The organism is Paraburkholderia bonniea, from assembly GCF_009455625.1.
Taxonomy (GTDB): domain Bacteria; phylum Pseudomonadota; class Gammaproteobacteria; order Burkholderiales; family Burkholderiaceae; genus Paraburkholderia; species Paraburkholderia bonniea.
In genome coordinates this window covers 575,629-1,498,374 of record NZ_QPEQ01000001.1, presented here as the reverse complement: position 1 = coordinate 1,498,374, position 922,746 = coordinate 575,629, and the positions used below count along the sequence as shown (strand labels likewise).

780 protein-coding genes, 19 tRNA genes, 6 rRNA genes, 1 other RNA gene, 7 pseudogenes and 5 riboswitches (2 of these 818 cut by a window edge) are annotated in these 922,746 nt (G+C 58.3%); of the genes and pseudogenes, 306 read left to right on the top strand and 507 right to left on the bottom strand.

All coding sequences use genetic code 11. The annotated features are described in order from the left end of the window. The 9 genes and pseudogenes from GH656_RS06525 to GH656_RS06485 form a co-directional block, all read right to left on the bottom strand. Positions 1–344: the 5' end (the start) of a type II secretion system F family protein gene (locus tag GH656_RS06525; RefSeq protein ID WP_153075129.1), read on the bottom strand. 703 nt of this gene lie to the left of the window's left edge; only the first 344 of its 1,047 coding nucleotides appear in the window; the start codon lies at positions 342–344; its stop codon lies off the left edge, out of view. After that, entirely contained in the window at positions 344–1,366 is a 1,023-nt protein-coding gene (locus GH656_RS06520) for a type II secretion system F family protein (protein WP_153075128.1), read from the bottom strand. Before GH656_RS06520 ends, GH656_RS06525 begins: the two co-directional genes overlap by 1 nt. Next, positions 1,359–2,723 (bottom strand): TadA family conjugal transfer-associated ATPase, encoded by a 1,365-nt coding sequence (locus GH656_RS06515; protein ID WP_153075127.1) that lies wholly within the window; start codon positions 2,721–2,723, stop codon positions 1,359–1,361. Before GH656_RS06515 ends, GH656_RS06520 begins: the two co-directional genes overlap by 8 nt. Before the next feature lie 3 nt (positions 2,724–2,726). Continuing rightward, positions 2,727–3,964: pseudogene (locus tag GH656_RS06510) on the bottom strand (fimbrial protein). 156 nt (positions 3,965–4,120) lie between these two features. After that, positions 4,121–5,479 carry a type II and III secretion system protein family protein gene (locus GH656_RS06505; RefSeq protein WP_153075125.1) on the bottom strand — a complete coding sequence of 453 codons (1,359 nt, stop codon included), beginning with the start codon at positions 5,477–5,479 and terminating at the stop codon, positions 4,121–4,123. A gap of 131 nt (positions 5,480–5,610) precedes the next feature. Then, positions 5,611–6,525: a Flp pilus assembly protein CpaB gene (gene cpaB, locus GH656_RS06500; protein ID WP_153075124.1), complete on the bottom strand. Its 915-nt coding sequence runs from the start codon at positions 6,523–6,525 to the stop codon at positions 5,611–5,613. 94 nt (positions 6,526–6,619) lie between these two features. Then, complete coding sequence (locus GH656_RS06495; RefSeq protein WP_174769775.1) at positions 6,620–7,060, bottom strand: TadE/TadG family type IV pilus assembly protein; 441 nt, start codon at positions 7,058–7,060, stop codon at positions 6,620–6,622. Positions 7,061–7,098: 38 nt separating this feature from the next. Continuing rightward, the gene (locus GH656_RS06490; protein WP_153075122.1) at positions 7,099–7,599 is read right to left on the bottom strand and encodes an A24 family peptidase; all 501 of its coding nucleotides are present in this window, start codon (positions 7,597–7,599) and stop codon (positions 7,099–7,101) included. Between the two features lie 162 nt (positions 7,600–7,761). Beyond that, positions 7,762–7,974, bottom strand: a complete 213-nt coding sequence (locus GH656_RS06485; RefSeq protein ID WP_153075121.1) for a Flp family type IVb pilin — start codon at positions 7,972–7,974, stop codon at positions 7,762–7,764. A 528-nt stretch (positions 7,975–8,502) separates the two neighbouring features. On the opposite strand from GH656_RS06485, the gene GH656_RS06480 reads away from it, so the two are divergent. From GH656_RS06480 to GH656_RS06465, 4 genes are all read left to right on the top strand, one after another. After that, a complete protein-coding gene (locus GH656_RS06480; RefSeq protein WP_153075120.1) occupies positions 8,503–8,793 on the top strand; it encodes a hypothetical protein in 291 nt (96 codons plus the stop codon). Positions 8,794–9,134: 341 nt separating this feature from the next. After that, entirely contained in the window at positions 9,135–10,679 is a 1,545-nt protein-coding gene (locus GH656_RS06475; RefSeq protein WP_153075119.1) for a collagen-like triple helix repeat-containing protein, read from the top strand. A 277-nt stretch (positions 10,680–10,956) separates the two neighbouring features. Beyond that, a complete protein-coding gene (locus tag GH656_RS06470; RefSeq protein WP_153075118.1) occupies positions 10,957–12,642 on the top strand; it encodes a ShlB/FhaC/HecB family hemolysin secretion/activation protein in 1,686 nt (561 codons plus the stop codon). A 158-nt stretch (positions 12,643–12,800) separates the two neighbouring features. Then, positions 12,801–13,289, top strand: coding sequence for a DUF2147 domain-containing protein (locus GH656_RS06465; RefSeq protein WP_153075117.1), 489 nt, complete (start codon positions 12,801–12,803; stop codon positions 13,287–13,289). A gap of 96 nt (positions 13,290–13,385) precedes the next feature. Here the strand turns inward: GH656_RS06465 and GH656_RS06460 are convergent, their stop codons facing one another. The 6 genes from GH656_RS06460 to typA all read right to left on the bottom strand — a co-directional run bounded on the left by GH656_RS06460 (position 13,386) and on the right by typA (position 22,992). Beyond that, the gene (locus GH656_RS06460) at positions 13,386–13,826 is read right to left on the bottom strand and encodes a transposase (protein WP_153075116.1); all 441 of its coding nucleotides are present in this window, start codon (positions 13,824–13,826) and stop codon (positions 13,386–13,388) included. A 125-nt stretch (positions 13,827–13,951) separates the two neighbouring features. Beyond that, positions 13,952–15,049, bottom strand: a complete 1,098-nt coding sequence (gene zapE, locus GH656_RS06455; RefSeq protein WP_153075115.1) for a cell division protein ZapE — start codon at positions 15,047–15,049, stop codon at positions 13,952–13,954. A gap of 88 nt (positions 15,050–15,137) precedes the next feature. Beyond that, positions 15,138–16,568, bottom strand: a complete 1,431-nt coding sequence (gene lpdA, locus GH656_RS06450; RefSeq protein ID WP_153075114.1) for a dihydrolipoyl dehydrogenase — start codon at positions 16,566–16,568, stop codon at positions 15,138–15,140. Positions 16,569–16,654: 86 nt separating this feature from the next. After that, complete coding sequence (gene odhB / locus GH656_RS06445) at positions 16,655–17,926, bottom strand: 2-oxoglutarate dehydrogenase complex dihydrolipoyllysine-residue succinyltransferase (protein WP_153075113.1); 1,272 nt, start codon at positions 17,924–17,926, stop codon at positions 16,655–16,657. Positions 17,927–18,033: 107 nt separating this feature from the next. Further along, positions 18,034–20,895, bottom strand: a complete 2,862-nt coding sequence (locus GH656_RS06440; RefSeq protein ID WP_153075112.1) for a 2-oxoglutarate dehydrogenase E1 component — start codon at positions 20,893–20,895, stop codon at positions 18,034–18,036. A 270-nt stretch (positions 20,896–21,165) separates the two neighbouring features. Further along, positions 21,166–22,992 carry a translational GTPase TypA gene (typA, locus tag GH656_RS06435; protein WP_153075111.1) on the bottom strand — a complete coding sequence of 609 codons (1,827 nt, stop codon included), beginning with the start codon at positions 22,990–22,992 and terminating at the stop codon, positions 21,166–21,168. A 374-nt stretch (positions 22,993–23,366) separates the two neighbouring features. Between typA and GH656_RS06430 the strand changes: the two genes are divergently transcribed. Genes GH656_RS06430 through GH656_RS06415 form a run of 4 tightly spaced genes read left to right on the top strand, consistent with a single transcriptional unit; the run spans position 23,367 to position 28,397 of the window. Next, positions 23,367–23,879, top strand: a complete 513-nt coding sequence (locus GH656_RS06430; protein ID WP_153075110.1) for a MarR family winged helix-turn-helix transcriptional regulator — start codon at positions 23,367–23,369, stop codon at positions 23,877–23,879. Between the two features lie 52 nt (positions 23,880–23,931). Next, on the top strand, positions 23,932–25,455 hold the full coding sequence (locus GH656_RS06425; protein ID WP_153075109.1) for an efflux transporter outer membrane subunit: 1,524 nt from the start codon (positions 23,932–23,934) through the stop codon (positions 25,453–25,455). 57 nt (positions 25,456–25,512) lie between these two features. Next, positions 25,513–26,790 (top strand): EmrA/EmrK family multidrug efflux transporter periplasmic adaptor subunit, encoded by a 1,278-nt coding sequence (locus GH656_RS06420; RefSeq protein WP_153075108.1) that lies wholly within the window; start codon positions 25,513–25,515, stop codon positions 26,788–26,790. 35 nt (positions 26,791–26,825) lie between these two features. Further along, complete coding sequence (locus GH656_RS06415; protein WP_153075107.1) at positions 26,826–28,397, top strand: DHA2 family efflux MFS transporter permease subunit; 1,572 nt, start codon at positions 26,826–26,828, stop codon at positions 28,395–28,397. Positions 28,398–28,548: 151 nt separating this feature from the next. Here GH656_RS06415 and truB read toward each other — a convergent pair whose 3' ends face one another. From truB to GH656_RS06375, 8 genes are all read right to left on the bottom strand, one after another. Continuing rightward, positions 28,549–29,484: a tRNA pseudouridine(55) synthase TruB gene (gene truB, locus GH656_RS06410; RefSeq protein WP_153075106.1), complete on the bottom strand. Its 936-nt coding sequence runs from the start codon at positions 29,482–29,484 to the stop codon at positions 28,549–28,551. Positions 29,485–29,544: 60 nt separating this feature from the next. Further along, positions 29,545–29,910 (bottom strand): 30S ribosome-binding factor RbfA, encoded by a 366-nt coding sequence (gene rbfA / locus GH656_RS06405; RefSeq protein ID WP_153075105.1) that lies wholly within the window; start codon positions 29,908–29,910, stop codon positions 29,545–29,547. Between the two features lie 138 nt (positions 29,911–30,048). After that, positions 30,049–32,958: a translation initiation factor IF-2 gene (infB, locus tag GH656_RS06400; RefSeq protein ID WP_153075104.1), complete on the bottom strand. Its 2,910-nt coding sequence runs from the start codon at positions 32,956–32,958 to the stop codon at positions 30,049–30,051. Between the two features lie 96 nt (positions 32,959–33,054). Beyond that, positions 33,055–34,530, bottom strand: a complete 1,476-nt coding sequence (gene nusA, locus GH656_RS06395; protein WP_153075103.1) for a transcription termination factor NusA — start codon at positions 34,528–34,530, stop codon at positions 33,055–33,057. Continuing rightward, positions 34,527–34,985, bottom strand: a complete 459-nt coding sequence (gene rimP / locus GH656_RS06390) for a ribosome maturation factor RimP (protein ID WP_153075102.1) — start codon at positions 34,983–34,985, stop codon at positions 34,527–34,529. The genes nusA and rimP overlap by 4 nt, the downstream gene beginning before the upstream one ends. A gap of 418 nt (positions 34,986–35,403) precedes the next feature. Further along, a complete protein-coding gene (gene rluB, locus GH656_RS06385; RefSeq protein ID WP_153076584.1) occupies positions 35,404–37,227 on the bottom strand; it encodes a 23S rRNA pseudouridine(2605) synthase RluB in 1,824 nt (607 codons plus the stop codon). Between the two features lie 60 nt (positions 37,228–37,287). After that, positions 37,288–38,226 (bottom strand): SMC-Scp complex subunit ScpB, encoded by a 939-nt coding sequence (gene scpB, locus GH656_RS18035; protein ID WP_246184217.1) that lies wholly within the window; start codon positions 38,224–38,226, stop codon positions 37,288–37,290. Between the two features lie 271 nt (positions 38,227–38,497). Further along, entirely contained in the window at positions 38,498–39,388 is an 891-nt protein-coding gene (locus GH656_RS06375) for a LysR family transcriptional regulator (RefSeq protein ID WP_153075101.1), read from the bottom strand. Positions 39,389–39,799: 411 nt separating this feature from the next. Between GH656_RS06375 and GH656_RS06370 the strand changes: the two genes are divergently transcribed. After that, the gene (locus tag GH656_RS06370; RefSeq protein ID WP_153075100.1) at positions 39,800–40,201 is read left to right on the top strand and encodes a transposase; all 402 of its coding nucleotides are present in this window, start codon (positions 39,800–39,802) and stop codon (positions 40,199–40,201) included. A 622-nt stretch (positions 40,202–40,823) separates the two neighbouring features. Here GH656_RS06370 and GH656_RS06365 read toward each other — a convergent pair. Further along, positions 40,824–41,147 carry a hypothetical protein gene (locus GH656_RS06365; protein WP_153075099.1) on the bottom strand — a complete coding sequence of 108 codons (324 nt, stop codon included), beginning with the start codon at positions 41,145–41,147 and terminating at the stop codon, positions 40,824–40,826. Positions 41,148–41,669: 522 nt separating this feature from the next. Here GH656_RS06365 and GH656_RS06360 point away from each other — a divergent pair. Then, entirely contained in the window at positions 41,670–41,918 is a 249-nt protein-coding gene (locus GH656_RS06360) for a hypothetical protein (protein WP_153075098.1), read from the top strand. Positions 41,919–41,935: 17 nt separating this feature from the next. Here GH656_RS06360 and GH656_RS06355 read toward each other — a convergent pair whose 3' ends face one another. Beyond that, the gene (locus tag GH656_RS06355; protein WP_153075097.1) at positions 41,936–42,076 is read right to left on the bottom strand and encodes a hypothetical protein; all 141 of its coding nucleotides are present in this window, start codon (positions 42,074–42,076) and stop codon (positions 41,936–41,938) included. Positions 42,077–42,079: 3 nt separating this feature from the next. On the opposite strand from GH656_RS06355, the gene GH656_RS06350 reads away from it, so the two are divergent. Further along, positions 42,080–42,337, top strand: coding sequence for a DNA-binding protein (locus GH656_RS06350; RefSeq protein WP_153075096.1), 258 nt, complete (start codon positions 42,080–42,082; stop codon positions 42,335–42,337). An 87-nt stretch (positions 42,338–42,424) separates the two neighbouring features. On the opposite strand, the gene GH656_RS06345 is transcribed toward GH656_RS06350, so the two are convergent. The 5 genes from GH656_RS06345 to recC all read right to left on the bottom strand — a co-directional run bounded on the left by GH656_RS06345 (position 42,425) and on the right by recC (position 52,657). Next, positions 42,425–42,715, bottom strand: a complete 291-nt coding sequence (locus GH656_RS06345) for a putative quinol monooxygenase (protein ID WP_153075095.1) — start codon at positions 42,713–42,715, stop codon at positions 42,425–42,427. 150 nt (positions 42,716–42,865) lie between these two features. Further along, complete coding sequence (arfB, locus tag GH656_RS06340; protein ID WP_153075094.1) at positions 42,866–43,270, bottom strand: alternative ribosome rescue aminoacyl-tRNA hydrolase ArfB; 405 nt, start codon at positions 43,268–43,270, stop codon at positions 42,866–42,868. Beyond that, the gene (locus tag GH656_RS06335) at positions 43,267–45,441 is read right to left on the bottom strand and encodes an AAA family ATPase (protein WP_153075093.1); all 2,175 of its coding nucleotides are present in this window, start codon (positions 45,439–45,441) and stop codon (positions 43,267–43,269) included. The genes arfB and GH656_RS06335 overlap by 4 nt, the downstream gene beginning before the upstream one ends. After that, positions 45,438–49,238 (bottom strand): exodeoxyribonuclease V subunit beta, encoded by a 3,801-nt coding sequence (recB, locus tag GH656_RS06330; protein ID WP_153075092.1) that lies wholly within the window; start codon positions 49,236–49,238, stop codon positions 45,438–45,440. Before recB ends, GH656_RS06335 begins: the two co-directional genes overlap by 4 nt. Then, complete coding sequence (gene recC / locus GH656_RS06325) at positions 49,238–52,657, bottom strand: exodeoxyribonuclease V subunit gamma (protein ID WP_153075091.1); 3,420 nt, start codon at positions 52,655–52,657, stop codon at positions 49,238–49,240. Before recC ends, recB begins: the two co-directional genes overlap by 1 nt. A gap of 210 nt (positions 52,658–52,867) precedes the next feature. On the opposite strand from recC, the gene GH656_RS06320 reads away from it, so the two are divergent. Continuing rightward, positions 52,868–55,411 carry an FUSC family protein gene (locus GH656_RS06320; protein ID WP_153075090.1) on the top strand — a complete coding sequence of 848 codons (2,544 nt, stop codon included), beginning with the start codon at positions 52,868–52,870 and terminating at the stop codon, positions 55,409–55,411. A 56-nt stretch (positions 55,412–55,467) separates the two neighbouring features. Here the strand turns inward: GH656_RS06320 and GH656_RS06315 are convergent, their stop codons facing one another. Together GH656_RS06315 and GH656_RS06310 are read right to left on the bottom strand one after the other, a co-directional pair. After that, complete coding sequence (locus GH656_RS06315) at positions 55,468–55,686, bottom strand: hypothetical protein (protein WP_153075089.1); 219 nt, start codon at positions 55,684–55,686, stop codon at positions 55,468–55,470. Between the two features lie 182 nt (positions 55,687–55,868). Next, positions 55,869–56,336, bottom strand: coding sequence for an Lrp/AsnC family transcriptional regulator (locus tag GH656_RS06310; RefSeq protein ID WP_153075088.1), 468 nt, complete (start codon positions 56,334–56,336; stop codon positions 55,869–55,871). A 130-nt stretch (positions 56,337–56,466) separates the two neighbouring features. Between GH656_RS06310 and GH656_RS06305 the strand changes: the two genes are divergently transcribed. Next, positions 56,467–57,111, top strand: a complete 645-nt coding sequence (locus GH656_RS06305; protein WP_153075087.1) for a cysteine dioxygenase family protein — start codon at positions 56,467–56,469, stop codon at positions 57,109–57,111. A gap of 363 nt (positions 57,112–57,474) precedes the next feature. Here the strand turns inward: GH656_RS06305 and GH656_RS06300 are convergent, their stop codons facing one another. The 3 genes from GH656_RS06300 to GH656_RS06290 form a co-directional block, all read right to left on the bottom strand. After that, a complete protein-coding gene (locus GH656_RS06300; RefSeq protein ID WP_153075086.1) occupies positions 57,475–57,945 on the bottom strand; it encodes a BCAL1086 family glycoprotein in 471 nt (156 codons plus the stop codon). Between the two features lie 8 nt (positions 57,946–57,953). Beyond that, positions 57,954–58,343 carry a GNAT family N-acetyltransferase gene (locus GH656_RS18155; RefSeq protein ID WP_281349639.1) on the bottom strand — a complete coding sequence of 130 codons (390 nt, stop codon included), beginning with the start codon at positions 58,341–58,343 and terminating at the stop codon, positions 57,954–57,956. Between the two features lie 296 nt (positions 58,344–58,639). Continuing rightward, the gene (locus GH656_RS06290; RefSeq protein ID WP_153075084.1) at positions 58,640–60,364 is read right to left on the bottom strand and encodes a hypothetical protein; all 1,725 of its coding nucleotides are present in this window, start codon (positions 60,362–60,364) and stop codon (positions 58,640–58,642) included. Positions 60,365–61,026: 662 nt separating this feature from the next. Here GH656_RS06290 and GH656_RS06285 point away from each other — a divergent pair. From GH656_RS06285 to GH656_RS06255, 7 genes are all read left to right on the top strand, one after another. Then, the gene (locus tag GH656_RS06285) at positions 61,027–61,350 is read left to right on the top strand and encodes a hypothetical protein (RefSeq protein ID WP_153075083.1); all 324 of its coding nucleotides are present in this window, start codon (positions 61,027–61,029) and stop codon (positions 61,348–61,350) included. A gap of 288 nt (positions 61,351–61,638) precedes the next feature. Continuing rightward, complete coding sequence (crcB, locus tag GH656_RS06280) at positions 61,639–62,019, top strand: fluoride efflux transporter CrcB (protein ID WP_153075082.1); 381 nt, start codon at positions 61,639–61,641, stop codon at positions 62,017–62,019. 205 nt (positions 62,020–62,224) lie between these two features. Continuing rightward, positions 62,225–63,379 carry an HPP family protein gene (locus GH656_RS06275; protein WP_153075081.1) on the top strand — a complete coding sequence of 385 codons (1,155 nt, stop codon included), beginning with the start codon at positions 62,225–62,227 and terminating at the stop codon, positions 63,377–63,379. 478 nt (positions 63,380–63,857) lie between these two features. Then, entirely contained in the window at positions 63,858–64,715 is an 858-nt protein-coding gene (locus tag GH656_RS06270) for an IclR family transcriptional regulator (protein ID WP_153075080.1), read from the top strand. 431 nt (positions 64,716–65,146) lie between these two features. Next, positions 65,147–66,535, top strand: a complete 1,389-nt coding sequence (locus tag GH656_RS06265) for an MdtA/MuxA family multidrug efflux RND transporter periplasmic adaptor subunit (RefSeq protein WP_153076583.1) — start codon at positions 65,147–65,149, stop codon at positions 66,533–66,535. A 42-nt stretch (positions 66,536–66,577) separates the two neighbouring features. Further along, on the top strand, positions 66,578–69,730 hold the full coding sequence (locus GH656_RS06260) for an MdtB/MuxB family multidrug efflux RND transporter permease subunit (RefSeq protein ID WP_153075079.1): 3,153 nt from the start codon (positions 66,578–66,580) through the stop codon (positions 69,728–69,730). A gap of 51 nt (positions 69,731–69,781) precedes the next feature. After that, entirely contained in the window at positions 69,782–73,066 is a 3,285-nt protein-coding gene (locus GH656_RS06255; protein WP_153075078.1) for an efflux RND transporter permease subunit, read from the top strand. A 465-nt stretch (positions 73,067–73,531) separates the two neighbouring features. Here the strand turns inward: GH656_RS06255 and GH656_RS06250 are convergent. From GH656_RS06250 to cysS, 6 genes are all read right to left on the bottom strand, one after another. After that, positions 73,532–73,625, bottom strand: a tRNA-Ser gene (locus GH656_RS06250). Between the two features lie 179 nt (positions 73,626–73,804). Further along, the gene (locus tag GH656_RS06245; protein ID WP_153075077.1) at positions 73,805–75,055 is read right to left on the bottom strand and encodes an aspartate kinase; all 1,251 of its coding nucleotides are present in this window, start codon (positions 75,053–75,055) and stop codon (positions 73,805–73,807) included. A 419-nt stretch (positions 75,056–75,474) separates the two neighbouring features. Then, a complete protein-coding gene (tilS, locus tag GH656_RS06240; protein ID WP_153076582.1) occupies positions 75,475–76,911 on the bottom strand; it encodes a tRNA lysidine(34) synthetase TilS in 1,437 nt (478 codons plus the stop codon). Positions 76,912–77,036: 125 nt separating this feature from the next. Further along, positions 77,037–78,008, bottom strand: coding sequence for an acetyl-CoA carboxylase carboxyltransferase subunit alpha (locus GH656_RS06235; RefSeq protein WP_153075076.1), 972 nt, complete (start codon positions 78,006–78,008; stop codon positions 77,037–77,039). Positions 78,009–78,119: 111 nt separating this feature from the next. After that, positions 78,120–79,097 (bottom strand): DNA-3-methyladenine glycosylase family protein, encoded by a 978-nt coding sequence (locus GH656_RS06230; RefSeq protein ID WP_153075075.1) that lies wholly within the window; start codon positions 79,095–79,097, stop codon positions 78,120–78,122. A gap of 47 nt (positions 79,098–79,144) precedes the next feature. Then, positions 79,145–80,542: a cysteine--tRNA ligase gene (gene cysS / locus GH656_RS06225; RefSeq protein ID WP_153075074.1), complete on the bottom strand. Its 1,398-nt coding sequence runs from the start codon at positions 80,540–80,542 to the stop codon at positions 79,145–79,147. Between the two features lie 241 nt (positions 80,543–80,783). Between cysS and GH656_RS06220 the strand changes: the two genes are divergently transcribed. The 4 genes from GH656_RS06220 (at position 80,784) to GH656_RS06205 (ending at position 83,593) form a co-directional block, all read left to right on the top strand. Further along, a complete protein-coding gene (locus GH656_RS06220) occupies positions 80,784–81,509 on the top strand; it encodes a tetratricopeptide repeat protein (protein ID WP_153075073.1) in 726 nt (241 codons plus the stop codon). A gap of 49 nt (positions 81,510–81,558) precedes the next feature. Beyond that, complete coding sequence (locus GH656_RS06215; protein ID WP_153075072.1) at positions 81,559–82,140, top strand: peptidylprolyl isomerase; 582 nt, start codon at positions 81,559–81,561, stop codon at positions 82,138–82,140. A 109-nt stretch (positions 82,141–82,249) separates the two neighbouring features. Then, positions 82,250–82,744: a peptidylprolyl isomerase gene (locus tag GH656_RS06210; RefSeq protein ID WP_153075071.1), complete on the top strand. Its 495-nt coding sequence runs from the start codon at positions 82,250–82,252 to the stop codon at positions 82,742–82,744. Positions 82,745–82,789: 45 nt separating this feature from the next. Next, on the top strand, positions 82,790–83,593 hold the full coding sequence (locus GH656_RS06205) for a UDP-2,3-diacylglucosamine diphosphatase (RefSeq protein ID WP_153075070.1): 804 nt from the start codon (positions 82,790–82,792) through the stop codon (positions 83,591–83,593). A 114-nt stretch (positions 83,594–83,707) separates the two neighbouring features. Here the strand turns inward: GH656_RS06205 and GH656_RS06200 are convergent, their stop codons facing one another. Next, complete coding sequence (locus tag GH656_RS06200; RefSeq protein WP_153076581.1) at positions 83,708–84,514, bottom strand: RNA methyltransferase; 807 nt, start codon at positions 84,512–84,514, stop codon at positions 83,708–83,710. A gap of 309 nt (positions 84,515–84,823) precedes the next feature. Here GH656_RS06200 and GH656_RS06195 point away from each other — a divergent pair, with 309 nt between their 5' ends. Beyond that, positions 84,824–85,627: an inositol monophosphatase family protein gene (locus GH656_RS06195; protein ID WP_153075069.1), complete on the top strand. Its 804-nt coding sequence runs from the start codon at positions 84,824–84,826 to the stop codon at positions 85,625–85,627. A gap of 235 nt (positions 85,628–85,862) precedes the next feature. Here the strand turns inward: GH656_RS06195 and GH656_RS06190 are convergent, their stop codons facing one another. Further along, positions 85,863–86,384, bottom strand: a complete 522-nt coding sequence (locus GH656_RS06190) for a hypothetical protein (RefSeq protein ID WP_153075068.1) — start codon at positions 86,382–86,384, stop codon at positions 85,863–85,865. A 197-nt stretch (positions 86,385–86,581) separates the two neighbouring features. Further along, complete coding sequence (locus GH656_RS06185) at positions 86,582–86,800, bottom strand: hypothetical protein (protein ID WP_153075067.1); 219 nt, start codon at positions 86,798–86,800, stop codon at positions 86,582–86,584. On the opposite strand from GH656_RS06185, the gene GH656_RS06180 reads away from it, so the two are divergent. Next, on the top strand, positions 86,791–88,344 hold the full coding sequence (locus GH656_RS06180; protein WP_153075066.1) for an alpha/beta hydrolase family protein: 1,554 nt from the start codon (positions 86,791–86,793) through the stop codon (positions 88,342–88,344). The two genes, GH656_RS06185 and GH656_RS06180, sit on opposite strands and share 10 nt — an antisense overlap. Positions 88,345–88,468: 124 nt before the next feature. Here the strand turns inward: GH656_RS06180 and GH656_RS06175 are convergent, their stop codons facing one another. From GH656_RS06175 to GH656_RS06150, 6 genes are all read right to left on the bottom strand, one after another. Then, a complete protein-coding gene (locus GH656_RS06175) occupies positions 88,469–88,999 on the bottom strand; it encodes a P-loop nucleotide/nucleoside kinase family protein (protein ID WP_153075065.1) in 531 nt (176 codons plus the stop codon). Between the two features lie 31 nt (positions 89,000–89,030). Next, the gene (locus tag GH656_RS06170) at positions 89,031–89,213 is read right to left on the bottom strand and encodes a hypothetical protein (RefSeq protein ID WP_153075064.1); all 183 of its coding nucleotides are present in this window, start codon (positions 89,211–89,213) and stop codon (positions 89,031–89,033) included. 11 nt (positions 89,214–89,224) lie between these two features. Beyond that, positions 89,225–89,371, bottom strand: a complete 147-nt coding sequence (locus GH656_RS06165) for a hypothetical protein (RefSeq protein ID WP_153075063.1) — start codon at positions 89,369–89,371, stop codon at positions 89,225–89,227. Positions 89,372–89,570: 199 nt separating this feature from the next. Beyond that, positions 89,571–90,656, bottom strand: a complete 1,086-nt coding sequence (locus GH656_RS06160) for a hypothetical protein (RefSeq protein WP_153075062.1) — start codon at positions 90,654–90,656, stop codon at positions 89,571–89,573. Between the two features lie 607 nt (positions 90,657–91,263). After that, entirely contained in the window at positions 91,264–92,772 is a 1,509-nt protein-coding gene (locus tag GH656_RS06155; RefSeq protein ID WP_153075061.1) for a hypothetical protein, read from the bottom strand. A gap of 230 nt (positions 92,773–93,002) precedes the next feature. Further along, positions 93,003–93,305, bottom strand: coding sequence for a hypothetical protein (locus GH656_RS06150; RefSeq protein ID WP_153075060.1), 303 nt, complete (start codon positions 93,303–93,305; stop codon positions 93,003–93,005). A gap of 276 nt (positions 93,306–93,581) precedes the next feature. Here GH656_RS06150 and mutS point away from each other — a divergent pair, with 276 nt between their 5' ends. After that, complete coding sequence (gene mutS / locus GH656_RS06145) at positions 93,582–96,281, top strand: DNA mismatch repair protein MutS (protein ID WP_153075059.1); 2,700 nt, start codon at positions 93,582–93,584, stop codon at positions 96,279–96,281. Further along, a complete protein-coding gene (locus tag GH656_RS06140; protein WP_246184216.1) occupies positions 96,259–97,527 on the top strand; it encodes a hypothetical protein in 1,269 nt (422 codons plus the stop codon). Before mutS ends, GH656_RS06140 begins: the two co-directional genes overlap by 23 nt. A 37-nt stretch (positions 97,528–97,564) precedes the next feature. Here the strand turns inward: GH656_RS06140 and GH656_RS06135 are convergent, their stop codons facing one another. Beyond that, the gene (locus tag GH656_RS06135; RefSeq protein WP_153075057.1) at positions 97,565–98,110 is read right to left on the bottom strand and encodes an FKBP-type peptidyl-prolyl cis-trans isomerase; all 546 of its coding nucleotides are present in this window, start codon (positions 98,108–98,110) and stop codon (positions 97,565–97,567) included. Between the two features lie 32 nt (positions 98,111–98,142). On the opposite strand from GH656_RS06135, the gene GH656_RS06130 reads away from it, so the two are divergent. Both GH656_RS06130 and GH656_RS18270 read left to right on the top strand, forming a co-directional pair. Next, entirely contained in the window at positions 98,143–99,369 is a 1,227-nt protein-coding gene (locus GH656_RS06130) for a cupin domain-containing protein (protein ID WP_153075056.1), read from the top strand. 229 nt (positions 99,370–99,598) lie between these two features. Then, the gene (locus GH656_RS18270) at positions 99,599–99,871 is read left to right on the top strand and encodes a hypothetical protein (protein ID WP_425495852.1); all 273 of its coding nucleotides are present in this window, start codon (positions 99,599–99,601) and stop codon (positions 99,869–99,871) included. Between the two features lie 184 nt (positions 99,872–100,055). Here the strand turns inward: GH656_RS18270 and yoaA are convergent, their stop codons facing one another. From yoaA to GH656_RS06110, 3 genes are all read right to left on the bottom strand, one after another. After that, positions 100,056–102,317: a DNA repair helicase YoaA gene (gene yoaA / locus GH656_RS06120; RefSeq protein WP_246184215.1), complete on the bottom strand. Its 2,262-nt coding sequence runs from the start codon at positions 102,315–102,317 to the stop codon at positions 100,056–100,058. Between the two features lie 65 nt (positions 102,318–102,382). Continuing rightward, positions 102,383–102,601 carry a DUF465 domain-containing protein gene (locus tag GH656_RS06115; protein WP_153075053.1) on the bottom strand — a complete coding sequence of 73 codons (219 nt, stop codon included), beginning with the start codon at positions 102,599–102,601 and terminating at the stop codon, positions 102,383–102,385. Between the two features lie 112 nt (positions 102,602–102,713). Then, positions 102,714–103,628 carry a hypothetical protein gene (locus GH656_RS06110; RefSeq protein ID WP_153075052.1) on the bottom strand — a complete coding sequence of 305 codons (915 nt, stop codon included), beginning with the start codon at positions 103,626–103,628 and terminating at the stop codon, positions 102,714–102,716. A gap of 132 nt (positions 103,629–103,760) precedes the next feature. On the opposite strand from GH656_RS06110, the gene GH656_RS06105 reads away from it, so the two are divergent. Continuing rightward, positions 103,761–106,106 (top strand): Tex family protein, encoded by a 2,346-nt coding sequence (locus tag GH656_RS06105; RefSeq protein ID WP_153075051.1) that lies wholly within the window; start codon positions 103,761–103,763, stop codon positions 106,104–106,106. Between the two features lie 206 nt (positions 106,107–106,312). Here GH656_RS06105 and GH656_RS06100 read toward each other — a convergent pair whose 3' ends face one another. From GH656_RS06100 to ndk, 17 genes are all read right to left on the bottom strand, one after another. Next, positions 106,313–108,199 carry a potassium transporter Kup gene (locus tag GH656_RS06100; protein WP_153075050.1) on the bottom strand — a complete coding sequence of 629 codons (1,887 nt, stop codon included), beginning with the start codon at positions 108,197–108,199 and terminating at the stop codon, positions 106,313–106,315. Between the two features lie 279 nt (positions 108,200–108,478). After that, on the bottom strand, positions 108,479–109,051 hold the full coding sequence (locus tag GH656_RS06095) for a phosphoribosyltransferase (protein WP_153075049.1): 573 nt from the start codon (positions 109,049–109,051) through the stop codon (positions 108,479–108,481). Positions 109,052–109,054: 3 nt separating this feature from the next. Next, positions 109,055–110,401 (bottom strand): adenylosuccinate synthase, encoded by a 1,347-nt coding sequence (locus GH656_RS06090; RefSeq protein ID WP_153075048.1) that lies wholly within the window; start codon positions 110,399–110,401, stop codon positions 109,055–109,057. 87 nt (positions 110,402–110,488) lie between these two features. Beyond that, on the bottom strand, positions 110,489–111,640 hold the full coding sequence (locus GH656_RS06085; RefSeq protein ID WP_153075047.1) for an ATP phosphoribosyltransferase regulatory subunit: 1,152 nt from the start codon (positions 111,638–111,640) through the stop codon (positions 110,489–110,491). 102 nt (positions 111,641–111,742) lie between these two features. After that, on the bottom strand, positions 111,743–111,934 hold the full coding sequence (locus tag GH656_RS06080; protein WP_153075046.1) for a DUF2065 domain-containing protein: 192 nt from the start codon (positions 111,932–111,934) through the stop codon (positions 111,743–111,745). A gap of 39 nt (positions 111,935–111,973) precedes the next feature. Continuing rightward, positions 111,974–112,873: a protease modulator HflC gene (gene hflC, locus GH656_RS06075; RefSeq protein WP_153075045.1), complete on the bottom strand. Its 900-nt coding sequence runs from the start codon at positions 112,871–112,873 to the stop codon at positions 111,974–111,976. 11 nt (positions 112,874–112,884) lie between these two features. Continuing rightward, on the bottom strand, positions 112,885–114,225 hold the full coding sequence (hflK, locus tag GH656_RS06070) for an FtsH protease activity modulator HflK (protein WP_153075044.1): 1,341 nt from the start codon (positions 114,223–114,225) through the stop codon (positions 112,885–112,887). Positions 114,226–114,284: 59 nt separating this feature from the next. Next, complete coding sequence (gene hflX, locus GH656_RS06065; protein WP_246184288.1) at positions 114,285–115,469, bottom strand: GTPase HflX; 1,185 nt, start codon at positions 115,467–115,469, stop codon at positions 114,285–114,287. A 74-nt stretch (positions 115,470–115,543) separates the two neighbouring features. Beyond that, entirely contained in the window at positions 115,544–115,780 is a 237-nt protein-coding gene (gene hfq / locus GH656_RS06060; protein WP_153075043.1) for an RNA chaperone Hfq, read from the bottom strand. Between the two features lie 141 nt (positions 115,781–115,921). Continuing rightward, positions 115,922–117,259 carry a ribosome biogenesis GTPase Der gene (gene der, locus GH656_RS06055; RefSeq protein ID WP_153075042.1) on the bottom strand — a complete coding sequence of 446 codons (1,338 nt, stop codon included), beginning with the start codon at positions 117,257–117,259 and terminating at the stop codon, positions 115,922–115,924. Between the two features lie 312 nt (positions 117,260–117,571). After that, complete coding sequence (bamB, locus tag GH656_RS06050) at positions 117,572–118,717, bottom strand: outer membrane protein assembly factor BamB (protein WP_153075041.1); 1,146 nt, start codon at positions 118,715–118,717, stop codon at positions 117,572–117,574. A gap of 59 nt (positions 118,718–118,776) precedes the next feature. Beyond that, positions 118,777–119,409 (bottom strand): YfgM family protein, encoded by a 633-nt coding sequence (locus GH656_RS06045; protein WP_153076580.1) that lies wholly within the window; start codon positions 119,407–119,409, stop codon positions 118,777–118,779. Positions 119,410–119,475: 66 nt separating this feature from the next. After that, positions 119,476–120,810, bottom strand: a complete 1,335-nt coding sequence (gene hisS / locus GH656_RS06040) for a histidine--tRNA ligase (RefSeq protein ID WP_153075040.1) — start codon at positions 120,808–120,810, stop codon at positions 119,476–119,478. A gap of 20 nt (positions 120,811–120,830) precedes the next feature. Further along, positions 120,831–122,132, bottom strand: a complete 1,302-nt coding sequence (gene ispG / locus GH656_RS06035) for a flavodoxin-dependent (E)-4-hydroxy-3-methylbut-2-enyl-diphosphate synthase (RefSeq protein ID WP_153075039.1) — start codon at positions 122,130–122,132, stop codon at positions 120,831–120,833. A 91-nt stretch (positions 122,133–122,223) separates the two neighbouring features. Next, a complete protein-coding gene (locus GH656_RS06030) occupies positions 122,224–123,303 on the bottom strand; it encodes a RodZ domain-containing protein (RefSeq protein WP_153075038.1) in 1,080 nt (359 codons plus the stop codon). A gap of 195 nt (positions 123,304–123,498) precedes the next feature. Beyond that, positions 123,499–124,650, bottom strand: coding sequence for a dual-specificity RNA methyltransferase RlmN (gene rlmN / locus GH656_RS06025; RefSeq protein WP_153075037.1), 1,152 nt, complete (start codon positions 124,648–124,650; stop codon positions 123,499–123,501). Positions 124,651–124,762: 112 nt separating this feature from the next. Then, positions 124,763–125,188, bottom strand: coding sequence for a nucleoside-diphosphate kinase (gene ndk / locus GH656_RS06020; RefSeq protein WP_153075036.1), 426 nt, complete (start codon positions 125,186–125,188; stop codon positions 124,763–124,765). A 285-nt stretch (positions 125,189–125,473) separates the two neighbouring features. Between ndk and GH656_RS06015 the strand changes: the two genes are divergently transcribed. Continuing rightward, positions 125,474–126,172 carry a Bax inhibitor-1/YccA family protein gene (locus tag GH656_RS06015; protein WP_153075035.1) on the top strand — a complete coding sequence of 233 codons (699 nt, stop codon included), beginning with the start codon at positions 125,474–125,476 and terminating at the stop codon, positions 126,170–126,172. A 112-nt stretch (positions 126,173–126,284) separates the two neighbouring features. Here the strand turns inward: GH656_RS06015 and GH656_RS06010 are convergent, their stop codons facing one another. The 10 genes from GH656_RS06010 to GH656_RS05965 all read right to left on the bottom strand — a co-directional run bounded on the left by GH656_RS06010 (position 126,285) and on the right by GH656_RS05965 (position 135,415). Then, positions 126,285–127,058, bottom strand: coding sequence for an MBL fold metallo-hydrolase (locus GH656_RS06010; protein ID WP_153075034.1), 774 nt, complete (start codon positions 127,056–127,058; stop codon positions 126,285–126,287). A gap of 7 nt (positions 127,059–127,065) precedes the next feature. Then, positions 127,066–128,208 (bottom strand): outer membrane protein assembly factor BamC, encoded by a 1,143-nt coding sequence (gene bamC, locus GH656_RS06005; protein WP_153075033.1) that lies wholly within the window; start codon positions 128,206–128,208, stop codon positions 127,066–127,068. A 146-nt stretch (positions 128,209–128,354) separates the two neighbouring features. Further along, the gene (gene dapA / locus GH656_RS06000) at positions 128,355–129,266 is read right to left on the bottom strand and encodes a 4-hydroxy-tetrahydrodipicolinate synthase (protein ID WP_153075032.1); all 912 of its coding nucleotides are present in this window, start codon (positions 129,264–129,266) and stop codon (positions 128,355–128,357) included. 42 nt (positions 129,267–129,308) lie between these two features. Further along, on the bottom strand, positions 129,309–129,923 hold the full coding sequence (locus GH656_RS05995) for a class I SAM-dependent methyltransferase (RefSeq protein ID WP_425495851.1): 615 nt from the start codon (positions 129,921–129,923) through the stop codon (positions 129,309–129,311). 29 nt (positions 129,924–129,952) lie between these two features. Continuing rightward, positions 129,953–131,155 carry a tryptophan--tRNA ligase gene (locus GH656_RS05990; protein WP_153075031.1) on the bottom strand — a complete coding sequence of 401 codons (1,203 nt, stop codon included), beginning with the start codon at positions 131,153–131,155 and terminating at the stop codon, positions 129,953–129,955. Positions 131,156–131,162: 7 nt separating this feature from the next. After that, positions 131,163–131,825, bottom strand: coding sequence for a site-2 protease family protein (locus GH656_RS05985; RefSeq protein WP_153075030.1), 663 nt, complete (start codon positions 131,823–131,825; stop codon positions 131,163–131,165). Positions 131,826–131,881: 56 nt separating this feature from the next. Beyond that, a complete protein-coding gene (locus GH656_RS05980) occupies positions 131,882–132,517 on the bottom strand; it encodes an L-threonylcarbamoyladenylate synthase (protein ID WP_153075029.1) in 636 nt (211 codons plus the stop codon). Between the two features lie 83 nt (positions 132,518–132,600). Continuing rightward, positions 132,601–133,431: a 3',5'-nucleoside bisphosphate phosphatase gene (locus GH656_RS05975; RefSeq protein WP_153075028.1), complete on the bottom strand. Its 831-nt coding sequence runs from the start codon at positions 133,429–133,431 to the stop codon at positions 132,601–132,603. 103 nt (positions 133,432–133,534) lie between these two features. After that, positions 133,535–134,419: an alpha/beta fold hydrolase gene (locus GH656_RS05970; protein ID WP_153075027.1), complete on the bottom strand. Its 885-nt coding sequence runs from the start codon at positions 134,417–134,419 to the stop codon at positions 133,535–133,537. 147 nt (positions 134,420–134,566) lie between these two features. Continuing rightward, complete coding sequence (locus tag GH656_RS05965) at positions 134,567–135,415, bottom strand: ferritin-like domain-containing protein (RefSeq protein WP_153075026.1); 849 nt, start codon at positions 135,413–135,415, stop codon at positions 134,567–134,569. 202 nt (positions 135,416–135,617) lie between these two features. On the opposite strand from GH656_RS05965, the gene GH656_RS05960 reads away from it, so the two are divergent. The 3 genes from GH656_RS05960 to GH656_RS05950 all read left to right on the top strand — a co-directional run bounded on the left by GH656_RS05960 (position 135,618) and on the right by GH656_RS05950 (position 137,724). After that, complete coding sequence (locus tag GH656_RS05960) at positions 135,618–136,142, top strand: gamma carbonic anhydrase family protein (protein WP_153075025.1); 525 nt, start codon at positions 135,618–135,620, stop codon at positions 136,140–136,142. A gap of 100 nt (positions 136,143–136,242) precedes the next feature. Next, entirely contained in the window at positions 136,243–137,193 is a 951-nt protein-coding gene (gene hslO / locus GH656_RS05955) for an Hsp33 family molecular chaperone HslO (RefSeq protein WP_153075024.1), read from the top strand. Positions 137,194–137,307: 114 nt separating this feature from the next. Further along, on the top strand, positions 137,308–137,724 hold the full coding sequence (locus tag GH656_RS05950) for a hypothetical protein (protein WP_246184214.1): 417 nt from the start codon (positions 137,308–137,310) through the stop codon (positions 137,722–137,724). 89 nt (positions 137,725–137,813) lie between these two features. On the opposite strand, the gene ftsB is transcribed toward GH656_RS05950, so the two are convergent. The 10 genes from ftsB to GH656_RS05900 form a co-directional block, all read right to left on the bottom strand. Continuing rightward, entirely contained in the window at positions 137,814–138,248 is a 435-nt protein-coding gene (ftsB, locus tag GH656_RS05945) for a cell division protein FtsB (protein WP_153075023.1), read from the bottom strand. 88 nt (positions 138,249–138,336) lie between these two features. Further along, positions 138,337–139,620 (bottom strand): phosphopyruvate hydratase, encoded by a 1,284-nt coding sequence (gene eno, locus GH656_RS05940; RefSeq protein WP_153075022.1) that lies wholly within the window; start codon positions 139,618–139,620, stop codon positions 138,337–138,339. Between the two features lie 115 nt (positions 139,621–139,735). Beyond that, positions 139,736–140,590 (bottom strand): 3-deoxy-8-phosphooctulonate synthase, encoded by an 855-nt coding sequence (gene kdsA / locus GH656_RS05935; protein ID WP_153075021.1) that lies wholly within the window; start codon positions 140,588–140,590, stop codon positions 139,736–139,738. Then, on the bottom strand, positions 140,587–142,248 hold the full coding sequence (gene pyrG, locus GH656_RS05930) for a CTP synthase (RefSeq protein WP_153075020.1): 1,662 nt from the start codon (positions 142,246–142,248) through the stop codon (positions 140,587–140,589). Before pyrG ends, kdsA begins: the two co-directional genes overlap by 4 nt. A gap of 240 nt (positions 142,249–142,488) precedes the next feature. Further along, positions 142,489–143,289, bottom strand: a complete 801-nt coding sequence (locus tag GH656_RS05925) for an alpha/beta fold hydrolase (RefSeq protein ID WP_153075019.1) — start codon at positions 143,287–143,289, stop codon at positions 142,489–142,491. Positions 143,290–143,376: 87 nt separating this feature from the next. Further along, the gene (locus GH656_RS05920; protein WP_153075018.1) at positions 143,377–145,890 is read right to left on the bottom strand and encodes a DNA internalization-related competence protein ComEC/Rec2; all 2,514 of its coding nucleotides are present in this window, start codon (positions 145,888–145,890) and stop codon (positions 143,377–143,379) included. 112 nt (positions 145,891–146,002) lie between these two features. After that, on the bottom strand, positions 146,003–146,791 hold the full coding sequence (locus GH656_RS05915; protein ID WP_153075017.1) for a TatD family hydrolase: 789 nt from the start codon (positions 146,789–146,791) through the stop codon (positions 146,003–146,005). A 70-nt stretch (positions 146,792–146,861) separates the two neighbouring features. Beyond that, positions 146,862–147,611, bottom strand: a complete 750-nt coding sequence (gene lolD / locus GH656_RS05910) for a lipoprotein-releasing ABC transporter ATP-binding protein LolD (RefSeq protein WP_153075016.1) — start codon at positions 147,609–147,611, stop codon at positions 146,862–146,864. Continuing rightward, complete coding sequence (locus GH656_RS05905; protein WP_153075015.1) at positions 147,604–148,860, bottom strand: lipoprotein-releasing ABC transporter permease subunit; 1,257 nt, start codon at positions 148,858–148,860, stop codon at positions 147,604–147,606. Before GH656_RS05905 ends, lolD begins: the two co-directional genes overlap by 8 nt. 368 nt (positions 148,861–149,228) lie before the next feature. Continuing rightward, entirely contained in the window at positions 149,229–150,470 is a 1,242-nt protein-coding gene (locus GH656_RS05900; protein ID WP_153075014.1) for a hypothetical protein, read from the bottom strand. A gap of 131 nt (positions 150,471–150,601) precedes the next feature. Between GH656_RS05900 and GH656_RS05895 the strand changes: the two genes are divergently transcribed. The 5 genes from GH656_RS05895 (at position 150,602) to GH656_RS05875 (ending at position 157,412) form a co-directional block, all read left to right on the top strand. Next, complete coding sequence (locus tag GH656_RS05895) at positions 150,602–151,741, top strand: regulator (RefSeq protein ID WP_153075013.1); 1,140 nt, start codon at positions 150,602–150,604, stop codon at positions 151,739–151,741. A gap of 80 nt (positions 151,742–151,821) precedes the next feature. Further along, a complete protein-coding gene (recJ, locus tag GH656_RS05890; protein ID WP_153075012.1) occupies positions 151,822–153,528 on the top strand; it encodes a single-stranded-DNA-specific exonuclease RecJ in 1,707 nt (568 codons plus the stop codon). A gap of 153 nt (positions 153,529–153,681) precedes the next feature. Continuing rightward, positions 153,682–154,786, top strand: a protein-coding gene (gene prfB, locus GH656_RS05885; RefSeq protein ID WP_153075011.1) for a peptide chain release factor 2 whose coding sequence is annotated in 2 segments (ribosomal slippage) — positions 153,682–153,762 and positions 153,764–154,786 — 1,104 coding nt in all. Because the reading frame shifts where the segments join, the coding sequence is not laid out codon by codon here. A 104-nt stretch (positions 154,787–154,890) separates the two neighbouring features. Further along, positions 154,891–156,417 (top strand): lysine--tRNA ligase, encoded by a 1,527-nt coding sequence (gene lysS / locus GH656_RS05880; protein ID WP_153075010.1) that lies wholly within the window; start codon positions 154,891–154,893, stop codon positions 156,415–156,417. A gap of 263 nt (positions 156,418–156,680) precedes the next feature. After that, positions 156,681–157,412, top strand: a complete 732-nt coding sequence (locus GH656_RS05875; RefSeq protein ID WP_153075009.1) for a glycine zipper 2TM domain-containing protein — start codon at positions 156,681–156,683, stop codon at positions 157,410–157,412. 176 nt (positions 157,413–157,588) lie between these two features. On the opposite strand, the gene iscX is transcribed toward GH656_RS05875, so the two are convergent. From iscX to GH656_RS17750, 10 genes are all read right to left on the bottom strand, one after another. Beyond that, a complete protein-coding gene (gene iscX, locus GH656_RS05870; protein WP_153075008.1) occupies positions 157,589–157,786 on the bottom strand; it encodes a Fe-S cluster assembly protein IscX in 198 nt (65 codons plus the stop codon). 15 nt (positions 157,787–157,801) lie between these two features. Next, positions 157,802–158,143 carry an ISC system 2Fe-2S type ferredoxin gene (fdx, locus tag GH656_RS05865; RefSeq protein ID WP_153075007.1) on the bottom strand — a complete coding sequence of 114 codons (342 nt, stop codon included), beginning with the start codon at positions 158,141–158,143 and terminating at the stop codon, positions 157,802–157,804. An 86-nt stretch (positions 158,144–158,229) separates the two neighbouring features. Next, positions 158,230–160,101 carry a Fe-S protein assembly chaperone HscA gene (hscA, locus tag GH656_RS05860; protein WP_153075006.1) on the bottom strand — a complete coding sequence of 624 codons (1,872 nt, stop codon included), beginning with the start codon at positions 160,099–160,101 and terminating at the stop codon, positions 158,230–158,232. Between the two features lie 120 nt (positions 160,102–160,221). Next, positions 160,222–160,740, bottom strand: a complete 519-nt coding sequence (gene hscB, locus GH656_RS05855) for a Fe-S protein assembly co-chaperone HscB (protein WP_174769772.1) — start codon at positions 160,738–160,740, stop codon at positions 160,222–160,224. 125 nt (positions 160,741–160,865) lie between these two features. Further along, positions 160,866–161,189, bottom strand: coding sequence for an iron-sulfur cluster assembly protein IscA (iscA, locus tag GH656_RS05850; protein WP_153075005.1), 324 nt, complete (start codon positions 161,187–161,189; stop codon positions 160,866–160,868). A gap of 112 nt (positions 161,190–161,301) precedes the next feature. Next, on the bottom strand, positions 161,302–161,697 hold the full coding sequence (gene iscU, locus GH656_RS05845) for a Fe-S cluster assembly scaffold IscU (RefSeq protein WP_153075004.1): 396 nt from the start codon (positions 161,695–161,697) through the stop codon (positions 161,302–161,304). A 52-nt stretch (positions 161,698–161,749) separates the two neighbouring features. Continuing rightward, on the bottom strand, positions 161,750–162,973 hold the full coding sequence (locus GH656_RS05840) for an IscS subfamily cysteine desulfurase (protein ID WP_153075003.1): 1,224 nt from the start codon (positions 162,971–162,973) through the stop codon (positions 161,750–161,752). A gap of 61 nt (positions 162,974–163,034) precedes the next feature. Continuing rightward, entirely contained in the window at positions 163,035–163,553 is a 519-nt protein-coding gene (gene iscR / locus GH656_RS05835) for a Fe-S cluster assembly transcriptional regulator IscR (protein WP_153075002.1), read from the bottom strand. A gap of 475 nt (positions 163,554–164,028) precedes the next feature. Then, entirely contained in the window at positions 164,029–164,292 is a 264-nt protein-coding gene (locus tag GH656_RS05830) for a hypothetical protein (RefSeq protein ID WP_425495850.1), read from the bottom strand. Positions 164,293–164,527: 235 nt separating this feature from the next. Beyond that, a complete protein-coding gene (locus tag GH656_RS17750) occupies positions 164,528–164,683 on the bottom strand; it encodes a hypothetical protein (protein WP_174769660.1) in 156 nt (51 codons plus the stop codon). Here GH656_RS17750 and dusA point away from each other — a divergent pair. Beyond that, positions 164,661–165,650, top strand: a complete 990-nt coding sequence (gene dusA, locus GH656_RS05825) for a tRNA dihydrouridine(20/20a) synthase DusA (protein WP_153075001.1) — start codon at positions 164,661–164,663, stop codon at positions 165,648–165,650. The genes GH656_RS17750 and dusA overlap by 23 nt on opposite strands. A gap of 91 nt (positions 165,651–165,741) precedes the next feature. Next, positions 165,742–165,817, top strand: a tRNA-His gene (locus GH656_RS05820). Positions 165,818–165,928: 111 nt separating this feature from the next. Here the strand turns inward: GH656_RS05820 and GH656_RS05815 are convergent. From GH656_RS05815 to GH656_RS05765, 11 genes are all read right to left on the bottom strand, one after another. Then, entirely contained in the window at positions 165,929–167,182 is a 1,254-nt protein-coding gene (locus tag GH656_RS05815) for a hypothetical protein (protein WP_153075000.1), read from the bottom strand. Positions 167,183–167,583: 401 nt separating this feature from the next. Further along, positions 167,584–168,228: a hypothetical protein gene (locus GH656_RS05810; protein WP_174769702.1), complete on the bottom strand. Its 645-nt coding sequence runs from the start codon at positions 168,226–168,228 to the stop codon at positions 167,584–167,586. Between the two features lies 1 nt (position 168,229). Further along, positions 168,230–168,610 carry a single-stranded DNA-binding protein gene (locus GH656_RS05805; RefSeq protein WP_153074999.1) on the bottom strand — a complete coding sequence of 127 codons (381 nt, stop codon included), beginning with the start codon at positions 168,608–168,610 and terminating at the stop codon, positions 168,230–168,232. Positions 168,611–168,760: 150 nt separating this feature from the next. After that, entirely contained in the window at positions 168,761–170,749 is a 1,989-nt protein-coding gene (locus tag GH656_RS05800) for an AAA family ATPase (protein WP_153074998.1), read from the bottom strand. A 325-nt stretch (positions 170,750–171,074) separates the two neighbouring features. Beyond that, a complete protein-coding gene (locus tag GH656_RS05795) occupies positions 171,075–171,296 on the bottom strand; it encodes a helix-turn-helix domain-containing protein (RefSeq protein ID WP_153074997.1) in 222 nt (73 codons plus the stop codon). A 185-nt stretch (positions 171,297–171,481) separates the two neighbouring features. Next, the gene (locus GH656_RS05790) at positions 171,482–172,828 is read right to left on the bottom strand and encodes a hypothetical protein (protein ID WP_153074996.1); all 1,347 of its coding nucleotides are present in this window, start codon (positions 172,826–172,828) and stop codon (positions 171,482–171,484) included. 260 nt (positions 172,829–173,088) lie between these two features. Beyond that, the gene (locus tag GH656_RS05785) at positions 173,089–173,403 is read right to left on the bottom strand and encodes a hypothetical protein (RefSeq protein WP_153074995.1); all 315 of its coding nucleotides are present in this window, start codon (positions 173,401–173,403) and stop codon (positions 173,089–173,091) included. A gap of 100 nt (positions 173,404–173,503) precedes the next feature. Beyond that, the gene (locus GH656_RS05780) at positions 173,504–173,785 is read right to left on the bottom strand and encodes a helix-turn-helix domain-containing protein (RefSeq protein ID WP_153074994.1); all 282 of its coding nucleotides are present in this window, start codon (positions 173,783–173,785) and stop codon (positions 173,504–173,506) included. 3 nt (positions 173,786–173,788) lie between these two features. After that, on the bottom strand, positions 173,789–174,106 hold the full coding sequence (locus GH656_RS05775) for a type II toxin-antitoxin system RelE/ParE family toxin (RefSeq protein ID WP_153074993.1): 318 nt from the start codon (positions 174,104–174,106) through the stop codon (positions 173,789–173,791). Next, entirely contained in the window at positions 174,106–175,503 is a 1,398-nt protein-coding gene (locus GH656_RS05770; protein WP_153074992.1) for a tyrosine-type recombinase/integrase, read from the bottom strand. The genes GH656_RS05775 and GH656_RS05770 overlap by 1 nt, the downstream gene beginning before the upstream one ends. A gap of 718 nt (positions 175,504–176,221) precedes the next feature. Continuing rightward, positions 176,222–177,330 (bottom strand): IS3 family transposase gene (locus GH656_RS05765; RefSeq protein WP_153074991.1). Its coding sequence is split into 2 segments (ribosomal slippage): positions 176,222–177,081 and positions 177,081–177,330, totalling 1,110 coding nucleotides; the frame shifts between segments, so codons are not numbered across the junction. 41 nt (positions 177,331–177,371) lie between these two features. Between GH656_RS05765 and GH656_RS05760 the strand changes: the two genes are divergently transcribed. Continuing rightward, a complete protein-coding gene (locus tag GH656_RS05760) occupies positions 177,372–177,647 on the top strand; it encodes a hypothetical protein (RefSeq protein WP_153074990.1) in 276 nt (91 codons plus the stop codon). 162 nt (positions 177,648–177,809) lie between these two features. Here the strand turns inward: GH656_RS05760 and GH656_RS05755 are convergent, their stop codons facing one another. The 4 genes from GH656_RS05755 to GH656_RS05740 form a co-directional block, all read right to left on the bottom strand. Beyond that, positions 177,810–178,190: a glyoxalase superfamily protein gene (locus GH656_RS05755; RefSeq protein WP_153076574.1), complete on the bottom strand. Its 381-nt coding sequence runs from the start codon at positions 178,188–178,190 to the stop codon at positions 177,810–177,812. 60 nt (positions 178,191–178,250) lie between these two features. Beyond that, entirely contained in the window at positions 178,251–178,496 is a 246-nt protein-coding gene (locus GH656_RS05750) for a DUF6566 family protein (protein ID WP_153074989.1), read from the bottom strand. Positions 178,497–178,578: 82 nt separating this feature from the next. After that, positions 178,579–179,991: a lactate utilization protein B gene (locus tag GH656_RS05745; RefSeq protein ID WP_153074988.1), complete on the bottom strand. Its 1,413-nt coding sequence runs from the start codon at positions 179,989–179,991 to the stop codon at positions 178,579–178,581. 142 nt (positions 179,992–180,133) lie between these two features. Next, a complete protein-coding gene (locus GH656_RS05740; RefSeq protein ID WP_153074987.1) occupies positions 180,134–180,856 on the bottom strand; it encodes a (Fe-S)-binding protein in 723 nt (240 codons plus the stop codon). A 200-nt stretch (positions 180,857–181,056) separates the two neighbouring features. Here GH656_RS05740 and GH656_RS05735 point away from each other — a divergent pair, with 200 nt between their 5' ends. Then, a complete protein-coding gene (locus tag GH656_RS05735) occupies positions 181,057–181,854 on the top strand; it encodes an IclR family transcriptional regulator (protein ID WP_153074986.1) in 798 nt (265 codons plus the stop codon). Positions 181,855–181,994: 140 nt separating this feature from the next. Here GH656_RS05735 and pbpG read toward each other — a convergent pair whose 3' ends face one another. Further along, positions 181,995–183,179 carry a D-alanyl-D-alanine endopeptidase gene (gene pbpG / locus GH656_RS05730; RefSeq protein WP_153074985.1) on the bottom strand — a complete coding sequence of 395 codons (1,185 nt, stop codon included), beginning with the start codon at positions 183,177–183,179 and terminating at the stop codon, positions 181,995–181,997. A 771-nt stretch (positions 183,180–183,950) separates the two neighbouring features. On the opposite strand from pbpG, the gene GH656_RS05725 reads away from it, so the two are divergent. After that, a complete protein-coding gene (locus GH656_RS05725; RefSeq protein WP_153074984.1) occupies positions 183,951–184,520 on the top strand; it encodes a phasin family protein in 570 nt (189 codons plus the stop codon). Positions 184,521–184,723: 203 nt separating this feature from the next. On the opposite strand, the gene lpdA (GH656_RS05720) is transcribed toward GH656_RS05725, so the two are convergent. From lpdA (GH656_RS05720) to aceE, 3 genes are all read right to left on the bottom strand, one after another. Next, positions 184,724–186,538 (bottom strand): dihydrolipoyl dehydrogenase, encoded by a 1,815-nt coding sequence (lpdA, locus tag GH656_RS05720; RefSeq protein WP_153074983.1) that lies wholly within the window; start codon positions 186,536–186,538, stop codon positions 184,724–184,726. Between the two features lie 100 nt (positions 186,539–186,638). Continuing rightward, positions 186,639–188,330 (bottom strand): dihydrolipoyllysine-residue acetyltransferase, encoded by a 1,692-nt coding sequence (aceF, locus tag GH656_RS05715; protein ID WP_153074982.1) that lies wholly within the window; start codon positions 188,328–188,330, stop codon positions 186,639–186,641. Positions 188,331–188,410: 80 nt separating this feature from the next. Further along, positions 188,411–191,107 carry a pyruvate dehydrogenase (acetyl-transferring), homodimeric type gene (gene aceE, locus GH656_RS05710; protein ID WP_153074981.1) on the bottom strand — a complete coding sequence of 899 codons (2,697 nt, stop codon included), beginning with the start codon at positions 191,105–191,107 and terminating at the stop codon, positions 188,411–188,413. Positions 191,108–191,406: 299 nt separating this feature from the next. Here aceE and fixL point away from each other — a divergent pair, with 299 nt between their 5' ends. The 4 genes from fixL (at position 191,407) to GH656_RS05690 (ending at position 198,224) form a co-directional block, all read left to right on the top strand. Further along, complete coding sequence (fixL, locus tag GH656_RS05705) at positions 191,407–193,920, top strand: oxygen sensor histidine kinase FixL (protein WP_153076573.1); 2,514 nt, start codon at positions 191,407–191,409, stop codon at positions 193,918–193,920. After that, complete coding sequence (fixJ, locus tag GH656_RS05700; protein ID WP_153074980.1) at positions 193,917–194,564, top strand: oxygen response regulator transcription factor FixJ; 648 nt, start codon at positions 193,917–193,919, stop codon at positions 194,562–194,564. The genes fixL and fixJ overlap by 4 nt, the downstream gene beginning before the upstream one ends. A 282-nt stretch (positions 194,565–194,846) precedes the next feature. Then, a complete protein-coding gene (gene folD / locus GH656_RS05695; RefSeq protein WP_153074979.1) occupies positions 194,847–195,704 on the top strand; it encodes a bifunctional methylenetetrahydrofolate dehydrogenase/methenyltetrahydrofolate cyclohydrolase FolD in 858 nt (285 codons plus the stop codon). A gap of 423 nt (positions 195,705–196,127) precedes the next feature. Then, positions 196,128–198,224, top strand: a complete 2,097-nt coding sequence (locus tag GH656_RS05690; protein ID WP_153074978.1) for a M3 family metallopeptidase — start codon at positions 196,128–196,130, stop codon at positions 198,222–198,224. Positions 198,225–198,393: 169 nt separating this feature from the next. On the opposite strand, the gene dinB is transcribed toward GH656_RS05690, so the two are convergent. Beyond that, positions 198,394–199,524 (bottom strand): DNA polymerase IV, encoded by a 1,131-nt coding sequence (dinB, locus tag GH656_RS05685; RefSeq protein ID WP_153076572.1) that lies wholly within the window; start codon positions 199,522–199,524, stop codon positions 198,394–198,396. Between the two features lie 1,029 nt (positions 199,525–200,553). Between dinB and GH656_RS05680 the strand changes: the two genes are divergently transcribed. The 3 genes from GH656_RS05680 (at position 200,554) to GH656_RS05670 (ending at position 202,316) form a co-directional block, all read left to right on the top strand. Continuing rightward, complete coding sequence (locus tag GH656_RS05680; RefSeq protein WP_153074977.1) at positions 200,554–201,186, top strand: hypothetical protein; 633 nt, start codon at positions 200,554–200,556, stop codon at positions 201,184–201,186. 243 nt (positions 201,187–201,429) lie between these two features. Continuing rightward, the gene (locus GH656_RS05675) at positions 201,430–202,017 is read left to right on the top strand and encodes a hypothetical protein (protein WP_153074976.1); all 588 of its coding nucleotides are present in this window, start codon (positions 201,430–201,432) and stop codon (positions 202,015–202,017) included. A gap of 101 nt (positions 202,018–202,118) precedes the next feature. Beyond that, positions 202,119–202,316 (top strand): hypothetical protein, encoded by a 198-nt coding sequence (locus GH656_RS05670; RefSeq protein ID WP_153074975.1) that lies wholly within the window; start codon positions 202,119–202,121, stop codon positions 202,314–202,316. Between the two features lie 437 nt (positions 202,317–202,753). Here the strand turns inward: GH656_RS05670 and GH656_RS05665 are convergent. From GH656_RS05665 to GH656_RS05655, 3 genes are all read right to left on the bottom strand, one after another. Next, positions 202,754–202,830 (bottom strand) — tRNA-Met (locus tag GH656_RS05665). A gap of 67 nt (positions 202,831–202,897) precedes the next feature. Next, a complete protein-coding gene (locus tag GH656_RS05660) occupies positions 202,898–203,185 on the bottom strand; it encodes a hypothetical protein (protein WP_153074974.1) in 288 nt (95 codons plus the stop codon). 75 nt (positions 203,186–203,260) lie between these two features. Further along, positions 203,261–203,779, bottom strand: coding sequence for a hypothetical protein (locus tag GH656_RS05655; RefSeq protein WP_153074973.1), 519 nt, complete (start codon positions 203,777–203,779; stop codon positions 203,261–203,263). A gap of 271 nt (positions 203,780–204,050) precedes the next feature. Here GH656_RS05655 and xth point away from each other — a divergent pair, with 271 nt between their 5' ends. Next, positions 204,051–204,827 (top strand): exodeoxyribonuclease III, encoded by a 777-nt coding sequence (gene xth, locus GH656_RS05650; RefSeq protein WP_153074972.1) that lies wholly within the window; start codon positions 204,051–204,053, stop codon positions 204,825–204,827. Positions 204,828–204,868: 41 nt separating this feature from the next. Here xth and ntrC read toward each other — a convergent pair whose 3' ends face one another. From ntrC to glnA, 3 genes are all read right to left on the bottom strand, one after another. Next, positions 204,869–206,380, bottom strand: a complete 1,512-nt coding sequence (ntrC, locus tag GH656_RS05645; protein ID WP_153074971.1) for a nitrogen regulation protein NR(I) — start codon at positions 206,378–206,380, stop codon at positions 204,869–204,871. Between the two features lie 35 nt (positions 206,381–206,415). Then, on the bottom strand, positions 206,416–207,558 hold the full coding sequence (gene glnL, locus GH656_RS05640; protein ID WP_153076571.1) for a nitrogen regulation protein NR(II): 1,143 nt from the start codon (positions 207,556–207,558) through the stop codon (positions 206,416–206,418). 222 nt (positions 207,559–207,780) lie between these two features. Further along, on the bottom strand, positions 207,781–209,196 hold the full coding sequence (gene glnA / locus GH656_RS05635; RefSeq protein WP_153074970.1) for a type I glutamate--ammonia ligase: 1,416 nt from the start codon (positions 209,194–209,196) through the stop codon (positions 207,781–207,783). A gap of 545 nt (positions 209,197–209,741) precedes the next feature. Here glnA and GH656_RS05630 point away from each other — a divergent pair. Then, positions 209,742–210,206 (top strand): rhodanese-like domain-containing protein, encoded by a 465-nt coding sequence (locus GH656_RS05630; RefSeq protein ID WP_153074969.1) that lies wholly within the window; start codon positions 209,742–209,744, stop codon positions 210,204–210,206. Positions 210,207–210,366: 160 nt separating this feature from the next. On the opposite strand, the gene GH656_RS05625 is transcribed toward GH656_RS05630, so the two are convergent. The 5 genes and pseudogenes from GH656_RS05625 to hrpA form a co-directional block, all read right to left on the bottom strand. Then, the gene (locus tag GH656_RS05625) at positions 210,367–211,188 is read right to left on the bottom strand and encodes a competence/damage-inducible protein A (protein WP_153074968.1); all 822 of its coding nucleotides are present in this window, start codon (positions 211,186–211,188) and stop codon (positions 210,367–210,369) included. 67 nt (positions 211,189–211,255) lie between these two features. Continuing rightward, entirely contained in the window at positions 211,256–212,110 is an 855-nt protein-coding gene (locus GH656_RS05620) for an EI24 domain-containing protein (protein WP_153074967.1), read from the bottom strand. A gap of 147 nt (positions 212,111–212,257) precedes the next feature. Beyond that, complete coding sequence (locus GH656_RS05615; protein ID WP_153074966.1) at positions 212,258–213,259, bottom strand: sterol desaturase family protein; 1,002 nt, start codon at positions 213,257–213,259, stop codon at positions 212,258–212,260. Between the two features lie 71 nt (positions 213,260–213,330). After that, positions 213,331–214,296 (bottom strand): annotated as a pseudogene (locus GH656_RS05610) (YVTN family beta-propeller repeat protein); the annotation flags it as partial. A 108-nt stretch (positions 214,297–214,404) separates the two neighbouring features. Continuing rightward, entirely contained in the window at positions 214,405–218,571 is a 4,167-nt protein-coding gene (hrpA, locus tag GH656_RS05605) for an ATP-dependent RNA helicase HrpA (RefSeq protein WP_153074964.1), read from the bottom strand. A 23-nt stretch (positions 218,572–218,594) separates the two neighbouring features. Between hrpA and argA the strand changes: the two genes are divergently transcribed. Next, a complete protein-coding gene (argA, locus tag GH656_RS05600) occupies positions 218,595–219,974 on the top strand; it encodes an amino-acid N-acetyltransferase (protein WP_153074963.1) in 1,380 nt (459 codons plus the stop codon). Between the two features lie 55 nt (positions 219,975–220,029). After that, positions 220,030–220,305: an oxidative damage protection protein gene (locus tag GH656_RS05595; protein WP_153074962.1), complete on the top strand. Its 276-nt coding sequence runs from the start codon at positions 220,030–220,032 to the stop codon at positions 220,303–220,305. A gap of 132 nt (positions 220,306–220,437) precedes the next feature. Here GH656_RS05595 and GH656_RS05590 read toward each other — a convergent pair whose 3' ends face one another. From GH656_RS05590 to GH656_RS05580, 3 genes are all read right to left on the bottom strand, one after another. Beyond that, the gene (locus tag GH656_RS05590; protein WP_153074961.1) at positions 220,438–221,016 is read right to left on the bottom strand and encodes a TMEM175 family protein; all 579 of its coding nucleotides are present in this window, start codon (positions 221,014–221,016) and stop codon (positions 220,438–220,440) included. Positions 221,017–221,235: 219 nt separating this feature from the next. After that, positions 221,236–221,598, bottom strand: coding sequence for a hypothetical protein (locus tag GH656_RS05585; RefSeq protein ID WP_153074960.1), 363 nt, complete (start codon positions 221,596–221,598; stop codon positions 221,236–221,238). A gap of 206 nt (positions 221,599–221,804) precedes the next feature. Continuing rightward, positions 221,805–221,951: a DUF3563 family protein gene (locus GH656_RS05580; RefSeq protein ID WP_153074959.1), complete on the bottom strand. Its 147-nt coding sequence runs from the start codon at positions 221,949–221,951 to the stop codon at positions 221,805–221,807. Between the two features lie 144 nt (positions 221,952–222,095). Between GH656_RS05580 and GH656_RS18265 the strand changes: the two genes are divergently transcribed. Together GH656_RS18265 and GH656_RS05570 are read left to right on the top strand one after the other, a co-directional pair. Beyond that, complete coding sequence (locus GH656_RS18265) at positions 222,096–222,566, top strand: heavy-metal-associated domain-containing protein (protein WP_425495849.1); 471 nt, start codon at positions 222,096–222,098, stop codon at positions 222,564–222,566. 17 nt (positions 222,567–222,583) lie between these two features. Then, the gene (locus GH656_RS05570) at positions 222,584–223,498 is read left to right on the top strand and encodes a dTDP-4-dehydrorhamnose reductase family protein (protein ID WP_153074958.1); all 915 of its coding nucleotides are present in this window, start codon (positions 222,584–222,586) and stop codon (positions 223,496–223,498) included. 229 nt (positions 223,499–223,727) lie between these two features. On the opposite strand, the gene GH656_RS05565 is transcribed toward GH656_RS05570, so the two are convergent. After that, the gene (locus tag GH656_RS05565; RefSeq protein WP_153074957.1) at positions 223,728–224,456 is read right to left on the bottom strand and encodes an acid phosphatase; all 729 of its coding nucleotides are present in this window, start codon (positions 224,454–224,456) and stop codon (positions 223,728–223,730) included. A 322-nt stretch (positions 224,457–224,778) separates the two neighbouring features. On the opposite strand from GH656_RS05565, the gene GH656_RS05560 reads away from it, so the two are divergent. The 3 genes from GH656_RS05560 (at position 224,779) to GH656_RS05550 (ending at position 227,342) form a co-directional block, all read left to right on the top strand. Next, positions 224,779–225,153 (top strand): sodium/substrate symporter small subunit, encoded by a 375-nt coding sequence (locus GH656_RS05560; RefSeq protein ID WP_153074956.1) that lies wholly within the window; start codon positions 224,779–224,781, stop codon positions 225,151–225,153. Continuing rightward, entirely contained in the window at positions 225,154–227,172 is a 2,019-nt protein-coding gene (locus GH656_RS05555) for a sodium:solute symporter family protein (protein ID WP_153074955.1), read from the top strand. 79 nt (positions 227,173–227,251) lie between these two features. Then, positions 227,252–227,342 (top strand) — tRNA-Ser (locus GH656_RS05550). Positions 227,343–227,470: 128 nt separating this feature from the next. On the opposite strand, the gene acs is transcribed toward GH656_RS05550, so the two are convergent. Then, positions 227,471–229,453, bottom strand: coding sequence for an acetate--CoA ligase (acs, locus tag GH656_RS05545; protein ID WP_153074954.1), 1,983 nt, complete (start codon positions 229,451–229,453; stop codon positions 227,471–227,473). A gap of 368 nt (positions 229,454–229,821) precedes the next feature. Here acs and GH656_RS05540 point away from each other — a divergent pair, with 368 nt between their 5' ends. From GH656_RS05540 to GH656_RS05500, 9 genes are all read left to right on the top strand, one after another. Beyond that, positions 229,822–230,718: a DMT family transporter gene (locus GH656_RS05540; protein WP_153074953.1), complete on the top strand. Its 897-nt coding sequence runs from the start codon at positions 229,822–229,824 to the stop codon at positions 230,716–230,718. Positions 230,719–230,858: 140 nt separating this feature from the next. Next, a complete protein-coding gene (locus tag GH656_RS05535) occupies positions 230,859–231,455 on the top strand; it encodes a TIGR00645 family protein (RefSeq protein WP_153074952.1) in 597 nt (198 codons plus the stop codon). A 59-nt stretch (positions 231,456–231,514) separates the two neighbouring features. Then, positions 231,515–233,038: a fumarate hydratase gene (locus GH656_RS05530; protein WP_153074951.1), complete on the top strand. Its 1,524-nt coding sequence runs from the start codon at positions 231,515–231,517 to the stop codon at positions 233,036–233,038. Positions 233,039–233,237: 199 nt separating this feature from the next. Beyond that, positions 233,238–233,714 (top strand): bacterioferritin, encoded by a 477-nt coding sequence (gene bfr, locus GH656_RS05525; RefSeq protein WP_153074950.1) that lies wholly within the window; start codon positions 233,238–233,240, stop codon positions 233,712–233,714. A gap of 139 nt (positions 233,715–233,853) precedes the next feature. After that, a complete protein-coding gene (gene murI, locus GH656_RS05520; protein WP_153074949.1) occupies positions 233,854–234,813 on the top strand; it encodes a glutamate racemase in 960 nt (319 codons plus the stop codon). Positions 234,814–234,959: 146 nt separating this feature from the next. Further along, complete coding sequence (locus GH656_RS05515; protein ID WP_153074948.1) at positions 234,960–235,196, top strand: (2Fe-2S)-binding protein; 237 nt, start codon at positions 234,960–234,962, stop codon at positions 235,194–235,196. Between the two features lie 242 nt (positions 235,197–235,438). Continuing rightward, on the top strand, positions 235,439–236,170 hold the full coding sequence (locus GH656_RS05510) for an energy transducer TonB (protein ID WP_153074947.1): 732 nt from the start codon (positions 235,439–235,441) through the stop codon (positions 236,168–236,170). A gap of 33 nt (positions 236,171–236,203) precedes the next feature. Then, positions 236,204–236,938 carry a MotA/TolQ/ExbB proton channel family protein gene (locus tag GH656_RS05505; RefSeq protein ID WP_153074946.1) on the top strand — a complete coding sequence of 245 codons (735 nt, stop codon included), beginning with the start codon at positions 236,204–236,206 and terminating at the stop codon, positions 236,936–236,938. 17 nt (positions 236,939–236,955) lie between these two features. Beyond that, on the top strand, positions 236,956–237,375 hold the full coding sequence (locus tag GH656_RS05500; protein WP_153074945.1) for an ExbD/TolR family protein: 420 nt from the start codon (positions 236,956–236,958) through the stop codon (positions 237,373–237,375). 345 nt (positions 237,376–237,720) lie between these two features. Here the strand turns inward: GH656_RS05500 and GH656_RS05495 are convergent, their stop codons facing one another. After that, on the bottom strand, positions 237,721–238,692 hold the full coding sequence (locus GH656_RS05495) for a LysR family transcriptional regulator (RefSeq protein WP_153074944.1): 972 nt from the start codon (positions 238,690–238,692) through the stop codon (positions 237,721–237,723). A 453-nt stretch (positions 238,693–239,145) separates the two neighbouring features. On the opposite strand from GH656_RS05495, the gene GH656_RS05490 reads away from it, so the two are divergent. The 3 genes from GH656_RS05490 (at position 239,146) to hemP (ending at position 240,579) form a co-directional block, all read left to right on the top strand. Beyond that, positions 239,146–239,547: an OsmC family protein gene (locus tag GH656_RS05490; protein ID WP_153074943.1), complete on the top strand. Its 402-nt coding sequence runs from the start codon at positions 239,146–239,148 to the stop codon at positions 239,545–239,547. Positions 239,548–239,620: 73 nt separating this feature from the next. Further along, positions 239,621–240,103, top strand: a complete 483-nt coding sequence (locus GH656_RS05485; RefSeq protein WP_153074942.1) for an SRPBCC family protein — start codon at positions 239,621–239,623, stop codon at positions 240,101–240,103. Positions 240,104–240,345: 242 nt separating this feature from the next. Next, entirely contained in the window at positions 240,346–240,579 is a 234-nt protein-coding gene (hemP, locus tag GH656_RS05480) for a hemin uptake protein HemP (RefSeq protein WP_153074941.1), read from the top strand. A gap of 285 nt (positions 240,580–240,864) precedes the next feature. Here hemP and GH656_RS05475 read toward each other — a convergent pair whose 3' ends face one another. From GH656_RS05475 to uvrB, 6 genes are all read right to left on the bottom strand, one after another. Next, the gene (locus GH656_RS05475; protein ID WP_153074940.1) at positions 240,865–241,272 is read right to left on the bottom strand and encodes a GlcG/HbpS family heme-binding protein; all 408 of its coding nucleotides are present in this window, start codon (positions 241,270–241,272) and stop codon (positions 240,865–240,867) included. Between the two features lie 33 nt (positions 241,273–241,305). Next, positions 241,306–242,718: a 4Fe-4S binding protein gene (locus GH656_RS05470; RefSeq protein ID WP_153074939.1), complete on the bottom strand. Its 1,413-nt coding sequence runs from the start codon at positions 242,716–242,718 to the stop codon at positions 241,306–241,308. Next, positions 242,715–243,560, bottom strand: a complete 846-nt coding sequence (locus GH656_RS05465; RefSeq protein WP_153074938.1) for an FTR1 family iron permease — start codon at positions 243,558–243,560, stop codon at positions 242,715–242,717. Before GH656_RS05465 ends, GH656_RS05470 begins: the two co-directional genes overlap by 4 nt. 47 nt (positions 243,561–243,607) lie before the next feature. Beyond that, positions 243,608–243,940 carry a cupredoxin domain-containing protein gene (locus GH656_RS05460; protein WP_153076569.1) on the bottom strand — a complete coding sequence of 111 codons (333 nt, stop codon included), beginning with the start codon at positions 243,938–243,940 and terminating at the stop codon, positions 243,608–243,610. A 78-nt stretch (positions 243,941–244,018) separates the two neighbouring features. Further along, positions 244,019–244,567 (bottom strand): iron transporter, encoded by a 549-nt coding sequence (locus GH656_RS05455; protein ID WP_153074937.1) that lies wholly within the window; start codon positions 244,565–244,567, stop codon positions 244,019–244,021. Positions 244,568–244,857: 290 nt separating this feature from the next. Beyond that, complete coding sequence (uvrB, locus tag GH656_RS05450) at positions 244,858–246,951, bottom strand: excinuclease ABC subunit UvrB (RefSeq protein ID WP_153074936.1); 2,094 nt, start codon at positions 246,949–246,951, stop codon at positions 244,858–244,860. A 395-nt stretch (positions 246,952–247,346) separates the two neighbouring features. Here uvrB and GH656_RS05445 point away from each other — a divergent pair, with 395 nt between their 5' ends. Further along, a complete protein-coding gene (locus GH656_RS05445; RefSeq protein WP_153074935.1) occupies positions 247,347–248,546 on the top strand; it encodes an amino acid aminotransferase in 1,200 nt (399 codons plus the stop codon). A gap of 164 nt (positions 248,547–248,710) precedes the next feature. Here the strand turns inward: GH656_RS05445 and GH656_RS05440 are convergent, their stop codons facing one another. Both GH656_RS05440 and GH656_RS05435 read right to left on the bottom strand, forming a co-directional pair. Beyond that, positions 248,711–249,958, bottom strand: coding sequence for a DUF3734 domain-containing protein (locus tag GH656_RS05440; protein WP_153074934.1), 1,248 nt, complete (start codon positions 249,956–249,958; stop codon positions 248,711–248,713). Positions 249,959–249,973: 15 nt separating this feature from the next. After that, positions 249,974–250,771, bottom strand: a complete 798-nt coding sequence (locus GH656_RS05435) for a 3-hydroxybutyrate dehydrogenase (RefSeq protein WP_153074933.1) — start codon at positions 250,769–250,771, stop codon at positions 249,974–249,976. A gap of 310 nt (positions 250,772–251,081) precedes the next feature. Here GH656_RS05435 and GH656_RS05430 point away from each other — a divergent pair, with 310 nt between their 5' ends. Continuing rightward, positions 251,082–251,927, top strand: coding sequence for a 23S rRNA (adenine(2030)-N(6))-methyltransferase RlmJ (locus tag GH656_RS05430; RefSeq protein WP_153074932.1), 846 nt, complete (start codon positions 251,082–251,084; stop codon positions 251,925–251,927). Positions 251,928–252,113: 186 nt separating this feature from the next. Here GH656_RS05430 and GH656_RS05425 read toward each other — a convergent pair whose 3' ends face one another. Continuing rightward, complete coding sequence (locus GH656_RS05425; protein WP_153074931.1) at positions 252,114–253,790, bottom strand: glycosyl hydrolase family 28-related protein; 1,677 nt, start codon at positions 253,788–253,790, stop codon at positions 252,114–252,116. Between the two features lie 320 nt (positions 253,791–254,110). Here GH656_RS05425 and GH656_RS05420 point away from each other — a divergent pair. Both GH656_RS05420 and GH656_RS18260 read left to right on the top strand, forming a co-directional pair. Beyond that, positions 254,111–254,916, top strand: a pseudogene (locus GH656_RS05420) (IS3 family transposase); the annotation flags it as partial. Between the two features lie 7 nt (positions 254,917–254,923). Further along, positions 254,924–255,178, top strand: coding sequence for an integrase core domain-containing protein (locus GH656_RS18260; RefSeq protein WP_425495848.1), 255 nt, complete (start codon positions 254,924–254,926; stop codon positions 255,176–255,178). 319 nt (positions 255,179–255,497) lie between these two features. Here the strand turns inward: GH656_RS18260 and GH656_RS05415 are convergent, their stop codons facing one another. After that, on the bottom strand, positions 255,498–256,175 hold the full coding sequence (locus tag GH656_RS05415; protein WP_246184213.1) for a site-specific integrase: 678 nt from the start codon (positions 256,173–256,175) through the stop codon (positions 255,498–255,500). Between the two features lie 577 nt (positions 256,176–256,752). Here GH656_RS05415 and GH656_RS05410 point away from each other — a divergent pair. Together GH656_RS05410 and GH656_RS18210 are read left to right on the top strand one after the other, a co-directional pair. Further along, positions 256,753–256,923, top strand: coding sequence for a type II toxin-antitoxin system HicA family toxin (locus tag GH656_RS05410; protein WP_246184212.1), 171 nt, complete (start codon positions 256,753–256,755; stop codon positions 256,921–256,923). A 19-nt stretch (positions 256,924–256,942) separates the two neighbouring features. Continuing rightward, positions 256,943–257,182, top strand: coding sequence for a type II toxin-antitoxin system HicB family antitoxin (locus GH656_RS18210; RefSeq protein ID WP_343039007.1), 240 nt, complete (start codon positions 256,943–256,945; stop codon positions 257,180–257,182). A gap of 644 nt (positions 257,183–257,826) precedes the next feature. Here GH656_RS18210 and GH656_RS05400 read toward each other — a convergent pair. The 3 genes from GH656_RS05400 to GH656_RS05390 form a co-directional block, all read right to left on the bottom strand. Beyond that, positions 257,827–258,990 (bottom strand): hypothetical protein, encoded by a 1,164-nt coding sequence (locus tag GH656_RS05400; RefSeq protein WP_153074930.1) that lies wholly within the window; start codon positions 258,988–258,990, stop codon positions 257,827–257,829. Positions 258,991–259,065: 75 nt separating this feature from the next. After that, a complete protein-coding gene (locus GH656_RS05395) occupies positions 259,066–259,653 on the bottom strand; it encodes a leucine-rich repeat domain-containing protein (RefSeq protein ID WP_153074929.1) in 588 nt (195 codons plus the stop codon). A 1,299-nt stretch (positions 259,654–260,952) separates the two neighbouring features. Continuing rightward, positions 260,953–261,672, bottom strand: a complete 720-nt coding sequence (locus GH656_RS05390; protein WP_153074928.1) for a DUF2569 family protein — start codon at positions 261,670–261,672, stop codon at positions 260,953–260,955. Between the two features lie 40 nt (positions 261,673–261,712). Here GH656_RS05390 and GH656_RS05385 point away from each other — a divergent pair, with 40 nt between their 5' ends. After that, the gene (locus GH656_RS05385; RefSeq protein WP_153074927.1) at positions 261,713–263,743 is read left to right on the top strand and encodes an NADPH-dependent 2,4-dienoyl-CoA reductase; all 2,031 of its coding nucleotides are present in this window, start codon (positions 261,713–261,715) and stop codon (positions 263,741–263,743) included. 122 nt (positions 263,744–263,865) lie between these two features. Here GH656_RS05385 and GH656_RS05380 read toward each other — a convergent pair whose 3' ends face one another. Further along, positions 263,866–264,783, bottom strand: a complete 918-nt coding sequence (locus GH656_RS05380; RefSeq protein ID WP_153074926.1) for an EamA family transporter — start codon at positions 264,781–264,783, stop codon at positions 263,866–263,868. A 473-nt stretch (positions 264,784–265,256) separates the two neighbouring features. Beyond that, positions 265,257–265,375: riboswitch (TPP riboswitch) on the top strand. Between the two features lie 80 nt (positions 265,376–265,455). Between GH656_RS05380 and thiC the strand changes: the two genes are divergently transcribed. From thiC to GH656_RS05360, 4 genes are all read left to right on the top strand, one after another. Further along, positions 265,456–267,387 (top strand): phosphomethylpyrimidine synthase ThiC, encoded by a 1,932-nt coding sequence (thiC, locus tag GH656_RS05375; protein ID WP_153074925.1) that lies wholly within the window; start codon positions 265,456–265,458, stop codon positions 267,385–267,387. A gap of 221 nt (positions 267,388–267,608) precedes the next feature. Then, entirely contained in the window at positions 267,609–267,821 is a 213-nt protein-coding gene (locus tag GH656_RS05370; RefSeq protein WP_153074924.1) for a glycine zipper 2TM domain-containing protein, read from the top strand. A gap of 302 nt (positions 267,822–268,123) precedes the next feature. Beyond that, complete coding sequence (locus tag GH656_RS05365; RefSeq protein ID WP_246184211.1) at positions 268,124–268,564, top strand: hypothetical protein; 441 nt, start codon at positions 268,124–268,126, stop codon at positions 268,562–268,564. A gap of 338 nt (positions 268,565–268,902) precedes the next feature. Further along, on the top strand, positions 268,903–269,832 hold the full coding sequence (locus tag GH656_RS05360) for a DMT family transporter (protein WP_153074923.1): 930 nt from the start codon (positions 268,903–268,905) through the stop codon (positions 269,830–269,832). A 532-nt stretch (positions 269,833–270,364) separates the two neighbouring features. Here the strand turns inward: GH656_RS05360 and bamC (GH656_RS05355) are convergent. Continuing rightward, the gene (bamC, locus tag GH656_RS05355) at positions 270,365–271,600 is read right to left on the bottom strand and encodes an outer membrane protein assembly factor BamC (protein ID WP_153074922.1); all 1,236 of its coding nucleotides are present in this window, start codon (positions 271,598–271,600) and stop codon (positions 270,365–270,367) included. 450 nt (positions 271,601–272,050) lie between these two features. Here bamC (GH656_RS05355) and GH656_RS05350 point away from each other — a divergent pair, with 450 nt between their 5' ends. Both GH656_RS05350 and GH656_RS05345 read left to right on the top strand, forming a co-directional pair. Then, positions 272,051–272,515, top strand: coding sequence for a DUF2844 domain-containing protein (locus GH656_RS05350; RefSeq protein WP_153074921.1), 465 nt, complete (start codon positions 272,051–272,053; stop codon positions 272,513–272,515). A gap of 11 nt (positions 272,516–272,526) precedes the next feature. Then, positions 272,527–273,783, top strand: coding sequence for a DUF3443 domain-containing protein (locus tag GH656_RS05345; protein WP_153074920.1), 1,257 nt, complete (start codon positions 272,527–272,529; stop codon positions 273,781–273,783). A gap of 103 nt (positions 273,784–273,886) precedes the next feature. On the opposite strand, the gene GH656_RS05340 is transcribed toward GH656_RS05345, so the two are convergent. The 9 genes from GH656_RS05340 to GH656_RS05300 all read right to left on the bottom strand — a co-directional run bounded on the left by GH656_RS05340 (position 273,887) and on the right by GH656_RS05300 (position 286,851). Further along, positions 273,887–274,330, bottom strand: coding sequence for an META domain-containing protein (locus GH656_RS05340; protein WP_153074919.1), 444 nt, complete (start codon positions 274,328–274,330; stop codon positions 273,887–273,889). Positions 274,331–274,381: 51 nt separating this feature from the next. Continuing rightward, on the bottom strand, positions 274,382–280,228 hold the full coding sequence (gene uvrA, locus GH656_RS05335; RefSeq protein ID WP_153074918.1) for an excinuclease ABC subunit UvrA: 5,847 nt from the start codon (positions 280,226–280,228) through the stop codon (positions 274,382–274,384). Positions 280,229–280,482: 254 nt separating this feature from the next. Further along, a 5S ribosomal RNA gene (gene rrf, locus GH656_RS05330) occupies positions 280,483–280,595 on the bottom strand. Between the two features lie 140 nt (positions 280,596–280,735). Further along, a 23S ribosomal RNA gene (locus GH656_RS05325) occupies positions 280,736–283,614 on the bottom strand. 330 nt (positions 283,615–283,944) lie between these two features. Beyond that, positions 283,945–284,020, bottom strand: a tRNA-Ala gene (locus GH656_RS05320). A 48-nt stretch (positions 284,021–284,068) separates the two neighbouring features. Then, positions 284,069–284,145 (bottom strand) — tRNA-Ile (locus GH656_RS05315). Positions 284,146–284,207: 62 nt separating this feature from the next. Next, positions 284,208–285,740, bottom strand: a 16S ribosomal RNA gene (locus GH656_RS05310). Together the 16S, 23S and 5S rRNA genes with 2 tRNA genes alongside form the textbook arrangement of a ribosomal RNA operon. Before the next feature lie 701 nt (positions 285,741–286,441). Beyond that, entirely contained in the window at positions 286,442–286,708 is a 267-nt protein-coding gene (locus GH656_RS05305) for an RNA-binding protein (protein WP_153074917.1), read from the bottom strand. Between the two features lie 5 nt (positions 286,709–286,713). Further along, positions 286,714–286,851, bottom strand: a complete 138-nt coding sequence (locus tag GH656_RS05300; protein WP_153074916.1) for a hypothetical protein — start codon at positions 286,849–286,851, stop codon at positions 286,714–286,716. Positions 286,852–287,177: 326 nt separating this feature from the next. Here GH656_RS05300 and GH656_RS05295 point away from each other — a divergent pair, with 326 nt between their 5' ends. After that, a complete protein-coding gene (locus GH656_RS05295; protein WP_153074915.1) occupies positions 287,178–287,774 on the top strand; it encodes an IMPACT family protein in 597 nt (198 codons plus the stop codon). Between the two features lie 127 nt (positions 287,775–287,901). Beyond that, positions 287,902–288,186, top strand: a complete 285-nt coding sequence (locus GH656_RS05290; RefSeq protein ID WP_153074914.1) for a hypothetical protein — start codon at positions 287,902–287,904, stop codon at positions 288,184–288,186. Positions 288,187–288,306: 120 nt separating this feature from the next. On the opposite strand, the gene ggt is transcribed toward GH656_RS05290, so the two are convergent. The 6 genes from ggt to GH656_RS05260 all read right to left on the bottom strand — a co-directional run bounded on the left by ggt (position 288,307) and on the right by GH656_RS05260 (position 294,925). Further along, positions 288,307–290,043, bottom strand: a complete 1,737-nt coding sequence (gene ggt, locus GH656_RS05285; protein WP_153074913.1) for a gamma-glutamyltransferase — start codon at positions 290,041–290,043, stop codon at positions 288,307–288,309. Positions 290,044–290,158: 115 nt separating this feature from the next. Continuing rightward, entirely contained in the window at positions 290,159–291,562 is a 1,404-nt protein-coding gene (locus GH656_RS05280; protein WP_153076567.1) for an MFS transporter, read from the bottom strand. A gap of 40 nt (positions 291,563–291,602) precedes the next feature. Continuing rightward, positions 291,603–292,367: a phosphocholine cytidylyltransferase family protein gene (locus GH656_RS05275; protein WP_153074912.1), complete on the bottom strand. Its 765-nt coding sequence runs from the start codon at positions 292,365–292,367 to the stop codon at positions 291,603–291,605. Positions 292,368–292,386: 19 nt separating this feature from the next. Continuing rightward, positions 292,387–293,388, bottom strand: a complete 1,002-nt coding sequence (locus tag GH656_RS05270; protein WP_153074911.1) for a flippase-like domain-containing protein — start codon at positions 293,386–293,388, stop codon at positions 292,387–292,389. Continuing rightward, entirely contained in the window at positions 293,385–294,110 is a 726-nt protein-coding gene (locus GH656_RS05265) for a HalD/BesD family halogenase (RefSeq protein WP_425495874.1), read from the bottom strand. Before GH656_RS05265 ends, GH656_RS05270 begins: the two co-directional genes overlap by 4 nt. 128 nt (positions 294,111–294,238) lie before the next feature. Beyond that, on the bottom strand, positions 294,239–294,925 hold the full coding sequence (locus tag GH656_RS05260; RefSeq protein ID WP_153074909.1) for a CDP-alcohol phosphatidyltransferase family protein: 687 nt from the start codon (positions 294,923–294,925) through the stop codon (positions 294,239–294,241). A 208-nt stretch (positions 294,926–295,133) separates the two neighbouring features. On the opposite strand from GH656_RS05260, the gene GH656_RS05255 reads away from it, so the two are divergent. Then, positions 295,134–295,565 (top strand): hypothetical protein, encoded by a 432-nt coding sequence (locus GH656_RS05255; protein WP_153074908.1) that lies wholly within the window; start codon positions 295,134–295,136, stop codon positions 295,563–295,565. Positions 295,566–295,718: 153 nt separating this feature from the next. Here the strand turns inward: GH656_RS05255 and GH656_RS05250 are convergent, their stop codons facing one another. From GH656_RS05250 to alaS, 6 genes are all read right to left on the bottom strand, one after another. Further along, the gene (locus GH656_RS05250; RefSeq protein ID WP_153076566.1) at positions 295,719–295,946 is read right to left on the bottom strand and encodes a sulfurtransferase TusA family protein; all 228 of its coding nucleotides are present in this window, start codon (positions 295,944–295,946) and stop codon (positions 295,719–295,721) included. A 210-nt stretch (positions 295,947–296,156) separates the two neighbouring features. Next, the gene (locus GH656_RS05245; protein WP_153074907.1) at positions 296,157–296,891 is read right to left on the bottom strand and encodes an ABC transporter ATP-binding protein; all 735 of its coding nucleotides are present in this window, start codon (positions 296,889–296,891) and stop codon (positions 296,157–296,159) included. After that, on the bottom strand, positions 296,888–297,640 hold the full coding sequence (locus tag GH656_RS05240) for an ABC transporter ATP-binding protein (RefSeq protein ID WP_153074906.1): 753 nt from the start codon (positions 297,638–297,640) through the stop codon (positions 296,888–296,890). The genes GH656_RS05245 and GH656_RS05240 overlap by 4 nt, the downstream gene beginning before the upstream one ends. Continuing rightward, positions 297,637–298,887 carry a branched-chain amino acid ABC transporter permease gene (locus GH656_RS05235; protein ID WP_246184210.1) on the bottom strand — a complete coding sequence of 417 codons (1,251 nt, stop codon included), beginning with the start codon at positions 298,885–298,887 and terminating at the stop codon, positions 297,637–297,639. Before GH656_RS05235 ends, GH656_RS05240 begins: the two co-directional genes overlap by 4 nt. 28 nt (positions 298,888–298,915) lie before the next feature. Continuing rightward, positions 298,916–299,854 (bottom strand): branched-chain amino acid ABC transporter permease, encoded by a 939-nt coding sequence (locus GH656_RS05230; RefSeq protein WP_153074904.1) that lies wholly within the window; start codon positions 299,852–299,854, stop codon positions 298,916–298,918. Positions 299,855–300,058: 204 nt separating this feature from the next. Then, positions 300,059–302,683, bottom strand: coding sequence for an alanine--tRNA ligase (alaS, locus tag GH656_RS05225; protein WP_153074903.1), 2,625 nt, complete (start codon positions 302,681–302,683; stop codon positions 300,059–300,061). Positions 302,684–302,960: 277 nt separating this feature from the next. Here alaS and GH656_RS05220 point away from each other — a divergent pair, with 277 nt between their 5' ends. Together GH656_RS05220 and GH656_RS05215 are read left to right on the top strand one after the other, a co-directional pair. After that, positions 302,961–304,181, top strand: a complete 1,221-nt coding sequence (locus GH656_RS05220; protein WP_153074902.1) for a CaiB/BaiF CoA transferase family protein — start codon at positions 302,961–302,963, stop codon at positions 304,179–304,181. Positions 304,182–304,324: 143 nt separating this feature from the next. After that, positions 304,325–306,034, top strand: a complete 1,710-nt coding sequence (locus GH656_RS05215) for a glutamine--tRNA ligase/YqeY domain fusion protein (protein WP_153074901.1) — start codon at positions 304,325–304,327, stop codon at positions 306,032–306,034. A gap of 154 nt (positions 306,035–306,188) precedes the next feature. Here the strand turns inward: GH656_RS05215 and GH656_RS05210 are convergent, their stop codons facing one another. From GH656_RS05210 to GH656_RS05195, 4 genes are all read right to left on the bottom strand, one after another. After that, complete coding sequence (locus GH656_RS05210; protein ID WP_153074900.1) at positions 306,189–306,641, bottom strand: NUDIX hydrolase; 453 nt, start codon at positions 306,639–306,641, stop codon at positions 306,189–306,191. A gap of 85 nt (positions 306,642–306,726) precedes the next feature. After that, entirely contained in the window at positions 306,727–307,116 is a 390-nt protein-coding gene (locus GH656_RS05205) for an RT0821/Lpp0805 family surface protein (protein WP_153074899.1), read from the bottom strand. 458 nt (positions 307,117–307,574) lie between these two features. After that, a tRNA-Arg gene (locus tag GH656_RS05200) sits at positions 307,575–307,649 on the bottom strand. A gap of 108 nt (positions 307,650–307,757) precedes the next feature. Next, entirely contained in the window at positions 307,758–308,588 is an 831-nt protein-coding gene (locus GH656_RS05195) for an undecaprenyl-diphosphate phosphatase (protein ID WP_153074898.1), read from the bottom strand. A gap of 721 nt (positions 308,589–309,309) precedes the next feature. Between GH656_RS05195 and GH656_RS05190 the strand changes: the two genes are divergently transcribed. Continuing rightward, positions 309,310–310,218: an aldose epimerase family protein gene (locus GH656_RS05190; RefSeq protein ID WP_153074897.1), complete on the top strand. Its 909-nt coding sequence runs from the start codon at positions 309,310–309,312 to the stop codon at positions 310,216–310,218. 164 nt (positions 310,219–310,382) lie between these two features. Continuing rightward, the gene (locus GH656_RS05185) at positions 310,383–311,117 is read left to right on the top strand and encodes a peptidoglycan DD-metalloendopeptidase family protein (protein WP_153074896.1); all 735 of its coding nucleotides are present in this window, start codon (positions 310,383–310,385) and stop codon (positions 311,115–311,117) included. Positions 311,118–311,122: 5 nt separating this feature from the next. Here GH656_RS05185 and GH656_RS05180 read toward each other — a convergent pair whose 3' ends face one another. Next, on the bottom strand, positions 311,123–311,833 hold the full coding sequence (locus GH656_RS05180) for a pentapeptide repeat-containing protein (RefSeq protein WP_153074895.1): 711 nt from the start codon (positions 311,831–311,833) through the stop codon (positions 311,123–311,125). Positions 311,834–311,967: 134 nt separating this feature from the next. On the opposite strand from GH656_RS05180, the gene GH656_RS05175 reads away from it, so the two are divergent. Both GH656_RS05175 and GH656_RS05170 read left to right on the top strand, forming a co-directional pair. Continuing rightward, complete coding sequence (locus GH656_RS05175; RefSeq protein WP_153074894.1) at positions 311,968–312,276, top strand: DUF2288 domain-containing protein; 309 nt, start codon at positions 311,968–311,970, stop codon at positions 312,274–312,276. A 27-nt stretch (positions 312,277–312,303) separates the two neighbouring features. Further along, positions 312,304–313,683: an MATE family efflux transporter gene (locus GH656_RS05170; protein ID WP_153074893.1), complete on the top strand. Its 1,380-nt coding sequence runs from the start codon at positions 312,304–312,306 to the stop codon at positions 313,681–313,683. Between the two features lie 51 nt (positions 313,684–313,734). Here GH656_RS05170 and GH656_RS17745 read toward each other — a convergent pair whose 3' ends face one another. Continuing rightward, positions 313,735–313,878, bottom strand: a complete 144-nt coding sequence (locus GH656_RS17745; RefSeq protein WP_174769699.1) for a hypothetical protein — start codon at positions 313,876–313,878, stop codon at positions 313,735–313,737. A gap of 145 nt (positions 313,879–314,023) precedes the next feature. Here GH656_RS17745 and GH656_RS17740 point away from each other — a divergent pair, with 145 nt between their 5' ends. The 4 genes from GH656_RS17740 to GH656_RS05155 all read left to right on the top strand — a co-directional run bounded on the left by GH656_RS17740 (position 314,024) and on the right by GH656_RS05155 (position 319,110). Continuing rightward, the gene (locus GH656_RS17740; RefSeq protein ID WP_174769698.1) at positions 314,024–314,197 is read left to right on the top strand and encodes a hypothetical protein; all 174 of its coding nucleotides are present in this window, start codon (positions 314,024–314,026) and stop codon (positions 314,195–314,197) included. A 256-nt stretch (positions 314,198–314,453) separates the two neighbouring features. Next, positions 314,454–316,265 carry a tetratricopeptide repeat protein gene (locus GH656_RS05165; protein ID WP_153074892.1) on the top strand — a complete coding sequence of 604 codons (1,812 nt, stop codon included), beginning with the start codon at positions 314,454–314,456 and terminating at the stop codon, positions 316,263–316,265. A 133-nt stretch (positions 316,266–316,398) separates the two neighbouring features. After that, positions 316,399–316,475: transfer RNA gene (locus tag GH656_RS05160), tRNA-Pro, on the top strand. A gap of 1,177 nt (positions 316,476–317,652) precedes the next feature. Further along, positions 317,653–319,110, top strand: coding sequence for a hypothetical protein (locus GH656_RS05155; protein ID WP_153074891.1), 1,458 nt, complete (start codon positions 317,653–317,655; stop codon positions 319,108–319,110). Between the two features lie 260 nt (positions 319,111–319,370). Here GH656_RS05155 and GH656_RS05150 read toward each other — a convergent pair whose 3' ends face one another. The 4 genes from GH656_RS05150 to hemC are packed head-to-tail and all read right to left on the bottom strand — an operon-like array spanning position 319,371 to position 323,949. Beyond that, the gene (locus tag GH656_RS05150; protein ID WP_153074890.1) at positions 319,371–319,646 is read right to left on the bottom strand and encodes a hypothetical protein; all 276 of its coding nucleotides are present in this window, start codon (positions 319,644–319,646) and stop codon (positions 319,371–319,373) included. Between the two features lie 15 nt (positions 319,647–319,661). Next, a complete protein-coding gene (locus GH656_RS05145; RefSeq protein ID WP_153074889.1) occupies positions 319,662–320,855 on the bottom strand; it encodes a heme biosynthesis protein HemY in 1,194 nt (397 codons plus the stop codon). 2 nt (positions 320,856–320,857) lie between these two features. Further along, positions 320,858–322,918 (bottom strand): fused uroporphyrinogen-III synthase HemD/membrane protein HemX, encoded by a 2,061-nt coding sequence (gene hemDX, locus GH656_RS05140; RefSeq protein WP_153074888.1) that lies wholly within the window; start codon positions 322,916–322,918, stop codon positions 320,858–320,860. Continuing rightward, positions 322,915–323,949 (bottom strand): hydroxymethylbilane synthase, encoded by a 1,035-nt coding sequence (gene hemC / locus GH656_RS05135; protein ID WP_153076565.1) that lies wholly within the window; start codon positions 323,947–323,949, stop codon positions 322,915–322,917. Before hemC ends, hemDX begins: the two co-directional genes overlap by 4 nt. A 407-nt stretch (positions 323,950–324,356) precedes the next feature. Between hemC and ppc the strand changes: the two genes are divergently transcribed. After that, positions 324,357–327,365, top strand: a complete 3,009-nt coding sequence (ppc, locus tag GH656_RS05130) for a phosphoenolpyruvate carboxylase (protein WP_246184209.1) — start codon at positions 324,357–324,359, stop codon at positions 327,363–327,365. Positions 327,366–327,440: 75 nt separating this feature from the next. On the opposite strand, the gene GH656_RS05125 is transcribed toward ppc, so the two are convergent. Beyond that, positions 327,441–328,202, bottom strand: a complete 762-nt coding sequence (locus GH656_RS05125) for a class I SAM-dependent methyltransferase (RefSeq protein WP_153074886.1) — start codon at positions 328,200–328,202, stop codon at positions 327,441–327,443. A 258-nt stretch (positions 328,203–328,460) separates the two neighbouring features. On the opposite strand from GH656_RS05125, the gene GH656_RS05120 reads away from it, so the two are divergent. Together GH656_RS05120 and argH are read left to right on the top strand one after the other, a co-directional pair. Next, on the top strand, positions 328,461–329,261 hold the full coding sequence (locus GH656_RS05120) for a helix-turn-helix transcriptional regulator (protein ID WP_153074885.1): 801 nt from the start codon (positions 328,461–328,463) through the stop codon (positions 329,259–329,261). A gap of 174 nt (positions 329,262–329,435) precedes the next feature. Next, positions 329,436–330,851, top strand: coding sequence for an argininosuccinate lyase (gene argH, locus GH656_RS05115; protein WP_153074884.1), 1,416 nt, complete (start codon positions 329,436–329,438; stop codon positions 330,849–330,851). Between the two features lie 95 nt (positions 330,852–330,946). On the opposite strand, the gene GH656_RS05110 is transcribed toward argH, so the two are convergent. Together GH656_RS05110 and GH656_RS17735 are read right to left on the bottom strand one after the other, a co-directional pair. Continuing rightward, positions 330,947–331,447, bottom strand: coding sequence for an acyl-CoA thioesterase (locus GH656_RS05110; protein WP_153074883.1), 501 nt, complete (start codon positions 331,445–331,447; stop codon positions 330,947–330,949). 121 nt (positions 331,448–331,568) lie between these two features. Continuing rightward, positions 331,569–331,718, bottom strand: a complete 150-nt coding sequence (locus tag GH656_RS17735; protein ID WP_174769697.1) for a hypothetical protein — start codon at positions 331,716–331,718, stop codon at positions 331,569–331,571. Between GH656_RS17735 and GH656_RS05105 the strand changes: the two genes are divergently transcribed. Continuing rightward, the gene (locus tag GH656_RS05105) at positions 331,717–331,875 is read left to right on the top strand and encodes a hypothetical protein (protein WP_153074882.1); all 159 of its coding nucleotides are present in this window, start codon (positions 331,717–331,719) and stop codon (positions 331,873–331,875) included. The genes GH656_RS17735 and GH656_RS05105 overlap by 2 nt on opposite strands. A 53-nt stretch (positions 331,876–331,928) precedes the next feature. On the opposite strand, the gene GH656_RS05100 is transcribed toward GH656_RS05105, so the two are convergent. Both GH656_RS05100 and GH656_RS05095 read right to left on the bottom strand, forming a co-directional pair. Continuing rightward, a complete protein-coding gene (locus GH656_RS05100) occupies positions 331,929–332,900 on the bottom strand; it encodes a thymidylate synthase (RefSeq protein WP_153074881.1) in 972 nt (323 codons plus the stop codon). 335 nt (positions 332,901–333,235) lie between these two features. Then, a complete protein-coding gene (locus GH656_RS05095; RefSeq protein ID WP_153074880.1) occupies positions 333,236–334,630 on the bottom strand; it encodes a sigma-54 dependent transcriptional regulator in 1,395 nt (464 codons plus the stop codon). Positions 334,631–335,162: 532 nt separating this feature from the next. Here GH656_RS05095 and GH656_RS18030 point away from each other — a divergent pair. From GH656_RS18030 to GH656_RS05050, 9 genes are all read left to right on the top strand, one after another. Next, entirely contained in the window at positions 335,163–335,726 is a 564-nt protein-coding gene (locus GH656_RS18030; RefSeq protein WP_246184208.1) for a hypothetical protein, read from the top strand. A 72-nt stretch (positions 335,727–335,798) separates the two neighbouring features. Further along, on the top strand, positions 335,799–336,296 hold the full coding sequence (locus GH656_RS05085) for a hypothetical protein (RefSeq protein ID WP_246184207.1): 498 nt from the start codon (positions 335,799–335,801) through the stop codon (positions 336,294–336,296). Next, positions 336,293–336,925: a hypothetical protein gene (locus tag GH656_RS05080; RefSeq protein WP_153074879.1), complete on the top strand. Its 633-nt coding sequence runs from the start codon at positions 336,293–336,295 to the stop codon at positions 336,923–336,925. Before GH656_RS05085 ends, GH656_RS05080 begins: the two co-directional genes overlap by 4 nt. 26 nt (positions 336,926–336,951) lie before the next feature. Next, on the top strand, positions 336,952–338,343 hold the full coding sequence (locus GH656_RS05075) for a hypothetical protein (protein WP_153074878.1): 1,392 nt from the start codon (positions 336,952–336,954) through the stop codon (positions 338,341–338,343). A gap of 81 nt (positions 338,344–338,424) precedes the next feature. Continuing rightward, a complete protein-coding gene (locus tag GH656_RS05070; RefSeq protein WP_153074877.1) occupies positions 338,425–339,138 on the top strand; it encodes a C39 family peptidase in 714 nt (237 codons plus the stop codon). 6 nt (positions 339,139–339,144) lie between these two features. After that, positions 339,145–339,960 (top strand): peptidase C39, encoded by an 816-nt coding sequence (locus GH656_RS05065; RefSeq protein WP_153074876.1) that lies wholly within the window; start codon positions 339,145–339,147, stop codon positions 339,958–339,960. A 114-nt stretch (positions 339,961–340,074) separates the two neighbouring features. Next, the gene (locus tag GH656_RS05060; protein WP_153076563.1) at positions 340,075–341,481 is read left to right on the top strand and encodes a hypothetical protein; all 1,407 of its coding nucleotides are present in this window, start codon (positions 340,075–340,077) and stop codon (positions 341,479–341,481) included. Between the two features lie 22 nt (positions 341,482–341,503). Next, positions 341,504–342,988, top strand: a complete 1,485-nt coding sequence (locus GH656_RS05055; protein WP_246184206.1) for a sigma-54 dependent transcriptional regulator — start codon at positions 341,504–341,506, stop codon at positions 342,986–342,988. Positions 342,989–343,563: 575 nt separating this feature from the next. Further along, a complete protein-coding gene (locus tag GH656_RS05050; protein WP_153076562.1) occupies positions 343,564–344,088 on the top strand; it encodes a dihydrofolate reductase in 525 nt (174 codons plus the stop codon). A gap of 140 nt (positions 344,089–344,228) precedes the next feature. On the opposite strand, the gene pmbA is transcribed toward GH656_RS05050, so the two are convergent. Next, a complete protein-coding gene (pmbA, locus tag GH656_RS05045) occupies positions 344,229–345,599 on the bottom strand; it encodes a metalloprotease PmbA (RefSeq protein ID WP_153074874.1) in 1,371 nt (456 codons plus the stop codon). A 501-nt stretch (positions 345,600–346,100) separates the two neighbouring features. On the opposite strand from pmbA, the gene GH656_RS05040 reads away from it, so the two are divergent. The 4 genes from GH656_RS05040 to mog all read left to right on the top strand — a co-directional run bounded on the left by GH656_RS05040 (position 346,101) and on the right by mog (position 348,229). Next, a complete protein-coding gene (locus GH656_RS05040) occupies positions 346,101–346,403 on the top strand; it encodes a hypothetical protein (RefSeq protein WP_153074873.1) in 303 nt (100 codons plus the stop codon). 141 nt (positions 346,404–346,544) lie between these two features. Beyond that, positions 346,545–346,853, top strand: coding sequence for a DUF1272 domain-containing protein (locus tag GH656_RS05035; RefSeq protein WP_153074872.1), 309 nt, complete (start codon positions 346,545–346,547; stop codon positions 346,851–346,853). 157 nt (positions 346,854–347,010) lie between these two features. After that, the gene (gene yjgA, locus GH656_RS05030; protein ID WP_281349636.1) at positions 347,011–347,625 is read left to right on the top strand and encodes a ribosome biogenesis factor YjgA; all 615 of its coding nucleotides are present in this window, start codon (positions 347,011–347,013) and stop codon (positions 347,623–347,625) included. Next, positions 347,606–348,229 carry a molybdopterin adenylyltransferase gene (gene mog, locus GH656_RS05025; protein ID WP_153076561.1) on the top strand — a complete coding sequence of 208 codons (624 nt, stop codon included), beginning with the start codon at positions 347,606–347,608 and terminating at the stop codon, positions 348,227–348,229. Before yjgA ends, mog begins: the two co-directional genes overlap by 20 nt. Positions 348,230–348,267: 38 nt before the next feature. Here the strand turns inward: mog and orn are convergent, their stop codons facing one another. Further along, positions 348,268–348,909, bottom strand: coding sequence for an oligoribonuclease (gene orn, locus GH656_RS05020; RefSeq protein ID WP_153074870.1), 642 nt, complete (start codon positions 348,907–348,909; stop codon positions 348,268–348,270). Between the two features lie 196 nt (positions 348,910–349,105). On the opposite strand from orn, the gene GH656_RS05015 reads away from it, so the two are divergent. The 3 genes from GH656_RS05015 to GH656_RS05005 are packed head-to-tail and all read left to right on the top strand — an operon-like array spanning position 349,106 to position 351,656. Further along, entirely contained in the window at positions 349,106–350,368 is a 1,263-nt protein-coding gene (locus GH656_RS05015; protein WP_153074869.1) for a M48 family metallopeptidase, read from the top strand. Further along, positions 350,365–351,303, top strand: coding sequence for a ribosome small subunit-dependent GTPase A (gene rsgA / locus GH656_RS05010; RefSeq protein ID WP_153074868.1), 939 nt, complete (start codon positions 350,365–350,367; stop codon positions 351,301–351,303). The genes GH656_RS05015 and rsgA overlap by 4 nt, the downstream gene beginning before the upstream one ends. Before the next feature lie 20 nt (positions 351,304–351,323). After that, positions 351,324–351,656, top strand: a complete 333-nt coding sequence (locus GH656_RS05005) for a putative signal transducing protein (RefSeq protein ID WP_153076560.1) — start codon at positions 351,324–351,326, stop codon at positions 351,654–351,656. Positions 351,657–351,669: 13 nt separating this feature from the next. Here GH656_RS05005 and GH656_RS05000 read toward each other — a convergent pair whose 3' ends face one another. From GH656_RS05000 to rpsP, 6 genes are all read right to left on the bottom strand, one after another. Further along, entirely contained in the window at positions 351,670–352,608 is a 939-nt protein-coding gene (locus tag GH656_RS05000; protein WP_153074867.1) for a CobD/CbiB family protein, read from the bottom strand. A 118-nt stretch (positions 352,609–352,726) separates the two neighbouring features. After that, positions 352,727–353,419, bottom strand: coding sequence for a CoA pyrophosphatase (locus tag GH656_RS04995; protein WP_153074866.1), 693 nt, complete (start codon positions 353,417–353,419; stop codon positions 352,727–352,729). A gap of 50 nt (positions 353,420–353,469) precedes the next feature. Further along, positions 353,470–353,856, bottom strand: a complete 387-nt coding sequence (rplS, locus tag GH656_RS04990) for a 50S ribosomal protein L19 (protein ID WP_153074865.1) — start codon at positions 353,854–353,856, stop codon at positions 353,470–353,472. A 147-nt stretch (positions 353,857–354,003) separates the two neighbouring features. Further along, positions 354,004–354,771 (bottom strand): tRNA (guanosine(37)-N1)-methyltransferase TrmD, encoded by a 768-nt coding sequence (trmD, locus tag GH656_RS04985; protein WP_153074864.1) that lies wholly within the window; start codon positions 354,769–354,771, stop codon positions 354,004–354,006. Between the two features lie 25 nt (positions 354,772–354,796). Further along, positions 354,797–355,468, bottom strand: a complete 672-nt coding sequence (rimM, locus tag GH656_RS04980; protein WP_153074863.1) for a ribosome maturation factor RimM — start codon at positions 355,466–355,468, stop codon at positions 354,797–354,799. A 149-nt stretch (positions 355,469–355,617) separates the two neighbouring features. Further along, entirely contained in the window at positions 355,618–355,875 is a 258-nt protein-coding gene (gene rpsP, locus GH656_RS04975) for a 30S ribosomal protein S16 (protein WP_153074862.1), read from the bottom strand. Positions 355,876–356,275: 400 nt separating this feature from the next. Here rpsP and GH656_RS04970 point away from each other — a divergent pair, with 400 nt between their 5' ends. Continuing rightward, positions 356,276–356,743 carry an NINE protein gene (locus GH656_RS04970; RefSeq protein ID WP_153074861.1) on the top strand — a complete coding sequence of 156 codons (468 nt, stop codon included), beginning with the start codon at positions 356,276–356,278 and terminating at the stop codon, positions 356,741–356,743. A gap of 48 nt (positions 356,744–356,791) precedes the next feature. Here GH656_RS04970 and GH656_RS04965 read toward each other — a convergent pair whose 3' ends face one another. Together GH656_RS04965 and GH656_RS04960 are read right to left on the bottom strand one after the other, a co-directional pair. Beyond that, positions 356,792–357,925 carry a PA0069 family radical SAM protein gene (locus GH656_RS04965; protein WP_246184205.1) on the bottom strand — a complete coding sequence of 378 codons (1,134 nt, stop codon included), beginning with the start codon at positions 357,923–357,925 and terminating at the stop codon, positions 356,792–356,794. A 108-nt stretch (positions 357,926–358,033) separates the two neighbouring features. After that, the gene (locus GH656_RS04960) at positions 358,034–358,522 is read right to left on the bottom strand and encodes an Lrp/AsnC ligand binding domain-containing protein (RefSeq protein WP_153074859.1); all 489 of its coding nucleotides are present in this window, start codon (positions 358,520–358,522) and stop codon (positions 358,034–358,036) included. 186 nt (positions 358,523–358,708) lie between these two features. Here GH656_RS04960 and GH656_RS04955 point away from each other — a divergent pair, with 186 nt between their 5' ends. Further along, positions 358,709–359,995, top strand: a complete 1,287-nt coding sequence (locus tag GH656_RS04955; RefSeq protein WP_153074858.1) for a D-amino acid dehydrogenase — start codon at positions 358,709–358,711, stop codon at positions 359,993–359,995. 192 nt (positions 359,996–360,187) lie between these two features. On the opposite strand, the gene GH656_RS04950 is transcribed toward GH656_RS04955, so the two are convergent. From GH656_RS04950 to GH656_RS04925, 6 genes are all read right to left on the bottom strand, one after another. Beyond that, positions 360,188–361,975, bottom strand: coding sequence for an acyl-CoA dehydrogenase (locus GH656_RS04950; protein WP_153074857.1), 1,788 nt, complete (start codon positions 361,973–361,975; stop codon positions 360,188–360,190). Between the two features lie 129 nt (positions 361,976–362,104). After that, positions 362,105–363,040, bottom strand: a complete 936-nt coding sequence (locus GH656_RS04945) for an electron transfer flavoprotein subunit alpha/FixB family protein (protein ID WP_153074856.1) — start codon at positions 363,038–363,040, stop codon at positions 362,105–362,107. A gap of 14 nt (positions 363,041–363,054) precedes the next feature. Continuing rightward, entirely contained in the window at positions 363,055–363,804 is a 750-nt protein-coding gene (locus tag GH656_RS04940) for an electron transfer flavoprotein subunit beta/FixA family protein (RefSeq protein WP_153074855.1), read from the bottom strand. Between the two features lie 290 nt (positions 363,805–364,094). Then, positions 364,095–364,889 carry a MetQ/NlpA family ABC transporter substrate-binding protein gene (locus GH656_RS04935; RefSeq protein ID WP_153074854.1) on the bottom strand — a complete coding sequence of 265 codons (795 nt, stop codon included), beginning with the start codon at positions 364,887–364,889 and terminating at the stop codon, positions 364,095–364,097. Between the two features lie 30 nt (positions 364,890–364,919). After that, on the bottom strand, positions 364,920–365,573 hold the full coding sequence (locus GH656_RS04930; RefSeq protein ID WP_153074853.1) for a methionine ABC transporter permease: 654 nt from the start codon (positions 365,571–365,573) through the stop codon (positions 364,920–364,922). Continuing rightward, entirely contained in the window at positions 365,563–366,597 is a 1,035-nt protein-coding gene (locus GH656_RS04925; protein WP_153074852.1) for a methionine ABC transporter ATP-binding protein, read from the bottom strand. Before GH656_RS04925 ends, GH656_RS04930 begins: the two co-directional genes overlap by 11 nt. Before the next feature lie 252 nt (positions 366,598–366,849). Between GH656_RS04925 and GH656_RS04920 the strand changes: the two genes are divergently transcribed. Beyond that, positions 366,850–367,779, top strand: a complete 930-nt coding sequence (locus GH656_RS04920; protein ID WP_153074851.1) for an alpha/beta hydrolase — start codon at positions 366,850–366,852, stop codon at positions 367,777–367,779. Positions 367,780–367,829: 50 nt separating this feature from the next. Here GH656_RS04920 and GH656_RS04915 read toward each other — a convergent pair whose 3' ends face one another. After that, on the bottom strand, positions 367,830–368,753 hold the full coding sequence (locus tag GH656_RS04915; protein WP_153074850.1) for a histone deacetylase family protein: 924 nt from the start codon (positions 368,751–368,753) through the stop codon (positions 367,830–367,832). A gap of 231 nt (positions 368,754–368,984) precedes the next feature. Here GH656_RS04915 and mltB point away from each other — a divergent pair, with 231 nt between their 5' ends. Continuing rightward, complete coding sequence (gene mltB, locus GH656_RS04910; RefSeq protein WP_153074849.1) at positions 368,985–370,172, top strand: lytic murein transglycosylase B; 1,188 nt, start codon at positions 368,985–368,987, stop codon at positions 370,170–370,172. A gap of 154 nt (positions 370,173–370,326) precedes the next feature. On the opposite strand, the gene cysM is transcribed toward mltB, so the two are convergent. The 17 genes from cysM to gyrA all read right to left on the bottom strand — a co-directional run bounded on the left by cysM (position 370,327) and on the right by gyrA (position 389,464). Further along, positions 370,327–371,229, bottom strand: coding sequence for a cysteine synthase CysM (gene cysM, locus GH656_RS04905; protein WP_153074848.1), 903 nt, complete (start codon positions 371,227–371,229; stop codon positions 370,327–370,329). Positions 371,230–371,496: 267 nt separating this feature from the next. After that, positions 371,497–371,838, bottom strand: a complete 342-nt coding sequence (locus GH656_RS04900; protein ID WP_153074847.1) for a ComEA family DNA-binding protein — start codon at positions 371,836–371,838, stop codon at positions 371,497–371,499. A gap of 77 nt (positions 371,839–371,915) precedes the next feature. Further along, positions 371,916–372,908 (bottom strand): ADP-glyceromanno-heptose 6-epimerase, encoded by a 993-nt coding sequence (rfaD, locus tag GH656_RS04895; RefSeq protein ID WP_153074846.1) that lies wholly within the window; start codon positions 372,906–372,908, stop codon positions 371,916–371,918. A 61-nt stretch (positions 372,909–372,969) separates the two neighbouring features. After that, complete coding sequence (rfaE1, locus tag GH656_RS04890; RefSeq protein ID WP_153074845.1) at positions 372,970–373,959, bottom strand: D-glycero-beta-D-manno-heptose-7-phosphate kinase; 990 nt, start codon at positions 373,957–373,959, stop codon at positions 372,970–372,972. Beyond that, positions 373,937–375,328 (bottom strand): UDP-glucose dehydrogenase family protein, encoded by a 1,392-nt coding sequence (locus GH656_RS04885; protein ID WP_153074844.1) that lies wholly within the window; start codon positions 375,326–375,328, stop codon positions 373,937–373,939. The genes rfaE1 and GH656_RS04885 overlap by 23 nt, the downstream gene beginning before the upstream one ends. A 97-nt stretch (positions 375,329–375,425) precedes the next feature. Next, positions 375,426–376,601 carry a lipopolysaccharide assembly protein LapB gene (gene lapB, locus GH656_RS04880; protein ID WP_153074843.1) on the bottom strand — a complete coding sequence of 392 codons (1,176 nt, stop codon included), beginning with the start codon at positions 376,599–376,601 and terminating at the stop codon, positions 375,426–375,428. 62 nt (positions 376,602–376,663) lie between these two features. After that, complete coding sequence (locus tag GH656_RS04875; RefSeq protein ID WP_153076559.1) at positions 376,664–376,957, bottom strand: lipopolysaccharide assembly protein LapA domain-containing protein; 294 nt, start codon at positions 376,955–376,957, stop codon at positions 376,664–376,666. A gap of 346 nt (positions 376,958–377,303) precedes the next feature. Next, positions 377,304–377,624, bottom strand: a complete 321-nt coding sequence (locus GH656_RS04870; RefSeq protein ID WP_153074842.1) for an integration host factor subunit beta — start codon at positions 377,622–377,624, stop codon at positions 377,304–377,306. Positions 377,625–377,647: 23 nt separating this feature from the next. Next, on the bottom strand, positions 377,648–379,378 hold the full coding sequence (gene rpsA, locus GH656_RS04865; RefSeq protein ID WP_153076558.1) for a 30S ribosomal protein S1: 1,731 nt from the start codon (positions 379,376–379,378) through the stop codon (positions 377,648–377,650). A gap of 125 nt (positions 379,379–379,503) precedes the next feature. After that, a complete protein-coding gene (cmk, locus tag GH656_RS04860; RefSeq protein WP_153074841.1) occupies positions 379,504–380,190 on the bottom strand; it encodes a (d)CMP kinase in 687 nt (228 codons plus the stop codon). Between the two features lie 24 nt (positions 380,191–380,214). Further along, the gene (aroA, locus tag GH656_RS04855) at positions 380,215–381,525 is read right to left on the bottom strand and encodes a 3-phosphoshikimate 1-carboxyvinyltransferase (RefSeq protein ID WP_153074840.1); all 1,311 of its coding nucleotides are present in this window, start codon (positions 381,523–381,525) and stop codon (positions 380,215–380,217) included. An 18-nt stretch (positions 381,526–381,543) separates the two neighbouring features. Next, positions 381,544–382,482 carry a prephenate dehydrogenase gene (locus GH656_RS04850; RefSeq protein WP_153076557.1) on the bottom strand — a complete coding sequence of 313 codons (939 nt, stop codon included), beginning with the start codon at positions 382,480–382,482 and terminating at the stop codon, positions 381,544–381,546. A gap of 54 nt (positions 382,483–382,536) precedes the next feature. Beyond that, on the bottom strand, positions 382,537–383,649 hold the full coding sequence (hisC, locus tag GH656_RS04845) for a histidinol-phosphate transaminase (RefSeq protein WP_153074839.1): 1,113 nt from the start codon (positions 383,647–383,649) through the stop codon (positions 382,537–382,539). 69 nt (positions 383,650–383,718) lie between these two features. Then, entirely contained in the window at positions 383,719–384,801 is a 1,083-nt protein-coding gene (gene pheA / locus GH656_RS04840) for a prephenate dehydratase (protein WP_153074838.1), read from the bottom strand. A gap of 61 nt (positions 384,802–384,862) precedes the next feature. Continuing rightward, positions 384,863–385,945 (bottom strand): 3-phosphoserine/phosphohydroxythreonine transaminase, encoded by a 1,083-nt coding sequence (serC, locus tag GH656_RS04835; RefSeq protein ID WP_153074837.1) that lies wholly within the window; start codon positions 385,943–385,945, stop codon positions 384,863–384,865. Between the two features lie 178 nt (positions 385,946–386,123). Then, on the bottom strand, positions 386,124–386,720 hold the full coding sequence (locus GH656_RS04830; protein WP_153076556.1) for a DUF2059 domain-containing protein: 597 nt from the start codon (positions 386,718–386,720) through the stop codon (positions 386,124–386,126). 107 nt (positions 386,721–386,827) lie between these two features. Further along, positions 386,828–389,464: a DNA gyrase subunit A gene (gene gyrA / locus GH656_RS04825; protein ID WP_153074836.1), complete on the bottom strand. Its 2,637-nt coding sequence runs from the start codon at positions 389,462–389,464 to the stop codon at positions 386,828–386,830. 490 nt (positions 389,465–389,954) lie between these two features. On the opposite strand from gyrA, the gene ompA reads away from it, so the two are divergent. From ompA to ssrA, 4 genes are all read left to right on the top strand, one after another. Next, positions 389,955–390,599, top strand: a complete 645-nt coding sequence (gene ompA, locus GH656_RS04820) for an outer membrane protein OmpA (RefSeq protein ID WP_153074835.1) — start codon at positions 389,955–389,957, stop codon at positions 390,597–390,599. Between the two features lie 204 nt (positions 390,600–390,803). Continuing rightward, positions 390,804–391,502, top strand: coding sequence for a bifunctional 2-polyprenyl-6-hydroxyphenol methylase/3-demethylubiquinol 3-O-methyltransferase UbiG (ubiG, locus tag GH656_RS04815; protein ID WP_153074834.1), 699 nt, complete (start codon positions 390,804–390,806; stop codon positions 391,500–391,502). Between the two features lie 22 nt (positions 391,503–391,524). After that, positions 391,525–392,256, top strand: a complete 732-nt coding sequence (locus GH656_RS04810) for an HAD family hydrolase (protein WP_425495873.1) — start codon at positions 391,525–391,527, stop codon at positions 392,254–392,256. A gap of 113 nt (positions 392,257–392,369) precedes the next feature. Then, positions 392,370–392,776: a transfer-messenger RNA gene (gene ssrA / locus GH656_RS04805) on the top strand. A 343-nt stretch (positions 392,777–393,119) separates the two neighbouring features. Here ssrA and GH656_RS04800 read toward each other — a convergent pair. Both GH656_RS04800 and GH656_RS04795 read right to left on the bottom strand, forming a co-directional pair. After that, on the bottom strand, positions 393,120–394,250 hold the full coding sequence (locus GH656_RS04800) for a hypothetical protein (protein ID WP_153074832.1): 1,131 nt from the start codon (positions 394,248–394,250) through the stop codon (positions 393,120–393,122). Positions 394,251–394,689: 439 nt separating this feature from the next. Continuing rightward, on the bottom strand, positions 394,690–396,129 hold the full coding sequence (locus tag GH656_RS04795; protein WP_174769696.1) for an ankyrin repeat domain-containing protein: 1,440 nt from the start codon (positions 396,127–396,129) through the stop codon (positions 394,690–394,692). A 519-nt stretch (positions 396,130–396,648) separates the two neighbouring features. On the opposite strand from GH656_RS04795, the gene queF (GH656_RS04790) reads away from it, so the two are divergent. Then, positions 396,649–397,452 carry an NADPH-dependent 7-cyano-7-deazaguanine reductase QueF gene (gene queF / locus GH656_RS04790; RefSeq protein WP_153074830.1) on the top strand — a complete coding sequence of 268 codons (804 nt, stop codon included), beginning with the start codon at positions 396,649–396,651 and terminating at the stop codon, positions 397,450–397,452. 25 nt (positions 397,453–397,477) lie between these two features. Then, the gene (locus GH656_RS04785; protein WP_153074829.1) at positions 397,478–398,446 is read left to right on the top strand and encodes a queuosine precursor transporter; all 969 of its coding nucleotides are present in this window, start codon (positions 397,478–397,480) and stop codon (positions 398,444–398,446) included. 162 nt (positions 398,447–398,608) lie between these two features. Here GH656_RS04785 and GH656_RS04780 read toward each other — a convergent pair whose 3' ends face one another. Then, a complete protein-coding gene (locus tag GH656_RS04780; protein ID WP_153074828.1) occupies positions 398,609–398,875 on the bottom strand; it encodes a hypothetical protein in 267 nt (88 codons plus the stop codon). Between the two features lie 144 nt (positions 398,876–399,019). Further along, positions 399,020–400,108 (bottom strand): substrate-binding domain-containing protein, encoded by a 1,089-nt coding sequence (locus GH656_RS04775; protein ID WP_153074827.1) that lies wholly within the window; start codon positions 400,106–400,108, stop codon positions 399,020–399,022. A gap of 267 nt (positions 400,109–400,375) precedes the next feature. On the opposite strand from GH656_RS04775, the gene GH656_RS04770 reads away from it, so the two are divergent. The 4 genes from GH656_RS04770 to GH656_RS04755 are packed head-to-tail and all read left to right on the top strand — an operon-like array spanning position 400,376 to position 405,644. Beyond that, positions 400,376–400,864: an NAD(P)H-dependent oxidoreductase subunit E gene (locus GH656_RS04770; protein ID WP_153076555.1), complete on the top strand. Its 489-nt coding sequence runs from the start codon at positions 400,376–400,378 to the stop codon at positions 400,862–400,864. After that, positions 400,861–402,420 (top strand): formate dehydrogenase beta subunit, encoded by a 1,560-nt coding sequence (locus GH656_RS04765; protein ID WP_153074826.1) that lies wholly within the window; start codon positions 400,861–400,863, stop codon positions 402,418–402,420. Before GH656_RS04770 ends, GH656_RS04765 begins: the two co-directional genes overlap by 4 nt. A gap of 13 nt (positions 402,421–402,433) precedes the next feature. Next, the gene (gene fdhF / locus GH656_RS04760; protein WP_153074825.1) at positions 402,434–405,415 is read left to right on the top strand and encodes a formate dehydrogenase subunit alpha; all 2,982 of its coding nucleotides are present in this window, start codon (positions 402,434–402,436) and stop codon (positions 405,413–405,415) included. Beyond that, positions 405,408–405,644 (top strand): formate dehydrogenase subunit delta, encoded by a 237-nt coding sequence (locus GH656_RS04755; protein WP_153074824.1) that lies wholly within the window; start codon positions 405,408–405,410, stop codon positions 405,642–405,644. Before fdhF ends, GH656_RS04755 begins: the two co-directional genes overlap by 8 nt. Before the next feature lie 107 nt (positions 405,645–405,751). Here the strand turns inward: GH656_RS04755 and GH656_RS04750 are convergent, their stop codons facing one another. Next, complete coding sequence (locus tag GH656_RS04750; RefSeq protein ID WP_153074823.1) at positions 405,752–407,527, bottom strand: FAD-dependent oxidoreductase; 1,776 nt, start codon at positions 407,525–407,527, stop codon at positions 405,752–405,754. Positions 407,528–407,905: 378 nt separating this feature from the next. Between GH656_RS04750 and GH656_RS04745 the strand changes: the two genes are divergently transcribed. After that, complete coding sequence (locus tag GH656_RS04745; RefSeq protein ID WP_153074822.1) at positions 407,906–409,753, top strand: tetratricopeptide repeat protein; 1,848 nt, start codon at positions 407,906–407,908, stop codon at positions 409,751–409,753. 385 nt (positions 409,754–410,138) lie between these two features. On the opposite strand, the gene tcuC is transcribed toward GH656_RS04745, so the two are convergent. Next, a complete protein-coding gene (tcuC, locus tag GH656_RS04740; protein ID WP_153074821.1) occupies positions 410,139–411,434 on the bottom strand; it encodes an MFS transporter in 1,296 nt (431 codons plus the stop codon). 543 nt (positions 411,435–411,977) lie between these two features. Between tcuC and GH656_RS04735 the strand changes: the two genes are divergently transcribed. Further along, on the top strand, positions 411,978–413,306 hold the full coding sequence (locus GH656_RS04735) for a hypothetical protein (RefSeq protein ID WP_153074820.1): 1,329 nt from the start codon (positions 411,978–411,980) through the stop codon (positions 413,304–413,306). A gap of 333 nt (positions 413,307–413,639) precedes the next feature. Here the strand turns inward: GH656_RS04735 and GH656_RS04730 are convergent, their stop codons facing one another. From GH656_RS04730 to GH656_RS04720, 3 genes are all read right to left on the bottom strand, one after another. Next, a complete protein-coding gene (locus GH656_RS04730) occupies positions 413,640–414,347 on the bottom strand; it encodes a DUF2968 domain-containing protein (protein WP_153074819.1) in 708 nt (235 codons plus the stop codon). Between the two features lie 227 nt (positions 414,348–414,574). After that, positions 414,575–416,026, bottom strand: coding sequence for a gamma-glutamyl-gamma-aminobutyrate hydrolase family protein (locus GH656_RS04725; RefSeq protein WP_153074818.1), 1,452 nt, complete (start codon positions 416,024–416,026; stop codon positions 414,575–414,577). Between the two features lie 101 nt (positions 416,027–416,127). Next, a complete protein-coding gene (locus GH656_RS04720; protein WP_153074817.1) occupies positions 416,128–417,885 on the bottom strand; it encodes a cation:proton antiporter in 1,758 nt (585 codons plus the stop codon). Positions 417,886–418,198: 313 nt separating this feature from the next. Between GH656_RS04720 and GH656_RS04715 the strand changes: the two genes are divergently transcribed. The 5 genes from GH656_RS04715 to GH656_RS04695 all read left to right on the top strand — a co-directional run bounded on the left by GH656_RS04715 (position 418,199) and on the right by GH656_RS04695 (position 423,476). Next, positions 418,199–419,653: an amidase gene (locus GH656_RS04715; protein WP_153074816.1), complete on the top strand. Its 1,455-nt coding sequence runs from the start codon at positions 418,199–418,201 to the stop codon at positions 419,651–419,653. A 183-nt stretch (positions 419,654–419,836) separates the two neighbouring features. Then, positions 419,837–420,352: a disulfide bond formation protein B gene (locus GH656_RS04710; RefSeq protein ID WP_153074815.1), complete on the top strand. Its 516-nt coding sequence runs from the start codon at positions 419,837–419,839 to the stop codon at positions 420,350–420,352. Positions 420,353–420,434: 82 nt separating this feature from the next. Continuing rightward, positions 420,435–421,439 carry a xanthine dehydrogenase accessory protein XdhC gene (gene xdhC / locus GH656_RS04705; RefSeq protein WP_153074814.1) on the top strand — a complete coding sequence of 335 codons (1,005 nt, stop codon included), beginning with the start codon at positions 420,435–420,437 and terminating at the stop codon, positions 421,437–421,439. 57 nt (positions 421,440–421,496) lie between these two features. Then, positions 421,497–422,552 (top strand): adenosine deaminase, encoded by a 1,056-nt coding sequence (locus GH656_RS04700; protein WP_153074813.1) that lies wholly within the window; start codon positions 421,497–421,499, stop codon positions 422,550–422,552. A gap of 106 nt (positions 422,553–422,658) precedes the next feature. After that, positions 422,659–422,895: riboswitch (yybP-ykoY riboswitch) on the top strand. Between the two features lie 8 nt (positions 422,896–422,903). Further along, positions 422,904–423,476 (top strand): TMEM165/GDT1 family protein, encoded by a 573-nt coding sequence (locus GH656_RS04695; protein WP_153076554.1) that lies wholly within the window; start codon positions 422,904–422,906, stop codon positions 423,474–423,476. A 164-nt stretch (positions 423,477–423,640) separates the two neighbouring features. Here GH656_RS04695 and GH656_RS04690 read toward each other — a convergent pair whose 3' ends face one another. Together GH656_RS04690 and GH656_RS17730 are read right to left on the bottom strand one after the other, a co-directional pair. Then, positions 423,641–424,363: a DUF4136 domain-containing protein gene (locus GH656_RS04690; RefSeq protein WP_153074812.1), complete on the bottom strand. Its 723-nt coding sequence runs from the start codon at positions 424,361–424,363 to the stop codon at positions 423,641–423,643. 82 nt (positions 424,364–424,445) lie between these two features. Continuing rightward, positions 424,446–424,694 (bottom strand): hypothetical protein, encoded by a 249-nt coding sequence (locus GH656_RS17730; protein ID WP_174769695.1) that lies wholly within the window; start codon positions 424,692–424,694, stop codon positions 424,446–424,448. A gap of 35 nt (positions 424,695–424,729) precedes the next feature. Between GH656_RS17730 and pepN the strand changes: the two genes are divergently transcribed. Then, positions 424,730–427,429 (top strand): aminopeptidase N, encoded by a 2,700-nt coding sequence (gene pepN / locus GH656_RS04680; protein WP_153074811.1) that lies wholly within the window; start codon positions 424,730–424,732, stop codon positions 427,427–427,429. A gap of 111 nt (positions 427,430–427,540) precedes the next feature. On the opposite strand, the gene metE is transcribed toward pepN, so the two are convergent. Further along, positions 427,541–429,850: a 5-methyltetrahydropteroyltriglutamate--homocysteine S-methyltransferase gene (gene metE / locus GH656_RS04675; protein ID WP_153074810.1), complete on the bottom strand. Its 2,310-nt coding sequence runs from the start codon at positions 429,848–429,850 to the stop codon at positions 427,541–427,543. Between the two features lie 209 nt (positions 429,851–430,059). On the opposite strand from metE, the gene GH656_RS04670 reads away from it, so the two are divergent. From GH656_RS04670 to GH656_RS04645, 6 genes are all read left to right on the top strand, one after another. Then, positions 430,060–430,992, top strand: a complete 933-nt coding sequence (locus GH656_RS04670; protein WP_153074809.1) for a LysR family transcriptional regulator — start codon at positions 430,060–430,062, stop codon at positions 430,990–430,992. Between the two features lie 193 nt (positions 430,993–431,185). Continuing rightward, a complete protein-coding gene (locus GH656_RS04665) occupies positions 431,186–432,202 on the top strand; it encodes a class 1 fructose-bisphosphatase (protein WP_153074808.1) in 1,017 nt (338 codons plus the stop codon). 54 nt (positions 432,203–432,256) lie between these two features. After that, positions 432,257–432,332: transfer RNA gene (locus GH656_RS04660), tRNA-Thr, on the top strand. 1,119 nt (positions 432,333–433,451) lie between these two features. Beyond that, complete coding sequence (locus GH656_RS04655; RefSeq protein WP_153074807.1) at positions 433,452–433,988, top strand: fimbrial protein; 537 nt, start codon at positions 433,452–433,454, stop codon at positions 433,986–433,988. A 110-nt stretch (positions 433,989–434,098) separates the two neighbouring features. After that, on the top strand, positions 434,099–434,839 hold the full coding sequence (locus GH656_RS04650; RefSeq protein ID WP_153074806.1) for a fimbrial biogenesis chaperone: 741 nt from the start codon (positions 434,099–434,101) through the stop codon (positions 434,837–434,839). 191 nt (positions 434,840–435,030) lie between these two features. After that, positions 435,031–437,946 carry a fimbria/pilus outer membrane usher protein gene (locus tag GH656_RS04645; protein ID WP_174769694.1) on the top strand — a complete coding sequence of 972 codons (2,916 nt, stop codon included), beginning with the start codon at positions 435,031–435,033 and terminating at the stop codon, positions 437,944–437,946. A gap of 249 nt (positions 437,947–438,195) precedes the next feature. Here the strand turns inward: GH656_RS04645 and GH656_RS17725 are convergent, their stop codons facing one another. Next, positions 438,196–438,417 (bottom strand): hypothetical protein, encoded by a 222-nt coding sequence (locus GH656_RS17725; RefSeq protein WP_174769693.1) that lies wholly within the window; start codon positions 438,415–438,417, stop codon positions 438,196–438,198. Between GH656_RS17725 and GH656_RS04640 the strand changes: the two genes are divergently transcribed. From GH656_RS04640 to GH656_RS04635, 3 genes are all read left to right on the top strand, one after another. Then, complete coding sequence (locus GH656_RS04640) at positions 438,416–439,219, top strand: fimbrial protein (protein WP_174769692.1); 804 nt, start codon at positions 438,416–438,418, stop codon at positions 439,217–439,219. The two genes, GH656_RS17725 and GH656_RS04640, sit on opposite strands and share 2 nt — an antisense overlap. Positions 439,220–439,919: 700 nt before the next feature. After that, complete coding sequence (locus GH656_RS17720; RefSeq protein WP_174769691.1) at positions 439,920–440,069, top strand: hypothetical protein; 150 nt, start codon at positions 439,920–439,922, stop codon at positions 440,067–440,069. 222 nt (positions 440,070–440,291) lie between these two features. Beyond that, positions 440,292–440,885 (top strand): chorismate mutase, encoded by a 594-nt coding sequence (locus GH656_RS04635; RefSeq protein WP_153074803.1) that lies wholly within the window; start codon positions 440,292–440,294, stop codon positions 440,883–440,885. Here the strand turns inward: GH656_RS04635 and GH656_RS04630 are convergent, their stop codons facing one another. Next, complete coding sequence (locus tag GH656_RS04630) at positions 440,886–442,028, bottom strand: exonuclease domain-containing protein (protein WP_153074802.1); 1,143 nt, start codon at positions 442,026–442,028, stop codon at positions 440,886–440,888. A 250-nt stretch (positions 442,029–442,278) separates the two neighbouring features. Continuing rightward, on the bottom strand, positions 442,279–442,482 hold the full coding sequence (locus GH656_RS04625) for a cold-shock protein (RefSeq protein ID WP_153074801.1): 204 nt from the start codon (positions 442,480–442,482) through the stop codon (positions 442,279–442,281). Between the two features lie 1,160 nt (positions 442,483–443,642). Between GH656_RS04625 and GH656_RS04620 the strand changes: the two genes are divergently transcribed. Together GH656_RS04620 and GH656_RS17715 are read left to right on the top strand one after the other, a co-directional pair. Beyond that, a complete protein-coding gene (locus tag GH656_RS04620) occupies positions 443,643–444,791 on the top strand; it encodes a porin (RefSeq protein ID WP_153074800.1) in 1,149 nt (382 codons plus the stop codon). A 206-nt stretch (positions 444,792–444,997) separates the two neighbouring features. Beyond that, a complete protein-coding gene (locus tag GH656_RS17715) occupies positions 444,998–445,276 on the top strand; it encodes a transposase (protein ID WP_174769690.1) in 279 nt (92 codons plus the stop codon). Positions 445,277–445,365: 89 nt separating this feature from the next. Here the strand turns inward: GH656_RS17715 and greB are convergent, their stop codons facing one another. After that, positions 445,366–445,935: a transcription elongation factor GreB gene (greB, locus tag GH656_RS04610; RefSeq protein ID WP_153074798.1), complete on the bottom strand. Its 570-nt coding sequence runs from the start codon at positions 445,933–445,935 to the stop codon at positions 445,366–445,368. A 110-nt stretch (positions 445,936–446,045) separates the two neighbouring features. Here greB and GH656_RS04605 point away from each other — a divergent pair. After that, positions 446,046–446,122, top strand: a tRNA-Arg gene (locus GH656_RS04605). Positions 446,123–446,225: 103 nt separating this feature from the next. Then, a tRNA-Arg gene (locus GH656_RS04600) sits at positions 446,226–446,302 on the top strand. A gap of 135 nt (positions 446,303–446,437) precedes the next feature. On the opposite strand, the gene GH656_RS04595 is transcribed toward GH656_RS04600, so the two are convergent. From GH656_RS04595 to GH656_RS04580, 4 genes are all read right to left on the bottom strand, one after another. Next, on the bottom strand, positions 446,438–448,810 hold the full coding sequence (locus tag GH656_RS04595; RefSeq protein ID WP_153074797.1) for a RelA/SpoT family protein: 2,373 nt from the start codon (positions 448,808–448,810) through the stop codon (positions 446,438–446,440). Between the two features lie 105 nt (positions 448,811–448,915). Further along, positions 448,916–449,119 (bottom strand): DNA-directed RNA polymerase subunit omega, encoded by a 204-nt coding sequence (rpoZ, locus tag GH656_RS04590; protein ID WP_153074796.1) that lies wholly within the window; start codon positions 449,117–449,119, stop codon positions 448,916–448,918. Positions 449,120–449,156: 37 nt separating this feature from the next. Beyond that, on the bottom strand, positions 449,157–449,852 hold the full coding sequence (gene gmk, locus GH656_RS04585) for a guanylate kinase (RefSeq protein WP_153074795.1): 696 nt from the start codon (positions 449,850–449,852) through the stop codon (positions 449,157–449,159). Between the two features lie 25 nt (positions 449,853–449,877). Then, a complete protein-coding gene (locus tag GH656_RS04580; protein ID WP_153074794.1) occupies positions 449,878–450,801 on the bottom strand; it encodes a YicC/YloC family endoribonuclease in 924 nt (307 codons plus the stop codon). A 208-nt stretch (positions 450,802–451,009) separates the two neighbouring features. Here GH656_RS04580 and rph point away from each other — a divergent pair, with 208 nt between their 5' ends. From rph to GH656_RS04550, 6 genes are all read left to right on the top strand, one after another. Continuing rightward, positions 451,010–451,750 carry a ribonuclease PH gene (gene rph / locus GH656_RS04575; RefSeq protein ID WP_153074793.1) on the top strand — a complete coding sequence of 247 codons (741 nt, stop codon included), beginning with the start codon at positions 451,010–451,012 and terminating at the stop codon, positions 451,748–451,750. Between the two features lie 31 nt (positions 451,751–451,781). Continuing rightward, positions 451,782–452,372 (top strand): RdgB/HAM1 family non-canonical purine NTP pyrophosphatase, encoded by a 591-nt coding sequence (gene rdgB, locus GH656_RS04570; RefSeq protein ID WP_153076553.1) that lies wholly within the window; start codon positions 451,782–451,784, stop codon positions 452,370–452,372. Then, positions 452,369–453,652: a radical SAM family heme chaperone HemW gene (gene hemW, locus GH656_RS04565; protein WP_425495847.1), complete on the top strand. Its 1,284-nt coding sequence runs from the start codon at positions 452,369–452,371 to the stop codon at positions 453,650–453,652. The genes rdgB and hemW overlap by 4 nt, the downstream gene beginning before the upstream one ends. A 54-nt stretch (positions 453,653–453,706) precedes the next feature. After that, positions 453,707–453,794 (top strand) — tRNA-Ser (locus tag GH656_RS04560). 244 nt (positions 453,795–454,038) lie between these two features. Next, the gene (locus tag GH656_RS04555) at positions 454,039–454,506 is read left to right on the top strand and encodes a TonB family protein (protein ID WP_153074792.1); all 468 of its coding nucleotides are present in this window, start codon (positions 454,039–454,041) and stop codon (positions 454,504–454,506) included. A gap of 251 nt (positions 454,507–454,757) precedes the next feature. Next, complete coding sequence (locus tag GH656_RS04550) at positions 454,758–456,065, top strand: MFS transporter (protein ID WP_153074791.1); 1,308 nt, start codon at positions 454,758–454,760, stop codon at positions 456,063–456,065. A gap of 132 nt (positions 456,066–456,197) precedes the next feature. On the opposite strand, the gene waaC is transcribed toward GH656_RS04550, so the two are convergent. After that, on the bottom strand, positions 456,198–457,214 hold the full coding sequence (gene waaC / locus GH656_RS04545; protein ID WP_153074790.1) for a lipopolysaccharide heptosyltransferase I: 1,017 nt from the start codon (positions 457,212–457,214) through the stop codon (positions 456,198–456,200). Between the two features lie 145 nt (positions 457,215–457,359). On the opposite strand from waaC, the gene GH656_RS04540 reads away from it, so the two are divergent. Further along, positions 457,360–458,832 carry a chloride channel protein gene (locus GH656_RS04540; protein ID WP_153074789.1) on the top strand — a complete coding sequence of 491 codons (1,473 nt, stop codon included), beginning with the start codon at positions 457,360–457,362 and terminating at the stop codon, positions 458,830–458,832. Between the two features lie 52 nt (positions 458,833–458,884). Here the strand turns inward: GH656_RS04540 and minE are convergent, their stop codons facing one another. From minE to serS, 8 genes are all read right to left on the bottom strand, one after another. After that, positions 458,885–459,139 carry a cell division topological specificity factor MinE gene (gene minE / locus GH656_RS04535; protein WP_153074788.1) on the bottom strand — a complete coding sequence of 85 codons (255 nt, stop codon included), beginning with the start codon at positions 459,137–459,139 and terminating at the stop codon, positions 458,885–458,887. A 14-nt stretch (positions 459,140–459,153) separates the two neighbouring features. Further along, positions 459,154–459,969: a septum site-determining protein MinD gene (gene minD / locus GH656_RS04530; RefSeq protein ID WP_153074787.1), complete on the bottom strand. Its 816-nt coding sequence runs from the start codon at positions 459,967–459,969 to the stop codon at positions 459,154–459,156. A 55-nt stretch (positions 459,970–460,024) separates the two neighbouring features. Continuing rightward, on the bottom strand, positions 460,025–460,831 hold the full coding sequence (gene minC / locus GH656_RS04525; RefSeq protein WP_153074786.1) for a septum site-determining protein MinC: 807 nt from the start codon (positions 460,829–460,831) through the stop codon (positions 460,025–460,027). 127 nt (positions 460,832–460,958) lie between these two features. After that, entirely contained in the window at positions 460,959–461,519 is a 561-nt protein-coding gene (locus tag GH656_RS04520) for a GNAT family N-acetyltransferase (protein WP_153074785.1), read from the bottom strand. 146 nt (positions 461,520–461,665) lie between these two features. After that, the gene (gene map / locus GH656_RS04515; protein WP_153074784.1) at positions 461,666–462,451 is read right to left on the bottom strand and encodes a type I methionyl aminopeptidase; all 786 of its coding nucleotides are present in this window, start codon (positions 462,449–462,451) and stop codon (positions 461,666–461,668) included. 366 nt (positions 462,452–462,817) lie between these two features. Beyond that, complete coding sequence (locus GH656_RS04510; protein ID WP_153074783.1) at positions 462,818–464,647, bottom strand: hypothetical protein; 1,830 nt, start codon at positions 464,645–464,647, stop codon at positions 462,818–462,820. Positions 464,648–465,183: 536 nt separating this feature from the next. Continuing rightward, positions 465,184–465,274, bottom strand: a tRNA-Ser gene (locus GH656_RS04505). A gap of 193 nt (positions 465,275–465,467) precedes the next feature. Then, positions 465,468–466,766, bottom strand: a complete 1,299-nt coding sequence (gene serS, locus GH656_RS04500) for a serine--tRNA ligase (protein WP_153076551.1) — start codon at positions 466,764–466,766, stop codon at positions 465,468–465,470. 250 nt (positions 466,767–467,016) lie between these two features. On the opposite strand from serS, the gene GH656_RS04495 reads away from it, so the two are divergent. Next, a protein-coding gene (locus tag GH656_RS04495) for an IS3 family transposase (protein WP_425495843.1) occupies positions 467,017–468,116 on the top strand; the annotation gives its coding sequence in 2 pieces (ribosomal slippage) (positions 467,017–467,278 and positions 467,278–468,116; 1,101 coding nt in all). 262 nt (positions 468,117–468,378) lie between these two features. Here GH656_RS04495 and GH656_RS04490 read toward each other — a convergent pair. Then, positions 468,379–469,686 carry a replication-associated recombination protein A gene (locus GH656_RS04490; protein ID WP_153074782.1) on the bottom strand — a complete coding sequence of 436 codons (1,308 nt, stop codon included), beginning with the start codon at positions 469,684–469,686 and terminating at the stop codon, positions 468,379–468,381. A gap of 447 nt (positions 469,687–470,133) precedes the next feature. Between GH656_RS04490 and cytX the strand changes: the two genes are divergently transcribed. Together cytX and GH656_RS04480 are read left to right on the top strand one after the other, a co-directional pair. Further along, a complete protein-coding gene (gene cytX, locus GH656_RS04485; protein WP_153074781.1) occupies positions 470,134–471,465 on the top strand; it encodes a putative hydroxymethylpyrimidine transporter CytX in 1,332 nt (443 codons plus the stop codon). 275 nt (positions 471,466–471,740) lie between these two features. Continuing rightward, the gene (locus GH656_RS04480) at positions 471,741–472,748 is read left to right on the top strand and encodes a LysR family transcriptional regulator (RefSeq protein WP_153074780.1); all 1,008 of its coding nucleotides are present in this window, start codon (positions 471,741–471,743) and stop codon (positions 472,746–472,748) included. Here GH656_RS04480 and lolA read toward each other — a convergent pair. Continuing rightward, the gene (lolA, locus tag GH656_RS04475; protein WP_153074779.1) at positions 472,745–473,449 is read right to left on the bottom strand and encodes an outer membrane lipoprotein chaperone LolA; all 705 of its coding nucleotides are present in this window, start codon (positions 473,447–473,449) and stop codon (positions 472,745–472,747) included. The two genes, GH656_RS04480 and lolA, sit on opposite strands and share 4 nt — an antisense overlap. Positions 473,450–473,572: 123 nt before the next feature. Then, on the bottom strand, positions 473,573–475,891 hold the full coding sequence (locus GH656_RS04470) for a DNA translocase FtsK (RefSeq protein WP_153074778.1): 2,319 nt from the start codon (positions 475,889–475,891) through the stop codon (positions 473,573–473,575). A 431-nt stretch (positions 475,892–476,322) separates the two neighbouring features. Between GH656_RS04470 and trxB the strand changes: the two genes are divergently transcribed. The 3 genes from trxB to GH656_RS04455 all read left to right on the top strand — a co-directional run bounded on the left by trxB (position 476,323) and on the right by GH656_RS04455 (position 478,533). Continuing rightward, positions 476,323–477,324 carry a thioredoxin-disulfide reductase gene (gene trxB, locus GH656_RS04465; RefSeq protein WP_153074777.1) on the top strand — a complete coding sequence of 334 codons (1,002 nt, stop codon included), beginning with the start codon at positions 476,323–476,325 and terminating at the stop codon, positions 477,322–477,324. A gap of 9 nt (positions 477,325–477,333) precedes the next feature. After that, positions 477,334–477,597: a hypothetical protein gene (locus GH656_RS04460; RefSeq protein WP_153074776.1), complete on the top strand. Its 264-nt coding sequence runs from the start codon at positions 477,334–477,336 to the stop codon at positions 477,595–477,597. A 168-nt stretch (positions 477,598–477,765) separates the two neighbouring features. Further along, positions 477,766–478,533: a Smr/MutS family protein gene (locus GH656_RS04455; RefSeq protein WP_153074775.1), complete on the top strand. Its 768-nt coding sequence runs from the start codon at positions 477,766–477,768 to the stop codon at positions 478,531–478,533. A 247-nt stretch (positions 478,534–478,780) separates the two neighbouring features. Here GH656_RS04455 and GH656_RS04450 read toward each other — a convergent pair whose 3' ends face one another. The 4 genes from GH656_RS04450 to GH656_RS04435 form a co-directional block, all read right to left on the bottom strand. After that, on the bottom strand, positions 478,781–479,899 hold the full coding sequence (locus tag GH656_RS04450) for an ABC transporter ATP-binding protein (RefSeq protein ID WP_153074774.1): 1,119 nt from the start codon (positions 479,897–479,899) through the stop codon (positions 478,781–478,783). A gap of 134 nt (positions 479,900–480,033) precedes the next feature. After that, positions 480,034–480,891 carry a carbohydrate ABC transporter permease gene (locus GH656_RS04445; protein WP_153074773.1) on the bottom strand — a complete coding sequence of 286 codons (858 nt, stop codon included), beginning with the start codon at positions 480,889–480,891 and terminating at the stop codon, positions 480,034–480,036. After that, positions 480,881–481,834 (bottom strand): carbohydrate ABC transporter permease, encoded by a 954-nt coding sequence (locus GH656_RS04440; RefSeq protein ID WP_246184203.1) that lies wholly within the window; start codon positions 481,832–481,834, stop codon positions 480,881–480,883. Before GH656_RS04440 ends, GH656_RS04445 begins: the two co-directional genes overlap by 11 nt. Before the next feature lie 184 nt (positions 481,835–482,018). Beyond that, entirely contained in the window at positions 482,019–483,266 is a 1,248-nt protein-coding gene (locus tag GH656_RS04435) for an ABC transporter substrate-binding protein (RefSeq protein ID WP_153074772.1), read from the bottom strand. A 553-nt stretch (positions 483,267–483,819) separates the two neighbouring features. Here GH656_RS04435 and zwf point away from each other — a divergent pair. The 3 genes from zwf (at position 483,820) to GH656_RS04420 (ending at position 488,021) form a co-directional block, all read left to right on the top strand. After that, positions 483,820–485,280 (top strand): glucose-6-phosphate dehydrogenase, encoded by a 1,461-nt coding sequence (gene zwf / locus GH656_RS04430; protein ID WP_153074771.1) that lies wholly within the window; start codon positions 483,820–483,822, stop codon positions 485,278–485,280. A 130-nt stretch (positions 485,281–485,410) separates the two neighbouring features. Then, the gene (gene pgl, locus GH656_RS04425) at positions 485,411–486,124 is read left to right on the top strand and encodes a 6-phosphogluconolactonase (protein ID WP_153074770.1); all 714 of its coding nucleotides are present in this window, start codon (positions 485,411–485,413) and stop codon (positions 486,122–486,124) included. Continuing rightward, positions 486,102–488,021 (top strand): bifunctional transcriptional regulator/glucokinase, encoded by a 1,920-nt coding sequence (locus GH656_RS04420; RefSeq protein WP_153074769.1) that lies wholly within the window; start codon positions 486,102–486,104, stop codon positions 488,019–488,021. The genes pgl and GH656_RS04420 overlap by 23 nt, the downstream gene beginning before the upstream one ends. Before the next feature lie 274 nt (positions 488,022–488,295). On the opposite strand, the gene GH656_RS04415 is transcribed toward GH656_RS04420, so the two are convergent. Then, positions 488,296–489,519, bottom strand: coding sequence for a Bcr/CflA family multidrug efflux MFS transporter (locus tag GH656_RS04415; RefSeq protein WP_153074768.1), 1,224 nt, complete (start codon positions 489,517–489,519; stop codon positions 488,296–488,298). A 421-nt stretch (positions 489,520–489,940) separates the two neighbouring features. Between GH656_RS04415 and hemL the strand changes: the two genes are divergently transcribed. The 6 genes from hemL to nusB all read left to right on the top strand — a co-directional run bounded on the left by hemL (position 489,941) and on the right by nusB (position 495,477). Then, positions 489,941–491,239 carry a glutamate-1-semialdehyde 2,1-aminomutase gene (gene hemL, locus GH656_RS04410; protein WP_153074767.1) on the top strand — a complete coding sequence of 433 codons (1,299 nt, stop codon included), beginning with the start codon at positions 489,941–489,943 and terminating at the stop codon, positions 491,237–491,239. A gap of 58 nt (positions 491,240–491,297) precedes the next feature. Further along, a complete protein-coding gene (ribD, locus tag GH656_RS04405) occupies positions 491,298–492,422 on the top strand; it encodes a bifunctional diaminohydroxyphosphoribosylaminopyrimidine deaminase/5-amino-6-(5-phosphoribosylamino)uracil reductase RibD (RefSeq protein WP_153074766.1) in 1,125 nt (374 codons plus the stop codon). Positions 492,423–492,442: 20 nt separating this feature from the next. After that, a complete protein-coding gene (locus tag GH656_RS04400; RefSeq protein ID WP_153074765.1) occupies positions 492,443–493,084 on the top strand; it encodes a riboflavin synthase in 642 nt (213 codons plus the stop codon). A 237-nt stretch (positions 493,085–493,321) separates the two neighbouring features. Continuing rightward, a complete protein-coding gene (gene ribBA, locus GH656_RS04395; RefSeq protein WP_153074764.1) occupies positions 493,322–494,467 on the top strand; it encodes a bifunctional 3,4-dihydroxy-2-butanone-4-phosphate synthase/GTP cyclohydrolase II in 1,146 nt (381 codons plus the stop codon). Between the two features lie 54 nt (positions 494,468–494,521). Beyond that, a complete protein-coding gene (gene ribH, locus GH656_RS04390) occupies positions 494,522–495,049 on the top strand; it encodes a 6,7-dimethyl-8-ribityllumazine synthase (RefSeq protein WP_153074763.1) in 528 nt (175 codons plus the stop codon). After that, on the top strand, positions 495,046–495,477 hold the full coding sequence (nusB, locus tag GH656_RS04385) for a transcription antitermination factor NusB (protein ID WP_153074762.1): 432 nt from the start codon (positions 495,046–495,048) through the stop codon (positions 495,475–495,477). Before ribH ends, nusB begins: the two co-directional genes overlap by 4 nt. 98 nt (positions 495,478–495,575) lie before the next feature. Here nusB and GH656_RS04380 read toward each other — a convergent pair whose 3' ends face one another. Continuing rightward, positions 495,576–496,691, bottom strand: coding sequence for a lytic transglycosylase domain-containing protein (locus GH656_RS04380; protein WP_153074761.1), 1,116 nt, complete (start codon positions 496,689–496,691; stop codon positions 495,576–495,578). A gap of 623 nt (positions 496,692–497,314) precedes the next feature. On the opposite strand from GH656_RS04380, the gene GH656_RS04375 reads away from it, so the two are divergent. Then, positions 497,315–498,883 carry a UbiD family decarboxylase gene (locus GH656_RS04375; protein ID WP_153074760.1) on the top strand — a complete coding sequence of 523 codons (1,569 nt, stop codon included), beginning with the start codon at positions 497,315–497,317 and terminating at the stop codon, positions 498,881–498,883. Between the two features lie 96 nt (positions 498,884–498,979). Next, entirely contained in the window at positions 498,980–499,654 is a 675-nt protein-coding gene (locus tag GH656_RS04370; protein WP_153074759.1) for a LysE family translocator, read from the top strand. A 343-nt stretch (positions 499,655–499,997) separates the two neighbouring features. Here the strand turns inward: GH656_RS04370 and GH656_RS04365 are convergent, their stop codons facing one another. Both GH656_RS04365 and GH656_RS04360 read right to left on the bottom strand, forming a co-directional pair. Beyond that, positions 499,998–500,963: a threo-3-hydroxy-L-aspartate ammonia-lyase gene (locus tag GH656_RS04365; RefSeq protein WP_153074758.1), complete on the bottom strand. Its 966-nt coding sequence runs from the start codon at positions 500,961–500,963 to the stop codon at positions 499,998–500,000. Positions 500,964–501,173: 210 nt separating this feature from the next. Then, entirely contained in the window at positions 501,174–501,476 is a 303-nt protein-coding gene (locus GH656_RS04360; protein WP_153074757.1) for a hypothetical protein, read from the bottom strand. Between the two features lie 368 nt (positions 501,477–501,844). On the opposite strand from GH656_RS04360, the gene GH656_RS04355 reads away from it, so the two are divergent. From GH656_RS04355 to trmB, 6 genes are all read left to right on the top strand, one after another. Then, positions 501,845–502,801 carry a Rossmann-like and DUF2520 domain-containing protein gene (locus tag GH656_RS04355; protein ID WP_153074756.1) on the top strand — a complete coding sequence of 319 codons (957 nt, stop codon included), beginning with the start codon at positions 501,845–501,847 and terminating at the stop codon, positions 502,799–502,801. 134 nt (positions 502,802–502,935) lie between these two features. Next, a complete protein-coding gene (locus GH656_RS04350; protein WP_153074755.1) occupies positions 502,936–503,499 on the top strand; it encodes a YggT family protein in 564 nt (187 codons plus the stop codon). A gap of 320 nt (positions 503,500–503,819) precedes the next feature. Further along, positions 503,820–504,848, top strand: a complete 1,029-nt coding sequence (locus GH656_RS04345) for an acyltransferase family protein (protein WP_153074754.1) — start codon at positions 503,820–503,822, stop codon at positions 504,846–504,848. Between the two features lie 200 nt (positions 504,849–505,048). Further along, positions 505,049–505,123: transfer RNA gene (locus GH656_RS04340), tRNA-Gly, on the top strand. Between the two features lie 194 nt (positions 505,124–505,317). Beyond that, entirely contained in the window at positions 505,318–505,644 is a 327-nt protein-coding gene (locus tag GH656_RS04335; protein WP_153074753.1) for a hypothetical protein, read from the top strand. A gap of 105 nt (positions 505,645–505,749) precedes the next feature. Continuing rightward, on the top strand, positions 505,750–506,526 hold the full coding sequence (gene trmB / locus GH656_RS04330; protein ID WP_153074752.1) for a tRNA (guanosine(46)-N7)-methyltransferase TrmB: 777 nt from the start codon (positions 505,750–505,752) through the stop codon (positions 506,524–506,526). A 79-nt stretch (positions 506,527–506,605) separates the two neighbouring features. On the opposite strand, the gene GH656_RS04325 is transcribed toward trmB, so the two are convergent. The 3 genes from GH656_RS04325 to GH656_RS04315 all read right to left on the bottom strand — a co-directional run bounded on the left by GH656_RS04325 (position 506,606) and on the right by GH656_RS04315 (position 508,553). After that, the gene (locus tag GH656_RS04325; protein WP_153074751.1) at positions 506,606–507,439 is read right to left on the bottom strand and encodes an undecaprenyl-diphosphate phosphatase; all 834 of its coding nucleotides are present in this window, start codon (positions 507,437–507,439) and stop codon (positions 506,606–506,608) included. 98 nt (positions 507,440–507,537) lie between these two features. Beyond that, positions 507,538–508,137, bottom strand: coding sequence for a DUF1439 domain-containing protein (locus tag GH656_RS04320; RefSeq protein WP_153074750.1), 600 nt, complete (start codon positions 508,135–508,137; stop codon positions 507,538–507,540). Positions 508,138–508,235: 98 nt separating this feature from the next. After that, a complete protein-coding gene (locus GH656_RS04315; RefSeq protein WP_246184202.1) occupies positions 508,236–508,553 on the bottom strand; it encodes a YkgJ family cysteine cluster protein in 318 nt (105 codons plus the stop codon). A 271-nt stretch (positions 508,554–508,824) separates the two neighbouring features. On the opposite strand from GH656_RS04315, the gene GH656_RS04310 reads away from it, so the two are divergent. Together GH656_RS04310 and GH656_RS04305 are read left to right on the top strand one after the other, a co-directional pair. Further along, positions 508,825–508,909, top strand: a tRNA-Leu gene (locus GH656_RS04310). 1,264 nt (positions 508,910–510,173) lie between these two features. Beyond that, on the top strand, positions 510,174–510,575 hold the full coding sequence (locus GH656_RS04305) for a single-stranded DNA-binding protein (RefSeq protein WP_153074749.1): 402 nt from the start codon (positions 510,174–510,176) through the stop codon (positions 510,573–510,575). A gap of 87 nt (positions 510,576–510,662) precedes the next feature. Here GH656_RS04305 and GH656_RS04300 read toward each other — a convergent pair whose 3' ends face one another. After that, positions 510,663–511,250: a chorismate mutase gene (locus GH656_RS04300; protein WP_153074748.1), complete on the bottom strand. Its 588-nt coding sequence runs from the start codon at positions 511,248–511,250 to the stop codon at positions 510,663–510,665. 315 nt (positions 511,251–511,565) lie between these two features. Then, a complete protein-coding gene (locus GH656_RS04295) occupies positions 511,566–512,948 on the bottom strand; it encodes an amino acid permease (RefSeq protein ID WP_153074747.1) in 1,383 nt (460 codons plus the stop codon). Positions 512,949–513,147: 199 nt separating this feature from the next. Between GH656_RS04295 and GH656_RS04290 the strand changes: the two genes are divergently transcribed. Continuing rightward, a complete protein-coding gene (locus tag GH656_RS04290; protein ID WP_153074746.1) occupies positions 513,148–513,351 on the top strand; it encodes a hypothetical protein in 204 nt (67 codons plus the stop codon). Positions 513,352–513,433: 82 nt separating this feature from the next. Further along, positions 513,434–514,174, top strand: coding sequence for a pseudouridine synthase (locus GH656_RS04285; protein WP_153074745.1), 741 nt, complete (start codon positions 513,434–513,436; stop codon positions 514,172–514,174). A gap of 161 nt (positions 514,175–514,335) precedes the next feature. Here GH656_RS04285 and GH656_RS04280 read toward each other — a convergent pair whose 3' ends face one another. Continuing rightward, positions 514,336–515,343 carry an NAD-dependent epimerase/dehydratase family protein gene (locus GH656_RS04280; protein ID WP_153074744.1) on the bottom strand — a complete coding sequence of 336 codons (1,008 nt, stop codon included), beginning with the start codon at positions 515,341–515,343 and terminating at the stop codon, positions 514,336–514,338. A gap of 66 nt (positions 515,344–515,409) precedes the next feature. Between GH656_RS04280 and GH656_RS04275 the strand changes: the two genes are divergently transcribed. Together GH656_RS04275 and GH656_RS04270 are read left to right on the top strand one after the other, a co-directional pair. Continuing rightward, the gene (locus GH656_RS04275) at positions 515,410–516,441 is read left to right on the top strand and encodes a CDP-6-deoxy-delta-3,4-glucoseen reductase (RefSeq protein ID WP_153074743.1); all 1,032 of its coding nucleotides are present in this window, start codon (positions 515,410–515,412) and stop codon (positions 516,439–516,441) included. Between the two features lie 122 nt (positions 516,442–516,563). Continuing rightward, positions 516,564–517,748 (top strand): acetylornithine transaminase, encoded by a 1,185-nt coding sequence (locus GH656_RS04270; protein ID WP_153074742.1) that lies wholly within the window; start codon positions 516,564–516,566, stop codon positions 517,746–517,748. Positions 517,749–517,901: 153 nt separating this feature from the next. On the opposite strand, the gene GH656_RS04265 is transcribed toward GH656_RS04270, so the two are convergent. The 6 genes from GH656_RS04265 to GH656_RS04240 form a co-directional block, all read right to left on the bottom strand. After that, positions 517,902–518,606, bottom strand: coding sequence for an ABC transporter ATP-binding protein (locus tag GH656_RS04265; protein ID WP_153074741.1), 705 nt, complete (start codon positions 518,604–518,606; stop codon positions 517,902–517,904). 14 nt (positions 518,607–518,620) lie between these two features. Continuing rightward, positions 518,621–519,433 (bottom strand): ABC transporter ATP-binding protein, encoded by an 813-nt coding sequence (locus tag GH656_RS04260; RefSeq protein ID WP_153074740.1) that lies wholly within the window; start codon positions 519,431–519,433, stop codon positions 518,621–518,623. Between the two features lie 17 nt (positions 519,434–519,450). Next, a complete protein-coding gene (locus GH656_RS04255) occupies positions 519,451–520,620 on the bottom strand; it encodes an ABC transporter permease subunit (RefSeq protein ID WP_153074739.1) in 1,170 nt (389 codons plus the stop codon). Between the two features lie 14 nt (positions 520,621–520,634). Next, entirely contained in the window at positions 520,635–521,585 is a 951-nt protein-coding gene (locus GH656_RS04250) for a branched-chain amino acid ABC transporter permease (RefSeq protein ID WP_153074738.1), read from the bottom strand. A gap of 845 nt (positions 521,586–522,430) precedes the next feature. After that, complete coding sequence (gene groL / locus GH656_RS04245; RefSeq protein WP_153074737.1) at positions 522,431–524,071, bottom strand: chaperonin GroEL; 1,641 nt, start codon at positions 524,069–524,071, stop codon at positions 522,431–522,433. A gap of 45 nt (positions 524,072–524,116) precedes the next feature. Then, complete coding sequence (locus GH656_RS04240; protein ID WP_153074736.1) at positions 524,117–524,407, bottom strand: co-chaperone GroES; 291 nt, start codon at positions 524,405–524,407, stop codon at positions 524,117–524,119. Between the two features lie 940 nt (positions 524,408–525,347). On the opposite strand from GH656_RS04240, the gene GH656_RS04235 reads away from it, so the two are divergent. Both GH656_RS04235 and GH656_RS04230 read left to right on the top strand, forming a co-directional pair. Then, positions 525,348–526,730, top strand: a complete 1,383-nt coding sequence (locus tag GH656_RS04235) for a DUF3300 domain-containing protein (protein WP_153074735.1) — start codon at positions 525,348–525,350, stop codon at positions 526,728–526,730. Between the two features lie 31 nt (positions 526,731–526,761). Continuing rightward, complete coding sequence (locus tag GH656_RS04230) at positions 526,762–527,712, top strand: DUF2950 domain-containing protein (RefSeq protein WP_425495846.1); 951 nt, start codon at positions 526,762–526,764, stop codon at positions 527,710–527,712. A gap of 268 nt (positions 527,713–527,980) precedes the next feature. On the opposite strand, the gene rarD is transcribed toward GH656_RS04230, so the two are convergent. Beyond that, on the bottom strand, positions 527,981–528,865 hold the full coding sequence (rarD, locus tag GH656_RS04225) for an EamA family transporter RarD (RefSeq protein WP_153074734.1): 885 nt from the start codon (positions 528,863–528,865) through the stop codon (positions 527,981–527,983). A gap of 449 nt (positions 528,866–529,314) precedes the next feature. Here rarD and GH656_RS04220 point away from each other — a divergent pair, with 449 nt between their 5' ends. After that, positions 529,315–530,103: a sulfite exporter TauE/SafE family protein gene (locus tag GH656_RS04220; protein ID WP_153074733.1), complete on the top strand. Its 789-nt coding sequence runs from the start codon at positions 529,315–529,317 to the stop codon at positions 530,101–530,103. A gap of 586 nt (positions 530,104–530,689) precedes the next feature. Here the strand turns inward: GH656_RS04220 and GH656_RS04215 are convergent. Further along, positions 530,690–531,058 carry a BON domain-containing protein gene (locus GH656_RS04215; RefSeq protein WP_153074732.1) on the bottom strand — a complete coding sequence of 123 codons (369 nt, stop codon included), beginning with the start codon at positions 531,056–531,058 and terminating at the stop codon, positions 530,690–530,692. Positions 531,059–531,757: 699 nt separating this feature from the next. Here GH656_RS04215 and GH656_RS04210 point away from each other — a divergent pair. Next, on the top strand, positions 531,758–533,182 hold the full coding sequence (locus GH656_RS04210; protein WP_153074731.1) for a TAXI family TRAP transporter solute-binding subunit: 1,425 nt from the start codon (positions 531,758–531,760) through the stop codon (positions 533,180–533,182). Here GH656_RS04210 and GH656_RS04205 read toward each other — a convergent pair. After that, positions 533,167–533,619: a hypothetical protein gene (locus GH656_RS04205; RefSeq protein WP_174769689.1), complete on the bottom strand. Its 453-nt coding sequence runs from the start codon at positions 533,617–533,619 to the stop codon at positions 533,167–533,169. The two genes, GH656_RS04210 and GH656_RS04205, sit on opposite strands and share 16 nt — an antisense overlap. On the opposite strand from GH656_RS04205, the gene GH656_RS04200 reads away from it, so the two are divergent. Then, on the top strand, positions 533,618–534,262 hold the full coding sequence (locus GH656_RS04200; protein ID WP_153074729.1) for a 2-hydroxychromene-2-carboxylate isomerase: 645 nt from the start codon (positions 533,618–533,620) through the stop codon (positions 534,260–534,262). The genes GH656_RS04205 and GH656_RS04200 overlap by 2 nt on opposite strands. 150 nt (positions 534,263–534,412) lie before the next feature. Here GH656_RS04200 and GH656_RS04190 read toward each other — a convergent pair whose 3' ends face one another. From GH656_RS04190 to xdhA, 4 genes are all read right to left on the bottom strand, one after another. Further along, entirely contained in the window at positions 534,413–535,954 is a 1,542-nt protein-coding gene (locus tag GH656_RS04190) for a hypothetical protein (protein WP_153074727.1), read from the bottom strand. A gap of 196 nt (positions 535,955–536,150) precedes the next feature. Next, positions 536,151–536,792 carry a xanthine dehydrogenase accessory protein XdhC gene (xdhC, locus tag GH656_RS04185; RefSeq protein ID WP_153074726.1) on the bottom strand — a complete coding sequence of 214 codons (642 nt, stop codon included), beginning with the start codon at positions 536,790–536,792 and terminating at the stop codon, positions 536,151–536,153. A 144-nt stretch (positions 536,793–536,936) separates the two neighbouring features. After that, positions 536,937–539,633 (bottom strand): xanthine dehydrogenase molybdopterin binding subunit, encoded by a 2,697-nt coding sequence (gene xdhB / locus GH656_RS04180; protein WP_246184201.1) that lies wholly within the window; start codon positions 539,631–539,633, stop codon positions 536,937–536,939. 90 nt (positions 539,634–539,723) lie between these two features. Further along, positions 539,724–541,310 carry a xanthine dehydrogenase small subunit gene (xdhA, locus tag GH656_RS04175; protein ID WP_153074725.1) on the bottom strand — a complete coding sequence of 529 codons (1,587 nt, stop codon included), beginning with the start codon at positions 541,308–541,310 and terminating at the stop codon, positions 539,724–539,726. A 313-nt stretch (positions 541,311–541,623) separates the two neighbouring features. Here xdhA and GH656_RS04170 point away from each other — a divergent pair, with 313 nt between their 5' ends. Next, positions 541,624–542,853, top strand: coding sequence for an MFS transporter (locus GH656_RS04170; RefSeq protein WP_153074724.1), 1,230 nt, complete (start codon positions 541,624–541,626; stop codon positions 542,851–542,853). A gap of 314 nt (positions 542,854–543,167) precedes the next feature. Here GH656_RS04170 and GH656_RS04165 read toward each other — a convergent pair whose 3' ends face one another. Both GH656_RS04165 and aspT read right to left on the bottom strand, forming a co-directional pair. After that, positions 543,168–544,817: a bifunctional aspartate transaminase/aspartate 4-decarboxylase gene (locus tag GH656_RS04165; protein WP_153074723.1), complete on the bottom strand. Its 1,650-nt coding sequence runs from the start codon at positions 544,815–544,817 to the stop codon at positions 543,168–543,170. Positions 544,818–544,965: 148 nt separating this feature from the next. Then, positions 544,966–546,651 carry an aspartate-alanine antiporter gene (aspT, locus tag GH656_RS04160; RefSeq protein WP_153074722.1) on the bottom strand — a complete coding sequence of 562 codons (1,686 nt, stop codon included), beginning with the start codon at positions 546,649–546,651 and terminating at the stop codon, positions 544,966–544,968. Between the two features lie 570 nt (positions 546,652–547,221). Between aspT and GH656_RS04155 the strand changes: the two genes are divergently transcribed. The 4 genes from GH656_RS04155 to GH656_RS04145 all read left to right on the top strand — a co-directional run bounded on the left by GH656_RS04155 (position 547,222) and on the right by GH656_RS04145 (position 551,492). Further along, the gene (locus GH656_RS04155; protein WP_153074721.1) at positions 547,222–548,220 is read left to right on the top strand and encodes a 2-hydroxyacid dehydrogenase; all 999 of its coding nucleotides are present in this window, start codon (positions 547,222–547,224) and stop codon (positions 548,218–548,220) included. Between the two features lie 90 nt (positions 548,221–548,310). Then, positions 548,311–548,436 (top strand): hypothetical protein, encoded by a 126-nt coding sequence (locus tag GH656_RS18150; protein WP_281349635.1) that lies wholly within the window; start codon positions 548,311–548,313, stop codon positions 548,434–548,436. Positions 548,437–548,831: 395 nt separating this feature from the next. Next, positions 548,832–550,016 carry an MFS transporter gene (locus GH656_RS04150; RefSeq protein WP_153074720.1) on the top strand — a complete coding sequence of 395 codons (1,185 nt, stop codon included), beginning with the start codon at positions 548,832–548,834 and terminating at the stop codon, positions 550,014–550,016. 315 nt (positions 550,017–550,331) lie between these two features. Next, positions 550,332–551,492 (top strand): MFS transporter, encoded by a 1,161-nt coding sequence (locus tag GH656_RS04145; RefSeq protein ID WP_153074719.1) that lies wholly within the window; start codon positions 550,332–550,334, stop codon positions 551,490–551,492. Between the two features lie 271 nt (positions 551,493–551,763). Here the strand turns inward: GH656_RS04145 and GH656_RS04140 are convergent, their stop codons facing one another. From GH656_RS04140 to GH656_RS04085, 12 genes are all read right to left on the bottom strand, one after another. Next, complete coding sequence (locus tag GH656_RS04140) at positions 551,764–555,087, bottom strand: leucine-rich repeat domain-containing protein (RefSeq protein ID WP_153074718.1); 3,324 nt, start codon at positions 555,085–555,087, stop codon at positions 551,764–551,766. Between the two features lie 723 nt (positions 555,088–555,810). Beyond that, a complete protein-coding gene (locus tag GH656_RS04135) occupies positions 555,811–559,140 on the bottom strand; it encodes a leucine-rich repeat domain-containing protein (protein WP_153074717.1) in 3,330 nt (1,109 codons plus the stop codon). A 701-nt stretch (positions 559,141–559,841) separates the two neighbouring features. Further along, positions 559,842–563,171, bottom strand: coding sequence for a leucine-rich repeat domain-containing protein (locus GH656_RS04130; RefSeq protein ID WP_153074716.1), 3,330 nt, complete (start codon positions 563,169–563,171; stop codon positions 559,842–559,844). 722 nt (positions 563,172–563,893) lie between these two features. Next, the gene (locus GH656_RS04125; protein WP_153074715.1) at positions 563,894–567,232 is read right to left on the bottom strand and encodes a leucine-rich repeat domain-containing protein; all 3,339 of its coding nucleotides are present in this window, start codon (positions 567,230–567,232) and stop codon (positions 563,894–563,896) included. A 391-nt stretch (positions 567,233–567,623) separates the two neighbouring features. Beyond that, on the bottom strand, positions 567,624–569,084 hold the full coding sequence (locus tag GH656_RS04120; protein WP_153074714.1) for an NAD-dependent succinate-semialdehyde dehydrogenase: 1,461 nt from the start codon (positions 569,082–569,084) through the stop codon (positions 567,624–567,626). Positions 569,085–569,202: 118 nt separating this feature from the next. Next, positions 569,203–569,700: a flavin reductase family protein gene (locus tag GH656_RS04115; RefSeq protein ID WP_153074713.1), complete on the bottom strand. Its 498-nt coding sequence runs from the start codon at positions 569,698–569,700 to the stop codon at positions 569,203–569,205. Next, positions 569,697–570,515, bottom strand: a complete 819-nt coding sequence (locus GH656_RS04110; protein ID WP_153074712.1) for an alpha/beta fold hydrolase — start codon at positions 570,513–570,515, stop codon at positions 569,697–569,699. The genes GH656_RS04115 and GH656_RS04110 overlap by 4 nt, the downstream gene beginning before the upstream one ends. 64 nt (positions 570,516–570,579) lie before the next feature. Next, positions 570,580–570,798: a 2-hydroxymuconate tautomerase gene (locus tag GH656_RS04105; RefSeq protein WP_281349659.1), complete on the bottom strand. Its 219-nt coding sequence runs from the start codon at positions 570,796–570,798 to the stop codon at positions 570,580–570,582. 51 nt (positions 570,799–570,849) lie between these two features. Next, positions 570,850–571,893: an LLM class flavin-dependent oxidoreductase gene (locus tag GH656_RS04100; protein WP_153074710.1), complete on the bottom strand. Its 1,044-nt coding sequence runs from the start codon at positions 571,891–571,893 to the stop codon at positions 570,850–570,852. Positions 571,894–572,194: 301 nt separating this feature from the next. Beyond that, positions 572,195–573,202: an ABC transporter substrate-binding protein gene (locus tag GH656_RS04095; protein ID WP_174769688.1), complete on the bottom strand. Its 1,008-nt coding sequence runs from the start codon at positions 573,200–573,202 to the stop codon at positions 572,195–572,197. A gap of 67 nt (positions 573,203–573,269) precedes the next feature. Further along, complete coding sequence (locus GH656_RS04090) at positions 573,270–574,607, bottom strand: ABC transporter permease (protein ID WP_153074708.1); 1,338 nt, start codon at positions 574,605–574,607, stop codon at positions 573,270–573,272. Further along, positions 574,604–575,722, bottom strand: a complete 1,119-nt coding sequence (locus GH656_RS04085) for a quaternary amine ABC transporter ATP-binding protein (protein ID WP_246184200.1) — start codon at positions 575,720–575,722, stop codon at positions 574,604–574,606. Before GH656_RS04085 ends, GH656_RS04090 begins: the two co-directional genes overlap by 4 nt. A gap of 352 nt (positions 575,723–576,074) precedes the next feature. Here GH656_RS04085 and GH656_RS04080 point away from each other — a divergent pair, with 352 nt between their 5' ends. After that, positions 576,075–576,908 (top strand): LysR family transcriptional regulator, encoded by an 834-nt coding sequence (locus GH656_RS04080; RefSeq protein ID WP_153074707.1) that lies wholly within the window; start codon positions 576,075–576,077, stop codon positions 576,906–576,908. Between the two features lie 165 nt (positions 576,909–577,073). Continuing rightward, positions 577,074–578,738 (top strand): hypothetical protein, encoded by a 1,665-nt coding sequence (locus GH656_RS04075; RefSeq protein WP_153074706.1) that lies wholly within the window; start codon positions 577,074–577,076, stop codon positions 578,736–578,738. Here the strand turns inward: GH656_RS04075 and fahA are convergent. From fahA to GH656_RS04060, 3 genes are read right to left on the bottom strand one after another with little or no spacing between them, the layout of a single operon-like run. Then, the gene (fahA, locus tag GH656_RS04070; protein WP_153074705.1) at positions 578,659–579,999 is read right to left on the bottom strand and encodes a fumarylacetoacetase; all 1,341 of its coding nucleotides are present in this window, start codon (positions 579,997–579,999) and stop codon (positions 578,659–578,661) included. The two genes, GH656_RS04075 and fahA, sit on opposite strands and share 80 nt — an antisense overlap. Continuing rightward, positions 579,996–581,345 (bottom strand): homogentisate 1,2-dioxygenase, encoded by a 1,350-nt coding sequence (hmgA, locus tag GH656_RS04065; protein ID WP_153074704.1) that lies wholly within the window; start codon positions 581,343–581,345, stop codon positions 579,996–579,998. Before hmgA ends, fahA begins: the two co-directional genes overlap by 4 nt. A gap of 37 nt (positions 581,346–581,382) precedes the next feature. Beyond that, complete coding sequence (locus tag GH656_RS04060; protein ID WP_153074703.1) at positions 581,383–582,735, bottom strand: MFS transporter; 1,353 nt, start codon at positions 582,733–582,735, stop codon at positions 581,383–581,385. Positions 582,736–583,074: 339 nt separating this feature from the next. Here GH656_RS04060 and GH656_RS04055 point away from each other — a divergent pair, with 339 nt between their 5' ends. Then, positions 583,075–583,905, top strand: coding sequence for an EAL domain-containing protein (locus GH656_RS04055; protein WP_153074702.1), 831 nt, complete (start codon positions 583,075–583,077; stop codon positions 583,903–583,905). A 555-nt stretch (positions 583,906–584,460) separates the two neighbouring features. Here the strand turns inward: GH656_RS04055 and GH656_RS04050 are convergent. Beyond that, the gene (locus GH656_RS04050) at positions 584,461–585,252 is read right to left on the bottom strand and encodes an IclR family transcriptional regulator (RefSeq protein ID WP_153074701.1); all 792 of its coding nucleotides are present in this window, start codon (positions 585,250–585,252) and stop codon (positions 584,461–584,463) included. 122 nt (positions 585,253–585,374) lie between these two features. On the opposite strand from GH656_RS04050, the gene GH656_RS04045 reads away from it, so the two are divergent. Together GH656_RS04045 and GH656_RS04040 are read left to right on the top strand one after the other, a co-directional pair. Continuing rightward, positions 585,375–586,565, top strand: a complete 1,191-nt coding sequence (locus GH656_RS04045; protein WP_153074700.1) for an acyl-CoA dehydrogenase — start codon at positions 585,375–585,377, stop codon at positions 586,563–586,565. After that, the gene (locus GH656_RS04040; RefSeq protein ID WP_174769687.1) at positions 586,562–586,885 is read left to right on the top strand and encodes a hypothetical protein; all 324 of its coding nucleotides are present in this window, start codon (positions 586,562–586,564) and stop codon (positions 586,883–586,885) included. The genes GH656_RS04045 and GH656_RS04040 overlap by 4 nt, the downstream gene beginning before the upstream one ends. 58 nt (positions 586,886–586,943) lie before the next feature. Here the strand turns inward: GH656_RS04040 and GH656_RS04035 are convergent, their stop codons facing one another. Beyond that, positions 586,944–587,585 carry a peroxiredoxin gene (locus tag GH656_RS04035; protein ID WP_153074698.1) on the bottom strand — a complete coding sequence of 214 codons (642 nt, stop codon included), beginning with the start codon at positions 587,583–587,585 and terminating at the stop codon, positions 586,944–586,946. 423 nt (positions 587,586–588,008) lie between these two features. On the opposite strand from GH656_RS04035, the gene GH656_RS04030 reads away from it, so the two are divergent. The 3 genes from GH656_RS04030 (at position 588,009) to GH656_RS04020 (ending at position 589,346) form a co-directional block, all read left to right on the top strand. Further along, on the top strand, positions 588,009–588,311 hold the full coding sequence (locus GH656_RS04030) for an ElaB/YgaM/YqjD family protein (protein ID WP_153076545.1): 303 nt from the start codon (positions 588,009–588,011) through the stop codon (positions 588,309–588,311). A 131-nt stretch (positions 588,312–588,442) separates the two neighbouring features. Beyond that, the gene (locus GH656_RS04025) at positions 588,443–588,832 is read left to right on the top strand and encodes a phage holin family protein (RefSeq protein WP_153074697.1); all 390 of its coding nucleotides are present in this window, start codon (positions 588,443–588,445) and stop codon (positions 588,830–588,832) included. A gap of 79 nt (positions 588,833–588,911) precedes the next feature. Then, positions 588,912–589,346 (top strand): DUF3318 domain-containing protein, encoded by a 435-nt coding sequence (locus tag GH656_RS04020; protein ID WP_153074696.1) that lies wholly within the window; start codon positions 588,912–588,914, stop codon positions 589,344–589,346. Between the two features lie 46 nt (positions 589,347–589,392). Here the strand turns inward: GH656_RS04020 and GH656_RS04015 are convergent, their stop codons facing one another. The 7 genes from GH656_RS04015 to glyA all read right to left on the bottom strand — a co-directional run bounded on the left by GH656_RS04015 (position 589,393) and on the right by glyA (position 594,368). Beyond that, a complete protein-coding gene (locus GH656_RS04015) occupies positions 589,393–589,818 on the bottom strand; it encodes a type IV pilin protein (RefSeq protein ID WP_153074695.1) in 426 nt (141 codons plus the stop codon). A 9-nt stretch (positions 589,819–589,827) separates the two neighbouring features. Next, the gene (locus GH656_RS17710; protein WP_174769686.1) at positions 589,828–590,466 is read right to left on the bottom strand and encodes a hypothetical protein; all 639 of its coding nucleotides are present in this window, start codon (positions 590,464–590,466) and stop codon (positions 589,828–589,830) included. A gap of 50 nt (positions 590,467–590,516) precedes the next feature. Further along, a complete protein-coding gene (locus tag GH656_RS04005) occupies positions 590,517–591,365 on the bottom strand; it encodes a PilW family protein (RefSeq protein ID WP_153074694.1) in 849 nt (282 codons plus the stop codon). Beyond that, positions 591,362–591,832: a type IV pilus modification PilV family protein gene (locus GH656_RS04000; RefSeq protein WP_153074693.1), complete on the bottom strand. Its 471-nt coding sequence runs from the start codon at positions 591,830–591,832 to the stop codon at positions 591,362–591,364. Before GH656_RS04000 ends, GH656_RS04005 begins: the two co-directional genes overlap by 4 nt. After that, positions 591,829–592,386 carry a GspH/FimT family pseudopilin gene (locus GH656_RS03995; RefSeq protein WP_174769685.1) on the bottom strand — a complete coding sequence of 186 codons (558 nt, stop codon included), beginning with the start codon at positions 592,384–592,386 and terminating at the stop codon, positions 591,829–591,831. Before GH656_RS03995 ends, GH656_RS04000 begins: the two co-directional genes overlap by 4 nt. Before the next feature lie 236 nt (positions 592,387–592,622). After that, positions 592,623–593,114 carry a transcriptional regulator NrdR gene (nrdR, locus tag GH656_RS03990; protein WP_153074691.1) on the bottom strand — a complete coding sequence of 164 codons (492 nt, stop codon included), beginning with the start codon at positions 593,112–593,114 and terminating at the stop codon, positions 592,623–592,625. A 6-nt stretch (positions 593,115–593,120) separates the two neighbouring features. Continuing rightward, positions 593,121–594,368, bottom strand: a complete 1,248-nt coding sequence (gene glyA, locus GH656_RS03985; RefSeq protein WP_153074690.1) for a serine hydroxymethyltransferase — start codon at positions 594,366–594,368, stop codon at positions 593,121–593,123. A gap of 200 nt (positions 594,369–594,568) precedes the next feature. After that, a riboswitch (ZMP/ZTP riboswitch) is annotated at positions 594,569–594,670 on the bottom strand. A 326-nt stretch (positions 594,671–594,996) separates the two neighbouring features. Between glyA and ydfG the strand changes: the two genes are divergently transcribed. The 10 genes from ydfG to GH656_RS18145 all read left to right on the top strand — a co-directional run bounded on the left by ydfG (position 594,997) and on the right by GH656_RS18145 (position 602,057). Continuing rightward, positions 594,997–595,743 carry a bifunctional NADP-dependent 3-hydroxy acid dehydrogenase/3-hydroxypropionate dehydrogenase YdfG gene (gene ydfG / locus GH656_RS03980; protein ID WP_153074689.1) on the top strand — a complete coding sequence of 249 codons (747 nt, stop codon included), beginning with the start codon at positions 594,997–594,999 and terminating at the stop codon, positions 595,741–595,743. A 63-nt stretch (positions 595,744–595,806) separates the two neighbouring features. Next, positions 595,807–596,298: a tol-pal system-associated acyl-CoA thioesterase gene (gene ybgC / locus GH656_RS03975; RefSeq protein ID WP_153074688.1), complete on the top strand. Its 492-nt coding sequence runs from the start codon at positions 595,807–595,809 to the stop codon at positions 596,296–596,298. 193 nt (positions 596,299–596,491) lie between these two features. Next, positions 596,492–597,169, top strand: a complete 678-nt coding sequence (gene tolQ / locus GH656_RS03970; protein ID WP_153074687.1) for a protein TolQ — start codon at positions 596,492–596,494, stop codon at positions 597,167–597,169. 10 nt (positions 597,170–597,179) lie between these two features. Continuing rightward, positions 597,180–597,620 (top strand): protein TolR, encoded by a 441-nt coding sequence (tolR, locus tag GH656_RS03965; RefSeq protein ID WP_153074686.1) that lies wholly within the window; start codon positions 597,180–597,182, stop codon positions 597,618–597,620. After that, positions 597,617–598,624 (top strand): cell envelope integrity protein TolA, encoded by a 1,008-nt coding sequence (tolA, locus tag GH656_RS03960; protein ID WP_153074685.1) that lies wholly within the window; start codon positions 597,617–597,619, stop codon positions 598,622–598,624. Before tolR ends, tolA begins: the two co-directional genes overlap by 4 nt. Before the next feature lie 117 nt (positions 598,625–598,741). Next, a complete protein-coding gene (gene tolB, locus GH656_RS03955) occupies positions 598,742–600,034 on the top strand; it encodes a Tol-Pal system beta propeller repeat protein TolB (RefSeq protein ID WP_153074684.1) in 1,293 nt (430 codons plus the stop codon). 16 nt (positions 600,035–600,050) lie between these two features. After that, positions 600,051–600,560, top strand: coding sequence for a peptidoglycan-associated lipoprotein Pal (gene pal, locus GH656_RS03950; RefSeq protein ID WP_153074683.1), 510 nt, complete (start codon positions 600,051–600,053; stop codon positions 600,558–600,560). A gap of 21 nt (positions 600,561–600,581) precedes the next feature. Then, positions 600,582–601,334, top strand: a complete 753-nt coding sequence (gene ybgF, locus GH656_RS03945) for a tol-pal system protein YbgF (RefSeq protein WP_153074682.1) — start codon at positions 600,582–600,584, stop codon at positions 601,332–601,334. A 168-nt stretch (positions 601,335–601,502) separates the two neighbouring features. Continuing rightward, positions 601,503–601,578 (top strand) — tRNA-Lys (locus GH656_RS03940). A gap of 347 nt (positions 601,579–601,925) precedes the next feature. After that, a complete protein-coding gene (locus GH656_RS18145) occupies positions 601,926–602,057 on the top strand; it encodes a hypothetical protein (protein WP_281349634.1) in 132 nt (43 codons plus the stop codon). A 180-nt stretch (positions 602,058–602,237) separates the two neighbouring features. Here the strand turns inward: GH656_RS18145 and GH656_RS03935 are convergent, their stop codons facing one another. The 3 genes from GH656_RS03935 to GH656_RS03925 all read right to left on the bottom strand — a co-directional run bounded on the left by GH656_RS03935 (position 602,238) and on the right by GH656_RS03925 (position 606,773). Next, entirely contained in the window at positions 602,238–603,476 is a 1,239-nt protein-coding gene (locus GH656_RS03935; protein ID WP_153074681.1) for a hypothetical protein, read from the bottom strand. Between the two features lie 349 nt (positions 603,477–603,825). After that, complete coding sequence (locus tag GH656_RS03930; protein WP_153074680.1) at positions 603,826–605,553, bottom strand: hypothetical protein; 1,728 nt, start codon at positions 605,551–605,553, stop codon at positions 603,826–603,828. Positions 605,554–605,966: 413 nt separating this feature from the next. Beyond that, on the bottom strand, positions 605,967–606,773 hold the full coding sequence (locus GH656_RS03925; RefSeq protein ID WP_153074679.1) for an ankyrin repeat domain-containing protein: 807 nt from the start codon (positions 606,771–606,773) through the stop codon (positions 605,967–605,969). 312 nt (positions 606,774–607,085) lie between these two features. Between GH656_RS03925 and GH656_RS03920 the strand changes: the two genes are divergently transcribed. Beyond that, the gene (locus GH656_RS03920) at positions 607,086–608,030 is read left to right on the top strand and encodes a LysR family transcriptional regulator (RefSeq protein ID WP_153074678.1); all 945 of its coding nucleotides are present in this window, start codon (positions 607,086–607,088) and stop codon (positions 608,028–608,030) included. Between the two features lie 175 nt (positions 608,031–608,205). Here the strand turns inward: GH656_RS03920 and GH656_RS03915 are convergent, their stop codons facing one another. The 3 genes from GH656_RS03915 to GH656_RS03905 all read right to left on the bottom strand — a co-directional run bounded on the left by GH656_RS03915 (position 608,206) and on the right by GH656_RS03905 (position 610,236). Continuing rightward, complete coding sequence (locus GH656_RS03915) at positions 608,206–608,568, bottom strand: hypothetical protein (protein WP_153074677.1); 363 nt, start codon at positions 608,566–608,568, stop codon at positions 608,206–608,208. Between the two features lie 241 nt (positions 608,569–608,809). Then, positions 608,810–609,046: a hypothetical protein gene (locus GH656_RS03910; protein ID WP_153074676.1), complete on the bottom strand. Its 237-nt coding sequence runs from the start codon at positions 609,044–609,046 to the stop codon at positions 608,810–608,812. Positions 609,047–609,177: 131 nt separating this feature from the next. Next, positions 609,178–610,236 carry a hypothetical protein gene (locus tag GH656_RS03905; protein WP_153074675.1) on the bottom strand — a complete coding sequence of 353 codons (1,059 nt, stop codon included), beginning with the start codon at positions 610,234–610,236 and terminating at the stop codon, positions 609,178–609,180. Positions 610,237–610,714: 478 nt separating this feature from the next. On the opposite strand from GH656_RS03905, the gene GH656_RS03900 reads away from it, so the two are divergent. Further along, positions 610,715–612,022: a hypothetical protein gene (locus GH656_RS03900; protein WP_153074674.1), complete on the top strand. Its 1,308-nt coding sequence runs from the start codon at positions 610,715–610,717 to the stop codon at positions 612,020–612,022. A gap of 72 nt (positions 612,023–612,094) precedes the next feature. Here the strand turns inward: GH656_RS03900 and GH656_RS03895 are convergent, their stop codons facing one another. From GH656_RS03895 to GH656_RS03800, 20 genes and pseudogenes are all read right to left on the bottom strand, one after another. After that, complete coding sequence (locus GH656_RS03895) at positions 612,095–612,817, bottom strand: GNAT family N-acetyltransferase (RefSeq protein WP_153074673.1); 723 nt, start codon at positions 612,815–612,817, stop codon at positions 612,095–612,097. Beyond that, positions 612,814–614,142, bottom strand: coding sequence for an aminotransferase class I/II-fold pyridoxal phosphate-dependent enzyme (locus GH656_RS03890; RefSeq protein WP_153074672.1), 1,329 nt, complete (start codon positions 614,140–614,142; stop codon positions 612,814–612,816). Before GH656_RS03890 ends, GH656_RS03895 begins: the two co-directional genes overlap by 4 nt. A gap of 286 nt (positions 614,143–614,428) precedes the next feature. Next, the gene (locus GH656_RS03885; RefSeq protein ID WP_153074671.1) at positions 614,429–614,581 is read right to left on the bottom strand and encodes a hypothetical protein; all 153 of its coding nucleotides are present in this window, start codon (positions 614,579–614,581) and stop codon (positions 614,429–614,431) included. Between the two features lie 53 nt (positions 614,582–614,634). Further along, complete coding sequence (locus GH656_RS17870) at positions 614,635–623,412, bottom strand: SDR family NAD(P)-dependent oxidoreductase (protein WP_425495845.1); 8,778 nt, start codon at positions 623,410–623,412, stop codon at positions 614,635–614,637. Between the two features lie 518 nt (positions 623,413–623,930). Beyond that, positions 623,931–625,388: pseudogene (locus GH656_RS03875) on the bottom strand (LTA synthase family protein); the annotation flags it as partial. 185 nt (positions 625,389–625,573) lie between these two features. After that, complete coding sequence (locus GH656_RS03870) at positions 625,574–626,377, bottom strand: SDR family NAD(P)-dependent oxidoreductase (protein WP_153074669.1); 804 nt, start codon at positions 626,375–626,377, stop codon at positions 625,574–625,576. 203 nt (positions 626,378–626,580) lie between these two features. Then, positions 626,581–627,786: pseudogene (locus GH656_RS03865) on the bottom strand (capsule biosynthesis protein); the annotation flags it as partial. Positions 627,787–627,983: 197 nt separating this feature from the next. Beyond that, positions 627,984–628,619 carry a hypothetical protein gene (locus tag GH656_RS03860; protein ID WP_153074668.1) on the bottom strand — a complete coding sequence of 212 codons (636 nt, stop codon included), beginning with the start codon at positions 628,617–628,619 and terminating at the stop codon, positions 627,984–627,986. A 1-nt stretch (position 628,620) separates the two neighbouring features. After that, the gene (locus GH656_RS03855) at positions 628,621–630,402 is read right to left on the bottom strand and encodes a hypothetical protein (RefSeq protein ID WP_153074667.1); all 1,782 of its coding nucleotides are present in this window, start codon (positions 630,400–630,402) and stop codon (positions 628,621–628,623) included. A 1-nt stretch (position 630,403) separates the two neighbouring features. Next, the gene (locus GH656_RS03850; RefSeq protein ID WP_153074666.1) at positions 630,404–630,730 is read right to left on the bottom strand and encodes a cupin domain-containing protein; all 327 of its coding nucleotides are present in this window, start codon (positions 630,728–630,730) and stop codon (positions 630,404–630,406) included. Positions 630,731–630,748: 18 nt separating this feature from the next. Further along, positions 630,749–631,465 (bottom strand): glycosyltransferase family 2 protein, encoded by a 717-nt coding sequence (locus tag GH656_RS03845; RefSeq protein ID WP_153074665.1) that lies wholly within the window; start codon positions 631,463–631,465, stop codon positions 630,749–630,751. Continuing rightward, positions 631,462–632,094, bottom strand: coding sequence for an HAD family hydrolase (locus GH656_RS03840; protein ID WP_153074664.1), 633 nt, complete (start codon positions 632,092–632,094; stop codon positions 631,462–631,464). Before GH656_RS03840 ends, GH656_RS03845 begins: the two co-directional genes overlap by 4 nt. Before the next feature lie 10 nt (positions 632,095–632,104). Beyond that, entirely contained in the window at positions 632,105–632,728 is a 624-nt protein-coding gene (locus GH656_RS03835) for a PI-PLC domain-containing protein (protein WP_153074663.1), read from the bottom strand. Continuing rightward, the gene (locus GH656_RS03830) at positions 632,728–633,462 is read right to left on the bottom strand and encodes a glycosyltransferase family 2 protein (RefSeq protein WP_246184285.1); all 735 of its coding nucleotides are present in this window, start codon (positions 633,460–633,462) and stop codon (positions 632,728–632,730) included. Before GH656_RS03830 ends, GH656_RS03835 begins: the two co-directional genes overlap by 1 nt. A 28-nt stretch (positions 633,463–633,490) precedes the next feature. Next, a complete protein-coding gene (locus tag GH656_RS03825) occupies positions 633,491–634,531 on the bottom strand; it encodes a WavE lipopolysaccharide synthesis family protein (protein WP_153074661.1) in 1,041 nt (346 codons plus the stop codon). Then, entirely contained in the window at positions 634,528–635,754 is a 1,227-nt protein-coding gene (locus GH656_RS03820) for a hypothetical protein (RefSeq protein ID WP_217352215.1), read from the bottom strand. The genes GH656_RS03825 and GH656_RS03820 overlap by 4 nt, the downstream gene beginning before the upstream one ends. Before the next feature lie 10 nt (positions 635,755–635,764). Then, positions 635,765–636,409: an ABC transporter ATP-binding protein gene (locus tag GH656_RS03815; protein ID WP_153074659.1), complete on the bottom strand. Its 645-nt coding sequence runs from the start codon at positions 636,407–636,409 to the stop codon at positions 635,765–635,767. Continuing rightward, positions 636,406–637,206, bottom strand: coding sequence for an ABC transporter permease (locus tag GH656_RS03810; protein WP_246184199.1), 801 nt, complete (start codon positions 637,204–637,206; stop codon positions 636,406–636,408). Before GH656_RS03810 ends, GH656_RS03815 begins: the two co-directional genes overlap by 4 nt. Further along, positions 637,199–638,329, bottom strand: a complete 1,131-nt coding sequence (locus GH656_RS03805) for a KpsE/RkpR family capsule polysaccharide export protein (protein WP_246184198.1) — start codon at positions 638,327–638,329, stop codon at positions 637,199–637,201. The genes GH656_RS03810 and GH656_RS03805 overlap by 8 nt, the downstream gene beginning before the upstream one ends. Positions 638,330–638,368: 39 nt before the next feature. Further along, positions 638,369–639,559: a polysaccharide biosynthesis/export family protein gene (locus GH656_RS03800; protein WP_153074657.1), complete on the bottom strand. Its 1,191-nt coding sequence runs from the start codon at positions 639,557–639,559 to the stop codon at positions 638,369–638,371. Between the two features lie 177 nt (positions 639,560–639,736). Here GH656_RS03800 and GH656_RS03795 point away from each other — a divergent pair, with 177 nt between their 5' ends. From GH656_RS03795 to GH656_RS03760, 8 genes are all read left to right on the top strand, one after another. Beyond that, positions 639,737–640,903 (top strand): glycosyltransferase family 4 protein, encoded by a 1,167-nt coding sequence (locus GH656_RS03795; protein WP_153074656.1) that lies wholly within the window; start codon positions 639,737–639,739, stop codon positions 640,901–640,903. Continuing rightward, positions 640,900–643,194: a capsular polysaccharide export protein, LipB/KpsS family gene (locus GH656_RS03790; protein WP_153074655.1), complete on the top strand. Its 2,295-nt coding sequence runs from the start codon at positions 640,900–640,902 to the stop codon at positions 643,192–643,194. Before GH656_RS03795 ends, GH656_RS03790 begins: the two co-directional genes overlap by 4 nt. A gap of 340 nt (positions 643,195–643,534) precedes the next feature. Continuing rightward, positions 643,535–644,992, top strand: a complete 1,458-nt coding sequence (locus GH656_RS03785; protein ID WP_153074654.1) for a mannose-1-phosphate guanylyltransferase/mannose-6-phosphate isomerase — start codon at positions 643,535–643,537, stop codon at positions 644,990–644,992. Between the two features lie 380 nt (positions 644,993–645,372). Continuing rightward, positions 645,373–646,566, top strand: coding sequence for a hypothetical protein (locus GH656_RS03780; RefSeq protein WP_153074653.1), 1,194 nt, complete (start codon positions 645,373–645,375; stop codon positions 646,564–646,566). Positions 646,567–646,973: 407 nt separating this feature from the next. After that, positions 646,974–648,176, top strand: a complete 1,203-nt coding sequence (locus GH656_RS03775) for a hypothetical protein (RefSeq protein WP_153074652.1) — start codon at positions 646,974–646,976, stop codon at positions 648,174–648,176. Between the two features lie 252 nt (positions 648,177–648,428). Continuing rightward, entirely contained in the window at positions 648,429–649,643 is a 1,215-nt protein-coding gene (locus GH656_RS03770) for a hypothetical protein (protein WP_153074651.1), read from the top strand. A 330-nt stretch (positions 649,644–649,973) separates the two neighbouring features. Further along, positions 649,974–650,906 (top strand): hypothetical protein, encoded by a 933-nt coding sequence (locus GH656_RS03765; RefSeq protein WP_153074650.1) that lies wholly within the window; start codon positions 649,974–649,976, stop codon positions 650,904–650,906. A gap of 191 nt (positions 650,907–651,097) precedes the next feature. Beyond that, positions 651,098–652,090, top strand: coding sequence for a hypothetical protein (locus GH656_RS03760; protein ID WP_153074649.1), 993 nt, complete (start codon positions 651,098–651,100; stop codon positions 652,088–652,090). Positions 652,091–652,166: 76 nt separating this feature from the next. Here the strand turns inward: GH656_RS03760 and GH656_RS03755 are convergent, their stop codons facing one another. The 12 genes from GH656_RS03755 to flgB form a co-directional block, all read right to left on the bottom strand. Continuing rightward, entirely contained in the window at positions 652,167–653,309 is a 1,143-nt protein-coding gene (locus tag GH656_RS03755; RefSeq protein WP_153074648.1) for a hypothetical protein, read from the bottom strand. A gap of 27 nt (positions 653,310–653,336) precedes the next feature. Further along, positions 653,337–654,248, bottom strand: a complete 912-nt coding sequence (gene flgL / locus GH656_RS03750; RefSeq protein ID WP_153074647.1) for a flagellar hook-associated protein FlgL — start codon at positions 654,246–654,248, stop codon at positions 653,337–653,339. An 18-nt stretch (positions 654,249–654,266) separates the two neighbouring features. Further along, a complete protein-coding gene (flgK, locus tag GH656_RS03745) occupies positions 654,267–655,610 on the bottom strand; it encodes a flagellar hook-associated protein FlgK (protein WP_153074646.1) in 1,344 nt (447 codons plus the stop codon). After that, the gene (locus GH656_RS03740; RefSeq protein WP_153074645.1) at positions 655,607–656,062 is read right to left on the bottom strand and encodes a hypothetical protein; all 456 of its coding nucleotides are present in this window, start codon (positions 656,060–656,062) and stop codon (positions 655,607–655,609) included. The genes flgK and GH656_RS03740 overlap by 4 nt, the downstream gene beginning before the upstream one ends. A gap of 82 nt (positions 656,063–656,144) precedes the next feature. After that, positions 656,145–657,227: a flagellar basal body P-ring protein FlgI gene (locus GH656_RS03735; RefSeq protein WP_153076542.1), complete on the bottom strand. Its 1,083-nt coding sequence runs from the start codon at positions 657,225–657,227 to the stop codon at positions 656,145–656,147. A 50-nt stretch (positions 657,228–657,277) separates the two neighbouring features. Beyond that, positions 657,278–657,967, bottom strand: coding sequence for a flagellar basal body L-ring protein FlgH (gene flgH, locus GH656_RS03730; protein ID WP_153074644.1), 690 nt, complete (start codon positions 657,965–657,967; stop codon positions 657,278–657,280). Then, a complete protein-coding gene (flgG, locus tag GH656_RS03725) occupies positions 657,964–658,746 on the bottom strand; it encodes a flagellar basal-body rod protein FlgG (RefSeq protein ID WP_153074643.1) in 783 nt (260 codons plus the stop codon). Before flgG ends, flgH begins: the two co-directional genes overlap by 4 nt. Positions 658,747–658,846: 100 nt before the next feature. Further along, on the bottom strand, positions 658,847–659,572 hold the full coding sequence (locus GH656_RS03720; protein ID WP_153074642.1) for a flagellar basal body rod protein FlgF: 726 nt from the start codon (positions 659,570–659,572) through the stop codon (positions 658,847–658,849). A gap of 4 nt (positions 659,573–659,576) precedes the next feature. Then, the gene (locus tag GH656_RS03715; protein WP_153074641.1) at positions 659,577–660,749 is read right to left on the bottom strand and encodes a flagellar hook-basal body complex protein; all 1,173 of its coding nucleotides are present in this window, start codon (positions 660,747–660,749) and stop codon (positions 659,577–659,579) included. Beyond that, positions 660,746–661,504, bottom strand: a complete 759-nt coding sequence (locus GH656_RS03710) for a flagellar hook capping FlgD N-terminal domain-containing protein (protein WP_153074640.1) — start codon at positions 661,502–661,504, stop codon at positions 660,746–660,748. The genes GH656_RS03715 and GH656_RS03710 overlap by 4 nt, the downstream gene beginning before the upstream one ends. Before the next feature lie 2 nt (positions 661,505–661,506). Next, a complete protein-coding gene (gene flgC / locus GH656_RS03705; RefSeq protein ID WP_153074639.1) occupies positions 661,507–661,905 on the bottom strand; it encodes a flagellar basal body rod protein FlgC in 399 nt (132 codons plus the stop codon). Positions 661,906–661,909: 4 nt separating this feature from the next. Then, the gene (flgB, locus tag GH656_RS03700) at positions 661,910–662,293 is read right to left on the bottom strand and encodes a flagellar basal body rod protein FlgB (RefSeq protein WP_153074638.1); all 384 of its coding nucleotides are present in this window, start codon (positions 662,291–662,293) and stop codon (positions 661,910–661,912) included. A gap of 307 nt (positions 662,294–662,600) precedes the next feature. Between flgB and flgA the strand changes: the two genes are divergently transcribed. Then, positions 662,601–663,350: a flagellar basal body P-ring formation chaperone FlgA gene (gene flgA / locus GH656_RS03695; RefSeq protein ID WP_153074637.1), complete on the top strand. Its 750-nt coding sequence runs from the start codon at positions 662,601–662,603 to the stop codon at positions 663,348–663,350. Between the two features lie 721 nt (positions 663,351–664,071). Here the strand turns inward: flgA and GH656_RS03690 are convergent. The 19 genes from GH656_RS03690 to GH656_RS03600 form a co-directional block, all read right to left on the bottom strand. Then, on the bottom strand, positions 664,072–664,836 hold the full coding sequence (locus GH656_RS03690) for a glucosaminidase domain-containing protein (protein WP_153074636.1): 765 nt from the start codon (positions 664,834–664,836) through the stop codon (positions 664,072–664,074). Next, complete coding sequence (flgN, locus tag GH656_RS03685) at positions 664,823–665,245, bottom strand: flagellar export chaperone FlgN (RefSeq protein WP_153074635.1); 423 nt, start codon at positions 665,243–665,245, stop codon at positions 664,823–664,825. Before flgN ends, GH656_RS03690 begins: the two co-directional genes overlap by 14 nt. Next, on the bottom strand, positions 665,242–665,529 hold the full coding sequence (gene flgM / locus GH656_RS03680; RefSeq protein ID WP_246184197.1) for a flagellar biosynthesis anti-sigma factor FlgM: 288 nt from the start codon (positions 665,527–665,529) through the stop codon (positions 665,242–665,244). Before flgM ends, flgN begins: the two co-directional genes overlap by 4 nt. Before the next feature lie 52 nt (positions 665,530–665,581). After that, positions 665,582–666,964 (bottom strand): flagellar motor protein MotB, encoded by a 1,383-nt coding sequence (locus tag GH656_RS03675; RefSeq protein ID WP_153074634.1) that lies wholly within the window; start codon positions 666,962–666,964, stop codon positions 665,582–665,584. Beyond that, the gene (motA, locus tag GH656_RS03670) at positions 666,961–667,824 is read right to left on the bottom strand and encodes a flagellar motor stator protein MotA (protein ID WP_153074633.1); all 864 of its coding nucleotides are present in this window, start codon (positions 667,822–667,824) and stop codon (positions 666,961–666,963) included. Before motA ends, GH656_RS03675 begins: the two co-directional genes overlap by 4 nt. Before the next feature lie 28 nt (positions 667,825–667,852). Continuing rightward, complete coding sequence (locus GH656_RS03665) at positions 667,853–668,575, bottom strand: FliA/WhiG family RNA polymerase sigma factor (RefSeq protein WP_153074632.1); 723 nt, start codon at positions 668,573–668,575, stop codon at positions 667,853–667,855. A 5-nt stretch (positions 668,576–668,580) separates the two neighbouring features. Next, positions 668,581–669,042 (bottom strand): flagellar basal body-associated FliL family protein, encoded by a 462-nt coding sequence (locus GH656_RS03660; RefSeq protein WP_153074631.1) that lies wholly within the window; start codon positions 669,040–669,042, stop codon positions 668,581–668,583. A 34-nt stretch (positions 669,043–669,076) separates the two neighbouring features. Then, positions 669,077–670,378, bottom strand: a complete 1,302-nt coding sequence (locus GH656_RS03655; RefSeq protein ID WP_153074630.1) for a flagellar hook-length control protein FliK — start codon at positions 670,376–670,378, stop codon at positions 669,077–669,079. Further along, complete coding sequence (locus tag GH656_RS03650) at positions 670,375–670,686, bottom strand: hypothetical protein (RefSeq protein ID WP_153074629.1); 312 nt, start codon at positions 670,684–670,686, stop codon at positions 670,375–670,377. Before GH656_RS03650 ends, GH656_RS03655 begins: the two co-directional genes overlap by 4 nt. Positions 670,687–670,691: 5 nt before the next feature. Next, the gene (fliS, locus tag GH656_RS03645) at positions 670,692–671,078 is read right to left on the bottom strand and encodes a flagellar export chaperone FliS (RefSeq protein ID WP_153074628.1); all 387 of its coding nucleotides are present in this window, start codon (positions 671,076–671,078) and stop codon (positions 670,692–670,694) included. A gap of 2 nt (positions 671,079–671,080) precedes the next feature. Next, a complete protein-coding gene (fliD, locus tag GH656_RS03640; RefSeq protein WP_153074627.1) occupies positions 671,081–672,436 on the bottom strand; it encodes a flagellar filament capping protein FliD in 1,356 nt (451 codons plus the stop codon). An 89-nt stretch (positions 672,437–672,525) separates the two neighbouring features. Continuing rightward, the gene (gene fliJ / locus GH656_RS03635) at positions 672,526–672,978 is read right to left on the bottom strand and encodes a flagellar export protein FliJ (protein ID WP_153074626.1); all 453 of its coding nucleotides are present in this window, start codon (positions 672,976–672,978) and stop codon (positions 672,526–672,528) included. After that, positions 672,975–674,324, bottom strand: a complete 1,350-nt coding sequence (fliI, locus tag GH656_RS03630; protein ID WP_153074625.1) for a flagellar protein export ATPase FliI — start codon at positions 674,322–674,324, stop codon at positions 672,975–672,977. The genes fliJ and fliI overlap by 4 nt, the downstream gene beginning before the upstream one ends. Further along, a complete protein-coding gene (locus GH656_RS03625; protein WP_153074624.1) occupies positions 674,321–675,262 on the bottom strand; it encodes a FliH/SctL family protein in 942 nt (313 codons plus the stop codon). The genes fliI and GH656_RS03625 overlap by 4 nt, the downstream gene beginning before the upstream one ends. Beyond that, a complete protein-coding gene (locus GH656_RS03620; protein WP_153074623.1) occupies positions 675,262–676,329 on the bottom strand; it encodes a FliG C-terminal domain-containing protein in 1,068 nt (355 codons plus the stop codon). The genes GH656_RS03625 and GH656_RS03620 overlap by 1 nt, the downstream gene beginning before the upstream one ends. After that, a complete protein-coding gene (fliF, locus tag GH656_RS03615; protein WP_246184196.1) occupies positions 676,322–677,929 on the bottom strand; it encodes a flagellar basal-body MS-ring/collar protein FliF in 1,608 nt (535 codons plus the stop codon). The genes GH656_RS03620 and fliF overlap by 8 nt, the downstream gene beginning before the upstream one ends. 12 nt (positions 677,930–677,941) lie before the next feature. Further along, positions 677,942–678,265: a flagellar hook-basal body complex protein FliE gene (gene fliE / locus GH656_RS03610; protein WP_153074622.1), complete on the bottom strand. Its 324-nt coding sequence runs from the start codon at positions 678,263–678,265 to the stop codon at positions 677,942–677,944. Positions 678,266–678,662: 397 nt separating this feature from the next. Beyond that, entirely contained in the window at positions 678,663–681,026 is a 2,364-nt protein-coding gene (locus GH656_RS03605) for an ATP-binding protein (protein WP_153074621.1), read from the bottom strand. 70 nt (positions 681,027–681,096) lie between these two features. Continuing rightward, complete coding sequence (locus tag GH656_RS03600) at positions 681,097–681,915, bottom strand: response regulator (protein ID WP_153074620.1); 819 nt, start codon at positions 681,913–681,915, stop codon at positions 681,097–681,099. Positions 681,916–682,642: 727 nt separating this feature from the next. Here GH656_RS03600 and GH656_RS03595 point away from each other — a divergent pair. The 10 genes from GH656_RS03595 (at position 682,643) to GH656_RS03550 (ending at position 692,265) form a co-directional block, all read left to right on the top strand. Next, on the top strand, positions 682,643–683,500 hold the full coding sequence (locus GH656_RS03595) for a flagellin N-terminal helical domain-containing protein (RefSeq protein WP_153074619.1): 858 nt from the start codon (positions 682,643–682,645) through the stop codon (positions 683,498–683,500). A 248-nt stretch (positions 683,501–683,748) separates the two neighbouring features. Continuing rightward, positions 683,749–684,669 (top strand): flagellin N-terminal helical domain-containing protein, encoded by a 921-nt coding sequence (locus tag GH656_RS03590; protein ID WP_153074618.1) that lies wholly within the window; start codon positions 683,749–683,751, stop codon positions 684,667–684,669. Positions 684,670–684,924: 255 nt separating this feature from the next. Next, positions 684,925–685,782: a flagellin N-terminal helical domain-containing protein gene (locus GH656_RS03585; RefSeq protein WP_153074617.1), complete on the top strand. Its 858-nt coding sequence runs from the start codon at positions 684,925–684,927 to the stop codon at positions 685,780–685,782. 197 nt (positions 685,783–685,979) lie between these two features. After that, a complete protein-coding gene (locus GH656_RS03580) occupies positions 685,980–686,843 on the top strand; it encodes a FliM/FliN family flagellar motor switch protein (protein WP_153074616.1) in 864 nt (287 codons plus the stop codon). A 4-nt stretch (positions 686,844–686,847) separates the two neighbouring features. Next, the gene (gene fliN, locus GH656_RS03575; protein WP_153074615.1) at positions 686,848–687,198 is read left to right on the top strand and encodes a flagellar motor switch protein FliN; all 351 of its coding nucleotides are present in this window, start codon (positions 686,848–686,850) and stop codon (positions 687,196–687,198) included. After that, positions 687,195–687,950, top strand: a complete 756-nt coding sequence (fliP, locus tag GH656_RS03570; RefSeq protein WP_153074614.1) for a flagellar type III secretion system pore protein FliP — start codon at positions 687,195–687,197, stop codon at positions 687,948–687,950. The genes fliN and fliP overlap by 4 nt, the downstream gene beginning before the upstream one ends. After that, positions 687,950–688,222, top strand: a complete 273-nt coding sequence (locus GH656_RS03565; RefSeq protein WP_153074613.1) for a flagellar biosynthetic protein FliQ — start codon at positions 687,950–687,952, stop codon at positions 688,220–688,222. Before fliP ends, GH656_RS03565 begins: the two co-directional genes overlap by 1 nt. A gap of 1 nt (position 688,223) precedes the next feature. Then, positions 688,224–689,024, top strand: coding sequence for a flagellar biosynthetic protein FliR (fliR, locus tag GH656_RS03560; RefSeq protein WP_153074612.1), 801 nt, complete (start codon positions 688,224–688,226; stop codon positions 689,022–689,024). After that, positions 689,021–690,160 (top strand): flagellar type III secretion system protein FlhB, encoded by a 1,140-nt coding sequence (gene flhB / locus GH656_RS03555; RefSeq protein ID WP_153074611.1) that lies wholly within the window; start codon positions 689,021–689,023, stop codon positions 690,158–690,160. The genes fliR and flhB overlap by 4 nt, the downstream gene beginning before the upstream one ends. Continuing rightward, positions 690,157–692,265 (top strand): flagellar biosynthesis protein FlhA, encoded by a 2,109-nt coding sequence (locus GH656_RS03550; protein ID WP_153074610.1) that lies wholly within the window; start codon positions 690,157–690,159, stop codon positions 692,263–692,265. The genes flhB and GH656_RS03550 overlap by 4 nt, the downstream gene beginning before the upstream one ends. Before the next feature lie 191 nt (positions 692,266–692,456). Here the strand turns inward: GH656_RS03550 and GH656_RS03545 are convergent, their stop codons facing one another. The 6 genes from GH656_RS03545 to GH656_RS03520 form a co-directional block, all read right to left on the bottom strand. Beyond that, positions 692,457–693,812: a calcium-binding protein gene (locus GH656_RS03545; RefSeq protein WP_174769683.1), complete on the bottom strand. Its 1,356-nt coding sequence runs from the start codon at positions 693,810–693,812 to the stop codon at positions 692,457–692,459. A gap of 294 nt (positions 693,813–694,106) precedes the next feature. After that, the gene (locus GH656_RS03540) at positions 694,107–695,003 is read right to left on the bottom strand and encodes a hypothetical protein (RefSeq protein WP_153074608.1); all 897 of its coding nucleotides are present in this window, start codon (positions 695,001–695,003) and stop codon (positions 694,107–694,109) included. Positions 695,004–695,018: 15 nt separating this feature from the next. After that, the gene (locus GH656_RS03535; RefSeq protein WP_153074607.1) at positions 695,019–695,525 is read right to left on the bottom strand and encodes a hypothetical protein; all 507 of its coding nucleotides are present in this window, start codon (positions 695,523–695,525) and stop codon (positions 695,019–695,021) included. A 551-nt stretch (positions 695,526–696,076) separates the two neighbouring features. Then, positions 696,077–697,300 carry a flagellin lysine-N-methylase gene (fliB, locus tag GH656_RS03530; RefSeq protein WP_153074606.1) on the bottom strand — a complete coding sequence of 408 codons (1,224 nt, stop codon included), beginning with the start codon at positions 697,298–697,300 and terminating at the stop codon, positions 696,077–696,079. A 171-nt stretch (positions 697,301–697,471) separates the two neighbouring features. Beyond that, positions 697,472–698,851: a guanine deaminase gene (gene guaD, locus GH656_RS03525; RefSeq protein ID WP_153074605.1), complete on the bottom strand. Its 1,380-nt coding sequence runs from the start codon at positions 698,849–698,851 to the stop codon at positions 697,472–697,474. A gap of 223 nt (positions 698,852–699,074) precedes the next feature. Continuing rightward, positions 699,075–699,830, bottom strand: coding sequence for a tyrosine-protein phosphatase (locus tag GH656_RS03520; protein WP_246184195.1), 756 nt, complete (start codon positions 699,828–699,830; stop codon positions 699,075–699,077). Between the two features lie 457 nt (positions 699,831–700,287). Here GH656_RS03520 and GH656_RS03515 point away from each other — a divergent pair, with 457 nt between their 5' ends. Both GH656_RS03515 and GH656_RS03510 read left to right on the top strand, forming a co-directional pair. Then, a complete protein-coding gene (locus GH656_RS03515) occupies positions 700,288–703,068 on the top strand; it encodes an ESPR-type extended signal peptide-containing protein (protein ID WP_153074604.1) in 2,781 nt (926 codons plus the stop codon). Positions 703,069–703,927: 859 nt separating this feature from the next. Beyond that, positions 703,928–706,042, top strand: a complete 2,115-nt coding sequence (locus GH656_RS03510) for an ESPR-type extended signal peptide-containing protein (RefSeq protein WP_153074603.1) — start codon at positions 703,928–703,930, stop codon at positions 706,040–706,042. Between the two features lie 149 nt (positions 706,043–706,191). Here GH656_RS03510 and GH656_RS03505 read toward each other — a convergent pair whose 3' ends face one another. Beyond that, a complete protein-coding gene (locus tag GH656_RS03505) occupies positions 706,192–707,670 on the bottom strand; it encodes a glycosyl hydrolase family 28-related protein (protein WP_153074602.1) in 1,479 nt (492 codons plus the stop codon). Between the two features lie 462 nt (positions 707,671–708,132). On the opposite strand from GH656_RS03505, the gene speB reads away from it, so the two are divergent. Beyond that, a complete protein-coding gene (gene speB / locus GH656_RS03500) occupies positions 708,133–709,089 on the top strand; it encodes an agmatinase (RefSeq protein WP_153074601.1) in 957 nt (318 codons plus the stop codon). 33 nt (positions 709,090–709,122) lie between these two features. On the opposite strand, the gene GH656_RS03495 is transcribed toward speB, so the two are convergent. Next, complete coding sequence (locus GH656_RS03495; RefSeq protein ID WP_153074600.1) at positions 709,123–709,317, bottom strand: hypothetical protein; 195 nt, start codon at positions 709,315–709,317, stop codon at positions 709,123–709,125. Positions 709,318–709,345: 28 nt separating this feature from the next. Between GH656_RS03495 and GH656_RS03490 the strand changes: the two genes are divergently transcribed. Further along, on the top strand, positions 709,346–710,836 hold the full coding sequence (locus GH656_RS03490) for a purine-cytosine permease family protein (RefSeq protein WP_153074599.1): 1,491 nt from the start codon (positions 709,346–709,348) through the stop codon (positions 710,834–710,836). A 179-nt stretch (positions 710,837–711,015) separates the two neighbouring features. On the opposite strand, the gene GH656_RS03485 is transcribed toward GH656_RS03490, so the two are convergent. Next, positions 711,016–711,180 (bottom strand): DUF6726 family protein, encoded by a 165-nt coding sequence (locus GH656_RS03485; RefSeq protein ID WP_343039016.1) that lies wholly within the window; start codon positions 711,178–711,180, stop codon positions 711,016–711,018. Positions 711,181–711,287: 107 nt separating this feature from the next. Next, complete coding sequence (locus GH656_RS03480) at positions 711,288–711,758, bottom strand: outer membrane lipoprotein (RefSeq protein WP_153074597.1); 471 nt, start codon at positions 711,756–711,758, stop codon at positions 711,288–711,290. A gap of 490 nt (positions 711,759–712,248) precedes the next feature. On the opposite strand from GH656_RS03480, the gene GH656_RS03475 reads away from it, so the two are divergent. Beyond that, positions 712,249–712,551, top strand: coding sequence for a hypothetical protein (locus GH656_RS03475; RefSeq protein ID WP_153074596.1), 303 nt, complete (start codon positions 712,249–712,251; stop codon positions 712,549–712,551). A gap of 117 nt (positions 712,552–712,668) precedes the next feature. Here GH656_RS03475 and GH656_RS03470 read toward each other — a convergent pair whose 3' ends face one another. Both GH656_RS03470 and copC read right to left on the bottom strand, forming a co-directional pair. Next, a complete protein-coding gene (locus GH656_RS03470; RefSeq protein ID WP_153074595.1) occupies positions 712,669–713,598 on the bottom strand; it encodes a CopD family protein in 930 nt (309 codons plus the stop codon). Then, positions 713,595–713,972, bottom strand: a complete 378-nt coding sequence (gene copC, locus GH656_RS03465) for a copper homeostasis periplasmic binding protein CopC (RefSeq protein ID WP_153074594.1) — start codon at positions 713,970–713,972, stop codon at positions 713,595–713,597. The genes GH656_RS03470 and copC overlap by 4 nt, the downstream gene beginning before the upstream one ends. A gap of 433 nt (positions 713,973–714,405) precedes the next feature. Between copC and GH656_RS03460 the strand changes: the two genes are divergently transcribed. The 4 genes from GH656_RS03460 (at position 714,406) to GH656_RS03445 (ending at position 718,989) form a co-directional block, all read left to right on the top strand. Continuing rightward, a complete protein-coding gene (locus GH656_RS03460) occupies positions 714,406–715,137 on the top strand; it encodes a c-type cytochrome (RefSeq protein WP_153076538.1) in 732 nt (243 codons plus the stop codon). Between the two features lie 21 nt (positions 715,138–715,158). Next, positions 715,159–716,457 (top strand): cytochrome c, encoded by a 1,299-nt coding sequence (locus tag GH656_RS03455; protein ID WP_153074593.1) that lies wholly within the window; start codon positions 715,159–715,161, stop codon positions 716,455–716,457. A gap of 199 nt (positions 716,458–716,656) precedes the next feature. Then, positions 716,657–717,277, top strand: a complete 621-nt coding sequence (trhA, locus tag GH656_RS03450; RefSeq protein WP_174769682.1) for a PAQR family membrane homeostasis protein TrhA — start codon at positions 716,657–716,659, stop codon at positions 717,275–717,277. A gap of 227 nt (positions 717,278–717,504) precedes the next feature. After that, a complete protein-coding gene (locus GH656_RS03445; RefSeq protein WP_246184194.1) occupies positions 717,505–718,989 on the top strand; it encodes a DEAD/DEAH box helicase in 1,485 nt (494 codons plus the stop codon). A gap of 185 nt (positions 718,990–719,174) precedes the next feature. Here the strand turns inward: GH656_RS03445 and GH656_RS03440 are convergent, their stop codons facing one another. From GH656_RS03440 to GH656_RS03430, 3 genes are all read right to left on the bottom strand, one after another. Continuing rightward, entirely contained in the window at positions 719,175–719,747 is a 573-nt protein-coding gene (locus GH656_RS03440) for a hypothetical protein (protein WP_153074591.1), read from the bottom strand. Between the two features lie 103 nt (positions 719,748–719,850). After that, entirely contained in the window at positions 719,851–720,678 is an 828-nt protein-coding gene (locus GH656_RS03435) for a ferritin-like domain-containing protein (RefSeq protein WP_153074590.1), read from the bottom strand. 251 nt (positions 720,679–720,929) lie between these two features. Continuing rightward, positions 720,930–722,570 carry a gamma-glutamyltransferase family protein gene (locus GH656_RS03430; protein WP_153074589.1) on the bottom strand — a complete coding sequence of 547 codons (1,641 nt, stop codon included), beginning with the start codon at positions 722,568–722,570 and terminating at the stop codon, positions 720,930–720,932. A 71-nt stretch (positions 722,571–722,641) separates the two neighbouring features. On the opposite strand from GH656_RS03430, the gene GH656_RS03425 reads away from it, so the two are divergent. Next, positions 722,642–722,989: a hypothetical protein gene (locus GH656_RS03425; protein ID WP_153074588.1), complete on the top strand. Its 348-nt coding sequence runs from the start codon at positions 722,642–722,644 to the stop codon at positions 722,987–722,989. Positions 722,990–723,277: 288 nt separating this feature from the next. Next, complete coding sequence (locus tag GH656_RS03420; protein WP_153074587.1) at positions 723,278–723,475, top strand: hypothetical protein; 198 nt, start codon at positions 723,278–723,280, stop codon at positions 723,473–723,475. Between the two features lie 266 nt (positions 723,476–723,741). Here the strand turns inward: GH656_RS03420 and GH656_RS03415 are convergent, their stop codons facing one another. Further along, complete coding sequence (locus tag GH656_RS03415) at positions 723,742–724,119, bottom strand: hypothetical protein (RefSeq protein WP_153074586.1); 378 nt, start codon at positions 724,117–724,119, stop codon at positions 723,742–723,744. Positions 724,120–724,297: 178 nt separating this feature from the next. Here GH656_RS03415 and glpD point away from each other — a divergent pair, with 178 nt between their 5' ends. The 4 genes from glpD to GH656_RS03395 all read left to right on the top strand — a co-directional run bounded on the left by glpD (position 724,298) and on the right by GH656_RS03395 (position 728,696). Beyond that, entirely contained in the window at positions 724,298–725,854 is a 1,557-nt protein-coding gene (gene glpD / locus GH656_RS03410; protein ID WP_153074585.1) for a glycerol-3-phosphate dehydrogenase, read from the top strand. A 264-nt stretch (positions 725,855–726,118) separates the two neighbouring features. Next, entirely contained in the window at positions 726,119–727,618 is a 1,500-nt protein-coding gene (gene glpK / locus GH656_RS03405) for a glycerol kinase GlpK (protein WP_153074584.1), read from the top strand. Positions 727,619–727,636: 18 nt separating this feature from the next. Continuing rightward, positions 727,637–727,915, top strand: coding sequence for a hypothetical protein (locus GH656_RS17865; protein WP_217352213.1), 279 nt, complete (start codon positions 727,637–727,639; stop codon positions 727,913–727,915). A gap of 94 nt (positions 727,916–728,009) precedes the next feature. Next, positions 728,010–728,696, top strand: coding sequence for an HAD family hydrolase (locus tag GH656_RS03395; protein WP_153074583.1), 687 nt, complete (start codon positions 728,010–728,012; stop codon positions 728,694–728,696). Between the two features lie 62 nt (positions 728,697–728,758). On the opposite strand, the gene ribB is transcribed toward GH656_RS03395, so the two are convergent. Then, positions 728,759–729,499: a 3,4-dihydroxy-2-butanone-4-phosphate synthase gene (gene ribB / locus GH656_RS03390; protein WP_153076537.1), complete on the bottom strand. Its 741-nt coding sequence runs from the start codon at positions 729,497–729,499 to the stop codon at positions 728,759–728,761. 185 nt (positions 729,500–729,684) lie between these two features. After that, a riboswitch (FMN riboswitch) is annotated at positions 729,685–729,873 on the bottom strand. A 667-nt stretch (positions 729,874–730,540) separates the two neighbouring features. Here ribB and miaB point away from each other — a divergent pair. From miaB to GH656_RS03365, 5 genes are all read left to right on the top strand, one after another. After that, positions 730,541–731,926 (top strand): tRNA (N6-isopentenyl adenosine(37)-C2)-methylthiotransferase MiaB, encoded by a 1,386-nt coding sequence (miaB, locus tag GH656_RS03385; protein ID WP_153074582.1) that lies wholly within the window; start codon positions 730,541–730,543, stop codon positions 731,924–731,926. A 17-nt stretch (positions 731,927–731,943) separates the two neighbouring features. Then, complete coding sequence (locus GH656_RS03380) at positions 731,944–733,023, top strand: PhoH family protein (protein ID WP_153074581.1); 1,080 nt, start codon at positions 731,944–731,946, stop codon at positions 733,021–733,023. A gap of 87 nt (positions 733,024–733,110) precedes the next feature. Next, positions 733,111–733,581: an rRNA maturation RNase YbeY gene (gene ybeY / locus GH656_RS03375; protein ID WP_153074580.1), complete on the top strand. Its 471-nt coding sequence runs from the start codon at positions 733,111–733,113 to the stop codon at positions 733,579–733,581. Positions 733,582–733,926: 345 nt separating this feature from the next. Beyond that, a complete protein-coding gene (locus GH656_RS03370) occupies positions 733,927–734,544 on the top strand; it encodes a gamma-glutamylcyclotransferase (protein WP_153076536.1) in 618 nt (205 codons plus the stop codon). Positions 734,545–734,779: 235 nt separating this feature from the next. Beyond that, a complete protein-coding gene (locus GH656_RS03365) occupies positions 734,780–735,658 on the top strand; it encodes a CorC family transporter (protein WP_153074579.1) in 879 nt (292 codons plus the stop codon). A gap of 93 nt (positions 735,659–735,751) precedes the next feature. On the opposite strand, the pseudogene GH656_RS03360 reads toward GH656_RS03365, so the two are convergent. Further along, positions 735,752–735,937 (bottom strand): annotated as a pseudogene (locus tag GH656_RS03360) (transposase); the annotation flags it as partial. 305 nt (positions 735,938–736,242) lie between these two features. On the opposite strand from GH656_RS03360, the gene lnt reads away from it, so the two are divergent. Next, a complete protein-coding gene (lnt, locus tag GH656_RS03355; RefSeq protein WP_153074578.1) occupies positions 736,243–737,976 on the top strand; it encodes an apolipoprotein N-acyltransferase in 1,734 nt (577 codons plus the stop codon). 82 nt (positions 737,977–738,058) lie between these two features. Here the strand turns inward: lnt and GH656_RS03350 are convergent, their stop codons facing one another. Beyond that, positions 738,059–738,586: a DUF6531 domain-containing protein gene (locus GH656_RS03350; protein WP_153074577.1), complete on the bottom strand. Its 528-nt coding sequence runs from the start codon at positions 738,584–738,586 to the stop codon at positions 738,059–738,061. A gap of 401 nt (positions 738,587–738,987) precedes the next feature. Here GH656_RS03350 and glyQ point away from each other — a divergent pair, with 401 nt between their 5' ends. The 9 genes from glyQ (at position 738,988) to GH656_RS03310 (ending at position 747,158) form a co-directional block, all read left to right on the top strand. Further along, complete coding sequence (gene glyQ / locus GH656_RS03345; RefSeq protein ID WP_153074576.1) at positions 738,988–739,995, top strand: glycine--tRNA ligase subunit alpha; 1,008 nt, start codon at positions 738,988–738,990, stop codon at positions 739,993–739,995. Positions 739,996–740,010: 15 nt separating this feature from the next. Continuing rightward, positions 740,011–742,110 (top strand): glycine--tRNA ligase subunit beta, encoded by a 2,100-nt coding sequence (gene glyS, locus GH656_RS03340; RefSeq protein ID WP_153074575.1) that lies wholly within the window; start codon positions 740,011–740,013, stop codon positions 742,108–742,110. Between the two features lie 9 nt (positions 742,111–742,119). Further along, positions 742,120–742,680 carry a D-glycero-beta-D-manno-heptose 1,7-bisphosphate 7-phosphatase gene (gene gmhB, locus GH656_RS03335; protein WP_153074574.1) on the top strand — a complete coding sequence of 187 codons (561 nt, stop codon included), beginning with the start codon at positions 742,120–742,122 and terminating at the stop codon, positions 742,678–742,680. A gap of 137 nt (positions 742,681–742,817) precedes the next feature. Continuing rightward, positions 742,818–743,594, top strand: a complete 777-nt coding sequence (locus GH656_RS03330; RefSeq protein ID WP_153074573.1) for a lysophospholipid acyltransferase family protein — start codon at positions 742,818–742,820, stop codon at positions 743,592–743,594. A gap of 20 nt (positions 743,595–743,614) precedes the next feature. Further along, positions 743,615–744,517 (top strand): M48 family metallopeptidase, encoded by a 903-nt coding sequence (locus GH656_RS03325; protein WP_153074572.1) that lies wholly within the window; start codon positions 743,615–743,617, stop codon positions 744,515–744,517. 195 nt (positions 744,518–744,712) lie between these two features. After that, positions 744,713–744,943: a hypothetical protein gene (locus tag GH656_RS18015; protein WP_246184193.1), complete on the top strand. Its 231-nt coding sequence runs from the start codon at positions 744,713–744,715 to the stop codon at positions 744,941–744,943. A 54-nt stretch (positions 744,944–744,997) separates the two neighbouring features. Then, positions 744,998–745,912: a DUF6531 domain-containing protein gene (locus tag GH656_RS03320; RefSeq protein ID WP_281349632.1), complete on the top strand. Its 915-nt coding sequence runs from the start codon at positions 744,998–745,000 to the stop codon at positions 745,910–745,912. A gap of 71 nt (positions 745,913–745,983) precedes the next feature. Then, positions 745,984–746,283 carry a hypothetical protein gene (locus GH656_RS18010; RefSeq protein ID WP_246184191.1) on the top strand — a complete coding sequence of 100 codons (300 nt, stop codon included), beginning with the start codon at positions 745,984–745,986 and terminating at the stop codon, positions 746,281–746,283. Between the two features lie 359 nt (positions 746,284–746,642). Beyond that, entirely contained in the window at positions 746,643–747,158 is a 516-nt protein-coding gene (locus GH656_RS03310) for a hypothetical protein (protein WP_153074571.1), read from the top strand. A gap of 98 nt (positions 747,159–747,256) precedes the next feature. Here the strand turns inward: GH656_RS03310 and gloA are convergent, their stop codons facing one another. The 5 genes from gloA to GH656_RS03285 all read right to left on the bottom strand — a co-directional run bounded on the left by gloA (position 747,257) and on the right by GH656_RS03285 (position 753,439). Beyond that, positions 747,257–747,643 carry a lactoylglutathione lyase gene (gene gloA, locus GH656_RS03305; protein WP_153074570.1) on the bottom strand — a complete coding sequence of 129 codons (387 nt, stop codon included), beginning with the start codon at positions 747,641–747,643 and terminating at the stop codon, positions 747,257–747,259. A 94-nt stretch (positions 747,644–747,737) separates the two neighbouring features. After that, positions 747,738–748,598, bottom strand: a complete 861-nt coding sequence (rsmA, locus tag GH656_RS03300; RefSeq protein ID WP_153074569.1) for a 16S rRNA (adenine(1518)-N(6)/adenine(1519)-N(6))-dimethyltransferase RsmA — start codon at positions 748,596–748,598, stop codon at positions 747,738–747,740. A gap of 10 nt (positions 748,599–748,608) precedes the next feature. After that, a complete protein-coding gene (pdxA, locus tag GH656_RS03295) occupies positions 748,609–749,631 on the bottom strand; it encodes a 4-hydroxythreonine-4-phosphate dehydrogenase PdxA (RefSeq protein WP_153074568.1) in 1,023 nt (340 codons plus the stop codon). Positions 749,632–749,633: 2 nt separating this feature from the next. Further along, on the bottom strand, positions 749,634–750,998 hold the full coding sequence (locus GH656_RS03290; RefSeq protein WP_484555865.1) for a peptidylprolyl isomerase: 1,365 nt from the start codon (positions 750,996–750,998) through the stop codon (positions 749,634–749,636). Between the two features lie 74 nt (positions 750,999–751,072). Further along, positions 751,073–753,439 (bottom strand): LPS-assembly protein LptD, encoded by a 2,367-nt coding sequence (locus GH656_RS03285; RefSeq protein ID WP_153074566.1) that lies wholly within the window; start codon positions 753,437–753,439, stop codon positions 751,073–751,075. Positions 753,440–753,646: 207 nt separating this feature from the next. On the opposite strand from GH656_RS03285, the gene GH656_RS03280 reads away from it, so the two are divergent. Both GH656_RS03280 and murU read left to right on the top strand, forming a co-directional pair. Next, positions 753,647–754,684, top strand: a complete 1,038-nt coding sequence (locus tag GH656_RS03280; protein ID WP_153074565.1) for an aminoglycoside phosphotransferase family protein — start codon at positions 753,647–753,649, stop codon at positions 754,682–754,684. Between the two features lie 3 nt (positions 754,685–754,687). Further along, positions 754,688–755,434 carry an N-acetylmuramate alpha-1-phosphate uridylyltransferase MurU gene (murU, locus tag GH656_RS03275; protein WP_153074564.1) on the top strand — a complete coding sequence of 249 codons (747 nt, stop codon included), beginning with the start codon at positions 754,688–754,690 and terminating at the stop codon, positions 755,432–755,434. Between the two features lie 121 nt (positions 755,435–755,555). Here the strand turns inward: murU and GH656_RS03270 are convergent, their stop codons facing one another. Then, complete coding sequence (locus GH656_RS03270; RefSeq protein WP_153074563.1) at positions 755,556–757,448, bottom strand: ABCB family ABC transporter ATP-binding protein/permease; 1,893 nt, start codon at positions 757,446–757,448, stop codon at positions 755,556–755,558. Positions 757,449–757,707: 259 nt separating this feature from the next. Here GH656_RS03270 and GH656_RS03265 point away from each other — a divergent pair, with 259 nt between their 5' ends. Further along, entirely contained in the window at positions 757,708–758,103 is a 396-nt protein-coding gene (locus GH656_RS03265) for an acyl-CoA thioesterase (RefSeq protein ID WP_153074562.1), read from the top strand. Positions 758,104–758,130: 27 nt separating this feature from the next. Here GH656_RS03265 and GH656_RS03260 read toward each other — a convergent pair whose 3' ends face one another. Beyond that, the gene (locus GH656_RS03260) at positions 758,131–758,625 is read right to left on the bottom strand and encodes a nitrate reductase associated protein (protein ID WP_153074561.1); all 495 of its coding nucleotides are present in this window, start codon (positions 758,623–758,625) and stop codon (positions 758,131–758,133) included. A gap of 131 nt (positions 758,626–758,756) precedes the next feature. On the opposite strand from GH656_RS03260, the gene fdhD reads away from it, so the two are divergent. Beyond that, positions 758,757–759,578 (top strand): formate dehydrogenase accessory sulfurtransferase FdhD, encoded by an 822-nt coding sequence (fdhD, locus tag GH656_RS03255; RefSeq protein ID WP_153074560.1) that lies wholly within the window; start codon positions 758,757–758,759, stop codon positions 759,576–759,578. 137 nt (positions 759,579–759,715) lie between these two features. Here fdhD and GH656_RS03250 read toward each other — a convergent pair whose 3' ends face one another. The 18 genes from GH656_RS03250 to GH656_RS03165 all read right to left on the bottom strand — a co-directional run bounded on the left by GH656_RS03250 (position 759,716) and on the right by GH656_RS03165 (position 782,169). Next, complete coding sequence (locus tag GH656_RS03250) at positions 759,716–760,486, bottom strand: enoyl-CoA hydratase (RefSeq protein WP_153074559.1); 771 nt, start codon at positions 760,484–760,486, stop codon at positions 759,716–759,718. 91 nt (positions 760,487–760,577) lie between these two features. Then, positions 760,578–761,777, bottom strand: coding sequence for an acetyl-CoA C-acyltransferase (locus GH656_RS03245; RefSeq protein WP_153074558.1), 1,200 nt, complete (start codon positions 761,775–761,777; stop codon positions 760,578–760,580). A 107-nt stretch (positions 761,778–761,884) separates the two neighbouring features. Beyond that, complete coding sequence (locus GH656_RS03240) at positions 761,885–764,320, bottom strand: 3-hydroxyacyl-CoA dehydrogenase/enoyl-CoA hydratase family protein (RefSeq protein WP_153074557.1); 2,436 nt, start codon at positions 764,318–764,320, stop codon at positions 761,885–761,887. Positions 764,321–764,481: 161 nt separating this feature from the next. Then, on the bottom strand, positions 764,482–766,269 hold the full coding sequence (locus GH656_RS03235) for an acyl-CoA dehydrogenase C-terminal domain-containing protein (protein ID WP_153074556.1): 1,788 nt from the start codon (positions 766,267–766,269) through the stop codon (positions 764,482–764,484). A 123-nt stretch (positions 766,270–766,392) separates the two neighbouring features. Beyond that, positions 766,393–766,992, bottom strand: a complete 600-nt coding sequence (locus GH656_RS03230) for a TetR/AcrR family transcriptional regulator (protein ID WP_153074555.1) — start codon at positions 766,990–766,992, stop codon at positions 766,393–766,395. Between the two features lie 215 nt (positions 766,993–767,207). After that, on the bottom strand, positions 767,208–768,527 hold the full coding sequence (locus tag GH656_RS03225) for a phospholipase D-like domain-containing protein (RefSeq protein ID WP_153074554.1): 1,320 nt from the start codon (positions 768,525–768,527) through the stop codon (positions 767,208–767,210). Beyond that, positions 768,527–769,009 carry a dihydroneopterin triphosphate diphosphatase gene (nudB, locus tag GH656_RS03220; RefSeq protein ID WP_153074553.1) on the bottom strand — a complete coding sequence of 161 codons (483 nt, stop codon included), beginning with the start codon at positions 769,007–769,009 and terminating at the stop codon, positions 768,527–768,529. Before nudB ends, GH656_RS03225 begins: the two co-directional genes overlap by 1 nt. Positions 769,010–769,168: 159 nt before the next feature. Further along, positions 769,169–770,968: an aspartate--tRNA ligase gene (gene aspS, locus GH656_RS03215; RefSeq protein WP_153074552.1), complete on the bottom strand. Its 1,800-nt coding sequence runs from the start codon at positions 770,966–770,968 to the stop codon at positions 769,169–769,171. 67 nt (positions 770,969–771,035) lie between these two features. After that, positions 771,036–771,698 (bottom strand): DUF502 domain-containing protein, encoded by a 663-nt coding sequence (locus GH656_RS03210; protein ID WP_174769681.1) that lies wholly within the window; start codon positions 771,696–771,698, stop codon positions 771,036–771,038. A gap of 75 nt (positions 771,699–771,773) precedes the next feature. Further along, positions 771,774–772,169 carry an FmdB family zinc ribbon protein gene (locus GH656_RS03205; RefSeq protein WP_153074551.1) on the bottom strand — a complete coding sequence of 132 codons (396 nt, stop codon included), beginning with the start codon at positions 772,167–772,169 and terminating at the stop codon, positions 771,774–771,776. A 165-nt stretch (positions 772,170–772,334) separates the two neighbouring features. Further along, the gene (locus tag GH656_RS03200) at positions 772,335–772,970 is read right to left on the bottom strand and encodes a methyltransferase domain-containing protein (protein WP_153074550.1); all 636 of its coding nucleotides are present in this window, start codon (positions 772,968–772,970) and stop codon (positions 772,335–772,337) included. Between the two features lie 42 nt (positions 772,971–773,012). After that, the gene (gene ubiB, locus GH656_RS03195; RefSeq protein WP_153074549.1) at positions 773,013–774,590 is read right to left on the bottom strand and encodes a ubiquinone biosynthesis regulatory protein kinase UbiB; all 1,578 of its coding nucleotides are present in this window, start codon (positions 774,588–774,590) and stop codon (positions 773,013–773,015) included. Between the two features lie 14 nt (positions 774,591–774,604). Further along, complete coding sequence (locus tag GH656_RS03190) at positions 774,605–775,249, bottom strand: ubiquinone biosynthesis accessory factor UbiJ (protein ID WP_153074548.1); 645 nt, start codon at positions 775,247–775,249, stop codon at positions 774,605–774,607. Between the two features lie 112 nt (positions 775,250–775,361). Beyond that, positions 775,362–776,375: a Tim44 domain-containing protein gene (locus GH656_RS03185; RefSeq protein ID WP_153074547.1), complete on the bottom strand. Its 1,014-nt coding sequence runs from the start codon at positions 776,373–776,375 to the stop codon at positions 775,362–775,364. 38 nt (positions 776,376–776,413) lie between these two features. Continuing rightward, complete coding sequence (gene ubiE, locus GH656_RS03180) at positions 776,414–777,145, bottom strand: bifunctional demethylmenaquinone methyltransferase/2-methoxy-6-polyprenyl-1,4-benzoquinol methylase UbiE (RefSeq protein ID WP_153074546.1); 732 nt, start codon at positions 777,143–777,145, stop codon at positions 776,414–776,416. A gap of 94 nt (positions 777,146–777,239) precedes the next feature. Further along, positions 777,240–777,653, bottom strand: coding sequence for a gamma-butyrobetaine hydroxylase family protein (locus GH656_RS03175; protein WP_153074545.1), 414 nt, complete (start codon positions 777,651–777,653; stop codon positions 777,240–777,242). Between the two features lie 7 nt (positions 777,654–777,660). After that, a complete protein-coding gene (locus GH656_RS03170) occupies positions 777,661–778,089 on the bottom strand; it encodes an HIT family protein (RefSeq protein WP_153076534.1) in 429 nt (142 codons plus the stop codon). A gap of 33 nt (positions 778,090–778,122) precedes the next feature. Beyond that, a complete protein-coding gene (locus GH656_RS03165; protein ID WP_153074544.1) occupies positions 778,123–782,169 on the bottom strand; it encodes a DUF3683 domain-containing protein in 4,047 nt (1,348 codons plus the stop codon). Positions 782,170–782,678: 509 nt separating this feature from the next. Between GH656_RS03165 and ilvA the strand changes: the two genes are divergently transcribed. From ilvA to queF (GH656_RS03150), 3 genes are all read left to right on the top strand, one after another. Continuing rightward, positions 782,679–784,202 carry a threonine ammonia-lyase, biosynthetic gene (gene ilvA / locus GH656_RS03160; protein ID WP_153074543.1) on the top strand — a complete coding sequence of 508 codons (1,524 nt, stop codon included), beginning with the start codon at positions 782,679–782,681 and terminating at the stop codon, positions 784,200–784,202. Positions 784,203–784,274: 72 nt separating this feature from the next. Continuing rightward, complete coding sequence (locus GH656_RS03155; RefSeq protein ID WP_153074542.1) at positions 784,275–785,177, top strand: 5'-nucleotidase; 903 nt, start codon at positions 784,275–784,277, stop codon at positions 785,175–785,177. Continuing rightward, positions 785,174–785,998 carry an NADPH-dependent 7-cyano-7-deazaguanine reductase QueF gene (queF, locus tag GH656_RS03150; RefSeq protein ID WP_153074541.1) on the top strand — a complete coding sequence of 275 codons (825 nt, stop codon included), beginning with the start codon at positions 785,174–785,176 and terminating at the stop codon, positions 785,996–785,998. Before GH656_RS03155 ends, queF (GH656_RS03150) begins: the two co-directional genes overlap by 4 nt. A gap of 114 nt (positions 785,999–786,112) precedes the next feature. Here the strand turns inward: queF (GH656_RS03150) and GH656_RS03145 are convergent, their stop codons facing one another. Together GH656_RS03145 and GH656_RS03140 are read right to left on the bottom strand one after the other, a co-directional pair. Continuing rightward, positions 786,113–786,505: a RidA family protein gene (locus GH656_RS03145; RefSeq protein WP_153074540.1), complete on the bottom strand. Its 393-nt coding sequence runs from the start codon at positions 786,503–786,505 to the stop codon at positions 786,113–786,115. Between the two features lie 50 nt (positions 786,506–786,555). Continuing rightward, positions 786,556–788,034 carry an N-acyl-D-amino-acid deacylase family protein gene (locus GH656_RS03140; protein WP_153074539.1) on the bottom strand — a complete coding sequence of 493 codons (1,479 nt, stop codon included), beginning with the start codon at positions 788,032–788,034 and terminating at the stop codon, positions 786,556–786,558. 162 nt (positions 788,035–788,196) lie between these two features. Here GH656_RS03140 and GH656_RS03135 point away from each other — a divergent pair, with 162 nt between their 5' ends. After that, positions 788,197–789,474, top strand: a complete 1,278-nt coding sequence (locus tag GH656_RS03135; RefSeq protein ID WP_153074538.1) for an amino acid deaminase — start codon at positions 788,197–788,199, stop codon at positions 789,472–789,474. Positions 789,475–789,491: 17 nt separating this feature from the next. Next, entirely contained in the window at positions 789,492–789,674 is a 183-nt protein-coding gene (locus tag GH656_RS17860) for a hypothetical protein (protein ID WP_217352212.1), read from the top strand. On the opposite strand, the gene GH656_RS03125 is transcribed toward GH656_RS17860, so the two are convergent. Together GH656_RS03125 and GH656_RS03120 are read right to left on the bottom strand one after the other, a co-directional pair. Further along, a complete protein-coding gene (locus tag GH656_RS03125; protein WP_153074537.1) occupies positions 789,642–790,121 on the bottom strand; it encodes a MarR family winged helix-turn-helix transcriptional regulator in 480 nt (159 codons plus the stop codon). The two genes, GH656_RS17860 and GH656_RS03125, sit on opposite strands and share 33 nt — an antisense overlap. A gap of 29 nt (positions 790,122–790,150) precedes the next feature. Beyond that, complete coding sequence (locus tag GH656_RS03120; protein ID WP_153074536.1) at positions 790,151–791,746, bottom strand: MDR family MFS transporter; 1,596 nt, start codon at positions 791,744–791,746, stop codon at positions 790,151–790,153. A gap of 102 nt (positions 791,747–791,848) precedes the next feature. Between GH656_RS03120 and GH656_RS03115 the strand changes: the two genes are divergently transcribed. Next, positions 791,849–792,700, top strand: a complete 852-nt coding sequence (locus GH656_RS03115) for an EcsC family protein (protein WP_153074535.1) — start codon at positions 791,849–791,851, stop codon at positions 792,698–792,700. Positions 792,701–792,793: 93 nt separating this feature from the next. On the opposite strand, the gene GH656_RS03110 is transcribed toward GH656_RS03115, so the two are convergent. Both GH656_RS03110 and GH656_RS03105 read right to left on the bottom strand, forming a co-directional pair. Then, the gene (locus GH656_RS03110; RefSeq protein ID WP_153074534.1) at positions 792,794–793,228 is read right to left on the bottom strand and encodes a CHRD domain-containing protein; all 435 of its coding nucleotides are present in this window, start codon (positions 793,226–793,228) and stop codon (positions 792,794–792,796) included. 174 nt (positions 793,229–793,402) lie between these two features. Next, complete coding sequence (locus GH656_RS03105; protein WP_153074533.1) at positions 793,403–794,563, bottom strand: porin; 1,161 nt, start codon at positions 794,561–794,563, stop codon at positions 793,403–793,405. Between the two features lie 486 nt (positions 794,564–795,049). Here GH656_RS03105 and GH656_RS03100 point away from each other — a divergent pair, with 486 nt between their 5' ends. Then, positions 795,050–795,976, top strand: a complete 927-nt coding sequence (locus GH656_RS03100; protein ID WP_246184189.1) for a LysR family transcriptional regulator — start codon at positions 795,050–795,052, stop codon at positions 795,974–795,976. Between the two features lie 126 nt (positions 795,977–796,102). On the opposite strand, the gene GH656_RS03095 is transcribed toward GH656_RS03100, so the two are convergent. The 5 genes from GH656_RS03095 to GH656_RS03075 all read right to left on the bottom strand — a co-directional run bounded on the left by GH656_RS03095 (position 796,103) and on the right by GH656_RS03075 (position 803,845). Next, positions 796,103–800,497, bottom strand: a complete 4,395-nt coding sequence (locus tag GH656_RS03095) for an ATP-binding protein (protein WP_425495844.1) — start codon at positions 800,495–800,497, stop codon at positions 796,103–796,105. A gap of 93 nt (positions 800,498–800,590) precedes the next feature. Next, complete coding sequence (gene aqpZ / locus GH656_RS03090) at positions 800,591–801,337, bottom strand: aquaporin Z (RefSeq protein WP_153076532.1); 747 nt, start codon at positions 801,335–801,337, stop codon at positions 800,591–800,593. Between the two features lie 270 nt (positions 801,338–801,607). Beyond that, positions 801,608–802,252: a response regulator gene (locus GH656_RS03085; protein ID WP_153074531.1), complete on the bottom strand. Its 645-nt coding sequence runs from the start codon at positions 802,250–802,252 to the stop codon at positions 801,608–801,610. 85 nt (positions 802,253–802,337) lie between these two features. Further along, positions 802,338–803,030: a response regulator gene (locus GH656_RS03080; RefSeq protein ID WP_153074530.1), complete on the bottom strand. Its 693-nt coding sequence runs from the start codon at positions 803,028–803,030 to the stop codon at positions 802,338–802,340. Positions 803,031–803,194: 164 nt separating this feature from the next. After that, positions 803,195–803,845 (bottom strand): response regulator, encoded by a 651-nt coding sequence (locus GH656_RS03075; RefSeq protein ID WP_174769680.1) that lies wholly within the window; start codon positions 803,843–803,845, stop codon positions 803,195–803,197. 526 nt (positions 803,846–804,371) lie between these two features. Between GH656_RS03075 and GH656_RS03070 the strand changes: the two genes are divergently transcribed. The 7 genes from GH656_RS03070 (at position 804,372) to GH656_RS03040 (ending at position 811,002) form a co-directional block, all read left to right on the top strand. After that, on the top strand, positions 804,372–805,661 hold the full coding sequence (locus GH656_RS03070) for an HlyC/CorC family transporter (protein ID WP_153076531.1): 1,290 nt from the start codon (positions 804,372–804,374) through the stop codon (positions 805,659–805,661). 164 nt (positions 805,662–805,825) lie between these two features. Then, positions 805,826–807,064: a GspE/PulE family protein gene (locus GH656_RS03065; RefSeq protein WP_153076530.1), complete on the top strand. Its 1,239-nt coding sequence runs from the start codon at positions 805,826–805,828 to the stop codon at positions 807,062–807,064. Further along, entirely contained in the window at positions 807,061–808,278 is a 1,218-nt protein-coding gene (locus tag GH656_RS03060; protein WP_153074528.1) for a type II secretion system F family protein, read from the top strand. Before GH656_RS03065 ends, GH656_RS03060 begins: the two co-directional genes overlap by 4 nt. A gap of 140 nt (positions 808,279–808,418) precedes the next feature. Then, positions 808,419–809,258: a prepilin peptidase gene (locus GH656_RS03055; protein WP_425495872.1), complete on the top strand. Its 840-nt coding sequence runs from the start codon at positions 808,419–808,421 to the stop codon at positions 809,256–809,258. Between the two features lie 3 nt (positions 809,259–809,261). After that, the gene (coaE, locus tag GH656_RS03050) at positions 809,262–809,873 is read left to right on the top strand and encodes a dephospho-CoA kinase (protein ID WP_153074526.1); all 612 of its coding nucleotides are present in this window, start codon (positions 809,262–809,264) and stop codon (positions 809,871–809,873) included. A 113-nt stretch (positions 809,874–809,986) separates the two neighbouring features. Further along, positions 809,987–810,742, top strand: coding sequence for a cell division protein ZapD (gene zapD, locus GH656_RS03045; protein WP_153074525.1), 756 nt, complete (start codon positions 809,987–809,989; stop codon positions 810,740–810,742). A gap of 56 nt (positions 810,743–810,798) precedes the next feature. Further along, a complete protein-coding gene (locus tag GH656_RS03040; RefSeq protein WP_153074524.1) occupies positions 810,799–811,002 on the top strand; it encodes a DNA gyrase inhibitor YacG in 204 nt (67 codons plus the stop codon). A 1-nt stretch (position 811,003) separates the two neighbouring features. Here the strand turns inward: GH656_RS03040 and GH656_RS03035 are convergent, their stop codons facing one another. The 4 genes from GH656_RS03035 to secA all read right to left on the bottom strand — a co-directional run bounded on the left by GH656_RS03035 (position 811,004) and on the right by secA (position 816,512). Then, positions 811,004–811,456, bottom strand: coding sequence for an NUDIX domain-containing protein (locus tag GH656_RS03035; RefSeq protein ID WP_153074523.1), 453 nt, complete (start codon positions 811,454–811,456; stop codon positions 811,004–811,006). Continuing rightward, a complete protein-coding gene (locus GH656_RS03030; RefSeq protein ID WP_153076529.1) occupies positions 811,453–812,322 on the bottom strand; it encodes an ATP-binding protein in 870 nt (289 codons plus the stop codon). Before GH656_RS03030 ends, GH656_RS03035 begins: the two co-directional genes overlap by 4 nt. Before the next feature lie 4 nt (positions 812,323–812,326). After that, positions 812,327–813,568 carry a bifunctional glutamate N-acetyltransferase/amino-acid acetyltransferase ArgJ gene (gene argJ / locus GH656_RS03025; protein WP_153074522.1) on the bottom strand — a complete coding sequence of 414 codons (1,242 nt, stop codon included), beginning with the start codon at positions 813,566–813,568 and terminating at the stop codon, positions 812,327–812,329. Between the two features lie 145 nt (positions 813,569–813,713). After that, the gene (gene secA / locus GH656_RS03020) at positions 813,714–816,512 is read right to left on the bottom strand and encodes a preprotein translocase subunit SecA (RefSeq protein WP_153074521.1); all 2,799 of its coding nucleotides are present in this window, start codon (positions 816,510–816,512) and stop codon (positions 813,714–813,716) included. Between the two features lie 278 nt (positions 816,513–816,790). On the opposite strand from secA, the gene GH656_RS03015 reads away from it, so the two are divergent. Continuing rightward, the gene (locus GH656_RS03015; RefSeq protein WP_153074520.1) at positions 816,791–817,285 is read left to right on the top strand and encodes a DciA family protein; all 495 of its coding nucleotides are present in this window, start codon (positions 816,791–816,793) and stop codon (positions 817,283–817,285) included. Positions 817,286–817,418: 133 nt separating this feature from the next. On the opposite strand, the gene lpxC is transcribed toward GH656_RS03015, so the two are convergent. From lpxC to coq7, 17 genes are all read right to left on the bottom strand, one after another. Beyond that, entirely contained in the window at positions 817,419–818,336 is a 918-nt protein-coding gene (gene lpxC, locus GH656_RS03010) for a UDP-3-O-acyl-N-acetylglucosamine deacetylase (RefSeq protein ID WP_153074519.1), read from the bottom strand. Between the two features lie 469 nt (positions 818,337–818,805). After that, positions 818,806–820,002 carry a cell division protein FtsZ gene (ftsZ, locus tag GH656_RS03005; RefSeq protein ID WP_153074518.1) on the bottom strand — a complete coding sequence of 399 codons (1,197 nt, stop codon included), beginning with the start codon at positions 820,000–820,002 and terminating at the stop codon, positions 818,806–818,808. Positions 820,003–820,116: 114 nt separating this feature from the next. Beyond that, positions 820,117–821,349 carry a cell division protein FtsA gene (gene ftsA / locus GH656_RS03000; protein WP_153074517.1) on the bottom strand — a complete coding sequence of 411 codons (1,233 nt, stop codon included), beginning with the start codon at positions 821,347–821,349 and terminating at the stop codon, positions 820,117–820,119. A gap of 27 nt (positions 821,350–821,376) precedes the next feature. Beyond that, positions 821,377–822,129 (bottom strand): cell division protein FtsQ/DivIB, encoded by a 753-nt coding sequence (locus GH656_RS02995; RefSeq protein WP_153074516.1) that lies wholly within the window; start codon positions 822,127–822,129, stop codon positions 821,377–821,379. A gap of 9 nt (positions 822,130–822,138) precedes the next feature. Beyond that, on the bottom strand, positions 822,139–823,080 hold the full coding sequence (locus GH656_RS02990; protein WP_153074515.1) for a D-alanine--D-alanine ligase: 942 nt from the start codon (positions 823,078–823,080) through the stop codon (positions 822,139–822,141). Between the two features lies 1 nt (position 823,081). After that, positions 823,082–824,473, bottom strand: coding sequence for a UDP-N-acetylmuramate--L-alanine ligase (murC, locus tag GH656_RS02985; RefSeq protein WP_153074514.1), 1,392 nt, complete (start codon positions 824,471–824,473; stop codon positions 823,082–823,084). Continuing rightward, positions 824,470–825,582: an undecaprenyldiphospho-muramoylpentapeptide beta-N-acetylglucosaminyltransferase gene (murG, locus tag GH656_RS02980; RefSeq protein ID WP_153074513.1), complete on the bottom strand. Its 1,113-nt coding sequence runs from the start codon at positions 825,580–825,582 to the stop codon at positions 824,470–824,472. The genes murC and murG overlap by 4 nt, the downstream gene beginning before the upstream one ends. Further along, positions 825,579–826,853 carry a putative lipid II flippase FtsW gene (gene ftsW / locus GH656_RS02975; protein ID WP_153074512.1) on the bottom strand — a complete coding sequence of 425 codons (1,275 nt, stop codon included), beginning with the start codon at positions 826,851–826,853 and terminating at the stop codon, positions 825,579–825,581. The genes murG and ftsW overlap by 4 nt, the downstream gene beginning before the upstream one ends. Then, positions 826,850–828,367, bottom strand: coding sequence for a UDP-N-acetylmuramoyl-L-alanine--D-glutamate ligase (gene murD / locus GH656_RS02970; RefSeq protein ID WP_153074511.1), 1,518 nt, complete (start codon positions 828,365–828,367; stop codon positions 826,850–826,852). Before murD ends, ftsW begins: the two co-directional genes overlap by 4 nt. Before the next feature lie 13 nt (positions 828,368–828,380). Further along, on the bottom strand, positions 828,381–829,550 hold the full coding sequence (gene mraY / locus GH656_RS02965) for a phospho-N-acetylmuramoyl-pentapeptide-transferase (protein ID WP_153074510.1): 1,170 nt from the start codon (positions 829,548–829,550) through the stop codon (positions 828,381–828,383). Between the two features lie 14 nt (positions 829,551–829,564). Next, positions 829,565–830,983, bottom strand: coding sequence for a UDP-N-acetylmuramoyl-tripeptide--D-alanyl-D-alanine ligase (locus GH656_RS02960; RefSeq protein ID WP_153074509.1), 1,419 nt, complete (start codon positions 830,981–830,983; stop codon positions 829,565–829,567). Beyond that, positions 830,980–832,503 (bottom strand): UDP-N-acetylmuramoyl-L-alanyl-D-glutamate--2,6-diaminopimelate ligase, encoded by a 1,524-nt coding sequence (locus GH656_RS02955; protein WP_153074508.1) that lies wholly within the window; start codon positions 832,501–832,503, stop codon positions 830,980–830,982. Before GH656_RS02955 ends, GH656_RS02960 begins: the two co-directional genes overlap by 4 nt. Then, a complete protein-coding gene (locus GH656_RS02950; protein ID WP_153074507.1) occupies positions 832,500–834,368 on the bottom strand; it encodes a peptidoglycan D,D-transpeptidase FtsI family protein in 1,869 nt (622 codons plus the stop codon). Before GH656_RS02950 ends, GH656_RS02955 begins: the two co-directional genes overlap by 4 nt. Then, on the bottom strand, positions 834,365–834,712 hold the full coding sequence (gene ftsL, locus GH656_RS02945) for a cell division protein FtsL (RefSeq protein ID WP_153074506.1): 348 nt from the start codon (positions 834,710–834,712) through the stop codon (positions 834,365–834,367). The genes GH656_RS02950 and ftsL overlap by 4 nt, the downstream gene beginning before the upstream one ends. Further along, positions 834,709–835,647, bottom strand: a complete 939-nt coding sequence (rsmH, locus tag GH656_RS02940) for a 16S rRNA (cytosine(1402)-N(4))-methyltransferase RsmH (protein WP_153074505.1) — start codon at positions 835,645–835,647, stop codon at positions 834,709–834,711. The genes ftsL and rsmH overlap by 4 nt, the downstream gene beginning before the upstream one ends. A 27-nt stretch (positions 835,648–835,674) precedes the next feature. Beyond that, on the bottom strand, positions 835,675–836,103 hold the full coding sequence (gene mraZ / locus GH656_RS02935) for a division/cell wall cluster transcriptional repressor MraZ (protein ID WP_153074504.1): 429 nt from the start codon (positions 836,101–836,103) through the stop codon (positions 835,675–835,677). A 400-nt stretch (positions 836,104–836,503) separates the two neighbouring features. After that, a complete protein-coding gene (gene coq7 / locus GH656_RS02930; RefSeq protein ID WP_153074503.1) occupies positions 836,504–837,136 on the bottom strand; it encodes a 2-polyprenyl-3-methyl-6-methoxy-1,4-benzoquinone monooxygenase in 633 nt (210 codons plus the stop codon). Between the two features lie 299 nt (positions 837,137–837,435). On the opposite strand from coq7, the gene GH656_RS02925 reads away from it, so the two are divergent. After that, positions 837,436–838,653: a porin gene (locus tag GH656_RS02925; RefSeq protein ID WP_153074502.1), complete on the top strand. Its 1,218-nt coding sequence runs from the start codon at positions 837,436–837,438 to the stop codon at positions 838,651–838,653. A gap of 203 nt (positions 838,654–838,856) precedes the next feature. Here GH656_RS02925 and GH656_RS02920 read toward each other — a convergent pair whose 3' ends face one another. From GH656_RS02920 to apaG, 10 genes are all read right to left on the bottom strand, one after another. Continuing rightward, positions 838,857–840,524 (bottom strand): long-chain fatty acid--CoA ligase, encoded by a 1,668-nt coding sequence (locus tag GH656_RS02920; RefSeq protein WP_153074501.1) that lies wholly within the window; start codon positions 840,522–840,524, stop codon positions 838,857–838,859. Between the two features lie 139 nt (positions 840,525–840,663). Further along, the gene (locus GH656_RS02915; protein ID WP_153074500.1) at positions 840,664–842,742 is read right to left on the bottom strand and encodes a molybdopterin-containing oxidoreductase family protein; all 2,079 of its coding nucleotides are present in this window, start codon (positions 842,740–842,742) and stop codon (positions 840,664–840,666) included. Positions 842,743–843,058: 316 nt separating this feature from the next. Continuing rightward, a 5S ribosomal RNA gene (gene rrf, locus GH656_RS02910) occupies positions 843,059–843,171 on the bottom strand. Between the two features lie 140 nt (positions 843,172–843,311). After that, positions 843,312–846,190: ribosomal RNA gene (locus tag GH656_RS02905) — 23S ribosomal RNA — on the bottom strand. A 330-nt stretch (positions 846,191–846,520) separates the two neighbouring features. Further along, a tRNA-Ala gene (locus tag GH656_RS02900) sits at positions 846,521–846,596 on the bottom strand. A gap of 48 nt (positions 846,597–846,644) precedes the next feature. Further along, positions 846,645–846,721: transfer RNA gene (locus GH656_RS02895), tRNA-Ile, on the bottom strand. 62 nt (positions 846,722–846,783) lie between these two features. After that, positions 846,784–848,316: ribosomal RNA gene (locus GH656_RS02890) — 16S ribosomal RNA — on the bottom strand. A gap of 466 nt (positions 848,317–848,782) precedes the next feature. Further along, on the bottom strand, positions 848,783–849,559 hold the full coding sequence (locus tag GH656_RS02885; RefSeq protein WP_153074499.1) for an enoyl-CoA hydratase: 777 nt from the start codon (positions 849,557–849,559) through the stop codon (positions 848,783–848,785). 270 nt (positions 849,560–849,829) lie between these two features. Then, positions 849,830–851,065, bottom strand: a complete 1,236-nt coding sequence (gene mltA, locus GH656_RS02880; RefSeq protein WP_153074498.1) for a murein transglycosylase A — start codon at positions 851,063–851,065, stop codon at positions 849,830–849,832. A gap of 96 nt (positions 851,066–851,161) precedes the next feature. Further along, a complete protein-coding gene (gene apaG / locus GH656_RS02875; protein ID WP_153074497.1) occupies positions 851,162–851,536 on the bottom strand; it encodes a Co2+/Mg2+ efflux protein ApaG in 375 nt (124 codons plus the stop codon). 223 nt (positions 851,537–851,759) lie between these two features. Here apaG and rpe point away from each other — a divergent pair, with 223 nt between their 5' ends. From rpe to GH656_RS02835, 8 genes are all read left to right on the top strand, one after another. Further along, entirely contained in the window at positions 851,760–852,455 is a 696-nt protein-coding gene (gene rpe, locus GH656_RS02870) for a ribulose-phosphate 3-epimerase (RefSeq protein ID WP_153074496.1), read from the top strand. Between the two features lie 7 nt (positions 852,456–852,462). Further along, positions 852,463–853,200, top strand: a complete 738-nt coding sequence (locus GH656_RS02865; RefSeq protein WP_153074495.1) for a phosphoglycolate phosphatase — start codon at positions 852,463–852,465, stop codon at positions 853,198–853,200. A gap of 367 nt (positions 853,201–853,567) precedes the next feature. Then, positions 853,568–855,061, top strand: a complete 1,494-nt coding sequence (gene trpE / locus GH656_RS02860) for an anthranilate synthase component I (protein WP_153074494.1) — start codon at positions 853,568–853,570, stop codon at positions 855,059–855,061. Positions 855,062–855,165: 104 nt separating this feature from the next. Continuing rightward, positions 855,166–855,759: an aminodeoxychorismate/anthranilate synthase component II gene (locus GH656_RS02855; protein ID WP_153074493.1), complete on the top strand. Its 594-nt coding sequence runs from the start codon at positions 855,166–855,168 to the stop codon at positions 855,757–855,759. Between the two features lie 17 nt (positions 855,760–855,776). After that, on the top strand, positions 855,777–856,808 hold the full coding sequence (gene trpD / locus GH656_RS02850; RefSeq protein ID WP_153074492.1) for an anthranilate phosphoribosyltransferase: 1,032 nt from the start codon (positions 855,777–855,779) through the stop codon (positions 856,806–856,808). Positions 856,809–856,827: 19 nt separating this feature from the next. Further along, complete coding sequence (gene trpC, locus GH656_RS02845; RefSeq protein ID WP_153074491.1) at positions 856,828–857,613, top strand: indole-3-glycerol phosphate synthase TrpC; 786 nt, start codon at positions 856,828–856,830, stop codon at positions 857,611–857,613. A gap of 23 nt (positions 857,614–857,636) precedes the next feature. Beyond that, on the top strand, positions 857,637–858,263 hold the full coding sequence (locus GH656_RS02840) for a CYTH domain-containing protein (RefSeq protein WP_153074490.1): 627 nt from the start codon (positions 857,637–857,639) through the stop codon (positions 858,261–858,263). 106 nt (positions 858,264–858,369) lie between these two features. After that, positions 858,370–859,143, top strand: coding sequence for a uracil-DNA glycosylase (locus GH656_RS02835; protein WP_153074489.1), 774 nt, complete (start codon positions 858,370–858,372; stop codon positions 859,141–859,143). A 159-nt stretch (positions 859,144–859,302) separates the two neighbouring features. On the opposite strand, the gene GH656_RS02830 is transcribed toward GH656_RS02835, so the two are convergent. From GH656_RS02830 to GH656_RS02780, 11 genes are all read right to left on the bottom strand, one after another. After that, entirely contained in the window at positions 859,303–859,902 is a 600-nt protein-coding gene (locus GH656_RS02830; RefSeq protein ID WP_153074488.1) for an FMN-dependent NADH-azoreductase, read from the bottom strand. 112 nt (positions 859,903–860,014) lie between these two features. Continuing rightward, entirely contained in the window at positions 860,015–861,808 is a 1,794-nt protein-coding gene (locus GH656_RS02825; protein ID WP_153074487.1) for a M61 family metallopeptidase, read from the bottom strand. A gap of 220 nt (positions 861,809–862,028) precedes the next feature. Next, entirely contained in the window at positions 862,029–862,754 is a 726-nt protein-coding gene (locus GH656_RS02820; RefSeq protein WP_153074486.1) for a DsbC family protein, read from the bottom strand. A gap of 118 nt (positions 862,755–862,872) precedes the next feature. Continuing rightward, on the bottom strand, positions 862,873–864,045 hold the full coding sequence (locus GH656_RS02815) for a UbiH/UbiF family hydroxylase (RefSeq protein ID WP_153074485.1): 1,173 nt from the start codon (positions 864,043–864,045) through the stop codon (positions 862,873–862,875). A gap of 121 nt (positions 864,046–864,166) precedes the next feature. Further along, positions 864,167–864,242: transfer RNA gene (locus GH656_RS02810), tRNA-Thr, on the bottom strand. A gap of 19 nt (positions 864,243–864,261) precedes the next feature. Continuing rightward, positions 864,262–864,714, bottom strand: coding sequence for a ClpXP protease specificity-enhancing factor (locus GH656_RS02805; protein ID WP_153074484.1), 453 nt, complete (start codon positions 864,712–864,714; stop codon positions 864,262–864,264). Between the two features lie 81 nt (positions 864,715–864,795). Next, complete coding sequence (locus tag GH656_RS02800) at positions 864,796–865,407, bottom strand: glutathione S-transferase N-terminal domain-containing protein (RefSeq protein WP_153074483.1); 612 nt, start codon at positions 865,405–865,407, stop codon at positions 864,796–864,798. Positions 865,408–865,506: 99 nt separating this feature from the next. Further along, on the bottom strand, positions 865,507–866,262 hold the full coding sequence (locus tag GH656_RS02795; RefSeq protein WP_153074482.1) for a cytochrome c1: 756 nt from the start codon (positions 866,260–866,262) through the stop codon (positions 865,507–865,509). Positions 866,263–866,284: 22 nt separating this feature from the next. Next, entirely contained in the window at positions 866,285–867,664 is a 1,380-nt protein-coding gene (locus tag GH656_RS02790; RefSeq protein WP_153074481.1) for a cytochrome b, read from the bottom strand. Continuing rightward, entirely contained in the window at positions 867,665–868,285 is a 621-nt protein-coding gene (petA, locus tag GH656_RS02785) for a ubiquinol-cytochrome c reductase iron-sulfur subunit (protein ID WP_153074480.1), read from the bottom strand. A gap of 200 nt (positions 868,286–868,485) precedes the next feature. Then, complete coding sequence (locus GH656_RS02780) at positions 868,486–869,232, bottom strand: Nif3-like dinuclear metal center hexameric protein (protein WP_153074479.1); 747 nt, start codon at positions 869,230–869,232, stop codon at positions 868,486–868,488. Between the two features lie 19 nt (positions 869,233–869,251). Here GH656_RS02780 and GH656_RS02775 point away from each other — a divergent pair, with 19 nt between their 5' ends. Then, positions 869,252–870,466, top strand: a complete 1,215-nt coding sequence (locus tag GH656_RS02775) for a Do family serine endopeptidase (RefSeq protein WP_153074478.1) — start codon at positions 869,252–869,254, stop codon at positions 870,464–870,466. Positions 870,467–870,620: 154 nt separating this feature from the next. Here the strand turns inward: GH656_RS02775 and tatC are convergent, their stop codons facing one another. The 28 genes and pseudogenes from tatC to GH656_RS02630 form a co-directional block, all read right to left on the bottom strand. Next, positions 870,621–871,418: a twin-arginine translocase subunit TatC gene (gene tatC, locus GH656_RS02770; protein ID WP_153074477.1), complete on the bottom strand. Its 798-nt coding sequence runs from the start codon at positions 871,416–871,418 to the stop codon at positions 870,621–870,623. A 34-nt stretch (positions 871,419–871,452) separates the two neighbouring features. Next, positions 871,453–871,983 (bottom strand): Sec-independent protein translocase protein TatB, encoded by a 531-nt coding sequence (gene tatB / locus GH656_RS02765; RefSeq protein ID WP_153074476.1) that lies wholly within the window; start codon positions 871,981–871,983, stop codon positions 871,453–871,455. Between the two features lie 36 nt (positions 871,984–872,019). Beyond that, positions 872,020–872,256: a Sec-independent protein translocase subunit TatA gene (gene tatA / locus GH656_RS02760; protein ID WP_153074475.1), complete on the bottom strand. Its 237-nt coding sequence runs from the start codon at positions 872,254–872,256 to the stop codon at positions 872,020–872,022. 139 nt (positions 872,257–872,395) lie between these two features. Beyond that, on the bottom strand, positions 872,396–872,761 hold the full coding sequence (locus GH656_RS02755) for a histidine triad nucleotide-binding protein (RefSeq protein WP_153074474.1): 366 nt from the start codon (positions 872,759–872,761) through the stop codon (positions 872,396–872,398). A gap of 43 nt (positions 872,762–872,804) precedes the next feature. Continuing rightward, complete coding sequence (locus GH656_RS02750; protein ID WP_153074473.1) at positions 872,805–873,206, bottom strand: DUF4870 family protein; 402 nt, start codon at positions 873,204–873,206, stop codon at positions 872,805–872,807. Between the two features lie 46 nt (positions 873,207–873,252). Further along, positions 873,253–873,618 carry a phosphoribosyl-ATP diphosphatase gene (locus GH656_RS02745; RefSeq protein ID WP_153074472.1) on the bottom strand — a complete coding sequence of 122 codons (366 nt, stop codon included), beginning with the start codon at positions 873,616–873,618 and terminating at the stop codon, positions 873,253–873,255. After that, positions 873,615–873,992, bottom strand: a complete 378-nt coding sequence (gene hisI / locus GH656_RS02740; protein WP_153076528.1) for a phosphoribosyl-AMP cyclohydrolase — start codon at positions 873,990–873,992, stop codon at positions 873,615–873,617. Before hisI ends, GH656_RS02745 begins: the two co-directional genes overlap by 4 nt. Positions 873,993–874,025: 33 nt before the next feature. Then, positions 874,026–874,799 carry an imidazole glycerol phosphate synthase subunit HisF gene (gene hisF, locus GH656_RS02735; RefSeq protein ID WP_153074471.1) on the bottom strand — a complete coding sequence of 258 codons (774 nt, stop codon included), beginning with the start codon at positions 874,797–874,799 and terminating at the stop codon, positions 874,026–874,028. Between the two features lie 111 nt (positions 874,800–874,910). Continuing rightward, the gene (gene hisA, locus GH656_RS02730; protein ID WP_153074470.1) at positions 874,911–875,663 is read right to left on the bottom strand and encodes a 1-(5-phosphoribosyl)-5-[(5-phosphoribosylamino)methylideneamino]imidazole-4-carboxamide isomerase; all 753 of its coding nucleotides are present in this window, start codon (positions 875,661–875,663) and stop codon (positions 874,911–874,913) included. A gap of 188 nt (positions 875,664–875,851) precedes the next feature. Further along, complete coding sequence (gene hisH, locus GH656_RS02725) at positions 875,852–876,493, bottom strand: imidazole glycerol phosphate synthase subunit HisH (RefSeq protein WP_153074469.1); 642 nt, start codon at positions 876,491–876,493, stop codon at positions 875,852–875,854. A gap of 92 nt (positions 876,494–876,585) precedes the next feature. Continuing rightward, the gene (hisB, locus tag GH656_RS02720; RefSeq protein WP_153074468.1) at positions 876,586–877,173 is read right to left on the bottom strand and encodes an imidazoleglycerol-phosphate dehydratase HisB; all 588 of its coding nucleotides are present in this window, start codon (positions 877,171–877,173) and stop codon (positions 876,586–876,588) included. Positions 877,174–877,277: 104 nt separating this feature from the next. Further along, positions 877,278–878,348 (bottom strand): histidinol-phosphate transaminase, encoded by a 1,071-nt coding sequence (gene hisC, locus GH656_RS02715; protein WP_153074467.1) that lies wholly within the window; start codon positions 878,346–878,348, stop codon positions 877,278–877,280. Positions 878,349–878,474: 126 nt separating this feature from the next. Next, positions 878,475–879,797: a histidinol dehydrogenase gene (gene hisD / locus GH656_RS02710; RefSeq protein ID WP_153076527.1), complete on the bottom strand. Its 1,323-nt coding sequence runs from the start codon at positions 879,795–879,797 to the stop codon at positions 878,475–878,477. Positions 879,798–879,851: 54 nt separating this feature from the next. After that, positions 879,852–880,535 carry an ATP phosphoribosyltransferase gene (gene hisG, locus GH656_RS02705; RefSeq protein WP_153074466.1) on the bottom strand — a complete coding sequence of 228 codons (684 nt, stop codon included), beginning with the start codon at positions 880,533–880,535 and terminating at the stop codon, positions 879,852–879,854. Further along, entirely contained in the window at positions 880,532–881,797 is a 1,266-nt protein-coding gene (gene murA, locus GH656_RS02700; protein WP_153074465.1) for a UDP-N-acetylglucosamine 1-carboxyvinyltransferase, read from the bottom strand. Before murA ends, hisG begins: the two co-directional genes overlap by 4 nt. Before the next feature lie 121 nt (positions 881,798–881,918). After that, positions 881,919–882,158 (bottom strand): BolA family protein, encoded by a 240-nt coding sequence (locus GH656_RS02695; protein WP_153074464.1) that lies wholly within the window; start codon positions 882,156–882,158, stop codon positions 881,919–881,921. A 13-nt stretch (positions 882,159–882,171) separates the two neighbouring features. Then, positions 882,172–882,927 (bottom strand): ABC transporter permease, encoded by a 756-nt coding sequence (locus GH656_RS02690; protein WP_153074463.1) that lies wholly within the window; start codon positions 882,925–882,927, stop codon positions 882,172–882,174. After that, positions 882,924–883,850: an ABC transporter ATP-binding protein gene (locus GH656_RS02685; RefSeq protein ID WP_153074462.1), complete on the bottom strand. Its 927-nt coding sequence runs from the start codon at positions 883,848–883,850 to the stop codon at positions 882,924–882,926. The genes GH656_RS02690 and GH656_RS02685 overlap by 4 nt, the downstream gene beginning before the upstream one ends. A 204-nt stretch (positions 883,851–884,054) precedes the next feature. After that, entirely contained in the window at positions 884,055–884,333 is a 279-nt protein-coding gene (locus GH656_RS02680; RefSeq protein ID WP_153074461.1) for an STAS domain-containing protein, read from the bottom strand. Beyond that, positions 884,330–884,959: an MlaC/ttg2D family ABC transporter substrate-binding protein gene (locus GH656_RS02675; protein ID WP_153074460.1), complete on the bottom strand. Its 630-nt coding sequence runs from the start codon at positions 884,957–884,959 to the stop codon at positions 884,330–884,332. The genes GH656_RS02680 and GH656_RS02675 overlap by 4 nt, the downstream gene beginning before the upstream one ends. 112 nt (positions 884,960–885,071) lie before the next feature. Beyond that, a pseudogene (locus tag GH656_RS02670) lies at positions 885,072–885,988 on the bottom strand (MlaA family lipoprotein). Positions 885,989–886,000: 12 nt separating this feature from the next. Further along, positions 886,001–886,534 carry an outer membrane lipid asymmetry maintenance protein MlaD gene (mlaD, locus tag GH656_RS02665; protein WP_153076526.1) on the bottom strand — a complete coding sequence of 178 codons (534 nt, stop codon included), beginning with the start codon at positions 886,532–886,534 and terminating at the stop codon, positions 886,001–886,003. A gap of 67 nt (positions 886,535–886,601) precedes the next feature. Then, a complete protein-coding gene (mlaE, locus tag GH656_RS02660; RefSeq protein WP_153074459.1) occupies positions 886,602–887,369 on the bottom strand; it encodes a lipid asymmetry maintenance ABC transporter permease subunit MlaE in 768 nt (255 codons plus the stop codon). Then, positions 887,366–888,187 carry an ABC transporter ATP-binding protein gene (locus GH656_RS02655; RefSeq protein WP_153074458.1) on the bottom strand — a complete coding sequence of 274 codons (822 nt, stop codon included), beginning with the start codon at positions 888,185–888,187 and terminating at the stop codon, positions 887,366–887,368. The genes mlaE and GH656_RS02655 overlap by 4 nt, the downstream gene beginning before the upstream one ends. A gap of 99 nt (positions 888,188–888,286) precedes the next feature. Continuing rightward, on the bottom strand, positions 888,287–889,639 hold the full coding sequence (thiE, locus tag GH656_RS02650) for a thiamine phosphate synthase (protein WP_425495871.1): 1,353 nt from the start codon (positions 889,637–889,639) through the stop codon (positions 888,287–888,289). 8 nt (positions 889,640–889,647) lie between these two features. Then, positions 889,648–890,505, bottom strand: coding sequence for a thiazole synthase (locus tag GH656_RS02640; protein ID WP_153074457.1), 858 nt, complete (start codon positions 890,503–890,505; stop codon positions 889,648–889,650). A 91-nt stretch (positions 890,506–890,596) separates the two neighbouring features. Beyond that, complete coding sequence (gene thiS, locus GH656_RS02635) at positions 890,597–890,794, bottom strand: sulfur carrier protein ThiS (protein WP_153076524.1); 198 nt, start codon at positions 890,792–890,794, stop codon at positions 890,597–890,599. A 20-nt stretch (positions 890,795–890,814) separates the two neighbouring features. Then, a complete protein-coding gene (locus GH656_RS02630) occupies positions 890,815–891,966 on the bottom strand; it encodes an FAD-dependent oxidoreductase (protein ID WP_153074456.1) in 1,152 nt (383 codons plus the stop codon). Positions 891,967–892,171: 205 nt separating this feature from the next. Next, a riboswitch (TPP riboswitch) is annotated at positions 892,172–892,283 on the bottom strand. 410 nt (positions 892,284–892,693) lie between these two features. On the opposite strand from GH656_RS02630, the gene GH656_RS02625 reads away from it, so the two are divergent. After that, positions 892,694–894,472, top strand: a complete 1,779-nt coding sequence (locus tag GH656_RS02625) for an ABC transporter ATP-binding protein/permease (protein WP_153074455.1) — start codon at positions 892,694–892,696, stop codon at positions 894,470–894,472. Between the two features lie 108 nt (positions 894,473–894,580). Here the strand turns inward: GH656_RS02625 and GH656_RS02620 are convergent, their stop codons facing one another. The 4 genes from GH656_RS02620 to GH656_RS02605 all read right to left on the bottom strand — a co-directional run bounded on the left by GH656_RS02620 (position 894,581) and on the right by GH656_RS02605 (position 898,057). Next, on the bottom strand, positions 894,581–895,954 hold the full coding sequence (locus GH656_RS02620; protein ID WP_153074454.1) for a hypothetical protein: 1,374 nt from the start codon (positions 895,952–895,954) through the stop codon (positions 894,581–894,583). Then, positions 895,942–896,529, bottom strand: a complete 588-nt coding sequence (locus GH656_RS02615) for a hypothetical protein (RefSeq protein ID WP_153074452.1) — start codon at positions 896,527–896,529, stop codon at positions 895,942–895,944. The genes GH656_RS02620 and GH656_RS02615 overlap by 13 nt, the downstream gene beginning before the upstream one ends. Positions 896,530–896,818: 289 nt before the next feature. Next, positions 896,819–897,310, bottom strand: a complete 492-nt coding sequence (locus GH656_RS02610; RefSeq protein ID WP_153074453.1) for a hypothetical protein — start codon at positions 897,308–897,310, stop codon at positions 896,819–896,821. A 159-nt stretch (positions 897,311–897,469) separates the two neighbouring features. Further along, complete coding sequence (locus GH656_RS02605) at positions 897,470–898,057, bottom strand: hypothetical protein (protein ID WP_153074452.1); 588 nt, start codon at positions 898,055–898,057, stop codon at positions 897,470–897,472. 278 nt (positions 898,058–898,335) lie between these two features. On the opposite strand from GH656_RS02605, the gene GH656_RS02600 reads away from it, so the two are divergent. Then, positions 898,336–899,586 (top strand): MFS transporter, encoded by a 1,251-nt coding sequence (locus GH656_RS02600; protein WP_153074451.1) that lies wholly within the window; start codon positions 898,336–898,338, stop codon positions 899,584–899,586. A gap of 229 nt (positions 899,587–899,815) precedes the next feature. On the opposite strand, the gene GH656_RS02595 is transcribed toward GH656_RS02600, so the two are convergent. The 3 genes from GH656_RS02595 to GH656_RS02585 form a co-directional block, all read right to left on the bottom strand. After that, a complete protein-coding gene (locus GH656_RS02595; protein WP_153074450.1) occupies positions 899,816–901,282 on the bottom strand; it encodes a glutamate synthase subunit beta in 1,467 nt (488 codons plus the stop codon). Positions 901,283–901,376: 94 nt separating this feature from the next. Next, entirely contained in the window at positions 901,377–906,080 is a 4,704-nt protein-coding gene (locus GH656_RS02590) for a glutamate synthase-related protein (protein ID WP_153074449.1), read from the bottom strand. A 283-nt stretch (positions 906,081–906,363) separates the two neighbouring features. After that, positions 906,364–907,071 carry a transposase gene (locus GH656_RS02585; protein WP_153074448.1) on the bottom strand — a complete coding sequence of 236 codons (708 nt, stop codon included), beginning with the start codon at positions 907,069–907,071 and terminating at the stop codon, positions 906,364–906,366. Between the two features lie 186 nt (positions 907,072–907,257). Between GH656_RS02585 and GH656_RS02580 the strand changes: the two genes are divergently transcribed. Together GH656_RS02580 and GH656_RS02575 are read left to right on the top strand one after the other, a co-directional pair. After that, positions 907,258–907,980 carry an OmpW/AlkL family protein gene (locus GH656_RS02580; protein ID WP_153074447.1) on the top strand — a complete coding sequence of 241 codons (723 nt, stop codon included), beginning with the start codon at positions 907,258–907,260 and terminating at the stop codon, positions 907,978–907,980. Positions 907,981–908,278: 298 nt separating this feature from the next. Next, complete coding sequence (locus GH656_RS02575; RefSeq protein ID WP_153074446.1) at positions 908,279–908,659, top strand: ElaB/YgaM/YqjD family protein; 381 nt, start codon at positions 908,279–908,281, stop codon at positions 908,657–908,659. Positions 908,660–908,799: 140 nt separating this feature from the next. Here the strand turns inward: GH656_RS02575 and GH656_RS02570 are convergent, their stop codons facing one another. The 7 genes from GH656_RS02570 to pilM form a co-directional block, all read right to left on the bottom strand. Next, the gene (locus tag GH656_RS02570) at positions 908,800–909,948 is read right to left on the bottom strand and encodes a deoxyguanosinetriphosphate triphosphohydrolase (RefSeq protein WP_153076523.1); all 1,149 of its coding nucleotides are present in this window, start codon (positions 909,946–909,948) and stop codon (positions 908,800–908,802) included. Positions 909,949–910,152: 204 nt separating this feature from the next. Beyond that, a complete protein-coding gene (gene aroB / locus GH656_RS02565) occupies positions 910,153–911,229 on the bottom strand; it encodes a 3-dehydroquinate synthase (protein ID WP_153074445.1) in 1,077 nt (358 codons plus the stop codon). Between the two features lie 9 nt (positions 911,230–911,238). Beyond that, on the bottom strand, positions 911,239–911,745 hold the full coding sequence (locus GH656_RS02560; protein ID WP_174769678.1) for a shikimate kinase: 507 nt from the start codon (positions 911,743–911,745) through the stop codon (positions 911,239–911,241). Between the two features lie 140 nt (positions 911,746–911,885). Then, positions 911,886–913,571 carry a type IV pilus secretin PilQ gene (locus GH656_RS02555; protein WP_153074443.1) on the bottom strand — a complete coding sequence of 562 codons (1,686 nt, stop codon included), beginning with the start codon at positions 913,569–913,571 and terminating at the stop codon, positions 911,886–911,888. Continuing rightward, positions 913,568–914,563, bottom strand: coding sequence for a hypothetical protein (locus GH656_RS02550; protein ID WP_153074442.1), 996 nt, complete (start codon positions 914,561–914,563; stop codon positions 913,568–913,570). Before GH656_RS02550 ends, GH656_RS02555 begins: the two co-directional genes overlap by 4 nt. Further along, positions 914,560–915,288 (bottom strand): PilN domain-containing protein, encoded by a 729-nt coding sequence (locus GH656_RS02545; protein ID WP_217352210.1) that lies wholly within the window; start codon positions 915,286–915,288, stop codon positions 914,560–914,562. The genes GH656_RS02550 and GH656_RS02545 overlap by 4 nt, the downstream gene beginning before the upstream one ends. Further along, positions 915,285–916,262 carry a type IV pilus biogenesis protein PilM gene (gene pilM / locus GH656_RS02540; RefSeq protein WP_153074440.1) on the bottom strand — a complete coding sequence of 326 codons (978 nt, stop codon included), beginning with the start codon at positions 916,260–916,262 and terminating at the stop codon, positions 915,285–915,287. The genes GH656_RS02545 and pilM overlap by 4 nt, the downstream gene beginning before the upstream one ends. Positions 916,263–916,327: 65 nt before the next feature. On the opposite strand from pilM, the gene GH656_RS02535 reads away from it, so the two are divergent. After that, positions 916,328–916,561: a hypothetical protein gene (locus GH656_RS02535; protein WP_153074439.1), complete on the top strand. Its 234-nt coding sequence runs from the start codon at positions 916,328–916,330 to the stop codon at positions 916,559–916,561. Further along, positions 916,521–918,908, top strand: a complete 2,388-nt coding sequence (locus tag GH656_RS02530; RefSeq protein WP_153074438.1) for a penicillin-binding protein 1A — start codon at positions 916,521–916,523, stop codon at positions 918,906–918,908. Before GH656_RS02535 ends, GH656_RS02530 begins: the two co-directional genes overlap by 41 nt. 220 nt (positions 918,909–919,128) lie before the next feature. On the opposite strand, the gene cyaY is transcribed toward GH656_RS02530, so the two are convergent. Then, positions 919,129–919,446 carry an iron donor protein CyaY gene (gene cyaY, locus GH656_RS02525; RefSeq protein ID WP_153074437.1) on the bottom strand — a complete coding sequence of 106 codons (318 nt, stop codon included), beginning with the start codon at positions 919,444–919,446 and terminating at the stop codon, positions 919,129–919,131. 34 nt (positions 919,447–919,480) lie between these two features. Between cyaY and lptM the strand changes: the two genes are divergently transcribed. Both lptM and lysA read left to right on the top strand, forming a co-directional pair. Next, entirely contained in the window at positions 919,481–919,813 is a 333-nt protein-coding gene (lptM, locus tag GH656_RS02520) for an LPS translocon maturation chaperone LptM (protein WP_153074436.1), read from the top strand. 10 nt (positions 919,814–919,823) lie between these two features. Beyond that, a complete protein-coding gene (lysA, locus tag GH656_RS02515) occupies positions 919,824–921,095 on the top strand; it encodes a diaminopimelate decarboxylase (RefSeq protein WP_153074435.1) in 1,272 nt (423 codons plus the stop codon). A 181-nt stretch (positions 921,096–921,276) separates the two neighbouring features. Here lysA and msrQ read toward each other — a convergent pair whose 3' ends face one another. Continuing rightward, positions 921,277–921,969: a protein-methionine-sulfoxide reductase heme-binding subunit MsrQ gene (gene msrQ / locus GH656_RS02510; protein ID WP_153074434.1), complete on the bottom strand. Its 693-nt coding sequence runs from the start codon at positions 921,967–921,969 to the stop codon at positions 921,277–921,279. Positions 921,970–921,981: 12 nt separating this feature from the next. Beyond that, positions 921,982–922,746: the 3' portion of a protein-methionine-sulfoxide reductase catalytic subunit MsrP gene (gene msrP / locus GH656_RS02505; protein WP_153074433.1), read on the bottom strand. 231 nt of this gene lie beyond the right edge of the window; only the last 765 of its 996 coding nucleotides appear in the window; its start codon lies off the right edge, out of view; its stop codon occupies positions 921,982–921,984.

Here is a 922,746-nt window from a genome sequence, read left to right as displayed (position 1 = left end):
ATCAAGCGCCCCAGTGGCGTCTCAAGCCAACGCACGCCCGCCTGAGAAAGCTGCCGCAGCCAGCGGTTGAACATGCTCCAGCGGGTGGCATGCGCTGCCGCAGCGGCTACAGCAGCAGCCGGAGCTGCGCTGCTGGCACCTGCGGCAGCGCTCACCGCGCCATTGCGCGCTGCGGCGGCCACAGCAGCAGCGGCCGCCGCAGCGGCACGCTGATCCAGCGCCTGAGCCAGCGTGTGCGCGCTGCGCCCCTCGCGGGCCAGCCGTAGCAACAGCACGCCCGCCAGCAACAGCAGCGCCACCGCACCCAGCACCAGCGCCAGGACAAGCACCGAGATCGGTTTCATCAGTTCCCCTTAAGCCGCGCTAGCCGGTACAGCAGAAAAGCGCCCGCGATTTGCAGCGCAAACGCCAGATACACCAGCAAGCGCCCGGTGTCGTCATGCCACATCACCCCGAAGTACGCTGGATTCGACACGATCAAAAAACCGCCAATGCCAATCGGCAACAGGGCCAGCACCCATGCCGACAGCCGCGTTTCGGTGGACATCGCAGTCAGTTCCCGCTCAGCCTGCTCCAGATCGCGCATGAATGACGCCATACGATCGAGCATCACATCCGCGCGGCCGCCGTATTTGACGGAGAGCCGCAGCACCGCGCCAATCAGGTCGAACTCGCTGATGCGGTACACCAGCGCGACATGCGCCAGCGCCCGGTCGATCTCGGTGCCGAGGCGCAGCATCCGCGAAACGTGATCAAGGCATTCACGCAATGGCGCTTCGGTGCTTTGCAGCGACGCCTGAAAGGCCGCTGGCACGCTATTGCCCAGCACGATCAGGCGCACGATGCCATCGAGAAACGAAGGCAATTGCCGCACGATCATCTGACGGCGTTTCTGGATACGCCACGTCACCAGCATGTAGCTCAAGCCGCTGCACGCCAGCAGCATCACGCCACCCGCAAGCCAGCCCCCCTGCTGCACGGCCCAAAAGCACAGCAGCAGCGTGCTGATGCTCACTCCCAGCAGCAGCATGCGGGCATGCGCTAGGCCCGCGCGGCTCGCTAGTTGCGTGAATCTGGCCGCGACCAACGCTTGCACATAATTCCAGCGCGCCTGCCCTCCCGCACCGCGCGCCGGGGCCCGCAACGGCTGGGCCGAAGCGCTCAGCGCGCTGGCCTGAACGCCATGGGCTCCCTGAGCACCATGAACACCCTGAGCGGCAAGACCAGGCGCTGCGGCCATCCGGCTGTCGACGAAGCGTTCGGCGCTGACACGCTCCTGGCGTTGCGCGCCACGCTGCAATAGCAGCAGCGCACCCGCCACACACAGCAGCGCGAGCGTGCCCAGCAGCGCAATCGCGCTAGACATTGAAGCCCCCGCCGCCAAAGCCACCAAAGCCGCTCATACCGCCGCCTACACCACCCGCCCCCCCTCCACCACCCAGCGCTTGCCTGAAGCGCGCCAGCTTCGGCGAATGCGGGTGGATTCCCAGCGACACCCATTGATCGCGCTCCTCACCATCCACGCCCGTCACCGGCTCATAGCGATACAGCTCCTGGGTCGCAATGATGTTGTCCGACAGTCCGGTTACTTCGGTGATCGACAAAATCCGCCGCCGGCCATTCGATAGCCGCCCGATCTGAACGATGAAATCAATCGCATTGGCAATCTGCCGCCGCAAGCTGGATTCAGTGCCTTGAAACCCAGCGAAGCCCGCCAGCATTTCGAGCCGGTACAGGCATTCACGTGGCGAGCTGGCGTGGACCGTCCCCATCGAGCCATCGTGGCCGGTATTCATTGCCTGCAGCATTTCCAGCACTTCCCCACCCCGCACTTCGCCGACGATGATCCGGTCTGGCCGCATCCGCAGCGTGTTGCGCAACAGGTCGCGGATGGTCACCAGGCCCGAGCCGTCAAACCCGCCGGGACGGCTTTCGAGGCGCACCACATGAGGATGATTCAGCGATAGCTCGGCGGTGTCTTCAATCGTCACGACCCGCTCGGTCTCTGGAATATGAAACGCCAGCGCATTCAGCAACGAGGTCTTGCCCGAGCTTGTGCCACCCGCGACCAGCACGTTGCAGCGCGCGTTCACCGCCGCTTCCAGCAACGCGCCGATCTCATGGTTATAGGTGCCGTTGCCCAGCAGATCGTCAGGCCGCAACGGGTCTTTGCGAAACTTGCGGATCGAAACAATCGGCCCGTCGATGGACAGCGGCTCGATCACGACATTCACCCGTCCGCCATCCGCCAACCGCGCATCGACCATCGGATTCGATTCGTCGAGGCGGCGTCCGATCGGCGCCAGAATGCGCCGCACGATACGCAGCAAATGGGCGTTATCCGCAAAACGCACCGGGATTTTCGCCAGAATGCCGTGACGCGAAACATAAACGTCGTTGTAGCCGTTGATCAGGATGTCTTCTACCGCCGGATCCTGCAGCAGGTCCTCAATCGGGCCAAAACCCGCGAGCTCCTTGGTCAGCGCTTCAGCAATCAGCCTGACTTCGCTTTCGTTGATCGGAATCCGGCGCAGGCGCACGAAGCTGTCGATCTCCAGATCGACGAACTGGTTGATCGCCTGACGCGACCAGCGGCCAAACTCCGCGCCCAGTTCTTCGATGCGGGTCAGCAGATGCTCGTGCGCAGCATTCTTGATGTCCTGAAACTGCTGGCTGTGCGCGAACGAAGGAGCATCGTCGGCAAACTCAATGTCTTTTGCCATCGTCTATGACCGCTTGTGGGAAGGTGGAAGAAAACGCCTGAGCGCATCCAGCGCCCCGCTTGCGCGCGCGGAGGACGTGAGTGCTGTGCCGCCCAGGCGTTCCAGCAACGGTTCAAGGGCGCGGACATAGGCATCCCGCGTTGAGGTCTCAGCCAGCAGATGGCCGTGATTGGCCGCCTGGCCCAGCGCCACCCGGCGCTCGGGCAGGCTCGCCAGCAAAGGCAGGCCCAGGCGCTGGGCAATCTGTGGCGCAGCCAGACTCAGCTCCGGATCGTATTTGTTCACGATCAGTTGCACCTTGGCGACCTCGGGCAGGTCAGCGCGCAGCGCCTCCAGCGTGTCAGCGGCGGAGATCACCGAAGCCACGCCCTGGTCGCACACCAGCCATGCTTCGTCGGCGGCTTGCACCACGTGAGCGATAAATTCACGATTCGAAAAACCACCCAGATCGACAATCTGCTGGTCAAAAAACGCCCGCAGGCGGTTCAGCAGATTGATCGACGCGGCATACGACACAGTGCGCATCTCTGCCAGATCGGCGGGCAGTGTCGTCAGCGCCAGGCCGCTGGCGTGATGCGACAGCGCGGTGTGGACAAAAGTCTGGTCGAAACGGCGCAGATTGCGCACCGCCGTGACGAAATCGAATTCGCTGCGGGTATCGAGCAGCAGCGCGCCATCACCGGCTGGCAAGCCCAAATCCAGCAGCGCCGCCTGCCGCCCTTGCGCCACTCCGCGCCGGTGCAATAGCACCGCCAGATTGGCCGCCAGCGTGCTCACCCCCATGCCGACCCGCGCGCCCAGCACAACCGTCAGGCGGCCATGGCGGCTCACGGGCTCGATCTGGTGCGCCAGCACTTGCTGGGTAATGCGTAACGCGTCTGCCTCCGGGCCGCTCAGATCAATGAAATCACGCACTCCCGCACGCAACGCCGCGAGCGCGCTTTCCGGCTCGTTGAGCAAGCCCAGCGCAATCACCTGCAACCCAGGATAAGCCGTGCGCACCGCGTTTACAGCAGCGCTGGCCGCCGCCCCCTGGCCGGCCGAAAAATCAATGAACACCAGCGCTGGGTTCAGCGTGGCAATGCGTTGCTTGAGCAACGCCGGTTCAAGCGTCACCGCGTCCATCGTGCCAGCGGACGCCAGAACCCGGGCCAGCCACTGGACAGGCCCCCGTTTGGCGAGGCGAGCACGAAACAATCGCTCAGCACGGTTTCAGTCAACGGACTGGTTCTCGCATTCATCTCGAACATCCTTCAGCGGCCTCCGCACCGTCATCACGTAGCACACCGGATGATTTGCCTCAGTCTGACTGTCACGGGCTAAGCCCCCTGCCGCACGTGCTAGACGGAACACCACACTCGCGTCCTGGCCGCGCCGCACCATCGCCCCACGCGCACTCATCGGGAAAACCCCGGCACCAGCGTGCGCGGCGCGGCCGCCCCGCCTATCAACGCCCGCCACACTGGCGCATTGCGCTGCTCAGACTGCTCGCCCGGCGTCATGGGCAGCACCGCGCCCTTCGCCAGCGGCGACACCAGATGCGGGGTCACGATAATCACCAGCTCTTTGTCGTTTTGCTGGTAATTCAGCTGTTTAAAAAACGTGCCGATGACCGGTAGATCACCCAGCAACGGCACCTTGCTCACGTTCGACGCCGTCTCCCGGTCGATCAGCCCGCCAATCACGAAGCTCTCGCCATCGCCTAGCTCTACCGTCGTATCCGCGCGCCGTGTCGTGATCGCCGGCACCGAGATGCTGTTCACCGTCACCGCATGCACGAAGTCCAGCTCGCTGGCTTCGGGCGCGACCTTGAGCGCGATGCGCTGCGGGCTTAACACCGTTGGCGTCACGGTCAGGCCAATGCCATACGGTTTGTACTGAATCGAAGTGGAACCCAGCGCTTCCGGCACGGGCACTGGAATCTCGCCGCCCGCCAGAAAGCTCGCGCTCTGCCCGGAGAGCGCGACTAACGTGGGTTCCGCCAGAATGCGGGCGAGATTGTTGCTCTCCATCAGGCTCAGGTTGGTGAAAATGCCCGAGGAGGCGTAGTTGAAAACCAGGTTGAAAGCCGACGAGATCGGCGTGCCAAGCGCCGGCAGCGTGCCCGTCGCCACCCCTGTAGGCGAGGCAGGAGCAAACGAACCGAACGAAAAACCGTTGCTGCTCTGGCGAAAAAAATTAAAACCGATCTGCTTGAGCACCGAGCGGCTAAATTCCACCACCCGCACATCCACCTGCACCACCGCCCGCGAAGCAACCGTCGAGACATCCGCCACGGTGCCATCCTTGCCTTGCATGCCGCTGGCGGCGGCCACCGCACGCTGATGGGTTTCCATCGTCGGCGTCGAACCGGAAATCAGCGTGGTGTTGCCCAGCACCTTGACCGCGGGAGCATTGCCGCCCAGCAGCGCGTGCGCGGCGCGCGTCGTCACATTGACGGTATAGGTGCGCGGCGGCGCGTCATTGCGCGGCCACAGCATCACATTCGTCGTGCCCGCCGACTTACCCACCAGCAGCAAACCGCCCCGCTTGTCGCCACGCAACACCAGCACATCCGCGACGCTCGGGTCACCCACGGCGATGCGTTGCGGCATGAATCCCGTGGCCAGCGTCTGTTGCGCCCCAACCGCGAGTTCAAGTGTCGTGCCTGCGGCTTCGTCGGCCCAGCCCGGCGCAGCCGCCCCACCCAGCAGGACAACCAGCGCCAGCGCACCGCGCCGCAACACCACCTCGAAGGCCAGAATTTGTTTTTTCATTGTGTTGTTTTGTTATAGCGGCGCTCAGGATCACCGCCCTCTCCCTGAAACCAGAACCGAAAGCAGAACTCAGCTCACACCCCATCCTCTATCAGGCGTTACCAAGCGCGTTACCAGGCGCGTTACAGGCATTACCAGGCGACGGTTTCCGCCCGCCCCGCGCGAATCACCTCGATACCCCCCGCAGCACGCGGCGCTCTCGGCGCGCGCGTCACAGACGAGCCCGGGTGCGCGCCCCCTGCCAGCGCATCCAGCGCCACGCCCGCCGCCGCTTGCGTCGACACATCCTGCAACGCACCTTGCCCGGTGGTTTTCAGCACACCGGGAAGCGCAGCAAACGCTCGTGGATCAACCACGTCTTCATCTTTTGGATTACGCAGCGCCAGTAGCAGACGACCGTTGGCCTCCGCCAGCGCGAGCCGGGTGATCTCGCTCATCGGCACCGCCAGCACTGCCGTGCGGGCCATGGCGTTCGGCTCATTCTGCTCAGGCGTCGTGCTGCCAGTAACCGTGGTGTTGCCAAACGTCAGCACCTGAATCTTCGATAGCAGCAAGCGCGCCTGGGTCTGATCGACTTCCGCCCCGCCGGTGACCCCCGCCCCCGGCTCACGCTTGAGCGTGAAAAACACATCGACGACATCGCCCGGCCGCACGCGATTACCTACCGCATTCGTTTCATCGACGCGCACCGCAATCGCGCGCTGCCCCGGCTGAATGTCCTCAGCCAGCCCCGACGACAGTTGCACTTCGAACACCGGTGCCGCAGCCCCGATATCCGCCACCGGCACGCGGCCAACGAGCGCGGCCGCATCGGCAAATGCGCCATCGGGATGAACTGGCAGCGGCTGGACCCGCAGCGCATCGAGCGTAATCGGCTTGCCCGCAGGCAAAGGACGTGTAGTGAGCACCACCGGAAACGTCACCTGAGCCAGCGCCGGAGCAGCAACAGGTGGCGCTGGCCGACGCGCCAGCATCCACGCCACGAGCCCCAGCAGCAGTGCCAGGACGATCAGCACACCAGCGACGATTCGAGTCAGATGCGGCATGACGGATGCTCTATTTCTATCGAGTGGAATAAACCCAGGATGCGTGCACCACGGCGGGCACAAGCGATGGGCGGATGAAATCGGGCAAGAGCGCTCACAGCAGATATCCCGGATTAAGCTGCACCACGGCGCTGCTCGACAGCACGGCGGGCAAAGCCAGACTCAGCAGTGGCAGCGTTGGCACCAGCGGTTTGCCCGCGTAGTTGTAGGTCAGCGTGACTTGCACGCATTGCATCGCGGCATTAGAAGCGCATGCCGCGGGTGTCGCCACGCAACTAGCGTAGCGCCCGGCCAGCCAGCCGACCGTTCCGGTGGCGGCGCTACAGGCGGCACTGGCGCGAGCTGCGAGTGCCGTGGGAACGTCTTTCGCCTTCTGATAATTGAGCGCGGCGCGCGCACCTTCTTCGGCGGCCAGCGTCAAGCTCTGCTGCGCGACGAAGATCAGGCTGAACGTGACAACCCCGTACAGGATCAGGAAAAACAGCGGAAAAATCATGGCGAACTCCACCGCCGTGCTGCCACGCATGCGCGGCATGGAGGGCCTGGAGCCGTACCACGTGAACGAAGGCCGGGTCATGACACCACGCCCGTGACAAATTGCACCGCCAGCCAGGCCAGCGCGGGCACGGTCAGGCAAGCGGCATAAGGCGTGGAACGCCGGCCCGCCAGCGCAAAGGTCGGTGCCGCCCGCCGCCCGCCCCATGCGACATGGGGACGTGCGGCCAGCAACAACGCCATCGCATGCACCCCAGCGGCCAGGCTGGCGGCCACCCATAAACCGAGCAATGGATGCATCCCGCACCAGGCACCCAGCACCGCGAACACCTTGACGTCGGCAGCGCCCATCACGCGCAGCACAAAAAACGGCAGCAGCGCGACCAGACCAACCGCCGCGCCTAACAAGGCCTCGCCGGGAGCAAGACCAAATGGATTGAGATGAAGCAGCGTGCTTGTCATTGCCACAGCAAAGCCCGCGATAACCAGGGCATTGGGAATCCGCCGGCTGCGGCAATCGCACACCGCCACGGCTATCGCCCAGGCTACAAAGAGAACGCTGCTGAAGTGCACATCCATGTTTCACTCAACTGGCAGAACAATCCGCCTGAAACGCTCATTCGCATGCGCGTCAGGCGGATTAATGGCAGATTATTGACAGTAAATAACCTGGCTAGCCGGATCATTTAAACCAGGTTAACCCAGCTTAATAACCAGCGCTGAATCATTGCACCTATTGGCCTAGCCGCCACCGGTTCCGCCCCCTGTGCCACCGCCGCCTGCGGTGCCGCTCGGCAAGGCGCTTGCAACCGCATTAAAGGTAGAAACAATCGCGGTTTTTACGCCGGTCGTCGCAGTGACGATACCGACAGCGATAATCCCCGCAATCAGACCATATTCAATGGCCGTGACACCCTTGTTTTCTGTCAGAAAACGTTTGACGATATTTTTCATAAATCCCCCGAAACTGATGAAAATATATAACAGACGCACGCTGTCAGGCGCAGCACATTAGTCAGCGAGCAAATCCTCATTACTGCCTTCATGCTTTAACACGATACGTCTGACGCACTACAGCAGATTACGTTTTATGCAGCCTGATAGCTTCCCCGATATTGCCCCCTTCTTTTAATAATTACCCCGATTCCTGAAGCCACCTTTATTTATTAGTTATTATTTTTAATTCAATTTAAAATTTTTCGTATTCACAGAGGTATCTGCGACGAGAAATGTGTGTACCCGATGTGCGTACCCGTTTTGTACCCGATGAATTCGATGCAGTGCGGCATGAGAATGCCTGAAACCCAATGCCCGCGGAACTTGGGCAGCCCACGCCAGGTTGTAGCGCTCTCCGGCCAATCGTGATACTGAGCCGGAACAACTCATCAAATGTGTCAGACATTTTCCGCCCCCGGAAATTTATGCCGATTCCTGCTACGGCACCCTGTTGCTCTCTAGTGTTGATTACCTTGATAAATCTTCATGGCTTGCGTTGCAGCAGCAAACATACGCCATGCAGCACAGGCAATTTCGATTCTTAATTCTTGCGCGGATGCTCAGAATTTTATTCAAAACCAGCCGCTGCGCAACAAAAAAATTCATTTTTCTTGCCGTAGATTACTTGCTGCAAATATCCCGATACCCAGCCCAGATCCCAGCTTTATAGTTCAGCAATCTTTTTTAAGCAATCTTTCCGAACCTCGCTCACTCAATTTAATTGTCGCCACGCAACATGGAGAAAGATTAGTCCTAAAAAATGCACTGCACACATAGGACTAACCATAAGTCAGCACCGTTGCGCATCTGCGACACAGATAAAAATCAGCTCATTTTCATTCGCCTAAAAAAATACACAATTAATTACCCGTTACGCATCGCCACGTAACATTCCATCGGGTTCGTTACGTTACGTCAGCGCTTAAAAATTGATTTATCTGACTAACTCAACCATATTTCATTAAATAAAAATATGCGTAGCAATTTATCCAATCCTTACTGCGTCTGAGATTTACCGGTTTTCATGCTTTTTCTCGATCGGCGGCAATGGAACTGGCACAGCTATTGCAGATAGTCATGCGCGGCACCATTCCACAACAAAGCGATACGAGGGCAACATGAACACTCAAACTACTTTCAGCGTGTTACGGGCAACGATGATTACTGCAGCCGTAACAGCCATGCTTTCACTCGCCGCCTGCGGCGGCTCGGGAAGCCTAAGCTCAGGAACCGGCGCGAAAGGCGCTGGCACGATTACAACTGGCGGTGGCGATACCAACACAGGCACAGGCGGAGGTTCGGGTGGTGGTTCAGGCGGCGGCTCCGGTGGTGGTTCGGGTGGCGGCTCTGGCGGCGGTTCAGGTGGTGGCGGAGGCGGTTCAGGCGGTAACGGCGGCGGCACTGCATCAGCCAATCCGGTAGGCCTGGTCGTAGCCAAATCAGGTGGCGTGGTCTCTGACGTGGGCACAGCAGTCTCGGGCGTTGGCACGGTCATCGCCTCGCAAACCCTGCCCGGCGTTAATCCCGCCACCACTCAAGCAGCGGGCGGCATCGTGCAGCACGTCGGCGGTGCCGTCTCAACCCTGGGCAATGGCGTAGCGCAAGGCCTCGGGCAACTAGGTGCCAGCACCAACCCCGTCGGCGTCACACTAGCCAGTGTGGGCGGTGCGGTGGGTGAAGTAGGTGGCGCCGTCTCCAGCACGGGCAACCTGGTGAGAAGTCTCGGCAGCGGGCCACTCGCCCCGTTAGCTCCGCTAACTACACCGCTGGGCGGCCTCGTCGATACGCTCGGCGGCGTCGTGACAAACGGTGGCGGCACGCTCACCACCGCGCTCTCAACCGGCCCAGTCCAGCAAGTCACCCAAACACTCAGCACAGCCATTACGCCCATCACATCGCTCGTGGCGAACACCACGCAGACCGTCGGCAACGTCACCGGCCTTGGCGCACCGCTCAATGGACTCCTCGCAGGCGTCGGCGGCACGCTGATGAAAACCGGCAGCCTCGTTTCGTCAACCGGCAACAATCCCATCACCAGCGGCGTGGGCAATCTCACATCAGATAGCGGCAAAGCCATCGCCTCCGTGGGTGGCCTGCTAACTGGCGGCACCGGAACGAACCCACTAGCACCGGTCACCGGGTTGCTTAGTGGCTTGACTGGCGGAGCTAGCGGCACGACCGGCAGTGGCCCGCTGGCTCCCATAACTGGGCTGCTCAGTGGTTTGACGGGTGGCTTGACCGGTGGTGCGGGCGGCGCAACGGGCAGCGGCCCGCTCGCTCCGGTCACAGGATTGCTGAGTGGCGTGACCGGCGGCTTGACAAGCGCGGTTGGCGGCAGCAGCGCTGGCGGTACTGGTCCACTGGCACCGGTCACCGGATTGCTCTCCACCGTGACAGGCACGCTAACGAGTGCCACAGGCGGCGCTAATAGCCCGCTAGCACCGGTTACCGGGCTGCTCACGGGCGTGACCAACGCAGTCGGCAGCCTAGGTGCCGCACCCGCACCGGCCCCGACGAGCACCACAACGACCTCTACCGGCTCTGTCAACGCAGGCATCTCGCTGACAGCAAGCAGCGGTGGCAGCAGCAATGCAGCCGGTCCGCTATCAGGCGTCACCTCTCTGGTTGGTGGTCTGCTTGGCGGTCTCACAGGGAAGAAATAAAGCTTGGTGATACAGCACACGGATCGCACGCAACATCGCGCGATCCGTGTGTCTTCAAGCTCTATTCAAGTGATTCGCATAACGTAAGGCCGCACCTGTCGCCGGGTGCGTCAGCGCGCTGATAAAACGCATATAGCAACAACAGCAGACACACAAATAGAGCACGTGACGCCACCGCTGCCCGCATGGCAGTATGCGTCCAGCCACATAAGCGAGCACGCTGCCAGGCCAGGCGGCATCGCTCGCACAACAAGAACGGCCAACGAGGACACAGCCGATGAAACTCGGGTACAAAACATGGACCGTGTTACTGGCAATCACGGCAGCCAGCACAGCGCAAGCGCAAACCCGCCCAGCCATCAGCGGCAATCCCCTGGATGCCCTGCCGCAAATCAAGGCACCAGAGAAAGGGCCGAACGTGACCGTTCAGGTGCAACCCCAGGCGCCCCAGTTGCAAGAGCTACTCGCACGGCATCTGACACCCAGCAAGATTGAGCTCGAAGGGGTGAACAGCATCCCCTTCAACGACGTCGCGCAACGCTTTACACCGCTCATCGGCAAAGACATCACCGTAGGCGAGCTGATCGATATGGCCAATGGCATAACACGCCTTTATCAGGATCGGGGCTATGCGTTGTCGTTTGCCTTTGTTCCGGCACAAAACTTCGACCATGGCGTAGTGCGCATTACCGTGGTGGAAGGCTACGTCGCCGAAGTAAAGATCAGCGGCAATCCGGGGGCCACCGAAGCACGGATACAGGCAATTGCCGCGCACATCCGCGCGGACCGCCCATTACGGCGCGCGACCTTCGAGCGCTACATCAATACGCTAGGCCTGCTGCCCGGAATCAAGGTCGCGGCCAACGTCCCGCCACCGCAAAACACCGATGGCGCCACCACCCTGGAGCTGAAAGTTGAGCGCAAGGCCGTCAATCTCAGCACGGGTATCGACTTCAACCACCCAGGCGTCCAGGGCCTGATTACCGCCACCGAGAACGGCCTGACCTCGCTTGGTGAGCAGCTCAGCGTCTCCGCCCTGCTGCCGAAGGGACGTGACAATCAAACCTATCTGGCGGCACAGGCAACGGTGCCCATTGGCAGCAACGGGCTCATCGGCAAAATCAACGCGACGCACTATCGTGGCAATCCGGTGGATAACCCGGGCCTGCCAAACTATGTGCAACGCACTGTGATTAACGACAAAATCATCGGTTCGCTGGCTTATCCCATCTTGCTGAGCAATACCCAAAGCTTGCTAGGCACAGTGAGCGGCTATGCCTCGCACGATGAAGACCGCTTCCAGAACCAGATCAATGGCGCGCAAATCGGCCTGAGCTCGCAAATCCGCGTGCTCCAGCTACAAGGCGACTACACCCGCGTACAACCCGGCCAGGTGCAGCGCGCGAGCCTGAATCTCGCCAAGGCATTCAATATTCTTGGAGCATCGAAAACGGGGGAGTCGAATATTCCCGGTGTGGTGACCACCAACCCGGTATCACTGACATTCGTGCGTGCGGGCGCAACGGTTTCTCAAACCAATGAATGGCCCCTCAAGCTCGGCACGGCCATCGCGCTGACGGGCCAGTACAGCCCCGAGACGCTGCCCACCTCCGAGCAGATTTCATTTGGCGCGCAACGCTTTGCCCAGGGTTACCAGCCGGGAGAAACCTCTGGTGACTCCGGCTGGGCGGCCTCATTCGAGCTCAATCGCGCCTTTACGCCAGGCTTCACCTATCTGCGTACCTTCACCCCCTATGTTTCATTCGACATGGCGCGGGTCTACCTGCATGCGGGGACCACATCACCGTCCCGGCTTGCATCGTTTGCGCTGGGGTTTCGTATTTCGGATGCGAAGTACTACAGCCTGGATCTGTCGATCGCCAAGCCTGTAGCGGATGCGCCAGTAGAAAGCCCATCACGTAGCCCTCGGGTTAACGCGACGTTTTCCTACCAGTTGAACTAAATAGCGGACGCGCAACTAGCCAGTCTAGAGGCACCACTAACAGACGCGGGAGCGGGTTTCACGTATTCTGCCCGTGGCTTGAAAACCTCGGCTTGCACAGCCACGCCAGCAGCTCGACTCAGATCGCAGCGACTTCTACCATCCTCCAGGAGGAAGACATGATGCATTTCACCCAGCAGGCGTGCGCCCGGCTGACCCAGACCATGAAACGCGCAGCGCTGGCAAGCGTGCTGCTTGCCAGCGCTGCCAGCGTTCTGGCGCAAACCTTGAGCCCCATTGGCACCTGGCAAACCATTGACGACCATACCGGCCAGCCAAAAGCGCTGGTCCAGATTTCACAGGATGGCGATGGCACGCTCAGCGGCAAGGTGCTTAAAGGATTAGGTGCCAACAATCAGCCTGAACGACGGTGCACCGCCTGTACCGACGCGCGCAAGGATCAGCTGATTCTCGGAATGACGATCATCAACGGCATGAAAAAAACCGGGGATGGTGTATGGAACGAGGGCCTGATTCTCGACCCTGAAAACGGCAAGCTCTACAAATGCAAAATGCATCTGGAAGACGGGGGGCAAAAGCTCGTGGTACGGGGATATATCGGCATGCCACTGCTAGGCCGGTCGCAGACATGGATTCGTCAACCATAAACCCGGCAAATTGCACAGACGAAAAAAAACCGGCCAGGCAACGTGAGTTGCTGGCCGGTTTTTGTCATGGCTGGTATCAATTCGTTCTGCCACCCATCATGCTGCATATTTAAACGATGTTGCGTAATCAAACACCGCTGGAGTGCCCGACTGCGGCGCATATCCAGTAGCAGGCGTTGCTGGTACAGCACCATCAGCGGCAGGCTGTTTTTCTTCCAGTTGGTGATTGCGCATGCGCGCTTGCATGGTGTTGCAGAGTTCTTCGCTAGCCTCACCAAACAGCTGGTCTGTTACGCGCTTCAGAACACCTGACTCATGCCATGCCTTGAAGCGGCGGTGGCACGTTTGATACGACGGGTACTTGCGCGGCATCGCAGACCAGGTGGCACCGCTGTACATCACCCAAAGCACGCCATTCAGTACGGAACGGGTATTGGCCAGTGGACGGCCACGCAATTCAGAACGGGGACGCAGTTCCGGAAGCAACGGTGCTACACGTTGCCATTCTTCATCAGTAATATCGCGGTGAGGTGTCATTTGGATTCTCCTTCGTCAAAAAGCATGACGAGAAGATATCAAGCGCCCTATAGTCCAGATATAAGATGATTCTGAATATTGAAATAAGGCTTTCAGCCCGCGCGTTCAAATAACCGGTTCCAGTCTTACGTCAGCGAGGTGTCCACTAGCCGTCGCGGTGCGTCCAGATACGCTTTCGACTGCATTTCTACAATACGTGACACCGTGCGGCTAAATTCATTCGCCATCGGTCCATCCACGTACAGTTGATCTGCCGCCACCGCAGACGACATCAGCAACTTGACCTTATGGTCGTAAAAAACGTCGATCAGCCACGTGAAGCGGCGCGCTTCGGATGACATACGGGGTGTCATCTGTGGCACACCCGACAAAATCACCGCATGAAAACGGCTCGCCAGTTCGAGGTAATCATTCTGCGAACGTGGACCGCCGCACAACGTCGCAAAATCAAACCAGACAACGCCACCCGCACGCCGCAGCGCTTTCAGTTCGCGCTGTTCGATATGCAGCAGCGGGCTTTCGTCGGGCACCTCCGCGAGACGCAGGAACGCGCTGCGCAAGGCCTTGTCGGCAGCCGCCCCAAGCGGCGTGTGATACATCGTGACTTGCGCCAGCGTCTGCTGCCGGTAATCCACGCCCGCATCCACATTAATCACATCCAGCTTTGACTTGAGCAGCTCAATGGCGGGCAGCATCCGGTCACGATGCAGGCCATCAGGATAAAGCGTGTCGGGTTCGTAGTTGGAGGTCATCACAAACTGCACGCCATTCTTGAAGAGCCGGTCTAGCAGGCGATACAGGATCATCGCGTCGGCAATATCCGATACGTGAAACTCATCAAAACAGATCAGCCGGTAACGGCGCGCGATCCGGCGAGCAAGTTCGTCAAGCGGATCGGCCTGCCCTTTCAGTTCTTCGAGCTGGCGATGCACCTCGCGCATGAACTCATGAAAATGCAAACGCGTCTTGCGCTGCACCGGCACCACGGTAAAGAAACTGTCCATCAAGAAACTTTTGCCCCGCCCCACTCCGCCCCACAGATAAATACCGCGCGGCAGTTCAGGGTGAACAATCAGTTTTTTGAGCACATTGGAGCGGCGTGCCTTGTACCTCACCCATTCGTCATAGCACTGCTGTAGCCGCTCGACTGTCGCCCGTTGTGCCGGATCGGACTGGTAGCCGCGTTTTCGCAGTTCGTTTTCGTAGTATTCGGTGACGTTCATCGCGCACAGGAAAAAAGAAGGCGGGCGGGATTCAACCCGCCCGCCTTGATGAATTGATGCCAGCGCACAGCGCGCCAAGCCTCAATGCTTACATGTTCAGCGCGCGCTTGTCGACTGCCAGCGCCGCTTCACGCATCACTTCAGATAACGACGGATGCGGATGGCAAATGCGTCCGATGTCTTCTGATGCAGCCTTGAACTCCATCGCCACCACCGCTTCAGCGATCAGATCTGAAGCATTCGCCGAAATGATATGCACACCGAGCAATTCATCCGTTTTGGCATCAGCAATCATCTTGACGAAGCCTTCCGCCTTGTTCATGCCCAGCGCACGGCCGTTAGCCATAAACGGAAACTGGCCAGTCTTGACTTCACGGCCTTCGGCCTTGAGCTGCTGCTCCGTCTTGCCCACCCACGCAATTTCCGGCTCGGTGTAAATCACCCACGGAATGCAGTTGTAGTCGATATGCGGCTTCTGGCCATCAATAATTTCCGCCACCAGCACGCCTTCGTCTTCCGCTTTGTGCGCCAGCATCGGGCCGCGCACCACATCGCCAATCGCATAGACACCTGGCACGCTGGTCGCGCAATGCTCGTCGACCTCGATGAAACCGCGCTCGCCCGCCTTCAGGCCAATCGCTTCAAGACCCAGGTTGTCGGTGTTCGGCACCCGGCCAACCGAAACGATCAGGCGTTCGGCTTCCAGCGTCTGGGCGTTGCCGTCCTTATCCGTGTAGGCAATCGAAACGCCGTTGTCACCAGTCTTCACTTCACCGATCTTGACGCCCAGATGAATCTCGAGGCCCTGCTTCTTGAACTGCTTCGCCGCTTCCTTCGCCAGCGCCTGATCGGCCGCGCCAAGAAACTCCGGCAACGCTTCGAGCACGGTGACCTCAGCGCCCAGACGACGCCAGACCGAACCCAGCTCCAGGCCAATCACGCCTGCGCCAATCACCGCGAGCTTCTTCGGCACGGTAGCGAAGTTCAGCGCGCCTTCGTTGTCGGCCACAATTTTGTTGTCGACCGGAATCGACGGCAGATGGCGCGCCTTCGAGCCGGTGGCGATAATCACGCTTTTCGCCGTGACGATCTCGCTCTCGCCTTCTCCGCTGACTTCGATCTGCACGCCAGCCTCCGTTTTACCGGTGAACTTGCCATGGCCTTTGAGCCAGGTGATCTTGTTCTTGCGAAACAGGAACTCGATGCCCTTCGTCATTTTTTCGACAATGCCGTCTTTGCGCGCCAGCATTTTCGTCACGTCGAGCTTCACGTCAGCCACTGAAATACCGTGATCGGCCAGGTGATGCGACGCATTTTCAAATTCTTCCGACGAAGCCAGCAACGCCTTCGACGGGATACAGCCAACATTCAGGCACGTGCCCCCGAGCTTCAGTGCGCCAGCCGGATTACGCCATTTTTCGATACAGGCCACTGTCTTGCCTAACTGAGCTGCGCGAATCGCCGCGATATAGCCGCCAGGACCAGCGCCAATCACTACGACATCAAATTCCTTGGACATAACCATCCCTTTTGATGACAAAGCCAGGAGCGCCACCTAATGGCACGCCTGGCCCTGATACAAGTCAATGCGATAAACCGTTCGAATTACAGGTCAAGCAGAAGACGAGCCGGATCTTCCAGTGCATCTTTCATCGCTACCAGCGACAGCACGGCTTCACGGCCGTCGATGATCCGGTGGTCGTAGGACAGCGCCAGATAGTTCATCGGGCGAATCACGATCTGGCCGTTTTCGACCACGGCGCGCTCTTTCGTTGCGTGAACCCCGAGGATGGCCGACTGCGGCGGGTTGATGATCGGCGTCGACAACATCGAGCCGAACACGCCACCGTTAGAGATCGAGAACGTGCCACCAGTCATTTCTTCGATCGACAGTTTGCCGTCCTTCGCTTTTTGACCGAATTCAGCAATTTTCTTTTCGATATCAGCAAGGCTCAGTTGATCCGCATTACGCAGGATCGGTACCACCAGGCCACGCGGCGAACCCACCGCGATACCAATATCAAAGTAACCGTGATAAACGATGTCGTTGCCGTCGATCGACGCATTCACCAGTGGGAATTTTTTCAGTGCATGCACCGCTGCCTTGACGAAGAACGACATAAAACCCAGCTTCACGCCGTGTTCTTTCTCGAACTTGTCCTTGTACTTGCCCCGCAGCGCCATCACGGGTGCCATGTTCACTTCATTGAATGTCGTGAGAATGGCGTTGGTTTGTTGCGATTCAAGCAAACGCTCCGCAATCCGGGCCCGCAGACGCGACATCGGCACGCGCTGCTCCGGGCGATCCTTCAGCAACGCATCAGCCGAAACCGGTGCCTTGACGTCCGGCAGTGCAGCCCGGGCAGGCTTCGCTGCTGGAGCGGGCGCTGGTGCCACAGGCTTGCTGGCCGGTGCGGCCTGGCCTGCGCCCAGCACGTCGCCCTTGGTAATGCGTCCGTCACGTCCGGTGCCACCGACATCGCCAGATGTCAGGTTTTTCTCTGCCATCAGCTTGGCCGCAGCGGGCGATGCCGCGGTGCTGGCACCCGCTACCGGCGTGGTCTGAGCTGCGGCTGGCGCATCGGCTTGCGGTACAGGCTTGACTTCCGCCTCGACCGCTGCCGCGCCTGCTGTGCCTTCGGTATCAATCCGGGCAATCACTTCATCAGCCACCACGGTATCGCCGTCGTTTCTGATGACTTGCGCCAGCACGCCAGCTGATGGCGCGGGAACTTCGAGCACCACCTTGTCGGTCTCGATTTCGATGAGAATTTCGTCTTGTGCAACCACCTCGCCGGGCTTCTTCTTCCACTGCAGCATGGTGGCTTCCGAAACTGATTCGGAGAGCTGTGGGACCTTGACTTCAACGATAGCCATAATAATTTTCCTGAATACGTATCGGGTGACAGCACACCGTATGTGAAGCACATACGCGCATCCAGGTGAGCCGGAAAACACCATGTTTTCCGGCTCACCCGTCGCAGTTATTTAACGATTGACGCACTCTTGAGGCGTCCAAACGCGCCTTCGATCAGTGCTTTTTGTTGCTCGTAATGCTTCGCGTAGTAGCCCACCGCAGGCGAAGCCGAAGCCGGGCGACCGCTATAGGCCAGCTTCTGTCCGTCTTTCATGCCTTCTTTCAGGTGGTGTTCGATGTAGAACCACGGGCCTTGATTTTGCGGCTCGTCCTGAACCCAGACGATCTCGGTGGCGTGGTCGTACTTCTTCAGCTCTGCCTCGAACTGCTTGTGCGCGAACGGATAAAGCTGCTCGATGCGGAAAATCGCCACATCGGTCGCCTGCACTTCACGACGATGCGCAACCAGGTCGTAATAAACCCGGCCCGAACACACCAGAACACGCTTGACCTTTTTCGCTTCAATCGTCGCATCCACTTCACCCAGCACTGGCTGGAATGAACCTTTGGCGAATTCAGACAGGTCGGACACCGCTTCCTTGTGACGCAACAACGATTTCGGCGTGGCTACGATCAACGGCTTGCGGAACAGGCGGATCATCTGGCGTCGCAACAGATGGAAAATCTGTGCGGGCGTCGTCGGTTGAACCACTTGCATATTGTGCTCAGCACACAGTTGCAGGAAACGCTCGATACGCGCCGATGAGTGTTCCGGGCCCTGCCCTTCATAGCCATGCGGCAACAACATCGTCAAACCGGACACACGGCCCCATTTGACCTCACCCGATGAGATGAACTGGTCAATCACCACCTGCGCGCCATTAACGAAGTCACCAAACTGCGCTTCCCATGCAACGAAGGTATTCGGCTCAGCCGTTGAGTAACCGTATTCAAAACCCAGCACCGCCTCTTCCGACAGCACCGAATCAATCACGGTGAACTTCGCCTGGCCTTCTGCGATATTTTGCAGCGGCACATACGTGCCATCGTTCCAGCGTTCACGGTTCTGATCGTGCAAAACAGCATGACGGTGAGTAAAGGTGCCGCGGCCCGAATCCTGCCCCGTCAAGCGCACGGCGTAGCCTGAGGCAACCAGCGAAGCAAACGCCAGATGTTCACCCATGCCCCAGTCGAGCTTCGCTTCACCCCGGCCCATCGCGCGGCGATCATTGATAACACGCTCAACCAGCGGATGCACCTTGAAGTTTTCTGGAATTGTCGTGATGCGTTCAGCAAGGCGTTTGAGTTCCGCGAGCGGAACTGCGGTATCAGCAGCGTCCGTCCATTTGCGATTCAGGAACGGCACCCAGTCAACCGCGTACTTGCTCTTGTAGTTCGACAGCACCGGATCAACCGTCTGATGCCCTTCGTCCATGATCTTGCGGTATGCCTTGACGAAGGCCTCGGCATCGTCCGGAGCAATCACGCCTTGCTGCACGAGTTTTTCCGCATACAGCGCGCGGGTGCCCGGATGCTTCGCAATGGTCTTGTACATCAACGGCTGGGTCACGGCTGGCGTGTCCTGCTCGTTGTGGCCAAGCTTGCGGAAGCAGACGATATCCACCACGACGTCTTTGTGGAACTGCATCCGGTAGTCAATCGCAATCTGGGTCGCCAGCACCACGGCTTCAGGATCATCGCCGTTGACGTGCAGCACCGGTGCCTCAATCATCTTCACCACGTCTGAGCAATACAGCGTCGAGCGCGCGTCGCGCGGGTCGGACGTAGTAAAGCCGATCTGGTTGTTAATGACGATATGCAGCGTGCCGAACGTGCCGTAACCACGTGTCTGCGCGAGATTAAGCGTTTCCATCACCACGCCCTGACCGGCAAACGCCGCGTCACCGTGGATCTGCACCGGCAGCACTTGCAAGCCGTTGTCGTCGCCACGGCGGTCCATCCGGGCCTTGGCTGAGCCTTCGACCACCGGGTTGACGATTTCGAGGTGTGACGGATTGAAGGCAAGCGACAGGTGAACCGGGCCGCCTTCAGTTGAAACATCCGATGAAAAACCTTTGTGATACTTGACGTCGCCTGCGGGCAAATCGTCAACGTGCTTGCCTTCAAATTCAGCAAAAAGGTCCGCAGGCATTTTGCCAAGCGTATTGACCAGCACATTCAGACGGCCACGGTGGGCCATCCCGATGACAATTTCCTGCACGCCATTCGCGCCGGCATGACGCACGACCTCATCCATCGATGCGATGAAGCTCTCGCTACCTTCGAGGGAGAAACGCTTTTGGCCGACATATTTGGTGTGCAGAAAACGCTCAAGACCTTCAGCTGCGGTCAGGCGCTTCAAGATGTGTTTTTTCTTGTCTGCGGTGAAATTCGGTGTGGAGCGGATGGATTCGAGCCGCTCTTTCCACCAGCGCTTTTGCTCTGGATCGCTCAGGTACATGTACTCGGCACCAATCGTGCCGCAATACGTATCACGCAGCGCCTTGACGATATCGCGCAGTGATGCCTGTTCGAAACCAAAGTAAAGATTATTGGCGTTGAACGTCTGGTCCATATCGGCTTCAGAGAAGTCGTAGAACGCAGGTTCAAGTTCGGGAATAGCGGGACGTTCGCGGCGCTTCAGGGGATCAAGATTGGCCCATTGCGAGCCAAGAAAACGATATGCGCCAATAAGTGACTGGACGTAAACCTGCTTGCGCGCCGTCTCCAGATCTTCGCCACCGCCTGTAGCACGCGGAATGAACGCGTTGGCTTTGGCCCGTTGGGCAAACGATTCGACAATTGGACCATGGGCGACATCGTTGACGCCGCTGCCATCAGTGGCAGGGACGTTCTGCAACGCATCGAAATAATCACGCCATGTATCCGGCACTGAAGCCGGATTGTCGAGATACGCTTCGTACAGTTCTTCAACGTACGGAGCATTGCCGCCGAACAGATAGGAGTTCAGCTGGAGTTGCTTCATCATATATTTACGCTCACCTTTCTTCGAGTTTCTCGAAAAATAGCGGGTTACTCAACCTTCCGCGACACGGCCTGACCGTTTAGCGGATTGCGCGAATCAAGTCTTGCTTGGAAGGACCTAAGGCATGCATCTGGCGGAGCATAGCACAGAACATATACTCCAGATAGCAGGGGCTGCAACATGCTCAATGCATCACGCGAAAATTCGCCCAAAAAACAAAAGCCACTCTAAAAGCGGCTTTTGTTCACTACGCATTAATTGAAAAAACGGCGGTTAATCCGCACCGCTTTCACGGCTGGCACGGCGGCGCTCGTGTTCCTTCAGATGACGCTTGCGCAAACGAATCGACTGAGGTGTGACTTCAACCAGTTCATCTTCATCGATGAATTCGACGGCGTATTCGAGTGACATCTGAATCGGCGGCACAAGGCGCACCGCTTCATCGGTACCAGACGCACGAACGTTGGTCAGTTGCTTACCCTTGATCGGGTTCACCACCAAGTCGTTGTCACGGCTATGGATACCAATAATCATCCCTTCATACAGCGCATCGCCCGGCTTGACGAACATCCGGCCGCGATCTTGCAGCTTCCAGAGCGCATAAGCCACGGCCGCGCCATCATCCTGCGAAATCAGCACGCCGTTACGGCGCTCACCCAGCGAGCCTTCCTTGACCGGCGCATATTCGTCGAACACATGGCTCATCAGCCCAGTACCGCGCGTCAACGTCAGGAATTCGCCCTGAAAACCGATCAGGCCACGTGCCGGGATACGGTATTCCAGGCGGGTACGGCCACGGCCGTCTGACGCCATGTCGAGCATTTCGCCCTTGCGCCGACCCAGCTCTTCCATCACCCCGCCTTGATTCACATCTTCAAGGTCGACAGTCAGCAATTCATACGGCTCGTGCTTCACGCCGTTCACTTCATGCAGCACCACGCGCGGACGCGACACAGCCATTTCATAGCCTTCGCGGCGCATGTTTTCGATCAAGATGGTCAGATGCAATTCGCCACGGCCTGATACTTCAAACACGGTTTCGTCGCCGGTGTCTTTCACCCGCAACGCCACGTTGTGATTCAGCTCTTTCATCAGACGGTCGCGGATCTGGCGGCTCGTCACGAACTTGCCTTCCTTGCCAGCGAGCGGCGACGAATTGACGAGGAAGTTCATCGTCAGCGTCGGTTCGTCGACGGTAATCATTGGCAGTGCTTCTGGCGCTTCCGGCGCGCAGATCGTCGCGCCAATACCGACTTCTTCGATGCCGTTAATCAACACAATGTCGCCGGCTTCAGCCGATTCCACCTGCACCCGCTCCAGCCCGCGGAACGACAGCACCTGGTTGATCTTGCGGTTCAGAACCTCGCCTTCCGGGCCAAAGCGGATCACAACCTGCTGGCCTGGCTTGATACGGCCGCGCGTAATCCGGCCCACGCCAATACGGCCCACGTAAGTCGAGAAATCAAGGGAAGTGATTTGCAGTTGCAGCGGACCATCCGGATCAGCCGGACGGACTGGAACGTGCTCAAGGATCGCCTCGAACAGCGGACGCATATTGCCCTCGCGCACATCGGGCGTAAGCCCTGCGTAACCATTCAGCCCCGATGCGTAAATGATCGGGAAATCGAGTTGCTCTTCAGTTGCGCCAAGCTTGTCGAACAGATCGAAGGTCTGGTTGATAACCCAGTCGATTCGTGCGCCCGGGCGGTCAATTTTGTTGATGACAACAATCGGCTTCAAGCCAAGCGCCAACGCCTTTTTGGTTACGAAGCGGGTTTGCGGCATCGGGCCTTCTACCGCATCCACCAGCAGCAGCACCGAATCGACCATCGACAACACCCGCTCCACTTCGCCACCAAAATCAGCGTGGCCGGGGGTATCGACAATATTAATGTGGGTGCCTTCGTATTCAACCGCACAGTTTTTGGCAAGAATCGTGATGCCACGTTCTTTTTCGATGTCGTTTGAATCCATCACGCGCTCAACCATTTGCTGGTTCTCGCGGAAGGTGCCGGACTGGCGAAGCAGTTGGTCGACCAGTGTGGTCTTGCCGTGGTCAACGTGGGCAATGATGGCGATATTACGTAAGGCGCGGGTCATAGGAAACCTGGAAGACAGTTGATGAGTGCGCCGGATACGACTGCGGCTATTGCGTTCGCGGAAAAAAACTATCTGCCGCTGCTACATGACTGCCGTTTCATTTCAGACAGGAAACCATGAAGCCCAAAGCGCACTTTTGGGAACCCGGCATTGTAGCACGCCTATCCCTGTAAACCCCAAGCCATGTTCCAGCGCGCTTGCCACGCCAGCATCCGCCGGTTTTCCCGCGCCATCGAGCCAGAACCAGCTAACCCGCCATGTAACACCTATCCCCTAAAACCACTTCCCGCCACCGGCAAGATAAAACTTGTCGCGTCAACTATTCGGCCCCTATAATCCTGCCCAGTCAATTATTGCGTTCGCACGTAAATTCCATGGATTCTGCCCCTACACCGCCCGAGGTCAGCGCATATCAGCTAGGCGAAAGCGTCGGCTATCTTCTGTCGCGCGTGAAATCGTCGATGTCGAATATGGTGACCCAACGCACTATGGCTGAGCTGGGCATCACCAGTACGCAAGGCAGCATCCTGTTCATGGTCGCCAGCGGCAAATGCCTGCTGGCCGCTGAATTAGCCCGCGAGTACGGTATCGACGCCAGCGCCGTCACGCGCCTGATCGACCGGCTGGAAAAACGTGGCCTGCTGACCCGCTTGCGGTGCCATGACGACCGTCGTGCCGTGCGCCTGGCACTAACGCCCGAAGGACATGCAATAGCAGCCCGGATGCCCGCGATTTTTACCGGCGTGATGGATAAACTGCTCAACGGTTTTACGCCCGAAGAAGTCGGTTTTCTGAAAAGCATGCTGCGCCGCGCGCTACTAAATAGCGGAGATCCAACCGGGCTGCTACGCGATTCAACCGCATCCAGCGAAAACAAAACGTCATAAATTAGTTGCAACGTCCATCATTACCCTTCACTCAAAAGCCAAGAGTCAAGCGATGAAATCCCTTTCCCTGACTGTACCTTCGCTCTCGCGCCAGGCCGCCATAGCTGTTGCGGTAACAGCGCTCGCCTTAGCGGGATGCGCGAACTACAGCGGTATCAAAAGCGACAAACAAATCGCCTCCGCCACGCAATATGAAGCCTCCCAAAGCCTGCCAGCGTCCGGTGGGCAGTGGCCCGTGCAAGACTGGGCCAGCCAGTTTGGCGATCCTCAGTTGTCGGCGCTGATTGCCGAGGCGCTGGACGGCAGCCCGTCCATTGCCCAAGCGCAGGCACGGCTGGCCAAAGCTTCTTCGTATATCGAAAGCTCGCGCTCCGCGCTCTTTCCCAAAATCACAGCGAACTACTCGTTTAACCGCGAACTCTACTCTGCCAATGCACTTTTCCCGCCGCCCTACGGCGGCACCTGGTTCAGCGAAAACAACGTGCTCGCCAGCGCTTCGTGGGATCTGGACCTGTGGGGTAAAAACCGCGAGCGCCTGGCTCAGGCTGTATCGCAGAAAAAAGCGGCTGAAGCCGACGTCCAGCAAGCTCGTGTCACGCTCGCCGCGTCAGTCGCCCGGACCTATAACCAGTTGGCACAGCTCTATGCGCTGCGTGATATCGCCCAACGCGAAATCGATAATCGCCTGACGATCGGCAAAATCACTAATGGCCGCGTCGCCGCTGGGCTCGACACCAATGTCGAACGACAAACCGCAACAGGCAATATCGCCACCAGCCAGGCCAATCTGACGGATCTCGATGGCCAGATCACGGTGGTGCGTTATCAACTAGGTGCGTTGCTGGGCAAAGGCCCTGATCGCGGCCTGCAAATTACCCAACCGGTCATGGGCGCAGGGAACACGGTTGCCCTGCCCGCCAATTTGCCAGCCGATCTCGTCTCACGGCGCCCGGATATCGTTGCCGCACGCTGGCAAGTCGAAGCGGCACTGCACGACGTCAAAGAAGCGAAAGCGGAATTTTTCCCGGACATCAACCTCGCCGCCGGATTTGGTTTTGATGCCTTTGGCTGGGGCAAATTTCTGAATTTCACCAGCCGCCAGGCACAGTTCAATCCAGCCATTCATCTGCCGATCTTCGATGCTGGGGCATTGCGCGCGCAACTCAAAGGCCGTTATGCCGACTTCGAACTCGACGTCGCCAACTACAACCAGTTGCTGATTAACGCATTGAGCGATGTTGCCACGCAGGTGTCCTCAATTCGCTCGCTTGACCAGCAATCGGGTGATGCACAGCGCGCGCTCGACGCTGCGAGCCGTGCCTACGAACTAGCCGTAGTGCGCTACAAGGCGGGGCTGTCACCGCAATTACAAGTGCTGTCCGCAGACCAGAGCCGTCTCGCCGCAGAAGAAACCGTTACCAACCTGAAGATGAAACGCCGCGACTTGCAGATCGGCCTCATCAAGGCATTGGGCGGCGGTTTCGACGCAACAGCGCTCAACCTCGCACAGCCGCCAGCCGAAACGACGGCTACCGTGAGCACCACGGCCACCTCGCCCACGCAACCAGCAAACTGAATCGCCTTCGGCCCTTCTGAATAAACGACGTCATCTGAAAGAACTCGGAGCACATCCATGAGCACCCCTTCACAGCCCACTGCCAGCACGCCAACGGCAAATAACGGCAAACGCCGGCGCATGATGACGCTGCTTGCCATCGTGATCCTGATCGTTGCCGTGATCTATGGCCTGTATTACTTCCTCGTCGCACGCTTTCACGAAGAAACCGATGACGCCTACGTCAACGGCAATGTAGTGCAGATCACACCGCAAGTCACAGGCACCGTCATCGCGGTGAATGCCGACGATACGCAAACGGTCAAGGCCGGAGATCCGCTGGTGAAGCTCGATCCAGCCGATGCCCGCGTGGCGCTGGAGCAAGCCGAAGCCAACCTCGCACAAACCGTCCGCCAGGTGCGTGGCCTGTTCGCCGACGACAACCAGTATCAAGCTCAGATGGCGGTGCGCCAGGCTGATCTGTCGCGGGCCCAGGACGATTTGCGCCGGCGCATGACCGTGGCCCAGACCGGCGCGGTGTCGCAAGAAGAAATCTCCCATGCGCGCGATGCCGTGCGCAGCGCCCAGGCCGCACTCGACGCCGCACGCCAGCAACTCGCGTCAAATCGCGCGCTGACAGCGAACACCACCATCACCAGCCATCCCAACGTGCAGGCGGCTGCCGCCAAGGTGCGCGACGCCTATCTGGCCCATGCGCGCAATACCTTGCCAGCGCCGGTCACGGGCTATGTGGCGAAACGCTCGGTGCAAGTTGGCCAGCGTGTCGCTCCGGGCAACCCGCTGATGGCGATCGTGCCGTTGAACGCCGTCTGGGTTGATGCCAATTTCAAAGAAGTCCAGCTCAAGCACATGCGGATTGGTCAGCCGGTCGAACTCACGGCGGACGTCTATGGCTCATCGGTGAAATATCAGGGCAAGGTGGTGGGTTTCTCAGCAGGCACTGGCTCGGCGTTCTCACTGCTGCCCGCACAGAACGCGACCGGTAACTGGATCAAGGTGGTCCAGCGCTTGCCCGTGCGCATTGCGCTTGACCCTAAACAGCTGGAACAGCATCCGCTCCGGATAGGCCTGTCCATGCAAGCCGATGTCAACATCAAGGACAGCGAAGGCGGCCAGCTTGGTGACGCGCCAAACACGGTGTATCAAACCAGCGTATTCGACCAGTACGGCCATGAAGCCGATGCCGAAATCGCCCGTGTGATCGCGGCCAATGCAGGAACGAATGTCAGTGCAGGTGCTACGGCAACTGCGCCACAGGCAGCCCAGGGCGCCTCAGGCAGCAACCGGCAAAAACCATCCGCGGCCCATGACACCCATGCCGCCGCCATGATGTAAGCCCCTGCACCACCCGAATTAACGCAAGGTTTTTTATGGCTCAGGCTCAGGCGCAAACAGCGCTCCCTCACCCGCCACTGGAAGGTGCACAACTGGTGATCGGCACTATCGCGGTGTCGCTCGCGGTTTTCATGAATGTGCTGGACACATCCATTGCCAACGTCTCAATCCCGTCTATTTCAGGTGATCTGGGCGTCTCGGCAGATCAGGGGACGTGGGTCATTACCTCGTTCGCAGTCGCCAATGCAATCTCAGTACCGCTTACCGGCTGGCTCACGGATCGCATCGGCCAGGTCCGTCTGTTCATGGCGTCGATCATTTTGTTTGTGATTTCGTCGTGGTTATGCGGGCTCGCTCCGACACTGCCTTTTTTGCTCGCGGCGCGAGTGCTGCAAGGTGCGGTAGCCGGCCCGATGATTCCCCTGTCACAGACACTTTTGCTTGCCAGCTACCCCCGCGCGAAAGCGCCGATGGCCTTGTCGATGTGGTCCATGACCACGCTGATCGCACCGGTTGCGGGCCCCATTCTGGGTGGCTGGATCTCGGACAACATCTCATGGCCATGGATCTTCTACGTCAACATCCCGGTCGGCATCGCCGCGGCACTGGCCACCTGGGTCATCTTCCGCCACCGCGATTCAGTGAAAAAGAGAGCACCGATTGATGGCGTCGGCCTTGGCTTGCTGGTGGTCTGGGTGGGTGCACTGCAAATCATGCTGGACAAGGGCAAAGACCTCGACTGGTTCGCCTCGACCACGATCATTGTGCTTGGCGTGGTGGCCGCTATCGCGCTGGCGTTCTTCATCATTTGGGAGCTCACTGCAGAGCATCCGGTGGTTGACCTGTCGCTATTCAAGCAACGCAACTTCACCGGTGGCACGATCGCGCTCGCCGTCGGCTATGGCTTGTATTTCGGCAATCTGGTGCTGCTGCCGCTATGGCTGCAAACCAATATTGGTTACACCGCGACCGATGCCGGACTGATGCTTGCTCCCGTAGGCCTGTTCGCCATCATGTTGTCGCCGCTCACTGGAAAAATTCTGCCGCGCACCGATCCGCGCTTTATCGCCACGGCCTCGTTTCTGATTTTCGCGCTGTGCTTCTGGATGCGTTCGCGCTACACCACTGGGGTCGACGAATACGCGCTGATATTGCCCACCCTGATTCAGGGCATTGGCATGGCTGGGTTCTTTATTCCACTTGTGTCGATCACGCTTTCCGGGTTGCCTGGCAACCGGATTCCCGCAGCATCAGGGCTGTCGAACTTCGTGCGGATCATGTGTGGCGGGATTGGCACGTCGGTCTTTCAGACTGCCTGGGATCACCGGACCATCATGCATCACGCGCAATTGTCCGAGCAGGCCAGCGTCTATAACCCGGTGTTCAATCATTCGATACAGCAAATGAATAGCGTGGGCCTGAACCAGGCCGAGGCATATGGCCTGTTCAACAACATGGTGACGCAGCAGGCCGCGCAGTTAGGCGTAAATGACCTGTTCTATGTTTCGGCGGGCATTTTCGTCGCGCTGATTGCCTTGATCTGGATTACCAAGCCTGAGCGTTCATCAGGAGGCGATGCCGGAGCCGCTGCGGCAGCCGCGCACTGAGCGCGGGTTCTGATCCGGCGTGGCGGGTTCGGGGTAATGCTGTTGTTGTGCTATTTGCCAACGGCGTTGCCAATGCCGGATGCCAGAAAAAAGCCTGCGGTGCAAAAATTGCACCGCAGGCTTTTTGACAATCACGCGCAGAAACCTGGATTCACATCCCCGCAGTCACCACCAGCCGTTCTGGTGCAACAACGCCATCGCCCACCCTGGCCACGCCCAGCAAACGTCCTTCAGCGTTATAAATGCGAACCCGTGATGCGTTCACCGCGTCATCGGCCAGCGCAACCTCAGATACCTTCAAGCGCTGCCCATGCAAAAACCGGCGTGCAGCCTCGTCATCCAGCCGCACAGCGGGAAATGTCGAAAGCAACGCATCCACCGGCTGCAACCAGGCATCGCGCTCGGCCTCGGTCACGGCCGACAGCGCATCCAGCGTCACTGCGTGTTCGAGCGTCAAAACCCCAACAGCCGTGCGGCGTAATCCCACCAGGTGAGCACCGCACCCGAGCACCTCGCCAAGATCCTCAGCCAGAGTCCGCACATAAGTCCCTTTGCTGCACACCACGCGAAAGCTCACATCCGGCAATGAACAGCTCAACAAATCGAGTGCATGGATTGTCACCTGACGCCCTTCGCGCTCAACGACCTGCCCCGCCCGGGCGTACTCGTATAAAGGCTTGCCATCGCGTTTGAGCGCCGAATACATCGGTGGCACCTGCACGATGTCACCCAGAAAACCGGCTAGTGCTTGTTCAATGGCTGGCAGGTCGCAGGTAACGGGACGGATTTCGCTTGGCTCGCCTTCGGCATCCCCTGTTGTGGTGCGAATGCCGAGGCGCATCGTCGCCTCATAGGTTTTGTCCGCTTCGAGCAAATCCTGCGAAAACTTGGTCGCTTCACCAAAACACAATGGCAGCAAACCCGTGGCCAGCGGATCAAGCGTGCCGGTATGGCCAGCTTTTTTGGCCTGATAAATACGTTTGGCCCGAATCAGCGCGTCGTTACTCGACAGACCAAGCGGCTTGTCGAGCAGCAGTACACCATCAAGCACGCGACGCGGCACGCGAGGACGCTGGGAAGAATTCATGTCAGAAACCATCGGGCAAAAAACAGGCGAACCAGCGAGTAAAGATGGACATGAGCAAGCTCAGTCGTCTTTCGCACGATTAGCGACCGCCTCGTCAATCAGGCGCGACATTTCTACTGCGCGCTCGATAGTCTGGTCGAAATGGAAATGCAGCGTCGGCACGGTATGGATATGCAAGCGCTTGAACAACAGGTTGTGCAGATGGCCCGCCGCATGATTCAGCGCGTCCTGGGTTTGCTGCGGGTCGCCCGTCAAGGTCGTGAAATAAACCTTGGCGTGCGCATAGTCGGGGGTCAGCTCGACACTTTGAAACGTCACGAGACCGATGCGCGGGTCTTTAACCTCGCGTAGCAGCTCCGACAGGTCACGTTGAATCTGGTCGGCAATTTGCACATTGCGGTTGGGGGAAGTACGTTTCTTGGCCATGGTGAATCCGTGATCCGGTGTCGTCCGGACAATCTGATAACAAAAGGGGCTGAGGCCGCAAGATGCCAGCTCAGCACAAAAACAAAGAGCGGAGCGGGCTTAAAACGCCCGCCCCGCTCCTGAAGCATCGCGCCTGAATTACAGCGAGCGCGCGACTTCGGTGACCTCGAACACTTCGAACTGGTCGCCTTCCTGAATCTCGTTAAAGTTCTTGACCGACATCCCGCACTCAAAGCCCTGACGCACTTCTTTCACGTCGTCCTTGAAGCGCTTGAGCGAATCAAGCTCACCGGTATGAATCACCACGTTATTACGCAGCACACGTACCGAAGAAGAACGTTTGACGAAGCCGTCCGTCACCATACAACCCGCGACAGCACCAATCTTCGGCACCTTGAAGACCTGACGAACCTCAACCATGCCGGTTATGATTTCGCGCTTCTCTGGTGCCAGCATGCCGGACATCGCCGCCTTCACTTCATCTACTGCGTCGTAAATGATGTTGTAGTAACGAATGTCGATGCCATTGGTTTCGGCCAGCTTACGCGCCTGTGCATCAGCACGGGTGTTAAAGCCAATGATGACCGCCTTGGACGCTGTAGCCAGATTCACATCGCTTTCGCTAATGCCACCCACCGCGCCATGCACGACCTGCACGCGAACTTCATCGGTGGAGAGTTTGAGCAAGGCCTGAACCAGCGCTTCCTGCGAACCCTGCACGTCTGCCTTGACGATGAGCGGCAGGTATTGCACCTCGCCTTCACCCATTTGCTCCAGCATGGTTTCGAGCTTGGCTGCCTGCTGCTTGGCCAGCTTGACATCGCGGAACTTGCCCTGGCGGAAAAGCGCGATTTCGCGTGCTTTGCGCTCGTCCGGCATGACGATGACTTCTTCGCCTGCGGCCGGAACTTCGGACAGCCCCTGAATTTCAACCGGAATCGACGGCCCAGCCGATTTGGCCGGCTTGCCTGTTTCATCGAGCATGGCACGCACGCGGCCATAAGCACTGCCTGCCAGCACAACATCGCCGCGATTGAGCGTACCCGACTGAACCAGGATCGTTGCTACCGGACCCTTACCCTTATCAAGCTTGGCTTCGATCACGAGGCCCTTGGCTGACGCCTCGACCGGTGCCTTCAGTTCAAGCACTTCGGCTTGCAGCAGAACTTGTTCGAGCAGGTCATCAATACCAGCACCCGTTTTTGCAGAGACCGGGACAAACGGCGAATCGCCACCGTACTCTTCCGGCACCACGCCTTCTGCGACCAGTTCCTGCTTCACCCGATCCAGGTTCGCATCGGGCTTGTCGATCTTGTTGATCGCCACGACCAGCGGCACACCACCCGCTTTCGCGTGGGCAATGGCTTCCTTGGTCTGCGGCATCACACCATCGTCAGCCGCCACCACCAGAATCACGATATCCGTCGCCTTGGCACCACGGGCACGCATTGCCGTAAAGGCTTCGTGACCTGGGGTGTCGAGGAACGTAATCACGCCACGCGGGGTTTCAACGTGATAAGCGCCAATATGCTGTGTAATCCCGCCGGCTTCACCTGCCGCAACCTTGGCCCGGCGCATGTAATCCAGCAGCGAGGTTTTACCGTGGTCAACGTGACCCATGACCGTGACAACCGGCGGCCGCGGCAACATTTCAGCATCGGTTGCTTCGCCTTCAACCAGCATTGTTTCCGGATCATCCAGCTTCGCTGCCACAGCATGGTGGCCCAGTTCTTCGACGATAATCATCGCCGTTTCCTGGTCGAGCATCTGGTTGATCGTCACCATCTGGCCCAGCTTCATCATCACCTTGATGACTTCTGAAGCCTTCACTGCCATCTTGTGTGCCAGATCGGCCACCGTAATGGTTTCAGGCACGTGTACTTCACGCACGATCGGTTCGGTCGGTGCCTGGAAGGTGGTGCTTGTATCCTGGTGCTTGCCGCGACCCTTCGGGCCACCGCGCCAGCCGCGATCAACGCCACCGCTGGTGTCGCCTCGCGTCTTGATACCACGGCGCTTTGCCGCATCATCTTGCCAACCGCCTTTACCCGCACCCGCCTTCTTTTTATCGCCAGCAGAAGGTGCTGACGATGGCGCAGGTGCTGCAGCCGCTTTTTTAGCCGCTGGACGGGCGGTGGTTTCACCAGCCGGCCGAGCCGGTTTATGCAACGTGCCTTTCGCTTCTGCTGCCTTGGCCGCCGCCTGTTCAACAGGCTTCGGCGCAGGTTCAGGGGCTTTTACCTGCGCTTTGCGCGGGGTATTCATCATGTCCCGGATAGCCCGGGCTTCGGCTTCAGCCGCTGCGCGCCGCTTGCTGACTTCTTCCTGTTCAGCACGCGTTTTCTGCGCAGCTTCACGTGCGGCATCTTCTGCTTTCTTCGCCGCTTCGCGTTGTGCCGCGCGCTCTTGCGCTGCACGCTCTTCGTCTCTCTCAGACGCTGCAGCAATATCAGCAGCAGGACTGGCCGCCTGCTCGACCGCGACTTTCTCACGTGCGCGCTCTTCAGCCGCCGCACGCTTTTGCGCTTCTTCTTCCTGACGCTGACGCTCTGCCTCAGCTGCCTGTTCGCGTGCCTGACGCTCAGCTTCTTCGCGCTCGAGGCGCTCTTGACGCTCTTTCAGTTCCTGAGCCTGCTTCTCAAGCACTTCAGCTTCGTGACGGGCCTGCTCTTCACGCCGCTGCAGCTCGAGATCGTCCGACACTTCCGCCGGTTGTTCTACTGCTTCTGCCCCTTGCTCGGCCGTTTCATCACGGCGGACGAAGGTGCGCTTCTTGCGCACCTCGACCTGAATGGTGCGAGCCTTGCCTGTTGCATCGGACTGCTTGATCTCCGATGTATGCCTACGTGTTAGCGTGATCTTGCGCTTGTCTGCATCATTTGAACCGTGCGACTTGCGCAAGTGATCAAGCAAACGCGCCTTGTCCGTCTCGGACAAGGCGTCGTCTTCACTTGCTTTCTGAACACCTGCTGCCTGCAGCTGCTCAAGCAGCACGCCAGCAGGCATTTTCAGTTCTGCGGCAAATTGGGCTACGTTGTTACTCGCCATTCATTCCTCTTAGAGCAAGGACCGATTCCTTGCGGTTAGCATCGGGGGTCATGCGGCCTGACGGCCGCGTTCAAGTCAGTGGATCATTATCATTTCTCACTGAAACCAGTGTTCACGGGCCTTCATAATCAACACCTTGGCGGCCTCCTCTTCCATTCCGGTCATTTCGACCAGTTCATCAACTGCCAGCTCAGCCAGATCATCACGGGTCTGAACCTGATGTTCAGCCAACCGGGCCAGCAAATCATCGTTCACACCGTCAAGACTCTTCAGGTCTAGCACAGCGTTCTCTACTTTTTCCTCGTTTGCAATTGCCATGGTCAGCAATGCGTCGCGCGAACGGTTACGCAGCTCATGCACCGTGTCTTCATCGAATGCCTCGATTTCAAGCATTTCGTTGAGCGGGACGTAGGCAATCTCTTCGAGGCTGGCAAAACCTTCGTCGATCAGAATGTCAGCCACTTCTTCATCGACATCCAGGCGAGCCATGAACAGATCGCGCAAGACACTGCGTTCCTGATTCTGCTTTTGCGCAGATTCGTCCGGCGTCATGATGTTGATCTGCCATCCGGTCAGGTCGCTTGCCAGACGCACGTTCTGGCCACTGCGGCCGATAGCGATGGCCAGTTCGGTTTCGTCCACAACGACGTCCATCGAATGTTTTTCTTCATCGACGACAATCGACTGAACGGCGGCCGGCGCGAGCGCGCCGATTACGAACTGGGCAGGATCTTCTGACCATAGCACGATGTCGACATTTTCGCCACCCAGCTCATTGCGCACAGCCTGCACCCGCGAGCCGCGAATGCCAACACAGGTGCCGATCGGGTCGATCCGCTTGTCATAGGCAACCACGCCAATTTTGGCCCGCACACCAGGATCGCGTGCTGCCGCCTTGATTTCGAGCAGGCCCTGCTCAATTTCTGGCACCTCCATCTCAAAGAGACGCATCAGAAATTCAGGCGCGGTACGCGACAATTCGATTTGTGGACCGCGGGCAGTCCGGTCAACCTTCGCAATATAAGCACGCACCCGGTCGCCAACGCGCAGGTTTTCTTTCGGAATCAACTGATCGCGTCGCAGCAGCGCCTCGACCCGGCCAGATTCAACGATGAAGTTACCTTTATCGAGCCGCTTGACCGACCCGGTCATGATGTTTTCACCACGCTCGAGAAAATCAGTCAGGATTTGCTCGCGCTCAGCATCACGCACTTTTTGCAAAATGACCTGCTTGGCTGCTTGCGCACCAATACGGCCAAATTCAATGGATGGCACCGGCTCTTCGAGGAAATCATCGATTTGCGCATCAGGCTTTTGCTCGACCGCTTCGAACAGCAGAATTTCCTGATCCGGCATCTGCAACCCTGCCTCATCCGGCACCACGCGCCAGCGGCGCCAAGTTTCGTGCTCACCGCTTTCGCGGTCGATATGCACACGGATATCAGCATCTTCTTCGAAGAGTTTTTTGGAAGCCGAAGCGAGAGCCGCTTCAAGGGCGGCAAAAACCACGTCCTTATCGACGTTCTTCTCGCGTGCCAGCGCATCCACCAGCATCAACACTTCGCGACTCATTGTTTGCGGCTCCTAAAGTCAACTTTTGGAATCAGGCGTGCTTTATCAATATCCGCGAGCGTGAAATCGAGCATCGCGGCGCCTTCCTTCCCTTCGAATTCCAGACCGATCGTGTCACCGTTGGGAGCATGCACAATACCCCGGTACGATTTACGCCCGTCCAATGGCTTTTTCAATGTAATAACAGCTTCGTTACCCGCAAAACGCTCGAAGTCAGCCAGCTTTTTCAGTGGGCGATCCAAGCCGGGGGACGACACTTCCATCCGTTCGTAATCGATATTTTCGACTGTCAGAACGTGCTGAAGCTGACGCGTTACTTTCTCGCAATCTTCGATTGCAATACCGGCCGGCTGGTCGATATAAATACACAGCATGCCGCGCCCGGTGCGCTCGATATCAACGAGCTCGTAACCGAGGCCTACGACTGTGGTTTCAATTAGTTCTGTCAGTTGCACTTTGCTGCCCCTACAAGATATTCGCGCGGCGAGCCTGCGGACACTTGCGGGCCGCACGCCGAGCTGGCACACGTTCCGTGCACACCAGGATGCCAAACCAAAACAGCAAAAAAAAATGGGCGAAACGCCCATCATCGTGTTGCTGGTGATTGCACCTGAATCGTACTTAAAAACCGTACCTGAATAAATAAAGTACCTGAATTAAACGGACGCCCAGCGACTTCGAGAGTGTAGCAATTTTTCAGGACAAACGCAAACAGGAAGCGGCCCGGCACGACAGGACATCGCGCCAGACAGCACCCTACCGCCAACGACTCCCAACCCGTCAGATTCCGGCAATGGCACTGGACTCAAACAAGCCAACCGCCGCCAGGAATCCGGGGCATTTGCTCTCTATGCTAGCGAGCCAGTCAAGCGCTTAACGGCCGCGCACACGATTGCGTGGTCCGCCACGATTTCCGCCTGCATTCGGGTTATTGCCGCCAGGCACCCGGCCCGGATTGCCGCCAGTCCGGTTAGCCGCACCACCCATCCCATTTCCAGGAGCACGGCTATTTCCGCCATTTCCTGGAGCACCGCCAGCACGCCGGGCACCACCAGATGGCACAGCACGATTGCCATCAACGTCGCGCCCGCCGTTACGGCCATCACCGCCCGCGAAACCGCTGCCCCGATTTGCCCCGCGGTTGCCATAACCACCGCCCATTCCCGAGCCGGAAGCATTACCACCGAAGCCAGCGCCCGCACCACCGCCACCATTACGGCGCCCCGCCCCCGGCCCTTGACCCTGGCCACGTGACTGCGAATCAAAACGGGCATGCGACATCAACACCGGTTCACGATGAATGAACCCCATCGAGGTTTGCATCGGATCTGGCTGCCGGCGCTCCTGCACTGAAGAGCGGCTGCCCTTTTCTTCAATCGTTGCCTTGAGCCCGACCGAGGCCATCAGACTGCGGACCTGATTGTCCTCCAGCTCTTCCCAGCGCCCACGCTTGAGTCCGCGCGGCAAGGTGATCGGGCCATGACGCGTGCGAATCAGCCGGCTCACCATCAGCCCAACTGCCTCGAACATCCGCCGCACCTCACGATTGCGCCCTTCGGCTAGCGCTACGTGATACCAGTGGTTAGTCCCTTCGCCACCGCCATCACGGATGCGCAGAAAGTTGGCCGGGCCGTCTTCCAGCTCGACACCATGCAATAACTTCTGCCGCGAGCCTTCTGTCAGTTCGCCAACGACGCGCACCGCATACTCGCGCTCCACGCTGTAGCGCGGGTGCATAAAACGATTGGCCAGATCACCCGAGGTCGTCAGCAACAACAATCCTTCCGTATTGAAATCGAGACGCCCAACCGCGAGCCATTTAGCCGTTTTCATCGGCGGTAACTTGTCAAATACCGACGGACGCCCCTCTGGATCCGCGTGACTTACGATTTCGCCAGTCGGCTTGTGGTACAGCAAAATGCGGGGAGGCTTGTTCTGCAGCTTCCGCTTCACGGGCTTGCCGTTGATCCGAACCTGATCGGTCGGCATGATGCGCTGCCCGATATGAGCAGGCTCACCATTGACCGACACGCGCCCAGCCACAATCAGCTCTTCCATTTCACGGCGCGAACCCATGCCCGCTTCTGCCAGAACCTTGTGCAACTTCGGCGCATCATCATCCGGCGATAAAACCCGTTTAGGCGGCTGAATACGGCCCTGGCGCAACATCGGTGCGCGCACACCGCCTGTCGTGCTGTTATCCGCATCAAACGCTGGCGAGCTCACATAGGAAAACAGATCATCCGGAATCGTATCTGGTTCAACCGCGTGACTCGCCTCATCACTACGCGCGCTCGCCGGGGGCCGTCCAGCATCACGCCCGGCACCACCTGGACCTCGCCGCGGCCCCTTTACACCACCACCGCCACTCCCATCGCCCCGTGAAAAACGTCCCTGACCCTGACTTTGGCCCTGCCCCTGACTCGCGCCCCGAGTTGGCATACCGCCACCTGGCGACGGGGATGACACCTGGGCACCGTCTACATTCTTCGTCTTGCCTGCGCGACGGCGCGCAATCAGGCTGCGCGGGCCGCGGCGCAGACCGCGGCGCGGACGCTCGGCATCATCCGCATCGGCATTAGGCGCTGACCGCTCGCTTTCGCCAGCCGCTGCTTGCGGCTTACGCGTTTCAGCAGCCGGCGCAGACGACGTGGCGCGCTCGGATTCGGACGAATCAGTATCGGGGGTATGTGTCAAAACAACCTCAAGTGTCGGGTCGCGCACGCCCGTTGCAGGCGCGGCAAAAGTTCAGTTATGTCAGGTATTTCGGGGTGGGATATCGCCAGAGGCTAGAGCATCTATCTCTGGCACAGCAGCGTTACTATTTTCTTCATGCCCGGCATGCGTAACCTCCACCGGCTCAAACACGGTCGTGGCAGCCGCCTCAGGATCTGATAAGGGCCTGGCGATCGCCACCTCGCCAGTTACAGACACCAGCGGTTCCTGCTCTGTCTCAGCGGGTATTGCAGCCGCAACAGCATCAACCGGTTGCTCTGCGTCGTGGTCCGGACGGTCTGGCGTTTGCGCAGACTCATCATCCGGCTCACCCGCCAGCAAAGAATCGGCGGCCTCCAGGGCACTTGCCCCCACCGTGCCAGCAGATACCAGCATGGCTTCGGCCACTGCTTCTGCTTCCGCGAATTCAATCGAGTGCTGTCCCAGCAGATCAGCATTCAGTTGCGCAGAGGGATCATCCAGCGGCGGCAGGCCATCAAGCGCTTTCAGACCCAGATCATCGAGAAATTGCCGTGTTGTCGCATACAGCGCCGGACGCCCGGGCACATCCCGATGGCCAATGACTTCAATCCAGTTCCGGTCTTCAAGTTGCTTAACCACCTGCGTATTGACGGTCACGCCACGAATTTCTTCAATATCACCGCGTGTCACCGGCTGGCGGTAAGCAATGATTGCCAGTGTTTCAAGCACGGCGCGTGAGTATTTTGGTGGTTTTTCGGGATGCAACCGATCCAGATAAAAACGCATTTCAGGCTTGCTTTGAAAGCGCCAGCCTGAGGCCAGCGCAACCAGCTCGACACCGCGCCCAGCCCAGTCCTGCTTTAAGTCTTCGAGCAGCGTCCGGATGACGTCAGCCGAGACATCATCAGCGAAAAGCTTACGCAACTCAGCGAGCTTTAAAGGCTCCTGCGCACAGATCAAGGCAGTCTCGAGGACGATCTTCGCCTCTTGAGTATTCATGCAGCTTGGTCGACCCTGTGGTCAAAGAACCGGATCATACAGACGATAGGGAACTGAAGACGCGCTCGCCCGATTTTGATCGGTCATATTGATGGGAGCACGCACCGGGGGGTGGCGAAACAGAAAATCGAGCCAAACCCAGCCGGACGAAGCAGCAATGTTCCGCAAAGGAACCGCGTGACTGCGCGCCATCTTACGCAAAAAAAACGGAAGCGTAAAGCAAGATAAAGCACGGCATAAAACGGGCCGGACCGCTCATCGGCACCAGACTTCAGCTTGGCGGCGGCAATTGGCTGACCAGACTCCATACGGCCTGTGCAGCGGGTGATAACGAGCGGTCCTGACGCCGTACAAGCTCGACCGTTCGCTCCGCGCGTGGCACCAGCGGGCGGGCAACCAGCGCAGCGCCTGCAGGCAGCGGAAGCGCCAGCCATGGCAGCACGCTCAAGCCCACGCCCGCCTCCACCAGCGCAAACACCGTCGCGGAATGGCCCAGTTCCTGCACCACCTCCGCGTTGACCCCATGGGCGGCCAGAACAGCATCAATGATCGGCCGGCTACCTGACGCATGGCCCAGCATCACCAGCCGCTGCCCCGCGAGATCGCCCCAGGCGATTTCTGCCCGGGCAGCCAGCGGATGATCGACGCGCAGCACCAGACAAAATGAATCGCTCATGATTGACATGCTCAATAAGCCATCCGCGGCAAACGGCCCAACAACCACGCCGAAATCAACCTCTCCTGACTTGACCTGACGCACCACGTCACTTTGTACGTCATCGCGCAGCGTCAGTGTCACAAAAGGAAATTGCTGGCCGCACGCGGCAACGACCTGCGGCATCAAGCGGCAGGCAATGGTTGGGCTCGCGGCAACCATCACCCGGCCTCGCCGCTGCTCACCAATTTCACGAATTTCAAACAATGCGTCATCCAGCTCTGCCAACAAGCGCGTCACGCTTGCCACCAAATTGGCACCGGCGTCCGTGAGCACTACCTCGCGCCGCCCCCGGTCCACCAGCCGAAGCCCAAGCTCCGTCTCCAGCTCAAGAATGGAGCGGCTGACGGCGGACTGCGACAGGCCAATTTCAGCGCCAGCCCGACTAAAGCTTTTCACGCGCGCTACTTCAATAAAGATGCGCAACTGGCGCAGCGTCACATTCATGAAAATTCCTTATCAATGAGAAAACCTCATGCCCATTGTAAAGTTTTGACTCCCGTCGAAGATGCTTGTCGTGTTATCGCGGTCATTCATTCGGTAATCGAGCACAGCGCGCACCTTGCACACTTGAATTGCACCGGATTGGTGATTGTCCTGATTTGCGAGATAGCTTTTTTGGATTCTTATACGCCTTGGGCTAGCGTCCACGCTAGCTTGATGCCACGGGGAACCGGAAAGCACCTGCCAGAATTTGGCACGATTCATGCTTTACGGTGCAGCAAGCGCAAATGACACAAGCAAATCGTTACCCGCCATTTGCTGTTGCAGATTTGCCCTGTCGGCATCTGGAGTCAGGTGCATAAGGAGTACGCGGCGTAAGGCGGCGTACTGAAGTTAGCTTCGCTGAGGTGAAACATGATGCTGTTCGACGATTTGAAAGACAACGAATGGATGCTGGTCGAAGCCCTTTTTTGCGCAGAACCCGCGCGAAACGAGCGCCGGGGGCGGCCTCGCGTAGAAGCCCGGGCAGTTGTCAACGCGGTGCTGTGGGTGCTTTCGACGGGCGAAGGCTGGTCCAAGCTGCCAGGCCGTTATCCATCACCGCCCACTTGCCGTCGTCGTTTCGACGAATGGCAAACCGACGGCACGCTTGCTGAAATCGTCCAGCGTCTTGGCACAGGGGGACGTGAGATTTCGTTACGTGGCCGCATCGGCGCTACCGCCTCCAAACCTCCGGCACCGCCCAGCCGCGACCGCATTCGCGGCGCGTTTTGGACCAATCCTGAATCATGGCGGGCACCCGCCAAAATGGCTTGATGCGTCCACGTGCATCAGACTGCCCTGCCGGCACCCAGGCAGGATAATGCGGCGAGCGGCCTGGACAACCTGCTCGCGCTCAGTTCATACCCTCTCCCGGCTTACCTGGCCGGCTTACCTGGCATTGCGGCTAGATATGCGCTAATGCCGATACATCTATTTACGATTATTTACAGCTGGCATTACCCATCGGCTTAGCTTATTAGCTTATCGTCACAGGCAATTCAGGTCTGCAACGTCCGGTCTGGTGGGAGTTTTATTACTATGAAACTAGTATTTTCAGGTGGCATTGCAACGTCGTCAGTTATGACGCTGAGCCTGGCTCAGCCTCAAGCATTGCCATCAGACCAGCACCCCCGATACATTCCTGCCGATGCACAACGGCCCAGTCAAATACGTGGCCGGGAATTTACCCCGCCTACACCACGCGGCGATTTACGCAGCGACATTCTGGATAATGCGCAAAGACGTGCCGGGATATTGCGCGAAGAAAATCCATCGCGCCGCTAGATATCAAGCAGGCCACGATATATCAGCACCTGGGATAAAAACTGGATAAATCCGCCAATAACAACCAACACGCCCGTCGCTATCTAACTAAATCCTTTCATTATCTGCACTACTACGTCCGGGTTTCAAAATCGGCTGGCGCATCCTGTCCAGCTTCAGCAACCACATACGCATTTTTTTTGCAGTCTTCCCAGTCTGGCGAATTCTCGTTATGAGCAAGACGGGCGAATTCTGCACGGCCCCGCTCAGTCAGCACCGCGATATCCACCGGGGCATGAAAACCTGGCGCGGGAGCTACCGTCCGTTGCCGGACCGTCTCCATCAACCCTAGCGCGCGCAAATATTCAAATGTGTTAGGCCGCCTAGCCCATGGAACCTGGCGATATTGCGCCCGTCTGAGCGCCTCTAGTACAGCTTCGTTTGAATACCTGGTCATCTCACTTCTTTCTAAAAGTGCAACCGCGACCCATTTTTTCGGCATGGCCGTACAGTGCCGATGGCATCACATAGCAAGGATATAACAATCCCTCACGCCATCTCTAAAATGATACGTTACCCCATTTATCTTGCCCCCATTCACTTTAATGTCATTTTTTGCTGATTCAGTGCCTTCATCTCGTGCTTAAGAACCGTACGTCAGCCAGTGTGTCTGACTGCATATCTCAATGTGGCTTGACAAAGCCAGTGGCAACTGACGTGTTCTATCCACACGTTTTCTGCTTATCCGTTGAATAAGTCCATTCGGCATTACACGAACTCATGACTTTTTCAATCATAACGCATAAAAATATCGACTTTAGTGTTGCTAAATCTCCAAAACGCCGCAACAAAATGTAACCAAACGTCAAATATGTCGCAAAGTGCCCGATGGGATAGATATTGCTAGCTAAAATGGCGGTCGGTCTTTCCAATTGGACAGGCAATGCCTGATCCATATAACTACTCAACGGAGGTAACGATGAAAAAAGTGTCCCTGGCAGTCCTGGTTTCCTTCTCTGCATTGGCCGGCGCAGCCTATGCGCAAACCGACAGCGGTGTCACGATGAGTACGGATCCGGCCCGTGCTGCGGCAGTCGAGCAACGCGCACAAGAACTGCAATCCCGGCAGCAGGCAGCGGAAAGCACATCAGAAATGCCTTCCCAGCACCACCACAAAGCAACGCATCACAAAAAAGCAGCAAAAAAAGCTGCTCCGGCCACCAAATAACCTGTAGCGCATAGCACTCAACGCAACGCGATACGGGTATGCAAGCCGAAGCCGACCTTGTCGGCTTCGGCTTTTTTATTGGCAAAAAGCGGCAGGCAATATGCTAAAGTCGCGCACCAAATCACCTGCAAACCTATGCGCACTTTGGCGCGGAGCATCCCATGAGCAATATCCAGCTGGACATCGAATGGACCGAGTCGGCCTCACGCAAAATTGAAAAGCTGATGCCACGTGGTGGCCAGGAAGCATTCCTTGCACTACCTCCCGTCGAATGTCTGCCCATGGAAGGCGATGTCCTGTTTCTCGGGCCCGCTGGCAAGCAGCAGCCTTTTATTGTCGCTGAGCGGCAATATCATCACGAAGGTGACGCTGACTGGACCATCATCCTCATTCTGGATGTGCCGCCAGTCGAGCACTAAACCCTTCCCATCGATTCCTTCTCATCCCCGCTGCCCTGCTACTCCGCCGTTCTGGCCAAGCCCTCATCGCAGCAGGGGGGCAGCGCTTTATATGATCTTCGCCAAAACACGCATTTCGGTCTGCTCAATCCACTCGGCAGAGGCCTGCCGGTACGCGGCAATATGAGCAGACTGCCCATGCGCAGCCAACGCTGCTTCGCTTTCCCAACGCTCAAAAAAGACAAACCGGCGCGGCTCGTGCAAGTCGTAGTGCAAGTCATACTGCACCACGCCAGGCTCCTTGCGAGTGGGGGCCACAATGCCCTCCAGCGCCTGACGTAGCTGCGCTTCTGTACCTGGCTTCGCAACCAGAATGGCAACCACTGCGATTTCCGTCATGCTGCACTCCGTCATACGAAAAACAGCAGCATACCCGCGCTAAAACCGGCATGCGTTGACCGATCCAGCGGTAGTGGTGTGTGAATGACAGCTCTGCGTCATGTTTGCGGGGCGGGGATTCACCGCTTATTCACCGCACGCTCACCCAGGTCAATCCGCCACCCGCCCCCGTGCCAGTTTGATTTCTCCACGCTTGGCCTTGCCCTCTAACCGGCGCCGGTTCGACGCGCGTGTTGGCCGAGTTGCCACGCGCGCCTTGCGTACCACGCTGACGCTCTCGACCAACGCCTCAAGACGCGCCAGGGCCGCTTCACGGTTCATCTCCTGCGTGCGGTACTCCTGTGCCTTGATGACGACCACGCCATCTCGGGTCAAACGGTGATCGGCCAAAGCGAGCAAACGCATTTTCAGCACGTCGGGCAACGATGAGGCCCGGATGTCAAAGCGCAGATGAATTGCGCTCGATACCTTGTTCACGTTCTGCCCACCCGCTCCCTGGGCACGGACAGCCGTCAGTTCGACTTCGTTTAATGGAATGCGGGAATGCTGGCTCATGGCAGCGCTTCCATAATCCGTTCCGCCAGCCCTGAATCCCGCCGGGTGGGCGTCGCCACGGCCTGGGCCAGCACGGTGCGTGTGCCGGTAAGGTCGATGCGCTGACGCGCGCGCGTCACGGCTGTATAGATCAGTTCGCGCGATAACACCCGGTTAAACACCGCGGGCAGCATCAGCGCGACATGCTCGAATTCCGAGCCTTGTGATTTGTGGACCGTCAACGCGAATGCGGTGTCGTGTGACGGCAGGGCTGCCGGTGACAGGCCGCGCAAACCACTATCGCCGGTGCAGAAATACACCTTGAGCGCACCATCCGCTCCCGGCAAAGCTATGCCGGTATCGCCATTAAACAGGCCTAATGCCGCGTCATTACGGGTGACGATCACCGGCCGGCCAGCAAACCAGGACGCGCCAGGCGCGAGCGGCGCGCGGGCGAGCCGCTGCAACTGCGCGGTCATCAGCAGGTTGATCTGATCGACGCCACGCGGGCCCGCGCGCGTGGCGCACAGGATACGAAAGTGATTCAACGCGTCAAAGAGCGGCTGCGGGTCGGGTGTGCTGCTCGCCAGTTCACGCATCAGCGCTTCGGCGTAGAGGGTGAAGCCGCTGGTGAGGCGAGCCACGGTCGACGGTGCCAGGGTAGCGCCAGCGTCTTCATAAAACGCTGCGGCGTCTGGCTTGGCTGGGTCATCAGAATCAAGCTGCAACAGCGCCAGAACTTGATCTACTGCGCCGCACCGGATCGCTAACGACAGTCGTCCAATCGGCGACTCCAGACCAAAGCGGTAATTGCGCTCCAGCCAGACTACGCAATCGGCGAGTGGCGCTTCTACGGGTTGAAGTTGTGCCTGTGGGGTGTTGCCGTTGCCATCATCAGCCTCACCAACTGCAACTCGCCCGCCAGATGCAGTAGCAACCCTCGGTGGCTCAACTAGCTCGCCCATCGCTGCAAATGCCTGCTCCGCGTGATCGGGCCAAAACAGGTCGGCGTCTGCGCCCGCTTGCGGCCACGACCACGCACGCCTGTCTGCCAAACCTTCGTCACCATCCTCCGGTGAGCGCTCCTGAGGCAACGACGCCACAATGCGTTGTGGCTCGATATCGAGCGCGACGGCAAGACGTGCAATGCCTTGTGCGCTAAAAACCGGCCGGGCGCTGAGTTCGGCAAATACCGCGCCCGCCTCGACCGCCGCCAGTTGATCTTTGTCTCCGAGCAGCACCAGCCGGGTGCCCGGAGCCAATGCATCAAGCAGGTGCGCTGCCATCGCAACGTCGATCATCGAAGCTTCGTCAACCACGATCACGTCGTAAGGCAGTGGATTGTCCTTGCGGTAACGAAACCGTCCGTCAGGGCGATATCCCAGCAGCCGGTGCAGCGTCCAGGAGGTACGTGGCAAGCGTGCGGCAAGTTCCTCAGGTAAAGCACCCGCACGCGCCGCAAGTGCCTCTTGCATGCGCTGCGCAGCCTTGCCCGTAGGCGCTGACAGTGCGATCCGCAAATCAGCGTGGGTATCCAGCAAGCAAGCCAGCACGCCCACCACGGTGGTGGTCTTGCCCGTTCCTGGCCCGCCACTTACGACCGTCAACGGTCCAGACAACGCAATCACGGCAGCAAGACGTTGCCAGTCCGGGGTGTCGTCTGCGGCAACGCCAAAAAAACGTATTAATTTCGCGCGTAACGCGTCCGTTGAGGCAGGAGAAGCAAGCGCGTCATCCGTCTGCGCTGCCGCTCTCACGCCAGCCATAGCCGGGTGCTGTGTATGCTCGACCAGCGCGCGCGCGAAGCGGCGTTCGTAGTCGTAATAACGGGCGAGGTAAAGCCGCTTTTGCCGGTCAATCACCAAGGGGTTTAACCCAGCGGAATCTGCCGTGCCGTCACAGGCGATGCCGCTTGCACAGAGCGCGGCCAGCACTGTCTCAAGCGGCTCGGAGTAGTGCTCGGCCAGCGCCTGCACGGGCAGGCAGACATGCCCCTCGGCAGTCGCCCGGCTGATGGCATAGGCGGCACGAGCAGCCCACTGGATGCTTGCGGCAGCGGCTCCAGCGTGCTGTGCCAAGGTGCCGATCCGGCGCGCGAAACCGTGTGCCAGCGCGACGCCAGGATCGAGTGGCTCGCGTGACATACCGGCTTGCCCTGTGTCATGAACGGCGGAGAGTTCAATCGGGCTCATGGTGCCACTCCATCCATCAAGCCGTCTAACCAGGTAATCAGCGCGGCATCCGGACGCCGTGCATGCACTCCCGCCGCTCCATCGGCATCACGCCACGTCGGCCTCACCCCTCGCACAAACAGATACAGATAGCCTCCAAGATGGGTTTCGTAGGTATAGCCGCTTACCCGGATTTTCAGGTAGCGATGCAACGCCAGCGTATAGAGCAACGCTTGCAGGTGATATGCGTGCTGCGCCATTGCGTTATCTAGCGGCGCGGCGGCGTAGTCGGCGGCTGTTTCGCCAAGATGGTTGGATTTCCAGTCAATGATCCAGAAACGTCCATCGTGCTCAACCACCATGTCGATAAAGCCTTTGACGAAGCCACGCAGCATCCCCGCTTCAAGTGCTACGCCGGGGTAGCCCGCGACGCTCAGCCCTGCACGCAATGCGTTGAAATCAAGAGCTCGGGCAGGAAACAGAAAGGCCAGTTCATTGAGCCTGCGGGCGCTGTCAAGTTGCCTGAGCTGCATGCCCGGCACTAGCTCGGCCGCACTAACATCGGCCAGCAGGCTCTGCATCATCAGCGGCAAACGGAGTGCCAGCGCGGGTGACGCCGTGACAGGCCGCTCCCGCAACGCACGTTGAATCGCTTCCGGCCAGGTTGCCGGGTCAGAAAAATCGGCTAGCTCGAACATCCTGTGCAGGCATTCACCTGCGGCTGGGCCGCGTGGGAACCCGAGGATGTCGTCGGCTGCCAGCGTTAGCGCGGCTGGTGCCAAGGCTCGCGCCGACGTCAGGCTCGCCGCAATCTGGTCGTGGTCAGGATGGCTGTCGTCCGCCAGCCCAGGCACCGCAGCAGGCCCTGCATTCTGCCCCGCACCTTGTCCCATACGCGCGCCCGCCGCGATCATTCCGCTAAAACTCGCCATCCGCCAGGCTTCACGCACCAGCCGGTGGCTCGTGCGCGCCTGGATCGCGCCGTTGCCCACCTGCTGCGGCTCAAGCGGAATGCAGCGCTCAGGTATGGGCAACGCCTCTAGCGTCAGCGGACCATGCGCCAGATCACGCCAGCGTTGTGCCAGCGTGCTTTCGTCGGGTGGCTCGGCCAACCAGTCGTCAATCGCATAGCCGTTTCCTGCCATCAGCCAGTTCAGCACGCTGCGGCGCGATTCTTTGGTCGAACGGGCAATCAGATAGGGCCCGCCCACCACGTAGCAGCGGTACACCGCCCGGGTCAGCGCGACATACGCCAGCCGTACCCGTTCAGCGGCCTGCTCTCGCCTGGCGGCGTTTGCGGCACGTTCCGCCTGATCGTCATCGCAGCCGTAATGCAGCACAGCTGCACCGGTTTCATCGTGGTATTCGCGGGCGTCGGGCAATCCTGACGCAGGTGGCTCGCGTAACGCGCCGTCATTCAAAAATGGGCAAAACACCACCGCATATTCCAGTCCTTTGGCTTTGTGCACGGTCACGATCTGCACCAGGTTGCGGTCAGATTCGAGCCGTAACTGAGCTTCTTCCCCCCCGCCCTGCGCGCGTTGCGCGGCGAACCAGCGTAGCGTCGGCGCAATCCCGGGCTGCGCCGCGACGCGGGCTTGCAGCAGTTCGGCCAGGTGGCTGGCGTTGGTCAGCCGGCGCTCGCCATCGGCTCCCGCCGCAAGTTGCTGCGCGATGCCCAGTTCGCGCAGCAGGGTGCGCCACATCACCGCGAAACCGCGCTCGCGCCAAAGCGCGCGATAACGCGAAAAGCGTTCGACCCAGGCCATCGCATCCAGCGCCTGAGCTGCCTCGAACGTAGATTCAAGCGCGGCAACGGGGGCAGCTGCCTCACTCGCCTGTTGCTGCCACAGCGTCAGCGCGTCGAGCCCAATCCAGTCGGTAGAGAGTGCTGAGCGCAGGCGGCGCAAGTCGCCCGGGGTTTCAATCGCATGGAGCACGCGTTCGATCTGCTCAGCCTCTGGCGTGGCAAAGACAGATGCTTGAGCCAGCTCAACGCTGCCCACGCCCCATTGCGCCAGGATCGCTTTCACCAGGCTGCCCTGGCGATGGGTCTGTACCAGCACCGCGATATTGCCGGGTGCCAGCGACATCTCTCCAAGACGCACGGTACCTTCGCGTGCGCCGCGCAACAGACGCACGATCTCAGCTGCGCAGGCGGTACTCGCTGCGTGCTGTGCGTCGCGTTTGCTTAAGACCTCTGCGCCTTCAGGCAGCATCCAGAGACGAAAACCGTCGGCGGGTGCGACGGAGGATTCAGCAGCAAAAGGCCATGCCGTAGCCGTGTCAGACAGAGGCACACGTAGCCGCTGCCCGGCACGCACCGGCTGGTACTTCAACCCCTCAAGCACAAAGCCATCCGGGTTAGCGCTGAATATCTGGTTGCAGGCCGCGACGACCGGTGCGCTGGAGCGCTGGTTGAGCGCTAGCGTGTAACGCATGGTCGCTGCCGCACGCGCCGCAAGATAGGTATGCAGATCGGCGGCCCGAAAACTGTAGATGGCCTGCTTCGGATCACCCACCAGAAAGAGAGGGCCATCTGGCGCAAAGATGCGGTTGAAAATCGAAAACTGGAGCGGATCGGTGTCTTGAAACTCGTCAATCAGCGCTGCCGGGTAGCGCGCGCGCAACGCGCTAGCGAGCCACGGATGCGCCGCGAGCGCATGAAACAGATTCGACAGCAAGTCATCGAACGACACCACCCGCCGAGCCCGCTTGCGCGCCGCCAGCTCCGTCGGAGCATGTTCGAGCCAGCGCTGCAGCAAAGTCAGCCAGCGCCGTTGCTGCAACTCATCGGCGGCAAGCACGGCGGCGCTGAACTCGTCGGCTAGCGTGAAAAAAGCATGCTCTGGAGGTTCATGGCGCACTTTGGTGGCTTTCGCCAGTGCACTGGCTGTCAGCTTCAACGCTGCCCGTGGCGGGGCTTCGTCGTGCTGGCCCTGGGCAAAGTAGTCGTCCCATGCCGCAAATGCGGCGCTCACTGCTTCTGGTTTATGCGAGGTGCGGCTCAGGCTCGCCGCGGCTGCGGCCAGCAGATCGGCCAGCACAGCCCGTTGCGCGAGCCACAGCGCGTGCAATGCGGCAAATCTGGCCTGCGGCTCAGCGTCAGCGTGTCCAACGGTTTCTGGCATGCCACTGAAGCCCCAGCGCAATTGCGCCAGTGGCTTTTTCAAACGCCGCCCCAATTGCACATCAAGCGCCGCCGGGCCAGCCCGCCGCGCCACCAGCCATGCAGCGAAGGCCGGGTGTGCCGCGGCGACTGGCTCCACCTGTTCACGCCAGAAATCCGCTGCTAGTTCAAAGCGCAGCGCGGCATCGTCAGCGTCCATTTCGAACGCAAATGGCATGGCCGCAGCAAACGGCGCTTCTTGCAGCGCGCGCTGGCAAAACGCGTGGATGGTGTGAATCGCCGCCTGGTCAAAGGTGCCAAGCGCACGCCGGACGAGCTTTTGCGCCATCTCGCGCTCAACCCCGCCTTGCAGCGCGAGCGTGGTGTCGAAGAGGCGGACGAGAAACGGATCGTCATCGTCAGCGCCGGTTTCAAGCGCGCGTAGCAGTTGTGTCAAACGGGCGCGAATCCGTTCGTGCAATTCAGCTGTGGCGGCTTTGGTGAAGGTGACGACCAGAATCTGGTCAGCATTCAGGCGCTGTTCGAGCAGCAAACGCACATAGAGCGCGCAAATGTTCCAAGTCTTGCCTGTCCCGGCTGAGGCCTCAATCTGGTTCACGCCTTCGAGTGCACAGGCAAAGACATCCAGCTCCTGTTCCTGTGCGCCCGCTGCCTGGCTCGCTATGAAGCCCGCTGTCAAGCCGCTCATCACGCCTCCTGCAGATGACGCACAAGCGGTTCGAATACGATTCCCGCCAGGGTGCTAAAGGGTTCATCGAGCGCGTCATCAAGCGTGAGGGGCAAGCCGCGCCACGCCAGCCGGAGCACGGGATCATCCGCTTCACCTCGTACCCGGTCGCTCAGCCACACGCTGCGTGCAGCTGAAGCGCCGTCGTTGATTTTGGCCCAAGCGCTTTTCGGGAAAAAAGCCAGCGGCCATTGCTGCCCCGCGCGAAACAACGCGACAAGTGACGCAAGCTGTTGCTGTGGGGCCTCAACCGGCGTGAACTCGAAACGCTCATCAAGGCCATACCAAACCGTGCGGCACGGGCCGTCCGGGCGCACCGCGCAATACGCGAGATGGGCCAGCCAGGCAAAGAGGTAATCGCGTGCCGTGGGCCTGGCGTAGCGGAAGATGATTTGCCCGGTCTGACTCAGCACATTCAGGGTGCCGTGTAATTGCACCGGCCCTTGGGCGGCGGCCCGCAAAGCTTCGTCATGCTCACCAAACAACGCCACGCCATCTGTCTCAGGCCAGCATGAGCGCACCTCCAGCACAAACGGCACGCGCTCCACGCCACCGGCCATCTCATGCTGCACACCGAGCGCCAGCCGGTGTAGCGCGTCGATTTCGCGGCTTTGCCAGACCTTGCCGGTCGCTCCGCCTGGCAGCTCGGGACTCGCGGCAGCAAGCCGCTGCACCCGTTCCAGGGCAACGGGCCCCGTGCCTGCTTCCAGCAGGACGGGTAACAGCCGGCTGGCAAGCGCGTCACGGCCTGCATAGTCCAGATCAAATGGTTCGGTCTCAGGCAACTCGCCCGCCTCCGACCACAGCACGATACCGAGCCGGTCACGCAGCAAGGCGCGGGCGGGATGACGCCAGAAGCGCTGCAAATCATCGAACGCCAGTTCCGTTGCATTGATGGCAGGCAAAGGCTGAGTGAAGAATGGCCGCGCTAACCGGATTCGCGCCGGATCAGCCAGTAGACCCGCGAGCCTGGCTCGCTCACGGTCGTAAGAAAATAACGCGCCGCCGGCGCTGAAGTAATCGGCGGCAAACGGCTGTAACGGATGCTCAACGATAAAGCGCTGTCGGGCAGCGTGACGCTCGCTGGGGCTAGCCCCCTCGCCTGCGACGATGGCCCCGAGATGGTCGAGCAATTCGTCGACCAGCGCAGCAGGGGGTAACGGGGCGTTGTCACGAATACTGCGGCCGGTGTAGGCCAGCAACAGGTGGTCACGAGCGGCCAGCAGCAAATCGAGAAACAGGTTGCGCTCGTCGTCGCGGCGTTGCCGGTCGCCCGGACGGGAAAACGCCGCCATCAGATCGAATTCGTCGGCACGTGCGAGGCTGGGCAGCATGCCATCGTCCATGCCGAGCAGACACACGATGCGGTAAGGCAATCCACGCAAGCTGGTCAGCGATGAAAACGTCACGCTGCCCCAAGGCACGCCACCGCGCGCCGGGTCATCCAGTGCTTCGGCGAGCGCTGCCCGTACCACCGCAGCGGGCAGCGGCATCCCGGCGGCACCTGCGTGCATCGCTTCGCCCATCGCATCAATCGCGGCACGCACTTCGGCCAGCGCAGCGGCAAAGTTGATGCCGTCGTCGAAACAGGTGGTCAGCGTTTCCAGCAGCAGTTGGCTCCATGCCGCTGGTGTATGAGCGTTGGCGCAATGCGCAGCAAACGCTTCAAGGTCGTCGATAAAGCGCGTCAGGCAGCCCAGCAGTTGTGCGTCCGAGCCTTCATCCGCGCCATCAACCGGCAGCCAGCCCGCCACGGGTTCCGCCCCCTCGGGCATCGCGTAGCCAAGAAACAACCGCATCAGCGCATCCGCGAAAGTATGGCGAGCGGGTGGCACCGCTGGGTCCAGCGAGACAGCAGGAGCAAATCCGCGACGCGCGCCCGCTGCCAGCAACCAGCCTTGCACGGTTTCAAGGGCGGCCGCGTCGATGCCATAACGCGCGGCAATCGCATCGACACGCAGCCATTCGATCAACGCCGACGCATTCACCCCGAACTCAGCCAGCGCCAGCCAGTCGAGCAGCACACGGGCCAAAGGGTTCGCCTGTGAGGGCGGCAGGCCCGTGATGCGATAGGGAATACGCCGGGTGTCAGCGCCGGGCTCAGCGCCAAAAATCGCGTCGATCAGCGGGCTCGCTGCCCCCAGATCAGGAAACGCGACCAGCACGTCGGACGGCTGCAGATCATCGTAGGCTTCGAACCAGTCGAGCAGCCGGTCGTGCAGCACTTCAAGCTGACGCGACAGGCTATGGCACACATGGACTTCGATTCCAGCATCGAGCACGGGGGCATCGCTGGAATCTTCGGGGCTCAGGTCAAGCATTGCGTTCTGGATCGCCGCCAGCCAGGTGGGCGCGGGATTGGGGGTGTAATGCGCCGCTTCGACCGAAGCCGTGCGCTCGGTCAGTTCATGCAGCATGTGCAACTGCGCCTGGGTTTGCCGCCCCCATTGCGCGAGCAACGGATGACCGACTTCCTGGAAATCACGTTGCCCCGCGACATCCAGCGCTTCAAGGCGGCCCTGGCTGACGATATCGAACCAGAATTCGCGGCAAGGATTGATGACATACAACCGCACGTCGATCCAGCGCGAGAGCTCGCGCAGCAACGCCACATGCAGTGGCGGCATGGTGGGCAAGGCAAGGATGCTGACCGACCCAGGCCAGCGCGCACGCGCGAGCGTATCAAGATCGTACTGGGCGATTTCAGCGAGAAACCGGTACGCGGGCGGCAGCGCCGTGCTCGTGCCCTTGCTCGTGCCGTGGGCATCGCCTGCCAGTTCGGCAAGCAATGCGCGCCACAGTGCGGCTTGCCAGCGCTCATCCTCGCGCGCAGCGGCACCCGCTCCGGCCAGTTGCGGGCCGCCTTCGAGCGCACCGCCTCCAGCAAAGATAGAGCCGCCTTTTTGCCAGTGCAGCAGCCATTCGGGACGGTACGTTAGATAGTGGTCGAACACCGTGGCGACACGTCGTGCGAGTTCATAGCGCATGGGCGCATCCGCCGCATCGAGATAGCTGCGCAGCCGTTGCGAGCTGCGCCAGGGGGCGGTTTCATCAGCACCATCAACGTCATCAGCACCAGCGGCCGCGCCAAGCAGCCGGTAGCAGCGCCACACCAGCCGGTCAGGGGCGAACGGCGACTGTGCTGGCACTGGAATCACACCGCCAATACGCGCCCAGAGCCATTGCGCCAGATAGCCGAATTCGAAATTCGCGCAAATACCTTCGCGCTCAGCCAGCGCCAGTTCGAGGTTGCGCCGCATTGCCGCGCTCGCCACAATGACTGGCTGAGCCGACCACGGCCCGGGTGAAGCCTGGCTCAGGTCTGCAAGCAGTGCGTCAAGCAGCGTTTCATACCGGTTCGAATAGAAGATCTCAAGCATGGAGCCCACGAAAAAAACCAGCAGCCAAAGATCAGTTCATGGGCCGCACATAAAAGGAAGCGCCGAGCATAGCAAAGGCCCTTGCAGCGGCCTAGTCAGCCAGATGGATGAGCTCAGAAGCGCAGCAAAATCAGTTAGACTCGACGCCAGCCTGAAGCAGGGCCTCCTCATCACGTCGCTCTTTTCTCCGCACGAAAATCCAGGCAGTCGATGCGCTATTCGGTTGAAATCAAAAAATTCTTATATAGCCAGTATTTTTATGGCGGTTTGCGCATCGCAGTCGGTGTTTCATTGCCCGCCGTACTATGCCTGATTGTGTTTCACAACCGTGAATTAGGTTTCACGATTGCCACCGGCGCGCTTGGCGCATGCGTCGTCGACATGCCCGGGCCGCTGAAATACAAACACAATGAAATGCTCGCGTGTTCGGTGATTGGCTTTCTGGCCGCGCTGGCCACCGGGCTGGCCACGGTGAACCCGGTGGCGCTCTGGGCCACCGTGGTGCCACTGACCTTCGTGCTCTCGCTAATCGTGGTGTACGGCAACCGCTGGCCGCAGATCAGCTTCGCCACGCTCTTCATGATGATCATGACGCTTGAAGAGCACTTCACGCCCATGCAGGCGCTGGTCAATGCCGCATGGATTCTGGCTGGCGGCCTCTGGTACACCTACTGGTCGACGCTGGTCAGCCGCTGGCAAATGCAGCGCATCGAACAACAAGCGCTAGCCGAAAGCGTATTTGCCTGCGCGGATTATCTGCTCGCCCGAGCCGATTTTTACGACATCGACAACGATCTGGACGAGTGCTACCGCAACCTCGTAGCGCGCCAGATCGCCGCCGTCGAACGCCAGGATGCCGCGCGCGATATCGTGCTGCGCAATCTGCCCCAGCTCAAAAGCGGCAAGCTCAACCCGCGCCGCACGATGCTGTTCAACCTGTTTATCAATACCGTCGACCTGCACGAGTTGTTCGTCGGTGCCCACACCGATTACCCGCTGGCGCGCAATACGTTCGGCGGCTCGGATCTGATGATTTTTTATCGTGACCTGATCCGCAAGGCCGCGGCTGATCTCGAAGACATCGGCCTCGCGGTGCTGCAAAGCCGTGCGCCACGCATGCGCACCAATGTGAAAGCCGAATTGCGCGCGATTGAATTCGAACTTGAGCAAATGCGCCGGCAAGACCTGCCAGCGAAAAATCCGGAGGCCTACGCGGCGGTTTCGGCGACGTTCCGGCGTATCTGGAGCTCCACTCGCCTGATCGACAAAATGCGCGCAAGCCTCTCGAACGAGGCCAACACCACTGAAACCGAACTACGCATAGACCAGGCGCTCTCGCGCTTCGTTTCCAGCCGGCGGGTTCCGTTTCTGCAGATTTTTTCGAACCTGACGATGGCCTCGCCCAGCTTCCGCCATGCGCTGCGCGTCACGATCGCGGTCGCCACCGGTTTCTGGCTAGGGCGGCTGCTGCCGCTCACCAACGCTTATTGGATCGTGATGACAACCGTCATCATTTTGAAACCGGGCTACTCGCTCACTAAACAACGCAATAGTCAGCGGATCATCGGTACGCTGATCGGCTGCGCCGCCAGCATCACGCTGATGATGTTCGTCAAGGAGCCCCACCTGCTAATCGTGGCGATGTTCGCTTCAATGGTGATGAGCTACAGCCTGCTGCTGTTCAACTACACGGCTAGCGTCGTGTTCACTTCATCGTACGTGCTGCTAATGTTCCATCTGCTCGCGCCTGGCAGCATGCGGATCATCGGTGAGCGAGCCATTGATACGGTGGTCGGCTGCGCCATCGCCATTGCCGCAAGCCATCTGTTTCCGTACTGGGAATACCGCTTGATGGGCAAGCTGGTCAACGACATGATCGCCGCCACGCGCCAGTATCTCGAAGCCAGTTGGTGGTGGGGTGGCAAGCCCAGCGCTGCTTTGGTCCCGGCCGCAGCACCGGGCAGCCAAAGCAGCGGCAAAACGCCCGTAGCGGCGGCAAGTGCGAACGTAGCGGTTACGGCCACAGTAGCAACAGCGGCAGCGGCAACAACAGCGGTTACGGCCACATCAACCACTCCAGCCACATCAACCACTGCCAGCCCCGGCACCAGCACAAACACCCCGGTGGCCAGCCTTCCGGCCCCCGCGATGCACGTCCTGGAGAGCGCGCCTCCAGCCAACGCCACGCCCTCTCTTGCCACGCCCACCACCCCCGCCAGCAAGCCCCCCGGCGCGATTTCCGCTGCGGCGGCTGTGGTCAGCGCACTCGACCGCGATTTTCGCTATCGGCTGGCACGCAAAAATGTTCACATCGCGTTCGCTAATCTGGGCCAGGCATTCCAGCGCATGATGCTAGAGCCCAAGGCAGCGCAGAAATTTGTCCCCGAACTCAACGACCTACTCGTGCGCAGCCACGAACTAGCGTCGCAAATCACCGCCGCCGCCCCGCTGCTACGCAACTCAGCCCAAAACCCTGGCGCGGTCTATCAACCGTTGCAACATGCGCTCACGCTGATCCGTGACACGCTGACTCAAGCGGAAGCCGGCGTCGCGCCCCCGGCCGATCAGCCCAGCATCGCCAAACAGCTGACGCGCGAGCTCGATGCGATGGTGATCGAAGCGGAAAAATCAGCGGAAGTTTCGGCCGATGCGATTTCGGAGCTAAAACAGCTTGCCCATCAATGCAAACAAATGGTGCAAGCTGCGACGCTGATTCGCAAAGATGCAAGCATGATTCGCTTGCCTCAAACCTGACAGGAACGAGCCCGCTCACCCTTTTTCAGGGGCTGAGGCGGGCAGGCTGGAGGGATTTAATTTTGAACGTTGGCCGTGCTAGCCGTGCTGGCACTAACAGACGGCACCCCGGCGAGTGCTGCGGCGGAAGCAGCAGGCGGCGCGTCATTCTGGCGCTCGAAATCACGTTTTTCGGTAATCGCGTTGTACAGCAGCGCGGCCAGCACCAGCAAAACCACCACCACGATAAATATAGCGATGCCGGAAGTCGGATTTTTCTTGCGTGGAAGGGTCATCAGATCACTTTGCCTGTGGGTGGGTGAGGATAAAAAAGCAGACAGGAATAAACCAGCGAGGCGCATTTTACGCTGCGCCCGCCCGGTGGTTCAGTGATGCAGCGGTTCCGGCGGTTGTGCAATCCCGGCGAGCGGGCGCAGTCTTCGCCCCGCCCGCCTTTTTGCGGAAAATCGCGGCAAATTCAGCCGCCGTCCGGCAAGCGCACGGGCAACGCCGTCGAGTACTTGATCTGCTCCATGGCAAAACTCGAGCTGACGTCATACAGCGGCACCGCCCGGATCAACTGCTTGTAAATCCGGTCGTAATCGTCGATATCCGACACCACCACCCGCAATAAGTAATCGGTCTCGCCGCTCATCCGGTACACCTCCACGACTTCTGGAATATCGCGCACGGCCCGGGTAAACATCTGCGCCCATGCCTCGGTGTGCTCATTAGTCCGCACCGACACAAAGACCGTCGTGCCCACCCCCAGCTTGCGTGGATCGCACAAGGCGACCTGAGCGCGAATCACGCCGCTTTCTTTCAGACGCTGGACGCGCTTCCAGCAAGGCGTTTGGGTGAGGTTGACGCGTTGCGCCAGTTCGGCAACCGGAATCGTCGCGTCGGCCTGGAGTAGCTCCAGCAAGGTTATGTCAATAGCATCCATCTTTATTCTTCATAGAAAGTAGAAAAATATTCCAAATTTCATGGAACAAAGGGAATGGTATAAAACCTTTTTCTTCGTGCCTACCGGTATAAACACGGTTACCCAAGCTATTTCCTGCTCGTCTGCTCCCATGCGCCACAATACCGACCTGCTCACGCTCCCCTCCTCCGTCGCACGCCACCCGCATTTGGCCGCCGTGCCAACACCGCAGCAAAACGTTACGCGCGCGGCACCGGCCAAGGCCAATCTGCCGCTGATGACGCTGTGCAATACCCTCGACACGCTCTGCACCTCGTACCGCGAGCCCGGGCAAGCCGTCGCTTTTGCGCAAGGCGTGCGCGCCGCGCTCGCTTCTGCGATCGCGGCACCCGCCTTGCTCACCCCCGCTCAGCGCGAAGGAGCCCCCGATTGCTACCGGCGTCATCTGCTTGCGGCCGATCCTCAAGGCCGTTATGCCATCGTCGCGCTGGTCTGGATGCCTGGGCAGATGAGCCCCGTGCATGGCCATCAAACATGGTGCGGCTATACGGTGCTTGAGGGGACGTTGACGGAAACGCTCTTTAGCTGGAATCAAACAACGGAGCACGCCAGCGCGGTGCGGAGCCATCCGCGTAACACGGGAGCAATATCGTTCACGCATGCAGGCCGGGGCGGCATTCACCAGCTAGGCAACGCCAGTCACGCCCCTGCGGTATCGCTGCATGTGTATGGCGTCGCAGGACCGGAAATCGCTACCCGGGTGAATGATCTCGTTGCCGTCGCTGAATCTGTTTGAACTTGCCTGAGCCTGCTAGCCATCACCAGGCGAGCCGGTTACGGTGAAACCAGATAAACCCGGCTCCGCCAGCCCAGACCTCGATGCGCTATCGTCCCCAGCCGTCACGATCTGACGCATCAAAGCATCAAAGCATCAAGCTGCTCCGCCACCAGAATGCCGGGCGGCACGACGAAGTGACTTCCTGCGTAACACGGGGCTGTCTCCCGCCAGCGATAGGCGATGCGCCGCAATAACATGCCTGCCGACTCACACCACTGGCTTGGCCAGCGCATTAAGCGATAGATAAAGCCGCAGCCCCAAACCGCCCCAAAAACCGCCACCCACACGGGTTTCGTGCGAATCAAACTTCCCTGGCATGTCTTACTGTGATTTTTTTTCCGATGCGGGATCGCTGCCAGCCGCGGAGGTCTGACTAGACCACTCCTGCAATTTACGTCCAGCCGTTTCGAGACCCGCGCCAGTCAGTCCCGCCGCCTTGCCTAACACCGCGCTGGCTGCGCCGCGCAGATGAGCCTGAGCACTCGATGCCAGCGCATCAGGGTTCAGCGTAACGCCCGGCGCGGAAGCCCCGGAAGCCGCCGAAGCACTCAACGCAGCCGAAGCCGCGGCACCAATGTGCTGCTGCGCCGTAGCGCGAGCGGAATCCACTTGCTGGCCGACAAAGCTGGCTGCCTGGTCCAACTTCTCACTGGCTTGTCTGGCCACATCCGTCAAACTGTTCGCCGCTTGCCCGGCAGATGAGTCGTCTTTATGGCAGGCCCCGAGCACGCCCAGCAAGATCAGCGCAAGTGCCGTACGGCGGAACACAGAAGAGTGAATAAAAATCGTCATAACCAAGGTCACGCCGCAGCGAGCGGCTTCTCCATGCGAAAGCGGCGTAATGACACGCCGTTGCGTTGAACATCTTCCTCTGCGAGCACCTGAAAACCAGCAGTCGCAAAACATTTCCGGGCGCTCAGGCTAACCTTGGCCGTCAACCACATGGACCCAGCCTGGCGTGCCGCTGCTTCAAGCCATTCAAGCAACGCTTGCCCCAAACCCTGGCGCGCAGCAAATGGCACAACATACAGCATCTCAATATTGCCAGCGGGATAAAGCTGGCCGAATGCTCGTGGCTGAGCGCCACGCCATGCTCGACGGGGGGCTTCAGATACGCCGGCCAGTACGGCAGCGGCTACCGCGATAACGCGATTCAGGACAGTGTGTTGAGGAAATTTTAGGGGGCTCAATGAGCTGGCCGTGCTGGATGGGTGCTGAAGCAGCAATCCTGTGTCCCAGTTCCAGCGACGGAAGCCTCTTCCGCGAAAGGGCCTGTTTAGGTGAGGTGGTCAAAGTTCCCACTCTGCTTACCGGGTCGCTAACCGTTCTATAGGACGGCCCTCTGGACCTTTTCGCAGTCAAGCAATGGCAACCATGGCACAGCCGGTGCGCGGGCCATTTCATTTCCAGGATCGCACATGTCACGGCGTCCAACCGTCCAGTCATCAAGCGCATTCAGACTTAACAGGGCTGGGAATCGTCACGGCTATTCCTTAGTGCCTGCTCCATTCAGATGAATAATCAGTGGGGAACGGTTATCGAAAGACACAACCAGATTAAATTCTGGCGCAAGCAGGTCTGCGTAGGGTTTCATGTCAGGCCATTTTTTTAGTATGTCATTTTTACGTTGAAAAGACGCTGCAAGGACATTTGGCATATTTGCGATTGACTGGTTAATCAAACCAAGATCTTCTTCCCTGGATTTAGGGTTTGCAATAGATAACGCAGGACCTTTTTCTAATTTTAGAATTTTAAGGGTTTTTATTTTTAATAGAATATCCAAATCATTGAATCTGGCAACATTCGGCAACTCTATCGTTAACGCATCAAATTTAGAGAATCTGGAGAAATCGAACTGCCGCAGATCTAATTTTTCAGGTATTGGGCTACGGATTTTTAATGTAAGAAATTTGATTGATTGATTGATTTTACGGGCAGGAAGATTTTTGGTAAAAGAATCAAAAATACTATTGTCGTTGTTAAAAAATGAAATCTCAAGATTTATAATATTTTTATTTCCAAATAAAAAATCAAAATGATTTTGATTTTTTTGGGCATCCCCAGTTATTAGCGAATAACGGGGGAATATAATTACTTTTTCGAGGGCCTTCATCCCCATGATCGCTTTATGCAGACCTGGTGCGGCGAGGCCATTAACAGTATGCGCAAGCGTTACCTCTTTTATGGTATTATTATTTTTAAGCTTTTCGAGAATTCCGAGATCATAAATATCGCAATCACCTAAAATTTTGATCTGGGTAATTTTTTTGCAATCAAGCAGGTCATAATTTCTCTTGCGCCCGTCCCGCCCTGGACGATCAATAATCGTAATTGATGAGTAAGCTGAATTATCAAAATTTAAATCCTTGCCGTAAATTCCAATATCTCCTTCAATAACCAGATCTCCCTTGATGGGCTCTCCGGCTTCTGGAGGGAGGGAAAAAAGAGAATTTATCTTGCGGATATCGAATAACACATCATCCTTTCTAATTAAACCCAGTGGAAGAACGGCATTGCGGTAATAGTTGAGAGTGTTTTTAAGCCTTGAGATAATGCTGTCACGCTTATCATATAATTCATCCCCCGAGCTTAAGCCAGGCGAGGTCAGTTGACTTTCTGGGTAGTGTAATTCAGAAATTTCGGCTACTGCTGCTGACACGATCCCACCTTGCAAATTTCTTAATTCTCTCAAGGCGCACATCCAGTAATTTTCATTATCAGGATTGATTTTATAAGCGGGATTTAAAAACAGGTTGACTCTCCACGAATCGCCTGCCGGATAATTTTTTTCTTTTTTTAAGCGGTCCAATATTTTTCGATCAGGGTAAAAAGGATCGGGCAACTCGCCAATTTCACCACTGCAAATATCGAATAATGCATTAAGTATTGATTCATTTCCAATCGAAATAAGGTGATCAATTATTAATTTTTTAAGCACCATGTTTTCCATGGTTTTGTTAATTAATTTATGAGTATAAATTACCCGTTCTCTGAAGGGGATTTTTTCTCCACTAGAAATGCTTACTCCTCCACTGGTGAGTGCTTTTGACAGATGAAATGAGCAGAGCGTGACTGGATTTTTTGGTGATACGGTAGATATAGTTTTGACCACTCCATTCACCACCATTGAACCACCATGGTTAGATATTTGAGCGTTACCGTTCGCGGATGAGTTTAAGGAAATTTTTTTGTTAGATGAGATGTCAGTCATTGATATGAATCCAAAATGTGGGATTTGCCAAACTAGGTAACGAAGTGATGCCTGTTCGTTCCTAAGTTCAAAAAAATAGGCATACATTGTTTAAAACGAAGTCCATGGGTCGCGCAGCTTAGGATGTGCGCTTCAATCTTTGCCGTCCCCCACTGTGAGCCTATCCAATGCCCCCTCCACGCAAGAAAAATCCGACCTCAAGCGTTGCTGTTTTGATTGTGGGTAGCGCTCTTTGTGCTGGCCACGCGGCGCTATAACGCGATTACCACAAAGCGCGCTTACAACCGGTACGGTGTAGCGGCAGCCTTATCGCCGGCCACCGCGAGCCTGCTTGCGGCCAATGCGGCTCGATAAGCGTAATCAGCTTCACAGGACACAACACGTCGCATCTCATCGAGAAATTCCCGCATGCACATGCGCTTCGCTGACAGATCCAGACCAGGACCCAAGCTGCGTCATCAGGTTGCTCCTCTCCTAATTCGCTCTGTTTCCAGGATAGCTGGGCAGCAGCGTAATGCCAGGACTTTTGCAGACCGTCCTCAATGCCATGTCAGAAAAGCTAACCGCCCATAAACTTAATTTCACAACAGCTTCTAAGCCTAATCCGATAGGCAACCGGAATAAGCATTCCTATAGTGGCGCTCTGCAAGGAGGCCCCCTATATGAATCTGACCGACTGGATCGTCATCCTATTGACCGCACTGTGCGCACTTGCCTATTGCTGCACTCGCCGCCGCGCGAGCTGGTCGCTGGAAAACCGTGCCCGCAGGCGAGCGGGCATCCGCCTGCTAGTGCAGGCAGTCATTGCGTTATGGGCTGCGTCGCTGATCGTTGCGCGCGGCCTGCTGACCGTCAATGGCTTCCATGGCCTGAAGCCTGATCCGCAAGCCATGCTGCTCGGCGCGCTAGTGCTAGTGGTTTGCAGTTGCTACTGGTCCATTCGCGGCGGCAAATTACTCAAGCCAGTCCGGCTTTTTGCCGCCTGAAGATGGCAGGCCCCGTGTCCCAGCCCTCCCCCTGCGCTTCAGGGCATGGCTGGCACACGCGAATGTTAGACTCCCCTCCGCTTGACCATACGCCGCGCGGCACCTCCCGTTCCTGCTGAACCAGCTTCCGCTTTTCACCAACCGCACCGCTCCCGGCTGAAGTGCGCTGCGCGTTACCGTTCCATTACCGTTCACCAGAAACCTGCGGCGGCATCCGCACTGCTGCACTGGCCGTCCCGGGCCTCTTCCGGCAGCTTCTGGCCATTTATCCTGACCTGGTTTAATGCCATGTATATGTCTATTTTCGCCGTCGGCCTTGGCGGCGCAGTCGGTTCACTTGCGCGCTGGCTCCTCGGTATCCGCCTGAACCGGATCTTCCCCGAACTACCGCTCGGCACCCTCGCGGCGAACGTCATCGCGGGCTACGTGATTGGTGTCGCAGTCGCCTACTTTGCGCGTCATCCCACCATCGCTCCCGAATGGCGGCTGTTCATCATCACCGGCCTGATGGGCGGGCTGTCGACGTTTTCAACGTTCTCCGCTGAAGTCGTGCTGCATCTTCAGCACGGGCGGCTTGGCTGGGCCTTTGGCGAAATCGCGGTGCATGTCGGCGCGTCACTGGCCATGACGCTGCTCGGCTTTGGCACCGTCGCGCTCATGACCCGCTGATCACCTCAGCCATCGCTCGCGCTCGCAACGCTGTTACACGGCTCAACATAGGCTCACAGACAGCCCCGCCAAGACACCGTTAGCAGCAGGCGCTATCTCGCAATGAGCTATATTGGCGGCCGTCGTCCATTTCTGTTCACCACGTTTTACGCGTAGGAGCAGCGCTGCCGCAGCAGGCTGCTTCCTGCCTTTTTCTGGTCAGGCCGTGTCCCGTTCCGCCCTCTTGCGCTGGTTGTCGAGCTTTATCCCCGCCCCTATCACCGTCAACTGGCACGAACGCTTGCGCTCGTGCGCCGGCGCATTGCTGGGGATTGCCTTCACCGGTGGCGCAACCTGGCTCTTGTTCGGCCCCTCGTCCTATCTTCCGTTGCTGATCGCACCGATGGGCGCATCCGCCGTGCTGCTCTTTGCTGTGCCGGCTAGCCCGCTGGCACAGCCCTGGTCATTGATCGGCGGCAACCTGGTCGCCGCGACCGTCGGCGTGACCTGCGCCAGCATGATCGCCAATCCACTCATTGCCGCCAGCCTGGCGGTCGGGCTTGCCATCGGCGGCATGTTCGCGCTGCGCTGCGTGCATCCGCCCTCAGGGGCGGTCGCCCTAACCGCCGTGCTAGGTGGGCCGGCAGTGCACGCAGCGGGCTACGGCTTCGTGCTGCAACCGGTTGCGTTTCAGTCTGCCGCCCTGCTTGGCGCGGCCCTCGTTTATCACGCGCTAACGGGCCATCGCTATCCGCACATCGGCGCGCAAAGCCGCAGCCCTGCTGGCAGCGCTGCCCCCGATGCCATGACTCCCGGGTTCACCCGCGCCGATCTCGAAGCCGTGCTCAAGCGGCGGGGCGAAATGCTGGATATCGACCCAGGCGACCTTGAGTCATTGCTGCGGGACACCCAGCTTCAGGCATTCGGCCGCAGTTTTGCTGAACTTTGCTGCGAGGACATCATGTCGCGCCGGGTCGTCACTGCAGCACCTCATACGCCAGTTGAAACCGCACGAAACCTGCTAAAACGCGAGCGGGTCAAGGCGCTACCTGTCGTCGACGCGCACCAGCGTATCGTCGGCATTGTGACCCGCGCCGATCTGCTTGAGCCACAGCGGGCTCGCACGGCTGGCGGCATCCTTGGACGGGTTGGCCGCTGGCTCCGGCATGCGCCGCAGCACACGCTGGAAGTCGGTGCGGTGATGAGCACTCATGTGTGCTCGGTGCCTGCCAGCGCGCCGATCACCGAACTCGTGCCCATGTTCGCCAACTACGGCCATCACCACATTCCGGTTGTCGACGCAGCCAACCATCTGGTCGGCATGATTACCCAGGTCGATTTGATCTCGGGACTGCATCGCCAGACACACAGACCTCAATGACACAGCACACCGGCTGACCAGACCACACGCTTTTCAGCCGTGTGCGCCGCGCGCACAAAACCGACAAATAAAAAAAAGGCGTCACGTGACCGTGACGCCTTAAAAGTTCTAGCCATTCCGAGGGCCGTGCTAGAACCTGAGAGACTGGATTCGAAAACCTGGGGCAGGAAAAACCTGATGTATGACCCAAGGTTAATCAGGTATTTATTACCGGCTTAATGCCCATTCGATGCTTAATCTGGGACTTAATCGGGGTTAAAACCTGCTTTCGAAATAAGGTTCCATTTTTTACGTTTCGACTGCCTAAGTCAAGAAAAATCTAGGGGGCGGGCAATATTCATATAATTGCACGCCATACAATTATTTGTCATACGAAACCATGAAACTTTCATTCAAAGAGAATATTTACTCCGAAGCCTAGCATAAGCCATCTGCCAGTCAGGCACCGCCAAACTGAAATGTCATTCCAAAAATCAATATGAATCAGCCTTCTACGCCGTTTTCTCCGCCCAGCGACGAAAAACACAAGGAAAAAGACCGCGACAGCCACAGCGAAGACATCCTCGCGCTCGTGCGCGGCCTGAGCGTGCTGCGACGTATTGCCGCAGCCAATGCGCCACTCAGCAACCGGGAGCTCGCCGAACAAACCAGCATCCCCAAGCCGACCGTCTCGCGTATCACCGCAACCCTGGTTCATGCGGGATTTTTGTTTCGTCTGCCAGATACCGAACACTTCGCCCTCGCCGCATCCGTGCTCGAACTCAGCAACGGCTTTTTGCGCAATCTGGATATTCGGACCCGCGCTCGCCCGTTTTTGATGGAACTCGCCGAAACCACCGCGCTTTCGGTTCATCTAGCCGTGCGCGACCGGCTCGAAATGGTCGTGATCGACACACTCCGGCCACGCTCGGCAGCGCTCGTCTCGCGTCTTGATGTGGGCTCACGCATGCCGCTATGCCGGACTGCCGTGGGACGTGTCTATCTGGGTGCTTTATCGGCAAGCGAACGGCAGATCCTGCTAGCCAGCCTGCAGGCCGCAGCCGGAGGGGAATGGGCGGGCGTCTGCGAGCAACTTGAGCATGCGTTGCACACCATCCAGACCGAAGGCTTTGCCATCTCGGCCGGTGAATGGCACGAAGGGCTCAACGCCATCGCAGCCGGTTTTTCCGGGCCATCGGGCGAACACTATGCCGTCAGTTGCGACGGCCCAGCCCAACCCTGCACGCGTGAATGGCTGGCCAGCCGCGCCGCACCCGCATTGCTGGCATGCATGAGCCGGATCGCCGAAGAGATCGGCGGCAAACCTGGGCAATACAGCCCTAGCCTGCCGCTCTAAGCCAGCCCTGCGTGCCATCCGGTACTTTGGCGATGCGTTCTAGTGCCTCGCTTGAACGCATCGCTCTTTAACACCTTTCGCGTGAACGCCTCGCTTACCCCCCCCCGCCACGGCGCAATGCGCGCCGCACCCAGTGCTGTCCGGCCCAGTCAGCAAGCGTTAGAAACAAATTTCTGTCACGCACGTAATCCAGCGAAAAATACACTGCTGGACTGTAATGAAGGCGGCGACGTAGCATCATGCCTTTGTTGCGCGCAGGCCATCGCGGCAAGCTAGTCACACCGCATGCTGGCGGGCCAGGCGGTCATACCCGGATGCGCCATTACCGGGCCAGCAGCGTCAGGCAATCAGTCACCTGCAGTGCATCTGCAACGCACCACCTACCAGGCCGCCCGTCGGCACCCTCTCACGCTAGCCACCAGACCGCACCGATGGACGACTCACCCAAATCGCCCCCCACCCAAACCTCACCGCTCACCCATCCCGCTCGCGCGCCGTCAGCCCAGGCCAGACCCAGCACCGCAGCCTCTGTCGACCAGCAGCGGCACCGCCGCCGCATCACCTGGCTGATCGTCATCGCACTCATCGTGGCCGCCGTCGCACTGGCGCTCTGGCAGCCATGGCGCAGCAAGGCCAGCAACAGCACGCCACATGCCGCAACTGGCCGCAGCGGAGCGCGCGGCATGGCGGCACTCAAGCAACCCGTGCGTGTCGCCACCGCCGCGCACGGCGACATGCCAATCGTGCTCAACGCCCTTGGCACCGTCACGCCACTAGCCACCGTTACCGTGCAAACCCAGTTGAGCGGCGTGCTGCAAAGCGTCGCGTTCCGTGAAGGCCAGATGGTCAAACAAGGCGACTTGCTCGCCCAGATCGACCCGCGCCCCTATCAAATTTCGCTCGCCAATGCCCAGGGCGCGCTGGCCCGCGACGAAGCCCTGCTGCAAACCGCACGCCTCGACCTGAAGCGCTATCAGACCTTGCTCGCCCAGGATTCGATTGCACGCCAGCAAGTCGATACCCAGGCATCACTCGTCAAACAATATGAAGGCACTGTTCAGTCCGACCGCGCCAATATCAACACCTACAAGCTCGATTTGACCTATGCCCGCATTACCGCGCCGGTGTCGGGCCGGGTGGGGCTGCGCCAGGTCGATCCGGGCAATTACGTCACGCCGGGGCTGGCCACCGGCATTGTGGTGATTACCCAGTTGCAACCCATCAGCGTGATCTTCACCACCTCTGAAGACAATCTGCCGCCCGTCATGACACAAATGCTCGCGGGTAAAAAGCTGTCGGTGACCGCCTATGACCGTAGCAACACCACGCCACTCGAAACCGGTGTGCTCGAAACCTTCGATAACCAGATCGACACCACCACCGGCACTCTGAAACTGCGAGCCACGTTTACCAACGCGGAAAACAAGCTGTTTCCTAATCAGTTCGTCAATACCCGCTTGCTGGTCAATACCTTGCACGATGCAGTGATCGTGCCGACGCCCGCCGTGCTAAACGGCTCGACGGGACAGTTCGTCTATGTCGTCAAACCGGATAACACGGTCACGGTGCGCCAGGTCAAGGTTGGCCCCATCGACGGTGAGCGCACCAGCATCCAGTCTGGTCTGAGCGCTGGCGAGCGGGTGGTGATCGACGGCTCCGACCGCCTGAAAGAAGGCGCGGCCATCACCATTCCGGCCGATCAGCCGCGCACTGGCCAGGCTGCCAGCGGCACCCAGACCAGCCACTCCGCCCGGAGCGCCCACGCTAGCCGGGGCACGTCCAGCGCTGCGGCAGCGCGGCATGCGCCCACGGCACCCTAAGTACCCTAAACACCCTAAGCACCCACGGCAGCCGAAGCACGCATGAATCCCTCCCGTATTTTTATCCTGCGCCCGGTTGGCACGGCCCTGCTGATGGCGGCGATCATGCTGGTCGGCCTCGTCGCGCTACGCTTTTTGCCCCTCTCCGCCCTGCCTGAAGTGGACTACCCCACGATCCAGGTGCAAACCTTTTACCCGGGTGCCAGCCCCGATGTGATGACGTCATCGGTCACCGCACCGCTTGAACGTCAGTTCGGACAGATGGCGTCACTCAACCAGATGTCGTCGCAAAGCTCAGCAGGCTCGTCAGTGATTACGCTGCAGTTCAGTCTCGACCTGCCGCTGGATATCGCTGAACAGGAAGTGCAAGCGGCCATCAACGCGGCAGGCAACCTGCTGCCATCCGATCTGCCCGCGCCACCGATTTACGCCAAGGTCAATCCAGCCGATGCACCGATCCTCACGCTCGCACTGACCTCGGCCACACTGCCGCTCACCGAGGTGCAAAACCTCGCCGATACCCGGCTGGCGCAGAAAATTTCGCAAGTCGCCGGTGTTGGGCTCGTCAGCCTGTCGGGTGGCCAGCGGCCTGCCGTGCGGATTCAGGCGAACCCCCGGGCACTGGCGTCTTATGGCCTCAATCTGGACGATCTGCGCACCACCATCTCCAACCTGAACGTCAATATCCCCAAAGGCAATTTTGATGGGCCATCGCGCGCCTATACCATCAATGCCAACGACCAGCTCACCGATGCTGCCGCTTACCAACGCGCGGTCATCGCCTACAAAGACGGCCGCCCGGTGATGCTGACCGACGTCGCCCGTGTGGTTCAGGGCGCGGAAAACACCAAGCTCGGCGCATGGTCTGACCTGACGCCCGCGATCATCCTCAACGTGCAGCGCCAGCCGGGTGCCAACGTGATCCAGGTGGTGGACAACATCAAGGCGTTACTGCCGAAACTGCAGGCTTCACTGCCCGCCGCGCTCGACGTGAAAATCGTCACCGACCGTACCACCACCATTCGCGCCTCAGTGCGTGACGTGCAGTTCGAATTGCTGCTGGCAGTGGTGCTGGTGGTGCTGGTGATGTATCTGTTTCTCGCCAGCCTGTATGCGACGCTGATTCCAAGCCTTTCCGTGCCGCTCTCGCTGATCGGCACGCTAGCGGTGATGTATCTGTGCAATTTCTCGCTCGACAACCTGTCTTTAATGGCGCTCACCATCGCCACCGGCTTCGTGGTGGACGACGCCATCGTGATGATCGAAAACATCGCGCGCTATATCGAGGCCGGCGATCCCCCTCTCGAAGCGGCACTCAAAGGCTCAAAGCAGATTGGCTTCACCATCATCTCGCTGACGGTCTCGCTGATCGCCGTGCTGATCCCACTGCTCTTCATGGGCGACGTAGTGGGCCGGTTATTTCATGAGTTCGCCATTACGCTGGCGGTCACCATCGTGATCTCGGCAGTGGTCTCGCTGACCCTCGTGCCGATGCTGTGCGCGAAGCTGCTGCGCCACACGCCAGCCGATGCGCCGCAGTCGCAGAAACATCGTTTCGAAGCTCGCTTCGAAGCCTGGACGCGTGCCGTTATCGACGGCATGATTGCGCGCTACGCCGTCGCGCTCACCTGGGTGCTGGAGCGCCAGCGTGCGACGCTACTGGTCGCGGTGCTGACGCTGGTCCTCACCGGCGTGCTGTATCTGTTCATTCCCAAAGGGTTTTTCCCGGTGCAAGACACTGGCGTGATCCAGGCCATCACCCAGGCACCGCAATCGGTCTCGTACGCGGCCATGGCCGAGCGTCAGCAACAGCTCGCCGCCCAGATCCTGAAGCATCCCGACGTGGCAAGCCTGACTTCGTTTATCGGCGTGGACGGCACCAATATCACGCTGAATAGCGGGCGCATGCTCATCAACCTGAAACCCCGCGACGAACGCAGCGCGTCTGCCAGCGACATCATTCGCCAGTTGCAGCACGACGTGGCCCACCTGCCCGGCGCGACGCTCTATATGCAACCTGTGCAGGACCTGACGATTGATTCGACCGTCAGCGCCACGCAATACCAGTTCATGCTGACCGACCCGAACGCGGACCAGTTCACGCTGTGGGTGCCACGCCTGCTGGAGCGTCTGAAAGCCGCGCCGGAACTCGCCGACGTCGCCAGCGATCTGCAAAACAACGGCCAGTCGGTGTACATCGAAATTGACCGCGCCACCGCCGCACGCTATGGCATCACGCCCGCCACCGTCGACAACGCGCTGTACGACGCGTTTGGCCAGCGCATCATCTCGACGATCTTCACCCAGTCCAACCAGTACCGGGTGATCCTCGAAGCCGAACCGGCGATGCAGCATTACGTTGAATCGTTGAATTCGATCTACCTGCCCTCGTCCACCTCAACGGGCGGCCAGGTGCCGCTGTCCGCCATCGCCACCTTCCACGAGCGCCCCGCGCCACTGCTGGTCACACATCTCAGCCAGTTCCCCGCAACCACCATATCGTTCAACCTGGCGCCTGGCGCATCGCTCGGAGCCGCAGTAAAAGCCATCGAGCAAGCCGAACGCGAGATCCAGTTGCCCCCGTCATTTCAAACCCGCTTCCAGGGGGCGGCGCTTGCCTTTCAGGCTTCGCTCTCGAACGAGCTATTCCTGATTCTGGCGGCGATCGTCACGATGTATATCGTGCTGGGCGTGCTGTACGAGAGCTTTATCCATCCTGTGACCATTCTCTCGACGCTGCCATCCGCGGGCGTCGGCGCACTGCTGGCGCTGCTGCTCACCGGCCACGATCTCGACATCATCGGCATCATTGGCATCGTTTTGCTGATTGGCATCGTGAAGAAAAACGCGATCATGATGATCGACTTCGCGCTCGAAGCCGAACGCGAACAAGGCAAGCCAGCGCGCGAAGCGATCTATCAAGCGTGCCTGCTGCGCTTCAGGCCGATTCTGATGACGACACTGGCGGCGCTGCTCGGCGCACTGCCGCTGATTCTCGGCAGCGGTGCCGGGTCCGAATTGCGGCGGCCACTGGGCATTGCGATTGCGGGCGGGCTGATCGTCAGTCAGTTACTGACGCTGTTCACCACGCCCGTGATCTATCTCGCGTTTGATTCGCTCGCACAGCGCGCACGCAGGCGGTTTCAGCGGCCCCCAGCAGCGTCGCCCACCCCCGCCAGCGACATCGCGCCCTAGCGCTACCGCTACGCCAGACGAGCGCCCCCGCGACCGCACAACCTGACCGCAATGAACCTCTCACGCCCCTTTATCAAGCGCCCAGTCGCCACGACGCTGCTGGCACTCGGCATCGCGCTGGCGGGCATTTTCGCGTTCGTCCGGCTACCGGTCGCGCCGCTGCCACAAGTCGATTTCCCGACCATCTCGGTGCAAGCCAGCCTGCCAGGCGCCAGCCCGGAGACGGTAGCGACCAGCGTCGCCGGCCCGCTTGAGCGGCATCTCGGCACGATTGCCGATGTCACCGAGATGACCTCATCCAGCTCGATCGGCACAGCACGCATCACATTGCAGTTCGGCCTGAACCGCGACATCGACGGCGCAGCGCGCGACGTCCAGGCCGCCATCAACGCCGCCCGCGCCGACTTGCCCGCCAGCCTGCGCAGCAACCCCACGTACCACAAGGTCAACCCCGCCGACGCTCCGATCCTGATTCTCGCGCTCACCTCCGACACCCTGCCCGCTGGGCAACTGTACGACTCGGCCGCGACCGTGCTGCAACAGTCGCTGTCCCAGGTGGACGGCGTAGGCGAAGTGGATGTGAGCGGCTCGGCCAATCCGGCGGTGCGAGTGGAGCTTGAACCACAAGCGCTGTTTCATTACGGCATCGGTCTCGAAGATGTGCGCGCGGCGCTAGCGGCGGCCAATGCCAATAGCCCCAAAGGCGCAATCGAGTTCGGCCCGAACCGGGTGCAGATTTACACCAACGACCAGGCCAGCCACGCAGCGCAATACCGTGATCTGGTGATCGCCTACCGCAACGGCGCGGCCGTGCGGCTCTCGGATGTCGCCGAAGTCGTCGATTCAGTAGAAGACCTGCGCAATCTAGGCCTGATGAACGGCAAGCGTTCGGTGCTGGTGATCCTGTACCGCCAGCCAGGCGCGAACATCATCGAAACCATCGACCGCGTCAAAAGCATGCTGCCGCAATTGCGCGCATCGCTGCCCGCCGACGTCGAAGTCACTCCCACCGCTGACCGCTCGACCACCATCCGCGCCTCGCTGAAAGACACCGAGCACACACTCATCATCGCCGTGGCCCTGGTGGTGATGGTGGTGTTCCTATTCCTGCGCAACTGGCGCGCCACGCTGATTCCCAGCGTGGCCGTGCCGATCTCGATCATCGGCACCTTCGGTGCGATGTACCTGCTGGGTTTTTCGATTGACAACCTCTCGCTAATGGCGCTCACGATTGCCACCGGCTTCGTGGTGGACGACGCCATCGTGGTGCTGGAGAACATCTCGCGCCATATCGAGAACGGCGTGCCGCGCATGCGCGCGTCGATTCTGGGCGCACGTGAAGTCGGCTTCACCGTGCTCTCGATCAGTCTCTCGCTGGTGGCGGTATTTCTGCCGATCCTGTTGATGGGCGGCATCGTCGGACGGCTCTTCCGCGAATTCGCGCTGACACTCTCGCTGGCGATCGGCGTATCGCTACTGGTGTCGCTCACGCTGACCCCGATGATGTGCTCGCGCTTGCTGCCGGAAGCCCACCAGCAACGTGACGAAGGACGTTTCGGACGCTGGCTCGAACGCGGCTTCAACCGTCTGCAGCGTGGCTATGAACACACGCTGGGCTGGGCCCTGCGCCATCCGCGCCTGGTGCTCATCACGTTGCTGGCGACCATCGGGCTCAATCTCTGGCTGTACGTCATCGTGCCAAAAGGGTTTTTCCCGCAGCAGGACACCGGGCGTCTGGTGGGCGGCATCCAGGCTGACCAGAGCACCTCGTTTCAGGCGATGAAAGTGAAGTTCGCCGACATGATGCGCATCGTCCAGGCTAATCCAGCGGTGGAAAGCGTCGTGGGCTTCACCGGCGGACGGCAGACCAACTCCGGCTTCATGTTTGTCGTGCTCAAGTCCAAGCGCGAACGCACGCTCTCGGCTGATCAGGTCATCCAGGCATTACGCGCGCCGCTGGCCGATGTCGCGGGCGCGAGAACCTTCTTGCAAGCGGTGCAGGATATCCGCGTCGGCGGGCGGCAATCGAACGCGCAATATCAGTTCACGCTATTGGCTGACTCAAGCGCTGACCTCTACAAATGGGGGCCGAAACTCACGGAAGCGCTACAGGCACGGTCCGAACTAGCCGATGTCAATTCCGACCAGCAGCAAGGCGGCCTTGAAGCCATGGTGACCATTGACCGGGCCACCGCCGCCCGCTTTGGCATCACGCCCTCACAGATCGACAACACCTTGTATGACGCATTTGGCCAGCGCCAGGTATCGACCATTTACAACCCGCTAAACCAGTACCACGTCGTGATGGAAGTCGCGCCCAAGTATTGGCAAAGCCCCGAGATGCTCAAGCAGATTTACATCAGCACCTCGGGCGGCAACGCTAGCGGCGCGCAACTCACCAACGCCACCGCAGGCACCGTGAGCGCCGGGCCAGCCCAGGCCGCAACCGGCGGCACAGGCGGCACCACCGCCACCAGTGCGGCCAGCATCGCCGGCGATGCCGCACGCAATCAGGCGACCAATGCGATCGCGGCCAGCGGCAAATCGAGCGCCTCATCCGGCTCAGCGGTCTCGACTGCGAAAGAAGGCATGATTCCGCTCTCGGCCATCGCCAGCTTTGGGCCAGGCAACACCCCGCTAGCGGTGAACCACCAAAGCCAGTTTGTCGCCTCGACGATTTCATTCAACCTGCCACCGGGCCGCTCGCTGTCCGAAGCCACGGCGGCGATCAACGAAACCATGGCGCAAATTGGCGTACCCGGAACCATTCATGGCAGCTTCCAGGGCACCGCTCAAGCGTTTCAGAGTGCGCTGGCGAACCAGCCACTGCTGATTCTTGCTGCACTGGCAGCGGTGTATATCGTGCTGGGGATGCTTTACGAGAGCTACATCCATCCGCTGACGATTCTGTCGACGCTGCCATCAGCGGGCGTTGGCGCACTGCTGGCGCTGCTGCTGTTTCGCACCGAGTTCAGCATCATTGCGCTGATCGGCGTGATTTTACTGATCGGCATCGTGAAGAAGAACGCGATCATGATGGTCGACTTTGCCATTGCCGCATCGCGCAAGGGGATGTCCTCGCGTGATGCCATCCATCAGGCCTGCTTACTGCGGTTCCGGCCGATCATGATGACCACCGCGGCGGCGTTACTGGGTGCATTACCGCTCGCGTTTGGCCGTGGTGAAGGCGCTGAACTACGCGCCCCGCTGGGCATTGCGATTGTCGGTGGACTGATTGTTAGCCAAATGCTGACGCTGTATACGACGCCGGTTGTTTATTTGTATATGGACCGGTTGCGGGTTTGGGGAGAGCGGCGCAAAGGGCGTGGGGCTTAAGTGGAGAGTGATGAGAATGTTTTTAAGGCTTGCGCTGCTTGATGTCCTGGCGGAAAGCCGAAGCAACGAAGGGAGCCTGTCAGTATCATCGGCCCACTTGTATCGACTGGGGGCCCGGTCCCAGAATCACTAAGCATTGGTTTCTACGCACATCAAACTGACTGAAGAGCAACCAGCGGACCGCCCAGCGCCGCTTTGCAGCACCACCAATGCGTGCTCCTGCCTTCCTACTGCTTCGCTGAGATAGCCGGGAGAACTCTCCGGGCAGACACTGGTTTCCCTAAGCGGCCCATTCCATTTTTGAGGCATCGCGGTTTTAACCTTCGCCGTCTTTGCAGCCGCATTTGAAATGCGTTGCGACCAGCAAAGGATGGAGCAGCTAGCCCAATGACACGCTTGTTTTTGCCCCGCAAAAAAACAAAACCCCCGCAAGTCCTAAAACTTGCGGGGGTTTGCCACCACTTCTGGCGGAGACGGAGGGATTCGAACCCTCGATCCAGGTTTTGGCCCAGATGCTCCCTTAGCAGGGGAGTGCCTTCGACCTCTCGGCCACGTCTCCCAAACTTTCGCTCGCACAGGGAGTCAGTGCGACGAAGCCAAGATCATAGCGGGTTAGCGAGCCAAGGTCAATTTTTGCGATGCACTTTTTATCTCGCAAAGCATTCGGTGACTGCGCGGGGGATGTGCTCATGAATCCGCCACCTACACTTTCACCGAAACCGCCCGCCCGCAGCCGCGTTACGAGTGGTCCAGATCAAATGCCTTGTGTAGCGCGCGCACGGCAAGCTCGGTGTATTTCTCGTCGATCAGCACCGATATCTTGATTTCAGAGGTCGAGATCATCTGGATATTGATGCCCTCTTCCGACAGCGTGCGAAACATCGTGCTAGCAATGCCGACATGCGAGCGCATGCCCACACCCACCACCGAAACTTTCGATACCTTTGGGTCGCCGAGCACCTGCTCAGCCTGGACGTGGGACTTCACCTGGCCCGTCAGAATATCCATCGCCCGCTGATAATCGCCACGGCCCACCGTGAACGTGAAAGCGGTTTTACCCTCCACGCTCTGGTTCTGGATAATCATGTCGACGTCGATATTCGCATCGGCCACCGGGCCCAGGATCTGATACGCAATGCCTGGCTTGTCCGGCACACCCATCACGGCGATACGAGCCTCATCGCGTTGAAATGCAATGCCCGAGATAACTGCCTTTTCCATGGTCTCGTCTTCTTCAAAAGTAATCAGGGTGCCCGAGGTCATTTCCGTCTCAAGCGGGATCAATGGGTCGGTCAGACTGGAAAGCACGCGTGTCTTGACCTGATACTTGCCAGCGAATTCAACCGAGCGAATCTGTAAAACCTTCGACCCGAGGCTGGCCATTTCCAGCATTTCTTCGAAGGTCACACGGTCCAGTCTGCGCGCTTCTTCCACCACTCGCGGGTCGGTTGTATAAACCCCGTCGACATCGGTATAGATCAGACACTCTTGCGCCTTCAACGCCGCCGCCACCGCAACTGCCGAGGTATCGGAGCCGCCCCGGCCAAGCGTGGTGATGTGGCCATCGGGATCAATCCCCTGAAAGCCGGTAATCACCACCACCTTGCCTGCATCGAGGTCGCGCAACACGCGCTCGCCATCAATGTCGCTAATACGTGCCTTGGTAAAGGCGCTATCGGTCTTCACCGGCACTTGCCAGCCCGCGTAGCTGACTGCATCCACACCAGCTTCCTGCAACGCGATCGCCAGCAATCCGACGCTCACCTGCTCGCCCGTTGCAGCAATCATGTCAAGCTCGCGTGGGCTGGGCTGCGGCGAAATTTCTCTGGCAAGGCCCAGCAAACGATTGGTTTCACCGGACATCGCCGATGGAACCACGACCATCTTGTGACCCGCCTTGTGCCATTTGGCGACGCGCTTTGCGACATTTTTGATGCGCTCGACCGAGCCCATCGAAGTACCGCCGTATTTATGTACGATGAGTGCCATTGTCGTTCTGAACTGGAAACTGGAGGAAAAACCGCGCTACCGCGCCGGAAAGGAATGTGTGCCTGCCACCCAAAATGGCACCTGAAAACGCTGAAAAAAATGCCGGAACACCCATGCAACGCAAGCAGACTGACTCGTGAATTGCCGCACTAACCTACAGCACTATCAGCGCGCCTTCAGAGGCTATGTGCCTGTACCCCCTGCACTGCCTGCACGCTGGCAATCGAGAAATGCGGCTTAAAACTGCGCTAGATGCGAGCCAGCCGTATCAGTATCAATCACCCACAACGCACCAAAGCGAGCCGGACAAACGGGTAAACGTACCCGATCGAAACATAAAAGACAAGCCGCAAACCGTGTAGGGATAAAGGCCGGGCGCAATACTGACGTGATTTCGGGAGAGGACTTGGGTCAACTCGTCAGGCAAGCAGCAAATCTTCACGCCACTCGATCCGCAAATAGCGTCCATCAATTGCAATTGCGCCATGCTCAACGTCAAAGGCCGTCCATGCGGCCTGGTTCACACCAAGCAACGGCACGAACAACAGCTCATCGCCCACGAACAGCAGCGGAACGTCCCGCTTCCATGCGGGCACGCCTTGTTCCTGGAAAAGATTTTTGAGCGTGCGGCCTGGCCCCGAGCGCTCACGTCGCAACCGCTCTCCGCCACGCCGTGAGCGAACCGTCAGAACCGCGTGCTCCAGCAGCGCCAGTGGCACCGCATGCGGGTCACCAGCCGATGTGTCCGAAAAGATAAAAGTGCCGCGCCATTGCGGCAAATGCCAGATCGACTCGCCCTGCCACACAAGCTCACTCACGGCACGCTCGAGCAACGCGGTTTCGTCGGCGGCTTCGGCGCTGTCACCCGCTTCCCAATAGAGCTTGCCGCGATAGCTACGCAACGCCTGGCCCGCGTGATCGATACGGAGATGGTGCCCCTCCCGAGCCGTGCGTAACTGACGCCACGCGTCCTTCAAACGAACCGTGGAAGGTGCCGGCAGCCCGCACGTGCGAATCCAGTAACGTAAGAGATTGAGTGCACGGTCATCGTCGAGCATCAACAAGGCTTCATGCGACAACGTGCGCTCATCCTGTGCAACCGCCTGCAGGTCAATCTGCGCCAGCGCCTCAAGCAAGCCTTGCGCGGTCGCGGCATGCGCTGCCGTGCGCGCCAGCGCATCCCGGAACCCGGGGAAATGCACCGTCAACACAGGCACAACCTCGTGACGCAATGCATTCCGTGCATAACGCGTATCAGCATTAGATTCATCTTCGATCCAGCGCAAATTCCAGCCCGCAGCGTACTGCTCCAGCTGCGCCCGCAGCACGTGCAGTACAGGCCGCATCCGCACAACTGATGCCGCGGCATCATCTGGCAAGCGCTCAGCCGCCATGCCCGCGAGCCCAGCCAGACCACTGCCGCGCAGCAACTGCAGCAACACCGTTTCAGCCTGGTCATCTGCGTGCTGGCCGAGCCATAACGCGTCGGCCTGATGCGTCTGGCACAGCGCATCAAGCGCCCGATAACGGACCTCACGCGCCATCGCCTCAAGACTTTCGCCAGCTATGCGCGGCACCTCGACGCGGCTTGCAGCAAACGTCACGCCACGCGCCTGTGCGAACGCCGCGCAATGGGCCAGCCATTCATCCGCGTTTGGACTTAAGCCATGATGGATATGCAGCGCAACGCAGCGCGCAGCACCTGCCACTCGAACCGCCGCGTCCAGCAACACCGACGAATCAACCCCGCCACTGAAGGCAAGCGCAATTCTGGCTGAAGCAGGCAGCGCGGCAAGCGCTACGCCAAGCGCCTCAGTGATGAGGCGGTCAGCGGGGGAGTCAGCAAATGGAGTCACAACGTCAGGAAGGAAGCAGCGAGGTAACGAGGAAGCGAGGCAACGAAGCACAGCCAGGGTGGCATATGCCTGTGCGACAAACCCAGCCCGGCGTGATTCGTCGCTTAACACGTCAAACAATCCAGTCAAACGCCAGGTGCCGTTTCCTTGAATTTGCCGTAAGCCATCAAACGCTCAAAACGACGCTGACGCAGTTCAGCAATGCTCATCCCCTGGAACTGGCGCAAGGTATCGGACAGCGCACGGCGCAGCAATGCTGCCATGCCTTTCACATCACGATGCGCGCCGCCCAATGGCTCAGCCACGATCTTGTCGATCAAGCCCAACGCTTTCAGACGATGCGCAGTCAAACCCAGCGCTTCGGCCGCTTCCGGTGCTTTAGCCGCGCTCTTCCACAAAATGGATGCGCAGCCTTCTGGCGAAATCACGGAATACGTCGAAAATTGCAGCATTAAAACGCTGTCGCCAACCGCAATCGCCAGCGCGCCGCCCGAGCCACCCTCACCGATGATGGTGGAAATAATCGGCGTTTTCAGCTCGGCCATCACGTACAAATTGCGCCCAATCGCTTCCGACTGGCCGCGCTCTTCCGCGCCGATGCCGGGGTACGCGCCAGGGGTGTCGATGAACGTGAAAATCGGCAAGCTGAATTTCTCAGCGAGGCGCATCAGCCGTTCTGCCTTGCGATAGCCTTCCGGGCGCGGCATGCCGAAATTGCGCAAACCCCGCTCTTTGGTATCACGGCCTTTTTGCTGGCCAATCACCATGCACGGCTGGCCACTAAAACGCGCCAGACCACCCACAATCGCAAGGTCGTCCGCATACGAGCGATCGCCGTGCAATTCATGAAAATCGGTGAATAGCTCACTGACGTAATCAAGCGTGTATGGACGTTGCGGGTGGCGGGCAATTTGCGACACCTGCCACGGCGTCAGGTTCGCGTACAGGTCTTTCGTGAGCTGCTGGCTTTTCTTCGAGAGCCGCTCGATTTCTTCCGAAATATCGACGGCCGAATCGTCCTGCACGAAGCGCAATTCTTCGATCTTCGCTTCGAGTTCAGCAATCGGCTGCTCGAAATCCAGAAACGTGGTCTTCATTGAATATCATCCTTGGACTTACCGGCAACGCGCATTCTACCTGCGCACACTTCAGTCAAAATCACCTCTCAGCTATTGAATTTAAAAATCAATAGCTGAGAAACCATTTCATTAATAATCGACCGGCAACGGATCGAGGCTGCGCCACATATACCAGGTGGCGACAGTGCGCCATGGTTCCCAGTTCGCCGCCACTTCGCGTGCTTCGCTGCGCGTGACGGGCTCACCACTAAAGTAATTCACGCTAATCGCCCGAATCAGGCCGAGATCATCAAGCGGCAGGACGTTGGGCCGCGACAGGTTAAAGATCAGAAACATTTCGGCAGTCCAGCGGCCAATGCCCCGGATCTGCGTCAATTCGGCAATGACTGCCTCGTCATCCATCGAGGTCCATTTGCCCACATGCAATGCCCCCGAGACGAAATGCCGGGCCAGATCGAGAATGTATTCGGTCTTGCGTTTTGACAGGCCACACGCCATCAGCTTGTCGTGCCCCAGCTTGATAACCTGCTGCGGTGCCAGCCTGGGACAGGCCGTTTCGATCCGCTGCCACACCGCTTGCGCCGATGCGACAGAAATTTGCTGCCCAACCACCGACCGCGCCAGCGTGACAAACGGGTCACCCCGGCTCAGCAAATGCACTGGGCCAAACTTCGGAATCAGCTTTTTGAGAATTCGGTCGCGTTTGACCAGATCACCACACGCTTTGTCCCAATACGCAGGACGTACGATCTCCGGCACCGAACCACCGAGTTGTACCGGAACTGCAACTTCAGTCCCACTGCCAGCCTCGGGCAATGCGCCATTGCCTTTGGCCCGAGACACGCGCGCGGCCGGACGCGATGCGGCAGCCTTTACCTCAGCTTTCGCCGCTGCATTTGCCACCGCCCGGGTCACTTGCGCTGTCTCGTTTGCTGCAACAACCGCATCAGCCGCGCTGTTCGGCACAGCCCTGGCGGTGTCAAGCCTAGCCTCGCCCGCTGCGGCTTTGCTGGCCGCAGCACCTCGCGCACGCGGCGTTTTTTTTGCTGCTGCGGCGCCTGTTTTGGACGCCGTCCGTTTAACCGGCGTCTTCGTGGCCGTTACCATCCTGCCTCCTGCCTGGCGAATCGATTAAAGGAAAATACCGGACGTGCTCACACGCACCGCCATTCAGTCGATCCACCGGGTTTATCTTCGAGTGCAATCCCGGCTTCGAGCAATTGCGCCCGAATCCGGTCAGCTTCAGCATAGTTCTTCGCTTGTTTTGCGGCGACCCGTGCCGCGATCATCGCTTCAATCTGAAGCGCATCCAGTGCCATGGCGGATGCCGGCCGGGAGGTCTGCTGTAAAAAAGCTCGCGGCTCGCGCTGCAGCAATCCCAGCACACCAGCCAGGCCCCGCAACTGCCGCGCTAGCGCGGCATCCTGATGGCGGTTGATCTCGCTCGCCAAATCGAACAGCACCGCAATCGCCACGGGCGTATTGAAATCATCGTTTAACGCAGCGCTAAACCGCTGTGCATGTGCTTCATGCCAGTCAAGCGGCGCGTCATCAGGTGTAACGTCCTTCAACGCGGTATACAGGCGCATCAGCGCCTGGCGCGCATCGTCGATATGCGTATCGCTGTAATTCAGCGGGGAGCGGTAATGAGCCCGGACAATGAAAAAGCGCACGACTTCGGCATCGTACTGGGCCAGCACTTCGCGGATCGTGAAAAAATTGCCCAGTGACTTCGACATCTTTTCATTGTCGATCTGGACGTAGCCGTTATGCATCCAGTAATTCACGAAGGTCTGCCCAGTCGCACCTTCACTCTGGGCAATCTCATTCTCGTGATGTGGGAATTGCAAATCCTGACCGCCGCCATGAATGTCGAACTGATTTCCCAGCAGCGTGCAGCCCATTGCCGAGCATTCGATATGCCAGCCAGGCCGGCCGCGGCCATACTTCGAATCCCAGCCGGTGTCGTCGGGCTCACCAGGTTTTGCCTGCTTCCATAAAACGAAATCGAGCGGGTCGAGTTTGGCTTCGTTAGCCGCAACACGTTCGCCAGCACGCAGGTCTTCCAGCGACTTGCCGGACAACTTGCCGTACGCGGCAAACTTGCGCACGGCGTAATTCACATCGCCATCAGCGGCTTGATACGCATAGCCTCGCGCTTCGAGCTTTTCAATCAGGCTCAGCATCTGTGGAATGAAATCGGTCGCCCGTGGTTCAAGATCAGGGCGCTCAATACCCAGCGCATCCGCATCTTCATGCAACGCCTGAATAAAACGGTCGGTCAATGCTTTGATGGTTTCGCCATTTTCAATGGCACGGCGGATGATCTTGTCGTCGATATCGGTAATGTTGCGCACGTAAGTCACGCGGTAGCCCAACTGGCGCAGCCAGCGCTGCACGATATCGAACACCACCAGCACCCGCGCGTGCCCCACATGGCAGTAATCGTAGACCGTCATCCCACAGACGTACATCCGCACGACGCCTTCTTCCAGCGGCACAAAAGTTTGCTTTTCACGCGCGAGCGTGTTGTAAATGCGCAGAGATTCCATAAGAGACAGAAACGAAGCGTGAAGCGAGAGATGTGCATGGTGTTTCGTATGCCGCACCTGCGAAGGATATGCACGCAGGAACCGGCATTTACAGCGGCGAAGCAGCGCGCTACAAGTGCGGCGTTCGGGCTGCAATCAAAACGGAGACGACCACGAATGGCGAAAAGACAGTCTGCGGCTCAACGGAACGCCCAGACCTTTTGTTAGAATGGGCCGAAGTATAACATCCAGACTTAAGCCTATGAAACCTTCCAGCGGCCGTGTATGCAGCGCCAAAACCCTCGCCATCGCGGCGCTTTGCGGTTTGACTTTCACGGCTTTTTCGAGTCACGCGCTAGCTGCACAAAACGGCGCAACCCTGCCGCAAGGTCCCGCGGTACGCGACGGCACTCCTGAAATCAACCATTCAATCAGCCAGCAAAACTGGAGCGAAGCGCTCACCCAGCTCGATGCCCGCATTGCAGCCAATCCACGCGATGCTCAGGCAAAATTCAAGCGTGCCACGGTGCTGGCGCAACTCAACCGCACCGATGAAGCCATCGCCGCATTCACCGAACTCACCCAGCTTTATCCCGAACTGCCTGAGCCCTACAACAACCTCGCGGCACTAGATGCCAAACTTGGCCGTTATACCGAAGCCCGTTCAGCACTCGAAACCGCCATCAAGGTCAACCCGGGCTACGGGCTCGCCTACGAAAATCTGGGCGACCTGTATCTGCGCCTGGCCAACGAATCGTACAAACGCGCGCAAAGCCTGGGCCAGGCAAGCAGCACGACCCGCCAGCGCCTGAGCAGTATCCAGAAAATGATTAACCCGCCCCAAACCTCCACCCGGGCAACGGCAAAACCCGCTGCTCACGAAACGGCCCCGCCCGCAATGATCGTCCCGGTACAAAGCCCCAGCTCCCAGTTTGGTGGCCCAACCGGTTCCCTGGCACTGCCCCCTTACGTTGCCCCTTCCAGGTAAGTCTTTTCCGTTCCGTCACCTGTCTGTTTTACTCACGTAGAGGATATTCATGAAATGGTTGATGCTGGCGCTCGGTAGCGCCGCCCTGATTGCACAGGCTCCGGCCTTCGCCCAGTCCGCCCCGCAGGCGGCCCATCCGTCCGTTCTGTTCAAGACTTCAGCAGGCGATTTCCGTGTGGAACTCTATCCGGAAAAAGCGCCTAAAACTGTCGAAAACTTCCTCACCTACGTCAAGTCGGGCCAATACAGCGGCACGATTTTCCATCGTGTCATTCCGGGCTTCATGATTCAGGGCGGCGGTTACACCACCGGCTTTGTCGAAAAACCAACCCGCGCGCCGATCCCGCTTGAAAGCCGCAACGGCCTGAAAAACATGAGCGGCACGCTCGCCATGGCCCGCACCAGCGATCCCAATTCGGCTTCGGCCCAGTTCTTCATCAATACGGTCGATAACGCTGGGCTCGACTATCCCAAGCCTGATGGCAACGGCTATGCGGTATTCGGCAAAGTCACGTCGGGCATGGACGTCGTGAAAAAAATCGAAGGCATGCCGACCACCACGCGCGGGCCAATGAGCGATGTGCCACAAAAAGCCATCGTGATCGAGTCAGCGAGCGTCGTCAGCAAATAAGCCACGCGCACCAGCGCAATACCTGTACCCCGGCAGGAACAGGCCTGAATCAGGCCTTGCACCTGCCGCTTTTTTTCATCCGCCTAACCGCTTAGCGAAGGATTCCATCATGGTCGAACTGCATACAAATCACGGCGTCATCAAGCTTGAACTCGACGCAGAAAAAGCCCCGAAGTCAGTTGAAAACTTCCTCAAGTATGTGAAATCCGGCCATTACAACAACACGGTATTCCACCGTGTGATTGACGGCTTCATGATCCAGGGCGGCGGGTTCGAGCCTGGTATGACGCAAAAACCAACCGAAGCCCAGATCACCAATGAAGCCAACAATGGCCTGAAAAACGTCAAGGGCTCCATTGCGATGGCACGCACGAATGATCCGCATTCGGCAAGCGCACAGTTCTTCATCAACGTCAGCGACAACGACTTTCTCAACCACACCGCGCCTACGCCACAAGGCTGGGGCTATGCGGTATTCGGCAAGGTTGTCGACGGTCTCGATGTGGTCGAAAAAATCCGCAAGGTTAAAACCGGTTCGAAAGGTTTTCACCAGGATGTCCCGCTAGAAGACGTCATCGTCGAAAAAGCCGTCATCGTTGAATAACATCGCGTCTTGCTTAACGCTCGTGGCTAGGAGGCTTTCTTTTTAATGCCGCAAGAAACGCCGCTCCGTAGCACGGCTGCGGGCGTGCCTGGTGAGGGTCAACATTCCCAGCCGGCACGTCCGCTGTTTTTCATTTCCGATTTGCATCTGAGCGAGGCCTTGCCCCAGACCGTCGCCGCCTTCGAGCATTTCGTGCGCGTGACTGCCGAACAGGCCGACTCGGTTTTTATTCTGGGTGACCTGTTCGAATACTGGATCGGTGACGACATGCTCGCCGAGCCCTTCGCTGCCCGCATGGCGGCATTAATGCATACGCTGTCGGAGCGCGGCATCGCGCTGTACATCATGCATGGCAACCGTGATTTCCTGCTCGGCAAACGCTTCATGAAAGCCGCCGGAGCAATCTGGCTGCCTGACCCATTCACCATCACCGCGTTTGGCACCCGCATTGCGCTGGCGCATGGCGACGCGCAATGCACCGCAGACCGGGGTTATCAATGGTTTCGCCGCTTCGCGCGCATGCCGCTCGTGCGCATGCTGTTTCTGGCCTGGCCCTTCAAATGGCGCCAGGCGCTCGCCCAGCGCTTGCGCCGCAATAGCGACGCAGGCCGCATGCGTCCTGCGCAGCCACGCTACGACGTCACGCTCAACGCAACCGCTGCACTGTTCAGACAATCACAGGCCGCAACCATCATTCACGGCCACACACACCGCCCTGCCTGCCATCACGAAGCCAATGGCACGCGCTGGGTACTACCCGACTGGGAGCTGGATCACGGCGAACAACGTGGTGGCTATCTACAGATCGATGCCAGCGGCATCAAGGCGCTACCGCTTGGATCCGCTTGATCCGCTCAATCAAATGGCTTAATAACCGGATGCACGCTTAAGCAGTGCCCTGCATCCAGGTTTCGCCGCGCAACAACTCAACTGCCAGCATCCACTAGCACTCACTAACACCCGTTACTGCGCGCTATCGCCGGGCTGTTTTGTCTTCAGCAAAATATGCTTGGCAATGCCCCGGACAATATTCACCTCTTCTCGCTCCAGACCCGAGCGCGCAAACAGCTGGCGCAGACGCGACATCAATTTCTTCGGGTTCGCCGGATCAAGAAACTCGAGCGCCACCAGCGCCTGCTCCAGATGCGCGTACATCCGCTCGATCTCATCGCTCGCAGCACGTGCGACATCCATTCCAGTTGCCGGCTCACCGCCCAAGGCGAGCCCCTCAAGGAAGGTGCTGCGCAACTCGTAGGACAGCACCTGAATTGCCTGAGCCAGATTGAGCGAGCTGTAAAGCGGGTTGGCCGGAATATGCGCCCGCACACTGCAACGCTCGACATCTTCGTTGGATAGCCCCGTGCGCTCGTTGCCAAACACCAGCGCAATCTCGCCCTGCAGCGCGTGCGTTCGCGCCTCACCGGCGGCCACTCTCGGCGTAAGCTGCGGCGGCCCGTACTCACGAGCGCGCGCAGTCAGTGCGATTGACCAGTGCGCCCCCGCCAGCGCAGCGGCAAGCGTCGGAACCAGCGTTGCCGCCGCCAGCACATCGTCCGCCCCAGACGCCATCGCAATAGCCTCCGGATCGCTCAGCACCTCCGGCAAACGTGGCGCTACCAGCACCAGGCGCGTAAAACCCATGGTTTTCAGGGCGCGTGCAGCCGCCCCAACGTTACCGGGATGACTCGGCTCAACGAGAATAAAACGGGTGGCAGAAAAGAGAGCCGCCGCATCAGCCACGGACCCAGCAGACAACAGCGTGGGTGACAGCGCGGGGGAAATCTCAGAAGACAACGATGAACGGGAAAGAGTCACGGCACGGGGCAGGCAAGTTGGCAAGGCGCAATGGTAGCGCCAACCAGGCCGCGCGCCGTCAGCTTTATGCGCATGCTGCCCGATTGGCCAGGAGTCGGGTAAAATCGCGCCCACTCGCGCTGTTTTGAGACAGACGCCTCGCTCTTACCCAATTTGTCTTGTCGATGGAAAGCGCCTTTGACCGCGCTCCACGTTGTTTCCGGCACACTTCAACCGGCCAGTCGCCCTGTGACATCCTCCAGGCGCTGGCATAAGGATCCAGTCATGCATCCCATGCTCAACATCGCGGTCAAGGCCGCCCGCCGTGCCGCACAGATCATCAATCGCGCCTCGCTTGATCTCGACCTGATCCAGGTCAGCAAAAAGCAGCACAACGATTTCGTCACTGAAGTCGACAAGGCATCTGAAGCAGCGATCATCGACACGCTCAAAACCGCCTATCCCGATCACGCGTTTCTCGCCGAAGAATCCGGCCCCTCAGACAACGAGTCTGAATTTCAGTGGATCATCGACCCGCTCGACGGCACCACCAACTTCATCCACGGCTTTCCGTATTACTGCGTTTCAATCGCGCTGGCTCACAAGGGCATCGTGACGCAAGCCGTGGTGTATGACCCCACCCGTAATGATCTGTTCACCGCTTCACGCGGCCGTGGTGCGTTCCTGAACGACCGCCGCATCCGCGTTGGCCGCCGCGATCGTCTGGCCGATGGCCTGATCGCCACTGGCTTTCCGTTCCGCGACAAAGACGGCCTTGAGCCCTACACCCGGCTTTTTGCCGACATGACCCAGGCCTGCGCTGGCCTGCGCCGTCCGGGCGCGGCAGCCCTCGATCTGGCGAACGTCGCCGCCGGACGTCTGGACGGCTTCTTCGAACAAGGCATCCACGCCTGGGACATGGCCGCTGGCAGTTTGCTGATTACTGAAGCGGGTGGCCTGGTAGGTAATTACACCGGCGACTCTGACTTCCTGCATCTCGGCGAGATACTCGCGGGTAACCCAAAGCTGTACGCGCAGATGGTGCCCGTCGTCTCACGCTACAGCCGCCTGAAACAACAAAGCGCGTAAGTAAAAACAAACAAGCAGGCAGGCAAATAACGGGGGAAGAAAAAGCGGCTTCGGCCGCTTTTTTTGTCTGGACTCTGCCGGGCGGCGCTGCCTGATGTCGTATTTCGGCCGTATTTAGCGGATATAGCCATCGTGCAAGATGCACATGGTTCGCTAGTGACGTTAGGCTCATGCGCCCGATGCATCTGGCTCTACCAGCACGCCATATTCGCCAGCGTAAAAGTCTTAACCCAGGTTACCGCAATTTTCCCGACCCTAAACGCTTTGTCTCGTATGCTCGACGAGACAAAGTATTATTTTTCTTAAATGCAGCTGGAACGGGATTCGCTGCATTTTTAGCAAGCGCCTCTTTTTTAGAGTATTTCGCGTACAAAGAATAAAAATCCTGATGAATTAATAATTCATCTTTATTTTCTTTCTCACACTCCTTATTTTTACCCACTAAATTCACAGTAGCAATTACAAAAACCAGAAGAATTAGCACATATTGCTGAATTATATCGTTACCATGGTCTCGACAATCATCAGTTACACAATCACTTCTTTCACGTTCGCATATATTCTTGGCAAACATAAATACCGAGCACTCGAACGTAACGAGTACCGCAGACCGAACATACCCGCTAGCTGCGATCTGTTTAACAAGCCCCAACGGGCCTCGCCTCTCAAATTTTTCTGGTTGCCTGGTAGCCAGTTGACTGCCAGCATCAACAATCTTCGCCGGCATATCAATTTTAATAAAACGATCAACTTTCATAATTTAATTCAATTTTTAAATATTTAACGGGTGCGGCATTCAGCGTTGCATTCAGTATGAAATTTAAAAAATCCTTAACTCCGTTTAAGTAACACACCAACCCCAGCAGTTCCAGCGTGACAAAAAATATCCTGAAGAACCGGCGAGGCGAAACACTTCAAACAGCCTGGATACAGAAATACGCTCCGGCTCCACCCTCAGCCTGAAACTCCAGCGCCGCCAAAGCAGAATCCGGCGTCATCAAATTTTTCAAAATAATCCGGCTGACTGGGAATCTTTTCTGCTGAGCGGTTACTTAGGCCATAGGCAGCAAAGCGTTCTTCACCAGTGCCGACAGCGAGCCCGTTCTGGCCAGTTTCAGAAGCGATGGACAGCAACAATCGGCAAGAATAAATCGGAGACTTCGATGTATTCATCAACGCGCCTCAAGCTCATCATCCTGGCTGCCAGCCTGGCTGCCGCCTCCTGCGGCGGCAACGAGCCTGACAACGACGCTCCGGCATTGCCGCCAGCTCTCACCCCGGCACCGCCAATCTCCCCCCCCACCTCGCCACCTGTTGCGCCACCGGTATTACCGCCAGTCTCGCCACCGATACTGCCACCCAAGCCCGAAGAAACCCGGTTGCAAGACAGCCGTAACGACTTCGTGCCCGCTGACCCGAATGCCACCACCTTCGCCGCGCTGGCCGCGGGCAGCGGCGATACGGTTGACAACGCCACCACGGATCGCTGGGCCGGCATGCTCGGCCGCGCTGCCTACCAGATCGAAGTCCCCCAGAACTGGAACGGCATGCTTGTGATGTATGCGCACGGCTACGCGGGCGAAAACAACCGGCTCGTGGTCACCACACCGTCGATCCGGCGCTACCTGATCCAGAGTGGCTACGCCTGGGCCGCATCGAGCTACAGCAAGAACTTCTACGACGTGCGCGCGGGCATAGAAGACACTAACGCGCTGGCGCTGGCCTTCACCGATATCGCCAAGGCACGCGGACGCACACTGACGGCACCCGGCAAGATCTACATCACCGGTCATTCGATGGGCGGCCACATCGCGGCGGCAGCGGTCGAGGACGAGACCTTCGCCACCGCCAACCACAAAGTCAGGTACAACGGCGCAGTGCCAATGTGCGGCATGCTCGGCGACACCGAGTGGCTCGACTACATCGCGGGCGCGCAGGTTACGGCACAGGCGCTCGCCGGGCTGCCGGACAACCCGGTGCAGCAGTGGACGAACATCGCGGGGCAAGTCAAGACCGCGCTGTACAGCACCTTCCCCACCACCATCACACCGCTGGGGCAGCAGTTCGCTGAGGTCATCAAAAACTTGACGGGCGGCGACCGGCCAATGTTCAACCTCGGCTTCACGGCTGGCGCATCCTTCACGGGACCATGGGGCATGTTTGGCGGCGACGGCACCGTTGCCGGCATCCTCAACCAGAGCACGTTTGACACCCGCCGCTTCATTTATGTCATCGACAGCGCTGCAGCGGCCTCATCAGCACTCAACGCGGCCGTGCTCAAACTCAGCGCCATGCCCGATGCCAACCGCCTACGCACCGACGGCCTGCGCTGGATTCCGCGGAACAACGGCGAGTTCAGGGTCCCGGTGCTCACGCTGCATACGTTGGGGGACCTGTACGCGCCATTCAGCATGGAACAGATCTATCAGAAGCGCGTGACGGCCAAGGGCAACGGTGCATGGCTAGTACAGCGCGCGATCCGCGGCATCACGCATTGCGACTTCTCGGTGGCCGAGCAGGTTGAAGCTTTCGACGCAATGGTCAAGTGGGAGCGCACTGGCATCAAGCCCGCAGGCGACGACGTGGTAACCGCTACGACGGTAGCGGCCCCCCTGTACGGCTGCACTTTCACGCGGTGGCCGGACACGGAGGATGACAGTTCGACCAACAAGGCGACGCGGCAAATTACTGCGGCAGCAGCACCTTGCCCTCCATGAATCGTCTGGGTCGTCTGAGGTGAGGTCAGACCACCACAGGTGATAGTGATGCGACAGTGCTGGACGGCGAACTGGCGGGATTGGCGCGATGTCTTGTTTCATCCGAAACACGTTAAGTCAGCAGTTAACAACCGCTGCGTCCCGGACCAGACAGCGACATGTGATGAATGATTTTTTCTACGGCCTGCTCAACCGGAATGACAGCGGTGTCGAGCACCAGGCGCTCCGATTCCCATGCGTCAAATTCACGCTCACGCTCAAGCACGTTCTGCCATGTTGGCAACGCGTGGTCAGCGATATCTGCCCGTCGCCCTTCGACCCTCAGACGATGCATCGCTGCATCCAGGCAAACCAGCTCAATCTCGACGATCGGCACACCGGCTTCGCGCGCCACACGCCGCCAGGCCTCACGCGTCACGCGCAACGAATTAACCGCATCCGCAACGACACTCAACCCAAGGCGCAAATTATCTTGCGCAACCGCATAGGCCGCCCGATAACCCGCCGGCCCCATCTCCGCTCCGCGGCTCCCCAAAGAGATCAACGCCTGTTCCAGCGTATCAATGCGCAGATAAACAGCGGCTAGCTTGCGCGCAAGTGCCTGCGCTACCGTTGTCTTGCCGGTGCCCGGTAACCCAGCGAAAACAATCAACATGGTCAACGTTCGCTATATCTCAAGTGGGGGTTCAATTACCGCTAATTCCGGCCAGCGCACCGCGTGCCGGGCATTGGCCGATGGTGGCCTGGTGTGTGGTAATCGACCCCGTTGCTACTACACGGTCGCCTAAATGGCGCATTGCCCATGCCTCCATGAGCAGACGAAAATCCTCAGACAATATTTCAACCCCGAACATTGCTTGCGCCATCATTTCTTTTTCCGTTAGATCCGCTGCGACTCAAGCGCGCACTCGATCTTCCTGTCGGTTTGGTAGTGGCTCAACGCATACACACCAGCCAGATCGCGGCCGGAATTCAGGCGTGCACCGTAAGTTGCAGCAGCAAACAGATGGTCCCGGCAATCGGTCATCCGAACGCAAAGCATTGCAGTCAGGGAAGCATCAAAGCCGCTCTGCTCGAGTGAGGCGTGACTATTTACGCCACCGGTCCGAAGCGACCCACTGGTGAATCTGGCAGCAACACTTGCCAAATGGAGCTGCCGTGAGTCCAACAGCCTTAGCCCGCCCTTCAAAAATGCGCCATGACGTCTCGGCTGAACACCTTGTCGTTCAGCAAGGGATTGGTTTTTCGGCAAGTTCAACCTGGTTTTGCAAAATGACTAGCTCCGGTAGCGCTTCTTGCAAAACAAAAATTGCCTCGGAGACACGCAATAAATAATCACTCTCTTTTTTGTCAAGCGGAGTACTTCCAGTCACGCTAAAAATTAATTCCCACAATTTAAAATTAAATATAGAAATATTTTGTATATTTAATAGTTTTAAATTTTTGTAGTGACCCAATATCTCAAGCAACAGAATAAAGTGCTCCTCATAAATGGTGGATCCCTCGAGATCGAGACTAACGAGAGCCGCAGGATCGTCTTCCCCATTTTTTAAATAAAACACCAGGTTTTTTACGTGATACCCGGAGGAATTTTTTTGGGAAAGATCGATCTGATAGCTACAAATTGAATTTGCGGCAAACAAATATTGAGCAACCGCACACTTAAAACAGTCTTCAAAAGCCCTTGTGCCACCAGGATTTTTTTCAACATCGTTGAATTGCGATTGCGTTATGCATAATTTGATGCAGGTAGATAAATTGCGCTCGCTTATAGATTCCGAAATTAATCCCACCATCTCATTACGAATCACATCCCTCACTCCCGGGATATTAGCATCAGAAAAATCCAGTGCGTTTGCTTTTTTTATCAGCTCTTCGGCAAGCCCCCAGTTTGGATCTATCTTTATCTGGTTCGTTATTTTTGCTATCGCACATGCCCTGAAATTTTTAGACACATGCAATAATTTTGCGGCACAAGCTGAGTCTAAACCTATGATTTTCTCAATAATTTCAATTGGCATATCCGTCAATCCTGGCGAATCGCTTGCTTTTATAGTTGCCCTTGCTATTTTTGAAAAAGGCCATACACTTCTGCTAAAGCTGCGAGGCACGCTTAAGACAAGAGGTGATTCAGCTATTACTTTTTCTCTACAAAATAATGATTTAATCATGAAAAAACAGCTGCAATCTTTATTTCTTTTACTTCCAGGATTGGCGATAAAGGCCTTCTCTGAAGCTAAATTTCCCTCATTATCATGGATATCCGCACCTAACAGCGGTTGAATCTCTGTGATCTGTGAATTGATTTTCATATTTTATTCAGAGCCTCAAAATATCGTCCGTTGCAAATTCGAACTTTGTTTTCTACAAAGCATGGCTTTTTAACTTTGGAGCCTCCTGTGAGGGCAATTACTGAAACTAAGTAACACCCTGGCAAAATTTGTTCCAACGTTTAAAGCGTTACCAAAACCAACCTCTCATCCTGAATAGAGCTCATTAAACACGACTTATTTCACCTCGAACACTCGCTGCGCGCCCCACACATAGGTTTGCAGTGCCGCTATTTTCCTCGCAGCCTCGGGCAGTGCCAGCGTTTCTGACCTTACCCCACCGGGTACGTCCGGCAGTCAATGTTGCGGCCAAGAAAAAGCCCGCATTGCTGGCGCTTTACGGGCGACGAAGGCTGTGATCCAGCCTTTCAGAATGGGAACGGAAAATAGCCCGAAGTGTATGGCGTTATTTTGTAGACAGATTTATCTTCAGGGTTAACCCTTGTAATTTTCAACGCCGTCAAGGGCTCTGCGTAGAAACACAAGAAATGGGAATTTCTTCAAATCGGGCTGAATGAAGCGTTTGAAAGCATCGCTTTGGGCCAGTAACGGCCTTCGTCTGCATAGAATATGTTTTGCATGCGTGGTTTTACCTTATCGTGCCTTCCGCTATAACCAGCCGGGAACCATCCGGACGCGTCATCACTGCATTTTTTGTTGACGAAAGCATATATTTATATGATTTCAGATCAGGAAATTCCTCAAGTACCTCAGCGCTAGAAAGAAATATCAGCGTTCCCCGGAGCTCGGAGTCGTCCAATGCTTTTTGGAAATAAAGTTTTACGAGATTTTCAACTTTCTCCTGAATATCCCCACTCTCTTTAGCAATGTAGGCGATCCCAGAACAATTCAATTTAATTATTTGAATATTCATATTCTTCAGCGCCAAATCCAGAAAAACGCTAAAATTTTTAACATTTACCTCAAGGTCTAGTGCCTTTATGTTAGAAAGCAAAGTAAAATTTAAATCCCTCGAAAAATCCTTATTCGTTTGTATCCTGAGCGTTTCAATTTTCGAATTTTCGATCTGACCAAGTAAATCTTCGAACAATCTTTCGTTCCCAGGAAATACGTTTTTTCCTACAAACTCATCGACCTCCAGCATCCGGATATTTTTAAACATCCCGCCAAAATTTTTAATCTCAATTTTTTCTTTAATTTCATGCGTTAACTCGATTTTCACTTCCTCAAGAGAATTTATTTTTGATACTGACTCACTCATTTCTTTAATGTAGCCCTCAGACTTAAAGGCAGCATCAATTCTTAAACTTATTTTTTTTATCGACGAATTCCCCTCAAGCCGCGCAAAAATTTCTTTATCTATTTTTTGTGAAAACTGGAGCTCTTGCAATTTCTCCAAGTTCAAAAAATTGTAACGTTCTTTTACGCAACTACCTGAATCGCTGCTATTGATAACTGAGATCGTAGAATAAGCAACTTTATCATTAAAATTAAATTTCTCGCTATTCCATGCCCAGCTAAAGTCGACAGTCAGTTTGCTTTTATCATTTTCGCCGGGCCGTCGCGGAGAGAAAAATATCGCGTTCAAATCTTTCACTTCTACACTGCTATTCATGCAGTCCACCACATTTAGCTTAATATCGTCACAATATTCATATATGCACCCCAAAACATATAAGATATTTTTCTTCATCAAATCATGTGATTTTTGGCCGAGCTTCTCCCTAATAGAATTAATCAAACCCCTATCAACATGAGCGGAAAAAGTTCGCATTGACTCTTCATTTAAATATTCTTTGCAAATTTTTGCAAAAAAATCTTCACGACACCTCGCCAGCCTTGATCCTTTATCAATCTCATTACTTAGATATTTATTGTCCAGCACTTTTTTTATTAATTTTACCGCCCGATTTTGGTCGACGTCGTTAGTTACAGCGTATCCCTTGAGAGCAAGAAATCCCGACACTTTTAATGCTTCATCATCGGTAATATGCCGATGTTCATTTCCATCGGTTTTCTCGATTGATATGGTTTTTGCCTGGCCGTTTACCACTAGTGAACTGTCACGATCCGGTTGAATATTTCCAGACTGATCTGGCGAATTTGATACGAGGCTGAAACTGTCTATTTTGTTCATGATAATACCCGCGATAAGTCGTTGATTAAACTAACCAGAGCCACTAGAAACGACAATGCGATTTCTATATGTCCTGCAAACGGGTATCCCATGGGAAGGCCTGTCCTCAACACCTGGTTTCGGCAGCAGCATCACCACCACCACCTCTAAAAGTTTCTGCTGCTAAGCGCTCTGTAACAACTCTGGCCTTTCAGTTCCATCTCGCCTCTTGCTACCCGAACCTGGAGCCATCAGCAGCCACTAACCGGGTAGATCATGCAGCGGGTCGAGCCCCCGAACATGCGCAAAATTTCGTTCGCGCCTTTCATCTTCCGGCGACGCTCAACGTGCCCTTCCAGACAGCCACGGCAAAGGTTTCCTACTGTGTAAATCGTCGGCTGCGGTACCATATCGCCGTTTAGGAAATTGGCTGCCGAGCGCTTTCTGCTCATCGGCTCCTGCCCTTCTTTACGCGCCTCACGAAGCTTTACCCAAACGACCATTGTGGCGGCGGGCAACATGGCCAGCCACTCCCCAATTTTGATTTGCTTCATACACGCTCGCCGATGGGCAACTTATAGCGATCGGTCTAACTCTTCGTTGTCTTGATGGCCATAAGCCGTAATGACAGCGAGGTGTTAACCAAGCTGTAATTACCTGGCCGCGCGCGCGTCAACGTGCATGATAGTTAGCGCAGGTTTTACCTAAAACGTGCGAAGCAACACCAGCGCAGGCCAAATAATTTTCCGGCAAAAAATGCGCGGCAGCCTGCAAGCAGGCCTAAACAAAAACCTGCTAAAAGACTGAACACCTTTCCGGGTATAGGACAAATGGAAGAAACGCACGCAAAACCTGATGTACCAAGCGCCGCCTTTAGCAATCACACGCCGATGATGCAGCAATACCTGCGCATCAAAGCGGACCATCCCGGCACGCTGGTGTTCTACCGGATGGGCGATTTTTACGAGCTGTTTTTCGAAGACGCTGAAAAAGCCTCGCGCCTGCTTGATCTCACGTTGACCCAGCGCGGCGCGTCTGGTGGCAACCCAATCAAGATGGCGGGTGTGCCACACCATGCCGTCGAACAATACCTGGCCAAGCTCGTCAAGCTAGGCGAATCAGCCGCGATCTGCGAACAAACAGGCGACCCGGCAACCTCAAAAGGCCCGGTTGAACGCAAAGTGATGCGCGTCGTCACCCCTGGCACCCTCACCGATGCCGCGCTGTTGTCCGACAAGCGCGACGTGTACCTGCTTGCCGCGTGCGCTGGTCATAACCGGCGGGGCGTGATAACCCATATCGGTCTCGCCTGGCTCAATCTGGCAAGTGGCGCGCTGCGTCTCGCTGAAGTCGCGCTCGATCAGGCCGACGCCGTTTTCGAGCGTATCCGGCCAGCGGAAATTCTGCTCGCCGATACCGGCACGGATTCAAGCAGCTGGTCCCCGCCCTCCGGTTTTGGCGCACTCACCCGGGTGCCGGTCTGGCATTTCGATCACGCTACCGGAGATCAACGTCTGCGTGACCAGCTCGGTGTGGCCAGCCTTGAAGGCTTCGGCGCTCATGCGCTATCCAGCGCCTATGGGGCAGCAGGCGCCCTGCTGTTATATGCGGCGGCCACCCAGGGGCAGCAGTTACGTCACGTGCGCAGCCTGAAAGTCGAAAACGAAAGCGAATACATCGGCCTTGACCCCGCCACGCGCCGCAATCTCGAGCTGACTGAAACCCTGCGCGGCACTGAATCTCCGACCCTCTGCTCACTGCTCGACACCTGTGGCACCACAATGGGAAGCCGTCTGCTGCGGCACTGGCTGCATCATCCGCCACGCAATAGCGCCATCGCCCAGGCACGCCATCAGGCCATCGGCGCACTACTGGACGCCTCAGCCGAAACCCGCCTTAACGCGTTGCGCAGCGCGCTGCGGCAGATTGCCGATATCGAACGCATCACGGGCCGTCTAGCGCTGCTGTCCGCACGCCCACGCGACCTCTCCAGCCTGCGCGACACATTTAACGCGTTGCCCGCATTACGCACGCAACTTGAAGCCATCGCGCCTTATGCGGCTTCTCTCGCGCGTCTCGACGCGGCGCTTGTGCCCCCAGCCGCGTGCGTTGACCTGCTCGTCCGGGCGGTAGCCACCGAGCCCGCCGCGATGGTGCGTGACGGCGGCGTGATCGCGCGAGGCTACGATGCCGAGCTCGATAGCCTGCGCGACCTGTCCGAGAATTGCGGGCAGTTCCTGATTGAACTGGAAACCCGTGAACGGGCGCGCACCGGCATTAACAACCTGCGCGTCGAATACAACAAGGTTCATGGTTTTTATATAGAAGTCACACGCGGCCAGACCGACAAGGTGCCGGATGATTACCGGCGACGTCAGACCCTGAAGAACGCCGAGCGCTACATCACGCCAGAGCTAAAAACCTTCGAAGACAAAGCGCTCTCCGCCCAGGAGCGTGCGCTCACCCGCGAACGCGCGTTGTATGACGCACTGCTAAACGCACTCTTGCCGTTTATCGCAGATTGCCAGCACGTCGCCGCTGCACTCGCTGAGCTGGATCTGCTTGCCACCTTTGCCGAACGCGCCCGCGCACTCGACTGGGTGGCACCCACGTTTTCAGAAAGCGCCGGGATTGATATCGAGCAAGGACGGCATCCCGTCGTCGAAGCCCAGGTTGAACAGTTCATCGCCAACGACTGCGCACTCAACACCGAACGCAAGCTACTGCTGATAACTGGCCCGAACATGGGCGGTAAATCGACCTTCATGCGGCAAACCGCGCTGATCGCTTTACTAGCTTATGTGGGCAGTTACGTGCCGGCCCAGCGTGCCGCCTTCGGCCCGATTGACCGGATTTTCACCCGCATTGGCGCGGCCGATGACCTCGCGGGCGGGCGCTCGACCTTCATGGTGGAGATGACCGAAGCCGCAGCAATCCTGAACAACGCCACGGCACAGAGCCTGGTTTTGATGGACGAAATCGGACGCGGCACGTCAACCTTCGATGGCCTTGCACTGGCATGGGCTATCGCCCGGCATCTGCTGAATCACAACCAGTGCCATTCGCTCTTCGCCACACACTATTTCGAATTGACGCAGTTGCCCGCTGAATTCGCACAAGCCGCGAACGTTCATCTTTCGGCGGTGGAACACGACCATGGCATTGTGTTTTTGCACGCAGTCAATGAAGGCCCAGCGAACCAGAGTTACGGCTTGCAGGTAGCGCAGCTAGCGGGTGTACCGGCAGCGGTCATCCGCGCGGCCCGCAAGCATCTGACGCACCTGGAACAGCAATCTGCGGCACGGCCTGCGCCACAGCTAGATTTGTTTGCCGCCATAGAAGCCATAGAGGCCACAGAGGCCACTGAAAACTCACACGACACGCGGCCAGATCCGGTTGCTAATAGCGTGGTCAATCCACTCATTGAACGCTTACGCACCCTTGATCCAAACGAGCTGCGTCCCAAAGATGCGCTTGAACTGCTCTATGAGTTGCATGACCAGGCCAATGCGCAGAATGTCGGCCAGTAGCCAGCAAGCGCGGCCGCCAAGGCGGCTTCGCCTGTGCGCGGCGCTTGCCGCTACGCTGTCTTTGTCATTCGTGAGCAGCCCTCAAGCACAGACACCAACCACACGCTATAGCTTCGCGGTGGTCGCCAACACACTGCAAAACCCTGCCGACGAAGCACCGACCCAGCGGTTAATCAGCGCGATAGGGCGAGATCCTGGGGTGTCGTTCATCGTCTATGGCGGCAACTTGAAAAGCGCCCGCGAGGCATGCCAGGACGCGCTTTATGAACGCCGCCACGCATTACTGGAAGCCGCGCGAGCGCCGTTGATTCTGGTGCCGGGCCAGCACGACTGGATTGAGTGCGGCAAAGCAGGTGCCAACAGTTTCGACCCCGTCGAGCGGCTGGATTTTCTGCGTCAGACGCTCTTTGCCAGTTCCACCTCGATGGGTCAAAACCCCATTGCGCTCGTCCGTGAAAGTGAAATCGCACGCTTTCGCCCCTACCGGGAAAACGTGCGCTGGCAGACCGGCAATACGGTATTTATCAGCTTGAATATCCCCGGTGCGAATAATCATTATCTGAATGCAGGGGGACGCAATGGCGAATTTGAAGACCGGACCGTCGCCAATGCATTCTGGCTTGCGCATGCAGCGGAATATGCCAAGCGACGAGGTGCCAGAGCAATCGTCGTGTTTATTCAGGGCAATCCGAACCTAGAACGCTATGAACAGCCTGACCGCTTCAAGTGGTTGCGCTTTGCCGCACACACGCAGCGGGATGGCTATCTGGAATTCAAACGAAATCTGCTCAAGCTGGCGCAGGTGTTTCATGGCCCGGTGGTGTTAATTCATCCGAATAGCAAACCAATACCAGGCGGATTTACGATTGACCAGCCATTGCGGAACAACAAGGGAGTATTGGTGGCGAACTTGACGCGCATTACTTTTGCGCCAGAAGACCGCCTCAATCAGTGGCTTCAGATAGATGCTGATGCAACGTGGCACCCTCCGTTCAGAGTGAGCGTGCGCAACGTGCCAAAACATATGCCGCTGCTTTCTCTGCCAGCATCACCAGCAGCAGACGGCAAAAACGACGGACCTAGACCGCTACCGCCCCGTCCAGTTCCGCCGTTCATACCAGAGTGGAATACCCCTGAAGAGCCTGACACACACGAGCCACCCGCCATGCTGCCAGTAGAACCCGAACCCGCTCAAGACACGGATAGCACGGGTAAACAAGAACGGACGTTACCCAGCCTGTACTGACTGGGTAACGTCCGCTGGTTTCATGCGGGTTTCATTTTTAATGCAATGTAGGGCCTGGTTTTTCAGCTGCTTCGTCAGGCTCGTCGTCTTCGTCGAGAATTTCCAGACCTTCGACACCGTGAGCATGTTCGTGCTCGATTTCGTCTTCGGTAGCGGCCCGGACTTCCTGAACCAGCAGCGAAAAACGGAGCGCCATACCTGCTAACGGATGATTGCCATCTAACACGACTTTGTCTTCAGCGATTTCCGTGACGGTGTAAATCAGTGAATCCAGATCTTCATCGCCCTCTTCCGGCGTTCCTTCAAACTGCATGCCAACTTCGAGTGGCTCAGGAAAGCGGCTGCGTGGCTCAATCTTGACGAGCTCCGGATCGTATTCTCCGAAAGCATCTTGTGGTTCAAGCTGGATCTGGGTTTCGAAACCTGATTCATGGCCATCGAGTTCTTCCTCGATCTTGGGGAACGTGCCATCATAGCCGCCGTGCAGATAGACCATCGGCTGGACGCTTTCTTCAATCAGATTGCCCTGCGCATCCGAAAGCTTGTAAGCAACCGACACGACGGTGTTCTTTGCGATTTTCATTCGATTCTCCAGAATACAGAGCGCATTATACGATGCCCAAGCGGCCCCTAGAACACCCCCTCCGCCCCGGTTTGAGCCAAATTCCGACACCGGTTCAGCCACCATCGCCCGATCTCCCAACCGCTCTTCTCGGCAACCTGACGCCCGCGCAATTCATGCATCAGTACTGGCAGAAAAAGCCTTTGCTGGTACGCCAAGCCATTTCGGACATCCGCGCGCCACTATCGCGGGACGAGCTATTCGAGCTGGCGGGCAATGATGTTGAAGCGCGCCTGGTCACACACTTTCGCAACCAGTGGCAAATGCAGCACGGCCCGTTCGCTGCCAGCGATTTACCCTCTATCCGGCAACGTGCATGGACCCTGCTGGTGCAGGGGGTGGATCTGCACGACGATCGCGCTCGCGCGCTGCTTGAACGGTTCCGGTTTGTTCCTGACGTGCGGCTGGACGACTTGATGATCTCCTACGCAACCGATGGCGGTGGGGTAGGCGCGCACTTTGATTCTTACGATGTGTTTTTGCTTCAGGTTCACGGCAAGCGGCGCTGGCGTATCGGAGCCCAGCGCGACCTGTCATTGCGCCCGGATCTGCCACTGAAAGTCCTGCAGCATTTCGAGCCAGACGAAGAATGGCTGCTCGAACCCGGCGACATGCTGTATTTACCGCCCCATATTGCTCACGATGGCATCGCGGAAGGCGAATGCATGACCTGCTCCATCGGCTTTCGCGCTCCATCCACCAGCGAGTTGACAACACAGTTTCTGTATTACATGGCTGAGCGCGGTGAAATGTCCGGACAGTTGGCCACGCCGTATCGTGACCCCAGGCAACCCGCCGTGACCCACCCGGCCCAGTTGCCTGGTGCCCTGATCGAACAGGTCAGTGCCATGCTTGCAAAGGTCACCTGGAAGCCACAGCATGTTGCCGCATTTTTAGGCACATACTTTAGCGAACCAAAGCCAAGCGTGGTATTTGAACCGCCCAGGCGGCCACTAAATGAAGCCCGTTTCATCCAGCAGGCATTGAAAACAGGCCTTCGCCTCGACCGAAAAACCATTTTGCTTTACGACAACCGCGCTTACTTCCTGAACGGCGAGGAAAATCGCCTGACCGGTTTGAAAAAGTGGCTGCCGTTGCTCGCTGACACACGACACCTTGAAGCAAGGCGCTTTGTAACACTCTCGCACGATTCGTCGGTGACAGCACTACTGTACGAGTGGTATTGTGCGGGCTGGATCCAGATTGGTGCCTGTCACTGATCTCATTCGTATATCTACCCCTTACTGTGAATTTTTGTATGGGAAAGACAACGTATTGGCCCCGGATTTGTCGACGGTCGGAACGAAAGTGCCTATAATTCCCGCCCAAGCCGTAGGGAAGATTCACGCTTTGAAGTGCATCTCCACCAGCGGCCCAGGTCGGTGTTGGAGCACATTACCGGTAATATTTTGCGCTGTTGCTTACCTTTAACCATAAAAGGACGTGATCATGAAGAAATCCCTCCTCGTAGCTTCTCTGTTGGCAGCTGTAGCACTGGCTGCATGCAACAACAAAAGCAGCGATCAGGCAGCAACTGCAGCTAGCGACGCAGCCGCCGCAGCTGCTTCGGCAGCAACTGCAGCTGCTTCAGACGTATCAGCCGCTGCATCGAGCGCTGTTGCTGCTGCAAGCGATGTTGTCGCTTCAGCTACTGCAGCTGCTTCGGACGCTGCTGCTGCTGCATCGAACGCTGCTGCTGCCGCTACGGGCGCAAGCCAGTAAGCTGTTGCTACAGCAATCGCCTGACGGCGATAACCGCGCCAAAAGACCAGTCTGGTCTTTTGGACGGGCAAACAAAACGCCACGAACTCACATTCGTGGCGTTTTGTTTTTTTCAGGAATCTGATGCACTGGAACGGCGTCAGCCAGTCATTTAACGCTCGCGTTGCATCCCAGCCCCAGGTTTTCAGTCTGGCAGCACCGGCTCACGTGAGGCAAAAAATGCCTCCACCATGTCAATTTCCCGGGTACGCCGAAATGGCGGCAGACTTTGCCATATACGCCGCCCATATGGCTTGTCCACCAACCGCGTATCGCAGATCATCAGTACGCCGCGATCCGTTTCGGCACGAATCAGGCGTCCAGCACCCTGCTTCAGCGTAATCACCGCTTGCGGTAATTGATGCACCGCGAAAGGGCTAAGCCCTTTTTTAGTCAATGCATCTAGTCGTGCAGACAGCACTGGATCATCGGGTGGAGCAAATGGCAGCTTGTCGATCACGACCAGCGACAACGCGTCGCCACGCACATCCACGCCCTCCCAGAAACTTTGACTCCCCACCAGAATCGCGTCCCGATAGCCACGAAAGCGCTCAAGCAGCTCTGTACGGCTCGCATCACCTTGAACCAGCAACGGATAGGACCAACCGCGTGCTTCGATCACTTCGCGCAATTTCGCCGCAATACGGTCGACCGCACGCAACGTCGTGCACAGCATAAAGACACCGCCACCCGAGGCTTCAATAGCGGGCAACGCGGCCTCAAACACAGCATCGGTAAACATCGGTGAAGATGGCTGCGGCAAGTTACGCGGCACATACAGCAAACCCTGCGTCGCGTAATCGAACGGACTCGGCAAGGTCATTGAGCGTCGTACGTTCAGTCCCATTTGCGCGGCATAGTGCGTGAAGTCCCCCCGCACGGATAACGTCGCTGACGTAAAAATCCAGGCCCGTGGAACACCCGCACGTTGTCGGGAAAAAATCGGTGCTACCGACAGCGGTGTTTCGTGCAATTGCACCGTCTGGGAAAACACTTCAATCCAGCGAACTTTCTCCGCCGAAACAGCGCATGCTGCCGCATCCGTTTTATCGTCCCCTGCCGCACTGCGTTCCGCCCCCTCTTCTAACTGCGGCTGTGGTGACGTCCAGCGCGCCAGCGCATCTTGCAACTCGCGTGCCCGGCGCGAACATGCACCGATAGACTCCGCACGCTCTGCCTGGCTCGCCAGTACCGTAGCCAATGCGCCGAGCTCGCGCTCCAGCACCTCAAGCGCCGGAAACAGCGCATGCGTACCAGGCAACTGCGCCAGAGCAAGACGTACCGAGTCCTCACGAAATGCCAGCCGCACATCACGCGCCGCCCGCTCCAGCGTCCCACCCAGTTTTGCCCAGTCGGTGGCATCGCGTGCATGACTCAAGCCCTCCGCAACGCAATCACGCGCGAGTTCGAGAAACTGCGCAGTAGACAACGTTTCACCAAAAAACAGCGTGGCGGTTTCTGGCAACTGATGCGCTTCGTCGAAGATAACGGTGTTCGCGGTGGGTAGCAATTCAGCCATTCCGGTATCACGCAGCATGATGTCCGCGAAAAACAAATGGTGATTGGTCACCACGATATCCGCTTGTTGCGCCTCCTTGCGCGCCTGCATCACAAAGCAATCCTTGTAATACGTGCACTCCTGGCCAAGACAGTTCTCACGGGTCGAGGTCACCATTGACCAAACCGCAGCCGTTTCCGGCACGCTCGCCAGTTCAGCCTTGTCACCGGTTCGGGTGATCTTCGCAAAGCGGATGATTTCCTGCAGATGGGCGCTTTCCTGGCGCGATGGCAAGCGGCCGTTATCCGCCGTGCGTTGCAAATAGTAATGACACAGGTAATTCGCCCGCCCCTTGAGGGTCGCCACAGAGACCGGCACTGCCAGTGCATCACGCACAGTGGGAATGTCGCGCTGGAATAACTGGTCCTGCAAATGCTTGGTGCCGGTCGACACGATGACCTTACCGCCCCACAGCATCGCTGGAACCAGATACGCATAGGTTTTGCCTGTGCCGGTTCCTGCTTCAACGATCAACGTGTTTTCACTGCCATCGAGATTGCCGGGTTCAGCGCCCGCCTCTCCGGCCTGCGCTGCAGCCGCCAGACTCGACGGCGGTGCCAGACGGCGGGCCGGACGCGCTGCATCGAACATGGCGGGCTCAGGCAGGGCCCGGCTGGAAGCTTCCATCGCCGCCGCGACCGCTCGCGCCATGTCAATCTGCGCCGCACGTGGCCGATAGCCGTCGATCTGGCGTGCCAGCAGGCCATCGGCCGCGAAAATATCGTCGAGCTCCTGCACACGCCTTGCGTTAAGCACAAGCACCGACAGGCCATCGGCGACACGTTTATCACGTGCCGGGACAGCCTCGTCTGACAGGGATGGGACAGATGAAACAGGCGATGAATTCAAAACCAGGCAATTCCTGCAAAATCCGGTGCGCAGGGCTGCAACCAGCGCCTGCCAGATGACGGGCGTTAAACGTGCCGGTCCGGTTCGAGCTGCAACTGCAGCAAAATAATGGTGTCTTTAACTTTCAGCTTGCGCTTTTTCAGGCGCTGCAACGCCAGACCTTCGACGCCAGGCACATCTGACATTTTGTCGATCAACCGGTCGAGCCCGCTATGCTCTGACTCCAGTTGCACAATACGGTCACGCAACGTGTCCGCACTAATAGCGTGGTGATGATCGCGCATGCTCGCCTCCTCTATCCGAAGTGGCCAAGACGTTAGGTAGACAGCCACTCCGCCTACAAGCCGCTGACCGGCTAAGAACGCGTGACTGACCTGACAGCGGCTACGGCTACGGCTACTGCTTCTGTTGCTGCTCCTGCTTTTGCCTGGCTTTTTCGGCAGCCTGCTTCTGGCGCGCTTCGATGTCGGCCTTGTGCTGTGCCGCATCGGCTTGCTTTTGCTGAAACCGCTGCTCGTTCTGAATTCGCTCCTGAGCCTTTTGCGCCCCTTCCTTGCGGGCAGCGTCAAGTTTGCGCTGGAACTCAGCCTGCTTTTGATCGTAGGCAGCCTGGCTCGCCGCATGCTGTGGCGTGTTGTTCCCACGTTGCGCCTGCTCTAGCAAATGCTGACGCTGCTTGTCCTGATAAGCCTGTTCATTGGCTGCGCGCTGCGGCATTTCTGCATTGCGCTGTGCCAGATCCAGCGCATGCTGGCGCTGCTTGTCTTCGTAGGCCTGAGCGTTGCGGGCATCTTCTGCCGCGCGTTGTGGCGCTTCCGCCTCGTTGCGCGCCTGCGTCAAGGCCGCCTGCTGATCCCGCTGATACGCCCGCGCTACACGCTGCTCGTCATCCAGCGCCAGTTGTTCTTTGCGGATGTCAGCCTGAACACTACGCATCGCATTGCGCGCCTTGTTCAGGCAGTGATTGACGAAAAACTTGCTATAGCAGTTATGTTGCGCAACCGCATAGCGATAGTTGTTCTCTTCACTACGGTGATCCAGTACGACTTGCCGCGCGCCAAAACTCGTGGTGGTGGCTGCTGGCGCAGTCGCACTTTGCTCCTCCCCCTCGCCTGCCTTTTGATGGTCCTGAGCCGGAACAGGTGCCAGAGAAGCATCGGCTAAGCTTGAGGGCTCCAGCAAAGGCGGCGCAGGACGCTCTTGCGCTAACGCCAGCGACGACACGGCAAACAAGACGGCAAGCGCAAAGCCAGCTAGAGAAATCAGTGGGGAACGGGAGATGGGCAACGGGAGAGATCGGCGACGGAACATGGCCGAAATTCTATCACCGCGAGCTTGAGCCCTCGGGCATTTATGGCAAAATGCCCCGCTTTCCATCCCCCGCTGCCGCGCACACCGTGCCGTCCAGCTCCAGACTGAATCCGACAGGAACGCCTCGACCCTATGACGGAAACCGTAGCACTCAAGATCGTCCAGCGCATCGCTTCCGAACTGACCGTTCAACCCCGCCAGGTAACTGCCACCATACAACTTCTCGACGAAGGCGCGACGGTTCCATTTATCGCTCGCTACCGCAAGGAAGTGACCGGCAATCTAGATGACACCCAATTACGTAATCTGGAAGAACGGTTGCTGTATCTGCGTGAGCTGGAAGATCGGCGCGCCACTATCCTCTCCAGCGTCGAAGAACAGGGCAAGTTGACCGATCCGCTACGGGTGGCCATCGAAGGAGCAGACAGCAAGCAAGTCCTTGAAGATCTGTACCTGCCCTACAAGCCAAAGCGCCGCACCCGCGCCCAGATTGCACGTGAAGCCGGTCTGGAACCGCTCGCACTGGCACTGCTGGCCGACCCGAAACTAGATCCCGCAACGGAAGCCGTGGCGTACGTCAATGCCGAAAAAGGCGTGGCTGATACCAAGGCAGCACTCGATGGCGCGCGCGATATCCTCTCCGAGCAATTTGGCGAAACCGCTGACCTGCTCGGCAAGCTGCGCGACTACCTGTTTAACCAGGGCGTGGTGTCATCCCGGGTCGTCGAAGGCAAGGAAACCGAAGAAGGCGAGAAATTCCGCGATTATTACGATTACGCCGAAACCATCAAAACGATTCCATCGCATCGGGCACTGGCGCTTTTCCGTGGCCGCAATGCGGGCATTCTGATGACCAAGCTCGGACTTGGCGAAGAGCTGGATGCGCAAGTGCCGCATCCAGGCGAAACGTTGATAGCCCAGCGTTTCTCGATCGAAAATCTGGGCCGTCCGGCTGACAAATGGCTCTCCGACGTGTGCCGCTGGTGCTGGCGTGTCAAGGTGCAACCCCACATCGAAAATGAGTTGTTGACCCAGTTACGTGACGAAGCCGAACACGAAGCCATCCGGGTCTTCGCCCGCAATCTGAAAGACCTGCTGCTGGCCGCCCCAGCCGGCCCCAAGGCCGTCATCGGGCTTGATCCGGGTCTGCGCACGGGTGTCAAAGTCGCCGTTGTCGATCGCACCGGCAAACTGCTGACCACCGACACCATTTATCCCCATGAACCCCGCCGTGACTGGGAGGGCTCACTCGCTCGCCTGGCACGCATCGCCGCAAGCACCCAGGCAGAACTCATTAGTATCGGCAACGGCACCGCGTCGCGCGAAACGGACCGCCTCGCCAGCGAACTCATCGCGCGCCACCCTGAATTAAAGCTGCAGAAGATCGTCGTTTCAGAAGCGGGTGCGTCGATTTATTCGGCATCCGAATTCGCCGCCAAAGAGTTTCCCGATCTCGATGTGACGCTGCGTGGCGCGGTCTCGATTGCCCGGCGTTTGCAGGATCCGCTGGCCGAACTAGTCAAGATCGAACCCAAAGCGATCGGCGTCGGCCAGTATCAGCATGATGTGAATCAGCGCGAACTGGCCCGCTCGCTGGATGCGGTGGTTGAAGATTGCGTGAATGCCGTGGGCGTCGACGCCAATACGGCCTCGGTGGCACTGCTGGCTCGGGTTTCCGGCCTGAATGCAACACTCGCACGCAATATTGTCGATTTCCGCGACGCTCATGGCCCATTTCCATCACGCGATCATCTACGCAAGGTGCCCCGCCTCGGCGACAAAACCTTCGAACTGGCGGCGGGCTTTTTGCGTATCAATGGCGGTGACAATCCACTCGACTGCTCATCAGTGCACCCCGAAGCCTATCCGGTTGTCGAACGGATTCTGAGCAAAATCAACCGCCAGGCAAGTGAAGTACTGGGCAACCGTGACGCGCTGGCGGGCCTTTCACCGGCGGAATTTGCCGATGAACGATTCGGCTTGCCCACGGTGCGCGATATTCTTGCCGAACTCGAAAAACCCGGCCGAGATCCGCGCCCGGAATTTAAAACCGCGACATTCCGTGATGGCGTCGAAAAAATCTCCGATCTGTCTGCGGGTATGGTGCTGGAAGGGGTCGTGACAAACGTCGCGGCATTTGGTGCCTTCATTGATATTGGCGTTCATCAAGATGGACTGGTCCATGTGTCCGCGCTGTCGACGAAATTCATCAAAGATCCGCACGAAGTGGTCAAAGCCGGCCAGATCGTCAAGGTCAAAGTGTTGGAGGTCGATGTCAAGCGCCAGCGGATTGCGTTGACTATGCGCCTTGACGATGATTTCACGCCAGGCGGCCCGGCAGCGGCACGCAACACCAGTGCCGGCTCAACGGAGCGCAACCCAGGGCGCTCGGGCGCTCCCCGCTCAAACCAGCGCGGCCGTGAACCTGAACCCGCAGGTGGAGCAATGGCCGCGGCATTCGCCAAACTTAAGCGCTAGACGTTTGCATCCGCCTGACTGGCTGCCGGTTAAATCTGGCACGCCATGTCAGCGGGTGGCAGACAAAAAAAGCCCGCATCCGTGTGAACTGCACCGGTGCGGGCCTTTTTGCTTGTTTGTTTATAACGCTTCGCCGAGTCATTCACCCGCCCCCGCCAGACATCACTAGCGGCAGACGCGGGCAAACGTTGGCAAACGAACCATCGTCAAATTTCGATTTTCGTTCCCAGTTCAACCACACGATTGGCCGGAATGCTGAAAAAATCGGTTGGCTTGGCAGCGTTCTGATGCATCCAGGCAAACACGCGTTCACGCCAGACCGACATCCCTGGCAACTGGGTCGGCACCACGGTTTCTCGAGCCAGGAAAAACGACGTATCCATCAACTCAAACGTAATGTTCTGCCTACGCCCCACCTCTAGCAAAACCGCCTTCACATCGGGCGTTTCATTGAAACCGTAGACCGCTTTCACCAGATATAACCCGCCACTGACGTCCTTCACTGTGACTCGATCTGCATCGTTCACGTAGGGAATATCGCGTGTGATAAACGTCAGGAAAATAGTGCGTTCATGCAAAACCTTGTTGTGCTTCAAATTGTGCAACAGGCTCACTGGCACCAGCGTATCGCTTCCAGTCAGATAGATCGCTGTGCCAGACACGCGGTGCGGCGGATGCGCCAGCAAGCCCTGCAAGAATGGCATCAGCGGAATCCCGTCAGCGGCGGTGCGCTCCTTGACGATCATGCGCCCCTTGAACCAGGTCATCAGCAGGAAAAACAGCAGTGCACCAATGCCCAGCGGCAGCCAGCCGCCCTCCGCGACCTTCAGCAAATTGGCACCAAAGAAACCCAGATCGACCGTAATCAGCGCACTGATAATCAAACCGACCAATAGCTTGTTCCACTTCCAGAACTTCACCATCACCACCCCCACCAGCACCGTGGTGATCACCATCGTTGCAGTCACGGCAATGCCATAGGCAGCGGCGAGGTTATCCGAGCTTTTAAACGCAACCACGATGCACAGGATGATAAAGAGCAGCATCCAGTTCACCACCGGCACGTAGATTTGGCCAATCGCCAGCTCGGACGTATGCAGAATTTTCATCCGCGGCACGTAGCCAAGCTGAATCGCCTGGCTCGTCAGCGAATACGCCCCGGAAATCACGGCCTGCGATGCAATGACGGTCGCTACCGTGGCTAGCACGACCAGTGGCAGCAATGCCCATTCCGGTGCCAGCAAAAAGAATGGATTGGCAATAGCTTGCGGATCGTGCATCAGCAATGCGCCCTGGCCAAAATAATTCAGCACCAGCGAAGGCATCACCAGCGCATACCACGCAAAGCGGATCGGCTTCGCGCCAAAGTGGCCCATATCGGCGTATAACGCTTCGGCACCGGTTAGCACTAGCACCACCGAGCCCAGCACGACATAAGCCTGCAACACGTGTTGCGACATAAACGACACGGCGTAATACGGATTCAGCGCAGCAATGATGCCCGGCGACTGCACGATGTGCGAAATACCCAGCACCGCGAGCGTCAGAAACCACAGCACCATGATCGGGCCAAACAATCGACCAACAGTCGCGGTGCCATGCCGCTGAATCCAGAACAGCAGCACAAGAATCACCATCGTGATCGGCAACACCAGGTTAGACATACCTGGGAGTGCCAGCTTCAGGCCTTCGACGGCTGAGAGCACAGAGATCGCGGGCGTGATGACTGCATCGCCATAGAACATGCATGCACCAAAAATACCGAGCATCATCAGCAAACCCGCTGCCCGGCTCTTCGGGTTAAACGACCGCAGCGACAGTGCCATCAGCGCCAGCACACCGCCCTCACCGTTATTGTCGGCACGCATCACCAGCAGAACGTACTTGATGCCAACGACGATCATGATCGCCCAGAACAATAGCGAGATCACGCCAAGGATCGAAGCGTTGGTTAAGGGAATGCCATGCGAAGGACTGAAGGCTTCCTTGAGGGAATAAAGTGGACTGGTGCCGATATCGCCGAAAACGACACCGATCGCAGCGATAGCCAGGGAAGGCAAAGGCTGTTTGCGCACGTGGTGGGTATCTGTCATAAACGCGGGAAATCCCGTCCTGAGCGAAAAAACGAACGCTATTCTAAACGGGCCGCATCAACGGGCTCGTTGCCCTGTTGCGGATGTGCCACGTGAAAAGCCCGCGCAGTGTAGCACCGGGTTCATGGTTTCGAGCCATCTTGATGTAAAGGCTATACAGATCGCGGCTTAGGTTAGGCATGGGGCCTGGAGCCGGGACAAAAAAAGGAGCCCGAAGGCTCCTTTTTTGCAGCAGTCACACCACACGGCTGTATTGATGCATCAGCGCCAGGTAGTTAGTTACGCCTGAGCGGTACCACGCTTGATCCATGCACCGAGATTGTGAGGACGCACCGTATCCCATTCTTCGAACGGCTGGTGGATCCAGGGGTTGGTCGGCAAATGCTGCACGTAATAATCTGGCTTCACGCTTGAGCAGCCCTTGTACCAGAGCACCGCAGAACGCACAGCCGAAATAGCTGGGTAACGCTCCTTCAGATGCTGCTGCACACGGGCCAGTGTCACACCTGAATCAACCAGGTCATCCACCAGCAGCACATTGCCCGACAACTCACCGCGCGTCATCGTGATGTATTGGGCGATATCCAGCGAACCCTGCTCCGTGCCAGCCGCTTCTCGATACGAACTTGTAGCGAGAATCGCCAGCGGCAGATCATAAATTCTTGAAAGCTGATCGCCCACGCGCAAACCACCGCGGGCAAGACACAGGATTTTGTCGAACTTCCAGCCCGAGTCATGCACCGCGAGCGCCAGCAATTCAATCAAGCGATGGTATTCGTCCCAGCCAACCCAAAGATTGCGCTCATCGTTGCGCGGGTCTTTCATCGGGATCATGGGTATGCCTTGCGTCATGACTCAAACCTTGAACGGATGGCGCAGCAAAATGGTTTCGTCACGGTCCGGTCCGGTTGACACCATATCGACTGGCACGCCAGCCACCTCCTGGATACGCGTCAGATACGCCCGGGCATTCGCTGGCAATTGCTCCCATTGCCGGATACCGACAGTGCTTTCTTTCCAGCCAGCGAACGTTTCATATACAGGCTCACAGCGTGCGACTTCGGAAGCACCGCGTGGCAGGATGTCGACGCTCTTGCCATCAAGCTGGTAACCCACGCATAGCTTGACCTGGTCCAGACCATCGAGCACATCGAGTTTGGTCATGCACAAGCCCGATACACCATTGATCTGAATCGAACGGCGAAGCGCCGCTGCATCAAGCCAGCCTGTACGGCGCGGACGTCCGGTGACCGAACCGAACTCCTTGCCGACAGTGGCCAGATTCAGGCCGATCGGGTCTTGCCGCTGTGCGTTGTCAGCGTCGTACAGTTCACTTGGAAAGGGCCCTGCACCAACGCGCGTGCAATAAGCCTTCGTAATGCCAAGAATGTAATTTAGCTTTTGTGGGCCAACGCCTGCGCCTGCAGCAGCGGCACCAGCGACGCAGTTACTCGACGTAACGAACGGATAAGTTCCGTGATCAATGTCTAGCAATGTGCCTTGCGCACCTTCAAACAGCAAATGATGACCCGCATGATTCTCGTCGTACAAGCGGCGCGATACGTCCGTAACCATCGGCTTCAGACGATCTGCATAGCCCAGCATCATGTCGAGTGTGTGCTGGAAATCGACTGGTGCGGCACCAAGATACTGGGTCAGCACAAAATTATGGAAATCGAGCACTTCGCGCAGGCGTTCGGCAAACACAGCCGGCTCGAACAGGTCTTGCACCCGCAAACCGCGGCGGGCGACCTTGTCTTCGTATGCCGGGCCGATGCCGCGCCCTGTCGTACCGATCTTGCTCGCGCCACGACGAGCTTCGCGCGCCTGGTCGATAGCAATGTGATACGGGAGGATAAGCGTTGTAGCTTCGGAGATGAACAGACGTTTTTGAACGTCGACGCCTGCGGCTTCGAGTTCGCCAATTTCTTTGAAAAGGGCTTCTGGTGACAGCACCACGCCGTTGCCGATGTAGCACGCCACACCCGGGTGCATGATGCCCGACGGGATCAAACGCAAAATGGTTTTTTTGCCACCGATGATAAGCGTGTGGCCCGCATTGTGACCGCCCTGAAAACGGACTACGCCCTGGGCGTGATCCGTTAGCCAGTCGACAATCTTGCCTTTACCCTCATCCCCCCACTGGGTACCCACGACGACGACGTTACGCCCGGAGTTCACATTCACTGCGCTGGCAGACATGTTGTTTTGTAAGCTGGTTAAAAACGTATTCTACCCATGTTCACGACGGGCTCCGAACTTTTCCGTTTCTGCCCTGGTGCATAGATCTCAAGCACGCGGCTCAACAACCCATACACCATCACGCTCAATCAGCTCACGATCACAGGCAAATTCGTCAAGCACATGCTCATGGCCAGGCAACGCCTGAATAACGATTTCGCCCGCATCGCGTAAGGCGGCCACACGCGCACACAAGGCGTCATTGAGCTGCCATGGAGCCAGAATCGCACTGCTTCGCGCTTCAACCGGCGAAATACGTGCCACTTCGCGCAAATCAAGCGAAAACCCCGTTGCCGCACGAGCCCGGCCGTACACCTGAGCCACATGATCGTAGCGCCCGCCACGCGCAACTGCATTCGGTACGTCGTCGATATACGCCGAGAACATGACACCGCTGTGATAGGCATAACCCCGTAAATCAGCAAGATCAATCATCACCTCTGCACCAACGCCCTGGCTTGCGAGGAAGGCGAGATCATCTAGCGCACGTGTAATTTCGGGCTTGTTCGGCAGGCGGGCTCGGGCCTCCGTCAGCACGGAGACGTCACCGTACAGGGCTGGCAGCGCGCGCAGCGCATCACGTGTGACAGGTGCGAAATTCGCGGTCAACTCAACCAGCCGTGGCACATCTTTGCTGGCGAGCACTTCATACAGCACTTCACCCAAGGCCGCAGCCGCTGGTTCAGCATCAATCAACGACGCCAGCACACCCGCATGACATAGATCAAGGCGAACTCTCGACAAACCCGCGAGACGCAGTGCATCTAGCATTAATTGCTGAATCTCAAGGTCTGCCTCAAGCCCAGCATGACCATAAATTTCCGCGCCGATCTGGATTTGTTCGCGCGTCGCGTGCAGGCCACGCGGCCGGGTATGCAGCACGTTACCGGCATAGCACAGCCGCGTTACGCCCTGGCGGTTAAGCAGATGTGCGTCGATGCGCGCCACCTGCGGCGTCATATCCGCTCGCAAACCCAGCGTGCGGCCGGACAACTGGTCGACCAGCTTGAACGTCCGCAGGCTCAGATCCTCGCCGCCACCGCTTAATAGCGATTCGAGGTATTCAAGCAACGGCGGCATAACCATTTCATAGCCATACGCACGGAAACGGTCCAGCAATCTACGCCGCAACTCTTCGATTTTGCGCGCCTCTGATGGCAGCACATCAGCAATATTTTCGGGGAGTAACCAGATCGACATTGATATCGTCCTGCGACGTTAAGCATGGCGCCGCAGCGCCAGGAATGGAAGAAATAGGGAAAGCCCAGCGCCTGGGCGAGCCAGCCTCAACAGGCTGCATAGTCAGGTGACAATCAGCAGCAATATGAGCCCCAGCACCATGACAATCAGCCCGCCCATCCGGATATGGTGCTGGGGCCGCTCTGCGATTTTGCGAAATGTGTCACGCCAGGTGCCGGGGAAAACGAAGGGAAACATCCCTTCGATAATCAGCATCAAGGCAAGCGCGAGCAGTAACGAACCGGCTTTATCCATGCGAATGGGGCTGCTGTGCGATCTGGCGCGCCGTGGCGATCAGTGTTTGCGTGATGCCGCAGGCAGCGGAGAAACGCTGCCATTCGGGCTATGCATGAAACGGAAGAACTCGTTGCCCGGATCAACCACGATGACATCGTTGGGCTTAAAGACCTTTTTGTACGCCTGCATGCTGTGATAGAACTGATAGAACTGCGGGTCGAGGTTATAAGCATCTGCCGCAATCAGCGCCGCCTTCGCATCGCCCTCGCTTTTAATCTGCTGCGCCTGGCTGGAAGCCTCTTCCACCAGCGCCTGCTGCTCCCGGTTTAGCTCAGTCTTGAGCTGTTCTAACTCGGCAGCACCCTGAGCCTGCTCTTGCTGTGCGACTTCCTCGCGCGCGGCACTCATGCGTTTGTATACCGAATCCGCTACCGCAGCCGGAAAATCAACACGCGTCAGTTCGATACCAAACACTTCGATACCCAATGCCGTAGCCGCTTTTTGCACCACACTGCGCGTCTCGGTCGCCACATCCTGCTGTTTGGCTAATGCATCAGCCAATGTGTATTTGAGCAGCACATCGCGTAGCGCATTACGCGTCAACATCGCCAGCTGATCGCGGACGTTGCGCAGTTCGCCCTTTGTTCCGGCAAACAGTTTCAGCGGATCAGTCACACGATATTTAACGACCGGATTGACTAGCAACTCGGCTTTATCTGACGTCGCATAACGGCCTTCGTCTGGAGCATCAAGCGTTTCAATCCGTGTATCAACCATCACGAGATGCTGAAACGGAGATGGCAACTTGACATGCAACCCTGGGCCAACAAGCACCGGCACAGTGCTGCCGCGTGTCGACACAACGGCCTGGTGCCGCTGATCAACGCTATACACCATGGATGAAAGCGCCAGTAGCACCAGCACAATAAAAACAGCAAGCGCAATGATTCGGTTCATATTCGGATTCTTCATTGCAGGTCGTCTTCACGACTGCGATTACGGAGCGAATCGCGTGAACGGAAGGAGTCACTAGCTACGTCAGCCTGGCTCGCAGCACCTGGCGCTGTAGCACCAGAAGCCGCAGCCGGGACAGAAGCCGCAGCACTATCGGACGCCGTGCGAGCGGGTGCCGCCACAGCGCCTGAACGGGCCGGGTCAACCAGCTTGTCGAGAGGCACATACACCACGCTGTTACTCGACTTGCTGTCGACCAGGACTTTGGTTGTATTCGAGTAAATATGCTGCATGGTATCCAGGTATATCTGTTCACGGATCACCGCCGGTGCCTTGGCGTACTGCGCATAAACCTGCCTGAAACGTCCGGCATCACCCTTTGCCTGCTCCACCACCTGGCCACTGTAGGTTTTGGCTTCGGTCAGCATACGCGCTGCATCTGCCTTGATTCGAGGCAGCGATTCATCTGCCTGCTTCTGCACATCCTGCTTCGCCTGCGCCTGCGCTTCTTTCACCTTGGCCGCAGCATCAAACACGGCCAGCACCTGATCAGGTGCCTGAAGCGACTGGACTGTAACGCGTGTCACCACCAGGCCCGTGCGAGTTTCAGTCAAGGTCCGCTGGATCGCCTCGGTAAGTTGCTGGGCAAGCGTGTCACGATTTTGCTTAAGGAGGGAATCGGCACTTTGCGCACCGGCAATTGTTCGCACGGCAGCCTGAGCCGCCTGGGTCACACCCCGCTCAGGATCGACATTGCGAAACAGATAATCGGTCGCATTACGCACCTGATATTGGACGACAAAACGCACATCGACGATATCTCCGTCATGCGTCAGCATCGACGCATCCTTCACCTTCGCTTGCGACACCAGGTTATTGCGTCCGATTTCTATCGAATGCTCCTGCACCAGATTGACACGTTCGAGGGTTTCCAACGGATACGGCAAGCGCCAGTGCACGCCGGGGTTAGCGGTATAACGATATTTGCCAAACTGCGATACGACACCTACCTGGCCATCCTGCACAACAAACACGCCGCTTCCGAGATAAACGGCAATCAGCACCCCAATGACAATACCAATGCCAATACGCGCATTGCGACCATCGTCCGGGCGGCGCTCACCGCCTCCTCCTGCGCGCTTGCGTCCCAGCAAACGGCCCAAGCGGCGATTGAATTCACGCCACATTTCGTCAAGGTCGGGCGGACCCTCTCCACTCTTGCCATTTGCTGGGCGTTTTGGATCATTTGGACGCTGACGGTCGTCATTGCCATCGCCCCGGCCCCAGCGTGGGTCGTTCAGGGAAAGCATGACGCGCAGACGCAGCCAGAGACTCCGCTCGTTGTAATCATTCACCTGTGTTTATCACCAGAATAAAAGCCGGTTAATAATGCGCTTTGGCACTTTAGAAGAAGTTAACGCCCTGGAGAAGAAAGCTCGGGGTCGTCCTCGGAGGCATCCTCAGGGTCATCGTTCGGGACTGCTGGAAGCGCTTCTTCCGGCATAGTGGAAAGCGCGGCGGACGTTGCAATTTCAGCGATGGCAGCACGTAGCGTATCCAACCCCTGTCCCGTTCGCGCACTCAGAAAGACGCGCGAAATATTACCATATTCGTCCCGCTCAACCGCGTCGCCACGGGCCGCCAACTCAGGCACGGCATCAATTTTGTTGAATACCAGCACCTGGCGAATCGCATCAGCGCCAATTTCGCGCAATACCTCATTTACCTGGTCGATTTGATCCAGACGCACCGCACTTGAGGCATCAACGACATGCAGCAGCAGATCAGCGTGAATGGTTTCTTCCAGCGTTGCACGAAATGCCGCAACCAGTTGATGAGGCAATTCCCGGATAAACCCAACGGTATCTGACACGACCACCTGACCCGCCTCATCACCGAGGTAAACTCGCCGCGATGTCGTGTCCAGCGTAGCGAACAGCTGGTCCGCAACATAAGCCTGGGCTTTGGTCAGCGCGTTAAATAGCGTGGATTTACCCGCGTTGGTATAGCCCACAAGCGATACCGACATAATGCGGTTGCGCTCACGTGAGCGACGTTGCGTGCCATGCTGACGCCTTAGCTTTGCGAGACGTGATTTCAGCATTTTGATGCGATCGCCAATCAAGCGGCGGTCGGTTTCAAGCTGGGTTTCGCCTGGACCACGCAAACCAATTCCGCCTTTTTGCCGCTCAAGGTGAGTCCATGCACGGATCAGACGCGTTGCCAGATATTGCAGCTGGGCAAGTTCAACCTGCAGCTTGCCTTCATGGCTACGAGCGCGCTGCGCAAAGATATCCAGAATGAGACTCGTCCGGTCAATCACGCGTCGCTCAAGCACCCGCTCAAGATTACGTTGCTGGGCAGGTGCCAGCGCATGATTGAAAATGACGAGTTCGATATTGTTGGCGTCGCACGCGAGCCGAAGCTCCTCGGCTTTGCCACTACCAACAAACATCGCGGCATCCGGGCTGGAGCGACGTCCAGTGAGGGTAAAGGCAGGATGGGCACCCGCACTTTGTGCGAGCAGACTGAGTTCTTCCAGACTGGCTGCGAAATCGGTTATGCCGAAATCGAGCCCAACAAGCGCTGCATTGATCAAATTGGAAATTGCCAAAATGAAGCGGCCGAAAATGGAATCGCCCGCAAGCGATGCTAAATCGGCCGCGACTGGGGTTAGGGCTGTTCGGAGTCCGGGTGGAAATTCACTGGACGGGCAGGCACAACAGTCGAAATTGCGTGCTTGTACACCATCTGGGTCACCGTATTTCGGAGCAACACAACATACTGGTCAAACGATTCGATATTTCCCTGAAGCTTGATGCCGTTAACCAGGTAGATCGACACTGGCACATGTTCCTTGCGCAGTGCGTTCAAAAACGGGTCTTGTAACAATTGCCCTTTGTTGCTCATAGCAAACTCCGTGTTTTTTGCAGGTTGACTAAATTGCCAGCGAAGAAAAAGAGATCCGCCAGCAACCGCGACACTATAGCCGATTTTTGTTGCAGCGCGCGACCGCGCACCATCCGGCCAAGTCTAGTGCAGATGCGGGTTTCAGCCTTTATCTGCATAAGGATTCGTGGTTGAGCGGAACTCGATTCGCAACGGCGTTCCGATCAGCGAGAAGGTCTCACGAAAGCGGTTTTCCAGATAGCGTTTGTAAGTTTCGGTAATGGCATCGAGTGCGTTGCCATGAATCACGATAATTGGCGGATTCTGCCCACCCTGGTGGGCGTAGCGTAGTTTCGGGCGCACTGGGCCGCGGCGACGCGGCTGCTGGAATTCGACCGCTTCGATCAACGCGCGCGTCAACTTTGGCGTTGGCAATTTAGCCATCGCAGCGGCGTAGGCGTCATCGACCGAACGCATAAGCGCCCCGATCCCGGTTTTTTGCGCGGCTGAAACAAAATGGAATTTAGCGAAATCGAGGAATTTCAGCTTGCGCTGCAAATCAGCCTTGGTCCGCTCGCGGACGTGTGAATCCAGCCCATCCCACTTGTTGACGCCCACCACCAGCGCCCGGCCCTGCTCCACCACAAAACCAGCAATATGAGCGTCCTGCTCCGAGATGTCTTGCTGCGCATCCAGCAACAAGATCACGACATTGGCATCCGAAATGGATTGCAATGTCTTCACCACTGAAAACTTCTCGATGGCTTCGAAGACTTTGCCGCGCCGCCGCAAACCTGCCGTGTCGATAAGCGTGTACTTCTTGCCCTGACGCTCGAAATCAATGTAGATCGAGTCTCGCGTCGTGCCGGGCATGTCAAAGGCAATCACTCGCTCTTCGCCAAGCAACGTATTGACCAGCGTTGATTTGCCGACATTAGGGCGGCCCACAATGGCAATCTTGATGCCACGCGGCTCTTTGTCTTCCGCGCTTTCTTCGGGATGTCCTGCGTAAGCAACATCGAGCGCCTCGTTAATCATTTCAGTCACGCCATCGCCGTGAGCTGCTGAAATTGCACGGGGATCACCCAGGCCGAATTCATAGAAATCAGCCGCCACAGTGCTGTATTTCATTCCCTCCGCTTTATTGACGACGAGGAAAATCGGCCGGCCGACCTTGCGCAGATAATCGGCAATCGACTTGTCCTGGGGTGCCAGGCCATTCCGGCCATCCACAATAAAGACAACGATGTCGGACTCTTCAACGGCCTGACGGGTTTGCCGGGCCATCTGATGCAAAATGCCTTCTTTGGCAACCGGCTCAAACCCGCCAGTATCAACCACGAGATATGGGCGCTCACCTACGCGCCCTTCTCCATAGTGGCGATCGCGCGTGAGTCCGGGTAAATCAGCGACAAGCGCATCGCGCGAGCGCGTAAGACGATTGAACAACGTAGATTTCCCCACATTGGGGCGCCCGACAAGGGCTATAACGGGTTTCATCAGATGTTATTCACGGTGAGGCGCGGAAAGCGAAATTGAACCAACCGCACAGCGCGTCGTACAGCTGTTTCAGAGCTGTAGTTGGCAAAAATTATTACGAATCCGGTCAGATCCGGATGCTTATCCAGACAACCGTCCAGTAAGCGATAAACGCCCAGATCACTGGGTCCAGTCTTGCTGATGCGCCCAAGACTGACGCATCGTCATTTGCTATTTTTCCCTGGAATCTTGCGGCCCTGGCTACCAAGCCATAAAAACACATGCGGCCGGCAAAGCCGGCCACATGTCACACATACAACGTTTGAGTCAGCTTCAGCGGGGACGGAAGCCGAACAGATCGCCATTATGCGTTTGCACCACAAGCGTATCGCCAGCAAGCACGGGAGCCGCAGTAATGGCACTGCCGTCCGTTTTCACCCTCGCCACGAATGTGCCGTCATCACCCGACAAAAAGTGGACGTAACCCTGATAATCCCCCACTACGACCGCCGGACCGAGCAAAAACGGAATGCTGACGTCACGGCTTTTCAGCTTTTCGTTACGCCACAACTGCTTGCCCGTTGCCGCATCAAAGGCTGAAACAATCGCCCAGTCATCGCCCGCTGCCACGATGCGCTCGTTCTGTGCCACGCCACTAGTACTCGAGAAGGCTTTTTCCCAAAGCACACGTCCCGAATTAGCGTCAAAACAGCCGAGCTGCCCCTGGAATGTGACCGCGCATACTTGCGCGCCCAGAAGTGCAGGCGGTCCTGTTACATCATTAATCCGCTCTACTTCGGTCACCCCTTTTGGATAGGACACTGGCGTTTGCCAGTATGCATCTCCAGCCTGCAGATTAATCGCGGCAAATGTTCCACCCGGGAAACCCGCCAGCACCGCGACATCACCAGCGAATGTCATACCAGATGACACCCGCAAGTTAAGCGGAACGGGACGATTACGGTACACCCAGCGCTGCTCACCGGTTTGCGCATTGAAGGCAGAAATCTGGCCATCGACTGTTCGGACCACAACCAGACCATTCCCTACGAGAGGCGGCGAAATAATTTCACCAGGCGCAGTCGCCTTCCACAGCAACTTGCCATCGGGCCCAAGCACATAGACCCCGCCTTTGAGCGCACCGACGGCTGTCAGCGTGCCATCACTACCTACGCCAGCCGACAAGTTGCTATCGACCTTCGTACGCCAGATATCTTTGCCGGTCTTCGCATCAATCTTCACCACCGAACCATTGGCACCAGCCGCATAGACCGCATCGCCAATCGCAACAGGTGAAAACAAATAGCGCCCAGCCTTGCCAACACTCGCTTTCCACGTTTGCTGCACGTCGAGCACAGATTTAAATTCGGTGAGCGGCGTAGGAACCCGGCGCGGGTCCTTCGTAGATGAGCACGCAGCCAGCGCAAGCACGGTCATCGCACAGGCAACAGGCACGGCAAAACGTTTCAGCAGATTCATCGGTAAGCGAAGCATTGACAAAAAGAGTTAGGTGGTTTGACTAAATGCAGCAACCACGATTAGTCACCTAGCGCGTCCAGCTTGAACTGAATCAACTGACGCGCTGAAGTATCGTTTTTGGGAAGGGCATCAAGTGCAAGCTTGTAAGCCACACGAGCTTCATCACGCTTGCCCTGGGCGGCCAGCAAATCCCCCCGGCCATCCGCCATCACACCCTTGAAAGCCTCTGACTGAGGTGCTGCGAGCAACGCGAGACCAGCGTCATACGCTTTCTCGTCGAGCAATACAGAAGCCAGACGCAGCCTTGCTATCTGGCGGAACTCATCACTTTTTGCATGATCAATGACCCATTGCAACTGGGACTTCGCACCAGCAACATCCCCTGCGGCATACAGTGCTTTCGCTGCAGCAAGCCCTGTCATCTGCGCATACGCGCTGCTACCAAACTTGCTTTCCATATCGGAAGCAGCCCGCGCGATCCTGGCCTTGTCGCCAGATGCCAGCACCTGCTGCACCGTCGGGTCATAAAATACAGCCGCTTCAGCCGCCTGGCGACGTTGCCAGAAATTCCAGCCGTTCCAGCCTGCAGCCACAACAAGCGCAGCCAGCACGATCCAGGTCGTTACATTGCCCCACTTTGTCCACCATGCTTTCAGGCTTTCAATTGATTCTTGTTCGTCGTGGTAACTCATCGCCTGGCGATTCCTTCTTCCTTGAATATCTTGATAAATCAAGCCGCAAACTGAATCACACCGCGTTCAATCGTCGTCTTCAGCGGTTGCAACCATCGCATTGATTAGAAATTCGGTCAAGTCTTCGGCAGGTACATTCTGCTGGTCACTTTTTCCGTCAGTTGAATGCCCACGGAGCGCTTTTACACCAACCGTGCCATTCGCTATTTCGTCCTCACCTAAAACCACCGCGAATGCAGCGCCGCTCGCATCGGCGCGCTTCATTTGCGACTTGAAACTCGCCGGCTGCCCATCCGGGCTGCAGTGCAAAATGACATCCAGCCCTGTATCGCGCAAACGCTCGGCAACGATAAACGCCTGCTCGCGCGCGGCCTCGCCCTGGTGCACGACGTAGACGTCGCAACCTTCATCTTCTGGGACGAGCTTGTCTTCTTTCAGCAGCTCAAGAATGCGCTCAACGCCCATCGCCCAACCACATGCTGCTGTGGGTTTGCCACCGAGCTGCTCGATCAGCGGATCATAACGGCCACCCGCAGCGACCGTACCCTGAGCACCCAGCTTGTCGGTAATCCACTCGAATACAGTCAGGTTGTAGTAATCCAAGCCACGCACCAGCCGCGGATTGATTTTGAACGGGATGTTGTTCGACTTCAGAATGCGCTGCAGACCCTCAAAATGTGCTTTCGAAGCCTCACCGAGAAAATCGATCAACTTTGGTGCGTTTTGCACGATGTCCTGTAACGCAGGATTCTTGGTATCCAGCACGCGTAACGGATTGGTATAAAGCCTGCGTACCGCATCATCGTCCAGCGCCTCTCTGTGTTTTTCCAGATACGCAATCAGCTCAACCCGGTGAGCGGCGCGCTCTTCAGCGAGGCCCAGCGAGTTAATTTCAAGCCGAATCCCGGTTAAACCCAGATCATCCCAAAGACGCTGACACATGAGAATGATTTCAGCGTCAGTGTCCGGGCCAGCAAAACCCAGCGCCTCAACACCAACTTGATGAAACTGGCGGTAGCGCCCTCTTTGCGGACGCTCATGGCGAAACATCGGACCGATATACCACAAGCGCTTCGGGCCATCGTAAAGAAGATTGTGCTCAATCGCCGCACGCACTACCGCAGCCGTATTCTCAGGACGTAACGTCAGTTGCTCACCATTCAGCGCGTCGGTAAAGCTGTACATCTCTTTTTCGACAATATCGGTGACTTCGCCAATGCCACGTTTAAATAACTGAGTGGGCTCAACAATTGGAGTGCGAATATTCTGATAGCCATACGACCGAAGCATCGACTTGACGGTCGCCTCAAAAAACTCCCACAACCCAGCTTCCTGAGGCAAAAGGTCATTCATGCCCTTCACACCAGACAGTTTTTCAAGCTTCTTTTTTTGTTCAGTCATCTGTATTGAATTAGCTGGATTTAATTAAGCGCGGTCTCACGACCATAAGTACGGGCAACGTATTCGCTCACGATTTGCTGGAACTCTTCTGCGATGCGCTCGCCACGGAGTGTCTTAACCTTCTCTCCGTCGATAAAAACCGGCGCAGCCGGATTTTCACCAGATCCAGGCAAGCTGATGCCGATGTTGGCCTGCTTCGATTCACCCGGCCCATTAACTATGCAGCCCATCACAGCCACATGCATGCTCTCAACACCCGGATATTGATCCCGCCAGACGGGCATCTGGGTCCGCAAATACGTTTGAATCTGTGATGCCAGCTCCTGAAACAGCGTGCTGGTTGTGCGGCCACAACCAGGGCACGCAATGACCATAGGAGTAAAAGAGCGCAACCCCATGGTCTGCAAAATTTCCTGCCCGACGATAACTTCGCCGGTGCGAGAGGCACCTGGTTCTGGTGTCAGCGAAATTCTGATCGTGTCGCCAATCCCTTCCTGCAACAACACCGACAACGCCGCCGTCGAAGCAACAATCCCTTTGGACCCCATCCCGGCTTCAGTCAAACCAAGATGCAGCGCGAACTGGCAGCGTCGAGCCAGCTCACGATAAACAGCAATCAGATCCTGAACGCCGCTGACCTTGCACGACAAAACGATCTGGTTACGTCCCAAGCCCAGTTCTACAGCACGCTCGGCCGAACCAATCGCCGACTGGATCAACGCTTCGTACATCACGCTTTGCGCATCCCACGGTGTAGCACGCGCCGCGTTCTCATCCATCATCCTGGCCAGCAAATCCTGATCCAGACTGCCCCAGTTGACGCCAATCCGAACCGGCTTGTCATATTTGATCGCGGTTTCGATCATCTGCGCGAACTGCGTATCACGCTTTGCGCCCTGACCTACGTTTCCTGGATTAATCCGGTATTTGGATAGTGCTTCGGCACACTCGGGAAAGTCGCGCAGCAGCAAATGACCGTTGTAGTGAAAGTCACCAATCAGCGGCACCGACACACCCATCCGGTCGAGTTGTTCACGCACCGCAGGCACCGCCGCCGCCGCTTCCGGCGTATTCACTGTAATTCGCACCAGCTCGGAGCCAGCTTGCGCCAGCTCCTTGACCTGAATCGCGGTGCCAATTGCATCAGCCGTGTCGGTATTCGTCATTGACTGCACCCGTACCGGCGCATCGCCCCCAATCGTGACTAGCTGCCCACCCCAGCGCACGGGTACGCCTACTGCAGCTCGACGCGGCGCATGGCCACCAGACACGGGGGTTGTCGAACAAATCTGACTGCTGGAGTGTAATTGGTCGATCTGCATCAAAAAGGCCCATTAATTACTGACGAAGTTATGCATCGAACGAAAAATATGCTTCCGATACCGTGTGCAACATCAACCATGCCCCTGGCTGCTAAGGCAGCGCAAAACGCGCCACATTGCCCTTCGCTGCCGAATATTTAGCCGGATCAACAGGCTGTCCATCGAAGGATATCGACTCAAGCCCTGCACTATTTCCTACCGTAATGCGAAAGGGTGCAGTGCCAGTGACTTCTTTTGCCTCTCCTGCCCGTACAAGGCCCGAGAACAGCTCCCGGCCATCTTGCTGACGCACACTGAACCAGCTGTCTTGCGTCACACGCATGGATACGATGGCTTCACCCACCTTGGTAACATCTGCGCCCTTATCGGCAAAATCCGCCATCGGAATACTCGCCGCACCCATAACCGCAGCAGACGACGGCAGCGCTGGCGCAGCTAACGGAGCCGAGGAGGCCGAAACAGGCTGAGCAGCATCTGTAGATGCGGCTAAAGGCACACCGGGTACACTGCCCACCGAACTTGCCCCAGCAGAAGCCACGTCAGCCGCGGAACCCGGCGTCGCTGCAACGACAGCAGAATTTGGCGCAGGCACAGAAGCCGAAGCGGCATCTGTATCGTGGGCAGCTCCATTTGCGCTCGCCTTGAAACGCGTCAACCATGCCGAAGAGTCACCGCCGTTGGTATGCCATACCGCCAGCGCGATCATCGCAACGAATATGGCGGCTATCCCCCACAGCCAGGAGCGATGACGCGGTGCCCCACCTAGCGACAACGCCATCCGGCCGCGTGGCAAGTCTTTACCTGAGGATGCGGGCATCGACAAATCAGGCTCAGGAACACCGTATTCACGACGCAAGGCTTGGGTGAAAGGTGTCGGATCTGCACCGAGCATCTTGGCATAACCACGGACTACACCAAGTGCAAAGGTCGTATCCGGGAGATGGCTGATATCGCCAGCTTCCAGCGCTCGCAGCTTCACTGCTGCAACTTTCAGCCGGGCCGAAACATCATCAATCGACCAGCCTTTTGCCTCTCGCAGCTCGGTTAGCCGGGAGCCGACCGCCAACAGCGAACCCAGCTCGCCAAATGACGCGCCAGAATGGCCTGTAGCCGATGTCAGTTGGTCTTCATTAGCGCTAGTGCCGTCATGCGGCGGCCGCGATTCACTCATCCCAGATCCTTTCACGTCGATTTTTTAGGTCAGCGACTCACCTGGAAACTTTATCCAGATCAGAATCGCAGGCCATTTATGACAAAATTTACAGCGACCTATGCCGCCACTGAGCGCTGCCGCACTCGCTCTTCTAAAACCACACAACCATTCAGCATGCCTGAAAAATAGCCAGCCAAATAGTTGCGTTGAATTTTATGCTTGATGCACTTCAATGACTCTCGCACCTTTGGCGCTACGCTGTGCAAGACGTGTGCGATCCTGGACCGCACCGGCCAACTGGCCGCAAGCTGCATCAATATCATCACCGCGAGTTTTACGTATCGTTGTGACAACGCCCGCTTCCAGCAGCACTTGGGCAAAACGGCGAATCTGGTCTGACCGGGAACGAAGGAGCCCGGATTCGGGAAACGGATTAAACGGAATCAAATTGAACTTGCACGGCACATCACGTGTAAGTGCCAGAAGTTCGCGTGCCTGGGCTTCACTATCGTTAACGCCATCCAGCATGCAATATTCAAACGTAATGAAATCGCGTGGCGCAACTTTTAGATAACGCAGGCAGGCGGCCATCAACTCCCGCAACGGGTATTTTTTATTCAGGGGGACCAGCATGTCGCGCAACGAATCAGTCGGCGCGTGCAACGATACCGCGAGCGCCACTGGCAAATCAGCACCCAGCCGGTCCATCATTGGCACTACGCCAGATGTGGACAATGTGACGCGCCGGCGGGACAACCCGTAGGCATAGTCGTCGAGCATGAGCCGCATCGCGGGCACCACGGCATCATAGTTAAGCAACGGCTCCCCCATACCCATCATCACCACGTTGGTAATAACGCGTTCGCCCTTACCTTCACCGCCATTGGCCCGACCGCCTGCAGCGCCAGAAGACGCGCGCAATGCGAATTCGGCCATCCGCAGTTGGCCGATGATTTCACCTGTGGTCAGATTACGAGAAAACCCTTGTTTGCCAGTTGAACAAAAACGGCAATTGACTGCACACCCGGCCTGCGACGACACGCACAACGTGCCACGCGTTTCTTCGGGGATAAATACGGTTTCGACGGCATTGCTGTTGCCGACATCGATCAGCCACTTTCGTGTGCCGTCGGTAGAAAGATGATCGCTAACGATATCGGGCATCGTGATCGTGGCACGGCCCTTGAGCTTTTCGCGCAATGACTTGGCCAGATCGGTCATGCCATCGAAATCGGCAGCGTTGTACTGGTGAATCCAGCGCTGCAATTGCCGGGCGCGAAACGGCTTCTCGCCAAGGCTGCCGCAATAAGCGACTAGCCCTGCGGCATCGAGATCAAGAAGGTTGACGGTTGAACTGCTCGCCATAGTGAATCCTGCCGTTTCAGTACGAAATTGCGCTCATGCAACAAGCTACATGAACGCAAGTACCGTCCGCGCCCGCTCCTGCTGCTACTTATGCAACGATACCGCGCGAAGCTCAACGCGAGTAAACGTTAACTTCGGGGAAGAAAAATGCGATTTCGGCGCGAGCTGTTTCTGCCGCGTCGGAGCCGTGCACCGCGTTTGCATCGATGCTGTCAGCGAAGTCAGCACGAATCGTACCCTTGTCAGCTTTCTTTGGGTCTGTTGCACCCATCAGATCACGGTTTTTCAGAATTGCGTTTTCGCCCTCAAGCGCCTGGATCATCACCGGGCCCGAAATCATGAATTCGACCAGATCTTTAAAAAACGGGCGCGCTGCATGCACCGCATAGAATTTTTCAGCATCCGCACGCGACAAATGAACCATACGCGCAGCAATAACCTTCAGTCCTGCATTTTCAAAACGGCTGTAAATCTGGCCAATCACGTTCTTGGCTACTGCGTCCGGCTTGATAATCGACAGGGTGCGTTCAATCGCCATAAAAACTCCAGAAAATTAAGAAGTTACAGATACAAATGAATCCGCTATTGTAGCATGTTCCGAGGTATGATTGCGATTGAACCCTTACTACAATGAAAGCAACCATACACGTATCGTGGCTTTCCAGGCTTGCTGAGGGCTCAGGCGGCTGAAGGCTATTGAACGTCCCAGCTGCGGACCTATCTTACGAGTTCAGGGGCTAAGGGATGTCGGACCTGTTCTGGCATTACCCCTATAACCACTGCGAACCACTGCGCAACATTGCGTTTGATGCAAGGAGAAACGATGAACGACCATCCCTACAACTTCGGCCGCGGCGGCGCTGTCAGCACGGCCTCTACTCGCAACCGCGTGTTACGCAACACGTACTGGCTGCTCGCGCTGTCGATGGTACCCACCGTGCTTGGTGCATGGATCGGCGTCGCCACCGGCTTCTCACTGTTCGCCGCCACCAGTCCGGCAATGAGCCTGCTGGCTTTTCTTGCTATTGCGTTCGGCTTTATGTTCGCCATTCAGAAGACCAAAGACAGTGCAGTAGGCGTTTTCGTCTTGCTAGGTTTCACGTTCTTCATGGGCTTGATGCTGTCGCGCCTGCTCAGCTTCGTTTTAGGTTTCTCAAACGGTTCATCGCTAATCATGATGGCCTTCGGCGGCACCGGCATCATCTTTGCGTCAATGGCCACTATCGCCACGGTCAGCAAACGCGATTTTTCCGGAATGGGCAAATGGCTTTTCATGGGCGTGATCGTACTGATTCTGGCCTCGGTCGCCAATATTTTCCTGAAGCTGCCCGCGCTGATGCTTACCGTTTCGGTTCTCGCCATCGTGATCTTCTCGGCTTACATGCTGTATGACGTGCAGCGGGTCGTGAACGGCGGAGAAACCAATTACATCAGTGCCACCCTGGCTATTTACCTCGATGTATATAACGTGTTCGTTAATCTGCTGTCGTTACTCAGCATTTTTGGCGGCAACCGAAATTAGCTTTCACGTATTGGGTGATTTTCATCACCCTCCAGCAAAAAGCCCCATTTTTCATGGGGCTTTTTGCTGGCCCAGCGCTTGCCGGCCGGGGGATCTGGGTAGATCTAAAAACTCAGAGACTCAGCCAGTCGAAACCACCTGCCTGTGAGGCCACCACGATCTCAGTAGCAGCCACACCCAGCACAGCGGCCATCGCCGCCTGCGCCAACTCTGGCGAATTATTTTGCTGGCTCAGATGAGCAGCAATCAGGTAACGCAAACGCGACCGGTCAAGTGACGCGAGAATATCGGCTGCAGCCTGATTGTTCAAATGCCCATGAATGCCGCCAATGCGGGCTTTCAACGATTGTGGGTAGCGGCTCGCCGCCAGCATCTGGGTGTCGTGATTGCACTCAAGCACCAACGCGTCGCAACCGCTCAGCACTGTCGTGATATGCGCCGTGGCCATCCCGACATCTGTCAGCACACCCAGACGACTGGCACCATCGGACAAAACAAACTGCAACGGCTCACGAGCATCGTGGGGAACGGTGTAAGGCAAAATAGCGAAATCGCCAACCGCGACCTCTGCATCACCCCACAACACGTTTAAACCTGCATCAAGGTTATCGGCACCCACAGCACATGCCGTACCCCAGCTCATATACAGCGGAATCGACCGTTTGCGCGCGAGAGTCAGTGCGCTGCCAACGTGATCGCTGTGCTCATGGGTAATCAGAATTGCGTCAATTTCATCGACGCAGGTTCCCAGTCGCATCAGACGCCGCTCGATCTCTTTCGCTGAAAACCCGCAGTCAAGCAGCACGCGCGTCGTAGTCGTGCCGCTTTGTTTTTCGATAAGCAAGGCATTGCCTTCGCTCCCGCTTCCCAAACTGGCGAAACGCATCACGCGCCTAGTTCAGTTGCGCTTGCAACAACGACACAATGCGCTGCGCTTGCGGCGACGTATCCACCTGACCGTTCGTGTTAATCACCGCAACCTGCGTCGATGATGCATCTTTCGAGCGCACGCTTACCAGAAACTCCTGGCCCGGCTTCTTTGCGCTGGTGTTGCTATAGAACAGCTTGCCAAACAAACCATCGCGCTTGAGCTCCTGCATCGAATCGGCATAACGGACGTAGTAAATCCCCTTAGCGCGATCCCGGTTATCCACCGCAAAATTGGTGCGATCAAGAGCCAGCCCAACGCGCAACCACGCACGGTCAAATGATTCCTGCAAATCAAGCGTCGTTGCACCTGCCGCGTTGTCCACCTGCACAGGTGCCGTTGCCGGACGAGCCTCGGTAAGCAACTGCTTGGCCTGCGCATCGGTCAGGCCAAATTTCTGCATCAGTTTGGCGAGAAACGCACCTTCCAGTGCTGGGTCTCGTGGGCGCTCAACCCAGCGCGACGAAGTTTGATCCTGCCCTGTCAGCATTTCTTCCATGGCGCTGTGAGTGATCGAAATATCTGTCGATCCACCACTCGTGTCGCGCGAAACCAGTGTGCGAAAACGGTCACGAGTACCCGACGAATACACGATATCGACCACTTTCCCCAGCGTCCGGCGGAACCAGTCATCGGGGATATTGGCCCGGTTCTCAGCCCAGTCGGTCGTCATGATGCCCGTGGCAGGCGCATCTGTTTTCAGTGAAAAACCCGCGTCTTCCCAGAACTCTTTAAGTTGCGGCCACAACTGCTCCGGTGTGCGTCCGTCAACCACCAGCCAGCGACGATCACCATCACGCTCGATATGCATGCCATATGGGTCTCGTGCCGTCGGCACGCCTTCAGTGGCATTGCCCGCAGCTGTGACGACACGCTGCGGCGTGCCACCGAGCGCGGCATTCACAGGCGGTGCCACATAACGCTGGTCAATCTGCGCGGCGGTCAAATCACTCGGCACCGCCAGAGACGGTGCGCTAGCCGTGGCCTTGTAATTGACACGATCAGAGGCAAACCAGTCGTTCAGCGACTCGCAGCCGGCTAGCGTAGACAAGGCCAGCGCCAGCGCCGCCATGCGAGTTGCGTGGAGGGAAAATGCAGAACGTTTCATGTGGGCCTTCGTAAAGCTGGAACGCAGTGCCCCGTTCAATGCAAGGAACGTGGGCAAAATCGACGTCGGTTAAAAGAGTGCGAGGCAGAAATACAAGGCAAAGCGCGGGACGAGCCGCTAACCCGCCCCGTAATAAGCCATTATCTTCAGCCCAGCAAACCGGCTTCGCGCAATGCGCCACGCACCACTTCGTGATAGCGGGCATCGAGCGGTGTCAGCGGCAAACGGATGCCGCCCTGGATGCGGCCAAGCTGCTGCAGCGCCCATTTAGCAGGAATCGGATTGGATTCAATAAACAGATGTTTATGCAACGACAAGAGTTTCATGTGGCTGTCGCGAGCCCGCTTCACATCGCCAGCAAGCGCTGCCGCGCACAACTCGCTCATCGCGCGTGGTGCCACATTGGCTGTGACGGAGATATTGCCGTGCCCCCCTAGCAGCATAAGTGCTATCGCCGTTGGGTCATCACCGCTATAGATGCTGAAGTTTGCCGGTGCGGCCTTGATCAGATGTGCCGCACGGTCGATGTTGCCTGTCGCTTCCTTGACACCGATCACGCCCGGCACCTGGGCCAGACGCAAGATCGTTTCATTCGCCATGTCCGCAACAGTACGGCCAGGAACGTTATACAGAATGACGGGGAGATCGACGGTCTCGGCAATCTTCGTAAAGTGCCGATAGATGCCTTCTTGCGTAGGCTTGTTGTAGTAAGGCACGACTTGCAGCGTGGCGTTGGCACCTACACGCCGGGCTTGCTCGGTCAGCTCAATGGCCTCGGTGGTGGAGTTGCCGCCCGAGCCAGCAATAACCGGGATCCGCCCCGCCGCATGCTCGACTGCGGTTTTGACCATCAGCACATGCTCTTCGACCGAGAGCGTCGCGGATTCACCGCTTGTACCGACGACCACCAGAGCGTTTGTGCCCTCTTCGATATGCCAGTCAATCAGCTTGCGAAATGCAGGCAGATCAAGACTGCCATCTTCCAGCATCGGCGTGACGATCGCCGGGATGCTGCCACGAATCTGAAGGCCGCCGTTGCTATAAATGCCGTTAGTCATGAAACGCCATGGGTGTATTCGATAAAACGCGATTGTAGCGGATTAGCCAGCCAAATCGTAACGTGGCACGGTCGCTGCCGGCATCGCCGCGGCATCAGGCTGCAACTGCGGCCGGACCGCGCAAATGCGCTGAACATATGCAGGACGCGGCGCGGCGGTAAAACCATCCTCAAACGCAATCACCCGTAAATCGCCACGCACCACCTCAAGCAACTCGCCAGGAGCAAGCAGAAACGCCGGCCGGGATGGCTTGCCTACCGTCTCGTTGCCCTGGGCAAAGGTTTCGTAGATCAACACGCCGCCGGGTGCCAGCGCATGCAAAATCGACGGAAACAGAGGGCGATGCAGGTAATGAGTAACCACCACGGCAGCAAATTTTGCCTCTGGCGGCAGCGGCCATGCGGCCTGCTCAAGGTCAACCACCCGGGTTTCGATACGCTCGCCCCGGGCGCTTTCCAGCGCGGTGGCATCACGGTCAAGCGCCACGACAGGATGGCCTCGTGCCGCAAACCAGTGCGCGTGCCTGCCTGCACCTGAGGCCAGATCCAGCACCGGCCGGCCAGCCGCTACCAGATGCGTCCAGCGCTGCACCCAGCCGGATGGAGCCGCTGAGGCAGACAGGGCAAGAACGGGAGGTTCATCGGGCGAAATGGTCACGAGGCGATCCCGTTCGAGGTAGCCGTGTTTCAGCTATACGAGAGGCCCATCGCCTCACGTACATCGCGCATCGTTTCGATGGCAAAACGCCGCGCCTTGTCACAACCATCTGCGGCAATCGCACGCAGCAGCGTAGGGTCATCCATGTACTTTTGCGCGCGCTCAAGCATCGGTTGCTGCTCACGCAAAATGCCATCGATCACCGGCTGCTTGCATTCCAGGCAGCCAATGCCCGCTGAACGGCAGCCTTTTTGCACCCACTCATGCGTGGTTTCGTCGGTGTAGGCCTGATGCAGTTGCCACACCGGACATTTGTCCGGGTCGCCCGGATCCGTGCGCCGCACTCGGGCCGGATCAGTCGGCATCGTGCGGACTTTTTTCGCAATCGTTTCAGCGTCTTCACGCAAGCCGATGGTATTGCCATACGACTTCGACATTTTCTGGCCGTCCAGTCCGGGCATGCGCGAGGCTTCGGTCAACAGCGCCTGGGGTTCGGCCAGGATGATTTTGCGTGAGCCTTCGAGATAGCCAAACAGACGCTCACGGTCATTCATTGACAGGCTTTGCGACTCCTGCAACATCGCACGGGCCTGCTCCAGCGCTTCGTCATCGCCTTCCTGCTGATAAGCGACGCGCAGCTCGTGGTACAGCTTCGAGCGCTTGCCGCCGAGTTTTTTCGCGGCTTCAAGCGCCTTCTCTTCGAAGCCAGGTTCACGGCCATACAGATGATTAAAGCGCCGGGCGATTTCCCGGGTCATTTCGACATGGGGCACCTGATCGTCGCCCACTGGCACCAACGACGCGCGGTACAGCAAGATATCGGCGGCCATCAGCACCGGATAGCCGAGAAAACCGTAAGTCGACAAATCTTTATCCCGCAGTTTTTCGATCTGCTCCTTGTAGGTCGGTACACGTTCGAGCCAGCCAAGCGGCGTGCTCATGCCCAGCAGCAACGCCAACTCCGCATGCTCGGGTACGCGGCTCTGGATGAATAAAGTCGCCTGGGCCGGATCAATGCCTGCTGCCAGCCAGTCAGTCAGCACATCCCACACATTTTTTTCAATGACTTCGGGTGTTTCGTAATGCGTCGTCAGCGCATGCCAGTCGACCACGCAAAAAAAACAGGGATATTCGGATTGCAACCGCACCCAGTTTTTCAGCACGCCATGATAGTGGCCAAGATGCAGCGACCCGGTGGGCCGCATGCCGGAGAAAATACGGTCTGGGAACATGATTGAATTAAAAAAGCGAAACGAGAGGAGTCAGCACAGCCGTCACCACGGTATAGCCAAAATCGACTAGCGGGCGCAGCCAGTAAGTGGTCAGCATTCCAGTCAGCACCAGCGCCATCACAATGAAAAAGCCATAAGGCTCGATGCGCGACAGCGCAATCGACTGGCGCGGCGGCAGTAGCGCCATCAGCACGCGGCCACCATCAAGTGGTGGCAGCGGAAACAGGTTCAGTACGCCAAGCACCAGATTCACACCGACACCAGCCGCAGCCATGCGCGTCAGGAAGGGCTCGTCAATGCCAATGATGGCCAGCGCAACGCCACCAACACCCCACAGCAGCGCCTGGACAAAATTGCACAATGGCCCGGCAAGCGCGACCCAGAGGCTGCCCCAGCGCGGATTGCGCAAATTGCCAAACGCCACCGGAACCGGTTTGGCATAACCAAACATAAAGGCCCCGCTGGTGGCGAAATACAGCACTAGCGGAATAAAAATCGTGCCCAGCGGATCAATATGGCGCATCGGATTAAGTGACACACGCCCGAGTACATAGGCCGTGTTATCACCCAGCATGCGTGCGACGTAACCGTGTGCCGCTTCGTGCAACGTGATGGCGAAAATCACCGGCAACGCATATACCGCAATGGTCTGTATCAGGGAAGAATCCATAACTCGTGATTGTAACAACGCGATTGCGTGCGTCTGTCCGCTTTCAGGTATTCCAGCTAGGCTGGTTGCTCCAGTCCAAAGGGGGCGAGGCTGCCACGCCCCGCTCTCACCAGTACGGGTTCGGCCCCCGTCAGATCAATCACCGTGGAAGGCTCGCGCGGGCACGCGCCGCCGTCGATCACCAGATCAATTTGTTTTTCGAGACGCTCGCGGATTTCTTCGGGGTCGTTGAGCGGCATGTCTTCACCCGGCATGATGAGCGTCGAGCCGAGCAGCGGTTGTCCTAGCGCCTCAAGAAGCGCGAGCGTAATCGCATGATCCGGGACGCGCAAGCCAATCGTCTTGCGTGACGGGTGAGACAGGCGGCGTGGCACTTCTTTGGTTGCCTGCAAGACAAAAACATAGGGGCCAGGCGTCACCGAGCGAATCAAGCGGTACTGGCGGTTGTCCACCGTGGCGAAGCTGGCAAGCTCAGACAGGTCGCGCACCAGCAACGACAGCAACTGACGCTCATCCAGGCCGCGAATGCGCCGGAGACGCTCTACCGCGCTTTTGTCATCGAGGTGGCATGCCAGCGCGTAACTGGAATCGGTTGGCAACGCGACAATCCCGCCATCGTTGATGATTTGTGCGGCCTGCTTGATCAGGCGTGGCTGGGGATCGTCGGGATGAAGCCGAAAAAATTGGGACATGGAGATGTTTTTATTGGAATGATTGCAGCGCGATGCCGCCAGATAAATTGCGAGGCATCAGCAGCGCCACAGCGCCTGATGCCTCACAGCCAGCGATTCCACACGGGAGTAAGCGATGAAGGTAGCGGCGGCAGGCTGCCAAGATCGACACGCCCTTCCTCCACCGCATGAAAATCAGAACCGCGCGACGCTTCGAAACCAAAACGCTTGGCCACTTCGGCGTATTCACGATACTGATCGGGAGTGTGGCTGCCCGTGATGACCTCAATGGCTTTGCCGCCAAGATCAATGAATTCGCCAAACAGCGCGTCGAATTCGACAGGTGTGTACGCATAGCGGCCAGGATGGGCAATGACTGCTTCGCCGCCAGCGGCCTGAATCCAGTGCACGGCATCAGCCAGTTTGGCCCAACGGTGAGTCACATTGCCCGGCTTGCCGTCACCGAGATAGCGCGAAAACACCTCCTGAGCGGAGGCGGCGTAACCCCGCTCCACCAGGTCGCGCGCAAAATGCGTGCGCGAAATCATGTCGGGATTTGACACGTAACGCAGCGCACCCTCATAGGCGTCCGGAATGCCCAGCGCGGCCAGCCGCTCGCCAATTGCCTCGGCCCGGGCAGCGCGGCCGTTGCGCGTGCGGGCGAGGCCGTCGATCAGCGTGCTGCACTCGGGATCAATATTCAGCCCAACGATATGGACCGTCCGGGATGCCCAGGTGACTGAAATTTCGACGCCACCGAGATAACGCATGCCAAGGTCCTCGGCTGCCTGACGTGCTTGCGCCTGGCCGCGCACTTCATCGTGATCAGTCAGCGCCCAAAGCGTCACGCCACCCGCATGCGCGCGGCGCGCCACGTCAGCAGGAGCCAGTTGGCCGTCGGAAATCGTGGAATGGCAATGCAGATCAGCGTTCATCACAGCTTCAGAAAAAATTAGCGGCCATTTTACTGCAATGCAGTATCGGAGCCCGGCTGTATTCCAGGCCAGATAGTTGCAGATGAATCAAACGGCCAGCAAGTTACCGGCAAAATGCTTCGATCAAAGCAGCAACCTGCTCTGGCTGGTCGTGATGGACCATATGGCCAGCGTCTTCGATGAGTGCTTCGCGCCAGTCTGGAAATGCCGCAAAACGCGCCTTGAACTCGGGCAGCGGGATCGTCCCCGCTAGCTCGCTCAGGGTGGGTGATGCGAGCGCTTCAATATGCAGCACCGGAGCCTCGACCTGCGCCCAGACGGCCATCACCTCATCCAGGCGATACAGCATCGGGCTGCGCAGCTTGTGAGCTGGATCGGCCAATAGCATCCAGCGCCCTGCATCATCCGGCTTCGACCAGTGCTGCGCAAGAAAATCTGCGCGTTGCGGATCAAGGCGGGGATTGGTACGTATCAGACGGGCCGCAACCTCATCCAGTGAGGCATAGCGCTTCAACACTGGTGGCTCGCGCATGTCATCCAGCCAGTTTTTCAGGCGGTGTGGGGCCTGCTCTGCCCGTGCCGGTGCCAGCCCGAACCCTTCCAGATCCACCACCCGCCGCACCCGCTCAGGCCGCGCACCCGCGTACAGGCACACGACATTCGCGCCCATGCTATGCCCCACCAGATTCACCGCACCGTTGGGCGCGTAATGATCAAGCAGCGCATCGAGGTCCGAAAGATACTCATGAAACCAGTAATGCCCACCGCCCTGCGCCGCCACCGGCCAGTCTGACAGGCCAAAGCCGCGCGCATCTGGCGCAATGACCTGCCAGTCGTCCGCCAGCGCATCGACCACAAACTGAAACGACGCGGCGACATCCATCCAGCCATGCAGCATGAATAACGCTGGAGCGTCAGGATCGCCCCAGCGCCGCACATGCAGGCGTGTCCCTCGGACAAACACAAAATCAGACTGGGAAAGATTCATCGACCTGCCTCACAAAAAAAGAATGGTCGTTCGATTATATCGAGACAGCATCAAATGGCCTCATGCACAACCTCATACGCAACCCCATCCGGGCAGCGCGGCTGAGCCGGGTAATACGGGGGCCACGTTCACGCTGGATCAGCGCCATCAGTCAGTCTGGCGGTCGAGACCAGCGAGCGCCGCCAGTTCGATCTCATCGAAACCGGCCTCGCGGCGCGCGTCGAAATTAAAGGGACCACGCAGTTTTGGCGCACGGTATTGCTCAGCCAGGCGCAGATAGGTGTCATGGGGCTTCAGCCCGTTTTGTTCGCACAGGTACCTGAACCAGTGGTTACCGATCAGGACATGGCCAATTTCGTCACGCAAGATCACCTCGAGAATGGCAGCCGATGCCTGGTCGCCTGCCTGCTGCAACCTTGCTCGAATGGGGGGTGCCGCATCCAGTCCACGCGCCTCCAGGGTTCGGGGCACCAGCGCCATACGAGCGAGCACATCGCTCTGGGTGCGCTCGCACATGTCCCACAAGCCGTTGTGCGCGGGAAATTCGCCGTAGTGGTAACCCAGTTCCGCCAGCCGGGCGGCGAGCAGCGAGAAGTGATGCGCTTCTTCAGCCGCCACCTTGAGCCAGTCGTTATAAAACGCTGCTGGCATGCCGGAAAAGCGCCAGACCGCGTCGAGCGCGAGATTGATCGCGTTGAATTCAATATGCGCTAACGCATGGAGCAGCACGGCCCGCCCGGCTGGCGACTGCATGCTGCGCCGTCCAAGGCCACGTGGATCAACCAGCTCAGGCTGTAGCGGACGGCCCGGCAGCGTCTGGCGTGCCTCAAGCCGCTGTTCAGGCACACATTGCGTCACGCCCTGGATCACATCGGCGTGTAATTGACGGGTGGCCTGCGCTTTAAGCGCCGGATCGCGCTCGCACAAAAGCGTCAGCGCCTGTTCACGTGCATCAGACAGCGCCGGAGAAAAAACCGTGGCATCAAAAGAGTTCATAAAAATGTGAAGGCAGCACCGCCAGGCCTGCATGAAAACCGAAAGCAAAGATGCAGCGCCAGGCCATGGCACGAGATCCACCCCAAGCCCTGGCGCTGCACGCGAACCGTCTACAATACGCGATTCGACTGGCTGCGCGTGCATCGCGCAGCCGCGGCGCTCTGGCTTGAGCGGGAGCGCCAATCAGGGCAAAGGAGCCACCGTGGCAATTTATAAACTCGGCGACACTGCGCCGGTTATTCACGAAAGCGTATTTGTTGCCGATACCGCAACCATCATCGGCCAGGTCACCCTCGAAGAAAACGCCAGCGTCTGGTTCGGCGCAGCGCTTCGGGGCGATAACGAACCCATTCGGGTGGGTATCGGCAGCAATATCCAGGAAGGTGCCGTTTTACATACCGATCCGGGCAGCCCACTCACCATCGAAGCGAATGTCACCGTTGGCCATCAGGCCACGCTGCACGGTTGCCTCATCCGCGAAGGCGCGCTTATCGGAATTCAGGCCATCATCTTGAATGGCGCGGTAATCGGCCGCAATTGTCTGGTTGGTGCCGGCGCGGTGGTCACGGAAGGCAAAGTATTTCCCGATAACTCGCTGATCCTGGGCGCGCCCGCCAAAGTGGTGCGCGAGCTGACCGCAGAAGACATCGCCAGCATCCACCGCAATACCGCCAACTATGTCGAGCGGCGGCAGTATTTCAAGGCTCAGCTCGTACGCATCGGCTAGGTGACGTGCTGGTCTCACCTGTGCTTCACCTGTGCTTCACGAATGCCTCACGATGAGCACACGGCCTCAGCATTATTTGAATTTGACCCAAGGAAAAGTTGTGAGCGACCAGTTGCAAAAATTCATGTTCAGTACGGCACCAGTGCGCGGTGAGATCGTTTCGCTGCGTGACACCTGGCAGGAAGTCTTGGCCCGGCGCGATTATCCGGCACCCGTGCGCGCGTTGCTTGGCGAAATGATGGCGGCGTGCGCGCTGCTGTCAGCCAATCTGAAGTTCGATGGCACGCTCATCATGCAGATTTTCGGCGATGGCCCGGTCCGAATGCTGGTCGTGCAGTGCAACACCGACTTGTCGTTACGGGCCACGGCAAAGTTCTCCGACGACGTAGCCAGCAACGCGATTCCCGCTAGTGCGACGCTAGCTGAGCTGGTAAATGCAGAGGGCCAGGGCCGCTGTGTCATCACGCTTGATCCAAGCGACCGCCAGAACGGCCAGCAGCCTTATCAGGGCATCGTGCCGCTGTCAGGGGTCGATGGGCCACTGCAATCCATGGCCGAAGTGCTGGAGCATTACATGCGCCACTCTGAACAGCTCGACACACGCCTGTGGCTTGCTGCCAATACCGAACGCGCGGTTGGCGTGCTGTTACAAAAGCTGCCAGGCGACGGCGGGATTGTCCCGCATCCAGGCGAGCTCGATGCCGATACCTGGAATCGCGTCTGCACCCTCGGTGGCACCTTGTCTCAAGATGAGCTTTTGCAGGAAGCGCCTGAAACGCTATTCAAACGCCTGTTCTGGCAAGAAAACGTGCAGCACTTCGAACCTGCGTCAGCACGCTTTGAATGCAGCTGCTCCAGGGAAAAAGTCGGCGCAATGCTGAAAATGCTGGGCCGCGAAGAAGTGGACAGTGTGGTGGAAGAGCGTGGCCATGTCGAAATTCACTGCGAATTCTGCAACCAGCGTTATGAATTCGATCCGGTCGATATCGCGCAACTTTTTGTCGCCGGATTGCCTGGCAGCATCACCTTACCGGCTGAGCAGCGGCACTAACGTTCACGTGACAGGCAGCCCACGGGCTGCCTGTCACTGCAGCTAAGCCACACGTTCCAACACTGACATCGCCGCACGCTTGCTTTTTGTCGCAAGCGGCCGATAGAGGTCAACATGAAAACACGCACTCATTCCCAGATTGATTCTTTTTCTTTCACTCGCCTGAACCGGACAGCCATTGCGCTGCCCTTTTTACTGGGCGGCCTGGCACTGCTCTCCGGCTGCGTCACCCCGCCTGGGCCCGCGCCGATTTACAGCCGCCTGCCCGCCGATCAATCAGGCTTGCCAGATGGCGTGCGGCCATTGACCGAGCAAGAGCGCCAGCGCTATGACGAAATCGACAAGCAGGTGCTAAAGGAACAAAACCAGGTCATGGCCGCTGAAGCGGCAGCACGTGCCTGGGCCCGTTATTACTCGCCCCCGACGACAAACGTCTACTACGGCAGCTATTACGGTGGCGGTTGGGGAGGACGAGGCTGGGGTTGGGGCACCGGGTTTGGTTATGGTTATGCACCCGGCTGGGGATGGTAAAGCGCACCGCAGCGCACCCGCTTGAACAATCACTGAACACGCGCGGCAATCTGACTGAAGCAAACCGAAGCAAACCGAAGCAGCTCGAATCAGCCCGCGTGTTTTGCTTTGGCTTCTTTTTTTACCGCGCGCTTTTTTTCTGCCCTGACGGCGCGGGATTCCGGATTGGGTACGACCCGCACAGGCTCCGCCGACACCTGCCCCCGCGTTGAGGTGGACGACATCAAGGCAGCCGGAACCGGCGCTGAAGTAGCCGGTGACACAAACTGTACGAACACCTCGCTGTCTTTGATCATCCCCATTTCGTAACGGGCGCGCTCCTCAACAGCCGCAGTGCCATTTTGCAAATCGCGCACTTCACCTTCAACACGTTCGTTGCGAACCTTGGCTTCTGCATTTTTCTTTTGCTGAAGCACCATTTGCTGCTGCAGGTCGTGCACCCGCAACCAGCCGCCATGCCCCCACCAAAGTGGGTACTGGATCAGCACCAGCAACACGCTTAGAACAACGGTGACAAGCCTCATGAATTCAGTGCGAATAATGCGCACCGCCCTGCGCTATACGCAGGGCGGTGGTCTGTGAAGTATCGGCGGAGAAAAACCGGATCAAGGCTCAGCGCAAATTGTAGAACGCCGACTTGCCCGGATAGCTGGCGATATCGCCCAGATCCTCTTCGATACGCAGCAACTGGTTGTATTTCGAAATGCGGTCGCTACGCGAAAGCGAACCCGTTTTAATCTGCCCGGCATTCAGGCCCACTGCAATATCAGCAATGGTTGAATCTTCGGTCTCGCCCGAACGATGGGAAATCACGGCGGTATAACCTGCCCGCTTGGCCATTTCGATCGCTGCGAAGGTTTCGGTAAGCGTGCCGATTTGATTGATCTTGATCAGAATCGAATTCGCAATGCCTTTGTCGATGCCTTCTTTCAGAATGCGCGTGTTGGTCACGAAAAGGTCGTCGCCCACTAGCTGAACCTTTTTACCGAGCCGCTCAGTCAGCAATTTCCAGCCGTCCCAGTCACTTTCGTGCATGCCGTCTTCGATCGAGACAATTGGGAATTTATCGGCCAGCGCAGCCAGGTAATCGGTGAATTCGGCCGATGACAATTGCAGACCTTCGCCCGCCAGTTGATATTTGCCGTCGTGATAAAACTCGCTAGCGGCGCAATCGAGCGCTAGCAGCACGTCATCACCCACGCGATAACCGGCCTTTTCAATCGCCTGCAAGATGGTCGACAGACATTCATCGTTGCTGCCGAAGTTTGGTGCGAAGCCGCCTTCGTCACCCACCGCCGTGCTCATGCCACGGTCACTCAGAATGCTCCTGAGCGCATGAAACACTTCCGCGCCACAGCGCAGCGCTTCACGAAATGTCGGCTGGCTAACCGGCACGATCATGAATTCCTGGATGTCCAGACTGTTGTTCGCGTGCGCGCCGCCGTTCACGATGTTCATCATCGGAACCGGCAGTTGCATCGCACCCGAGCCGCCAAAATAGCGATACAGCGGCAAGCCTGCTTCTTCAGCCGCTGCTTTGGCTACCGCCATCGACACGGCCAGCATCGCATTGGCACCAAGGCGCGATTTGTTGTCCGTGCCATCCAGTTCCAGCAATGTCTTGTCGAGAAACGCCTGCTCTGACGCGTCCAGACCCATGATCGCTTCAGAAATTTCAGTATTAATGTGCTCCACGGCTTTCAGAACGCCCTTGCCGCCGTAACGGCCCGCTTCTCCGTCACGCAGCTCAATGGCTTCGCGTGAGCCGGTCGATGCACCGGACGGAACCGCTGCACGGCCCATCGTTCCGGACTCGAGCAAGACGTCGCATTCGACTGTCGGGTTGCCTCGAGAATCGAGAATCTCGCGGCCGATGATATCTACGATTGCACTCATGATTTCCTCAGGAAATGACGTTAAATTCGTCCGGCGCAGGTTCAGTCCGCATCACGCATATGCATGCCGTCCGGCATGCGGCTTGCTGGCAGATGCCACGCCAGACCGGGTCGAATCAGTTGAAATTGTTTTCGAGAAACGGCATGCGCTTGACTGCCTGATCCAGTGTCACCAGGGTTTCGAGCAGCTCAGCCATGCGTTGCAGTGGCACCGCGTTGGGCCCATCAGATTTGGCTCGCGCCGGATCTGGGTGCGTTTCCATGAAAATACCGGCGATACCCGTGGCAATGGCTGCTCGCGCGAGAACCGGCACAAATTCGCGTTGCCCGCCAGAGCTCGTACCCTGCCCGCCTGGTAACTGCACCGAATGCGTCGCGTCGAACACCACCGGCGCACCGGTTTCGCGCATGATCGCCAGCGAGCGCATATCCGACACAAGGTTGTTATAGCCAAACGACACACCGCGCTCACACGCCATAAAGCGGTCATCTGACAGACCGGCTTCACGGGCCGCTTCACGGGCTTTGTCGATCACATTCACCATGTCGTGCGGCGCGAGAAACTGGCCTTTCTTGATGTTGACCGGTTTGCCCGAACGGGCGCATGCATGAATGAAATCGGTTTGACGGCACAGGAAGGCCGGCGTTTGCAACACATCCACGACAGCCGCCACCGGCTCAATCTCGTGCTCGCTGTGAACATCGGTAAGCACCGGCAAGCCAAGCTGGCGTTTGACTTCTGACAGAATCCGCAGCCCCTCATCCATCCCAAGGCCGCGAAATGACTTGCCGCTACTGCGATTGGCTTTGTCATAAGACGACTTGTAAATAAACGGGATATTCAGCTTCGCGCAGATTTCCTTCAGCTTGCCCGCTGTGTCGATGGTCATCTGTTCAGATTCGACGACACAGGTGCCTGCGATCAGGAAAAACGGATGGTCGAGGCCTGCTTCGAAATGGCACAGCTTCATGCTTTTTCTCCAGCCCGCGCTTGATGACAGACCAGCGCCGCTTCAACAAATGACTTGAACAGCGGGTGCCCGTCGCGCGGCGTGGAAGTAAATTCCGGGTGGAACTGCACCCCAACAAACCACGGGTGCATGCTGCGCGGCAGCTCCATCATTTCAGGCAAATCTTCGCTTGGCGTGCGGGCGCTGATGACCAGCCCACCCGCCTCAAGTTGCGGCACAAAACGGTTATTCACCTCGTAACGATGCCGATGGCGCTCGTTCACGTCCTTGCCATAAATCTCTTCAGCCAGCGTGCCGGGCTTAACCGGGCAACGTTGCGAGCCAAGCCGCATCGTGCCGCCCAGATCGGATTCTTCGGTGCGCTTTTCAACCCGGCCTTCACGGTCATACCACTCGGTAATCAGTGCAACCACACGGTTTGGTGTAACGGGATCGAATTCGGTGCTGTTGGCCCCGGCCAGCGCAACCACACCGCGGGCAAACTCGATCACGGCCAGCTGCATCCCAAGGCAAATCCCCAAATACGGCAGCCGCGCTTCACGCGCGTAACGAATGGCAGCGATCTTGCCTTCGGTGCCGCGACGGCCAAAGCCACCCGGCACGAGAATCGCATCCAGATGATGGAGGCACTCCACACCATTGGCTTCGATTTCTTCTGAGTCGATGTATTCGATGTTGACTTTGGTCGCGGTATGGATCGACGCGTGGCGCAGCGCTTCGATCAGCGACTTGTATGACTCGGTCAGGTCGACATACTTGCCAACCATGCCGATCGTGACTTCGTGCTGGGGATGTTCGAGCTTTTCAACCAGATCCGCCCACATCGACAGGTCAGCGGGCTTGGGCGACAGCTTGAGTTCTTCGCAGATAATTGCGTCCAGCCCCTGGTCGTGCAGCATCTGTGGAATCTTGTAGATGCTGTCCACGTCCCACACGGAAATCACCGCGTCTTCCGGGACGTTCGAGAACAGGGAGATTTTCTGACATTCGTCATCGGGAATACGGCGATCCGCACGGCATAGCAGCACATGCGGCGAAATACCGATTTCGCGCAGCTTTTGCACACTGTGTTGCGTTGGTTTGGTTTTCAGCTCGCCTGCCGTGGCGATGAACGGCACCAGTGTCAAATGCACGAAGCACGCGCTGTTGCGGCCCATGCGCAGGCTCATCTGGCGCGCTGCTTCGAGAAACGGCAGTGATTCGATATCGCCTACCGTGCCACCGACTTCGACAATTGCCACATCAGGGTCGCCACAAGTGGCGGATGCAGCACCGCGTTCGATAAACGCCTGGATCTCGTTAGTGATGTGCGGGATGACCTGCACCGTCTTGCCCAGATAATCGCCACGGCGCTCCTTGCGGATGACCGATTCGTAAATCTGGCCCGTGGTGAAATTATTGGCCTTGCGCATCTTGGTGCTAATGAAGCGCTCATAGTGGCCAAGGTCAAGATCGGTTTCTGCGCCATCTTCCGTCACGAATACTTCACCATGCTGAAACGGGCTCATCGTGCCGGGATCAACGTTGATGTAGGGATCAAGCTTGAGGAGAGTGACTTTGAGACCGCGCGATTCGAGGATCGCGGCGAGGGAGGCGGCAGCAATACCCTTACCGAGGGAAGAAACTACGCCGCCGGTGACGAAAACATATTTGGTCATCGCTGGATGCTCGCAGGAAAAACGGATTATACCGTAAAGCCATCGCCCAACCCAGCCCCAAAAGATGAATCCAGACGCATCCGCACAAGGCTTTGCAACGCACTGCCAAATTAACTCGCGCGCAACCTGGCTGCGTTGCCAGCCGGACGGATTAACCCGTTTCAGCCCGAACCAGCCATCAGCGCAGCCCGCATCTGGCCAGCCGCACGGCACCCGCTCATGCGCAACTCATTGCGTCACTCACGCCCCACTCAGCGCATGCAGCATACGCTGCACGGCCCGTACCGTTTCAAGAGGTTTTTCCATCGGAAACAGATGACTGCCTTCGATCCATTCGAGGTGGCCAGCCGTCGCCCGCGCGCTGGCCTCAAGGCCCACTTGCCGCACTTCTCTCGATTGCGTTCCAGCAATCAGTCCAACCGGCACCGGCACTCCGTGCACCAGCCGTGCCCCAAGGGTGTGAGGCAAGGTCTTGTAGATCAGATATTCGGTGCGGCGGTCAAAAGCCAGCGCGCGAGCGCCGTCTGGTGCGACCTGGGGAATGCCGAAGTCGATGTAGTCAGAAAGCACGCGCTCATCCCAGCGGGCAAACGCAGGCTTGGCGTAAAAATGACGCCAGGCTTCATCACGGCTAGACCATTGTGTCCGGCGCTTGCGGGTCGCTGCTGCAGGCGAAAGCCGCTCATCGAGGCCAGTCCATTGCGACACGCGCAGCAAGCTGCTGCGCCAGCCTGCGATCACGGGCGAATCCAGCATCACCACGCCTTTCACCCAGTGTGGCTTGCGTAACGCCGCCATCAGCGACAGATACCCCCCCAGCGAATGCCCAACCAGCCATACCGGCCGGTCATAAGTGCGCTCGATATCGCCCAATAGCTGATCGACCAGATGCGGCCAGTCACGTGTCACGGGAAAGCGGGCGTCATGGCCAATCCGTTCGATAAAGCGCAGATCGTAGTGATCGGCCAGCTCAGCGAAAAGCGTCCGGTAGGTGGACGCCGGAAAGCCATTCGCGTGCGAGAAATGAAGGATGTCTTTCAAGTGCAGCAGTCTCCGTTGAACCTTTGCACCAGCCAGGTGTGGGCCATCAGGCAGTGTGCAGCATGTGGCCTATGACATGCCGCGCGCCTACCGGCCCATCCAGTAACGCTGGTGCGTGGTGCGATAGCGTTCGAGTGCAAGGCCTTCACGCGTCACGTCGATGCGGACGGCACCGTCTTCATCGCTGCGCGTGAGCTCGATTTGCCGGGCCTGGTAGCGAGCCCAGACAAACGGATGCGGATGACGAAAACGGTTGCGGTAGCCTACCTGAAATACCGCAATCGACGGCCCAATCGCATCGAGGAAAGGCTCAGTCGACGAAGTCTTGCTGCCATGGTGTGGCACCAGCAGCACTTGCGCCTGCAATGCGTGTGGCTCGCGCGCCAGCAAACCACGTTCGCCAGGCGCTTCGAGATCGCCCGTCAGCAAGGCGGCGTTGCCGGGTGTCTGCGCTGTGCTGGCGGTACTGATCCGCAGCACACAGCTATGCGCGTTCGGCCGGCCAGACAACGGCCCAGGGTCGGGCCAGAGCATGGCGAATTCAACCCCATCCCACTGCCAGCGCTGTCCTGCCGCGCACGGCACAGTCTGTGCGCCGCGCTGGCGAGCACGGGCCCAAAGCGGATTGCGCGGGACTAAAGCAGCCAGCAATTGCCGCACGCGGATGTTATCGAGCACTGCAGGCGCGCCGCCCGCATGATCGGAATCCGCGTGACTGATAACCAGTGCATCGAGCGCATACGTCCCGCGTGCCTGCAAAAACGGCACCACGATGCGCTCCCCGGCATGGGTCGATTCAGGTCCGGGACCAGCATCGAACAGAAGGGTGTGGCGGGCAGTTTCAACCAGAATGGCCGAGCCTTGGCCAATATCGAGTGCGGTGAGCCGGAACGCGCCAGCGGGTGGCACGGGATTCACCGGAAAAAGCAGCGGCAGCCAGGTCAGGGGCGCGGCCCAGCGCAATGGCCAGCCGCGTGGTGCAAGGCACCAGAGCACCCCCACTCCGGCTGCTGCCAGCGCCCATCCATCGGGCTGCGGCAAACGCCACAGCGTCCAGGCGGGCTGGGCCACTAGCTGCAACGCCTGCATCAGCCATTCAAGCAATCCATGCGCGGCACGCCAGGCCAGTGCGTCAAGCGGTGCAGGAAGGATCACTCCGAGCAGCACCAGCGGCGTCACCAGCACGCTCACCCACGGAATGGCAAACGCATTGGCCGCAAGGCCAAGCAGTGGCACCTGTGAGAACCAGACGATGGTGAGCGGTGCCAGCGCCACGGTCACCGCCAGTTGCACCTGGAAGCCGCTACGCAGATTCGTCTGCAGCCGCTGCCAGGCGTCACGCCAGAACGCCCATGCTGTGTGCACGCGGTTAGCACTCGCCTCACCCGTGGCCGATGAATCGGCATGCATTTCAGTCTCGGGGGCGTATTCCGCTCGCGGCACAAGCTCACGTGGACGGCCAGACAGCGCCAGCAAAATCGCCGCAACCGCACCAAACGAGAGCCAGAAACCCGCCGTCACCACGGCCCATGGATCAATCAGCAAAACCAGCCCCAGGGCCCATGCCAGCACAACCGACAGCGCCATCTGACGGCCACTGAGCAACGCCAGTGCAGCGACGCCAAGCATCCAGAGCGCACGCTGCGCTGGCACGTTGAAGCCGGCCAGCGCAGCGTGAGCGGCAGCGAACAGCACCCCTGCCAGCACCATCACGCTCGATGTCGGCCAAAGCAGCGGCGCGGATTTGCCACCAAAGACCCATCGCCGCCACAAGCTCCCCGCCAGCCAGCCGGCCCAAGCTGCGGCGAGGCCAATATGCATGCCGGAAATCGCCACCAGATGGCTGGTGCCCGTGGTGCGCAGCAATTGCCAATCCGCCTCGCGGATGCCGTCTTGCGCACCGATGGCAAGCGCCGTGACGATCCCGCGATGAGGTGCGTCGTCGAGCACCGTGTTGATCCGGTGACGCAGCGCGGCGCGCCAGCGGTTCACCCATGCGCTCAGGCCTTGGGCCGTTCCTGGCAAACGAACCGCAGCGGCTGGCGCGCTGACATATCCCCGCGCCCGGATGTCGCGCGCTAGCCATCCGGCTTCGGCATCGCGCACACCAAAGTTGGCGTTGCCGTGGGGCCGTTTGAGACGCACCGGCAAACGCCAGCGTGCCCCTGGATCGAGCTGGGGCAGCGGTGCATCGCGCGCTATCCACGACAACTGGATCGTGTGGGGAAACCCGGCGAGCGGCGGCTGGGTGGCTTCGACTTCGAACAGGAAACGGGCACCCATGGCGTCGTGGATAGGCAAGCCGCGTATCGCTCCGCTCACCTCGACTGGCCGTCCTTCAAAGTCCAGCGGCAGGCTTAGCGCAAGACGTTCGTGGGCGCGCCAGGCGGCATAGCCAAAACCAACGCCCGCCGCAGCGCACCACACGGCACACCAGCCGCTACGCCTGCGCCAGCCGTGCCCCCTCAAGCCCCACACAGCACAACCCGCCAGCGCGTTAATCAGGAGAAACAGCCCGACGCCACCAAGCCAGCCCGGCAACTTCGTCTGCTGCTGCAGCAGCACGACACCCAACGCAAAACCACCCCACACTGCCCGCATCCGCCCTCCATCCGGCCTCGCCACCGGGGGCATCACGACACGGCGCAAAGCTCGCACAGCTCGCGCGGGACGTGTTGCGTCCGGCACGCACTCACTCCACTCAAGCGGTTGATTATGCGGACGAAAGCGCCAGTCGCGGCAGCGCGGCAAGCGCGTTAGCCGATGTGCCGAGGGCGAGTGTCATAGGGTCGAGGTTGCGCAGTTGCGCAAGGCACGCGCCGATAGCAGGAACTTGATCGGGCGTATTGCGTTGGCGGTACAGCCAGGCAGGGGAGATATCAGGTGCGTCCGTCTCGATGACCAGCGCATCAAGTGGCAGTTGCAGCGCCAGCCGGCGAATTTGCCGCGCCCGTTCGAACGTCAGGTTGCCACCAAAACCCAGATGCAAGCCCTGGTCGAGATAGCCCTGGGCTTGCTGAAAACTGCCATTGAACGCGTGCGCGATGCCGCGCTGCACCTGATGCTGGCGCAACCCTTTGAGCACCTGGTCCTGGGATTTGCGCACATGGCAAATCACGGGCAGATCGAAACGGCCGGCCAGCGCCAGTTGCGCCTGATAGAAAAACTGCTGACGCGCGTCGTCTAGCCCCAGCACGAAATAATCCAGACCGATCTCACCAATCCCGACAAAACGCGGATCAGTCAGGCTAGCTTCGATTTCGTGCCGCAGAACGTCGAGGTCAGCGTCTTGCGCCTGAGGGGTAAACAACGGGTGGATGCCAAGAGCGTAGACCGCGCCACGGGTGCGGTGCGCCAGCGCCCTGACCTGGGCGAAATTACTACGCGCCACTGCCGGAATCACGATGCGGCTCACGCCTGCCGCATAGGCGGCATCAGCCACGGCATCACGGTCCAAATCGAATTCGGCGGCATCCAGATGACAGTGCGTATCAATCCACATGCGCGCCCTTTTCTCTTTTCTCGCTTCTCGTTTGTACGAATGCTCGTGGCGGAATGAATTACAGCGTGAATTACAGCGGAACCGGCGTTTCTTCGACCAGCACGCCATCACGCAAGCGCATGATGCGGTCGCAACGCGCAGCCAGATCCGGATCGTGCGTGACGATGACGAAACTCGTATTCAGCGTCTCGGACAGTTCGAGCATCAGGCTGAACACACCGTCGGCAGTGCCGCCATCCAGGTTGCCGGTGGGCTCGTCAGCCAGCACGCAGGCGGGTTTCGTGACCAGCGCACGCGCGACCGCCACACGCTGCCGCTCGCCGCCAGACAGCTCGCCCGGACGGTGCTTCGCCCGCGCTGCGAGGCCGACCCGCTCCAGCATCGCCAGCGCTTCCCGGCGCGCGGCATCCGTGCTCAGGCGGCGGATGCGCAGTGGCATCGCCACGTTATCGAGCGCGGAAAACTCCGGCAGCAAATGATGAAACTGATACACAAAACCTAGCGCGCGGTTGCGCAAGTCATTGCGCTCGCGCTCGGAGAGTTTCGTGAAGGGCTTGCCCATCACGGAAACCTGTCCGGCGCTCGGGTCATCGAGGCCACCCAGCACGTGCAGCAGCGTGCTCTTGCCCGAGCCCGACGCACCCACGATGGCGAGCTTTTCGCCCCGGCGTACCGCCAGTTGCGTGTTGTGCAGCACCTGCACATTCAGGCCGCCCTGGACAAAGGCCTTCGAGATGCCGGTGGCTTCGAGGACATACGAGTACGACGAGGAGCTTGCATCAGAGTCAGACATGGTCAGGTCAGAAGAACGGTCATTCATAGCGCAGCGCCTCGGCAGGACGGACCCTGGCAGCGCGCCAGCTTGGGTAGAGCGTCGCCAGCGACGACAGCACAAAGGCAATCAGGCCAATCCGCAACACGTCGCCCGGGACCAGTTCGGAAGGCAGCTCGCTGATGAAATACACCGAGGGCGGCAAGAACTGCACGCTAAACAGATGCTCGATGAACGGCACCAGCCATGGAATGCTCCACGCCACCAGGCAGCCCAGCGCGACGCCTGTCGCCGTCCCGGCAAAACCGATCGTCACGCCCTGCACCACGAAAATCTTCATGATTGAGCCGGGCTGCGCCCCAAGCGTGCGCAAGATCGCAATATCGGCTTGCTTGTTGGTCACTGTCATCACCAGCGACGACACCAGGTTAAACGCCGCCACCGCAATGATCAGCGTGAGGATGATGAACATCATGCGTTTTTCGATCTGCACAGCGGAGAACCAGGTTTTGTTCTGCTGGGTCCAGTCGCGGATATACAGGTCGCCGGAAAGCGTGCGCGCCAGTTGATGGGCGACTTCCGGGGCGCGCTGCATATCCTTGAGCCGTAGCCGCACGCCGGTCGGCGCGGGCAGGCGAAACAGCGCTTCGGCGTCGCGGATATTGATCAGCGCCAGCGTGCTGTCGTATTCGTAATGGCCCGATTCGAAAATGCCCGCCACGGTGAACTGTTTCAGACGCGGCAGCATGCCTGCAGGTGTGATCGAGCCTTCGGGCGCGACCAGTGTGAGCTTGTCGCCCCGGCGCACGCCAAGATTGGCCGCCAGATCCGCGCCCAGCACGATGCCAAAAGCACCCGGCACGAGATCCGTCAGTTGCCCGCCACCCTTCATTTCCCGGCTGACGTCCGACACCTGAGGTTCAAGCGATGGCTCCACGCCACGCAGCGCCACGCCACTCACCGCGCCCTGGCGGGTCAGCAGCGCCTGGGCTTCGACATACGGTGCCGCGCCCAGAACCGATGGATTTTGCCGCGCTTCGTTCGCGGTGATCTGCCAGTCCGGCATTGAACCTGTGGGAGAAAACACTTCGACGTGCGCCAGCACGGAAAGCATCCGGTCACGCACTTCTTTCTGAAAACCGTTCATCACGGACAACACCACAATCAGCGCGGCCACGCCGAGAGCGATGCCCGCCATCGAAACCAGCGCAATGAATGAGATAAAGCCGTTGCCAGTCGTGCGTTTTCCGGCGCGTGTGTAGCGCCAGCCAATCTGCCATTCGTAGGGAAATTTCAAGCGATCCTCTGTCTTTCTGCGGTTTGCGGCGAAGGCTCGGCACGGCGGCTTTGTGTTGGGAAAACCTGGGCCCGTTGATGGCCCAGCGATGACCCCGCCGCCAGTCGAGCGCGAAGTTTGCCATATAACGGCGTGGCAACGGCTGGCGAGCGGTTTTTGCCGGACTGCGGCCCTGGAAACCCCTGAGTATTTGCTGATTTGTCTGTGCCGGCGAAAAAATGCAAACAGGGCACCCGGCGATATGCGGGGTGCCCTGTTTTTTATTACTGGCTGACGTGGTGCAAATTAAATACCGGGCATTGCAAATTTGGCCCAGCACATAATCTTGTTGCCAGCTTTTCTGGATTAACTAGTTAGGAATACCGGGGTTAATCGCTTCTGCTGTTCATTATTTTTGGAGCTGGGAACTTCAGTGCTAGTAGCTCCGCCTTCAGGCGAGCAACTTTATTTTTCGATTTGACTCCACATACATTCCAACCTTCTTTTTCATTAAGATCAAATAGTGTCTTCAGGCCAGTAAGCAAAAGATTATCACCTGATGATGCGGCCAGATTCTTAGCTTCATCACAAAAAGCCCTTAAGGTAGGCTCCGCTGGCTTGCAATCCTTGAGAGTACGCGCGAATCCAATGTAGTCTCCTCCCTCTAATGCTGCCATCAGCGCAGCATCCTGCTTATCCATGCCAGCGCTAGTTTTAACTAACGCTTTAGGCTTCACATCAAGCTTTTTTTCTGATGTCTCTGGTCCCTGACCGATGAATTTATTTTCAGCTTCGACACTGCTTTTTAAGCGATTTACAGGCTTCGAATCATTCTGGTCTGGTTTTTTCAACTGCCCGGCAATTTCCCCAGCCGGTTTTTTCACCGAACTACCGCCAGATACTGGCAAATTCGCCGCAAAGCTATTTCCCTGGCCAGTTTTTTTATTTTTTTGAGCTGACGCTGAAAGCTGCTGAGGAATAGCTGACTTTTTAGGTACCGCTTTAGATACCACATCAGATTTTTTTCCTGATGCGTTATCAACAGGCTTGCTTTTAGCTTTAGCACTGCTTTCCTGATAACTTTCAGGCTTCGAATGATTCTGGTTTGGTTGCTTCGACTGCTCAACAGTTTTCCCGGCCGGTTGCTTCACCGAACTACCGTCAGATACCAGCGAACTCCCCGTAGCGCTCTTTCCGCTGCCAGTTTTTTTATTTTCTTGAGTTGGCGCTGAAGGTTTCTGAGAAATAGCTGGTCCTTTAGGTGCCACTTTAGGTGCCACCTCAGATTTTTTCCCTGATGCATTCTTGCCGGACTCGCGTGGAGTAGTGCGAGCGGCTTCCGAATTACCCAGGTTTTTCTGCTGCAACTGCGCAATGGCGCGCTGATTCATCGCCTTCACCTCGGCGTCTGAAGCTGGCTTTTTTTCCCGCGACAACAAACTGCGAAAAAACGCCACAATGTTCGCAAAAAAACCCTTTTCGGACGTTTTTGAAGCTGAATTCTCGCCAGCCGGCACCGCTTTCGTCGTTTTTCCAGCGAATAGGCCTTCACCCGGAGAAATGCCTACACCCACATCCGAATTGTTAACTGACCCTACCGGCCCTACGCTATTACTAATGCCATACACCATGATTGACTCTCTCCCACACGATTTACCCGTATAAACCCTAAGGAACGTTTCGCCGCCAATCGTTCCATTTAATCTCAAAATTAAACGAGCGCGGCCCCAAGCCCGTTCAGTGCGGCCATCAGGCCTATACAATGCGCAGCACTATGCCCACTCCCCACCTTCACCTGCTGCTGCCGTTCGCACTACCTTCGGCCGCCGAAGCCCCCACCGCGCTGTACCGTCTGGCCCACCCCGCCCTTGATCGCCTCGTCGCCCGCGCCAGGCTGAGCGAAGCCGTGACCGGCGAAGACTTCCAGCGCACGTTGCCGCACGAGCGCTGGCTCGCCCGCCGTTTCGGCCTGGTCGCGCCCGATGCCAGTGACGCCGCGCCGCTCGCGCCCTATATGCTGCTCGCCGATGGCGGCACCCCCGGCGAACAGGTCTGGGCCTGCGTGCAGCCGGTGCATGTGCGGATCGCGCACGATCATCTAGTGTTGATCGACCCCGCTTCGCTTGAACTCTCCGATGCCGAAGCCCGCGCGCTGCTGGAGGTCGCCCGTCCGCTGGTCGAAGAACTCGGGGTGCAGCTCGAAGCACCCCAGCCCAGCCGCTGGTATTTGTCGAGTGAGCGCTTCGGCGCGCTGGCGGGCGCGTCGCCGCTACGTGCCAGCGGCCGCAACATCGAAATCTGGCTGCCACACGAAGCGCACTCCGGCGAACGCTCGCGCGCCTGGATGAAGCTGCAAAACGAAGTCCAGATGTCCTGGTTCGAGCATCCAGTCAACGAAGCGCGTGAAGCGCGCGGCCTGCCTGCAGTGAATTCGCTCTGGTTTCACGCACCGGGCAAAATGCGCGCGCTCAGTCAGTCGCTCGGTCAGCCATTCACCCATGTGCTATCGCTGGCACCCGCCACACGTGGCCTCGCCATCGCGGCGCAAGCCCAGACTGGCGCACCGTCGCAGTCGTTCGAGGCGCTAGCAACAACAACAACACCCACCGCACCAACAACCTCAGCCAGCCCCACCACACCGGCAACGCACACCACACTGGTCGAACTCGATCCGTTTTCCACGCCTTATGTCGAGCAGGACTGGGGCCGCTGGAACAGCGCGTTCGCCGCGCTGGAGCGCGACTGGTTCGCCCCCGCGCTGGCCGCGTTGCAAAACGGCCAACTGCGTGAACTTGGCCTGACCCTGTGCAGCGATACCGGCTCCGTCACCCTCACCCTCACCCGCCACGATCTGCGCAAGTTCTGGCGTCGCCGCGCGCTCGCGTCGCTCTTCATCGAGTAACGCTGCAGCGGTCATCCCCGCTCTTCACGCTCGCCGCGCGCTTGCTTACCCGCTTTTTCTGAGTATTTTTCCGCCTCCGTATGACTCGAATCGTTACCCGCGCCGCCTCCCCCGCCGACACCGAGGTGCTTACCCGCCATGGCCTGCACCCGGTGCTCGCGCGCCTGTACGCAGCGCGCGGCGTCTGTGGCCCCGCTGAGGTCGAAACCAGCCTCGCCCGGCTGGTGCCGCCCGCCGCGCTCAAAGGCTGCGAAGAAGCCGCCGCGCTGCTGGCCGACGCGATCCAGCAGCAACGCCGCATGCTGGTGGTCGCCGACTACGACTGCGATGGCGCAACTGCCTGTGCGGTGGCCGTGCGTGGCCTGCGCCTGTTCGGTGCTCAGGTGGACTACCTGGTGCCCAACCGCTTTGAATACGGCTACGGCCTCACGCCGGAAATCGTCGCCCTCGCCGCCCAGCGTGCCGGCGGCCCGCCTGAGCTGCTGATTACCGTGGATAACGGCATCGCCAGCGTCGATGGCGTTGCCGCCGCCAGCGCACTAGGTATCGACGTGCTGGTCACCGATCACCATTTGCCTGGTGATGCGCTGCCCGCCGCCCGTGCCATCGTCAACCCGAACCAGCCAGGCTGTTCGTTTCCGAGCAAATGCATCGCGGGCGTCGGAGTGATGTTCTATGTGCTGCTAGCGCTGCGGGCCGAATTACGGCAACGCAATGCGTTCACCGAAGCACGGCCAGAGCCGCGCCTCGATGGCCTGCTGGATCTGGTCGCGCTCGGCACGGTGGCGGACGTAGTGAAACTCGATGGCAACAATCGCGTGCTGGTCGCGCAAGGACTGCAACGGATTCGCCGGGGCCGCTCGCAACCGGGCATCGCAGCGCTGTTTCGCGCAACCGCGCGCGAAGCGCGCCACGCGTCGGGCTTTGATCTCGGCTTCGCGCTTGGGCCACGGCTGAATGCGGCGGGCCGGTTGTCGGATATGTCGCTGGGTATCGAGTGCCTGATTACCGACGACGTGGGCCGTGCGTGGGAGCTGGCGCAGCAGCTTGATGCGATGAACCGCGAGCGGCGCGACATCGAAGCGGGCATGCAGCAGCAAGCACTCGCTGAACTCAGCGCCATTGATCCCGCCGACAGCGCCACCCTCACGCTGTTCAACCCAAGCTGGCATCAGGGCGTGATTGGCATCGTCGCGGGGCGGCTCAAGGAGAAATTCCACCGTCCGTCGTTCACCTTCGCGCTGGCCGATGACAGCGGGCAGACGGTCAAAGGTTCGGGCCGCTCGATTAGCGGCTTTCACTTGCGCGATGCGCTCGATCTGATCTCAAAACGCGAACCTGGCCTGATCGGCAAATTCGGCGGCCACGCGATGGCCGCGGGCCTGACACTCGCCACCGCCGACGTCGCGCGCTTTGCCGCAGCGTTCGAAGCGGTGGGCCAGGCCTGGCTCAGCGCGGATGTGCTGGCGCGCACGATTGAAACGGATGGTGTGCTCGAAGACGCGTATTTCACGCCACAGTTTGTCGCCATGCTCGATGCCGAAGTCTGGGGCCAAGGCTTTCCTGCACCCGTGTTTTCTGGCGAATTTGAAGTGCTGTCGCAAGCGCTGGTGAAGGACAAGCATCTGAAACTCCAACTGGGCCGTGGCCGCCAGCGTTTTAACGCGATCTGGTTCAACCACACCGAGCCGCTGCCCCAGCACACCACGGTGGCTTACCGGCTCAGCGCGGATAGCTGGAATGGCGTGTCGCGGGTACAACTGATCGTGGAGCACGCGCTAGCCTGAACGCGGCACGGTGCGGCACAGGCAATTTCCCGGCAATTCGGCTGAAGTCGCGCGCAAAAGCGCGTATCAGCCGCATTTCGGCACATACCAGAGCCCTTTGCGCGCTGCGCTTCGGCTATAATTCCCCCCTTTTTTACGACACCAAAGATCGACATGGAAGCGGAACGTCTCAACGCGATCGAAGCCTCTCTGGCAGACCTGCGCCATCGCGCAGACGAGCTACGGGGGTATCTTTGACTACGACGCCAAAGCTGCGCGTCTGGAAGAAGTCAACAAGGAACTCGAAGACCCCACGGTCTGGAACGATTCAAAACACGCCCAGGCACTAGGCCGGGAAAAAAAGCTGCTGGATGGCGTGGTCGAAACCCTGACGGCACTCTCTAGTGACCTGCGCGATACGCAGGACCTGTTCGACATGGCCCGCGAGGAAAACGACGAAGACACCCTCGTCGCCTGCGAAACCGATGCAGCGGCACTCGAAGGCCGTATCGCCGACATGGAATTTCGCCGGATGTTCTCGAACCCGGCCGACCCCAACAACGCTTTTCTCGACATCCAGGCAGGCGCGGGCGGCACCGAAGCCTGCGACTGGGCGGCGATGCTGCTGCGCCAGTATCTGCGCTACTGCGAACGCAAAGGCTTCAAAACCGAAATTCTCGAAGAATCCGCAGGCGACGTCGCAGGCATCAAGAACGCCACGATCAAGATCGAAGGCGAATACGCCTACGGCTTTTTACGCACCGAAACCGGGGTGCACCGGCTGGTGCGCAAATCACCGTTCGATTCATCGGGCGGGCGGCACACGTCTTTCTCGTCGGTGTTCGTCTATCCGGAAATCGACGATTCAATCGAAGTCGAAGTCAACCCAGCTGATCTGCGCATCGACACCTACCGCGCATCAGGCGCTGGCGGCCAGCACATCAACAAGACCGACTCCGCCGTGCGGATCACGCACTTGCCCAGCGGCATCGTGGTGCAGTGCCAGAACGACCGCTCGCAACACCGTAACCGTGCCGAAGCCATGGCCATGCTGAAATCGCGCCTGTACGAAGCCGAAATACGCAAGCGCCAGGCCGAACAGGACCAGCTCGAATCAAGCAAGACCGACGTGGGCTGGGGTCACCAGATCCGCTCTTACGTGCTCGACAACAGCCGGATCAAGGACCTTCGCACCAACCTCGAAATCAGCAATACGAAATCCGTGCTGGACGGTGATCTCGACGCCTTCATCAGCGCTAGCCTGAAGCAGAACGTTTAAGCCGCAACCGGCATGCACCGCGCACACGGCGCGGCCACCACAAGGCCGCGCCGGATTCTTTTTTTCGCGCCACTTCTGGCGCCCTTTCCGCAAACCACACCACCATGAACCAACCGACCCAGACGCCCGCCACCGCCGAACTGGATGACAACCAGATCATCGCGGAGCGCCGCGAGAAGTTGCGCGCACTGCGCGAACAGGGCGTTGCCTACCCGAACGACTTCCGCCCGACGCACCACGCCGCCGACCTGCAAACGGCGTTCGCGGATACCAGCAAAGAGGCGCTCGAAGCCCAGGCGCTCGAAGTCGCCATGGCCGGCCGGATGATGCTCAAACGGGTGATGGGCAAAGCCAGCTTTGCCACGGTGCGCGATGGCTCGGGACAGATTCAGTTTTTCATCACGCCCGCCGATGTGGGCGACGCCACCTACGACGCGTTCAAAAAATGGGATCTGGGCGATATCGTCGCGGCACGTGGCGTGCTGTTTCGCACCAATAAAGGCGAGCTGTCGGTGCGCTGCACCGAGCTGCGCCTGCTGTCGAAGTCGCTGCGGCCACTGCCGGACAAATTCCACGGCCTCGCTGACCAGGAAATGCGTTACCGCCAGCGCTACGTCGACCTGATCGTCACGCCAGACACGCGCAAGACCTTTATCGCGCGCACCAAAGCGGTATCGTCGATTCGCAAGTTCATGTCCGATGCGAACTTCATGGAAGTCGAAACCCCGATGCTGCACCCGATCCCCGGCGGCGCAGCAGCCAAGCCGTTCACGACTCACCACAACGCGCTCGACATGCAGATGTTTCTGCGCATCGCGCCTGAGCTGTATTTAAAGCGGCTGGTGGTCGGCGGCTTTGAGCGCGTCTTCGAGATCAACCGCAATTTCCGCAACGAGGGCGTGTCGCCACGGCACAACCCGGAATTCACCATGATGGAGTTCTACGCCGCGTACACCGATTACGCGTGGCTGATGGATTTCACCGAACAATTGATCCGCCAGGCGGCCATTGATGCGCTCGGCACCGCGACCATCACCTATCAAGGCCGTGAACTGGATTTCGCCAAGCCCTTCCATCGCCTGACAATCACCCAGGCCATCCAGAAATACGCGCCGCAATACACCGACGCACAACTCGCTGACGACACTTTCCTGCGGGCTGAGCTGAAGAAGTTTGGCGTCGATGCGAGCCAGCCGCAGTTTCTGAATGCTGGCGTCGGCGCGCTGCAACTGGCGCTCTTTGAAGAAACAGCTGAAGCCCAGCTGTGGGAGCCGACCTTCATCATTAACTATCCCGTTGAGGTGTCACCGCTGGCACGAGCCTCGGACACGGTTGAAGGCATCACCGAACGTTTCGAGCTCTTCATGACCGGACGCGAGATCGCCAACGGCTTCTCGGAGCTGAACGATCCTGAAGACCAGGCAGCACGCTTTAAAAAGCAGGTCGATCAAAAAGACGCGGGCGACGAAGAAGCGATGTATTACGACACCGATTACATCCGCGCCCTCGAATACGGCATGCCGCCTGCTGGCGGTTGCGGTATCGGCATTGACCGGCTGGTGATGCTGCTGACGGATAGCCCAAGCATCCGCGATGTGATTCTGTTTCCGCATCTGCGGCGCGAAGACTGACGCGCTGAGGCTCTTTCTGGGCCTAAGGCCCAGGGAGCCATCGTGCTGAACTGAAGTAAAAGGTGAAATCTGGGACGCACAGCCATCTATTCGGGCTGTGCGTTTTTTTTGGGGTGCTGCAACACACATTGACCCAAACGGCCAAAACAGCCAGCACACGCAGACCGGCCAGTTGGCCGTTACAAATTGTCAAACCCATGCACGCCAAATTGCCGGACACTGCGGCCACTTCCCTTTAGTTTCGTTTAGAACGAAGGCTCGCCATGGACCATCCCAATCGCCCTTCTCCCGAAACCTCACGCCGCCTGCATCCGCTGATCGCCACGGCAGCCGGCGCGGTGATTATTGCCAGCCTGGTGGCGACAGCCGCCATCACCGGCCTGATTCCCAACGCAGCAAGCAACCGCTCGTCTGCTTCGCCCGAGCCAGCGATGAGCGCCTCCGCCGCGCTGCCGGGCCCAGCGGCCACGGCTGATGCGCTTCAGGCCACCGCACAGCGGGTGCCACCTTCAGCGCCACCATCGTCAACCAGCCAAAACACCAGTACAAACACAGCGCGTGGCGTGCCGGGCACTCAGTACGCTGGCAATGCTGGCAACCCCGCTGGCAACCCCACTGATGCCCCCAACACCCCGCACCGCGCAGCCGCAGCCGCAGCAACGTGCCAGCAATGCGGCACGGTCGTGGCCATTTCTACGGTGCGCCAGCAAGGCCATGGCACCGGGCTGGGCGCGGTTGGAGGTGCAGTGGCTGGCGGTGTCGTAGGCAACCAGTTCGGCAGCCATAACGGCCGCACCGCGATGACGCTGCTGGGGGCGCTAGGCGGTGGCCTCGCGGGCAATGCCGTCGAAAAACATCTACGCAGCAGCACCGCTTATTCGGTGCGAGTTCAGATGCAAAGCGGCAAAACCCGTTATTTCACCTATCACCAGGCACCGCCGTTCCAGCAAGGCCAACCGGTCCGGGTTGAAAACGGAACGCTGGTCGCAGGCTAAGCCCAGAGCAGCACCATGCAAAAAGGCGATCCATGCAGATGGATCGCCTTTTTGTCCTTCAGCTCTTCAGCCCGCCAACAGGAATGATGGGAACAGAAAGCAGCGCTGGGCCGCTGCGTCACCCTTCACCCTGACCATTGACCGGTTGTTGATCGGCCGTTGATCGTTAGCCGCGCCTAGTAATCCGCGTCCTCGATCCACGTCGTCTGAATCGCCTCCAGAATTTTTTCGTTTGAACGGCCAGGATCGTCGTCAAACCCTTCCAGCTCCGTTACCCAGCGATGCAGATCCGTAAAGCGCACTTGCTGTGGATCAATATCCGGATGCTTGTCAGTTAACGCCATCGCAATCTCTTGCGTATCGGTCCACTTCATGGCTGAGCGCTCCTGTTAGTGATTTTCCTTCGCATGGTTGATCGAGTAACGCGGGATCTCAACCACGAGATCCGTATCGGCTGGCACGAGTGCCTGGCAAGACAGACGCGACTCCGGTTCGAGCCCCCACGCCTTGTCGAGCAGATCGTCCTCGACTTCTTCCGATGGCGTGAGTGTATCGAAGCCTTCACGCACAATCACGTGACATGTGGTGCAGGCACATGATTTCTCGCATGCATGTTCGATTTCGATACCGTGATCGAGCAGGTTGTCGCAGATGCTCTTGCCCGGCACCGCTTCAATCACCGTGCCTTCAGGACACAGTTCAACGTGAGGCAACACAATGATTTGAGGCATACGTAATCCATATTTTCGTGAGATGCGGCACGCGGCCGTGTGATGTCCTGTCCCGCTGAAACCCCTGCGCTATCCAGCCCTGCCCGTCAGATTTCGTCGAGCTTGCGGCCAGCCAGCGCGCGGCGAATTCCTTTATTCATGCGACGCGCGGCGAATTCGTCAGTCCCCTCGGCCAGCGCTTTCGTTGCGGCCTCAAGCGGCTCTACCTCGTTGCTCTGCGCCAGCCCGCGCAACGCCGTAAGTAACACATCCAGCGCCGCGCGTTCACTGGCGTCGAGCAATTCGCTGTCCGCGGCTAGCGCTGCGTCAGTGGCCTCAATCAGACGCTGAGCCTCCACCTGCGCTTCGCGCAACGCGCGCGCGCGCATATCCACTTCTGCGGTCTTGAAGCTGTCTTCGAGCATGTGCGCGATTTCGTCATCGGCCAGCCCATACGAGGGCTTGACCACCACCGAGGCTTCCACGCCCGAATGCTGCTCGCGGGCAAACACCGAGAGCAAACCATCGGCATCGACCTGATAAGTGACACGAATGCGCGCCGCACCCGCTGTCATCGGTGGAATGCCGCGCAGCTCGAAACGCGCCAGCGAGCGGCAATCCGACACCAGTTCGCGCTCGCCCTGCACCACATGGATCGACATCGCCGTCTGGCCATCCTTGAAAGTGGTGAAGTCCTGAGCCCGCGCGGCGGGAATCGTTGAATTGCGCGGAATGATTTTTTCGGTCAAACCACCCATCGTCTCGACCCCCAGCGACAGCGGAATCACATCGAGCAGCAACCAGTCGTCGCCATCACCATTGCGATTGCCCGCCAGCAGATCTGCCTGAATCGCGGCACCTAACGCCACCACCTGATCCGGATTGAGATTAGTCAGTGGCGGCTGGCCGAAAAACCCTTCGACCGCACGGCGAATCACCGGCATACGTGTCGCACCGCCGACCAGCACCACGCCATGGATCTCAGCGGGCGTGACTTTGGCATCGCGCAGCGCCTTTCTGGTCGGGCTCAGCGTGCGCTGGACCAGCGCTTGCGTAAGGCTTTCGAAGGTGGCTTCGCTGATGGCTTGATCGAGTGTGACGCCGCTTGAGAGCGTCACCGTGATGCGCGCTTCAGCAGCAACTGACAACGCTTCTTTCGCCACTCTGACGCTATCGAGCAGTAAACGGACATCACCGGGCGTCAGTTGCTCAGGGGCCAGCCCCGCTGCAGCAATTACATGGCGATACAACACGTGATCGAAATCGTCACCACCCAGCGCGGAATCCCCCCCGGCCGCGAGTACTTCGAACACCCCTCGGGTCAGCCGCAGGATAGACAGATCAAAAGTGCCACCGCCCAGGTCATACACCGCATACAGACCCTCAGCGCCGTTATCCAGCCCGTAGGCAATCGCAGCGGCGGTGGGTTCGTTAAGCAAACGCAGCACGTTCAAACCAGCCAGACGCGCCGCATCCTTAGTGGCTTGCCGCTGCGCTTCATCAAAGTACGCGGGAACCGTAATCACCGCGCCAACCAGTTCGTCGCCAAGCGTGTCTTCTGCGCGTTGCCGCAGCGTGGCGAGAATTTCAGCAGAGACTTCGACGGGGCTTTTCACTCCATCGACCGTGCGAATCTGGACCATGCCCGGCGCATCGAGAAACTCATAAGGCGCGTTTTCCGCACCTTCGACCTCATCTTTGCCACGCCCCATGAAGCGTTTGACGGAAACAATCGTGTTGCGCGGATCGCTTGCCGCCTCGGCTTTGGCCACGCGGCCAATGCGCCGGCCGCCGTTTTCAAGGTAGCGCACGACGGAAGGCAGCAGCACGTGACCGTCTTCGTCGGGCAGCACATCAGGCATGCCACTGCGCACCGCTGCAACTAGCGAATTGGTCGTGCCAAGATCAATGCCAACCGCGAGACGCCGCTGATGCGGTGCCGGTGCCATGCCAGGTTCGGAAATTTGCAGTAAGGCCATCTGGAAGTATCTTTGGGGACTGGTCAGTCCATGGACTAAATGATTCGCGTTGATGCACGCGGTGAAAAGACGTCTGGTCTAACGCTGGTGCTGATGCTGGTGCTAAAGCTAAACACCCCGTCAGCCGTCGAGCCGCTCGATTTGCGCAGCGGCCTCTGCCATCACCCGCTCGATAAACATCAGTTGCCGCACGGCTTCAGCCGCCGCCTGATCTGCTCCGCTATCGAGCAATGCCGCCAGTTTGGCGAGGCGCGCTCGCTCTTCATCACTCAACCGGGCCAGCAGTGCCTCTAGCGCACCGAAGTTTTTGGCGGCGGCGGCATCTTCGATGTCCTCACGCCACTCGATTTGCTGCATTAAAAACGCCGGCTCCATCGCCGTGTTGTTCTCTGCGCCCAGATCAACACCGCGCAACGCAAGCAGGTAGGCCGCACGTTTGAGCGGATCGCGCAGCGTCTGATAAGCCTCATTCGTGCGCGTCGCCCATTGCATTGCGATGCGTTTTTGCGCATCGGCCGCAGCGGCGAAACGATCGGGATGGACCTGTGCCTGCACCGTGCGATATGCGCGTTCAAGCGTGGGAGTATCGAGCGCGAACTGCACAGGCAGATCAAACAGATCGAAGTGGCTATCGTTCAGATTAAGGTTCAGATTAAGCGAGGCCGTCAACTGGCATCCTCCGTGGCAGAAAAACGCTGCGGCAAAACCGCAATGGAATGAAAAAGGCGGCACGCGCCGCCTTCATTTCCGCTTGACGCAGACATTCACACTCGGAATGACTCGCCGCAACCACATTTGTCTTTCTCATTCGGGTTATTGAAACGAAACCCTTCGTTCAAGCCTTCGCGGGCGAAATCGAGTTCTGTGCCGTCGATGTACGCCAGACTTTTGGGGTCCACGATGATTTTCACGCCATTGCATTCGAAGACGGCATCTTCAGGTGCAAGCTCATCGACAAACTCGAGCTTGTAAGCCAGACCCGAGCAACCAGTGGTACGCACACCCAGCCTCAGCCCAAGACCTTTACCGCGCCGCGCCAGGAACTTCTGAACATGCTGTGCTGCCTTGTCGGTGACCGTAATCGTCATATGTGTTTCTCTTAGCGCTAAACGCATTGCAATGCGTCATGTCCTGCTTGCATCGAACCGGCTGATGTGAGGGGCATCACAGACGTGCCCCTGCACACTTCATCGGCCTGGGTCAGGCAGCCGGTGCCGCACCGTGACGCTCACGATAATCAGCAACGGCGGCCTTGATCGCATCTTCGGCAAGAATCGAGCAGTGAATCTTGACCGGCGGCAACGCAAGCTCTTCGGCGATCTGGGTGTTTTTGATCGACAACGCCTGATCCAGCGTCTTGCCCTTCACCCACTCGGTTACCAGCGAACTCGACGCAATGGCCGAGCCGCAGCCATAGGTTTTGAACTTCGCGTCTTCGATGACGCCATCGGCGCCCACGCGAATCTGCAGCTTCATGACGTCGCCGCACGCTGGCGCGCCGACCATTCCGGTGCCGACCGTATCGTCGTCCTTGGAGAACGAACCTACGTTGCGCGGATTTTCATAGTGATCCAGAACTTTTTCGCTATAAGCCATGATGACACTCCTTGATTCGATTCAACTGCATGCGATGCCAATGAAAAGCGCGTTAATGCGCAGCCCACTGGATCGTCGAAATATCAATCCCGTCCTGGTGCATTTCCCACAACGGCGACAGGTCACGCAATTTGGCAATCTTGCCCTTAAGCAAATTAATCACGTAATCGACGTCTTGTTCTGTCGTGAAACGGCCGACCGTAAAGCGGATTGAGCTGTGCGCGAGTTCATCGTTGCGGCCTAGCGCACGCAGCACATACGACGGCTCAAGTGAAGCCGAGGTACACGCCGACCCCGACGACACGGCGACATCTTTCACCGCCATGATGAGTGACTCGCCTTCAACAAAATTAAAGCTGATGTTCAGGTTATGCGGCACACGGTGTGCCATGTCGCCGTTCACATAGGTTTCTTCCATTTCCGCCAGACCGCGCAGCAGACGGTCGCGCAGCATGCGCACGCGTTCATTCTCGCTAGCCATTTCTTCCCGGGCGATACGGAAGGCTTCGCCCATGCCAACGATCTGATGCGGTGCCAGCGTGCCAGAACGCATGCCGCGCTCGTGACCACCGCCATGCATCTGCGCTTCGATACGCACCCGCGGCTTGCGCCGCACATACAACGCGCCAATGCCTTTAGGGCCATACGTTTTGTGCGCTGAAAATGACATCAGATCGACTTTGAGCTTTTGCAGGTCGATTTCGATCTTGCCGGTTGCCTGCGCAGCGTCGACGTGAAAAATAATGCCTTTTTCACGGCAAATTTCGCCAATCGCCTCGATATCCTGAATCACGCCAATTTCGTTATTGACCGACATCACTGACACCAGAATCGTATCGGGACGCAACGCCGCCTTAAATACCTCGAGATCCAGCAGCCCATCATCCTTGACGTCGAGATAGGTCACCTCGAAACCTTCACGCTCAAGCTCGCGGCAGGTGTCCAGCACCGCCTTGTGCTCGGTTTTGAGTGTGATGAGATGGCGGCCCTTATTTTTGTAAAAGTGCGCCGCGCCCTTGATCGCCAGGTTGTCTGACTCTGTTGCGCCTGAGGTCCAGATGATCTCGCGCGGGTCAGCATTGACGAGCGCGGCAACATTTTCACGCGCTTCTTCGACCGCACGCTCCGCATCCCAGCCATATGCATGACTGCGTGACGCGGGGTTGCCGAACTGCTCGCGCAAATAGGGAATCATTTTGTCCACCACACGCGGATCGACAGGCGTCGTCGCGCTGTAATCCATATAGATGGGCAGGTGGGGAATATCGTTATTCATCAATCGCTCCGGGGGACATCAATGCGCCTGGCTTCTGCGTTCTCAATCAGGGGGTGACCCGCTAAGAACCGGCCAGATTAAAAACTGAATTTGGTCCTTTTGGCACGGCCCGCGCCGCAGCCTCGCCGCGCCGGTCGCGCAGCACAGCAGGCGCCGCTTCGCGGACACGCTGCTGGTCAACCAGATCCTGCAGGGAAACGGAATCGAGATACTCGACCATTTTTTGATTCAGCGTTGACCAGAGATCGTGGGTCATGCAATGACCATCAGGTTGCTTGGTCCCTTCGCACGTCCCTTTGCCGCCGCATTGCGTTGCATCGAGCGGCTCGTCAACAGCGATGATGATGTCGGCCACGGTGACGCCTGTTGCCGGGCGGGCAAGGTTATAACCGCCACCCGGACCCCGCACGGATTCAACGATCTCGTGACGGCGCAGCTTGCCGAACAATTGTTCAAGGTAAGAGAGGGAAATGTGCTGACGCTGACTGATACCAGCCAGCGTCACCGGCCCCGAGTCGTGGCGTAGCGCCAGATCAATCATCGCCGTAACGGCGAAACGGCCTTTTGTGGTGAGTCTCATGATGTAGGGGAATCGCAATTCTCGACAATTTTCGTCAAGTATAAATACATGAGTGATTTAGTCAAGTATCCCTGCTACGATTCGGGTCATTTTTGAGTTGGCATACGGAGGCGCTCTTTCGCTAAATTTTGCTGAAAACTGGCAGGGTATGACGCATATGGAGCAAAAAACGGCCGAGACGACCGGCGGGTACGGGACAACCGCTGCCCTGTTGCACATAGAGCATCGCGGACATTTTTGCCTGTCCGCGCTGAAAATTAGCGCGAAATTTTAAACGATCCAGCTAACAAGCGTATGTGGTGCTAATGCTCAGCCACCTTGAATTCCAGCGCTCACGGCGTCTTTAAATACCATTTCAAAAACCATTATTTCTCCGAGTATTTTTGTGGTTTTCAAATGATTCGATTAAATGACTCGACTAAACAACTCAAGGGCGAGAAACAACCCCCGCCCTCTGCTGTTTAAAATAATCGAATCAATGCCCGGAATAAATCGAATTTCGTTCAATTATTTCAACCCGGTGGCCAGACTCTGACACCGACCCTTTTTCATCACCGTAAGCATCGTTCACGGCTGCCTGCTCTGCCCGCAGGGTCTGCGCATTCTGCCCCTGCTGTGACGATGGTGCCCCAGTCGCTGGGCGATAAAATGGTGCCGGTCCATAACCACTGGCAAAAACCGGCAATGTCACAGTGGCCGAGGCAATAACGAGTAGCGCAGCCGTCATTTTATTATTCACGATTAACTCCATTTAATTTCATCAAAAAGACCTTGCGGTAAATCATCCACCATCACCCGCAACGCCATTGAAATCAGTGTAGACCCTTACTATCAAAAATTTGTACCCATTCACTGAATTGACTATTCGGCTCTCTGGAATAATTAACCCGGCTTCAGGCATCGTTTTCACAGCACGCAGATCTAGGCTGAAGCCCAAAAACGAGGCCCTACCAGCGTCCCTGCATGCGGTAAAATCACGGCCCCGCCTGAACCACCAGCCCTTTTCTGCTGCAATTTTTATTTTTCACACCACCGCTCACGCCGCCCATACGCCACAGCACCACCGCTTTTGTATGACTGCGACGCCTCGATAAACTGAAAAATTTAATGAAATCAACACCCAGACGCATATCCGTGGCCCCGATGATGGACTGGACCGATAGCCGGTGCCGCTCATTTCATCGCATGTTGTCGCGCCACGCGTGGCTCTACACCGAAATGGTCACCACCGGCGCATTGATCTATGGCGATGTCGCACGGCATCTGGCATTTACGGCTGACGAAGCACCGATTGCGCTTCAACTGGGCGGAAGCGAGCCAGGCGACCTGGCTCGCAGCGCAAAACTCGGCGAACAATGGGGCTATGACGAGATCAATCTGAACTGTGGCTGCCCGTCAGAACGCGTACAACGCGGCGCATTTGGTGCGTGCCTGATGAACGAGCCGCAACTTGTCGCCGACTGCGTGAAAGCGATGCGTGACGCGGTCTCGATTCCAGTGACAGTCAAACACCGGATCGGCGTGGATGCGGTGGAAGACTACGGTTTTGTACGCGATTTTGTTGGCACAGTTGCTGAAGCGGGCTGCGAAGTGTTCATCGTGCATGCCCGCAACGCCATTCTGAAAGGCCTCAGCCCCAAAGAAAACCGCGAAATTCCACCGCTCAAGTACGACTACGCTTACCAGTTGAAGCGCGATTTCCCTGCACTCGAAATTATCCTCAACGGCGGCGTCAAAACGCTGGACGAAGTCGAACGGCATTTGCAGCATGTCGATGGCGTGATGCTAGGGCGCGAGGCGTATCACAACCCCTATGTGCTGGCTGGCGTCGACGCACGTTTTTATGGCTCATCCACACCCCCGCCTAGCCGTGAAGCCGTAGAAATTCAACTTATCGAATATTGCGCAACCGAGCTCGCCCGTGGGACCGCACTGGGCACCATCACGCGTCACGTACTCGGCCTTTATCACGGTGTAGCTGGAGCACGTGGTTGGCGCCGGATTCTCTCAGACAGCAAGCGGCTCGCCGCTGGCGATTTGACGATTTTCGATGAAGCACGGCAGCATCTGCGCACACCCAGCAAAATTCTTGAATAAGGGACTAGGCAAACATCATCCGTGTTTGTATAATCTCGTTTCTTGACCGGCTAGCCTAGTTTTTCAGGCGAACCATGCAAATGTATCAATGGTGGCTGTAGCTCAGTTGGTAGAGTCCAGGATTGTGATTCCTGTTGTCGTGGGTTCGAGCCCCATCAGCCACCCCAAGAAAATCAAGCACTTAGCCCAGTTTTTTGAACTGGGCTTTTTGTTTTCTAGCGTCCGTGTAGGCGCTGTGTAGGTATTTTAGGTGACTGAGATCATGACGAGTCGGATGGTCATCGGTGCCAAAGCACAAGTCCCGCAAGGATGAGGGCACCCCACCAAAGTTGCTTAGAAAGGCCCGCCACCTGGTTCCTAATGCTCGTAACCTGTGCGGCAAGTCTACCGACCATTGCAGCGTTAGCGGGCTGCGTAGGCTCTTGCAGTTCCTCCTTCACCTCATCCGTGACCGCGCGTGGGTCAAACCATTTGTACTTGGCTTGCAGTTGTGAGCACCGGCGAGCATAGAAGTGTTGCAGGTCCGAGGGCATGCAATCTTCGAGTTGCCGACGGCAGTCGTCCTTCAGCAACAACTGATTGTTGAATAAGGCGGTGAGTACAAACAAGTTACCGTCCATGTCCCAAGCCAGCCTCATTTGGTCGGTGTTCATCTTGTTCCTTCCGTAATAGGCGCACCGCAGCATCACGTCTTCAGAGTCAAGTTCGCCGACGTACTCCAGTTTGTTGCCTTCGAAGACGCAGCCGTAGAGGGCGGCTATTACCCCACAGAACTCTTCGACCAAGGGGCGCGGTGAGTAGTACCCTTCTGCCTCAGCATTTTCATCGAGCGTCTTTGATGCTCTGGCGGTTTTCCACCGTGCCAAGAGTTCCGAGAATATCGCCTTGCTATCCAGGGAACGAGCACTCTCTGGATTGAGGTTCAGCAGCAAACTATAGAGCGCATAAATCCAACGCTGCTCGGTCGGGGCAGTTCGCAGTAGGCTAACTATAGCTTTCCCCAGGTCCCACGCCGTGAAGTCGGGACCGTGTATATCACTTTCATCAATGTTGAGGCCGGGGTTGTCTACAGAACTGCGGACAAGGCAGAACCAACGCTCTTCGGGAATGTTCTCGAAAGAGCCTCGCCGCTCATAAACCGCCGGTAATAAGCCGCGCCGCCTCGGATTGCGCATGAGAACGCTCAATTCGTCACTGTCCCCATAGAGGGCAAGTCGCCGAAGCTCGGATTCATCGACTCCTGTGGCATTGGTGAATAGCCACACATATGTTGCAGGCTCGTTCGCTAAGCAGGCAAGTCGCACCGCCTTGTCATACCCGGGGTCACCAGTTCCTGCCAACGACCGGCTGTATAGACTTCCGACCACGTCATCACTGGCCGCATTTTTAGCCAAAGCAAGGTCGATTAGACGGTCTTCGCGTTCCAACAGGGAGAGCTCTAGCTCTTCATCGTAGTTCCAGTGGTTCCCTGTCGCCAAATACTGGCCATAGTTATCTAACTCGCGATAGACGACATCTGGCATCGCCAGCATTAGCCTCGCCTGCGTAATCAGACGGTGCGTCGTAGTGTCCCAAGCCATACTTACCCCTAGGCGTTTTTTGGGCACTATGCATCAATCGCTGCCTGCTGTCTGCCTTTCTGGAGAAGACGAACAATATCGAGCGGCACTCTTCTCTAACATCGGAGAAGTCGCCTAGCACAGTGTTCTCGATAGTCGTGTGGGTAAGGGGGACGGTCCGAGCGCTATTCCTGGCTCTCTGATGGGTGTAGCAGGTGTAGCGCGGGTTCCGTCGAAAAAATCCGAGCTAGACTCGCTTAAGCCTGTCACGGCAAACGCGTAACAAGTCGTTTATCTCGCGCTGTTGCTCCAGCCATTCTCGCGACCGCATCCCATGCTTCAGCCTGTTTTGTGACGATACGTCTTTGCCTTCATCACTCTTCGGGCCGGTGGAACATTCCCACGGTCTCCAGCGCTTGATTGCCTCGGCTTGTCTGGCTCGTCGCTCCTGTGTCCAACCATTCGCCATTACCACGCTCCAAAAGTTCGAACGATTGCTCGGAATTATTTGCATGCGTGCGCGAAGCCGGGCCATTGTTCACCTGTTGCGGCCCGTTCGCAATGTTGGCCTGCTTCACGAACGCGAGAGGACGCGGGTTCTTGATTTCGGCCAGCGCTTCAAGCGTCGAGCGGCATTGCGCTTGCGCTTTGAGCGCCAACCGAAGATTCGCCTCCATCTGGTTCAGATATTCGCAATGCGCCGACTTTCGAGCAAGTTGGTTAAAAACCATATCCAGCGTGTTCGCCTGCGTCATAAGCATGGCTTCCACGGCGGACAGGTCACCGGCCTTCACTGCGTCAGCGTGACGCGTCAACTCCTCCGCGTAAAAGGTTAGGTCCGTGCCTTCCCCGAACATGGGTTCAGCGTACTTTCGACCTGTTACTGCGCCGCGAATTATGCTGCTCGCCGCTATTCGCGCCCCGGCTTGCTCCGCGCTTTCGTCCGGGCTTCGCGATAAACGCAATTCGTTCGGGTTGCATTTTGCGGTTTTGTTCTCGGCCTTCTTAGTCGTCGCCATGTCACGCCCCCATAGGGTCATCGAAACCATCGTCTGACATCAACTCGGTACGCCGTCCACCCTGGATGGCCTTGCGTTTGTGTTGTACGTGGTACGCCGTCAGCACGCGGTGCGCCACCATATCTAGCGCCGGTTTCGCGTCGCCGTGTTTGTCGGTCCACACTTTTGGCGTAAGCGTCCCGGCCAGCGCCACCGAATCACCGTCATCGAGCGCCAACAGTACGGACTTAGCGGCGTCATCGAACGCAATCACGTTTACGAATAATGATTCCCCGTCTCCGCTGGTTGGCCGCACCTTGGCGATAACAAACGCCTTTCCGCTCTGACCCATCCGGCTTTGAGCCGCGCCGTACAGCTTCCCACTCACTAATCCGTCAATCATTGCTCACCTCGTATGTCGTCGTTCCCGCTTTTTCCCGGTTTATCCGAAAACAGGCTTTTCTGGTCCGGTCCATCTTTCCCGTTTTTTCCCGCCCCGTATATATAGATACGGGCGAAAACGGGAAGGACTTTCCGAGCGATTCTTGGGGCATTATTTGCGCCATAACCAACCCTCTTTTGTGCCATAGATTCCCCGCGCTACCAGTCCTGTAATCGCTGCCCTGGCGCGCTCGTTCCTATGCTTCGCGTCACACGCCAGACGGCCCGCCACAATTGGCACAGCGGCCTCGATTTCAATGCAGGGATGCGCGGGCGACGCGTCGCCTTTGCCAAAGTCGCACGACTGGCGCAACGGTTCGGCTAAAGCATCAAGTGCGATACGTTGATTGCCCCCTTGGGGCAACTTCACCCGTTGAACCTCGCGCGTGCTCTCGTCCGGCTCCACGACGCAAGACGTAACGGGTTCGCCGTGCTCGTTGTCGCCCAGTTCCACTACCCGCAGCACGAACGGATTGCGCGCGCCATCCTCGTCATCTTTGGACTTTGCAATTGACCATTCGCGGCGGCTGTCGGTCCGATTTACTTCGATTGCTGCATCAAGCGCCGCGTACAGGCTGCTATGGCCTCGCAATCCCTTCGTGCCGTCCTTGCCCGTGTGATGCACCACCAACACCACGCCGCCCATGCGTCGCTGCAATTCCTTACACGACTCGATAAGCTCGCCCATGTCGGCACTGGCATTTTCATCGGCTCCCGGCGCGGCCCGATTCAGTGTGTCGATAACTAGCAATCCATCCCGTCCACCACCGGCCAGCACGGCGGCGGAAAGCTCTGCAATGTCGCTCTCCTTGCGCAGGTCGAGCGGTTGCGTGATGAATCGCAGGCGGTCCGGCAATCGACAGGCATTGCGCACGCTCCACGCTTTTGCACGTTTGCTCAATCCGGCTTCGCCTTCGAGTGCTACATACGTTACGGGCGCGGCGGTCACGCGCCGCCCGAACCATTCCGAACCGTCAGCAATGGCGGCGCACAGGTCAAGCGCGAGAAACGATTTACCGGAACCGGACGGCCCATAGACGGCGGCAAAACCAGTGGCAGGCAGCACCCCACGAACCAACCAGCGCAGGGGCGGCGCATTCAACAGGTCATCAGCCGATTGCAACCGGTAACGCATAGGCGGCGTTCTGATGGCGCGGAGCAGGTCCGCCAGCGCGTCGCTATCGTGGTCGTGCTCATAGTCGTTGGCATCGTAGTTCGAGGGAGCATCGGCGGGCAGTTCCACCCACGCGCCGCCAACCTCGCGGGCGATGGTTTCGGCGTCCGCTTCCTTACCCTTGTCCGGGACAATCACGATACGTGTTACCGGGTAACGCTCGCGAAGCAACTTCGATACGGCGCGAACCCGGCCCCAACCAAACGCCACCACAGCAGCGGCGCGAGGGTCGGCACGCGAACACGCCCACGCTTGCCCGATACCTTCGCAAACGTAGATAGTCCCGTGCGCAACGCTTTCGCCCACCACGAATAGGCCCTTGCCAAACGATGCTCCCGGCGCGTTTAGCTTCTTCCCGCTACCCGATGCGGGGATGTATTGGATGGTTTGCAATGCGCCATCCAGCGAGCGAACCGGCACGGCCAACCACCCGGCTACGCGCATACCCTGAATCGTCAACGGGTCATCGGCAGGGACTACGCGTAGACCGTCAGTATTGCCGCGCTTCGCCACGATATAGGGATGGTTAGCATAAGCGGGCGAATACCCTTCGAATGTCACACCAAGGTCGCACGCAGGCTGCTGTGCAGCTTGCGGTTTCACCTCGGACATGGGGCGCGACACGCGAGCGGATTGTGCGCCGTTCCGACGCGGTTGTGGGTCGCTCCAGCCAATCTCGTCAGCCATGCGAAACAGCGTACCCGGACCAATGCCACCAGTCGGCTTGACGCTGCGCCACACAGAGCGGGCGTCGCGCTCACTACCATAGTTGCCGCCGGTCGCAGACCAAGCCAGAAAGTCATCTTCCGGCAATCCCGCCGCTTTGGCAGCCATCGCGGCACGCACCCATTCATCGCGGGAGCATCCGGCATCGAGCGATTGCAAGGCTGAGCGGGCGCGCTCTATTTCGTTGTGCCCGGTCATCATGCAAGCGTCTCCTTGCTCCGCTTTACCAGCCAGCGAGCAACCTTGCGACGGTCCGCTTCCGAGAAGTGGTAGATGCCGCGTTTAACTTCAAAGCCGTCGCGGTCTATGCATGGCACCCTTGAACACGGCAAGTCCAGGCCCCTGGCGCGTAGGTCTGCGACCAAGTCAGGGCCATTGCTGCATCCGGCCACGCGGTCTAGTTCCTCGCGTGGCATCGGGCGGCGTTGCCATCCGGCGAGCGCGCGTAAGTGACGCGGGTTATCAGTTCCGGTAAAGTTGCGTTGCGTGTTTGCGCTCGATTGGCTTTTGGTCGGTCGGGCTTTTTTCATTGCACCTCCTCCCCGCTCAAAAGCTTTTGCAGGTCGGAAACGCGCCAAGCAAGACGGCCATTAATTCGGACCGGACGAATAGGCCCATTTTCCAAGCAGGCCCATTTCCTGAGGGTCTGCGGCTTACGGTTGAGTGCGGCAGCGGCTTCGTCGGTCGGAAGAACCGCTCCAATGCCGCGCACAGCGAGGCTAATTGATGTTGCTTCAAACCTGGTCATATCAACGTCCAATTGCGAGCCTCGTGCGGCGGGCCTTGGTGCGCTGATAACGTGCCGATTTCGTTTCAACGCCCGAGGGTTCCGCCGTGGTCGGCTTTGTGCTTCGGCGTTGATAGTTTGCGATTAATCTTCGATTTTTCTGATAGATGCGGGCAGCGCCGGGCGTTACCGGGCGCAAACGGGCATTAGCGGGCGCTGGGATTAAGCCGTTTGCGCAATGCATCCTTTGTGAGGAATTTCACAGTATTCTCGGCATCGGCATCGGCATCGTCGCCCGACCACTTCACGCCTTCCCCCTCTGCATAACCTAGTAGTGGACAGGGCCTATCGTCCTGTTGAGCAATCTTCACCAAAGATGCCCACACAGCATGGTAATCGTCAGCATTCGTCGCCCTCTCCTTTGCCATATCGAGAATTGCGCTCAGTGAATTCCTGCGGCTTTTAATTCGCCTCGTCGCCGTGTCTTTTACCGTGCTCATGTTGGCGGGCGACTCACTGTCCATCACCTCCGGGCCGCAATGCTGAGGGGCAGCGGTTTCTATTTCAAATCGATACTTCATAAGCCATTCAGGATGCGCGTCGAGCAGCTTGTTCACGTCGGCAATGTCCACACGGTCATAAAAGGCGCGCAGATTATTTGGCACCGGGTAGGGCAGCGAATCCGCCAGATTGCGCGGGTTTTTCAGTGAGAGCGCCCCAGCTTTCACGGCATCAACTATCGTGTCTTCCCACCGCGCAGTGTCAACGCCGCTTTTCTGCGCCAGCGTCTTGGCAATCCCCTCGATTGTCTGGCGTCCCGCGCGCTCCATGTCTGCTTGTTCTTTCTCAGACTGCGCTGTTACGCTCAAACGATAGGGTTTACGCTCACGCGCCAGCCACTCGTCCACCACGCATTCATTAACCCACGCCTCCCCGTGCCGTCGCTCGTTTACCGTCAGGTCGCCACGCTCTGCCGCCTGCGTCATCTCGGTTATCAACAAAGTCTTAAGCGCATGTTCAGCTAAATAGTCCTTCGAATACACACGCTTTGCGATACTTTCGGCTGTGGCGGTTATCGTGTATCGGCGCACACCGGGGCGAAACGCGGTAAGCACACGCTGGGCGTCATCTGCAGTCATCCACCATCTCGCCTGATTCGCGGAAATGCTTTCGGCGGTCGGCGTTGTCACGGCTCCGCCCACACTATGCAGGCTAATCGTGCCCGCTAGCGCCATCTCGGCAAGCTGCGGAATCACGCCAGCGATGCCGTCCGCTGCCCAGCCGTGCAGCCGTAGTGCAACAGCAATAGTGCGTCGCAAACTACCGTCGCGGTCCGACTTTTGCCACTCTTCCGGCTGCTCGTCAGCCTGTGCCGCAGCCAATAGCCACACGAGATGTTCAACAGTAATCCGGTCGCCGTCTGCTTGCTGCTCTGTCTGCGCTTTGCCTGCACGCACGACAGCCTCTACGGACTGGCACATCTGCTCGGTCTTCCCCGCGCGAATAATCTCTTTTTCTTCGGGCGTCAGGCCCGTCCCGTCTTGGTATTTCACGCTTACCGGCTTGACTATGGAATCCTCATCATTAGTAATGGGTGACTCCCCGTCGTCCGGCGTGAAACCGCTCCATCCACTCATTTACACACCCTCACGTGCGAACCTTCAACAAGAGGACCCTGCCAGGCCGGTGAAGGTGTCCGGTTTTTCGCCCGCTAAAGCTAGGCAGGGGCAAAACTGATTACGCTAGAGCAACACCATGAAAAATCTGGAAGTCACTCCGGTCATTGCCGTGCCTAAAATTTTCATTGGCCGACTCATTCACTACTGTCTCCCGCAGTGGGCGGCATACCTGAAGAGATGGAAAGCGCAACAAATGCAAACCATAATTCGCGCTCCACGACTTCGTTTAGCATAACTTCCAGACTGAATATCACCGACATATTCTCGTGCAGTTCACTCGCGTAATATTGCGCGGAGGAAGTAATCTCTTCACGTGTGCGGTCAAGATAGGCACCCGCTAGCCGCTCAATAGCACGCAACAGGTTTTTTGCACGCGTATATCCGTGACTGAACGTGTCAGACGGATTGAACCCGTCCGGCGTGACTTCGGTAGAATTGGCGTTAGCCATGATACGGACCTCCTATATAGGCCGTGTTGTGGTTAGGCGGGAGCGATGCGTCTACATCGCTCCCGCCGCTTTTGCCTGATACCGTCAGGCGGCGGTCGTACTACTTGACAGCTTCTAGACGTACCACGGCGCGGCTTCCGGTTGCCTCGGCATAGCGCGACAGGGTACGCAATGAGGGCAGCGTGCGTCCGCTTTCCATGCGTGCGATAGTCGATTGCGTTGTGTGCATCCTCTCGGCCACCTGTTCCTGACTCAATCCAGCGCGTGCACGTGCCGCAATAAGTTCACGGGCAATAGCAAATTCAGGCTCCATGGCGTCATACTCGGCCTTGACCTTGGGGTTATCCAACATCCGCTTTTTCAGGGTTGCATAGTCAACCATCGTTCAATCCTCTTTTATTCGTGCATAGGCCGTTGTGATTGCCTTGCGCGGGGTCTTTTGCGTCTTTTTCACGAAAACATGCAGCACGGTCAGCTTCTGTGTGGTCTGTGTAACGTAAATCGCACGGGCAATGCCGTCCCGCCCGGTCATACGGATTTCCCACAGTTTGCCCTCCAACGGGCGCACGTGAGGCATGCCAACACGCTGCGGACCAAGTTCTTCCAGCATGTCAACAATTCTCAGAAAACGGGCCTGCATATCTTCGGGCAGCGCCAGCAATTCGGCTTCAGCCTCGGGTATCAGTTCAACATGCCACGTCATTAGTTTATCTCTTTTTTGCTATGTTTGTGCATTACTTGCTGACTGCCTGCAATCCCTGCCTGCTCTGGTTTGAAGTCGATGTGAGCTTCTCTGAGAATCCACGCCTCCAGCTTGTCATGCCACATACGCAGCAGGTCGAGCGGACGCACCTTGTAATGACGCTCTGCTGTAGCAGACGGCTTATGCCCCATAATTTGCGCCACCACCCCGGTAGGCGTTTCAGTCCATTCCGCCAGACTGGAAAACGAGCGCCGTAGGCCGTGCAGCGTCACCGGAGGAATGCCCGCCGCCTGACAGACACGATGCAGTGCGCGGTTGGGCGCGGCCAGCCTGCCATCAGCGGCGGCGGGACTAGCAAACACCCATGACGACGGCTCCCACGTTTTGTCGTCCGCTTCGAGTTCGCGCAACCGGCGAACGTTGGGCGGCGTGTCATTAATGCGCTTCAGGTCGAGCAATACGCTAGCGAAATAAGGTGTTAGGGGAATATCGCGGCCCGTTTCCGTCTCTACCTTGTCCTTTAAATGCAGACTGCGCCAGCGAAAATCCACATCATTCCAGCGCAATTCCGCCAGTTCCTCACGGCGCGCGCCGGTCAGTAGCAAGCCAATCAGATACGCCTCCATTACCGGATTGCCGAGATGATGGACGGCACCGAACCACGCGGCTAATTGCTCGCGCTGAATGGAATCTGTCTTTGCTGCCTGCTTCGGAAGGGTATCTTTCGAGAGGCGCGTAGAGACAGCCTGTGTGTCAATCAACCCCTGATATTCGGCCTTCGATTCGCACCATGTCGCGAAAATGCGGAGCAGGTTGAAAGCGAGCCGCGCGCGGGCCGGACGCTGTTCAGCCTCTATCTCTAGCCATTTGCCCACGCGGTCAGCGCTCAAGTCCGACAGTTTCAGTGGCATCAGAGCGGCAAGCGGCCCCGGCTCCGTTAATCCCTTGCCGCGCTTCTTGGGCTGCCCGCCCGAGTTCGCAAGAGTTACGTGGTCTCGGTGATGAAGCTCGCTCCACTTCGGACGACGCACCTCGGTGTAAGTAGCCCAAGCATCCGCCAGCGTTACGTCCTGACGGCGCGCCTCGACCTTTCTGGCTTCGTGGGCAGCGCGCTGCTCGGCCACTTGCTCGCGCGGGTCGATGCCATCATCAACCGCCGTTTTCAGGCGCGCCGCCTCGGTGCGAGCCTTGCCAAGCATCCACGCACGCGGATCACCGATGGTAATGCGGACGGTCTTGCCGAACAGGCGGGATTCAAAAATGTAGGCGCGCGCACCAGTGCGCGTGACGCGCAGACCCAGCCCCGGTGCCTTAGCGTCCCAGTAAATCGTCTGAGACTTACCCGGCAACGCTCCCAGTGAGGCTACCCGTTCCGCAGTGAAGTTGACCTTTGCCATTTACTGTCCTGTCAGGCCCATATCTATGTAGGCACCGTGTAGGCAAATTATGGGGCTATCAATCAATGCTGGTCAACAGAATTAAAAGGGATAAAACAGGTAATTCGTTGTAAACAATGGAATTAATTGATTTCGTAAATATCCATCAACGCTAAGAAATGCCATTTTTAGAGGATTGTAATTCCTGTTGTCGTGGGTTCGAGCCCCATCAGCCACCCCAAAATTTCTTTTTGTATCAAGCTGCTGAACAAAACGAAATTCCATCAAAAGAATTTCAGAATCAAGCCCGCCATGAGCGGGCTTTTTTTATCCTTTTTTCGTTCGCTCGTCAGAGACATGTTGTCGCCGCGACGTCCCTCCTCTTGAGTCCATAACTGCCCTAGCCGCCATGGTTTTACAGGCATCCGTTACCGCACAATGCGCGTCATTCCCGGCTGCGAGGCTACTGTTTCGCTGATTTTTTTGTTGCCGATTCGGCCATAGCCAACATTTGCTTCCGTGCTGCCTCCGCCTTATTTTTGTATTCGTTGAATATTGGAGGCAGTACTGTGTCGGCCATCATTAGAACACTCAGCTTTCCATCCGCGTCGATCAGCTTCTGGGAAAGATCGTTACGTTCTTTAGTTTCATTAATCAGATTATTGAGGCCTTCGCTCAGCTCGTCGCCAACAGGTGAGCCATGCCCATGACCTGACGGACATTCTCGTACCAAAGGCGTCTAGAGAATCACGGCCCCAATGGTTGAACTACGTTCGCTAACCCGGCGGAATTCGGCCGGGGTCAGGTACTGCAAACTCGAATGCGGGCGCACCTCGTTGTAGTGAGTACGCCAGTCCTTGATCACGATCTTCGCTTCAATCCGATGGCGAAACCACTCCATCGCCAAACATTCATCACGGAATTTTCCGTTGAAGCTCTCATTGGTGCCGTTCTGCCAAGGCTTGCCGGGATCAATCAATGCTGTCTCGATGTTCTCCTGCACAGCCCATTTCAACAGCGCCGTGCTGACAAATCCCGGCCCATTGTCCGACCGAAGATAACGCGGTGCGCCGTGCACGCTGATCAACCGACTTAGCACTTCAATGACTCGACGAGAGCGAATCGATCCCGCCACATCGATCGCCAGGCACTCCCGCGTATATTCATCGACCACCGTCAGGCATTTGACTTGCTGCCCGTTCGCGCAGGCGTCGAATACGAAGTCATAGCACCAAACCGAGTTGCGAGCTGCCGGTGCGTGGGGTCTTGGACGACTGCCTGCGACGCGGCGTCTGCGACGCTTCTTTGGCACTTGTAGACCGGCCTGCGCCCAGAGCGAAGCACATCGGTCACGACCGACCAGGATGCCTGCGCGTCCTGGCAACACTCGAGTGCGGCGCGAACCAAAGCGCGGGAATTGCCCCGACAACGCTCGCATCGCATCCATCACTGGCGCGTTTTTTGCAGGCATCTTGGGTATGTAACTCAAGCTTGATCGACTGATCTGCATCAGCGCACAGGCTCGCCGTTGACTCAAGCCCTGCGTCATCGCAAACCGGGCTTGCTCACAGCGAACCTGCACGCTCACCACTTTTTTGCGCCGATCTCCTTCAGGACTTGGATATCGAGCGCTTGGTCAGTCACCAGCTTCTTCAGTCGGACGTTCTCCGCCTCTAGTGCTTTGAGGCGCTTGACGTCGTCGCTAACCATTTCACCAAAGCGCTTGCGCCACGCGGAGATCGACGCTTCGCTCACGCCGTGGCGCTTGGCCACCTCAGGCACCGTGTCCCGATCTGCTTCACGCAGTATCCGCACAATCTGTTCGTCGCTGTACCGGCTTTTCTTCATGCCAACTCCTCGTCTGAGCTGAGGAGCCGTTATCTCTAGATTTGATTGGTACGAAATTTCACGAACAGGTCAGCGGCATCGAGCGCTTGATTTCGACGCAAGATTTTGAATCCGGCATGACGTCGTTTGCAGGGTACGCGAAGCTCCTGTCGAGAATTTCGGAAAATTTCGCCAATCTGCTACAACAACGCATCAGTAACGGGATGCTCCAGCAGTCTCATTTTGCAGTGGACTATTGTTGCGTGGCGATGCAAAAAATCTCGGACGAACCATTCCGCTACCCTGGACAAGGCGTTTATCTCACCGAATTCGGTTAATTTCAGGCATTCCCATTGCTCGGGAAACACCCAAGCCATCCATCCAACCGTTCCTTCGATGAGCAAACCAAAGGTGAAACAACTGACTGCCTGAGCAGCCAGTTGGCATTCGGAGCACCCCGCATTTCAGCCGGGGGCCTGATTCAACTGATTCACACCACATCAACGATCATCCGCATTCGTCTCGTCAAATTCACAAAAACGAATCCGGTTGCCAAACGGATCAAGCGTGACCAAAACTTTGCCCCAAGGCATCACCTCAATCCCTGGCCGGCCATATTTATAGTGCTTGCCATGCAGTTCATCACGCAGCGCTTCCACTCCGGTAACCGGCACAAAGATCGTTGAACCTGGCGTTGCATCGCCATGATGCTCGCTGAGATGAATCTTCAAATCCGCACGATGAAGCTGCATATAGAGTGGAAGGTCCGGCGTAAACCGGTGCTCCCAGTCCACCGTAAAGCCTAAAAATCCTTCATAAAATTCTTTGGCTTTCTCTTCAGAAAAAATCCGCAACACAGGAATAGCAGGCGACATGTACATCATTTCTCTCTCATTCCTTTCGTCAGTCAAACCCGAAGCAAAACCGGCAACCTCGCCTAGTCACGTATTGGCCAGCTCACCGTCTATCCATTCGCGCGCGACCTGAAAAGCAGCTTCAGCAGCCGCATGTTCGGTTGGCCAGAATCCTTCGATAGGTACGAGCTGCCAGTCCAGCACTGGCGCGGCATCTTGCAGCACCCGGAAATGCGCTTTGACACCGGTCAAAACCTGCTCAACGGCAACTTCAATCTCGTAGGTCTTGTAGCTTTCCTGATAATCACCCATATCAGTGCCTGTCGATTCCATGATGTTTTCTCCCGTTTTGTGCTGAAAAACAGCGCCTGAAAACCTCGTGCTTCAAAACCCGCTCGCCGCATCCAAGCCACGCTTATCCCAGATGGCTGCGCTGCGCCGCATAAAGCTCACGAAACGTGCGGCCAACCGGAGCGGGCATATCCCGCGTATTCGTCCAGCCCGCTGCCAATGGCAAGCGGCCAATCGCCCGTTTTTGCCCGCCCATCAACTCCAGCACCCGCACGGCCAGCTTCGTCGTCAAGGCGTACAGCGCCGGGTGCAACGCCAGATAGCCCCACACAGCCAGTCCGGCGCGTGCACGCCAGGGACGCAAATGACGTTCCACCTGTTTCTCGCGCAATGTACGTAGCAAGCCAGATAGCGGGATCTCAACTGGACACACGCTATCGCACGCGCCGCAGAGCGTTGCGGCCTGAGGCAAATCGAGCGCCCGGTCGAGCCCCACATAGGCAGGCGTCAGCACCGAACCCATCGGCCCAGGATACACCCAGCCATACGCGTGTCCACCGATCTTCTGATACACCGGACAGTGATTCATACAAGCACCACAGCGAATACAGCGCAGCATCGCCTGGAACTCCCCACCAATCAGCCCGCTGCGTCCGCCATCGACCAGCACCACATACATATGCTCAGGCCCATCCTGATCGTCCGCACCACGCGGCCCCGTCAGTAACGAAAAGTAGTTTGAGGTTGCCTGACCTGTGGCCGAGCGCGGCAACAGGCGCATCGCGGTAGCAAGGTCTTCCAGTGTCGGCAAGATCTTCTCGATGCCGGTAACCGCCACATGCACGCGCGGCATCACCGTACACATTCCTTCATTGCCTTCATTGGTGACCAGCGCAACTGAGCCGGTCTGCGCGATCAGGAAATTGCCACCTGTCACGCCCATATCTGCCGTCATGAAATGCGGCCGCAGCACCTCGCGGGCTTCACGCGTCATCGCAGGAATCTCGGTCAGCCTTGGGCGCTGGTGGATCTTTTCAAACAGGTCGGCGATTTCGTCCTGATCTTTATGCACGACCGGAGCGATGATGTGACTAGGCGGCTCATTGCCGTTGATCTGCAGAATGTATTCGCCGAGATCGGTTTCGATGGATTGCACGCCAATCTCACCCAGCACCGCATTCAGGCTCATTTCTTCGGTCACCATCGACTTGGTCTTGATGACTTTTCGGACCTCGTGACGGCGCGCGATATCAGCGATCAAGCGAGCCGCATCCTGGGTAGTTTCCGCGTAGAGCACGTTCACGCCACGCCGGCTGGCCTCGCTTTCGAAGGTTTCGAGCCACACATCCAGGTTATCCAGTGCGCGATTGCGGCGCTCTTTGAGTGCTGCCCGGGTCGCGGGGAAATCGAGCGCGGTCATTGACGCCGCGCGCCCGGAAACAAATTTGGTCGATAGCTTGGTGAGGTTTTGCTGCAAACGCTGATCGGCCAGCTTTTGGCCGGCTCGCGCCTTGAACTGCATGGTCTGAACTTGCATGGCAATCGGTGTCGGTGTCGGTGTCGGTGTCGGTGTCGGTGTCGGTGTCGGTGTCGGTGTCGGTCAGGAGCGGAGAAACTACCGTAGTGTGCCTACGGGAAGGTGACATGAAGGTGGCGGCTTACGCATCACACATCACACGTTACACATCACCAGCCAGCACTTGCGCGACATGTAGCACGCGCGTCGTGGTGTCGCCAGTCCGGCGCAGCCGGCCTTCAATATTGAGCATGCAGCCAAGATCGCCCAGCACCACTGTTCCCGCCCCGCTCGCGTGGATACTGGCGCATTTCTCATCAACAATCGCGGTTGAGATGTCGCCGTACTTAAGCGCGAATGTGCCGCCAAAGCCGCAGCACTTTTCACAGTCGCTCATTTCTTCGACCGTCACGCCAACCTGCGCCAGCAAAGTGCGGGGCTGCAGCTTGACACCCAGTTCGCGCAACCCCGCGCATGAATCGTGATAGGCCACCGGACCCGTAAAACTGCCAGGCTTCAGCTCGACGCGGGCAACGTTCAGCAGAAAATCGCTCAGCTCGAAGACTTTCGGCTGCACCTGGCCATACCGGCGCATCAATTCAGGATCATCACGAAACAAGTCGCCGTAATGCGTGCGGATCATGCCGCCGCATGAACCTGATGGCACCACGATGTAATCGAACTGTTCAAATTCGCGGAGCGTTTTTTCCGCGAGATCACGTGCGAGGCCTCGTTCACCTGAGTTATAGGCGGGCTGGCCGCAGCATGTCTGCGCGGGCGGCACCATCACTTCGAAGCCCGCACTTTCGATCAGCTTGATCGCCGAAAACCCGATCTCGGGACGCATCAGGTCAATCAGGCAGGTAACGAATAATCCGACTCGCATGAGCTCTCCCAGCAAAAAGGTCTCTGATTATCCGCTGTTTAACCGGCAAAACCAACGCGCGAAGGCTCGCTGGCCATCCTTTGAACGCTCTTTGCCCCTCCTTCGAACCACCTCTTAAACCACTTCAGATCGTGCCCGTCGCTTTCACATTACGAGATACAATCGGGATTCCGTTGTTTGACGCGCCAACCAACTCCTCCATGAGCGATACAAACCTGGAATCCAAAACCTCGATCCAGGTGATCGAGCGCATGATGCGCCTGCTAGATGCCCTCGCGGCACACAGCGACCCAGTCAGTCTGAAAGAACTCGCCAAGCGCACCACCCTGCATCCCTCTACGGCTCACCGCATTCTGAATGACATGGTGACTTGCCGCCTGGTGGATCGCTCCGACCCCGGCACCTACCGCTTAGGCATGCGCTTGCTTGAACTGGGCAATCTGGTCAAGGCACGCCTGTCGGTGCGCGACGCAGCGTTAATGCCGATGCGTGAGTTACATCGCCAAACCGGACAAACCGTTAATTTGTCGATGCGGCAAGGCGATGAAATTGTGTATATCGAACGTGCTTATTCAGAGCGCTCTGGCATGCAGGTGGTGCGAGCGATTGGCGGGCGAGCACCATTACATCTGACCTCCGTCGGCAAGCTCTTTCTCGCCGCCGACGAAGCCTCCCGGGTACGGGCTTACGCGACCCGCACTGGCCTGTCCGGCCACACACAAAATAGCATCACCGACCTTGCCAAACTCGAGCGCGAGTTAATGCATGTGCGCCAGCAGGCATCCGCACGCGATAACGAAGAGCTGGAATTAGGTGTGCGCTGCATTGCCGCCGGGATTTACGACGACACCGGCAAACTCGTCGCGGGACTCTCGCTGTCGGCCCCTGCCGATCGCCTGCAGGATGCGTGGTTAGCTCAGCTGAGCGAAACCGCACTGGCTATTTCCGGAGCACTGGGCTACCGGCCCAGCGTGATGTCGGAGCACGGGCAACGCTGAGTCACCTGAGCCATCACGCTAAAGAGCGAGCGTTTTTTCAGCTCACATCTTCGGCTCGCAAACAACAACGCCTCGCATCGTGCCGTTCACGATGCGAGGCGTTTTGTCACAACCCTCAAACGCTAAACCGATGAAACCGCTCAGGTACCTGCGGTACCGTTATCGGCACTGGTAATCCGTTCGCCGCCATTGTCGAGCCAGGTGCGCAGACGGGCCGCATCAGCAAAGCGGGAATACTTACCCGACGAATCGAGCAGCACCATAATCATTGGCCGGCCATGAATGGTTGCCTGCATCACAAGGCACTCCCCTGCCTCATTAATGAAACCAGTTTTTTGCAGACCGATCTCCCACGTCGGATTGCGCACCAGCGCGTTCGTGCTGTTGTAGGCCAGCGAACGCTTGCCGGTGTACACCTCGTAGCTGCGATCCGTTGAAAACGCGCGGATCATCGGGTACTGGTAAGCGGCATTCACCATTTTCACCAGATCACGTGCGCTCGATACATTCTGGCTCGTCAGTCCGGTTGAGTTTTCGAAATGCGTGTCGAGCATGCCCAGCTGTTTCGCCTTGGCGTTCATCGCAGCCAGAAAACCTGGGCGCCCGCCCGGGTAATAACGCGATAGCGCAGCGGCAGCGCGATTCTCGGATGCCATCAACGCGATATGCAGCATGTCTTCGCGCGAGAGCACCGAGCCAACTGACAGGCGTGACCGGGTATTTTTTTCATAGTCACGGTCTTCATCCGTGACTTCCAGCGATTCCGTCATTGGCGCGTGTGAATCCAGCACGACCATCGCTGTCATCAGCTTCGTAATGGATGCGATGGGCACGACAGCGTGTGAATTTTTTTCGAAAAGCGGCGTGGCGGTGTTCTGGTCAACGACGTAAGCCACGCTTGAACGCAGGGCTAGCACATCAGGCGTGTCGTGCAGGCCAAAGGCCTGGCCCACGGTAGGTGGACGCGGCTGGAAGGCGACCTTGCGGACTGCCGTGCGCTGGCGGCCATTCATTGAATAAGTCACGCGCTTTTTCTTTACCGTTGCACGCGATGAAGTGCTGGCGCTGGTGCTGGCCTTGACTTTGGTTACCGTAGCCCGCGCTGCGCTCGGCTTACTGGTAACTTTTGCCGTCGCGGCCCCTTTGACCGGCTTGGCTGATTTAGCGTTTTTAGCCGGCTTGGCCGATTTGGCGGGCTCAGCGGCATGGACATTGACCGGCATCGCTGCCGTGGCGGCTAGAACAAGCGCCGTAGCTGTCGATATGACCGTGCTGAATGCCGCACCGCGAAAGATTTTGAGCGACGAAAACATGTCGGTTTTCATGAGAATTTAATAGGGAGCGGCAAGAGTTTCCGCAAGTGTAGTAAAAGTGTTAAAAATTAGCAATATTAGATACTTACCGCCGCTCCTTAAACCGAGTTCCAAGATTTGATTGCAAAAAACTACCGAACTATCGCATTCGATTAAAAAAACTGGGTAACTACTTCAGACCACCGGGTGCGCTGATGAAGATATGTGAGCGAAAACCACGCAAATCTCGCGCAAACCTCTACCCGCCTGACGTAACAACCAGGCACGCATTCTCCGGCAGGGGAAGCACTATTCCGGCAGCGGGTTGCAGCATCACGCTCAACCCGTCAGACAGTCCAACCAGGTTTGATGGGGTCGCTAAGCCGGTCAATCTGGCACGGTCAGCGCCAAAATACTCGACGTTTGTCCAGGGAGCACGCCAAACGTTCCGCGATGATAGGCGGTTTACCTCTGTCCCGGACTCCAAAGCCACACCGCAGGCCAATTAGACCAGGCCGAATAGAAACACGCCAGAAATCTGTAATAAGTCTCAATTTAAGGAAAAAGCGGATAAAAACGGACTTTCCCAACTCAACTAGTTCGCATAAGCCTTTGTTTTATTGATAAATTATCGGCATTGTGCGGCGCACAAAAAACGCTTGACATCCGCCCCAGCCATCCTAAAATGTCAAACATTGCTGCGGCGCATCAAACAGTTCCCCAGCGTATATCAGCCGAAAGCATTTTTTCCTTCAAACCAATGCGGTCTGCACCATGCGGGCCGTTTTCAGGAGCGTAACCGCCATGACTATGCTGACCCCAGAACAATTCGCCGCAGCCCACAAAGCCAACCTCGAAACCCTGTTTGGCTTGACCGCCAAAGCATTTGAAGGCGTTGAAAAGCTGGTTGAACTGAACCTGCAAGTCGTGAAATCTACGCTCGCGGAAGGCCAGGAAAATGCACAGCGCGCCTTGTCGGTAAAAGACGCACAAGAGCTGCTCGCGCTGCAAGCTAGCCTGAGCCAGCCTGTTGCAGAAAAAGCGCTGTCGTATAGCCGCCATCTGTACGAAATCCTGTCGGCAACGCAAACCGAATTCACCCGGGTTGCAGAAGCTCAATACGAAGAACAAAACCGCAAAGTGCAATCGCTGATCGACAACGTCGCAAAGAATGCACCAGCAGGTTCAGAAACAGCTGTTTCGGCAATCAAGTCGGCTATCACCGCTGCCAACACCACCTACGAAACAGTGCATAAGGCAACGCGCCAGGCTGTTGAAATCGCTGAAAGCAATTTCAATGCAGCAGCTGCCGCAGCCTCGAAAGCCGCATCTCAAGCAGCAGCACAAGCATCGCGCCCAGCCAAGAAGGCCTAAGCGCGAGCAGTCAGGCATCTGCGCGCCGTAGCGGCGCGCACAAAAAATGGCGTGCCCTTTCAACGAGGCACGCCATTTTTTCGTCTGCACCTTCATCTGCATCTGCACCAATCGCTCAACTCAATCCTCCAGCCCAGGCACGTGAACCAGACGGCCTGGCATCCCATGCCGCCCGATTCACGCTCAAGCCGGTCAGATCAAATTCACTTCTTCTTTTGCGGCGGCAAATCGGTGCAAACACCTTCATACAGCTCGGCAGCCATTCCAACTGATTCACCCAGTGTTGGATGGGGATGGATGGTCTTGCCGATATCAGTCGCGTCCGCGCCCATCTCAATCGCCAGGCACACTTCACTAATCAGATCGCCCGCATTCAGGCCGACAATGCCGCCGCCAATCACCCGGTGCGTTTCTTCGTCAAAGATCAGCTTCGTAAAACCCTCGTCACGGCCATTCGCAATGGCCCGGCCAGACGCGGCCCAAGGGAACACCGCTTTGCCGTACTTAAGCCCCTCGGCCTTGCACTGATCTTCCGTCTTGCCAGCCCACGCTACTTCCGGATCGGTATAGGCCACCGATGGAATCTGCAATGCATCGAAGTAAGCCTTCTCGCCATGCGCCGCCTCTGCTGCAACGTGACCTTCGTGCACCGCCTTATGCGCCAGCATCGGCTGGCCAACGATATCGCCAATCGCAAAAATATGCGGCACGTTAGTGCGCATCTGCTTGTCGACTTCGATAAAGCCACGGTCGGTCACGGCCACGCCGGCATGCTCCGCACCAATCTTCCGGCCGTTCGGGCTACGCCCCACCGCCACCAGCACGAGATCGTAACGTTGCGCTTCCGCAGGCGCTTTCTCACCTTCAAATGAAACGTAGATGCCGTCGTCTTTCGCCTCGGCCTGAGTCGTGCGGGTTTTCAGCATCACGTTGGCAAACCGCTTGCTGTTGTACTTCTCCCAAACTTTCACGAGATCGCGGTCGGCACCCATCATGAGCCCGTCGAGCATTTCAACAACATCGATCTGCGAACCCAGGGTCGCGTACACCGTGGCCATTTCAAGGCCGATAATGCCGCCGCCGATCACCAGCATGCGTTGGGGGATCTGCCGCAACTCAAGCGCACCAGTGGAATCCACCACCCGTGGGTCTTCGGGAATAAATGGCAGCTTCACCGCCTGCGAGCCCGCAGCAATGATCGCCTGGCGGAATTTGACAACCTTCTTGCCGGCTTCCGTCTGCACCTCAAGATGATGCGGATCAACAAAAGCGCCGACGCCAGTCAGCACTTCGACCTTGCGCGCCTTCGCCATGCCGGCCAGCCCGCCGGTGAGCTTCTTGACCACGCCGGACTTGAAATCACGCAAGCGCTCGAGATCAATCTGCGGTTTGGCAAACGTAATGCCGTGCGATGCCAGCGCCGCCGCTTCGTCAATCACCAGCGCGGTGTGCAGCAACGCTTTGGACGGAATGCAGCCCACATTCAGACAAACACCGCCGAGCGCAGCATAACGTTCGACCAGAATGGTTTTCATGCCGAGATCCGCCGAACGGAACGCCGCCGAATATCCACCTGGCCCCGAGCCGAGTACCAGCATGTCGCATTCGAGATCTGCACTGCCGGAAAAACTGCTCGCCTGCGGCGCTGCAGCAGCGGGTGCTTGAGCACTGCTGGCAGCAGCAGGAGCTGAAGCTGACGCGCTAGCGGCAGCGGGTTGCGCAGGGGCTTTCGCCGCTTCTGGCTTTGCTTCCTTTGCTGGCGCTTTTTCTGACGCACCAGCCGAGGTTTCGACTAGCGCGATCACGCTCCCCTGGGAAACCTTCTCACCCGCCTTCACACGCACTTCTTTAACCGTGCCTGCGGTATCGCTGGGTACTTCAATAGATGCCTTGTCTGATTCGAGCGTCATTAGCGCCTGCTCGTTTTCGATCACGTCACCTGGCTTGATGTTCACTTCAATGACATCGACATCCTTAAAGTCGCCAATGTCGGGTACTTTTACTTCGACGAGACTCATCAGTGTCCCCTTCTCTTGTTGATCGTGTTGACAAGCAAATCTGGGGCGCGGACCAGTTGGCAAACGTCCGCGCCCCAGCGAGCAAAGGTCTAAACAGCAATCAAAGAATTACACGCCGGAAATCGGCAAGAACCGCAGCCAGGTATGCATTGAAGCGCGCCGCCTCTGCCCCGTCTACTACCCGGTGGTCATAGGACAGCGACAGCGGCAGCATCAGCCGGGGAATGAACTGCTTGCCGTCCCAGACGGGCTTCATTGCGCCACGCGACAAGCCAAGAATCGCTACTTCGGGTGCGTTAATGATTGGTGTGAAGTTGGTGCCGCCAATCCCGCCCAGCGACGAAATCGAGAAGCAGCCGCCTTGCATCTGGTCTGGCTTGAGCTTGCCATCGCGCGCGGCCTTCGACAGCTCGGTCATCTCTTTCGCTACTTCGAGCAAGCCTTTTTTGTCAGCATCACGGATCACCGGAACAACCAGGCCATTCGGTGTATCGGCAGCAAAACCCACGTGGTAGTACTGCTTGTATACGAGGTTGTCGCCATCAAGGCTGGTGTTGAACGTCGGGAATTTCTTCAGCGCAGACACCACCGCCTTGATCACGAACGCCAGCATCGTGACCTTCACACCGGCTTTTTCGTTTTCCTTGTTCAACTGCACGCGCAACGCTTCGAGCTCGGTAATGTCAGCCTCGTCGTTGTTCGTGACGTGCGGAATCATGACCCAGTTGCGGTGCAGGTTGGCACCCGAAATTTTCTTGATGCGCGACAGCGCTTTAGGCTCAATCGGGCCGAATTTCGTGAAATCGATCTTGGGCCACGGCAACAGGTTCAGCTCACCACCACCTGCAGCCGGTGCGCTAGCCGCAGGAGCCGCGCGCTGCCCCGTCATCACGCCCTTGATGAACGCTGTCACATCCGCCTGGGTAATCCGCCCTTTTGGACCGCTGCCCTGCACGCGTGCTACGTCGACGCCCAGTTCGCGGGCGAATTTGCGCACGGAAGGCGATGCATGACTGGCCTGGCGTGTGCCGCCTTCACCTGCTGGAATAAGCGGTGCCTGGGCCAGTGCTGATGGTGCAGCTGGCGCGGGTGCCGGGGCTTGCGGTGCGTCCGATGGTTTTTCGCTCGCGGCACTCGCAGCGGCTGGCTTGGCCGGAGCGGCAGCGGCCGGTGTTGCGCCAGCGGCTTCGACCAGCACGATTACCGAGCCTTCCGAAACCGTATCGCCCACCTTCACCTTGATTTCCTTGACGAGACCCGCAGCCGGGCTCGGCACGTCCATCGTCGCCTTGTCGGTTTCCAGCGTGAGCAGCGCCTGCTCTTTCTCGATCTGGTCGCCAACCTTGACCAGAATTTCGATCACCGGAATATCCGTGTAATCGCCCACGTCAGGCACTTTGATCTCCTGCACGCCGCCGCTTGCAGCCGAGGCTGCTGCAGGTGCAGGTGCCGCAGCGGGTGCCGGGGCTACCGCCGCAGGTTGTGCAGCCGCGCCGCTGGCTGGCGGCGACTTCGCGGCTGCAGTGTCAGCGCCGTTGCCGTTCACGGCAGCCGCTCCGCCCAGCACGACGATCAGCGTGCCTTCCGACACGTTATCGCCCGCCTTGACCTTCACTTCCTTAACCGTGCCCGCAACGGGGCTCGGTACATCCATAGTCGCCTTGTCAGATTCGAGCGTGACAAGCGACTGCTCTTTCTCGACGGCATCACCCGCCTTGACCAGCACCTCGATTACAGGAATGTCCGTGTAATCGCCGATGTCCGGCACTTTGACTTCGATTGCTTGACTCATTGCTGGTGTCTCCTGGGCCATGCACACCGCTTTCAGTAAAGCAAACTGAAACGGCGCGCCATGGCACACGGGGCGATGCCCTAAACGGTCATCGGGTTAGGTTTAGCGGGATCAAGGTTGTATTTCTTGAGCGCCTCGGCAACGACCTTGCGTTCGATCGTGCCCTCATCTGCCAGCGCATTCAGCGCAGCCACCGTCACCCAGTAACGGTCGACTTCGAAGAAATGACGCAGTTTTTCGCGGGTGTCCGAGCGGCCGTAACCATCCGTGCCCAGCACGACGAAGCGTTGCGGCACAAAGGCGCGGATTTGCTCGGTCAGCGCGCGGACGTAATCGGTAGAAGCAATCACCGGGCCCGGTGCGCCTGTCAGCAGCTTTTCGACGTGTGACACTTTGCGCGCTTCGGCCGGATGCAGCAGGTTCCAGCGCTGCACTTCGTGGCCTTCCCGTGCCAGTTCAGTAAAGCTCGGCACGCTCCAGAGATCTGCCGCGACACCCCAATCGTTCTGCAGCAACGTGGCGGCGGCAATCACTTCGTTAAAGATCGTCCCGGCACCCATCAACTGAACCCGTGGCGCATTGGCTGCGGCCTCGGCCTTGCGGAACGCGTACATGCCCTTGATGATGTCGGCCGCTACGCTGTCGCCCTGCGGGATCGCCGGGTGCTCGTAGTTTTCGTTCATCACCGTGATGTAGTAGTACACATCCTCCTGGTCCTGCACCATGCGGCGCAGCCCGTCTTGCATGATGACGGCCAGTTCATAGCCGAAAGTCGGGTCGTAGCTGATGCAGTTCGGCACCGAAGCGGCCCACAGCAGCGAGTGACCATCTTCGTGCTGCAAGCCTTCGCCGTTGAGCGTGGTGCGTCCAGCCGTGCCACCCAGCAAGAAGCCGCGCGAACGCATGTCGCCTGCCGCCCAGGCCAGATCGCCGATGCGCTGGAAGCCAAACATCGAATAGAAAATGTAGAACGGGATCATGATCTCGCCGTGCGTCGAATACGACGTGGCGGCGGCGATCCAGTCGCACATGCCACCGGCTTCATTAATCCCTTCCTGCAGAATCTGGCCGGTTTCCGATTCACGGTAGAACATCAACTGATCGGAATCTTCTGGCACGTACTTCTGGCCATCCTGGTTCCAGATACCGATCTGGCGAAACAGCCCTTCCATGCCGAAGGTGCGTGATTCGTCCGGAACGATCGGCACAATGCGCTTACCCAGCGCCTTGTCTTTCAGCAAGATGTTCAGAATGCGCACGAAGGCCATCGTGGTCGAAATCTCACGGCCTTCGCCAGTGCCTTTCAGCACAGGCTCGAAAGCGGCCAGTTCGGGCACCGGCAGTGGCTCGGCCTTTTGCCGCCGGGCAGGCAGATAGCCGCCCAGCTCCTGGCGGCGCGCGCGCATGTATTCGAGTTCTTTGGAGCCTTCTTCGAACTTCAGATAAGGCACGTCGACGATATCGGCGTCAGAGATTGGCAGGCGGAACTGGTCGCGGAATTTCTTCAGCTGGTCCACCTGCATTTTCTTTTGCTGATGGGTGATGTTCATGGCCTGGCCAGCTTCGCCCATGCCATAGCCCTTGATCGTCTTGGCCAGAATCACCGTGGGTTGCTTCACCGCCTGCGAAGCCTGCTGGAATGCCGCGTAAATCTTGTGCGGATCATGGCCGCCGCGATTCAGGTTCCAGATGTCTTCATCGGACCAGTCGGCCACCAGTGCGCGCAGCTCTGGCGTGTTGAAGAAGTGTTCCCGCACATACGCGCCGGACTCCGACTTGTACGTTTGATACTCGCCGTCCACCACTTCCATCATCCGGCGCATCAGCATGCCGGATTTATCGCGGGCGAACAGCGCATCCCAGCGGCTGCCCCAGACCACCTTGATAACGTTCCAGCCCGCCCCGCGGAACTCGCTTTCCAGTTCCTGGATGATCTTGCCGTTGCCCCGTACCGGGCCATCCAGCCGCTGCAAATTACAGTTGATGACGAACACCAGATTGTCGAGCCGCTCACGGCCCGCCATGCCAATCGCGCCGAGCGATTCTGGTTCATCCGTCTCGCCGTCACCAAGAAAAGCCCACACCTTGCGGCCATCGGTTTTGGCAATGCCGCGCGCCTGCATGTACTTCATGAAGCGCGCCTGATAGATCGCCATGATGGGCCCGAGGCCCATCGAAACGGTCGGGAACTGCCAGAAATCAGGCATCAACCATGGATGCGGATACGACGAAATACCCTCACCGCCGACTTCCTGGCGGAAATTGTCGAGCTGGTCTGCCGACAGGCGGCCAAGCAGAAACGCCCGTGAATACACACCCGGCGATGAATGGCCCTGAACGAAAATCAGATCGCCGCCATGAGCCTCGGAAGGCGCATGCCAGAAATGGTTGAAGCCCACGTCATAGAGCGTCGCAGCGGAGGCAAACGAGGCGATATGGCCGCCCACGTTGGTTTCCTTGCCCGCGCGCAGCACCATCGCAATGGCGTTCCAGCGTGTGTATGAGCGGATGCGGTGTTCGATGTCCTGATCGCCCGGGATTTTGGCCTGGGCGGTGAGCGGAATCGTATTGATATAGGGGGTATTGGCGGAAAAAGGCAGATGCTCGCCGTGAACACGGGCAAATTCGATCTGCTTTTCGATCAGATAGTGGGCGCGGTCAGGGCCGACGGCGGAAATTACGCCATCCAGCGCTTCAAGCCATTCACCGGTTTCCTGGGGATCGTCGTCGTTTTCTGCGGCGACATATTTCATGACTTCATCGGGTACTGCGGACATGCTCGTCTCCTGAATATAAGGAACGCTCTTTGAACAGACGACGCGAACCAGACCAGGCCGCGGCAGCTTGCGGACGATTGTAATAAGCCGCTCACGATCTACGCAACAAAACTTTCGAATGACGAGATGGTTTCTCATAATGCGGAAAAATGCTGCATTGCACCCTGATCTAGCGCCTAATCTCATAATAGTTCGGCGTATTTCCCCGATTAAATTTGTTCTTTATTTATTCCGCATCGCTCGCGCCGCGTCATCTTTTGCACCAATTGCGCCAGACCGGCTGAGCTACAATGCCTGCCATGTTGACCGAACGGCTTCTTACTCGCTCGGCGCGCCCGTCCGGTTCGTCGGCGGATTCGACGCCCTCACGCTGGCACCATGGACCATGGTGGTCCAATTCCTATCTCCTCACGCCGCTGCTGTCGATCCTGGTTTTTCTGGTCGTCATGAGCCTGATTTTGTGGAGCCTGAACCGGCGTGAGCGGCAGCAGCAGGAAGACACGCTCTATCGCAACGTCGCCTGGGCCCAGCAGCAAATCCGCCTGTCGATGACCAGTTCGCAAGAGCAAATCCAGTCTCTTGCCCGCGATCTGGTTGTGGGCCGCGCCGATCCCCATTCGTTTCAGAGTTCGTCCGCCGACATCATGCAGGGGCATCCCGAGATCCTCTACATGAACTGGTACACCAGCGAGCAGCAGCCGCGCTGGCCCGCAAACGCGTTACCGATGTTCGGCCAGCGCCTTGCGCGCCCCAGCGACGTGCAAATGGACGAAGCCGTCAAGGCAGCCTTCACCGAGGCGCGCAGCACCCGCCGCCAGATTTACTCCCCCTTGATTTACGACGATCTCGGCAACGGCTACCTCACGCTGCAAACCCCGGTTTACCGTGAGCGGGAGTTTCTGGGCTCGATTGCAGCGGTGTTTTCCATTGAAGGCATCCTGAAGCACGACATCCCGCCCGAGTTGTCAGCGAAGTACAAAATTTCGATCATCGACGTCAATAACCGCGAACTGGCCACCACCTCGACGCGCCCCCGCCTGCCACGCGACGCCTCCTACGATCTGCCGCTCGATCCGCCCGGCCAGGGCGTATCGGTCCGGGTCTATGCGTATCCGCAGATGACCAACTTCACCAACAACACGCTGGTCTGGCTCGTGGCTGGCCTGTCGTGTTTTGTGCTGTGGAGCTTATGGAGCTTGTGGAAGCACACGCGCCAGCGCTTTGAGGCGCAGCAGGCGCTGTATGCCGAGGCATTTTTTCGCCGGGCCATGGAAAACTCCGTGCTGATCGGCATGCGGGTGCTCGACATGCACGGCCGCATCTCGCACGTGAATCCCGCGTTTTGCCGCATGACCGGCTGGGACGAAACCGATCTGGTCGGCAAGCTCGCCCCGTTCCCCTACTGGCCGCGCGACGCTTACCCCGAAATGCAGCGTCAGTACGAAATGACCTTGCGCGGCAAGGCACCTTCCTCCGGCTTCGAATTACGCGTGCGGCGCAAGGATGGCTCGCTGTTTCACGCGCGCCTGTATGTCTCACCGCTCATCGACAGCTCGGGCCGGCAAACCGGCTGGATGTCGTCCATGACCGACATCACCGAACCCAAACGCGCCCGCGAAGAACTCGCCGCCGCGCATGAGCGCTTCACCACCGTGCTCGAAAGCCTGGACGCCGCCGTGTCGGTGCTCGCCGCCGACGAAGCCGAACTGCTGTTCGCCAACCGCTATTACCGCCATCTGTTTGGCATTCGCCCAGATGGCCATCTGGAACTAGCCGGTGACAGCTTCGACAGCGGCGAAGCCTCATCTGACTCCATCGACATGGTGGATGCCTATGCCGGCCTGCCCGCCGCCGCGCTCACCGAAAGCACTGCGGACGCCCAGGAGGTTTACGTCCAGAGCATCCAGAAATGGTTTGAAGTACGGCGTCAGTACATTCAGTGGGTGGATGGCCATCTGGCGCAAATGCAGATCGCCACCGACATCACCACGCGCAAGGAAGCGCAGGAACTCGCGCGGCAGCAGGACGAAAAACTGCAGTTCACCAGCCGCCTGATGACCATGGGCGAAATGGCGTCATCGCTGGCCCATGAACTCAACCAGCCGCTGGCGGCCATCAATAACTACTGCTCGGGTGCCGTCGCGCTGGTGCGCTCTGGCCGCACCACGCCCGACAATCTGCTGCCCGTGCTCGAAAAAACCGCTCAGCAGGCCGTGCGCGCGGGGATGATCATCAAGCGCATCCGCGAGTTCGTGAAACGCAGCGAGCCCAAACGCCAAGCCTGCCGGGTCGCGGATATCGTCGCCGATGCGGTGGGGCTCGCCGAAATTGAAGTGCGCAAGCGGCGCATTCGGATCGTCACCGAGCTGCGCTCGCGCTTGCCAGTGATTTACGTCGATCAGGTGCTGATCGAGCAGGTGCTGGTGAATCTGCTCAAGAACGCCGCCGAAGCCATGTATGACGCCGCCCCTAATGCCTACGACCCGGTGATCCGGATCATCGTGCGGCTGGATCAGGGGCTGGTTTGCATCAGTGTTGTCGATCAGGGGCCCGGCGTGGATGAAACCACCGCCGAGCGCCTGTTCGAACCGTTTTACAGCACCAAGTCCGACGGTATGGGCATGGGGCTGAATATCTGCCGTTCGATTATCGAATCGCACCGGGGTCGCCTGTGGGTCGTCAACAATATCGCCGCTGACGGCCGCATCACTGGCGCCACATTCCATTGCAGCCTGCCTGTTGGGGAACCTGACGGCCCCGGTAACAGCGGGTCGCAGACACCAGCATCACGAACCGCTACGAGAGAGCTATGAACAGTCCAAATCTGGCCATCACACAGGAAACTGTCTTTGTTGTCGATGACGATGAGGCCGTGCGCGATTCACTGCGCTGGCTGCTCGAAGCAAATGGTTACCGGGTTCAGTGCTTTGCTGGCGCAGAGCAGTTCCTCGAAGCCTGGCAGCCGCATCAGCATCCCGGCCAGATCGCGTGTCTGATCCTCGATGTGCGGATGCCCGGGATGAGCGGTCTTGAGCTGCAGGAGCGTCTGATCGCCGACGATGCGCTGCTGCCCATCATCTTCGTCACCGGCCACGGCGACGTGCCAATGGCCGTATCGACAATGAAAAAAGGCGCGATGGATTTCATCGAAAAACCCTTCGATGAAGCCGAGTTGCGCAAGCTGGTCGAGCGCATGCTGGACCGCGCGCGTAGCGAAAGCAGCAGCGTCCAGCAACAGCGCGCCACCTCCGAGCGTCTGAGCAAGCTCACCGCGCGCGAGCATCAAGTGCTGGAGCGGATCATCGCAGGACGGCTGAACAAGCAGATCGCTGACGATCTGGGCATCAGCATCAAGACCGTCGAAGCGCATCGCGCCAACATCATGGAAAAGCTCAACGTCAATACCGTCGCTGACTTGCTGCGGCTGGCACTGTCCAGCAAGCCACCGGTGCCGTAAGCCCCTCCTGCGCGCTCAAAGCACACGGCGCGCAACCTGTATCTGATGCGATACGCGCCACGCCCGCCCGAACCCCGGCGCTGCGTGGCGTTCGTGTTTTTCCGTTCTGTTTCTGTCCAAGCGGTGCCGGTATAATGCCGCCCCTTGCAGCGATGCATTCTTTCTCCCGCAGTGCTGTGCCAGATGCGACGGCTTTCACCTCCAGTCCGCCTTAAAACGCCTCTACAGCCGCTACCGCATCCGCGACTCCCTGCCTCCGAACGCCCACTCCTCGACCGACCCATGACAGCCAAACTGATCGACGGCAACGCCCTCTCAAAAACCCTGCGCACCGATGTTGCCCGCCGTGCCGCCCTCCTCACCGCCCAGGGGCACCAGCCAGGTCTGGCCGTCGTGCTGGTTGGTGACAACCCGGCGAGCGAGGTCTATGTCCGCAACAAGATCAAGGCCTGCGAGGACAATGGCCTGCGCTCGTCGTGCGACCGTTATCCGGCGACGCTGACACAAGCCGAACTGCTGGCCCGGATTGATGCGCTGAACCGTGACCCAGCGATTCACGGCATCCTCGTGCAACTGCCGCTGCCGCCGCATATCGACAGCCATCAGGTGATCGAAGCGATTGCCGCCGAGAAAGATGTCGATGGCTTTCACGTCGCCAACGCCGGTGCGCTGATGACTGGCAAGCCGCTCTTTCGCCCCTGTACGCCATATGGCGTGATGAAAATGTTTGAGGCGCATGGCATCGCGCTGGCCGGTGCAAACGCAGTGGTCATCGGCCGCTCGAATATCGTCGGCAAACCGATGGCGCTGATGCTGCTCGACGCGGGCGCAACCGTCACCGTCTGTCACAGCAAGACCCGCAATCTGGCCGCGCATACGCGGATGGCCGATGTGGTGGTCGCCGCCACCGGCATCCGCAACCTCCTGCGCGCGGACATGGTGAAGCCCGGTGCCACCGTGATCGACGTCGGCATGAACCGTGACGACGCGGGCAAGCTATGCGGTGACGTCGATTTCGCCGGAGTCAGCGAGGTAGCGGGCTACATCACACCGGTGCCAGGCGGCGTCGGCCCGATGACCATCACCATGCTGCTGGTCAACACGCTGGAAGCAGCGGAGCGTGCGGCTGCCCAAGCTTGACGTGCCAGGGAGGCTTGGGAGGCCCTGAGATCCTGAAGACTCCAACGCTCAAGCCAGCGCTCCCAGCTTCACTTGCCTCTGCTGAAACTTCACCCCCAGCGCCTGCCGCGCCCAAGCTCCCCGGGCGGCAGGCAGCAGGCAGTAAGTAGCCAGAATCAACCTGCGTGGCCCGAACAGGACGGGTCCGTACTTCACCTCCGGCACTTATGCCCCCTCTGAGGCCCCTTCCGGCAGCCAGCAACGCAGCCACCTGCCCTGTCTCACGCCTACACGACCACCTCACCCCACCTCACGCCGCGTCTTTCAAACTTCTGCTAGTTTGCCGGTTGGAATCGGCCTTTACGGCCCCATCATCGGATAACCCGGCCTCACCGCGCGAGCGCGCATGAGCGCCCCTTCACCCGCGACTCACAGGAAGCTCCCATGTCTATCTCCCAACCGGCATCTGGCAATCCGCTGAATCCGCTGCTCGATTTCTCCGATCTGCCCCGTTTTGGCGAAATTCGCCCGGAACACGTCACGCCCGCACTCGATGTCCTGCTGGCCGCCGCGCAAACTGCAGTCGAACGCGCCAGCGCACCCGCCACCCCCGCTTCATGGGCCGATGTGGTGGAACCCGTCGAACGCGCCACAGAACCGCTCGCCCGCGCCTGGGGCATCGTCGGTCATCTGAATGCCGTCGCTGACACCCCCGAATTGCGCGCCACCTACGGCGAGAACCTGCCCCGCGTCACCGAGTTCTGGTCGAGCGTCGGGCAAAACCTCGCGCTGTACGAGAAATACAAGGCGCTAAAAGCCAGCATCGAGTTCGAAACGCTGTCGCACGAGCGCAAAAAAATCCTCGATAACGCAGTGCGCGACTTCCGCCTCTCTGGTGCCGAGCTGCCCGAGGAGCAAAAGCCACGTTTCGCTGAACTGCAAGAGCGCCAGGCCACGCTGGCAAAAAGCTACTCCGACCACGTGCTCGATGCGACCAACGCCTACGCGTATTTCGTCCAGCACGAGCCAGAACTGGCAGGCCTGCCCGAAGACGCGATCGCAGCCGCGCGCGAAGCAGCTGAGCGCGATGGCAAAACCGGCTGGAAATTCACGCTGCACTTCCCGTCCTATTTCCCCGTCATGCAGTACGCCGAACATCGGCCGATGCGCGAAACGCTTTATCGCGCTTACGTCACGCGCGCTTCAGAGCAAGGCGTCACCTATGGCGGCGGCCAGCCCGCATGGGACAACACCGGCAACATCGCCGAGCAGCTCGCGCTGCGTGCCGAAGAAGCAAAAATGCTTGGGTATGCGAATTTCGCTGAAGTCTCGCTGGCGTCCAAGATGGCGCAATCACCCGCCGAGGTCATGCGTTTTCTCGATGACCTCGCGGTGCGCGCTCGCCCGCATGCCGAACAGGACTGGCGGGAACTGCGCGAATTTGCCGCCAGCGAGCTGGGATTAAGCGACTTGCAGCCGTGGGACATGACCTTTGCCGCTGAACGGCTGAGGCAGCAACGCTATGCGTTTTCTGAAAATGAGGTGAAGCAGTACTTCCCTGAAGATGCTGTGCTCAAAGGGCTCTTCAAAGTCACCGAGACACTGTTCGATGTGCGCATCCGCCCGGATACCGCGACCGTATGGCACCCGGATGTGCGGTTTTTCCGGGTCGAACGCCAGGACGGCGCGCTGATTGCCCAGTTCTATCTGGACCTGTACGCCCGCGAAGGCAAACGCGGCGGTGCCTGGATGGACGACGCCCGCACTCGCCGCCGTCACGCCCAGGGCGTGCAAACCCCGGTGGCTTACCTGACCTGCAACTTCTCCGCGCCGGTGGGCGGCAAGCCCGCCTGCTTCACGCACGACGAAGTCATCACGCTGTTCCATGAGTTTGGCCATGGGCTGCATCACATGCTGACGCGCGTCGACGAATCAGGCGTTTCTGGCATCAATGGCGTGGAGTGGGATGCGGTCGAACTGCCGTCGCAATTCATGGAGAATTTTTGCTGGGAATGGGATGTCCTCAGCGATATGACGTCACATGTCGAGACCGCGGCACCGCTGCCACGCGCGCTGTTCGACAAGATGCTGGCCGCGAAGAATTTTCAGAGCGGGCTGGGGACGTTGCGGCAAATCGTGTTTTCGATGACCGATATGCGTCTGCACGTCGATTTCGATCCAGCAGGCCCGGCCAGCGCGCTTGAGCTCGCGCGTGAAATCAACCAGCAATATCACGTGATTCCACAGGCGGAATTTTCACGCTGGCTCAATACCTTCAGCCATATCTTTGCCGGTGGTTATGCCGCTGGGTACTACAGCTACAAATGGGCTGAGGTGCTGTCCGCCGATGCTTACGCGGCATTTGAAGAAGCCGCGCAGGCAGGCAACGGCAGCGTGCTCGATAGCGCAACCGGCACGCGTTACCGCCAGGAGATTCTTGAAGTGGGCGGCAGCCGCCCCGCGATGGAATCGTTCAAGGCATTCCGGGGCCGCGAGCCTAATGTCGATGCCCTGCTGCGGCACAACGGCATGAGCGCCTGAAGCTGGCCCACGCCGCTCTGGCTCGCTCAGCGGTACTCGCCAATGGCCGGATGAGCAGAAGTGAAGTGTCTGAAGCGGTGCCCTGCGCTCAAAGCAGGGCACCGTTTTTTTTATGGCTTATCACCGCGCGCCCCATGCACGCGAATCAGCTAGTACCCGCAGCGGCATTTCATACAGCGCCGGAAGCGCGTTCAGCCTGCTCAGCTGGTGGCGCATCAAACAAGCCAAACTGCCCGTCTGGTGCCAGGCCATCCTCCTCCAGCCGCACCCCAACGCCCAATAACCGCACCGGCTGCTGACGCCGCGCGAAACCTTTTTCCAGCAGCGCCAGCAAGGTTGGCAGATGAGTCGCGTCACCTACGCATTCGACCGTCGTTCGCTGAAAATCCGCGAAGCGAATCTTGACGAACAACTTGCGTACCGCAGAGGCCGCCTCAGCACGGGCAATCCGTCCATCCAGCAATGCACTCAGACGGACGAGCTCCGCGGCGCAGGCTTCGAACGTACGTAAATCGGTCACATAGGTGGTTTCGACGCTGACGGATTTGCGCTCCCGGTCAGCCTGCACAGGACGCTCGTCGATACCGCGCGACAGCTCATACAAGCGCGTGCCAAATGTGCCGAACTGATGATGTAGAGCGACCAGTGGCCATTCGCGCAACTGCGCGCAGGTGGTAACGCCCAGTTTTTCGAGCTTTGCCGCCGTGACCTTGCCCACGCCGAAAATCTTGCGCACTGGCAAAGCCGCCACGAACGCATCGATTTCATGCGGCCGCACGACGTGCAGGCCATCGGGCTTGTTCCAGTCGGAGGCAATCTTGGCGACGAACTTGTTCGACGCGACCCCGGCAGAGACCGTCACGCCGACGATGGCACGCACCCGCTCACGGATTTCGGCGGCCATCAGCGTCGCACTGCCCCGGCAGCGATCCGTGTGCGTGACATCAAGATAGGCCTCATCGAGCGACAGCGGCTCAACTTCAGCGGTGTAGTCGTGATAAATCGCCATGATCTGGCGCGACGCGGCGCGGTATTTTTCCATTGCCGGGGGCAGGATCAGCAGCCCCGGGCATTTGCGCAACGCGAGCGCCGATGACATCGCCGAATGCACGCCAAAACGCCGTGCTTCGTAATTACAGGTGGCAATCACACCACGCTGGTCAGGCTGACCACCCACGGCAAGCGGACGGCCCCGCAATGACGGGTCATCACGCATTTCAACGGATGCATAAAAACAGTCGCAATCGCAATGAATGATCTTGCGCGATGGCGACGAAGTAATAGCGGACGAAGGGGGAATACGTTCAGGGGACGGCACGATGTCGGTACTGTACAAAAATACAGTGGTTTGTTCAAGGTGTAGCTGAATCGGGGTATTTCCCTTCTTCGTACCTCGCTCTTTTCCTGCTCTAGCGCAGATTCATAAAATGCTCGATAAGCGCAATCCGATTTGTCTAAAAGCGTTGTATTTCGCTTAAAAAAGCGTGTTAACCCAAATCCTCCAGTTCATTTGGCGCTAAATTGCCGCTCATTAAAAATTAGTAAACCGAATGAGACCAGATGAAACAAGGCAATAAACGACTTTTGTTCAGCCGTCTGAGAGTGGGGCGCGCTGTGGTTAAAGCAGGCACCCAGGCCACTGTTCAGCAAACGCAGCAAGCCGGGACTGGCTGTTACGGCGCTACGGCAAACGTGGCGGGCACTTCAGGTACCGTTCATTTGCCTTTGTGAGATGGTGCGACTGGCACGGCGATCAATAATGTGGTGTATGGCAGAAATGACAGCATCATAGGTCAGGTATTACGGTCGGTTACACAACCGGTAAGGCCGCTGAATCGTGGATTAACTCCTCTCTCCGGCCAACTATAAACAACGCCAATAGGTGGGCTACAAGTGGTGTTTGGTCGGGCAGCTGCGAGCGCAATTGAGCAAATATTGCGGCCAAATCCTGGTCAATTTACTGTTGGTTTTGCGACCGGCATGGCATCGAAGCCAGTCATGGATCGGTTTCCTTTTTATGGTCCGGTTATCAATGAAGGACTTGAACTCTGGAAAAATTCAGCCGCGTCCGATCAACGTCAAGATCACCTGAACAGGAAAAACAACTGATTGAAGATGGAAATTTAAAAAAAATAGCTTCGAATTCCCTTTGTAATATTAGGGATTATTTTAGTTACTGAATCAGTGCACATTGGACTAAATTCGATTGCTGCAAAATTGGCATTTATTGCGGGCATTGTCATTGCTACGACTGGCGACTATGCATCCCAGGCGCACATGCTAAAAATCAAGCCTTTCGATAACAGTTACAAGAAGGCGTGCAAGAGTTATGAAACAAAGAAAAAGGAGAAATAGAATGTTTTTAAAGAAATTACTGGGCGCCGCATTCATTACCGCGATTTGCATGAGCGGTTGCACATTTCTACCGCAGCCAAAACATTATGTGGAAACAGCCTCGCCTACTTATGATCCAGCCATAGCGGCAAGAATCCGAATTCTTGCCGCTAATGGACAGCAACAAGCGACTTTTACTCCTGGAAAGGATTGCTACACGCCGTTTCCCGGAAAAGATAGCGAGAAAATTATCGTAAATGATGGTTATTTCTCGGCGATTAAATACTCGTCCACAAGTCTTACGATAGGAATGCCATTAAGTCCTCGGCCCTGGATGCGGACGGACGGATTGATTTTTAAAGATTTTATTAAAGAATATGTGGTGGCAGCAGATAAGCCGCTGACAGTTTTAATATCGTCAGTGGGTTCAGCTGGGAATACTTATATATATTGCACTCCGCCAAGAATGACTTTTACTCCAAAACCTGGGCGGAATTACGACATTTTTATGGAACATGGCAATAAACAATGCTGGATTTCTGTTCGCGACATTGATGAAAAAGGCGCAGACATGCCTGTTGCGATGAAAAAGGCGGGTAAGTGCAGCCCCAGCGAGATGACAAATTAAAATTTTTCATCGAAACAGCAGACCCCGACGCTGGTGTTGACCGGGCCGCTCACGCCCGCGGTCGTGCCGTGAACGATTGAAGTCTTGCGCCGGGGGATGCCTTTGCGGGCCGTTCCAAGGTTGCGAAAGCCCCGCGGCGGGCTGCAAGGAAGCCGCGCATGTCCTTGATGTTCGCCCCGCTTCGGCGGGGCCTTTTTCTTCCTGCCTCATAATGCTGCGTGTTTCTCACTCGACACCTTCAGCATGGCCATTACCTTCCTCGGGCTCGACAAGGAACATTGGGACTTCATCAATTCGTTCGCGAACTGGATCGCAGCGTTCGGCACGGTCGGCGCGGTGATCGTTTCCCTGTGGCTTGCCCTTCGCCCCGAACGTGTCCGGCTCAAGGTTACGGCGATGATCGTGGTGGTCACGGGAGGGCCCGGAGGACCCGCCCAGTGGCCACGCTACGTGGGTATTACGGCGACCAATACCGGGCAGCGTGGCGCCCGGGTCCTCAGTGTCGGATGGGTCTACCAAGACCGGCCGAAAGGAAAGCCCCAGCACCTGTACCAGAAGACCGACTCGAGGGATGGTATGTCTTCCCCGCTGCCCGTCACGCTCAGCGACGGCGAGCAGGCCAGCTGGTACACGCCTATCTCACCGTGGCTCGACAATCTTCCCCGACTTGAACCGCAGGACTGGCGGCAGATGGTCGACACGTTCCGCCTGCAGGTTTACACCTCACTCGGACAGACGTTCGAAGTGCCGATCGGTGACGACCTGAAGGCACGGATGAGCGAAGTTTTCGAAAAGGCCGAAGCGGACAGCACGCCGCCTTCGTCGGCCTGAGGTGCAGGACGCATTCATTGCGGACGCAAACCTTGAACCTCTGTCGAGAGCCGATGTTCTATGACGCGACCTCATCGAGAAAATTCACACCTGGGGCGTTCATGAAACCGATCACAGCCAAAGAAGTTGCAGAGAAGCTCAACCGTTATGTGCAGTTTCTTGAAGCAGAATCATCCCGGCTGTCTGCAATCAAAGGTCTCGCCGAGATCAATTATGATTTCTTCGTCGGCATTGACGCCGAGATCGTGCGAACGAAAGAGATTGCGCACCGGCTTTCCTTGCGTGACGGTGAAATCTGATCGTTTTACGCAGTGCTGCTCGCGGTCCGTTACCTGAACAGTAAAGGGCGAACGTCGAACTTCCGTTGAATCAACGGGAGTCTCGAAGGAAGGCGCGTCCAACAAGGAATTCCAGTATCGGTCATCGACGGCTCGCTCGGACTCGATGACGCGTATCACGAAGCGAACCATCAGGACAGCCAGGCAGAGCGGCGAAAACTGCCAGCGGGGCCACCAGAACGGCCACGGGACGTCCGCGCAGGCCGGTTGATATGCTCGCAAGGGCAGGCGTCACGAAAGCCGCCAGAGCGCCGGAAAACAAAAAACCCGCTCGGGGCGGGTTTGATGGTGCGACGGAAATCTGCGGATTTTTGGCGGTTTTTGCCTACCGGTTGCCCAAATTCCAAAAAAACGAATCTTCCGGAAAGGGCGTAAATCGCGGAAAGCCTTGCTGGTATTGGTTGCGGGGACAGGATTTGAACCTGTGACCTTCGGGTTATGAGCCCGACGAGCTGCCAGACTGCTCCACCCCGCGTCAGAGAGACCGGATTGTACGGCCCGATGCTCCTGCCGTCAAACAAAGCCGGAAACTATTTTTCATGTCACAGATCCGCGACCGAAGCGCCGTCGATCTTGCCATCAATAATGTCCGCGCCGTACTGGCTCGCGCTGCGCTTGGCCACGCCAAAATCTGCAATCGTCAGCGCCAGAGTCTGGCGGAACACGCGGCTCGCTTTCGAGCCGCTGATCGCGCCAGGACGGCAGATGCGCACTGCGATGTCGTAACCTTCCGCCTGCCGTTTGTGACCATCGAACTTGTCAAATTTGCGGGAGAACACCAACGGGTGCACTTCGAAATCCTTATAAAACGCAGGATATAAATCAGCCATGGTGTTTCTCCCAGAATAATCAGATGAGTGTCGCGCCACTATACGCTGCGCCTGATCGGCTCAGGAGATATATTTTCAGGTTGCAAGCGGAAGTGACCGAGCCTTACGCCGCGGCGCTTGCGCCTGACTTTTATTTAAAGAAATATTCGCATCTTTTTTATTTATATGAGACTCATCACGTTTTTGTTTTTTATCACATTCCGCCATAAAATCTTCAAGCGAATCAGGTTGAATCCTTATCACATCATAATTTTCAGACTTGACTGAATAGAGCTCCCTCCAAACTGCCAAACCCAAAACCAAAATCCCGATAGCAGCCACCCGGTAATTTGCGCGCGCCTCATCGACAAACGTCAGGCAGGCATCAGAGTCACAAGCGCGTTTGTGCTGCTCGCATATCCGCTCGCCAAACAAAAACACCCCGCCGACAAACGCCACAAGCAAAGTGGCACGCCAATCAACTTTAGAAAAAACCTGCTTGACGTTCCTAAGCTCGCCATGCACTTTAAAAAATCCCACCTGGAATGCCTGCTGATCAGCAGGCACTCCAGGTTTTTTGAATACATTTAACTTAAGACAATTGCCATTTCCCATAATTCAGCCATTTTTCAAAAATTCGCGCGTATCGTCTATGTGATAAAAACCCAAACAAAACTATCAACACCTAAGTAACGCGCAAATACCAATGGTTCCACTGCCGCAGAACAATCGCAGTGGCCCCTAGCCCGCTTCACGCGCATCCGGCTATCTGATAGTGGGTTCTGGCACACTTCGGCTTCATGCAAAATCGGCAAGCGCTGCGAATCGCTACCCTCTCCCGCCTCAATCCGCCCTAACCCAACTCCATCAAGCCTCGGAATGTCCCGTGAAAATCGCCACCTGGAACGTCAACTCCCTGAAAGTCCGCCTGCAACATGTGATCGACTGGCTGGAACTCAGTCAGACCGACGTGCTGTGTCTACAAGAACTCAAACTGACAGACGATAAATTCCCGCGCGCCGAACTTGAGGCAAAGGGTTATCGAAGCTGGTTTGCCGGCCAAAAAACCTATAACGGGGTTGGCATCCTGGTGCGCGAAGGTCTGAGCGTCGATGACGCCACCGTGGTGCGCAATATTCCCGGCTTTGATGATCCGCAGCAGCGCGTCATCGCGGCCACGGTTGAAGGTGTGCGGATCATCTCCGCTTATTTTCCAAACGGCCAGGCACCCGGCAGCGACAAGTTCGACTACAAGCTGCGCTGGCTGGCGGCGCTGCATGACTGGATCGCGGCCGAGCTGCAGCAGCATCCCAAACTGGCTCTGCTAGGTGACTACAACATTGCTCCGGAAGACCGCGACGTTCACGATCCAAAGGCATGGGAAGGCCAGAATCTGGTCTCGCCCGAAGAGCGCGCCGAGTTTGTGCGGCTCACCACGCTTGGGCTGGTTGATGCATTTCGTCAGTTCGAACGCCCGGAAAAAACCTTCACGTGGTGGGATTACCGGATGCTCGCGTTCCGCCGTAACGCTGGCTTGCGCATTGATCACATCCTGCTGTCGGCCGCGCTCGCTCCCGCTTGCAGCGCCTGCGACGTCGACCGCACGCCACGCAAATGGGAACAGCCGTCCGATCACGCGCCCGTCTTCGCCCAACTCGATTAAACGGCACAGCTGAGGCCGGTGCCGGAGCCCGGCTCCGGCGCTTACGGCTCCAGATCCAGCTCCTGGATTTTGCGCGTAATCGTATTGCGGCCAATGCCAAGCCGCTCAGCGGCTTCGACCTTACGGCCGCGCGTGAACTCAAGCGCTTCGCGGATAATCGCCGCCTCAAAACGCTGCGCTAGCGCAGCCATCACGTCAGCACTGTTCTCTCTTAGCAACCGCGCGACTTCGCTGCGCAAGCCGCTCTCCCAGCCTGCGCCTGGCACCGTCACCCCGGGGGACGACGGTGCGGTGTGCCCGCCCGGTGCCAGCGGCGGTGCATCAGCGCCCTCCTTGATATGCAAATTGCGCCCGGCTTCCAGCGTCTGGGCCGCATTCATCTCGAACACGCTCCGGTGTCCAGGCAGCAAATCGGGGGGCAAATCTTTGATCTCGACCGTCTGCGCGGGTGCCATCACGGTCAGCCAGTTCGCCAGGTTCTCCAATTGGCGCACGTTGCCCGGAAACGGCAGCGAGGCCAGATGTGCCAGCGTCGCATCCGACACCCGTTTGGGTTCAACGCCAAGCTCACGCGCGCTCTTTTGCAGGAAGTGCCGGGTCAGCAGCGGAATATCCTCGCTGCGCTCACGCAGCGCAGGCAAACGCAGCCGAATCACGTTGAGCCGGTGAAACAGGTCTTCGCGGAACTTGCCCTGGCGCACACGGGCGTCCAGGTTCTGATGCGTCGCGGCGATCACCCGCACATTCGCGCGCACCGGCTGATGCCCCCCAACGCGATAAAACTGGCCATCCGACAGCACCCGTAGCAAACGTGTTTGCAGATCAAAGGGCATGTCACCAATTTCGTCGAGAAAAAGCGTGCCATTTTCAGCCTGCTCGAAACGCCCGATGCGCTGTGCCTGGGCGCCGGTAAATGCGCCGCGCTCGTGGCCAAACAACTCGGACTCCAGAAGATCTTGCGGAATCGCCGCGGTATTCAATGCGATAAACGGCCCGCCTGCCCGTGGGCTATGACGGTGCAGCGCCCGCGCCACCAGCTCCTTGCCGGTGCCCGATTCGCCCGTCACCAGCACGGTCGCCACCGAATGCGACAAGCGGCCAATCGCGCGAAACATGTCCTGCATCGCGCTCGCCTGGCCAAGCATTTCGGGGGTGTCGGCGCTCCGCTCATCCACCGTTGGCACGTGGAGCATGCTTTCATCCACCGCGCGGCGAATCAGTTCCACCGCGCGGTCAACATCGAACGGCTTGGCCAGATATTCAAACGCGCCGCCCTGAAACGCCGACACCGCACTATCCAGATCAGAAAACGCGGTCATGATGATCACCGGCAGCCCCGGCAACCTGTCGCGCACGACCTGCAGCAGATCCAGCCCCGAGCCCCCTGGCATGCGGATATCGGAAACCAGCACCTGTGGGCTGTCGTGCTCTAGCGCGGAGCACGCATCGCGCACATTGGCGAAACTACGCGTCGGCAGGTTGTCACGGGCCAGTGCTTTTTCGAGCACCCAGCGGATAGATTCATCGTCATCTACGATCCAGATCGGCTTCATATAGGTCGGTCAGAAAGATTAAAGGCCAGCGGGTGTCAAGCCGCGAACGGCAACAGAATCTGAAACTCGGTGTGCCCAGGGCGGCTCTCGACTTCGATCAAGCCGTCGTGCTGCTGCACGAAGGTTTGTGCCAGCGTGAGCCCGAGACCACTGCCATCCTCGCGCCCAGAAACCAGCGGATAAAAAATCCGGTCGCGAATGTCATCCGCGATGCCAGGGCCGTTATCAATCACACGCAAATCCAGTGCCAGCTTGCTAAGCCGTTTGGCAATCGTGACCTTACGCGCCACGCGCGTGCGCAGCTCGATGCGGGCCGTGCCCTGGGCAATCTGCTCGCGCAGGGCCTGGGCAGCATTGCGCACGATATTGAGCAGCGCCTGGATCAGTTGTTCTTTGTCGCCGCGCAAGTCGGGCACGCTCACGTCGTAATCGCGCCCAATCGTCAGGCCTTGTGGAAACTCCGCGAGAATCACCGCGCGCACGCGCTCGCAAACCTCATGAATATTTACGTCACCGACGATATGTGGATGACGGTGCGGCTCCAGCAAACGGTCCACCAGGGTCTGCAGACGGTCGGCCTCTTTGATCACTACCTGGGTGTACTCGCGCAAGGCCCCGCGCTCGCGCGCATCCAGTTCGAACTCAAGCAGTTGCGCAGCACCGCGAATCCCGCCCAGCGGGTTTTTGATTTCGTGCGCCAAGTTGCGGATCAGTTGCTTGTTGACCGCACTCAGATCGTGAATTCGCTCTTCACGATCGGTACGCAGATGCCGTTCGTTTTCGAACAGTTCGAGCAGCACATAATCTGGCGCGCTTTCCAGAAAGCCGATCACCGCATGAACCGGCAGTGGCTCGTGGCCAGGGCGTTCGAGCACGGCATCGAGGTGAGTCGCCTGGAAACGATGCTCCGCAATCGCGGCAATCGTCTGTGTCAGTTCGTCGGCATTGGTGAAGATGTCGTGCCACGCCATTTGCGCCAGTTGCCTGCGCGATAGCTCCAGCATGGATTCGGCCAGCGGATTGGCAAACGCCACGCGCAGCGAAGATTTCTCCAGCACCAGCACCACGGCAGGAAACGCATCGAAACCTGGCAGCAAACCAGAATCGAGCAGCGGCTGTGCCTCGGAGAGTGGCTCAGCCTGCGCATGCCGGACTGGGCCCAGATTCTTCAGAGCCATCTTGCGCATCGGGTCTGATCCATCGGTTGACGGGTTATTTGATTGGTTAGCCCAACTGAGCGGCTGGCTAACTTGTGCCAAACCCGCGCGGCCACCTGGGCGTAAGGCCTGTCGCCGCCAGTACAACGGCAAAGGGACGGCACCGCCGTCCCTTTGCCCTCCCAGCAGACGCGTTGCGGGTGCTTCGCCGTTGGCCGTGCGAAGCACCCGCACCGGTACGACTTACAGCGAGTAATACATTTCGAACTCGATCGGGTGCGTCGTCATGCGGAAACGTTGCAGCTCGCCCGCCTTCAGTTCGAGATACGCGTCCAGCATCGAATCAGTGAACACCCCACCGCGAGTCAGGAATTCACGGTCTTTATCGAGCGCGTCCAGCGCCTGATCGAGCCCAGCGCAGACGGTAGGGATGCGCGCATCTTCTTCCGGTGGCAAGTCGTACAGGTTTTTATCGGCTGCTTCGCCCGGATGAATCTTGTTCTGCACGCCATCCAGGCCCGCCATCATCAGCGCGGAGAAGCACAGGTACGGGTTAGCCATCGGGTCCGGGAAGCGGGTTTCGATGCGGCGGCCTTTCGGGTTCGACACGTGTGGAATGCGGATCGAGGCCGAACGGTTGCGCGCCGAATACGCCAGCTTGACCGGTGCTTCATAGTGCGGCACCAGACGCTTGTACGAGTTGGTGGTCGGGTTGGTGATCGCGTTCAGCGCATGGGCGTGCTTGATGATGCCGCCGATGTAAAACAGCGCGAACTCCGACAAGCCTGCATAGCCATTGCCCGCGAACAGGTTCTGGCCATCTTTCCAGATCGACTGGTGCACGTGCATGCCCGAGCCGTTATCACCGACGATCGGCTTCGGCATAAACGTCGCCGTCTTGCCGTAGGTGTGCGCGACGTTATGGATGATGTACTTCATTTGCTGGGTCCAGTCAGCGCGCTGAACCAGTGTCGAAAAGCGGGTGCCGATTTCGTTCTGCCCCTGGCCTGCCACTTCGTGGTGGTGCACTTCGACCGGAATGCCGATCTGCTCCAGCAACAGACACATTTCCGAGCGGATGTCCTGAAACGAATCGACTGGCGCAACCGGAAAATAACCGCCCTTCGCCCCTGGACGATGGCCCGTATTGCCGCCTTCGAATTCTTTGCCTGACGACCACGGCGCTTCTTCTGAACCAATCTTGACGAAGCAGCCGGACATATCGGTATTCCACTGCACCGAATCAAAAATGAAAAATTCAGGTTCCGGGCCAAAGTACGCGGTGTCGCCAAGGCCGGTGCTTTTCAGGTAAGCCTCAGCGCGCTTGGCAAGCGAGCGCGGATCGCGCTCATAGCCTTTACCGTCGGCTGGCTCAACCACGTCACAGGTCAGCACCAGGGTTGATTCTTCGTAAAACGGGTCGAGAAAGGCGGTATCCGGGTCTGGTACGAGCAACATGTCCGATGCCTCAATGCCCTTCCAGCCCGCAATCGACGAACCATCAAAGGCATGGCCGCTTTCGAATTTATCGTCATCGAATGCCGAGACCGGCACCGAAACGTGTTGCTCTTTGCCTCGTGTATCGGTGAAACGAAAATCGACAAACTTGACGTCTTCGTCTTTGACGATCTGCATGACGTCAGCCACGGATTTACTCATAACCTATCTCCTGATTAACGAATTCGGCGGAATCTGCCGCCGCTTGAAGCGAGTAACACTGTTTCAATATGCCGCCCAGACTGCGACACGCAGCCCGAAACGATGAACCGCTATAAACCGCTATGAACCGGTTAATGGGAAGGCTCTTAAGCATCATCTGTGCCATGTCCGCATCAGCCTGCTGCATCAAGACGTGGCGTCAGCGCCCGGCAGCCCTGATTTCCCCCGGAACCCTTGTGTTGCAACCGCAACCTGGCAGGCTTGACGCACCCTTTCGAGCCACTCGCACGCCGCACCAGTGGCAAGCAGCATGCCTACCTCATTGGCGCGCGCGAGTGATTTTGGTGCGTGGCCAGCATTTTGCACCGATATAGCGCATTCAGCGTGTGCAACGCACCGTGAGCCATCAAATTCCCCTCGAACTCGACGCTTGTGGCGTGGCCCGGCAATCTCTGACATTGCCGCTCAGCACCGCTGCCACCCGCGCCAGCCCCGTGCCGGGACAGCGCTAGAATGCCCGTTTGCCAAACAGGACAAAGATCGCCATGAGTACGCTTGAACAGCTTTACACCCAGGCCAGCCAGCGGCGCACCGGGAACCCGTTGCCCTACGCGGGGGCGATGTCACCTGCTGAAGCCTTCGAATTCATGCAACTGGAACGCCACGCCCGCCTGATTGATGTCCGCACCCGGGCAGAACTGGACTGGGTCGGCCGGCCAGTCACAGACGACGGGCAATATCTCCATCTCGAATGGCTCCGCTATCCGGGCGGGGTCCTCAACGCAGAATTTATTGAGCAGTTGCGCGCGGCCGTTCCACTGGATGCGCCGCTGCTGTTTCTCTGCCGCAGTGCGGCGCGCTCCAAACTGGCGGCCACGGCAGCCAGCGCAGCCGGGTTCAGCCGCGCATTCGACCTGCTGGAAGGGTTTGAGGGAGACAAAGACAGCCAGGGCCATCGCAAGACGGTGTCTGGATGGTGTTTTCGTGGTTTGCCCTGGATTGGTGCTTGATGCGGTTGCCGGTTGCCGGTTGTCCTTGCTCGTTGCCGCCACCAGTCACCGTGGCAATAGCTGCCACACGTTAACCTGCGGCGGTACCGCCTTTAGCGCTGACACCATCAGCACCCAACCATTAACAACCGCACCGCAGATCAATCCGCTCTCAAGCGCATCACGGCTTGCCCGGGTGCTCCGGCTCGACGATATCGCCGCCCAGCGCATGCACACCCTCGCGTAATTTGACAAAAGCAGCCGCGACGGCTTCCGGCTCGCCTTTCACGCCAAGATCAATATGCCGCCGCGCGTAAATCTCACCGCGCTGCGCATCCCCCACGCTCGGCAGACTAAACACCCGCACCCCGGCAAAATCACGCTCGATTTGTTCCATTAACGGCGTCAGTGTCGATTCAGGCAGCTCGAACACCAGCAGCGATTTTTCGGCATGCGGCGTGGCGTGATGCAAATGCGCGTAATGCGTATCCAGCACCCATTCGATCATCGGCCAGGCCATCACTGGAAATCCCGGCACAAAGTGATGCCCCGCCACCGAGAACCCCGGAATCTTGTTATAGCCATTCGGAATAATCGACGCGCCTCGCGGAAAGACACCCATATTCAGCCGATGCAGGTTTTCGATCGAGGTGAAATCCACGGGCTCGGCCGCAGAGGCCGGATGCATCTCGCTGATCCTCTGCCGAATCAGCACGGCGGCCTCTGGATGAAGTTCAAGCGGCACACCTAGCGCCGCAGCCGCGCATTGCCGGGTTTGATCGTCCGGCGTCGCACCAATGCCACCGGTTGAAAACACGATATCGCCCGAGGCAAACGTGCGCTGCAATGTCGCGGTAATACGCACCGGATCGTCACCGATATATTCGGCCCACTCAAGCGCCAGTCCGCGCGCCTTCAGCAATTCGATAACTTTCGGCAAATGTTTGTCAGCCCGCCTGCCCGACAAAATCTCATCGCCAATGATGATCACCCCGACTGCCATGGCTGCCTCTTTCTGGATCTGGAAAACACACGGATAAAACCATTCATTACTGCGTCAACAACACCGCTCAGGACGGCAACTGCGGCAACTGCGGCGGTTGCTGCAGGGGCGGATCCAGCCAGTCCGGGTTCTGGCCGCGCATCCGCTGCAATGCGCGCAAGCAATATTCACCAAACCAGAGCGCCGAAAAAACCAGAATCAACGCGTACACCCACATCATCGCCAGCGTAATCAAAGGAAACAGCGCGATAAACCAGATAGATGAGATCCACAGCAATGACGGCAGCGTACCCAGCAACCCGCTGACAATACCGATCAGCAACAACGGCCAGCGGTAACGCTGCACGAGCGCCAGCCGCTCCTCGCGGCTGGCGTGCAGCGCGAGTGCGTCATACGTCATCACGCGATAAGTCAGCCAGCCCCAGAGCAGCGGCGGGATCAATGCAAAAAACGGCGGCACCAGCCATAACGGCAGCGTCAACACCAGCAGCACGACACAAACCAGCGTGGTCCATAGCGCATACGCGAGGCCGCCATACCAGGTGCCGCCACGCCGCATCTCCAGCCCGGAGAAGCGCCGCACCGACAGATAACGCACCACACCAGGCATCGACACCGTGGCGATCAGCAGCAACACCGTCACGACGATCAGCGGAATCGCCAGCACCATCACCAGAAACGGTGCCATCACCGAGCGCAGCGAGCTAAAGCCGAACCAGTCGAACAGGTGGTACAACGCCGTCGTGAACGACCAGCCATCGAGCCAGACACGGGCAACACCCGTCAGCATCTGCCACGAAAGCCAGAACACCCCGCCCCAGACGATCGCGGCCAGCGCGAACGGCAGCAAGGTCAGCCAGAGCATGCGCGGATGAAGCACGCTGGAAAGCGCACGGCCAAATGAGCGCAACAGATCATTCATGCGAGCGGGTACCAGAAAAAGGAGGGAGTCAAAGCAGAACGCGCAGGACGTGCAGAAAGCAGCAGGAAGAAACCAGCAAATGCCATGGAGAAAAACCGGGGAGTGCTGCCGGCCAAACCACCAGACAGCCTCCCAACGCAACCGTTGTCAGACAGCGGGCGCATCTTTATCTGCCGGGCCACGGCGCTTTGCCACCAGACGCGCGCCGATGCGCTTGAATGCCAGCCAGTGCTGGGCCCAGAAGCCCTCGCCATAGTGCCGGCCATCAAGCTGGTCAGCGATGCCGGTTGGCTCGGTGGCACGGCTCCAGGAGGCGCTGCCAAACAGCATGTCCCACCATGGAAACAGCACACCGAAATTACAGCCGTACTTCAAACCTTCGTGACCATAGCCAATCGCGTGATGACGCCGATGAAACGTCGGGCTGACAATCAAGCGCTCGCCCAGCCAGCCGAAATACAGCCGGATATTGGCGTGCTGCACGCTCTGCGCGAGATTAGTGAGCGCCACCAGCACCACGAACTGTGACGGCGACACGCCAATCAGCAGCGCGATAACGGCGAAAAACGATGCCTGCAGCAAATCGTCCAGTAAATGATTGCGGTCATCCGACCACAGCGACATCTGGCGCTGGCTATGATGCACCGCATGCAGCTCCCACCAGACGCCAATGCGATGCTGCCAGCGGTGATACCAGTAACCGGCGAAATCCAGCACCAGCAGATACATCACGAAAGTCACCAGCGGCTGGGTCGTCACGCCAGGCCAAAGGTTATCGAACTCGATGTTGGCAATGCCGCGCAGGCGCAACCAGCCTTGCACGTTGTCGAACAAGGGCTGCAATGCGAAGAAGAAAAACAGGTTCAGGAGGCCCAGCTTGGCGATCCAGGTGTAAATCACATCGACCCGCACGGCCTTGCGGCTCGGCCATTGCTCGGCAGGGCGCAACGCTTCCAGCGGGCGCAGCAGCACATACATCGTCAGCACTTCGAGCACGCCGATAATCACCCAGTACAGGCTGTCGTAGGTGTCCTCGTCGTAGCCCATCAAATCGAAGCGAAACAAAAACGGCTGCACCACGTCGATGTACAGCCACGTTTGCAACGTCGAAATAAAGCCGTCGATTGAAGAAAAAATCAGGTGGAACATAATGCCTGCCGCCTCCGGTTCAGCATGAAATACGGTCAGGCTCCGTTAGGAGCGGTAACGGGTGCGCGGTCAAAGAAGTAAATGCCGTGCGGCGAGCGTCCCACGGCAATCGTCTGGATCAGCTTGCGCGTGTTCAGGTCGATAATGCCCACCCGTTTGGCAAAGCGGAAAGTCACCCACAGATAACGCTTGTCCGCCGACAGTTCCATATCGTCCGGGCCTGGCAGCAAACCCGTGATATCGCCGGCATTCGTGAGATTTTCTTCGTCGATGATGCTGATCGTGCTGGCGACTCGATTGGACACCGCCACATGACGGCCATCCACCAGCGAGCGGAAGTTGTGCGCGCCCTTGCCGGTGGGAATCGTCTTGACGACTTTCTGGTTTTTCCAGTCCACCACCGCGACGTAATCTGCACCGGTCATGCCGATCAGCAGATATTTTTCCTCCGGGGTCATCCACAGCCCAGCGGGCACCTTACCGACCTTCATCTTCCATTTGACCGTCTGGCTCGGCAGATCAATCGCTGCCAGCTCGCCTGACACCTGCAGCGTGACAAAAACTGTTTTGCTGTCCCGGCTGAACGCCAGATGGCTTGGCATCACGGCCAGCGGCACACGCGCGACCAAGGTCGGATTGCGTCCGTCATAGCGGTAGATATCGACGCGATCAAGACGCAGACCGGCTGTCACGAGCCATTTACGGTCGGGCGAGAAGCCCAGTTGATACGGATCTTCGATGTTTTCGAGCCAGCGTTGCACTTTGCCGGTTTTCGGATCGACGAACATCAGGTTGTCTGATATCGAGTTAGCGACGATCAGCGAGGAATTGTCCGGCGTTGCCATCAGGTGATGCGGCTCCTTGCCCGTCGGCACGGTACCGACCACCTCGCGCGTCGCCTGGTCGATCAGGCTCAGCGTAGCTTCAGCGGAATTGAGCACAATCACGTTGTCCGCGTGGGCCAGTGGAGCGGAAAAACCCGTGACAGTAATAGCGATCAGCGTACTGACACAGGCAGAAACAAAAGAAATGCGCATAAAAACCTATTTCAAAAATCGTTGGTCATTGTAGAACGTTTGCCCTGGCAAGCGGTTGACGCAGCCGGTACCCGAGGAGATCTGTCCGAGCGCTCGGCTAGCGCCGAATCAACGCTGCATCGACTCCCACACCTTGTGCATCCGCTTGACCGACACCGGCATCGGCGTGCGCAACTCTTGAGCGAAGAGCGAGATCCGCAGTTCTTCCAGTAGCCAGCGAAACTCCCCCAGACGGGCATCCAGCACCCCACCGCGCTGCGCCAGCGCGCGCTGATACTGCTGCAGCAGCGGCTGAAACTCGGCGAACTGGCGAGCATCGCGGGCAGGATCAGCTTTCAGCTTGTCGATACGAAGCGCAATGCCCTTCAGATAGCGCGGGAAATGCGCCAGCTGCGCATACGGCGTGTCGATGATGAAGCGCTTACCCAGCAACCCATCCAGTTGATTTTGCAAATCCGCATGCGCTGCGGCATAGGGCTTGGCCTGAACCAGCTTTTTCCCTAGCGCGGCGTATTCGTTGAGAATCTGTCCGCCCAGCCGGGCAATTTCCTGCGCCAGCAAGGTCAAACGGCTACGCCCTTCGTCACGGCGCAGGGCAAAGCTGGCGTCATCGTCAGGCAACGGTGCCTGCAAGCAGGCCCGATCCAGCGCGGTATCCACCAGTTGGTCACGCAGTTCTTCCTGGCTGGCGCGCGGCATGAACTGCAACGCCATTTCGCGCAGCCCGGGCAAGTTTTTTTCCAGGTAGCGGATCGGCTCTTTCAGTTGCAACGCAAACAGCCGGCGCAACCCGGCACGGTGAATCCGCGCCGCTTCATCGGGCGAATCAAACACCTCGACGTCGCAATGCGCCCCCCGATCCACTAGCGCCGGATAACCATAGAGCGTCTGGCCGCCACGGCGAATTTCCAGCAGCTCCGGCAACTTGCCAAAACTCCACGTCGTGAGCTTTTCGTAAAGCGCAGTTGAGGGCTCGCCCGTCGCGGCTGGCGCGATGGTTTTCGGCTCAGACTGACGCCGCCCCGGCCCGGCCGTCACCGGCACACCACCCTTGCCTGCCGTGCCCGCCATGCCGCCCGCCACGCTTTCGCCAGGCCGCAGCACCAGCGCCGCATCGGCGAGTGCCAGGCCCGCCGCGCCGGTGGTTATTTTCTGGAAATGCTGCTGCGCCTGGCCGCCCAGCTCTGCGCGCAGTTGCGCCAGATTGCGGCCCATCGCCAGTTGCCGGCCATGCTCGTCAATCACCTTGAAGTTCATGAACAAGTGCGCGGGCAGTGTTTCCAGCTTGAAGTCCGATGATTTCAGCGCGACCTGGGTCTGCTCGCGGATATCGGCGATCAAGGTTTCGAGCAAGCCACCCGCGCCAAACCGCGCCCCGCCCATGCGCTCGACAAAGCCCGCGGCATACTCCGGCAACGGCACGCAGTGGCGTCGCAGTTTTTGCGGCAGCGACTTCAGCAGCAATTGGGTCTTTTCTTTCAGCATGCCGGTGACCAGCCACTCGCAACGCCGGGTATCGACCTGGTTGAGCGCATACAGCGGCACGGCCAGCGTGACGCCATCGCGCGGCGAGCCTGGCTCGAAGTGATAGGTCAGCCCCATCTCGACGCCCGCCATCGTCATGCGCTTCGGAAAGAGATCGGTGGTCACCCCGGCGGCCTCGTGCCGCATCAAGTCATCACGCGACAAAAACAGCAAACGCGAACGCCCCTCCGGCTGCCCACTCTTCACTATTTCATCCCGGTACCAGCGCTCGAACGCTGCGCCGGTATAGATCCCTGGCGGCAATGCCTGGTCATAAAAAGCGAAGATCAATTCATCGTCGACCAGCACATCCTGACGCCGCGACTTGTGTTCAAGCTGCTCGATCTCGGCTAGCAGCTTGCGGTTATGCGCGAAGAACGGCAGTTTCGTGTCGAATTCGCCCTCCACTAGCGCCCCGCGAATAAACAGCTCGCGCGCCCGCACCGGGTCCTGGCGGCCAAAACTGACACGCCGCCGGTGATACACCGGCAAGCCGTGCAGCACCGCCCGCTCATACGCCGACACCTGCGCCGCGCGCTTTTCCCAGTGCGGCTCGGACAGCGATTTTTTGAGCAAATGCCCGCCCACCCGCTCAAGCCATTCCGGTTCGATTTTGGCGAGGCAGCGCGCATACAGGCGGCTGGTCTCGACCAGCTCCGCCGCGATCACCCAGCGCCCGGCTTTTTTCACCAGCGCCGAGCCGGGCCAGAGATAAAACTTGATGCCACGAGCGCCGAGGTAATACGGCTCGTCATCCGCCTTTAAACCGATATTGCCCAGCAGCCCCGTCAACAGCGCCAGGTGAATCTGCTCGAAGGTCGCTTCGGTATCGTTCAGCCGCCAGCCATGCTCGCGCACCACCGTCAGCAATTGCGCATGCACATCACGCCATTCGCGCAAACGCAGCTGGGACAGGAAGTTCGCGCGGCAGGCTTCGCCCAGTTGGCGGTTGGATTTCTTATGCGCAATCGCTTCGTCGAACCATGCCCAGATCTTCAGCCATTGCAGGAACTCTGAACGCTCGTCGGCAAAACGGCGATGCGCCTGATCGGCTTGCTCCTGAGCCTCGACGGGCCGGTCGCGCGGGTCCTGGACCGACAGCGCGCTCGCAATGATCAGCACTTCGCGCAGCGCTTGCTGATCGCGCGCGGCGAGAATCATCCGCCCAACGCGAGGGTCCAGCGGCAGGCGCGCCAGCTCACGCCCGAGCGGCGTGAGCGCGTTGCTGTCATCCATCGCGCCGAGTTCATTGAGCAACTGATAGCCGTCGGCAATCGCCCGGCCAGGAGGCGGCTCAATAAAGGGAAAGGTTTCGATTGCGCTCAGATGGAGCGACTTCATGCGCAAAATCACCGCCGCCAGCGACGAGCGCAAAATTTCCGGATCGGCAAAGCGCGCCCGCGCCTGAAAATCATTCTCTTCATACAGCCGGATGCACACCCCATCCGCCACCCGGCCGCAACGGCCCGCGCGCTGGTTTGCCGCCGCCTGGGCAATCGGCTCGACCTGCAGTTGCTCCACCTTGTTGCGATACGAGTAACGCTTGACCCGTGCCAGCCCGGTATCCACCACATAACGGATGCCTGGCACCGTCAGCGAGGTTTCAGCGACGTTAGTCGCCAGCACGATGCGGCGCGCATTCGAGGCCCGGAACACGCGCTCCTGGTCAGCCGCCGACAAGCGGGCAAAGAGCGGCAGGATCTCCGTATGCGCCGGATGATGCTTGCGCAGCGCTTCAGCTGCGTCACGAATTTCCCGCTCACCGGGCAAGAACACTAGTACATCGCCCGGGCCCACCCGGCACAGCTCATCCACCGCATCGACAATCGCTTCCATCAAGTCACGGTCTTTGCCCGGCGCGCGCTGCGCGGGCCGGGCCCGGTCGCGCGACGCGGAACCCTCGGCAGCCTTCACGGCTGGGCTATCTTCCACCACCGGGCGATAGCGGATTTCCACTGGATACAAACGCCCGCTGACTTCGATCACCGGAGCGGGCTTACCCGCCTGGGAAAAGTGCTGGGCAAAACGCTCGGCATCAATCGTCGCGGAGGTGACGATCAGTTTCAGATCGGGTCGCTTAGACAGAATTTCCCGCAGATAGCCCAGCAGAAAATCAATGTTGAGACTGCGCTCGTGGGCTTCGTCGATGATGAGCGTGTCATAGGCGCGCAGCAGGGGGTCCGTTTGAGTTTCGGCGAGCAAGATGCCATCTGTCATCAGCTTGACCGAGGCACCCGCTGCCAGGTTGTCGGTAAAGCGCACCTTGTAGCCGACCACCTCGCCAAACGGCGTTCCCAGTTCTTCTGCGATACGACGCCCGGTTGCCGAAGCCGCGATACGGCGCGGCTGGGTATGGCCGATCAGCCCGGTGCCACCCGCACCCAGCCCGCGCCCGAGCGCGAGACAGATCTTCGGCAACTGCGTGGTTTTACCTGAGCCGGTTTCGCCGCACACGATCACCACCTGGTGCTGCGCAATCGCCTGCGCGATCTCGTCGCGCCGCCCAGAGACCGGCAGTGCCTCAGGAAAGGTAATCGGCGGCACCGGATTAGGCACCACGGCCACGCGCGGTGCACGTGGCGGATGCGGCACACGCGGCGCGGTGGTTTCGCGGGTAGGACGAGGCTGACGGGGAGGACGTGACACCGGAGGGGAACTCGCGGCCGAGCCACCAGGGCCAGGCTTGCGTTGTCGGGCATCAGGCGGCAGATTCGGGCTCGCCGGAGCGGGACTTTTGGGTACATTCGACATGGGGGCGCATTATAATCCCCGCCATGAATTCCCAATCCGACATTCTTCCCGCGCCGCCCGGCGTGCCAGCTAGCACTGGCGCTACTGACACGGGCTTGCCGCATGCGCAGTTCGTCAACTGGATGCGCTCCGTTGCACCTTATATCCACGCATTTCGCAACAAAACCTTTGTGGTTGGTTTTGGCGGCGAAGTCGTGCACCAAGGCTTGCTCAACGCCCTCGTCTCAGACATCGCGCTACTGCAGGCGATGGGCATCCAGATCGTGCTGGTGCATGGCTCCCGGCCACAGGTCGAAGAGCAGATGAGCCTGCATGGTGTGGAGTCCGAGTTTTCACACGGCATGCGTATTACCGACGCCCGCGCGCTCGAATCCGCCAAAGAAGCGGCTGGCGAAGTCCGGCTCGACATCGAAGCAGCGATTAGTCAGGGCTTACCGAATACACCGATGGCACATGCCCACATCAGCGTGGTATCGGGCAATTTCGTCACGGCGCGGCCGGTTGGCATTCTGGATGGCGTCGATTTCGCCCACACCGGTCTGGTCCGCAAGATTGACGCGGATTCCATCCGCCATTCGCTAGCCAGCCGCAAGCTGGTCTTGCTCTCACCACTAGGTTTCTCGCCAACTGGCGAAGCCTTCAATCTGGCGATGGAAGACGTCGCCTCAGCCGCCGCCATCGCGTTGCGCGCCGACAAAATCGTATTTTTGACAGAAACCGCCGGGCTGATGGATGAAGCAGGCGAGCTGATCCGCGAGCTCTCGCTGGACGACGCCTACCGGCTGCACGAAAGCGGTGAAGTACAAGGCGACGCCGGGTTCTACCTGAAGCATTCGATCCGCGCTTGCCGGGGTGGCGTAGCGCGCGCGCATATCCTGCCCTACGCGCTAGATGGCAGCTTGCTGCTTGAGCTGTTCCTGCACGATGGCGTGGGTACGATGATTTCCTACGAAAACCTGGAAAGCCTGCGTGAAGCCACCCCAGATGATGTGGGCGGCATCCTGACACTGATTGAGCCCCTCGAATCCGATGGCACCCTGGTACGGCGTGGCCGCCACCAGATCGAGCGCGATATTGATCATTTCTCGGTAATCGAACACGATGCCGTGCTGTTCGGCTGTGCCGCGCTTTACCCCTATCCACAGGAACGCATCGGCGAGATGGCCTGCCTCACGGTGGCCCCCGAAGCTCAAGGCTCAGGCGACGGTGAACGGCTCCTCAAACGCATCGAACAACGCGCGCGTGCGCGCGGCCTGACACGTATTTTTGTGCTGACCACCCGCACCGAGCACTGGTTCCTGAAACGGGGCTTCGTCAAGGTGACGGTGGACGATCTTCCAGAAGACCGCCGCCGGCTCTATAACTGGCAACGCAAATCGCTTGTCCTGATGAAACATCTTTGAGCCGCTTTTGCTTCAGCGCTCACCTCACACCCATTAATGACAGGAGAAGCACAGCATGACTCGTATGGTCCAATGCGCGAAACTCGGCAAGGAAGCAGAAGGTCTCGACTTTCCACCACTGCCGGGCGAACTCGGCAAACGCATTTACGAAGGCGTCTCGAAAGAAGCCTGGCAAGCGTGGCTCAAGCAACAAACGATGCTCATCAATGAAAACCGGCTGAATATGGCTGACCCGCGTGCGCGCCAGTATCTGGTTAAACAGACTGAGAAATTTTTCTTCGGTGAAGGAGCGGACCAGGCTACCGGCTATGTGCCCCCGCCGCAAAGCTGAAAACCGGGTTACAGCCAAAGCAATGGCATCATCCGCGCCGCGTGCGCGGATTTTTTTATCGTGGATTTAACGATTTAAGCTGGACAAAATCGAACTCTACATGCCATACGCCCCGATAAAAACCGGGGCATTTTATTCGACGCTTAAAGCGCTCTCGATACGCCGGTCCGGCACCAGCCAGATTGCTGCAGTCAAGGCATACAGCAACGCGGCAAGCCATGGCGCAACAAACGCCAGCCCCACACCGGCCAGATACAGACAAACCGAGACCCGGCCTTTCAAATCCCATCCCATTGCTTTGCTCAGCGGCGAATCAGCGCCGTGATGCCGCATCAAAACGTGAGTCAAGATGAAATACGCGATGGCGGCCATAAACAGCACGACGCCATACATTGCACAAGGCCACGCTGATAATGGATTTTTACCCACCCAATGCGTAACGGCCGGCAATAAGGAAAGCCAGAAAAGCAAATGCAGATTGGCCCATAAAACCGCGCCATTCACCTTTTGCACCGCATGAAACATATGGTGATGATTGCTCCAGTAAATGCCGACATAAATAAAGCTCAGCACATAGGCGCAAAAAACCGGTAATAGCGGACGCAAAGCAGCAAGATTCGCCCCTTCAGGCACCCGCAATTCAAGCACCATGATCGTGATGATGATGGCGATTACCCCATCACTGAAAGCCTCGACGCGTCCCTTGCCCATCTGCGCATTCCTTTTAGCGGGAAGCACGCGTAGGCCACGCGCCTCTCCTGGAAAAAAGATCGCCCGATATTTATGAGACAAGGCGTCCAGCAGCGGATTATGGCGAGGCCGATCTGACTTGTCGATTCAATCATGCCTAGAGCAGGTATCGACCTCGCTCGCAGGCTGACCACCCAGGCTGGTGCCAGCGGAACTGAAGCTGAAGCTCTGAAAGCCAGCCTATCTCGGCATCGGCCCAGGATAGGGCTGAGGATGAGGATGCGGCCCAGGATAAGGCGGCATAGGCATGCCCCCAGGCACACCAATGTACGGCGCAACGATAATCGGCCCACGGTCATTGGGAGCGAGCTCAGCCGGAGCGGCCATTGGCTGGGGCGCGGCGATCGGCGCGCGCACCAGTGGCGCAGTCTGGAGCATCAACCCGTTTTGACCATCATGGATGCCTTGCTGCGAATCAAGCACCACCGGCGGCCGGGCAGACGTACCCGAAGCCGCGACTGCGCCAGTCGCCAGCAAGGTAGACAGCAACACTGCGCCGAACCCAGCCCGTGCCAAACGAAGCGAGCAAATAACAGAAACCATGGAAAACAATCCGGTAAGTTTTAAATAGACAAGCGCCAGCGCAAAGCACCTCACCATAGCGCTCCCCCAACCTTCCGGCTAGCCCCAGCGCAACCGGAACACAAGCCACAGCGGCAGCAGATATGACAAAGCCCCGACGGGCGGGGCTTTAGATCTATCGCGGCGGCGAGCAGGCACTTACCGCAGACAGCTCCTTGAACGCATGCTTACAGCGAGTAGCCGTTGGCTTCCAGCGACCGGATACGCTGCTCAAGCTGGACGATATCCGTTGATGATGCGAGATAGGCTTCGCGGCGATTGCGCTCAGCACGTTCAAACCAGTTACTCAGATTTTCGAGAAAGTAGGCAAACATAATGTTCTCCAAGGATTAGATGTATCCCCGGTGGATCACTAATCAGGGATTACCCGAAAAAGGGTTAACCCGGATTATAGTCAGCCAGCGAAATTTAGCTAGGGGTATGCACTAGTTGCAGGCACACCACTTCGGTTGCGGTGCATGACGAACCCAACGCAAGCTATTGATTCAATTGAAATTATCTATACGCCCAGCGCCGCCAAAAAATTTTGCACCACAAGCGTGCAACTTCGTCGCCAGATTGCAACGCTCGAAGAACAACGGGCGCGCTCGCCAGTTCAGTGGCTGTTGGGGGCATCACACCATAGCACCGTGCCACCTCGCCGCCAGTGGATGCCTACGCGAAGGCATAATCCGGGCAGCACCATCTTGATCCCCAGCGTTGATCCCCAGCGAGCCCCTATGACCATTGAATTAACCGTAAAAGGCATGAGCTGCCAGCACTGCGTCGCTGCGGTGACTCAAGCCGTGCATGCGCTAGATGCCAGCGCCACCGTCAATATCGACCTGGCGGCCGGGCACGTGACGATCCACTCAACCCAGCCCAGCGATACCTTCTGCCAGGCGATCAATGAAGCGGGCTATACCGCTACCGTCGATACCAGCGCTTAAGTCGAAGGACCCACCCTATGTTTAAAGTCGCAGTGATCGGCGCATCCGGCCTGCTCGGACGGGCCGTGATAACAGAGCTGAAACAAAAGCGCGACTGGCAACTGGTTGCAACTGGTTTGAGCCGAGCCTCTTCAGGCAACGTGACGCTGGATATTCGGGACGAATCCGCCGTCACGCAATTTATCGAGCACGAAACCCCGGATGCCGTGCTGATTCTGGCTGCCGAACGGCGGCCAGATGTCTGTGAGCACAATCCATCTCTGGCACGAGCGCTGAATGTCGACGCGGTCCGCACCGTGGGCACCGCAGCCAAGCGAACCGGCGCATGGGTCCTGTCCATTTCGACTGACTATGTGTTCGACGGCACATGCCCACCTTACCGCTGCGACACCCCACCCGCCCCACTCAATGCTTATGGCCGCAGCAAACTGGAAGGTGAGCAAGCACTGTTAGAGACAAACCATGCTGGTTGCGTGCTGCGTCTGCCGTTACTGTATGGGCCAGTCACAGACTGGCAGGAATCTGCCGTCACCAGCCTGGTGCCACCCGTCATGGCCTCAGCCCGGACGACAGTAGATACACCAGCTGCGGCCATGGATGCGTGGGCCATTCGTTACCCGACCTTTACACCTGACGTCGCGGTCGTCATCCGTCAGCTTCTGGAACGCCATGTAAGTGGCAATACGGTATCCGGCCTGGCGCACTGGTCAGGCGATGAGCCAATGACCAAATACGATATGGCAATGCGACTGGCAAAGGCCTTACAGCTTGATGCACGCATTACAGCGGTGCATACACCGGCTAATCAAACGCCCCGGCCACGCAATTGCCATCTGGATTCCAGCCGGCTCGAATTAATCGGAATTGGACAGCGCACACCGTTTGATGTGGCGCTCAGGCAGATACTCACGCAATATCCCGGAAACGATTAAGCAAGACAGAAACTCCACTCTGATCCGCTCACAGTTCGGTATCACATCGGTCGTTTGGCTTTATAAAATTCGTGTTTCTGGCCATTTTATAGAGAAAAAAACTGCACCCACGAAACTCCATAACGCCAAATACAACGCCACCAATATGAATTAGTGGCATTGACAAATACAGAAGCATGACAAGGGCAGCACAGACATACCACACGCCCCTGAAGATTAATTGAAAAAATTAATTCCCCGGCGTATTTTCCTTAAATTCCGCTTTCGCAGCCTCAAGCGCCTTAATAAATTTATCGTTGTTATGCAAATCAGCCACGACTGCAGCGCCCATTAAGCGCCCATTATCAACATCGCTTTGCCAGTGCGCACCACACACCACCCGGCTTTGACCGAAGTCATAACCTCTTCTCAAGATTTCCGTTGTCCGCTCCGGATTGATTTCAGATAGCACCAAAGCCGCGGCCCATCCGAAAGACGCATGCCCCGAAGGGTAAGATCCCGTATTTTTCATTTTATTATCTTCTTCTGGCGTACACGTTTTGTCTCCATACATAACAAATGGCCTAACCCGCATGTAATGATTTTTAGCCGATTTCATCGCATGATCATGACTGTCCTGCAAAACACCTAATAGCAAGCGATAAAGTTTTGGCGTTTTTTCCTCCGAAATCTCCCGGCCAAAGGCACTGGAAAATATTGCATTTATGTTTTTGCAATTAGCATCACTAGCGGCCAATGCAACACGCGCATCGTTTTTCAATGAACGCCCGATTTCATAGTTCGCTTTATCGTTCAAAAAGGCCACCGTGTTCTCGGCGGGAGGCGGCGGCAAAATCGCCAAACTACTGGGCGCCGTTTCCGCTGTCAAAAAACCATCACTCCCTGCCGCCAGCAATGCTGCAGAATAAAATGATGCAGCGATGACCGTGAGCAATGCAATTTTTACCTTGATTTTCATATTTATCCAAAATAGAAATTATTATTTCACCAGTAATTATTTTTAAATTCTGCAAACCACTGGAGCCCAGCCCTTTAGCATGAATCATACGCGAAATATATCTCCCACCTTCTTTCACCATATTGCAGAATAAAACTCCCCGGATGAATCAATGCCTCAACGGGCGACACACCATATATGGATCGAAAATATAAAAAATATGGAATTAATCTGAAAACTCAAACCGCACCCGAACCTGTTTAAGTCAACTCAACCGATCACCCCACCCCACCGCATGGACAATCCTCATTGCGGATGCAAAGCCTTTTTGATACACAAGCGCATGACTGCGCCGCCCACCCACCCCCATCGCCCCAAACCAGCGAAGCAAAGCGCCCACCACACGCCCCCGGCAGATCCTCCCATCGTCTCAACCGCGATGGCGCAGGCCTATCAACGATATTGGCGCTTTAACCTCGCGCTCATTGCCGTTTTGCTTACCATCGGCGGTGGCGTCTCGTTTGCCATTCCATTTGCCGCAGGCACCCTCAATGCGTTTCATCTCGCCGGATTTCGCCTGCCGTTTTATTTCGGTGCCCAAGGCGCAATCTTGATCTACCTGGCGCTGATCGTCGTGTACATCGTGCTAATACAACGCGCCGGCCGAAACTTGCGCCAAGCCACCGACGCCCAGTCGAACCCCACCAACGACACCTGAATGACCCTCACGCATCGGCTGATCCGCTCGTACGCGTTTTACACCCTGGGCTTTCTTGCCTTTATCTATCTGATGCTGCGAATCGAGCGCGTCACCGGTCCGGGCATGTGGATTGGCTATGTGTTTCTGTTTGTGCCCATCGCGGTTTATGCGGTGATCGGCCTGTTGTCACGCACCTCGGATCTGGTGGAGTACTACGTCGCCGGACGACGCGTGCCAGCGGTCTTTAACGGCATGGCCACCGCAGCCGACTGGCTCTCGGTGGCCTCGTTCATTGGACTTGCCGGGTCGCTCTATGCCACGGGCTACGACGGCCTGGCCTACCTGATGGGCTGGACTAGCGGCTACTGCCTGGTCGCTCTCCTGCTAGCCCCTTATGTGCGCAAACTGGCGCGCTACACCATTCCCGATTTTCTCGGCACACGCTTTTCGAGCAGCCTGGTACGAAGCCTTGCCGCACTGGCCACCATCCTGTGTTCGTTCGTCTATCTCGTCGCGCAGATTCAAGGCGTCGGGCTAATCGCCATGCGTTTTATCGGCGTCGATTTCGCCATCGGCATTTTTTGCGGGCTGGCAGGCATTCTGGTGTGTTCCTTTCTAGGCGGCATGCGGGCGGTCACCTGGACACAAGTCGCGCAGTACATCATTTTGATCGCCGCGATTCTGATTCCGGTGTCGATGATTGCGCATAAAAACGGACTAGGCTGGGTCGCGCAATTCAGCTACGGCAGCTTGATGACACAAGTCGAAACACAGGAGCAAGCCATACTCAACGCGCCGCCGGAACAAGCCGTGCGCCATCGTTTTCAGTTGCAAGCAGCACAGATCCAAACCCAACTGGACGCACTACCGCATTCGTTTGCTGACGAGCGCCTGCGCATGGTCAAAGCGCTGGCGGCATTGCGTGAACATAACGGCCCGTTACGCGACATCAATGCGCTGGAACACGCGCTCGACGCATTGCCCCACGATGCCTCTGGCGCACGTCAGCTCTGGACCCAGCAACGCGATGACCTGCTAGCCCGAGCAGCCGAACCAGTGCCGCTGCATGAACCGTTCCCCGCCGCAACCGAAGACGCCCACAGCAGCCACCGGCTCAATTTCCTTGCCTTGCTGCTGTGCCTATCGCTTGGAACCGCGAGCCTGCCGCATATTCTGACGCGCTACAACACCACGACCTCGGTGGCCTCCGCGCGCCGCTCCGTCGGCTGGACACTATTTTTTGTCGCGCTGTTTTATCTGACCGTGCCGTTGCTGGCGGTACTCATCAAGCACGAAATTCTGACGAACCTGGTCGGTCAGCGCTTCAGCGATTTACCGTCATGGGTCATGCAATGGCGCAGAGTCGAGCCGTATCTGCTGAGTATTGTCGACAGCAATGGCAACGGCATCGTGAACTGGAGTGAAATCCAGATGCAGCCGGACATGCTGGTGCTAGCTGCGCCAGAGATTGCCAGGCTGCCGTATGTGATGTCCGGCCTGATCGCAGCGGGAGCACTGGCGGCAGCTCTTTCGACCGCGGATGGATTGCTGTTGACCATCGCCAATGCCCTCTCCCATGACATCTACTACTGCATGATCGACCCGAAAGCATCGAGCCAGCGCCGCGTTAGCGTCTCCAAGATCTTGTTGCTGGGCGTGGCGCTACTGGCCTCTTACATTGCGTCGCTCAACACCGGCAATATTTTGTTTCTGGTGGGGGCAGCGTTTTCGCTCGCCGCCTCAAGCCTGTTTCCAGTTCTGGTGCTGGGTATTTTCTGGAAAAGAATCACGCGGCGCGGCGCGGTTGCCGGCATGACAGCGGGATTGCTGGTGTGCGTGTACTACATCGTTTCGACGTATCCATTCTTCACCCAGCTAACTGGTTTCAGCGGCACACGCTGGTTTGGCATCGACCCGATCAGCGCGGGCGTCTTCGGCGTGCTCGCGGGATTTTCTGTAGCCATTGCAGTGAGCCTGCTAGACCGACGGCCGGACGCCTACACCCAGGCACTCGTGGACTACATCCGCCACCCGTAAAGGCATCGCCCAGCACACACCGCCTTGCAACAGAAAGGGTGGCGCAATGTCTGGAGTTTGCTATACTGCGCGTCCTCGCGGAGAGATGGATGAGCGGTTTAAGTCGCACGCCTGGAAAGCGTGTATAGGTTAATAACCTATCCGGGGTTCGAATCCCCGTCTCTCCGCCAGACAGTCAATAAAAACGGGCCTCACGGCCCGTTTTTCATTTTCGCTTCACACACCCATCACCCAACCCATCAATTCGGCCAAGCGGGGCCAACAAAGCGGGGCAAACCACGCCCCCTAAAAACACCCCCTAAAGCGCCTCCCCCAACTGACCAAGAATCGCAGGGTTTTCCAGCGTCGACACATCCTGCGTAATCGCCTCGCCTTTCGCCAGTGAACGCAGCAAGCGCCGCATGATCTTGCCCGAGCGGGTTTTCGGCAAATTATCGCCAAAGCGGATATCTCGTGGCTTGGCAATCGGGCCGATCTCTTGCGCCACCCAGGCACGTAACTCCTGGGCCAGTTTCGTCGCCTCTTCACCCTCTGGGCGTGAGCGTTTCAACACCACAAATGCCACCACGGCTTCGCCCGTCGTGTCATCTGGCCGGCCAACCACGGCAGCTTCCGCGACAAGCGGATTGGATACCAGCGCCGACTCAATCTCCATCGTCCCCAAACGATGGCCGGACACATTCAGCACATCATCAATCCGCCCCATGATCGTGAAGTAACCGGTCTCCTTGTCGCGCACCGTGCCATCTCCCGCCAGATACAACCTGCCACCCAGCTCCGCCGGAAAATAGCTTTTGAGATATCGCTCGGGATCGCCCCAGACCGTGCGCAACATCGCAGGCCATGGACGTTTAATCACCAGAATGCCGCCCTGTCCATTCGGTACGTCCTGACCGGTTTCGTCCACGACGGCTGCCATGATGCCGGGGAGTGGCAAGGTGCAGGAGCCCGGCACCAGTGGCGTCGCACCAGGCAAGGGCGTAATCATGTGGCCACCGGTTTCAGTCTGCCACCAGGTGTCGACAATCGGGCAATGTCCGCCGCCAACATTGTCGTGATACCAGATCCACGCCTCGGGATTGATCGGTTCGCCAACGGTGCCAATGATCCGCAACGACGATAGGTCAAACCGCTTCGGATGAACTTTCGCATCCGCTTCGGCCAGCTTGATTAGCGAGCGGATCGCGGTTGGAGCGGTGTAGAACACGCTCACCTTGTGCTTCTCGATCATGCGCCAGAACCGGCCTGCATCCGGCCAGGTTGGCACGCCTTCGAACACCACCTGAGTGCCGCCCAGCGCTAGCGGTCCATAAGCGATATAGCTGTGCCCGGTCACCCAGCCAATATCCGCGGTACACCAGAACACATCCGTCGGCTTCCAGTCGAAGGTCCATTTCATGGTCTGAGCGGCCCACAGCAAATACCCTCCTGTGCTGTGCTGAATCCCTTTCGGCTTTCCGGTCGAACCTGACGTGTACAGAATAAATAGCGGATGCTCAGCGCTCAGTGGCTCAGGCGCGCAGGTGTCGGCCTCGGCCTGCATCAGCTCATGCATCCAGGCGTCACGCCCCGGGTGCCACGCCACCGCGCCACCGGTGCGGCGATACACCACCACGCTGTGTACCTTCTCGCAGCCGCCCAGTGCCAGCGCTTCATCCGCGATCTGCTTGAGTGGTAGTGCCTTGCCGCCGCGCATCTGCTCATCAGAGGTAATCAGCGCCACCGCGCCCACATCAACCAGCCGCTCATTGAGCGATTTGGAAGAAAACCCGCCGAACACAACCGAATGCGTTGCGCCCAGACGCGCGCAAGCCTGCATGGCGATGATCCCTTCGACCGACATCGGCATGTAAATCACCACGCGGTCGCCCTTCTTCACACCACTCTGCTTCAGCGCATTCGCCATCCGGCACACACGCTGCAGCAAATCCTGGTAGGTCACGTTGGTCACGGTGCCGTCATCCGCTTCAAAAATCACCGCAACCCGGCTGCCATTTCCAGCCTCAACGTGACGGTCAAGGCAGTTGTACGAAGCGTTCATTTCGCCGTCTTCAAACCAGGTGTAAAACGGTGCCTTTGATTCGTCGAGCACCTTGGTGAACGGCTTGCTCCAGCTCAGCGTTTCGCGCGCAAGACGCGCCCAGAAACCGGTGTAATCGCGCTCCGCTTCAGCGGTGAGCGCCTGATAGGCTTCCATGCCAGACACCGAAGCCTTGGCAACAGCATCCGCCGACGGCGGGAAAATACGGTGTTCGTGAAGAACCGACTCAATCGCAGACATCAACTACCCCCTGATGATGAAACTTGAACCCTGTATTGATGAAGCCGCTACGCCCGCGCACGGCTGCTTGCGCCGCGCCATGTGCGAGACGCCAGGTGCTAGACGCTATGGCAACGCCAGACGCTTCGGATGCCAGACTTCGCATTCACCCGAGGCCCCGCTCGCACCCGGCGCTCCGCATACACCGACACCTTCAGTGTGCCGCGCTGACGCGACGATAAGCGGTGCAACTTACCCGGCACTTACGCGAGCCAGCCCATTGATTCACCGCACGCCACGGAGGGACGCCGCAAGGCGTTTACGCTATAACAAGCACCCCGCAGGCACCCTCGCGCCATGCTAACTGAACTTCTCGCCCGGATTCCAGCTTGAATCGTTACGCCCTGCTCCTGATCGCGGCGATGCTGCTGGTTGGCACCAATGTCGGCATCGGTAAATCCATCGTCGCGTTCCTTCCCGTTTCGCTGTTCGCGCTACTGCGCTTTCTGCTTGCGATGGCGGTGCTAGGCCCGCTATTGCGTGTGCCCAAACTACGTCGCGTGACCCGCAGCGAATGGCTCAATCTGTTTTTACAGGCACTGTTCGGCACCTTCGGGTTTACGTTGCTAATGCTCAATGGCGTGCAACGGACCAGCGCTGTCGCAGCCGGGGTGATTACCAGCACCATTCCCGCAGTCGTCGCGCTCTTCGCGTGGATTTTTCTCAAAGAACGGCCCAGCGGGCGGGTGCTGGCTTCGATTGCGCTTGCGGTGGCGGGCATCGGCGTCATCAATCTGGCCCAGAGCGGGCACGACGCAAGCGCCACACAGGGCTCGCTCGCGGGCAACCTGATGGTGCTAGGTGCGGTGTGCTGCGAATCGCTTTATGTGATCTTGTCGCGCCGCCTCGCGCAAACGCTCGCACCACTTGAGATCTGCGCCTATACCCATCTGTTTGGCTTGCTCCTGATGTTGCCGCTCGGGGCCAGTGCGCTACTGCATTTTGATTACCGCAGCGTGCCTGCTGGCATCTGGGCGCTCGTGCTCTGGTACGGCCTTTCGGCCAGTATTTTTTCGTTCTGGCTCTGGATGAAAGGCATTCGCCATGTGCCTGGCAACCTGGCTGGCGTGTTCTGTGCGGTACTGCCTATCGCCGCCGCGCTCTACGGCATCGTGTTTCTGGGCGAACATCCCACGCTCGCGCACGGCATCGCCCTTGCCTGTGTTATCGCAGGCATCGGACTCGCCAGCCTGAAAGGCAGGCGCGCGCCACCCACCCGCGTCTGAAAACCGGCCAGACACCCGCCACCCGGCGCGCAGCGATTGTCCGCGCCCATGCGATCCAGATAAACGACGCTGTACAATAGCGCGCCTGGCGCCGGGGCAATCCAGTCCCGGCCAGGCCAGCGTCCACCATCCAGAGCCTCATGTCCGCACCACGCCACCGTTCTGCTGCCCAGCCCCGTCGTCCAATGCGCCCGCTGCCCGCTGTCATCTTCATGAGCCGCTGGCTGCAAGTTCCGCTTTATCTCGGGCTGATCGTCGCGCAAGGGGTCTATGTCGTTCTGTTTCTCAAAGAGGTCTGGCATCTGGTTACGGCCTCGCTGACACTAGACGAAACCAACGTGATGCTGGTCGTGCTCGGCCTGATCGACGTCGTGATGATCTCGAACCTGCTCATCATGGTGATCGTCGGCGGCTACGAAACCTTCGTCTCACGGCTCGGCATCGAAAATCACCCCGACGAACCTGAATGGCTCGATCACGTCAACGCTGGCGTGCTCAAGGTGAAGCTGTCGATGGCGCTCATCAGCATTTCGTCCATCCACCTGCTGAAAACCTTTATCAACCCCGATCAGCACACGGCGCATGCGGTGATGTGGCAGGTCATCATCCATATCGCGTTCCTCGCCTCTGCACTAATCATGGCGTGGGTTGACCGCCTGACCACGCATACCCATCCCGAGCATTTCCATGAACCGGCCAGCGAACCTCACGCTGCCCCGGCGAATCCGCAGAACTGACCGCGTTCCTGTCGAGAACCCGGCATATACCAGTTGCCCCCGTCCCCAACGAGCCCGTCATGACCGTCATCAAACAGGAAGATCTGATTCAGAGCATTGCTGATGCGCTTCAACACATCAGCTATTACCACCCGCTCGATTACATCCAGGCGCTTGGCCGCGCTTACGAACGTGAGCAAAGCCCCGCAGCAAAAGACGCCATTGCGCAAATCCTGACCAATAGCCGCATGTGTGCCGAAGGGCGCCGACCGATTTGCCAGGACACCGGGATCGTCACGATCTTCGTCAAGGTAGGCATGGATGTCCGCTGGGACGGCGCTACGCTGAGCGTGACCGACATGATTAACGAAGGCGTGCGCCGCGGCTACACCAATCCGGACAACGTGCTGCGCGCATCCATCGTGAGCCCGCCTGACGGCGCGCGAAAAAACACCAAGGACAACACGCCGGCCGTGATTCACTACGAAATCGTGCCCGGCGACAAAGTGGATGTGCAGGTTGCTGCCAAGGGCGGCGGCTCAGAAAACAAGACCAAGTTCGCCATGCTGAATCCATCGGATTCCATCGTCGACTGGGTGCTCAAGACCGTGCCACTGATGGGCGCGGGCTGGTGCCCGCCTGGCATGCTGGGAATCGGCATCGGCGGCACGGCTGAAAAAGCAATGGTGATGGCCAAAGAGTCGCTGATGGATGCCATTGATATTCAGGACGTCATCGCGCGTGGTCCACGAGACTGGATTGAAGCGATGCGCATCGAGCTGCACGAAAAAGTCAACGCGCTGGGCATTGGTGCCCAAGGGCTGGGCGGCCTCGCCACCGTGCTCGACGTGAAGATCATGGCGGCCCCTACGCATGCCGCCAGCAAACCCGTGGCCATCATTCCCAATTGCGCTGCCACGCGTCACGCCCACTTCACGCTCGACGGCTCTGGCATTGCCAAGCTTGAACAGCCTTCGCTAGATGCCTGGCCCAAAGTCGAATGGGTGGCCAACACCGAAACCAGCCAGCGTGTCGACCTCAACACCTTGACCCCTGAACAAGTCGCCGCCTGGAAACCAGGCCAGACGCTGTTGCTCTCGGGCAAGATGCTGACCGGCCGCGATGCAGCACACAAGCGGATCGCCGACATGCTGGCCAAAGGCGAAAAATTGCCGGTTGATTTCACCAACCGCGTGATTTATTACGTCGGCCCAGTCGACCCGGTGCGCGACGAAGTGGTGGGCCCAGCCGGCCCCACCACTGCCACACGAATGGATCAGTTCACCGAGATGATGCTGGCGCAGACAGGTCTGATTTCGATGATCGGCAAAGCCGAACGCGGCCCCGTCGCCATCGAGGCGATCAAGCGGCATCAGGCGGCGTATCTGATGGCAGTGGGTGGCGCGGCCTATCTGGTGTCGAAGGCGATTCGCAGCGCCAAAGTGCTGGCATTCGAAGACCTCGGCATGGAAGCCATTTACGAATTTGAAGTTCAGGACATGCCGGTCACCGTCGCGGTTGATTCAACCGGCACCTCGGTCCATCAGACCGGGCCAAAAGAATGGCAGGCAAAAATTGCCGGACTGCAGGCCATCTCCGCCTGAGCCGCATCAACCCGAATTAAGGACTACCCGAGTAAAGCAGCCGCCGGGGTAACGTGCCCCGGCTTCTTTCCCAACGTGCACAAGCTGTCCGGCACGCCCGACGAATGTCACCATCCATGCGCCAGGGTCTTGGCTTTTTCAGGCTCGACGTTTATTGTGGCTGGGCATTCAAAATCCCCATAATCAAAAAGGAAGAATCATGCAAGGCGACAAAAAAGTTATCGAATATCTGAACGCCCAGTTGAAGAACGAACTGACTGCCATCAACCAGTATTTCCTGCATGCACGCATGTACCGGCACTGGGGTCTCGAAAAGCTCGGCAAGCACGAATATGACGAATCCATCGGTGAAATGAAGCATGCTGACTGGCTGATCGAACGCATTTTCATGCTGGACGGCCTGCCGAATCTGCAAGATCTGCACAAGCTGCTGATCGGCGAAGAAACCAAAGAAATTCTGGAATGCGACCTGAAGCTTGAAAAAATTTCGCAAAACACTTGCAAGGAAGCCATTGTGTATTGCGAATCAGTACGCGATTTTATTTCGCGCGAACTCTTTACGAAAATTCTCGACGACACAGAAGAGCATATCGACTGGCTAGAAACACAAATTGATCTGATCGACAAAATCGGCATTCAGAATTACCAGCAATCAGCGATGACGCTCGACGCTTAAGCATTAGCCCATCAAGCATCTGCCAGCATCAGCCCACGTTCATCTGATGGCGTGGCTGATTTCTGGCGCTTGACTGGCATTGCCGCGGCGGCAGCGCTGCTGCGTTGCATTGCTTATCACCCCAGTTTATGACCCCATCATGACCGCCACGCCCGGCACAGCCTCACCGCTGCTTCCTGCCGAAGCCCTGATCTCACCCGTGTGCGATACCGCGTCCAGCGCCGCATCGACACAGATCAAGGCATCGCCGGGTGCCGCGCCGGTCGGGATTTTTGATTCCGGGTTAGGAGGCTTGTCCGTACTGCGAGCCATCAGGGCCCACTTGCCCAATGAAGCCTTGATCTATGTCGCCGATTCGCTCTACGCCCCCTATGGCGAACGCGACGACGATTTCATCACCGACCGGACACTCGCCATTGGCCAATGGCTCATCGCGCAAGGGGCCAAAGCGCTAGTGGTGGCCTGCAACACAGCGACGGCGCAATCCATTGCCATCGTCCGCGAGCAACTAGCGATTCCGCTGGTAGGCGTTGAGCCTGGCATCAAACCCGCAGCCTTGGTGTCACAAACCCGCATCGTGGGCGTCCTCGCCACGCAGGCCACGTTACGCAGCGCGCGCTTTGAAGCCTTACTGACTCAATATGCGTCCGGCTGCCGGTTTCTCTGCCAGCCAGGCCACGGCCTGGTCCAGGCCATCGAACGTTGCGATATCAGTTCCAGCACCTTACGCGCGTTACTGCGCAGCTATCTGCAACCGATGCTCGACGCTGGGGCCGACACCCTCGTGCTGGGCTGTACGCACTATCCCTTTCTCGATGCGGCCATCCGCGATATCGCGGGCGAGCGGCTCACGCTGATCGACACCAGCGTCGCCATTGCCCGGCAACTGGAACGCATCCTCGAGCAGCAAGCGCTGCGCGCCGATATCCAGCGCGCCCAGCCCCACCAGGCCCCTGTCAGCCTGCCACGGTTTTGCTCGACCAGCGACGGCGCGCACCAGCGTCAGCTCGCTGCGTTACTACTGCACATCGACGCCCCGGTAGAGCAGATCACCATCCCTTCGCGCCGGACCCATACCCCGAATATCCATACCGCATAACCCGCAGCGCCCTTCTGACTGCACCCAAAGCAGCCCCAGACCGCCGCTGCACAAGGCTCTGTTACAAAAATTCCAGCACCGGGCTTGCCAAACCCGCAAAACATAATGATAATAATTCGCATTAACGTTATCTATTGCGCTCTATCATGATTGTCTGTGTGTGCAAATCTGTTTCTGACCGAAAAATCCGCGCCTCTATTGCAGAAGGCGCGGATACGTTTGACGAGCTTCAATTCGAACTTGGCGTCGCCACATGCTGCGGCAAATGCGAAGAGTCAGTGCGTGACGTCATGGCACAAACAGGCGTGTGCGCCAGCCGCTGCGGCGTTGAGCACTCATCGTATCCAGTGCCTGTGACGTTTTATCACCAGAAAGCCGCCTGATACATCTGATACCCGCACCACACCGCCTTTCACCTCACCCGCACCCGCTACATCCTGTTAGCCAGTGCATGCCGTCTGCAAGCCGCCTGTTTCACAGCCAGCGACCGCTCTCATCCTGAATGGAGTTCGAGATGGAACTGCTGATCGGCTTTATGACCACTCTATGCATTTCATTGCTGATATTCCGAAAATGACCCCGCACTATCTGAAGGGCTGTATTCACCACGTCCGGCCACGCTAATATGCAGGCTTCTTCCTCTGCCTCTCCGGCCGTCTGGGCCGACCGGATGAATGCTCGCGTCGTCGCAGCCATCGTTGCCGTTCTGGCTCTCCATGCCGGGTTACTCGCGTTCCTGCTGAATGCCCGCAACGATCTTGCGCCTCGCCCAATCGAATCTCGCACCATCACAGCCGAACTGCTCAGCCCAGCCGCGACAGCAGCGCCGCTCGCTATCCAGTCGACGCCAACACCACCTGCTCCGACCCCGCCCACGCCGGTCGCCAAACCAAAAGTCCAGCCGCGCCCAACGCCGATCGCCAAGCCAACCCCGACGCCACTACCAGAAGCCGCCGCGCCATCACCTAACGCGCTTGCAGCACCAGAACCGACACCCGCGCCAACGGCAGCAACAGCCCCTGCGGCCACCGCTGCCGGGGCTCCCGCCACGGGCCAGCCAACGATGGCGTTAAGCGCGCCCAAGAACGTCGCGCACCTCGACTGCAACATTATCCAGCCCGCTTACCCGGCACTGTCGCAACGCCGCGGCGAAAGCGGCACAGCGCATGTCCGGTTCGTTGTTGGTTTAACCGGCAAGATCGAGAGCATCGAACTCAAAAAAAGCAGTGGTTACAGCCGGCTGGATGATGCTGCCATGTCTGCGATGCGCGCCAGTTCATGCCGTCCGTATGTTGAAAATGGCGCGCCGATCCGGGCCATGTACACCCAACCTTTTGAATTCGGTCTGAAAGACTGAAACAGGCAACCGACTCCACGCAAAGGAATTTCAATGCAGAACTATGGTTTAGCGCACGTTTGGGCGCAGGGCGATTTTGTGACGTGCAGCATTGCGCTGGCACTTCTCATCATGTCAGTGTTGTCATGGAGTGTGATCGTCATCAAAGGCTGGAATGTTTTCCGCCTGAAGCGTCTGACCCAGGACGCCGAGCAGGCATTTTGGCACTCCGACGATTTCGCCGATGGCATCCGCAAGCTCGGTCACGACACCTCAACACCGCAAAACAATCCATTTCTGGCACTGGCGCTGGCAGGTCAGGAAGCCGCCGATCACCACCACCAGACTCAGCCCCATCTGCATGACCGGATGGATGTCTCCGACTGGATTACACGCTGCCTGAAAGACACCATGGACGACAGCGTAGCCCGCATGCAAAGCGGCCTCGCCATTCTCGCGTCGATTGGCAGCACTGCGCCGTTCGTTGGGCTGTTTGGCACGGTCTGGGGCATCTACCATGCGCTGCTGACCATTGGCGCAACGGGTCAATCGTCGATTGACCAGGTGGCAGGTCCAGTCGGCGAGGCACTCATCATGACGGCATTCGGCCTGTTTGTTGCGATTCCAGCGGTGCTGGGCTACAACGCGCTGACACGTGCGAATAAAGGCATCGTCAGCAAGCTGAACCGCTTTGCTCACGGTCTGCACGCCTTCTTCGTGACGGGGGCCCGCCTGTCATCTTCCCGGCGCAAAGACGGCCTGCGCCTCGCCACTGCCCACAGCAACTGATTCAGACGAGACTCCAGATGGCTATGAGCCCTTTTGCCAGCGACGACGACGATGGCCTGATGAACGAAATCAACATGACGCCGCTCGTTGACGTCATGCTGGTGCTGCTGATCGTTTTTATGGTGACTATTCCGGTGATACGGCATGCCGTAAAAATTGACCTGCCACACGCCAGTAGCCAGAAAGAAGACACCAAACCCGCCCAAGTGAATGTTTCCGTCCAGGCGGATGGCACCGTGCTGTGGGATGCACAACCGGTAAACGAAGACACCTTGCGCGAGAAAATTGCAGCAGCGGCTCAGGCGAGCCCACAACCTGAACTGCATCTGAATGCCGACCGTAAAGTAGCCTATGAAAACGTAGCGAAGGTCATGTCCGCAGCCCAAGCCGGTGGCATGACCAAAATAGGTTTCGTCACCCAGCCGGAAAGCCACTAACTAAATCGGGGCCCCGCCCAGGAAGCGCTTCAGCCCGCGCACAAAGTAAAAGGCCTTCATCAGAAACGATGAAGGCCTTTTTTTGCGCACTCGGCGCCTTCGGGCGGCAGGATCACTGGCCTTTTGCAGCGTTTGAAGCACCAGTATCACTACATGCGGCAGCCGTGATTGGCACGGACAGCGCGGTCAGCCCTATGAGACTCGCTATGATAGCGGCCATCAATTCCCGCATAAGAAACACTCCTTAGCGAAAGGAATTTCAATATAGGCGCAGCAATATCCCGATACAAGCAAACAACCATTGAATGTGCTGATCGCACATTCGGCATTCATGGCGAAAGCGCATCAAGGTGCCGGAGTAGGCGGCATCGGTGTGAGTTCAGGGCATTCCTGTTCCACATATTTGCCGCCATCGGGATCAAGCATTTCAACCAGATAATCGACGAATGCCCGCACGGCCGGCGCCATCCCCTTACGTGACAAAAATACGGCGTAAAGCTGCGGCACCGGCAACGTCCAGCCAGGCATCACGGGCGAGAGCTGCCCCGAACGCAATGCGGCGCTGTACATGATTTCTGGCAGCGCGGCGATCCCAATACCGGCTAGCACGGCGGCACGCAAAGTCATCATGTCAGCACTCACCAGACGCGGCTCATGCTCATGCACGTGATAGGTGCCATCAGGCGCAATCAGGTTGTACACATGGCGGCCGTCCCCCGTTGGGGTGTCCAGCGTGTCGAAATGATCCAGGTCATCCGGCTGCAACGGTAGCGGATGCTGATCGAGCAGGTTCGGCGCGCCCACCAGCATCTGCCGGGTACGCCAAAGCGGCCGCACAATAATATTCGCGTTCTCCGGAGGCACCGAGCGCACGCGCAACGCAACGTCAATGGCATCTTCATACAGATCAACCACGCGATTCGTTACTCGCATAGCCACGCGCACTTCTGGGTAGCGCTGCATAAACTGCGGCAAAATCTGCGACAAAATGGTCTGGGCAATAGTGACCGGCACGCTCACCCGAACCGTGCCTCGTGGCGATGAGCGCAGTTGCTGCACCACATTGACCGCAGCCTGCGCCTCCAGAAGCATCGCCTGACAGTGCTGATAGAACATTTGCCCCGCTTCGGTTAGCGCGAGCTTGCGAGTCGAGCGCTGCAGCAAACGCACCCCCAGCGACGCTTCCAGTTCGGTCAGCCGTCGTGACAAGCGTGACTTGGAAATACCCAGTTCCCGCTCAGCAGCGGAAAATCCCCCATGCTCAACAACTTGCGAGAAATACATCAAGTCGTTCAGGTTATGTGAATCAATTTTCATTTTGTCGTTCCATCCATTAGAGCAATCTAATGTCATTCAGTGACGATTAACGCTAAAAGCGGCCCCAATAATAGCGTTTTGTTTAAAAATTTATATTTCCTCTTTTCCTTTTTTATGACCCTGAAGCGTGCCAGGTGCGCGTGCCCAAGACGCACGAATGCGCTTGTCCTGCCTGGCACCGCAATACCTCCGAATGAGTGGTGATATGCCGGCAAAATGCCGTCGTTCTGTTCAGCGGCGTGGAGGCGCGAGACCCATTGAGGACCCATCACGCCAAGGCCTCACAGCCGTACCATCACGCCTCCTGTAAAACTCGCCCCTTGGTTCCTGGCCCTCTGGAGCTCCCGGCTAACGTTGCCGCAACAAGGCACCAAGGGCATCAATTTCGTTCACAATGCCACTTCTTGCCGCACGGGCCCCGCCGTGCGGCACCCCTTACAGGAAGGAGCGAGTATGGCCACCTCCAGCGTGACGGCACAGATCAGTTCGACGAATTTCAAGGTCGCCCTTGATGACGGCTCACATACGTGGTTCTCGGATGAACCCGAAACCGATGGCGGCGGCGACCGTGGCCCAACGCCCATCGCGCTTTTGCTCTCCAGCCTCGGTGCCTGCACCTCCATTACGTTAAAGATGTACGCGCAACGCAAAGGCTGGCCGCTTGACGATGTCCGTATCACGTTGACGCTTGATAGCAATCACAACGAGAGCACCATCATCGAGCGCAGCATCGTGCTCGAAGGCCAACTGTCCGATGAGCAACGAGAACGGCTATTGCAAATCGCCAATGCCTGTCCGGTCCATAAAATTCTGGCCCATCCGATCTCCATCAGAAGCGGTCTCGCGCTGGCCTGAATCTTCCCCCGTAACGCCCCCGCATCAATGGGCCACCACCTGGATGGCCCAGCTTTAAGAGGAAACTGTTGCCTTGAATTTCGAACACTTAATCCAGATCAACGATCCACTGAACCTGCTCATCGAACCCATGACGCGCGAGCAACTCTGGGAAGGGCTGAAATTACGCGCCGAGCAACCACAATTGTTTGTTGTCGGGCTCGACAGCTGCACGATCGTGTCACGAACCCAAACCACGCTGGAACGCGAACTGCACTACGGCAAGATCATCGTCCATGACCGTGTGACGCTCTCGCACCATGAAAAAGTGCGCTATGACATTCAAGCGACTGAAACCTATGTCGGCGGCTCACTCACCATGACGATCGAACAACCCGAACCATCGCAGTTGTTCTTGCGCTTCAACTACAGCACGACACTGCCCGTGGCCGACCACCAGGATGCCATCCAGACCCAGGAAATCGTCAAGTCAGCCTATTACGAGGCAGATCTCGACACCGTCCGGTTGATTCGGCAATACGTTCAGGGCAATGGCCATCCTGACGCGCTGCATTAAGACGCCATCTATCGCGTCATAACACCACGCCCGGCAGGCAGCCTGCGGCCGGGCAAAGCACACAGAGTTGCCCTAGCCTCTGGCAACGCTACCCGGCATAGGCCTTTGCCAAAGACGCGTCACCATCCAGGTAGTCATTTGTCTGGCTATTGAAAAGAAGATCCGATGAATTTTGCGTTCTTGCGAATAGGAACGATTATCATTTAGAATTGGTTCATCGACTCATCAACCTGAAGCCCAGAATGACTGAACAGACCCGCTCTTCCACGCTTAACCTACGTCGTTCAACGGCTTCGGCGCTAACCAGCCGCTCCAGACCAGCCCGCACCACTCCTGCAACAACACCCGTTGCAAGTTCGAAAGTAATTAACAGCAACACGCTGCTTCAAGGTCTTAGCCATATCAGCATCATGCATAACGGCGAAACCTATCAACTTCGCTCAACACGGCTAGGCAAGCTGATTTTGACGAAGTAACACCAGGTATTGTGGGGACCACCTCCCAGAGAGGTGTTGGCATTAGCCAGCCACGACGGCTTGCACGCGAGATCTAGACCCCTTCGTGCAAACACCAAGCCAGCCGTCGCAGCCAGCCAGGCCATTTTTTTGGTTCTCACTGCAATGCAGGCGCTCCATCTCCGGACACCGCCTGATCGCTATAGTTTTCTTTAGCTTTTAGTTGTTAAAACACCGGAATGATCATCCGTCATTCCGGTGTTTTTATTTATGCATTTGCACCTTAGATGCCTTAGAGCCAAAGGATCAAGCCATCCCCAGCGCGGCAATCCCCGCGCGGGCAATCGCTGCATCCTGATCCGACTTCACTCCGGACACACCAATCGCACCCACCACCGCCCCTTCAACCACGATTGGCACCCCGCCTTCCACCATTGCCGATAAAGGTGCACTCAAAAAAGAAATACGCCCTTGTTGCACGATCTCTTCATAGACTTTGCTTTCGCGCCGCCCAAGCACCGCCGTGCGTCCTTTACCCATTGCCATTTCAACCGTGCTGGGCGCGACATTGTCCATCCGGTGCAAGTAAAGCAAGTGGCCGCCATCATCGAAAATCGTGATGGTGACATTCCATTGATTCGACACGGCATGTGCTTCAGCCGCACTTGCCATTTTTTTGACGTCAGAATCTGTCAAAACCAGTTTAGTTTTCATCGCTACCTTGTGTAAAAACAGGTCACTGTTGGCTTAACCCGTCCAGCCCCAAAACATCAGCCACCAGGCACTATCCACAACCGCCAGCGCAGCCATGAACCAGACCATTGCCAGTCCACGCTGAAGCAGTGTCGCGCTATACCGGCGTGTCACGAGCCACGCCAGCCAGGCGCTCCAGATATTCGCCACGACCAGAAGCGAGATCCGCATATCCGAGGCCCACCACAACGACACATGTTCCGCGCGCAGCAGCGAAAGCGTGGTCGCTGAAAGCCCAAGAAATACCCCCGCGCCAGCAATTGGAATCAGCCCCTGCGCCAGGTGATGCAGCCGCATCATGGCAAAACGCCCCAGCATCTGCGTTGCACCAGCCAGCAAAAATAACAGCGTCGTGCCATATACCAGTGCGGTCGCCAGGATGTAGCCGATCACCATCGTCCCGTCGAGCCACGAAAACACATCGTTTTGCTCGGGGTAATGAGTAAACAGAAACCATGGCACGTTCGTCTGGAGCGGCCAGGTAATATCATGGTCAATCAACCAGGTAGCAAAAAACGTTTTTAGCGAGATAAACCAGGGTGACCCAGTCCAGTGAAATGCGCCGAGCGCAATGCCCAGCAGACCATACAAGATAAGCGCCGTATCCCAGGCACTGGCATGCTTGTCGCCCAGCTCAACTACCTCTTGCGATGGAGCACGCCATGTCAGCGCAATCGCATCACGGTGGCCACTGCAGCGGCCGCACATATGGCAATCCGCCGCACCTTTCATATTGCGCAACGGCACGAGCGGCGCGCAATTCACCGGAATCACGCGATGCCCATGCTCGCCTTCGGTATATGAGCGACGCCACGCATCTTCGTCAACCTTGTAGCGAAAGGGCGCGAGCCGGGACAACAACGAAAAAACGCCATTCACCGGACACAGATATTTGCACCAGACGCGCTTTTCACGTCCATACAGCAAACCGATAATCATCGCGGCAAGCGTCGAGCCACCCAGCACCAGCAAAACCGCTCGCGGATACTGATAAACGCTAACCATCTGGCCATAGATCGTCGTCAGGCCAAAAGCAACGAAAGGCCAGCCGCCCCAGCGCATCCAGCGCGGAATGGCCCAACCCCGGCCATATTTGCTGGCAAATTCAGCCAACGCCCCTTCGGGACAAAGCACCCCGCACCACACACGCCCAAGCATGACCATCGACAGCAGCACAAATGGCCACCAGATGCCCCAGAAAACAAACTGGGCAGCAAGCGTGAGGTTATTCCAGAGATGCGCGGTTTCGTCTGGTAACGGCATGAATACCGGGACGAGAATCAAAAAAAGATAGACAGCGACAACGCCCCACTGGATGCCACGGATCAACGAGCCGTGGCGCTGCATCCATTGCCCAGCGGCAGCCAGCCGGCTGGAGCGGCCAGGGCGGCTTAAAACCTGACTCATGCTGTATGCCCTGCGGCTCGTTGTGCTGGCCCGCGGTTTGCACGGCGCACCAGTAAATACACCACGAGCCAGTAAGCCGCATATGCCAGCAGATTCATCAATGCTGGATGAGCCCGATAGCCGGTGAGCGTGGCCACCAGCGAGCCCAGCGTGCCTGAATCATCAAGCAGCGCAGAGGTATTCCATACCTGGTCGATCAACGTCGGCAAAATTTCCTTGTCGATCAGTTTGTCGACCCCCGTCTGAAACAGGCCCGCGCCAAGAAACAGCAACATGATCTCGGTGACCCGGAAAAAGAGCCGCCACGAAAAGAACTTGCCACCCAGTTGAAGCACATAAAACGTCAGGAATGCCAACGCGAGACCCAGCACAACAGCGAGCATCTGGGCCTGATCGATGTGCCCCGACTGACCAAAACCCAGGCCATACAGAAAGATGACCGTTTCGCTGCCTTCACGGGCAATCGCCAGCGCCACCAACACCGCGACACCCCACCAGTTCGCATCCTGCCGGCTCTTTTGCAGCGTCTGTTCCATATCACGCTTGAGCGTGCGGCCATGCTGCTTCATCCAGAGCACCATCTGAACAATCAGCACGCAGGCCACCAGTACCATCGCCGTCTGGAAATAATCTTGTGCGTCACCTGACAGCACCTCGGTAAAACCGATCAATGCAGCACCCAGCGCCACGGCAGCCAGAATGCCCACGGCAACACCCGCCCACAAATACGGCAAACCCCGCCGTGCATCCGCGTCACCGTTCTTCAGCCATGCGTACAAAATGCCGACGACCAGCAGCGCCTCGACACTTTCCCGCCACACAACAAACAACACCTGACCCATCGAAAACCTCCCACACTCAATAAGCGCCAGGCGCTCTCAAACCGCCACTATTTGGCGACAATCACGCCTTGCGCCTGCTGGTGAAAGTCATCGAAAAATTTATATTCGCCCGGCGATAGCGGAGCAATGACAACAAATGAATCCGCCCCTGGAGCGAGCACCTTTTCTTTGCGCAACTGCAAGCTCTCGAATTCAGCCGCACCTTTGCCGGTATTGCGCACTTCAATCTTGATGCGCTGGCCCGCTGGGACTTCGATGCGTGCCGGATTGAGCTTGCCGTCCTTCATTTCCAGCTGGAATGTCGGCAGATCGGCAGCGTGCGCGATGCCAGCGCACGATCCCGCGAGGGCAACCATCGTCAATATTTTTTTGAATTCCATATGCCCTTCCTGAAAACGCGGCATGCCGCGCGCGCTGCATGCCGCCGGATCGCCGGTAACGGCGATCTCGATTCTCAATCAATACCCGCCCTTCTTGCCAATCCCGGCGAAGGTGAAATCGTAGTTCAGCTCAAACGGCTTGAACCACGGACCTACGCCTGTTTCCTTGTCGACGTGACGGCCAAATGCCATGTGGCCCGTCTGTGACGGCGGTGCAATAAACAGCTTCAGATGATATTTGCCTGGGCCGGCGAGCTTCACGTTGTCGCCGTAATGAGGACCATCGCTGGCGACCATTGCCATCAAATCGCCCTTTTGCACCTCTTTCGAACCGGCTTTCGACAGTTCGTAGCGCACCTGCAGGTAAGGCATCCAGTCGCCTTCGGCGAAACCGGTCGGATTATTCTTCACCGCATGGATATCCGCCTCAAGGTGAATGTCGGAATCCGACGCTTTGCGCATCATTCCTTCTGGTTCCATCGTGATCGGCTGCAAATACACCGCTCCGATCTCCATACCACCCTGAATCTGCTGCTTGCCAATCGGATACTCGGCGGCACTGGCCGACAACGCAACGACAGCAGCAGCGGCAGCAATGCCACCGCACAAATATGAGGAAACCCGCATTGAAACTCCTGATAGATCAGACTGGGAGGAAGAGAGACGCGCCGCAAGCAACGCGCCCAGGACAATGGCCAAACATTGCCAAACACATTGCCAAAAAATGAGAACGTGAACGCTTTTTGCGAAAGCAATAAAAACGCTAATGCGAACAATTCTCAATAATTGGAAAGTTTAGCACTCTTCCCCATAGAGAACCATGCGGATTGCCGCAAAACCTTGCCCTGTAAGGATTTCAGAAGGTTGGAGTGCCTTCTGGCGAGGTTCAGTCTTAGTGCCAGATCATGCGAATCACATCATTTTGTGCTGTTGATATGGTCGCCGACGTTGGCACCAAATACGCGCTCACGTAATAGCGCAAGCTGATCGCGTGTCTGAGCCGCCTGCTCAAATTCGAGATTTTTCGCGTGCTCCATCATTTGTTTTTCCAGCCGCTTGAGCTCTTTGGCCAGTTGCTTTTCAGACATGTCTTCAAACCTGGCCCGTTGTTGCTGCTCTTTCAGCTCGGCCCGCGCTTCGTCAACGTTATAGACGCCATCAATGATGTCCTTGATGCGCTTCACTACACCGCGCGGCGTGATGCCCATTTTTTCGTTGAAGGCGATCTGCTTGGCGCGCCGCCGCTCGGTTTCGTCAATCGCACGCCGCATTGAATCGGTAATCCGGTCGGCATACAGCACCGCCCGGCCATTCACATTCCGCGCGGCACGGCCAATGGTCTGGATCAACGAGCGTTCCGCGCGCAAAAAGCCTTCTTTATCAGCATCCAGAATCGCTACCAGCGACACCTCAGGAATGTCCAGCCCTTCGCGCAGCAGGTTAATCCCGACCAGCACGTCAAAGGTGCCCAAGCGCAGATCGCGGATGATCTCGACTCGCTCCACGGTATCAATATCGCTGTGCAGATAACGCACCTTGACGCCATGTTCTGCAAGGAAGTCGGTCAATTGCTCGGCCATGCGCTTGGTCAGCACCGTCACCAGCACCCGGTCCCCCGCCTTGACCCGCTCGTGAATCTCCGACAGCACGTCGTCGACCTGGGTGCTCGCCGGACGTACCTCGATCATCGGATCAACCAGGCCCGTGGGACGCACCACCTGCTCAGCCACCTGGCTAGAGGTTTTGCGTTCGTAATCGGCCGGTGTCGCCGAAACAAAAACGATCTGGCGCATCTTGCGCTCGAATTCAGCGAACTTGAGCGGCCGGTTGTCCAGCGCCGATGGCAACCGAAAGCCGTAATCGACCAAGTTTTCCTTGCGCGCGCGATCGCCGTTGTACATACCGTTGAGCTGGCCAATCAGCACATGCGACTCGTCCAGCAACATCAGCGCATCAGACGGCAAATAGTCGATCAGCGTAGGCGGCGGCTCGCCAGGCAACGCGCCAGAAAAATGCCGGGAGTAGTTTTCAATGCCTTTGCAAAAGCCCAGCTCCTGCAACATCTCAAGATCAAAACGCGTACGTTGCTCAATCCGTTGGGCTTCGACCAGCTTGCCGCCCTGATAAAAAAATTCGAGCCGCTCACGCAATTCGTCCTTGATCGTCTCGATGGCCCGCATCACGGTCTCGCGCGGGGTCACGTAATGCGACGAGGGGTAGACCGTGAAACGCGGAATTTTCTGCCTCACGCGGCCGGTCAGCGGATCGAACAGCTGCAAGGTTTCGACCTCGTCATCAAAAAGCTCGATACGGACGGCCATTTCGGCATGTTCAGCCGGGAAAATATCAATCGTGTCGCCGCGAACCCGGAACGTGCCGCGCTGAAAATCGGTCTCGTTGCGGCTGTACTGCATTGCAATCAACCGCCCGATAATCTCGCGCTGGCTAATTTTGTCGCCGCTGCGCAAGGTCAGAATCATCTGGTGATACTCAGACGGATTGCCAATACCGTAAATCGCAGAAACGGTCGCCACAATCACCACATCGCGCCGTTCCATCAGGCTTTTAGTCGCGGACAGCCGCATCTGCTCGATATGCTCGTTAATCGCAGAGTCTTTTTCGATGAACAGGTCGCGCTGCGGCACGTACGCTTCGGGCTGGTAATAGTCGTAATACGAAACGAAATATTCAACAGCATTGCGCGGGAAAAATTCTCGAAACTCCGAGTAAAGCTGCGCCGCCAGGGTCTTATTCGGCGCGAACACAATCGCCGGGCGGCCAAGCCGCGCAATCGTATTGGCCATCGTGAAGGTTTTGCCTGAACCGGTCACGCCTAGCAACGTCTGGAACAACAAGCCATCTTCGACGCCTTCAACCAGCGTATTGATCGCGGTGGGCTGGTCGCCAGCCGGTTCAAATGGCTGATAAAGCTGGAATGGAGAGCCCTCAAACGAGATGAATTTAGCCTCGTCGTGCGTTTCGGCAGCGTCACGTGTGCGATGTTCGGACATAAATGCGGCTCCCGGCCAGAAACAGGCAAACGGCCATTCTAGCGTTTTGCCCAATTGCAGGCGGGCCGCGCTGTGAATCTGGCGCGGGCGTCACTGGCCTATCCTGAAATTAACCGCTTTAGGCTAGCGCCCGATTCACGGCGCGCATCGGAGTTTCGAAGTTTTATAGCGCCCTGAAAATCGGAACCTGATATGCCGTGGAGAGGATTAAAAAGTCGCGAGTGGATAACGCATGCAGCGAAATATTTAACCGGGATTCGCTACAATGCTGCGCTGCACTCCACGCGTCGCCTCCATCCGCTTTTCCATGCTCCGCACCTTTCACAGAAATCAGGCATGGTGCGCCGGACGGTCGCACTGGAACCCCCTCTTCTTTCCACTACTGCCGAACCATCATGTCCCTTTTTTCCGCCATCGAACTTGCCCCCCGCGACCCAATCCTGGGTCTCAATGAAGCCTTCAACGCCGATACCCGCACGACCAAAGTGAATCTGGGAGTAGGTGTCTATACCAACGAAGAAGGCAAGATTCCGTTGCTGCGCGCCGTGCGCGAGGCGGAAAAAGCCCGGGTTGAAGCGGCACTGCCGCGCGGCTATCTGCCTATCGAAGGCATCGCAGCCTACGATGCCGCAGTGCAAAAACTGCTGCTGGGCAACGACTCCCCCCTGCTGGCGGCCGGGCAAGTTGTCACCGCCCAGGCGATAGGCGGCACCGGTGCGCTAAAAATCGGTGCCGATTTCCTCAAGCGCGTGAACCCCAATGTCAAAGTCGCCATCAGCGATCCAAGCTGGGAAAATCATCGCGCGCTGTTCGAAGGAGCAGGCTTCGAAGTCGTTGCCTATCCTTACTACGACGCAAAAACAAGCGGCGTCAATTTCGACGCCATGCTCGACGCACTGAACAGCTACGCTGCCGGCACGATCGTGGTGTTGCATGCCTGCTGCCACAACCCAACAGGCGTCGATCTTTCGGCCGAACAGTGGCAACAGGTCGTCGCCGTGGTCAAGGCACGCCAGTTGGTGCCCTTCCTCGATATCGCCTATCAGGGCTTTGGCGAAAACGTCGAAGCGGACGCCGCCGCGGTACGCCTCTTCGCCGCGTCCGGCCTGAATGCCTTTATCTCGTCTTCGTTTTCGAAATCGTTCTCGCTCTATGGCGAGCGCGTTGGTGCGCTGTCAATCATCACAGGCAGCAAAGAAGAAACCGCCCGGGTGCTATCGCAACTCAAACGAGTGATCCGCACGAACTACTCCAACCCGCCAACCCATGGCGGCTCGGTCGTCGCGGCAGTCTTGGGTTCGCCAGAACTGCGCGCGATGTGGGATGCAGAGCTTGGCGAAATGCGCGACCGGATTCGCGCGATGCGCCATGGCCTGGTGGCACGCCTGCAAGCGGCTGGCGTCGCACGTGACTTCAGCTTCGTCAACGCACAGCGCGGCATGTTCTCTTATTCAGGGCTGACAGCCGCGCAGGTAGACCGTCTGCGAGAAGAGTTCGGCATCTATGCCGTGAGCACCGGCCGGATCTGTGTCGCCGCGCTCAATACACGTAACCTGGACGTGGTGGCCAATGCCATTGCCCATGTGCTGAAGTAAAAACCATTCCGGCCAGATCCCGTCTGGCTGGATTCAAACTTCAAACGGCGCTCCGGTGAACTGAATTGCCAGCAGGCGTTGGACATCAATCCAACGCCTGCTGGCAATTTGAAACACCCGGGTGCCGTTTACTTAACTGCTGCTGTTGAGGCGAACGCTCGAACTCAGCGGCTATCCCGGTGGATATCATGCGTTACAAAACCCGCATCGTTATCCGGTAACGCGAGCCATCCAGGCTGAGCCAACGACTGGCGAATATCATCCAGACCACTTTGCCAATGCGCGCGCATCGTCGACAGGCCGAACTGATAATCCTTGTAATGCCCTTCGTATTCCTTGTGCCGGTAAATCAGATGGATCACGTTATAACGTTTCGCACTCGATAGCTCTTCTGCCAGCTTGCACCAAGGATCATCTCGGGATTCGGGCGCAACGCGCTCAAGCACTTCACGCAACACATGACGAAAACGCTGCGAGCGTTGCAGCATGTCCGTCACCAGCCGCGTGCGGCTGGAAAACTGAATGTCTTTGGTGCGTCCCTGAACATCCACGAGATTGTCCGGAACCGGCCCGCGTGCGCTCCACAAGTCAACCTGAAATGCCAGCGTGTCATGCCGGGGCGTGGTCTGTATCACCTCGTACAGCGGAGTGTTTGACATCAACCCGCCGTCCCAGTAATAGTCGCCATCAATTTCCACCGCAGCAAAACCCGGCGGCAAAGCACCTGACGCGATAAAGTGCTCGGCACGCAAACGTATGTTCCGGTTATCGAAGTAAGCAAAATTACCCGTGCCCACGTTAACCGCGCCAACCGATACCCGGACTGCACCAGCATTGATCCGGTCGAAATCGCACAAACGCTCAAGCGTTGCTTTAAGCGGCGTCGTGTCGTAATAGCTCGCCTGATCGGGCGCGCCTGAAAGCGTCGGAATGACAGGTGGAAACCGCGGGACAAAAAAACCGTTTTGCCCTTCGATCATGGCACCCATCGCCTGCATGACCGTTAAACCCTTGCGAATCGCATCAGTGGAATCGAACAGCGTGTGCTCGATAAACCCGGGCAACGGCAAGCTATAAGCGGGCTGGCAGATGGTTTCCCAGAATTCGCGCAGCCGCGCAACACGAAGCTCAGGGGCATTGCCGGCAATGATCGCGGTATTGAGCGCGCCAATCGAAATTCCGGCAAGCCAGTCAGGTTCAATCCCAGCCTCGCTCAAGCCTTGATAAACCCCAGCCTGATAGGCTCCGAGCGCGCCGCCGCCCTGCAGCATCAACGCAATCGTTTCGTACTGCGGCAATTCGATGCGGCCCGGGCCATGCACCGCCGCACCAGTACTGCCAGCACGTCCACCGCCATCGCCTCCATCACTCCCGCCGCTGGTCCGGGCACGCCTGACATTACGTTGCGCCATGCTTTCTCTCCCGGGTTACTGCATATACCAGCCATGGCTGACGACGAATGACTGGCCGGTCAGCGCTGCGCTTGGGAAGGCGGACAGGAACAGGACCGTTTGCGCAACATCTTCGACCGTCGTGAAAACGCCATCGACCGTGTTGCCCAGCATGACGCGGCTAATCACCTCTTCTTCGCTGATGCCTAATTCTTGCGCCTGCTCCGGGATTTGCTTATCAACCAGTGGCGTACGCACAAATCCTGGGCAGACAACATGCGAGCGCACGTTGTGTTTAGCGCCCTCTTTGGCCAGCACGCGCGCCAGGCCCAGCAACGCATGCTTGGCCGTGACATACGCGGACTTCAATGGCGATGCCTCATGCGAATGCACTGAGCCCATATAGATCACCACGCCACCACGATCATCCTTGTACATATGCTTGAGCGCTGCTTTGGTCGTCAGAAAAGCACCGTCGACGTGAATCGCCTGCATTTTTTTCCAGTCTGAGAACGCGTAGTTTTCGATCGGGTTGACGATCTGGATACCGGCATTGGAAATCAGGATGTCGATTGAACCGAATTCAGCCGCTACCGCATCAATGCCCTGGGTAACCGCATTTTCGCTAGTGACATCCATTGCAACCCCCAGCGCTCGGCCCCCTGCCTGCCGGATCTCATCAGCAACGGCATTCGCACCAGCGAGGTTCAGATCAGCAATGGCGACTGCCGCACCCGCTTGCGACAAGGTCAAGGCGATCTGCTTGCCAATGCCGCTCGCCGCGCCAGTTACAACCGCCACCTTGCCCTTCAAGCTGGTATTGAGTGATGTCATCGTAAATCTCCGTGCAGTAAAGAAGCTATCAAACCTCATCGCGCCATTTCGTGAAACTAGCCAGAAGAACTAGACCATCTGGCCGAATGCCGCACCTAAATTTGCGCTGCTATTGTGCATGAAGCTCGTGTGCAACGCGTTCGACTCACCGCTTTACGCCCCCAGCATGGCTTGACGCGGCATTACCAGGCATTGCCTGGCGAGAAACCCCCGCAGCGCGTCGCGTACAATACGCCACGCGTTGCACGGCACGCGCGATGATTTTCGAACTCCGGCTATCCCCGCCCCTAATCCTGCCTCGCCATTTCACATGCTCAGCTATCGCCACGCCTTTCACGCCGGTAATCATGCCGACGTCCTGAAACACGCCGTCCTCGTGCAATTGCTGGACTACCTTCGACAAAAAGACAAAAGCTACTGGTACATCGACACCCACGCGGGCGCGGGCGTTTACTCGCTGCAGGAAGGCTACGCCACCAAAACCAGCGAATTCGAAAGCGGCATCGCCAAGCTCTGGAGCCGCACTGATCTGCCCGCTCCGCTCGCCGCCTATGTTGATGAAATCGCAGCACTCAACCCTGATGGACAACTACGCTATTACCCCGGTTCGCCCTATCTGGCATGGCGCTTGATGCGCGAGCAAGACCGGATGCGCCTGTTCGAGATGCACACCACCGAAATCGACGTGCTCCGACATAATTTTCGTGACGCCGGGCGACGCGCGATGCTCTATGACGGCGATGGATTTGAGGGCATCAAAGCGCTCCTGCCCCCGCCACCACGCCGGGCGCTAGTGCTGATCGACCCTTCATACGAAGACAAACGCGATTACACCCGCACACTGCATTGCCTCGAAGAATGTTTGAGCCGGTTTGCAACCGGCACCTATGCCGTTTGGTACCCGCAGGTCACACGCCTCGAATCGCAGCGTTTTCCTGACCAGTTAAAACGTCTGCAAAGCAAAAACTGGCTGCACGTGTCGCTAACTGTCAGCCGCCCGCCAAGCGGCGGCTTCGGTCTGTTTGGCAGCGGCATGTTCATTCTGAACCCACCGTACACGCTCGCTGCCGCGCTCAAAGCGACAATGCCTTGGCTAGTCAAAACACTGGGCCAGGATCAAGACGCCCAGTTCCAGCTCGAATATCGCGGAGACTAAACCGGGCAGTACTGGCCGGCTGCCTGCTGCACACCAAAACAAAACGGCGAACCGCCATTAAGCGGTTCGCCGTTTTGTTTCATCTACAGGTGTTTAGCTGCTTTAGTTTTTACCGCGCTTGATTGAAACGTGATTGAAGCGTTCTGCCGGGCCGCCGTCCAAGACACCGACGGCGGCCCGGGCCGGTTATGGCGTAAGCGAATACTGAGGCGGCTTGTCGAAGAAATTGAACTGATCAGCATCGGCCGGTAATGCCGGCATTGAAGGTAACGGTGTCTGGCCGAAGTTACTTTGCAACACGAGCGGTTTCCCAGCGGTGGTCTTGTTATCGCTGGCATAAACCGTAGAAAGGTCCATGTTCAGAAAGGAAATCAGCGCGCCATCCACGCCGGGAATATCAAACCGGTTCTGGGCAAACACGATGTTCTCCGCGCCATTTGCCAGCTTTCCAGCATGGTGCGGGCCCCATGGCGTTTCGTCGAAATACTCCTGCATGTTAAAACCCGCCTGCCATTTGCCAAGATTTGTCCGGCCGCGATAATAGTTATTCAGCACATAAAAATCTTTTAGATACATGAAAGACAAACCTGGAAACACGTGCATTAATAGACCCGTGTCGTCAAAAGTGTTAGCAGCCAGCACCACGTCTTCGCCATTCTTGAATTTGACGCCACCGCCCGAATCATTCGGCCAGCCGTGAAAGAAATTACCCACGATACGCAAATGCTTCGAGGTTTTCGCGTAAATCACGTGATCGGCCGTGCAATTCGTCTTGTCATTATTTCCAAGAATGACGTTGTTCAAAATCTGGGAATCGAGATTATCCGAATACAGGTTAATGCCGGTTAAAAAGCATCCCTGTGTCGCGTTTTCTGGAAAACGTGCAAGCTGGGGAGCGGCCTTAGTCACCAGTGCAGCTAATGCCGGCGGCAATTGCGGCAGCAAATGAGCACGTGCAGCGGCACCATCAGGTAGACCAAAAAGATTGGCCTCGATCAGCGCCTTCCTGGTCTGATAACCCGTCACGCCCCGTCCCTGCAGGTTACGCAAGAAAAGATTGCCGCGAACCACGGCTTGCGTCACACCAGAACCCAGCGAGATATGCGGGGTATCAACTTTTTTGGTACCAAAGAAAATGTTGCGCTCGAAAACCTGATTAGTTTGATTGCCAATTACACCAACCTGGATATTTTCAAAACCCATGTCCTGAATAAGCAGATTAGAGGTTTTATCTCCCCAGGCGGTCGCACCCAGCACAACCGGTGTATCGGTTGTGCCACGGAGCAGCGAAAGTTGCGCAGGATTACCCATAATCGTGACGTTTTCGACCAGTGGCATCCGGGTAGCCACGCAGTACTCGCCATGCGGGAAATACAAAGGCTTGCGCTGACTGGCGGCCAGCGCAATCGCCGCAGTAATCGCTGGACCATCATCAACCTTGCAATCGCCCTTTGCGCCAAGATCCCGGACATTCAGCGCCCCGGCAGGACCCCGGTCAGGCAATGGTTTGAGGATGATGCCGATGCCCGGCGTAACAACTGGCGGGACCGGTGGATCAGGCGTAACCGGTGGCTCCGGTGTCACAGGCTTGAGGGGTTTTAGGTGCAGGTTGATCGCAGGAATGCTTGTGTTGTCCGGCAAAACGATATGGCCGTGTGGTTCACGGCCATCGTCGATCTCCGGTGACGTCGGAACATCAGGCACAGGAGCGGGGCCAGGACCCTGGCCCGGAGGAGCAGTAACCAGACTCTCGAACGGCGTGCTGTCGCCGCCACAACCGGCCAACAGTGCAAACAGTCCGGCCACTAGTGCGGCTCTAGCACGCCTGGGCGTTAAATGTGATTCACAAGCAAAAACTGGCATGGCGATGGTCTATGAAAATTTGACAGGCAAAACCCCGACCATGCGCAGCAGTTTAATTGGGCAAATTCGGGGAAAGCAACCACTGGCCGATGAGCATTGGCTCGCTCCGGTCCAGATTATGGGTGGCTATTCTGAATGTGAGCCATGACCCTCCTATATAGGAATAGTCCCAAAACATTAGGAAAAATCTTATTAATTAGGGCTCGGACACTCATCCAGAAAATCACCAATTGGGTTGGGGTGGGGTGACCTCGTGACTTGCCCTGGAATTTTCGGACCAGCTGAAACTTGAGAGATGGCTTCCAACGGAGAAGGGAGTCATGAAAAAGAGCCGGTTTAGCGACGAGCAGAGGGTCACGATTCTGCGTGAGGCAGACAAGTCGCCAGTCGCCGAGGTCGCAAAGAAGCACGGAATCAGCGAGCAGACGATCTACAACTGGCGGTAGCATTTCGGCGCTCTGGAGACGGCCGATGTGAAGCGGCTCAAGCAACTCGAGCAGGAGAACGCGCGGCTGAAGAAGATGGTGGCGGAGCGGGATCTCGAACTGGACGTGATGAAAGAGATCAACGCAAAAAAGTGGTGAGCGCGCCGGCGCGTCGCCAGCAGGTTGCCTATGCAAAGTCACGGGGCCTGTCGGAACGACGTGCGTGCGCGCGGATGTCCGTCGCGCGATCAGCGTTGCGCTACGAATCGAAGCTTGTTGAGCGGGACGCGCCTGTGCTCGCGGCCATGGGCATCCTGTCGGCGCAATATCCGCGCTATGGTTAGCGCCGCATTCAGATCTTTCTGGGGCGCCAGGGTCACGAGATGAGTGCGGACCGGGCGTGGCGACTGTGGCGTCTTGCTGGCCTGCAGGTGCGGCGCAAGCGTTCGCGCAGGCGCGTTTCGGTTCGTCGCCCCCGTCCACGGCCGGCGACGGCTGCCCGGCATGTCTGGGCGTATGACTTCGTATTCGATGCCTGCGCGAACGGCCAGCAATTGAAGTGTCTGACGGTGATCGACGAGTACACGCGTGAGAGCCTGGCGCTTGACGTTGCAGGATCAATCCGCTCGAAGCGCGTCATCGAAGTGCTCTCGCAACTGATCAGTGTTCACGGTGCGCCACGCTATCTACGTTCAGACAACGTTCTAAATGCAAGCGGAATGTACAGCGCAAGGTAAAGCGTATCCGCGCGCACGCCGGGGTGCGGTGCGCGACGATTCAAAGAACGAACTACATCCAGCCAGTGGTTTCCGCAGCCGTGCGGAGGCAAAGGTCGTGATCGAACAGTGGCGGTGCCACTCCAATGCGATCCGGCCGCATTCAAGTCTGGCGTACCTGACGCCCGACGAGTTCAAGCAGCGGCATTGTTCAACTGAAGCAACCAAGGCCGTTCTCCAAGATTGAAATGGCCCGAAGAAATCAGGCAGGTCAGACACAATCGCTGTCATATTTCAGCAGCCGTGGAACGATCTACATGTCTGCGTTACAAAGGTAACGTCAATTTAGTCTGGATTTCAGGACTCTTTAAAACAAGCGAGTAAATTATGCTTCCAATAAATAATAGCGGTTCTGTTAACAATCAACGAAACGCCGACATCGGACGCCGTATTTTGACCTGCTTCGTGCTCGGAGAAAGTGGATACATGCTAGAGATGGCAGGTAAGCACGCGGCGTTAGTTGCTCCTTCTGTCGGACGAGCTATGACGGTTGGGAGCATTTTCATTTATCTCGCTACAGCGGCTTGGTTCGGTAAAATTACTTGGGACGCGTTGATTGCCCCAGCACATGGAAGAAGGGCGACAGCGAACCAAGTTTGAATCTGATAGGGTGCTCTTGGGGATGCTGCTAATCGCGAGGGAGATGTGGTTCTTTGCAGCATGTCGATAGCATTTGTATAAAACTTGCATTTGCTCTCTTTTGGGCAGATGCAAGTTGCGTTTGCGGCAGCTCTCATCGCTGTCTTAAGCGCGAAAACGAACATTAATCCGATTCGGGCAGATTTTGTTTTCGGCGTTTCATCGTGCCGATAGCCGAGCTGACTCAGAATCAGATCGCGCTCGTCATCGGATATCCGTCGCTTTCCTGGCTGCGGCTCAGTCGGTCTGCGCATGCTCGTAAAGGGACTTTCTCGCGCCCACTTCCATTCATCACGCGCGATCGTAAAAACGTGTGAATACAGATTTATTTCCCGGAGCACCGTAGCCGAGCCGACCGGTGCCCTCTTCTTCTCCGCATCACCAGCGAGCCGAGCATCACGCCACCGGCCCATCTGTTCCGCAGTCACTTCGGACAGAGGCATTACAGCCAGATCGGAAAAATCGCGGATGAACGCCGCGAAACGGATTGCCTCCCATCGAGCGCTTTTTTTGGTCGGCGACACACGCTTTTCGTACTCGCGCATTGCGTCAGCTACCGTCTGAACGGTTCCCTAGCTGATAGCACCGATATTAATTTCGTGCTCTTTGCGGGTCGCCCAGACTACAGCGTCTGCCTTGCTTTTGAAGGTCTCAGCAAGATACACACCCTTGCGACGGATCTGCACACGCCACCCGCCGCTCCGTTTCACATACGTCGCCATCGAAACACCTTTCACCTTTGGTGCAAATTTGGTGCACCCAAGTGCAAATCTTCAAGTAAATTGGTGTAGATATTGATGGAAAGCGACGGGGCTGTAAAGCCCGTAAATACTTGATTTTCAATGCACTTTTGTCGAAAAAGTGAAGGAAGGTGCAAGGGGCCATAGCACCGGGGACCGGAACTATAAACTATTAATAATCAATTAGATACGGCGATCAGGTGCAAAAATGGCACGAACATCTTTAGCTCGCAGATGAGTCTGCACCTTACCTGCGATTGAAGTCTGCACACGCCTTACGGTTCGACTCCCGACATCACGAGCATCTGCGCACGATGTTCACTCGAAGCAGGGAACACCAAAACCTTCCCGAGCATAAACAATATTGTTTGCAATTGAAGCCATGAACAGCAAAGAATTTAAACGGTGGCTGACGCAGCAAGGCGCAACGTTCGGCACGATGAAAGGCTCCCACCTCAAGGTTTACCTGGATGGCAAGCAGTCGATCATACCGATGCACAACACCGACCTCAAAAAAGCACTGTTGAGGGCATCAAAAAGCAACTTGGCCTGAAATAATAAGCGAGGTATTTATGAAATTTCCTGTCACCCTTACCCCTGATGAAGCCGATGGCGGCTTTGTCGTAACGTTCTCCGACATTCCTGAAGCTATTACTCAAGGCGAGACCACCGAAGAAGCGCTTGCAATGGCTCAGGAAGCACTTGAAACAGCGATGGAATTCTACTTTGAGGACAAACGCGTTGTGCCCACGCCATCGAAGCCGAAGCGTGGACAACCCGTCATCGAGCTTCCTGCCAGCCTGTCAGCCTAGATTTTGTTACTCAACGAAATGGTGACGCAAAACATTCGCCCCGCTGAACTCGCGCGGAGATTGAACACCACCCCTCAGGAAGTGAACCGCCTCACAAATTGGCGGCACACCACTCGCATTGATGGAATTGCTGCGGCCCTTCAAGCAATGGGACGGCATCTTGAAATAAGCGTTGCATGAAGCACAAACCAAAAAGCCTCTCCGCATTCAGGACATAAATTGCTGAATGCCGAGGGACTATCGTCAAGCCACATAGGGATTCCGAGCACCGGGCAAGCGCCCGAGATGTTACGAAAAATACTTTTCACGAGTCGGGCCCATGGAAATCGGCGCTCTGCCGCACATCCGCTTCGCTCCTTACGCATGACTTTGCAGTGCCGGTTTGAATGTCACTTGCCGACCCTGAGCCGTCCTTCGGTTTTCACGAAAGTGGCCGTTTAACCCCAGTTACGCCAAGGATTCCAGTCATCACTGAGCCAGATCCTGATGACTCACAAATCCAGCGCAACGCCACTGCGCCGGATAAGGCTAATCGGGGGAATCATGGCTGACAGCAATGCTGCGCTCAGATAGTCTTGCCCTCCCTTACCGTCGCCATCATCTGCTCGTACCCCCTGGATAAATAGCATATTCATTATCGTGCTTTAATCAATTTTAAAAAAATCATGACCATTGTATCCAGACTCATCAAGCAGAATATCATACCCCGCTTCCTCCTTAAAATGTTTTTCAAACTCCTTCAATTTATCTCCACGAAATTCATCACGCGATGAATAATGATATCGAAATTTCAGCCTTTGTATCATTGGCATTTTATTTTTACATTCTTTACCAAAATCGATAAGGCGCGCATCCAAATCAGACACCGCACGACAACCTACTCCAGAATAATCAAATATAAGCAAATTTGGAAATTCTCCTATTCCATCTAATTTTAGATCGCGCCCATCACTATAACGAAAATGCGTTACCGACTCACTCTCAATACCCGATTTTATTTCATTAAAAACATTGGAAAAACAGGGCAACGCCAGAATCAAAAATTTTAAATTACTCATCTGCGGTATTAAATCAAGATCCCCAATATTAATCTCAGCAATACTAACATTAAGCGTTTTCAGCTTTTCAATAACAATATCAGGCGCTAAAATTTTATTCAATACCTCACCCGATTTAAAGCACATGCGCGGCAATCTAACGGAGTGAATTTGATCGACTTTTATTTTTAAAAAAACTTTACTCAGAACAGGCAGATACGACTCAGCGTCATATAGCTGTAAATCACCCACACTAATTCGACTCCGTATATCTTTCTGATCTGCGCCAAGTAAAAAATTTCCCAGCTCACTTTTCAACTCCTCTTTCTTCTCGGAAGACAACCATTTTTTATTTTCCAACGCGACACCAGGCGGCCGTCGGTTGTTATCGTATTCTCTAAAAATCTCAACTAATTTATTTTCACATTCTTTTATCTCTTTCGTAGGTGCATCAAAAATATACTTCCTCAATATTTTATTTCTCCACATTACCGAGAACCAACTAGTATTTTTTGTTGAATGGTCTTGCCCCTCCGCCTGCTTCATGTCCGTATTCGCCACCACCTTCGGCTTCGCCGGAGAAATCTGGGTTGTCATGTCAAGAGCCTTGGGCATGATTTCATCCTGACAGACCCTTTCTATGGTCGGAGGCTCTACACTCACCACACGACCCAGAGAGTCTTCCCGAGGCGTCACTCCCGGGGAGGGCAAATCAAGAAGGCTACAATTGCCTGAATTAACAGGATGCTTGATAGGAAAATTGCCTCTCATTTATTAACCTCGTTTAAGTTTTATTAAAAATGAAGCACATTTTTTAATTTTCACAACGTTTTTTCAGCGCAAAAATTATTCACCGAAAAATGAAATCCGTAAAAATTTAGCAAGATTTTTCAGCTTCACGAGATGAGAAAAGCACCCATCTCCCAGCTCGCTCACCTTCGTCAAATTAAAATTCAGAGCAACCAGATTTTTCGGCAAAAACCCTGGTACTTTAGCCAACAGATGATCACTGAGATCCAGCATGGTTAATTTCTGAAACGGCCGGCAATCAAGTTCAATCAATTGATTGCGGGACAAATTTAATTGCTGAAAATTTCTGAACCAGCTCCCCGGAGCTTTCGCAATAGAACTGCAAGCCATATTAAGTTTTACAAAATTAACTGTCAGACCAGATGGAATTTGCGCCCCCGGATTTTCGCTCAAATCAAGAGAAATCAGCCTCTCACCCCATTCGCCAGGCCATTCAGCAAGTTGACAAAAACTGATATCAAGATGCGTTATCCCGGGATATAAATGCGCAGACCAAGATGAAATTTTTGAATAATTCTCAAAAATACTCAAAATATCCCCTGGCAAATTGCTGGAAATTGAATTTAATCTACCACCATCAAATCCCGGGCCGTCCAAACAAATAATGCCATTGCCACTTTTCAACCTATCCAGCAGCGCGTCCCGGACCCGCCAAAGTTGCTCAAATGCATGTCCGCCAACTCACTCCTGAGCCATATTATAATTTTTGGCAATTTAAAAATTTTTGAATCACTTTCACTTATTCCGCCCTGATTTGAATAACGCCTAAGTTCCAATAGCACACCAATCTCGCATTGCCGCCGCCCCAAGCCAACCAAATTACGGCTCCAGCCAACTGTTTTCGCCTCCCAAATTAATTCGTCCCGCATTCGAATTACATAATTTCCGACTCGGCCTGAATATTTTATAGTCATATATACATTCACACTTAATCAAAATTAACTGGCTTTTACTTTTTTTACTCCATCTTGAGTAACGCTTCCCGCCTACTGGTTCCGCCAAGCCATAACATCCAAGCAGCGTTCGCGCTTTGCACTGCAACTACCCTCATCCGGCCTAGACGATCGCTTCAAGCTGCCGACACCGTATTCACAGATAACTACCGCTGCGACGACGGGATGCGCAAGCAACACCTGCTGTAGTTGATGGGCGATCTAAGCAGCATGGCCGTAGTTCTCACGAACCTGACATCTGATGTCGATGGGAAAAGAAACGCTTATGGCGGAACACACGGGAATCGAAACCCGGTTCACATCTGTGTTGAGCGCGGCTGGATTCGCTGCCCGGAAATCATCGCGGACGGAACGACTCACTGGTTTGACGAGCCCGTTTGACGGCTCAGAAGACCAGCAAGGCAAAAAATACCCTCTTATCCCTTCCGCTTTCCCCGGATCAACCTAGACCTCTCAGGCAACAAAAAAACCCGCGAAGCATTGCGCTATCGCGGGTTTCTGGATTGCATCGGATGGTTCTGGAATACATTTTGGTACCGGGGACCGGACTTGAACCGGCAAGCCGTTAGGCGGCGGATTTTCGTCACACTACGTCTTTCGACGCCATTCATACAAGACCTCGTGAATGTTCGTGCGCTGGACTATGCCTTCACCATCCCGACGCTGCCACGTAATACCAGCGCATCGCTTTAGGTGCCCCCCGTCTAGTCTCTACACCTTCCACATCCTGCTCGAAAAACAGCGAGGGCGGGCTTGGCTCGGTATTGCCTCGATGACGCTTGACGCGCATCAGGGGGTTCGCCGAATTTGAGGGGTTCTACTCCAGTCGTTTCCGGCTGGGCACTCAATAATTTAAGTCCGCTATGTTTACCAATTTCATCACCCCGGCAGGGCGGACGCGATTCTACCACCGTGGTGCAGGCATACCAAATGCATATCCAGCACAAAAACGACAAAAAATACTGGGAACTCAAAGCTGGTTAAAGGTACGCCTGACCTGCAGCGATGTACTGAAATACGGCACCACAAACGCCGTCAGTAACGCCACGCGGAGCAACCCGCCCACTGGCAAGGCAATCGGCACGGCAATCGCATGACTCATATACTCACCGGCCAGATACGCCAGCCACTCGAGTGCCACGAGGCTAGTCAACCATACCTGGGCATGCACCGGGAAACGTCGTGAACGCCGACACGCCAGCAGCACAAGCCAGCCCGCGCCGATCACGATAAACAAGTCGATGGCGGCGCTCATACCCACCAGCAACAGCACCACGCGATACCAGCCAGCGCTTCCAGGTTGCACAAACACTGCGAGCAACTCCCGCTCCAGCAGCAGCTTGAGCGGATCGCGTAGCTCTATGACGCTCAGCGCAATCAGCGTCACCAGCACCAGCACAGCAACGCCAGGCAAGAGCCTGCCCGCCAGGCCAGCATGTGCCACCGAAGCATGGCGTACAGCAGAATGTGGTTCCTGCTGTGCGTCCGATGAGCGTTTTGACAGCATGTCTACGTCCACTTCGACTCCCTCTTTCAATCTGCCTCTCAGTTGCTTTTCTGGATGATCCCGGCAGCCCCCCAGATAACGCACACCCAAGCGCACCATGCGCCGCAGCGGCCACCTCCCAGCACCAGCCTGGTTAGAATTTTTCTTCAGCAAATCACTTGCGATGCGCAGTGTATCGTTCATGCGCGCTCAGGCTCTATCAATATCAAATAAGGCACCCCACATGTCTTACCCGCATTTGCTGTCGGAACTCGATCTGGGGTTCACAAAGTTGCGCAATCGTGTCGTGATGGGCTCGATGCACACCGGCATGGAAGACCGTTTCTGGAACTATCCCAAACTCGCGGCCTACTTCCGCGAGCGCGCCAAAGGAGGCGTCGGGCTGATCGTCACCGGTGGTTTTTCACCTAACCGTGCCGGGTGGCTACTGCCCTTTGGCGGAACCTTGAATTCAGTGTTCGACCTGCGGCATCACCGTTTGCTCACGCGCGCGGTGCATGCTGAAGGCGGCAAAATCGCCCTGCAAATCCTGCATGCCGGACGCTATGGCTATCAGCCATTCGTGGTGTCAGCCTCGGCCATCAAAGCGCCGATTGCGAAGTTCAAACCCCGTGCGCTCACCATCGCAGGCATTGCCAAAACCGTGCAGGCCTATGCCCGTTGCGCCCATCTCGCCCAGCGGGCGGGCTATGACGGCGTCGAAATCATGGGGAGCGAAGGTTATCTGCTGACCCAGTTCTTGTGCCCGCGCACCAACCAGCGCACAGACGGCTATGGCGGTGGCATCGAGAACCGCATGCGGCTCGCCCGCGAGATCGTCGAGCAAATCCGCGCGGCTTGCGGCGAGCGTTTTATCGTGATCTTTCGCCTGTCACTGATTGATCTGGTCGAAGGCGGCAATACGTGGGACGAGACCGTACAGGTCGCTCAGGCGCTCGAACGTGCAGGCGTCACGCTGTTCAATACGGGGATCGGCTGGCATGAGGCTCGGGTGCCGACCATCGTGACTTCGGTGCCTCGTGCGGTTTTTGCGCCACTCGCCGCGCGGCTCAAGCAGGCTGTGAAGGTGCCGGTCATTGTCTCGAACCGGATCAACACTCCCGAGGTTGCTGAGGCTCTCCTCGCGCAAGGAATGGGCGACCTGGTGTCGCTCGCGCGCCCGCTGCTGGCCGATCCAGAGTTTGTGGCCAAGGCAGCGGCTGGACGCGCCCAGGAAATCAATACCTGCATCGCCTGCAACCAGGCCTGTCTCGATCACACCTTCAAGAATCTGCGGGCGACTTGCCTCGTGAATCCACGCGCGGGCCGGGAAACCGAACTGGTCTACCAGCCGCTCACCGCCCGTCAGATACCGCGCCGGATCGCGGTGGCGGGTGCTGGCCCGGCTGGACTGTCGGCGGCCACCGTGGCAGCCGCACGTGGTCATCACGTGACGCTGTTCGAAGCGAGCGCCATGCTCGGCGGACAATTCAACCTGGCCATGCGGGTGCCGGGCAAAGAGGAGTTCCGCGAAACCATCCGCTACTTCGAAAGCCAGTTGCAACGCCATCGCGTGGAGGTTCGGCTGAATACCTATGTCGACACCGCGTTACTGGCGCAGACGCGCTTTGACGATGTGATTGTCGCCACCGGCATCGTGCCGCGCCGCCTGTCGCTGGCAGGCGCTGATGGCGCGAACGTGCTGTCGTATCTCGAGGTGCTGCGTGGCGCGCCGGTAGGACGGCGTGTCGCGGTAATCGGCGCGGGTGGAATCGGTTTTGATGTGAGCGAATTTCTGCTGCATCCAGCAGGTGCCGCGCAACCCCAGTCCTGCGCGGACTGGCTCGACGAGTGGGGCGTGGACCTCACTGTGCGCGAACGCGGCGGACTAAAGCCGCCGCGCCCGGCACAACCACCCCGTGACATCTGGCTCCTGCAACGCAAGGCAGGCAAGCTCGGTGCCAACCTTGGGAAAACCTCGGGCTGGGTCCATCGCGCGACGCTGGCGCGCAATGGCGTGCGGCTGCTCGATGGCGTGACCTACCTGGAAATCGCCGCCCGCGGCCTGAAGATCCTGCACTCGGATCAGGAGCAATGGCTGGAGGTCGACACGATTGTGGTGTGCGCTGGGCAAGAGGCGCTACGCGAGCTTTATCCAGCCGCGCCGCCCGTTGACGGCCCGCGTTATCACCTGATCGGCGGCGCTGCTGTGGCAAACGAGCTTGATGCCAAACGGGCAATCCGCGAAGGAGCAGAACTCGCCGCCCGGCTATAGCAGAAAACGCCCCACCGTGAAGCACGGGGAGGCGCATCGTCAAACAATGTTGTGTTCGCCTGGATACTCGGGTGAATAGCCGGCAATGGCTAACACAGCAATCTCCGGCTGCCGGACCTCAGTCACGCTGAATCACGCCGCCGGTAATCGAACCAGAAAGACAAACCCACGCTCAGCAAAATCACGCACGTCGCAATCACTGTCGAGCGCGTCACCGGTTCACCCAGCAGCAACGCGCCTAGCGCCACCGCGATCACCGGATTCACATACATACAACTGCTGGCGATGATGGGGCTGGTGTTCTGGATCAGATAGCCATAGGCCACATAGGCCGCCATCGACCCCACCAGCATCAGGTACAAAAACGCCAGCACGGGAAGCACATGCAGATCGAGCATGCGCTCACCGGAGAGCCATGCCACCAGCGTCGCAGTCACGCCGCCAAGGCCAATTTGCAGCGCGGTGGACAAGAACAGGTCAGAAGGAAGCTTGAGCCGTCCGGCCAGAAACGCGCCTCCGGCCCAGAACAGCGCGCCACACAAGATGGCGAGGCTGCCGCCCGCAGAACCCGAGGACGCATCCCCATGACTCAAAATGCCGATGCCAACCAGACCCAGCGCCACCGCAAACCATTCCAGCCGGGCTACTTTGCGCCCCGCCAGCGCGGCGATCACGGTGACAAACAGCGGCACGGTGGCCACCATCACGGCTGTGGTCCCGGTACTAACGGTACGCATCCCATAGGCCAGCATGCCGCTCGACAGGCCAACCAGCATGGTGCCGACCAGTGCGGCATTGCGGATCTCCAGCAAGGTTGGCCAGACGGGCCGCCGGCGCATGGCAAAGACAAACAGCCCGAGGCCCGCGAACAGGTTACGCAGACCCGACATCAGTAGCGGAGGAAAGGAACCCAGCGCCACATGCACCGCCAGATAGGTTGAGCCCCACACCAGATACACCACGGCAAGCGCGAGCACGATTCGTCCGGCACGCGTCTGGGGCAAGCGCAGCGGCAGTCGGGAAGGAAAAGAGAACGCCATCGTGCTAGCTCGCACGGGCAAAAAACAGCGTATCCCCGCAAGCGGACGGAATCAGGCTGAGGGACGAGCGCCGCAGCGCGAAAGAAGCCGGAACGGCAAAACACAGGAACATGGCTGAAGAACGGGGACAGTGAGACTTTGGAGCACAAAATAAATGGCCCATGTGGGCCGCTGTGCGCTAACACCAGAATGCCTGGCTGCGCCGCTTTGCATTATGCAGGACGCCCGCACAGTCGCGTACTAACACCGTCAAAGAACATAACTGCGAAACGTAACGTCGGTCAGCCCACGGTTACACATGACACGAGGAAATCCGCCTCGCATGCACACCGCACCGCTGCACCACCATGCTGGCATGAAACGCCAGACCAGCCAGCGCTTCAGCGCTACCTTGAACCACTAGCTTGCTACCACAGCCAAACGCATCGCCAGGCGCGGTTGCCAAGCTCCGGCAAGCAGGTGTATCGTGTGCGCTGCTAACGCGGGGGTCCTGCGGCGCGTGTTGTTTGATACGGCATGCCATGTGGGTGAGAAATACCCTTTGAACCTGATCTGGATAATGCCAGCGCAGGGAAGCGTCCGGGTCTCGCCTTGTTTCAGCGCATCACGCCTGCGGCCCCGTCCTCTTCCGTTCCGCCTCCTGCTTAGCCCCCACACAAACAGGAGAGACGCATGAACGCCAACCCCAAATTCCTTTCCGCCGACGCCCATGTCGACGAACTGGCCATCGCGCCATTACCCAATTCCCGCAAGATCTACGTCACTGGCTCACAACCCGATATCCGCGTGCCAATGCGCGAGATCAGCCAGTCCGACACCCCCGACAGCTTTGGCGGTGAAAAAAACCCGCCGGTTTATGTCTACGACACATCAGGCCCCTATACCGACCCGCAAGCCGAGATCGACATCCGCGCGGGCTTACCCGCGCTGCGCCAGCGCTGGATCGAAGCGCGCGGCGATACCGAAGCACTCACCGGCCTGAGCAGCCAGTTCAGCCGCGAACGCGCAGCCGACCAGGCCACTGCTGACCTGCGCTTTCCCGGACTGCACCGCACCCCGCGCCGGGCCAAACCAGGCGCAAACGTCTCGCAAATGCATTACGCCCGGCAAGGCATCATCACGCCCGAGATGGAATACATCGCCATCCGCGAAAACCAGTGCCGCGCGGAATATCTGGCAAGCCTGCGCGCCAGTGGTCCCAACGGCACCAAACTGGCTGAAATGATGGGCCGCCAGCACCCAGGCCAGGCCTTTGGTGCGGCTACCTTCGACCCGGCCACACTGGCTGCGATCACACCTGAATTCGTGCGCGACGAAATCGCACGCGGACGCGCGATCATCCCGGCCAACATCAACCACCCGGAAAGCGAGCCGATGATTATCGGCCGCAATTTCCTCGTGAAAATCAACGCCAATATTGGCAATTCGGCGGTCACGTCATCCATTGGCGAAGAAGTCGACAAAATGACCTGGGCGATTCGCTGGGGCGGCGATACCGTGATGGACCTGTCAACGGGCAAGCATATTCACGAAACACGTGAATGGATCATCCGCAACAGCCCCGTGCCGATTGGCACCGTGCCCATCTACCAGGCGCTCGAAAAGGTCAACGGCAAGGCAGAAGACCTGACCTGGGAAATTTTCCGCGACACACTGATCGAACAGGCCGAACAAGGCGTCGATTACTTCACGATCCACGCGGGTGTGCGCCTGCAATACGTGCCGCTGACGGCAAAACGCATGACCGGCATCGTCTCGCGCGGCGGCTCAATCATGGCCAAGTGGTGTCTCGCGCATCACCGCGAAAGCTTCCTGTATGAGCATTTCGAAGACATCTGCGAAATCATGAAAGCGTATGACGTGAGCTTTTCGCTAGGCGATGGTCTGCGTCCGGGCTCAATCTACGATGCCAACGACGAAGCCCAGCTTGGCGAGCTCAAAACCCTCGGTGAGCTCACGCAAATCGCGTGGAAACACGATATCCAGACCATGATCGAAGGCCCCGGCCACGTGCCGATGCAGCTCATCAAAGAGAACATGGATCTTCAACTGCAATGGTGCGATGAAGCACCGTTCTATACCCTGGGGCCGCTCACCACGGATATCGCGCCAGGCTATGACCACATCACCTCCGGAATCGGCGCAGCAATGATCGGCTGGTTTGGCACTGCGATGCTCTGCTATGTGACGCCGAAAGAGCACCTTGGGTTGCCCAACAAGGACGACGTCAAAACCGGGATCATCACTTACAAGCTCGCCGCCCACGCCGCGGATCTGGCCAAAGGCCATCCAGGCGCGCAGGTGCGTGATAACGCGCTCTCGAAAGCGCGCTTCGAGTTCCGCTGGGAAGACCAGTTCAACCTCGGCCTGGACCCGGACAAAGCCCGCGAATTTCACGACGAAACCCTGCCGAAGGATTCAGCCAAAGTCGCGCATTTCTGCTCGATGTGCGGGCCGCATTTCTGCTCGATGAAGATCACCCAGGATGTGCGTGAATATGCGGCCAAACAAGGGATCAGCGACACCGAAGCGCTGAAGCAAGGCATGGAAGTCAAAGCGATTGAATTCATCAAAAGCGGCGCTGAAATTTATCGCCGCCAATAAATGAAGCTGCGCTGCTTACGCTAGACCAACTGGGCGGGCGCATGCGGTTTATCGCAGCGCCCGCCCGCAGTGAAATGCAGCGAAACTTCGGCGAAACATTTTTTTACACACTCCGGGGTTCGATAACAAAGACCTTCCGCAGAAACTGGCTAGCCCGCGCTACCATTCACGCATTCATCAAGGTTGTTGAAATTTATCTTTTTCTCACCGAGGTATGCATCATGAAATCCATTCGACACTTGAGCGCGCTAGCTGTGATCGTCACCGTTGCCATGAGCCTGAGCGCTTGTGACACCATGAGCCGTCGCCAGCGCGATACGGCAATCGGCGCAGGAATTGGCGGTGTAGCGGGCGCGGCACTGGGCGGCAGTGCGCTTTCGACGCTAGGCGGTGCAGCAGCGGGCGGGCTGATCGGCAATCAGGTAGGCGAGTAAGCGTAGATCACGCGCTGCGGGGGCACACGGCCCCCGTCATCACAGTGCCTGACGGTCAAAGACCCAAGCCATTCCGTTAGCCTCACGACACAACCCAAGCTCAATTTAAAGGCAGCGCCTGCGGCTCAAACCGTCTGGTGTTGCCTTTATTTATTCCGCGCCCACCCCACACTAGCTGAAATATGCAGTAACCAGATTGCACCCTGGATCATCAGACGGCGCAGTAAGCTCGTCGCACCTTGTCACGCTACCCTCGCTCATCCGCGTCGGAACCCGCTGGCCGCATTGCGCAGGAGCACATCATGACCCTCCCTTTCCCTACTGCCCGTTTCATGCTTACCCGGCCACTCACCGCCGTCGCGCTAACGCTCGCCTTGTCAGGCTGTTACTACATGGGCCCCTATCCGTATGGTTATGGGCCTTACGGCTATGGCAGCTATTACACAACCAGCGTGGTTCCCATTGCTGCGGCCGGCACAGAACGTCAGATCGCGCCCGCCAGCGGACAAGATGTCCAAGCTCCGCTCGAACCACCACCGGTTTATGTGACCTCTACTTACGTCGCACCCGCGTATTACCCCGCCTATCCGGTTTATGCGCCTTATCCCGTTTACCCCGGCTGGTATGGCGGCGGCCCCTCCGTGTCGCTCCACTTCGGCCGTTACTGGGGCGGGCGTCCCGGCTACTACGGCGGCGGCCGAGGCTACTGGGGCGGGCATCGCGGTTACGGGCGGCACCACTGATCCATTCTTTCGCCCTGCTCGTGAGCCGGATTTGCCCTGTGCTCAAGCCAGTCACGCTCAGACGCCGCATCTGCATCCGGCCCATGTGTCTTTTGCCACCTGGGCCGGCTATAGGGCCTCAGCGATAGGGCCCCTGCTACCTCCCTGGATCTCCCAGCGCTAACGCCGTCGCGTGATGATGTGCAAGCCATTAGGGCCACCGGGCTGCGATTGCGCTCAAAGCCCGTCAAGACAAGACAAATTTATGCTTGCTGTTTCATCAGAAGTTAAAGCGACAAGCTAAAAGCCGGTGATACCATGCCTGCGCGTCCCGACCCACCCCACGCGAGGCTCTTTCGATGACCCCCAGTAACATCATCCAGTTGCTCATCCTCGCCGCCTTATGGGGCGCGTCCTTTCTCTTCATCCGGGTCGGCGTTGGCGATTTTGGCGTAGCGCCGCTGATGGCATTGCGAGTTGGCATTGGCGCGTTGTTTTTATTGCTCGTGTTATTCGCACGACGGCCAGCACGCGCCACTCTCGACATCATTCGAACCCGCACCCTGCCGCTATTGGTGGTAGGCATCCTGAATTCGGCCGCACCGTTTTGCCTGTTTGCCTATGCAGAGCTGACACTGTCGGCAGGCGTCACCTCCGTGATTAACGCAGCCACGCCACTATGGGGTGCGCTGGTTGCCTTTCTCTGGCTCAAAGACCGCTTGAACGTGCTGCGCAGCATCGGGCTGGTCATCGGCTTCGCGGGCGTTTTACTGCTGGTCTGGGATCAGATCGCCGCACCCCACGGCACGCACGCTACCCCGCTGACAACCGCGCTGGCCGCCTTCGCTGCGCTCATGGCCACGCTGTTGTACGGCATCGCGGCCAACTGCACCAAACGCTATCTGGGCGGTATCGATCCGCTCACCAACGCAGCGGGCACCATGACTGGTGCCACACTGGTACTCATTCCGTTTGCTATTGCCTACTGGCCCGCCACACCAATCTCATTACAGTCATGGGGAGCGGTAATCGCCCTCGGGATTGCCTGCACCGGTATCGCGTACATCCTGTTTTTCCATCTGATCGCAGTAGCAGGCCCAACCCGGGCCATCACCGTCACCTTCGTGATCCCGATCTTCGGCATTTTATGGGGCACGTTATTTCTCGGCGAACAGGTTTCCATTGGCATGCTGGAAGGCTGCGCCGTGATTCTCCTCGGCACCGCGCTGGCGACAGGTGCTATTAAACGCATTCCGGGTTTTGGGCCCAAAGCACCAAAGCAAGCATGAGCGTGCCCGGGCGCTAATCCAGAGCGCCCCGCTGCTGCATAGATCTGCCGAGTTGCGCTGATGCCGCACCGGAATCCCCACAGAAAAAAATAGCCCGCGCTTCACCGAAACGCGGGCTAAACCGTCACCTTACGAGGATAGGAGACGGGGCCATCGGAGCCCGGTAAAGGGCCATGATCCGATCCAGCGCGGGACTTCCCCGCACGGCTAAAACAGACAAACAAAGTCTGATCAATACACCTCGCCCAATCTCAAAAAAGACACCCTTTATCACCTTGTTCCGGCAAAGGAGAGCAACTTGTGTGCCAGCGATAAAAACAATCCAGCAAATAAATACAACCCTATGATTTTAATGATTATTTTTAATTAATAAAGCCGCTGAAAAGTCTGTTTCAAGACGATTTATGAGCCATGTAACGTTACGTTCCCTGATGTCCCCCAGGATGTAACGCCCAAGAAAAAACCCGTCTGGTGTGACGCACCAGACGGGTTTTAACGAAAAACACAGACTTCAGTCAGGTCAGATCATCGTTCAACGCAGTTGATCGACCATCAAAGACATGATCTGCCGCGCCTGGGGCGAGTCATCAATCACGCCCTTGTCATCCACAACAGCCACACGGGTTTGATTCGGTGTCACGGCCCGGACATTCACCAGATACTGCTTCACGATCTTTTCTTTCTTGCCGTGGAACATCTGGTTCCAGAAGCCCTGTTCCGCCGCAGACAGATCCTTAGGATCGGCGTAGCGCACGAAATACACACCCCGTGTGCGATCGCGGTCATCCACCGTGAAGTTGCTGCGATCCAGCGCCACGCCGACACGCAACCATGCGCGGTCATAAGGCTCGCTCAGCGTCAGTTCAGACGAGGTGTACTGCGCATCGGTGTCCGCTGACGCACCAGGCAAAGGCAACTGCGCAGCTAGCGCGACATTCTGGGCAGCGGTTTCTGCGGCCTTCGACTTCGTCATCTTGCTGCCTGCTCCGGCAGCCGCTGCAACCGTGCCAACTGCGCTATCTGCGCCAGGCACATCACCCTCCGCCGGTGTCGTGCCACGCGTGTTCGCCAGCGCCAGCGAAGCCATCAGCCGCTTCAGATACTCGCTTTCGAGCACCGGATCATTGGCTTTAGCCACCCAGGTGCTGGAATCACGATTCGGGCCGCTCAGCGCTTCGCGCATGCCTTTCTGGCTGATGAATACATATGTGCCACCGTTGGGTGCCGCTTCGAGCCGCGTGCGGAATTTGTTGCGCTCGGCGGTGACGTAAGAATTGCCCATCGCCTTCGACAGCGTATTGCGGATAAACCCATCGTTGATCTGCGGATGGGTTTCGTTCCAGTCGGTTTCCATCACCCCGCGATCGCGCTGATCCACCACCAGCAGAAAACCCTGTTCCTGCCAAAAACGACGGATTTGCGGCCAGGACTGAGCTGGCGTCTTGCCGTCAATTACGAGCCAGCTTTCGGTGCCATCACGCTGGATATGCATACCCGCCACTGGCGGCACGACCTGGAGCGTCGAAACCGGTGCGCTGTTTTGTACTTGCCTGAGGGTGGATAACGAGGTTTCGCCGCCTTGTGGCGGCAGTGAACGCTGATCTGCGGCCACCTCGGTCATGTTCGGCGGTGCCGCAAGTGACACCGTTTTCGATCTGGAATCGCTTTTGTAATCAATCTGGCTGGGCGATGGGGAACTGCAACCAGCGGCCAGACCGCTCGCCATCAGCAATACGGCAAACCGGCGGGTAAGTCGAAGATCAGTCATGTTCGGGGAATCCTTGCGCTTCGCCACGGGAGTTTCCGTGGATCAACCTGCGATTTTACCGGTCCCGCGCAAACCTGTGCAAAAAGCGCGACTTGCCGCATTTCCACCTGGTTTCAAACCATCCGTTCAGCTATGACCCAGTGAATAAATATATGCACGGCTTAAGCCAAACGGACGTACAGACAAAATCCTCACGCTTACGTTTAGCTATCGATACGCTTCGGCATCCATCTTAAATTTAACAATTGACAACAATCTTCCTACACTCCTAAATCTTCCTTAACGAAACAATAACCTGTTGTTTATAAAGCAAAATTACTTCGAATTCAGCATTTCAAAGGAAGCCTAACTAGCCTTGATTCTTAAAAATTCCCATTTCCTCAAAAAACCCGAGTGCTATCTTAAATATAGAAATATTAAATTTAACACTATGGCTGCGAGGAAAAGTCAATGGCACAACTCCTAAGTTTCAAAGCGCTTGTGCGCGCTCTGCCTGGTGCAGCGCTCGCCCTGACGCTCAGCGCACATGCCGAGCTCGGCGGCATGATGCCCACTACTCCCAGCACCTCTGGTGCAGTCCAGCACATGCTGCTCAACGGCGCTGTCCGGGAGCGCTCAAGCGTTGACGCAGGCGGCACGGTAATCAATGAATACGCCACCAGCGACGGCCGGATCTTCGCCTATACGTGGACCGGGCCAACCATGCCGGATTTGCAAGCACTGCTGGGCAAGCACACGGATTCGTTTCGTAGTGGAGCCCTGGCGAATCGTGTGACGTCTGGCGAGTTGCACGCGTCACGCGTCGAACAGCCTGATGTGGTGGTTGAATCGGGCGGCCAGATGCGCAGCTATATCGGCCGCGCATGGCTACCCAATGGGCTACCGCCAGGTGTTTCTGCTGATGACCTGAAATAACGGAGGTCGCCATGACAGTCCAACGCACATTCGTTGTATTACTTTTCACAATCCTGGCTGGATGCGGTGGTGGCGGTGGGAGTGGCAGCAGCACCCCTTCCTCGCTATCCGGTGCCACTGCACCGGCTACGCCGGATACGGCGGCAAGCGCAGTTGTAACCAGCACCCCGCCGCCCGATGTCACGCAGTCGAGCACGCCCAACGTTCAGCCGATCGTCGTCACCACTGCACCTAACCTGGTGCGCAATATGTTGACGACCAGCGTCACGCTGTGCGTCCCAGGCACCACGGAATGCGCCACCATCAACAACATTCAGGTCGATACAGGGTCACAAGGATTACGGATTCTGAATTCGGCGCTACCAGCCAATCTCCAGACGCTTCCCAAGATGGCGTCAGGAACCGGCACCAGCGGCCAGTGCACAGTATTTGGCTCAGGCTATACGTGGGGTTCGGTCAAAACCGCCGATATCCGCATGGCCGGACATGTCGCACCCAATGCGTCAATCCAGGTGATCGCCGATCCTACCTTGCCAACCGTTCCTGCCGATTGCGCCGCGTCCGGCATCGCTATGCTGACGGCACCTGACCTACGCGCCAACGGCATTCTCGGCGTAGGCCTGTTTGCGGCTGACTGCGGCATAAATTGCGCCATCAAAGCGTTGCCTCGCTGGTATTACTCGTGCGACACCAGCGGCAATTGCACCCCAAGCACGCAACCGCTGGCACAACAAGTCACCAACCCGGTCAGCCTCTTTGCCCAGGATAACAACGGCATCGTGATTGAATTACCGGCGATCGCGGATGGCGGCGCACCCAACGTGTCGGGCTCAATGATCTTCGGCATTGGGACTCAGGCGAATAACGCGCTGGGCAATGCGACCGTGCTAAAAGCGAATGCGCAATCGGGCTATGTCACCACTGCGTTGAACGGCAACACTTATGCGAGCTTTCTCGATAGCGGCTCGAATGGCCTGTTCTTCCCGAGTTCAACGCTACAGCGCTGCGTGCTGTGGTATTGCCCAAGCAGCACCCAGTCGCTGAACGCTACGTTACTCGGTGCAGACGGTGCCAGTACGAACCTGACTTTCTCGGTGGCCAACTCGCAGACGCTGTTCCGCACATCGAACTATGCGTTTAGCAATCTGGCTGGGCCAGCAGCGAATTCATTCAACTGGGGCTTGCCGTTCTTCTATGGCCGCCGTATTTTCACCGCCATCGAAGCCTCCGCCACACCTGCAGGCAACGGTCCGTACTACGCGTTTTAGCTAACCGCTAATGCAATGAGCCAGCGCAGGACAACACCTGCGCTGGCTCATTTATTGGTTTGCTTATTAGCTCGCTTATTGGCTCGCTTAGCCGCACCAAACTTTAACTAGACGAATCATCGCTCTCCGGCTCGTCTTTCGTTTTCACCAGCTCACGAGGCGCAAGCCAGTTGAATGAGGCAAGGCCTGCTGCCTTAAAGGTGCACTCAGCCGCAATAGGCTTGTGCAGCGTTTTCGGCCTGAAGCTGGCTTGCGGCACCGCAGCGGCCGAAACGGCCGAAACGGCCGAAGCCGATGCAGCAGGCGCTAGCGCAGGAGATGGCTCCAGGTACTCGATCTCTCCTTCGACGACTACCCGGCTGCCACCGATCCCCACTCCCGCATGCGATACCACCAGCCGGTTCGGCGACACCGTAGCGAACCGGCTGTGCATCAACTGCTCGCATGTCACGGCATTTTTTTCCGCGAGCGTGCATCCCGCCAGAAGCGTGGACAACACCGCCAGCACCGCCACTCGCGGAGCAAACCCAGAAATGTGAATCGTCATCGTGCTTTCCTTTCAAAACGGCGGGGATTGTAGCGTGAGCCGTTCCGGGCTTCACCGGGCTGCCCGGCTACGGGCGAGCACCGGTGCCAGCGCCTGGCCCGTATAGCTCGCCGCCACCTGCGCCAGCCCTTCCGGGCTGGTAGCAGCCACCACCTTACCGCCTGCTGCTCCACCCTCCGGCCCCAGATCAACGATCCAGTCGGCTTCGGCAATCACATCGAGGTCGTGCTCAATCACGATCACGCTATGGCCACCATCAACCAGCCGGTGCAGCACATGAATTAATTTTTCGACGTCGGCCATATGCAGGCCAACCGTCGGCTCATCCAGCACGTACAAGGTATGCGGGGCTTTCTGGCCACGCCGGGTCACGTCATCGCGCACCTTGCTAAGCTCGGTGACCAGCTTGATCCGCTGCGCCTCGCCACCCGACAGCGTAGGGGACGGTTGACCTAGCGTCAGATACCCCAAGCCGACATCCTTCATTAACTGCAACGGATGTGCGATGTTGGAGAGCGGTGCAAAAAACACCACCGCCTCGTCAATCTCCATCGTCAGGACTTCACCGATGTTCTTGCCGCGCCAGGTCACCGCGAGCGTCTCTGGATTGAAACGCTGGCCATGACACACATCGCACAGCACTTTGACGTCAGGCAGAAAACTCATGCCAATGGTCCGCACGCCTTGCCCTTCGCAAGCCGGACAGCGGCCATCGCCCGTATTAAACGAAAAACGCGACGCGCTATAGCCACGCGCCCGAGCTTCAAGCGTCTCCGCAAACAACTTGCGAATGCTGTCCCACACGCCGATATACGTCGCGGGACACGAACGTGGCGTTTTGCCGATCGGGGTCTGGTCGACCTCCAGCACACGGTCAATGGCTTGCCAGCCCGTTACGGCATCACAGCCATGCCACGCGTGAGTCACCGCCAGCGCCGGCCGGGCGGCCGAGCGAGCCAGCACACTTGAGCGCGACCTCGCTGGCAAGGCAGCAGGTTGCGCCTTGCGTGCCCGCCGTGTCGCAGGCGACGACAGCACCGAGCGCCCCACCGCATCCAGCAAACTGGTCATCAGCACATCACGCGCCAAGGTCGATTTCCCCGACCCACTCACGCCGGTCACCGCCACCAGACGCTGCAACGGCAACGCCACCGTAATTTCGCGCAGGTTATGCAACCACGCGCGCTGCACCGTTAGCCAGCCATCGGCCGTAGCCTGATCGGCCAGCGCAGGCGGTTGCACCGTCCGCCGCGGTTGAAGCGGATGCACTATCGGCCGCGCCAGAAACTGTCCGGTCAGCGAATCAGGCTGAGCCGCCAGATCAGCCACCCGCCCTTGCGCGACCACCCGGCCACCCCGTTTGCCCGCGCCAGGACCAATGTCAATGATGTGATCAGCACACCGTATCGTATCCTCGTCATGCTCAACCACGACCAGCGTATTGCCTTTATCCCCGAGCTTGCGCAAAGCCTCCAGCAACACCCGGTTATCTCGTGGGTGCAGCCCGATGGTCGGCTCATCGAGCACATAGCACACCCCCTGCAGATTGCTTCCGAGTTGCGCCGCTAGCCGGATCCGCTGCGCCTCTCCACCAGACAGGCTTGGCGCAGCACGATCCAGACTGAGATAACCCAGCCCCACCTCTTCGAGAAACTGCAGCCGGTTGCTGATCTCACTCACCACATCGCGGGCAATCCCGGCTTCACGGCCTTTCAGCTTCAAGCCCTGAACCCAGCGGCGCGTTTGTGCCACCGTCCATTGCGCAATCTCCACGATCGAATGCTTATCGAACGTCACCGCCCGCGCGACCGGATTGAGGCGCGTGCCCGCACAATCCGGGCACGGCGTCGCGCCAAGGCCATCAGGTTCCGGCTTTTGCGCTGGCAAGCTCTGCTCACGGCCACGGCCATCCTCGGCAAATAACGTGTCGTCGTAAGCCGCGCGTTGTTCCAGCGTCAGCACAAGGCCCGTCCCGACACACGTCGGACACCAGCCGTGCTTGCTGTTATAGGAAAACATGCGCGGATCCAGCTCGGGATAGCTCGTGCTGCAGACCGGACAAGCGCGCTTGACCGACAACACCTTGAGCGTGCCGACTGGCAGCGTAGACGCTCCTCCGTCCAGCGCCATACCCAAGCCATCCAGCGGCACCAGCAGATGCATCACGCCTTTGCCCAGCTCAAGCGTCTCATCAAGACACTGCCGCAGTTGCGCCTCGTGCTTCGGCAAGATCACCAGATCAGCGACGGGCAATTCGATCGTGTGCTCACGAAAGCGGTTGAGCTTCGGCCAAGGGTCGACCGGCACGAACTCGCCATCCACGCGCAAATGCGTATTGCCGCGCGCCTTCGCCCATTTAGCCAGATCGGTATAAAGCCCCTTGCGATTGACGATGAGCGGCGCGAGCAAACCCACGTGCTGGCCACGATGCTCACGCAGCAATTGAGCCGCAATTGAGGCCACACTTTGCGCGGCAACCGGCGCGCCATCATGAATGCAATGCTGCAGTCCCAGCTTCACATACAGCAAGCGCAGAAAATGCCAGACCTCCGAAGTGGTAGCGACCGTGCTCTTGCGGCCACCCCGCGACAAGCGCTGCTCAATCGCCACCGTTGGCGGAATGCCGTAGACCGCATCGACTTCCGGCCGTCCAGCTGGTTGAACGATTGAACGTGCATAGGCATTGAGCGACTCCAGATAGCGCCGCTGGCCTTCGTGAAACAGGATGTCAAAAGCGAGCGTGGATTTGCCCGACCCCGACACGCCAGCAATCACATTGAATTTGCCATGAGGAATATCGACGTCGAGGGACTTCAGGTTATGTTCGCGCGCGTTCACGATCCTGATCACATCCTCCCCCTCCACCGCCCGCCGCGCCTGTGTTTCCAGCGCGGTCTGCGTGAGCGCCACTGACGTTGGCGCATCGGCAGCCGCGATAACAGGCAACGCCTGTTCATACTGCAAAAGCGCTACGCCAGTATGGGATGCGGCACACGCCTTGACGTCATCGGGCGTACCCGAGCACACCACATACCCACCGCCATCCCCCCCTTCTGGTCCCAGATCAATTAACCAGTCGGCTGCGCGAATCACATCCAGATTGTGTTCGATCACAATCAGCGAATCGCCCCGGGCCAGCAGCTTGCCAAACGCCTGCATTAGCCGCGAAATATCGTCGAAATGCAGCCCAGTCGTAGGCTCATCAAACATGAATAACCGGGCACCCGGTAACGCCCCCTTAGTACTGCGCGTAGGTGCCGCCTCAGCGAGAAAACCCGCGAGCTTGAGCCGCTGCGCTTCACCACCCGAGAGCGTCGGCACAGGCTGCCCCAGCTTCACATATTCAAGCCCCACCTCAACAATCGGTTGCAGCACTCGCAACACCTCTGCATCCGCCGCAAAAAATACGATCGCCTCGCTGACTGTCAGCCCTAGCACGTCCGCGATATTCAACGCCCGCGATGGCTGCCCGCGCTCAAGTGTGACCTCCAGCAATTCCGCGCGATAACGCTGGCCATCGCAATCAGGGCAGCGCAAGTACACGTCACTCAAAAACTGCATCTCGACGTGCTCAAACCCCGAGCCACCGCAAGTCGGGCACCGGCCATCACCTGAGTTAAAACTGAACATGCCTGGGCCATAGCCCCGCTGCAAAGCGAGAGGCACTTTAGCGAACAGTTTGCGGATTTCATCGAAAGCGCCGACATAGCTAGCCGGATTCGAGCGCGCTGTTTTACCGATCGGCGACTGGTCGACAAACACCACATCGCGGACATATTCGACGCCCGACAAACTCCGGTATTCACCTGGAGTTTCAGTGGTATGCCCAAGTTGCCGGGCCAGCGCGGGATAGAGCACGTCTTGCAACAGCGTTGACTTACCCGACCCCGACACACCCGTCACACAGACCAGATGCTGTAGCGGGATTTCGACGGTGACATCGCGCAAGTTATGCTCGCTCGCACCGGTCAAAACGATACGCGGTGTTTGCGCCGTCACGGTGCGACGCTGCCAGTGCGCGGCATCAGCCACCTGACGCCGCCCAGCTAGATACTCTGCAGTTAACGTGCTCGCCTGCCGAATGCCAGAAGGCAGGCCGTCATACACGATGCTACCGCCACGCTCACCGGGCCCTGGGCCCATATCAATCAGCCGGTCGGCCGCGAGCATCACCGATGGATCATGCTCCACGACGACGAGCGTATTGCCCGCATCGCGCAGACGATGCATCGCCTCGACAATCCGGTTCAGATCCCGGGGATGCAGCCCGATGCTGGGTTCATCCAGCACGAATAACGTTTTGGTGAGCGACGTGCCAAGCGCGGTAGTCAAATTGATCCGCTGAACTTCACCACCAGAAAGTGTGCGGCTTTGCCGGTCAAGGGTTAAATAGCCCAAGCCCACATCGCACAGATACTTAAGACGAGTACGCACCTCTGCCAGCAACAACCCAAGCGCCTCATCCAGCAGCGCACCCGGCAAATTAATCGTGTCGAAAAACTGGCGAATGCGGCTTATCGGCAACAACATCAAGTCATGAATGGTCAGACCGGGCAGCGCCTCAAGCTGCGCTCGCGTCCACTCAACCCCACGGGGCATAAAACGTCGCGCGGGCTCAAGCACAGCATCCGCATTTTGTTTGGTTCCCAGACGCCAGAGCAGCGACTCCGTTTTAAGCCGCGCACCGCCACAGGTATCGCATGACGTATAGCTGCGGTACTTGGATAGCAGCACGCGAATATGCATCTTGTAGGCTTTCGACTCAAGATAGCCAAAGAAGCGCCGAATCCCGTACCAGTGCTTCTGCCATTCACCATCCCAATCTGGCGCGCCCTCAATCACCCATTCGCGCTCGGCATCGGTCAAATCAGCCCAGGACGTATCTTGCCGAATACCCGCCTGGCCTGCATAGCGCAGCAAATCATCCTGGCATTCTCTCCAGGCGGGGGTCTGCAAAGTTTTGACGGCACCACCGCTTAAGGTCTTACTTTCATCGGGAATAACTAACCCCCAATCCACGCCGATAACCCGGCCAAACCCCCGGCAACTTTCACACGCGCCATACGCTGAATTAAATGAAAAAAGCGCCGGTTGAGGCTCGGCATAATGCAAATCGCTGTCAGGATTGTGCAGCCCCGTCGAGAAACGCAAGATCCGCGGCTCGGCGGCAGTATCGGATTGAGCGCTTGTCTGCACGTAGATATTGACGCAACCCGCACCACGTTTAAGTGAAGCCTCAATCGCCTCAATCGCCCTCGCCTTGTCGACCTGCATCAGACGAAACCGGTCGGCCACGACATCCAGCACTTTGCGCGGCCCCGTCGCAGAAGCGACTAAGCGCTCAGCCTGCACACGAGTATGGCCACTGGCAGATAACCACTGCTCGAGCTCATCCTGGCTCGTATTTTCTGGCAGTTCCACTGGGAACGTCACGATCAGACGCAGGTCTGGATCTGCAACGCAACGGGCAAGCAATTCGCTATAAATCGTCTCCGGCGTCTCGTGACGCACGAGCTCCGCATTTTTCCGGTCAAACAACACCGTCGCTCGCGCGTAAAGCAGCTTCAAATGATCATTCAACTCGGTCATCGTACCGACCGTTGAGCGCGAACTACGAACAGGATTAGTCTGGTCAATAGCGATGGCAGGCGGAACCCCCTCAACCCGATCAACCTGAGGACGATCCATTCTGTCGAGAAATTGGCGTGCGTAGGCGCTAAAGGTTTCGACATAACGCCGCTGCCCTTCGGCATACAGCGTGTCAAACACGAGACTCGATTTCCCGGACCCGGAGAGACCTGTCACAACCGTCATTTCACCGGTACGCAGATCCAAGTCAATATTCTTCAGATTATGCTGGCGTGCTCCGCGAATGCGGATGAATCGAGTAGATGTCAATTTGATCAACCATCTAGAAAATTAGCCGGATGCCGTCCCCTTACACGCGTGCGCGTACGCGCAATCAAAGCGGCGAAGCCGGGAAGTCAATGCTGCGTGGGTGAGAAGCGGGAGCGGCAGGAAGGGGGAAGTGTAGCCGGGATGGCGGTCAGGCGGGGGGAGAGGGCGCGGGGGGTGAAGCGGAAGGGGGTGTAAAGACACACAAAGACAAACGCCCCGCAAGCGAGTGCGAGCGGGGCGAATGAGGAGATGGAGCCTGACGATTACCTACTTTCACACGGGAATCCGCACTATCATCGGCGTGGAGTCGTTTCACGGTCCTGTTCGGGATGGGAAGGGGTGGTACCGACACGCTATGGTCATCAGGCAAAGCTGTAACCCGGTCTGGCGATACCAGACAGGGGAATCGGGAAGAAGCAGCAAGGTAATGGGGTTGTGAGTGTGGCACGAACACAGACTCAAACCACGTGGCCCGTGAGTAAATACTCATGGAAACACACTGGTTATAGGATCAAGCCTTACGGGCAATTAGTATCAGTTAGCTTAACGCATTACTGCGCTTCCACACCTGACCTATCGACGTCCTGGTCTCGAACGACCCTTCAAGAGGCTTGAAGCCCCGGGGATATCTCATCTCAAGGCGAGTTTCCCGCTTAGATGCTTTCAGCGGTTATCTCTTCCGAACATAGCTACCCGGCGATGCCACTGGCGTGACAACCGGTACACCAGAGGTTCGTCCACTCCGGTCCTCTCGTACTAGGAGCAGGTCCCTTCAAATATCCAGCGCCCACGGCAGATAGGGACCAAACTGTCTCACGACGTTTTAAACCCAGCTCACGTACCTCTTTAAATGGCGAACAGCCATACCCTTGGGACCGGCTACAGCCCCAGGATGAGATGAGCCGACATCGAGGTGCCAAACACCGCCGTCGATATGAACTCTTGGGCGGTATCAGCCTGTTATCCCCAGAGTACCTTTTATCCGTTGAGCGATGGCCCTTCCATACAGAACCACCGGATCACTATGACCTGCTTTCGCACCTGCTCGACTTGTCGGTCTCGCAGTTAAGCACGCTTATGCCATTGCACTATCAGCACGATTTCCGACCGTACCTAGCGTACCTTCGTACTCCTCCGTTACACTTTGGGAGGAGACCGCCCCAGTCAAACTGCCTACCATGCACTGTTCCCGACCCGGATAACGGGCCAGGGTTAGAACCTCAAACAAGCCAGGGTGGTATTTCAAGGATGGCTCCACGCGAACTGGCGTCCACGCTTCAAAGCCTCCCACCTATCCTACACAGACCGGTTCAAAATCCAATGCAAAGCTACAGTAAAGGTTCATGGGGTCTTTCCGTCTAGCCGCGGGGAGATTGCATCATCACAAACATTTCAACTTCGCTGAGTCTCGGGAGGAGACAGTGTGGCCATCGTTACGCCATTCGTGCAGGTCGGAACTTACCCGACAAGGAATTTCGCTACCTTAGGACCGTTATAGTTACGGCCGCCGTTTACCGGGACTTCAATCAAGAGCTTGCACCCCATCATTTAATCTTCCGGCACCGGGCAGGCGTCACACTCTATACGTCCACTTTCGTGTTTGCAGAGTGCTGTGTTTTTATTAAACAGTCGCAGCCACCAGTTTATTGCAACCCCTTCACCCTTCTGGCGCAGGCCAGTCAAGCTACAGGGGCGTACCTTATCCCGAAGTTACGGTACCAATTTGCCGAGTTCCTTCTCCCGAGTTCTCTCAAGCGCCTTAGAATACTCATCTCGCCCACCTGTGTCGGTTTGCGGTACGGTCTTGTTAAACTGAAGCTTAGAGGCTTTTCTTGGAACCACTTCCAGTTGCTTCACGGCCTGAGCCGCTGGCTCCGCACCCTTGAATCCTGTACCCGGATTTGCCTGAGTACCTTCTCCAGTGCAGCGACCGGGACTTCCAACACCCGGACAACTTTCCGCGATCCGTCCCCCCATCGCATTTAACAATGGTGCAGGAATATTAACCTGCTTCCCATCAGCTACGCATTTCTGCCTCGCCTTAGGGGCCGACTCACCCTACGCCGATGAACGTTGCGTAGGAAACCTTGGGCTTACGGCGAGGGGGCTTTTCACCCCCTTTATCGCTACTCATGTCAGCATTCGCACTTCCGATACCTCCAGCGCACTTTTCAATGCACCTTCGCAGGCTTACGGAACGCTCTCCTACCATGCACATTACTGTGCATCCGCAGCTTCGGTATATTGCTTAGCCCCGTTACATCTTCCGCGCAGGACGACTCGATCAGTGAGCTATTACGCTTTCTTTAAAGGATGGCTGCTTCTAAGCCAACCTCCTGACTGTTTTAGCCTTCCCACTTCGTTTCCCACTTAGCAATATTTGGGGACCTTAGCTGGCGGTCTGGGTTGTTTCCCTCTTGACACCGGACGTTAGCACCCGATGTCTGTCTCCCGTGATTGCACTCTTCGGTATTCGGAGTTTGCTATGGCGAAGTAATCCGCAATGGACCCTTCAACCATGACAGTGCTCTACCCCCGAAGGTGATACACGAGGCACTACCTAAATAGTTTTCGGAGAGAACCAGCTATTTCCAGGTTTGTTTAGCCTTTCACCCCTATCCACAGCTCATCCCCTAACTTTTCAACGTTAGTGGGTTCGGACCTCCAGTACGTGTTACCGCACCTTCATCCTGGCCATGGATAGATCACCTGGTTTCGGGTCTACACCCAGCGACTGAACGCCCTGTTCGGACTCGCTTTCGCTACGCCTGCCCTAATCGGTTAAGCTTGCCACTGAATGTAAGTCGCTGACCCATTATACAAAAGGTACGCAGTCACCCCTTGCGAGGCTCCTACTGTTTGTATGCATGCGGTTTCAGGATCTATTTCACTCCCCTCCCGGGGTTCTTTTCGCCTTTCCCTCACGGTACTGGTTCACTATCGGTCGATCACGAGTATTTAGCCTTGGAGGATGGTCCCCCCATCTTCAGACAGGATTTCACGTGTCCCGCCCTACTTGTCGTACACCTAGTTCTTCCTCGCTGTTTTCGCCTACAGGGCTATCACCTGCTATGGCCGCACTTTCCAGAGCGTTTGGCTAACAACAAAGATAAAGAGTACAGGCTGATCCCATTTCGCTCGCCACTACTCTGGGAATCTCGGTTGATTTCTTTTCCTGCGGTTACTTAGATGTTTCAGTTCACCGCGTTCGCTTCACATGACCTATGTATTCAGTCATGGATACTCCATTCGGAGTGGGTTTCCCCATTCGGACATCTTCGGATCAAAGCTCGTTTGCCAGCTCCCCGAAGCTTTTCGCAGGCTACCGCGTCCTTCATCGCCTGTGATCGCCAAGGCATCCACCACATGCACTTGTTCGCTTGACCCTATAACGAGTGTGTCTCTTGCGGCCAGCATGACTGCTCTGGCCTGCTCCCCGGGGGGAGCCGCTTCACATCGTTACAGGTTGAGTATTGCGTTGTGCCGTATTCCAGGTCATCTTTCGATGAACTTTAAAATACATTGATACAATCACAACCCTGACCAGTCTACTTGCGCCCATCTCGAGGCACTTTCTTCTGGTCTCTTTACTACTTCTTCCTGATTTTTAAAGAACGACAGCCGGTACTTTCATACCAGTTGAGTGGCGCAACCGCCAATGCGCAACCCTCGCAGCCTTCACTTTCGTGAGACCGCAAGTCCTGTGCATTGAAGATTGGTGGAGGATGACGGGATCGAACCGACGACCCCCTGCTTGCAAAGCAGGTGCTCTCCCAGCTGAGCTAATCCCCCAACTCATACATCCCAGGCGTCTTCACCGGCAGCCACCGCAGACAAAGATGGTGGGTCTGGCTGGATTCGAACCAGCGACCCCCGCCTTATCAAGACGGTGCTCTAACCAACTGAGCTACAGACCCCTGAGTCTGTCCTGATTACAGCCGATAAGCGTGAGCACTTGATGTTGACACGTGAGCTCGAGAAAGGAGGTGATCCAGCCGCACCTTCCGATACGGCTACCTTGTTACGACTTCACCCCAGTCATGAATCCTACCGTGGTGACCGTCCTCCTTGCGGTTAGACTAGCCACTTCTGGTAAAACCCACTCCCATGGTGTGACGGGCGGTGTGTACAAGACCCGGGAACGTATTCACCGCGGCATGCTGATCCGCGATTACTAGCGATTCCAGCTTCACGCAGTCGAGTTGCAGACTGCGATCCGGACTACGATCGGTTTTCTGGGATTAGCTCCCCCTTGCGGGTTGGCAGCCCTCTGTTCCGACCATTGTATGACGTGTGAAGCCCTACCCATAAGGGCCATGAGGACTTGACGTCATCCCCACCTTCCTCCGGTTTGTCACCGGCAGTCTCCCTAGAGTGCTCTTGCGTAGCAACTAGGGACAAGGGTTGCGCTCGTTGCGGGACTTAACCCAACATCTCACGACACGAGCTGACGACAGCCATGCAGCACCTGTGTTACGGTTCTCTTTCGAGCACTTTCACCTCTCGGCAAAATTCCGTACATGTCAAGGGTAGGTAAGGTTTTTCGCGTTGCATCGAATTAATCCACATCATCCACCGCTTGTGCGGGTCCCCGTCAATTCCTTTGAGTTTTAATCTTGCGACCGTACTCCCCAGGCGGTCAACTTCACGCGTTAGCTACGTTACTAAGGAAATAAATCCCCAACAACTAGTTGACATCGTTTAGGGCGTGGACTACCAGGGTATCTAATCCTGTTTGCTCCCCACGCTTTCGTGCATGAGCGTCAGTATTGGCCCAGGGGGCTGCCTTCGCCATCGGTATTCCTCCACATCTCTACGCATTTCACTGCTACACGTGGAATTCTACCCCCCTCTGCCATACTCTAGCCCGCCAGTCACAAATGCAGTTCCCAGGTTAAGCCCGGGGATTTCACATCTGTCTTAGCGAACCGCCTGCGCACGCTTTACGCCCAGTAATTCCGATTAACGCTTGCACCCTACGTATTACCGCGGCTGCTGGCACGTAGTTAGCCGGTGCTTATTCTTCCGGTACCGTCATCCTCCTGCCGTATTAGGGCTGAAGTTTTCTTTCCGGACAAAAGTGCTTTACAACCCGAAGGCCTTCTTCACACACGCGGCATTGCTGGATCAGGCTTGCGCCCATTGTCCAAAATTCCCCACTGCTGCCTCCCGTAGGAGTCTGGGCCGTGTCTCAGTCCCAGTGTGGCTGGTCGTCCTCTCAGACCAGCTACAGATCGTCGCCTTGGTAGGCCTTTACCCCACCAACTAGCTAATCTGCCATCGGCCGCCCCTGCAGCGCGAGGCCCTTTCGGGTCCCCCGCTTTCCTCCTCAGAGATCATGCGGTATTAATCCGGCTTTCGCCGGGCTATCCCCCACTCCAGGACACGTTCCGATGTATTACTCACCCGTTCGCCACTCGCCACCAGGGTTGCCCCCGTGCTGCCGTTCGACTTGCATGTGTAAGGCATGCCGCCAGCGTTCAATCTGAGCCAGGATCAAACTCTTCAGTTCAAACCTGTTACTGTTTTCGGCCAGTTTCCTGACCGGTCGCTCACTCAACGTATTGACAGGTATCAATTACTCAATACCTGACCTTACTGTGTGAGACTTGATACTTTCGCTTCTTCAGCAAACCCCTTGAGGCCCGCTGCGCGTCGCTACCAAGCGCCCACACTTATCGGCTGTTAATTTTTAAAGATCATTTACAGGCCGGACCAGCTCTTCAGCTTCCCCACCCTGCCGTGCCGCCCTGCAGCACAGAAACGAGATTATGTAGAACTTTCCGCAGACCGTCAACATGTTTTTATCGGGACCCTGCTGCTTTCCTGCCCCAACCCTGCTCCGCTGACCAACCCGCAAAAGCCCCGCCAACTCTGGCGCTCCCGCTTTCGCCCTCACATCCACCCAGAGCGCGAAAGACCGCAATTCTAGTCACTCACCTCACGCCTGGCAAGACCTTTTTCGGGGAAAATTTTGCCTCTCCGAAAATGCATGGCAACCAGTCGTTAGTCACGAAGGTGCGTAGCCACATTCGACCTTCCTGGCTGCAGTCAAAACACCCATGGGGAAGCTGACGTTTCCGGTGGGCAAATACGGCAAGTAATGCGACCCATCCAACTGCCGCTTTTTTGCTGCCACATACAGATCGATTCACGCCAAATTAAAACTGCCGTGCAATGGCAGAACGCGAGCGGCCAGAAATCAGGCTGAATTCAGCCGGGCGGTGGCGGACCGTCATCAAAGAGCGACGTACTAGCCTGCAGCGAGACACCACCGAGTAACTTGCCTTGAATCTGCCGCGCAATCATGTCACCAACATAAGGAATGCTGGCATCCAGCTCGACTTGCGCGTAAGCACCCGGTGTGCCGACCTTATAGACCACAATGCGTTTTGCATAGTGACCCAGTTCATGGGACAGAAACTCCTGCACCTGCTGTTCAGAACAGGACTCGGGAATGCTCCAGACCATCAGGTTCATCACCGTTATCGGGTGCGCCGCACGTCCTGACGAACCCTGACCGGCACTGGCCGAAGACGAGCGCGACGGCGTGTTTCAGCCATTGCGGCATAACCCAGTGAAACCAGACCCAATGCAGCTAACGTCACGTAAAAGACAGTCATCGTGTAACCCTCCTTGCGGTTAGCCCCATACTATCAGGATAGGAGCGTTACCACTTGCGCCGTTACTGCGGCCATTCGCCACGCGGAGGCTTGCCAGATCTGGATAGCGCCTTGTTCTAACCACGCTACCGGTCCAGCAAGACTCGTTCACCTCTTTACGCGATAGTTCTCATCAGCCACGCTTTAATGCGATGGCCGGGTAAAGCTGATCCGCTACCATGGCGGGCCACGGCTGACGCTCTTCAGACTAGCGTCCGCATTCAGTTCACTGTCGCTAGCGTCGCTCGGATTCGCTACGCCAAGCTCATGTCCTTCCTGGCACCGCCTTGCCCACTTATACCCTTGCCACTACTCGAACCGCAGAAACCGAGATCCGCAAAAGCCGCTTTATTGCACACGCGATTCCGCTCGCGGATCGCGCCGCTGCAATGGTCGAACTTGAACGGCTACGGGAAGCGCATCCTGCAGCCACTCATATCTGCTGGGCATTACTGGCGGGTGGCCAATCTGGCATGTCTGATGACGGAGAACCCTCCGGCACCGCTGGCCGCCCTATTCTCGAAGTACTGCGTCATCACGAGCTGGATGGCGTGCTGGCTGCCGTGGTGCGGTACTACGGCGGCGTCAAGCTTGGAGCAGGAGGACTCGTACGAGCTTACGCTGATGCAATTGCCGCCGCGCTGCGCGATGCCCCTCGCATCGAACGCATCGCGCTCACCACGTTAGTCGTAGAAATCAGTTACCCGGACGAAGCCCGGGTGCGCCACTGGATCAGCCAGGAGCACTATGCGCTGGCCGCCAGCGTCTACGGGATGGCCGTGCAGTTAACCTTCAGCCTGCCGCTCGCCGCTCTCGAGCAGGCCCGCGTTACGTTGCGTGATCTCACCCAGGGCCGCGCCCAGTTTCCAGAAACATCGGCCTAAATCCGCGTTCAATCTGTGTCCCTCGCACAGCCGATGGTCCAGGTTGCTTACGCCACAACAAACGCGCACTCAACGGAGTCGGCGACCTCTATACTGAGATAACTTGGACGCAAAACGGGAGAGCAACGTGGCAAGTGATTATCGAGTGCGGGTAACGCGGGACAATGCAGGCTTCGACGACTACGGTATTCCTCAAGTGACGCGAACCAAGGCTCGCGTTGAAATTGTGATGCCACGACGTGCGCTGATCTTTGACAATCCCCCTGCGCTACAAACCTTTATCAATGCCTGTGTCGAAGCACACGACAACGCGTTTGGCCCACTCTCCCAAGACGCGCCCAGCGCAAATGCCGCTACTGACGCAGATCAAGCCGCCTGGCGCGCCTTCTACGCCAGGCTGATAACACCATAAAAAAACAGGCCTGACGCGCAATTCACCATGAACTGCGCGTCAGGCCTGTTGCTATCTCACTTGATCTCTCATCCCCGGGCCATCGCATCAATGCAATCCAATGGCCCGAGTGCCACCACTCTATTGAATGATCCGTGCAACGCCCCGGCCACGCGGATCTGACACCGCATCCGGGGTCTTGCCGTCAATCTTGATGGCCTGGATATCGCCGCTAAACCCCTGACCTTTCAGTACGTAACCTTTCGTTTCGATCTGTTTAGCCAACTCACCGTCAATCGGCTTGTAGGGCTCCCAGAAAATCGTGTCAGCAGGCAGCAACTGATGGTGAAAACGCATTTCACCGACCGCTTGTGCAAGTGGCAATTTGAAGTCGTACAGGTTGTTGATGACCTGGAAAATCGACGTGAAAATCCGTGAGCCGCCAGGCGTGCCGATCACCAGCGCCACCTTGCCATCCTGCGTCAGAATGGTCGGCGTCATCGACGACAATGGCCGCTTTTTCGGCTCAATCGAATTGGCATCGCTACCCACCACGCCAAACATGTTGGCCACGCCTGGCTTCGCTGAAAAATCATCCATCTCGTCGTTCAGCACGATGCCCGTGCCTTTAGCAATCACGCCTGAACCAAAATAGCCATTGATCGTATAGGTGTTGGATACCGCGTTACCCCACTTGTCCACCACTGAAAAATGTGTGGTCTCAGCTTTTTCCGGCATTGAAGTGCCAAGGCCAGGCTTCACGTCGGCAGTCGGTGTCGGGGTGGTGAGATTGACTTCAGCCGCACGCTTGGCAATGTAGGCGTCGTTCGTTAATTGCGCGACAGGCACTTTGTAAAAATCCGGATCCCCCAGGTATTGCGCGCGATCGGCAAAAACCCGCTTTTCAATTTCCGCGATCAAATGCACGTACTGCGGCGAATTCAGCGTCACGCCCTTGAATGCTGGCGCGAGATCCGCCTTCATCTTCAGCAGTTGCACGAGGCCAATGCCACCGGAGCTGGGAGGCGGTGCGGTAATGATGCGGTAACCATTCCAGTCCGCCAGGATCGGCTCGCGCCACACTGCTTTGTATTGCTGCAAATCCGCTTTGGTAATCAGCCCGCTGCCATCCTGCATCGACGCCGCGATCAGGTCAGCCGTCTTGCCATCGTAGAAATCTTTGGCACCCTGATTGGAAATTCGCGTGAGTACTGCGGCCAGATCCGGTTGCTTGAAGTTCACCCCTTCTTTCATTTCGCCGAAATAGGTGTCGAAATTGGTCTTGCCATCGAATTCCTTTGAAGCTTCGGCACGGCGTCGCGCGAGTTGCTCATCGACGATAAAACCGTCACGGGCATATCTGACGGCAGGGGCCAGCACCTGCTTCCACTTCAGCTTGCCAAAGCGGCTTTGCGCTTCCCACATCCCTGCGACGGTGCCCGGCACGCCTGCGGCAAAACCACCATACAGACTCTTGCCCTTGATGACGTTGCCCTCGCTGTCGAGAAACATATTCTTCGTCGCAGACAGCGGAGCGCGTTCGCGGTAATCAATGAAATACGGCTTGCCGTCCATGTACAGCGTCATGAAACCGCCACCGCCGATGTTGCCCGCTTCCGGATAAGTCACGGCTAGCGTGAATGCAATCGCCACGGCGGCGTCGACAGCGTTGCCGCCTTCCTTGAAAATTTGTGCCGCTGCATCAGCGCTGTATTTATCCGCCACAGCAACCGCTGAGGCAGTGAGCACGGCAGGCCGGGTAGCGGCTGACGTCTTCGCATAAGCCGGGGCGCTTGCGACAAAGCCCGCCGGGACTAAAAGCCACGCCGCTAACGTCAGCGCCGTAGCAGAAAATTTTGCTCTATTGATTAATTTCATCGCGCATCTCGCTCCTTAAACAGTCCTACTTGTGACAAACCATCTAGCGCGGTTTTATAGCAGTAAATGACTAGCTTGCGAAGCGTAAAAAATCCAGGTTAAACCCTCATCAGCCTTATGTCCGGCCTCGTCCAGCGCGCGCGATGTCGTCGCCAGAGCCTTGTGGCAAGCGGGCGGTGACGGGAATTGAGGCCAGTGCAAACAGCCCCGTGACGACAAAAGCCGGAACAAAATCGGACCAGGTAAGACTGGGGTGACCTTGCACCCTATGCGAGATTTGCAGCACGATGCCGCCGAGTGTTACGCCCAAACCCAGCGACACCTGCTGAATCACACTCGCCACGCTGGTTGCCCGGCCAATGTCGCCCGCCGGAATATCGGCATAAGCGAGTGAATTCAGCGCCGTGAACTGCAACGATGGAAACACCCCGCCCAACAGCACGACTCCCCAAATCAGCCATTGGGGAGTGCCAGGGAAAAATAGCCCATAGATCGCAATCGTCATGCCGGCAAAGCCCGCGTTGTACATCAGCACCGTGCGAAAGCCATAGCGCGCGAGAACTGGCTGTGCAATGGATTTCATAAAAATCGAGCCAAACGCGGAGGCGCAGGTAATCATCCCTGCGGCAAAGGCGCTCAAGCCCAGCCCTTCCTGCAACGCCAGCGGCAACAAAAACGGTACCGCTCCGAGGCTGATACGAAAAAGCGAACCGCCTAGCACACTGGCGTGAAAACTTGGAATGCGCAGCAAACGCAGATCAAGCAAAGGCCGCTCGACCCGGCTGGCGTACCACGCATAAAGCAGCAACAACGCGGCACCAAGCAGTGTCAGAGCGATGGAAAGCGCGTTGGGCACCAGTTCTCCACCAACCAGAGAAAGCCCGAGCATGAAACACGCAGCGCCACTCGCTGACAAACCAAAGCCGATCCAGTCGAGTGCGCCAGGATGCGCTTCGCGTGCGTTGGCGATATGGCGGCTGGCCAGCCAGAGGCCGAACAAGCCAATCGGAAGATTGATGAGGAAAATCAGGCGCCAGTGCAGGTAAGTGGTGATAAAGCCACCAAGTGGGGGGCCAATCACGGGGCCGAGCAGCGCAGGAACCGTCAGATAATTCACGGCACGGATGAAATCCGCCTTGGGTACCGAACGAAAAATGATGATGCGTCCAACCGGCACCATCATCGCGCCGCCGATCCCCTGGACAAAGCGCGCCGCAATAAACATCGGCAACGAGGTGGAGGCGGCACACAGCAGCGAGCCGCAGAGAAACACCGCAATGGCGCTGCGAAACACGCTACGTGGTCCATAACGATCTGCGACCCAGCCGCACACCGGGATAAACACGCCAAGGCCAATCACATAACTGGTGACGGCCAGCCGTAACGTCACGGGAGTCTGGCCAAAATCTCGCGCTAACGCTGGCAACGAAGTAACCAGAACCGTGGCATCCACGTTTTCCATAAACATCGCGCACGCCACAATCAGCGGCACGATGAAAGCGCTCAAGGTCGACGGCATGGTCACCACGGCAGGCACCAGGCCCGCTGCTCAATCAATATCAGCGAGTCATGCTCGCAAACGGTTGCAGTACCGGCAGCACATCCGCACGGGCACGCTCAATATCCGCGGGGAAATCAATTTCGATCCAGGGCGCTCCGCTGACGTCTGCAACCTCAAACACCTGCGAGCGTTCCAGCAACAGGTCGCGCACCGCTTCTTCGTGCGGCAGGTGGGCCCGTTCGCTGTCGATGTACTCCGCGACGATCTGTGCAAAACGCTGCGCCGCCTCTGTGCTGAAGCGGAAAAAACCGACCGATTCGCCAATCGTGTCGTAGTCGAGACTGGCTGCGAGCTGCTTGCGCAATTCAACTGGCACGCCGTCCTTGAGGCATAGCTTGACGGGCTCATCGCCCGCTTCGAAGTCGCGGTCAAGCAACAAGCGGTTCACTTGCTGCCCAGCCGCCAGCGTTTGCATGATGCGTTCGTCATACAGCACATCGGCGTCCATCAGCAGCACATCACCGCCGCGTGTCAGCGCTGAAGCTGCGGTATGCACCGTCAGCACACTGCCGAGGTCGTAGCGCGGATTCAGCACGATTTCAACCGGACGGGGCCAGCCGATCCGCTGCAATTCAGCTTCGACCAGCGCGGGCTGAAACCCAAGCGCAAGCACCACTTCGTGCACGCCCGCAGCGTCGAGCATCTGCAAGTGACGTTCAAGCAGGCTCATGCCGTCGAACTGCAGCAAACATTTAGGAAACTGTTCGCCAGCGGCCTGCTGGAGCCGCAAGCCCATTCCGGCGGCGAGGATGATGGCGCGCATTTACGATCCCTGGAAAAAATCAGTCGGTGGCAGGCAGGCGCGTCGTGCGCCGCCTTTGCCAGCTTCGTTCGCTGAAATGCAGATAGAGCAGGCCCGGGACGCCCAGCAATACTTCCCGGGCTCGTTTGGCCAGCGACAGCGCAAGCGCAGCATCGGGCGGCAAACCGACTAGCGGTGCCAGCAGCAGATATCCGCCCTCCTGCACGCCCAGCGAGCCAGGAATGGCAAACGCCGCTCCGCGAATCGCCTGGCCAATGCTTTCGAGCAGCAACGCGTCAATCCAGCTCACGGGATGCCCGAGGAAATACAAGGCGAGCCAGACTTCAACCGTGCCGACAATCCAGCCTGCGAGGCTCAGCACAAAACTGGCGAGCACCGCGCGGCGTTGACGATATAGCCCCTGCACGGCGGCATCGACCGCGTCGGCACGGGTCGCCAGTGCGGACCAGTCACGCTGGATGGGCATCTTCGACACCAGGCGCAACGCCCAGCCGAACAGGCCGCGGCGCTGGGCGACAAAAAACAGCACGATCAGCGCGCCTAGCACCGCCGTTGCTACGCCTGCGGCAAAACGCAGATCATGCGAGCTGCTTTGCGTTGCATAGATGCCGAAGAGCGCGAGACCCAACAGCGCAAAAACGATCTGCGCCAGCGCCTGCAATGTAGTGCTCACGGTGATCGCGGCGGCGGCGTCACGCATACGCATGCCGCGTTGCGCTAGCTGCCGCACCATCATCACGGGGCCGCCAATCTGGCCAGCGGGCAGCAGACTATTCACTGATTCGCCAGCCCAGCGCGCGTACAGCGCATCGCGCAACTTCACCGCAGAACCCCGGCCGAACAGCACCGAGATCGAAATGGCATCCAGCACCAGCGGCACCAGATGAAATGCCGCGACCAGCAGCAAGCCCCAGCCTGCCGCGAGCAACGTCGCCGTGACGGAGCCCAGGCCCTGCCACGCCAGCAGTGCGACAAAAAGCGCGGCACCCGCCGACAGCAAAACCCATGCAGCCCGAGTCACGTGTGCACTCCCCGGCGCTTGCCAAACTGGCGAAATACCTGGCGAAAGCCAAAGTAAGCGATGGCGTCTTTCATATTCGAAATGAAACGCCGCCAAGGGCGCATGGTGGGATGAGTGACGTATTCGAAAGTGAGCGAGACCCGCATCTCGTTGGCCGCCGCGGGGGTGATGCGATGACGCAGCTTGTCGCCATCGAAGAACACCAGGCCGCCCGGCGGAATCTGCACCGAACCGGGCTCATCGGGACGATCGGGGTCACGCGTGTGTAGTTCGTAGTCGAGACGGCACGATGATTGATCTATCACGCCCAGCAGCACCGTATAACGGCGGCCGTCGTAATAAGAGGTGTCGTAGTGCCAGCCGATATGGTCTCCGGCACGGGTGTAGTAATACAGCGCATAAGCGTGGGGATCATCGGCTGGAGATAGTTGCAGCGTGTCGCCGCTCAGCTTTTCGAGCCAGGCGATTAATCCAGGGGAGCGGTATAGCTCGGCGATAAACGGCGCGAACTGGTCGATCGTATGACGGCTAACGCTGCCACCCTGTTTGTGGCCTGGCAGGTAGTTGCGGTTCACTTCGCCCAGCAGCGCGTGGGCAGTGTGGGCCAGTTGCGCCGTGACTTCCGGGGCAAGGAAATCATCCAGATAAAGAAATGCGCCTTGTCCGGCGAAGCTGGCGCTCAGCGCTGCGTTATCCAGTGCGCCAGTCCGGGTCAGCATCATTTGCTCGGCTTGGGACGGCAGCACCGCAGGTGGCGTGGCGGGGGGGAGTGGTGCAGAGGGGGACTTCGAGTTGAGGGTGGCGGCCGTGAGCGGCTCAGGCGTGACGCGATGCGTGGCTTGCGGCTGGCTCATTGGCTGATCCCCATCGGGCCATTCGATGCCAGCGGCTGAGCGCGGCGCAGCACACGGCGGTAATCAAGCGCGACCCATGCGGCAAAAAGCGGTGCGCCAATCGAGGCCGCAACGAGAAACGGCATCACGCCATGCGCCAGCGTAACCAGCGGCAGCAGATACAACACATCCTCAGTTTCAAAACCGCCCACCAGCATCTGCCGGGTATTGGCCTTGCTCGTGAGGGCCTCAATGCGCATGCGCAGGAAAAAAATCAGCGCAACCGCGCAACCCGCAAGCGCCCCCAGAATAACCGGCGACACTTTTACGCCAAACGGCATGCCTTGCGTTGCCGCGATCCCGACGCCCATCCCCACAAATAGCAGCACGGTGACAAGCGCGTCGCTAGCGAGGTCGTAAAAATGACCGGCGCGGCTGGATTTGCCACTGATGCGCGCTAGCTCGCCGTCGGTGTGATCGACAAAGTTCGACAACACAATTAGCCAGGCACCCGCGTTGGACCACGCAAAACCGCCCTGAGCCAGACACCACGCGCCACCGCAGCCAAGCAGCAAGCGCAGGGTGGTCAGATGGTTAGGGCTAACACGGGTATGAACCAGGGGGGTCACAAGCCATCGGGCAAGCCGCGCATCCCATGTTCGAGGCGGCGGAATGGTCTTGGGAAGGGAGGGGCTTCGAGTCATAGGGAGGCAATATATACGGGTTCCCGAAACCTTGCCATTGCCCTTGGTTCTGCCCGGACAAGCCCGTCTTCGGGCCCTGAAAAGCCCGGCTGCAGGCTGCTCTGAAGCCCGGTAAAGTGCTCCCCCAATGCCGCTCTGAACTGAAAACGGCTGCCGTAACCCGCGCCACACTTCCGGTACGCGCAGCGGTTTATCGAGTCATCTATTCATGAAACTCATCTGCTCTGCCCTGTTCTGTGGCTGGCTTGCGCTGCTGTCGTTGTCCAGCTTTGGTGCCACGCTAGATGCGCCGCTCGCCTGCACCGTATCGGCGCACCGTTTTATTGGCGAGCTTCAGACGCAGCATCTGATCGAACCCCAGCCCATGCGGGTGGAAAGTAATTCCATCAATGCGTTCCGGCCTACATCGGACGCGACGCTAACGGCATTTGGCTTTCGTGTGTTCGCGGTGGTGGGGTTCGAAAAAGACGATCCGCTATTTCGCCCGGGGGATGGCGAGCCGCTGGCCGCGTCGGCCTATGGCGCGGTTGTGCTGGGCAGCGAAACCAAAGTCCAGGCAGCGCTGGAAGCCGCTGGCAGTCACGCCATCGTGCATCGGGTGGCACCTTTTATTACCGCGATTTTTTGCAAGTGGAGCTGAGGATGGAGAGCACGGTGTGGCGGATGGTGCTTTCTCTTTAGATGAATTCGCAGCGGCATTGTGCCGTGACGCCATCCACACACAAAGCGTGTGGTGCTAACTAACCGCTATGTGTGCGCTATGTGTGGCATGGCAATGGCAACGCAGTGGTTCTTAGCGTCGCCGCATGAGGAAAACGTAGGTTTTGTCTTGCATCGAGCTCTCGACCAGCTCGTTGTGGCTCTGTCTGGCAAAGGCGGCAAAATCGCGCTGCGAGCCTGGATCAGTCGCCAGCACCTTGAGGATCTGGCCGCTTTCCATATCAGCAAGCGCTTTTTTAGCGCGCAAAATCGGCAGCGGACAATTCAGCCCTCGCGCATCGACTTCCTTGTGGACCTGGATTTGCATCAGCAATGACCTTCGGCATGAGGTGCCACAGCGACGCTGGGCAGAATGCCGGATTCTACCGCAGCGGCTATCTGCCGCGTGCTTGCGGTACTTGTCACCCCTGCCCCTCTCCCCCCTGCCCCCCCTGTCATCACGTAGCTGGAACCTGTATCGCCTGCCGTTTCATTACGTGAGCCACACGCTATACGCGATACGCCGGCGCGCTCAACCGGGCCCTAATCCAAGCCACTGATCAAGTACCTCGCGCCGCTGCGCCAGCGCGTCCAGCGTGCCATCGAACACAATCGCCCCATGCCCCATCACCGCGACGCGATCTGCCAAACGGTGCGCCAGTACGAGGCGTTGTTCGATCAACAACAGCGCAATGCCGCGTGCCCGCAGCAGTTGCAAAACACTCTCGACCTGTTCGACCACCTGGCTGGCCAGCCCTTCCACCGGTTCATCCACCAGCAGTAAATCTGGATCACCCAGCAACGCCCGTGCCAGGGCCAGCATCTGCTGCTCTCCCCCTGAAAGCACACCTGCCCGCGTCGAAGCGCGTGCCTGCAACACCGGAAACAGCGCGTAAGCTTCAGCGAGCGTGAAGCGCGGTGTGGCACGTCTGGCGCGTTTTTGTGTCTGCGTGGAGAGACCGAGCAACAAATTGTCGTGCACGCTCAGCGTGGCAAAAATATCGCGGTGCTCTGGGACATAGCCGATACCAAGACGAGCGATCTCGAAGGTGCGCCGCCGGCCTAACGCGACACCTGCGAACTGCCTCTGGCCCTCGGTACGCACGAGACCCATGATTGCCCGCGCCAGCGTCGAGCGCCCCGAACCATTGCGGCCCGCCAGCGCGACCACCTCGCCTGCGTGAATCTGTAGATCAATGTCGTGCAATACCTGGCTCGCGCCGTACCACGCGCGCAAGCCACCAAGCTCCAGCAGCGTGGCGCTCATAACGGCCACCCATCGCCCAGATAAGCAGCGCGGACCGCCGCATTAGCGCGAATCTCGGTTGGAGTGCCCGTTGCCAGCACCCGCCCCTGGACCAGCACGGAGATCCGGTCAGCAAGCCCAAACACCGCCTCCATATCGTGTTCGACCATCAGCAGGGTGCGTTGCGCCATCATCGTGCGAATCAGTTCAATCGCCCGCGCGGCTTCCGCCCGGTTCATGCCCGCAGTCGGCTCATCCAGCAGCACCGTATGCGCGCCGCCCACCAGCGCCAGGCCAAGATCGAGCGCGCGCTGCTCGGCATAGCTCAAAGTGCCCGCGAATTCATCACGCCGCGCGGTGAGGCCGATGGCATCCAGCATCTGGGCTGCACGGGCGTCGCTGTCCGGCGCATCGCGCCAGAGCCGCCATGAGCTACGCCCGCCAGGCGAAGCGAAGGACAACGCACAGCGCAGGTTATCGAACACACTCAAGCCGCCAAACACGCGCGTCGTCTGGAAACTGCGGGCGAGGCCACGGCGGCTGACCGCTTCGGGTGTGAGCCGGGTAATGTTTTCGCCGTTCAACTCGATGCGGCCAGCGCTGGGCCGGTCAGCGCCCGCGATCAGGTTAAATAGCGTCGATTTGCCCGCGCCATTCGGGCCAATGAACGCGTGGCGCTCGCCGCGTTCAATCACGAGATCGACGCCACGCAGGATCGGCGTCGCACCCGCGCGTTTTTCAACGCCGCGAAGCACGAGCGCGGCGCTCATGACGCACCTCGCGTTTCAATCACTGGTGCGTTGGCACCCACGCTGGCCTTGGCTTCCATACCGGCCAGTTGGGCCCAGCGGCGCAGCGCGCCACGGTATGCCAGTGCGCCCGCTCCCGCCAGCAGCAGCGCCATTAGTGCGCCAAGCCACGCCATGCGGGCCTGAGCCCAATAGCCTGGCGAGCGGTTGAGGGGGGCGTCGACACTGAACGCGACCCCGTATGCCCACTGCACCACCAACACCACCGCACTACTCCAGGCCAATACCGCCAGCACACTAAGCAGCGCGGGCAGCGCACAAGGACGCCAGCCGTAGCGCGCCAAACGGGCAGCCTGACGCCGGGCTAAACCCATCAAGCCATCAGGCGACACCATCACCACCACAAGAAACAGCAAGCCGAGATAGAGCGGCCACGCGCGCGTGACGCCCGCCAGCGCGACACTAAAAATGTTCAGCACGATAGCGCCGAGCACGGGCCCGAAAAACGATGCGGTGCCGCCAATCACTACCGCCATCAACACCGAGCCCGAGCGCAGCATGCTGACGCTTTCGGCTGAAACCAGCTCAACGTTAATCAAGCTCAGCGTGCCGGCGATGCCCGCGAAAAACGACGCCAGCAACATCATCCTGAAACGGATCTGACGCGGCGAGCCCCCGAGCGCTGCGACCCGCACTGGGTTATCGCGCACGGCATAAGCCTGACGGACAAGCGGCGTGCGTGACAGCGCGAACATCGCCATGCCTGCCAAGAGGCACCATCCGGCGATCACCGCATAGGCCTCATTGGCGGGCCCGAAGCTCCAGCCGCCCCATGCGCCATGCGCCCGGTCAATCGGCACTCCGGCTTCGCCGCCAAACCAGTTGGGCAGCGTCCATGCCGCAGCGGCGACCAGTTCGCCAAGGCCCAGCGTAATCATCGCAAAGGCCGTGCCCGCGCGGCGTGTGGCGATGATCCCAAGCAGCGCCCCAGCCAGCATCCCACCCAGACCACCGGCAAGCGGCAGTAACGGCAACGGCATGCCGAACCGGTTGAACAACTGCGCAGCAATCAACGCGCCCAGCCCCGAGCAGGCCGCGTGACCGAACGACAGTAAGCCGGTGCTACCGAGCAGCAAGTTATAAGACAGCGCGAAGACGATCATTGCGGCTGTCTGCGAGAGATAGGCCAGCAACCAGCCGTGAGCAGACAGCAGCGGCGCGAGAACCACGGCCGCCAGCGCAACGGCTAGCGCCAAGGACCGCAGCATGCGGCGCGATGGGAGGATTTTGGGCGAATCAGGCGGCGTCATCGCGTTGCCCAAATAGACCACGCGGCCGCATCACTAGCATCGCTACCAGCAACATATACGGCACAAGCGGGGCCAACTGGGAAACGCTTAAGCCACTCCATTGCAGCGGTAGCGGCATCCCCAGCCACTCAACGAGACTGCCCAGCGTTGCTGCGCTGCCCACGGCGAAAGTCTGCACGCAGCCCACCATCAGCGACGCCACCAGAGCCCCGCTCAGCGACCCCAGCCCACCCATGACGACAACCACAAACATCAGCGAACCTGCCGTATCGGCCATGCCTGGTTCAATCACGAAAAGCGGCGCGCCGATCACCCCAGCCAGCGCGGCCAACCCAGTGCCAACGGCAAACACCCCGGTAAACACTCGCGGCACGTTGTGGCCTAACGCTTCAACGGCACTCGCGTGCGTCAACGCCGCACGCACAATCAACCCGACACGGGAAAAACGCAACACGCCATAAAGCACGGCAAGCATGGCGAGCGAGACCAGCATCATGAAAGCGCGATAACGCGGTAACGGCACGCCGTAAAGCGTCAGCAAGGGCCCATCCAGCACGGCAGGCACGCTCATGCTGAAAGTTTGCAACCCCCACACCAGCGTAACCATCTCTGCGATCAGATAAGCCGCGCCGAAAGTCAATAGCAGTTCAGGTAAATGCCCATGCGGGCGCACACGACGCAACAAGCCACGCTCCAGCACCGCTCCCAGTCCGCCGACAAGCATCGGAGCCAACACCAGCGCACTCCAGAAACCTGCATAAGCGGCAATGGCGAGGCCGATGTAAGCCCCGAGCATATAAAAGCTGGCATGAGCGAAGTTCAGCACGCCGAGCATGCTGAAGATCAGCGTCAGTCCGGCCGACAGCATGAACAGCAGCAGCCCATAGCTGATGCCGTTCAGCAGATTGATCGCAAGTGATTGCACGTGATGCTGGCGCAGTGATGCTGCGCAGAAGAAAGAAACCCGATGGCGTCAGAACTGACGCCAGCAGAAAGCGCGAGAGGTGCTGACGCGCCTCTCGCGCAGCAGCGCCATGCGATAGAGAGGGGGCCTTGGCAGGTGTATGGCTGGGCTTGGGCTTGGGCTTGGGCTTGAACCCGGGCCCAGCCCCCTCTTGCGGGCTGCTTCCTAGAGCCGCGCTTCAATCCAGCCTTTGACGCCAGCCAAAGCCGCAGGCAAGCCAGCAGGCTCAGTTCCGCCTGCTTGTGCCATATCGGGGCGGCCACCGCCTTTGCCGCCCACTTGCTGGGCGACAAAGTTCACCAGATCACCCGCCTTCACTTTTTTGCTGGCTTCCGGTGTCACACCTGCAATCAGGTTGACCCGATCGCCCTCAACCGAAGCCAGAACGATCGCCGCGCTTTTCAGTTTGCTTTTGAGTTTGTCGACGGTTTCACGCAGCGCCTTGACATCAGCGCCATCAAGCATCGCTGCCAATACCTGAACGCCCGCCACCTCTACGGCCTGACCAGCTAGTTCATCGCCCTGGCTGGAAGCCAGTCTTGATTTCAGCGCGCCCAGTTCTTTTTCAAGCGCCTTCACCTGGTCTTGCACTTGCCCGATGCGTTGCGTCAGGTCAGCAGGTTGTGTCTTGAGCGCCGCCGCTGCGGCATGAATACGTGCTTCGAGCTCCTGCACATAGCGCACTGCGTTATCGCCCGTAATGGCTTCCACGCGCCGGATCCCCGCAGCTACGCCACCTTCCATCACGATCTTGAACAGGCCGATATCGCCAGTGCGGCGCACGTGCGTGCCGCCACATAGTTCGCGTGAAAAGCCGAGATCGAGCACCCGTACTTCATCGCCATATTTCTCGCCGAACAGCGCCATCGCACCGCCTTTCACTGCGTCATCGAATGACATCAGCTGCACGATGCCCGGCGCGTTGGCCAGGATTTCAGCGTTGACGATGTCTTCGACACGGCGAATCTGCTCGTCAGTCATCGGTGCGTTGTGAGCGAAGTCGAAGCGGGTCTTGTCGGGATCAACCAGCGAGCCCTTTTGCTGCACATGCGCACCCAACACTTCGCGCAGCGCTTTATGCATCAAGTGAGTGACCGAGTGATTACGCTCAGTGCGAGTACGCCGCACCGCGTCGATTTCCGCCTTGACGACATCGCCCAGCTTCAGCACGCCTTGTTCAAGCGTGCCGTGATGACCCACGACATCGGCCTGCACTTTGGCCGTATCGGTGACGGCAAAACGCACGCTGGCGTTAGCCAGTACGCCCTGATCGCCCACTTGCCCGCCGGACTCGGCATAAAACGGCGTGTGATCCAGCACCACGACCGCTTGCTGACCCAGTTCAACCTGCTCGACCGCCGTGCCATCGACATACAGTGCGATGATCCGGGCGTCATCAAACAAAGTTTTCTCGTAGCCATGAAACACTGTTTTCGCGCCGGAATAGTCCAGCCCCTGAGCCATCCGGAACTTGCCCGCCGCGCGCGCCTGATCGCGCTGACGCGCCATGGCGAGATCGAAAGCGGCTTCATCGACCGTTACCTCGCGTTCACGGCAGACATCTGCGGTGAGATCGAGTGGGAAGCCATAGGTGTCGTGCAGCTTGAACGCCAGTTCGCCATCGAGCATCTTGCCGCCCTTCGCTTCAAGCTCGGCCAGCGCACCGTCCAGAATCGACATGCCGTGTTCGATCGTTTCGAAAAAACGCTCTTCTTCCTGGCGCAAAACTTCGGCCACGCGCGGCCCGGCTTCCTTGAGTTCCGGATAGGCGCCGCCCATCTGCTCGACCAGATCAGGCACCAGCCGGTGGAAAAACGCGCTTTTGCGACCCAGCTTGTAACCATGACGGATCGCCCGGCGCACGATGCGGCGCAGCACATAGCCGCGCCCTTCATTGCCCGGAATCACGCCATCCACAATCAGGAACGAGCAGGCCCGGATGTGGTCCGCGATAACTTTGAGGGAGTTGTTGCTCAGGTCGGTGACGCTGGTTTCGCGGGCCGCTGCTTTAATCAGCGCCTGGAACAGGTCGATCTCGTAGTTGCTATGCACGTGCTGCAAGACCGCTGCAATGCGCTCCAGCCCCATGCCCGTATCCACGCACTGCTTGGGCAGCGGTGTCATGTTGCCCTGAGCATCGCGGCTGAACTGCATGAACACCAGATTCCAGATTTCGATGTAGCGGTCACCGTCTTCATCAGGCGAGCCCGGCGGACCACCCCAGATGTCAGGGCCGTGATCGTAAAAAATTTCGGAGCATGGCCCGCATGGACCTACATCCGCCATTTGCCAGAAATTGTCCGATGCATAACGCGCACCCTTGTTGTCGCCAATCCGGATGATCCGCTCAGGCGGCACGCCTACTTCTTTGGCCCAGATGTCATGGGCTTCGTCATCTTCCTGATAAACCGTGATCCAGAGCTTGTCTTTGGGTAGCTGATAGACGCCCGTCAGCAACTCCCACGCGTAATGAATCGCGTCACGCTTGAAATAATCGCCAAATGAAAAATTGCCCAGCATCTCGAAGAACGTGTGGTGGCGTGCCGTATAGCCAACGTTTTCGAGATCGTTGTGCTTGCCGCCCGCACGCACGCTGCGCTGCGAAGTGGTGGCCCGGGAGTACGGCCGCGCTTCTGTTCCAAGGAAAACATCCTTGAACTGCACCATGCCGGAGTTGGTAAAGAGCAGCGTGGGATCGTTGCCAGGCACAAGGCTTGAGGAACGAACAATAGTGTGGCCCTTCGATTCGAAGAACTTGAGGAATTTTTCGCGGATTTCGGCGGCTTTCATGGCGGGGCGGGGACGGTCCTGGCTTGATCTGGCGGCATCGGCGATGCGTCAGACGGGGATTTCATGGTCGGCCGATTATACGGGATCGGCATTGCCGCGCGACGGCGTAACGACGGACCAAAACGCCATGCTGGCCATCCGGCCAGGGCTCCGGCACACCGTCCTGGCCAGATGACCCAGGCCATCTGGCCGAATAGGATGACCGCACAGAATCGCTTAAGATTGCCGCTCCTCGAATGGATTGCGATCCACCAACTCACCGGAGACAAAACTGCATATGGGCGCTCTCAGCCATATCCGCGTGCTGGATCTCACCCGCGTGCTAGCGGGCCCGTGGTGTTCGCAAACACTCGCCGACTTCGGCGCAGACGTCATCAAGATCGAGCGGCCACATACCGGTGACGACACCCGGCACTGGGGCCCGCCATATCTGCAGGCACCCGACGGCAGCGACACGCCAGAAGCCGCCTACTACCTCGCCGCGAACCGCAACAAGCGCTCGCTGACGGTCGATATCTCAACGCCTGGCGGGCAGCAGATCATCCGCGAGCTAGCGCTCAAAAGCGACGTCGTGCTGGAAAACTACAAGGTTGGCCAGTTGCAGAAATACGGTCTTGATTACGCCTCGCTGAAAGCGCTCAAACCTGATCTGGTTTATTGCTCGGTCACAGGCTTTGGACAAACCGGCCCTTACGCCAACCACGCCGGGTACGACTTTATCGTGCAGGGGATCGGCGGCTTCATGAGCCTGACCGGTGAGCGTGACGACCAGCCCGGCGGCGGCCCGCAAAAAGCAGGCGTCGCCATTGCCGACCTGATGACCGGCATGTACGCCACCATCGCCGTGCTCACGGCCCTCACACACCGCGAGCGCACCGGCGTGGGCCAATACATCGACATGGCGTTGCTCGATGTGCAAGTCGCCATGCTAGCCAACATGAACACCAATTTTCTGGCTAGTGGCACACCGCCCGTGCGCTGGGGCAATGCTCATCCGAACATCGTGCCGTATCAAACCTTCCAGGCCAGCGACGGCTGGCTCATCGTCGCGGCAGGCAACGACAGCCAGTTTCGCAAATTCGTTACAGCAGGCGGGCAGGCGGAACTGGCCAGCGACCCACGCTTTGCGACCAACCCTGAACGAGTACGCCACCGCGAGGTGCTGGTGCCGCTTCTCGCTGCGATGGTGCGCACCGCCAGCAAACAGCACTGGATCAGCGCGCTTGAAGCGGCGGGTGTGCCATGCGGGCCGATCAACAATCTGGCAGAAGTGTTCAGCCATGAGCAAGTGCTCGCCCGCGGCTTGCAAATCGATCTGCCCCACCCCAGCGGAGCTGTAGCCCGGCTAGTGCGCAATCCCATCAACATGAGCGAGACCCCGCCCGAAATGCTGGCGCACCCGCCAACCCTTGGCGAACACACCGAGGCGGTCTTGCAACAAGTGCTCGGCTACGACGCCGGCCAGCTCGCCGCGCTTCGCGCGCAAGCGGTGATCTAGCTTCACCTGGCGGCCCCGGCTGCATCACCGTACGAGGCTTTGCCTGCCGTGCCAGGCAAAGCACTGCGCAGCGGGGGCCTCAGGTAGAATTGGCAGCCCCGTGCGCACCACACGCGCTTCTCCGACCAACCTGCCCTCCTCGCATGACTACCGAACGCAACGATCCCCCTGCGGCATCCAATTTCATCCGCAACATTATTGATGACGACAACCGCACCGGAAAATGGAACCAGCGGGTGGAAACGCGCTTTCCTCCCGAGCCGAACGGCTATCTGCATATCGGCCATGCGAAGAGCATCTGTCTGAATTTCGGCATCGCCCGCAGTTATGGTGGCGTGTGCCATTTGCGTTTCGATGACACCAACCCCGAAAAAGAAAGCGTCGAATACGTGAATTCGATTATCGACGCCGTTACCTGGCTCGGTTTTGAATGGCAGCACAACGGCGCGGAACATCTGTATTACGCCAGCGACTACTACGACAAGCTGTATGCGTTTGCCGAGTTGCTGATCGAACGCGGCCACGCCTATGTAGACAGTCAGTCAGCCGAACAAATGCGCACCAACCGTGGCTCGGCAACTGAAGTTGGCACACCATCGCCGTTTCGCAACCGCACACCGCAAGAAAACCTGGATCTGTTTCGCCGCATGAAGGCGGGTGAATTCAAGGAAGGAGAGCATGTGCTGCGCGCGAAGATCGACATGAGTTCGCCTAACTTCAACATGCGCGACCCGGTGATCTACCGTATTCGTTTCGCTCACCACTACCGCACTGGCGACACCTGGTGTGTGTACCCGATGTACGACTACACCCACTGCATTTCGGATGCGCTGGAAAACATCACGCATTCACTCTGCACGCTCGAATTCGAAGATCACCGGCCGCTCTACGACTGGATTCTCAACCAACTGGCTGATGCCGGTGTGTTTCAGCGCCCACTGCCCCAGCAAATCGAATTCTCCCGTCTCAACCTGACTTACGCGATCACCAGCAAGCGCAAGCTGCTGCAACTCGTGACGGAAGGCTATGTCGATGGCTGGGACGATCCACGGATGCCGACTATCGTCGGTGTCCGTCGCCGTGGCTTCACGCCAGAAAGCATCCAGTTGCTGTGCGACCGGATTGGCGTAACCAAGGTCGATTCATGGATTGACATGAGCGTGTTCGAAGGCGCGCTGCGCGACGATCTCGACGAAAAAGCCCCGCGTGTCACCGCCGTGCTTGATCCGCTCAAGCTCATCATCGACAACTTCCCGGCCGATCTCACAGAAACCTGCAGCGCGCCAGTTCATCCGCATCATCCCGAGCGCGGCACGCGCACCTTTCCGTTGTCGCGCGAACTGTGGATTGAGCGCGAAGACTTCAGCGAAGCGCCACCCAAGGGTTACTTTCGCCTGTTCCCCGGCAACCGGGTACGGCTGCGGTATGGCTACGTGGTCGAATGCACCGGCGTGGACAAAGACGCGAACGGCAACGTCATCGCCGTTCACTGCAATTACTTCCCGGACAGCCGCTCCGGCACCGAAGGTGCGAACAGCTACAAGGTCAAGGGCACGATCCACTGGGTCAGCGTCGCTAGCGCCTGCCCGGCTGAAGTGCGGCTGTACGACCGGCTCTTCAAGGAAGCGCAGCCCGACGCGGGAGGACGTGATTTTCTGCAGGCGCTGAACCCGGATTCAAAACGCGTCGTCCATGCCTATCTCGAACCCGGTGCGCACGAAACAGCGGCAGAGCAACGCTTTCAGTTCGAACGGCACGGCTACTTCGTAACCGACCGGATTGATTCAGCGCCAGGCAAGCTGGTGTTTAACCGGATCGTGAGCCTGCGTGACAGCTGGGGCAAACCGTCCTGACGCAAAAATGCCTGCTGGGCTGAAAGCGGCTTCTTCGCCGCCTGCAGCCCAGCAGGCACACATCGCACATCGCGCATTACTCTCTTGCACTACGGCACGCCACTCGCGCCTGGCCCCTTTCTTTCCCCACCTCCAGCACACCCTCCGCCACGCCTTACACCAGCACCTGATGCAATTGCGTCAGCGACAACGTTGTCTGAAACAAGCGGGTCAGGCTGCGGCTAGCGTAATGCTCAATCTCATCTGGCGTAGACCAGCGGTACGCATCCATTTCAGGAATCAGCACACCGTCGGCACGACGGGGGAAAAACGAGGTGCAGATGCAGCGCGTCAGGTCGAATTCGTCCGGATTCGCCCGGGCCGCAAAGAGATGCAAATCCTTGTCGCGGCGATACACAAAAAGCCCTAGATCCGTTAGACGATCCGGGGCCAGCACCATGCCGGTCTCCTCGACCAGCTCGCGTAGCGCTGTAACGTCCGCCACTTCGCCATCTTCGCCATGGCCTTTGGGAATGTCCCAATGCGAGGTTCCGGTCGCATGAGCGAGCAATACCCGGCCCTGCGCATCAAGTAGCACCACGCCGCATGAAACGATCCGCTGCATCACGCCACGCTATCTGCGCGAGGTTTGCTATGCGGTGCTGGCTCAGCAAACCACTCCGCAAGCAGATCTAGCCGAATCCGCGATGCACTCATGACTTCTTCTGCAATTGCCATTTGCCGCTGCCGTGACGGCAAAACTGCGGGTTCAGCCGCATCAATTGCCCTTTCGCTTCAAGCTCCACGGTTACTGTGCGGCAAGTACGGTCACCATCCGTGGCCGTGCTTTTCGGCGTGATAACCGCCTCGATCCGTACGCTATTGCCGGTTCCTTCGTTGACCCAGTTGCTGCCCTTGCCGTCTTGCTGCTTGTCGAGGGCCTCGAATACCGCCACCTTCACTGAAGCAACATCACGCGGCTTCATATAACTAATAGGCGTGTCGTTCAGAAAACCCAGATTTGCCGCTTGCGCGCCGCACATGCTGGCCAGCAACACGCTGCCAAGCATCAGATAAAGGGGCGTGCGAATTCGCTTCGACATTGATTTTTCTCCTTGAAAAGCCGTTTGAGTGAGCGTGAAGCCAAGGCAAAAATAAAGCCGGAGGAGAATAGCACGCGACGCTAAAAGAACCTGCTCTAGCACGGCAAGGCGCACAGGATCTCAGCGTCGTGCTTGCGTGGCCGCGCTTGCAAACCCAGGAAAAAGGCAGCAAAAACCCGCGGCGCATGGAGCTGGCGCGCGCGGGAGATTGATGCAATTCAGTGGCAACCGGGAGCTGTGTGTTTTGCGTCAAACATCCGGCGCGGCTACCTAGCCTAATGCCCTTGCAGCAACCGCAATTGGCCTCATCGCCATGCAGTGCGCACCTTCCAGCGTGATCGGTTTTTTTAAAGGGAGGAAGTGAGAGGGCAGCCTATTGGAGGAGGATCCAATTTTTGGGGCAACCGGCAAGCTAGGTGGGGATGTTCAGTAAAAACGGGAATGGCTTGCATGACATCTGGCCCCCCCACGAGGAATCGAACCTCGATTTCAGGTTTAGAAGACCCGTGTTCTATCCGTTGAACTATGGGGAGGCAAGCCCGCTATCTTAACCGATGAAACGGGGTTCAAACGCTCGATGAACCCCACAGCAACCGAACGACTCCACTAAATCAGGCAGAGGCCCGTCACCGGGCCATGCATCAAGCGACCGGCGCATGCCACAAAAACCATGCGAAACACCCCGCGCCCGCAATCATGCAATACACGCCGAACGTTGCCAGCCGGCCGCGCCCTTCGAAATAACGCATCAGAAAACGCACGCTGAGATACGCCGCGATCGCGGTCAACACTCCGCCCAGCAGCGCGTCGGCGAGTTGCCCAGGCGCGTGGAACAGCTTGGGCAATTCCAGCAGGCCCGCCGCGAAGATAATCGGCGTGCCGAGCAGGAAAGAAAATTCAGCGGCTTTTTCGGCGCTCAAACCGGCGGCGTTACCGGCAATCATCGTCAGCCCGCTGCGCGAGAACCCCGGGATCAACGCGCCGACTTGTGCCAGCCCCACCAGAAACGCCTGGCCAAACGTGAGTTGCTCTGGCGCGCGATGCGCACGCGCACGCTGCAAACGGTCACCCAACCAGAGCAGCACGCCATTCACCATTAGCGCCAGCGCGACAATCCGCAAATCATGAAACACCTGCTCAATACGCTTTTCTAGCAATAGCCCCACCAGCCCTGTTGGAATCGTGCCGATAATCAGCGCCCACATCATGTGACCGTCGTCGTTGCGGCGTCCCGCCAGCGAGCCGCAAAAACCCCGCACCAATGCCACCCAGCGCTTGCGGAAGTACCACAGCAAAGCAAACGCCGTCCCGAGATGCAGCGCGACCAGAAATGGCAGGAGTTGCGGCGCGTGCTTGTCGATGTGCATGCCAAACAACGCAGGGACCAGCAAGGTATGGCCAAGACTGCTCACCGGGAATAACTCGGTCACGCCCTGTAAAACACTGAGAAAAATCAGAAACAGCAAGCTCACGTGTAAATCCTCGGCAAAAGTGAATCAAGGCGCACAGGGCCCGAAAGGGCACCGATTATGCCTGGCCACTCTGGCCGCGCCAAGCCTTGCGCTGGGCGCGTTACACAATTTCGGGATAAATCCGCGAGAGGCCGCGCGGCGTCATATAAATGAAAGACAAATGAGGGATTTTTAACAGGCTTTAACCGGCACGCCATAAGCCGGTTGAAGTTTATTTGAAGGCGTTTTTAACCTGCGGGGGTGGTGTCAGGTTGCGCTTGCGGAAAACCAAAGGCCGAAAAGAATTCGCCCGTGCCCGTGCTTTAGCGCACCAGTTTGTAAAAGAAATAAACCGTGCTGCCGACAAACATACCGACTATCGCAAGCCCCATTGCAAATGCCAGATCCATTGCGCCTCCTGAAATACAGGTGAGGTTCTCGTCAGGCCTTGGGCCTTAAACCTTAAGCCAGGTGCCTCGCTGGTTAGCACCACACACCACGCACCACGTACAGCACGTCATCCGGGCACGTTGCGCCGAAAGAGGGTTTCGTCCGGTAGCAAAGCAGCGCAGAATCAGCGGCTGCTTGTCTCGCCCGCTACGCTGATATATCAGCTCAGGCATAGCGGCTCAGGCATATCAGCTCAAACAACCGTCGTCTTGCCACACGTCCTTGCTTCATCGCGCTTTAATCCTGTGACTTCAATCTCATAACTCAACGCCGCCAGGACCCGCCATTATCCATGACTCTCTTACCACCGCCCCCCACGCTTGAAATCGCCCATGAACACTCCGTATTGCGCGCCGCGCCACACACTGGCGGCCTGCTGCTGTCATGGGTGCTCGATGGCCAGCCGGTGATTCACTGGCCAGATGATGCCGACTGGAGCCAGCCGAGCAAAATTCGCGGCGGCAATCCGTTGCTGTTCCCGTTTCTCGGGCGGCACCGGGTGAATGGCCAGATCGGCCTGTGGCGCGACACCGCAGGCATCGTGCGCGAGTTGCCCATGCATGGCTTTGCGCGCCAGTCGCCGTTCGCTGCGGAGCGCGATCCCGAACGCCACAGCCTGCGTCTGACGCTTGAAGACAGCCCCGCGACACATCCCGCTTATCCGTTTGGCTTTCGCTTCGAGGCCAGCTATCAGCTAACCGAACGCAACACGCTAGACGTCGAACTGACCACCACCAATACCGGCACGTCCCGCCTGCCCTATTACGCCGGACATCACTTCTACTTCGCGCTGCCACATGAGCTGCGCAGCACGACGGTGCTGGCCATGCCTCCCAGTGCGCGCCGCGTGCAAAACGCCGACGGCTCCATTAGCGCCGCAGAGCCCGGCGCTACGCGCTATACGCTCGATGAAACGCGGCTTCATGATCGCTTCCATTGCCTTGAAGGCACGCCCGAACAGCCTGTGCAATTGATCGCCCCAGGCCTGCAACGCGTGGTGTCGCTTGATCTAAACCGTCCGGGCTCGGTGCCGTGGTACGCCGTGACAACCTGGGCTGAAACCACCGAAGCCGATTACTACTGCATCGAACCATGGCTTGGCTTGCCCGATGCGATTCATAACGGTCAGGGACTCCGCTGGCTCGACCCTGGACAAGCCGAAACCGCTGCTCTGCGCATCACGGTAACGACCTTGCGTTAAACGAAGCACTACGCCAGTCAAGGCACCCCTGCAGTCAAGACGGGCCAGCATGCTGGCGTTTTTAAAGCTAGCGCGCAAAAAACCCGTTTAGAATCGGCAGCTTTACCTGCGCTGTCCGGTCAGAGACCGGAGAAACAGTCAGCCGTGGTGTCTTGAGAGGTTCAATGCTGGGAACACATGTCAAACGGCTAGCCTGCTGTGCGCTGGCCATCATCCTCGCCGCCTGCGGTACACCAAAGGTCGGCCCAGGCTACTACCGGGTGGAACGAGGCGATACCCTTTCGCAGATTGCCCGCAAGCAGCGGCAATCGGTCCAGAGCATCGTGCGCTGGAACGCGCTCTCCAACCCGGATGCGATCGAAGCCGGCCAGGTGTTGCGCGTAACACCGCCCGCCAATACGGCAAGCGCGAGCAATTCAGGCACTGCTGCCCGCAGCGCCAGCAACACCGGCAGCGCCAAAATCGCGGGCAAGACACGCAGCGCCCCGGCACGTAGCACCCCAGCCCCAGTTGACACCCCACCGCCAGCGACCTCGATCGCGTTGGTCTGGCCTGCGGCGGGTTCTGTAGTGCGCAACTTTGACGGCAAGAATTCGAAGGGCATTGATATTGCCAATAGCGCGGGGACGCCAGTCAATGCGGCCGCGTCGGGCACGGTGGTGTATGCGGGCAATGGGCTGCGTGGCTATGGCAACTTGCTAATCGTCAAACATAACGCGCAGTATTTGACCGCCTATGCGCACAACCGGACGCTTTTGGTCAAAGAAGGCCAGGCCGTCACCCAGGGGCAAAAAATCGCGGAAATGGGCAATACCGACGCCGACCGGGTCATGCTCCATTTCGAGCTGCGCTATCTGGGCAAGTCGATCGACCCTTCACGCGCATTGCCCGCGCGCTAGCCCGGTTACAGCACCCGCAACCCCAGTTCAGTCACCAGCACCGCTGCCTGTTCGTGCGAAATCGTTGCGCCGCGAAACATCCCCGCATCCACCAGCCGCACGCCGCTTAAATCTGCTTGACGCAGATCGGCACCGGCAAAACGGGCGTCTTTCAGATTGGCATCCTTGAGGCTGCCGCCCTCGAAGATCGCGTCACGAAAATCCGCCCCCGCCAGATCGGCATCTGAAAAATCGAGCTGCTGCAGCGTGGTCTTGCGAAACGACAGACCACGCAGATGCGCCCCTACCAGCAGCGTTTCGACAAAACACAGACCAAGCGCGGCACAGGCTTCGAAGTTCGCGCCGGTCAGCTTGCAACTGGTGTAAGTCACCGATGCCAGCCGTGCGTGACGCCAGTTCGTGTTGTTGAGATCGCTCGACTGAAACACGGCATCCACCAGATCCGCTGCGGCAAAATCCGCTTCGCGGCCACGGCAGCGCAGCCACTGGCTCTGCGACAGCGCCGCGCCAGCAAACGAGGTTTCCATCAGCGCGCAACGGTGGAACACCGCGCCACGCAAATCAAGCCGCGACAGATCAGCCCCAGCAAAATCGCAATCGTCAAAATACAGCGGCTGGGTCGCGGCGCGCAGCAGCGCTTCAACCTCGGCGCGCGGCAGCGTTGCGCTTGCCACGCGCTGGGTGTGTTCAAGGGAGAGTGGGTGATCAGAAGACATGTCCGGTTCCTGCGCCGCGCTCAAGGACGCGGCAAAACGACAAAGCAGCAAAGCGTACCGGAACCCTGCTGAATTAGGGGCCTCCGTAACGATGGTTTATAGTAGCCAGCCCGCCTGCCCCCCCTGCCTTTTCAATGACATCCTCCGACTCCGTGCATAGCCCGCTCTACCTCACTTTGCTCGCAGAAACCGCGCAAATTGGCTGGCCCGAACTCGAACGCTTTTTTGCCAAGGGCATCTTGCTGCATGTGGCGCGTGATCTTGATCTGGTGAGCGTCGCCGAAGCCATCGCCAGCGACCACACCACGCAAGTCACGCAATGGCTTTCAGCCGGTCTGGTTGAGCGCATTCAGGCCACGACCGCCGCTGATTTCGCCGCGCGTGACCCCGATTTGTGGGCCGTGGTGGTATCGCCGTGGGTCTGCGTGCAGGAACGCGGTTGAGCCTCCCGCCACCGGCACCAGGCTGCAATGAACCACGCTGACACTGTGGCAACAGCAACAGCCGCCACCGAAGCAGCAACAGCAACAGCGCCCGATTGCAGCCATCGCCGGGTGCTGGCGCTGGCCGTTCCGATTGTGCTCGCCAATCTGACCCAGCCACTCCTCGGTGCAGTCGATACTGCGGTTGCTGGCCACCTGGATCAGGCTTCGTATTTAGGCGGCGTCGCACTTGGCGGGCTTTTCTTCAATTTTGTGTTCTGGGGTTTTGGCTTTTTGCGCATGGGCACCACGGGGCTCGCCGCTCAGGCGTTTGGTGCCAACGACACTGCCAGTCTACGTCTGACCCTCTGGCGAGCGCTGCTGCTGGCTTTCCTGCTTGGCGCGGCGGTGCTGCTCGTGCAAGCCCCGTTGCTGCAAGCCGCGCTAGCGCTGCTGGGCGGCAGCGCCGCCGTGCAGCAGCATGCGCTGGCGTATTGCCACGCGCGCATCTGGGCCGCACCGTTCGCGCTGGCCAACTACGTCATTCTGGGCTGGCTGCTGGGCACTCAACGGGTGCGTCTGGCGCTGGCGCTGCAAATCCTGATTAACCTCGGCAATATCGGCGCGGTGTTGCTGTATGTGTATGGCTTGGGCTGGGGTGTCGCAGGCATCGGGGCCGCAACGGCCTCGGCGGATACCCTCGGTTTCCTCGCTGGAGCAGCGCTGCTGTGGCACCTACGGCCACGCAGCCTGCCACCCCTGAGCCGCGCCGCCCTGCTCCAGCGCGAAGCGCTGCAGCGCCTCATCTCGCTGAACCGCGACATCTTCATCCGCACGCTCTGCCTGCTCGCTGCATTTGGCTGGTTCGCGCACCTCGGTGCTAAACAGGGCGACATCACACTCGCCGCGAATGCGCTTTTGCTGAATTTCCAGACCTTCATGGCCTATGGCCTCGATGGCTTTGCCCATGCTGCAGAAGCGCTAGTGGGCGCAGCCATTGGCGCACGTGCGCCCCATGCATTGCGCCAGGCGCTGCGCGTCACGCTGCTGTGGTCGGCCCTCGGGGCGGCGGGATTTGCGTTGATCTACTGGAGTGCCGGCGCATGGTTCATCGCGCAATTGACTGACCAGAGCGCCGTACGCGCAGCGGCGCAGGCTTTTCTGCCATGGGCAGTGGCTTTGCCAATGGTTTCGGTCTGGGGATTTTTACTGGATGGCGTGTTTATCGGCGCGACCCGGACCCGCGCCTTGATGCAGGCGATGGCGCTCTCGTTTGGGTTGTTTATTGCCGCGTCATGGATGCTCACCACGCCTTACGGCAACCACGGACTATGGGCCGCGCTACTGCTCTTCATGGCCGCGCGCGGCATCACGCTGGCGTGGTGCTTGCCGTCATTGATGCGCTTTAGTCATTCCCGCCTGGCATAAAACACCAGCCCTCTGTGCAGGCCTGTCCGCAGCGTTTGACCCGATGGCGAGCTACTGCGTCGCGGCAGGTGGCTCAGTGCTCATCGTCGGCGGTTTTTGATCAGTGGGAATGCCCTGGTAGTGGCTGCGGAAACTACCGCTGTGGCAGGCTGCGAGCGTGGATAACAGCAAGGTCGTCAAAATCAGGCGGGTCATGGGATGTTTGGTCCAGAAGAAAAACTGATGCCGAGTCTACCCGGAAAGCACCTGCGATACCGCTAAACCAGACAACACTCCGGCAACGTTGTGCAATTCCTGACCTACTATGGAGAGTCACCCGTAATTTTCAAAGGAGGTTGTTATGAATGGTGACGATATTGCGGGCCTTGTTGGCCTTGGCATTGGCGTGCTGGCATTCATCGCCCTCTCGGTGTTCGAAATGAAGCTCTATAAACGGGAACACAACGGCGAAGGGATGGTGCATCACTGGTTCGCCACGCATCACCTGTCCGACTGGATACATCGCAAACACTAAGCGCGCGCCCAGCCGCCCTATTTGTATCAAGCTGCATCAATCGTTGGAGCATCCAGCCAGGCTTGTCCTGGCTGGCTTCGTAGTGAACGCTGTAGCTGCCCTCTTGTGTCCACAGAGAACCAAGCCAAGCTTGCCGCCCGTTCGGCTAGTCCGGCCAGTTCCACTAGTCCGGCTAAAGCACGCCCGGCGCATGACCCGCATGTCGATCCTTTAAAATCAGGCGCTTGTTCCAGTCTGTTTTTTCAGGATGTACCCAATGGATTTTTCCCTTCTCCCTGACCCGCCGTTCGATCATCCTGACTCCACCCCATTGCTCGCATGCGCCGACGCTCAGTACGCCTCGGGCCAGATCAGCGAAGCCATCCAGTTGTACGAACACGTCCTGGCACAGCAGCCCGGCCACCCTGATGTGCTGCATCGGCTAGGCCTGGCCAGCCTTGACGCGCAACAACCTGAACAAGCCCGCCATTATCTGGACCTCGCGCTCAGTGCCGCACCTGCTCGCACCCGGATCTGGGAACAACGCGTTCAGCTTGAAGCCATCGCTGAACGGCACGCGGCAACCCAGGCGCTAGGCCAACTGGCACTAGATGTGGTGGGCAGCACAGCCATCCTGCATCAGACTCTCGGCGACAGCTTCAGGTACACCGACCAGCTCGAGCAGGCGCAGCAGCACTATCGCCAGGCGCTTGAACTCGATGCCAGCTTGTACCCGGCCGCCTTCGGCCTGGGAACGGTCCATGCCGCGCTCCAGCAGCCAGATCAGGCAGCACCCTACTTTGAATCCGTCTGGCAAGCCGAGCCATCTCATCTGCCAGCGGGCCTCGCATGGCTATCGGCGCTCACCGCACTGAATAAACCCGTTAGTGGGTTAATCGCCGCCATATGCCAGCGTTTTGCTACGGATGCCCCAGCGCTCCAGCAACTCGCGTTTAGGCTCAACCATTTGCAGCACTTCAACGAAGCACTCAGCGTGAGCCAGCAAGGGCTCGCCCTTGACCCGGAAAACGGCTGGCTACATCACAACGCCTGTTACGCACAGAATCTGCTAGGCCTGTTCGACGCCGCGCGGCTGAGCAGCGCCGCCGCCGCAAGGCTCTTGCCCACGGACCCACCCGCGCAGTTCAACCTGGCTATCACACAGTTACGTCATGGTGACTTCGCACAAGGCTGGAAGCAGTACATCTGGCATGAACGTCTGTCCGAAAACCATGACCTCGCCCGTCCGGCATGGCCCGAATGGCAAGGAGAGGCCGTTGCAGGCTGCCGTTTTTTACTGGTCGGTGAGCAAGGCCTGGGCGACCAGTTGCAATTTCTACGCACCGCCATCTGGTTACGACAGCAAGGCGCGCAAGCGGATGTCTGGATCAGCAGCCCATTGGTTGAACTAGCCAGTTACGCGGAAGGTGTCCACGCCGCCTGGAAGTATCGGCCGCCTGGCCCCTACGATTACTGGTGCCGCATCACCCGCATGCCCGAGCACATGCAACTGGATCTCGCCATGCTGGCAACGATGCCGCCCTACCTGAAAGCGCCCGTTGAGCAAATCGAGCGCTGGCAGCAAAAACTCTCGGTGATCGCCCCTGCCGCACCCGGCACCAAACGCGTTGGTCTGGTCTGGGCGGGTAACCCCGACTATGAACTCGATCGTTATCGTTCGATCCCCCTGCCCCTGCTGGCACCGATTCTCGCGCTCCCCGGCGTGACGTGGTGCGCGGTACAGAAAGACGCCACCGAACAGGCCTTCGCTGACTTGCCCGCCAGCGCGCACATGCCGCTACTCGGGCCACATATCGAGACCTTCGACGACACCCTGGCGCTGCTCCAAAGCGTTGATCTGCTGCTGACCATCGACAGCGCCGTCGCGCACCTGGCGGGCGCATCCGGACGGCCGGTGTGGATCATGTTGCCGACCTGCACCGACTGGCGCTGGATGACGGAGCGCAGTGATAGCCCGTGGTATCCATCAGCGCGGCTTTTTCGCCAGCGCGAACTGGGCGACTGGAGCACCGTGCTACAGGAAGTCGAGACCGCGCTGCAAGCATGGCTTGAGCCTACGGGTTCTTAACCGGCGCAAAATTTCCGCTGCCCCCCCTGACACCTTTCACCGCCGTCAATGACGGCCGCTAGCCTCGCTGAAAAAATAACTGCAAACGGTAGTTGACGCCTTCGTTTAGAACCAGCTATGATTCGTCTCTCTTCGGAGCGTAGCGCAGCCTGGTAGCGCATCTGATTTGGGATCAGAGGGTCGTAGGTTCGAATCCTATCGCTCCGACCAAAATTCCCAAGTAGTTCGACGGTTTGCGGATGGAAGATATCTCCACCGCAAACCGTTTTCACATCTGAAACTCCTTCTCCAAAAAAGCACATCGGCTTCGGTGTGTTTGTCTAGTTTCCCCTCATCTTCAGTTACCGATTTCGCGCCATTGGGAATGCACGAGAAGACTTCTCCGTGCCCAAGCCAGATGAAGCCGCGAATTCAGGCAGCCCATCAAGCTCCAGTACGACCTTTCCTGACCTGGCGTCTAAATGCAGGCGATCCTGCCAGCGGCCCCACCACCAGGCAACACAGCCGTTCGACGCGGGCTTCGTCATCAAGGTTATTCAAACGAGTCATCTATCGTTCGGTGCGCGGATGAAGAGACAGCGCCGCGAAATTCCGGCTCTACGAACGCCCGGCACGCCCTGACGGGCCATCCTTATCCAGGCAACACCTAAACAAACCGCGCCGCAAACGCGGCTTTTGCACAGCCACCGGATGTCTAGAGCTGGCGCACTAGCGTGTGCGGCGGTGGCCGGATCATGCCACCGCCGCCGTGAACCAAACTGAGCCGCCCCAATCTGGGGCGCTCTCATCGCAGGAATGAGATCGGCCAACAAGTGAAGGGCCTCGTCAGACAAGGCTACAGACCGATTTGAGGCAGATGGCCCCGTCGCTGGCTAGTTCAGGCAAGGGCCATGCCAGCCAAGCGTGGAACGTTTCATCGGCGGGCGTTACTTAGAAAATATCTGACGCGACTGACAAAATAAGCGGGTAGTTTTATAAATAAATTCAAGTAATGACTGAGAAAAACTCCATGAATGACGACGACACATCATTACTCTGGTAACACCGTCATGTCCCGCCAGGCATGAGCAACAAGTGCGATAGCACCAGGCATTGCAAATGCAGAGCTTGTAAATAATATCGAAATCAGCAGCGCAGGCACCGGCGTATGGCTGGGCCTATAGCCGGCGCAATTCATTATGCGCAAAGGCCAGGAAGAAAATAATAATCTTATTTAAAAAACAAACGACCATTACGCCCCGAATAAATTTTATTTATTATTTTTCCGGAAAATTCGCGCTACGTTGCTGCGCCAGCGTAAATCTCCCGATACCGCACCAGATTAAAATTTACTTAAACCATCCTCACGGATAAATTCATCTCAATCCACAATAGATACAACACCAATATGTCAAGAAAAATACAAAACAATCGTCATCCCAAAGCTAGCCCTAAAAAAACACCCCAATCCAATGAAACTTCCATTGGGGGAAAATCATGCTCCATTTCCACCCCTGACACAAACAAATCAAATAACAGCCAGGCACCATCGACTTACATCAAAGGAAAATCACCACAACAAATAGATGCAGCTTCATCTATTACTCCACCTTCGTGGAAAAAATTGACTGAAAGTCTTTTGGCCACCCCAGAAAAAAACGCGAAAGAAAACTCTGCTAAAATCAATAAATTCAAGACCGAGATTGAAACATTTAATTCAATCAAAGCACTTCATGAAAATCCCCCACACTCAAACTTCATCAAACAAAAAAACATCGAAGAAATAAATCAGGATCTTGCACTACAATTCAAAAAAAATCCTTTCATCTTTCTCAATACAATTGGCTTTTTAGATATAAAACTTGAAAGCAACAACCCCCAACCAGTCACGTACGATTACAATAAAATATTTTCATTTATTGAAATATATGCATTAAACATATGCCAAGCTTTTAGCCACCACCCCGGCCCAATCTCACTGAACATCAAAGAAATACGTCGTTTAATTTTCGAAAAATCAGGCATTTCTGAGATTTCCTCTGCAAAGACCGGTGAGCAAAATCTTCCAAAAATGGACATGGAAACGGCTAAAAATATAGCCGCCCAGCTAATAAAAGAAAATGTCGAGATTTTTCAAAAATATTTGCCTTATTTCGAAACTATCAATACCCTCTGGGCGTTTTTAAACGGCCCTTCATTATCCGCAACAAATGAGGCGGGAAATTTCAGCGATTACAGATATCCATTGCAAGCGTTTGACGGCTCACCCCTATACATCAAACTTGATGCTGATATTATAAATAGCGATTTACCTCGCCTGCTTGATCCAGCCACGACCAATCAAGAACGCCAGAAATTTTATCTCGACAGATTTTTTTACAAAAAATCTGAAGAATCACCCAATAATCATTCGGTTCTCTCCAAAATAAAATTTAATAAAAATGATTTCATGGGCATCGTGAATGGTTTTCCTTTAAAACAGGATGAAAAATCCTATCGCAGCCCATATGCCTGTTTGTTACCGGTCACCGGCCCCGGAACCGAAAATTTATCCAACGTGGCCGAGCCCTATACCGTGATTGACGGCAACGGCATTCTGTCCAGAATTAGGCCTGTCCCCGATGCTAAAGAAAATCCTCCGGCCGCCAATGCGGCACTTCGCTACCATGCCGTGATTGACGGCAACGGCATTATTTCCAAGATTAACCTCGACCCCAATGCTAAAGAAAACCCTCCAGCCGCCAATGTGGAGATTCGCTACCAGCCAGTGACGCTGGTAGAGAGCGGAGCGAAGCTTCTGCTGCCCTGCCTGTATGCGATAAAACATATCGCTCCAGGCTTCGAGCTGCATTTAGCTAAAAAATAGCCTGATAGATATTGCCAAAAATGGCAAATATGGCTCTCAGCTACGCGCAGCATTGCGCGTAGCTGATCACCGCCTGATCGGCATCGCCCGTCAGCCTTGCATTGGCACCAAATTTCAGTTTGATTTTTGTGCCCGGGTATAGTGAAGCAATTTCATTCCATTAAGCGCAGCTAACGCAAGCTGGAAAAACAGCCCGCGCTATTGTTGCTGCCTGCGCCATTCATTAGCACGGTTTGATGCCGAGAACATCATGTTTTAGATTAATTAAATATGGAATATGTTTTTATGCAAAGACAAAACCCAGCTATTTCCCAGCGTCGCGCGAGAAAAACACTACGGCGGATTTTTACTTTATTGATGACTGGCAATACGGCAATCGGCTCTTTCAAGCCTTGATACGAGTTCGTGGAACCAGCCGTCATTTGCATGGTGAAGTCACCGGATAAACCCCCATCCGCCCTAAACGATCGCCTCAATCCGCCCGAAAAAAAACCGCCCCGGGTTTCCCCAGAGCGGCTTGTCAGCGCCAGCAGCACGATCACCGCCTGCGGCTACACCACGTTCATCGCCAGCGCGCTTTCGCGGTAATGCTCGCTCGCTTTCGCGGCATCGCCCAGTTGTTCATGCAGTTTTGCCAGCGCACGGTGTGAGCGGATTTTCAGCGGCTCGTTATCAGCCAGCTTGAGCGCCGCTTCCAGAAACGACTGCGACTTGCCCCATAGCTGCTGGTGCAGGCACAACCGCCCTAGCGCAAACAGCAAATCAGCGTCGTCGGGATGCGTCTTCTTCCACCCTTCCGCTTTCTGGATCAGCGGCAACGCGTCGCCGCCCGCTGTCTCTGGATAGCGTCGCAGCAAGCGTGCGTCCCAGTTATGCGCCAATGCCTCTTCGACAATCTTGCGGGCCTCCTGCGGCCGGTTCAGCGCGATCAGTAGCTCCGCTGCCAGATCGGCCAGACGCGGTGAATGCCTTTCAACCGCGGACAGCGAATGCCATAGCTCAAGCAGCGCTTGCGCGTTGTGGCGGCGCTCACGCAGCAGATTTTCCGCCGCCAGTTGACGCAGGCGCACAGCCACGGCCGGATGGATCGCTTCGCGCTTTTCCAGCAAGCGCACCAGCTTCAGCACCTCGGCCCAATGCTTGAGTTGCTGCTGTGCGCGCAGCGCGATCTGCTGCGCGTGAATCCGTTTGCCGCCTTGCCCCGACTGAATCTCGCCCAGTGCCGCCAGCGCGCCATCTGCATCATGCGCATCCGCACGCATGTCGGCCATCGCCATCAAACGTGCTTCCTGCCAGTCGGCTGCATCAATCCCGGCGAGCCATTCGTCACGGCGGCCGTACTCGTGCATTTGCTGCGTGGCATTCGCGGCGATCAGGCCAGCCGCGCCTTTATTGCCCGCATCGGCCAGCGCCTCGCGGGCGGATTTTTCAGCGCGGGAAAAGCGCCCCGCATACAGGTTGTTGATCGCCTCGCGCAACGCTGCATGCGCTTTGGCCACGCGCGCGCGCGCGCGGTAGGCCGCTACCCGCCGTGGCATGCCCCAGATGTTGCGCACGATCCGCAGCAGCATGTAGAGCACGATGAACAGCACGACCAGCCCCACCACGAACAGGTTCATCGAAAGATCAACCCGGTACGGTGGGTAGATCAGCAGCACCTGCCCCATATCGAAGCGTCCAAGCGTCGCCAGCGCAACCGCGACGGCAAACAGAAGCGCCAGCCAGATAAGTCCGCGGATTGTCATGATTAACCCCGGCTGCGGTATTGATGCAGCGCTTGCAAGCTGCTGTCGAGGTTCGGCACGTCAACCGCTGCGGAACCCGCCTGCACTTGCTGTACGAGGTCGCGCACCGTTTGGGTCGGCTTGGCCGCGCTATCGAAATAACGCGCCAGGGCGGCATCGGCGGCCTGAAGATCGGATTTGAGCGTCACGGAATTACGCGCCAGCAGTTCGAGCCGGGCGGACAGCAGGCGCAGCTTGAGGTTTTCACGCACGAAATAACCTTGATCGGGGGCCACTAGCATCGCATCTGCATGGTCGATGCGGCGCACTTGCACGAGGCTCTTCAGTTGCTGCCCCACGCCGGTGTAAAACTCTTGCCACCACACTTTCCAGCGCGGCAGACCGGTCGCGGCCGCGACCCTGGCGGTGTCGGCGGGCGTCGCGGCATGCGGCGTGGCGTGGCCAACCGGTGCTTCACCGCTCAGCGGCAATGTGTCAACCAGCGCCACGGCGTTGTCGAGCTTGATCGCCAGGCCCGACAGATCCGTACTAGGTGCGGCCTTGAGCTTTTCGATGTCTTGCGCGATGGCGCGGCGCACGGCCAGCACCTGCGCGCCGTCCGAGGCTGCCAGGCGGGTGTCCGCGCTTTGCAGCGCGAACAGCGCGAGTTGCACGTTGCCGGTGAGTTGCAGCTGCTCGCTCGCGCTGGAAAGAATCTGCCCGACCTCGGCCAGCATCCAGTCATCGCGGTTGTGCGCGAGATCAGCATATTGCTGCTGCAACGCTTGCTGCGCGCTTTGCGCATCCGCCAGCCGTCCGCCGATTTGCGCCATCTGCGTATCAACCTGATGCACGCTCGCCAGCGCCTGATCAGTCTTGATGCGCAGCTCGGTGGTTTGCGCGTCGTTGCTTTGCTGGCGCTGGGTCAGTTGCTGATCGAGGCGAATCACTTTGCGGTTCAGCGCGATACCGCCTGCTGTCGCAGCGCAAGTCACCACGATGAGCGCCAGCCATAGCAGCAGCGAGCCTTGACGGCGCGGGCGTGGTTCAGTGGCAGATGGTGGCGGGCTGGGAGAGCGTGGGGGGCTGGCGTTACTGGCAGGGCTGGAGGGGCTGGCCGCTGTGGCGGCAACCGGAGAAGCCGGTTGGGGTGAAGCGTTTGGGGAAGTGGTCGAGTCAGTCATGCGTGCGTATGCCGGGTTGGACGTTACCGGTTGAACAACGGAAGTCGCTAGAGAAAGCAGCGCGCGAGCAATACGTTCATCGCCCGCGCCAGACTGCGTAATGCTATCAAAACCCAATCCACGCGCGGTATCGGCAATGCGCGGATGAGGTGTGACGAAATGCGCGCGCTGCAAGGCCGCGCGCTCGCCGGTGCTTAAGTGGGTCTGCGCGAGTTCATGCAGGTTGCGCACGCCTTCGGAGCTCGTCAGCACCCAGGCGTGCGGTGCGCCTGCCAGCAGCGTGTGAACTTGCTCCCAGGCGTCAATTGAGGGCTCCGGCACCAGGCGCCGGTAGGCCGCGACGATCTCGACTTGGGCACCTGCTGCGCTGAGCCGTTCGGCCAGCCATTCGCGTCCGCCATCACCGCGCACGATCAGCACGCGCTGGCCCGCAAACGCATCAGCACCGAACTCGGCCTCAAGCGCGGCAAACAGCGCCTCGGAGTCGAACCGTGCTTCGTCATCCTGCCCTTCCAGCGGCGGGCTCACCACGCGCCAGGCGGGTGCGGTGATGCCATGCTGCGCCAGCGCCGCTACGCTCCCCGGGCCAACCACGGCCAGCGGCAACGCGGCTGGCCAGATCGCATCGTGCTGCGCCAGCGCGTAATCAATCGCATTCGGTGAGACGAACACCACTAGCGCGTAACGCTCCAGTGCCGCCAGTGCGGCGCGCAAAGGCGCGCTGTCATCGGCTGGGGCAACGTCGATCAAGGGAAATTCCAGCGTGGCGACACCGGCCGCCTGCAGTTGCGCGGCAAGCGCGGCTGAGCGGCCGGCCGGCCGGGTCAGCACCGCCGTGAAACGCCGCGCTGGCCCATCGCCCTGCGCCACAGGCCCGCTATTGCGGGCCGTGGCGCTCATGCGCCACCCGCTGAGCCAGGTGTCGAGGGCGTAGAGGACGTCGAATCCAGCGTGGCATCCAGCGCTGACGGCACCGTCACCCCCAGCGCGCGCACGATTTCGAATGCGCCCTGGCGGGCCAAGTCAGCGGCGACCTCACGGCCTAGCTGGTCGGCCTGCGCCGCCTCTTTCACCACCGCAGAAGCGGCGGCGGACAGCACCCGCTGACCATCCGGCAACGCCACACTGCCACGCAGTTGCAGGCTCTCGCCTTGCCACTGCGCATACGCGGCCAGCGGCACTTCGCAACTGCCGCCCAACGCCCGCGACACCGCGCGTTCCGCCAGCACCGCCAGCGCGCTCGGCGCGTGATGCAGCGGCTGAAACCACGCCGCGAGATCCGTCCGCGCCGCATGAATTTCGATCCCTAGCGCGCCTTGAGCGGCCGCGGGCAAACTATCGTGCGGCTCAAGCAGGGTGCGAATTCGCCCAGCCAGCCCGAGCCGTTTCAGGCCTGCCGCCGCGAGGATGATGCCCGCGTAGTCGCCCCGGTCCAGCTTGGCCAGACGCGTATCCAGATTGCCGCGCAACGGTTGTACGACGAGATGGGGGTAGCGCGCCCGCAGCATGGCTTCACGGCGCAAGCTGGAGGTGCCCACGACGCTGCCCGCAGGCAACGCGGCCAGGTCAGGCCATAACGGCGAAACAAAGGCATCGCGCGGATCTTCGCGCAGCAAGATGGTGGGGAGCGCAAAACCAGGCGGCAACTCCATCGGCACATCCTTCAGTGAATGCACCGCCAGATCAGCCCGGCCATCGGCCAGCGCGTTTTCTAGCTCTTTGACGAAGAGCCCCTTGCCGCCGACCTTCGAAAGCGTGCGATCAAGAATCTGATCGCCACGCGTTGTCATGCCAAGAATCTGGATATCACAGGATGGATATAATTTGTGCAGTGCACACTTCACGTGTTCGGCCTGCCAGAGTGCCAGGCGGCTCTCTCTTGAGGCAATCACCAGCGTCTTGGGGGGTGCCAGTAGCGGCTCGACATTCATGGCGGGAAGCTCGATTTTGACGGGTGAAGGGTCGGCAATGTTAGCACGCGCTCGCGCCGCTCCTGGCTTGCCAGACAACCCCGTCAGCGCGATGCCGGAGCTGCCGCTGACGGGTATTTTTTGCTGCGCCCGGAAGCTTCGCTGCACCGCATCAGGCGGCCGCGAAACAACGAGAGACAACCCGAGACAACACAAAGCAACATCCAGTACCAGGCATTAGCTGAAAGCACCGTACCCCGTTCTACCGCATGCGCACGCATCAAGCCTTCGCTGTACCGCACACGCCTTACGCAGTCCGTCTGCACTTCGCGGCAGATAGGGCAGATATAAAAAAGCACCTGGTTTCACGTCTCACGTAACAGCAGTCCATCCATCAATCTGCTCTGGCTTTCCTGAGGAAATTCATCGTGACGTCTTCCCGACCGGCGCGCCCTGCCCGCCGTGCTGCCGCAGCGGCTCCTGCCGCCGCCCAACCCAGAACCCCCTCCTCCGCCCCCTTAGCGAAAACTACCGCCACCGCGCCTCAAGCCACTGCGGCAACTGCGGCCATCGCGCCCGCCACCAAAGTCACCTCCGCCCCCAGCCGTACCCGCGACGACAAAGACCAGCCGCTATTCCAGGACATCCGTTATCTCGGCCGTCTGCTAGGCGACGTGGTGCGTGAGCAAGAAGGCGATGCGGTTTATCAGGTTGTCGAAACGATCCGCCAGACTGCGGTGCGCTTTCGCCGCGAAGACGATAGCGCCGCCGCGCTCACGCTCGAAAAAAAGCTGCGCTCGCTGAGCCCGGAGCAGACCGTCAGCGTGGTACGAGCCTTCAGCTATTTCTCGCATCTGGCAAACATCGCCGAAGATCGTCATCGCAACCGCCGTCACCGGATTCACGCGCTGGCCGGTTCTGCCTCGCAGCCGGGCACCATCGGCTATGCGCTGGAGCGTCTGCAGCATGCCAGCGGAGCCTCCGCAGCCACCCCTGCCGCGCTGAAAAAATTCTTCGATGCCGCGCTGATCGTACCGGTGCTAACCGCGCATCCGACCGAAGTCCAGCGCAAAAGCATTCTTGATGCGCAGCACGATATCGCGCGCCTGCTAGCCGAACGCGACCAGCCCCTCACCGCCACTGAGCGCGCTCATAACGAAACCATGCTGCGAGCCCGCGTCACCTCGCTCTGGCAAACCCGCATGCTGCGCGATGCGCGTCTCACGGTCGACGATGAAATCGAAAACGCGCTGTCGTATTACCGCGTGACGTTTCTCGCTGAAATCCCCGCGCTCTATGCGGGCATCGAAACCACCCTGGCGCAGCACGAACAGCACGGGCCGCACGGGCAACACGGCCCAGCCACCCGGCTGCCGCCGTTTCTGCAGATGGGTAGCTGGATCGGCGGCGACCGCGACGGCAATCCGAACGTCAGCGCCGCCACGCTCAAGCTCGCCATCACACGCCAGGCGACGGTGATCTTCGAACACTATCTGGCGCAGGTGCACAAGCTCGGCGCGGAACTCTCGGTATCGAACCTGCTGGCAGGTGCCAGCAGCGCGCTCAAGGCGCTCGCGGAGGCCTCGCCCGACACCTCGCCGCACCGTGTCGACGAGCCATACCGGCGCGCGCTGATTGGGGTCTATGCCCGCCTCGCTGCCAGCGCCCGCGAGCGCCTCGGAGCCAGCGCAATCGTCACGCTCGGCGTGCCGCATGCGGCCGAACCCTACGCCGATGCCAACGCATTCGCCAACGATCTGCAAGTGCTGGTTGATTCGCTCGCCGCGCATCATGGTGCGTCTCTCGCCTCCCCGCGCCTCGCGCCGCTGGTGCGCGCCGCCGAAGTCTTCGGCTTCCATCTGGCCAGCATCGACTTGCGCCAAAGCTCGGATATCCACGAAGCCGTGATTGCTGAGCTGCTCCAGCGCGCCGGGGTCGAAAACGCCTATGCCGCGCTCGATGAAGCCAGCAAGCAGCGCCTGCTGCTGGCCGAGCTGGCGCAGGCGCGGCCATTGCGCTCGCCCTACGCCAGCTATTCGGCGCTGGCGCAAAGCGAGCTGGGCATCCTTGAAGAGGCGCGTCTGACACGCGCGCAGTTTGGCGAACGGGCGGTGCGCAACTACATCATTTCGCATACCGAAACCGTGAGCGACCTGCTCGAAGTGATGCTGCTGCAAAAAGAAACCGGGCTCCTGCAAGGCCGCCTCGGCAACCCGCACGACCCGGCGCGCACTGGCCTGATGGTGATTCCGCTCTTCGAAACGATCCCTGACTTGCGCAACTCGCAACGCATCATGGGCGAACTAATGGCGCTGCCCGGTATGAAAGCCTTGATCGAAGCCCAGGGCAGCGAACAGGAAGTGATGCTGGGCTATTCGGATAGCAACAAGGACGGCGGCTTTCTCACCTCGAACTGGGAGTTGTATCGCGCCGAACTCGCGCTGGTGTCGCTGTTTAAGCGGCATGGCGTCACGCTCCGGCTGTTTCATGGCCGGGGCGGCACCGTCGGACGCGGCGGTGGTCCGACCTGGCAGGCGATCTTGTCGCAGCCGCCAGGCACCGTCGATGGCCAGATCCGCCTGACCGAGCAAGGCGAAGTGATTGCCAGCAAATTCGGCAACCCGGAGATTGGCCGGCGCAACCTCGAAACCGTGGTCGCAGCAACGCTCGAAGCCTCGCTGCTGCCGCGCGACAACACGCCCGCGCAACTGCCCGCCTTCGAAGCCACCATGCAGCAGTTGTCGGATAGCGCGATGGCAGCCTACCGCGCGCTGGTGTACGACACCCCTGGGTTCACCGATTACTTTTTCGCCGCCACGCCCATCGTGGAGATCGCTGAGCTGAACATCGGCAGCCGTCCCGCCTCACGCAAGCTGCAAGACCCGAAGCAGCGCCGCATCGAAGATCTGCGGGCGATTCCATGGGGCTTTTCGTGGGGCCAGTGCCGTTTGCTGTTGACGGGCTGGTATGGCTTTGGCAGCGCCATCGCAGCGCATCTGGAAAGCGCCCCCGACGCCGCCAGCCGGGCAAAACGCCTGGCGCAACTAAAAAAGATGCACAAGACCTGGCCGTTTTTCTCGAACCTGCTTTCGAACATGGATATGGTGCTGGCCAAAACCGATCTGGCCGTGGCCTCGCGCTACGCCCAACTGGTTCCGGACAAAAAGCTGCGGCAGCACGTGTTTGGCCGCATCGTCGCGGAATGGGAGCGCACCTCGCAGGCGCTCTCTGACATCACCGGTAAAAACGAGCGGCTGGCCGATAACCCATTGCTGGCACGTTCGATCAAAAACCGCTTTCCGTATCTCGATCCGCTGAATCACCTGCAAGTGGAACTGCTCAAACGCCACCGTGCGGGAGAACGTAACCCACGGTTAGAGCGCGGTATTCATCTGACGATCAACGGCATCGCGGCGGGCTTGCGCAACACGGGCTAACCGGGCTAATAGCCACAGCACCATAAACACCACCGGCCACGCGCCGCAGAATCCCAAGCGTGGCCGGTGTGTTTATTACCCACCCAAATGCGCTTCAAGCATCAACACATCCAGTTCGAACGAGCCGTCTTGCTGCACCGCGTAGTAGTGCCGTACTTCATCAGGGGCCTCGGCCCACAGCGCACGGATCGCCGCCACACGCGGCGCTGAAGTGCGCATCCGCGCGACCCAACTGGCGAATTCGAGCGGCAAACGCCAGCGCTCCCGCACCACCGCTTCAAAGCCCGCGCCCGCAAACAACGCGAGCCATTCGTCCGGGTGGTAATTGCGGATATGCGAGCCATCGCGCAACACCTCGACCGCCTGCAAATGCGTATCGAGCAGCGGGTCGTCATTGCCCGCGATATCGACAAACAGCACCCGCCCGCCCGGTTTAAGCACCCTGCGCACTTGCGCCAGCGCAGCCGCGACGTCGCGCCAGTGATGCGCGCTCATCCGGCTAATCACCCAGTCGAATGCAGCCGCCGCAAACGGCAAATCCTCTGCCGCCCCTTGTTGGGTGCGAATGTTGTCCAGGCCACGCTCAAGCGCCGCGGCAGCGACTGTCGCCAGCATCGGTGCAGCGATGTCATACGCCACCACGGAAGCCGCGTGCGGTGCCACGGCAAAACTCGCGTGACCCGCGCCACATCCCAGGTCCAGCACCGCCGCGCCTGGCGTTGCGGCAATCGTCTCGGCCAGGGTGCGCAAATCCGCACCGGTGGCATGGACCTGGCTTGTCAAATAAGCGGCGGCCGTCGCGCCAAACGCATCGGCCACCTGATCGTGATGTTTCATCGGAACGCCTCTTTCCTTGTCTTGTGTAATCGCCCGCATTGCCGCATAGCGGGCCCTGAACTTGATGCACGGCCCAAGCCGCATGAACTGAAACCACGCATGAACTCCGTATCAGCCGCTCATGCAGCACGCATGCACGGCACATGCACCAGTGCGCTCGGGCCACGCTAAAGCGCGGCCAGTCGCTACAATAGAGCCCGCCTTGTACCGGTACAAGGCAAGTGATTATTCTGGTATCTAAAACACCCGGTGCCCTTCATGACGCTCCCGCCCCCTGCTCCCGCCACCACCACGCCCGCGCATGCGCTTGGCGAATTCATCCGGGCCCATCGCGAGCGGCTTTCGCCGCAAGCGCTTGGGCTGCCACCCGGGCCGCGCCGCCGCACGCCCGGCTTGCGCCGCGAAGAAGTCGCGCAGTTGTGCGGCGTCAGTCCCACCTGGTACACCTGGATCGAACAAGGCCGGCCGGTATCCGCCTCTGCCGATGCCCTGGCGCGGATCGCCGTGGCGCTGCAACTCTCGCGCGCCGAACGCGCCTATCTGTTCGAACTCGCCGCACAACGCGACCCGGCTGAGCCCGACCCGGCCGCCACCGACGCCCCCGCCGCGCTGCTCGAAACCGTGCAACTGGTGGCCGCCCCGGCATATGTGCTCGACCGGCAATGGAACGCGCTGGCGTGGAATCCCGCCGCCGCCGCGCTCTTCGTCGGCTGGCTTGATGGCACGCACAACCGCAACTTGCTGAGCTTCACCTTCACCGAGCCCGCTGCCCGCGAACTGATCGTCGACTGGGATACCCGAGCGCGGCGTCTGGTCGCGGAGTTTCGCGCCGACACCATCCGCCATCTGAACGACGCCCCCACGCGCAATCTGATCGACACCTTGAGCAGCACCAGTGAGGCGTTTACCCGCTTCTGGGCATCGCAAGACGTCGGCGAGCGCGAAGGGGGGCAGCGCGAATTCCAGCATCCGCAACACGGCCGGCTGGTGTATGACCAGATCACCTTCAAGCCCGCTCAGCGCGAAGACCTGAAGCTGGTGCTGCTGGTGCGCCGCTAGCACGCGGCAGCTTCATCACTTCCGCACGCCCGCCCAGCGCCCAGGCTGGCATCCAGCGAGCGCATTCCGGGCCTCAACAGCGCTGTGCCCCGATGGTAAAATCCGCGCCTTCCATCCGGCTGAGGCGTTTGTCTGCTGCCCAGCCCCTCCACTGCACGCTTACGGCCCAACAACATGACGTCCCAACTGCATAAAAAAGGCGAGGCCTGGTCGGCCCGTTTCTCCGAACCGATGTCCGATCTGGTCAAACGCTATACGTCGTCGGTGTTCTTCGACAAACGCCTCGGGCTAGTCGATATCGAAGGCTCGCTGGCGCACGCCGCCATGCTCGCGGCCCAAGGCATCATCGGCGCGGCCGATCTCGCCGCGATCCAGCAAGGCATGGCGCAGATCCGTGGCGAAATTGAACGGGGCGAATTCGACTGGCAGCTTGATTTAGAAGACGTTCATCTGAATATCGAGGCCCGTCTGACCGCACTGATCGGCGATGCGGGTAAGCGGCTGCACACCGGCCGTTCGCGCAATGACCAGGTCGCCACTGATATCCGCCTGTGGCTGCGCGGCGAGATTGACCAGACCAGCGCACTGCTCAACGCACTGCGCGCCGCGCTGATCGACCTCGCGGAACAACACGCCGCGACCATCATGCCGGGCTTCACGCATTTGCAAGTGGCACAGCCAGTGACCTTTGGCCACCATCTGCTGGCCTACGTCGAGATGTTCGCGCGCGACGCTGAACGCATGCGCGACTGCCGCACCCGGGTGAACCGCCTGCCGCTTGGCGCGGCAGCGCTAGCGGGCACCAGCTACCCCATCGACCGCGCAGCGGTGGCACGCACGCTGGGTTTTGACGGGATCTGCGCGAACTCGCTGGATGCGGTGTCGGACCGGGATTTCGCCATCGAATTCACCGCCGCCGCTGCGCTCGTGATGACACACGTGTCGCGTCTGGCAGAAGAACTGGTGTTGTGGATGAGCCCGCGGGTCGGCTTCATTGATCTGGCCGACCGCTTTTGCACCGGCTCGTCGATCATGCCGCAGAAGAAAAATCCGGACGTGCCGGAACTGGCGCGAGGCAAGACCGGGCGGGTCAACGGTCATTTGATGGCACTGCTCACGCTGATGAAAGGCCAGCCACTGGCCTACAACAAGGACAACCAGGAAGACAAGGAACCGCTGTTCGATACGGTCGATACCGTCACCGACACGCTGCGGATTTTTGCCGAACTGGTATCAGGCATCACAGTCAAGTCAGACGCGATGCGTTCAGCCGCGCTGCAAGGTTTTTCGACTGCGACGGATCTGGCGGATTATCTGGTCAAGCGCGGACTGGCGTTTCGTGATGCGCACGAAGCCGTGGCGCGAGCGGTGCGGATTTGCGTCGACCGTCAATGCGATCTGGCCGATTTGACGCTGGAGCAAATGCGCGCTGAATTGCCGAACGTCGCGCATCTGATTGGTGAGGATGTGTTTGAGTATCTGACGCTAGAAGGCTCAGTGGCCAGCCGCAACCACCCGGGCGGCACCGCCCCGGAGCAGGTGCTGGCCGCCGCGCGCGCAGCACGCGCGGCACTGCCACACCAGGCGTGAAACAAAGCGCTGCTGGAGCGATTGCGCGAACGCACATTGCCTCCAGCAGCGCTGCACCGGCCGCGAAGCATCGCCTGCCGGGTGACTTAAACCCCCTACGCTTTCGCCACTTCTTCAGGCTTCAACTCAACAATCGCATCGAGTGCGGCCTTCACATCCATCGCGTACCGGGCGAGGCTCTTTTGCTCATCGGTTTCCGGCACGAATGAAGGCACTTGCACCGGGTGCCCATTCTCATTGACCGCCACCATCACGACGAGACAGTCGGTGGTTTGCAATAGCTCACCGCCTTTGGGATCCCCCGCATGCACCGACACATGGATATGCATGCTGGTGCGCCCGGTGGTCACGATACGGGCTCGGAGTTCGACCAGATTGCCCACCAGAATGGGACGGCGAAAACGGATATTGCCCACGCTGACGGTCACGCAATAGCGCCCCGACCAGACTGCGGCGCACGCATAGGCGGTCTCGTCGATCCACTTCATCAGCGCGCCGCCATGCACCTTGCCGCCAAAATTGACCGAGCTAGGCTCAGCCAGAAAACGAAAGGTGGTCGCGGAGCGGTCCAGCGCCGCTATGGTGGGAAGATTCATGTTGATTCCAGCTCCAGTCAGACAGACTTCATTTCACAAAAGCGGCCGATTATAAAGTCATGCGCGGAGCCAGACGCGGCAGCCGAGACCTCATCGCTACGCGCGTTCACAGCCACGCGCGTTATTTGCTGCGCCAGGTCACGCCTTCGTCGATCGTGCCGTACATCGTGATGCCACTCGAGCCCGAGCGGCCCGAATTCGCCGCATTCCCCCCTGACACACAGGCGCTGCACAGCAACGCGAGCAGCACCAGCGCAATCCGTTGTTTCATGAAAAAACTCCTGAAGAACCTGCACGTGAACCACGTGAAAAAACCAGTGCGCCTGCAAGCGATGCAATGCAATGCAATGCGCCACGATGACGAAGACAACATCAACATCAGCGTACCTGGGCCCAGCCATGAAAAAGCCCTCGCCATGCCTGATTGATCTGCATGGCGAGGGCTCTGGATCTGCCTCACAGCAACGCGTCACGCGCTAGTTCATACCGCCATCGGCGCGCTCAGCGGCGCATGGTGCTGGTATCCGGTGAGTGAGAAATCCGACGGTTCGATTTGCTCCAGCCATTGCGGTTCGTACACCCCGGTTTGCGCGTAATCCGGCACCCGCTCGGCAATCACGCAACGCGGGCTGTCAAACGGCTCGCGCGTCAATTGCTGTTGCAACATCTCAAGCTGGTTTTCATAAATGTGGGCGTCGCCGATGAAATACGTGAACCAGCGCGGGGTATAGCCCGTCAAGCGTCCGACCAGTTGCAGCAACGCCGCGCCTTCGGTCAGGTTGAACGGCGTGCCAAGCCCGACGTCGTTGCTGCGAATGTAAAGGCATAGCGAGATCTCACGCCGCGCCACATTCGGCAGGAACTGATACAGCAAATGACAGGCAGGCAACGCGATCTGGTCGAGCACAGCCGGATTCCATGCATGAAACAAAATGCGCCGGTCGGCTGGGTTTTGCATGATCGTGTCGAGGCATTGCCGCAACTGGTCGATCGCTTTATAGAGCAAGACCTTGCGCTCGCCGCCTTCGTCAAACTCAGTGATGAACTGGAAACCGCGCGCGGTGGCATCCGCCAGCTGGGCGCTGGCACTGGCATCCAGCACCTTGTATGCGGGCCATTGACGCCATTGCACGCCATATACGTCACCGAGATCGTCCGGGCCAGCACGGTATGGATTGGCCAGCCACTGAGGATTAGCGTTGGCGTTGGCGTCCCACACCTTGCAGCCCAGCGCGCGAAACTCCGCCGCACTGCGCGATGCGCGCAAAAACCCGACCAGCTCACCAATAGCCGATTTAAACGCGAGTTTTTTTGTGGTTACCGCCGGAAAGCCTTGTTGCAGATCGAAGCGCAGCATCGCGCCTGGCATGCTGATGGTGCGAATTCCAGTGCGGTTTTCCTGCCAGGTGCCGGTCTCAAGAATCGTGCGAACGAGGTCGAGGTACTGTTTCATGCGGATTCCTTCAGCCAGGCGCATAGCCGCGCCAGCGGCAATTGAACAACAATCCGCGATTCTAGCAAGCAAGGCAGCCCATCGCCGGGGTGGTCATGGGCTTGGCCGTTCAGGGTGGTGCTCATGCAGTGTGCAACGGCCTCCGGCCAGGTTGCCAGCGCCACGGGCCACACCGGGCAGCGCGGCCCACCCGGCCGCCGCATGCCGGACCGCACCGAGCCACACCGGACCGCACCGAGCCACACCGGACCGCGTCGAGCCAAGCCGGACCACACCGGACCGAGCCAAGCCAAGCCGGGCCACATCGACTACACCAAGCCAAGCCACACCAGACGCTAAAGCTGCAACGCCACGCCAGCCGGCAAATCACGAAGCTCAGGCGGTGCGCCCTCGTCCTGGCGCATGCCATGCGCGCACAGCAGCCGGTACAGCGTCACGCGCGAAATGCCCAGCTCGGACGCGGCCTCGCTAAAGCGTCCGCGATGCCGCAGCAGCGCACGCTCAATCGCCTGCCGCTCGGCGGCTTCGCGCGCCTGGGCCAGCGAAACTGGCTGCGTCGCCACGTAATCAGCCAATTCCAGATCGGCCGCGCTCAACGCACGTGTGTCCGACATCACCAGCGCCCGCCGCACGCGGTTAATCAGCTCACGGACATTGCCAGGCCATGGGTAGTTATGCAGCGCCGCAATCGCATCGGGGGTAAAGCCGCGCACGCGGCGGCTGGTGTCTTTCCTGAAACGCTCGAGCATATGCCGCGCCAGCAACTCGATATCCTTGCCCCGCGCGCGCAACGGCGGCTCATCAAGCTGCAGCACGCACAGGCGGTGATACAGGTCAGGCCGGAAACGCCCGTCTCTCATCGCCGCCTGCAAATCGACGTGAGTCGCAGAAATAATCCGCACATCGACATCAACCGAGCCATGGCCACCTAGCCGCTCCACTTTGCTTTCCTGCAAAAAACGCAACAGGCTGGCCTGACTTTCAAGCGCTAGATCGCCAATCTCATCGAGAAACAACGTGCCGCCGTGGGCCGCTTCAATCCGGCCGATCTTGCGCTGGTTCGCGCCGGTAAACGCACCACGCTCGTAGCCAAACAATTCGGACTGCAGCAGATGCGGTGGAATCGCACCGCAGTTGATCGCCACGAACGGTGCCTGCCGCCGTATCGAGCGCTCGTGAATCGCTACTGCGGTCAATTCTTTTCCAGTGCCGGATTCACCTGAGATAAACACCGGGGCATCGGTCAGCGCAACCTTGCGAATCAGCCGGAACAACTGCAGCATCGGTTCGCACGAGCCCACCATTTCGCCTTCGCTCCGCGCCATCTGGCCTTGGCTGGCCAGCGGATCGGCCAGCACTGCCATGCCAAATGCGTGTCCCACTGAATCGACGATCCGTTCGCCAGAAGACGGCACCGTGACGTAATCGAAACAGTAGTCGCGCACCAGCCGCCGTAGCCCGCTATCGCCAAGCTGGCCCGCCGTGGCAGTGGCCACCCAACCGACATGCGGCAACGTGAGAGGCGCTTCGAAAGCCGCAATTTCATGGGCCGGAAAAGCGCTCGACAGATCCAGCAGCCCACCGGTAGCGCCCCGGTCGCGCGCGGCGCGGCTAGCCTCGCGCGCCGAAGCGGCCACTTCAACCTGCCAGCCGCGCTGATGAAACCGGTTATACAGTTCGGCACAAGGATGGCGGGAGACATAAATCAATTGCCGCGTTGCGAGTTCCATTATTCACGTCCTCTCTCGTCAACACATAGCAGGAATAATCCGCCTGATCTGAAAAAATCCACCCCGAATAAATTATCAGGCCATTTCTTTCAGGATTATTTCAGACAATTATTCAAGCCCATGCGCTTTGTGAAACCCCGTCAATATGGCGTGCGATTCAAAGTCTCTGCCATGAATCATGGTTTTCGTTGCCGCTATTTTGAGCGAGCTTACTACATGGGCGCAGGGCGAAAAATAAATATCTAAAAGCCTCGGCATAAACCCTGATTAATCAGGGCGATTATTGTTTTAATTGAACAGAAACATCCGTGTAAAACGTTTGCGCAATATTTTTATGCCATTTTCTCTAGATTTATCTGCCAGAGCGCTAGCCACTTTGGGCTGAATTTTTATACCCCGTTACAGCCGTGAATCATTTTTCTTCGATTTACGCTTGTATGCCTTTGATGAATTGCGGCAACCCCAGTCGTAGCAATGGATTGCGTCTCCTGGCACAGCTTTCGCTAAATGCCTTGCACCACGGAGACACTTCATGCCCCTCACTTTCGAGATTCACTGGCGCAGTTTCAGCGTCACCGTCTGGCCAGGCACCTGGCTCAGCGTAGCGCTGGCATGCGGCGCACTGTCTGGCGGGCTCCATGCTCAAGAGACCAGCGCCATCGAAGCGGCCAGCACCGTGCTGCTCAGCCATGCCGACCTCGCCCCCACGCCCTTCGTCATGCCAGCGCCATCAGCGTTACTCGTTCGAGGCATGCCCGAAGCAGCCCACTCGTCTGCTGATGCCAATGCTGCACCCGCAGACCCAGCACCCGCCGCAGAAAGCACCGGGCTCATCGCTGCCGTGCTGAACCTGACGCCTGGCACCACCAGCACTGGCGCTGCACTGGACGACCAGATGCTGTCGGCGCAGCGCGGCGGTGCGGTCGGCCAGTTGATGATCGCCGCGACGCCACAGCTGATGCGCAGCAATAGCACCAGCACCAGTAACAGCATCACCTTATGGGACGAAATGGCCCCGCCTATGCCGCTACCGGTTCCGGTAGACGCCGCCACCCGCTCGACTCAAAGCAATCTCACCAGCTACCAAAGAAAGTAAGTCATACCGAATGACGCGAGTCCGAGCTCAAGGCCGAGGTGCCGCACTCGGGCCCGCCACTGGGGAATAAAGATGAAAACGCTTCGCTGCACCGCTTACCGCCAGGCCCTCACCCCGCTTTGGGCGCGCTTGCTAGGGGTGCTTGCTCTCAGCGCGGCGGGGTTCGCCAGCGCGCAACAGGTGACCAATCCGGGCGACATCATCGTCGAGCGCCAGATCACGCCGCGTATCGCGTACCGCCCAGTGCCCAAGGATCAGGACCCCGTTGCCGTGCGGGCCACGACTTTTCCGGCGAATACGTTTGATCCGGCGATCGCCACGCTGGTTTCGGATACCGACCTGACCAATGCGCACGGTTCGAATGGCATCACGCCAGGTGGCGCGCTGGGCAACACCGGGCTGCAAGCGGTCACACGTTTGCTCAGCGGCTCCGCGAGTGGCGGCAACGTCGCTCAAGGGGTCGGTGCCAGCGGCGGTGGCGGGCTGGGCAGCACGATTTCGTCCTCGGTGACGGGCGCGCTCGCGCCGTTATCGGGTGCATTGGGCGGCGCGCTCGGAGGTGTGAGATGAGCCCGCGCCGCGCGCCCCACGCATGGCGTCGCCAGTTGGGCGTCAGCGCCATCTGGCTAGCCAGCCTGTGCGCTGCCAGCGCCAGCGCACAGCGTGTGCCAAGCGTCGATGGCCAGGCCGACATCGCCACCGGCGTGGCTAACGGTGCGCGCGGCGTGCTGGCGGTGAATCAGACCGCAGGCCTGAATAACGCCCAGGCCAATCAGGTCACGCTCACCACCGCCACGGCAACGTTCAACGACAACGCCAGCGCGCAACGCAGCAGCGGTGCCGCTCGCGTGCCACGCGCCAGCGCGGTGATTTCAGGCAACGCCTTTTCGAATACGTCTGGAGCGGTTCTGGTGAACCAGTCTGCAGGCGCGGGCAATCTTCAGCGCAACAGTGTGCAGATCGGCACTGCCGCGCCAGGAGTCGAGACCGTTGGGGATGGGGAACTCTCCGCCATGGTGTCGAAAAACAGTGGTGTGGGGCCCTCTGTCAGGGTTCAGGGCGTACGTGAAGCAGCCATCTCCAACGATGCCTTCAAGAACGTCAGTGGAATCGTGCAGATCAACCAGACCGCTGGAGCCGGTAACGCAACGGCCAACAGTTTTGTGCTCCGTCCCCCGGCGGGCACTCTTTTTAACTGACCACCCTTCAGCATCGGAGCGACATCATGAAACGCACTCTCATTGCAGCCGCTGTGCTCGTCGCAGCATCGGGTAGCGCCTTCGCTAGCGGGATCAATCCGATCCTGTTCAATGCCACGCTTGTCGGTGAAGCGGTGGGCATTGGTGGCTGGGTGACGTTGTTTGGCTGCGTCGGCGTCTCCAGCACCGCTGGCGCAGTCGTGAGCAATACCCAGAATGTGATGTCGAACGCCTCGCTTAGCCCGAATGCGCAGAGCTATTCGACCGGCAGCGTCACCACCAGCATCAACAACCGCGCCAGATCCTCGCAAAGCAGCGGCTCCGTGTTCGCACTCAGCAGCGCCGCGCATTCGTCGTCCTCGACTAGCTCACAAGGCTTCCAGGCTTCGTCGGGCTACTCGTATGGCAATCAGGGCAGCTCGATTGCCGGTGGTGGCTACAACTACAGCCAGCAAGCCTCGGGCATCGCCGGGAGCTTTAGCAACAGCCATCAAAGCCAGGGCGGCCATATCTCAGCCGGAGGCCAGGCAGGGGGCAGCTATGTGTATGGCGGCTTGAACGGCTACTTTGGCGGCTTCGGCTTCTACCACACGCAAGGGGGCTTCTCCGGGGGCTATCAGGAGTCTAGCTACAGCAATGCCTCGCAGGTGGCCGGTGGCTTTGAGGCCTCTCAAGGCTCGGGTCAAGGCGTAGCGTGGGGCTTCCATGCCAGTCAAGGTTCTGGCGGACACGCCTTTGGCGAGCAATCAAGCGGCTATTCGAACCATGCCTCGCAAGAGAGCAATAGCTTTGCCGCAGCCTGGGCCGCGAACTCAAGCTCAAGCAGCACCGATGTGCGAGTGCATGGCAGCGTGACGCAGCACATCAACACGCAACAGGCTGGCACGCTCACGGCGACCACGGGCACAGGTGCAGCCCAGTCAGCCTCGGGCAACATCGGCATCAACATCGCGGAAGGCATCAACAATGCGCAAAGCAACGACGCGTCACTCGCCTCGGTCGATGCGGGCAACGTGTTCGGCAATGCGCAGATCTTCAGCACGCAGACCTCTGGCGGCAATGCGTCGATCAACAACTTCAACGTCAATGCCTCGGTGGGTAACAACTCCCTGCAAAACGCCTCAGGCAACGTTGGGGTGAACGTCGCCTCGGGTATCGGCAACGTGCAGAACAACAGCCTCGCCGCCGCAACCTCAACGGTCTCAAGCCATCACACCTCTGATGCCGCAATGGTGGCCACCGACCAGAACAATCAGACCGCAGGCCTGAACTTCATGGGTACGTTTGAAGGCACGGCAATGCTGGGTGCAGGCGCACTGAGCAACGCTACCGGCAACATCGGCGTGAATATCGCCGGTGGCGCAGGCAACGTGCAGCACAACGGCCTCGCTATCGCCTCGATGAACGTCAGCCATTAACCACGCAGCAAAAACCAGAGCTAGATCCAGGCGCTGACGGCAACACATGCCGCCAGCGCCTGGCCTGAGAGGGAGGCCAGCATGTTCGGGAGAAACCCAGGCCCAGCGTGGCGTCAAGCCATCGCGCTGGGATGTTGCTGTCTCAGCTGTGTGGCTGCTTGCGCGCAATCGGGCATCGACTTGAACAGCCTGGCTGGCGTGCCGCTGCACAAAACCCTGCACTCGATGAAAGACCTGCGCTACAGCCACATCGTCAGCCAGCAGTTTGACTACAGCTGTGGCTCGGCAGCGCTCGGCACACTCCTGAAATACGGCTATGACATCGATATTCCGGAACCCGAACTGATTCGCCGGATGATGGTGTTTTCCACCCCGGAAGTCGTGGTGAAAAACGGCTTCTCGATGCTCGACATGAAGAAGTTCGTCGAAACCATCGGCTTGCGCGGCAGAGGTTTCCGGGTCAATAGCGAAGCGCTCTATCACTTGCAGATTCCGGTGATGGTGCTGATGAACATGGACGGCTACGAGCACTTCGTGATCGTCAAGCATGCAGAAGAAGGCCGCATTTTTATCGCGGACCCGGCACTCGGCAACCGCATCGTGCTGGAACGGGACTTTGCCAAAACCTGGAACGGCCTGGTATTTGCCGTGGTCGGCAAACCTTTCAAGGAGGACTCCCCGCTTTTGCAGAACAACGAGTCGCTCGCACTCAAGCTGCGCACCCGTGCGCTAGCCGACGGCACCGCGGCGACCCCTTTCGTCGAATTCGGCTTGATCAAGGCAGACTTGTTCTGACACACCATGAAGCGCCACCTCTCCTCTCTCGGCCTCGCGTTCTGCGCGCTCACATACAGCCAGGCTTATGCCACTCCGAGCGCAGATATCAACCCCACACCTGGCGTCCTGTCGCGCCACGACACGGCCTCCACGCTGCAATGGCAAGCCGTCGATGACGACGTGCTGGCTCAGCAAACCGGCAAGTACGCCAATGCCTCGATGATTTCAGGCTTCGTGCTGACGCTGCTATCGCAGTGGCAGCTACCGAATGGCGCAAGCGCCACGGCTCAGGGCACGCTTAGCGCAAGCCATAACGCGCTGAACCAGATCAGCGCCAGCGTCAGCACCCAGGCCAGCGTGATGAATGGCAGCGGCAATAGCGGCGCGAATCCGCTAGCGCAGACCCGTGGCGCACAGGGCATTTCCGTCAACGGCGTGTCACAGATCACGCAGGTGGCAGGCGACAGCAACTTCGGCCTGAACAACGCGGAAATCAGCTTTAGCAACGCCGCTCTGCCCTCGCTGCCAGGCGGCAACAACAACCCGAATGCGAGCGCCGCCAATGCCGCAGGCACCTTAAGAGCCTCGATTTCATTCGGCAACGGCGGCGTCAGCATAGCTCTGCAAACACCTGCTGGGCTGGCCACACAAACCATCGCACCGAGTGGCGCACAACAAGCGGGCGCGATTGCACAACTGCTGCAGATCACAGGCAACCGGCAAAACGTCGTCAATCAGTTGCAGCTCAGCCTGCAAACGCTGCCTGTGGCGGCCACGATGCTGCGTCAGGCAAGCGTGCTGCAAGCCATGCAGAACGCCATCGCCAGCACAAGGAGGTAAGGCGCACCAGACGCCACCACGCTTCAGCATAAAAACCAGGACACATCAATGCGGCTGCGCACTGCATCAGAACGCTGGCTGGGCGCAACAGGACTCACCGGGGGAAGCAAAATGATGAACGTCATCGCTGTCTTCGCTATAGGCAGGCCACGCGTCGCATGCGCGGCTATTCCGCTCGCCGTCATGCTGCTGGCCTGCTCGCTAGAGGTTCAGGCTCAGGCACTGTCGGGCCAGTCAATCGAAAGCCGTCTGGACACGCTCATGCGTGTGGTCGACGAGCAGCAACGGCAAATCCATGCACTCGAACGCCAGCTCACCAGCCTGGAGATGAACCAGCGCGGCCGGGGCGCGCCGGGTTATGGCGCGCCAGGAGATGCCAGCGTCGCGGCCCAGCCAGGTGCTGACGGCTTGCCGATTCCGCTGCAACTAGCTCAAGTCAGCCCCGGCGCGCCCGCGCCCGGCGACGCAACCGGCACGGCAACGGGAGTCCCTGTCACGCCATCCGTGCCGGGGGGCTCCGATAACGGCACCATCGGCCAGACCCAGAAAGCCAGCGAACCCGTGCGCACCCAGGCCGAAGAAGCCGTGGTGCAACGCGAACACGCGCCGCTCTTCGATCACAAGCTGACGCTCGACTGGGGCCTCAGCGACACCTACTACGACCGCCGCCAGTTGCAACTATCGGGCTTCCTCGCACTGGATGCGATCTTCCTCGGCAACCTCAACCTGGGACAAACCAAGTCGCACCAGGTGATGGCGGATCTGGATACCCGTTATGGCATCACCGAGCGCATGAGCATTGATATCGATGTGCCGTACCTGTATCGCAGCAGCAACTTCATCGTTGGCGGCGCAGGCGGCGCGGCCAACACACTGTCCGACGCGACGGTCAATTCACACGCGCTGGGCGACGTGAATTTTGGCGTCTATTACCAGTTCATCAAGGAAACCAGCGACATCCCCGATATCGTCGGCAGCCTGCGCATCAAGGCACCCACCGGCACCTCACCATTCGGCATCAAGGTGCAGCAGGCGTCGGACGACAACACCAACCTCGTCGCGCCCAACAAGCTGCCAACCGGAACCGGCTTCTGGAACATCACTGCCGGGGTGTCCGCGCTGAAAACTTACGATCCCGTAGTGCTGTTCGGCAGCGTTTCGTACACCTACAACATCGGCCGCTCGTTCGCCGATATCTCATCGGTTGTCGGTCAAACCCAGCCCGCCACCGTGAAGCTGGGCAACATCATCCAGATCGGCGGCGGCGTAGCGCTCGCGTTCTCAGATAAAGACTCGGCCAGCGTGTCGTACACGATGGCGTTCGAACCTCAAACCAAAGTCAAGTCACCCGGCGGCACTAACTCGGGTGTGCCAGGAAGCGAAACCACCGCTGCCGTGCTCAATTTCGGCCTGAATCATGTGGTCAACAAGCATCTGACGATCAATGGCGCGGTGTCGCTTGGCCTCACCCCGGACGCACCGAATTTCGTCGTCGGCGTGCGCTTCCCCTACACCTTCTAGTGCATCCGTCCCGAGGTCCATCGTGCGCGCTCCCCCCCATCTGACCAGCGTGACGCCGCTGGCGAAGTCACGCCTGCACCTGTCTGTCGCCCATGCTGATAACGAACCCGCACCACGCACCCAGCCCGCTCAACCAGCCGCTCCCGAGCCCTGCCGCACCCTGCTCTACGCGGCGCGAACCCCCGACGACACACTGATGGCCCATCTGCAAAGCTGCGGCTGGGTGCTTGCACTCGCGCGCACCGCGCACGAACTCGGACGGCGGCTCACGCCTGGGATGAGTTACGCGGGCATCATCGACATGGCAAGTTTCAGCCCCCATGAACTGGGGCCACTCGAAGCACTGCTGCGGCAGCAGCAAATCGGCTGGATTGCGCTGGCCAGCCCCGAGCGGCTAGCCGATGCTGAGGTGCGGCGTCTGATCCGGCATTACTGCTTTGACTACGTGAAGCTGCCCGCCGCGCACGTGATGATCGACTACCTCGTGCGCCACGCCGTCGGCATGGCGACGCTGAGCGCCTCCGATCTGGCCAGCGCCACGCCACCGCCAGGCACACCCGGCGACGACGAAATGGTCGGCACCTGCGACGCCATGCAACAGCTTTTCCGCACCATCCGCAAAGTTGCCAACACCGATGCCAGCGTGTTTATTTCCGGTGAATCCGGCACGGGAAAAGAGCTGACCGCACTAGCGATTCATGAACGCTCGCCGCGCCGCAAAGCTCCGTTTGTCGCCATCAACTGCGGCGCGATTCCGCCGCATCTACTGCAATCCGAATTGTTTGGCTACGAGCGGGGTGCGTTCACCGGCGCGAACCAGCGCAAGATCGGCCGGGTCGAAGCCGCTAATGGCGGCACACTGCTACTCGATGAAATTGGGGATTTGCCGCTGGAAAGCCAGGCTAGCTTGCTGCGCTTTCTTCAGGAAGGACGCATCGAACGCCTGGGCGGACACGAATCCATCGCCGTGGATGTACGGATCATTTCGGCCACCCATATCCATCTCGAAGACGCCATGCGCCAGGGCACCTTTCGCGCAGACCTGTTCCACCGCCTGTGCGTGCTGCGCGTAGATGAGCCACCGTTGCGCGCACGGGGCAAGGACATTGAAATTCTGGCGCATCACATCCTGCACAAATTCAGCTCAGATAGCGCCCGGCGCATGCGTGGCTTCACACCATGCGCGATTGAAGCGCTGTACAACTACCCGTGGCCAGGCAATGTGCGCGAGCTGATTAACCGGGTCCGGCGCGCCATCGTGATGGCAGAGCACAAGCTGATCGCCGCAGCCGATCTCGATCTGGCGCAATACGCCGCGCAGCAAACGGTCAGCCTCGCGCAAGCGCGTGAGAGCGCCGAGAAACACGCCATCGAAACCGCGCTGCTGCGCCACCGCCACCGCCTGGCTGAAGCCGCCGCCGATCTGGGGATTTCACGCGTCACGCTGTACCGGCTGATGAGCGCGCATGGCCTGCGAGATGCCGAAGTGGCCAGCGGGCCGCCTTAAGACACGCACCAGACACGCACCATGCATGTACCAGGCATGCGCCATGAACCTGTTCGCAGTCTTTGGCGCAGCCGTGCCGGGAGGTGTCTGGATGGTGTCTTGCCGTCACAAGGCGGCACCTCATCGTTGATTCCCTGGATGCTCTGCGGACGATCGCCGAGAGCAGCGCCAAGCGCTACGGTTCACTAATTCACTAATGTGCGAGTCAACGCTCGGAAGTGACGCCAGCCGCGCCAAAGCTCAATGAACGGGCGCGAAAGCCTCGATACACGCCGCATGTGGATCAAGCCGGTGCTTGCCGCCGATACCGCATCCCTGCGCGAATCACCGGCCAGAACACTGAAAGCCGGGAACAGGCCGCCTCTCGCCGCTAGGTCGTTGAGCGCGCACATACGCGGTGTGCAGGTTTCAGCCCACCGCCCATGCGCTTCGAGTGGCGGCTCGACAGCGAGTGACAGCGAGTTATCGTGAACCAGCTTCAGAACACACCCTCCCGGACCATGGCGGCCGCAGCGGTCACGGCCGCCATACGGGCATCGGGTAGAATCGCCGCGCCTCCATTCCTTCTTTCCTCGATGACGACGCTCACCTTGATCGTCGCTCGCGCCCGCAATGGCGTGATCGGCCGTAACAACCAGTTGCCCTGGCGGCTTCCCGAAGATCTCGCCTTCTTCAAACGCACCACGATGGGCGCACCCATCATCATGGGCCGCAAAACCCACGAATCCATTGGCCGCGCACTCCCCGGCCGGCGCAACATCGTGGTCACGCGCGACGCCACGCGCCGCTTCACTGGCTGTGATACAGCGACCAGCCTGGCGGAGGCACTCACACTCGCAGCCCAGGACCAGGCTCCCGAAGCGTTTCTGATTGGCGGCGCGCAGCTCTACAACGAAGGCTTGGGCTACGCCGACAAACTAATCGTCACCGAGATATCTGCTGACTTCGAAGGCGACGCCACGTTTCCGGCTCCCGACCCAGCGCACTGGAAAGAAGTCGCGCATGAAACCCATCGGGCCGATGCGCCGAATGATTTCGATTACGCGTTTGTCACCTACGAACGGCGCACAGCCACCCCCAGCGCGCGCCATACGAGCTAGCGGCAGCGGCTACGGCCACAACCGCAGCGACGGCTACCGCTACCGCCATAAAAAAAACGCGACGGCAAATGACTGCCGTCGCGTTTTTTTAAGCTGCCGCGCCGCTTTGACTACAGCGGCCACCGGCGCTTTACCTTCCGTCACTGCCCTGCAATCGTCATCCGCTCGATCAGCACGGAACCCGTTTGCTTCGTACCACGCACGATCGTATCCGCGCCAATCGCAACGATATGCCGGAACATCTCCTGCAGCGTGCTCGCCACGGTAAATTCCTCAACCGGATACTGAATCTTGCCGTTCTCGACCCAGAAGCCCGAGGCCCCGCGCGAATAATCGCCCGTCACGTAATTGACACCCTGCCCCATCAGTTCAGTCAGCAGCAAACCCGTGCCGAGCTTTTTAAGCATCGCTTCGAAGTCGTCGTCCGGACGCGTTTTAGTGCTGGTCAGGGACAGGTTATGCGAGCCGCCCGCGTTACCCGTGGTCTGCATGCCCAGCTTGCGCGCCGAATACGTCGACAGAAAATAACCTTCCACCACCCCGTCTTTCACCACCGAGCGCCGCTGCGTGCGCACCCCTTCTTCGTCGAACGGCGCACTGCCCATCGCACGCAACAGATGAGGGTCTTCGTTGATCTGCACGTGAGGCGCGAATACCGGCTTGCCGAGGCTGTCGACCAGAAACGTGGTCTTGCGATACAGCGCGCCGCCGCTGACGGCCTGAACAAAGGCACCCAGCAAACCCGCCGCGAGAGGTGCTTCGAACAGCACGGGCACCTTGCGCGTATCAAGACCGCGTGCGCCCATCCGCGCCAGCGCCCGCTCTGCGGCATAACGCCCGACGGCTTCGGGAGCGGCGAGATCTGCGGCACTGCGTTTGGAGCTGTACCAGTCGTCGCGCTGCATGTTGCGCCCCGCGCCCGCAATCGGCGCGCAAGCAACGTAATGACGCGAATACGGATAACCCGCGAGAAAGCCGCGTGAGGTGCCGAGGACAAACTGCGAATGCTGTGCCGACACGCTCGCGCCTTCTGAATTGCGAATCCGTGGATCAGTGGCAAAGGCCGCGTCTTCGGCACGGCGCGCGATATCGGCAGCCTCGTCGGCGCTCAGATTCCATGGCTGATACAAGTCGAGATCGCGCGGTGCGGTTTCAAGCAGCTCGCTTTCTGGCAGGCTCGCGCAATCGTCTTCGGCCGTAAAGCGGGCAATGTTGTAGGCCGCTGCCACCGTATCCCTGAGCGCTGCCGGAGAAAAATCCGAGGTACCTGCATTGCCACGCTTATTGCCGATAAACACCGTGACGCCCACCATTTTGTCGCGGTTATGTTCGATCGTTTCGACCTCGCCGCGCCGCACGGAAACCGACAGGCCATCGCCTTCGGAAATTTCAGTCGCGGCATCCGTCGCACCCAGCGACTTCGCGTGACGCAGGATGTCTGAAGCAATTTGCTTCAGCTCATCTTGTGTATGCGGGAAAAACCGTTGTTTGACGTCCTTGTGTGCTGCCATTGTCGTGCCGTCCTGTATTGCCTTTGGATTCGGAGCCGAAGCTCGCCTGGTGCGCGTCAGCGTGAAGCTGCGATGAATCTCGTTTCACTGCGCCGCGTCGCGTCCCGCGATCATAACAAGGTCAGACAGGCTCACCCTGGATTTGCCTGGCGCGGTGGCGACTGGCTGTAGGGCTCATGACAGAACCCGCTCCATCGCAGCGGCGACACCTGATGAAGCGGTTACGCAAGCTGATGGGATAGGGAGGTACGCGAGCGGAACGAGCCGTCATGCCGGGTTACCTAATAGTGCAGATCAATCCATCGCTCTGAATCTGGGAGCGATGATTTTCACAACTAGCTGGCGCGGCGAGTGGCGAATGTTCGCATTCATGGCTCATATCGCAGACCAGATCAACTGGAATGACTTCATATGGGACAAACGCGCTCTACGCCCACCTCTTCTTATCGCCCTGGAATACCAGTCAACGGAGCGGACACGTCAATTCAAAAAGAAACTACCGTGCAGCAACGTCCGCACGCCGAATCCAGCATCCGCGCGACAGGCTGCCTGAAACTGGCGCTGTCTTTCTGCTTTATCACGGGTGGTGCCTGTGGCTTCTGGCTCTCCAGCAGCCCAAACAAAGTCAATCAAGCTCCGTCGCCCATAGGGCAAGAACCGGTCAGCCTGACTATCGGTGGCGCATTCGGTGCTGGAGGCATCTTGCTGCTTCAAGGAGCCGGGGATATCTACCGTTCATTTGCCTCGCCTGACAAGCCGCCAGCAAACCAGATGATGCCGCTGCTTCAGTCAACGGGCGTTTGATGTTTGATGTTTGATGTTTGATGTTTGGCTTCTAACATCTGGCTTCTGGCGCAACGCAGCGTGGGCTTCACACCCGGCATGCCACAATCTGCGGCACACCGGGCGCGAACCGGGCCCCCCATCCGTGAACGAGACACCACCATGCTTGAACTCCGCCCCACCTGCGAGCACTGCAACCAGGCGCTGCCGCCCGCCTCATCGGCGGCCCGTATCTGTTCTTACGAATGCACGTTCTGCGCCACCTGTGTCGCAACGGTGCTCGCCAATGTCTGTCCAAACTGCGGCGGCGGTTTTATGCCAAGGCCCGTCAGGCCCGCGCACAACTGGAAAAACGGCAATTGCATCGAGCAGCACCCGGCCACGGCGAAAATCACGCACAAGCCAGTTGATCCTGCCGCTCACACGCAGTTTGCCGCGCAGCTCAAAACCATTCCGCCCGAACGCCGTTAGCCGATCTGCCACTCTGCCGCGCCATCGTTCGCAGCGCATTCGGGCAACTCATTCGCCCACTCGCGCTACACCCTTCGTGAGGTAGCACCGCCCGCGCGCGTCAAACCCGGCCAACCACAGGCCCCCAAGCGCGGACCCCGCAGTTACAATGCCGCCCATGACACGCAAAACCCGCATCCAGCCCATGGAAACCGCTGTCGCCAGCGAAGAAGACGACAACGGCTACGACCGCCCCAGCAAATCGCAATTGAAGCGCGACATGCACGCCCTTCAAGAACTCGGCGAAGCGCTGATCGCCCTGCCCAAAGATGCGTTAAAGCGCATGCCGATGCCCGAAAAGCTCGACGACGCAGTGCGCGAAGCGCGCCGCATCACCGATCACGAAGGCAAGCGCCGCCAGGTACAGTACGTCGGCCGCGTGATGCGCACGCTCACCGACGACGAAACCGCCGCACTGCGCCTCGCTCTCGACACCCAGCGCGGCGTCAACAAGGCCGAAACCGCGCGGCTGCACTGGATTGAGCGCACCCGCGACAAACTACTCGCCGACGACACCGCGCTCACCGAATTCATCCGCCAGCATCCGCAGGTCGATCCGCAACAAGGCCGCATGCTGATCCGCAATTCCCGCAAAGAAACCCTGCAAGGCAAACCACCGCGCTATTACCGCGAGTTATTCCAGTGGATCAAGCACGCCGATGACCCGCGCGCCAGCGCCGATGAAGCCGACGGCGACACCTTCAGCGACGATGATGACGACACCCAGCCGTAATCACCCTGACGAGATCGTCATTGGGCTCGTCTCGATCAGTGACCGGGCCAGCAGCGGCGTTTACGACGACAAGGGCATTCCGGCGCTGACTGAATGGCTCAGCCACGCGCTCAGCTCACCATGGCGGGCAGAAACACGGCTCATCCAGGACGATGCGGCAACGATTAGTGCGACCTTGATTGAACTTGTCGATACGGTGGGTTGCGATCTGGTGCTGACCACTGGTGGCACCGGGCCGGCGCGGCGCGATGTAACACCTGAAGCCACGCTGGCGGCAGGCAGCAAAGAAATGCCAGGATTTGGCGAGCAGATGCGGCAGATCAGCCTGAACTTTGTGCCAACGGCGATTTTGTCGCGTCAGGTTGCGGTGATCCGCGAGACCGCGAACCATGCGGCGCTCATCATCAATTTGCCCGGACAGCCAAAGTCGATCCGCGAAACCCTCGAAGGGCTGCGCGATGCATCAGGTGCCCTGCAAGTGCCGGGTATTTTTGCGGCTGTGCCGTATTGCATCGACCTGATTGGCGGGCCTTATGTCACGACCAACGCCGCTGTAGTGGCAGCGTTCCGGCCGAAAAGCGCACAGCGGGCAACCAGCGCCTGAACCCCGTGCAGAACAACCGGGGCTCCAACCAGCGAGGTTCAGGCCTCGCCGCTGGCCTGAGCCGCTGGCGTTCCAGGCGCGTCAGACATGGCAGGCATGGCAGGAATCAGGAAATGTTCGCGGTAGTACTTGAGTTCGTCGATGGATTCGTGAATATCGGCCAGCGCGGTATGCATCGCACGCTTTTGAAAGCCCTTGTAAATCCCCGGCTGCCAACGGCGGCACAGCTCTTTCAGGGTGCTCACGTCCAGATTGCGGTAATGGAAAAAACGCTCCAGCTCCGGCATCCAGCGCGCCATGAAACGCCGGTCCTGACAAATCGAATTGCCGCACATTGGGGACTTGCCCGGCGGCACATAGGCACCCACAAAAGCACGGATCTGTTCGACCGCGCCGGCCTCAGTGACCGTTGAAGCCTGCACCCGCCCGATCAGACCCGAACGGCCATGAGTGTTCTGATTCCATTGATCCATGCCGGCGAGCGTCTCATCACTCTGGTGGATCGCCAGCACGGGGCCTTCTACCAGACGCTCAAGCGTTGAGTTGGTCACTACCACAGCAATTTCGATAATGCGATCGTGCTCGGGATCCAGCCCGGTCATTTCCATATCCAGCCAGATGAGATTCATATCGCTGCGCACGAGCGGCAGCTGAGCGGTGGTGGTGGAAATATCAGTCATGAAAGACAAGCCCAGAATGTGGTCTGGCAGCGCACCGGTCCAAACCCGTAGGCCCGCACGGCGCACACGCAGTACCAGTAAAAGATAAAACCGCCATGCGTCTCTTGCCGTCCAGCAGCCCCCAGCGCGAGGCACGAGCCCGCCCGGACGGCGGCAACAAACCTATAATTCTCGCATAGTTACCACGGAACTCCGTATGCCCACCCTGTACTTCACCGCACTCTTCGTGCTCGCCGTTGTGGCCATGACCCTCGTCAAGCTCTGGCTCGCCACCCGGCAAATCCGCTTTGTCGCCACGCACCGCGACGCAGTGCCCGCGCAGTTCGCCAATGCCATTGCGCTTAGCGCGCACCAGCGCGCCGCCGATTACACCATCGCCCGCACCCGCCTGGCCATCATCGAGATCGTGGTGAGTTCCGCAGTGCTGATCGGGCTTACGTTGCTGGGCGGGATCCAGTGGCTCGACCTGGCGTTCAGCGACTGGCTCGGCCGCGACTACGCCGGACAGATCGGGCTAGTAGCCGCAGTGATCGCACTACTCAGCCTGATCGACTTGCCCTTCGAGTATTACCGGCAGTTCGTCATCGAAGCACGCTTCGACTTCAACCGGATGAGCCGCGGCATCTTCTTCGCAGACCGGCTGAAAGGCTTGGCGCTGGGGGTAATTCTCGGGTTGCCGCTGTTATTTGCCGTGCTCTGGCTGATGAATCAGGCGGGCAGCGCGTGGTGGCTCTGGGCATGGGTCGTCTGGGTCGGGTTTCAGTTGCTGGTGCTGCTGCTCTATCCAACCTTTATCGCGCCGCTCTTCAACAAGTTCGAACCGCTCCAGGACGACGCACTAAAAAGCCGTATCGAAGCCCTGATGCAGCGCTGCGGCTTTGCCGCGAAAGGGCTCTTCGTGATGGATGGCAGCCGCCGCTCGGCTCATGGCAATGCGTATTTCACGGGCTTTGGTGCCTCGCGCCGCATTGTCTTCTTCGACACCCTCCTCGCGCGCCTGAATGGCCGTGAAATCGAAGCCGTGCTGGCACACGAGCTCGGCCACTTCAAGCGACGTCACGTGATGAAACGCATGGCCGTCACCTTCGCGCTGAGCCTCGTCATGCTCGCGTTGCTCGGCTGGCTAGCGCAATGCGTCTGGTTTTACGAAGGGCTTGGCGTGCGGCCATCGCTGATTGGCGGCAATAGCGGGCTCGCGCTGGTGCTGTTTTTTCTGGTCGCCCCGGTTTTTCTATTTTTTGTCACCCCGCTTGGCAGCCTCAGCTCACGCAAACATGAATTCGAAGCGGATGCCTTCGCCGCTACCCAGACCGATGCCCAGGATCTGGTCAATGCGCTAGTCAAGCTGTACGAAGATAACGCCTCGACCCTGACCCCCGACCCGCTTTACAGCGCGTTTTATTACTCGCATCCGCCTGCGTCACAGCGAATCGAGCGTCTGCAGCAAGCCCTCGCATGAACGGCCGCCCTCCCCGCAAAGCGCCGCGCGCCTCCAGCGGCACCCGCGTGCCAGGCCTCGTGATTGCCGCGCACGGCCGCCACTATCTGGTGGCACCCGAAGACGGCAGCGCAATGCTGCAATGCTTTCCTCGAGGCAAACGCAGCGAGATCGCAGTAGGCGACCGCATCATCTACGAGCCGACCTCGGCCGACCAGGGCGTGATCGTCGAAATTGGCGAGCGGCGCAACCTGCTGTACCGCTCCGATCAATACAAGTCGAAACTGTTCGCCGCCAACCTCGACCAGTTGCTGATCGTGCTGGCCACCGAACCGCATTTCAGCGAAGACCTGCTCGGCCGTGCACTGGTCGCTGCCGAAGCCCACGGGTTAAAGCCACTGATCGTGCTCAACAAAACCGACGTCACGGCTGAATTGCCACGCGCGCGGGCGCGGCTTGAACGTTATGCAGGGCTGGGCTATACGGTGCTCGAACTGTCGATCAAGGCGCAACCCGAGCACGCCCAGGCGCTGCTGGCGGAACATCTGCATGGTCATGCCACGTTGCTGCTCGGTCAGTCAGGCATGGGCAAATCGACCCTCGTGAACCTGATCGTCCCCAACGCCGAAGTCGCCACGCGTGAAATTTCGACCGCACTCAATAGCGGCCGTCACACCACGACCTTCACCCGGCTGTATCCCTTGCCAGACGGCGGCGCACTAATTGATTCACCTGGCTTTCAGGAGTTCGGCTTGCACCATCTGACCGAAGGCCAGCTAGAACGCGCCTTCCCTGAATTCCGGCCGCTGCTGGCGCACTGCCGCTTTTACAACTGTCATCATTTGCAGGAGCCGGGTTGCGCGATTCTGGAAGCGGTTGAAAAAGGCGAAATCGCACGTGGGCGGCATACGCTTTATGCCCAACTGGTCCATGAGGCCAGCCAGATCGTGCGTTGATGACACACGGAGTCGGCATGATCAAGTTCGTTCGCGCACCCAACCTGCTGATCGCACAGCATTGGCTCAATCTGCTAAGCGCAGCAGGTATTCAGTGTGAATTGCGCAACCGCTATCTAAGCGGTGCACTGGGAGAGATTCCGGCCGATCAGTGCGCGCCCGAGCTATGGCTGGCAAACGCGTCTGACGAAGAACTGGCACGGCAATTGATTGAAGCTGGCGCAAAGGACCCAGCGTTTGATGCATTGCCCTGGCACTGTGGGCAATGTGGTGAACGGCTCGAAGCGCAATTCACGATGTGCTGGCAATGCGGCGCGGCACGCGAGCCACGTGACGACACGCCAGCACACTAACTGCCGGGTTGCGTCAGGCCATCCACACGGCGATAGTCAGCATCAACAGCAATAGCATCCACAAAATCACGGCACGCCATACGAGACCCACGGCCGACTGCAAAGTACGCGGCGTGCAATCGTCACCTACCTGCACCAACCCGCCGTCCCCGGAGGACAGTGCATCGAGGCTGGACGGCTCAGCCAGCGGCCCGCTCAGACGCGCACCAAGCGCACCACTGCCCGCAGCCAGCAGCACGCCATCGTTCGTATCCGGCCATTGACGGGCATGATTGCGCCACGCGTAAACCGCATCTTCGAAATTACCGACAATCGCAAAACCAAGCGACGTCAGCCGTGCAGGCACCCAGTCGATCACAAAAAACGCGCGCTGCGCAAAACTGGAAAAGGCTTCAGTGCGCTCCGCGCCTGGCTGCGACCACTGCCGCGCGAGATATTCGGCGACCCGGTACAACACGGCACCCGCTGGCCCCACCGGCAAGAGGAACCAGAAAAACACACCAAACACGTGCCGATGCGAAGCCACGACTGCGTGAATTAGCGTATGCCGGACGATTTCGCTAACCGGCATATCGACGGTATCGAGCCCGGTCCATTCGTGCAGAATTTCACGCGCGCGTGGCATGTCGTCGTTATTGAGCGCGAGATGAATATCGGTGAAATAGTGGCTGAACTGGCGAAAGCCGAGTGTGAAATACACCACGGCGATATTCCAGAAAAACGCCAGCATGAAGTTGATGTGATGCAGCACGTAATAGACCAGCGCGACCATCAAGGTCCAGGGCAGCACCACGACCAGCCATGCCAGCACGCCATGCTTTGGCTTGCCTGCATCAAAACCTTGTGCAGCCCATCGGGCGTGATATTGAAGCAGTGCGGATACTGCATTTCCGGGCGCCAGCGCGCGCATCTGTTCGATGATAAGAGCCAGCAATACAGAGAAAAAAGTCATGCTATGCGCCGTGAGATTCGGGTTATACGAACGATGCAGAACGATAGCACAGGGGCTGCTATACCAGATCGGGCAAGCCCGTTGATGCTGGCAGAGAACCCTCGTCGCCAGGCGTTATTCAAGCCGCTAAAAACCGGTATAGATTGCGCAGCATCGCCGCTGTGGCACCCCAGATGAAATACTGCCCACTGGCGCGCTCCGTATCGCTCCCGCGGGGGTATGGCATGGCAAAGAAGCGCCGCTCACCGCCCTCCCAATGCAGCACTCGCACCTCGTGATGAAGGGGATTCATCAAAAACCTCAGCGGCACCTCGAAAATTTCGGCCACCTCAAGCGTATCGGCTTCGAGCAAAAACGGCGGATGAATGAGGCCAACCACGGGCGTCACCAGGAAACCCGTACCCGTCAGATAGTCGGGCAGCGAACCCAGCACTTCGACATGGCGCGGATCAAGACCAACCTCTTCCTGAGCCTCGCGCAACGCAGTGGCAATAGCGCTGGCATCAAACGGCTCGCGGCGGCCACCTGGGAAACTAATCTGGCCAGCATGATCATGCAGATGATCGGCACGTTGCGTCAGCAGCACGCTCAGGCCGCTCTCACGCACGACAAGCGGCATCAGCACCGCTGCGACACGAGGATCAGCCTGGGTCGGTGCCTGGACGTCAACAGGTTCGGAGGTCCATTGCACTGGCCGCCTGAAATATGCCCGCAAACCCGCAGCGGATAGACGTTCGGGGTCAACCTGGGGCAAATCATTCCCCACGGATTCGACAGGCAATGCTTCGGGTTCGAAAACAGGACGGGTCACGGGTCACAACCAATAAAAAAGCACCCGGGTGGGTGCTTTTCTTGCAGCTATTACGCTTGAGGAGCTGTGCGGTTCTTCGACACCAGCTTTTCCTTGATCCGGGCCGATTTGCCCGAACGCTCGCGCAAGTAGTACAACTTTGCACGGCGTACATCACCACGGCGCTTCACTTCGATGCTTGCCAGCAGCGGCGAGTATGTCTGGAACGTCCGCTCAACGCCTTCACCCGACGAAATCTTGCGCACGATAAACGACGAATTCAGACCACGATTGCGCTTGGCAATCACGACACCTTCGTAGGCCTGAACACGCTTACGCGTCCCTTCAACCACGTTCACGCTGACGATCACTGTATCGCCAGGAGCGAATTCAGGGATTGTCTTACCGGCGAGCGCGCGCCCGATTTCTTCTTGTTCAAGTATTGCAATCAGATTCATCACTAACTCCTAAAGCCATCTTGTCGGCGTTCGTACCTGCCTTGCGTATCACGCGCGGCGACGGCCCCGATAGAGGATGGGTTCACATCTGGCACCGCCCACGCATGGCCGGCACCGCCTGTGTCTCATGCGAAATGCTCCAGAGGTTTAAGCCCGGGGCGCTTCCTTCATGAGACTTGCGAGCCATGCCTCATCAGCACGGCTCAACATCTTGTTTTTTCTCGCCTGATCAATCAAGTCAGGACGCTTGTGCAGCGTGTTACGCAACGCTTCACGGCGACGCCATTTTTCGATTTCGGCATGATGCCCGCCCAGCAGCACATCTGGCACCCGCGCACCGTCGAGCTCTTCAGGGCGTGTGTAATGCGGGCAATCCAGCAGCACATCCACAAAACTGTCCTGAGCCGCCGATTGCGCGTCGTTGAGCACACCTGGCAACTGACGCACCACCGAATCCATCAACGCCATCGCGGGCAGCTCTCCACCCGACAGGACAAAATCGCCAAGACTGATTTCTTCGTCGACACACCGGTCGATCAGGCGCTGATCGATGGCTTCGTAGCGGCCACATAACAGGATCAACCCTGGCACTTGCGTGAGCTGCATCACTTTGCGGTGATTCAGCGTGGCGCCCTGCGGGGACATCATCACCACCCGCGAATTGCCAATACCTTGCTGCGCCTGAGCCAGCCGGGCCGCACCAATCGCATCTTCCAGCGGCCGCGCCAGCATCACCATGCCGGGGCCACCACCGTAGGGGCGATCATCAATGGTGCGATAGCTGTCAGCCGTGAAATCGCGCGGATTCCAGGTACGCAAACCATAACGCGCCTGCTTCGCCGCCCGGCTGGTAATACCCCAGTCAGTCAGCGCGCGAAACATCTCAGGAAAGAGCGTTACAACATCAAACTGCATCGCCCGCTCCCACTATCCGCACCAGTTAATAGTCTGCTTCCCAGTCGACAGTGATTTGCTTCGCTGCCTGGTCCACTGCCTTGACATATACGCCGACAAACGGAATTAACCGCTCAGCCGTTGTGTTCTTGCCCTCTACGCCACTGGCCTGATACGCAACGCGCAATACCGAATGCGCGCCGTTGTCGATCATGCCAGCGACCGTGCCAAGCGCAACACCCACCTCGTTGACAACATCAAGCCCCAGCAGATCAACCCAGTAAAACTCATCGGCTTCGAGGGCAGGGAAATCGCTGCGGCAAATATAGACGCGCGTGCCTCGCATCAACAGCGCAGCATCACGATCCGTCACGCCGCCCAAAGCGACAACAACACTGTCGCCATGAACTTTCGCGCCCTGCGCCCCAGTCGAGCGGCGCTCATGGTCTTTTAACAGCCACCAGCGCGGTGCAGTCAGCAAAGCATCGCCGCCACGCCCTGCATCCGCATGAGCCGCGACCTTCACCCACCCTTTTAGACCATAGGAATCGACGATCACGCCAACTTCCACGGCATCGTCCGGCCAGCTTTCAGCGGACTCCGCGCGCAGCGTCAAATCAACCGTGCCCGTGCTGGCAGCACGCTCGACAGGTTTACGTGAAAACGCGCCAAATGAAATTTGGGCGCGTTCAGTCTTACTGGAATCATGCGTTGCCATAACCAACCATAACCAGCCTAAGCCGGCCCAAGAAACGACAGCCTGCTAAACCCGTTTGGCTCCGGCACAAACTAGCCTGACGCAAAAAGCGCCAGCCAGAGGTGCACCGCAAAGCCAATACCAGCCGTACCGGGCTAGTCAGGTCGATATCAGGCAGCAGCCGCAGCGGCCTTTTGTGCTTCTTTGACGAGACGCTGAACGGTAGGCGACAGTTGCGCGCCAACACCTTGCCAGTAAGTCAGGCGATCTTGAGCGATACGCAACGCTTCGCCCTTTGTTGCTATCGGGTTGTAAAACCCAACGCGCTCGATAAAGCGGCCGTCACGACGGTTACGCGAATCGGTTGCGACGATATTGTAAAAAGGGCGCTTCTTCGAGCCGCCACGAGCCAGGCGAATGATGACCATACTAGAATCCTTGAAAACCGGGGTTCGGAAACACTAAAACGCGCGATTATAGACTGAAACCGAAGCCATAACAAACACTTACCGCCACAAACCCAATTGAGCACCGTCCTGCGAAGCCATTCGTCCCGAAAACCATGTGGGCCTGAAACGTCCGTTTTTACAGTTGCCCAAGCCCGCATGGGTGCCTGCAACAGACGGAACAGATGGAACACATGGGCAAAAGCCCAAAGCGGGATGTTTATAAACCTGCCATTTACGAGACCACTGAGACCCGCCCCTGGCCGCCGCATCCAGCCAGGCATCCAGCGAGCGTAGAATGCCCGCGAAACAGATTTCCCCCGCCTCCGCGCCCATTCCGCTCATCTCACTTATCTATTAATCACCTTACCGTCGACGTCACATGAATACCCCTGCCTCGCATCTTTCCCGCTTCAAATCGAAAACGATCACCGCTGCACTGGCGTTTTTCTTCGGCAGCCTCGGCGCGCATCGCTTTTACCTATATGGGCTGCGCGACCTGGCTGGCTGGGCTCATCTGCTTGGCACACTAATAGGTATTCCCGGGTTCATGCTGCTCGTCGCAACCGAGCGCGGCTCGGTACTGGGCTGGATCCTGGCCTTCGCCGGAGCAGTCTCGCTGCTCTCCGCCTTTCTGGCCGCCATCGTGTACGGGCTGCGCCCTGACGAAAAATGGGATGCGCAGTTTAATGCGGGCACCGAGCGGCATAGCCGCTCCGGCTGGACGGTGATTTTCATCATCATCTTCGCGCTGCTCATTGGTGCCTTCCTGCTCATGACCGGCCTCGCCCTTTCGTTTCAAACCTACTTTGAAGCGCAGGTTCAGGCAGCAAAAGCACTATCTCAATAATGTTGCAGCGCAGCCAGAATAAAGATCAAGGCAAAGGTCCGGACAAAGCTAGAACAAATCCAGTTGCGCCTCTCCGTCACGTGGCCGGGCCGCGGCCTGCACGCCACGGAACTGCGACATATCGAGAATGCCGCGCGAGCGTTCATTCAGGCCAACGCGGCGCACCGCCTGACGAAAACGCTGGTGCAACAGGTCAGCCCACGGCCCTTCACCCTTCATCCGGCTGGCAAACGATGCGTCGTAATCTTTGCCGCCACGCATGTCACGCACGCGATTCATCACACGCTCAGCGCGGTCCGGAAAATGTGCGTCCAGCCACTCCCTGAATAGCGGCGCGACCTCCCACGGCAAACGCAACACGATATAGCTGGCATGGGTCGCCCCCGCCTCGGCACACGCCTCCAGCACCCGCTCAAGATCGGGCTCGGTCACAAACGGAATGACCGGCGCGATGCTCACCCCCACCGGCACCCCCGCTTCACTCAACGTGCGAATGGTGCGCAGCCTGCGCGCGGGCGTGGCCGCACGTGGTTCGAGCGTTCGCGCCAGCGCTGGGTCGAGCGTGGTCATCGTGATCGCGGCCATGACTTGCTTGCGCGCGGCCATGGGTGCCAGCAGGTCGAGATCGCGCTCAATCAGTGACGACTTGGTGATCGCAGCAAAGGGATGGCCGTATTCGGCCAGCACTTCGATCACCTGGCGCGTCAGCCTCAGATCGCGTTCAACCGGCTGCCAGGCATCGGTAATCACCCCCAGCGCAATCGGCTCAACAACGTATGAAGGCCGGGACAATGCCTGGCGCAGCAATGCTGGCGCGTTGATTTTGGCGTAAATGCGGCTCTCGAAATCGAGCCCGGGAGACAGCCCCAGATAGCTGTGCGTCGGCCGCGCAAAGCAGTAAATGCAGCCATGCTCGCAGCCGCGATAAGGATTGAGCGATACGTTAAAGGGAATGTCTGGCGACGCGTTACGCGTCAGGATGCTTTTAGCCTGCTCTTCAAACACTTCAGTGCGTAACACTGCAGGCTCATCCGCCTCGCCGGGTTCAGCAAGCGGTGCCCAGCCATCGTCAACCGCGCTACGCTGATCGACCTCATAGCGCCCTTGCAGATTCGTGACAGCACCGCGCCCCTTACGGGGCACCGGAGAAGCAAGCGGAAATTCAGCGCGGGAATCAGTCACAGCGGAAAGCAGGAAAGAGAAAGCGGAAACGGAAACGAAATAAAAAAGGAGGCTCGAATACTGTACAAACATACAGCATTCGAGCCTCCTGGTCGAGCCTCTTTTTACTTACTCCGCCACTGAAATCATCAGCGTTTCCTTGATTTCCTCCATCACCACATAGCTCTTCGACTGCACCGCCCCCGGCAATTGCAGCAGGATATCGCCCAGCAGCTTGCGGTAATCGGCCATTTCGCCAATCCGGGCCTTGATCAGATAGTCGAAATCCCCCGAGACCAGATGGCATTCCAGCACCTCAGGAATCTTCTGCACCTCGCGGCGAAACTGGTCGAACATATTGCCGCTCTTGTGATCGAGCGTGATCTCGACGAATACCAGCAGCGCCGCGCCCAGTTCAACGGGATTAACCCGGGCGTAATAACCGGTGATAACGCTATCGCGCTCCATGCGCCGCACCCGCTCAATACAGGGCGTCACCGACAACCCAACTTGCTCCGCAAGGTCTTTCATCGCCATCCGGCCGTCTTGCTGAAGCAGCGCAAGAATCTTGCGGTCAAGATTGTCCAGCGCACGAACTGACTGACGTTGCATTCGCATAAATTACCTCTGAAAAACTGAAAAATACAGTAACAAAAACTGCATTAAGCAAAATACTATAGACAAAAATACTGGGCTCGCTGAACTAATAGTGCGCGCCCCTTGGGTATCACACGCTGAAACCAGAATTAAAACCAAAGCGATTGCTGCCAGCAGCCATTCGCCCCTCGATTTTTCGGAGCAGCTATGCGTATCGTTGTGTTAGGCAGTGGCGTGGTTGGCGTAACCAGCGCTTATTATCTCGCCCGGGCTGGCCACGAAGTCACCGTGATCGACCGTGAACCCGGTCCCGCGCTCGAAACCAGTTTTGCCAACGCCGGGCAGATTTCGCCAGGTTATGCCGCGCCGTGGGCCGCGCCTGGCGTGCCGCTCAAAGCCATCAAATGGATGTTCGAGAAGCACGCGCCGCTATCGATCCGTCTCGACGGCACGCAGTTCCAGTTGAGCTGGATGTGGCAAATGCTGCAGAACTGCACCACCGCGCGTTATGCCATTAACAAAGGCCGGATGGTCAGGCTGGCGGAATACAGCCGCGACTGCCTGCAAGCCTTGCGCACCGACACCGGTATTCAATATGAAGGCCGGATGGGCGGCACGCTGCAGGTGTTCCGCACTCAGCAACAGCTTGATGGCGCAGCCAAAGATATCGCGGTGCTCAAAGAGGCCAATGTGCCGTACGAACTCTTGATGCCCGCCGATCTCGCCCGAGTCGAACCCGCGATGGCGGCCATCTCGCACAAGCTCACCGGTGGCTTGCGCCTGCCTGGTGACGAAACCGGCGACTGCCAGTTGTTCACCCAGCGCCTCGCCACGCTTGCCACAGAACTGGGCGTCACCTTCCGCTACAACACGCCAGTCGATGCGCTCGCATTAAGCGGTGGGCGTATCGCTGGGGTCCAGTGCGGTCATGAACTGGTGCGTGCAGAGGCTTATGTCGTCGCACTGGGCGCTCATTCGACTCCGCTTCTCGCGCACACGCTCAAGATCCCGGTGTATCCGCTCAAGGGCTATTCCATCACCGCCCCCGTTCTCAATGCAGCGGCCGCGCCGGTTTCCACCGTGCTGGACGAAACCTACAAGATCGCCATCACGCGTTTTGATGACCGGATCCGGGTCGGCGGCATGGCGGAGATCGTCGGCTTTGACAAGACGCTCAAACGGGCCCGGCGTGAAACGCTCGAGATGTGCGTCAACGATTTGTTTCCCGGTGGCGGCGATACCTCAAAAGCGACCTTCTGGACCGGCCTGCGCCCGATGACGCCCGATGGCACGCCAATCGTCGGCCGCACGCCGCTCTCTAACCTTTTCCTGAATACGGGGCATGGCACGCTGGGCTGGACGATGTCATGCGGCTCAGGCCAGTTGCTAGCCGATCTGATATCGGGCAAGCAACCGGCCATCCGCGCCGATGATCTGACCGTGCATCGCTATCTGGGTGCCACCGACAACACAGCCCGGCCCGCTTTCGCCTGACCGGCCAGGGCGCTACGTCTGGCGTCTGGCGTAGCGCCTGGTAGCAAAACAGCCGTCCCTCAACGGCTGCTTAACTTCTACTCAACGGTTGTTTAACGGCTAGTTGATTTAACTAGCCAGGCTGGCCGGAATAAGCCGAGACAAACCCGGCCCGCCTCAGTAGCAAAAGCCACACGCATCACGCGCATCAAGCTAAAACTGGTCTTCTGTCAGCGCCAGCACGCCCTGATCGCCTTTCGCACTCACAATCGACGCTTCGAGCGCGCTCGCCTGCGGCAAGACATGCTCGGCAAAAAACTGCGCCGTAGCGATCTTCGCACCATAAAACGACGGGTCTTCAGCTTGCCGCTCAGCGGCAGCCAGCAACGCCCGCGCCATCTGCCAGCCACCCAGCACAATCCCCGCGAGCTTCAGATAAGGCACGCTGCCAGCAAACACCGCGTTCGGATCGCTTTTTGCATGGGCAATGACAAACGCAACGACCGCCGTCAACGACTGATGCCCGGCGCTCAGATAACGCCGCATCGAGTCGAACGCCGCGCCTTTTTGCGCCCCTAGCGCTTCGAGCGTATGCGCCACGCCATCGAGCAGCGCGCGTGCCACCGCGCCACCATCCCGCAGCGTTTTGCGCCCGATCAGGTCATTCGCCTGAATCGCTGTCGTACCTTCGTAAATCGGCAGGATGCGGGCGTCACGGTAATACTGCGCAGCACCAGTTTCCTCGATAAAACCCATGCCACCATGCACCTGCACGCCCAAACTCGTGACCTCAAGCGACAACTCGGTGCTCCAGCCTTTCACCACTGGCACGAGAAATTCATAAATCGCCTGGTGTTCGGCCCGCTTCGCCTCATCAGGATGCGCATGCGCCAGATCGCAGTGCGCCGCCGCGACATACGCCAGTGCGCGGGAGGCTTCGGTCAACGCCCGCATCGTGGCCAGCATCCGGCGCACATCGGGGTGGTGAATGATCGACACCGACTGCTTCGCCGAGCCATCAACCGGACGGCTTTGCACCCGGTCTTTCGCATAGGCAGCCGCCTTCTGGTACGCCCGATCAGAAATGCCCACACCTTGCATGCCCACGGCAAAGCGGGCGGCATTCATCATGATGAACATGTATTCGAGGCCGCGATTTTCTTCGCCGATCAAATGACCTAGCGCTCCGCCATGGTCACCAAACTGCAACACCGCCGTCGGGCTCGCCTTGATGCCCAGCTTGTGCTCCAGCGAAACGCAGTGCACGTCGTTACGTGCACCAATCGAGCCGTCGTCATTGAGCAGAAACTTCGGCACGATAAAGAGCGAAATGCCTTTCACACCTTCCGGTGCGTTCGGCGTGCGCGCCAGCACGAGATGGACAATGTTCTGCGCCATATCGTGCTCGCCCCACGTGATAAAAATCTTCGTGCCAAACAGGCGGTAAGAACCATCGTCTTGCGGTTCTGCGCGGGTGCGCACCAGCGCCAGATCCGAGCCGGCCTGGGGCTCGGTCAGGTTCATCGTGCCGGTCCACTCGCCAGATATCAGCCGAGGAACGTACGCCTGCTTTTGAGCCTCGGTGCCTGCAGTCAGCAACGCCTCGATAGCACCATCGGTCAGCAATGGACATAACGCGAACGATAGATTCGACGCATTCAGCATCTCGATGCAAGGCGTCGCTATCAGCTTGGGCAACCCTTGCCCGTCATACGCAACAGGATGCTGCACCCCTTGCCAGCCGCCTTGCGCGAACTGGCGAAACGCCTCGCCAAAACCCGGCGTCGCACTCACTGCGCCGTCATGCCAGTGGCTTGGGTTACGGTCGCCGGTCACATTCAGGGGGGTCAATACCTCACCGCACAGTTTCGCGGCTTCTTCGAGCACGGCCTGGGCCGTGTCGGAATTCGCGTCCTCAAAGCCCGGCAGCGCAGCGATCTGCTCCAGGCCAGCCAGCTCTTGCAGCACAAACAGCATGTCTTTGACAGGGGCGCGATACATGTCAGTTCTCCTCCAGCTCTCGATATTTATGATGAAAAAAAGGGTGCCGGACGAACAGGTCAGGCACCCCTTGATGTATTGCCAGCTACCGCTTGCGGCGTCTGGCCCGGTATCTGTCTGGCGCTCAGTTCAGCTCAGTTCGCCGACAAGCTGGGGCACGAGTTCGAACAGATCGCCCACCAGACCGTAATCAGCCACCGAGAAAATCGGCGCTTCGGGATCTTTGTTGATCGCCACGATGACCTTGGAATCCTTCATCCCGGCCAGATGCTGGATCGCCCCCGAAATACCGACCGCCAGATACAACTGCGGCGCGACGATCTTGCCGGTCTGGCCAACCTGGTAGTCGTTAGGCACGTAGCCCGCATCAACGGCCGCGCGCGATGCGCCGAGCGCCGCACCCAGTTTGTCCGCGAGCGGCTCCAGCACACGCGTGTAGTTTTCACCGCTGCCCAGCCCACGCCCACCCGACACAATGATCTGCGCCGAAGTCAGCTCCGGACGGTCCAGCTTCGTCACTTCGCGGCTGACAAACTGCGACAGGCCCTGGTCTGCCGCTGCGTCAACCGGCTTCACCGTCGCCGTGCCGCCCGTGGCTGCGACCGGATCAAAACCTGTGGTGCGCACCGTGATGACCTTGACCGGATCGAGCGACTGCACTGTTGCCACCGCATTACCGGCGTAAATCGGCCGCTCAAAGGTATCGGGGGAATCCACTGCGGTGATATCGCTGATTTGCGCGACATCAAGCAACGCCGCTACGCGCGGTGCAATGTTTTTGCCGTAAGCGGTTGCCGGTGCCAGGATGTGCGAATAATTTCTGGCGATGGCCAGTACCGTCGCACCGACGTTTTCCGCCAGCCCCGCCGCGAGTGATGGCGCATCCGCCAGCAGCACCTGAGCCACCTCCGCGATCTGCGCGGCCTGTTCAGCGGCGGCCTGGGCATTGTGGCCCGCTACCAGCAGATGTATCTCACCGCCAATTTTCTTTGCTGCCGCCACGGTATTCAGCGTGGCCGCCTTGATCGACTCGTTGTCGTGTTCAGCAATTACCAGAATCGTCATTTCGTTGCTCTCCGTTACAGCACCTTGGCTTCGGTTTTCAGCTTCTCAACCAGCGTTTTCACGTCCGGCACCTTGACGCCCGCGCTGCGCCGCGGCGGCTCGACAACCTTCAGGGTTTTCAGACGGGGACTGATATCGACGCCCAAGTCTTCCGGCTTGAGTGTTTCAAGCGGCTTTTTCTTGGCCTTCATGATGTTGGGCAGCGTCACGTAACGGGGTTCGTTCAGACGCAGATCGGTGGTAATCACAGCGGGCAGCGAGAGCGACAGGGTTTCAGCACCGCCATCTACTTCACGCGAAACCTGAACCCGGCCATCGGCCATCACCACCTTTGAAGCAAACGTCGCTTGCGGCAGACCGGCCAGCGCGGCGAGCATCTGGCCGGTCTGGTTTGAGTCGTCGTCGATCGCCTGTTTGCCAAGAATCACCAGTTGCGGCTGCTCCTTGTCCACCAGCGCTTTGAGCAGTTTCGCCACAGCCAGTGGCTGCACTTCTTCATTCGCTTCGATCAGGATCGCGCGGTCGGCACCAATCGCCAGCGCGGTGCGCAGCGTTTCCTGGGCCTGCGTCACGCCTACCGACACCACAATCACTTCCGTCGCCACCCCCGCTTCTTTCAGACGCACCGCTTCTTCTACCGCGATCTCGTCGAAGGGGTTCATCGACATCTTCACATTCGCAATATCAACGCCCGTGCCGTCCGATTTGACCCGAACCTTGACGTTGTAATCGACCACTCGTTTGACTGGCACCAGGATTTTCATGCACACGCTCCAAAGTTACGAATACGTCAACCTTGCGCACTTTATAGCGATAGCCTTGTCGCGGCAACCGCCCGGGCACAGGGCATCTCGCGCTGGGACCATGGCCCCAGCCGCACAACAGGATTAACTACCAGGGGATTCACTGCAGAAATAAAGAACGGTCGTTCGATTTTAATCGTAAAAAAACCGGGGAACCAGCCCCGGCTTCTGACGCGCCCCTCTAACGCCTGCAGGCAACACAACCATCAGCGCAGCCGCAGGGCTTGCTGCTGCCAGACAATCCGTCTGGCTTACCAGGCCGCAATCACCGCGCCGCCGTATTTGTTCTCAATGTATTGCTTCACTTCCGGCGAGTGGTAAGCGGCAATCAGCTTGGCCACCCATGGTTTGTTCCGGTCAACCGCGCGGATCACCAGAATATTCACGTAAGGGCCTTTTGGATCTTCCAGCGCAATCGCGTCCTGTTTTGGCTTCAACCCGGCTTCCATCGCAAAGTTGGTATTCACTGCGGCCGCGTCGACATCGCCCAGCGAGCGAGGAATTTGCGCCGCGTCCAGCTCGATGATTTTCAGCTTTTTGGGGTTGCTGACGATATCCAGCGGCGTGGCCTTCAGACCAGCTTCGGGACGCAACTTCAGCAGCCCTTGCTTTTGCAGCAGCAGCAACGCCCGGCCGCCGTTAGTCGGATCGTTCGGCACGGCGATCTTCGCCCCGGCAGGCAACTCGGCCAGCGACTTCACCTTCTTCGAATAAATGCCCATCGGATACGTCACGGTGTCCGCGATCTTCAGCAGCTTGTAGCCGCGATCCTTGATCTGCGCTTGCAGATAGGGCTCGTGCTGATAGCTGTTGGCATCAAGATCCCCGCCCGCCAGCGCGGCATTCGGCTGAACGTAGTCGGAGAATTCGATGATCTTGAGCGTCAGGCCCTGGCGTGCGGCGACGCCTTTGACGACTTCCATCAATTGCGCGTGCGGCCCGCCGGTCACACCGACCTTAATCACTTCGTCCGCCTGCGCGGCACCAGTGAATAGTGCAGCGGCCCCCACGAGAGCCACCAGTTTGAGAATCAGACGACGTTGCATAACCAGCCTATAGAAATAGAAGGTTCAAAACTATTTATGACTCAGACGGCGCACCAGCCAGTCGCCAAACGACTGCACCACCTGCACGAACACAATCAGGATCACCACCACCGCCAGCATCACTTCCGGCAAAAAGCGCTGATAACCATAACGGATGCCAAGATCACCCAGCCCGCCGCCGCCAATCGCACCCGCCATCGCCGAATAGCCCACCAGTGACACAAACGTAATGGTCAGCCCGGCCACCACACCAGGCCAGGATTCAGGCAGCAGCACCTTGAAAACGATCTGCTGTGTGGTTGCGCCCATCGCCTGAGCCGCTTCGATCAAGCCACGGTCAACCTCGCGCAGCGCAGTTTCGACCAGCCGCGCGACAAATGGCGCAGCGGCAATGGTCAGCGGCACCACGGCAGCCATCGTGCCAATAGATGAGCCAACCAGTAACCGGGTCAACGGAATCACCGCAACCAGCAAGATGATGAATGGGGTCGAGCGCACCGCATTGACCACGATGCCAAGCACCCGGTTCAGTGCGAGGTTTTGCAGCACGCTGTGACGATCGGTCAGATACAGCAGCACGCCCAGTGGCAAACCAACCAGGGTACCAATCACGCCAGACACGCCGACCATCACCAGCGTTTCCCAAAACGACTGCACAAACATATCGAACATTTCAGTCAACATAGGCCAGCTCCTCAACCACCACACCCTGTTCACGCAGATACGCCAGCGCTTGCGCCATCTTCACCGGCTCACCGTCCGCGAGCACCGCGAGCGAGCCAAACGCCTGCCCCTGGATCTCGTCGATCTGGCCATGCAGGATGTTGAAGTCCAGCTCGTAGCGGCGAATCGTTTCGGAAAGAATGGGTTGGTCTACGCCCGAGCCGGTGAAGGCGAGGCGCAGCAAATGACCCCGGCCGTTTTTCAGGCGCTCGGCCACGCGGGCTTTCATCGCAGGAGGGAGTTCTTGCGCGATCACATCCCCAATCAACGCGCGCGTCACTTCGTGATGCGGCTGTAAAAACACATCAATCACACGCCCCTGCTCCACCACCCGGCCAGCGTCCAGTACCGCCAGACGATCACAGACCTGTTTAATCACGTCCATCTGATGCGTAATCAGCACGACGGTCAGGCCAAGTTCACGATTGATGCGCCGGAGCAGATCAAGAATGGCGCGCGTGGTTTCAGGATCAAGCGCGGAGGTGGCTTCGTCGGAAAGCAGGACTTTGGGTTTGCTGGCCAGCGCCCGCGCAATACCGACGCGCTGCTTCTGGCCACCGCTGATTTGCGCCGGATAACGGTCCTTCTGCGCCGACAGTCCAACCAGATCCAGCAAGGGCAGCACGGCGGCCTCGATCTCAGCGCGCTTGAGCCCCGCCAGTTCGAGCGGCAGCGCGACATTGCCGTATACCGTGCGCGACGACAGTAAGTTGAAGTGCTGGAAGATCATGCCGATCTCGCGCCGGGCCTCGCGCAACGAAGCGGCATCCAGCAACGTCAGGTCGCGGCCATTGACCACGATGTTGCCTTCGGTTGGCCGGGTCAACAGGTTGATGGTGCGCACGAGCGTGCTCTTGCCTGCGCCACTGCGCCCGATGATGCCGAACACTTCACCTGGCGGAATCGACAGATTGACGTTGTGCAGCGCTTCGACCCAGCCCTTAGGCCCAGCGAAACGCTGAGAAATATTTTTGAGTTCGATCATGAAAAGACGAAACGGCGGACCTGCCGTTACGCATGATCTGCGTGCCGACAAACAGCCGCCGTGACTTTTTAAACTTGGATTGGGGAGCGATTCTACCGCAGCGTTGTCATTCTCTTTAATAATCAATTTCGCTCCAGTCATAACCGGAATGCATAACTGCCGCGGCAACGCACCGACTGGATGCCACACAGATGCCCCACATCGCGCGGCTACCACTATGATCTGGCGATCTCCATTTCCGGCACAACCAGCATGAAGCGCGAAGCCACCCAGCCTGACTCCCTGCTTGCCACCCCCAATACGGCCAGCACCCCATCCACTGCTGCCAGCGTGACGGCCAACAGCGGCGGCACGACCTATGTCACCACCCGTGACGGAGTGAAGCTCCCGCTTTACCGCTGGCCCGCGCACGGCACCACGCGTGCCACGGTCGCGCTGCTGCACGGTCTGGCTGAGCACGCCCAGCGCTATCAGGCGCTAGCGCAGGAACTCAACGCGGCCGGGATCGAACTGCTGGCGCTCGATCTGCGCGGACACGGCCATGCGCCTGGCGCACGCACATGGGTTAGCCACTTCGATGAATATTTGCTGGATGCCGAGGCCCTGCTCCGCGTCGCCGCGCGCAGCGGCCACCCGCTATTCCTGATGGGGCACAGCATGGGCGGCTCGATCGCCGCGCTATATGCCATCGAGCGCGCCAACAGCCACGGCACGCCGCTGGCTGGATTAATCCTGTCGAGCCCCGCGCTCGCGCCCGGCCGGGATGTGCCGCGCTGGATGCTCGCCTTGAGTCAAGTTATCAGCCGGATCTGGCCGCGCTTTCCAGCGCTGAAAATCAAACCCGAGCTGCTGGCGCGCGACCCCGCTGTGGTCGAAGCCAACCGCCGGGACCCACTGGTGCACCATCGCGCGATTCCCGCGCGCACCGGCGCGGAACTCCTGCTGGCGATGACACGCATCAAACAGGGACGCGGCAGCCTACGCACGCCGGTGCTGGTGTATCACGGCACCAGCGACAAACTCACCGAACCCGATGGCAGCCAGGAGTTTGGCGCTCACGTGGGATCGCCCGACGCCACCTTGACGCTCTATGACGCGGCTTATCACGAGACGATGAATGATCTGGAACGCGAACGGGTGATTCAAGCGTTGCTCGAGTGGATCATCAAGCGCGCCCGATAAGCGGCCTGGCTGGCGCTACCGCAGGCCCAGCCATCGCCAGGCACACGCCGTCACAAACCCGCGAGCGTGCGGACATGCGCCACCACGCTACGGCCCAGCGCTGACAGGTTATAGCCGCCTTCGAGACAACTCACGATCCGGCCGCTGGCATAGCGCTTGGCAATCTGCTGCACCTGCTCGGTGAGCCAGATGAAATCGTTTTCGACGAGGCTCATGTTGCCAAGATCATCCTCACGGTGCGCATCAAAACCCGCCGAAATAAAAATCATCTCTGGCTTGAACGCCCGCAAACGCGGCAACCACATCTGATCAGCCGCCTCACGCACCACCATGCCTTTGGCCCGAGCTTCAAGCGGGATATTGACCATATTGGGCGCTTGATGGTCCACCCCAGTGAACGGAAAAAACGGGTGCTGGAAGAAGCTGCACATCAACACGCGTGGATCGCCCGCAAAAGCCGCCTCGGTACCGTTGCCATGGTGCACATCGAAATCGACAATCGCCACGCGCTGCAAACCATGCACATCAAGCGCGTGACGCGCAGCCAGCGCCACGTTATTAAAAAAGCAAAATCCCATCGCCCGGGCCGGTTCGGCGTGATGCCCAGGCGGGCGCACACTGCAAAACGCGTTGTCGTAATGCCCCGCCAGCACCGCATCGGTCGCGGCAAGCGCAGCGCCTGCAGCTCGCAGCGCCGCTCGCCAGGTATGCGGATTCATCCGCGTATCGGCATCAATCGAGGCATAGCCGCTCACCGGCGCGTGAGTCAGGAGGTAATCAAGGTGTGCCTGGGTATGCACACGCAGCAACGCCGCTTCATCAGCCAGCGGCGGCGAAACATGCTCCAGCAGCGTATCAATCCGGCTGGCGATCAACTGGTCTTCGATTGCCAGCAAACGAGCCGGAGCTTCAGGATGATCCTCACCCATCTCATGCAGCAAACAGTCAGTGTGAGAATAAAAAGCAGTTGCCATGAGCCATTCTTTGCGCCCCCAGACGGAGCCGCCAGCACGATGAAAGGAGAGTTCTGCGCACCCGCTGCACATCTAGGCGCACCCCGCGCACACCTAGATACCAGGCACGAAAGCGGCCAACTTACCATACCGTCCCGCGTACCCGCGCCAGGCCTGCGCCACGGGTTATCGGGACAGAAAGCGTCGGGTATACTCCCCCGCATTCTTTGTCTGGCTCCCTGCCCACCTGATATGACCGTCCAGCTTGCCCCGTCCGCACGAAACCGTCTTCGCACGCAAGCCTGTGCCATCGCGCTCAGTCTCGCCAGCGCCATGTTTGTGGCGGCCACGCCTGCGGTAGCGCAAAGCCAGCCGCAAACAGCGGCGGCCCAGGGGCAAACATTTGAAGAAGAAATTGTTCCGCAGCGCTACACCAATAACAGCCAGGTAGACGCCTTCATCAATGACATGGCAGCCCGCTACGATTTCGATCCAGCGGCATTGCACGCGCTATTTTCGCGGGTCAGTTATTCGGCGACTGCAGTCAAGCTCGTCACACCATCACCCTCCCCTTCGATCAAAAACTGGCGCACGTATCAGGCGCGCTTTCTGGATCAGGTGCGGATCAATGCCGGGGTGAAATTCTGGCGCAACAACCAGGCCACGCTGCAACGCGCCTATCAGGAGTTCGGTGTACCGCCCGAGGTGATCGTCGGCATCATTGGCGTCGAAACCATTTACGGACGCTACATGGGTAACTTCCGCGTGCTCGACGCGCTGACCACGCTCAGTTTCGATTACCCCAACACCCCGAACCGGGCAGATCGCCAGGCGTTGTTTCGCAAGAATCTCGAAGACTACCTGGTGTGGACCCGCGACGCGCAGATCGACCCCAGCACGGTGCTTGGTTCGTACACCGGTGCAATTGGCATTCCGCAATTTCTGCCTAGCAGCATCGTCCAGTACGCGGTCAATTACGATGGCAACCCGCACATCGACCTGCGCAGCAGCCAGGCCGATGCCATCGGCAGCGTCGCTAATTATCTAAAACAAAACGGCTGGGAAACGGGCCGGCCTGTCGTCTGGAATATCAGCCCGGATGCCGGCAGCCAAGGCATCGCACAAGCTGCCGCAGATGGCAAACCCGAGCCGCGCTGGTCGCTACAGCAGTTGCTGAATGCGGGCATGGCGGTGACCGAACCAGGGCTGGATGTTGCTGCCGAAGCGGGCACCCCGTTGACGGTAGTTGATCTACCCTCGCCCGCGCGCCCAACCGAATATGTGCTGGGTCTGAGAAATTTCTATGTGCTTACGCGTTATAACCGCAGCTTTTTCTATGCGTTAGCGGTGTACCAGCTTGGCGAGAAGATTCGCCAGCAAATGCAGGCAACCAGCGTGCCCGGGATGGATGGGAGCGCGCCTGATGCGCTGCTGCAGTAACCATGTATTTAAGGGCCGCGTTATGGCGTGGCTGTATCAGTTAAGTCAAGTGCGAAAAAATGCTGGTTAAAACCAGCATTTTTTTATGAGGAACGCGAATTCAGACAACCGGCCCCGCATAGTGGGTGACGCCAAACCCGCACTGAGGCCAGCTTCAAGCGGGAAATACCCCCGTGGACAAATACCGGTCACCACGATCGCAGACCACAAACACAATCGTCGCATTTTCAACCTGGCGGGCAATCCGTAAAGCAACCTCACACGCACCCGCTGCCGAAATACCGCAGAAGATCCCTTCGATCGCAGCCAGCTTGCGCGCCATGGCCTCCGAAGCCGCCTGGCTCACATTTTCCACACGGTCCACACGGCTGCGATCAAAAATTTTGGGTAAATAAGCTTCAGGCCATTTCCTGATGCCTGGAATGCGTGAGCCTTCTTCCGGCTGCGCGCCAACAATCTCAATGGCCTGACGCTGCTCCTTCAGATACTGGGAAACACCCATGATGGTGCCGGTCGTGCCCATTGCCGAAACGAAATGCGTGATGCGCCCTTCAGTTTCACGCCAAATTTCCGGGCCAGTGGTTTCATAGTGCGCCAGCGGATTATCTGGATTGGCGAACTGGTCAAGAATGGTGCCCTTGCCTTCGCGCTGCATTTGTTCCGCGAGATCACGGGCGTACTCCATGCCACCCGTGACTGGCGTCAACAAGATTTGTGCGCCATAAGCGGCCATGCTCTGGCGTCGCTCAACCGATAAATCTTCCGGCATCAGCAGCAGCATCTTGTAGCCCCGAATGGCCGCGGCCATTGCCAGTGCGATACCGGTATTACCGCTGGTTGCTTCGATCAATGTGTCGCCTGGTTTGATACGGCCACGCTCTTCTGCCTTGCGGATCATCGACAGCGCCGGGCGGTCTTTCACCGAACCGGCCGGATTATTGCCTTCAAGCTTGCCGAGAATCACATTGTTGCGGCTGCGGATTTCGTCGTCAGGTAGACGCACGAGCTGTACGAGGGGCGTATTGCCGATTGTGTCTTCAATTGTTTTGTAAGCCATCGTAGTTTTCTCGCCAGCCAGCAGGAATGGAAGGGGCGATTCTAAACCACGGGGCGCTGGCACGCCGGTTAGCTCATTTAAGCTTAGGGATGCCAACGCACCAACTATGCCGTCACGCAAAAAACCCGCGGCAAGCACCGCGGGAGCCAGTCATCTGAACGACGGCTGAAGGAGCTGCTAGCTGAGCTTAACCAAAGCGAAAGCAGATAACCGGGATTAACACGAGAACCACGCAGCGGCCAGTCGCGCTGCGCTCAAGCCATTGCGTTATTTTTTAACCACCACGGCGGGGCTGTTTTTATCCGCAGCATTCTTCGTTGCTGCCGCCTGTGTGCCTGCGGCAGCGCCCGCCGGGCCCACCGCCAGCCCTTCTGCCTGAAGCCGCTCGACGGTATGGCCACCCAGACCACTTACACGTTTGCCCAGATCGGCCGCGTCTTTGTAAGGACCATGTGCGGCACGTTCATCAAGAATAGCTTTGGCTTTAGCCGGACCAATGCCGCGGATACCGCGTAATGCGGCGTCATCGGCCGTGTTGACATTGACGGTTGCATACGCCTGACCGAAAGCAGCCAGCATAGCCGCCGTTACCAGAATTTTTCGCATCATATGGGATCTCCTTCGTACTGCCGGCTAACGACCATCGTCAACCGGGAGACCCCAGTGTAGGCAAACTCAAATTCGTTTTATAGCTGGCCAGATAGCCAGCGCACGTACTGGCCAACACCTTCCTGCACGCTCAGAAACGGAGCCTCATAGCCCGCCGCGCGCAGGCGGCCCAAGTCTGCCTGAGTGAAACACTGATACTTGCCACGCAGCGCATCAGGAAAAGGAACGTACTCGATCAGCCCTTGCTGCACCTGCTGTTCAAGCGACAGGGCGGGCTCGTTATTGAGTGCACGCAGCGTATTCACGACGCTCAGCGCAATATCGTTGAACGGCTGCGCCCGGCCACTGCCGAGATTGAAGATGCCTGATTTGCCGGGATTGTCGAAGAAGAACAAGTTGACCTTCGTCACGTCCTCGACCGAGACGAAATCGCGCGTCTGCTGGCCTGCAGCATAGCCGTTGTACTCGCCAAACAGTTTGACCTTGCCTTCGGCACGGAACTGGTTGAAGTTGTGAAACGCAACCGAAGCCATCCTGCCTTTATGCGTTTCACGCGGACCGTACACGTTGAAATAGCGAAAACCAGCAATCTGGCTAGCGGCACCTGGAATCAGGCGTCGCACCACCTGGTCGAATAAAAATTTCGAATAGCCATAGACATTCAGCGGCCGCTCCACTTCACGATCTTCGACAAACCGCTCCGAGCCGCCATAAATCGCCGCCGACGACGCATACAGAAACTGGCTGCCCTGCGCGAGGCAGGTATCCAGCACAGCACGGCTATAGCGAAAGTTGTTGTCCATCATGTAGCGGCCATCGGTTTCCATCGTGTCCGAGCACGCGCCTTCATGAAACACCGCTTGTACTTTGCCGAAATCGCCCCGGGTAAAGCGCTCGATAAATTCGCTCTTGTCGAGATAGTCCTCAATCTCGCAGTCAACGAGATTGTGAAACTTGTCTGCGCGGGTGAGGTTATCAACAGCAATGATGCGCGAATGGCCGCGTTGATTGAGCGCCTTGACAAGATTGCTGCCGATGAAACCAGCGGCGCCGGTCACGATAATAGTCATGGTCGTTTTACGGTAATGAAGTTCAGACTGGGCCAGCGCTGCAACACTCAGGCGGCCTCAATCAAGGAAACAGTTCGTCATATTCAGCAACTGCCGTGCCGAGCTTGCCCACCACCACGCCTGCCGCGCGATTGGCCAGCGTGACCGCCTCCACCAGCGATAGCCCCGCGCCCAGCATGACCGCCAGCGTGGCGATCACGGTGTCACCCGCACCCGATACGTCGAATACCTCGCGCGCCAGCGCTGAGATCGTCAGCACGCCATCGTCAGAGAACAGCGTCATGCCCTCTTCCGAGCGCGTCAGCAGCAGCGCCTCGAAGGCTAGATCGCGGCGCAGGGTGGTCACCCGTGCCAGCAGATCGTCCTCGGATTTCCACTGGCCAATGACTTCGCGCAATTCAGCGCGGTTCGGCGTAATGAGCGTCGCACCGCGATAACGCTCCCAGTCGTCGCCCTTTGGATCAACCAGAACCGGTTTATGTGCGGCCCGTGCCTGCGCAATCATCTGCGTCACATGAGTCAGGCCGCCTTTGGCGTAATCGGACATCAGGATCACGTCATATGTCGGCAACAGCGCATCAAACCGCGCCAGACCCGCGAGCAGCACTTCATGCGCGGGCGTGTTCTCAAAGTCGACCCGCAACAACTGCTGCTGGCGCGCCAGCACCCGCAGCTTGATCGTGGTCAGCAAATCAGGGTCGCGCTCAAGATGCTCGACCACCCCACTGTCCTTAAGCAAATGCACGATGCGCTCACCCGGCTCGTCTCGCCCCACCACGCAGAGCAATCCTGCGCAGGCACCCAACGCCGCCGCGTTCCGCGCGACGTTAGCCGCGCCACCCAGGCGATCTTCCTGACGCTGCACGTGGACCACGGGCACCGGTGCCTCAGGAGAAATGCGGTTCACATCGCCAAACCAGTAGCGGTCCAGCATCACGTCACCAATAATCAGCACCCGGGCAGCCGCCACCCGCGCCCGAGGCACAGACACCCGGTCCGGCACTGGCACAGCACTGTCCTGGGGGGATTTAGATATCGGCGAGTTGGGCATAGGGACGTCCAATCGAGTGGTAGTCGATACCGAGTTCGGTCATCGCTTCAGGTTCGTAGAGATTGCGGCCATCGAAAATCAGCGGTGACTTGAGCATCGATTTCAAATGCATAAAATCCGGACTCTTGAACTCTTTCCACTCGGTGATGATGACGATGGCATCAGCCCCAATCAAGGTTTCGTCCTGTGTACAGGCGAAATGCAACCGGGCCTGCTGCTCTGGCGCATCGGCCAGATCCATCGCCAGCACCCGGCGCGCTTCATTGAGTGCGACCGGATCGTAGGCACGCACACTCGCGCCGCGCGCGAGCAACTGCGCGATGACTCTGCGGCTGGGCGCTTCACGCATATCATCAGTATTCGGCTTGAACGCCAGGCCCCAAACCGCAAAGGTTCGTCCCGTCAAATCCGGGCCCAGCGCAGCCACAATCTTGTTCACGAGAATTTCTTTTTGCTCGTGATTCACGGCCTCGACCGCTTCGAGAATGCGCAGGTTATGACCCATCTCACTCGCAGTCCGGATCAGCGCCTGCACATCCTTCGGAAAACACGATCCGCCATAGCCACATCCGGCATATAAAAAGTGATACCCGATACGCGGATCAGAACCAATGCCACGTCGTACCGCTTCAATATCCGCGCCCACCCGGTCAGCCAGATTCGCCATTTCATTCATGAACGAAATGCGGGTCGCCAGCATCGCGTTAGCAGCATATTTGGTGAACTCTGCTGAACGAACGTCCATGGTCAGCATGCGTTCGTGATTGCGGTTAAACGGCGCGTACAGGCGCTTCATCCAGTCACGGGCACGCAGGCCTGCCTCATCGCTATCGCTGCCCAGCACGATCCGGTCCGGGCGCATGAAATCGTCAACCGCCGCGCCTTCTTTCAGAAACTCAGGATTGGATACCACCGAGAACCGATGCGCCGGGCTATCGGCCAGACCGCGTCGCGCCAGCTCTTCCTCAATCACCGCTCGCACGCGCTCGGCGGTGCCAACCGGGACCGTCGATTTATCCACGATCACCTTGAAGCTATTCATGTAACGGCCGATGTTGCGGGCCGCTTCCAGCACGTACTGCAGATCGGCGGAGCCGTCTTCATCCGGGGGCGTACCGACGGCAATAAACTGCACATCGCCATGGGCGACGCTCGTTGCGATATCGGTCGAAAACGCGATGCGCCCGGCTGCCCGGGTGCGCGCAATAATTTCCTGCAAACCCGGCTCATGAATAGGCACGCCGCCGTTATTCAGGATATCGATCTTGCGTGGATCAACGTCGACGCAAAATACATCGTTGCCAATTTCAGCCAGGCACGCGCCCGTCACGAGGCCGACATAGCCCGTACCAATAATGGAGATTTTCATACGCGTTCCGGTATCAGGTTCCCGTGATAACTCCCAGGCTTGCGGGCAATGCGATCTTCACGCTACCCGCCATTAGCACTGGGCCTCACTTTCAGCGTCAGCTTGACGCAGCCATGGGTTCAACCCGGCGTGGGGCATAGGTTTCCCAGCCACTGCAACCCGGGCACTGCCAATAGAACAAGCGGGCACGAAAGCCGCAGTTCTGGCAGGTGTAGCGCGGCAGATTTTTAGTACGTTGCCGCAACAGCGTGTGCATCAGGGCCAGCTCACTGCGTCGCGGCTCTTCAGCTAACGCTTGCTGAGCCTCAAGCAGCCGGGTCATCCCTGCAAGGCTCGGAGATTTTTCCATCTGCGTGCGCGCCAACGCATGAGCCGCATCTGCACCACGCAATGCCGACACGTACTGATACGCCACATCGAGCAAATCGGCGGACGGATAGCGATCAACCCAGGCGGTCAGCAATTCGGCACCTTCGGCCTGACGGCCCAGCGCCTCATACGCTTGCATCAGCTTGACTGCGACCAGCGGCAAATACGCGGCATTTTGCTGCTCGACCTGAAGCCAATACGCAATGGCCGCGTCGAGCTTGCCGCCCAACGCTTCAACATCGCCCAGCAGGATCGTCGCCCGCACACTCTGTGAATTAGCCTTGAGCGCCAGATCAAGCTGCCGCTGCGCCTCGTCAGGCTGTTTGTGCTGCAAGGCTTCCTGAGCCAGTTCGCAATGGAACTGCGCGATTTCCTTGCCCAGTGGGGCCGCCCCCATCGTTTCGAGGCAACGGGCCGTATCAATGGAGCGGCTCCAGTCTTTCTCGATCTCGTAGATGGTGAGTAGCGCACGCTGCGCATCCAGCGCACGGGAGCCGGCCTCAAGCGCCCGAAAAGTTTCTTCCGCACGATCAAGCAAACCGGCTTTAAGAAAATCCTGACCAAGCTCGAACAACGCATGATCGCGCTCAGCAACTGACAGGCTCGCCCGGCTTAACAAGTTCTGATGCACCCGGATCGCCCGGTCAGTTTCACCGCGTCGGCGAAACAGATTGCCTAGCGCGAAGTGCAGTTCGACCGTTTCGGGATCAAGTTTGACGACTTCGATAAATGCGTCGATCGCCTGATCTGGTTGCTCATTGAGCAGAAAGTTAAGACCACGAAAATACGAGCGTGGCAGATTGGTGCCTTCGGACAATAGCGTCTTAAGGTCATAGCGTGCGGCCATCCAGCCAAGCGCGAACGCGAGCGGGATGACAAGCAGCCACCAGAAATCTAGATCCATGTGCAATAGCCAGGGGAATGCAACAACAAAAATCGCCTGCACGAAGCAGGCGGCAAGTGAAATTAAATGAGTGGGGGCATGAGAGGCGGTTCAACCGCAGCGGGAGCCTCCCGCGCGATACGCAACTCGCGTTTCAGGCGGCTATTTTCAAGCCGCAAACGAAACAGGGCAGGCAGAGCCGACACCAGACCCGATACCAGGCCGACAACGAAAAACACGAGACCGATGAGAATCAACGGTGCTTGCCAGACATAACCCGCGAGAAAATTTAGCGTCGCGGTTTGCGTATTGGAGAGCGCAAGCACTAGCAACAGCACAAACACCAGAACGCGGATCAACCAGACGATAAATTTCATGGGCAGGTCTCTTGATAGCAGTACGGCGAGTGATGTGGCCCGCCATGGGCGGGGGAACTGAAGTGACGCGTATTGTAAAGCAAGGGCCAGGGGCCTGAACAGCAGGTGAATCATGAAAGCCTGAATGCTTGCCAGGGCCGCTGTCCGAACCGTCCGTCTAATTAGTCGCCTAATTAAGGTCACAGGTTGATTAACGGTGACATTTACCGCCGCAGAAATGCCGATGTCGGCGTTAATGACAGCACCATAAAAAAAGCGCCCGAAGGCGCTTTTTTGGTCTTTTGCTGTCTGGCTTTGGCCACTAACGTGATCCACACGACACTGAAAACAACACAGCGAAGACGGATCAATCATCATCTGGCCCTTCTGCTTTGAGCGGCTCGCCTGCCCGTCCATCCACTCTTTCGCGCAACTCTTTGCCGGGCTTGAAATGCGGTACGTACTTCTCAGGCACCAGCACTTTTTCACCCGATTTAGGATTGCGTCCAATCCGGGATGGACGACGATTCAGGCCAAAGCTGCCAAAACCGCGAATTTCAATGCGATGCCCGCAGGCAAGTGCCTCTGACATCGCATCAAGCATCGTTTTCACTGCGAAATCCGCATCTTTTAAAACAAGCTGCGAAAACCGCAGGGCCAGTTGAGCGACCAATTCCGATTTGGTCATACTGCAGCAGACCCTCTTAAGGCTTACTGGTTCTGGCCGTCGAGCTTGGCTTTCAGCAACGCACCGAGGTTTGTCGTGCCGGTAGCAGCAGCACTGCTGTCGGACGCCATGCCACGAATCGCTTCTTGTTGCTCAGCCGAATCTTTGGCCTTGATCGACAGGTTGATGCCACGTGACTTGCGGTCGATGTTGATAATCATCGCATTGACCTTGTCGCCGTCTTTCAGCACGTTACGCGCATCTTCCACACGATCTTGAGCAATTTCAGAAGCGCGGAGGTAGCCTTCGACGTCATCTGACAGCGTTACCACAGCACCCTTCGCATCAACCGACTTGACTACGCCATCAACTGTCGAGCCCTTGTCGTTCATTGCAACGAAATTGCTGAACGGGTCGCCTTCCAGTTGCTTGATACCCAGCGAAATGCGTTCTTTCTCGACATCAATGCCAAGAACGATGGCTTCCACTTCGTCGCCCTTCTTGTACTTGCGCACAGCTTCTTCGCCGGTTTCGTTCCATGACAGATCTGACAGGTGAACCAGACCGTCGATACCGCCAGGCAAACCGATGAACACGCCGAAGTCGGTAATCGACTTGATCGCGCCTTGCAGTTTGTCGCCCTTCTTGAAGTTGCGGCTGAAATCGTCCCATGGGTTCGGCTTGCATTGCTTCATGCCGAGGCTGATACGGCGGCGGTCTTCGTCGATCTCGAGGACCATGACTTCGACTTCGTCGCCCAGCTGTACCACTTTCGACGGAGCAACGTTCTTGTTGGTCCAGTCCATTTCTGACACGTGGACAAGGCCTTCGATGCCCGATTCCACTTCGACAAATGAGCCGTAGTCAGTAATGTTGGTAACCTTGCCGAACAGACGTGTGCCTGATGGGTAACGGCGTGAAATGCCTTCCCATGGATCGTCGCCCAGTTGTTTGATACCCAGCGAAACGCGGTTCTTTTCCTGGTCGAACTTGAGAATCTTTGCCGTCACTTCCTGGCCAACTGACAGGACTTCGCTCGGGTGACGCACACGACGCCATGCAATATCAGTGATGTGCAGCAGGCCGTCTATGCCACCGAGGTCCACGAATGCGCCGTAGTCGGTGATGTTCTTCACCACACCTTCGACAATCGCACCTTCTTTCAGTGTTTCGAGCAGCTTTGCGCGCTCTTCACCCTGCGTAGCCTCGATCACTGCACGGCGCGACAACACTACGTTGTTACGCTTGCGATCCAGCTTGATCACGCGGAATTCGAGCGTTTTGCCTTCATAAGGCGTGGTGTCTTTGACAGGACGTGTATCCACCAGTGAACCTGGCAAGAATGCACGAATGCCATTGACCATGACGGTCATGCCACCCTTGACCTTGCCCGTGATCGTGCCGGTAACGAGCTCGTTGTTGTCGAGCGCCTTTTCCAGCGACAGCCACGAAGCCAGACGCTTCGCCTTGTCACGCGACAGGATTGTGTCGCCGTAACCATTTTCCAGCGCGTCGATCGCCACTGAAACGAAGTCGCCCGCCTGCACTTCTACCTCGCCCGCGTCGTTCAAAAATTCTTCGAGCGGGATGTAGGCTTCGGACTTGAGACCAGCATTAACAACCACGAAATTGTGGTCGACACGGACGACTTCGGCGGAGATGACTTCGCCAGCGCGCATGTCTTGCTTGGTCAGCGACTCTTCGAACAGAGCCGCGAAAGATTCGGTATTCAGGTTGGAAGTTTGCAGGTCGGACATAAAGGTCGAGATTTGCACGGTCTCGCGCTGCCTGGCTGGCCGGTTGGCCCGCCGCTTTGGCAACAATGCGAATGCCATGCGGGGTTAAGGAGTGAACACACGTTCCGCAGTCGTTGCGAAACACCTACACAACCACACGCGTGCTATGCGTGCGGAACCAGCGCCTGATACCACTGCACCACCTGATTGACCGCCTGGTCAATCGAAAGCGCCGACGTATCAAGCAGCTTTGCATCTGCTGCAGGCTTAAGTGGCGCGGCAGCGCGCGTACTGTCGCGCTCGTCACGCTCACGCAAATCCCGGAGCAAGTCTTCCATATTAGCAGAAAAACCTTTTTGGATCAATTGCTTATATCGGCGCGCCGCGCGAGCCTCCACGCTCGCGGTCAAAAACACTTTGAGTGCGGCGTCCTGAAAGATCACTGTCCCCATATCCCGGCCATCGGCAACCAGGCCCGGCTCTTTGCGAAAAGCACGCTGACGAGCCACAAGCGCCGCCCGTACCGGGCCATGAACCGCTATCGCAGAAGCCCGGTTGCCGATCTCCTCGGCGCGGATTTCGGCTGAAACATCAACGCCATCAAGCTGGGCCAACCCCTCGCGGAACGTGATATGCAGCTCACCGATAAGCTTCTCCAGCGCCACGGCATCGTCTGCCGCGATGCTGTAACGCAAGCTCGCCAACGCCGCCAGCCGGTACAGCGCGCCGCTATCCAGCAGGTGAAAGCCCAGGCTGGCTGCCACCAGCGCGGCGACGGTGCCTTTACCGGAGGCAGTAGGGCCGTCGATAGCAATGACGGGCGTCTGGTGGAATGGACGAATAGGTTTCATTGAAAAAAGCCGTAGATGGCCAGATCAGGGTTGAACCAGCGCAGCAAAGCGCTGGAAATAATCAGGGAAAGTTTTGCGCACGCAATCAGGATCGTTAATCCGTACCGGCACTCCGCCAAGACTGGCGAGCGAAAAGCACATCGCCATCCGGTGGTCGTCGTAGGTATCAATCACGGCATGTGGCACAAGCTGTGCAGGCGGCGTGACCACTAATGAATCGACACCCTCCTGCACCGTCGCACCCAGCTTGCGCAGTTCCGTGGTCATTGCGGCGATCCGGTCCGTTTCTTTAACGCGCCAGCTTGCGATATTACGCAAGGTCGTCGTGCCGTCGGCGAACAACGCGGCCACTGCGATGGTCATCGCCGCGTCGGGAATCAGGTTGAAATCCATATCGATCGAATTCAGCTTGCCATGATCGTGGCCCACGCCGCGCACTTCAATCCAGTCGTCGCCCATCGTCACGTTCGCGCCCATCCGCATCAGCGCATCGGCAAAACCCACGTCGCCCTGGATGCTGCTGCGCCCGACACCCTCTACCCGCACCGGGCCACCACCCAGCGCACCTGCGGCAAGAAAATACGATGCCGACGACGCATCCCCTTCGACCATGATCCTGCCCGGCGACTGATAGCGCCGCCCAGCTGGCACCGTGAAGCGCTGCCAGTTGTCATGCTCCACCTGGATGCCAAAACGCGCCATCAACCGAATGGTGATGTCGATATAGGGCTGGGAAATTAATTCGCCTTCCACTTCAACCGTGGTCACGCCGCTCGCACTGCGCACCAGTGGCAAGGTCATCAGCAAGGCGGTCAAAAACTGGCTCGACACATCGCCACGCACACGCACCGGCGCTTCGGTGGCAATCCGCGCCGCGTGAATCCGCAATGGCGGATAACCTTCGGCCGCCTCGTAATCAATCTGCGCGCCGATTTGCCGCAAACCCTCCACCAGATCGCCAATCGGCCGTTCGTGCATGCGTGGCACGCCATGCACGCGATACTCACCGCCATTAACTGCCAGCGCCGCTGTCAATGGACGCACTGCCGTGCCCGCATTGCCGAGAAAAAGATCTGCGGTTTTGGTCGTAAACGCGCCACGCGTACCCGACACCACGCATGTCTGCGCCTGCTCGTCACGGCGAATTTTCACGCCTAGCTGAATCAGCGCGTCGAGCATTACCCGGGTGTCGTCTGAATCAAGCAGATTGGTAATGGTGGTTTCGCCTTCCGCAAGCGCGGCCAGCAGCAGGACGCGGTTAGAAATGCTCTTCGAGCCGGGCAGGCGAACCGTGCCAGATGCGCGAGAAAACGGGCCGAGATCGAGGTAATCCATGAATGAGTCCAGTTCCGGTTATGCGGCGGTATCGTCCAGCCTGACGGGCTGGCCACCCGGCTGCCATGCCATCCGCGCCGTCCGCGAGCGGGCAAACACCGCTTCGAGTTCAGCGCCATCAGCCGTATTGATCGCGGCGCGCAAGCGTGTCAGCACTGCCGTGTAGGCATCCAGCTCTTCCAGCAGCGCCACCCGATTGGCCACGCACACGTCACGCCACATTTCAGGGCTTGAAGCAGCGATCCGGGTGAAATCGCGGAATCCGCCTGCGGCAAACGAGAATTTCAGCGCGGCGTCCGGCGAGGCGAGAATCTGCTCAACCAGCGCAAACGACAAGACGTGCGGCAAATGGCTAACCGCGGCAAACACGCGGTCATGCTCCACGCTAGACATTTCGTGCACGGTGGCACCCGCTGCGCGCCACATTGATGCAATTCGCTCCAGCGCTTCGGGCGTATTGCCTGCCATCGGGCACAGCACCACGTTACGGCCTACATATAAATCGGGCAGCGCAGCATCCACCCCACTCGCTTCACGTCCGGCAATCGGATGGCCCGGCACGAACTGGCCAGCCCGGCTTCCAAGTGCTGCGTGCGCTGCCGCTACAGCATCGGACTTGGTGCTGCCCGCATCGGTGATGATCGTCGCGGCATCCAGCCACGGTGCAATGCGCTCAAGCAGCGGCTGGGTTTGCGCCACCGGTGCCGCCAGCAAAACGATATCGGCACCTGCCAAGGCTTCACGCAACGCGGCTTCATCGGTCAGCGCCACAGCCTGGTCAATCACACCAAGCGCCAATGCCCGCGCGGTCGAATCAGTTGAACGGCCAATCCCAATCACCTGGCGCGCACCGCCGATTTCATCCCGCTCCCGCAACGCGCGCGCGAGCGAACCACCAATCAGACCGACACCAGCCACCACCAGTTTGTTAAAGGAAAACCCGGCCACGTCCATCACCCAAAAAGCGCGCGCAGCCCGGAGGCCTCGCACGCGAATCACATAGGGGCTCGCTCAGGAAGCCGCGAGTGTTTTTTCCAGCGCGGCGATAAACGCCGCATTTTCGTCAGGCAGACCAATCGTGATACGGAGCCATTGCGGCAAACCATAATTGCCGACCGGCCGCACGATGACGCCCTGTTTTAACAAGGCCAGATTGACCTGATGACCCGAATCATCATGATCGCCCACCCGCACCAGCACAAAATTGCCGTGCGACGGCACATAGTCGAGGCCCAGACGCTCGAACGCCTGCGTCAGATAACGATAGCCTTGCGCATTAGCCTGCGCGCTTCGAGCAAGAAACCCGTCGTCACGCAGCGCAGCAATCGCCGCCGCTTGCGCCAGCGTATTGACATTGAATGGCTGCCGCAGACGATTGAGCAAATCGGTCAGTTCCGGCTGCGCAATCGCAAAGCCAACACGCAGCCCAGCTAGGCCAAACGCCTTCGAAAACGTGCGCGACACCAGCAGATTGGGATACCGGCGCACCCAGCCAATCGAGTCATAGCGCTGGTCTTGTGCCAGATATTCGGTATAGGCCTCGTCCAGCACGACGACAACCTCACGCGGCACCTGGTCGAGAAACGACTCCAGCACTGGGCCAGGGATAAAGGTGCCAGTTGGGTTATTCGGATTGGCAATGAAGATCAGACGCGTGTCAGCTTCAATGGCCGCCAGCATCGCATCGAGGTCATGGCCGTACTGCCGCGCTGGCACCACCGTTGCGCGGGCACCCACGCCCTGAGCGGCCAGCGCATAAACCGCGAACGAATACTGCGAGTACAGCACCGACTGGCCTTGTTCGACCAGCGCATGCGCGGCGATTTCGAGAATATCGTTACTGCCATTGCCGAGCGTCACCCAGTCTGCCGGCACGCCATAGTGCTCACTCAAGGCGGCCTTCAGCTCAAAACCATTCGCATCCGGATACCGGCCCAGCTCGCCAATGGCCTGGCTGATCGCGCGCTGTGCTGATTCAGGCATGCCAAACGGATTTTCATTCGATGCGAGCTTCACAATGCGGGCTTCGTCCAGACCAAATTCGCGCGCGACTTCCGCAATAGGTTTGCCAGCGATATAAGGGGCGAGTGCCCGCACATAAGACGGGCCGAACGGCAAGGGCATGAGTTTCTCCGGGCAACAATGGACAGACAGGCGGGTGATGGGTGCGCCCCGAAGGGCCAACTCAGGTAATCAGGTAGCGCGTGGATAAGAACCAAGAATCTTCAGGAATGCCGCTTTTTTCTCGAGCTCGGCCAGCGTAGCCGAGACCGGTGCGTCATCCCGATGACCTTCAACGTCGATGTAAAAGTAGTATTCCCACGTACCCACACGCGCGGGGCGGGACTCGAAACGGGTCATCGACACGCCATGACGCGCCAGCGGTTCAAGCAATTTGAACACCGCGCCAGGTTCGTTCTTCACGGACACAATCAGCGAAGTCTGGTCGCGGCCACTGATACCAACCGGCTCTTTCCCCATCATCACGAAGCGGGTCCGATTGTGCGGATCATCCTGAATCAGGGCATAGGCAACCTGCAGGCCGTAGTACGTCGCGGCTCGATCCCCGGCAATCGCGGCGACCGTCGGATCGTTCGCGGCGAGGCGTGCGGCTTCCGCGTTACTCGACATCGCCTGGCATTCGAGATGCGGCACATGGGTCGCCAGCCAACGCTGACACTGAGCCAGCGCCTGCGCGTGCGCGCACACCCGCGTAATGCCCGCCAGCCCGCCATTAAGCGTCAGTAGATTATGGTGAATGGGCAGCGCCAGCTCGCCGCCAATCACGAGTTGCGACTGCAGCAGCAAATCCAGCGTGCGAGACACCGCACCTTCAGTTGAGTTTTCGACCGGGACAACACCGAATTCAGCGGCCCCGGCTTCAACGGAGCGAAACACTTCGTCAATCGACGGGCACGGCAAACCTTCGATCGACAGACCGAAATAGGCATGCATTGCCTGTTCGCTGTAGGTGCCAACCGGGCCAAGATAGGCCGCCCGAATGTTCTTTTCGAGCGCCCGGCTGGCGGCCATGATTTCACGCCAGATCGCGCTGATATGCTGGCCAGCGAGCGGGCCGTCGCTAAGATCTTGCAAACGCGTGATGACTTGCTGTTCGCGCTCTGGGCGAAATACCGGCGCATTGAAATGTTTTTTGACCTCGCCCACTTCTAGCGCGATCGCCGCACGCTGATTCAACAGCGCGATGAGCTGCGTATCAAGCGCATCAATGCGTTCGCGCAACGGTTTAAGCCGTAAATTAAGTTCGTCGTCCATGCGTGAAAAAAGCGTATCTATAAGAGACTAAACCCCGGACCAGCCTGCATCACAACACACATCAGGCACGGCGCTGCTCAAACTCTTTCATGTAGTCGACGAGGGTCTGCACGGCTTTAAGCGGCACCGCGTTGTACACCGATGCACGCATCCCGCCGACCGATTTATGGCCCTTCAACTGCACGAGACCGCGCGCTTGCGCACCCGCCAGAAAATCTTCGTTACGCGTGGCATCAGCGAGAAAGAACGGGATATTCATTCGTGAACGCGCAGCGCGCTCTACGTTGTTTAGATAGAAATTGCTGGCGTCGATTGTGTCGTATAGCAACTTCGCTTTTTCGATGTTGCGCGCTTCGATCCCGGCGAGACCACCTTGTTTTTTCAGCCACTTGAACACCAGTCCGGCAACGTAAATCGCGTAGGTTGGTGGCGTGTTGTACATCGAGTTATGCGCCGCGACCGTCTTCCATTCGAATGCTGTCGGGCAGATAGGCAGCGCACGATCCAGCAAGTCCTCGCGCACGATAACAACCGTGACCCCAGCAATGCCGATGTTTTTTTGCGCACCACCAAAAAGCACGCCGTATTTGGCGACATCCATTGGCCGCGACAGTAAATGCGACGACGCATCTGCAACCAGCGGAATGTCACCGAGATCCGGGATATCAAAGGTCTCGACGCCGTGAATCGTTTCATTGGTACACAAATACACGTAGGCCGGATCATCCGACAACTGCCACTCGGCCCGCAGCGGGGCCCGCGTAAAACCCCTGGCTGTTTCACCGCTCGCCGCCAGATGGGCAGTGCCATATTTACGGGCTTCGGTGAGTGATTTTTGTGACCAGGAACCAGTCACTACGAAGTCGGCGCGAGGTTTTACACCGAACAAATTCATTGGAATGATTGCGTTTTCGGCTAACCCCCCACCCTGCAAAAACAGAATGCGGTGAGTGGCGGGCACCTGAAGCAACTCCCGCAGATCAAGCAAAGCCTCTTCGTGAATAGATGAAAACGCGCTGCCCCGGTGACTCATTTCCATCACGCTCATGCCGCTATCACGCCAGTTGAGCATCTCGTCAGCAGCCTGACGCAACACCTCCTCGGGCATGGCCGCTGGCCCGGCGGAAAAATTAAAAACACGCATGGAAAACCCCGGAGGCTAAGCAAAAAATGATTCAGGAAAACGAATTGCACCAAGCTAAAAAAATGGCTGTTTGCGCTTATGCACAAACAGCCATTATGGCATCCCCGCTGGAAACCCGCCAAACCCACATTCTTGAGAATCAGGGCTGGTGGACACCTCAGCGCATCAGCTCAACTGCTTATTTGCCGGGCTTGACTGCTGCAACATCCTTGTCTGCCTGGTCACGCGTTGCCTTGATAGATTGGGGCATGTACTTTTGCATCAGACCATTCACCACATCACGGCCCACTTGATCTTGCACCTGAATGAACTTACGGCCAGTCGGGCTCTTGTAGAACGTGGTCAGATCCTTGATTTCCTGTGCGCTGTAGTACTTGGCATAGGCGTCATATTGAGCCTGCATGGCATCCTGACGGAACGAATCCGAAGCGAACACTTGACCAGCAGATTCCACCAGCTTCGGCACAGCATTTTTTTGCAGCACTGGTACAGAAGCTTGTTTTTGCTTGTCAGTCAGCGACTTGTTTTCGCTCAGGGCATCCGACAAGATAGCCGGAACCAGTTGCTTAGCCTGCATCTGTGCACTGTTACCAATTGCGCCGACGAGCTTTTGCGCGTCGATCGCATCAAGCAGGTCCTTGATTGCAGCTTGCTTGGCTGGATCAACCGGAGCAGCAGCTGCAGCCGGAGCTGCCTGGTTCTGAAGCGCTTGCGCCATCGCAAAAGTCGGCACGAAAGCAGCCAGCAACATCAATTGTTTGAATCGTTTTTGCATCATTACTCCCTCAGAGAAAATAGTCGAACTACTCGCCGCGCTAGCTGCGTATCAATCTGATCGCAACCAGCGCAGCGCTCACTCAATAACAAAGAGGCCCAGCCAGATCAAACCGCGCTGCCGTCCTCACCTGCACCACCTTCTTCGGCGGGACCTTCGGCGTCGCTATCCAGATCGACATCAACCTCGGCTTCGGCCACCTGCTGCAGGCCCGAAAGCTTCGTGCCCTCATCAAGGCTGATGAGTGTAACACCTTGGGTTGCGCGCCCCATTTCCCGAATTTCCGATACCCGCGTGCGGATCAGCACGCCGGTATTGGTAATCAGCATGATCTGGGCTTCCGGATCGACCAGCGTCGCAGCAACCACCCGGCCATTGCGTTCGGAGGTCTGAATCGCAATCATGCCCTTGGTGCCGCGGCCGTGACGAGTGTATTCAGTAATCGGCGTGCGCTTGCCAAAACCGTTCTCGGTAGCGGTAAGCACCGACTGCTGCTCATCGCCAGCCACCAGCAGCGCGATAACCTGCTGACCATCGTCAAGTTGCATGCCACGCACACCGCGCGCCTCACGCCCCATCGGACGGACATCATTTTCGTCGAAGCGAACCGCCTTGCCCGAATCAGAAAACAGCATCACATCGTGCTGGCCGTCTGTAATCGCAGCCCCAATCAGGTAGTCACCGTCATCAAGGCCGACCGCGATAATACCCTTGCGCAGCGGTCGGCTAAAGGCCTCAAGCGGAGTTTTTTTGACCGTCCCTAGCGCAGTTGCCATGAAGACATATTGATCGGCAGAAAACTCTTTCACTGGCAGAACAACGTTGATTTTTTCGCCATCCTGCAGCGGGAACATGTTCACGACCGGACGGCCGCGTGAGTTCCGCGAACCTTGCGGCACCTCGTACACCTTGATCCAGTAGACCCGGCCACGATTTGAGAAGCAAAGGATGTGATCGTGCGTATTCGCAATGAAAAGCGTATCGATCCAGTCGTCTTCTTTCATTGAAGTCGCCTGCTTGCCGCGCCCGCCGCGCTTTTGCGCCCGGTATTCCGACAACGGCTGCGACTTGACGTAACCGGTATGGGACATAGTGACCACCATGTCCTGCGGCGTAATCAGATCTTCGGTATTGAGCTCAGTGGCATTGAGTTCAATTCTTGAACGGCGCGCATCACCGAATTCGCTCTTAATCGACGTCAGCTCGCCAACAATGATCGCCGTGATGCGCTCAGGGCGCGCCAGAATATCGAGCAAATCGGCAATCTGGGCCATTACGTCACGGTACTCGCCAAGAATTTTGTCCTGCTCCAGCCCAGTCAGGCGCTGCAAGCGCATCTGCAGGATTTCCTGCGTCTGGACATCCGACAGGTGATACATCCCGTTCGCCTGCATGCCAAACGCCGGCAGCAAACCATCTGGCCGGTACGCTTCACGGCCGCCAACCGTGGCATTGTCCGACTCAGCACGGGCGAGCATGTCACGCACCAATGACGAATCCCACGAGCGCGCCATCAATTCCTGCTTCGCTATCGGAGGGCTCGGCGCGGCCTTGATGATCGCAATGAACTCATCAATATTAGCCAGCGCAACCGCCAGCCCTTCGAGCACGTGACCACGTTCCCGCGCCTTGCGCAGTTCGTATACAGTGCGCCGCGTCAGCACTTCCCGCCGGTGCGACAGGAAACACGCCAGCATTTCTTTCAAGTTCAGCAGCTTGGGCTGGCCATCGACCAGCGCCACCATATTCATGCCAAACGTATCTTGCAGTTGGGTGGCCTTGTACAGATTGTTCAGCACCACCTCAGGCACTTCCCCGCGCTTGAGTTCAATCACGACACGCATACCGCTCTTGTCGGACTCGTCACGGATATCAGAAATGCCCTCAAGCTTTTTCTCGTTGACGAGTTCAGCGATACGCTCAAGAAGTGAGCGCTTGTTCACCTGATACGGCAACTCATCGACGATGATGGCCATCCGCTGGCCACGGTCGATTTCTTCGAAGTGCGTGGTTGCGCGCATCACCACACGGCCACGGCCCGTGCGATAACCATCGCGCACACCGGCTACACCGTAAATAATGCCGGCCGTCGGGAAATCAGGGGCAGGAACAATCTCGATCAGTTCGTCGATTGTTGCTTCCGGGTGCTGAAGCAGGTGATGGCAAGCATCAACCACTTCATTCAGGTTGTGCGGCGGGATATTGGTGGCCATGCCAACCGCAATCCCTGACGAGCCATTGATTAACAGATTGGGAATACGGGCAGGCAAGATAGACGGCTGGGTTTCACTGCCATCATAGTTAGGCTCGAAATCGACGGTTTCCTTGTCGATGTCGGAAATCAGTTCATGGCCAATTTTAGCCATACGAATTTCGGTATAACGCATCGCAGCGGCGTTATCGCCATCTACCGAGCCGAAATTGCCCTGCCCGTCGACCAGCATGTAACGCAACGAAAAACTCTGCGCCATACGGACAATCGTGTCGTAAACAGCGGTATCGCCGTGCGGGTGATATTTACCAATGACATCGCCGACAATACGCGCGGACTTCTTGTAAGCGCGGTTCCAGTCGTTGTTGAGTTCGTGCATCGCGTACAGGACGCGTCGATGCACTGGTTTCAGTCCATCGCGGACATCAGGCAGCGCACGCCCCACGATCACGCTCATCGCGTAATCGAGATACGAACGGCGCATTTCCTCCTCGAGGGAGATTGGCAGAGTCTCTTTGGCGAATTGATCCATTTATCCGTATCTTTTTTACGTGCGAAGACGGGTGGTAGGCGGGTAATGAGCGGGTGGCAGGCGGTGTGAAATCCGCTTCCGCTGCGGTGCGGCCATGAGCCATGACTGCAACGGGCGATTCTAGCATGCAGGGCACTGGCAACCAGACAAGGCTATATATAACTGGCATATGCGCTCGCCAGCGGTCATGATTCGCCCCCTATGCGCACTAGCACCCGTCACGCACCTCCAGACAAGCCTTGTTTTTCGCCCCTTCGCGTTGTTGCTCATGCACCACACTTACTAGTGGAGTGAAAAGGGGGGGAAATTTTTTTACGTTGGAAGGGAACGATATGGCAGAATGCCAACGCACAAAGTTAGACATAGCTCGAAGTCTACACAGCGCGTTTTTTGTTTCCGCTCCGATGTTATACTTCGAGCAATGTATGACTTGGATTTGTCAACAAGCTCGCAGTAAATCTGCGGTAATCTCAATTTCGAGAGGAGAAATATGAATAAACTTTCAAAGCTCGCGTTCATTGCAGCTACCGCAGTAATGGCTGCATCTGCTATGGCACAGTCGGTGCCGGCTTCGCGACAAGCCACGAACGACAACTGGGTGAATGGCACCGGCGAATACGTGTGGATGAACGGCACGAACGAGCTTTGCTGGCGCGATGCATTCTGGACGCCGGCAACGGCAAACGCCAAGTGCGATGGCGCCTTGGTAGCCCAGGCTCCAACGCCACCGGCCCCACCTGCTCCTCCGGTTATCACCAGCCAGAAGATCACGTATCAAGCTGATGCCCTGTTCGATTTCGACAAGGCTATCCTGAAGCCAGCCGGCAAAGAAAAGTTGAGCGATCTCGCCTCGAAGATTCAAGGTCTGAATCTGGAAGTCGTGGTGGCAACTGGCTACACCGACCGCATTGGTTCCGACAAATACAACGATCGCCTGTCGCTGCGTCGTGCTCAAGCTGTCAAGGCATACCTCGTCAGCAAGGGCATCGAAGCCAACCGTATCTATACGGAAGGCAAGGGCAAGCGTAATCCAGTTACAACTGGCTGCAACCAGAAGAACCACAAGCAACTCATCGCCTGCCTCGCACCGGATCGTCGCGTGGAAGTCGAAGTTGTCGGTACTTCGAAGCAGTAAGTTCCACTGTTTCGCAGCATCTAAAAGCCCCGCTTCGGCGGGGCTTTTTTTGCTTCATAATCAGCCGCCCAGGCACCCGTGCACGCTCTCAAGCAAGTTCGTGCGAACAGGCTCCGCCCTCACCCCGGCGCTTTTCCGAGGGGTATATCGCCTATATACTCCGGGTTCATTTCTGACCTACGCCATTCGCAATGGCTTGCTGCCATGACTAACGCCGATCCCCACGAATTGCAGAAATTCAGTGATCTTGCCCATCGCTGGTGGGACCCAAACGCAGAATTCAAGCCCCTTCATGAGCTCAATCCCATTCGGCTCGACTGGATCGACTCACAAGCACATTTAACCGGCAAACGGGTTCTGGATATTGGTTGCGGCGGCGGCATCCTCTCAGAATCAATGGCGCAACGCGGTGCCCAGGTCAAAGGGATTGATCTATCCAGTCAGGCGCTCGGTGTCGCCGATCTGCATAGCCTTGAAAGCGGTGTCACCGTCGATTACGAAGAAATCGCCGCCGAAACGCTGGCCGCACGCGAGCCTGGCTCATACGACATCGTCACCTGTATGGAGATGCTTGAGCATGTGCCTGAACCAGCCGCCATCGTTGCTGCGTGCAAAACACTGGTCAAGCCAGGTGGCTGGGTCTTTTTTTCAACGCTCAACCGCAATCTCAAAGCGTATTTATTCGCCGTAATCGGCGCTGAATATATTGCAGGCATGCTGCCGAAAGGCACCCACGACTACGCCCGCTTCATCCGCCCGTCCGAGCTGGCCCGCTTCGTGCGCCTCGCGGAACTCAATACCGTAGGCCTCAAAGGCATTGTTTATCACCCGATCAGCCGGCATTTCGGGCTCTCAGACGACACCAGCGTCAACTATATGCTCGCGTGCCGTCGCGCCGCCTGATGCTCATTTTTTCGCCTATCGCATAACCATGAGCTATCCCTCTACGCTGCAACCCTCTGACACCATTCCCTCCCAGTCGCAAGAGCGTTATCAGGCTGTTCTGTTCGATCTCGATGGCACCCTGGCTGATACCGCCCCTGATCTCGCGGCGGCAGTCAATAAATTGCGTCAACGTCGCGGGCTAGACCTCCTGCCGCTTGAAGTTTTGCGCCCGCTGGCGTCTGCTGGGGCCCGCGGGCTAATTGGTGAAGCGTTCGGCATTACCCCCGAACACGCGGAATTCGCCGCTATGCGGGACGAGTTTCTGGCGAACTACGCGGCAGATATTTGCGTCGAGAGCGCGCTTTTTCCGGGCATCCATGCGCTGCTTGATAATCTCGATACACGCGGCATCCGCTGGGGCATCGTCACGAACAAGGTCGCACGGCTCACCCAACCGTTAGCTGCGCTGCTTGGCCTGGATACCCGGACGGGATGCATCGTCAGCGGAGACACCACCGCGCATGCCAAACCGCACCCTGCGCCACTGCTCTACGCCGCCGATGCGCTAGGTGTGGCACCCGAGCATATTCTTTATGTCGGTGATGACCTGCGTGATATCCAGGCAGGTCACGCGGCGGCCATGGCAACCGTCGCGGCAGCCTATGGTTATTGTGGCGACGGCCTCGCACCTGAAGCCTGGCAGGCCCGGTTTCTCGTCCGGTCGCCCGCCGAATTACAGGCGCTGCTGCGCGACATCACCTATCCGGGCTAACCCGTCAAGCAAACAGATACATTCCAGTGCAGACAAGCCGTGACGGAGCGGCGGCGCTATTGTAAAATGCACGTTGGCCCGCATCTTTAGGCCAACCCAATCGAACGAATACCGGGGGCGACCTGGTTTCGACAGGGGTAGCGAAGCAGTTCAGGGCATACCGAGGACCCGTCACCTCGTAAATCAATGGGAACGTAATAAATGCTAAAACTAGCATGACTGATGTTGTGGCGTTCGGCGAAGCATCCAATGCTTCTTCCTACGCTGCTGCTGCCGCTTAATAACCGGTGACATCCCCCGTACTGGTCTGCTGGTGGGCCAGGGTCGCAAGACTAACGGGGTCATCCACGCCAGATAATCCTTGGTCCTGTCACGATGCCAAGGCCGAAAACCTAGTGAACCGCCGTACCGAAGCGTGTCCGTCCGCGTCGGCACGGTTAAATCAAATGACTGGACTAAGTATGTAGAACTGGCTGTAGAGTACTTCTGGACGCGGGTTCGATTCCCGCCGCCTCCACCAATTGCTGTAACCACCCCCCGTAAGTTCAAAGACTTACGGGGGTTTTGTTTTTCTAGCCCATCACTAGAACTTCGAGCTCCACTGGCTCCGCCATGGATGCTCCCCGGCCTGATCCTTTGATCCTTTGCCAGTCAATCAAAGCCGACTGCGGCTGATCGAACTGGCGTCCTCCGCCGTGCATGCACACACGTACTGCCTCAAGCCAACACCACGGGCTATCCGCTCGTTATCCTGACAATCTCACCAGCAAGCACACGCCCCGCTCACCCAGCCCTACAACATCGTGCGCAGCATTCTCACCGCCCAGGCCTTCCTCACCCCGCAAATCCATCCGCGATACCGTCTACAACATCGCTGCAAAACGCTGACGCACTCCCGCCAGATGCTTAAGCCGAAGATCACACTCAGCAGCCTGGCCCGCAGAGGCCTTACCCGGTAGGCAACGTGCGCGCAGCTTGGCACCCAGCGCGCCAAGCGCCTCAGCCAGTTGCTCACGATTTGCCTGGCTGCCTGGGCCTGTCAGCATCAGCGCTTGTTCAAGCGCATCCAGCACGCCGCGTCCAAGGTAGTTCTCATTTTCCGCACGCAACAGAGGGAACGTGCCGCACCACACCATGTCGATTTCGTTGACTAGCCGCAACCACAACGACTCCTCACACCCCATCAACAACCATTTACCGGTATTGCCAAGGCTAAAACGCTGCCCCATCTCCGCCAGCATCATCCGGTTCGTCTCGCGCTGGCTTAACTCATCGCAGCGCATGTGCTCTATTTCCAGCACCGTTAACGTGGGAAAGACACACTGGATCAGTATTTCCTGCGCTTCACTGTCTGACTCAAGCTGGCGCTTCAGGTAAGCCAGCAGTGCGCTCTGCCCCGTGGCGTCAGCCATGCGATAGAAACTGAGGCAAGACTGCGGTTCAAACAGGTTGCCTACATACGGCTGGACTTTGCTCGCCAGATCGGGCCGGTTGCAAGCCAGTGCATACATATAAAGTTCGAGCGCAATGACGGGAGGCACTGGCTTGCCAGCAAAAGCGCCGAATACGGGAGCGGCCTCAGCGCCAGCGCACAACAATTCGCGTAACGCCGCACCGCCCACCTCAGGGCGGCTTTTCCGGCTGACCCACGACGCCAGCGGTTCGCCTTTGCTGGTCCGGCCGTTCACATCGAAACCAAAGCCGATCAGCACCTGTACGCTAGCCACTCCCCTGTAACAGGTTGCTGCTTGCAGTATTGGTGTGCCGATCTCCTTCAGCGTGGCGGCAGCACTACTGTGCCGGGCCAGCGCGGCGCGGATGATGTCGCTCCGGTCACTGTCAAACGCGCTGTTCACGACTTCCAGCAAATATCTTTTTTGCTCCTCCTTGCTCACGCGAGCCATCTCGATCCGCTCAAGCAGAAGTGGCCCCAATCCCTCAGGGAGTTGACTCACCAGCCAGTCAAGTACGGGTCCTTCCGTGGTGTACAACATGCCATCCGGTGTTGCGGTAACCGTCGTCCTTGACTGAAGAAGCCGCCTCATTTGCTTCAAACGATCAGCAGCAGGGATCAAGGTCGAAAAATACACGTCGAAACAATGCTGCCAGAACGCCCGAATGAATTCGCAATGCTCGTGCAGTACCGGCGTAGCGCGCAAAGCATGTGCTGTGAACCGAAGGCCCTCCTCGGTGGCCCTGGGCTCCTGTGAGGATGCTTGCTGCGACACTTGCGTGGATCGCCTTGCTCCTGCTCCTACTTGCCTCTGATAACGGTGAATACCTGGCATAAGAAATGAAATGACACTTAATAGACTGAAAAAACTGAAGAACAAACCGGCGACGCGTTACCGGCCCATCAGCACCTGAAGATGCGTTACGAAGAAAGCCAGGCCATTCATCTGTTTCGATTAGAGCAGAACACCCAACAGCGTCCTAAGCAGAAACGCGCTCGCCGCCCACCTCCAGCCGCGCCAAGATGCGCTGCAGTTGCGCTCTTCGCTGCTCTCGCGTCGCACACTGGACATCCGTCAGGTCAACGCGGGCGCACTGGTCAGCCAGCGTGTGCGCCAGCCTGCGCAATTGCGCGTCGATGCCGTCTGGTAAATCCGCACTTTTTCTGCCGGTCAGCGCAAACGCTGCTTCCAGCGCCGCACCAGCAAACGACGCGCTGAGCATCAACCATTGAGTTTCACTCAACCAGATAGCCGTCAGCTGTGTGACCAGCAGCGCCAGCATGGGTAATGGCTGGCCGTCTGGAACCGGTAATAACGGACTGACCGTTTTGCTGTCTGTGGCCAACGCGTCCTGCATGTCGCAGAGCGTCTGAAAAATGCGGGTCTCCCGCGCGATGGCGTCGAGATCTGCGGCGCAGAACTGGACGTTGTCCCAACCGTCGGCAGGCGGCCTGCCATCAAATAGCAGAAAAGACAGCGATTCCACAGCGCTGCGGTTGGCAGTAATTTTCAGTTGCTCAATGAAATTCCCCAGCACCCGCTGCTGGCCCGCCACTTCGCTAGCGCGATAAAAGCTGGTGTACGTTTCAACGCAGAAGTACAAGCCGAGATGCTCCTGCGCATAGGCCTTGAGAACCGGGTCATCGATAACCAGCGCATGTACGAAAAACTCCGCAGCGACCATGGGCGACGCCCTTTGCTCCCGGTTCTTTTCGAGCCACACGGTACTGTCCGCGCCGCCCGTCAGCAAGCGGCGCAGCGCCTCCTGCACGTCCATCGACACGAAGCTATTCGTCAACACCATCAACGGTGTATCGCCGTTGTGGTCCAGCGCATTCACCTTTGCGCCATATCGCAGCAGCAGCTCAATGCTGGCCAGTTGGCCTAGCTCGCTGGCCAGATGTAACAAGGTGCAGCCCGTATAGTCCTGACAATCTGGCTCAAGCCCGCTCTGCAGCAGCGTCTCCAGCAAAGCCGTACGGCCATGCTCAACACACGCCCCAGCCAGCGCCAGCGCTATCTCATCAAACATCTCATTGCACACCACATCCTGCAGCAGTGCTGCGCCATCAGGAATGATTTGCACCAGCCATGCGAAGCAGCAGCCGTCATTAACCCGTATCCAGCCAGCGGCGTTCCGGCTCACCTGATAGTGCGGCTCAAGCAGTGCCTTGAATGCTTCGAGATCGTCAGCGAAAAGCGTCTGGCCCAGTTTTGCCCAGTCGATCTCCGGGTTCCGCTGCTGCGCCCGTGGCTCATCGGCGTCGACCACCGCAGCTTCTGCCAGCATGGCGCGCAGTGGCTCTCTGCCGTGTGCGCCTGCGCGCATGGCCCGATCGAAGTTGACTGGGGTGAAATTATTTAGCGAATTCGTGCTTTGCTGCGCGGGGATGCAACCGGAAGGAAAAACGAAGGGCATAAAACAGCAGGCAAGCCAGCGTCCAAGTGATAGGAGAAGTGGCCTCTTGGTAACTGATGCACGAGGCATCGTTCCCGCTTCTGACACTTTTATCCGTCGGTGCAGGTTGATTTCTGTCGCAGGTCCAACATTTTTGTCAGGCTCAGGCTGCCTTCGCCCATTGCGAAACATGTCGGCCAAAAGCATCTCTATTTCAGTGCTTCAGGCAAATAGTTTAAACCCGGGAAAATCTCCAGAATTACCTGACCAACACATGTTTTTCTTACGCAAATAAAACGGCATTGCAATATACCTATCTAGACAGATAGGGTGAAATGGCGGATTTTTTTGCGGCGCATGAATGCTTTTATCTTATTATTCGACCGCTGCAAATTTTTATGACAGGAAAGGCTTTACCTTCCCTTAATGACAAAATTCATACAGCAATAATGGACCTCACCCAAACAATATTATTTTTTCCCGCCTGATTTTGCTGCGCCATTATTAAACTATCCTGATTAACGAGAAACTTATAAAAACATGGAACTCGGAAAAAAATCTACTTACGAATCTTTATATAACCCCGACAGATTATTCGCCATTCCGCGCGAAATAAAACGAAACGAACTGGGAATTACCGCAGCATTACCTTTTTCCGGGTTCGATATCTGGAACCACTACGAAGTTTCATGGCTGAACCAGAAAGGCTTGCCTCAAGTCGCCATGGCCGAGCTTCACATTCCGTGCGATTCACCGAACCTGATTGAATCGAAATCCATGAAGCTGTACTTCAACACGTTAAATAACACCCGTTACGACAGCCTTGCCGCCGTCCAGGAAACCATCGCGGCGGACCTGTCTGAATGTGCTGGCGCGCCCGTTCTGGTCAAGCTGGACAGGGTCGATGGCGCGGAGGTACCCGGCATGAAGGCCCTCTCTGGTGAGTCGCTTGACCATCAGGACATCGAGATCAACACGTTCGAAGTCACGTCCGCGACGCTTCAAACCGTGGGCGGCCGGGTGGCTGAAACGGTGTATTCCAATCTGCTGAAATCAAACTGCCTGGTGACGGGCCAACCCGATTGGGGAACGGTTTCCGTTTCTTATGAGGGAGAGAAAATCTGCCGCGAAGGTTTGCTCAGGTACATCGTGTCATTCAGAAATCACGAGGAGTTTCATGAGCAATGCGTCGAGCGGATCTTTCTGGATATCTCGCGCCGCTGCGCGCCGGACAGGCTCACGGTAAGCGCGCGCTACACGCGACGAGGCGGGATTGATATCAACCCGATCCGGAGCTCGGAGCCCATCGCAGTCGTGCTAAACGAACGCCTTGTCCGACAGTGAAACGACCCGGCGGAGAAGGATAAAAATGTCCAAGCCGACGCACCAGATAGAGGCCGTTATCGCGCCGATGAAAATGCAAAAGCAGACGCAAAAGAAAACCATGGGCCGGGTCAAGGTGAGTGCATCAGGTGCGGCCTTCAAGCAGCCTGTAGCAACGCTGCAGCAAGCAGCCTGGCTTGAAAAATGTTCACCCGAAGATCTGGCCCAGATCGCGTTGCTCAACGGTGATGCGCAGGCGGACAAACACGCGCCGCCCCATGACAGCCCGCAAAAAAAGCAGCAAATCACGCGCTCCGTCTTGATGCTGGCGATGCTGTTCGTCGCGTTTCTCGTCGTGTCGAACGTGACAGGATTTCGCGTCATACAGCTGCATCTGGGCTTGTCTCTGGCCGGTATTGGCGAGACCGTGCAATTCCCTGCTGCGTTGGTCGTGTTTCCGATGACTTACCTCTTCAGCACGCTGATTACCGAGGTCTATGGCTACAGGACTAGCCGGCTGGTGATCTGGGGCGGGTTGACCGTCAACTTCGCGCTGGTGCTTGGGATGTGGGCGGCCTCGCTGCTTCCCGTCGCCCCTGAATGGGCGCTGCAGAACAAGGCGGCGCTGGCCGGATATGACCTGCTGGTCAGCAATTTTTCCCGGACGTTCTTTGCTTCGACCGTCGCGTATTTCTGTGGGGAGTTTGTCAACACGACCTTGCTGGCCAAACTGAAAGTAGCCAGCTCGGGGAAGTACCTGTGGGGGCGGGTGCTCTTTAGTGCCGGGTGGGCCATCACGATTGATAGCGCCATTTTCTGCACGCTTTTGTTTTTTGGCGTGATGCCGGGGCGCGAGATCGCAGCGATGATTTTGTTCCAGATTACGGTGAAGGCGATCTACGAGCTGGCACTGCTGCCGGTCACAACACACGTCTCTGGCTGGCTGAAAAAATTCGACAAGGTCGATTACTACGATTTCAACACCCGCTTTAATCCTTTCGCGTTCAAGGACTAAGCGGTTCGCTAACGGGCTCAATGGGGCTCAATGGGCCCGCTCACTAGTTAGTTCGTGTGATCCGTGCGCATGGCTCGTTCGCACGACTCATTCGTATCACCAGGCACCTGGCAGCCGCCTCGGCCAGCGGCCCTGCCTGGCCGAGGCGGCACGCGTTGCGCACTAGTTCTGCGGGCACTTGAGATTGCAGCCGTTCGGGTCACCCATGTCGCCCTGGCGGCGCAGCGCCGATGGCGCGCCATGCTGATATTTGGCCGAAGGAGCCGAGGCAGCAAAGGGCATTTGCGGATGCTCCTTTAACCGGAACTGCTCCTGAAAGATGCCATCCGGCGAACCCGGCGCATTTTGTGCGTATGCGCTAGAGCCAGCGCCCAGTAAGGCCCCAGCCGCAGCAGCAGTGGCGACGCAGAAGTGGATGAGTGATTTCATGTTGATTCGCTACGGCTAGCTACCGTTCCATTGAAGTGAAATGAAGTGAAGTGAAATGCAAGCCGCAGAGCGTACCGCAACTGCCTGCAACCTGCCGCTGCAGTCTTCGTGACTGGCATAACCCTCACAACATGCGCCAGGCGTTTAACCCTCCTCGCCATCCAGGCCTGCCTCACACGCCACCAGCATCCCGCAATTCCGTGGCTCATACCCCGCCAGTTGCGCCACGTCACGCTGAAACGCCTCCTCCCGCAACACCCCCAGCACGGTATCGAGCGGCGCATGCGCCAATGCCGCACGCTCGCAGGCGAAGTAATAATCCTCATCCACCACCGGGATAAAACCCAGCCCGAACTGATGCGCGGCGGGCTCCACGCCAAAACCTGCATCCGCCATGCCGCTGGCGACAAACGCCGCAATCGCTGAATGCGTTAGTTCGGTCAGCGCATACGCATTGACGCGGGCCGGGTCGATGCCCGCGCGGCGTAGCGCAAGCTCAAGCAGCATGCGCGTGCCCGAGCCGGGCTGGCGGTTCACCAGGCGAATATCGTCGCGCACCAGATCGCTCAGCCCGGTGATCTGCTTCGGATTGCCGCGTGCGAGAAAGAGCCCTTGCTGACGCCGGGTCAAATGAACCAGTACATGGCGCTGTGGCTCCAGCCAGCGCCGGTACGTCGCGGCACAAGCGGCGCGGAATTCACCGCGCGGCAAATGAAACCCCGCCAGGTCACATTCGCCCCGGGCCAGCGCGCTCACGGCTTCAGCGCTATCACGGTATTTGATCTCCACCGGAACCGCCCGCGCCTCCAGCGCACTCACCAGCGCCGCCACCGCGTAACCGTGCGAGGCCTGAATCCGCACGTCAGCCCGCGCCGCCGCAGGCGGCTCAAGCCAGCGATTGAGCTCGTCAGCCACCTCGCCGGAGAGCGCCTGCAGGTTGTCTGCCAGCCGCTCATGCGCCAACTGCTGCGCCCGGAGCACCGCGTGCCCGAGAGCCGATAGCGCCGAGCCCCGGCCGCGCGTTTTTTCGATCAGTGACGCGCCCAGATGCGCTTCGATAGCGCGTAACACGCCCCACGCGTGGCGGTAGGACAAACCCTTAAGCGCGGCCGCCTGCGCGATGCTGCCGGTTTCATGCACCAGCGCCAGTAATGGCGCGATGTCAGTCAGGCTGGCGCGTTCACCGCCGCCAGCCCGCACGACTAATTGAGCGTGACATTCAATCTCAACCATATATGTTCAATTAGCTCCTATTGCGCTTGCCCGCACAGCCGCCTATCTTCCGCATTAGCTGCTAAAAATAGCCGCAAAAAACGCAAGCATAGTGCCGCTTGTTATGAACAACAAGTACATATATCGCGTTGCAGGAGCCCCCACTTGGCCCAATCCGATGTTTCCGCCGCAGCACCTGGTCCTGTCTCCGTTCCAGCTTCGGCTGCTTCTGCTACCTCCGCTGCTGCGTCTGCTTCTGCTGCGCCCGCTAGCCCGTCTCTCACCGCGCTGGTGCAACGTCACCTGCTGCCAGGCCGCTCACTGCTGGCTGTGTTGCACGCGATTCAGGACGAAACCGGCTTTGTGCCGCCCGAGACCGTCGCTCCGCTGGCGCAGGGCATGAATCTGTCCCGCGCCGAGGTGCATGGCGTGCTGACCTACTACCACCACTTCCGCACCCAGCCGCCGCCGGCGCTCACGCTTCAGCTTTGCCGCGCCGAAGCCTGCCGCAGCATGGGCACCGAGGCGCTGGCCGTGCATATCGAAGCCTGCACCGGCGAGCGCTTCGATACTCAGCCGGAAACCAGCCGCACGGCTCGCCACCCGCCCACGGTCGGCCTTGAATCGGTGTACTGCCTCGGCCAGTGTGCGTTGTCGCCTGCGCTGACGCTCAACGGCACCTTGCACGCCAAAGTCACGCCGCAAAAATTCGACGCGCTCCTGGCGCTCGCGCACCAGCAGGTGCTGTCCACTGTCACCAAGCCGGATAACCCATGACACGCCTCTACCTTCCGCGCGATTCAGCCGCGCTAGCGCTAGGTGCCGATGCGCTGGCGCAAGCGCTCACTCGTGAAGCAGCCCAGCGCGGCCTGACGCTTGATCTGGTGCGCAACGGCTCGCGCGGACTGTTCTGGCTTGAGCCGCTGCTCGAAGTCGTCACTTCCGCTGGGCGCATTGGCTACGCCAACGTTGAACTCGACGACATCAGCACGCTCTTCGACGCGGGCTTTCTGACGGGCAACCCGCATCCGCGCAATGTCGGCCTGGTAGACGAGTTGCCCTATCTAAAACGTCAGCAGCGTCTCACCTTCGCTCGCATCGGCCTGACTGATCCGCTCTCGCTCGATGACTATCTGGCGCACGGTGGTCTCGCGGGCCTAAAGCAAGCGTTGGCGATGGATGGCGCCGACGCTATCGCGGCGCTGATCGAATCTGGCTTGCGCGGCCGGGGTGGAGCTGCGTTTCCGGCCGGGATCAAATGGCGCACCGTGCGCGACGCACCCGCCGCGCAGAAATACATCGTGTGTAACGCTGACGAAGGCGACTCCGGCACGTTTTCTGATCGCCTGATTATGGAAAGCGATCCGTTCGTGCTGATCGAAGGAATGCTGATCGCGGCGCTCGTAACTGGCGCGACGCAAGGCTACATCTACGTGCGCAGCGAATATCCACACGCCATCGCCACGCTCGAAGCGGCCATCGCCCAAGCGCATGCCGCGGGCTGGCTCGGTGAGCAGATCCTGGGCTCGGCACATCGCTTCACGCTGCAGGTCGCTAAAGGCGCAGGTGCCTACGTCTGCGGCGAAGAAACCGCGCTGCTGGAGTCTCTCGAAGGCAAACGCGGCATCGTGCGCGCCAAGCCGCCCGTGCCCGCGCTGGCTGGTTTGCATGGCCAGCCAACCGTCATCAATAACGTGATTACGCTCGCCACGGTGCCGCTCATCTTTGCCCGTGGCGCGGCGTTCTACCGCGACTTCGGCATGGGGCGCTCGCGCGGCACGCTGCCGTTTCAGCTAGCGGGCAACGTGCGTCATGGCGGTCTGGTTGAACTGGCGTTTGGTGTGACGCTGCGCGAGCTGATGTTCGACTTCGGCGCTGGCACGGCCAACGGCCGGCCGGTGCGTGCGGTTCAGGTGGGCGGCCCGCTTGGCGCGTATGTGCCACCGGAGCAGTGGGATCTCCCTCTGGATTACGAAGCGTATAGCGCAGTGGGCGCGGTCGTCGGCCATGGCGGGATCGTGCTCCACGACGACACGGCGAATCTCGCTGATCTGGCCCAGTACGCGATGCATTTTTGCGCGCTCGAATCGTGCGGCAAGTGCACCCCGTGCCGGATCGGCTCGACTCGTGGCGTCGAAGTCATCGCGCAAATCCGTCGTGGCGATACCTCCGCGAAGCAGGTGCAATTGCTGCGCGACCTGTGCGACACGATGACGGCTGGCTCGTTATGCGCGATGGGCGGCATGACGCCTTATCCGGTGCTCTCCGCACTCGAGCATTACCCCGAAGATTTCGGTCTTGAACCTGCCGCGTCACGCGCGGCGGCTGCCTGACTCTGGAGCCCCCATGTCCGACGCCACCTCCACGATCTCCAACTCCACTTCCAGCGCCTGCGGCTCAGGCCACTGCGCCTGCCGTGCCGCCGCAACCGCGCCCACACCCGCAGCATTTGACAACACCGATTACGGCACACCACGCCGCCCAGGTGAGGCGAGCATCACCCTCGACATCGACGGCCGCGCGATCAGCGTCGCGCCAGGCACCTCGGTCATGCGCGCGGCCATCGAAGCAGGCGTGAACCTGCCGAAACTGTGCGCGACCGATTCGCTCGAACCTTTCGGCTCCTGCCGTCTGTGCCTGGTGGAAATCGAGGGCAAGCGCGGCTATCCGGCGTCCTGCACCACCCCTGTGGAACCGGGCATGAAAGTGCGCACCCAAAGCCCGCGCCTGCAAACGTTACGCCGCAATGTGATGGAGCTTTATATCTCGGACCATCCACTCGACTGCCTCACCTGCCCGGCTAACGGCGACTGCGAACTGCAGGACATGGCAGGTGTCACGGGGCTGCGTGAAGTGCGCTACGGCTTCAATGGCGCGAACCATCTTGAGACAGCCAAAGACGAATCCAACCCGTACTTCACCTACGATCCCTCGAAATGCATCGTCTGCAACCGCTGCGTGCGCGCCTGCGAGGAAACTCAAGGCACCTTCGCGCTCACCATCGCGGGACGGGGCTTTGCCGCGCGCGTCGCCGCCAGCGAGAACCAGCCCTTCATGGCATCGGAATGCGTCTCGTGCGGTGCCTGCGTCGCCGCCTGCCCCACTGCCACGCTGCAGGAAAAAACCGTCGTCATGCTGGGCCAGCCGGAACACTCCGTCGTAACCACCTGCGCCTATTGCGGCGTGGGCTGCTCATTCGAAGCCCAGATGAAAGGCAGCCAGGTGGTGCGCATGGTGCCGCACAAGAACGGTCAGGCCAATGAAGGCCACGCGTGTGTCAAGGGACGCTTTGCATGGGGCTATGCGACGCACAAAGACCGCATCACCAAACCGATGATTCGCGCCAAGATCACTGACCCATGGCGCGAAGTCAGCTGGCATGAAGCCATCACCCACGCCGCCAGCGAGTTTCGCCGCATCCAGGCCGCGCATGGACGCGACTCGATTGGCGGCATCACCTCATCGCGCTGCACCAACGAAGAAACTTATCTGGTGCAAAAACTGGTGCGCGCTGCGTTCGGCAACAACAACGTCGATACCTGTGCGCGCGTGTGCCATTCGCCCACTGGCTATGGACTGAAAACCACGCTCGGCGAATCCGCCGGCACGCAAACCTTTGCCTCGGTCGATCAGGCTGACGTGATCCTCGTGATGGGGGCCAACCCCACTGATGGCCATCCCGTCTTCGGCTCGCGCCTGAAGCGCCGGGTCCGGCAAGGCGCGAAGCTGATCGTGATCGACCCGCGCCGGATTGATCTGGTCGATACCCCGCATGTGCGGGCCACGCACCATTTGCAGTTGCGCCCGGGTACCAACGTCGCCATCGTCAATGCGCTGGCGCATGTGATCGTCACCGAGGGGTTGCTGGACGAAGCGTTTATCGCCAGCCGCTGTGAGCCGCATGCGTTCGACGCCTGGCGCGCGTTCGCCGCCCAGCCGGAAAACGCCCCGGAAGCCAGCGCCAGCCTCACGGGCGTGCCCGCTAGCGAAGTACGGGCCGCCGCGCGGCTCTATGCCACGGGCGGCAACGCCGCGATCTATTACGGCCTTGGCGTTACCGAGCACGCGCAAGGCTCCACCACCGTGATGGGAATCGCCAACCTGGCGATGGCGACCGGCAATCTCGGCCGCGAAGGAGTCGGCGTGAACCCCCTGCGCGGCCAGAACAACGTGCAAGGCTCATGCGACATGGGCTCGTTTCCCCACGAACTACCGGGCTACCGCCATATCAGCGACGCCACCACTCGCGCGCTATTCGAAGCAGCATGGCAAGTCACGCTGCAACCCGAACCCGGCCTGCGCATTCCGAACATGTTTGATGCCGCACTGCATGGCAGCTTCCTCGGCCTCTACTGTCAGGGCGAAGACATCGTGCAGTCCGATCCGAATACGCATCACGTCGCCGCCGCACTATCGGCCATGGAATGCATCGTGGTGCAGGACATCTTCCTGAACGAAACCGCGAAGTACGCGCACGTGTTTTTACCTGGCTCATCATTCCTCGAAAAAGACGGCACCTTCACCAACGCGGAGCGTCGTATTTCACGCGTGCGCCGCGTCATGCCACCGCTAGCGGGCTACGCCGACTGGGAAGTCACGCTGCAACTGGCGCAAGCGCTTGGCTACGAGATGGACTACGCCCATCCCGCCGCGATCATGGATGAAATCGCGCGTCTCACGCCGAGCTTCCATGGCGTCTCGTATGCGCGGCTCGACGCGCTCGGCAGCCTGCAATGGCCCTGCAACGACGCCGCGCCAGCGGGCACACCGACGATGCACGTCGACACGTTTGCGCGCGGCCTTGGCAAATTCATCATCACGAAGTTCATCGCCTCTCCGGAGAAAGTCACGCGACGCTTCCCGCTCCTGCTGACCACCGGCCGCATCCTGTCGCAGTACAACGTCGGCGCGCAGACTCGCCGCACCGAAAATTCGCGCTGGCATGACGAAGACCGGCTGGAGCTGCATCCGCACGATGCCGAAGAACGCGGCATCAAAAATGGCGACTGGGTGGGCATCGAATCGCGCGCGGGGCACACCGTGCTGCGTGCGCAGGTAACCGAGCGCATGCAACCGGGGGTGGTGTATACGACGTTCCACTTTCCGGAATCTGGCGCGAACGTGATTACCACCGACAGCTCTGACTGGGCCACCAACTGCCCGGAATACAAAGTCACCGCCGTGCAGGTGATGCCAGTTGAACAACCCTCGCAATGGCAGCAGGATTACTCCCGCTTTAACAGCCAGCAGCTGGATTTGCTGCGGCTCGCGCAGCGCGGGCCGCTCAGCCTCGAAACCCTCGAAACCACTGGTGAGCGTCATGAATGAGCAGAACCTGATTCAGATGGCGAACCAGATCGGCCAGTTTTTCGACTCGATGCCCACGCGCGACGAAGCACTCGCGGGCATCGCCGATCACATACGCCGCTTCTGGGAGCCGCGTATGCGGCGCACCCTGCTCGCCACGCTCGACACGCCGGAACGCGCCGCCGCACTCTCCAGCAGCGTCAGGCAAGCGCTGCTGCAATACCGCAACGAACTGACGCCTGCCGCCTGAGCTTATTTATTGGTGGTCATTCGTTGGTGGTCATTCGCCGCTGGTTATTCGTCGCCGCCCATTCGTCGCCGCTCATTCGCCACCGCCCATTCGCCGCCAGTTATTCATCACCGCTCATCCGTCGCAGCTGACGCCACCGCCGCCACCGAAGCCGCCGTGAACCAGGTTTCGCTATGGCGCAGCACGGCTTCCAGATCCGGGCCCGGGCGGCCACGCGCGCAGATATAGCCATCGGGGCGCACCAGATAAAACGCTGGACGCGTTTGCCCATACGCTTCGGTCAGCGATGGCATGCCGGGTTCTGGCGCATCCGTCACACACCACACCCGCAGCGCGCCAGACAGCCAGGGTTCGAGCCCAGCTACCAGCCACTTCAACGCCGGATCAAGCACGGCCAGCGACGCATCCCCTTCGAGCGAAACCTGCGGCGTCGGCTCCACCAGCAACCACAGCGAAAACCAGGCGGGATCATGCAGCTCATACAGACGGGCGCTGCCCGGTGCCACGCCTAATGGCCCATCCAGCACATGCACATTGGCATCCGGAGCCCGCTCACCCGCACGAGCCCCGCCATCGAGCATCCGCTCCAGCGTGAGCGGGCTATGACGGTAGCGCACCGCCAGTTCGCTCACCATCGCACGCGCGGCATCACGCAGCGGCCCAAAACTGGCCAGCAGCGGCATCACGTGCTCGCGCAGCAATTTGAGCGGGCCGTGGTCAGCCTGTGCCATTTGCGTCATCACGCTGCTCTGTCGCAGCACTTTGGCCGCAACCGGATGCCGCTCAGCATGAAACGTATCGAGCAGCGCATCCGGTGCCCCGGCAGACAGCACACGTGCCAGCTTCCAGCCCAGATTGAACGCCTCCTGAATCCCCGTGTTCATCCCTTGCGCGCCCGCCGGGCTATGCACGTGCGCGGCGTCACCGACCAGAAACACGCGTCCGCTACGCATCTGCTCAACCATCCGGCTATTCACGCGGAAATACGACGACCACAGCATCTGCGTCAAATGCACCGGAAAGCCCACTCGCTGCTCGACAATCGCGCGACAGACCTCGAAGGACGGCGCGGCGTCAGGTGCTAGTGGGGTAGGTGATGCGGATGAAGTTGATGAGGCTAGTGACGCTAGTGGTGACATTGACAACGCTGATGCCTCTGCTCCCGGCGCGGATGTCTCCTGGGCTGGCACGCCTGGCAGGTCGGCAATCATCCGGTAGCGCCCCGCACCCAGCGGAAACAACCCCGTCAGACCCGCGCTGGAAGCAAACAAATGCAGCTCGTCATCCGGCCATTCGGTTTGCCCCTGTACATCAGCCAGCAAAAACGTCTGCTCGAAGGTCTTGCCCGCGAAACCCAGCCCAAGCCGGTGCCGCACCGTGCTATGGGCACCGTCCGCCGCTACCAGATAGTCAGGGCGCAGCGTTTCGCGGTGCCCGTCAGCACGCTGCAGCGTCGCACTGAGCCCCGCCGAGCCATGGGTAAATTCAATCAGTTCAACGCCACGCTCGATCTCAACTCCGAGCGTCGCCAGGTGCTCGCTCAGCAAGCGCTCAGTGACTGTTTGATCGAGAAACAGCAGATAGGGATAGCGCGTGTGCAACGGCTCGAAATCGAGCCGGGCCAGCCGATGGGTATGCGAATACAGATTGACGGCATGCGCCCGGTGGCCCAGTTCAAGAAACGGCTCAACCACGCGATGCTGCTCCAGCAGCTCCAGCGTGCGCGCCTGGATGCCAATCGCGCGCGAATGCGTGGCGGGCGCTAGCCGTTTGTCGATCAGGCGCACGGGAATCCGCGCGCGAGCCAAGCTCAATGCAATAGCCAATCCGGCAGGACCCGCACCCACCACCAGCACGCTCGAAGAATCGGGGCAAACAGGCATGACGCTCTCCTGGAAATGACGCACGGTCCTCTCAAACCGACGCCCGGGCGCGCCATTGCAGCGCCCCCAGCAAAACCACGGAACGGCTCCATCTCCTGATATTGGCTATTGGTTAGTTATTTACTGGTTATCAGTTACGGGCTGGCTAGCTGCTAGCGGCTAGCTGGCAAAGACAGGCAAGCATCATCCAGCTCAAACCCACTCTGTGAATCCGCCTGGCCACCCGCCACCAGCAAAACAACAATAGCGGGCGGCCAGGCGGCAGCCCAACCCAAGCTGAGCAGCATACCGCCGATCAGTAGCCTGGGCCAGAAACCCCACCCGAGTATGGGAAAATGCGCGGCTCAGGGGTTTCTCCCCCGCTTTTGGCCTCCCCCCATGGAACCTGTTTTCAAGCATGCCTACGCGGCCCATCGTGACGGCCGTCTCGACGATGCTGCTCGCGGCTATCGCGCCATGCTCGACACCAACCCGCAGCACGTCGACGCATTGCATATGCTGGGCGTGCTGCACCACCAGCAAGGCCAGCATCACGCCGCCGCAGATCTGGTACAGCGCGCCGCCCAGTTGCGGCCCAACGACGCCACGCTGCAACTGAATCTAGGCAATGCGCTCAAGGCCATGGGGCAATTCGAGCAGGCCATCGAACGCTTTCGCAATGCCCTCACCCTCGCGCCAGAATTCGCTCTGGCGCACTACAACCTCGGCAATGCTTATGCCGCCATCGGGCGTCATGAGGACGCAGCCGATGCGTTCCAGAAATCGCTTCGTCTGCAACCAAACGATGTGCCGTCACATAACAATCTGGGCAATGCGCTGCACGCGCTGGGGCAGCACGAAGCCGCCGCCGCCTCGTTGCGCCGCGCGCTTGAGCTGCAACCCCAGCATGCGGGCGCACATAACAATCTCGGCATGGCGCTCAACGCGCTGAACCAGCCCAGCCTGGCCATCGAGCATTTCCGCACCGCGCTCACCTTGCAGCCGCAATTCATCGCAGCGCATTTCAATCTGGCGAATACGCTCGACGCCACCGGCCACCACCAGCAGGCCGTGCAGGCCTTCGAAGCCGTCCTCGGGCTGCAGCCCGATTTGCCACTGGCGCTCCGCGGTCTTGGCAATGCGCTGGCGGCACTCGGACAGCACAGCGAGGCGCTACCGCACTTCGAGCGCGCGGTTGGCTTTGAGCCCTGCTTCGCCCCGGGCTGGCTCAGTCTGGGCACCACACACCAGGCGCTGGGGGCACCTGCCGCCGCGGTGCGCGCGTTCGATCAGGCATTGCGCCTTGAGCCCGATTACGCCGCAGCCCATCTCAACCGCGCACTGGCGCAACTCACGCTAGGCGACTTCAAACGCGGCCTGCCGGGCTACGAATGGCGTCTCGCACTGCTCGCGCCCACCGCACCGCAGCCCTCCCCCCGCTGGCACGGCGAGCCGCTGGGCCAACGCACCTTGCTGATCCAGGCCGAACAGGGCTTCGGCGATACGCTGCAATTCATGCGCTTCGTTCCGCTCGCGGCCCAGCGCGCTGGCCACGTGATTCTCGAAGTCCAGCCCGCGCTAGTGCCACTGCTCGCGCCAGCCGCGCAGCAATGGCGCGTGACGCTGATCGCTCAAGGCGGGCCGCAACCCGTAGCCGACCGGCACTGCCCGCTGCTAAGCCTGCCGCTGGCACTCGGGACGACACTCGACACACTGCCGCCACACACCGCCCAGTTGAGCATCCCGCCCAGCTACCGGCGCAAATGGCGCGGCTCACTCGGCGGCCAGGCCCGGCGCAAAATCGGCCTCGCCTGGTCGGGCCACATCCATCAGCACGAAACCCGCTCCCTGCCGCTCGCCGCGCTGGAGCCGCTATTCGCGCTCAGCGGCATCGACTGGATCGTGCTGCAGCCCAATCTCAGCGATGCCGAACGTAGTGCACTCATCGTCCATCAGCGCGCCGCCTCGTTTCACCGTTTTGAGCGGCATATTCACGACTTCGCCGATACGGCCGCGATCATCGCCCAGCTTGATGGCGTGGTCTCGATTGATACCGCCATCGCGCATCTGACCGGCACCTTACGGGTGCCACTGTGGCTGATGCTGCCGTTCGCCGCCGACTGGCGCTGGTTCACCGATAGCTCCCGCAGCCCGTGGTACGCCAGCGCCCGGCTGGTGCGCCAGCCCCGGCCCGGAGCCTGGGCTGAGGTCGTCGAAGCCGTGGCGCATGCGCTGCGGGAAGCCTAGTGTTCCGTCCCAGAAATAACTTTGCATAAATTGGGATTGTTTTATGACCAAGGCACGAAATCATCCAGCTTCAACACAGTGAGCATCTACTCGGCAGAATCCTCTGGCCCGCGCATCCGTTCCATCTCGCCCTCTTTGACAACATCAGTTCACCGTTTACGCCTGCGTCCCGGATGACCGTTCCACGAGGTATTTCAACGGCCTGCTAAGACGTAAAAAAAACCACCGTGCCCGCTGCATGGACGGTGGTTCGATTCATCTTCAAACGGAAAACGGAATACAGCAGACCAGGAGCCGCGAGCCCGAAGTGCGCGCTTGAGCTTGCAAGACCCGCCCAGCAAAACCCGCGCGCCGCTTCAGGCCACACACGGCCCCAGTCGCGGCACTACGCCAGTCGATACTGGTTGCGCGCCTCCGGCGTGCGATACAGCCAGAGCGACGCAATCAGGCCACACGCCGCCGCCACGCTCAACCACAACCCAGGGGCCGCCTTGTTGCCAGTGGTGTGAATCAGCAAGGTAGAAATCGCCGGCGTGAAACCACCAATCGTGGTGGCCAGGCTATACGCCAGCGAAAACCCGGCAGTGCGCACCGCCGCAGGCATCACCTCGGTGAGCGCCACCACCATCGCGCCGTTATAGCTGCCGTAGAGGAATGACAGCCATAGCTCAACCACCAGCAGGCGTCCGAACGACGGCTCCGCCACCAGCCACAGCACGGCGGGATAGGCCGTCAGCAGCGTCAGGATGGTGAAGGTCAGCAGCACCGGACGCCGCCCGATGCGATCCGACAACGCCCCCGACAATGGCAGCCAGACCAGGTTCGACAAGCCCACGCACACGGTGACCAGCAAAGTATCGAACGCAGACAGCTTCAGCACTTCTTTGCCGAAGGTCGGCGTGTAGGCGGTGATCATGTAAAACGCCACCGTCGTCATCACCACCATGCCCATGCCGCCCAGCACCACGCGCCAGTTCTGCAGCATCGAGCGCATGATTTCGCCCATCGACGGGCGATGCTTGCGGGCGAGGAATTCATCGGTTTCTTTCAGCGAGCGGCGAATCAGGAACAGGAACGGCACGATCAGACAGCCGATCAGAAACGGCACACGCCAGCCCCATGCGGTCATCTCTTCAGCGGGCAAGACCTTGTTCAGCAGCACGCCGATCAACGCGGCGAACACCACCGCCACCTGCTGGCTGCCCGATTGCCACGCGCAATAAAAGCCCTTGTTGCCCTTGGTCGCAATTTCCGACAGATACACCGACACGCCGCCCAGCTCGACCCCCGCCGAGAATCCTTGCAGCAGCCGCCCGCAGAGCACCAGCACGGGTGCCAGCACACCGATGGTGGCGTACCCGGGAATCGCCGCGACGGTCAGCGTGCCGAGCGCCATCAGCCCAAGCGTGAGAATCAGCCCCTTGCGCCGGCCGTGGTGGTCGATATAGGCACCCAGCACAATCGCGCCAAGTGGCCGCATCAGAAAACCCGCGCCAAACACGGATAACGACAGCATCAGCGAGGCAAATTCATTACCACTTGGAAAATAGGTTTTGGCAATCGCCGAAGCGTAATAGCCATAAACCATGAAGTCATACATTTCGAGAAAGTTTCCGCTAACCACACGGAATACGGTGCGGAACTTCGATTCATTAGGAGATGCGTGGGTGGCAGTCGACATGACACTCTCGAGGTAATCACGCACACATTAGTGCGCGGAACAAATGACGGGATAAATTGCAAACGGCGCATCTGAAACCTGAACCAGACTCCCCCGGATAAAGCCGCAACGTCACTGCTGGCAACGCGAAGCGCTGTGATGCCGCTGTCATGCTTATGGCCTCACAGCAGCAATCTGGCAAAACAGCAAACGGATTTAAACGTTGTCTTCGCAGGAGTAAAGGAGGCGACATTGTGTCGCTTATTAAATACAAAACCCTTTCATTTAATCGTTTTAATGGTTAGCACAGGGTTATCTCGATATATCCGGGCTGAGACCGATGGTAATATCCGCGCTGCCGTGCTGATACTGATGCCGCGCTTCAGATTTTTCAGATCAATCTGATCGTCAGCGCCCCTAGGCACTACGGTATTATTCCGGCTCTCCAGATGGCTTCACCGTGAAACCTCCAGATGCGAGCGTGCCCTCGTCCTGTAAGCCGGTGTTTTTTGTCAACATCGCCCCCGAGGCCACAAGACCCAACAAGGCGCTGCGAAGAGATCGATGTCGACAACTGTTCCTCTTACACTGATCGAAGGCGAAATGGCGCTGCCCCGGCTGCGCCCGTTCGATCATTTGCCAGCCCCATTTGGTTACGAGTGGCTGCTTCTGCCGCCCAACGTCAGTTTTCGCGTTGAACTCAAGCCGCTCTATGCGGCGATGCTGCGCACGTTCTGCCTCGACTCGCACACAATTCATTCGATGTGCTGCTGGGGTCCCGCGGCACAACCACAAGCCGCCGTGCCAGATGTGGCCGTCTCGCCTGCAGCCGCAGTCATCAGCCTCCCGTCTGTAGCTGAAACCAGTCTCGATATTCCTCGCACGCCCGCCGAGCGTGCCGTCCCTCTCCCGCCACCGCCATCCACCCGCCGTCATGTGATTGCAGGCAGCGTCTGCGCACTGAGTGGCGTCGCGTTGCTGGGATGGCTCGCGCTGAGCCATTCGCCCGCGCCCAAAACCACACTGCTCGCGCAGTCGCCGGATACCCCGGCGTCATCCAGCCATGGCGGGCCGGAGGTTCATCGCGCGGCGAGCGGGACAACCGTTGTCACAGCCCAAGCCCCGGTGGTGCCTATCGCGCCGCTGGCTTCGGCACCATTAGCTTCTGCGAATCTGCCTGCTGTGCCGCCGGTAACGGCGTTGTTAACCATGAGCTCGCCAGCGTCCAGCGTGCCAGCAGCAACAGCCGCGGCAGCCGCGGCTGCGCCGAAGCTGGCTGCCGTGCCGCCAGCGTCTGACGCAGCGGTGCCGGCTTCAGCCAAGACAGCCGCGCCACCAGCCAGCACTGGCACCAGCACCGCCATCCTGGCTGAGCAGCCCGCCAGGCCCAAAGCGCAGGCCAGCACGCCACGCGCCACCAGATCAACCACGCAAACCGCTCGCGCGAGCCACCAGGACAGGACGGCCCGTCAGACGGCCCAACAGCGCGAAACACGCGAAACTAGGCTCGCCGCGCGGCGCTCACGCCACCCTGAAGCCTGGAACACTGATAACGAGCGCTGGGCGGCGATGCCCGATGTGGCAGACAGCTACATCCCGCCAAGAACCACCCGTCATCCGCACGCCACTTATTCCACTGCAGGCGCTTATTCGCCACCACCACCAGCTCCGCTGATGACGCAACCGTATCCGTCGGTCACGCTTTCAGCCGGAACCCTGGCCCGCGATAACGCATCGGCACTGCCGCTGCCACCTCCGTTACCGCGTACCAACACAGGTGCAGCAGCAGCCAGTGCCAACGCCGCCGGAGCCGGAGCCGCTAATGGCAGCGACTGGATGCAGCGGATCTCCCAGCGCCGTGTCACGGAAGTGCCAGACCAGTTTTCGAAATAACAACGTACTGCGCCATGCTCAACAAATGGCGCAGCAAAAAAGAAGCCCGGCAATTTTGATTGCCGGGCTTCTTTTTTGCGCCGAAGTTTTGCGCCGAAGTTTTGCGCCGAAGTTTTGCGCCGAAGTTTTGCGCCGAAGTTTTGCGCCGAAGTTTTGCGCCGAAGTTTTGCGCCGAAGTTTTGCGCCGAAGTTTTGCGCCGAAGTTTTGCGCCGAAGTTTTGCGAAGCAGCACAACCTCAATCACACCTGCTTTGTACTCCGTACATCCCACACGCCACCAGGCTTTAAACGCTTTTGCGGCCTGGCAGCGCCCACGGAACACTTAGCCCACGATCATCGCGGCATCGGCAAACCGGCCTCCGTCTGCCGTTGCAGCAACTGCACTTCACGCTGCAACTGACGCAACTGGACTTGCGCCTTCTCTTTCTCCGCATGCAGCGCCACGGCCTCACCTTGCACCTGACGCTGGTAATCGTTGACCTTCGCCTGCTGCGTGCGAGCCACCGAAATATCCGCCTGCAACCGGCGCGCCCGTTCTTCCGACAGCGTAATCACCCGTTCGACAAACGCCTTTTGTGCCATCAACTGAGTACGGCGAATTTCAACCTCCGCCAGTTGCCCCGTTTGCCGCACGAAGCCGTCATAAATCGCCTCGGCACGCCCTTCATCCTGCGACTTGATGACCCGCCAAAAATGTTTGTCCTGAAATAACGCTGTGTAATACGTCATTTCCTGCGGATAGAAAAACAGGCTGGCACCGTAACTACCGTTATATGTCGTGCGCAATTCAACCAGCTTTGAATCGTGAATCATTTGCATCAGTTCAGCGACATCGCCTTGTGCGCCATTCGCGCCTTCGGCAACCGGCACCGCCGAATTAACCGGCTGTGGTGTCAGCGAGCCCATGGCTGGGCGGGTGCCCACCAGCGGCACTGATTCTGCATCAGGCGCGCCCGCGACAGCAGCGCCGCCGTGCTGCAACATCACCAACGTCGCTGCGCACAGCATCACGCGCCGTAGAAGAGGTAAAGGGTACTTCATACGTGCAATGCTCCCTGCGTATCCAAAATAGCCGCCGATTATCGCCCGGATTTGCAATGGCGCGAAGCATTAGCGTGTTTTGCTACAACACTTTAAATCGAGATAAATCACGAAAATGCTTATTTAATCTAATTCGCGCACGAATCAGCCATTCACTCATTTTTGAAATGCAAAAACAGAAAGAACCCGTGGCCGCGCGCACTCCAGCCACGGCCACCTGAAACTCGCTAAAAACGGGTTTCGCGCGCGGTGCGCAAAAAGGTATCGAGCAAAGGCGTGCAATCCAGCAACTCCGGGCCACCCGCGCGATGAAACTCCGGATGCCATTGCACCCCCATCACGAACGGTGCACGCCGGTAACGCACCGCTTCGATCAGGCCATCAGAGGCTGAAACGGCTTCGATATTGAGGTCGCGCCCCAACGTCTTGACCGCCTGATGGTGGATCGAATTCACCACCGCATCGCGCTGCCCGGGAAACATATGGGTCAGCGACGAGCCATCCGGGAAATGAATCGCATGGCGATGCTGGTCGTAATGCTCGCTGACGTGGGCATCGGCCGCTGGTACGTCGGTGGCGATGTCCTGATAAAGCGTGCCGCCGAATGCCACATTAATCAGTTGACACCCCCGGCAAATGCCTAGCACCGGCTTGCCCGACTCGATGAACTCATGCAGCAGTTCCAGCTCGTACATGTCGCGCACCCGGTCGCCTGGCCATTCGGGGCGGCTGGCGGTTTCGGCATAAGACTGCGGTGACACATCCGCGCCACCTTGCAGCAGCAGGCCATCCAGATTCCTCGCGTAATCGCGCAGGCGAATGTTGCTCGGATGCAGCATGCCCTCATGCCCCACCGTCGGGATCATGAACACCAGCACGTCGCGCGACATCGCCCAGTGCGCGATGGATTCCTCAAGGTACTGCAAGGTTTTGCCGCGCAGCCCCTTCGCGCCAGGCTCGGGATGAAAGATCCGGGCCGATACGCCGATCCGCAGCGTGCGCTGGGTAATCCGCTGGCCCGCACGGTCAAACAGCTGGCGCGCCCGGGCCGCAATAATGCGGCCGAACACCGACCACGCCGAATCATTGTGTTTCAGATAACGCGGCGGAGCGGGTGGCAGCGAACTCAGCGGCGGCGGGTTCGACGCGCTGAAATCAGGCTGTGCGCCAAATCCCGGCGGCAGCGTCGATGCCGGCCGAACCGCTTCCGCCGCTGGCGCTGGCGACGCTGACACTGACGCATTCGAGCCTGAGGGTGAGTCAGATGCCGCCGCAGTTGCGGTGGTACCCGCTGCCGCTGCCGCACCATCCCGCTCGGCCCCTTGCGCGCGCACGGCCGCTTCCTGCTGAGCCGTTGCAGTCGCAGCCGAGACCCGTGCTTGCGCCGCATCGCGCAATTGGGACTGAGCCTCGGATAGCGCCCCGGACTGGGCGGAATGGTCTGGTGTGAGATTCGACGCGCTGCCAGGCGCATCCGTCGCGGCGCGTGCCGCCGCTGTGCTAGTGGCTACTGGGCTGGCGGCCGAAGCCGGCGCACCACGGGCACCGGGTGCCGCAGCAGCAGAAGACGACGAAGGAGGAGGTGGAGCAGAAACAGGAGAAGCAACAACAGGAGAGGAAGGTGACGCAGCCGGAGAAGCGCGGGAGATATCAGCAGGATCAGACTTTTTTTCGTTCATAACGTTGGGCAGCCGCGCAGGCGCGCGAACGAAGAATGGGCCAGCCCGAATTATCCGCCAGCCACTCCGGCACGGCAAACCTGGCCGCCCAAGCCGGCCCTTCAGGGATCGGGCTGCTCTTCGAGCGTCTCACGCAACGCAATTTGCATCGCCGCGTGGATTTTCACGCACCAGCGCCACATCAGCATCAGCAACAGCGCCGCGCAAACCAGCACTGCGATCAGCAAGCCTGTTGGCGGCAAGATTGCGCCCGAGAGCGCGGCCACCAGCAAAAACACTCCGACCATCGACACCACCGGCACCAGATCCGAGATCGCATAGCGCAATGCGCGGGTAAAGCGTCCCGCTTTGGCTGGCTGCACGCTGACTTCGGCAAGCAGCAGCGCCAGCGACTTGGTTTTGCGAAACACGGCGACCAGAAACGGCATCGACAGCAACAGCGCCAGGCTCCACAGCACAGCGCGCTGCAGCGGCTCCGATGGCAGCCAGCGTGCCAGCCACAAGCTGGCATAAGGCGCGCTATACGACACCACGAGAAAGATCGCCACAACCAGCGCCAGATTGATCGCCACCTGCATCAGGATGCGGCGGCTCAGGCTAAACAGCGTCGGGCCGCTGGAACTGGGCCCAAGGCTGGCGAGCCATTGCGCGTAGAGCCCGAACACGTTCGAAACGGTGCGGGGCATCGCCTGGCTCAGACGCTTCGTCAGCGGATCAGCGGCGCGAATCAGGTAGGGCGTGAAGAGGGTCGTCAGCGCCGACACGGCCACGGCAATCGGGTACAGAAACGCGCTGGTTACTTTCAGAGTCAGGCCAAGCGACGCGATGATGAACGAGAACTCGCCGATCTGCGACACCGTCATGCCGACCCGCATCGCCGTGCGCCCATCCTTGCCCGCGAGAAAAGTGCCCAGCCCGCACGACACAATCTTGCCGAGCACCACCGCCACCGTAATGACCGCGATAGGCCAGGCATAGTCGATCAGCACGCGCGGATTGAGCATCAGGCCAATCGTGACGAAAAAGATCGCGGAGAACACATCGCGCAGCGGCCCGATCAGATGCTCGATGCGATGCAGGTGACGCGATTCAGCGATGATCGCGCCGATCAGAAATGCGCCCAGCGCAATGCTGTAATCGAGCTTCATCACCAGCAGGCAAAAGCCAAAGCAAAAACCCAGCACCGACACCAGCAGCATCTCGTCGCTGCGCGAACGCGCCACGTAGTTGAGCGCCCGTGGCACCAGCAAAATGCCGACTACCAGCGACACCGTCATGAACAGCAGCAGCTTGCCCAGCGTAACGGCAGCCACACCTGCGCTCAGTTCGCCGGTTTGCGCGATGCCGGTAAGCAGCACCAGCATCGCAATCGCCAGAATGTCTTCGACAATCAGAATGCCGAACACCAGCTGGGCAAACCGCTCACGCTTCAAGCCGAGTTCGGATAAAGCCTTGACGATGATGGTGGTGGATGAGATGGCGAGGATCGCGCCCAGAAACAGCGAATCCATCGAGCTCCAGCCAAACGCGCTGCCGATTTCATAACCAATCCAGAGCATCAAGACGATCTCGGACAGCGCCGCGACAATCGCTGTGGCCCCCACCCGGAACAGCTTGCGCAAGCTGAACTCAAGCCCCAGCGAAAACATCAGGAACACCATCCCTAGTTCACCGAGGGTCTGGATGGTCTGCTTGTCGTTGATGAGCTGAAACGGCGGCGTGTACGGCCCGATAATCACACCCGCTGCGATATAGCCCAGCACCACCGGCTGCTTCAGGCGATGAAACAGCACGGTGACGATGCCCGCGAAGGCCATCACCACCGCCAGATCCTGAATAAAGCCGATGCCATGATGCATAAAGACGCTCCTGATTACACGTAGTCAAACCAAGGGGGGGATGGTAACTCACAGGGGTCCGGCGGCCGCAGCAAAGCAGCGGGAAAGCGCTCTACAATTCGGCTCCAGCCGCCCTTGGTTAGCGACTGAGCGCCAAGCGCCCCCGGATACGCCAGCGTGCCCATCCGGCTAGCAGAAATTCGCAGTGCCTGGAGGTGTTTTCTCCCGTTCTCCAGCCCCGGCTCACGCTCTGCCCTGAATCTTCTTTGAGCCTTCTTTCAGCGCTTTTTAAGCCCCCGTTCACCCCCCCATTCAAGCCTCCATCGAGCCCCTTATGACCATCACTTCCACGTCCTCGACCCCGACCCCGACCCCTTTCGCTCCCCTCGCCCAGCTAGCCGCCGATCTCGCCGCTGGCCGCACCACCAGCCGGGCGCTGGTCGAAGCCGCGCTGGAGCGCATCAGCGCGCCATCTGGCCAGGGCGCTACCGTCTTTATCCAGTCCGACGCCGCTCAGGCACGCGCCGCCGCCGATGCCCAGGATCAACTACGCGCGGCGGGCACCGTGCTGTCCCCGCTCGCGGGCATCCCGGTATCAGTCAAAGATTTGTTTGATGTCGCAGGCGAGGTCACCCGCGCCGGTTCAACCGTGCTCGCCCAGAATCCGCCTGCCACAGCCGACGCTCAGGTCGTCGCGCGGCTGCGGCGCGCGGGGGCGGTGTTTGTCGGGCGCACCAACATGAGCGAATTCGCCTTCTCCGGGCTTGGCCTGAACGCGCATTTCGGCCATCCGCTATCGCCCTGGCAACGCGGCGTACCGGGGCAGGAACGGATCGCTGGCGGCTCGTCGTCAGGCGCGGCGGCCTCCGTCGCGGATGGCATGGCCGCTGTCGCGCTGGCCAGCGACACTGGTGGCTCCATCCGGATTCCAGCCGCCCTGTGCGGCCTGACCGGCTTCAAGGCAACGGCGGCGCGCATCCCGCTGCAAGGGGGCGTGCCGCTTGCGCCTTCGCTCGATTCGTATGGTGCGATTGGCGTCTCGGTGGCTTGCTGCGCGCTGATGGATCGTCTGCTCGCGGGCCTGCCCCCTGAAATTCCGGTAGCCCGGCCACTCGAAGGCGTGCGTCTGGGCGTGCTGAATCACTACGTCACCGACGACCTCGAACCCGCCGTAGCCAGCGCGATAGAGGCCGCGCTGCGTCATCTGGAAGCGGCTGGCGCGATAGTCAGCGAAGTCCGTTTCGCTGAACTGGAACGCATGCCGGAAATCAACCGCTTCGGTTTTTCTCCGATTGAAGCCTATGCATGGCATCGGCCGCTGCTCGACGCGCATCGCCAGCAATACGACCCGCGCGTGCTGAGCCGTATTCTGAAAGGCGAGCCCGCGAGTGCCGCCGATTATCTCGACCTGCTCGCTGAACGCCGCGCGATGCAGGCCGCCGCCGCGCCGCTATGGCAGCGCTTCGACGTGCTGGTCGCGCCCACCGTGCCGGTGATCGCGCCGCGCGTCGCCGATTTCGCGCATGACGACGCCAGCTTTAGCGCCTTCAATCGCGCCAATGCGCTCGTGCTGCGCAATCCAAGCGTGTTCAATTTCCTCAATAGCTGCGCGCTGTCCGTGCCCTGCCATCCGCATGGCGAAGCGCCCGTCGGGCTGATGCTGGCCAGCGCACCGTTTCACGACGACGCACTGCTGGCCATCGGCCGCGCCGTCGAAGCCGTACTGGGCCCCGTGCTCGGCTCCAGTCTCAGCGTCACCCCCAAATCAACGTCAAGCATTAACCGCTAACCCGCTAACCGTTAAGCCCCCCCCTTCACTGGCGCAGACAAGCCTGCGCCAGCCTTTCAACGCGAATGCCGGTTACCGGAACACCGGAACCACAAGCCTTCGCGCTAGAATCGCCGCAGTGCGCGGGGCTGGGTTGCCCGGTGCCTCAGCGCTCTTTTCCTCCGCTCTCCTGGCTTGCCACTCATGAATTACGACTCCGCTCCTGCGGCACTGCGCCGCGAACGCCTCCTGCTGGTTTTACTAGGCCTGGCATGTCTTGGGCTCGTCGGCGGTGCACTGTATTTTCAGTACGTCCGTCACGAAGACCCTTGTCCTTTGTGCATCCTGCAACGCTATTTCTTTTTGCTGATCGCGCTGTTCGCCTTTCTTGGCGCGCGCTTCAAGCAATGGATCGGCATCCGCGTGCTGGAAGCCATGGCCGCGCTGGCCGCCGCTGCGGGCATCGCCACTGCCGCCCGGCATGTCTATGTCCAGGCTAACCCTGGCTTCAGTTGCGGCTTCGATGCGCTGCAACCGGTGGTCGACAGCCTGCCACCGGCCACCTGGCTGCCAGGCGTGTTCAAGGTCGGCGGCCTGTGCGAAACCCTCTATCCGCCTGTACTCGGCATCTCACTGCCAGGCTGGTCCCTGCTGGCCTTCGTGATTGCGTTTATTCCGCTGGTACTGAGCCTGTGGCATAACCGCCATCGCTCGCGCTAGCCCGGTTGCCCCTGCCCACCGGGCCTGAGATGAGGCGTGGTGTTGCACCACCGCCCCTCAGGCCATGCCGGAGAAATACCTGATGCAAACCTGGCTTGCCGATCTGCAACAACTGCTGACACATGGCGATGCGGTGGTACTAGTAACAGTCGCCCGCGTTGAGGGCTCCGCGCCACGTGAAGCCGGCACCCGGATGATCGTCACCCGCGATGCAGCACGGCACACCATCGGCGGCGGCCATCTCGAATGGAAAGCCATCGAAAGCGCGCGCCAGGTCTTGCGCGAAGGCACACGCGTGCCGCATCTGCGGCGGCTTGAACGCTTCGCGCTGGGCCCCAGCCTGGGCCAGTGTTGTGGTGGTGCCGTGGTGCTCGCATTCGAGCGGCTCGATATCGGTGACCTGGGCTGGGTCACCACGCTGGCCCGGCGTCTCGCCAGCGGCACTTCGACGGTGCGCAGCGTGTCATTCGGTGCCAGCGCCGAAGCGGTGCTGCTATCGGAACCAGAAGCCGGAGTCGAACGGGCCGACTGCCTGTTGTGGGAGCATGCCGAAGCCGCCCCCGGTGGCAGCACGGCGCTGCTCACCGAGACCATCGCCCCGCGTGAATTTGCCATCGAACTGTTTGGCGCGGGCCATGTGAGTACCGCCCTGGTTCACGTGCTCGCCACACTGCCGTGCCGGGTGCGCTGGGTGGCCGAGCCTGGCGCGCCGTTCCCCGCACCTGACACACTGCCGGCCGCCAATCTCCGGTTGGAGCACAGCGCGGATTTCGCCCAGGCGGTCGCACAAGCCGCGCCGCATAGCTATTTCATCGTGATGACCCAGCACGACCCGCATGACCTCGCGCTGGCCGAACACATCTTGCGCCGGGGTGATGCGGCCTTCTTTGGCTTGCTGGGCTCGCACGCCAAGCGCCAGCAGTTCGAGCACCGCCTCGCCGCCATCGGCATCGACCCGGCGCAGATTGCCCGCATGCACTGCCCGTTAGGTGTCGCAGGTATTACCGAAAAATCGCCTGAAAGCATTGCCATCGCCACCGCCGCGCAACTGTTGCAAGCGCTCGAAGCCCAAACGGCAAAAAGATAAGCCCGCTTTACCCTCCGTCAACCGCAGTTGATTTCATCTGCTTTCCTCGCCCCCACCATGCCAGCTACCGCCCTGCACCCGAGCTTCGCCAGCAAGATTTCACACGCCCCCAAAGCCGAGCTGCACATACATATCGAAGGCTCATTAGAGCCCGAACTGATCTTCCAGCTTGCGCAGCGTAACGGCGTCAAGCTGGCTTACGACAGCGTCGAAGCATTGCGCGCCGCCTATGCCTTCACCGATCTGCAATCGTTCCTCGATATTTATTACGCGGGCGCGAGCGTGTTGCTGACCGAGCAGGATTTCTATGACATGACCCGCGCCTACACCGAACGCGCGTTGGCCGATTGCGTCGCTCACGCGGAAATTTTCTTCGACCCGCAAACCCATACCGAACGCGGCGTGCCAATCGCCACCGTGGTCGCAGGCATCGAACGCGCGCTAGCCGAGGCGCAAACGCGTGGTCTGAGCAGCAAGCTGATTCTGTGTTTTCTGCGCCATCTGCCGGAAGAAGACGCGCTGGCCACCTTCGAAGCCGCGCGGCCGCTTTTTGCGCAGTATCCGCACCGGCTGATCGGCGTCGGGCTCGATTCGTCGGAAGCGGGCCACCCGCCGGCGAAGTTCGAGCGGGTCTTCGCTCAAGCCCGCGCGGCCGGGCTGAAACTCGTCGCTCACGCTGGTGAAGAAGGGCCGCCCGCGTATATCTACGAAGCGCTTGACCTGCTACACGTAGACCGCATCGACCACGGCGTGCGCAGTCTCGAAGACCCCGCACTCGTCGCCCGCCTCGCACAGGAGCGGATCGCGCTCACGGTGTGTCCGCTGTCCAACCTGAAGCTGCGGGTGTTTGACGACATGACGCAGCACACGCTCAAGGCGCTGCTCGACGAGGGCGTAGCCGTCACGGTGAATTCAGACGATCCGGCTTATTTCGGCGGCTATGTCAACGCGAACTATCTGGCTACCATCGAAGCACTCGAACTCGACGACGCAGCGGCCTACACGCTGCTGCGCAACAGCTTCGAAGCGTCCTTCATCACCCCCGCTGAACGCGCCGCGCTACTCGCCAGACTGGAGCAGCACTGGCTGGCAGCGCTGCCAGGTGAGCACTAAGCCCAAGGCCCTCGTCCTACCGTTGGCACGCCACTGCGCCGCGCAGATTTTCCATCTCAAATTTATCTTCCGGCTGCCGCGCAAAGCCATATCGGCGTGCTAGACTCCGCCCTTCATTGGGGAGTAGCCGCCCCGCACCTGCCCCACGTTCTGCTTCTGGCGAGTTTGCCGATTCCAGATACATGGCGCGCACACTGCGGGGGCGTCTGTCAACAAGCTTGGCCTATACGGCCATGGCAGACGCAGCCTCTGGGCCTGGCGAGACCGATGATCCATGACAGCCGCTTTTTCGGGCCCGGTATGTCGTGGATCGTCGCTCGCACTTATCTCGGCCCGGGGAATTATCCAGTCATGAATCAAGCCTTTCTGATCTCAACCGGGGCAGTCACGCTCGCCGAAATCGGTGACAAAACCCAGTTGCTGTCACTCGTGCTCGCCGCACGCTATCGCAAGCCCATTCCCATCATCCTCGGTGTCTTCGTCGCCACACTGATCAATCACGCAGGCGCTGGCGCGCTCGGCGCGTGGCTCGGCGCACTCGTTACGCCAAGCGCGATGCGCTGGGTGCTGGCGGCCTCTTTTATCGCCATGGGCCTGTGGATTCTGGTGCCCGACAAGCTCGATGAAAACGACGCCAGCGCTACCCGGACCCGGCTCGGGGTTTTCAGCGCGACAGTCATCACGTTTTTCCTCGCAGAAATGGGCGATAAAACCCAGCTCGCCACCGTGGCGCTCGCCGCGCGTTTCCATGATTTTTTCGCTGTGGTGCTCGGCACGACCCTCGGCATGATGTTGGCAAACGTGCCCGCCATCGTGCTGGGTGACCGGTTCGCTCATGCACTGTCGCCCAAGGTGGTGCACGGCATCGCTGCTGTGATGTTTGTCGTGCTGGGTGCGCTGATGCTGTTTGGCGTCGGGTTCTAGCGCGGGCTAGCAAAATAGCAAATAGCGAACTGCGCGGTGCCAGGCTCGGCCAGGCCAGCGCAGAAAAGACACGGCCCGGCAGAAATATCTGCCGGGCCGTGTCTTTTATTCACGCTTGGCTTCACGCTGGCTTGATGCCTCTCAGCCCTTGCCGGGCCACCGGATTACTGCCCGGTTTTTACCGTTGCGGGTGCAGCGGATGCAGCACCCGCAACAGGCATAGCCGAAGCAGGTGCCGTCATCGGCAGCTCACTACGTGCTGGTGTATTCGGACTCAACGGAATCCTGACGGTTCGCACCACGCCATTACCCAGCGGAAAATCCGCCAGCGCGCTGCGCACCAGGTATGGCATCGCGTACACCAGCGCGGGTTGCTCGTCGATGTTGCGTGCCTGCACGCGATACACCTCCTTGCCACTGCCCCGCTCGGTCATCCGCAGGCTCAGACGGTGCGCAAACACGGGATAGCTCTGATTCACATAGCCCGCCGGGAAAGGTGCCATGGGTCCCCACGGCCCCCACGGATCAACCGGACGGCCCCAGTAATAAGGCCAGGGGTTGGCGTAATACACCGGCTGCGCCACCGTCATCGTGTCCTGGCGCACGCCATACGTCAGCGCGACCAGATAACGTGCCTCCGCCAGGTTCACCTGACGAAATGCATGAGCCGCCAGCTCACCGGCGACAAGCTGTTCATACGTGGCCTGTTCCAGATTGTTCTGCTGCTCAGCCGAACGGCTGAACGCATAGGTGCGGTTAGCGTCACTGCCGCTCCAGTCAGAAAACGCTGTCACCTGGGTCGTGACATAGGTCGTGCAGCCAGACAGCAAGGCCGTCAGCGTGATGAGCCATAAAGTGGCGGGACGCGCCCATTGGTCGAATTTCATCGTCATCCTCTCGTAACAGAACCGTCGTCGCTCGCGCAGCACGCGAAGCGCGCCCGATAATACGCCGCCCTGGCCCACAAGCTCAGAAAATCCGCGACGCCACCCAGCCCTCCGCGCCTTTGTACAATGAGCCGCCTGTATCAGGCTCGGAGTTAGCCGCTGTGCCAGTTCCCGCATCAGCCGCTGAATCAGCCTGAACCTGAACCTGAACCTGAACCTGAACCTGAAGCCGAGCCCGAGCCCGAACCTGAAGCCGCGACGGGCCCATGCCTGCCTGCTGCCACCCGTGCTGCACCGGTGCTGCGTCACGCGCCGGACGCGGCGTCCCCATTCATCGACTCATCTACTCAACCTGCCCCCACGCCCATGGCCGAATCCACCTCCCCCACCGTGATCCACCGCGCCGACTACACGCCCCCGGCCTTTCTAATCGACACCGTTGCCCTCGACTTCGATCTCGCCGCCGAACGCACGACGGTTAAAAGCACACTGCGCATGCGGCGCAACCCGGAGGTCGCGCCGGCCGCCCAGCTCGAACTAGCGGGCGAGCAACTCGAATTCGTCAGCGCCGCGCTCAATGGCAAGCCGCACCACGCCGTTCAAGTTCACGAGCATGGCCTGACGCTGGGCGAACTCCCCGGCACGTTCGAGCTGACCCTGACCGGCCATTGCCATCCCGCACAAAACACCACGCTGTCAGGGCTATATGTGTCGAGCGGGAATTTCTTCACGCAATGCGAGGCGGAAGGCTTTCGCCGCATTACGTGGTTTCTCGACCGCCCCGATGTGATGTCGATCTATACCGTCACGCTGCGCGCGGATAAAACCGCGTATCCGGTGCTGCTCTCCAACGGCAATCTGCTCGAAGCCGGTGACTTGCCAGACGGCCGTCACTTCGCCCGTTGGGAAGATCCGTTCCGCAAGCCGAGCTATCTGTTCGCCCTGGTCGCAGGCAAGCTGGTCGCGCTCGAAGAGCGGGTCCGCAGCCGCTCGGGGGCAGAAAAACTGCTGCAAGTCTGGGTCGAACCACACGACCTCGACAAAACCCGCCACGCGATGGATTCGCTGATCCACGCGATCCAGTGGGACGAAACCCGCTATGGCCTGGAACTGGATCTGGAGCGCTTCATGATCGTCGCGGTGAGCGACTTCAACATGGGGGCGATGGAAAACAAAGGGCTCAACATCTTCAACACGAAGTACGTGCTGGCTAATCCCGAAACCGCGACCGATACCGATTTCGCCAACATCGAAGCCGTGGTGGGCCACGAATACTTCCACAACTGGACCGGCAACCGCGTCACTTGCCGCGACTGGTTTCAACTGAGTTTGAAAGAAGGGCTGACGGTATTCCGCGACCAGGAATTCTCCGCCGACATGGCGGGCGGCGAGCACAACCCAGCCGCGCGCGCGACCAAACGCATCGAAGATGTCCGGGTGCTGCGCCAGATGCAATTCGCCGAAGATGCGGGCCCCATGGCCCATCCAGTACGCCCGGAAAGCTATGCCGAGATCAACAACTTCTACACCATGACGGTCTATGAAAAAGGCGCGGAAGTGGTGCGGATGTATCAGACGCTGTTTGGCCGCGCAGGCTTTCGCCGGGGCATGGACCTGTACTTCCAGCGCCACGATGGCCAGGCGGTGAGCTGTGACGATTTCCGCCAGGCGATGGCCGATGCGAACCAGCGCGATCTGACGCAATTCGAGCGCTGGTACAGCCAATCGGGCACGCCGCGGGTGAACGTGAGCACCCATTACGACGCCGCGCAGCAGCGCTATAGCGTGACGCTCGCGCAGCGCCCGGGCCGCCCGCTCGCCGCCCCCGCAGCCGCTGAGCCACTCCTGATTCCGTTCGCGCTGGGGCTAATTGACGCCAACGGTGCCGACCTGCCGCTGCGTCTAAGCGGCGAGCCTCACGCCGCCGCTGACACCACACGCGTGCTGGAGCTCACCGAGACAGAACAAACCTTCGTCTTCGAAGGAATCACCGCGCTGCCACGGCCCTCGCTGCTGCGCAATTTTTCCGCGCCGGTGATCGTGGCTTACGACTACAGCGCCGACGATCTGGCCTTTCTGCTAGCCCATGACAGCGACCCCTTCAATCGCTGGGAAGCAGGCCAGCGGCTCGCCACGCGGGCCCTGCTGACACTGGCCGAAGCCGCCGCGTGCGGCGCGCCGCTGCATCTGGACGAGCGCTTCACGGCTGCTTTCACCCAAGTGCTGAACGACACCTCGCTAAGCCCGGCGTTCCGTGAACTGGCGCTGATGCTGCCCTCCGAAACCTATCTGGCCGAGCAAATGACCGAATCGAATCCGGCTGCCGTCCATCAGGCCCGGCAATTCGCGCGCCGTCACCTGGCACAGGCGCTACAACACGAATGGGGCGCCACCTACGAGCTCAACCGCACGCCCGGCGCTTACCGCGCCACCCCCGAAGCAGCCGGCCAGCGCGCCTTGAAAAATCTCGCGCTGTCTTACCTGGCTGAACTGGATGATCCGGCTGAAGCCCTGCGTCTCGCGCAAGCGCAATATGCGGCCGCCGACAACATGACCGACCGCGCCGCCGCGCTCGCCACATTAATCAGCATTGCGGCCAGCAGCAGCAATGGCAACGGCAACAGCGAAGCCAGCGCTGCGCTGGACGACTTCTACCGCCGCTTCGAAAACGAGCCGCTGGTGATCGACAAATGGTTCGCCTTGCAAGCCACGCAGCGTGGCCGCGCGGGCCGTCCGGTACTAGAGATCGTGCGCACGCTGATGAGCCATCCAGCGTTCAACCTGAAAAACCCGAACCGCGCCCGCTCGCTGATCTTCAGCTTCTGCGCCGCCAATCCGGCGCAGTTTCACGCGGAAGATGGCTCGGGCTACGCGTTCTGGGCCGAACAGGTAATCGCCCTTGATGCGCTCAATCCGCAAGTAGCCGCACGCCTTGCGCGCTCACTGGAGCTATGGCGGCGCTTTACGCCGGTGCTGCGCGACGGCATGCGCGCAGCGCTGGAACAAGTCGCCACGCAAGTGCGCTCACGCGACGTCAAGGAGATTGTGGAAAAAGCACTGAGCTAAGTCTTGCCAGGTAACGCAAACAAACGCACTGAAGCCCGCCAGCAGAGATTGCTGGCGGGCTTCGTTCATGCTGCACGCTGCACGCGCCGCTTGAATGCGTTCAAGCGCTCATCACGCCACCGCATGCGTCCTGGCGGCACGCAACGCTAGCGCGGCACGGGCTTTCTTCGCCGCTTCGACCATCGCCACCAGCGCGGGGTCCACTTGCTGCCAGTCACGCGTCTTGAGGCCGCAGTCAGGATTGACCCACAAACGCTGCGCCGGAATCCGCTCCAGTGCCAGGCCGATCAACGCGGCCATTTCATCAGCCGTCGGCACCCGTGGAGAATGAATGTCATAGACACCCGGGCCAATCTCGTTCGGGTATTCGAAGGTTTCGAAGGCATCGAGCAACTCCATGTTCGAGCGCGTCGTTTCAATCGAAATCACATCCGCATCAAGCGCCGCGATCGACGGCAGAATGTCGCCGAATTCCGAATAGCACATGTGTGTGTGGATCTGCGTCTCGTCTTTCACCCCAGACGCCGCGACGCGAAACGCCTGTACCGCCCAGCGCAGATACGCTGCACGCTCACGCGCCTTCAATGGCAAGCCTTCACGCAACGCGGGCTCGTCGATCTGGATCATGCCGATATGCGCCGCCTCCAGCGCCTGGGTTTCCTGGCGCAGCGCCAGTGCAATTTGCAACGCGGTTTGCGAGCGCGGCTGGTCATCGCGTACGAACGACCACTGCAGCATCGTCACCGGCCCCGTCAACATGCCCTTCACCGGCTTGTCCGTCAGCGACTGCGCATAGGTGGCCCAGCCCACTGTCATCGGCTCGGGCAGATACACATCACCGTAGATCAGCGGCGGCTTCACGCAACGTGAGCCATAGCTTTGCACCCAGCCGTTGGCAGTAATCGCGTAACCCCATAACAGCTCGCCGAAGTACTCCACCATGTCGTTGCGCTCGGCTTCGCCATGCACCAGCACATCGAGGCCATACGACAACTGCTTGTCGATCGCCTGACGAATGTGCCCGCGCATCGCTTCAAGGTAGTCGAGATGGCTCAGGCCCCCTTGCTTGTACGCCGCCCGGGCCGCGCGAATCTCAGCGGTCTGCGGAAACGAGCCAATGGTCGTGGTCGGCAACAGCGGCAACGCAAAGCGCTCGCGCTGCACCTGCGCACGCTGCGCATAGCCCGACGAACGCTGTGCCTGAGCCTCGGTCAGCGCCTCAACCTGACGCTTGACCAGCGGATTGTGAATCCGGCTCGATGTACGGCGCGCCGCCGCAGCGGCACGCGCGGCATCGAACTCGGCGGCGGCAACGTCACGGCCCTGCGTCAGCGCATCGCGCAGCAGCGCGACTTCGCGCACTTTTTGCACGGCAAAGGCTAGCCAGCTGCGCAGCTCGGCATCCAGCCGGGGCTCATGGTTGAGATCGACGGGCGCATGAAGCAGCGAGCAACTACTGCCGACCCACAAGCGCTCACCCAGTTGCGCACGTGCTGCCTCAAGACGCGCCAGCGTTGCATCGAGGTCATTGCGCCAGACATTGCGTCCATCCACAACGCCACACGACAACACTTTGTCCGCCGGATAATCCGCCAGAAAAATTTCGAGCTGAGCCGGGGCGCGCACCAGATCCAGATGCAGCCCAGCCACAGGCAATGCCTTAAGCCATGCCGCGTGCTCGCTGACATCATCGAAGCAAGTGGTGAACAGCAGCTTCGGCGCATGCGGTGCCAGCGCGGCGTAAGCCGCCGGTGCCGCCGCGCGCCAGGCTTCGGGCAAATCCAGCGCGAAAATCGGCTCGTCGATCTGCACCCATTCGACCCCCTGCTCACGCAAACGCGCCAGCAAACGCTGATACGCGGGCAGCAGACGCTCAAGCAAGCTCAGCGTATCGCTCAAGCCATCGCGCGCCTTGCCCAGCCACAGCAGGCTCAACGGCCCCACCAGCGCGACCTTTGGCTGATGTCCAGCCGCCTGAGCCTCGCTCACTTCATCGAAGAGCCACTCGACGCCTGGGCCAAATTGCGTCGCGGGGGAATACTCAGGCACCAGGTAGTGATAGTTCGTATCGAACCATTTGGTCATTTCCATCGCGGGCTGCGCCGGATTGCCCCGCGCCAGCGCAAAGTACTGCGCCAGCGTGAGCTGCGCCGCGTCGAAGCCAAAACGCTGCGGCAAGCCACCGACATGCGCCAGGGTCGTCAGCACATGGTCGTACCACGCGAAATCGCCCACCGTGACATACGTCAAACCACCGTCTTGTTGCGTGCGCCAATGGCTAGCGCGCAACGCGCGGCCGGTGTCGCGCAGCGCCGCCTCATCCTGCGCCTTCATGCCATCGCGCCAATACCGCTCCAGCGCGAATTTCAGTTCACGATCCGCGCCAATGCGCGGAAAACCCAGGATGTGTGCCGTGCTCATGGTGTCCTCTAGTCCAAGAATGGACACCAGTATTCATTCCGGTAATTTATTATTCAAACGAAAATTTTTGTGAATTATCATGAATTTTATTCATGCTTCATTCAGGCATTTATTTGATGAATTTACCCGGCTCAGTTCACGCTCGATTCACGTCCAACTGACGCCCGATTCGAACCCTTTCACGCCATCTCACACCCAGCCATTCCGCCATGATTCGCTCCCCGCTCGAACTCCGCCACCTGCAAACGCTGCTGGCGCTACGCGATACCGGCAACCTGTCGCGTGCCGCGCAGTTGCTCTGCCTGACGCAATCCGCGCTGTCGCATCAACTCAAAGCCCTTGAAGCGCATTTCGGCATGCCGCTCTTTGTCCGCAAATCAGCGCCGCTCAGCTTCACTCCCGGAGGCAAACGGCTGCTCACGCTGGCCGCCGAGGTCGTCCCCGCGATCGAAGCTGCCGAACGTGACGTTGCCCGCCTCGCGCTGGGCACAGGCGGCATGCTGCGCATCGCGGTGGAATGCCATACCTGCTTCGATTGGCTAATGCCCGCGATGGATGTGTTCCGCCAGCGCTGGCCAGAAGTTGAGCTCGATATCGTGTCGGGCTTTCATGCCGATCCCATCGGCCTGCTCCACCAGGATCGCGCGGACCTCGCCATCGTCGCCGAAGCAGATCCGGATGAAGCCGTCACCTACCACCCGCTATTTCGCTTCCAGATCGTCGGCCTTGTCGGCAACGATCACGCGCTGGCGCATGAAGCCGCGCTCACGGCCGAGCATTTCCGCGACGAAACCCTGATTACCTACCCCGTGCCGGACGACATGCTGGATATCGTGCGCCAGGTGCTCAAACCCGCAGGCATCGAGCCCCGGCGACGCACCTCCGAGCTGACCGTCGCCATCCTGCAACTAGTCGCCAGCCGTCGCGGCATTGCCGCGCTGCCGCTCTGGGCGGTCTCGACCTACCTCGACAAGCACTACGTCAGCGCCCGCCCAGTGCTCACGGCCAGCAACACCGCGCTGGCCGGTGAGCTCTACGCCGCCACGCTGCCCGCGTTTGCCAAGCGTCCCTACGCGGTCGATTTCGTCTCGACCATGCGGGAAACCAGCGTCCTGACCCTGCCCCAAATCGAGCTGCTCTGAGCCCAAACCGGCCACCCCCGCTACCCGCCGCATCACCTGACATCAACGGTCATCACCAGACGCGACACGTGCAAACGCGATCAAGCCACGCACACACGGGTAAAATCGCCGCTTCTCACGCTCTTCCGTTCCTCTCTGGCCCGCTGTGACCTTGCCGGTCTGGCTTGCCGCTTCGCTTTCCTGGAGTCTTTCGATGGCTTTACAGCGCCGCACCACGCTCACGAAATATCTGATCGAGCAACAACGCGAAAACAACAACCTGCCCGCCGACCTGCGCCTGCTAATTGAAGTCGTGGCGCGCGCCTGCAAGGCGATCAGTTATCACGTCAGCAAAGGCGCGCTGGGCGAGGCGCTCGGCAGCGCAGGCAGCGAGAACGTGCAGGGCGAAGTGCAAAAGAAGCTCGACATCCTCTCGAATGAAATCCTGCTGGACGCTAACGAATGGGGCGGCAACCTCGCGGGCATGGCGTCCGAAGAAATGGAAACGTTCTTTCCCATCCCCAGCAACTATCCGAGAGGCGAATATTTACTAGTCTTCGATCCGCTCGATGGCTCGTCGAATATCGATGTAAACGTATCGATTGGCACGATTTTCTCGGTGCTGCGCTGCCCGGACGGCCAGCAGCCCACCGAGCAATCGTTTCTGCAACCCGGCACCCAGCAAGTCGCAGCAGGCTACGCGGTGTATGGGCCACAAACCGTGCTGGTGCTCACCACCGGCAATGGCGTGAACTGCTTCACGCTCGACCGCGAACTCGGCTCATGGGTGCTCACCCAAAGCAACATGCAGATTCCCGTCGACACCCGCGAATACGCGATCAACGCATCGAACGAACGCCACTGGTATCCCCCCGTCCAGCGCTATGTCGACGAACTTTTAGCCGGCAAGGAAGGCCCACGCCAGGCTGATTTCAATACTCGCTGGATTGCCTCGATGGTGGCCGATGTGCACCGCATCCTGAACCGTGGCGGCATTTTTATGTACCCGGCCGACAAGCGCACGCCCGACAAGCCAGGCAAGCTACGGTTGATGTACGAAGCCAATCCGATGGCATTTATCGTGGAGCAGGCAGGGGGTGCGGCAACCAATGGAACGCAGCGCATTCTCGATGTGGCACCGCAAAGCCTGCATGAACGAATCGCCGTATTTCTTGGCTCAAAAAACGAAGTTGAACGCGTGACCCGCTACCATCTCGAAACAAAAAATTGACCGGCAGGCTTGTCAACGAGACGGAAAAATTCATATAATCGCGGTTCTCGTGATGCCGGTGTAGCTCAGTTGGTAGAGCAGCGCATTCGTAATGCGAAGGTCGGGGGTTCGACTCCTCTCTCCGGCACCAACCGTTTCAGGCAAAAAGCCCAGTCAAATCTGACTGGGCTTTTTGTTTTTCTGCGCCGTGCTATCGGCGGCTATCGGCGGCTATCGGCGCGCCGATAGCCGGCCTTCCACACGCCACCGGTATTGATCGGCTCGCTCACCCCCATCGAGCACGCTATGCCTCAGCGCCACCAGTTGCGGCTTGGGCCTTTGGCGCGCACAAACTGCCCGCGTATAACGTGCGTCACTGCGCAGCCACACGCCCGCCACCATCCTCTTATGCCTGAGTTCAGGCGAACAATGCGCTGCAGCGACCTGTGCCATGTCACACGCATTTCGCGGCATACCTTCCGGCATCAAAATTATTTCCCATAACGAATCAATTGGTTTTTTATAAAAACAAGAAAAAATAGTGCGCTTCCGCTAAAAAAATTCCTTGCTTACATTTAAAAAACACCTTGGCTGTGCCGGGGCCTGAATTTTTGACTGGACACACGCTATAGCCACTCCATGACGCCATGCGATCCGTCTGTCGAAATAGAAATAAAAATGACACCTACGCGAGCCTTCCTTGCCTGGCTAGCGAACATCAAGCGACGCCTCAGACACCGCATCAAGCATGCGGACCTACTCGCCACGAATCACGTCACGCATCAGACGCTCAGGTCATGCAACGTTTCATCTTGATGCGCTCCCGCCTCACCTAAACCAGGACGCCAGGAAATTTTTCTGCAGACGAAGCCCCCAGGCATTGACGCGAAGCATGCTCGCCAGCTCTAGCGCTCTAACCAGCACGCTCGCACAGTTTCTTCTTGCGCTCACACCTCAAACTTCCATGCAGCCACATGCACCACTTAAGCTTCAAACCATCACTTAGTTAACTTAACGAATCACGCGAAAATTAATTGATCGGACAACCAATAAACGATGATGAAAACAAAGCCATCAGCCAAAAAAATTTGCCCCTGATCTTCACAAGAATTCGCGCCGATTTACAACGAAGCCCATATCAAATTTCATTTGGGAATGGTCCTAAATGAATCATCAATACATCCTCCTAGTATCCAACTGTCCTATGCGTCACGCATTCAAGGACGGACCTACAAGCCTTTACTGTTACAACTAACGTAGTGGATACATCATGCTAAAACCCCTCGTCATCAGCGGTCTGGTCACCAGTTTGCTGGGCTTTTCTCTCCCCTCTTTCGCCTCGGATGGCACGATCACCATCAGCGGCAGCATCACGGACACCACCTGCACTATCAGCATCTCCGGCTCTGGTGGAGCCGATGCCACAGTCACGCTTCCCCCGACGTCCAAAAGCACACTAAAAACAGCCAACAGCACCGCAGGCGCAACGCCCTTTACGGTCTCGCTCGGCGGAACAGCCGCCACCTGTACTGACGGCAAGCTCGCCAAGATGTACTTCGATGGCGGCGATATCAATTACGTCACCGGCAATCTGAAAAACACAGGAACCGCCCCCAACGTCGAGGTCCAGCTCGTCAATGGTGATGGCACTGCAATCAAGATTGGCGACATCTCGACGATCAAGGGAGCAACGATCGCTGGCAACAAGGCCACCATCGTTTACGCCGCTCGCTACATCTCGCCAGCGGGCAACGCTGGATCCGGCAATGTCACATCGAAAGTGACTTATTCGATGACCTACAACTAAGCCTGTCGCAGTACCGGTGTGCCACTAAACCTGGCACACCGCGCATCCGCGATTCCCGGAAAGCACACAGATGCTCCGTCTTTCTCACGCCAATCTGTCCAGATAAAGTCATGACTATCGTCTCCAAACTCGTACGCGCACTGGCGCTAGGCACCTTGATCGCCACCGCCAGCACAGCGCATAGCAGCATTGTCATCAATGGCACACGTGTGATTTACAACGCCGACGAGCGCGAGACAACCACCCGCCTGACCAATGAGAACAGTTACCCCGTACTGATTCAGGCATGGATAAGCGCAACCGATAAAGACGATACACCGGACAAATCCAGCGCACCTTTTGTCATCACGCCCCCCGTTGCTCAAATTGATTCAGGCAAGGGGCAAGCGCTGCGCATCATGTACACCGGTGCACCGCTGCCCAACGACAAAGAATCGGTCTTTTATCTGAGCGTGCTTGAGGTTCCGCCGCGCGCTGCGGGGGCCGGTTCCGAAAATCTGCTGCAGGTCGCGCTACGAACGCGGATCAAGCTGTTTTACCGTCCGGCCGGCCTGCCCGGCTCAGCGGCCGGTGCGCCCACGCAGCTTGCATGGCAACTCATCGCGCTGGGTGCGAACAAAGGCATGGCGCTAAAGGCAAGCAACCCAACGGCCTATTACGTCTCGCTCGGCGAGGTCCAGTTCAACTCGGCCGGTCACCACTACGACGCGGGCAGCGGCATGGTTGCGCCAGGTGATTCAAAGACATTCCCGCTCAAAAACCTGGCAGCGCCTGCTGCGGGTGAGGTCACGTTTAAAAGCATTGACGACTACGGCTCGATGGTGACGGGCAACCAGACAATCAAGCCTTGATGCCCGAATAGTCGCCCCGCTGCAAAACGCCACCTTCGTTTTACTTCGCCGGAATACCCCGCTCTGACATCTGCACCGTTTGGCCCGCTTTGCCGTGCCAGGGGATGTCTTTGCGCGGAAAAAATATGAACCAAATTTACGCACCCCGAGTATCTAGCCGGGACCCCTTGCCCCGGTTACGCAAAAAGCCCATGTACGTCGCTGCGGCCGCCGCACTAGCCCAGATGGCACTCTCCGCTGGCGCAACTGAAATCACGCCACCAGCCGCTCAACCGGCCCTGCCGGTCTCTGGCAGCCGGCCGGTCTTCGAGAATTCAATGCTGTGGGGCAACAGCGCTAGCCTGATCGGAAACGATCAGCTTCAGTTGGCAGGCGGCGTCGTGTCCGGCACTTACTCCGTCGACATCTATCTGAACCAGATATTCGTCTCACGGGAACAGGTCAAATTTGAGGAAACCGGTGCCACAAAGCAGGTTACGCCTTGCCTGACGGCCGAGCTTCTGACTCGGCTCGGCATCAGCACAGGCAACCCGGCTGAAGGTGCCAGCACGAGCCAGTGCATCGATCTGGCTCACGACATTCCGCAAGCCAATGTTGCATTCGACGCTGGCGAGTTGCGTCTCGATCTCAGCGTGCCACAGGCTTCGCTCAGGCGCGATCCGCAAGGCTATGTCGATCCCAGCCAATGGGACAACGGCGTACCCGCGGCCTACGCGAACTACGATTTCAATATGTACCGCACCTCGGGAGCAGACCTTCCGAACACGAGTACCTATCTCAACCTGAACGCCGGAGCGAACCTCGGCGCGTGGCGTTTCCAGTACCTTGGCACCGGGCAGACCAATTCCGCACTGCACAGCCGTAGCTGGCAAACCACCAATGCGTACCTGCAGCGGAATTTCCCGCAAATGAGCTCGCAAATACGCGTGGGCAAGGTGAACACCACCGGACGATATTTTGATTCGGTTGGCATCATCGGCGCGAGCGCCGCGACCGATGACCGGATGCTGCCCGATTCGCAACGCGGCTACGCGCCGATCATTCAAGGTATTGCTGACAGCAATGCGCGCATCACCGTCAAGCAAAACGGCAATATCGTCTACGAGACCACGGTCGCACCTGGCCCGTTCAAGCTCGACGACCTGTATTCAACCGGCTATTCCGGCAATCTTGAAGTCCTCATCACCGAAGCCGACGGCCGCACCAAAACGATGATCGTGCCGTACTCGTATGCGCCAAATGCGCTACGGGCAGGCACCACCTACTACAGCGCGAACATCGGCCAGGTGAACGACAACGGCCTGAGCAGCACCCAGCGTCCGATGCTGTTTGAGGCCACGGTGCAGCACGGTATCAATAACCTCCTGACCGGTTACACCGGCGTAGCAGGCACTGAGTTCTATCTGGCAGGGCTGGCCGGACTCGCGCTCAATACACGGATAGGCGCATTCAGCTTCGACGTGACCTATGCGCAAACGAAGTTCAAATACGCACCCAGCTCAGCAGGCGCAAGCTACCGAATCCAGTACAGCAGTTTCGTCGAACCCACCGGCACCAGCTTCTCGCTGGCGACTTACCACTATTCGACCAACGGCTACTACAACCTGCGGGATGCGATCTCTGCCCAGGATCTGTCGAAAGGCGGGATTTTTATCGAGCGGCAACGCAGCCAGGCGCAGGCAACCATCAATCAGGACCTGAAGACCTACGGCCAGTTGTTTACGACGGTGGCAGTGTCCAACTACTGGAATCGCCCAGGGATCAGCACGCAGTATCAGGTGGGGTACTCGAAGACGTTCCGTAGTGCGTCGCTGCAACTGACGGCCGCGCGCACCAGCACCAGCTATGGCGCCAAAGACAACCAGATTTCGGCCAGTCTGACGCTCCCGCTCGGCCGCCAGGCCCAGGCACCACGGCTGATGCTTAGCGGAACGAATAGCTCCAGCGGATCCAGCTCGGCAATGGCCACGCTGAACGGCTCGTTCGGTGACGACAGCCGTCTGTCATACGGCTTAACCACCACCTACAGCGGTGCCTCGCCCCAGGCGAGCAGCAATGCATCACTCTCGGGCAATGCGGCTTATCGCGGTTCGTTTGGCGAAGTGCGCGCCTCCGGCAGCAAGAGCCGTGGCTACGACCAGCTGTCGGCCAACGTCACTGGCTCGATCATCGCGCATTCAGGCGGCGTCACGTTTGGGCAGAGCTTTTACGAGAGCGCCGCGATCATCTATGCCCCAGGCGCAGCAGGCGCGAAGGTGCCATACGCCAGCGGGGTACGGATCAACGACAGCGGCTATGCGGTGCTGCCGTACCTCACGCCATACCGGATGAATTCGATCGAGCTCGACCCGAAAGGTCTGGACGACGACGTCGAATTCAAAAATACGCGGGTGAACATCGCTCCCACAGCAGGCGCGATCGTGAAAGCGCAATTCGACACACTGCAGGGGCGCGCCGCGATGCTGCATGTGACCGACGAGGCCGGCAAGCCGGTGCCCTTCGCCGCTCAGGTGCTTGATGAAAAAGGCACACAGATCGGCGTCGCGGGCCAGGGTGGCAATGTATTCGTGCGCGGCATAGCGGACTCCGGCGTGCTGACAGTCAAGTGGGGGAAGGCGATATCCCAGGCATGCCGGGCGCAATACAACCTGCCGCAGGTTGAGAAAAAGCAGAAAGGCAAGCGCCGCACTGGATATGCAAGGGTCGAAGCGAGTTGTTCAACGGCAGGCACGATGGCCGCAACAGGGACGAGTGGCACAGATGCCGCGATCATCCGCAGCGCCGCACCAGCGCTGGAAGGAATTCCGCAGGCGAAGCTCGACGCACGCCACAAGAATGCCATTCAACTGGTGGACGAAGCGGGCCAGCCGATGCAAGCCGCAGCCCGAGTGTTCGACGATCAAGGCAAGCAGATCGGCATCACAAACAGCGACGGCAGCGTGTCGCTGCAGCATGCTGCAAGCACAGGTGTGTTGAAAATCCAGTGGGGCTCGGACAAATCGCAATCCTGCTATGCGCATTACCAGCAACCGCACAGTGCACAGCAACCAGGCAGCCAAATCATGTATGCGCAGGTCACGGCCCTGTGTTCAAGGCTGGGGGCCTAAATAAATGCAGTAACACGCAATTTAAGTGGTTAGTACTGGCATCTGGCCAGCATGCAACGATCATCGTCAGACCTACCACACGAGCGGACATCCGCTTGGTTGACGAGATAGAAACTGATTTTTGTGGAGAAATGAAATGAATAGTCCAAGCGCAAAGTATGTCGGCAAATGGATGAAATGGGCGGCAGCGGCCGTTGTCTCAGGGGTTTCGCTGCTAGGCGTAAGCCAGGCGCATGCTGGGGTCACGTGTCACGGCATCGGCCCAGGAGATATCTCCTTCAATGCGAATCTGTCGAAAGTGGATCCACGGTTGCCCGTCGGCAGCGCAATCGGCAGCTGGCAGACAGCCACCAGCGGCGGAATATGGTGGAGCTGCATAAAGAACAGCACACCGGACAGCATAGTCAATATGAACATGGGGGTGCTTTTTCGTCCAATAGCCGGCCTTAAAGACGCAGGAATAACGGTCATGCACGGCAAAAGCACCTACACCGTTTTCGAGACGGGACATCCAGGGCTCGGAATTGCGGTTGGCGTACACCCACTCGTCCCGGGCTGCACAGATTCTGCCGTGAGCTATTGGGATCTTGGCGGCAAGTCCGGTGGTACGAAAGTACCAAACAGCACCGGCTGGAAAACAGGATCTATTTGCCGCACTAGTCGTAACACTGGCGGTGAGGTCTATGTGCTCTTTGTCAAAACAGGCGCAATCAGGACTGGACAGGTGGCGCGTCGCACTATTGCCCAGATAGGCGGCCTCCTGCTAGACGACGGTGTTAGGCCCATAAAGACCCTGTACTCACCTGACTCTCTCCCTAAAGTCACTGTTTCGATCACCGCTACCCCCATCACCCTGACAGGCTGCAACGTCACCGTACCGAACCTCGCCGTTCCGATGGGTGCGCAAAGCGCGAGTTCAATGGCGTCGGTCGGCTCAACTGGCAAGGCAACACCCTTTACGCTGAACTTCACCAATTGCCCGGCCGGCCTGACAAAGCTCAGTTATCAGCTCAACGCGCCAGGCAAAGTCCTCGACGCAGCAAAGGGCATCGTCAACCTGAGCGATGGTTCCACCGCATCAGGAGTAGCAGTAAAACTCATGACCAGCTCAGGCGGAACACTCGTACTCGATACTGACCAGACCATCGCCAGCTACAACTCCAGTGTCGGCGGCAACGTCGCCGTCAACCTGCAAGCGGCTTATTACCGGACGGGCACGATCAAGGCAGGTTCAGCAAACGCAGTCGTGACCTTTACGCTGGGCTATCTGTGAGCGCGGCACGCTCAACCTCCGTGGCCTGTTGTTAACAGAATGCGTCCGCACCCTGCATGGGCGCGGACGCATCGAGCGCTAGTCATGCAGTACCCAGCCCGCTTGTGGCTACTTTGTGACCACCGCTTATGACCCAATTTGCCCGCCCACCGCCAGCATGGCGGACCGGGCCAGATCCCAGGTCAAAGCCAGCGAATCATCCCCTGCTGCAAGCCTTCGCCATGGCGAAGGCAACATTGGCTGACAGCAACACCGATGCCCACCACCACGCACCATCCGGGCCAGGAATCGGCGCGCGGCTCCGTTAAAAAACCTTCACCGCATACCATCCCGCTCGCTGCGACAGCGCGGCCGACCTGAATCCCCAACCAGACTAACTAGTGCAACCCCCGCCTCACTCCACGTTGAAGCCTGATCCAATCCCAAGCCACCCATCATGCTAACCAGCAATCCATGCGTGACAGCGATCACCTGGAACCTGGTTCACCAGCCTTGCGACCTTGATACACATGCCGCATACATTGAATAAAGCGCTATAACGCAAACCACATTTCGGCCCGAATAATTGTTACGTTTTGTTTAAATCAATTTGATATAAGAGTGACTGTGCGGTTAATGCAACAAAGCAAAAAACTCCTCGCATCGCACTAGCGCAAAGCACGAGACACGATTGATAATCGCTCCACACTGGAGAAAGATCATGGATGCAAAACGCGCGAAAATCCCGTCACCCGACAAAGTACTCAGCCCTGACCCAGAGCCGATTGGCGTGGAGTTTATGGGGGCAGAACTGCCCGAGCACGTGCGCGCGTTTTTTGATGAACTACGTAATTCGCCGGGGCAAAAATAACGCCTCATGCGTTATTTATTTATATCTCTGCTGCCATCAGATAAATCAGGCTAATTTGTCAGTTTCATGACAAATTAGCCTTTTTGCGTGCGTTGCTAATTCAGTATCTGCTTATTCATTTAGATTTAAACCCGCGCTGGGCATCATCCACCAGCCATACCAGTAGCAGAGCACAGCACAGCACTTGTGCCTGCCTGCTTTTCTCCCTAGGTCTTGCTTCCAATGAAATCACGCTTTCGTCCCGGCGCTTGCCGCGCCATGGTGCTCTTCGCCGTCATCGCACTCTGCCCGGCGGCTCATGCGAGCAGCGACGATACGGCACTAACCAGCTTGATCGCATTGGTCTCCCAGCGTCTCGCGCTCGCGGAACCCGTCGCGCGCCTGAAGTGGGCCAGCCAGCAACCAGTCAACGAACCACAGCGCACAGCCAGCTTGCTCGCCGAGGTAAACCGGCGCGCCAAAGCAAACAATGTCGATCCCGCTTTTGCCCGCGAATTCTTCCAGGATCAGATCGAAGCGAATCACTCGCTGCAGCAAGCTTTATTCAATACATGGCGCAGCACACCGCCACAAGAGGCTCCCGCGCCAGCGTCCTCTGCTCGCACCCAGGCTCAGCTAGAACAGCTCACTTCACCTCTGCTTGTCAGCCTCAGCCGCCTGCAAGGCCTGCGCGCCACGGCGGATTGCCCATCACGAGTCGCCGCTGGCATCGCTAACTGGAAGTCGCTCACGCGCTATGACACGCGTTACACCGAAGCCCTCAGCCAGGCACTCAGCCACGTGTGCCAAACAGGCGGTGTTGGAGCCATCGGTTAATCACGCACCGGCTGGCGCAGCCAGCGGTGTCACCTGCAAGCCGCGCGCCAGATGCGCTTGCAAAATCCGGTAGATCTGCACATCGACGCTGCCGGCCGGGCTCTGTTCCAGCAAAGCCCTCGCCTGCTCAAGTGAAGCCGCATGCCCGAGGTAGCGCCAGCCCTCAATCACATGAAACACCGGCTCAGGTGCGCCGGTGCTGCGCTCATCCCGCTCGGCAAACACCACTGCCCCGTCAAACGGCCAAGGCGTGCTGGCCACCTCGCGTTTGCTGGCACGGGGCTGGCGATTGTGGCCTGGCCGCAGCGTCGCAATCCACTGCGCTTCGGCCAGCAGCGCCCCCAACTCACCCCCTGTCGCCCGCCACTCAACCCGCCGAACCTGCGCCACCAGCCGCATTTCTTTGGCCGAACGCCGCTCGCCACTCAAATGCGTGCGCACGCGCTGACGCAGCCGGACGCTGCGCCCAACATACAGCGGCACATCCTCTTCGCCATAAAACACATACACGCCACAACCGGTGGGCACAGTTTCAAGCAACGCCTCGGTGATATCGCCAGCCAGACGAAACCGCCGCATCGTGCGCTCGATTTGTCCACGCAAGAGCTCAAGCGGAACCAGTTCATGCAGTCGCTGCCAAAATTGCCAGAGCAAATCGGCATCGGCCAGCGCGCGATGGCGATCAGTGGGCACCAACGTATGCCGCTCAACGAGCGCGTCCAGCCCATGACGCTTTTCAGCCGGAAACAACGCACGCGACAACCGCACGGTACACAGCACATCCGGGTTAAACGAGAACCCCGCCCGGCGAAACGCGCTTTGCAAAAAGCCGCGATCAAAGCTCGCGTTATGCGCGATAAACAGCTTGCCCTCCAACCGCTCAAACAACGCCGGAGCGATGGCTTCGAAGGTTGGCGCACCCACGACCATTTCATCAGTAATGCCAGTCAATTGCTGGATAAACGGTGGAATCGGTTGCTGTGGGTCAAGCAGCGTGCTCCAGCGAGATACACCGTGGGGTCCAAGCTCGACCACACCCACTTCGGTAATACGGTCCTCGCTGGCTGACCCACCCGTGGTTTCAAGATCGACAAAGACAATCGGCGTATCAATTGCCGCAACCTGCAAAAGCTGTTCAGACATGGGATAGAAGACGTGGGTGAAGCATGATCGGAAAGGCGGCCAGTATGCACCAGTTGATCTCCAGAGAACCTGGCACGCTAAAGCCAACCTTGCACAGCACGTGTTCGGCAACCAGATGGAGCCGCAAGGCAAGCGGTGAGCTCGCCCCGCCATACACGCTCTAAGCGATTCGAAACGGAAATAAAAAAACCCTCGATCAACGAGGGTTTTTGTGTGTTGCGGCTAATTGCCTAGCCGCAAAACCTGGCTTTTATAGCGGCTGGATATTCGCGGCCTGCTTGCCTTTCGGCCCCGCTTTAATTTCGAAAGAAACGCGTTGGCTTTCTTTAAGCGACTTGAAACCTTCTGTGCGAATTTCAGAAAAATGTGCGAACAGATCGTCACCACCCGCATCCGATGTAATAAAGCCAAAGCCTTTAGCATCGTTGAACCATTTGACGATACCAGTTTCCATAATGCAGTTTCCCTCGAAATTAAATTAAAACGGGCAGTACCCTGATGCTGACCACGGAACGCCCTTCTGTTACCGGAAGGACATGGCATTTGCTTGTGTGCCATGCCTGTCCGGCAAGATAACGCTGAGTTGTTATACGGGGAAGGTTCTGCGGCCGTCAAGAAAATTTTTTAACCGCTCAAGCTCGCTACAGCAGCGCAGGCCACGCGGATTAAGGCGCAAACGCAGTAGCCTCCAGATATAGTGAGCTTGCTAAAAAATTCCATTTCAGGCATGGCCGCTTTTATGCATTCAGTTCAAAGTGAATCCGAAACTGGCAATCAAAGCCCGTCAGATTTCTACGCTCTTCGATTTCTTCGTTTAACCAGGCGTATTTTTAATCAGCATTTCTACTGATTGCTTCTATAGTGCTACGCGAAATTATTAAACGCCAGTCAATGCGATAGCCAATGCAATATGACACGCCATCGTCTCCATCGAATTTCGACCCATTTTTGCCTGGCTAACCCGTGCCGAACCAAACGTCACAGGCAACCAATCATGGGCAAAAGCGGCTGGCTTCAGCAACAAGCGCACCCCGTTACGTTATGGAAGACGAACTGACGCTCCCGCCAGACACACCCTCCGCGCTCGGGACAACGTATCGCCCCACCTGTCTGTCCAAAAAAAAGCGCGACTGAAAAGTCGCGCCGATAAGGCTTGGAGATCTTTTTCTGAATGAAAAAGCCTGCGAGTCACCGCAGAGCCCGCAGTATAAAGTTCTGCCCTAACCGGATAAACCGCCCAATTCGCAACCGTCTATTCCGCATAGGGCAACAATCTTTTCATGCTTTCCCCTATTGCCACCCCATTTCTGCCAGTGTAGCAAGCGCACAACGCCAGACGGTTGACATGTCTAAAAATTACAACGAAAAAAATAAATATCCTTATATATCAACAGTTTAAACACAACATTTGGAAATCACGTATCTCGAAATACTTTATTGCGGAAATCGGAAGGTCTGTTTGAGTAGCCCGTCACTACACTCTGCCTGTCCGGAAACGAACGCATTGCAGTTACACGCGTTGTCACGCAAATTCGCTGACTGATTGAGCGCCTGCGTGATGGTTTCCCCCAAGCCTGAGTTTTTAGGCTCTTCCCTGCTCTCGGAGTTACAAAGATGAAAAAGACACTTCTGGTCGCAGCCCTGACGGGCGTTTTTGCTACAGCAGCTCACGCACAAAGCAGCGTCACGCTGTATGGCCTGATCGACGCTGGCATCACTTACACAAACAACCAAGGTGGTCATTCAAACTGGCAAGCGACAAGCGGCCAGGTCAATGGCAGCCGTTGGGGCCTGCGTGGTGCAGAAGACCTGGGTGGTGGTTTGAAGGCTGTGTTCGTTTTGGAAAACGGCTTCTCGATCCAGAACGGTAACCTTGGACAAAACAGCCGCGAATTCGGCCGTCAAGCTTACGTTGGTCTGTCGAGCAATGAATTCGGCACCGTATCGCTGGGTCGTCAGTACGACAGCGTAGTTGACTATCTGGGCCCTCTGGCACTGACAGGCACACAATACGGCGGCACGCAGTTCGCTCACCCGTTTGACAACGACAACCTGAACAACTCGTTCCGCATCAACAACTCGGTCAAGTTCCAGAGCGCAAACTACTCGGGCTTCCGCTTTGGTGCCCAGTATGGTTTCTCGAACGAAGCAGGCGGCTTTGCCAACAACCGTTCGTACAGCGCTGGTGCATCGTATAACTACGGTGGCCTGAACATCGCTGCTGCTTACCTGCAACTGAACAACAGCTTCGCACCGGGCGCAACAACCATTTCGAACACAGGCGGCGCAGTAGCTGGCGACAACACGTTCACGGCTGCCCGTCAGCAAACGTGGGGTGCAGGCCTGAGCTACGCGTTCGGCCCGGCAACCGCTGGCATCATTTACACACAAACCAACCTGTCGCAATTGGTAGGCATCGGTGCCAGCGCATCGGGCATCGCTGGTGGCGTTGGCCTGGTGAACGACAGCGCTCACTTCCAAAACTTTGAAGTTAATGGCCGCTATGCCATTACACCGGCAGTCAGCGTCGCTGGTTCGTACACTTACACGCAAGCCAGCCTCGCAGGCGTGCGTCCTAAGTGGAACCAGTTCAATCTGCAAACCGCTTACTCGCTGTCGAAGCGCACTGACATCTACCTGCAAGGTGAATATCAGCGCGTGAACGAAGGCTCGGGCCTGGTTGCCAACATCAATGGCCTGGGTGCTGCATCATCGAGCAACAGCCAGATCGCTGTGACGGCAGGCCTGCGTCACCGCTTCTAAGCCAGTTAGCTGTTTAGCACACGGACTACGTTACCTGTAACGTAGTCCGGCGTTTGAAGGCCCCGCACTTGTATCAAGTGCGGGGCCTTGTTCGTTGTGGTTTTCGTTGTGGCCGCAGATCAGCTCATACGCTTGTGGCCTGGGACGATCATGGGACGCTAGCCGCTCATACTCCGCGATTCAGTGTCGGGAGGGAGGAGATACCCGTGATCAGCAAAGAAACTGTTAGCCGCTTAAGCGATGAGGAATGGGACAAGATCAAACACCTTTTGCCTGCACCCGATGCACGCAAAAGCATTGGGCGGCCCATCATCAGTTCCCGTGCAGTACTGGACGCAATCTACTGGATCGAAGAAAGTGGTGATCGCTGGATTTATCTCCCGCCGCATTTCCCGCCGCAGCAAACCTGCTACACGAAATATCTGAAATGGAAACGCGAAGGAATTCTCCAGCAGATTCATGCGCTGCTTGGCCGCAGTAAATAAGCACTCGCTGCTGTCACCATGTGCTGTATGTCTTAACGCCTATGTCTCCTGGTGGCGTCTTTAAGCGTTTAAGTCTTTAGGCGTTTAAATCAGGCAGCCGTATCCGGCGCGGGATATCTCACTTCAAGCACCTCGATCAACTGCTGGCCAGCAGGGGTATGCAATATCACCTGCTCGCCAATCCGTGCCTTCAATAACGCACGTGCGACGGGAGAGATCCAGCTCACGCGCCCATGCTCAAGGTCGATCTCATCGACGCCCACGATGTTCACGGTATGCAGCGCACCATCAGGCGTTGCGTAATCCACGCTCGCGCCAAAAAACACCTGATCGACATTCTCCTGGCGGCTGCTGTCCACCACCTCCGCCAGATCAAGACGTTTCGTCAAAAAACGAATGCGCCGGTCAATCTCGCGCAAGCGACGCTTGCCGTAGATGTAATCGCCATTTTCGGAGCGGTCTCCATTCGATGCCGCCCACGACACAAGCCGCACCACTTCGGGCCGCGCCTCATCAATCAAATGGAGTAATTCATCGCGCAAACGACGATAGCCCGCAGGCGTAATGTAGTTTTTCGCGCCCGCCGGCATCTCCGGCTGAGCGGCATCCAGGCCGTCGTCACTCTCTTCGTTCGACTCTTTGACAAAAGCTTTATTCATCGTGATTCAGCACCGTCATGCATCCTTGCTGGGCAAAGGAACACGATGCAGCAATTTGCCTTTTCGTGCTTCCCTTTTTTATCAAGTTTGCTATAATCTCGTTTCTGCGTGCGGCTGTAGCTCAGTTGGATAGAGTACTTGGCTACGAACCAAGGGGTCGTGGGTTCGAATCCTGCCAGCCGCACCACTTATTCAAGTGGCCTTCCTCCGGGAAGGCCATTTTGTTTCAATCGATTTCGTTTCAGATATTTTTGTTGTACCCGTCGTTTTCACGCACATCGCTTTCGCGTGCGGCTGTAGCTCAGTTGGATAGAGTACTTGGCTACGAACCAAGGGGTCGTGGGTTCGAATCCTGCCAGCCGCACCACCTATAAAGGCCTTTCAGAAGTTTTCTGAAAGGCCTTTTGTTTTTGGCGTACGTAAGCGCCTCGTCTACTCCGGTTGCCCCCCGCACCGCGCAACAGCAACACCCCGGCCAGATCATCACTCTCGGCCCCCACCCTCAGTAATCGCCCCGCTCACGGTCAATCCGCATCCCGCCATCCTGGCGCTGATGCGCCTCGTCACTTGGCCGCTCACGGGCAATGCGCATCACATCCGGATTGGTCCGCACACGCCGCATCACATTCGCCAGATGCACCCGCTCACCCACCTGGATGATGAAACGCAAAATGGTCGATTCTTGCGACAGGTCTTCATCCATCGCAATGTGGACGATATTCGCGTCCGCCGACGTGATATCTGCGGCCACCCGGGCAAACACGCCCTTGGTATTTTTAACCAGCACTTTCACTGCGACTTCAAACAGCCGCCCCGGCTGCGGTGCCCATGCCACGTCGATCCAGCGTCCCGGATCACGCCGGTGAATCCGCTGCGCTACACGGCAGTCTGTCGTATGAATCGCCATGCCGAGGCCAATGCCGATGTAACCCATGATGTCGTCGCCAGGAATCGGACGGCAACACGCTGATAGCTGCACCGACATACCTTCGGTGCCGGTAATGACTACCGGTGGCACTGGTGACACATACGCGGCATCGCCTCGTGCGGCATCATCATCCGCGTCGCGGCCACTCATCAGGACTTCGATGCGTTTGGCCATCACCGCCGCCACCCGGCGGCCGAGGCCAATATCCGCAAAAATTTCCTGGCTATTTTTGTTGCCAGTCCACTGCACCAGCTTGTCCCAGACTTCCGGCGTCACATCCGCAAGCGCCAGCCCATAGCCCTTCAGTGTCTGGTCGACCAGCCGCTCACCCAGTTGCACCGACTCGTTGAGCCGCATCGTCTTCAGGTAGTGGCGAATCGCCGAACGCGCCTTGCCCGTGCGGACAAAACCTAGCCACGCTGGATTCGGTTTCGAATAAGGCGCGGTAATCACCTCGACGATATCGCCGCTTTTCAGCTCCGTGCGCAACGGCAGCAATTCGTTATTGATCTTCACCGCAACGCACTGGTTGCCTAGATCGCTGTGAATCGAGTACGCGAAATCCAGCGCGGTCGCCCCGCGTGGCAACGCCATGATTCGGGATTTCGGCGTGAACACATAGACCGCATCCGGGAACAGATCAATCTTGACGTGTTCGAGAAACTCGCTCGAATCCCCTGCTTCGCTCTGAATATCAAGCAACGACTTGAGCCACTGATGCGCACGTTTTTGCACGTCGTTCAAATCCGCGCTGCCGTTCTTGTACAGCCAGTGCGCCGCGACTCCGGCTTCCGCGATCTCATGCATCTTGCGCGTGCGCACCTGAAACTCAATCGGTGCACCAAATGGCCCAACCAGCGTCGTGTGCAAAGACTGATAGCCATTCATCTTCGGAATGGCGATGTAGTCTTTGAACTTGCCCGGCACTGGCTTATAGAGCGCATGCAACGCGCCCACACAGGTGTAGCACTCAAGCGCGTTTTCCACCACCACGCGAAAACCGTACACATCCAGCACCTGGGAAAATGACAACTGCTTGTCACGCATCTTCTTGTAAATGCTGAAGATGGTTTTCTCGCGGCCTGTGACTTCGGCATTGAGCTTGGCATCTGCAATCGCCCGCTGCACTGACTCAAGAATCTTGCCGACCACTTCACGCCGGTTGCCACGCGCCGCCTTTACGGCTTTTTCGAGCGTGGCATAGCGGTGCGGATTGAAGTTAGCCAGGCTCAGGTCCTGCAATTCACGATAGGTATTGTTCAGACCCAGGCGATGCGCAATCGGCGCATAGATATCGAGCGTCTCGCGCGCGACGCGGCGGCGCTTTTCGGGCGGCACAGCACCCAGCGTGCGCATGTTGTGCAAGCGATCGGCCAGCTTGACGATAATCACCCGCACATCACGTGCCATCGCCAGCAACATCTTGCGGAAGTTTTCTGCCTGCGCTTCCTCGCGGCTGCGAAACTCCATCTTGTCGAGCTTGGACAGGCCATCCACCAGTTCCGCGACTTTTGCCCCAAAACGCTCAGCAAGTTCAGTCTTGCTCACGCCCTGGTCTTCCATCACGTCATGCAGCAGCGCCGCCATTAACGACTGGGCGTCGAGCTTCCAGCTGGCGCAGATTTCCGCCACGGCAACAGGATGGGTGATGTAGGGTTCGCCGCTCTGGCGATACTGCCCAAGATGGGCTTCGTCGCTGAAATGAAACGCCGCCTTGATCTCCTTGACCTCTTCTGGCGACAGATAGCCAGCGAGCGTGGAAGTCAGTGGCGCAAGCGAAACGACGTCGTGCCGGCGCGGCTGCTCCGGCGTCGCGGTTGGCCCGAACAAATGGCGAAACGATTGTTCAAGAACCGCATCAATGTATTTGCGTGCCGACGAGGCAGACGAAGAAGAGCCCGTTGCAGGCTCCGCTTCGGTAGACGAGGGCGATGGGGTAGTGCTCATGATCGCCTCCGCTTCGGGTGGGTTGCCGGTCTGCACGCGGGAATAACAGGAATAACGACGAGAATAAAAAAATAGCCTGCCCGGAGAGAGCAGGCTAAGCGCGCCCTAAACGGGCACTTTCTTCAGCATTTCAACGCCGATCAGCGAGGCTGCGATTTCGCGCAGCGCAACGACTGTTGGCTTGTCACGGCTGTCGATTTTTGGCGTATGGCCCTGGGCAAGCTGACGTGCGCGATAAGTTGCTGCGAGCGCCAGTTCGAAGCGATTCGGGATCTGTTCAAGACAGTCTTCGACGGTAATGCGAGCCATGTTGGAAATTCCTTCTCAGAATGTTGCGTATTCTACCTTATGCGCCTGACGCCCCTGCTTGTGGCAGGTGGATCCCCAGTTGCACAAAAAGCGCCGTGTGCCGCGCGTACTGCGAAGCGAAGCGTGAACGTGTCGCTGCAACCAGGCATTGCAGCTCGCCCAGCGCACGCTCGAAGTTCTCGTTAATCACGACGTATTCAGCTTCCGCTGCATGCGCCATTTCACTACCCGCCGCCAGCAAGCGCCGCGTAATGACGTTAGGTTCATCCTGACCGCGTTTTTTCAAACGCTCTTCAAGTGCCTCAAGCGAAGGTGGCAGGATGAAAATTTCGACTGCATTGCGAAATTGTTTCTTCACTTGTTGCGCGCCTTGCCAGTCAATTTCAAGCAGGACGTCATGGCCGATTTTCATCTGCTGTTCGATCCACAGACGCGACGTCGCATAGTAATTGCCATGCACTTCGGCGCTTTCGAGAAACTCGCCCGTTGCGTGCCGCGCGAGAAAATCATCGACGCTGGTGAAGTGGTAATGCTCGCCATCCCGCTCTTTCGGGCGCGGTGCGCGTGTGGTGTACGAAATTGACAGACGGATCGCCGGATCGCGCTCCAGCAACGCATTGACAAGCGTCGATTTGCCCGCCCCCGAAGGGGCCACCACCATAAAAAGATTGCCGGGGTAAACGCCGGCGTAAGGGTTATGCCGCGCGCTGCCTGCGCGTGTGGATTCAGTCATGATTTGCGTCACTCCAGTGTCATTCTCATTCCAGGTTTTGCACCTGTTCGCGCATCTGCTCGATGAGCAGCTTGAGCGTCATCGACGAATCCGCGAGTTCTTTAGCGGCAGCCTTTGAACCGAGCGTATTCGCTTCACGGTTCAACTCCTGCATCATGAAATCAAGCCGTTTGCCAACCTTGCCGCCCTTCTCTATCACGTGACGTGTTTCGCCCAGATGCGCGCTCAAACGCGATAGCTCTTCAGTGATATCAATCCGGATGCCGTACATCGTGACTTCCTGACGAATGCGCTCTGCGATCTCTTCGCGCGAAATGCTAGCCGTGGTGCCTTCCGGCAGTGCCACGCCCAGTGCTGCCTGCAGACGTTCGACAATTTTTTGCTGATGCTTCGTGATGAGTTCTGGCACGAGTGGCGTGATCTGCGCCACGATCGCTTCCATTTCGGTGACGTTGCCCAGCAGCATCGCCGCTAGCTGCGCACCTTCGCGCCCACGTACGTCAATCAGTTCGGTGAGCGCTTGCTTGCCGCAAGCCAGCACCGCATCACGCAGCATCTCGGCTGCCACACCGCTTTCGGCCAGCACGCCTGGCCAGCGCAGAATTTCGCCGGTGCGCAAACGCTCTGCCTCAGGAAACACGCTCAGCGCGGCGCGTTCCAGCAGCGCGAGCTGATCGAGCGCGTCACGGTTCACGGAGCCCGCATTCGTGCCCTGCTCGCTGCGTTGCACGTTGATGCGGATATCGACCTTGCCGCGGGAAAGTTTGCTCATCAGCATTTCACGCAACGTCGGCTCACAGCTGCGTACTTCTTCCGGCATGCGGAAGTTGAGATCGAGAAAACGCGAATTCACCGTGCGTAATTCGACCGTGACGCTGGCGCCGCCCGCTTGTGTCGCTGCTGCAAGTTCGCGCGTGGCGCTTGCATAGCCCGTCATGCTGTAGATCATCGTAGGTCTCGTGATAAAGGCGATGCCGTTACCGCACATCGCCCTGAAAGTTCGGGCCACCCAGTGCAGGTGCAGCCACAAGGTAGAACACCAGGCAGAAAAGACGCGCATTATCCCATTTTTGAACCCGCTATCCGGCCAGTGACCGCAGTTGGCTGCAAGGATCGGCGGTAAAATCGCGCTTTCCCACCTGCTGGCTCTTTCCCACATGAACCCTGTTTCCCACCGTCCAAGCGGCCGGCGCGCCGACCAGTTGCGCGAAGTGCGTCTCACACGCCATTACACCCGTCATGCGGAAGGTTCTGTCCTGGTCGAATTCGGCGACACCAAAGTGATTTGCACCGCCAGCATCGCGGAACAAGTTCCGGGCTTTTTACGCGACCGCGGCCAAGGCTGGCTCACGGCTGAATACGGCATGCTGCCGCGCGCCACGCATACCCGCAGCGACCGCGAAGCGGCGCGCGGCAAGCAATCAGGCCGCACCCAGGAAATCCAGCGCCTGATCGGCCGCGCGCTGCGCTCCGTGTTTGATCTGAAGCTGCTGGGCGCACGCACGCTGCATCTGGATTGCGATGTGATTCAGGCTGATGGCGGCACCCGCACGGCCAGCATTACCGGGGCGTTCGTCGCGGCGCATGACGCCGTCGCCACGCTGCTGGCCAGTGGGCGCATCGAAACCTCGCCGATCCTGGATTCAGTCGCAGCCATTTCGGTCGGTGTCTTCAATGGCCTGCCGGTGCTGGATCTCGACTATGACGAAGATTCGCAATGCGATACCGACATGAATGTCGTGATGACAGGCAAAGGCGGCTTTGTCGAAGTGCAGGGCACCGCCGAAGGTGTGCCGTTTTCGCGCGCCGAAATGACGGCCTTGCTTGATCTGGCGCAAGACGGCATTGCCTCGCTGGTGGCGCGGCAAAACGCTGCGCTGGGGCTCACACGTGAGTGAGGCCGCCAACGCCGTTGCGCCGCAACGCCAGATGGTTCTGGCGTCGAACAATGCGGGCAAGCTGCGCGAGTTTGCCGCGTTGTTCCGCACCGCCGGAATCGAGCTGATTGCGCAAAGCCAGTTCAACGTGCCAGAAGCCGATGAGCCTCATCCGAGCTTCATCGAAAACGCACTCGCCAAAGCCCGGCATGCGGCGCAATGCACCGGCCTCGCTGCGCTGGCCGATGACTCTGGGCTCTGCGTGCCCGCGTTGCGTGGCGCGCCGGGCGTTCATTCGGCCCGCTATGCGCAGCGCGCGGGCGGGGCAAAAAGCGATGCGGCCAATAACGCGCATCTGCTTGCCGAGCTGCGCCACGTGAGCGACCGGCGCGGTTATTACTACTGCGTGCTGGTGCTGGTACGGCATGCTGACGACCCCGAGCCGCTGATTGCCGAAGGCCGCTGGCATGGGCAAATTCTTGACGCCCCGCGTGGTACGCACGGTTTCGGCTACGACCCATATTTCTATCTGAGCGAGCTAGGCGTGAGCGCCGCCGAATTACTCCCCGAGCAAAAAAATCACCACAGTCATCGCGCGCTTGCATTGCGGCAACTGCTGGCGCGCTTGACGGAGGCCGCGTGATTCCGCTCAAACCCATTGCAATGCCAAAGCCTGGTGCGAACCCTCGCCGTGATGGCGGTACTGGTAACGCTGGTAACGACAACGGCCAGCACGTGATTCAGGCGTTCACCGCGCCAGGCCATATCCGTCTGACGTCACTGCCACCGCTCGCGTTGTATGTGCATTTCCCGTGGTGTGTGCGCAAGTGCCCGTATTGCGATTTCAACTCACATGAATGGCAAGGCGATACCTTCCCTGAAGAGGCTTACCTCGATGCGCTGCGGGCTGATCTGGAGCAATCGCTGCCGCTGGTCTGGGGCCGTCAGGTGCATACGGTGTTCATCGGTGGTGGCACACCCAGCTTGATGTCGGCGGCAGGGCTGGACCGCTTGCTGTCGGATGTGCGGGCTTTGCTGCCACTCGACGCCGATGCGGAAATCACGCTCGAAGCCAATCCCGGTACGTTCGAAGCCGCACGGTTCGCGCAGTTTCGCGCGAGCGGTGTGAACCGGCTTTCGGTCGGCATTCAGAGTTTCAACGAGCGTCATCTGCAGGCACTCGGACGGATTCACGATGGAGCCCAGGCGCGGCACGCGGTTGAAATCGCCGCGCACACCTTCGATAACTTCAATCTCGATCTGATGTTCGCGCTGCCGCAGCAGACACTCGCCGAATGCCAGGCCGACATCGAAACCGCGTTGTCCTTCTCCCCGCCGCATCTCTCGCTGTATCACCTGACGCTTGAGCCGAACACGCTGTTTGCCAAATTCCCGCCGCCGCTGCCCGACGACGACCAATCCGCCGATATGCAGGATTGGTTGCATGCGCGCACGGCTGAAGCGGGTTACGCGCGCTACGAAGTATCGGCGTATGCGCAAGCGCACCGGCAAAGCCGGCACAACCTGAATTACTGGCGCTTTGGCGACTATCTTGGGATTGGCGCGGGCGCGCACACCAAGCTGTCGTTGCCGAACCGGATTTTGCGTCAGGCGCGCTACAAGCATCCGGCGAGTTTCATTGAGCAGGCCCGGGCGGGCACGCCGGTACAGGAAGAGCACGAAGTGAGCCGCGCTGATCTGCCGTTCGAATTCATGCTGAACGCGCTGCGGCTAGTGGAAGGGTTCCCGGTGCATCGTTTTATCGAGCGCACAGGGATGTCGCTGACCTCAATCGAACCGGCGCTCAAGGAGGCGGAGCAGCGCGGACTGATTTCGCGCAGCCACGAAACCATTGCGCCCACACCGCTCGGACAGGCGTTTCTCAACGACTTGCAGGCGCTTTTTTTGAAAGATGCACGTTAATCCCTCTGCCGGGCTTGCCTGAGAGGGGTGGTTTCAGGTTACAATCGCGGCCTTGGAAGAGTGGCAGAGTGGTCGATTGCACCGGTCTTGAAAACCGGCGAAGGGCAACCTTCCGTGAGTTCGAATCTCACCTCTTCCGCCAGACAGTCAACAAAAACGGGCCTCACGGCCCGTTTTTGTTTTTGCTTCACCCACCGCTTCATCTCCCCGCAGCAAAAGCCATCACCCGCACCCGTGCAAACCCGGCCACGGGCAATCGTGAATTGAAAAGACCCACGCTTCGACTACGCTGAAATCACCCCCCATCACAGCGTGTTTCAGCGATGCCTGCCTGCACTCGCCCGCCTCTGAGTTTCAACGTCGTGGCCCGCCCGCGCCGCAGGCTCATGCGCGGCAATGCCATCACCAGCCTCCTCGCACTCGCGCTTATTCTCACCGCCTGCACCATCACGCCGCCGCAACGGCCGCTCATCATCGCTTCTCCTGTAGCCCACAACAGTGCCGCGCTGAGTCAGTACCGCGGCGAAGTCGCGCGGCGCATTCTCGAGCGCAATCCTTCCTACGTGCTGCATGGCGCGCCTCAGGCGATGCTGCGCTCGCTAGTGGTGGTCGCGTTTAGCATCGATCACCGTGGGCAACTGATTGCGGCCTCGGTCTACCGCAGCAATGGCGACGATGGGGCCGAGAGCACAGCACTCGCCACGCTGCGCCGTTCGGCTCCGCTGCCGCTGCCACCTGCCCAGCTTCTGGATAGCCGTGGTCAGATCGAACTGTTCGAAGACTGGCTCTTCAACGACAACGGCAAGTTCCAGCTCCGAACCTTCGCCGCACCGCAAGCGCAAACGCTCGACTGACCGGCCTCGTTCCGCGCCCCCGCCATGCGTCGCTTTTTTGACACGCATGTCAACGCTAATAGCGCGCGGTAAGCTGTCGGGCGCACCGCGCCATGCACCTTGCACCATCGCTGTACGGCGCGCACGCAACCCTGGCTTCTACCCTGGACGCACCGTCTGCATCACACCCGTCGCTAGCGGCGGGCTGGATGCGTCCTTGCGCCATTGCACAACACACAACAAACAAGATTGATAACCCCTGGAGACCCTGCATGTCCTCATCGCCGCTTGCCGCGAGCCAGCCAGACGCTGCCGTGCCAAATAACCGCTCGCGGATTGTCTTTGCGAGCTTCATCGGCACCGCCATCGAGTTCTACGATTTCTACGTCTACGCCACGGCCGCCGCGCTGGTGATTGGCCCGGTGTTCTTTCCACATAGTTCACCCACGGCGCAGGCGTTATCTGCCTTCGTCACGTTTGGTATCGCTTTCATCGCGCGGCCGATTGGCTCGTTTGTGTTCGGTCATTTTGGCGACCGGATCGGGCGTAAATCGACGCTGGTTGCTTCGTTGCTGGTGATGGGCATCTCCACCACGCTGATTGGCCTGGTGCCGGGGTATGACTCGATTGGTGGCCTCGCGCCGGTGTTGCTGTGCATGCTGCGCTTTGGCCAGGGCATCGGCCTGGGTGGTGAATGGGGCGGCGCGGCGTTACTCGCCACCGAAAATGCGCCTCCGGGCAAGCGCGGCTGGTTTGGCATGTTTCCGCAACTCGGGCCGTCCATTGGTTTTCTTGCCGCCAATGGGCTCTTCTTTGGCCTCGCGCTGTCACTCTCCGATGAGCAGTTCCGCAGTTGGGGCTGGCGCGTGCCGTTTCTGCTGAGTGCGGTACTTGTCGCGCTTGGTTTGTATGTACGGCTAAAGATCAGCGAAACCCCGGCGTTCCAGGCGGCCATTGAGCGACATGAGCGGGTGCGGGTTCCCGTCGCCACGCTGCTGACGCAGCACAGCATGCCAACCTTGCTGGGCGCGCTGGCGATGGTGGTGTGCTACACGCTGTTTTATATCTCGACGGTGTTTTCGCTGTCGTATGGGGTGTCGGCACTGCATTTCACGCGCGAATCTTTTCTGGGGATGTTGTGTATCGCGGTGGTTTTCATGGCGCTCGCCACTCCGCTCTCAGCCTGGGCCGCTGATCGCTTTGGCCGCCGGCCGGTGCTGATCGCCGGGTGTCTCGCCGCGATCCTGTCGGGCTTCACGATGGCACCGCTGCTCGGCAGTGGCTCGTCTGGGCTCGTGCTGCTGTTTCTCGTCATCGAGCTGTTCCTGATGGGCGTCACCTTCGCGCCGATGGGCGCATTGCTGCCCGAGCTGTTCCCAACGGCGGTGCGCTACACCGGCGCGGGCGTTTCCTATAACCTCGGCGGCATTCTGGGGGCTTCGGTTGCGCCCTACATCGCGCAGTTGCTGGTGGCGCGCGGCGGGCTCGCATGGGTGGGCGGGTATGTCTCGGTGGCCGCAGCCATCAGCTTGCTTGGCGTGCTGTGCATGCGCGAAACACGGGATCACAGGCTGATGTAAGTGATACGCAGACGTCTGACGTTAGTCTGACGTCTGCGCGTGCTGCCTGGATCACGGAGAGCGCTTAAACACACGTAGCGGGTTGCTTGCTGAGAGCCCGCTTGTGTGTTGGTGCAACACAGCAGGCACGCGTCAGTTCGTGCCTGTGTTCGTGTTGATGCCTGCGCCCGCATCGACTTCGACCGCTTCGCTATGAACGTAGTCAATGGCGCGCAGCGCTTCATCGACTGACGGTACGCGGTCGTTGTCGCCAATCGAGATCGAACGGAACGGCGCGCTAATGCCGCAATGATCCGGTGACGTGGCGACAAAAATCATCACCGTGCGTTTTTGCAGTGCATGCGCCAGATGCACGAAACCGGTGTCTACCCCGATCACCAGCGCGGCCATTTGAATCAGTTGAGCGACTTGCAGGATGCTCAGCGGCGGCAGCACGATGGCCCCGGGCAATGCTGCAGCAATTTGCTGTGCCTGTTTGTGTTCGGCAGCAGAGCCCCATGGCAGAACGAGACGAAAACCGCGCCGTGCGAGCGCCTGGCCTGTTGCTACCCAATGTTCCAGCGGCCATTTTTTCTCGTCCTTGGAGGTCGCATGAAACAGGATCGCTAGCGGCGCGTCACCCGGATCGGTCCAGGGCATATCGGTAGGCGGCAGTTGCAGGTTATAAACCGGTGGACCTTCCGGCACGTAACCCAGTGCTTCGCCAGCGCTCACGCGCATCCCGTGCCATGCATCGCAAGGCGGACGCGGACCAAAGCGGCGGTTATAGGCAAACGCTGCGCCGCGCTCGCCCAGGTCTTGCGACTGATAGCCAAAACGCCGTGATGAGCGCGCCAGGAACGCAATAATCGCGCTTTTATAAACCCCGTGAAGATCCAGTACCACGTCATAGCGCTCGGCCCGCAACTCCGCCAGCGATGCCGTGATAGCGCGCAAATCAGCCCAGCGCCGCGCTTTCTTGAAGCGCCGTAATGGTGCGCACAGAACCCGGTCAATGCCCTGGTTCCAGTGCGTCACTTCGGCAAACGCATCGTCCACGACCCAGTCAACCTTAGCCCCCGGGAAGGCCCGCTGGATATCGGCAACAACTGGCTGCGCCTGAATCACGTCGCCAAGTGACGTCACTTTGACGACAAGTATTCGCTTCATGTCTTACCTGTGGATTGGTTAATAACTCGATTAATGGCCAAATATGGCCGGGGCAGATTCTAGCCGACTCCATGTCAGCCAACGGCCCTCGCCGCTGCGCGGGCTGGTAGCCCTATAATCCGTGCTTTGCTTTCGCCGGTGCGCCATGTCCCGCGTTGTGCTGCGTTTTTCTCTCCCTCTTCTAGTCCGGCGCGCCCGGCGTCTGTGGCGTCAGTACGGGGTGTTCTGGCTGGGTGCCATCGTCGTTGGCCTGAGCGCGGTGCTCTACGCGAAGCTCATCGACTGGGGTTACGACGCGTTCCGCACGCTGCAGCAGCGTCATATCTGGCTGCCCCTCCTGCTAACGCCAGCTATCGCCGCGCTTTCGGTGTGGCTCACTCGCAGGTTTTTTCGCGGAGCAGAAGGCAGCGGCATTCCGCAAGTCATCGCCACGCTGCATGCCAATACCCGTGAATCCGGCTCGCGTCTGCTGAGCTGGCGCGTCTTGCTCGGCAAGGTGCTGGTGTCGTTTCTCGCCATCCTCGGCGGCTTTACGATTGGCCGCGAAGGCCCCACGGTACAAATTGGCGCGGCGCTGATGTTCAATTTGCGCCGGCTGTATCCGCGTTCAAATACATTGATCGAGCGTCAGCTCGTGCTGGCCGGTGCAGCCGCTGGACTCTCGGCCGCCTTCAATACACCGTTGGCGGGCATCGTGTTCGCCATCGAAGAACTCACCCGCAGCTTCGAAGCCCGCACCAGTGGCGTATTGATTACCGCGATCATCATCGCCGGGGTCATCGCGCTAGGGCTCAACGGCAATTACACCTACTTCGGCACCATCGAAATCGGCGCGCATTTTCCCCGGCTGCTGGCGCTGGCGGTGCTGCTAACGGCAGTCGTCACGGGGATCGCGGGCGGGCTGTTCGGCTGGCTGCTGCTGAATACCTCGCGCTGGATTCCTGCTCCCTTGCGGGCGCTGCATGCCGAGCGGCCAGTGGCCTTCGCCGTGCTCTGCGGCCTGGTGATCGCCGTCACCGGTCTAGTCTCAGGGGGCACCACGTTTGGCAGTGGCTACGCCGAAGCACGTGGCTTGCTCAACGGCAGCGAAAACCTGTCGCTGTTCTATCCATTTCTAAAAATGATCTCGATGGTCGGTTCATACCTGCCCGGTATTCCAGGGGGCATTTTTGCGCCGTCGCTGTCGATTGGCGCGGGCTTTGGCAACTTGCTGCATCAGGTATTCGACGGCATGCAGCTGCAAATGCTAATCGCGCTGGCGATGGTGGGTTACCTGGCCGCCGTGACGCAATCGCCGATCACCTCATTTGTCATCGTGATGGAAATGATTAACGGTCATGCGCTGGTGATCTCGCTGATGGCCACGGCGCTCATCGCCAGCCGTGTGTCACGGCTGTTCGCGCCACCGTTGTATGAAGCGCTGGCACTGCGTTATCTGCCGCAGCCAGTGGCGGGCGTACTGCCACCCGCTGTGGCCGCGCCGCGCAAGGATGAAAACCCAGCCGATAGCGATGGCCACGCCACTGATACCGGCCCGCAAAAGCAAAAAGAAAAAGAAGACGAAACAAAGCGCCCGCCACGCGACAGCTCATTCAAGCCACCGCACGACGGGCGCTAATTGCTTACCGCTGGTTACTGGTTACCCGCTACTGAGCGACTGACAACTCCACTCAGGTTTGCGGAATCTCGATCTTGACTTCAAGCACTTCGAGATTGTCCTGACGCTCAAGACTCACACGAATATCGTCGTCGGAAATCTTGACGTACTTCGAAATAACCGCGACGAGCTCACGTTGCAACGCGGGCAGATAATCGGCTGGCGCGCGGCCGCCAACTCGCTCATGGGCGATGATTAGCTGCAAACGCTCCTTCGCCACCGACGCAGATTTTTTCTTCTCGCCCAGCAAAAACGAAAGAATCGACATAACGTGCGCGCTCCTTACTTGGTGCCGAAGAGGCGCTGCAACAGGCCAGGCTTCTGGTAATCGGTAAAGCGAAGCGATTTTTGCTCGCCAAGGAAACGGGCCACCACGTCTTTATAGGCTTCAGCGACATCCGTGCCATCAAGGTGCACGGCGGGCAGACCCTGGTTCGATGCATGCAGCACCGCTTCGGATTCGGGCACCACGCCGATCAGGTCGATCCGCAGAATCTCCTGAATATCAGTCAGCGAAAGCATCTCGCCTTCGTTCACTCGCTTCGGGTTGTAGCGGGTAATCAGCAAATGCTCCTTGACTGGCTCACGGCCTTCGATCGCCCGTTTGGTCTTCGACGACAGCATGCCCAGAATGCGGTCCGAATCGCGCACCGACGACACTTCCGGGTTAGTCACGATCAGGGCTTCGTCAGCGAAATGCATCGCCAGCAATGCGCCTGATTCAATCCCGGCTGGCGAATCACACACGATGTATTCGAAATCCAGCGCAATCAGATCGTTGATAACCTTCTCGACGCCATCAAGCGTCAGCGCATCTTTGTCGCGGGTTTGCGAGGCGGGCAGGATGAACAGGTTGTCGCATTTTTTGTCTTTGATCAGCGCCTGGTTCAGATTGGCTTCGCCCTGAATCACGTTAATCAGGTCGTACACCACGCGGCGCTCGCAGCCCATGATGAGATCGAGATTGCGCAAGCCGACGTCGAAATCAATTACCGCTGTCTTCGCGCCACGCAACGCCAGCGCCGATGCAAAACTCGCGCTGGTCGTCGTCTTGCCTACGCCACCCTTGCCCGATGTCACCACAATGATTTTTGCCATTACCCTTACCCTGTATTCGTCAAATTCATGTATTAAATTCAGCCGCCGTGGCGCATCAGGTGAGCCGCAGCGGCTCCATCACCAGTTTTTCCTGATCCAGCCAGATTTGTACTGCCTGTCCTTGCATGTTCGCCGGCAGCGGGGTTTCGGTAGTGCGATAAATACCCGCGATCGAAATCAATTCGGGTTCGAGGCAGGTGCAAAAAATACGCGCGGCATGATTGCCCTGCACACCTGCCAGCGCCCGCCCACGCAACGGCGCGTAAATATGAATGTTGCCTTCCGCGATCACTTCGGCACCCGCGCTGACCATGCCCAGCACCACCAGATCGCCCTTCGCGTAAATCCGCTGGCCTGAACGCAGCGGCTTGTCGATCACCGTCACCGGTGCAACGGTCTGGCTGCGGGCCCTGCCTGCCTCAGCAGGCTCCTCTGCGGCAGGGGTGGGAGCGGGAGCGCCGGGAGCACTTGAAGCCGCCACCGCAAGGGGGCTCGCCTCATCAGGCTCATCAGCCTCTCCTGCGGGCCTCGCGTTCGCGCCACGCCGTTCGTGAGCTTCAAGCAGCGGTAAACCTGCGGAGCTTACCCAGTCATGCTGCGCCGCTTGCGCCACCACGCCCACCGGGCGCATGCGCACACTGTCAAGCAACTGCTTGATCTGCACGAGCGGCACGCGCTCGCCAGGTGCGAGCCGCCGCACATCAATCGCAACAGCATCATTCGAGAAAAATTCGGGGGTCGCCTCGAAGCGCCGGGTCAACTCAGCACGCAAGGCATCGAGATCAGTGGTTTTAATCACGAACATCAGCGTATCGACCGAGCCGCTGCGCAATTCGAAAAAGGGGGATTTCTTGGGCGACATAGGTTCGACGAAAAATTTTGCGTATTTTACAGACGTCCTGGCAGGCGGCCAGCTTTTTTACAAGACAAGACGGCCACCGTGCGAACCTCAGCCAGCAAGCCGGCAAGACCTGCCTGGCAGGGCGCGATCAGGTACTGGAAGAAGGCACCGGCGGGGATGCCGGTGAGGTGACCGGATCAAGCGGCACCGGACGCACCAGTAATGTGGCCCACTGGTTTTCCTCGCGTCCCATGCGGGCTTGCTCGCCTGCGGGAATAAAGCCGAGATGCTCGTAAAAATGACGGGCATTGCGGTTCGCGTCAGCCACCCATGCGTAGATATCCGTTGCGCCGCGAGCGATGAGCCAGTCGCTGGCGGTATTCACCAGCAATTCGCCGCCGCGCAGATGACGCACGGCCGGTGCGACCCAAAGCTCGCTGACCAGCCCGCGCCACACCAGCGCTGCATCGAAGGAGGCATCGATCAGTCCGGCCGGATGGCCTTCGGTATAGAGGATGAAAGTTGTGGCAGCAGCGGAAACCGCCCGGCGCGCAGCCGTGAGTTCAAACGTAGCGGCATCGACCGCCAGCGCGTCCTCAAGAGTTTGGTCGAATGCGTAGGGCGCTTCGCGTAACGCCGTGGTGCGTAGCTGATGGAACACTTCGCCCTGATTGGCAGCAATGCGGCGAACAGTCAGTGAAAAACTCATGCAGACGAAAACCCGTTGAAACAGCAAGTCGTAGCTTTAACTGAACCGTAGTCCGAGTCAAACCGTTATTTCTGCGCGAACCGCGCGCGTTGTGGCTATTGTGGCTAGCCTCGCCACCCTCCCTATCTTCCCTACCCGTTCCACCCTCAAGGGGCTTCGTAACGGCCGGTGCCATCCGGCCAGGGCGTGAGTAATTCGAAACCCTCTTCGGTCACCGCGAGCATATGCTCCCACTGCGCGGAGAGCGACCGGTCTTTGGTCACGACGGTCCAGCCGTCGCGCAACACGCTAGTGGCCGCCCGCCCGGCGTTGACCATGGGTTCGATGGTGAACACCATGCCCGGCTTCAGCTTGATGCCCTGCCCCGGCTGGCCGTAATGCAGCACTTGGGGCTCCTCGTGATAGACCTTGCCAATGCCGTGGCCGCAATAGTCACGCACGATGGAAAACCCGTCCCGCTGCGCCACTTTCTGAATTGCATAGCCCACGTCGCCCAGCGTCGCACCGGGCCGGATCTGACGGATACCGGCCAGCATGGCCTCGTAGGTGGTGTCGATCAATTGCCGCGCGACCGTGCTGGGCTCACCGACGCAGTACATCCGGCTAGTGTCGCCAAAATAGCCATCCTTGATAATCGCCACGTCGATATTGACGATATCGCCGTCTCTCAGCACTTCGGTGCGAACGGGAATGCCATGACACACCACCTGATTCACCGAGGTGCAAACCGTTTTTGGAAAGCCTAGATAGCCCACGTTAGCCGGAATCACTTTCAGCGTATTGACGATGTAATCGTTGCATAACGCATCCAGATAATCGGTCGATACACCCGCCTTGACGTGCTCGCCAATCATTGCCAAAACCTCAGCAGCGAGGCGGCCCGCGATGCGGAGCTGGGAAATATCGTCAGGGGTTTTAATCGAAATGGCCATGGGTATTCGGGAGGCGGACAGTCGCGCAAAGTGGAAGCCGGGCCATTGTACAGATGGGCTGAACAGGCGGGCTCGCACTGTGGTTGTGAGCATGGCGCGCTGGCTAGTTATTAGCGGGTTCTGGCTAACGGACTAACTAACTAGCGGCCCTGTGAGGTTAAGGACAATCGGCAGCCGCTTCGCGCCTTGGCCAAACGCGCCCAATGCGAGTTTTGCCTTGGCCTGGTGTGACGTATGTGGCAATGGCTTGCCGAGGGAGAAGCCGCGCATATCGCTTTTAATTGAATCTGCGGCCGCCTCCCTGACAAGGGTGCTTTTCAGTGCTGAAAAGCCCGATGACTGGTGGTCATCGGGTATCGGAGGGGTTTAATTTAGTGAGATCGGCGTGGGAGTTTTGAAGCCCCGAGTCCCTGAATGATTCAAGAGAAACTGAGGGCTGTTTGGCACCTCCGAAATCTTCCCCTCGCTATCCACAGCATTCCTCGGGCTCTCAGGAGTCGACATTGCTCTTCCGCGGGTATTCGAATTTATCGGCGGCGTATTATCTTTCGTTACTTCCTTATATGCGTTCATAGCGGTTAGGACAGGTGAACCCGGGATCATCCCACGCTCGTTCAACGTATTTAACAAGTTGGACGTCGTCTCCGTCGTGCGTGTGAGACCATTCTGTAGGTTTGTAACTTTTTCCGCCTCAATTCTGCTCTTTAGCTGCTGTCTCATCCGTTCAAGCGCCTTCAACGCTGATTTTTTTTCAGCCGCATCTATGTCCAGCTTCATACTTCGTGCACTCACTACGATACTTTTTGTGCGTTTTGCGCCCTTACCCATCGCCAGCAAGGCATTCCTTTCTTTCTTAATAGCGCCTTCCGCGTAGAAAATCGTTATCGTTACAATCCCTGTCAAGGCAAAAATAACACCCAAAATTGGGATAGAAACTCCAATAGCCCCTAATATCGCTGAGAGGAGCCCTGTTCCAGCCCAGTAGGCCACCTTAATTAGAGTTCCTCGTTTTCTTGTTTCAGTCACTGACTCAGTTTCGCCAGCCTGCGTATTGATTGTTTTATGCAAATTGGCGGCCCGATCAATAATTGTTGACCAAACTCCACGAGGCTTTTCTATTGAATCGACAGAATCATCTTTTATCGATTTTATAAAATCAAAACACCGTTGTATTTCATTATAAATAGCCGTCGCCTCTTTTTCCAAATCAGCAAGCTCAACATCCGAGTTACTCCAGTTTAAACCCAGCACCATCTTGTCAATTTTCGCCAGCATGCCGCTAGCCTTTGCAACTGGACTTTCTGCATTCAAATATTTTTTTGCCTCATCAAAAATGGCACCCGCTTGTTTTTCAAAATCAGCAAATCTAATTTGCGCTTCATTTTTTCTTTTTCCTCTAAAAAAATGAAGTATTTTTCCACCTATCGTTTTTTGATTTCCAGCACCCAGCTCTTCTACCAAAGTATCTATTTTTTGAACCAGAACTGCGGCCTGACCGACAGCCCGGCCCTTCGCAGCAATACCCTCAATGCTCTTTTTAAATTCAGCCACACTCGTAAGCATATCGCCCGCCCCAACCGTTGCCGGGACGATTGCCTCCGAAGTTTTCTCAGAAGCTTTCTCAGAAGAAACATTTGTCTTTTTCAGCAAAACCTCAGGAATGTCAGAAATATTATTTTCTTTATCCACGAATTCCAGATTATTTTTATTTACTAAATCGATATAATTCTGTGTATTTTGTTTACTAGGCTTGGCCAGGGTAAATTTATTCCGATAATTAACGCCAGCAATGAAATCATTTGCCTTCTTTTTTTCAAGAGAGACAGAATGCGAAACAACAGCACTCACGCCATCAGGCGTTGAAATTTTATTCGCGGTACCACCCGCAATTTTCGACGATTTTGGCGTTTCCCCTGAATCAGGGCCACCCCGCGTGGTGACTAGTGTGATCCGTTCTTTGCCACCCGCTCTAGCAGAGATGGAACCAGGCTCGCCTTGCGTCACATCCTTGTCCTTGAGGGACACCCCTAGCTGCTCGATGGGCTGCTTTGGCGCAACAGAATATTCCGAACCCTTTACTTGATGTGCCTTCTTCTCGCCTATATGCGAAGCACCATTCTTATCTTGAACAAAATTTCCGGACTGGGGCGGCTCGCACTTAGGGCTTACTCCTGCCGTTTCTATGCTTGTTCCCATAACGTACTCCGCAACGGCTTCCGCCAAAAATATTGAGATCGGGAGTTTAGTGACAATGCATAGAAATTAGTTCGGGAACGGCGGCCAGCGCCATCAAATCTCTTTTTTCTCACTCTGCCTGAAATCCACCCACCCTTGCCCACAAAGGCTGAGCGACACACAACCGGAACCACCGAAAATTCGAGCTTTTGCTCTAAAGCACCCCGTTCCGCTGATTCATCACGCATAAAAAAGACGCCTCAGTCAGTTGCTGCCCCTCGCGTCAAAAAACCCACGGATTTCGAACACCGTCCTTCCCGTCCAGCCCCGCCCATGCTCGCTCACGCAAAAAATAAAAGCAGGAAAATTCGGGGGAAAAGTAAGTCGTATAAACCCGGAGTCGATGCAATTCTGTGGCCCGTCTATCGCAGGTCGTAGAGCGCAGGAAGAACCACGGGAACAAAAGAAAATGCTCGAACGCCCGCGGCGTGACGCACCAATAAAAAAGCCGCCCTGATTAAATCAGGGCGGCTTTTCAGGCTGGAAAGCCCGTGTGCTGGCGGAGAGGGTGGGATTCGAACCCACGGTACGGGAAAACCGTACGCCTGATTTCGAGTCAGGTACATTCGACCACTCTGCCACCTCTCCGGCTTTGCTGTAACAGAACAAAACCAGCTGTTCTGCCACTCGCTCAAGCGGGTCACTGCTTGGGCGAAGCGGCGATTATAGAACAGTTAAAACCGCTTTCCAAGCCCCAGCAGAGCAAAAGTTAAGCGGCACCGGCCAGAGCGGCCAGAGCGGCCATAAGCAGAACAAGCGGGAACCGCGCAGGCCTCCGGCATTAACGCGCAGCCTCCACCTCCAGCCGCGCCATTCCACCCAGATAAGGACGCAGCGCAACCGGCACAGTGACTGAACCATCCGCATTCTGGCCATTCTCCAGCACCGCGACCAGCGTGCGCCCCACCGCCAGCCCAGAACCATTAAGCGTATGCACCAGCTCCGGCTTGCCTTGCGCATTGCGATAGCGCGCCTGCATCCGCCGCGCCTGGAAGCTCTCGGTATTCGAGCAGCTCGAAATTTCGCGGAAGGTATTTTGCGCAGGCAGCCACACTTCAAGGTCATAGGTCTTGGTCGCGGAAAAACCCATATCCCCGGTACACAGCGTCATCACCCTGTATGGCAGTTCCAGCTTTTGCAAAATGGCTTCGGCGTGGCCGACCATTTGTTCGAGCGCGTCGTAAGAGGTTTCGGGCGCGACGATCTGCACCATCTCAACCTTGTCGAACTGATGCTGGCGAATCATGCCGCGCGTATCGCGCCCATAGGAGCCGGCTTCCGAACGGAAACACGGCGAATGCGCGGTGAGCCGGACAGGCAGCGCGCTGGCTTCAAGAATGCTGTCGCGCACGGTATTGGTCAGCGAGATCTCGGAAGTCGAGATCAGATATTGCGTCACGGTCTGTTCACCGCCGCCTTTTTCGACGCGAAACATATCGTCGGCGAATTTCGGCAACTGACCGGTGCCATACAACGCTTCGGGGTTGACGATATATGGCGTGTACATCTCGGTGTAGCCGTGCTGCTGGGTATGGGTGTCGATCATGAATTGCGCCAGCGCGCGGTGCAGCCGGGCAATCTGGCCGCGCAGCACCGTGAAGCGCGCCCCGGACAGCTTCGCGCCGGTCTCGAAGTCGAGCCCCAGCGGGGTGCCCACATCGACATGATCCTTGACTTCAAAAGCGAACTCGCGCGGCGTGCCCCAGCGGCGCACTTCGACATTGCCGCTCTCATCACGGCCTGGCGGCACACTTTCGTGAGGCAGGTTCGGCACACCTTGCAGCAGGTTTGAGAGGCGATTCTGGATCTCATCGAGCTGAGTGGCGGAGGCTTTCATCTCGTCACCAAGGCCGCTCACTTCAGCCATGACAGCGGCAGTATCTTCGCCACGCCCTTTCATCGCGCCGATCTGCTTCGACAAGCTGTTGCGGCGGGCCTGCAGATCTTCGGTACGGGTCTGGAGGGCGCGGCGCTCCGCTTCGAGCGCGGAGAAAGCTGCGACGTCGAGGGTATAGCCTCGGTCAGCGAGGCGTCGGGCGATGCCGTCGAGGTCTTTGCGCAGCAACTGGATGTCGAGCATGGTGGGGGTGGGATTGGTTAGATGAGCCGCGATTTTAGCGTACCGGGGTTGGGGCTTGGGTGATGCTTGGGTGGGGCTTGGCTGGGGCTTTCCTACCTGACTCATGGCCTGGCGTTGCCGGCACCTCCCGGGCTACCTGTTCCAGCTTCAGCAGCACCCTGTTGTTCACGTGACCTCCCCCCGAAAAACCGTAGCGGCGAGAAGTAGAGATTTCTGGCAAATTTGAAGCCCTGACGGGCGGGAGGTTTGCATGAAGAAATCCAGGTACACGGAAGAACAGATCGCGTTCGCGCTGAAGCAGGCCGAACTGGGTACCCCGGTGGCAGAAGTGTGTCGGAAGATGGGTATTTCCGAAGCCACGTTCTACAACTGGAAGAAGAAGTACGGCGGCCTCGGCGTTTCGGAGTTGCGGCGCCTAAAGCAACTCGAAGAGGAGAACGCCCGACTCAAGCGCATGGTGGCCGACCTAAGCCTCGACAAGCAAATGCTTCAGGAGGTGGTGCAAAAAAAGCTGTGAAGCCAGCCCGTAAGCGCGAGCTGGCTGATTTTTTGATTCAAGCGTATCGGGTGAGCATCCGGCGTGCGACAGCACTATTGCAGCTACGCCAGGCCACGTACTTCTATGTGCCGAGCCCACGTGATGACCGTGCCGAGCGCCGGCGCATCCGGGAGATTGCCGAAACTCGGATACGTTACGGCGTAGAGCGCATTCACGTTCTGCTGCGCCGCGAAGGCTGGTTGATCAATCACAAGAAAACCTACCGAATCTACTGTGAAGAGGGGCTGAACCTGAGGCGTAAGCGGCCTCGCCGTCGTGTCGCTGCCGCACACCGTATGGAGCGCCCCGAAATCTCTACGGTGAATGCGTGCTGGAGCATGGATTTCGTGGCCGATCAGTTGTTCAACGGGCAGAAAATCCGGGCCTTAACTGTGGTCGATAACTTTAGCCGGGAGAGCTTGGCGATTACCGTCGATTACGCCTTGAAGGCTGCCGATGTGGTGGCAACGATGGGACATCTAAAAGCGCTGCGAGGTGCCCCGAAACGGATACAGGTCGATAACGGGAGCGAATTTATTTCTCATGCGCTGGATCACTGGGCGTATGAAAATGGCGTAACGTTGGACTTCTCCCGTCCTGGCAAACCCACGGACAATCCGTTCATCGAGTCATTTAACGGCAGTTTTCGGGATGAATGCCTGAACGTGCATTGGTTTCTGTCACTGGACGATGCCCGAGAAAAGATCGAAGGCTGGCGACAGGATTACAACGACTTCAGACCGCATAGTTCGCTAGGCGATTTGACTCCGGGTGAGTTCCGACTTGCCCACCTTGAAGCCGGAACTCTCTAGGCCAAAGTGCTCGGTTATCCGGGGGGAGGTCAGTCCCAAATCGTAACCACAGCCAACCTTATTTATAAATAAGGGTATCCAGCTTAGCCAGGAAGATAAAAATTAAACAACCAACAAGGCAATCAACCCGTTTGCGTAAACGAAAAAACACCCAAACCCCAGATCAACATCAGGCTGAACTGATATGACCGTCTATACCGCCACCCTTAAAAATCACCCGCGATGAGCTCGCCAATTTTTTGAGCGGAGAAATCAAAAAACTTCATTCTTTCTCCGCCTCCTCATCCCACTTCCGCAGCATCGCCAGCTTCTCACCAATCTTGCTTTCCAACCCTCTCGGCACTGGCTGATACCACCCTGGCTCTTCTATGCCATCAGGAAGATAAGTCTCCCCAGCCGCATAAGCATTCGGTTCGTCATGAGCGTACCGGTATTCATGCCCGTAGCCCAACTCCTTCATCAGCCTGGTTGGCGCATTGCGCAGATGAACCGGAACCTCCCGGCTTTTATCCTGCTTCACAAAAGCCCGCGCCTGGTTGTAGGCGTTGTAGCCCGCATTGCTCTTGGCAGCAACAGCAAGATAGATAACCGCTTGTCCCAAAGCCAACTCACCTTCAGGGCTTCCAAGCCGTTCATAGGTCAAGGCTGCATCATTGGCTATCTGCATGGCTCTTGGATCAGCCAAGCCAATGTCCTCCCAAGCCATGCGAACAATGCGCCTTGATAAATACCGAGGATCAGCCCCACCATCCAGCATGCGTGTCAGCCAGTAAAGTGCTGCATCTGGATGAGAGCCGCGAACAGATTTATGCAAGGCTGAAATCTGGTCATAAAAATTGTCCCCGCCTTTATCAAAACGCCGGCTATTCAACGTCAAAGCGTTTTGAATAAAGTCGGTATCAATCTTCTGAACACCCGCAGCGCCAGCCGCCGTTTTGCACTGTTCAAGGAGATTCAAGAACCTTCTGGCGTCGCCATCTGCATAGCCAACAATCGTATCAACGGCCTTGTCTTCAAACTCCAATTCACCAAGGGCGTCTTCTTCCCTGGCTCTAACAAGAAGCTGCTTCAATTCTTCGTCTGTCAGTGACTTCAAAACATAGACCTGAGCACGTGACAACAAAGCCGAATTGACTTCAAAAGAAGGGTTCTCAGTGGTGGCGCCAATGAAGGTAAAAAGCCCTGACTCCACATGAGGCAGCAAGGCATCTTGTTGAGACTTATTAAACCGGTGAATTTCGTCTACAAACAAGATGGTGTTCTTGCCCTGTGCCAGAAATTGCCTCGCCTGTTCCATGGCCTCTCTAATGTCTTTCACCCCAGATAACACCGCCGACAAAGCAATGAACTCACACTTGAAAGCACTGGCAGTCAGCCGCGCCAGGGTGGTCTTGCCCACGCCAGGCGGCCCCCAGAAAATCATGGAATGAGGCTTCCCAGACTGGAACGCCAACCTCAACGGCTTACCCTCTCCCAGCAAATGTGATTGCCCAATCACCTCGTCCAGGGTCTTGGGGCGCAGGGCTTCGGCTAGTGGCGCAGTGGGCGCTTGAGCGAACAAATCAGGCATGAACAGTCACTTTGTCGATGGGGCGTGGCCGCAGGCACTGAGCAAGCGGCCCATTGGTGCGGGGTTCTTCAACCATGATGTTTTGGGGATAATCGCGGCTGATCCGGATGGGACGTTGGGTCGGGCTATGTCGATATCGCTGTCGTGTGGCTTATGCAAGTGCGTTTCTAGCCGCAACGATAAGCACAACCACCGCAACCGCTGCAACCACCACTGCCACAGCATCAGCGGCGAGGTGCGCGCCAGCCGCATCTCTGACAGACAGCGCCGCACATTATGACAGTGCCGCACGAGGTTCATGGCCCGCGCTTAACCCGCAGAGCGTCACGCTGTTTACTCTCTTGCGCCCTTACTCCCGCACCAGACCGTCCATCCTGACACCTTCACTCATTCACTCACCCACCTGCCCGTCTATCACGCCGTGGCGTTTTCCATCGAGACCGATTCATGACTCACCCGCGTTCATCCGGCACGGTGCGTGCCGCGCCTCCGAGTTCTCCCTACGCGCCGCTGGCTCCTGTCGCTGAGGCCCAGCGGCTGTTTCGTACCCGCGATGTGTTCGCGCTTTGGTTTTCGCTTGGAATTGGCTTGCTGGTGGCGCAGGCCGGGGCGCTGCTGGTGCCGGGGTTGGCGCTGCCGTCTGCGCTGGCGGCGATTGCGCTGGGCAGCACGCTCGGAGTGGGGCTGCTGGCGTTGGCCGGGGTGATTGGCACCGATACCGGGCTGGCGGCGATGTCGTCGCTGCGTCCAACCCTCGGGGTGCGTGGCGCGCGAGCACCCGCTGTGCTCAATGCGGTGCAACTGGCGGGTTGGGGGGCCTTCGAGATCATCGTGATGCGTGATTCGGCCGACGCCCTGATGAAGCAGACTTTCGGGCTGTCGATGCCACTGCTTTGGACCCTGCTGTTTGGCCTGCTAGCGACATGGCTGGCGGTCACGGGCCCACTGTCGTTCGTGCGCCGCTTTTTACGCTCGTGGGGTGTCTGGCTGCTGCTGGCAGGGGCGCTCTGGCTGACATGGAATCTGCTCGCCACACACGATCTGGCTGAATTGATGCGCCGTCCGGGCACGGGCGCGATGTCATTCGGCGCGGGGGTCGATCTGGTGGTGGCGATGCCGCTGTCATGGCTGCCGTTAATCGCCGATTACACCCGCTTTAGCCGGTGCGCGGGTGAAACCTTTCGCGGCACGCTGCTGGGCTATGGGCTGGCCAATGTCTGGTTTTACACGCTTGGTGCGGTCTATGGCCTGACGGCGGGCGGTGCTGATGTGCTGCTAATCACCGCGCTGGCGCAGGCGGGCGGTGGTCTGGCACTGCTGCTGGTGCTCATCGACGAAATCGACAACGCATTCGCGGATATGCACTCGGCCGCCGTATCAACCGGCACCTTCTGGACCCGGGCCAAGGTGCCATGGCTTGCGGCTGGGTTTGGTGTGTTGTGCACGCTGGTCGCGCTGGTCGTTCCGCTAGCGCGCTACGAAAACTTCCTGTTGCTGATCGGCTCGATCTTCGCGCCACTGTTTGGCATCGTGCTGGCCGATCACTTCATCGTCAGAAAACGCCGCATCGAGCTCAACGCGCTGGCTGATGTGCGCGGGTGCTATGGCTTTTCTGCTGGCTGGCACGGGCGAGCGTTTGTTGCATGGGCTATTGGCATCGTGGCCTACCAGGCGCTGGCGCACTGGCTGCCTAATCTGGGGGCCACGTTGCCAGCGCTGGCCTTGAGTGCGCTGTGCTATCTGGCGCTGGTGTCGCGCGTACCCAGAACCGGTGTGTGAGGGTGGTGAGTAAACCAGGGGCGTAAAGGGTGCCCCAGCGCAGGTCTGAGTGCCAGGCCGAAACCCGCAGCGCTGAAGCGCTACGGCAAGCTCAAAACCATGTGATGGGTAAGTTCCGCGCGCTTGATGCCCATCCTGGGCAGGCGGCGGACGGCGTGACAGCGAGCGGCGAACAGCGAACGCATTAGGACAGTTCTTATGTTTTTCCAGGGAGGTGATCGCTAAGATGCGCTTTGATTTAATTTCACATTGGTTTTTACCAATGTATCTAACGCATGTTCGCTCAACTGACTGATCTTGATTTACGTCTGATTCGCGTATTCCTCGCCATCGTCGAAGCAGGGGGCGTGTCCTCGGCACAGGCCACGCTGAACATCGGCCAACCCACCATCAGCACCCAGCTCGCCACGCTCGAAACCCGGCTTGGCTACCGGCTGTGCGAGCGCGGCCGCAGCGGCTTTAGCCTGACGGCGCGTGGCGAGCAGTTTGTCGAAGCCGCACGGGCGCTGCTGGCAGCGGTCGATACCTTCGGGATGCAGGCGCGCAACGTCGGCCGCAAGCTAGTGGGTTCGCTGGATATCGGCATGATCGGACACACGCCGGTCAGTGCCAGCGCCCGCATCAGCGATGCCATCAACCAGTTTCGCGCCCGCGATCAGTCGGTCAGGTTTTCCATCCTGGTGCGCTCGCCAGGCGAGCTGGAAGAGTTGCTGCTCAAAGGCCGGATTCAGATTGCCATCGGCTACTTCTGGCACCGCGCGCCATCGCTCGAATACAGCGAAATATTTGCTGAAGAACAATTCGCCTATTGCGCGAAAAACCATCCGCTGTTCGCTGAAGCCGGCCATGTGACGCCCGCCGATGCGGCCCAGCACGAGTGGGCGTGGCGCAGCTATCCGCTACCGGAAGGCAAAAGCTCAACCACGCCCGAGAACGTGACGGCGGTCGCGGACAACATGGAAGCGGTGGCGATGCTGGTGCTGTCGGGCCGGCACCTGGGCTATCTGCCAGGGCATTTCGCCGAAAAGTACGTCCGGGAAGGTCTGCTGGCTGCGCTCAATCCTGAGCAGATGCGCTATCGCGTGGCGTTTCATATGGTGACGCGGGCGCGCCAGCACCGGACTGAAATTGTCGATGCGTTTATCGACGATCTAAACGCCGTGCATCAGTTGCACGGCCTTGAAACACTGGCGGCAGCTAGCGCTATAGCAACGAAAGCAACGGTGGCAACCACAGCCACCGCCACCGCCAGCACCGCCCCGCCGCACGCCGCCGCAACCTAGCCGTCGATCACATCCGCGCCTTTGGGCACGGAGAACTTGAACTGCCCTGCTGGCAATGGCGGGTTTTTCTGCATCTTCGAGAACGTCAACAACGTGACGTTACCGAACACGTCATGCAACTCCATCGCTTCCAGATTGCCATTGCGAAAACCGATCCCCACGCGCTGAAACTGCGTGTCGCTGGCCTTCGGTACCAGTTCAAGCCAGTCGATACCGGCTTTCACCCCCGCATCGTGCAGCGTGAAATTCTTCTCCAGATCGTTGCTGCCAAACAGAATCGCGGCTGGGCTCGCTCCTAGCGCCGCGCCCAGCTTGCGCACCGTCACCTGGTTCAAATCCTTGTCGTACACGTACAGCGTGTCGCCATCGGCTTGCAGCAGTTGCTGGTAGGGCTTTTCATAAGCCCAGATGAACTTGCCGGGCCGCGCAAACATGAACGTGCCGCTCGCGTTGCCACCCGCGGCTCGTGCCGTTCCAGCCAGCGCGGCTGATGCGCCGCTAGCGCCATTCGCGGCAGGTGCGCGCACTTCGCGCTGGGTAAACTCGCCGCGCGCCGCATGGACCTGCGCCACAAAAGCCTTGAGTTGCGCTATGCCGCTAGCCCAAACTGGCGTGCTCACTAGCACTGCGCTCGCGCACAGTGCGCTGAGCAGGTGACGGCGGAGCCCAGAACGGCTCACGTGCCCGATGAATTGCTGCATGGTGTTCTCCGTGGAAAAACCCAGTTAAAAAAACGCCGGGCGGCTCGCATGGGCCGTCCGGCTAACGGGCTGCAAACGCCCGTCTGAGCAAAACGATGTGTGATCCGCGTGAGAGCGCGACGCTTAATCGCTATCGCGCTGCGGCACGAGAATTTCCCGGTTGCCGCTGCCCGACATCGCCGATACCACGCCCGATTGCTCCATTTGTTCGAGCAGGCGCGCAGCGCGGTTATAGCCAATGCGCAGATGCCGCTGCACCAGCGAAATGGATGCACGCCGGTTCTTAAGCACGATTTCGACGGCCTGGTCGTACAGTGGATCGGATTCGCCGTCGGCCCCGCTGGCACCAGTGCCATCCGCCGAGCCTTCATCGCCCTCGCCACCCAGCCCGCCTTCCAGCAGGCCTTCGATATAGTTCGGCTCGCCGCCTTGCTCCTTGAGCCGTTGCACGACGCGATGCACTTCCTCATCCGAGACAAATGCACCATGCACCCGCATCGGCAACCCGCTGCCAGGCGGCAGATACAACATGTCGCCCATGCCCAGCAGCGACTCCGCGCCCTGCTGGTCGAGAATCGTGCGCGAATCAATCTTGGATGACACCTGGAACGCCATGCGCGTAGGCACGTTCGCCTTGATCAGCCCGGTAATCACATCGACCGACGGCCGCTGCGTCGCCAGAATCAGGTGAATGCCCGCCGCCCGTGCCTTCTGGGCGATCCGCGCGATCAGCTCTTCCACCTTCTTGCCCACCACCATCATCAAATCAGCCAGCTCGTCGATCACCACCACGATGTTCGGCAAGCGCGTGAGCGGCTCGGGTTCTTCTGGCGTGAGGCTGAATGGATTCGGGATTTTTTCTTCGCGTTTGGCGGCTTCGTCGATCCGGTTGTTGAAACCCGCGAGATTGCGCACGCCCATCTTGCTCATCAGCTTGTAGCGGCGCTCCATCTCACCCACCGCCCAGTTCAGCGCATGCCCGGCCTGGCGCATGTCGGTGACCACCGGGCACAGCAAATGCGGAATGCCTTCATAGACGCTCATTTCAAGCATCTTTGGATCAATCAGAATCATCCGCACTTCGTCGGCGCTGGCTTTGTACAGCAGCGACAGAATCATCGCGTTGATCCCAACCGATTTGCCCGAACCAGTGGTGCCCGCGACCAGCAAATGCGGCATTTTCGCCAGATCAGCGCACACCGGCTTGCCGCCGATGTCCTTGCCAAGGCCCATGGTGAGCGGCGAAGCCGCATCGGCGTACACCGCTGAGCCGAGAATTTCTGAGAGCCGCACGGTCTGACGCCGCGCATTGGGCAATTCGAGCGCCATGCAATTCTTGCCGGGAATGGTTTCGACCACCCGGATCGAGACCAGCGACAGCGAACGCGCCAGATCTTTCGCCAGATTGACGATCTGGCTGCCCTTCACGCCCGTGGCCGGTTCGATCTCGTAGCGCGTCACCACCGGCCCTGGATAGGCCGCGATCACGCTCACTTCGACGCCAAAATCCTTGAGCTTTTTTTCGATCAGGCGCGAGGTGAATTCGAGGGTATCGGCGGAGATGGTTTCCTGGGCTTCGGGGGCCGGGTCGAGCAGCGCAACTGGCGGCAAGGTGGAGTCGCCCGGCAAATCAGCGAAGAGCGACACCTGGCGTTCTTTCTCGACGCGCTCGGAGCGCGCTGGAACAGCGGCAGGAGCCACGATCATCACAGGTTCATGCTCTTCGATCCGCACCCGGCCTTTTTCGACCTTGCCTTCACGCTTGACCGCAGCGGCTTCGCCCAGACGCCGGTCGCGCCCGGCTTCGCGGCGCTGGCGCAATGAGGTGATACCGGTCATCAAGGCCTCGCCGACGCGCTCGGACAACGACAGCCACGAGAAACGGAAATACAGCGACAGCCCGATCGCCAGCAACACCAGCAGCACCAGCGTGCCACCGGTAAAACCAAACAAATGCGACACCCCGCGCGCGACCGCCTCACCGACCACCCCGCCCGGCGCACGCGGCAACGGCACCTTGAGCGACCACATGCGCAGCGCTTCGATACCCACGCTCGCCAGCAGCACCAGCGCGAACGCGAGGCCTTCGGCCAGCCAGCCATGACTGCGGGAAACGTCGTCGGGCAGCGCCTCAGAGCGGGTGATGCGGCGGTAATTAGCGACAATCCGGCGCAATAGCAGCAGCACCCACCAATAGGCGGACAGGCCGAACAGCAGCAACAAGATATCGGCGGTCCAGGCCCCTGCGCGGCCCACCCAGTTGGACAGCCGGTCGACCTGTGCGGCATGGGTCCAGCAGGGGTCATGACGGCTGTAGCTAAGAAGCGCCATCAACAGAAAGACGCCCAGTGCCACCTGGAGAATCCAGCGGATTTCGGTAACGAGGCGCGACATGCGGTGCGGCAACGCCTGTGCGGGAGCGGAATAAGGAGCTTTTGCCATTGATCCTGTGACGGAAGAAGCGCCAGTCACGGTGCGTCGAAGACACCTGGGCCTTCGCGTGAGATGGGCAATCCGGCATTGTAAACGGAGTGCCCATCTCACGCGAAGGCCCAAGCGGTAAATGACACTGACTGACGCTGACGGAATATGCCTGAAAGGTGTGCTTGAGCGGTACTTGAGCGCAATCTGAAAAAACCTGAGAACCATCTGAGCCGCGCACCTGGGCGTTCACCGGTCGCTCACCGGGCAGCGCCTCCGGCGTCGCCACTGCCACCACCACCGCCCCGAGGCTATCGCTCCGATCAGCAAGCTTCATGAGCGAAGCGCCTGCCCATCCCTTTATAATGCCCCGCGCACGCCCATCTACTGTTCCAGCCTGCCCGCGCTAGCACCACCCGGGCGGCCCGGACGTCTTTTAATGGATCTCGATCATGCCCTCCTCCCCTACGCAACACGCGAAAGTCCTGATTCTCGGCTCCGGCCCTGCTGGTTACACCGCTGCCGTCTACGCCGCCCGCGCCAATCTGGCGCCGGTGCTGATTACAGGCATGGCCCAGGGCGGCCAACTGATGACCACCACGGATGTCGAAAACTGGCCGGCCGACGCCCAAGGCGTGCAGGGCCCAGAGCTGATGGGCCGGTTTCTGGAGCACGCTGAGCGCTTCAACACCCAGATCATCTTCGACCAAATCCATACCGCCAAACTCGACGAAAAGCCCATCCGCCTGATCGGCGACTCCGGTGAATACACCTGTGATTCGCTCATCATCGCTACCGGTGCCTCGGCTCAATACCTTGGCCTGCCTTCCGAAGAAGCCTTCATGGGGCGCGGCGTCTCCGCCTGCGCAACCTGCGATGGCTTTTTCTACAAGGAGCAGCACGTCGCAGTGGTTGGCGGCGGCAACACCGCGGTTGAAGAAGCGTTGTATCTGACTGGCATCGCCAAAAAAGTCACCGTGATCCACCGCCGCGACAAGTTCCGTGCTGAGCCGATCCTGATCGACCGCCTGCTCGAAAAAGAAAAGGAAGGCCTGGTCGAAATCAAATGGAATCACGCGCTGGAGGAAGTCAAAGGCGACGATTCTGGCGTGACCGGCGTGCGCATCAAGCACACCGAAACCGGCGCAACCACCGAAGTCGACCTGCAAGGCATCTTTATCGCCATTGGCCACAAGCCCAATACCGATCTTTTCACGGGTCAGCTTGAGATGAAAAACGGCTACATCATCACCAAGTGCGGCCTGAACGGTAATGCAACGGCCACCAGCGTCCCGGGCGTGTTCGCGGCAGGCGACGTGCAGGATCACATTTACCGCCAGGCCATCACCAGCGCGGGCACCGGCTGCATGGCCGCACTCGACGCGCAACGCTACCTCGAAACGCTTCACGAGCTTGGCGGCGAGCACGTCATGAGCCACGAAGCGAATCGTTAAGCTTGACGTATGCGCGGCTTCAGCGCGGCACGCTACGGTAGCGTTGCCGCGCTGGCCCGGGCGGGTGTTTCGGGTGTTTCGGGTGTTTCGGGTGTTTCGGGTGTTTCGGGTGTTTCGGGTGTTTCGGGTGTTTCGGGTGCTACGGGTGTTTCGGGTGTTTCGGGTGCTACGGGTGCTACGGGTGCTACGGGTGCTACGGACTATGCATCAGGTACTTCGAGCTCTACCTCAAACGCGCGCAAGCCCGGGCAGCGGATATTCCGGTGCTTTTGAATACGGTTCAACCCCAGGACGATGCCGCGCATTCGACGCAAGCACACAGACACACAAGCGCACTAGCGCAGGACTAGCGCGCCCGCCAGCAGCAATCCGATGAGGGGCTTCCCATAGCCGTGTACTAAACTCACCGGTTCCACGCCCTCCTGCTGCTTGCTTCGTGCCATGCCGAAAAACCTGCCCCACCCCGCCGAACCCAAACGCCCCCGCGCCGCCAAGGTCCAGCCGAGCGTCAAGGCTGAAGCCACCACACCACTCAAGCTCGAACCTGCCGCAGGCCTCGCAGGCCTGAACGTATTGCGCAGCGCACTCAAAACCGACGCCCAGCGGCGTGAACGCGAGCGCGCCGAAGCCGCCGCCGCTGCGCGCGAAGCCAGTGCCGACGCTGATCTGTTCCGCCGCGAAGCGGGCAACGTCAAGCCGCTCAACGCTCCACCGCGCGTCGTCGCGCCCCGCACGCTGCCGCCCGCGGTGCCGCTGCAGACCCAGCGCGACGAGCAAGCGGTGCTGCACGAAGCCATTTCCGATGAATTCGACCCTGATCTGCTGCTCGATACGGACGACTCACTGTCGTACCGCCGCCCCGGTATCAGCGAAGAAGTCGTGCGCCAGATGCGGCGCGGCAAGTGGGTGGTGCAGGCGCAACTCGACTTGCACGGCCTGCGCCGCGACGAAGCACGCGAAACACTCGGCCAGTTCATCCGCGAAGCGCTCAAGAATGAGCTGCGCTGCCTGCGCGTGATTCACGGCAAGGGGCTGGGCTCGATTGGCAAGGAGCCTGTGCTCAAGGGCAAAGTCCGTTCGTGGCTGACGCAAAAAGAAGCAGTCATCGCGTTTTGCGAGGCACGCGACCACGATGGCGGCGCCGGGGCAGTGCTGGTACTGCTGCAAGGTGCCACCGCCAGTCAGCCCCCCCCCTGCGCGCCAGCGTGACGCTGTGCATCTCCCGAATCACCTCTGACTAACGCCAGTCAGCACTCCCCCGCCACGCCAGCGTGACGCTGTGGCATTGAACGGCGGTGGTGGTTAGCCGTAGCAATAGCGGCGGCATAGGCATAGGCACCAACACCGCCACAGCAAAACCAAAGGCCCTTGCATGCTGCGCCATTCATCACGGCAGCCTGCAAGGGCCTTCTTCGTTACTTACCTGCGCCAGCACGAATGCCTGAATAAGCGCGCCTCAGGCGATCCGCGCTTCATTCGATGGATCGAACAGCACCGCCTTCGACACATCGAACAGCAAGCTGGTATGAGTCAACGGCTGCGGGTTCGCCGCCGGATGCACCCGGCTCACGATGCGCTTGCCGTTCACCTGGGCGAACACCAGCGTATCCGGGCCAGTCGGCTCAATCACATCCACCTTCACCTGAATCGGCTGTAACTGGCTGCTTTCGTTGGTGTGCGCATTCCGCGCATCGGTAATACGCTCCGGACGCAGGCCGAGAATCACCTCACGGCCGACTTGCGCCTTCACCCGGCCAGGCTCGAACGGCAGACGCAGCACCTCGCGCGTCACGCCGGTATCCAGCTCCAGCCCGATGCCCGCGCCCTGCTCCACCAGCTTGCCCTGGATGAAATTCATCGGCGGCGCGCCGATAAAGCCCGCCACGAACAAATTGGCCGGTGAATCGTAAATCTCCTGCGGCGCGCCAAACTGCTGCACCACTCCATCTTTCATCACCGCAATCCGGTCACCCAGCGTCATCGCTTCGATCTGGTCATGCGTCACGTACACCGTGGTACGGCCCAGACGCTGATGCAGCAGCTTGATTTCCGAGCGCATCTCGATGCGCAGCTTGGCATCGAGATTCGACAGCGGCTCATCGAACAAGAACATCACCGGATCACGCGCCAGCGCGCGGCCCATCGCCACCCGCTGCCGCTGGCCACCGGAAAGCTGACCCGGCTTGCGCTCCAGCAGATGCTGGATTTGCAGCATGTTCGACACGCGTTCGACGATCTGGCTTTGCTCCGCCTTCGGCACTTTGCGGATGTTCAGCCCGAACGAGATGTTCTCGCGCACCGTCATCGACGGATAGAGCGCGTAAGACTGGAACACCATCGCTATATCGCGGTCTTTTGGCGAGAGGTCGTTGACGCACTTGCCGTCGATATGAATTTCGCCGCTGGTGACGGTTTCGAGCCCCGCGATCATGTTGAGCAGCGTTGACTTGCCGCAGCCCGAACCGCCAACGAGGATCAGGAATTGACCGTCTTCAATATCAATGTTGACGCCCTTCAGGACCGGCACCCCATTCGGGTAGGTCTTGTACACGTCACGGATGGAAAGGCTTGCCATGCTGTGAATCCTTATGTCTCGAAGACTGCTTCGTGGGTTCGTGGGTGAGTACCGTCACACGGAACTTTTTTTCTGCTTTGCGACGCGAGGTATGGCAGATGCAGGAGGCCGGCGCACGCGCTTTTAGCCCGCTTTTAGCCCTTCACCGCGCCAGCGGTCAGGCCGCGCACAAAATAACGCCCGGCCACCACATACACCAGTAACGTCGGCAACGCGGCAATGATCGCCCCGGCCATATCGACGTTGTATTCCTTGACGCCGGTCGAGGTATTCACGAGGTTATTCAGCGCCACCGTAATCGGCATCGAATCGACCCCGGAAAACACAATGCCAAACAGGAAGTCATTCCAGATCTGGGTGAATTGCCAGATCAGGCACACCATGAAAATCGGCAGCGACACCGGCAGCAAGATCTTCGTGAAGATGGTGAAAAACCCTGCACCGTCAATGCGCGCCGCCTTCACCAGTTCAGCCGGAATGCTCACGTAAAAATTACGGAAAAACATCGTGGTAAATGCAATGCCATACACCACGTGCACCAGCACCAGCCCGCCCGTGGTATTGGACAAGCCCAGATAGCCCTGCAAGCGCGCCATCGGCAGCAAGATGGCCTGGAACGGAATAAAGCAGCCCACCAGCAGCAGCGTGAAAATCAGATCCGCGCCGCGAAAACGCCAGTGCGTCAGCACATAGCCATTGAACGCGCCGATGATCGACGACAACAGCACCGCCGGAATCACCATACGCACCGAATTCATGAAGAACGGCTCCATACCATCGCAGCGCACACCCGTACATGCTTCACTCCATGCCTTGACCCAGGGGGCAAAGGTGAAGTGCGTCGGCGGGGTCAGCAAATTACCGTGGCGCAACTGATCGAGGTCTTTAAACGACGTCGAGAGCATCACGTAAAGCGGAAACAGAAAATACAGGGCAAACAGGAACAGTGCCGCGTATATGACCGCGCGGCCGATGGTCATCTTAGGCTGCATTGCGGGTGCTCCTTGATTCCAGATACATCAGCGGCACCAGCACCGCGACGACGGTGAGCAGCATCATCATCGACGACGCCGCGCCCAGCCCCAGTTGCCCGCGATTGAACGAAAACGTGTACATGAACATCGCTGGCAGCGACGACGACGTACCCGGCCCGCCAGCGGTGAGCGCCACCACCAGGTCGAAAGTCTTGATCGTGATGTGGCAGAGAATCAGCAGCACCGAGAAAAACACCGGCCGCATGCTGGGAATCACGATCTTGCGGTAGATCATCGGCAGCGTCGCGCCATCCACCTGGGCGGCCTTGAAAATCTCGCTGTCAACCCCGCGCAGACCCGCCAGGAAAAGCGCCATCACAAACCCGGTGGACTGCCACACCGCCGCTATCACAACGCAAAAAATAGCCTTGTCAGGGTCGCCCAGCCAGCCAAACGAAAAGCTGGTCCAGCCCCAGTCGTGCAGCACTTTTTCGACGCCCAGCGCGGGATTCAGAATCCATTGCCAGGCTGTGCCCGTGACGATGAACGACAGCGCCATCGGGTACAGAAAAACCGCGCGCAAAGCGCCTTCGTTGCGAATCTGCTGGTCCAGCAAAATCGCCAGAAACAGCCCCAGCCCGACGCACACCCCGATAAACGGAATGCCGAACCAGCCGAGATTGGCCGCTGAGGTCCACCAGACATCGTTATCGAAGAGTTCGGCATAACGGCCAAAACCCGCGAACTCATAACGCGGCATCAGCCGTGAGTTAGTCAGCGATAAAAAGCCTGTGACCAAAATGAAGCCGTACACAAACACGAGGCTCATGACAATGCTGGGTGCCAGCACCAGCTTCGGCACCCAGCGGTCAGCCAGCGCTGCCAGCGGCGAGGCGCGGCGGCCAGGCGCTGCTGGACGAGGCACTGTATTTTTCCCGTTGCCGCTCAGAGAAACACTCACGACTCAACTCCTGAAGCTATGCGGCGCACGATGCCGCCGCTCACGCGGGCAGGCATCTGCGGTGCGGATAAATCGGGTGGGGAAACCTCTCGCACCTGGCGTGCGTGACATGGGCTTGTCCTGTCTTGCCACGCCATGCCATGCCATGCCACGCACAGTGCGATACATGGTGCTTCGTGCGGGCTTACTTCGTTCTGGCTGCTTTCGCCAGCGCCTGCACGGCACTCTTTGAGTCCTGCGTCGAGTTCATGAACTTCGTCACGACATCGGTGATCGCGCCAGCGGTGGCATCCGCCTGAGCCATCCCGTGTGCCAGCGAAGGCACATAGCCGCCCGACTTGAGCGCGACCTGTTCATCGGCATAGGCCTTCTTCGCGCAATCGTCGAACTTGTCCATCGGCACGCCCAGACGCACGGGGATCGAACCTTTGTTCAAGCTGAACTGCTCCTGGAAGGCAGGCGACATGATGGTTTTAGCCAGCGCCAGTTGGCCCGGCGTAGCCGAGTTCTGTCCTTTTTGCTGGAAGAACACGAATGAATCGACGTTGAAGGTGAACGAACCCGCCGTGCCCGGCACGGCTGCACAGATGTAATCCGTGCCTGACTTCTTGTGCGCGCCGGCGAACTCACCCTTGGCCCAGTCGCCCATGAACTGCATCCCGGCCTTGCCGTTAATCACCATCGCGGTTGCCAGGTTCCAGTCACGCCCCGTGCGGCCGTTATCGAAATACGACTGGATTTTGCGCACGGTATCGAACACCTGGATCATCCGGTCGGATGTCAACGTTTTCGGATCGAGGTCAACCAGAGCTTTTTTGTAGAAATCCGCGCCCTGCGACAGCACCACGTCTTCCCACAGCGTCAGATCCTGCCAGGGCTGGCCACCTGCGGCCACCGCGACGATGCCAGCGGCTTTCATCTTGTCGGCGACCTGGAAGAATTCAGTCCAGTTTGCCGGCACCTTGCCGCCCGCCTTATCGAGCGCCGCCTTGTTGATATAGAGCCAGTTCACCCGGTGCACCGAGAACGGTGCGGCCACGTAGTGGTTATCGGCATGCACGATCTTGTCGATTTCAGGCGGCAGGTTTTTCTTCCAGTCGGCCGTCACTGAATCAATCGGCACCAGCACGCCCTGGGCGGCCCATTCCTGAATCAGCGGACCCTTGATTTGCGCCGCGCTTGGCGCGTTGCCCGAAATCACCTGGGTCTTGAGCGCCGTCATCGCCGCCGCGCCCGCTCCACCAGCTACCGCGAAATCCTTCCATGCGTAGCCTTCTTTCTGCATGTCGTTCTTGAGCACGCCAACCGCTTTGGATTCACCGCCAGACGTCCACCAGTGCAGCACCTCGATGGATTCAGCCGCCTGCACCGCTGATACGCTGAACATCAGACCTGCGGCGCACAACGCACCCATGATTGCACGGACTTTCATTGCTTATCTCCTCCAGACACCTGAACAAAACAGAACGAATCGCCCCCGAAAACGCCAGGGTGCGGTGGATAGGTCAAGCAGGCACAACAACGGACGCGCGCGCGTCCGTGCGCCAGGCCAGCAGAACGGCCGCCCGACGAAATGACGCACAACAGATGAGGGGGGTGAAATACAACAGGCTGTCTCCTCTTTTTTCAGCATGGCCGTCAGTCGTGTGGCGCGGCAAGTGTGGCCTGCGCGGCAGCGGACATGCTGTCAGACGTTTTTAGTCTCAAAAACAATCACAAAAAAGACGCTGAAAACGAACTGCCGTTTCAGCGTCAACCTGGTTCGGGCTAGCGGTTGAATGAAGAAGGAATCATCTGGCCACCGCTGGCACGACCGGCTTTGTCTTGTATGCGGGCGCTGATTCAGTCAGGCAAACGACTGAATTAGCGCTAGCTCTTGGATTTGAATTGTAGTTAAACTACAATTCAGTGTCAAAAAATATTTTATCGGACTACGGCCGCGTGTTTGACGCTTGTTGCGGCCCCTGGATTTCGACGGAACCCCCATGCAAACCGACTCCGGTTTTACCTTCGTTCTCTTTGGCGGCACGGGCGATCTGGCCATGCGCAAGATTCTGCCCGCACTCTATGAAGCGCATCGCGCCAGCATGCTCGAAGCCAGCGGCAAAATCGTCGCGGTGGCGCGTCAGGCCGCTGATCTTAACGACTATCTCGAATGGGTCAACCAGCACGTCAAACCGCACATCGCCAAAACCGGCATTGACGAAGCCGCGTGGGCCAGCTTTTTGCAGCGCATTGCCTACGTCAAGCTCGATCTCGGCTGCGCCGCCGATTTCACGCTGCTGCGCGATGCGCTGACACCAATGGGCGGCACCCGGGTGTTCTATCTAGCCACCGGGCCTTCGTTATTCGTGCCGGTCTGCCAGGCGCTGGCCGCCGTCGGGCTCAACGAAAACGCACGCATCGTGCTCGAAAAACCGCTGGGCTACGACCTGCAATCGTCCACCGCGATCAACGATGCAGTCGGCGAGATTTTCGCTGAAGGCCAGATCTACCGTATCGACCACTACCTCGGCAAAGAGCCCGTCCAGAACCTGCTGGCGCTGCGCTTTGGCAATGCGCTGTTCGAGCCGCTGTGGCGCCGCGAATGGGTTGAAAGCATCCAGATCACCATCGCTGAAGAACTCGGTGTCGAAGCGCGCGGCGATTTCTATGACAACACCGGCGCATTGCGTGACATGGTGCAAAACCACCTGCTGCAACTGCTGGCGATCATCGCCATGGAGCCGCCGCACTCGATGGATTCCGATGCGGTACGCGACGAAAAACTGCGCGTGCTGCGCGCGCTCAAACCCATCGACCCACGTGATATCGGCAAGGTCGCGGTGCGTGGCCAGTACCACGCTGGCGTGATTCGCGGCACACCCGTGCCCGCTTATTCAGCCGAACCTGGTGTCAAGCCTGGCAGCACAACCGAAACCTTCGTCGCGCTGAAAGTCGAGATCGAAAACTGGCGCTGGGCGGGCGTGCCATTCTTCCTGCGCACGGGCAAGCGGCTGGCGGACCGGGTCGCGGAAATCGTCGTCAACTTCCGCGCGGTGCCGCATTCGGCGCTCGGGCCCAGCGCGCTGCGCCCCGGCGCGAACCGGCTGGTGATCCGCCTGCAGCCCAACGAAATGATTCGCCTGTATTGCCTCGCCAAGCAGCCCGGCGAAGGCATGAACCTGTCCAGCGTGCATCTGGATCTCGCCTTTGACCAGTTCTTCCCCGACGGCCAGATGGAGGCTTACCAGCGTCTGCTGCTGGACGTAATCAACGGCCGTCTCGCGCTCTTTGTCCGGCGCGACGAACAGGAAGCCGCGTGGCGCTGGGTCGAACCGATACTCGCTGAATGGGCCGCTCCGGGGAAACCCCCCAAGCCCTACGCAGCAGGCACCTGGGGGCCCGCGGCGTCCAGCGCGATGCTCGCGCAACACGGCACCTGCTGGCTCGAAGAAGAAAACTGAAGCGCCGGGCGCAACGCATCGCGCCCGTGCTGCACCAGCACCAGCGCTGGCGTTCGCACTCACACTCGCACTGACACGGGCCTCACACTGCCCTCAACCAGCCAGCGCGCCTGGCCCGCAAGGAGAAGCCATGATTGAGCTGCATACCTTCGATGACCCTCACACGCAAGCCAACGCGCTCGCGCAAGCTGTCGGCGGCGCATTGCAGGCCGCGCGGGCCCAGCGCCCCCCGGCACTCGCATCGGTCGCGCCCAATACACCGCGCGCCACCCTGGCCGTATCCGGTGGCAGCAGCCCGCGCCCATTCCTGCAAACGCTCTCCACCCAGCCGTTTCCATGGGCCTGCATCGACGTGACGCTGGTCGATGACCGCTGGGTGCCCGACACTGACGCAGCCAGCAACACCCGCCTCGTCCACGACACCCTGCTGCAACACGCCGCGAGCGCGGCCACCTTCTGGCCGCTCACCGACACCACTCAGGCGCTCGAAGCCCACGTCGCCGCGCTCAATGCCGACACCCGGCGCGCGCTGCCGGATGTCGCGGTGCTCGGCATGGGCGAAGACGGCCACACCGCCTCGATTTTCGCTGACGCCCCCGAATGGCAGCACGCGATCAGCACCAGCCAGCGCTTTGTCGCCGTGCATCCGGGCAACGCGCCGCATGCCCGCATCAGCTGGTCGCTCAGCGCACTGAAACAAACCGGCCGGCTGTTCTTGCTGATCGCCGGGCAACGCAAGCTTGAGGTGCTGCAACAAGCCGCTGCCGCAGCACAAGACAACGCCATATCAAAACTAGCCCACGACAAGGGAGTGAGACTCGATGTCTACTGGTGTACCCACTAAAAAAACATCCGCCAGCCTGAACCAGCACGCCGACGGCCCCCGTCTGCTGGCCGATGTCGGCGGCACCAACGCGCGCTTCGCGCTTGAAACTGCGCCAGGCGAAATTGGCCGGGTGCATGTCTACCCCTGCGCCGATTACCCGGGCATTGCGGAGGTCATCCAGAAATTTCTCAAGGACACCAAAGTCGCGCGCGTCAATCACGCGGCGATTGCGATTGCAAATCCGGTCGATGGCGACCAGATCAGCATGACCAACCACGACTGGCGTTTTTCGATTGAAGCCACCCGGCGCACGCTCGGCTTTGACACCTTGCTGGTGGTGAACGATTTCACCGCGCTGGCGATGGCGCTACCCGGCCTGACAGAAGCCCAGCGCGCGCAGATCGGCGGCGGCACCCGGCGCGCTCATAGCGTGATCGGGCTGCTTGGCCCCGGCACCGGCCTGGGCGTATCCGGGCTGATTCCCGCTGACGACCGCTGGATCGCGCTCGGCAGCGAAGGCGGCCATGCCAGCTTCGCCCCGTCCGATGAACGCGAAGACCGCGTGCTGCAATATGCCCGCAAGCAGTGGTCCCATGTGTCGTTCGAGCGAGTCGCGGCCGGGCCAGGCATCGAGGTGATCTACCAGGCACTGGCCGAGCGCGACAACAAGCGCGTCCCCGCCGGGCTCGATACCCCCGCCATCGTCAAGCGCGGGCTGGAAGGTGAGGCACTGGCCAGTGAAACCCTCGACTGCTTTTGCGGCATTCTCGGCACCTTCGCCGGCAATATCGCGGTGACGCTCGGTTCGTTAGGCGGGATTTATATTGGCGGCGGCGTCGTGCCACGGCTGGGCGAGCGCTTCGCGCAATCGCCATTTCGCGCGCGCTTTGAAGCCAAAGGCCGCTTTGAAGCCTATCTGCGCAACATCCCCACCTATGTGATTACCGCTGAGTACCCAGCGTTTCTAGGCGTATCAGCGATCCTCGCGGACCAGCTCTCGAACCGCAGCGGCGGCAGCTCAGCAGCGGTATTCGAGCGCATCCGGCAGATGCGCGACGCGCTGACCCCCGCTGAGCGTCGCGTGGCTGATCTGGCGTTGAACCACCCTCGCTCAATCATCAACGACCCCATCGTGGATATCGCCCGCAAGGCCGATGTCAGCCAGCCCACCGTGATCCGCTTTTGCCGCTCGCTAGGCTGCCAGGGGCTGTCCGACTTCAAGCTGAAACTCGCCACCGGGCTGACCGGCACGATTCCGGTGAGCCACAGCCAGGTGCACCAGGGCGATACCGCCACCGATTTCGGCGTGAAGGTGCTCGACAACACCGTGTCCGCGATCCTGCAACTGCGCGAGCACCTTAATTTCGAGAACGTCGAAAAAGCGATTGACCTGCTCAATAGCGCCCGGCGAATCGAGTTCTACGGCTTGGGCAATTCGAACATCGTCGCGCAGGATGCGCATTACAAGTTCTTCCGCTTCGGCATCCCAACCATCGCTTATGGCGATCTGTATATGCAGGCGGCGTCCGCCGCGCTGCTGGGCCAGGGCGATGTGATTCTGGCGGTGTCGAAGTCCGGCCGCGCGCCTGAACTGCTGCGGGTGCTGGACGTGGCGATGCAAGCTGGGGCGAAGGTGATTGCGATCACCTCAAGCAACACGCCGCTGGCGCGGCGCGCGACGGTAGCGCTCGAAACCGATCACATCGAGATGCACGAGTCGCAGTTGTCGATGATCTCGCGCGTGCTGCATCTGGTCATCATCGACATTCTTGCGGTGGGTGTGGCGATCCGCCTGGCCAAGCCGGACACCGACGTCAGCCGGAGCATGGCGAAAGCGCGCAAGGGCGCGGATGAGAACGCGTCGGCAGTGCTGGACTGGTTGAGCCATGGCGCGGCTTCGTCGGCGAAAGATTAGGCGGAATGGCCAGGCTGGGACGCAACGCTAAACGGCCAGACCGGGTTAGTGCGGGTTAGCCTGGCCCGGCTGTCGCTAATCCGTCGCCAACCAGCGCTCACCGCCACTAACCATCGCGCAAACAGAAACACCCCAAACGCTGGACGCTGCTGCTCCAGTTTTTGGGGTATTTTTTTAGGCCCGTCCGGCCCGCCGGACAACCTTCGAAGCGGGCGGTTTTGTGCCTGTGCCTACCTCAAACCACGCAGCCGGCCACCCGGGCCAGCGTGCTCCATCAGGCCGCCGCCGCATCCGGCGCTGGCCGGTTATGCAGCCGCACCAGCAGAAACCGTCCGGCGTAGCACAGCAATCCAGCGACGCCAATTGTGACGCCCATGCCATTCGGCCCGGTACCCCCCCACTGGCCTACCGCCAGACTAGCCAGCGCCCCAAGCGCAAGCTGCACCGCACCGAACAGCGCGGCCGCCGCACCCGCGTTATGGGGATAGCGATGCATCAGATCCGTCGTGCAGTTCGCCGACAACAGCCCCACCACACCAACCACCAGGAAGAGCCCAGCGACAATCGACCACAACCCGCCCCACCCAGTCAGACTCGCCAGCGCGACAAACAGCGACGCGCCGCTGCTCACCCGCGCGGCAGACGAGATCAGCGTCAGCGAGCCCAGTTGCCCCACCAGCCGGGTATTGATGAAATTGCCCAGCATGATGCCGACGATGTTCAAACCAAATAGCAGCCCGTAATACTGCGCAGGCACCCGGAAATGCTCGATATACACAAAGGGCGTCGCGGTGATGTAAGCAAACATCGACGCCACCGCCATCCCGCCGCACAGCAAATACCCCCACACCACCGGGTCGCGTAGCAACCGTCCATAGGCCGCGAACGACTGCAGCACCGCCGCATTCGCGCGCTTCTCGCGCGGCCAGGTTTCGGGAATACGGAAAAAAGCCGCCAGCGCGCACACCACACCGAACAGCGTCAGCAGACCAAACACCACCCGCCACCCGCCCAGCAGCAGCAACTGCCCGCCAATCAGCGGTGCCAGCAACGGCCCAATCGACGTAACGATCGACAACATCGACAACACCCGCGCCGCATCCGTGGGTTCATGGGCATCGCGGGCGATAGTCCGCGCCAGCACGGCAGCCGCCCCCGCGCCCAGCGCCTGGACAAAGCGGAACAGCACCAATGCATCAATGGAGAGCGCCAGCATGCAGGCAATCGTCGCCAGCGCATACAGGACAATGCCGCCCAGCAGCACCGGACGCCGACCGTAGGTATCCGAGATCGGCCCATACAACAGCATGCCGAACGAAAACCCGAGCATGAAACTGGTGAGCGTCGCCTGCGCCGCGCTTGATGACACGCCAAATGCCAGCGTCAGTGACGGCAGGCTGGGCAAGTACATGTCAATCGAAATCGGCCCGCAAGCAGCCAGCGCGCCAAGCAACAGAATCAGCCGGCCATCGGGCCGGCGTCTGACGACATGAGACATGAGGGAAATCCACAAGAAGATGGGCTGGCCACCGCTTAACGACGGCTTGGCGACTGCTTAACAACGGCTTAGTGACGGCTTAGTCATGCGCGTAAACCAGCGGCAGAAAAACCGCTGAAAACCGGCTGCGATTGTAACTGAGGCCTGCTGCCGCTCACGTGCGGACGGCCGCCGTTAGCGCAGGCTGACTCCGGTACAATTTCGCCACGCTCGCCAGCCGTCATAGGGGCAACATTCTGGCCACATGCGAGTCAAAGGCCGGCAACGCCATCGGGGCCCCCCAGGCAAGCGCCACGCTCACCACCCGCATGCCAGCCCCAGTCAATGAGTTTCACCCAAAGATGCCCAGGCGCGGCGGCCTCACCCCGATTGTCGTCACAGCCCTCTTCGTTCTCATTTCATTCAGGCCAGCACCTTTCCCATGTCTAAAAATCAAACTCTGTTCGACCGAGCCCAGATCACCATTCCTGGCGGCGTGAATTCGCCTGTGCGCGCGTTCCGTTCGGTGGGTGGCACGCCCCGCTTTATTGAGCGCGCTGCTGGCCCGTACTTCTGGGATGCCGATGGTCAGCGTTATATCGACTACATCGGCTCGTGGGGCCCGATGATTCTCGGCCACGTCCATCCAGAAGTGCTGGAAGCCGTGCAACGCGTGCTAGCCAATGGCTTTTCGTTTGGCGCGCCCACTGAATCCGAGATCGAGATCGCCGAAGAAATCTGCAAGCTGATGCCCTCCATCGAACAGGTGCGGATGGTCTCAAGCGGCACCGAAGCCACCATGAGCGCACTGCGTCTCGCACGCGGCTTTACCGGCCGCAGCCGCATCGTCAAATTCGAAGGCTGCTACCACGGCCATGCGGACAGCCTGCTGGTCAAGGCCGGCTCCGGCCTGCTGACCCTGGGCAACCCCACCTCGGCAGGCGTACCCGCCGATATCGCCAAACACACCACCGTCCTTGAATACAACAACGTGACCGAGCTTGAAGAGGCGTTCAAGACGTTCGGCCACGAAATTGCCTCGGTCATCATCGAGCCAGTGGCCGGCAACATGAACCTGGTGCGCGCCACGCCTGAGTTTCTCGGCACGCTGCGCCGCCTGTGCAGCGAATACGGCACCGTGCTGATTTTCGATGAAGTGATGTGCGGCTTTCGCGTGGCGCTGGGCGGCGCGCAAGCGCTCTACGGCATCCAGCCTGACCTGAGCTGCCTCGGCAAAATCATTGGCGGCGGCATGCCAGCCGCAGCCTTCGGCGGACGGCGCGACATCATGGCTCACCTCGCACCGCTGGGCGGCGTCTACCAGGCAGGCACGCTGTCGGGCAACCCCATCGCCGTCGCAGCGGGCCTGAAAACCCTGCAACTGATCCAGGCACCCGGTTTTTACGACACGCTCAGCGCGCGGACCACGCGGCTGGCCCAAGGGCTCGCGCAAGCAGCGCAAGAAGCGGGCGTGCCGTTTGCGGCAGATTCGCTGGGCGGCATGTTTGGCCTCTACTTCACCGAGGCCGGTGCCACGGCTCAAACCATCCCCGCGCGCTTTGCCGAAGTAACACGCAGCAACGTGACGCGCTTCAACGCGTTCTTCCACGCCATGCTGGACGCAGGCGTGTACTTCGCACCTTCGGCTTACGAAGCAGGCTTCGTCTCAAGCAGCCACGATGACGCCGTCATCGACGCCACGCTTGCCGCCGCCCGTGGCGCATTTGCCACGCTAGCTTAAAACGCCGCTGCCCCCCGCCCCTCAGCCCCGCCATCACACTCGCACTGACAGGACGCCGATGTTTTCACAAGCCGACTTTGTCTATATGGAGCGTGCGCTCAAGCTCGCCGTCAACGGGTTGTACACCACCGATCCCAACCCGCGTGTCGGCTGCGTGCTGGTGCGCGATGGCGAGGTGATCGGTGAAGGTTTCACCCAGCCAGCGGGCCAGGACCATGCCGAAGTACGCGCCCTCAAGGACGCGCGCTCACGCGGCCATGACCTGCGCGGTGCCACGGCCTACGTGACGCTTGAGCCATGCAGCCACTTCGGCCGCACCCCGCCGTGCGCGCAGGCGCTGGCGGACGCGCACATCGCCCGCGTGGTGGCGGCGATGGAAGACCCCAACCCGCTGGTCGCCGGGCGTGGCCTCACGATGCTGCGCAGCGCAGGGATCGAAGTGCGCTGCGGCCTGCTGGCTAATGAAGCCCATGATCTGAACCTCGGCTTTGTCTCACGCATGACCCGCGGGCGGCCGTGGGTGCGGATGAAAGTCGCGGCGTCGCTGGATGGCCGCACCGCACTGCCTTCCGGCGTGAGCCAGTGGATCACCAGCGCCGCCGCGCGCGACGATGGCCACGCATGGCGCGCCCGCGCTTCGGCGGTGCTCACCGGCATTGGCACCGTCAAGACTGACAACCCGCGCATGACCGTGCGCTCCGTCGAAACCCCGCGCCAGCCACTGCGCGTGCTGCTCGACAGCCATTTAGAGGTACCCCTCGACGCGCAGATTCTGCACGGAGCGCCTCCGCTGATTTTCTGCGGCACGCTTGATGAGCGCCATGTGGAACACGCCGCCGCGCTGCGCGAACGTGGCGTGCAGATCGTGCAGTTACCCAATGCCAGCGGCAAGGTGGACCTGGGTGCGATGCTCAAAATGCTCGGCGAACGCGGGGTGAATGAACTTCATGTCGAAGCCGGTTACAAACTGAACGGCTCACTGTTGCGCGAAGGCTGGGTCGATGAACTGCTGCTGTATCTCGCCCCCAGCCTGCTGGGCAGCGATGCCCTCAGCATGTTCAGTCTGGCCGCGCCCAGCACGCTGGAAGAACGCCTTAACTTCCGCTTTCATACGATTGACCGGATCGGTGACGACCTGCGGATTCTCGCGCGTATCGCCCCCCCGGCTCCCCCTTCACGCTGAACCAAAAGGAACTACGCACCATGTTTACTGGAATCGTTGCTGCACTTGGCCGTATTCAGTCAGTCACCCCGCTTGGCAGCCCAACTGATCTGGACGCCGGTGTGCGGCTCACCATCTCGACTGACAGCCTGCCGCTGGACGACGTGCAACTGGGCGACAGCATTTCGATTCAGGGAGCGTGCATGACGGTCATCAACAAAGCCGCACAAAGCTTCGATGTCGACGTTTCACGCGAAAGCCTGAACCGCACCGCCGGGCTCGACCAGCCTGGTGAAGTCAATCTGGAAAAAGCGTTACGCGCCCATGACCGGCTAGGTGGCCATATCGTGTCGGGCCATGTGGACGGCCTGGGCACTGTCACGCATTTCGCTGCTGTCGGCGAATCGCACGAACTGCGCGTGCTGGCGTCGCGCGAAATTGGCCGCTATCTGGCGTACAAAGGCTCGATTACCGTGAATGGCGTGAGCCTGACAGTAAATGCCGTCAACGACCGCGACGATGGTTGTGAATTTTCGATCAACCTGATCCCCCATACGATTAAAGTAACCACGCTCAAACATCTCAGCGTGGGTACGCCGGTCAACCTGGAAGTCGATCTGATCGCGCGGTATGTGGAGCGGATGCTGTCGACCTCATCCGATACCGCGAAACCATTACGATAACGCGCCCTTAAACCCGCCTGGCTTACCCCAAAACAGATTCGACGCGCAGAGCCTGATCAGCCGGGCTCTGCGCCGAGGCCGAAACGCGATTCAGCCCCCCCGCCCTCCCACACCGCTAATTTGCGGCAATCCTCACCATCGCGCTATCTGTCAGATGGCTTAGGCCACTCAGCCGGGCCACGAGCACGCTGGCGTGGCGTAAAATACGCGCTTTCCCAAATTTACCGCCATCCCATCATGATGCTCGCCTCTACCCTTGAGATCATCGCCGAGCTAAAAGCAGGCCGGATGGTGATACTCGTTGACGAAGAAGACCGCGAAAACGAGGGTGACCTCGTCATCGCCGCCGACTTCATCACGCCAGAAGCGATCAATTTCATGGCACGCCATGGCCGCGGCCTGATCTGCCTGACGCTGACCCAGGAACGCTGCAAACAGCTCAACCTGCCTTTGATGGCCTACCGCAATGGCACGCAGTACGGCACCGCTTTCACCGTCAGCATCGAGGCCGCTGAAGGCGTCACCACTGGCATTTCCGCCGCTGACCGCTCCCACACCATCGCCACCGCCGTCGCCCCTGGGGCTCGTGCCGATCACCTCGTGCAACCTGGCCACGTGTTTCCCGTGATGGCTCAGCAAGGTGGCGTGCTGGTCCGGGCGGGCCATACCGAAGCCGGGTGCGATTTCACGGCGCTGGCGGGCCTCACCCCAGCCGCCGTGATCTGCGAAATCATCAAGGATGACGGCACCATGGCCCGCCTGCCCGATTTGCTCGAATTCGCCGCCGAACACAGCCTGAAAATCGGCACCATCGCTGACCTGATCCACTACCGCAGCAGCACTGAATCCATCATCGAACGCATTGCCGAACGCACCATGCAAACCGCGTATGGCCCGTTTCGCGCGGTGCTGTATCTCGATCGCCCCAGCGGCTCGCCACATATCGCGCTGGTCCGCGGCACGCCAGTGCCGGAACGCGATACGCCCGTGCGCGTCCACGAACCTCTGTCGGTGCTGGACCTGCTCGAAGTGAATCTCTCCACCCACTCGTGGACCCTCGACGCCGCCATGAAAGAGATCGCTGAACGCGATCTAGGCGTGGTGGTGCTGCTCAACTGCAGCGACTCCAAAACCCATCTGGTCGACGTCTTCAAAGCCTTCGACGAAAAAGACCGCGCGGCAGCCCTCAAACGCCGTCCCGTTGACTTCAAGACTTACGGCATCGGCGCGCAAATTTTGCGCGAACTCGGCGTCGGCAAGATGCAAGTGCTGTCGACTCCCCGCAAGCTCAGCAGCATGTCGGGCTATGGCCTTGAAGTCACCGGCTTCGTGCCGATGCCAGGGCACGCCGCGCCAGCCGCGCCAACTGTTTCTCCGGCCTAAGGCACTTTGCCCACACCGCCTTACCCGCATTCAACCAACACTACGGATCCCAATATGGAAATCGGACAATATCAACCGAATATCGACGGCGACGGCTTGCGTATCGGCATCGTGCAATCGCGTTTTAACGAACCCGTCTGCAATGGTCTGGCTGACGCCTGCATCGAAGAACTGGAACGCCTCGGCATCGTCGGCGAAGACGTGCTGCTGGTCACCGTGCCAGGCGCGCTCGAAATTCCGCTGGCGCTGCAAAAACTGGCTGAAAGCGGTCAGTTTGATGCGCTAATCGCGCTGGGCGCGGTGATTCGCGGCGAAACCTACCACTTTGAACTCGTCTCAAACGAAAGCGGCGCGGGCATCACCCGCATTGGTCTCGATTTCGGCGTGCCTGTGGCAAATGCGGTGCTCACCACCGACACCGACGAACAAGCCGTTGCCCGCATGACCGAAAAAGGCCGTGACGCTGCACGCGTGGCCGTCGAAATGGCCAATCTCACCGTGGCGCTGGAACAGCTCGACGGCAACGATGACGACGCAGAAGAAGACGGCGACATCGACAGCGACGGCAAGGGCCGGGCATGAAGAGCGCCCGCCGACGCTCCCGCGAACTCGCCACCCAGGGGCTTTATCAATGGCTGCTGTCCGGTTCGACCGGCAGCGAAATTGACGCGCAGTTGCGCGGTGCCCAGGGCTTTGACAAAGCTGACCACGCTCACCTGGATACGGTGCTTCACGGCGTTATCCGGGATGCCGCAACCCTCTCTGCCGATCTCGCCCCTTGCCTCGACCGGCCGATCGAGCAGCTTTCTCCGGTCGAACGGGCGGTACTGCTAGTGGCCACGTTCGAGCTGAAAAATCACGTCGATATCCCGTATCGCGTCGTGATTAACGAAGCGGTTGAACTGACCAAGACCTTTGGCGGCGCAGATGGCTACAAGTACGTCAACGGTGTGCTGGACAAACTCTCCGCCCGTTTGCGCGCGGCGGAAACCCAGACACCTCGCACGTGAGCACATCAGCACGTAACACTGGACGCATCACGCCATAACGACAAAAGGGCAACTCGATTGAGTTGCCCTTTTGTTTTTTCGCTACTGACGTACCTGATTCAGACGCCCACGCCCAGCCTGGTTCCATTGGCGCTCACGCCCGGATCATCTTGCGTCGCGCTCTTCGCCGGTTCTTCATCAGATTCCGCTTCGGCCTTGCCCTGAGGAGTCAGCGCATGGCCGCCTTCGAGCGTTGCCTGAACCCGCTTTGGCAACGCGACGGGCGTCACGCTCACGCTAGCGACGGTGGTTGCAGGTGCCTGCGGTGCATTGACCGGCACCTTGACGCCATGCGCCACATCACGCAAACGTCCACGCTCAGCCATGACTTTCGCCCCATAGCCGCCATCATCCTGCGAACTTGAGCCGACATACAAACGCAAGCCACCCGCCAGTGAGCCGCCACGCGCGATGCAGTCTTTCAGCACCAGCGCCCCAACGCGAATGTTGGTCAATGGCTCCAGCGCAGCGCGCTGACCGCCAAAATATTGCAGCTTGTCCGAATGCACCTTCGACATCACCTGCATCAGCCCTTGGGCACCAACCCCGCTTTCCGCATACGGATTGAAACCTGACTCGATTGCCATCACCGCCAGCAGCAGCAACGGATCGAGCCCAACGTCACGGCCGGTTTCGAAAGCGGCCTTGACCAGTTCACCCACCGGATCTTGCGCCACGCGATAACGGCGCGACAGATAAGAAGCCACCAGTTGCTGCTCGCGGCTAGAAACCAGCACACGGTCATCACGTGCTTCGGCCGCCACCCGCTGTGCTGGAATCAGGCGAGCCAGCGTACCCACATCAGGCGCTGTGCCAGCCCCGCCCGCGCCACTGCCATCAAAAGCGCCGTCGTAGCTGGCATTGGCGATGCCGCCCACCGGAGCCGCCGACAGCGAATCATCCAGCGTCTTGCCAAACGCGCCAAAGGCCGGCAGCGGATGACCCTGAAGCAGGCGCGCGGGACCAGCCTGCACAGCTGCCGAAATCACCGGCATCAGCCGCGCTGCCAGCGTGCCACGCCAGCCAGGCATCAGCCACAGCAACAGCGCCAGAAGCACTGCACAACCACCCACAACGCTAAACAGGTAATGACTCATTCGCGTCCCACGCCGCAGCATGGCACGCACACTTTGCGCCAGTTGCTCATCAGGACGCCACGATAACCAGGTGTTCATTCAGATCTCCCAATTTCATGATCTGCGAATGTCCCAATCAACCGGGCAACTGCTATTCGCAAAAATCAAGACGCCACGCGCGTTGGTTAAGGCAACAGCGGCGTCGGAGAAACGGTGTTTATACCGTCTGGGGGAGCTAGCTTGAAGAATCCAGCCACATGCGCTCAAGCATGATCGCGGAAGCTCCCACACAAAAAACCAGCGTCAGAGCGCGCTGGCGAGGAAAAAACTTGGGGCCGTGTGATGCCGCGCAGGGAGCGGCAAGAGGTGACGCGTTGCGTCTGAAAGACCGGTGAGCCAAGGTAAAAATATCAGCCCTGCTACTTAAGGTGACGCGATTCTAGCAGGGTTTTATAGATCGTCAACACTACAATAATTCAAAATCATTACTTTTAGTTATATAAAAACAGGCCCAGATCGGCCCTTTCCGCGCCACGCGGCACTGAGTCAAAACGCATTTTTTGCCGCTCAATCCACCCCATCGACAACCCATCGACAACCTCAAGACGGCCTCACAAGCGCGCCGCGCCAGCAGGTAAAATCCGCCATCCGTCGTCACGGTATGTGTCCTTCCCCCTCCTGTTTTTTGTGCCGTTTGCGGCTCTCGTGGGTATCCAGATCCGATGAAATACAAAGACTTGCGCGACTTCAGCCACCGTCTCGAAGCGCTCGGCGAGCTACGCCGTATTCCGCAGCACGTGTCGCCTGTCCTGGAAATGACCGAAGTGTGTGACCGCGTATTACGCGCAGGCGGTCCGGCGCTGCTGTTCGAAGCCCGGCAGGAACATCGCTTTGCCGTACTCGGGAATTTGTTTGGCACGCCGCGCCGGGTCGCGCTCGGCATGGGCATCGACGCCGACGCGCAAGCCGGTGACGGTGCCGCGCTCGAATCGCTACGCGATGTCGGGCGCTTGCTCTCCGCGCTCAAGGAGCCCGAACCGCCTAAAGGGCTAAAAGAAGTCGGCAAGCTGTTCACGCTGGCACGGGCGGTCTGGGACATGGCACCTAAAACCGTCAGCGCGCCGCCGTGTCAGGAAATTGTCTGGGAAGGCAAGGACGTCGACTTGAACCGCCTGCCGATCCAGACTTGCTGGCCTGGCGACGCCGCGCCCCTGATTACCTGGGGGCTAACCGTCACACGCGGGCCAAACAAGACCCGGCAGAATCTCGGCATTTATCGCCAGCAACTCATCAGCCACAACAAACTCATCATGCGCTGGCTGGCGCATCGCGGCGGCGCGCTCGATTTCCGCGAATTCGCCCTGCACAACCCGGGCCAGCCGTATCCCGTCGCCGTCGTCCTGGGGGCCGATCCGGCCACCATGCTGGGCGCGGTCACGCCGGTGCCAGACACGCTGTCCGAATACCAGTTCGCCGGCCTGCTGCGCGGTGCCCGCACTGAACTAGCGAAGTGCCTGACGCCCGGCGTTGACACGCTCCAAGTGCCCGCACGTGCGGAAATCGTGCTCGAAGGCTTTATCTACCCCGAAACCGGCACCCCCGCCGCCTCGCCCGCGCATGCCCCGCCACGGCCCACCAAAGGTGCCAGCGCCGCCTATGAACATGCGCTCGAAGGCCCCTACGGCGACCACACCGGCTATTACAATGAACAGGAATGGTTTCCCGTGTTCACCGTCGAGCGCATCACGATGCGGCGCGACGCCATCTATCACTCCACCTACACCGGCAAACCGCCCGATGAACCCGCCGTGCTCGGCGTCGCACTGAACGAAGTGTTCGTGCCGCTGCTGCAAAAGCAGTTCAGCGAAATCACCGATTTCTATCTGCCCCCCGAAGGCTGCAGCTACCGGATGGCAATCGTCCAGATGAAGAAAAGCTACCCAGGCCACGCCAAACGAGTGATGTTCGGCGTCTGGAGCTTTCTGCGGCAGTTCATGTATACGAAGTTCATCGTGGTGGTCGATGAAGACGTCAACCTGCGCGACTGGAAAGAAGTGATCTGGGCTATCACCACCCGGGTCGATCCAGCCCGCGATACGGTTCTGGTAGAACGCACGCCCATCGACTATCTCGATTTCGCCTCGCCGGTGGCAGGCCTCGGCTCCAAGATGGGGCTCGATGCCACGAACAAATGGCCCGGCGAAACCGAGCGCGAATGGGGCCGCCCGATCACCATGGACCCCGCCGTGAAACAGCGTATCGACCAGCTCTGGGGGGAACTCGGCCTGTAGCAAGGACGAACCTGTCTCGCCTTCCGCCTCACCTCCCGCCTCACGTTTGGCCGCCCCGTCACGGCGGCCTCACTCTCACACGGACAAGCCACGCCGATGCATGTTTTATCGCTGTTTTCCAATGGCTTCTTTCTGTCGCTATCGCTGTGCCTCGATATTGGCATCGTCAACGTTGCGCTGATCTCGCTCGTGCTCTCGCATGGCTTTCGGCCTGGGTTCTGGCTTGGTCTCGGCTCGTGTTTTGGCGACCTGATTTATGCCGGGCTGGCACTGCTAGGCATGGCTGCGCTGCTGCAGTTCGAATCCGTGCGCTGGGTGGTCTGGATCGGCGGTGCGGCGACCTTGCTGTTTTTGACCTGGAAAATGGCGCGTGAGGCGCTCTACCCAGCCTCCGCGCCGCCCGTCGAAGGTGAGGCTAACCAGACCCCGCCGCTCACGCCCGCCCGCAACTTCGTGCGGGGCGTATTGCTGGCAGTCTCATCGCCCACCGCGATTCTGTGGTTCGCAGCCGTTGGCGGCGCGCTGATCGCCAAAGCTGGCGCGACCTCGCTCACCACTGCGCCGATTTTCCTGGGGGGCTTCTTTCTGGGCGGACTGTGCTGGACGCTCTTCCTGTGTGCGCTCGCCAGCCACGGCCGCAAACGCGCCGGAACCGGGCTGCTGCGCATCTGCCACGTGTTCTCCGCGCTGCTCTTTGCCTACTTTGCGTACAGCGTGATCGTGCATGGCTACAAGGATCTGATCGTGAATGCCGCGCAAAGCCTGAACTAGCCTGATTCATCGAACTGCGGGGGCAGTCAGGGCGTTTGCTGAACGTTTGTTGAGCGTTTGTTGAACGTTTGCTGAGCGTTTGTTGAGCGTTTGTTGAGCGTTTGTTGAGCGTTTGTTGAGCGTTTGTTGAGCGTTTGTTGAGCGTTTGTTGAGCGTTTGCTGAGCGTTTGCTGAGCGTTTGTTGAACGTTTGCTGAGCGTAATAGCAGCGGCGTTATCGCAGCACAACGCACTACCGGCACCACGGGCACCACCGGCATGGCAGACGACGGCAGAATCAGGCCATCAACATGATCTGCCAGCCCGAGGCTCTGGCAAAAACCCAAGCAAAACCCAAACCAGACTCAGGCAAAAAACTGCCCGAAACGGGCCAGATCGACATTGCCGCCACTCACGAGCACACCAACGCGCCGTCCCTGCACCGGCATCGCGCCATTAAACAGCGCCGCCGCCCCGAGGCAACCGGTGGGTTCAACCACCAGCTTCATGCGTTCGGCAAAAAACCGCATCGTCTCGACGAGCTGCGCGTCGCTCACCGTGACGATCTGCTCGACCAGACGCCGGATCACCTCAAACGTGTACACACCCAGATGCGTCGAAGCCGCGCCATCGGCGAGCGTGTGAGGTGTGTCGATATGCACAATCTCACCGCGCGCCAGCGATTGCTGACCATCGTTGCCCGCTTCCGGCTCGACACCAATCACCCGGCAACCAGGACTTAACGCAACCGCTGCGAGCGCACTCCCGCTGAGCAAACCACCACCGCCCAGGCAGACAAACAACAGGTCCAGCGGCCCGGTTTCCTCGATTAATTCCTTGACCGCCGTGCCCTGGCCCGCCATCACGTGCGGGTGGTCATAAGGCGGAATCAGCGTCATGCCACGCGCCTGAGCCAAATCCAGGCCAAGCGCTTCACGGTCTTCGGTGTAACGGTTATAGACCAGCACCTCCGCGCCATACTCTTTGGTCGCGGCCACTTTAGCGGCTGGCGCGTCGTGCGGCATGATGATCGTCGCGTGAATCCCGGCCAGCCGCGCCGATAACGCAATCGCCTGCGCGTGATTCCCCGATGAATAAGTCAGCACTCCGGCCGCGCGCTGCGCGGCATCAAATTGCGCAATCGCGTTATAAGCACCGCGAAACTTGAATGCCCCCATGCGCTGAAAGTTTTCGCATTTAAAAAACACCGATGCGCCGCTACGCGCATCTGCCGTGCGGGAAGTCAGGACGGGCGTGCGGTGCGCCACACCCTCAAGGCGTGCTGCGGCTGCGAGAACATCATCGAACGTAGGGGCGGGAAGCGCGGTCATTGGCAGCAGACTCCGGTAGAGGCGATGGCGCATTCTCCCCGCTTCGCCTGCATCCTGGAACAAGCGTCAACAACAAGCCCCTGAATACAACAATGGCGCGCTGCCAATATCTGCAGCACGCCATTCGACTGATTGAGACTGATTGAGACTAGCTGTGCTAACTCCCCCTTGGCCGGTTAAACGGCCAGGGCTGACCAGTACCTGCTTCGTTCACCAATGCCGGTAATTGCCCCGGCCGTAATAACCCCCGCCGTAGTAGCCATGCGCACGGTAATAGCCGTGCCGCCAGTACGGCCTTGGATAGCCGTAATAACCCCCAACTACCACCGGCGGCGGCCCATACACCACTGGCGGCGGAGCGTAGTACACCGGCGGAGGCGGCGGGGCATAGGCCGGATAGACGGGGAACACCGGCAACCCGATGCCAACATCAATCGACACCCGCGCTTCGGCAGCATTAATCAGCCCAGCGCCTAGCGCAGCAGCAACGAGATAAGGGACAAACATTTTCACTTCGGTTCTCCTGGCAGCGCGGCCACCTGGCCACACCGCAAATTGGCATGTTCTATCTCGAATTTATCGCAAAGCCCCGCCGCTCACCGCGATCATTTGTTGCAAATTGCAATTGCCGGGAGCGTTCGATGGCGTGCCGCCAGCCCGGGGCTGAACCATCCAGCAGACGTGCAAGCACCGCCCAGCAGACCATGCGCCACCGGCCGCTCCTGCCAGCACACGCTAAAGCCCCCCACCCGCGCCGCACCCGCTCAGGCGCCGGTAATTTTTCATTACACAATCCTGTTCGCTTGCACACGACTGCCCCACAAGAAAGGAATGGGCGATACTTCAGTTCGATTTTTTCTGGCTCCTTCGCTCAATCCGATATGACCCAACTCACTCTGCCCAGACTCGGTTTCATTGGTGCTGGCCGCGTCTCGCGGTGCCTTGCGCCAGCGTTCGCGCGCGCGGGCTATCCCGTCACCGCCATCGCCAGCCGCACGCTCGACAGCGCACGCACCGTCGCCAGCCAGCTTGAAAACTGCCAGGCCTACGCCGATCCACAACAAGTAGTAGATACCGTGGATCTGGTTTTTCTCACGCCTCCCGATGACCAGATCGTGCCGAGCGTCAACGCTCTCCAGTTCGGCCCGTCCGAATCCTCCCCGAACACCACACGCGCATGGGCCATCGTGCATTGCAGCGGTGCCTCACCGGTCAGCCTGCTGGACTCCGCCCGTGCCCAGGGTGCCGCGACAGGCGGGTTTCATCCGCTCTATCTGTTTGGCGGTAGCGTGGAAGATATCGAGCGCATCGCAGGCTGCTCCGTCACGCTCGAAGCCCAAGGCACGCTAAAAAAAACGCTGATCGCGCTCACCGCCGCGCTGGGCTGCCATCCGCTGTTTATTCCGCCCGGCAAGCGCATGCTGTACCACGCCGCAGCGCACTACGCCTCAAGCTTCGCGCTCTGCGGCCTCGCTGAAGGCACACGCCTCTGGCAAACACTCGGGTTCAGCCAGGCCGACGCACTACGCGCGTTGTTGCCAATGCTCGCCGGCACGCTCGAAACAGCACGCGACCGAGGGCTGGCGCAAGCGCTTGCTGGCCCGGTATCACGTGGCGACACCGGTATCATGCAAGCCCAGCTGGACTTGCTCGAACAATGTGGTGGCGACCATGCGGCGCTCTATGGCCTGCTAAGCCGCCGCGCAGTCGATCTGGCCCGCGAACGCCCCACGCCGCCTGTCGCCCTCGATGAAATCGCCCAGATGGTCGAAACCTCGCTGGAGCGCTCACTGCTACAGGCACGTGATATTTCGCCCATAAAGGCAAGCCGCCAGTAAGCCGTGATAATGTGACGCCGCGCGACGGACCGCCGCGCTTGCAGCACCAGGCGCTCGGCTATGCCTGGCGCTGCTTTTGCGGCACCTCACCAACGGGATTTGCCCCGGATATTTTTTGAAGGAAAGGACACGAGATGTTCGGCGAAATCGCCCATTTTCTGCTCAGCACGGTTTTCACTCTATTCGGCGCGGCGCTGCTGCTGCGCGCATGGCTGCAAGTCGTGCGCATGCCCCCGTACAACCCAGTGACCAGCACCGTGCTGCAAGTCACCAACTGGCTCGTCCTGCCGCTACGCCGTGCGATTCCCGGCACACGCGGCGTCGACTGGGCCACCATCGTGGCAGCACTGCTGACCGCCTTTGTCTACGGCCTGGCGATGGTGGCCGTAACCGGCACCGATCCATTCGAGCAATTACCGCTGTCGCTCATCATTGCGGTCTTGATGGTAATTAAATGGGCGTTGAATCTGGTGATCTGGCTCACCATTCTGATGGCGCTGCTGTCGTGGCTCAATCCACGCTCACCTGCCATGCCGATTCTTTATCAACTGACCGCACCATTACTCAATCCGTTACGGCGCGTGATCCCGCAACTTGGCGGCATTGACCTGTCACCTATTCTTTTATTCGTGATCGTGCAGGTGCTGCTGATGATTGTGACGCGTGCGGGAGCGTCATTAGCGAACTTCCCACTGTAATAAAGGTGGCGGCGTGCGGTGGCAGGACTAACGAAATCCTTGCAGCCGCACCGCCCCCACAGATTTACTCAGATCTAGAGCCTGGCCAGTAACAACAATGCCACCGCGCTAACGCCCTCAACGGCCGTTAGTTGCGCTTTGGCCGCTTAGCGAAACGCCCCTTCTGCATCCGACATTACTTCGTGGCTTCCCCGTTCTCAACGAGAGCCCATGGGTGCGCCAGGCGAGAATACGCCTGGATAAAAACCCATGAGTGCACTTATTGCAGTAGGCGGCTATAAAAATTTTTCATCGTAGATACCGATAAAACATATCCCATTATGGAAAAAATAATTACCGAGAGAGGCTCACCAACCTCACAACGAATCGACTATGTCGATGCGATGAAGGGAGTCGGCATAATTCTTGTTGTATTCGGGCATATGCTCATTAACGGGCAAGACTGGATCTCGGACCGGATATTCGATTACATTTATCTATTCCATATGCCGCTCTTCTTTTTTATTTCTGGCTTTCTCTTTAAACCAGAGCGACACCCTTTTTTATTACCCTTCGCCGCCGCGCGCTTTAGGTCGATAATACTACCGTATCTGATTTTTACATTTTTCTCGGTAGCATTATTTTTACCTCAAGCCCATCGAGTGACGCCCATCATGCTCGACATTATTATGGCAAAGCGGCAACAAATGCCATTTAATGAAGCACTTTGGTTTTTGCCAGCCCTGTTTGTGGTTGAAATTGCTTTTTTCTCGATCCGAAAGATTCTCCGGATTCCCGTCGCAATCTTCCTTGTTACGCTAGTCGCGTCGTATTTAGGCTATCCGTACACGTCACAACCAAATCTTCCGTGGTCGGCTGATGCGGCGGCATATTATCTTATTTTCTATTGTGTGGGTTACTACTGCGCCAATTCCAGCATCATTTATAATCTCAAAAAACTCCAGGCTTGGGCCGCTTGCGCATTTATAACTGTTGCAGCTGTCATTAATATCTGGGGAGCCATTCTGGCGGATAAAATACCCAATTACTACAAAACAGTTTCGCTTTACTACCCTCGCCGATACGCCCTGTTTGTGCTGATTGCATTTTCAGGCATCGTGCTAGTTGCAGCGCTCGGCAAACTGTTAGAAAACTACCAACCCCTTTCCCGGGTAGGAAAAAACTCTCTTCTTATCCTCGGATTACATATACCGATCCGATTTTTAATTCTTGAGCCGATCGTTATCTGGCTAGCACCTGAAATTTATGTCGCTGAAAATAATGCCGGAATGTTTTATTTCACGATAGTGTGCATGACCCTGGTGCCGTTCGTTTTGGTATTTAAAAAAATAATGAACCACCTCAGTTAAGAAAAGACTACTCTCCGGCGCCGTTATCGCAGCGCCGGTATTTCCCCGCATTCGTCGCCATGATAAGCGGGACGCATAGAGTGGCTGGCCGAACGGCCAAAACTGGCCCGCCATCATTGCCAAAGCGCTCGCATTTTTCACGCCAGCAACTCAATCCCACCTCCCCAAAGCGCCCAAACCCCTGTAAAATAGCGCGCTCTGCGGGCGTCGTATAATGGCTATTACCCTAGCTTCCCAAGCTAGAGACGTGGGTTCGATTCCCATCGCCCGCTCCAGCATGCCCCAACCCCTTTCACGCAAGCCGCTGAAAGGGGTTTTCATCATCCGCCGCACCCACACTTTTTGCTCAAAGCAGCGCTTGAGAACAGGCGGCCGGACACCTCACGCCTCACCCGAAATCTCCCGCTATGTTTCAACCTCCGCCAGGCGCTTATCATCAGCCCTCGCGTGATCCCCTCACAGGTCTGCCATGAAGAAAGTCGTCCTTGGTTTGCTCGCGGTTCTGGTTATTGGCTGGCTGGCCATGACTACGCATATCCCCACCCCGCCAACCGCCGCTCCTGGCACCCCGGAATGGGCCGCCTATGTCAACCAGCATTACTTCGATACCTCAGACGGCCAGGGGCACGGCCCTGACATTGGCGAAAGCGAATGGGTAGATGCGATAGCCAGGCACGCCAAAATGCAGCTCGATGAAAACTTGCCACTCGCCCAACGCTGCCAGCTGATTCAAAACCAGTTTGAGAAACACACCTATGTCATCAACCAGAAACTGGGGTTTGTTCTGGCCATGTAACGGCAAAACCCCCATTAAAACGCATACTGTGCGGCCACTTGCCTCGCTTGCCTGTATTCACCTGGTTGCCCCTTCTTACCCGTCTTTCTCCTGACACCATTGACAATGATTCACGATCCCAATGAACCCGGTTTGCCGGAAACCTTCTCAACAGGGCCGGGCGACACCACACCTGATGAAGCAACCGACTCCACCAGCGAGCCGCTTCATCTGCGCCGTATCCGGAGTTTCGTCACACGCGCCGGACGCGTCTCGACCGGGCAGCGCCGCGCCATGGATGAATTCGGCAGCCGCTTTGTCGTGCCCTTCGCCCCCACCCAGCCCGACTGGGCAGCAAACTTTGGCCGGCACGCGCCACGCGTGCTGGAGATCGGCTTTGGCATGGGCGCGAGCACAGCGGAAATCGCGGCTCATCGTCCTAACGAAGACTTCATCGGCGTTGAAGTCCACGAGCCCGGCGTTGGTGCATTACTCAAGCTGATCGGCGAGCAGGAGCTAAGCAATATCCGCATCATTCAGCACGATGCCGTCGAAGTGCTCGAACAGATGATTGCGCCCGCCAGCCTCGACGGCGTGCATATTTTCTTTCCCGATCCGTGGCACAAGGCGCGGCACCACAAACGCCGCCTGCTTCAGCCGGTGTTCGCCGCCCTGCTGGCCTCGCGCCTGAAACCCGGCGCGTATCTGCATTGCGCGACCGACTGGCAGCATTACGCCGAACAGATGCTCGACGTGCTTGGCGCAGAACCCACGCTGGAAAATACCGCCGACGGCTATGCGCCGCGTCCCGCTTACCGTCCTGTGACCAAATTTGAACGGCGTGGCATACGGCTCGGCCATGGCGTCTGGGATCTGGTTTTCCGGCGGCGCAACGCGGCCTGAAAAGCAAAAAAGTCTGCGGCTCACTACGCCGCAGACTTTTTTCACTTCATCTCAAACCTGAACCCAAGTGGCACCGCACTTAACCCGCCCAGTTCAGCCCGCCGCTATACCCGACCAGCAAAATCAGCAGGCCAAAGGCGATGCGGTACCACGCAAACACCGTGAAATCATGGGTAGCGATGTAGCGCAACAACCAGCGCACACAGGCAAAAGCACTCACGAATGCCGCGGCAAAACCGATGCCAAAGGTGCCAAAATCCGCGCTTGAAAGCCCGGCCCAGCCCTTGTGAAGCTCATAGGCCGTCGCACCGAAAATAATCGGAATAGCGAGAAAAAACGAGAATTCGGTCGCTACCCGACGCTCAAGGCCGAACAACATGCCGCCGATAATCGTCGAGCCAGAACGCGACATGCCGGGAATCAGCGCAAAGCACTGCGCCAGCCCTACCTTGAACGCATCGAGCGGCGTCAAGTCATCGACCGCCTGCACCCGGGGCGGCTCACTCTGGTCGCGCTGACGCGCTTCAACCCAGAGAATCAGCACCCCACCCACCACCAGCGCCAGCGCCACCGGCACGGGCGAAAAAAGCGCCGCTTTGATCGCTTTCTCAAACAGCAAACCAAGCACGACCGCTGGAATCGTCGCCACGCACACATTCAACGCGAAACGCCGCGCACTGGACTGAGTTGGCAAGCCGGCCAGCACGCAACCGATACGGCGCCGGTACTCCCAGCACACCGCAAGAATCGCCCCAAGCTGAATCACGACATCAAACGTTTTGGCCTGTTCACCTGTGAAGTTGAGCAAGCTGCCGACGACGATCAGGTGACCCGTGCTCGACACCGGCAAAAACTCGGTCACACCTTCAACGATGCCTAAAATCAGTGCCTTGCAAATGAGAATCCAGTCCATCCGTCAGTCCCGCCCAATAATTGTGATTTGTGATGAAGGCTCAAAACAGCAACCAGCGTTGCACTCAACCATTCGCTTACCGCACAACGCTGCAGCTGTTATTTTTCGACGATTTCAACGCGTATGCCGTTTGTAAGGACGGTGATTGTACCGGGTTCATAATTCACCCCGGCAAATTGCAACTGCTCGGGCTTGAAGGTGTAAACCGGGTAGTTATCCAGCAACTGCGTGGAAAGCATCGCGGCCGCAGCGCTGACCTGCTGTGTATAGGCCTGCCCCTGGCCATCCAGGCTGACGTTCTCGACCGTCGGGCTTTTGAGCACCACGGCATGGTTGGTTGAGTCATACGCCAACTGGCTGGTCAGCGTGAATACCCCCGCCACAGGCTGCGTCAGAAAAGGACTCGCCAGACGGATATCGAGGCGCACCGAAACACGGTTTGAATCCGCCAGGAAACCTACCACCGGATTCGTCAACGCGATCTCGAATACCTGCGAGACCGTGCGCTGATACGGAAATTTGCGTTGCACCGCAGCGAGCACCTGCTGCTGTGAGAACGTGTAGTGCTTCGGCATAAAGGGAAAGATCGACACGGCCTGAACCGGCCACGGTGCCACCGCACCCACGGTAGCTGCCGCAACCATGGCGGCAAGCAGGAAACCGCGCCGTCCCGGCGCGACAGAAACAGAATCAGTCATGCGAATTCTCCGCTTCAAAATCGAGAATTGAGAATTAAGAATGGGAACAGGAAATCGGGGGATTAGAAGATAAGGGCCCTAGGCCAGCATCATCCAAACTAATGAGACCCCATCACAACCGGCTGGGTTTGCGTTTCAAGCAACACCAGCCATGCCAGCGCTTCATCGCGCGTCGTGCCGCACATCGGCATTTGCGGTTGCAGACCCGAGCAACAGGCCGGTCGTTCGGGCTGGCCAAAAATCGCGCAGCGCATATCGTCGCCCAGTTGCACGCAGCGCTCGCCTGCCGCCTTGCCATGGGGCATGCCGGGAATCGGGCTGGAAATAGAAGGAGCGATGCAGCATGCGCCGCAGGCCGGACGGCACGCGACGCTCGTGGCATCAGACGAACAAGACGAACCATTGGCAATCAGCACAGCTTTCCTGAATCGAAAACAACGGACCCGCATTGTGCCATCGTGGCCCGCGCGGTTTTGATCTGGCGTTTTGGTGTTTCTGGCGGGAACGGATGGGGCGCGTGGCAACGCAGCGGTTTTTCGAGCATTTTCGAGCGCTTGTGACTAACCTAGGCACGCGCGACAGAACATGGCTATGTGACTTGCCCAGCATCATGTTTTCCGCCATAATCTACGTTTTCGCCTAGTGCAGCCTTGTGCAGTAGCAGCCATAGACGAAAATTCAGATCATGCCTCGGTGGTGAAATTGGTAGACGCGCCGGACTCAAAATCCGGTTCCGAAAGGAGTGCCGGTTCGATTCCGGCCCGAGGCACCAAAAAGTATTCCGGTTAGCTCCGGACAAGTGCAAAAACCCGCGATAGCTTGAAGCTTCGCGGGTTTTTTGTTGCTTTGGTAATCCGGTTTGTTCCATGGACAGCCGGTGGTATCGAGTGGTGCGGGCGGTACTTTTGTAACACTAGGCGAATGACCACCGCTTTTCTTCGTTTGGAGATACCACTGGACATAACGTCATGCCGCTCACCGACAACGTGAAGAATGGCCTGTTCAAACCCTAACTCGGATAAAACCACAACAAAAAAATAATACCGGCCATGCCAATAACAAAAGCACGGCTAGAACAGGCTGTAGACCGCAACATAAGCCATTCCCCGCAGATATTCATCAAGCACATTGATATCGAATTGCCGGATTTTACTGACTGATTCAACGATAAATGACAAAAACTCCACATCATGCCCAGAAAAATAAATCCGGCCAAAATTACCTGATTAATACAACAACTCCGACAACAACTCCGACAACAACCCTGGCAACAACCCCGGCAATAAAACTGCTCAACTTCCCGCCAGCCAGCTCTACGCGTTAAAGCAAACTGAAAATCCCCAGATGCTGTTCAGCGGCAAAACACCTCAGCATCACTGCACCAACATCAACTCAAAACGCGCTTCACCATCGCTTCGACGCTGCGCTAACTCACACACCGCGCCACGCCACACGACGCCAGAAACCGCCCGCCAGGACCTGCTGCCTTGCATCCAGCGACTAAGGCTTACCCTGGTTTCGCGTCATTTGCTTCACCGGCGGCAGAACCGAACGAATTTTCCGAGTACCATTAAGCGTTTATTTCGTCACAAAATCCAACGAAGCAAATGTCATCCTATAAATATCTTAGATACCCCCTGATTCTTAAGAATTTTTGCTTGTGCGCCTTGGCGAAAAATTCTTAAAAAAATCACGAACGTCTTAAAAATGTTGACTGAATAAGTCACTCATTCAGCCAATCTCCCACAGCATCCCTATCAATCATTACGCCGGTTTTTTTACAAAGCATCAACCTCAATGGCCCAATATATAAACCGCGTTATCCAGACAATTTTAATTTTTATAAAAAATCCTGCGTTACCTTGTCTTTCCAGTGACAACGGAACATCACTTGAGTTTTAATACGCAGCGCTCGGCCACACGCTAAAAAATGTTCGTGCTCACGCGTGCTCTGGCCAGCATCACAGGCTTCGATTCGGGCGCTGGCACGCTAGCCCCAGTCAACAAACGATTTACCCGGTTAGAAGGAGACAGCAATGATAGATGGACTGATCGCGGGCAAGGTCTACGGCCAGCCCTCGGCGCGTGAAGGCCAGCAGGGCCGCACGTTTGTCACAGCCAAAGTGCGGGCCACCAGTCAGAACGGCGAAATGCTGTTCGTCAATGTCATTACGTTCGACCCTATGGCGCAAACCGTCTTGCTCGCGCTGGACGACGGCGACAGCATTGCGCTGGCCGGCACGCTAACGCCCAAGGTGTGGACCGACCGCCATGGCGTCGTGCGTCCAGCCATTGACATGGTCGCGCATGGGGTCCTGAGCTCGTATCAGGTGCAACGCAAGCGCCAAGCCACCGAGTGGCCCGAGGCCAAGCCACAGCACAGCGAGGTCACGTTCCAGGACGGTGAGCTCAACGTGGCGGCAACAAGCAGTGAATGATTGCGCTCCACGAGCGGCCGTTACGCTTCAACCGCGGGCCGCTCAGTAGCTCCTCAGTAGCTCCCCAGCAACGCAGTAATTCAGCGCTCAAGACGCGCGGCAAATTTGCGCGACCGCGCGATCCAGTCCCGCCAGATGCAGCCCGTCCAGGTTATTTTTCTGCGCCACTTCTCCCGCCGCCAGAGCCACCTGGAGTGGACAATCAGCGCTCGCCCGCAACGGTGCGAGCGCTTGCAGGTTTTGCAGAATCAACACCTGGAGCGCGTCCAGTTCGGGGCGAATCACATTAGTCAAACTCTGCCGTGGCGTCGCCGGCGCACCCGCCAGACGTCGCCAGTTGTTCAGCAGCGCGTACTGCACCTCTTTATTGGCTTCGATCTGGTCAGCAAAAATCGCGCTGGCATCAGCGGCTGTCACGTTATACGTTGCTGCCATCGCAGCCGCATTCGCCAGCACCTGAGCCTCACGCTGCGGGTCGTAGACACTCTGGCCGCTATCCCATTTGCTCAATGCAACCTGATCGGCAATCACCAGGCGATCGGCCATGCCCTGAACCAGTGGCACAAAGGCATTCGACTGGGCGCTAACGCCCGGCGAGCAGGCTGTGGCCAACCATAAAGCAGCCATGCCAGCGGCAAGCCGTCGCGCGCTCAGACAGTCAATCAGTTTCGTCATTGTTTTCGTCTCATGAGATCGGATTCGGGAGCGTATCAACCGCTCTCCCAGTGCTGCGAAGCAGCGCCAAACTGCGCCTTCATGCGGACATAGGTTCATACGCCCCGCCACGCACAGCTCACTGAGTAACGCCACGTGCCGGATCGTTCATCCCTGATCCTGTCCGGCACCTCAAAAAAAAACGGGCTCGCAACGCTGCGAGCCCGTTTTCCTGCCTATATCGCCTATCGCCTATCGCCTATATCGCCTATATCGCCTATGTGGCCTTATATCGCCCGTATGGAGTAAGAATGGCCCCGGCCACCCACTCGCACCTCAAGCACGATCGGCCCCCATCAGTTGCGCTGAACTGCGGCGGCGCTTCACCTGATAGCCCACCCACATCACCAGCAGCCACACCGGCACTAGCCAGACCGACACCGAAAGCCCCGGCGTCAGCGCAAGAATGACGAGAATCATCGCCATGAACGCGAGGCAAATCCAGTTGCTTACCGGGAACCAGAACGACTTGAACACCAGCGTCTGACCTTGTGCCTCCATGGCCCGGCGCGACTTGATATGAGTCAGGCTGATCAGCGCCCAGTTCAGCACCAGCGCAGCGACGACCAGCGCCATCAGCACGCCCAGTGCTTCGGCTGGAATCAGATAGTTGACGATCACACAGGTGAAGGTGGCCAGCGCCGACAAACCAATCGCCATGTACGGCACACCCCGGCGATCGACTTTCATCAGCACGCGTGGCGCGTTGCCCTGCTCGGCCAGGCCGTACAGCATCCGGCTGTTGGCATAGACGCCACTGTTGTAGACCGATAGTGCCGCCGTCAACACCACCACGTTAAGAATGTTCGCGGTCAGGCCTGAGCCGATCTGCGAAAAAATCATTACGAACGGGCTGCCCCCAGCGGCCACCTGGCTCCACGGATACAGCGACAGCAGCACCACCAGCGAGCAGATATAGAAAATCAGGATCCGGTAAATCACCTGATTGACGGCTTTGGGAATGCTTTTTTGCGGATCAGCGGCTTCAGCGGCCGTGATGCCAATCAGCTCTAGCCCGCCAAACGAAAACATGATTACCGCGAGTGTCATGAACAGGCCATGAAAGCCGTGCGGGAAAAAACCGCCATCGCGCCACAGGTTGGTGATCGACGCTTGCGGGCCGCCCTGGCCGCTCAGCAGCAGATAACCACCGAACAGAATCATGCCGATGACCGCTGCCACCTTGATGATGGCGAACCAGAATTCGGTTTCGCCATAGGCTTTCACGTTGGCGAGATTAATCGCGTTAATGCCGATGAAACAGACCAGCGCCGACACCCAGCTTGGCACCTGAGGCCACCAGTAATGGACATAGGCCCCAACCGCCGTCAACTCAGCCATGCTGACAAGCACATACAGCACCCAGTAATTCCAGCCGGAGAGAAACCCCGGAAAATCGCCCCAGTATTTATAGGCGAAATGGCTGAAGGTGCCCGCCACCGGCTCTTGCGCCACCATTTCACCCAACTGCCGCATGATCATGAACGCGATCACACCACCCATCGCATAGCCGAGAATCATCGACGGCCCGGCCGCCTGCAAAACACTCGCCGAGCCCAGAAACAAACCCGTGCCAATGGCTCCGCCTAGCGCAATCAGCTGAATGTGACGGTTCTTCAACCCGCGCTGCAGGCCCTCTTGCTGCTGTGGATTATTCAAGATGTACGCCTCAGTATTTGAAAATCAACCACCCGGCCAGACGGGCTCTGGCCAGTTGCGGTGTCGCTGTGTCGCTGCGTTTCGGCGTCGGAAAAACCGAAAAACAACCCAGGAACAAGCGAAAAATAGACGCGGAATTCTACGTGACCCAAGGTCGCGCACCTAGTGGGATGAACCCGGGTGCGGCTTGGGTCATGGCTTGGGTTACGCCCTGGGTTACGCCCTGGGTTACGCCCTGGGTTACGCCCTGGGTTACGCCCTGGGTTACGCCCTGGGTTACGCCTTGGGTTACGCCTTGGGTTACGCCTTGAGCCACCGCTTGAATCACACCATCAACCTGGCACCGGCCACCGTCTCCCTTGCCCACGCTTTCCCGCCACCAGCCAGTTCACGCGCCGGGTAGAATACACGCCCCGCATCCGCCCTTCGCATGGCTTTCCAGCTTTTTCCGCCACCGCGTGGGCCTGGCCCGTTTTTCTCTCCCGATGAATCTTGAAAATATTCTCTTCAGCCAGGGTTTTGGCTCGCGGCGCGAATGCCGGGCGCTGATTACCCAAGGCCGGGTGACGCTGGCAGGCATCGCATGTCTTAATCCGGCCCACGAGGTCGAACTTTCCGATGCGTTCACCTTCGGCGTCGATGGTCGGGTCTGGCCCTGCCGGGAGCGTGTGTATGTGCTGCTGAACAAACCCGCAGGTTACGAATGCTCACGTGAGCCGCAACACCATCTCAGCGTGCTGAGCCTGTTGCCGCCGCAATTCGCCACGCGCGGCGTGCAATGCGTCGGGCGGCTCGACCAGGATACAACCGGCCTGCTGCTGTTCTCCGACGATGGTCAGTTCATTCACGCGCTGACCTCGCCAAAGCGCAAAGTGCCGAAAGTCTATCTGGCGCGCACTCGGCATCCGCTGGATGCCACGCAACTCGATGCACTGCGCACAGGTGTTCTGCTGCACGGCGAAGCGAAGCCAGTCGCGGCGCTCGCTGCTCAGGCCCGGAGCGAACATCTGCTCGAACTCACCGTGCAGGAAGGCAAATATCACCAGGTCAAGCGGATGGTCGCAGCAGCGGGCAACCGGGTGGAGGCGCTCCATCGTGAGCAGATCGGCCAGTTGACGCTACCCGCAACGCTGGCAGAAGGCGCATGGCAGTGGCTCGACGCAGCCGACCTCGAACGCCTGGCGCAACGCAGCCCAGCCGCAGCACCGGGCCACGACCTGGCGTAACAAGCACTGCGTCGGTCAGGCCATCGGTCAAGCCATCATCAGTCAGGCCAAAAAATTCCGGCGCGGCTAACTAGTCAAGACAACCGAACAAGTGGCATGAACAGCAGCAGCACAAAAAGCGTGGCGGACGGGCGTGGCGTGGCGTGGCGTGGCAAACATAGTTAGCGGCACTGCGCTGCAGTGCGTAAAAAATGCTCCACGCTGGGATAACGCAAACGAATCCGCAACTCTCGTTTAAGCCGCTGGTTCAGCAAACAGCGGGATTCCTGCATAAACGACAGCAGCACCGGCTCAAGCTGCTGCGCGGCTTGCTCACGTGTCACACGCGGCGGCCGTGGCAGCGCAAATGCATCCGCCACGCGGTCGAAGTACTCGCCCATCTTCATCCGGCTGTCATCGCTCGCGTGCACCACCCGGGCGGCCCGGCCATGCGTGGTCAAACGCACAAGAATCGCTGCGAGATCGTCTGCATGAATGTGATTCGTATAGACATCGCACGCGTCGGCAAGCGCGGGCGTGCCGCGTTCGAGGCGAGCGAGCGGCAAGCGGTTGGCGGCGTAAATGCCTGGAATGCGCGCAATGCTTGCGCGAATCTGGCCGCGTGCGGTGGCGCGGCGCAGTTGCTGTTCGGCTGACACGCGGCGCTTGGCCCGGGCGTTGACGGGATGCACCGGGCGCGTCTCGTCGATCAAGGCACCTGCGCAATCACCATATACACCCGTCGTGCTGGCATACACCAGCGGCAGTGAGCGGCGCGGCCCGGGAGGTACTGCGGGTACAATGCGCGCTTGGCGTTTGCCCCATGCAGAACCCGCGTGGAGCCAGCGGCGGCAAGTCTCAGACGGGTTGTGCAGAAGCCGCCGCCGGGGTCTGGCCAGCGCCGCCAGCAAGGCCCGGGTGCGGCGATCATCGTCGCCATTTTTTTGTGGTGGTGCCAGATGGATCACCGTGGCACCAAGACCAGCCAGTCGTTTCAGACTACGGCGAGCGTCGAGGTCACCCACCAGCGGGCTCGCCCCTGCCGCGCGCAACGCGGCACAACGTTCAGGCTGGGTGGTCAGTGCAAAAACATGGGCGCGGTGGCGCAGCAGTGCAACGCAGCGCAGGCCGACATCGCCGCAACCAACAATCAGCACGCGCGGCCGGCGCAACCTTCGGGGTGTTTTCATGGTGGCCGCATTGTAAGTCAGGCACGACTCGCACCTATTACCGACCCTCCCTTCTCGACTTCTCTTATGGCATTCAACGTAACCCTTCGGCAAAGCGGCCGACAGTTTCAGGTAGAACCTGGTGAACCCGTACTGAGCGCCGCGCTGCGCCAGGGCATTGGCTTGCCATATGGCTGCAAAAATGGTGCCTGTGGCTCGTGCAAGGGCACGATCATCAGCGGCCAGGTCGAACAAGGCGCGCATTCATCGTCGGCGCTGCCAAACGACGAAAAAACCCGCGGCATGGCGCTTTTCTGCTGTGCCACAGCCACCTCCGACCTCGAAATCGACATTCGTGAAGTCGCTGGCGCAGGCGATGTGCAGACCCGCAAACTGCCATGCCGGGTGAACAGCATCGAGCGTCTTGCTGATGACGTTATCGTGCTCAAGTTGCAACTGCCCGCAAATGAACGCCTGCAATATCTCGCCGGGCAATACCTCGAATTTTTGCTGAAAGACGGCAAGCGCCGCAGCTATTCGATGGCGAACGCGCCGCACGCCGAAGGCCCCATCGAGCTGCATATCCGCCACATGCCCGGCGGCACTTTCACCGATCACGTGTTTGGCGCAATGAAAGAGCGCGACATCCTGCGCTTCGAAGCCCCGCTTGGCACCTTCTTCCTGCGCGAAGATTCGGCCAAACCCATCGTGCTGCTCGCCTCAGGCACCGGCTTCGCGCCGCTCAAGGCCATCGTCGAACACGCGGTGTTCAAGAACCTCGAACGCCCGATGACGCTCTATTGGGGCGCGCGCCGCAAGAAAGACCTGTACCTGTTCGAGCTGGCCGAGCAATGGGCCCGCGAGATCCCGAACTTCCGTTTCGTGCCAGTGCTCTCCGAGCCCGATGCCGCCGATGCATGGACCGGCCGGACTGGCTTCGTGCACCGTGCCGTGGCCGAGGATCTGCCGGATTTATCGGGCTACCAGGTGTATGCCTGCGGCGCGCCCGTGATGGTTGAATCGGCCCAGCGTGATTTCACGCAAAACCACGCGCTGCCGCAAGACGAGTTCTACGCCGACTCATTCACCAGCGCCGCCGATCTGGCCAACCCCGTTTAAGCCATTGCGGGTGCGCCGGAATTCAATCCCGGCGCACCCGCCCCCGCGTTACCCCCGCTACCGCCATTACCCACGTTCCCCTTCATTCATTCGCCTTACCGCATTGCCAGGAGCTTGCCGCCATGAATTTCAACGACTACCCGATTGATTCGCTGATGTACATCACGAACCGGCCTGAGATTATCTTCACGCATGGCAAGGGCTCATGGCTGTATGACAACACGGGCAAACGCTATCTGGATTTCGTCCAGGGCTGGGCGGTCAACAGCCTCGGTCACTGCAACGACGGCATGATCGCCGCGCTCGACAAGCAATCGCGCCAGCTCATCAATCCATCGCCTGCGTTTTATAACGAGCCGATGGCCCAGCTCGCTGGCCTGCTGACGCAGCACAGTTGCTTCGACAAGGTGTTCTTCGCCAACAGCGGCGCGGAAGCCAACGAAGGTGCGATCAAGCTGGCGCGCAAGTGGGGCAAGAAATTCAAGGATGGCGCGTTCGAAATCATCACCTTCAACCATAGCTTTCATGGCCGCACGCTGGCCACGATGTCCGCCAGCGGCAAGCCCGGCTGGGACACGCTCTATGCGCCGCAAGTGCCGGGATTTCCGAAAGCTGAACTGAATGATCTCGATAGCGTGGCCGCGCTCATCAACAGCAAAACCGTGGCGGTGATGCTGGAGCCGGTTCAGGGTGAAGGCGGTGTGGTTCCGGCAACGCCTGAATTCATGCAGCAGTTGCGGGCGCTGACACAGCAACACAACCTGCTGCTGATCGTCGACGAAGTGCAAAGCGGCTGTGGCCGGGCCGGCACGTTATTCGCGTATGAAGCCTCAGGGATCGAACCAGACCTGATGACGCTGGGCAAGGGCATCGGTGGCGGCGTGCCGCTCGCGGCGCTGCTGGCCAAAGCGCATGTCAACGTCTTCGAAGCGGGCGACCAGGGCGGCACGTACAACGGCAACCCGTTGATGACCGCTGTCGGTTATGCGGTGATGTCGCAACTCACCGCCCCGGGCTTTCTCGACAGCGTGCAGGCGCGCAGCGCCTATCTGAGCGCGAAGCTGCTCGAACTCTCGCAAGAGCGCGGCTTTGCGGGCGAACGTGGTTCGGGCCTGTTGCGCGCCCTGCTGCTGGGTAAGGAAATTGGCCCGCAGATCGTCGAAAAAGCACGTCTGATGCAACCCGATGGCCTGCTGCTCAATGCCGCCCGGCCGAACCTGCTGCGCTTCATGCCCGCGCTGAATGTCAGCGAAGCCGAGATCGACCAGATGCTGGTCATGCTGCGCCAGGTGCTCGATTCGCTGTAACGCAGCTGCCTGGCGCGTGCGTCACGTCACGTCACGTCACGTCACGTCACCTCAGCGTCACGCAACGCAACGCCATATAGGCAAAAAAAACGGCAGGCGCTCATAACGAACACGCCTGCCGTTTCTGCTTCACATGCCTCACATGCCTCAAGGCTATTCACCCAGATAAGCCGCCCGCACCTTCGGATCATCCAGCATCTGTTTCGCGTCGCCCGACATCGTCACCATGCCGGAATCCATCACATAGGCGCGATTGGCCGCCTGCAATGCCAGCCGCGCGTTCTGCTCGACCAGCAACACCGTCAGACCTTCAGCCGAAATCTCCCGCACAACTTCAAAGATCTTCTCGACCATGATGGGCGACAGCCCCATCGACGGTTCGTCCAGCAACAACAGCTTCGGCTTGCTAATGATCGCGCGGGCCATCGCCAGCATCTGCTGTTCGCCGCCTGACAACGTGCCCGCGAGTTGCGTGGCGCGCTCTTTCAGACGCGGGAAAAAGCCGAACATGCGCTCGACGTCCCGCTTGATGCCATCGGTATCGTTACGCAGATACGCCCCCATCTGCATGTTCTCGATGATCGACATGCGCGCAAAAATGCCTCGTCCTTCCGGCACCATCGCCAGCCCGCGCTTGAGCAGTTCATGCGCCGGCACGCCTTTGACCGACTGGCCCATGTACTCGATATCACCCGCTGCGTAGGGCTTCAAACCCGTAATGGCTTTCATCGTGGTGGTCTTGCCCGCGCCGTTCGCGCCGATCAGCGTCACCAGTTCGCCAGCCGCAACTTCGAGATCAATCCCCTTGACCGCCTGAATCCCACCGTAATTCACCTGCAAGCCTTTGATTTTCAGCATCGCTGTCGTGCCCATCAGTGAACTCCCGCGCCGAGGTAAGCCTCGATCACCTTCGGGTCACGCCGCACATCCTGCGGCACACCTTCAGCGATCACCTTGCCGTAATCGAGCACCGTCATGCGATTGCACAGGCCCATCACCAGCTTGACGTCATGTTCGATCAGCAAGATCGTGCGGCCATCGCCGCGAATCTTGTCGAGCAAACCCGTCAGTTCCACTTTCTCCGTCGCATTCATCCCGGCAGCGGGCTCATCCAGCGCCAGCAGCTTTGGTTCGGTGGCCAGCGCGCGGGCAATCTCCAGACGACGCTGGTGCCCATAGGACAAATTGCGCGCGGTGTAATCGGCGTATTGCAGCACGCCGACGTATTCGAGCAGCTCCAGCGCGCGCGCCTTGATCTCACGTTCTTCGCGGCGCTCCGAGGGGGTTTGCAGCACCGCGCCAATCAGCCCGTGCTTAGTCCGCACATGGCGGCCGACCATCACGTTTTCGAGCGCCGTCATGCCGCCAAACAGGCGGATATTCTGGAACGTCCGGGCAATCCCAGCCTTGGCTACCTGATGCACGGCGGTCGGCGTGTAGTTCTCGCCATCCAGTTTGAATTCGCCGGAGTCCGGTGTGTACAGCCCGGTAATCACGTTGAAAAACGTCGTCTTGCCTGCGCCATTCGGACCAATCAGGCCGTAAATCTGGCCCTCCTGGATTTGCAGCCCCACATCGGACAGCGCCTGAAGGCCGCCAAAACGCTTGTTCACTCCTTTCACGGACAGCCGGATGCGCTTACTGCCCACATCCCCGCTCACTGCACTGCTCACGTTATCGCTCATAGTGTTTTCCTCTGACCTCACGCGCGCACCGGCTTTTTGCCGTTGCGTTTCGCCAGTTTCGCCATCTTGTCTTCGTGCTTCGGAGATGGCCACAGGCCTTCCGAGCGATACAGCATGATGAGCACCATCGCCAGGCCATACAGCAACTGACGGATCACTTCGGTATCGACCACCTCATGGCCGAATAGCGCGTGTTGCAGCGGCCCCATCGTCGAGCGCAGGAATTCAGGGAACACCGCCAGCAGCACCGCCCCCAGAATCACGCCGGGAATATGCCCCATGCCGCCCAGCACCACGCATGCCAGCACGACGATTGATTCCCAGAAGGTGAACGATTCAGGTGAGACAAAACCCTGAAACGCGCCGAACATCGCCCCAGACAAGCCGCCAAACGAAGCGCCCATCGCAAACGCCAGCAGCTTGACGTTGCGGGTGTTGATGCCCATCGCCTTGGCGGCGATTTCGTCTTCGCGGATAGCAGCCCAGGCCCGGCCAATACGCGAATGCTGCAACCGGGTACAGACCCAGATCACCAGCAACGCGCACAGCACGAACAGGTAGTAATACATATAGACCGAGGGAAACTTCACGCCGAAAAACTCGTGGGTTTGCGCCAGGTTAAAACCGCCGATCGTCACCGGATCAATCCCGGTAATGCCTTTTGGCCCGTTGGTGATATTCACCGGGCGATCCAGGTTGTTCATGAAGATCCGGACGATTTCACCAAAGCCCAGCGTCACGATGGCCAGATAGTCGCCACGCAGACGCAGCGTCGGGGCCCCCAGCAAGACGCCGAATAACGCAGCCACGCCCATCGCACACGGCACGATCAGCCAGATCGGCGCATGCAGGCCGTTCGGCACGAGCTGGGCGATCCACTCGAACTGGGTCGTCAAATGCGGCGACGACAGCAACGCGCCCACATAAGCCCCCACCGCATAAAACGCGATATAGCCTAGGTCCAGCAAGCCAGCAAAGCCGACCACCACGTTCAGGCCCAGCGCCAGCATCACGTAGAGCATGGCGAAGTCGAGCACGCGCACCCAGTAATTGCCGCCAGCGGCACCGATCACCATCGGCGCGGCCAGCACGAACACAGCCACGATCAGGCCAACGAGGGCCGAGCGGGCACGGTTTTTTTCGGGGATGAGCGTCGTGGACGGCTCAATCGGTTGAATAGAAGTCATCTGTGTGGGCTCCTTTAAGCGCGATCCGCTACCCGCTCACCGAGCAGGCCCGACGGACGGAACACCAGCACGACGATCAGCACGATAAAAGCGAACACATCCTGATAGTTACTACCGAACACCCCACCGGTCAGATTGCCGATGTAGCCCGCACCCAGTTGCTCGATCAAGCCCAGCAACACGCCGCCGACCATCGCACCACCCAGGTTGCCAATCCCGCCCAGCACGGCAGCGGTGAACGCCTTGATCCCGGGAATAAAGCCCATATAGAAGTGCGCGTTGCCGTATTCGGAAGCAATCATCACGCCCGCCAGGGCGGCCAGCGCGGAGCCGATCATGAAGGTCGCCGAGATCACGAAATTCGGATTCACGCCCATCAGGCTAGCGACGTTCGGATTTTCGGCAATCGCCCGCATGGCGCGCCCGAGACGGGTTTTATGCACCAGTAGCAAAAGCGCTCCCATGACCACGAACGCGGTCACGATGATGACGATTTCGGTCATGGAGATCACCGCGCCCGGCGTGGTGTCCGTCGGATGAATCACGTTGATCGGGTTGGTCGGCAGCAGTTGGGGGAACGGCAGTGGATTGCGTGACCAGATCATCATGGCCAGCGTTTGCAGCAGGATCGACACGCCGATTGCGGTAATCAGCGGCGCGAGGCGCGGTGCCCGCCGCAGCGGCCGATACGCGACTCGTTCAATGGTGTAACCGACCAGCGCGCACACAACAGCGGCAATCAGCAACGCGATAATCAGCGTTGGCACAGCGCCCAGCCCTGGAAAATGGTTTTGCAACACGCCTATCGCCGACAGCGCAACCATCGCGCCGACCATCAGCACGTCGCCGTGCGCGAAATTGATAATGCCCAAAATGCCGTACACCATCGTGTAGCCCAGCGCGATGATGGCGTAAATGCTGCCCAGCACCAGACCGTTCAGAATCTGCTGGATGAAAATATCCATTTAATGCTCCTTAGCCTGTACCGCCAGACGGGCCTGTGTCGAAGGCAATCGTCGCGGTACAACGGATACTGAAAAAAAGACCCGTGAAAACGGCGGGCGAAACCCGCGATCTGTTTCACGTTTCGTTGCCAGCCGCCGAAAGCGGATGTGAAAACGGCACCGCTAGATGGTCTCCGGTGCCGTCAATGTGTCAATCCCCGTTAATAGTCGCGTTATTGATTCGTAAAAAAAGCTCGCCATGATACCGGTTTGCTTCTTGCGATTGTTTTTTGTGCGGCATACGGGAAACCCCACTACCGATCATTCTGATTTTCATTAACAGGCCTCCCTACGTGTTACAGAATCGGCCTATAAAGACCTGAAACCGTTAAGACGGGCGCATTGTAACTCCAATTATGCGATAGGCAATATACCGTAGCGGCAGGGTTTTCCTGCATTGCAACCTCAATTTAAGATAATTAAATGGGGCTTGTTGCAACCTGGTTGCGATTTTTTGAAATTCAGTAGTTGCACCATTAGTGAGACTGAGTGCACCAACAAAAACCCGTGATTTTTAATCATGGAACGGGCCACCGCCTGGGTCAGGCTTGCCGCATTTTTTCTGGGCTGATGTCAGCGCCGTACCGGGTGCATTTGATGCACCCCAGTAGTGCGGGAGATCAATGCCAGGCTCGGGCAATGGCGGGCAAGCGTCGTGATCGGACAGCTTTCGCGCGCGCAATAAAAAACCCCACGAATGTGGGGTTTTCAACGGCTGGACCAGCCTGAAGCTAGCCCAGCCGATTATTACTTTGAAGCATACGCGTTGCGGCATACGCCTCCATGCATTGCGGCAGAAGCCGAAATTACATGTCCATGCCCATACCGCCCATACCACCGGGCATGCCACCAGGCATTGGTGCATCTTCCTTCGGCAGCTCGCAAACAGCCGCGTCAGTTGTCAGCAGCAGGCCTGCGACCGATGCTGCGTTCAGCAGCGCAGTGCGCGTAACCTTCGTCGGATCAACCACGCCAGCCGCAACCAGGTCGACGTACTCGCCCGTTGCTGCGTTGTAGCCGTAGTTGCCTGTGCCGGCTGCCACTGCTGCCACCACGACGCTGGCTTCCTCGCCACCGTTCGTCACGATCTGACGCAGCGGCTCTTCCATCGCGCGCAGCACGATCTTGATGCCAGCGTCCTGATCCGGGTTAGCACCCTTCAGGCCTGCGATTGCCGTGCGAGCACGGATCAGCGCAACACCGCCGCCAGCCACGATGCCTTCTTCCACCGCTGCGCGCGTAGCGTGCAGAGCGTCTTCGACACGTGCTTTTTTCTCTTTCATTTCCATTTCGGTTGCGGCGCCAACCTTGATCACTGCAACACCGCCAGCCAGCTTGGCCACGCGTTCCTGCAGTTTTTCACGGTCGTAATCAGATGACGCTTCTTCGATTTGGGCACGCACTTGCTTCACGCGTGCTTCGATGTTGACCGCCTCACCAGCGCCGTCGATGATCGTGGTGTTTTCTTTACCCACTTCGATGCGCTTGGCCTGGCCCAGTTCGGCCAGCGTGGCTTTTTCGAGCGTCAGGCCAGTTTCTTCCGCGATAACCTGGCCGCCGGTCAGGATAGCGATGTCTTCCAGCATGGCCTTGCGGCGATCACCAAAGCCAGGTGCCTTCACGGCAACGGTCTTGAGAATGCCGCGGATGTTGTTCACCACCAGCGTAGCCAGCGCTTCGCCTTCGACATCTTCAGCGATGATCAGCAGCGGACGGCCAGCCTTGGCAACTTGCTCCAGCACCGGCAGCAGGTCACGGATGTTCGATACCTTTTTGTCGTGCAGCAGCACGAACGGGTTTTCGAGCACAGCAACTTGCTTGTCAGGATTGTTGATGAAGTACGGCGACAGGTAGCCACGGTCGAACTGCATGCCTTCAACCACGTCCAGTTCGTCTTGCAGCGACTTGCCGTCTTCTACGGTGATGACGCCTTCCTTGCCAACCTTGTCCATCGCTTCAGCAATACGGTCGCCAATTGACGAGTCGCTGTTTGCCGAGATCGAGCCGACCTGTGCGATTTCTTTATTGGTGGTGCAAGGCTTGCTGATCTTGCGCAGTTCTTCGATAGCGGCCGTTACAGCCTTGTCGATACCGCGCTTCAGATCCATTGGGTTCATGCCCGATGCAACGTACTTCATGCCTTCGCGGACGATCGACTGAGCCAGCACGGTTGCCGTGGTGGTGCCGTCACCGGCGTTGTCGCTGGTCTTGGAAGCTACTTCCTTGACCATTTGCGCGCCCATGTTCTGGAGCTTGTCTTTCAGTTCGATTTCTTTTGCGACCGATACACCGTCTTTGGTGACCGTCGGACCGCCGAAGCTGCGTTCGAGCACGACATTGCGGCCCTTTGGTCCCAGCGTAACTTTTACTGCGTTGGCGAGAATATTCACGCCTTCAACCATCTTGGCACGGGCGGAATCGCCAAATACGACGTCTTTAGCTGCCATCTTGTAACTCCTTGAATTCTTGTGAATATGAGGCGAAATTCGCGCTTACTTCTTCACCACGGCCATGATGTCTTCTTCGCGCATCACGAGCAGTTCATCGCCATTGACCTTGGCGGTTTGGCCTGCGTATTTGCCGAACAGAACGCGGTCGCCCACTTTCACGTCGAGCGGAATGTAGGCACCTTTGTCGTCGCGCTTGCCCGGGCCAACGGCCACGATTTCGCCCTGATCCGGCTTTTCTGCTGCGCCTTCTGGAATCACGATGCCTGATGCAGTTTTAGTTTCCTGATCCAGGCGTTTGACGATCACGCGATCATGCAAAGGACTAAGTTCCATAGATACTCCTCTTGATTAAGACGGAAGAACGCTGAAAAAAACCGGCTGGCAAAAGCCAGCCGACGATGTTGTTAGCACTCTCGTGCCGCAAGTGCTAAGTATATGGACGACCGATGACAAATTCAAGAAGGATGGGACGGGCAATTATGTTGAGCAGGCTTGGCGAAGGCGCGAAAAACCCCGGAAAACGCATGCGGGATAAGCCTGCCCCGTCTGTTATCCCGCTCGCCTGAAGTGCCTTTTCGCCAGCGGATACCGGTTCGGCCACCTCGCTCGCCGTTAATTTATTCGAGGGTATACCCTTGTTTGCTCGCCGCTCAATGCTCACCCGGCATTTATCCTGAGCGCCTTTCCATCGACTCACGCGTCTAGTTCGCCTCACATCTCACCAGCATGCGCCTTGCATAAGACACGAAGATTTAACAAATCTTTCAATAAGCATCCCCGCGCTGCGCCAGACATAAAATCCCCTCTGCCGTTTCAGTTTTCACATGGCACTCGTGTAACGCTCACGTGGCGCTATCACACTTTGGAAATTTAATTTCTCAAAAAATGTGAAACGCAGCAGGAAAGCTGCTAGCCTCGCCGGAGGTTTATCTGCCCCTTAATCGACACCCTTCCTGAGCCACGGTTAATCGCTTTGTTAACCGGCAGCGGTATCGCCTGATATTCAGCATAAAAATGGCTGAGCCGCGCCAGGATTAGCGCCACGCCATCCTTATCACATCAACACTGCTTAAAAGCACTTCATACAGGCATCACGCAGTAGTTTCAGCCGTTGTAGTTGATCCGCTGGTTTGATCCGCTGGTTTGATCCGTATCGTTTGATCCACGTTAATCGTTTGGCCTTGCCTTCACGCCAGGCCATTCAAGGCAACGGCTACCCCAGTTTCAAACGCAGTCCACTTTTTATGCATCGTCCAACCGGGAGAACTTCATCGTGAAACGATCCGAAGCCTACAAGCGCAACGTGCTGCTTCTTTGTGCTGCACTCGCAGGCGCACCGCTCTTTATCGGCATCGCCGCCCCAAGTGCGGCGTGGGCGCAAAGCGCCGCGAAGATGTCGAACCAGCAGCTAGATTCGCTCGCCGCGCCTATCGCGCTCTATCCCGACGCGCTGCTGGCCCAGGTGCTGATGGCGACGACCTTTCCTCAGGATGTCGCGGCAGCGGCGGCCTGGTCGAAGGCCAATCCGAATCTCAAAGGCGATGACGCCGTCAAGGCCGTCGCCGCGCAGCCGTGGGACCCGAGCGTGCAGTCCCTGGTGGCATTCCCGCAAGTGCTCGCCACGATGGCCTCGAAGCCTGACTGGGTGACGCAACTGGGCAATGCGTTCCTGGCGCAGCCAAACGATGTGATGGATTCAGTCCAGCGGCTGCGCAAGCAAGCCCAGCAAGCGGGCAACCTGAAATCGGGCGAGCAGCAAAAAGTCGTGGTCGAACAAAACACGATCCAGATCGTGCCCGTCAACCCGCAGGTGGTGTACGTGCCCACCTACAACCCCACCGTGGTCTATGGCACGTGGCCTTATCCGGCGTACCCGCCGGTGTATATGCCGCCGCCTCCGGGCTATGCCATCGCTACCGGCTTTGCCACCGGCCTGGCGTTCGGCGCGGGCGTGGCTGTAGCCAACTCGTTGTGGGGCGGCTTCAACTGGAATACGCATGACGTCAATATCAACGTCAATCGCTACAACAACCTCAATGTCAACAACCGGCTCAACGTGAATGGCGGCACCGCCAACTGGAGCCGCAACGCCAGTTTCAACCGGAATACCAGCCTCAATGGTGGCGTGAGCGGCGCGGAGCGCGCCCAGCGTGATGCGTATCGCGGCCGTGACAACGTGAACGCGAACGCGCGGGCCCAAGCGCAGCAGACCCTGCAAAACCGCACCGGGCAAAACCTCAGTGGAACCGCCAGCCAGCGTGTGCAAGGGATTCACCAGGGCGGAACGAACGCCAGCGATCAGTTCCGCCGGGCGCAAAGCGTCAACCACGATAACGCGCTACGCGGCGCGGGCGATGGCAATGCCGCGCGTCAAGACATGCAACGCGGCCAGGCCAGCCGTCAAGCGCTCTCGGAGCGTTCTGCGGGGGGCGGCGGGCTGCCCGGTGCCAATAGCGGCGGCGGGCAACACGGCGGTGGACTGGGGGTCAACGGCGGTGGCGTGCAACACGGCGGTGGACTGGGGGTCAACGGCGGTGGCGTGCAACACGGCGGTGGACTGGGAGCCAACGGCGGGGGCGTGCAACGCGGCGGTGGACTGGGAGCCGGCGGCGGCATGCAACGTGGCGGTGGCGCTCAGCGTCATTTCCATCGCTAATCACATTTGAACCATCCAGAAGGAGCCGCTCATGATCCACTTTTCCGCATTGCACTCGCGCCACGACCGCGCGGGACGTTCACGCCCCTACGCCATGGCCTGCGCGCGCCTGACGCTGGCGCTCGCCACATTCACCTTTGGCGCTGCCAGCGCTTTCGCCCAAGCGGTCTATCCTGGGCCGGATGCCGCCGCCAATGCGTTCGTGGATGCGCTCGCCAGCAACGATCACGACGCCATGAAGCATGTTCTCGGCAATGATTTCGGCCGTTTCATCCCAACCCGGGAACTGGGTGAGGACGATATCTATGCGTTCCTCGGCGCGTGGGCGCAAGGCCATGAGATCGTCAATGACCCCACCCCGAGCCATGGCCGCCCGAGTGCGCATCTTGCGGTGGGCACCAGCGGCTGGACCTTGCCCGTGCCGCTGGTACAAACGGCGAAAGGCTGGCGTTTTGATCTGGCCGCAGCGAAGGATGAAATTCTGACGCGGCGGATTGGCCGCAACGAGCATGCCGCGATGATGACCTCGCTGGCCTACCTGGATGCGCAAAACGACTATCACGCGCAAACCCAGCGTTACGCCCAGCGCATTGTCAGCACGTCTGGCCAGCGCGACGGACTGTACTGGCCAGCCGCAGCAGATGCCACGCCAAGCCCGCTTGGGCCGCTGGCCGAGGTGATGGCGCAAACAGGGGGAATCAAGAATGGCGAGGGATATCACGGCTATCACTACCGGATCTTGACGGCGCAAGGCCCTCACGCGAAAGGCGGCGGGCAAAGCTATCTGGAACAAGGCGCAATGACCAAAGGCTTTGGCCTGATCGCCTGGCCGGTTGAATATGGCAAAACCGGCGTGATGAGTTTTATCGTCAACCAGGAGGGACAGCTGTATCAGAAGAACCTCGGGCCGAAATCAGCGAGCGCGGCTGCCGCGATCAAAACGTTCGACCCTGATCCTTCATGGCAAGCCGTGCAGCCGTGAAGTAGTTGTGCCGTCAGGCTGCTGTGTTGTAAAGCAACGCTTTGCAGCACAGCCAGCCGGGCTGGTGTGAGTGGCTCCGGCAAAAGCTGGTAAGACCTGGCGAGAAGCGGCCCCGGCGGAATTTGGCACAGCCTGGCGGGGGCGGCCCCGGCAGAGTCTGGCACAGCCTAACGAGCGGCGGCCCCGGCAAAAGCTGGCAAAACCTGACGAGGGGCCACCTCGCCCGCACAGCGTTGCTATGCCAATCCTTACCGCCGCCCTTTCCTCATCAAGCTCCGCGCTCCCGTCCGAACCGCACGCGCCACAGGCTTTCGAGCGAATACAGCGCCAGCGCCGCCCAGATCGCGCCATAGCCCACCAGCCGGACTTCGCCAAACGCTTCCTGATAAATCAACACGCCTAGCAAAAGTTGCAGCGAGGGAGTGATGTACTGAATCAAGCCGAGCAGCGATAGCTGAATCCGGCGCGCGCCTGCGGCAAACAGCAGGAGTGGCACGGCTGTAATGGGTCCGGCCAGCACCAGCAGCAGCTTGATGCCCAGCGAGGCGTCAGCGAAGCCGCTTTCGCCTTGAGCCGCCATCAGCCCGAGATACACCACCGCCAGGGGAAACAGCAGCATGGTCTCCAGCGTGAGCCCTTCAAGCGCGCCCAGTTTGGCAGTCTTGCGCAAGAGCCCGTAGCCGCCGAAAGTCAGTGCCAGCGCCAGGCTGATCCATGGTGGCTGGCCATTTTGCCAGGTAAGCCACAGCACGCCTGCCGCCGCCAGCGCGACGGCTAGCCATTGCACACGCCTTAAGCGTTCGTGGAGAAAACCAAAACCGAACAGCACGTTCACCAGCGGATTAATGAAGTAGCCGAGGCTGGCTTCGACGATATGCCCGGCGTTCACGGCCCAGATATAAAGGCCCCAGTTCGTCGAGAGCAGGACCGCGCTGGCGGCAAAGCGCGCCAGCAGACGCCGGTCGCGCAGCACCGGGCCGAGCCAGCGCCATTGCTGGCGCACGGTCAGCACGACGAACAGGAACAACATCGACCAGACCATCCGGTGAGCCAGCATTTCCAGCGCGGAGATTTGATGCAGCGCTTTGAAATACACGGGGAACAGGCCCCAGATCACAAAGGCAAGGAATGCGTAGATAACGCCGGGATTCATGTTGGACAACCAGCAAAAAGAAAGGAAAGAAGAAAAAAACGTGTCGGCTGGCCCGGCTGGCAAACACCCTGGAGGCCGCACGTGCCGCGATTGTATGCCTGCCTGGCAAGCGTCTGCACGCTAGCTATCCCGGCATTTACCGTATGAACCTTATTTCGCTGACCTGATACACCGGCACGCAGGTTTTGCGACAATAGCGGCTTTTTTGCGCGGCTGGCGGCTGGTGGCTGGTGGCTGGCGGCTGGCGGCTGGCGGCTGGTGGCTGGTGGCTGGCGGTTTGCTTTACGACAAGCGCAGCAAAAGCCACGCGTGCTTCAAGGCTAGCGCGGCAACTCAGACAAAGACGGCTGACGACCACGGCAATGCTGCAATGCTGCCGCGCGCCGCCCGGCCCCTCACCGTCACACTCCTTTCTCTCACCTTCCCGGCCCTGGTCGGCACTGGGCACCATGGCACTTCCCGATATCAATCTTCTGTATTCCCTCTCTGGCCTGTTCGTCGGTTTTCTGGTTGGGTTGACCGGCGTTGGCGGAGGCTCGTTGATGACGCCGATCCTGGTGCTGCTGTTCGGGGTCCATCCCGCGACAGCAGTCGGCACCGATTTGCTTTACGCCGCCGCCACCAAATCCGTGGGCAGTTGCGTGCATGGTCTGAAAGGCTCCATCGACTGGCACATCACGTTGCGGCTCGCCGCAGGCAGTGTGCCTGCGGCAGCCGTCACGCTGCTGGTGCTGCATCGCTACGGCATGCATGCGCCGGGCACTAGCCTGCTCATCCTGAACGTGCTGGGTGGTGCGTTGCTGCTCACTGCGCTGGCGCTGGTGTTTCGGCCGCAACTTGCAGCTCTCGCCGCACACCGCAACCAGGGCCCCACCCAGGCGCGAGCGCTCGGCATGACCGTGCTGACCGGCGCGGCACTGGGAGCGCTGGTGTCGCTCACCTCGGTGGGCGCGGGGGCCATCGGCGTGACAGTGTTACTGCTGCTGTATCCGCTGCTGCCGACCACCCGGATCATCGGCTCCGATATCGCTCACGCGGTGCCACTCACTTTGCTGGCGGGCACAGGCCACTGGCTGCTGGGATCGGTTGACTGGGCCATGCTGCTGTCGCTGCTCATCGGCTCGCTGCCCGGCATCGTGCTGGGCAGCCTGCTTTCGTCACGCGCCCCCGATGCGCTGCTGCGGCATATTTTGGCCGCGACGCTGGCGCTGGTCGGCCTCAAGCTGATCGTGGCTTAAGGACGGCAAGCGTCCGGCTTGCCTGGCGTATGCCGCGTAGTTGAGGTGCAATTGCCGCTAGCATTCCCACCGCCACTAGCCGAACACTGCAGCAAGTAGCCGCTAGCGGCGGCTAGCGGCGGCAGGCATCAGATGCCCGGGTAAACGGCTGCAGCAAAATCCGGTGTGATTAAAGCGCGCCATGCGCGCGCGGCACGCACGGTCACTACGCTGGGACGCAGTGGTTCAGTGGTTCAGTGGTTCAGTGGTTCAGTGGTTCAGTGGTTCAGTGGTTCGGTAGTTCAGTGGCTCAGTGATTCAGTAGCTCAACAACCCAACAACTCGCACAACCAGTCACTGAGGCGTCGCCGGGCTGGCATAACTGCGGCATCCGCACCACGCCCAGGCTCTCGCCCAGCAAAAAGCGGCCTGCCCGCGCGGAACATCAACTCCGCGCGGGCAGGCCGCTTAGCGTTACTTCATCTGCGCCAGACCTGGATCAGATCCGCGTCAGGCCAGACACCAGACACCAGATGCCGGATAAAAACCAGGCGATCTCGCCCAGCTCATCTCGCTATCTGTTTCCAGTTATTCGCGCCCATTCCATTTACTGAGACTGGACCGACAGCTTGTTCTGCACCGATTTCACGCCTGCCACGCTCTTCGCGGCCTGCGTCGCCAGATCAATCTGGCCTGCGTCAGGCACCGAACCCGTCAGCGTCACCGAACCATTGCGGGCGCGTACCGAGATTTTCGAGACGTCAATGCCCTGAGCCTTGGCCAGCGCACCGCGTACCTTGCGGCCGAGCGCACCGTTCGCATGCTTGCTGGATGACTTCGCTGCGGGCGCAGCCGCTGCTGGCGCGCTTGCCATCGTGCCCGCTGCCATCGCGTCACTGCCTTGCGCCGACACCTGGCACGCAACTGTCAGTGCCAATACACCACCCAGCATCTTCATCAACTCGACCGATTTCATCACTTCTCTCCTTTTGACTTCGATTTAGACCGCCTCTAACCAGCGGCTCAGGAACAACATCCGGCAATTCATCCGGTACAACCTGCGGCAATCCAGCGGACCCGCAAAAGGCATGACGTGACGCGCCATGCCGCAGGCCCGTTCTGGCGAACGTATGAGATATGAGAGGCGGGAAGCAGTACAGATACAGAAAACCAGGCGTGGGCCAGTGCGAGCCGTCTGAATGCGGTGCTAGCTGGCGGGCCGGGCTTATCGCATGATGCTGGCTGCCTGGGTCCGGCTAAAGGAGCCGGTTCGACTCGGGAGAAGACACAGGCAAGTTGCGACAGCGCCGCACAATTTAATCCAGCCAGGCCAGAAGCGCAAAGAGTTTCATCAACTGCGGCCAAAGCTCTCATACAAAGCGCTGGGGTAATGAAGCGGATGTAGCAGCGGAAGCAGCAAAAGAAACAAAAAAACAAGAAACAACTGGGAGTAACGAGAAACACCGAAAAGCAACAACGTCCAGACACACTCACGCACGCCGTCAGCGCACTCCAGCGACACCCAGCCGCACTTCCACCACACGCTTGGCCGCTGTCAATCTCGGTTACCATCTGCGCCAATCCCGCCTCGCCAGCCCTTTCAGCGCTTCAGATGCTCACGCCGAAGCGCCTGGCTGATGCCCGGCCCTGGTTTTTTCCTCGCATGCACCGTCTCATGAAGCCATCTTCCGCGCGCAAACGCCCGCCTCGCCTTGTCGCCCGTTTCGTCGCCATCTCCTGGCGTGATCTGGCCGTGTCGTTTGGCCCCATCGTGCTGATCTGCGCACTGGCAATCTGGGCTGCGGTGCGCCTGATCCAGCCCGCCCCGCCCACCACGTTGACCATCAGCGCAGGACCCGTCGGCAGCTCGTTCTGGAATTCCGCGCAAAAGTACAAGGCGATCCTCGCGCGCAACCACATCACGTTGAACGTGCTGGCGTCCGAAGGCTCACTGCAAAACCTGAAACGCCTGGCAGAGCCTGGCACCACGGTCGATGTCGCGTTCATTCAGGGGGGGCTGGCACCCGATGCGCCTCATGCCGGCCTGGTCTCGTTAGGCAGCGTGGCGTATGTGCCGCTGGTGATTTTTTATCGCGGCCCTACGCTCACGCGCTTGTCCCAGTTCGCTGGACAGCGCCTGGCGATTGGCGCGGAAGGCAGTGGCACGCGTGAGCTCGCGCTGGCGATCCTCAAAGCCAATGGCATCACGCCCGGTGGCTCAACCGCGTTACTGCCGCTCTCCGGTGAAGATGCCGCCCAGGCGCTGATCGCCGGGCAGGTCGAAGCCGCTTTTCTCGCGGGTGATTCTGCTCAGCCAGCGGTGATGAGCAAGCTGTACCGCACCCCCGGCGTGCAGTTGTATGACTTTGTCCAGGCCAACGCCTACGCCAGGCGCTTTCCGTATCTGACCAAGATCACGCTGCCCATGGGCTCGTTCGATCTGGGCCGCAATCTGCCGTCGAAACCGGTGTATCTCATCGCGCCAACGGTCGAACTGATCGCGCGTGAGAGCTTGCATCCCGCGTTGTCTGATTTGCTGATTGAGGCTGCCCGTGAAGTGCATGGCAAGGCGAGCCTGATGCAACATGCCGGTGAGTTTCCCGCCCCACTGGTGCATGACTTTCCGGTCAGCGACGATGCCGCGCGCTATTACCAGTCAGGCAAGAGCTTTTTGTACCGAACCTTGCCGTTCTGGCTCGCTAGTCTCGCGGACCGTCTGCTAGTGCTTCTGGTGCCGCTGATCGTGGTGCTGATTCCCGGGATGCGGCTAGTGCCAGCGTTGTATGCGTGGCGGGTCAAATCGCGGATTTACCGCTGGTACGGCGCGTTGATTGCGATTGAGCGTGGTGCCTTCAGTGACATCACACGGGCCGAGCGCCAAACGCTGATCGAACGGCTCGATGTGATTGAAGAATCCGTCAATGGGCTCAAGATGCCACTCGCCTACGCGGACCAGTTTTACGTGCTGCGCGAGCATATTGGCTTCGTGCGCTCGCGGCTGCAGCGTGGACGTCATGCCAGCCAGGACGTCCAAGATGCCCCGCAGAACCCGGACGGCACCTCCACCGCGAGCACTGCGCCGGATCATCCAGCGGCCTGACTCGCTGGCCTCAGGCAATGCAGCCTTGGCCCCGCGCCGAGGCTCGCCACTGGCTCAACTCGCCACTCAGCATCACCCATCACCGAAGCGCGCGGCAGGGTCGCGCCTGGCGGCTGCGGCACAGCACAGCACAGCAGCGGCAATAGCAACGGCAGCAGCAAGAACACGGCACCGGCACCGGCACCGGCACCGGCAACATCAACGTCACTGCTACTGCTACCGCCACTGTTACTGCCACCGCTACCGCTACTGCTACTGCTACTGCTACTGCTACTGCTACTGCTACTGCCACCGCCACCGCCACCGCCACCGCCACCAACAACTCCACCGTCAACACCAACACCAGCAACGTCACCACCAGCCCAGCGTAAGATCCACGCAGCGCTCTCACCCAGCGTGGACACCTCCTGCCATGACAGGCCTTCCGGAGACACCATGACGCATGCTCTCGACGCAACTCAGCCCCTGTGGTTTTACGATTTCGTCTCACCCTTTAGCTATCTCTTGCTGGAGCAGCACGAGAAATGGCCCAACCTGCCATTTATCCCGACTCCGGTGCTGTTGCGCGAAATCTATCGTCATTGGGGTCAGCGCTCCGCCTACGGCGTGCCAGCCAAACGTTGGTTCACTTACCGCCACGCATTGTTTCGCGCAGAACAACTAGGCATCCCGTTCAAAATGCCGCCGGCCCATCCGTTCGATTCCAGCGCCGTAATGGGTCTGGCGCTGACGATGGGAGCGGATACGGCCTGTGTGCGGGAAATTTTCCGTTTTATCTGGCGCGAAGGACGTGACCCATCCACTGCCGAAGGCTTCGCCAGCCTGGGCGAGCGCCTAGGGTTAAGCGACGGCGCAGCACGCGCCGCCAGCGACGAGGGGCAGGCGCAATTGCGGCGCAATACCGACGAAGCGCTGGCACTTGAGGTGTTCGGCGTGCCGACATTTCGCTTGGGCGGACAGTTGTTCTGGGGGGAAGACGCGCTACCAATGGTGCTGTATTGCGCTCGCACGCCAAACTGGCTGGAATCGAAGGAAGTGAAGCGGATCAGCGCGTTGCCGTCAGGTCTGGGGCTGGATTAAGCGCCGCAGTACCTGTGAGCGTGGCCGTGACGGTCATTGCGGGGGCAAGAAACACTAGCGTGGCACCGGGCCCCTGCGCCAGAAGACAAACAGAAGCCCGGCGCTTGACGACGAGCGGCAAGCGGCAAGCGGCCCAGGCAATGAGCATTTTTAGAGGCTGTTTTTAGACAAGGACAAAGGGGACGATGCAAGCAAAGCTTCAGGCGACGACGAAACCGAAGACTCCAGCGATGCCCCAGACGACTGCAGGGTCGGAGTCCAGGTCGAAGTCAAATTTGGCGTGGGGATTGCAATTGGCGCTGAACTTGGAGCTAACAGTGATTTCCGGGTCAAAGCCAAAACCAAAGACTGAGTCCCGGCCGGAATCGAAGCCCTAGCCCAAGGCGATACGCCAGATGCAAGCGGCGGTTTGCCAGGCTTGCTGAGCGCCTCCTGCCTGACGGCCTCCGTCAGCAAATCACCCATGATCTTTTCAAAAAATGCGGTATTGGAAAAACGCGTTACGGGCTTCAGCGTAGTCGAGGCAAGCGCATTAATCACCACACACATCGTATAGCAGGCCGCGAGAATTTCCCGGCTAATTGCCAAATTTCGATCTGCAATAGCAAGAAATGCCTCCTCAATTTCCCGCTTATAACGAACGGTTGAAAAGTTATTTTTTTCTGGATTTATCTTGCCTTGAATTTGATCCAGTTTACAGCGCAAAACATCATGCGTATAAACTATCAGGGGGCCAATCATGTTAGAGCAAACATCTTCACCAGCAAAATACTCAAGCAGCACCTTAATCTGCCCTTCCAGCTTTTTACTTCTGGAATCAACATGCAGCCTTAAAACTGCGTAAATTTCCGGTCTACTATAAGGCTTGGAATGGGCCGAATCTCCCGTAGAACGCTGAAACATCAAACCCTTTTCATTTTTATTTTCTATGGCAAATTTATAAAAAACACTGACTGCCTCGAAAAATTTCTCCAGATTTTCTTCGGTTTCCTGCTCCGGCTTGAGAAAATCAAAAGTCATGCACTGTGCCAGATCATCACGAACCGCCCGATTAGTCATCGCAATATAAAAATCGAAAACCCTGCTCAATAGCCGAATCTCGCTCGGCCCAGCCTCTGGGAAAGCCTCGCTTAGCTTCGGATTATTGCATCTGACATATTCTTTTGAGAACAAATCAGGCCCCGCAAAAAAACCTTTGCACAAGTGATCTTGAATAAACCTGATGCCCGGACCCAGCTCTTTTTCAAGTTTCAGCAGACTGCGGACCTCAATTTTCAGATCTCCATGCTCAATCTTTTGGTCCTCTAAATTAACCGGCACCATTGTCTTAAATGGCGATTCAGGGCGATTTTTCTCATCAAAAATGCCTTTCGGATCAGATGCTCCCTGCTCATTAAAATAACTCAAATCACGACATTCCCACAGCCCATCAATAGTAAAATCTTTTAACTTCTGCCCTTTCGCCAGTTCGACCTTGCCCTTCAAAAGGGCAGGGTCGCACAAAATATGATGGATATTAATATTTTTCGGAATATGCTTCTGACTGGCATGATAATCAAAATTCAACTTCTGATATTCGCTCGCACGCGTGGTATCACCACTGGTTTCCTGGCTCACCACCGGATTAATTTCATTATAATCAATCAGCGACTTAACCAAATTAGATAATTTTTGACCAATCGGTTTGGACATATTTTTAAACTCAAATCGTGAGAATATTCCGGACTATTCAGAAAATAATTTCTGCTCGTACTCGGCATCCGGCACTGAACCCCCTGCTCAGCTTGAGTAACACGGCAGACCAGCGAGTTCCAGCAACGGAGGCGATTCCGGCCAAAAAATACGGCGCATGGCGCAGCCGCTCATCAGACCACCTTGGCCCAAGGCCCTAAACGGGCTGCGCCATGCGCCGCAATGACGGCAGTCCAGGCCCCGCCTCGCGGTGAGCCCGGGAGCGCATGCACAACAGCTCCGCGCAGACCGCCAGCGCAATCGAAGCCGGGGCTTTGTCAGCGATGCCGGGCACGCCAACCGGGCACACCATCGCACCAATCCGGGCCGGATCAACGCCGCGCTCCAGCAAGCGCCGCTCGAATTTCACTCGCTTGGTGTGCGAGCCAATCATGCCGAAGTAAGCGAAATCGCCACGCCGCAGGATGCGCTGCGCCAGCGCGAAATCGAGCGCATGGTCATGCGTCATCACCAGAAAGTACGCCCCGGGCGGCGCGGCATCGACCAGCGCCTCGGGCGTATCGGTGGCTTCGATCTGGACGTTGGCGGGGGTTTCATCGGGAAACTGTTCATCGCGGACATCCACCCACTGCACCACGCAGGGTAAGCGCCCTAGCAGCGTAACCAGCGCCTGGCCCACATGGCCCGCGCCAAACAGCAGCAGATGAAACAGCGGTGGCAGTGCCTCATCGCGTGGGGTTTGAAGCGGGCTATGAAGCGGGTTATGAAGCGTCGTCTGCCGTGGCAGAACGGGCAGAACCGCAGCGGTAAGCGCCGCGGCAGGCTCAGCGCGGCGCATCACTCACCTCAGCCACTGATGTTGATGCTGATACCGACGCAGCGGATGCAGCCGACGCCGCCGGCGCACAGGCAGCGCGCACCGCCTCCACTGCCGCGAGAATCGCTTCGCTAGTGGCGGGTGCGTTCAACGGCGGATTCACCCTCACAGCCCCTGAAGCATCCGCGTCATCCGCAACGCTCGCCACCGCATCCCTAAGCGCGAAGAACACCGCGAACGACAGCAACAATGGCGGCTCCCCACCGCTTTCGAGCGATGAATGCTGTCCACCGCATTGCGGTTGTTGAACAGCTTCACGTGGAATGCTGGCGGGCAATCGTTCGTCGCTGGAATCTTGTACGTGGATGGCGCGTGGGTCGTCAGCAGGCCGTCCTGGTTCCAGCACAACTCTTCTGTCGTCAGCCAGCCCATGCCTTGAATAAACCCGCCTTCGACCTGGCCCAGATCCAGCGCGGGATTGAGCGACGCGCCCACGTCGTGCAGCAAGTCGGCGCGCAGCACCCGCATTTCGCCGGTGAGGGTGTCGATCACGACTTCAGCGACTGCCGCGCCATACGCGTAGTAATGAAACGGATGCCCTTGCAGCGTGGCCGCGTCCCAGTGCAGCCCGGGCGTAGCGTAAAAACCATCGGACCACAATTGCACCCGGGCCAGATAGGCGGCAGCGACCACCTCGGTGAACGGCACCACGGTCGCGCCAATCGTTACGCAATCGTTGGCGAAACGCACTTCGGCGGGCGTGATGCTCGCCTGGCCGCTTACTACTGCGGTGGCGCCTGTGCCTGTGCCTGTGCCTGTGCCTGTGCCTGTGCCTGTGCCTGTGCCTGTGCCTGTGCCTGTGCCTGTGCCTGTGCCTGTGCCTGTGCCTGTGCCTGTGCCTGTGCCTGTGCCTGTGCCTGTGCCTGTGCCTGTGCCTGTGCCCCAGCGCGTCGCGGCGAACGCCGCGAGACGCTCACGCACCTGGCTTGCCGCGTGCTGCGCGGCCTTGCCATTCAGGTCGGCCCCTGTCGAAGCGGCCGTGGCGGAGGTATTCGCCACCTTGCTGGTGTCGGCCGCGCTCACCCGGACACGGCTCAGGCTTAGCCCGAACTCCTGGGCCACCACCTGCGCAACCTTGGTATTGAGCCCCTGTCCCATCTCGGTGCCGCCGTGATTCACCAGAACCGAGCCATCCACGTAGAGATGCACCAACGCGCCCGCCTGGTTCAGATGCGTCACGTTGAAAGCAATGCCGAACTTGACCGGGGTCAGCGCCAGGCCTTTTTTCAGCACCGTGCTGCCTGCATTGAACGCTCGCACTACCGCGCGCCGCGCCCGGTAGTCGCTGCTCGCTTCCAGCTCGTCCAGCAGCTCGGGCAAGACGTTGTCTTCGATGATCTGGCCATACGGCGTCTGATTGCGCTCCGTCTGGCCATACAGGTTGCGGCGGCGGACATCGAGCGGATCGAGTTGCAGCGTGCGCGCGATGTTGTCGATGATGTATTCGATCGCAAACGCCCCCTGGGGGCCGCCAAAGCCGCGAAACGCGGTGTTCGACTGGGTGTTGGTGCGGGCGCAAAAGCCTTCGATCTGCACATGCGGCAACCAGTACGCGTTATCGAAATGGCAGATTGCGCGCGTCATCACCGGCCCTGAGAGATCGGCGGAAAAACCGCAACGCGAAGTCATGTCCAGCGCCACGCCTTCGATCAAGCCGGTGTCGTCGTAGCCCACCTCATAGCTGTAGTGAAAATCGTGGCGCTTGCCGGTAATCAGCATGTCGTCGTCACGGTCGGCGCGCAGTTTCACCGGGCGTTGCAGCTTCCACGCGGCGAGCGCCGCGCAGCACGCGAACAGGCCCGATTGCGATTCCTTGCCGCCAAAGCCGCCCCCCATCCGGCGGCATTCGACCTGCACGCTGTGTGCGGGCAAATTGAGCAGATGCGCAACCAGTTGCTGCATCTCGGACGGATGCTGGGTCGAGCACCACACATGCAGGCCGTGATCTTCCTGCGGTGACGCGTAAGCCACCTGGCCTTCGAGATAAAACTGCTCCTGGCCGCCCAGCAGCATTGCGCCGCGCTCGCGCCGCGCCGCTGCGCTGATCTGGCTGCTGGCGTCGCCCCGGGCCAGCTTCATCGGCGGCAGCACCTGGGCTCCCGCTGCGCGGGCCTGCGTTGCGCTCAGCAACGCAGGCAGCGGTTCGTAGACCACTTGCGCAGCCCGTGCCGCGCGCCGCGCAACCTCATGCGACACAGCAACCACGAGGAACACCGGCTGCCCGACGTACTGCACGACGTCATCTGCCAGCACCGGATCATCGTGAATGATCGGGCCGCAATCGTTCGCCCCCGGAATCTCCGCTGCGGTGTACACCGCAACCACGCCGGGCATCGCGCGCACGGCATCCAGCGCGACAGAAACCAGCCGTGCATGTGCGTGGGTCGAGAGGCCCAGCGCGGCATGCAGCGTGCCAGCTAGCAGCGGGATGTCATCGGTATAAAGCGCTTCGCCGCTGACGTGCAGATGAGCGGATTCATGCGGCGGCGAAACCGGCTCCCGGGTGAAGGCGCTGGACGCATTGGACGCATTGGACGCATTGGGTGTGTTGGGTGTGTTGGGTGTGTTGGGTGTGTTGGGTGTGTTGGGTGTGTTGGGTGTGTTGGGTGTGTTGGGTGTGCTGGGTGTGCTGGGTGTGCTGGGTGTGCTGGGTGTGTTGGGTGTGCTGGGTGTGCTGGGTGTGCTGGGTGTGCTGGGTGTGCTGGGTGTGCTGGGTGTGTTGGACGCATTGGACATGCCAGAAGTGCCGGACGCACTGGACAAAGGCTGAGCCAGAAATGATGAAGCGGCGGGCTGGTTCATGCGAAAAATCTCCGGGAGCGGCGGGCTGTGCTGGATAGGGGCATGGGCGTGTGGGGTGAACGCAGGAGGTCAGCAGTCAACACATGGGGCTCAAACCGGCTGGCCGGTGAGCGGCACGGCGCGGACATCCAGCGCTTGCGGCAGCAAAGGCTGATGCGGGCGGGTTTCGAGCCAGAAGCGATACAGCAGGTTTTGCGCGGCCTGCAGGCGATAGGCGCTGCTCGCGCGCATATCGCTCAGCGGCGTGTAATCACGGGCGAGCGCTTGCATCGCGGCGCGCACCGTCGTGTGATCCCACAACGCATCAGCCAGCACCGCTTCAGCGTGGGGCGCACGCTGTGGCGTAGCAGCCATGCCGCCGAAGGCGATACGCGGCAAGCGCACGTGCTCACCCTCAGCGATAAACGAGAACGCCGCGCACACCGCGGAAATATCCGAGTCGAAACGCTTCGACAGCTTGTAGGTTCGAAAGCGCAATGGTGCCCATACGCCGCTGCGCATCGGCACCTTCACGCTGACGACGAACTCGTGCGCGGCAAGATCTTTCTTCTGATAGGCGAGGTAAAAATTTTCGAGCGGCAGCTCGCGTGTCGTGATGCTGCCGGTGCTGCCGGTGCTGCCGGTACTCCCCTGGCTCCCGAGCACCACATGCGCGCCTAGAGCAATCAGCCCCGGCATGGCGTCACCAATCGGTGAGCCATTGGCGAGATTGCCGCCCAGGGTGCCCGCGTTACGGATAGGCAACGAAGCGAAACGCCGCCACATGTCGCGTAGCTCGGGATAGTGCTGCGTCAGCGCGGCATACGCACGCTCCAGCGTGACGCCCGCGCCGATCTCGATCCAGGCGGGCCCCACCTCGATCTGCTGCAATTCAGCGATTTGCCCGAGATAAACCAGATCGCCCAGCTCGCGCATCTGTTTGGTAACCCACAGGCCGATATCGGTGCTGCCTGCCAGCAGCCGTGTGGCGGGGTGCGCGGCCTTGATCCCGGCCAGCGCCTCCAGTGTGCGTGGCGCGCTGAACTGCGGTCCGCGCTCGCCATGCGGGCGGTAATGGAAGGTGTCGCTGCGCTGCAATTGCGTCAGCGTGGCCGCCAGCGCCGCCAGATCGAGTGGCGCGGCGGGCGCGGGCAGCGTGAACATGCGCTGCGCCGCATCGAGAATCGGCCGGTAGCCCGTGCAGCGGCACAGGTTGCCACTGAGCGCGTCGCTGATCGCCTCGCGCGTGGGCGGTGTGATGGTGGCACCGGCAACGCCCGTGGCACCCGCTGCAGCGCCCGCTTCAGCACCATGCTGCTGATATAGCGCCCACATCGACATCACAAAGCCCGGTGTGCAAAAACCGCACTGTGAGCCGTGACAGTCCACCATCGCCTGCTGCACCGGATGCAGTGAACCATCCGGCTGACGCAAATCTTCGACGCAAAGCAGTGCACGCCCATCAAGCGTCGGCAGAAACTGGATGCAGGCGTTGACCGCCTTGAAGCTCATGCCGCCGGAGGCCTCCACCTCGCCCAGCACCACCGTGCATGCGCCGCAATCGCCTTCCGCGCAGCCCTCCTTGGTGCCGGTGCAGTGCGCGTCCTCGCGCAGATACTGCAAAACCGTGCGGGTCACCGGTGCCTCGCTGATCTCGCGCACGGCACCACGGTGATAGAAGCGAATGGGCTGATTCATGGCAAAAGGCTCGTCTCGAATAATGGAATGGGGGATGGTTCTGTGTGCCGCCAGCGCAGCGCGGGTGCTAACTGCGAATGCGCGGATAGAGCCCTGGCTCCTGAAACCGCACTGCCAGTCATCGCTAGTCACGAAGGTTAGAACGCTAACACCGGCAATAAGTGCGCCCCATAAGCCAAATCACATGCAGAAGATGTGCTTAAGCCCATAGAGGGGCAACCGATGCCGGATCGGCGCGGCATGCGGTTTCAGCGGGTGTAACGGTTCCATGGGAAAATCGCGCTTTTCGCCGTTTTCAATTGTCGTTTTCCCTATGCCTAATGATGCAAATTCTGGCTTGAGCGCTCGCTTCAAGCCTCACGCCGCGACCGGGCAGATTCTTCCCGTGGTCTTTTTCACCTTTCTTTGCTACCTCACGATTGGCATTCCGCTCGCGGTTCTGCCGGGCTACGTCCATGGCGATCTGGGTTACAGCACGATCCTCGCCGGAGCAGCGATCAGCATGCAGTACCTCGCAACGCTGGCGTCGCGGCCGCTAGCTGGACGCTGCGCGGACACTCTCGGGCCGAAGAAAACCGTGACGCTCGGGCTGAGCGGCTGCGCGCTAAGCGGCGCGCTGCTGCTGGCGGCGGCGCTGCTCCAGCACTGGCCTGTGTTCAGCCTGATCCTGCTGGTGCTGAGCCGGCTGGCGCTGGGCTGCGGTGAGAGCCTGTGCGGCACCGGCGCGATTCTGTGGGGCATCGGCCGGACCGGGCCATCGAACAATGCCCGGGTAATTTCATGGAACGGCATCGCTACCTACGGCGCGCTCGCCGCTGGCGCGCCGCTTGGCGTGGCGCTAGCGCATACGTTTGGCTTTGCTGCGCTGGGGCTGGCCGTGCTGGCGCTGGCTGCGCTCGGTTATACGCTGGCGCGCCGGGTCGCCCCCGTGCCGGTGGTCCATGGCGAGCGTATGGCATACCGCAGCGTGTTCACCCGAGTGCTGCCGCACGGGCTTGGGCTGGCGCTCGGTTCCGCTGGATTTGGCTCGATTGCGACGTTTATCACGCTGTTTTATGCCGCGCGCCACTGGCCGAATGCCGCGCTTTCGCTGACCGTGTTCGGCACCTTGTTTATCGGCGCGCGGCTGCTGTTTTCCAACGCGATCCGCAATTACGGCGGCTTTCGCGTGGCGGTGGTGTCGTTCTCGATTGAATGCGCGGGCTTGCTGATGCTGTGGCTGGCACCCGATGCGCAGATCGCGCTGGCAGGTGCCGCGTTGACTGGCATTGGCTTTGCGCTGGTGTTTCCGGCGCTGGGAGTCGAAGCGGTGGCTCTGGTACCGCCCGCCAGCCGTGGCTCGGCGCTGTCGGCGTATTCGGTGTTTCTGGATTTGTCGCTGGGCATTACCGGGCCACTCGCCGGGTTTATCGCCGGGCAGTTCGGCTATAGCTCGGTGTTTTTGTTTGCCGCGCTGGCTTCGGCGGCAGCAGCAGGATTGTCGCTGGTGCTGTATCTGCGGAATGGGCGAAATGAGCAAGGCGGGCAAGCAGCGGCAGGTTAGGGGCGGGTGCCGGGCATAACAGGGCATCAGGTGTGGCTTGGCTGGTGACCAGCGACCGGCTAACGCGAGTTTCGGGTGCTCATTCAGGTGCTCATGCAGATGCTCAACTCGAAGCGGCATGTCGTGCCCGATGCTGCGCCGCTGCGCTGGCCAGCATCATCAGTGTCAGGCGGGCATCCGCTTCAGACAGCCACGCCCCCCCCACATCGGCAGGCCTGTGTCCACGAGCCCACTCTCCCGGCAAAAAAACAGGCCCTATCCAGCCGATTAATTCATCGACCCGATAGAGCCCATTACGGCAACCCTCAACCGCCCTACTTCACCTTTTGCGGATCGAGCTTCTTGCCGGTTTCCTTGTTATAGCGCTCGACGTATTCCTCCATCAGGTGACGCAACGCGCGGCCGATCTTGCGGTAGTCGGATTCGTTCAGGTTAGCCAGCGAGACCCGTCCCGACGGATGCTTCGTGCCGAAGCCGCGCCCTGGCAGCAGCACCACGCGGGCTTCGCGGGCCAGGCGGAACAGCAGCTCTGACGGCTCGGTATTCTTGAACAACCATTCGACAAACTCGCGGCCAAACGCCCGTTCACCCAGAAACTCCAGATCCAGAATCGTGTAGTAGTCCACCTGATTGGGATCGTCGTCTTCAAACGAAATCCCAACCTCTTCATACAGCGCTCGCTTGCGGCTGCGAATCAAGCGCTTCAGCGCGTTCTTGTACGCGTCCGGCGTATCCATCAGCGAGAACAACGAGAACAGCACCATCTGCACCTGTTGCGGTGTCGACAGCCCAGCCGTGTGATTCAGCGCGACGGTGCGGCTGTCGGCCACCAGGCGGTCGATGAACTTGAGCTTGTCCGGCTCTGTCGTGATCGACTCGTAACGCTTGTGCAATTCCTGTTTAACCGCTTTCGGCAACTCGGAAATCAGCCGGTCGAGCACGTTGTCGTGATGCGTGGCAATCGTGCCCAGACGCCAGCCCGTCGCGCCGAAGTATTTCGAATACGAATACACGAGGATGGTGTTTTTCGGTGCCAGCGCGAACAGCGACACGAAGTCGTCAGCAAAGGTGCCGTACACATCGTCGGTCAGCAAGATCAGGTCCGGACGCTCCTTGATGATTTCCGCGATGTATTCAAGGCTTTCGTCGCTCATCTTCACCGAGGGCGGATTGCTCGGATTCACGAGGAAGAACGCTTTGACCTTCGGATCGCGCAGCTTGTCGAGTTCCTTTTTCGAGTACTGCCAGCCGTTTTCGACGTCGGCGTTCAGGTTCACGACGTTCAGGTTGAAATCGTTCAGACGCGGAATTTCGATGTACGGCGTGAAGATCGGCATGCCGAGCGCGATGGTGTCGCCTGGCGCAATCAGGTGGTTCTCGCGCATCGTGTTGAAGATGTACGTCATCGCAGCCGTGCCGCCTTCCGTGGCGAACACATCGAAATCGCCGATGAACGGCTGCTTGCCAATCATCTCGCGCCGCAGGTATTGCCCGACGATCACTTCCGACAGCTTCAGCATGCGGTCCGGCACGGGATAGTTCGACGCGAGAATGCCTTCGCACATCTCATAGAGGAAATCGCCCGCACTCAGGCCCAGCTGGTCACGCACGTAGGACACCGCGCCGCGCAAAAAGTCGATGCCTGGCACGCCACGGTTTTCGCGCAGAAACAAATCGAAGCGCTCGGTCAAGCCCTCGCGCTGCGGAAAGCCACCCACGCCTTCTGGCAGGAACGCAAACGAGCGCTCGGATTCGCGCATGGCAAACAACCCAAGCTGCCAGAAGCCATGCCGCGGCAGCGTCGCAAGAAAGTTCGGATTGCCGCGCCCAGCATTGAGCATGGCCACATTGGCGGCCCGTTCAACCGCCCCACCGCCCGCTGCTTTAATCAGTTCATCCTTCAGCTCGAACGGGCTGAGTGCGGCCAGTTTGGCCTGTTCACTGCTGCTTTTGCCTTTGGTCATGATGCGTTCTCCGGTAACAGGAAATGAGGGCGCCAGGCGAGCGGTGAGGATTGCACCGCTCGCGCCAGGGCCAAGAGAAAAATCACGGAATAAAAACGGAAAAAGTACCGCGCGGACTGCGCTCAATACGCTCAATACGCTCGTTGCGCTAGACCAGCCCGACCACCAGCGGCCCGAGCAAGGTCAACGCAACGTTGGCAATCGCATAGGTAATCGCAAAAGGCACGGTTGGCACGGCGCTTTCGGCCTTGTCGAGCACACCACCGAAGGCGGGGTTAGCACTGCGCGAGCCGGACAGCGCGCCAGCGAGAATCGCCGCGTTGTTATAGCCCAGCACATAGCGGCCAAACAACATGGTCAGCAGCAGCGGGAACAGCGTGACGAAAACGCCCAGCAGAAAGATCGTCATGCCGCTTTGCTTGACGGTCACGATGGCCTGCAAGCCCGAGTTCAGTCCAACCACCGCGACGAACGCCGCGAGGCCAAAGTCTTTCAGCAACTGCGAGGCCGCCGATGGCATCACGCCATACATCGGGTGCTTGCCGCGCATCCAGCCAAACAGCAGACCCGCCAGCAGGCAGCCGCCGCCCGAGCCGAGTGTCAGCGGAATGCCCGCCACATTCACCACGATCAAACCGATCAGCAAGCCCAGCACCAGCCCGACGCCCATATAGATGAAGTCGGTCTTGTTGCTGTATGGCAGCTCGTAGCCAGCGGCATCGACTGCGCGCTTGGTGTCCTTTGCCAGGCCGTAAAAAGTGATGACGTCACCGTGCTCGAGCTTGGTTTCCGGCATCACCGGCAGAGGCTGCCCAGCACGCATCGCGCCCTGGATAAACACCCCGTGACGCAGTTCGCGGTCAACCCGTGACCGCACTTCGGCAATCGTCGTATGGTTCATGCCCTTGCGCGTGAACACCCCCTGGCGGGTCTGCATCACGAGACCACCGCCATCCATCTGGCTCACTTCGGGGCCGATCTGCGGCGCGGCATCCACCATGCCTTCGCGCCGGCCCACGATGAAGACCACGTCATCCGGCTGCAACACGGTATCGGGCGTGGGATCAAGGGCTTTACCGTTGCGCTTGATGCGCTCAATCGTAATCAGGTCGTTCTGCCCCATTTCGATCTCAGCGACCTTGCGTCCCGCCGCCTGCTTCACGCTATAAGCGCGGCCGACGAGATCAGGCAACGCGGGCAACTGCCCTGGTGCCGGCGCACTGTGGCCGCCTGAGAGCGCTTTTTCGGCTTCGATGGACGCCTCGCGCAGCCCTTGCCCCATGAACTTCGGCAGGATATTCACGCAGACGATGATCGCCCCGAGCGAGCCGAACACGTAGGTCACGGCATAGGCAATCGCCACATCGGACTGCAACGCCTTGACCTCAGCGGCAGGCAGGCCCAGACGGGCGATCGCATCGCCCGCCGTGCCGATGATGGCCGACTGGGTCAGCGCACCGCCCGCCAGACCTGCGGCCAGGCCCTTGTTCAGATGGAACAGCTTGGCGCAGATCACCACGGTAACCAGCGCGGAGACGGCAAGAAACAGCGCCATTGCAATCTCACGCAGGGTTTTGCGGTTCAACGAGTTGAAAAAGCCCGGGCCGGAGTCGTAACCCACGGCATAGATAAACACCGCGAACATCACGGATTTAACGCCGTTGTCGATCGTCACGCCCGCCTGGCTGATTACCACGGCCGCTAGCAGCGAACCACCCACACCGCCTAGCTGAAACTTGCCGAAGTTGATCTGACCCACGAAATACCCCACGGCCAGCGAGAGGAACAACGCGATCTCAGGTGATTTTTGAAAGATGTCATGTATCCAGGTCATGGTGTCCTCGCAGTGAATACGGAGTTCGTGTTCATGGCATTTTTTCCTAACGGGTATCTGGCGATAATTCAATGAAAAAGCGCCAGTTTTTTTCGACGTTTATTGCATAAAACACAATAGTAGAGCCAGCCGAAATGCGCATGGCATCGACCTGAAAAACAATGAGAAAAGACAATACGCAGAATTGCGCTGCCTGCACGATACGGCAATAAGCGGGCAAGATCTAGTCTCATCCGGCGCAATTTTTATCTGGGCCACAGCATAGCGGTTTAATCGCTTTCTCCAGCACCATATGGCACGCGCCAAGCCCAGCGCCATAGGTCAAATCAGTAAAATATCCCAGAAAAATATGCCTGATCAATATAACCATGTGCCATAGATGGGAAATGAAAAGTTCTGTTTTTATGCTAAACAAGACTAACCCATACCATTCAGAGTTATTTGAATAATTTATGTCTATCGGGAAAATTTTTATTGTGCTATGCGTTATTTTTTATTGCCTGTAATTCGTCATTCATCGTAATTACGCGCGCCCCTTGTGGTTCATGTGTTTATTTCTGGAGCTGCGCCATGCGCATCATTTTGTTTAGTAGTCGACAGTACGACATCGACACATTTCATCAAGCCAATACGGCCTACGACTACAGCCTGCACTTTCAGGAATCACACCTCGATGCGGATACCGCGATCCTCGCGCAGGGCTATGAGGTGGTCTGCCCGTTCGTCAACGACACGCTCAACGCCGCAGTGCTGCAACGGCTGCATGCAGGCGGCACGCGTCTGATCGCGTTGCGCTCGGCGGGCTCGAACCATGTCGATCTCGTTGCGGCTGAGCAGCTGGGCCTTACCGTCGTGCGCGTGTCCGCCTATTCACCGTATGCAGTGGCCGAGCATGCGGTGGCGCTGATTCTCGCGCTGAACCGGCATGTGCCGCGCGCCGTTGCCCGCACCCGCGAAGGTGATTTCTCGCTGCATGGGCTGATGGGATTTGATTTGCATGGCAAAACAGTTGGCGTGATCGGCGCGGGCATCATCGGCCAGGTGTTCAGCCGCATCATGACGGGCTTCGGCATGCAGGTGCTGGCCTGCGACCCCGGCCCGCCCGCCGCGCCGATGCTGGCACTGGGCGCGCGCTATGTAGCGCTCGACACCCTGCTGGCCGAAGCCGACATCGTGAGCCTGCACTGCCCGCTCTTGCCCGCCACTTATCACCTGATCGACGCCCGCGCACTGGCACGGATGAAACGCGGCGCGATGCTGATCAATACCGGGCGCGGCGGGCTGGTCGAAAGCAATGCGCTGGTGGGTGCGCTGAAAAGCGGCCAGTTGGGCCATCTAGGGCTGGATGTGTATGAAGAAGAAGGCGGCCTGTTCTTCGAAGACCATTCGAACCAGCCGCTGCAAGACGATGTGCTGGCGCGCCTGCTGATGTTTCCGAATGTGATCGTCACCGCGCATCAGGCGTTCTTTACGCGTGAAGCCCTCGATGAAATCGCGCATACCACGCTGGGGAATGTCAAAGCCTGGCTGGAGGGTGCCACGCGTAATGGGGTGGGGGTGCCGGGTTGAGAGGTGGGCCTGTGCGGCGTGCTTCAAGCTGACCGTGCGTTAAGCGTGGCTGACGTAGTGCTACCAGGATGATCTGGTGCAGGCCCGGCCATGCGCAACCGAATGGATCTGGCAACACTGGCATGGGCACTGGCATGGGCACTGGCACTGGCACTGGCACTGGCACTGGCATGGGCATGGGCATGGGCATGGGCAGCATGCGCCCTGGCGGCATAACGCTGGAACAACATCACTAACGCGTCGAACTCCAGCATGCGCTCCCAACACCGCCCCGACATTCGTACCGTGTTGCCCCCTTCCGTTGCACCCTCCGATAGCGGCCGTTAGCTGTTCACGCTGTGTGAATGACTAGGTGAATGACGGGAATGACGGTATTGACAACGCCAATCCTGGGCCACAGCCAGCGGCCTGCCTACCCCCTCCAGGCCACCAGCATGCGGCTCATTCCCCTTCAGCCAGCAATCGGTCTGGCCCCCAGCAAGGCCAAAATGCCCTGGGTACAATCGCCTCCTGATTTACCCTGGTATCGGCCCAACGCCTCAAGTCCGGATTGATTCCCGGCCACTTTCACCCGCCCCCTGCCTGCGCCCCGCGCTGCGACTCACCCCACCATGCCCTTACCTCTACTCGCTCTAGCCATTGCCGCATTCGGCATTGGCACCACTGAATTCGTCATCATGGGGCTCTTGCCCGACGTCGCGCGTGACCTGGCCGTCTCCATTCCGGCAGCGGGGATGCTGGTCTCGGCTTACGCGCTCGGTGTCGCCATTGGCGCACCGCTGGTGGCCATGGCAGTCGCCAACCTGCCGCGCAAAAAAGCGCTGATGAGCCTGATGGGCGTGTTCATCGTGGGCAATCTGCTGTGCGCGCTCGCACCGGATTACACCGTGCTGATGGCCGCGCGCATCGTCACCGCGTTTTGTCATGGCGCATTCTTCGGCATTGGTTCTGTGGTCGCGGCAGGCCTCGTCGCGCCAAACCGCCGTGCCCAGGCGATTGCGCTGATGTTCACCGGCCTGACACTGGCCAACGTGCTGGGCGTGCCGTTTGGCACGGCGCTAGGCCAGGCGCTGGGCTGGCGCGCCACCTTCTGGGCTGTCACGGGCATTGGCATCGTCGCCGCACTGGCGCTGGCCGTGTGCCTGCCCGCACGCATCGAAATGCAGAAAGCCAGCCTCATGCGTGAATTCCGCGTGCTGCAAAACCCGCAAGTGCTCATCGTGCTCGGCATCAGCGTGCTGGCCTCAGCCAGCCTGTTTAGCACCTTCACCTACATCACCCCGATCCTCGAAGACGTTACCGGCTTCACCCCGCACGCGGTGACTTTCGTGCTGCTGCTGTTCGGCCTTGGGCTGACGGTCGGCAGCATGCTGGGCGGCAAGCTGGCGGACTGGCGCTTGCTGCCTTCGCTGCTGGCGTTTCTGGTGGCGATCGCGCTGATTCTGGTGGTGTTTGCCGGGACCATGCGCATGCCAGTGCCAGCGATGGTGACGATCTTCCTTTGGGGTGTGCTGGCATTTGCCATCGTGCCGCCGCTGCAAATGCTGATCGTCGACCGCGCGAGCGATGCCCCCAATCTCGCGTCGACGCTCAATCAAGGCGCGTTCAATCTGGGCAACGCCACCGGGGCCTGGCTCGGCGGCATGGCGATTAGCACGGGAGTGCCATTGACTTCGCTGCCGTGGGTCAGCGTGCTGGCAGCGCTTGGCGCGCTGGCGCTGACTGGCTGGTCGGTGTCGCTGGAGCGGCGCGCCCAGCGCGCCACGCCGCTTGCCGCACCTGGCCAGTGCAGCTAGCTGGCGCACTGGCAGCGCAGCGCGGATGGCATCGCACGGCACGGAGCATCGCACGTGCGGAGCCGTCTCGCAGACAGCACCGCAGCCGTATAGCGCGCGATACCGCGCGCGCCTGTCAGCTCAGCTCAGCTCATGCCACGCGCCACACCGCGCCACTCAATACAACACCGCACAACCTGGCCCGGCCGCCAGACACAACACCGCAACGACTTCGAAGCACGCAGCGCAACACAACACAACGCAGCGCTACTTGCATCAAACCTCATGCGCCTCTTTGGCCGCCACTTCTCCCACTGAATCGCCTGACGCTCTTCTATGAAAATCATCTTCACGCGCGACTTCATCGCACTCATCCTGAGTGTCGCGGTCGTTGGGCTGGGAAGCGGCGCGACGCTGCCGCTCACGGCGCTGGCGCTGACTCAGGCGGGCTACGGCAGCGACATCGTAGGCTTGCTAAGCGCCGCGCAAGCCGGGGGCGGCCTGCTGATTGCCCCGCTCACCGGCTGGATCACGCGCCGCTACGGCGGCCGTCAGGTCATCATGGCCGCGGTTCTGGTCGCTGGGCTCTCGACCGCGCTGATGCAAACCAGCACCAGCCTCTTCGTCTGGGCCGTCTTGCGCGTGCTGTGCGGTGCTGCGCTGATGTTGCTGTTTACGATTGGCGAGGCCTGGGTGAACCAGCTAGCGGACGATGCCAATCGCGGCCGGATCGTCGCCATTTACGCCACCCATTTCACGTTGTTCCAGATGGCTGGGCCAGTGCTGGTGAGCCAGATCGAGCACTTCACGTCATGGCGCTTCTTGTTGTGCGGTGTGATTTTTCTAGGCGCGCTGCCGGTGCTCGCGGCGATTCGCGCAGCGCCCGCCAGCAGCAGCGCGAACGAAGCGCATGGCGGCTGGTTGCAGGTGTTGCCGCTAATGCCCGCGATCATCGTCGGCACCGGGTTTTTCGCGCTGTTCGATACGATCGCGCTCTCGCTGATGCCGCTCTTCGCCATGGATCACGGCGTAAGCAGCCGCGTCGCGGTGCTGTTCGCATCGGCGCTGTTGCTGGGCGATACCACGATGCAACTGCCGCTCGGCTGGCTCGCAGACCGGATTGGGCGCACGCGTGTGCATCTGGGTTCAGCGGTGGTGGTGGTGATTTTGCTGCCGCTGCTGCCGTGGGCGATCTCATCGCCATGGCTGTGCTGGCCGTTGCTATTTGTGCTGGGCGCGGCGGCAGGGGCGATTTACACCTTGTCGCTCGTGGCCTGCGGCGAGCGTTTTCGCGGCACGGCCCTGGTCTCGGCTAGCTCAGTGGTGGGAGCGTCATGGTGTGTCGCCAGCTTTGCTGGCCCCCTCGTCACAGGCTCACTGATGAAGCACACGGGCAACAACGCGATGATCGCCGTGCTGCTGGCCACAGCGCTCGCGTTTTTGCTGGCGATGGCGTGGGAAAAACGCCGTGCGGTGCCGCCTGCGGCTATGCGATGAGGTAGCGCTCAAGGTAGAGGCAGGCCAAGGGAGCAAACGCGTCAGCGAAGAGCGCACCGGGCTAAACGCGATTCGTTAGCTCAAGCGCTGCATTGCCCGGCGATCCTACTGCCCTCATGCAGCAGAAAAACCGCCACATCGCACACATGCCCATTGCCGCTTGATCTCTAGAAGAAAGCCAACGGGAGGGAAATCGTCCCGAGGGCCGTACTGAAATTGAAGCGCCGGCCATTACATAAAAATGGTCCGGCGAGTCAGCACAATAGGGGGTTTAAGAAAACTCTTTTTTTAACTTATAGGCAAGAATCTCCCCCCCTTCCACAAGATACATCTTCCTAATTAATGATGCTCTACGTATACCCGTGCTGGACACAATTAATTCCCTCCATAATTTTTCATTCGGCGAAAAAACATCTAAAATTACGTCAACAATTACCGCACTCGCCTCAAAATTATTTAAACGATAGAGATTCTCCAATGATTTTCTTGCTGCTTTACCCTCGATTTCATTACCCAGAACCGGCATATAACCCGCATTATCATATAAAATTTCGCGCAAATCTTCCAAATTGAAATTTCTATTCGGCGGCACAAAATATTTAGCATATTCATCAAGGAAATCATCTACCGCCTCTTCTACCGTGGGTAATAAGTGTGCTTTTTGCTCAAAGCCATTATTTCGCAGCATTTCATTTAGATCCTTTTGCCGCGACTCAGAGCCATAATTTTCAAGAATCAACCGAGGGCTTGTTTCGTTACCCTGCACGCCCTTCATCTCTTTAATAAATCCATCGAAGCCTGCTTCATTCATCGGATTCAAACGATGAATTTTTATATTTTCAAATTGCGGCCCAGCCTTACTTAAAATCAGCGAAAGATCCGCCACCTCAAAATTGGCATCATGAATTTCCAGCCACTTCAGCGACTGCATTAATTTTCTGTTTTCCAGAATTGCATTAATAAAATCTTTGCCAGCGTCCGGATTAGTTGCATCGGCTTGTGGCATCTTTAGTTTCATGGCAGCGAGTGCTGTTGGGCCACCGAAATTTTTGAGATGATCCGCGCTCAGGTTAACAACATTCCTTAAATCTATCTTGACCGTCTTCTCAGGAAACTTGGAAAAGTCAGATATATCATAGTCTTCACAATTACCCGACAAAATCAAATCAAAATACATCTCATCTTGAAATAAGCACTTCAAAGAATATGGCCCTGCAACTCGTATCCGCCTGATATCGACAATCTCCGAAAATCGCTTGTCATTATTCAACGAATTTTCTTGCTCAACCCCATTGCCAATGCCATCAATTGTATATTTGAGCGACACCGAATTAGGACCATACAGCAAGTTATTTTTAAAAATTTCTTTTGAGATTAAAGAAAAATTATGGCGATCCCCGGCAAGAAGCCCTGAATTAATAATTTTATTTACCAAATACTTATTTCCAAAAATTTTATTGGGAATTCCTTTGCTCACCGCCGAATTCTCACCTTCGCTCACCCGTCCTCTATATTTTAAAATTTCCTTATCTGAAGCCGAAAAAGAGATTGCTCGCGATATTTCATTTAAAGCATTCACATGAAAGATATTTTTATCATCATGAAATAAATTTACCTTCACTTCTCGAACATTAATATCTCTACGACTTTCTAATTTTTTGGAGTATTTTTCATGCCAGATGATCCATTTATTTCCATCTATATTATTGCCCCCAATAATAATACGCAGTAATTTGTCAAGATTAACCAATTGTACAGGAACGTCAATAACCCGGTTATTTTCCAATCCGACAATTTCCAGATTTTGCAACCCACTAAATGAGTCTGGTAAATCTACAATTAAATTACCCCCAATCCAAAATTCCTTTAGATTCACAAGATTGAATATATCCTTGCGAATATCTACCATCTTATTATTACCCAGGCTTAAATAAACAAGCCCAACCGTTTCAATAACGCAGTCCGGGATCGACGACAGTCCCATTCCATCCATTGCAAGACGATCCAGATAGGTATTATTTTTAAATGAAGCATATTCCATATTTATCCTATTACCAGATATATCCAAATCGCTCAAGCCGACCATCTTCCCAATAATCGCCGGAAAAGCAGAGAATAAATTATCTGATATATCAAGACGAAATTTTTTATAGTACAAATTACGCAAAAAACTACTCTTTCTGAGAACAGTAAGTATCGTCGATAAATCTAACAACCGCTCAAACCCCGGTGGAAATTCTTTCAATCCCAGAGAAGAAAGATTCAACTCCCATGCCTCGCGCTTACTAATAAAATTGATTATGATCCGCACAGCATCTTTACGTTTTTCATTTGGCTCTATATTAGAAGCGAACGCCCATGCCCGCATGTGCCGGATGCACCGGTCTATCTGCAGCTCATATGGTGCATCTTCCCCATTTACCAACTCCATCGAGCCGGTTTGGATCTCGTAAAAAGAGAGAAATATCTGGCGAATATCTGGCGGAATATTATTTATCTCATATGGCGTAAGATCAATAACCACAGATTTGTTATCTTTATTGTCTATATTATGATACGCCCTCAGCATCAAATTCAACACCATATCCTGATACTCAACCTTGATTTGATCTGATGTACAAATCCACCGCGCAATCTGGTTCAGATGACTATTATCGGGCTCCAAAACAAGTGCCAGCGGCGTTATTCCATTTTCCTTGTTTTCTTTAATTTTTCTCTCAAGTTTCAATAAAGTATCTAGCAGTTCATGCGGATTTTCTATATTACTCAACCCTTTTTCAGCCAGCGGAACAAGCAGATCCAGCATCACGCGATAAACAGCGATATATAATTTCATATCACTTTCGATATGATGATCCGCCACAGAAGACAATCTCTCCAATCGCTTCAGCACAAGATCATTTTTCTCGCGCAGATTTATTCTATTTATCCTGAATTTCGGCTTATTTTCAGAAAAAATGGCACCGGACAAGGCCATTAATTCATCTTCCCTTGAAAAACATCTAGAGTAGTATCTTTCAAGATCATAGGGTTTTTTAATTTCACTTACCAACTGGTCATACATCGAAATCAATGCATCCCAAAAATAGATGCAAGCGTCTCGCTGCAAGGGATTGAAAAATTCATTTTTATTTGCAGCATAAAATAAAATATCATAACCGAGATTCCAGTCATCAAATTGACCAAGCCCATCTATCAGCCGGGCCAATGGAACAGCATTGCCATCGCGCCAGGCCAGCTCAACCGCCAGCCTGATAAATTCATCCATTTCATTATAATAACTATCCCCTTTATCAAACTGCGCCTTCAAGTTAGATATTTTAAGATAATTTTTCCAATTATTTTCTACCGAACCTGAAGCCAAGCCGACTCTTTCTCCCGATGCGACCAGAATATTTTTGTTCAGATCCATCAACCGGACTGCGTTGACCCCGTGCCAAGGATGCTGTTGGGCTATTTTTTCGCCAGATTTACCCAGTGACAATATTTTATCTATTAATATTCCGAAAGCAGACTCTTCGGACCCCTTAACCAGCCCATTCATTAGGGTCGGCCCAAATAATTTTTCAGAAAACTTAGGAATAAACTTTGTCATTTTTTAACTACCTTTTGTTTTAATAAATATCATTTATTTTTTTAACGACTCGCTGCACAACAGCGCGATTTTATTCAACTGAGCTGCGAGTTATATTCCGTACGCGAGTCCCGCGCATCCATACCCAGCGTAAGTAACGACGACCTGGCGCACGTTCCATTTCCCCACGACTTATCGCGCCGCACCGCGAAGATCCTCTGCGCATCGCATCGGTGCCGCTCTCCCACCGCCATAACGCGAAGCCGCGCTGCGCCACCGCCAGCGCATCATCCAGATGCGACAGGTTCAGCTTGTTTCGCCAAACTAATTCAACGAGGAGCACGCGGGCAACAACGCGATGATCGCCGTGCTGCTGGCCGCAGCGCTCGCGTTTTTGCTGGCGATGGCGTGGGAAAAACGCCGTGCGGTGCCGCCTGCGGCTATGCGATGAGGTAGCGTCAAGGTAGAGGTAGAGGCAGGCCAAGGGAGCAAACGCGTCAGCGAAGAGCGCACCGGGCTAAACGCGATTCGTTAGCTCAAGCGCTGCATCGCCCGGCGATCTACTGCCCTCATACAGCAGAAAAACCGCCACATCGCACACATGCCCATTGCCACTGGATCTTTAGAAGAAAGCCAACGGGAGGAAAATCGTCCCGAGGGCTGTACTGAAATTGAAGCACCGGCCATTACATAAAAATGGTCCGGCGAGTCAGCACAATAGGGGGGTTTAAGAAAACTCTTTTTTTAACTTATAGGCAAGATCCCCCCCCTTTCCAAAAGATGCATACAGGCAAGCCCCCCCCTTTCCACAAGATACATCTTCCTAATTAATGATGCTCTACGTATACCCGTGCTGGACACAATTAATTCCCTCCATAATTTTTCATTCGGCGAAAAAACATCTAAAATTACGTCAACAATTACCGCACTCGCCTCAAAATTATTTAAACGATAGAGATTCTCCAATGATTTTCTTGCTGCTTTACCCTCGATTTCATTACCCAGAACCGGCATATAACCCGCATTATCATATAAAATTTCGCGCAAATCTTCCAAATTGAAATTTCTATTCGGCGGCACAAAATATTTAGCATATTCATCAAGGAAATCATCTACCGCCTCTTCTACCGTGGGTAATAAGTGTGCTTTTTGCTCAAAGCCATTATTTCGCAGCATTTCATTTAGATCCTTTTGCCGCGACTCAGAGCCATAATTTTCAAGAATCAACCGAGGGCTTGTTTCGTTACCCTGCACGCCCTTCATCTCTTTAATAAATCCATCGAAGCCTGCTTCATTCATCGGATTCAAACGATGAATTTTTATATTTTCAAATTGCGGCCCAGCCTTACTTAAAATCAGCGAAAGATCCGCCACCTCAAAATTGGCATCATGAATTTCCAGCCACTTCAGCGACTGCATTAATTTTCTGTTTTCCAGAATTGCATTAATAAAATCTTTGCCAGCGTCCGGATTAGTTTCATCGGCTTGTGGCATCTTTAGTTTCATGGCAGCGAGTGCTATTGGGCCACCGAAATTTTTGATATGATCCGCGCTCAGGTTAACAACATTTCTTAAATCTATCTTGACCGTTTTCTCAGGAAATTTGGTAAAGTCAGATACATTATAATTACCCGACAAAATCAAATCAAAATATGTCTCCTCCTGAGATAAGTACTTCAAAGAATATGGCCCTGCAACTCGTATCCGGCTGATATCGATAATCTTCGACAATTTCTCGCCATTACTCAACGAATTTTCTTGCGCAACTCCATTGCCAATGCCATCAATGGTATATTTGAGCGACGCCGAACCAGGGCCATACAGCAAGACATTTTGAAACATTTCTTTTGAAGTTAAAGAAAAATTATGGCGATCCCCGGCAAGAAGCCCTGAATTAATAATTTTATTTACCAAATACTTATTTCCAAAAATTTTATTGGGAATTCCTTTGCTCACCGCCGAATTCTCACCTTCGCTCACCCGTCCTCTATATTTTAAAATTTCCTTATCTGAAGCCGAAAAAGAGATTGCTCGCGATATTTCATTTAAAGCATTCACATGAAAGATATTTTTATCATCATGAAATAAATTTACCTTCACTTCTCGAACATTAATATCTCTGCGACTTTCTAATTTTTTGGAGTATTTTTCATGCCAGATGATCCATTTATTTCCATCTATATTATTGCCCCCAATAATAATACGCAGTAATTTGTCAAGACTAACCAATTGTACAGGAACGTCAATAACCCGGTTATTTTCCAATCCGACAATTTCCAGATTTTGCAACCCACTAAATGAGTCTGGTAAATCTACAATTAAATTACCCCCAATCCAAAATTCCTTTAGATTCACAAGATTGAATATATCCTTGCGAATATCTACCATCTTATTATTACCCAGGCTTAAATAAACAAGCCCAACCGTTTCAATAACGCAGTCCGGGATCGACGACAGTCCCATTCCATCCATTGCAAGACGATCCAGATAGGTATTATTTTTAAATGAAGCATATTCCATATTTATCCTATTACCAGATATATCCAAATCGCTCAAGCCGACCATCTTCCCAATAATCGCCGGAAAAGCAGAGAATAAATTATCTGATATATCAAGACGAAATTTTTTATAGTACAAATTACGCAAAAAACTACTCTTTCTGAGAACAGTAAGTATCGTCGATAAATCTAACAACCGCTCAAACCCCGGTGGAAATTCTTTCAATCCCAGAGAAGAAAGATTCAACTCCCATGCCTCGCGCTTACTAATAAAATTGATTATGATCCGCACAGCATCTTTACGTTTTTCATTTGGCTCTATATTAGAAGCGAACGCCCATGCCCGCATGTTCCGGATGCACCGGTCTATCTGCAGCTCATATGGTGCATCTTCCCCATTTACCAACTCCATCGGGCCGGTTTGGATCTCGTAAAAAGAGAGAAATATCTGGCGAATATCTGGCGGAATATTATTTATCTCATATGGCGCAAGATCAATAACCACAGATTTGTTATCTTTATTGTCTATATTATGATACGCCCTCAGCATCAAATTCAACACCATATCCTGATACTCAACCTTGATTTGATCTGATGTACAAATCCACCGCGCAATCTGGTTCAGATGACTATTATCGGGCTCCAAAACAAGTGCCAGCGGCGTTATTCCATTTTCCTTGTTTTCTTTAATTTTTCTCTCAAGTTTCAATAAAGTATCTAGCAGTTCATGCGGATTTTCTATATTACTCAACCCTTTTTCAGCCAGCGGAACAAGCAGATCCAGCATCACGCGATAAACAGCGATATATAATTTCATATCACTTTCGATATGATGATCCGCCACAGAAGACAATCTCTCCAATCGCTTCAGCACAAGATCATTTTTCTCGCGCAGATTTATTCTATTTATCCTGAATTTCGGCTTATTTTCAGAAAAAATGGCCCCGGACAAGGCCATTAATTCATCTTCCCTTGAAAAACATCTAGAGTAGTATCTTTCAAGATCATAGGGTTTTTTAATTTCACTTACCAACTGGTCATACATCGAAATCAATGCATCCCAAAAATAGATGCAAGCGTCTCGCTGCAAGGGATTTAAAAATTCATTTTTATTTGCAGCATAAAATAAAATATCATAACCGAGATTCCAGTCATCAAATTGACCAAGCCCATCTATCAGCCGGGCCAATGGAACAGCATTGCCATCGCGCCAGGCCAGCTCAACCGCCAGCCTGATAAATTCATCCATTTCATTATAATAACTATCCCCTTTATCAAACTGCGCCTTCAAGTTAGATATTTTAAGATAATTTTTCCAATTATTTTCTACCGAACCTGAAGCCAAGCCGACTCTTTCTCCCGATGCGACCAGAATATTTTTGTTCAGATCCATCAACCGGACTGCGTTGACCCCGTGCCAAGGATGCTGTTGGGCTATTTTTTCGCCAGATTTACCCAGTGACAATATTTTATCTATTAATATTCCGAAAGCAGACTCTTCGGACCCCTTAACCAGCCCATTCATTAGGGTCGGCCCAAATAATTTTTCAGAAAACTTAGGAATAAACTTTGTCATTTTTTAACTACCTTTTGTTTTAATAAATATCATTTATTTTTTTAGCGACTCGCTGCACAACAGCGCGATTTTATTCAACTGAGCTGCGAGTTATATTCCGTACGCGAGTCCCGCGCATCCATACCCAGCGTAAGTAACGACGACCTGGCGCACGTTCCATTTCCCCACGACTTATCGCGCCGCACCGCGAAGATCCTCTGCGCATCGCATCGGTGCCGCTCTCCCACCGCCATAACGCGAAGCCGCGCTGCGCCACCGCCAGCGCATCATCCAGATGCGACAGGTTCAGCTTGTTTCGCCAAACTAATTCAACGAGGAGCACGCGGGCAACAACGCGATGATCGCCGTGCTGCTGGCCGCAGCGCTCGCGTTTTTGCTGGCGATGGCGTGGGAAAAACGCCGTGCGGTGCCGCCTGCGGCTATGCGATGAGGTAGCGCTCAAGGTAGAGGCAGGCCAAGGGAGCAAACGCGTCAGCGAAGAGCGCACCGGGCTAAACGCGATTCGTTAGCTCAAGCGCTGCATCGCCCGGCGATCTACTGCCCTCATACAGCAGAAAAACCGCCACATCGCACACATGCCCATTGCCACTGGATCTTTAGAAGAAAGCCAACGGGAGGAAAATCGTCCCGAGGGCCGTACTGAAATTGAAGCGTCGGCCATTACATAAAAATGGTCCGGCGAGTCAGCACAATAGAGGGGTTTAAGAAAACTCTTTTTTTAACTTATAGGCAAGATCCCTCCCCCCTTCCACACGATACATCTTCTGAATTAATGATGCTCTAGGCATACTCGTGCTGGACACAATTAATTCCCTCCATAATTTTTCATTCGGCGAAAAAACATCAAAAATCATGTCAATAATTACCGCACTCGCCTGAAAATCACTTAGACGATAGAGATTCTCCAATGATTTTCTTGCTGCTTTACCCTCGATTTCATTACCCAGAACCGGCATATAACCCGCATTATCATATAAAATTTCGCGCAAATCTTCCAAATTGAAATTTCTATTCGGCGGCACAAAATATTTAGCATATTCATCAAGGAAATCATCTACCGCCTCTTCTACCGTGGGTAACAAGCGTGCTTTTTGCTCAAAGCCATTATTTCGCAGCATTTCATTTAGATCCTTTTGCCGCGACTCAGAGCCATAATTTTCAAGAATCAACCGAGGGCTTGTTTCGTTACCCTGCACGCCCTTCATCTCTTTAATAAATCCATCGAAGCCTGCTTCATTCATCGGATTCAAACGATGAATTTTTATATTTTCAAATTGCGGCCCAGCCTTACTTAAAATCAGCGAAAGATCCGCCACCTCAAAATTGGCATCATGAATTTCCAGCCACTTCAGCGACTGCATTAATTTTCTGTTTTCCAGAATTGCATTAATAAAATCTTTGCCAGCGTCCGGATTAGTTGCATCGGCTTGTGGCATCTTTAGTTTCATGGCGGCGAGTGCTGTTGGGCCACCGAAATTTTTGAGATGATCCGCGCTCAGGTTAACAACATTCCTTAAATCTATCTTGACCGTCTTCTCAGGAAACTTGGAAAAGTCAGATATATCATAGTCTTCACAATTACCCGACAAAATCAAATCAAAATACATCTCATCTTGAAATAAGCACTTCAAAGAATATGGCCCTGCAACTCGTATCCGCCTGATATCGACAATCTCCGAAAATCGCTTGTCATTATTCAACGAATTTTCTTGCTCAACCCCATTGCCATTGCCAATGCCATCAATTGTATATTTGAGCGACACCGAACCAGGACCATACAGCAAGTTATTTTTAAAAATTTCTTTTGAGATTAAAGAAAAATTATGGCGATCCCCGGCAAGAAGCCCTGAATTAATAATTTTATTTACCAAATACTTATTTCCAAAAATTTTATTGGGAATTCCTTTGCTCGCCGCCGAATTCTCACCTTCGCTCACCCGTCCTCTAGATTTTAAAATTTCCTTATCTGAAGCCGAAAAATAGATTGCTCGCGATATTTTATTTAAAGCATTCACATGAAAGATATTTTTATCATCATGAAATAAATTTACCTCCACTCCTCGAGCACCAATATCTCTACGACTTTCTAATTTTTTGGAGTGTTTTTCATGCCAGATGATCCATTTATTTCCATCTATATTATTGCCCCCAATAATAATACGCCGTAATTTGTCAAGATTAACCAATTGCACAGGAACGTCAATAAACTGGTTATTTTCCAATCCGACAATTTCCAGATTTTGCAATCCACTAAATGAGTCTGGCAAATCTACAATTAAATTACCCCCAATCCAAAATTCCTTTAGATTCACAAGATTGAATATATCTTTGCGAATATCTACTATCTTATTATTACCCAGGCTTAAAGAAACAAGCCCAACCGTTTCAATAACGCAGTCCGGGATCGACGACAGTCCCATTCCATCCATTGCAAGACGCATCATATTTTTATTATTTTCAAATGAAACATATTCCATATTTACTCGGTTACCAGATATATCCAAACCGTCCAAGCCGGCCATCTTCCCAATAATCGCCGGAAAAGCAGAGAATAAATTATCTGATATATCAAGACGAAATTTTTTACAGTCCAAATGACGCAACAAACTACTCTTTCCGAGAACAGCAAGTATCGTCGATAAATCTAACAACCGCTCAAACCCCGGTGGAAATTCTTTCAATCCCAGAGAAGAAAGATTCAACTCCAATGCCTCGCGCTCACTAATAAAATTGATTATGATCCGCACAGCATCTTTACGTTTTTCATTTGGCTCTATATTAGAAGCGAACGCCCATACCTGCATGCACTGGATGCACCGGTCTATCTGCAGCTCATATGGTGCATCTTCCCCATTTACCAACTCCATCGGGCCGGTTTGGATCTCGTAAAAAGAGAGAAATATCTGGCGAATATCTGGCGGAATATTATTTATCTCATATGGCGTAAGATCAATAACCACAGATTTGTTATCTTTATTGTCTATATTATGATACGCCCTCAGCATCAAATTCAACACCATATCCTGATACTCAACCTTGATTTGATCTGATGTACAAATCCACCGCGCAATCTGGTTCAGATGACTATTATCGGGCTCCAAAACAAGTGCCAGCGGCGTTATTCCATTTTCCTTGTTTTCTTTAATTTTTCTCTCAAGTTTCAATAAAGTATCTAGCAGTTCATGCGGATTTTCTATATTACTCAACCCTTTTTCAGCCAGCGGAACAAGCAGATCCAGCATCACGCGATAAACAGCGATATATAATTTCATATCACTTTCGATATGATGATCCGCCACAGAAGACAATCTCTCCAATCGCTTCAGCACAAGATCATTTTTCTCGCGCAGATTTATTCTATTTATCCTGAATTTCGGCTTATTTTCAGAAAAAATGGCACCGGACAAGGCCATTAATTCATCTTCCCTTGAAAAACATCTAGAGTAGTATCTTTCAAGATCATAGGGTTTTTTAATTTCACTTACCAACTGGTCATACATCGAAATCAATGCATCCCAAAAATAGATGCAAGCGTCTCGCTGCAAGGGATTTAAAAATTCATTTTTATTTGCAGCATAAAATAAAATATCATAACCGAGATTCCAGTCATCAAATTGATTAAGCCCATCTATCAGCCGGGCCAATGGAACAGCATTGCCATCGCGCCAGGCCAGCTCAATCGCCAGCCTGATAAATTCATCCATTTCATTATAATAACTATCCCCTTTATCAAACTGCGCCTTCAAGTCAGATATTTTAAGATAATTTTCCCAATTATTTTCTACCGAACCTGAAGCCAAGCCGACTCTTTTTCCCGATGCGACCAGAATATTTTTGTTTAGATCCATCAACCGGACTGCATTGACCCCGTGCCGAGGATGCTGTTGGGCTACTGTTCCGCCAGATTTACCTGGTGAAAATATTTTATTTCTAATTTTTCCGAAAGCAGACTCTTCGGACCCCTCAACCAGCCCATTCATTAGGGGCGGCCCAAATAATTTTTCAGAAAACTCAGGAATAAACTTTGTCATTTTTTAACTACCTTTTGTTTTAATAAATATCATTTATTTTTTAACGACTCGCTGCACAACAGCGCGATTTTATTCAACTGAGCTGCGAGTTATATTCCGTACGCGAGTCCCGCGCATCCATACCCAGCGTAAGTAACGACGACCTGGCGCACGTTCCATTTCCCCACGACTTATCGCGCCGCACCGCGAAGATCCTCTGCGCATCGCATCGGTGCCGCTCTCCCACCGCCATAACGCGAAGCCTCGCTGCGCCACCGCCAGCGCATCATCCAGATGCGACAGGTTCAGCTTGTTTCGCCAAACTAATTCAACGAGGAGCACGCGGGCAACAACGCGATGATCGCCGTGCTGCTGGCCGCAGCGCTCGCGTTTTTGCTGGCGATGGCGTGGGAAAAACGCCGTGCGGTGCCGCCTACGGCTATGCGATGAGGTAGCGTCAAGGTAGAGGTAGAGGCAGGCCAAGGGAGCAAACGCGTCAGCGAAGAGCGCACCGGGCTAAACGCGATTCGTTAGCTCAAGCGCTGCATCGCCCGGCGATCTACTGCCCTCATACAGCAGAAAAACCGCCACATCGCACACATGCCCATTGCCACTGGATCTTTAGAAGAAAGCCAACGGGAGGAAAATCGTCCCGAGGGCTGTACTGAAATTGAAGCACCGGCCATTACATAAAAATTGCCCGGCGAGTCAGCACAATAGGGGGGTTTAAGAAAACTCTTTTTTTAACTTACAGGCAAGATCCCCCCCCCTTCCAAAATACTAATATAGACAAGCGCCCCCCCTTCCACACGATGCATCTTCATAATTAATGATGCTCTATGTATACGCGTGCTGGACACAATTAATTCCCTCCATAATTTTTCATTCGGCGAAAAAACATCGAAAATCATGTCAATAATTACCATACTCGCATCAAAATCATTTAGACGATAGAGATTCTCCAATGATTTTCTTGCTGCTTTTCCCTCGATTTCATTACCCAGAACCGGCATATAACCCGCATTATCATATAAAATTTCGCGCAAATCTTCCAAATTGAAATTTCTATTCGGCGGCACAAAATATTTAGCATATCCATCAAGGAAATCATCTACCGCCTCTTCTACCGTGGGTAACAAGCGTGCTTTTTGCTCAAAGCCATTATTTCGCAGCATTTCATTTAGATCCTTTTGCCGCGACTCAGAGCCATAATTTTCAAGAATCAACCGAGGGCTTGTTTCGTTACCCTGCACGCCCTTCATCTCTTTAATAAATCCATCGAAGCCTGCTTCATTCATCGGATTCAAACGATGAATTTTTATATTTTCAAATTGCGGCCCAGCCTTACTTAAAATCAGCGAAAGATCCGCCACCTCAAAATTGGCATCATGAATTTCCAGCCACTTCAGCGACTGCATTAATTTTCTGTTTTCCAGAATTGCATTAATAAAATCTTTGCCAGCGTCCGAATTAGTTGCATCGGCTTGTGGCATCTTTAGTTTCATGGCGGCGAGTGCTGTTGGGCCACCGAAATTTTTGAGATGATCCGCGCTCAGGTTAACAACATTTCTTAAATCTATCTTGACCGTCTTCTCAGGAAATTTGGAAAAGTCAGATATATCATAGTCTTCACAATTACCCGACAAAATCAAATCAAAATACATCTCATTTTGAAATAAGCACTTCAAAGAATATGGCCCTGCAACTCGTATCCGCCTGATATCGACAATCTCCGAAAATCGCTTGTCATTATTCAACGAATTTTCTTGCTTAACCTCATTGCCAGTGGCATCAATTGTATATTTGAGCGACACCGAACCAGGACCATACAGCAAGTTATTTTTAAAAATTTCTTTTGAGATTAAAGAAAAATTATGGCGATCCCCGGCAAGAAGCCCTGAATTAATAATTTTATTTACCAAATACTTATTTCCAAAAATTTTATTGGAAATTCCTTTGCTCGCCGCCGAATTTTCACCTTCGCTCACCCGTCCTCTAGATTTTAAAATTCCCTTATCTGAAGCCGAAAAAGAGATTGCTCGCGATATTTCATTTAAAGCCTTCACATGAAAGATATTTTTATCATCATGAAATAAATTTACCTCCACTCCTCGAGCACCAATATCTATACGACTTTCTAATTTTTCGGAGTATTCTCCATCCCAGATGATCCATTTATTTCCATCTATATTATTGCCCCCAATAATAATACGCCGTAATTTGTCAAGATTAACCAATTGCACAGGAACGTCAATAAACTGGTTATTTTCCAATCCGACAATTTCCAGATTTTGCAATCCACTAAATGAGTCTGGCAAATCTACAATTAAATTACCCCCAATCCAAAATTCCTTTAGATTCACAAGATTGAATATCTTCTCGCTAATATCTGTTATCTTATTATTAGACAGGTTTACAGAAACAAGCTTAACCATTTCAATAACACAGTCCGGGATCGACGATAGTCCCATCCCACTCAGCGCAAGACGCGTCAGATTTGCATTATCTAACAATGAAACATATTTCATATCCATCGGATTGCCAGATATATCAAGATCAGCCAACCCGGTCACCTCTCTAATAATCGATGGAAAAACAGAAAATAAATTACCTGATATATCCAGACGAATCATTTCAACGCTAAAATTACGCAACAAACTACTCTTTCCGAGAACAGCAAGTATCGTCGATAAATCTAACAACCGCTCAAACCCCGGTGGAAACTCTTTCAATCCCAGAGAAGAAAGATTCAACTCCCATGCCTCGCGCTCACTAATAAAATTGATTATGATCCGCACAGCATCTTTACGTTTTTCATATGGCCTCGCATTAGAAGAAAACGCCCATGCCCGCATGTGCCGGATGCACCGGTCTATCTGCAGCTCATATGGTGCATCTTCCCCATTTACCAACTCCATCGGGCCGGTTTGGATCTCGTAAAAAGAGAGAAATATCTGGCGAATATCTGGCGGAATATTATTTATCTCATATGGCGTAAGATCAATAACCACAGATTTGTTATCTTTATTGTCTATATTATGATACGCCCTCAGCATCAAATTCAACACCATATCCTGATACTCAACCTTGATTTGATCTGATGTACAAATCCACTGCACAATCTGGTTCAGATGACTATTATCGGGCTCCAAAACAAGTGCCAGCGGCGTTATTCCATTTTCCTTGTTTTCTTTAATTTTTCTCTCAAGTTTCAATAAAGTATCTAGCAGTTTGTGCGGATTTTCTATATTGCTTAACCTTTTTTCAGCCAGCGGAACAAGCAGATCCAGCATCACGCGATAAACAGCGATATATAATTTCATATCACTTTCGATATGATGATCCGCCACAGAAGACAATCTCTCCAATCGCTTCAGCACAAGATCATTTTTCTCGCGCAGATTTATTCTATTTATCCTGAGTTCCGGCTTATTTTCAGAAAAAATGGCACCGGAAAAGGCCATTAATTCATCGTCCCCTGGAAAACATCTAGAGTAGTATCTTTCAAGATCATAGGGTTTTTTAATTTCACTTACCAACTGGTCATACATCGAAATCAATACATCCCAAAAATAGATGCAAGCGTCTCGCTGCAAGGGATTTAAAAATTCATTTTTATTTGCAGCATAAAATAAAATATCATAACCGAGATTCCAGTCATCAAATTGATCAAGCCCATCTATCAGCCGGGCCAATGGAACAGCATTGCCATCGCGCCAGGCCAGCTCAATCGCCAGCCTGATAAATTCATCCATTTCATTATAATAACTATCCCCTTTATCAAACTGCGCCTTCAAGTCAGATATTTTAAGATAATTTTCCCAATTATTTTCTACCGAACCTGAAGCCAAGCCGACTCTTTTTCCCGATGCGACCAGAATATTTTTGTTTAGATCCATAAACCGGACTGCATTGACCCCGTGCCGAGGATGCTGTTGGGCTACTGTTCCGCCAGATTTACCTGGTGAAAATATTTTATTTCTAATTTTTCCTAAAGCAGACCATTTGAACCTCTCAACCATCTCATTCATTAGGGTCGGCCCAAATAATTTTTCAGAAAACTCAGGAATAAACTTTGTCATTTTTTAACTACTTTTTGTTTTAATAAATATCATTTATTTTTTTAACGACTCGCTGCACAACAGCGCGATTTTATTCAACTGAGCTGCGAGTTATATTCCGTACGCGAGTCCCGCGCATCCATACCCAGCGTAAGTAACGACGACCTGGCGCACGTTCCATTTCCCCACGACTTATCGCGCCGCACCGCGAAGATCCTCTGCGCATCGCATCGCTTAAACCACGGCATCGCGCGCGTGGTTCATCCAAGGCAACCCAGCCTGGATGACAAGCGCATGGCGACAGATAGCCATCACACCGGCACCGCTCGCCGTGCTCAAATCCAGCGCCCCTCAGCGCCAGCTACTTTGTCAGGCGTGCCCGTCACCGGACACACCTTCCCCCTGCAGGCTTTTACTCAGTCACCGGTTCGCTGTACTCCGACACCAGCTTGGTCGTGAGATAGCTTTCGAGCGCTTCAGCGCCGCCCTCCGTGCCATAGCCTGACTCCTTGATGCCGCCAAACGGCAACTCCGGCAACGACAGTCCGTGATGATTCACCGACAGCATTCCGCTTTCAATGCCGCGCGACAATGCCGCGATCACGCTGGCTGAGCGCGTGTACGCATAAGCCGCGAGGCCAAACGGCAACCGGTTGGCCTCGGCCAGTGCCTCGTTCAGCAGCGTGTAACGGTTGAGCAGCGCCACCGGGCCAAACGGCTCTTCGTTCATGATCCGCGCCGTCAGCGGCACATCGCCCAGCACGGTCGGCGCGTAGCCATAACCCTGGCTCGCGGTGCGTGTGCCGCCGCTCAAGAGCCGTGCGCCGTGCTCGCGCGCATCGGCCACCAGCGCTTCGATATCCGCCAGCCGCCGCGCGTTGGCGAGCGGCCCGACGTCGGTGGCAGCGCTCAGCCCATTGCCGACGCTCAAGCGCTCGGTCTCGGACACAAACGCGGCAACAAACGCGTCATACACCGACGCATGGATCAAAAAGCGCGTCGGTGCGATGCAGATCTGCCCCGCATTACGAAACTTCGCCACGCACAGCAGCTTGGCGGCACGCTCGAGATCCGCGTCCGCGCACACGATGACCGGCGCGTGCCCGCCCAGCTCCATCGTCACGCGCTTCATGTGCTGCCCTGCGAGCGCCGCCAGTTGTTTGCCCACCGGAATCGAGCCGGTAAACGACACCTTGCGGATCACCGGATGCGCGATCAGATGCTGCGAAATCATCGCGGGAGTGCCAAACACCAGACCCAGCACGCCAGGCGGCAAGCCTGCGTCATGAAACGCCTGCACCAGCAGCGCGCACGACGCGGGCGTTTCCTCAGGACCCTTAAGCACGATCGAGCAGCCCGCTGCCAGCGCCGCTGCAATCTTCCGCACGGCCTGGTTCACCGGGAAATTCCACGGCGTAAATGCCGCCACTGGGCCCACCGGTTCTTTCAGCACCAACTGACGCACGCTCTCCGCTCGCGCGGGCACGATCCGGCCGTAGGTGCGGCGCGCTTCCTCAGCAAACCAGTCGATGATGTCGGCCGCTGCCAGCACTTCTCCCTGGGCTTGCGCCAGCGGTTTGCCCTGCTCCAGCGTCATCACCCGGGCGGCCTCGGCGGTGCGGCTGCGCCATAACTCAGCCGCGCGATGCAGCAACGCCGCGCGCTGCTGCGCGCTCTCCCGCCGCCATAACGCGAAGCCGCGCTGCGCCGCTGTCAGCGCGTCATCCAGATCGGCAGGTTCAGCGTGAGCTACGCTGCCCAGCGTGCTCTCGTCGAACGGATTCAGCACCGGGAGCACGCGGCCAGCCGCGCCGGAGCGCCACTGACCGTCGATAAACAACAGTGAATCGGGATAGTGCTGCGGAGTAGTCATGGCGAATGGGCTCTCGGTTAAAGCGCGGGCATGAGGCGCGCAGATCAGGAACAGCCAGGGGCGGCGGCAGGAGCAAGGGCAACAGCACCCGGCATCAAGGCATCAAGCTAGGCGCAGCCTACACCGGCGACCATGTACCGAACTGGCCATTGCGATACACCAGCGGCAATGCTTCGCTGGCGAGCCAGAGCTTTTGCACCGCGCCGATCATGATGAAGTGGGTATCGACCTGCCATGCGCTCCGCAGCTCGCATGCCATCGCCGCCACGGCGTCATGCAGGATCGGCGAGCCGGGGGTTTCATCGGTCCAGTCGCCCCGGGCAAAGCGTTGATCGCCGTGCAGGTTGCCCACGCCAGCAAAGCATTCCGCCAGCCCCTGACGATGACTCGGCAGCAAGTTGACGGAGAACGTGCCTGCCTCGCGGATCGCCGCGCAAGTCGCGGATGACGCGTTCAGGCATGCCAGCACCTGGGGCGGATCCACGGTCAGCGAACACACGGCGGTGGCGGTCAGGCCGCTGCGTTGCGGCGCGCTGCCCGTCGCCACCACGGTCACGGTCGCAGCGAGACGGCGCATCGCTTGTCTAAAGGCTTCCTGCTGGGAATCGAGAATCATGATGTGGCCTCACTCGGGTTGGATACCTCAGCAAGAAACGCCATTACCTGTTGCGCCACCTGCTCGGGTGCTTCGATCAACACGGCATGCTTGAGGGCCTCAAGCACCACCAGCCGTGCATGAGGCAACGCCGCGGCAATCTGCTGGTTAAGCCGGGGCGGACAGCCGCCGTCAAACTCGCCCGTCAGCACCAGCGTGGGGGCACTCACGCTGGGCAGCCAGGCCGCCATTTCGGTCTTGGCGTAGATCTCGAACACATTCAGAAACACCTCCGGGTTGGTATCCAGCACTTGCTGGCGGCGCTGACGTATCGCCTCCGGCTGAGCCGTGCCAAACGCCTCGGTGAACCAGCGCGCCACCAGCACCTCTAGCGAAGCGGCAACGCCACCGGCACGCATCGCCGCCACCAGCGCCTGCACCCTGGCCGCATCGTCAGCGGTGCGAAACGCCGCGGTGCTCAGCAAGCCCAGCGAGCGCACTCGCTGCGGATAGCGCCGGGCATAAGCCGGGCCGATCATGCCGCCCAGCGAATGCCCGACGATATGCATCCGCTCCAAACCCAGCCGCACTCGCAACGCTTCGAGGTCCGCTACCAGATCATCCAGCGTGAACGGCTCGCCCGGCCACGGGGATTCACCGTGACCGCGCAAGTCGTAGCTGATACAGCGATAGCGCTCTTTAAGCTGCGCGATGGCGGCGTTCCATAAACTGCGGCGCGCGCCAATTCCATGCACCAGAATCAGCGCTTCACTTGCCTCGGGGTCACCGCCGTGGCCGCCGTGGTCGCTATATGCACACTCCACTGCCTGTGTCATGACTCGATCAAAACGCTCGTGGCGTCGCCTCTCAAGGGGTTAGCGAAAACTATCGCGGTAGCGCTCAGGCTTTCGTTTCGCGCTCGCTGCATAACTCGCCCGCCACGCTCCAGTCTTCTTTGGCGACCTCGGTGAAGATCACATGCACGCTTTCGCGCTTGCCGCCCGCCGCAGCGATAAATGCATCGGTCAAAGAGCGGCCTAGCTGGCGCTTTTGTTCGTGTGTGCGGCCGGGGAACATTTCAACTCTGATGATGGGCATGACATAACTCCGGTTAAAAATTTAAATAGCTCAGGTAATTCAGGTAAGCCAGGTACTGACATAACGCAGGCATCACGCGACTGAAGCCGCTTCGGGCACTTTGCGGGCCGCGAAATGCGGCATCACATCGCGGGCGAAGCGCTGCATCATGTCGCTGGTTTCTTCATGCGACTGGCCAAAGCCGGCGCTGAAAATCACTTCGTCGATCCCGGCTTCGGCGTACTGGCCGAGGCGGTCGATCATTTCAGCGGGCGGGCAGATCAAGATGTTGCCGGCCATCTCTTCCAGCGTTTGCTTGCGTGGCAGCGCCTCTATCAGCCCGTTCGTCACCACGCCTGGCCCGGAGAAAACGTTATCGAAGCGCTTGTAGTACTCGTAGGTCAGCGCCAGTTTTTCGCGTGCGTCGGCGGCATCGGTTGCCAGATAGATTGGCCGTTGCAGCGATAGCCGCAGATGCTCGCCGCGTGCGCCCGCATCGGCCTTGCCACGATGGAACGCAGCGACTTGTTGCAGCAGCACCTCGTGTGAGGCTTGCAGCGGCGTGGTCTGGATGTTGAAGCCCTGTTTGGCGCAGTGATAGATACCTTCGGGTGCCATCGCGGCCACCATCAGGGGCAATGGCCGCATCGGGCGCGGCATCACGGTAAGCGGGGCGAACTGGTAGAACTCGCCGTCCCAGGACACTTCTTCCTGGGTCAGCAACGCTTGCAGCACCGCGAGCGATTCATCGAATCTGGCGCGGGTTTCGCTCATCGGCACGCCCAGGCGCTCTAGCTCATAGGCAAACGCCCCGCGCCCTACCCCCAGCACCAGGCGGCCGTCGCACAGCATGTCGGCCTGAACCGCCTCACCGGCGAACACCCGCATATCGCGCACCGGCAGCACCACGATGGAGGTCATGATCTCCACGCGTTCGGTGAGCGCCGCGATCTTCACGGCCAGTTGCAGCGGCGAAGGCACCAGCAAGATATTCACCAGATGGTGTTCCGGGATCGACACCGCGCGAAACCCTAAACGTTCGGCTAATACAGCCTGCTCAACCATCTCGTGATAAAGCCGTTTGCCGCCATATTCCTTATTCGGCAAATAGCTCGTCAGAAAATAATTAAAGTCCATGATTACCTGCCTTTGAATAAATTCCGCCGCACGCGCGTGACAACGCCTGGCACCTGGGCCATGAGTTTTTTCCCGCGTTCCGGTTTGACTTCGACTGCGCGTTTAACTGGCGGCAGCTAACCCATGTTTAACCACTGGCGGCCGTCATGCCCTGGCGTTGATCTGGCTCACCGCTGAGCGCATAACCAGGGCAGACACGACGGCCGCCAGCACCTCCTTCACTTGCTACCCACTGCTATTCACTTCTGCCCGGCAAGCGTCCTGAGCGGCTAGGACACTGTGTTGCAAAACAGCTTGCGGCTTAATTCCCGAGCCACGCCTTGACCCGGTCTGGATGTTTCGCCACCCAGTCCTCGGCCATTGCATCAGGCGTTTTGTTATTCACTGTCATGTCGTAAATCCACGCATTAACGTCATCCGTTTTAATCGCTATCCGCGATAAAAAGGCGGCAATTTGTGGTGCGCGTTTTTCCAGGGTCCGGGTGTAACCGATATAAATCGGCTGCGGTGGGGTTTCACAGGTAATCCGGCCTTTTTCCAGCCAGTCCGCGCTTTTTTGCGGCTCGATGTAGTTGTAGCAACCATCGGCTTTGTATTCCGGCTTGCCCTTCCACGAGTCCATCGCATAGCCGTCGAACTTCGGTTCATCGAGCTTCACAAGATCGTATTGCTGAAACAGCGCTTCGGGCTTCCAGTAATAAAACAGCATGCCCTGCTGCGCGGCGTAACGTTTTTTCAGCTGCGCCTTGAAGAGCGCATCCGGCACGATGTACGCGTCGTAGTACTGCGTCAGCCCGTAGCTTTTGGCCTTGACCTGATAGATATCCGTCACGCCCCAGCCCGGTGCGCCTGGCCAGTAGTCACCCCGGCCATCGCCATTGACATCGAACAGCTTGGCAATCTCAGGCTTTTTCAGATCCGCCACCGACCGGATCTTGTACTTCTCGGCCATGTAACGCGGCACGTAAAAACCATCGGTAGCGAAATACGGTGCCTTGTTCAACGCGACCGTCTTGCGCTCATCGACGTACTTGCGCAAGCTAGCCGTCTGCGCTGCCGACCAGATCGCCGGGTGTACATCCACCGCGCCATCGCCCTTGTCCATCGCGGCGAAAATCGCAGACTGATCGGCCGCAATCAGGCTGACCTGAGCATCGAGATACTTCTCCAGCACCACCTTCAGCACCGCATCCACCGCACGGGGCTCGTCCCACGTAAGCTGACCGAGCACCACCGGGGTTTTGGCAAAGGCAGGCGTCACGGTGCTCACCACCGTCACAGCAGTTACCGCGGCCAACGTGCAGCTCATCACCATTCGACGTACAAAATTTCCAGGCATGTGTGTCTCCTCCAGGGTACCGACAGGGCCGGTCCGGTCACGCTTTTCTGCCAGCGTGTGCCGAAGCCGGGCTTTGACGCCGCATCAGGCGGTCAAAAATAATCGCGCAGAACACAATCGCCAGGCCGGCCAGAATGCCGCGCCCGTACTGCACGTTCTGCAACGCGAACATCACGTCGTAGCCCAGCCCGCCGCCGCCAATCAGCGAGGCGATCACGACCATCGACAAACTCATCATGATTGACTGGTTCACCCCGGCGCTGATCGACGGCGCGGCCAGTGGCAGTTCAGCCTTGAGCAGCGTTTGTAACGGCGTCGCGCCATGGGCGTAGAGCGCTTCCTTGACCACCAGTGGCACCTGGTCGAGGCCAAGGCAAGTCAGGCGAATCAGTGGCGGGATCGAGAAAATCACGGTGGCCACAAGTGCCGGCGGCTTGCCGATCGAGAAAAAAGCCACAGCGGGCAGCAGATAGACAAAGCTCGGCATGGTCTGCATCACATCGAGACACGGCATGATGCAAGCCTTCATCACACGGTTTTTCGCTGCCGCGATGCCCAGTGGAATGCCGCACACCACACACACGATGAACGCCGCCAGCACTAGCGCGGCCGTCGTCACCGCTTTGTCCCAGAAGCCAAAGAGCCCGAGATAAGCCAGCGCCAGCGCCGTGAAAATGCCTGAGCCCACTCCGCCCTTGCGCCACGCCACTACGCTCAGCAGCACCAGCGCCAGCGGCCAGGGGACTGAAGCCAGCATCGCTTCGAGTAGCTTCAGCAGCACATTCATCGCCTGAGTAAGGCCCATGAATTCGCTCGCAAACTGCGTGGTCATCCATTCGACGGCGTGGTCGATGCCATTGGCGAGCGCAGTGAAAGCGCCCGGCAATGCGGGGAACGTCAGCATGCGCGCGTGCAGCACCGGCAGGCTCAAGGCCAGCCACGGCAGCGCCAGCAGCACCAGATACACCAGCACGGCGAGCGCCATGCCAACCATATCGCGCTCACGCGCCACCACCGGGGCCTGCGCGCGCCGCCACCAGACGCCCAGCGCCAGCGCACGAGCCGCCAGCGCCGCGAGCACACCCCACAACGGAGCAGGGCCGAACAATTGCAGCAGCGCAGCAAACTCCAGCGCGAGCGTGGGCCAGTAAGCGATGCGGGCACCTTCACGCGCGCAGTACAGCGATGGCAGCACGGCGGCCAGCAATGCGCTGCTGCGAGGTGTGTCGATGGCGCTGGCGGCGTCCATGGCGGTGGTTTTGTTCATAGCTGCAGTTGCCAGAGGCGTGGCGGTAGCGGTGGCCGTCTTCGCCGTAGCAGGCGTAGCCGTTGCATCAAGCGGCCCCTGGCGCAACGTGGCGAGTTTGTCGCTCATGCTGGATGTCCTTCCCTGACGGTTTGCAAAAGCACGTGCGGCGTCACAACGCCCGCGATCACGCCCGCGTGATGAATCGCAATCGGCTGCTGCTGCGCCACGGCCAGATCAATCAGTTCGTGTAACAGGCTCACGTCCGATGCCTGTGGCAACGCGTTGAGATCAGCCAGACGCTGACCGGTCTGGCTCAGATACGCCTCAAGCGGCAGCATGATCTGCCCGGCATGCACCAGATGCATGCGCGATATGCCCTGCACGAACTCGGCCACAAAACCATCTGCAGGCTGCATCACGATTTCGGCGGGCGTGCCAACTTGAACAAAGCGGCCGTCTTTCATGATCGCAATCCGGTCACCTAAACGAATCGCTTCATCAAGGTCATGTGTGATGAACACCGTGGTTTTGCCCATATCGCGCGACAGGCTCCTGAATTCGTTTTGCAACTGCCGCCGGATCAACGGATCAAGCGCGCTAAACGGCTCATCCATCAGCAAGATGCCAGGGTCGGCGGCCAGCGCCCGGGCTAAGCCCACGCGCTGCTGCATACCGCCAGACAACGCCTGCACCTGGCAGCCACCCCAGCCACCCAGCCCCACGACGTCCAGCACCTGAGCCACGGTTTTCGCCCGCCTGGCAGCACTGACTCCACGCAACTCCAGCGCGAGGCCAACATTGCTTTCCACACTACGGTGCGGCAGCAGCGCCATGTTCTGAAACACCATCCCCACCCGTGTGGCGCGCAACGCCCGTAATTCGCTGGCGTTGTAACGGCAGATCGACTCGCCATCAATCACGATCTCGCCCGCAGTCGGGTCAATCAAACGATTCAGATGGCGGATCAGCGTGGATTTGCCGCTGCCCGACAAACCCATCACGCAGAAGATCTCGCCGGGATACACCGTAAAGCTGACGTCCTGCACGCTCACCACGCAACCGTGGTCGCGGCGAGCCTGGGCGGGGTCCAGCGCTCCGCTGAGAATGCTGCGCTTGACGCTCGCTGCCACGTCTTCAGCGCCAAATACCTTCCAGATTCCCCGGCAATCAATCATTGCCGGACCTTGTGCGCGGGCAGAGCTCACCGCGCTATCTCTCGAACCCATCATGTGCTGTGTCACGGAGCGTGCCTTGGCGCAAAAACCGGTTAACGGGAACCCGCGCCAGCTACCTCGGACGCAGGCAACGGGTAACGGATGGACGGTGAACCTGGGCGGGCGGTACAGCGTTGGCGTGGCATACGGCAAACCATGGTGGTGTCTCCTGAAAGCGCAAGGCATAAAGCCACAAAACGGGGCCATCCGATCATGCCGCGAGACTCATTTTTTGTCTCATTAAAGTCTGAATTGATCGTGGTTATTTCTTTTTCAGCGACCCTGCTATCTCGTTTTGAGAATCATAGGCGCGCATTGCGATCCAAAAAAGACAATAATCTTGATAGATATCATCGAAATTTCTAATACAGGAGACGCCATGCAAATTGCCGTGCTGGAGACTTTTCTGAAAATTGCGGAAGTCGGCAGCTTCAGCCGCGCCTCGCAGTTGCTGTTCATCAGCCAGCCGACGGTCAGCGCCCGCATCCAGACCCTCGAAACCAGCCTCGGACAAAAGCTCTTTCGCCGCCTGAACAACGTTGTGGAACTCACTCAGGCGGGCCGGACCTTTTTGCCGTATGCGCAAGCGGTGGTGCGCAGCTGGACCAAGGCGCGTCAGGAAATCGCGTTGCCGCAAGGCTTTATCGGTATCTTGACGGTGGGCGCGCCGCCTTCGCTGTGGTGCGATTACCTGCTGGAGCACATGGCGGCGTTCCAGACCAAGGTGAGCACCGTGGCCTTCAACGCGGTGGTCGCCGATGCCAAGACCGTGCTGGACAAGCTTGATGCTGGTGAAATCGACGTCGCCGTACTGCATGAGCCAACGATCAAAACCGACTGGTCCACCCGCAAGCTATTCGCGGATTCACTGGTGCTGGTCTCGACCTCGCCGCGCCAGCTGGTGCGCTGGGACCCGCGCTACGTCTTCATCGACTGGGGCGCAAGCTACCGCGAGCAGCATTTCCGGGCATATCCGGTTGACGACACACCGCTGGTTACTTTCAGCGACGCCAGCATTGCGCTGAGCTATTTGCTGAATGTCGGCGGCTCGGCATATCTGCCGCAACGCTGGCTCGATCTGCCCGAATACCGTGAGCGATTATTTCCAGTTCCTGGTGCGCCGGTGTTTGAAAGAGATGTGTTTATGGTTACTGATAGCCAGCTCACCGGGACAGGATGGCGTAGTGAAGCGATTGAAACGCTGTTTACATAATCGCCGATGAAGCAAAAAACACCCCCAACTTAAATCGGGCAATAACTTATCAGCCATTAATTTACTGACAATGGCATGTATTTTTTAGCGGGTTTACTCCTGGTCGAAAGCATTTTCAGGCTAGAATCCACACAACGAAAAATATGACGCCACCCAAGGTGGCAAATGAAACCGGGGGATTACCTGCACGAGCGAGGCGATATTTTTTATCCTCGCTCGTTGCTGAGCACTCTATTGCATGCGCCAATGCGCATAAAAAAACGAGCCTCTCATTACATTATTTTTCGATCAAAGGCGGCCATCATGGTTAAATTAACTATTGTTAAAGCATTTAATAATTTTATAAAAAATAGCAACGACAAGCGGGATCCGTGCCTAACCAAGAAAGAATCGACAGAAATCAAGAAACTTGCCAAGCAATTACGCAGCGGTCAACCGTCTGTTTCGCATAGCATCTTGTTCACCAGCGATATCTCCATAAAAAATCCTTACCAGGTTCCTAGTGGTTCTGCCAACAGGCGTGATGCCTATCTGGCCGTACTGCTGAGTTCAGCCTTGCCAGATCCGCTAGGGTCCGACAAGGAAGGAAATACCCTGCTCAGCACGATGACGGAGCGCCCCCACGACTCAGTCCATAAAATCCTGCAAAAGTGGCTGCTCAAAGAACTCGGTCCTGACGTAGAAGCAGACGAGGCTATGAAACGCCTGCATGGCGAAATCGCTATCGAGTTCGCCAAGTTGAGCCAAATCGACATGGCAAACCTGTTGCTGAAGATGGAGCGAAGAATCGAATTCGACGGAGCCTCCCTCATCCCTTCCCCCAGCAAGAAAGAAATCCTGTTGCAGGAGATGAGGCGGGAACAAGAGAGGACGCAGGAAAGGGAGGAGGAACTAAAGATAGCGCAGGAACTGAAAAGTCAACAAAGACTGAATAGATGCGATCCGAGGGACCCGGCCCCAAACTCCGGTGCAGTCCCAGACAACTTGTTGCTGGAAGAACCAGACGACAGCTCAGATGACGAGCTCGACAGCGACTCAATGCACTCGGCCATCGTCTCTCCACGGCAATACGCGCCGAAACATCCTGACCTGCTCAAGCACGCGCTCACCTATATGAACGGCGCGATAGTCGATTTCCTGATGCAGCCCGGCCTCGGCAATGACAAACCCGATGAAAACGGCTGGACGCGGCTCGCGCTGGCACTGCAGCAACACACTCGCCCCAACCCCGATCTCAACTTCCTGGTTCCAGCGGAAATTTATTTGCATTTCGCCACGCTACCGCCCGAAATCATCGACAAAATCCTGCCGCCACAAGAAATCCTGGACAAATATTTCCCAGAAGAAGAGGAAATCGGTGCCGGGTTTTGCTTCGATGGACCCGACGATTTAGGCCGTTTTTCTCTGATTGATGTGCGGTATGAGCAGGTATGCATCCTGCGTGAGTCGATCAGGCTATGCCGGGTAGCGACAGACACAGCGCAAATACATTCTTGCAAAACAGTCGACGATGCCTTGCTGCAGAAATTTCTCGCCCGGACAACCACTGACGAGCAGCGCAGCCGGCTGGGACGATTCAAACATGTGATCTCAAACCAGAACAGCATGTTCAAAAAAAAACGCTCCAGGATTCACAAGCACCTCATCGTCCATCAACCCAGGCCGCCTGGAATAGCGCAGCCACCCGCGCATCACCGGCGCTGGCCCGCAACCCTGGGGCAGCGCCGTTTTTGCTTATCGCTGGGGGCGCTCAGGCCGGCCTCACCTCCCCTTCGCACAGCCCAAACCCGACCCTATAGCCCGCGCCCTGGCACCAGCCCGCCAGCGTGATTGCGTCGCCATCTTCGATGAAGCTGCGCGTGCCTCCCGCCAGTTGCAGCGGCGTCGCGCCATTGCGGCTCAGCTCCAGCAAGCTGCCAGACGAAGCTGGCGTGGGCCCGCTGATCGTGCCCGAGCCCATCAGGTCGCCCACCCGAGTGTTACAGCCCGAAACGGTGTGATGCGCCAGTTGCTGCGCCATGGTCCAGTACAAATAGCGGAAGTTAGTTTGGCTAATCACCTCCGGCTGCGCAGCACCCGCAGGCAGCAACCGCGCTTCCAGCGCGATATCAAACGCGTGCGCTGGGGCCCCCTCTGTCCGCTCTGCCCCCTCGACTCCCGCTGCCGCACCATGGCGCAGATAGGCCAACGGCTCGGGCGACTGAAGCGGCTGCGCCACCCGAAACGGCTCCAACGCATCCAGCGTGACCACCCAGGGCGAAATCGTGGTGGCGAAGGTCTTGGCATTGAAAGGCCCGAGCGGCACGTATTCCCATTGCTGGATATCGCGCGCGCTCCAGTCATTGAGCAGCACCATGCCGAAGATATGGTCTTCCGCCTCAGCACAGCTCACTGGCTCCCCCAGCGCATTGCCACGGCCGATGATGAAAGCCGTTTCCAGTTCGAAATCCAGCTTGCGGCATGGGCCAAACACCGGCCGCTCACTGCCCGGCAGCTTCAACTGGCCCTGCGGCCGCCGCACCGGCGTGCCACTCAGCACCACTGACGAAGCCCGGCCGTTATAGCCAATCGGCATTTCAGTCCAGTTCGGCAACAGCGCCTGCGCTGGGTCACGGAACATCGAGCCGACGTTAGTCGCGTGTTCTTTCGAAGAATAGAAATCGGTGTAGCCAGGAATATCGAGTGGCAGATGCAAGGTGGCCTGATCCTGGCGCAGCAGCACCTGATCACGCAGCGCGGGCGCGTCACGCAGGGTCGCCGTCTCGCGGGCGAATAACGCGCTTAACTGAATTCGCACGCTGCGCCACGTCTCACGCCCGAGCGCGATGAAACCGTTCAGCACACGTTGACGCAGCACCCCAGCGTGTGCGGCTGAAGACAGCGTCAACAGCCCCGCGTCATGCAGCGCCGCCAGATCGACAATCATCTCGCCCAGCGCCACCCCCACCCGAGGCTCAGGCTGGGACACCGAACTGAAAATGCCGAACGGCAGGTTCTGCAGCGAAAAATCACAAGTGGGATGGTTCGCGCTCTCAAGCCAGCTCTTGCGCGACGCAGCCCACGTCGCCTGAAGCTCATGCGTCATGCTCATCGCTGCTCCGGAGTGAAATGTTTCGTCAGGCCCTGCCAGCATTCGAAGTAATCCGCCTGCAAAGGCGCTTCTTCGAGCGCAAAGCGCGTCGGCTTGAGCAAGGTGCGGGTTTCGAACATGAAGGCCAGCGTATCGCTGACTTTATGCGGCGTAGTGGTGTCGCTATGCGAGGCCCGCGCGAACGTCTCAGCATCGGGCCCATGCGCCACCATGCAGTTGTGCAAGCTCGCGCCGCCCGGCACAAAACCCGCCGCCTTGGCGTCGTACACCCCCTGCACCAGGCCCATGAATTCGCTCGCCACATTGCGGTGAAACCACGGCGGGCGAAAGGTGTCTTCCGCCACCAGCCAGCGCGGCGGAAAAATCACGAAATCCAGCGTATCGACACCCGGCGTATCGCTCGGCGCTTGCAGCACCAGAAAAATCGACGGATCAGGGTGATCGAAGCTGATCGAACCCAGCGTATTGAAGCGGCGCAAATCGTATTTGTACGGCGCGTAATTGCCATGCCAAGCCACCACATCGAGCGGCGAATGACCCAGCGGCGCATGCCAGAGCACGCCATTCACCTTGGTGACGAGTTCAAACGCGCCTTCGCGGTCTTCATAGGCCGCATGCGGCGTCAGAAAATCACGGGGCTGAGCCAGACCATTCGAGCCAATCGGGCCCAGATCTGGCAGACGGAGCAGCGCACCGAAGTTTTCGGCCAGATAGCCACGCGCGACGCCATCCGGCAGCGTCACCGCAAAACGCACCCCGCGCGGAATCACCGCGATCTCACCGGGCCCCACATCAAGCCGCCCCAGTTCGGTCGCAATCTGCAACCGGCCTTCCTGCGGCACGATCAGCAACTCGCCATCGGCGTTATAGAAAAAACGCCCGTCCATCGAGCGGTTCGCCACATAGCAATGAATCGCACAGCCACTCATCGCCTCCGCCGCGCCATTGCCCGCCATCGTGCTCCAGCCGTCGATGAAATCGGTCGGCTCAGCCGGCAGCGGCAACGGGTCCCAGCGCAGCGGATTCGGCGGCGTAGGCGGCACATCGTGGAAGTTCGCCACGATCCGGCTCAGCCGGTGCGGTGCCAGCCGCACAAACGGCTGATGCACCGCTGCGGGCCGCAAGCGGTACAGCCAGCTACGCCGGTTATCCGCGCGCGGCGCGGTGAACGCCGTGCCGGAAAGCTGCTCGGCATACAGGCCATACGCCGCGCGCTGCGGCGAGTTACGCCCTTGTGGCAAGGCACCGGGCAGCGCTTCTGTAGCGAATTCGTTGGCAAAACCCGACTGATAACCAGGCTCAAGCTCCGCTCGCAGTTGGCCAGCGGGTTGGATAGGAACTTGCATCACGTTTCTCCGTTTTCTCTATTGTCTCCATTGCGCGTCACACCGCTTGCGCGCCCAGCAAGCCGCGCCGGGTTACCAGCGCCAGCACCAGCACCAGCAGCGCCGAACCCAGCACCGGCAGCGCCGCCGCCTGAAACAACGCGGTATTCGACCAGTTCAGCGCAATCAGCTGGCCACCAACCAACGGCCCGATCACCGAGCCAATCCGGCCAATGCCGAGGCTCCAGCCGATCCCGGTCGAACGCAGCGCGGTGGGGTAATAATGCCCAGCCAGCGCATTCACCGCAGGCTGGCCACCGACCACACAAAAGCCACCCGCAAACACCACCAGCAACAACCACGGCAGCGCATGCGCCACCGCGCCAATCGCCCCGACAAACAACGCCGCCGCAGCAAAACAGCCGAACAACACCCGCACGAAGCCAAAGCGCTCGATCAACACCCCTAGCAGCAAAGTGCCGATCACCCCACCGGTTTGCAACGTAGTACCGACGATCACCGCCATCGCAGGCGTATAACCCGCATCACGCATTACGGTGGGCAGCCAGTTCGAGAGGAAATACAGATCCATCAGGTTCATCAAGCTAATCGCCCAGAGAACCAGCGTGACCGGCCCCCGGCCCGCGCGAAACAGCTCCGCAACCGGCGCACCGCGCATGGGCGGCTCACTCACCACCAGACGCGTGCTGGCATCCAGCCGCAACGCCGGATCGAACTTCGCCAGCCAGCGCCGGGCGCGCGCCTGATCGCCTTTGAGCACCAGAAACTGCAACGACTCCGGCAACGCCACCAGCATCACCAGTGCCAGCACCAGCGGCACCGCCCCGCCCACCCAAAACACCGCGCGCCAGCCATAGGCCGGAATCAGCGCGGCACTGAGGAAACCACCCAGCGCCGCACCCAGCGTGAAACCGCACGACACCAGCATCATTCGTTTGACCCGGTGCGCAGGGCTGGAAAACTCACCGACGAGCGCCATCGCGTTGGGCATGATGCAACCGAGCCCGAGCCCAGTGATAAAACGCAGCGCGATCAAACCGGGGATCGTGCTAACCAGCGGCGTGGCCAGCATCGACAGCGCGAAAAACAATGTCGCGCCAATCAGCACGGGCCGCCGCCCGATCCGGTCAGCCAGCACCGAGAGCCCCAGCGCACCCAGCAGCATGCCGAACAGGCTGGCGCTGAAGACCGGGCCTAGCGTAGCTTTCGACACATGCCATTCGCCGATCACACTCGGCGCGACATAGCCCATGGCCTGGGCATCGAAGCCATCAATCACCAGACACAGCCCGCACAACGCGAACAGCAACCATTGAAACCCCGGCCGGGACGAACCCGCCAGCACACGCTCGATTTCGATCACGCTGGCCGCGGACGGCTGAACACTCATCACGTTGTCTCCTGAGAAGGTTTTTTTAGTGAGTTTGGTGTGACTCCGCCGGGTATGAATCCGCTGGATATGAATCCGCTGGATATGAGTCAAATAACCCCGGCAGGGCGCGTCAGACCAAACCGCGCCGAATTTACCATAGAGAAATTAATTACGGATTGAATAATTTATTGTGGATATATTGTTGCAACCCCATGTAGTGCATCCCCGCGTGGCCGATATCTTTATCAGAACCCGATACAACCAGGCCCACTGCGCACTGTTACCATCCCCCCACCGCAGCGCCCTGCTGCGGCTTATCTTGCGGCTCACTCCGGCGCTTTCGCCGCACACTCATCCATGATTGCGCACACCATTACTGATCTCGCCGCCCGCGCGGCGCACCATCCGTTTTTACAAGACCATCTGACGCTCGACGCCAACGGCCACGTCATCGCGCAGTTTGCCGAGATCAAACTAGGCAGTGCCTACGAACCCATTTTCGACATCAGCGTGAATGCACTGGCGCAATCGCTCAGTGCCGCGCCGCACAGCGCGGAACGTTTCGGTGACGAACTGGGGTTTCAGGCGCAGACACTGCGGCAGGATCACACGCAGAAGGAGCCCCGTGATGCGCGTGACCCATTCGGCCCCATCGCCAGCGAAACAGAACTAGTCACGCTAGACCGCCTCTCACGTGCGATGCACGCGTTCAACTTTTTTGGCGCGCAGCGGCATGGGCTGCTGTTTTTGCGGGTTCACGAGCGTTTGCTCAAGAGCGTCAAGTACGACCATGGCCGGCATTTTTCGACCGTGCTGCTGTCGTTCGGACTCAACCCGGCGCGCATCGTGATCGAGCTGCCCTCAGCAGCGGTCGCGCATCGCACGTTTCTGGAATATCTGACCAAGAGCTACCAGCGCCATGGCTTCCGGGTAGCAGGCAACCTGCCCAACGCCGGACAGATCATGTCGATGCCCGATATGGCACGGCTCGATTTCATCATGATGGATGCCAGCAGCGCGTTGCGCGATGCCGTGGTCAAGCCATTAGCGGGCTACGCCAAACGGCTGCGCATTCCGCTGATTTTCACCGGGATCAGTAACGAAGCGCAGTTCGAGCTGCTGCGCCAGTTTGATGTGCAATTCGTGCAAGGGCCGCTGTTCTCCCCGCCGCTGGAGGTGAGGCGTTAGGTGTTATTGCGGTAATGGGGATGGTGGGCGTGGGCTACAGCATCGCGTATCGCGCCAGTTCGGGCCTGTGGCTTCAACGGAGTCAGTAACGATGCGCAGTTCGATGCGGTTCGTGCAAGGGCTGTGGTTCTCGCCGTCGCTGGAGGCAGGCTGCCAAGTGTTGCTGCGGCAATGGGGTAGAAGTGGGCTACAGCATCGCGTATCGCGCCAGTTCGGGCCTGTGGCTTCAGCGTTATCAATCACCGTGTGCAGGGCTGCTGTTCTCCCCACCGCTAGAGGTAGGGCGGTAGATGTTGCTACGGCAATGACGTGGGCACACCATCGCATATCGCGCCAGCCAGAGCTCATATGGCTTCACCGCTATCAATCACGATGCGCAGTTCGATGCGGTTCGTGCAAGGGCTGTGGTTCTCGCCACCACATCACCGAAGGCGAAACATTAACTAATTGTTATTAGTTAATTCGCAGCCTTAACGAGGTAAAGCCAGCGCGAAAAGCGGGCTCAAAGCTGTGCCACAGCATCACGCGCCGCGCCAGCCTAGCCCCCGCGCCGCTTCAGCCCGTCACACCCAACCGCCGCGCCAGCGCTTTCAGACGCGGCGCAATGCTGTCACGAAACACCGCCTCACTCATTGACGAAGCCGGCCCGCTGCAGCTCAGCACCAGCCAGCGTCCATCGCGCGGCTCCCGGAACGGCACCGCCACCGCATTCACATCGTCGTGCCACGCGCGGAAAGAAAAGCAGCAGCCCGTCTGCGCGAACGCCTTGATCTCCTGCTGCGCCCCTGCCAGCCATGCCGGGTTCTGCGCCCCAGCGGCCAGTTCCGCGAGCAGCTCGGCGCGCTCAACCTCCGGCTGAACCGCCAGCCACGCCCGCCCCATCGAACTCGTCAGCATCGACAGCCTTGAGCCCGAGGCCAGCCCCAGCGTCAGCGCAGTTTCGCTGCGCACCGTTTCCAGATAAATCATGTCAAGCCCATCGCGGCAGCCCAGCGACACCGCCGCCCCCACCTCGCGTGCCAGCCTGCGCAGATGAGGCCGCGCGAGTTCCAGCGTGTCAGAACCCGACAGCAGCGCGAACCCCAGCGACAGCACACCCGCATCCAGCGCGTATTTGCCCAACTGCTCATCGAAACGCAAATAGCCCAGCGTCGTGAGCGTATAAGCCAGGCGATTGACGGTCGCCTTCGGCAAACCTGTCCGCGCGGCCAGATCGCCATTTCCCAACAGCGTCTCACCCGGGCGAAACGCCCGCAGCAGCTCAAGCCCGCGCGCCAGCGCAACCACGAACTTGCGCTCATCAAGCGCCTCAGCAGACACAGAAAGGTTCATCAAAGGGGGTTTCATCGGGTGATACACTCGTGGAAATTTTGCAAAACATTGTTCCGCACAGCAGAACTTTCGTCAAGTTTTAAGTTTATTCATCTATTCCGTTCATCCGTCAATCATTCCAGACAAGGAGAAGCGTTATGGCCGCCACCGCGCAATTTCACTGGGCAGACCCGCTGCTGCTCGACCAGCAACTCACCGATGACGAGCGCATGGTGCGCGACGCGGCCGCCGCCTATGCCCAGGACAAGCTCGCACCACGCGTGCTGAACGCGTTCCGGCGCGAAACCACCGAGGTTGAGATCTTCCGTGAAATGGGGGCCATTGGCCTGCTTGGCCCCACGATTCCCGAGCAATACGGCGGCCCCGGCCTGAACTACGTCAGCTACGGCCTGATTGCCCGCGAAGTGGAACGGGTCGACTCCGGTTACCGCTCGATGATGTCGGTGCAGTCATCGCTGGTGATGGTGCCGATCTTTGAATTTGGCACAGAGGAACAAAAAGCCCGCTACCTGCCCAAACTGGCCAGCGGCGAATGGATCGGCTGCTTCGGCCTGACCGAACCCGACCACGGCTCCGACCCGGGCAGCATGGTGACCCGAGCCACACCGGTGGATGGCGGCTATACCCTCTCGGGCGCGAAGATGTGGATCACCAATGCGCCGATCGCCGACGTCTTCGTGATCTGGGCCAAGCTCACCGAAGACGGCAAGGACACGATTCGCGGCTTTATTCTCGAAAAAGGCTGGAAGGGGCTCTCCGCCCCTACGATTCACGGCAAGGTGGGGCTGCGCGCGTCGATCACCGGTGAGATCGTGCTTGATCAGGTGTTCGTACCCGAAGCCAGCCTGCTGCCGCACGTACGCGGACTGCGCGGCCCCTTTACCTGCCTCGATTCAGCGCGCTACGGCATTGCGTGGGGCGCGCTAGGCGCGGCCGAAGATTGCTGGCACACAGCGCGGCAATACACCCTGGAGCGCAAACAATTCGGCCGGCCGCTCGCGGCCAACCAGTTGATCCAGAAAAAACTGGTCGACATGCAAACCGAGCTCACGCTCGCACTGCAAGGCGTGCTGCGACTGGGGCGCATGAAAGAAGAAGGCAGCGCGGCAGTCGAGATCACTTCGATGATGAAACGCAACTCGTGCGGCAAAGCGCTCGATATCGCCCGGCTAGCGCGCGACATGTTGGGCGGCAACGGCATTTCAGATGAATTCGGCGTGGCACGGCACCTGGTCAACCTCGAAGTCGTGAATACCTACGAAGGCACCCACGATATTCATGCACTCATTCTGGGCCGCGCCCAGACGGGTATTCAGGCGTTTTTTTGACGGGGATTTTTTTGGGGGGCTGGGCTGGGCTGGGCTGGGCTGGGCTGGGCTGGGCTGGGCTGGGCTGGGCTGGGCTGGGCTGGGCTGGGCTGGGCTGGCTGGGCTGGCTGAGCTGGCTGAGCTGGCTGAGCTGGCTGAGCTGGCTGAGCTGGCGGGGGCTGTGCAAGCCACCTCCCTTCCAGGTCGCTCCTGGGTCCGCTTTCACGCGTATCTGGCCAGAAAACCTCCAGCCCCGCGCGGTAACGTCAGTCACGATGCGCGGGGCTGGGGGTTGGGATAGCTTGGCGGGCTACCAGACAGGACGCTGCCAGACACGATAGACAAAAACAGAACAGGGAGTGAAGCCAAACGCCCGAGTCAGGACCCACAGACAAAACGTTATTTCTTGTCAGGCTGAGGCGTCATCCGCAGATACGGACGCAATGCCTTATAGCCTTTCGGAAATTTTTGCTGGATCACGGCTTCATCTTTCAGCGACGGCACGATCACGACGTCATCGCCCTGCTTCCAGTTGCCCGGGGTCGCCACCTGATGGTGATCGGTGAGTTGCAACGAATCAATCACCCGCAGCACTTCATCAAAGTTCCGCCCGGTGCTAGCCGGATACGTGATGATTAGCCGCACCTTTTTCTCCGGATCAATCACAAACAGCGAACGCACCGTCAGCGTCGCGCTCGCATTCGGATGAATCATGTCGTACAGCTCAGCAACCTTGCGGTTGCCATCGGCAAGAATCGGAAAACCGACGTTGGCAGCCTGCGTTTCGTTAATGTCCTTGATCCACTCTTTGTGCGATTCCGCGCTATCCACCGACAACGCAATCGTTTTGACATTACGCCGCTCAAATTCGCTGGCGAGCTTGGCCGTCAGACCAAGTTCAGTGGTGCAAACCGGTGTGAAATCAGCTGGATGCGAAAACAGCACCCCCCAACTCTTGCCCAGCCATTCATGAAAGCGAATAGGACCAACGCTGGATTCCTGTTCGAAATCGGGGGCGGTATCGCCGAGACGTAGACTCATGGTGCGGCTCCTGAAGGTTGAGCGGGCCCAAAGCAACAGCATGCCCGCAGGACGTGGCAAAACGGCCAGCATACGGCAGTGGTGCAACTCGGCGAACAAACATTACGTCAGACCGTTATAAGCGGTTCGTTATAAGTTTTTCTCTTTCATTTGCGCCGCGCTTCGGCAAATGACGCCGCCAGGTTGCAAAAACTACGGTGACAGCAGCAAAAACTGATGTCTGGCTTGGTCCCTCTCAAGCACGCTGCCCTGGCACCTGTACAGCACCTGTACGCCATACCCTTCACGCTTTGGCTATGCCGTACAAGTCACATGAATGCTCCAGCAGCGGCATCCCTGGAACGAAACATGCGTGAATGCGCTCGCCAGAGACCATTTCTTTGGTTACGATTCACGTTTGACGCGACGAGAAAGAAGCTGTCAATGTCAGAAATCAATAAGGAGCCATCGATGTCGGATATCAAAACTGTTCTCGCAGATGCAGAAGATTTGTTGAAGCAAGCGGCTAGCGCCACCGGTGAACGCGCGTCAGAATTGCGCGAAACAACCCTGGCCCGCATCAAGCAAGCCAAAGAAAAAGCCGCTGACGTACAAGTCGTCGTCGTTGAAAAAGGCAAAAAAGCAGCACGCGCCACGGACGATTATGTCCACGAGCATCCATGGGCCTCCATTGGCATTGCCGCTGGTATCGGCGCACTGATCGGTCTGCTGATAAATCGCAAGTAACGCGTAGCCTGCCCGGGCAATCTCACCGGCGCGCTATCAAATCAGGCCGGCCGGCACACACCACTCGCTGGCCGGACTTTTTTCGCGTATCGCTACGCACGGAATCCACGCACGGGAACGCGCCCTCAGTCATGACGATCGACAACCCATCGCAGCGTGCGGACTCCAGTCCGTTACGCCGCCTCTTCGGCTCCGTTTTCGCCATTCTGCAAACACGGCTTGAACTCGCCGGCATCGAGCTGGCCGAAGAAAAAAGCCGTTTGTTCAGCACACTGTTTTTCGGCCTGGCAGCGATGATGCTGGCCACCATGGCATTAATTGCCCTCACCGCACTGATCGCCATCGTTTTCTGGAACACGCCCTGGCGTTGGGCGGCACTCGGCAGCATTACGGGCGTCTATGCGCTAGCCGCCATTTTCTGTGCGTTACGTGCCCGCCGCGGGCTGCAGCAAGTACCCAATATTTTCGAAGCCACGCTCAACGAATTCGAAAAAGACCGGGAACTCTTTCGCCGGCAATAAAGCCCGCAGCGTCAGTCCGACCCTGGCCTTGCTGTCCGCTTAATCGCTCCTTCTGCCCACCGCTACTGCCCACTCCCTTATGAGCTCAACCCAATCCGATAACGTTTCAGAGCGGCGACCGGTTGCCAAAGACCTGAGCACACCGGGTCTGCGCGCGGTACGCAAGCAGTTGCTGATTATTCGTGCGGATCTCGAACGCGAGGAGCTTGGCCAGGCCACCGCCGAACTCCGCCAGGCCGTCGCCAGCTTCAACTGGATCAAATTCCTGGTGCCCAGCCTTGGCAACCTACGCTGGGGTGCAGCAAAAAATACCGGAACCCAGTTTGGCTCGCTGCTCAAGCAGTACCCCTTGCTTAGCTCACTGGCCTCACTGTTACTCGCCAAACCATTGCGCACCACGCTGATCGCCAGCGCGGTACCCATCCTCAAATGGGGCAGCCTGAGCTTCGCCGCATGGGAAACGTACCGCGTATGGAAACAAATCCGGCGCGACACCCGCAAAGACGCACGCTAGCCGCACACCAACCGCCTCTGCGCTTAGATCTAACGTCCAGCACGAGCTAACGGGTGCTCCAGCAGGTTCGGGCACCCGCTCCGGCTAAATTCCCATCGCGGTTGCTGCGCTGTCCGCTGGCATCCAGCACGAAAACACCGCAGGCATCGGCATGCATCGGCCCGGACTCCACTGGCTGTGCCTCCAGCACGTAGTCCCCTCCCGGCACATCCGCTGGCACCACACGCAAGCGGTACACCGCCGTTCCCACTGACGGTGCCTGGTCCAGCCCACCGGGCAAGCCTTCTCCAGCATTTCCCGCATTCGACTCAAGAAACTGCGCAGCGCGATAAAGCGCAGCTACTGCCTCCATCCGGTGCGCCTGCACCACCTGATTGAAATACGACGGCACCGCAAACGCCGCGAGCGTAGCGCCAATCGCCAGCACGATCATCAGTTCCAGCAACGTGAATCCTCTTGCGCGTAGCGTCATGCGCTTCCCCTAAAACGGCCGTGCGGCGATGCGCCGCCAATGCCGCTCGATCTCGCCATCCTCAAGCACCAGGTCAAGCTGTAACCAGACTTGGGTTTCCAGCGTTGCGCCAAACCCTTGCGCGCTCAAACGCCAGGCACGAGCCTCAGGACGCTTAAGCAAAGGAAGCGCCTGAATCAGGCAGCGCGGCGGGCGAATTGAGCCGCGCCAGCGTGGCAACGGTGTAATAGCCGCCGCATCGAAGACGGCTTGAGTCAGACGCGTAGTGGGATTCCCGGGATGCTCTGGGGGCGACTGTTGCTGTTGCTGTTGCTGTTGCTGTTGCTGTTGCTGTTGCTGTTGCTGTTGCTGTTGCTGTTGCTGTTGCTGTTGCGCGATGGTGGCGCGATCACGTCGATCAGCGCTACCCGTCCGGTCAACGGCCTCATCAACTACCTCCGCCAGCACAGAACGGGCGCACAACATCAGCGCGGCATCCGCCGCATGAAAAGCCTGCAGCGAATCATGTGTGTTCGCTGCACCGCGTGTCGCGGCCAGCGAAAGCTCGAACCATGCCGCGGTCGTGGCCAGCATCATCGCGGCGAAGAGCAGAACGACGGGCAGTACCGCTCCACGTGAGCGTGCCGGGGTTGCCGTCATCGTCCGCATGACGGCCGCGCGATGTGGGCGCAAGCGCAGGAGAAAGTGCAACCGGCACGTCATCGCAACGCACCACCCTGCACATTGCGCAGCGCCACGTGACGCCAGAACGCTCGCCGCATGCGGCTGTCACTGCTGACCCCCGTCACCCCCTCGCAATCGACATAAGGCGCGGCTTGCGGCTGTACCCCTCCGCGCACCAGCACACACACATCAACCGCCACCACATGACGCCATTGTTCAGGCGTGAGCATGTGTGCCGCGAGCGCCTGTACCGCCCCTTCTGACCAGTACCGAACCAGCAGACGCTCTACCCCTTCAACCACGGGCTGCGCTGAACCAGGCTTGCCGCTACCTTCGCAATACAGTTCAGGCTGGCCTGTCGAGCCACTCATCCTCGCGTAATAAAGATTCGTAATTGCCGCGCCCATCGGGCTCACGGAGTTCACGCCCTGGCCAAGACAATCCGTCGCCAACCCAGCTGCGGATCTCCATGTCGCCAGACCATCGTCGAAATAGCGAATGAGAATCCCGTCAGACTGGCTCGCCAAAGGTGAACAGGTGAACTTGCCGCCAGCACCCGATCCTGCAGGGCGCGCACCGCTGCAACCGAACACCGCTGGCAAAGGTTGGGCCGGACGCTGATCACGTGGCAGATCGGCAAAGGTGAAGCCCGCCATTTGAATCTGCTGGCCGATTAGCGTCAGCGCAGCCCTCCCCGCCTCATTCATCTGGAGTGCATCCCCTGCGCGCTGGAACGCATTGCGTTGCGACTGATACAGCGACACCGCACCGGCCGTCACGACCAGCCCCAGCGCGAGCGCAATCAGCAGTTCAAGCAGCGTATGACCACGCGTGCAGAAACGAGCATGGCGGCGAACGAAGTGGACAGCAAAGCGAGGCCTCATGCAGCAAACCCCAGCGAAGCACATGCGTTGCCAACGTCACCTGAGTCACTTAAGTTACCTAAGTCACCTAAGTCACCTGACCGCTCAGCGCAGTCTGATTCCTGAGGTGCCGAAGGTGTCTGGAGCGTTGGCACACGGGCTGACACGCCACGCACCGAAGCCCAGCTCACCTGCGCCATGCCTGCCCCACCCGAATACGTCACACGCACACGCGCCTGCGGCAACGCATCCACGGCCCGACCCTGCCACTGCTGAACCCGCGTACCAGCCTCAACGCCATGCGCCGCCTCAGCGAGAGCATCGGCAAAAAACCAGGCCTGCTCGCGCAGCAACATCGCGCGCGTCTCACGCACCGTCCATAACTGCGTGGCAATCAGACCCATCGCATTCACCGCCATCAAGACGATAGCGAGCATGACTTCGACCAGCGCAATGCCAGCACACTGCGCAACCCGTCTGCGGCTCATGGTCTTGCTCCACATGAACCTTCTGCCAGCCGGACACGGCCCCCTGCGGCAATCCGGATGCAGCGCTGAAAACGCGGCCCCTGCATTTCCTGGGAAGCTACGCGTGGCGCAATTTCAAAGCGGCGAAAACGGCCGATCAATTGCCCTGCCGGTGGCGTAAAGGTCAAATCACTCAGCACACCAGAAATTCGCACGTCCAGCTCGCTTGACTGGGCCCGTAGTACTTTTTGCGCCCCGGCAGGCTCAGCGATCACCGCCCAACCGCACGACCAGTCATGCGCGCCGCCACAAGGCTGCGCTACCCCGAGGCACTGCCTCGCCTGATCCGTGCGGCACACCGTGACGGGCACACCGCGCCGCACCGCTTCACTGCGAGCAAATCCCAACGTGGCCGCAAATGTGCGAGCACGGCTATCAACCTGGTCGCGCACCTGCCAGAGCACGAACGATGGCACCGCCAGCGTTGCAATCAGCAACGCCAGCGCAATCACCATCAGAGTTTCGATCAGCGTGAAACCACCTGAAACCTGTTTTGACACAGCACTAAATTTCATCTGCATCCCTGATTACGTCAAAGAATGCAGCCAATGTAGTGTGCCAGGCACAGCGTGACAATTAGCCGAATGGCTAGCTAACGGACAGGGATTGAACCGCGCAACAATGCACGCGTAATGGTCAGAACTGAACGGGGGAAATAGCGATGAAAACGCGAAGGAAACTGCGAATGCGGCTGGTTAATAGTCCAAACCCAAGTCCAAGTCCAAACTCAGGTCCAAACCCAGATTCAAGCTCAGCGTTTTTTGGGCGAACGGCCCGGGGCGGGGGAATTGGCCATGCGGCGAAACTCTTCGATCACGTCTTCAAACTCAGACACATCTTCAAAGCGCCGGTACACGGAAGCAAAACGAACATAAGCAATGGTGTCGAGCGCGCGCAACTCATTCATGACCAGCTCGCCAAGGCGCTCGCTGTGCACTTCACGCTCACCGCTGCCCAGGAGTTGATCTTCGATGCGTGCCACTGCAGCGTCAATCGCGTCAGCTGCAACTGGGCGCTTGCGCAACGCCAGTTGCATGCTGGCCACGATCTTGCGGCGGTCGAACTCAGTGCGGCTGCGATCCTTTTTGACGACCGACGGCAACGCCAGCTCAATCCGCTCATACGTCGTAAAACGTTTATCGCAGGCTGGGCAGCGGCGGCGGCGGCGAATCACCGCGCCGTCTTCGGATACCCGCGAATCAGCGACCTGGGTATCTTCGTGCCGACAAAAAGGACAATGCATCGCGGCCTAGCGATAAACCGGAAAGCGGCGTGTCAGCTCGCTCACCTGGCCACGCACACGTTCGATCACGCCAGCGTCTTCAGGATGGTCCAGCACATCCGCAATCAGATGCCCAACCTGAACAGCTTCCTCCACGCCAAAACCGCGCGTGGTCATCGCGGGCGAACCGAGACGCACACCGCTCGTCACAAATGGCTTTTCAGGATCGTTAGGAATCGCGTTCTTGTTCACCGTGATGTGCGCCGCGCCCAGCGCGGCTTCTGCCGCCTTGCCGGTGATCTGCTTGGCGCGCAGGTCGACCAGCATCACATGGCTCTCAGTGCGGCCCGACACAATGCGCAAGCCACGCTGCACCAGGGTTTCAGCCAGAACCCGTGCATTCTCGAGCACCTGTTGCTGATACACCTTGAACTCTGGCGCAAGCGCTTCCTTGAAAGCCACGGCCTTAGCTGCGATCACATGCATCAGCGGGCCACCCTGGATGCCAGGGAAGATCGCCGAATTAATCACTTTTTCGAATTCGGACTTCATCAGGATCACACCACCGCGCGGGCCACGCAGGCTCTTGTGCGTGGTGGTGGTCACGAAGTCGGCATGCGGCACTGGGTTCGGATAAACCCCTGCGGCGATAAGCCCAGCGTAATGCGCCATGTCGACCATGAAATACGCGCCCACCGAGCGGGCGATTTTTGCCAGATGCTCAAAATCAATGTGCAGCGCGAACGCGGAAGCGCCCGCCACGATCATCTTCGGCTTGTGCTCCTGCGCGAGTTTTTCTGCCGCTGCGTAGTCGATATCTTCGGCTTCATTCAGGCCGTAGCTCACCACGTTGAACCACTTTCCCGACATGTTGACGGGCGAGCCGTGCGTCAGGTGACCGCCATGCGCGAGACTCATCCCCATGATGGTGTCGCCTGGCTTGAGCATTGCAAAGAACACGCCCTGGTTGGCCTGCGAACCAGAATTAGGCTGCACGTTGGCCGCCTCAGCGCCGAAGATCTGCTTGACGCGATCAAGCGCCAGTTGCTCAACGATGTCGACGTACTCGCAGCCACCGTAATAGCGCTTGCCTGGATAACCTTCGGCGTACTTGTTGGTCAGTTGCGAGCCCTGCGCGGCCATGACAGCCGGGCTCGTGTAGTTTTCCGACGCGATCAGCTCAATGTGATCTTCCTGGCGGCGGTTTTCCTGCTGGATCGCCTGCCACAGGTCAGGGTCGATATTGGCGATAGTGCTCTGGGCTCTGTCAAACATAAAAGTTCCGTTATGGATGTTCAGGTTGACCGGATCATGCGCGAACCGCCGCTCACATGCGCAGGCCACACGAACCACATGCACAACTGGCACGCGCGGCGGCTGGGGACGGGACTAACCTTGACGGAGCGGATTCAGGCAGAAAGAGAAAGCCGCTCACAAGACAGGACAGCCGCCAGCAGCGCATATGGCCCACGGATTCCGGCTGCCCAGGCGAACGGCAAAAAACAACCCCCTGCGCTTCACGGTGGGGTGCTCCACCTTGGCCCTAAAGGGCTTTATCGCCAGTTACGCACGGGTTAAGCGCGCTAGTTTATTGGAAGCCTTCTGAATAGGCAACCAGGCCCGAAAGCACCCAGATTCCTCACGTGAAATGCCTCCTCAACTGCTCTGTCAACCGCCCGGCCAAGCGCTCCATAAGGCCCTGCCCGTCCCCTGCCCAGCAATCAACGCCATGTCTTTGCCAAGCGTCTTTCCGGCACCTGGCCGCAGCGCCCGCTGCCATGACGGAACACCCGCGCAGCAGAGACAGGCCAGCACCTGCCGCGCCTCTTGCTGCACCACGGCATTTACAAGTAGTCTTTGGCTCTTTCTTTTTCTTGTTCTTGTTACCGCTCACGGAGCCGTCATGATCGTATTTGTCACCGGAGCGTCATCAGGGTTTGGCGCAGCAATCGCCCGCGCTTTTGTTAAAGGTGGCCATCAGGTGATCGCCGCCGCACGCCGCATCGAACGCCTGCAAGCACTCGCGGATGAGCTTGGCGAAGCATTACTGCCATACGCACTTGACGTGCGCGACCGCGCTGCCGTCGCGGCCATCCCCGCCACACTGCCCGCCAGGTTTGCTGCCATCGACGTGCTGGTCAACAACGCAGGGCTGGCGCTCGGGCAAGAACTCGCACAACGCGCTGCACTCGACGACTGGCAAACCATGATCGACACCAACTGCACCGGCCTCGTGCAAGTCACGCGGGCGTTGCTGCCCGGGATGCTCGAACGCAATCGTGGTCACGTGTTCAATATCGGCTCGACGGCTGGCAACTGGCCGTACCCTGGCGGCAACGTATATGGCGCGACCAAAGCCTTTGTCCAGCAGTTCAGCCTGAACCTGCGGGCAGACCTCACCGGCACCGCCATACGTGTCACCAACATCGAACCCGGGCTATGCGGCGGCACTGAGTTTTCGAATATCCGCTTTCATGGCGACGACAGCAAAGCCGCCAACGTTTACCAGAACGTCCAGGCGCTCTCCGCCGAAGACATCGCCGACTCGATCTACTGGATCGCCACGCGGCCAGCGCATGTGAATATCAACACCATCGAACTTATGCCGGTCGCGCAATCGTTCGCTAGCCTGTCAATTCATCGCGGCTAAGCGCGCTGGGGGCACACATGGCACGCCAAATCAAATCACGCCAGCGAAACAGCTTCCAGTAAAATGCGCCGCATGAATCCGCCTACCAGCCAGAGCCAGAGTCAATCCCCGTCTGCCGTCGAACTCCATTTCAACTGGTCCGTCCGGGTGTATTACGAAGACACCGATGCGGGCGGCATCGTGTTTTATGCGAACTATCTGAAGTTTTTCGAGCGGGCCCGCACCGAATGGCTGCGTGCCTGTGGCATCAACCAGCACAAGCTGGCCAGCAAAGGTGACGCGCAGTTCGTGGTGTCCCGCGCAGCGCTCGACTATCGCGCCCCCGCCCGGCTTGACGACATGCTCACTATCGTGAGCCAGATTGCCCGGATCGGGCGCGCTTCGATCGATTTCATCCAGGAAGCGTGGCGTGATGGAGCACTGCTGACAACCGGCACGATCCGGGTTGGCTGCGTTGGGCGCAGTGCGTTACGCCCCACCGCGATTCCGCCGCCAGTCCTTGAAGCATTACGGCGCGGACCACCCAGCCACCGTACCGCAGAGTCAAGCGCCTGAACCTTGTCTGCTTTTCATGCGCCGCTCTCCACCAGCACCAGGCACCAAACACCAGGCACCACTTGATTCACGCAATCCACGTGCAACCCAGCATGGTTCGGCCAGCAGCCCAGCGGGGCTTTCCGTTTTTTTGCCACTCAACCGTCCCTCTCCCAGCCGGATACGCCTTTCCGGGACGTTATAGCGAAACTCTATGAACCCTACCCAAGATCTGTCGATCATCTCCCTTGTCCTCAATGCGAGCCTGCTGGCCCAGGCGGTGATGGCGCTGCTGTTGCTACTGTCGCTGCTGTCGTGGACCTTCATCTTCCGCAAATGGTTTGCGATCCGCCGCGCCCGGGCGCAAACCGAGCGCTTCGAGCGCGATTTCTGGTCAGGCGGCGATCTCCAGGCGCTGTATCAGAGCGCAGCCCACAATCGCCACACTATTGGCGCACTGGAACGGATCTTCGAATCCGGCATGCGTGAATTCCTGAAGGGCAAAGAAAAGCGCCTGAATGATCCAGGCGCGATTCTGGATGGCGCGCGCCGCGCGATGCGCGCGGCCTTCCAGCGCGAAATGGATGCGCTGGAAGCCAATCTCTCGTTTCTCGCTTCGGTGGGTTCGGTCAGTCCGTATATCGGCTTGTTTGGCACGGTCTGGGGGATCATGAACGCGTTTCGCGGCCTCGCCAACGTGCAGCAGGCCACCCTCGCCAACGTCGCGCCCGGCATTGCCGAGGCCCTGACGGCGACGGCCATCGGCCTGTTCGCGGCGATCCCCGCAGTGGTCGCGTATAACCGCTACGCGCACGATATCGACCGTCTTGCCATTCGCTTCGAAACCTTCATCGAAGAGTTCTCGAACATCTTGCAGCGCCAGGCGCAATAAGGAGCCCACGATGGCTGGTTCTTCCATGCGCAGCAGCCGTACGACACGCCGCGCGATGTCCGACATCAACGTCGTGCCGTACATCGACGTGATGCTCGTCTTGCTGGTGATTTTCATGGTGACGGCCCCGCTGGTCGCGCCAACTATCGTCAACCTGCCAACCGTCGGCGGAGCTGCGCCACAGCAGCAGATGCCCCCCGTCGTAGTGAATATCCGCGCGGACGGCAACATGAGCATCAAATACAAAGATGACGCTGGTGCGACGCAACAGGAAGATATGACCAGGGCAGATCTAAATAGCTTCGTGACGGATCGCCAGCAAACGCATCCCGATCAGCCCATGGTGATCGCCGCCGACAAAACCGTGAAATACGAAGCCGTGATGAATGTCATGTCCGAGCTGAAAGCACGTGGCGTGAAACGCGTTGGGCTCCTCGTCAAATCACAATGAACCGCAGGAATACCGACCTTCCGCTCCAGCCACCGCGTGAACGCGGCACAGGGCGCGCATTCGTCTTCGCGCTGGCCATGCACGTGCTGCTCGGATTTTTCCTGTATCACGGCATCCAGTGGCAAAACAGCACGCCTGCGGGCGCTGAAGCAGAGCTATGGAGCGAGATCCCGGACACCCCCACGCCGCGCCCGGTCCCGCCGCCTCCGGCACCGGTCGCCCCTGCACCGGTGCTGCCCGACGAAGACGCAGAGATCGCGCTTCAGCAGAAAAAACGTCAACAACGCGAAGCCGCGCGCCAGGCACAGCTTGCCGAACAGTTGCGCCAACAGCAGTTGCTGCAAGCTCAGCAGGAAGCTGAAGCCAAACGCCAGCAGCAACTCGCCGCCGATCAAGCCGCACAAAAAGCCGCAGCGGCCAAACAAAAGCAACTGGCAGAAAAACAGAAGCAGCAGCTAGCGGAGCAACAAAAGCAACAACAGCAGCAAAAAGAACAGCAGAAAGAAAAAGAGCAAAAGCAGGCCGAGCAGCAACAGGCCCAGGCCGCCGACGCACAGAAAAAAGCCGAGGCCCAGAAGGCCGCCAAAGCCAAGGCTCAGGCCGATGCCCAAGCGAAGAAACTGGATGAAGCACGGCGCGCGCGGCTCGCGCAGTTACGCGGAATGGCGGGCGGCGAAGGCTCAACCGGCAACGGCCTGGCAAAAAGCGGCAATGGCAGCGGCGCAGGCGGTAATGCTGCTTCTGCTGGCTATGCCGAGAAAGTTCAGCGGCGCGTGCGGCCGAACATCGTGTGGGCAGGTGACACTCAAAGCCTCGAAACCGTCGTTGCGGTACGCTGCTCACCCACCGGCACCTTGCTGAGCGCAACCATCACTCGTAGCAGCGGCAACGCCCAGTGGGACGACGCTGCATTACGGGCGGTGCAGCGCTCAGATCCGATGCCACTCGATACCAATGGCAAGGCACCTGCCAGCTTTACGATCACATTACGTCCAGCAGGATAGTGGCAGACCCAGTGGCACCCCGGCAGCAGCACCCGGGAACGAATCAGCCATTTCCTAGTCTGTCTCTGTCTGCTGGCGTAGCGTGTTGAAACAACTGTTTTGGGGGATTCACACAGCATGAGCTTGATGATTAGACTAGGCCTGCAAACACTTCTGGCGTCCTGCCTGATAGCAGCGGGCAGTGCCGCCAACGCGCAACTCAACGTCCTTGTGACTGGCGTTGGCTCAACCCAGTTTCCCATCGCGGTGGCGACCTTCGCCAATGAAGCCGCGGCCCCTCAGCAGGTCAGCGCAATCGTGCGCCAGGATCTGCAGCGCAGCGGCAAATTCACCAATATCGACGCTGGCACCACACCGGTCGCCGAAGGTGATGCGGTTGACCTGGGCAGCTGGAAAGCCAAAGGGGCCAATGCTTTCGTGTCGGGCAGCGTGAACCGGCTGGCAAATGGCCAGTACGAAATCCGCTTCAAGCTGTATGACACCGTGAAGCAGCAAAGCCTGGGTGGCCTGGCACTAGCAGGCCCCGCCACTGAATTGCGCGCCAACGCGCACCGCGTTTCCGATTACATCTACCAGCAACTGATGGGCGTGCGCGGCGTGTTCAACACCCGCCTGTCCTACATCGTCAAAGCAGGTAACCGTTACCAGTTGCAGATTTCCGATTCAGACGGGCAAGACGCCCGCATCGCGCTCTCCAGCCCCGAACCGATCATTTCGCCCGCGTGGTCGCCAGACGGCACCAAGGTCGCGTATGTCTCGTTCGAAAAGAAAAAACCGGTTGTCTATATTCACGACCTGCCCACTGGCCGCCGCATCGTGGTGTCCAACCAGAAGGGCAATAACAGCGCGCCTGCGTGGTCGCCAGATGGCCGCACCCTGGCCGTCGCGCTCTCCCGCACCGGCAATACCCAGATTTTCGCGGTCAATGTTGACGGCAGCGGCCTGCGCCGCCTGACCCAAAGCAGCTCGATTGATACCGAGCCCGCGTTCTCACCGGATGGCCAGTCGATCTACTTCACGAGCGACCGTGGCGGCGCACCGCAGATCTACCGCATGTCCGCACAAGGCGAAAGCGCGGGCGCAGCCCAGCGCGTGACCTTCAATGGCGCCTACAACACCAGCCCGCGCGTGAGCCCTGACGGCAAGCAGCTCGCCTATATCTCGCGCAGCGGCGGCGGCTTCCGGCTTTACGTACAAGACCTTCAGTCCGGCACAGCGACAGGCCTGACCGACACCACACACGACGAATCGCCCAGCTACGCGGCGAATGGTCAGTACCTTCTTTACGCCACACAGGTGAACGGCCGTGGCGTGTTAGCGGCAGTGTCGACCGACGGTCGCACCCGGCAGGTCCTGTCCGTTCCGGGCGGCAGTGTTCGTGAGCCGTCATGGGGTCCGTTTAGGCAATAACACAAGGAGAGTAAAAATGATGTCCAAACTACGCATCGCATTATCCGTACTGACCGTTAGTGCATTGGCCGCCTGCCATTCAGGAGTGAAACTCGACGACAACGCCAATAAAGGTGGCGCAGTCAGCACCCAGCCGAACCCGAACGCGGTCACCCAGGTCACGATTGACCCGCTGAACGATCCAAACAGCCCGCTGGCCAAACGCAGCATTTATTTCGACTTCGACAGCTACTCGGTTGAGGACAGCTATCAGCCGCTGCTGCAACAGCATGCGCAGTATCTGAAAAGCCATCCGGACCGCCGCGTGCTGATCCAGGGCAATACCGACGAACGCGGCACCAGCGAGTACAACCTCGCGCTTGGGCAGAAACGGGCTGAAGCCGTGCGCCGCTCCATGGCACTGCTCGGCGTAGCCGACTCGCAAATGGAAGCGGTGAGCCTGGGTAAAGAAAAGCCAATGGCAACCGGTCATGACGAAGCGTCATGGGCACAAAACCGCCGTTCAGATCTCGTTTATCAACAGTAACCCGCACAGGTGGCAAGCCGTATGACGTACCGTTTCTCCTGGCTGCGGATTACCGCAGCAACTTGCACCGCCAGCGCAACCCTGATGCTGGGCACGCCAGCTCATGCGGGCCTGTTCGACGACGACCAGGCCCGCCAGGCCGTGCTTGATCTGCGCGCCAGGACAGACAGTCTGTCCAGCCAACTGGCCGCAGCCCAGCGCACGATCCTCGATCAGTCCAACCGTCTTGACCAGTTGAACCAGCAGGTTGCGACGTTGCGCGGACAAAACGAGGATCTGGCCAACCAGCTCACCACATTGCAAAAGCAGCAAAAGGACTACTACGCCGACCTCGATGGCCGGCTGAAGAAGTTCGAGCCGCAACAGCAAACCGTGGATGGGGTGCAAGGCACCGTGCAGCCAGGTGAAACGGAAACGTTTAATGCGGCTTCGCAACAGTTCCGCAATGGCGAGTTCAAAAACGCAGCAGCATCGTTCCGCAGCTTTATCTCGAAGTATCCTCAAAGCCCCTACCAGCCCACCGCGCAATACTGGCTTGGCAACGCGCTGTATGCGCTACGCGACTACAAGGGCTCGACGGCGATGTGGCAAAGCGTGGTGAAAAACTACCCGCAGCATCCTCGTGCACCAGAAGCCTTGCTGGCGATTGCCAACAACCAGCTTGAGCAAGGGCAAAAAGCTGCGGCAAAGAAAACGCTGGAACAGCTAATCGCACAGTACGGCAGCTCCGAAGTGGCTCAGGCGGCACAGGACAAGCTGTCGCAGATCAAGTAGCAGCGGGCGGGCCTGAGGAGCAAAGGGCTGGTCGCATGCATCGTCGTGGTGCTGATGTCCTCGCCTCTCCATCCGTAAGGAGCATTGCGAGTGAAGATTTTTGCGATTAACTGGGTGGAATGAGTTGACAGATCAGCGAGCATATCGCTATAATTTCGTTTCTCTTTTGGGTCGTTAGCTCAGCTGGTAGAGCAGCGGACTTTTAATCCGTTGGTCACAGGTTCGAATCCCGTACGGCCTACCAAAGATACGAAGGGCTTACATGCTTGTGCATGTAAGCCCTTTTTATTTGCGCTGAAGCTCTGAAAATCGACGCTCAGAGAGCGTCCGCCCAGCGTTTCCCGTCCGCTCAATACGCTCGATTCAGCAGGCTAATGCCCAGAGCAGCACGTGAGTACTCGAAAGCCTCTGCCATGTAATGGCTTGCGCCAGAAGAGCTCCATTGCCTCAAGTTATCTTTAAGCATGTGCTCGCTGCATTCCTTGATCATCGCGTCGCCTCAACTGAAATCCTCTTTCGCGTAATGCGTGGACGCTCCGGTCCGATCCGCCAGCCCTCACATTTGCTACCTATCGGATATACGGCTATCGAATGCCCACGCACGCCCTCTCCAATCTGGCACACAAGCGCGATACCAAACACGACGAGACACCCTTCCCGCATATCGGCTATCCGGTGCTCACACGACCTAAATTCGCGTGCCGCGAAAGCAAACGGCACTAACTCTGTTGTCAAACAAATTAATAGCGAAACATCGCAACAATGGCCGTATTATCCTGGCGACTCAGAAAAATAACATCCTGAAGCAACAAAGGATAAAACGGCCATTTTAATTAAAAAAATAATACCAGCGTGGAGTTTTATCGCTCCATGCCGGGGGTTATTGATGAATTAATTTACTTCTTACCCCTGAGCCTGAGGCAGCCCCCCCACAAGCGAGAGAAGTTTGCTCGGCTCGCTAAATTTACAATTGTCTTCCATCAATGACAGGCCAGCCATATGAGAAATGTGCATTGTAATTAACACCCACACTTTCAATTTTGAATACTCTATTGCAAAGTTATTTTTCTTTAAATCATCAAAAATGTCATACACTCTTTTTTTCTTATCACCTGTATGTACAAAATCCAATTTTTCCTTCGCTTCAATTGCAGCATTCAGTTTAGTTTTCTGCAATTTAATATTTTTAATCAACTCACCTTTTTTATTCTTTAAATCACCAAGCCTAAGCGTCGCCACATGCAAACCAGTTATATCCGGTGTACATTTAGGTTTATTAAAATACCCTGGCTTTATGTAATACTCAAGAGACTTAATAAACTCACCATTCTCGGCAAGCTCATTTTCTAATTTACCAATCTCTCTCCGAATATCACAAACCTCATTAAAATTCTTTATAAGAATTTGAAAAACCGTGTTCAACCTGGAACGTATATCCTCGATATAATAAAATGCCATTTCCAACTTGACCTCCAAAGGCTTAATTTTAAATTCAGGAATTTTAATAAAATCCCCAAATACAAGCGGATTATCAAATACGATACGCGATAAATTCATAGCCCCACTATTGGATGAATTCTCAATAATGGTATTCACAAAACCTGATGCGCAACCCGCATTATTATCAAAAAATTGTTTAACATTTACCGCCGAAAGTTTTCTAAAAATACGTGCCACATCGCTATACAAATTCTTTTTATCTGAAAATTTCAATTCTTTAAGCTCTATCATTGTATTGACAACAATACTCAACGGGCCGTTTTTCTCAAGAGAAATCGTCGCATCAATACGTTCATCAAATTTACCCGGCGTACCCAGAATGCCTAAATTTTCGCGAATGTTTAAAATTTGACCCTCCGCAAATTTAAATCTTACTGCATCACTAGCATTTTTTTTCAACAAAAATTCTTTATAACCGTCAGCCAAAGAAAAATCCGGATCATTTCCAGCGACCGCCTTGCGTTCACCCGAACTCACCTGTTCGGGAGTGGTGATTGGATTACTCGCCTGAAAATTTGGCATACTATGGCGGCGAGGCAGGCTCTCGTTCGTACTGGCAGCTGAAATACCACCAGTATTCGGTACATCATTAATTTTCTGCGAAGATCCACTTGCAACACTACCCTGAGTAGTCAATGTCATATCAACCTCTATTAAATAATTTATAAAATAAACTACTGCTTCGCGCGGTCTGTATTTACAACATTAAAAACCCACTCATGTCAGGTCAATTTTCGACTGCGATAAAATTTTACCGCCGAATCCATTATCCCCAAACACCTGATTTTTAATCCAATACATATAGGCCAGATAATCAGAGATACGCCCTGTATTTTCCAAATACTGGCTTATCGCAAACTTTAACGGCCGGACAGCGAATCACCATGAACATAATTACACCATCCGCACCAAATTATAAAAATCGCTTTACGAAAATTGAAAATTACTTCAGCGCGACGTTTGAGGGCGTATTCGCAGAATTTTAAGTCTGTTAATTCACAAACCTCAGTGAATCCCGATACATTTTGATCGGGTAATCGATTAGCCTATTTTTACCATCAACGCTAAAATTATGTAATTTTTTCATACGATCATGATTAACAAAACTTAATATTGCTATACTGCTGAAAATTAACGGAATTATGTATTCAGGTTCGAAAACCAACTTATTTTGCAAAAAATAATCAAACAATTTATTTGCCACCTCTTTGTTCGTGCTGGTACTCACGTGTTTCATCGAATTTTTATCTGAAATCAGCTTCTTCAGCTCGACCTGCATTTTTTTAATTTTATCTTGCAACTCCGCAAGCCTGTCTTTGTGCTCGAGCTGACTCAGATTTTTATTTTGTGAAAAGATACCCCCAAGCCTGGAAAACATGCCAAAATCCTGGCCGCCATTAAGACTTTTAATCTCATTCTGATCATTTTCAATTTGGAATTGTTTTTCTATAATAGCATTATCCAATTTGACCACTTTCTCGTAAACGTTACCTAGTTCACTCCACATCTGATGATAAGCAGCATACACCTCCTTTAACTTCAAAAAATTTATTTGTTTATTATGATCTAAATTTTTTATCTCAAACGGTGGAAAATCAATAAATTTTTCAAATATATCTTTATGCTCAAATATAAAATGTAACAAACCTTGAGCACCAGGGTTAGCTCCAGAATCCGACATGTTCGAGACGATGTAGCCGACAATTCCCCACATTGCCTCAGGCTTTTTTTCAAAATAATTTTTCACTTCTGTTTTATTCATACTTCGAATCATGCTTCGAATCATGCTTAAACAACTCAAGACTTCATTATCATGATTTAATATCGGATTTTTAATAATATTTTCCAATGCAATCAATGCAGCAGGGCTCTGCGAATTCAAAGCAATAGCATTGGATAACAACGACGAACTCGCTACATCCCTGCTCTGATCAAGACTTTTCTTGTTATTTACCGATGATACTTGCGATCCTGACGGCTGATCATCAACTTCTGACTCGTTATTTTCTGAATTGACAGCGTTATTTGAGTTTTTATTGATATCAACCAAAAACTCCTGTTCCGTTTTTGATTGCTCCGGTTCCGAATGGTGAACAACTGAATCATTGGAAGATGGTAGTCCCAACGGAGCATCGCCACCAATATTTTCTTCTTTATTACCAATATTTTCGCCTTCATTGCCACCATTTTCGTCTTGAACGATATTGATAAACGACGAACTCGAACACAGGACTTCCTTGTTTTCGACATTATCCTTATTTTGATTATTTACATCTGCACTTTCGTCAGCAACGTTAAGCGACGAGCTGGATGAAGTATTTTCTTTATCTTTTGAATTATCAATATTTTCGCCTTGAGATGAGGACTGGCTCTGGGAAGAATATTCTTTTATTTCCTCCTCATTTTTCTGACTCGGTGCAGGTTGATTATTCGAGGAAATTTCATCTGAATTATTTTCTTCTCTCTGATCATCGTCAATTTTCTTCCCAGAGTTTTTCTCAGAGTGTTCTACAGAGATTTCCCCAGAAATACCACTCACAGTTTGAACCATCGGATAACCATCATTACGCCGCACCTGCCCATCCGTTGGAGCCAATGAATATCCACTACCATTATCATTATTGTTATTGTTATTGTTACCAGCAAGGCCACTATCAGCCTGCGGTTGATTTACCGCACCATTAAAAAAACTACCAAGCCCCGCACCAGACTTACTCATATCAACCTCACATAAATATTAAAAATCACCCTATACCGGGAAGCATTTAACAGCAAAGCCTGCCACCCCACCAATACCACAACCTTACATAACAAAATGCATAAACATCTAATCCACCGAGACAAATCAAAAACTGAAATACCGCGACTATCCAGATTCCCTTAACAGCCAAGTTACGTAAACCTGGACTCTTTTATCTGAATAATCATTTCCAAATTTAAGTAACAACAATATTGAAAAAGTTCCGCCAAATTACCAATGGCGAGAAAAATTTTGGACTTGCAGACCATCTAATTCGAATCGGGCTCTCAGTAATATTGTCAACCGCAAAAAAACAGATCCCACACGCGTCAGCGTCAAACTCAAAATTCACGGGCACCGCGGTAAACCAGGCATGCAATTTAACGCCGCATCTAATTACCTCCCTTACTCCGCAATTTCTTTCTTGCGATATAACTTCTAACATCGAGCTTTAACTCCAAAAAATCACGGGCTCCCGAATTCCAGGAACTTCCGGGGGGTAACTCACTGGCTATTTTCTCCAGCAAAACCATCGAATCATTCTCACCTGCCTTTATCTCTGGATTTGCGCCGTTCTTCAGCAAATATCTTGCATTGCTATAATTATTATTTTTCAGCGCAATAAAAAATGCTGTTTCGTTACTGCTTGACATTGCATTGATTACACCCCAGTCACAGTATTTAATTATTTCCTCCATATTCCTCAGGCTTTCGCTCTTCGCATCAGGCAAGCAGGCTGCCAGATGCAGCAGAGTATATCCATCACTTCCTTTTTCAGAAAAATCCAGATTCTGCTGATATCCAAGATGCAGCAAGTCTCCAAGAATATTGGAGTATTTTTCCAGGGAATCGTGATTTTTAAATGAATCCCGCAGAATCACATGAAAAATATTATCTCCGGCAGCATTTTTTACGGTCAGGCTGCCTCCGGCAATAGCATAGGCTTTGAGCGCTGTTAATTTTTCTGCAAAAAACTGAGCCGCAGCATTTTGCAGCGCATCGAGATATTTAAATACCAGTAATTTTCCAGATTTATCCACAACCGCAGGCGTAGATATTTTTTTATTCCAAATCTCCTGCTTACTGGCGCGAGTTTGATTTAAACCCGTTATAAGCCGGGGTACAGGATTGGTGCCAATGGATGCAACGTTATGGCTGGAGCGTTTGCCTGTCTGCCCAACTATGTCAATGCGGCCCATCGTCAATAACTCCAAAGTCATTCATTAAACAAAATCCAGGATAACCCACTCAGCTGATTACGCCCTCAGGCAAAGAAAGTAGTTTGCCGTTAAGTAACGGCCCAGCACCTCGCGTTCCTCGCTGACGGGGTTTATTTCATCCGGTTGGGTAATAGCGCGGCTCATCTACCAGTCTGAGCCCTGCCTCCGCACACCACGCACGTCCTTCGCCAAGTCATTCACACGCGCTACGCGAAACTGAAGTTTTTGCCCGAATGAGATAAATTCCCCTACCCTAGTGTCCCATCTGCCCAATCTGGACCAAGCCCTCGCATGACGAACGAAGTCCGAGTCGATCTGAATTTGCTGCGCGTTTTCCACGCGATTCTCGAAGAAAACAGTCTGACGCTCGCGGGCAACCGCCTTGGGCTGTCGCAGCCTGCTGTCAGTTATGCGCTGGGCCGGTTGCGGGCCATGTTCGATGACCCGTTGTTCGTGCGCTCCGGCAATGAGATGGTGCCAACCTCGGCCGCGATGGCGATGCGCGAGGCGGTGCAGCACGCCATGGTGGCGGCTCATGATGTGTTGCGCTTCACCGCGCCATTCGACGCCGCGCGAAGCAGCCGCACCTTTCGCCTGGCGCTGTCGGATATTGGTTCGCTGGTGTTTTTGCCGAAGCTGTGCGACCGGCTGGCCGTGCTGGCACCGGAGATCAAGCTGGAAGTGGTGTCGCTGTCGCTGCCGCAGGTTCAGGAAGCGCTGCGCAACGGCCAGCTTGACCTGGCGATCGGCAATCTGCCGGGCCTTAGGGACAGCACGCATTTCACCTCGCTGTTCCGCGAGGACCACGTGTGTATGACGCGCTGGCGCGCTGGGCTGCCGGGCCCGGCACTGCCACTTAGCCATTTTCTGGCGCTATCGCATTTGCAGGTCACTTCCACGGAAAGCGGCCATCAGCAGGTGGAGGACCACTTCATCGAACACGGCATTCAACGCAAGATCGTGTTGCGTGTGCCGCATTTCACGGTGGTGCCGGAGATTCTCGCGCGCACCGACTGGATCGTCACCGTGCCGCGCCGCATCGCGCCGGCGCTGAACCGTAGCGACGCATTCACGATTTATGAATTACCGGTGAAAACACCGGAAATCACGATCACCGCGCACTGGCATGAAAACTTCGAATCCAACGACGCTAACCGCTGGTTGCGTGCGCTTGTCAGCGATACGCTGCGCGAGGATCACGAGAACGGGATGGCCGATGGAATGAATTCAGGTTAAAAACTGGGTGCCCAGATTTTTCATGAAGAGTTTTCCCCTCCTACCTTCTTATATTCAAAAAAAATTCAATGCCGTAAGCAACGATAAACTTGAAGCGAAAACCACGGCACAGGATTTTTAAATACTGCCAATGCAATGCCGGGCATTTTCAATTTTGAAAATACCCGGTGTTATTTTATCCTTTCACGTCATTTAACTCGGGTTTACGTGTTAAATTTTCCCGCGCCGAATCAACGGCATCACGAATCAGCAGAGCAGCACTTATCACCCCCAGAGTATAAACAGCAACAAAACTTGCTACTCTGACATGTGGATTTTCTAAACTCGTACAAGCTACCCCTGCCAAAAAGGAAAATCCAAGTCCCGAGTATCCCAATAATTTATACATGTTCGAACGGCTGGAATTGCTTTCACCATATTGATACTGCGTCGATCGATTCTGGCCATTAATTTGCGTAACGCCGTGCCACTCATTACCTGGAACAGGATTATGTCCATTTCTCAAATTCAAACCATTACCAACGGAGCCAGTACTCATATAAAAATCTCCAATACAAATCAAGCTTGGTTAATTTTAATTTCTTCAAATTTAAATAGCTAAAACACCATTAACTGAAGATCCCTCAGGTTCTGCAAGTCAAAATTTCACTGAGCCATGTCTAACGGCCATGCCACGTAGAGATAGTCACATTTGCTCATGCTGAGTAACAACCCACGCCTGACCGTTCCAATAAGCGCCAAACTTCGATAACACCCACTCAGTGCGCTCGATCCGCGCCTTACTTTTTCTCAAGGCCCTGCCTTTTATTGAGAATGTCGTGATTCACGGTTTCAATTATTTTTCTTAAAAATCCTGGCCCGCGCTCTGGCAAACGAGGCAAAGACCCTCCGATCACGATTTTTACCACAGCGCCGACGCTCATTTTTTTAGCACCCAACCCGCCAGCCCCCCCGTCTTCTTTCTCATTTTCAAAATGGACATAAGATTTTTTATCTGAATTGACTGGCCTACTCATGATTTCTCCCGACGCAGCGATAAATTAAAATTCAACCGATATCACACCGGCATAACCCGCAGCATTGCTTTCACATATACGCAAACAACAACCCCGGGTTAAACCAGTTTCTGTATTTTAAAAATTAATTTTTACATTTGCCGCGCCTCCACTTGCCATCTTAGCCGCGCCAAATCATCCTCATTAAATATACAATTTCCCTCCGCATCACGGGCCTTCGGTAATTTGATATTTTTAATATTTTCATGAATTGATCTGGAAATCAGCAGCAGCGAAAGGTGAGGCAACGAGGGCAGAAGCTTTATGAGCTGGATAAATAGCACGTGGCCTTGCTCTGTATCTTCAGGAAACTGCAATGGCCCAAGCTGAATCGTTCCCAAATTTTGCATACTGGCCATAATTTTTGTCAGGCTGGCAATACTGCCTGGAGTGCTGATATCACAATGATTCAAAACCAGCTCCATAACAGGTGAAATTTTCAATTCTGGAATTATGCTCGGCAAACAGTCGGAATTCCGAAATTCAAAGCGCTTCAAGTTTTCGATCTGCAAAAACTCCAGCGCGGAATTCAGGCCTGGCCTGAATTCCACACCGCCTATAGAAAAATTTATTTCAAATTCGAATTTTTCACGGTATTTTTTCGCCAGATTAATAATCTTCTTATTGATTTCATTACATGCATCATCAATATCACTAAAGGTATAATCCAGCTCGATTGACAAAGTCTTTTTTTCGTTTGACTTGACTGCTTCATCGACCCTGAGTTCCAGCACACTTAAAACTTCGCTTAAGTAACCTCTCAGTGAGCTCTTGCCGGCACGCCGGACCGTAATGTGATCGTGTTTATCGTAGATCTCATTAATTATCCGGTTAAATTCCATGATATTTTTATTTTCGTAACACCGCAGTGCATTACAAAACAATTTATCGCACCCTGGAATTTTTTCCGGAACCTCAATCGCGCTGGCGTTATTTATTACTTTGCTACTTCTGATTTCACTGAGATGGCCATGAGATTTTGACCTACTTATAGCCGGCCTGATTTTTTTCTGTCCGCTGCCACTTTCAAAATCAACGTTTTTTCCACCAAAAACACCACCAATCAGACTGCCGCCTTTATTAATAACGCGCGCTATCCTATCGGTCAAAAAAAACGTTACCGACTTATCCTTAATTCCTAAATCATTCATGATCTTCAAATTCAAATTATTACAAATTCAAAAAATCTGGCTAACTTGTTCAGCAGATTTTTCAAAGGCGGAGGCTTTGCCTGAAGTACGCCGCGACAGCGGCCTCGAACAGCCAAAGCGTTAGGCGGTGTGGCATCAGGTGCCTCTTGGTAACAATCACAGGCACTTGGTTCGCTAAAAGGGGCGGAAAAGACGTCCGGCCCCGCTGGGCCGTAGGCGTTCCCGCTGGCCGGTGACGCTGTGCGGGGTTTGACCACCCCGCGCGGCTGGCAGGCCTCACGCGCGCTGGGCCGTGCCCGTGCCAGTCTGCGTACCGCTGAACATGTGCTCACGGCAACGATGAAGCAACAAGCAAAACCGCCAGTAAAAATGAACTGTTTACACGTGGCTGTTACCAAGTAAGGGCTGCAGCGTAATTTGCTGCTTTTACAGACAAAACCGGCTGTTTCCTTGTTTTTACTTTTGAATCAGAAATATCATGACTACCGAGTTTTATTTTTTTTCAAGAATTCCTCCAGTTCCTTTAAAAACAGCGCAACCCAGCAACTCGGTAGTACCAGCCGAGACCAACGGAACATTTTCACAGCCGAAGCTAGTACCACCGAAAGGCAACCATCCCGGTATCCAACCGCAGGTGAGTGCCGGCAGATTACCGTCCGTATCTATCGCCGATACCAGCGGCATGACGGCCAAGGTCAAAGAAAAAGCGCTAGCGTTTCAAACTATTGCAGAACATCTCTGCGCCAAAACAAATCATAAAAGCGCAGCGATTCAAGATGCGCTAACAAAAATAGGTGTTTTTACTAATATCGACCAACTCAACTCAATTTTCCATCAAGATCCGGTTAGCCTGGAAGCAAGTAACGAAGCAGCTCTCAAACAAGGCTTATTGGCAAGCATGGGGATCATGCTTTCCGAAGAGCAAATAAATGTGCTCAAGGATTTTCCAAAACCTATAGACGAATTTAAAGATCAAGCATCGTTTGATTTTTTTGCGAAGCAACTCAGTATCCGCGCTATTGAAAAAGAAATAACTACTATCAAAAACCAGTTGAAAACCGGGAATTTTCCAACCCATCAAAAGCAATTAACAAACAAGCTTCAAGAATTACAACAGAGTCTCGCCATACTGCAACCAACACTCGAAGAACAACAACAATCCGCCGTGGCCGAATCGCTGCAGGAAATCACTACAGCGTTAAAAAGGTCAGGCTGGAGCAGACAAATAAATAATGGCGGCACCACTCTCGCGGGGAAAACTGCCAATAATTGCGCGCTTTACGCCACTATTCATCCGCTGTTAATAGCGCTGTCCGCTAACAACGCATTGAGTACAAAAATCTCGCCGGAAGAACTCGACCTTCAATTTATTGGCACGCACGTTCAAAATATCCGGACGCAGATCGACGCGTACAACGAAAAACGGACGCAAGACGCTAAAAGCACCGGAATCCCCGTTAGCCAGAAAGGCGAACGTCTCGGCCTCATGAGCTCAGAAAACAACCAGATCCCGAGGTTTATCAGCGAGTACTTCGGCGTGCCGGTAGCGATCGTTCTGCTCGAACCATTCACGACGCTGAATAGCCCGGAGCACATCAATCCTAATTATCCGTATGAGATCGCTCCGGTCGGGCACTTCCCTTCGACAACCGACCTCGAGCAGGAGCAAGAGCACATAACACTTTATGTGCTCGACACTCAAGGACATTACGAGGGGCTGATCCCAGGCCCAGGGGCCCGGTCTCTTTTCCCTCCGTCATCCCCACACCCGGCACTGCAAGCCTGAAGCGCACCCTCCGCGCTGTGGCGTCGGGTGACGCCCAGCGCACGCTGGGTCTTCAAAGGTCTTCAAGTGTCGTCAAGCGCACGGCGCGAAGCGCATCCGTACCGAGGCCAGTGCGGGCGGCAGTTGCGCTGAGCGCCCGCCGTCTTGCTTAGGCAATTCCACGAAGCCGAGGCGGTGGTACAGCGAGCGCACGCGGGTCTCGCTGCACAGCGCATCCAGCACCAGTTGCGGTTCATGACCGTGAGGCCGCTCACCTGGGCCATCGGGTGCAAACCGTTTCATTGCGCCTAGCGAGGCCGAAGCCGGTGCTGCCAGCGCGGCATCACTCAGCCATGACGCAAACAGCGCGCTAAACACTCCGCTACCCCGGCAATCTTCACGGGTCGCGCAATGCGCCAACAGCCATTCGCGCCGCCCGGGCGCGGGCAGTTCGCGTTGCAAAACCAACCCGCGCCGCATCATCGCGGGCGCGCGCCGCAGGCCAAAGCTGCGCAGCAAGCGCCATGCGATCCGCAAGTCATCCACGCCGTGCCACGCGCTGCCTGGATACACCCCCATCAGGCCCACTATTGCGCCATCCGGGTTCAATGCCACGTGATGCCAGCGCCACGAAAAGCGCCCCTGTGCCTGTGCAAACGCGTGGCGTAAAAACGCGTGGCATGCGGCGTCGGGTTCGCCGAGCCAGTAACGAAACTCCCGTGCGCCAGAGGCGAACATCAGCGGTGCGCAAGCGGCGGCGTCTGTGGGCCAGGCAGGGCGAAAGCGCAGCGCGGCCGCGCTATTGAGCGCTGTCATGCGCCGCGCGCCAGCCGCGCCAAAGCGGCAACGGTTTGGCTAATCTGCTGCGGTTCATGCGTGGCGCAGATAAAAAAGCGCAGACGTGCGGCCTTTTCTTCGACAGCGGGATAAAACACCGGCTGCACGTTAATCCCTTCTTCGAACAGCGCATTGGCCCACTGCGCGGCTTTCAGCGAACTGCCCGTGAGCACTGGCACGACGGCATAGCCAGCGCTGGTGCCGGTATCGAGCCCAGCCGCGCGGGCCTCGTGCAAAAACTGCTGGCTGCGCTGACGCAGCGTGACGACGCGCTGTGGCTCCGCCTGCAAGCGCTCCAGCGCCGCCAGCGAAGCCGCTGCCAGCACGGGAGCGAGCCCGACGCTATACAGAAATCCGGGGGCGAGATGACGCAGGATGTCGATCAACGGTTGGCTGCCCGCGATAAACCCGCCGCAGCCCGCAAGTGTTTTGCTCAGCGTGCCCATCCAGATATCGACCGCTGACGCGGGCACTTGCGCCAGCTCGCGCAGGCCACGGCCCGTTGCGCCGAGCACGCCCAGCGAGTGGGCTTCGTCCACCAGCAGAAAGGCCGCGTGGCGTTGCTTGACTTCAACGAAACGCGCCAGATCGGGCAGATCGCCATCCATGCTGTACAGCCCTTCGATCGCAATCAGCACCCGCTGGTATTCGCCGCGCACCCGGTGCAGCAGCGCATCGAGCGCCTGCCAGTCGTTGTGCGCGAAGCTCAAGCGCCGCGCGCCGCTAAGCTGCGCGCCTTGGACGATGCTGTTGTGCGCCAGCGCGTCATGCACGATCAGGTCACCTGGGCCGAATAGCGCGCCGATCACCGTGACGTTCGTCGCATGGCCGCTGACCAGCGTCACGCAATCAGCGGTTTCATAGAACGCGGCCAGCGCCTGTTCGAGTTCGCGCTGCACCGGGCGCTCGCCCGCCACCATCCGGCTGGCGCTGGCCGAGGTGCCGTATTGCTCGAGTGCGGCATGGGCGCGTTCGCACACCAGTGGATCGCTGGCGAGGCCGAGGTAGTTGTAGTTCGCGTAATTCAGATAGGTCTGGCCTGCGATCTGCGTCGTCGCGCCTGCCATGCCTTCATGCACGCGGAAAAATGGCGATTCGACCTGGAACGCCTGGCCCATTTGACGCATCAACGCGACTTGCTGGTACTTCGGCATGGTGTCGAAGCGGCAGCGGGCATCGGGTTCAGTGGCTTGGGGGATGGGTGCGGATGCGGATGCACTGGCCGTAGCGCCGCTGACGCGTTCGAGCTGGCGTTGCAACGCGCGTGCGGCGAAGGCCTGGCGCTGCTCTGCGGTGAATTCCATAAGGTGTCCGATAGGGGGTCGGTGGGTTGCTGGGTAAATAGTTAACTGATTTGCCAAACGGGCCGTCAAGTCAGCAGTCAGCCGCGATGCATGGTGCGGAGCGGCATCAATCATCCTTTGCAGGTTGTGCCCGGGCTGGGCTGGTGCTTACCGCTTGTGCCGCAAACGCAGCCTGAAATAACGCTGGGTGATGGCATCAATCATCCTTTGCGAGTGGTGCCGGGGCTGGGCTGGTGCTCACCGTCTGTGCCGCAAACGCAGCCTGAAATAACGCTGGGTGATGGCATCAATCATCCTTTGCGAGTGGTGCCCGGGCTGGGCTGGTGCTTACCGTTTGTGCTGCTTGCACCGCCTGGGTCAACGCAGGTGCGTCCACATCAAGCGCATGCTGCGCCGCCAGCGCCGCCACCTGCGCCTGGGCCTCACTCGCCTCTCCCACCTGCCCTGGCCCGCTCAGCGCTGCCAGAGCCGTTGAATCCGCTAACCCTTCAGCTATCGCCGCCCCCCGCGCTGATCCTGCGGCGCAGCCAGCAGCGTATCGACCAGCTTCTGCGCCAAAGTCTGCACGCTTGCGCCGCTCGCCAGGCTCAGCACCGAAAGCCGCACGCCGAAGCGGGCTTCCAGCGCCATCCCCAGCTCCATGCCCATCAGCGAATCCATCCCCAGCTCCTGTACCGGCCGGACCGGGTCGATCTTGTCAGGCGGCAGATGCAAGATCCTGGCGATTTCAACACGCAAGGTCTCGCCTGCCAGCGCCAGCGCTGCAGTGCGTGGCAGCGCCCGCAGCCGTTGCGGCAGCGCCGGGCCAGCGCCACTGGCAGGTTCGGCGGCTCGCTGGCGCGGCAGCGTTGTATAACGGCGCGCCTGCGCCGCTGGCATGCCGCGTGCCAGCGCCTGCCAGTCCAGCCGCACCACGGCTTCGCCTGCGCGGCCTTGCAGCAGCACCTGTTCAAGCGCGGCGAGCGCTTCGTCCGAGCTGATCGGCGCGCCGCCAATGCGCGCCTGCAACGCGTCGCGTGTACTGGCATGACGCGCCAGAAAACCAACGTCGCCCAGCGGGCCCCACGCCATATACGTGCCCGCCAGACCGCAAGCGCGCCGCCGTTGCACCAGCGCTTCGAGAAAACTGTTGGCCGCGACGTAACTCGCCTGGCCTGGGTTGCCGAGAAACGTCGTGACGGACGAATAAACCATGAAAAAGTCGAGCGCGCAGGCTCGTGTGGCGCGTTGCAGATTCCACGCTCCGGCTAGTTTGGGCGCGAGCACCGCAGCAAAACGCGCGTCATCCAGGTTGCGCAGCAGACCATCATCCAGCGTCATCGCTGCATGCAGCACGCCCTTGAGCGGCGTGCCGCGCGCCGTGATGGTGGCCACCAGCGCGTCGAGCGCAGCGGCGTCGGTCGCATCACACGCCGCGAGGCTCACCTGCACTCCTTGCTGCTCATTCCAACTGGCCGCTTCGGCGGCCAGCGCGGCGTCGAGCGTGCCCGTGCGGCTCGCCAGTGTGAGATGGCGCGCGCCTCGCGCCACCATCCAGCGCGCAGTGGCAAAGCCCAGGCCGCCTGTGCCGCCAACCAGCAAATACGCCGCGGCTGGATCAAGGCGCAGTTGCTGCAGGCAGGCGTCAGCGCCTTGGGGCATAGGCACACCACGTGGATAGGTCAGGACGATCTTGCCGATCTGGCGGGCCTGTTGCATCGAGCGGAACGCGTCTTCGGCCTGCTGCGCCGCAAAGCTGCGGTACGGCAGCGGATGCAGCACTCCTGCGGCAAACAGCGCCATCACTTCGCCGAACAAACGCGCGGTGAGGGCGGGCTGGGCTTTCATCAGTTGATCGGCGTCGATGCCGAAATAGCTGAGGTTGTGCCGGAATGGACGCAAGCCGATCCGGTTGTTTTCATAGAAATCACGCTTGCCGAGTTCAAGGAAGCGGCCAAATGGACGCAGTGTGTCGATGCTGCGCAGCATCGCCTCACCGGCGAGTGAATTCAGCACGACATCCACGCCTGCGCCGCCCGTGCAGGCGCGAACCTGATCGGCAAACGCCAGGCTGCGCGAATCGAAGACATGATCGGCACCCAGCATCCGGACAAATTCGCGCTTCTCACGGCTGCCTGCGGTGGCGAACACTTCGGCCCCCAGGTGACGCGCCAGTTGGATCGCCGCGATACCGACGCCACCCGCGCCACCGTGTATCAGCACGCGCTCGCCGGGTTGCAGACGGGCCAGTTCGACCAGTGCGTAATACACCGTGAAAAACGCCGTGGGCAGGGTCGCGGCTTCTTCGAAGCTCAGCGCGGCGGGTTTGTGCGTGATCGCGTTGACGCGGGTGCGCACGCGGTTGGCAAACGAGGCTGGGGCAAAGCCGAGCACGGCGTCGCCAACGGCGAAGCCACGCTTGCTGCCAGCGGCAGGGTGAACGCCCGCGCCGACGCGGCTGATGCGTCCAGCCAGCTCCATGCCCAGTGTCGCCCCGGCGAAGCCTTCTTCGACGGCCTCATCAGCGAGCAACCCGAGTGCATACATCACGTCGCGGAAGTTCAGACCGGAGGCGACCGGTTCAATTTCAACCTCATCGTCGGCCAGCGGGCGGCTGGGTGAAACGCGCCATTCGAGATGGCGTAACGAGCCCGGGGCGCGGAAGCCGAGTGCGATGGTGGGAGGTGACGCGTGGTGCGTGGTGGGTTCGGCTGGTTCGGCTGGTTCGGCTGGTTGGGGGGTCTTGGTGGCCTGGATCATGACCGATGCGGTGGCGTCGGCGGTGACCATGCGGGGTACGTAACGGCCAGTTGGGGTCAGCAGGATTTCTTCTTCGGTTGCGGTTGCGGTTGCGGTTGCGGTTGCGGTTGCGGTTGCACCGGTGCTTGCGGCTGCAGAGTTCTGCTGGGCTAGGGCCTGAGCCTGGTCCAGCGCGAGTAGTTCAACGGCGAGTTGGCGTGCTGGGTCAACGCTCTCTGGATCAACGTCGATCAGGCGGCAGCCCAGTTCCGGATGCTCGTTAGCCAACACCCGGCCCAGCCCCCACAACGTCGCCTGGCCAGGCGCGTGAAGCTTGGAGGTTATGTTGGCTGTGCTGGCTGTGTTGGTCATACACATGGCGGGAACAACATCTGCTGTGGCAAATGGTGAGCCGCCTTGTGTCACGAGCCACCATTGCGCAGACGTCTGGCTACTCGCCATCGCAGCATCAGATGAGGCCGCAACCTCCCGTGATCGTGCCAGCGCCCGCACTCGACGTGCCAGCGCCAGCGCCATTTGCTGCTGCGCCTGCAACACCTCCGCCCCGGTGCTCTCCAACGGCAACGCATCTTCCGCCGCGAGAAACACCCATCGTCCAGACGCAACTGACGTGTCCGCTGTAGAAATCGCTAGCTCAGCTAACCCATCCTGCTCATCGTTTTGCGCCAGCGTTACCTGATGCCCCGCCGCTTGCAATTCGACCGCCAGCGCGCCGCGCAATGCATCCGCGCGGGGCTCCAGCGAGACCAAGGTCCAGTGTTGTGCTGATGATGTCTGGGTCTGGGTCTGGGTCTGGGTCTGGGTCTGTGCCTGTGCCTGTGCCTGTGCCTGTGCCTGTGCCTGTGCCTGTGCCTGTGCCTGTGCCTGTGCCGTCTGAGCAGGCTGCTGCGTGATGAGTTGCGGCACATGCTGCGGCACGCGTGCAGCGAACAGCAGCGGCGTTCCTTCCAGATCCAGCCCGTGTTCGATCTCGCGTGTGACTTCGATGAACCCGGCTTGCTCCAGCCAGCGCTGACATTGCAGCGGAGCGTGTCCCGCCTGGACGAACGGTGTGGCACGCGTCTCATCGAGGCTCAACACGATGTCACCGAAGCGGCTCGGGCGGGTTTCAGCGAGCAGTAACAGCGCGCCAGGAGCGAGCCGCTCGCGCAGCGCGCTCAGCACTGCGCCAGGGTCAGTTACGCCCGCCAGCAAATGGCGCGCCACCAGTACGTCGTAAAGCGTCGCACTAGGGCTCGCCTCAATGCTCGGCGGCTGCGCGGCCAGATCGGCGTTGAGCGTGTGCCACGCAGGGTACGTGCTGGCATCGAAGGCGCTCAACTGCACGGATGTGCCTGCCAGCGTACAAGTCGCACGCGTTTCCAGGCCCTCGCACACTGGTGGCTGAGGCACGGTGCTCAGCGGCGAGACAAGTTCCAGCACGTGTAGCGGACGCTGATGCACCCGCGATGCGGCAGCAAGTTGCTGCTCGACACACCCGCGCATTAATTGGCTGGTGTGCGCCCAAGTAGGCGAGGCGCACAGAAAATGCTCCATCAAACCGCTGCTGGCTAGTGGCGCTGATGCAGTGCTTATTGCTGCGGGGTCAGTGGGGTCGCTGGATTCGCTGGATTTGCTGGATTTGCTGGATTTGCTGGATTCGCCACGCAGCACGGCAGGTAATGCCGCGCCGCAATGCGCCAGCAAGGTCAGTTCAGCGACGTGCGCCGGTGAGCGAGCCAGCAAGTCGCGCCAGAGATCCTCAAGCGCGGGAAGACTGGCGCAGGCGGCGGTGTCGCGTTTGAGGCGCGAGCCCTCGCGGCGCGCCAAACCATCTTCGAGCAGCATCGCTTCGAGACGCGCATACAGCGCCGGATGAGCGCCGGAATAGCTGCTGGGTGGGATTTCTGCTTTGGTTTCTGCTTTAGATGTGGCTTCTGCTGTGGCTTCTGCTGTGGCTTCTGCTGTGGCTTCTGCTGTGGCTTCTGCTGTGGCTTCTGCTGTGGCTTCTGCTGTGGTTTGTGCTTTAGCTGTGGCTTCTGCTATGGCTGCAGTTTCCACTGCGGCCGAGGCGTCAACACCACCAGCAGCTTCGCTGGCAGCGCCGGGTTCAAAGACCTGAAGCGCGTCCAGCGCCCGCAACGCATAAGCGCTGGCGAGCACATCCAGCAGCGGCAGCATCTCAGTCAGATGGAGCTGGCGGCGCGCGATATCAGCGTCTGCCGCCGACCCCGCATCCGCTGCATCCACGGTGCCCGCCACATCCACCACATCTACTCGCTGCGCCCGGGCAGCATCAAACAGCGCCCGGGGCGTGGGCAAGCGCCGCGCCTCAGACAAGACATCACGCGGCTGCGCTTCAAGACGCCAGACATAACGCCCGGGCGCGGTGCGCTGCCGGGTGCTGAATTCGACGCGGCGAAAGCGGCAAGCCTCCAGTCGCACTACGACCCGGCCACGCGCGTCCAGCAATTCAAACGAAGCCAGCAGCGAATGCGGGCTACGCCGCTGGACCCGCGCCAGCACATGGCTCACCGCCTGCCCGCTGAGGTAGTCGATGCGGCCGAACTGCACTGGCACAAACGCCGCCGTCTGCCCCGCCACATCAGCCTCTGACCAGCCCGATGCCAGCAACGCGAACAACGGATGAAAACTGCTATCCAGCAACCCTGGATGCAATAAATAACCGGCTCCTTCTGCTCCTTCTACTACCCCTGCTCCCCCCAGCCCCTCAGGCAACACCAGCTCCGCCAGCGCAGTCGCGCCATCCGCCGCGAGATGCACTGCACGCACCCAGCGGAACCCAGGCCCGTAATCCAGCCCAAGCGCAGAAGTCTTCGCGTACAACGTCGCCCCGCTCAGCACGGGCCGTGCCGCCAGCGCATCACGCAAGGCACAGGTGCGTGCGATCTCGGCAGAAGTAAGCGTGGCCAGCGGCGTATCTCCGGCCAGCAGCCGTCCGGTGACGTTCAGTTGCCATGGCTCGTCGCTCATCCGGTCGCGGCTTTCAATCGTGAAGGTGGCGCTGCGCGACTCGACGATCAAACGCAGCAGCTTCGCTGGTGGCGGCGTCAGCACCAGCGGCAAACGGATCTCCAGATTTTCGAGCGCGCCACGGGCCCGGCCGAACAGCGCCCGCGCCGCCGCTAGTGCCATCTCCACATAGCCCGCCCCGGGGAAGGTCACCGCACCATCCACTACGTGATCCGCCAGCAACGGCAACTGGCGTGCATCCAGTTGATTTTCCCAGGCCAGCGCGTGTTCATGCAGGCGGTAGCCCAGCAACGGATGCTCACGACGCCGGTTGACCAGGTTGTACGCCTCTGGGCTGGGCTTGAGCCAGTATGGTTCGTGCTGCCAGGGGTAAGCCGGCAGCGTCACGTCCGCATGCGCGCGCGGCGGCTGCGGCATAAAGCGCGCGAGATCGGCCCGCGCGCCGCAGGCCAGCACCTCGAACAACGCGCGCTGCAACTGCTGCGCGCTGTCGTGATGGCGCTTGAGCGTCGCCAGCACATGGCCTTCGAGCTGGGCCTCCGCCAAACCTTGCCGAATGTAGCTGCGCAAAATCGCATGCGGGCCAATCTCGACAAACAGACGTACCCCGTCAGCAATCAGATGCGCGATCGCCGCGCCAAAACGCACCGGCTCGCGCACGTTGCGCCACCAATAAGCGCCATCTAGCACCTGCTGATCCAGATCGGCCGTCGCCACCGTCGACACGAAACGGCACCGGTGCGGGCCGGGTGGCGGTACGAGCCCGGCGAGACCTTCGCGCACGAGCGGTTCGATGCGGTCCATCTGCGGGCTGTGGAAGGCGTAATCGAGCTCCAGCAACTGGAAAAACACGCCCTGTCCGCGCGCCAGGGCTTCGATCTGCTGCAGCGCCGCCAGCGGCCCCGCCAGCGTGACGGACTGGGCGCTGTTAATGCCTGCGATCTCAACCGTTGCGCTCAAACCAAGCTGCTCCAGCCACGCCCGCGACGCACGCTCACCGAGACCCGCCGCCGCCATCCGCCCCGTGCCGCGCGTCAGCGCCTGAGCCCGGCTACGCACCTGGATCACGCGCACCGCCTGCTCCAGCGTCAGCGCACCGGCGGCCCACGCCGCCGCGACCTCGCCGACGCTATGGCCCACACAGGCGTCGTACAGCACCCCGCGCGCTTCGAGCACCCGTGTCACGCCCACCTGAAGCGCGAACAACAACGGCTGGGCGATTTCAGTTGCTTCGAGCGTGAGCGCGCTCACGCCGGCTTGCAGCATCTCCGTCAGCGACGAGCTGCCATCCGCGCACCAGTACGTGTCGACTTCGGCCAGCGCGGCACGAAACACCGGCTCTTGCGCCAGCAACTGCTGCCCCATCCCGGCCCATTGCGCACCATTGCCGGAAAACACCAGCGCGACGCGGCCCGCTTCATCGAGCGCCTCTCCCTGCGCCAGCGCCTGAGGTGCCGGGGCAGACTGGCCAGCAGCCAACGCCGCGAGCGTGGCTCGCCCTTCAGCGAGGCTCGATGGCGCAAGCAATGCGCGCAGCTCCAGCCACTGCCGCCGATGCGCCGCCGCGGCTGCCAGCGCGTCCCAGTCGACGCCCGCGTCCAGCTGCCGCAGATAGCGCCCGGCCAGCGCCGCCAGCGCGCCTGGCGCGCGGGCCGAGAGCATCAAGGGCAATAAATGCGGTGATGGTGGCGGCGGTGTTGCTGCGCTCGCTTCGGATAAATCAGGTAAGCCAGGCAAGCTGGAGGTAGCTGTGGCTGAACCAGCGGCTGGGGTGCTGGTTGCTTCTGTTGCTTCTGTTGCTTCTGTTGCTGCTGTTGCTGCTGTTGCTGCTGTTGCTGCTGTTGCTGCTGTTGCTGCTGTTGCTGCTGTTGCTGCTGTTGCCGCTGTTGCTGCTGTTGCTGCTGTTGCTGCTGTTGCTGCTGTTGCCGCTGTTGCCGCTGTTGCTGCTGTTGCTGCTGTTGCTGCTGTTGCTGCTGTTGCCGCTGTTGCCGCTGTTGCTGCTGTTGCTGCTGTTGCCGCTGTTGCCGCTGTTGCCGCTGTTGCCGCTGTTGCCGTTGTTGCCGTTGTTGCCGTTGTTGCCGTTGTTGCCGTTGTTGCCGTTGTTGCCGTTGTTGCCGTTGTTGCCGTTGTTGCCGCTGTTGCCGCTGTTGCCGCTGTTGCCGCTGTTGCCGTTGTTGCCATTGGCACTGCCGCTGCCTGATACATCGGCACCGCCCCCCACTGACACATCGCCTGCGGCTTCACCTGACCCTGGCTCGAACCCGGTGCCTCACACAACACCACATGAGCATTCGTGCCGCCAAAGCCAAACGAATTGACGCTCATCACCAGCGGCCCAGCATCCACGCGCTCATCGAGCGGCGTCAGCCGTTGCACCACTTTCAGCCGCCCGCCCGCAAAATCAATCGCCGGATTGGGCGTGTTGAAGTGCAGCGATGCAGGCACCGCCCGATGCTTCAGGCACAGCACCACCTTCAACAAGCCCGCCATGCCCGAGGCGGTTTCAAGATGCCCGAGGTTGGTTTTGACCGACCCCACCAGCAACGGCTGCTCAACGTCGCGCCCGGCGGCGGCAACGTCGATCAGCGCCTGGGCTTCGATCGGGTCGCCCACTGCGGTGCCGGTGCCATGCGCTTCCAGATACGCCAGCGTGCGTGGATCAATGCCAGCCTGGCGGTACACACTGGCCAGCAGCGCGGCCTGGGTCGCCGCGCGCGGCACACTGATGCCGCCAGCCGAATGCCCGTCCGAGTTCACCCCGGAGCCCGCAATCACGGCATGAATCGTGTCGCCATCCGCCAGCGCCCGCTCCAGTGTTTTCAGCAACACCAACGCGCCACCTTCGGCGCGGACATAACCATCGCCCGCCGCATCGAACGCACGGCAGCGGCCAGTGGGCGACAGCATCGACGCCTGGGAGAAACTGACAAAGCCAAACGGATGCAGCAGCAAGTTCACCCCGCCCGCCAGCGCCATCTCCGCTTCGCCCGCGAGGAGTGTCTGGCAAGCCTGATGCAGGGCGACGAGGGAGGACGAGCACGCGGTATCCACCGCCATGCTCGGCCCGCGCAGATCGAACAGATACGACAGGCGATTGGCGACGATGCTCAGCGTGTTGCCAGTGGCGGAATACGGATCAACCGAATTCAGGTCGTCCATGCTGCGGTTGCCGTAGTCCGGGCTCGCCACCCCGGCGTACACCGCGCAAGTGCTTCCCTTGAGCGTGGCCGGTGCCAGCCCTGCATGCTCGAAGGTCTCCCAGGCCAGCTCCAGCAACAGACGCTGCTGCGGGTCCATTTGCTGAGCTTCGCGCGGCGAGATGCCGAAAAACGCCGCATCGAACCCGGCGACGTCATCCAGCACGCCCGCAGCAAAGGTGTAGCTCTTGCCCGGCTCGCGCCGTGTGGGGTGCTGATAGAACTCGGTGCCGAAACGCTCAGCAGGGACTTCCGTCACCGCATCGCGCCCTTCGCACAGCAGGGTCCAAAACTCGTCCGGGTTCATGACCCCGCCGGGAAACCGGCAGGCCATGCCCACAATCGCAATCTGTCTGGTCATGATTTGTGTGTTGTGTCCGCCTGCGGCGCATGGGCTGCCGTAGCGTGGCGGGGTTGGCTGGCTGGGCCGGGTTGGCTGGTGGCGCTGGCATGGCTAACGTCGCTAGCGCCACCGGCATCACTAGCGGCGCTGGTATCGCTGACGTCACCGGCATCACTAACTGCACTGGTATCACTAACGTCACCGGCATCACTAACGGCACCCGCATCACTAACGTCACCGGCATCGCTAACGTCACCCGCATCACTAACGTCACCGGCATCACTAGCGGCGCTGGTATCGCTGACGTCACCGGCATCACTAACTGCACTGGTATCACTAACGTCACCGGCATCACTAACGGCACCCGCATCACTAACGTCACCGGCATCGCTAACGTCACCCGCATCACTAACGTCACTAACATCGCTAGCGTCACTAACATCGCTCAGCGCCTGGCGGAGCACACGGCCCAGCGAATCGGCGGACAACGTCTGGCAAGCACTAAAAGAAGCGCACAAAGAAGTACTGGAAGGCGCGCCAAAATTGCGCCAGATGAAGTACTCGCTCTCCACCGGTTGCACGTCGAAAGCGCCAAAGATACCCGGCAGCGCGGGCACGTGATCTCCATAAAAACACAGCACCGTCTGGCGCGGCCGTGTGCGCAGGTAAGCCACAAGGGTGCCGATCATCGCGTCGGCATGCGCCAGATGACGCAGATAAGCGGTCAACTCATGCCACCCCGGTGCTTCACCGAGCGTATGAAACGCCGCGGCTTCGCCTGGCTCGACGGCTTCGAGATGCAGCGGGCCGTGGTTTTCCATCGTCAGCGCGAAAATCAGCGCAGGTTGGTCAGCCACCGCCCCGAACGCCACGCCTGGCACCGCCTCAGCACCAGGCACCCCAGGCACCCCATCAAGCGCCTCGATGATCGCCTGCGCCACGGCGGCATCAGCCACATAAGGCCCGGCATGCGCCGCCGCCGCAAACGCGCGCAGATCGCTGAAACGCTCGAAGCCAAGCAGCGGCAGCACCCGGTCCCGGCCAAAGAAATCGCCGTAATACGGATGCAACGCCAGTGTGCGATACCCCCCGCGCCGAAACCACGCCGCTAGCGAAGCCCCCGCGCGGCGCACGAACGCATACGGATAAAAACGCGCATAGCCAAGGCGCGACGGTGGCAGGCCGCTCAGCACCGCGAATTCCGTGCGCATCGTATTGGCGCCCCACGCAGGAACCTGCAACGGGCCATAGCTAAATGCTTCGCGCCGCACGGCATCGAACTGCGCCAGCACGGATGGCCGGATCGCGTCACTCAAGCGACGCGGATCAAAGAATGATTCGCTTTGCACCAGAATCACATCCGGCTGAGCCGAGGCCGACGGCGCGCCTGCCGCAAACGGACTAGTGGCGAGCGCCGCGCGCATCGCACGCCACGTAGCAGGCCGCAAGCCATTGAGCAAATACGCTGCGAACACCGCGAAAAAACCACAGCGCTGCTGATCGGCAGCGGGATCAAGCGACAACGGCAAGCGCGCCGCCAGCCCATACGCCACGCCCAGACACAGCCCAGCCGCCAGCGCGACGCCGCCAGTACGGTAGCCACTGCGTGATGGATCGAAGACGAAGAGCAGCGCCAGCAACACCCCGCCCACGCTCGCGGCCAGCACCGTGCGCCCGCTCAGGAATGGCAGATACAAACGGGGATGAGCAAAGAGCTGGCTAAACAAGCTGAGATCGGTAAACACAAACGGCTCGCGCAACGCCGCGTGCTTGGCATTGCTGACCGCGACCATCAGGCCGGTTAGCGCGAGCGTCGCGCCCACGCTAAAGACTGGCCGGGCACTCGCCAGCAGCCAGACCAGCACGATGCAAGACACACCACACGCGTGCAGCGCCAGCGCCGCGAGCGGCCGCCGCCTCCAGGCGGGACGCGGCGCAGCCAGCGCATCGGCTGCGAGGCTCAGCGCAACCGTGAGCAGCAGCAAAAGCAGCAGAGGCAGTAGAGGCAGCAGAAGAGACGGAAGCGGCAAAGCCTGCGCCGCGCATGCGCTACCTGAGCTGAATACGCCGCATCCACCCGCGCCCCCCAGCGGCAATACGCCAGAGGAAGCCGCGAGCGGCGTGGCGGCTATCGTGCTCACCGTGCTCATCTTGCCTTCCGTTGCGGCTGCGGGGACATTCAGCGCCTCTTCTGGCCTGGCCAATACGAACGGGCGAGCAGCGCATCGGCCAGCGTCACAGGCAAGAGCGCCAGCAGACGCATCCCCCACGCGAGCGGCCACGGAAACGCAATTTCCGCGCAGCCTGCTGCCAGCTTGCGGCGGATATGCTGCGCGGCTTTATCGGCTGGCCACAACCAGGGCTTGCTTGCAGGGAAACGCTCGCTCATCGCGGTTTGCACGAAGCCGGGCAAGATCAGCGTCAGGCGCACGCCTTCGCATGCCAGCAACGGCCGCATCGCCTCAGCCCATACGCTGAGTGCCGCCTTGCTCGCGCAATACGCGGGCGATAGCGCCATCCCGCGCAACGCCGCCAGCGAACTCACCAGCGCGATCTGTCCTGCACCGCGCAGGCGCATCCGCCCAGCCAACGGCAAGACCGCATGCAGCGCGCCGGCGAAATTCACTCTGAGCAGCGTCTCGATGCACGCGAGGTCTTCCCAGTCGCCGGGAGCCGCCAGCGTGTGCGCCACCCCGGCGTTGGCGAGCAGGAGATCGACTGGATGCGCGTCATCGAAATGCCAGAGCCAGTTTTGCACCGCCAGTGCATCGCGCACGTCGATACACGCTGTGACGGTGAGCGCCCCACGCGCGCGGCACTGCGCGGCACACGCGTCAAGCCGGACGGCATCGCGCCCCAACAGCCCCAGCACCACACCGGGTGCCGCATACGCCAGCGCCAGCGCGTAGCCAAGGCCCGCGCTGGCACCGGTAATCACAATATGACGCGGCGCGGCATGGCGTGAAGCGGCATCGGTTTTCATAGGAGATCCACCGCGAGACGGCGTGATTCAACGGGTTCCACCGTTTCTGCTGTTTCTGCTGTTTCTGCTGTTTCTGCTGTTTCTGCTGTTTCCACTACTTCTGCTATTTCCACTACTCCCGCTACTTCTGCTACTCCCGCTACTCCCGCTACTTCCACCACAGCCTCGACCACCGCCCCCGCCATCGCACTATCCGCGCGCTGCACATGTTCCAGCCGTTGTACGACCTGTGGCAGCGCCAGCGCAATACCGCTCTGCGTATAGAAGTCGCCATTGATCTGCGTGCGATGCAGCACGTAATCGAGGAAAGCCTGATACAGCGCCATATCCGGCGGCCCCGCGTTGCACCAGAAGTCATCCAGCGCGCCGCGCCAGGTCAGCCCATCAAGGCCATAAATCGCATTGCCCAGCGCCATCAGCGGACGCCGGTGATGCAGCGCCGATAGTCCCACCGTGCTGTTAATCAGCACCACCCCGCGCGCGTTTTCGAGCAAGGTCGGCAAATGGCCCGCGTCAATGAACCGCAGACGCTCCGCCACCCCCAGTTCGCGCGCCACGTTCTGCGCGACGCGGCGATAGTTGATCAGCCCGGTTTCGAGCGGATGGCTCTTCACCAGCAGCAAGCTCTCGCGCGGCGCATGACGAGCGAATGAACCAAGCACGACTCGCAGCGCCTGCCCCATATCAGCAAACGGCGAGTGCGTGAGAATCTGCGCATCGGAATCGAGCTGCAGCGGAAACAGGTAATACGGCTGATGCGTGCCCAGCAGCTCATGCATAACCCGTTGCGCGTGCTGGCGAAAACGCCGTTGCTGCACCACTCGCCACGCCAGCGCCGCATATTCGATCAAGCCATTGCGCGGCCGGTGGGTCTGGTAATGCGGAAAGCGCAGCATGAAGCAGGCATTGGCGGCCCGGTAACGCAGATCATGCAGCGCACGCACCGTCATGCGGTAGCCGGTCGGCTCGCCAGCGCGCGCTGGCGGCAAATGCGCGCGCTGGCGCAGATACCAGGCCGCCTCGCGCGGCAACGACGAGCGCCCGTTCACACCACCATGCTCCAGCGTGATCCAGTGCGAGCGCACATAACCTTCCTCGAATACATGCACCTGCACGCCACGCGCCTGCGCCACCGCATGCATCGGCTGATGCACCGGACGGCAGTCGCCAAACATCAACACGTCCGTAATCTCACCAGCCTCAAGCAACGCGTCATACCAGGCACCCAGGTGCGCGAGCGGGCCACGGTAGTCATGTTGCTCAGCACGCGGCATCGCCCCTGCCACAGCCCGATCGCCGCCGCAAAAGTTGACCCGGCTGACCCGGTGCCCGTGCTCTGCCAGCCGCTGCGCCAGCGCGGAAAAAAACGGAGAAGCCGGACCTTGTAGAAGCAGAAAAGAACGTCTCATGAAGCGGCAGTCATGTTTAAGCTGAAGACAAAACCAGTTGCCTGACTTTGCTCACGGGAAGCAACGAAGTGACTAAGTGACTAAGCAACGAAGTAACGAAGCAACAGCGCAGGCCTCGACTCGAGGCCTGCATTCGATGCCTGAAACACCAGCGGCCGGGCGGATTCGCGCACATGCAGCGCACCCCCCTGGCGGCATCAGTCATCCCATAGCCAGCCGCGTTCGCGTTTGAGTTTTTGCTCGTGCGCTTCGGTGCGGCGTGTTCGCCAGCGCCGCACGAAATTGGCGATGGAGCCCATGCTCCGGCCAAAGAGCCTCAGGCTGGAAGCATCCGAAGCGATCCGTTTAACGGCACGCTGCATCATCGACGGCGAGAAAATCGACGGCTGCAAGTAAAACGCGCTGGATAACGGCTGGGCCACCTGGAACAACTGGGTGTCGTCGCTAATCAGCATGAACACAGCAGGCCAGCGCTCGAGCGCATACAACCCGATCCGCGCCTGGGCCAGCGCATGCACGATGATCTCTGGCTTGAACCCAGTGGCATCCAGCACCACGATGCTGTTCGCGGGAAACGCACTGCACGCGTGCCGCACTTGTTCGATATCCAGCACGCCATCTTCAATCAGATCGCTTTTGATCCACGTGCGAAACGGCACTTCAACCAGCAGCAAAGGGTTTTGTTCAAACGGCGGCTGCGCGACGATCGTGGCCGCGTCAGCCAGAATCGACACCGGCTGATGAACGTGGCTGGCCGCCACATGCTGCGCAAAGCCGATGCTCGCCTGACGCTCACCACGCCAGGTGCTGGCCGGAAAACTAATCATGTGCATGCTATGGCTTCCTGAATGGCGTGGTTCTGAACAACGCGCGGAAGTAAAACAACAAACCGCCCTGCAGATACAACACGTCGCGCCGCCGCCGGTAGAGATGAAGCGCAGAACACCATGTGCCTAGCCACACTTTGAGCGAACGCTTCTGAAAATAATCATCAGGCGAGCGATAAAAAATCTGCCCTTTAGGCCGCAGAACCACGTGGCTCAGCAAAATCTCGTTCTCATCCACCATCGCCTTGACCGGATGCACCCGGTCCACGATAAAGCGATGCAGCGTGTATTCGATCCATGAAAACGGAAACTGGTCGAACACGATCTGCTTGCCAAAATCCTGAATAAATTCGCGCAATGCTTTTTTCTGCACCGGCACTCGCACCCGCGAAAGAATATCGATGGTGGTAAGCAGACGCTGCGCTGAGCGCTCCACGGCCGCTACCGGCACACCAATCTGGATCTCACGCGGAATATATTTTTTGGCGAAGCGGTGCATCATTTCCAGCGCTTTGTCAGCCGGCACCTTGATCGCGGGCTTGCGGCTGATGGGCAACACTTCGGTCCATGAGCGCACCAGTTTTGCCCGGCCGCGCGCGCTTTCGATAAACGAGCCTGTCGCACGCGACAGCAACGGCCGCGAGATCAAAGACTGGGTAATGCCATAAGGATTGACGCGGCTCGGAATGCCGTAGTCAGACGCGCGGAACGCATGTTCCAGATCTTCGAATTCGATCCAGTGCAGATTTTCGTTTTGCGGGCTCAGCAGCCAGACCGACTTTTTGCAGATATACATGCTGCCGGTCGGGTAATTGCTCATGCCATAGCGCAATGCATTCGCGCCATAAAACCCCGCGCTTTCCGTCAGCGCCAGAATGCCCGGCGAAAATGCGCTCAGGCTTTCAACGCCCTCATTGCGCATCACACCGCGTTCGTTTTGCCCCCGCACCCGGTGCGAAATACCGTAATCGGAATAACGGCGCGGCACCAGGTTATAGCGATCATCAAAAAAGACACTTTGCAGCGTGGTCAGCGGATAGCAATCGCCAAAGCGCCGCACGACATCGCCAAAATCAGATGGCAAAAAAACCCGGTCGTGAATGATGCACAAATTAGGATGTTTCGCTTCGAGTGCCAGACGGTTTTTCTTCGCGCAAATCTGAACCGGGGGCGCAGTAATGTCTTCACCCACAATGCGCACCTGGTCCAGATAGGCAAAATTGTCCCCCGGCCGGCCACACAGCAGAATTTCCTTGTGTTCGATATCCAGCTCAAGAATGCGCTTGACCACCGCATTCAATAACGTCGCATCTTCCGGGCCAACGGGAATCCCGAAAGTCCATGAATCAAGACCACTGTCACGCTCAGCCGCAAGCGGCGCAAATTTTCTGAAAACAATGCCCGACGCCGATTGCTCGACTATTTCCAGCCCAAGCCGGAAATAATCACGCAATAAATATGACTCGCTGATCGCATCGTTATAGACAGAAATCAAGCCGCCCTCTTTGAGCGCATGCGCGATATCCCACAAAATCAGCGGCGCCAGCGGCGAATCCGTTTCCAGCCCGTAAGCAATGACATGCGTGCCGGTGATCCACGAAAATCGCTCAGCCGCATGGATTTTTTTAACGGTGCGCTCAGGGTCACGCTTACCAAGCGGGCGAAACGTCACCACTACCGCGCCGTTATCCGCCTGCTGGATAACCTCGTCGGGCAGCAATGGTGCCGTTTTTCGGCTGATCGCGGCATATCCAAGCGCTTTCAGATGCTCCAGCTTGATAATTGGCATTTCAGTTATCTACGAGATATTTATCGTTGAGCGCGCCGGGGGCCTTGACCACCACATTCACGGTGTCGGTCAACGCTTCAAAATCAGTGACATCTCCCGGTGCCAGCACCACGATGTCACCTTCGCCCCATTCTTTACCCATCATGCGAACCCGCCCCGAAATAATCACAGTGATTTCGGTGGCGATTTTATGAAAATGTGCCTCTTCACGCGTGCCAGCGGCATATTTTTTGACCGCCACTTCACATGCTTCAGTCGCCAAAGCCGTAGGCTGAAATCCGCCCACAAACCAGCCTTTGACCATGTCGTCCAGTTTGAATGCTTGCATGACTTTTTCCGTATCTAACTAAATGTGAGCGACAGCATGTTTCAGCTGATTCTCGTTTTTAACCGGCTGGTATTGCGTTTTTTCAATCTGATGCGCACCAATCACGGCCTGGTCGAGAATCAGTTCATTCAGCACCGGCGTCACGTAAAAATCTCCACCTACCTGGACGTCTTTGCGGATCATGTTTTTCGCTGCGGCAACAAAGCGCGCGCCCTTGGCAAACCAGTAAATGCCAGCCGACGCCATCTTGCTGATAGGCCGCTTTTCAGACGCCTCAATTACCCGGCCTGCGGTATCGATCCGGACATAGGAATAACGTGGATGAATCGAATCGAAGGTAATCAGGCCCGCATCCAGTTTTCTGGCACGGAAGGTTTCAAGCACTGCGGCCAGATCAATATCCACCAGCTGATTGACATTGATAATCAGCAATTCTTCATCGTTATCAAATGACGGCGACGCCAGCAATGCGGTGCATACCGCGCCCTTGACACCATCATTCACCGCGACCACGTCCGCCGAAGCACACAGAATATTGACGATGTTGTCCAGATGAAACTGGTTCATTTCAGTGCGGCGCATCGTGATGGTGATTTTTTTCGGCTCAAGCCTGGCGACCGAATTAATCACGTGCTCGATTAATGGCATGCCATCAATTTCAGCCAGTAACAATGGATAGCCGTCTTCCATAGGCTGGGTTTCTTTTACGCCAGCGGCCAAGATCAAAACATTCATGCTGCCTGCCCTTCTTCTGTTTTCTGAATAAATTGAATGATATTGGTGTAATTCGTATCTTCAACTTCTTTCACCACCAGCACATGCGCGCCTGATGCACGCGCGGCCTTGATGCCATTTTCGTTGTCTTCCACGATCACGCACTCATGCGGCTCACAACCCAGCGCCTGCATGGCCTTGATATAAATCTCCGGGCTTGGCTTGCCGTGCTTCACATCTTCATTCGACAACATGGTGTCGAGATAACCGCTCAGACCAGCCTTGTCCATCATCAGCTCGACCGTATTACGAATCGAATTCGACGCGACGGCCAGCTTGTAGCCATTCGCTTTCAGCGTGGCGAGCGTGTATTCGTGGACAAAACGCGGCTTGCACGACGCATGCACCATTTCAATCGTGTATTGCTGCTTCATTTCATTAATGAACGCATGCAGATTGGCGGGCAAATCGTTTTCCAGCGACAGCATTTCCAGCTTTTTCTTGGTCGGCAAGCCGTCATACATTGTCAAATGCTCGAAACGGCTAATTTCATAACCGAATAAACGTAGCGCCCGGTTGAGTGCGTCGTAATGCCATTCCTTGGCTTCGATCAGCACACCATCCATGTCAAAAATTACTGCCTTAATCATCACACCCTCTTCACGCTTCCTGCGTTTTAAAAAAATCCCGGCATTCTTCTGGAAAATCGGTACAAATCATCAAGCCTTCTTCGTTTTTAAGCGAATACAGACTTGACCAGAACTCGGTATGGCATCGGCCATGCAACTCCGGCGATACGATGCACACCCTTAAACCACGCTGCAACAGCGCCCGCACATCGACCGCCGTATACCATTCCGGGCCAAATGAATCGAGCCAGACGCCATCGGCGTTATCAATCCACGCCGGATATTGTTCGACCTCACTCATCCGGGTAAAAACCGGATTACCTGCCTTGATATGCATCTTCATATCCGGCACCGACATATCAAACACAAACCAGTCGATCCCGGTTCCAGAAAACGCATCGCGGATCTGCTCAGCGAGACCATCGGCTTTCACATTAAGTGCCAGCGGCAATTGCTGCTGTTCAAACTGCGCAATCAGATCAGCGCAACTCATTTGTCCGCCTCGTGGTGGATCATGCGAAATAACCAGTTCACCCAGCACATCCCGAATATCGGTTTCAGTGCCGAAGCCAAGATCAACTGAACGGATAAATGCTTCAGGCGTATTTTTTTCCTGAGCCACTTTCCAGTAACCGCGATGCGATAGAACTTTCATTACACGCTCTCCAGCGCCCGGCCGCACACAGGCAGCGACAAAAATAAATCGAGATCGGCAGGAATACCAAGGCCATACATGCCGGCCGCTTCTTCGCCAATGTTGTAAATCCCAATTCGCGCGCCCACCCGGATCATTTCGTTATAAACCGGCGCGACATAATATTCACCGTTTACTTTCAGCTTCTTTTCAATCATTAAATCAGCTGCTTTCAGAAAATCACCGCCTTTACGGAAGTTATAAATTCCGACAGTCGCTTCATTTGAGATCACTTTTTTCTCGACGACATTAGTCACCGTCTGATCCGGTGCCAGCCCGACAAACGACCATTTTGGATCGTTGGCCGTCATGGTCATAATCAAGCCATCACGATGGTCCTGCTCCATCGTTGCCAGATAATCGTCGATATCCATATCCACATACTGATCGCTATTGGCGATCATCAGCGGCTCATGCAGCGTGATAAATTGCCGCGCAGCAAGCACGGTACAAGCCGCACCTTCTGTCAAACCATCAATGCCAACCACTTCGCAACCCGGGGCCCATTGCGCCAGTTTTTCGCGCAAACCGTACTGGTTAATATGCGCCTGCTGGCAAATAAAAATAAACCGGTGCGCACAAGACGGGCGCAGGTTATTAATTACCAGATGAATCATCGGCGTCCCACGGACCGGAATCAGTGGTTTCGGATCAACATAACCTGCTTTGGCAAAACGGCTACCTGCGCCTGCCATTGGAACAACAATATTTAACATATTCATCTCAAGAATAAACGTGGCGATACAATCCCAGCATTTTCCCTACCAGGGGCATCATTTTTCCGCTCCTGAGTAAAGGAATTGCATGGTTAATTTTTTTCATAAAATCGGCTGCGGCACGGCGCCTCCCACTAGATGGCCCTTGCAGGGCAGCTTCAAACAAAATGTTTTCACCTGGATTATTACTAATCAGGGTTTTTTTCTGCTCACAGAAATCCAGCCAGTCAGAGCCCCAGACGCAGTTAAAAAACTGGTAATTCGAGCAGCCGACGTGACGATACTTTTCAATGCCCAGCCCGATAAAATCAGGATCAAACACAATAAATTTTTCAGCAATCAGACGCATGCAATCCTGCATGACAGCTTCAGTGCTGTGATTAAGATAATCCGGCACGCTGTAATTGCCCGTTTTTTGCGCATAGGCCACGGCCAGATATTGCTCCGGGCTATAGCGCGCGCGATACCTGCGGGCAATATGACTGCTCCCTTTTTCATAGGGATGCCAGTCAAACCATTCAGCATCGCTACGGCTCATTAAGCGCACATCAAAATACGTTTGCAGCGTTTCGGTTTTGCCAAAAATAAACCAGTCAGAGACGTGGAACTGCAACTGCTCAAGCCCTTCTGGATGCAGCGTGTAAAAGCTGCTGGCCAGCAAACGGTCCCCGGCAAAATCGAGCGCGTCAATGTGCTCGTAAAGCTCAGCGAAGTTGCGCGACACCAGCGTGCAATCGGTGCGGATCTTCGCCGCGTAGCGCGTGCTGACCTGCTCCAGCCCAGCCGCGCTCGTCACGATCTGGCGGTTCAGATTGTTCGCCCGTGCGTTGCTGCCGCGCATGCACGGTGCCAGCGGCCCCGGGTCATGCGAGCGCACCACGCGGTCGCACAGCGCCGCACCCGCGCCGGTGTGATCGGCAGCGAACGTGCTCAGCAGGATCTGCACGCCAGGCAGCGCCGCCCGCGCCCGCGCGATGTTCCCGGCAGTGGACTCCAGCCACTGGCCCTGAAACACCAGCGTGATGTCTTCGTTGCGGATACGTGTCATCGGGCGTGCTTCCCTGCAACAGCGGCAGGTTTAACCGCTTCGAGCACCTTGAAATCGCTGATCGCAATCGACAGCGCACGATGATCGTGTGGATTTTCACCAATGGCCGACGGCACCACCTGGCGCTTCGACGAAAAACCGATCTTGCTCCACGGCCGGCGCGAAGGCGGCCGGGTAAAGCGCCCCGACACCTGCGGGCGGCCCAGTTCATCAACCGAGGTAACGTCGAGCGTGACCGGCACGCCATCAACCAGCACAGTCAAATCAGAGAGGTTCCATCCGGGAACACTGAAATTAATCTGAAATGAAATGCCAGTGGCGTGCCGGTTCAATGGCCGGTTGATATGCCCGTGCATACCTAACCAGCGGAAATGACTGCCATCGCGCTCGTCTATTTCGACCGGATAAAAATTAAAACCCGCATGCCAGGTTTCATGTAATGGGAAATAAGCTTCCAGCTCTGTCATCGCAGTAACGCTGGCCGCATATTCAGCGCGTAACTGGGCCGTTTGCTCCGAATCGTCAAATTTATAAGCCGACTGATTAGGATCACGGTCCGCCATGACACATAACTGGCTATCACTAAACTGCTCATGCAAAGTGCCGCGATAAAGAATAAAGCGTACGTCAAGCGGCTGTTCGCGCAATGAGGCCAAAGCCAGTGAACGAGCCATAATCGCTTCAGGCACATTAATTTCTTCAACCGCGACGATATATTGCAATCGCTGAAAGGTTTGTGCATAAGCGGTAAAGGCTTCAGGTGCGGCAACGCATAACATGTCATTCGCACCCGACCAGCTCATTTGGCCAGGCAACCATACATCGCTCGCATTGCCATTAATTTCCGGCAAATACTGGTGATGAAAAAAAATGTCATAACGGCTGCGCAATACGAGATCGTATTGTTTTAATTTACCCATCCGGCCTGCGGCATACGCTATTTCATGCCACATCATTACTGCAGTAGGCGTAATGGAGAAATTTGCAAACGGCTTCAGCGCATTTTCCGTTTCAGCTTGTGGAACGATAATAAATTCAACCGCTGGAATAACCGCTTTTAGCTCAGCCATTGCATCCGGCGTGGCAAATTCTTCGCGTAATACGGCGAAATAATCTACTTCCCAGTCTTCCAGCAAAAACTGGAGCGACTGGACGCAGCGCAGGCAATCATGCATTACGCCTGTCAGTAATACCGCGATTTTTCGTTTGGCTGTTTTCATCACGGAGACAGTGTCACTCTAAATAGAAATTATATGCATCAGAAATAGCTGAAAATTCGGTTAGATTTCCATTTTTCAGCACCGCCGCACGCTGGCAATAACGGCCCACCAGCCCCGGATCATGCGACACCACGACATACGTCCGGTCACCTCTGCGTTCGAATAATTCGTAATGACATTTTTCGTGAAAACGTGAATCACCCACGGCAATTATTTCGTCAATCAGATAACAGTCAAAATCGACTGCCAGCGACAGCGCAAACGACAACCTTGCACGCATACCCGCCGAATAACGCTTAACCGGCTCACGTAAATACGGGCCTAACTCGGTAAATGATTCAACAAAGTCAAGCTGCTCTTCAAGCTGCACGCCATACAGACGGCAAATAAACCGCAAATTGTCCATGCCAGTCAGACTGCTCTGAAATGCACCGCCAAACGCCAGTGGCCACGACACATTCATTTTGCGAATAACGCTGCCCGACGTGGGCGCTTCGGCCCCGCTCAATAAACGCAGTAAGGTTGATTTGCCCGAGCCATTACGCCCCAGAATGCCAATGCGTTCACCGGGATTAATTTCAACATTGATATCGCGCAATATTTTCCGCTTGCCACTGCGAGTCGGATAATCCTTGCAGACGTGATCCAGAATAATCATTCGTGCTCCACCCGGGCGCTGGCGCGGCGGCATAAATACAGGCCCGCCAGCGTAAGCAGCAAGTTCACCGCAAGCAGCCATGGAATGTCGTAATGCGCTCGCACCGCGCTGCCGAAATACCCTTTGCGGATCAGCTCGAGCGGGGTAATCATCGGCACCCAAAGGGCCAGTGAATGCAGCCGCGTGGGCAGCCAGTCGACCAGAAACATCGCGCCCGACAGCGGGAACAGCAAATACGACAGCGGATGCCAAACCCGCTCAACCAGCTCGGACAATTCGCTAGCCGCACCCAGCACCAGTGCCAGCGCGCTGCCAAACCACGCCAGCAAAAACCAGCCCAGCATCAGCGTGTACCAGTCTTGCGGCATCGCCATCAGGCCCGCCGCGACAAAAATCACGATCATCAGCATGAAACCGGCTGTCGCCCCCGCGAGTTCCAGCACGATGCGCGCGAGGTAGATATCCAGAATCCGCACGTTGCGGTGATACAGCAGGCTCAGGTTAGGCTGCAACGCATGCATGCAGCGCGCGGCGGTGGTGCGCCACAACTGCACCGACGAATAGCCCGTTACCGCAAAAGCCGTCACCGACAGGCTGCCCGCATGCGAGCTGAAGGTGTAATGCCACAGCAGCGTCACACCCAGCGTGAGCAGCATCGGCTCAAGGAAAATCCACAGAAAGCCGATGTTATGGCGGCCATAACGAGTCAGCACTTCACGCATCAGCAGCGCGCCAATCGAGCGCACCTGCAAGCGCAATGAATGACCCAGCCCGGCACGCGGCATCGCGTTAGTCATGGTGCTCTCTCACACCCGCCAGCACGAGGCAGGCAATGCCCCACACCACGAGGCTGCCGATCAGCACCACCAGGATCGCCTTCAGCCGGTTCGGCCGGATCGCCACATCAGGCGTATTGGGATTGGCAATGACTTCCAGATAAAGCTGCTTGCGAAAAGCTTCGTTGCGAGCGGATTCGAGCGTGGCCAGCGCGGAGATCAACTGGCGATCGGCGAATACCTGGTCGAGTTGCAGCCGCTGGTATTGCGTCGTCTTGCTGGTCAGCGAGCGGCTGTCACCCGCCACTGCGAGCATCTGCTTTTGCGCTTCCTGCTCAAGCACGACAAGGCGGGTCTGAAGTGTCGACAACTGCGGGTTTTCAGGAGCGAAAGCTTTGATCTGCGAGATCTGCGTACGGGTCAGCACGATCTCGTCCTGCAGCTTCGAAATTTGCTGCAGTTGCAAGCTGGACTGCTTGTCTGGATCGAAGATTTTTTGTGCGGTGCGGTAGCGCGCAAGCTGGGTACCCGCTTCCTGCGCGGCGACTCTGGCTGCGTCGACTTCTTTCTGTGCCGACGCGATCAGGTCTGCCTGGGCCCGCACGCTCATCTTGTTGACGAGATGTTCAGCCATCTCCAGCAACGCATGGTTGATTTGATACGCGCTTTGCGCGGTGAATGCGTTAACCCGCAAGGTGGTAATCGCGGAGGTTGAATCAACATCGACGCTGACGCGGCGGTCGTAGTAGCGGTAAAGCGCTTCGAAGCTGCGATCGAAATCGAGCCCGCCGAAACGGCTGAACCGGTCGACTGAGCTGGCACCAAAGAGCGTCGACACCCGCTCGCTTTTTTCCAGCTGCGACAGCGCATCACGTGACGTAATGAAGTCGTGCACCACATACACGTTGTCTTGTGAGCGGTTAAAACCCGTGCCTTGCAGGAACGCGCCGAGACCTGACTGAACCTGCTTGTCCGGCGAGCGTACGACAAAGCGGCTTTCGGAAACGTAGATATCGGACGCGACGCAGCCGAAGTACAGCACCGCCAGCGCGACCGGCAGCACAACGATCCAGAAGAACATGCTCTTGCGTGCACGAGCCCAGTGCGCGCGAATGCGGGGATAGGTGAATTCAATGCTTTTCATCAACTTGCTACCAGATGCGGGAATCAAACGCTCGCGCGCTTATTTAAAGGTATTGATTGAACTGGCCACCGGATACACCACGGAGAACACGACATTCAGGAACTTTTGCAACTCGGCCACCGGCGCATTCGATACGTAGAGCAAATCTTTGTCGCTCATCTGGAAGGTTTGCGCGGCGAAGAAGCTGGCCGGGTTTTTCAGGTCGAGGCGGTACACCACCGGCACCTTGCCCGCTGCCGTGGTGCGCACCGGCTGGGTGGGCCACGCCAGCGCGCCGGCATCTTCGAAACGGAAGATGAACACCCCCTGGGCGTCGGCCCGTGAGTCGTTCAGGCCGCCCGAGCGCGCCAGCGCCTGGGCCAGCGTGATGCCCTGGGCTTCGAAATTGATCTCTTCGTTTTTGCCGGATGCACCCAGCGCAGTGAAGCTGAGCGGCTGGAACAGCGCGGTGACGACATCGCCCGAGCGCAGCGCGACGTTCTGCTTCGGATCTTTAATCAGGGTTTGCAGCGGCAACGCTTCTACCTTGTCGCCGCGTGTGACCTGGATGGTCATTTTGTCCACCGGCTGACGCACGCCGCCCGCTGCGGCAAGGGCATCGAGCAGCCGCTCGCCGCGGGGCGACAGCGGCATGCGGGTGCTGGTGGTGACATCACCGACCACCGTGACATAAGAGTTGGCGTTGTGAGCGAGGCGCACCAGCACCTGGGGCATGTGGGCCTTGCCGCGCAGGCCCTGGGCGATGGCCGCTTCGACTTCATGGGCAGTCTGGCCCGCCGCCCGCACCGGGCCGACAAACGGCACGTTGATCTGGCCGCTGGCGTCGATCATTTGCCCGGGCAGCACGGTGGCTTGCGAGCCCGCCGCCAGCCCGCCTTCCGTGGTCTGGCGCGAGGCGCTGCCAGCCGTGGCGAACAACATGGCGGGCGGGGCTTCCCAGATCGACACTTCGAGCACGTCGCCCAGGCCAAACTGCTGCCGGAACGGCTCCGCGCCGCCAAGCGTGCTGGCAAACCCGGCTTTCTGGTGCCCGGCGTAGAGCTGGTGCGCGATGGCGTCGGTCACATCGACAATCTGGATGCCCGCCGCGCCAGGTGACGGTGCGGCGTGCGCGGCATCGGCCACGGCGGAGCGCCCTGGACCAGACGAAGGAATCGCGCCGCATCCAGCCAGAAGCAGGGCGGCGGCAATGCCTGATATAAATCGTGTGTTTTTGTACTGCGTTAGCATCTCTGTCTCTGTTTAACTCACATTCAACCTTTGAATGATTATTACATGCGTTCTGGGTCGAATACTTATCCCGGTAATAATCAGAGCAGCCTATCCCGTTAATAAGTCACGTTATTTTTCCTATAAAATACATTTTTATTACAGATATTCCAGTTTTTTGTCATTTAATTCAAAAAAATGAAGCAGATTTATATTGATATAAGCCGCCCGCTGGCCCGTCTCTATAACGGCCTGATGCCCACTGGCATAGACCGCGTGGCGTTGGCCTATATCCACGAATATTTTTCTGACGCGCTTGCAGTAATTTCTTACCGAGGCACTCAGATTATTCTTTCAGAAATTTCCTCAAAATCCGTCTTCGAACTACTAAGTCATTTCTCAAGCAAAAAAACCGCGTTAAGACATATCCTAATTCGCGCTTGCATTAATCATTTTTTTAAGCGCTCGCACGCCCCCGGATTTCTGTTGCACCTTAACCACGGCGGAATGGAATTCCCTGGTTATTACGCCCGATTACAACGTCACGGTATTAAACCCGTATTCATGGTGCACGACCTGATTCCGCTCACGCACGCCGAATACACGCGCCCAGGCGTCGATGTCACGCACCGGCGGCGCATCCACACTTGCCTCGCACACGCGGCCGGCATCATCGTCAATTCACAGGCCACCGCCGCCTCACTCCGCGCCGAAGCCCACGCCGCCCAACTGGCGCTGCCTCCCTGCACAGTCGCTCATCTGGCTTCGGGCATCGCCCCCCTGCCGCTGCCGGAGCAAGCGCAACCGCGGCCGCTCGCAGCGCCTTACTTCGTGATGCTGGGCACCATCGAGGCGCGCAAGAACCATCTGCTCATCCTGAATGTGTGGCGCAGCCTGGTTGAACAGCTTGGGGCCGCCGCGCCCAGGCTCGTCATCATCGGGCGGCGTGGCTGGGAATGCGAAAACGTGATCGACATGCTCGAACGTTGCACCAGCCTGCACGGCGTGGTCATCGAAGAAGCGCATTGCCCCGACAACCGCCTCCAGGCATGGCTGGAACATGCTCAGGCGCTGCTCTTCCCGTCATTTGCCGAGGGCTACGGGATGCCGCTGGTCGAAGCGCTGGCGTTACGCGTGCCGGTGCTGGCCAGCGATCTGCCGGTGTTTCATGAGATCGCGGGCGATATTCCGGAGTATCTCGATCCGCTCGATGGCCCTGGGTGGCGCGCACGCATTCAGGCTTACGCGCGCGCTGACAGCCCGGAGCGCGCCGCGCAACTGACGCGGATCGAAGCCTTTCAAGCCCCCACCTGGGCCGCGCATTTCACGCGGGTTAACCGCTTTCTCGACGATTTGTCCACATGAACCCCACGCCCCCTCCTCCTCGCGCGCCTGGTTCCAGCCCGCCTGCCGCAGACGCAGCGGCGGCGGCCGCAGCGCAAAAGAACGCCGCCGCCGAAGCCGCCTGTGCGTCCGCTACCGGCCTCCGTCATGGCAATGACAATGGCAATGGCAGCAACGGCCAGTTCAGCCTGAACAGCCTCATTCGTAGCCGCCGCTGGTTCGCCTGGCTGATCCGGCTCACCCAGCTCATCCGGTTAACTGCGCGGCGGCATGGCCACACGCCCGACTCCTACTCCTACTGCTGGCTCGATCTGCGCCATGAGCGCTGGCTGCATCGGTTGCGGTGCCTCAGTGGTCCTGGCCGCTTCAGCAGCCGCCATAACCGCAGCGCGCCAGTGGCATGGCCTGGCCCGGTGTGGTCCCGCGCGTCGCCGGGCCAGCCGTTGCTGTCATGGTTCGTCGCGCCTGTCAGCGATGCCAGCCCGCAAGCGTTCGCCACTGCGATCCAGCATGCGCTCGAACAGCACGCCACCCGGCATCAGCCCTTCGCGGTCTCAGCCGAAATCACCCGCTTGATGCAGCGAGTGCTGCACGCGGATGCGCTGCCCGCACGCCATCAGCACGCACGGCGAGTGGTCCGGATCGTCTCCAGAAAGCGCCCGGCAACCCGTGTGCTGCTACTCGATGAGCGCGCCGCCACCCACGGCATGGCCGCCGCGCCGGTGCGCCATGCCCGGGCCCAGTTCGAGCGAATGCTGCGCGTGGCGCAGCGCGCTCATCCAGATGCCGACTTCTGGCTGGTGCAGTCCACCGAATCCGGCAGCGGCCCGTGGCTCGCCGCCACCAGCCCAGCACTGCCACGCGCGACCCAGCAGATGGAGCCGCATGCGGCGTTCCATGCGTTGCTCGAAGATGTCGACCATGTCTACACCGTGGCAGCGCCGGAAGGCATGTTGGCGCTGCTGGCGGGCGTGCCGCTGCATGTCTTTGGCATGCCTTACTACGCGGGCTGGGGGCTGACGCACGATCACCCGGCGCAGCCGGAGCGCCCGATGCGTCCGCTGAGGCCTGCTGCAGGTTCAACGCGCAGCGCAAGACCTACGGTCGCGGCACTGTTCGAAGTCGTCTTCGTGCAGCTCGCGCGTTATCTCGATCCCGCCACCCATCAGCCCGGCAGCCTCGAAAACCTGCTCGACAGCATCGAGTGGCAAAACACCCTGCGACGCCGCTACCGGGGTTTGCGTCAGGTGGCCGGGGTCGGGTTTCAGTGGTGGAAACGGCCGTTTGCCACGCCGTTTTTGTGCGCAGGCGGCGCACAACTACGCTGGACCGATGCGTCCGATGTGTTCCAGCCGGACGAATCCGCCGTGCTCTGGGGCGCACGCAGTGCGGTGGGGCTGGCCGAGCAAGTTCCGGTGGTGCGCATCGAAGACGGCTTTTTTCATTCCGCGGGGCTCGGCTCCGAGATGAGCCCGCCGTATAGCCAGGTGCTCGACAGCCGGGGGATGTACTTCGATCCGTCTTGCCCCAGCGATCTCACCATGCTGCTCAACAAAGGCGTTTTTGGCCGCGAGGAGCGCGCCCGGGCCGCTGCGCTGCGCCGTCTGGTGGTGCATAGCGGCGTCACCAAATACAACCTCGGGCGGCGTCAGCCTGGCTGGCATGCGCCTGCGGGCAAAACCATCGTGCTGGTGCCAGGCCAAGTCGCCGACGACGCCTCGGTACGCCTCGGCAGCCGTGGCATCAGCACAATCGAAGCCTTGCTGGAAGCAGTGCGGGCTCACCGTCCCGAGGCGTGGCTGGTGTACAAGCCGCACCCTGACGTGCTCTCCGGCAATCGCCCCGGCTTGATCGCCGCGCAGCAGCACGTGGATGTGGTTGATACCGAAGCTGACTTGCTGTCGCTGATCGAACTGGCTGACGAAGTGCATACGCTGTCGTCGCTCGCGGGGTTCGATGCGCTGCTACGCGGTAAAGCCGTGTTCACGTATGGGCTGCCGTTCTATGCGGGCTGGGGCCTGACCCGCGACATGCTGGCCCAGCCGTGGCGCGAGCGGCCGTTATCGCTCGACATGCTGGTGGCGGGCGTGCTGCTGCGCTATCCGCTGTACTGGGACTGGCGTACGCAGCTTTACACCACGCCCGAAGCGGTGGTGCGGCAGCTCGCACCGCTCGCGGCGCGTCCGCTGCAAGCGCCGCGCGGCAATGCCAGACGGCGTTTGCTCAAGGTGCTGCGCTGGAGCCGGAATGCGCTGCGGCATCTAGCCTGGCGTGGTGCGCAATGGCGTCATGCCAGAAAGGCCAGCCGATGAACGCCGACTTGCGCCGTTTGCGTTTGCTACTGCTTTTGCCTTCGCTTTTGCTTTTGCCTTCGCTCCTGCGTTTGCTTTCGCTCCTGCGTTTGCTTTCGCTTCTGCGTTTGCTTTCGCTTCTGCGTTCGCTTTCGCACCTGCTTTCGCTTTCGCACCTGCTTTCGCCTTCGCTTCTGCTTTCGCCTTCGCACCTGCCTTCGCCCCCGCTCCTGCATTCACCTTCGCACCTGCGTTTGCCCCCGCACCTGCGTTCGCCCTCGCCTTCGCTCCGGCCCTCACGCCTACCCTCGCTCGTCCCCCTTGCGCCGGGCCTGGCTCACCGTTCTGTATTCACCTCCTCATGAAGATCTATCCCGTCCTGTTATGCGGCGGTAGCGGCACGCGCTTGTGGCCGCTGTCGCGCGACGCGCATCCCAAGCAGTATCTGAAGCTCGCCAGCCGCGAGACGCTGCTGCAGCAAACCGCATTGCGCCTGCAAGGCCTCGATGACGCAGCCCCAGCCATTGTGGTGACGCACCATGCGCAGCGCTTTCTGGTTGCCGAGCAGTTGCACGAAGCCGGTGTCGCACCGCTCACGGTGATGCTGGAGCCCGTCGCGCGCAACACCGCCCCCGCCATCGCGGCCGCCGCGCATCGGGCCTTGCATGAGCAAGCCGATGCGCTGTTGCTGGTCCTGCCGTCAGACCACCTGATCCAGAACGAGGCGGCCTTCGCCCGTCTGGTTCAAGCGGCCACCCCGCTGGCGCGTGACGGCTATCTGGTCACGTTTGGCATCGAACCCACCCAGCCCCACACCGGCTACGGCTATCTCTGCGCAGGCCCAGCGGTGAAGCCCGGTAGCGCAGCCCATGAAGTGCGCGCCTTCATCGAAAAACCGGACGCGGAGCACGCCGCACGCCTGCTCGCGCACGGCGGCTATTACTGGAACAGCGGGATGTTCCTGATGAAAGCCTCGACCTGGCTCGCGGAGTTGCAGCACTACGCGCCCGAGATCGCTCGCCACGCGGAGCTGGCATGGCAGCACGCGCGCCACGACGACGATTTCATTCGTCTGGAGGCCGGTGCCTTTGGTGCCTGCCCCAGCCTGTCGGCCGATTACGCGGTGATGGAGCAAACCCACCGCGCGGTGCTGCTCCCGGCTGATGGCCTGGGCTGGAGCGATGTCGGCTCGTGGGAAGCGCTGGCGCAACTGGCCGCCCCCGATGCAGCGGGTAACACCACCACGGGCGATGTGCTGACTGAGTCGCTATCGAATTCGTACATTCGCGCGGAGCATCGGCTGGTCGCCGCTATCGGGCTCGACAACGTGGTGATCGTGGAAACCGCCGACGCGGTGCTGGTCGCACACCGCGAGCGCACTCAAGACGTGAGGAAAATCGTCGCGCGTCTGGAGGCGGATGGCCGCAGCGAAGCGCGCACGCAGCGTCGCGTGGCGCGTCCATGGGGCAGCTACGAAACCCTTGAGCGCGGCGAACGTTACCAGGTCAAACGCATCGTCGTGAATCCGGGCGCGCGCTTAAGCCTGCAAATGCATCGCCATCGCGCGGAACACTGGGTGGTAGTCAAAGGCACCGCCCACGTGACGAACGGTGCGCATGACTTCGTGCTGCAGGAAAACCAGTCTTGCTATATCCCCGCAGGCGTTGTGCATCGGCTCAGCAATCCGGGCCAGACCGCGCTTGAGCTGATCGAGGTGCAATCCGGGGCTTATCTGGGCGAGGACGATATCGTGCGTTTCGAGGATTGCTACGGCCGGGCTGGGGAGATGCCGCCAGTGGCAGTGGAGTCAGTGGAGTGAGGGGGCCGGTGGCCCGATGAGACTTGCTGGCGCGAGACGATCTCGCCCGGCATGGGGTTAGGCTAAAAATAAATTAAATAATTTGCCTAACTGCTTTAAACGGATGTTTATTTAAAATCCGCCTGCGCCGCAAGCCTGAGTTTATGCGGAATCCGTTATTGAAAATTGTGTTGCATGGTGGCATGCGCATTTAATTTTAAACACGATGGAACTGGTTGGGGCGTGGCGTTACACAGTTATTGCGGCATCTGCGTTACAGGCAGCCGATATTTCCAGCAGAAAATATCGTTGCCTCATGCAGCAAAATAGATGAAATGAGAGAAAAGGGCCGGTCAGGGCATCACGCCTGATCTTTACCACCTCCTGAGTTAATTAAAATTATGAGTCGCATTAACCCACCAAGCAGTCCGATAAATGTGCAACCCGGCCCAAATTATTCCGGCGGCGAAAATTCAATTTTCGCCTCCCCGCCCGCGTCAAACAATCCACTGGCAACCGTAACTGAAACATTACGCTTTAGCCATGACTTTAAAAATTCCAGCCCGGCCTGCTCACCGCCTGATTCGACATCATTCGGCAAAGTAAACAAGCTTTTACTTTCGACAAAACCCGATTACGAAAAAATCAAAGCCGATGAATATGTCGAGAAAAATAAATCGCCATTTAGCACGCCCTTTCCGCCCGGCGACATAGCGGAAAAAAACCGCGAAAACTTCATCCGTTATTTTCAAAAAACGGAATGTCCAGCTGTTTTTTCTCCCAGCAAATCTGGACTACCTTTTTTGTCCCTCGCTGACAGCAGCAAAACTAGCGACAACACGCTGCAAATCCTCAAGCATTACACCGCTGGGCTAAAAGAGCTGGTCCGGAGTAATTTTCATGATTCAAATTATCATTTTTCTGACAAAAATGGCATTCTGAAATATTTCAGGGATGAAGACACACCTCCCGCCTATAACCTAATTCGCTATACGCTTGAACTGTATCTCCTGGCACTCTCGGCAGAGCAAAAGCTAGAGGTTGACCCGGATAAAGTAAAAATCCCCTTTCTCATAGATCGCTCGCCCAGCATCAAAAATCTGAATGAGATTAAATTTGCCGCCCTGGCTCTGATCGATAAAATCGACCCTAAATCAGATAACTACCTGCTTGACAGTGATGAACCTCAAAAGAAAATTCTCGCCATTCCACAAAGCAACTCCACAGCCGTCACTATTTTTTACCAGCATCTCGCCAACCAGTACTCCATTGGCCCAGACAGTATTTCAGATAAACCAAAACTGGAAGAAAAGCACATTCAGCACTATATTGCATTACTGGATTCGATCTTGCTAAATAAGGATGCCGCGAATCAACGTATCCACACGCACTGGATTAAAGAAAAAATCCGCCACGCACAGCAGGCCATTACATCTGAAGGCGGCCTTGCCAAGGCGGTTACTTTTAATCTTTCCAATGCGTTTTTGGCTGGATTTCAGGTAATTTACAGCGAAAAACTTCACCACCTCATTAAGCTAAAAAATGTCAACGAATTCATTCAACATTTTCCGACGCATATTTTGCCCAAAAAATAAACGGCTGGAATCCGTTTCTGCCATCGCTCCAGCCCGTTGCATGCATTGAGCGACAGATCACGGGCGGCGCTGCTGGCTGCGGCCCGTACCCCTTTGATCTGAAACCTTGCCGCCGTTGCCAGCCTTGCGCTAGCAACGGCGGTAGGCCTCAGATCAAGGCCACACCAGGCGTTGGGGCAACGAAAACGCCATCGCACCAGCCAGATAACGTGAAATTTCTGGAACCAATCTAGTTGCGCTGTTACGCAATACACAAGATCTGACATCACTCAACCGCCCGGTTAAGCCACTCGTGCCACTCATCAACCGGGCGTAGATCTCACAAAAAAATACCCGGAGATACGCGAAGACCACTGCTTGTGCGAGTGGCCTGATTTTTATCATCTTCTGCCTGGGGTTTTAAGCTAATGATTCTTCTAAAAAATTTCACACTGCGAAATTTGACGCAAATATTCGAGTCCAATACGCTGACGAAATATTCGAGCAAGACGGATAAAAGCCAGCAGGGAGCCGCACTTAACACGCGTGTCAAAGAAACCCAGCCGCTAGAAACAAATACGATCAGGCTCAAAATATTTTCGCTTGATTCCAGCGGTGACCTGCCTGAATTCAGAGCAAACTCAAGCCCCGCCAAAGAGCGAGCGCTGGAATTTATCGAAAATACCCCGCCGCTGCTGCAAGATTTGACATGGAAAAGCGCTTCACAAATCGCCGATAATTTTCTGCAATTTCGCTTCCCTCCTTTGTTTGAAGCGCGCAAAGGGAAAAATTCATTTTCCCCAGATAAATATTGTGCCGTCATTGAACAGGCCAATATTAAAATGATCGAGCATTACCTCAAAGGTTTAAGCGGGCATCTAGTTAATGATTATTTGAGCCATGAAATTCAAGAGGTGCATAGCGCATTCATTCCCTCACGTAACAACAGCAACCAGGAATGCCGAAAGTTACAGTTAATTTCCGGGACGTACAAGCTGTATGTTTTTTTACAAAATCTAAAAAATAAACTAGGCACCCACCCGGAAAAGGTGATTATAGATTTTTTACCCAGTCACCAGCGTGATTCTGGCACATTACACAAAATCAGGGATGAAATCGAAAAAATTATCAAACGCACATTGTCCAATGTGGCAGAGGTGCATGATGCGGAACAATGTGACAACACCCCAATTTTAATCGCTCAAACAAAATTTAATCATCCTCAAGCGTTACTTTATTCTCACCTCACCAACCTTGCTAAAAATACGCCTGAAAAATTAAATCTTGGGCTTTTGTATTTTTATAAAGAGCAAATTGATTCGTGCATTTATCTTGTTGAAAAACCCCACGTTTCGACTGGGGAATTTAAACAGCAAATCAGGTCCGCATTTGATGCTATTGAAAGCCGCAGTGAAAAACTAGATCTAGCTTCGCATAATATGCTGACGGCAATGTTTCTGGAGATTTATGTCATCTCTAGAACTTTTCAAAAACAGATCCATTTTTCCAACCCCAAAGAGTTTATTCAAAGGCTGCAAAATCCGGTTTTGCAGCCGGAAGCGCTCCGTCAAGCAGTTAGGCCAGCGTCTGGAATGTCAATCGAAATGGGCAGTGCCTCTTTGCCCGATTGATCAACGTGCTGACTCTGGCTCTGGCTGAGGGCGGGTCAAAATTCATGGTTATGCGATATGAGTCATAAATTATTGCTTTACTCAAACAAACAAGAGCATCAGGGGGAACCGATGAGTCTGACGTGTTACTCAGTAAGTTCTCGTGCTGGAATCCAGCATCAAGCGCCGGGGTAGCCCTGATTAAGCGGCATGATGCAATAGCAGATTCTCATGAATTTCTGTATATTTTAAATAATCTGATTAATTTAAATTATGACAAAACTCATTTCGCCAATTTTAAATAATACCATACACAACACCGAATTAATCGAAAGTAATTTCAAACCCAACACTGAGACTAGCTCTGCAGAATCTAAAAAAAGCACCATTGACGTTCAAAATTTCGACCATTGCATTAACCCGAATGCGACACATTACTATCAGTCTTTATCACCGATGATTCAATCTTTCGCTGGAAAAAATTCTACAATCGATCTGATGGATAACGAAAAAACAGACCACACTATATTTTCTCCAACATCAACAATAATTTTTCCATTTTCACAAACACTAGTCACTTCTGCAAAGATCTTTTCTGATCCGAAAATGGAAATTATCGCCGACACCGATTTCAAGGTTGCCGCATTAGGGCAACCCATAAATTATTTTTTCCATACGAAAAATCAGCTCAAATACTCCTGTTTTTTACAAAAAATTGACAACATTAGGCTTCCAAATATCATAAAAAATCTGGATCAAAATGAATTCTTCCAACTATTTCCAAAAGGTGGCTTCTATAAACTTTGTCTAGAGCAATTAAATTTTTGCCTAATTCAACAGTCTATTGCTGGGACAGACGCAGATCTGCTGGGAATTTTTCCGCATCTTGGCGAATATTTCAGCGAAACAAGCCTGAATATAAAATATCTTACGACATTAAGAAATATCAAAAAAGAGATGTACGAAGATCTGCGCTATCTTTCGCTCGAATTTTATTCAATCTTTCTTTCAAAGAAAGAACCTCTTTATTCTGGCGAAAAAAATTTAAAATCAAACAACTACATCAACCTTTCTTATTTTACCCACACTTCCACGGGACACATCAAAAGCCTGCTGCGAGAATCAATAAAAAATATTCAATCCCCACAAAATCGAGAAGAGCTCGACAGTCTCAAATTTAGCGTTATTGTCTTAATGAATGCGGCTGTGCTCTACAAATACTTTCTTTGTGAAGATGCCATAAAAAACTTGCCAGACATTAAAAGTAATGTGGTGCCCAAAGAGGAAGCCAACCAAGCAACCAGTCACTTCCATACCAGGATATTAAAATTGATTAACCAAAATAAAAATAATACTTTAATCGCCGAATTAAAAGATCCGCTGGAATTTGTCACACCCTTACTCGATATCCTGCACAAGGTTGATTCGACGGATAAACGTTACTTACCCAAACTAGTCAAGACATCGCATAGCGCTACAACTCAATAAATCCATGTCAAAAGCAACAAACCGATACAGCCCACCGGATTAATACCAAACTCCAGCCCCGTGACTGATGGCACTACGATTTTTTGCACCTTTCACGACGACGGTAAATTTTTCTCAAATCACCGAAAAATTGCAGCAAGCCGTCTTTTCCACACCAGAAAACAGCAAATTTCTGGAACTGCCTGGTTCGAGGTGTTACTAATTTAACGTTATTTCATTGCAATTTTGCCATGAACCATGCCGCAGATTTTATATCAGCACCTGTATTGCGTGTACTGATAATAAATTCGCATTCTTTATTTCACTTACTATTTTTCACAATACCATACAATGCTTTCTCGAATTTTTGGCCTCTCAAACACGCCGCATCCCATCTCTAAGCCTGGCAACAATAATTCCATTACGCCTCTTGGCACAAGAGCAAATGCCCATCCAAACAACTCGTCCAATTTTTCCGGCAAAACCATAATTCTTGACGCAGAGTACAGGTTCGAAAATCAAACAATTGAAAAAAAAATAAAAATACTAGCCCAAGAATTCTTAGCCAGTTGCGGCTCCCCACTCGAAAACTTTACAACTAAACTTGATGAAAATCAACTGAGCCTTTTTTTTACAGCAATCAAAGAGTTACCGCTCCCTACGTTTCATAAAGAATATATAACATTCAAGTATCAAATTTCCAATGCTATTTGCCCTGCAGATGTGTGTTACGCCAAAATGATAAAATCATATTTATCTTCCGATCTGGCAGCGTTTCATAAAAACAACGTCACAGACGAAGATAACAACATTTCCAGGAAAAGTATTTTTTACACATACGTTAGTAAAGCATACGCTCACACCCAGTCAGCTCAAATCAATCTTATTTCATCCAGCATAGATTTTTATCACGAGCTTTATCAACATAAAGAAAAAGCAGACCTTGCATCGACTGATCAACTAGACCTTTCAATTAGGCATCAAAACAATGATTCCGAAAATCATACTTGCACTCCTGACGTACCCAATTCAACCAAAGAAAACTTCCATATTTCAACAGAAAAATATAAAAATGAAATCGACCAAGCAATTAAATCCCTTCAGACAGAAATTACAATGAATGGCCGGAAATCAATTGACAAAGCCGGCTGCAACATCGCACTCATGTACCTGCTAGGCTCTTTTGAGCTGTTTGTAAATCACCTGTCAACACGGATGTCCTATGCAAAACGGCTGGAATTTATTGAGAAAATCCAGGGGCTGATGCAGGCAGCGGCAGCATAACTCATATAACCCGCCCAATTTTATTTTGATCCAGCGCCGCGGCTCTTAACCTGCGGCGCTGCTTAAAATATTGAACTGACACCTCACACCAGCCTCATGTTCCATGTGTAAAGTCCGCGCACAGCCTGACGTGGGCTAATACTGCTTCATGAAATTGCCCCAGAACCGCTCCACAGACTATTTAAAAAATCATGAGTGGCATTGAAAAAATAATCCGTGCAATAGCTAGAGAAATTGAAGATACGCTGAATAATTTCGACTCTCTTTTCAGTGGCGAACAAATTTATCCGAGAGCAACCGTCAATTATCGCCAACCTGAAATCATTAAAAATATTATCCAGCAAAATCCTTCTATTTATTACCCACGCAGCACGCCCATCACACCAGTCCAGCAGCGTCACGTTGCCCCAATGCCATCAAGCACCCCATATGACGAGCATCACTCTCTGAACGACCGCCTGCACGCGCTGATCTACCACCAGACACCACAAAATGATCCGCACGCGATTATTCCGATGTCAAAACTGATTCACCAAAAACCGAATGCCCAAACCTTCACGGAGCAGTTAAATTCGTTATCCAACGGAGCGGCATGCAACCCGGATCTACTCTCGATTCTAAAAAATTTCGAATGCCCGTTTCTTTCAGACTGGTCCGTCGCAACACCTGCTAATTTTCGGCAAGCTAATGGCGCTGAAGAAAGTTCTAATTCTGAAAAAATCCACCAACACCTTGGTCATCTTGACGTTGTCTTCTTAAATTACCTGGCCGATCTGAATAAAAATAATCTTTCACTTATTCCTAATTTTCAGGCCTTCAGCGCAAATCAACTAACCCAGACAGACTTGAATTTATTACGCTCATCAATTGATTATTATAAATTTTTCATTCAACAAAAAAAAGCTTACGGCAAAATAAATCAGCAGCAACCAAAGAGCCCGCCTTTTTATCAGGTGCAAAAAAACCTCCAGCACGCAATAGAAGCGTTCCCCAAAAATGGCAAAGGCAATCTGGATGTGGTGCGCATTGCCCACGCGTTTAGCGCCGACAGCTACAGGATTTACGTCAGCGATGTAAAAGCGCGGGGACAGATTTATCTGCCGGATTCAATGGCAATCCTCCGAGGCATCAGCAAGCTCAAACCGGATACTCACCGCTATCCGTATCCGTCCAGCCTGGCTTGAATGACCTTGCGAGCGGCTGCTGAATGTTCTTCTGCGTTATTTCTGCTTCAGACAGCCGCGTTCGTGGCCTGTAGCGCTAGCGTGGCTTCAGCAGCGCATTCACCCGTGCCCGGCTCATGCCTTTCAGGCTTGAGCCAATCGCGGCGAAGGTCTGATACCCCAGCGGCGGCTCCAGCATCTGGGCGAAAGTCTGCGCGCCCTCGCGTCCTGCCACGCCCGCATGCAATCCCGCCTGGATCTGCGTGCTGGCTTCGTGCAGTAGCGTTTCGGTATGGCTGAGTGCCCCGCCCACCAGCGCCTGCGCCTGCACTACCTGGCGCAGTGTGTCACGCAATGCCTGGCGCTCGTCGATGCGCCATTTCTGCGGCTCTATCGCGGCAGGCAGTGGCGCGGCGGCGGCGCGGCTCGGGCGGCCGCCAGGAAAGCGCTTGCCGCTGCCCTGAATCATCAACTGGTCACGTACTTCGGGCCAGCCTGCTTCCGGCGTCGACAACACCAGGCTCGGTTGCTGGCTGGCTTCGCTTGAAGCACCTGAAGCACCTGAGGTGCCTGAAGCGTTCAAACCATGCGCGCCCGGCACATTCCCCGGCTGCTTGAGTTCGGCCCGAATGCCAGCAGGCGCGAGTGCCCGGTCGATACGGCGCGCCAGGGCTTCGTCTGCTTCGGGCTGGGCCGCGAAGCTCAGCGCCACCGGGGTCTTGCCAAGGCCGCCGGGATACACCGTCAAGGTTTCAGCGCCCGCCTGGTTCACGGCGGGCCAGTCCAGCGCGCGCACCTTGAATGGCTGGCGCGCGCCGTGATCGTCGTGATAGCGCAAATCGGCATCCAGCACGCCAGCGGTCGCACTCGCGCGGGTCTCCCAGTGCGCCGTGAAAGCGGCTAGCCGCGACGCGGCAGCCTCGCCTTCCGGAGCTCCCGCGAGGCTCGCGCCCAGCGCGTTCTTGAGGGTGTGCAACTGGGTCGTGGCCTGTTCCAGAAACACGCGTGTGCGCTGCGCGCCGGTGACACGCTGATTGAAATCAGCCTGCTGCACCACAAACGCAATGCGCGCATTCAGCCCCGCGCCGCGATAACGCTCGGCGGGACGGGCTGGCGACACACCAGGCGCATCAGGCAACAGCGCGGCGGCGGTGCGTGCGGTGGCACTGGTTTGCGTGCTCACGCCGCTGGTGAGCGGCGTGGTGCGTTCAAGACTGGCCGGGGATATATGCAGGTTCATCGAATCAGCACTCAGCGGATGACGGCGTTACAGGATGTCGAACAGCGACAGTTGCGCGACGCGTCCATACACTTTGTAAGTGCCTTGCACCGCCACCATGTAGTTGCTCATTTTGTCGTAGGCCTCGGCGTAATCGAGCTGACCCACCATGTTGGCGGCCTGGCCGTTCGATACCAGCATTGCTTCGTGGCTTTGGTCGAGCAGGTCGAGCGTGTTCTGCATCCCGCCAAGACTGGCGATCTGGCCGCTCAAGGTATTCACGCCGCTATCCAGCGAGCCCAGGCTAGCGTTAATCAACGCGTGAGTCGCTGGGTCGCTTGAGCTCACGCCTGGTGCCTTCAATGCCGTCAGGGCGGCATCGAGCTGGTTCACCAGATCCACTACGCCAGCGATATTGCTGTTCGCCGCCTGAGTCACGCCGTGGCCGACCACCACTTTTTGCTGCTCGTAATTGCCGTTGTAGCGATAGCGCGACCCCTCCGGTGCGGCGGGGTCGTAGCCCAGCGGTGCGGTGTTGGTCAGCGTGCCGGAAAACAGGTAATTGCCTTCGCTGTCTTTCACGTTCGCGCCTTCGACGAGGGTTTGCTTCAGGCTTTCCAGGGTGCCTGCCAACGCGTGCAAATCGGCTGAAGTGGTGCTGCTGTCGGCGGCGCGCAGCATCAGGTCTTTGGCGGAAACCACGGTCTTCAGCAGGCCATCCAGATGGCTTTCGTTTTGCTGCAGGCGGATCGACAAGGTGCCGATATTGCTGCGGTACTGGCTCAGCACCGAGGCATCGCGCTCAAGCAGCAACAGACGCACGCCGCCGACTGGGTCATCCGATGGATTGAGGATGCGGCGGCCGCTGTCGATCTGCATCATCAAATTAGAGAGCTTCTGGTTCGACGCCCGCAAGGTGTCGACCATCCGGTTGCCAAACTGCTGACTGGAGATACGCATAAAACGCTCCTGCGAAACTTAAAAACTGCTGAGAGTCGTGTCGAACAGGTCTTTCGCAATTGCGATGACTTTCATGTTCGCCTGATACACCTTGAGGTACTCGCTGATATTCACGGCCTCTTCATCTTTGTCCACGCCGCTCACGGCGAGCCAGTCAGATTCGGCATGCTTGCGAATTTCCAGCGCAGTCAAAAGGGCGGCCTGGTTTTGCTGGCTGGCCGAACCCAGCCGCCCCACCAGCATCGTGTAGGTGTCGCCAATCGACACTTCGCCCAGCCCTGCCACGGTGATTTTTTCGTTGCGCAGCGCGATCAGCGCCAGCAAGTTGTCGCTGTTGCCAGGGGTGGCCGGATCACTGGAAAAACCCAGTTGCGCGTGGCTGATCGAGGCGTTCACGCCAATCACGCCAGACACCGGATCGAAGGTGAACAGTGGCTGGCCCGGCTTGCCATCTGTGCCAAAACCTGCTGTGAGTTGTGCGTTGAAGCGGTTGGCGATCTCGCCCGCGAGGGTTTTGAGCCCTTCCATTTGTGGTTGCAGCACGCCTTCGCTGAACGCGGCGAGGCCGCCTAGCGTGCCGCCCAGCTTCGCGCCTTGCAGCGGATAGCGGGTGCCGGCCAGTTCCAGGTTGACGGAGAACGTGCCGTCGAGATGATGCGCAACCTCAACCTGGCCCACCTTCGGGCCTGCCACCAGCGGTGGGCCGCCGGCGAAGGTCAGGTCGATCGCGCCGCTCGGCTGGCGAATCACGCGGATCTCAACCAGACCAGAGATCTGGTCGATCGCTTCATCGCGCTGGTCGATCAGCTCGGACGGCACCACGCCGGTGCCCTGGGCTTCGGCGATTTTCTGGTTCAGATCGGCCACGGTTTGCGCCAGCGAATTGATCTGGCCAGCGGCGGCACTGCTTTGCTGGCGCAACGTATCAAGCTGGCCCGTCATCATGTGACGCAGGTTGTTAAAGCTCTGCGTGAGCGTCGTGGCCATGCCGATCACCTGCTCGCGCAACGGGCCTGAGGTCGGGTCGGCGCTGACGGCATCGAGCGCCTTGAAAAAGCCGTCGAGGCCCATTTTGACGCTGCCGTCTTCAAGGTTCATCACCTTTTCGAGCTGGTTGAAGTACGACGCCGAGGCGCTTTGTTGCGCCAGCGCGGCGTGGCTGTACCACTTTTGCTGCGTCTTGTAGATATCGGCAAAACGAATCGCTGACTGCACGTCGACACCGCCGTTCTGGCGTGCAGTGAGCATCACGCCCTGGCGGGTATAGCCGGGGGTGCCGAGGTTAGCGGTATTGCGCGCTGCCATGGCAAGCGAGGCTTGCGCTGCGCGGGTGCCTGACAGGCCGATGTGGATCAGGCTCATGATGCGAGGTCCGTGGAAGAGAGGTGTGGAGCCGCAGGCACGGTTTCAGCCTGGGCGTGGGTCGTAACAGATGCCGTGGCAGGTGCGGCCTGATCTTGTGATGGCAGCGTTTGCGGCGGCAGCATCTGCGCAATCAGGCACTCAGCAATCCCGAACGCACGCTGTGACGCCAGCGTGTCGGCCACCACGCGATTGGCGTAAGCCAGCAAGCCGTCGCTTGAGCTATCGCTCTCGCCGTTGGTGTCTTTGATCGGCTGGTTCGCCTGCTGCATCGAGTTCAGCATCTGGCTGATAAACAGGCCTTCGAACTGTTCGGCGGCTTGCTCCATCTTCTGGCGGTAAGCCGGGTCATCGCGGCTCAGGCTGATGCTGGCATTACCGCGTGTCAGCGCTAGCGGGTTGGGTTCGCTCACGTGGGGCAAAGCCATCGAATGAGCTGTATTGATGAGCATCTGGGGCTCCTTGAGCGTCGTTGCGAGTGAGTGGTTTGAGCGTGCGCGCCCGGATCATCCAGGCACGCCTCGGCAGTGGGCTTTAGATCACCACCAGTTCGGCCGATAGCGCACCGGCTTCATCGAGCGCCTGCAAGATCGCCATCAGATCGTCAGGCGTGGCACCGGTGCTGTTAATCGTGTCAACGATGGCCTGCAGGCTGGTGCCGTTTTTCCACTGGAAGGCCCGGCCGCCAGGTTGCGACACATTCAGCTCGCTCACCGGCAGCACCGCTGTCTCACCCTGGCTGAGCTCGTTCGGCTGGCTCACGGCAAAGCCTTCGGAGATCGTCACCTTGAGCGAGCCGTGCGAGACCGCAGCGGGCTTCACCGTTACACCCTGGCTGATAACGACCGTGCCTGTGCGCGAGTTAAAGACGATGCGCGGCATCTCTTTGCCCGCCGTCACCATCAGCGCGGAGAGCTTGGCTACGAAGGCCACGCGCTGGGTCGGATCGGGCGGTGCGATGACATCCACTGAGGTGCCGTCGAGTGCAGTCGCCGCGCCGTTGCCCAGGCTGCGGTTGATCGCATCGACGATGTTCGCCGCGGTTTGCAGGTTGGGACGCTTCAGGTTGAGCCGGACTGAAGGCGTGCTGTCGAAGTCGCTGGCGATCTCCCGCTCGATCGTCGCGCCACGCGGAATCCGTCCGGTCGTGGCGGTATTCACGGTGACGCTGGAGCCGCTGCGGCCCTGGACTGAAATACCTGGGATCACCAGGTTGCCTTGCGCCAGCGCATACACCTCACTGTCCGCGCCGCGCAGCGGCGTCATCAGCAACGTGCCGCCGCGCAGGCTTTTGGCGTCACCCAGCGACGACACCGTGACGTCAATCATCTGGCCCTTGCGGTAACCCGACGGGAAGGTAGCGCTCACCATCACTGCGGCCACATTGCGCGAACGCAGATTGGTGCCTTCCGGCAAGCGCGTGCCGAACTGCTTGAGCATGTTCGCCACCGATTGCGCGGTGTACTTCGCCTGGGTGCCGTCACCGGAGCCATTCAGGCCGACCACGATGCCGTAACCCACCAGCGCGTTTTCGCGCAGTCCTTCAACGTTCACCAGCGCGCCTACGTTCTGGGCCCACGCCGTGGGCAAGCCCAGCGCCAGCACAAGGCCCAGCATCCATCCAGCGATTCGATTGCTTGTCACTTCCGGCTCCTGATCTACGTGGTTTAAAACGGCATCCACGGACTGTTAAAGAACCGGGTCAGCCAGCCTGGCTGGTTCGCCTCAGCCAGCGAGCCCTTGCCCGAATACTGAATGCGCGCATTGGCGACGCGTTGCGATGAGACACGGTTATCGGTATCAATATCGGCGGAGCGGACATAGCCGGTCAGCCGGACGGTTTCTTCGCCCTGATTCAGCAGCAGGGTCTTTTCGCCGCGCACCTGTAGCAGGCCGTTGGGCAGCACGCGCTGGACGATCACCGTGACCGAGCCGCGTAGCGTGTTTTGCTGGGAACTGGAGCCCGAGCCGTCAAAGCCGCGCTTGATTCCAAGCGAAGCCTCAAGCGGCAGCTCGATGCCAAACGCCGAAGGTTTTTTCGCGCTGACGTTGCTGTCCTTGTCGATTTGCGTGCCGCTCTTCTTGCTAGCCTGAGTTGATTCGAGCAGCTCGACGGTGAGCACGTCGCCGGCGCGGAACGCGCGGATATCGGAAGTCAGGGACCAGGCCTGGTCGGCAACAAACACGCCGCCAGCCGTGCCTTTGCGGACTTCCCATGCGGTGTCGGGCATATCGTTCTGAGGGGGTTCGACCTTGCTGATCCCTCCCCAGCCGACAGAAATGCAGCCGCTCAGCAACAGCACCAGCGGCGCCAGAGCGGCGAGTCCAGCAACGTGGCGAAGCGGCCGCTGGCTCATCGCGCGGCCTGCGACAGGTACTGCATCATGTTGTCGGCTGCGGTCAGCACCTTGGTGTTCATTTCGTAGGTGCGCTGCGCTGCGATCATCTCAACCATCTCTTCGACGGCCTGCACGTTCGAGCCTTCCAGCGCGCCTTGCTTGATCTTGCCTAGTGCGCCAATGCCTGGCTCGCCTTCGTTAGGATTGCCACTGGCTACGGTTTCGAGGTACAGGTTGTCGCCAATCGCGCGCAGCCCGGCCGGGTTGGCGAAGCTCGCCAGTTGCAATTGCCCGGCTTCGACTGCATTCGCGCCATCCGTGGTCACGGCAACCGTGCCGTTCTCGCCGATGGTGATGCCGGTGGCATTCGGTGGAATCGTCACGGCTGGCACCAGCGGCATGCCTTGCGCGTTCGTCAAGCGGCCTTGCTCGTTCAGCCGTAGCTGACCCGCGCGGGTGTAGCCGGTTTCGCCGTTCGGCATCTCAACTTGCAGAAAGCCATTGCCCACCACCGCGACGTCCAGCGCCTGGCTGGTGGTTTGCAGGTTGCCTGCGGTGAATACTTTCTGCGTGCCGACGAGACGCGTGCCGTTCCCAATCTGAATCCCAGCACCGGTCGAGTTTTCCGACACCTGTGCGCCTGGTGGCTGCTCGGTGCGATAGAACAAATCTTCGAACATCGCGCGGTCGCGCTTGAAACCAACTGTATTGACGTTGGCGAGGTTGTTCGCAATGGTTTGCAGCTTGGCTTCCTGAGCCTGAATACCAGTCTTGCTGATCCACAGTGCCTGATTCATCGTGTGTCCTTGTGCTTGCGGGTGAAGCGCATGGCGGTGCGCTTGTATGGGCTTGCGAGTGCTTGCGGGTCTTGCGGGTCTTGCGGATGCTTAAGTCCGCTTACGCGCGGATCAAGCGGTTGCCCGCTTCAGATAGTTCGTCTGCGGTTTTGTACAGCCGCATCTGCATTTCGAATGAGCGCGTCAGCGCCATGGTTTGCATCATTTCGTCTACGGCAGAAACGTTGCTGCCCTCCAGATGCGAGCCTTTGACTTGCACCGAGTCGTCCACCTCATAGGCCGAGCCTGTGATGGAAACGATGAAGCCATGCGAATCCTTGGTGACGTCAGCTGGGTCCGGGTTGACCAGCAGCAGCTTGCCCACCGTTTGCAACTCGGTTTCGCCTAGCGGGCGGACGTTGATCGTGCCGTCCGTGCCCACCATCACCTGGTCGTGCTCGGGCAACGTAATCGCGCCCCCCTCGCCCATCACGGGCAGGCTATCGAGCGTCAGCGAGCCGTCGCTCTCCAGCACCATGCTGCCCGCACGGGTGTAGACGATGCCTTCCGGGCCATCGAGCGCAAGGTAACCAGGGCCATCAATGGCGACGTCGAGCTTGCGGCCGGTATCGGTGAGCCGCCCGGGCTCCGCGTTCACGGCCATGCGGTCCACCTGCACGTCCTGGCGTGAGTCGTAGCCGTAGCCCGGCACCTTCTTGCTCTGCATCGAGATCAAATCGGCACGAAAGCCCGACGTCTGCGCATTGGCCAGATTGTTGGCACGCACATTGAGTGCCACCAGAGCCTGATCGGCACCGCTCATCGCGGTATAGATAAACGCGTCCATCGGGTTACAGCGCCTGCATCAGGGTGCGCATCATTTCGTTTTCGGTCGACAGCACTTTCGAGTTAGCCTGGTAGTTCTGCTGTGCGCCCATCAGTTGCACCAGCTCAGCGGTCATGTCGACGTTCGACTGTTCGAGCGCGCCGATCGCCAGCTTGCCCGCCATGCCAGCACCCGGCACCGAGAACAGTGGCTCGCCAGTGGCCGAAGTCATCGCCCAGGCGGAGCCGGAGATTGGCTTCAGCGCATTTTCGTTGGCGAAGGTCGCCAGCACCACGCGGCCAGCGGTCGATTTCTGGCCGTTGCTGTACTGCACTTCAACCGAGCCATCCTCAGCCAGTTGCACGCCCGTCACGGTGCCTGCGCTGTAGCCATCGGTGCGGTTCGTCGCGGTGCTCTGCTCGCCCGCGAACATCGTCGTGCCGGTGTACTTGATCTCAAGCGCCAGCGGCGATGCGCCGTCTGGCGTGCCGAGATCCAGGCGCGTGCTGCCGGTCGGCGCAGTCAGCTTGCCGTCGGTATCGAACGTCATGCGAGTGGGTGTGCCGGTGCTAACGCCGTTCATCGCGTAGTGCACTTCCATCTCGTTGCCCGCCCCTTTGACGAAGTACTGCGTCACGGTGTGTTTGCGGCCCATCGAGTCGTGCACCGTGGCTACCGACATTCCGTTGTACGACTCCGGATCATCCTTGCTGAAAGGCGTCACGCTGGGGGCTTTCCAGTCAGCGGACATGTTGCCGACGTAGTCGAGGCTCGTGCTGGCTGAGGCCGGGATCGATCCCGCTGGCACCGACAGGTCGCCCATCACGCCGCCTTCCGGGCCATAGCCCTGAACCTTGCGGCCGAGAAAATCGACAATGCTGCCGTCTTTATCGGTGTTGAAAATGCCCGCGCGGGAAAACTGCATTGCGCCATCGCTACCGCGCGTGACGAAAAAGCCGCTGCCCTGAATCGCCGCATCCATGCCGCGTCCGGTCGCAAAGAAGTTGCCGGTCTGGCTGATGGATTGCGAGGTCGAGCCCACTGCTACACCCGAAGGCTGGGCATTGATATAGGTCGACGAGAAGTTCGCCCGGCCCGACTTGAAGCCATACGTGCCGCTGTTGGCGATGTTGTTGCTAATGGAGTTCAACTGGTTGTTGACCGCGTTGATACCGGAGAGGGAAATATTGAAGCTCATGACCAGAATCCTTTTCGGGTGGAAGGCGTGGGGCCTGCCGCGTTCGGGCGGCCGAGAAAACGGGTAATCGAAGCGGTATCGGCTTCACCGATGCCCGCCACACTCAAGATGACCTTGCCGTCCAGACCAAGCCGGACACTCTTTAGCTCACCTTGCATTTCAACCAGGGGTTTTTCACCGGTTTCGGTGCTCACGCGCAGCGTGTACTGGCCTGGTGCCAGGCCATGCTCTGCCGGGTTCAGCGTGAAGCGCACATCGCCGGCATCTTTCGCGCCGAGCGGCACGCGATGCTCTACGCCATCAGCGCCAGTCAGCACCAGTTGCAAATCGCTGGACGCATGCGCGAGCACCATGCCGCCGTGAACCGGCTCCGTGCCCAGCTCAGCTGAACCGGTCACAGCCATCACCTGCGAGCCCACTTGCGAACCCAGCGACACCACCAGCATGCTTTCCTGCAACGCGGCATTTGCGTTGCTGGTGCTCACCAGCGACTGCATCACTTCGATCTGGTTCATCTGCGCGAACTGCGTGACGAACTGGCTCGCTTCCATCGGTGCGAGCGGGTCCTGGTTCTGGATCTGGGCGACCAGCAAGGTCGTGAACAGGCTGGAGAGTTCGTTCTCTTTAGGCTTGCCGTCAGCACTCGTGGGTGCCGCAGCAGATGGAACGGCGGAGGGTGCGCCAGCCGTCATGGGCGCAGCACCAGCGGGCGCACCATGGCTGCCCGCACGCATGTCAGGGGTGAGAGGCAACATGCTTAGCCCTCCCCAAGTTTCAGCAGGTCTTGCTGCATGCCCTTGACCCGCGCCAGCACTTCGACGTTGGTCGAGAACGCGCGCGAAGCCGCCAGCATGTCGGCCATTTCTTCTACCGAACTCACGTTCGAATAGAACACCATGCCGTTCTCGTCGGCGAGCGGGTTGCCAGGCTCGTGACGGCCGACCGGAGGATCGTTATTGGTCACCACGTCCAGCACCTGAACCCGCGCGCCATTTCCTTCAGGCAGCGCGGCGAACACCGGCTTGCGGGCGCGATATGCGGTTTCTTCGGTGCCAGCCGTGCCAGCGTTGGCCAGATTGCTGGCCACTGTGTTGAGCCGCACGGTCTGGGCCGTCATGGCCGAGCCTGCGATGCGAGAGATGTCTTTAAAGCTCATGGCGTTACACGTTGCCTGTAATTGCCGCCTGCAAGCCCTTGAACTTCATGTTCAGGAATCGCAAGCTGGTTTGAAAGTCGATCGTGTTTTGTGAGAACTCGGCTTGTTCAGTACCCAGAACAACCGTGTTGCCATCTTGCGAAGCGCGGGTGGGCAAGCGGTAGAGCAAATCCGGGCTGCCTGCGGACAAACTGCCGGGTATCACCGTGCCCGCTGTGGCCGCACCAGGCATGGCCTGTTGCAGGCTGGCGCGAAAGTCGATGTCACGCGCCTGATAGCCGGGTGTGCTGCCGTTGGCGATGTTCGACGCGATGATTTTGGTGCGCTCGGCGCGTAACTTCAGCGCGGCTGGATGAACCCCCAAGGCCTTTTCGAAACTCAGTCCCATCGTGGCAATTTCCCTCTGTTAAGCGCCTGCGCACCGATGCGCTGACGGTATGTTCCTGATGACAGAGGGAAGGTTAAAGGGGGGGCTCGCGCGGGGCGATAAATCTGAAGACTTCTTTAACAACCGTTTGAAAACGGTCGCTCGGGGTTCACTCGGGGCTCACTCGGGGCTTACCCAAAGCTCACCCAGGGCTGCAAGCCATACAGGAAAGACCCATGCCTGAAGGTCTTTGCTGCGCACATGGCGTGCGGCCCAGCAGGCATGCAGTCCTATAATCCGGCCGTTGCCACTTACGAGGTCGCCCGCGATGAAACTGATTGCCCGTGTGCTGTTGCCTGCGGTTACCGCGCTGCTAGCGGGGCCGGGTCAGGCACAAGAACCCGTGCCCGCCGCGCTGCCAGGCGTTGAAGCGCAGGTGCAGCAAGCCGCGCTGGGCTGGCTCAAGCAGGACATACAACGGCGCAACCTCACGCTGCTACGCGCCAGCGCGACGGTCTTGCCTAACCGCCGCCCGGCCCCCGCTTGTGCGGGCCCCTACGACATCACGCCTGCTGAAACCCATGCCCTGACCCGCCTGCGCTTTGCCGTGCGCTGCCCAGGCACGGGCCGCGCCAGCGTGTATCAGGTGCGCGCGGCAGCGTATGCCAAGGTGCTGGTCAGCGCCCGCGCGATCCAGAACGGCGAGGCGCTCACGCCACAGGACGTGACGCTCGCTGAGCGTGACCTGGCCGCCACGCCCGATGCATTAACAGATCCGGCCGACCTCGCCCAGCGCAGCAGCCGCCGGACGCTGCAGCCAGGCCAGGTAATACAGAAACGCTTTTTAAAAGGCACCGAAGCCGTCCGGCGCGGACAGTCCGTGCAGATCGTCGCGCGCACGGGGGAAGTCGAGGTCCGGGCGATTGGCACTGCGTTGCAAGGCGGTGCGCAAGATGACGTGATTCGCGTGCGCAATGCAAGCACCGGCAAGATCATCCATGCGCGCGTGAGTGCTGCGGGCGTGGTCGAGCCAGTGGGGATGGCCAGCACAGAAAGCAGAACAGCCGGGAGCCGCTAGTGCTTCTTAGTGTTGCGAATTAGTGTGGCGAATGATTGGCTGCGGCACGAATTCGCACGGGCACTGAGGTTGCCGCTAAAGCCAGCCTTAATGCGAAGCAATCAAATCCCAACGCGGGGCTGGCCCATGCCATGGCAATGGCAGACGCGACAGGTAGTACGGGGTGAACAGGCAAGCCATCAGCAGGCAGGAAGACAAAACCCGCCAGAAAAATAGGTACAGCGATTGCATAGATCTAGATCGTCAAACAAAAAAAATGCACTGCGCAATGGCACCGATGGCACCGCGCGTCGAGCGCACCGTAAGCATGCTCAGGTGCGCTCAGCTGGAATCGCACGGCCCAGCCTGCGCCGTGCAGCGAATTTGAATTAGTGCGCTGGATTAGCAGGCTGTTGAAAAACGTTCCAGGAGGGGTAGCGCTGAAAATATCGACCTCTCAAAACGTCCTATATGCCGTTCGCGCAACTCGGGTAAGGGATGATGCAGCACCCCCAAATGTGGGTTGCAGACGCACGTCAAAACAGTTTTTCAACAGCCTGTTAGTGCGCTGGATTAATCCGCTGGATTGACGCGCTGGATTAGCCCGCTGAATTAACCCGCTGAATTAACCCGCTGGATTAGCCCGCTGGATTAGCCCGCTGAATTAACCCGCTGAATTAACCCGCTGGATTAGCCCGCTGAATTAACCAACTGGATTAATCAACTGAATTAACCCGCTGGATTAACGCGCGGCCTGAAGCTGCCGCGCCACACTCACGAGCTTGTCTTCATACGCGGGGTCCGTGGCGTAACCGCCCTGCTTCAACGCGCGGGCAAAAGCCCGGGCATCGTTGCCGCTTCCCAGCGCCGCGGCATAGCGCGGATTTTCTTTAATCAGGCGGGTGTAGTCGCTAAACGCGCTTTCGTAGTCGGGATACGCGCGGAAGCGATCGACCACGCTCACGGCCGAGCCATTCACGTATTCAGTGGTTTGGGTTTCAGCCACGGCACCGCGCCAGCCACCCGTCGCCTTGATGCCAAACAGGTTGTGCGCCGAGCCGCCCTGGGCGGTCTGCATCGGCCGGCTACCCCAGCCAGATTCAAGCGCGGCATGCGCGGCAATCACCTCGGGTGAGGTGCCGAGCCGGGCACCCGCACGCGCGGCCCACGGCATGATGTCGTCGATAAACGTCTGGCGCTGGGTCTCCAGCGAATCGTTCTGCGTCAGCCGCAACGCGGCTTGTGTGGCATTCGTGCCCGCAGTAACCGGGCCGCCTGCTGAGCCCGCTGCGCCTTGCAAGCGGGCCACCAGATGCGCGGCCTGCGCCTGTAACGCCGAACCCCCAGCACTGCTGCCAAAACCATCACGCACGGTGCTGCGAATCTCGTCGCGCAGCGCATTGAATTCAGCGGCAAACGCCTGATGGCCCGCTGCTGGGCGGGCCGAGGGCAAGGATGGTGCGGCAAAGCCGCTACCGCTCTGAGCGGCAAAGTCAGTACGGAACATAAGTGTGTTTTTCTCCGTGCAGCATGCGCTGCATCGTTTCGAACTGGCCCGCCAGCAAGCTGCTGTTACGCGCGGCCAGCGCCTTGCAGCGCGCCACGAGTGCCTCCAGTTCGGCGTAACGCGCGGCCAGCGCGGTTTGCGCCGCAGACGGTGCAGCGCCTGGCTGGCCCGTCAGCAAACGTTGAAATGCGCCTGGCATCCCGCCTAGCAGCGAGCGGCGCGTGCGCTGGTTCAGTTCCAGCCGTTCGAGTTCGTGATTAATCGCCTCGCCCAGACGCTTCAGCGCGGGAGCATCAAGCCGCTGCGCCACGGCGAACTGCTCGTCCAGCATGCGTTGCAGCACGCGATAGGCTTCGAGATCGGCCGTCAGGCCGGTGACGACCTGACGTAATGCAGCCTGACGTGTCATTCACGGCCACCGTGGTAGCGCAGCATCAGCGCTGCCAGCTTGCCTGCATCAAAAGTGATCTCGCCTGCGTCCAGCGCATTTTTGATTTCGGCCACACGCGCGGCGTCGATCTGCGGCGCTTGACCCAGTGAAGACTGAACCGTCTTCAGTAACGCCGCATCGCGGCTAGCACCCTGAGGACGGGCCACACGCGCAGTACGGCTGATCTTGATCGCCGTCTCGCCCTCTGGCGAAACAGCAGTCTCGTTAATCATGACGTGGTCAGTCAAATTCGTGATTCGCATCGTGGCACCCTGCTTCTTCGGCTAAATGTGCGGGACCTCCCGCTTCACTGGTTTAAGACGGCGATCCTGGCGCGCCAGTTAAATCGTTCGACGTTGTTTCGCGGATCGTGCGGCTAAGCCGGTCCTCTTCAGCGGGTGGGCGATGTGGCGTGTGCCGCTCAGCGGCCCCTGCCGCGCCGTGCGCGATATGCGGCAGCGCGTCAGGCACGGGCGTGGCAAGCGGCACCTCAGCGGCTGGCGAGTCTTGCCGGTGCAAGGTATCAGCGGCCTCTTCACGAGCACGCGGCACGCCACCCAAGCCCGCCTGGCGAGCGGCCTGACGCAGGGTGCGGCTCAGCGCGTTGTCGGCCAGCGCCGAGCTGCTGCCAGATTTCGCAGCAGTAGCAGCAGTAGCAGCAGTAGCAGTAGCAGCAGTAGCAGCAGTAGCAGTAGCAGCAGTAGCAGCAGCCGGCCCGCTCCCGGGCACCACCGCACTCACGCCGCTCATCAACTGCACCTGTGCGGCTGGCGCGCCATACATCGCTTCGAGCATGCGCGCACGCGCTGCGGTCAGCACCATGAATTCGATCCGGCGGTTCGCCGCGGCCCGGGTATCCGCGAGCAACGGTGCGCGATCAGCCATTCCAACCACTTGCAGAATCTGCTTCTCAGCCATCCCGCCTCGCAGCAAGGTTTCGTGCGCCACCATCGCGCGGCCCGTGGAGAGCGCCCAGTTCGAATGAAGCCGCAAGCCGCCCAGGCTGCGAAACTGCACCGAATCCGTGTGGCCAATCACCAGCAGCGGATTGCCAACTTCCATGAACAACAGGCCCATGCGTTCCAGCAAACCAATAAAGCGTTTCGAGGGGGTCGTGCTGCCGCGCTCGAAAATGCCTTCCCGCTCGGTGTCGTGCAGCATCACGCGCAAGCCATAAGGCGTCACCACGGTGCGCAGATTGTTCTGCAGGTCAGCATCGCTAGCGATCTTGTCGAGCAAGGCAGCCAGGTCGCGGAGTTCTTTCTGCGACTCGTAACGCAGCGGCTCTTTCACCATGCTGAGGGCTGTGCCATCCAGATTTTTATGGCTGCTCTCGGCGTTCGAAGCCAGCGCGCGCGCTGCCATGTCGATGCTGGCCTTACCGGTTTCATCAGGGGGCGTCTCACGCGTCACGGTAGCGTCGAGCGGCGCGCTCACCCCATCAAGAAACCCCTCGGTGCCGTCGTACACCATGCTGCTGGACAACTCGTCGAGCTTGCGCTTGGTGGTTTCTTCGTCACGTGCGCCCAGCACCCACAGCAGCAGAAACAGGCACATCAGCGCCAGACAGAAATCGGCGAAGGCCACTTTCCAGCTGCCGCCATGATCGTCGTCATGGTGGCGCTTCGAAACGCGCTTGATAACGGTTTCGTGCTGATGTGCTGGCTTGCTTTTCGCGCCAGGACGGGCGGTGCTCACGCCGGGGCTCCCAGTTCGTTAATCCAGGTTTCGAGCTGAACAAAGCTTGGCTTGTTCACGGTCTGCACCAGACGCCGTCCAGAATCGATGGCGAGCAACGCGGGCTTGCCAGCGGCGAACGACACCAGCACCACCTTCACGCACTCCATCTCGGACATCTCGGATTTGACCAGTTGCTTGAGCGTGTTGCACAGCGGATCCAGCACGCCATAGCAAAAGAAGATGCCGATAAACGTGCCGATCATCGCGGCGGCGACCCGCTCAGCGATCTCTCCGGCGCTCGCGCCTTCGTTCACGCTGTTCATGGCGATCACCACGCCCAGCACCGCCGCCACGATCCCGAAACCAGGCATGGCTTCAGAGATTTTTTTCAGCGAGCTGCATGGCTGTTCGAGGTCGGCATGAATCGCTACCAGCTCTTGCTCAAGCACGCCTTCGAGTTCATGCGCGCTGATCTTGCCCATCGCCATCAAACGGAAGTTATCGACGATGAACGACATCAGCTTGGGCTCCTTGAGCACCAGCGGATAGCGCCGGAACAACGAGCTTTCGTGCGGTGCTTCGACGTGCACATCCAGTGCCTTCAGGTCGCGCCCGACTTGCAGCAGTTCGTACATCAGCAGCAGCAACTGACGCGGGAACTCCTTGTTTTCGGCTGGACGTGTGGTGGTTTTGCGCAGCTGGAGCATCAGCTCCTTCAGCACGTGCGCTGGATTGCCCAGCACCATTGCGCCACCTGCCGCGCCCAGAATGATCAGCAATTCGACGGGCTGCCAGAGCTTGGAGAAATCTCCGCCCATAAACATATAGCCGCCAAATACGCAGCCCAGCACGATAAAAATACCCACTAACTGTTGCATGCTCTTTTCCTTTATCAACCGGCCGGCATCAATGCGGTCCGAGATGCGCCCGCATTTTCTGCAGCGCTTTTTTGTTGATCTGGCACACACGTGCGGTGGTAATTTCCAGCACCGCCGCAATCTCAGCCAGGCTCAGATCGAACTCGTAATACAACTGAATGACCTGCTGCTCACGCGGGTCGAGTGCTTCCAGGGCTTGCACCAGGCTAATCCGGTCCAGCACCTGGGCTTCATGCCCCGGCACCTGGCCGTGCTGCCCATCCTGTTCGGCCAGCAAGGCGTCAAAGCTGAGCAACTCCTGGGCGCTGTCGTCCAGCAACATCTGGTCGCAAGCCGCGCTGTCAATGCCTAGCTCAGCGCACAGCTCCTCTTTCTCCGGCTCCCGCCCAAGCTTGCGGCGCAGGCCACGCTCTGCTGCGCGTAACCGGTGCGCCCCCTGACGGGCACCACGTGGACGCCAGTCCTGGCGGCGCAGTTCATCGAGCATCGCGCCGCGCACGCGCACCAGCGCGTAATGCTGAAACTCGTCGTCGGGCTCGCCATAGCGTCGTAACGCTTCGAGCAAGCCCATCAAACCGATCTGCTCCAGATCTTCCTTATCCACGGCACTACCGGTGTGCGAACTCATCTTGCGCACCACCCGCCGCACCAGCGGCCCGTATTCGATCATCCAGCGCTGTTCATCAGCCGGGGCCAGACAAGCACTGGCACGCTGTATTTGCGCGTATTCGGTGTAGGTCGTCGCGCTCATGGCCGTCAGTCAACCATCAACTTTCCGATGAACAGATCGGCAAATGGCAGGCGTTGCGCTGAACCGTAGGCATGGATGTATTCGCGCTTAAGCACGGCCACGATTTCATCGACATTCATGCGGCGAATCTGTTCGACCGAGTATTCGGACAACACCCGGTGCGCTGTCGCACGCAGCAGCGGCAGCTTGTCGCGGATCTGCTTTTCCTGCTTAGGCGTCGCCACCTTGAACACCAGATCCATCGCCAGATAACGTGAGCGCGTGCCATGTTCAGAATCACGCAGCATCACGATCAGCTTGTCGAGTGGGACATAGCGGAAGTCACCATCGGCAATCGCCACTTCAACAGGCTCGCTGTCTGGCGTGCTTGAGGCAAACGGCCAGACGCTGGCGAGTTTCGCGGCAGTAAGGCCGCCTGCTACGACAACCAGCAACGCGACGGCGGAGATCAAGACAATTTTTTTCATCGGAAATAACGCTCGTTCAAAAGACGTGCTTCAGTTAAGACGCAAGTTCGAAATGCGCACCCGGGCTGCTGGCAGCAGCCAGCCCCTGACCTGGATCAGTAGCGCGCTGTTCACGCTCATGCTGCTGGGCGTCCCGGCCCTGGCCACCGCTTTCGTGCTGCCCCATGCGGGTGGCACTGACTTGCACCGTGACCTCGTTGAATTGACGGTTGCCCAGTTCCTGGCGCAGGCCATCGCTAATGGTTTGCAACTGGCGCAGCACGTCGCCATTGGTGGCCGACATATGCACCTGCACTGCTCCGCCCGTCTGGCGCAACTCGATCAGCACGCTGCCTGCGAGGTGCGGATCAAGCCGGATCACGGCGCGCTGAATGCCCTGCTGTGACTGCAGGCTGATGCGCTCGCCCAGTGCCTGCAGCAGTTTTTGCCCAGGGGCTTCGACGTCAGCGGTGGCGCTCGCGCTAGCCTGGGTCGTTTTCAGCCCGGCGCTGGCCGAAGGTAATTCGAATAACGAAGCATTCATGCTGCTGTCACCAGCCTCGCGGCGTACGACGCCCAGTGCTGAGCTGTCTGTGCCCGCGCCGCGTTCAGCGAGCTGGGCACGTAATGCCGTGGTCATGGCGCTGGCGCTAGTCAACGCTGCCGCCAAAGGCGTAGCGCTAGCCGCCGTGATACCGGGCAATGCCGCTGCAGCCAGACCACCAGGTTCTGCGGCCGCTTGCGCACGGCGCAAGCCAGGCTCGGCCAGCGCGGGGGCTTGTGCCGCTAACGCCTGAATTTCACGCTCCATACCTGAGGGCAATGACCCCGCCGCTGCCAGCTGTTGCCGCAGCGCAGCCGAGAGCACCCCCGTGGGTGCCTGAGGCAGCGCGTCCAATGCGCTAGCCTGGGCTGCGCCGGATAAGACAGATGAGGCAGATGAGGCAGATGAGGCAGATGCAGCAGATGACGCAGAGGAGCCAGATAGTTGCGCCAGCACGGCACTGGCTGGCTCGCGGCCCAGCCCTTCGCGTTGCGGCAACGCCTGGCCCGGCAAGGTGTCGCTTGTCAGTTCTGGCAGCAACAACGCAGGCTCTGCCAGCGGCAACGCCAGCACAGCAAGGTCCTGCTCAGCAGGCAATGCGGTGAGTTCATCCGTGCCGTCTGTTACCGCTCCCGTCACTGCGTTGCTCTCGGCCGCTGAGGCTGTTTCAGCCGCAACGAGACTAAAGCCCGTCTCAACCCCTGGCTCAGCCGCAGCCTGTGCCCCCGGCGTCGTGTCAGAAGCTAGCGCCACCGGTTTCACACGGGCGGAGGCGGGTGCTGAAGCGTGGTTTTGCATCCCCAGCGCGATCATGTTTGATCCTCCTCAGACGCTGCATGCAACGCATAGGCCTGCATGCCTTCGCGGCGCTCGCTCAGTCCAACCATTTCATTCACCAGCCGGCCTGACTCCGACACCAGCAATGCCACTGCAGACTTATGCGCGATCTTGACCAGCGCCAGCGCCTGGCGCTCCGAGTCATTCATCACCGGTTTGCAGGCAACGCCCGCCACCACCGCTTGCACCTCACGGTTAATCACCGTCAAGGCCCGGAAGTTGCGGCTCAAGGTCGCTTCACGCAAGCGCACGGCAAGCTGCAGCAGATTTTCAGTTCGGTCCATGTACATCATCCGTTGCGTTGTTCGACGCCTTGCCAGGCTTCAAACAAAGTCGTCACCAGATCAGTCACCTCGTCGACCAGCGCAGGATCGAGCGTGACGCCCGCCTGATTCAGCCGCCACGAGCAGTAGTCATACAGTTGCGCCAGATTGACCACCACCGGTGCCCCCGATTCGAAATCCAGCGCGCTCGACAAACCATTCAGCATGTCGATGCATTTATTGATGCTTACGCCCTTCTCTTCGTAACGCTGGGCCACGATATGGGCACGCGCCCGGGCCATTTCGTCGAGCAGCCCCGTCATCAGCACAATGACCAGCTGCACCGGGGAAGCGCTAGCCGTGCGCGCTTCAAGATTCGAGGCGTGATAGCCCCCGTAGCCGGTGTAATCCATGGTTATTTAGTGCCTCCGAAAGTGGGCAGGTTTTCAAACAGCTCGAGCGTTTGCTTCATCTTCAGCTCAAGTGTTTCGACCTTGGCAAATTGGGTCAGATAGCGTTTGTAGACTTGATCGTATTTGTTGTTGAGCATGGTTTCCTGCTTGCTCAAGGATTTCTCAATGACCTGCATCGACTCTTCGCGCTTCTTCAAATGGCCATCCGTGGGTGAGAGCCATGTCTTGAGGTAGGCATCCATGCTCTCGTTCAAGCCGCCACTCTTGCCGCCAAATAGACTGGCCAGCCCTTGCGGATGCTTTCCCAGCGCGGCATCGAGCTTGCTCGTGCTCACGGACAGCACGCCCGCGCGATCCGCGCTGACGCCGTAATCAAACAGCCGCACGCCATCCACCTGGCCGCGCAGCAAGGCCGTGAGCCGCTGCTGCAACGCCAGCACGCCCGCATCAGCCGCCAGCGGGCCTGCCAGGCTGTCTGCGCCACCGCTGGCGGTCAGCGTGCCCAGCTCAGCGAAAAGCGCGTTGTAGGCGTCCACAAAACTCTGGACGTTCGCGGCGGTGCCGCCTTGATCCAGCTTGACGTTGAGCATCACCAGCGGATCCGTGCTGCGCATCTCCTGGGTGAAGGTCACGCTCACGCCGTCGATGCCAGCAAACGTGTTACTGGCTTGCTCGATGCGCGTGCCGCTGGCTTTGTCGCCGAGATAAAACACCGCGTCCTGCGCGACCGAGAGTTCTTTGCCGCCACTCAGCGCGCTGACGAGTGCCGCATCGGTCACCCCGCTGGTATCGAGCGTGATGCCGTTCTCGCTGCCGGTCTTGCCTGCGCTCAGCACCAGTTGCTGAGTCGTGCCAATCGTCACCACCGAGGCATTCACCTGGCCTTCGTTGCCGCTGGCCTGGTTGATCGCGCGTGCCAGCTCCGCTGGGGTGACTTCACCTTTGCCGTCGGCATGGGCGGCAGCGAGGTCGATATCGAACGAGCCGCCGTGCGCCAGGTTGATGCTCAAGCTGCCCGCACCAGCAGCCGTGAATGGCTTGATGCCGTTGAACGACACCTGATGGGCACTGGCCAGGCGCTCGACAAAAAAGCCGTAGCTGCCAGGCTGTGCGTTCGCCCCTAGCGTGACCGAGCCCATTGCCGTATTCGATAGCGAACCCGCGTGCTTGACCGGATCTTTCGCCAGCCCCGTCAGGGCCGTCTGGAATTTTTGCAATGCGCCTTGCAGACTGGTCAGCCCCGCTTTCGCCGCGACGTTGCCCGCTTTCTGCTGCTTCAGCCGCTGCATCGCGCGTTCCATATAGAGGTTCGCCGCGGCCGTGGCGTTCTCTACGGGCCGGTTAACATCAATCGACATATGTGCTCCTTTGCTGCGTAACGTGTAAATCGGGTTGCGTTCTGAATTCGGCGCTCAGTGCTTAGTACTCAGTACTCGACACTGAGTGCTCAGCGCGCGGCGCGGCGCTGCCACGCCTGGTTCGCCATCTGGTCCTGACGCTTCTGCTCGCTGGCGATGCCTGCCTGCTGCAAGGTCATTTGCTTGCGTTGCAGCACCGTATCGAGGCTCTTATGTTTGAGTGCGACGCCGCTCCATGCATCACGGCTCGCCGCGACTTCGGTTTCGTGCCGCGCCAGGGCTTCGCGCTGGGTTTCAATCAATTGCTGCAACGCGTCCTGGTAGTCAGCGCGATTCAGCGCAAGCGCCGGGTGATGCTTGGCGGTAACGCTCGCCACCTCGTTGACGGTGCTGTTTTTCAGCGTTTCCATGCGTTCCAGCATGTGGCGCTGACGCTCGCATTGGGCTTGCTTGCCCACCAGCACCGCACTCAGACGGTCAGCTTCGCGGCCACGCAGCGCCACCAGGCGCGACAAGCTATTCACGGTTCGTTCGAGACTCATCGCAGCAGTGCCTCCAGTTGAGCAACGGTGTCGGAAAACGGTGCCGCTTCGGCATTCGCCTGTTGCAAGAAGCGCTCAATCTGCGGATAGCACTCCACTGCCCGATCGGTTTGCGGATCGGCACCGGCGACATAGCCCCCTAGCGGAATCAGATCGCGCACCTGCGCGTAGCGGGCCATCAGATCTTTGAGTTCGCGCACGGCCTGCACATGCCCAGGTGCTGCGACCTGGGTCATGCAACGGCTGATCGAGCGCGCCACGTCGATGGCGGGGTAATGCCCCTGAGAAGCCAGATCGCGCGACAACATGATGTGACCGTCGAGAATCGCCCGCGCGGTATCCACCACGGGGTCTTGTTCGTCGTCGCCTTCGGCCAGCACGGTGTAAATCGCACTCATGCTGCCGCTGCCTTCGCCATTGCCAGCCCGCTCCACCAGTTGCGGCAGAAGGCCAAACACGGAAGGCGGGTAACCCTTGGTCGCGGGCGGCTCACCCAGTGCCAGCGCCATTTCGCGCTGCGCCATCGCGTAGCGCGTCAGCGAATCCACCAGCAGCAGAACGTTGCTGCCCGCGTCGCGGTAATGCGCCGCAATCGCGTGGCACAGCTCGGTGGCCATCAAGCGCATGAGTGGCGATTCATCTGCCGGTGCCACCACCACGATGGCTTTGCGCAGCCCTTCCGGGCCCAGCGAATGTTCGACAAATTCGCGCACTTCACGGCCACGCTCACCAATCAGCCCGACCACCACGACATCAGCATCGGTCTGGCGCGTAATCATTCCGAGCAGCACGCTTTTGCCTACGCCACTCCCGGCGAACAAGCCGACACGCTGGCCATGACCGAGCGTGAGCATGCCGTTGATCGCGCGCACGCCGACATCCAGCACCCCTTCGACGGGACGCTTTTTCATCGGATTGATGTTCTGCGGCTGTAATGACAACGGCACCTCGCCGCCCAGCGGCCCGAGGCCATCAAGCGGCTCGCCCAGGCCGTCGATCACGCGCCCGCGCCAGCTCGGGCCGATACGCAGCACACGCTGCGCGCCATCGTCGGGCAGCACGCGTGCGCCCGCGACCAGCCCGGTCGGGCGGCGGAACGGCATCAAGTAAGAAATATGTTCACGAAAGCCCACAACGCGCGCTTCGAGCCATGCGCCGGAAGAGGTTTCGATCCGGGTTTGCTGGCCGGTTTCGAAGGCATAGCCGGTGGCTTCGAGCAAGATGCCAGAGACACCGCTTAAGCGGCCCACCGGACGCGCCACGGGAACATCGTTGAAATCGAGGCTGCTGAGTGTCTGGCTAAAAGTCTCGCCACTGCGTTTCAGCGGAGATGCGGATGCGTTCATGCGGGCACCTCCGTTACGGTATCCGTCGTAGTCGTAGTCGTAGCCGTAGCCGTGCCGGTAACGGCGGCCGTCTCAACCTTCGTCTCAAGCGGCTTTTCACCTAGCCCTTCAACCGCCCCTTCAACCGGCTTTTCAACCGCCCTTTCAACCTGTTCTTTAACCAGCTCGTCAACCTCCGCCCCGGAGATCACACCCTCCTGCTGGCCAAGCGAATCGAGTGACGCGGGCACAGCGCGCGTGGAACCCGAAGCCACCGCACGGCTTTGCGCCGTCTCCAGCTCAGCTTCGGCACCGCTCAGATAAGTGCTGATCTGTTCGATACAGGCCGCAAGCCGCTGGCCACAGCCCGCATCCATCTCGCGCTGGTCCGCTGTGACGCGGCATTCGCCGCTCACCAGCCGGGGGTCTGGCGTCAGATGCCAGTGGCGTGCGCGCTCAGGCAGCGCTTCATGAATGCGCTGGTATTCATCGGGATTGAGCCGCACTTCGACAGTCTCGGGCGGCTTGGGCATCTCAGCCAGCACCTCGTCGACAAACGCGAACAGTTGCTCCGGGCGCAACGTCAGCTCACTACGGATCACCTGGCGCGTGGCCTTCTCCACTAGCCCAGCAATTTCGTTGCGCACCGACGCTTGGTATTCCTGCTGAACCTGTCTGAAGCCTGCGATCAGGTCATCAAGCGGTTTGGCCAGATCAGCCAGCGCGCTTTTCATGCTGCGCTGCGCGGCGGCTAGCGCCGAGTTGCGCCCGCCTTCATAACCTTCCTGATAGCCGTCGTGATAGCCCGACTGGCGCGACTCTTCCAGCATGTCTTCGGAGATATGCGCATCGAGCCCGGGGGAGAGTGTCTCCGGCCCCAGCGGTTGCGACTCGCTGCGCGCGCGCAGACGTGCCAGCTGAGGAAACGAGTACCGGCGATAGGACTTGGCGGGCTTCATCAGACCACCTCCTCCGCAACCAGTTGCAGTTCGACCTCGCCGTTTTCGGCCAGCTCTTTCACCCGCTCCATCACCTCGCGGCGCGCCTGTTCGACCCGGCTCATCGGCACGGGCGGCGAGCGGCGCAGCATTTCTTCGAACGCCATTACCGAGCGGCGCGGCATCGCCCGCATCAGCGCGGCTGGCAAGGCGGGAGCAGCGCCCTTCAAGGCCACACCCCACAACTCGCTATCCACCTGATCCAGGATGATGGCAATCGTCGCGTCGTTTTGCCGCGCGAGAATCTCGAAGTCGTAGATTTGCTCTTCGACTTCAGCGATCAGATCGGGGTCGTGAGCGCGCAGCATTTCGACCAGCTCCATCTGCCCGCCAGGCATCCGGTTGATGATCTGCGCGAGCTGGCGTGTGCCCTCAACTGCCGTGCTTTGCGTGCCAAGGTTATCCAGGCACAGGTCAACTACGGCTTCGAGATCGCGCAGCAAGTCGTAATCAATTTCCTTGAGCCGCGCGATGTTGAGCAGCACGCGCTCACGGCTGGCTTCAGGCAACGCGTAAATCACCTGGCTGGCCTGCTCGGGTGGCAGGAATACGAGGAACATGGCCTGCATCCGCACATGCTCGCGCGCCAGGCGGTCAGCCAGCCATTGCGGCTGGGCCCATTGCAGCCGGGCCATCTTCGGCCCGATCACATCGCCGTAAATCCGGTTCAGCACGCTATTGGCAATTACGCCACCCAGCGCGATATCCAGCGAGCGCTGCAAGAACGAACGTGATGCGCCACGCACGCTGCTTTGCGCACGAAAAGAATCGAAGAACTGATGAATGGTTTTTTGCACCGCGTTCACCTTGACGCCATTCATGCGCGACATGGCGAGCGTCACGTCGAGCAACTCTTCGCGTGACAGGCAACGCAGCACGTGAGCGGCGGGCTCTTCGCCCATGCTCAGCAGCACGATGGCCGCGCGCTCGACTGAAGACAGTTCGAGTGCGGCACTGGCGGCCTGGTCAGCCACCGGAGCGGCGGACGCGGGGAGTGCGGCAAGCGCAGCTTGGGTCGGATTATCCATTTTTTCGGATCCACGGTTTGATGACTTCGGCGACACGCTCCGGGTCTTGACCCGCTAGCAGCTTGAGATGCTCGATCAGCACATCGACGTCCGAGCCAATCGGCGGTAAATCAGGATCGTTGTCCAGCAGCATCAGCGGACGGCTGTCCTGCTCTACTGCGGCCGGGTGTGGCAACTCGGCGCGTTCTGCCGCAGCAGTGGCGGCTACCTGCCGGGCCCCCACCCACTGGCGCAGCACGCCGATCAGCGGCCGCAGCACGAGGAAGATCAGCAACAAGCCCGCCAGCGCATAGCCGCCCACCGTGGCAAATGACACGATGTTGTCCGGGTCTTTCCACCAGATCGTGGCTTCAGGCAGTGCTTGCTGGCGGAAATCGAGAGCCGATACCACCAGGCTATCCTGACGTTCCTTGTCCAGGCCCAGGCCGTTACGCAAGATCGTGTCGATCTTTTCCAGTTGCGCTGGGCTCCAGCCTTTGGCTTGATCGGGCGCAGCGGCATTGTTCAGCACCACGGCCACGCTCAGCTTCTTGAGCCGGGCTGGGCTGCGCTTGATCTGGGTCACGTTGCGGTCGTAGGCGTACTGCCTCGTTTGCGCATTGCGAGCGGCACGCGAGGTGGCCGGTTCGCTGGCAGCCGAAGGTGGCGCGGGGCGGTTCGAGAGCGAGCCAGGAATGCCCAGGGCCATCGGATTGCTGTCGCTTTCTTCGCGCACGGCTTCCTGTGTCACCTTGGGTGCTTCGCCGTATTGCTCGCGTGTTTCTTCGATCCGGTCGTGGTCGATATCCACCGTGACGCTGGCGCGGAACTGGCCTTCGCCAAGTGACGGCAGCAACAGATCCTGAATATTGCGCAGCGCTTCCTGACGAATCCGCATGCTCATCTCGTCGTCGCCGGGAGTAGACGCATTGGGGTCCAGCAGCGCGGACAAATGATTGCCTGCCTGATCGACCACGGCGATGCGCTGCATATCGAGGTTGGCCACACTGCCCGCCACCAGCGACACAATCGCCTGCACCTGGTCTTTCGTCAGCTTGCGTCCTGGCTTGAGCGTGAGCACCACCGAAGCGCTGCTTTTATCGCCATCGCCCAGAATGAACGACGACGATTTCGCCACCGACAGATGCACCCTGGCAGCAGCCACCGGATCGAGCGTGGCAATGCTTTGCGTCAGCTCGCCTTCCAGGCCGCGCCGAAAGCGCACATCCTGGACAAACTGGCTCACGCCTAGCGGATCGCTTTTATCGACTTGCTCAAGGCCTGCGGGCAATTTGGCCACTACGCCTTTGGCTGCCAGCAGCATCCGCACCTGGCCCAGGCGGGCCTCCGGCACCAGCACCTGGCCGCTTTCTGGATGCAACCGGTACGGCACATGTTCCGCATCGAGCACGGCCATCAGATCGGCAGCGACCACCTTTTCATGGTTGCCAAATAACGGCTTGTACTGGCCATCCTGATGGCTCATCACCATCATCGCCAGCGCCGTGAGACACACCGCCAGAATCACGACGGGCATGAACTTCATCAGCGCGCTGGAGGATGGCAGCTTGATGCCTGCGGGAAGCCAGCGCGTGGTCAGAGATTTGAATTTATCGAGCACAGTGACGTCTCGTTAGACTTGCATTTTGATGATGTCGTCGAATGCATTCATCATCTTGTTTCTGACTTGAATCAGCATTGAGAACGACAGGCTGGCCTGCTGGCTGGAAAGCATCGCGCCAACCAGGTCATCGTTGTCACCACGGTCTACTGCGGCCACTTTCTGGCTTGCCTGGTGCTGCTGATCATCTACATTCATCAGGGCTTGCTTGAAGGTGTCGGTGAAGTTCACCGGCGTGGCGGCTTGAGGCGCGGCGTTTTCGCTGATGGCGCTCTCTGCCGGAGTGCCTTGCGTCAGGATCGACGTCAGCATCGGGCTAAGGGATTCAACGTTCATGACTGCTCCCAGATAAAAATGGATTTAATACAACGATGAATTGTGTCGATCCCTGTACTCGCAGGCGATAAACCTCAACGGAACCTAAATGGCGCACGGGGCGTATTAATGAGACCGTCGGCAACACCGAAGGCAGGCATGCGCGATGCGTGACGCAAAGGCCACGTGGCGGGGTCTGGAAGAGAAAAGCAGCAGGCTAGCGAGGCCGCAGGCAAACGCTGGGCGAGTTGTCTGGGCTCGCGTTGATGCAGCTTGGTGCAGCTGGCATGGCAGCAAAAAAATGACCCGCTAACGTCTGGCTAGCGGGTCATTTACTGAAGTTGATACTGAAGTTGAATCTGATTCAAAGCGGCGAGGTAGCGAGGTATCAAGGCATGCGCGTAGCCAAAACCCTGTGTCAGGCCGCGCGTGGTCCGGCATGCAGTTGCTGCATGTCTTCCGCCCCAGGCAGGCTTGGCAATTGCACCCAGAAATCCGTGCCACGTCCCAGTTCGCTGCTCACGCCCACCGTCCCGCCGTGGCGCTCCACCACCGCGCGCACAAACGGCAGCCCGAGACCCACGCCTGCTTCGGCATCGCGCTGCCGCACCGCCTGAAAGAACGGCTCGTATAGCCGCGCAATCGTGTCTGGCGTCATGCCAATGCCCTGGTCAATCACATGCAACGCAAACTGCCCGTCGTCTGTCGCCACGATCCGCACCTCGATCGCGGTGTTTTCCGGCGAATACTTGATCGCGTTATCCAGCACATTCACCACCGCGCGCAGCAGCATGTCGAGGTTGCCCTGCACATACGGCTCGCAACCGGTTTCGTTGTCAGGCCCCAGCAGTTCAATCGATTTCTGGTTCGCGGCCAGCCACACCTGGTCCATCGCTTCGACCGCAATATCGACAAACGCGACCGGCGTGAACACCTTGCGGTCCATGCGCTCAGCCCGCGACAACTGCATGAAATCTTTGGCCACTCGCAGCGAGTAATCCACCTGCTCGCGTAAATCCTGCAAAAACACATGATCGTTGCGCACCACGCCCGACGCTGTTTCAGCACCACGCCGCTCAATCAGTGCAAGGATGGTGGTCAGCGGGCTACGCAAATCGTGCGCGATATGGCGCAGCATCTGTTTGTCATTGGATACCGCATCGGTCTTTTCACCCGTGTCGATCAGGCAGATCAGATGCAACGCTTCGTCGGGCTCACCCGCTGCCCGGGTAGTGCTAACCGGCGGCGTCGAGGCATCCGTCGTCAGCATTGGCTCGCACAGCAGCACATGCGTGCGGCCCTTTAGTTCGATCTCACGCACGGCGGGCCGCTCAGCGCTACGGCTTTCCGCCACCAGTTGCTCCAACCCGGCCTGGGTGACGCCTGCGCCATGAGACTTCGTTTCAAGGCCGCTTTCCAGCAAGGCCGCCGCCTTTGCATTCCAGATCGACACGCGGCCACCGACCGCCATAAAGACTGGGTAGGGCAGCTGATTAATCATGTCCACGTACATCTTCTGCCACGCCCGCACTTCGCGCATCGCGGCTTTCAGGTCTTGCAGCGTGCCGCCACTTTCAAGCACCGAGGTGTCCGCAGAAGGGCTGCCAAGCGAAGCAGAGATTTGACGCAGATGACGGATCTCGCCACGCATCAGCGCAAAGGTGCGGCCCAGCCGCTCCCACGCGAAGAAGGCATAAATCATCACGCAAGAGGCTGGCAGAAAACCCAGCGGCAGCCAGATCCGTTGAGTGAACAGCAGCACCGGCAGCGAGAGCACGAACAGACCCCAGCCCAGCGCGATGAAATGCATCCGGTGCCCTGTGACGAAACGGCAGATCAGCATCATCACCAGCGCCAGCGCGAGATACACCGGCACAGTCACCATCGAAGGCGGATCGCGCACGACCGCGCCGGACATCACCGCACTCGTCACCAGTGCATCAAGCTCCGCACGCGAGACCGCATCCATATGGAGTGACGACACACGGAACTGGCCCTCGCCTTTCCATGCCGTATGGCCGATAAAAACGATTTTTCCGGCAAAGGCTTCGGGCGCAACCCGGCCTTCCACCACATCAATCAAGGAGTACTGCGGCAAGCTGGCCGCGCGCGGCAGCATCAGCATCACGGCCATGGTGCGGTCCGCGCCGAGCGACAACGCATACGGCTGCTCAAAATCAGTCAGCTTGAATGGCAGTGGCTCGCCAGCCACCCGCAACGCTTCCAGCGCGACATGCGAATACGTCAGCGCCCCCACCGTCTGGTACGGCACGAAACCATTCACCACGCCGTAATGCCCGAGCGTCACGGTGCGATGGCCGTAACCCGCCGCATGCTTGCGCAGCGTTTCAGGTGGCCCCATCAAAGGCTGGCCGTCGCTACCGGTGGCAATGCTGGGCAACGCCAGCACCACGCGGCCGTTGCGCCGCAGCGCATCGGCGATACCAATGACTTCGATACTCGGCGTGAACGGCAGGTCGATCACCACGCTGCGCGCGTGGTCGACGTACTTGAGCAATTCGCTCGCAGCGTGTGGCAAATTCTCAGCCGGCACCGCCTGCAGCGTTTTCTCGTCGATATTGATGACGGCGACGCCATCGGTGCGTACCGATGGCTGCCACTTGCGCATGGCGTCCAGCATGGCGCGATCGAGCGAACCCGTTGCCATGGTGCCGCCAGGATGGCCACTCAAGGCCGCGAGCGCCAGCATGCCCAGCAAGAACATCACCCGCACCACGCCAGGCACCGTGCAGCGCCGCAACCAACGACGCACGAACGACATCAAAACGCCTCCGGAGCAGGACGCGAAGCAAGACACAAAGCAGCCAGCACAGGCACCACCATCTGAGACCTCACGCGCGGCTCACGCGCGGCCCCGGCGCCGCCCGCAACGAGCCCGGTGCTGCAGCAGAAGCGGCAGAAGTGGCATCAGCCGCAGTCAGCCGCATCCGTGATGCCTCGGGCATCTGGCTGCGCGCCACGCGTTCAAGCCGGTAGCCGTAGTTATAAACAGTGGAAACGATCACTTCGTTTTTCGCCCGCAGCTCAAGTGCGCTGCGCAGCTTGCTGACATAGGTGGCCAGCGTCGCATCGTATTTACGATCGACGGCACCCCAGATTTGCTTAATCAGCACATCTTTGGTGACGATGCGGCCGAGATTCTGAAAGAGGTAAAACGCCAGATCAAACTCACGGGCGGACAGCGTCAGCACTTTCTTGCCATTGACCCCATCCACGGTGACGCTGCGCGCGTCGCTATCCAGCAGATAACGCCCCACCTCCAGCGTCGGCACACGAGCCAGTTCGGGAAAATACTTGCGCAACTGGGCCTGAACCCGCGCCACCAGCTCGCGCTCACGCACGGGCTTGCACAGATAATCATCGGCACCGGAATTCAAACCGTGAACGATATCGCCCTCGTCATCGTGCTGCGTAATCATCACGACGGGCAGCAGATGCGAAAAACGCTCCCGGGTGAGACGCAGCACTTCAATGCCGGGGGTGCCCGGCACATCCCAGTCGAGCAGCAGCAAGTTAACCTGTTCACTTTCAATCAGTTCAAGAAAGCTGTCGCCGTCATGGCGCACCAGCACTTCATGTCCCGCCTTGGTAAGCCAGCCCGCCACGGCGTTGGCCTGTTCTATCGAATCTTCCAGAATCGCTATGCGCATTACCGCCCCTCATCAGGAAACTGACTGCGGAACCGATCCACTCCGAAAATCATCCGGAAAGATCGGCGTGAGCAAATCTATGCGTTTTAAATAACCACAAAATTTGCAGAATTATCCGATAACTTATTGGGAAACTTCCTAAGAATAATCTTAAAAAACGAAGATTTCTAATGCTCGATACAAAACCATTTAATAACTGAGAAGCAGGTGCCGTTTTCTACAGATGACATCGGCAAGATCTAGCGCCAACGGCTAAATCCAGCTTACGTATCGAAAGATATTGCTTGACCCTGGCCAGGATTTTTCAGGCTTGCTCGAGCGAAGTTGAGATAGACCCGCCGCGCGATCCAGCCGATGAGAACCGGTTCCATGTAGCACTCCGTTGTACCCGTGGTAGTTGTACCTGTAGTAGATGTACCGGTAGTACCAGCAGGAGAAGTACCGGCAGTAGATGTACCGGTAGTACCAGCAGGAGAAGTACCGGCGGCCCGCTTGATGCGGGCCGTTTTTATTTCAGCGCGGGCTTAAAGCACCTCACCAAAAGCCATCTGAAAATTAATCCGTCATACCAAATAAAAATCAGCATAAAAATCAGCATAAAAATCAGCCAAGCGACTTAAACATCCCGCAACAGCGCCGTTTTATTCAGGTGTAGCCGCGCAATACAACCTGCCGCTGGCTTCCATCTACCTCATAGACCCAAATCTCTAGCAAAGGAGCTAACACCATGTTGAGCCTGCACACCAATTCAGCAGCTATGTCGATCCAGCGGACTCTGGGCAAGACACGTGCCGCAGCCGATACGTCGATGACCCGTCTGGGCACTGGCTTTCGCATCAACTCCGCCAAAGACGGCGCAGCTGACCTGCAGATCGCTACGCGTCTGCAAGCACAAACACGCGGCATGAACGTCGCTATGCAAAACACGCAAAACGCGACCTCGATGCTGCAAACCGCCGACGGCGCATTCTCTGAAGTTAGCAACGTGCTGCTGCGCATGAAGGATCTGGCTACGCAAGCTGCTGATGCTTCTTCGTCCGCCAAGGACAAAAACGCGATGCAAGCTGAGTACGATGCACTCGGCAGCGAGTTGTCCAACATCATGACCAACACCTCGTACGGCGGCGAAAAGCTCATCAATGGCGGCAAGCTCGCTGACAAGATGAACTTCCAGATCGGTGCCAGCAAAGCCGAAACCATGGAAGTCAACTTCAAGTCTCAGATCGAAGCACTCGGCACAGCATTCAAGGCTGCCAGCAAGAGCTACGACGATGGCAGCGCAGGCACCGAACTTACCGGTGCAGGCACCGCAGCCGACCAAATCGACAAGATCAACGCCGCCATCGACGCCCTCGGCACTTCGCGCTCGGCAATCGGTGCGGTACAAAACCGTCTCTCGCACATCAACAACAACCTGGGCAACATGGCCAGCAACACCGCCGACGCTCAAGGCCGTTTGATGGATGTCGACTACGCGTCTGAAAGCGCCAACATGACCTCGAAGCAAATCCTTCTGCAAGCCAGCACCTCAATGCTCAAGCAAAGCAGCAGCATGAGCCAGATGGTGCTGTCGCTGATCCAGTAAGTTTTAGCTTCAAGTCTTCCTGTCGTACAACGGCCCGCTTGATGCGGGCCGTTTTCATTGCAGCGCAGGTGTGAGGATTGTTCCAGGTCAGATGACGCACGAAAATTAACACGTTATCCATAATAAAATTTACAAAGTTATTTAAAAAGCTTGTAACAGCGACGTTTTACACAGGCGTTGCCATACAAACGCAACTTGGCACTGGCTTTCAGCCATCTCACCACCCCCTCATACAGGAGCTAAAACCCATGTTGAGCCTGCACACCAATTCAGCAGCCATGTCGATCCAGCGAACTCTGGGCAAGACACGCGCCGCAGCCGATACATCGATGACCCGTCTGGGCACTGGCTTTCGCATCAACTCCGCCAAAGATGGTGCAGCTGACCTGCAAATCGCTACGCGTCTGCAAGCACAAACTCGCGGTATGAACGTCGCTATGCAAAACACGCAAAACGCCATGTCGATGCTGCAAACTGCCGACGGCGCATTCTCTGAAGTCAGCAACGTGCTGCTGCGCATGAAGGATCTGGCTACGCAAGCTGCTGATGCCTCTTCGTCCGCCAAGGACAAAGACGCGATGCAAGCTGAATTCGACGCCCTGGGCAGCGAGTTGTCCAACATCATGAGCAACACCTCATACGGTGGCGAAAAACTCCTCAAGGGCGGCAAGATCGCTGACAAGATGAACTTCCAGATCGGTGCCAGCAAAGCCGAAACCATGGAAATCAACTTCAAGACTCAATTCGAAACGCTCGACAAGGCGTTCGAAAAGGTCAGCAGTAGCTACAGCCCTGCCGTGACTCCGCCTCCAGCCCCCACTCCAGCGCCTCCGGGCCCTGGCGGTTATGTCTCCAGCCGCGCTGCGGGTGAGGAACTGACCAAGACGGGTGAAGCGTCCAAGCAGATCGACCAGATCAACGCCGCCATCGACGCCCTCGGCACTTCACGCTCATCAATCGGTGCGGTACAAAACCGTCTCTCGCACATCCACAACAACCTGGGCAACATGGCCAGCAACACCGCCGATGCTCAAGGCCGTTTGATGGACGTCGACTACGCGTCTGAAAGCGCCAACATGACGTCAAAGCAAATTCTTCTGCAAGCCAGCACCTCGATGCTCAAGCAAAGCAGCAGCATGAGCCAGATGGTGCTGTCGCTGATCCAGTAAGTTCAAGCTTTTCTGCAGTTCCGGCGGCCCGCTTGATGCGGGCCGTTTTTATTTCAGCGCGGGCTTAAAGCACCGCACCAAAGGCCATCTGAAAATCAACCCGTCATACCAAATAAAAATCAGCATAAAAATCAGCCAAGCGACTTAAACATCCCGCAACAGCGCCGTTTTACTCAGGTGTAGCCGCGCAATACAACCTGCCGCTGGCTTCCATCTACCTCATAGACCCAAATCTCTAGCAAAGGAGCTAACACCATGTTGAGCCTGCACACCAATTCAGCAGCTATGTCGATCCAGCGGACCCTGGGCAAGACACGTGCCGCAGCCGATACGTCGATGACCCGTCTGGGCACTGGCTTCCGTATCAACTCCGCCAAAGACGGCGCAGCTGACCTGCAAATCGCTACGCGTCTGCAAGCACAAACGCGCGGCATGAACGTCGCTATGCAAAACACGCAGAACGCGACCTCGATGCTGCAAACCGCCGACGGCGCATTCTCTGAAGTCAGCAATGTGCTGCTGCGCATGAAGGATCTGGCTACGCAAGCTGCTGATGCTTCTTCGTCCGCCAAGGACAAGAGCGCGATGCAAGCTGAGTACGATGCACTCGGCAGCGAGTTGTCCAACATCATGACCAACACCTCATACGGCGGCGAAAAGCTCCTCAATGGCGGCAAGATCGCTGACAAGATGAACTTCCAGATCGGTGCCAGCAAAGCCGAAACCATGGCAGTCGACCTCAAGGCTCAGATCAAATTGCTCGACGATTCATTCAAGGCTTCAAGCAAGAGCTACGCTGGTGCCGCCGCAGGCGACGAACTCACCGGAGTAGGCGAAGCCGCCAAGCAGATCGACCTGATCAACACCGCCATCGATGCCCTCGGCACTTCGCGCTCAGCCATCGGTGCGATACAAAACCGTCTCTCGCACATCAACAACAACCTGGGCAACATGGCCAGCAACACCGCCGACGCTCAAGGCCGTTTGATGGATGTCGACTACGCGTCTGAAAGCGCCAACATGACCTCGAAGCAAATTCTTCTGCAAGCCAGCACCTCGATGCTCAAGCAAAGCAGCAGCATGAGCCAGATGGTTCTGTCGCTGATCCAGTAATCAGTCACCGTCGTACCCGTTTTAAGTCTTCCCGCAGTACATTGGGCCCGCGTCACGCGGGCCCCTTTTTTCAGCGCGCCACGCGCCGCGCGCCTCGGCAGCCGCACCTGCACGCTTCTTGAGAATTTATTCAGACTCTTCGCCCGCCTTAAACGGCGCGACGAAAATCGCTGCATTCGTTCCTCCGGAAAGCCGCCGTGTCGACGCCAAACAGCTCCCCCGTTTCATCCCAGATTCAACCCGCCGCCAGTGCTGCCAATGCGCTGGTGCTTGATCCGTGCACCTTGGGGCGCCCGTTTCACCTGCTCGAAAATTTCAAGCTGACCCTGCAACGGCAGATCGACCGCCATTTGCATGACAGCTTCAACCAGCGCCATAACACCGCTTTTTCCGTCACCGACGTCGCCGTCATTGCCTTCGCCCCTACGCCTGGTGAAGAGGCGTGGCATAGCTATGTCGCATGCGGCGGCAGTATTTCGGTGCGCGTTGAGCGGCGCATGCTGTTGACGCTTCTGGCCTGCCATTACGGCGACCGGCAAAACGCTGGCGATGAAGAGCTCGGCCCCGAAACCGCTACCGAACAACGCTATGGCGTGAGCACTGGCCTCGCGCTGCTGCAAGAACTGGTCAGTTGCATCCAGCCTGACGCACAGCAGGAAGTGCTGTTCGAGAACCGCTCGCAAACCCCGCCGTCAGCCGGTGCCCGGGTGCTACGCGTGACCATCTATGAGCCGACGATCGGGCTCTCGGGGCTACTCGAATTCGCCATCGACACCATCTGGCTCAACCGGCTATTCACCTACGCCACGCCGCGCCGCAACCTGAATGCGCCCGGCCACGACACACCGCTGAACACGCGGATTCCAGTCACGCTCACAGCACAACTGCTCACCAAGGAAATGATGCTCGACGACGTCCTGTATCTCGCCCCTGGCGACATCATCCCGGTGCGGCTGCCCGAAACCGCTCACGTGCTGGTTGAAGGCTCACGCATCTACAAGGCAGCTATCGCCGAACAGGGCGGCATGCTCTGGCTCACCTCCTTTGAAGACATGGAGTAACTCTATGGATATGACCGACGACCTCGATCTGGACGCCGTGCTTGACGGCCTGACCAACGATTCCGCTGAAGCGGAAGACACCAGCGCCAACACCACCAGCCGCCGCCCCTCGATTCAGATGCTGCGCAAGATTCCAGTGCGTTTGACGCTGGAAGTCGGCAGCGCCACCTTGCCACTGTCCGAGCTGGTCACGCTTGAGCCAGGCTCCGTGGTCGAACTCGACCGGCTCGCGGGTGAACCGCTGGTCATCAAGGTCAATGGCGCGCCGATCGGCAGCGCTGAAGTAGTGGTCGCAGGCGAAAACTACGGCCTGAAAATCGTCCACCTCGACAATCTTCAGGTGCTCACGCAATGAGCCCCAACCTGCGTCGCATCAGTCTTGCAAGCCTCGTGCTGGGCGGCGCGGGCCTGAGCTATGCGGCCCCCGCTGCGGCGGATGCGCTGACGTTGCTGTCTGGCGGCAGTCAGGGTGCGCCATTGACCGTCAAAACCCAGATCCTGGTGCTGATGACCCTGCTTGGGCTGCTGCCCTCGCTGGTGATGACGATGACCAGTTTTCTGCGTTTCGTGATCGTGCTGTCGCTGCTCAAACAGGCCCTCGGTCTGCAACAGGGCTTGCCTGGGCGCATCGTCACCGGCGTCGCGCTGGTGCTGACACTGCTGACGATGCGCCCTGTCGGCGAAGCAATCTGGCGCGACGCATTCGTCCCCTACGACCAGGACAAGATCAGCCTGCAACAAGCGTTAGGTGTTGCGGAAGGCCCGCTGTCGCGCTTCATGCTGGCGCAAACCAGCAAGACCGCACTCCAGCAAATCGCGCATTTGTCCGGCACCGGTGAAATCACCAAAGCCGAAGCCCAACCGTTTCTGGTGAAACTCTCAGCCTTCGTGCTGAGCGAGCTGAAAACCGCATTCCAGATCGGCTGCATGCTGTTCATTCCATTCCTCGTGATTGATATCGTGGTCGCCTCGGTGCTGATGGCGATGGGGATGATGATGCTGTCGCCACTCGTGATCTCGCTGCCACTCAAGCTGCTGCTGTTCGTGCTGGTAGATGGCTGGGCGCTCACGGTGAATACGCTGATTACCAGCGTGCGGAGCGTGTGATGCTGACACCCGATCTCGCCGCCGATCTAGCGATTGACGCGCTACGTCTGGTGCTACTCATCGTCGCCGTGCTAATCGTGCCCGGGCTAATTACCGGTGTGCTGGTGAGCTTGTTCCAGGCCGCCACGCAGATCAACGAACAAACCATGAGCTTTCTGCCCCGGCTGCTAGTCACCTTGCTGGCGCTGGCGCTGGCAGGCCGCTGGGTCGCCGACCGAGTGATGCACTACACGGTCGAAATCTTCACCCGCGCCGCGCAGCTCGCGGGCTGAAATGGAAGCCACCATCCAGCAGTTGCAGCCGCTTGCGCTCGCGGTGCTCTGGCCTTTTTGCCGCATCGCAGCGGCTTTCGCCACCGCGCCGGTGTTCGGCGAAGCGATGTTGCCGTGGCGTCTGCGCGCGCTGATCTCGCTGATCCTTGCGCTCGCGCTGCAACCGATGCTGCCCGCCGCACCCGCGATTGATGCGTTATCGCTGGCAGGCATCGGCGCGATAGGCGAGCAGATTTTGCTCGGCGCGATGATCGGCTGTGTGTTCCATCTGATTCTCGCGGTGCTGCTGTTATTCGGCTCGGTGGTCTCGTCGCAAATGGGGCTGTCGATGGCGGCCATCAACGACCCGCTTAATGGGCAAATGTCGGATGCGCTCTCCAGCGTGATGTACGTGCTGTTCATCCTGCTGTTTTTTTGCGTGGATGGGCATTTGCTGCTGCTCAATGTGCTGGCGCGCAGCTTCACGGTCTGGCCCGTTGGTAGCGCGGCGTTTAGCGCGCAAGCGCTGCAGCAACTGGTGTTCGCTATTGGCTGGATGTTTTCGGCAGCGCTCGCGCTAGCCTTGCCCGTGGTGTTCGCCACCCTGGTGGTGCAAATCGGCATGGGTTTGTTGAACCGCACTGCACCCACACTGAATCTATTCGCGCTGGGTTTTTCGATCACCACGATGACCGGCCTGCTGCTAGTCACTTTGCTGATCCCAGCGCTACCTGAGCACTACGGCCGCATGGTGAGCCACGTGCTGGACCTGTACGCCACGCTGGCCAGCGCCAGCACCACTTCAGGGAGTGCCCAGTCATGAGCCAGTCCCAGACCGGTGACAAAACCGAAAAGGCCAGTCCGCAGAAACTGCGTAAGGCCAAGCAGGAAGGCCAGGTTACCCGTTCACGCGATGTCGCCACCGCGATCGGCATCTTCGTCAGCCTGAAGCTGTTTGTCGCACTGCTGCCCGGCTGGCTGCACGAGATGAAAAACCTGTTCGCGCTTTCGATGGCGGACCTGTCTGGCGTCAACGGGCTCGACAACGCGCTCTCGCTGCTGTTTCCCACCACCTTGCTGTTGATCGGCAAGATGCTCGCGCCCCTCGCCGCCGTGCCGCTGGCGATCATCGTGGGCTCGATGTTTCCGGGTGGCTGGATCATGAGCCACAAGAATTTCATGCCCAAGGCGAGCCGCCTCAACCCCATCTCGAACCTGAAGCGGCTGGTCTCGCGCAAGCACTACATCCAGTTCGGCACCACGGTGCTGAAAGCCGCGACGCTGGCGGCAGTGCTGTGGACCGTCTGCCGCGCCAATCTCGATCACTTCGTGCGGCTCCAGGGCACGTCGCTGCCCGATGCACTGGCGGGCGGCTCAGCGCTCTTTTTGAATTCCGCGCTGGCGCTCAGCGGTGTGCTGATTGCGTATGCGCTGATCGACGCGCCAGTGCAGCGCATGTTGTTTCTGCGCGAGCAACGCATGAGCAAGCGCGATATCAAGGACGAAATGAAAAACAGCGAAGGCCGGCCCGAGGTGAAAAGCCGGATTCGCCAGTTGCAACGGCAGTTCGCGCGCCAGGGGATTCGCAAGACCGTGCCCAGCGCCGATGTGGTGATCGTCAATCCAACCCACTACGCCGTGGCGCTGAAATACGACGAAAGCCGGGCACAAGCGCCCTATGTGGTAGCCAAAGGCATCGACGAAACCGCACTGCTGATCCGCGAAGTCGCGCGCCAGCATGGTGTTGAGGTGCTTGAGCTGCCACCGCTGGCACGCGCGGTGTATCACACCAGCCAGGTGAACCAGCAAATTCCGGCCGCGCTGTATCGCGCAGTCGCCCAGGTGTTGAGCTACGTGTTGCAGATCAACGCGTTCCAGCGCGGGCTAAGCGGGCAACGTCCGCAGATGCCGCGCGTATTCGATATTCCAGAAGAGTTACAGAGGGCCCAGGCATCATGACGTCAACGTCTCCGCTATCCCGCTTCACCGCCAGACTCGGCAAGCTCAAGTTCGCCGCACCGCTCGCGCTGCTCATCATCCTTGCGATGGTGATCTTGCCGCTGCCGCCATTCGTGCTCGACATGCTGTTCACCTTCAACATCGTGTTGTCGATCGTGGTGATTCTGGTGGCGGTATCGGTACGGCGGCCGCTGGAGTTTTCCGCCTTCCCGACGGTGATTCTCGCGGCCACGCTGATGCGTTTGACGCTCAACGTGGCCTCGACCCGCGTGGTGCTGCTGAATGGCCACACCGGCACGAACGCCGCAGGCCAGGTAGTCGAAGCGTTCGGCAATGTGGTGATTGGCAGCAACTTCGTCGTCGGCCTCGTGGTCTTCGTGATCTTGATGATCATCAATTTCGTGGTGGTGACCAAAGGCGCTGAACGGATCTCCGAAGTCTCGGCCCGCTTCACGCTGGATGCCCTGCCCGGCAAACAGATGGCCATCGACGCCGACCTGAACGCCGGCCTGATTACCCAGGACAAAGCCCAGCAACGCCGCGCCGAAGTCACCTCCGAAGCGGATTTTTATGGCGCGATGGATGGGGCCTCGAAGTTCGTGCGCGGCGATGCGATCGCCGGGATTCTGGTGCTCATCATCAACTTGCTGGGTGGCTGGATCATCGGCGTGGTGATGCATGGCTTGTCGACCGCCGACGCCTTCCATCAATACGGTTTGCTGACTATCGGTGACGGCCTGGTCGCGCAAATTCCCGCGCTACTGCTCTCGGCTGCTGCGGCAGTGATCGTCACACGCATCAGCGATGCACGCGATTTTGAAGAGCAAGTCAGCCAGCAATTGCTGGCATCACCCACTGTGCTGTTTGGTGCCGCCGCGCTGATGGCCGCGCTGGCGCTGATTCCTGGCATGCCCACGATGGTGTTTCTCGGCTTTGCCGCCGTGCTTGGCTTTGCCGGCTGGCGCATGATGAAACGCCGCGCCGCCGAAGCCGACAACAACCAGGACACCGTGCGCGAAGTCGAAGCCGCGCTGCTAGCCCCACACCAGGAACAGCTCGACTGGAGCGCACTGCCTTACGTTGATCCGCTATCGGTTTCGCTGGGCTACAAGCTAGTGACGATGCTTGATGAAAGCCAGGGTGCGCCCTTACTCAAACGGATTCGCGGCACACGGCAAAACCTGTCCGAAACGCTGGGCTTTCTGCTGCCACCAATCAGCGCCCGCGACGACCTGAGCTTGCCGCCCGCGCAATACGCGATCGTGCTCAACGGCGCAGTCGTGGCACAAGCCCAGCTGTATCCCGACCGCCTGATGGCGATTCCCTCACCGACCACTTACGGCGAACCCGATGGCCTGCCCGGGATCGACCCGGCCTACAACATGCCCGTCACCTGGATCGACCCCGCCGACAAAGCCCAGGCACTCGGGCTCGGCTATCAGGTAGTCGACACCGCCACCGTGGTCGCCACTCACCTGGCCAAGATCGTGCGTGACACGCTGCCCGAGCTGTTTAGCTACGACAACGTGAGTGCCATCCTGGAGCGCCTGAACGGCATCGCGCCGGTGCTCGGCGACGCGCTGGGAAAAAGCCTGACACACAGCCAGTTGCGCCGCGTGTTCCGGATTTTGCTGACAGAGCATGTGTCACTGAAGGACATCGAAACTATCGCCGCGACGCTAGTCGAAGCGGCCGACACCACCAAAGACCCGATCCTGCTTGCAGCCGAAGTACGTTGCGCGCTGCGCCGCCATCTCACCGCCACGCTGGTCGGCCCGCAAAACGAAATCCGCGGCTTTAGCCTGACGAGCGAGCTGGAAAACCTGCTGCTGAACACAATGAGCCGCGCGGAACAATCGAACGCCCGTCTGGCGCTAGACAGCTTCCCAGTCGAGCCCAACGTACTGACGCAATTGCAAAACCACATGCCAGGCGTGCGGGAACAGATGAAGCAAATGGGCATCACACCGCTGCTGCTGGTGATCCCACGCCTGCGGCCGCTGCTCGCGCGCTACGCCCGGCTGTTTGCGCCAGGGCTCACGGTGCTGTCCTACAACGAGATTCCTGATGCGAAGGACGTGAGTGTGGTGGGTACGCTGGGTTAATGAATAGTGGGTGGGTAAGTGCGTGAGTGGTGGGTGGTGAGGTGCTTCACTCATGCAGGTGAGTGAGTGCTGAAACAAAATGCCCCGGTTAGCTCTGGCTAACCGGGGCATTTTGATGTTTGTTTCTTGTGCCTTGTTTCTTGTGCCTTGTGCAATGCGGGGCTCAGGGCTCAAGCGGGCTAACGTACCCGTTAAACATTCACCGCAATCAACGGCTGCGCGAAAAGCCCTGAATCACGGTTGGATTGTGATTGGGTGGTAGTGGCCGATGATTTCGCGTAACCACTAATCATCGCCTGATAAAAAGCCTCGTCCTGACGTTCAATCTCGGTCATGGCAGGCGAAATTACCGCTGGGTTTGCCAGCCTGTTGCCCGCAATCCCCGGCGACTTGCGCGAACTCCACGGCAGCGGTGCAGTGCCGTCGGCATAAAACGATTCTTCGCCTGCGCGCTTCCCGCCTGCCGCGTAGTACTTCTTCCACATGTGGCCAATCGGATCGTGCAGGTGCGCGTTCTCTCCTGCGGCCCAACCCATCAGGCTTCTGATTTGCGGCGTGCGCGCGGATTTCTCGGCGATTGTCTGTTTGTCCCAGATCGTGCCGTCCGCGAAGACGAACTGTTCGATGCCTTTGACGTACTCGTCGTTGTGCTGGACCAGTTGATCGATGATTCTGAGTTCGGTATGCGAGCCGTCAATCTTGATCACGATGTTGCTGGTGTATAGCTCGCGGCTGACGGTGAGGTCCTGCGGACGGATGTCGGCGTCGAAGCGCACCACGTCGATGTAGCGCTTGTCGAGGTCGTAGCCTTCTTCAACATTGACGATCTCCTTTTCAGTTTTTCCATTTTCAAACGAAGCAATCATGCCAGTTATTTTTTCCTGTATTTTTCTCCAGTCCTTTAAGTTATTCTTTGAATATCTAATCTTGACAATTGCCTTGATTTCTGAAATGGCAAACCAGTGCTTACAGGAGGCCACGGCATATTTATTACATTCAATGTAAGCAATAGTCTTACCCGGATCATAAAAATATTCTTTCTCCCCCGACCTCTCTTCGGAATCGATAATTTTTTTTCCTTTTTCACTTACCAGCCCAAAAAACAATTCGGGCTGCACCTCCGTGTTTTCTCCATCTAAAAATCGACCGATCATTTTAGGGAACCACACCGATGGATCTTTCTCTGTCTGCACATCTGGCTCAACGCCAACAACTATCCACTCATCATTTTTAGCTTTACTTCCTTTAATCCCTAACCAACTAGCCTGGTTTGATCTATTCAATGGAGAAAAATCTGGATAATGAAGTAAAAGTGTGAATTCCACGATAGGGACATCTGGGCCTGGTGGATGGCGAACCGGAGGATTAGCCCATATCCGGTCCCCCTCATACTGAATCATAAAAAACTGATAATCCGCAGGAATCACCAGCCTCACACCATTCATACTTCCTATCCCGGGTTCCGCTGGCTTTTTGTTGCCCTCTCTCAAGCACCCGGCCCAAAAAATCACGGCTGCCAAGCCAATGCCTATCAGAATTTTTTTCATTTCAGTCTCTCCGGTGTATAGGGATACACCCGCAATACTCATAAGTAATATCTCAAGCCGCACAAAATCCAATGCGAAATTGAGATTAATTTATTTAGTGTGCCGTTGATTTCGCCGAAGAGAGATTAATCTCAACCCATCAATTTCTTTCAGGTTCGGGGCGCAAGTATCACACAGCCAATTTATTTTTCAATACCCAAAACCAGAATTGACATATTTTTACAAATCACTCGCGCGCCAGTTAATTTCTATTTTTTTGCTACGCCTATGATTTTATTGGACATATTCATCTCATTATTTGGCGACATATAAATCACCAGATAAACACCATATCGCTTTCAATATGTCCGGCAGTGGATTAATTGCAGTGGATTTACATACGTGACCCAAAATCTTTGTCTGATCCAGCGCTTGCCCTGCGCTATCAGCGATTCGATGGTCGTCATACCCGATGTTGTTGCGACCCATGTCTTCATAGACAGCTCGATTAATGCATGCTGCGCAGCGGTAATCGGGGCCGCCGCCACTTGCCGCAGGACTTCGCGCGGTGCCGAGCCTTCCGCGAGTTTCAGCACGCCTTCCGCCACGCTGGCACCGAGCTTGCTCATCATGACGTCGGCTGCATTCAGCATGCTGGCCACCTCTGGCGTAACCGCGACAGTGCCCTCTCCGGCAAATGCCGAGGCCACGCTCAGGCCAATGCTGACTGCCACTAGAACGGCTCCGACAGCAGCAAGGCGTAGCAAGAAGCGGTAGCGCGGCGGGTGCGGCCAGTGTGGCGAGGCCCGCGAGGGCCGCGAGGGCCGCGAGGGCCGCGAGGGCCAGCATGCCCTGGCCGAGTAAGGCGGAGGCATCGCTGATCGCGGCGTAGATGTCGCTTTTTTTGACTTTGCCTTCGCTTATTTGAATGGTGATTTTGCTGGCGTCGTTGACTAGTGCTGCCGCAGATAATGCCGCGCCGACCCAGGGGACGGAGCCGTATTTGGTTGCTAATGGACGGATTGATTTGTTGATTGAGCCAGCGAACCCCTCCACCATTTGCAACGCTGACAACGCTGTATCAATACGGGGGCCATTTCCCTGATTTTCCTGTATAGCACCACCGACATTTTTTCCAACTTGCACAGCATTTGCTCCATTACCAATCTGGCCAAGGCCGATGGAAATATATGCGATAGATTTATTCGACATGATGCCTCCGTGAGTTCATTTTGCCGACTTGTTTTTAAAAATTCTCAACATTAATATGATGCATATAGCCACTTCAAATATGATGAATTGAATTGCAGAAGAATGATTGTTGTTGTTTTTATAAAATCCCCTCATTTTCTGATAGTCAACCAGATATTCACCGTCTTTTTTTATAAAATAAATCTGCTTGCCAGACGAGGTTAATATTGATTTTTCTTGCTGGTGCCATCCTACTTCTACTATTGAATTTTTTATCGCGTCATCTACTTTAGATGAAAATGGGCAAATTCCATTTTGCAGCCAGTTCATAGATGTGTTTTGACAGGCAAAAACTTTTTTGCCATTTTGGGTTTTCAAGAAAAAATTGTCGCCGCCTCGACTTCCAGCCAATCTTGCCTTTCCGACAGAGACGGAAAGTTGATTTTCTTCTGGAATTTTATAGAAAATTACCTCCAGCGAACCTAGAACCAGGATGGCTACGAGATATGTGCAAGCAACGCTATAAAATATTTTTTTGAGCAAATTCGTCTCCGCCCTGAAATTTTTTCAAATAGCCAATTACTGGCAGCTCGAAAATTTACACAAAGCCTTTCGCTCAGACAATTAAATTTTAATTGAGATGAAAGAATTTACATAAACTCAACAATGCCCCTACAGAATGACCAATCTCCATTAAGACTTATCTCAAGTCATAAATAATTATTAAGAATATTTCGCGTCATTAAAGTACTTGATGAAGCTTTTTGTTTTCCAGACCAAATCGCATCGTTTTGGTCGATCACGCCATCTTTGTTGTTGTCGAATTCGCGCAGTGCCTGGAAGCCGTTCGCGGCGAGCCCGTTCTCTGCGCATTAATAACTGCATTCCCCAGCGTTAAACCATCCACTAACGCCCCAAAAACCACACACCTTTCGCATATTCATATAATCGTGTGGCATTGGCGCAATTTAATCTCCGAGCGCCAAAACAAAGCCCCAAATAAAAAAAGCCTGGCATTAACATGCCAGGCTTGCCTCATTCCTTCTGCTTCCAGCTAGCAACAACAACCACTACGCCAGATCACACCCCCCACATCATTTAAGCAATGCAATCCACTGGTGCAGCGATTCCCACTCGCACTGATGCAGGATGTTTTCAATGCTGCTAGCAAACGCCCCGTTATGCTGAAACGCCCGGCAAAACACCTGAATCACTTCAGCGGCCTCAGCCTCTGCAAGCGGATGCCCCTGAGTATTCGCATAGCCCGCCAGCATCATCCGCACCACGCCAAAACACACCAGCCGATGACGGTAATGGAACAGCGGCGAGCCATGGCCCCACGGAAAAGCTTCGCGGATCGTTTCATTAAGTAAATAGCGTTCCAGCACCGCTTCAAGCCCTGCGCTTTGCACCAGTAGTTCACGGCCCGCGCGGTAACGTGCCTCGATCTGCGCGACGGATGCCGTCCCTTCTTCATCCGCGCCGAGACCCATGGCGATCTGCCGGAAGATGTTTTGCTGATGCACCGAGCGAAACGCAATATTCCGGTTGCACAAGAAGCGGGCAAACAGCTCCACATGCAGCGCTTCATTGCTCGGCAAGCTAGCGAGGCTTTCAAGGATCGCTCCGCTTTCAACCGCAAGCGTCATTTGCTCCAGCAGGAATGGCAGGCGTTCGGGCTGCTTTTGCTCCAGCAATGCTTCGATCTGGTCACAAAACAAACCCAGCACCGCGAGACGCTCAACCACGCTCAACTGGCGCGTGTGTAGCAACTGCATGGCCCAGGTGCGGATGGCAAACATCGTGTCATGGTCCAGGCCCGGCACCGGCGGATGAGCCATGACGGTTTCGTCGCGTGCGGTAACCGGCACCTGTTCAAACTCAAACGCATCAGGTTCGAGCAGCGCTAGCCGGGCAGCCTGGGGGCACGACAGCGTCAGGCTTTGCTCGAATGCGCCAGCAAACTGGCGGGTATGGCGCGGGTACGCGTGGCAGGTATTGGAGAGCGCATCCTCGCCCAGGCTCGACTGCACCTGGCACAACCCTGACGCAGCCTGCATGCCGCACGTGCCGCTGGGGCCGTCTAGCTTGATCACGCCGTATTCCGCGTCACCGCTCGCCTGGCGGTTGCGTTTCACATGCAGCTTGAACAGCGGCTTCAGCGTGCTGTGTCCGGTGGCTTTGTAACGCTGGAAAGTGGGTTTGTCGATTGTGATCCGCCAGCCCGAGCAGCACGTATCCGGGCACTCCGGCCCGACACAGGTGAAGCGCGTCTGGTAACGCGGAACGAGCATGGTCTTGGTCAAAAGCTTATTCATTCGGATGGGCCACTCGCAAAAGATTGGCGACAAAGCCATGCAGGCCGCACGACTCGATCAAGCCGCAAGTCTGGTCGTTCAAGCCAAGGCAAACGAACAATCTCAAGAATGTCTTAACCGGTATCTGGCCGCACAGGCGGCCAGGGGTCCAAGCGTCCAGCAAGCACCGCTTCAGCCGGGCAGTGGAACATCCGCTGCGGCTCCCGCGGCCGCCGCCGGATAACGAAACGCGGTTTCCTCCTCACCGCGCTGATACACGCATTCGCCTGCGACATACGTCGCCTGAACCACCCGGTCGTCGCCTAGCGTCATCAACACGAACAGTTGCTCGACGATGTCCTTGCAGTACTCCGAGCGGAATGCCAGCAGTGGTGTCGCCTTGCGGTCCAGCACCACAAGGTCCGCTTCGTAGCCTGGCGCGATGGTGCCAATCGTGTCTTGCAGATGCAGCGCTTCGGCACCGCCACGCGTCGCCAGATAAAACGCCTGGATCGCGTTCAGCCGGGTCTGGTTGAGTTGCGCCACCTTGTATGCCTCGCCCATCGTTTGCAATGCCGAAAAACTGGTGCCGCCGCCCACGTCGGTTCCAAGCCCTACACGCACCGGCCGCTTTGCTTGCTTTGCGTCGAACAGGCGGAACAAGCCGCTGCCCAGAAACAGATTGGACGTCGGGCAATGCGCCAGCGCCGCGCCGCTCTGGTGGCAGGTGCAAAAATCCGCTTCCGTGAGATGCACGCCGTGGCCGTAGATTGAGCGCGGCCCCACCAGGCCCGCGTGTGCATACACGTCCAGATAACTTTTGCGCTCGGGAAACAGCGCTTCGACCCATTTGATTTCATCGAGGTTTTCGCACAGATGAGTTTGCACATAGGTGTCAGGGGTCGCGCGCCGTAACGCGCCGCAAACCTCCAGTTGAGCCTCGCTGCTGGTAGGTGCGAAACGCGGCGTGACGCAATACAGCTGCCGCCCGCGTTTGTGCCAGCGTTCGATCAGCGCGCTGCTTTGCGACCAGGCCAGATCGGCGGTATCGAGCAACGCGGCAGGCGCATGACGGTCCATCAGCACCTTGCCCGCGATCATTCGGGTGTTGAAGCGCGCGGATTCAGCGAAAAAGGCCTCGACCGAGGTGGGGTGCACCGTGCAATACACCGCAGCAGTGGTCGTGCCACAGCGCAGCAGCTCGCGCAGAAAAATGCCCGCGACGCGTTGCGCATGTGCGGCTTCGGCGAAATTCTGCTCAGCCACAAAGGTGTACTTGTTAAGCCACTCCAGCAGTTGCTCACCGAACGCACCAATCATTTCGGTTTGCGGATAGTGGACATGGGCATCGATAAAGCCCGCCGACAAAATTGCATCCGGGTAATGCTGCGGCGTCACGCCTTGCGGCAAGCGGCGCAGCACCTCGGACGCAGGCCCAGCATCGACAATCCTGCCACCGCCCATCACGACAATGGCATCGGGCTCGTAGACCAGACACGCATCAGGGGCTGCAAGAAAAGGATCGCCTTTGAATGTCACCAGACCAGCGCGTAGCGCCGTGAAATTGGGCATGTGAGCCTCCAGAAAAATTTAAAGCGCCAACAGGGTGCCAAGGGGTAATGCGGGTGCTATCGCAACATCCGGCCGCATCAGGCAATGCCCGGAAGTGCCTGACAACACTTAACAACGCCAGGCAACATCAGGACACACCCGGCCGCACCCGCGCCTGCAATACAGCACGCAGCTCACCGTCACGCGGGCACGACGGCCCCCTCACACCCGATTCACCCCCGCTTCACACCAGATAATTGCGCCGCAATGCCTCGACATCGACCTTCAGCGTCTCGCGCAAATACCGCTCCATGCCGCCGTACTGCCGCTCGATGATGCTGAATGCCGTATCCAGATAGTCTTCCCGCACGCTGAGCAAGCAGCCCAGCACAGCGGGATCGAGCCCCGCCTCGGCAATCCGCGCGGCCATTTCCGGGCTGACGACAGCGCACCAAAGGTTGGAAGCCAGATAGTTTTCGACGATCAGCTCGCGCTCCACCCCCAGCGCCGACAGCAGCAATGCGGTGGCAAAGCCGGTGCGGTCCTTGCCTGCGGTGCAGTGATACAACATGGTGCGGTTTTGCTCCGCGAGCGTCAGCAGGGCCTTGAACTGCGCCTGGTAATCCAGCGGAAACGCGCGGTAAATGCCGCTCATCATCGTACTGGCATCGTTCAGTGAGAAATTTTTCAGCGTGGGCAGCAACTGTGCGGGCGACAAGTTACCCACCAGCACGGGTTCCTGCCGCCATGAAAATGCTGCAGCAAATGCTGCTTCGCTAGAAGAACGCTCGCCGGGCGCGCGGAAATCCACCACCACATCGAGCTCCAGCATCTTCAGGTGCGTGATATCGGCGGCGCTCGCCAGACCCGGATTAGCACTGCGGTATAAGCGCCCAGACTGAATGGTCCGCCCATTCGCAGCGGGCAAACCACCTAGATCACGCAGATTGACGATGTTATCGAACGGCAAACTCTGGTTGTAACCAGCGGTTTCGGCCAAACGGTTCCTTTCAGCGCTGGGTGAATCCGCTTTCATTTTTGCCTGTGAGTTTAATTTCAAGATGATCTCCGTGATCGAGCCAATTTTTAACGGCAATTACCAAAATAATCTATCAAAGCGATTAATCGGAATGGCAAGTTTAAATCAATCAGATGATTTCTTGTTTAGCCAAACTGAAAACATCAAGCCCAAGGATAATCATCAGGCCAATTAATCAAACATCTTTCCAATAGCCGTCTTTAAAACAATTTTGATATTAGCCAGAAAAGCTCTCCCACCCCCAGCCAGCATAGATTTCCACCGAAAATCCACTATCCCATTAATTAAGAATATTCCTACTTATGCCGGGAAATTTCCCAAATTAGGAAATTTCCTATGGCTCCGGTTTTTCCATAACCATAAATTCACGGAAATTACAAATTATCCCGGTTTTAATTTCTGACAGGATTTTTCATTGATGAACAAGGTTTATCGCATTCTCTGGAACACCGCGACACAAAGCTGGTCGGTTACATCTGAACTCGCGCGTGGCCGGCGTAAAAATGGGACGAATAAAAAAATTCTCGCCGCCGTGATACTCGCTGGAAGCGGGAGCATGGGATCAATCAGCGCCATTGCGGCACCCGCTAATTCTTTCGCCGTCGGCATCCTCGCCACATCCTCGGCAGAAGCTTCATGTTTGTCATCAACGACTCCAGGTGCCATTTCGACAAGCGGCTCAGTTTGCGATGCGGGTGGTGGCGGCAAACAGGCAGCGCTCATTTCTTATGACGACAAGGGTGGCTGGGGCTCGTACATCGTCGCACCCAATCCGGATTCGATCCACCTTGGTGCTGGCGGAAAGAGCGCACTAAAAATCACTAAAGACGGGATTTTCGCCAACAATAATCTCGATATGGCCAGCAAGAAAATCGCCTCACTCGCAGTTGGCACCGCCGATACCGATGCGGTCAACGTCAGCCAGCTCAAAGGCATAGCAACAGCACTCGGCGGCGGCGCAGCGGTCAACGCCGATGGCTCGATCAAGGCCCCGAACTACGTCATCCAGGGCACGGGCTATACCAACGTCGGCGACGCATTCACCAAGCTCGATGGCACCACCACCAACAACACCACCAACATCACCGATCTGGACGCCAAAGTCAGCAGCATCACCGGCGGCACTACCGGCCTGGTGCAGCAAGACGCAACCAGCAAAGCCATCACGGTTGCCAAAGACACCGGCGGCACCACCGTCAGCCTCGCCGGTACAGCCGGTGCCCGCCAGCTCAAAGGCATGTCATCAGGCACCGCCGATACTGACGCCGTCAACGTCAGCCAGCTCAAAGGCATAGCAACAGCACTCGGCGGCGGCGCAGCGGTCAACGCCGATGGCTCGATCAAGGCCCCGAACTACGTCATCCAGGGCACGGGCTATACCAACGTCGGCGACGCGTTCACCAGGCTCGACGGTGCCACCACCAACAACACCACCAACATCACCAACCTCGACGCCAAAGTCAGCAGCATCACCAGCGGCACTACCGGCCTCGTGCAGCAAGACGCCACCAGCAAAGCCATCACGGTTGCCAAAGACACCGACGGCACCACCGTCAGCCTCACCGGCACAGCTGGTGCCCGCCAGCTCAAAGGCATGTCATCAGGCACCGCCGATACTGACGCCGTCAACGTCAGCCAGCTCAAAGGCATAGCAACAGCACTCGGCGGCGGCGCAGCGGTCAACGCCGATGGCTCGATCAAAGCCCCGAGCTATACGATCCAGGGCACGAGCTATACCAACGTCGGCGACGCATTCACCAGGCTCGACGGTGCCACCACCACCAACACCACCAACATCACCAATCTGGACTCCAAAGTCAGCAGCATCACTGGCGGCACTACCGGCCTGGTGCAGCAAGATGGCACCAGCAAAATCATCACCATCGCCAAAGACACCGACGGTGTCACCGTCAGCCTCAACGGCACCAGCGGCACCCGTCAGATCAAGGACATGTCTAAAGGCACGGCCGATACCGACGCCGTCAACGTCAGCCAGCTCAAGGGCGTAGCAACAGCACTCGGCGGCGGCGCAGCGGTCAACGCCGATGGCTCGATCAAGGCCCCGAGCTATACGATCCAGGGCACGAGCTATACCAACGTCGGCGACGCATTCACCAGGCTCGACGGTGCCACCACCACCAACACCACCAACATCACCAACCTCGACGCCAAAGTCAGCAGCATCACCAGCGGCACTATCGGCCTCGTGCAGCAAGACCCCACCAGCAAAACCATCACGGTTGCCAGCGCCACCGATGGCCGCCTCATCAACCTCGCAGGCACCACTGGCCCACGCGTGCTGAGCGGAATTGGCAACGGCACCAACGACACCGACGCAGTCTCGATTGCCCAGTTGAAATCAGTTGGCCTGATTGATCCGTCGGGCAAGCTCATGGCATCCGTGGTCTACGACGATCTCACGCTAGGGCACGTCACACTGGGCGGCTCTTACGGCACAGTCATCGGCAATGTCGCGGACGGCCTGGTCGCTGCGGGCAGCAAGGAAGCCATCAATGGCGGCCAACTGTTCACGCTGCAACAAGAGATGGAAAAGAAGTTCACTGCACTGGATGCCGATATCACCAACCTCGGCGACAAGATCACCAACCTGGGCGGCGACGTGACGAATCTGAACACCCTCGTGACCAACAAGCTGGCAGACGCCAGCACGAGCGTAAAGCTCTCACCGGGCACGGGCGCAGGCAGCATTCAGATCGGGCCTGGTGCAACAGCCAGTGGTGCCAACAGCATCGCCATGGGCGCAGAAGCGAAAGCCACCGGCTATAACGCAGTCGCCCTCGGATCAGGCTCAGTGGCCGACCGCGACAACACGATCTCCGTAGGCTCCGCTGGCAACGAGCGGCAAATCACCAACGTCGCAGCGGGCACCGCGCCCACCGACGCGGTGAACCTCGGCCAGTTGAACGGCCGTTTCGACTCCGCCCAGCGCGCGATCGACTCCGTGGCCCGTCATGCCTACGCCGGGGTCGCCGCTGCCATGGCGATGCCGAACATGACGCCATCCGGCCCGGGCCGCACGATCATCGCGGCAGGCGCAGCGAACTACAAGAGCGCGGCAGCCGCTGCCGCAGGCATCACTTACCGTTCGCTGAATAACCGCTGGCTGATCAACGGTGCGGTTTCGGTAACCAACACCGGTTCTGCTGCCGCGCGCACGCAAATGGGCTACGAGTTTTAAGCCTTGCTTGCAGTCTGGAAACACGGGCCGTTCTGCGTTCTGCCCTGAACGGCCCAGCAGGATTAAACAGCGCGTCGCATCATTCGACGCCCTCCCACTGCTGACAAAGCCCCCTCATTAAGCCTGGCCATGCGCCAGGCTTTTTGCCGTTTAGCACCAGCGTTTTACCGCCACAAGAGCCTGCCTGGCACGGCGACACAGCCTGCCCAGGCTGAATTACCACGCCATCTGCCACCTATTGGCCTTGGCGCACAGCAAGCCGCCTGGTCACGCAGATTGCCGAGATTCTCAAACAGCAAACGCGAGTTAACTAGTTCACCGCCATGGCTTCGCGCGAACCCGCTTTCATTTTTACCGGTTAATTTAATTTCAAGACGCGCGTTAAAGCCGCTTTAGCCGTCAGTCCAATTATCAAAAGAATCTTTAAAACCAGATTAATAGAAGGGGCAAATTTAAATCCAATAAATGCTTAATCTGGCATCTGGCGCAGCGCCATCCAATACTGAGCAAAGCCTTACCAGGTGGCGCTCTTCACGTCATTCCAGCGAGCCAGATCAAGTCGCTGATGAATCATAGGATCAATTAGTCAAGCTCATCTTTAATTAATATTTGTAAAAAAACATCATCATCAGACGCTAAAAATTTTTTTGATATCAATCAGCGATTCCCCGCTCTCCCCCATCCAGCAAGACTTTCAGCCAAATCACCAACAATTCTCAAAATTAAGAAATTTCCCAGAGAAAACCAAGAAAATTCCTAAATTAGGAAAAGTCTTATAGAGCAGGGTTTTCCATTTTCATAAATTTCGCCGCGTATTACATATTCATTTCATTTTTATCTCTGCCTGGATTTTTCATTGATGAACAAGATTTATCGCACGCTCTGGAACGCCACGACACAAAGCTGGTCGGCGGCCTCTGAACTGGCCCGTGGGCAAGGCAAAGGCTCTGGCGCAAATAAGATGGTACTCACCACAACCTTGGCCAGCGCCATCGCAGGGATGTTTTCGACGAGCCATGCCGTAGCGCTGGAATCTGATCCCGCCATGCTTGAAACGCCCCCTGCCGTTATCGAAATAAGCGAAGACGAGCGTCTGGATAAAACCTTGACGAACAGCCTGCCAAGCGTCCTACCGCAAGCACAGCCCCTCTCCACAACACCCGCAACCGTCAAGTTCGGGCAACCGCAAGCGCTCAGCCTCGCCAGCGAGCCTCGCCTCGCAGCTTATGCGGCAGCGGCAATTGTTCAGGGGGAAGGCGCAACGACGCGTCCAGGACAGTCTGAGGACATAGCCATCGGCAATAGCGCGGTGATCTCCGTAGTTACCGGCACCGGAAAAGACTGGTTGGATGAAACAGGTCGACTCGGCTCGGTGGTGATAGGCAATGCGGCAAAGCAGATTGTTGACAGTGAAGGAAGTACTGGCGGCGGAGTCGCCATAGGCGACCACGCAAAGACCACCCGCTCTTCTGTCGCTATCGGGACCCGGGCAAACGCCTCTGGCAATATCCAGGCCTCTGCCGTAGGAACGTATTCAAACGCCTCCGGGCCACGCTCCTCAGCTTTTGGATATGCAGCAACCTCCAGCGCCGATAGCTCAATCGCTCTTGGCATCAGCAGCACAGCCTCAGCAAAAAATGCCGTCGCGCTAGGAAACGACAGCCTGGCTGACGGTGAAAGCACGGTATCCATCGGCAACGCAACACTCCAGCGCCGAATCACCCGCATGGCCAAAGGCACCGCCGATACCGACGCCGTCAACGTCAGCCAGCTCAAGGGCATCGCTACCGCACTCGGCGGCGGCGCAGAGGTCAACGCCGATGGCTCGATCAAAGCCCCGAACTATACGATCCAGGGCACGGGCTATACCAGCATCGGCGAGGCACTCACCAAGCTCGACGGCGCCACCACCACCAACACCACCAACATCACCAACCTCGACGCCAAGGTCGATCACTTCACCAGCGGCCTGGCCGGCCTCGTGCAGCAAGACCCCACCAGCAAAACCATCACGGTTGCCAGCGCCACCGATGGCCGCCTCATCAACCTCGCAGGCACCGCTGGCCCACGTGTGCTGAGCGGCATCGCCAACGGCACGGGCGACACCGATGCAGTCTCGATTGCCCAATTGAAATCAGTCGGGGTGATTGATCCCACCGGCAAGCTCCTGACTGCCGTGGTCTACGACGATCTCACGCTGGGACGCGTCACCATGGGCGGCTCTTACGGCACAGTCATCGGCAACGTCGCGGACGGCCTCATCGCTGCAAGCAGCAAGGAAGCCATCAATGGCAGCCAGTTGTTCACGCTGAAACAAGAGATGGAGAAGAAGTTCACTGCGCTGGATGCCGATATCACCAACCTCGGCGACAAGATCACCAACCTGAGCGGTGACGTGACGAATCTGAACACCCTCGTGACCAACAAGCTGATCGACGACAGCAAGGGCACCACGCTCTCGCCCGGCACCGGTTCAGGCAGCCACCAGATTGGCCCTGGCGCAACGGCTGCGGGCACGAACAGCCTGGCCATTGGCCCCGATGCAAAAGCGAATAGCAACAACTCCGTCGCACTCGGGCCGGGCTCAGTGGCAGACCGCGACAACACAATTTCAGTGGGCTCCGCAGGCAACGAGCGGCAAATCACCAACGTCGCAGCAGGCACTGCGCCCACCGACGCGGTGAACCTCAACCAGTTGAACAGCCGCTTCAACTCCGCCCAAAACGCGATCAACTCCGTGGCGCGCAATGCTTACGCCGGAGCTGCCGCCGCGATGGCGATGCCGAACATCACGCCATCCGGCCCAGGCCGCACAGTCATTGCGGCGGGTGCGGCGAACTACAAGAGCGGCTCGGCCACAGCGGCCAGCATCACCTACCGCTCGCTGAATAGCCGCTGGCTGATCAATGGCGCGATCTCGGTGACATCAACCGGCGATGCAGCCGTGCGCACGCAAATCGGCTACGAGTTTTAACGAGGCAACACGGGCCGTTCTGTTGTGCTTTTTTTTCTGCTGTTTTGTGTTCTTTTTTTTCTGTTGTGCCCTGAACGGCCCGACCCAATGAAACGGGGCGTCGAATGCTGATTCGACGCCCCGTTTTTTATTGCTTCACTGTTTCACTGTTATTGCTTCACTGCGGGATCTGATGCGGGCCAATCATTAGCCATACCAGGCTCTATGGGCTGCAGCGCAAGATATTTGTGCTTGGCCTGCGGCAACCTGGCTTTCATCTGCTCGACGGTACTTTCCCGCACCGAACCGCAACTAGCCACGGCCGAACCATCTGCATAACGATTGTCTGCCGCCAGAAACTGCCCCGGGCTTAGCGTGACCTTTGGCGCAGTCACACGGCACGTGGCTTTATCCGCTGCAGCAAAACGATTGCTGAATACCAGATAATCACGCACATCAATTTTGGCGGATGGCGAATCGGTGAAATTCTGCCAGTAACTCACTAGCGATTCACTAGGCTTGTGATTAACCTCGATTTGCTTCAGCACATTATTAAAGATATACGTATCGCGCATGAACATCAGCAAACTATTGTCATAAGGCCGGGCGTTGAACGAAATCCCATCGAGATAATTCGCGGCAAACACCAGATTCTGCGCGTTGCGGAATTTAAGCTGTCCGGCAGGCTGATCGGGCCAGCCCGAGAAATAATTCTGCACAATATCGACACCGTTATATTCCTTGAGATAGATATTGTGATCGCGCTGGATGTCCTCCTCCCCGGTTTTCGGATTCCACAATTTGCGCAGGGTATTGCCCGCAAAATAATTCCGCCGGAATACCGCGCCTTGTAGCTGACTCGTTGCATACCAGCCCGCAACGTAATTACCCTGGTCATCGCTAAAAGAAAGCCGCCCGTCTTTGCGTAACTGAAGCACGCGATCAATCAATGCACCGGTTTTATTGTCGACATAGGTTGAGGCGCGCTGCCGCTGATCGGGTGAGCCCAGGAAATTACCTTCTACCAGCAGGCCACGTCCATTAATGACCTTGTTAGCGTAAGTGCTCAGCCCGAGCCCCGGATAATTCGGGCCGCGCATCAGCACATTGCCCCTGACCTCATAGGGAATATGAGACACCGCCAGTTGCTCACCCGCCCGGTTGGTATTGATGAAGACGTTATAGCGGATAGCCATGCGGCGTTTATACGGCCCATAAAAACGCACATAGATGTTGTTGAAAATAATGTTTTCGATCGTGACATCGGTCACGGCCGCACTGTAGCTTTCATCGCCCATCCCTGTCGCCAGGCCATTCGGCACTGGCCCGGCAAAAATCGTCGCGTCTTTGGTTGAGCCAATGATCGAGTTATGGCTTCGTATTTTGAGCGGCTCGCCAAAACGGTAAATTCCCGCGGGGAAAAACAAACCCCGCTTCCGCTCCGAGGCTGAATCAAGCGCCTTTTGCATCATCGGGGCTGAATCCGTGCCGACGCCCGGATACAAACCAAAATCCTGGGCACACAGCACTGGGGGCGTAGTGGGCATGGTTTCACCACCACAGATTTCGCCAGCAAACGCGGTATGGGTACCCAATATTGCCAGGCCACCGGCCACCACGGGACGAACCATCAATTTAAAAAATAACATGTGAATCCCCTTGTTAAAAAATACTTAAAAAAATCACCAGAACTGCCGCCTGGCTCAGGCAAAAAAATCAAACGAGTTTTTATTTCTTAAAACGCAACAACAGGGATGAAAAAATTCAGACAATTGAAATAATTAATCCATCTTAAAAATGGTTGAAGCACCTTCGCACGGATATTTTTAAAGAGCAGAAATAATAATTCTCCGATTATTGCAAAAAATAGCGCAATAACCAGAACGCATTTATTTTAAAACCATTTTCAATCAATCTGATTTTTACTTTCCATAAAAATTTTATTTCAGATTGCAGCACCCGCTTCAGCTTGAATTAGCGCCACACATTGCCCGTGCGCGATGTTGACGTCTGCATTTGCAGATTTTCTTTGCGGTTATGTGCGTGTAAAAAATCGCTACCGGTGCATTCCCCCTTACTACTAGTGCCAGATTCATTAATAAGAGATAAATATGACTGAAGCCGAACACTTTCAGCCGCTCAGCGGTAATGCGATGCCACGTAGCGGCGGGATTGCAACCATGATGCGGTTGCCGCATGTCGAATCAGCCGAAGGGCTCGACGCCTGCTTTGTCGGCGTGCCGTTTGACCTCGGCACCTCGAACCGCACCGGCGCACGGTTTGGCCCGCGCCAGATCCGCAGTGAATCCGCGCTGCTGCGCCCCTACAACATGGCCACGCGCGCCGCGCCGTTTGATTCATTACAGGTGGCCGATATCGGCGACGTCGCCATCAATCCATACAACCTGCACGATTCGATCAAACGCATCGAAGACGCTTACGACAGCATCCTCAAGCACGGCACCAAGCCGCTCACGCTGGGCGGCGACCACACCATCACCCTGCCGATCCTGCGCTCGATCCATCGCAAGTACGGCAAGGTCGGCCTGATTCACGTCGATGCCCACGCTGACGTCAACGACACGATGATGGGCGAGAAGATCGCCCACGGCACACCGTTTCGCCGGGCGGTTGAAGAAGGCCTGCTCGACTGCAAACGCGTCGTGCAGATCGGCCTGCGTGGCACGGGTTACGCCGCGGAAGATTTCGACTGGTGCCGCGACCAGGGCTTTCGCGTGGTGCAAGCGGAGGAGTGCTGGAACCAGACACTGGTGCCACTGATGACGCAAATCCGCGAGCAGATGGGCGACGGGCCGGTCTACATCACTTTCGATATCGACGGCATCGACCCAGCCTTCGCCCCCGGCACCGGCACCCCTGAAATCGCCGGGCTGACCGTGCCACAAGCCCTGGAAATCATTCGCGGCAGCCACGGGCTGAACATCATCGGCTGCGATCTCGTCGAAGTCGCTCCGCCCTATGACCCGTTCGGCACCACCGCGCTGCTGGGCGCGAACCTCGCCTTTGAATTGTTGTGCGTGCTGCCTGGCGTCGAGCGGCGCGGCTAAACCAACCGCCCCAACTGCCCTGGCTGCCTCACCTCAAGCCTGAAAAAACCGCGAGGGCGGCGGCAACGCGCGCTGGCCTGGAATGTTGTACCAGCGCCGCGAATGCTCACCGCCCTGCACCTTGCTGGCATGACGCCTGCCGCACCACACAGCAGCGTCGCGCCAGCTCACGAAGCGATACGCGTGCCACCGTGCCGGATTGATTCCAGCCGTGGCCAGGCGGCTCACATGTCCTACCCATCAGGAGACCATTCCCATGACCAATCTGAATCAAGCCGCTCGCGGAGGCGGTGGCATCGAAGTCGAGAGCCGCTCAATCGACTACGTGCCTGAAAGCGAACGGCACGCCAAACTCAGCAGCCAGGGGCCGTTCTGGTTCCTTGGCAACTTCCACTTCTTTACGATTTCGATTGGCTTTGTCGGCCCCAGCATGGGCCTGACCGCAGGCTGGACCACGCTCGCAGGCGCGCTGGGCATCATGTTCGGCACCATCTTCATGGCGTTCCATGGCTCGCAAGGGCCTGACATGGGCTTGCCGCAAATGATCCAGTCGCGGGCACAGTTCGGCTATCGCGGCGTGATCCTTGCGCTGCTCGCCACGCTGTTTGTGTTTGTCGGCTTCAACGTGGTCAACGTCGCGCTGATCGCGGACGGCATGAAGAGCGTGTTCGGGCTGGACCCGACGATGGTGACCATCATCTCCATCGCTATCGGCGGGCTGCTGTCGATCTACGGCCACGACCTGATGCACAAGGTCTTCAAATGGGCCCTGATCGCCACGCTGCCGCTGTATGCACTGGTTACGCTGGCACTGATGTTCGGTACGACAGGCGCGCCTGCTGTGCATAACCCGGAACTCGGCTTTAACTGGATCGCGTTTGCCACTCAGTTTGCGATTGGTGCGAGCTACAACATCTCGTACGCACCGTATGTTTCTGATTACTCGCGCTATCTGCCGAAGAACACCAGCCGTCCGAAGCTGATTACCGTGATCTTTATCTCGGCATCGCTCTCGGGCGCGTGGATGATCGGTCTGGGCGCATGGATGGCAGAAATGCTGAAGTCGTCCGACGCGCTCGCGGCAATGAGCCAGGTAGGTTCATCCGTCGTGCCGGGGCTGGGACAACTGATCGTGATCGTGTCGGTGCTGGGCTTCTTGCCGATCATCGCGCTGAACACCTATAGCGCGATGCTGACCCTGCTGACCGGCGTCGATTCGATCCATAAGATCAATCCCACTCGCGGCGCACGCGTGATCTCGATCATCGTCATCAGCCTCGTCGTGATGTCGTGCGTGCTGATGATTGGCGGCAATGGCATCCACCTGCTGCACCAGTTCCTCGTGCTGATGCTGTACTTCCTCGTGCCATGGACGGCCGTCAACCTGGTGGATTTCTTCTTCGTGCGCCGGGGCCGTTATGCGATTCCTGACTTCTTCACGCCAAACGGCATTTACGGTGCGTGGCAGATGCGCGGCATTGCGGCCTACCTGATTGGCTTTGCTGCGATGGTGCCGTTCTTCTACATCAACGATTCCGCCGCCAATCACGAGATCTTCATCGGCTACTTCGCCCGTCTGCTGGGTGGCGTTGACGTAGCCTGGCTGGTCGGGCTGATCGTCTCGGGCGCGGTATATCTGTTCTTGTGCCGCTCACTTGATCTTGAAGCCGAAGACAAAGTGATTCGCAATATCAAGGAAAGCGACTTCGTCGCCATTGCACGCAGCACGAACGACGGCCAGCATTAAGCGCTGGTTGCATCGTGTGACATAGAAGCAAACAGAAGCAAATAGAAGCGTGAGCCTTTGAGGGGCTCACGCTTTTTTTTGGGCAAACCTCGGGCACCAAAAAACTGGCCGCTGGCATTCAAAAATGCCAGCGGCCAGTGTGCTTCCACAGCCTTCTAATACGGCCTGACGGCCTGCGCTTAAGGATCAATCACATCGGCACAGGCATCGGTCGGCAGCGCGGCGACATGGCCCACCACCGGCACGATCTTTAAACCCGCCGACGCCACGCGGCAAGGTGCTGCGAGCACACCGCAGCCGGACAAGCCAGACAGCGTGACGCACAATGCCGCGAGCCCAGCCAGTTGGCGGGCGCGAGACGGCTTAACTACACGATCGAGGTTCAAACAAACTTCTCCTGCTTCGGTGTTGCCGGCCGCAACAGAACACTGCCGCGGCCTGGCACCGGTACTTAGTGAGTGACACGAGTCGTGCCGCCGCTGGAGAGCAGGCGAACCCGGTCACCCGCAGAGAACGCTTCGTCTGCTGCCTGCGTAACCGCGCGCGTTTCGCCGTTATCCAGGCGCACGACGATTTCCAGGCCATTGCTGACTGACGCACGGTTTTCGACTGCACGTCCTGCCACTGCGCCAGCCAGGCCACCGGCGATGGTTGTCAGAATCTTGCCGCGCCCGCCACCCAATGCGCTACCCGCCACAGCACCCAGCGCGCCGCCGCCAATCAGACCAAGGCCGCTGCTATGGCCATCGTTCGAGCTGAGCTTCACCACCCGCACGCTTTCGACCGTGCCAGTGCGGACCGTTTCTTCGCGCTGAGCTTGCGACGACGAATAAACGCTACCCGAACTCATGTTGGTACAACCAGACAAAACCAGTGAGCCGACCACTACCACGGCGGTAAAAATACGCCCTGTCATTTTCATTTTCGTTTCCTTGTATTGAGTCCCGACGAGACTTCGATGGGGCGCGTATTTTATGGCTGGGAATGCGCCTCGCATCCTGAAAATAGCCTCATAAAAATATGCGTTACGACTCAACAGAAGGCCGTGCAAAAAGCCTTCCAGCGATTTTTATCTTTCGCTGCAACGAGATGATTCGGCGTGCTGATCGACGAATTTTCGCGCGCGCATCATGCGTGACGAAAACCCGCTCTGAAGACAACTGAAAAACAACCACCGCACGCAAACAGAACGCGTTACGTCAGCGCGCCACAGTGGCGTTTCAGTTACGTAACGTTTCAGACGCAAGCGGCGTCATTCAGCGCACCCCACAAAACCGCCCGCGCCCCTGCCCGACAAGGCTCAAGCGGCACCTCATCACATTCGGAAACCATGCTGGCCCAATCCTTGCTGAAAGAGTGGGCATGCCAACGATCTGCAATCCGCAATCCGCAATCCGCATGAGGAAACCGCGATGACCGAATATCTGCCCGACTATCTGATCCGCGAACAAGCCGCTGTCGGCGCGCTGGTGGTCTTTGGCGTGCTGCGCGTGCTCAGCGCGGCGCTCGCTTGCGAGCGCGGCTGGCACATCTCAACCGTCGAAAAATGTTTGATCGCCACGGCGGCGCTGTACTGCTTGCCACCGCTACTGGATCTGCTGGTGAATCACTACCGTGCGCACGCTGCTTCGGCGGAATTCGAAGGACGCATGGCCGGATGCGCGATCGCGCTATTCTGTGCGCCCATCCTGAGCCACCGGCTGGGCTATGAATGACCCGGTACTGCGACGGGTCGAACGGGAGCCGGTCCCCCGCCGGTGTGCCCGTAGGTTCGCGCCGCACAGCCCCCTGTGCGGCGCTTTTTTACGCTCCAGCGCAAATGCAAAGCTCGCTCAACCCATCGAGGTCAAGGGCGGCGCGCTATGCGACAACGCCGCTGCGATGATGAAAATACCGATCATCGTGAGCGCTTCGAGGTAGAGCACATTGACGAAGGTATGTGCATCCATGGTGGATGCGGTGCGACGCAAACGCGGCAAGGCAAGAAACCGGTTCAGCCCGCCGAACACCAGCGCCAGCGCAACCAGCGCGAGCTTGAGCAACAGCACATGGCCCCAGATGCTGGACTGAATCGCTTCGAGCGAAGCACCCGCGCCACGCTCCACATTGAACACGCCGCTCACCAGCACAAACACCAGCGCGATCAGCGACACATTCGACACCTTGAGCGCCGTGCGAATCAGCACTCCGCGCGCGACCGACGCACCCAGCGCGGGCAGCACAGCACATCCCGCCGCCAGCACCAGCCCACCCCACAAGCTGGTTGCCACCACATGCAGCACGTGCAAACCAAGCCCCGCCGACAGCACACCGCCATCGGCAGCGTGCCCCATCGAAGCTTTGCCCGCCGCCACGAACAGCACGCCCAAAGCCAGCAACAAATAACGCGCACGTCCCTCAGGCCCTACCAGTGCACTCAGCAGCAAAAGCAGCGCACCGCCGAAAGCAACACTCCACGCGTAACCAACACTGGTTTGCAGCAACACCGTCGGCACCAGCGCAAACGCCGCAGGCAAACGCACGCCGCCCATCTGCGCCGACTGATACAGCAGCCAGCCGAGGTCTGCCAGCAGCAACACGACCACCGCCGCCAGCAGCGAACGCTGCGACCGCTGCCAGGCCAAGCGGCCTGGTGCGACAGTTAGCCGCGCATCGCTCGCCAGCCACGCGCCCAGCACGGCCGAACCGAAGGCGAAGGCAAACGCGACGTCCATCAGCGCGGCCATGGCGACCTGGCCGAACCACAATCCGTCCAGCCTCATTTGACGATGAAGCCGTAGTCGCCCTGGGTGCGATGGCCATCCACGGCAACCGCAATCCAGCGCACCGTGTAACGGCCAGGCGCAAGCGGCTGAAGCGCCAGATGCAGCGTCTTTTTATCAGCAGCATCGATGTGCGACGCGCCCGTTGCCGCCGCCTTGCCGGTGGCGTCAGAAAGCGTGATCTTGCTGAATGCCGCTTCGAGCGGCTCGCTGAACTGGATCGTCACCTGGCTGGGCGCACTCACCTCAGCATCAGGAGCGGGATCACGTACCAGCGGCTTGGCATGCGCCAAGGCCACCGACGTCACGACACACAGCGCAGCACCCACGGCCAGCGCAAAGCGCGACGGGCAGGAAAAGTTGAATGGCTTCATGGAGATCGAGTTGAAGAGAAGAGAGTTGAAAGAACCGCAGCGGAAGTCAAACGACGCCAGGCACCACGGCGCAGCCGCGAGTGTACGCTGCAACCGCCTGGCTTCGTCCCTTCGCGTGGACCGCACAACGGCCGCGCTGACCTAGGCTGGCGATGTGCGGCGCGGCGCAAAGCCGCTTTACGCGCTATCTATTTGCTATCTATTTGCTTAGGCCGCCGCGAAGGCCAAAGCTGCCGGAACATTTGGGGCATTGAGCCCATCCGGCCCATCAGCCAGGAGCACGCAAGAAGAAAACAAACAGAAAGTGGCAGAAGTCTTGTTAGCGTGGGGCAAATAGTCGTCATTACGCTTCGATGATAGAATGCCCGGTCGCCGCCGCACCGGCTGCCTTCAACACCGAGCCGCTCGAAGCTCGGTCAGGTCCCCGATTTTGATGGAGTTACGCGTGTCTTCAAGACGCATTTTCCGCCCGCTGCTTGCCCTTTTGCTGCTTGGCATCACAGGCGTCTATAGCGCTGCGAAAGCGCAAACCCAGCCTAAAGCACCCGATACGATGGAAGCCCGTGTCCAGGGCTGCACCTCGTGTCATGGCACACACGGCCAGGGTACCGATAACGACTACTTTCCACGCCTCGCTGGCAAGCCAGCTGACTACCTGTACAACCAGCTGGTCAACTTCCGTGAAGGCCGTCGCAAATACCCTCCGATGAACTATCTCGTCACGTATCTCTCCGACGACTACCTTCATCAGATCGCCACCTACTTCTCCCAGCAGCGCCCGCCTTATCCACCGCCATCGAAGCCGACCGTATCGGCCACGACGCTCGCGCGCGGCAAGCAAATCGTGCTGCAAGGTGACGCCAGCAAACAGATTCCCGCCTGTATCGCCTGCCACGGCAAAGCGCTGACGGGCATGGAGCCCGCGATCCCCGGCCTCGTCGGCCTGCATGCTGACTACATCAGCGCGCAGCTTGGTGCCTGGCGCTCGGGTACCCGGCACGCCGTGCAGCCTGACTGCATGCACACCATCGCCACACGTTTGAGCGATGAAGATGTCAACGCCGCAGCTTCCTGGCTGGCGCAACAGCCCGCCCCGTCCAACCCCGTGCCAGCTCCGGCCCGCTCGCTGAAGACTCCGCTTGCCTGCGGCAGCGAACCGCAATAAGGCTTCGGGAGAAACCCACACATGAAACGCAAGACCCTGTTCGCTCTTTCGGCTGTCATCGTTGTTGCAGCCGCCGCGCTCGTCCCCGTCCTGTGGTCAGGCGGCGATAACCTGGGCCACGGCGCAGCCGTTGCCGCCACCCCTGCCGATCAAGCCGCGCTCATCAAGCAAGGTGAATACCTTGCCCGCGCGGGCGACTGCATTGCCTGCCACACGGTCCGCGGCGGCAAGCAGTTCGCTGGCGGCCTGCCGATGGCAACGCCATTCGGCACGATGTTCACGCCGAACATCACCCCTGACGATCAATACGGCCTTGGCAAGTGGACCTCAGACGATTTTTATCGCGCGATGCACACTGGCCGCTCGAAAGACGGCAGCCTGCTGTATCCTGGCTTCCCGTTCACAAGCTACACCAAGGTCACCCGCGCGGATTCCGACGCGATCTACGCCTACCTGCGCTCAGTTCCGCCAGTCAACGAAGCCAGCCGCCCGCACGAACTGAAATTCCCGTTCAACAACCGCAACCTGCTGATCGGCTGGCGCACGCTGTTTTTCCGTGAAGGCGAATACAAGCCCGATCCATCCAAATCTGTTGAATGGAACCGTGGCGCGTATCTGGTTGAAGGGCTTGGCCACTGCGGCATGTGCCACACGTCGATCAACGCGATGGGCGGCCCGATCAATTCATCGGCGTTTGCCGGTGGCCTGATTCCCCTGCAAAACTGGTACGCACCTTCGCTCACCTCGAACGCCGAAGCCGGCATTGGCGACTGGGACATCAAAGATGTTTCCGATCTGCTGAAAACCGGTGTGTCGCAACGTGGCGCGGTGTTCGGCCCGATGGCGGAAGTCGTGCACAACAGCTTGCAGTACATGACCGACGCCGACATTCATGCAATGTCCACGTACCTGAAAACCATTCCGCAAAAGAGCGAAGCGCCTGAGCATCTGCAACTCGAAACCTCACCGCAGTTCGGTGGCGAGCTGCTCAAGCAAGGCAAGAAGATCTATGCGGACCAGTGCGCGAAGTGTCACGAAGCGAATGGCCTGGGCCAGCCGCCGCACTTCCCGCCGCTGGCGAACAACCAGTCGATCCAGATGCCGTCGGCGGTCAATCCGATCCGCATGGTGCTGAATGGCGGCTATCCGCCAAGCACCGGTGGCAATCCAAAGCCGTATGGCATGCCACCGTTCGCGCAATCGCTGTCCAACCAGGAAGTCGCCGCTGTCGTGACGTACATCCGGATGACATGGGGCAACCATGGCACCGCCGTGTCGCCGCAACAGGTGAACGACCTGCGTTCGGCTCCGCTCGATTAACCCGCGCGGAACCAGCAAGGGCGCGGCCTGCGGGAAACCGCGGCCGCGCCCTTCGTTTTTGGCTGAGCTTTTTTGCCAAACGCTGTAGCCCGCCTGCCGCATTGCGGCTGTCGTGGTGTAGTGGCCATGGCCATCGCCACCTTGAATGCGCGGCCACAGCGGCCGCTCTTGCCATTCTTGCCGCTCTTCAGGAGAAGCTGTGCCAACCGGTGAACGCTTCAACTGCATGACCCATCTGGCTGGTGCGCTGCTATCGCTCGCCGGGCTCGCTACGCTTGTTACGCTAGGCGCACGGCAAGGTGACGCGTACAAGGTCGTCAGTTTCGCGGTCTACGGTGCCATGCTGTTCGTGCTGTATGCTGTCTCGACGCTTTATCACAGCGCACGCCACCCCCGCCTCAAGGCAATTCTTCAGAAGTGCGATCATTCGGCGATTTATCTGTTGATCGCTGGCAGCTACACCCCGTTTACGCTGATTACGCTACGTGGGCCGTGGGGCTGGTCGCTGTTTGGCGTGAGCTGGGGGCTGGCGCTGTCTGGCATCGTGCAGGAGCTCACGCTCGGCCGGCGCACACGCAGCGTCTCGATGGTGCTGTACGTGCTGATGGGCTGGCTCGCGCTGGTCGCCGTCGGCCCACTGCTCGAAGCGCTGCCTGCGGCTGGCATCGCGTGGCTTGTCGCCGGTGGCGTGAGCTATACCGCAGGCATCTGGTTTTTCGTCAATGACGAGCGTATTCGCCACGGACATGGCATCTGGCACCTGTTCGTACTAGCTGGCAGCGTGTGCCAGTTCGTTAGCGTAGTGCGCTATGTCGCGTAACTTCAGCCGCATCACTTCTATCTCGCGGCCACAAGGCCAATAGCGGCAAAAATGCAACTTAACGTCAGTCAACGTGTCTGCACTTCACGTTGAAGCATTCGGCACACTCACACTTTCCGCGTGTGCCGCCGATTTCTCCACGACCAGCTCAAGGGCACCAGCCCACGAAGCGCGCCTCACGGTGGCAGGTGAGCCGGTCGCCATACTTGCAATGCAAAGAGTGTTTTATGTCTTTTGATTCCCTCGGCTTGTCCGAACCCTTGGTCCGGGCTGTTCATGAGCTCGGCTACACCATCCCTACCCCCATCCAGACCCAAGCCATTCCGGCCGTGCTCAACGGCGGCGATCTGCTTGCTGGCGCGCAAACCGGCACAGGCAAGACCGCTGGCTTCACGCTGCCCATCCTGCAACGCTTGACCACCGGGGCCGCGCCCACCACCGCATCGGGCAAACGCCCCGTGCGCGCGCTGATCCTCACGCCCACGCGTGAACTTGCCGCCCAGGTGGAAGAAAGCGTGCGGCTCTACGGCAAATATCTGAAGCTGAAATCGACCGTGATGTTCGGCGGCGTTGGCATCAATCCGCAGATCGACGCGCTACGGCGAGGCGTCGATATTGTCGTGGCCACGCCAGGCCGCCTGCTAGATCACATGCAGCAAAAAACCATTGATCTGTCACAACTCGAAATTCTGGTGCTCGACGAAGCCGACCGCATGCTCGACATGGGCTTCATTCACGACATCAAGCGCGTGCTGGCCAAGCTCCCACCCAAGCGGCAAAACCTGCTGTTTTCGGCCACGTTCTCCGACGAAATCAAAACGCTCGCCGACAATCTGCTCGACTCACCCGCGCTGATCGAAGTCGCTCGCCGCAACACCACCGCTGAAACCGTCGCGCAAAAAATTCACCCCGTCGACCGCGACCGCAAACGCGAATTGCTGACGCACCTGATCCAGCAGCACAAGTGGTTCCAGGTACTGGTGTTCACCCGCACCAAGCACGGCGCAAACCGTCTGGCGGAGCAACTGGCGAAGGACGGCATCACAGCGCTGGCGATTCACGGCAACAAGAGCCAGTCGGCCCGCACACGAGCGCTGGCTGAGTTCAAGGACGGCACGCTGCAAGTGCTAGTGGCCACCGATATCGCCGCGCGCGGAATCGACATCGACCAGTTGCCGCACGTGGTCAACTTCGATTTGCCGAATGTGCCGGAAGACTATGTGCACCGGATCGGCCGCACAGGCCGTGCAGGGGCAACGGGCGAAGCGGTATCGCTGGTGTGCGTCGATGAGCTGCAACTGCTTAAGGACATCGAACGGTTAATCAAACGCCCGGTGCCACAAGAAGTCATCGCGGGCTTTGAGCCAGATCCGAATGCCAAGCCTGAACCCATCCTGCGCCGTGGCCAGGGTGGCGGCGGTGGCGGCGGTGGTCGTCAACCGCGTCAGGGGCAAGGTGGTGGTGGCAACGCTGCGCCACGTTCGGGCCAGCGCCCAGGTGCGCAACCGGTGAAATCCGCTGCACCGCGACCAGCTAAAGCTCCTGCTCAAGTTCGCCAGGACAACCCACGGCACGAAACCACTCGGCATCACGGCAAGCCTGGCCCGGCAACCCATGACAACGGCGCGGCAGGAGGCACGTCACGCAAGTCCCCAGGCGCGCTGCCAGGAGGCGGCCGGACACCCGGACGCGGTGGCAACCGCGGACGTTGATGACAGTCTTTCCAGTTTGAACACGCTGAAAAAAACGCGAGCCTTGTGAAAGGTTCGCGTTTTTTACTACTGCGTATAAAACTTCTGCAATACATCTAGGGCGTATCGCGCTGCATGGTGTTAACCATCTTCTTGCGGCTTCTTTCGGTCACATGACTGCTAGCGGGAGAGCTGTTTCACTTCACTCACGTGGTGCCGTCGTTGGTGTTGCAGTCACCACTACTAGCAACATTAGCCGCAGCCGCAAACTGTTGCCTGAGTTGCCTGATCTGCAGCTCCCAGCGTTCAAGCACGCCGCCCCTCTCACTCGCCTCCAGCTCGAAGCCGATGCCATGCTTCAACCTGGCGTAGCCCACGCGCTGTGACTCACCCGCCTCAATCACCCCGGCAAACGCCGCCAGCGGCTGAGCATTGGTCTCACTCTCCGGCAATGCAGCAAAGCGCAACTGAACCTGGTAAAACGCGCCCTCGAACACCCAGGTCAACGCTGCCCGCCCCGTGCTGCGCAGCGCTGTGGCCGCGCGTGACTGCGGCCACAGCGCCACGCATAGCGTGCGCGCATCAGGCGCATAAAGCTCGCCCATCCCCAGTAACACAGTGCGTAATTCGCCTGACTCCGCCGTGCTCACCAGCGCAACGCTCAACCCAGCCTTCGCGGCAAGCCCAGTGCCATCAAACAATTGCAGCAAGCCCGGCGGCCAGCACTGAAAACGCTGCACCGTCAGGCCTTGCGCTGAAGAAGCTGAAACGGCAGACATTTAAGCACCCTGCCGCTGGCCGCAAGCAGCACCGGGCTTCCCCACAGCGGCAGCTAGCGATAACTGGCTGTGTTTGTACTGACGCTGGTACTGATGCAGGCGGCTAGCGGAAAAAGACATGCTGGGTAATTTTGGTCAGCGGGTAATGCACGCCAGGCTGAATCTTGGCGGGCAGATCAAGCGGCTTGAGCAGCATCTTCACGCACATATCAGCCGACAGATTGCGCCGCACCAACGCGTTCACCCTGGCCGTCCGGGCCCGGTTATAAGCCAGATCGTCCGCATGTTCGGGGTAGCGCACGGCCAGCACATGGCGCAGCGCAATTTCGGAGTCTTCATTGCGAATCTCCTTGACCCGGCGCAGCAGCGCACCTAGCACCGCCAGCCGGCCATTGCCTTCGATCTCGTTGTACTTGCGGAAATATTTGAGGAAGTGTTTGTAATGGCGTACTTCGTCGCTGCGGATGTTGTCGGTGATTTCCTTGAGTACCGGGTCATCGGACGACTCGCCAATCGCGCGGTACAGCGTGGCGGTACCGGTTTCAACCACGCAGCGCGCGACGAGTTCCAGTGCGCGCGTTTTTTCGAAATCTTCGAAGGAACAGGTTTGGGAATATTCAGCAAAAAACCGCTCGAATGCGCCATCCCAGTCGAACTCCGGCCAGACATGTGCGATATAGGCCTTCAGCGCACGGCCATGCTGCAGTTCTTCCGGCTCCCATTCGGTGTTGAGCCATGTCGACACCTCAGGGTCACCGTTGAAAAAAATGCTCAGGTTGCTGGTGTAAAGATCCGATCCGCTCTCTATAAACGAAGCCGCGCACAACAGCAGCAACAGGTCTTCATTGGCAACGGCGCGCTGCCGGTCGATACGGTTCAAGTCAATCTCTTCTATCCGCCACGGCATGATGTGCAACGGCTCTGTCTGCATTAGTCGCGCTCCCGGAACTCGATTGATCCACGGTGCATGCCTGAACCGTCTATGCATCGGTCCGGCTCCCTACCGTGTCAAAACCAGTTCATTGAAATATGGTTGACCCGCGATTCTTCATCTTAGCTGGTGTTCAGCAAACGGGAGCAAAAAAGAGACAGACTACACCGGGCCAGCGACAGTTCCAGCACGGGTTAGGCGAATGCTTCCAGAACCCTGCCGGGCGCGCTATCGTGGAGCATTGCGCCCACTTAGAAACCAGCCGCCAAACCATCGCGGCGGCTATCGCTGGCAGCCACGTAGCCACGCTCAGGGTCACGCGGATCAAGCCGCCAGATGTACTGGCCGGAGCCGAAATCCATATACGGATCGTCAAACGACGCGATGCAGTGGCCCATTTGCCTGAGCGCGCTAGCCGTGCTGGTATCAAACGTGGCTTCGAGCGCCAGCGTGAAATTGCGCTGGACCTTCCAGCGCGGTGCATCACATGCGGCCTGGGGCTGCTGGCCATAGTCGAGCATCCGGACGATGGATTGCAGATGCCCTTGCGGCTGCATGTCCCCACCCATCACGCCAAAGCTCATGACCGCCTGCTGGCGGCCCTCGACGTGCTGCGTAACGAAGGCCGGGATGATCGTATGAAATGGCCGCTTGCCACCCTCAACGCAATTCGGCGAACGAGGATCGAACGAAAAACCGCAACCCCGGTTTTGCAGCGCGATGCCGGTATGTGGCACCACGACGCCTGAACCAAAACCCATGTAGTTCGACTGGATAAAGCTGACCATCATGCCGCGCTCATCGGCAGCGGCCAGATAAATCGTGCCGCCAGCCTTTGGCATACCGGATTCAACCGGGCTTGCGCGGCACGGATCAATCCGTTTTGCTCGCGCAGCAAGATAGGCCGGATCAAGCATCTGCTCCGGTGTTACTTCCATTGCGCGCGGATCGGCGACATAGCGATACACATCGGCAAAAGCGAGCTTCATCGCTTCGATCTGCAGATGTTGTGACGCGGCGCTATCGCACGCGAGAGCCGCCATGTCGAACTGTTCCAGCAAACCTAACGCGATTAACGCCGCGATGCCCTGGCCGTTCGGCGGCAGCTCATGCACGGTATAGCCGCGATAGTCCTGACTAACCGGCTCAACCCACGTCGCGCGATAGTCACGCAGATCCTCCAGCGTTAGCGCACCTTGGCCTTCGTGTGCGAAGGCGGCCATGCGTGCCGCGCTCTCGCCTTCGTAGAACGCTCGTGGGCCTTGCTGGGCCAGCAGGCGCAGCGTGGCGGCATGCCCCGGCAGGCAGACCCGCTCACTGACATTGGGCGCTCGGCCATACGGCATGAAAGCTTCGGCAAAACCGGGCTGGTTCCTGAGCGCAGGCACGGCCGCCGCCCATTTACGCGCCACGATGCTTGCCACAGCATGGCCCCGTTCAGCCAGTTCGATGGCCGGGGCCATCAAGTCGGCAAACGGCAACGAGCCGAACCTTTGATGCAGCGCTTCCCAGCCAGCGATAACGCCAGGCACCGTTACCGTGTCCCAGCCACGCTCTGGCTGCTGCGCGATGCCGTTCAATTCGCCGTAACGCCGCCTGAAGTAGTCCAGGTTCCATGCAGCGGGTGCCACGCCTGACGCGTTCAGCCCATGCAGCTTCGCGCCGTCCCACACCAGCGCGAAAGCGTCGCCGCCCAGGCCGCATGACACCGGCTCCACCACCGTCAACGTAGCCGCAGCGGCCAGTGCCGCATCGACCGCATTGCCGCCCTGCCACAGCATCCTCAGACCCGCCTGGGCCGCAAGAGGATGCGAAGTCGACACAAGATTGCGCGCGAACACTGGCAAACGCGTCGTGGAATAAGGGGTCTGCCAGTCAAAAAACTGAGTCATGCCGGACGCTCCTGTAAAGCGTGTCTTGAGGTTTTACGGTGCTACTGACCGGGCCCCAATTGCTGTGTCTCTTGCTGTGGCCCCCTGCCGCATCGGGCACCAGCGCGGCACCATCCTGGACGCATGATGCGAAAAACCCGCGCCTGCTCTTCACTCTCTGCCTCATCCCAGGCCATCAGGCACCGCTCGAACCGAGAACCAACCGAGAGCCACGTGATGAATTTGTCACCGATGAACCGCTTACCGCTCGCGTCGACAGCACGCCGCCAACCATCTACCGCGATATCAGCCAGCCAGTTGGCCAGGCGAAACTTGCTACACCGTTATCGCAAGTTAACTGGCACCCACCCGCCAACCCCGCCCGAACCGACCCCAATGCCTGCCACACAATGCTGCGACGCACCTGGAAGTTCGAGTGAAATCAAGAATCTGGCCGCTCGCATAACCCGCCGCCCCAGCTAGCGGATGTCAACCGGAAAATTTTCGCGGGCAGTTTGGTATTCACCCCAGGCTTGACTACACTCCAGTTCCCTGACGCCCTTTCGGGCCCGCCTGTAGCGTTACCTGTACCGCTGTTTGTACGGTTTGTTGCTACGCGCAGGCAATCTGCCGCCCGACCTCTCGCATCACCTGGCCACTTGAGGCATCTGTCGTTTTACCGATTGGCGCTCAAGGTAGCCCGGGTACGTTTGACATGGAGAAAGACAATGCTAAGTCCGCATGAATTCGCCACGTTGTTGCTTGTGAAAGATGCTCCGAGCCAAGTTGATATGGAACGAACTGAACTAGATGCACTCCTTGAACGGCAACTCGTGCGGCTTGAAAACCTCGCTTCGGGACGGCAGCAATGGAGCGTGACCGAAATCGGCAATTCCGCGCTGCGTGCCATCAAGCGATTTTCCTGAACTGGTTTTTCCTGAACTAACTGCCGGGCCTCATCACCGTCGCACGGCATTACCGCCACACCGCATCGACCGCTGCTGAAACGGATTTGAAGGTTAAACGCTCGTATGCACTTGCCGCATGAACTCGCCTGAAACAGGAACCTGAGAGCACCTGCCCTGCCGCACCCGCGCAGTACTGCCGCGCGGTGCGGCCCCCGGCAGTGGCTGCAGTGACTAACGCTGGCCGCTCCTTCCCCCTCCTGCCTGCATTCCACTGCCAACGCCCATTAGCCGCCACGCAACGTGGGATCAACTGCTGCGCGCCAGCTCAACGCCTGCACCCGCTGTGTCAAAAAATATGCCGCCCAGTCGTTCTGCGCCTGAAGCGTGCCACTAGCCGCAGCCGCCGCGTAGTGCTGCGCCAGTGACGTCTGGAACGTGCAGTACTCTTCCTGCGAAATCCGGCCACGCCGCCGCGCGACGTTCGCATCGAACAACGTGCTGTACACCGACTGCGCACTCGCGCCGTAATCAACCGTGGGCACCGCCCCGCAGCTTTGCTGCAGCTCGGCGAACGCGGGCGCGCCGATGGTCCCGTTCAGGCTTGGCGTGCCAACACAACCCGCCAGCAAAACTGTTGCTCCAGCTATCCACAATCCCCGCATCACACACCTCGAAATGACGAACGACGCCCAGTATCGTCCGTTGCTCCGGATTACGCCATTAGCCAAACGGTCTAGGCCAATCGGCCAACTTTACTTTTCCGGGTCCGATTACTAAAGTTCGGGATCACAAATTTTCCGGCTCGCTGCGGCATGCATTCGGCTTAACAAGGATCTCTCAGTGGAATCACACGCCAGGTACGATCTGCTCGTGGTGGGCGGCGGCATCAACGGTGCAGGCATTGCCCGTGATGCTGCAGGGCGCGGGCTATCGGTGCTGCTGTGCGAGCAGCATGATCTGGCCTCCCACACCTCATCGGCCAGCACCAAGCTGATTCACGGCGGCTTGCGCTATCTGGAATACGGCGAATTCAACCTGGTGCGCAAAGCGCTGAAGGAGCGCGAAATCTTGCTGCGCGCCGCACCGCACATCATCCGGCCGCTGCATTTCGTGATGCCGCATATGCCCGGGCTGCGCCCAGCCTGGCTGATTCGCGCGGGGCTGTTTCTGTATGACCATCTGGCCCACCGCGAACGGCTACCGGGGTCGCACGGGATTGATTTGCGGCTTCATCCGGCTGGCGTGCCACTTGAGGAATCGATTCGGCGCGGGTTTGTCTATACCGATGGTTGGGTCGACGATGCGCGCCTCGTTGTGCTCAATGCGCTTGATGCGCATGAGCGTGGTGCGATGGTGCTCACCCGCACGCAACTGATCAATGCCACACGCACTAAAGGTGTCTGGCAGGCGCAGTTGCAACGGGCCGACGGCACCTCGTTCGAGGTCCATGCCACTGCCCTGGTCAATGCAGCAGGCCCGTGGGTCAGCACATTGCAAGCCACGCTGGGACGCACTGCGCATCACGGCGTGCGGCTGGTGAAGGGCAGCCATATCGTCACGCGACGGCTGTTCGAGCACGACCATGCCTACATCTTGCAGAACCCGGACAAACGAATCGTGTTCGCCATTCCATACCAGCGCCACTACACCCTGATCGGCACCACCGATCTCGACTATCAGGGTGACCCGGGCCAGGTGAGCATCACGGATGACGAAACCCGTTACCTGTGCGCAGCCGTCAGCCGCTATTTCAAACATCCGGTGACCCCGGCCGACGTGCGCTGGAGCTATGCAGGCGTACGCCCGCTGCTCGCAGCAGAAAGCGCCGCCAACCCATCCGCCCTGACCCGCGACTATTCACTCGAACTCGATGCGCCACCCGGAGCCGCCCCGCTGGCCCCGTTGCTCTCGGTGTTCGGTGGAAAAATCACGACCTACCGCAAGCTCGCGGAAGAAGCGCTTGATCAGCTCTGCCATGTGCTCAAACGCCCCGCGCCAGCCTGGACCGCCAATGCGCCCCTACCCGGGGGCGATATCGCGCAGGCAGACTTCGAAGGTTTCGCCGCGCAGTTTCAGCAGCAGTTCCCGTGGCTGCCTGCTGATCTCGCGCGCCGCTATGCGCACGCTTATGGCACAAGAGCGGCACGGATTCTTGCTGGAGCAGATTCACTGGCTGGGCTCGGGCGGGGTTTTGCACCGGGGCTTTATGAGGCAGAGCTACGCTATTTGCGCGATACCGAATGGGCTCGCTGTGCGCAAGACGTGCTATGGCGGCGCTCGAAGCTCGGCTTACCGCTAGCGGCTGAAGCACTGGATGGGCTGAAGTCGCTGGAAAAGCTCACGCAAAAACTGGATGCGTGGTTTGCGAGCGAGCAACAACGTGACCCAATGCGTTAGCCAGCGCCAGTTACATGGCAGCAACAACAACCCGCGCACGGGTTCCAGGCGTGCCTGTTCGTCTTCGTATTTCAACCGGCCAGCTCATCGGTCAACGCGTCGGTCAACACATCGGCCAGTTCATCAACCTGCCAACTACCGGATTTAAGACTAACCAGCACACCATCAACGTCGATCCACGGATCCGCCACTCCGTAAAATCCCAAGCCATTGCGTCACACTTCACGCCACACCCGCCGCCACTCGCACACGGAAGCCACCCTCATGCCAGAGCAATACATCCTCGCGCTCGATCAGGGCACCACCAGCTCTCGCGCCATTCTGTTCGACGCGCGCGGCAATGCTGTTTCGCAGGCGCAAAAAGAATTTCAGCAGATCTATCCTCGCCCTGGCTGGGTCGAGCATGATCCGCACGAGATCTGGTCTACCCAGGCAGGGGTCGCCGCCGAAGCCGTCACGCACACCGGACTCAACGGCTCAGCCATTGCTGCAATCGGTATCACTAACCAGCGTGAGACCACCATCGTCTGGGACCGTGCCACCGGCCAGCCGCTCTATAACGCGATCGTCTGGCAAGACCGCCGCACCGCCGGGTTCTGCGACGAGCTCAAAGCGCAGGGCCTGGAGCCCATGGTGCGCAGCAAAACCGGGCTGCCCATCGACGCGTATTTTTCCGCCAGCAAAATCCGCTGGATCCTGGAGCACGTAGAAGGCGCGCGCGACAAGGCCCGTCAGGGGCGGCTGGCCTTTGGCACGGTTGATAGCTGGCTGGCATGGAATCTCACCCAGCACGGGTTGCACATCACCGATGTCACCAACGCCTCCCGCACGATGCTGTTCAATATCCACACGCGGCAATGGGACGACGACTTGCTGGCGTTATTCGATATTCCGCGCAGCATGCTGCCCGAAGTGCGCTCGTCATCGGAGGTGTATGGGACGACCAGCACCACGCTCTTCGCAGCGCAGATTCCGCTCGCCGGCATCGCTGGAGACCAGCACGCGGCATTGTTTGGCCAGATGTGCACGCGCCCAGGCATGGTGAAAAACACCTACGGCACGGGCTGCTTTCTGATGATGAACACGGGCAACCAGCCCATCGAATCGCACAACCACCTCATCACCACCATCGCCTGGCAAATAGGCGGCGAAACCCAGTACGCGCTGGAGGGCAGCATTTTCATTGGCGGCGCAGTGGTGCAATGGCTGCGCGATGGCTTGGGCATCGTGCGCCAGGCTGCCGAAATCGAGGCACTCGCACGCAGCGTGCCGCATAGCGACGGCGTGTATCTGGTGCCAGCGTTTGCCGGGCTCGGCGCGCCGCACTGGAACGCGCATGCCCGCGGCTCCCTCTTCGGCGTGACGCGCGGAACCACTGCAGCGCATATCGCCCGCGCGGCGCTTGACGCCATTGCCTACCAGTCCGTCGATGTGCTGAAGGCGATGGAAGCCGATTCAGGGATTCGGATTGACGAATTACGTGTTGATGGCGGTGCATGCAGCAACGATCTGCTGATGCAGTTTCAGGCCGATCTGCTGGGCGTCGCGGCTGTGCGGCCGCAGACCAGCGAAACCACCGCGCTCGGCGCGGCTTATCTGGCGGGCCTGGCTGTCGGTTACTGGCCTGATATCGGCGTGCTGCAAAGCCAGTGGAAGCTGCAGCAGCGTTTTGTGCCAATGCTGCCGCCGGATGAAGTTCAAACCTGCCTCGCTGGCTGGCACCGCGCGATTCGCGCCACGATGGCGTGGGCAGACCAGAACTGAGCAGCGCGGCGCGCCTGTTTGTGTCAGCGCGGGCTGGGTTTGCTGGGTTTGCTGGGTTTGCTGGGTTTGCTGGGTTTGCTGGGTTTGCTGGGTTTGCTGGGTTTGCTGGGTTTGCTGGGTTTGCTGGGTCTGCTGGGTCTGCTGGGTCTGCTGGGTCTGCTGGGTCTGCTGGGTTTGCCGTATCTACCGTATCTACCGTATCTACCGTATCTACCGCATCTACCGCATCTACCGGGCTTACTAACCCAATCTCCCCAGCCCGCCACCCAAACAGCCACACCAAAGCAAAAACAGTAACCAGAACAACGCCCGTATCATGTCCATCCGTCCACGCGCAGCAACGCCGCACACCACGCCTCCAAGCCCAGATACCAGATACCCTTTACCGCCTATGCTCGATCACCTCATTTGCGACTGCGACGGCGTGCTGGTCGATAGCGAAATCATCGCGGACCACGTGCTGCTCGACACGCTTTCCACGCTTTTTCCGGGCCACGATTTCGCGCCAGCAGTTAAAACCGCGTTCGGTCAGCAAACCTCAAGCTTCCTCAAAAAGCTCGAAGCCAGTTTCAATCTCACCTTGCCCGCTGATTTTCTCGACACCATCGAGCGCCGTGTCGCCGAGGCGCTAGCCACCTCGCTCAGTCCGATTCATGGTGTGCGTGAGGCCTTGTTGCAAATCCCGCTGCCCGCCGCCGTAGTGTCGAACAGCGAGATGGCGCGAGTACTGACCTCCGTGCAGCGCGCCGGGCTCAGCGAGATTTTTGCTGGACGGATTTTCAGCGCCGCACAGGTGGCACGGCCCAAGCCTCATCCAGATGTCTATCTGTTCGCCGCTCAGCAACTGGGCGTTGCAGCGGCGCGGTGCCTGGTGGTGGAGGACAGCCTGTCCGGCCTGAGTGCGGCGCGGGCAGCGGGGATGCAAACCATCGCTTTTGTCGGCGCAAGCCATATTCCTGAGGGCTATACGGAGGTTTTACGCAAGCTGGGCATCACCCGCATCATCGACCGGATGGACACGCTGCCTGCGCTAGTCGCGGCTGGCATGCGCGGGGAATTCGGCGGCGTGCAGTCCTAAGCCATTGCCAGAATCTGGCAAAACACCTCCGGCCCAAGCCCCCACACCGCCACCGCTTCCGTTTAAACCCCCTCAACCTCCTCAGCCACCCCAACCGTCTCCGCCAGCACCTCCGCCTGGCGCGCCCGGGCTGCCGCCAAAGCCTGACGAAACGCCACTAGTTCAGCGATCGTCAGCATCGGCAGTTGGTGCTGCTGCGCAAACTGCTCAACCTGTGCACCACGCGTCATCGTGCCATCGGCATTCATCAATTCGCACAGCACGCCCGCTGGCTTAAGCCCAGCCAGAATCGCCAGATCCACCGTGCCTTCGGTGTGGCCGCGCCGCGCCAGCACGCCGCCAGGCACCGCACGCAGCGGAAACACGTGGCCTGGCCGCACGATATCGGCCGGGCGTGCATCAGTGGCAATCGCCGCGCGGATCGTCGTCACCCGGTCGGCGGCCGATACGCCCGTCGTCACCCCGTCGCGCGCTTCAATCGACACCGTGAACGCGGTGCCATGACGGCTTTCGTTGTGCGCGACCATCGGTGGCAACTCCAGCGCGCGGATCTGCTGCTCCGGCAGGCACAGGCACACGATGCCGCTGCATTCACGAATCAGCAGCGCCATCGTCGCCACGCTCAAATGCTCGGCGGCCACGATCAGATCCGCTTCGTTTTCGCGGTCGTGATCGTCTTGCAACACCACCGCACGGCCTGCGCGCAACGCCTCAAGCGCCGCTGCAATGCGCGGTGGAACAGGTTCAGTCGCCAGCAAGGGGAGATCAGCAAACGCGTCAGCGGCAACAGCGCCAGACGGCATAGCCAGAGAAACTGCAGAAGGTTGAATCGTTTGAATCGACATAAATGAAACGCTCATCGCAAAAGTGTGGCGAAAAACGTTTCAGGGCATTGCAGACAGGCCTCACCTGCTCCAGCCAGCGCGTCCAATGGCGCACTCATGCCACGCGTTGCCGCGCGGCATGGCTGAAAGCGGGTTCGGCCTCTGCACATCTTCTTTCATCCGGACTATGACCGTCGGCTCTGGCATCGAACCAGATCTGCTAACCGGCTGCCAGGCTGCCGTCAGTTGACTGGCGGCGGTTTGGCTGCAGGCGCTCGCGGGCTCGCAAAGCAGCGCAACGCGCTATTTTGCCTACCGCCGGTGGGGAATTTCACCCCGCCCTGAAGACGTACTGATTACCGGCAACACCGGCTGCGGCAGCTTACCCTGGCCAGCCTGATCGCGCTGCGCTGCATCACACGCGGCATACAAGACCAAACCGGCAGGCAAGAAAAAACCGCATCACCCAAAGCCGCCCCCGGCTAACTCACCGGCACATCGTTATTCCATCTGTGTGTAAAAGACGCTAGCAGTGCCGCAAACACCGTATCAAACCGCAGCTTCAGGCCGCCTTCAGCCCGCCTTCAGCCAGTTGTCAGCCCACGCCACGGCCTTGTCGAAGGGCTATAATGCGCGGTTATGTGCAAGCGGCGGCGGGCGGCGCGGCGATGGCCCGCAACGCACCAGGCGATGCCGCGAGCTACGGCAGCGCGGGCTATAGGATTTGATTTGGCAACCACGTTAGCAACAGCGGATTTGGCAACAGCGCCAGGCTACCGTGGCAACTGCAGCGGCCATGGCAATGGCAACAGCAACGGCACCACGCCGGCAAAGCCAAAAGCACAAAGCCCGCAGCGGGCTCATGCAGCATCCGGCAACACCCTGGCAACGCCCCGAAACACGCACTAAAAACCCTGCCATCAGGCACAACAGCAATCCCGCAATCCGGGCCCTCCGGCCCGTGCTTCCTTCACCCGTTGAACCACGCCCCCAGGTCAACCACTGCGAACGGCGACCCCTATGACCCAGAAAAAAGTCTATGTAAAAACCTTCGGCTGCCAGATGAACGAATACGACTCCGACAAAATGGTCGACGTACTCGGTGCAGCAGAAGGCCTGATCCAGACCGACACGCCGGAAGACGCGGATGTCATCCTCTTCAATACCTGCTCAGTGCGGGAAAAAGCCCAGGAAAAAGTATTCTCCGATCTCGGCCGGGTGCGCGAGCTCAAAGTGGCCAAACCGCATCTGCTGATCGGCGTCGGTGGCTGTGTCGCCAGCCAGGAAGGTGCGGCGATCGTCGCCCGGGCACCTTATGTGGATCTGGTGTTTGGTCCGCAAACGCTGCACCGTCTGCCGCAAATGATCGACCAGCGCCGCGCCAGCGGCCGCCCGCAAGTCGATATCTCGTTTCCTGAAATCGAAAAATTCGATCACCTGCCGCCTGCCCGCGTCGAAGGCCCCAGCGCCTTCGTCTCGATCATGGAAGGCTGCAGCAAGTACTGCAGCTACTGCGTGGTGCCATACACGCGCGGCGAGGAAGTCTCCCGTCCACTAGACGACGTGCTAACCGAAGTCGCGGGTCTCGCTGATCAGGGCGTACGCGAAGTCACGCTGCTCGGACAAAACGTCAATGCCTATCTTGGCCCGCTCACCAGCGGCTCCAGCGAGATCGCTGATTTCTCTACCCTGATCGAATACGTGGCGGAGATTCCTGGTATCGAGCGCATTCGCTACGTCACCTCCCATCCGAAAGAATTCACCCAGCGCCTGATCGACACCTACGCCAGAGTGCCCAAGCTGGTGAGCCATTTGCATCTGCCCGTGCAGCACGGCTCGGACCGCATCCTGATGGCGATGAAGCGCGGCTACACGGTGCTCGAATACAAATCCGTAATTCGCCGCCTGCGAGCAATCCGGCCTGATCTGGCACTCTCCACCGACATGATCGTCGGCTTCCCGGGTGAAACCGCCGATGACTTCGAGCGCACCATGGCGCTGATTCACGAGATGAGCTACGACACCAGCTTCTCGTTCATCTTCAGCCCGCGCCCCGGCACTCCCGCCGCCAGCCTGCCCGACGACACGCCATACGAAGTCAAGCTCAAGCGCCTGCAGCATCTGCAAGCCACGATCGAAGAAAACGTCGTGCGCATCAGCCAGTCGATGGTGGGCAAGGTCGAACGCATCCTGGTGGAAGGGCCTTCGCGCAAAGATCCATCCGAGCTGGCAGGGCGCACCGAAAACAACCGTGTGGTGAATTTCCCCGCGCCTCTCGCCGCGCATGCACGGCTTACCGGCCAGATGGTCGACGTCAAGATCAACCTGGCGTACCCGCATTCGCTACGCGGCGAGCTCGTGCTAGCACACAGCGAAACCCCGGCTGCGGCCGCTATCGTTCACTGACAGGAATGTCCCCCGCCTTGAAGCCTACCCAGCCTCACCTCGAATTCACCGCCCCGCACGACGACAACGCGCGGCTCGCCAACCTGTGCGGCCCGCTCGACGAAAACCTGCGGCAAATCGAACAGGCGCTGGACGTCACGCTGACGCGTCGCGGCCACCGCATTTCGATTCGCGGCCGGGGCGCAAAAATCGCCCTCGCCGCGCTCGAGAATTTTTATCACCGCACAGAGGGCGACACGCTTTCCGTCGACGACATCCAGCTCGCGCTGGTCGAAATGCGCCATCCGGCCAACCGCCGCAGCGCCGCCGCCCACGCATCGGATCCCGCTGACGCCCACCTCGCTGGCAACCCAGACCATCCCTTTGACGAACTCGCGCTCAACGGCAGCGCCGACGCCGAAACGCTCGGCCCCAAGCTGTACACCCGCCGCGCCGACCTGCGCGGACGCACGCCCGCGCAGCGCGAATATCTGAAACAGATCATTGCGCACGACGTGACCTTTGGCGTCGGCCCGGCAGGCACCGGCAAGACCTACCTCGCCGTCGCCTGCGCGGTGGATGCGCTGGAGCGCGATCAGGTCAAGCGCATCGTCCTCACGCGCCCGGCAGTAGAAGCGGGCGAGCGGCTGGGCTTCTTGCCTGGCGATCTGGCGCAAAAAGTCGATCCTTATCTGCGTCCGCTGTACGACGCGCTCTACGACCTGCTCGGTTTCGACAAAACCGCGAAGATGTTCGAACGCCAGATGATCGAAATCGCCCCGCTGGCGTATATGCGCGGCCGCACGCTGAACCATGCATTCATCATCCTCGACGAAGCGCAAAACACCACGCCCGAGCAGATGAAGATGTTTCTCACGCGGATCGGCTTTGGCTCGAAAGCTGTGGTCACGGGCGATACGACCCAGGTCGATTTGCCGCGTGGCCATAAGAGCGGCTTGATCGAAGCGCAAAAGGTGCTGGCGGACGTGCGCGGGATCGCGCTGACACGCTTCACTAGCGCCGACGTGGTGCGTCATCCGCTGGTCGCCCGCATCGTCGATGCGTATGACGCGCACGCGCAAAAAGATCAGAAAGACGCCGTCGCAGACGCTCGCTAAGTACCGGCCTGAGTACCGGCCTGAGTGTCTGCCCGAACACCCCGTGCCTCCATTACCCCTGTTGCCTCCTCCCCCGCCCAACCCGCTATGAGCCGCGCCCCCAAACTCACGCTAACGCTCCAGTTTCCAGCCGCGAAAGCCTGGCCCGCCCACCAGGCGGCACTGCCGCGCGCCAGCGTGGCGCGCTGGATCAAGGCGGCGCTGTTCGTCGATGCCCAACTGACAGTGCGGCTGGTCGATGCAGAAGAAGGCCTCTCGCTAAACCGCACCTGGCGCGGCCAGAACCACGCCACCAACGTGCTGACGTTCGCCTATGCCGAAGGCGATGAGGCCGACGACGCACCTATCTCAGGCGACCTGATTCTGTGCTGCCCGGTCGTCGAACGGGAGGCGGCGGAGCAAGGCAAGCCGCTCGACGCGCATTACGCTCACCTGCTGGTGCACGGCGCGCTGCACGCGCAAGGCTACGACCACGAGAACGATGCTGACGCCGAAGAAATGGAAGCGCTCGAAAGCGAAATCCTGACCGGGCTGGGTTTTCCAGACCCCTATGCGTGATGCGCCTCGTCACGTGCGGCATGGGGTCTGAGGTATGACGCATGAAGCGCGGCATGACGTGCGCCCGCTCCACCCGCTGCCTGTGCAGCATCAGCACCAGAGCCAGCAGCAGCACATACAACACATGCAGCACCTGAAATACCCAGCCGCCCCTAACCACACGCGCTCCGGCACCTTTCACCCCCTCTCAACCCCACCCGCTTCGCGCCGCCTACCGTGAAAGCCAGCCCACCCCGCCCTGATGCTGATGCCAGCGTCGATACCAACGTTGATACCAACACCGCTGCCAGCCACATCAGCACCGGCACGCTCACAGCCGCCTCACCCGGCCAGACCTATCCGCCAATGCTCGGCGAAGCCCGGTTGCTGAGCGATGACGAACTACGCGCCTCGCTGGCCCGCACCTTTCGCCATATCGACCCCACGCAGGACGTCTGGCTCTTCGGCTATGGCTCGCTGATCTGGAACCCAGGGCTGCCCACCGTCGAAGCCACACGCGGCCGGGTGCATGGCTACCATCGCGGGCTGTATTTATGGTCCAGGGTGAATCGCGGCACGCCCGAGCAACCCGGCCTGGTGCTCGCGCTAGACCGTGGCGGTGCCTGTAGCGGCATCGCCTACCGGCTCGCCGCCGATGAAGGCCTGGCGACCCATCTCGACACCCTCTGGCGCCGCGAAATGCCCATGGGCTCATACCGTCCCGCGTGGCTGCCGTGCATGCTGGCAGATGGCCGCCGCGTCACCGTGCTGACCTTCGTGATGCGCAGAGACATCCCAACCTACACCGGCAAGCTCTCCGATGAAGTGGTGCAAAAAGTACTGAATTGCGCCACTGGCCGCTACGGCACGACCTTCGATTACATCAGCCGCACCGTCCAGGCGCTACGCGCCAGCGGCATGCCAGACCGGGCGCTCGAAGCACTGCTGGCACGCTGCTGCCCAAACCGGCCCGACGCGGGCTGAAATGAAGAGATAAAAGAAACAAAAGAGACGAAAGAGGTAGAAAAGATAGAAGAAGCAAAAAGGCCAGTTGCAACCCCGGTGCAACACCAGCCGGGGCGAACGCCATGCCCCGCTACAAGCCATACAGCCAGCCACATCACCAGCCATACACCCCCGTTCGCTTAGGAGCACAGCAGGCCTGGTGTATCCTTGATCCCCCTGAAACCGCGCGCCCCGCCTGGCATGGCGCACCACCATGAACGACACGTATCCCAGTCGACGCCCTACCGACACCCCTCCCGAAAAACGCTCGCTACTTGAGCGGCTGACCGACTTCATCTCACCTGAGCCCGATTCCCGGGCCGAGCTTCTCGAAATCCTCCAGGACGCGCACGAGCGCAATCTGATCGACGCCGATTCGCTGTCGATGATCGAAGGCGTATTCCAGATTTCCGAACTCTGCGCGCGCGACATCATGATTCCGCGCGCGCAGATGGACGCGATCAACATCGCGGACACACCTGACGAATTCATCCCCTACGTGCTGGAAAAAGCACACTCGCGCTATCCGGTCTACGACGGCAACCGCGACAACGTCATTGGCGTGCTGCTCGCCAAAGACCTCCTGCGCTATTACGCGGAAGAAGAATTCGATGTGCGCGGCATGCTGCGCCCCGCCGTGTTTATTCCCGAATCCAAGCGCCTGAACGTGCTGCTGCACGACTTTCGCGTCAATCACAACCACATTGCGATCGTCGTCGACGAATACGGCGGCGTCGCAGGCCTGATCACCATCGAAGACGTGCTGGAACAAATCGTCGGTGATATCGAAGACGAATACGATTTCGACGAAGAAAGCGGCAACATCATCAGCTCGCCCGATGGCCGCTACCGGGTGCGCGCACTCACCGGCATCGAACAGTTCAATGAAGCGTTCGGCACCGAGTTCTCTGACGACGAAGTCGACACCATCGGCGGCCTCGTCACGCATCACTTTGGCCACGTGCCGCATCGCGGCGAGAAAGTCCGGCTGGGCAACCTGATTTTTGAAGTCCAGCGCGGCGATGCCCGCCAGATCCACATGCTGCTGGTCCGCCGCAGCCCAGAGATCAGCGAAGACGAACGTAGCACGTAGCACGAGCGGTAAATTTGCCTCCACCCGCGCTCACGGTTCCACTCGCTCAACAAGTGGGGCAGCGGGTGGGGCAACTAAGAAGCCGTTGCGAAATTATTTAAACCAGGGCTTAAGGCGGGTCCAGCAAATCAAGACGCAGGCTAACGAGAGGAAAGCCGCGTGGATATGAGCGTAGCGTTCATAGCGAATTTTCAGGCACCGAAACGAGTGAAGCCACGCCATTGAACGCTCGACTGGCCAACGCGTTTTGCCGAGTCCGCTGCCGTGGGGCGAGCCAATTGTCCTTGCTGGAATAATTTCGCAACAGGTTCTAAGTCACCCGCGTTGCGGTGACGGTGGGCGCGGGAGCCGGGTGTTGGTCGTGCGTTGGCTATGCGTTGCGTTGACCAGCACCTTGGTCCGCTCACCGGTCAAACCTCCGCTCACCGGTCAAACCATTAGCCAGGTCATCGGCCAACGTATCAGCCGACGCGTCCGTTGCCTCATCCAGCCTCATCCAGCCTCACTCAGCTCCACTCAGCCTCATCCAGCTCCACCCTCGTGGTTTGTTCTAACCTCCTGCAACCCTCCTCCTCGCGCACTCCATGGCCGCCTCGATCCTCTCCTGTCTGCGTCGCTGCCTGACGCCCGCCGCCCCTCCCGAAGGTAGCTGTGCTGTTCGCTGGTGGCATTACCTCGTGGCCGCAGGCGCGGGCGCGCTCAACACGCTCTCGTTTGCCCCGACGCCACATGGCGGCTGGCTTGAACTCGTGCTCTTCGTGTTTTTCTTTGCCTGGCTGACACGCACCACCAGTTGGAAAAGCGCAGCGCTCACCGGCGCGGCATTCGGCTTTGGCAACTTCGTCACAGGCGTCTGGTGGCTCTACGTCAGCATGCATTTTTTCGGCGGCATGGCCGCGCCGCTGGCAGGCGCAGCGCTGGTGCTGTTCTCGCTATATCTCGCGCTGTATCCCGCGCTAGCTGCCGCGCTCTGGTCATTTTGCGCAGGACATGCGCGCCAGCGCGCCGACGACACGCAACCGTTCGCCCCCACCTGGCATGGCTCATTTGCCTTCGCCAGCGCCTGGGCCATCGGCGAATGGCTGCGCGGCACGATGTTCACGGGCTTTCCGTGGCTAGCCAGTGGCTACGCGCAAGTCGATGGACCACTCGCCGGGTTCGCGCCGCTGGCTGGCGTGTATGGCGTGGGCTGGATGCTGGCGCTGGTCGCCGCTCTGCTAGTGCAAGCGCTGACACAAGCGCTGGCGGACGCGCCCCATCCCACATCTGGGTCTGGGTCTGGGTCTGGGTCTGGGTCTGAAACCAGCGCAACGCCCGCCCTCCGCCCCCGTTCATATTCATGCTCATGCCTTGCCCACAGCGCAGCACCTGCCGGACTGGCTCTAGCGCTGATCGCTGCGGGCCTGCTGCTGCCGCTAGTCACATGGACCGTGCCCGCCAATGTGCCGCTAAGCGTGCGCCTGCTGCAAGGCAACGTGAAGCAGGAGATGAAATTCGAACAAGCTGGCATGCTGGCCGCCATCGACAACTATCAACGGATGATTACCGCCCAGCCCGCCGATCTGATCGTCACCCCCGAGACCGCGATCCCTCTGCTGGCGCAAAACATGCCGGAGCCCTTCGCGCTGGCGCTACGGCGCTTTGCCGACAGCACCGGCTCCTCGATCCTGTTCGGCGCGATTGGCGGCACGCTGACACCAGAAGGCCAACTGGTCGATTACACCAACAGCCTGTTTGGTCTGACGCCCAATTCGGGCGAAATATATCGCTACGACAAGCATCACCTGGTGCCGTTTGGCGAATTCGTGCCATGGGGCTTTCGCTGGTTCGTGGACCTGATGAACATCCCGCTGGGCGACTTTGCCCGTGGCGCGCCAGTGCAACGGCCGTTTCTCGTACATAACCAGCCTGTGGCAGTCGATATTTGCTACGAAGACATCTTTGGCGAAGAAATTGCCCGCACGCTGCGCGAGAGCCCGACACCTGCGGGCGTGCTGGTGAACGCCACCAACCTCGCATGGTTCGGCAATACGATTGCGCTCGACCAGCATTTGCAGATTGCCCGCATGCGCTCCCTTGAAACCGGCCGGCCCATGCTGCGCGCGACCAACACCGGCGCGACAGCCGTGATTGACGCGCAAGGCAAGGTGACGGGACGGCTACCCGCGTTCACCGTGGGCGTGCTTGAAGCGCAGGTGCAAGGCACCTCGGGCAATACGCCCTATGTGAGCAGCGGCAACAACACGGTGCTGGCGGTATCACTAGTGCTGCTGGCGCTGGGGTTTGCGTTTGGACCAGGGCGGCGGCGAGGGAAGTGATGAGGTGCTGAAGGGATTTTGGGGGATGGAAGGGGTATCTGGTCTTCACCTCAAAATGCCTTTGGTGCAGTTAATTTTATTCTCAGGGTCCCCGTGTGAAGCCAGTCCGGGTCCGCTCTGACAGCAGCACGCCTTGTGCTGAATAAGTTTCGGTGGTTGCCGCAGCGGGATCGCTCAGCGTCCATTCGGTGCCGGTTTGCGCCAGCGTCAGTGCGTTGCCGCCCTCCATCCGCCAGGTACCGCCGTTGCCCTTGAACGTGACGGGCTCACCGTTTTGCCGATACGCGAGCACCTTCGACCCGCTCCCGCTATTCGCCTCGGCCAGCGCTAGCTGGCGCTGCCAGCTATGAAACCAGGCCGGTCCCATCGCCGTGACGTTTCTGGCTAGTGGCCTGGAGCGATAGGTACGGGCGAACACCAGCCGCTGATCGTCGCCGCTGATGAAATCAACCTCGTTGAGCGTGACCGCCCCGCTGCCGGGATAAACCGGGTCTGCGACCGGGCAGCGCTGTTCTGGCTGCTCGTCATTGGCCGCATGGCACCACTGGTCAATCAGGCTGATGTCGTTGATACAGGCGTAATTGCCCATGCCGCCGGGCGTGTTGCTCATCACATCGAGGCGGCAGGACTTCGTACCCGGCGTTGCACCGGATTGGGCCTAGAGGGCATAACAGTAGTCGTTGGCATTCGCGCCAAACGCGACGCACAACAACACAAACACAGCAATGATGCGAGCCAGTGTGCCTGCTGGCCCACGCTGAAATAGCGGGTGGTTCATCTCTCTCCTTGGGTTGTCTGTTTTTGCCCTTGCCTAATGAATTGATGGGCCGCAACACCATGAACAGGAGAACAATAATTTGATATCCGACCAATCCTAACAACCACGGCAAAGCCCAGCCCAGCCGCAAAAGGCCGTCGCCGTGCCCTTTCCGCTAAAATCCACCGTTCAGCAGTTTTTGCTCCACGGCCATCCCGCGCTTGCGGCACGGCCTTCTGCCCGAAAGGCATTTCATGCTCACGTTTCAGCAAATCATCCTGACGCTGCAATCCTATTGGGACAAGCAGGGTTGCGCGTTACTCCAGCCCATCGATATGGAAGTCGGCGCGGGCACCTCCCACGTTCATACGTTCTTGCGCGCAATCGGCCCGGAGCCTTGGCGTGCGGCTTATGTCCAGCCCTCGCGGCGGCCAAAAGATGGCCGCTACGGTGCCAATCCAAACCGTCTGCAGCACTACTACCAATACCAGGCTGTGCTCAAGCCCGCGCCTGAAAATATCCTCGATCTTTATCTCGGTTCGCTCGAAGCTCTCGGCTTCGACCTGAAGCAAAACGACGTGCGTTTCGTCGAAGACGACTGGGAAAATCCCACGCTCGGCGCATGGGGTCTCGGCTGGGAGGTTTGGCTCAACGGGATGGAAGTCACCCAGTTCACTTATTTCCAGCAGGTCGGCGGGATCGACTGCAAGCCGGTGCTGGGTGAGATCACCTACGGTCTTGAGCGTCTGGCGATGTATCTGCAAAAAGTCGAAAACGTCTACGACCTGATCTGGACCGAGTGGGAAGAACCTGGCCCCGATGGCCCTGAACTGCGCCGTCTCACCTATGGCGACGTCTATCACCAGAACGAAGTCGAACAGTCCACCTACAACTTCGAACACGCCAACGTCGATCTGCTCTTCACCTGCTTCAACAGCTACGAAGCCGAAGCCAAACGCATGATCGAAGCGCAACTCGCGCTTCCCGCCTATGAGCTAGTGCTCAAGGCAGGCCATACCTTCAATCTGCTCGACGCGCGCGGCGCGATCTCCGTAACTGAACGCGCGGCATATATCGGCCGCATCCGGGCGCTGTCGCGCCTGGTCGCCCAGGCGTATTACGCGTCGCGTGAAAAACTGGGCTTTCCGATGCTGGCCAATCCGGTGCGAGGCGTTCCTGGCCTCACCACCGACGCCCAGGATGCCGCGCTGCCCGCCTGGGCGCCGCCGCTGAAAGTCGAACGCATGATCGCCCCGGACTGACGAGACCCCACATTCATGACTCATCCTGCACAAGCCACACTACTCGTCGAACTGCTCACCGAGGAACTCCCGCCCAAAGCACTCCAGCGTCTGGGCGATGCCTTTGCCGAAGGTCTCGCCCAGCGCCTCGCGGCGCGCGGCCTGACCGATGCTGCGCCGCTCTTCGAGCGCTTCGCCACGCCACGCCGCCTGGCCGTCACGATCCAGGACGTGCGTGCCGTCGCCGCTGAAAAACAGCTACGCGAAAAAGTGCTGCCGGTTTCGGTCGCACTCGATGCTCAGGGCCAGCCCACTGCGCCGCTGGCCAAAAAACTTGCGGCGCTTGGCTTCCCCGATTTCCCACTGGAACAGCTTGAACGTGCCTCCGACGGCAAGGCCGAGGCGTTCTTCCTCAGCCACACCGCGCCAGGCATCACGCTGGCCGAAGGGCTCCAGGCGGCGCTCGACGAAACCCTCGCTAAACTGCCCATCCCGAAGGTCATGACCTACCAGCGCGGTGATGGCACGAACGTGCAGTTCGTGCGCCCGGTCCATCGCTTGACGGTGCTGCATGGCCAGCACGTGGTGCCGGTCACCGCGTTCGGCATTGATGCAGACGACACCACGCTGGGCCACCGTTTTCTCTCAGATGGTCTGGTCGCGCTGCAACATGCGGATACCTACGCGCAAACGCTGCGCCAGCGCGGCCATGTGCTCGCCAGCTTCAGCGAGCGCCGCGACACCATTCGCACGCAACTGCTGGCGCAAGCCGATGGCGACACGGTCGTGATGCCCGACGCGCTGCTCGACGAAGTCACCGCACTGGTTGAATGGCCCGCCGTGTACGCCTGCCGCTTCGAGGACGAATTCCTGCAAGTGCCGCAAGAGTGCCTGATCCTCACGATGCAGACCAACCAGAAATACTTCGCCTTAACCGACGCCAGCGGCAAACTGCGCTCGCGTTTTCTGCTCGTGTCGAATCTCGAAACCACCACGCCTGGCGACATCATCGAAGGCAATGAACGGGTCGTGCGCCCACGCCTGGCGGATGCGAAATTCTTCTTCGAACAAGACCAGAAAAAACCCCTCGCCCAGCGCGTACCGCTGCTGGCGAACGTGGTCTATCACAACAAGCTGGGCTCAGCGCTGCAACGCACTGAACGCATCGAAGCACTAGCGGGCGCAATTGCCACGCTGGCCGGTGCCGATGTTGCGCTCGCGCAGCGCGCCGCACATCTGGCGAAGGCCGATCTGCTCACCGACATGGTGGGTGAATTCCCCGAACTGCAAGGCACCATGGGCACCTGGTACGCTCGTCACGACGGCGAGCCAGAAGAAGTCGCACTGGCGTGCTCGGAGCATTACCAGCCACGCTTTTCCGGCGATGCCCTGCCAGCCAGCACCACGGGCGCAGTGGTCGCGCTGGCAGACAAGCTCGAAACCCTGGTTGGCATCTGGGGCATCGGCCTGCAGCCGACGGGCGAGAAAGATCCGTTCGCGCTACGGCGTCACGCGCTGGGCGTGCTGCGCCTGCTGCTCGAAAAGCCATGGTCGCTGGATCTGCTCGAACTCCTGCACACAGCACACGCCCAGTTCAGCGCGCTGCCGCACGTCACCGATTCCACCGCTGCGATTTACGACTTCTGCATGGACCGTCTGCGTGGCCTGCTGCGCGAGCGCAGCTACGCCGCCGGTGAAATCGACGCGGTGCTGGCACTCAGCCCAACCCGCCTGGATGACATCGTCGAGCGCCTCAACGCCGTGCGCGAATTCGCCGCGCTGCCGGAAGCCGCCTCCCTGGCCGCCGCCAACAAACGCATTTCGAACATTCTGAAAAAAGCGGACGGCTCATCGAAGAGCGGCGTGCAACCCACGCTCCTGCTCGAAGCGGCCGAAAAAGCGCTGTACGCGCAGCTCGAACAAGTCACGCCACACGTACAGGCGCAACTCGCGGCGCGCCAGTACACCGGCGCGTTAAGCGCATTGGCAGCGTTGCGCGAACCAGTAGATGCGTTCTTTAACGAAGTGATGGTCAACGCCGACGATCCCGCGTTGCGGGCCAACCGGCTGGCACTGCTCGGTGCATTGCACCAGCAGATGAACTGCGTCGCCGATATTTCACGGCTTGCCGCCTGAGCACCCGCTATGCCCACCAGCCCAAAGAAAGTCGTCATCCTCGACCGCGACGGTGTGATCAACGTCGATTCACCGGGCTTCATCAAGTCGCCCGATGAATGGCTACCGTTGCCAGGCAGCCTCGAAGCCATCGCCCGGCTAAATCAGGCGGGCTACCGGGTCGCCGTGGCGACCAACCAGTCGGGCATTGGGCGTGGCCTGTTCGACATGAGCGCGCTCAATGCGATGCATCAAAAAATGCATCTGATGGTGGCCGCGATGGGCGGACGGATCGACGCCGTTTTTTTCTGCCCGCACACCGCTGAAGACCAGTGTGAATGCCGCAAGCCGAAACCCGGCATGCTGAAAATGATCGCTGAGCGCTTCGAGGTCGAGCCGCAAGACACCCCAGTGGTAGGCGACGCGTTACGTGACCTGCAAGCCGGGGCGGCGCTCGGCTGCACACCACATTTGGTGCTGAGCGGCAAAGGCCAGCAAACCCTGGCGGCAGGCGGCTTACCACCCGGCACACAGATTCACCAGGACCTGCGCGCGTTCGCGCTCGATTTTCTCGCTGAGGAACACGAATAACGGGGCCGCGTGCTTGTTTGCTGGTTCGCGCCTGGCTTACGTATTGCGGCGTGCCCAGCTTCTTTACAGCGCTCCCCTCTGTTTTTTTACGGCTTCTTTCCCCGATCCTGCTCGACCTTACTGGCCTGCCCCTACCGATGCGCTTTCTCCGCTCGCTGCTTTTACTGGTTTATCTCGTGGTCTTTACCGTGCCTTACGCGATTGCCTGCTTTATTGCCTTTCCGTTCCTGCACGCCGACCGCCGTTACTGGATGGCGGCAGGCTGGTGCCGTGCGACGCTGGTCATGGTGCGCTGGCTCGCTGGCATCCGCTACGAAATCCAGGGCTTTGAAAATCTGCCAGACGGCCCCGCCGTGCTGCTGTCCAAGCACCAGTCGGCATGGGAAACCTTCGCCTTTCCGGCCTTGATGCCCCGCCCGCTGTGCTACGTCTTCAAACGTGAATTGCTGTTCGTGCCGTTTTTCGGCTGGACCCTCGGAATGTTGAAGATGGTTCACATCGACCGCAAAGAAGGCAAGAACGCGTTCGATTCCGTGACACGCCAAGGCCGGGCACGAATGGAAGAAGGCGCGTGGGTCATCATGTTTCCCGAAGGCACGCGCACCTCAACCGGCACCCAGGGCAAATACAAAACCGGCGGCGCACGCTTTGCCGTCGCCACTGGTGCGCCAGCCGTACCAATTGCCCATAACGCAGGGCGCGTCTGGCCACGCAATTCATTCATGAAATATCCCGGCGTCGTCACGCTGTCGATCGGCCAACCCATCGACTCCACCGGGCTGACCCCAGAAGAACTCAACACCCGCGTAGAGAACTGGATCGAAGCCGAAATGCGCCGGATTGATCCGGATGCCTATCCAGCGGAAGCTAGCCAAGCCACACCGCTCCCCCGCAGCCCCAACCTGACGCGCTAGCCGCACCCCTGGCGAAACCGATGCTCAAGCCCTCCGTGCCGCCAGGCGGCCTGCCACTCGAGAACCCGCAACTCGATTTGCCACTCTTCAGCACCGCGAACACCAGCGCGCCGCCCTCCGCAGGTGCCTCGGGTGCCTCAGGTTCCGAGGCCACACCGCAGCAGACACCCGCAGCAACATCCAGCCCCGCCGCCGACGGCTCGAAGCGGCGCAGTCTCACACTGGGCGCGCAAACGCTGCAATACCAGCTCAAACGCTCAGCCCGCCGTTCGATCGGCTTTTCCATCGACAGCAGCGGCCTCTCGATCACCGCGCCACGCGGGGTCACGCTGGCCGAAATCGAAAACGCCATTAGCGAAAAGCAGCGCTGGATTTTCACCAAGCTCAACGAATGGCAAACCCGGGTGGAACAGCGCGCGCTACCGCGCATCGACTGGAAAGATGGCGCACAAGTGCCGTATCTGGGCCGTCCGGTATCCATCACGCTTGATGCATCGAGCGGTGCACTCCGCTTCGATGCGGAACACGCACGGCTGACATTGCCCCTGCCACTGCAAGCCGAGCCACAGCAAATCAAAGACCGCGTGCAAGGCTGGCTGCAAGGCGAAGCCAAACGGCTGTTTGGTGAACGGCTAGCGTTCTACGCTGAAAAGCTAGGCGTGAGCTATCGCGGCTACGCACTGTCGTCTGCCGCGACACGCTGGGGCAGTTGTTCCAGCGACGGCAAAATCCGGCTGAACTGGCGTCTGGTGCACTTTCCGCTACCCGTGATTGACTACGTCGTCGCACACGAACTCGCCCACTTGCGCGAGATGAACCACAGTCCACGCTTCTGGCAGACCGTCGAGTCGATTTTTCCGGAGTTCCGCCAAGTCCGGCAGACACTCAAAGACCATCCACCGGAATTGCTGCCCACGCTTTAGCTTTGGCGTTAGAGGAAAAAGCAGCAACGTCAGCGCAGCGGAGGTAGGCGGGCAATAAAAACGCCCCGCCCAACCATGCCCCTTCCCCATCAAAACATCAAAGCGCCAGTCGTTTTTAAGATTTATCGCATTGCCGTAGTCAATCAGTCCTTTTAGGGTGCTTGGGCGTCAACAAGTACAACCATAAGGACGACGATGAAAAAAATCCCTGAGAGAGCAAGCGGCATAATCAGCCGCTTGCTGGCCATATTCATTTTGCTGATGGTGTCGTTTGGCGCGAATGCCGGCGACGACTGTTCCGCACTCTATGCCCAGTCTGGCGCAATGCCAGGCAGCCCCACCTGCCAGCTAAACGTTGTCAGCAATACCCCTGGCGGCTTGGGCAATTACGCCTGCCTCAATGATCTCGCGCTGATCCGCGAATGATGCACCGCCCCAGCAGCAGACGAAACCGAACAAAGTTGCCCAGTCGCTGACCCGGTGTATCCGGGCAGCGGTGCCGTGACGCTCACGGAAGCCGACTTCGTGAGCGGCGACGACCTGCCGCTGTACTTCACCCGAACCTACCGCTCAAAACCGCGCGCCAGCAATGCCAGCGCAATGGGTCCAGCCTGGTTTCATAGCTGGCAACGGCATCTCGATCTGACTAACGCGAACCACAGCCGTACCGCAAAGGTGCTGGCTTACCGCGAAAACGGCGAACCCATCACGTTTAACTGGAACGCAGGTGCATGGCGTACCCCCGGTTTTACAGGCCTTGCACTGACACGAAACGGAAGCGAAAGCGGAAACGCGAATGAAGCCGCCTGGACGCTGACCAATCTGCAAACCGACACCACCGAATCGTATTCCGCCCAAGGTGTGCTGCTAACGGAAAGCACCCGGACAGGCTTTGTCCGCACCCTGAGCTATGACAGCTCAGGCCTGCTCAGCACGATCACACAGCACGCCATCGGCACAGATGCCCGCAAGGACATCACGCTCAGGCTCGATTACGACGACAAACGCCGCCTGTCACGCCTGAACGATCCGCTGGGCCGCCTGACCCAAAGCCTTTCTGCTTACAAAGGCTCCGGTGATTTCGCAGTGATCGTGCTAAATCCAGACCCATTCAATTATTTCCATTTTCATTTTGGCAAACATCCGGGATTCATCATTGAAGCAAATCGTAGCGACAATGATTTTTTTGAAATTCTGATGAAAGATCCGGGTGATAGCCCTGCTGACGTCATTGGCTTTTATTCTGAGCAGTATGTGGTTTTACCGCTTTCAGGGGAATGGTTTATGTACGCCGATCGTGGCTGGGATTGGGGCACCGGTGTATTAATAACCGGGCCGCCAGATGTAATGAACGTCGCACGCCAAGCCTTTGCTTTTTATGAGAATCCTGGATGACCAAAATACGCCGACTGCCGACTTCATCCCAATCGGAGCACGTCGTCCAACACTCAAAATCAGGCTGCCAAATGAGCGCAATTGACTTTATCAAGCAAGAATCCGAATTTAAACCTCTGTGGCAACGAGCAGCGATGGAGGTCGAAATGCTTCGGGGCAAGCGTCCAAAGGAGTTGCTATATTTCGACTCTGTTGATCTCCAGACTCAAAAATTCTTTGAGCTTGTACGTAAATTACTAGCGTTGAAAGGCGCAACTGATTTCGCCACTTTAGTTTTGAAGCCTGATCCATTCAGCTATTTCAATTTTCATTTTGGCAAATATCCAGGCTTCATCCACAAGGCGGAAAATACCGATGACGAATTTTTCTGATTTTTACATGAAGACCCTGGTGACAATCTGGCCGACGCGCTGGGGTTCAACTCGGAACACTATGTGTTGTTACCTATACCCGGAGACTGGATTATCTTTGGTGACAGGTCGTGGGGTACCGGAGTGTTCTATGGCTCACCGGATATCATGGAATTTGCAAAAAATTTCTATCCGTATTTTTTAACGCCCCCAGAGCGCTTCCGGATTCAACCGTAGTCGATTAACTAAAGTGAAGCGGTGCGAATAGCCCACCTGACCAATAAAACTATTTACACTACCCCACTGAATATTTTCCATCCTATCTGACGCCAACAAGCACCAAACTAAAATCAGATAAAAAAATCTCAAAATGATGATTAATGACTAAGCTTGATTACATTTACGATCGTGAAACATTTACACCGCTATGGAATCGCGCAAATACCGGCGTCCAGCTACTTGCAGAAAAACCGCGCGAAGATTTATTGTATTTCGGCTCGGTTGATATTGTGACACCTTATTTATTCGAGCTCGTTCAAAAATTACTCAAATTCAAGGGAGAGACAGATTTCGCAACAGTAATTTTAAAACCAGACCCATTTAGCTACTTCCATCATCATTTTGGCAAATATCCAGGCTTTATTACCAGGCCATGCAATACCTATGATGAATTTTTTGATTTTATGATGCAGGATCCCGGAGATAGCCCAGCGGATGCGCTTGGTGTAAACCGGCACTATTACGTGCAATTTCCTAGCAATGGCGACTGGATCATTTTTGGCGATGATTCATGGGGCATCGGCATGCTCTACGGCCCACCAGACATCATGGAATGCGCAAGAAATTTTTATCGATTTTTTAAAAAACCTCCCGAAGATTATAAAATTCGGCTGTAGTTAAACAGCTAACTCGAAAGAGTGCAAATAGTCCGCTTAACTAACCCAAACCATTTGCACCCAGCCACTGAATACCCCCGATCCAGCACCCCGCAATCTCAAACTTTTTTCTGAATAAATTCGATCTTGTAGCCGTCCGGATCGGTGACGAACGCAATCACCGTGGTGCCATGCTTCATCGGGCCGGCTTCGCGCACAACCTGGCCGCCTTGCGCGCGGATCGCATCGCATGCCGCGTATGCATCCTCAACCTCGATGGCCAGATGGCCAAACGCATCGCCCATGGTGTATGCGGAGGTATCCCAGTTGTGGGTCAATTCGATCACTGTGCCGTTTTGCTCGTCGGTATAGCCCACGAAGGCGAGCGTGAATTTGCCCTCGGGATAATCTTCGCGGCGCAGCAGCTTCATGCCGAGCAGGCCGGTGTAAAACGCGATCGAACGATCAAGGTTGCCTACGCGAAGCATCGTGTGTAGCAGGCGCATATGTGTTCTCCAGTTTCCAGTTACGACGTAACGAGGCCGTGAATGTACCCGGAAACGGGTTTTACCGCCGCCCACCCGCTGGCGATGAACCGCTCTAAACGTCCTGAGTACCCGGCACAGGCGGCAGCGGCGCACCCGACGCCATCACCTGCTGTGCCACTCGCACATATTCGTCAACCGGAATATCTTCGGCGCGGCGCGCCAGATCAAAACCCAGCGCGTCAAAATCCACCAAATCGCGAAACGCCGCCAGCGTGTTGCGCAGCATCTTGCGCCGCTGCGAAAACGCGGCGCTCACCACCGCGCCAAGCGTCACGACATCGACGGCGGGCCGCTCGCCAGGCGCGTAAGGAATCATCCGCACAATCGCTGAGTTCACCTTGGGTGGCGGCTGAAAGGCTTCGGGTGGCACATCGAGCAGCTTGTCGATCACATAGCGATGCTGCAGCATCACCGACAAGCGGCTAAAGGCCTTGGTGCCAGGCTCAGCCACCATCCGCTCCACCACCTCGTTTTGCAACATGAAATGCTGATCGAGCACCACCGGTGCGAACGCGCTCAGATGAAACAGCAACGGGCTCGAAATGTTGTACGGCAAATTGCCGACGATGCGCAGCGTAGGTTGCGGGCCTGGCAGCGCCAGCGCACCAAAATCAAACGCCAGCGCGTCTCCAGCATGTAGCTCAAGCCGCTCACCGAACTGTTTTTGCAAACGCCCAATCAGGTCGCGGTCGAGTTCAACGGCATGCAACGGTGATTGCGGGCTGGCGAGGCGTTCGATCAGCGGCTTGGTCAACGCGCCCAAGCCTGGTCCGATTTCAACCATGCGCTCGCCTGGCTGCGGACGAATGACGTCGACTATCGAATCAATCACGCCTGTGTCGACGAGAAAATTCTGCCCGAAACGCTTGCGGGCAAAGTGGCCCTGATGTTGCCGGCTAGGTGTGTGGGTCATTGAGAAAACATTAATCCTGGTTCGTCAGCCGACGGCGGTTACGCGCCATCGTGACAGCGGTATCAATAGCGGCAATAAAACTGCCAACGTCGGCGGTGCCGGTGCCAGCCAGATCAAGCGCAGTGCCGTGATCGACCGAGGTGCGGATGATCGGCAGCCCGAGCGTGATGTTGATGCCTGCGCCAAACGTCGCGTACTTCAGCACGGGCAAGCCTTGATCGTGGTACATCGCCAGCACGCAATCTGCCTGATCGAGATAGCGTGGCTGAAACAGCGTGTCTGCCGGGTAGGGGCCGCGCGCGTCAATTCCAAGCGCCGTGGCGCGGGCCAGCGCGGGCGTAATCACCTCGATTTCTTCGCGCCCCAGATAGCCGTTTTCGCCTGCGTGCGGGTTGAGCCCCGTCACCAGAATGCGCGGCTGTGGCAAGTCAAACAGATGGGATAAATCGTGATGGATGATGCGTAGGGTTTCGACCAAGCCATCCGTGGTCAGTGCGGCGGGCACCGCTTTCAGCGCCAGGTGGGTGGTGGCCAGCGCCACCCGCAATGGCCGCGGGCTGCCGTTGCTGACCCCCGCCAGCATCATCACCACCTGAGGCGTATGGGTACGCTCAGCGAGGTATTCCGTGTGGCCGGTGAACGGCACGCCCGCATCATTGATCGTGCTTTTTTGCAGCGGTGCGGTCACGATCGCGTCGTAGTCACCGGCCAGCGCGCCATCAATCGCGGCATCCAGCAAATCCAGCACATAACGGCCATTGGCTGGATCGAGCCGCCCCGCTTCGGACACGGCACCTAGCGGACGAGGCTCGATGCGCACGCGCTTGAGCGCAAACGCATTCCAGTCGATGCCCACTGCCCGGGCGCGCTGCACGAGCAAATCGGCATCCCCCAGCACAGTGAATTGAACCTTCGGCCACAACGCAGCCGCGGCGACCAGCGCTTGTGCGGCAAGCTCAGGACCTACCCCCGCAGGTTCGCCCGTGGTGATCGCAATCTGTAACGGCCCACGGGACGACGCGGTGGCAGGCATATTTAGCGCGCGGCTGGGCCGTTCAGTGCGCCTGGCTTGATATCGACATAGGCGGTGTCGCGCAACTCGCGCAGCCAGTCGGAATAAGCCTGTTCAGCCTTGCGCTGGCCGATGGCCTGACGCGCCATATCCATCTGTTGCGCGACCGAGCCTTCCGACTCGCGGCGCGCCAGCACCTGGATCAGGTGATAGCCGTACTCGCTGCGCACCGGGCCACTGATCTGGTTGTCCTGCAAGCTGTTCATGGCGCGCTCGAATTCCGGCACGGTCTCACCTGGACTAACCCAGCCAAGATCCCCGCCTTGCGAAGCCGAACCATCCTGCGAGTACGTCTTGGCAAATTTGCTGAAATCACCGCCCGCTTCAATTTCACGCCGGATTTCGAGCAGCTTTTGACGGGCAGCGGGTTCTGGCATGCCTTCACCGACACGCAGCAAGATATGGCGCACATGGGTTTGCATGAGCTTTGGTGCATCGCCTGGCGTCATGCCCTTGCCCGCGCGGCGCTCAACCAGACGCACGATTTCAAAACCATCGCCCGTACGGATCAGTTCAGGATTGACCTGGCCGGGACGCAGCGTGGCGGCTGCGCTAACGAAATCAGCCGGCAACTGCGACGGTGGCAAAAAGCCCATGTCGCCGCCCTTGGCGGCATCGCTGGCTTGCGAATTGGCCTTGGCCAGCTTTTCAAACGAAGTGCCGCTCATAGCCTGCGCGAGCAAGGCCTGCGCTTTTTGCTGAGCCGCTTCGAGATCGGTTTGCGCGGCATTCAGCGGGGCCTTGACCAGAATGTGTTCGAAGCGCAAATCGTTCAGCAGGCCTGCATTCGGGCCACGCTGACTAGCGATGTAGTTCGCCACTTCGGCGTCTGACACCGTGATCTTGCTATCTACGTCTTTCTCCCGCAGACGCGAAAGAATCATCTCGGTTCTGGCGTCGCCCACGAAAGTCGCCCATGGCACGCCACGCGCTTCGATCTGCGCGCGGTAATTGTCGAGCGTCAGGTGGTTCGCCTCAGCCAGCTTGCCAAGGGTTTTCTGTAACTGGTCGTTATCGATACTGATGCCTTCTTCACGCGCCTTTTGCAACTGGATACGCTCCAGCACCATCTGGCTCAGCACCTGCTGACGTAGCTGATCCAGTGGCGGCAGCGGCGCATGTTGCTGGTTGAGCCGCTGGGTAATCAGGCCCTCGCGCTCGTCAAGCTCGCGCTGGGTAATCACGCCGTTATTCACCACGGCGGCGATGGTATCGACCATCCGGCCAGGACTGGCATTCAGTGATTGGGCAGAGGCGGGCTTCGTCAGCAAAAACGATGCGCTCGCGGCAAGGCCGGCGATCAGCACGGCTAGACGGAATTGTTTGATGGCTATCACAGATACTCCAGTGGGACCAGGCACGTCGCCGGTCTTTTCGCATTTGATGAATGACCCGATGCCCGTCATTCGTAGTTAGTGAAACGCGCCTGTGGCGGCAACGGCGGCGGTAACGGTACATACCCCGGCACGCTGGCACGGAACGCGGAAACGAGCCCGTTATCGACGCTCGACAACCCTTTCAGCGTCAACTGGGCCAGCACCCGGGTGCTCGACACCTGGGCACCCAGCGTATTCACCCCGTTGGCATAGCGTTGCAGCCCAACCCCTAGCGCCCAGCAATCGGCATCGTATTGCAAGCCGATCAGACCATCGACCACCCGCTGTCCGCGCACATCGTAATTGATGCGACCCACGCCGTACACCCGATGCGTAATCGGCCATTGGCCCGACATCAGGATCTGGTTGATCGGAGTGTTGCTCAACGTGGTGTTGGCACGCGTGTAGCGGTACGCAAGATTGAGCACCTTGCTGGTCCCCGGACTAAAACCAAAACCTACGCTGGCCTTGACCAGCTGGTTATTGTCCACGTTGTACTGAAACGCGGTTTCAGAGGCGAAACCCGCGCCCAGCTTCAGCGAAGCCCCGGCAATCAGATCCGAGTGCTTGGCCTGGGTGATGTTTTGTCCCGGAAGCAGCGTGACGCGCTGGCCTTCGAAGTAATACTGCTGGGCCAACACGAAGCGCGCGCGCTCGTCACCCGTGGTCGGGTTGATAAAGCGCGAGGTAAGCGCGGTAGTAAGACGGTTGGCGTCGGCAATGCGGTCGTTACCGACGAAGGTATTCGGCTGGAAGATTTCTGCCATGCCGAAGTCAGACTCGGCGGTATCGAACAGTGGCGCAGACGACTGGTCGCGGTACGGCGTGTACACGTAATACAGCCGGGGCTCGAGGGTCTGGATAAAGTCCTGGCCGAAAAGCCGGATTGAGCGGTCGAAAATCAGCCCGGTATCGAACGACAGCGTCGGGATGGATTCGGTGAAATTCTTCGGCTGGCCCACGGGTGCCGTGGATGAAATATTGCTCAGGTTGTACGACGCAAAGTGCCATTGCACCTTCGGCGTGACGAAGTAACCTGGGCCCACCACCGAGTACGCCAGATAGGGATTGAAGACGACACGCTCACCTTCGGTGGCATCCGCCGTAGTAATGCGGAACCTTGAATAGTCGGTTTCCGCGCCGAAATCAAAGCCGTGGACGTTGTACTTCGCATACTTGACGTTCAGTTGCGGCTCACGGCCATATGGCGCGGTTGACGGCGACAGCGTCTGCCAGTGTTGCTGACGCGCCAGCACCGACCACGGGCCGTTGTTATACGTGACTCCGGCTTCCTGCTGGTACAGCAACTGCGTGCCGTTCAAAAACTGGTTCGCCGACGACGCCAGATCTTCCGGATAGGTGTTGTCCGACACCTTGTTGTAATAAATGTAGCCACCAAAGCCATTGCCGAAATTCTGGTTGTGCTGGATATACAGCGCATAGCGGTTGGTGTGGGTAATCCGGTCATTCGGCAGGAATTCGCCGGTAATCGACCCCGTGTAACTGGGCGATAAATAACGAAACGTGGCCTGCATCTGGACACCGCGCTTGCTGAGAATCCGGGGCGTCACGGTCAGGTCGCGGTTCGGCGCGATATTGAAGTAATACGGCGCGGCTAGCTCAAAACCATTGGTTGAGCTCAGCGAGGCGATCGGCGGCAGGATGCCGCTACGGCGCGCGCCCGAAAGCGGAAACGACATCCATGGGCTGGCAAATATCGGCACGCCCTGGAAAAACAGCGTGCCATTGCGCACTCCGCCCTCGTCAGCCCCCGTGTCAAAAACAAACTCGCTGCCCTTGATATACCAGGCCGGATCAGTCGCGCACTGACAGCCGGTATAGGTGCCGCGAGTGAACACCGAGCGCTCGCTATCAAGCAGATCGACCCGCTCCGCGCTGCCAGAGCCGCCCGTCACATTGAAACGATACTTCGGCGCGGTCATGAAGCCTTCACTCGACTCGACCTTCAAATGCGCTTCAGGGCCAGCGAAGGTATTGCCGTTATTAATGATCCTCACCTGGCCGTAAGCATCGGCCATGTCGGTGTCTTGATCGTAGTGCAGCGCATTCGCCTTGATGACCATCGTGTTGCGGCGCACTTCTGCCGTGCCTTGCGCAGCCATGTCCTGATCGGCGGTAGCGCTCACCAGGTTACCCAGCAGAAAAACCGCTGGCTGCTGACCGCTAGCCAACGGATGTTCTTCGAGCTGAGGTGCCAGCCGCAGGCCCCACGGGGCATCAAGCACTTGCGGCTGGGCCGCCGCACCTGTCAGTTGAGCTTGCACCAGCGCAGGAAGAAGACCCGGCACGGCCATCAAGGCCACCACCAGGCGTCTTTTGCGCGGCACGCGATCACAACAGGAAATCGTTCTGGAAAACTGTCTGGGCGGCATGTAGTCGGGTTTGGCGAAGCAGCCTGCCGCTCACGCAATCAGACCGCGGCTGCCGCGATGGCAGACACGCGAGTCTTAAAATAACGCACGGGCGATCAGGCAAGCAGGCAGACGGGATGCGGGAAGGCTGGCGCGAATCGCGTCAAAAAAGTCGTGGGGTATTATATGGCAATACGTTGTCCCTTCTGATTTTGCCCCCCGGTTTTCATGCCTCCCTCCAGCAATCCTCCCTCTGCCGACTCCCGTCTCGAACAACTCTGCGCCTGGCTGCACACCGTCGCACCCCGTTACGGCCTGAATCTTGCCTCTTTGGCCCCCGCTTCCGCCGACGCCAGCTTTCGCCGCTATTTCCGGGTCACCGCGAGCCACCAGGGCCAGCCCACGCTAATCGCCGTTGACGCCCCGCCGCCAGAAAAATCCCGTGAATTCGCCGCCATCGCCAAGCTGCTGCAAGCCGCTCAGGTGCATGTGCCCGATGTGCTGGAGGCCGATTTCGAGCACGGTTTCATGCTGCTCACCGATCTGGGCACAGCTTCTTACCTGAGCGTGCTCAACGGCAACAATGCCCGCCCGCTGATGCGCGACGCGCTTGACACGCTGATCCGCTGGCAATTGAGCACCCGTGACAACGTGCTGCCACCGTTCGACGAAGCGTTCTTGCGCCGCGAGATGGAATTGATGCCCGAGTGGTTCATCGGGCGGCACTTGGGCCGCGAGGTGGATGACGTGACGCGCGGCCTGCTCGACCGGACCTTCGCGCTGCTGATCGCCAGCGCACGCGCGCAACCGCAAGTATTCATGCTGCGCGACTTCATGCCGCGCAATCTGATGCAGGCTACGCCCAACCCTGGCGTGCTCGACTTCCAGGACGCGGTGTACGGGCCCATTACCTACGACGTCGCCTCGTTGCTGCGCGACGCGTTTATCAGTTGGGATGAAGCGTTCGAGCTGGATTGCTTTGTTTATTACTGGGAGCGCGCCAAAAAAGCTGGGCTGCCCGTTGATGCTGATTTCGGCGAGTTCTACCGGCAACTCGAATGGATGGGCCTGCAACGGCATATCAAGGTGCTGGGGCTTTTTTGCCGGATTCATCACCGGGATGGCAAGCCGCAGTATCTGCAGGATTTGCCGCGTTTTCTCGGCTATGCGCGCAAAGTTGCCGAACGCTACCGGCCACTCGGGCCATTTGCCAGGCTGCTCGACGATCTGGAAGGGCGCGCCACCGACATCGGCTACACCTTCTAGACCATGCCCCCTCCGCTCACCACAGCCATGATCTTCGCCGCAGGACGCGGCGAGCGTATGCGCCCCTTGACCGACACAACGCCAAAGCCGCTGCTCGAAGCGGGCGGCAAACCGTTGATCGTCTGGCAGATCGAACGGCTCGCGCGAGCAGGCATTCAAACCATCGTGATTAATCACGCGTGGCTGGGCCAGCAAATCGAAGAAACCTTAGGTGACGGTTCGCGCTGGCAGGTCCGCTTGCGCTACTCACCCGAGCCCGACGCGCTTGAAACCGCCGGAGCCATTGCCCAGGCGCTACCGCTGCTGGAGGATAGCGCTGCGCCAGCGGTCTTTCTGGCGGTCAGTGGGGATGTCTATGCTGATTTCGATTACGCCCAGCTTGGCGCGCACAGCGTCAGGCTGGCAGGGCTAGCGCAGCCTGGCATGCATCTGGTGATGGTGCCGAATCCAGCGTTTCATCCAGAAGGCGATTTCGGCCTGGTGGACGGGCAGGTTTCGCTGACAGCGCCATCGCGCCTCACCTTCGCCAATATCGGGCTGTATGACACGCGCATGTTCCGCACTTTGCCGCCCGGCACCCGTTGCGCGCTCACACCGTATTACCGCGAAGCCATCGCCCAACAGCGGGTCAGCGGTGAGCTTTACACCGGGCTGTGGGAGAACGTCGGCACGCCCGCGCAGCTTCAGGCGTTAGACCAGCGCCTCACGGCGTCACACCCGTTGCACGTGCCTCCGGGTCCGCTCGCCTGAGCTGATCGAGCGGAACAGCGGGGATTTCCCTTCGGTTTCGTCTTTCGTCTTTCACCACCGGCAAACGGCTAGAACAGCAGGCTTGCCACCCGCCGCCCTCACCGCTGCTGCTTATTTCCGCCTACTCCTTCGCGCGGCTAACACTCCCATCAACCACAACCTCAGCACCTTGCGCCGCACGCTGCTGCAACGCCCACATCTGGGCAAACAACCCATTCGCGCGCAATAGCTCGGCATGCGTGCCGCGTTCAACGATCCGGCCTTTATCCATCACGATGATCTGCTGCGCATGAACCACCGTCGACAACCGGTGCGCAATGATCAGCGTGGTGCGCTCACGCGCGATCTGGTCCAACTCATGCTGAATCGCGCGCTCGGAACGTGAATCCAGCGCCGACGTGGCTTCGTCAAAAATCAGGATCGGCGGGTTCTTCAGCACGGTGCGGGCAATCGCCACGCGCTGCTTCTCGCCGCCCGAGAGCTTCAGCCCGCGCTCGCCCACCGGGGTGTCATAGCCCTGAGGCAACCCTTCGATGAACTCGTGAATATGCGCGGCACGGGCCGCCGCCAGCACCTCTTCGCGCGTCGCCGATGGCCGGCCATAAGCGATGTTGTAGTAAATCGTGTCGTTGAACAGCACCGTGTCCTGCGGCACGATGCCAATCGACGCGCGCAGCGAATCTTGCGCGACGTCGCGGATATCTTGCCCGTCAATCCTGATCGCGCCGCCACCGTCCCGCTCCAGATCGTAGAAGCGGAACATCAGGCGCGCCAGCGTCGACTTGCCAGAACCGCTGTGGCCGACCACCGCAGTGGTCGTGCCTGCAGCAATCGTGAAGTTCACGTCATGCAAGATCGTGCGGGCCGGTTCGTAGGCAAAGCGCACGTGTTCGAAGCGCACCTCAGCGCCCCGCACCACCAGCGCCGGTGCAGCGGCAGCATCGGGCACTTCGCGCGTGACGTTGAGCAGCGTGAACATGCGGTCCATGTCGGTCAGGCTTTGCTTTAACTCGCGGTACACCGCACCAAGAAAATTCAGTGGAATGTAGAGCTGCAACATGAAGGTGTTGATCAGCACGAAGTCGCCCAGCGTCAAATGCCCAGCCATCACGCCCTGGGTGGCGCGCCACAGGATAAACACCAGCCCAGTGCCAATAATCGCCTGCTGGCCAAAATTCAGTACGGAAAGCGAGTTTTGTGACTTGATCGCGGCGCTGCGATAGCGCTTAAGGTTTTCGTCGTAACGTTCGGTTTCCCAGGCTTCATTGCCGAAGTATTTAACCGTCTCGTAGTTCAGCAGCGAATCAATCGCCCGTGAATTAGCCCTTGAATCCAGATCATTCATGGTGCGGCGAAAATGCGTGCGCCACTCGGTGACCTTGATCGTGAACGTGATGTAAGTGGCCAGCGCGATAAACGTGACGATCGCGTAATAGGCCTCGTATTTGACGATGAAGAACCCCAGCACGAGGCCAACTTCGACCAGCGTCGGCAAGATGCTGTAGAGCGAGTACGAGATCAGTTGGGTAATGCCGCGCGTGCCGCGCTCGATATCGCGCGACATGCCACCGGTTTGCCGCTCAAGGTGAAAGCGCAGCGAAAGCGCATGCAGGTGCTGGAACACTTTGAGCGCCAGCTGGCGCACAGCGCTTTCGGTGACCTTCGAAAACAGGATCTCGCGCAATTCAGTAAACAGCGAAGTCGATAGCCGTACCCCCGCATACGCCACCACCAGCAAACCCACACCGCCCAGCAACACGATCGCGGGAGCCTGTTCGGTACGGCCCAGCGCGCTCAGCGCCTGCACCGACGACAAACTATCCACGATGTGTTTCATCACGATTGGCACACCGAGGTTCGCCACCTTCGCGCCAATCAGGCAACTGAGCGCCAGCGCGACGCGCCATTTGTACGTGGCGAGATACGGCAGCAGCGAAAGAATGGTCTGCCAGTCGCTGCGTGGAGTTTGAAGCGGAGGAGATTTAGATTGAGATGAAGCGGAAGAGCTGCGCATAAGACTCGGCTGGAGGGGAGATAAGTGAGGCGAAGGAACCGCAGACTGGGGTGACGCGCCCGGCTAGCCATGGCGCTTTCCCGTACAATTCCTGGCCGCCGTATTGTCGCAGAAGCAACCTGGCAGCGCTTTTGCGAAGCTGGCCCTCCCACCAGAAACCGCACTATGTGCAAGCCGCGTATGAGCTGCATACAAGCTACGTATGAGCCACGTATAAGCCATACACACCACCGCTGCCTCTGCTTTTCACGAGCTCCTCATGACTGATCCCCACGACCTGCCCATTACCTCTCCCGCGCTGCGCGTGATGCCCCAACCGTCTGACGCCAACGTGCATGGCGACGTGTTTGGCGGCTGGATCATGGCGCAGGTGGATATCGCCGGCTCGATTCCCGCAAGCCGCCGCGCCAATGGCCGGGTCGCCACCATCGCGGTGAATTCGTTTGTGTTCAAGCAACCGGTATTTGTCGGCGATCTGCTGAGCTTTTACGCCACGATCGTCAAAACCGGCCGGACCTCGATCACAGTGGATGTCGAGGTGTACGCCCAGCGCATGAGCCTCACGCAGGACGTCGTGAAAGTCACCGAAGCCACGCTGACCTACGTCGCCACCGATAACAACCGCCGCCCGCGTGAATTACCGCCGCTTGGCTGAGGGCTGCGGCCCCAAGCTCACGGCAAGTTACTGCTGCAGCAAACCAAACTCTTTAAGCGCGGGAATGAAATCGTGATTGGCCCGGGGCTTGCGTGACAGCTTGGCTAGCACGTAGCGCTGAAACGGTGCGAGTGCAGCCCATTGCCCCGCATCCGGCACCCTCACCTCAGCCAGCGCCGCCTGCTGGATCACTTCGGGCGGAATCGCAGCGGTGTCGCGCCAGGCCGGGGCCAGCTCAGGAGCAAACGGCTCAGGCGCGCCGCCATTGCCGAAGGTGTTAAGCAGCGCGCCTAGCGTGCAGGCAAACTCCGGCGTCTGCGCTGCAACAGGACGAGGACGATCCTCAACCGGATAACACGCTAATTGCTGGCGTGCGGCGTAAGGCAGTTGCTGCCACTGCTCCAGCGAGATCCTCAGCCCACAACGGTCGAGATTAAAGCGGACAGCCAGCGGGATAAACGTCAAGTTCTGCGACGATGCAATTTCGAAGTTAAACAGCAGCGGTTCAGCGTTGAGTTTCATCAGAATGACCTCCTCTTTGACACCATTAGCACCATTGGCACGCCGCATGACGGGCGGCGTATTTTAGAGCCTGTGCCACATGCCCCACATGCCCCTGCTGCAAGGGCGGCTGAAAGCAAGGAGTGACGCAAATGACGCAACAGGAAACCGAGGGGCCAACCGGCGTCATCGCATGCCAGGTCAGACGGCATCGTAACGGTGAGATTGCAACGCTGACCGATCAGATTGGCCAGGAATGGCCGGTGGCACTGGTGTTCAACGGCATTTCGCACGCGGTGATGATGGCCACGCCATGCGACCTGGACGCTTTCGCGGTCGGCTTCGCCGTATCAGAAGGCATCGTGGCCAACGGCCGTGAGATTCAGGATATCGAGGTCGTGCTGCATGACGGCGAGCTGCCGCATGCGGAAGTTCATCTGACGGTGTTGCAGCAAGTCTTCGCGCAACTGAAGGAAAAACGCCGTGCGCTAGCGGGCCGTACCGGCTGCGGGGTGTGTGGCATCGAAAGTATCGGTTTGCTGGATCTCACGCCTGAACGCATTCCCGATACAGGTTTTCTCACCCGCCTCGCCCCTGATGCACTCGCGCATGCCGCACGTCACCTGCCCGCTCATCAGGCGCTGACGAAGCTCACCGGCGGCCTGCATGCAGCGGCCTGGTGCGATGCCAGTGGAGCGATTCAATACGCGTTTGAAGACGTCGGCCGCCATAACGCGCTCGATAAACTCATCGGCCATCTGGTGCTCAAGCGGATCAATACGCACGAAGGCTTTGTCTTTCTTTCCAGCCGTGCCAGCTACGAGTTAGTCCGCAAGGCCGCCCGGGTGGGTATCCCAATGCTGGCGACCATTTCCGCGCCGTCATCACTGGCACTGGCGCTAGCCCGTCAGGCGGGTCTGCGGCTAGTCAGCTTTTGCCGTGAAAACGGTTATGTCGATTACGGCACGGTTTGATTCACTGTCGTAAGCGCAACCGCAATTACAACCGCAATTACAAGCGCAATCACATTCGCCACCACCAGCGCGCTGCCGCCCGCCGCTGCTACCTCAAACGCTCAGCAGCACAGGCGGACAAGCAAACTCCAGCCCCCTCAATCAAACTGGCTGAAATCCGGTTTGCGTTTTTCAAAGAACGCTTTGAACGCTTCACGCGCCTCCGGGGCCAGCAACATTCTGGCGAAGTGCAATGCTTCATCCGTCATCTGGGTCTGCAGCTCGTGCTGGCTCGCGCGCTTCATCAAAGCCTTGCTCACCCGGAGCGACGAAGCCGGCAACGCCGCCAGCTTCAACGCTTGCCGCTGCGCAAACGCAGCCACTTCAGCCGCAGGCAGCAGCCGGTTCACCAAGCCCATCCGGTGCGCTTCGCGCGCATCAAAGGCCTCGCCCAGCAAGAGCTTTTCCGCCGCCAGCTGATAACCCGCCACGCGTGGCAGCAACAGGCTCGAAGCCGCTTCCGGGCATAGCCCGAGCTGCGTGAATGGCAACGAAAACATCGCGGTATCAGCGGCATATACCAGATCACAGTGCAGCAGCAGCGTCGTGCCCACGCCGACCGCCACGCCATCCACAGCGGCAACCAGTGGTTTTTCTGCGGTACTGATCGCCCGCAAAAACTGAAACACCGGGGCGTTCTCGCCCACCGGCGGTGACTTCGAAAAATCTTCCAGATCGTTGCCCGCACTAAAAATGCCCGCGCTGCCGCGAAGCAAAATCGCGCGCACTGTCGTGTCGGTTTGCGCGCCAACCAGCGCGTCAGCAAGTGTCTGGTACATCGCGGCCGTGATCGCATTCTTCTTTTCCGGCCGGTTGAACGTCAGCGTCAGCACGCCATCGGCGCGCTCAACCAGAATATCCATCGTCATCTCCTCACCCCTCCAATGAAAAACGGCTCGCAGAGCTACTGCTGCGAGCCGTTCAACGATCCTGAACCGAACCTGTTAGCTGGCTCGGTGGTTACAGGCGTTCGATGATGCCTGCTGCCCCCATTCCGGTGCCGACGCACATCGTCACCATGCCGTACTTCAGGTTGCGCCGGCGCAGGCCGTGAAGCACCGTCGCGGCACGAATCGCCCCGGTAGCGCCCAGCGGATGCCCCAGCGCGATCGCGCCGCCCAGCGGATTGATCTTCGATGGGTCCAGCCCAAGATCCTGAATCACCGCCAGCGACTGCGCAGCAAACGCTTCATTCAGTTCGATCCAGTCGATGTCATCCTGCTTCAGGCCCGCCGCCTTGAGCGCAGCCGGAATCGCTTCTTTCGGCCCGATGCCCATGATTTCTGGCGGCACACCGCGCACCGCAAAGCTCACGAAACGCCCCAGCGGCGTCAGGTTGAACTGCTTGAGGATTTTTTCTGACACGACGATCAGCGCGCCTGCGCCATCGGACATTTGCGAGCTATTGCCCGCCGTCACCGAACCCTTGTTCGCAAACACCGCCCGCAGTTTGGCCAGACCTTCCATCGTAGTGTCCTGGCGCGGACCTTCGTCGAGGCTCAGCTCGCGCGACTTCACCCGCACCTCACCGGTAGCCAGATCGGGAAAACGTTCGGTGACAGTGAACGCGGCAATTTCGTCGTTAAACTCACCCGCCTGCTGCGCCGCAATCGCCTTGCGGTGCGACTCAACCGAAAACTGGTCTTGCGCTTCGCGGCTGATCTTCCAGCGCTCAGCGACTTTCTCGGCAGTCAGGCCCATGCCATAAGCGATGCCGATGTTTTCATCGTGATCGAAGATATGGGGCGACAGCGACGGCTTGTTACCCATCATCGGCACCATGCTCATCGACTCGCAGCCGCCCGCGATCATCACATCGGATTCGCCCACGCGAATGCGGTCTGCCGCCATCGCCAGCGCCGTCACACCCGAGGCGCAAAAACGATTCACCGTGACCCCGCCAACCGTATTCGGCAAGCCCGCCAGCAGCGCGCCAATGCGCGCGACATTCAGACCTTGCTCACCTTCAGGAATGGCACAGCCGATGATCGCGTCTTCGATCAGTTTGGTATCCAGCCCAGGCACCTGGGCCACCGCCGAGCGGATGGCATGCACCAGCAACTCATCCGGACGGGTGTTTTTGAACATGCCGCGCGGTGCCTTGCCAATCGGCGTGCGACTAGCGGCAACGATATATGCGTCCTGCAATTGCTTCGTCATTTGGAACTCCAGTCCCATGTGATTCATTGCGATTCAACCGGGGTGAGCGCGTTAGCGTTTGACTCCGGTCCCATGCGATCTATTCCAGACTGCCCGCGCAACGGGGGTTAGTTCCGGACCGGCTTGCCGGTCTGCAACATGCCCATGATCCGTTCCTGCGTTTTTTGTGTGCCAAGCAAATCGACAAACGCGCGGCGCTCCAGCGTCAGCAACCATTCTTCGTCCACCAAGCTGCCCGCTTCGACGTCACCACCGCAGACGGCCTCCGCGATCCGGCTGGCAATCAGATAATCGTGATCGCTAATAAACCGGCCATCGCGCATGTTGACCAGCGAAGCCTTGATGGTCGAAATCGCAGAACGCCCGGCAACCGGCACCTGGGTCACCCGCAGCGGCGGACGATAGCCAGCTGCGGCCAGCGCGCGCGCTTCTTTCTTCGCGGTGTCGAGCAGCTCGAACACGTTGAACACGATCGTGTCGGAAGGCTTCAGATAGCCCATCGTGCGAGCCTCAAGCGCAGAGGCCGAGACCTTCGCCATCGCCGCGTTTTCGAACGATTTCTGCACGAACTTGAGGAGATCGCTAGTCGCGCCCACTGCGCTAGCTGCATCAGCCGCGCGCAATGCCGCTTCTTTCAAGCCGCCACCGGCAGGCACAAGGCCCACGCCGACCTCAACCAGGCCGATATAGCTTTCGATGTGCGCGACACGTTTGGCACTGTGCAGCACCAGCTCACAGCCGCCGCCCAGCGCGATGCCGGACACCGCTGCAACCACCGGCACACTCGCGTACTTGACGCGCATCATCCCGTCCTGGAACTTCTGCACAAATGGCTCGATGCCCTTGGCACCGCCCATCATGAACGCAGGCATCGCTTCTTCGAGGTTCGCGCCAGCCGAGAACGGCCCGCCTGGCGTGCCGAGTTTCAGCGACGTCGGCTGCCAGATCACCACGCCTTTGTATTCTTTCTCCGCGAGTTCGATCGCCTGCACGAGGCCATCAATCACGCTCGGTCCAATCGTGTTCATCTTGCTTTTGAACGACACGATCAGCACATCGTTCTCACCCGCGCGATCGTCGACCCATGCGCGCACGGCTTCAGTTTCGAACAGCGTCTTGCCCCAGCTTTTCGGCTCAGCGCCGGTCTCGCCCACCAGCGGCGCGCGGAACACCTGCTTGTCGTACACCGCCAGCGACGAGCGCGGCACAAACGATTGCGACGCGGGCGACCACGAACCGGCATTGCTGTGCACACCACCGCCATCTGCGACCGGCCCTTCGAACACCCAGCCAGGCAACGGTGCGGCTGAAAGCGATTTACCCGCCGCGATATCTTCCTGCACCCACTGCGCGACCTGCTTCCAGCCAGCGCTCTGCCAGCCTTCGAACGGACCTTCGCTCCAGCCAAAACCCCAGCGGATCGCCAGATCGACGTCACGCGCGTTATCCGCGATGGATTCGAGATGCACGCCGATGTAATGGAACACGTCACGGAAAATCGACCACAGGAACTGCGCCTGAGGATGTTCCGATTCACGCAGCAGCTTCAGACGTTCCGCAGGCGGACGCTTCAGAATACGGCCCACCAGTTCGTCAGCTTTTGCACCGCCTTCGACGTACTCGCCCGTTTTCGGATCGAGCACCTTGATCGTCTTGCCTTCTTTTTTATAAAAACCGCCACCGGTTTTTTGTCCGAGCGCGCCTTTTTTCACCAACTCAGCGAGCACCGCCGGGGTCTGGTAGACGGGGAAGAACGGATCGTCAGCGAGGTTGTCCTGCATCGTCTTGATGACGTGCGCCATGGTGTCCAGCCCAACCACGTCAGCAGTCCGGAAGGTTGCTGACTTCGCGCGGCCCAGGCGGCTGCCAGTCAGATCATCCACCTCATCAAAACGCAGGCCGAACTTGGCGGCTTCGGTCATCACCGCGAGGATCGAGAAAATCCCGACGCGGTTGGCGATGAAATTCGGCGTGTCTTTGGCCCGCACCACCCCTTTGCCCACCACGCTGGTGAGGAACGATTCGAGCTGGTCAAGAATTTCCGGGCGCGTATGCGCAGTCGGAATCAGTTCGACCAGATGCATGTAACGCGGCGGATTAAAAAAGTGCACGCCACAAAAGCGTGCCTTGAGTTCATCAGAGAAACCTTGCGACAGCTCAGTGATCGACAGCCCTGAAGTGTTGCTGGCAAAGATCGCATGGGGTGCGATATGCGCCGACACTTTTTTGTACAGATCGTGCTTCCAGTCCATACGCTCAGCAATCGCTTCGATCACGAGATCGCATTGCGCGAGCTTGTCGATGTCGTCGTCGTAATTGGCGGGCTGGATATATTGAGCGTCGTCCTTGATACCAAACGGCGCGGGCGAGAGCTTCTTCAGATTGTCGATAGCTTTCAGGGCAATCGCGTTTTTCAGGCCTTCCTTGGCGGGCAGGTCGAACAGCAGCACTGGCACTTTGGCGTTAATCAGGTGCGCAGCGATCTGCGCGCCCATTACGCCGGCGCCGAGCACGGCTACCTTGCGAATAATCAGGTTGCTCACGTCGTTCCTCCGGGGAGTTATGCGGTGTCTCAGGTCTGGCGAATCATGCGCTGGCCGCTCAGATGACTAAACGATCAGGTGATCCAGGTAGGGCGCGATACGTTCCGGGTGCGCTGTGCAACGCGTGCTTGCACATGCGTTGCACAGCAACAGCCGGAAATTTAAAACAGAGCTTCTTCGACATCCATCATCGTCTTCGATCCTGCCCGAGCCTGACGGATGGTCATCGCGGTTTCAGGCAGCAGCTTGGCGAAATAGAAACGGGCCGTCGCCAGCTTGGCCTGGTAAAACGGATCGCCTGACGCTTGCTTGTCGAGTGCGATACGCGCCATGCGGGCCCAGAAGTACGAAAACACCAGATGCCCCACCGTGCGCAGATACGGCACAGCCGCGGCGCCGACTTCGTCGGGATTCTGCATCGCCTTCATGCCGAGCTCCATCGTCAGCTTTTGCACCTTGTCGCCGATATCGCCGAGCGGGTTGATGAACTCCTGCATCTCCGGCTTCACGCCTTCTGCTTCGACAAAATCGGTCACCAGCTTGCCGAATTTCTTGAGCTTCGCGCCCATATCGCCCAGCACCTTGCGGCCCAGCAGATCAAGCGCTTGAATTGAGTTGGTGCCTTCGTAAATCATGTTGATGCGGGCATCGCGCACATATTGCTCCATGCCCCATTCAGCGATAAAGCCGTGGCCGCCGTAGATCTGCATCGCGTGATTCGTGCCCTCGAACGCGTTGTCTGACAAAAACGCCTTGAGAATTGGCGTGAGCAGCGCCACCAGATCAGCGGCTTCTTTGCGCACGGCTTCGTCCGCGTGTGACAGCTCTTTGTCGATATGCAGCGCTGACCAGTAGGAAAAGGCCCGGGCACCTTCGGCATAGGCTTTTTGCGTCAGCAGCATGCGCCGCACATCGGGGTGAACGATGATCGGGTCGGCCGCTTTTTCAGGGGCTTTCGGGCCAGTCAGTGAACGCATCTGCAAACGCTCTTTGGCGTACACCAGCGAGTTTTGATAAGCGACTTCAGTCAAGCCAAGACTTTGCATGCCAACGCCAAGACGCGCCGCATTCATCATCACGAACATCGCGTTCAAACCCTTATTCGGCTCACCGACCAGCCAGCCCTTGGCACCATCGAGATTAATCACGCAGGTAGCGTTGCCGTGAATGCCCATCTTGTGTTCGATGGAGCCGCATTTCACGCCATTGCGCTCGCCGGGATTGCCTGCCGCATCCGGAACAAACTTCGGCACGAGAAACAGCGAGATGCCTTTGGTACCTTTCGGCGCATCAGGCAAACGGGCCAGCACTAGGTGGAGGATGTTTTCCGCGAGATCATGCTCGCCGCTGGAGATGAAGATTTTGGTGCCGCTGATTGCGTATGAGCCATCGCTATTAGGCTCAGCCTTGCTACGCAAAATACCGAGGTCGGTGCCGCAATGCGGCTCGGTCAAACACATCGTGCCGGTCCAGACGCCTGCGACCAGCTTCGGCAGATAAGTTTTTTGCTGCTCGGGCGTGCCGTGCGCATGCAGGCATTCGTATGCGCCATGTGACAGGCCCGGATACATCGTCCACGCCTGATTGGCCGAGTTCATCATCTCGTACAGCGCGTTGTTGACGAAGACCGGCAAGCCCTGGCCGCCATATTCCGGGTCGCAGCCCAGTGCGGGCCAGCCCGCTTCGACGTATTGCTGGTAAGCCTCCTTGAAACCAGCGGGCGTCTTCACTACGCCATCGCCAACATACGTGCAGCCTTCGCGGTCGCCGCTCTGATTGAGCGGGAACAACACTTCGGAGCAGAACTTGCCCGCTTCTTCGAGCACCTGGTTGATCGTGTCGGCATCGAGATCAGCATGCGGTGGCATCTGGCTGATTTCGGCTTCGACATTAAGCAGCTCGTGCAATACGAATTGCATGTCGCGCAGTGGCGCGGCGTACTGTCCCATCACTATCTCCCAAGGTGTTGATAAAGCGCGAGCGGGCTTGGCTGACCGCGACGCCTGGTGAATTCGATCAAGTCGATCAAGTCGATCAGCCGGACTTAATGGCCCGGACTTAACGATCCCGGCTTAACGATCTTTACTCTGGTACGAAACAATCAGTTTTTCCAGCGCGGCCCAAGTCAGTTGCGCCGCCTCTGGCAGATGCAGAAAACGCGCATCGTGATGCAGGCCAAGCGTGAGGCTATACAGTTCGAACAACATCAGTTGCGGCTCCGTGTCCGCCCGTAGATGCCCTTCTGCCACCGCTTGCGCAATGGCTCGCAGCAACGCCGCGCGCCAGATATTGACGCTCGATACCAGTTGTTCGCGCACCGGGTTATCAGCGCGGTCGTCGTATTCAACTGCGCCACTAATGTAGATGCAACCTGTGGTGACTTCGTGAATGCGCTTTTCAATCCAGCGCGAGATCATCGCACGCAAGCGCGGCAAACCGCGCGCCTCACCCAGGCTGGGGAAAAACACTTCTTCTTCGAAACGACGGTGATACTCGCGCACCACCTCGACCTGGAGATCTTCACGCGAGCCAAAATGTGCAAAAACGCCGCTCTTGCTCATCTGCATGCGCTCGGCCAACACGCCAATCGTCAGACCTTCCAGTCCTTCGCGGCTTGCCAGTTCAAGGGCGGCATCGAGAATTGCGACGCGTGTCTGTTCGCCTTTTCGCATAGCGGGGGTGGCACTCCTGGTGGCCGGAGAAAATCGAACGAGCGTTCTATTATTGTGGGGCGTGCCCGGTGAAACAAGGACTTTATTAGAAACCGGTTTCTAACCAGTTGCGAATCAGGACATGGGCTTTTATCGCCTATGTCCGCTGCAAAACGAGGTTTTAACAACGGGCAGGCGAGCCATTTTCGCTTGAATCCGTTGGCACGCCAGACGCGCTAGTCATATCCGCCGACCGTCAGCAATCGCATCACCGTCCGGTAAGCCGTGTAGGCAGCCCAGTTCAGCAAGCGCTCCCCTGCAGGGCGAGCTTCATAGGTAGCCAGATTGATCTGGTGCGCCTCGTCGAAGGCAACCAGCAATGCTTCACGCAGCGCGTCGATTTCAGGGTGCAGCACCAGCAAAACATTCGCTTCGTTATTCAGCACGAGGCTCAGCGCATCGAGATTGGATGACCCGACCGTGCACCAGTTCGAATCGACCACCGCTACCTTGCCATGCAGCATCGTCCTTTCGTACTCAGCGATCTTCACCCCGGCACGCAGCAACGACCGGTATAAAAACGGCACGGCGTAATCAAGCGCGGCAAATTCTTTTTTACCAATCACCAAACGCACATCCACACCGCGCTGGGCAGCGTGCTTCAACGCGCGCCGCAGCTTGCGGCCAGGCATGAAATACGGATTGGCCAGCAACACTTGCGCCCGCGCTTTGCCAATGGCGACCAGATACGCTTTTTCGATTGCGCGGCGGTTAATCAGGTTGTCGCGCGCCACGAAGGCCACGCAGGGCTCACCCGCCGCCAGAAAAGAACGCTTGCGAATGCGCCGCCAAACGCGCCGGCTGGTGGATTCGCGGGTCTGATCGGGGCTGGGGTTAGCGTTGGGGTTAGCGCTCACGCTGGCAGCCATAGCCGTGGCCACTGCTGCGGCCGCCACCGATGACGGCGAGCGGCCCGGCTGAATCCGACACCATTGCAGTTCAAACGCAGCACGCACATCCGCTACGGACGGGCCACTCAGTTCAACCGCGAAATCCCAGCGCGGAAAAGGCAGCAACACGCCATTTTGCTCAACGTCACTGATGATGTTGATCCCGCCGCAATAAGCGAAGCGTTGGTCAATCACAGCCAGCTTGCGATGCGTGCGGGAAAAACCAAAGCGGCCAAATAAATGCGGGTTGTAAATGCAATGTTCGATACCGCCTGCGGGCCACTCATTCAACAAGCGCAAACGGCCTGTGCCTAGCCCATCAGTAATCACTCGCACGCGCACGCCACGCGCTGCCGCACGCAGCAACGCATCGGACACCGCGCGGCCTACGCCATCGTCGGCAAAAATATAGGTTTCGAGCATCACGTCTGTCGTGGCTGCGTCGATACGTGCGAGCAACGCGGTAAAAAACGGCTCGCCAGAATGAAACAAGCGCACGGCGTTACCCACCGTAAACCGGTACCCACCCCGGTAACGCTGACCAGGCAACGCCTGCCGCCAACGTGGCCGCCAGTGCGGCAGATCGCGCGAGTCAGCGCCATCCATCACACGCTATCCCGTAGTGGTGAATTCAGAAGCAGGTTCATCCGCTCTGGCAATTGCAAGATCGCCTCCTGGTTAGAGCGCGAAAAACAACGCGCAGCGGCGGCTTTATAAGGAAGCCAGACAAACGCCGTGTGCTCTCGCGGTGAGAGCGTGACCTCAGTGCCATCCGGCACCTGAAGGCTGAACCAGTGCTCGGTGTTACGCGTCACCCCTGGCGCATAACGATGCCGCCAGACCGGATAAATGTCGTACTCGATCTGATGCTGCCAGTCGAGCAAAGCATTCCTGCTCACGACAATGCCGGTTTCTTCCGCGACTTCACGCTGAGCGGTTTCGGCCAGCGGCTCGTCCAGATGATCTTTCGATCCGGTGACCGACTGCCAGAACCCCGGACGGTCGGCACGCTCGATAATCAGCACCTCCAGCGCGGGGGTATGAATCACGACGAGAACAGACTCCGGAATCTTGGGCGGTTTTGACATGGAGAAAAAGGTGCCGCGCACCGGCACACGTTTCGGAGAATTTGGGGGGAATTCAGACAGATTGGAACAAGCAGCACCGGCCGACTGTAGCGCAAAAAAGAGAAAAGGCGCGTGATGCGCCTTTTCTCTTTTTTGCCGATGCGGGTAAGACCGTTCGACTTATGCCTTTTGTTCTGGCTGACGCAAACGGATATGCAACTCGCGCAATTGACGCTCGTCTACTTCGCTCGGAGCCTGCGTCAACAAACATTGAGCACGTTGTGTTTTCGGGAATGCAATCACGTCCCGAATCGAATCGGCACCGGCCATCATCGTGATGATGCGGTCGAGGCCAAACGCGATCCCGCCATGGGGCGGCGCGCCGTACTGCAGCGCATCAAGCAGGAAGCCGAACTTGATCTGCGCTTCTTCAGCACTGATCTTGAGCGCGCGGAACACCTTGCTCTGCACTTCTTCCTGATAAATCCGCACGGAGCCGCCGCCGATCTCCCAGCCATTCAGCACCATGTCGTAGGCTTTGGCCAGACAGCGGCCAGGATCGGTTTCGAGGTACTCAAGATGTTCATCTTTCGGGCTGGTGAACGGATGGTGCGCCGCGACGTAGCGGTTTTCTTCCTCGTCGTATTCGAACATCGGGAAGTCGATCACCCATAACGGCTTCCAGCCTGTTTCAACCAGCCCATTAGCCTTGCCGAATTCGGAATGCCCAATCTTCAGACGCAACGCGCCGAGGCTGTCGTTCACGACCTTCGCCCGGTCAGCCGCGAAGAAAATGATGTCGCCATCTTGCGCGCCGGTACGCTCGATAATGGCGGCCACCGCTGCGTCGTGCAGATTCTTGACGATCGGACTTTGCAAGCCATCACGGCCCTTCGCCACTTCATTGACCTTGATCCACGCAAGGCCCTTGGCACCATAAATACGCACGAATTCGGTATAGCTGTCGATATCGCCACGCGAAAGCTCACCGCCCTTCGGCACCCGCAGCGCCGCAACGCGCCCATCTTTGGCATTGGCGGGCGTGCTGAACACCTTGAATTCGACATCTTTAACCGCGTCGGTCAAATCAGTGAATTCGAGCTTCACACGCAAATCTGGCTTGTCGGAGCCAAAACGGCGCATGGCTTCCGAATACAGCATCACCGGGAATTTTTCGCCCAGGTCGACATCAAGCGCCGCCTGGAACACGTGACGAATCATCGCTTCGAACAGGTCACGAATTTCCTGCTCGCTCAAAAACGAGGTTTCGCAATCGATCTGCGTGAATTCAGGCTGGCGGTCAGCACGCAGATCTTCGTCGCGGAAGCATTTGACGATCTGATAGTAGCGATCGAAGTTCGCCACCATCAGCAACTGTTTGAAGAGTTGTGGCGACTGCGGCAGCGCGAAGAACTGGCCTGGATTGGTACGCGACGGCACGAGGTAATCGCGGGCACCCTCGGGCGTGCTTTTCGTCAACATCGGAGTTTCGATGTCGATGAAACCCTGTGCATCGAGATACTTGCGCACTTCCATCGCCACGCGATAACGCAGCCGCAAGTTGTGCTGCATTTGCGGGCGGCGTAAATCAAGCACCCGATGGGTCAGGCGAGTTGTTTCGGACAGGTTGTCGTCGTCCAGCGGGAACGGCGGCGTGATCGACGGGTTGAGCACCGTCAGTTCGTGGCACAGCACCTCAATCTTGCCGCTTTTCAGGCTGTTATTGATCGTGCCTTCCGGGCGGCTACGCACCACACCGGTGATCTGGACGCAGAATTCATTGCGCACCCCTTCAGCCGCCTTGAACATCTCGGCGCGATCAGGATCGCATACGACCTGAACCAGGCCCTCACGGTCACGCAGGTCAATAAAAATGACGCCACCGTGGTCGCGTCGACGATGAACCCAGCCACACAGCGAAACAGTCTGGCCCAGCAGTTGCTCGGTCACCAGACCGCAGTATTCAGATCTCATCGGCATGATGTTTGTCTTTTGTTTTGTACAAGGTGAACAGTGTGCCCGACCCAGTCGCGCACACCGGCATTCGTTACAGTGGCGGATCAACCACCCGGCGCGCCGGCTGGCTGGATTGCTGCACAGAAGGTGCCGCAGGAGCGACGACGCCCATCGAAACAATGTATTTGAGCGCGGCATCAACGGTCATGTCGAGCTCAATCACTTCGCTTCTCGGCATCATCAGAAAAAAGCCCGACGTTGGATTGGGCGTGGTGGGCACATACACGCTGACGTGCTCTTGCGTCAGGTGGTTCACCACATCACCACCCGGCACCCCGGTGAGAAACCCAATGGTGTAAGACCCCTTGCGTGGATATTCGATCAAAAGCGCCTTGCGAAAGGCATTGCCGCTGCTCGACAGCAAAGTGTCCGATACCTGTTTGACGCTGGAATAAATCGGTCCGACAACCGGAATGTGGGCCACGATCTGCTCCCACCACTTCACCAGCTTCTGGCCCACGAAATTTTGTGTGAACAGGCCAACGACGAAGATAAAAGCCAGCGTCAGCACCGCTCCCAGCCCCGGCAAACGGAACCCAAGTGCTCGCTCAGGCTGCCAGACGTCGGGCAGCAACAGCAAGGTCTGGTCCATCGTGCCAATAATCAGGCCGAGCACCCACAGTGTGATCGCCAGCGGCACTAGTACCAGCAGACCAGTCAAAAACACTGATTTGAACGTTGCCTTTTTCATCATCGCGTTATACCGCCACAAAAACTGCCCCGAACCGGGGCAGAAACCACATTAACGCACCTTCTGGTGACAAAACGGCTAAGTACCGCCTGTCGTGCTGGCAGCCGCCGGTGCTGGTGCTGGTGCAGATGTTGCTGCAGGTGCCGCGGCACTGGTTGAGCCCGTGGCCGCGGTGCTCGCCGCGCCGTCTGTTGCCGCCCCCGTGCTGCTGGATTCGCTGGCGGCAGCAGAAGCAGAGCCTTCACCCGCCTCGGCATTAGCCGCTGGTTTGGCACTGGCTGGTGCGCTGCCGTTGCTGCGAAAATCGGTGACATACCAGCCAGACCCCTTCAACTGAAAGCCTGCTGCCGTCACCTGCTTGCGAAAGGCGTCTTTTCCACACTCGGGACATTGATGCAGTGGCGTGTCACTCATCTTCTGCAATACGTCTTTTGCAAAACCACATGATTCACAACGGTAAGCGTAGATCGGCATGATCTTTTCCCTACAAAATTCGAGTAAACGCCAGCAAAGCCTTGAATTATAGCTGCAAACAACAGGCTCACCGGCATGGCTGGATGGCTAGGGCGAACTGCGTCTGGCCGCTACGGCCAGCGTCTATGCCCCAGGTTGTGGCGCGATCGAACGATCAGAAGAACATCATCCACGCCGACGCCATGTCAGCCAGCGCTCACGGCCGGCAAAAACAGGAATCGAATCGGTTACAGGCGCGTCTTCAAGCAGCTCAAAATGTGGCGCGAGTAACGCGTCAAGTTCGTCGCGGCTGATTCCAAATGGCGGGCCTTTAAGGGTTTCGCCGAAAAAGAAAAACCCCGCGAGCAAGCCACCAGGCGGCAAAAGCGCTGCCATGCGCGCCGCATAGTCAGCCCGCCTGGCTTTGGGCAACGCACACAAAAATGCCCGCTCATAAATCCAGTCAGGAGGAAACAGCGGCTGAAATGTGAAGAAGTCAGCCTGCCCGACAACACTGGCGTAGTCACCCAACTGGGCCCGTGCCGCCATCACTGCCTGCGCCGAAAAATCAATCGCCTGCACAGCTATGCCCTGCTGAGCCAGCCAAAGCGCCTCCCAGGCATTGCCACAACCTGGAATCAGGACCTTCGCCTGTGCATGGCCCGAAGCAAAAACCTTGAACGCCAGTGGAACACCCGCTTGGTCCCACGGAATAAAGCCGTTCTGAAAACGTTCGTCCCAGAATGTGGGAGATTCTGGATCACGCGTGGCAAAACCCGCTGCGACAGCGGGCAACTGAGGCGCGGCTGGTTTATCACTCATGCCTACTCCTGAATCTAAAGCCATAAACCACCGGCCCACAGCTCAACCCACATGCGCAAATGCCAGCCAGGTATGCGCCGCCACCGCCCCAGCGCCCACCGCGATACCGAACACCAGTGCGCCAACCAATACCCGGTTGGTGCGCCGCTGCTGCCGCAAGATCTGGCGCAGAACCTCATCATTCGCCCCGCGCTGCCCTTCGTGGTGCTCCAGCAGCATCTGATGAACCAGGCGCGGCAATTGCGGCAAGGTCTTGCTCCACTGCGGTGCCTCGATCCTGAACCGCTCATACCAGCCGCGCAGGCCAATCTGTTCAGTCATCCAGCGCTCAAGATACGGTTTGGCGGTTTTCCACAAATCAAGCTCGGGATCTAGTGAGCGGCCTAGCCCTTCAACATTGAGCATGGTTTTTTGCAACAGCACTAGTTGCGGCTGAATCTCAACATTGAAACGGCGCGACGTCGAAAATAACCGCATCAGCACCTGGCCCAGCGAAATGTCTTTGAGCGCCCGGTCAAAATAGGGCTCGCATACGGCACGGATCGCGCTTTCGAGTTCTTCGACGCGAGTGGTAGGTGGCACCCAGCCGGACTCTAGATGCAGCGTGGCGACGCGATGGTAATCGCGCTTGAAGAACGCCAGAAAATTTTGCGCGAGATAGTTTTTATCGAAATCAGACAAGGCTCCGACAATGCCGAAATCCAGCGCAATGTAGCGCCCAAAATGCGCCTGGGCCAAGCTGACCTGAATATTGCCCGGATGCATGTCGGCGTGGAAAAAGCCATCACGGAACACCTGGGTAAAAAAGATCTCGACGCCTTCTCGCGCGAGCTTCGGAATATCGACCCCCGCCGCACGCAAGGTATCCACCTGGCTGATTGGCACGCCCACCATCCGTTCCATCACCAGCACATTTGGCGTACAGAACTCCCAGTACATTTCGGGCACGAGCAGCAAGTCCAGGCCGGCAAAATTACGCCGCAACTGACTAGCGTTTGCGGCTTCGCGTGTCAGATCGAGTTCGTCGTGCAGATATTTGTCGAATTCAGCGACAACTTCACGCGGCTTGAGCCGTTTGCCGTCAGCCCACAAGCGCTCCGCCCACACAGCAACGTCACGCAGGAGAGCCAGATCTGAGTCGATCACGGGCAGCATGCCGGGGCGCAACACTTTGACCGCCACTGATTTGCCTGCATGCACGCCCGATTTGAGTCTGGCGAAGTGCACTTGCGCAATCGACGCACTGGCCACCGGCACCCGCTCAAAGTCATCAAACACCTGAGTCACCGACGCACCCAGCGCCTTTTCGATAATCGCAATGGCCACGTCTGAATCGAAAGACGGCACCTGATCTTGCAGCTTGGCCAGCTCATCTGCGATATCCACGGGCAATAGATCGCGCCGGGTAGACAGCACCTGACCAAATTTGACGAATATCGGCCCAAGACTTTCGAGCGCAAGACGCAAGCGCACGCCGGGCGGTTGCTCGAACTTGCGGCCAACGGTGGTGATGCGCACCAGCAACCGGACGCGCCGGTCGTTGACGCGCCCCAGCATCATCTCGTCAAGGCCAAAGCGAATAACGGTGAATAAAATCTTGAGAAAACGCAGAAAACGCATGAGATGCCCGGGGACTAGCGGGTACGACGCAACGTGGAAGCGTCGTTCAGCGAACGCGCCAAACCACTCTCCATCGCCCGTTCAAGACGCTCGACGCGCTTGTCGACACGCGCCAGCGTGTCTCGAACCCGCGCGAGCTCTGTATTAAATGTATCGAGCGCGGCACTGCGCACCAGTTGCGGATTCTCCTCAAGCAGATATTCAACAACGGTTTCGAGCAGATTGCGTCCGGCCCGGCGCGCTTGCTGATCGGCTGAACGCGCCAGCGTGGCCAGACGCCACGCCGGTGCGTCACCCAAAAAACGGGCTAGGTCTTCTTCTGGCTCCCAGCGCAAATGTTCCGCCAGACGAGCGATCACTGTCGCAAACTCTGCATCGCCTTCAATTTTTACGTGCTTCATCACCGCAGCCTGGCCGCCCTGGAGAAACACAGGTAGTGCCTCACCCGGCACAGCGATGGTGACATCGACTTGCTGCGCCTCATCTTGCGTAATGGCACCTAGATGACCGTCCGGCTGCACCTGCAAAAGCAGCTCGACGCTAGCACACGCCAGCCGCGCTGTTTTACCAGCGTAGGGTGTGAGGCGTTCACGGGCCCATGATTCACGGGCAAGCAGATGATTAACAGCAGCGGCAAAGGGCTTGGCAGCGAAGGTCATTGAATTGGCAAGAAAAAACCCGCGCGGACAAATGTCCGCGCGGGTTTCTATTGTAACGTCCGTTCGGTGTCAGGCCCGTTACACCGAACGGCTAAGGAACAAAGCAAACGCCCTAGTGGGTGGTAACTTGCTGAATCCCTGCGAGCAGCCAGCCTTCGCCGGTGCGGGTTGATTTGGACAGGTTCCAGATTTCGCTGAAAGGCTCCGCTGCAGCATTGGCCGATTCGCGGATCAGCCCCGAAAAACGCACGCTGGCAAAGTACTCCGTGCCGCGATCTTCGACGCCCAGCAAATCGGCATTCAGTTGCACCACATCAGTCTGGTTAGGCTGCGCGCCGCGCGAATCGAGATCGACCTTCACTTCAGCAAACATCTCAGGCGTAGTGAATTCACGAATGTCGTCCATGTTGCCCGCGTCCCATGCTGCCTGCAAACGGACAAAGTAAACCTTCGCATTCCGCACAAAGGCTTCCGTGTCGAAATCAGCCGGGATCGAAGCAGTCGCGCCCAGATCTTGCGCAACAGGCTGGCCACCCGGCAAATTGCCTTGCAAGCCAAAATGCGAGCCCGAAGCAGTTGTATTGCCTGGATTGCCCAGCCCGTGGTTGTAACCCGTGCCACCAGCATTCAGCGTAGCGCCTGATCCGGCATACGCCGGTGTGCCCGCATTACGCTTGCGATTCATGAATTTACGGATAAGCCAGATGCCGACCATTGCAATCAGCGCAATGATGATGAAATTGGCCATGGCACCTGCAAAGGCCTCGCCTAAACCAAAGTGGGACAGCAAAGCGGCAATACCCAGACCGGCTGCGAGGCCGGCAATCGGGCCAAGCCAGCGCGAACGGTTAGGCGCGGCCGCTGCAGCGCCAGGGGCGGCTTGAGCACGCGTGGCCTGGGCGGATTGAGCTGACTGGGATTGCGACGGCTGGGCCGGCGGCGGTGACTGGCGCTGCATGGTGGTTGACTGACGCCCCATACTACGGCTGCCGCCCATACGCTTTGCTTCAGCGTCCAGCGAGGCTAGCGTGCCAACGGTAATCAAACCCACCATCGCAACCAGTCCGATTCTTCTCGCCCACGAACCCGGTCTTTTTTTGGAAGATAACGCACGTGAATCGGACATTTTTGAGTTTTCCTTATAAAACTGATGGAGTAGGAACGCTAGTATTTGGTCCCCACGTGCAACGCTACCACACCTGCTGACAAATTGTAATATTTGACAGCGTCGAGCCCTGCCTCTTCCATCATTTTTTTTAAGGTTTCCTGATCTGGATGCATCCGGATCGATTCCGCCAGATAACGGTAGCTCTCCGAGTCCTTGGCAAAACGATCGCCAAGCCACGGCAGAACCTTGAACGAGTACACGTCGTAAGCCTTTTTCAGCGGCTCCCAGACCTTAGAAAATTCAAGCACTAACAAACGTCCTGCGGGTTTGAGCACGCGGCGCATTTCAGCAAGTGCTGCATCTTTGTGGGTCATATTGCGCAAACCAAAAGCAACGGTCACCACGTCGAAGTAATTGTCAGGAAACGGAATTTTCTCGGCATCGCACAGCAATGCTGGCGTAACCACGCCTTTATCGAGCAAGCGGTCACGGCCTACGCGCAGCATGGATTCGTTGATGTCGGTCAGCCAGACCTCGCCTGTGGAGCCTGCCTTACGGGCAAAAGCTTTCGACAGATCGCCCGTGCCGCCCGCAAGATCGAGCACCTTGAAACCTGGCCGTACATTCGCCTGGGCAATCGTGAACATCTTCCATGCCCGGTGCAATCCGCCCGACATCAGATCGTTCATCAAGTCGTAGTTCGTGGCGACGGAATGAAACACGCCCGCCACTTTCTTCGCTTTTTCCTGCTCGTCAACGGTCTGAAAGCCGAAGTGAGTTTTGCTCATCGCGCTGGGTCCTTTAGCGTGTTGTTCCAAGGTGTAGCGCCGCGCTGGGAGCGGCTTGAGGCCGAATCGTACCAGCCTGTGGATAGCGGGAGAATCAGTGGCAGTGGCCAGATGCGGGACGTGCCGCCGTCATCGGCGCATCACGCTGCACGCCAGCCGCTTCCAGACGAGCCAGGTAATCCCGCCAATGCTGCTCCTGGCGGCTCGCCAGGTCGTACAGCAAGTCCCACGAATACAGCCCCGTGGAATGCCCATCGGAAAAAAGCGGCTGTAACGCGTAATTACCCACGCCTTCAATCGCGCTAATAGTGACGTCGCGCTTGCCCGTCTGCAGCACTTCCTGCCCGGGCCCATGGCCGCGCACTTCGGCCGATGGGGAATAAACCCGTAACAGCTCAAATGGCACACGGAAATTTTCGCCATTCGGATATTGCAGTTCCAGCACGCGCGACTTCGCGTGAACAATCACGCCTGTCGGCACCGGGGTATCGGGCATCAGTCCGCTCATAGCCGCCTCACGCGAGTGCCTGTTCGACTTCGTGACGCACTGCATCGCGCAGCAGCGTCGCCTGGGCCCGCCGCGAGGCGAGTAATGCCTCCGACACCGTGCGCTGGCGTGGTGCCCAGATCGGTAGCGGAAAGTGTGCGTCATTCGAATAACGGGGGATCACGTGCCAGTGCATATGCGGCACCTGGTTGCCAAGACTCGCCAGATTCACTTTGATGGGCTGCAAAATGCGCCGCATCGCACATTCAACAGCGGACACCACACGCATCATGTGCTCGCGTCCGGCAACAGGCATCTCTGAAAACTCGGCTACGTGAGCATTCCAGATCACACGGCACAAGCCCGGATAATCGGGCTCGCTGGCCAGAACAACGCGTAATGTGTCGTCCTGCCACAGCACGTCGCCACCGTCCTCACGGCACAGTACACAGTCCATCATTTTCCCCAGACGAAAACGTTTATCGCGCCATTAAACCAGCACACGCTCAATTCCGCCATGATTGGCGCGCCGGACATAATCGGCCATCCAGTCTTCTCCCAGCACATGGCGGGCAATCTCGACCACGATGTAATCCGCCTCGATATCCGCGTCTTCGTTATAGCGCGAGAGCCCTTGCAAGCAGGACGGGCAGCTCGTCAGAATTTTCACGCCAGGTTCGCCGCCCGGCGCGGGTGCCGCGGCAGCAGAAGGGGCCCCCCCTGCAGCAACGCCCTGCGCCACCACCGGGATGTTGCGCAGCTTGGCTGCTCCTTTGCGGATTTCCTCTTCCTTGCGAAACCGCACCTGAGTCGAAACATCAGGCCGTGTCACCGCCAGCGTGCCGGATTCGCCACAGCAACGGTCGTTTTTCTCGATCCGGTAGCCGTCGTGCTCCGAACCCATTAACTGGTTCACCAGCGTTACCGGGTCCATGGTCTTGATCGGCGTGTGGCAAGGGTCGTGGTACATGTAGCGCATGCCGCTCACCCCTTCCAGGCGAATCCCTTTTTCCAGCAGAAATTCGTGAATGTCGATAATCCGGCAACCCGGAAAAATCTTGTCGAATTCGTAGCCCGCCAACTGGTCGTAGCACGTGCCGCACGACACCACCACCGTCTTGATATCAAGGTAGTTCAGCGTATTGGCCATGCGGTGAAACAACACACGGTTGTCTGTAACGATTTTCTCGGCCTTGTCGAACTGGCCCGAGCCGCGTTGCGGATAACCACAGCACAGATAACCTGGCGGCAGCACGGTCTGCACGCCCGCCTCCCACAGCATCGCCTGTGTCGCCAGCCCCACTTGCGAGAACAGCCGCTCCGAGCCACAACCAGGAAAGTAAAACACCGCTTCCGAATCCGCATTCGTGGTTGCCGGATTGCGGATGATCGGCACGATCTTGTTGTCTTCAATATCGAGCAGCGCGCGGGCGGTCTTTTTCGGCAGATTGCCCGGCATCTTCTTGTTCATGAAGTGGATGACCTGTTCGACCACTGGCGGTTTGCCGGTGGTCGCGGGCGGCCGAGCCGTCTGCTTTTTCGTGAAGCGTTTCAACAAGTTGTTGCCAAGACGTTGCGCCTTGTAGCCCACGCCCATCATCGCCGCACGCGCGAGGTTGATAGTCTGCGGGTTGGTCGCGTTGAGGAAGAACATGCCCGCGGCATTGCCTGCGTTGAACTTCTTTTTGCCCATCTTGCGCAGCAGGTTGCGCATGTTCATCGTGACGTCACCGAAGTCGATCTTCACGGGGCACGGTGTCACGCATTTATGGCACACCGTGCAGTGATCGGCCACGTCGTTGAATTCTTCCCAGTGCTTGATCGACACTCCGCGCCGAGTCTGTTCTTCATAAAGAAACGCTTCGACCAGCAGCGACGTCGCCAGGATCTTGTTACGCGGGCTGTACAGCAAATTCGCCCGGGGCACGTGCGTCGCGCATACCGGTTTGCATTTGCCGCAACGCAAGCAGTCTTTAATCGAGTCTGCAATCGCGCCAATATCCGACTGCTGCATGATCAGCGATTCGTAACCCATCAGACCAAAGCTGGGGGTGTACGCATTGCGCAGGTCAGCGCCAATCAGCAGCTTGCCCGCGTTGAAGCGTCCTTGTGGATCAACGCGCTGTTTGTACGCGCGGAATTCGCCGATTTCGTCCTCGGTGAGGAATTCGAGCTTGGTGATGCCAATCCCGTGCTCGCCAGAAATCACGCCATCAAGCGAGCGCGCCAGCTTCATGATGCGTGCGACGGCCTTGTGAGCGTCCTGCAGCATTTCGTAGTTGTCGGAATTGACCGGCAGGTTGGTATGGACATTGCCGTCGCCCGCGTGCATGTGCAACGCCACGAACACCCGGCCACGCAGCACCTGCTTGTGGATCGCCTGAGCCTCGTCAAGGATCGGTTTAAATTCGCCACCATTGAAAATCTGCCGTAGCTCAGCGCGGAGTTCGTGCTTCCACGACACGCGAATGGTGCGGTCCTGCGCCACATCGAACACCGTGACGCCAGCCTGCCCATCCACCCGGTCGGCAAACTTCTCTGCCAGCGCTTCGTAACCGAGTTGCACGAGATAGTGCTGAGCCTCGCGTAACGGCCGATCCAGATGCTCAAGCACGAAGGCCCAGCGCTCGCGCACGCGCTTGAGCAGGTCCAGCGCTTGTTGCACCCGGTCTTCCAGCAGCTCGGCGCTGGGAATTTCGTTAGCGTCATCGCTTTTACCCAGCGGCAGCTTGCCCGCGCGGAAAAACGCGTCGAGCGCATCCACCAGTTGCAGCTTGTTTTTGATCGACAGCTCGATGTTGATGCGCTCGATGCCGTCGGTGTATTCGCCCATCCGGTTCAGCGGGATCACCACGTCTTCGTTGATCTTGAACGCGTTGGTGTGTTTGGCGATCGCGGCCGTGCGGCTACGGTCCAGCCAGAAGCGCTTGCGCGCTTCAGCGCTAACCGCGACAAAACCTTCGCCGCTCTTGCTGTTGGCCATGCGCACGACTTCGGAGGTCGCGGCGGCAACCGCATCCGCGTCATCACCGACGATGTCGCCAATCAGCACCATCTTCGGAAACGCGTTGCGTTTCGATTTGGTCGCGTAGCCCACCGCGCGCAGATAGCGTTCGTCGAGATGCTCCAGACCCGCGAGAATCGCGCCACCCTGCTTCGAGGTTTCGAACAGGAAATCCTTGATTTCAACGATGCTTGGGATCGCTTCGCGCGCCTGGCCGAAAAACTCCAGACAGACCGTGCGCGTATGAGCGGGCATCTTGTGCAGCACCCAGCGCGCTGAAGTAATCAGGCCATCACAGCCCTCTTTTTGCACGCCGGGCAAGCCCGCGAGGAATTTGTCGGTGACATCCTTGCCAAGCCCTTCCTTGCGAAAACGCCGGCCTTCAATATCCAGCTTCTCGGTGCGCAGCAGTTTTTCGCCAGGCGCATACGCGCCATCGAACCAGTTCAGCTCGAAACGCGCGACTGGAATGTCGTGAATCTTGCCCATGTTGTGCTCAAGCCGGGTGATCTCGAGCCAGTTGCCTTCCGGATCGACCATCCGCCACCAGGCGAGGTTATCGAGCGCAGTGCCCCAAAGCACCGCTTTCTTGCCGCCCGCGTTCATCGCCACATTGCCGCCGATGCACGACGCGTCCAGCGAAGTCGGGTCCACTGCGAACACGTAACCAGCCTGTTCCGCTGCTTCGGTCACGCGCCGCGTGACCACGCCAGCGCCAGAGAAAATCGTCGCCACCTTGTGCGTCAAGCCCGGCAAATCGGTGAGTTCGACGGCACCCAGTTGCTCGAGTTTTTCGGTGTTGATAACAGCGGAAAACGGCGTGAGTGGAATTGCGCCACCGGTGTAGCCGGTGCCGCCTCCGCGTGGAATCACGGTCAAACCCAGCGCGAAGCACGCTTTAATCAGGCCCGCAATTTCGGCCTCGGTATCGGGGGTCAGCACGACAAACGGATATTCGACGCGCCAGTCGGTTGCATCGGTGACATGCGACACGCGCGACAGGCCATCAAAGCGGATGTTGTCTTTCTGCGTGCAGCGGCCCAGCACTTTGGTGGCGCGGCGGCGCAGCTCAGCGGTTTTGTCGAATTCACTTGCGAACGCTTCGACCGCGCGGCGCGCAGCGGCCACCAGGGTTTCGACCCGGGCCGCGCGCTCTATCCCGGCGGCATTGGCATGCTCGATCAGATCGGCGCGGCGGCGTTTTTCAATTTCACCCAGACGGTGATTCAAGGCTTCGATCAGCAATGCCCGGCGTTTCGGGTTGTCAAGCAGATCATCTTGCAGATACGGATTGCGCCGCACCACCCAGATATCGCCCAACACTTCGTACAACATCCGTGCCGAGCGGCCCGTGCGGCGCTCCGCACGCAATTCGGCGAGCGCGCTCCAGGCGTCGTCGCCCAGCAGGCGGATGACGATCTCGCGGTCGGAAAACGACGTGTAGTTATAGGGAATTTCGCGCAGGCGTGGTTCGGGATCGGCGGCCACTGCGGCGGCGGCTCCGTGCGGGTCGAAAACTTGAGGTGCGTTCATGTGCGGACAACTCGGTGAGTCGGCGGCGCGGCTCAAACAGAGCGCGGCTGACGATGCGCGTGGGGCGCAATGCTGGAAATTTCTGGCTGGGCGAAACGGCCTGGATGGAACAACTCACATCGGCCGTTCTGCAAGATTCAACTATTCAGTGAACGCTACACGATCGGGCTAGCCTGACATGCCAATGCGCTGCGGGGCAACACTCGCGCGAGGCTGGCACTAAAAAGAGGGGGCAAGGCTGCCGGTGCATCTTCCGATCCTTGTTGCAAACCGGAATTCTACCGCAGGATCTTCGTGCACGTAGGCGTCTGAATTCCAGCAGACAAAGCGCTCCGGGCATTTCTGACGCGTGTTTTATGCAGTCAGGCAAAGCTGGGTGCAACCGCCCGAAATCGCCCCGGACAGTTCACCCGCACGCCAGCGGCAAAACCCCAGCGCCCGGAACCTGCACGGTTGGCGCTATCATTGACGTTTTCCCGCCTCTTCCAAGCGCCTCGCGCGCGCCCTGCATGCATTCCCACGACTATTTAAAGAAAATCCTCACAGCGCGTGTCTACGATGTGGCGCGTGAGACGGAACTCGAACCCGCACGCAGCCTGTCAGTCCGCCTCGGCAATCCCGTTTTTCTGAAGCGCGAGGACAACCAGCCGGTGTTCTCCTTCAAGGTGCGGGGCGCGTACAACAAAATGGCACACCTGCCCGCCAGTGCGCTGGAGCGTGGCGTGATTACCGCATCGGCGGGCAACCACGCCCAGGGCGTGGCCCTGTCGGCGGCCCGCATGGGTGTCAAAGCCGTCATCGTGGTGCCCGTGACAACGCCGCAGCTCAAGGTCGACGCGGTGCGCGCGCATGGCGGCCCAACCGTCGAAGTGGTCCAGCACGGCGAGTCCTATAGCGATGCCTACGCGCATGCCATCGAGTTACAGGAAGCGCAGGGGCTGACGTTTGTCCATCCGTTCGACGATCCCTACGTGATTGCCGGCCAGGGCACCGTCGCCATGGAAATTCTCAGCCAGCACCAGGCACCGATCCACGCGATTTTCGTGCCGATTGGCGGCGGCGGGCTGGCGGCGGGCGTCGCGGCATACGTCAAGGCGGTGCGCCCGGAGATCAAAGTTATCGGGGTGCAAACCGACGACTCCTGCGCGATGGCGCAATCGCTCAAGGCCAACCAGCGCGTAACGCTGCCTGAAGTGGGCCTCTTTTCAGACGGCACGGCGGTCAAGCTGGTGGGCGAGGAAACCTTCCGGCTCTGCCAGGCCTATCTCGACGACGTCTTGATTGTGGATACCGATGCGCTCTGCGCTGCGATCAAGGACGTCTTCCAGGATACCCGCAGCGTGCTTGAGCCAGCGGGCGCGCTGGCCGTCGCCGGTGCCAAGCTGTATGCCGAACGCAGCGGCATTCAGGCGCAAACGCTGATCGCCGTCACCTCGGGCGCGAACATGAATTTCGACCGGATGCGGTTTGTCGCTGAGCGCGCCGAAGTCGGCGAAGCGCGCGAGGCCGTGTTCGCCGTGACGATCCCCGAAGAGCGCGGCAGCTTCAGGCGCTTTTGCACGCTGGTCGGCACCCGCAGCGTCACCGAATTCAATTACCGCATTGCGGATGCGCATTCGGCGCACCTGTTCGTTGGCGTTCAGATCAAGAATCGCGGCGAATCCGCTGAGATCGCGCAAACGTTCGAAGCCCACCGCTTCGCCACGGTCGATCTCACCGGCGACGAGCTCTCGAAACAACATATCCGTTACATGGTGGGGGGGCGCTCACCGCTAGCGCAGGACGAACGTCTGTTCCGTTTCGAGTTTCCCGAGCGGCCGGGCGCGCTGATGAAATTCCTCTCCTCGATGGCACCAAACTGGAATATCAGCTTGTTCCATTACCGCAATCAAGGCGCGGATTACAGCTCGATCCTCGTCGGCATGCAGGTGCCCAGCGTCGACTGCGAAGCGTTTGACCGCTTTATCGCGTCACTCGGCTATCCCTGCTGGGAAGAGACGGCTAACCCGGTCTACCGGCTGTTTCTCGGTTAAACACGCGGCGACAACGTGACAACGCGCAGCGACATGCGGCATCACACAGCACTACCGGCTGGAGCCTGACACATGGCGGTTTCACTGCAAGACAAACTCGTGGTGGCGATTTCATCGCGGGCGCTATTCGATTTCGAAGAAGAAAACCGCGTCTACGAAAACGGCGACCTGCGAGCCTACGAAGAACTGCAACGTGCGCGACTCGCCGTGCCAGCCAAGCCTGGGGTCGCGTTTCCACTGATGCGCAAGCTGCTGGCGCTCAACGCCAGCGGGCACAACGTCGAAGTCGTGATCCTGTCGCGCAGTGATCCCATCAGCGGCTTGCGCGCGTTTAATTCATGCCGCGAATATGGCCTCGCCATCGAGCGAGGAGTCTTCACCCGGGGCCGCGCGCCGTTTGGTTATCTGAAGCCGCTGAACGCCGCGCTCTTTTTGTCGGCCAACCAGGATGACGTGCGCGATGCGCTCGCGGCCGGGTTTCCCGCCGCGCGCGTGCTGCCCGAATCGGCCCGTATGGCAAGCACCTGGCCCAATGAAATTCGCATCGCATTCGATGGGGACGCGGTGCTGTTCTCCGACGAAGCCGAACGTATTTTTCAGCGCGACGGCTTGCCCGCCTTCATCGACAACGAGACCAGCAACAAAGATTTACCGCTCGCGGATGGCCCGCTCAAACCGCTGCTCGAAGCGCTGCACCGGCTGCAAAAACTCGCAGACCACGCCGCCCCGATGCATATCCGCACCGCACTCGTCACAGCACGTTCGGCCCCTGCGCATGAACGCGCGATCCGCACCCTGATGGCCTGGAACATCGAAATCGACGAAGCGATGTTTCTCGGCGGGCTCGATAAAGGCGCTTTTTTGCGTGAATTCGAGCCCGACTTTTTCTTCGACGACCAGCTGCGTCATTGCGAATCAGCGCGTGTCGTCACGCCCACTGGGCACGTTTTCAATGGCATCGTGAACACACCATGACCCTCGAGCACTCCCCCTTGGGCAAAGCTACTGCCTATATCGCCCAATACGACCCTTCATTGCTATTCCCAATCCCCCGCCAGCCCGCGCGGGACGCGATTGGCATCGGCCAGCCGTTGCCGTTTTTCGGCACCGATATCTGGAACGCGTATGAACTGTCGTGGCTGAACCCCCGTGGCAAACCGCAGATCGCGCTCGCCACGTTTTACGTGCCAGCCGATTCGCCGTTCATCATCGAATCAAAGTCGTTCAAGCTATATCTGGGATCGTTTGCGCAAACTGCATATGACTCCGCAGAGGCACTGCGTGACGCGCTCAAGCGCGACGTGTCGGCGATCTGCGGCGCGAATGTGCCGGTTCGTCTGACCTTAAGCGCCGATTTCGGCCAGTTGCAGATGGATGAATTCGATGGCTTGTCACTCGACCGGCTCGATCTCGACGCCGATGTGTACCACCCCGATCCGTCGCTGCTGAGCGCAGCACTCACGCAAGCGCCGATGGAAGAAACGCTGTATTCGAACTTGCTGAAATCAAACTGCCCAGTCACGGGCCAGCCAGACTGGGGCAGTGTGCAGATCCGTTACTCAGGCCCGCCAATCGACCATGCCGGACTGCTGCGCTACATCATTTCGTATCGCCAGCACACGGGCTTTCATGAGCAATGCGTAGAGCGAATCTACAGCGACATCATGCAGGCTTGCCAACCGGCGCGGCTCGCCGTCTATGCGCGCTATACCCGGCGCGGCGGGCTGGATATCAATCCGTTTCGCACCAACTACAACATGCCGCTGCCGGACAATCTCCGCACGGCGCGGCAGTAAACCGCACGGCCGGTCGTCCGGTCGCTGCGCAAGCCTTGCCGCGCGACCGGCCGTTTATTCTGCTTCCGTTGCTTTCACTGCTTCAGCTTTAACCCCAGCTTCAAGCGAACCAGATCAGGACTTTCCTGCTGGTGCCTTATAAGCCACGCAATCCACCTCGACCTTGCAGTCAATCACCATGCTGGACACGACGCATGCCCGTGCCGGTGGATGCTCGCCAAAGTACTCACGAAAAACCTTGTTGAACGAGGCGAAGTCACGCGGATCATCCAGCCACACGCCACAGCGCACCACGTGCTCAGCGCCGTAGCCCGCTTCCTGCAAAATCGCAAACACGTTCTGCATCGTTTTGTGCGACTGCTCAACAATGCCGCCCGCGATCACTTCACCGTTTTCCATCGGCGTCTGACCTGAAACAAACAGCCAGCCATCCGCCTCAACCGCCCTGGAAAACGGCATGTGCTGGCCACCGGTGCCTTTGCCGCCTTCTACGCCATAACGTTTCATCGCTTCTCTCTCCTTTGGGTTAGACCTGAATCCTGCCGCGCAAGCGCTATTCAGAATGCGTTTGCCGCGCTGTCTGGGCGCACACCGCGCGTGATGAATCGCCCGGCACGCGCCTCACTCACTTCGCCATCCCGGTACGACAGCACACCATTCACCCAAACCGCGTCGATTCCGCTGGCAGGCTTTTGCGGTACCTCGAAGGTCGCCGCATCGTGCACCCGAGCTGGATCGAACAACACGAGATCGGCGTGATAGCCCAACTGCACCTCACCGCGCTGCGTCAGCCCAAAACGGCGCGCAGATAGACTCGTCATCTTGCGCACCGCTTCTTCGAGCGGCATCAGCTTTTCGTCGCGGGCGTAATGCCCTAGCACCCGGGGAAAAGCGCCCCATAAACGCGGATGCGGCAACGGATCATTCGGCAAGCCATCCGAGCCGACCATCGTCGCGGGATGCGCGAGAATGCGCCGCACGTCTTCTTCCGCCATGTTGTGATAAACCGCGCCAGCGGGTTGCAAACGCTGCGCAGCTGCGCGCTGCGTGAGCTGCCAGTGCGTGGCGATCTCGTTGAGGAGCTTGCCCGCCATCTCGGGATGCGGCTCACTCCATGTGATGGTGATGTCGATATCGCCAGTCACTTGTTTCAGGTCAAGCGTCGACGAACTGCGGCTGTAGGGATAGCAGTCGCAGCCAACGGGTTGCCCGCGCCGCGCCTGTTCGATGGAGGCGAGTACTTCCACGCTACGGCCCCAGTTCGCAGGCCCCGCGCACTTCAAATGCGAAATGATGACCGGCACCCGCGCTTGCCGCCCGACCTGATACGCCTCTTCCATCGCGTCGAGAATGGCATCGAACTCGGTGCGCAAATGCGTGGTGTAAATCGCGCCAGCCGCTGCCAGCGGCCGTGCGAGCGCAATCACTTCGTCTACCGGGGCCGCCGACGCCGAGCCATACGCCAACCCGGAGCTCAGGCCAAGCGCGCCATGCGCCAGCGCCTCTTCAAGCTGCGCACACATGCGCTCAAGTTCTGTGGCGCTCGCGGCACGATCAAGCTGCGCCATCTGGTTGCTACGCAACGCCGTATGTCCGACCAGCGCCGCCACATTGACCGCCGGCCGCGCGTCATTCACAGCAGCGACATACGCCGCGAACGTCGGATAGCAAAACGCTTCGCGCTCACCGAGCAAAATCATGGGATCAGGGGGAGCGGCAGCCAGCGTGACGGGCGCGGCGCTAATGCCGCAATTGCCAACGATCACCGTGGTCACGCCTTGCGTCAGCTTGGGCAGCATCTGCGGCGAGCGGATGACAGCAGTGTCGTCATGCGTATGCACATCAATGAAGCCTGGTGCCAGCGCACGGCCGCTGGCGTCGATCACTTCTTCCGCGAGCCAGTTGGTCAAATTGCCAATGGCCACGATCCGGCCTTCACGCAGCGCGACATCACGCTCGACCGGAGCGGCACCAGTGCCGTCATACAACTGCGCGCCGAAGATCAGGGTATCGGCGGCTTCAGGATGGGAATGCATGGTTTGTCTCCTTGCCGTGGCAGGCTGCGGCGATTACGACGCAATGGCAGCGCAATGACGGCGTGATGGCGGCGCGAATCAGGCAGCCCAAGGCTCAAGATACTTTGGGTAACATGCATCCGGCCAACGCTGCGGCAACTCAACCGGACGAGGGAGCATGACATGAAAGTAACGAATTATCAGGGTGCCGTGATTGATCCTCATAGCAAAGGCTTGGGGCTAGTTCCCGGCAACCGGATTCAGTTAACGGATGTGGCACGGCTCGAATGGAACCTGCTGCGTGAAGATGTCAGCTTGCCTGCGGCGGTGCTGTATGCCGATCGCATCGAACACAACCTGCAATGGATGCAGGCCTTCGTTACGCAATACGCCGTGAAACTCGCACCACACGGCAAAACGACCATGGCCCCCCAGCTTTTCCGCCGCCAGATCGAGGGCGGTGCCTGGGGCATCACGCTGGCGACCGCGCATCAAGTGCGGGCGGCCTGGCACGGTGGCATCACACGGGTGTTGATGGCAAACCAGCTCGTCGGGCGCTGCAACATGGCGCTCATCGCTGAGCTGTTAAGCGACCCTGATTTCGAATTTTTCTGCCTGGTTGATTCGGCTGAAGGGGTCACACAACTCGGCGAATTTTTCAGCGCGGCGCGCAAGCCATTGCAAGTGCTGCTGGAGCTAGGCGTGCCCGGCGGGCGCAATGGCGTACGCGATGACGCGCAGCGTGACGCCGTGCTCGCCGCCCTCGCGCGTTACCCTGGCGTGCTGCAACTCGCGGGTATCGAACTCTATGAGGGCGTGCTCAAGGAAGAACATGAGATTCGCGCATTCTTGCGCCATGCGGTTGCCACGATGCGTCTGCTGGCCAGCACAGGCCGCTTTGCCCGGACGCCAGCCATTCTGAGCGGGGCCGGATCAGCGTGGTACGACGTCGTAGCAGAAGAATTCGCCCCGGCCGCCGCCGCTGGCCAGATTGAAGTTGTGCTGCGGCCGGGCTGCTATCTGACGCATGACATCGGGATTTACCGCCAGGCGCAGAGCGATATTTTTGCGCGCAACCCGGTGGCCCAAAAAATGGGCCAGGGGCTGCTGCCTGCACTGCATTTATGGGCTTATGTGCAATCTATTCCGGAAGCCGGACGCGCCATCATCGCGCTCGGCAAACGTGACGCTGCATTCGACGCAGGTTTGCCCCAACCCGCGCGCCACTACCGTCCAGGCGACACAGCACCACGCGAGATCGCAGCCAGCGAAGGCTGGGAAGTAAGCTCAATGATGGATCAGCATGCCTATCTAAAGATTCCAGCGGAGGCCAACCTGAAGGTGGGCGACATGCTGGCGTTTGATATCTCGCATCCGTGTCTGACGTTTGATAAATGGCGTCAGTTGCTGATGGTCGATTCGTCGTACAACGTGACCGAAGTCATCGAAACGTTCTTCTGACAGTGGTTGGTGCGGCGGTGGTGGTGGTGGTGGTGGTGGTGGTGGTGGTGGTGGTGGCGGTGGCGGTGGCGGTGGCGGTGGCGGTGGCGGTGGCGGTGGTGGTGGTGGTGGCGGTGGCGGTGACGGTGACGGTGACGGTGGTACGCATGGTGCACAACAACTGCGGTTTAATCTGCAGCGTTCTCGCCCACGGCACTTGAGCGCAATTCAGGCGCAGCACTCGCCACCTCACCGATCCGCGCTTCAAGCCGCCTCAAGATACTGGAAACCGCCGCGAGGTCCGCATCCGGCAGCCCCGCCATGGTGTCGTGCAAGAACGCATTGCGCTGCGGCAAGCTCGCCTGAATCACCGCCCGGCCGGTGTCGGTCAACACGACGTTGGTCACACGGTTATCCCGCGCATCCATGCTGCGAGCGATCCAGCCTAGTGCCTCAAGCGCCTTCAACTGCCGCGTCAGCGCACCGGGATCAATCCGCAGAAGCTCAATGAGCCGTTTTTGCGAAGCCCCGCCAGACTGCTCATGCAACGCCCGCAAGACACGCCAGCGCGGCAGCGGATGCCCCACGCTGGCTTCAAAGGCCGACATAAACACACGATAAGTCCGGCCAAACTGCTGCACGAAAGCAACACGATCCTGCTCTTCCATAAGGTTTCAACCATGTAACTCAGGGGGAATCAATCAGCCGCCACGCTTGGCTCAACTTTGCGCCGCAGTGTAATGCGCGGCACCCGGCGGCTTTGCCAGAGCGACACAACGGCAATCAGCGCCGCCAGTGCCAGCCCGAGATGAATCGCCGCAACCAGCGCTTCACGCGCGCTCTCCAGCAGCAGCATGCCGTTATGGCCAGCGCGCGCGAGTTGCTCAAGCAGCGGCAACTGCGCTTCACGATTAATCAGGATTTGTGGATCACTCAGGGCAGCAAACCAGTGCATCGCCTGATCGCGCTCCAGCGCAGTACGCACCCCATCGGCGTACATATGGCTAATCAGCGTGCCAGTCAGCGCGGTGCCAGCCATCCCGCCAATCATGCGCAACGACTGCAGCAGCGCCGTTGCAATCCCAAGATGCTCCCGCGCGGCTATCTGCTGCGCGAAGATCGTCAGGTTGGGCAGCACAAAGCCGAGACCCAGGCCCGCCATCACCATCAACGTAACTAGCAGCCAGGAGGGCATGGTGTGCGTCGCCCGCGCGACGCCTGCACAGGCCAGCGCCACCAGCACAAAGCCGAGATACAGCATCAGATTGGGATTACGCACACGCGAAACGATGCGCCCATTGACGATACTGCCCACCGTAATAAACACCACCAGCGGCGTGATGATGAGCCCAGCTTCCTGCGGTGACATGCCAAACCCACCCTGGAACAGCAGCGGTGCGTAAAACAGCAGCGAAAACATCGTAAAACCGCTCAGCAACGTCAAGACGAACAGCGCGGCAAGACTACGGTTGCGAAACATGTCAATCGGGAGAATGGCTTGCGGGCAGCGTTTTTCCCATTTCCAGAGCGCGTAGCCCGCGATCAGACCAAGCGCGAGCAAGCCTAACGTCGTGGGAGCGAAACCATGTTGCGGCAGCCATTCAACGAAAAGCTGCAAGCTACCCAGCGTCACAGCGATAAGCAACGCACCGGGCCAGTCCAGACGCATCTTTTCGGTATGCACGACATGGCGCAGATGCGGCAAATAACGCCAGACAAAAAACAGCGACAACAGCCCCACAGGCAAGTTGACGTAGAACACCGAACGCCAGCCGTAGTACTGCGTGAGAATGCCGCCCAACGACGACCCCGCTGCATTGGCGATACCGAAGGCCGAACTCATCATTATTTGCCAGCGCAGACGCACCACTGAATCAGGAAAAAGATCGGGAATACAGGCAAATGCAGTGCCCACCAGCATGCCCCCTCCGATGCCCTGCAAACCCCGGGCGAGCACCAGAAACAGCATGCTGTCCGCCATGCCGCACAGCGCAGAGGCGGCGGTGAAAACGATGATTGAGGCAATCACGAACGGCTTGCGCCCGTAATAATCGCCAAGACGGCCGAAAATCGGCACGGTAATCACCGAAGTCAGCAAGTACGAAGTCGCCACCCAGGCATAAAGCTCAAACCCTTTGAGTTCCGCGACGGCCGTAGGCAGCGCAGTGCCCACCACAGTTTGATCGAGCGCCACGAGCATCGTGACAAACGAAATACCCAACATGGCCAGCAATGATTCACGAAACGGCAAAACTTGCCCACTCGAATGGTGAGCCGCAGTATGGACGGGCATTTATTGATATGACAACAGTTGATTGGTCAATAGATTGCGGATCATATCACGCGGTGCCGCGCTAAACTGCCCGATTGCCCGCCGCAGTCATCAGGAAGTGTTATGCAACCGTTACCGCTTGCCGCCTCGCCGTTGTCCACCGCAGATCTAAGCGTTCTGCGGCACGCGAAACATGAACTTGAAAGCCCAGCGCTGGCGATGAAACTCGCCAGCATCGTCGGAGCACCACTAGAAAAGCTGCTGGCCCGGATGCCCGCCAGCGCCAATGAGAAAGTGGCCGAAGCGACGCAAATCGCGTTGCGCAAATGTTTGAACATCGCGTTGCGCACGCTGGGGAGCCACGACAGCAGCACGCCATCAGGCACGCCCGACAAGCCACGCAACCTGCTGCACAAGTTCGCGGTGGCCACCACCGGCGCGGCAGGAGGTGCCTTCGGGCTATTCGCGCTGCCCGTTGAACTACCGGTTACCACCACGCTGATGTTTCGTTCGATCTGTGATGTCGCCCGCAGCGAGGGCGAAGACCTGAACTCGATTGACACCCAGTTGCAATGTCTTGCCGTGCTGGGCATGGGAGGCACATCAAAAACCGACGACGACGCCGAATTCGGCTACTTCATCATGCGTGGCGCGCTGGCCCAGGCCGTCTCGAAAGCCTCTGCCGAAGTCGCAGCAAAGGGCTTCACCACACACGGTTCAGCCGCGCTATTGCGTCTGGTTCAAACCATTGCCGCGCGGTTTTCCACGCAAGTCAGCGAACAAATCGCGGCCAAATCCATTCCTGCGCTGGGCGCGGTGCTGGGAGCCATGGTCAACACAGTTTTTATTGACCATTTTCAGCAAGCCGCCCATGGTCATTTCACCGTACGACGGCTGGAGCGCCAGTACGGCACGGCCGCCGTCGAAGCCGCCTATCAGGCAATCAGCCTCTCAGATGACTCGCCTGACACTTAAATAACGCGGCGACACCTCGCCTGATGCGGAAATGCCGCTTCATCGAATGAACCCAACGAAGCTTGGCTCAAAACGATTTTCAGGCTCGCACGGCTAGTTGGAAGGCAGTATCTGGCCGCGAATTTCACCGCCAGAATTTTGTCCGGTATGGATATTGAAGTACCACTGGCCGGCCATCAGATCCGTGACCTGTTGCTCAGTCAGTCTCGCAGAGCCCTTAATCGGACTAGCCAATGCGGATTGGTCGATCGACACCTGAACTTTCGCATTTTGCCCAACGGGGGCGGGACCATGAAAGTGCGCTCCCGTTGCGGGCCCCGACAAGTCCGCATAAGTCACCGTCCATTGGATCGCATTGGTCGAGGTGTCAAACGTGGCATTCAGCACGCCGTGACCATGACTGACACGAGGCGGGACTTCGCTGGAAGGCTCCAGATGGGCCTTCAGCGCAACCGTATCCGCCATGGCAACGCCCAATGTCAGAACCCATAGTGCAGCGACGAGATTCAGCTTGCGGATAGCAGTCATATTTCCTTCCCATGTTGTTTCGCCAACAGAGCGAATCAGCTAGTGACCCGCTCTTGGCACAAAGCAACAACATACTAGATAGCGTAAATAGCACGCCATCGTATTCAGCCCGAATCTGTCGCCCAAAAACAAAAAAGCACCGCGAACGGTGCTTTTTTGCTGAAACAGTGATGCTTAGAAGCGGTGACGAATACCCGTCGTGACCACAACCTGGTTACGCGATGAAGAAGGTGCATCGGTACCAAATACGCGAGTAGTTGTGCCATTGGCAGCATTACCCTTCGCGCCAAGCTGAGCTACGCCTTCAGCGTAGATATCGGTACGCTTGGACAACGCGTAGTCAGCTTGAAGACCGAACTGGTTCCAGTGGCTCGAGCCAGAAGGAATCGCCGGAGTACGTTGCATCGATTGGGTGTACGTGTATGCAGCACCCAGAGCAAATGCTGGCGTCAGGTTGTAACGTGCATTGACTTCGTAGTTGTTGAGGCGAACCGATGCGTCACCCAGCACGAACTGGAAGCGGCTTTGCGAGAACACAGCACCAACTGTTGCCGGGCCGAATGCATAGCTACCGCCTGCACCCCAGGTACGTTGCTTCGAGCTGAATGCCGGAGCAGTAGCTGAGCCAAAGTTTGCGATGCCGTCTTGAACTGCACCGCTAGTGTTACGGTCTGTACCTTGCGTTTGCAGGTATGCAGCAGCCAGCTTCAAACCGCCAGCCTGGTAGCCCATGCCCGCGCTGTATGCACGGTCGCTAGCAAAGCCACCAGCCTGGTTCGAGAAGGCATACAAGCCACCGAACGAGAAGCCACCGTAGTTAGCGCTTTGGAACTTGACCGAATTGTTCATGCGCAGCGAGTTGTTCGCGTTGTCATTGTCAAACGGGTGAGCGAAATACGTGCCGCCCCAGCTTCCGGTTGCCGTCAGCGGGCCGATGTAATCGACCACGGAATCATACTGACGACCAAGAGTCACAGTGCCGTAAGGGCTGGACATACCGACAAAAGCCTGACGGCCAAACATACGGCCATTTTGGGCGGCAGTGCCGTTACCGATGTCAAAACCGCTTTCCAATGTGAAGATTGCCTTCAGACCGCCACCCAGGTCTTCTGCACCACGCAGGCCCCAGCGGCTGTTTTGAACGTTGCCGCTCTTCAAACCATAAACCGCACCGTGGAGCGGAGGAGCGCCAACTGGAACGAGGCCAGGCTTAACCTGGTTGTTCACGAAAGTGAAACCGGCATCAACGATACCGTACAGCGTCACACTGCTTTGCGCGTATGCCGCACTCGCGAAGGTCGCGGAAACAGCCGCGAGAATCAGAGTTTTTTTCATGCTAGTCCCTTGAGATATCTACTGAGTCCGTTGACTCGATTAATTGCACAGCGCGACTGCAAGCTGAAGCGCATAGTCCTGTAACGCCGTCACCCTAAAATCGGAGACCTGCTTGGTCTGCGAGGCCAAAGTTTAGGTGGGTCACTTTCCCAGCGGCATGACCACAACAACAAAACTCTTTTTAAATTATTAAAAAAATGCTGATTTTCGACGGCAATCCTTTGATACAAAAGGACCGCCTCTTATCTCATTTTGCTATCCCGCATCCTTATCCAATTAAAACGTTGCCGGACCACCACAAATTTCACATCAGCAATTAATTGAGATATTTAAGATAACTCTCATTTCAAAGGGCCTCTTAAGTTTTTAGCATAAGGGGCGACTCTTTGACCGCAGCCATTCATCTCCTGATTTTCTTTCTCATTAAAATTCTTCCAATTTTTATCCGATGCCAATTCCATTCCTATGATGAACCATCTACAAGCCATGCGAATATTTCTCCAGGTTGCCGAGAACGGTTCGTTTGGACGTGCCGCATCGAGCCTGGATCTGTCGAATGCCGTCGTTACACGGTATATCGCGCTGCTCGAAACCCATCTCAATACACGGCTGATCAATCGCAGCACGCGCAGTCTGTCGCTGACAGAAGCTGGCGAAGCCTATGCGGAAGGTTGCAGGCAGGTGATTGAGCAGCTCGAAGCCATGGAATCCGGCATCACTCGCAGTTCAACCGATCCAGCCGGCACACTCAAACTCGTTGTAGTTGCGTCATTTGCGCTGTCCGGCCTAACGCCGCTGATACAACGCTATCAGGCACGTCATCCGCAGGTGCGGCTCGCCGTCACGTTGTTGCACCGCCCGGTTGATCTGATCGAAGAAGGGTTTGATGTGGGCATCGTCATGCCATGGCAAATTAGCAGTGGCACGCTAATCAAGCGGCTGCTCTTTAAAGTGCAGTCCGTGGCTGTCGCCTCACCCGCTTATATTGAAAAATACGGGCAGCCTTATACGCCATCCGAACTGACCAGGCATACCTTTATGGCGCCTTCGGCCGATATTCATAACGCAATCTGGCGCTTTATAAAACCCAATGGACAGGAAAAAACAATCTGCCTGGAACCCAAGTATTCGGTCAATAACGCCGTCATGCTCAAGCAAGCCGCTCTGGCAGACATGGGCATCACCATCTTGCCCAAAAATCACGTCGAGGAAGATCTCGCATCAGGCAAGCTGGTTGAAGTTCTGGCCGACTATCTAATCAAGGACGCAGATAAAGAGTTGTCGCTGGTCTATCCGGGGCGTCGTCATGTTTCAGCGAAAACCCGCTCGTTTGTCGATTTCACTGTCGATTATTTTCGGGAAAACACTGCGCCCAACCAGCCGGCGATCTTGTCAAGCCAAGTCAAAAACTAGGCCTAGTGGTTTGAATCTTCGTAACGGCAGGCCAGTAGACCATTTTCCAGCAAACCGCAAATAGCGAGCAGTGAATCCGCGAACGAAACAAGCAACCCTCTGCGCGTTTCGTTAAACGCTAAACCGCTAAACCAGCAGTGCCGCCTGCTCCTCAATGCCATCCAGCATCGCATTGCATTTTCTGACTAATGCCAGCCCGTCGGTGCGCAACTCGTCAGGCGCTTTCGACATAATCTCGGAGCGGTACTCGTCTAGCACGCCCAATAGCGGCGAATACTGCAACACGCTGACGGCACCCACTACGCGGTGGTGCCATTCGCGCAGACGCTCAACATCAATATCCTCAAGTAACTGCGGTAATGCGCGAACATCATCACGCATCGCTGAAACAAATGAATCCAGCAAAGCCTTCACGGTCGATTCGCTGCCCCATAGCTGAGCCATATGCCGCAGATCAACCGGCACGAACGAATCCGCCGGACTGTTGCATTCAAGCAAACGTTCGTCCGTTTCGCCCAAGCCGCCAGGCGAAACCGACGAATCAGGCAAATGAACGCTATCAATTCCAAACCAGCGATTGAGATATTCACGCAATGTCACAAGCCGGGTTGGCTTAATCAGGCAGTCATCCATGCCGGCACTGTGGCACAGGCGTAAATCCTCAGGTGCGGTATTAGCCGTAATGCCAAGAATAGGCAAGCGGTACAGGCCACCGGCTTCTTTTTCACGAACCTTTCTGGCTAACTCATGGCCGTTCAGATTAGGCATATGGCAGTCGGTAATCAAAAAGCCATAACGCGTCTGTTCAAGTGCCGCAAGCGCTTCAAGCCCATCATTCACCACGTCGCAGGCAAAACCCAGCAATGCCAGTTGATGACGAATCAGTTCCTGATTCACGGGATGATCTTCCGCCACCAGAATGAGCCGGTTGCTCGCAATCGCGCGTGCACGGTCTGGCGGTGTGATGCCAATGTCGACGATGTCCGGTGTCCGTGACGGAGTAATGGCTAGCCCCGTCAATGCGGCGGCGCATGCGGCGCCGAGACCACGCCATGAAATTGGATTGACGCTGAGGCGAATCGTATCTTCGACGATCCGATAGCCCGTCGGCTTGGGTTTTTCCGTAATGCGTATCACCCGGGTACTCGACTGAGCGGCCGCAGGCAAATCCATGCTGTCACACAGGAAAATCAAGTCAAGATCGACTAGCCCAGCGGCATTTCTCAATTCAGCGGCATCAGGCGCTGCGCATCGCAACTGAAGACCCAGCGCTTCACCGTAATGCATCAGCGCTTGGGCAATGCGTTCGTCATTAACTGCAATCAGCCCACGTTTGCCTCGCAACCCACCTGCCGTGTAACGGCGCGCTTCGACCGGCATCACCAGTCGCAAAGTCATCCGGGTACCAATGCCTGGCGTGCTTTGCAGTTCGAGCGCGCCACCCATCAGATCAACCAGCTTCCGGCAAATCGTCAATCCCAGCCCGGTTCCACCAAAGCGTCGCGTCGTGGACGACTCGGCCTGAACAAATGGCTCAAAGAGCCGGATTTGGGCCTCTTGTTCGATACCGATGCCGGTATCCTCAACAACGATCTCGATCGTTTGTTCATCGGCCGTTTGTCCGGCCACTGATACGTAAACCTCGACTTCGCCCTGCAACGTAAATTTGATGGCATTGCCAAGCAGATTGAACAGAACCTGCCTCAGACGGACACCATCGCCACGCAACGAAGCGGCGACTTCGGGCTCCACGTCTACACGTACTTTCAAGCCTTTTTCGTGCGCCTGACCGGCTAGCAAACCTACCGCGTTGTCTACCAGCTCACGCAGATCAAGGGTTTCGACGTTCATCGTCAAACGCCCTGCTTCGATCTTCGAATAATCGAGCAGATCGTCCAGAATTTGCAGCAATGCACCCGCTGAATCGTGAATCATGCCCAGCATCTCGCCCTGGTCAGCATTCAGCGTGGTCCGCTCCAGCAACTCGACCAGCCCAAGCACACCATTCATCGGCGTGCGTATTTCGTGGCTCATCATCGCAAGGAAATCGTCCTTGGCACGAGAAGCCGCTTCGGCCAGATCACGTGCCCGCTCCAGTTCGTCTGAACGCGCATGCTCGACACTCGCATCAACCCAGTACCCGCTCCAGACCACGCCGCCAGCCATTTCGCGCCGGGGTACCAGTTCGGCACGCCCCCAACGGCGTCCGTGCGGGGTATCAAAGCGAAACTCAAGATGCACAGGCTTTTCTGAGCGTGCCGAATGCTTAAGCGCCTTCATCACCTTCGGACGGTCTTCGGCACAGACGCGCCGCAGGTCGATCACGTCGTCGGGCATCAGCACGCTGGCTCCGCCCCCCAGCAGGTGCTGGGTATTTCCGCCGATATAGGGGAATGAATACTTGCCATGAGCATCGCGGCGCAGTTGAAAAACCACCGCGGGCAACGAGCGAGTGACATCGAACAGACGGCGTTCGGTCTCGCGTGCGCACATCTCGGTACGACGGATATCCGTGATGTCGATCACGGTGCCCAGCACGCAGGTAGGCGAGCCATCCCCCCCTTTGCACAGCGCGGTCCAGAAAATGCCGTGACGAACATCCCCCACGCGTCCGATGAATTCAAGCTCAAGTTGAGCCCGCTCACCCGTGCGCAGCGTATCGTGGGTCATTTGTGCAAGACGGCCGCTGTTGGATAAGCCCCACGCCTGCACTTCGCAAATCGTGCGCCCGATCAAGTCTTTACGCCGCAAGCCGGATGCTTCTTCATAGGCCCGGTTGATCTCAATGTAGCGTCCGTCGAGGTCTTTTGCAGCAAGCGGGTACGGCACCATTTCCATCAAGGTTTGCTGGAAATTGAGCTGCGATGCCAGCGCCGTCTCGGTTCGCTTGCGCCGCCGGACTTCCCGTTGCAGCAACACATATGCGCGCAGCGTAATCGCCAGAACGATACCGATGCCAATCAACAACGGCAGCAAACGCACCGCAGTAACACTCCACCCGCCATGCGGGTCAGCGTGCCCGGTGACCCATCGTTGACGGATCAGTTGCTTTTCAGCAGGCGGCATCGCCAGCAGTGCCCGGTCAATCAATCCCGCCAGCGGCTCAAGGTTAGAACGCAAGGCAAAGCGCAACGTGTCTGATTCACCCACCGCGCCAAGAATTTTGAGCGTGCCCGCATATTGCTGCTTCAGCATCAGATCGACCGCCGCCACATTGCCGACAAAAACGTCCGCCTCGCCTTGAGCGACCAGCTTCAATGCGTCGTCCAGACTAGCCGCGACGATCAGGTTTTGGGCAGGAGGTCCGGTGGACGACTGCGCAATCAAGCCAACAACATGGGCCGACACAACCACACGGCGCGCAGTGAAATCATCCAGGCTACGCGCGGCAGGCTCATCTTCCCGACCGACGATCACGAGTGGGTAGCTTTCGTAAGCGCGCGTGTAATAGGCATTGGTGAGACGAGGGTCATCTTGAGTAGCCGTCGCTAGCAGCGCCAGTTCCCCTTTCTGGAAAGCCTTCAGGGTTGCAGGCCAGTCGGCCATCGGTGCCCGGCGAAATTTAACGCCCAGTGTCCGCCCCAGGTAATCCAGATATTCAGCAGAAATACCGCTCGAATGCCCCGCGTCATCGAGATAGCTAAAAGGTGGCCAGTCAGCGTCGAAACCAACTGATAGCGGCGGCAGCGAATGCAGCCACGCCTGCTCCTCAGGGCTCAATACAAGGCGGCGCACCGTGGAAGCCGAGCGCATGTCGAAGTCGCCCCCCAGCCAGCGTGAACGGATGGCGGTTTCATCAGCCGGAGGCAGTGTGGCTAACGCACGGTCTAGCTGGTCACGCAGCGTCGCGCCTTGGCGCGGCAACGCAAAACGCAACTCATCGGTCCGGCCGCTTTCTTCGAAAGCGACGCGCAAGGTCGAGAAACGGCGATCGGCCAGGTAATACCTGGCCGATGGGGTAAAGCCCAGATACGCATCTACCTTGCCCTCCACAACCGCATTTAGCGCGGCATCGGTATCAGCGAAAATTTCAATTTTTGCGCGCGGGAAGCGTTCGCGCAAAAACCGCTCAAGAGCAAAGCCTCGCTCTATTGCAAAACTGGCACCGTCTAGTTGCGCATGGCTGGGCATCGCGTTTCGACGACTGCCATCCACTACCACCGAAGTCGAGGCACGAAAATAGGGCGCGGTGAAACTCAGGCAATGTTCACGCTCAGGCGTGCGCGCAACGCTCATCACGAGATCGACTTCGCCAGCGCAGGCAGCCGCCAGCATGCGCGTCATATCGGGATAAATGCGGGGGACAAGGGTGACGCCGGGCCCGACCAGCGCGTGAAGATAATCCACGCTCATACCGGAGAGTTGCCCATTCTTGAGGCCATCAAACGGTGCCCAGCCATGGGTCAGCACGCCGACGCTCAGTTGCACTGGAAAGCCGCTCGGGCTTTGCCTTGGTGCCTGGCCGGAAACCGGCCCATCTAGCGTGCCCTGCGCCGGGACAGAAAGCGCGAGTCCGGCCACGATTAGTCCCCGCAGTGACCACTTAAGGACATTTCGGGCAATTTTTTGCCAACGTTTCATTGCGGGAACACGAGGGATTCAATAAAGAACACGTCAGACCGCTTCGCCACGTTCGGGCGTGAATACGCCCGAACGATCGGTACGAAGCCCCCAAAAACGTTGATACAGCATGCCAGCGAGAACACCACCTACCATCGGGGCGGCCCAGAAAAGCCAAAGCTGATCGAGCGCCCAGTCGCCAACGAACAACGCGGGGCCAGTTGAGCGCGCAGGATTAATCGACGCATTGGTTACCGGGATCGTTACGAAATAGATCAACATCATGCAAGCGCTGCTCACGAGCGGAGCGACCGAACGGGAAATTTTGCGCCGGGCCATCATCAGGCACACCGTGACAAAAACAAACGACATCATCAGCTCAAGCACCAATGCCGAACGAAGCCGGTAATCACCGGGAGAATGTTCGCCATAGCCATTCGCCCCGAACTCGCTTGCACTCAGATCAAACCCGGGACGCCCACTCGCCACATAAGCCAGCAACGCCGCACCTGCCACAGCACCCAGAATCTGGGCAGCGATGTAGGGCACCATGTCGCGTACCGGAAACCGCTGCGCCACAGTGAAGCCAACGGTCACCGCAGGATTGAAGTGCCCGCCGGAATACCGCCCAAAGGCATAAGTCACGGTCATCAGTGCAAGACCAAAGGCCAGTGAGACGTCCAGCACACTGCGCCCCTGCAATATCGAACCAGCATTCAGAACCACGCTGCCACAACCAATGAACACAATCCAGCCAGTCCCTACACCTTCTATTAATAATCTCCTGCCCAATCTCACCACTCCGTCCTCCCAGGAATTACAACGCACGGTTGAAGTCACGCCCTATACGCCCTGGTAGAGGAAACAGCCTCTTTACGTGTGTCTTTTGCGTGTCTTTTTTCACACTCAACATGACCAGGTATCACCAGCCTTTATTTGGCATCGCACTAAAAACGCTGGAACTTGCCAGCGACGCCAAGTATGAAATGCCGCCATAGGTCCGCCTAATCAGACGATTCTTAAATAGCGGGAAATTTCTTACATTTAAGACAGGGATATCCCACGCATTTATCAGATAAGACCTATCAATCGTGCGTACTCGATTAGTTCTGCATCGGTATCAAGCCCCATCTTGCGCATCGCACTGCGTTTTTGCGTGCTGATGGTTTTTCCGCTTCGGCCTAACTTTTCCGCAATTTCGCCGTTCGTCATGCCATAGACATACATCTGAAATACTTGCCACTCACGTGCGCTCAGCACACCAGAGCCCGCTTGCACCGCGGAGTCAGGGGAATCAAGAATGGATTGCACATGCGGGGAGTAGTACGGCACACCTGCGACCGAAGCATTAATTGCATCGAGCAGCGAAGTGACCGCATCACGCTTGTCCACAATGGCTGAAACACCAAGCTGGAGCATCCTGGCCAGCATTTGCGAATGGTGAATCATTGTAAGAATGATGACCGGCCGCTGCGGCTCGTGTTGCAACGTGCGGCCAAGAAACGAGATGGCATTGCTCTCGCCATCCATTCCCGGCATCCCAATGTCTGACACCACGACATCGCACGGACATATGTCGATCAATCTGGCCAGCGCAGGCGTATCGCTTGCCTCACCTACTACTTTCATATAGGGCACATTGCCAAGGAGACGGTTTACTCCGAGGCGAACGCAGCCATGGTCGTCGGCTACTATGACCTTAATAATTTTTTCCATTCTGTTTTATCAAGTTGACTAATGGCCCCGGAACACAAAATGCATGATGTTCCGGGACCTTCAGACGTACATGGCAGTGTCTGGATCAATGACGGCGCTGTATCTGGTCGGCAGCCAGCACACCGTGATCAACCGCAAACCTGAATAGTTCAGCATCACTGTTCAAAGCCAGCTTTCTCATCGCCGTGCACTTTTGTGCGCTGATCGTCTTCACACTCCGCCCTAGCCGCACGGCAATTTCTGTCACTCCCAGACCCGATGCATATTGCGTAAACACCTCAAGCTCGCGTTGCGACAACAACTGTCGAACGTAATCAAAACGCTCCGCGATTGATGCATCTGCCAGCAACATCCGTACCGAAGGACCGAGATAACACTCACGAGCCAGCGCAGTCACGATCGCAACATGAATCAGATCAATCCGGTCACGCTTGCTAATCACTGCACCCACCCCCAGCGCAATAGCCTGCTGCAATGGATCAGCCTTGGTTTCCATCGTCAGAATGACAAGCGCAATGTCGGGATAACGAACCCGAAACTGCTTGACTGTCTCCAGTCCGTCGCCATACATGCCACCGGGCATATACAGATCCATCACGACGATGTCACAGCTGGCACGCTCAGCCTCGGCGAAAAGTTGGGTCGAATCGGTAGCCCTCCCCACTACCTCAACATTCGGAAAGCCGGACATCAAATTTTCGATTGCCAGCAAAACCAATGGATGGTCATCGGCGATGATGGTTCGTATCGGCGCATTTGTCTCAGCGATGTCGTTCATGATAGGTGTCCCGTTGTAATCCGGTCCTTCTGTCCTCTTACGTGACAACGAGTCTATGTCGTGAGCATCAGACATTTGCTGCACGACAAACATAAGATTGGTCCGAAATTCATAAAATGATGCTAACAATCAATACTTCTATCGGTTAGCTATCCAACATATTTTTATATAAGCCCATTCCTGCTTGCATATAAAAATAGTTCAGGGCTGCTTTTAACGCCCAGCCTGAGCATGGCGCTGCGTCTGACACGCCTGATTGCGCGGACATTCCGCCCAAAATAAGTTGCGACCTCCTCAAGCGAACGCCCCTGAAGAATCATTCCTACAACCCTTGCCTGAACATCTGACAGACGCGCAAAAGGCGCACCATCTTCATCTGCGTCACCGGCTGGAATCAGTATCGGCATCATGAGTGACTGGCTGACATAGACACAGCCTTTCGTCGCACAGCGGATCGCGGTTGAAATTACATGCAGCGATTCAGTTTTACTGATCATTCCAGACACTCCATCAACAAGTAGCGATCTGACGATCGCCATATTGGTTGTTCCGGTAAGCACAACGATATGTATTGAAGGCCATTCGCTTTGCACTTTTTTCACAAGTGCAAGTCCGTCTTCTACTTCGCCTTCAGCATCAGGCATGCTCAAGTCAGTGACAAGGACATCGCATTCTGTGTTTTTCAGCAAACGGATCAGGGAAGTGGCATTGGTCGCCTCGCCCACAACGCTGACATCACGCTGCAGTTCGATACTTGAGCGCACACCTAAAAGGACGAACGGATGGTCGTCCGCGAGAATGACTCGAAGATTCACGGTGATTTCTCTCTATCTTTGTATGTTGTTTGAATATGCCGGATGGGTATCCGGGATGAAAATGAATCAGCCAGTTCATCGTCATCAGCAACGCCGCACAGGTGCCGCGTGCCCACAAACCGATAGGATCATCACTGCGGCCGATTGGAAATAAGAAATTTCCTAATCCGGTTTTATTTTTTGCGAAAAAAATGCATTTCGCGCTTAGCAACGCTAATTTATTGTTTTATCGACATTTGACCGATAATTTATCGACAATTTATCGCCAAAGTAACAACGTCATTTACCCCGCCGCTCTATGTAATGCGCATGGAAATTAACGTTCCGGCCTATCCAGACAAAGCGCGTAAATTCCACGTGGGCGGTGCTGGAGCAGTACCGCTCTGCCCCAAATGGCCAGAGCACGGCACGTTACCGGCCATGTTCTTCTTAAGCGTCATGACCGGTGTGCTGTGACTCATGGCTGATAGAAGCGCCCGGCCCTCTGATGTATTCTCCCCACTCAACTCTCTTTCTTTCTCCGCGCGTGGAACAACTTCCGTTATGGGCGCAAATCGGCGCCATCATCCTGTTGCTTGTCTGCTCCAGTTTTTTTTCCATCTCTGAAACGGCGATGATGGCGCTCAACCGCCATCGGCTGAAACATCTCGCCAACCAGGGTGCCCTGGGCGCGAAAACCACTCAGCATCTGCTCGGCCGAACCGATGAGCTATTAAGCGTCATCCTGATCGGCAACAACCTGCTGAACACCGTCATCCCCGTGCTTTGCACCGCAATCGCGCTGCGCACGTTCGGCAATGGCAACCTGGTGCTGTCGCTCGCAACTGGCGTCGTCGCTTTTCTGGTAATCGTTTTTGCCGAAATCACGCCGAAAATCGTTGGTGCCACCTTCCCCGAAAAAATCGCCCTGCCCGCCAGCCTGGTGATCGCGCCGCTGATTCGCATTGCCCGGCCGCTCGTCTGGTTCGTCAACCTGTTTGCCAATGGCATTTTGCGCATCTTGCATATCAATACCAAAGGCGGGCGCGACCAGCGGCTATCACCCGAAGAGCTGCGCACAGTCGTGCTTGAATCCGGCAGCTTCATGCCAACCAAGCACCGAAGCATCTTGCTAAACCTGTTCGACCTCGAAAACATCGCGGTCGAAGATGTGATGATTCCGCGCCGCCGGATAGAAGCGCTTGATTTCGACGCACCGTTCGAGCAGATCCTGCATCAGCTCGAAACCTGCTATCACAACAAGCTGATCGTTTACCAAGGTGAAATCGACCGGGTGCTAGGCGTGCTGCACGTGCGCAAAACGCTCGCTGCCCTACATAACCAGGAGCTGGAGCGCGAAACCTTGAGCGCCTTGCTAACCGAGCCATATTTCGTGCCAACCGGCACTCCGGTGTTCCAGCAGCTTCAGTACTTTCAGGAAAGCCGCCAGCGCACCGCGCTGGTCGTCAACGAATACGGTGAACTGCAAGGGCTGATCACACCAGAAGACATCATTGAAGAGCTGATCGGCGAATTCACCACCTCTATCCCCCGTGGGGCCAACTCACGAGGCGGCTGGAGTGAACAAGGTGAGTGCATCGTGGCGGGCAGCATGCCGCTGCGTGAACTGAACCGCTGGCTGCAACTCAGCTTGCCCACGAGCGGGCCCAAAACACTCAATGGTCTGATTCTTGAAGTGCTTGAAGAGATTCCTGATGGCGACGTCTGCGTCGAAATTCGCGGCGTCAAGCTCGAAGTCATGCGTAGCGACGACCAGGCCATTCGCACCGTCAAACTGTTCAAACCCGGCTCTCGTCCCAGTAGCGCCCTCCGCTGACCATTCGGCCTAATGACGCGCCCGGCTGTGCCGCGCGATGATGAAGACATTGTGTTTTACAAGTGGCGTGCAGCCAGTGAACCATGTCTTCAACCTCCTTTTTCGTTCCCTCTGATGCAACCTTGGCTCTCCCAGGCAAAGCCCCTGGCGCGACGCCTTCAGCCATGTTTGCGGCAGCGTCACCGCAGCCGGGTTCTGCGCTGCATGACGACGGCTCAGCGCTAGCCAGCTCGGATATCAGCCCTGCCGTCCGGCTGCTGGCCGATACCTTGCGTGAAGTCGCGCGCCGTAATGCGTCGGATCTGCATATCGAGCCGGGGGAGCACGGCTGGCGTATGCGCCTGCGAATCGATGGCGTGCTGCATGAAACCACAGCGCCACCGGCGCATTTGCGTGATGCGTTCATTACACGCGTCAAAGTCCTCGCACGGATGGACATCGCCGAACGACGGGTACCTCAGGATGGCCGGCTACGCCTTACGTCAGCTACTGGACACGACGACTATCGGGTGAATTCATTACCCACGCTCTTCGGCGAAAAACTCGTTCTACGCCGGCTTGATCCGTTACCGAAAGATCTTTCGCTTGCCGCCCTCGGGCTAGATGCGGCACAGCATCGCACCGTCACTGAAGCCATCCATGCGCCTCACGGGCTCGTGCTAGTCACGGGGCCAACAGGCAGCGGTAAAACACTGTCGCTGTACTGTTTTTTGCAAATGCTCAACGCTGGGTCACGCAATCTTTGTTCGGTGGAGGATCCGGCAGAGATCCAGTTGGCTGGCGTCAACCAGGTCAGCGTCCGCGAAAAATCCGGACTGACCTTCGCGGCAGCGCTCCGCGCGTTTTTACGCCAGGACCCTGACGTCATCATGGTTGGCGAGATCCGCGACGAAGAAACCGCCGACGTCGCGGTCAAAGCAGCGCAAACCGGCCATCTGGTTCTCTCTACGCTGCATACCAACGATGCACCAGCGGCGATCGCTCGCCTGATTGATATCGGCGTCGCGCCTTATAACCTGGCTGCGGCACTGCGTCTGGTCACCGCACAGCGCCTGGTGCGCAGGCTATGTCATAGCTGCCGCATCCCGTCGACGGACACACCCGCCATGCTGCGCGCGGCTGGCCTCGCTGACCCACGGCTCGACGGCGGCTGGCGCCCATTTGTCGCGGCCGGATGCGAGGCCTGCCACGGCATTGGCTATCGTGGCCGCGTGGGGATTCATCAGACTCTGCCAGTTTCAGTGGCCATGCGCGAGCAGATCGTCGCAGGAGCCAGCACGCAGGCCCTGGCACAACAGGCTCACGCCGCAGGCGTGGCAACTTTGCATGACGCGGCACTTGCCCGGGTACGCGACGGCACGACCAGCCTGGCAGAAGCGCTCAACGCGACCTCGCACGAATGAACACCGCACTGCCCACTGGCACGCACGAGTTTCGCTTCACCTGGCGCGGTGTCGATGCCACTGGCACGAGCCAGCACGGTGCGCTGATCGCACCGGATGCCGTGACGGCTCATGCATCGCTCAAACGCAACGGGCTAGTCATCACCGAGCTCACTGTCCGTGGCCCAGCGCCTCCGGCCAAAGCCCGTCCGGCCGAAGTCACCCGCTTTACCCGTCAGCTTGCGGGACTGCTTCGCGCAGGCTTGCCGCTAGCGCCAGCGCTTGCCCTGCTCGCGCGTGCGGCAGGCTCTGATGGCATGCCTCGTATCGCCCGGACGCTGGCGCGCGATATCAGCGCCGGATTGCATTTTTCCGCCGCCCTAGCACGTCACCCATCAATGTTTGGCCCACTGTATTGTCAGCTCGCTGCAGTCGGAGAAGCCTCAGGAGCGCTGCCCACGGTGCTAGCCAGGATAGCTGACGACCGCGAACGGAGTGCTGCCCAACGAGCCAAAGTCCGGACGGCACTCACCTATCCCGTAGCAATCCTGTTGCTGGCCATTGCCATCACCACAGCGCTACTGGTGTGGGTCGTACCGACGTTCAAACAGATCTTCGATGGCTTCGGCGCGCCATTACCTGCGCCAACGCTACTGGTGCTGGCACTGTCTGCCGCAGCCGCGCGCTGGAGCCTGCCAGTAGCCGGGCTCTGCGTTGTCGGCCTGGCGGCCTTCGCGCATTTGCTACGGCGCTCGGCGGCTGCACGTCTGAGGTTCTCGCACCTGTGCCTTACGCTGCCGCTGGCAGGCTCATTACTCACCACGTTGTGTGCGACCCGCTGGAGCCGGGCACTCGGCACGCTTCTCAGTGCAGGTACGCCGCTAGCAGACGCACTCGACTCCTTGACACAGGCCACCGGCAACGCGTTTTTCGACCGTGCGACGCATGAAATCGCCGCACGTTTGCGCCGTGGCGAACGATTAGCCGCGGCGATGCAGGCGGTCAAATGTTTTCCCGCTGAGATCGTGCAGCCCATCGCCGTAGCTGAAGAATCCGGTGCGCTCGATACGATGTTGCTTGACGTCGCAACCCTCGGCGAGCGGCAAGTCGAAGAAAAGACCGGCGCCCTAACCGGCCTGTGCGAGCCTCTGGTGATTGTGGTGCTAGGCCTGCTCGTCGGCGGGCTGGTCATCGCTATGTATCTGCCCATCATTCAGCTTGGAAACGTGGTGTAGCATCGCTGCCAGATTCTCCTGACGCACCTCCTTTTCCGCCCTACCAGCCCTAAACGGCTTTAAGCTCACCCGTGCCAGATATCTTCTCCCACACGTTATTCGCGCCGTTCACGAGCACCGTTGAATTCGCCTTCAGCGCACTGCCCATTCATTTCCAGCTCCTCTTTGCCGGGGTCATCGGCCTGGTAATAGGCAGCTTTTTAAACGTTGTCGTACATCGCGTGCCCATCATGCTGGAACGCGCCTGGCGCGCCGAAATCAGCGAACTGACCAGCGAACCCGCCGCCGACATCCCCCCTCCTGCGCGCTACAACCTGTGGCAGCCGCGCAGCGCCTGCCCGCATTGCGCTCACACGCTCAAAGTCTGGGAAAACATCCCGCTGCTCAGTTACGTACTGCTCCGTGGACGCTGCTCCCACTGCCAGGCCCACATTAGCCCACGCTACCCGCTGCTTGAACTCGCTAGCGCCTTGTGCGCCATTGGTGCACTCGTGACATTCGGCCCGACCGGCATGGCGCTAGCGGCGTTTGGTCTGTGCGCTGCATTACTGGCGATGAGCGCTATCGACATTGATACCCATCTGCTCCCAGATTCGATGACCTTGCCCTTGCTCTGGGCTGGACTGATCGTCAACTTCAACGGCGCGTTCACCTCGCTGCACGATGCCGTCTCAGGTGCAATCGCGGGCTATCTGGTGCTGTGGAGTGTTCACTGGATTTTCCGGCTCGTGCGTGGCGTCGAAGGCATGGGCTATGGCGATTTCAAACTGCTAGCCGCATTAGGTGCCTGGCTGGGCTGGACAGCATTGCCGCAAATCGTGCTCATCGCCGCCGTGGCAGGTGCCGCAACAGGGCTTGCTGCAACGTGGATTGGGCGGATGCGCTTTGAAGAACCCCTGCCCTTCGGCCCCTTTCTCGCAGCAGGCGGCGCTATCACGCTATTTCTGGGCAGTCCGTTTTATCTCGCGCTGGGAGGCTGACTGATGTTTGCAGTGGGGCTCACCGGCGGCATTGGCAGCGGCAAATCAACTGTCGCCGAAGTGTTCTCGAAACACGGTGTGCCGATCGTGGACACTGACGTGATCGCGCACCGTATCACCGGCCCTCAAGGCCAGGCGATGCCATTGATCTCCGCCGAATTTGGCCAGCAGTTTGTCGCACCGGATGGCTCACTTGACCGCGCGGCAATGCGCGCGCGCGTGTTTAGCAATGAAGCGGCCCGCCAGCGCCTCGAAGCCATCACGCATCCGTTAATCCGCGCCGAAGCCGAACGTGAACAGCATGCGGCATATGGCCCGTATGTCATCGTGGCGGTACCGCTGCTAGTGGAATCAGGCGGCTGGCGTGAACGAGTCAACCGCATTCTGGTAGTGGACTGCGCCACCGAAACACAGATCCTGCGCGTGCAACGCCGCAATGCCTTCACTCGCAACCAGGTGCTGGCAATCATGGCCCGCCAGGCGAGCCGTGCTGAACGGCTTCAAGCCGCAGACGATGTCATCCTCAACGAGGACGAAAACCACGCTACGCTCGACGCCAGAATCCACGCACTGCATCAGCGATATCTATTACTGGCAAAGCCCCGCGCATTCTGAGCGGACTATTTGAAGATAAACGCACACAAGGAGAGTGCGTGATTGCTAGGGTAGTCCTGGCGCATTAGAATGTCCTGCAATTCCACCTCCCACCACGCCCGAGGCGAGCGCGCTTGATTCTTTACGAGTATCCATTCAACGAGCGAATCCGGACGCTACTGCGCCTCGAAGACCTGTTCGAGCGCTTTACCTTTTTCCTCACCCAGGAAGACGCGCGGGAACATCACGTCGCACTCACCACCCTGTTTGAAATTGCTGAAGTTGCCGGGCGCGCAGATCTGAAATCAGACCTGATGAAAGAGCTCGAACGGCAAAGACAGACACTCGCTCCATTCCGGGGCAATCCCGGTATCGAACAAAATGCGCTTGAAACCGTGCTGGGTGAAATCGAACAAACCTTGGCGGGCCTGTCAAACATGCAAGGCAAAACCGGCCAGCATCTTACCGACAATGAATGGCTAGCCAGTATCCGTAGCAGGGCGATCATTCCAGGGGGCACCTGCAAGTTTGATCTGCCGTCGTACCACGCATGGCAGCAAATGCACCCCGAACAACGCCAGCAGGACATCGCCAAATGGGTCACGCCGTTATTACCTTTGCGCGATGCGGCCACTATCGTCCTGCGGCTTGCGCGTGAATCAGGGCAAGCATCCAAGGTGATGGCCATGCAGGGCAGCTACCAGCAAATGCTCTCGGGGCGTTCGTATCAGTTGATGCAGGTCCGGATGGCACCAGAATTGCGGGTGATTCCTGAGGCGAGTGCCAACAAGTACATGCTCTGGGTGCGGTTCACGGTACAGGATGGCGATCTGCGGCCACGTGCCGTTGATATCGACGTGCCGTTCCAGCTCACTGTCTGCAGCCTTTGAATAAATAAAGTCGCGGCTATTTTTAATCGTTCTGTTTTTGCTGAATGCCTGACCGTATGCCTACCGTCGTCAAATGCCCTACCTGCGGAACAAGCGTTCAGTGGCTCCCTGAAAACCGCTTCCGTCCATTCTGTTCTGAGCGCTGCAAGCAGACCGACCTCGGTGCGTGGGCGGCTGAGAAATACCGGATTGGCAGCACCGACGATGAACCGCCATCCGAAGACACTCCCGGCAGCGACGCCAGCCCACATTCGCACTAATCTAATCGGCTAGCTTGCCCAACCCCGGGTTCAGGCCTTCTGCCGCGAGCCATTCAAGCACCGGAATAGTCGCTGGCAAAAGCGGGGCGACAGTCGCTGGCAACGCCTGCCAGACAAACGCCTGACCTTCGCGGCCATGCGGCTCCCCTGCCCACTTCGTCACCTTGCAAAAATAGAGCCGCACATACGCATGCGGGTAATCGTGCTCCAGCATGTGCCAGCGCCGGCTTTCCTTGACGTCGATACCCAGCTCTTCGTGCAGTTCGCGCGCCAGTGCGGCTTCAACTGATTCGCCCGGCTCCAGCTTGCCGCCAGGAAACTCCCAGTACCCTTCATAAGGTTTGCCCGCCGGACGCTGAGCCAGCAAATAACGGCCATCCGGCTGAACCAGCACGCCCACCGCGACTTCGGTGACGGGCCGGACCTTATCAGTAGACCCAGATGCGGCCGTCATACCACCGACCTGCGGCCAGACCAGTCACGGGCGAACTGCCACGCCACGCGGCCAGAACGTGAGCCCCGCTCCAGCGCCCAGACCAACGCGTCACCTCGCGCGGCTTCCACGCCAGCATCATCGCAGCCGAAATGGCGCAACCAGTGCGCCACGATCGCCAGATAATCGTCCTGCTTAAACGGGTAAAAGCTGACCCACAGGCCAAAACGCTCCGATAACGAGATCTTTTCTTCAACCACTTCCCCAGGGTGAATCTCACCGTCGGAGGTGTGCTTGTAGCTCTCGTTGTCGCTCATGTATTCAGGCAGCAGATGACGCCGGTTCGACGTCGCGTAGATCAGCACGTTATCCGACTGCGCCGCCACGGAGCCATCCAGCGCAACCTTCAGCGCCTTGTAGCCGGATTCGCCGTCTTCGAACGACAGGTCGTCACAGAACACAATAAAACGCTCGGGACGCGCAGAGATCAGATCGACGATATCGCCCAGATCATGCAAATCGTCTTTGTCTACCTCGATCAGACGCAAGCCGTCTTTCGCGTAGGCATTCAGGCACGCTTTAATCAACGAGGATTTTCCGGTGCCGCGCGCGCCCGTCAGCAATACGTTGTTAGCCGGCTGCTGGCGAACAAACTGGCGAGTGTTTTGTTCGATAAGCGCTTTTTGGCGCTCAATATTTTGCAGATCATCCAGTGCGATGAAGGAAACTCCCGGCACTGGCTGCAAATAGCCGCGCCCCTGCCGCTTGCGCCAGCGAAAGGCCACTGCGGCAGACCAATCCACCTGCTGCGTAGCAGGTGGCAAGATGCCTTCCAGACGGGCCAGCAAGGCCTCGGCACGCGTCAAAAACTGTTCGAGCTTGTCCATGATGTCAAGAGCGATAGTCCGCATTAATGCTTACGTAGTCATGCGACAGGTCGCACGTCCAGATCGTGGCCTGTGCCGCACCCCGGCCAAGAACGACACGGATTGTGATTTCGCTTTGCTGCATCACCCGCTGACCGTCCTCTTCGCGGTATGCCGGGTTCCGGCCGCCCGCTTGCGCCACCAGCACATCATCCAGATACAGGTCGATCTTGCCCACATCGAGGTCGGTGATTCCGGCATAGCCGATCGCGGCCAGGATCCGGCCCAGGTTTGGATCTGACGCATAAAAAGCCGTTTTGACCAGCGGCGAATGGCCAATCGCATACGCGATCTGGCGGCATTCAGCGAGAGTCTGGCCACCTTCGACCTGAACCGTGATGAACTTCGTCGCCCCTTCTCCATCGCGCACGATCAGTTGCGCCAGCATTTGCGCGACCTCAGTTACCGCAGCGAGCAACGCGGCATAAGCCGGGCTATCAGTCGAGGTAATCATCGGCAAACCCGATTTGCCCGAGGCGATCAGGATGAAGGAATCGTTGGTCGAGGTATCGCCGTCGATCGTGATGCAGTTAAAAGAGCGGTCGGCAACCGACTTCACCAGTGTGTCCAGCACGCTCGGCTCAACGGCAGCATCAAATGCGAGAAAACCCAGCATGGTCGCCATGTTCGGCTTAATCATGCCCGCACCCTTGCTAATCCCCGTCAGCGTGATGGTATGACCGTCGATCTGCACCTGGCGGGACGCGGCCTTCGGTAGCGTGTCCGTAGTCATGATGGCTTGCGCGGCGTTGTACCAGTTCGCCGTCTGGCGATTTGCCAGCGCTGCGGGCAGCCCTGCTTTCAGCCGCTCAACCGGCAGCGGTTCAAGAATCACACCGGTCGAAAATGGCAGCACCTGCTCAGCCTCGATACCGGCGAGGCGCGCCAGTTCGGCACAAGTTTGCCGTGCGTGGGAGAGGCCAGATTCGCCCGTGCCCGCATTCGCATTGCCGGTGTTGACGACTAGCGCCCGGATGCTTTTCCCGCTCGCGCTCGTCTGTTGCAAATGCTCACGGCATAGCACGACGGGCGCGGCACAAAAACGATTCGAGGTAAAAACACCCGCAACGCTTGCGCCATCATCAAGCGAAATCACCAGCACGTCCTTGCGGTTCGGCTTGCGGATATTGGCTTCAGCCCAACCCAGCGTGACGCCAGGAACCGGATGAAGTTGAGCGGGATCAAGCGAAGGAAAGTTGACGGCCATCGTAGAGACCTGGCTTAAGTTGAAAATGCCGGCACAGGGCCGGCATTGGGTAAATCAAAACGGGGGAGCGGCTTAACGCCGCCACACCCCGCCATGACGAACGGAACAGCGCATGAAACAGGCTGGAAGCACCGCCTTCGCGGGCTTAGCCAACCTTTCCGTGACACTGTTTGTACTTCTTGCCGCTACCGCATGGGCACGGATCGTTCCGGCCAACTTTGGGCACGGAGCCCGCGGACGAGGAATCACCAGCGGGCGAAGTCTGGCCCAGTGCACTGCTGACCATCGCGGCGGCGGCATCTGAGGCCAGTGGCAACGCCGATGCGCCTGGAAAATCTGCATGCCGGAACTCGACGTTTTCCAGATGGCCAGCTTGCTCCTCGTACTGCTCGGTAGCCAGTTCAAGCTGCTCTGGCGACTGGATTTGCACGTTCATCACGATACGGGTGACTTCCTGCTTCACCGCATCCAGCATCGCGGCGAACAACTCAAAAGCCTCGCGCTTGTATTCCTGCTTCGGATTTTTTTGTGCATAACCGCGCAAATGAATCCCCTGGCGGAGATGGTCAAGCGCGGCGAGATGTTCACGCCAGCTGCGATCAACCGTTTGCAGCATGATCGAGCGCTCAAACGAGCAAAATGACTCGCGCCCGACCTGCGCCACCTTGGCTTCATAGGCTTCGTCAGAGGCAGCCAGCACAGCTTCACGGATCTCATCAGCGTCAATCGACTTCGATTCGTTGATCATTTCCTGAATCGCCAGATCAAGCTGCCAGTCGTTGCGCAGCACTTCTTCTAGCTCAGGAATGTCCCACTGTTCCTCGATACTGCCGACAGGAACGAACTGGCGAACAATATCGGTGGTCACGCTATGACGCATCGCGCCAATGGTATCGGTGATGTCCTGCGCTTCCAGCAGCTCATTACGCTGCTGATAAATGACCTTGCGCTGGTCATTCGAGACGTCATCGTATTCGAGCAGTTGCTTGCGCACGTCGAAATTACGCGCTTCGACCTTGCGTTGCGCCGACTCAATCGAACGCGTGACAATGCCCGCCTCGATTGCCTCGCCTTCTGGCATCTTCAGCCGGTCCATGATGGCGCGAACGCGGTCGCCCGCGAAAATACGCAGCAGCGGATCATCCAGCGAAAGATAAAAACGCGATGAGCCCGGGTCGCCCTGACGGCCAGCGCGCCCGCGCAACTGGTTGTCGATACGGCGAGATTCGTGCCGTTCAGTCCCAATGATGTGCAAGCCGCCAGCCGCCTTCACCTGGTTATGCAGCGCCTGCCATTCATCGTGCAACTTCTTGATCCGGCGTTGTTTTTCTTCTGCGGGAATCGACGCGTCTTCGTCGATGAACATCGCCTGCTTCTCGGCGTTGCCACCCAGCACGATGTCGGTGCCGCGCCCAGCCATATTGGTGGCAATAGTGATGCGTTGCGGCCGCCCTGCTTCAGCCACGATCTCGGCTTCGCGCGCGTGCTGCTTAGCGTTGAGCACTTCATGCGGCAACTCCGCCTGCTTCAGCAAATGCGACAGCAGCTCGGAATTTTCAATCGAAGTCGTGCCTACCAGTACCGGCTGACCGCGCTCATAACAGTCCCGGATGTCCCGGATCACTGCGTCGTAACGCTCTTCTGCGGTCTTGTAGATCTGGTCTTGCTTGTCGATTCGCTTCGGCTGACGGTTGGTTGGGATCACAACCGTTTCGAGACCGTAAATTTCGTTGAACTCGTAGGCCTCGGTGTCAGCCGTACCGGTCATGCCGGACAGCTTGCCGTACATACGGAAGTAGTTCTGGAACGTAATCGACGCGAGCGTTTGGTTCTCGCTCTGAATCTTGACGTGCTCTTTAGCTTCGACGGCCTGATGCAGCCCGTCAGACCAGCGCCGGCCCACCATCAGCCGACCAGTGAATTCGTCAACGATCACGATCTCACCATCTTGCGAAACGTAGTGCTGGTCTCGATGAAACAGCATATGGGCACGCAGCGCAGCGTACACGTGGTGCATCAACGTGATGTTTTGTGGTGCGTAGAGGCTCTCGCCCGGACCAATCAAGCCCCATTCGGACAGCAGGCGCTCAGCTTTTTCATGACCCGCTTCAGTCAAAAATACCTGGCGTGCCTTTTCGTCCAGTGTGTAGTCGCCAGGCACTTCTACCCCGGTGCCATCGGCTTTTTCTTCACCGATCTGACGCTCAAGCAGTGGCGGCAGCGCATTCATTCGCACGTAGAGATCAGTGTGATCTTCGGCTTGACCAGAAATAATCAGCGGTGTGCGGGCTTCGTCGATCAGGATCGAATCAACCTCGTCGACGATGGCGAAATTCAACGCACGCTGAACACGCGCGCCAGTCTCGTAGACCATGTTGTCGCGCAGATAGTCAAAGCCGAACTCGTTGTTGGTGCCATAGGTGATATCCGCTGCGTAGGCTTCCTGCTTAACGCCGTGATCCATCTGCGACAGATTGATGCCAACCGTCAGGCCCAGGAAGTTATACAGGCGGCTCATCCACTCAGCATCGCGCCGGGCGAGGTAATCATTCACCGTGACAACATGCACGCCATGCCCAGACAACGCATTCAAATAAGCCGCGAGCGTAGCGACAAGGGTTTTGCCCTCGCCGGTGCGCATTTCTGCGATCTTGCCGTAATGCAGCACCATCCCGCCGATCAATTGCACATCGAAGTGCCGCATCTTCAACACCCGCCGACTTGCCTCACGGCACACCGCAAAGGCTTCTGGCAGCAGCTTGTCGAGCGATTCACCACGCCCCACCCGCTGACGGAATTCGTCCGTTTTGGCGCGTAATTGATCGTCCGTCAATTTCTCGATCTGCGGCTCAAGCGCATTGATCGCCATGACGGTTTTTGAGTATTGCTTGACTAGCCGCTGGTTGCGACTGCCAAAAACTTTTTGTAGAAAGCCGGTGGTCATCGGATCGGTATCTGCGTCGCGGCTTCTGTAGGAATCATGTAGAAATTACCAACATGCTTGCCCAGTGTGGGAGAACCACGGCGGCTTAGGTCCAAGAGTAAATTCGAATCGGGCATTTTAGCACGTGCCCCCGTCCAAACCCGCGTCACAAACGGAGGTGCTGCATCTGGCCCCATGCCTCAGTGGACGTCTTGCATGGTGCACGGCAAATACTTTGCAGCACGGTACAATCGGCCGCACTCGCACCTTGAATAACCGGCACGCTGCTTCCCCCCGACATGGCTCGCTCCCCCTCCTTTTCAAGACCGTCCAACCTGCGCAGCCTGCAGCCGGCTGTCGACGTGCTCAACCGCGCCGATGCCTTTGCTGCGCTGCGTGCAGGCGTCGAGCAGATTGCCGCGCTACAGGACGACTTGCGCCAGTTGCTGCCGGATTATCTGGCGTCAAGCGTGGAGCCTGGATTTATCAAGGGAGGGGTACTAGCTCTTTTTGCCGGGCATAACGCGCTAGCGGCGCGCCTCAGGCATCTAGAACCGCGTTTGCTGGCCGATTTGCAGCAACGTGGCTGGACCGTGAATGCACTGAAGATTCAGGTGCGGCCGCAAGCGATGAAAGAGCCACCGCCTGTGAAACAGGCACGCATGACACCTGTTGCCGTCGAGGCGTTGTATGCGTTGAGCGAGTCGCTAGCGCCCTCTCCATTGCAGGCGGCGCTAGCCAGAATGTCTGCTCGCCACCGGCGTAATCAGGATCGCGGTGGCTCGGGAGGTTGAAGCAAATGCTGTAACGGCGCACAACGCGCCGCAATGGAACAACAAAAAAGAGCGGTCTCTTTCGAGCCGCTCTTTTTTGCTTCATCACCTGGGAGGATCTGGGGCATATCAGCATGACAGCCCCCGAAAACACTCAGGCAAATGCTGTTTGAGTATCGTAGGCAAAGCCACGCGGTGCTTTGCGCATATCGTCGAACGTCACAATTTCATAAGCATCTTCGTGTGCCAGCAGCTCGCGCAGCAGTGCGTTATTCAATCCATGCCCTGATTTATAAGCCGTGTATGACGCCAGTAACGGATGACCAACCACATACAGGTCACCAATCGCATCGAGCATTTTGTGTTTCACGAACTCATCGTCGTAACGCAGACCATCGTTATTCAGAATGCGGTACTCATCAAGCACGATCGCGTTGTCCATGCTGCCGCCCCGGGCCAGACCCAGCTCGCGCATCATTTCAACTTCGTGTGCAAAACCAAACGTGCGGGCCCGGGCAATTTCACGGACATACGACGTATTGGCAAAATCGACTTCAAGCGCCTGCCCGGTTTTATCCACAGCAGGGTGGCGAAAATCAATCGTGAACTTCAGCTTGAAACCAAAATACGGATCTAAGCGGGCGAATTTATCGCCGTCGCGTATTTCGACTGGTTTCGTGACTTTAATAAATTTTTTCGCAGCGCTTTGCTCTTCAATGCCCGCCGACTGAATCAGAAACACGAATGACGCCGCACTGCCGTCCATAATCGGAATTTCTTCTGCGGTGACATCAACGTAAAGATTATCAATCCCAAGCCCAGCGCAAGCCGACATCAAATGCTCAACAGTCGATACGCGAGCGCCATCCTTTTGCAGCACAGAAGCAAGACGGGTATCGCCAATCGACATGGCGGAGGCGGGAATATCAACGGGGACTGGCAAATCAACGCGTGAAAACACAATGCCTGTATCTGGAGCGGCCGGGCGAAGCGTCAAATGGACTTTACGGCCCGAATGCAGGCCAATGCCGACCGTTTTGACAATGGTTTTGATAGTGCGCTGCTTCAACATGATATTTTTTACTCGATTGAAAATCCCAATCGGGACTTTTTATTCCATAGCGCGGATTATACTTCATCTGCCTCGAAACGTCGTGAAATGGAAAGAACCAATCTGTTTCGCCCTGTTACCAGGTATCAGAAGTGACGGGCTGATGCGCGGAATGGAGGCATTTCCGCTCATCAGCCCGTGTCACGGTCTGTTACATCGACAGCACGGCTTCGTTGTCCTGACACAACATCAGGATTGCACGGAGCATGAAGACACCGCTGCGGCCAGCCCAATCCGGCAAAAACTGGCTTCACCACTCAGTTCAGGCTGACCGGACGCATCAATGCTGGCGTCTTGACTTCGCTGACATCGAGCATCGTCACGTGAGACCAGCGCCGCACCAGCGCTCATCCCACGCGACCCATCATGCGTCCCGCCGCATACCCATGCACCAGACCACATCGCCCTATTCAACCGACGAATGCGTCAGTCAGTCCGCCTGCTTGCGCAGGAATGCCGGGATGTCGTAAGTATCGACGCCCTTTTCCTGCAACGCCTGCACATGCGATGCAGCGGTGTCACGCGAGGTGCGCCAGACAGCAGGCGTATCGAGTGAACCGTAATCCGACCCTGCACCCACTGATTGCGATGCGTAACCATGATGCATCGCGCTAACCGGCTGGTTATCAGTGCCGGTGCGCAACAGCGTCATCGGCGTCGATTGCTGCTTCTTCATCGCACGGCCAAGGCCTGTCGCCACCACGGTCACGCGCAACGCGTCGCCCATCGCGTCGTCGTACACCGCACCGAAAATCACCGTAGCGTCTTCAGCGGCATAGCTCTTGATCGTGTTCATCACTTCGCGCGTTTCCGACAAGCGCAGTGAACGGCTCGATGTGATGTTCACCAGCACGCCACGCGCACCCGACAGATCCACGCCTTCCAGCAGTGGGCTAGCCACGGCCTGCTCGGCTGCCAGACGCGCGCGGTCTACGCCCGCCACTGTCGCCGTGCCCATCATCGCCTTGCCCTGCTCGCCCATCACCGTCTTCACGTCCTCAAAGTCGACGTTCACCAGACCATCGACATTGATAATTTCAGCGATACCGGCAACTGCGTTGTTCAGAACGTCATCCGCGCACTGGAAGCACTTGTCCATCTCGGCGTCATCGCCCATCACCTCGAACAGCTTGTCGTTAAGAACGACGATCAGCGAGTCGACGTGATCCTCCAGTTGCTGCGAACCGCTTTCTGCCACACGCATGCGCTTGCCGCCTTCGAATTCGAACGGCTTGCTCACCACGCCTACGGTCAGGATGCCCATCTCTTTGGCGATCTGCGCCACCACCGGAGCGGCACCCGTGCCGGTGCCACCACCCATGCCCGCAGTAATGAACACCATATGCGCGCCGCGCAATGCGTCACCAATGCGCTCACGCGCTTCTTCTGCTGCCGCTCGCCCCATTTCTGGTTTGGCGCCAGCGCCTAAGCCCGTGTTGCCCAGCTGGATCACAGCCGCTGCGCGCGAACGCGACAACGCCTGAGCATCCGTGTTCATCACGATGAAATCGACGCCTTGAACGCCGCGGTTAATCATGTGCTGAACGGCATTGCCGCCAGCGCCACCTACACCAACCACCTTGATAATGGTGCCGTTGGTTTCGGTTTCCAGCATCTGGAATTCCATGTTGCCTCCGTCAAGAAAAAAAATGCCGCCATGCGGCCCTTATCCGCCAGGAGAGCGGGCACTCTCCCAACGCGCGTTAGTCACCTGCACTAACGCGTGCTACTCAAACCTGCGTTAAAAATTGCCCAAAAACCAGTCTTTCATCCGCGTCAAAACCTGTCCCATTGAGCCGGACTGCACGGCAACCTTGCGTCCGCGCATCCGTTGCGCCTGACCTTCAACCAGCAAGCCCATGGCCGTCGAATAACGTGGATTGCGCACGACGTCCGCCAGCCCGCCGGAATACTCTGGCGCGCCAATGCGCACCGGCTTGAGGAAAATGTCTTCTCCCAGCTCAACCATGCCGGGCATCATTGCCGCGCCACCGGTCAGCACGATGCCAGAGCTCAGGAGTTCTTCATAACCCGATTCCCGCACCACTTGCTGCACTAACGAAAACAACTCTTCGACGCGTGGCTCAATCACCGCCGCCAACGCCTGGCGCGACAGCGTGCGCGGTCCGCGCTCACCCAAGCCGGGCACTTCGATCATTTCATCGGGATCAGCCAGCGCCTGCTTGGCGATGCCGTAATCAACCTTGATATCTTCCGCATCGGGCGTCGGCGTACGAAGTGCCATGGCGATATCGCTGGTGATCTGGTCGCCAGCAATCGGAATCACGGCCGTATGCCGGATCGCGCCTTCGCTGAAAATGGCTATGTCAGTCGTGCCGCCGCCGATATCGACCAGCACCACGCCCAGTTCTCTTTCGTCTTCGGTCAGTGTCGCCAGCGATGAAGCCAGCGGCTGCAAGATCAGGTCATTCACTTCCAGCCCACAGCGGCGCACGCACTTGACGATGTTTTGTGCCGCGCTCACCGCGCCAGTCACGATATGCACCTTCACTTCAAGACGGATGCCGCTCATGCCGATCGGCTCGCGCACATCTTCCTGGCCATCGATGATGAATTCCTGCGTCAGGATGTGCAGCACTTGCTGATCCGTCGGAATGTTGATCGCTTTCGCCGTTTCGATCACACGCGCTACATCGGTTTGCGTGACCTCTTTTTCCTTGATCGCCACCATGCCGCTCGAATTAAAGCTGCGGATATGGCTGCCAGCGATCCCGGTGAAGACATTAGTGATCTTGCAGTCAGCCATCAGTTCGGCCTCTTCAAGCGCGCGCTGAATTGACTGAACGGTCGCTTCAATATTGACCACCACGCCTTTTTTGAGCCCTTTCGATTCGCTTTGGCCCAGCCCAATTACCTCGTAGTAGCCCTCGCCCTTAAGCTCGGCAACGATAGCCACTACCTTCGACGTCCCGATGTCGAGGGCGACCAGCAGATCTTTATAGTCTTTACTCATAAGGTGCTCATTGCTTGTGATGTTCTGTTATTTCTTGCCTTTGTCGGCTTCGCTGATAACACGCATGCCCGCAGCATGTATGGCGAAACCGTTCGGATAGCGCAAGTCCGCATACTCGATGTCCTTGCCCCAGCGCTGCGTGACCGCTGACCACGCGGACGTCAGACGCTGACTACGATCCAGCAGCGTTTGCGCATTGCGCTCGCGCCCAAACTCAACCTGGGTTCCATTCGAAAGCTTCACCGTCCAGGCATAGCGCGGTGACAACGTCACTTCTTCGGGCGTCGCCCCCAACGGCGCAAACCATTTCCTGAAATCGTGATAACGCTCAACAACTTCTTTAGCAGAACCCAATGGTCCGTCGAAGGCTGGTAACTTGCCTTCGAGCTCACCCTGGTTCGCGGTAAATAATTCGCCGTCGACGCTCACCAGTTGATCGCTGCCCCAGGTTCCGAGTGGCTTGTATTCGTCGAGCGTGACCGCCAGCACATTTGGCCAGACACGCCGCACACTCGCATGACGCACCCATGGCATTTGCTCGAAAGCCTGGCGAGCCACGTCCAGATCAACCGTAAAAAAATTACCGCCCAAGCGCTGGTTCAAGCCGGCGCGCACGATCGGCACGCTCATATGCTCGGTATCGCCATCAATCCGGATTTCGCCCAGCGCGAAACCCGGACGATGAATCAGCCAGTAGCCACCCGCTGCCAGCAATAACAGCAGCAGCAGCGCATGCAGCACGCTAGCGGCGAAATTCATCTGGCGAACGTTATTCCACATGATGGTGGGTCAGTCTTTAAGCGTAAGTGACAAAACATGCACAACCAGTTCCTGATAACTGATGCCAACCGAGCGCGCCGCCTTCGGCGGTAGCGAGTGGTCTGTCATGCCAGGCCCTGTGTTCACTTCAAGGAAATACGGTTTGCCCGCGGCATCCAGCATGAAGTCCGCCCGGCCCCAGTCGGTGCAGCCCAAGGTATCGAAAGCACGCCGCGCGAGGCGCTTCAGCTCGGCCTCCTGCGCCGCACTGATGCCGCACGGGATCAGATACTGCGTATCGTCAGCGACATACTTCGCGTGATAGTCGTAAAACTCGCCTGCCGGAATGATGCGGATCAGTGGCAAATCCAGTTCGCCCGCTATGCACGCGGTGTATTCGCCACCGCCTTCGATGCTCTGCTCCACCACCACGATGCTGTCGAACTTCGCAGCTTGCTCAAGTGCAGCCGGTAACGCATCGGCTGTTTTTACTTTCAGCACGGCGACGCTCGACCCTTCGCTGGCGGGTTTCACAAAGAGCGGCAAACCTAGCTTCGCCACAATCGCCGTCGCGCGAGCTGCATAGTCATCACCGCGCATCACGGCTTCAAATGCCGGAGTCGGCACGCCAAGTTGCTGCCACACAAGTTTGGTGCGGAACTTGTCCAGGCCGAGGGCCGAACCCAGCACACCGCTGCCGGTGTAGCGAATGCCGTAAAAATCGAGCGCCCCCTGGATCTGCCCGTTCTCACCATAGCCACCATGCAACGCATTGAAGGCACGCACAAAGCCTTCTTCCTTGAGCCCCGCCAGCGAGCGCTCAGCCGGATCGAACGGATGCGCATCAATGCCCGCGTCACGCAATCCCTGCAACACCAGACGGCCGGAAACCAGCGAGACTTCGCGCTCAGACGAAACGCCGCCCTGCAATACTGCGACCTTGCCGAACTGCTGTGGATCAATACGGTTCATTTCATTCCCTGGTTTCTTGTACAAGCCGGCCCGGCACCCCACCGATTGATCCGGCGCCCATCGTAATCACCACATCGCCTGCGTGCACCACTGCGGCGAGCACATCGGGCACTTCCTCAATCGCTTCAACAAACACCGGCTCAACCTTGCCTGCCACTCGCACGGCCCGCGCCAGCGCGCGGCCATCGGCGGCAACAATCGGGGCTTCACCTGCGGCGTAGACCTCGGTTAACACCAGCGCATCAACGGTCGACAGCACCTTCACAAAATCTTCGAAGCAATCCCGTGTGCGGGTATAGCGATGCGGCTGAAATGTCAGCACCAGCCGCCGCCCCGGAAAAGCACCGCGTGCCGCTTCGATGGTCGCAGCCATTTCAACCGGGTGATGACCGTAGTCATCAACCAGCGTGTACGTGCCACCACTAGCCAGCGGCACCTCGCCATAACGCTGAAAGCGCCGGCCTACACCGTTGAAATCCGCCAGCGCGCGCTGGATGTCGGCATCCCGCACTTCCAGTTCCGTCGCAATCGCAATCGCGGCCAGCGCGTTCTGCACGTTGTGTGTGCCCGGCAGGTTCAGCACGATATCGAGCGATGGCGCATCTTCCCGAAGCACCGTGAAATGCATCTTGCCGTCACGCGGAACCACATTGACCGCGCGCACTTGAGCGTCCTGGGTCAAGCCGTAACGAATGATCGGCTTCGACACGAACGGCAGGATTTCTTTCACATTCGGATCATCGACGCACAGCACGGCGATGCCATAAAACGGCAAACGGTGAGTGAATTCGATAAACGCTTGCTTGAGCCGGGCGAAATCATGACCGTATGTATCCATGTGATCGGCGTCGATATTCGTAATAACTTCGATCACCGGAAACAGATTCAAAAACGATGCGTCGGACTCGTCTGCTTCCGCGACGATGAAATCTCCCGTGCCAAGCCGGGCATTGGCACCGGCGCTAATCAGCCGTCCGCCAATCACGAATGTCGGGTCGAGCCCGCCTGCGGCCAGCACACTGGCTACCAGCGAAGTCGTGGTGGTCTTGCCGTGTGTCCCGGCAATTGCGATGCCCTGCTTCAGACGCATCAGTTCAGCCAGCATCAACGCGCGTGGCACGACAGGAATGCGGCGCAGACGCGCGGCCAGCACCTCGGGATTGTCACTGCGCACCGCAGTGGAAACCACCACCGCATTTGCGCCGTCGATGTTCTGCGCGTCGTGGCCAAGCGCCACACGTGCACCAAGCGCCACGAGCCTGTCAGTCACGGCATTGCGGGCAAGATCTGAGCCACTCACCTGATAGCCAAGATTGACCAGCACTTCCGCGATGCCGCTCATCCCCGCACCGCCAATGCCGACAAAATGAATATGTTTGACGATGTGCTTCATAACTTTCCTTCTGGGCTCACACCCGCTACGACAGCGCATATCTGCGCGACCTGCCCGGTCGCATCGGGCTTGGCCAGCGCGTGCGCGCGCTCTGCCATCACGGCGAGGCTCGCCCGAGTCTGGGCGCGCAGCCAGTCAGCCAGCGTCTGGACTGACAAGTCCCGCTGGCGAACCAGCAGCGCTGCGTCGTTGTCTGCGAGAAATGCTGCGTTAGTTGTTTGATGATCGTCGACCGCATGAGGAAACGGCACGAACAATGCCGCGACACCCACTGCGGCGATCTCCGCGACTGTCATCGCACCGGAGCGGCAAATCACCAGATCGGCCTGTGCATAAGCGGCAGCCATGTCATCAATGAAAGACACCAGTTGCAAGGTGTCGCCTGGCTGCATTCCGGCAGCGGCATAGTTCGCCTGCAACGCGTCGATATGCTTCACGCCTGCCTGATGCACCACGTGTGGACGCTCGTGCGGCGCGAGTAAGGCAAGCGCACCTGGCACGGCTTCATTCAGCGCAGCAGCACCCAGACTGCCGCCAACCACCAGCACATTCAGCGGTCCAGTTCGTTTGCTGTAACGAACCTGCGGTGGCAGCACACGAGTTAATTCGTCACGAACTGGATTGCCCGTCCACTCGCCCTTCGGCAGCGCGTCTGGAAATGCAACCAGCACACGTGTGGCAATTTTTGCCAGCACGCGATTGGTTAGCCCTGCAATCGAATTCTGTTCATGCAAAACCAGCGGACGCCGGCTCATCACCGTCATCAGGCCAGCAGGAAACGTGATGTAGCCACCCATTCCCAGCACCACATCGGGCTTCACCCGGCGCAACACACCAAGACTCTGCACACAGGCACGCGCCAGATTGAATGGCAGCATCAGCCGGGTCTTCAAACCTTTGCCGCGCAAACCGCCAAAACGCACGTTTTCCATCGGAATCCCGTACTTCGCCACGAGCGTGACTTCCATGCCAGCCGGATTACCCAGCCACACCACACGCCAGCCCCATGCCTGCATCTGCTGCGCCACGGCAAGCCCAGGAAAAACATGGCCGCCAGTGCCGCCCGCCATCACCATCAGCGTGCGAGTGGATGCTTCTGGGCGGCTCATACCTTGCCTCCGCGCATCAACACCCGGTTTTCATAATCGACCCGCATCAACACCGCCATCGCCACGCAGTTCAGCAAAATGCCGGAGCCGCCATAGCTGACAAGAGGCAGCGTCAAGCCTTTGGTTGGCAGCAAACCGAGGTTCACGCCCATGTTGATAAAAGTTTGTGCTCCAAACCAGATGCCAATGCCTTTGGCCACCAGCCCCGCGAATGTGCGATCAAGCGCGAGCGCCTGCCGGCCAATTTCGAACGAACGCCGCACGATCCAGTAGAACAGCAGGATCACCACCAGCACGCCAGCAAAGCCCAGCTCCTCGCCAATCACCGCGAGGATGAAGTCGGTATGCGCCTCGGGCAGATAGTTCAGTTTCTCGACGCTGCCACCCAGCCCGACACCAAACCATTCGCCACGGCCAAAGGCGATCAGTGAGTGCGTCAACTGATAGGCCTTGCCCTGGGCGTAACGGTCATCCCACGGATCAAGGTATGCAAAGATGCGTTCACGCCGCCATGGCGAAGCCCACACCAGCAGGCTGAAGGTTCCCACCGCCGTGGCGACCAGGCCGCCGAACAGCTTGCCGTTCACGCCACCCAGAAACAGCACGCCCATTGCAATCGCTGCGATCACCATGAAAGCGCCCATATCGGGCTCAAGCAACAGCAACGCGCCAACCAGGCCCACAGCAACCGCCATCGGCAAAAAGCCTTTGGCGAAGCTGTGCATGTATTCCTGTTTGCGCACGGTGTAATTGGCCGCGTAAATCGTCACGGCGAGCTTCATGATTTCGGATGGCTGAATATTGGTGATGCCCAGTGGAATCCAGCGCCGCGCGCCATTCACACCTTTGCCCAAGTGCGGAATCAGCACGACCACCAGTGCAACCAGCGTAATCAGAAAGAGCTTCGGCGCGTACTTGTCCCACGTCGAAACTGGAATGCGCAACGCGACTACGGCGGCCACAACCGCCACGCTGACCGAAATCAGATGACGCAACAAAAAGGCGTAATCACGGTAAGCCGCGTATTTCGGCGAATCAGGCATCGCAATCGACGCCGAATACACCATCACCACGCCCAGGCCCAGCAGCGCAATAACGACCCATAGCAGCGAATGATCGTAATCAAGCATGCGTGAACGCAGCGGCCGGACGCCATTCACGGCATCCGCGAGGCCACCCTTACCAGCGCCTGACGAACCCACTCCGCCAGCAGACTGGCCACGGCTACGTTGCCCAGCCAGGCGCGAACCAGCACGCTCAAAGCCGTTCATAGCATCGTCCCCTGTTCAGCCGCCAGTTCTTCGACCGTGCTGCGAAACACCGCTGCGCGCTGGGTGTAGCCCGTGAACATGTCAAAACTCGCGCACGCCGGGGACAGCAACACGGCGTCCCCCGCCTGAGCATGCGCTGCGGCGGCACGCGTCGCAGCTTCAAGTGTCGGGTGATCTTCGAGCGTGACCTGAGTGTCAGCCAGCGCCGCGCGAATCTGCGGCGCATCCCGGCCAATCAGCATGACCGCGTGACACCAGCGCGTAACGGGTTGCGCCAATGGCGCGAAATCCTGGCCTTTGCCATCGCCACCCGCGATCAGCACGGTTCGTTGCGCCAGGCCGTCCAGCGCGGCGACAGTCGCGCCAACATTGGTTCCTTTGCTGTCGTCCACGTAATCCACGCCCATCATCGAGGCGATTAGTTCGACGCGATGCGGCTCGCCGCGATACTCGCGCAAGCCGTGTAGCAATGGCGCACCCGGCAGGCCAACGGCACGCGCCAGCGCATACGCCGCCAACGCATTCGTCGCGTTGTGCAGCCCACGAATACGCAGCGCCTCTACGGGCATCAGGCGCTTCAAGCCGAGATTCGGCGGCAGGACGACTTCATTCTTGCGCCGGCGTGTGGGTGCCGGCCCATCGCTGGCATCGCGGTCGTGCGCTTCGACGAGCCAGGTCATACCGTTTTCGCGCAGCAAACCGTAGTCGCCTGCGCGCAATGGTTCGTTCACACCGAACGTGACCACCGGTGCCGCACCCTCCCCCGCAGGCGGAGCCAGTTGCATGACACGGGCATCGTCCCGGTTCAGAACGCGTATTGTTTGCGGCCCGAAAATCCGCCCCTTGGCAGCGGCGTAAGGCTCAAGCCCGCCGTGCCAGTCGAGATGATCCTGGGTGATGTTGAGCACTGTTGCCGCGTCCGGCGCGAAAGTCAGCGCCGTGTCCAACTGAAAACTCGATAGCTCCAGCACCCAGATATCCGGCAAAGCTGTGTTGTCGATCGCTTCGGTTAGCTTATCGAGCGCAGCCGGGCTGATGTTGCCTGCGACCGCGACCGTCTTGCCCGCACGCTCGCAAAGCTGCCCAGTCAGACTGGTCGTCGTGGTCTTGCCATTGGTGCCGGTGATCGCAATCACTTTCGGCGTATAGCCGCTTTCTTTCAGTGTGGCTAACGCTTGGGCAAAAAATTCGAGTTCGCCCCAAAGCGTGATGCCGCGCTCATGCGCTGCCGCAATCAGTGGCGACAAATCAGCCGCCAGCGGCGACAGCCCAGGGCTAAGCGCGATCAAATCAATCCCGTCGAGCAGTGCTAGCGTGAACGCGCCACCAACAAACTCAGCGTCGATCCCGGACGCGTGCAGCGCCGCCAGTCCAGGCGGCACTTCACGCGTATCAGCCACGCGCAGCCGACAGCCGTGCCGCACGCACCAGCGCGCCATCGCCAGACCCGATTCACCGAGCCCCAGCACGAGCACCGTCGGCTTTTGCCGATCCCGAAACTTCTCGCCGAACATCGCTTGCTTTCCTTTACCGCAACTTAAGCGTGGACAAACCGAACAGACACAGCATCAACGTGATGATCCAGAAGCGCACCACGACCTGCGTTTCTTTCCACCCGGACAATTCGAAATGGTGATGCAGCGGTGCCATCTTGAAGATGCGCCGCCCTTCGCCATAACGCCGTTTGGTGTACTTGAACCAGACCACCTGCAGCATCACGGAGAGCGTTTCAGCAACAAAGATCCCACCCATGATGAACAGCACGACTTCTTGCCGCACGATCACGGCAATCGTGCCAAGCGCGCCGCCAAGCGCCAGCGCGCCGACGTCGCCCATAAAAACCTGAGCGGGATGCGTGTTGAACCAGAGAAACGCCAGCCCGGCACCGCCCATCGCTGAACAGAAAATCAGCAACTCGCCCGCGCCAGGAATATGTGGAAACAGCAGATATTTTGAATAGACCGAACTACCCATCACATACGCGAACAGACCGAGCGATGCTCCAACCAGCACGACCGGCATGATGACCAGGCCATCAAGCCCATCCGTGAGATTCACTGCATTGCTTGATCCAACGATCACGAAGTAAGTCAGCGCGATAAAACCCCACACGCCCAGCGGATAACTGATCGATTTCAGAAATGGCAATAACAGGTCGGCCCGGGCGGGCAGCCCCATCGACAAGCCGCTGCGCACCCACGCCATGAAGAGATCGAACACATTGACGTTGCTCGCGCCAGACACGCTAAACGCGAGATAAACCGCCGCAAAAAGCCCGATCACCGACTGCCAGAAATACTTCTCGCGCGAGGCCATGCCACGCGGATCTTTATGCACCACCTTGCGGTAATCATCAACCCAGCCAATCACGCCGAAGCCGAACGTAACCAGCATCACGATCCAGATAAAGCGATTAGTCAGATCAGCCCAGAGCAAGGTCGCTACCGCGATACCAATCAGAATCAGCACGCCCCCCATCGTCGGCGTACCAGATTTGACCAAGTGCGTTTGCGGACCATCCTCGCGTACCGCCTGACCAACCTTCATCTGGGCCAACTTGCGAATCACCCAGGGGCCACACACCAGCCCGATCAGCAAAGCGGTGATCGTCGCCATCAAAGCGCGAAAGGTCAGATAACTGAACACGCGCAGGAAGCCAGCGTCATTCTGCAGCCATTGCGCTAGCGCCAGTAACATGCTTTGTCCTTCGATCAATGCGCAGCGGGCGTGAGGCCCGGTGCATGAGGTTGAGAATGCGTCAGCGCGTCAACGACACGCTCCATTTGCATAAAACGCGAGCCCTTCACCAGCAGCGTCGCAGCCGGCCCAAATCCGGCCTGCTGCAAACGCTCGACCAGCGTGACGGCATCCGCCACGTGGCAAGCTTCTGGGCCATAGGCATGGCAAGCATCGAGCGACGCTGGACCCAGCGCATACAACGCATCAATGCCACGCGTTCGTGCATACGCGCCGATTTCACGATGAAATGCTGGGCCGTTATCACCGACCTCGCCCATATCACCCAGCACCAGCACACGCGGTGCCGGCTGTGCAGCCAGCACGTCAATCGCCGCCAGCACCGAGTCCGGATTGGCGTTATAGGTGTCGTCAATCACCGTGGCACCCGTCAAATTACCGAGCACCGCTTGTTTCACCTGCAATCGGCCTTTGACTGCACCAAACGCTTCCAGACCGCGCTTGATTGCCTCCAGCGAAACCTTGGCCGCCAGCGCGGCAGCGGCAGCGGCCAATGCATTGCGAGCGTTGTGTGCGCCAAGCACTTGCAGCAGGACTTCGATCTGGCCTTGCGGCGTGTCGATCGTTAAGCGTTGATGCGCGAAGGTGCCGGTGAGCGCGGCGCTCACTGTGCGCCCGGCGTGATTCAGGGCAAAGTCCATGATCTGGCTGCCGGTTGCGGCAACGCGCCAGATGCCCGCATAGGCATCGTCAGCAGGAAATACCGCCACGCCATCTGGACCAAGCGAGTGAATCACACTGGCATGTTCAAGCGCGACGGCTTCAACTGTGGCCATGAATTCCTGATGCTCGCGCTGGGCGTTATTCACCACCGCTACGGTTGGTTCAGCCAGCTTCGACAGCACCTGGGTTTCGCCCGGATGATTCATGCCGAGTTCGACTACGGCTAATTGATGCGCGGAGGTCAAGCGCAACAGCGTGAGCGGCAAGCCAATCTCATTGTTGAAATTGCCTAGCGTTGCAAGGCGTGCATCCGCACCGACGGCCGCGGCGAAAATCGACGCGATCATTTCTTTAACCGTGGTCTTGCCGTTGCTACCCGTTACCGCCACCAGCGGCAATGTGAAACGCCGACGCCAGCCGCGCGCCAGCGCGCCAAGCGCGAGACGCGTATCCGGCACCCTCAATGCGGGGATGGCAACGGTAGTGGCAGCGGCATCTGAGCACACCATCACCGCGCTCGCGTGACGCGCTACAACATCGGACAAAAAATCATGCGCATCGAAGCGTTCGCCCTTCAGCGCAACAAACAGATCACCGGGCCCGACCGTACGGCTATCAGTCGACACACGCGCGAACGTCGTAGCCGCATCTCCATCAACTGAGGCAGAGGGAATCAGCGCAGCGGCCTGATGCAATGAAAGCAGCGTCATTCGCCACCTCCACGGGTCTGGGTAGTCCGCGCTGCCAGCGCAAGACGCGCATGATCCTGGTCGGAGAATTCACGCTTACGGCCCATGATTTCCTGAGTCGCTTCATGCCCCTTACCTGCCAGCACGACAACGTCTTCACGGGCAGCACCACGCACGGCCTGAAGAATCGCACTCGCGCGATCTTCGATGCGGGTTGTCGTTGCCGGATTGCGCATGCCAGCCACGATATCGTCGATGATGCGTTGCGGCGGCTCAGTGCGCGGGTTGTCGCTGGTCACGATCACGCTATCCGCCAGTTGATCCGCAATCGCACCCATCAGCGGCCGCTTGCCCGCATCACGATCACCGCCACAACCAAACATGCAGACCAGCCGGCCACCACGGGCGGCAGCGATAGGACGCAGTGCCGTCAAAGTTTTTTCCAGTGCATCCGGCGTGTGGGCGTAGTCGATCACGATCAGCGGCTCGTCATTCGGCAAACGCCCACCGAGTCGTTGCATACGACCATTCACTGGTTCGAGCTTCGTCAGTTCGGCCAGTGCCGCCTCAAACGGAATCCCTGCTGCCAGCAACACACCCAGTACGCCCAGCAGATTGCTGACATTGAAACGGCCGAGCGTTGCTACCTCAACCTCAGCCTGCCCCCAGTCGGAAGCCAGATGAAATGCCGATCCTGTCGTGGTCGCGCGCACGTTCGAGGCCCGTAGTAACGCATCGGCCCGAATGCCTTGCTGCTCCTCAAGGCCGTAGGCAATCGTCTGGACCTTGCCGGAAATGGCAGCAAGCAGACGCTGGCCAGCTGCATCATCACGATTGATAACCGCACAGCGCAGGCCAGGCCAGGCAAACAGGCGAGCCTTCGCCGCTTCATAGGCGGCGAACGTGCCGTGATAGTCGAGATGATCCTGAGTCAGATTGGTAAAGACGGCGGTATCAAATGCGGTGCCATTGACGCGCCCCTGATGCAGCGCATGCGATGACACTTCCATCGCTACAGCCTGTGCTCCCGCGTGCTGCAATTGCGCGAGGCAACGCTGCAGCTGTGGTGCGACAGGCGTCGTAAAACCCGTTTGCTCCAACTGACCAGGCATGCCGCTACCCAGCGTTCCAATAATTGCGCACGGCCGGTTTAATGCGCTCAAGGCTGCTGCAATCCATTGCGTGCATGAAGTTTTGCCGTTGGTTCCGGTAACGCCGATCACTTGCATCGCGTCGCTCGGATGACCATACCAGGCGCTGGCAATCGCCCCCACCAGCTCATTCAAATGAGGGACGGCAAGCATCTTTGCTGAATCAATCTGGCCTGCGAAACTCTCGGGTTGAACCAGCACAGCGGCAGCACCCTGCTCAAGGGCACGCGCTATGAACTGACGATTATCGGCACCATCCACGGCATAAGCGCAAAACACATCGCCCGCCACAAGCCCGCGCGTATCGGCGTGCAAATGAGCGCCTGGCTGCACGTGGGTGTGCAGCCAGGCGAGCGGTACGGCAATCGGCGCGGCGCGCAACGCTGTCATCGCATCACTCCCGCTGAGTTCTTCATGTCGCTGGCAACGCGGAGTTTCTTCACAGCGCTATTACTGATGAGTTTTTGCACACCGCGAGAAGCTGACTGGGCTGCACTAGCGGTGCCAGAGGCCGTGCCACCGGATACCACCATCTGCTTGACTGGCATGTCAGGTGGCACATTCAGCGCCCTCAGCGTGTCGCCGACAATGGCTGAAAACACCGGGCCCGAAACCTGTCCGCCGAAGTGACTGCCAGTGGTCGGTTCGTCAACTGAAACGGCTACGACAATGCGTGGATCAGGCATCGGCCCCATGCCGACAAATGACGCGCGATATTTCGATTTTTCATAACCGTGGCTACCGTGTTTATATGCGGTCCCGCTTTTGCCTCCCACGCGATAGCCCGGCACCGCAGCATCAGGTGACGTGCCGCCAGGAGCGGTCACTGTTTCAAGCATCGTGCGAACCTGGCGAGTCGTTGTCGGAGAAAAAACCTGCGTGCTAACCGGTGACTGGCCAGCAGGGCTCCGGAAAATAGACACCGGCATTACCTGACCATCGTTTGCAATCGCGGTATAGGCGCGTGCCAGTTGAAAGAGCGACGCGGACAGGCCATAGCCATACGACATCGTCGCCTGTTCAATCCGGCGCCAGCTTTTCCATGGCCGCAAACGGCCAGCCGCAGCGCCCGGAAAACCCACCTTCGGCGCTAGCCCCAAACCAAGACTCGTGTACATGTTCCACATTTCTTCTGACCGAAGCTGCATGGCAATCTTGGTCGCACCAATGTTGCTCGACTTCTGGATCACACCACCGACCGTCAGCACACCAAAGCCACTGTCATCGGTAATCTGCGCACCATCGAGCACAAATCTGCCTGACCCGGTATCCACCAGCGTCGTAGGTGACACGCGATGCAGATCGAGTGCGAGAGACACCGTAAACGGCTTCATGATCGAGCCCGGCTCGAACACGTCGGTCAGAATGCGGTTGCGTAGCTGCTCACCCGTGAGGTGCGAGCGATCATTCGGGTTGTAAGTCGGATAGTTGACGAGTGCCAGCACCTCGCCCGTATGCACATCCACCACCACTGCCGCCCCGGCCTTCGCATGGAATTTCTCCACAGCGGCTTTCAGATTGGTGTAGGCGATGTACTGAATCTTGCTGTCGATCGACAGGTCAACATCGGTCCCATTGTGAGGAGCAGTTTGCTCATCAACGTCCTCGATAATCCGGCCCATCCGGTCTTTGATAACGCGGCGGCTGCCAGACGTGCCAGCGAGCAGTTTCTGGTCGCCCAGCTCCACTCCTTCCTGGCCTTCATCCTCGACGCTGGTAAAGCCAATCAAGTGGGCCGTGATTTCACCCTCGGGATAAAACCGCTTGTATTCGGCCCGCTGATAAATCCCTGGGATATTCAGTGCGGCAACTTTGGTAGCGAGATCCAGTGGAACTTGGCGCTTGATATAGACGAATGTTTTGTCTTCCGACAAACGTGCGCGCAACTCTTTTTGCGTCATGCCCAATAGCGTGCCGAGTTCGGCCAGCTTGTCAGCGCCGAGGTCATCAGGCACACCCTCTGGAATAGCCCAAATCGCCCGCACAGGCAGACTCGTGGCCAGCACCAAACCATTGCGGTCAAGAATTTTGCCGCGGGTAGCGGGCAGCTCGAGCGTGCGCTGATAACGGCTTTCGCCCTGCTTTTGATAAAACGCGTTACCCGGCCCCTGAATCCAGAATGCACGCGCAGCCAATGCAACAAACGCCATGAACAGCATGAACACGACGAGTTTCGAGCGCCACATCGGCAGCCGGACGGAGAGAATCGGATTGGACGAAAACGCGACGCGTTTACCATTAGATGATTTTTTCATCGCGCGCCTCCCCGCCCTTTCACCCCAGCCGGGGCCGGAGGAGCGTAGGGAATCAACGCGTCTTCTGCCTGAGCCGCACCCGGCTCAAGTGTCAAATACTGCGTACGGCCAGTGGTTACCGGCTGCATTTTCAGCGAGGTCGTGGCAAGTTGCTCAATACGCGATGTTTTGGATAACGCACTTTGCTGATACTGAAGCTGGGAATAATCCTGCTGCAACTGACGCTCTTGCGACTGCGCACGTTGCAACTGGATAAATATCTGACGCTGCTGATTAGTCCCGTTGACGACGGATAGCGCGCAACCCATCAAGACAATCAGCAGGAATACGTTAAGGCGGTTCATGGTGCGACACGCTCCGCCACCCGCATCACAGCCGAACGGGAGCGTGGATTCGCAGCAACTTCCGCGTCATTCGCAAACACCCGTGCGACCAGCTTGAGCACCGGGCCAGGCAGATCCGCCGCACGAATCGGCAAGCGGCGATCCACCACAGGCGCACTGGCATGCGTCTGCATGAATCGCTTGACGATCCGATCCTCCAGCGAATGAAAGCTGATAACCACCAGCCGCCCCCCTTGCTCCAGCATCGACAATGCAGCCTCTAAAACGACTTGCAGCTCCGCAAGCTCTTGATTGACGTGAATCCGTATAGCCTGAAAAGTCCGGGTTGCCGGATCCTTCCCTTTCTCGCGTGTCTTGACCGCGCGAGCCACGAGTTGGGCAAGCTCCCCCGTGCTGACGAGAGGCCCAAGATGGTCGGACTCTGCCCGGCGAGCAACAAGCGCCTTTGCAATCTGAAAAGCAAACCGTTCTTCCCCATAATTTCTTATCACCTCCGTCAATTCCTGCACCGTCGCCCGAGCCAGCCAGTCGGCAGCAGACTCACCACGCGTCGGGTCCATTCGCATATCAAGCGGGCCATCAGCGCGAAAACTGAAGCCCCGTTCCGGATCATCGATTTGCGGCGACGACACGCCCAAGTCCAGCAGCACCCCCGACACACGCTTCACCCCACGCCCTGCCAGCTCCTCGTGCAGCAACGCAAAACTCTCGTGCACGATTTCAAAACGCGAATCGGTAATGTGCTGCGCCGTGGCAATCGCAAGCGGATCTTTATCGAAGGCAATTAGCCTTGCGCCAGCGCCAAGCCGATCTAGCACCGCCTGGCTATGACCACCGCGCCCAAATGTGCCGTCCACATAAACGCCGTCGTTGCGCGTAACCAGCGCGTCGACCGCCTCTTGCAGCAATACGGTGTGATGCCCCCCGTTTCCCATCGCAGATCCCATAGATGTCAACCGCGATCAGAACGTGAAATTCTTTAAAGCGTCGGGCATGCCTTGAGCCATCGCTGCCTGTTCTTTCGCAGCGTAGGTCGACGCATCCCATAATTCGAAGTGGCTGCCCATACCAAGCAGAATGATTTCTTTTTCTAGTGCCGCAGCCATTCTGAGTTCAGGCGAAACCAGCACGCGGCCCGCACCATCAAGATCGACGTCAGAAGCATTCCCGAGAAAAATACGACGCCACCAGTGGGCGTCCATGGGCAATGCAGCGATCTTTGTGCGAAACACCTCCCATTCCGGGCGTGGAAACAACAACAGGCAGCCATCCGGATGCTTGGTAATCGTTACCCGGCCTTCTGTCTGCTCTTGCAGCGCCTCTCGATAACGCGCAGGAACGGACATCCGCCCTTTCGCATCGAGTGTCAGCGCCGACGCCCCTTGAAACACTGCCCTTCCCCTTTTTAACGGACATCACACGATGCCCATCAACCTCAAAAACACGCCCCGGCAAACCAAAAAATCACACAAAAATACACTTCTTCACACTGTTCCCCACTTTAGTGGAACGCTAAACAAGGGTCAAGGGAGAAATATGGTTTTTTTGATAAATTTGTTTGTTAGAACAATGACTTAGCAGCACTTCCTCAGGTCACACAGAAAATAGAAACTTGTTTTAAATGAATGAACTAGTGCAAGTTGTGAAAGTGATACGTGAAAAGCAGCGGGGACGCGCACAGAACACGGCGTTCGATGTGCGGCAAAAGATAATCAGACGGGAGTTCAGACGAGGAAAAGGAGTGGCACCTGTCGTAGTGCCGCTCCTGCAAACATCGGTTACACCGTTGGGCTACACGTAATACGCGGTACGGGTCATGACTTTTGATGCGAAACGCATCATCGCGCGCACCGGAAAAGGTAAATCTATCCCACCTGCCTCCGTTGCCGCCTTGCCATGCGTAGCTTCATCTGCGCGCATCTGCGCAACGATGGCTCTTGATGCCAGATCAGCTTTGGGCAGTTGTTCGAGGTGACTATCCAGATGATGCTCAACCTGGCGCTCGGTTTCCGCCATAAAACCAAGACTGACGCGATCACCGCAGCGCCCCGCCACCAAACCTATCGCTAGCGCTCCGCCATACCACAACGGATTCAAAAGACTAGGACGCGAATCCAGCTCGGCAAGCCGCCGGGCAGTCCAGGCCAGATGATCCTCCTCCTCTTGCGCCGCATGCTCGAACATTGCTTTGAGGAGCGGCGAACGGGTGGAAATTTTTTGCGCCTGGTAAAGCGCCTGGGCACAGACTTCGCCAACGTGATTGACTCGCATCAAACCAGCCGAGTGCGCCTGTTCTGCTGGCGATAACCCAGCCGCCTCCACTGATGATTCAGTGGCAAGTGGCACGGGGCGCATCATTCGAGACACGCCAGTCATTGAGCGCAAACCCCGATCAAACTCAGTTATCCATTCTTCCGGCAGCATTGGGTCCTCATTGCTTGGGGAGTAGCAGTCCTTCCCGGCGCATTCGCGCAGCAAATGCTGACGGGATTGCGCCCTTTACGGCCATAAAAAAACCGCACTATTAAAGGGCAGTTTCTGATTTTAGACCATGTTGCGTAAACGAAACATGGCCGCGGAAAGCCACCTCCTTTTCCTTTGTCCAAAATATGCCTTTTGTTACATTACGTGCGGCTTCTGATGAAGTTAAATAACCGGGCAGCGACGCACTCTGCGCAATTCGCCTCGTTAAAAAAATAATCGCAATTCATGGAGATCACCTGATGAAAAAGTCGCTTCTGGCTCTTGCAGCTCTGGGCACCTTAACTAGTGTTGCTCACGCACAAAGCAGCGTGACGCTGTACGGCATCATTGATGAAGGCTTCAACTATGTGAGCAACGTACAGTCAGCAGCTCCAGGCGGCCGCACTGGCAATCATCTGTACAACTTGTCTAGCGGCGTAATGCAAGGCAGCCGCTGGGGCCTGCGCGGCAAGGAAGATCTGGGTGGCGGCCTGAAAGCAGTGTTCGTCCTCGAAAATGGCTTCGACATCAACAACGGCAAACTGGGTCAAGGCGGTAGCGAATTCGGACGCCAAGCCTACGTTGGCCTGTCGAGCCCCTACGGCACAGTGACGCTCGGCCGGCAATATGACTCTGTCGTCGATTACGTCGGCGGGCTGGAAGTCGGCTCCCAATGGGGCGGTTACATCTCCGCTCACCCGGGTGATCTGGACAACTTCAATAACGCGAACCGGGTAAACAACGCCATCAAATTCGCCAGCGCAAATTACGCTGGCTTTACGTTTGGCGGCTTGTACAGCTTGGGCGGTCTTGCTGGCAGCTTCAACCGTAACCAGATCTGGTCGCTGGGCGCTGGTTATGCAAATGGTCCGTTGACGCTGGGCGTGGGCTACCTGAACGTAAAAGATCCAAATACATCGTTCTGGGGCAATCAGCCAAACGGTACGGCCGGCAACAACATGGGTGCCTCGTCCATCGCGGGCGTGCAAAGCAATCCTGTCATCTCCGGTTTCGCTACTGCGCATACGTACCAGGTCATCGGCGTCGGCGGTGCTTACACCTTTGGCGCGGCCACAATCGGCGCAACGTATTCGAATATCAAGTTCAAGGATCTGGGTACCGATACCGTCGCAGGTATGCCCGCAGCCCAGGCAGCCTACGGTGGCACAGCCACGTTCAACAACGCCGAAGTCAGCCTGAAATACCAGCTGACGCCATCACTGCTGCTCGGTGCCGCTTATAACTACACACGTGGTAGCGAGATCGGCACACTTGACCGTGCGCAATATCATCAGGGATCACTCGGTGCGGACTACTTCCTGTCCAAGCGCACTGACGTTTACCTGATAGGGGTGTATCAGCACGCATCGGGCACCGATTCGACTGGTCAGACAGCCGTGGCCTCAATCAACGGTTTGACGCCATCGAACTCGAATAGCCAGACCGCAGTTCGCGTAGGCATTCGTCATAAGTTCTAACAAGCAAGACTGTCATCTGCTTCAAGGCACCTTCGGGTGCCTTTTTTTATGGTCTGACCGAAATGACGCAAAAAAGACGCCAATTAGTCCATCACCAGCAAAGCGCCCGGCAGCGCTTTGCTCTCAAGAAGCCAGCGTCTATCCGGGCGACTAGCGACGCCGCCGCCTAGTTGCGCGCGCCGTTGCGCCAAGAATCAGCTACGCTAGCCATCCCGCAGTTCTCGCCGCAAAATCTTGCCAACATTGCTCTTCGGCAGCTCAGTACGAAACTCGATAAACTTCGGCCGTTTATAACCCGTCAACTGCGTTTTACAGTAAGCCAACAAGTCCTCTTCCGTGAGAGCAGGATCCTTCTTTACGACAAATAATTTGACCGCCTCACCAGAGTGGACATCCGGCACACCCACTGCCGCAACCTCGAAGACCCCAGGGTGCGTGGCAACCACCCCCTCGATTTCATTCGGATAAACGTTGAAGCCTGACACCAGAATCATGTCCTTCTTGCGATCCACGATTTTGACAAAACCGGCCGAGTCCATCACCCCGATATCGCCCGATTTGAAATACCCATCGGAAGTCATCACCTTCGCAGTCTCTTCCGGGCAATTCCAGTAACCCGCCATAACCTGCGGCCCACGAATGCAAATTTCACCCGGCTGGCCAAGCGGCACCTCATTGCCACTTTCATCCCGTATTGACACTTCGGTGGAAGGTAACGGCAAGCCGATTGTCCCGCTGTACTCGGTAATCGTTGCCGGGTTACAGGTTACCGACGGCGAAGTCTCCGACAAACCATAACCCTCGATAATCGGCGTACCAGTTTGCGCGCGCCAGCGCTTCGCCACCGCCTCTTGCACAGCCATACCGCCACCGTTCGCAGCTAGAAGATTCGAAAAATCCAGCTTCGCAAAATCAGGATGATTTAATAGCGCGTTATACAGCGTGTTTACCGCTGGAAACGTCGTAATCGCATAACCTTGCAACGCCTTGATCGTGCCGCCAATGTCGCGTGGATTCGGGATTAGCACGCCAAGCCCGCCAGTGCGAATGGTCAGCAGCCCACACACCGTCAAGGCGAACACGTGATACAGCGGCAATGCGATAACCGTAATGACCTGATTGATATCCGGTCGCTTCACTCGCACCGGATCAAGCCATACTTCCGATTGCAGCACATTGGCAATCAGGTTCCGGTGCAACAGCGTCGCTCCCTTTGCCACGCCAGTAGTGCCGCCCGTATATTGAAGAAAAGCGACATCATTGGGCCCAGGTTGAGCTGGCGTAAAGGTGTGGCGGCTGGCTTGCGAAAGCGCTTCATTGAACCGTGTGTGGCCGGGCAGTTGCCATGCCGGCACTAATTTTTTTACATGCCGGACAACAAAATTGACCGCGAGCCCTTTAATACCCATCAAATCGCCCATCGCGGCAACAATCACATGTTTGACGGATGTTTTGCCCAGTACAGCCTGAAGCGTAGCTGCAAAATTTTCCAGCAGAATAATCGCCTCTGCGCCACTGTCTTTTAATTGATGTTCGAGTTCGCGCGGAGTGTAGAGAGGATTGACATTAACCACGACATATCCCGCGCGCAGGATAGCGGCAATCGCAACGGGATATTGCAGCACGTTCGGCATCATGATGGCGATACGCGCACCTTGCACAATGCCCTTCGCCTGAAACCAGGCCCCGAGCTTGCGCGACATCGTGTCAAGCTCGCCATAAGTCATCCGCGCGCCCATGCAAACAAACGCTGGTCGAGTGCGATATTGACGAAAACTCTCATCAAGCAGAGCACCAACCGAAGCGTACTGACTAGGGTCAATTTCTGCTGGAACGCCAGGCGGATAGGATTTCAGCCAGATTTTTTCCATGCGGCGTCTCCTTGTTTATTTTCGAATGGTCGTGCTAAAACGCGATCCTAGCATGCGTATTCGCTAACCATTGACCCCAAACCAGTGGGTTAGACGCCCCTCTCAAACTCAGCAAAAGCACACGCTGGGCATCGAGCCTTTAAGCTCGCTCCACCTCAACGAGGCAATCGTAAAACGTGGCAGAACCGCCAAGATCCGTCAGCGCCTGGCTTGTAACCTGATTTGCATTCCGGCCATCTGGGGCCAGTTTTTTCCACCAGATCGACAAACCCACGACCAATCCTTCTCGGACCTTGTCCGTCACCCGTGCACGAGCTTGCATCGAACCACGGTCGTTGAAAATACGCACTTGGTCGCCCTCCGCGATATTTCGCTCAAATGCATCGACGGGGTGAATATCCAGATGCGGTTCGCCCTCGACGCTCCGTAAGCTCGAAACATTAACGAAAGTGCTATTTAAAAAATGCCGTGCCGGTGGAGAAATCATCGCTAGTGGAAACCTGGCGGCAAGCTCCGGTGCGCTCTCGGCGGACTCGTAGGGCGGCACATAGCTTGGCAACGGATCGAGGCCATCCTCGGCAAGACGCTCACTATAAAATTCGCACTTGCCCGATGGCGTGCGAAAACCACCTTCCGCAAAAGGTGCCTCTGGCACATTCAGTTTTATCCAGCCGACCTGCTTCAATTCATCCCAGGTATGCCCAGCCAGCGCAGGATCATTCCAGTGGAATGCACTCGCCGCAACCTGCTCATCACTTTCAAATAACGCGCTATCCGTTAGGCCCATCGCTCGTGCGATACCGCGAAAAATTTCAGTGTTGGGCCGCGCCTCGCCAACGGGAGGAAGCGCAGGCAAATTTGCCATGACGTAGGTGTGACCGTAAGAACTATGAATATCCAAATGCTCAAGTTGCGTCGTCGCAGGCAAAAGCAGATCGGCATAATCAGCCGTATCCGTCTGAAAATGCTCAAGCACGATGGTGAATAAATCCTCACGTGCAAATCCTGCTGCCACACGTTCTGAATCAGGCGCTACAGCAACCGGGTTTGAGTTATAGACAATGACCGCTTCAATTTTCGGGCCGAATACTGCATTACCAGAATTAAGTAATGCATCTCCAATCGTATTCATATTGATGATGCGAGGACATTTATCCGGCCACCCAGGCATCAAGTCAGGACGCTCCAGTGCATGCGAATCAACCGGTGCCCACCCTGATGACGACAGGATCAAGCCGCCTTCACGTTTGCGCCATGCACCGGTAAGCGATGGCAAACAGGCAATAGCTCGCACGGCGTTGCCACCGCCACGTATTCGCTGCATACCGTAATTCAACCGAACAGCCGATTTTGCTGTCGTGCCATATGCCCGCGCCAAGTCGACAATTACAGCTTCCGCTAAACCACAAATTTGGGCTACGCGGTGCGGTGGATAGGTTAATGCGCGCGCTTTTAGCTCATCAAAACCTTTCGTGTGATCGCTGATATAACGGTGATCCAGTAAATTTTCAGTAATCAAAACGTAGATCAAACCAAGCGCTAAAGCCCCGTCAGTACCGGGACGCAATGCAATGTGCTGATGACATTTTTCAGCCGTCAAAGAGCGGTAAGGATCAATCGCAATGAGTTTGGCACCTCGACGCTTTGCTTCTTGAGCCCGCGTCCAGAAATGCAGGTTTGACGCAATAGGATTGCCCCCCCAGATCAGGATAAGCTCACTCTCTTCGAAAAACTCAGCGTGCATGCCCAGGCTCGCGCCATACGTGTACTTCAAGCCAGCCGCACCCGCCGCAGCGCAAATCGTGCGATCCAGCCTTGATGCACCCAGCTTATGAAAAAACCGCTGAGCGATACTCTCGCTTTGAACCAGCCCCATCGTGCCAGCATAACTATAGGGCAGAATCGCTTCTGGACAGCGCTGCGCGATCGCCGTTAGGTTCGCGGCTGCCAAGCGATAGGCTTCGTCCCATGTGATTGGCTCATAACGCCCCTCGCCTTTCCGACCGATGCGCTTCATCGGGGTCCTCAGACGCTGCGGATGATGCACACGCTCCGCATAACGGCTAACTTTGGTACACAGTACGCCGCCAGTCGGCGGGTGATCGGGGTCACCGCTCACCTTTAGGGCCTTCCCATTTTCAACTGTCACCCGCATTGCACAGGTATCGGGACAATCATGTGGGCACACCGCACGAGCAAATTCAGGCACAGCCGACATAGGAGTATCCGCAGCGTTATCGTTAAAGCACGAGGTGCGTCCATTCTATCGACAGGGCTAGCCGGTGCCGAAGTTTTCAATGAATTTTAGGATGGACGAGCGATTAGCTAAAACGACAGAAGGCAATCAAAGCGGCGAAGCCGGGAAGTCAATGCTGCGTGGGTGAGAAGCGGGAGCGGCAGGAAGGGGGAAGTGTAGCCGGGATGGCGGTCAGGCGGGGGGAGAGGGCGCGGGGGGTGAAGCGGAAGGGGGTGTAAAGACACACAAAGACAAACGCCCCGCAAGCGAGTGCGAGCGGGGCGAATGAGGAGATGGAGCCTGACGATTACCTACTTTCACACGGGAATCCGCACTATCATCGGCGTGGAGTCGTTTCACGGTCCTGTTCGGGATGGGAAGGGGTGGTACCGACACGCTATGGTCATCAGGCAAAGCTGTAACCCGGTCTGGCGATACCAGACAGGGGAATCGGGAAGAAGCAGCAAGGTAATGGGGTTGTGAGTGTGGCACGAACACAGACTCAAACCACGTGGCCCGTGAGTAAATACTCATGGAAACACACTGGTTATAGGATCAAGCCTTACGGGCAATTAGTATCAGTTAGCTTAACGCATTACTGCGCTTCCACACCTGACCTATCGACGTCCTGGTCTCGAACGACCCTTCAAGGGGCTTGAAGCCCCGGGGATATCTCATCTCAAGGCGAGTTTCCCGCTTAGATGCTTTCAGCGGTTATCTCTTCCGAACATAGCTACCCGGCGATGCCACTGGCGTGACAACCGGTACACCAGAGGTTCGTCCACTCCGGTCCTCTCGTACTAGGAGCAGGTCCCTTCAAATATCCAGCGCCCACGGCAGATAGGGACCAAACTGTCTCACGACGTTTTAAACCCAGCTCACGTACCTCTTTAAATGGCGAACAGCCATACCCTTGGGACCGGCTACAGCCCCAGGATGAGATGAGCCGACATCGAGGTGCCAAACACCGCCGTCGATATGAACTCTTGGGCGGTATCAGCCTGTTATCCCCAGAGTACCTTTTATCCGTTGAGCGATGGCCCTTCCATACAGAACCACCGGATCACTATGACCTGCTTTCGCACCTGCTCGACTTGTCGGTCTCGCAGTTAAGCACGCTTATGCCATTGCACTATCAGCACGATTTCCGACCGTACCTAGCGTACCTTCGTACTCCTCCGTTACACTTTGGGAGGAGACCGCCCCAGTCAAACTGCCTACCATGCACTGTTCCCGACCCGGATAACGGGCCAGGGTTAGAACCTCAAACAAGCCAGGGTGGTATTTCAAGGATGGCTCCACGCGAACTGGCGTCCACGCTTCAAAGCCTCCCACCTATCCTACACAGACCGGTTCAAAATCCAATGCAAAGCTACAGTAAAGGTTCATGGGGTCTTTCCGTCTAGCCGCGGGGAGATTGCATCATCACAAACATTTCAACTTCGCTGAGTCTCGGGAGGAGACAGTGTGGCCATCGTTACGCCATTCGTGCAGGTCGGAACTTACCCGACAAGGAATTTCGCTACCTTAGGACCGTTATAGTTACGGCCGCCGTTTACCGGGACTTCAATCAAGAGCTTGCACCCCATCATTTAATCTTCCGGCACCGGGCAGGCGTCACACTCTATACGTCCACTTTCGTGTTTGCAGAGTGCTGTGTTTTTATTAAACAGTCGCAGCCACCAGTTTATTGCAACCCCTTCACCCTTCTGGCGCAGGCCAGTCAAGCTACAGGGGCGTACCTTATCCCGAAGTTACGGTACCAATTTGCCGAGTTCCTTCTCCCGAGTTCTCTCAAGCGCCTTAGAATACTCATCTCGCCCACCTGTGTCGGTTTGCGGTACGGTCTTGTTAAACTGAAGCTTAGAGGCTTTTCTTGGAACCACTTCCAGTTGCTTCACGGCCTGAGCCGCTGGCTCCGCACCCTTGAATCCTGTACCCGGATTTGCCTGAGTACCTTCTCCAGTGCAGCGACCGGGACTTCCAACACCCGGACAACTTTCCGCGATCCGTCCCCCCATCGCATTTAACAATGGTGCAGGAATATTAACCTGCTTCCCATCAGCTACGCATTTCTGCCTCGCCTTAGGGGCCGACTCACCCTACGCCGATGAACGTTGCGTAGGAAACCTTGGGCTTACGGCGAGGGGGCTTTTCACCCCCTTTATCGCTACTCATGTCAGCATTCGCACTTCCGATACCTCCAGCGCACTTTTCAATGCACCTTCGCAGGCTTACGGAACGCTCTCCTACCATGCACATTACTGTGCATCCGCAGCTTCGGTATATTGCTTAGCCCCGTTACATCTTCCGCGCAGGACGACTCGATCAGTGAGCTATTACGCTTTCTTTAAAGGATGGCTGCTTCTAAGCCAACCTCCTGACTGTTTTAGCCTTCCCACTTCGTTTCCCACTTAGCAATATTTGGGGACCTTAGCTGGCGGTCTGGGTTGTTTCCCTCTTGACACCGGACGTTAGCACCCGATGTCTGTCTCCCGTGATTGCACTCTTCGGTATTCGGAGTTTGCTATGGCGAAGTAATCCGCAATGGACCCTTCAACCATGACAGTGCTCTACCCCCGAAGGTGATACACGAGGCACTACCTAAATAGTTTTCGGAGAGAACCAGCTATTTCCAGGTTTGTTTAGCCTTTCACCCCTATCCACAGCTCATCCCCTAACTTTTCAACGTTAGTGGGTTCGGACCTCCAGTACGTGTTACCGCACCTTCATCCTGGCCATGGATAGATCACCTGGTTTCGGGTCTACACCCAGCGACTGAACGCCCTGTTCGGACTCGCTTTCGCTACGCCTGCCCTAATCGGTTAAGCTTGCCACTGAATGTAAGTCGCTGACCCATTATACAAAAGGTACGCAGTCACCCCTTGCGAGGCTCCTACTGTTTGTATGCATGCGGTTTCAGGATCTATTTCACTCCCCTCCCGGGGTTCTTTTCGCCTTTCCCTCACGGTACTGGTTCACTATCGGTCGATCACGAGTATTTAGCCTTGGAGGATGGTCCCCCCATCTTCAGACAGGATTTCACGTGTCCCGCCCTACTTGTCGTACACCTAGTTCTTCCTCGCTGTTTTCGCCTACAGGGCTATCACCTGCTATGGCCGCACTTTCCAGAGCGTTTGGCTAACAACAAAGATAAAGAGTACAGGCTGATCCCATTTCGCTCGCCACTACTCTGGGAATCTCGGTTGATTTCTTTTCCTGCGGTTACTTAGATGTTTCAGTTCACCGCGTTCGCTTCACATGACCTATGTATTCAGTCATGGATACTCCATTCGGAGTGGGTTTCCCCATTCGGACATCTTCGGATCAAAGCTCGTTTGCCAGCTCCCCGAAGCTTTTCGCAGGCTACCGCGTCCTTCATCGCCTGTGATCGCCAAGGCATCCACCACATGCACTTGTTCGCTTGACCCTATAACGAGTGTGTCTCTTGCGGCCAGCATGACTGCTCTGGCCTGCTCCCCGGGGGGAGCCGCTTCACATCGTTACAGGTTGAGTATTGCGTTGTGCCGTATTCCAGGTCATCTTTCGATGAACTTTAAAATACATTGATACAATCACAACCCTGACCAGTCTACTTGCGCCCATCTCGAGGCACTTTCTTCTGGTCTCTTTACTACTTCTTCCTGATTTTTAAAGAACGACAGCCGGTACTTTCATACCAGTTGAGTGGCGCAACCGCCAATGCGCAACCCTCGCAGCCTTCACTTTCGTGAGACCGCAAGTCCTGTGCATTGAAGATTGGTGGAGGATGACGGGATCGAACCGACGACCCCCTGCTTGCAAAGCAGGTGCTCTCCCAGCTGAGCTAATCCCCCAACTCATACATCCCAGGCGTCTTCACCGGCAGCCACCGCAGACAAAGATGGTGGGTCTGGCTGGATTCGAACCAGCGACCCCCGCCTTATCAAGACGGTGCTCTAACCAACTGAGCTACAGACCCCTGAGTCTGTCCTGATTACAGCCGATAAGCGTGAGCACTTGATGTTGACACGTGAGCTCGAGAAAGGAGGTGATCCAGCCGCACCTTCCGATACGGCTACCTTGTTACGACTTCACCCCAGTCATGAATCCTACCGTGGTGACCGTCCTCCTTGCGGTTAGACTAGCCACTTCTGGTAAAACCCACTCCCATGGTGTGACGGGCGGTGTGTACAAGACCCGGGAACGTATTCACCGCGGCATGCTGATCCGCGATTACTAGCGATTCCAGCTTCACGCAGTCGAGTTGCAGACTGCGATCCGGACTACGATCGGTTTTCTGGGATTAGCTCCCCCTTGCGGGTTGGCAGCCCTCTGTTCCGACCATTGTATGACGTGTGAAGCCCTACCCATAAGGGCCATGAGGACTTGACGTCATCCCCACCTTCCTCCGGTTTGTCACCGGCAGTCTCCCTAGAGTGCTCTTGCGTAGCAACTAGGGACAAGGGTTGCGCTCGTTGCGGGACTTAACCCAACATCTCACGACACGAGCTGACGACAGCCATGCAGCACCTGTGTTACGGTTCTCTTTCGAGCACTTTCACCTCTCGGCAAAATTCCGTACATGTCAAGGGTAGGTAAGGTTTTTCGCGTTGCATCGAATTAATCCACATCATCCACCGCTTGTGCGGGTCCCCGTCAATTCCTTTGAGTTTTAATCTTGCGACCGTACTCCCCAGGCGGTCAACTTCACGCGTTAGCTACGTTACTAAGGAAATAAATCCCCAACAACTAGTTGACATCGTTTAGGGCGTGGACTACCAGGGTATCTAATCCTGTTTGCTCCCCACGCTTTCGTGCATGAGCGTCAGTATTGGCCCAGGGGGCTGCCTTCGCCATCGGTATTCCTCCACATCTCTACGCATTTCACTGCTACACGTGGAATTCTACCCCCCTCTGCCATACTCTAGCCCGCCAGTCACAAATGCAGTTCCCAGGTTAAGCCCGGGGATTTCACATCTGTCTTAGCGAACCGCCTGCGCACGCTTTACGCCCAGTAATTCCGATTAACGCTTGCACCCTACGTATTACCGCGGCTGCTGGCACGTAGTTAGCCGGTGCTTATTCTTCCGGTACCGTCATCCTCCTGCCGTATTAGGGCTGAAGTTTTCTTTCCGGACAAAAGTGCTTTACAACCCGAAGGCCTTCTTCACACACGCGGCATTGCTGGATCAGGCTTGCGCCCATTGTCCAAAATTCCCCACTGCTGCCTCCCGTAGGAGTCTGGGCCGTGTCTCAGTCCCAGTGTGGCTGGTCGTCCTCTCAGACCAGCTACAGATCGTCGCCTTGGTAGGCCTTTACCCCACCAACTAGCTAATCTGCCATCGGCCGCCCCTGCAGCGCGAGGCCCTTTCGGGTCCCCCGCTTTCCTCCTCAGAGATCATGCGGTATTAATCCGGCTTTCGCCGGGCTATCCCCCACTCCAGGACACGTTCCGATGTATTACTCACCCGTTCGCCACTCGCCACCAGGGCTGCCCCCGTGCTGCCGTTCGACTTGCATGTGTAAGGCATGCCGCCAGCGTTCAATCTGAGCCAGGATCAAACTCTTCAGTTCAAACCTGTTACTGTTTTCGGCCAGTTTCCTGACCGGTCGCTCACTCAACGTATTGACAGGTATCAATTGCTCAATACCTGACCTTACTGTGTGAGACTTGATACTTTCGCTTCTTCAGCAAACCCCTTGAGGCCCGCTGCGCGTCGCTACCAAGCGCCCACACTTATCGGCTGTTAATTTTTAAAGATCATTTACAGGCCGGACCAGCTCTTCAGCTTCCCCACCCTGCCGTGCCGCCCTGCAGCACAGAAACGAGATTATGTAGAACTTTCCGCAGACCGTCAACATGTTTTTATCGGGACCCTGCTGCTTTCCTGCCCCAACCCTGCTCCGCTGACCAACCCGAAAAAGCCCCGCCAACTCTGGCGCTCCCGCTTTCGCCCTCACATCCACCCAGAGCGCGAAAGACCGCAATTCTAGTCACTCACCTCACGCCTGGCAAGACCTTTTTCTGCCAATCGCATCACTAGCGATTTTTGAATGTCGGCTTACGTTTTTCGATGAACGCAGCCATGCCCTCTTTCTGGTCTTCCGTGGCAAACAATGAATGAAACAGGCGTCTCTCGAAATGGACACCCTCAGCAAGAGTCGTCTCATAAGCACGATTAATCGACTCTTTGATCATCATCACCGCAGGCAGCGGGAATTCCGAGATCGCAGCAGCAGCGGCCAACGCCTCCTCTATGAGTGCCTCCGCAGAGACCACGCGTGACACTAATCCGGCGCGCTCCGCCTCGGCGGCATCCATGAATCGTGCGGTCAGACACAGATCCATTGCCTTCGCTTTTGAAATAGCTCGCGGGAGACGCTGCGTCCCTCCAGCGCCCGGCATGATGCCCAGTTTGATCTCTGGCTGAGCAAATTTTGCACTCTCCGCAGCAAAGACGATGTCGCACATCATCGCCAGCTCGCACCCTCCCCCCAGCGCAAATCCAGCCACCGCGGCAATAACGGGCTTGCGTACCGACCGGATCGCTTCCCAGTTACGAGTGATGTAGTCCGCCTTGTAAACATCCATGTAGGTGTAGCTGGCCATCATGCCGATATCTGCACCTGCCGCAAAGGCCTTGTCGCTGCCCGTGATAACAATGGCTCCAACACTCTCATCATCATCAAGCAGGCGTAGCGCCGCGCCTAGCTCGTCCATCAACGCATCGTTCAACGCGTTCAGCGATTTCGGGCGGTTTAACGTGATGAGGCCGACCTTTCCATGCCGCTCAAGCAGAATGTTTTCATATGCCATGCAACCTCCTGTTCTCAAAAGTAACGCACGGCAGATGCGCGCCGTGACCATTCCAATAGCGGCAACGTTTAGAAACCGGCCAGATTATTGCTAATACTTATGTTGTTCAGACCCGGCTTTGAGGAAGCGCGATGGTCCAGGTATTGCAGCAAACAGCTTCGGGCACACAGCAGGCAAAACACAGCATTCCCCTGACAAACACCAGAAATACGCCAGGAAAACAACCAGCGCGTGATCCAACCAGCTACCGCTACCCGCAAATCAGGCGCATCAGGATTTCGGCAGGAGTAGCCACATCCGTCCCGACTGCTTCATTTTGCCCGCGAGGCTGCCCGCCTCATCGCCCAGCCCCCAGAAATAATCAGCCCTCACGCCGCCTTTGATCGCCGACCCTGTGTCTTGCGCAAACACAAGGCGACTCAGCGGCGCATTGCTCAAAGGGCGTGTGGTCTGCAAGAAAACCGGTGTGCCAAGGGGAATCGAGGTGGGATCAACGGCAATCGAACGCTCTGGCGTCAACGGCACACCCAGTGCGCCAACCGGGCCATCCGCGCCACTTCCGGGAACCGACTCACCGGATGACGGCATTTCGCGGAAAAAAACAAACCTTGGATTGGTATCCAGCAACGCATCAACCCGCGACGGATTGGCTTGCGCCCACGCTTTGATCCCCTGCATCGTCGCCTGAGCGGCCGTCAGTTCACGACGGTCAAGCAGCCAACGGCCGATGGATTTGTACGGCTGATTGTTCGTGCCGCCAAATCCAACACGCATCACGCTGCCATCTTCCATCACGATCCGTCCTGACCCCTGCACCTGAAGGAAAAAAGCCTCGATGGGATCATCCACCCAGACAAGCTCATTGCCATTCAAAATCCCGGCGCGCTCAAGCTGAGCGCGCGCAGGCAGCGCAGCACCAGGCCGGTAGCCTGCTGGCCAGCGATACAGCGCTGTTTGATAGATTCCGTGGCGGGTGCGCGCGCCACGTAGCAGCGGCTCGTAGTAACCGGTAACAAGGCCGTCGAGCGTGCCATCGCTATTCGCTAACTGGAAGGCAGTGAAGTAAGTTTCGAAGAACGTCCGCGTGCCCGTGACATCAAGCTCATCGAGTTGCCCCGCAGCGGCGCAGGCACGCTGCCAGTTTGGCTGGCGTGAGAGCCGGACACAGTTCTGACGTAACGCAGCGGTCGCACCAATCAGTGAATCGTCCTGCCAGCCCGGCACCTGCTGCCAGGCTACTTGCGTCAGCCGCTCTGCGGCAATTTGCCCGGGAAGTATCGCGCTGCCCGTTGGGGGCTTAAGCGCTGGCCGGACAACCGGACGGCCGCCACACGACGCGAGCAGCACCGCCAGCGAAATGGCCGCCGCCCAGCCTGTGGCACCCCGGGCAAAACGCATACAATGCTCGCTCTTGATGGAAGCCGCCATGTCTGATCTGTTCGACGAATACCCCATGCTGATCTTCGCGCTTGAATCTCTTCTCGCGCTCTTTTTGCTGATTTTCATCGTTGTCTGGACCGCGTCCGGCAAGAAAAAAACTTCCCGCAACAAGCAAAAATAACCCCGGCTGCGTACCGCACCTGCCCGAGGCGAGTTCAAGGTTTAGTGCAATGTGCGAGGCATGCGCAACATGAATTCCGACACTGGCGCGTCAAAACGCTCACCGTCATCCGCCACACAAAAATACGCGCCACGCATCGTGCCAACCGGCGTCGCAATCACAGCCCAGCTCGTATATTCAAACTGCTCGCCAGGCTTCAGCAGTGGCTGATGGCCAACCACGCCAAGCCCTTTCACTTCCTGAACGGTTTCGTCACTGTCGGTAATCACCCAGTGACGCGAAATAAGCTGCGCTGGCACCTGGCCGCTATTGCGTATGGTCAACGTATAGGCAAACGCGTACTTGCGTTGTTCGGGGTCTGATTCGTCAGGCAGATATTGCACCTGCGCCGACACACTGAATTCGTACTGGCTCATTCTGATTCCGGTTACCGGTGAATTACCGGTTAATGCGATTAATAGACAGAAAATAGAAATGCACAGAGACAGGCCGTCTACCGCATATCGCCAGGCACCCTGAACTGATCCGGCATTCTGCTTGAGGACACTCCCGCCCGCAACCGCACTCCAATATAGATAAGGCCAGAACGCACGTGAGACGCTAAAATGCCGCTTTCCCGCCCGCACTGACCCCCACATCATGATGCAATTCCGTATTGCCCCCAGTATTCTCTCGGCCGATTTTTCCCAGCTTGGCGAAGAAGTCCGCCAGGTTGTCGCGGCAGGAGCCGACTGGATTCACTTCGATGTGATGGACAACCACTATGTCCCCAACCTGACCATCGGTCCGCTCGTCTGCGAAGCCATTCGCCCGCATGTTCAGGTGCCGATCGACGTCCATCTGATGGTGCGGCCCGTCGACCGGATCGTTCCCGATTTCGCCAAGGCGGGAGCCAATCTCGTCAGTTTTCATCCGGAAGGCTCCGACCATATCGACCGCACGCTGTCACTCATCCGGGATCACGGCTGCAAGGCTGGGCTTGTATTCAACCCAGCGACCCCGCTGAATTATCTCGACCATGTGATGGACCGGCTGGATCTGATACTCATCATGTCAGTCAATCCGGGCTTTGGCGGACAGTCGTTCATTCCCGAAGCGCTCAACAAGGTGCGTGAAGCGCGCGCGCGAATTAATGCGTATACCGAAAAAACAGGCCGTGAGATTCGTCTCGAAGTTGATGGCGGTGTCAAGGTAGACAACATCGCTGAAATAGCTGCGGCGGGCGCGGATACCTTCGTTGCTGGCTCGGCAATCTTTGGCAAACCCGATTACAAGGCAGTCATCGACCAGATGCGCCAGGCCCTGGCTGGCGTGCAGCACGCGGCTGCGGCATAAACCCGGTATGAGCAGCTCACTCCTGGCGGCCCGGTTTGACGAACCAGTGTTTCCTCATGGCCCCATCGTCGCGGCGCTAATTGATCTCGACGGAACAATGATCGACACCGCCGACGATTTCACCGCGAGCCTGAACCGGATGCTGGTTCAGCTAGACCTGGTGCAGATCAAACGGGAAGAAGTCGTCGCTTATGTTGGCAAGGGCTCCGGTCATCTGGTTCACAGCGTGCTGGGCCAGCGTCTCGAAACCCATGCGGCGCAGGCTTGCTTCGATCAAGCGCTGTCGATTTATCACCATGAATACGCTCAGCTCAACGGCCAGCAGACGCGGCTTTATCCCGAGGTCATCGAAGGCCTCGCAGCCATGCGGGCCGCAGGCCTGCAACTCGCATGCGTGACCAACAAGCCCTGGCGCTTCGCGGTCGATTTGCTGCAGCAGTACAGCCTTGATGGCTATTTCAAGTGCGTGTTCGGCGGCGACAGTCTTGCAGAGAAAAAACCCCACCCGCTACCGATGCTCACCGCCTGCTCTGCATTGCATGTCGCTCCCATCCAGGCAGTTGCCATCGGTGACTCCGAAAACGACGCGCTCGCTGGCCGCGCGGCAGGGCTGGCAACGCTCGCTGTGCCTTACGGCTACAACCATGGGCAACCTGTACAAACAATAAAATCGGATGGTATAGTTGCCACGCTTTTGGCTGCCGCTAACGCAATCGCAGCACACAATCTCAAGGCCTCGCCTTAACCCATCTTTCATCTTCATGTTTCTGAATAAAAAACGGAGTCTGAGCAGCATCGACCGGGGAGCATGGCCCTGGCGTCGCTGGTCGCACTAACCTCTTCCCCGGAGGCATGTTGAAGTTCACCTTCAACACCGTTTTTATTCCGCGCGGCACTTTCATACGCGTCCCATTCTGGTTATTCCATTTGTCTGGCAGGTTGCCTTGTACCCCGGCAACACAGTCGCCGTTCTGGCTGTCTGAACCCGCCAGTAGCACCAGAAATACAGATGCATTTCACACGACTGAAAGTACGGCCCCAAGGCCAAGCCAGCGTAATAGCCCTGCTTTGCCGCCGCATAGCGCATCCAGACGTACCAACAGGATCGGAACATGACTGAACTCGAATTCCAGTCCCTCGCCAATGAGGGTTACAACCGCATTCCGATGATCGCCGAAGCACTGGCCGATCTCGATACCCCGCTGTCGCTGTATCTAAAGCTGGCTCAGACCGAGCGCAATGGTGCCAATTCGTTTCTGCTCGAATCCGTGGTGGGCGGTGAGCGATTTGGCCGCTATTCCTTTATTGGCCTGCCTGCGCGGACCGTTTTGCGTACCACTAATGGCGTCTCCGAAGTGCTCCGCGACGGCAAGGTCATCGAAACCCACGAAGGTGACCCGCTCGACTTCATCCAGCAATTTCAGGCGCGCTTCAAGGTCGCACAACGCCCCGGTCTGCCACGCTTCACTGGCGGTCTGGCCGGCTATTTCGGTTATGACGCGGTGCGCTACATCGAGAAAAAACTCGCCCACACAGCTCCTCCGGACGATCTCGGCTTGCCCGACATCCAGTTGCTTTTAACTGAAGAAGTGGCGGTGATTGATAACCTCGCGGGCAAGCTGTATCTGGTGATTTACGCCGATCCATCCACTCCCGAGGCTTACACCCGCGCCAAGCAGCGCCTGCGTGAATTGCGCCTGCGCTTGCGTACGACCGTTCAACCACCGGTTACGTCCGCGAGCGTGCGCACCGAGACCTATCGGGAGTTTGAGAAAGAGGACTATCTGGCCGCCGTGCGCCGCGCCAAAGAATATGTCGCAGCGGGAGAGCTGATGCAGATTCAGGTGGGCCAGCGTCTGACCAAACCCTATCGTGACAACCCGCTGTCGCTATATCGCGCGTTGCGTTCGCTGAATCCTTCGCCGTACATGTATTACTACAATTTCGGCGATTTTCATGTGGTGGGTGCCTCGCCCGAAATTCTGGTGCGTCAGGAAAAACGTGGCGAAGACCGGATCGTCACCATTCGCCCGCTTGCCGGCACCCGTCCACGCGGCAACACGCCTGAGCGCGATGAAGCCCTCGCCACTGAGTTGCTAAACGATCCCAAAGAAGTCGCGGAACACGTGATGCTGATCGACCTCGCCCGCAACGATGTTGGCCGTATCGCCCAAATCGGCTCCGTCGCGGTGACCGACCAGATGGTGATCGAGAAGTACTCGCATGTGCAGCACATCGTCAGTTCGGTCGAGGGCAAGCTCAAGCCAGAAATTACGAACTTCGACGTCCTGCGCGCGACGTTTCCAGCTGGCACGCTCTCGGGTGCGCCAAAAGTGCGCGCGATGGAACTGATCGATACGCTCGAACCCGTAAAGCGCGGTCTTTACGGCGGCGCGGTCGGCTATCTGTCCTTTACCGGTGAAATGGATCTGGCCATCACCATTCGCACGGGCGTGATTCGTAACGGCAATCTGTATGTTCAAGCGGCGGCGGGTATCGTGGCCGACTCCGTCCCTGAATCGGAATGGCTTGAAACCGAGAGCAAGGTCCGGGCAGTCCTGCGCGCAGCTGAACAAGTGCAGGATGGTCTGGATAGTGAGTTTTGATCGAGTTTTGCTACCGCGTGGCGCTGGCACTGCTATTGAGGTCAGCCCGGAGTGCGCCCAAACAGGGATTTAATTCTATTTAAAATCAGATAGATAGGTCAAAAATGCTCTTGATGATCGACAACTACGACTCGTTCACCTACAACATCGTCCAGTACTTCGGCGAGCTAGGTGAGGAGGTCCAGACTTTCCGCAACGACGAAATCACGCTGGATGACATCGCCCGTCTCAACCCCGAATTGATCTGCCTTTCTCCTGGCCCCAGCAATCCCCAGCATGCGGGCATCACCCTGGACGTTCTGCGCACATTTGCGGGCAAGACGCCAATCCTTGGCGTATGTCTTGGCCATCAGGCCATCGGCGAGGCATTCGGCGGCCGCGTCGTGCGAGCCAAAACCATCATGCACGGCAAGGTGAGCCAGATCGAAACCGACTGCAAAGGCGTCTTCGCTGATCTGCCAAAACACTTCACCGTGACCCGTTATCACTCGCTCGCCATCGAGCGGGAATCGTTGCCCGAGTGCCTCGAAATCTCGGCCTGGACCGATGACGGCGAAATCATGGGCGTGCGCCATAAAGAGCTAGCGGTCGAAGGCGTGCAGTTTCATCCCGAATCCATCCTCTCCGAACACGGTCATGCACTGCTGAAGAACTTCGTGACGCAGTCGAAAGCCGCCGCCGAACACCGTCTGCCCTGATGAAACGAGACGAACTCATGTCGATTACGCCCCAGGAAGCGTTGCAGCGGACCATCGAGCACCGCGAGATTTTTCACGATGAGATGCTGCATCTGATGCGCCTCATCATGCGTGGCGAGCTGTCCCCGGTGATGTCGGCGGCCATCATTACCGGGCTGCGGGTCAAGAAAGAAACCATCGGTGAAATCACCGCCGCCGCCACCGTGATGCGTGAATTCGCGCAGCACGTCGAGGTGCCGGACAACTCGCATTTCGTCGATATCGTCGGCACCGGTGGCGATGGTGCTCATACCTTCAATATTTCCACCGCCACCATGTTTGTCTCGGCCGCCGCCGGGGCCAAAGTCGCCAAGCACGGCAACCGTGGTGTATCGAGCAAGTCAGGCAGCGCGGATGTGCTTGAAGCGCTCGGCGTCAATATCGAGCTTCAGCCGCAGCAGGTCGCCGCCTCCATTGCTGAAACAGGCATGGGCTTCATGTTCGCGCCCAACCACCATCCCGCGATGAAAAACGTCGCAGCGGTACGCCGCGAGCTTGGCGTGCGGACCCTGTTCAACATCCTCGGGCCCTTGACCAACCCGGCCAGCGCACCTAACCAGTTGATGGGCGTATTTCATTCCGATCTGGTGGGGATTCAGGTGCGTGTGATGCAGCGTCTTGGAGCACAGCATGTGCTAGTGGTACATGGCATGGATGGCATGGACGAGGTTTCGCTCGGTGCGACAACCCGGGTGGGTGAGCTGTTGCATGGCGAGATTCACGAGTACGACATTCATCCGGAAGATTTCGGCTTGCAGATGGCGTCGAATCGCACGCTCAAGGTGGCCGATGCGAATGAATCCCGCGTGATGCTGCTCGATGCGCTCGACAACACCCCCGGCGTAGCACGCGAGATCGTCGTGCTGAATGCCGGAGCCGCGCTGTATTCGGCCAATGTCGCCAGCTCAATTGCCGATGGCATCACGCTTGCCCGCGAGGCCATTGCCAGCGGTGCGGCCCGAGCCAAAGTCGACGAACTGGTTCGCTTCACTCAGCAGTTCAGTCATTAATTTTCGTATCGGGATCTCCATGAGCGACATTCTGGAACGCATCATCCAGGTCAAACGCGAAGAAATTCGCGCCGCAGAAATGAGCGTGCCGCTCGAAGCATTGCGCCTCGCCGCCTCAGCCCGTGATCAGCGTGATTTCGTCGGCGCGTTGCACGCGAAGCATGCGGCAGGACACGCCGCCGTGATCGCTGAAGTCAAAAAAGCCAGCCCCTCCAAGGGCGTATTGCGCGAACATTTCGCGCCAGCGGACATCGCCCGCTCTTACGCAAAGCATGGTGCCGCCTGTTTGTCGGTATTAACTGATGTGCAGTTCTTTCAAGGCAGCGCGGCCTTTCTCGAAGAAGCGCGTCAGGCCTGCGATCTGCCGGTACTACGCAAAGATTTCATCATCGACGCCTATCAGATCCTCGAAGCCCGGGCGATGGGCGCAGACGCGATCTTGCTGATTGCCGCCGCGCTCGAAACCCCGCAGATGCAGGAGCTCGAAGCCTTCGCCCATTCTCTGGGGCTAGCGGTGCTCGTTGAAGTCCATGACAGCCGCGAGCTAGCCGAAGCGCTCACGCTGAAAACGCCGCTGATTGGGGTCAACAACCGCAATCTGCGCACGTTCGAAACCAGCATCGAAACCACCCTCGGCATGTTGAAACTGATCCCGGACGACCGAATCGTCGTGACTGAATCAGGCATCCTCGCGCACGGTGATGTTGAAAAATTACTGGCGGCAGACGTCAAAACTTTTCTCGTCGGCGAAGCCTTCATGCGTGCAAAAGAACCCGGGGCAGAACTCGCCCGGCTGTTTTTCTAGCCCGGCGAGCCACAGCACGCGCCATGGCAATCGAATGCGAAATCAAACTGGCCTTACCCGCCGCCCACGTCGATGCGGCAACGCAATGGTTCACCGCTCACAGCGCATCCCCGGGGCGCGAATTCCTGCTCGGAAATAGCTACTTCGATACGCCAGGATTGCTGCTGGCTCGGGCCAAAAGCGCGTTGCGTCTACGCCAGACGCCCGATGGCTGGCTGCAAACCTATAAAACCCTGGGTGTCGCCCAGTCAGGTTTGCATCAACGGCATGAATGGGAGCTGCCAGTTGCAAGCAGAGCGCTCGAACTTACGTCGTTGCTGCTGGCCTGCGATGACATCGACGCCGCCGCGGCCTTGCGCCAGGCTCAAAACGAACTCATCGAGCTTTTTCAGACCCGCTTCACGCGTATGCTCTGGTGCATTGAACATCGCGGTGCGACGGTCGAAGCGGTGATTGACCAAGGCGAAGTGTCAGCTGAGGTTGACGGTGAGACACGGTGCGCGCCAATTTGTGAAATCGAGCTTGAATTGAAACAGGGCAACGCAGCGGCACTGCACCAGCTAGCTACGAAACTCACAGCCTGCCTGCCCGGCGTCGCACCAGACAACATCAGCAAAGCTCAACGCGGGTATCAATTACGCGAGCGCTGATCTCGCCTGCGCCGCCCTCTCAGCAACCATCCACGGCGAACGCGCGGGCATAAGCCTGAAACACACGCGCTGCTCTTTTGCCGCAAGACACTTTCGCTCCAGTTCCATGACGCCACCCTCCCGCCCCCAGCCACTGCAGGCCACCTTGTTCAGCGAAACCATGCCCGCCGATACCGCTTCACTTGAGGCGCAGTTCGCCGCGTTGCCATCGGCCTGGCGCGAGCATTTGCATCCATTCATCGGCAGCACTGACTATGCGTCACTCTGCCGCTTCGTCGATGGCGAGCGGGCGGCAGGCAAGATCATCTATCCCGCCGATGTGTTCCGCGCGCTGCGTCTCACCCTTCCCGAACACGTGAAGGTGATTATCCTGGGGCAAGACCCCTATCACGGTGAAGATCGCGGCACTCCGCAAGCGCACGGGCTCGCGTTTTCGGTGCCGCCTTCGGTACGGCCACCGCCTTCGCTGCGCAATATTTTCAAAGAGATTCATGCCAGCACCGGGATTGAGCCACCGCAACACGGATGCCTTGATGCATGGGCTCGGCAAGGTGTGCTGCTGCTCAACACGGTACTGACCGTCGAGCAAAATGCGGCCGCCAGCCATGCAAAGCGTGGCTGGGAACAATGCACTGACACGCTGATCCGGGAACTGGCGCGGCGTCAGCACAAACAGGTGTTCATGCTGTGGGGCGCTCATGCGCAGGCCAAGCGGACGTTGCTCGAAGGTACGTCGCATTGCGTGCTGCAAGCGCCCCATCCATCGCCGTTGTCGGCGCACCGTGGCTTTCTTGGCTGCCAGCATTTCGTTCTGGCGAATGCCTTTTTGCTCGAAAACGGGCAGCCTCCGATCGACTGGCGGCTTCCCAGCACGGCATGACGCATCGTCGCCAAAATCAAGCCAATAAAAAGCCGCGCAATGTGACGCATCACATTGCGCGGCTTTTTTTGCACCGCCTGATTTTGTTACTTTGTTACCGCAGCCGGCTACGCTGGCGCAGAACTGCAGCAGCTAGCTGCGCCTGATGCAGCCATTGCGCTACGCCGCGACAGCAATTGCTTCGCGCGCGTCGGCCAGCGCTGCAGTCGCCGAATCCGGCCCGAGATTAAGCCCCTCGGCATAAATAAAATGCACATCCGTAATGCCGATAAAGCCAAGGAAGGATTTCAGAAAAGGGGTTTGGCTATCGTGTGGCGTGCCGATGTATTTACCGCCACGGGTTGACACGACATACGCTTTCTTGCCCTTCACCAGCCCTTCTGCACCGGCTTCGCCGTAGCGGAAGGTCAGCCCTGCCCGCGCGATGAAATCAAAATAGGTTTTGAGCTGCGACGACACGCCGAAGTTGTATAACGGCGCGCCAATCACGACGATATCTGCGGCCATCAGCTCGGCAATCAGGGTTTCACTCCGTGAGGCAATTGCCTGCTGCTCCGGCGTGCGCTGCTCAAGCGGTGTAAAAAACGCACCCAGAATTTCATCATCCAGGTGCGGTAGCGGATCGGCCAGTAAATCGCGCACGACTACGGTGGCATCAGCATTGGTTTGCAGCAGCTGGGCACTCAGTTCGCTGGCGAGCAAAGTAGATTGCGCGCCTTGCGAACGCGCGGCCGAATTGATCTGCAAAATCGTGGTCATGGGTGGCTCCATTTGGAAAGCGCTTTGTAGCGCGAGTGGGAGCCATTGTGCTGAGTTGCCGGACAATGAAAAAGCCAGCCCGCCATGACAGATCGTTGCATTACTAGAACGATCAACCCTTCAGCCAGCGCTCACGCCATTTGTCCGCCGCCGACCCAGACTTGCTGCTGAGCGCCAGCGTGTAACGCGCAACCTCTGGCTGGTCGAGTTTGAGTTGCATCGTGCGTAACTCATCGCGCCGGAACACATGCAGCTCAACTTTGGCACCGGACAAATAACGCCCCAGCAACGCATCGAGATTCGCCCCCGTGACCCGCAAGCCATCAAGTGCAACCAGCACGTCTCCCGCCGACAAACCCGCTTTTTGTGCCGCGCCACCGTCATACACCGTAACGAGCGTGCTATCCGTGCCGCCGCGCACGCGAGCGCCCAGCGAAGGTTTGCCGCTCTTGTCCGGCTCAGGTGCCAGAGCAATCCCAAACGGCTCGAACAACTCCGCCAGCGGCAAATCTCGCGTGCCACGAACCGCATACGCAAAAACCGCCGTGAGATCTATACCTGTCGCCTCAGCAAACAGCGCTTCGACTTCAGCCTCAGCCATCCCACGCGCCTTGCCATGATAAAAATCGCGGCCAAAACGCCGCCAGAGCAAACGCATCACATCATCGAGAGATTTGCGGTTGCCCGTCTGCGCGCGAATCGTCAAATCGAAAGCCAGCGCCACAAGCGCGCCCTTCGTGTAATAGCTGACAATTGCGTTCGCTGCGTTTTCATCCTGGCGATAGTATTTGACCCACGCATCAAACGAGCTTTCGGCCACGCTCTGCTTCAAACGCCCATTCCCGCGCAGCACTCCGCCCACCGTCTTGCCGACCAGGGTCAAATAATCTGCCTGCGTAATCAAGCCGCTACGGACCAGCATCAGATCGTCGTAATACGACGTGAAACCCTCGAACAACCACAGCAGTGAGGTGTAGTTTTCCTGCGTCAGGTCATACGGTGCAAACGCCGCTGGCTTGATGCGTTTCACGTTCCAGGTATGGAAATACTCGTGGCTGCACAAGCCGAGATAGGTGCGGTAACCGTCGGTTTGCTCTGTCCGGCCTGACACCGGCAAATCTGCGCGATTGCAGATCAACGCGGTTGAGGCCCGATGCTCCAGCCCACCATAGCCGTCGCTCACCGCCAGTGTCATGAATACATAGCGCTCAACCGGTGCCTGCTTCGATTTCGGCTCAAAAAGCGCAATCTGCGCTTCGCACATGCGCGACAGATCGGCACCCAGGCGCGGCATATCGAGCCCGGCGACGCGCCCGGCGATCACGATGTCATGCGGCACGCCATGTGCATGGAACGTTTCAAGCTCAAACTCGCCCAGCATGACGGGGTGATCAATCAGCGCATCGTAGTCTGGCGCGGTGTATCCACCAAAGCCGTAACGCTTCGTTCCCCGCGCTTCGGGCAAAGCAGTCGCCACGCGCCATGAGCGATACGCCGTGCCAGCGGGCGGATGGATCTCAACTGTGCACGGGCTCTGCTCATGCCCCAGCACCGACAAAAACACACTGGTTCCGTTAAAAAAACCAATCGTGTCGTCCAGATACGCCGAGCGGACGGACAGGTCCCACGCGTACACCTCATAACGCAGCGTCAATGCGCCTTTGAGTGGCGCAGCCTGCCAGCGGTGCTTGTCGGTTTTCTCAACGCGAACCTTGCGGCCGGTCTCACTAAATGCACGCAGCGTCACGATATTGCGTGCGAACTCTCGCACCATGTAGCTGCCAGGAATCCAGACAGGCAGCACGAAACGCTGCCCTGCCGGATCAGGCTCTGCCACCGTCACGGTGACTTCGAATAGATGCGCGGCAGGCTGCTTCGGAACAATCGTGTAGTGGATCGGTTTCATCGGCAAAGTGAGCAAACAAGATGTCGCATACGCGAAGCGGCATTCAGCACCTGGCTTGAGACGCAGCTTCAGGCTAGCCGCGGCGCGGAGCCGGCTTTAGGGCCTTAGGGCCTTAGGGGCTTTAGCCGCGAGATTCAGGCGCAATGAGATGCGCCTGGGAAGAGGTGACAGCTGAGGTGGCCGGCCAAGGTGACAGACGAAGCGGCCACCTGCATCAGGATCAACGCGCGGCGGCGATTTCCTTGATTAGACGATCGGCCGGAACTGCGCCTGGCAGACGGCGGCCATCGACCAGAAACACCGTCGGCGTGCCCGTGACGTTCATCGCCCGGCCAAGCGCCAGATTGCTGTCGATCGCAGCCGTATTACAGGTGCCCGCGGCAGTAGGTGCCTGATGATCCAGCATCCATGCTGACCACGCTTTCGCCCGGTCAGTCGAACACCAGATTGATTTCGATTTCGCCGTTGAATCCGGCGATAGCACGGGATACAGGAAGGTATAAACCGTCACGTTGTTGACAGATTTGAGCGTCGTTTCAAGCTGCTTGCAGTAAGGGCAATTCGGATCGGAAAACACCGCGACCTTGCGGCTGCCATCACCGTGCACGACCTTGAGCGCATTGGCCAGTGGCAAGCTGGAGAAATCAATCCGGTTGGTGTCAGCCAGACGCGCCTCGGTCAGATTCTTACGAGTTTTCGCGTCGACAATATCGCCAAGCACGACATAGTCACCTTTGACATCGCTGTAAAGAATCTGCGTGCCGAGATTGATCTCGTAGAGTCCGCTGATGGGGGATTTCGCAATGCTCTTGATCGTGATATCGCCAAGACGCTCCTGCAATGTGGCTTTGAGCTTGTCAGTCGATTGATCGGCATTAGCCGTGCAACCCAGCGTGACAGTAGTCAGGGCCAGCGCAAACGCGGCGATACGAATTCGTTTTTTCATGAAAAGTAAATTCCAGGTTTCGTTCATCGGTGCAGGACAACGGCTGGTCTGAGCGACATCCTCTGCCCTGCGTGTATCTGCTTTGCACCCCTGACAAGGCTGAAAACCTGCGCCTCGCTTAACCCAGCGCCGCAGAGACAATCCAGCGCTTGAGCAGTGGCTGGCTGCCTAGCAGCGACATCCCGGTATTACGCAAGGTGCGCACAAGCGGGCCGGGCACAGCAAAGAGTTTGAGCAAGCCATCGGTTGCCAGCGTAAGCGCGCCGATATCTTCCCGGCGAGCGCGTTCGTAACGACGGAGTAACACGGTGTCGCCAAGATCGCGGAACGCTTCTTTTTGCGCAATCACGTCCACGAGCGTGGCAACATCGCGCAACCCGAGATTCATGCCCTGGCCAGCCAGTGGATGAATCAGATGTGCGGCATCGCCCACCAGAGCGACGCGCGGCGCAATCAGACGATCAACCGTTTGTAGTGCCAGCGGGAAACCACGGGCGGGGGTCACGCACTCAAGCGAGCCTGACATCGCATAGGTCACGCGCTCAACTTCAGCGGCAAGCTTTGCCGGATCGCATGAGAGCAGCTCATCGGCATGCGCGGTATGAGCCGACCAAACCAGCGACACATGATTCTCTGGCAGCGGCAGCAACGCGATGATTTCGCCGTCCACAAACCATTGACAAGCCGTTTCACCATGCGGGCGCTCCGCCTTGAAATTGGCCACGACACCAGTCTGGCGATAATCGCGCCGTTTGACGCTAGCACCGCTCTGCGCTCTGACCCACGAGTGCGCGCCATCAGCACCCACCACGAGATCGGCTTCGAGCCGCTGGCCATTGGCAAGCGTCACGATGGCGCTAGCCGGATTCAGCTCGAAACCTTGAGCGCGAGCGTCGAACCAGTTCAGGTTGGGTTGAAAACGCAGTGCGGCATCCAGCGCCCGCTCAATCTGGGACGATTCAGCGATCCATGCCAGTTGTGACACGGATGCCTGGAACGCAGAGAAATGGAGTTCGGCGTGAGCATCGCCATAGACACGCATGTCGTAGACCGGCCCGAGGCGGGACAAGTCCAGTGCCTGCCAGACACGCAAGCGTTCCAGCAATGCCTGAGAGCTGGCGGAAAGCGCATAGACCCGGGAATCGAAAACAGCACCGGCGGCCAACGGCGTGCAAGGCTGTGCCAGCAACGCCACCCGCAAGCCACTTTGAGCCAGCGCCAGCGCTGCGGCTTTACCGACGAGCCCGCCGCCAATCACGACAACATTAAAAATCTGGTGGGATGCAATCATCCGCGCATTATAGCTGGGGGCTTGGCGGCATCAGGTGGGCTCGCGCAGGTAGGCCCGCACAAGCAGGCCCAGATGCACCGAAGGGGTGACGCGAAACTCGCGCCACCCCTTCGGATTGATTTGGTGCCCCCTGTCTGATTCGAACAGACCACCTCATGATTACAAGTCAAGTGCTCTACCAAATGAGCTAAGGGGGCGAGGAGCGGAAGTCTAACATCACTTGATTACTTTGAGGTGAGATTTTCCGCTACTTTTTGTTTTGGCTCGCTCTGGCTGAGGATTTGCCTCTGCCCCATCGGCAGAAGAAGGCTCATCGCAGGCGGAATCTCGTGGTTCAACCACGTCACCGTTATCGTTGAACTCAACCGGGAATTTCATGCCCTCGCCATTTTCACGCGCATAGATAGCCAGCACATTGGCCACCGGCACCATGATCCTGTGCGCCCTGCCGGAAAAACGGGCGTTGAACTCGATCATTTCATTGCCCATTTTCAACTGGGACGTGGCGTCAAAGCTGATATTCAGCACGATCTGGTTATCACGCACAAACTGGCGCGGCACCTGCGTCTGGCTGTCAACCCGTACCGCCAGATGCGGCGTATAGCCGTTATCCGTACACCACTCATACAACGCCCGCAAAAAATAGGGCTTCGTAGAAATTTCTTGCATTCACTATCCTTTCGCCAGACTGGGCGCGGGGCTTCCCCCAAAGTGCAAAGCCTTGCCAGCGCCCAGTTCATTCCATCAGCCTTACCGGCGCATCACCTTTTCGGACGGGGTGAGCGCTTCGATGTAAGCCGGGCGGCTGAAAATTCGTTCCGCATACTTCATCAATGGAGCCGCATTTTTCGACAGATCAATGCCGTAGTGATCCAGACGCCATAACAACGGCGCAATGGCAACGTCCAGCATCGAGAAATCTTCGCCAAGCATGTACTTGTTTTTCAGAAAAATCGGTGCCAGCTGGGTCAGGCGGTCACGAATGGCAACGCGTGCTTTTTCATGATTTTTCTCGGCTGCCTTGCCCTTTTCGTTTTCGAGTGTGCCGACATGCACGAACAGCTCTTTTTCGAAATTGAGCAGGAAAAGACGGGCACGGGCACGCTGCACAGGATCAGCAGGCATCAGTTGCGGATGCGGAAAACGCTCGTCGATGTACTCATTGATGATATTTGACTCGTACAAGATCAAATCCCGTTCAACCAGAATCGGCACCTGCCCATACGGATTCATCACAGCAATATCTTCCGGCTTGTTGAACAGATCAACATCGCGGATTTCGAAATCCATGCCCTTTTCAAACAACACCAGTCGGCAGCGCTGGGAAAATGGGCAAGTTGTGCCGGAGTACAGAACCATCATGTTTTATGTTTCCTCAAAAAGCTGAAGGGGCCTTGTGCAGGAAAAACCTTGAGTCCTGCGGGTTTTTCCTGCACCGGCCCCACGCCAGTCATGGCGCGATTATTTAATATCTTTCCAGTACGCTGCGTTCAATCGCCAAGCGAAAAGGCTCAGGACACCAAGAAACAGCAAAGCCCATACGCCTAGCTGCTTACGGGTTTTTTGCGTTGGCTCGGACATCCACGACAGGTACGACACGAGATCAGCCACAGCCGAATCATAATCTACCGGCGATAGCACACCAGGCGTTACCTGCTCGAAACCCACGAATTCATGGGTTTTTTCACCGCTTTTTTCGTCTATTTGGTCCTTGAACTTCGCGGTGCGCTGTCCTTGAAGCTGCCACAACACATGCGGCATGCTCACATTGTCGAAAACCCGGTTGTTCCAGCCCGTCGGCCGCGTATCGTCGCGGTAAAAACTCCGCAGATACGTATACAGCCAGTCACGGCTACGCGCGCGGGCTTCAACCGACAAATCGGGCGGCGCCGTGCCAAACCAGGCTTTCGCATCGTCCGGCCGCATGGCCACCGTCATGGTGTTGCCGACCTTGTCCGTGGTGAACAACAAGTTAGTTGCGATCTCCTTTTGCGAAATGCCCAGATCTGTCAGCCGGCTATAGCGCATCAGGTTCGCGCTATGGCAATTCAGGCAGTAGTTAACAAATAGTTGCGCGCCGCGTTGCAAGGACGCGAAATTGTCCGCGTTATCGGGCGCGCGGTCGAGTTGAATATTCTCACTCGACCACACGGGCCCAGCCAGCAGGGCCAGTGTGGCAGCGCCGATGAGTGCAAGCGTCGAAAGCAGTTTTTTCATCTCGTGTTCTCCTGGCGCTCGATTAGTGCGGCTTGAACCGGACCCGTTCGGGCGGCTGCTTGAACTTGCCAAGCGGCGTCCAGAAAGGCATACCGAGGAAAAACACGAAATAAATCAACGTGCAGCCTTGTGCAATGTACGTTCCAGCAGTTGATGGCGGCTTCGTGCCGAGAAACGCGAGCGTCAGGAACGCCAGCACGAAAACGCCATAAAACACCTTGTGAAACAGCGGCCGGTAGCGGATTGACTTCACCGGCGAGCGGTCCAGCCACGGCAGGAAGAACAACGAGACAATCGCGCCGCCCATCACCACCACGCCCCAGAACTTCGACTCGGTGAAATACATCGCCAGCACCACCAGCACGGCAAGAAGCGGCAACCCTGCGCGCCATTTTCCGCGCGCTCGCAGCAACGCCAGCACACCGAGCAGGACAATCACGCTCATTAGCACAATCTTGAACGGATCGGTGGTGGCACGCAGCATCGCGTAAAACGCTGTGAAATACCACACGGGCGCAATTTCCGGCGGCGTTTGCAACGAATTGGCCGGAATAAAATTATTCGCTTCCAGAAAGTAGCCGCCCATTTCAGGTGCGAAGAAAACAATCGCGGCGAAGATCATCAGGAAGACGCACACGCCCATGAAGTCATGCACGGAGTAATACGGATGAAACGGAATGCCATCGAGTGGCACGCCGTTCGCATCTTTCTTCTCCTTGATCTCGATGCCATCCGGGTTGTTTGAACCCACTTCGTGCAGCGCCACCAGGTGCGCTACCACCAGCCCAATTAACACCAGCGGAATCGCAATCACGTGAAACGCAAAAAACCGGTTCAACGTGACGTCAGAGACCACGTAGTCACCGCGAATCCACAGCGAAAGATCTGGACCAATAAACGGAATCGCGGAGAACAGGTTGACGATCACCTGCGCCCCCCAAAACGACATCTGCCCCCATGGCAGCAAATAGCCAAAAAACGCTTCGGCCATCAGGCACAAGAAAATCGCACAGCCGAAAATCCAGACGAGCTCACGGGGTTTGCGATACGAGCCATACAGCAGCCCGCGAAACATATGCAAATAAACGACGACAAAAAACATTGATGCGCCGGTTGAATGCATATAGCGAATCAGCCAGCCCCATGGCACCTCGCGCATGATGTATTCGACCGAAGCGAACGCGAGTGCCGCATCGGGCTTGTAATTCATCACAAGGAAAATGCCGGTGACGATCTGGAGCACCAGCACCAGCAACGCCAGCGAGCCAAAGAAGTACCAGAAGTTGAAGTTTTTCGGTGCGTAGTACTCAGAGACGTGTTTCTTCCACGTCGAGGTCAGCGGAAAGCGGCGGTCGATCCAGCCAACCAGCCCGGTCGTCTCCACATCATGTTCGGTCGCCATTTACGCGTCTCCTTTCTCGTCCCGGCCAATCACGAGCTGGGTCGCTGACGTGAACATATAGGGCGGGATATCGAGATTCTGTGGCGCGGGCTTGTTCTTGAACACGCGACCGGCCAGATCGTAGGTCGAACCATGGCACGGGCAGAGAAAACCGCCTGGCCAGTCGTCAGGAAGACCGCTTTGGGAGCCCTCCTGAAACTTCGGAGTTGGTGTGCAGCCAAGATGGGTGCACACCGCGACGGCGACGAAGATATTTTTGTGATCTGGCCGTGAACGGAATTCGTTTTTGCAGTATTCCGGCTCAGGCATCGAAAACGAATGCAGCGAATGCGGATCGGCTAATTCTGGATCGGCTTTTGTCACATCAGCCAGCATCCGTTCTGTGCGGTTGACAATCCACACTGGCTTGCCGCGCCATGCAACGGTCATCATGTCGCCGGGTTTCAATTCGCTGATATCGACTTCAACTGGGGCACCCGCTGCCTTGGCCTTTTCAGAGGGTGCAAACGAGCTCACAAACGGTACGACAGTGGCTACGCCTCCAATACCACCTGCTACGGACGTCGCAATCAGCCAGGTACGGCGGCTGCCGTCGACGCGTTTATCTTCTTTGTCTCGCATCACACGCCCCAATTCTGAGTTGGATTTTCCGTCAGTCGGTTCTACCGCCGCTAGTGTGCGCGAATGGAGTCAGCATTTACAAGACCCGATTGTTAAAAACCAGCCGAAGCCGAGACTTGATCCGGGTATTCCCCCACTATCTAGCATGTTTTCCCGATTTTTAAGCATCTGCCGAGTTGTGCGCGGCTACCCGGCACCACTTAAACGGGATTGGGTATGTCGATAAACAGGTGCTCAAGGCCAAAGGTTGCTGATAAATGCTCGCCTAGCGCCTTGATGCCGTAACGCTCGGTCGCGTGGTGCCCCGCCGCAAGAAATGCCACGCCACTTTCCATGGCTGCATGCGTATTAGGTTCGGAGACTTCGCCCGTCAGATAGACATCGGCACCAGCGGCAATGGCAGCATCGAAATAGCCTTGCGCGCCGCCCGTGCACCAGGCAACGCGACGCAACTCGCGGACACCATCGCCCAGCACCAGCGGCGTTCGTCCCAAGGCCTGCCCGACTTGCGCGGCGAAGTGTTCAAGCGTGACCGGCATAGGCAGGGTGGCTAGCCAGCCCAAGTCGTTTTCACCGAAGCGGGCATCTCCGATCCACCCCATACGTGCGCCGAGCTGGGCGTTATTACCCAGCTCGGGATGGTCATCCAGCGGCAAATGAAACGCGAAGAGGTTGAGATCATTGGCCAGCAACAACTTCAGGCGACGATATTTGCGCCCAGTAATCGGTGCGGCTTCGTTGCGCCAGAAATAACCGTGGTGAACCAGCACTGCATCAGCGCCCCACGCCAACGCCTCCTCCAGAAAGGCCAGCGAGGCACTGACCCCAGTCGCTATCTTCTGTATCCGGTGACGTCCCTCCACTTGCAAGCCATTTGGGCAATAGTCCTTGAACCGAACCGTTGCCAGCAGATTGTTCAAGTACAATTCGAGTTCGATCCGATCCATATAAATCCCTATTCATCAAATGCTTAGACGCTTCTGGCTGTTCTTTGCCCAAGCGGTGACTGTGCTGTTGGCGCTAATGTTCATTATTGCGACACTCAAACCGCAATGGCTTCAGCGTCAGGGGCAGTTTGGCAAGCAACTTGCCGAACCTATCGTCGCGCTTCGGGAAGTGGCACCTCGCATTGGGGGAGGCCCGCCACAAAATTCGTATGCGGATGCCGCCCAAAAAGCCATGCCGGCGGTGGTCAATGTGTTTTCCAGCAAGGATGGCTCGCTGCCGCCAGACCCTCGCACCAACGACCCGCTATTCCGCTATTTTTTCGGTGACAAAAATACTGGCCGGCGGCAGGACCAGCCAGCGGCCAATCTGGGATCGGGTGTGATTGTTAGCTCGGAAGGCTACATTCTAACGAACCAGCATGTCGTCGATGGCGCAGACCAGATAGAAATCGCCCTCGCGGACGGCCGCACAAGCAATGCAAAAGTGATCGGCGTCGACCCCGAAACTGACCTTGCGGTACTGAAAGTCAACATGACGGACCTGCCCACCATCACGCTTGGGCGCATGGAGCAGACCCGGGTTGGCGATGTCGTGCTAGCAATTGGCAATCCTTTTGGCGTAGGCCAGACGGTCACCATGGGCATCGTCAGCGCACTCGGCCGCAATCACCTTGGCATCAATACCTTCGAAAACTTCATTCAGACCGATGCCGCGATCAATCCAGGCAACTCTGGCGGCGCACTGGTTGACGTCGAAGGCAACCTGATTGGCATTAACACGGCGATCTATTCGCGCTCAGGCGGCTCACTGGGCATTGGCTTTGCAATCCCGGTATCAACCGCGCGCAGCGTGCTGGAAAGCATCATTACCACTGGCTCAGTGACGCGCGGCTGGATTGGCGTCGAGCCGCAAGACGTCACCCCGGAAATTGCAGAGTCATTCGGGCTAACGCAAAAAACTGGAGCGATCGTCGCGGGCGTGCTCAAGGGTGGTCCAGCCGACCGTGCAGGCATCAAGCCGGGCGATATTCTGGTTGGCGTGAACGGCCAGGAAATCACCGATACCACCCGGCTCCTGAACCTGATTGCACAAATCAAGCCCGGAACCGGCGCGCAAATTCACGTGGTGCGCAAAAACAGGCAACTGGACCTGACCGTGATAATCGGCAAACGCCCGCCACCGCCCAAGCGTCCAGATAGCGATGACGGCAACCTCGACGAGGATAACAACTGAGCCAACCGCTCCGCTGTACAGAAACCATGTCAAACACCGGGCGCAGTCACGGTGGTCACGCAAAAAGATAAAGGGCAACTCGATTGAGTTGCCCTTTATCTTTTTTACCTTTTAGCTTTTTACGCTTACTCGCCAGCAGGCTGCATCCAGAGAATTAACCTGCGGCACCACTGCCTTTCTTGTCTTCCGGCTCCACCTCAGGTTCCTGCTGCTTGCCGACAATCAGACGCGCCGCAATGATCCCGGCTTCATACAAAATAATTAGTGGAATAGCCAGAATCAGCTGTGAAAACACATCCGGTGGCGTTACCACCGCAGCAATCACGAATGCGCCAACGATCACATACGGTCGAATTTCTTTGAGCTTTTTCACGGTAAGCAGCCCCGTGCGCACAAGCAGCACCACAATAATCGGCACCTCAAACGTCACCCCAAATGCGAGGAACATCGTCATGACAAAGCTGAGGTAATTGTCGATATCGGTGGTCATCTCCGCACCCAGCGGAGCGTTGTAGTGCGCCATCACCCGAAATATCGTGGGAAACACAATGAAATAGGCGAAGGCCATGCCGCACAGAAACAGCGCATAGCTGCTGCCAACCAGCGGCCCGACCAGCCGCTTCTCATGTTGATAAAGCCCCGGCGCGATAAACGCCCAAACTTGATAAAGCACGATGGGCAGCGCAATAACGAAGGCGACGAGCATGGTCACTTTCATCGGCACGAAAAAAGAGCCGGTGACATCGGTGACGATCATCTTGCCGTCCTTCGGCAGGTTCAGCATCAGCGGCCGTGTCAGCAAGCGGAAGATATCCGGAGCCCAATAAACCAGGCTGATAAAAACCACAATCACGGACAGTCCTGCCCGGATAATCCGGTCGCGCAGTTCGACGAGATGGGAAATGAAGGTTTCTTCAGTACCTTCCGACTGGGATGGCTTGGGGTCGCTCACGCCGGCCCTCGGTTAAAGATTAGCGGGCTGAGCATCAGAAAAAACGGGCTGGGCGGCGCATGGTGGCAGGGGTATGGCGTGCGACACGCGCCGCGCCTGACTGCACCCGTGTGCGGTGCGCCGTGGTGCGCTTGTACCAGGACGGCATCGCTGCTTGCTTGACGCGCCAGTTTTTGCGTTTCACCTTGGCCGCACCGTCACGCCACAGCTCACGGTCCGATGCGGACAGCTCACCGGTCAGGCTATCTGCGGCTGGATCGCCAATCCCCGGCGAGCCGGCCGCAGAATTCCACGCGTCGTTCAACTCGGCTTCGTGCTTGCGCAAATTATCGTGAATGCTGTTCTGAACGTTGCTCGCAGCCGACTCAAACTCCGTCTTCATGCGGCGCAGCTCATCTATTTCGACCTCACGCGCGACTTCCGCCTTGACGTCATTGATATAACGTTGCGCCCGGCCAAAAAGCGCACCAGCCGTTCGTGCCACTCGAGGCAAACGCTCTGGCCCGAGAACGACCAGCGCGACGACGCCAATCAGCGCCATTTTGGTTAAGCCAAGGTCCAGCATGAAATGAATTTTCCGTCAGTGCGCGGCAAAAGCCGCTTAGCGTGAGTCACCTGAACGCGGCGCTTTTTCTTTCGCGTCCACGTCAACCGTGCCGGTTTGTGACAGCTCACGCTGTTGTGCATCAGCGGGCGTGTCGGCTTCTTTCATCCCTTCCTTGAAACCCTTCACGGCCCCTCCGAGATCGCTGCCAATATTGCGCAGCTTTTTCGTGCCGAACACCAGCGCCACGATCAGCAAAACAATCAGCCAGTGCCAGATACTCAATGAACCCATGGAAATTCTCCTTAGCCCCAACGCGGGGATGAATGAATGGCGGGAACAATCGTTTGCCTCGCCATTGATCTGAAGCGAATACGCCTCTCTATCTCTAAAAACATGTGCGTTTGCGACGCTCGTAAAAGCGCCGCGCCGGCTAACCCATTCGCAGCCATGGACGCGGTCCCGCAAGAATATGCGCGTGCAGGTGATACACCTCTTGCCCGCCGCCAGGCCCGGTATTGATAACGGTGCGAAACCCGGTATCAGGCCCCGTGTACGCGACACCGAGCTTCTCGGCCAGACGTCCAACGAGGAGCAGCATTCTACCCAGCAGAGGAGCGTCATTTTCAGCGCAACTGGACAGCGTTTCGATGTGCTTGCGGGGAATCACCAGCACATGGGTTTGCGCTGCCGGATGAATGTCGAGGAATGCGACAAACTCATCATCTTCATGAATTTTTGTGGCAGGAATATTACCCGCCGCAATTTTGCAGAAAAGACAATTGGAATCGTGACTCATGATGATCCTGATAGACGTGGCGGCTGGGTAATGTGTAACCGCATTAAAACCACGCGCGTGGCGCAAGTATTGGCTTGTTGTCGAACAGATACAGCCAGCCTTTGATAACACGGTAGAGCATCCAGACCCCCACCACACCCCAAATCAACAGCCCAACGCCTACGATTACCAGCACGCCGCCGATCAACCCTCCGATCAGGCAGCGCCAGAACGTGCGGATCTGCCATTCAAAATGCGCTTCATAGGGCGTGCCGACCACATCCGCTCGCTTCACATAATTGACAATGATCGCCACCAGCACGGTCAGGCCACCGGTAATAAAAAACAGCGCATAAAGGCCGTACAGCACATGCGTAACCGTGCGCAAACGGTTCAAACGCTCAGCCTCATTCATCTGCGGCGGATAAGCCGGTGGCGGGAAACTATGCGGCGACTGATCGTCCATGGAACAAACTCCTGCAAAAAAACGAATTATGTGATTCGACCAAGGCTTAATCGCCGTTTTGCTCGCGTTCGCGGCTTTTCCGTAGCGCCTTTTCTTCAATGCCTGACAAACCTTCACGGCGCTCAAGTTCGGTCAGTACATCAGCGGGGCTCAAATCAAAATGGGACAGCATCACCAGGCAGTGAAACCATAAATCAGCCACCTCACCAACCAGCGCGGCTGGGGTGCCGTCCTGCCGCAAATCCTTTGCCGCCAGAACAACCTCGGTCGCTTCTTCGCCAATTTTTTTCAGCACCGCATCGTCGCCCTTATGAAACAGGCGTGAAACATATGAGCGATCGGGATCGCCACCCTTGCGGCTGTCAATCACGGCGGCGAGCCGCAATAACGTGTCTTGCGAAAATGAGGTCATTTATAAATTGATTCGGGATCTTTTAGTACTGGCTCGACCGTGACCCAGGCACCGTCGTCTGCCGTACCTTCAAATTTCTGGAAAAAGCATGAGTGCCGCCCGGTATGGCAAGCAATGCCTGAGACTTGCTCAACCTTCAGCAACACCACGTCTTCATCGCAATCCAGACGAATGTCGCGGACATGTTGCACGTGGCCTGATTCTTCGCCCTTGAACCACAAACGCTTGCGCGAACGGGAAAAATATACCGCGCGGCCTGTCTGGACCGTTTGCGTCAGCGCTTCGCGGTTCATCCACGCAAACATCAGGACATCGTTCGTCGTGGCCTCCTGAGCAATGACCGGCACGAGACCGTTCACGTCCCAACGCACCATGTCCAGCCACGCAACGCCTGCATCATTTGTCACTTATAGCCTCACTGAAATGCCCTGGTCAGCCATGAAGCGCTTTGCTTCGCCCACCGTGTGTTCACCGTAATGAAAAATGCTGGCAGCCAGCACCGCGTCGGCGCGGCCTTGTGTAATGCCATCCGCCAGATCCTGTAACCCGCCGACCCCACCCGAGGCAATCACCGGGACCGGCACCGCATCCGATACCGCTCGCGTGAGCGCCAGATCAAAACCGCTTTTAGTGCCGTCACGGTCCATGCTGGTGAGCAGGATTTCGCCCGCGCCAAACCCGGCCATCTGGCGCGCCCATTCGACCACATCCAACCCGGTCGCCTTGCGCCCGCCATGCGTGAAAACCTCCCAGCGCGGGGCTTCACCCGGCGCGGAAACCCGCTTTGCGTCGATGGCAACCACGATGCACTGCGAGCCATACTTGCCAGCGGCATCGCGCACAAGCTGCGGATTAGCCACGGCGGATGAATTCATACCCACTTTGTCAGCGCCCGCATTCAGCAAACGCCGGACGTCTTCGACAGCACGCACGCCGCCGCCAACCGTCAATGGAATAAAGACTTGCGACGCCACCGCTTCGATGATCGGCAAGATCAGATCACGCTGGTCGCTGGTCGCGGTGATATCCAGAAAGGTGATTTCGTCGGCACCCTGGGCGTCATAACGGCGGGCGATTTCAACCGGATCGCCCGCATCGCGCAGTTCGACAAAATTAACGCCTTTGACCACACGGCCAGCCGTGACGTCAAGACAGGGGATGATGCGTTTGGGAAGAGCCATGATCGTGCCAGTGCGTGCCAATGCCGCTTGATGAACCTGCTCGCAAGCGTTGCCATGCCGGCGGACAGTGCCGCCGGTCAATGCGGATAACGTGACCGGCGTGGGATTTGCTTATGCGTCTCCGGCGTCACGCAGGCGGTCTGCGTGTGCTTGGGCGGCAGCGAAATCAAGATCGCCGGAATAAATAGCCCGGCCGCAAATCACGCCATCAATGCCTTCGTCTTCGACTTCGCACAGCGCGTCGATATCGCCAAAATTCGACAGGCCGCCGCTAGCGATAACCGGTATTTTCACTGCGCGTGCCAGCCGGACCGTGGCTTCGACGTTGATGCCCTGCAGCATCCCATCGCGGCCAATATCGGTGTAAATGATCGACTCGCAGCCGTAGTCTTCGAATTTGCGGCCGAGATCGGCGACTTCGTGGCCGGTCAACTTGCTCCAGCCATCGGTCGCCACCTTGCCGTCTTTCGCATCCAGACCAACGATGATGTGGCCACCGAACGCCGTGCAGGCATCCTGCAGGAAACCTGGATTTTTGACCGCTGCCGTACCGATGATCACGTATGACAAACCGTCATCCAGGTAACGCTCGACCGTATTCAGGTCACGGATGCCGCCGCCTAGCTGCACTGGAATTTCGCCGCCCACCTCTTTGATGATGGCGCGAATGGCATCTCCATTTTTAGGCTTGCCGGCGAACGCACCGTTCAGATCGACAAGATGCAAGCGCCGCGCGCCCTGCTCGACCCAATGTCGGGCCATCGCAGCGGGCTCTTCGGAGAAAATCGTCGCCTGGTCCATATCACCCTGTTTCAGGCGAACACACTGACCGTCTTTCAGGTCGATGGCGGGAATCAGCAGCATAGCAATCGGTGTTATCTGGGAGAGGATTGAAGGCAGCGTGGCCAGCGGGCTAATCAGCCAGCGGCCACGCCGTTTCGCTAGTCTAGTACAACTCTTTCTAAAACCTTGCACAGCAAATCAGGGAGCGGATGCTGATTCGGCACCTAGTGGCCCAATCAGTTTGCTGCACTGCCCTGGATACAACCGGGTTACGGGTTCCAGTGCACAAAATTCCGGTAAAGCCGCAACCCCGCTTCAGCACTCTTTTCCGGGTGAAACTGGGTGGCGAAGATGTTATCCCGCGCTACCGCCGAGGTAAAGGGCGCGCCGTACACGGTTTCGCCAGCGGTATCCGCTGCTTGATCCGGCACGACATAGTAGCTATGGACAAAATAAAAGAAGCCGTTATCCGGTACGCCATCCCACAGCGGATGAGGCTGAAGCTGGCGCACCCGGTTCCAGCCCATCTGCGGCACCTTGAAACGCGAGCCATCGTCCTGCACCTGGCCATCCAGCGCGAAGCGCATCACCTTGCCGGGCAACAAGCCCAGCCCACGCGTGTCGCCTTCGGCGCTCCAGTCGAACAGCATTTGTTCGCCAACGCATACGCCCATCAACGGCTTGCTGCGCGCAGCTTCGAGCACGGCATCCTGCAAGCCGGACGCGCCAAGGCAGCGCATGCAGTCAGGCATCGCACCCTGACCTGGCAACACAATGCGGCCGGCAGCGCGAATCGCTTCCGGCTGATCGACGATCGCCACCTCGGCATGCGGTGCGGCTTGTCTCAGCGCCTGCGCCACCGAGCGCAGGTTCCCCATTCCGTAATCAACAATTGCTATCGAAGTTTTCATTTCAGCTCAGGTGAGCACAGCGCTAAACCATCCACGATGAACCCCTCCTTCCGCCCCAGCGCTGGCCACGCGGCGGACCATCGGACATCCGTCTAGAGGCTGCCCTTGGTAGAGGGAATTTGTCCTGCAGCACGCTCGTCCAGCTCGACAGCCATCCGTAGAGCACGGCCAAACGCCTTGAACACGGTTTCCATCTGATGGTGGGCATTCAGGCCACGCAGATTGTCGATGTGCAGCGTGATGCCCGCGTGATTCACAAAACCGCGGAAAAACTCGATGGAGAGATCGACATCGAACGTGCCGATGCGCGCCCGCGTGAAGGGCACGTGAAATTCGAGGCCAGGGCGGCCGGAGAAATCAATCACCACGCGCGACAGCGCTTCGTCCAGCGGTACATAAGCGTGGCCATAACGGCGAATGCCTTTACGCTCGCCGATCGCTTTCGCCACCGCTTGGCCGAGCGTGATGCCAACGTCTTCAACCGTGTGGTGATCGTCGATGTGCAAGTCGCCATGCGCTTCGATATCCAGATCAATCAGCCCGTGGCGAGCTATCTGGTCAAGCATGTGATCGAGAAACGGCACACCTGTTGCCAGCTTTTGCTGGCCCGTGCCGTCCAGGTCGATCTTCACACGGATCTGCGTTTCGCTAGTATGGCGAACGACTTCCGCAACGCGCATGGCAATTCCTCGAATGAACTTTGAAAAGGGTCAGTGAATGAAGGTGGGGTAGCACCCTGGTGGCCGCCTGCCGCGCAGGCGCGAGCCCAATATGGCGCACCGCTTTAAGGCGAAGCTGGCGCTAGTGCGGCGAGCAATTGCTCGTTTTCAGCAGGAGAGCCCACGGTCAAACGCACGCAATTGGCCAGCAGCGGGTGCATTTTACTCACGTTTTTAATCAGGACTCTTGCTGCCAGCAGCTTTTCGAAGGTGGCGGCAGCGTCCGCCACCCGTACCAGAAAGAAGTTTCCCGCACTCGGAAACACTTCCATTCCAGGTAGTTGCGCCACTGCCTGTGCAAGCTGCGTGCGCGCCGCACGCAACTCAGCGGCCTGGGCTTCCAGCACATCAAGGTGGTCGAGCATAAAGCTAGTCGCCGCCTGAGTCAGGACGTTCACGTTGTAGGGTGGGCGCACCTTGTCGATCTCGTTCAGCCAGGCCGGGCGGCCTGCCAGGTAGCCAAGCCGAATCCCCGCCAGACCCAGCTTCGATACGGTGCGCATCACCAGCACGTTGTCGAACTCAGCGGCCCGTGGCAGCCAGCTGCGCTGGGCGAACGGCTGATAAGCCTCGTCAAGAACCACGACGCCATGACGCGTCGCGGCGATGATGCGCTCGATATCGGCATCGGCATATAACGTGCCGGTTGGATTGTTCGGGTAAGCGAGATACACGATAGCCGGTTGATGCAGAGCAATCGCAGCCAGCATCGCGTCGAGATCCAGCGTGAAATCCGTCTTGAGCGGCACACCGACGAATTCGAGCTGCGCCAGCTTTGCCGACAACTCGTACATCACGAACCCCGGCACCGGCGCGAGCACCTTCGCACCGGGCCGCGCGCAGGCAACCGAGAGCATGCTGATGAGCTCGTCCGAGCCATTGCCCAGCAAAACCTCACATCCAGCCGGCACCTGCATTTTCTGCTTGATCTTGCCCAGCAGCGCCTCAGGGCGGGGCGCGGGATAGCGGTTCAGCGCAACCTCGGCGAGACGCTGGCCCAGTTGCACAGCGAGCGGCGGTGGCAATGAAAACGGGTTTTCCATCGCGTCGAGCTTCACGAAGCCAGTAGCGTCGGGCACCGGATAGCTCGTCATGGCGAGCACATCGGGGCGGATGATGTCTTGCGGTGTTGTCATCGTCAGGCGGGCGGCAAGCCCGTATGTTGCGTTAGTTCAAAGCAGGCAAGCCGCGCTGGCCTAACCGGTTAACCCCGGTCCGGAGAACCTCGGGGCTCGCTCCAGATGCTGGTTAAGCAAACGGCATTAGCCGTTTTGCTTCATCCGGTACTCGGCGCTGCGGGCATGTGCTTGCAGCCCTTCGCCATAGGCCAGTTCGGCGGCAATTTCACCGAGTGTCTGCGCGCCTTCCGCGCTGACTTCGATCACGCTGGAGCGTTTGAAAAAGTCATACACGCCCAGCGGCGATGAAAAGCGTGCCGTGCGCGATGTGGGCAAAACGTGATTGGGCCCAGCGCAATAATCGCCAAGGCTTTCGCTCGTGTAGCGGCCCAGAAAAATCGCTCCTGCGTGACGGATCAGCTTGCCCCATTGCTGGGGCTCCAGCGCGGAAATCTCGAGGTGCTCTGGCGCAATATCGTTGGCGATCGCACAAGCCTCAGCCATATCGCGCACCTTGATTAGCGCGCCCCGCCCTTCCAGCGATGCGCGAATGGTTGCGTGGCGCGTCATGGTGGGCAGCAGTTCGTCAATGGCTTCGTGCACGCGGGCAATAAATGCCGCGTCAGGGCACAGCAAAATGGATTGCGCGAGCTCGTCGTGCTCAGCTTGCGAGAAAAGGTCCATCGCCACCCAGCGCGGATCGGTCGTGCCATCACACAGCACGAGAATCTCGGATGGCCCGGCAATCATGTCGATGCCCACCGTGCCAAATACCCGGCGTTTGGCTGACGCGACATACGCGTTACCTGGCCCGCAGATTTTGTCGACGGCTGGCACGGTTTGTGTGCCATACGCGAGCGCGGCCACGGCCTGAGCACCGCCAATCGTGAATACGCGATCCACTCCGCCTAGCAGCGCAGCGGCCAGCACCAGCGGATTTTTCACGCCATCGGGGGTCGGCACCACCATGACGATCTCGCGCACACCTGCCACCCGGGCCGGAATGGCATTCATCAGCACCGACGACGGATACGCTGCCTTGCCTCCCGGCACGTAAATACCCGCGCGATCAAGCGGCGTCACCTTTTGCCCAAGCACCGTTCCATCTGCTTCGGTGTATTGCCAACTGTGGCTGCCGCATTCGATCTTCTGCTTCTCGTGGTAGCCGCGCACACGTGCGGCAGCGGCTTCCAGCGCCGCGCGCCGCTTGGGTTCGAGCCCCTCCAGCGCGGCTTCCAGTTCGGCCATTGGCACTTCGAGTGCTGCGACGCTAGGTGCTTCGAGCCGGTCAAAACGATTCGTGTAATCCAGCACAGCAGCATCGCCGCGCGCCTTCACGTCGGCCAGAATATGTGCCACCGATTGTTCGATAGCTTCGTCTTCGCTCGCCTCGAACGCGAGCACCGCGTGCAGTTCGGCACGAAAATCCGGGCTGCTGGAATCGAGTTTGCGAATTCTGGTAGGCATAGACATGCTGTTATCCATTTCGGTAAGGCGCGCTGACTGCAACTGCAAAAATCATCAGGCTGCCGTGCCACCGTGCTGCGACACGCGTTCGAACGCATCAAGGAAAGGCCGCAGCGCGGCGCGTTTGAGTTTGAGCGCGGCCTGGTTGACCACGAGGCGAGACGAGATCGACATGATTTCTTCGACTTCGACCAGGTTATTGGCGCGCAAGGTGCCGCCAGAGCTGACCAGATCGACAATCGCATCAGCCAGCCCAACCAGCGGTGCCAGTTCCATCGAACCATAGAGCTTGATGAGATCGACGTGGACACCCTTCGCAGCGAAATGCTCGCGGGCCGTTTCGACGTATTTGGTCGCCACGCGCAGCCGCGCGCCCTGGCGCACGGCATTGGCGTAATCAAAACCCGCCTTCACGGCCACCGACATCCGGCAGCGCGCGATATCGAGATCAACCGGCTGATACAGACCGCTGCCGCCATGCTCAAGCAGCACATCCTTGCCCGCCACGCCAAAATCGGCTGCGCCGTATTCGACATAAGTAGGGACATCAGTCGCGCGGACAATGATGACCCGCACGTTTGGATCGGTAGTCGGCAAGATCAGCTTGCGCGAGCTTTCTGGATCTTCGGTGACCTGCACACCAGCGGCGGCAAGCAACGGCAGCGTCTCTTCGAAAATACGGCCTTTTGACAACGCCAGCGTCAATGGCGCGCTGCGTTGTGCTGAAACGGATGTCATGCCTCGCTCCCGGACGGGATACGGCGCACTTTCGCGCCGACTGCCGTGAGCTTGGCCTCCATCTGGTCGTAGCCGCGGTCGAGGTGATAAATACGGTCGATCAAGGTTTCGCCCTGGGCGCACAGCCCGGCAATCACGAGGCTCGCAGAGGCGCGCAAATCGGTCGCCATCACCATCGCACCGGATAGTTTTTCGACCCCGGTAACCAGTGCCGTGTTGCCATCCGTCGTGATGTTGGCACCGAGCCGGTTCAGTTCCTGCACGTGCATAAAGCGGTTTTCAAAGATGGTTTCGACCACCTGCGAGGTACCGTCCGCAATGGTGTTGAGCGCCATGAACTGGGCTTGCATGTCTGTCGGAAACGCCGGGTACTCAGAGGTGCGGAAAGTCACCGCCTTCGGCCGCTGATTCATGCGCACCCGCATCCAGTCGTCGCCCTCTTCGATCGTGACGCCCGCTTCACGCAGCTTGTCCGTCACGGCCTGGAATATCTGTGGCCGCACATGACGCAGCGTCACATCCCCCCCTGCCGCAGCCACCGCGCACAAGAAGGTGCCCGCTTCGATCCGGTCGGGAATCACGCTATGACGAGCGCCATGCAGTTTCTCAACGCCCTGGATGACCAGCCGGCCCGTGCCAATGCCGTCGATCTTCGCGCCCATCGCCAGCAGCAGTTGTGCCAGATCGCCAACTTCGGGCTCGCGCGCGGCGTTTTCGATCACGGTTTCGCCATCGGCCAGCACGGCTGCCATCAGCAGATTCTCGGTGCCGGTCACGGTAATCATGTCGGTGACGATGTGCGCGCCCTTCAGGCGCTTCGCACGGGCTTCGATAAAACCGTGCTCGATGCTGATCTCAGCCCCCATCGCCTGCAGGCCCTTGATGTGTTGATCGACTGGCCGCGCACCAATCGCGCAGCCACCCGGCAGCGATACCCGGGCCTCACCAAAGCGCGCCACCAGCGGGCCCAGCACCAGGATTGAAGCGCGCATGGTCTTGACCAGCTCATACGGTGCGACGGGATTGTTGACCTGCGAGGCATCGAGCATTACCCGGCCTGCGCCCGCCTCGCTACGCACGCCCATCTGGGCGAGCAATTGGAGCGTGGTCCGCACGTCCTGGAGGTCAGGGACGTTTTCAAGGTGGACGGGATCGGCGCTGAGCAAGCCTGCGCACAAAATGGGCAGAGCTGCATTTTTTGCCCCTGAAACGACGATCTCGCCCGCGAGCCGCTGCCCGCCGTCAATCACGAGTTTGTCCATGCCTGTCGGTTCCTGATTTGCGCGGCCGCTGGCCGCTACTGTGCTGTTTGCGTGAACGATGCCGTTACGGACATCGCAGATATCTTGTCGTGAACTGGGCGGTTTGCACGCTAACGCTGGATTACGCGTTCTGCCATTCGGCAGGCGTCAGCGTTTTCATGCTGAGTGCATGGATTTCTTCGCGCATGCGGTCGCCCAGCACCGCATACACCAGTTGATGACGCTGGATCAGGCGTTTGCCCTCAAACCCCGGCGAAACAATCGTGGCAAAAAAATGCTGGCCATCACCTTCAACTTCGAGATGCTGGCAGGCAAGCCCAGCGGCAATGTAATTTTTGATCTGCTCGGGAGTCGGCAGCATGAAACGCTCCTTGTTACTGGCGCAGTTTGTAACCGGAGGCGAGCAGACGCATCGCCAGTACGGCCAGCACCACGAAAAAACCGCCGACAATGGCCAGGCTCAGAAGCGGATTGATATCCGACATCCCGAAGAAACCGTAGCGAAAGCCGTCGATCATGTAGAAAAAGGGATTGAGCTGCGACACTTCGCGCCAGCCGGATGGCAGCGAGTCCGTCGAGTAAAACACCCCGGAGAGAAACGTCAGCGGCATGATGAGGAAATTCTGAAATGCCGCCAGTTGATCGAATTTTTCAGCCCAGATGCCAGCAATCAAGCCAAGCGTGCCGAGGATGGCAGAACCCAGCACCGCGAACGCAATGATGTAAAACGGCGCGACAAAGCTAAGCGGAATAAACCAGACCGTGAAAATAAACACGCCAAAACCGACCACCAGCCCGCGCACAACCGAAGCCAGCACATACGCACTGAACATTTCCCATTGCGATAGCGGCGGCAGCAGGACAAACACCAGGTTGCCCGTGATCTTCGACTGAATCAGCGAAGACGAGCTATTGGAGAACGCGTTTTGCAACACGCTCATCATCACAAGGCCCGGCACGAGGAAGCTGGTGTACAGCACCCCGGGGTAGACCTGGACGTGATCGCGCAACGCATGGCCGAAGATCATCAGATACAGCAGCGAGGTAATCACGGGTGCTAGAACGGTCTGAAACGCTACCTTCCAGAACCGCAGAATTTCTTTGTAAAACAGTGTGCGAAAACCACTCATGCGAGCCCCTCGGTCACTTCCGGACCATTCATCACTTGCAGGAACACGTCTTCGAGATCGGCCTTGCGAATCTCGATTTCTTCGAAAGTGCCACCCGCCATGCGGCATTGGGAAAGAATTCGCTCGACTTCGTCGTAGCTCGCCAGGCGCAGCAGATGTTGCCCATCCTGTAACGAGCCCGGGTCAATTTCAAGCTGGCGCAGCTCAACCGGCAGTGTCCCTTGCGCGAAACGGATAAAAAGCTGCATGCCCGCAAAACGCTGCAACAGCGCACTAGTGCGATCAAGCGCCACCACTTCGCCACGGCGCAGCATCGCAATGCGGTCACAGAGCGCCTGCGCTTCTTCGAGGTAGTGAGTGGTCAGCACGATCGTGTGGCCTTCGCGGTTCAGGCGCGAAATGAACTTCCAGAGCGTCTGGCGCAACTCGACGTCGACGCCTGCCGTGGGCTCATCAAGCACAATCACTGGCGGCCGGTGCACCAGCGCCTGCGCGACCAGCACCCGGCGTTTCATGCCACCAGACAGCGCCCGCATATTGACGTCGGCTTTTTCAGTCAGATCCAGATTGGCCATCACCTCATCAATCCACGCATCGTTGTGATGCAGGCCGTAATAGCCAGATTGAATCCGCAAGCTTTCGCGGACGGTGAAAAAAGGATCGAAGACTAGTTCTTGTGGCACCACCCCAAGCTTGCGGCGCGCTTCGCGGAAGTTGCTGACCACGTCGTGGCCATGCACCAGCACGCTGCCTTCGGTGGCACGGGCCAGGCCCGCCAAAATGCTAATGAGGGTTGTTTTACCTGCGCCATTTGGGCCTAGCAGCCCAAAAAATTCACCTTCTTCGACCGCAAAGCTGACGCCCTTGAGCGCCTGCAAATTGCGATAGCGCTTTTTGAGGTTACGGATTTCTATCGCTGGCATTGGCTGTGTGCCGCTTTGGAAAGCGGCACCTTGAGAGGGACAAAAATGCGGATAAGGAAACGCAACAACGACCGGCTGACGGACTGACGGGCAAAGCCCGCACGTACAACCTGAGCGAGGCCCGCGTCGCAAAAAGCGTTTGATTATAGGGCAAAAGACCTAAACACCGCCTTGCCCGGCGCGAATCAAACTGCTGCGCACGCGTCAATGCGGCGCTTGCTGCACCGGTAAAAACTCCGCGACGCCGTAGACCTCAGCAAGACTCGTCAGCCCGACGGGCAAATTGACGATATCGAGTGGCCTGTGCCGCGCCTGCGCCGCCCGCTGCCAGGCTAGCAGCACCGCCAGCGCAGACGAATCAAATTGTGTGAGCTGCGCGCAATCGACACCGCTTGCGCCCGCAGCAATCTGCTGCAAACCCATTGCCAGCGCTGCTTTAGCGCTGGCATGCGTCAACGTGGCACCGCTCGAAAAACGGCTCATGAGCGCTTGCCTGCAGCAAGCTGCTGATTGCGCTGGGTCAGGAACTGGATCAAGCCATTCACGCCATGCTGCTGGATTTGCTCGTTGAACTGCTGCTGATACGCCTGGATCAGCCATGCGCCCAGAACATTGATGTCATACACGCGCCAGCCCTGGGCGGTCTTGTACAGGCGATAGTCCAGCTGGATCGGAGAGCCATTGTTCATCACGGTTGAGCGCACGACTACATCGGTATCGGATGGATCAGCACGGAACGGCCGGTACTGGATCTGCTGGTCACGAACTTGCGCCAGCGCGCCTGAATAGGTGCGGATCAGCAGCATCTTGAATTGCTCAACCACTTGTTGCTGCTGCTCGGGCGTGGCAGCGCGCCAGTTACGGCCCATGGCCAACTGTGTCGTGCGGCGGAAGTCGGTGTAGGGGAGGATTTTTTCGTTGACGAGTTTCGTGATCTCAGCGATGTCGCCCTGCTGAATTGATTTGTCTGCACGCACAGCGTCAATGACTTGTTGCGTGACGGTCTTGACCAATACGTCCGGTGCGAGAGTGCTAGAACCTTGTGCCAGCGCGCTGCCTGCCAGCGTTAGCAGAGCAGTAAATAACGGGATAAGGAAAAACTTTTTCATTTCAGATCCTGCAAAAAATAAATGTTGCGGTAAGCGCTCACCCGTGCAGGACAAGTTCATCCGCACTGGCCGTCAAACCGCAACAAGGGTTTTTAGATGTAACCGCAACGCCTCAACGCAACTTGAACGAAGGATAGCCAAAGTGCGCCGGGGGATCAACTGGCCGGCTGGCACAGTCGTCGGCTCTGGTGCGCGCGTGCCCGCTGGGGCCATTCCCCCGCTTGCAGCAGAGTCAGGAGCAGCCACGGCTGCTGCGCCTGACGCGGATGCAGGTGCGGCGGCCGCGTCATCCACGTCTTCGTACTTGGGCAAGGCTCCCTGGTCGCCATAATCCGGCAATGCCGCCGCCGTGCCATCGGACAGCAAATACTTGCGGCGCTGCAAATACGCATTGCGGACAAACGAATATTTATCGAGCGCTGCGCCCTCAAGCACGTCGCTCGCACTCAGCAAGTTGGCGCGCACGTTGACGATATTCAGGCCGTACAGCCCCCAGCTCACGCTGTCCGGGTTCACGTAGGAAAGCGGGTTGATGTAGTAATTGCCCAGCGTGCCCACTGTGTCACGCACCGTGCTCGGGCCCATCAGCGGTAACACCAGATAGGGGCCTGACGGCACGCCGTAGTGGCCTAGCGTCAAGCCAAAATCGTTCTCGTGCTTAGGCAGCTTGGCCAGCGTGGCGACGTCGAACAGCCCGCCCACGCCAAACACCGTATTAATGACGATGCGCATTACGTCTTCAAGACCGTCAGCGATCTTCAGTTGCAACAGGTTGTTCGCCGCGATGTACACGTCACCGATATTCGAGAAAAAATTGGTCACGCTGTCGCGTACCGGCTGCGGTGTTGCCCAGACGTAGCCCTTGGCAACAGGCTTCAGCGCGTACTGATCGATCTTGTCGTTCACCGTGAACATGGTGCGGTTGAAGCCTTCGATCGGATCGCCTTTGGTCGGCGTCGGTACAGTTGAGCAACCGGCTAGCGCAAGCGCCAGCGCTAACCCGGCAACACGGATGCATTTGCCCTGCATAACTTGTTCTCCTTATTCGCCAGCCGCAGCAGAAGCTGGCTGTAGCCCGTCGGGTGCGGGTGCAGCACCGGCTTTTGCAGCGCCCGAATCCGCCGCCTTGCTATACAGAAATTGTCCGATCAGATTCTCAAGCACGATGGCCGACTGCGTCATGGTGATCGTATCGCCCGCCTTCAGCATTTCGCTGTCTCCGCCTGGCTCCAGCCCGATGTATTGCTCACCCAGCAACCCTGAGGTAAGGATCTTCGCCGAGCTGTCTTTCGGAAACGGATAACGGCTGTCCAGATCCAGCGTGACGCGCGCCTGATAGGTGTGGCTATCGAAGCCGATTGAGCCGACCCGGCCCACTACTACGCCCGCGCTCTTCACCGCTGCGCGCGGTTTCAAGCCGCCGATATTGTCAAACTTCAGGGTCACCGGGTAGGTCGCCTGAAACGACAGCGAACTCATATTGCCGGCCTTTAGCGCGAGAAACAGCAGCGCCACAAAACCCAGCACAACAAACAGGCCGACCCAAAAGTCGAGAGCAGTCTTTTTCATCTTCATTCCAGAAAGAACCGGCTGCAGTAGCGGCATCAGCCGGCTTTCGCGCAGCACGATAGTTCGTGCGGTTTTAGCTGAACATCAGTGCGGTCAGCAGAAAATCGAGCCCCAGCACCGCCAGCGACGCGTACACCACCGTTTTGGTCGTGGCACGCGAGACGCCTTCCGGGGTCGGCTTGGCTTCATAGCCTTGATAGAGCGCGATAAAGGTCACGGCGAAGCCAAACACAATGCTCTTGATGACCCCATTGCCCACATCGCGCCACACATCCACGCCGCCTTGCATCTGCGACCAGAAAGCGCCCGCGTCAACACCAATCATCAGCACCCCAACCACGTAACCGCCGATCACACCCACCGCGCTGAAAATTGCCGCCAGCACCGGCATCGAAATAATGCCGGCCCACATGCGCGGCGCAATCACGACCTTGAGAGGATCGACCGCCATCATTTCCATCGCGGTGAGTTGTTCGCCTGCTTTCATCAGGCCGATCTCCGCTGCCAGCGAGGTGCCCGCACGACCGGCAAACAGCAGCGCCGTCACCACGGGCCCCAGCTCGCGCACCAGCGACAACGCGACCAGCAGCCCTAGCGCCTGTTCGGAGCCGTAACGGTTAAGCGTGTAATAGCCTTGCAAACCAAGCACGAAACCAACAAACAGCCCCGACACCGCAATAATCAGCAGCGAATAATTGCCAACAAAATGAATCTGCCGCGTAACCAGCCGGGGGCGGCGCAGCAGCGGGAAAAATTCGAATACGAGGCGCAGAAAAAAGCGCGTCGCATAGCCTGCGCGCGCCAGCCCGCCAATGACCGCCCGTCCAGTTGCACGAATCATGCCGCCCCTCCGCCGAGGCCAAAATCAGCCGCCAGCGAGGTGCTGCCCGGATAGTGGAATTTGAATGGCCCATCGGGCGCGCCGTCGATGAACTGGCGCACGGTGGGATCGGTTGAGGCTTGCAACTGGGCGGGGGTGCCTTCCGCGTGCACGCCGCCATTGGCCAGAAAGTAAACGTAATCAGCAATGGCAAACGATTCAGGAACATCATGCGTCACCAGAATCGAGGTCGCGCCAAGCGCCTGGTTCAGCGTGCGGATCAGATTCGCGGTAATGCCCAGCGAAATCGGGTCGAGCCCCGCAAACGGCTCGTCGTACATCATGAGCTCCGGATCGAGCGCAATCGCCCGCGCCAGCGCCACGCGCCGCGCCATCCCCCCGGAAATCTCAGACGGGAAAAGATCGCGCGCACCGCGCAAGCCAACCGCGTTGAGCTTCATCAAGACGAGATCGTGAATCAGCGCTTCAGATAGATCGGTGTGTTCGCGCAGCGCGAAGGCGACGTTATCGAACACGGAAACGTCGGTGAACAGCGCGCCAAACTGGAACAGCATGCCCATTCTGCGCCGCAGCGCGTACAGGCCATCACGCGTTTGCGTGCCGACATCCTGCCCCTGGAACAGCACCTCGCCCCGCTGCGCGCGCACCAGGCCGCCAATCAGGCGCAGCACCGTGGTCTTGCCACAGCCAGAGCCACCCATCACCGCGATCACCTGACCCCGGCCAAAGCGCAGGTTTAGATTCGACAGGATCAGGCGCTCGCCATAGCCGAAATCGACATTGCGTAGTTCAAGCAGATTTTGGGAGGGTGGGGACACGAAACGGGTGCTCTTTTATCAAGGACGGCGGCAATTATAGGGCCATCGTGTGAACCATGCCGCGCCATGCACCCTTCATCCGCGAAGGCGCGCAGGTGGTCATCTCGCGCAATGATGCTGCAATGCGGCAATGGCGGCGACCGGGTCGGCGGCGGCCGTGACTGCGCTCACCACCGCTACGCTGCCTATGCCCGTCGCCAGCACACTGGGCAACGTTTCGAGGTCAATGCCGCCAATGGCGACCGTCGGCACCACCCCATCGAGCAAGCGCGCATAACGCGCCAGCCGGGCCAGGCCTTGTGACCCAGTCGGCACAGTTTTGGTCGAGGTGGCAAACACCGCGCCCAGCGCGAGGTAGCTCGGGCGAAAGTGCAGCGCGCGCAAGATTTCGTAATAGCCATGCGACGACAAGCCTAGCCGCATCCCGGCTGCCGCCAGTGCAGGTAAATCCGCTGCGGGCAAATCTTCCTGCCCCAGATGGACGCCATACGCACCAGCATCGAGTGCGGCCTGCCAGTGGTCGTTGATAAAGACTTGCGCGCCATGCCGCTGACCCGCCGCGACGCTCAGCGCGATTTCATGAGTGAGCTCAGCGGTGCATGCCGCCGTGAGCAGGCCCGTTTCGGCCGTCTTGCGCCGCAACTGGACGGTTTTCACGCCGCATGTCAGCGCCCGCTCTACCCACTGCGCGCTCGGCAGCACGGGGTAGAGCCCGAGCCGTGCTGGACAGCGCGCGAAGGCCTGTGCCGGGGCGGCAGGCAAACCGGCCACGCGCGGAAAGCGCGTCAAATCAGCGGGCCATGGATCGTCAGCCGTCAGTTCGTCGCCATCACGCCATGCCAGCGCCAGCACTAGCGCATCGTGTGGCGCGAAGCCGCAATCCAGGAAAGCGGCCAGCGCGGCGATCCAGTCTTCCGGCACCGGCCCTTCCAGCGCGTAACGCTCACCGTTCAGGTGCAAGGTCAGCGTGGTTGCACCGGCTTCAATCACGCCCGCGCCTTGTAATAGCCAACGCCCGGCCTGAGTGTCAGCGTGTGTCTGCTGTGTCTGCTGTGTCTGCTGTGTCTGCTGTGTTTGCTGTGTTTGCTGTGTTTGCTGTGTTTGCTGTGTTTGCTGTGTTTGCTGTGTTTGCTGTGTTTGCTGCGTCTGCTGTGTCTGCTGTGTCTGCTGTGTCTGCTGTGTCTGCTGTGTCTGCTGTGTCTGCTGTGTCTGCTGTGTCTGCTGTGTCTGCTGTGTCTGCTGTGTCTGCTGTGTCTGCTGCGCAGCATCCAGATGCTGCCCGGCGGTGAGTACGATCAGATCGCCTGCCTGCACGTTCTCGGGCGGAGTCAGGCAGATGCGCCAGCCCGCGCGCGCGCCTGACCAATCGCCCAGACGCGCGCGAATCCGTTCCGCCGCTTCGGTAAGTTCATCCGCTGGTGGCCAAAACGGGCTGCGGCTGAGGCCCGGCATCGCGGGCATCAGGCCGCCCCTCCGTCCTGGTGCCAAAACGGCATGCCGACCACCGGCGTGCTGGCGTGCGCGCTTTCACGTTCCGCCATCGGCCCGGCCAGCCATGCCTGCCGCCCTGCTTCAGCGCCCAGCGCAAACGCTCGTGCCATCGCCTCGGGATGCGTCGCTTGCGATACCGCCGTATTCAGCAAAACACCGTCGAAACCCCACTCCATCACCTGCGCCGCATGCGAGGGCACGCCTAATCCGGCATCGACGATTAACGGCACATCCGGCAAGCGCTCGCGCAGCATGCGCAAGCCGTAAGGATTCACCACGCCCTTCCCCGTACCGATCGGGGCCCCCCATGGCATCAGGGCTTCGCAGCCCGCGTCCAGCAACCGGCGGCCAATGACGAGGTCTTCAGTGCAGTACGGCAGCACCTTGAAACCCGCCTTGATCAGCGTCGCCGCCGCCTCAATCAGCCCGACTGGGTCGGGCTGCAGCGTGTAATCGTCGCCAATCAGCTCAAGCTTGATCCAGTCGGTTTCGAAGACTTCGCGTGCCATATATGCGGTATTCAGCGCCTCGCTCACGGTCTGGCAGCCTGCGGTGTTAGGCAGCAAAGGCACGCCGTGGTGTTTGAGCAAATCGAAGAAGCCCGTGGTATGCGCTCCGTCCGCCTGCATCTGACGTCGCAACGCGACGGTGACCATGGCTGGCCGGGCGGCATCAATCGAAGCAGACAGCGCCTGCAGCGACGGGTAGCGCGAGGTGCCAAGCAACACCCTGCTGGCGAAGGTTGCGCCATACAGCGTAAGGGGATCAGCGGGAGTCGAGGGGGCAATCGGGGAAGCGATCGAGGAAGCAGTCGGGGCGGCGGTCATTAGGCAAGTCCTTGGCAGCGGCAGGCAATGTTTCGGGCGCAGCAGGCAAAACACCGCGCGCGCAGTGAGATCAGCGAGATCACAGCGAGGTTCACCCCCCGGCAACGGGATGCACGATATCGAGCTGGTCGCCCGCGTTCAACACCTGTTGCACGTGCTGCGAGCGCGCGACGAAGTCGCCATTGAGCGCAACCGCAAAGGGGGGGCGAGCGCCATAGGCGGCGAGCGCATCGGCCACGGTCGCGCCTTCTGGCAACGACAACGGCTTCTGATTGATATGGATATCCATGGTGTCGGGAAAAAGTTGGGTCAAGAGGAGGTGGCGGGCGTGAGCTGAAACAGCATGTGCCATGGGGTGTCATGACGCCAGTTGGCAAATGCGTCGGCGTCACGAATCTGTCCGTCCAGTAGCGCGCACGCCAGACGCACTGCGGCTTCAGACACCTCCGGCACGATCATGTAGCCATGCCGGTACAGCCCGTTGACGCGTAGCGTCGCCGCGCCGTCCCAGACCAGCGCAGGACGATGGTCCGGCAAGGTCGGGCGGCACTGCGCATTCAGCTCAAGGATGCGGGCCTCGCCAAAACCCGGATGCACGGAAAAAGCCGCACTCAATAACTCCAGCGCAGAGCGCACGCTGACTGGCGACTGATCTTCGCCTTCAATTTCGGTCGCGCCAATCACATACAAATCGTCCTGCTTCGGCGCGATATAGAGCGGATAGCGCGGGTGCAGCAGCCGGACCGGCCGCGTCAAGCCGATACCCGGCGCATGGACTCGCGCGACTTCGCCGCGAATCCCCCGCAGTCCAGGCCAGACTGGCTTGGCTCCTAGCCCCCGGCAGTCGATCGTGAGCCGGGCCGCAGGCAACGCGGTGTCGTCCACCGGGGTATTCCAGTGCAACGCCACACCACGTTCGGCAAGGCCTGCCACCAGTGCCCGTAGCACCTGGCGGTTATCCAGTTGACCCTCGCGCGGCAACAGCCAGCCCTGTGGAAAGCGTCCCGCCAGCGCGGGCTCAGCTTCATCCAGTTGCGCACCGGAAAGCCGCAGCAAGCCATCATCGAGTAACGCCGCTGGTGCATTCGCGCGCAAACGGCGCTCGAACAACGGCGCTTCAGTACGGTCCGCGTGATGCCAAAGCACGAGCGTGCCATTGCGCTGGAAAAAAACCGGCTCGGGTAACGCCGCGAGAATGCGCGGCCAGGCTTCGAGCGAAGCGGCTCCTAGCTGGGTAATCAATAACTCCGCGCTGGCGGCTTCGGCCAGCGGTGCCAGCATGGCTGCCGCGGTCCATGCGGCAGCGGCAGAGCCAGCGGCGTCACCGCGCTCATAGAGCGCCACGCGGTAGCCCAGCCCCGCCAGTTGCCACGCGACCAGACGGCCGCATAATCCGCCGCCCAACACTGCAATATCTGGATCAGACGCGGGATCAGACGCGAAATCAAGCGAAGGAGTCATCGCGGATCGCTCCCGCTATCGCCGCTATCCTGGCAGCGCTGCACGCGGCCAGAACCAGCAAACGGGGAGCAAGCGAAGTTAAACACTGAAGAATGAGCGGTCATTGGTTCCTGTCTGCACGGCGTAAAGCGCGTATCCAAAGACGAAACCAGCGGGCGGAGCCGGTCAGATGGGCATCCAGTGTGGATGCCCATCTGACAAGGAATGGGAGGAGAGGGAAACTTCCTGCGCCGGTATTACCCGGATCGGGTGCAAAGGGTCTTTCTCAGCCTCGCTGCAGCGTATGAACTGCGTGCCAGGCACCCCTGTTTCGTCGTCGGGCATTAGACCACAAAAGGCCCAGCGCCACCAAACCAGCGGCCAGGTCACGGGCGTCTTCGAACCCGCGCGCAAGGCCGCCCAGCGGGCAGCCCGCGATACGACGAGCACGCGCGCGGCACTCTGGCACAATGCCTGGCCCGCTCAAAAAGGGGGATCGAGCGAGGTCTCGCGGCCACCCAGGCAAGCGCCCGCAGCGTCGCGTTAGCGAACCAGCGCCTGACAGCCATCAATCTGGCGGTAGCGGCTTGGTCTGCCCTATTTTGCTAACGCGTGTTTTAAGGCATTCCGGTCGCCCTCGCGCGCCTGTGCAACAGGTTGCACCTCGCCCCGAAGCAACTGGCCAGTTACACGCCATACCCGCCGCACCGCCCACAGGCTGGCACTGCGGCACTCCATCAGGAAGCTCATGACATCCGGCACACCGTACCCCTCCCCCAGCTCTCCCAGCTCCCCCAGCTCAACGCCGCCCGATGACAATCCGGTCTCGGCGTGGAGCCTGATCAAGCCGTACTGGGTCTCCGAAGAACGCAAGATCGCATGGGGCCTGCTGCTTGCGATCATCGTGATGAACCTGCTGGTGGTTGCCATCAACGTCCGGCTTAACAGCTGGAGCGCGGAGTTCTATAACGCGCTGCAAGCCAAAAATGTGCATGACTTTCCACGTTTGCTGATGGTTTTCAGCGGGCTAGCGTTCGCCTTCATCATCCTGGCGGTGTACGGCAATTACCTGCGGCAGATGCTCGGCTTTCGCTGGCGCCAATGGCTCACCACCCACTACCTGAAAGAGTGGCTCGGCGGCGGCACCTTCTATCGGATCGAGCGCGACAGCCTTACCGACAACCCCGACCAGCGAATCAGCGACGACCTGCAATCGTTCGCCACCACTACCCTCGCGCTGACGCTCGATCTGCTGTCGACCGTCGTCACGCTGATTTCATTTATTACGATCCTGTGGTCGCTCGCGGGGGCGCTGACCATCATGCTGGGTTCGACGCCAATCCATATCCCCGGCTATATGGTGTGGGCCGCCGCGCTATATGCCGTAGTCGGCTCACTGGTGACCCAGAAGTTTGGCCATCCGCTGATCTCGATCAACTACCAGATGCAGCGCGTCGAGGCTGACTTCCGTTTCGGCCTGATCCGGCTGCGCGAGAACGCTGAGCAAATCGCGTTCTACGACGGTATGAGCACCGAAGAAGCCAGCGCCCGAAACCTGTTCGCCCGGATCCGCGACAACTGGTGGCGCGTGATGAAGTACACAAGGCGTCTTACGTTCGTGCTGAGTTTTTACGCCCAGATAGCGACTATTTTTCCGCTGGCGATAGCAGCCCCGCGCTATTTCGCCGGGGCTTTTACGTTCGGCGTGCTGATACAGATCTCGCGGGCATTTGGCACCGTCAGCGATTCGTTTTCGTGGTTTATCAACAGCTACAGCACGCTAGTCGCCTGGCGTGCCACCGTGAACCGGCTGCGAGAATTCAAGCGCATCATGCGCTCGCCGCATTTGAAGGAATCGCTCTCGCCAGCCACGGCCCATGGCGGTATCAATCTGCATTACGTCGATGCCCCCAGCTTGAGCACGCACCAGCTCTGCCTCGCGCTGCCTAACGGCGAGATGCTTTCGCGGATTCGGGATATTGCGGTGCAGCCCGGCTCACGCTGGCTCATCCGTGGGGCTTCGGGTGCAGGAAAAAGCACGCTGATGCGCTCGCTCGCGGGGTTATGGCCGTTTGGCGAGGGCTCAATCGACGCGCCCGTCAATGCCCGGATGATGTTCATCCCGCAACAAAGCTATCTGCCGATTGGCACACTGAAAGCGGCCCTCACGTACCCGTCGTCGACGGATGCCTATAGCGACGCGGCGTGTCAGGAAGTGCTACAGGCATGCCACCTGGCAGACTATGCCGGGCGTCTGGAAGAGTCCGGCCACTGGGCCAAAATGCTCTCGCCCGGCGAACAGCAACGCCTCGCCGCCGCCCGGGTGCTGTTGCACAAGCCCGATTTCCTGTTTCTCGACGAGGCCACCAGCGCGCTCGATGCCAAAAACGAGGCCAGGCTTTACCAGTTGTTTCTCGAACGCCTGCCGCACGCGGCGATCATCAGCATCGCGCACCGGGAATCGCTCGCGGCTTTCCACAACGAGACGCTTGAAGTCGAGCGGTTGGTGGAATCTGCTGCGGGTTGACGGGGAAGAAAGAGGCGTCCGGCGGGGCTTCAGACGCGCGTCGCTGGCGATGTTCCTGCTGTTTGCTGCTGTTTGCTGAATGGCTGGCGTATCAAGCGATAGGGTCAGTTACTGCGTAATCGCACGCTTGCTGCAAACATCCGCGCGGATTGTGACCCGCGACGATGTCACCGGCAGCCTGCTGAGCGTCATACCCGCCGCCGCCATCGCTGCAGTGTCCGGTGAGGTGAAGTAATCAAGGAAAGAAAAACGGCTGTAATCCGGCGGCCCCTCGCTCACCTGGCAGTACCCTGCGCGAAACATCGCGCCCGGCCCGTACCATCTCAACGTCTGGTCGTACTGCCCGCCATTCAGCCGTGCCAGCCATTCGCTCTGGTCCGGTGGCAGATACGGTGCCAGCTTCTCCAGCGGAATGGCCCGCTCATCGCCATCCACAAATTCATACGATTGCATCGGCGTATAAGGCTTGCCCAGGTAATACGACCGCGCCCAGCTCACCCACCCCACCGGCCAGATCCCATCCCCCGTCCTGCTCGTGCACATGCCGCCGCCCGTCATGCGCCACGACACCGCCTCGTAATTCGCCAGAATCGCCCCAGCCTTGTTCGGGTGGCTCAGCCGTTTCAAGCCATTTTTGGTCATCTGTTGAATCGGCTGGTATGCCTTCGAGTCGGTATCAACGTAGACCTCCGTGAAACTGTGCCCCTCCGGCTCCCTGAGGCTGAATGGCAGGTCGATATTCCCCGGCAGCGTGCTTTCGCTCACAAACAGACGTAGCAACGAAATCACCAGATCCGTGCTCGACGTGAGGTACTGGCCGCCGCCCGCGACGTAGTTCGCCGGTGTCGCCACGCCCACTACGCCGAGGCTCTGATTTCTCAGCCTGGTCTGTGCGTAGAACTTCTTGTGGCCCGCGTTGGCGTACAGGTTGCCTTGGGAATGACCGACAATCAGGACTGACTTGCCTTGTTCCACGATCAGATTTTTGTAATTGGCGACGTGCCTCTCTACGCTTTTGTCGATGTAGTTATTTTCTGCTTCGAATCTTTGTTTCAGGTCTGCTGTTTTTTCGTTCTTTATTTTGGCGATTATTTCATCCAGATTACGTTTCACAATGGGTGACAACCCTGCTGGATCTAGTTTCAAAACATAACGCGCAAGTAAATCCCATGTGAGGCTCGGGTCTTCAGCAATTTTTTGTTTTAATACCCGCGCAAGGTCTTTTAGTAGGCCGTCGCTGGGGTTTTCAGACAAACCATATTCCACGGGAAGTCCGTTGTACGTTGGGCCAATCATGGCTTTCAATGCCATTTGCCCTGCGACTCTATCCGAAAAACTATTCATAATTCCATTCGCATAGGAAATATGTAGTTTTTTATCACAGCTACTTTCAGCAGCTGCCAACACAGAGCCATTCAAAATCACACCTCCAGCACACACCAACAAAAAAGTCGACTTATTAATCATTTTCACTGCACGCATGACGACTCCTTTCTCTCCGTAAGAACCAGCCCACCAGAATTATCCAGCATATTGCCGTAGGCAATTAATTTTTCTGGAGAATTTAGCATCCTCGCCTCCAGCTCTTTAATCAATGGCATGCTTTTTTTTAGATCTGGAATTTTTTCAAAAACACATCCAAGTGCGTCATATTCCGATATATTAGCCTTTGCTGCCCCCTCCTCCGTCCCACCCAGCGCCATACTCGCTTCAAATGCCGCAGCAAACTGCAGCATCGCTTTACGTGTCGGGATATCGGAATATTCTTTCTCAATATATTTCGCCACATCTTCCCGGGGCTTGAAGTACTGGCCATCCACCAATAAACCCCGCTGATGATCGAATACCGGTGGAAATGGCACATCAGCCTGGGTAATAAAATGCTCTGGAATCTCTGCCTCTGACGCAGCAACTGACGCAATCGGTGCCTGAACCGGCTTTAATTCAGCACGATTATCTTGAGCCGCCTCCTCGCCCGTACTCATAAACCGCCACATTAAAAACACCGAACCCACAGCAACCACGATCAACAACACGCCCCATTTCCAGAATTTCATATTTTAATTCATCCACATCTACTTGATTACACGAAAATCACCATCAAACATTGGATAAATATGAAGCCTCATTACACCCCCCATCAATCAGGGTTTTTACTTAAAATCAGACGGAAATTTTATAGAGATAATCAAAATGAATAATTTTTGTATTTTTGTTAAAATTATTTAACCATTTATCCAGCGATTTACACGAACAATCAGGTTATATCCGTACCGAAACGCTCCTGCCGGGCAAGCAGCAACATCTTGTCGCAGGACGGGTGCCTACTCAATTTCCACTGTTGCATCAAGCGGCACAGCCGCTTACCGCGTAATCGCACGCTTGCGGCAAACATCCGCGCGGATTGTGACCCGCGACGATGTCACCGGCAGCCTGCTGAGCGTCATGCCCGCCGCCGCCATCGCCGCAGTGTCCGGCGAGAACTGACTTGCCTTGTTCCACGATCAGATTTTTGTAATTGGCGACGTGCCTCTCTACGCTTTTGTCGATGTAGTTATTTTCTGCTTCGAATCTTTGTTTCAGGTCTGCTGTTTTTTCGTTCTTTATTTTGGCGATTATTTCATCCAGATTACGTTTCACAATGGGTGACAACCCTGCTGGATCTAGTTTCAAAACATAACGCGCAAGTAAATCCCAGGTGAGGCTCGGGTCTTCAGCAATTTTTTGTTTTAATACCCGCGCAAGGTCTTTTAGTAGGCCGTCGCTGGGGTTTTCAGACAAACCATATTCCACGGGAAGTCCGTTGTACGTTGGGCCAATCATGGCTTTCAATGCCATTTGCCCTGCGGGCTCTATCCGAAAAACTATTCATAATTCCATTCGCATAGGAAATATGTAGTTTTTTATCACAGCTACTTTCAGCAGCTGCCAACACAGAGCCATTCAAAATCACACCTCCAGCACACACCAACAAAAAAGTCGACTTATTAATCATTTTCACTGCACGCATGACGACTCCTTTCTCTCCGTAAGAACCAGCCCACCAGAATTATCCAGCATATTGCCGTAGGCAATTAATTTTTCTGGAGAATTTAGCATCCTCGCCTCCAGCTCTTTAATCAATGGCATGCTTTTTTTTAGATCTGGAATTTTTTCAAAAACACATCCAAGTGCGTCATATTCCGATATATTAGCCTTTGCTGCCCCCTCCTCCGTCCCACCCAGCGCCATACTCGCCTCAAATGCCGCAGCAAACTGCAGCATCGCTTTACGTGTCGGGATATCGGAATATTCTTTCTCGATATATTTCGCCACATCTTCCCGGGGCTTGAAGTACTGGCCATCCACCAATAAACCCCGCTGATGATCGAATACCGGTGGAAATGGCACATCAGCCTGGGTAATAAAATGCTCTGGAATCTCTGCCTCTGACGCAGCAACTGACGCAATCGGTGCCTGAACCGGCTTTAATTCAGCACGATTATCTTGAGCCGCCTCCTCGCCCGTACTCATAAACCGCCACATTAAAAACACCGAACCCACAGCAACCACGATCAACAACACGCCCCATTTCCAGAATTTCATATTTTAATTCATCCACATCTACTTGATTACACGAAAATCACCATCAAACATTGGATAAATATGAAGCCTCATTACACCCCCCATCAATCAGGGTTTTTACTTAAAATCAGACGGAAATTTTATAGGGATAACCAATCCGGATTATTTTTAAACTCACCAAAAACCAACCAATAAGAAACTACCTCCCCCTAAAAAAATCCGCCCCACAATCCCTTCACCCATCTCAAAAACAGCACCATAATCCCGCTCACGCCCCACGCACCCCCACAAGGAACTTCATGACGGTATTCCAATGGCTAACCGAGCTCACACCACGCGAACGCAACACGCTCTACGCCGGTTTCGGTGGCTACGCTGTCGATGCATTCGACTTCATGATTTATTCGTTTCTGATCCCTGCGCTTATCACGGCTTGGGGCATGAGCAAAAGCGAAGCCGGCATGATCGCCACGGCCTCGCTGGTTTCGTCGGCGCTTGGTGGCTGGATAGCGGGGATTCTCGCTGACCGCTACGGCCGGGTTCGGGTGCTGCAATGGACCATCGCCACGTTCGCCGTGTTCACCTTCCTGTCTGGCTTCACCCACTCGTTCTGGCAACTATTGGCTACCCGGACGCTTCAGGGCATTGGTTTCGGCGGTGAGTGGTCTGTGGTGACGATCTTGATGGCGGAAACCATTCGCTCGCCGCAACATCGCGCCAAAGCGGTTGGGACGGTGCAAAGCAGTTGGTCGCTTGGCTGGGCGGCGGCGGCCATCGTGTACTGGGGCTCAAACGCGTTGCTGCCAGAGGCCTATGCGTGGCGCGCCTGCTTCTGGATCGGTTTGCTTCCCGCGTTGTGGATCCTCTATATCCGGCGCAACGTGAACGAACCGGAGATCTATCTCACCACGCGCGCAAAACATGCTGCAGGGGCCGCCCGCGCTCACTTTCTGCAAATTTTCTCTCGTGCTCATCTGGCCACAACCTTGCTCGGCAGCTTGCTTTGCGCGGGCATGCTCGGCGGCTATTTCGCACTCACGACGTGGTTGCCAACCTATCTGAAAACCGTGCGTCATCTCTCGGTTTTAAATACCAGCACTTATCTGGCCGTGCTGATCGCTGGCTCTTTCACGGGTTATATCGTCGGGGCCATTCTGAGCGACCAGATCGGGCGTCGCGCCTCGTTCATCCTGTTCTCCGTCGCCTCGTTCGTGCTGGGCATGGCCTACACCATGCTGCCAATCAGCAACAACATGATGCTGCTACTGGGCTTTCCGCTAGGGCTCGTCATGCAGGGGGTGTTCGCGGGCATCGGCGCTTACCTCTCCGAGCTTTATCCCAACGAGATTCGGGGCTCTGGTCAGGGGTTTTGCTATAACGCTGGGCGCGGTATCAGTTCGCTCTTTCCGCTTGGGGTGGGTGCACTCTCGCAGTCGATGTCATTCGTCAAAGCAATCGGCATCGTCGCCGGTTCAGGCTATTTGATCGTCATCGTGGCTGCGCTCTGCCTGCCAGAAACTAAAGGCAAGCGGCTTGAACCGCTGCTTTGAGTCACTGCCTTGAACCGCTTCCATCGCTACATAACACCATACGGCGGAAATAAAAACGAACCAGGGCGAGATCAACCGCACCGCTCCTGCACCGGCTCATCCTGAGAGAATTGAGAGAACTGAGAGAAAACTGGCTAAACGAACGGGCCGGACCCAACGTCGAGCGGCAACAAAGAGCACATCATGTTGCGCCCGGTCAGAACAACCGGGCGCGGCGTACTTCATCACATCAGCGCGGCAACTCGGAGTGCCCCATCAAAAACGCATCTACCGCACGGGCGCACTGGCGGCCCTCGCGGATCGCCCACACCACCAGCGACTGTCCGCGACGCATGTCCCCCGCCGTGAAGACTTTATCGACCGAGGTGTAATACGCGCGCTCGCCTTCGGTCGTGGCTCGCACGTTGCCACGGGGATCTTTCTCAACACCAAACGCCTCAAGCACCGCTGAGACCGGCTGGGTGAAACCCATCGCCAGCAATACCAGATCAGCCTTCATGTCGAATTCAGAACCTGGCACTTCCTGCATCTTGCCGTCCTTCCATTCGACGCGAACCGCGACCAGCTTTTCAACTTTGCCGTTTTTGCCTTCGAAGCGTTTGGTCGCCACGGCCCAGTCACGCTCGCAGCCCTCGTCATGCGACGACGAAGTACGCAGCTTTACTGGCCAGTACGGCCAGACCAGCGCCTTGTTCTCGACCTCTGGCGGCTGCGGCAGCAGTTCGAACTGCGTGACATGCTTCGCACCATGGCGGTTCGATGTACCCACGCAGTCTGAACCGGTATCGCCACCGCCAATCACCACCACATGCTTGCCTTTCGCCAGCAATTGGCCCGGCATTTTGTCACCCGCATTCACCTTGTTTTGCTGCGGCAAGAACTCCATCGCGTAGTGAATGCCCTCAAGCTCACGGCCTGGCACAGGCAAATCACGGGGTGTCTCAGCGCCACCGGCAATCACCACCGCGTCAAATTGCGCGTTGAGTTCATCGGGTGAAAGTGTTTCTTTCGCGGTACTGCCAATGAATCCTGGCAGCGGCTCTTTGCCAATCAGCACATTGGCGCGAAACGTCACGCCTTCGGCTTCCATCTGCCGCATGCGCCGGTCGATCAGCCACTTCTCCAGCTTGAAGTCTGGAATGCCATAGCGCAGCAGCCCGCCAATCCGGTCGTTCTTCTCGAACACGGTGACGTCATGCCCCGCCCGCGCCAGTTGCTGCGCGACCGCGAGCCCTGCTGGACCTGAGCCCACCACCGCGACTTTTTTGCCCGTCTTGTGCTTCGGCGGCATCGGTACGACCCAGCCTTCGGTCCAGGCTTTGTCGATAATCGCGTGCTCAATCGACTTGATGCCGACCGGATCATTGTTGATACCAAGCGTGCAAGCGCTCTCACACGGTGCGGGGCAAATCCGGCCGGTGAATTCAGGGAAGTTGTTGGTCGAATGCAGCACCTCAAGCGCCGCTTTCCAGTCTTGATGAAAAACCAGATCGTTGAAATCCGGAATGATGTTGTTCACCGGGCAGCCGTTATTGCAAAACGGAATGCCGCAGTCCATACAACGTGCGCCTTGAATTTTTGCTTCGTCATCAGCGAGTGCCGCGACGAATTCCTTGTAGTGCTTCACGCGGGTGAGTGGCGCTTCATACGCCTCGTGACGGCGTTCGTACTCCAGAAAACCGGTTGCCTTTCCCATGGCGTTCTCTTCTCTTCGATAAACAGTATTGGTGGGGAATCTGGCGCTGGCGGCAGACTGACCGCCAGCGCGTCTCGCTTTAAGCGTTGGCGAATCAGGCGGCGAGCGCTTCCTTGCCCGCTTTCTTCGCGCCAAGATCGCCTAATGCGCGCTTGTATTCGGTCGGGAACACCTTCACGAACTGGCGGCGCGAGGCGTCCCAGTTTTCGAGCAGGGCCTTGGCCCGGGGAGAACCGGTGAACTGGAAGTGGCGCTCAATCAGGCCTTTGAGCAACGCTTCATCGGTCAGCCCGGCATGCCACAGTGCGCGATTCACCGTGCGCTCCTGCTCGGCTTGTTGCAGCACCGGATCAAGCGCGACCATCGACTTGTTGCATTTACCCGCAAACAGTCCATCAGCATCGAACACATACGCGAGGCCACCTGACATGCCTGCGGCGAAGTTGCGTCCGGTTTCGCCCAGCACCACCACCGTGCCGCCGGTCATGTACTCGCAACCGTGATCGCCCGTGCCCTCCACCACAGCGGTAGCGCCGGAGTTACGCACACAAAAGCGCTCGCCCGCCACGCCACGGAAGAACGCTTCGCCTTCGATCGCGCCATACATCACCGTGTTGCCGCAGATGATGTTTTCTTCGGATTTACCGCGAAAATCATTGGTTGGCCGAATGATGATGCGGCCGCCCGACAACCCTTTTCCCACATAATCGTTGCCATCTCCGACCAGATCGAGCGTGATGCCCTTCGCCAGAAAAGCGCCGAAACTCTGGCCCGCGGTTCCCTTCAACTGAATATGAATCGCGTCATCAGGCAGGCCATCGTGGCCGTATTTTTTGGCGATCACGCCCGAGAGCATCGCGCCCACGGTCCGGTTCACATTGCGCACCGGCTGGATAAACGACACGTGCTCGCCCTGCTCAATCGCGGCCCGGGCCTTGTCGATCAGCGTGTGGTCAAGCGCGCGGCCGAGGCCGTGATCCTGCACATCAACGTGCTTGCGCGCGACCTCTGCAGCCACCGGCGGCTGATAAAACACTCGCGTGAAATCAAGCCCCTTAGCCTTCCAATGCTCAACGCCCTTTTTCATGTCGAGCAGTTCAGCATGGCCAACCAGATCATCGAACTTGCGCACGCCGAGTTGCGCCATGATTTCGCGCACTTCTTCAGCCACAAAGAAGAAGAAATTCACGACATGTTCCGGCTGGCCAGTGAATTTGGCACGCAGCACGGGGTCTTGCGTAGCCACGCCAACCGGGCAGGTATTCAGATGGCACTTGCGCATCATGATGCAACCTTCGACCACCAGTGGTGCTGTGGCAAAGCCGAATTCATCTGCACCGAGCAGCGCGCCGATCACGACATCGCGGCCGGTTTTCATCTGGCCATCGGCCTGCACCCTGATCCGCCCACGCAACTGGTTGAGTACCAGGGTCTGCTGGGTTTCGGCAAGGCCAAGCTCCCACGGCGTGCCCGCGTGCTTGACCGATGACAGCGGCGAGGCCCCTGTGCCGCCATCGTGACCGGCGATCACGACGTGATCGGCCTTGGCTTTTGCAACCCCTGCCGCCACCGTGCCAACCCCTGATTCGGACACGAGCTTGACCGAGATGCTGGCCACCGGGTTGACGTTTTTCAGGTCGTGAATCAGTTGCGCCAGATCTTCAATCGAATAGATATCGTGATGCGGCGGCGGAGAAATCAGTCCCACGCCAGGGACGGAATAACGCAAGCGGCCGATGTATTCGGACACCTTGTGACCAGGCAGTTGCCCCCCTTCGCCAGGCTTGGCCCCTTGGGCCATCTTGATCTGGATCTGGTCAGCAGATGACAAATACTCCGCCGTCACGCCAAAGCGCCCCGATGCCACCTGCTTGATCTTCGAGCGCAGCGAATCGCCGTCCTGCAACGGAATATGTGCCACCACCTCACTGCCAATCACCGAGGCCAGGGTGTCGCCGTGCTTGAGCGGAATGCCGCGCAACTCATTGCGATAGCGGTTTTCATCCTCACCGCCTTCGCCGGTGTTGGACTTGCCGCCGATGCGATTCATCGCCACCGCCAGCGTGGCATGCGCTTCGGTGGAAATAGAACCTAGCGACATCGCACCGGTCGCAAAACGCTTGACGATTTCTTTGGCGGATTCGACCTCATCGAGCGGGATCGCTTTCGCCGGATCGACACGGAACTCGAACAAACCACGGAACGTCATGTGGCGTTTGGTCTGGTCGTTGATCAGATGCGCGTATTCCTTGTAGGTCTGATACGAATTGCTGCGTGTGGAGTGTTGCAAGCGGGCGATCGCATCCGGCGTCCACATGTGCTCTTCACCACGCACGCGGTACGCGTATTCGCCCCCGGCATCGAGCATCGTGGCTAGCACAGGGTTGTCGCCATACGCATCGTGATGCAGGCGAATCGCTTCCTCAGCAACATCGAACAGGCCAATGCCGCCGACCTTCGATGAAGTGCCCTTGAAGTACTTCGCCACCAGATCTTCGGCGAGGCCCACCGCTTCGAAAATCTGCGCGCCGGTGTACGACATGTAGGTCGAAATGCCCATCTTCGACATCACTTTCAGCAAGCCTTTGCCCACCGCCTTGGTGAAGTTGTAGATCGCCTTTTCCGGCGCTAGCTCACCCTTCAGGTCAGCGGCCATGTGTGCGAGGGTTTCCATCGCCAGATAGGGATGCACCGCTTCCGCGCCATAACCCGCGAGCAGCGCGAAGTGATGGGTTTCACGCGCGGAACCTGTTTCGACCACCAGCCCGGTGCTGGTGCGCAGGCCCTGCTGGACGAGATGGGTATGAATCGCCGCCGTGGCGAGCAACGCCGGAATCGCCACGTTGTCACGGTCGGCTTTACGGTCTGACACGATCAGCATGTTGTAGCCGGACTTCACGGCATCGACCGCTTCTGCGCACAGTGACGCCAGACGCGCCTCGATGCCCTCCTTGCCCCACGCAACCGGATAGCAGATGTTCAGCTCATACGAGCTGAACTTGCCGCCGGTGTACTGGTCGATCGCCCGAATCCTGGCGATGTCGCGGAAATCGAGCACCGGCTGCGACACTTCAAGCCGCATCGGCGGGTTGATGTTGTTCGTATCAAGCAGGTTCGGTTTGGGGCCGACGAACGACACCAGCGACATCACCATGTTTTCGCGGATCGGATCAATCGGCGGGTTGGTCACCTGGGCGAACAACTGTTTGAAGTAGTGATAGAGCGTCTTGTTCTTGTTCGACATCACCGCCAGCGGCGAATCATTGCCCATCGAACCCACGGCCTCTTCGCCCGACTGCGCCATCGGTGCCATCAGAAACTTGAGATCTTCCTGGGTGTAGCCAAACGCCTGCTGCTGGTCGAGCAAGGCAGCGGCTTCACGACGCCCGATGACAAGGTCTTCGGTTTCAGGCGCGATTTCGTCGAGCTTGATGCGCACAGCGTCGATCCAGCTTTTGTATGGCTTAGCGTTGGCGAGGTTGTCCTTCAGTTCCTTGTCGTCGATGATGCGGCCGTGCTCCATGTCGATCAGAAACATCTTGCCTGGCTGCAAACGCCATTTCTTGACGATCTTCGATTCAGGAATGGGCAGCACGCCCGATTCAGACGCCATGATTACCAGATCGTCATCGGTAATGATGTAGCGCGCCGGACGCAGCCCATTGCGGTCGAGCGTCGCGCCAATCTGACGGCCATCCGTGAAAGCAATCGCAGCTGGGCCATCCCATGGCTCCATCATCGCGGCGTGATATTCGTAGAACGCGCGGCGGTTGTCGTCCATTAGCGTGTGCTGCTCCCACGCTTCCGGGATCATCATCATGACCGCGTGAACCAGCGGGTAGCCCGCCATCACGAGTAGTTCAAGGCAGTTATCAAACGATGCCGTATCCGATTGGCCCGGGTAAATCAGTGGCCAGAGTTTCGGCAAATCGTCGCCCAGCACATGGCTGGCAATCGCGCCGGTGCGCGCGTTCAGCCAGTTGACGTTGCCCTTCACGGTATTGATCTCACCGTTGTGGGCAATCATCCGGTACGGGTGCGCGAGCTCCCAGGCGGGGAAGGTATTGGTCGAAAAACGTTGATGCACTAGCGCCAGCGCTGACACCACGCGCTCATCCTGCAAGTCGCGGTAGTACACGCCAACCTGACCCGCCAGCAGCAAGCCCTTGTACACCACGGTGCGCGCCGACATCGACGGCACGAAATACTCTTTGCCGTGCTTGAGCTTGAGCGCCTGAATCCGGTGGCTCGCGGTTTTGCGGATGACGTAGAGCTTCCGCTCAAGGGCGTCGGTCACCATGATGTCCCGGCCCCGGCCAATAAAAATCTGCCGGATCAACGGCTCGGTGGCCTTGACCGTGGGTGAAATGGGCATCGTGTGATCGACCGGCACATCGCGCCAGCCCAGCACGACCTGACCCTCGGCCTTGACCGTGCGCTCCAGCTCCTGCTCGCAAGCCAGACGCGACGCATGTTCTTTCGGCAAAAACACAAAACCCACGCCGTATTCACCTGCAGGCGGCAATATCACACCCTGCTTTGCCATCTCTTCACGATAAAAACCATCGGGAATCTGAATCAGAATGCCCGCGCCATCGCCCATTAATGGATCAGCGCCCACAGCGCCGCGATGATCGAGGTTTTCGAGAATCTTCAAACCCTGCTGGATAATCTCGTGACTCTTCTGGCCCTTGATATGCGCGACAAAACCTACGCCACAGGCGTCGTGTTCGTTATGCGGGTCGTAGAGCCCTTGCGCGACGGGAGTCGCCTGAGCCAGTTGCTGATGGTCATTCATGTGAGACACCGTCTGTATGTGGGGCCAGTCTGGCCGTTAAACCATTTTTATTGCACAGGACAGGCCGCGTTATAAACGACCAGGATTGTGCGCGCTCGAACTGCCGGAAATCGGAATATACGCGACGAAATAAAAAACCCGCAAATAAAACTCAATGATAAGACCCCAATTACAAAATGCTAACTCGATTTATTGAATTTATTGGTTCCATATCAATTGAGGGTAAAAAAAACGACACGGCTGCCGTGTCGTTTTTTTATTCAGATCACCCGAAACCGCAGCGCTAGCGAGCTTGCGGCACGTCTGGCAATTTGCGCGGCCGTCCGCGTGGCAGCGGAGAAACCCGCCGGTTAGCCGCGCCTGCCGCCCATTTCCGGTAATTTTCGCCGCCCAGCACCCAGCCTTTGAGCGTTGCTTGTTGCAACTGGTTGACCTCACGCTCATCCAGCGGTTGCTCGCACAACTCCTGATAGGCCCGCTGACGCTCAAATGGCGTATTGCCCAGCGACCAGAAAAGCCGATGGTCAGTAATCAGGCTATCCAGCCCCAGGCCAATGTGATGCCGGTGGCTAGACCAGCGGTAATCCTTGGGTAGCGCAACCTGCTGCGCACGCACGGGCGCGGTTTCAACCACGAGGCTGGCCAGCAGGAAATAGCGCTCGGCCTCGATCACCGTGGCCCGGTAACGGCCCTCCCACAACGTGCCACGCCGCGCGTAACGCCGGTTGAAATGAGCCACATAACGCCGCCCCACAGCTTGCATCGCTTTGGGCAGACTGGATTCGTCGGTTGGCGTGGCCAGTAGATGCACTGCGCCCGGCATCAGCGCATACGCATGAATGGCAAGCCGGTGATCACGCGCCGCCGCCTTTAGACAGTCGATGAAGAGCTCGTAATCTTGGTCATCGACAAACGCAGGCTGCGTTTCAAGCCCACGCAAAATAACGTATTGCGGCTGTTCAGGAACATAAAGACGTGCAAGCCGTGCCATGCTGAAGTGTCCATTAGTCGGATTGGGATATACCCGAAGGTCCACAAAACCATGCCCGCGTTTGATCCAGCACAGCGTGGCATAGCCCGGAAGCATGCGGAGCTTAGGGAGAATGCTCTAACGTCCGCGTATGGTTTGTTTCAAACGTTCTCGTCATAATGAGCGGGCTTTTTTGGAGGAGCACACATGAAATTAAAACAAGCCATTACGGGCTTTGCCGCATTTGCCTGCGTTAGCGCAGCCCACGCACAGTCAGCCGGCAGTTTCTATGTAACAACCGGCTGGTTCCATATCGCACCACAAGACAGCAGCGAAGCATTAAGGGAAACCAGCGTTGGCGGCTCCCCCGTCAACATCACCCTGCCAGGTACGGGTGCCAGCATCAGCGACGCCGATACCATCGGCTTCACAGCTGGCTACTTTGTCACCGATCACATCGCCACTGAAATCGTTCTGGGCGTACCACCTTCATTCGATCTGGATGGCGGTGGCACGTTTGCCGGTTACGGCAAGATCGGCCAAGCCAAACAGTGGAGCCCTACCCTGCTGTTCAAGTACTACTTCAATGCACCCCAGGCTAAATTCCGCCCCTATCTGGGTGTTGGTGTAAGCCGGGTCTGGTTCACTGATGAACGCATCACGAATGGCACGTTCCAGCAAAACGTACTGCATGGTCCGACCACGGTGACAACAAATAGTTCTTGGGCGCCTGTGTTTAATGCAGGTTTCACTTACGCCTTTACTGAACACTGGTTTGCCGGGCTGTCGATTTCATACTTGCCACTCAAGACCACAGCCAAGCTGAATTCCCTCGCCAACACGCCAGTGGGCCCACTGAACGTGCAATCGCAGACCAAAATCACGCTCAATCCAATCGTGACCTACCTCAACCTCGGCTATCGTTTTTAAGCGCGATGGCATCTGGGCAAATGAAACCGGCATCATCACGCCTGACCAGGCACGGTGATGCCGGTTAGTTTCATCCACGTTTATCCAGCACCGGCCGGATTGTAATTTTTACCCGGGTTATAGCTGGGATCAGCACCTGATTCACCATCAGAATCACGTCAACCGCTCCTTCGATTTCAGGTATCTCGTCATTGGCAGGAACGCTTCAGGCATTCAGGCATCGAAGTTGCGTAGTATCGGGGGCCCTTGCATTGCTGCGAGGGTTTTCATGCATGCCAACCTCATCGACGGAGCACCTATGAATGCACTACCGAAAACGCGAGAAGCGCTCGGCGAATCCTGGACCAAAACGCGACGTCACGCGCGCCGCATTGCGCGTCATGGCCGCGATGCAGCAGAAGATATTGGTGGTGAAATGCATTCGCTGATGTCCGCGATCGAAGAGGCGATGGCGGATGGCACGCAAGCCGATGTCGCCCAATTGCGCGGCCAGTTGCGCAAGCTTCTGGATACGACCTATACGCGTCTCAACGACACTCGCAAAGCCACGCGTGAACGTGTCGAAGTCACGTTGTCCGATGCTGACGACTATGTCCGAGAAAACCCATGGCAAGCCATCGCCATTGTGGGTGGCATTGCATTAGTGGCCGGTGCGCTGCTGGCACGCAGCCGCGATTAAAGCTGCCTTGTGCAGCAACTGGTTTTTGAACGCGCCGACAGGGTGGCACCTGTCGGCGCGTTGTCTTTTTAGGGTGCGAAGTAACGAGTGAGTGCGGAGTGAATGCAATCAAGCCTTCCGCGCGCGTTGCCTTCGGCCTGCTAATGGTCATCAACCACAAAAAGCCGCTGATATTCCTTCAACGCATAACGGTCTGTCATGCCAGCGATGTAATGGGCGATCAGGCGAGGTTGCGCTGCGCGCTCAAGAGCCTGATACGCCGGGGGCAACAAACGTGGATCAGCAGAAAACGCATTGAACAGGCCCGACACCACCCGGCGCGCCTTGTTCGCCATCCGCATCACGCGATAGTGGCGATACAGGTTTTTGAACAGAAAACGTTTGAGCACCAGCGCTTGGGCTGCAATCTTTTCGCTATGCACAACCAGCGGCGGCGCTAAACGCACCGCTGCCAGCGAAGCCGGTGCGTGCTGCGCAAGATTGCGCGCGGAGGTGTCGATCAAATCGACGATCAACGTGTTAATCACGCGCCGCACGGTTTCGTGCACCAGCCGCCGCCCCTCGATCTGCGGATAATCACTCCGCGCCGCCTCATAGTGCGTCTGCCACAACTCAACTTCCGCTAGTTGCTCGATCGTGAGCAAGCCCGAACGCAGGCCATCATCGACATCGTGGTTGTTATAGGCGATGGCGTCAGCGACATTGGCGATTTGCGCTTCGATGGACGGCTGCCGTCCCTGCAAAAAACGCTCGCCCAACGCACCAAACTGCCGCGCATGTGCGTGTGAACAGTGCTTCAGAATGCCCTCCCGGGTTTCGAAACACAGATTGAGCCCGTTGAACGCGCCGTAATGCTCTTCCAGATCGTCCACCACCACGAGGCTTTGCAGATTGTGTTCGAAGCCGCCATGTTCGCGCATGCACTCGTTGAGGGCGTCTTGTCCAGCATGGCCGAACGGCGTATGTCCCAGATCGTGCGCCAGAGAAATCGCTTCCACGAGATCTTCATTCACCCGCAGGTTGCGGGCGACCGAGCGGGCAATCTGCGCCACCTCAAGGCTGTGCGTTAGACGCGTGCGAAACAGGTCGCCCTCGTGATTCACAAAAACCTGGGTCTTGTATTCCAGCCGGCGAAAAGCCGTTGAATGAACAATCCGGTCGCGGTCGCGCTGGAATTCCGTACGAGCGCTGGGAGGTGCTTCCGGATAACGGCGGCCAGCTGATTGCGCAGAACGCGCGGCATACGGAGCAAGATGCGCTTCGAGGTCAGCAGGAACTGGCTGACGCATCACGCTGACAGTCCCGGCATGGTGTGGGCGTGACTCAGTCACTGCGGCCTCCGGCAAAAATAGACTCGGTGCCTAAACCTGAAGTTGCGACGACGGTTCTGACAGCGGTTACGACAATGGTTGCAACAACTGCGGCGCTCACCACTCACCCAGTCCAATCCAGATCAAATCAGATCAAATCAGATCAAATCAGATCAAATCAGATCAAATCGCTGCCGCGAGCGTCGCGCGCACGACATCATCAGGAGCGGTGGAAATTAGCGTCTCACCGAAGCGTTTAAGCAAAATAAATTTGATCTCGCCCGCTTCGGCCTTTTTATCGACGCGCATCAGTTCGAGATAGCGCGCCTGATCAAGCGCCGGAGCGCGGACCGGCAAACGGGCGGCGGTAATCACGTCCACCAGGCGGCGGCGCGTGGCTTCATCCAGATAGCCCAGCCGCACCGATAAATCAGCGGCCATCGCCATCCCGCAGCCCACGGCTTCGCCATGCAGCCATGCCCCGTAACCGAGCCCGGCCTCAATCGCATGACCAAAGGTGTGACCGAAATTGAGGATGGCCCGCAAGCCGCCCTCACGCTCATCGGCGGCGACCACCGACGCCTTGATCTCACACGAACGCTTGACCGCTTCGATCAGCGCCGATGGCTCGCAGCGGTTCAGCGCCGCCATGTTCGCCTCAATCCAGGCGAAAAAATCAACGTCGGCAATCGCCCCCGTCTTGATGACCTCAGCGATACCCGCTGCAAGCTCACGCTCTGGCAACGTGCCCAGTACGCTAACGTCCGCGATCACCGCCTGCGGCTGATAAAACGCACCAATCATGTTTTTGCCAAGCGGATGATTAATCCCCGTCTTGCCCCCCACCGACGAATCAACCTGCGAAAGCAACGTGGTCGGCACCTGGATAAACGGCACGCCACGCATGTAGCACGCTGCGGCAAAACCGGTCATGTCGCCCGTCACGCCGCCGCCAAGCGCGACCAGCGTGGTTTTACGATCCGCCCGTGCGCCTAGCAGCGCATCGAAGATCTGATTAAGCGTTTCCCAGTTTTTGTATGCTTCGCCGTCTGGCAGAACCACCGTCGAAACAGCTTTACCCAGTGGTGCCAGCGCCTGGCGCAGCGCCACGCCATATAGCGGATCAACCGTGGTGTTGCTGACGATGGTGATGCTCGTCCCCGCGACGTGAGGCGCAAACAACGCGGCCTGATGTATCAGGCCTTCACCAATATGAATGGGGTAGGCGCGTTCGCCCAGTTCGACGTTGACGGTAATCATGCTCGGCCCTTAAGGCGCAGAAAGAGGGGTGATCCCAGCCATTTCAAGCTGCATCAGGACCATGTTGACGAGCCCGTTGACCGATGGCCTTCCGGTTTCGACGATGAAATGCGCGCACTCGCGGTATAGCGGATCGCGGATCTCGAACAACGCTTCGAGCCGTGCTTTCGGGTCTTCAGTCTGAAGAAGCGGGCGATTGCGGTCGCGCCGGGTGCGCAGCCAGAGATCATGCGGATTGGCCCGCAGATAAATGACCAGACCACGCTGATGCAACAGCGCGCGATTGTCCTCACGCAAAATCGCGCCGCCGCCCGTGGCCAGCACGATACCTTGCTGCTGAGACAGATCGGCAATCACCTGGGCCTCGCGCTCGCGGAATCCAGCCTCCCCTTCGATATCGAAGATGACCGGGACGCGAGTGCCGGTACGTGCTTCGATTTCGTGATCGGAATCGAAAAACGGCCGCCCCAGCCGACGCGCCACTGCACGGCCCACCGTGGTTTTACCCGCTCCCATGAGACCTACAAAAAAAACATTGGCGTGTGCTTCCGGCGCTTGCAACGGTGTCCTCTGGCTATTCCGCGGTGATTGGTGCCGCAGCTTACTGGCAAAGTCCGTGCCTTGTCGAGTCTGCCGCCCGCGAGGCAAACCCGTTCTCAGTACGGCTGCACAACTCGCGGCGTAATGAACACCACCAGTTCGTTGCGCTGGTCTCGATGTGCCCGGTGGCGAAAAAGCGCACCCAAAAGCGGAATTCTGCCGAGAAAGGGCACGCGCGTAACGTCGTCACGGTCGTTCGTTTCGTAGATGCCGCCAATCGACACCGTGCCACCATCCTCTACCTCAACCCGCGTGCGCACATGCTTGGTGTGGATCGCCGGGCCCGCCGCGGTTTGTTCGCCCACGCTGTCTTTGGCCACATCCAGATCCAGCACGACCTTGCCGTCCGGCGTGATTTGAGGCTCGACTTCGAGCCTCAGGCTGGCACGGCGAAACTGCACACCCGATACGCCTTGCCCCACCTTCGCCTGATACGGCAACTCCGTGCCCTGCTCGACAATCGCTTTCATCCGGTCGGCGGTCACCACCCGCGGGCTTGAAACAAGCTGACCGCGCCCCTCTGCTTCCAGCGCGCTCAGTTCAATATTGAGCAACCGTGTGGCACGCGCCGCAAATAACGTCAAACCAGCCGTAGCAGCCTCAAAACCTGAAACCGGCCGGGCCGACAAATCAAAGACCGAGCCATCCTTGCCTCCCGCTACGCCAGTCGACACGCCATCGGTACTCGTACCCGCAAGCGACAGCCGAGTACCCAGGGTGCGTGAAAAACCCTGCTCGCCTTCGACGATACGCGCTTCAATCAGCACCTGACGCGTGGGCCGGTCAAGCGTCGCCAGCAGCGCGGTAATTTGTTCCAGACGCGCCTCCAGATCAGTAACGAACAGCATGTTGGTACGCGGATCAGCCATCACTGCACCACGCTTTGACAGCACCCGCTGGCTGCCCGATGCGGTCAGCAAACGCCGAAGCTCTTCGGCCCGGGCGTAGTGCAGCTCGAAAGTGCGGCTGGCGAGGGGCTCCAGATCAGCCGCGCGGGCATGGGCTTCATAACGCTGCCGCTCACGGGCAGCCAGATCCGCCAATGGAGCGACCCAGATGACGTTGCCCCGGCGCTTCATCGCCAGCCCATGGACGTCAAGCAAAGTGTCGAATGCGGTACGCCACGGCACTTTGTCCAGTCGCAGTGAAACCGTGCCCCGCACGCTTTCGCTGGCAACGATATTGAGGCCTGTGAATTGCGCAAAAGCGTTCAGCACGGCACCCAGTTCGGCACGCTGGAAATTCAGCGTGATGGGCTTGTCCGCTGCTAGTCCGTCGGCGGTATCGGCGGCGGCATCACTAGCGGCCACGCTAAGGCGTGTCGCAGGCGCTAGTGGCACGGGCGGACCTTCCAGCGTTTGAACTACTGGCAGCAACGAGGCCTGGTGTGACGGCAATGGCGTGGGTGGTGCCAGTGGCGTAAATGGCGCGAGTGGCGGACCAGCCAGTGGCAGGTCACGCGCGCCATCGTCGCTGGCTTCACGAGCAGTTGCGCTTGCGCTGTCGGCGGCGTTGTCGGTCACGCCGGATTCTGGGGCATCCCGAAACGGGTTAAGCATCGTTGATGCCGACGCAAGCGGTGCCACCGGTGCAAGCGGCGGTAGCGGTGGCACGCCATACGGCGTGGTGGTGTCAGCGAATGGCATGCGCTCAGGCAGCGGCGGCAACGATGCCTGGACACCCGTATAAGCCACCAGACCCGCACAAGACAACAACACGCGGAGCATTCGAATACCCGTCATGGTGCTTGCTCCGAGAGCGTCAGCCGGCGCTCGCTAACGCTATTACCGCGCTTGCCACGATTACTCAGTGCAATGGCATATGCCTCAATCCGGTTAACCCGCTCCGCACCCAGATCCTGTCCCGTTGCGACGGTGGCCACGCCCTCTGGCGTTTCGACTAAAGCAAGGCGATGCCGAGCGTCATGCAACAGGCCCGCCAGACGCAACGGCGCGTGCCCAGACAGGCCCTCGCTGCCACGGCCAGACTCCGTGGCAAATAGCGCAAACGGGTCATACAGAATCACATCGTCGTCGTCCGCATTGGCCGCATTGGCCGCAGAAGCAGAAGCAGGGCCAGCCAGGGCAGGTGCAGGAACCAGCGCACTGAATACCTGCAACACCGCACTCAGCACCAAGCCCTGCCCATCACGCTTGAGCATCACCTCGTGGGGCACGACCAGCACCGGCAGTTCGTCCAGCCCTGACAGAAACCCCATCAACCCAGCGAAATCAGCTCGCGCTGTCATCTGCACCGGCCGCGCGAGATCCATGCCATGGCCGGTTGCCGCGCCGGGCTCCAGCGTCAATAGTTCAACCCCGTATTGCGCGGCAAGCTGTGACACGATTCGCACGTCATCCGCCGAGCTCCATCGCGCATGCGTGCCTGTGGCAGCAAGGCCGGTGGTGGCAGTAGCGGTGGCAGTAGAAGCGGCAGCGGCAAGCGAATCACGGCGCAATTCTGGCAAACGCTGAACAGCCGCACGCGCGTCCAATAACCGCTGCTGAGCCGCATCGAGCAACTGCTGGCTGTGCGCCGCATGGCCAAGATCGAAAGCGCGCCAGCCATGCGCACCCAGGCCAAAGGTCGTGACGGCAATAAGCGCTGCCATCAAGCAGCGTCGACGAGGGCTCCATGCCTCAAGCGGCAATCCCGGTTGCAAGCGCTCAAGCCAGTTCGGCAGACGTGACGCTGGCCTGGATGAGCCCCATTGATTGGCTACGGCGACCGTCATGGCGCACCTCGCAAGCCACCGTTCGCGGGCCGGGCTGTGCCAGAAGAAGCTGGCATGTCCCAGCGCAACCGGGCAGTGAGCTGCACCATTGCGGCGTCCGTCGTTGCTGCATCCTGAGCGCGGCCATTCACGCGGCGCAATTCGCTCATCTCAACGCTCTTCACGCCAGGCAAAGCCGAAAGTTTTTTCAGCCACGCGGCCGCCGGCAGATGCCCCAACGCCGTGGCATAGACCTTGGCATCGTGCTCGCGCATTTGCACTTGAACCACGCTCACGCCCTCCACCGAAGCTCGTCCCATCGCATCCAGCAACGTGCGCAAACGCACCAGGGGCACTGAATGCGCCACGGATTGCACCGCGCGCTGACGCTGGGCCGCCGCCTCCTGCATCAACCGTGTGTGTTCACGCAAAGGCAGCGCCAGTTGTGCCAGCGCATCGTCGAGCGCCACCCGCCGCGCTTCATCCCGGCGCTGCTCAACGGTCTGCCAGACTGCCAGCGCCAGCACGGCGGCACACCCGGCTGCAAACGCTACCAGCCCTTGAGCCAGGCAACGCTTGCGGCTACGTCGCTGGTCGCGCTGGCGATAAGGCAGCAAATTGAAGCCGCCGACCCACATCGACGGCAAGTCCGGCCGCCGTCGTACCCGGGGAACACCCACGGCACCAACCGTTCCGGCTGCTCCAGATCCAGCAGATCCAGCAATACGCAAGCGCATCAGGTTCATTCCATCACCCCACGCAAGGCCAGACCGCACGCCACGGCACATGCGGGCTCACGCAGCAGCGCATTGGGACGCGGCGGCAGACATTCGCCAAACGCCGAACATTCGAATGGCAATGCCACACAGCCCAGCACATCCCCCATATCCGCCAGAGAAAAGCACATACCGCCCAGCAAATCGAGATCCCCGCCGATCAGCGCACAACTTGGCGCTTCCCCTGCGGCAAGCTCGCGCAGCGCGTCGGCCAGATCGGCATACATGGCGTCTGGGTAACGCATTGCGCCAGCGATCTGGCCATCGGCGACACGCCAGCCATGCACCCCATCCCAGCTAAGCCACAGCGCGATGTAGGACATATCGGGATCAAGTTCGATGTTTGCGGCGTAGCGCATGGCGCGCAATGCGGCATCTGGCTCACCATCCAGCGTCGTGAGGACAATACCCGCCAGCGCGGCACACTCCACCCGCGCTTCAAGATGACGCCTTGCAGTAACCGCGATACTCAGCCGCTCGGGATACGACAAAGGAGGATCAACGAACCAGTCAACCGCCAGCGCGTGCCGCTCAACGCCAGCAATCCGCTCCGCCTCAGCCATCACGGCGGGCTCAAGACCTGCCAGCTTGAAACCGTTTGAAACCACACTACCGCTGGATGCCAGCGCGGCCAGGGGCAGCGTCGCTGTGAGCGTGACCGAAGCTGGCACCGCCATCGCGCAGTGCAGCACATGGCCCGCACAAGCGCTCGGCAACTGGTTAAAAACCTCACGCAGTGCCTGAGACACCGCCATGCGGTCGATGATCTCTGCACCTGCCATCGCCCCCTCAGGCAAGGGCCAGGAAGCCATTGCCTCAATCCGCAGCGAACTCCGGGCCCGTCCACGCTGGCTAAGCGCCACCAGCCTCACCGCTTGCGGGCTGACATCAAGGCCCACCGCAAAACGTCGCACTGCCATTAACCACGATTCATCAAACACCATTTATCCCCCCACGCACCAAGGCACACGCCGCCTGACACCGTGAACGTCACAGAAGGCGGCCAGCAATGAAATGGATTGTGCTTAGCGCGACGCTCTGGAGCCATTCGGCCGAATGGCTAACGCTCAAGCGAGGCCGGTTCATCGGCCATGCAGACCGTTACAGTGACGCTGTGTCCGTTCCCGGCGAAATCAGCGGATTTCCTGAAAAGCTGGAAAACCCGGGCGGCTATAATCGCGGGACTGTTTTTTGGTGTTTCTATGCAACCCTCTTCTCCTGCCTCTCCGCCACCTTCCCCTGAAGCGCGCAAATCCCCTTTATGGCTGAAAGTGATTTTGTGGTTCGCTGGCCTGATCGTGGCCGCCATCGCGTGCGGCGCGCTGCTGCTCGGCTATGCGCTGGTGGTCGCCACGCCGAACCTGCCTTCACTCGACGCGCTCACGGATTACCGCCCTAAAGTACCGCTGCGGATCTACACCGCCGACCACGTGCTAATTGGCGAATTCGGCGAAGAACGGCGCGACATCGTCCATATCCAGGACGTTCCCGAAACGCTCAAGAAAGCCGTGCTGGCCATCGAAGACGCCCGCTTCTACGACCACGGCGGCGTCGATCTGACAGGCATCGCGCGTGCAGGATTTGTAGCGCTAACCAATGGCCATGCGTCACAAGGCGCGAGCACGATCACGATGCAGGTTGCGCGCAACTTCTTTTTATCGAGCGAAAAAACCTACACGCGCAAGATTTACGAAATGCTGCTGGCGTACAAGATCGAGTCGAAGCTGTCGAAAGACCAGATTCTCGAGGTCTATATGAACCAGATTTATCTGGGCCAGCGCGCTTACGGTTTTGCCAGCGCCGCGCGGGTGTATTTCGGCAAAGACCTGAAAGACCTGACACTCGCCGAATCCGCCATGCTCGCGGGCTTGCCCAAAGCGCCATCGGCTTACAACCCCGTGGTCAATCCAAAACGCGCGAAGGTGCGCCAGGAATATATCCTGCAACGCATGCTTGAGCTGCGTTACATCACCCCGGAGCAATACGCCGAGGCCACCCGCCAGGTGCTGGCTATCAAAGGTGCAGGCAAGGAATTCAGCGTGCATGCCGAATATGTCGCTGAAATGGTGCGGCAGATGATGTACGCGCAATACCGCGAAGAAACCTATACGCGCGGCCTCAACGTCGTCACGACGATTGATTCCGCCGATCAGGACGTCGCCTATCGCGCGCTGCGCAAAGGGCTGATGGAATACGAACGGCGCCACGGCTATCGCGGGCCGGAAGGCTTTATCGAGCTGCCCGCCGAACAAGGCGAGCGCGAGCAGGCCATTGACGACGCACTGCTCGATCACCCCGACAACGGCGAACTCGTCGCGGCGGTTGTCACGTCAGCCGACCCCAAACAAGTACAAGCCAGCTTCATCGACGGCAACACCGCCACGATCCAGGGCGACGGCCTGCGTTTCGCCGCTTTCGCGCTTGGCCCGCGCGCCCAACCAACCCAGCGTGTGCGGCCCGGAGCGATCATCCGGCTCATCAAGGGCGACGACGGCAGTTGGGCCATTACCCAGCTACCGCAGGTGGAGGGCGCGTTTGTTTCGGTGGTCCCGCAAGATGGGGCGATCCGCGCGCTGGTAGGCGGGTTCGACTTCAACAAGAACAAGTTCAATCACGTCACCCAAGCCTGGCGTCAACCCGGCTCAAGCTTTAAACCGTTTGTCTATTCCGCTGCACTGGACAAAGGCTTGGGCCCGGCCACCATCATCAACGATGCCCCGCTCTACTTCAGTGCGGCGGAAACCGGTGGACAGCCGTGGGAGCCGAAAAACTACGGTGGCGGGTTCGATGGCCCGATGACCATGCGCACCGGGCTGCAAAAGTCGAAGAACCTGGTTTCGATTCGCATCCTCAACCAGATCGGCACCAAATACGCGCAGCAATTCATCACGCGCTTTGGTTTTGATGCGGAGCGTAATCCGGCATATCTGCCAATGGCGCTGGGGGCCGGTCAGGTGACGCCGCTCCAGATGGCAGGCGCGTTTTCGGTATTCGCTAACGGTGGCTACCGGATCAATCCGTATCTGATCGCAGAAGTCACCGATCAGCGTGGCGTGGTGGTGACGCATGCGCAACCGCTGGTAGCAGGCGAAAGCGCACCGCACGCGATTGATCCGCGGAACGCGTACATCATGAACAGCCTGCTGCAAAGCGTCGCGCAACGCGGCACCGGTGCCAAGACCAACGTGCTGAAACGCGGCGATCTGGCGGGCAAGACCGGCACGACCAATGATTCGCGCGATGCATGGTTCGGCGGCTATCAGCGCACGCTCGCGGCCGTGGCCTGGATCGGCTACGACAATCCGCGCAGCTTGGGCGACCGCGAAACTGGCGGCGGTCTGGCATTGCCGGTATGGATCGAGTACATGGGCAAAGCGCTCAAAGGCGTGGCGGAATACCGAATGCCAATGCCAAATGGCGTCGTGACCCTTGGCGACGAACTGTATTACGACACCTTCACGCCTGGGCATGGCTTTGTCGCCACGGTCGGCCTAAGTCAGGCGCAACAAGAAGGCGGAGCGAGCAGCGCGCCAGCAGAAGTGGGCGAGGAAGAAAAGCAGGACATCATGAACCTGTTCCGGGGCCACTAGGCGCGAACCCCTGGCACGAACCCAGGCGCGGGCCAGGCACGGATTAGACTCCAACCTCACCGCGGCTGCTCCAGCGGTGTTTCATTCATGACTGGGGGGCCTTGCCTGATACGCCAGGCTGAGCGAGAAACGCGGGGTTTTACAGTCAAAATTAAAAAGTCATGCGGCACGTTAGCCGCATGACTTTTAAAGACCGCCGTGCAGCGGCCTCAAACTCACCTCACAACGCAAAATGCAGCGGCTCACCCGCTTGCTGCGTCGCATAGTCAGACAGCGCGGCAAAAAATTCCGTGCCGCCACGCGTATCCCGCCATGCACCATCAATCAATCTGAAATGAAATCCACCCGCCTTCGCGGCGATCCAGATTTCCCGCATTGGCGGCTGCAAATTCACGATGATCTTCGATTTGTTTTCGAATTCGAGCGTTAAAACATTACCGCTCCGCTCAAATTCAATATCCACCTGGGTCGTGTCCAGGGTGCGCTCAATAGCCGCCAGAACGGCCTCAGCGCGGGTCAGGTAGTCACTGTCAGACATGCTAAACTCCGTCGATTAACTTTTAGGGACAGTCATGCGAGTCATTTTTCGGATGAGCGCGATTGTAGCGGCTTTAGCCGTTGGTACGGCTGGCCTGCTTGGCGGCTGCGGACAACGCGGCGCGCTCTATCTGCCCACCGTGCCGCCGTTACCGGCCAAACCGCTGTACCAGCAGCCCGCGTCAAACACTCAGCCCGATACCGATACAGCAGCCTCCGCCTCCAGGGCCGTCGGCACTGTGCCCGACACCTCCGGCGAGCCACTTCCGCTCACGCTGTCACCTGACGACGAGTTGCGCACCCTTCCCGCCAGCGGCTCTGCTCCCACACCGCAGCAACCTGCCCTTAGCACCATCCCCGTTCAATAAAACTTTCCGCATGACTCCTTCCGCATTTGCCTACGTCGACGGCGTGCTGCACGCCGAACGCGTGTCAGCCGTCGATCTCGCCGAACAGTTCGGCACTCCGCTTTACGTGTATTCCCGCGCGGCGCTCACCGATGCCTGGCAGGCATACGCTGGCGCTTGCCAAGGACGCCGCGCCAGTGTGCATGTCGCCGTCAAGGCCAACAGCAATCTCGCGGTGCTCAATGTCTTCGCCCGGCTTGGCGCGGGCTTCGACATCGTCTCGAGTGGCGAACTGGCACGAGTGCTCGCGGCTGGCGGCAAAGCAGAAAACACCGTGTTCTCCGGCGTCGCCAAACGGGCCGACGAAATGCGCGAAGCACTGATCGCAGGCGTCAAATGCTTTAACGTCGAATCCATTCCCGAACTCGACCGGCTCAATGCCGTTGCCGCGTCACTCGGCAAACGTGCGCCGGTTTCGTTGCGCGTCAATCCCGACGTTGATGCCAAAACCCACCCCTATATTTCGACCGGTCTCAAGTCGAACAAATTCGGCATTGCCTTCGACGAAGCACGCACCGCCTACCGCACCGCAGCAGCCATGCCGCACCTCAACGTGATCGGAATCGACTGCCATATCGGCTCGCAAATCACCGAAGTCGCGCCGTACCTGGATGCAATCGACAAGCTGCTCGAACTCGTCGAGCAGATCGAAACCGATGGCGCGACGCTCAGCCACATTGATGTCGGCGGTGGCCTGGGCATTACTTACCTGGACGAAACACCGCCAGAAATTGGCCACTTCGTGCGCACACTGCTGGACCACATCGAAGCACGCGGCCATGGTCAGCGCGAAGTGTATTTCGAACCGGGACGCTCGCTGGTTGGCAACGCGGGGGTGATGCTCACACGAGTCGAATTTCTGAAGCCTGGCGCAGAAAAAAACTTCGCCATCGTGGACGCCGCGATGAACGACCTTGCCCGCCCCGCGATGTACGAAGCCTTTCACGCAATTGCGCCGGTAGTGCAGCATGCGGCAGGCACCACGCCTGGCCAGATCTATGACGTGGTGGGTCCAGTCTGCGAAAGCGGCGACTGGCTAGGCCGCGACCGGCACCTGGCGATCCATCCCGGCGAATTGCTCGCCGTGCATTCAGCGGGTGCCTATGGCTTTACGATGAGCTCCAACTACAACACCCGGCCACGCGCCGCCGAAATAATGGTGGACGGTGACCAGGCTCATGTTGTCCGGGCACGTGAAGAAGTCACGCAGTTGTTTGCTCAGGAAGCGGTTTTGCCCGCTTAAACACTCGCCTCAGTTCACGCGCTCACGCGCCCCCAAAAAAGCGATGCCCGTATCAGGCATCGCTCAGACTGCTGACCAACCCCACGTTTTTCGGAGCGTGGGGTTTTGTTTTTCAGGTGAGGTGAACGGAGCGGTTTTCACGTCTGCGCCATGTTCGCCTTTGCAGCAAATCTGCGGCAAATCACGCTATACGGGACCGTGCCAGGTACCGTTTGAACCACATCCCCAGCCGCCATCCCAGCAGCACCACCACGATAGCTCCGTAGATTTTGGGCAAAAGCAAATCATGCTTTCCCGCCTTCATCCACCAGAAATGCAAAATCACCAGCACACCGATCGCGTAAATAGCGCGATGCAACATCTGCCAGCGGCGGCCGAGCCTGCGCACCATCGCACGCGGGGACGTCGCCGCAAGCAAAATCAACAACACAAATGCCGCAAAACCCACGGTGATAAAAGGCCGCTTGCCAATATCTTTCAGGATGGCAGCGAGGTCGAACCATTTATCGAACCAGAGGTAGGTCGTGAAATGCAGCACCGCGTAAAAAAACGCATACAGACCCAGCATGCGGCGAAACCGCACTAACGCATTGATCCCCGTGATGCGGCGCAGTGGCGTCACCGCCAGCGTGATGCAGAGAAAAACCAGCGTCCAAAGCCCGGTCGAGCGCGTGATGAACTCGATGGGATTGGCACCCAGCCTGTCTGTCACCCCGAACAGCACGATGCGAGCCAGCGGATACCAAGCGGCAATAAAGACGGCAATTTTCGCGGCCGCCACCCAGCGGCCCGCAGCCGGTGGAGGTTTTTTCGGCGTTACGACTTTTTGCGTATCCCCACGGGCTACGGCCGCTGTGCGCAAATTGGTTGCCATGGTGCGTGCCGCTCAAAAATTTTTCTTTAGATCCATGCCCTGATACAGCGAAGCCACTTGATCGCCGTAACCGTTAAACATCAACGTCTTGCGCTTTGCCGTGAAAAAGCCGTCTTCACCGATCCGGCGCTCAGTCGCCTGGCTCCAGCGGGGGTGATCCACAGCCGGATTCACATTGGAATAAAAACCGTATTCCTGCTTTGCGTAAGTGTTCCAGCTCGTGGGCGGCTGATGTTCAACGAAACGGATTTTTACCAGCGACTTCGCACTCTTAAACCCATACTTCCAGGGCACGACCAGCCGCACCGGCGCGCCATTCTGGTTAGGAAGCACTTGGCCGTACAGGCCAAACGTCAGCATGGTGAGCGGATTCATCGCCTCATCCATACGCAAGCCTTCGGCATACGGCCAGTCAAGCACGGGCGTCGACAAGCCCGGCATTTGCGACGGATCAGCCAGGGTGATGAACTGGACAAACTTGGCCTTGCCCGTTGGTTCCGCACGCCGGATCAGCTCTGACAACGAAAAGCCGATCCACGGAATCACCATGGACCAGCCCTCAACACAGCGCAGCCGATAGACCCGCTCTTCAAGCGGAGCGATTTTCAGCAGCTCATCGAGGTCATACACCTTGGCATTTTTCACTTCGCCTTCAACACTGACCTGCCATGGACGCGGCCGCAGCGACCCCGCGCGTTGCGCCGGATCAGCTTTGTCCGTGCCGAATTCGTAGAAATTGTTATACGTCGTGACGTCTTTATAAGGCGTGACCTTGTC

Excerpts from the sequence above, each read along its gene's own strand:
- GH656_RS06100 (WP_153075050.1), bottom strand. The coding sequence starts at position 108,199 with ATGACAGATACCCACCACGTGCGCAAACAGCCTTTGCCTTCCCTGGCT.
- GH656_RS04260 (WP_153074740.1), bottom strand. The coding sequence starts at position 519,433 with ATGAGCGATAACGTGAGCAGTGCAGTGAGCGGGGATGTGGGCAGTAAG.
- pepN (WP_153074811.1), top strand. The coding sequence starts at position 424,730 with ATGGCCGAATCCACCTCCCCCACCGTGATCCACCGCGCCGACTACACG.
- GH656_RS03395 (WP_153074583.1), top strand. The coding sequence starts at position 728,010 with ATGCTCGATCACCTCATTTGCGACTGCGACGGCGTGCTGGTCGATAGC.
- GH656_RS02915 (WP_153074500.1), bottom strand. The coding sequence starts at position 842,742 with ATGTCGGCTGTGCCTGAATTTGCTCGTGCGGTGTGCCCACATGATTGT.
- GH656_RS04780 (WP_153074828.1), bottom strand. The coding sequence starts at position 398,875 with ATGAAATCACTCATCCACTTCTGCGTCGCCACTGCTGCTGCGGCTGGG.
- hemDX (WP_153074888.1), bottom strand. The coding sequence starts at position 322,918 with ATGAGCGCCACGGCCCGCAATAGCGGGCCTGTGGCGCAGGGCGATGGG.
- pilM (WP_153074440.1), bottom strand. The coding sequence starts at position 916,262 with ATGGTGTTTGATGAATCGTGGTTAATGGCAGTGCGACGTTTTGCGGTG.
- murD (WP_153074511.1), bottom strand. The coding sequence starts at position 828,367 with ATGTTCGGCGAGAAGTTTCGGGATCGGCAAAAGCCGACGGTGCTCGTG.
- ntrC (WP_153074971.1), bottom strand. The coding sequence starts at position 206,380 with ATGAAGCCGATCTGGATCGTAGATGACGATGAATCTATCCGCTGGGTG.
- GH656_RS03110 (WP_153074534.1), bottom strand. The coding sequence starts at position 793,228 with ATGACTGCTATCCGCAAGCTGAATCTCGTCGCTGCACTATGGGTTCTG.
- GH656_RS03565 (WP_153074613.1), top strand. The coding sequence starts at position 687,950 with ATGCTGACACCCGATCTCGCCGCCGATCTAGCGATTGACGCGCTACGT.
- GH656_RS17750 (WP_174769660.1), bottom strand. The coding sequence starts at position 164,683 with ATGCGTCTGGGTGTTGATTTCATTAAATTTTTCAGTTTATCGAGGCGT.
- GH656_RS05745 (WP_153074988.1), bottom strand. The coding sequence starts at position 179,991 with ATGCAAGTTCAGACCATGCAGTTCAAGGCGCGAGCCGGCCAAAAGCTG.
- GH656_RS05165 (WP_153074892.1), top strand. The coding sequence starts at position 314,454 with ATGGATTTTTCCCTTCTCCCTGACCCGCCGTTCGATCATCCTGACTCC.
- GH656_RS05400 (WP_153074930.1), bottom strand. The coding sequence starts at position 258,990 with ATGAGAGGCAATTTTCCTATCAAGCATCCTGTTAATTCAGGCAATTGT.
- pmbA (WP_153074874.1), bottom strand. The coding sequence starts at position 345,599 with ATGGCAGCACACAAGGACGTCAAACAACGGTTTTTCCCGCATACACAA.
- GH656_RS03780 (WP_153074653.1), top strand. The coding sequence starts at position 645,373 with ATGAGTCGCATTAACCCACCAAGCAGTCCGATAAATGTGCAACCCGGC.
- GH656_RS03660 (WP_153074631.1), bottom strand. The coding sequence starts at position 669,042 with ATGAAAAAAATTGTCTTGATCTCCGCCGTCGCGTTGCTGGTTGTCGTA.
- pgl (WP_153074770.1), top strand. The coding sequence starts at position 485,411 with ATGATTGAGCTGCATACCTTCGATGACCCTCACACGCAAGCCAACGCG.
- GH656_RS05690 (WP_153074978.1), top strand. The coding sequence starts at position 196,128 with ATGTCTATCTCCCAACCGGCATCTGGCAATCCGCTGAATCCGCTGCTC.
- gmhB (WP_153074574.1), top strand. The coding sequence starts at position 742,120 with ATGCCCACCAGCCCAAAGAAAGTCGTCATCCTCGACCGCGACGGTGTG.
- GH656_RS06115 (WP_153075053.1), bottom strand. The coding sequence starts at position 102,601 with ATGCGCGATCATCACCACGCTATTAGTGCGGACACGTTGCGTGACCGT.
- GH656_RS05240 (WP_153074906.1), bottom strand. The coding sequence starts at position 297,640 with ATGAGCGCCGCGCTCGTGCTTCGCGGCGTTGAAAAACGCGCGGGTGCG.
- GH656_RS06460 (WP_153075116.1), bottom strand. The coding sequence starts at position 13,826 with ATGACACCTCACCGCGATATTACTGATGAAGAATGGCAACGTGTAGCA.
- GH656_RS05895 (WP_153075013.1), top strand. The coding sequence starts at position 150,602 with ATGCGCAGCACTATGCCCACTCCCCACCTTCACCTGCTGCTGCCGTTC.
- GH656_RS03040 (WP_153074524.1), top strand. The coding sequence starts at position 810,799 with ATGCCTACCGTCGTCAAATGCCCTACCTGCGGAACAAGCGTTCAGTGG.
- GH656_RS05245 (WP_153074907.1), bottom strand. The coding sequence starts at position 296,891 with ATGAGCGCCACGCTGCTGGAGCTTGGTGGCTTGCGCGCGTGGTACGGC.
- GH656_RS05630 (WP_153074969.1), top strand. The coding sequence starts at position 209,742 with ATGAGTACGCTTGAACAGCTTTACACCCAGGCCAGCCAGCGGCGCACC.
- GH656_RS04060 (WP_153074703.1), bottom strand. The coding sequence starts at position 582,735 with ATGAGTGTTCAGCCGTCCGCGGCCAGCGTGATCGAAATCGAGCGTGTG.
- GH656_RS02675 (WP_153074460.1), bottom strand. The coding sequence starts at position 884,959 with ATGAAAAAGTTTTTCCTTATCCCGTTATTTACTGCTCTGCTAACGCTG.
- GH656_RS06260 (WP_153075079.1), top strand. The coding sequence starts at position 66,578 with ATGAATCCCTCCCGTATTTTTATCCTGCGCCCGGTTGGCACGGCCCTG.
- GH656_RS03250 (WP_153074559.1), bottom strand. The coding sequence starts at position 760,486 with ATGACGATGGATATTCTGGTTGAGCGCGCCGATGGCGTGCTGACGCTG.
- fliI (WP_153074625.1), bottom strand. The coding sequence starts at position 674,324 with ATGAACGCATCCGCATCTCCGCTGAAACGCAGTGGCGAGACTTTTAGC.
- GH656_RS06010 (WP_153075034.1), bottom strand. The coding sequence starts at position 127,058 with ATGCGTTTCGCCAGTTTGGGAAGCGGGAGCGAAGGCAATGCCTTGCTT.
- GH656_RS05095 (WP_153074880.1), bottom strand. The coding sequence starts at position 334,630 with ATGGAACTCGCAACGCGGCAATTGATTTATGTCTCCCGCCATCCTTGT.
- hrpA (WP_153074964.1), bottom strand. The coding sequence starts at position 218,571 with ATGTCGAATGTACCCAAAAGTCCCGCTCCGGCGAGCCCGAATCTGCCG.
- GH656_RS03910 (WP_153074676.1), bottom strand. The coding sequence starts at position 609,046 with ATGAGTAGGCCAGTCAATTCAGATAAAAAATCTTATGTCCATTTTGAA.
- GH656_RS04050 (WP_153074701.1), bottom strand. The coding sequence starts at position 585,252 with ATGAAACCCCCTTTGATGAACCTTTCTGTGTCTGCTGAGGCGCTTGAT.
- serC (WP_153074837.1), bottom strand. The coding sequence starts at position 385,945 with ATGCGTGTTTTTAATTTTTCCGCCGGGCCAGCGGCCATGCCCGAGGAG.
- GH656_RS03795 (WP_153074656.1), top strand. The coding sequence starts at position 639,737 with ATGAAGCAGATTTATATTGATATAAGCCGCCCGCTGGCCCGTCTCTAT.
- trpE (WP_153074494.1), top strand. The coding sequence starts at position 853,568 with ATGACTGAACTCGAATTCCAGTCCCTCGCCAATGAGGGTTACAACCGC.
- GH656_RS04580 (WP_153074794.1), bottom strand. The coding sequence starts at position 450,801 with ATGATCTACAGCATGACGGGCTATGCAAGCGCCACGCGCGAACTTGCA.
- hmgA (WP_153074704.1), bottom strand. The coding sequence starts at position 581,345 with ATGCAAGTTCCTATCCAACCCGCTGGCCAACTGCGAGCGGAGCTTGAG.
- lolD (WP_153075016.1), bottom strand. The coding sequence starts at position 147,611 with ATGAATGACCGTTCTTCTGACCTGACCATGTCTGACTCTGATGCAAGC.
- GH656_RS03260 (WP_153074561.1), bottom strand. The coding sequence starts at position 758,625 with ATGAAACTCAACGCTGAACCGCTGCTGTTTAACTTCGAAATTGCATCG.
- GH656_RS04250 (WP_153074738.1), bottom strand. The coding sequence starts at position 521,585 with ATGGATATTTTCATCCAGCAGATTCTGAACGGTCTGGTGCTGGGCAGC.
- GH656_RS03470 (WP_153074595.1), bottom strand. The coding sequence starts at position 713,598 with ATGAGGCTGGACGGATTGTGGTTCGGCCAGGTCGCCATGGCCGCGCTG.
- hisC (WP_153074839.1), bottom strand. The coding sequence starts at position 383,649 with ATGCCCTTGCCGTTCGGCCCGTCTTATGTGCGGGCACTCGCCCCTTAT.
- rpsP (WP_153074862.1), bottom strand. The coding sequence starts at position 355,875 with ATGGTCATCATTCGCCTGGCTCGTGGCGGCTCGAAGAAGCGCCCTTTT.
- lptM (WP_153074436.1), top strand. The coding sequence starts at position 919,481 with ATGCGAGTCATTTTTCGGATGAGCGCGATTGTAGCGGCTTTAGCCGTT.
- GH656_RS06300 (WP_153075086.1), bottom strand. The coding sequence starts at position 57,945 with ATGACGATTTTTATTCACTCTTCTGTGTTCCGCCGTACGGCACTTGCG.
- fliR (WP_153074612.1), top strand. The coding sequence starts at position 688,224 with ATGGAAGCCACCATCCAGCAGTTGCAGCCGCTTGCGCTCGCGGTGCTC.
- GH656_RS04925 (WP_153074852.1), bottom strand. The coding sequence starts at position 366,597 with ATGATCGAACTCAAAAATATTTCTCAGCGTTTCGCTGGGCCTAAGGGC.
- rsgA (WP_153074868.1), top strand. The coding sequence starts at position 350,365 with ATGAACGGCCGCCCTCCCCGCAAAGCGCCGCGCGCCTCCAGCGGCACC.
- GH656_RS04550 (WP_153074791.1), top strand. The coding sequence starts at position 454,758 with ATGTCCTCATCGCCGCTTGCCGCGAGCCAGCCAGACGCTGCCGTGCCA.
- GH656_RS05460 (WP_153076569.1), bottom strand. The coding sequence starts at position 243,940 with ATGGAATTCAAAAAAATATTGACGATGGTTGCCCTCGCGGGATCGTGC.
- GH656_RS02750 (WP_153074473.1), bottom strand. The coding sequence starts at position 873,206 with ATGGACGATCAGTCGCCGCATAGTTTCCCGCCACCGGCTTATCCGCCG.
- nusB (WP_153074762.1), top strand. The coding sequence starts at position 495,046 with ATGAAGAGCGCCCGCCGACGCTCCCGCGAACTCGCCACCCAGGGGCTT.
- ubiE (WP_153074546.1), bottom strand. The coding sequence starts at position 777,145 with ATGAGCAAAACTCACTTCGGCTTTCAGACCGTTGACGAGCAGGAAAAA.
- GH656_RS06335 (WP_153075093.1), bottom strand. The coding sequence starts at position 45,441 with ATGAGCCCGATTGAACTCTCCGCCGTTCATGACACAGGGCAAGCCGGT.
- GH656_RS03665 (WP_153074632.1), bottom strand. The coding sequence starts at position 668,575 with ATGAGCGCGACGACCTACACCGAATACGCGCAAATACAGCGTGCCAGT.
- GH656_RS02550 (WP_153074442.1), bottom strand. The coding sequence starts at position 914,563 with ATGACGGTCGCCGTAGCCAATCAATGGGGCTCATCCAGGCCAGCGTCA.
- GH656_RS06215 (WP_153075072.1), top strand. The coding sequence starts at position 81,559 with ATGAAATGGTTGATGCTGGCGCTCGGTAGCGCCGCCCTGATTGCACAG.
- queF (WP_153074541.1), top strand. The coding sequence starts at position 785,174 with ATGACCCTCGAGCACTCCCCCTTGGGCAAAGCTACTGCCTATATCGCC.
- GH656_RS06475 (WP_153075119.1), top strand. The coding sequence starts at position 9,135 with ATGAACACTCAAACTACTTTCAGCGTGTTACGGGCAACGATGATTACT.
- uvrB (WP_153074936.1), bottom strand. The coding sequence starts at position 246,951 with ATGTCCGAACATCGCACACGTGACGCTGCCGAAACGCACGACGAGGCT.
- lnt (WP_153074578.1), top strand. The coding sequence starts at position 736,243 with ATGGCCGCCTCGATCCTCTCCTGTCTGCGTCGCTGCCTGACGCCCGCC.
- GH656_RS05300 (WP_153074916.1), bottom strand. The coding sequence starts at position 286,851 with ATGACTGTCTTTTACGTGACGTTAGCTGCATTGGGTCTGGTTTCACTG.
- GH656_RS03850 (WP_153074666.1), bottom strand. The coding sequence starts at position 630,730 with ATGCAAGCATTCAAACTGGACGACATGGTCAAAGGCTGGTTTGTGGGC.
- minE (WP_153074788.1), bottom strand. The coding sequence starts at position 459,139 with ATGTCGATTCTTTCGTTTTTGCTGGGCGAGAAGAAAAAATCTGCGTCG.
- GH656_RS06155 (WP_153075061.1), bottom strand. The coding sequence starts at position 92,772 with ATGAACAAAATAGACAGTTTCAGCCTCGTATCAAATTCGCCAGATCAG.
- GH656_RS06185 (WP_153075067.1), bottom strand. The coding sequence starts at position 86,800 with ATGAATACATCGAAGTCTCCGATTTATTCTTGCCGATTGTTGCTGTCC.
- lpdA (WP_153074983.1), bottom strand. The coding sequence starts at position 186,538 with ATGAGTCTCGTCGAAGTAAAAGTACCCGACATTGGCGACTTTAAGGAT.
- GH656_RS03085 (WP_153074531.1), bottom strand. The coding sequence starts at position 802,252 with ATGGAAAAAATTATTAAGGTCATAGTAGCCGACGACCATGGCTGCGTT.
- ggt (WP_153074913.1), bottom strand. The coding sequence starts at position 290,043 with ATGAAATTAATCAATAGAGCAAAATTTTCTGCTACGGCGCTGACGTTA.
- GH656_RS03270 (WP_153074563.1), bottom strand. The coding sequence starts at position 757,448 with ATGCGCAGCTCTTCCGCTTCATCTCAATCTAAATCTCCTCCGCTTCAA.
- GH656_RS05725 (WP_153074984.1), top strand. The coding sequence starts at position 183,951 with ATGACTATGCTGACCCCAGAACAATTCGCCGCAGCCCACAAAGCCAAC.
- GH656_RS04930 (WP_153074853.1), bottom strand. The coding sequence starts at position 365,573 with ATGTTGACTGAAATGTTCGATATGTTTGTGCAGTCGTTTTGGGAAACG.
- GH656_RS05000 (WP_153074867.1), bottom strand. The coding sequence starts at position 352,608 with ATGACTTTTTTCTCTGTATTGCTGGCTCTTATCATCGAACAGATGCGC.
- ftsB (WP_153075023.1), bottom strand. The coding sequence starts at position 138,248 with ATGAGGCTTGTCACCGTTGTTCTAAGCGTGTTGCTGGTGCTGATCCAG.
- GH656_RS04755 (WP_153074824.1), top strand. The coding sequence starts at position 405,408 with ATGAATGAGCAGAACCTGATTCAGATGGCGAACCAGATCGGCCAGTTT.
- GH656_RS05080 (WP_153074879.1), top strand. The coding sequence starts at position 336,293 with ATGAGCCCGCGCCGCGCGCCCCACGCATGGCGTCGCCAGTTGGGCGTC.
- GH656_RS03740 (WP_153074645.1), bottom strand. The coding sequence starts at position 656,062 with ATGCTCATCAATACAGCTCATTCGATGGCTTTGCCCCACGTGAGCGAA.
- GH656_RS02990 (WP_153074515.1), bottom strand. The coding sequence starts at position 823,080 with ATGAACCGTATTGATCCACAGCAGTTCGGCAAGGTCGCAGTATTGCAG.
- GH656_RS02885 (WP_153074499.1), bottom strand. The coding sequence starts at position 849,559 with ATGGCATATGAAAACATTCTGCTTGAGCGGCATGGAAAGGTCGGCCTC.
- fdhF (WP_153074825.1), top strand. The coding sequence starts at position 402,434 with ATGTCCGACGCCACCTCCACGATCTCCAACTCCACTTCCAGCGCCTGC.
- GH656_RS05070 (WP_153074877.1), top strand. The coding sequence starts at position 338,425 with ATGTTCGGGAGAAACCCAGGCCCAGCGTGGCGTCAAGCCATCGCGCTG.
- GH656_RS05360 (WP_153074923.1), top strand. The coding sequence starts at position 268,903 with ATGACCCCCAGTAACATCATCCAGTTGCTCATCCTCGCCGCCTTATGG.
- GH656_RS02775 (WP_153074478.1), top strand. The coding sequence starts at position 869,252 with ATGCTTAGACGCTTCTGGCTGTTCTTTGCCCAAGCGGTGACTGTGCTG.
- apaG (WP_153074497.1), bottom strand. The coding sequence starts at position 851,536 with ATGAGCCAGTACGAATTCAGTGTGTCGGCGCAGGTGCAATATCTGCCT.
- GH656_RS05595 (WP_153074962.1), top strand. The coding sequence starts at position 220,030 with ATGACTCGTATGGTCCAATGCGCGAAACTCGGCAAGGAAGCAGAAGGT.
- GH656_RS03995 (WP_174769685.1), bottom strand. The coding sequence starts at position 592,386 with ATGAAATTTAGTGCTGTGTCAAAACAGGTTTCAGGTGGTTTCACGCTG.
- GH656_RS02855 (WP_153074493.1), top strand. The coding sequence starts at position 855,166 with ATGCTCTTGATGATCGACAACTACGACTCGTTCACCTACAACATCGTC.
- GH656_RS06090 (WP_153075048.1), bottom strand. The coding sequence starts at position 110,401 with ATGTCTGCCAGCGCAGTGAATGTGAACTCCGGGCGTAACGTCGTCGTC.
- xdhC (WP_153074726.1), bottom strand. The coding sequence starts at position 536,792 with ATGCGCCGCGCTGAGCCTGCCGCGGCGCTTACCGCTGCGGTTCTGCCC.
- flgC (WP_153074639.1), bottom strand. The coding sequence starts at position 661,905 with ATGAGCTTTAAAGACATCTCTCGCATCGCAGGCTCGGCCATGACGGCC.
- GH656_RS03545 (WP_174769683.1), bottom strand. The coding sequence starts at position 693,812 with ATGAAAAAAATTCTGATAGGCATTGGCTTGGCAGCCGTGATTTTTTGG.
- cpaB (WP_153075124.1), bottom strand. The coding sequence starts at position 6,525 with ATGCCGCATCTGACTCGAATCGTCGCTGGTGTGCTGATCGTCCTGGCA.
- tolB (WP_153074684.1), top strand. The coding sequence starts at position 598,742 with ATGAGCTTGATGATTAGACTAGGCCTGCAAACACTTCTGGCGTCCTGC.
- GH656_RS04125 (WP_153074715.1), bottom strand. The coding sequence starts at position 567,232 with ATGACAAAGTTTATTCCTGAGTTTTCTGAAAAATTATTTGGGCCGACC.
- GH656_RS02570 (WP_153076523.1), bottom strand. The coding sequence starts at position 909,948 with ATGCGTCAGCCAGTTCCTGCTGACCTCGAAGCGCATCTTGCTCCGTAT.
- GH656_RS17725 (WP_174769693.1), bottom strand. The coding sequence starts at position 438,417 with ATGACCGTTATTCCTGCGTCTTTAAGGCCGGCTATTGGACGAAAAAGC.
- pheA (WP_153074838.1), bottom strand. The coding sequence starts at position 384,801 with ATGGACGACGAACTTAATTTACGGCTTAAACCGTTGCGCGAACGCATT.
- rfaE1 (WP_153074845.1), bottom strand. The coding sequence starts at position 373,959 with ATGCCCAACTCGCCGATATCTAAATCCCCCCAGGACAGTGCTGTGCCA.
- GH656_RS06305 (WP_153075087.1), top strand. The coding sequence starts at position 56,467 with ATGCGCCACAATACCGACCTGCTCACGCTCCCCTCCTCCGTCGCACGC.
- hscA (WP_153075006.1), bottom strand. The coding sequence starts at position 160,101 with ATGGCCTTACTGCAAATTTCCGAACCTGGCATGGCACCGGCACCGCAT.
- GH656_RS04135 (WP_153074717.1), bottom strand. The coding sequence starts at position 559,140 with ATGACAAAGTTTATTCCTAAGTTTTCTGAAAAATTATTTGGGCCGACC.
- GH656_RS05655 (WP_153074973.1), bottom strand. The coding sequence starts at position 203,779 with ATGGGAAATGGCAATTGTCTTAAGTTAAATGTATTCAAAAAACCTGGA.
- GH656_RS03540 (WP_153074608.1), bottom strand. The coding sequence starts at position 695,003 with ATGTCGAATAAATCTATCGCATATATTTCCATCGGCCTTGGCCAGATT.
- aceF (WP_153074982.1), bottom strand. The coding sequence starts at position 188,330 with ATGAGTCAAGCAATCGAAGTCAAAGTGCCGGACATCGGCGATTACACG.
- GH656_RS05350 (WP_153074921.1), top strand. The coding sequence starts at position 272,051 with ATGGCACAACTCCTAAGTTTCAAAGCGCTTGTGCGCGCTCTGCCTGGT.
- GH656_RS04230 (WP_425495846.1), top strand. The coding sequence starts at position 526,762 with ATGATCCACTTTTCCGCATTGCACTCGCGCCACGACCGCGCGGGACGT.
- GH656_RS03625 (WP_153074624.1), bottom strand. The coding sequence starts at position 675,262 with ATGAAGCCCGCCAAGTCCTATCGCCGGTACTCGTTTCCTCAGCTGGCA.
- GH656_RS04670 (WP_153074809.1), top strand. The coding sequence starts at position 430,060 with ATGATTCGCTCCCCGCTCGAACTCCGCCACCTGCAAACGCTGCTGGCG.
- hisC (WP_153074467.1), bottom strand. The coding sequence starts at position 878,348 with ATGACAACACCGCAAGACATCATCCGCCCCGATGTGCTCGCCATGACG.
- GH656_RS04450 (WP_153074774.1), bottom strand. The coding sequence starts at position 479,899 with ATGGCAAGCCTTTCCATCCGTGACGTGTACAAGACCTACCCGAATGGG.
- GH656_RS04480 (WP_153074780.1), top strand. The coding sequence starts at position 471,741 with ATGTTCGCTCAACTGACTGATCTTGATTTACGTCTGATTCGCGTATTC.
- GH656_RS04095 (WP_174769688.1), bottom strand. The coding sequence starts at position 573,202 with ATGAGCTGCACGTTGGCCGCGGTAACTGCTGTGACGGTGGTGAGCACC.
- GH656_RS04875 (WP_153076559.1), bottom strand. The coding sequence starts at position 376,957 with ATGAAATTTATCGTCTGGTTGATCCGCGTTCTGGTGTTTGTGCTGTTG.
- pbpG (WP_153074985.1), bottom strand. The coding sequence starts at position 183,179 with ATGAAAACCGACATGTTTTCGTCGCTCAAAATCTTTCGCGGTGCGGCA.
- GH656_RS02800 (WP_153074483.1), bottom strand. The coding sequence starts at position 865,407 with ATGATGGTTCTGTACTCCGGCACAACTTGCCCATTTTCCCAGCGCTGC.
- GH656_RS04950 (WP_153074857.1), bottom strand. The coding sequence starts at position 361,975 with ATGTATCGCGCCCCTGTCAAAGACATGCTGTTTGTGCTGCAAGAGCTG.
- rsmA (WP_153074569.1), bottom strand. The coding sequence starts at position 748,598 with ATGACCCACACACCTAGCCGGCAACATCAGGGCCACTTTGCCCGCAAG.
- GH656_RS03515 (WP_153074604.1), top strand. The coding sequence starts at position 700,288 with ATGAACAAGGTTTATCGCATTCTCTGGAACACCGCGACACAAAGCTGG.
- fliD (WP_153074627.1), bottom strand. The coding sequence starts at position 672,436 with ATGTCGATTGATGTTAACCGGCCCGTAGAGAACGCCACGGCCGCGGCG.
- mog (WP_153076561.1), top strand. The coding sequence starts at position 347,606 with ATGACGACACCCAGCCGTAATCACCCTGACGAGATCGTCATTGGGCTC.
- GH656_RS03325 (WP_153074572.1), top strand. The coding sequence starts at position 743,615 with ATGCTCAAGCCCTCCGTGCCGCCAGGCGGCCTGCCACTCGAGAACCCG.
- GH656_RS06360 (WP_153075098.1), top strand. The coding sequence starts at position 41,670 with ATGAAAAAAGTGTCCCTGGCAGTCCTGGTTTCCTTCTCTGCATTGGCC.
- GH656_RS18265 (WP_425495849.1), top strand. The coding sequence starts at position 222,096 with ATGACGAACCCAACGCAAGCTATTGATTCAATTGAAATTATCTATACG.
- GH656_RS18145 (WP_281349634.1), top strand. The coding sequence starts at position 601,926 with ATGCCCACGCACGCCCTCTCCAATCTGGCACACAAGCGCGATACCAAA.
- typA (WP_153075111.1), bottom strand. The coding sequence starts at position 22,992 with ATGACCCGCGCCTTACGTAATATCGCCATCATTGCCCACGTTGACCAC.
- GH656_RS04730 (WP_153074819.1), bottom strand. The coding sequence starts at position 414,347 with ATGAAGTACCCTTTACCTCTTCTACGGCGCGTGATGCTGTGCGCAGCG.
- bamC (WP_153074922.1), bottom strand. The coding sequence starts at position 271,600 with ATGACTGATCTTCGACTTACCCGCCGGTTTGCCGTATTGCTGATGGCG.
- aceE (WP_153074981.1), bottom strand. The coding sequence starts at position 191,107 with ATGTCCGCAGTACCCGATGAAGTCATGAAATATGTCGCCGCAGAAAAC.
- GH656_RS04030 (WP_153076545.1), top strand. The coding sequence starts at position 588,009 with ATGTCAGAAATCAATAAGGAGCCATCGATGTCGGATATCAAAACTGTT.
- GH656_RS02815 (WP_153074485.1), bottom strand. The coding sequence starts at position 864,045 with ATGATTGCATCCCACCAGATTTTTAATGTTGTCGTGATTGGCGGCGGG.
- GH656_RS06265 (WP_153076583.1), top strand. The coding sequence starts at position 65,147 with ATGGACGACTCACCCAAATCGCCCCCCACCCAAACCTCACCGCTCACC.
- rph (WP_153074793.1), top strand. The coding sequence starts at position 451,010 with ATGAACCCTGTTTCCCACCGTCCAAGCGGCCGGCGCGCCGACCAGTTG.
- GH656_RS05490 (WP_153074943.1), top strand. The coding sequence starts at position 239,146 with ATGGCCACCTCCAGCGTGACGGCACAGATCAGTTCGACGAATTTCAAG.
- mltB (WP_153074849.1), top strand. The coding sequence starts at position 368,985 with ATGACCGTCCAGCTTGCCCCGTCCGCACGAAACCGTCTTCGCACGCAA.
- GH656_RS06245 (WP_153075077.1), bottom strand. The coding sequence starts at position 75,055 with ATGGCACTCATCGTACATAAATACGGCGGTACTTCGATGGGCTCGGTC.
- GH656_RS05235 (WP_246184210.1), bottom strand. The coding sequence starts at position 298,887 with ATGCTGCGGTCCTTGGCGCTAGCCGTTGCGCTGGCGGCCGTGGTTCTC.
- GH656_RS04645 (WP_174769694.1), top strand. The coding sequence starts at position 435,031 with ATGTACGTCGCTGCGGCCGCCGCACTAGCCCAGATGGCACTCTCCGCT.
- GH656_RS05430 (WP_153074932.1), top strand. The coding sequence starts at position 251,082 with ATGCTCAGCTATCGCCACGCCTTTCACGCCGGTAATCATGCCGACGTC.
- GH656_RS06150 (WP_153075060.1), bottom strand. The coding sequence starts at position 93,305 with ATGAAGCAAATCAAAATTGGGGAGTGGCTGGCCATGTTGCCCGCCGCC.
- GH656_RS06080 (WP_153075046.1), bottom strand. The coding sequence starts at position 111,934 with ATGGATAAAGCCGGTTCGTTACTGCTCGCGCTTGCCTTGATGCTGATT.
- GH656_RS04035 (WP_153074698.1), bottom strand. The coding sequence starts at position 587,585 with ATGAGTCTACGTCTCGGCGATACCGCCCCCGATTTCGAACAGGAATCC.
- GH656_RS02830 (WP_153074488.1), bottom strand. The coding sequence starts at position 859,902 with ATGACCACGATTTTGCAGATCAATTCGGCCGCGCGTTCGCAAGGCGCG.
- rfaD (WP_153074846.1), bottom strand. The coding sequence starts at position 372,908 with ATGACTATTATCGTGACCGGCGCCGCTGGTTTCATCGGCAGCAATCTT.
- GH656_RS03860 (WP_153074668.1), bottom strand. The coding sequence starts at position 628,619 with ATGCACATGATTAGTTTTCCGGCCAGCACCTGGCGTGGTGAGCGTCAG.
- hisF (WP_153074471.1), bottom strand. The coding sequence starts at position 874,799 with ATGGCTCTTCCCAAACGCATCATCCCCTGTCTTGACGTCACGGCTGGC.
- ftsA (WP_153074517.1), bottom strand. The coding sequence starts at position 821,349 with ATGAGTAAAGACTATAAAGATCTGCTGGTCGCCCTCGACATCGGGACG.
- GH656_RS04130 (WP_153074716.1), bottom strand. The coding sequence starts at position 563,171 with ATGACAAAGTTTATTCCTGAGTTTTCTGAAAAATTATTTGGGCCGCCC.
- GH656_RS04785 (WP_153074829.1), top strand. The coding sequence starts at position 397,478 with ATGTCCAAGCCGACGCACCAGATAGAGGCCGTTATCGCGCCGATGAAA.
- GH656_RS04345 (WP_153074754.1), top strand. The coding sequence starts at position 503,820 with ATGGAAAAAATAATTACCGAGAGAGGCTCACCAACCTCACAACGAATC.
- hfq (WP_153075043.1), bottom strand. The coding sequence starts at position 115,780 with ATGAGCAACAAAGGGCAATTGTTACAAGACCCGTTTTTGAACGCACTG.
- GH656_RS05305 (WP_153074917.1), bottom strand. The coding sequence starts at position 286,708 with ATGAACCTGATGGTCTGGAGCATTCCCGAGTCCTGTTCTGAACAGCAG.
- ftsL (WP_153074506.1), bottom strand. The coding sequence starts at position 834,712 with ATGAACCGCCTTAACGTATTCCTGCTGATTGTCTTGATGGGTTGCGCG.
- GH656_RS04640 (WP_174769692.1), top strand. The coding sequence starts at position 438,416 with ATGCACGGCAAAAGCACCTACACCGTTTTCGAGACGGGACATCCAGGG.
- hisG (WP_153074466.1), bottom strand. The coding sequence starts at position 880,535 with ATGACATCCGTTTCAGCACAACGCAGCGCGCCATTGACGCTGGCGTTG.
- lapB (WP_153074843.1), bottom strand. The coding sequence starts at position 376,601 with ATGGATCTAGATTTCTGGTGGCTGCTTGTCATCCCGCTCGCGTTCGCG.
- GH656_RS06205 (WP_153075070.1), top strand. The coding sequence starts at position 82,790 with ATGCCGCAAGAAACGCCGCTCCGTAGCACGGCTGCGGGCGTGCCTGGT.
- greB (WP_153074798.1), bottom strand. The coding sequence starts at position 445,935 with ATGAATAAAGCTTTTGTCAAAGAGTCGAACGAAGAGAGTGACGACGGC.
- GH656_RS06210 (WP_153075071.1), top strand. The coding sequence starts at position 82,250 with ATGGTCGAACTGCATACAAATCACGGCGTCATCAAGCTTGAACTCGAC.
- GH656_RS03455 (WP_153074593.1), top strand. The coding sequence starts at position 715,159 with ATGAAACGCAAGACCCTGTTCGCTCTTTCGGCTGTCATCGTTGTTGCA.
- GH656_RS05795 (WP_153074997.1), bottom strand. The coding sequence starts at position 171,296 with ATGACCAGGTTTGAAGCAACATCAATTAGCCTCGCTGTGCGCGGCATT.
- GH656_RS04690 (WP_153074812.1), bottom strand. The coding sequence starts at position 424,363 with ATGAAATTCGACCAATGGGCGCGTCCCGCCACTTTATGGCTCATCACG.
- GH656_RS03155 (WP_153074542.1), top strand. The coding sequence starts at position 784,275 with ATGGCGGTTTCACTGCAAGACAAACTCGTGGTGGCGATTTCATCGCGG.
- GH656_RS02615 (WP_153074452.1), bottom strand. The coding sequence starts at position 896,529 with ATGAAATTCTGGAAATGGGGCGTGTTGTTGATCGTGGTTGCTGTGGGT.
- murI (WP_153074949.1), top strand. The coding sequence starts at position 233,854 with ATGACCGCCACGCCCGGCACAGCCTCACCGCTGCTTCCTGCCGAAGCC.
- ribD (WP_153074766.1), top strand. The coding sequence starts at position 491,298 with ATGTTTTCACAAGCCGACTTTGTCTATATGGAGCGTGCGCTCAAGCTC.
- GH656_RS05675 (WP_153074976.1), top strand. The coding sequence starts at position 201,430 with ATGGCCATTACCTTCCTCGGGCTCGACAAGGAACATTGGGACTTCATC.
- tatB (WP_153074476.1), bottom strand. The coding sequence starts at position 871,983 with ATGCTGGACCTTGGCTTAACCAAAATGGCGCTGATTGGCGTCGTCGCG.
- GH656_RS17735 (WP_174769697.1), bottom strand. The coding sequence starts at position 331,718 with ATGAAACAACGGATTGCGCTGGTGCTGCTCGCGTTGCTGTGCAGCGCC.
- speB (WP_153074601.1), top strand. The coding sequence starts at position 708,133 with ATGACTGAAGCCGAACACTTTCAGCCGCTCAGCGGTAATGCGATGCCA.
- GH656_RS04665 (WP_153074808.1), top strand. The coding sequence starts at position 431,186 with ATGGCTTTACAGCGCCGCACCACGCTCACGAAATATCTGATCGAGCAA.
- GH656_RS05780 (WP_153074994.1), bottom strand. The coding sequence starts at position 173,785 with ATGGTTGACTATGCAACCCTGAAAAAGCGGATGTTGGATAACCCCAAG.
- fliS (WP_153074628.1), bottom strand. The coding sequence starts at position 671,078 with ATGGATTACACCGGCTACGGGGGCTATCACGCCTCGAATCTTGAAGCG.
- ybgC (WP_153074688.1), top strand. The coding sequence starts at position 595,807 with ATGCGCCGCATGAATCCGCCTACCAGCCAGAGCCAGAGTCAATCCCCG.
- GH656_RS02590 (WP_153074449.1), bottom strand. The coding sequence starts at position 906,080 with ATGAATGACCATCAGCAACTGGCTCAGGCGACTCCCGTCGCGCAAGGG.
- ribBA (WP_153074764.1), top strand. The coding sequence starts at position 493,322 with ATGATGCTCGCCTCTACCCTTGAGATCATCGCCGAGCTAAAAGCAGGC.
- GH656_RS05510 (WP_153074947.1), top strand. The coding sequence starts at position 235,439 with ATGCAGGCTTCTTCCTCTGCCTCTCCGGCCGTCTGGGCCGACCGGATG.
- GH656_RS03210 (WP_174769681.1), bottom strand. The coding sequence starts at position 771,698 with ATGATGAAAAAGGCAACGTTCAAATCAGTGTTTTTGACTGGTCTGCTG.
- GH656_RS06495 (WP_174769775.1), bottom strand. The coding sequence starts at position 7,060 with ATGCCGCGCATGCGTGGCAGCACGGCGGTGGAGTTCGCCATGATTTTT.
- GH656_RS03800 (WP_153074657.1), bottom strand. The coding sequence starts at position 639,559 with ATGCTAACGCAGTACAAAAACACACGATTTATATCAGGCATTGCCGCC.
- bamB (WP_153075041.1), bottom strand. The coding sequence starts at position 118,717 with ATGAATCTGCTGAAACGTTTTGCCGTGCCTGTTGCCTGTGCGATGACC.
- infB (WP_153075104.1), bottom strand. The coding sequence starts at position 32,958 with ATGGCGAGTAACAACGTAGCCCAATTTGCCGCAGAACTGAAAATGCCT.
- GH656_RS05370 (WP_153074924.1), top strand. The coding sequence starts at position 267,609 with ATGAAATCCATTCGACACTTGAGCGCGCTAGCTGTGATCGTCACCGTT.
- tcuC (WP_153074821.1), bottom strand. The coding sequence starts at position 411,434 with ATGTCGACTGCCACCCACGCATCTCCTAATGAATCGAAGTTCCGCACC.
- thiC (WP_153074925.1), top strand. The coding sequence starts at position 265,456 with ATGAACGCCAACCCCAAATTCCTTTCCGCCGACGCCCATGTCGACGAA.
- GH656_RS06270 (WP_153075080.1), top strand. The coding sequence starts at position 63,858 with ATGAATCAGCCTTCTACGCCGTTTTCTCCGCCCAGCGACGAAAAACAC.
- GH656_RS06175 (WP_153075065.1), bottom strand. The coding sequence starts at position 88,999 with ATGTTGATTGTTTTCGCTGGGTTACCGGGCACCGGCAAGACAACGGTA.
- GH656_RS03760 (WP_153074649.1), top strand. The coding sequence starts at position 651,098 with ATGAGTGGCATTGAAAAAATAATCCGTGCAATAGCTAGAGAAATTGAA.
- cyaY (WP_153074437.1), bottom strand. The coding sequence starts at position 919,446 with ATGTCTGACAGTGACTACCTGACCCGCGCTGAGGCCGTTCTGGCGGCT.
- flgN (WP_153074635.1), bottom strand. The coding sequence starts at position 665,245 with ATGACACGTCAGGCTGCATTACGTCAGGTCGTCACCGGCCTGACGGCC.
- GH656_RS03755 (WP_153074648.1), bottom strand. The coding sequence starts at position 653,309 with ATGAACCTGCATATATCCCCGGCCAGTCTTGAACGCACCACGCCGCTC.
- rlmN (WP_153075037.1), bottom strand. The coding sequence starts at position 124,650 with ATGGCGAGCAGTTCAACCGTCAACCTTCTTGATCTCGATGCCGCAGGG.
- GH656_RS03145 (WP_153074540.1), bottom strand. The coding sequence starts at position 786,505 with ATGAAACGTTATGGCGTAGAAGGCGGCAAAGGCACCGGTGGCCAGCAC.
- GH656_RS06170 (WP_153075064.1), bottom strand. The coding sequence starts at position 89,213 with ATGATGGCGCAAGCAATGTTCGGGGTTGAAATATTGTCTGAGGATTTT.
- GH656_RS06190 (WP_153075068.1), bottom strand. The coding sequence starts at position 86,384 with ATGAAAGTTGATCGTTTTATTAAAATTGATATGCCGGCGAAGATTGTT.
- scpB (WP_246184217.1), bottom strand. The coding sequence starts at position 38,226 with ATGAATACTCAAGAGGCGAAGATCGTCCTCGAGACTGCCTTGATCTGT.
- GH656_RS02745 (WP_153074472.1), bottom strand. The coding sequence starts at position 873,618 with ATGACCTCATTTTCGCAAGACACGTTATTGCGGCTCGCCGCCGTGATT.
- GH656_RS04400 (WP_153074765.1), top strand. The coding sequence starts at position 492,443 with ATGTTTACTGGAATCGTTGCTGCACTTGGCCGTATTCAGTCAGTCACC.
- GH656_RS04885 (WP_153074844.1), bottom strand. The coding sequence starts at position 375,328 with ATGAAAATCTCCATTATTGGTACGGGCTATGTCGGCCTCGTGACGGGC.
- GH656_RS02680 (WP_153074461.1), bottom strand. The coding sequence starts at position 884,333 with ATGAGCCGTTTTTCGAGCGGTGCCACGTTGACGCATGCCAGCGCTAAA.
- mltA (WP_153074498.1), bottom strand. The coding sequence starts at position 851,065 with ATGAAAATCAGCAAAAAGAGCGCGAGAAGAGATTCAAGCGCGAAGATC.
- GH656_RS05275 (WP_153074912.1), bottom strand. The coding sequence starts at position 292,367 with ATGCGCGCCATCATCCTCGCCGCCGGAATGGGCTTGCGGCTCCAGCAG.
- glnL (WP_153076571.1), bottom strand. The coding sequence starts at position 207,558 with ATGGCTCTGAAGAATCTGGGCCCAGTCCGGCATGCGCAGGCTGAGCCA.
- GH656_RS04335 (WP_153074753.1), top strand. The coding sequence starts at position 505,318 with ATGAAGAAAGTCGTCCTTGGTTTGCTCGCGGTTCTGGTTATTGGCTGG.
- GH656_RS05425 (WP_153074931.1), bottom strand. The coding sequence starts at position 253,790 with ATGCCAGTTTTTGCTTGTGAATCACATTTAACGCCCAGGCGTGCTAGA.
- GH656_RS06220 (WP_153075073.1), top strand. The coding sequence starts at position 80,784 with ATGAAACCTTCCAGCGGCCGTGTATGCAGCGCCAAAACCCTCGCCATC.
- GH656_RS04720 (WP_153074817.1), bottom strand. The coding sequence starts at position 417,885 with ATGCATCATGGCATCGGCTTTATTCAGGATCTGGCGGTGGTGATGGCC.
- GH656_RS04270 (WP_153074742.1), top strand. The coding sequence starts at position 516,564 with ATGAATTTCAACGACTACCCGATTGATTCGCTGATGTACATCACGAAC.
- glpK (WP_153074584.1), top strand. The coding sequence starts at position 726,119 with ATGCCAGAGCAATACATCCTCGCGCTCGATCAGGGCACCACCAGCTCT.
- GH656_RS06490 (WP_153075122.1), bottom strand. The coding sequence starts at position 7,599 with ATGGATGTGCACTTCAGCAGCGTTCTCTTTGTAGCCTGGGCGATAGCC.
- GH656_RS03285 (WP_153074566.1), bottom strand. The coding sequence starts at position 753,439 with ATGCCGCCCAGACAGTTTTCCAGAACGATTTCCTGTTGTGATCGCGTG.
- rpe (WP_153074496.1), top strand. The coding sequence starts at position 851,760 with ATGATGCAATTCCGTATTGCCCCCAGTATTCTCTCGGCCGATTTTTCC.
- GH656_RS02960 (WP_153074509.1), bottom strand. The coding sequence starts at position 830,983 with ATGACGCTGCTTTCATTGCATCAGGCCGCTGCGCTGATTCCCTCTGCC.
- GH656_RS17720 (WP_174769691.1), top strand. The coding sequence starts at position 439,920 with ATGGATGCAAAACGCGCGAAAATCCCGTCACCCGACAAAGTACTCAGC.
- ydfG (WP_153074689.1), top strand. The coding sequence starts at position 594,997 with ATGATCGTATTTGTCACCGGAGCGTCATCAGGGTTTGGCGCAGCAATC.
- GH656_RS04420 (WP_153074769.1), top strand. The coding sequence starts at position 486,102 with ATGTCTACTGGTGTACCCACTAAAAAAACATCCGCCAGCCTGAACCAG.
- queF (WP_153074830.1), top strand. The coding sequence starts at position 396,649 with ATGGAACTCGGAAAAAAATCTACTTACGAATCTTTATATAACCCCGAC.
- glyA (WP_153074690.1), bottom strand. The coding sequence starts at position 594,368 with ATGTTTGACAGAGCCCAGAGCACTATCGCCAATATCGACCCTGACCTG.
- GH656_RS02600 (WP_153074451.1), top strand. The coding sequence starts at position 898,336 with ATGACGGTATTCCAATGGCTAACCGAGCTCACACCACGCGAACGCAAC.
- GH656_RS04595 (WP_153074797.1), bottom strand. The coding sequence starts at position 448,810 with ATGAGCACTACCCCATCGCCCTCGTCTACCGAAGCGGAGCCTGCAACG.
- GH656_RS05265 (WP_425495874.1), bottom strand. The coding sequence starts at position 294,110 with ATGATGCTGACCCGGACTGGCGCACTGGATAACGCAGCGCTGAGCGCC.
- GH656_RS05455 (WP_153074937.1), bottom strand. The coding sequence starts at position 244,567 with ATGCGGGTTTCCTCATATTTGTGCGGTGGCATTGCTGCCGCTGCTGCT.
- GH656_RS03935 (WP_153074681.1), bottom strand. The coding sequence starts at position 603,476 with ATGACATTGACTACTCAGGGTAGTGTTGCAAGTGGATCTTCGCAGAAA.
- GH656_RS05060 (WP_153076563.1), top strand. The coding sequence starts at position 340,075 with ATGAACGTCATCGCTGTCTTCGCTATAGGCAGGCCACGCGTCGCATGC.
- GH656_RS05740 (WP_153074987.1), bottom strand. The coding sequence starts at position 180,856 with ATGCGAGTCGGATTATTCGTTACCTGCCTGATTGACCTGATGCGTCCC.
- kdsA (WP_153075021.1), bottom strand. The coding sequence starts at position 140,590 with ATGAAGCTGTGCCATTTCGAAGCAGGCCTCGACCATCCGTTTTTCCTG.
- GH656_RS06440 (WP_153075112.1), bottom strand. The coding sequence starts at position 20,895 with ATGATGAAGCAACTCCAGCTGAACTCCTATCTGTTCGGCGGCAATGCT.
- GH656_RS02555 (WP_153074443.1), bottom strand. The coding sequence starts at position 913,571 with ATGACGGGTATTCGAATGCTCCGCGTGTTGTTGTCTTGTGCGGGTCTG.
- GH656_RS06285 (WP_153075083.1), top strand. The coding sequence starts at position 61,027 with ATGAATCTGACCGACTGGATCGTCATCCTATTGACCGCACTGTGCGCA.
- GH656_RS04510 (WP_153074783.1), bottom strand. The coding sequence starts at position 464,647 with ATGGGAACAAGCATAGAAACGGCAGGAGTAAGCCCTAAGTGCGAGCCG.
- GH656_RS06310 (WP_153075088.1), bottom strand. The coding sequence starts at position 56,336 with ATGGATGCTATTGACATAACCTTGCTGGAGCTACTCCAGGCCGACGCG.
- GH656_RS02690 (WP_153074463.1), bottom strand. The coding sequence starts at position 882,927 with ATGAGTGGTTTTCGCACACTGTTTTACAAAGAAATTCTGCGGTTCTGG.
- iscA (WP_153075005.1), bottom strand. The coding sequence starts at position 161,189 with ATGACGATTACGGTCACCGACAAGGCAGCACAGCATGTTCAGAAGTTC.
- mlaE (WP_153074459.1), bottom strand. The coding sequence starts at position 887,369 with ATGATTCGTGCAACTGGACGGGCGGTCATTGGCGGGCTGGCGCGCGCA.
- ispG (WP_153075039.1), bottom strand. The coding sequence starts at position 122,132 with ATGCAGATCGACCAATTACACTCCAGCAGTCAGATTTGTTCGACAACC.
- GH656_RS06415 (WP_153075107.1), top strand. The coding sequence starts at position 26,826 with ATGGCTCAGGCTCAGGCGCAAACAGCGCTCCCTCACCCGCCACTGGAA.
- GH656_RS05475 (WP_153074940.1), bottom strand. The coding sequence starts at position 241,272 with ATGAAAACTAAACTGGTTTTGACAGATTCTGACGTCAAAAAAATGGCA.
- GH656_RS03120 (WP_153074536.1), bottom strand. The coding sequence starts at position 791,746 with ATGCCCGTCCATACTGCGGCTCACCATTCGAGTGGGCAAGTTTTGCCG.
- GH656_RS04255 (WP_153074739.1), bottom strand. The coding sequence starts at position 520,620 with ATGACTTCTATTCAACCGATTGAGCCGTCCACGACGCTCATCCCCGAA.
- xdhC (WP_153074814.1), top strand. The coding sequence starts at position 420,435 with ATGCAAACCTGGCTTGCCGATCTGCAACAACTGCTGACACATGGCGAT.
- ybgF (WP_153074682.1), top strand. The coding sequence starts at position 600,582 with ATGACGTACCGTTTCTCCTGGCTGCGGATTACCGCAGCAACTTGCACC.
- GH656_RS05670 (WP_153074975.1), top strand. The coding sequence starts at position 202,119 with ATGAAACCGATCACAGCCAAAGAAGTTGCAGAGAAGCTCAACCGTTAT.
- GH656_RS05570 (WP_153074958.1), top strand. The coding sequence starts at position 222,584 with ATGTTTAAAGTCGCAGTGATCGGCGCATCCGGCCTGCTCGGACGGGCC.
- GH656_RS04280 (WP_153074744.1), bottom strand. The coding sequence starts at position 515,343 with ATGAAAACACCCCGAAGGTTGCGCCGGCCGCGCGTGCTGATTGTTGGT.
- GH656_RS04220 (WP_153074733.1), top strand. The coding sequence starts at position 529,315 with ATGGCACTTCCCGATATCAATCTTCTGTATTCCCTCTCTGGCCTGTTC.
- ribH (WP_153074763.1), top strand. The coding sequence starts at position 494,522 with ATGGAAATCGGACAATATCAACCGAATATCGACGGCGACGGCTTGCGT.
- tolA (WP_153074685.1), top strand. The coding sequence starts at position 597,617 with ATGAACCGCAGGAATACCGACCTTCCGCTCCAGCCACCGCGTGAACGC.
- GH656_RS18150 (WP_281349635.1), top strand. The coding sequence starts at position 548,311 with ATGCGCAACCGAATGGATCTGGCAACACTGGCATGGGCACTGGCATGG.
- argJ (WP_153074522.1), bottom strand. The coding sequence starts at position 813,568 with ATGGCCGTCAACTTTCCTTCGCTTGATCCCGCTCAACTTCATCCGGTT.
- GH656_RS03230 (WP_153074555.1), bottom strand. The coding sequence starts at position 766,992 with ATGCGAAAAGGCGAACAGACACGCGTCGCAATTCTCGATGCCGCCCTT.
- GH656_RS02535 (WP_153074439.1), top strand. The coding sequence starts at position 916,328 with ATGAAATGGATTGTGCTTAGCGCGACGCTCTGGAGCCATTCGGCCGAA.
- GH656_RS02840 (WP_153074490.1), top strand. The coding sequence starts at position 857,637 with ATGGCAATCGAATGCGAAATCAAACTGGCCTTACCCGCCGCCCACGTC.
- xdhA (WP_153074725.1), bottom strand. The coding sequence starts at position 541,310 with ATGAATCAGCCCATTCGCTTCTATCACCGTGGTGCCGTGCGCGAGATC.
- mraY (WP_153074510.1), bottom strand. The coding sequence starts at position 829,550 with ATGTTACTGGCGCTAGCGCAATGGCTGCAGAATGACGCTGGCTTCCTG.
- GH656_RS05215 (WP_153074901.1), top strand. The coding sequence starts at position 304,325 with ATGACTACCGAACGCAACGATCCCCCTGCGGCATCCAATTTCATCCGC.
- GH656_RS04205 (WP_174769689.1), bottom strand. The coding sequence starts at position 533,619 with ATGGTGTCTCCGGAAGGCCTGTCATGGCAGGAGGTGTCCACGCTGGGT.
- copC (WP_153074594.1), bottom strand. The coding sequence starts at position 713,972 with ATGAAGCCATTCAACTTTTCCTGCCCGTCGCGCTTTGCGCTGGCCGTG.
- guaD (WP_153074605.1), bottom strand. The coding sequence starts at position 698,851 with ATGCCCAATTTCACGGCGCTACGCGCTGGTCTGGTGACATTCAAAGGC.
- glyS (WP_153074575.1), top strand. The coding sequence starts at position 740,011 with ATGACTCATCCTGCACAAGCCACACTACTCGTCGAACTGCTCACCGAG.
- murG (WP_153074513.1), bottom strand. The coding sequence starts at position 825,582 with ATGAGCCGCCCAGAAGCATCCACTCGCACGCTGATGGTGATGGCGGGC.
- GH656_RS03870 (WP_153074669.1), bottom strand. The coding sequence starts at position 626,377 with ATGAAAACCGATGCCGCTTCACGCCATGCCGCGCCGCGTCATATTGTG.
- GH656_RS17870 (WP_425495845.1), bottom strand. The coding sequence starts at position 623,412 with ATGACCAGACAGATTGCGATTGTGGGCATGGCCTGCCGGTTTCCCGGC.
- GH656_RS05145 (WP_153074889.1), bottom strand. The coding sequence starts at position 320,855 with ATGACAATCCGCGGACTTATCTGGCTGGCGCTTCTGTTTGCCGTCGCG.
- GH656_RS06230 (WP_153075075.1), bottom strand. The coding sequence starts at position 79,097 with ATGGTAACGGCCACGAAGACGCCGGTTAAACGGACGGCGTCCAAAACA.
- GH656_RS03650 (WP_153074629.1), bottom strand. The coding sequence starts at position 670,686 with ATGGACCGAACTGAAAATCTGCTGCAGCTTGCCGTGCGCTTGCGTGAA.
- GH656_RS05410 (WP_246184212.1), top strand. The coding sequence starts at position 256,753 with ATGAACAGCAAAGAATTTAAACGGTGGCTGACGCAGCAAGGCGCAACG.
- aroA (WP_153074840.1), bottom strand. The coding sequence starts at position 381,525 with ATGGATTACCTCGATCTCGGCCCGTTTTCTCGCGCATCTGGCACGGTT.
- trxB (WP_153074777.1), top strand. The coding sequence starts at position 476,323 with ATGCCCTCCTCCCCTACGCAACACGCGAAAGTCCTGATTCTCGGCTCC.
- GH656_RS02605 (WP_153074452.1), bottom strand. The coding sequence starts at position 898,057 with ATGAAATTCTGGAAATGGGGCGTGTTGTTGATCGTGGTTGCTGTGGGT.
- GH656_RS05255 (WP_153074908.1), top strand. The coding sequence starts at position 295,134 with ATGAAACTCATCTGCTCTGCCCTGTTCTGTGGCTGGCTTGCGCTGCTG.
- GH656_RS02995 (WP_153074516.1), bottom strand. The coding sequence starts at position 822,129 with ATGTGGAATAACGTTCGCCAGATGAATTTCGCCGCTAGCGTGCTGCAT.
- GH656_RS04490 (WP_153074782.1), bottom strand. The coding sequence starts at position 469,686 with ATGCCTGATTTGTTCGCTCAAGCGCCCACTGCGCCACTAGCCGAAGCC.
- GH656_RS04320 (WP_153074750.1), bottom strand. The coding sequence starts at position 508,137 with ATGACTGATTCTGTTTCTGTCGCGCCGGGACGGCGCGGTTTCCTGCTT.
- GH656_RS18270 (WP_425495852.1), top strand. The coding sequence starts at position 99,599 with ATGAAGAAATCCCTCCTCGTAGCTTCTCTGTTGGCAGCTGTAGCACTG.
- GH656_RS03805 (WP_246184198.1), bottom strand. The coding sequence starts at position 638,329 with ATGAAAAGCATTGAATTCACCTATCCCCGCATTCGCGCGCACTGGGCT.
- GH656_RS05280 (WP_153076567.1), bottom strand. The coding sequence starts at position 291,562 with ATGCCGTCGACCTTGAGCGCTTTCATCGTGCCGCTGATTGTGGCGTGC.
- GH656_RS04200 (WP_153074729.1), top strand. The coding sequence starts at position 533,618 with ATGACGCATGCTCTCGACGCAACTCAGCCCCTGTGGTTTTACGATTTC.
- trmD (WP_153074864.1), bottom strand. The coding sequence starts at position 354,771 with ATGCAGTTTGATGTTGTAACGCTCTTTCCTGAGATGTTTCGCGCGCTG.
- GH656_RS04145 (WP_153074719.1), top strand. The coding sequence starts at position 550,332 with ATGAAAATCATCTTCACGCGCGACTTCATCGCACTCATCCTGAGTGTC.
- hemC (WP_153076565.1), bottom strand. The coding sequence starts at position 323,949 with ATGAATGTCGAGCCGCTACTGGCACCCCCCAAGACGCTGGTGATTGCC.
- murC (WP_153074514.1), bottom strand. The coding sequence starts at position 824,473 with ATGAAGCACATCGTCAAACATATTCATTTTGTCGGCATTGGCGGTGCG.
- fahA (WP_153074705.1), bottom strand. The coding sequence starts at position 579,999 with ATGAGCATGACGCATGAGCTTCAGGCGACGTGGGCTGCGTCGCGCAAG.
- thiS (WP_153076524.1), bottom strand. The coding sequence starts at position 890,794 with ATGGATATCCATATCAATCAGAAGCCGTTGTCGTTGCCAGAAGGCGCG.
- GH656_RS05155 (WP_153074891.1), top strand. The coding sequence starts at position 317,653 with ATGTCAAGAAAAATACAAAACAATCGTCATCCCAAAGCTAGCCCTAAA.
- GH656_RS03170 (WP_153076534.1), bottom strand. The coding sequence starts at position 778,089 with ATGGACTGTGTACTGTGCCGTGAGGACGGTGGCGACGTGCTGTGGCAG.
- GH656_RS04655 (WP_153074807.1), top strand. The coding sequence starts at position 433,452 with ATGCTAAAACCCCTCGTCATCAGCGGTCTGGTCACCAGTTTGCTGGGC.
- GH656_RS04155 (WP_153074721.1), top strand. The coding sequence starts at position 547,222 with ATGCGCATCATTTTGTTTAGTAGTCGACAGTACGACATCGACACATTT.
- GH656_RS05445 (WP_153074935.1), top strand. The coding sequence starts at position 247,347 with ATGTCCCTTTTTTCCGCCATCGAACTTGCCCCCCGCGACCCAATCCTG.
- GH656_RS03855 (WP_153074667.1), bottom strand. The coding sequence starts at position 630,402 with ATGCCAATTATCAAGCTGGAGCATCTGAAAGCGCTTGGATATGCCGCG.
- GH656_RS06315 (WP_153075089.1), bottom strand. The coding sequence starts at position 55,686 with ATGACCCTTCCACGCAAGAAAAATCCGACTTCCGGCATCGCTATATTT.
- GH656_RS04000 (WP_153074693.1), bottom strand. The coding sequence starts at position 591,832 with ATGAGCCGCAGACGGGTTGCGCAGTGTGCTGGCATTGCGCTGGTCGAA.
- GH656_RS04190 (WP_153074727.1), bottom strand. The coding sequence starts at position 535,954 with ATGTCCAAACCGATTGGTCAAAAATTATCTAATTTGGTTAAGTCGCTG.
- GH656_RS03815 (WP_153074659.1), bottom strand. The coding sequence starts at position 636,409 with ATGATTATTCTGGATCACGTCTGCAAGGATTATCCGACTCGCAGTGGC.
- GH656_RS05875 (WP_153075009.1), top strand. The coding sequence starts at position 156,681 with ATGGACCATCCCAATCGCCCTTCTCCCGAAACCTCACGCCGCCTGCAT.
- GH656_RS03140 (WP_153074539.1), bottom strand. The coding sequence starts at position 788,034 with ATGCATTCCCATCCTGAAGCCGCCGATACCCTGATCTTCGGCGCGCAG.
- GH656_RS04795 (WP_174769696.1), bottom strand. The coding sequence starts at position 396,129 with ATGCCCTTCGTTTTTCCTTCCGGTTGCATCCCCGCGCAGCAAAGCACG.
- flgG (WP_153074643.1), bottom strand. The coding sequence starts at position 658,746 with ATGAATCAGGCACTGTGGATCAGCAAGACTGGTATTCAGGCTCAGGAA.
- GH656_RS04375 (WP_153074760.1), top strand. The coding sequence starts at position 497,315 with ATGAAATACAAAGACTTGCGCGACTTCAGCCACCGTCTCGAAGCGCTC.
- GH656_RS05385 (WP_153074927.1), top strand. The coding sequence starts at position 261,713 with ATGTCTTACCCGCATTTGCTGTCGGAACTCGATCTGGGGTTCACAAAG.
- petA (WP_153074480.1), bottom strand. The coding sequence starts at position 868,285 with ATGCGAGACAAAGAAGATAAACGCGTCGACGGCAGCCGCCGTACCTGG.
- GH656_RS05580 (WP_153074959.1), bottom strand. The coding sequence starts at position 221,951 with ATGTTTGCCTACTTTCTCGAAAATCTGAGTAACTGGTTTGAACGTGCT.
- GH656_RS03225 (WP_153074554.1), bottom strand. The coding sequence starts at position 768,527 with ATGGATGGCGCTGACTCGCGCGATCTGCCGCACTGGCGGCCACGTTGG.
- GH656_RS04775 (WP_153074827.1), bottom strand. The coding sequence starts at position 400,108 with ATGGTTGAGATTGAATGTCACGCTCAATTAGTCGTGCGGGCTGGCGGC.
- GH656_RS04350 (WP_153074755.1), top strand. The coding sequence starts at position 502,936 with ATGTTCGGCGAAATCGCCCATTTTCTGCTCAGCACGGTTTTCACTCTA.
- GH656_RS04540 (WP_153074789.1), top strand. The coding sequence starts at position 457,360 with ATGTCCCGCGTTGTGCTGCGTTTTTCTCTCCCTCTTCTAGTCCGGCGC.
- orn (WP_153074870.1), bottom strand. The coding sequence starts at position 348,909 with ATGACTGATATTTCCACCACCACCGCTCAGCTGCCGCTCGTGCGCAGC.
- GH656_RS02920 (WP_153074501.1), bottom strand. The coding sequence starts at position 840,524 with ATGGAAAAAATCTGGCTGAAATCCTATCCGCCTGGCGTTCCAGCAGAA.
- GH656_RS02950 (WP_153074507.1), bottom strand. The coding sequence starts at position 834,368 with ATGAAAAAATCATCTAATGGTAAACGCGTCGCGTTTTCGTCCAATCCG.
- GH656_RS03135 (WP_153074538.1), top strand. The coding sequence starts at position 788,197 with ATGAAAGTAACGAATTATCAGGGTGCCGTGATTGATCCTCATAGCAAA.
- flgL (WP_153074647.1), bottom strand. The coding sequence starts at position 654,248 with ATGCGTATCTCCAGTCAGCAGTTTGGCAACCGGATGGTCGACACCTTG.
- GH656_RS04380 (WP_153074761.1), bottom strand. The coding sequence starts at position 496,691 with ATGAACACCTGGTTATCGTGGCGTCCTGATGAGCAACTGGCGCAAAGT.
- GH656_RS03785 (WP_153074654.1), top strand. The coding sequence starts at position 643,535 with ATGAAGATCTATCCCGTCCTGTTATGCGGCGGTAGCGGCACGCGCTTG.
- lpxC (WP_153074519.1), bottom strand. The coding sequence starts at position 818,336 with ATGTTGAAGCAGCGCACTATCAAAACCATTGTCAAAACGGTCGGCATT.
- GH656_RS04110 (WP_153074712.1), bottom strand. The coding sequence starts at position 570,515 with ATGACACAGGCAGTGGAGTGTGCATATAGCGACCACGGCGGCCACGGC.
- GH656_RS04900 (WP_153074847.1), bottom strand. The coding sequence starts at position 371,838 with ATGATGCGAAAAATTCTGGTAACGGCGGCTATGCTGGCTGCTTTCGGT.
- GH656_RS18015 (WP_246184193.1), top strand. The coding sequence starts at position 744,713 with ATGAAAAAAATCCCTGAGAGAGCAAGCGGCATAATCAGCCGCTTGCTG.
- GH656_RS05900 (WP_153075014.1), bottom strand. The coding sequence starts at position 150,470 with ATGGTGTATGGCATTAGTAATAGCGTAGGGCCGGTAGGGTCAGTTAAC.
- GH656_RS04080 (WP_153074707.1), top strand. The coding sequence starts at position 576,075 with ATGCAAATTGCCGTGCTGGAGACTTTTCTGAAAATTGCGGAAGTCGGC.
- GH656_RS03895 (WP_153074673.1), bottom strand. The coding sequence starts at position 612,817 with ATGACAGCGCTCAATAGCGCGGCCGCGCTGCGCTTTCGCCCTGCCTGG.
- GH656_RS02545 (WP_217352210.1), bottom strand. The coding sequence starts at position 915,288 with ATGAACCTGATGCGCTTGCGTATTGCTGGATCTGCTGGATCTGGAGCA.
- GH656_RS03235 (WP_153074556.1), bottom strand. The coding sequence starts at position 766,269 with ATGGGACAGTACGCCGCGCCACTGCGCGACATGCAATTCGTATTGCAC.
- GH656_RS05100 (WP_153074881.1), bottom strand. The coding sequence starts at position 332,900 with ATGAAACAGTACCTCGACCTCGTTCGCACGATTCTTGAGACCGGCACC.
- GH656_RS05340 (WP_153074919.1), bottom strand. The coding sequence starts at position 274,330 with ATGACGATTCACATTTCTGGGTTTGCTCCGCGAGTGGCGGTGCTGGCG.
- GH656_RS06485 (WP_153075121.1), bottom strand. The coding sequence starts at position 7,974 with ATGAAAAATATCGTCAAACGTTTTCTGACAGAAAACAAGGGTGTCACG.
- GH656_RS06105 (WP_153075051.1), top strand. The coding sequence starts at position 103,761 with ATGACGGAAACCGTAGCACTCAAGATCGTCCAGCGCATCGCTTCCGAA.
- GH656_RS05495 (WP_153074944.1), bottom strand. The coding sequence starts at position 238,692 with ATGAAAATTGATTCACATAACCTGAACGACTTGATGTATTTCTCGCAA.
- GH656_RS03065 (WP_153076530.1), top strand. The coding sequence starts at position 805,826 with ATGTTTGCGGCAGCGTCACCGCAGCCGGGTTCTGCGCTGCATGACGAC.
- GH656_RS05755 (WP_153076574.1), bottom strand. The coding sequence starts at position 178,190 with ATGTACATGTCGCCTGCTATTCCTGTGTTGCGGATTTTTTCTGAAGAG.
- GH656_RS03765 (WP_153074650.1), top strand. The coding sequence starts at position 649,974 with ATGCTTTCTCGAATTTTTGGCCTCTCAAACACGCCGCATCCCATCTCT.
- GH656_RS04055 (WP_153074702.1), top strand. The coding sequence starts at position 583,075 with ATGATTGCGCACACCATTACTGATCTCGCCGCCCGCGCGGCGCACCAT.
- GH656_RS03415 (WP_153074586.1), bottom strand. The coding sequence starts at position 724,119 with ATGCGGGGATTGTGGATAGCTGGAGCAACAGTTTTGCTGGCGGGTTGT.
- GH656_RS05345 (WP_153074920.1), top strand. The coding sequence starts at position 272,527 with ATGACAGTCCAACGCACATTCGTTGTATTACTTTTCACAATCCTGGCT.
- GH656_RS04025 (WP_153074697.1), top strand. The coding sequence starts at position 588,443 with ATGACGATCGACAACCCATCGCAGCGTGCGGACTCCAGTCCGTTACGC.
- GH656_RS06470 (WP_153075118.1), top strand. The coding sequence starts at position 10,957 with ATGAAACTCGGGTACAAAACATGGACCGTGTTACTGGCAATCACGGCA.
- pyrG (WP_153075020.1), bottom strand. The coding sequence starts at position 142,248 with ATGACCAAATATGTTTTCGTCACCGGCGGCGTAGTTTCTTCCCTCGGT.
- GH656_RS02955 (WP_153074508.1), bottom strand. The coding sequence starts at position 832,503 with ATGACAGCGTTGCGCGCCGCGCCGATTGCCGTACCGCTCGCCTGGCTG.
- lolA (WP_153074779.1), bottom strand. The coding sequence starts at position 473,449 with ATGCAGCAATTCATCGGGCACGTGAGCCGTTCTGGGCTCCGCCGTCAC.
- GH656_RS03205 (WP_153074551.1), bottom strand. The coding sequence starts at position 772,169 with ATGCCGATCTACGCTTACCGTTGTGAATCATGTGGTTTTGCAAAAGAC.
- flgM (WP_246184197.1), bottom strand. The coding sequence starts at position 665,529 with ATGCGAATCACGAATTTGACTGACCACGTCATGATTAACGAGACTGCT.
- rdgB (WP_153076553.1), top strand. The coding sequence starts at position 451,782 with ATGGTTCTGGCGTCGAACAATGCGGGCAAGCTGCGCGAGTTTGCCGCG.
- GH656_RS04460 (WP_153074776.1), top strand. The coding sequence starts at position 477,334 with ATGCGCGGCTTCAGCGCGGCACGCTACGGTAGCGTTGCCGCGCTGGCC.
- GH656_RS05260 (WP_153074909.1), bottom strand. The coding sequence starts at position 294,925 with ATGACTCGAAGCCCCTCCCTTCCCAAGACCATTCCGCCGCCTCGAACA.
- GH656_RS04725 (WP_153074818.1), bottom strand. The coding sequence starts at position 416,026 with ATGAACGAAAAAAAGTCTGATCCTGCTGATATCTCCCGCGCTTCTCCG.
- GH656_RS06165 (WP_153075063.1), bottom strand. The coding sequence starts at position 89,371 with ATGACCGATTGCCGGGACCATCTGTTTGCTGCTGCAACTTACGGTGCA.
- GH656_RS05190 (WP_153074897.1), top strand. The coding sequence starts at position 309,310 with ATGACTCTCTTACCACCGCCCCCCACGCTTGAAATCGCCCATGAACAC.
- GH656_RS05785 (WP_153074995.1), bottom strand. The coding sequence starts at position 173,403 with ATGGCTAACGCCAATTCTACCGAAGTCACGCCGGACGGGTTCAATCCG.
- GH656_RS05465 (WP_153074938.1), bottom strand. The coding sequence starts at position 243,560 with ATGGGTCAGGTGTTGTTTGTTGTGTGGCGGGAAAGTGTCGAGGCGCTG.
- GH656_RS06505 (WP_153075125.1), bottom strand. The coding sequence starts at position 5,479 with ATGAAAAAACAAATTCTGGCCTTCGAGGTGGTGTTGCGGCGCGGTGCG.
- GH656_RS04765 (WP_153074826.1), top strand. The coding sequence starts at position 400,861 with ATGACACGCCTCTACCTTCCGCGCGATTCAGCCGCGCTAGCGCTAGGT.
- GH656_RS03900 (WP_153074674.1), top strand. The coding sequence starts at position 610,715 with ATGACTACCGAGTTTTATTTTTTTTCAAGAATTCCTCCAGTTCCTTTA.
- bfr (WP_153074950.1), top strand. The coding sequence starts at position 233,238 with ATGCAAGGCGACAAAAAAGTTATCGAATATCTGAACGCCCAGTTGAAG.
- GH656_RS03245 (WP_153074558.1), bottom strand. The coding sequence starts at position 761,777 with ATGACGAAGCAATTGCAGGACGCATATATCGTTGCCGCTAGTCGCACG.
- GH656_RS03350 (WP_153074577.1), bottom strand. The coding sequence starts at position 738,586 with ATGAGCAACACGCCCGGCGGCATGGGCAATTACGCCTGTATCAACGAC.
- GH656_RS02780 (WP_153074479.1), bottom strand. The coding sequence starts at position 869,232 with ATGGATCGGATCGAACTCGAATTGTACTTGAACAATCTGCTGGCAACG.
- GH656_RS04275 (WP_153074743.1), top strand. The coding sequence starts at position 515,410 with ATGGCATTCAACGTAACCCTTCGGCAAAGCGGCCGACAGTTTCAGGTA.
- rbfA (WP_153075105.1), bottom strand. The coding sequence starts at position 29,910 with ATGGCCAAGAAACGTACTTCCCCCAACCGCAATGTGCAAATTGCCGAC.
- GH656_RS06365 (WP_153075099.1), bottom strand. The coding sequence starts at position 41,147 with ATGACCAGGTATTCAAACGAAGCTGTACTAGAGGCGCTCAGACGGGCG.
- gmk (WP_153074795.1), bottom strand. The coding sequence starts at position 449,852 with ATGACTGAATCCACACGCGCAGGCAGCGCGCGGCATAACCCTTACGCC.
- GH656_RS05965 (WP_153075026.1), bottom strand. The coding sequence starts at position 135,415 with ATGAACTCTTTTGATGCCACGGTTTTTTCTCCGGCGCTGTCTGATGCA.
- GH656_RS03690 (WP_153074636.1), bottom strand. The coding sequence starts at position 664,836 with ATGTTCCGTACTGACTTTGCCGCTCAGAGCGGTAGCGGCTTTGCCGCA.
- GH656_RS05985 (WP_153075030.1), bottom strand. The coding sequence starts at position 131,825 with ATGGATTCTTCCCTGATACAGACCATTGCGGTATATGCGTTGCCGGTG.
- GH656_RS02560 (WP_174769678.1), bottom strand. The coding sequence starts at position 911,745 with ATGGGAGCGGGTAAAACCACGGTGGGCCGTGCAGTGGCGCGTCGGCTG.
- GH656_RS03310 (WP_153074571.1), top strand. The coding sequence starts at position 746,643 with ATGACTAAGCTTGATTACATTTACGATCGTGAAACATTTACACCGCTA.
- fliB (WP_153074606.1), bottom strand. The coding sequence starts at position 697,300 with ATGAATAAGCTTTTGACCAAGACCATGCTCGTTCCGCGTTACCAGACG.
- flgH (WP_153074644.1), bottom strand. The coding sequence starts at position 657,967 with ATGAGCCAGCGGCCGCTTCGCCACGTTGCTGGACTCGCCGCTCTGGCG.
- GH656_RS02530 (WP_153074438.1), top strand. The coding sequence starts at position 916,521 with ATGCAACCCTCTTCTCCTGCCTCTCCGCCACCTTCCCCTGAAGCGCGC.
- GH656_RS05015 (WP_153074869.1), top strand. The coding sequence starts at position 349,106 with ATGCCCACCCTGTACTTCACCGCACTCTTCGTGCTCGCCGTTGTGGCC.
- GH656_RS04470 (WP_153074778.1), bottom strand. The coding sequence starts at position 475,891 with ATGGCAAAAGCTCCTTATTCCGCTCCCGCACAGGCGTTGCCGCACCGC.
- ybeY (WP_153074580.1), top strand. The coding sequence starts at position 733,111 with ATGAGCCGCGCCCCCAAACTCACGCTAACGCTCCAGTTTCCAGCCGCG.
- GH656_RS06235 (WP_153075076.1), bottom strand. The coding sequence starts at position 78,008 with ATGAAGACCACGTTTCTGGATTTCGAGCAGCCGATTGCTGAACTCGAA.
- GH656_RS04165 (WP_153074723.1), bottom strand. The coding sequence starts at position 544,817 with ATGACCAAAGGCAAAAGCAGCAGTGAACAGGCCAAACTGGCCGCACTC.
- GH656_RS03810 (WP_246184199.1), bottom strand. The coding sequence starts at position 637,206 with ATGACTAACGCGATGCCGCGTGCCGGGCTGGGTCATTCATTGCGCTTG.
- GH656_RS05920 (WP_153075018.1), bottom strand. The coding sequence starts at position 145,890 with ATGCGGGCAGTGTGGGGTGGTTTTGCGTTGGGTGTCGTGCTGCTGCAG.
- ftsW (WP_153074512.1), bottom strand. The coding sequence starts at position 826,853 with ATGAACGGCTTTGAGCGTGCTGGTTCGCGCCTGGCTGGGCAACGTAGC.
- GH656_RS04285 (WP_153074745.1), top strand. The coding sequence starts at position 513,434 with ATGAATCTTGAAAATATTCTCTTCAGCCAGGGTTTTGGCTCGCGGCGC.
- GH656_RS04215 (WP_153074732.1), bottom strand. The coding sequence starts at position 531,058 with ATGAAATCGGTCGAGTTGATGAAGATGCTGGGTGGTGTATTGGCACTG.
- GH656_RS02625 (WP_153074455.1), top strand. The coding sequence starts at position 892,694 with ATGACATCCGGCACACCGTACCCCTCCCCCAGCTCTCCCAGCTCCCCC.
- cysS (WP_153075074.1), bottom strand. The coding sequence starts at position 80,542 with ATGGAATCTCTGCGCATTTACAACACGCTCGCGCGTGAAAAGCAAACT.
- GH656_RS05625 (WP_153074968.1), bottom strand. The coding sequence starts at position 211,188 with ATGGCAGTCGGGGTGATCATCATTGGCGATGAGATTTTGTCGGGCAGG.
- hemP (WP_153074941.1), top strand. The coding sequence starts at position 240,346 with ATGACTGAACAGACCCGCTCTTCCACGCTTAACCTACGTCGTTCAACG.
- GH656_RS05120 (WP_153074885.1), top strand. The coding sequence starts at position 328,461 with ATGACGCTCCCGCCCCCTGCTCCCGCCACCACCACGCCCGCGCATGCG.
- GH656_RS03280 (WP_153074565.1), top strand. The coding sequence starts at position 753,647 with ATGCCTCCCTCCAGCAATCCTCCCTCTGCCGACTCCCGTCTCGAACAA.
- GH656_RS04710 (WP_153074815.1), top strand. The coding sequence starts at position 419,837 with ATGAATTACGACTCCGCTCCTGCGGCACTGCGCCGCGAACGCCTCCTG.
- GH656_RS06375 (WP_153075101.1), bottom strand. The coding sequence starts at position 39,388 with ATGAATGTGACGCTGCGCCAGTTGCGCATCTTTATTGAAGTAGCGCGC.
- fliE (WP_153074622.1), bottom strand. The coding sequence starts at position 678,265 with ATGAACGTTGAATCCCTTAGCCCGATGCTGACGTCGATCCTGACGCAA.
- GH656_RS02795 (WP_153074482.1), bottom strand. The coding sequence starts at position 866,262 with ATGAAAAAACTGCTTTCGACGCTTGCACTCATCGGCGCTGCCACACTG.
- GH656_RS05110 (WP_153074883.1), bottom strand. The coding sequence starts at position 331,447 with ATGAATCTTCCCACCATAGCGGCGCTGGACCGCTCCGCGACCACCTTT.
- GH656_RS04750 (WP_153074823.1), bottom strand. The coding sequence starts at position 407,527 with ATGCCTGTTTGCCCCGATTCTTCGAGCGTGCTGGTGGTGGGTGCGGGT.
- GH656_RS03100 (WP_246184189.1), top strand. The coding sequence starts at position 795,050 with ATGCGAATATTTCTCCAGGTTGCCGAGAACGGTTCGTTTGGACGTGCC.
- GH656_RS06030 (WP_153075038.1), bottom strand. The coding sequence starts at position 123,303 with ATGAGTGAATCGCGGCCGCCGCATGACGGCACTAGCGCTAATGAAGAC.
- rsmH (WP_153074505.1), bottom strand. The coding sequence starts at position 835,647 with ATGGGAAACGGGGGGCATCACACCGTATTGCTGCAAGAGGCGGTCGAC.
- lpdA (WP_153075114.1), bottom strand. The coding sequence starts at position 16,568 with ATGTCCAAGGAATTTGATGTCGTAGTGATTGGCGCTGGTCCTGGCGGC.
- GH656_RS05185 (WP_153074896.1), top strand. The coding sequence starts at position 310,383 with ATGCTGGGAACACATGTCAAACGGCTAGCCTGCTGTGCGCTGGCCATC.
- metE (WP_153074810.1), bottom strand. The coding sequence starts at position 429,850 with ATGAGCACGGCACACATCCTGGGTTTTCCGCGCATTGGCGCGGATCGT.
- GH656_RS06045 (WP_153076580.1), bottom strand. The coding sequence starts at position 119,409 with ATGAGTTACCACGACGAACAAGAATCAATTGAAAGCCTGAAAGCATGG.
- GH656_RS05470 (WP_153074939.1), bottom strand. The coding sequence starts at position 242,718 with ATGAGTCAGGTTTTAAGCCGCCCTGGCCGCTCCAGCCGGCTGGCTGCC.
- dusA (WP_153075001.1), top strand. The coding sequence starts at position 164,661 with ATGAAATCAACACCCAGACGCATATCCGTGGCCCCGATGATGGACTGG.
- iscX (WP_153075008.1), bottom strand. The coding sequence starts at position 157,786 with ATGAAGTGGACCGATACGCAAGAGATTGCGATGGCGTTAACTGACAAG.
- GH656_RS04870 (WP_153074842.1), bottom strand. The coding sequence starts at position 377,624 with ATGACCAAATCGGAATTGGTCGCTCAACTGGCCCTGCGGTTTTCGCAG.
- GH656_RS02620 (WP_153074454.1), bottom strand. The coding sequence starts at position 895,954 with ATGCGTGCAGTGAAAATGATTAATAAGTCGACTTTTTTGTTGGTGTGT.
- GH656_RS05415 (WP_246184213.1), bottom strand. The coding sequence starts at position 256,175 with ATGCGCGAGTACGAAAAGCGTGTGTCGCCGACCAAAAAAAGCGCTCGA.
- trpD (WP_153074492.1), top strand. The coding sequence starts at position 855,777 with ATGTCGATTACGCCCCAGGAAGCGTTGCAGCGGACCATCGAGCACCGC.
- GH656_RS06110 (WP_153075052.1), bottom strand. The coding sequence starts at position 103,628 with ATGTTCCGTCGCCGATCTCTCCCGTTGCCCATCTCCCGTTCCCCACTG.
- GH656_RS04800 (WP_153074832.1), bottom strand. The coding sequence starts at position 394,250 with ATGTTGTACACCACGGAAGGACCCGTACTTGACTGGCTGGTGAGTCAA.
- GH656_RS04150 (WP_153074720.1), top strand. The coding sequence starts at position 548,832 with ATGCCCTTACCTCTACTCGCTCTAGCCATTGCCGCATTCGGCATTGGC.
- ubiG (WP_153074834.1), top strand. The coding sequence starts at position 390,804 with ATGACTAACGCCGATCCCCACGAATTGCAGAAATTCAGTGATCTTGCC.
- GH656_RS03770 (WP_153074651.1), top strand. The coding sequence starts at position 648,429 with ATGACAAAACTCATTTCGCCAATTTTAAATAATACCATACACAACACC.
- lysS (WP_153075010.1), top strand. The coding sequence starts at position 154,891 with ATGAACCAACCGACCCAGACGCCCGCCACCGCCGAACTGGATGACAAC.
- GH656_RS05950 (WP_246184214.1), top strand. The coding sequence starts at position 137,308 with ATGAAAACACGCACTCATTCCCAGATTGATTCTTTTTCTTTCACTCGC.
- GH656_RS03930 (WP_153074680.1), bottom strand. The coding sequence starts at position 605,553 with ATGAGTAAGTCTGGTGCGGGGCTTGGTAGTTTTTTTAATGGTGCGGTA.
- GH656_RS03490 (WP_153074599.1), top strand. The coding sequence starts at position 709,346 with ATGACCAATCTGAATCAAGCCGCTCGCGGAGGCGGTGGCATCGAAGTC.
- GH656_RS04955 (WP_153074858.1), top strand. The coding sequence starts at position 358,709 with ATGCGTATCGTTGTGTTAGGCAGTGGCGTGGTTGGCGTAACCAGCGCT.
- GH656_RS06015 (WP_153075035.1), top strand. The coding sequence starts at position 125,474 with ATGAACGACCATCCCTACAACTTCGGCCGCGGCGGCGCTGTCAGCACG.
- fliN (WP_153074615.1), top strand. The coding sequence starts at position 686,848 with ATGGATATGACCGACGACCTCGATCTGGACGCCGTGCTTGACGGCCTG.
- GH656_RS04090 (WP_153074708.1), bottom strand. The coding sequence starts at position 574,607 with ATGAGCGACAAACTCGCCACGTTGCGCCAGGGGCCGCTTGATGCAACG.
- hisH (WP_153074469.1), bottom strand. The coding sequence starts at position 876,493 with ATGAAAACTTCGATAGCAATTGTTGATTACGGAATGGGGAACCTGCGC.
- miaB (WP_153074582.1), top strand. The coding sequence starts at position 730,541 with ATGACCCAGAAAAAAGTCTATGTAAAAACCTTCGGCTGCCAGATGAAC.
- GH656_RS03605 (WP_153074621.1), bottom strand. The coding sequence starts at position 681,026 with ATGTCGTTCGTGCGTCGTTGGTTGCGGCGCTGCACGGTGCCTGGCGTG.
- GH656_RS02585 (WP_153074448.1), bottom strand. The coding sequence starts at position 907,071 with ATGGCACGGCTTGCACGTCTTTATGTTCCTGAACAGCCGCAATACGTT.
- GH656_RS02580 (WP_153074447.1), top strand. The coding sequence starts at position 907,258 with ATGAAATTAAAACAAGCCATTACGGGCTTTGCCGCATTTGCCTGCGTT.
- GH656_RS04745 (WP_153074822.1), top strand. The coding sequence starts at position 407,906 with ATGGAACCTGTTTTCAAGCATGCCTACGCGGCCCATCGTGACGGCCGT.
- GH656_RS03830 (WP_246184285.1), bottom strand. The coding sequence starts at position 633,462 with ATGGCAGGCGCAGGTAGCCGTTTTGCCAAAGCAGGTTATGTTGATCCG.
- GH656_RS04355 (WP_153074756.1), top strand. The coding sequence starts at position 501,845 with ATGACCCAACTCACTCTGCCCAGACTCGGTTTCATTGGTGCTGGCCGC.
- GH656_RS06515 (WP_153075127.1), bottom strand. The coding sequence starts at position 2,723 with ATGGCAAAAGACATTGAGTTTGCCGACGATGCTCCTTCGTTCGCGCAC.
- GH656_RS04715 (WP_153074816.1), top strand. The coding sequence starts at position 418,199 with ATGACCATCACTTCCACGTCCTCGACCCCGACCCCGACCCCTTTCGCT.
- GH656_RS05065 (WP_153074876.1), top strand. The coding sequence starts at position 339,145 with ATGAAGCGCCACCTCTCCTCTCTCGGCCTCGCGTTCTGCGCGCTCACA.
- GH656_RS04075 (WP_153074706.1), top strand. The coding sequence starts at position 577,074 with ATGAAACCGGGGGATTACCTGCACGAGCGAGGCGATATTTTTTATCCT.
- tolR (WP_153074686.1), top strand. The coding sequence starts at position 597,180 with ATGGCTGGTTCTTCCATGCGCAGCAGCCGTACGACACGCCGCGCGATG.
- GH656_RS17730 (WP_174769695.1), bottom strand. The coding sequence starts at position 424,694 with ATGGGGACGCCGCGTCCGGCGCGTGACGCAGCACCGGTGCAGCACGGG.
- nrdR (WP_153074691.1), bottom strand. The coding sequence starts at position 593,114 with ATGCATTGTCCTTTTTGTCGGCACGAAGATACCCAGGTCGCTGATTCG.
- GH656_RS03505 (WP_153074602.1), bottom strand. The coding sequence starts at position 707,670 with ATGTTATTTTTTAAATTGATGGTTCGTCCCGTGGTGGCCGGTGGCCTG.
- ompA (WP_153074835.1), top strand. The coding sequence starts at position 389,955 with ATGAATAAACTTTCAAAGCTCGCGTTCATTGCAGCTACCGCAGTAATG.
- minD (WP_153074787.1), bottom strand. The coding sequence starts at position 459,969 with ATGGCAAAAATCATTGTGGTGACATCGGGCAAGGGTGGCGTAGGCAAG.
- GH656_RS03035 (WP_153074523.1), bottom strand. The coding sequence starts at position 811,456 with ATGACGGCCGCATCTGGGTCTACTGATAAGGTCCGGCCCGTCACCGAA.
- GH656_RS03915 (WP_153074677.1), bottom strand. The coding sequence starts at position 608,568 with ATGAGTACTGGCTCCGTTGGTAATGGTTTGAATTTGAGAAATGGACAT.
- GH656_RS05500 (WP_153074945.1), top strand. The coding sequence starts at position 236,956 with ATGGCTATGAGCCCTTTTGCCAGCGACGACGACGATGGCCTGATGAAC.
- GH656_RS03840 (WP_153074664.1), bottom strand. The coding sequence starts at position 632,094 with ATGATTAAGGCAGTAATTTTTGACATGGATGGTGTGCTGATCGAAGCC.
- GH656_RS17710 (WP_174769686.1), bottom strand. The coding sequence starts at position 590,466 with ATGCGGACGATGACGGCAACCCCGGCACGCTCACGTGGAGCGGTACTG.
- recJ (WP_153075012.1), top strand. The coding sequence starts at position 151,822 with ATGACTCGAATCGTTACCCGCGCCGCCTCCCCCGCCGACACCGAGGTG.
- GH656_RS03710 (WP_153074640.1), bottom strand. The coding sequence starts at position 661,504 with ATGTTGCCTCTCACCCCTGACATGCGTGCGGGCAGCCATGGTGCGCCC.
- odhB (WP_153075113.1), bottom strand. The coding sequence starts at position 17,926 with ATGGCTATCGTTGAAGTCAAGGTCCCACAGCTCTCCGAATCAGTTTCG.
- GH656_RS03165 (WP_153074544.1), bottom strand. The coding sequence starts at position 782,169 with ATGAACGCACCTCAAGTTTTCGACCCGCACGGAGCCGCCGCCGCAGTG.
- rplS (WP_153074865.1), bottom strand. The coding sequence starts at position 353,856 with ATGAATCTGATTGCAATACTTGAACAAGAAGAAATCGGGCGCGCGCTC.
- GH656_RS02925 (WP_153074502.1), top strand. The coding sequence starts at position 837,436 with ATGAAAAAGTCGCTTCTGGCTCTTGCAGCTCTGGGCACCTTAACTAGT.
- GH656_RS06465 (WP_153075117.1), top strand. The coding sequence starts at position 12,801 with ATGATGCATTTCACCCAGCAGGCGTGCGCCCGGCTGACCCAGACCATG.
- GH656_RS04325 (WP_153074751.1), bottom strand. The coding sequence starts at position 507,439 with ATGGACTGGATTCTCATTTGCAAGGCACTGATTTTAGGCATCGTTGAA.
- GH656_RS06255 (WP_153075078.1), top strand. The coding sequence starts at position 69,782 with ATGAACCTCTCACGCCCCTTTATCAAGCGCCCAGTCGCCACGACGCTG.
- msrQ (WP_153074434.1), bottom strand. The coding sequence starts at position 921,969 with ATGGCAACCAATTTGCGCACAGCGGCCGTAGCCCGTGGGGATACGCAA.
- GH656_RS06140 (WP_246184216.1), top strand. The coding sequence starts at position 96,259 with ATGCGCAGAATGTCGGCCAGTAGCCAGCAAGCGCGGCCGCCAAGGCGG.
- GH656_RS02820 (WP_153074486.1), bottom strand. The coding sequence starts at position 862,754 with ATGAAAAAACGAATTCGTATCGCCGCGTTTGCGCTGGCCCTGACTACT.
- GH656_RS03925 (WP_153074679.1), bottom strand. The coding sequence starts at position 606,773 with ATGGGCCGCATTGACATAGTTGGGCAGACAGGCAAACGCTCCAGCCAT.
- GH656_RS03595 (WP_153074619.1), top strand. The coding sequence starts at position 682,643 with ATGTTGAGCCTGCACACCAATTCAGCAGCTATGTCGATCCAGCGGACT.
- GH656_RS04455 (WP_153074775.1), top strand. The coding sequence starts at position 477,766 with ATGCCGAAAAACCTGCCCCACCCCGCCGAACCCAAACGCCCCCGCGCC.
- nusA (WP_153075103.1), bottom strand. The coding sequence starts at position 34,530 with ATGAGTCGCGAAGTGTTGATGCTGGTGGATGCGCTGGCACGCGAGAAG.
- GH656_RS04045 (WP_153074700.1), top strand. The coding sequence starts at position 585,375 with ATGGCCGCCACCGCGCAATTTCACTGGGCAGACCCGCTGCTGCTCGAC.
- fdhD (WP_153074560.1), top strand. The coding sequence starts at position 758,757 with ATGACGCAACAGGAAACCGAGGGGCCAACCGGCGTCATCGCATGCCAG.
- zwf (WP_153074771.1), top strand. The coding sequence starts at position 483,820 with ATGCAAACCGACTCCGGTTTTACCTTCGTTCTCTTTGGCGGCACGGGC.
- GH656_RS05815 (WP_153075000.1), bottom strand. The coding sequence starts at position 167,182 with ATGCTGGCGATGCCAGATGTCGTCTATCGCGAGTTAGATAACTATGGC.
- GH656_RS03890 (WP_153074672.1), bottom strand. The coding sequence starts at position 614,142 with ATGGAATTCACCGCAGAGCAGCGCCAGGCCTTCGCCGCACGCGCGTTG.
- GH656_RS03600 (WP_153074620.1), bottom strand. The coding sequence starts at position 681,915 with ATGCGCATAGCGATTCTGGAAGATTCGATAGAACAGGCCAACGCCGTG.
- GH656_RS04625 (WP_153074801.1), bottom strand. The coding sequence starts at position 442,482 with ATGGAAACTGGTATCGTCAAATGGTTCAACGATGCTAAAGGCTTTGGC.
- GH656_RS04620 (WP_153074800.1), top strand. The coding sequence starts at position 443,643 with ATGAAAAAGACACTTCTGGTCGCAGCCCTGACGGGCGTTTTTGCTACA.
- GH656_RS04435 (WP_153074772.1), bottom strand. The coding sequence starts at position 483,266 with ATGAAAGTCCGTGCAATCATGGGTGCGTTGTGCGCCGCAGGTCTGATG.
- GH656_RS04555 (WP_153074792.1), top strand. The coding sequence starts at position 454,039 with ATGCGCGGCAATGCCATCACCAGCCTCCTCGCACTCGCGCTTATTCTC.
- GH656_RS03790 (WP_153074655.1), top strand. The coding sequence starts at position 640,900 with ATGAACCCCACGCCCCCTCCTCCTCGCGCGCCTGGTTCCAGCCCGCCT.
- GH656_RS03125 (WP_153074537.1), bottom strand. The coding sequence starts at position 790,121 with ATGGAAGAGCAGGATCGTGTTGCTTTCGTGCAGCAGTTTGGCCGGACT.
- gyrA (WP_153074836.1), bottom strand. The coding sequence starts at position 389,464 with ATGGATCAATTCGCCAAAGAGACTCTGCCAATCTCCCTCGAGGAGGAA.
- GH656_RS03480 (WP_153074597.1), bottom strand. The coding sequence starts at position 711,758 with ATGAAAATGACAGGGCGTATTTTTACCGCCGTGGTAGTGGTCGGCTCA.
- GH656_RS04445 (WP_153074773.1), bottom strand. The coding sequence starts at position 480,891 with ATGCAGCCTAAGATGACCATCGGCCGCGCGGTCATATACGCGGCACTG.
- GH656_RS05435 (WP_153074933.1), bottom strand. The coding sequence starts at position 250,771 with ATGACATCACTCAATACCAGCTTGAAGGGCAAGGTGGCGGTTGTAACT.
- murA (WP_153074465.1), bottom strand. The coding sequence starts at position 881,797 with ATGGACAAACTCGTGATTGACGGCGGGCAGCGGCTCGCGGGCGAGATC.
- GH656_RS03585 (WP_153074617.1), top strand. The coding sequence starts at position 684,925 with ATGTTGAGCCTGCACACCAATTCAGCAGCTATGTCGATCCAGCGGACC.
- GH656_RS06430 (WP_153075110.1), top strand. The coding sequence starts at position 23,367 with ATGGATTCTGCCCCTACACCGCCCGAGGTCAGCGCATATCAGCTAGGC.
- GH656_RS05840 (WP_153075003.1), bottom strand. The coding sequence starts at position 162,973 with ATGAATAACGATATTCCCCACCTGCCCATCTATATGGATTACAGCGCG.
- GH656_RS04945 (WP_153074856.1), bottom strand. The coding sequence starts at position 363,040 with ATGACGATTCTGGTAATTGCTGAACACGACAACGAGTCGATCAAGGCG.
- GH656_RS03185 (WP_153074547.1), bottom strand. The coding sequence starts at position 776,375 with ATGTCCGATTCACGTGCGTTATCTTCCAAAAAAAGACCGGGTTCGTGG.
- coaE (WP_153074526.1), top strand. The coding sequence starts at position 809,262 with ATGTTTGCAGTGGGGCTCACCGGCGGCATTGGCAGCGGCAAATCAACT.
- GH656_RS05975 (WP_153075028.1), bottom strand. The coding sequence starts at position 133,431 with ATGAACGCTGATCTGCATTGCCATTCCACGATTTCCGACGGCCAACTG.
- coq7 (WP_153074503.1), bottom strand. The coding sequence starts at position 837,136 with ATGCTGCCGGAAGAATGGATAACTGAGTTTGATCGGGGTTTGCGCTCA.
- GH656_RS05085 (WP_246184207.1), top strand. The coding sequence starts at position 335,799 with ATGAAAACGCTTCGCTGCACCGCTTACCGCCAGGCCCTCACCCCGCTT.
- ftsZ (WP_153074518.1), bottom strand. The coding sequence starts at position 820,002 with ATGGAATTCCAGATGCTGGAAACCGAAACCAACGGCACCATTATCAAG.
- GH656_RS04415 (WP_153074768.1), bottom strand. The coding sequence starts at position 489,519 with ATGTCTCATGTCGTCAGACGCCGGCCCGATGGCCGGCTGATTCTGTTG.
- mutS (WP_153075059.1), top strand. The coding sequence starts at position 93,582 with ATGGAAGAAACGCACGCAAAACCTGATGTACCAAGCGCCGCCTTTAGC.
- GH656_RS04520 (WP_153074785.1), bottom strand. The coding sequence starts at position 461,519 with ATGAGTTTTTCACTGACTGTTCGCCGCATTGCTGCCAATCAGGGCGAA.
- hisI (WP_153076528.1), bottom strand. The coding sequence starts at position 873,992 with ATGGTGCGTTGGGACGTGAACGGTCTCGTGCCGGTCATTGCTCAGGAG.
- GH656_RS03445 (WP_246184194.1), top strand. The coding sequence starts at position 717,505 with ATGTCTTTTGATTCCCTCGGCTTGTCCGAACCCTTGGTCCGGGCTGTT.
- GH656_RS03735 (WP_153076542.1), bottom strand. The coding sequence starts at position 657,227 with ATGCTGGGCCTTGTGCTGGCGCTGGGCTTGCCCACGGCGTGGGCCCAG.
- GH656_RS05515 (WP_153074948.1), top strand. The coding sequence starts at position 234,960 with ATGATTGTCTGTGTGTGCAAATCTGTTTCTGACCGAAAAATCCGCGCC.
- ndk (WP_153075036.1), bottom strand. The coding sequence starts at position 125,188 with ATGGCGATTGAACGCACCCTGTCGATTATCAAGCCGGACGCAGTAGCC.
- aspS (WP_153074552.1), bottom strand. The coding sequence starts at position 770,968 with ATGCCGATGAGATCTGAATACTGCGGTCTGGTGACCGAGCAACTGCTG.
- GH656_RS03905 (WP_153074675.1), bottom strand. The coding sequence starts at position 610,236 with ATGAATGATTTAGGAATTAAGGATAAGTCGGTAACGTTTTTTTTGACC.
- GH656_RS04970 (WP_153074861.1), top strand. The coding sequence starts at position 356,276 with ATGAATACCCCTGCCTCGCATCTTTCCCGCTTCAAATCGAAAACGATC.
- GH656_RS04365 (WP_153074758.1), bottom strand. The coding sequence starts at position 500,963 with ATGACCGCGCTTCCCGCCCCTACGTTCGATGATGTTCTCGCAGCCGCA.
- rarD (WP_153074734.1), bottom strand. The coding sequence starts at position 528,865 with ATGAATCCCGGCGTTATCTACGCATTCCTTGCCTTTGTGATCTGGGGC.
- GH656_RS06180 (WP_153075066.1), top strand. The coding sequence starts at position 86,791 with ATGTATTCATCAACGCGCCTCAAGCTCATCATCCTGGCTGCCAGCCTG.
- GH656_RS05770 (WP_153074992.1), bottom strand. The coding sequence starts at position 175,503 with ATGGCAAAGGTCAACTTCACTGCGGAACGGGTAGCCTCACTGGGAGCG.
- GH656_RS04170 (WP_153074724.1), top strand. The coding sequence starts at position 541,624 with ATGCCTAATGATGCAAATTCTGGCTTGAGCGCTCGCTTCAAGCCTCAC.
- GH656_RS18010 (WP_246184191.1), top strand. The coding sequence starts at position 745,984 with ATGAGCGCAATTGACTTTATCAAGCAAGAATCCGAATTTAAACCTCTG.
- fixJ (WP_153074980.1), top strand. The coding sequence starts at position 193,917 with ATGAACAGTCCAAATCTGGCCATCACACAGGAAACTGTCTTTGTTGTC.
- GH656_RS02610 (WP_153074453.1), bottom strand. The coding sequence starts at position 897,310 with ATGGCATTGAAAGCCATGATTGGCCCAACGTACAACGGACTTCCCGTG.
- GH656_RS05680 (WP_153074977.1), top strand. The coding sequence starts at position 200,554 with ATGAAACAAAGAAAAAGGAGAAATAGAATGTTTTTAAAGAAATTACTG.
- arfB (WP_153075094.1), bottom strand. The coding sequence starts at position 43,270 with ATGAGCCAGCATTCCCGCATTCCATTAAACGAAGTCGAACTGACGGCT.
- GH656_RS03435 (WP_153074590.1), bottom strand. The coding sequence starts at position 720,678 with ATGCAGACAGAGCCGTTGCACATCATGCCGTGGCGGATAGAAGAGATT.
- GH656_RS05810 (WP_174769702.1), bottom strand. The coding sequence starts at position 168,228 with ATGGCGACGACTAAGAAGGCCGAGAACAAAACCGCAAAATGCAACCCG.
- GH656_RS03190 (WP_153074548.1), bottom strand. The coding sequence starts at position 775,249 with ATGACCTTCGCTGCCAAGCCCTTTGCCGCTGCTGTTAATCATCTGCTT.
- argA (WP_153074963.1), top strand. The coding sequence starts at position 218,595 with ATGAATTCCCAATCCGACATTCTTCCCGCGCCGCCCGGCGTGCCAGCT.
- cytX (WP_153074781.1), top strand. The coding sequence starts at position 470,134 with ATGACTCACCCGCGTTCATCCGGCACGGTGCGTGCCGCGCCTCCGAGT.
- GH656_RS04935 (WP_153074854.1), bottom strand. The coding sequence starts at position 364,889 with ATGCAACGTCGTCTGATTCTCAAACTGGTGGCTCTCGTGGGGGCCGCT.
- murU (WP_153074564.1), top strand. The coding sequence starts at position 754,688 with ATGCCCCCTCCGCTCACCACAGCCATGATCTTCGCCGCAGGACGCGGC.
- GH656_RS05535 (WP_153074952.1), top strand. The coding sequence starts at position 230,859 with ATGTCCGCACCACGCCACCGTTCTGCTGCCCAGCCCCGTCGTCCAATG.
- GH656_RS05590 (WP_153074961.1), bottom strand. The coding sequence starts at position 221,016 with ATGGGCAAGGGACGCGTCGAGGCTTTCAGTGATGGGGTAATCGCCATC.
- GH656_RS03105 (WP_153074533.1), bottom strand. The coding sequence starts at position 794,563 with ATGAAAAAAACTCTGATTCTCGCGGCTGTTTCCGCGACCTTCGCGAGT.
- GH656_RS03430 (WP_153074589.1), bottom strand. The coding sequence starts at position 722,570 with ATGACTCAGTTTTTTGACTGGCAGACCCCTTATTCCACGACGCGTTTG.
- GH656_RS02595 (WP_153074450.1), bottom strand. The coding sequence starts at position 901,282 with ATGGGAAAGGCAACCGGTTTTCTGGAGTACGAACGCCGTCACGAGGCG.
- GH656_RS04635 (WP_153074803.1), top strand. The coding sequence starts at position 440,292 with ATGAAATCACGCTTTCGTCCCGGCGCTTGCCGCGCCATGGTGCTCTTC.
- GH656_RS05775 (WP_153074993.1), bottom strand. The coding sequence starts at position 174,106 with ATGACGTGGCATGTTGAACTGATACCCGAGGCTGAAGCCGAATTGCTG.
- GH656_RS04020 (WP_153074696.1), top strand. The coding sequence starts at position 588,912 with ATGAGCTCAACCCAATCCGATAACGTTTCAGAGCGGCGACCGGTTGCC.
- GH656_RS02825 (WP_153074487.1), bottom strand. The coding sequence starts at position 861,808 with ATGAAACCGATCCACTACACGATTGTTCCGAAGCAGCCTGCCGCGCAT.
- GH656_RS06345 (WP_153075095.1), bottom strand. The coding sequence starts at position 42,715 with ATGACGGAAATCGCAGTGGTTGCCATTCTGGTTGCGAAGCCAGGTACA.
- GH656_RS03590 (WP_153074618.1), top strand. The coding sequence starts at position 683,749 with ATGTTGAGCCTGCACACCAATTCAGCAGCCATGTCGATCCAGCGAACT.
- GH656_RS04015 (WP_153074695.1), bottom strand. The coding sequence starts at position 589,818 with ATGACGCTACGCGCAAGAGGATTCACGTTGCTGGAACTGATGATCGTG.
- GH656_RS05980 (WP_153075029.1), bottom strand. The coding sequence starts at position 132,517 with ATGTCCCAATTTTTTCGGCTTCATCCCGACGATCCCCAGCCACGCCTG.
- GH656_RS06195 (WP_153075069.1), top strand. The coding sequence starts at position 84,824 with ATGCATCCCATGCTCAACATCGCGGTCAAGGCCGCCCGCCGTGCCGCA.
- folD (WP_153074979.1), top strand. The coding sequence starts at position 194,847 with ATGACAGCCAAACTGATCGACGGCAACGCCCTCTCAAAAACCCTGCGC.
- GH656_RS02790 (WP_153074481.1), bottom strand. The coding sequence starts at position 867,664 with ATGGCGACCGAACATGATGTGGAGACGACCGGGCTGGTTGGCTGGATC.
- GH656_RS03655 (WP_153074630.1), bottom strand. The coding sequence starts at position 670,378 with ATGATCGCGCTGGGGATGCAAAACCACGCTTCAGCACCCGCCTCCGCC.
- iscR (WP_153075002.1), bottom strand. The coding sequence starts at position 163,553 with ATGAGACTCACCACAAAAGGCCGTTTCGCCGTTACGGCGATGATTGAT.
- rimM (WP_153074863.1), bottom strand. The coding sequence starts at position 355,468 with ATGGCAACGCATGATTCCAGTAAGACTGAACGCGCCCAAATTTCATTT.
- GH656_RS04265 (WP_153074741.1), bottom strand. The coding sequence starts at position 518,606 with ATGCTGAAAATCAAAGGCTTGCAGGTGAATTACGGTGGGATTCAGGCG.
- truB (WP_153075106.1), bottom strand. The coding sequence starts at position 29,484 with ATGAATTCTTCCCAGCGTCCTCGCGTGCCGCGTCGCGTGCTTGATGGT.
- GH656_RS05440 (WP_153074934.1), bottom strand. The coding sequence starts at position 249,958 with ATGGCGCAACGTAATGTCAGGCGTGCCCGGACCAGCGGCGGGAGTGAT.
- GH656_RS04005 (WP_153074694.1), bottom strand. The coding sequence starts at position 591,365 with ATGAGGCCTCGCTTTGCTGTCCACTTCGTTCGCCGCCATGCTCGTTTC.
- GH656_RS03550 (WP_153074610.1), top strand. The coding sequence starts at position 690,157 with ATGACGTCAACGTCTCCGCTATCCCGCTTCACCGCCAGACTCGGCAAG.
- GH656_RS06370 (WP_153075100.1), top strand. The coding sequence starts at position 39,800 with ATGATGCTGTTCGACGATTTGAAAGACAACGAATGGATGCTGGTCGAA.
- GH656_RS03720 (WP_153074642.1), bottom strand. The coding sequence starts at position 659,572 with ATGGACGCGTTTATCTATACCGCGATGAGCGGTGCCGATCAGGCTCTG.
- GH656_RS05380 (WP_153074926.1), bottom strand. The coding sequence starts at position 264,783 with ATGGCGTTCTCTTTTCCTTCCCGACTGCCGCTGCGCTTGCCCCAGACG.
- aspT (WP_153074722.1), bottom strand. The coding sequence starts at position 546,651 with ATGACCTGGATACATGACATCTTTCAAAAATCACCTGAGATCGCGTTG.
- minC (WP_153074786.1), bottom strand. The coding sequence starts at position 460,831 with ATGTCGCCCAAGAAATCCCCCTTTTTCGAATTGCGCAGCGGCTCGGTC.
- yjgA (WP_281349636.1), top strand. The coding sequence starts at position 347,011 with ATGACACGCAAAACCCGCATCCAGCCCATGGAAACCGCTGTCGCCAGC.
- GH656_RS06160 (WP_153075062.1), bottom strand. The coding sequence starts at position 90,656 with ATGAAAATCAATTCACAGATCACAGAGATTCAACCGCTGTTAGGTGCG.
- GH656_RS02575 (WP_153074446.1), top strand. The coding sequence starts at position 908,279 with ATGAATGCACTACCGAAAACGCGAGAAGCGCTCGGCGAATCCTGGACC.
- mlaD (WP_153076526.1), bottom strand. The coding sequence starts at position 886,534 with ATGAAGATGAAAAAGACTGCTCTCGACTTTTGGGTCGGCCTGTTTGTT.
- GH656_RS05125 (WP_153074886.1), bottom strand. The coding sequence starts at position 328,202 with ATGAAACATCACGATCAGGTGGCCGATGCGTTTGGCGCGACGGCCGCC.
- GH656_RS05180 (WP_153074895.1), bottom strand. The coding sequence starts at position 311,833 with ATGTCTTCTGATCACCCACTCTCCCTTGAACACACCCAGCGCGTGGCA.
- GH656_RS05620 (WP_153074967.1), bottom strand. The coding sequence starts at position 212,110 with ATGAATGATCTGTTGCGCTCATTTGGCCGTGCGCTTTCCAGCGTGCTT.
- GH656_RS06095 (WP_153075049.1), bottom strand. The coding sequence starts at position 109,051 with ATGACGCAAGGCATACCCATGATCCCGATGAAAGACCCGCGCAACGAT.
- der (WP_153075042.1), bottom strand. The coding sequence starts at position 117,259 with ATGAAACCCGTTATAGCCCTTGTCGGGCGCCCCAATGTGGGGAAATCT.
- GH656_RS03115 (WP_153074535.1), top strand. The coding sequence starts at position 791,849 with ATGCAACCGTTACCGCTTGCCGCCTCGCCGTTGTCCACCGCAGATCTA.
- GH656_RS05615 (WP_153074966.1), bottom strand. The coding sequence starts at position 213,259 with ATGTTCCACCTGATTTTTTCTTCAATCGACGGCTTTATTTCGACGTTG.
- GH656_RS03510 (WP_153074603.1), top strand. The coding sequence starts at position 703,928 with ATGAACAAGATTTATCGCACGCTCTGGAACGCCACGACACAAAGCTGG.
- GH656_RS05205 (WP_153074899.1), bottom strand. The coding sequence starts at position 307,116 with ATGTCGAAGCGAATTCGCACGCCCCTTTATCTGATGCTTGGCAGCGTG.
- GH656_RS03370 (WP_153076536.1), top strand. The coding sequence starts at position 733,927 with ATGCTCGGCGAAGCCCGGTTGCTGAGCGATGACGAACTACGCGCCTCG.
- GH656_RS05990 (WP_153075031.1), bottom strand. The coding sequence starts at position 131,155 with ATGTTCCCAGACCGTATTTTCTCCGGCATGCGGCCCACCGGGTCGCTG.
- GH656_RS05565 (WP_153074957.1), bottom strand. The coding sequence starts at position 224,456 with ATGAAAATCAAGGTAAAAATTGCATTGCTCACGGTCATCGCTGCATCA.
- GH656_RS02865 (WP_153074495.1), top strand. The coding sequence starts at position 852,463 with ATGAGCAGCTCACTCCTGGCGGCCCGGTTTGACGAACCAGTGTTTCCT.
- GH656_RS04650 (WP_153074806.1), top strand. The coding sequence starts at position 434,099 with ATGACTATCGTCTCCAAACTCGTACGCGCACTGGCGCTAGGCACCTTG.
- glnA (WP_153074970.1), bottom strand. The coding sequence starts at position 209,196 with ATGAGTAAATCCGTGGCTGACGTCATGCAGATCGTCAAAGACGAAGAC.
- pdxA (WP_153074568.1), bottom strand. The coding sequence starts at position 749,631 with ATGCCTGCCACCGCGTCGTCCCGTGGGCCGTTACAGATTGCGATCACC.
- xdhB (WP_246184201.1), bottom strand. The coding sequence starts at position 539,633 with ATGAACCAGCCCGCCGCTTCATCATTTCTGGCTCAGCCTTTGTCCAGT.
- zapE (WP_153075115.1), bottom strand. The coding sequence starts at position 15,049 with ATGAACGTCACCGAATACTACGAAAACGAACTGCGAAAACGCGGCTAC.
- GH656_RS03080 (WP_153074530.1), bottom strand. The coding sequence starts at position 803,030 with ATGAACGACATCGCTGAGACAAATGCGCCGATACGAACCATCATCGCC.
- GH656_RS04305 (WP_153074749.1), top strand. The coding sequence starts at position 510,174 with ATGATAGATGGACTGATCGCGGGCAAGGTCTACGGCCAGCCCTCGGCG.
- GH656_RS03715 (WP_153074641.1), bottom strand. The coding sequence starts at position 660,749 with ATGAGCTTCAATATTTCCCTCTCCGGTATCAACGCGGTCAACAACCAG.
- GH656_RS06420 (WP_153075108.1), top strand. The coding sequence starts at position 25,513 with ATGAGCACCCCTTCACAGCCCACTGCCAGCACGCCAACGGCAAATAAC.
- iscU (WP_153075004.1), bottom strand. The coding sequence starts at position 161,697 with ATGGCTTATAGCGAAAAAGTTCTGGATCACTATGAAAATCCGCGCAAC.
- gloA (WP_153074570.1), bottom strand. The coding sequence starts at position 747,643 with ATGCGCCTGCTACACACGATGCTTCGCGTAGGCAACCTTGATCGTTCG.
- GH656_RS06480 (WP_153075120.1), top strand. The coding sequence starts at position 8,503 with ATGGCTTGCGTTGCAGCAGCAAACATACGCCATGCAGCACAGGCAATT.
- argH (WP_153074884.1), top strand. The coding sequence starts at position 329,436 with ATGACGTCCCAACTGCATAAAAAAGGCGAGGCCTGGTCGGCCCGTTTC.
- GH656_RS04940 (WP_153074855.1), bottom strand. The coding sequence starts at position 363,804 with ATGAAAATCCTGGTGCCAGTCAAACGAGTGGTCGATTACAACGTCAAG.
- GH656_RS02685 (WP_153074462.1), bottom strand. The coding sequence starts at position 883,850 with ATGCCAGCGATAGAAATCCGTAACCTCAAAAAGCGCTATCGCAATTTG.
- fixL (WP_153076573.1), top strand. The coding sequence starts at position 191,407 with ATGTTGACCGAACGGCTTCTTACTCGCTCGGCGCGCCCGTCCGGTTCG.
- GH656_RS03845 (WP_153074665.1), bottom strand. The coding sequence starts at position 631,465 with ATGAATGTTTTGATCTTGGCCGCTGGCGTAAAAGAAACCCAGCCTATG.
- GH656_RS05365 (WP_246184211.1), top strand. The coding sequence starts at position 268,124 with ATGACCCTCCCTTTCCCTACTGCCCGTTTCATGCTTACCCGGCCACTC.
- GH656_RS03265 (WP_153074562.1), top strand. The coding sequence starts at position 757,708 with ATGACTGATCCCCACGACCTGCCCATTACCTCTCCCGCGCTGCGCGTG.
- GH656_RS05560 (WP_153074956.1), top strand. The coding sequence starts at position 224,779 with ATGACTGCGCCGCCCACCCACCCCCATCGCCCCAAACCAGCGAAGCAA.
- GH656_RS05585 (WP_153074960.1), bottom strand. The coding sequence starts at position 221,598 with ATGGTTTCTGTTATTTGCTCGCTTCGTTTGGCACGGGCTGGGTTCGGC.
- GH656_RS04115 (WP_153074713.1), bottom strand. The coding sequence starts at position 569,700 with ATGATTCTCGATTCCCAGCAGGAAGCCTTTAGACAAGCGATGCGCCGT.
- GH656_RS05555 (WP_153074955.1), top strand. The coding sequence starts at position 225,154 with ATGACCCTCACGCATCGGCTGATCCGCTCGTACGCGTTTTACACCCTG.
- GH656_RS06290 (WP_153075084.1), bottom strand. The coding sequence starts at position 60,364 with ATGACTGACATCTCATCTAACAAAAAAATTTCCTTAAACTCATCCGCG.
- GH656_RS02695 (WP_153074464.1), bottom strand. The coding sequence starts at position 882,158 with ATGCTGCCGACTCCCGAGCAGATCAAAAATTACATTGCCGCTGGGCTT.
- GH656_RS04920 (WP_153074851.1), top strand. The coding sequence starts at position 366,850 with ATGAAGCGCGAAGCCACCCAGCCTGACTCCCTGCTTGCCACCCCCAAT.
- hisB (WP_153074468.1), bottom strand. The coding sequence starts at position 877,173 with ATGCGCGTTGCGGAAGTCGTTCGCCATACTAGCGAAACGCAGATCCGT.
- hisD (WP_153076527.1), bottom strand. The coding sequence starts at position 879,797 with ATGCCTACCAGAATTCGCAAACTCGATTCCAGCAGCCCGGATTTTCGT.
- fdx (WP_153075007.1), bottom strand. The coding sequence starts at position 158,143 with ATGCCTCAAATCATTGTGTTGCCTCACGTTGAACTGTGTCCTGAAGGC.
- GH656_RS04960 (WP_153074859.1), bottom strand. The coding sequence starts at position 358,522 with ATGCGAATGCAACGTCAGTCAGTTCGTGCGCTGGACAATCTTGACCGC.
- flhB (WP_153074611.1), top strand. The coding sequence starts at position 689,021 with ATGAGCCAGTCCCAGACCGGTGACAAAACCGAAAAGGCCAGTCCGCAG.
- GH656_RS02640 (WP_153074457.1), bottom strand. The coding sequence starts at position 890,505 with ATGACCGCCGCCCCGACTGCTTCCTCGATCGCTTCCCCGATTGCCCCC.
- nudB (WP_153074553.1), bottom strand. The coding sequence starts at position 769,009 with ATGTCAAAACCGCCCAAGATTCCGGAGTCTGTTCTCGTCGTGATTCAT.
- GH656_RS04100 (WP_153074710.1), bottom strand. The coding sequence starts at position 571,893 with ATGGACTTTAATTATTTTCTGACGAGCTATTTGCCGAATAAGGAATAT.
- GH656_RS05530 (WP_153074951.1), top strand. The coding sequence starts at position 231,515 with ATGACCGTCATCAAACAGGAAGATCTGATTCAGAGCATTGCTGATGCG.
- GH656_RS17745 (WP_174769699.1), bottom strand. The coding sequence starts at position 313,878 with ATGACCCGCCTGATTTTGACGACCTTGCTGTTATCCACGCTCGCAGCC.
- flgB (WP_153074638.1), bottom strand. The coding sequence starts at position 662,293 with ATGGGACTGAGTTTCGAAAAGGCCTTGGGGGTTCATCCAGCCGCGCTG.
- GH656_RS05075 (WP_153074878.1), top strand. The coding sequence starts at position 336,952 with ATGAAACGCACTCTCATTGCAGCCGCTGTGCTCGTCGCAGCATCGGGT.
- GH656_RS05105 (WP_153074882.1), top strand. The coding sequence starts at position 331,717 with ATGAAAAAACTCCTGAAGAACCTGCACGTGAACCACGTGAAAAAACCA.
- GH656_RS05750 (WP_153074989.1), bottom strand. The coding sequence starts at position 178,496 with ATGGAATCGACAGGCACTGATATGGGTGATTATCAGGAAAGCTACAAG.
- GH656_RS05505 (WP_153074946.1), top strand. The coding sequence starts at position 236,204 with ATGCAGAACTATGGTTTAGCGCACGTTTGGGCGCAGGGCGATTTTGTG.
- GH656_RS05175 (WP_153074894.1), top strand. The coding sequence starts at position 311,968 with ATGACATCCTCCGACTCCGTGCATAGCCCGCTCTACCTCACTTTGCTC.
- GH656_RS03015 (WP_153074520.1), top strand. The coding sequence starts at position 816,791 with ATGGCTCGCTCCCCCTCCTTTTCAAGACCGTCCAACCTGCGCAGCCTG.
- map (WP_153074784.1), bottom strand. The coding sequence starts at position 462,451 with ATGGCCATTTCGATTAAAACCCCTGACGATATTTCCCAGCTCCGCATC.
- hemL (WP_153074767.1), top strand. The coding sequence starts at position 489,941 with ATGTCTAAAAATCAAACTCTGTTCGACCGAGCCCAGATCACCATTCCT.
- GH656_RS04140 (WP_153074718.1), bottom strand. The coding sequence starts at position 555,087 with ATGACAAAGTTTATTCCTAAGTTTTCTGAAAAATTATTTGGGCCGACC.
- GH656_RS04830 (WP_153076556.1), bottom strand. The coding sequence starts at position 386,720 with ATGCAAAAACGATTCAAACAATTGATGTTGCTGGCTGCTTTCGTGCCG.
- hisS (WP_153075040.1), bottom strand. The coding sequence starts at position 120,810 with ATGACTGAACAAAAAAAGAAGCTTGAAAAACTGTCTGGTGTGAAGGGC.
- GH656_RS18260 (WP_425495848.1), top strand. The coding sequence starts at position 254,924 with ATGCAAGCGGAATGTACAGCGCAAGGTAAAGCGTATCCGCGCGCACGC.
- fliJ (WP_153074626.1), bottom strand. The coding sequence starts at position 672,978 with ATGAGTCTCGAACGAACCGTGAATAGCTTGTCGCGCCTGGTGGCGCTG.
- alaS (WP_153074903.1), bottom strand. The coding sequence starts at position 302,683 with ATGAAAGCCGCCGAAATCCGCGAAAAATTCCTCAAGTTCTTCGAATCG.
- GH656_RS05800 (WP_153074998.1), bottom strand. The coding sequence starts at position 170,749 with ATGATGACCGGGCACAACGAAATAGAGCGCGCCCGCTCAGCCTTGCAA.
- GH656_RS02755 (WP_153074474.1), bottom strand. The coding sequence starts at position 872,761 with ATGAGTCACGATTCCAATTGTCTTTTCTGCAAAATTGCGGCGGGTAAT.
- tatA (WP_153074475.1), bottom strand. The coding sequence starts at position 872,256 with ATGGGTTCATTGAGTATCTGGCACTGGCTGATTGTTTTGCTGATCGTG.
- GH656_RS02630 (WP_153074456.1), bottom strand. The coding sequence starts at position 891,966 with ATGACTCCTTCGCTTGATTTCGCGTCTGATCCCGCGTCTGATCCAGAT.
- ilvA (WP_153074543.1), top strand. The coding sequence starts at position 782,679 with ATGCATTCCCACGACTATTTAAAGAAAATCCTCACAGCGCGTGTCTAC.
- GH656_RS03475 (WP_153074596.1), top strand. The coding sequence starts at position 712,249 with ATGACCGAATATCTGCCCGACTATCTGATCCGCGAACAAGCCGCTGTC.
- GH656_RS03620 (WP_153074623.1), bottom strand. The coding sequence starts at position 676,329 with ATGGATAATCCGACCCAAGCTGCGCTTGCCGCACTCCCCGCGTCCGCC.
- pal (WP_153074683.1), top strand. The coding sequence starts at position 600,051 with ATGATGTCCAAACTACGCATCGCATTATCCGTACTGACCGTTAGTGCA.
- GH656_RS05660 (WP_153074974.1), bottom strand. The coding sequence starts at position 203,185 with ATGGCTGATTTATATCCTGCGTTTTATAAGGATTTCGAAGTGCACCCG.
- tolQ (WP_153074687.1), top strand. The coding sequence starts at position 596,492 with ATGAACCCTACCCAAGATCTGTCGATCATCTCCCTTGTCCTCAATGCG.
- acs (WP_153074954.1), bottom strand. The coding sequence starts at position 229,453 with ATGTCTGCGATTGAGTCGGTTCTTCACGAACACCGTATTTTCCCGCCG.
- GH656_RS03835 (WP_153074663.1), bottom strand. The coding sequence starts at position 632,728 with ATGAAAGTTCTATCGCATCGCGGTTACTGGAAAGTGGCTCAGGAAAAA.
- dapA (WP_153075032.1), bottom strand. The coding sequence starts at position 129,266 with ATGACTAACGGCATTTATAGCAACGGCGGCCTTCAGATTCGTGGCAGC.
- GH656_RS04695 (WP_153076554.1), top strand. The coding sequence starts at position 422,904 with ATGAATCAAGCCTTTCTGATCTCAACCGGGGCAGTCACGCTCGCCGAA.
- aroB (WP_153074445.1), bottom strand. The coding sequence starts at position 911,229 with ATGATTACCGTCAACGTCGAACTGGGCGAACGCGCCTACCCCATTCAT.
- GH656_RS04120 (WP_153074714.1), bottom strand. The coding sequence starts at position 569,084 with ATGACTACTCCGCAGCACTATCCCGATTCACTGTTGTTTATCGACGGT.
- trmB (WP_153074752.1), top strand. The coding sequence starts at position 505,750 with ATGATTCACGATCCCAATGAACCCGGTTTGCCGGAAACCTTCTCAACA.
- GH656_RS17740 (WP_174769698.1), top strand. The coding sequence starts at position 314,024 with ATGAATGGTGACGATATTGCGGGCCTTGTTGGCCTTGGCATTGGCGTG.
- rpoZ (WP_153074796.1), bottom strand. The coding sequence starts at position 449,119 with ATGGCTCGCATTACCGTCGAAGACTGTCTTGAACAGATCCCGAATCGC.
- GH656_RS06135 (WP_153075057.1), bottom strand. The coding sequence starts at position 98,110 with ATGAAAATCGCAAAGAACACCGTCGTGTCGGTTGCTTACAAGCTTTCG.
- GH656_RS03920 (WP_153074678.1), top strand. The coding sequence starts at position 607,086 with ATGACGAACGAAGTCCGAGTCGATCTGAATTTGCTGCGCGTTTTCCAC.
- recB (WP_153075092.1), bottom strand. The coding sequence starts at position 49,238 with ATGAGCGGCTTGACAGCGGGCTTCATAGCGAGCCAGGCAGCGGGCGCA.
- GH656_RS03365 (WP_153074579.1), top strand. The coding sequence starts at position 734,780 with ATGAACGACACGTATCCCAGTCGACGCCCTACCGACACCCCTCCCGAA.
- glyQ (WP_153074576.1), top strand. The coding sequence starts at position 738,988 with ATGCTCACGTTTCAGCAAATCATCCTGACGCTGCAATCCTATTGGGAC.
- GH656_RS06520 (WP_153075128.1), bottom strand. The coding sequence starts at position 1,366 with ATGTCTAGCGCGATTGCGCTGCTGGGCACGCTCGCGCTGCTGTGTGTG.
- hflC (WP_153075045.1), bottom strand. The coding sequence starts at position 112,873 with ATGAACCGAATCATTGCGCTTGCTGTTTTTATTGTGCTGGTGCTACTG.
- GH656_RS05805 (WP_153074999.1), bottom strand. The coding sequence starts at position 168,610 with ATGATTGACGGATTAGTGAGTGGGAAGCTGTACGGCGCGGCTCAAAGC.
- GH656_RS02805 (WP_153074484.1), bottom strand. The coding sequence starts at position 864,714 with ATGCAAGAAATTTCTACGAAGCCCTATTTTTTGCGGGCGTTGTATGAG.
- bamC (WP_153075033.1), bottom strand. The coding sequence starts at position 128,208 with ATGAAACGTTCTGCATTTTCCCTCCACGCAACTCGCATGGCGGCGCTG.
- GH656_RS04370 (WP_153074759.1), top strand. The coding sequence starts at position 498,980 with ATGCATGTTTTATCGCTGTTTTCCAATGGCTTCTTTCTGTCGCTATCG.
- hisA (WP_153074470.1), bottom strand. The coding sequence starts at position 875,663 with ATGCTGCTGATTCCCGCCATCGACCTGAAAGACGGTCAGTGTGTTCGC.
- groL (WP_153074737.1), bottom strand. The coding sequence starts at position 524,071 with ATGGCAGCTAAAGACGTCGTATTTGGCGATTCCGCCCGTGCCAAGATG.
- GH656_RS03775 (WP_153074652.1), top strand. The coding sequence starts at position 646,974 with ATGATTCTTCTAAAAAATTTCACACTGCGAAATTTGACGCAAATATTC.
- GH656_RS03330 (WP_153074573.1), top strand. The coding sequence starts at position 742,818 with ATGCGCTTTCTCCGCTCGCTGCTTTTACTGGTTTATCTCGTGGTCTTT.
- GH656_RS04735 (WP_153074820.1), top strand. The coding sequence starts at position 411,978 with ATGTCGACAACTGTTCCTCTTACACTGATCGAAGGCGAAATGGCGCTG.
- GH656_RS03440 (WP_153074591.1), bottom strand. The coding sequence starts at position 719,747 with ATGTCTGCCGTTTCAGCTTCTTCAGCGCAAGGCCTGACGGTGCAGCGT.
- GH656_RS04210 (WP_153074731.1), top strand. The coding sequence starts at position 531,758 with ATGAAGCCATCTTCCGCGCGCAAACGCCCGCCTCGCCTTGTCGCCCGT.
- GH656_RS06355 (WP_153075097.1), bottom strand. The coding sequence starts at position 42,076 with ATGCTCCGCGCCAAAGTGCGCATAGGTTTGCAGGTGATTTGGTGCGCG.
- trpC (WP_153074491.1), top strand. The coding sequence starts at position 856,828 with ATGAGCGACATTCTGGAACGCATCATCCAGGTCAAACGCGAAGAAATT.
- flgA (WP_153074637.1), top strand. The coding sequence starts at position 662,601 with ATGAAACTGATTGCCCGTGTGCTGTTGCCTGCGGTTACCGCGCTGCTA.
- GH656_RS05390 (WP_153074928.1), bottom strand. The coding sequence starts at position 261,672 with ATGAACGATACACTGCGCATCGCAAGTGATTTGCTGAAGAAAAATTCT.
- serS (WP_153076551.1), bottom strand. The coding sequence starts at position 466,766 with ATGCTCGACATCCAGTTGCTGCGCAAAGACCTCGACGGCATCGCCCGA.
- thiE (WP_425495871.1), bottom strand. The coding sequence starts at position 889,639 with ATGCCGGGCCTCAGCCGCAGCCCGTTTTGGCCACCAGCGGATGAACTT.
- GH656_RS04915 (WP_153074850.1), bottom strand. The coding sequence starts at position 368,753 with ATGGCAACTGCTTTTTATTCTCACACTGACTGTTTGCTGCATGAGATG.
- GH656_RS06425 (WP_153075109.1), top strand. The coding sequence starts at position 23,932 with ATGAAATCCCTTTCCCTGACTGTACCTTCGCTCTCGCGCCAGGCCGCC.
- ubiB (WP_153074549.1), bottom strand. The coding sequence starts at position 774,590 with ATGCGTTTTCTGCGTTTTCTCAAGATTTTATTCACCGTTATTCGCTTT.
- GH656_RS03420 (WP_153074587.1), top strand. The coding sequence starts at position 723,278 with ATGCTAAGTCCGCATGAATTCGCCACGTTGTTGCTTGTGAAAGATGCT.
- GH656_RS03460 (WP_153076538.1), top strand. The coding sequence starts at position 714,406 with ATGGAGTTACGCGTGTCTTCAAGACGCATTTTCCGCCCGCTGCTTGCC.
- GH656_RS04300 (WP_153074748.1), bottom strand. The coding sequence starts at position 511,250 with ATGACGAAACTGATTGACTGTCTGAGCGCGCGACGGCTTGCCGCTGGC.
- waaC (WP_153074790.1), bottom strand. The coding sequence starts at position 457,214 with ATGAAGCGAATACTTGTCGTCAAAGTGACGTCACTTGGCGACGTGATT.
- GH656_RS05220 (WP_153074902.1), top strand. The coding sequence starts at position 302,961 with ATGGGCGCTCTCAGCCATATCCGCGTGCTGGATCTCACCCGCGTGCTA.
- GH656_RS03060 (WP_153074528.1), top strand. The coding sequence starts at position 807,061 with ATGAACACCGCACTGCCCACTGGCACGCACGAGTTTCGCTTCACCTGG.
- ribB (WP_153076537.1), bottom strand. The coding sequence starts at position 729,499 with ATGCCGTCTGGCGCTGTTGCCGCTGACGCGTTTGCTGATCTCCCCTTG.
- GH656_RS18210 (WP_343039007.1), top strand. The coding sequence starts at position 256,943 with ATGAAATTTCCTGTCACCCTTACCCCTGATGAAGCCGATGGCGGCTTT.
- GH656_RS05970 (WP_153075027.1), bottom strand. The coding sequence starts at position 134,419 with ATGAATCTTTCCCAGTCTGATTTTGTGTTTGTCCGAGGGACACGCCTG.
- crcB (WP_153075082.1), top strand. The coding sequence starts at position 61,639 with ATGTATATGTCTATTTTCGCCGTCGGCCTTGGCGGCGCAGTCGGTTCA.
- GH656_RS03175 (WP_153074545.1), bottom strand. The coding sequence starts at position 777,653 with ATGAGCGGACTGATGCCCGATACCCCGGTGCCGACAGGCGTGATTGTT.
- GH656_RS06320 (WP_153075090.1), top strand. The coding sequence starts at position 52,868 with ATGCGCTATTCGGTTGAAATCAAAAAATTCTTATATAGCCAGTATTTT.
- GH656_RS05170 (WP_153074893.1), top strand. The coding sequence starts at position 312,304 with ATGAACCACGCTGACACTGTGGCAACAGCAACAGCCGCCACCGAAGCA.
- GH656_RS04700 (WP_153074813.1), top strand. The coding sequence starts at position 421,497 with ATGCCAGCTACCGCCCTGCACCCGAGCTTCGCCAGCAAGATTTCACAC.
- GH656_RS04630 (WP_153074802.1), bottom strand. The coding sequence starts at position 442,028 with ATGTCTGAACAGCTTTTGCAGGTTGCGGCAATTGATACGCCGATTGTC.
- GH656_RS03030 (WP_153076529.1), bottom strand. The coding sequence starts at position 812,322 with ATGGACAAGCTCGAACAGTTTTTGACGCGTGCCGAGGCCTTGCTGGCC.
- GH656_RS06085 (WP_153075047.1), bottom strand. The coding sequence starts at position 111,640 with ATGTCGATCTGGTTACTCCCCGAAAATATTGCTGATGTGCTGCCATCA.
- secA (WP_153074521.1), bottom strand. The coding sequence starts at position 816,512 with ATGACCACCGGCTTTCTACAAAAAGTTTTTGGCAGTCGCAACCAGCGG.
- GH656_RS03200 (WP_153074550.1), bottom strand. The coding sequence starts at position 772,970 with ATGAGTGATAAACCAGCCGCGCCTCAGTTGCCCGCTGTCGCAGCGGGT.
- GH656_RS18030 (WP_246184208.1), top strand. The coding sequence starts at position 335,163 with ATGCCCCTCACTTTCGAGATTCACTGGCGCAGTTTCAGCGTCACCGTC.
- GH656_RS06130 (WP_153075056.1), top strand. The coding sequence starts at position 98,143 with ATGCCCAAGCGGCCCCTAGAACACCCCCTCCGCCCCGGTTTGAGCCAA.
- GH656_RS05915 (WP_153075017.1), bottom strand. The coding sequence starts at position 146,791 with ATGTGGATTGATACGCACTGTCATCTGGATGCCGCCGAATTCGATTTG.
- GH656_RS05035 (WP_153074872.1), top strand. The coding sequence starts at position 346,545 with ATGCTTGAACTCCGCCCCACCTGCGAGCACTGCAACCAGGCGCTGCCG.
- GH656_RS02835 (WP_153074489.1), top strand. The coding sequence starts at position 858,370 with ATGACGCCACCCTCCCGCCCCCAGCCACTGCAGGCCACCTTGTTCAGC.
- recC (WP_153075091.1), bottom strand. The coding sequence starts at position 52,657 with ATGCTTGAGATCTTCTATTCGAACCGGTATGAAACGCTGCTTGACGCA.
- GH656_RS05050 (WP_153076562.1), top strand. The coding sequence starts at position 343,564 with ATGACGACGCTCACCTTGATCGTCGCTCGCGCCCGCAATGGCGTGATC.
- cysM (WP_153074848.1), bottom strand. The coding sequence starts at position 371,229 with ATGGCTTACAAAACAATTGAAGACACAATCGGCAATACGCCCCTCGTA.
- fliP (WP_153074614.1), top strand. The coding sequence starts at position 687,195 with ATGAGCCCCAACCTGCGTCGCATCAGTCTTGCAAGCCTCGTGCTGGGC.
- GH656_RS03825 (WP_153074661.1), bottom strand. The coding sequence starts at position 634,531 with ATGACACGTATCCGCAACGAAGACATCACGCTGGTGTTTCAGGGCCAG.
- lysA (WP_153074435.1), top strand. The coding sequence starts at position 919,824 with ATGACTCCTTCCGCATTTGCCTACGTCGACGGCGTGCTGCACGCCGAA.
- GH656_RS06350 (WP_153075096.1), top strand. The coding sequence starts at position 42,080 with ATGAGCAATATCCAGCTGGACATCGAATGGACCGAGTCGGCCTCACGC.
- motA (WP_153074633.1), bottom strand. The coding sequence starts at position 667,824 with ATGCAACAGTTAGTGGGTATTTTTATCGTGCTGGGCTGCGTATTTGGC.
- cmk (WP_153074841.1), bottom strand. The coding sequence starts at position 380,190 with ATGAAACCTATTCGTCCATTCCACCAGACGCCCGTCATTGCTATCGAC.
- GH656_RS04240 (WP_153074736.1), bottom strand. The coding sequence starts at position 524,407 with ATGGAACTTAGTCCTTTGCATGATCGCGTGATCGTCAAACGCCTGGAT.
- flgK (WP_153074646.1), bottom strand. The coding sequence starts at position 655,610 with ATGAGCCTGATCCACATCGGCCTGTCAGGCACCCGCGCAGCGCAAGCC.
- eno (WP_153075022.1), bottom strand. The coding sequence starts at position 139,620 with ATGAGTGCAATCGTAGATATCATCGGCCGCGAGATTCTCGATTCTCGA.
- GH656_RS05735 (WP_153074986.1), top strand. The coding sequence starts at position 181,057 with ATGAGCGATACAAACCTGGAATCCAAAACCTCGATCCAGGTGATCGAG.